Source organism: Clostridium formicaceticum, from assembly GCF_001854185.1.
In the GTDB taxonomy this organism is placed as follows: Bacteria; Bacillota; Clostridia; order Peptostreptococcales; family Natronincolaceae; genus Andreesenella; species Andreesenella formicacetica.
Window position 1 is genome coordinate 115,343 of the sequence record NZ_CP017603.1, and the last position, 922,746, is coordinate 1,038,088.

The window sequence follows — 922,746 nt, forward strand, 5'->3', positions numbered from 1 at the left end:
GTCCAAACCTATCGCTTTCCGGCAAACAACATACTTTTCTCCACTTTCTCGGCCTAGGCATAATTCCCTCACCTCATTGCTGCAAAAGTAACAAAACCTCCCTCTGCTATCCTTGCTGCCTTTTATAAGCCCTCTAACTGCTTATCAATAGCATTAAGCCTGCTTTTAAGTAGTTCTTTTTGTTCCAGTAATAAATTTTTTTGAGTTTTTAAATTATTCTCATCATTTAGAAAATGTCTTCCAAATCCTCGTCTGCAACCAAACCCAAATCTGTGATGAATTCTCAAGCCAACATCATACTTAAATGTACTTGCATTGATACAACCACCTAAACCAATTTCATTTATTGTTCCTACTCCCATTGGGCCAGTTCCATCTCTTCTCGGCATACAAACACCTCCTTTTAGTTTTTGACATATGTCATTTATATTTTTATTATATCCCATTTTTGACATATGTCAATAATTATTATTTAAATATTCTAATACATTTTGTCTGTTTGTGGTTAATAAAGTTTAGAATACATTAAAAGGACTGAATCCTACATAATGTAGAACTCAGTCCTAGAAAATTTCTTGTTTAAGCTTATATAACCTTTTAAAATCAGTTTAGCATTTAAGAACCCAATATAATAAACTTGATAAAAGTCAAAAAATCTTTTCTAATATTTTCATCCGGCGGTAAAAAATCAAATTCATCTTTTAAGCCCTCAATCAACTCTAAAAGTGTTTTTTCTTTCTCCATGTATTATTCCCCCTATTTATATACACCATGTTCATGTACAAACTGATTAACTGCTTTTAAATTTTCTACGTTTAAATCACCTCTGGATAAAAGTTCTCTACTTGTTGCAAATATATATCCTCCGCCAGGTGCACATTCATCAAGCAATTTCTTTGCATAATCTATACATTTATCCTTTGTACCCATTTTCAACAGTTCTAAAGGCATACCGCCGGCAATTGTGATGTTATCTCCAATTTTTTTCTTGGCTTCAAAAACATCGTCCCCTTCTATGATGCCTATAGCAAAGTTTTTTGGCATACTATTCAAAAGATAATACTTATCTTCCCATTTTCCTTCTAGGAAAATAATTAATTTACCTCCTAATTCATGAATTTTAAGGAACATTTTTTCATAGGTTGGCCAAAAGAATTTTTCAAACTGTTTTGCGTTAATAAATGTAGGAAGGTGCATCATTGTAGCATAAAATGGAAAACTAGCAACTTGTTTTGTACCAGGATGTATTCCCATAACATCATTTGAGAATTCTGCTAATGCATTAATCGCCTCAAGAAGTTCTTCAGGACGTCGCCTTATATCCAGTGAAATTCCTTTAAAACCTCTCAAGTAGTCAAAAATAATATCCATAGGCGGATATGCAAAGCCACCAGTTATAACAGGTATTCCGTACTTTTCCTTCAGTGTTGCCCTTAGTCTTTGCTGTACATCCCCTTTCACTTTCCAATGATTTAAAAGTTGTTTAAGGGTATCATAATTCTCTGAAGCTGATTCCCGCAAGTTAGCTGCTTTTCTTGGCACTAACTTGTTAAATATAAATTCCATAGGGTTTTTGATCAAATCAGGATAATCTTCCGATTCCATAGGTGTTATTTCTTGATGCTGTATTGTCTCCCCATCTCTAGAGATAAAATGACTTTTACTTCCAATAATTTCGGCACTTTTAGCATCGAAAGCTATGCCACATGTATACGTGGCATCACAATAAATATCTTCATGAGGCTTACAAAATACCTCTATTTCTTTTTCTGGGTTCTCTTCAATTTCTTTTATGGAACTATTTGCATAAGAAACTGCCCAAGTACCATAAGTTGATAGTATTGGCACTCTATCTGGTTCCTCATGATTAACTGTTGTTAAAATTCTCTTCACTCGATCATCATATACTTTTTTCATGTCGCCCATTTGTTACACTCACCCCTTCGTAAAATCTTCTATTTAATTATTATTTAGTTTTTTATCAACTTCTCTAGTGCCTTAAAATTCATTATATAATTCTACCCTTTCATGAAATGAAACTTAATTCCGAGGGAGTTTTTACTCCCCCGGAATTGTAGCAAAAGGCAAAATTATAGATCTTTCATATTATAGTTCAAGCTTAAAGGCGTATGCCTATCGTTAACTTTCATTCAGTTTTGATTTTATAAAGGATTGCTTTACATAGTTAAATACATAGAAAAGGCAAAAACTAATTCTTCATATGGCTGGGTATTTGGTGCAATGAATTCCGCTTCCTCTTGAGAAACATTATTTTCCTCTGCATACTCTGACCAAGAAGTGTAATATTCTGATTTAAATTCCATCCTAAATACCTCCTTTAATAAACTGCATATTCTCTTACAAATTCATTTACAGCAATAATATTTTCAGGTTTTGCATCTCTTATATTTAAAGCCACCTTGTCAAAAGAGAAAACATAATTACCACCTGGTGCAAGAATATCAATCAGTTCTTTGGCTTTGTCAATACATTCTTGTTTTGTGCCCTGAGCTAATAAGGTTAATGGGTAAAGCCCAGAAATGATATGCTTCTTACCTACTTTTTCTTTGATCGTCTTTGGATCACCATATTCAAACATCATATGTGTTCCCTTAGGTAGTTCATTTAAGTAATCTAAAAACCTCGTCCAATCATGTTCAACAAATAGTAATACCCCTGCTCCAGCAGCCCATAATCCTTCAACCAATTTTTTAAAGGTAGGCCAATAGAATTTTTCAAAATCCTTTTCTCTCATATAGGGTGCCATATGAAGAGGGATAAATGTTTTCTTGCTAACAGATGAATGCGGCTTAACCCCAGCTTTTAACATCATAGGCAGTACTGCTTCACATGCTGCAAGTACCTTTTCTGGATACCTTCTTATGTCTGCACTAATACCACTAAAACTTCTAAACTGATCAGCAACTTGGTCAAAGGGTGCAATCGATTGACAAGCTATTCGCCCATCAGCCAGACCATATTTTGCATTCATCTCAGCATCGGCCGCAGCTATTTGTCCCATGATATCGAAAAAAGCTTTTTGTGCTTTAGCAAATACCATAGATCGTTTCGCTGGCGTTGTGTCTAAATTTGCATATAACCGTGGGAAGATTTTGTCATGCATAAACTTATAAGGATCTTTAATCATTTCATCATATTCTTCAGGATCCATGCCAGTAATTTCTGGGTGTTGAATTTGACCTGAAGAACTCATTATAAAGTTTTTTGCTCCCAATATGTTATATACTGGATATAGCCTTGTAAACGTGGCAGGATTGATATCAGATGCAAATGATTTTGCCCCAACTTCAATCATATCTTTAAATCCACCAACATCCCATTGTGCCTTTTTTAAATCAACCCCGGCATATTGCATAATATATGTTATATCCATCCAAGTATATACGGGTACCCTTTTAGGTATTTTTCCTTCATCAATATCTTGGAAAAGCTGGTTTCTTTCTTTTGCTTGTGCTAGCATATCCTTCATCTAATTCACCCACCCTTGACAGATTTTTACACCTTCTGCCGCATTGGTGGTAAAAGCATCTGCCCCAACATGCTCACAAGCCTCTTTGGTTACAGGGTTGCCACCAATAATAATTTTTACATCTTCCCTTAACCCTTCCTTTTTCATTTTATCTATAATGTTTTTCATAGAGTCAATGGCTAAAGTAAGTACGCCGCTCATTCCTACAATCTGAGGTTTTACATCTTTGATTTTTTGAACAAAGGCATCTGCTGATTTATCAATTCCAATATCATATACTTCAAAACCCGCTGCTTCTGACATGCTTCTGAAGATGTTTTTACCAATATCATGTAAATCTCCCTCTACCGTCCCAAGAACAATGGTACCTATCTTTTCCGTGCTACCTAAACCTATCACTGGCTTTAATGTTTCAATAGCACTTGCTAATAACTCTCCAGCAAAGATTAAATCACCTACAAAGTATTCACCTTTGTCAAACCAATCTCCTACAATTGCCATTCCTTGCTGACACGCATTTACTACCTTTTGCGCTTCTTCTTCACTTGGATTTTTTCCTACAAACTCATTTAATATTTTTAATACTTGGTCTTCGTCAAGCTCTCCGACTGCTTGGGTTAATGCATTTAAATCCATTGCTAAATCTGCCATTTTAATTTCCCCCTTTAACTTATAAAATATATTTTTTTCTTAACCATACATGCAGTTAAGTGTCGAAACAAAATTATTGAATACGATTTCAATTACTAGTTTTTTATACAGTGGTTATTGCTGTTTCTTTAATGATTTTATTTCATTTTTTTATAAGCATTAGCATATTTCCTAATTTCTATCTCTACCAATCAGCATCTCTATTGTAATTCTTAAGAAACCCAGTGTACATCTAGGTTATACCTGTATATACAGCGTAGATTAAAAAATAAAATCTTACTTTTTCTTGCAAGCCTAAGCATCAAGATAAATCAGATTCTTTAAATTTCATAGCATTTTTTGTTTATGAAAAGGTTTATTATGCTATTTTGCATATGCAATTGTAACCCTATACAGCTATTTTTTGAATAGTGTTTATATTTTAATAATAACATAAGCTATTCCTCATGGTCAATATTTTTTTGGCGACAATTACCAAAGGTTTTATAAATTCTATAATTTTATTCTAAAATCCCAATGTGAACTGAATATAAACCAGCAGCGCCAGTTAAGCCATAAATCATCTTAGAAAAACCAAAATAGGAAGACCATATCTTCCTATTTTTAGTAAGCCTTACTTTTCTTTTGGAGCCACTGTATCAGCTCGTTGCAGATACATATGAAAGAAAAATTCTACCACGCCCACGATTATTGCTAATCCTATCAATGTACCAAATGTAGTATTGAAGTCTCTTGTAAACATTGCTATCACATAGGCAACAACTGCTGCCATTACACCATCCCCTATAGAAGCTACAACGTTTCCTAGGTTTGGTAGAACCACTAAATCTCCTAATATATAATTTAATCCAGTACCTACTATTGCTACAATAATTACCCAGACCAATGGATTTCCATCCATAAAGCCTAAAGTCAACCATGCAGCAATAAAAGTCATTACAAGTTTAACTAATAGGGCTGTTGTTGTATTGCTCATTCCTCCAACTCCTTTTTATTTTCCTGCTATTTCTGATAATTACTTGAATTATATAATATTTTTTCTTCTTTTTTTGTTAATAGATTTCTAAAATAGTATTACTCTGATAATTGCTTATTATGTAATCAGCAGTTAATAAAAAAACGTCGAGGCCTTGATAAGATTTTTAAAATAGAAATTTTTTCTATCTCTTTTACTTTTTCAATACTATACTAAATTTCATAAAATTTGCAGATTTAGGACATGCTACATATAATGAGAGGAGACTAGAACAATGAAACTTATTGAAGTGGGTAGTGATGCACCGAATTTCACTGTAAAGGATAACCATGAGCAAAACATAAGTTTGTCAGACTATCGAGGCAAAAAAGTATTACTCTCCTGGCACCCTCTTGCTTGGACACCAGTTTGTACTGATCAGATGAGGGCATTAGAAACGAATTGGCAAACATTTCAGAAACTCAATACTATTCCCCTTGGATTTAGCGTTGATCCACCACCTTGTAAAAAAGCATGGGCAACAGCAATCCTAATGAATAACGTAAGCCTTCCTTCAGACTTTTGGCCCCATGGAAAAGTAGCACAAGAATATGGATTGTTTAATGAAACGCAGGGTATATCAGAACGAGCAAATATTATCATAGACGAAAAGGGTAAGATCAGGTGGGTAAAAATGTATTATTCTCAAGAGTTACCTGATATAAACGAAGTTATACAGATTTTATCGAATATGTAGAGAAAAGCCAGTTGCTACTAGGATATTTAATATACTAGTAGCATTATTCTATTTATAGGAATATAACGATTATCTTATTTTCAATTGAGCCTGTCTTGATTATATCTGTTGGATATATGTATTTTTTATAGTGTTCTCTATGTAGTTTGGGTGAAACCAAAGAAATCTTAAACAGAATGACGAATGCTTTAAACGCTAAAAAACCTCTTAAGAAAACTAGTTTGTAAACAAACCTCATCAAATGGTATAATTACACTGTGAAAGCGTATTATTTCTTCTGTGAAAGGATCATCCATTATGCAAAAAGTAATATTTCTTGTTGATATGAATGCTTTTTTTATTTCTTGCGAAATGACTAGAAACCCTGAACTTATAGGCGCTCCTGCAGCAGTAGCAGGGGATCCTAGAAAGCGTACTGGAATCATTTTAGCGGCTAACTATGAGGCAAGAAGCTTTGGTGTAAAAACTGCGATGGTACTCCATGAAGCTTTAAAACTTTGCCCTAATATGAAACTAATTCCTCCAGATCATTCTTTCTATACACAAAGATCAAGAGAAGTTATGCACCTTTTATCTTCCTACACCCCTGTTATTGAACAAAACAGCATCGATGAAGCTTGGTTAGATATGACAGGCTGTGAACGACTTTTAGGAAAACCGTTGGAATCGGCACAAAAGATTATGAATAACATCCGAGGTGAACTAGGTTTATGGTGTTCTATAGGAATATCTGAAAATAAGTTTCTTTCTAAAATGGCTTCTGATATGAAGAAGCCTTTAGGTATTACAACGCTTTGGAAAAAAGATATTGAGCATAAGCTATGGCCCCTTCCTGCTAAATCTATGTATGGTATTGGAAAGCAAACTGCTGAAAAGCTTTCCAGTATAGGCATTGAGACCATAGGCGACTTAGCTCTTTTCAACCAAGAATTTCTTATAAAAAAATTCGGAAAATTAGGTCTTGAACTTCATAAAAAAGCCAACGGAATAGATCCTTCACCTGTAGCACCTCATTCTGAAGACGAGGTAAAGTCCATCGGTAGATCTACTACCCTTTCAGAAGATTTATCTGACTTAGAAACTGCAACGGTAGTATTAATGCAGCTTGCCGATGAAGTAGGAATGACTGCACGCCAACACAATAAAAAGGGATGCACTGTACAAATAATCATTAAATATTCAAATTTCCAAGCTATAACCCGACAAATGACTATACCCGCTACTTATATAACAAAAGAAATCGTATCTGCCGGTATTCAACTTCTTAAACAACACTGGAAACCTTTCCCTCCTGTCCGACTACTTGGTATTAGTCTTAGCGGCTTTGATAAGGGCTGTAAATCAGATCAAATCTCACTATTTGATTTGCCTGATGTAAATCATTCCTCCCACAAAGAGGAAAGGCTTGAAAAAACTATGGATACCTTACGAAGTAAATATGGTATGTCTAAGATTAATAGAGCAACTTTAATAAAAACTGCTAAACAGCAAGTAAATCCCTCCATAAAAAACTAACCCCTCCTAAATTCTGTAGAATCTAGAAGGGGATTGTGCTTTTTAAACACTTCTATATCAAGTACCGCAAAAGGTTCGATAAGGACAACTTGATGGCGCAGGCAATACGGCGTATTCATCCTGCTCAGGGGCGTGGTCGTAGGGTCTTGAAAGAACATCAAGAAGCCGATGCATCACGCTGTAATCTCCTTGTTTCACCGCGGCTTCTAATGCCTCTTCTACCCGGTGATTGCGAGGAATGATGGCAGGATTACTATTCCGCATCAACATCTGGCAGGCGTCTTTAGATTCCCGTTGTCTGCCTAGTCTCGCCTGCCATAGTTCATGCCACTGAGCAAATTCTGTGGTACCAAACAAGGCTATATCCTCCTTCTTATCAAAAGTTAATGCACGGAAGGTATTAGTATAATCCACACCATGTTTTTCCATCATACTTAGGAGATCTTCAATAAGTGCTTCATCCTGTGGCTCTTCATTAAATATTCCCAGTTTTGCCCTCATTCCCGCCAACCAATTACTATGATACAACTCAGGAAAATCTGAAATCGCATCCTGAGCCAACTTGACAGCCTTCTCTTGATTAGCATCCAGCAGCGGCAGTAGGGTTTCAGCAAATCGTGCGAGATTCCATGCGGCAATATTCGACTGATTGCCATAGGCATATCGACCTTGAACATCAATGGAACTAAATACCGTTTCTGGATCATAGGTATCCATAAAAGCACAAGGGCCATAATCAATAGTTTCTCCACTAATGGTCATGTTATCGGTATTCATGACTCCGTGGATAAAACCAACTAACTGCCATTTAGCAATCAATGCGGCTTGACGCTTAATTACTTCCTGCAGTAATAAAAGGTATCGACGCTCATCAGTTGTAATATCCGAAAAATGACGTTTTATTGTATAATCAGCTAGCATCCGAAGTTCTTCAACTGTACCCCATTCTGCAGCGTATTGAAAGGTACCGATGCGCAGATGACTGGCAGCCACACGGGTCAGAATTGCACCGGGCAGTTCTGTTTCGCGGATGACTGACTCACCGGTTGTTACCACTGCTAAACTACGAGTAGTAGCAATACCAAGGGCTTGCATTGCTTCACTAATGATATATTCTCGAAGCATCGGTCCCAATGTCGCTCGACCATCACCCCGACGGGAATATGGTGTTCTACCTGAACCCTTGAGCTGAATATCCAATCGTTCACCTGAAGGCGTGATTTGTTCACCAATCAGCAGCGCTCGACCATCTCCTAACATCGTAAAATGTCCGAATTGATGCCCCGCATAAGCTTGGGCAAGCGGCGAAGCACCTTCAGGAATCTGATTCCCCGCAAACACAGCCACCCCATCATCGCTTTGCATCGCCTGAATATTTAATCCTAAAGATGTTGCTAACGAATGATTAAAAATCACCAACTTTGGTGAGGATACAGGCGTTGGATTGAAGCTGCTAAAAAATATCTTCGGCAGTCCAGCATAACTGTTATCTAAGTTCCATCCTGTTCCTATTGTTGTTTTTTCCTTTGTCATCGTATCTCCTTTTCTCCTTTCCTTCTTTTGTCTTTCTATATCTGAGTTTTTCCTTTTACACAAAATAAAATGAGACTTCATTCAGGGAAGTTTTTACTCCCACTGAATTTATAGCCGAATTTATTTCGAGGATGTAGTACTTAATCTCCCACTTGCATAAGTAGATAACCCAAATCTTTGATTTGGTGTTAGTCACTTAGTTTGTTCACCTAGAAGCGGGGGTCTTAGCAATACACGAAGGATAAAGCCTATAAGCATTCTATGAAATTTTTAGCTATCTATTTTCTATATCAATACAACCCCTTTTAGTGTCTACTTCTGCTGGCTTATTATACTCTTTTCACACAAAGACAATATTCTTTTTATAAATATCAGGCTTGTCTCTATAAAATGGGACTTAACACAGGGGAGTTTTTATTTCTTTTTTGTAAATTTTCATACGCTAGTAGATTGAATTATCCCATTGTTTAATTGCTTCTTGTATATTATAATATTGATTGACTATCGAATGTACATCATTATTTTAAGTAAGAAGGAGAATTACAACTATGTCTAATGTAGAAAAAGAGCAGAACACAAAAACTACTGAGAAAAAAAAGATGAGTCTACAGGAAGCTATGCGGCAGATGCTAGCATCCAAAAACCAAGAAAAGTCAAAGAGTAAGTTTCAATCTAATTCCTTCAATGCCAACACAAGTAAACAAAGTCAGCTATCAAAAAAGACAAGTAATCAACGCAGAAAAATGGGCAGTTCCTAGTAACTCTCAAGAATGAATGCTAACAGAAATCCCAGTCCGTAGGCTTTTTATCTACCTATAGGCTGGGATTTAATAGTATATAGATTTTGTCACTTGATTTAATATGCAATTTCTAATAGAGTTACCTTTAAACCGCTGTTTCTATATTCTTGGCTCTTTCATTCCTTCAGCTGGCATTTCCATACCCTCTGGCCGTTCCATATTCTCTGGAGATCTTCTCATACCTTCATTAGGCATCTCCCCTTCTGGCCACTGTCCTCTTCGACCTCCCATACCACCCATGCCGCCACCAGCTGTAACGCCAGATTCATTCACTTCAACGCTGACTTGTCCATTGGTCATGGTACCAGTCAACACATAACCACCACCTTTTGTAATAACCACATCCTCAAAAGATGTCATATTTACAACCAAGTTTTATCTATTTATATAAGCTTTTCCCTATTGCTATTTTATGCTTAGCTGACAAAAAGAAACTGTTCTCGTCAACTATGTATTATAATTAAATCCTTCCTGCGATATACACCTAGAAGCAGTCCTATTAAAGCCATATTTACAACAAAATTGGTACCTCCATAGGAGATAAAAGGTAAAGAAAAGCCTAATATAGGCGCCATTCCAATATTCATTAAAATATTTCCTAATGCTTGCAATGCAAATACAGCTACTATTGAACAGGCTAAATATCTACCATAGGAATGGTGAATTCTCCTTGTTGCCAAAAACATGCGGACTATGGCTAATGCAATAACTATAATCGTTAGTGCTCCCATGATCCATCCAAAGGCAGCCACAATATAAGCAAAAATATAATCTGTATTTGCTTCTGGTAATGCTATTCTATGAACCCCTTCAATCGTTGAATAGAGACTATCACTTTTTCCAAACAGTTTGGCACTGGATAGCATCTCATTTAAAAGGAAATTAATATACCCGTATCCATAGGGATCTAAGCTGGGATTCAAGAATACACGTAACCTGGCTGCCTTATAACCACCCTGTCTTAATATGCGAATCAGTAGTAGTAGTATTCCAGAAGTTGCACCTCCATAGATGGAGATTAAGACGCGCTTTCTATTTCCAACAAATTCTTTGCTCATAATTGCTATTGTAATGATAATGATAAATCCGCCGCTAAGCAGCATAGTACTTGAAAAAGAAGGTTGAACCAATACTATAAATACAGCTGAAAATGCACATCCTAATAGTTTTAACATATTTTTTATCTTTCCGGTAGCCCATCTGTTTACAAGTCCTGAAAAAGATATAAGAAAAAGTGGAAATGCTAAAGATACAGGATTAAAACTGAGCACTCCAATGCTTATATAGGGTACTCCATTCATGTGACGACCCAGTTTTCCGCTGATAAGTAAAAAAATAATGGTGGTTATAAAGATAAACAACGAATATTTCTCAAGCTTAGTATAATCAAAGAAATAGAAAACTGTGCATGCCACGATACCAATTGTTATGTAAACCAAATAGGATTTGAAAATTCGATTAAAGTTTAATAATGAAGCCTGATCATTGGCAAGAAAAAACAAGGTAACTCCTCCAATTAAGACCATGGCACCTAACAAGAATAAGATGGACCATTCAGTTTTAGGTCTATGGGTTTTGTTAAGCGCTTTTCCTATGAGAATAGGATCTCCCATTTGCTCTATCGATTTTTGTGCTGCTTCATCCTCCTTCATTCCATCTTCAATATATCTATCCATTAACTCATAGATATGTCCTTGTAATTCTTCAACAATATCTCCACATATCTTTTTATATTTTATCTGTTCACATACCCCAGCTAAAAAGTCAGAGATATATTTATTCAAAGCAAACACCTCCTATTACCTTGTTTACAGTGTTGCTATAGATTTCCCATTCTTTCTTCTTTTCCTCTAATAGTTTTCTACCCTTGCCTGTAATATGATAATATTTCCTTTTGCGGGATGAAGTGCTTTCTTCCCAATAGGCTTCAACCATCCCTTCACTTTCTAAGGAATGTAGGATTGGGTACATGGTACCTTCTTTTAAGGTAAAGGTTTTATTCGAACGCTTTTCAATTTCCTTCACCATCTGATATCCATACATATCCTCGCCACTTAGCAAATTAAGTATTAACATTGTAGTACTGCCCTTCATAAGATCTTTATCAATTTTCACAATTATACCTCCTTTATCTATGCATATATTATCTATGTATATCATAGATCGATTTAGGTAATTTGTCAAGACCCCTTATCAAATCCTACGTGCTGTTTTTAACGTAGGTTCTATTCTTTTATATTGCCTAGTAGATCTTCTATTGTTCTAATCTTGGCTCCGGGAGGGAGCGCACCCATAACAACTTTTTCCCAAGGAGCCCCTATTACAGGCTCCATGATAGCTACTGCCCCCTGATCATCCTTTGTCCTAATTAATCTACCACATCCTTGTTTTAGTTTAAGACCCATTTCAGGGTAATCTACTGTCGTCATTGGATCTAGTCCTTCTTTACTTGCCTCTTTACGTTGCACTTCAATTAAAGGGTCTAAAGAAGGAAAAGGGAGCTGCCAAACAATAAGAAGGGATAATGCTTCTCCTGGTACATCAATTCCCTCCCAAAAACTAGCACCAATCAATACAGATGACACTTCCTCCCGAAATTTTCGGACAAGGTATCCTCGCTCTCCTTTATCTTCCCATAAAATTTCAAAGGGTAGCTGATAGTCCTCAAATCCTTCTCTAATTTTTCCAACTTCATCTAAGGAATTAGTAAGAACTAGAGCGCTTCCGCCATTTAATTTCAGTAAAGATACTAATTGTTTAATGCCAAGGGAAAACCTAACATCTTCACAACCACCTGACAAGCACTGAGGCAAATAGACAACAACTTGTTTTTCAATATCAAAGGAACTTCCAACAGTAGAACTGGATGGTTTCTTTAATCCAAGCATTCTAGTAAAATAACTAAAATCACCTTCATTACTTAGCGTTGCAGAGGTAAACACCACAGGTAGTCCCTTTTGAAACAAATGTATATCTAGCATTTTACTTAAGTTTCTTGGAACCACCCAAAAGCTGCCATCCAGTCGGTCTATCCAACTGATGACATCCCTACTTTTATTCCTACAAAATTTCCCCAATGCCATTATTGCCTTTTCTATTTGAATTTCAAATGTCTGTAACAAACTTCCGGGTAGAGATTCTAGGTATAGCTCTTGTTCTATCTGTATCTCAAGAAGCAGCCGATCTAAAGCCTTATGGAGGACATCCGCTAATTCAAATAGAACATTATCTACTTGAAGTGCTAAGCGGTTGGAATATTCATCTGTAATCACACAACGATTAAGCCTTATAAAGAAGTCAGAAGAAGCTTGTTCCAAGGCAACCACAATTGAAATGAGAGATTCTCTAGCTCCTTGGATTTGCTCTAGGGTGAGGATCATGTTGTCTATACTTTCTTTAACAACTTGTTGTCCTGCCTGCATGGCTGCTGGAAGTATCACCTTGTGTCCCTCATCGAAAATGACTGCCGAATAACTAGGAAGAATAGGTAACTTACCATCATCAATGCGTTCATCCCGTGTCCATAGATCATGAAAAAAGATTTCATGATCAGCAATAATTAAGTCCTTGGCAGGCCGATAATGTTCCCTTGCTTTAACTAGTTTACAAAACCCACGACTAGAACATATATCACAGGACATAGATTCATTCCATCCAATCTGCTTCCATACAGGATCCGGTATCAGCGGCATTTCTGAACGTTCCCCCCGATTCGTTTCCTTTAACCATTGATGAATCTCATCAGACATTGTATTTGATTGATCTGCAAAAATGCCTCTAGATTCATTCACCCGTACATCACAGATATACTGGCGTGGGTCCTTTGCCATCCGTGCGTCTATCTCTAGTCCAAGTATTTGAGAAAGCATCTGAATATCTCCTTTAGGCCCTGCAAGCTGTTCTTGAAGTGCTGCCGAGGCACATGCAATCACCACAGGTTTCCCACTGAAGCGAGCATAGGCAATTGCTGTCAATAAGTAAGCGAATGTCTTGCCTGTGCCAAGTCCAGCTTCAGCTAAATGAACTTTTTTATTGCAGACTGCATCTGCCAGTTGAAATGCAGTAAATATTTGTTCCTCCCGAACCTCATATCCGTGTTTTGGCAGGATATCATAAAAAACTTCGCCAATCCATTCCGTTAATTTTATTGAAAATTCTTCTTTTTTATTGTAATCAAAGAGTGCTTTTTGTCTTGTTGTCATGTTTGCTCCCTCCAGATTTGCTATACGAATTTTATCAAAGACCGTAAGACATCATTCCATCCCTTAGAAGGATAGAATCATTGTATCCATTCTTAATTAGATTTGACACTAAAAAAAGAACCTTTTATTTAAGGTTCTTTCAATATTGTGTCCCCAAAAGTGATGTCTTATTAAGGCTACTGGCCATAACCTTTTTTGATGCTGTCTAAAATACTATAAATCCAATCCCACATATATATTTTCCAATCCTAACGACCTTTTTTATAAAATATACATAAGTATTCCAACAGTACAGATACCGGTTATAACCGTCACCAGCATGTTTTTTGAAATATGTGCTGATAAAATTGTAATCACTGAAGCGATGATATACTTATTATTAAAGGAAATATCAATATTGCCTTCTTTGATAAAAATAGCTGGAACAATTAAAGAGGTCAATACTGCAGGGGCAATAAAGCTCATGAATTTCGTCAATTTCGGAGAGATTTCTCCTTTGCCGGAAATAATCATTAAGGGGAAACGTGTGCAATATGTGGCAAGCCCGGCACCCAGTATGATTAATATCATTTTAATGCTCACAATCAGCACCTCCCTTCATCAAATCCTCTTTTACATCTTTCATCGGTAACTCAGATGCTAGATATCCTGTCAAGCTTGCTAATATTCCCGCGATGATTATATACCACTTACCGGGGAGCAATTGGCTTCCGGTGATGGAAACAACGGCTGAAGCTACTACTGTAACAACAGTTGGAAAATCTTTTATCATAGGTACAATCATACCTATAAATGCAGCCACAAAAGCGAAATCAAAAATATAATTCAGCTGACTTGAAATGATGTTACCAAAAAAGTAGCCGGTAATCCCCGCCGATCCCCAGAATACATAAATGTTCAAACCGCTTCCAAGGAAATAATGACCACTAGCTCTGCCGGTCTGGAAATGGCTGTATGTTACAGCATAGCTTTCATCTGTCATAAAAAAAGAATTGATCATTTTCATCTTGTTGGATTCATGTTTTAGATAGGGTGATATGGAGGCTGCCAGCAAAAAATGTCTCAGGTTAATGATAAGGACAGTTATTATTACCGACAACGGGTTACTCCCAATTGCCACCATCTGTACAGCAGTCATCTGGGCAGCTCCTGCAAAAACAAATGCAGACATGGCTATCGTCTCAAATATTGAAAGTCCAGCTTTAGATGCCATCACCCCATAAACGACTCCATAAATAGAAGTACTTATCCCTAGAGGAATCGTATCCATAAAACCTTTCATCAATTCTTTAATTTTTTGTTCCGTTTTCATTGTTATCACATCCTTTATTTTATCTGAATATCAGCAACAGCATATAGCGTTGCTGATCCACTGATTTTTACGCTATCTCCACAATATTTACAGTATAATGTTCCTCCTCGTTTTGAGAGCTGTCTTGCTACCGTTTCATTATTAATCTCTCCTTTATTTACATACAATCTATGTTTAAAGCAAATTTTATCATTGTCTTTGTATGCTTTCAATGGTAAAATTGTATGCAATACAATTTTAGGAGGTTTTGTGATGCCAGTAAATTCTTTTGAAAATTACCCAATGACCTGGAAGCCTAATAAAGACCAGCTTACAACGCCACTATACCTTTCTATTGCAAATTTATTAGAATACGATATTATCAATGGTTATCTTGCCCCCAACACAAAACTACCACCTCAGCGAGAGCTGGCAGATTATCTGGACATCAACCTTAGCACTATAACAAGGGCATTTAAAATTTGCGAATTAAAGGGATTAATTTATGCTAAAACTGGGAAAGGAACTTTTGTTGCACCAAATGCAGGTACAACAATTACAATCGTTGATAGTGAAGTAGAAAAAAACTACATAGAAATGGGACTTATTAAACCTTTTGATCAGTTTAACCTTCTTGTCGTAGAAACAGCAAAAAGCATTTTGGCTAAAGGATATTTGGAAAAGTTGTTAGACTATAGCCACCCTTTAGGCACCCCCTACCATAAAATGTCTGCTGGAAAATGGTTGAAAAAATACAATATGGATGCAGATATTGAAAACATCGCCATCACCTCTGGTGCTCAGAACTCCGTCACTCTGACCTTAATTTCTCTTTTTCACTCCGGAGATAAGATTGCGGTTGACATGTATACCTATCCCAATTTTATCGCATTAGCCAATATGCTAAATATTCAATTGATTCCTATAAAGGGAGACCCCCTTGGAATGAAACCTGAGGAGCTAGATGCACAGTGTAAATTAAATAACATACAAGGTATCTACCTGACACCTTCTTGCAATAATCCAACGGCAATTTTAATGAATATGGAACGTAGACAGGAAATTGCAAGCGTTATAAAAAAGAATAACCTTATCTTAATAGAGGACGACATTTATGCTTTTCTTGCTCCACAAAATTATCTTCCTATCACTTGTTTTGCACCTGAACAATCTATTTATATCAGCAGTGTCTCAAAGTCTTTGTGTTCAGGAATGCGAGTAGCCTTTATGTTCTACCCTAAAAAATATTCGTCAAACATCATCCGTGGAATTTATAATATAAATGTAAAAACCTCTGCACTAAATATAGAGATTATTGCAGAAATAATTAATACTGGAATGGCGGACAAAATAGTTGAAGAGAAGATATCCATTGCAAAAGAAAGAAACGAAATTTATAAAAAATATTTTCAAATTGAAAACCCAAATGAAAATCCCATCAGTTTTTTTCGCTGGCTTCCGTTGCGTCAAAAATTTAATGCAAATCAATTTGAAAAAAACGCTTTAGCACAGGGCATTAAGATTTATCATTCAAATCGCTTTTTAGTTGGAAATTATGAGGAAAAACAATTTTTACGTGTATCTCTTTCCTCTATGGCTGATTCTAATGAATTAGAAAAGGGATTAGACATATTAAAAAATATCTTGCTTGAACCAAAGGATAAATCAAATATAAATTCATTGATCATATAGAAATTTAGACGGACGTCCTCCATCATTTATTGATATATGCATTATAATTACTCCACTTATAGGTTTCTATTCTTTCTGCTATTTCTAAAAAGATAACTCCAACTTATCATTGGAGTTATCTTTTTACATTCTTAGATATGAAGCATTTCTTTTATGGTGGCTTTCATATCCTGTTTTTCACATACAGTTCTATGTAAAATCTCTTTTTTATCCAGATCCTTTATTGGTGTTGGAATTTGTAGTCCTGTATGCTCCGATAAAACTTTAATCAACTCAAATTCATCTTTTCCCTCATTTGTTTCTGATAAAGCACCAATCACACTTTTTGTGAATTTATAGGGGCTTGCGGTAGATACAATCACTGTTTTGCTTGTATCCTTGGTCTCTTCCTTGTATTGTTCATACACCTTATAGGCAACCGCCGTATGGGTATCCATTACATATTTTGATTCATTGTATACCCTCTTAATGGTTTCTAGGGTTTGCTCATCTGTTGTATAGCCACCATAAAAACCCTTCAAGTTTTCCTTCATTTTAGGGGTTATCTCATATTTATTTTCTGTCTCTAACTGTCCCATGATTCTATTGATCAAGCCTTCGTCTCCCTCACTCAGTTCATATAATAATCTTTCTAGATTACTTGAAATCAAGATATCCATGGATGGGGAATTCGTAATAATAAACTTCCTATTAATATCATATATCCCACTGTTAATAAAGTCATACAAGACATTGTTTTCATTAGAAGCGCATATTAGTTTGTTGATGGGCAAGCCCATTTTTTTTGCATAATATCCCGCCAATATATTTCCAAAATTGCCAGTAGGCACTACAAAGTTGATTGTTTCCCCTTCCTTTATTTCCCCTCTTTTGAGTAATTGGCCATAGGTATAAACATAATAAACCACTTGAGGAACCAGTCTTCCTATATTAATAGAATTAGCCGAGGAAAAAATATGATTACTTTCATTCATTTCCCTATTGAAGGCACCATCATTGAATATTTCCTTTACCCCTCTTTGAGCGTCATCAAAGTTTCCTTTTATGGCTATCGTGTGGGTATTTTTCCCTTCTTGGGTGGTCATCTGCCTTTTTTGAATCTCACTAACTCCTTTTTCAGGATAAAATATAATGACTTCTGTATTCTCTACATCTGCAAATCCTTCTAGTGCAGCTTTTCCTGTATCTCCGGAGGTTGCCGCAAGAATTACAATTTTTTTATTTTCTCCCATTTTTTTTGCAGCGGTGGTTAATAGATGGGGAAGTATGGACAGGGCCATATCTTTAAAAGCTAGAGTCTTCCCATGATATAATTCTAAGAAATATACATCCTTTTCTTTTGCTAAAGGGGCTATTTCCGATGTCTCAAACTTTTCATCATAAGCTTTTTCAATAGCATCTTTTAACTCTTGCTCTGTATAGTCTTCTAAATATTTTTTTAGAATGTAAAAAGCAACTTCTTTGTAGTCCATTTCTGCAATTTCACTTAATTTGACGTCAAGCGTAGGAAAATCCACCGGTACATATAGACCTTTATCTCCAGCCAACCCTTGTAAAATAGCTTGTGCCGATCCTATACTTTCAGCATTTCCTCTCGTACTTTTATACTTAATTGTCATTTGTTTCTCACCCCATATTTTTTATTGATATTATTTTTACCTTATAGTATATCATCTAACGCCTTAATCTACTATATAAATTATTTTTTACTAAAGCTAAATTATTGTACAATATATAGATACTATAGATGCGCGCTTCTAAAGTTAAATTTTAATATACACGGTCTACAGTTTCACCTTACCTAAAAAATCTAATCAAGGACTGCAAATAAGCAGTAAATCGCCCACTGAAAAAAGTGTATATTTTTCAGTGGGCGCATCCTGCCTAAATTTTCTATTATAGACTAAAATCTATTATCGTTGTTAATTGACTCTTTTCAATTTTTTCCTTCTTTTCTTCTTCTATAACAAGTACATTAATTTTAGCCTGATATTTTCCTGATGTTAATTTTTCTCCTTCTTTATTGGTCATATCCCATTCATCTTGCCATTTTATAGCTTCACCTGGGTTAATGTTTTTAAATATAAGTGCTAGTGTAAAGAATTTGTCATCTGAGTATCTGTATACTTCTTCATCTTCCTCATTAACAATCACTATTTCGAACTGTTGTCCAGAACCAAATTGAAGCTCCTTTGGTTCAGTATAGTGGCTCATTAATTCGAAATCAAACACTACCTTGTCATCTTTGATTACATAGCTTCCTTTCGTCTCAAACTTTCCTTCTGCAATAGGTAGACCTTCTGAATCAATATCGCTTATATTACTACTTTCGATCATCATCACCCTTGAAGAATTATCCCAATCCACTTTAGCTCCTAATGTTTCAGTAACAAAACGACCTGGAATAAAAGTGCGTCCCCCCACAATTTTTGCTTTAACTCCTAGTTTTATCCTTTCCTCTTTTAATTCTCCATCAATATTTTTGGTTATTTTTGCAGTATCCTCACCAATTACTAATTCAATTCTTATATCTTCCGCATAAATTTTCACAGTACTTTCTTCTGGATACCATTCAACTTTAGCACCTAATTTTTCCATAACCCCCCGTAGAGGTATTAATGTACGATCATTTTCAATAAATGGCTCTACATCTAATTGTAAAAATTCACCATTTACTTGAATTTTTACGCCACTATCTTCTTTTATCCTTTGACTTTTAAGTTCAAGGGTTGATTCACTAACATGAATAACACCTATGTCTATAGCATCTATCTCTATTGGCAATATAGACGCTTGCTGGCCTTCAACAATCTTAACCTGATCTTTGCCAAATATGCCATATAAATATTGGGCACTTTCTTCATTATAAGGCGTTATGCCTATTTCAACATAATCATCAAATGCTCCTGTATATGTAACGGCAAAACCCTTCTTTTCGATTTCTTTAACATGATCTTTAAAAAGATATCTATCTATCTCTTTTTGCTTTTGGATCATTTCTCCACTGATTTCCCTTGGTTCCTGCCTTAAATCTGATACTGAAGTATCTAGTAAATCTACCGGCAATCTCTTCATATCTATTACCTGATTTAAATCAATTTCAATCATATCAGATGGCAATATTGACGGCTGTACTCCTCCATTGGCTAAAACCATGTTAGATGACAATGCCGTAAAACATATACCTAAAGTAAGCGTCTTTATAAGTTTTGATTTTATCATATACTATTCCTCCTTATTATCTTATCTCTTTTTTTGCTGTTCATTATGTTAGACGAATGAAATTAATTTTTGTTCCCAATATTGTTTAAAAGTTTTTAACAAATCCACTAGATATGCTAAGGAGAATCTACGCATGATTTCATAATCCTTCCTTTTTGGAGGTTCAACAATAACAGTTAGCATATTTAATAGATGTTGAAAGTATATGGCATAGAGGGTGTATTTTATACTGGAATAGATTCACCTCAAAACTTATATGTGTCTAAAAAAAGTATCAAGCAAAAATAATATAAGGCTGAAATGAAATTCTGCAGAAGAACTTTTCCTTGTATTGACAAATATACAATAAAATGCTATTGTATATTTAAAAATAAAGAAAGGTGGTGTCTGTTTGTCAGTTCTTCTATAAGGCTTTTTCTTAGGTTATATTTATGAGAAGGGTAATCGTCCTTCTGATTTGTTATGCCAAAGTGCCTTATAGAAAACTGGTGAATAGATACCTGTTTTATGAATGAAAGCAGGTGCGCTTATTAGTGTATCTGTTTTTTCCTGTAAGGCACTAACCCAACAGGAAAGGAATGTTGATAATGAGTAAATATTTAAATACTGAATTTTTAAAAGAAAACATGATGGGCCCTAATGCTGTAAAGTTGTTGGAAGAACTCCTCCAAGGTTTACAATTCAATCCCAACATGCGGGTATTGGATCTTGGTTGCGGTAAAGGGTTAACTTCAATTTATCTTGCAGAGAAATTCAATGTCAATGTCTTTGCGATGGATTTATGGATTTCAGCTTCTGAGAACTTTCAACGATTTCAAAAAATCGGTATGGATCATAAAATCATCCCTATTCATGCAGATGCATTGTGTCCTCCCTTCGCAGATGAATACTTTGACGCTGTGATTAGCGTAGATTCCTATCACTACTTTGGTCGTGATGCGCAATATCTTGATGCACATTTAGCCCCTCTTGTTAAAAAAGGGGGCATGATTGCCCTAGCCTTCCCAGGACTAAAAAAAGAACTGGATACATTGCCTGTCGAAATGGCGCTGTCCTGGACAGCCGAAGATATAGAGACAATGCATAGCTGTCCATGGTGGCAGAAACTTTTACAACAGTCTAAAATGCTTGAAATCATCTCTATCACAGAAATGAATTGCTTTGAAGAATGTTGGAATGACTGGTTGTCATGTGAAAACCAGTATGCTATTTTAGACCGCCCTGCTATGGATGCTGGAGCAGGCAAATATATGAACTTTATCTCAGTCATATGTAAACGCATATAATAAACTTAAACAACTGAAGGGCAGCGCTTGATCGCTGCCCTTCAGTTTAGGTCATACTGTTGTCTCTATTTTACAGTTTTCACCAACTTCTTTAATATTGAAAAATTTTATTCAAATTGTTAATCTGCTTATATATATATAATTAAGCTATAATTTTTTTTTGCCTTAATTACTTATTTGCTCTAATTTCATTTTATTATGAATCAACTTACAATGTTTAATCATATACTCCACAATTCTAGTTAAACCAATACCTGCACCGCACTTAAGGATATCCTTTTCCCCATAAAAAGTGCTTAAATTTCCGCCACCGGCAATTGCATACATATAGTCATCTATCCAAGCATCAAACAATAATGTTGTGTAGGCATCCCATGTTTTAGCAATATAAGGCACAATTTCTACTCTAAAGTTTTTATTTTGTTTTATAACATTTCTGTAAATATCTTTCAAATAGCTAATTCCAGTATTGGAAATATGATTTCCTGTAATCTCATGCAAAACCTCAAAGGACAACTCATTTGAGTTGCTTTTGGAAAATAATGTGTATATTTTTAAAGCAATTTCTTTATTTCCGCCCATTTTGATATATCTACTATAAAATTCCTCCCCATCTTCCTGACAAGTATCTATTAGAGAATAAATGCTACGGATTTCTTTTTGTGGTAAATCGGATACGATCCCTCCCAGTATTCTTTTATCTGCTATTCTAACTTTCATCCTGTCGATATCAAAAAGAGATAAGCAGTTAATTAGTGTTAAAAGAGCAGTTAAACTAAGCTCTTTTTCAGACAAACCAAAAATCTCATAGCCAATTTGCCAGAAGGATATTGTTTTTCCCTGCCTTACGCTGTCTTCTGTCTCATTTCTTAAAAATTCCTGAGAATAAAAAACCTTCCCTTCCCTCCTATCAAGCAATCCAGACCTATCCAAGTATTCATAAACTCTAAAAGTACCTTCAGGAGAAATAATGGTACTTTCTTTCCCGTTGCCTAATTCAAAGATAATGTCTCTAAAAGACTCTCCTAATATAGGTATGTTTTGTTCGTATATTGATTTTTTCGATAAGATACCACTATAAAAAAAATCATAGCCTAATTGTATTAGTTCCTGTTCAACCATATTCCGTGCCGCAAGAAAAGTAAAGGCATCTTGAGCAAACCACTCTTTTGTTCCATTTACAAGCATTTTATCGCTTCCTTTCTTTTGCTTCTTTCTCTAATTCTTGCAATCGTAATACAACCCCCAATAATTAAAATTGTACCAATTATAGAAAGTATATCTGGAATTTCCATCCAAAAAACAAATCCCCAAAATCCATTGAATGCAATACCTATATAGCGCACCACTTCTACTACTACAACATTTTCATGTGTAAAGGCTTTTGTTAAAAAAACTTGTGCCAATAGAGAAATTACACCGATACATATCAAATAAAACCATTCTTTAGAATTAGGGAGAACAAAATCTGCCCACATTAGAGGAATCGAAACCAATGTTGCGGTTATCATGAAATAGAATATGATTTCATATGTATGATATCTTTGACTCAGATACCTGATACATATACCTGCTGCACTAGAAAAAAATGCAGCTAAAACCCCCAGTATTGCAACACCAGAAAAGGTAGAGTATCCAAAAGGTTTTATTGTAAACATTGCTCCAATAATAACTATAATCATGATTAGATAAATTTTAAATGGAACTTTTTCCTTTAGAAAAAATCGTGATAATAATATAGAGAAAATTGGAGATATATTAATAAGAACGACGGCATCAATTAAAGGCATATTTGATATCGTATAAAAATAAAACAGCATGTAAAGAGCTCCGCATCCTCCCCGCAAAGCTAACATCGGAATTCCTGCTTTTGAAAATGATACTTTGTCTTTTTTCATAAAGAAAAAAATCATAATAGTTCCAATAATACTTCTAAAGAAGACAATCTCATTGGATGGAATGGAAACGGCAGTAGCTTTTACAAAAGCATTCATAACACTAAATATAAAACAAGAAGAAATCGCATAAAAAATACCTTTGATAGCTAAATTGTTATTTATCTTATTCATGTTCATTTTAATCACCTCATATTATTGATCTCATTACAAATCATTACAATTTCATCGTCTAAACATTTTAGAATAAAATCATCAGAAAATAGGCATCCTTTATGCTCTTGCAGAAATTGTTGCAGTTTCCATTCATAATTATGAATAAATTTATCAATTATAGGAGTTAATAGAGCAAGATGTTTCGCTATACCCTGTATTATCTTTAAGCGGTAATAATCTTCTTTTGGCATTCTAGGAACATTCCAATAACCTTCCTGATTCTGATATGCCTTTTGAATTGGCACAGCTGAAAAATCGAAATATTTCCCCTCCTTATCTGGCGTGGAAAAAGGATCAATTAATAAAGCTGTGTAGCGTATATATAGCAGATATTCTTGCTTTATAGTATTAAAAGTAGTAAAATTTTCAATATCTTCCCGTGATAAGCTTTGTGTCTTTACAGGATAGTTATCATCATTCATAAATTTAAGAAGATTAAAGCGTTCTATGTTAAAACAATTTAACACTTTTGTAATCTCTTCCCATTGCTTCAATAAATCACGCAATATATATTGCGTAATTGGTCCTTCTGGATAGAATTTGTAAGCATACTTTACTACTTTCTCATTTCCAAATATAACATCTAAGGAAAAGTTATTCATAAATATAGGAGGATGAACATAAATTGAAACGTTTCTGCTTTCTGCTTCATAGGGATTTTTCATTAGCTCAACAGTAATACTTAATTGATGGAGTAACTCAGATAGATGTCTGCATGCTTCAGAGGCTTTATTTGTAGAACCAATATATATTTTCTTTTTTACGCCCTTTGTTAACACCTCAACAGATGCGTGTTTCTCCTTAGTTCTCTTCGTTGCTGCATAATATGTAGATAGGCTTATTACTTCAACAGAACAATTCATTTTTCTTAAAAAATTGCTAACCAAGCTATTTGAACCAATAGTCGGAGAAACTAAAACAATACACGCTATACCTTTCATAAGTGCACTATCTAATTGCCTTATTACACTTATATAAGCATCATTCGTAACAGCTAAAATAATAGTATCCCACTCCCCTTGAACTGTTTCATATCCTTCAAACACATAATCAATGTGACATTCTCCAGACAAAAAAGCATGTTCCTCATTCTGTACATGAACACGTACTTTATTTTTGTTTTCATATAATTCCTGATAAAATTGCTTTGCATTGGCTGACTCCCTCCCCGCAATCCCTATGATGCAATCAAATTTATTTTTGAAATTTACTGCAATTTGTATTGTTGTTGGACCTGTTCCCAGTATCAGTACTCGTTGAAAAACTTTCATATCCAATCATCCTTTTCTACTTATATTTCTCCACTTTTTTTATATAAAGCTATATCAAAGACACTTTCAGATTGCGATACACTATCAACTAGATTCCATAGCGAATGATCTACTTTCTGCAATGGATAATTAAACAACGATTTTATTCCGTTTCCATATCTCATAGATACAACAACATCTTTTGGAGTTAATGCATGTAATTGCTTTAATATATCAAATTTTTCTCTTATGATAGAACATATAATAATATGACTTGCCTCCTTTGTAAAATCCAAATGATCTACAGAACAACCATTGAGTGTTATTCGAGCATTTTTGTTTAGTATGTTTACAACTATTTTACCTAAACTTATAGCTTCTGGATCAATATCTATTCCAACAACTTCTGCTCCTGTTTTCTTAGCAATCAATAGAGGCGTCATTGGGAAGGCTCCTGATCCAATCAGCAGTACTTTAGAATCAGAGGTAATTTCAAAACTACCAAATTCATTTTTTATACAGGATTCTATATTGTTAAAATAATCCGTTATATCCTGTTTATTTCTTTGTAATTCAATTGCTCTATACTTTTCCATTGCACATACACAAAGAGCAGACTGCTCCCTCAATTCTTCTACTCTCCAGGCTAAAACTTCATTATATCTTGGTTCCAGTTGTTGCCATACAGCTTCATTTTTTTTATTCAATACAAAAGATGTAAATTCGCCTATGATTTTTTCCATTTCCCTATAATTGTTCAATTTTTGTTTATGTAAATTATGTAGACTTTTGAATTTAATCAAAAATGAATCCAGTTGTGTAATAAACATAGCTTGTTCCGACATTATATTCCCTCCTTTTTAGATGCTATAAAACAAAAAATTTTATTTTCACAGCATTTTTGTAAGAAAATTAGCACTTTACTGTTCTTTTTTATTTTCCAATCTATATAAAAGCAGTTCCTACAGCAGCTATTTTTACATGCCCTTGAATTGTCAAATTCGTAATAATTCCTTTTTGGCATTCCGCCCATACCTCAATAATGCCCCCTGGTTGTTTAATTTCTAAGTATACTTCTCCTTCAGTTTCTTTCGCTACATACGCACCTAAAGAAGCTGAGCCCAGACCACAACCACGTTCCCAAATCATATCTTCTGTCTTAGGTATATAAACAAGTGGTTTCATCTCATTGCTTGACTTTCGATAAAGTAAAAGCCCTACTACACCCTCTCCCTCCCACAACTCGGGAGACTTGATAATAATCTGCGCTATTTCTTTTATGGAATTGTCAAATTGCTTCACTTCAACTATTGCATGAACAACACCTTGATATTTTAGAATAATAATCGGTATAATCAACCCATTGCAGCTTATCTTTTTTTTATTTATGGATCGTGGAAGAGGCATATCTATCTTACAAAGATAACTGTTTTGCTGTGCTTTTACTTGACAATTCATCAAATGCTTTGTCCCCGAAACTTCTAAAGGAACTTTCATCAAATTTTTAGGCTGTAAGTTTTTCTTCCATGCTAATACCGCAGCTAATGACATCGCTGCATTACTACAAAATTCCCCAGCCGTCATTTGAAGTCGTGCCGACGCCATCTCACTTTCTGGTGATTCAATAAATCCTACCTGTTCAGCAAAAACATTATCATAAGCCATAACACGTGAAGCTATTAAGTGATAATTTTTTCTTTTATGATGACTTTCTACAAGAATCGTCATATTTTCAGTGGGATTTACTTTAATAAACTGTACTTTCATTTTCTTCTCCTTTTTCTATTCATTAAACAAAATTCAACTTTGACACCACATCTTTTTATTAAATTAATATATTAAGCCTATATGTATCTTCAGCACGTATCATTTTCTATTTTGAGATATCAAATTTTAGCAATAATAATATTCATTATCATCTATTCTCTTTAATTCCAGCCTGATCTACGAACTTTTTAACAACATATTGTCCTCAAAGTCCAATTTGTTCTTTTATTTCCATCAAAATGCTATTACAGCAGAAAGTAGTCTTTTTGAGTAATCGTTTTGTACTTGTGATAAATTTTCTATATTTACCTGTTCCACCACCCTCCCTTCATTGAAAAATATCACTCGATCACATAGATAGGTTACAGATTGAATATCATGTGTAATGAACAAATAGCTTATGTTCATTTCATTTTTTAATTGTGACAGCAATTTCAATATTTGTGTTTGCACAGATACATCTAATGAACTTACTGCCTCATCCAGCAACAAAAAATCTGGATTTGTTGAAATCGCTCTAGCAATACATACACGTTGTGCTTCTCCACCAGAAAGTTCATGGGAATATTTCTTTAAGTAGCTTTCGTCAAGACCTACACGATAAAGAAGGTCTACAACCTTTACCTCCATATCTTCTCTTCTATTCTTAGCTTGAAGCATGATAGGCTCGCATATCACCTCATATACGGTAAAATGTGGGTTAAATGAGGAAGTGTAATCTTGAAACACTGCACTGATATGTCCCAATCGAACCTTTCTATCATTTACTTTTTTACCAAAATAAAGAACTTCTCCACCATCTGGTTTTTCGATGCCAAGAATGATTCTGCCTAAAGTGGATTTTCCACTTCCACTTTCGCCAACAATACCCAAACACTCGCCTTTACGCATTTCTATAGTAACATCACTCAAAATTTGTTGGCGTTTACGAGAAAAAAAGCCGCTCTTTCGGTAGGTCTTATAAACCTGCTTTACTTCTAACACCCGATACCGCCTCCTAGCATTTTTTTATATTTATTTCCCAGCTCTTCCCTCGTGCTAATCAAGTATCTTGTATAGTTGTTTTTTGGATTTTTAAATATTTCACTTAGAGTACCCGATTCTACGATACAACCATCCTGCATCACAATAACGTCATCAGCGATTTTTTTTACAACACCTAAGTCATGGGAAATAAAAATCATACTGCTCTTGGTTCTTTTACGCAAAGAAACAAACTGATGGATTACTTCAAATTGAGTAATTGTGTCCAACGCAGTAGTAGGCTCATCTGCAATAATTACATCCGGTTCTAATACAAGGGTCAGGGCAATCATAATTCTTTGCAGCATACCGCCAGAAAGCTGATGAGGATATTTTTTCAAAATTTCTTTAGGGTTTTTTAACATAATGCTTTCCATAGACTGTACCATAGCTTCATCGGCATGTTTTTTATCCCAGCCATAATGCTCCCAAAGGGTTTCTCTTAGATGTACACCAATAGTAGAAGAGGGATCAAAAGCACTCATACCATTTTGCATAATCATAGCAATATTTTTTCCACATAGCTTGCGCATTTTTGTATTTGGTAAATTAAAAATATCTTTCCCTTTGAAAAGGACATTCCCAGAAGCCTCAATCCATGGTTTATTCAATCTCATGATGGATTTACATGTCATAGACTTCCCGCTTCCGCTTTCACCTACAATGGCAAGGCATCGATTTTCTTTTACGGAAAAAGAATTGTTCTTTATGATGACTTCATTATTGCGAGTGTCCCATACTTTTAAGTTTTTTACTTCTAGCAAAACCATAGTGCCACTTCCTTTTAGGTTTTTTTAGCGCTATACTTTGATGTTGTGGATCAAATGCATCTCTTAAACTATCACCCATGAATGAAAATGCAACAGAGATCGTCACAATCCCTAATCCTGGAGCCAACATCTGTTCTGGATGGCTGAGCATAACATTTTGGGCTTCATTAAGCATCATACCCCATTCTGGTGATGGTGCCTGTACACCAAAACCCAAAAAAGACAAACCAGCAATCATTAAAATGGATGATGAAATGTTATTACTTGCTATAACTATAATTTCCGATAATGTAAGGGGTAGTATATGCCTGCGTAAAATATGGAATGTACTGGCCCCAGAGGTTTTAGCAAAGTAAACATAATTTTGCTCGGTAAATTGCAAAACTGCAGACCGAATAACTCTGGTATACCATGCCCATTTTGTTACGATAGAGGCTATCAGGATATTCCTAAGACCAACACCAAATACACCGAGAATAGCAAGGATGATTACTTCGCTGGGAAAGGACAACATGATGTCACAAATCCGCATAATCACCTCATCCACTTTTCCCCTGCAATATCCGGAAATTAATCCCAAAACAATGCCGATTCCTACCGTCGCCAACATTGCAGCTATCACCCAAATTACACTGGGGCGGATACCATAAATCAATCGGGAAAGAATACATCTCCCTAAATGATCTGTTCCAAAGGGAAATTGCCAGGAAGCACCTTGCAGCCTATAAGAAGAATTAATCTTGATTGGGTCATTTGGTGCTAAAAGTGGTGCTAAAATGCCCATGGTGATGATCATTAAAATTATCATCATACATACTGTAGCAAGCTTATCTTTTCTAAATTTATTCCAAAATAACATAATACTCCTTATCCTTTCTGTATTTTAGGATTTAACCAACTACTCAGCAGATCCGCCAGTAGATTAAAAAATACAAAAGCCAAAGCCACAACAATAATATATCCTTGAATTACTGGAAGATCTCTATTTAAAATGGAAGTTACACATAACCTCCCAATCCCCGGCCAAGCAAAGACATTTTCGATCACTACGGTGCCGGCAACCAGTCCTGGTATAGCCATGCCAAAAACAGCTACTGTCGTTTGCAGAGAGTTTTTTAAAATATGTTTGTTTACAACCTTATCTTTTAAGCCACAAGCTTTTGCATAAACCACATAATTTTCATTGGTATTTTGTATCATGGAATTTCGAATCAACCGGAAGTAAAAACCAATATAGTTTAAGGATAGCATTGTTACTGGAAGTACATAGTGTGCTGAAGATCCCATCCCACTGGTTGGGAATAAATCTAATTTCACTGCAAAAAACCAAATAGCTAAAGTTGCTATCCAGTAACTAGGCATAGCGGTCAGAAAAAACATTATGCCTCTTGTAACTCTGTCCGCTAATTTTCCTTCATTGATAGCACAAAAGATACCCAGTAATAAGGATAAAATAATGATGTAGATGGCTGTAACGACTGTGAGTTTTAGTGTATTCAAAAAAGCAGGGCCAATCAATGCGCTTACCGGTTGCTTACTAACATAAGAAGCACCTAAATCTAGCCGCAGCATATCTTTGAGCCAATGAACATATCTTATAACAAAAGGTTCATTCAGCCCCAGTTCTTCCCGAGTCTTCTCCAGTAATTCATCACTAATTTCTGGTACATTTAATGCCCTTAATGCTACCTCTGCAGGATCATAAGGGGATAAATTAATAAAGACAAAGGCTAAAAATGAGACAATCAACAAGAGTGGAACAATAGCTAAAATCCGTTTTAAAGCATAGTTAAGCATGATATTGATATATCTCCTTCCCCCATTTTTTGTGCTGCTGATTACTGGAAATACATCTTTTCCAATGGAATTTCATACTGGGTTTGCCTAAATGTGATGTTTTGTAGGTTTGCAGGGGCAACGATGGTAACGGTACTATATGTCAGAGGAATAAAGCAAGCTTCATCATGGAATTTGGTAAGAACTTCTGCATATAATTCTTGACGCTCTGTTTCATCTGTTGTAACAACAATTGCATCGATTTTTGCATATACTTCTTCAATTCCAGGGATGCCTTTGGCAGCGAGTAAATAGCCTTTAGACATCAGCGTACTTTGTGGATCATAAGGCTTACCAAAAGTGGAATCCATCAACAATTCATAATTTTCAGATAGCCTGCGTTCTCTTATAGAAAGTGCTTCTTCACCAACTAGATTTAATTTAATACCAGCCTCTGCTAAAGTGCTTTGCATCAATTCACACACAGCTTTTTGACTTGCTTTGCTGCTAGCATAATACACATTGATTTCTAATGGCTTTCCATTTTTTGTTCGATATGCTTGACCGTCTTCCAATTTCCAACCGGCTTGTTCCAACAATTCAATAGATTTTTCTATGCTATAGCCTCTTTTTTCTAAAGCAATATTAGCATAGGGTATATTTTTGCTAAACATTGTATAGGCAGGTGTTTCTAAATTGTTTGCAATTACACTGGCAATGGTTTCTCTATCAATACCGTACCAAACAGCTTGGCGTACTAATTTTTCAGAAATTGGACTATCTGTATTGCCTGTGCAGGCAAATAATTGTTTTGTATACATTGGATCACTTCGTACAATTTGGTATCTATCATCATTATTCAGGGCCATAAGTGCTTCTGCGTCTAATGCATCTCCCCCCAGTTCCGTAAACAAAAAATTTATATCTCCTTTTTGAAGCGCTAATATGGTAGTCTGTCCTATAGGAAGAACTTTTCTGGTTACTTTTTTAATTTTCGGTTCTCCTCCCCAGTAGTTTTCATATGCTTCAAATACTGCATACTGATCCGCTACATCTTCTACTAATACATAAGCTCCTGTTCCCGCATAGCCATTTACACCATTCATTGTTTCCCCATCTATAAAACATTTAGGGGAAATAAATCGAAATGGTCGTGTTAGACCCATTTCAGTTAAGAAGGGGTAATATGATTCCGCCAATGTTACTTGTAATGTATACTCATTAATTACATCACAGCCAGTAATGATTTCAAAAATTTTACTCCATGTGTGCATTTCTTTGTTTCTTAAAACTGCATCAATATTTAATTTTGCCACTTCTGCATTGAAAACTTCTCCGTCATGAAAGGTTACATTTTCTCTTAAATAAAATGTGTATGTTTTTCCATCTTCTGAAACATCCCATGATTCAGCTAGAAGGGGCTTGATACCGTCTTCTGTGTTTTCCACTAATGCCTCAAAAACCATGCCTTGAATAGACATCGTCCCAGCATACAAGTGGGGATTAATATCATAATTATCCTGAGGAGATGCCATAATCAATTCATTCAATTCATTTGAATTTGTTTCACTACTAGAAACCTCTCTATTACACCCCACCAAACTAATACATAATACAACTGCAATTAAAATCATTATATTTTTTTTCACTTCAAACCCTCACCCTTCTTTTTATTTTCTTATGCTTTTATGATTTTTCTAGACCAAGGACTTCATGTTAAAACTAAAAAAGTCCAACCTAGATGGGTTGGACTTTTTTTAAAACATAGCTATCGCTATTAAAATAGTTCCAATCCCTCCCCTCCGAAGGTTTTGTTTTGTCATAGTATAAGGCAGGTTTCCTGACTCATGGATCATCTTACTTTCCGACCTTCTTAGTTTCCTAATGGTTCCTCGGATTTCATTCCCAATTACAGTAGCGGGGGCTGTAGTGGTTTTGCACCACTTTCCCTTTTAACTCTATTTAAAGAGCACCCTATACATTTAATTAAATTTTGCTAAGCATATATACATGATTTTTTAGCATTTTTCACTATATTTTTATCATATTTTGTAAATTTTGTCAATATTTCATTTTATTGGATTATTTATCAAAAAAATAGCATGCTATTATTACAGCAAAATCCATATTAATTATATAGGCTTTTTCTGCCTTTTTTCAAATATGTCTAATGTTATCATTTTGCTATGATAATCTCTCCTTGCTGCTATTGTGTTGGTAATGAATTTATCATTTAAATGACATTGTGTATGATTTTTAAAAACATATACCAAAATATAATGATAATGACTTTTATTTTCGTTTACAATAGTATCACGATTGATTTTCAATGTCAATAACAAATTTGAAATAAATGTAATTTTAGTAATAAAAAGGTTGGTTTTACATTTTTAGTATGTATTTATGAATCTAATTCGTATTTATAAATTTCTACTCATTATTTGTAGACATGTTCTTAAACTTAAACAAAACAACTGAAGGATAGCGTTTAATCGCTACCCTTCAGTTTAAATGATTTTTGACTTTCTATTTTACAGTTTCCTTTTCTATCTTTCCTGCTGGAAGAATCCCTTCAACTTCAACGTGTGGACGTGGAATAACATGCACTGAAATTAATTCTCCAACTCTTTGTGCAGCTGCAGCTCCAGCGTCTGTTGCCGCCTTTACAGCACCAACATCACCTCTTACCATCACTGTTACTAAACCACCGCCAATATGTTCTTTACCAATTAGATAAACATTTGCTGCCTTCACCATTGCGTCCGCAGCTTCAACAGCGCCTACTAAACCCTTCGTTTCTATCATTCCTAATGCATCATATTTCATTTTTTATTCCTCCTAAATTTTTTATTTTATTATTCTAATTTTTGATAATGCGTTAATATGCATAGCATTTGCTTCTTCTGTGTCCACATGAAACTCTAAAGCAGAACCATCATTTGCTCTAATAGCAACATTACTATAAATACCACCTCTTGCTCCATCTACCTCAATTGAAACGATCTGTCCATCCTGCACCCCTAAACGCTTAGCATCTTCACTGTTCATATGAATGTGTCGTTGTGCTACAACCAGACCTTCCGCAATTTGAACGGAACCCTTTGGGCCGACGAGTGTTATTCCTGGTGTTCCATGTAAATCCCCTGATAACCTGATTTCTGAGACTACCCCCAGTTTAAAACAATCTCCTACTAAAACTTCCACCTGCGTGTGACCGCGCACTGGACCAAGAACTCTAACCTTTTCAATGGCACCCTTTGGTCCACAGATTGTTACGGTTTCCTTACAAGCATACTGACCAGGCTGTGACAAATCTTTCATTTTGGTCATCTGATAACCTTCTCCAAATAAGCAATTCATATCTACCTGTGACAGGTGAATATGGCGATTGGAAACCCCTACTGGAATTTCATAGGTTTCTTCTTTTTTTTCTGTTGAAGACGTATTAGCTTTAAGGGTCTCTAGTAAAAGCTTTAGGATAGCTTCCTGATTGTCCATTGTTATTTGGCTCCCTTCAAAGCTTGTAGGATTTCATTGACTAAACTTAAAAGCTTTTCATGATCAGTGCAATCTATTTTCAATCCATTGAAAGAAGGTGTATTTCCACAGCATCCTGTTTCAGCCTTCACTGCATGGCTGTTTAGTTCAGGATAGCTAAAAGACGTATCAGCAGAAGCCAAAGTGCTACAATCCTTTAAACCATATGCAATTCTTTTAATATTAATCAAATGCATTGGTGTAACATTCTCAGAAACTGAGCTTCCTCCCCATGTACCACAACCTAATGTAAAGGAAGGTATAAGACCAGTGCTTGCACCAGTTCCTCCTTGGGCACTGCCTGTATTCACTAAAATACGTGCTGCTGGCTTTTTAGCAAACTTCATTACCATATCTCTATCTTCCGTATGAAGGCTCATGGTGTGTCCTATTCCATTTTGAAGTAGTTGTATACTAAGTTCACATGCCTCATGCCAATCCTTCACTGTATAAAAGGCGATGACTGTTGTTAGTTTTTCATAGGATAATGGATACTCTTCACCAACCCCCTGCTGCTCTCCTATTAGAATCTTTGTTCCTTCTGGAATAGAAATTCCAGCTGCTTCTGCAATCACCTGCGGGGTCCTACCTACAAATTTGGCATTCATGGTGTGTCCTGTCTTAAATAACAGCTTGCAAACTTTTTTCGTTTCTTCTGCTGTCATAAAGTATCCACCCTGCTTCTTAAGCTCAGCTATCACCGCTTCACGGTTACATTCTTCCACAATGATGGACTGCTCAGATGCACAAATTGTACCATGATCAAAGGTCTTACTTGCAATAATATTGCTAACCGCTTTTTGAATATTTGCAGTTCTCTCAATATAAGCCGGTGAGTTACCAGCACCAACACCTAATGCAGGCTTACCTGCACTATAGGATGCCTTCACCATTCCTGGACCTCCAGTTGCAATAATCATAGCAATATCCTTATGCTTCATTAGCTCATTTGTAGCTTCCATCGTTGGTGTGGAAATACTGCTTATAATATTTGCAGGAGCCCCTGCTGCTACTGCCGCATCCTGCATTAGGCTTACAGCTTTAAGCGTACATTTTAGTGCTGCAGGATGTGGTGAAAAAACAATGCCATTACGTGATTTAATTGCTATAATTGCTTTAAAGATAGCAGTGGATGTTGGGTTGGTTGATGGCACAATACCCATTAATAGACCCATAGGCTCAGCAATATCAATTACCTGTTGGCTTACATCCTCTCTAATAACGCCAATCGTCTTCATGTCTTTAATTGCATCATAGAGCATCACAGAAGCCATATGATTTTTATAGGCCTTATCTTCAACTTTACCAAATCCAGTTTCTTCTACAGCCATTTTAGCCAGGAAAACTGCGTTTTCTTTCGCTACGCTAACCATGTTGTATAGAATCTTATCGATTTGCTCTTCAGTATAGTCAGCAAGCTGATTTGCAGCAATTTTTCCCAGTCGTGCAATATCTCTTGCTTCTTGTACTGAACGTAAATCACGATCAATGCTTTCCAATCATAACCTCTCCTTCTTTTTTCTAGTGTTTTAAATCATATTTTTAGGTTTTTCCTCTCATTAATGATTCTCGTAATATTTTCTAAACTCTGCCATCAGCAAATTCTTATCTGCCCTGGAGATTTTCCTTCCCACTATGCCAAAGTCTTTATATTCACGGGCTAGGTTTCGAAGTTTTATCACCTTAAACTTTCCAAGTGCTTCTATCGTTTCTTCTATACCAGATTCAAGTACCATCTTGTCTACAGCTTCCTTATGATGCAACTCACTGAAGTTCGACTGTGTCAAAGCACTTGTTTTTTCTTGATTTATTTCTTCTTGAGCTATATTCATCTTTGAATCTTCCTTTAATTCCTCTACCGCATTTTCAATGATTACTACTTCTGGCTCCGTCTTTATTGTTACAATTTCATCAATTGGTGGTTCTTCTTCTGGTTCAGTTTTTGTTGTTGCAATGATGCTGTTTAGTTCCTCATGTGGGCGGGGAATGATATGTTGTGAAATCAGTAATCCTTCATCAATCTTTTTGACTGCTGCTCCACCAGCCTCTACAGCTGCCTTCACCGCCCCAACATCACCCGTTATAGCTATGGAAACAAGACCGCCTCCAACATAGGTCTTTTCTAAGAGATTTACATCTGCTGCCTTTAGCATGGCATCTGCACTCTCTGTAGCTGCGATAAGTCCTTTTGTTTCAATTAACCCAAGTGCCTGCATTGCTTAGCCCTCCCTAACTCTAACTTATAAAAGATCATCTCAGTTGGCTGGATAGGTAACATAGAATACCTTAGCTTTACCAGAAGAAGCCCAAGTAACTTTTGAACCTGATGGAATATAGACAACGTCACCAGGATATGCCGTTAAAGTCTTACCATCGATCGTAACTGTTAAGGCACCTTCAATGACATAATTAATTTCTTGATAGGTTAGTTCCCTGTCAAATTTGGAATCATCAATCGCTAAGAATCCGGCACACATGGAAGACTCATCCTTACTAATTAATTCTTGATAGGACACCTTTGCATCAGGATCTCCAGTATCAAAAACATCGAACTTTACCGAATTACCCCGTATTACCTTTAAACCATTAAAAGCACTTTCAGCTACATACTTAGGGTTAACAATTGAGTCAAGTATTCCGTTTAAAAGTCCTTGATCCATCATAGCCTTCAATAACTTGTAAATCATTTCACTGTCTAATCCATCTTCGCAGGCCTTTACCGCTTCAGATACTTTGGCTTCAGTTGCTTTTTCTTCACAAGTAGGTGTTTCTGTAGAAAACGCTATACCGCAAGCTTGCGCTACATCTTTTGCTGAGGGTGTAATAATTGTATTGCTGTCAATATAAATGACTTTTTTTCCTTGACCTTCAGCAACTTCAACATCCTTTGCGCAAATCAACTTTTTCACACTTTCACATCCTTTCCTCCTGTCTTTAAGACACCTTTTTATATACAAAAATTCTTATATATTTTAAAGTAAAGATGCCACCAATACATCCGAGGGAGAAGGTATAACCTCTACATTTACTAAGAGACCATTATCCTTTACAGCAGCTTTCCCTGCTTCAACACCGGCTTGAACTGCAGCCACATCACCAGTAAAAATAAAGAATGATTTACCTCCCAATCCATTCCCCAAACGTAACTCTAATGGCTGTAATTCTGCTGCCTTAAGTACTGCATCAGCAGCAATAATCATCGTCGCTTGGGCGAAGGACTCGATAATGCCTAAAGCCTGAATACGATCTGGCATAGTTGTACCAGTAATTGCTGGAAATACCTGAGGATTTACATTGGGTATAACGATCGAATCAACCAAATATTCTTCTGCCGCCCTTTCCCCAGTACGCACTGAATCATAAACCGATGCTACATCACCGTGAACAATTGCAATATATTTGCCCGGACAGGTAGAACCAGCTGTAACGATTTCTACATCAGCAGCCTTCACCATTTGGTCTGCTGCATATATTCCCCGGGCAACACTAGTAAATTCAACCATTCCTATTGCTTTTGGCATATTCGTCCCTCCTTATTGCAATAAAATCTTTTTCAATTTCAACGATATTTCCTGAGATACTTGCATGTATCGTAGCACCTAAGCTTCCTTCAGGAATTTTACCTATTTTTTGACCTGCCTCAACATAGTCCCCAACGGAAACAATTGGAACCGCAGGTGCCCCTACATGCTGCCTTGTTGAGATATATACTACTTCCGGTTTTACTTCAGCTTCTGTCATAGGCGCTGGCTTATCAAAAGGAGATAAACCTAATCTAGCTATAAGTCGTTTACTTGGAAGCAATCTGTACTCCCGACTTTTGCGAGCTATAAAGTCTGACTTTTTTGGTGTATATCTTATATTTTCCTCTGCTAATTTACCTTTGAAGTGGATATTTGCAAATTTAGGATAGAGTCCTGCTGGGCATGAGAAGAGTTCACATAAATTGCATTGACAACAGAGCTGTGCAATCTTTTGCCCTTCAACATCCGTCAGTGCATAATTTAAAGCACGCATCATTTTGTGAGGCTGCATTTCATGTCCTAGAAGATAACGTGGACACATATCTGTGCACATACGACACTGCTCACAAGCTGACCTGTTCACTCTTTTCGCCAGTTCTATGCTAACAGATTTTTTTCTTACTAAGTAATGATCCTTTTTTAAAATTACAAATCCCTTACTTTTCTTAGTAACATAACCATCTAAGCTACTCATCATAGGACCCATCATAGGACCACCATCAATCACTGCACAGTTATCAAAGTCTTCAATGCCACTTAACTTTAAGATATCTATAATAGGTGTACCTACAGGAACCTTTATAGTGAAAGGCTTAGGAACATCCCCTGCAACTGTAATATATGTTTGTATAACTGGCTGTTGAATAGACGCATAGTATACATTTAATGCAGTTTCTGAGTTCATCACGACACATCCAACTTGAATTGGGATACCTGCTTCTGGAACAACCCTGCCTGTCAGTTCATAAACCAGTACCTGTTCATCACCTGCAGGATAGATATCCGGTAGTTCTCTCACTTCAACAAAATCTCCTACCTGAAGTGCCTCAACCCGCTCCCTCAGTATAGCAACTACTTTTTTATGCTTTCCTTTTATGCCTATAAGGGCTTTGCTTGCACCAACAAACTTTCCTGCTGCTTCAAACCCTTTTATAATTTCATCTGGAAACAACGCCATCAGCTGTTGGTCCACCCTCAATAACGGTTCACATTCAGCGCCATTAAGAAGGATATATTCAGCCTTTGCTTGAAGTTTTACATGGGTAGGAAACCCTGCTCCCCCTGCACCAACAATACCGGCTTCTTTTACCATATCAAGAAGATTCATTCTTGTACCTCCTGAATTTATCCAAAATTGCAATCTTCATCAATAATTCCCACAACAGCTGCATCAATGGGAATATTATCATTATCTAGTATTTTTCGGGCTGCTGAGCCGGTGGAAATAATCACTCGATCTCCAATGCCGGCACCAATGTTGTCTATAACAATGAGCCGCTGACCGTTATCACTGCCGCCAATGATTTCTGCCAGCATAAATTTTAATCCTTTCAGCGAATCTGCCTTCCTAGTTGCCCATATATTATCAATTAATCTTGCAGCTAACATATAGCTTTCTCCTTTTCTAGATGGCATTTCATCTCTAAAATCGCTGCCTCAACAGAAGCCGTATCACCAAAGATTGCTATCATAATCATATTTTGCGGACAACTCCCTTTAATATCTGACACTGTTACACCAACAGCCTTCTCAGCAATATCTGCTGCACAAATCATATCGATCATTCTACCCTGTACCAAACCAATTGCATCCACACAACTCCAATCATTACTAACACCTGTCCCCAGCCGCTTCATAAGAATATCAACGGTGCCTTTTGATGGAGATTTAATCACTCTAAATTCCATGACCAAACATCTCCTAATCTATACTTTCCTGTGTGCAGCTAAGTGCTATGCCTAAAGGAGTTACAAACATAGGATTTTGAGGCTTATGGGTAAAAATGCCTGTCTTTTTTGTTATGATATCTTCAATACCTGCCAGACAACAAGTTCCCCCAACCAACAATATTTCCTCCACGTCATGATCCTTAATATGTTGATTGATGATAGAGGCTATTTTTTCAACCACTGGCTTTAATACAGGTAACAGCTCTTTATGATTTCTAGCCTCTCTCTTGTACAGTTCTGCCTCTTGAAATGACATGCCATAGGCACCAGAAACAACCAGGGAGAAATGGGTACCGCCTGTTGGCTCATCAGCGATATAAACAACTTCACCATTTTTTAGTATTGAAATTCCTGTTGTTCCGCCACCTATATCCACCACCGCACCATTTTGAATCTTTAGAACCTTATTGGCTGCCGTAGGTTCATCAAGGACATTGGTGAGTTCAAAGCCGGCAGCCTGAACCACATTTTTCACTGCCCCTGAATCCAAAGTATCTGTCCCTGGCGGTATTGCAGCAGCGCCATAAATGAGTTCTATGCCTAATTTTGCTTCAATCTGCTGCTTTAACTCTTTAACAATTTTTATTGCACCAATATAATCTATCACCATACCATCCCGAACTACATCAGCATATCGGTAAGCACCTGCAACTGGTTTGTAGTTTTCATCCAAAACTGCTAAAACAACACATGCCGTACCTAAATCTACACCGGTGTAGTAAACCGAAGACTTACTTATAATGGGCTGTTCCACTACATCTTCAAAGTCTCGGACAAGCTGATCACAATATTCATAATTTAGCGCTCTCTCTGACATCTTTTACCTCCAAAAATAGAACAGATCATTTGGGATAAGGCATTAATACTCTGATGAACCTTCCCGATCATCTCTTTATAAAATTCATTTTCACTATCATTGTTCTCAAATGCCTCTAAAAGGAAGGCTTCTAGCTCTCTAAGGGCACACCGCAGCCTGTGTAAAAGAATGATAGCTCTACCTTTTTCTAGTTGTATGTGAAATTCTGTGATTTCAAAGCAGTCATCTAAGTCATCAAAAAAATTATCTGATTTTATCCCTATACATTCCTTACAACCAAATGTTTCAATGGCATTCGTTTGTAAACCATTTTTAATGTTTGAAAACTGTTTGCCTAAATGGATGACACTTTGGGCTAAAAGAATATCCCTACTTAAAAGTTCCTCTGCAGTCATAAGAAATAGTGCTTCCATTGATTTCATCTTCCAGTAAAACATCTTCTTTTTCCAATGGTCTTTTGTTTCTATTTCTTTAGATGGTTCCTTTATATCTTCTGTGCCTTTTTTCATACTAGGATCATCCTCAACCATATTGATCCCACGATCTAATAAAAACTGACGTCCTCCTGGTGTAAGCCTTTCTCCGGCTTTTATTGCATAAGTAGTAAAAGGTTCTTTTCTAAATAAGTCCCGCAAATCTTCTTCGGTGATAAACTTCATATTCATTCCCCTTTACTTTACTTTCCTTGTCCTAAAAACAAGTATTCTTTCAATGCTCCAATACCTATTCCCTTAGGAACACTTACCTTATAATAAGGCTCTCACAAAAATTACCTCTCGATTTATTTTCTATATGGCCACTGATTTATTAATGCCTTATCACTGAAACGGGAAAATCATATTCCCTCATCCAACCCTCAATGATTGCTAACGTATCATTGCTTAATTGAAATTCTCCTTCCATTTGATACTCCATACCCAACTGCTTGTACTTATTGACGCCCAGTTTATGATAAGGAAGTAGATCTATACCCTTAAAATTTTTATAATCGCGATAGAGCGTTAGAAAATCTATAACTTTTTTCATCTCATCTTGGCTATCATTTATACCTTTTAAAAGGGGCATTCTTATTTTCACGTTATAACCACGATGCAACAGTTCCTTTAGGTTTTCCAGGATTTTTTCATTGCGTACTCCTGTTAGCTGGTAATGTCTTTCGGAGTCAATGTGCTTTAGATCATAAAGGAATAAATCAGTGAACTCAGCAACCTGCAGCATGGACTCAAGCTTTGTATAACCACAGGTCTCAATGGCTGTATTTATTCCTTCCCGCTTGCAAGCCATCAGCAGACTTGCAGCAAATTCTGGCTGCATCATTACCTCGCCACCGCCTAAAGTGACACCACCACCTGAGATATCATAAAAGGCTTCATCTTCTTCTATAATCTCTAAAAGTTCGTCAACGGTTTTTGCTTCTCCCACAATCGATAATGCAGCTTGCGTGCAAGCCTTTTCGCATATATGACATCCTACACAATCAATACTTCGATTGATTACATGTTTTTCTTCCCTAGTCATGCTATGAATTCCAACAGGACAAACCGAGACACAAGCGCCACAATTAATACATGAACTGCCTTTAAACATCACTTGATATTTTCCTTCCACCCCTTCAGGGTTAGAACACCATTTACAGCGTAATGGGCATCCTTTAAAGAACACCATGGTTCTTATTCCTGGGCCATCATACATATTGTATTTTTGTATATTAAATATAAATCCTTTTCCTTCAGTTATAGCCGCCTTATTATTGCTCATATCCTATCATCTCCCGTTTGATTCCTTTAGCTATCTTATAGATAACATCAGGACTTAATTTTGATATACTAAGGGCTACATTTGCAACCCACGGTTTTAGGGCTGTATTTGTCAATCCAAAATTCCTCTATATACTAATTGAAATTTCCCCTAGGGGAGTAAAAAAATTATTGTTCCTCAAGCCATCGTTTGGTTTCTTTTAATCTGTAAGAATTACCATTCATATTTACTATATAAGATTTATGGGTTAATCTATCTATCATAGCTGCTGTCATAACTGGATCTTTAAATATTTCATCCCACCTTTCAAAGGAAAGATTGGTTGTGATAATGGTTGATTTTCTACCCGCTCTCAAAGATAAGTATGTGAAAAGTAGCTCGGAAGCCTCCTTATCAAAGGAGATATATCCTAATTCATCGGCTATGATTAAATCATACTTTTCAAACCTTTTTTCAAAGGCACGAAGGTTTTTTTCTGACCTACTTTCCTTTAATTCATTCACCAATAGGGGAATGGTAGTGAATAGGACTTTATAGCCTACATTACAGGCTTTTATGCCCAAACCAATAGCCATATGGGTCTTCCCCGTGCCTGGGTTACCTGCAAGGATAATATTTTGACCCGTTTCAATAAATTCAAGGGTTGAAAACACCTTCACTTTATTTCTTGCATCTTCTGGCAAATCTTCTATGATTAAATCTTCAAGGTATTTTTTATATGGAAATCTTGCACTTCTAATCCTGCTCTTCCTCCCATTGTCTTTTCTAAGGTCATATTCTTTTTCTAAAAGATCGTAAAGGAAAGTGTCATAGGTTTTAGAGTCTTTATTGGCTTCGGTAAGTTCTTCTTTAAAATGCCTTAGAATATATGGCAGCTTAAGTTCTTTAGAAAACAATGCTATTTTTTCATAGATGTCTTTATGGTTCATATGATTTTCGCCTCCTTCTTAAAGGCTACACAGGAACCTTTAAGAAGATTACCATAATGGCTTAATATTAATTTAGATTGTTCTTCTATTTGAGTAGTCCTTTCGCGATTAATGACTTTTCCTTCGTCTTCATTTCTGTTACAAAGCATTTTTATCTTCTCTGTATTAACTCCTATGGGACTGAGCTTTTCCAAATCTTTAATGATATTCTCAACTTTTTCTAATCCTTTTTGACCAATTAATTCAAGAAGGTCTATGAAATCCTTAGGATTTTCGGTATAATATTTATTGTATATGGTTTGAAGCGTGGGGTTCATTTGTCGCATGGCTGTGCTGGAATGAAGTGACCCAGGCTTCTTTTTTATGGTTTTTATGTAATGCTCTATCTTAATATTCCAAGTGTGAACACCATAGTTTCTGTTATGCTGAGCTATGAGCTTATTTTGATGGTAGACAAAGATTGTTTCTGGATATATTTTTACAAAGACGAACTTACCTACTAGATCATCGGGAACAGAGTATTTGTTTTCATCAATGCTTATGACAGAATATTTATTGACTCTAAGCTCTGCCGTTCTAGCGGTATCATAACTAGGCATTAATTCAAGAAGATATGGTTTCTCTTCCTCAAGGACATCTCTAGGACTTTTACCATCGTTGTACTCTGTTATGCGGTTATTCAGTTTAACTAATACTTCTTGAAGATATTCATTGGCTTCATCAAGGTTTTTAAAGGTATCTCTTTTGCCAAAAACCTTTCTCCTTATGTACTCGATACTTCTTTCCACATGACCTTTTTCATTGCCGCTACAGGTATTGCAAAATCTATATCTAAACCCGTAATACAAGGATAACTTCAAAAGATCTTCTGTAGGTTCCTTTTCTGTTTTACTGACAAACCTTTTTACAGCTACCTTCATATTGTCATAAACTACTGTTTGATAAACCCCTTCAATTTGGTTAAAAAACTTCACATGGACATCTAGAAAGTGCTCCATCCTTTGGTTATGATACAACCTAGCATAACGATAGTTGCCTTTAGCACTGGTGAAGGCTGCCATTTGCAGAGTCTTAGGCTTGCCATCTATGATAAGATTCACATAACCCCAATCAAATTCACATATTTCCCCTAGATGATACTCTTGTCTTATGTAGGCTTCTTTGGTTTGCTTACAATTCTCCCTGATGTAGGTACATACTGTTGGATAGCTTATATCATAACCTTCTTCAATTAGAGCTTCATAAATATCAATCTTTTTCTTCTGTTGTTTACTCCTTCCTGTAGCTTTCTTTATCTCATTTTCCTTGAGGAAAAAGTGAATCCTCTCTATTATCTCATCTGTTAGCTTTCTTCTAATCCTATTGCTGCTATCATACTTTGGTGCTGAGATAATATCTGTTATTAGTTCCTTATCTTCCTCCTGAGAGTTGAGTAAATCTCTTTTTTTCTTTTCATACTCCCTAATATATTTTCTTATGGTTTTTCTATCAATTCCAGTTCTCCTATGAATCTCCCACTGGGACTTTCCCTCCCTGAAATGTGATAGAATTATTTCTTGTTTTTCCACTAAACTGATCATCCCCTTAGCCCCCCTATGAAGTATCATAGGGTTATTTTATATTTCCTCTAGGGGAATTTTCAACTATTCTATTAGGGTATTTTTAGATTATCATAAACAAGGGCGAAACCGTAGACCGTGTATATCAAAATTAAAGTTTGAACTTGCTTATCTATAGATAACCAACTACAAAGCTTAACAAAATGCAGACTGGATGCATTTGCAGGAAATGACTACAATGTTCAATTCATGGAAGTGGAAAATCCGTAAAGAAATTTGCATGTTTGAGCGTTAGCGAGTTTGCAAATTTTAGGATTTTTCACTGGAATGAATTGTTAACATTGTTCATTTCTGAAACCGCAGGAGGTCGTATTTTGTTAAGGTATTAAATTGGTTATCTATAGAATAGATCATTTACCTGAGTTGGTCCTCCATATGCCTTATAGCATAGGAGCATCCAACAGCAGATAATATGAAATGTCATCGAATTTACTTCATTAGAAATGTGTTAACATCGTTCTACTTATGATCTCGTCTTGAACATCCTTGCAAAGTTCAACAAAGAATGCACTATAACCCGCCACACGGACGATTAAGTCACGATACTGCTCTGGATGCTTCTGTGCTTCTATTAAGGTATTGTTGTCTAAATAATTGAACTGCATTTCACCAAGACCCAACATACAAGCAGTACGTAGTAATGTCATAATCCCTTGCTCACCTTCTGGTGTATCCAATAGGCCTGCCATCAGCTTAAAATTATGCACCATACCTAAGTTCATGTTATCGCAAGCCATCTTAGAAACGGATTTAATGATGGCGGTAGGCCCTTTAAAATCTGCTCCTTGCGTAGGACTGATACCATCAGATAATGGTGTCCAAGCTTTACGTCCGTTTGCAGATGCACCAGTTAATTGACCAAAAGGCGTGTTGTTAGAGATCGATAAGGTACCATGGCACATAACAGAATATAAAGTTTTGTACTTACGGTGTTCCATTTCAGTAAAATTAATTAAATCAGCAGCAATTAAATCTACATAGTCATCGTCATTACCATACTTAGGTGCCTGTAGGCAATCATTTCTTAGTTGTTCATAGCCTGCAAAGTCAGCTTTCAATGCTTCGTTTATTTGGTGCAGGGTATATTTCTTTTCGTCATAGACTAATCTTTTAATAGCAGCCATAGAATCTACATAGGTTGCTAAACCACTCCACACAACCCCTGGACCAAAGTTGTACATAGCACCGCCGGCAGAAACGTCTTTACCCTTTTCCATACATCCTTCATACATAATGGACATCAGAGGTTTTGGTGCTAATTCTCTATGAACACGCTGTGATATAACGGTAGCTATACTGCTTAACTTAGTAATATATTTAATCTGTTCCTTAACAGCATTTTCAAAGTCTTCGTAAGTTTTGAAATGATTTAGATCACCCATATCAGGACAAACCTGCTTACCATACCATAATGGAATACCTTTGTTCAGTGCTAGTTCAATAGCAATAGGCCATTGTGTATAGGCTGTAGAGGTCCACTGATATAAACGACCAGACTTTTGTGGTTCAACACAACCCATTAAGCAATAGTCACGGGCATCCTCTATAGAGACTCCCTTTGCCAGCATCATCTTAATATGAACATCGTCAAAATGGCATGCTGGGAATCCCATACCAGAGCGGACAACCTCAACGATCTTCTTTAAATATTTCTTTGGTGACTTGCTATGAATACGTGTTGCCAAGGATGGCTGATAGATTCTAACATGACGAACTGCATCCATTAATAAGTAGGTCAAATCATTTGTGGCATCAAGACCTTCGCGGGTAACACCACCAACGCACATGTTTACAAATGGTTGATAACCTGCAAAGAATTTAGATCCACCTTCACTCGTAACCCACATCATCTCTGACATTTTGATTAGCATACAACCAGATAATTCAAATGCTTCATATTCCGTCATACGACCACTTTCTATATCTGCTTTGTAGAATGGATACATATATTGGTCAACACGACCAATTGACATCCCGGTTTGGTTTTCTTCAACGACTAATAAGGATTCCACAGTCCAAACAGCCTGAATGGCTTCCCAAAAGGTGCTAGGTTTATGGGCTGGAACTCTGCTATTTATTTCAGCAATTTTTTGTAGTTCTGCCTTACGCTTAGGATTCGTCTCCTTTGCTGCTAGTTCAGTAGCATACTCAGATAAACGTTTGGCATAGATCATAACCCCTTCCGTGGTTTCAATAACAGCTTTATAGTAATAAATCTTTTCAATATCCTCAGGGTTTTCGTAGCTTAGTTTGTCTAAGTGCTCTTGTGCTTCCCTTTGAATGTCCAACATACCTTTTTTCATTAAGATTACATCATAACCTGGGTTGGAATCTCCACCACCATTTAGTGCATGGTAGGAACAGTCAGAAACAAAGGATTCCCCTGAAATCTCCCAAACACCCGCCTCTCGGTATTGGTCTTCGCAATATTCATCAACAGATTTACCTTTCCAGAAAGGGAAAAGCTCTTCCCGCATATATTTCTTATCTTCTTCTGATATATAAAATGGATCTTGAGGACGAGTACCAATAGTATCAATTTCATTTTCCATCCATCTCCAAGCTATATCAGGAGAAAAAGCCCCAGCACGAGGTGCACCACAAGGCGCTCCCACAATCAATTCGTCTTCTTGAATGACTAAGGGTGCAGTTTCACAACAGTAGCGAAAACTTTTCGCTCTTAGTAAAGTCTTAGGCATACCAGGGTTTTCCTTAGCAATCTTGGTGATAGCCCGGGCACGGTATGTGGTGATACTAGGTTTCCACTTTAAATAGGTCTCCTTTAGTCTCTTAAGACGTTCCGTCATACCATCTGGGATTCCAGTCTCCTTCACATCTGACTGTATGTAACCTGTAGTATCCTCCTTTGCCATTTCCTTGGAAATGCCTTCAAAAACCTTCATCAAAGATGATCGTTCTTCTACAGACATATTTTTAGTAGCTTCTGCAAGCTTATTTGAAAATTCACGAATATCCAAAATCCTTCCCTCCAATTCTTTTTCAATGATTTCTTGTTTTAGCTATTTGCACCTGTGATCCATTAAGGATTCAAAGTTTCAAGGGAATAGCGCGAAATAATTTTTTCAATATCTTGATGCGGACTTGCAATAACGACTGAGCTATAAACTTCAGAACCCATATCTTCCACCGCTTTTACACCGGTTTCTACAGCTGCTTTACATGCACCTACATCTCCTCGAACCAGCACAGAAATATAACCAGAGGCTACGTTTTCAAAACCAATTAATTCAACATCCGCAGCTTTACACATTGCATCCGCAGCCTCCAAAACATAAACGATACCAAATGTCTCTATTAAACCTAAAGCATTGTATCTGCCCATATGCAATCATCCTCCTTATTTACACTTATTTATCAATGTCATAGATTGAAACAATGTCTCCAATAGCTTGAATAGGTCGCGGCATAACGTTTTGTGCTGTTAATTTGCCTATCGCTGCTGCTGCCGCGGCTCCTGCTTCCACAGCCGCCTTTACGGCAGCAATATCGCCCTTTACCATAATTGTAACAAGCGTGGAACCTATATTTTCATAAGATACCAGTTCAACATTAGAAGCCTTTAGCATTTTGTCTGCCGCCTCAAGTGCAGGAACCATCCCTACTGTTTCAACAAGACCTAATGCTTCTTCTCCGTAATATCTCATCGCATTTCCATCCTTTCAAATCTTTATTGTTTAGTATTACTTCCAACGATTTTGCCTCTGCTTGATAAATATCTATTATCTTCTTTGAATCCATGGCATCCAAGGAAGCATCAAATGATTAATCTTTAATGTATTTATTAATTGCATCTTTACCTTCTTGATGTGCTCGATAATAAATTTTCAAAGCACCTGCTTGATCTAATTCAACTTTTGCTTCTTCAAGAAGACCATTGGCTTCGGCTGTCATTAAAGCGTTGAGTACATCATCTTTATTAAGGGCTTTGAATTTGCCGTATTCTCCTTTTAAAGCCTCAATCACATCCTCAGTACAAGCTTCCTTTACTTTTGTAAAATGTTTTAAAATAGCATAATTAAGCGGCTTCATTCAATATCTCCTCCTTTTTATTGAATAAGTCCATTGGATTCATTGCAATTACCAAAATACCTGCCGCCATCATGATTGCAGCAGTCCATTCTATAACACTCAAACCCCAACCTTCCATACCGCCAATTACGCCAAGCAGTAACCAACAGCTTAGTGGTCCAAAGAAGGAGTAAGTTCCATTGGTAGCCATTCCTAGAGCTGCACCAGTCATACTGTTTGCCTTATACCACCACATGAAAGAAATAAATGCTACAAAACCAGATACAGCAAACCAAATCATAGCAGGGCCACTTGTAAAAGCTTGTCCAGCAAGCTTAAATGAAAGCATAGCATTCCCTTCTACCATGCCTAGGATAGGAAGCAAGATTAGTAAGTTGGCAAGGCCTGATGTTACCTGACGTATGGTAATACCAATCTCAGTATCAATCATAGCTGAACCATAGCCAGCTATAACACCTTCAAATCCCCAACCAAGGGCAGCCACAAAAGCAATAATCAATCCCAATACTACACTATCTGCTGCATCACCACCAATACCTACGCTTCCAATCATCACGCTGGCAGCAACACAGATAATAATACCTACTGTCATACGTTTATTTAACTCTTGCTTATATAAAACTCTACCTAAAATAGCACCAATTGCTGGACAAAGGGCGGTTATTGGAATCGCCATTGAACCCGCCAGCTGAATACCAACAACATAGGATACATTGGCAATAGGACCTCCTAAGAGAGCTGCCAGCATGATCATACGACCAGGGGTAGTGTTAATGGTTCTAAAGAAATCTCCAAGTTTCCCTTTCAAACCTACGTTCAACAATGCCCATACAGCACTGCAAATATCATTTACCGCACTCCCAAGGGCCCCTACAATAAATACGATAACAAAAGTTGATAAACCTCCTGTGTTATCCCCATACCAGTCAGCCCAAACCCCCTTAGACATACCTAGTGTCAAGAATGCTGAAAACATACCATAAGTAAGACCTGATAATAAACCAATAATGATTCCCTTTTTAAAGAACTGTGATGACAACTTCTTCTTAGCAGCAACTGCAGACGCATTAACCACCGATGTTGCTTCCTTCATGAACAAAACTCCTTTCTTTTTCTATGTTATATTTATCATAACTGAATAATGGCTTTTTTTATGGCATAAAGTCGATGACTTTACTGTAGAATATCCTTTGATTTTTTTGATGTTATTGTACTATCGTCACTTTTTTGTACAAATGGTATCGATTTTATTTTCAGTTAAGGCATTGTATACTCTCTTGTACTTTAAACCCATCAGCCTTTACAGTTGAAATGGAATTTTTATTGCATAATATCCATCAAAATTAAAAAGACACCTTGATTTCTCAAAGTGTCTTTTTGATTCATGTAAATATTATTATTTTATCGGGAATAAGCCGCCATGCTAGAACAGCTATCACAAGAAACATCAAATAATCATTGCTCAAAGAAAAAGCGACGGCTATAACTATCTAATTCTTTACCATATCGGCAATGGAATAATCTAATGAAATAGTGATTGCCTTGATATTCCTTCGAAAGCGTTCGTATCTCATATAGCAGTAGTCAAGAAAATCGTCGCCATTGTAGTGTCTAATCAATGCCCATACCGTCCAAAGCAAATCCTGTGCCAGCATATAACACTTAATTTTTAGCACTTCTTCCGGCGTCGGTAATTGTCCATAGTAATCTAAAACAAGGTATCCAATGGACTCTTCTGTTAGTCTAGACTCTAGAATATATGCAGCCACATCCCAGCTAGGATCGTTCATTCCAGAATATTCCCAGTCTATAAGATATGTTCTGCCGCTGTCATCTAGGATAAAATTTTCTGGCACTGTATCGTTATGACAAGGAACAGAAATGACATTCTTAATATTTTCTTCTAAAAAATCAAGTAGTTGATTTTTCAATGTAAAATAGTCAAAGAAAAAATCACCATTCATCTCTTTAACAATCTCTTCATACTTATTTAATTCCGTTTCAAAATCAAAGAAATTGGGAAAGTGCTTTGGGCTGGTGTGGGTTTTTTTCATTAAATTAGAAACAGCCCTCAAGTTGACAGGACAATGTGGATCAGCGAGAGCAATGTTTTTGCTGTTTTTAATGTATGCGCTGATCTTAACCCCACTGATCTCGTCAAAATAAATACACTGGGAATTCAGACCCAGCTCTGAGGCAATATTATTATTGACCTTCTCAATTTTCCGGTCAATCATCTGATTGGTCATGCCCCCTGGTTGACGAATAACATATTCCTTACCCTTGATGTTCATAATGTAGTTGTAATTAGTAAGGCCGCCTGCAAAACGAGATTTATCGAATATAATACTGTCATCATTGAAAACAAGACGCAGTTTTTTTTGTACGATTTCTTCCATTTTCATCAATAACTCCACCCTATATATTAAAATTTATTCTTTGTCCATAGGAGGATACAAGGAACATATAGACATGGATGCCAAATGCAACCCATTACCCAGAAAGCCAATTTGTAGCTCCCTGAGACTTAACTTATTATAGCAAGAATAGTCTATAGAATCAATAGACTGCTTTATGTGTACCAGTAGTTCCCACCAGCAATCCAATTTCAACAGTATTAGACTTCAAACCATTCCTCATTGTAAAGCGATAGCCTTCAGGTACATACTAGGTATACGATAAAACTTTACTCCATTTTATAGTGATTGTTCAAGAAAAAAGATTTTGTACAATGTCGGGTTTCAATAGGATACAATAGTGCTACAACGATATGGTGAATCTTCAATAAAACAATTGTTTTGTATGATATGATAAATAATCATTTGTTTAAATTATTATTCTACTTAATAAAATTATACATAAATGGGAGGTAATTATCATAGAAGATAAGTTTATATTAAAATCCAAAGTTTATTTTAACAATCAATCTCTGCAGTTTTTAAAACAGATTACCGGATCCCGAGCATTTATTGTTGCTGATTCTATCATGGAAACATTGGGATATCTTCAAAAAACAGTAGATTATCTAAGTGAGGCAGGAATAAGTTCCGAGGTTTTTTCAGGCGTGCGGCCTGATCCAGATGTTAAAGTAATTGCAGAGGGGCTGAAGCTTTATAAAAAAAGCAGTGCAGATGTTCTGGTTGCCATAGGCGGGGGTTCCGCCATCGACACTGCCAAAGGCATCCTTTATTTTGCCTGGAAGTTCGGAAACATAGAGGGGGTGGAAATTAAAAAGCCCCTTTTTATCGCCATTCCCTCTACCAGTGGAACTGGTTCAGAGGTGACTGACTTTTCCGTCATTACCTCTGAAGGCGAAAAGGTATGCATCGTAGATGAATTTATAGCCCCAGATATCGCTATATTGGATTCTACCTGTATTCAGCATGTTCCTCAACGAGTGGTGGTAGATACAGGAATAGATGTTTTGGTTCATGCCATCGAGGCCTATGTTTCCACAAAAGCAACTGACTTTACAGACGCTCTCGTAGAAAAAGCAATCAAACTTATATTCGAAAACCTTGAGACCCTCTATAAAGACATGAATAACTTCTATGCAATAGATCGTGTTCAAAATGCTTCCTGCATGGCAGGAATGGCATTTACAAATACCGGTCTTGGCATCAATCACAGCCTCGCCCATGCCTTTGGAGGAGCTTTTCACATTTCCCATGGGCGCTCTAATGCACTCCTACTCAATGCCGTGATGGAATTCAACGCCGACTTAGCGGGGAGTGCTAACGGTTATGCTGCCGAAAAATATGCAAAGCTAGCAACAATGCTACAGCTTCCAGCCAGAACAAGCCGTGAAGGAGCTGTTAATTTCATGTTGGCTGTAGACAAACTGAAAAAATCCCTAGGAATCGAAGATGGTATAAGAGGGCTTGGCATTGAACAGACGGAGTTTGAGGATGCACTGGAACAAATGGCTGAAAAGGCAGTGCTTGACCGATGCACCCCTACGAATCCCAAACAGCCTTCTAAGGAAGATCTGATTCAAATTTATCGAAAATGTTATTAACAAGTGTTGAGCATCATAAAAAATTAATTGAAAAATATTCTATTTTTGGATGTAACCTCCCCATTGCTAGCGATGGGGAGGTTACTTATTGCTTAGAATAGATAAATGCTAGCACACCAAAAAGGAATTGTAGACTTATTTGGTGTGTTATTTATTGTAAAGGTAAGACATGTTGTTTACTTTGCTGCTATTATATATTAAAATAACAACAGAACCTTTTTGATTTGAAGGGATCTTTTCAACGAGTATAAACGTAGCAATTTTTCTTTTTCTGATTGAAAATTGCATGCTGGGAAGGTGTACGATAAGAATGAATAAAGTCGATAATCCGCTAAAAAAATTAATAGCTTCTAATTTATATACCCGCTATAGTGGTATTCTATCCTTATCAGATATTTCCTTGTTTTTGGTAGATACAAATGGTGATATTTTACTTGAGCTTATCCCCTCCCCTGATTTTTGCAGCCATGTATGCATGGAAAGAGGTGATCAGGTATGCCCCGACTACAGAAATCGATTCAAATCTGATGAGGCGGGTAGCTTTGTCTGCCGATATGGCCTGGAAAACATCCTTTTACCTATTAAGGTGAAGGATGAAACTATGGGTTATATAGCTGGTATGCAGGTATATTCACAGGATACCGAATATAAAAAATACATGATTGATGTCCAGTCTTTAAAAAATGACAGAAAAGTAGAATTAGAATTTATCGCTAAATCCATTGCCTCGCTGAAAACCGTAGAATTAAACAAAATCAAAATACACGAACAGTTATGCCGTCACATTGCCAAGAATATTTCTCTTGACTTGTCGGAAAGTGTGAGTCAGGTCAATCCCCACGTGGCAAGATTATCCATAGAGAAGGAAATGCTTGAAAAGAAAATTATCGATCTAGAAGCGAAAAACATGTCTCTTGTAATCAATCCACATTTTTTGTTTAATACGCTGAATTGTATCGCCCGTATCGCATACTTTGAACATTCCCATACAACTGAGGAACTTATCTACTGCCTTTCCGATTTGTTGCGATATAATTTAAAACAGGATGATCAACTTCATACCATCGCTTCTGAAATAGACAATATCGAGAAATATTTATATATACAAAAGGCACGATTTAAAAATCGCCTAGAATATAGCATCGACGTCCCAGAGAAAATTAAATCTTATAGAATTCCCAACATGGTCATTCAACCTATTGTTGAAAACGCTCTTATTCACGGTATCACCCCAAAGCGTGATGGAGGTAAAATCAGTATTTATGCAGAAAAATCTAAAGGGGCAATCGTTATTTCCATTGCAGATAATGGAAACGGCTTCCCAAAGGATGTTTTAGATAAAATACAACAGTGTGAAAATAAATCTGGTCTAGGATTCCGGAGTACCGACAAACGTTTAAAACAGTATTATGGAGAAGGTTACGGATTGGAAATCGTAAAGTCTGACTATTCCGGAAGTACCATAACCATCACGATTCCTACTCAACCATTAGGAGGTGCTAGCGATGAACGTCATCTTGATTGTGGAAGATGAAATACTTGAACAAGAGTTCCTCAAAACAGTTATGCTTGACGAGCTTCTTCCGGAGGATACAATACTCACTTGTGGAAGTGGCGTCCAAGCTGTCCAATTGGCAAAACAGCATCGACCAAATATTATTATCATGGATATAATGATTTCTGAAATGGATGGTCTGACTGCCGCTCAGGAGATCAGAGGATTTCTACCTAACGCATGTATTACCATTCTATCTGCTTATTCAGATTTTTCCTATGCTCAAAAAGCTATTAATCTTAGGGTTTTTGAGTATCTCTTAAAGCCCGTCAAGCCTACTGCCTTTAAAGAGGTATTCCGAAAAATGCTGGAATCAGCATCAAAAAGTTCTGTGCTGGTGGAGGAAAAACCTGAAGAAAAGAGCGCGAAAACAAAAGATGATCGACAACACTTTGTTGAGGAATCCATAAAATATATCAAGGAGCATTTCAGAGAAAAATTGACTTTAGAAATGGTTGCATCCAAGGTGTTTATGAATCCCAAGTATTTCAGCCATGTTTTTAAAAGGGAGATGGGTATCTCATTTACCGAATATATCATTCAACTGAGAATCCAGTATGCCTGCAGATTATTGGAGACAACCAATTATCCTGCTTACCGAATTTCATCTGAATGCGGTTTCTCAGATCCGTCCTATTTTAACAGGGTATTCTGTGGACAGATGAACATGACGCCCCAAACCTATAGAAAAAATGTGTACCTTACAAATTCAAATGATTGAATTTGTAAGGTTAGTGTGACTGTTCATGTCAATGAAAATTCCTCACCTCAAAAGATTTTCTCCTTTATTAATATTAAAGCATTATTTCTAAGACATAGGCGTTAACTTAGCTCTACTATTTCTAAAATTCCCTCATGAACTGTCATTTTCTTAATTCTAAGATCCTTCGACTCCGCTTTGCTCCCCTCAGAATGACAAATTATGGCTTAAATTAACGCTAATGATTTCTAAGATGATTTTACTCTACTTGCTTTCATCTGCCGATTACTGTACTCTTTTCAAAACTTTTTAAGTTTACCATTGATTCCTAGTAGGTATTCATGTTAAAATGATGAATGTTCGCAAAACACAATTCTATAAATGTCGAATGAAGATAGTGGAATACATATTATTGTAGACCGTTATTGAACGAACCTCTGGAGAGACTCAAAGGAGCACCGAAGGGGAAAGCCTGATTTTCAGGTGAAACTCTCAGGTAAAAGGACAGAGGATTTCTCATGTAGTAAAATGCTATTGCTGTTGACGTTTTTTGTCGATACAATCATTTTTTCTATTTGAAAAATCTTAATTTCCAGAGACTAACTTTACTGCTTAGTCTCTTTTATTTTTTAAATGTTTCTAACGTATGTGTTATTTTTATTAGAGGAGAGGTGAAAAATGAAGGCGATGACTTAGTATGGTTATATGACAACAAAATTAGTATTCCTCACGGTGTGACTCTTCTATTAAAGAAGAATGAAGGAAATGTTTGGACATGAATCAGATTTTACTACAGAGCTATCTTACTATTCGGACAAAATAATTACTATGGAGGCTATGACATGAACTTAGTAACTATCATATCTAAAATCAACAGTGTTTTATGGGGTCCTATTATGTTGTTTTTCTTATTGGGCACAGGTATTTTATTTACCGTCAAGCTGAGATTTATACAAATTAGAAAATTTAAGTCTATTTGGAGGGAAACCTTCGGCGGCATGTTTACGAAGACGGATAAAGCAGATGAAGATGGAATGTCCTCATTCCAAGCACTAACTACAGCCATCGCTGCTCAGGTGGGTACAGGAAACCTGGCAGGAGTTGCTACTGCAATAGCCGCAGGAGGCCCCGGTGCTATTTTCTGGATGTGGGTAAGTGGCTTCTTAGGGATGGGAACTATTTTTGCAGAGGCAGTACTAGCCCAGCTGCATACGGAAAGGGTGGATGGAGAAATAACTGGTGGTCCAGCCTACTATATTAAGAAGGGTCTGGGAAGCAAATTTTTAGCAGGTTTTTTTGCTATTTCCATTGTATTAGCTCTAGGATTTATGGGAAATATGGTTCAATCTAATTCTATTTCCGAAGCAGCTTATGTTGCTTTTAACATCCCTAAAGTAGTTACCGGGGTTTTTGTAGCAGCTTTAGTAGGTCTGATCATTATCGGAGGAATTAGTAGAATCGCCTCCTTTACAGAAAAGATCGTACCTGTGATGGCAGGACTTTATATTTTAGGTGGGTTAATCATTGTTTTAATTCATTATACGCAAATTCTACCTGCTTTTAAAATGATTATTTATGGTGCCATTAATCCTATGGCTGCTACTGGAGGAATCATTGGTGCCTCTGTAAAGGAAGCCTTCCGTTATGGTGTAGCTAGGGGTCTTTTCTCTAACGAGGCAGGTATGGGTTCTACGCCCCATGCCCATGCTATAGCAAAGGTTAAGCACCCAGCTCAGCAGGGATTGGTTGCTATTATGGGTGTAATTATTGATACTGGAATTGTATGTACATTAACTGCTCTAGTTATTTTAACAACAGGTGCCTTTTCCTCAGGCCTTGTAGGAGCACAATTAACCCAAGAGGGATTTATTAGAGGCTTTGGTGGATTTGGAAGTACCTTTGTAGCCATATGTTTATTCTTCTTTGCATTGTCTACGATTATAGGCTGGTATTATTTTGGGGAATCAAACATTAGATTTCTTTTTGGTAAAAAAGGGATTAAATTCTATAGAATTTTAGTATTATTATTTATTATTACGGGTACTGGAATGCAGGTAGAAATTGTATGGGAACTAGCTGATACCTTTAATGGTCTAATGGTTATTCCTAACTTAATAGCTTTGTTAGGGTTAATGTCCTTTGTAGTCAATACTACTAAGGATTATGAAGTAAACTTGAACCAAAACAACACTTCTAAATATCACAATTAAATTTCTTTTGAAAAGAAGGTTAATATTTTAAAAAAATAAGTAATGGATATATTGCTGATACTGTAGCGCATATATTCATTACTTATTTAATAGATTTATGCTAGTTTAAGAGTAAGTAAGACTTCGTCGCTTCATTGTTCCTTAGCAATTGTATTATCTTGCTTCTCTAAAGGCAGCTCATAACCGTTTATAAATTCAAAATATGCTTTTACTGCATCTGAAAAGTTTCTTTTCCGCTTATCTATAACCTCATTACTAAGATTAATTTTTCTAAGCAGCTTTTGGGTTTCCTCGGGATTCTCTACAACTGCACCTAAATCCACCCCAAAAACTCTCTCTACCCCTTTAGCCCACTTGATGATATCATTAATCGCATTTAGGCCAAGTGCTTTTCCACTTATATAATATTTGCCCATACTTTTTCCCTGTTTTTTTAAAAATTCCCTAAAATCCTCCTTAATCATAATGATCATCCTCCATTCCATTTAATTCACTCAAATTTATTATATGATCTCACCCTATGCTATGTGCTAAGTCTGATTAGAACCCACATAATAAAAGGGTCTGACGCATCTCATGTGTTGTTCCTGAGTAACATTTTTTTATCAAGTACATAATCTTTCTATGAATTGAAGTACCTCTCCTGAAGATAGAGCATATACTATTATAAAAGCCTATGAAAGGAATGAGCAAGATGTATAATGTCTATCAACCATATCCATATCCTTACTACATTAATACACCAGTGTATCCCCCCACAATATGTACAATGATTATAAAACATACCCCTATCCCTATTGGGGTAATCCACCAATGCATTGCCCAGGCTCTCCCAAACAGTTGATTAAGTTAAAAGATTATGGACCAGAACCTTTTGTTGTTAATATTGAGGAGACTACTAAACAAAACAATAATTTTCGTATCGCTTTATGGACAGGAAAATATTTGCAACTTACCTTGATGAGCATCAATGTTGGTGATGACATAGGTTTAGAAATTCATCGCGACCATGATCAATTCATACGTATTGAAGAAGGTCAAGGAATTATTAAAATGGGAGACAGAAAAGATCGGTTGGATTTTCAAGCAAAAATCTATGATGACTATGCAATAATTATACCTGCCGGCAAATGGCACAATTTGATTAATACAGGTTGTACGCCCCTTAAATTATACTCTATTTATGCACCACCTGAGCATCCACATGGTACAATTCATGAGACTAAAAAAGATGCTGAAAAGCATCACGAGGGATAAATATCAAAGGTTTATTTCATAAAAAAATAACTCCTAGGAGGTTTTATTTGTGTATCAACAACAATATATTCGAATTCCACAAACCTGTCCTCCTGCATTTCTGGGACGATATACTGTTCAGCCAGGCGATACTTTCTTCAATATAGCCCAAATGTTTAGATTAAGATTGGAAGCACTTGTAGTAAATAATCCACATATCTCAAATCCTAATATCATATATCCTGGAGATGTCCTTTGTGTTCCTGGTCTTATACCTTATCCATGTGCTGTTATTTTAAGACCCTTAGTTCCCGTACCATTTGGTACAGGTGGGGTGGCTTATGTAAATTTTTCTCCTAGAGGAGGGCAAGCGGTAAGCTTTATGGCAACATTACCACAGCCTACAATGTTTGGTGATTTTGATATCTATCTAGGTGAGATATACATTTCTGATATCGGTGGTTTTGGTAACCAATTGTTCCCAACTCCTGAAGATCCCCCAACTTGGTCAACTAGAGTAGAACTTCCTACTGTTGTATCTATTGTGCCAAATTCACGAGTGGTCATACGCCCTTCTAATTCATTCACAGGGATATCTGGTGGATTTATTTTAGAAGGGGTTATCCATAGTGGAAGTTGCCATCTTTAAACCTACTCGCTGCTTACAGAAGTGAAAAAATCCCACTTCATTGATTTGTGCCTTCAGTATACAAGTAAGGACGGCAGACTGCGGTAAAACGGATAAAAATACCATTGACTTTTTCGAAAGTGAAGTCAAACTGTAGCAAATTCAACGAAATTTGAGGTAAAATCCCTAAACAAAGCTAAAATACGCCCCAAAGTGGGCACGAAAATCCCTCCAATAGCATTTTTACGCAGCCTACCGTCCCTCTCTGCTTTGTTATTTTTTTATGATCAAATAATCTCCATTACTGAGTTCTACAATATCCGCCAAAAAAGCTTCTGCAATTGTATCGGATATTTTAACTAATTCCTCCTTATCTTTAACTAATAATGCTAGGGGATCGCCACCTAAATATCGATTTTTATCAGTTGTAATATATGCCAAAATACCTTTGATTTGTCCTTCATCTTTTCCCACTAGCTTCCCCCTCCCTTTCTATGTTTAATAACTTAGGATTTTTTTTCACCGTTTCTAATATAGGTGTTAGTAAAATTGTTTCTTCTAATAGATCAAAATTTTTGATAACAGGAACTAGTGCAATAATGAGTTTACCGCTGTTTATGTCTTGAACGCTATATATCTTTCTCTGCCCCATTCTACGCGTTACTTCAAATAATACAGCCTGTCGTTGTCCTTTGTTTAGAAGCGGAATTTGGTAGTGGTCATGTTTCGGATGGATAATAGCAGCCAGGCCGTCCTCCAAAAACCACTTCTTTGCTTCCTCTCTACCCATTAAATGAGACACAAACATATCATCAACATATAAATCAGAACCCTTAATTTCGATTTTGCCTTTAGTTACAGTAGCAATATCTTTTATGGTTTGTCGACTTGTAAATAACTTAAGTATGTAGTATAAGATAAGTCCTACTATGGAACCACATATAACCTCAATCCACCAGGAAACATCCGTCAAGCTTTGAAGTAGTTGAATCGTTAGTCCTGTAGTAAAGGCAACCAGCAATGCTATGTAGTTACGTGCTTCAAATATTTTTGAAATCCCATCAATATAAGCTTCACCACGCTTTGTGTACTCTTCACCTTCAAGATCTAAAAGACTCTCTCTTTCTATTTTTCGAACATCTCGAAAATGTTGGATTCCCAAAGCTAAAAAGGTAACAGCTGTGAATTCCTTTGCGACTAATGCTGGTACGATAAATGCCCCTATTGCAGCCGCAAGTCCTCCTGTCACTATATGAATTAAATAGCCATTTGGATAGTTTGGGTACTGTCTGTGGTCTAATTTAATTGATGCAATCCGAGCTAACGCTCCAATAACCGTGGCTGTTATAATAAGGGTTAACATTTCAGCTGAAATAACATCATTGTTGTTTGGCATTTTAAAAACTCCTAACTAATTATTTTCATCATAGGGGCTATTCAAAAATTTAGAAAAAGATAGTGCATGAAACCATCATAATTCTAATCTTAGAAGGCACATTAATATAATGAGTTAAATAAAAAATTTTTATGCAAAGAGTCATGATTTAGATGATATGCTAATTTTAAAACTTTACAAAGAATAAATTAAGTTGTCAAAACTAATACTAGAGGGTGTGTATCAAGATATATATCAATATTTTACTAAAGGTGGCTGAGTTTCATGGGTTTAAGCATCGGAAAAAGTGTTTTCCGGAAAGAATCACTTGAAAAAGTAACGGGCACAGCTAAATATACAGATGATTATTCAATTAAAAATATGTTGCATATAAAGCTGGTGATAAGTCCCTATGCACATGCTAAAATCATAAACATCGATTCCACAAAGGCGTTGGAAATACCCGGAGTACGGGGAATTATTGTAGGTCAGCCCTTTCCACTTACAGGGGAAGAGATTAAAGATCGACCTCCAATTGCCTACGATAAAGTAAGGTATCATGGGGAGCCGGTAGCTGCTGTAGTAGCGGATACTGCCCTTCAGGCAAAACGAGCCGCTGAACTGATAGAAGTTGCATATGAACCATTGCCGGTTGTGAATTCTCCAAAGGATGCCCTCCTTCCAAATGCTACACTAGTTCATGAAAATTTGGCTGTATACGAAAAAATAGAACATGTTTATCCCGAGGCCAATACCAACATTGCAGATCGTACGAAAATTCGAAAGGGATCTATGGAAGAAGGCTGGAAAATTAGCGACGTAACTATAGAGGCTGATTTTTCCTTTTCTCAATCTGACCATATAGCTATGGAAACAAGATGTGTTATCGCAGAAATCCGTCCAGATGGTTATGTTGTCTTTACGTCTGCTACTCAGTCTCCATATATGATAAAAAAACTAATGAAGGATTATTTTCAACTTGAGGAAGGAAAGATCATAGTCAACACCCCCTTAGTTGGCGGAGCATACGGTGGAAAAGTTCCCCTTCAGTTGGAATTGATAGCATATATGGTATCAGCTGCTGTTGGAGGCAGGCCAGTAAAGCTGCTAAACACACGGGAAGAAGACATGATTACATCTCCAGTACATATTGGCCTAAATGCCCACATTAAACTGGGAGCAACAAAAGATGGACAATTAACTGCAGCAGAAATTCTATATGTCTTTGACACAGGTGCATATTCCGACAAAGGTGCAACAATAAGCAGAGCTGCGGCAGTCACTTCTACAGGCCCTTATCATATTGATCATTTAAAGTGCGATTCTCTATGTGTTTATACCAATCACCCATATGTAACTGCCTACAGAGGATTTGGACATTCAGAGCTCCTATTTGTTTTTGAAAGAGCAATGGACATGTTGGCTAAAAAACTTAAAATGGACCCCATGGAACTACGGATGAAAAATGCAATTTTACCAGGACATACTACCCCAACACAAATTCGGCTTAATGAAAGTACAGTTGGCAATTTACCTAATTGTATCGGGACTTTGAAGCACCTGATGCAGTGGAACGAAGGGCAAGTAATTCAACTAAATGATGGAAAAGTTCGTGCAAAAGGAATTAGTTGTATTTGGAAAACTTCAACAATTGATAGTGAAGCTGGTTCTGGAATTATTTTAGTTTTCAATGGAGATGGTAGCGTAAATATCGAATCTGGAGTTGTGGAGATAGGAATGGGCACAAAAACGGTACTTGCCCAGTTACTAGCAGAAAAGCTAAAAATAGATATCAATAAAATACATGTCAAAATGGAAGTAGATACACAAACAATACCCGAACATTGGAAAACTGTGGCTAGTAGAGGTACGCTGATGGCTGGTAGAGCACTCCTGAAGGCAGCTGATGACGTAATTGTACAATTAAAAGATATTGCTTCCCGAGTGCTAATGTGTTCACCAGATGACCTCGAAGTAGAAAATGAAATGGTTTATGTGAGAGATGAACCTGATATTTTTATAAAAATAAAAGATATTTGTCATGGATATAAGTATCCACATGGATATTCAATTGGCGCTCAGGTAATTGGACGAGGCCAATATACATTAAGACACTTAACACATCTTGATCACGAAACTGGTATAGGGCGCCCTGGTCCTGAGTACACAGTCGGTGCTCAAGGCGTTGAAATAGAGTTTGATACGAGGGATTATACTTATAAAATACTGAAAGCCTACTCTGTTATTGATGCGGGCAAGGTACTGAATATGAAATTAGCGGAAGGCCAAGTGATGGGCGCCATGGAGATGGGTTTAAATTTCGGAAGCAGTGAAACCTTCATATTTGATGAGGGTGGAAAAGTACTTAATCCCCGTCTTCGTACCTACACCCCTTTCAGGTATGGTGATCATCCAGAATATATTGTTAGCTTTGTTGAAACGCCTCATATTGATAGTGCCTATGGAGCCCGTGGGCTCGGAGAGCATGGATTAATCGGTATGCCGGCAGCATTAGCAAATGCCTTATCAGTAGCTTCAGAAGTAGAGTTAAATAAACTCCCTCTTACACCTGAATCGATTTGGATGCAAAAGAGAGGAATGAATGAAAATTGATTACATATGATTTCGAGTATTATAAACCATCGTCAATAGGCGAAGCAACATTATTGTTTCAATCTTTGGATCAACAAGGCAAGGAGCCAATCTATTTTTCTGGAGGTACAGAAATCATTACTTTAGGAAGAGTCAATAGAATTAATACAGGTGCTGTCATTGATATTAAAGGAATTCCTGAATGTCTTGCACTAAATAAAGAGGCAGGTAAAATTACTTTTGGAGCAGCACAAACACTAACTAAGATTCGGGAAATACAATATTTCCCCTTTTTAAGTAAAGCAATAGTAGAAATTGCTGACCATACGGCTAGAAATAAAATAACGTTAGGCGGAAATATGTGTGCAAACATTATATATAGAGAAACAGTTTTACCTCTTTTATTATCAGATAGTCAAATCGTAATCGCTAGTCCAACTGGTTTAAAACAAGTGTCAATAAACGAGATGTTTGATCAAACACTAAAATTGCAAAGAGGTGAACTACTGGTTCAAGTCATCACAGATGAGAAAGAGATGGGATTACCTTCTCTATGTATCAAAAAACGAAAACATTGGGATGTAGGTTATCCTCTAATAACAGTTGCGGCTTTGAAAAAAAATGAACATATCAAATTCGCCTTTAGCGGTTTATGTTCTTATCCCTTCCGTAATGAAAATATGGAAAAAAGCCTAAATAATCAAGAACTATCTAATGAAGCAAAAATCGAAAAAGCAATGCAACATATCCCAGCACCTGTTTTGAATGATGTTCAAGGTTCTGAAAATTATCGAAGGTTTGTGTTGAAAAACACACTACTAGATATGCTGGATACTATAGGAGGAGCAGAAAATGTATAAATCAGAAATTACTTTGAATGTAAATGGTGAAGAGCGTTCAGTATATGTACGTCACGCCGATACATTATTGCATGTTCTCCGTGAGGAGTTAGGTTTAACAGGAGCGAAACCTGGTTGTTTAAATGGTGATTGTGGTGCCTGCACTATTGATGTAGATGGTGAAGCGATGAAGTCCTGCTTGATGCTTGCTATAGAGGCTGTTGGAAAAAAAATCACTACAGTGGAAGGGCTTCAAAATGTACCTATTAAAACGGCGTTTATTAAAAAATTTGCCTTCCAATGTGGCTATTGCACCCCTGGGTTTATTATGAATTCTCACTCGCTAATTAAAAAATATCCTAACGCAGATGATGCACAAATTAAGGATTGCTTAGAGTCGAATATTTGTCGTTGTACTGGATATAAAGAAATTGAAGAAGCTGTAAAATCGGTATTATCTAATGACTCCATAGAGTAAAGACTTTATCATTTAATACTTCTTTGCAGAAGGAAACATTGGCAAGGCACCTATTAGAAATACCTTAGGTGCCTCTTGTATTATGACTGATTTTGTAATTGTAGCACCTGCTCTAGCTGTTGAAGGGCCTGCTGCAGTTGTTGGTGAACCAGTTGAAATTGTTGTTTTTGAGCGGGTTGAGCACTATTTTGAGCGTGTTCTAGTTGTTGAGTAGCTTGTTGTAGTTGTTGTTGTGCCACTTGAACTGCTTGAGGGTTAGTTACTTGTGTCGCTTGTTGAATTGAGTGTAATGCTTGCTGGATTGTCTGCTGTGCCAGTTCAGCTGCTTGTTGAGCTTGTTGATTTTGTTGCATTGCATACATACCTCCTTTAGCAATGACTATGGTAATGATTGATCCTGTATTTATATCATGCCATTATCGTTTTATAGTTATACGTCTTATCATCTTGTATAGAGGATAACCTTTATTCAAAAGATACTGAAGGATGAACTTTATTCTGTTGTCCGTCGGTTAAGTAAAAAATCATATTTTGTTCTGGATCAAAATTTCGACTCAAAATATAAAACTCCTTGTACTTTCCTAGGTCATGATTATTATGGTCAAGAGGCAGTTCAATGTAGATGTACTTTTCATTCGGTACCATTTCTTTATTTTCTACTTATATGATAGATTAAGATCTATTACAACTTTCAATTGATTATTTTCAATTTTTTCATCCTATTCTTCTTCTATAACGATTATACTAATTTTAGTCTAATATTTTCTTACTAGAAAACCAAACTACATATTTTTCAACTCGTTAACAGTAATAAATTTATAACCCCTTTCGGATAAGGATTTTAATATGCCTTCAATAGTTTTTAACCCATTTTCAGTATTATCATGCATTGGATGAAGCAGAATAATAGAACCTGGCTTAACATTATTATTTACATAATCTACTTTATCAAAAACAGCAGAATAATAGGTATCTGGTTCAAGGTCCCAAGTAATTGTTTCTATGCCTTGTTTTTTTAAATAGTAAGGCAAATTAACAAGTTTTTTCCCATTAGGGGGACGAAAATCTATCTCACCTTTGTAACCAACTTCTCGGATTAAATCATTCGTCATTTCAATTTCTCGTTTGATAAAAGAAAAACTCTTAAAAATCATTCGTTTATGAGCATAAGTATGATTTCCAATTTGATGCCCCGCTTTCACTATATCTTTACCTAACTGCATATGGTTTTCTAACTCACTTCCAATAAGGAAAAACGTAGCCTTAGCGTCGTATTGATTCAACAAAGATAATATTTTTTCTACATTTGCTGTTGGTCCATCATCAAACGTCAATGCAACTACTTTTTCCTGTGTATCTACACGATAAGTTAAATCACCGAATAATTGATATGTTCTAGAATTCATTAATTTATAGCCACCAATTAAAAGGGCTAAAATTACTAATATAACCAAAGCAATGATAACCATTTTCTTTTTTTTATTCATAAAATAACCTCACTTATAACTGCATCAATAGCTTTCTTTATATCTTTGTCCGTTCCAACATTAAGAACGCTTTCAAACTCGCCAGTAAAGGAGGCTTGGGCTGAATCTTCGCTTAATCCAAAGGATCTTACTGCAAACCCATCTGGAACTGGATATCCCCCTTGATATATTTTTACCAGCATGCCTCCTTTTCCCCCTGCATGTACCTGCAGCTCAGGAGTTAGCACTTTAAAGCTTTTGACCATATTACCCATAACAAGCCCTCCTCTACTTTTGAATTCCATACCGAATCATATCAAAAAAGCGATTTCTTTCTTCAATAAAGCTTTCAAAATAGGCTTCATTCAAATTTTCATCTTCCACCAGGTCTGCTAGATACTTGTTTTCAAAATAATCCAATGTAAGTTTGATTAATTTGAATGCCTGCTCTCTGTCTACACCTTCCCTTAAGGGAACCTTTTCAAATAACTGCTCCAATACGTTGTCCCTTTTGTCAATAAACTCACCATACCTTCTTTCAATCTCCTTCTTCAATCCTTCTGGTGTATTGTAAAAGGCCTCCATCACAACTTTATATAGTTCAGGATTCTCTTTGTAGTAGTTAAACTTGACAGTGCTAATCTTTTCCTTAACCTCAAAAAAATCTCCCTGCTCCAGCATATTATTAAAGTTCATTTCAATACTTCCCTTTTCAAAATACCTATCTAGCAAGGATAAATATAACTCTTTTTTACTCTTAAAATGGTGAAAGATTAGCGCTCTAGATATACCAGCTGCTTCTGCCAACATCACTGTGGAAGTTTTCTCATATCCATGTCGGGCAAATACAGCTAAACAGTCATTCAAAATTTGTTCTTTATCATAAAGCTTTGTAGGCATACTATTTTTCTCCTATTGTTTTCCTAACTAATATGTTAGTAAAACAATAGCATATACTAACACCCCTGTCAATATAGTTTGCCCTGAATTTATAAATTGCATTTACTACAAATAGTTTCGTAGGATAATAAGATATTTTTCTCAATTTCTTAAAATACTGCTAACCACTACCTATAAAAAAATCCGATTAAGAGAACATCCACCCCAACCGGAATATTAATACTACAATGAACCTTTTTACTTTTTTTATACATTTGATAAAAAATGCTACCCTAATTTGCTAAAAACTCTTTTATTACCATCTTATGTTTTAGTAATTCATCAACGGTCTCGTAGCCATATACAATATATCTCTTAGTATCTATATTAAACTTGAGAACCTGGCCAATCTGCATACTAGATTCTTAATTTGTTAACAAGCGGAGAAATCACGTTATTGTACTACAAAACATAAAATATACAAAAATCCTATAGTAAAGGAGTTGTAATTCATCGAGGACTATCCTTATTAATCTTAATAGGTAGTTGAATAACTTTAAGCTTTTTGATATCAAAAAGGAGGTGTTTAAATTGTACGATGATGTAAATTATAATCAACCCCCATATGGAAGGCCACCCTTTGGACCAACCCCAGGTTTCCCTCAGCCACCTGTTGGCCCACCACCACCATTTGATGATTTTCAACAACCCTATGCAGTAGACCCAGGGGCAATTAGATTCTGCTTATTTAGGTTTACAACTGTAGAGCTAATTGATAGAAGAAGATTTACATTCTTCCCCGTATTCGTTGGCCCTACCTCGGTTGCAGGTTGGCAACATACTCGACGAGGATGGAGCTTTATTGGTATAGATTTGAGGGAAATTAGATTCTTTAGCTGTTAAAAGTTCAGTGCAGATTTACAAAAACAAAAGGACAGGTAAATTGATTGAAAATTCAATTTGCCTGTCCCTCTGCTTTCTCTCTGAGATGGTCATCAATATTTTTATTATTTTCCAATAAAAGGCAATGCTTTAACTCAACTCTAAGCCTCTATATATAGTATATTTGCAAAAGAATTTATGGTAAAATGAATAGTATATCTTAAAAAGGGGTGGACTTATTCATGAATATTATCAACGTGTTTACTGTAGGAGCAATACTAGGTTTGCTAATTAGTGGAGGGGCTGCGTTTTACTATTATAGAAAACGCAATCTAGAGAAATTTTTTAATCAAATTTATGAAGAGGTTAAGAAAGTTCCCAAACAAAAGAAAAATAGTTTTCTACTACTGATGTTCAAGGAGTCTCTTTCTGCATCAATAAACAAATCTAATACAAATTCTTTTGCTAATAAACTTCAAAATCGTAAATATTTAGATTTTCAGTTAGCACAGATGTCAAATATTCTTAAAGATAGTTCAAAGGTACAGGATAAGTTGATTAAAAGGTCACTGAATCTACTTAAAGACTATCAAACATGGGAAAAGGCAAGGATATCTAAAGATACAAAAGTAGCTCAAGATAAGGCATCATAAAACTAGGTGTTTCTGGTGGTGGATATGATGAACGGGGATTACTAGGACTAGCGTTTCATCCTGGATTTTATTATAATGGTCTGTTTTATCTTCATTATTCAGTAGCTGGAACACAGGGTCCAGGTGCTCTTCCTGAATTTTTCAAACCTAACCCCTGCTGACGGATAACTCTGAGCATCTCTTGTCTATTAGATATGAGGGTAGATAGTTATCAAAAATTCCCCTAAACTTATATCGTCTAGGGGAATATGCATCACTCTTTAATTTTCATATAAAACCTTCTATGCCACTGATCTTTGGCAGCGGTTCTCTAATAATGGGAAAAGATGATATTTATGAATTACATAAGGCCCCACCTAATGCAAAAATAATAGCTAGTCATTGGAATTTCAGTAATGCTGTCATCAATAGAACGTAATCTATAGCCTTTGTATTTTTTATAATTATCATCTTATATATTGTTATCTTTTTTCTTAAAATACTCAGCAAAGTCTCTCTTTCTATCTCTACTTTATAATGCTATCTATAAATATGATCTAACATACTTTATATCATATCCATCATCTTCAATGCAGTGTTACAAACATGTTCAACGGTAATCCCGTATTCTTTAAATATTTTTTCCGCCGGAGCCGACATGCCGAAACGATCAATGGAAACGACTTGCCCCTTCATCCCCACATACTTATGCCAACCAAGAGATGATGCGGCTTCAACAGCAATTCTGTTTTGAATTGCTTTAGGAAGAATCATTTCTTTGTATTCCTCAGGTTGTTCATCAAATATTTCCATGGAAGGCATACTGAGGATTCTAGGAGAATATCCCTTTTCCTTTAATAAATCGTATGCTTTATAAATAATGGAAACCTCAGAACCTGAGGCCATCAATATGATGTCGGGATTTTCAGAGTCCTTTACAATATAACCGCCTTTTAGTGCACCTTTTCCAGTTTCATTCAAAAGTGGTAATGTTTGACGCGTTAATATTAAAGCCGTCGGAGTGTCTTTTCGATTAATTGCATAAATCCATGCCGCTGCTGTCTCTTTTGTGTCACAAGGCCGTATTACGGTAAAATTAGGAATACTCCTCAACATTGCCAATTGCTCAACTGGCTGATGAGTCGGTCCATCTTCACCGACGCCAATGCTGTCATGAGTCATAATGTAAATAACGGGCAGTTTCATAAGAGCTGATAATCGCATGGCCGGTTTCATATAATCACTAAATACAAAGAATCCTGCCGTATATATTGTTAAACCTCCGTAAGCTGCTATGCCGTTGGCAATCGCCGCCATGGCATGTTCTCTTACACCGAAATGAAGATTATCTCCTGCATAATTTTCTTTTGAAAAATCGCCAAATCTCTTCATAATTGTTTTTGTCGATGGGGCAAGGTCGGCGGAACCGCCAATTAAATTAGGAACATATGCTTTAATTTTGTTTAGAACAATTTCATTGGATTGTCTTGTTGCAAGGTTTTGATCATAATTCCAAAACCCATCGATATCAAGTGTTTTCTCTTTCAAACTAAATCCGTTATGCCAAGCATCCCATTCTTGAGCCAAATCTGGGAATGTTTTTGTATAAGTTGAGAATGTATCATTCCATTCTTTTTCATATTGTTCGCAATAGCTTATGATTTCTTTCATATTTTTCACAACTTCTTCTGGTACAAAGAAAGATTCTTCATAATCCCATCCCAAAGCTTTTTTTGTCAAAATAATTTCTTCTGCCCCAAGCGGTTCGCCGTGAGCAGATGCTTTGCCTTGTTTATTTGGAGAGCCATATCCGATTTTTGTTTTGATCTCAATGATTGTGGGTCTTGATAAATCTGCTTTTCCGCTTTTGATGGCTTCATTAAGTTCATCAATATTATTTCCATCAGAAACATAAATTGTTTGCCAGCCGTAAGCTTTGAAACGCTCCAAAACATTTTCATTGAAGGTTGTAGTTGTATCGCCTTCTATTGTAATATTATTGGAATCATACAATACAATTAACTTACCCAACCCAAGAGAACCGGCCAGTGAAGCCGCTTCCGACGCAACCCCCTCCATAAGACAGCCATCGCCGCACAATGTGTAGACAAAATTATCAACAATGTTAAATCCATCTCTATTAAACTTTGTGGCTTTAAAACTTTCTGCCATTGCCATCCCAACGGCATTGGCAATACCCTGACCCAATGGACCCGTTGTTATTTCAACCCCGGAGGTATGCCCATATTCTGGATGCCCCGGTGTTTTACTTTTAAACTGTCGAAAAGATTTTAAATCCTCTATCGCAAGCCCATATCCAAACAAATATAGTAAAGAGTACAATAACATAGAGCCATGTCCCGCTGATAATATAAAACGATCTCTGTTTTGCCATCTTGGATTTTTAGGATTATGTTTTAAATGATGCGCCCAAAGAGTATAGGCCGCCGGCGCCGCTCCAAGCGGCAAACCGGGATGCCCTGATTTTGCTTTTTCAATGCCATCTACCGCTAAAAAGCGGATGGTATTAATGGCAAGATTATCAATTGTTCCCATAGAATTATTCACCTCCAAGTTTGTTTCTATTATTACTTTTATTTCTTTCTTCTATTTCAGCAACAATTTTGTTAAATGTTTTTCTGTCTAATTTATAAAAGAAGAACAATATAGCAGCCAACAAGCAAAGTATAGCTGGAAGAATAAACATCATAAAATTGATTGCCGTAAGAACGTTTTCCGCTTGTTCTACGTTTGCAGTATAACCCGCTGCCCCAAGAACAAGACCTACGCCTGCTGTTCCGATTGCCATGCCAAATTTTTGTGCAAATGATGCCAGTGCATAGATGAATCCATCCATTCGAATGCCCGTTTTCCATTCACCGTATTCCGCCGTATCAGGAATAATGGAGAATGTAAGTACCATAACAAATCCGTTCACAAAACCTGAAATTGCCGTTATAACCCAAAACAAAACGGGATAGGACGTAACAGGAATAAAATACGTAATAAACAAGAGTGTTGCAAAGATTGCAAGAACGATTCTATATAACTTGGCTTTATCACCGACTTTGACCTGTATTTTATCCACAAAAAGTGTACTGATTCCTGTGATACCTGTGAACAGGAGGGCATAAATCCCTAATAAACCGTCGTTACCTGCATAATATCGGAAATAATATGCATATACAGCCGCCCGCCCATACATCATAAAGCCTGTAACAACAATGCCTGCCAGTACGATTAAAAGAGGCGGATTTTTGGTCGCAGCTTTAATTAACTCCTTCATTTTAACTTTCTTTTGTGTTTCCGGCGGTTTAACAACTTCTTTACATTTTATGCCGCAGATGAGATACAATGGAATGGACAATGCTCCCAGAATCATGGTTGTATAAAGCCAGCCGTTTACTTCGCTTCCTTTACCTAAAAACGATACCATAGGTATAACGGCAACAGTTACAATAGCATTTGTACCAAAAGAGAAGAACAGTCGTACTCCTGAAAGAGATGCTCTTTCGTCTGTATCCGGTGTCATAACTGCATTCAATGCGCCCCACGGGATGTTAACAACAGTGTAAGAAAAGACCAAAATACAGTACGTAACCGCCATATAAACGATTCGTCCATTTAACGACCATTGAGGATGTGCCCAAAACGTAAACACATACAAGATTGCCAAAGGTACCGTTCCAAAAATAATCCATGGCTTGTATTTTCCGATTCTTGTTTCAGTGTTATCGGATAAAAAACCGATTACAGGATCGTTAAAGGCATCCCAAATTCTCGAAACCAGCATTAATATTCCAACTGCCGCAGCTGGTACAAGCATGACATCGGTATAAAATAAGATTAAAAAGTTGACAATAACCGCCCAAATACAATTATTCGCCATATCTCCCAATCCATAGGCAATCTTATCCGCCATTGGAAGTTTACCACCTACATAATTCGCTTTGTTAATCCTATCAATCCATCCAACTTCCTTCTCTTTCCTCAATACGCCCTCACTATGAATAGCCATTGACTCTTCTTTTGACATATTCTTTCCACCTCTCTATTTGTTATTATCTATAACTCCAAAAATACGGGTATTCCATTTTCGTAATCTACCTGTACTTCACCTGCAATAAGGGGCTTTACATAGGCAATAAAATCATCTGTGATATTACATATGTCATAAATCCAAGTCGCTGGAAAAAATTTTTCTTTGTTACAAACATTCTCCACGTCTACCGAAACTGTTTTAATTTCATAATCCGACTCCTTCTCCCTTACAAATGCTACCATTTTGCCAGTTTCACCTTGAAGGGCATAAGTAACTGCATTTTTTCCTGCCATAACGGCTTCATCAATGTCCGTTTTAGAGGCACATGTAGAGGCACAACGCTGTAATACGTTTAATTCAATACTACGGACTTTTACAGTTAATTTGTTTTTCACTTCATTTTCCAATACTTTTCCACATCCACCCAGGCTCTTGTGTCCAAAATTGTCAAGAGATAATGCTTGACCTGTTTCACATACATAGGTTCCATCTGCAAATTTAATTCCTTCTGAAACGGCAACTATCACTGTTTTATTTAGCTTTAATCTATCTTTTAAGGATTCAATAAAACCTTCCATATCAAAGGGAGTTTCCGGTAAATAAACCATCAATTCACATCTATCTTTTGTATCAAGAGCCAAAGCGCTTGCCGCTGTAAGCCAACCCGTATGCCTACCCATAATTTCAACGATTGTAACTGACTCCATATCATAGACTTTAGAATCCAACATAATCTCCTTAACGGATGTGGCAATAAATTTAGCTGCCGATCCGTATCCTGGTGTATGATCCGTTAGATATAAGTCGTTGTCAATTGTTTTTGGAATACCTATGATTTTAATATTAAAGCCGATTTCTTTGGCATAAGCGCTTAGTTTACTGACGGTATCCATGGAGTCGTTGCCGCCAATATAAAAGAAATATCCGATTTCATATTCCTTGAAAATTTCGAATATATTCTGATATGTTTCATCCCAAATTTCTGGTAGTTTAAATCTACATGAGCCAAGAAAAGATGCTGGTGTATGTTTCAGCCTGTCAAAATTTTTGGTTTCATATACATCTTTTAAATCAAGAATATTACCCTTCAACAAGCCTTCGATACCGTTTTTCATGCCGTATACCCTATGGATCTGTTCCTGCTCCATCGCTTCTTTTATTACGCCGTAAAGACTAGCATTGATGACGGCAGTGGGACCACCCGACTGGCCGATAATTGCATTTTTAAACATTAAGATAACCTCCAAGCACCTGTTTTTGAATAAAAAAGACAATTTTGCATTTTGTCTAATTATATAAGATTGCCCCAGTCATTTTATGCCATATTTTCTTTCATGGAATCCGCCATGCTGCAAAGCATCAGGCAACATGATGTTGCACCTGCGTCCAGAACACCTCTGGAACGTTCCCCCAATCTTGCAGCTCTGCCGATTTTAGCAACCAAATCTTTGGTGCTGTCTCTACCTCTTTCCGCCGCCTGTTTCAAAATATCCAATGCTTCCTCAAAGCTTTCCCCTTCGTCAATGGCTTGTTTGAAAGCTTCCATTGCTGGAATCAACGTATCCAGCAACGTCTTGTCTCCTACTTTGGCGTTTCCAATGGACTGAATTGCCGTAATCGCCTGATTTAACATTTCATAGAAAATTTCTGCGTCAATCTCGTCTTTGCCTTTACTTGCTTCCGCCATTTCCATAAAGAATGTACCATAAAGAGGTCCCATGGAGCCTCCAATTTCAGAAAACAAGATTTCACCCAATGTGTTTAGGGCTTCAGATATATTCATTTCCATACCCTGCGTTCTTTCCCGACAAAGCATAAAACCTTTATTCATGTTAATACCGTGGTCGCCGTCACCGATTGCACCGTCGACTTCACTTAAATATTCTGTATTCTCATGTATTGTATCAATTAAGCTATTTAGAACAATCATTCCATTTTTAGAATCAAATCTCATGCCAATCACTCCTTGAATTGTTTTAAACCCATTGTATTGACTTCTTCATCAATCAGTTCTTTTAATTCATCGTCCAACTTCATCATCGTTAATGTTGCACCCATCATTTCAAGAGATGTAAAATAATTTCCAACATAAGAACGATACACCCTAATGTTGTTTTCCTTCAATATATTCTCTATGTCATCATATAGAATATAAAGCTCCATGACGGGAGTTGCACCCAGTCCGGACAGAACAACCACTACTTCATCCTCATAGCCAAAAGGTAAATCAGGGATAATGGTATCGCACATAATTTTGGCCATTTCCTTTGCCGTTTTTAACTCGCTTACAAATATGCCAGGCTCGCCGTGGTGTCCGATACCTACTTCCATTTTGCCTTTCTCAATTTCAAAATTAGGTTTGCCTACTGCAGGAATCGTGCATGGCGTTAAGCCAATACCTACACTTCTGGTGTTATCAATTGCTTTTTGTGCCGCCGCAATAACTTCATCAAGATCTCCGCCTTTGGCCGCCTTTGCACCGCCCACTTTCCACATCAATATTTCCCCAGCAACCCCTCTTCTTTTCTCGACTTCATCTTTTGGAGAAGAAGCCACGTCGTCATTTGCCACAACAGTTTTAACAGTGATACCGTCCTTTTGTGCCATTTTAATTGCTATTTTCACATTCATATTATCACCGGCGTAATTGCCGTATAAGCAAGCAACACCTTCCCCGCTATCTGCTTCTTTAAATGCGTCATAAAACGCTTTTGCCGTTGGTGAAGAAAATATTTCACCTACCGCTGCCGCATCTACCATGTTTTTGCCTACATAACCGATAAATGCGGGTTTATGTCCTGAACCTCCGCCTGTTACAACACCGACTTTGCCTTTCACCGGTGCATTTTTATATTTGATAACTCTGCTGTTTTCTGTCGTAGTTACCAAATCATTATGGGTTTTGACAAATCCTTTTAACATATCTTCTACAACCATATCAGGATCATTGATGATTCTTTGCATACTAAATCGCCTCCTTCTTCATCTCTTTTTGCTCGTAATAACCAATTTTTTCTACTTTTTCTGTTGATGCACCACCTGTAAATTCGCTGTCAAGCCAAATGTCAATTAATGTTTTCGCCAATTCGGAAGCAATTACTCTTGCCCCCATGCACATCACTTGCGCATTGTTGGATTTTCTTGCTCTTTCAGTTGAGAAGGGGTCATGACAAACAGCTGAACGTATACCAGGCACTTTATTTGCCGTAATGTTCATGCCGATTCCAGTACCACAAATGAGAACGCCTCTTTCGTTTTTACTTTCGACAATGCTTTTACTTACCGCGTAAGCGATATCTGGATAGAGAACGGGGTTTACGTCGTGAACCCCAAAATCCTCAACTTCATGTCCTTTTGAAACCAAATAATTCTTTATAACCTCTTTGAAACTGTAAGCCGCTTCATCACAGCCAATTGCTATCTTCATATGAAATCCCCCTTACATATTTGGTACAATAATTACTTTTTTAGCGTTATCTACACCGGTGTCCGCCAGCTTAAAGGCTTCCTCCCACTGTTCCAACGAGAATTTATGGGTTACAACACCTTCTGTCGGCAGGCTTCCGTCGGCAATCCATTCAATAACCTGCTCATAACAATAGGGACTTAAATGGGCTCCTAAAACATCAAGCTCTTTTCTATCGCTGATAATGCTCCAATCCACTGTTACCAAATCCTTGAATACACTGAATTCAACAAAACGTCCCATTTTACGAATCATTTCCAAGCCTTGTTGTACGCTGGAATGATGCCCCGTTGCTTCAATGTAAATGTCGCAACCGTAGCCATCAGTCATATCTAGAATCGTTTGCAATGCATCTTGTTTGCCTGGATTGATCACAACATCTGCACCGTATTTTTTTGCCAGTTTCAAACGTTCGTCCTTCATATCCAAAACCACCAGACATTTTGGATTTCTTAATTTCAATGCTCCAATCATACCTAAACCCAGTGTTCCACAACCTGACAAAACAACAACGTCTTCGCAGGTGGGATTAGCTCTGTCCACGCAATGTTTTGAACAAGCATAAGGTTCAATTAAAATTGCTTTTTCTATGGGAATGTCCTTAGGAACATGGTAGTTTAACGCTTCTTTAGGAAATTTCATGTATTCGGCCATGCCACCGTTTACATTGTATTGAAATCCATATACGTCATGTTTTTGACACATCCAATATCTTCCTGTTTTGCAAAATTTACATTCGCCACAAGGGACAATTTGTTCAGAAATAACCCTGTCGCCAATTTTGAAATCGCCTTTGACATTTTCACCCATTTCTACAATTTCACCTATGAATTCATGTCCTGGAATCATAGGTGCTTTTATATAAGGGGGATTGCCTTCCCCCCCCCAGAAACTGACTGCACCGTGGTAGGATTTCAGATCTCCTGCACAAATGCCACAAGCTTCGACCTTGATTACGATTTCTCCTTTCCCTGCCCGAGGAACATCCACTTCCGACAATTTAAAATTCCCTGGTTCATATGCCACCAGTGCTTTCATTTTTTTGGGTAGATTTGACATAAAAATGACCTCCTAAACTTTTATATTTTTCATTTAACTTTAACTTCGTTAAGAGCTTTATCCATTTCCTCTTTTAGAACATCCATGCCTTCTTGTGTGCTTTTATATTTAGAAGCAACCAAATCTTGTATTGTTCCTGCCCACAAATCCGTTGTCTCTGTAAAGTAGGGCTGGGGCATAAACTGTATAGATGCATGTTCAATGGTCTGATTGAAGGTCTCGATGTAATTGTCGGATTGTGCAATCATATCCGTATATTTAGGATTGTTAAAAACCGATTGCCTTGGCGTATTCACACCGTTTACTTCCAATGCTGACCAAAGTTGATGTTCTTTATTTGTAAAATATTGCATAAAGAGCCATGATGCGTTTTTTTCTTTTGACTGCTTATTCATTGCCAGATTCCAAATCCATAAATTTGATTTATTTTCTGCCCCTTCATAGGGAAGAGGTGCTGTTACCCATGCGATATTACCTGCTTCCTTGGAATAACCTTTTACATTTTGAAAATAGCCTACTGCATCGGCATCGTATAACATCGCCGCTCGCCCTGCACCAAAATCTGCGCTGGCCTGATACCATGTGTAACTTTGCCACGAAGGCGATGCCCCCTTTTTGATGATTTCCACCCATTTATCAGTTGCTTCGACAGCTTCGGGACTGTTAACAACGGATATAAGCTTATCGTCTGCCAATTCAAAATCCTTTGCACCGTATGCTACATAGGTTGACATATAACCGGGATGGACAGAAGTCCAGGAGCGTATGCCTCGCAGCGCCAAAGCGTACGTTCCTTTTCCGTCAAATTCGTGCAAATCTTTACTAAGCTGTAATAGATCATTGATTGTTTTTGGCGGTTTCAACCCTCTTTCAGCAAAGATCCTTTTATTGTAGGCCAATACATATTGCTCAAAACCCATGGGTACTGCCAAAATTGAACCTTTGCCCATACGATGACCCAGAGATGAGTTCCATTTCAACGAATCAAGGATATTTGGATAAAAATCATCTATATCATAAGATGAATCCGTTAAATTTAAATCGTTGATAAATTCGTCTAATTCCTGTACATAATTGTTAGGCACATATTCCCAAAGCTGATACACACCGGTCATATAAACATCTGGAGGATTCTGACTTTCAAAGGATAAAGACAATTTATTGAAGTAATTATCCTCTGGACTCAATATATAATCCACTGTGATACCAGTCTTTTCTTCAAAGTCTGGCAATTTTTTTATAATTGCGTCTGTGTAGGGATGTTGCGTTAAAAAGACGCTGATTGTTTTGCCCTCTTCACTCTTCCAGTTGAATTCTGCCTTGGTTCCATCTTGATCTGTTGGGGAACAACCTGTGACGTATAAGAGCAATGGTAAAACCATAACCGCAATGATTTTTCGTATTTTCAGCATTTTCTTCATTTTAATTCCTCCAATTACTGTGTTGTAACTATTTTCCACGAAAAAGAACTTGTAGAAAATATAGCATCATTTTGGGCAAAATTTTTATCTTGCTTGCTTTTTATTTGTGAACTTCTTATAATTATTATAGATTCTCTGCGTCCTTGATAAAATAAATAGAATTATAAAAAAATGTATTATCTTTTAATTTGCAAAAAATATACAAATGAATAATTGTAATATTTTTTTATTTTGTATATTATTTTTTTATAATAAAATTCTTCAATGAAGGATGTGAGCGCTATGATTAAAGTTTTAATTGCAGATGACGAAATTTTAGTTCGTATTGGATTAAAATCCACAATTGATTGGGAAACAGAAGGATATGAACTGGTGGGTGAAGCACAAAACGGTCAGGAGGCAGTTGCGTTGTTTGAGCAATATGACCCTGATATTTTAATGACAGACATCAAAATGCCTGTCATGGACGGCATTGAATTAATTAAGACCTTAAAGGAGCGGAAGCCTGATTTAAAATGTATCATCCTTTCCCATTATAATGATTTTGAATATGCACAAGAGGCTTTAAATTCTGGCGCAAACCGCTATATCTTAAAGTCTGATCTGAAGGCTGAAAACCTTTTGATTACCCTAAAAAAAGTATCAGCTGAGCTGGATCAAAAAGGAAGGGGCAATATCCGTCCCAAAAGTCAGATCGATACAACGGAATTTTTTGACGATCTTATGTATAACAATGATCTGAAACGATATGGTTCTCTTTTTTTAGGAAAATATTATGTAATGGCTATAGGCAGCATAAAAAAACAGCCTGTGGACTTAAATCGTGATATAGTTTCCGCTATCGAAAACGTTGCCTTTCAATTAAAAAGAAGTAATTCAATTAATTACATTAGCAAAATTATAAGCAATAAAATCTATTATTTATTTCACTATCAGAAAGAGAATTCAAATACGGATGATTTGCAATCAAAAAAAATTATTTCTTATTTAACTCTTTTAAGGAAGAATATACGGCAATATTTGGATTTGAATATTATGTTTGCCGTTAGCCGTGAAGGTAATTCATTTGACAACGTTAGCACATTATATTATGAAGCGATCCGGGCGTCACAGGACTGCTTTTTTGACGGCGAAACCATCGTTGTTTACCATACAGCAATGGATAGTCCCCCGCCGCTATGCCCAAAATTGGATTTTAAGATGCTCAAAAATTATATAACATTATCCGATAAGAAAAGCATGAATGCCTATATCAACAGCTTTTTTAACCAGCTTTTCCATATTCGGATCAAGGAATATGTTGAGGAGCGGTTTATCGATTTTTTAAGCTTTGCCAAGGTAATTATGAATCAGTTGGGCATACCTCAAATAGAAACGTTATTAGATGAGAAATTGAATTATACCAGTTTTAGTAGACTGTATACGTTTAACAATGTACGTAGTTATGTACTATCTCTTTACGAAACAATCATCGACCGTTACACCGGCGATTCTTCAGAAAAATACTCTTATGTGATGCGTAAAAGCATACAATACATCAAGGAAAACTATGCCCAAAACTTAACATTAAGCTCTATAGCCGCCCATGTAGAAATCAGCAACAGCTATTTAAGTCTTCTGTTTAAGCAAGAGACAGGCGTAAATTTAATTACATATATCACTAATTACCGTATTGAAAAAGCAAAGGAACTGCTTTTGACTTCCAATTGCAAAATATATGAAATTGCTCAAATGGTTGGCTTTGAAAATTCATATTATTTTAGCAAAGTTTTTAAAGAAATAACAGGTATGACCTGTAAACAATATAAAAACAGAATGGAGTAAGTTTTACGGAGGGCGATGAAATGAATCGGTTTACAATCAAAACTAAGCTTTTTCTTTCCAATTGCATATTAGCGATTCTTTCTGTACTTGTGATTTGGCTTGTAGTTAGCAATGTCTATATACAGCTTTTACAGGACAAGCAAATCAATTATGTAAAAAATCTTTCAGAATCCTCTAAACAGCAAATTGATTTTTTATTGCAATTAACTCGGAATACTGGTTCCTATTTGGGTTCTAACGCAGAGTTTCTTAATATACTGACAAGCAATGACGACATGGATAAAGAAACGGATTTAAACGAAATATTAAAGTCGGCTGTTATGCTTCAGGACTATATCAATTCTATTTTTGTATTCGACGCCAACGGTCATTTTTATACAAGCGATTTTTCCGTAAATGAAAACCATTTAAAAAAAATTGCCGAGCAATATTCCTTATCGAAGAACAATAATGCCCGCAACGACCGCTTTGAATTTATACGCAACGCCGCCTACCGCAAAAGCATTATACTAGATACGATTTTGTATCTCCAGCCTGTGTTTGATAGAAATACGGAAGATATGTTGGGGTTAATTATGATTGAGATTGACTCAAGCACAATTAATCAACTACTTACAGTTTTTTCTATACAAAATGATGAAAAATTACTTCTCGTTGATGCAGAACAAAATGTGATTGTCAATTTTCCGTACAACTCTAATTTAAGCGATATCCCAAAGAGTTATCCTCAATTGATGGAGGAGAGAAATGTTTCTATTGAAGGAAGTATCTTTGGCGAGCAAAATTTTATTGTTTCAACCTCCATCGGTTACACCGATTGGAAATTAATCCGCGCCATTCCCTTTGACCATATTTATGAAGAAATCGATGCTCTAAATCTTTATATCTGGATTGCCGCTATCATATTATTTTTTATCTGCATCATTATTTCATCGGTTTTATCCTCTACTTTTATCGCCCCCATCAAAAAATTGCGCGACAAAATCTTGATGGTAGAAAAGGGCGATTTAAAAGTACGTTCAGAAGTATCAACAAACGATGAACTGGGTCAATTAAGCAATTCATTCGATCGGATGGTTGTCCGTTTGGATAGGTTGATTACGGATCGGATTAATGATGAAAAGAAAAAGGCCGAAATGAACTTACAAATACTACAAGCTCAAATCAACCCTCATTTTTTATACAATACACTCGACACCATTAAGTGGATGGCCAATATACAAAATGTTCCCAGCGTGGCAAACTCCATCATTTATTTAATCAATCTGTTGAAATATAATATTAATGTCAAAGAGACAGACGTCTTGTTGGAAGAAGAAATTGACAATATTATTAATTATGTCAACCTACAAAAATTAAGCATGGGTGACACCTTTGAAGTTGAAATATCCGTTTCTGATGATTTACGACAATGCCGTATCCTCAAATTTATATTGCAGCCTATTGTTGAGAACGCTATTTTCCACGGTTTCGATGAAACAAAAGATGAATTCATCATACAAATTAAAGCTATCACGGAGAAGGATTGTTTGATCATTGATGTGATCGATAATGGTGTTGGTATGCAGGAAGACACTGTAAATAGTATCCTTGAAAAAGACTACAAAGCAAAATTCAGCGGAATCGGCATCAAAAACATTGACGAAAGAATCAAGCTATATTTCGGCGAACAGTATGGTCTGAAATTTCACAGCACGCTAGGGAAAAACACTACCGTAACGCTGACTATGCCACTGATTGAGAATTAATCGCAGCTTCTGGATATTTTATAAAGGTGAGCAAATGATTAAGTGCTATGGATATTATTCAAACAAAGCAAAAGACTTAAGGAAAAAGGAAGAAGAAATGCAAAAATACGATGATCGTAATGATACTAACGAAATGGATACAGAAATTATTAAACTTATGTTTTCAAATATGAAAAGAAAGAAAATGGGCAAGGCTAGCCCAAAGAGTATATAACGTGGACCCGCTCTCCTGCCCCAAATGTTCTGGTAATTAGTCAATTGGGATAATTAAAACAAATTTATCATCACTTCATCTAATATATTTTTACATATTTTGTTCATTTTTGTATTATAAAGGTTATTTGACTTACCCAAAATATAATATTATATTTTAGAAGATAAAAAGCAAATTCTTATTTAGTAAAAAAGGTCATTAAGTTTAAAAATTGAGGTTTAAATAATAGATTGATAATGAAAGTGCCTATAGCAATGCCCACTGCAGGTGGATCAATATGGGTAGTTCCATGATTGAAAAACATCCTAGCCCCCAACTCCTGTAGAAATGCTCCTAAAATCCCAGCTAAACCAGCCATAACAATAGAATCGGTGTATAAATAGCCAAGTGCCCCCAAGATGGCTACACAATGGAATACAGGTACTTTTTGGAGTGGCCCTGTTCCCAGCATAAGTGGTATTAAAGCAAAAATGGCAATAGCCCATGGTATAATCAATGGTACAGTAGCGGCAGCCCCAGCACTTATTATTCCACCTTCAGCCAATGGATTCACCTGCTGCTGTAATCCCCACGCAATACCACCTGACATTAAACCAATAGATAATCCCAGTAGTATACGAAAGGGTATTGGTGCCTGCCATCCAGCCCAGGAAATCCTATAGTTATTTGTTCCTAAATAGCCATGTTCGTCTATAGATTCCCTACGACCCCATGGCGCTTCTTTTTGGAAAAATAGACGTGCTAGTATATTGGTACCCACCACACTTACCGCCAACATATCCGACTGATTCAATACCGGGATGGCAGCAGCTACATTTAATAAAATGTGCCCCAATAGGGCAAAGATGCCTCCAACCAGCAATACATCCCAAGAGGTGTCCAATAGAGGGGACAATATATCCTTCGCTGATCCACTGGGGTGCTTTTTTATATAGGCAGCATAACAGGCGGCGGCAATAGGTGCAGCAAAACTACCGGTATGAGGTCCAAATATAGGACCCACTCCAACCTGTAGCAGTATAAAATCAGCCCCTCCCCCTAAGACGATTAAACTGCCAAAGATAATGATTAATGCACAAATAATAACCGCCCATAGGGTTCCCATCGCTGCCCCGAAAATACCACCTGCTAAAACCAATAACAGTGTATTGATACTCCATGGTTCCATGATTTTTTCGCCTCCTTTTTTTACATTGAATACATTAGTCCTGCTCTAACTCATTACAACACCACCATCGATCATGACAGATTGCCCAGTCATATAATCCGCATCACTGGATGCCACATAGGCTACAAAACAGGCTGCATCTTCAGGTGTCTGTACCCGACCCAATGTAATAAGCTTGGTGTATTCCTTCAATACTTCTCCTTTTGCCATCCCTAAATAGGGCCCCATCTTTGCATCAATTAAATCCCACATATCTGTTCCTACAATCCCTGGACAATAGGCATTTACTTGAATACCATGGGGTCCAAGTTCCTTCGCCAATGCCTGGGTAAATCCCCGCACAGCAAACTTAGAAGCACTGTAGGCAGCCAGCAAATTAAAACCAGAGTGGGCAGCAATACTGGCACAGTTAATGATCTTACCACTTTTTTGTTTCATCATCTGCTTCGCTGCAGCTGTATCACATAGAAAAACCCCTCTGCAGTTTACCGCAAAAATTTTATCCCATTCCTCTGGTGTCATTTCTACACTAAATTTGACACTGGCTATTCCTGCGTTTGCCACCATAATATCCAATTTCCCATACGCTTTTACTGTTTGATTCACTATACCATCCACATCTACTGGATTACTGACATCTCCCACAATTGCCGTGGTTTTTTGTCCTAACTGCTGAATCTCTTCCTTCACTTTATATAAATTTTCTTTGTTAATATCATTTATTACAACAGTAGCTCCCTCTTGCGCCAATCTTAAAGCAATCGCTCTACCGATTCCACGTCCTGCACCTGTTACAATCGCAATCTTTTCCTTCAATCTCATTAAAAATTACCTCCTTAAAATTATATTGATACTCACCATAACCTCATATTCCAATGGATCCTGGTACCTAAATCATTTATCACCCTCCCCTTAAATAGTAGTAAGCCATAAAATATTGTTTTATCTCTTTCTGTCTCCTTAAAAAATGTAAAAGCTTTTGGGATCCCTATTTAAATGTACAGCAATTAGTATGCCAAATCTTCAAAATTGTCCTAAAATTCATACATGAATGTTTTTTTTGAACAAAGCCTACATAAAAATATTATTTAATTAAGATTAAATTCTTTTTACGAAAAATTATTATTAGCTTGTCCATGTTCGTTATTCTAACAATCAGTTTTTAAAATCCATGTTAAACAGCGATTTCCTAATATACAGAGGAAAATCGTCCTATCTTCTAACATCGCTCGATATCAGGACACTCTAAAAAATTTCTTCTGCACATTATAAATGCGTAGAAGGTGATTTTGAGAGAATGGTTATTGAGTCAGCTTAAATTATATGGAATAGAAGATGTGAAGGATGTATTTTATGCTGGGGTAGATTCATCTCAGAACCTTTATGTATCTAGAAGAAATGTTAAGCAAGAAACAGATGGGAAGTATGGGATCGAGTAGAACAAGCATTTTTATAGTCTTAGCATAGAAAAGTCAATTTATAAAGATGCTATAGCAGGTGTGTTACAGCTGTTTAAATATGATAAAAAAATTATTTCGAGAAGTAAAGGTTGAAGGGCCTAACCTCCAATATGCTACATTACTACAGGAACAATTTGGGGGAGCTGACGGAGAACCTAAAGCCAGTCTACAATACTTATCCCAGAAATTTCGGAGTGACTCCTGATTCAAAGCTTTATTTTGATTTATCTTCACCAGGTAGACACTTTACATCTCCGAACCCTGTACCACCAAGCTTTAACGATCCTAACTACGCAACTGACTCTAATTAAATAAACTAGATGTTAATTCCAATAGAATCTGTCCACCTTATAACTTAAGCCTTGAACTTTTAGTTCCAAAGCTTTTTCTTGTTTATCATTTTTAATTACTATAAAAAAGTAATACCACTAATGAATGATATCCTTATGCTATTTAAACTATAGGCCATCCTAACACAATGATAAAGGAAGATTTGACATCTTCCTTTATCATTGCTTTTACCTTTCCTTTGGTGCCACTTTGTCATCACATTGTAGACACATATGAAAAAAGAATTTTACTACCACTACAATGATTGCAAATCCTATCAGTATACCCCAAATAGTATTAAAATTTACTGTAAATAATACTATTATATAGGCAACCAGCGCTGCCATCACACCATCGCCAATAGAAGCGATGACATTCCCTAGGTTTGGTAATACCACTAAGTCTCCTAGTATATAGTTTAATGCTGTACCTATTACTGCTACAGTTGCTACCCATATGAATGGGTTGCCATCCATAAAGCCTAGGGTTAACCATGCAGCAACAAAAGTCATAAGCAACTTAACCAATAGAGCTGTTGTTGTATTACTCATTTTTTTCAATTTCTTTATATGGCTCTCCTACTATCCGCGATTCCTTGGGTTGTGTAATGGTGGAGGAATTAACCATCCTTTTTCCTTTAATAGCTTTAGAAGCATACCTCCATATTGAGCTTTTTGGGCATGGAATTGAGCAAACATCATCCCAATATCTTCCCTAGTAATAGATCCCATCATTGTACTACAGGATATTAGACCAGCTGAAATAAGCTGAGCGGTAGCATTGGCAATTTCAGGATCCATCATTCTAGCTCCTGGAGGAATATCTTCAATATTTGCCACAGGACGTTCTGGAGGTGCTGGTGGTAATCCAACACCATTAGCCTTTAATAATTCTTCTAACTGTTGAATCTCTTGCTTCTTTACATTATTGATGTAATCTTGTAAAAATTTCTTTAAATCTTCATCACCTGCATGATTAGCCGCTACCTGACTTGCTGCCAGACCTGATTGTGCAGCCATTAAGTAGCTCCAAGCGCCAAATACTTCACCATAATGCATGGGCTCATGCTTTTGATTGCCATCTAAAATACCCATATTGCTTCCTCCCTTTGCTTTTATTTTACAAAGCTGTATTTTAATTATTTTCTCTCCTAGATAGTATTACTCTAACAATTATCTATTATGTAATAGACTGTTGACAAATAATTAGCTTAACTGTTGATTTATTTAGACCTTTTATCCTTTATTTCACCATTTATTGTTTATCAATGAAGCGTCCTTCCTCTGGCTTAGCAATTTCATTAAAGTGGTTAACCAGCATTTCTAAGTGTCGCGTTAATTCTTCACCCTTCAAATAGGAACCATAGGGACGTTTTGTTTAGGAACCATAGGGACGTTTTGTTTGCCACTAGTATTACTTAATTTTATCTAGTATACCTCTTCCTATTTTTAGTACCCTTGATAATTGTCTATTGCTTGCACCGGCTGACTCTTTTATGCTTTTAAGCATGTTACCTCTAACCTCTATATCTAAAGTATACAGTATGGATATATCTACTCATAAAGATATTGTTTTTTCTAATTCTTCATCAGTATATCTCTTTCTAGGATTGTGCTCTAGTCACTTATCCTCACTCTCTTCTGTCATATACTCTATAAAACCTTGTATATCCTTGAAATCTCTAATGTAATTGTAGAGTTAATCAATGCGTCTTTGAAAACTCTATTCTGATTCACTTTTTTGGATTCGTGTATAACAAACTCTGATTGTCCATATATCTCTTAAACTACCTAGACAAATTTGCTAAATCTAACAAGGATAATTTACTAATAATTTCATAACCGTTTCCCTGCCCTCTCGGTTTAACAATTACTGTTCCCATGTTTGGTATTGGACCCAAGCCAATCCCTTCTGGAAAACTGTGGGCAATAATAACCTTACTGCTTCCCTGTGGCGGTTTGATTTCTAACTTTGCCTTAAGGGTATCTAATATCCTTTTTTGTTCAGCATTAGATAAATTTCCACTCAACCTATAAGTTTCAAACCAAAACGGATCAACCTGCACGCTTGGCCACCCAAAAGCCAATTGTGCTGTTTCTATGGTTCTACAAAAGGGACTGGCTATGACGGGATAACTAATAGGAATTTGCAAACTGCGGAGAATTTCTCCATAGTAAACCGCCTGTCTTCTTCCCCTATCTGAAAGATTTCTTTGAGTAAAACAGTACCAAAAATTTAAATAAGGTTGATCTATTCCAACGGTTGCTTCTCCATGCCTAGCATACAGTACATGCCCGCCCTCCCTAAGTAAATCCAGTAACGATTCATTCAATCTAACCAATCCTTTCACATACATTTTACAAGATTACTAATACTGTATGATTTTAACCTTAAATTGTTAATCTCTATTTTCTTCAACTAATAATTAAAATAAAAAAACAAACGGAATACACTGATACTTTCTTCCGTTTGTTTAAACAAGTTGATTTTGCTTTTACCGAATATAGGCGTAAAACATAATCAAACAGTTGGTATGAAAATATTTTATGGATGAGGTAAATTCGTCATCCCTGGTAGCTGATTCAGCCAGCATCATATTACCTATTGCCAATGCAGAATCTGGCATGGCATTTCCATTATCTTTTAAGTGAGAAACGATTACAAACGTAGGTGCATTGTATAAAAAATTCGCATTTCTATCCTTTGCCTTTTCAATTAGAAATACCTCTTTTCCTTCAATAATTAGATACTTCTTTCTATTTCAACCAATATTCTTTACAATCATTCGTCCTTTCCATAAATCCATAGTCAACCAGGTACCGTCTAATCACTACATAATCGTCATAAATTTCCTTTAATATCTGATTTAACTCTTTTTCAGTATAACGTTTTCCATGCTCCAACTGTTCTGATATTTTTGTCAAAATTACAATTTTTTTCTTTTCTTTTTTAGGGAATGTTTTTAATCTTAAAGGAGATAAACTTTCAAATGCAGTTTTCAATATTTGCTCTTTTTCTTTTTCTGTAGTAACATAGCGATCATCAACCATGACTGCATTACTATGAATGGGTACAATCATCTCATCAGTCGATGACTTTTTTTCCATTACTTGCTCGTAGATAGCCAAATACATTTTCGCCTGTTTTGCTTTTTCACGAAACATAAATCTTTGATGTCTTACTGTTGAGGAAGAAATCCCAAGTATTTTTGCAATTTCTTTATCAGCTACATCCGAATACATCAAAAATAATAATTCCTTCTGATTATCTGTAAGTGTATTATACTTAGATTCTGTATAAAGCAAATGCTTTAAATTGTCCCTATGATCCATCTCAACATGTATTTTAACTGCACGAGATGCTTCAAAAAATCTACCATCAAAAGAATAAATTTCCCCCACTTCAAATACCTTTTTACAAGTATTGCAAATGTAGGAATTAGTATCTATATTAAATCTATATCCCTTCTTAAGCTCTTCTATAGAAAGTTTGTCAATTTCCACATCAATTACTCCTTTCGTCTATTGTTAATATAAACATATTATATATTAGTTTGTTATTATAGTCAACCACCTAAGCTTTTTAAGTAATATAATTATATAAATTCCTAATAAAGTAATGGTTAGAATAGTTTGCTTCATTTTTCATTAAGGTAATCTAAAATAAAAAATTCTCCCAAACCTTTCGTCTGGGAGAATATAAAACTCATTTCTTTTTAATAACTGGTATCCATATTTCACTTTTACAATTTGGTGAAGTTAGATCTTTCTCTTCGATCCACAGTATTTCTGGTCCCTCTGCCTGTTCATAGTTAGAGGATGGGAACCATTCGGAGTAGATTCGTCCCCATACATCCTGTAGGGATTCTGGGAAGGGCCCTTCTGCCGTAAACACAGCCCATGCTGAGGCAGGGACCTCAAGCTGTGTCAAGTTCCCTGGACACTCATTAGTTGTGGCAACGCCTATATAGTGATCTAAATCTCCCCTTTCCTCCATTCTACCCTCAGAGAAATTTGTGGATGCACTGATCAATCCCTGAGGTTCAACATTAGAAAGCTTTTTAAGTCTATCGATGATCTCCTCATTTAAACTCTCCCACATAGCTGCAATTTCTGGATTTACTCCATTAAAGATTAGGGGAACCCGCTTCATGATTCCAACAATCCTAAATCCTTCTTTTTCTTCAATACGATAATTCATTTCATTATCTCCTCTAATTGATAATTGGAAGGTCATTCTTGGATAGGCTTTCAAGGGTTTACCATTACTTCTAGCTTCCGATGGTGTTAAGCCATGTAAGCTTTGAAAAGCTCTAGTAAAGGAATCTGGTGAGCTATATCCGTATTTAATGGCTATATCAATTACCCTTATATCACTATTGATTAACTCAAAGGCTGCAAGGGTAAGGCGTCTACGTCGAATGTATTCTGATAGCGTAACCCCTGCAAGAAAAGAAAACATTCTTTGAAAATGATATTCAGAACATAAAGCTATCCTTGCAACTTCTTTTAAGTCAATATCATTCGTAAGATTTTCTTCAATACAACTAAGTGCTTCGTTCATTCTTTTAAGCGAATCCATTTTTATGACCTCCTCTTATCAATAGAATAGCAGAAACTAAAACTATCCATCCGACATTTCTTGCCCAGTTATGTAGGTTTATTCTTTTAAATATCCATCAGCATTTAAATATTATATTAAGCAATCCAACCCATCTCCTGATGTTAGCTTTTCAATATTATTAAATATCTTTTCTTCCTTCTAGTTCCACCAAGGAATTCATACGCTACAATCTTTTCACTAGGTGTAACTCTTCCAATTTAGTTACTTCCCCACTCTATAAACCAAAGTTCTCCGTCTATACCTGAAACAATTGCGTGGATATTCAACGCATAAAAGTAGGGAGTAGGCCCCCCTAATCCTCTCTTGAATTTAAGGGGAATTGTATACGGGGGGTCTCCCAAAGTTAACTTTTATAAAGATAAATTAAATCAATACATATCTATTTCCACCCTATATTTCATTCACCTCTAAGGTTTGTCTCGCCATCTCTTCATATTCCTCAAGGCCAGACCTGATAGCAAATTCAGCAATTGCAACTGCCTCCGCAGCAACTAATTCTATAATATGCTTTTTCATCTTTGGCCAAAAATATCCTCCAGCTTCTTTGTATGCATTTATAAGAGAATTCAATCCATCTTTTCCAAATAATTTATAATAAGCAGCAAAATCATTAGACATATCTGATACCTTTGCTTCAGTCCAATCAATTAACCCCGTTACATTTCCAGCTTTATCAACTAAGATATGTCCCGGATGCAGATCTCCGTGGATTAATCCCGTTTTCTTTGGCCACATCTCTTCATCATTCAACCATGCTTGCCATCGATTCCATAGAGCATCTCCTACTCCAAACCTTTCTCTCACGGCTTCCATGCGCTTTTTCATTGATTCTCTTGCTTCTTCTGGTGCATGCACAATTAATCCGGCTTCAATCGCCTTTTCTTTTGGAATACTATGCAATGATACCAGTGCTTTTCCTAGACTCCGATGAAAAACTTCTGGTATATTCTTTTCATCAAATACCCAAACATATCCTTGTATTTCAAGGTTTATTGCCCCCGCAGGTATACCATTTAATTTCTTGTAACCAATTAACTCATCTGAATAAACAACCCAATTTGGAGCTTGAAATGTCGTACTACATTGATTGACAAGGTCTAGTATATTCTTCTCATCTTTTGTTTTGGAAATAACATCTTCACGTCTCGGAAAACGTAACACCCAATCATTGCCCTCTTGATCAGCAGCAAAAACAACTTGAAAATCAAGTCCTGATTCTTCAAATACGAAAGTATCCTCCTTCATATGCAAACCATGCTTTTTAGTTATTTCAATGACTTCTTTTTTTGTTTTACTCATATATCTTCACGTCCTTATCATCTTATTTTTATATTGATACATCTTTTTAAATATTAATATGATCTTTGCATTTTGTAATCCTTTATTAACAAAGATATGAATACATTGCAAATCACGATCATCAATAGAACAGCCATCAATACTGTCCAATGCATTTCAACCCATTCAAGAACAATTCCATATACTAACGCACCAAGGGGCATGCCCCCTCTAGAAATCATACTGACTAAAGAAAATACCCGAGACATATATTCATCTGGTGTTTCGCTTTGTATATAGGTTTGCATAGGAACAGATATAAATATGTTGGCAAAACTAAAAAGGCTTAGCACTCCTGCCAATAAAACCAAGTATAGTATTGTATCATTTCCCAGCGCAGCTAAACTCTTTGGGAAAAGTAAAATAGAAAACATTAACATTGTTCCTAAAAGTATACCACTACCAATTGTAAAGGGTTTTGTTATTTGCCCCTCTTTTCCAAACCAAGCTCCTACTACCACACTTCCTAGTAACGCACCTAATATAATGATTGTTTGTAAATACCCATATTGAGTATCAGAATATTGTAAATTCGTCTTAAAAAACAATGGTAGAATAACACTAAAAATCGGTTGTAGGACAAAGTAGATCACTAAAAAGAAATAACACATATTACGAATAATCTTGTTTTTCATAATGAATTGAATACCTTCCAGTAGATCATTGACAATCCCCTTCATTCCCTCTGTTCTTTGACGTTTTACATGAACATACTGAATCATCATCTCACTGGCTCCCGACAAGAGAAATGAAATTCCATTAATCAAAAAAACTATCGTAATCCCGAAATTAGCGTACAAAACTGTGCCTATCACTGGTCCTAGCAGAATTGATATACTCCTCATAGATGCAACGGTAGAATTGCTTTGTGTCAGCTCCTCTTTATCAACAAGTTGAGGTAACATTCCCCTTGTAGCTGGTTCAAACAAACCGTTCAATAAGGAAATCACTGCCTGAACTATTAATAATAAAGAAATCCTCATGAACCCCCAATATGAGAAAAGTCCCAACGCTAATATGACACCTGCACTAATCAAGTCTGTTACTACCATAATCATTTTTCTATTCATCCTATCTCCAATAACTCCTGCAAAGGGATAGATGATCAATGCTGGTAGCAGTGACAAGAAGGAAAATAGTCCAATTGTAGCTGCTGAGCCTCCAGCGTCTATAATATATAGTGGCATAATCATCATTTGTACACTATTGCCTATATCAGATATCATTCTGCCAAGTAAGAACAATACGAAATTAGTATTTAAGATTTTCTTTTTCCCTTTTATTTTCATTACTTCGCTCCTGTCTTAAAAGCTGTACGGGTCTCCACTTGCTATTTTATTTGCACAATTTTTTGACCTTAATTTCATGAATTACATCAGCAACATTGTCAATTAGCCTTTTATCATGACTGATAAATATAATTGTACCGGCATACTCCTTCATCAGCATCTCTAAAGCCTCAAGCTGATTAGATCCAAATAGTTGCTTGGTTCGTCCAAAGGATTACATGAAAATATAATACATATTGTCCTCCTCTTTCTTACTTGTTTTTTTATCCAATTAAAAAAGCACAGGTTGGCTACCTGTGCATTGAGTAAACGGATAATATATAACAAAATAGGAACCACTTGCCTCGTTATAAAAACAAGTTGTTCTTATATATTAGATGTATGGTCATTTCAAGAAAATTTTTCAATAGAATTTTTAAATAAGCAAAAAACAAGTACTATTATTCTTTATACAGATACATACTTGCTAAACTTAATAAATCTGCAGTTAAACAAGCATGCAAAAATAGTCATAGTTTTAGGCTTATTGATATTATAATAGTGAAATTTCTTATTGATTCTAATTCTATTTTTAGGCATGCAAAAAGAGGGTAGATTTCTCCCTCCTTCTTAACGTTTTATATAAATTTATTCATCGTTAATAAGGTTTTCTTAAAAACAGGCAGACCAATCCCGATTACTCTACACATAGGTAGATCCTTTAAGCACTATTCAATTAGTTACATAAAGTATAAAATCGAGATCTAAATATTCCACACATTTTTAAGCAATCCTCCATTCTTTTCAAATCATTAATATAATAACATATATATTTGACTTTTGCAAACATAAATATTAAAATGTATGTGCCAAGTATAAGCTTTAATGCAATAATCTTTGCTAAATTTGCAGCTTCTTTTTCACTTCAGCTCTTTCTGCCTTTCATTCTACTGGAAAAAATGACTTAAATTGAAAATGCATTCTAAATCTTTAAGATAGGGCTTACCATATTGGTTATACTCAAAAATCGGCTTTTGCCTAATCTTTATATTCTCATTCTTTAATTCTAAATATTGTCTTTCAAAAGCTCCTCCATGTTTATTGCATTTTTTGCCTCATCTGGAATCTCAATTTTATCAATAGCTCCAAAATTCCTATAAGAAAGCTCTGATTCATGTACTCTTATATCAGTATACTCACCAATGTCTGTAGTAAGTTTATATTTGAAATAGGACTTTGTAGGAAGGTAAGTCTCTTTATCAATCCAAATTTTATAATTCGGTTCAGAAAGCTGGATATCATCAAGAGCTGCATCTATATCCTCATAGATAGCCGTATCATAACCCAATATATCCTCCATAATTCTTCTTATAAATTCATCTTCATCATTTTGCAGAGATAATATGTAATGTTGCTCATCTGTTTCTAAAACAGCTTCTCTAGCTAAATCATTCTCTAATAGGTTTAGGAAATACATAGGATTGCTTCGCTTATTTATACTCTCAAGGTTCTCCCAATCTATATCTATCTCTCTAAGATCCTGAACAGCCCAGGCACCCCAGGATGAGAAATATGAGTATTGTTTCCCTTCCAACATATATATTTTTAATTCTATACTGTTACTGTCTAAATCTGTGGCTGGTGACTCAAGTGCATCCTGCTGATCAAGTACATTCATTTTCATAATCATTTCTAAGGATAAAGGTTTTTGTATTAATTTACCTCTTATAAGAGTTTCTGTTTCTGACTTTTCAATGGAGTTTGATTCTTCATCTAAAATACCCCCTTCTGAAGGGTTTGGAGGTAGTACCATTTGTATAAACTCTTTAGATGCAATCTCATAATCATAAGAATTAGCAGCTTTCACAGCGTCTAAGGACTTATTATAAATATCCGTTGTTTCCAACGCTTCGTTAGTTACATCTGTAATTGTACACCCTACAAATAAAATTAATATAAAAAAACAAAATACAACAAAAAATATTTTTTTTATTAAACTCTTCATAGCAAATCTCCTCGCATATTTTTTATATTCAATTGGTAAATTCAAACAGTTTTTCAACGGATGTGTTAAATACACTGTCATTGGTATGACCAAAACGCCCTTTGGCTTTGTCTTGCTATAACTCTCTATCCCTAGCTTTCCTAAGCAAATATCTTTTTTTATACTTTATACCAGTATATTTCCCTGTTTTTTTATGATAGTATAATTAACTACTCCTCCAATAGCCCCAACAACTGGAATGCCTTGGACAAATTTTCCTACTAGCATTGCCTCCGCTAAAACCTCAGCCGTCTCTGCCATTTGTGCTTTTAAATCTATTTCAGTTTCCATCTGTTGATCCATTCGATTACCCAGGCGATTTATCTGTTCATTGAATTTTTTTTGTTTTTCTCCCTGAGACATCGCCCCACAAATCATAAGGAGAATGTATTCCTTTTCTTCATCACTTTTATAATCATACTATAACTAAGGGCTACTTCATAAATAGTCCTCATAATCACTGCTATAAAAAGAGGGATATCTGGTAAACCAATGCCAAGAAAGCCCAGTACCCCTCCTTCTAAAACTGTAAAGGAAGTGTTTAGCATTTTAGCATAGTTGGCTTGTTTATCTAGTCTTTTAATATACTTTTTACTTAAATCTTTATCAATTGCACAGTTATTTAAATCATATTCCAGCTTGATTCGATCTTTTTTATAGGTTTTTTCAATATATACTTCTCCTTTTTCAAAGACCAATTGAAAACCCTTTGAAAAAGCATTTTCTAAGGTTAATTTTAGCTTGTCTGGTATTTTCTCTTGAATCTGTTAACTTTTCAGAAATGTTATTGCATAGGTCAAATTTAGTCAGTACTATAACTGGACTTGCTCCACTATCCCAAGTAATACCAAGGTAACGCTCTATTCTACGAAGATTAAAATCATTATTAAGGGACATACAGATAAAAACAGTATCTATATTTGAAGCCACAATCTGTTTATCATTTGCAGTCCAGCAGCTTTTCTAATAAAAGCACTTTTTCTTGTTAGAATATGATGAATAATTGCATTCCCACTTTTATCAGTAACTCGATCCATCATAACAAAATCTCCCACAGCAGGATAATTAGATACAGTTTTTATATTGGAACGAAACTTTCCAGATACTTCTGCATTATACGCTTATTGTATTACAATTGAAACGCTTTGTAAATCTGAAGGCATCCGCTCATCAAGGAAGTCTAGCCAAAGTCGACTTTGAGTTTTCCATCTTATCCTATACTCTTTGTAAATTAGCCGTAGACCGATTGAATAACTCTAAGCATATTGTTGCTTGAATTTTTTAAAAATGTTATGTGAAACTTTGGAGGACTAATCTTTAGCTATTGACAACATTGCGAAATTGTCTCATGCAATTATTTTTTCCTTCTGAGAAAGCGGCCCTGATTGGGCCGCCTTCCTAGTTTTCATCTCTTATTTAGCTCCCCAGAAAGAAGACAACAGCTTCCCCATTATAGGATTTCTACATACCCTTCTGTTCCATGCACGCGAATCCACTCTCCATCTTTTATCAGTTTGGTAGCATTATCCACTCCGACAACTGCTGGTAATCCATATTCACGGGCGATAACTGCTCCATGGGTCATCAGGCCACCAACTTCGGTGACTAGGCCTTTTATGGATACAAACAATGGTGTCCAGCTAGGGTCAGTAAAGGAAGTGACTAATATATCTCCATCTTCTAGATCAGCGTCTTCCATGTTTAAGATGACACGTGCTCTTCCCTCTATAACTCCAGAAGAAACAGGTAGACCCACAATAGCTTCGGTTGGAAGATTTTCTCGGTTGTACTCACCTGCAATGATTTCACCATCAGATGTGATAACACGTGGGGGAGTTAGTTTTTCATATAATTTGTACTCATCTTTTCGTTTACTGATGATCTGATAATCCAGTTTATTTGTGCGTACGGCTTCGTGAAGTTCTTCAAAAGTGAGGTAGTGAATATCTTCTTTTTCATGAATAACGTTGGCTTGCACCAGGTGTTCGGCTTCTTTCAGTAAAGCCTGCTTATAAACGAAGTAGCGATTAACCATGCCATACTTTGGATATTCCCTAAACCCACTGAAATTCCGGATTAGGTCGATCATTCGCTTTGTCTGTTTGGCTTTTTGTTCCCCATCCGGTAATTGCTTCAGTCGATCTAATAATTCCTGTTCTTTTTTCAAAGCGACACGCCGTCCTTGCTCAAATTTCTGATTGCTGGCATTAGGCTCAAAGTTTTTGATATTACTAAGGAGCATAGGGGCAAGTGTAGCTGGTTTTTCGCTCCAACGAGTTTTTGTAATATCGATTTCTCCGACACATCGCATTCCGTATTTGTTGAGATAAGACAAGATCGCTTCTTGGGTTTCCTGTCCACCATCAAACTTAACCAGCTCATCTAAAAAGTTATCATCTTTTACATGTTGTAAATAATCAATTACTTCTGGATAAGGACGAATCACATCTGCGACATCCAATAGCTCCAGACCCATTTCCGAAGTAATATTGTTTGGTACAGATTGAGAAAGCGTGTCTGCTACGTTTTTTTCACCTAACCACTTCTTCATTTTTTCATTGATCCATGATGAAGCATCTGTAGCAGCCTTAATCACACCGGAACTTTGTGGATCGAATAAAATCTTCTTTAATTGCTGGACATCTTCTAGAATAAAATCAAATAAATCTGATCCTGATTTCGTTTGGATGTTTTGTTTTAACGCTTCTATCGATGTTTGACTACGCTTCATCAAATCAGAAACGATTGTCGGATCCTTTTCGATTTGTTCTTGAAAGCCCGCAGACGACATACCTTTATTGCTTTTACTGAGACTCTGCTCTTTCTTATCATTTGGTAAAGATTTTATGAAATCTCTTCGCTCCATTATGGTCATGAGCGCGTCTTTTATGAGGGGATCGTGTTGTCCCATGGTATCTAATAAAATTTCTCTGTTGTCAGGTGAAGCCAGCGTATGTGTAACATCAACAAACAACCTTCCACCAGCTTTAAACCTGGGTCCAAAAGATGTTAACTGGAATATCGACATTCCCAATGGTTTCATGGGGTCAGTCATCATTTGTTGGTGACCAACAGATACATAAACGTGATTTTCTTGATCATTCGCTTCAGGGATGGGGTATAAAGTTGTGATTGGTCGACTTTGAACAATGTAAAAGGTATCATCAACCAAACACCATTCGATGTCCTGGGGGCAACCGAAATGTTCTTCGATCTTTCTGCCTATGCGCCCAAGCTGCAAAATCTGCTCATCCGTCAGCACTTGCCTATTCTGCTGCTCAGGTTCAATCTCCTGTTCTTCCGTACCGCCATTTTTTAAGGCATAAATAGCCAGCTTCTTAGTGGATATCTTCTTATTGATAACCTTGCCGTTACGTACTTTATAGATATCAGCATTCACCAGGCCGGAGACCACGGCCTCACCAAGTCCGAAGCTGGCATCAATGGATAACACCTTCCTATTAGAAGTGACGGGATCGGCAGTAAACAAAATCCCTGCCGCCTGCGGGGAGACCATCTTCTGAACAATCACAGACAGGTGGACTTTACGGTGGTCGAAACTCTTTTGAAGGCGGTAAGTTACTGCCCTCTCGGTAAACAGCGATGCCCAGCACTTGCTGATATGCTTTAGGATTGCCTTCTTTCCAATAATGTTCAAATACGTATCCTGCTGGCCTGCAAAGGAGGCCGTCGGTAAATCCTCTGCAGTTGCGCTGGATCGTACTGCATAGGCATTTTTTTCTCCAAGCCTGGAGAGAAGGCGAGTGATGTCTTCATTAATATCTTCAGGGATGGCTATCCCTTCGATGATCCTGCGAATTTCACCGCTAAGTTCACCGATTTTACCCCGGTCTTCCACCTTTAGAAGCGCTAACTGATCAAGTAATTCGTTAATCGAAGACGTTTCCCCGATGATTCTTTTAAAAGCTTCAGTAGAAATACAAAAGCCATCTGGTACACGTATTTCTTCAATCTTGGAAAGTTCCCCCAAGTTCGCACCTTTACCTCCAACAACCATGAGTTTTGTTTTGTCAATATCCTGAAAACCAAGCATATAGGAACTCATATGTTTACCTCCTTTAGCAATTCCTTCTTTGATAATTTTGATGACATCCTTCAGGCTAAACAATTTACCGGAATATTGTACTAACCTATAATGTACCTTTTGCATATATTCCATATACCCCGACAATTTTCTTTGTAGAGTTGTTTTTAAGCAAATTCAAATACTCTTCAAATTCTTTGAATTTAAAATAGTAAATCTGACGAAGTTAATACCTTCAAATATAAAGGTAGAATAGGTCTCCTCTAAGGCTTTTTTACTGCATTTAGTTTATTTCTGTAATAATATTAATTCCTTTGGACTCCATAATAATGCATCTCCAATAAATAGCTTTAACGTGCTATTCCATTATAGCAATGGCAAGTGAAAACAAATAGTCTGGATTTACAATTTTTTACATGTTATAATTAAAGTGGAGAGAATTCAATTTTCAAAGAAGTAAACCTTAAAGACGATAACCCGATGCCAAGGTACATCCTTTTATAAGCAAATAAAAACAGTTATTTAACGAGCTGAAATAGTTCAAACAATGTGTATTACAACTATTAATCAGCTTATTTAACACACGTAGGCAAGTAAAAGCTATTGCCCGATACTTTCCCAGCCCAGTATCAGGCGAAACCTTTATAAAGGAGTGTATGAAAATGAACAGCATAAACTTAATGAAAACCAACATGATAAACATATTACTTGGGACAAAAAGCTACGATAGACCAAGGATGAATCGTTTTCCTCAGCCTGACTTTACTAAATTCGATTGTTGCACAAAAAGGCTCCAGCCATGAGTGAAGAAGAATACCGAAAAGCTATCATAGCAAATGCCACCAATAAGTTTACCGGTAAAGGCAGAGTGACTTTTGCAGAGTTCAAAGATGCAAGTAATAATGTTATAGGACACTATTCACAAAATAACGGTTGGACAATGGTTATGTCAAAAGCCGAAATGAAGCAGAGACTACCGGTCCATCCGGAAGCTCATTCAGCGTATCTGTTTGATCTGAACCAACGACGGGAGCGCGACGGCCGCAAACAGCTGTTACGCTCCATATATTAAGAAGGGAAGACACGACCTTTTTTTACATCTTTAACGTCCACCGAAGATTCCTCCGCGGCACGGGATTCATTACTTTGTACTATCATTGATATAATTTCCTAGTGCCTTTTCCCAATTCTCTACATAGTACCCAGTTGCCCATTCTGCCATAACAACAGTTTCTCCTTTTTTTAAGGGAATCTTCCCTAATGGTTCCTGTTGAAGTCTCTGCTCTTCAATACCAAATACAATAATCTCATTTTTTGTCACCACTAAGGCAATGTCTTTATTAGGTGAAGTATATAAATCAATAGCAGTAGGAATTTTATCCTTCACCGTTGTCCAAGGAATAGCTAATTCATCATAAAAAACCAATTCTGCTGGAGGAATAAGGTTAATATTATAGTCTTCTACAATTAACTTATTATCTTCAAAATACCCAACTCTTCCCTTTAAAAACCAATGCCCGAGTCTTCTTTCCAATCCATAGTTTTCATTTTCCTCTATCCTTTGCAATAAAGAATTATGTTTTTTTCCCCCTAGCACTTTCATTCTCCCATTTTCTATTGATTCTATACCTGCTGCTCCCAATAAATCTAATATATTTACTCTCTTTATATTAGGAAGACTATCAATAACCAAAATATGCAGCCCTTCTTTTTCTACTATCTTCTCTCCTTCATGAATTCTAAAGCTTTTTTCCCCTATAGACACATAGTCATTGCTAATATAGTTGATTGTTCTATATATGGCTTTTTCTTCTTGTCCTAGGTTGGATAATTGTTGATTTACTTCTTCTATCTGATTTTTTCCCTTAGTTAAAATATTGTAGGCAACTAAAGCGTCTTCATGCTTATTTCCCTCAAGTATTTCTTTTACCTCCATTTTCCAAAAACCATTTCTTCTCGGGAAAAAAATATCTTTCGTCTCTAAAACAGGATGTAATTTTTTATTTTCCGAAGCGATCCAAAGTGTCCTATAAGATTGAGCCTGTATATTGCTCTCATTTCCCTCTGTTGTCTGTCGAAGACCTACCAATACCCCTGTACGGAGTAATTCATCTTGAGGAAAACTTTTTACCCTTTCTCTCCAAAAATTTTCTTCCTTCAGCTGTTTCAACAATTCTTCATTCACTTCATTAGAAACTTTTTTCAATAGGAAACTGTCATTATAAATTTTGAGTATTAACTCTGCATTCTCTTCTTTTAAAACTTCACAGAAAAAAACACCTTGGTCAGTAGCCATAATTACTTCAATCTCCTCTCCTGAAAAAACGAATCCCTCAGGAAAAGCTTTATAATGATAAAGAAGGTATTCCTCCGCAATTACTCGCTTCACTTGATACCCTACATCCGTAATTAAATAATCTCCTATCATTGCATATTCATTGGAAAACATAATCGTTTTTCCTATCCACTCTTCTTCATTGGCAGAAGATTGATGTAATACAGCAGCAACCTCCCAAGTTCCTTGAATTAAAATGTCAATATTTTTTGGAGGTACAACTTGTAGACTAGGATCATTGGTTATACTAGTGCAAGCAATAGAGCTAAAAATTATGACCACCAAGATACATATAAGTTTGATGTATTTCAACTAAACCACCTCCTGTATTGGCAGTGTGATGGTAATATAGGTTCCCTCGTCTAACTGACTCTCAATGTCCAGCCTTCCACCCATCATTTTGATAATTTCATCAGAAATAGACAAACCGATACCATTTTGTGATTTGCTAGATTTTCCTTTATAAAATTTTTCTTTAATTTTAGGAAGTTCTTGAGGGGTATTCCTAAGCCTGTATCGCTGATAATAATGATAATATTATTTGCCTCTAGTTTAGTCAGTAAACTGATTTTCCCATTGGAGGGGGTAAATTTAAAGGCATTGTCTAATAAATTAATAAGCACTTGTTTTAATCGGTTTTCATCAAAGTAAATCAAGGGAAGTTCATCAGGATAAGTTACCTCAAAGCTTATCTGTTCTCTTACAGCCCTTGGCATCAACTGCTTCTTTATATGTTCTAATACCTCTGGAAGATGAACTGGCTTCACATTAAGGGTAATTTTTCCAGAAATAAATTTTGAAAAATCCAATAGTTCTTCTACCATAAGGGTCAATCTATCGCTTTCCTTTTCTATAATTTCAAGACCATCAGATAAGATCTGTTTATCCTCATAATCTTGTTTTAGAGTAATTGCCCATCCTTTAATGGAGGTAAGAGGTGTTCTAAGCTCATGGGATACTGAAGATATAAAGTCATTCTTTATCTGTTCCTTTTTTATAATTTCTTTCGCCATATAATTTAAGGTGTCGGAAAGCTTTCCAATTTCATCGTCGGTTTTTTTCTTGTTTTCTATATGATAGTCCCCCATAGCCATTTTTTCTGCCACAAACGTTACTTCCTCTAAGGGACCAGTGATGGTATTTGCTAAAAATATACTAACAAACCCTGTAATTAATATCACCAAACCTCCAAAGGCGATAAAAACATAGGCAATCTTTCTAATATCTTTATTTATTTCTCGAAGAGAAGCAATAAATCGTAACACCCCCACCAATTGTCCTCCAGAATGGAGGGGATAAGAAATTGCCATTACCTTTTCCGTGTCGTAATCTACACTGCCGATCCATTTCCCTACTTCCCCCTCCATCGCCCTCTTCACATCCTCCATTTCCTTAGTTGTCTTTGATATTATCCCAATGGAGTCCATTAAAACCTTTCCATCCATATCAATAATCTCTACTTGTGCAGAAGTCTGTTTCCAAAAAGTATCAACATTATTCAATACATTTTCTTGTAAACTAGCATCAGAAAAGTACTTTTCATAAAGATTTGCAGAAATTTGAATTTGATTAAGTAAGGTACTATCTAAATTTTTATAGTAATACTGTCTAATACTGCTAATCAAAAAAATCTCTAGAATCACTACCGTAATAATAATAATAAATACAAAATTAAAAACCAGCCTTTTTTTTATACTTTTCATTGTTTTTCGTTCCCCCGCAGCCGGTAACCCAATCCCCAAACTGTTTCGATCCATTGAGGTTCTGACGGATTATTTTCTATTTTTTCCCGAATTCGTCGAATATGAACATCCACTGTTTTCATATCGCCAAAATAGTTTTCACCCCAGACCTTATTCAATATTTCATCTCGGCTAAAAGCTTTATTTGGTTTGCCTATTAAAACTTTGATAATGGAAAATTCGGTGGGTGTTAATTCAATTTCTTGGTTCTGCTTATAAAACCGTTGTCCTTCTAAATCCAGTCTTAAATCCTGAAACTGTATGAATTTATTATTGCTTTTTCTCCCTATACCTGTTTTTCTCAAATTGGCATGAATACGAGCAACAAGTTCCAATGGATTAAAGGGTTTTACCATATAATCGTCTGCCCCCAGTTCTAAACCCATAATTTTATCCATATCCTGCCCCTTTGCAGTTAACATAATAATGATGATTTCCGGCATAAATTCTCTAAGTCGCTGACACAATTCAAAACCATCCATTCCCGGCAGCATTATATCTAGAACTGCCACTGCAGGATCATGCTCCTCTATTAAATCTAAGGCTTCTTCTGCACTTTCACATTCTAATACCTGAAATCCACTTCTATTAAGATTGATAGCTAGAAATTTTCTTATAGAAGCTTCATCTTCTACCACCAATACTTTTTTTTTATTTTTTTCCATTTTTATCACCCAATACTATTAGAATTTCATTTCAAACTTATTGTACTATAGTTTTTTCCTTGCTTCTAGTTTCAATTATATCTATCCAGAAATCTTAATATTTTCGTAACCTTTTTTAATCAATTTGTAAACTAATAAAAGACAAAAAGCGATAAAATTATACATAAAGAAATTAAAAATTATGGGGGGCGAATAACCATGCGACGTTATTTAAAATCAAGTATAACAATCACTTTGCTAACTATTGTATTTACTGGACTTCTAAGTTTCGAGGCGATCCTTCCCTACCAAACGGAAGCAATTGTCGACGCTGAAGATTTTTCAGAAAAACCAGGTTCGGATTTAGCAGAAAATGACTTAGTAGAAGATGGAATTTTAACGGAAGAGGAGCCGATTGTTGTTGATGAAGATGCTAAAATTGTCTATCTTACCTTTGATGACGGTCCTTCCCCTAATGTAACTTCCCGTATCTTGGATATTCTCAACGAATACGATATCCGAGCTACCTTCTTTGTTATCGGTAATCTTGCTGAAAGATATCCTGATATACTTTTACGGATATCACAGGAAGAACACTTAATAGGTAATCATACCTATACCCATAATTACCATCATATCTATTCAAATCCTCAAAATTTTATTGATGAATTAAAGCATACAGATAGTGTCCTTGCATCAATATTGGGTGAAGACTACACCCCAAAGTTTGTTCGATTTCCTGGAGGCTCCTTCGGAAAAAAGCTCCAGCCCTTTCGTCAAGCAATAGAAGAAGCTGGTTATATCAATATCGACTGGAACGTGTTAAGCGGAGATGCTGAAGCTAATAGGATTTCTCCTCAAAAACAACTAAGCAGGCTTCAAGAAACATTACAAAATAAAAAACAAGCTATTGTGCTTATGCATGACAGCAATACAAAAGATACTACTGTAGAGGCTCTACCTAGTATTATTGATTATCTAATATCTCAAAGTTATGTTTTTAAAACTCTTGAAGATTATGGATTGTAAGGAGGTATAGAGAATGAAAAAAGCTATGATTATTGTCCTTCTGCTCCTTACCTTCATGATAGGCAAAGTGTTACTCCATTTATAATCTTCTATTCTTTCAATCACGCCAGCTTTTATTGGGTTTTGATGAATATATCGTAATACTATGAGAAAATAATCATCTGTATTTACTCGTTCGCTTTTAAATCGATTTTGAAAAAGATGTCCTGACCTTCCATTTTTGATATTATGGTATTGTGCATAGCCCACAGTTATTCTTCTTACGACATTTCCGATCTCCTCTGATTCTGCTTTAAGCAATATATGTACATGATTCGTCATTAAACAATACCCATATACTGTGAATTCTGTCTTTTTTCTTGCTGTTCTGGCCATATTTATCACCCATTTTTATCCTATCATGCCTATCTGTGCATGGCAATCAAAACGTCCCCTTGGCTTATGTATCTGTGCATGACAATCAAAACGTCCCCTTGGCTTTATCAAAACGTCCCCTTGGCTTAGGCTTATGATTTTATCTATTGATACAGTTCATCAAAGGTTAAAGCTTTCCTCTATTATGAGGGATACCTATGTTGAAGTTGAAGATAGGGGGAAAATGAAAATTAATGAGGCTTACGCTTATAAAGGTAACCTACCTACAGGCGCCAATAATTTTTCAGCTAAACCATTGTTTATTACAAATACTGGTGGTAATAATAACAATAAAAGTTTTTTACATATATCTAACTAAAGGATGGGGAGAGTAAAATGGATACTTTGAACCAATATCGAATGGAAAATGATGCATTAGGTAACATAATGATTCCTTCATCAGCCTACTATGGACCTCAAACGCAACGGGCTGTTGAAAATTTTCCCATAAGCGGAATACGGCTTCCTAGGTCCTTTATAAGAACTCAAGGGATTATTAAAGCTTCAGCTGCATCTGCAAACATGCAGTTAGGGATGCTCTCTCCCGAAATTGGAAAAGCCATCATACAAGCATCTGAAGAAGTAATTGAAGGAAAATGGGATATGCACTTTGTTGTTGATGTATACCAAGCAGGAGCAGGTACATCCCAGAATATGAATGCCAATGAAGTGATCGCGAAACGTGCTTCGGAAATAATCGGTCATGCACAACAAGTCCATCCTAATGATGATGTAAATATGTCACAGTCTACAAACGACACATTTCCTTCTGCTCTGAATATTGCAACTGTAGAGGCTATTGTTCAAAACCTACTTCCTGCTTTATTAGGATTGTACCAAGAACTTCAAAAAAAAGCAGATCAGTTTATGCCTGTCTTAAAAGCAGGGCGTACACATTTGCACGATGGCGTTCCAATTCGTTTAGGTCAAGAATTTTCAGGATTTGCTGCAACCATCCATGCTGTTTATCTGCAGCTTGAAAAACAACTTGATGGATTATACGAAATTGGTTTGGGGGGAAATGCAATCGGAACTAGAATAAATTTACAACCCGAGTATATTCCAAAAGTCATTCAGGAAGTTTGTAATCGCACTAAACTGCCTTTTCGTAAGCCTGCAAACATTTTTGCATTTATGCAAAATATGAATGAGCCTATACGCTGTATGCTGACCTTAAAAGAACTTGCAATTCATCTAATTAAAATTACTAGTGACTTGCGTTTACTTAGCTCTGGACCTAGAACAGGATTAGCAGAAATTACCCTTCCCCCTGTTCAGCCGGGTTCCACCATTATGCCGGGAAAAGTAAATCCCGCTATTTTAGAAATGACGCATATGGTATGCTGCCAAATCATTGGCTATGAAACCGCAATTGCCACTGCTGGAATGGCAAGTCAATTGGAAATCAATGTGATGATGCCAGTAATTGCTCATACACTTCTTCATTCTATCGACTTATTGGCAAATACTATTCAGATACTTATAACAAAATGTATTAGCGGTATTCAAGCAGATGAAGAAGTATGTAAAAAATGGATGCAAGAAAGTCTTTCTTTGATTACTGGATTAAGCCCTAAACTAGGTTACGACATGGCTTCACAAATTGGATTGAAAGCAGATGAGGAAAATAAAACCATACAACAAGTACTTCAAGAAAAAGGATTGCTAACAGCAGAAATAAGTAATGCTATAGATCCGAATGGAATGGTGTAACAATTATTCAGTCATCTTTACCATTATTAGCTATGACTATCACGGCCATATCCTTCTCACGAGAAAGAAGTATCTGAATACTTTGACATACCAATGGATCACTATCTACACTCAAGATTTTCATATGCTCAGTCCTCTTTTCTTACAAAACAGAATTATAAAATTCAACACCATCCCTTCTTACTAGCATAGAATAATATAAGTTCAAAAATAGTCTGGAGGGAAAGACATGTTGTATAGCCCGTACTATAGCTTAGACCAAAGAACTCTTATGATCGTCTCCTCGGCTTGGGGTGATGTAAATGGTGATGGAATACCTGATCATGTCTATCTTGCAGGTGTGACAACCACAGATAGTCCATTTATACAAAAGATTACACTTGTTATTCAGGATGGCAGAACTGGTATGTTTCAATATATTCCCCTTACATCTAATGCTGGATACAACCCTACGCTGTTTTTAGGAGATTTTACTGGGGACGGCATTAAAGATATCATGATTAGCATTGCATCTGGGGGAAGCGGAGGAATGATGTACTACTACATTTATTCCTATGTTGGAAATATACCAAAACTATTATTTGACTATGATGTATTCAATGAGGCTTATCAATATCAAGTGGTTTATAAGGATGATTACAAGGTAGACGTGATAAATACTACAACAGGTATAAAATACGTAATTGATATTACCTATAAAGGCCAAGATTACCTAAATGAAATCTATGATGCAGATGGTAAGCTGAAAGCTCCCCTTGAAGGATTTGTAAACCCATTGAGTGGTCTCTATCCTATAGATTTTGACGCTAATGGTGTATATGAGCTACTGGCATATCAAAGAATTTCTGGCCGATTTGCAGCTGATGCTTTGGGATATCTTCAAACAACCTTAAAATGGAATAGCAGAAACTTTGTTTTAATGAATCAATACGTGGCTATTTTGGGATCAGAGACCTTATTATAAAAACTCTTTCAATTTGTCTCTTGTTACATCTAAACTAGATTGTAGCAAAGATATTTAAATGTATTCCTTTTGCGCATAAAACCCTTTGACTCCCCGTTGCTCCACTCAGGATGACAAATTGTAGCTTAAGTTAACGCTATTGAGTTTTAATTAACATTACAATGCCTACTCATAATTGCATTTTTATCTTAGCAAATCTATAATAAAAGCATACGCTTTTTATTTAATCATTTTATAAGTAATGAACAAAATATCAATAAGAAAACTTGGTGTAGGCAGTGAAGAATATTATTGAAACCATCGCAGAATCCAAAATCCGTTGGATGGGTGACATTGTCACCCATCCGTTTGTATAATCCTAAGCTATCTTCACTTTATTATTCTTCCTCCATGTACAACTTTTCCATCTTGGAGCTTTAATTTCCAAATGACTGGAAACCTTTCACTTATCTCTACTTTAATAATTCCATGAGCTGCAAAACATATTAGCTGAAAGTTCAATTTATCTGCTATTTCAAATATAGGGTCCAATACACGTAGTCTGAGGGAATATAAAGCACATTTCAGTTTTTATCTAAAATTATTAATGTAGATATACTCTTTTGCAACAATATGATATTAGTATACAATTTGCGATAGTATACTAATCCATATTAAGTTCTTTTACATTCCATTCTATAAACCTAACTACACCTATACTTAAAATAAAGGTTAATGCCATGATACTGTAGAGGTTTAAACGAATATCTATTAAATGTCCATATATTAATTGGCCAGGTGCAACACTTGCTGTAGCAACAGCAGTAGAAAAGGCACTAACCTTCCCAAGCATCTCTTCTTTAACCTCTTTCTGAATATAAGTTAAAGATATGACGTTTGACAAAGCCAAAGATAACATTATTGCAAGACCACCCATCGAATAAAGTGCTAAAATACCCAATTTGTTTTCCGTAGTTAAATAAGTTGCAATACCCATCATAATAGTAGCTATCACCATAGGATACATGGTTCTATATATTCTCTTCATTTTAAACAATTTAGGTCTAAATGTTACCAATAAACCTCCTATTATCATCCCTAGTACAAATATTGCTTCCACGAAACCATATGTGGCTGAAGACATATTTAGTTTTACTTTGATAAAATAGGGAGATACAATCGTTAGAATTGGCACTACAAATACGTTGGTTAATCCGTAAGAAGCAATAATCCCTAATACAATTTTCTTTTTTTCTTTCAAGTATATAAAACTCTTCTTCATTTCCTTCAGGGATTCTAAAATAGGATTTATCACCTTTTCCTTTAATTCTAAATCTGGTACTTTCAAAAACACTTCCAAAATCGCCGCTATTAAAAAACTAGCCGCATTTAATATTACGATTGTTTTAATATCAACAAAACTGTACAATATTCCAGCAATGATAGGTCCAACTAAATTAACTATAGCTGCAACCTGTTGAATGATGCCATTAGCTGAGGCCAATTTTTCTTTATCAACAATTTGAGGAATACATGCTGTAACGGCAGGACTATACAAAGTATAAATAATCGATAGTATAAACATGACACCCCCCACTATCATGGTACTATCTCTTCCACTTATTAATATCATTGAATATACACCCATTAATATCGAACTAAAAAAATCAAGATAAAGCATTATTTTTTTTCTATTAATCGTATCTGCTAATAAACCTGCAATAGGTGCAAATAATATATATGGAATAGTTGATATTGCTAATATTCTTGAAAAAACAGCGGCACTTCCTGTTAAGTCTAAAATATATAAGGACATACAAAACCTTAGAATTGCATTTCCTAATAACGATATAATCTGACCTATTACTACTATAATAAAGTTTTTATTTTTCATTTTGTCCCCTTATCAGTTCATAATCCACGCAGATGGGGTAATTTTTATTATCACTCAATTGTAGTTTAACATCAATTCCATAGATCTCTTTTAAATTTTCTTTTGTTATGGATTCCTTGGGAATTCCTTTACAAACAATTTTACCATTTTTCAACCCGATAATATTGCTTGCAAACCTGCAAGCATTATTTAGTTCATGCAACACCATAACAATCGTGATGTTTTTTTCTTTATTCAATTTCTCTAATACTTGTAATACTTCTAGCTGATAAGACATATCCAAATAAGTTGTTGGCTCATCCAGCATAATGATATCCGTTTCTTGTGCTAGAGTCATGGCAATCCATGCCCTTTGTCTTTGACCTCCAGATAAGTTTTCTATTTCTCTATCTGCAAAGTCCTTAAGTCCTGTTTCCGCAATTGCCCAATCAATAATATCTTTATCATAGGCTTTTAATCCGCCTATCATTTTCTGATGAGGAAACCTTCCATAAGCAACTAATTCTTTCACAATCATACCACTTGGACAAATAGGCCCTTGAGGTAGAAAGGCGATTTGGGTTGCTATATGCTTTTCTTTTTGATTCTTTATGTTTTGCCCATTGATAAATATTTCTCCACTTTGGGGCTTTATGATCCTTGCGATACTTTTTAGCAAAGTTGATTTGCCACATCCATTGGCTCCTATAATGATACTGATTTTACCCTTTGGAATTGAAAGATTCATTTGATCTATGATCAAATTATCTTCATAGGCTACTGATAGATTATTTAGTCTTATAGCTTCCATCTATTTCTCCTTCATCATTAGATAAATAAAATAAGGTACTCCAAATATTGAAATGACGATTCCTACTGGTATTTCAATTGGAGAAAATAAATTTCTTGAAACAGCATCCGCAATCAAAATGATTACAACACTTATCATTGCAGAAATTACTAAAAAGTTCTTATGATAGGGCCCAACTAGTTTTTTGGCTATGTTGGGAGATATTAGTCCAATAAACCCTACGTTGCCTGCAAAGGCGGTTGCTCCTCCAGCCAACATCACTGCATAGATTAAAAGCTTTCTTCTTTCGTGATTTAAGTTTAATCCAAGAGCAATGGCATGTTCATCAGATAAGTTTAGGACATCTAACTTTTTATAGTTCAATAACACTAAACTGAAAAGTATAGCAGTTAATGGAATGATGATTTGAGCGTAGTTCCATCCTGCTCCCCAAAGGCTTCCAGATGTCCAAATTAATACTCTGTTATAATCACCAACGCCTCCTCGGAAAGTAAAGAAGGTAATAAAAGCATTTAGTCCTGCATTCATACCGAGTCCGACCAATAGTAATCGCTTTGGTCTTACTCCATTTCTACTTGATAAAACGTAAATTATAAAGGCCGCAATTCCTGCGCCTAAAATAGCCATAAAAGGCAATACATAAACCGAAAGAGGCCCAAGCACATTATAATAATTTGCCGTTTTTAATGAAATAAATATAACTGCTGCTACTGCTGCCCCTGCGTTAATCCCAATGATTCCTGGATCCGCTAATTCATTCTTGGTTATAGTCTGTAATAGTGCTCCTGCTGTCGACAAGGCTATGCCAACACAAATGCCGACCAACATTCTAGGAAGCCTAAGATGAAGGATTGCCGCCCTTTGAAGTTTTGTTCCTCCACCCAATAGGGTCTTGATAATTTCTACAGCTGCTATTTTATAGTTTCCCCAGCTTAAATACACAAGGATAGCTATGGCTAATAGAATCAATAATACCAACACTGTGATTTGGAATCTGCTTTTTTTCATATTAACCCCTCTCCTTTCTTGCCACAACTATAAAGAAGGGAACGCCGATCAAAGCTGTAAATATTCCAATCGGTGTTTCATAAGGACTATAAATCATTCTTGCAGCAATATCAGAGTAAACTAAGAGCACTGCTCCTAATAGAAAGGAAAAAGGTATATTTTTTGTGTAATCTTCTCCAAAGGTTTTTCTTATTAATTGCGGCACTATTAGTCCTACAAATCCGACATTCTTACCAACGGCTACTGCTGCTGCACCCATGGGTATCATTACAAGAAAGGTTAGTAATCTAATTCTTTCAGGATTTTCTCCAAGACTGATTGCCACATCATCCCCTAAGCTTAGTAAATTTATTTTCTTTGATAGTAACATAGCTAAAATTAAACCTATTATTCCAGCTGCCGCAACCAGCCTAAAGTCTGACCAAGTTGCGTTTCTAAACCCTCCCGAAACCCAAAATGCAATAAATTGGGATTGATTTGATAAAAGTCCTATGATAGTTGTTAGGGAAATGAAGAAGGTACTCATCGCAGTGCCAGCTAGAAGTATCTTTGTGATGGAACTGCTTTTTGTTTTTCTCAATAGAAAGCCTACTACAATCACACCACTGAGCAGGGCTCCAATTAATGAAGCAATCATCACATTTGTAGTGTTAATTGTGATTCCAACTGCATAAAAAATTGCTATTACTAAAGTTGCCCCTTGGCTGATTCCAAGAAGAGAAGGTTCTGCTATTGGATTTCTTGTAACCCCTTGAATCATTGCTCCCGTTACACCCAAAATGCCCCCTGTAAATAGGACACTGAGGACTCTCGGAATGCGCACATCTCTAATTAACATCAACTCAAGGGTTTCACTATAATTGAAAATACTATTCCACATCTCTGTAATTCCAATATGGGTTGCTCCTAGACTAATAGCTAGGAATAGTCCAATGATTAGAATCACAATACTACCACCTATAAAAGCTATTGTATTAATTTGTTTCATTTAACATCTCCACAATTTCATCTAAAAGTACTTCCCTTCCGATGGAGCTGTATCCTTGAATAAAGTAAGGTGAAGCGCTTAATTGAAGCACCCTGCCTTCTTTTACTGCAGGTAGACTATTCCAAATGGTATTTTCTTTAAGTACCTTTAAATCTTCCTCCGTTGCAAGAACAAATATATAATCTGATCTTATTGAAGCCAATCCTTCATAAGTAACAACGGGTAAACTGATGTCGCTTTGTTCCGGCATCCCTTCTGGCTTATTTAATCCCATATCTTGGTATAAAACACTTCCAAATCCAGCCCCATCAAATACATAGAATTGACCACCGCTGGCTAAAAAGGATAAGTAGCTTGTATTTTCACCATAGATTTCTTTAAGCTTTTCTCCAGCTTCTTTAGCTTTTATGTTATAGTTTGCTAACCATGCATCAGCCACTTCTACTTTGTTAAATACTTGTCCTAAAGCCTTAACATCTTCCTGCCAATCTAGGGCTTCCAATTGAATCATCACTGTTGGCGCAATGTTACTTAATTGATCGTACATTTTTTCTTGTACAGTAGAAATGATAATTAAGTCAGGATTTAAACTCATTATCGCTTCAACATCCATTGTATCCTGCATGCTATATCCCAATATAGTAGCCCCTTGTAATATATCCTCTAAATAAGAAGGGAACCTTGTATAGTCATAAGCATCACTATTGGCAGTTCCTATTACTTTATATCCTAGAATGGACAAAATATCACTATTACCACTTAGGTCCACTATTCTTTCAGGATTTTCTGGAATTTCAACTTCTCCTCTGACATCAGTTATTGTGATTGTACTAGTACCTTTAGCTGTGTCTGTTGTAGTTGAAGGTCTTGAACAGCCAACTAACACCAACATTGCTATACAAGCAAATAAAATTCCTTTTAACATCGCGTTTCTTTTCATTTAATATCTTCCTTTCAAAATTAAGATCTGATCATTTTCGACAAAATCATTGTATATGATAATCATTTTCATTTCAATACTTGAACCTAATTTAATTATTTTTGCATCTAAAATAAGTATTTTTATTGAACAACTATGCACAATTAAATATAATATCCTTGGGAGCAAATACACCTAACATTATTAATTTATTTGAAAGTTAGCCTTTTAGCAATGGAAGAATCCGGTTTTGCTTTTATATAAACCCAATATTAATCTTAATATAAAGTAGAGAGTAATCTGTTTTACTAATAGGAGGATATCTATGACCGTCAAATCTAGTGAAGAGTTTAGAAATGCAGTTTTAAAAGCATTGTCCTTTGATAAAATTGAAAGTGAGCACTACACTTTTTTTACAAATAAAAAAAAGCCTGACCTTGGCTACTTAATGAACTATTCGAGGGAAGGCTACTATCATTTAGGCATCGCAGATTATACAATACCTAATGATTTTTCTATATCCTTCGATAACCCTGAGCTTTTAATACGTTTTGGTATCGTTTATGAAGGAGTGACAGAATTTAAAATTGAGAACAATCCCGTATCATCTTTTACCCCTTCTTCCTTTTTTGTTGTTGAGAAGGACCTTAAAGGTCATCAAAACTGGAAAAAAGGTCAACATTTTCATGGTACGGAAATAACGATATATGAAAGATATTTTAGTGAAATCATCGAACCTAATTTCCCAAGTGTAATGGACTTTAGTACTTTTATTAAAAACTACACATATACCTATCTTCCTTTAGAAATTGTAGAAATCATTCGCCAGTTGCAAAGTCTCAACCATCAAAACCTCTTAACAAGCATTTATCTGGAAAGCAAAATTTTAGAATGCATTGCGATTCTGATTAATGAAGTTACTAGGTCCTCCGAAAATGCTTTTACAAATCAAATCAACTATGGCAATATTAGCATCGGTAGTCATAGAGTAATAAAGCTTACTTCTTCTGATATCCATGCTATTCAGAAAGCCCATGATATTTTAGAGAAAAGCTACAGTAATCCTCCCAATATCGAAGCTTTAAGTAAGATGGTATTTTTAAACGAACAAAAGCTTAAGGCAGGATTTTCAAAACATTATCATATGTCTATTGGAGAGTATATTAATCGCCTCAAAATGACCGTTGCTGCAAATCTCCTTTCTACAACGGATTTAAGCATTGAGGTTATAGCTCATAAAGTAGGATATAACTACACCGCGAATTTTTGTAAAATGTTTAAAAAGACATATGGTAAGACTCCACTAAAATTTAGAAAAACAAAATAAAAATAAATCCCCTAGACTATGGTCTGATATGCTCCCCTTAAGGTAGACAGACTAAATAATAAAAACCTGTTACTGAAAGGGGAGCATATCAACTTATCGTCTAGGGGAACATAGATACATTATCAAATTTTATCAAAAACCTTCTAAACCACTGATTCCAACCTATTTCTTCTCTATCCTTACAATGCACTCCTCATGAGTAGTTTGGGATCAGCTACAATATCATAAATAATAAAATATTTTTATTTTTTGCTATGTTAAATAATACTGTTGATAATATAATGTGCAGTTTGTCTGCTATTTATGTCTATTAACAGCATTTTAAAAATACGTTATAGATTTATAGAGAGTTCAGTTTCAATATTCTTTTGAGAAAATTCATACCATACTGCATCTTTTTTTCCAGATTGTTCATTAATGAAAGAATCAAAGGATTCTTTTGTAACTGGTTTATTATTAATGAAATATGATATGATTAAGTTAGCATTGCCTTGACTTGACTTACTGTACCCTAATATGTCAGTTTTAAAAGCATCTGACTCTAATTTCAATTTTCCGAATCCATTATCTGCCGCACCGCTTGAATAGTGAAATGTTCCATCCGCTTTTAGCCCTTCTAACCCCCTGTACACAATAAGGTATCCATAAACTATATCATTCATATAATGCAAGACTTCATAAAACTCTGGTTCATTGCCTACTGATAATTCAAGAACAACTTCAGGCACTTTATCACCATCCATGTCAAGTACCGTAAAGTGCGTTACTTTGAAGATAGTGTCATAAATTTCTTTGTTAGTTAAAAAATCATTCAAATATAATTTTTTCTTGTTATCTGTGCTGAAGAATTCAGTCTTGTTCTGCAATACTGCTTTATATGCTTCCGATACCGAATTATTAGATAGCATCTGGGTCTTTGTGTTTTCACTATTGCTGTCTAAAGGGGTAGAAGAAGGACTTGTTGAAACAATTTTACCAAGTTCAAAATATACACCACCACCATATAGAATTAATGCATTATTGTCCTTTATAAAGAAAGTAGAACCATTTCCTGTTGTATCAACTACATCAATTTGTGTAATAGTATCGCCTTTGATACTTAATTTATCAAACGTAACAGGATAATTTGCTTCAAAATCATTTTTAGATATAACTGATTTTTTATAAGTAGGATTAGCTGCTGTTATATTTAAAGTATCAACAGTGTCCCCAAAGCAACTTGCACTTTCTTTTGAAAGAATTAACTTCTTACCTACTATAATTTTTATATCATCATTACTATAAGTCGATACAGGAGCAGAGGCTAAAACTTTTTTAATTTGCCATTGACCATAATAAGCTTCTTCAACTGCTTTTTTATCGATTGAATTACTCGTAATTGGCGTTTGTACTGTTTGCTGTGTTTGTCCTGCCCTGTTAGTTTCAAAACTGTTAGAAATGCTTGTGCTTGTATCATTTACTGCTTTCTTTGAATTTTGATTAGTACATCCAAGTAAACTAAAACTAATTATCGTTGTTGCAATTATTCCAAATATTACCTTTCTCTTAATCATAAGTACCCTCCATTTTTTCTTTAGGTCAGCCTAATTAATGAACAATATTCTACAATTGTTCATTTATTTAACATTTGATAATTCTAATACTTCTATATTCTTCAACCCTAAATTTCCCTTATATCCAATTTTGATTGTTTCATTTCTTATTGCCTGTGCTGATGCACGAATATTACCATCTGTTTCATTATGCCAAATAAAATAATTCATTGGGTCACTATATTTAGGAGTACCTTTTATAATAAGCCATTCATCTGGAACAAATTTTCCATAGGTTTTTATCAAGCCATCTGTACCTACATACTTTGTTCCTTCTTTCATAATGGTATTTCTCATTATCTCAAAAGCATCTTCTATGGTTTCGCAAAACCAACAATGACTGTCTTTAAGTTTTTTTATTTGACCGTCGTTAATAATCTGACTTGCATTTTCTCGTCCAGAAGTCACAGGGACGTTTCAGAAGTCACAGGAAGTCACAGGAAGTCACAGGGACGTTTTGTTTGGCATGTTATTATTGACTCGACATAGAAACACAATAGTATAAGCTGCCCATTGTGTTTTTATGATAGTTTGTTCTGTTCAAGGTGTGAACAAACACTTATCAAACATTAAACCTAATTCAGTTTTCTCCTGTTTGATTTATAAAGTATAAATCCATTATATCTTTTTTTATTATCCAATTGGAAAAATCCTGGTGTTAATACATACATGAGGATAAATTTGAAAAGTTTAGCCTATAACATGAAAAGTATGAGGATTTAAGTAAATTATAAAGAGATTAGAGAGTTATTTTATCCTTCTAGTCTTTGCAAGCAAAGTATTATAATATAATGAAAATTATTTCATACACTCTGGGATCTCACACACTGCAAGTGAGCATGTTTTCATTATAAAAACAGTCCTAGAGCATTATTGGTCCATTTTGCAACATCATACTGATTTAGACTATTTAAAGAATTATTCATATCATCAATGAAATTGCTATTCAGACTAACATCACTCATAGAATTTTTAAAATTGTTTATAATTGTTTGAATGTTTTGTGCATTTTCTTCAAAGTCTTTGACTATTTCTTCTCTCCATCTCTCGCCATTTTTCTGTACAGCTTTAATAAAATCTTTTAATTTAGAGCTGTCATTAAATATATCCTTGAAATCAGTATACCCACATTTCTTAGCATATGCAGTTGAACTAACATAATTATCAGGTGCAGTTGGTAATGTATAAGATTTAAAAGGCCTCATATCTGTATTATCAAAAGCAATATATCCCTTTTCACGCAAAATATCATTTTCTGCATATTTATTAATTTCTCTTAAAAAGTCATTGGCTTCATCAGCATCATCAAAATAGTTTTGTGCTATATATTCTGCAAGCTTTAAGGCCGTTTCTCTATTAATGGCACGTTCTTCGATAGTAGCGCTCTGATTACTAATAGTACCTCTAATTTGCGAAGTAATTTCACTTGCAAGCAATGTAGCATTTTGTACTTTACCTTCTAGTTTTTTGGAAAGAAATTGTTCAAGAGTTCCATCATTAAATATGTATTTTACACCAAGAATTTGAAACTCATTTTCCAAAGGGTTAATGTTTTTTCTTTCTGCTATACGCTTACCAAATTCTAGCTTCCTTTGTTCATAATAGTCTCTGCGAAAAAATTCTTCATTAAACTTAAGCGGACTACTACAGTCGTACTCTTTTAGAGCTTGAAACAGCTTTCTTGCTTCATCGCTTATATAAACTTCTGCTCCATTTTCATTGTCATAGCCTTTGTTGGAATTGTTTCCTCTAGCCATTTTTGTCTTATTACTCAGATAAGTTGTTGGAAAGTCAGATGTACTATAAGGCATAATTCTATTCACTTATATCTCCCCCTTAAAGAATACTTTTCCAGCTTTGTATATTTATCGACATATAACGATAAAAAGTTAACAGATACCATTATCCTCAAAAAAATTACAATAATCAATCGTTTTTTTATGTTTGTTTAAGAAGCCTCAGTTCGAGGGAATATGTCGACCAATAAAAATCATATTACTACTTTACACTCTCTATCCGATATTAATATCACATCTCCTAATAGTATATATGAAGCCATTAAATATCCTACCCCTCTATCCTGCCTATATAATTTAACAATAGTAATATCGAGAATCTTTGATGAAAGAATGAAGGCAACTCAACTATACATTAGAGTTATTCTCTTTACATTTCGAGGTAATCAATATTGGCTTTAGTTTGACTAAATGTGCCCATATCAAACGAAGCTCACAATACACTATACATCAAATAAAGCGATTTGTTGATTCTTCTCAGGGAAAAGGGTACAAAATCTAAAAACTTCTTTTTCTCCGTAAATTATATTGTTATCTTTACAGAACTTCTTAATTACCCTTGTGAGTTTTTGATTGTTTGGACTTTTAATTCCGTAAGATGAACCGTATTTTCTTATGTATTCCTTCTTTAAGTTGGGGAAATAATCATCTAGTTTTTGGTAATAGTATTCTCTATTTCCATAACGCAAAGTCATTCCTATACCAAAAGTCAGCAAGCCTGTTATTTTCGCTTGTTTGCAGTAGTCTAAAATTCCTGAAATATTTTCGTAATTATCATTTATAAAAGGTAGTATAGGTGTTAACCAAACTACAGTTGGTATGCCTGCTTTATGCATTTCAATTAGTACTTCAAAACGCCTTTTGGTTCCGCAAACATTAGGTTCTAATATTTTACAAAGTTCTTCATCATATGTTGTAAGCGTCATTTGTACCACACATTTTGATTTCTGATTTATTCTTTTCAAAATATCTATATCCCGCAAAACCAAATCAGATTTCGTAAGTAAGCATACACCAAATCCATATTTTTCCATAACTTCAAGACATTTTCTTGTGTTCTTTAATTCTTTTTCAAGAGGTATATATGGATCTGTCATAGCACCAGTAGTAATCATACACTTCTCACGCTTTTTAGATAACGCCTGATCAAGTAATTCCACGGCATTTGTTTTAACTTCTATATTTTCAAAGGTATATGTCATTCCATAGCACTCACTTCGAGCGTCGCAATAGATGCAACCATGCGTGCAACCACGATATATGTTCATATTATTTTTTTTCGACAGAATTGTTTTATATTCTGCATATTGTATCATGATCCTACCCCCAAAAACATCTTTTTTAAATACCCTTCGTTCAGCAAATGCACAGTCTTAAACCTACCTCCATAAAATACTGCCCAATTATTAAATACACACGGAACAGCTTTAGCTTTTTCATGGGTATCTACTTCAATCAGGTTCAAAGGAATATTATTATCTTTACAAAATTTTTCAACTTGCTCAATACAGTTTGGAATGTAGGGACATTGCTTTCCGTAAAAAATTGTAAGTTCCTTCATATCAATTTCTTGTATATGTGCGCTATTTGTAAAAGCAGGCTTACTGCCATCGAAGGATAGTGCCAATAGCTCATATTCGCTACCAATTCTGTCTACTACTTCAAATCCGTATTTCTGCATATATTTCTTATCTGTGAGAAAAGGTGTTTTTTTCTTGGAACTGATAACGCAAATCCCTGACTTATCCCGACTCTTTGCATCTTTAATGCAGTATTCTAATAGCTTTCGTCCATGGCCTTTACTCTTGAAGCTACCTGAAACCCAAAAGCAGTAGATATAAATATAATTCTCACCGTTAACAGGAACCCACGCAGTTTCCAGTGGAGTGTATTCGATAAAAACCTTTCCTTTATCATCAAGTTTTCTAAAAATATGTCCTTCCAGAAATCTTTCAGCAAGCCAAGATCGCTTCGCATCAACACCTAGCTGATGTTTCTTATCGGATATGGCACAGCATAAATGCTCTTTAGCGAGGTTATCCATAGTCAAGTTAATATAGTTATCACACATCAAAAGCAACTCCTTGTCAAAAACTGAAAAGGCATAGAAACACATCTATGCCCCCTAAGTAATTAGTTTTTTCTCCAGCGTTTGAGTGTGGGGAAGAACCCCTTCATCATCTTTCGGGCTTCATCCTCACTCATGCTAGAATTTGCAGAAACCATGTGAGGAACGCAAATTTAAATCATTTCTTCCATAGAAATGTCTGATGTAAATGCGCCGTCCATGTAATAATACTTACAATAGTCTTCATTCTTGGTTCCATCCGAATTTGTTCCGTTCATTTCATCCGTGTCACCCATGGGCATAGCGCAACTCTGACAATACTTTTCTTCCATTGTAAAACCCTCCTTATCCTTATCATTATCTATCTAAATTATAAACTATTTAATATGACATCATAGTGTCATATTAAATATATTTTTTCACAGTTTTTTTAATCTTTCTAGAATACGCTCACGGATATACACAGGTTCAAGCACCTCAATATACTCTCCAAATGACATTATATAGCCGTACACCCATCCATCCTCTAGAAAAACAGCAGTAGAAACGAAATTGCCGTCTGGTAGTTTTTGAATATTCTGAGGTTCAAACTCGTCATAAACTCGATAAGTCATTTCTAGCGCAATTTTTAATTTCAACTTTATACACCCATCATTCTTTTCATTCTGTGACGGTTCAGATAGGCTTATCGAAAAATCTCTTTTGTTGAAACACTGCTCTTTGACACTCCCACAGCTAAAGCAGTGGGATTCTTGAGTGATTAAACCGAAGTACATTTCTGCTATCGGAGTATGACCTCAAGCTTAGGGTATGCCATTACCCCTCCTAAGACAGTGCATATAGCATCTTAGGCTGATAGACTGTTACCATCTATCACAGGTGCATTCATTATATTCATAGCATCCAAACGGTCTCTGTGGGTTTTAAAACCGCATGAACATTTATATTTTCTATCTTTAGCTTTATTTAAAGTATTGCAATTCGGACATTTTTGACTAGTATGTTTTGGATTAACATATTCTATAGCAATCCCAGAAAGTTTAGCTTTATACTCTATATCCTGTGCTAGACGATAAAATGACCATGTATGCAGATTCTTCTCATTTTTACGGCTTGTTTTTGCCGTATTTCTAATATTTGTTAGCTGTTCCAATTGAATTACAGAAACATTATTTTTAATTGCAAATCTAACTATTTCTCTGCTTACTTTATGGTCTTGGTCTTTCATCCAGCGTTGTTCCTTATCATCTAATTTGCGAATATTATTGAGTTTTTTAGCTTTGCCTAATTCTTTACGTTTTGCTCTGAATTTACGTTTGATATATTTATTCATTCTTCCATTGCCAAAGAATTTGGTTTTTCCTGAATCAGTTACAGCAACAGCAGGAACTTTTAATCCTAAATCAACACCCATAACTGATTCACCTGTAGCTATAGGTTCTGGTATGCTAATACTTATTTGAGCAATCCATTTTCCTGACCTTCTAGTTATTCTTAAAGCGCCTAGCTTATATTCTAGATTATTAAGCTGATAGTCAGTGATCAAAGTCTTAACTTGTATTCTTTGAGATTTTCCATGAATCATAATTGGCAAGCTCAATATACCATCTTTAAGAGAATAGTTTTGATTATTCCAAATACAAACTGGTTTCTTTAATACAGGTACTTTTATTTCCTTGTCAGATTTCTTTTTTAAATTTCTTCTTATTTGTTTTTTGTATTTTGAAAATATACTCTTAGCATCACGAATAGCTTGATTTTTAACAGCACTTGGCATATTTGCAATAACATTTTTAGAAGTTAGTTTTAATTTATTCTCCGCTAAGACCATAGATGAAACAATATCATTAACTGCATTTATGTACTCTTTTGAAATATGTTCTAATTGATTCATTTGTTCTTTCCTTAGCAAAAGCTTAAACTTTACCGTTATCTCCACTATTTCACCCCCTTGTCTTTTGTTCTTCAACATATCGTTTTATGGTTTCGCTTGATACACTTCCTGCCGTAGATACAAAATAGCTTCTTGTCCATAGACTTGGCAAATGCCCTATGTGTTTAAATTCCTGCCTTAACCTTCGAGAAGTCACTCCTTTCACTTTTGCCATGATGTCTGCTGGGCTTAAATGAGGCAATGTACTAACGAAAAGATGACAATAGTCTTTATCACATTCAACCGCCAAAATTTTCACTTCGATTTCTGTACAAACCTCATTAAGAAGCTGTTTAAACCTTGTTTCTACTTCTCCTACAAGGACTTTACGTCTGTATCTTGGACAGAAAACAAAATGATAGTTTATTAAAGATACTGTTGTTTGCGTTCTTCTATAATCTTGTCCCATATATTCATTGTATCAGTATGTTTTTTGTAAGCGCCAAGGAATTAACGTATAGAAATCCAATTTAATAGCTGATAAAATAAATCCAGTAGAAGTTAGATATGTTGCTAACTCTACTGGATTCTATATTTTTACTTAGCTTGAACTTTTAAACTTTCAGGTAGTTCCTTTGAAAAGGGTAGTAGTTTTAATAAGCTTTCCTTGTCTTGAGGGTCTACATTTGAGAAGTGGTTCATTAAGTAAAGTAAATATTTTTCAACAACTAAATTATTATTCCTAGCCGTTTCAATGATGCTATAGATTAATGCACTGGACTCTGCACCTTTGGTAGAAGCCGAGAAAAGCCAATTGCTACGACCCACCACAAATGGTCTTATAGATCGCTCTGCAGCATTATTATCTATTTCTAAAGATCCGTCTTCTAGGAATACTTTGAAGCTTGGAAGTAGTGGTTTGGTATATGCCAAAGCTTTACCAAGGGCACTTTTGGGAACAGCATCTTTTATTTCTCTATCTACATAAGCTATAAACGCTTCTATTATTGGCTTAGATGCCTTAAGTCGTTTTTTATAACGTCTCTCATAGAAATCTTCTTTTCCACTATGCTGTTCTTTTAGGTCTTTTTCAATCTTATAAAGCTGAGCACAATAATTAAACCCTATTAATGCTCTTGAAGACTTTAGGGCTTCTTCATCTAGGTTTACTATTATTTCGTGGAACTTTCTTCTTATATGGGCTAGGCAATAAAGTCTTTTGACATTTTCAACTTTATTATACCCAGCATAACCATCGGTTTGCATATATCCGGAGAATCCACTTAAGAAATTCCTAGGACAAGAACCAGACCTTGTCTTTTGGTAATCGTAAATGACAATAGGCTGGTCTTTATCTGGGGATTTATAGAGCCACATATACTTTTGTTTATTGGACTCCTTGCCCCTATCATCTAAAACTTTAACAACTGTTTCATCAGCCTGGATATAGTTTCTCTTAAGGAGCTCTTCCTTCATAAGCTGATAAATTGGATCTAGTTCATGGGCTGCACCAATAACCCAGTTGGCAAGGGTTTGTCTAGAAAGATTTGCCCCCATCATCTTGAAGTAGGATTCTTGTCTATTTAAAGGCAGTGCATGCTGGTATTTTAAATTTATGACATGACTAAGAAGCTCGTTAGATGCCATACTTTTGTGTAGTAGGGTCTTTGGAGCCTTTGTTGTAATTATATTTGCTTTATCATTATTTTCTTCACATGATCTGCAGGCATAGCTGTAGGTTACATGTTCTTCTACATACAGCTTTGCAGGTATATACTTTAACACTTCCTTTGACTTCTTACCTATAACCACTAAATCACTGGAACAATCTCTGCAGGACTGTTGATCTTCATCAAGCTTATGCTCAATTACTATTTTTTCTAGGTTTGCTAAGTTATCTTTTTTTCCAGTATTGCTGGTTGGCTTCGTTCTCTTGTAAGTAATTTCCTCAATAGTAGGCTCAGCTGCTTTTAAGTTACTATCTTTTTCAGCTTCATCAAAAAAGGATACCTGTATAGTATTAGCCTGTTCACTGGAAGAGCCAAATATTTTTCTGTTTTTATTAAGTACTTGATTTTTAAGATAAGCTAACTCATTTTTCAAGTTTTCTATTTCCTTATCCTTTGCTTCAAGCTCTTCTTCCATTTTTAAAATTAGTTCTTTCGTCTTTTCGTCCAGTTGGTTTTGTAAATTTACCTTCGTCATTTTCATCCCCGTTTTCATTTTATTTACAAAACAATTATACCATAAAATCCTTGTAATTTGAATGCATACAAAGGTTTTATGGTATCTTTTTCTAAAAGTAATTTCTCTCTTTAACGGGCTTGAATTTTGATATGGTTCTTACTTCATACCCCTTAAGCATCCACCTTAGTTCTTCAATGGAAACCTTTAAAGCTTCTTCCTTTGACATAGGCCATCTGAATTTATTTCTTTCTAGCCGATGATAGTATAGCCAAAAGCCATCATCAAAATGAAGTATCTTTAGTTTATTCATCTGCCTATTGCAAAAGACAAATAGTGCCTTTTCAAAAGGGTCCAGCTTAAACTCGGTCTGTACAATCATACTTAGTCCATCTATATTTTTCCTAAGATCCGTTACCCCACAAGCCAAATATACTTTATCCACTTTATCTATATTTAGCATAATGCTATGATTTCCTTAAAAACATTAGATAGAGATACCTTATCATTGCTTGGTATATATATCTTAGCTTTGCCTATTTCAATTTTTATAGTTGATGCTGAGACAGGATTAGGTGGAATAATATTTTGATTTACAGCCTCATCAGCTTCCTTATCTTTAAAGCTAACAGCATGAAATACAGGAGTGTTATTGTTTTGTAATTTTTTTCTCCTGTAGTAAAGCTGATGGGCACTTATACTATTCTCTTCACAAAAGGCCTTGATGCTTCCTTCATGAGAAGAGAATTTATCTAAAATATCTTCCCAGTCAATGTTCAGTGCTTCATTTGTCATAACAGATACCTCCCTATTGCTTGTTATCTGTTATTCTAGCAAAGCTTCCTGGTACAATCTAGGTAGAAATTCTTTGGCGCTTACGACCTTTGAAAAGGTTTTAGAGGTATTCAAAGAGTATTTAGAAAAAGACACCATTTGCGAGGTGGTACACACCAAACAGGGCTATACCGTTATGTATTGGGACGGTAAAGGTGAGGAATGGTACAGTGTAGATTACTGCAAAACTCCCGAAGATATGATTGATGTATTGTTGGGCGGATATTCCGATTGCTTGGAGAAGAGCTACACACATAACCGCCGTAATTTAACCGATGATGAGCGTATGGACATTGATAATGCCTGTAATGTTCTAAAGCAAAAATGCAATAGCTAAACAAAGCCAAAGGCACGGAACAAGAGGAATTTAATCCTCCATATCCCGTGCCTTTAACACGCCTTGTATCGCCCCTTGTATCACCGTTAATTCTTTATCGCTAAGTGAGTTTAATTCAAAATCAATCTGACTGCGTAAATCACTTTTACTTTCTTCAGTATTCGGGTAAAAAAATTGGTCAACGGAAATATCAAGCAAAGTCATTAGCTGATAAAAAGTATTCAGTCTTGGGTGCTGTCCTCTGTTCTCTATGTACATTACATTTCTTGGAGAACGGTCAACAAGCTGTGCCAGTTGTTCCTGTGTCCACCCCTTAGCTTCTCTTGCAGATTTTATCGCTTTGCCGATGGGACGAAAATCAAGTTTTCTTTCGTCTTAGTACATTCTAATATCACCCCTTATCATTATACATTTCGGGTAGCGATATTTGAACGAAGTGAAATTTGATGAATAGTACAATTTAATTTCGTATTTGTATAAATAGTTTTGCTAGCATTCGTTATTCCGTATACAATAAATAAACAGAGCCAATGAACTTGTGAGACACATCACAGCTCATCGGCTTGTTGGGTGTATTTTAACTGAATGCCACTTAATAGGGAATCTAAAGCATTACATAAATCACTTCGTACTTTATCAGGATTTGAGAACGCATATCTTAATTGTAATGTTGTGTATCCATGGATAATCCCTGTAAGCATATTCAATATTTCATTGGTGTACGTTGAGCTAAAATCACAAGATTTAATGAGTGTAATCAAAAGTGATAAATAATCATCAAAGATTGATGCTGTTTCCTCTGTGCCGTGCCAAGTAGCCCATTGAATAATTTCGTACACCCCAGAATGCTCAATCATATAGTTAAGATATTCGACGGATACTGCTTTTATTGCAACAGTTCCACTCTTTCCAATAGCTGCCTGCTTCATTTGTTCGTTCATTTGACGCATACCGTTATGGGCGACAGCCCTTAAAAGGTCATCTAAGCAATCTATATGGTTGTATAAAGATGGAGTTCGGATATTGAGCTTTTCTGCAAGAACTTTTAGAGAAAGGTTATTAAGTCCTTTTTCATCAGCTATATCGGATGCAGCCTGTATTACTGCTTCTTTGGTAGTTTTCATATTTGTACCTCGCTTCAAATTTGTCATACGCTTATTTTAGCTAATACAATTAGTAAAGTCAATATTGGCATTAGATAAAATGCTAATTATATTGACAAATTGGTTTATTTAATATAGAATACTAATTATATTAGTTTTAAAACTATTTTAAATAGTGTGAGGTTGAGGCACAATGGAAAAGTATAATATCTCTATCAGTGGAGTTCCTGCAATTCTATGGGGAAAGTCGTCACAGCGACTATTTATATATATTCACGGACAAGGTGGAAATAAAGAAGAAGCTGCTGCTTTTTCAGAAATTGTTTGTAAAAGAGATTTGCAAGTTTTAAGTATTGATTTACCCGAACACGGTCAAAGGAAAGCAGAAATAAATACATTTGACCCGTGGCATATTGTTCCAGAGCTAAAAATGGTAATAAGCTATGCTAAAGAGCATTGGGAAAAAATTTCTTTATACGCAAGTAGTATAGGAGCTTGGTTTAGTATGCTGAGTTTTTATAATGAACCTTTAGAGAAATGCCTGTTTTTATCTCCTGTTGTTGATATGAAACAGCTTATTTCAAAAATGATGAATTGGGCAAATGTCTCCGAAGCTCAATTACAACAAGAGCGTACTATACTAACTGACTTTGGGCAGACGCTCTCTTGGAATTATTGGGAATATAGTCTTGAGCACCCCATTACAAAATGGAAGTTCCCTACTCAAATACTATATGGGGAAAATGATAACTTGATTGACCGTGACAGTATAGAGAATTTTTCTGATAAATTCAAATGTCACTTGACGGTTATGAAAAGTGGAGAACATTGGTTTCATACTCCTAAGCAGTTGGAAGTTTTGGATGATTGGGTAAAAAGAAATGTGCCAAGCAAAAAAGCACCTGCAAACGAGAGGTAGTTGAATGCAATTAACGGAATGGATATTTTGTCCTGTGTGTGGAAATAAAACCCGTGACAGACTTAGAGAAGATACCATATTGATAAACTATCCTCTCTACTGTCCAAAATGCAAACAGGAAACTTTAATCAGTGCAAAAGAATTGCATATAACCGTTATCACAGAGCCAGACGCAGAGCCGCAGAGCCGATAACCAACAAGGATGAAACTTGTGGTTGTCGGCTCTTTTTTATCAAATAGAATAACATAGCTGCTGTGCGGCAGCAAAGAAAAAAAGCCGCCGTTCAGCAGTCATTTGTTACGCCAAAGTCACGACGGTATCTATGGAGGTATCGCCGTGTTTCCTTTTGCCCAAAGTTGTATTTGTCAATCCAAAATTCCTCTATATACTAATTGAAATTTCCCCTAGGGGAGTAAAAAAATTATTGTTCCTCAAGCCATCGTTTGGTTTCTTTTAATCTGTAAGAATTACCATTCATATTTACTATATAAGATTTATGGGTTAATCTATCTATCATAGCTGCTGTCATAACTGGATCTTTAAATATTTCATCCCACCTTTCAAAGGAAAGATTGGTTGTGATAATGGTTGATTTTCTACCCGCTCTCAAAGATAAGTATGTGAAAAGTAGCTCGGAAGCCTCCTTATCAAAGGAGATATATCCTAATTCATCGGCTATGATTAAATCATACTTTTCAAACCTTTTTTCAAAGGCACGAAGGTTTTTTTCTGACCTACTTTCCTTTAATTCATTCACCAATAGGGGAATGGTAGTGAATAGGACTTTATAGCCTACATTACAGGCTTTTATGCCCAAACCAATAGCCATATGGGTCTTCCCCGTGCCTGGGTTACCTGCAAGGATAATATTTTGACCCGTTTCAATAAATTCAAGGGTTGAAAACACCTTCACTTTATTTCTTGCATCTTCTGGCAAATCTTCTATGATTAAATCTTCAAGGTATTTTTTATATGGAAATCTTGCACTTCTAATCCTGCTCTTCCTCCCATTGTCTTTTCTAAGGTCATATTCTTTTTCTAAAAGATCGTAAAGGAAAGTGTCATAGGTTTTAGAGTCTTTATTGGCTTCGGTAAGTTCTTCTTTAAAATGCCTTAGAATATATGGCAGCTTAAGTTCTTTAGAAAACAATGCTATTTTTTCATAGATGTCTTTATGGTTCATATGATTTTCGCCTCCTTCTTAAAGGCTACACAGGAACCTTTAAGAAGATTACCATAATGGCTTAATATTAATTTAGATTGTTCTTCTATTTGAGTAGTCCTTTCGCGATTAATGACTTTTCCTTCGTCTTCATTTCTGTTACAAAGCATTTTTATCTTCTCTGTATTAACTCCTATGGGACTGAGCTTTTCCAAATCTTTAATGATATTCTCAACTTTTTCTAATCCTTTTTGACCAATTAATTCAAGAAGGTCTATGAAATCCTTAGGATTTTCGGTATAATATTTATTGTATATGGTTTGAAGCGTGGGGTTCATTTGTCGCATGGCTGTGCTGGAATGAAGTGACCCAGGCTTCTTTTTTATGGTTTTTATGTAATGCTCTATCTTAATATTCCAAGTGTGAACACCATAGTTTCTGTTATGCTGAGCTATGAGCTTATTTTGATGGTAGACAAAGATTGTTTCTGGATATATTTTTACAAAGACGAACTTACCTACTAGATCATCGGGAACAGAGTATTTGTTTTCATCAATGCTTATGACAGAATATTTATTGACTCTAAGCTCTGCCGTTCTAGCGGTATCATAACTAGGCATTAATTCAAGAAGATATGGTTTCTCTTCCTCAAGGACATCTCTAGGACTTTTACCATCGTTGTACTCTGTTATGCGGTTATTCAGTTTAACTAATACTTCTTGAAGATATTCATTGGCTTCATCAAGGTTTTTAAAGGTATCTCTTTTGCCAAAAACCTTTCTCCTTATGTACTCGATACTTCTTTCCACATGACCTTTTTCATTGCCGCTACAGGTATTGCAAAATCTATATCTAAACCCGTAATACAAGGATAACTTCAAAAGATCTTCTGTAGGTTCCTTTTCTGTTTTACTGACAAACCTTTTTACAGCTACCTTCATATTGTCATAAACTACTGTTTGATAAACCCCTTCAATTTGGTTAAAAAACTTCACATGGACATCTAGAAAGTGCTCCATCCTTTGGTTATGATACAACCTAGCATAACGATAGTTGCCTTTAGCACTGGTGAAGGCTGCCATTTGCAGAGTCTTAGGCTTGCCATCTATGATAAGATTCACATAACCCCAATCAAATTCACATATTTCCCCTAGATGATACTCTTGTCTTATGTAGGCTTCTTTGGTTTGCTTACAATTCTCCCTGATGTAGGTACATACTGTTGGATAGCTTATATCATAACCTTCTTCAATTAGAGCTTCATAAATATCAATCTTTTTCTTCTGTTGTTTACTCCTTCCTGTAGCTTTCTTTATCTCATTTTCCTTGAGGAAAAAGTGAATCCTCTCTATTATCTCATCTGTTAGCTTTCTTCTAATCCTATTGCTGCTATCATACTTTGGTGCTGAGATAATATCTGTTATTAGTTCCTTATCTTCCTCCTGAGAGTTGAGTAAATCTCTTTTTTTCTTTTCATACTCCCTAATATATTTTCTTATGGTTTTTCTATCAATTCCAGTTCTCCTATGAATCTCCCACTGGGACTTTCCCTCCCTGAAATGTGATAGAATTATTTCTTGTTTTTCCACTAAACTGATCATCCCCTTAGCCCCCCTATGAAGTATCATAGGGTTATTTTATATTTCCTCTAGGGGAATTTTCAACTATTCTATTAGGGTATTTTTAGATTATCATAAACACCCAAAGTTTTGGTAGTTCATCAAAAAAAGCCATATTCCTTTGTGGAACAGCTACGGGCAACAACATGAAACTACAAGCTACATAACCCAAAAAGAACGCCGCCATGCCCGATGGAGCTTTGCTCTGTCGGGCATTTTTGCGTATATAGCTCCTTGCTGTCGTTCACCTCCCACCGTCCTTTCAAATTCAGCTCCTAACCCAAATTTGAAAGGACGGTAAAGCCATGAAAAAAATAAACTTGAAAGATTACTATTCCCACATAACCGTGGACACATATATTGATATTCCCGATGAGGTATTCAGCATCTTTGAGGAATACCTCAAGGTAGAGCAAGCCTACCAAAGCCGCATACGCTACCACAAAGCGTACTACTCACTTGACCGTGGTGACGGCATTGAACACAGTGCCTTGTTTGTTTCCCTCTCGCCCGATGAGATTTACGAACGCAAGCTGACAAACGAACAGCTCCACGCTGCTATTGCTACCTTGCCCGACAAGCAGGCAAAACGCATCTATGCTCATTACTTTTTGGGAATGAGCAAAACGGCTATTGCAAAGGCAGAGGGAGTGAGCGAAACAGCAATTAGGATTGGAATTGAAAAAGCTTTAATGAACTTAGAAAAGATATTCAAAAATTCATTTTAGGGGTTTCGATTTACAGCCGTTTTTCTAAAGGTATATGAGAGGAAGTTTTTTCTCTCATACCAAACGCACAAATTGTTCTTTGACAACTAAATACACGATATTTTGAGTACATTACTTATGTGAGCCGAAAGGCAAAGCGACTTAATAGGCATCGCCATGATAGCGGTATGGGGAGGTGATTATATACCGTCCGAGCGACAAAATGGACTGTTAGACCGAGTGTGGCACACTCGTCCGCAATGACACACATAAGGGATAATGATACTTCGTGACGTTCCGCCCCCAAGACGATAGAAACAGGGGGAGTTCCTGCGGTATGCGTGGCTTTTGAAAGGACAAGCCACGGTATTGTGGGGCTATGATGGCTGTGCCAACAGCAGCTCAAAATATCCCCTTTGTCGGGGAGCGTGGCAAATACGGCAAACAGGTGCATTTAATCGCACCGCATTTTTATTCAATGTAAATTTGCGGTGCGTTTATTATGCTGTTTTAATAAAGTGACAAACTTTTCATAAATAACAAAATTGCTTATACTTTATGTAAGCAATTCACTTGGAGGTGATTGCGAATGGAAAATATCAAAAATATACAGGGTGATGAAATTAAAGCTCCTGCACCTAATCATACATTTGAGAAAACAAAAGCTTATCAGGATTTTATAAATGTACTTTCTCAGATTATTGAAAAGCATGGTGCAGAAGTTTTAAATGAGATAAATCATGAGAAGTAAGGATATTTTCCAATAATATATTGGAGGTATGACTATGAATAGGAGTGGAAAAAAATGTGTACTTTACCCTCGTGTAAGTACCGAAATGCAGGTTGATGGCTTCAGCTTGGACGGACAAAAAAACAGCTTAAAGCGATTTGCAGATAGAGAAGAAATGGAAATCATAAATATATATGAAGATGCAGGCAAGTCCGGCAAGTCCATTGAGGGCAGACCCGCATTTAAACAGATGCTTGGTGATATTGAAAGTGGCTTAGGCATTGATTATGTTTTAGTTTACAAGCTCTCCCGCTTTGGGCGAAACGCCGCCGATATTCTTAATTCTTTGGAGCATATTCAATCCTTTGGTGTTAATTTGATTTGCATTGAAGAAGGAATTGACTCATCACAGACAAGCGGAAAACTCTTAATCTCTGTTCTGTCTGCTGTTGCTGAAATAGAGCGTGAAAACATCATTGAGCAAACTATGAACGGACGAAAAGAAAAAGCCCGTCAAGGCGGCTGGAATGGTGGTTTTGCTCCTTACGGTTACTATCTCAAGGACAAACAGCTTTTTATACAAGAAGATGAAGCTGAAGCGGTACGCATTATCTTTGATAAATATGTAAACGGTAATATGGGATTTTACAAAATCGCCAACTATCTTAACTTGCAGGGTATTCAAAAAATCAAACGAGATAACGGTACGCTAACGCAATGGAGTACCCATTTCATCAGAATGATAATCGACAATCCAGTATACTATGGAAAAATTGCTTTTGGCAGACGTACACGGGAAAAGGTCAAAGGCAGTAAGAATGAATACCGCCAAGTACACCAAGACGACTACATTCTCGCAGACGGTCAGCACGATGCTATCATCAGTGAGGAACTATGGACGCAGGCACATGAAAAACGAGAAATAACAGGTGTAAAATCTCCCTCTAAAATTGGTCGGGACAGAGCACATTTGTTAAGCGGCATCTTAAAATGCCCTAAATGTGGCGGACCGATGTACACCAATAAACACGCATGGACAAACAAGGACGGTACATATAAAGAGATTTACTATTATGTGTGCAGCAAGGCTCGTACCGCCAGAGGAAAAAGCTGTGACTACAAAGCAATGCTCAAAAAAACCGACATTGAGCCACTTGTCATTGAAGCAATCCGAGAGCTGATTAAGAATGAGGATTTTGCAACTGAAATAAAATCAAAAATAGGTAAACAGATTGACACCTCTACTCTTGACAGAGAACTGAAAAATTACGAAGGAAAGCTTAGAGAAGTAGATTTGAATAAAACTCGCCTTGAGAATGAAATTGACAGCCTGCCGGAGGATACCCGTTTCAGAGAACGCAAGCTCCACGATATGACACTCCGGCTTGATGGTCTATATGACATCATCGTAGAGCTTGAAGAAAAAATCGAGGACGTCAAACTACGCCGCAAAGCTGTGGAGCAGGATGCCATTACTTTAGAGAACATCTACACCCTGCTGGCAAACTTTGAAAAGGTGTATGACAAAATCAGCGATGAAGAGAAAAAATCCCTAATTTCTTCGTTAATCAAAGAAATAGAGATTTTTCCATGTGATGAATCAGAGCTACCTCTGAAGTCCATTTTATTCAATTTTCCGGTGTATAAGGACGGTGGAGATGTTTACGAATTTTTGTGGGACAAAAGTACGCACGTCTCAACATGAGCCGTTTATTTCATCAGTTTATTTTATCATCTATGTTTATAACATAATATATCTTACCATACTCTTGAAACATTGAAATATAGGGAACTAAAGATTGTATAGTAACTTTCTATATTTTTCTATAGTTCCCTATAACTTATGGGTGGGTGGCAAATGGGTGGCAATGCCACCATGTATGTGGCAGAATAATTTTAGGGTATAAGTAAAACAACTAGATGAAAAGTAATATATGAAGTTTCCAAGCTTTAAAAAGCACAAAAATGATGATATTATTTTAAAAACCTGAAGTGTAGAATATTACAGTTTTTTTATTAAATAGTCCTAGAAAACTTTTTTACCTTCAGATTCAAAGACGGTTTTAAAGTACTTTATAAACTTTTATCCATTCAATACTTTCAATATTTTTCACCTTCTTTTAATTTTCAATTTCGACACTATGTAGCTTACCTATAATTAACATCTACTTATTAGCTACTATAATTGTTTCCTTGGAAAAGTTTTAGAATGTAAATGATATCATAAAGTTAATTTAACATTCTATGAAAAATATACTAAAAAACTTCTATACTTTGCCTTTTTGTTTGTGTTTGTATCTGCTTTTCCTCATTATCAATGCCAGTAGTTTTATCCCTCGTTTCTTCTAAAATTTCTCTAAGCAACTGATAAATCTCTATGTTCTCCAAGTTATCTTTACTATGTGTCTTTTTAGCTTTTAAATTTAAATAAGCTATTATACACTCCCTACTTATAAACTCAGCATTTAGACATTGCAGGACAAAAACACTATCTATAGCATCTAAGTTGCTTTTCTTAATCATATCCTTTGCAAATGTCTTAAGTATAATAGGATGTAATGTACCTACTCTGCTATGATCTGCATATCTCACATGTTTTATATCAACTAAATTGGAAACAATATGAAAATCAGAAAATGTTTCATATCTACTCACTACTTCACTACCCTGTCCACTATATCCAAGTCTACATAGCTCAATTTCATTTTCTTTAAGCGGTTCTAATGTATCTAGTATCATCTGGAATTCTCTACATTTGTAGTCGCCCAGTTCATTAGATTCCAGCCTTTCATCTTCTACAACAATTTTCAACACATAATTTCCACTATCTATTGGAATTTTTACAGGATGCTCTTCCGTTAATACATAAATAGAGTCTTTATATTTAAAAATGCCTCTGCCCACTATTAAAGTTCCCCGTTGAAACTGTATTAAAAACCCTGCTAAAATCCCATCACCTCTATTAATAAACCCTAGCTCAATGAGATCAATAGGATAATCTCTCATAGCTGCTAGCATTTCCTTAGTCAAAATACTTCCTCTTATAAATAGTGGTGTCTTATTTACTAGCATAGTTTTGTCCCCTTCTATAGCCTTATTTAGTCCCATCAAAATAACTTAGTGTTGATAACTCATTTTCAAAAGAGAAGTATTCTTTCTTGCCAACAGTCACTTTGTGATTTTCTTTTTTTACAGGAAGCACAAAGAATCCCCAATTTGAAGTGGCACCTAGCACGAAAATTCGAACTGAATTGTCCATAATATTATTAACATCTTCTTCTTTTATTAGTGGGTATTCTTTTGTTATATCCCCTACTGATATCTCTTTATATGCTGAATCTTTATTGAAATACTTGTAGGAATCTCTCTCTTGCCCATCAGCATCCTTTAATAAAAACTTTACTTCATTAAATCCAATTGGCTTTCCTATACTTCCAATAGCTTCATCTGCTCTAGTTTTTGCTTTAATTAATTCTATTTCTTTGCCTTTAAAGTTTTGGGAACTAAGCGAATAAGGAATCACCGGTATTTCATTTACTATATTAGGTGTTATATCACCCTGCTTTTTAGAGTTTATGTATTTTATAACACCTTTTAAACAAGCTAATTTTAACTCCGTTGTATCTTCTTCAGAAGAAGGCTTATACTTTATAGCTTTTCCTGGAACAAATTCTTTTAATGCTTCTTTAAAAATTCCTATTTTACATGATTGTCCTGTTAATTTTATGGTGGTATACTCTGTCAAGATCTGCTTATTATACAGATCATCTAAAAAATTCCGGATTACTTCATAAATATCAGCTTTAATTAGCTTATTAATCTCTTTAATATTAAAAATGATTTTAGGAAATTCAGTCACTATATCGAGCTTTCCACTTCCATTCACATAAGCCAACTGCCATTTGTCCAGTACAGTAACATTTAAGTCTAAATCCTCCAAATTCTTTGAGTTACTGAAGGCATTTCTCAACATATTAGTTTTTTCAAAAAACTGCTTCTTCATATCTTCTGCAATTTCCCATAAAAAGTAAAAATTATTACGAACCTTATTGTATTCCTCTAATTCTTTATTTTCATATAGTTTATATTTAGTTGGAATTAGTTTCTCAGCCTCTTCATAATGCTTTTCAAAGGCTTCATAAATTTCACTAGCATTCTTTTTATTATCTACACTTCTAAAGATATCATCACTTTGAACCGGTATAAGTGTATCAATATCTAACTTTTTTCCATCTCTGCTTATATGATTATTGGCGAATAAAATTTTCATATACTGCATGATTCTATAGGTGATGTTATTACCACCAAAGTTTGTATCTCCGTTTTCAAAAGAAGTATACATATCTAACAAATAAGAATACTCTCCTTCTTTTATGCTAAATTTACAGGAGGCTAAATCAGTTGTCCCACCACCACAGTCAATCACTAAAGCCTTTTTAATCTCTCCATTTTCACCATAATTTCCACTTTCTATTTTTTCTGATATTGTATCATATAGGACAGCTACTCCTTCGTCTAGGGCATTGTTCTTTTCAATTTTATATTGGGGCAAAATATCTTCAAACAAAGCTAAAAATTGATCTTTTAGCTTAACAGGGCTTGTTAAGTGTAGATTTCTAAACTTGCATTTAAATTGTTGTTCTGCAGAATATATAATATATTCCATATATTTTTTAATAATATATTTCCTAGACACTTCTTGCTTGTTTCCATTATTGTCTCTAATTATTTCAATTTCATTGATATTATTAATCCATCTTTTAATTCCATAAAACACCGTTGCTTTAGGGCAATAATTGGCTTGCTTAATTGCCTTTTGAGCTTTATACCCAAATAAAAATTGTATATTACTTTCATCTTTACAGTTCAATACATAAACTACAGTTGGTACCATTTTCATTTTTTTATTTTTTTCATCATCTGTATAAAAATCAACAAAGTTAATATCATCCTTTACTATATTACCATTGAGCAAATCATTATTAGATATTTTTTTTACATAATGTTCATCAATATAACAACCTACAGTTGTATTGGTGGTACCAAAATCAATGCATAAGGTTGTTTGAGTTTCTTCAAGCTCTCTTACATCTACTTCTACTGCTACTCCGAAAAATTCAATCATATTACTTATGTTTATTAGGTCCTTATCTAGTTCTTCTGATAAGCTAGTTTCGTAGAGCAATTTCATAATATTAGTGCCGTTAGACTTGTTTTCATAGAACAAAATAAAGTAATCTTTATTTTTAGAGTCTTTAAAGACTAAACGATTTTTATCAGCAATTAAACAGTAACCATCTTCTTCATCAGTTTTTATTACATCTAAAATTCCACATAATTGCTTGTTTTCGTCTAACACGAACGCCCATGTCCCCTCTATATTATGTCTACTACTGAAAGCCCTATAATTATCCTTTAGTGTAATATCTAACTCTTTATACAATGTTATTTTAGCCGTAATACCAATATTTTTGTCTTCTATAATATCATTATTAGCTATATAAATATTTATAAGGTTTTGGGCACAATCAAATAAGTCTATCTCATTATTTATCTCTGTGTCTTGCATAACCTCTCCTCCTGACTGGAATATCTCTAATGATGTTTCATTAAATTCCTTTTGATAGTCGAGAATATCTTCAATCAAAGTTTTTTTCATTGTTATAGTATTATTGTTAATATTATAGAAAGCGTTTAAAAGTGGACTGCTAACATACTTAGGATTACTTCCTAATATAACTCCTAGGTCTATAGCAATCTCTCTAACTTCTTCATAACTTAGGCTATCAAGTTCCTCTCTTGTGTATAAATACAATTCCTTACCCCCTTTAGTAAATACCGATATTTCCAATCCTCATTATTTCATCATGTTCTATCACACCAAAGTGATTTTGCCAAAACACCTCTAGCTCATAACTGATGTCCCAAAAAAGAGCTTTTATTATATCTAGCTTTTGGTAGTCTATTTTTTTACTTAAAATACTTGAGGAAATATAGAGTATATATTTTTCTTCTCTCCCTTTTTTTCTATAAAGAAGGTGATCTTCGAAAATTTTGCGAATCACCTCTTGGAAAATCTTTATTTGCTCTTTTGTTCTATATAACTTATATAGATATTTTGCAAGAAGGAATTTTTCATCTTTACTGAAGCTTTGAAAGCCACTACTAATTTCCCTTCCAAAGATGCCTCCATCGATATCCTTAACTATATTTTCATAAATTAATACTTCCCTATGAATTCCTGCCTTTAGATCTAATTCCCCTAGTAAATGTAATAAAAGGTTTAAAATATTTCCATAGTTTTCTATCGTATTTTGAGTTTCTTCCTTTTGATTGATATATTGTTTTTCACAATTTATCATCATATCCTCAATGAGTCCTGCAAGAATACTTGAAAATCTATGGTATACATTAATATCAAAATAGTATTCTTCTTTTTCCTTTAAATCAATGTAATTCATCCATTCACTATTTACTTCTACATAGGGGGATACATTACTAGCTTTTTTAAACCTTATTTTATTTTTTTCTATGCCTTGTACTTTAGCATTTTGCAACACTTCCCATAAATAACTCATTTTAATTCTCCTCGCCATCTGTATTCTGGAAAGATCAGCTGAAGCTGTGAAAAGATAAAGTGCAACAAATCATAGGTAAATTCGTTTTTTTCTTTAACATCGAAAACTATTAAAATAATTTTTCTTAGATCATAGGGAATCAATCTGTTTTTTATAAAGACGTTATAATCCTCTCCATATATACCACCTTCATAATCATCTAACACCTGTAAGTCTAGGATATTCCACTCCTTTAGGTCGTCATGAGATACAACAATTCCTTTAATTTCTGCTGCTGTCTTTAAAAAGTATTTAAAAGTATTTTTATGAGAGCTGTATGGTCTTTGGTGATTGCTGAATATAGGGTGTTTGATATCTCTACTGATATCCCTTAAGCTATTGATAGGCTTAAAGCTATATAGTTTCCAATAGCTTCTATTTGCCTCTTCAAGAGTAAGTACTGTTAACTGATCACCCTCCCGAGTAATACCCTCTATCTCAATATCTTCAGAATCTAATAAGACAGTCTCTTCCCCATCATTCTCTATGCTTAAATCATATTTATAGTAGTTTTTTTCTTCTAGCGGAAGGACCTTTGGTCTTTTCTGCAGGCATAGTTCTTCTCGTATTTCTATATTCCAAACCGGTATATACTCTCTATAAATATATTTTTCTAGGTCTCCAAAGTTAAGTTCTATTCTGTGAATCTCCTCTATCGAAGATGTATCATCCATATGATCGCATATTATAATATCAAACATCTTCCTTATATAAGGAGAATTTATCGTTCTCCACTCTATATTGTTTTTATAAAAAACATGATATAATTCCTCTTCGATTTTTTCATAATCATAATTTTTATAGAGCTTAAAATTGAAGGCATATTCAGTTCCATTTTTATCAATAAGTTTTCCTTCAAACCTGCAATCCTTCTCTATCCATTCTTTCAACGCATCATAACCTAAATGCACATAACAAGTATCAAACTTAAAAGCAATTTGTTTTTTAATGTTTCTCAAAATCTCTGTATCCCTTAATCTAGAAGGGTCTACTATAGGAAAAAATATATTATTATACTTTTGTAGTTGAGTTTTTTCTATAAGGGTAGTAAATACATCTGTTGAACCAGTACTATCATAGGAAGATGCTATATTTAATCTTACTTCCTCTAAAAACTGTTCCTGATATTCTGCTATTTTTATCAGCACATCTTTTACAGTATCCATGAAAGGGTCAGGGCTATCCGTTGAAGCTAATTTAGTCTCTATAAGCTGTCGTAAATCTTTCAAGTTTCTCACCACATTTTAATTTAATTTTATTTTATTTCCCTTTATTTCAACATCATTTTGTATTTTTATACTGGCATTCTTTGTAGTCAATTCTATGCAGTCCTTTTCTAACTTTAGTAAAGAATGTTGGTTCTCCAGCTTCAAACAATCTGAACTTAGTTCAAGTAACACCTTTTCTTTTGCTCCTTCTATTCTGATTGTATCCTTAGCAAAAATAATCTCCTTATCTTTATCAACTTTAATTCTCTTAACGTCAGGGAACTCCAGCTCATCATAGCCATTTTTTCTAAGGCTACCAATAATTACTGCTTCTTCTTCTTTCTTTGTTGGAAAGTATACTAATACCTTATCACCTTTTTCTGGTATAAAGCTTATGCCTAACTGATCTCCTCCGTAAGGGGTTAGATAGGGAAACCAAAAACAGTTGCTAGATACCTTTTCACCATCAAACATCACTTGTAGCCTTCCTTTTTTTTCAGGATCTACATTATGTGCCACTTCTACTATCATTGACTTTCCTGCTATTTTGGGGTTTTCGAATGTTTCGCTTATGTATTGATCATACATCGTAAGTTGGCACTTAAAGTACAGTATCCCCTTGTTTAAAAAAACTTCTAAACCTACCACATACCATTCTTCTTCCTCAATCTTTATCCAGTCACCAATATCCACTTTTTCCTCTGTTGTAATGCTACATGTTCTGCTAATACTGCTATTCTCTATTCTAAAATCACATGATCCTATGGCTTTTTTCTTCCCTTTTTTCCTTCCCAACCAAATGTAAGGACGCTGGTTACTTACGTCTTCTACAATCAAGGGAAGATTCTCTCGGGATGCAACTCTCTTTAAAAATTGAAAGTTCGTTTCTTCATATTGACACATAGGTGTATTAATTTTTTGATTGCCTTTTTGTTTATCAATATAGGCGATTGTGGAATCCTTCATATCTAGAGCATCTACCATCTCTTGATAAGTCATTTCTATATTTTGAAACATATTAACTCTTTCTTCTCTATCCTCTTTATAAGAATAGGAATAAGCTTTCATTTCTATATAGCTGTTATCCCTTATCTTTTCAACAGTAATACTATCAATAATTCCATGAAAAATAATCTCTTCAGAATCATCCCTTTTATAATATACTATTATATCTTCATCTAATTTTTTGGCGTATTTAAAAGCATCTTCATCCTTCACATGTCCCCTTAGATAAAGCGCAGTGTGATCATTTATTTTTTTTTCAATTCTAAGATTAATCAATGTTAGAATTGAAAAATCTTTTATTATAACCATTTGTTCTCCACATCAAAGCCATAGTCACTATTGATTGATATATTATCTAACTTATCTCCTTTTTGCTTTATCTTTAAGACAAATTCTCCTTCACCGCTCTCTTGCTTAAAACTTTCAAAATAATCTACTACAAAGGCTTCAGGAAAAGAATAATATCTTAAAACTTTATCGTCCTGAGAGATCGCTTGTACGTTTACTTGTCTGTAGGTATCTCCTGAGTTTAATATAGCCCAGCTGAAAATGGCTTCAGAAACCTTGCATGAGTCACTTTCTATTTTTCCACTTATTTCTATCATAATGTCACTTTTCGTCGCTCTAGATTGAGTTTCATCTGGACTATCAAAAATAAATTTCACTTCTTCTATGTATTTTTTATCCAGCTCAATTTCACTATCTTTTCCTTTAATTCTTAAGTAACATGCCATCTTACTTTTCTCTCCTTTTTAACTAGTTAATTTCAACCTCAAGATTAATAGGTGGTCCATCAAATTTAAAGTCTAAAGAACATTTTTTAGAATCTTTATCTATAGTAGGATGTACTTCATCATTGCCTTTGAGGATTAAGTTATCATATCCTTTTTCTTTTTCAATCTCCCAAATCTTCATTTGACCCTTGGGGTGATTAAAGAAGTTTTCTAATTCCTTCAGCTGATAATCATTTGTAATAGCCTTTAAGATTCTGGTAAAATATGTAATTGTTGTAGTTTCACAAATTGGTTGATAATAATCACCATTTAATTTTAAGCTTCTTGCCTTATATACTACAATATTGTTCACCAGTTCTCCACTTAAGTAATAATTGTTAGATGAAAACACAAAGCCAAAGTTATCTTGATTAATATTATCTAATATTTTTCCTATTACACCATCAATCTCCTTTGCCATGTTGGTGGTAAATTTTAGATTATTGTTGTTTTCTTCTAAGTTAAATCGAACTCCTGGATTTGTAACAATAACTTTGCTTAACTTTTTCTTTAAGTAATAAGGACTTTGATATCCTGCAACGATCCCAGCAGCAACGTAGGAGGCATCTATGTATATTCCGTCTATTAAAATTTTAATAATTTCATCTTGAGCGCATACAGCATTATTTTCTATGCCTAGCTTATTCGACATATATACCAATGACTTATCCTTAGGTAAGATGGTAAAGTTAGGGAAACACACTATTGAAAACTCACTATATTTTTTGGAGATAAAATCTTTTGTTTTTTCCCTATATTTATCTATTCCGTTTTTTTCCATGTTCTGGAAGGTGGTCTTTTCATTGGCTTCAAAATTAAAAAAAGTTTGAATCCTAAACTTTGCCATCATATCTATTAATACAGCTAGGTTTTCCATTGAATTATTTTCTTGAATAGATATAGTGCTATTTTTTACCTGAAAAGGTCCTCGTGGCGCTTCAGTTATTGGTTTTTCTAATGCTACATTAGGTACAATTGCCAACCAAAGGGTCTCCTCATAATAAGTTATGTTGTTGGTACTCTCTAAATATTTTTCAATTCTATCTTTGTTTTTAATGCACATTTCTACTGAGGTGTTTGTTATTAATAACCTTGGTTTTACTTCATTGTTATCTACATGGGATTGTTCAAAAAACAGCTTTATACCAATAATTTTTTTCATAAGTTCTCTGGCTGCATTGATAAAATTTTCTTTATCTTTTTTATACAATGTCATATATTTGTCGTAATTCTCTACTTCTCTTTGGATATCCCTACAAACACTATTGGAGACATTAGGAACAAAAGTTCTTACCACCAAAGCCTTTGTAAAATCACTTCTTGATTCACCTGCATTTTCTTCATAATCCGCCTCTATATACCCTATTAATGCAGCAGCTTTATTTTCCTCACTCTGTAAGCTTTTAGCCTCTTGATGGTATTCTATTAACTCTAGATCCCCATCTTCTGTAAATTTTGTATACCCTATTCTAATCTGTCCCGTACTTGTACTTTGAGAGGATGTTTTTGCAGGTAATAATCTTTGTTTTATATCCTCAATAGCAAGAGGGAGAATGGTAAATGGTGTATTATACGTTTGTCGAATAGCTTCAAACTTAGCATTTAATGCCAGCGCCAAATCATCCTTCTTAGGATTTTCATCATCTGTTTCCTCATACTCTAAGTAAAGGTTTTCTAATTCCTTTCTGGTTAATTTTATGTCTTCCACGATACTTTTTGGGGTTAACATTGATGTAATCTTTTCAAAATCAAACTCGATGAGTTTTTTTCCTATCTTTTCCCTACCTTCTATAAGATTTAAAATCATTTTCAGTATAGAATCATCTTTATTTAGCTTTGTTTTAATAAGTCTTTCTTCTGCAATAGAACCCGTAGATGGTTTTTCTATAGAATAAATCATTTCTCCCTTTTCACAGTCAAAATAAGAATAAATGGTGGGTTCAAACTTATTTAAAAATTCTTCAAAACTCTCCACCACTAATTTTTCATTTATCTTCTTTTTAATTTCACTATTAACTGATTCTATTCCCTCTACATTACCAATAATAGATAACAGATCTTCTTTCTCTTCATTTATTTTTTCAAATAAAATTGTTCTATTGGTTTGCTTGATGGTATTCAGCGACAATGTAAGTCCTCCTTTTTTTTAGGTCTAAAATCCTTCATACGCTTCTACTTGGGTAAACTTTATGCCCTGCAGTTTGTGTTTTTCTATTTCTTCCTTTAGCTCCCTTGTTATAACAAACATTTGATTCTTTACATTCTTCAGTTTAAATATTTTATAATTTCCTACTTTGCTTTCTATAATAGAAAATTTTATTAGTTTAGGTAATGAAATTCCTTCTTCCAGCCGACTATTATCCCAGTCTACACAGTCAATTGCCATAGGTACTGCCAGCCAGTATAGGTCCTTTGTCTGTATTCTAGGATCCACTAAGTAAATAGGCTTATAAAAAATATTGTCTACGCCATTTAAATCCATCACTTTTTTTAGGTTTTGAGAAAATAGAGGAATTAAATAATCACATAGATCTGGCCTAACCTCACCACTATTTTTACTTAAAAATATTTCTAAGGATTTTTTATCAAGGTATTGATACTCTGACATCAGTATAGCTCTTTTAGAAAGTTCTGGTGGGATACTTTCTATTTCTATAGAATTATCTAAACCAGTGTCTTCCTCCATAATATAATAAATCATTAATTATCCTCCTTTGCAAAATCTGCAGCAAGCTTGGAGACATAAAAAGGTCTACTGATTTTGGGAGTTTTGAAGCTTAGCAGCTTTTTCTTAATTTTATCACTGATCTTATTCATTTCAGAAACAATAAGTTCTCGTTTATCTGTTTGTTGTAAACATAAGTTTGAATGATATAAATCAATTTCTAACTCATTGATAAGCTTTGTGACCTCTTTTGTATAGCTTTGATGTAAGTAATCTTCATTTAAGGTATAACTATGACCTCCTGAATGCCACTGAAGACCTAGTTCTCTCATATATTTAAAAGCTATTGTTTTGCGTTCTGATTTTTCTAGTTCCCCAAAGTTCAATGTTATCAATTCCCCATTTTCTTCATAAACTTTATAAGGATTGGCACCTATTGGGGTCGGTAATGGAAGACCATTTGCAGGGGAATTGATATCATACCCTGCCTTTACTGTAATTGCCACTAAGTCCGAAAATTTATTATACACCTCATTCACTGGTATGATATGATGACTTGCTGTTCTATAAGCACCCACTTTTTCTCCTGGTAGTTTCTCACACTTTAACATTTCTGGCTTATTCCAAACCTTAGGGTTTGTTTTTCCGTCATAATACATTGAATTATGCTTTTCATCAATGACGCTATTACAAATTGGACATAATTCTTGTTCCTTTTTTGCAGAGGTTTTATCTACTTCTTTTTTTATATTATTGGATATATGTACTTCTTTACTTATACTACTATTTACTCCTCCTGCTGGTTCAACTACTTCTCCAGCAGATACATCATGGCAGCTGTCTCCTTGCTTTCTATTGGTACCTTCTATTGTAGCTGAATTTGTACCTATCAACACTGTAGAAATTGTTTCAGTAAACGAAATATTACCCTCCCACATGCACTTTATTGTTGAAGACTCTGTTGCAGCTTTTTTTCCACTTAAATAGCAGTTAGCTGCCGTCTCCGTCCAGTTATCAAATAATGCAAGCTTCGGTTGACAAGACTGTGGTGTTCCATTAGCAGCGCTCACAGCTGGATTTTTAGATGAACTGCACAACCCGAAGAACATTCCATTAGTATCTTTAGCTGTTATCACTGACTTTCCATTTATTATTACATCATTACTTGCTTTTATATTTGAAGGCATTGTCCCCCAACTGCACTTTGTCTTGCAACCTGTTGTTACTACTTTTTTCATGACTTATGAAGCACTTCCTTTTATCCTATATTTGAAATAAGTGCATCAATTTCTCTTCTGTATTAGAATACTTCGTATAGATTTAATAATTTTTTAATGGTATTTTTCATATCTTCTCTAAGCTCTTTTGGTTCTAGAACCTCTATTGCTTCCCCTTGGCTCAACAGCCACATCTTAATTCCTTCACCAAACACCTTAGCCTCTACTAAGTATGCACCTTTCTTTTGTTCAATGATTTTAGCATTAGGTAATCGATCTAATACAGCTTCAATAGATTTCCCTTTAAAAATAAACTTAATGGTTTGTAATTTACCTGGCTGCATAAATTGAATGAGATTTCTATATTCACCTTCTTTAAATCTCTCTTTATAATTTCTTTCAAAACCCTCTTTTGAAATCTTATAATCCTTTATTCGATCTAACCTGTAGATAGCAGGATACTCAAATGACTTATCTTTTATGGAAGCAATGAGATAAAAATAGTACTCCGAAAATATTATCGCCTCAGGTTCAAGTTTTCTATTGACTACTTCTTGATCAAGCTCTCCATAATTTCCTATTTTAGTATAGGCAGTTTCAACGATTCGTTGACGGCAAATTGCTTCACTAATATCCCAAATCTTATCTATCAATATTTCTCTATGTTTAGGTTCCACGTAGTTTTCTATTTCATTTCCTATAAACCTTTTGACGTAAGCTATATCCCTATAAGGACAATGGTTTAATAGCTTTGTTATAGTTCTATCAAGTTCCTTTTTGTGTAGACCTCTACTTTCTAGTAAAATTTTTGAAATGATTAAAATATCCTTGGAATTTAAGTACTCATCCTTATCAAACTCTAGAATGTATCCATCCTCTTTACGACTATATTTTACATGTTGCAATTTCTCTGTATCGCTTAAGTAAGCATTTATATCTGCAATATATCTACTAACAGTTTTAGGACTTACTCCCAATCTATCCGCCATCTGTGACTTTTTCACTACTTGACCCTTTAATAACATCTCATAAATTTGTAATAAACCTTTAGATTTACTTGCCTTGTCAAGCATATTCACACCTCTTCATAGGCCTTTTGTCTTGCATTCACGGTTCTGTTTTCCTGTATTGTAAATTTCTACAAAAAACTTAAAACTCCTTCTGTTTTTGACATTTTTCTCTGTACATATCTAAGTCTGCCAATTGAATAAATTCTTTTAAAGTAAGTTTCTTATTGTAGCAATATTCATAAAAACCTGCACTTAAGCTAATAGAGTACATCAAATTTCTTTGTGTGTTAAATTTTTCTATCTTGTTACATATTCGCACCCATATTTTCTTGGCTTGAAACTGTTCTGTATTAGGAAATACGACTACAAATTCATCTCCACCAAATCTAAAGATAAAATCCTCTTTCCTAACATTTCTTTTTAAAATATTGCTAACATCCACCAATAATTGGTCTCCAGCACAATGGCCAAGTCTGTCGTTTACCTCCTTTAATCTATCGATATCAATAAAAGCAACCGTGATATTTTCCTTAGTTATTAGTGCTCTCTTCATTTCACACTGAAGCTTTTTAAACCCTTCTATTTTATTCATAGTGCCTGTCATTTGATCTAATGAAGCTTGTTTCCTCCAAACCACCAATTCTTTTTTTAACTGTAAAATTTCTTTATCTTTTTCTTTTAATAGCTTACAATACTTTTTCATATAACCTCTCTCCATACTTTACATCACCCCAAAGACTTGACATTTTTATATTATTAATTCTATTTTACATATTTTAAAGGACATATTCTGTCTACCTGTATTTCTATGTGAATTTTTTAATGTACAAATGCATTTTAATATAGCGGCAAAGTCTGTAAGGTTGTGACCTATAAAGCCATCCCTAAAATATTTTAAAGATTTTATTTCAATAAGGTCTAGAGTTTTCAACCTATGGATGCAGGTAATACGTTACATGTTCTCATACCTGCAAGGGAAGTGATTTTCTTCGCTTGCTTCTTTAAAATTCAAAGCAACTGAGGGTGCTGTAAGCAGTCTTCCCTACCCTAAAAACTTACCTATATCAGGGGAAGTCTGCGGAGAAAGTAGATTTTTTCAACTAAGCAAAACCCTAAAGCTGGACCCCGATAGGCTTGTGGTCAACTCCTCTAGAAACTTACTATAGCCAGTTGTCCATCAAGCCAAGACCACAAAGCCTCACCCTAACCAGTAGCAGCAGTAAACTTTGTGGTTATGTGGTCAGCTACCCCAGAAAATCACTCCTTAGGGCTGTCCATCATATCCACAATGTCAGCAGGGATGCAGTGCATCCCCACCTTTTGGACCTCAGAGATACACCCTAATAAAAGACCCTAAAGCTAGACCCCGATATCCCCCAACTATTTCCTAAATGTCCGTTTAAAGAAAGTGCAGCGGTAGTTGCGATTTTTGCAACTATTTTTTAAACATGACATTTAGGGAAAGTGGAATAAGGATAGGATCTTCCCCAAGGATAAACCCCACATGATCCTATCTTTATGGAACGTTAGTTGGGGGATCCGACCCCAGAGGTGGACCCAAGTCGGAACAGTCTGCCTCTTCTTTCATTGTTACTACTATGGAGGCAGGCTGTGGAGAAGGCCCCGAAAGATAGACCCAGCCACTAGAACAGTCTACAGCCCTACTCTAGATGCATACCATAGGTGCTGTAGTCTGTGGTAGTGGGGGTAGACCTTCCCTAGAGATAGACCTAACGAGTGGAGTAATCTGTTTTTTCCCATAAGCCCCTAAAGGTATTGTTTATTAAGAAAAACAGTTTGTGGAGGGAGTGGCAGCTAAAACTTCGAAGGGATGCAGGAAAAAGCGGAACAGTCTGCCTCTACTTGCATTGTTACTTTCACTAGAGGCAGGCTGTGAAGCAAGGCCCCAAAGATAGACCCAGCCACCAGAACAGTCTACAGCCCTACCCTAGACTCACACTCTAAATGCTGTAGTCTGTGGCGGTAGCGACAGATTTATCCTAAGGACTGGAAGGAGTGGCAACAGTAAGACTCCATAGGAGCAAATCTTCAAAGGATCCTCTGCTTTTTACTACTTCCTGACAGATTCTTTAAAGGTTTGCTGACCCATGAGGTCTTTTACTGACATAAGGCATATTTCCATATTCGTCAACGTAGACGTTTTTCTATTAAAAAGATAATGTACGATGCTATTGTAGTTATGTAAAAAAATAAACTTCCTCATTTACCAATTACATTCCCTCATACTAATTAAAGAAAGTGTAGATAGCCACAAAGATATTAAATGCAGCTACAAGAAACAGCATATAGGCAATGGATTTTCTTTTTCTCTGTAGTTCAGAAAGACCTAAAGCCAGTAGCATTGCTCCTAAGGAAAAAATCATATAAGGCATTACCCCAAAATTACCTGTTACTAATGAATATATAGCTAATATCGTTGTAATTACTGAAAATATTATTCTTATGACCTTTAACAAAGTATATCCCTCCCAATTTTTATATCCATTCCTTCATTAAATCTACATATTATAATCTTCTAGGCCCAACCTATAAAACCCCTTGATCTCTATTCTATCACACCTACAATGGAATCTAAGTAAACCACTCATTCATCATCTTCCCATCATCCCCTACACATCCACTGAATTTTTCAAATCCCTACTATATAATATATTAAAGTTCTCTACAGAAAGGAGGAGCTTATGAACAATATTCAAATAGCTAAGAACTTCAATCTCAAAGAGTTCCAGTGTAAGGATGGAAATCATCAAGTGAGAATCGATAGCCAGCTATTATTAAAGCTACAGCAACTAAGAGAACAACTAAATGCTCCTATCTTCATTACTTCAGGTTATCGAAATCAGGAGTATAACACAAAGGTCGGTGGTAGTCCCAGTAGTCAGCATCTTCTAGGAAGGGCAGCTGATATTCAAATAAAGGGCTATTCTCCTCAAGAAGTGGCAAAGGTAGCTGAAGCCATTGGTTTTAATGGTATTGGCATCTACAAAACCTTTCTTCATGTGGATGTTCGAAGAGGGACAAAGTCCCGATGGTATGGATAGGAGGTGAAGACCCATGCCCCATACAAGTATGATTGCTAAGGTTAAAAAGATTGATATTACCAATAAAGTCACATCAGAAAATTGGAGTCAGACGATTTCTATTACTCTAAGCGATATTGAGCTAAATGATGAGAATTTGATTGCCATCCGTAAATTTAGACCCAATGAAGAAGTAAAAGTCCAGCTACAAAGCCTACAGCTTACCATGGAGGAGGTAGAAGAGAGAGAAAAACTCAAAAAAGAATGTCCCATGGTAGGAGAAGTTCAGCCCTCCATAGAGGATAGTAAAAAAACAGAGGAACCAGAGATAGAGGATGTAACAGAAATTCCAGAGGAAGAGCCCCTTTTTCACATTGATTATGATGAATCACCGCCAGACCCCAGTAAAATACTGAAAACCTTTGATTTTTCTAAAACTTAGTTGTACAATATACTGCTTTACTGCAGTAAGTAAATTATAGAAGGGAGGGAAGAATTCATGGCAAGAAAACTTAATGAAACAAGAACAGCTTCTGCTAGATTCATTACCGCTACAGATCCCATCAGTGGCAGTCATAGCTACATGACCCGATCTATCGCCAACTTTAAGACAGACGCTCCAATAGAGACGGTCTATAATGTAGCTGGTACCATTGGTCTACTTTATGCCTATACACTACAAAAAATTTTCATGGCAGAGCGATGTGAACTGGTTGAAGACTAGGGGGCATAAAAAATATTAAATAGAAAGGGGGGAAAACTTTGGATAAATATCTAAGAATGGTTTTTAAGACAGATGAGGATAAACTGGTAAGCCTTCGGGTATCCGATCCTAAAGAGGATCTGACCGACAGTGAAGTAAAAGCCGCTATGGAGACAGTGATTGCCAGTGGGGCTATTATTTCAAGTTCTGGGGAACTGGTGGCCATTGACAGTGCTTATTTAGTAGAAACTTCTACTACGGAGCTGGAGGTAAATAACTAATTGACTTTATAGCTATCATTTAAAGGGGGGACTTTCCCCACTAAGCTGTATCTTAAGGCATGGGGGAACCCATGCCTTAATTAAAATTATTATCACTATAGGAGGTGGTATCCTTGAGGTCAATTAAAAGAAAGAAAAGCCCCATCAGTTGGTCTAAGATTTTGTCTTTATTCATCTTTTTCATTATCCTTGCGGTCACATTGTTTCTTTATAGAACCTATGGGGAAGTCCTTGCAGCAAGGGGGAATGCCTCTCAGGAGATCTTAAGGACAGAAGAATCTAGATTATTACTTTTTAGCTTCTTTCTGCTACATATTACTTTTTTCTCCCTAGCTAGTCTTCAAAAGCACTTATGTAAAAGAGATAGAACAAAACAACTAAAATCTACTTCCCCCATCATCTCATCCGAACTTCATCATCCTAAACTACTAATCCAATCCCCTGTCCATAAGCAAGAGGTATAAAGGTTGGAGGTTATATTGGGAGAGCTTCTCTTTTTAAGCTATATTTATCTCTTTTGTTTTCTAGGCGCCTTGTCTAAGGATCTATTGGAGACTTTTTTAGGGAATATAGAAGAAATACTGGTTATGAAAGTTATCGTTTCTTCCCTAGCAGTAGCTATAGTCCTCTATGGTGGTTCTGATAAAATTTTAGAAAAAATGGCCTGTAAGCCCTTTACAGCATTGTGCTATATTATGGGGTTGGTTAGTTTTGAGGTTTTGTAAGCGCCAAAGAATTTCTACCTAGATTGTACCAGGAAGCTTTGCTAGAATAACAGATAACAAGCAATAGGGAGGTATCTGTTATGACAAATGAAGCACTGAACATTGACTGGGAAGATATTTTAGATAAATTCTCTTCTCATGAAGGAAGCATCAAGGCCTTTTGTGAAGAGAATAGTATAAGTGCCCATCAGCTTTACTACAGGAGAAAAAAATTACAAAACAATAACACTCCTGTATTTCATGCTGTTAGCTTTAAAGATAAGGAAGCTGATGAGGCTGTAAATCAAAATATTATTCCACCTAATCCTGTCTCAGCATCAACTATAAAAATTGAAATAGGCAAAGCTAAGATATATATACCAAGCAATGATAAGGTATCTCTATCTAATGTTTTTAAGGAAATCATAGCATTATGCTAAATATAGATAAAGTGGATAAAGTATATTTGGCTTGTGGGGTAACGGATCTTAGGAAAAATATAGATGGACTAAGTATGATTGTACAGACCGAGTTTAAGCTGGACCCTTTTGAAAAGGCACTATTTGTCTTTTGCAATAGGCAGATGAATAAACTAAAGATACTTCACTTTGATGATGGCTTTTGGCTATACTATCATCGGCTAGAAAGAAATAAATTCAGATGGCCTATGTCAAAGGAAGAAGCTTTAAAGGTTTCCATTGAAGAACTAAGGTGGCTGCTTAAGGGGTATGAAGTAAGAACCATATCAAAATTCAAGCCCGTTAAAGAAAGAAATCACTTCTGAAAAAAATACCATAAAACCTTTGTATATATTAAAATTACAAGGGTTTTATGGTATAATTGTTTTGTAAATAAAATGAAAACGGGGATAAAAATGACGAAGATAAATTTACAAAACCAACTGGATGAAAAGACGAAAGAACTAATTTTAAAAATGGAAGAAGAGCTTGAAGCAAAGGATAAGGAAATAGAAAACTTGAAAAATGAGTTAGCTTATCTTAAAAATCAAGTACTTAATAAAAACAGAAAAATATTTGGCTCTTCCAGTGAACAGGCTAATACTATACAGGTATCCTTTTTTGATGAAGCTGAAAAAGATAGTAACTTAAAAGCAGCTGAGCCTACTATTGAGGAAATTACTTACAAGAGAACGAAGCCAACCAGCAATACTGGAAAAAAAGATAACTTAGCAAACCTAGAAAAAATAGTAATTGAGCATAAGCTTGATGAAGATCAACAGTCCTGCAGAGATTGTTCCAGTGATTTAGTGGTTATAGGTAAGAAGTCAAAGGAAGTGTTAAAGTATATACCTGCAAAGCTGTATGTAGAAGAACATCTAACCTACAGCTATGCCTGCAGATCATGTGAAGAAAATAATGATAAAGCAAATATAATTACAACAAAGGCTCCAAAGACCTTGCTACATAAGAGTATGGCATCTAACGAGCTTCTTAGTCATGTCATAAATTTAAAATACCAGCATGCACTGCCTTTAAATAGACAAGAATCCTACTTCAAGATGATGGGGGCAAATCTTTCTAGACAAACCCTTGCCAACTGGGTTATTGGTGCAGCCCATGAACTAGATCCAATTTATCAGCTTATGAAGGAAGAGCTCCTTAAGAGAAACTATATCCAGGCTGATGAAACAGTTGTTAAAGTTTTAGATGATAGGGGCAAGGAGTCCAATAAACAAAAGTATATGTGGCTCTATAAATCCCCAGATAAAGACCAGCCTATTGTCATTTACGATTACCAAAAGACAAGGTCTGGTTCTTGTCCTAGGAATTTCTTAAGTGGATTCTCCGGATATATGCAAACCGATGGTTATGCTGGGTATAATAAAGTTGAAAATGTCAAAAGACTTTATTGCCTAGCCCATATAAGAAGAAAGTTCCACGAAATAATAGTAAACCTAGATGAAGAAGCCCTAAAGTCTTCAAGAGCATTAATAGGGTTTAATTATTGTGCTCAGCTTTATAAGATTGAAAAAGACCTAAAAGAACAGCATAGTGGAAAAGAAGATTTCTATGAGAGACGTTATAAAAAACGACTTAAGGCATCTAAGCCAATAATAGAAGCGTTTATAGCTTATGTAGATAGAGAAATAAAAGATGCTGTTCCCAAAAGTGCCCTTGGTAAAGCTTTGGCATATACCAAACCACTACTTCCAAGCTTCAAAGTATTCCTAGAAGACGGATCTTTAGAAATAGATAATAATGCTGCAGAGCGATCTATAAGACCATTTGTGGTGGGTCGTAGCAATTGGCTTTTCTCGGCTTCTACCAAAGGTGCAGAGTCTAGTGCATTAATCTATAGCATCATTGAAACGGCTAGGAATAATAATTTAGTTGTTGAAAAATATTTACTTTACTTAATGAACCACTTCTCAAATGTAGACCCTCAAGACAAGGAAAGCTTATTAAAACTACTACCTTTTTCAAAGGATCTACCTGAAGATTTAAAAGTTCAAGCTAAGTAAAAATATAAAATCCAGTAGAGTTAGTAACATACCTAACTTCTACTGGATTTATTGTATCAGCTATTCAATTGGATTTCTATACGTCAATTTTTTGGCACTTACGAGGTTTTGGCGAGATATAGTAGTATAAATGAACTTTTTGAGCTGATGGAGGAATTTAGAAGTTGGAGAATAAATAAAAAATAAAGATAAAAGATAGTATCTTATTCGAGAGACATCCTTTATCTTTACCTAATTTATTACGCTATATTAATATTTTTTAATTTCCCACTCCACACCAAAGTATTTATTTAATAACTCACTAGTCTACTTTGTACAGCCTTTTACTTTTCACACCAAAGGAGCAGCATAATTCTACCTTCCTCCACCATAAACTTTGGTATACCCTTCAGTAGGTGCTACTCGAAAACCATTGAATACTTTATATCTAGATTTGCTAATAATATCCTCATATCCTATTTCTTCCAATACTTCAGATAAGCGCTTCTCTAGCCCTCTGTAATCAGTGTTATTAAATTGAGCAAGGGTTATTTTTTTCTTAAGATTATGTAGCTCTTTATGTAAGCTTCGAATTCTTATATACCTTTCATACTCATCAAGCACTTCTTGAGCTTTTATTTTTTCTATCTTTGATAGGTTTTTTATAATATCTTTTTCACTTATATAAAATAATCTATATATCATGGCTACAGATTCATTTTTCAATCCTTTAGGGTGCCCAATATAAACAACATTTTTTTCAGATTTATTGGATAAAGGTTTTAATTGAGAGACTACAATATTCTCATTTTCTCTAATGTCTACAATCAAAGCCGGAAACACCTTGTTGTTCTTTATCTTAACTAAACATATTTGACCTAACAAGCTATCCCTCCATCCTTTTTTTGAACAAACTCCCTATCAAAACATTATGTGAGTGTACCAATCTCTTTATAATCATTTTAATGTGCAAATAGAAATCCATTAATGCCAGTAAGTTAAATTATAATTTTGAAATCTGTATTGTTACCTATCCACTTATACCTTCACATCCACTATCCTATAGGTGTAACCCTCAAAATTAAAGCTTTCATTTAGCTTTTTATACAATAGCTCAGACTGGATTTTATCCATAAACTCTCTATTTTCATATTCTTCAATTTTTATCAAAAATTCTTCGTTTGTATGTATATCCTCTATCATAACATTTGAACCAAAAGCTACTGCAGTGATTTGATTATTTGGATTTTCCTTTTCATTATCGTTTAAAAGTTTTCTGCTATAAATATTCTTTGTGTAATAATCTAGGTATCTTTCTTCAATCCTGTGGCTTATTGTAACTTTTGTATTATTAAGTGGATTGCTTGGGTTGATATGCTTAACTACTCTAGCATTCAAATCAATTGTAATAGCCCCTCTATCAAACATTACATGACAATTAGGACATAAAACTATCATGTTTTCTATAATATCAGGACCTTTATGTTCCCCTAATGGTTGAATATGATGCACTTCAGAAACAAACTCATTATATCCTATTTCTAATTGATTATTACATATTTGACATTTGTTTTCATAAAGTTGCTTTAAATATTTTACAATAGTTATATTTCTTTTACTCCAATAAACTGTACGTTCTACTTTTTCAGGCTTTTTATTCCCTAATAGGTTTTTAAATATTTTATTTCCATCTGTTTTTTTATTTTCTTCACCATTTTTCATAAAATGTGGATTTTGTTGGACTTTTTCGTTATCAATTTTTCTATATTCAAGAGCACTATTACCAATTGGGATATTCTCTAATAGTTTAGTTTCAAGCTCTTTATTATATTTTTCATTGTTCTCTAATAAATTTATATTAGATTTTTCTACCTTATATTTGTTTGATTTATCTAATTTCAAATCATTAAAAGGCTTGGAGAAATCATTGGGTACTTCTTCCTTAGATTTTTTAGATTCTGTCTCGATAGGCCTATAGTATGGCCAGTTTTGATTTGCCGCTGCCAAGATATCCTTTGAAGGATTTTCTATATATTGAATAGCTGACTTAGTTTTTTTCACAGCTTCCAATTTAACTTTTTCTGTTGGGTTTTCTATAAACTGAATTGCATTCCCAGTTGTTCCTATCGCCTCTAACTGTACATTTTCTGTAGGGTTCTTTATATATTTAATAGCATTTCTTGAAGTTTTAACTGCTAATAACTGTATATCTTCAGAGGGATTTCTTAAGTGTTGTATAATTTTCCAATTTTCTTTTATTAATTTATACAACATATCGTAAGATGGGTTTTTTATATACTTAATGGCTTCAGGATTCCTTCTAACTGCCTCACATTCTATTTCTTCAAATAATTCTTCACTAATATCTTCCATCAGTATTTCAATATCAGTATTTGTGAATACTGTTTGTAAATAAACAAATAAAAACTTTGTTGTCATATACTTTAAAGCTGACTTTTTTCCTAGCTTTAGTGCTGCTAGCTGTAATTCAATAGAACTATTTTTTATATATTTGATAGCTTGCCAATTTTTCCTTACTGCCTTTAACTGAACCTCTTCAGAAGGTTTCCTTATATATTGAATAGCCTCCCAATTATTCTTTATCGCTTCTAATTGTATTTCTTCCGAAGGATTTTGAATAAATTTAATTGCCTGCCATGCTAATTCTATTAATTCTGACTTAGTAATTTTCACATTCTTTGTATTTCCATGATAAACATAGTAAAACTCCTCTAATAGATTCCAATATAACCTATTATTTTTATTTAATTCTATAGCTTTATTTATTGCTACTATAGCATCCTTATATTGGCCATCTTCATGGTACCTTCTTGCATTATTATAGAAATTTTTTTCCTTCATAATCGCACCTCACTATTAAACAACCCTATCCTTCTAGCATATATCCTAAGTTTCTTAAACTTCTCTGTAATTAAGCTTATCCCCCAATTAAGCATACTTTAAATACAACTATCATCTATTTTATTCTCAATATAATAATAAATATAGCTTTTGCAATTTGACAATGCTTTTTTTAGGAAATTTCTAATAACTCCACCTACTACTTTCATAGGTAACTTCATTCAACTCATTCTTAACACTACGCCAATTAGGTAGAAACTGGTCCATGTACTCTATAAACCTATCATTATGGTGTCTTTCTAGTAAATGGACCATTTCATGAACAATAATATACTCTAAACATCTAGGGTTCTTCTTTGCTAGTTCTAGATTAATCCATATCCTCCTGCCGGATGTATTACAGGTTCCCCATTTTGTCTTCATTAGTTTTACACCCCAGGAGTCAACCTTCACTCCCATGATACCTTCCCACTTTTTAACATAATTAGGGATGACATCCTTAAGATAATTTCGATACCACTCCGTCATAATTTTTTCTCGTTTTTCTACAGTACTCCCAGGCCTAACATATAAATCAAGATACTTTTTATTACGTATTTCAACCCTTTGCTTTCCAGTGGTTTCAATAACATTTAATAAATATCTATCTCCAATAAAGTAATGACTTTCTCCAGATACAAAGTCTCTTTTAGGCTGTCTATCTTGATGCTCAAATTTAGTTATTTGCTTTTTAATCCAAGAAAGCTTAGAGATTGCAAAAAGTCTAATAGCATCAGGATCCATTTTCTCAGGTGCTGCAATTCGCACCCTACCATTGGGTGGATGGACGGATAGATGGATATTTTTAATAGCTTTTGTAACTACTTCGATGTCAATATTTCCAATTGTCATTTTATCCATTCTAATATTCACCTTGCTCCTCTGCAATTTTAAATAATTCCTCAGCTTTATCTTCATCGTAAATAAATTTTTTTATTGCATTCTTAACAACCCTTCTCTTAATTCTTGTACTTCTCCAATCATCAGGTTTTGTTGACAGAATTTCACAATCTATAGATAGTGCAAGATCTTCATCTTGACCTAAATTATCGTATAGTGCTCTTTTTGCCCCAGAATTAATACTTCTTGGATAAGTATTAGCACTACTTGGGTTCTTTGCATTTTTAGTAAGTTCAACAATCTTCTTAAGATATTCTTCGTAGCTTAGAACTTGCTCTTTTCTTTGTTGAATAAGTTGATCTAACAACACTGACATATTCTCATAGTATTTTGGATTTGTAGGGGTTTCATCAGTAATGAGTCTTCTAACATTATTTTCAATAGTTTCAGCAGCAGCTTCTTTATTATTTTTAATGCCCTTCGGTAACTCATCCACTGCACCTTCACCCTTAGCTACAATTAATTCAATTAATGTTAGGTCATCAAATTCTGATATTTTCTTACTATCCTCTGCACTAATATAACTATCGATTAAATGCCTCATGGCCGGCTCATAGTATTTTAAATCAATATAATCTCCTGCAGCATGCATAACTTCAGATCTGATTGTATCGTAATATTTTACATCTTTTTTCATTGTTTCTATCTCACTGGCTGTATAACCTGCTTCTATCATCTCATTGGCAATATTGGCATAAGCCCTAATAAATGCCACAGTGTACTTGTAAAGGGCTGATCTTTTTTGCTCATTCTCTTTTAGAGCTTCCTTATTGCTAGTATCTTCAGCACAGAAATATCTTATATATGCTAAGGTATCCTTAGGCATTGGTACAGGTTCACACAGGGATTTTAAACTTTCTAATGCCGTATCTAACCTTTCCTTTGCAGTTTTTAGTCTATCCTTCAATAGTCCTTCTACATCTTTCTCTTCAAAGGCTTCAAAGGCTTCAGTTGTATAGTCTTCAATAGATTTTTCTAAGCTTTTAAATAAATCTTTATAATCAACTACATAACCATATTCCTTATCTTCACCGTCTAACCGATTCACACGACAAATAGCCTGGAACAATCCATGATCCTGCATCTTTTTATCTATATAAAGATAGGTTGCCGGTGGCGCATCAAAACCTGTTAATAGTTTATCTACAACGATAAGCAACTTCATCTGTGCAGGCTCATTGATAAATTGATTTTTCACTTCCTCTTCAAAATCCTCTGCCTTTTTACCATTTAACATTTTTTGATATATTTCGTATTTTTCTATACTTTCTGTTGCATCATCCTCGCCAGTATTTTCCCCTTTTATGTGATTAACATTTGGTGTATAAGAGGTTATAATAGCACATTTTTTTAATCCTTTTTGCTGAAATAGCTCATAGTATTTACAAGCTTCATAAATACTACCCGCTATTAAGATAGCATTTCCCCGCCCGTTTTGAAGCCTGTCCTTCGTTTCCATATCAAATATAATATCGTTGACAATTTTATCTAATCTAGATTTAGAGCTTAACACCCTTTGCATCGTTCCCCATTTTTGCTTTAGTTTTACTTTAGCATATTCAGTTAAACCTTTTGTTTTTGTTTCAAACCATTGATCAATTTTGTCCTGCGAAGTAATGTTCTGATCTACATCTCTAGCTTCATATTGTAAATCTAAAACAACCTTATCCGCCACAGCTTCATTAAATTTATAGGTATGAATATAAGTACCAAATATTTCTATACTTTTCTTTTTATCTTTTTTAAGTAAAGGTGTTCCTGCAAAACCTATAAAAAGTGCGTTGGGCAAAATAGCCTTCATTGCATCATGTAGTTTACCGGATTGAGTTCTATGACACTCATCTACAAAAACATAAATATCGCCTTTTGCCTTGAAATCCTTCGGTAAACTATTTTTTAGTTCTTGAATATATGCTTCATAATCAGCTTCTTTTTCTTCATTGTCTTTACCAGCAAATTTATGAATTAAAGAATTCAAAAGCAGCGGTGTCGTTGCATTAAGCTTTTCTATCAAGTCTTTACCGCTTTTCGTACGATAGATTTCTTCATCTACCCCTTTAAATACCTTCTCGATTTGCTTATCTAGCTCATCTCTATCGGTGATAATTAACACCCTAGAGCTTGGTATATGCTCTCTGATCCATTTTGTCAGCCACACCATCGTAAGGCTTTTACCACTTCCTTGGGTGTGCCATATAATCCCGCCTTCCCTAGCCTTTACCCTTCTTGTTGCAGCCCTTACACCAAAATACTGATTGGGTCTACAAAGCTTTTTCGTTCCCCTGTCAAATACGATAAAGTCGTGGATGATCTCTAAAAACCTTTCCTTATGGCAAAGCCCAATAATGTGTTTGTCTAATATATAATCTACTTGATTGTTTAATCTCTCGGCTTCATTGGCAAGATCATCGGTGGCTTTTTCATCTTCTTTCCAAGTCAAATAGTATTTTTCCTTTGTTTCAATAGTTCCATAGCGAAGCCCCTCTGTATCATTTCCTGCCATCACCAGCTGCATCGTATGAAAAAATGGTTTGATAAAGTGCGAACTTTGATTGTCTAAATTTTGCCTAATTCCTTCAGATACCGATACAATACTTCTCTTAAGCTCAATTACCCCTAATGCAATTCCATTTATATATAGTACAATATCTGGTCTTTTCGTATGTTCTCCTTTAACGGATACTTCCTCAGCAATATAAAAATCATTATCATAAGGATTTTCCCAGTTGATAAAGCTAACGGTTTTATTGTTTTCCCCTGCACCTTCCTTTACCTTAGCCCCATATCTAAGTAAGGAATATACTTCTTTATTCACATAATAAAGCTTATCCGTTTGATTGCTGGATAATTTTAAAAGCTCCTCAACAGCTCTATTGATCAAATCATTACCGTAGCCTTTTCTATTTAAGTATTTTCGTAAATATTCCTCTTCAATATTTTTATTATTTTCCCTTTCGTGCCAGTTACCAAGATAAGCATAACCAAGCTTTTTTGTAAAAAGCTTGACTACTCTATCTTGAGTTTCCCTTTCCCTTTGCCCCACTTTGCTCATACCAATCTAACCCTCCCAGTTAAGAGTTCCTGCATCATTCCTTGTTTTATAGTTTTGTATTTTTGAAGTTTTTGTTTTAAAGCTTTTATTTCTGAATCCATGTCCCTTAGGATTTGGGCGATGGCTTGTTGTTCTTCTTTATTTGTAGGTAGATGTATTTCGAATTCAAATAGTTCTTTAAGTGTTATGCTAGCTTGATTTGCATTTCCTCTAAAAATCTTCTCTATATGATTTAAATACGTTTTTGTTTTTAAATTATAATATAAAATTAATTGTGTATTTATATTCCCGTTCTTATCACAAAGCTTAATCGCATTTTGATTTAATAAACTTCCTTCATTTTCATAATCAACTTTAATTACTTTACCAACCATCGAGTCATACATTGGTGGCTTGGATCCTACAGTTGATAATATTAAATCATTTTGTGATAACACCCATTTTTTATACTTGTTCAAACTATTACTATCTATGTAAATCGCATCTTCACTTTTTATAGAATCATAGGTAGTATCACTTACCCTAATAATTCTAATGCCACTCTTTCGATATTCAGATGATTTAAAAGCAAAACCTTTAGTATAATTAATAATGTCTTTAATCTTAATCAATTCCCACTCCCCACTAAACCCGGGCAATCTTTTCTTTCCTGTAAGAAGTTGTTGCATAGTTCCTTGTTTTATTTTCTCTTTTTTGTCAATTAGTTTTTCAAGGGATGTGATTAGGTTGTCTACGTCTGTCAGGGCTGTTGCTATGGCTTTTTGTTCCGTTATAGGAGGTATAGGAATTGTCATGTTTTTGACATCAGAACCACTTATTGCAGGATAGTTAGATCCTGCAATTAACCTTTCAATCTGCCTATTAATGTACGTGAAAAATAAATTAAAATAAATGAAAGCTGGTATAATATTTTTTTTATTAGCTCTTATAACAGAAAATCCCGTAGAACAAATCCAATTTCCTTTCTTCTCTTTAAATAAATAGTGAGATTTTAAATTTGGTCTAACGGTTGATACCATAATATCTTCTTCTGTTATTCTTCTTCTTGCTCTTGAAGGAGCCGTTTCAAACGTACACTCCGAATAACCTAACATTTTTCCGTTATCAATATACTCCAAAGAAATATAATTAAATTCATACTTAAGGTCAGTCGATGAAGATAAATTATCCGAGTCTATATAACTTATATAATCATCACCTAGCTTTCTGATTTCCCAATCCTCCGGTATAACCCCAACTTCTGTCTTTTTATATCCTTCTGGAATTTTTGTTTCTTCTACCATTCAAATCCCATCCTTTTTAAATGGTCTTCTACCTTTTCCGTTAGCTTTTCAACTTCTTCTTCTAGCTGTGGTAGAGTTTCATCGTAGCGCTCTGCAAGTTCTTTTATTCTTGAAGTTAATCTATGGGATATTCTTTCCATTTCTCCATTTACTTCTGATGTAATTGATGTTATCCATTTATCATCTACTACTAATGTTTTTATTTCTTCTACTGTAAGCACCTTATATTTTTCATGTACTTTTTTGTTTAGTTCTTTGATGGACTCTTTGATTTCTTTGCTTAATTCACTTTCTTTGTCTAATGAAGCTAAATATTCTCTTACCACAATAATTTCACGTATAAATTCTTCTTCGGAGTCAAGTATCACCTTATTCTCCAATATTTCTGTAAACTCCTCTTTAAGTTCTTTTATTCCTTTCTTCAGTGCAGCAATTTTTTCTAAATTATTCATATAGTTTTGCAGTATAGTGTATTCTTGTGAGGTTGTACCAACTATTTCTTTAATTCTTCCCTTCACCGCTGTTTTAGTTACATTGCCATTGTTATTTCTTAATTTTATAATTTTTTCTTCTTTTTGTAGTTCTTCTTGATGAACTTTAATGTTTTCTAGTTGCTTTGTCATTTTCCTGTATTGATTATATGAATCAGAATAATATTCTTTCCATGCTAATTCCTCATATTCTAAAAGAGTTTTTTGTGCCTCCGTCTTATTACTTACAGAATTTAAGGCACCTTCTTCCCCACTATGTTCTTCTTCAAACTCCTCCTTTAATCTTGTAATCTCGTCTTTTTCCTGCTCTAGCTCTACAATGGCCTGTTTTTCTTCTATAAAATATTTGTTGATAATTAGCTCTTCTGGCACTAAATCCTTATCAGCTATCCAACCATTTTCTACCACCATATAAACATCGTCCTTCATAACCTCAAGCCAATAGGTCATTAAATACTGATAAATATCGTATTTATCTACAAGTGTTCTCCCTTCAAAGGATTTTAAAATATCTTCAGATATTTCAAATATAATTGCCTTAGGATCATATCCTTTATCAATATTTTTAAGAAGTGGAGTATGTCTTTCACACCAATGATTAATAATTTCACTTATCTCTTTAGTATAATTAACAAATTCTTCATGATTGAAAATTGTATCTTTTATTCCTTCTTTTCCAACATTTAATTTACTATATCCCTCTCTATTGCCTTCAGAAAACAAGGCTTTTCGAAGACTTGGATATACATCCCAATATTTCTGTAATGCATCTATATCACGGTTAGGAATACCCCCTAATAAATGGGCTTCAATGTCTTGTATATCCTCTTCCTCTTGGTTATCGATATATCTTGGTATATTTAAGTTGTATTCATTTTTCTCTATTTCCTCTATATTAACCATTTTAGAGTATTTAGGTAGTTCTAACTGTTTGTTAAAAACATCTACTATTTTGTGTACATCTTGTTCTCTTAATCTATTTTTATTTCCATCCTTTATAAATCCTTTACTAGCATCTATCATAAAAATACCTTTTCTAGCAGCTGCATTCTCTTTATCTAAAACAATAATAGCTGCCGGAATTCCTGTCCCATAAAAAAGGTTGGCTGGAAGACCTATAATTCCTTTTATATAGCCTCTTTTAATAATATTTTTTCTTATGTCAGCCTCAGCATTTCCTCTAAATAAAACACCATGTGGTAAAATAATTGCACCTTTTCCTTTTGTATTCTGTAAAGACTTTAATAAATGTAATAAGAAAGCATAGTCTCCATTTTTAGTAGGTGGTATTCCGTAATCTCTAAACCTTTGAAACTCATCATTTGTAGGAGTGATTCCATTACTCCAAGCTTTTGTTGAAAATGGAGGATTAGCCACTGCAAAATCAAAGGTTTTTAGTCTACCTTCTTTGTCTTTAAACTCTGGTGAAGATATAGTGTCCCCCTGTTTAATTTCAGCCACTTCATTCCCATGAAGAATCATGTTCATTTTTGCAAGACCTACTGTGGCAACATCTTTTTCTTGCCCATAGATGGTTACTCCCTGCGCTGCCTCATCTGCTGCCTTTAATAATAGGGAACCGCTGCCACATGTGGGATCGTATATCGTTTGATCTTGACTCTTTGCTTTATCAATTCCTATTACTTTAGCCATGATCCTAGATACTTCTGCGGGAGTATAAAACTGACCTTTACTTTTACCGGACTCTGTTGCAAAATGTCGCATTAAGTATTCGTATGCATCTCCAATAAGGTCATCTCCATCTGCATGATTTCCTCTAAAATCAAAGGCGTCGTCTTCAAAAATAGAGATTAAGTTGGTTAAGCGATCAACCATCTCCTTACCTTTTCCCAGCTTATCTGCATCATTAAAATCAGCTACTGTAATAGCACCAACCAAATCATTGGCATCTGCCATTTTTCTTATTACCTTATTGGTTTCATCACCAATATCTTTGTTACCCTTTAATTTAACAAGATCAAAGAAACTTCCACCCTCTGGAACTTCGATTAAGGCATCCGCCTTGCCATAGTATTTATCTGTTACATATCTCATGAACAAAAGGGTTAATATGTAGTCTTTATACTGTGAGGCATCCATACCTCCTCTTAACTGATCACAGCTTTTCCATAGATTGCTATACAATTCGCTCTTTTTAATTGCCATTTTGTCTTCCCCCAACTTTTTTATTAATTATAGGGAGGCAGTATCTATATATACTTTCAATTCCGCCTTTCCCCTTGCTTCTATGATTTTATTTCTTTGTTGATCTATCATATCTACAATAAATTTGAATTATGTGTTTTAGTGAACTTAGTTTTGCTCTTGCTAGGACAACCCTTATACTTTTTTAAATCATATCTTCTATTCTGTTATTCAATATCTCCACAAATTTTCTTTTCATAAACTCATTTTCAAATAAATTTCTACAAATATCTAGCCATTCCTCTCTCTTAACCCCTAAATGTTCTTCAATTCTCTCTAAATCCACCATTTCATCTTCTTCATAAGTCTTCATAATGTATTGACCTACCTCTATAGGACTATCAAATATATTAAAATAAAAGAAAATATCATTTCTGCTACTCCAGCAGTCATTCAATGCTTCTCCAAATTCTTTCAAGCTATCAATGCATTCCTTATCATCCAACTGCCAAAGAGTTTTTAAATCCATAAGCTGTTTTTCCATAATAGGAATATACTCTTTGTTGACAGTCTTAGTACCCTCTCTTGCCATCTCAAGAAGTCCTTCCACAGTACACATAGGAAATGCTAATTCTCCATGTCTTTCTCCTAAAAAAATGGTGTTGTAGGCTATAGGAAGATAGATGTATTGCAAAAACCCAAGTAATGCTTTGCTGTTTGGAAAATAAATCCACCCATCATAGCTTTCTCCATAGCAATTAACGATTACATGATGTAGAAAAACGGATTCCTTAGTCAGGGGCATATCTTTAAAAGCATTTTTCAAGGTATTTTCATCTTTTTTGATAAGGTTCTCCCAATAATAATAGGAATTGTAGGTTTTATTACTCATTTGTATCCCCCTTTTTTATATCATCAAAAGTTATTGTTTTTTATACAGTCTATCAAATCATCTTTTCTATTGTATCTTAAAAAACAAGTTTATTATAAGAAAAATATTCTCGACCTATGAGAACAACAACTGCATAATATAAGATCTCAGCTGAAGGAAGCATCCTTCAGCTAAATCTTATATCATCATAGCCTATATCTTATTAACTGATATCTTGAAATTCTGTTGCAAATACTGAGGTTTTAACATTTTCAGGCACTACTAAAACTGGCCACCAAAACTCAGCATTATTCCAGCCGTCTTCTTTTAGCCCTTTTTGTTTTAGGAGAATTAAAGAAGGTTCATCAATTGCCAATCTTTTTGCAGGAATTAGATCCATATCTCCATTATCTGGTCTATCTGAATAATATCTAGATTTTCTATGTTTACGTATACGTCTGTCTGCTCGGGAAACAACATTAACAGTTTGATTAGATAAATATTTTAATAATGAAGTAAAAGATTCTCGGGTTACTGTATGTTCGTTCTCAAGAATTAAACTATCATAGATACAATTAATAATCTTGATGGCATCATCTTTACTAATTTTGAATTCTCCTCTGAGCTGACCAGAATTATTTTCTAAAATAGTTTTATCAATCTCATGAATTATACGTTTTATCATTGTATTACTCTTTGTTGAAAAACCTACAGGCAAAATTCTTTCACCTGGTTTTATAACTTTTGTATTTGTAATAAGAATTTTACTTGGTGAACAAGGAATAATTTTTCCTTTTTCATCTCTACTAATAAAAATTATCCCATCCTCAAGTTTACCACTTTCAAAATCATCTCTTAGCCTCGTATCAAATTCATTAATTTTATACATTCTTGAATATAAATCATTCGTCGTATAAAATCTTGTTACCGCTAAATCATATAACGACCTATATCCAAACATACGAGAATGCTGAAGTACAGTATCTTGTTGCATACTTTTAGGTCTTCTACCATAATAGAATCCTATTAGATTTGAAATCGTAACCCCTCTATCTAAAATTTGTCCCCCAACAAATATTGTTAAAGGAGTTCTGAGTTTAAGTTGTCCATCTGAATCTAACAAAGTTTCAATATCATTTTCAGAGTTAACCACAATCCTTGAAATCCATTCTTCTTTTACAGCTTTATAAAAAGTCTCCTTTATTTCTGTTAGTGAAGGGATTTCAAACCCATAGGAAATTACTGATTCTTTAAGCTGGTTGTAAGATTCTTCAATTAAACTATTAATAAAATCTGTTTCTTGCCAAATTTCTTCCTCAATTTGCTTTATTAATTCATAAATTAAATCAGCCTGTCTCTTATGGGAGTTTGTCTGTATTTCTGTATGGATAATAAAGCTAAACTTATTTTTTCTTCCACCAGTTTGTCCACCATTCTGAATGATTCTTATACATCCACCAGTGATAAAATTAATTATCGCGCTTCTCAATCCGATAATTTTATTACTTTTCAAAGCCTCTTCTTCTTTGAGCCGTCTTCTGTCGCTGCTCTTTATTATTTCTAGCTCACTAGTATCAACTTCATAGAACAAATGATCCTTCAAAGGATTCTTATCATCATCGAAATAATACTCACCACCTATATAGGCATCTCCTGATGGTACCAAAACTGTATGTGATGGTCTTATGGGTTTTATAGTAATATTGTTATTAAGATGTATTTCTTCTGGCTGCAGATATAAAGAGTAAGGAGTAGCTGTTACTTGAATAAATTTGCATTCAAGTTTTAGTCGTAAATCGTTAATCTGGGATGCTATCTTTTTAAGATTAAATTGTTCTGTCTCTTTGTTTTTACTGAATCCAATACTTGTGAAATCTGCTTCATCATCGATAATAAGACACTTTTTATTCTCTTCTAAAGAATATTCTTCAATAAGTTTCATCAACTTAGGAAGATTCTTATGTTGTTTCTTAACAACCAAAATCATCTTTTGATTTAATTCGTATCTAGATAAGTTTTCTGGTATTCTCATAATATCGTAGATATTTAGAGAATCGTCTTCAACAAATGTTTTAAATTCATCATTCATTCTTGCGGTAGTTTGTTTTGATAATGCGTTAGAGTTTTTTGTTAGTACTACTGCCAGATCAAACCCATTATCAAACGCTAATGAGATAACTCCAATAAATGACTTTGTTTTCCCACTCTGAATTTTCCCAAGCATCATTAAAGGACTATGTCCTATCTTATCAAATTTTACCACTGCATTTTCAATGCATTCCATTTGTGCACTAGTATATTCATTCTTTTTAGCTGAGTAAAATACGCCGTTTAAATTCAATCTAAGCTCCCCCATTCTATGATAAATATAAAAATTACATACAGGGGTACATCAATATTAGCAGGATGTCTCCCGAATTCAATGTACCGCCTAATATAACTATGTTATTGTAGTTAATATCTACTATATAGTTCTTCAACAAAGTCCATAATTTCTTTTTTCTTCAAATCAATATATCTATTAATATCATTTCTTTTATGCGCTTCTTCAATTATTTGCCTTTGTATTTCTAAACTCGGCATAGGTATCCGTAGCTCATCAATATTTTTCCTTTTAATAATGCTCTGCACTGTTCCCCCCAAATTGATACTAATCTGATCTTGTACCCATTTTGTCTTTAAATACATAACTAAGTATTCTGGCAATAGCTGCTGACTAATTTTTACTACATATAAGTGCTGATTAACAATTGCCCCTTGTAGGGATTTTCCTGCTAGATTACTACGCCTAACACTTCCTCCATGCTTAGGTATGATAATATCATTTTCACGGATATATTGATTTCTTCCATGTTCTGATGTAGCTTCACAGGATAAATGATCTATTCCTTCTAAATTGATCTCTATAGCATCTTCAACTAAATTTTGAATCCTTATGGAGGGTATTTCTTGATGAAAGAATTCATTGCTATATGGAACTTCTGGTACATTCCGATATTCTATAAATTCTCCTAATTCTCTTATCTCACAATTCCAAGGTACTAAGGTTTTATGCCTGCCAAGATGATAACTTGCATCTAGCCTGTCTTTTAAATGTTCATACTCACAAATCATGTGTTTCTTCTCAAGTGTTTCCTGTCCTATATCATCTTGATTCAATAAAAAGCTTTGGAACACCTCTTCAATAATCTCTATAAATTCTTTACTTGTCTTATTTATATTTCTCCATTCACCATACATTCTCCTAGCAACTTCATCTTTCTGGGGAATTTTGCTAATAGGCAATTGATATACCTTTAATTGTCTTAAACTCAAGGTGGGAATAGCAGCACCTCTTGCAAGCCCCCCAAATTCGTCAAGAATTGTTTGATGATATAGCAGGAAATATAATAATTCAGGTGAAATATGTTTTGGTGTCAACACAGCGATAGCATTAGTAACGATATATTCTTTGAAATCATCTGGAACAATAGCTACAGCTCCTCGTTCAGGCCGTATGATGGATAGAACAATATCTCCAGGATAAGCTATGAGTTTTGCCCTTGAAGGTAGTTCTCCATATTGAATCGTTTCAAAGTTTGATATCATTTTCTTATCAACATCAATACTTTTTATTTCTAGGTATGGATATTGTTTATCGCTATCCAGCCTTACTTTTGTAATAGGGGTATTGTTTATATAGCATAATTCAGATAATGGGATACGACTACTTTGATTGATTTTCATAGCTACAATTAGACTGTTTACTGTCCAATCGCTACCATTTAGTGCTCCATAAGGCAATATATTTACATTTTCCAAGGCTATACCTCCTTAACGTTCCATTTTTTAAATGCTCCAGCAACTTCGTCTACATCCTCTAGACTATCAATTTTTCCTGCAAAGAACTCTACACCTTCTTCATTTTCATTGGCCTTCTTTTGTAATACAAGAATACTCAATTTAATGCCTGTATAAGGACTTTTAATATGCTCCGGTAAACTTATAACAGCTTTTACAATTGTCTTGTCTAAAATCAGCTTTCTTACCAATTCACTGGAACTTGAAAATAATATGCCTTCAGGTACAACAGCTACGATATATCCTTTACCCTCTGCCAACTCTATGGCCTTTTCTATAAATAGCTCAGAATAATCAATTCTTCTTCGTTTTCCTTCATTGGTTATCTTAAAATCTATATATTTATTACCTAATGCAACAGAACCTATAGGTGGTTCAAAACTTACTAGTGTATAGGTATTATCATTCTTTATTTGTAGCCCATCATCAACTATTATCTTTGAACCTACGTAACCACCTATTAACCTTAAGATATTAGTCAATTCACTAATTTCTTCATTGATTTCTATACCTATAAATTCATCGACTTTCACTTCTTTCATTGCGCTAAATAATTGAAAGCCAAATCCTGCCGCTAAATCTATTGCTTTTCCTGACCTTATATTTAACGTACTAATTAACTTAGTAACTATGTCATTCAACTTTCTAGTAGTAGCATAAGCTCCAACATCTCTAGAGCTTAGGCGTTCAACAAATCCCATAAATATATTTGGATATTCCTCCTTAACTGGTGGTAATTGTTCCATTTCTGCAATTAACTTATGTAGTGCTTTTTCAGATATATTTTCTATCTTATCGGTTTTACCTAGTGCATAATATGTTGATGCAGAGTATAGAACCTCCGTTAAACTCTCTTTACCCAAATTCCCCCAATGCTCTAGATTATCGATGTCTAGTAGATATTTTCTAACCAAGAGCATCGATAATACTAACTTAATCTGTTCAAATGGCCTTAATGAACCTCTTAAAATATCAAAACATTTAAATAAGTTGTTTTCTATATCTTCATTTCTCAATAAATATCTTGAATGACTCTTAAAAGTAGGCTCTTCCACTGGCAAAGAAGTTACCGCATCAAACCAATATTTCTTCTCCTCTTCTCCTAAAACTACTAGAAGCGCATATTTTGCTCCAAATTGTTTTGAGATGGTAAAAAGCTGTCTTTGCTTATTGGGATTGACTGTTGTAGTTATTTCCACTACCACTTCTGGAGTTAATTTCCCTTTTTCACTGATTGTAAATCCTACCATATCTGCAATGTAGTTTTTAGTTTTTACTTCTTCTTGAATAATGGAGCATCCTTTATTTTGCAAATATGTCCTCAAATCTTTTGCTACTTTTTCATGCTTTTCTTTGATCTCTATGCGCATGGTACACATCCTCCTATTAATTGATTTGTTGGATTATAAGTCATTAATTTCTGTAAGTATAAATTATCTTCCTCTAAAGATTTCCCCTTTAAATATGTAAGATTATCTATGGGTTCAATAAAAGCCATCCCCCTATTTTTAACGCCTGGCATAGAAGATACTAAGTGCATTACATCTATAATTGTTGCATTATCCTCCGTACAAATATATCGAGCCACACTTACCTCATTTTTACGCCCTACATGCCCATACCTACAAATGACTTTCCAGTATTTTTCTTTCATTCTATGCCGCGCCTCCTCTTGTTTTTTTATTTTTTTCATATATGTGTTTTATTTCTATAATAAATATATCTCATCTCAGAATTAATGTCAACGCTTATTTTTCATTTTTTTTTATTTTTTTCACTAATGCGTACTGTAGTATTGTGTTATTGTATTCTTATATTCCTTATTCTCCTTTTCTCTATGAACCCATTTAATAATGAAAAATCAATTCTTAGAGATCAATCCTCTTCTTTCCTTTACTACGAAGACATGGTTGAATTAGATAGCTGCTTCTAATTTATTTATCAAATGCTAACAGTTGATTCTTTTGAAGTGTTTCTACCACTCCCTCCAGAGAGAAGAAACCCACTTCCCTCTTCCGATAGTAGTGATAACATAAAAGTTGACCACTATTGGATCCCTCTGTCTATCTCTGGGGTAATTATCTCCACTCCCTCCACAGACTGCAGCTAGAGTTTCTTCAAATATTGTATTTAAGCATAAAAATAACAGTGACTTGTTATTACCATACGTCCATAAAAGCCACTGTTTCTTCTTACATTTATTTAGTTATCTCCCTGAGAGCTGCAGACTGTTCCGGTCGCTGGGCTGGTCTTTGGAGAATATAGCTAGGGTATGCAAACTTTTAAAGGATCTCCTTAGTTGGTTTATTGCAGCATGATCCTTTAAAAGATTGCCCTCTGAGGTCAAAATTTGCCGTTCCCTCCATAAACTTTTTCTGTGCAAGTAAGTCTTATAGGGATAAAAAAGATTATTCCAGTCACTAGGTCATGCTTTGGAGTCCTTACTGGTACAGACTGCCTCTCAAGCAGCACCAAAGAAAGTATCGGCAGACTGTACCAGCGAAAGTAATCCTCTAGGGTCCTATCCCCCAACTACCATTCCATAAAGATAGGATCCCCTATAGTCTATCCTTTGGGTCATCCTATCCCTATTCCATTTTCCCTAAATGCACATAATTTCAGAAATAGTTGCTCCTGTAAGGTTAGTCTTTGTAGGTCAGCAACTACCGCTCCGCTTTCCTGAAATCGACATTTAGCAAATAGTTGGGGGATATCGGGGTGGGACTTTGGGGTCTTTTGCTGGTGTATGTTTATGAGGTCTTGTATTAGTGATGCTTTTAGGTCTTTTGAAAGATGTTCTCTGGAGTCTAGTACCCATTGTTTTATCTTCTACCGCAGACTTCCCCTCTCTTAGGTCAACCTCTAAGGTGGGAAGACTGCTTCCAGATATATTGTTAGTTGATAGATTCTATAAGCAAGAGAAGAAAACCACTTCCCTTGCACCTCTAGGGTCCTGGAATGCTATTACCTAGGTCCATAGATTGCAAACCTTGCAGTCTTTTTAAAAGTGATACTTATAGATCTTATTCTTTTAGTAAAATTCTATGTTGCTCTTTTCACATGGTTTCTATCGTTTTTGCTTGCTAATATATAAAAACCTGTTCATTGTTGAATAGGTTTTTATATATTCTTCTATGGTATGATAGTTTTGTTGTATTATTTTTTATTCAAGTAGACGGTGTTGTTTCAAATAATTATAGGCTTCATATATTTCTTTTTCTTTAAACTTAGTTTTTTTAATATTTTTAACTTCTTGAATAACTGAATCAGGATTAACATTATTATATATTTCTTTCTGCACCATTGCTGCATAATGAGTTGTAGAGAGTAATTCTAATTGCAAAGGATTGTCTAAAGGAAGAATATCTAAAATATAATCTATTTTATCCTTATAAGGTGCAATAAGATCATTTTTAAGTAAAAAGTCTACTTTGTCACCTTTAGTTAAATTATACCTCTGGCCGACTTTATTAATTGAAATTGCTCCACTTTGCTCAACTAGTTCTGTTTTATAATCTAAATCTGATGAATAGGGTCCATAATGATACAGAGAATACGATAATCCCGTAGGAATGTCTTGTTCCGTTAAAAAATAAAATATTTTTTGAAAAGCTTTTTTCCCTTTAATAGTATCGCAATGATCCATCACATATGCTACTAAGGTCTCAAACATTTTGAATACGCCTCCTCTATAACCTTAATTATTTCATCTCTTTTTTCCTCATTCGCGTATATTCTGAAAACGTCTAAAGAATCGTTAATTTTAGATAATATCGAAGAATATTTGTCCACATGATGAATGTTTTTATTTTTATCTAAAATTCCAATGGAAGGGTTCCCCATTTCATCTTCGAATTTTATTGCATTTTGTGTATACCTATCTACTATTACCTCTGTATCTAAATATCTCCTATTATTAATTAGTTCTTCAATCTCTGAAATTATTAATTTTTCTTCCTCTTTAATATAGGGAAATCTCTCGAAAACTAGTTTTAGATGACCTCTATTTAAGAACATATCATTATAGGAGTTAGGATTATTTTTTATATATTCTAACACTCTATTATCATCCCATTGCAAAAATTCTTCTTCCCTAATAGGCAAGTGGTTAGATGGCAACATGCATTGCATGCTGCGTTCTAAAATTTTATCATATATTCTTCTTGTCTTATGCAAATATACTTGTGTAAACATAAAATGACGAGCTAAGATAAATTCTTCCAATGCATATATACCCTTCTCTTCAATCGATAAAATAGGTATATTATTATCAATGATTATATTTAGAGAGTTTATGAGATGATCTAAGTCGTATTTTCCATACTTAACACCCAACATCAGGGAATCTCTTAAGAGATAATCCATCCTGTCTGCATCAATAATGTCCCCTGAGAAGACCCTTTTTATTAGCAAATAATTTGATGGGATTCTACCCTTGATTAATCCTGCAATTTCTCTATAAGTAAAACCTCCATTTTTTCTACCAATCATGTCTATAATCTCCGAAAGATCGGTATTTATTATTAAATTAGCTGACATTTCTTCATGATTTTTTATTACAGGAGAAAACAAATTATCTCCTACATGAGAAAAAGGAGAATGTCCTATATCATGTAATAATGAAGCAATTCGTAGCATTTGTCTTTGCTTTTTTATCTCATTATAATCCCAAGTAATAATTGAGCTATTTTTTCCCATTATAATATCAAATATCTTGGTCGATAAGTATAATACACCTAATGAGTGTGTAAATCTTCCATGTGTTGCGCCAGGGTATACTAAGTATGTAGTACCAAGTTGCTTAATGTTTCTTAATCTCTGGAAAACTTTATGATTTATAATTAACATCTCATCATCTGTTAATTCAATGTATCCATGTAAAGGGTCCCTGACTTTATTTCTAGCATTAAATGTTGGAATACTACTCATCTTTATAAATTGAATTTTTTTATGATTCTTTATTATATCTAAAATAAAGGACAAATTACTAACTCTAGCTTTGGGGTTAACTTGTATCATTCCGCAAATAGCCTCATCTAACTCTTCATTTATATCATCTCTGAAGTCAGCCACTCTTGGTGTTGCTAAGCTATAGTCTTCTAATTTTCTATAAGGAAATTCTCCTGTTAACATAGTAAAAAATAGAACCCCTAATGCATAAATATCAAATTTTTCTTCAATATCAATATGTAAATTATCTAGTGGCTTAGGTAAGAATCCTGCTGGAAATCGCTCAGGTGCAAAATAAGGAGTATTTCCATACATATTTAATGTATAAGCACGTACATCAGCCTCTTTAATTTTAGATATCCCAAAATCAATTATTTTTATATGCTTAGATTCTTTATTGTATAAAATATTATCTAATTTAATATCTCTATGTATAATATTATTTTTATGTGCACAGATTATTCCATTTATTATCTGCTCAAATATATCTAGCACCTCATTTAAGTTGTTCGTATTACATTGTATCAATTCAGGATATTTATTTAATCCCAATCCGTCTATATATTCAAATACAAGATATACTAGTCCATCACTTTCATTTTTATAGTAATCATACACTTTAGCAATGTTTTGGTGCGTAATTTTAGCTTGATTTTTAGCCTCATCAATTAACTGATTATTTAGTTCTTCAAGTGAAAATTTCTGTTCATCTAATCTTTCTTTTTTAATAGTTTTTATAACAACATCTCTTTTTAAATGATCGTCAAATCCCTTCCAAGTTATTCCCATACCGCCTTCAGTTGATAATACTGTTTCGCTACTAAATTTATATCTCCCCATTATTTCACCACCATAAATAGTAATCTATTGACTATATTATTCTACGTGATTCTGTTAAGTCCTTCTCGTTTACCTACTTATCTTATTAAATTGATATAGCTCTTAACTAATTTTTATAAATACACTTGTGACAAATCTAATCTCCATACCTTATTAATTTTTTCAATATCTAATAAAACCTAACTAATTAATGGTGCAACGTAAAATTAATATCACAAAATAAGCCTTCTATCTAGAAGACTTATCTCTTTATTTTTTCATCCTATTCTCTTGTGCAAAACATAATAATAATCTTAAAGTCTCTCATCCCCCAAACCGCCTCACCCTCCGATAAACCCCACTATCCGTCAACCCAAACCTCTTTCCAATCTCCCTATAGGTCCATTTCTTCTGATGAAGCCTTTTCATCTCCATGGCCTCCAGCTCCCTCCGCTGTTTTCCTGTTAGCTCTAATAGTCCATACTTATGAAGAATCAAGTCCGGCAGCATTTCCTCTGGTGAAAGGATGGCCTCTAGGAGGGCTATGTAGTTGTAGATCAAATCCTCCATCCCATCACCCCTCTGTGGTGACTTCCTTCATCACCCTTTTTACGTCCTCTATGCCATAGACTATGGCCCCTGTGCCTCCTGCTTTAGCAATATCCCTTAGTACCTTCTCCTGTAGCTTGGTGGGTTTTCCTTTTGGTCTTTTGATTTCTAAGCCTATGAACTTTCCCTTATAGCAAAGAATAATATCAGGGATTCCTGCTGCTTGATAGATCCCTCCATGGGTTTTGAAAAACCATACCCCTGACAGTCCTCTTAAATATTCAATGATCTTGTGTTGAATTGCCTTTTCCTTCATCAATGACCCCCTTTTCTTCCTCTATGGCTTTTCTCATTTCTATCCTCTATGCCTCCCCCAGCCTCTTTTAGGGCTTTGTGATAGTTACGAATGATTCCCATGGCTCTTAGGGCCTTATCTGTGCTGTATCTTTTGGTGATGGATAAATATAGGGCTAAATAATTCTCTATTAATGGATACATGGTTTTCCCCCTTTGCTTTTCTCTACCCCCAAGGAGTAGGCTCCTTTACTTCTACAAAACCCATTTGCTTGTATTCCTCAACTTCCTTACCTTTGCAGTTCTTATAAACGGTCTCTAGGAGAACATCATTGAAGGCCTTTGCCTTGATTAGCTCCTCCTTATTCTTGGTATGGAAATAATCATAGATGGCGGTGATCATCCCCTCTATAAACTCCTCTATGATGCTACTGTTGTCATCAATAAATTTTTCATAGAGATACTGTATAGCTGTTTTGTCTAAGGCCAATAGGCTTAGGAGGATGGATTCTTCCTCTGTTATCCCTTGTATTCCTTGTGTTTTCTGCCCTTTTTCCAGCTCCTGCTTTAAGCGATGTATCTCCTTTTCTAGCTTAATAATTTCATCCTTCCACTTTAACTTTACTTGCGAGGGAAGGACATCAGCCCTTTCTTTTCGTTTCAATAGCTGCTGAAGTTTTTCTTTTTTATCCATTTTCTCCTCCAGTTCTACTGGGATACCCCCATAGCAGGGCAACCTTTTACCCTTAGACCCTTTGAAATTACTAGCTTCTTTTTCTGATTACCCGTTACCCTTGTTTTTGAAAATATATATCTATTATGATTGTTATGTTGGTTGTAAATGGACTTTACAGCTATATATATACTATATATTAGGGTAACTATGGTAATAGTGGTAATGGGATAGATTAGCCCTTGCAAATGCTATATTGTTTCGTTGCCCCTAAGGTTACTACTTTAACATTACAGGGTTACTGCCTTAAAAGGGGGCGTTTCCTCTAAATCCTCTATTCCAGATAAGTCAAAACTTACCATTCTACAGGCCTTCCCCTCTATTTTCTTTACCACGGTTTGACGTTTCTTGCCACTCTTTTCATAGGTTATATCAATATAGCCTCGATCTCCCAAGCCCTGGATGATCTTTTTATAGGAATAGCCCTGCTTATCTAGAGCTTCTTGAAGGATTTGTGGGAAGACGTAAAACCTATTATCCTCCATCACTCCGTAGCTTTCCCTTCTAGGATTGCCTCTAAATTGTTCTATATTTGAAATCAACCAGCCTTGGATAAATTCATAGGCCCTCTCCACTATATCCGTATGCATCATATCTTCAAGATTAGATAAAATTTCATTCCCCATTGCTATAGAGATGTTTTCTTTCTCAAGGAATAACCATTTATTCATCAATTCATCCGCTAAGATCACCACAGCTACAGAGGATACATGACTTCCTATCTTTTTATGGTTTTCATTGATGCCCATCAGTGTTTCCTGTATTTCCTTATGCCTATCCTGTAATTCATGGGGTTTCATATCCTCCATCAGTTTTTCTATAAAGAAGGGCCCTGTCACACCATAGTTCATGGTGATAAAGTTATGCATACTTCTAGCTTCTTCTTCCCTTTCAAAGGGACTGCCATGGATTTCTAAGGCTCTGGTATGCACACCTGTTTGGGAGCCCATGGTGGTTAGTGGTTCTTCTCCTGTTGTTAAAACGATACTTCGCCATGACTTTTGATTTTCAAGGCCTCCTGTTTTGGTACCCCTCACTTTGCTATAGCCCATGGAAAGCATATAGACTAAGGTTTCTATGTACTCCTGTTTTCCTCCAGCCACTTGTCTTTCATCAATGCCTAGGGGCAAATCATTGAAAAAGCTTGCTAGTCTCTCTAAGCCTACATTGGTGGCGTTAAAGCTGGTCATTAGTTCCTCAGGATTCCCCCATACACTTAAGGCAGCCTTGAGGGCTGCTGTTTTACCACCTCTTGAATCCCCCCAGTTATGGACAAAAAAGATTCTATGATTCAGTAATTTTAAAAGTGGTGCTGCAAAGCTACTGGCTAGGATAAATCGAAAGATGGTGTTTTGTCTTAAGGGTTTCATCATTTTTATCCAATCTTTTAATTCCCCCCTTTTGCTGTAGGCCTCCACCCATCTCCTTTCACCATGCTCCATATCCAGCACAAGTTCTCCTTCTCTTCCCGGCAAAAAATTCTCTCCATGCCAACCCAATTGATTCACCGACTGGAGGGTTTCGATGATGTCAAAATTTTCCGCCTCTAGGTTCTCAAGAAATCTTACTAGAAACTTGGCATTTTCCGAGGTGACGGTGACACCCACATCCGCCAGCTTGATGATGGTTCTGGCTTGAAAAATAGTGCTTCTCTGTTCCCTGACAAAGTGCCACTTTTTATCTCTAAAGAAGGCAATCTCCACCTTTTCCTCCTCCATCCCTAGGGCCTTAATTCTTCTAGAAATTAAGATGGGGGTTCTACAAACTAGATAGGGTAGGCGGGTTTTAGCGTTAATCATTTCAACTCCACCTTCTGTTATTCGCCATCCAGTAGGTTGTCTTAGTTTTACTGGAGCATTGGGAATCAGGTTCTCTTCTTCCTCCTGTAGGTTAATAAGAAAAATTTCCTCTGCCTCAGCCATCACCCTTTGCCAGTTTTCCTTAAATGTGTTGGGGTCTTTGATATGGAGGTCGGAGGGGTCCTTTACTCCTAAGGAACTACATTGGATTTTATAGATCCTTGCTTTAAAATTTCTTTCCTTTAGGGTTTTGGAAATCTTGTTGAAAAAGGTGTCTCCCCCCATATCCCCTTCATGATGAATATAAACATCTAGCCCTTCTAACATCTCCACCCAATCCCCATGAAAGGTGGTGGCTCCCGGTACTCCTAAGATCTCCTCTATCCCATGATGCCATAGGGTATGACAGTCGCTTTCTCCCTCTACTAGAATGACCCTGCCTATACTTTTGATCTTTTCTATCTGCCATAGACCATAGAGATTTATTTTACTACCCCTAGCCCAAGAAAATCGTGTAGGACTGTCTCTGTGGTATCTCTGACGATTGGATAGGATCTTGCCTGCCTCGTCTTTATAGGGGATGGTGATACCTGTTTTTCCATCTCTTATGCCTAAGGATCTTATGAAGTCCTCTGGGAGTCTTTTTTCCTTGCAATAGTCCTCAACTATATATTTTGGTACTTCCTTCTTGGTAGTAGCTTTTGTAGTCATGTACTCTGGTGTCTTGGTGTCCTGAATGTTGTTCTTTTGGTTGTTATGCTTTGAACCCTCACTGTCGCTAGGTTTTCTAGTGGAATGATTGCTCTCTTTGTTATCCGTTGTATTGATAAACCTATTTCTATGGTTATTCGCATCTTTTCTTCCCTGATGATTTTCCTCATAAAGACCTTCTTCCTGAAGTAACAACCGGTAGGCCTCTTTGTTATCTATCCTATAGAGCTTTGCTAAGAAGGTAATGGCATTCCCCTTTTCTCCACAGGCTAGGCAATTGTACACACCGGTTTTGATATTGGCGCCGAAGCTGGGCTTGGTATCCTCATGGAAGGGGCATAGCCCCACCAGATTTTCACCGCTGATTTTTCCCTTTTGGATATGCTTTTGATAAAATTTCAAATAATCTATTCTTCCCTCTAAATTCATCTCTTTACCTTGCCTCCCTATTACTTTTTCTGTAGGAGGATCCCCGCCTTTAAAAGGGAAGCTCCCCAGCTTCTTCTGTTTCTGGCATGTAGTCCTCCATCACCTCTACCTCCCTTGTAATCCTCTTGATTTCCTCTGCAAATTCTGCCAGTTGCTGGGCTATGTCCTTTTCTAGCACCTCCGCCACAGTAAACTGTGCCTGACTGTAGGGGATACCGCTACTGCTTTGGGTTCTTTTTAAGGTGATTTTGGTCACCACGCTATAGGATCTGTGGCCCTTGGTGATGATTCTCTTGGCCATGTAGTTACTAAAGTTCTTAAGGCTGGTGGGGGGTAGGGTTAGCAATAGGGGCAGCATTTCTCCACTTTTTAGGAGATAAATTCTGTGCATATTTTTACAGGCCTTACCCTTTCTATCCTCATCACTGCCGAACTCATTGAGGGGACAGGTTTTGCAATCCCCACCAGGACTGCCTTCTCCTTTTTTCCCATCCATACTGCTGCAATCCGGTGGATTGCTTCCTCCAGTGTATTTCTCCTGCCAGTAGCCATTCACCGGGTGGTGGTCTACCATTACCCCCACTAGCTCCTGCAATAACTGTGGTCTATCAGCTTCCTCCCCCGGCACCTCAAAGGCCAAGCCTCCACCGGAGGGAATCTTAGCCCTATCAAAGGAAAGCTCCAATCCCTCCATCTCCTGTAACATGGCTTCTTTGATTTCCTCCTGTGCTATAGGTAGCTGAAATCCTGTCTTTTCTATAGCTTTTTTATCCCCTTTGTTTTCTGACATCCTATTTCTCCTCCTCTTCTTGAAAATACATATAAAATCTGTCCTCTTCTTCCTGATATTCAAGGCTACTGAGATAAAACTCTGGATTCTCTGAATCATAGAGTTTATATTCTTTGTCATAGGCCTTTAAAATTTCTATTAACCTTCCTATCTTCATCTACAATTCCCCCTCTATTTTCCCTTCCTCATGCCTACCGAGATTTTTTCATAGGTATTCACCAAGCCCTCCAGCCATGAAGGCAGCTTTTCATCATTTTCCTCCACCTGTTCCTTGATAAATGCGGCTAGACTATTAGCATTCACCGTCTCATAAACCAAGTCTCCATAGCCCTCCTTCTTTAGAGCTGTAAAAAGGGCTTCTTTTCTTTGTGGTATAGCATTGGCATAGAGCTTGGTGTTTAAGTAATACATCATTCCTCCTCGATTGAAATTTTCCAGCTCCTCTTGAATCATGGCTTGGGACAGACTTTCCTCTAGGGCTTCAATTTTCCCATTGACCTCCTTTCTCTCCTGATCCAGTTGTTTTTTCCATTCCTTTAACTCCTTTAGACTGTCTGCTAAAGTAAAAATTTCCTTCATTAAATTCATCCCCTCTTTCTTTTATCATGGTTTTACTCCTTGGGTATAAGACCCCTGCCTCTAAGGATTAGTATAGGTGGGGTAGCCTCTGCCAATGCCTTCCGATATTTAGCTTTAACTGGAGAATGTTGGAGACTTTCCCCTTCCGTCTCCAGTAGCTTGGCTAAATCCTCTATATATGGCTTGATCTATAGGATAACTACCTCCCGATAGGCTACTTAGGGTAGCTGAAAATTTTACCCAGCTTCCTCCAGTACCCCTGGGCTTCTTTAATCCTTTTCCTCAAAATACTCCCTCCAATTGTCCACCACTTCCTTAGCGATATTCTCCTTTTTTTCTAGGGCTGCCATGATCTTTTCATCCACCGTCTTAGGTGCCATCAGATGGATATAGGTACAGGTATTTTTCTGACCGATTCGATGGATCCTTGCCTTGGCCTGGGCGTAATTGGCGTAGTTAAAGTCTAGGCTGTAGAAGACGGCGGTATCGGCGGCATGGAGGGTAATTCCTAGGCCGGCGGTTTGGATTTGGGCGATGAAGACTTTGCAGGTCTCCTCCTCTTGAAACCGTCTTACCTCCTCTCCTCGATTTTTTACTGCTCCAGTAATGCAGCTGTACTGAAGTTTCATCTTCTGTAGCATTTTTTCTATGGCTTTAATCTCTGCTAGAAATCAGGCAAAGATCACCAGCTTTTTTCCTTCATCCATCAAATCCTCCACAATTTCTTGTAAAACCTCCAGCTTAGCGGTGGATATCTCATTGGTTATCCCCTCATCTGTGTGGATATAGCCTCCCGTCAGCTGGCTGAGCCTTAAGAGTCTTGTTAAGACATTCTGGGCGGTGATCTCTCCCTTTTCCAACTGTACATAGCTATCCTTTACCAGCCTTTTATAGAGGTTAGCCGCCTTTGGCTCCAGCTGGCAATATCTGATTTCATCGATGGTTTCGGGAAGATCCAGTGCCTCCTCCTTTGTCACCCGAAGGGCTATGGTATGGGCTTTTCTTATGAGTTCCTCCATGTGGCGATAGCCCACCACCTGATATTTTCCATAGCCTCCCATAATGGCATGTCGTCCTTTGAAGGCATAGTAGCTGCTACCAAAGATGCTTTTATCCAAAAAGCGATACTGGCTCCAAAGGTCCAAGGGAGCATTTTGTACCGGCGTGCCGGAGAGAATCAGCTTATACCTCCCACCATCCCCCAGTTTATGAAGGGCCTTGGATTGCTTGGTGGTGGGGGTTTTGATTCTCTGGGAGTCATCGGCGATGATGATTTCCGGCTGCCACTGAAGGAGCTCCTCTAGGATTCGCCAGGTGCCCTCGTAGTTGATGATGGCTATTTGTAGACCCTCCTTCCCTTGAAGGCTTTGTAGCTGCTGGATACGGTTTTTGCTGCTACCCTCCAATACCTTTACTGCATAGGGAAAGGCGGCATATTCCTTCAGCTCCTTGGGCCATACGGAAACTACGGAGGTGGGGGCCACAATCAATGCCCTCTTTGCCTTCCCCACTAGATAAATCTGTCCCATGATGGCCATTGCCGTTAAGGTTTTACTCAACCGCAGCCCATTTCAAAGAGCAGTGCAAAACCTTCCTTTGGGGCTGTCATCCTTCCATCACCCCCATGGTCCTTAGGGCCATGTTGTAGCCCTGGACTTGGTGTTGGAAGGCCTTTACCTTAATGGGCATGGGGGCTATTGCCTCTTTAACACCTACTTCTTTACTATTGGGCCACAAAATAGCAGCCAATTTACTTTTCATAAAATCCTCCATTCCTTTATCCTTTATGGTTTAATGGTTTAATTCCTTAATTTCATTGAGATTAGATAAATCCTTTCCCGTATATTCCTTTAAGAATCTTAAAACCTCAAATCTAGTAATCTTCAACCGCCCCAGCTTTAAGGCCCTTAGGACTTTGGCATTGATCAAATCATAGACGGCATTTTTATTGACCTTTAAAATTTGTGCCACCTCCTCTACGGTGTATAGATAATCTCCATGGTGCATTCCATCCCCTCCCTTCTTGTGTTTCTTTACCTACTGCCCTATGTAATGCTGATAAAATTAAGCCCTTATTCCTGCTTAGAGAGTTTTTCTACCGGAAAAAGTTCGTCTAAAGGAACCTCTATGACCTCTGCTATTTTCCTAGCATTCATCAGGCTGGGTACCGTCTTTCCCTTCATCACATCGTAAAAATAAGACTTAGAAAAACCTGTTACTGAAAGAACATAGGATACCTTGATGCCTCTTTTTCTCAGCACTTCTTTTATTTTGTTTTTCATTCCCTCACCTCCTATATATAATTTACCAATTTATCGAACAAATTATAAACCATTAAATTCCTTATTAATCGAACATTATTTACGATTAAAACGAACTTTTCTCTAATTTTCTAAATTTTCCTTATTTTTTTGCATTTAATATTTCATTTTATCGAACTATTTGGTATAATAAAAGTAGGTTATATCGTACATAGGGAGGTGTTAATTTGACAATAGGAGAACGTATTCGAAAAATGAGAAAAGAGAAGAGATATTCCATCATGGATATTCGGGACCTTACGGGTTTGTCTAAATCCACCATCAGTGAAGTGGAAAATGATAAAAGCAACCCAACGACAGAAACCCTACAAAAGATTGCTAAGGCCCTTGGGGTTTCAGTAGATACTTTTTTCAAGGAAGAAACTGATCAGGATGAAGCCCCTGCTTTACCAATAGAATTTACCACCCCCCAAAAGGCGATGGAATTTATCTTAAAGCAGCCGGCTATTATGGGTTTTGGAGGATTTGATGTAAATAAGCTGGGGGATGAAGAGATTGTAGAGTTTGCCAATGAGTTATTAAGACAACTAGAGCTTTTATCCTACAAGTACAAGAAGTAGTTTTTAGGGGTGAGCGTATGATGTGGATAGATGAGGTTGTAACAGGATTACTAGATCTTTATGCTACCAAGGATGTCTATGAGCTTTATGAAGCTCTAGAGATTTCTATTGTCTACTTAGAAGAGGACAGCATTTTATTACAAGGTCACGATGCACTTTATAACAGAAATTATTTAGATAGGGAAGTGGTCTTTCTTCGAGGGGGATTATCTCTGGAATACGAGAGATTTATTTTAGCCCATGAGCTAGGTCATGCCCTCCTACATACCCATTTGGTCAGTAATACTTTTCATTCATTAACAAATTTGGACAAGCTGGAAAAACAGGCCAGCTATTTTGCCGTAAGACTTCTAGACGTCAAACTAGACAGTATTGCCCTAGAGGGCTTTACTATAGAGCAAATTGCCAGCACATTGGAGCTTCCAATGGAATGTCTTGAAATTATTAGGGAGATGGAGGAGGGTTATGGCCTGAATCCATAGAGGAGGTGGTGTACAAACTTTGGTAGGTATTAAAATGGTAAGGAAAAATATAAGGTAGGTGATTAGAATGCAAGGTGGTGTAAGAAAAAGAGGTGACAGCTGGTATTATTTCTTTGAAGCGGGAAAAGTAGGTGGCAAAAGAAAGAAGATTGAAAGAAAGGGTGGAAATACAAAGAAGGAGGCTCAGGAGGCCCTACGACAAGCCCTCAATGAATTTGAGAAGGCTGGTGCTGTCATTACTGAAAGTCAGCTTTCAGTGGCTGATTACTTTGATTATTGGTACAAGGAGTATGTATTGATTAACTGCAAATACAACACCCAACAGGGCTACAGAAACATCATTGAAAATCATATCAAGCCTACATTAGGGGTCTATAAGGTCAAGTCCTTATCTCCTGCTGTATTACAAGAATTTTTAAATAAAAAGTATCGAGACGGATTTACGAAGAATACCTTGGCAGGTTTTTATGGGGTTCTCTCAGGGGCTTTGAAAATGGCGGTATATCCCTATCAATTTATGAAGGAAAATCCTATGCAATACGTCTCTATGCCTAAGTATGATAATACAAAAAAAGACAAGGAGGATCTAAAGGTGATTGCCTTGGAGGATTTTAAAAGGATAATTGATCGTTTTCCAGAGGGCAGTAGTTTTTATATCCCCCTACAGATTGCCTTTCATACTGGCATGAGGGCCACTGAGGTTTGTGGTCTCACCTGGGATTGTGTGAATCTTGAGAAAAGGTCCATTAAGGTGGAGAAAATCGTCATAAAAAAAGACAGGGAATGGGTATTTGGCACCCCTAAAACCCTATCCTCTAATCGTGAAATTTTTATTGGGGATACCCTGGTCAACATTCTAAAAAAGCACCGCAAAGCCCAAATGGAAAATAAGTTGGAGTATGGTAAGCATTATATTAAAAGTCACTTTGTATGTACTAAGGAAAATGGAGAATTGGTTTCTCCCGACAGCTTGAAGTATTTAAGCCGGGTAGTGAACTATGAGCTGATGATTCCATTTAACTTCCATTCCCTTCGCCATACCCATGCCACTATGTTACTGGAGGCTGGAGCAAATATTAAGGAGATCCAGGAACGATTGGGCCATAGTAAACTTGCCACCACCATGGATACCTATTCCCATATTACCAACAAACTAAAACAGGATAGTGTAGATCGTTTTGAAAGCATCATTAAATGATTTGCCACCCATTTAGAAAAAGCGGTGGCAAATGGGTGGCAAGGTGGCATATTTTAAGTTATTTGTACTCTAAAACCCTTCTAAATCCTAGAAAGTTTAGCGACAGTTTCCACATGTGTCGTGTCCTTGATCGGAACATATAGTTTTTACGTCGTTCGCTTGATCGGAACATACAACATCAGACGATTTCTTCTTCCTTTTTTTACTTCCATCATATGGAGGGTTAATTTTATCTTTAAGTCCTGTTCGGTAGATAAAAGTAAGCTTATAAGGGTTAATTGAACCATTCTCGTCGATCTCCCCTACAACAACTTTTTCAATAAGATTTTCAAAAACTTGCCGATCAAATTCGGTAACAATTTCATCTGCTTCAAGCATATTTTTCAGTTTACGTATACGTTTTTTCATTTGAATTTCATCAACCATTCTGGAATTCAAATCCTCATATGTTTCGACTAATTCATCTAACTCCTTATTTAACTCTGTGTACTTCGTTTGGTATTCTTTTTTTTCTATTGCTTCTTCAAGGTACAGATCAGTTAGTTTTGATATCTTCTTTTTAAGTACATCTATCCTTTTCTCGATCTGTTTTACTTTCTTTTCAGAACTATTGTCATTGAAAGATTGCTCAACTCTTTCTAAAAATTCATCAAGTATTTTACTCTTATCACGCACTAGCAACGCAAAGGATTTCATGAACGCCCCCTCAACAACTGTTTCAGGTATTCCTTTAGAATGTTCACAATATTTTTTCCCCTTTTTGGTGCTAGTAACACATTGCCAGGTTGTTTTTTGATGTGGGGTGTTTGCGTTCCAGCTTCTTCGAGAAAAGTTTGTGCCGCAAAAAGCACATTCTAATTTGCTACTGAAAGCATACTGCCGACTTAGTTTTTGTCTAACAGTACCTTTTATAGTTTTTCTAGCTTCTCCCCGTACTTGCATGATTCTCTGAACTTCATCCCAATCCTCTCTACTGATAATTGCCTGATGATGATCTTCACAATAGAACTTATCTTCTTCACCAAAATTCTCTAATCTGCGTTTTGTAATAGGGTCAATCGTAAATGTTTTTCCTTGAAGAAGATCACCTTTATACTTCTCATTTTTTAAAATTTTTCTAACACTAGAATCATGCCATTTAGTAGAGCCATTTTTCGTTTTATACTTTAAGTCGTTCAATTCTCTTGCGATAGTAAAAGCTCCAGCTCCCTCCAAATATCTTCCATATATGTATCGAACAGCTATGGCTTCAGTCTCATTAATGGAAATTGTTTGTGCTTCTTTATCATAATCGTAACCAAGGCAGCTATTAAAGCCCACCAGTTCTCCACGCTTCATCTTCATTTTCAAACCCTTCTTCACATCGGCAGATGTATTTTCAACCGCCTGTTGAGCTACGGAAGCCAAAATAGTAAGGAGCAGTTCTCCATCCATGGTTAATGTATTGATATTTTCTTCTTCAAAGTAAACAGCTATTCCCATCTCCTTTAGCATACGTACGTATCGTAGAGTATCTACAGTATTTCTGGCAAAACGAGCAATTGACTTTGTAATAATCATATCAATAAGGCCCTTTTTGCAATCTTCTATCATTCTAAGGAAATCAGACCGTTTGTCATCACGTGTCCCAGTTATTGCTTCATCGGCATAAATATCTACTAAAACCCATTCTTTTTTTTCTTTCACCAAATCGCTATAATATTTAATCTGGCTTTTATAAGATTTGGCCTGATCCTCGGAATCAGTGGACACTCTGCAATACGGTGCAACCCTTATTTGCTCTAATGTCTGCCCTAATTTTCTGTTTACAAAAGTTTTATTAGCCTTAATTACTTGAACCGTTGCAGTCAATAACCACACCCCTCTCACAGTTTTATATATTCCTATCAAGCACTTATAATTAAATTATAGACGATTTTATAAAATATTTCAACATTTTTTTCCATTTTCAATATAGTCTTTTTTCAATTTTTTAGTAATCTTTTCATACTCCGATCTAGCCAGCTTACCTTGTTTCAAGAGTTGGTTGCTCCAGAGTATTTGAACTGAATAGCGAATTAACTTATCATCAGAATCCCTTAGATAAATCTCTCTTAACATCGGCATCTTTCCTTTTCTTTTCTCTGATAGGGTACAGGCTTAAACTTCATTACCCTTTTCATAAGTTTAGCCCTCATTCTCCCCAGCATTTCTTCATCCACTGCAAAATATATCTTTCCATTGTCTCCAACATATTCAACAGTAGCCAATGCTTGCATATATGGTGTGTAAAAACCTATAATTTGGTCAATTGAATGTGTATCACCCTGGGTGGCCTTAACTATAGTCTCATATGATATAGTTTTAGATACAGTATTAATACTCATTCCAATCCTCCAATCGTTTTTTTAATTCTTTTAAAGCTCTGTTCCTCTTATAGTTTATAGTCCTTCTGATTGCTTTTAATGTCCTTGCTATTTCTTCATCAGTCATTTCTAGAAAATATGATAAGAGAATAATATTTCTTTTGTCCTTTTCCAGCAGACGAACAGCCTCGTAAAGAAAATCATTTTTAAAAGTAAATACTTCATCCCCCCATTGAAACGTGTTTTCTATTTCGTATTCATCATATGTTGCTATTTCCTTGACTTCATTTATAGAAATTTCTTTTTGAGACCTTTTCGCCCTTTCTTTTTTGCAGCTTCTAGCTTCTCCTAACATAACTTTCTTACAAAGTCTATCAAACTGATGTTCTACCGTTACTCTGTCATCTTGTCCTAAGTACAAAAGCTCACCCCCCTACCCTTTCACTAAATATCCCTATAGCAAAGGAGAATTTTGGCAAACTTTTCTAATTTTGATATAAAATATTTAATTGAATTTGTAGTTGAAGAAATGATAATATTTGGTATAATGTTCTTGTAACTTGTTCTACCCTTAAAAAGCAAAGAAAAATCCCTCTCAAAAATGGCAAGCATCGGGATTGTGTACACACAATCCCCAAAATTAAAATTTAAGCTTTCGCCTAATTTTCAATTTTGACTTGTTAGGGAGTACCCCCAATACCCCTCTATACCTTGTCTAAATTTTCAATTTATCGAATGCTTAAACGCATAATTAAAAGAGGGTGAAAAAATGGCAAATAGAAAAAGAAATATTCAATTAACCTTCTGGGTCTCTGAAGAAGAAAACTACTTAATTAATCAGAGAATGAAGGAAACTGGATTCAAGGATAGGAGTAAATATTTAAGAAAAAGAGCAATCGATACCCACCTAATCAATGTTCATACGGAAGGATTGAACGCTTTAAAAAATGAAATTAGTAAGATTGGTGTCAATATTAATCAACTGGTTAGAAAGTATCATTATGAGGGAAACCTGGATAAAATTGATATCGAATTACTCCAAAATTATATGAAAAAAATCATACAAATTGCTAATAAGGAAGATGATAAAGTCCAGGGAATCTATAAGCTGGATAAAAGAAATGAGGGCTGATAGATGGCAATCACCAAAATACAAAAAATTAACTTTCTTCCAGCATGCGTCACCTATTGTACAAAGTACGATAAAACTGATTTTGGGAAATATATTACGACCCATGAATGTCATTCAGCTTTTGTTAACAGAGATTTTGAAATTGTCAATTCCCTAAGAAGGCAGAAAAAAAGCAGGGATTGGAAAGTGGAAAACTATATGATTTTTCAAAGTTTCAAGCCATGGGAAGTAACCCCTGATCAGGCCCATGAAATTGGCATTAAGTTAGCAGAAAGATACTTACAGAATGAACATCAATATATCGTTACTACCCATATAGATAAAGATCATATCCACAATCATATCGTGTTTAATGCAACCAACTTCACTACCCTTAAATCCTTTGATTCTAGGACAAAGCATATTGTAAAGGATTTGCGAAATGTCAGCGATAATTTATGTAGAGAATACGGCTTATCTGTCATTGAAAATCCCAGGCAAAAAGGCATTTCTCAAAGAGAATATTATGCCAGAAAACATGACCGTTCTTATAAAGCAAAACTTGAGAAAATCATTGACAATGCTATTCAAAACAGTGATACTTGGAAAGATTTTTTGGAGTTAATGGAGCGAAATTGCTCTGTAAAATATGGCAAGTATATTGCTTTTAAGCAGGAGGGGCAGGAAAAATATGCACGAGCCAAATCACTGGGAATTGATTACACCGAAGAAAGCATTAAATACCGGATTGAACACCCCGAATTTGAATTGGAAAGGCCCGTTCGATTTAACTTTTTAATTGATAAATCCCAAGCTAAATTCCAGGGAAAAGAAAATATAGGTTTAAGATATTGGGCTACGCAGCAAAACATAAATATACTAGCAGAAATAGCACAAAACTTACATAAAAAGCAGTTATCCAAAGATATCATAATTGCTAAATTTTCTGATTGCAAGGCTCGTATGAATCAGCTTGGTACGGATATAGAAAAAATTGATACCAGCATATCTAATCTCTCAAAATTATTAGAGGCACAGCAAATATATAGAGATTGTTTTGGTCTAATAAATGGTTTAAAACAGATTAAAAATAAGGCCGAATATAAGCGTAAGCATTATGCTGAATTTATGGAATATGATAGAGCAAAAAGGATTATTAATAAGCATAAAAAAGATGGGAAAGTTCCCCACCCCACTTCTATTAAGGCATCTATTGAAGAATTAAAAGTAGAACGATCTATACTATACTTAGAGTATCAAAATTTGAAAACCGAAGCTGCACAGCTCCAATATTCTAATTCAGTTCTGGAAAAACTGAAAAGGGAAAAACGTATCAGTCGATGATACGTTTTTTTATTTCTTTGATAACAAATAGTATCTTCTACTTGATTATATCAACGAGTTAGATTATAATATAGATACCAAATAGTATCTAAAGCAAAATATATGTATCGTAGCCATTATCCAATATAGTAATACTAATATGAAGCTGAAAGGTATGTAATACATCAGAAGAATGTATTAAAATTATGGAAAAATAAAATTGTATAAAAAAGGAACTCCTTTATATTTTTAAGGAATTCCCACGATTTTTTCTGAGTTTAAACATTATAATAAAAAATATCTCCAGGTAATTTGATGTTTGGAATCCACAACTGCTTTCCATCCCATCCTTTTTTACCGGTAACTTTATACATGGTAAGAACAACCTCATTATCATAAGTATCACCAAGACGTCTGTCATTGGGTGATAGTAAGGTTCCCGTTCCTTTTGCAATATCTCTTTCACGGCGAACAATCAATCTGCCTTGAGCTAGTGGGTTTTCTACAATAAACGTATTAATAAAACCAGTAAATGCAGTAGCACTCCAATCATCAGTTTCTGAATCAGTTAATTCTAGAATACGTGTGATTAATTTTAAGTTTACCAAATAAACATCATCAGTAAAAGGTTCAAGAATTTTATCAAGAGCAGTTATATCTTTATTTCTTGGATAGAATGGAAAATAATTAACTCCACCGGAAAAAATACCAATAGCTTTTTTATCAAGTACATTTCTCCTTGTAGGACGTAATCCCGTAGGATAAAATATTTTGATATCACTATTATGATCAAATTTTTTGATTTGAGCAATAATATTATTATTAGTCGTATTTATATCAGAAAACAGTTTATAGAGAATTGGTGGCATAAATACGCGCATAAAAGCTGCATCTCTATCATAACCAAACATCCGAGCATGTTGCCACATAGTATCTGCCTGAGGGCTTTTTGCGAGACGGCAATAGTATATTGTTTGTAACTGTGGAAAAGTAACTCCACGACCAAGGCTATTACCACCTATAATAATATTTATTCCATTTTCATATTGAACGTTATCATCATATGAATTAAGTGAATTTATAACTAAAATGTTTATCTGATCATTCTCGAGTTGATTGCATATGAACTCAAAGATTTCGCTAAAAGGCCGAATATTAGTTTTTGTTTCTTTAAGATTATTATATACAATTTCAAAAGATTCTGCTGTTTCTGGCTCTTCTGATGTAATTGATATTTCATTGAGATAATCACCGATTTTTTCTGCAAATTTTCCATGTTGGTCTGTTCGGACGCTTGGATGTACTAAAAAATTGCTAACAGTTCCACCATCTAAAAATACATGGGCTGAAGATACAAGGTGCATCATTAGTGCTGTCTTAAGCCCATTTTCTGGGAATTCATCGTCAACAAGTAACTCTTCTGCTTCATTATTATCAGTAAGTATTATATACGGTGATTGTTCAGCTCGGAAGAAAAAATTACCTCCCAGATATCCCTGCCCAGGCTTAAAATAATAGATAAAATACGGTTTCCATCCACTTTCTAACGTCTGTAATAGAATCGCTTGTGGTGTACCCGTTACTTGCATATAAATACTGCTAGACGTCGTCTGTTTAATTTCATTCAAACATTTGTTAATTGTACTCTGCTTTCTACGGTTAATTAAAGTATTCAAGCTAGCTGCATCAGCCTCATCATCAACTATAAATAGAGGATTACCTGCACAAAAGTTGGTAGACGAGAAGTTATTTTTCCATTGTTTTAGTATGCGTCCATTCTTTTTTAGCACGATTATAACCGGTTTACGCATATTATTGTTGACGAAACTTAAGTAATCATTTTCATCACATATGCAAAAATCACTAAGATCCTTTTGGGCACGTTTAAACGTCTGCTGCTGTAAAAGTATATTATCAGTTGTAAGCAGAACAAAAATGCCAAACCCTTCGTCAGCAGCGGCACTGATGAGACCAAACATGTGACTGGTTTTACCGCTTTGTACATCACCTACTAATAAACTGACGACATGTTCTTTAAACGTGAAATTAGATACATATTGTGGGATGATATCATCCGTTGTTTTTTTAATAGCAGCAGCAAGACTTGGATTACCACGCATTACTATTCTATCTAAATAATTACTTAGGTAGCTCATCTCATCACCCCAAAGTCTAAATACCAAAGATTTGGTATCTCAGTTTTAGTAAGTGTAAAAGTATCTCTGCCATAACGACGTAAGGTTTCTTGAGTTACGGGTTCCCCAACTGCTAAGGCTCCAGCATTTTCTAGTCTTCCTTTTAGCCATTTCCCAAGAATTTTAAGGTCATTTTCAGAACGGAAGTTCTTGCTATAATCACCACTTACTTTACATTTAAACTTCCATCCATCATCTGTAATCACATCAAAAACTGCGCTATCAGTTTGACTCTTTGGATAGTGTGGACTAGATGTAATATTTTTTGAAACGATTAGTTCAACCTCGTACCAATGACGAGGCTTTACTAGACCATTTTTACCAACACGACCACGACCAAAAAAAACGTTTAGATTACTTTGTGGAGAAACTTCTGCTCCTTTAATTGGTATTTCAAAAGATATTTCTGTACGGCTAGCAAGGCATTGTGCCAAAATAGTTGTATCTACATATTCAACATGTTCATGATTCTCAAGTAGCGGGTTAGCTTTTCTAAACTGATGAATATCTAAATTGGCAATGTTTTCCGTAGAAGTGCGTATTAGATCGTTAATAAAAAGATTCATCTGCTGCGCATAAAGTGAATTATTAATTAAGATGGCAGTTTCATATATTCTGTTATTACTTTGAACTATACTGCTGAGATTATTTGAACCAATAATACCAGCAATTGCACCTTGTTCATCACTATATGTATACATTTTACCGTGGAAACGGAAAGGAGTAACTAGTCTCACCTCTCCACAATTATTAGATGTAAGAAAAGTATTGAGGTCAATTGCAGTCTTATATTCAACCTCTGTGAATTTATCTAAATAATGCATGCCAATAGCAAGATTTAACCTTTCTATATTATTCAACTCTACAGCTTTTTGCAATTCTACTAATGAATCAGATGTGATATATCCTACTGCAATGTCTAACTGTCTTGTCTGAGGAAGTAATGAGTAGAATGTGTCGTAAAAAGTATGCATCTTTGTACGCATAGGAGGATAATTTGAAAATAAAAATTCCATGTAGACAACTCCCTTTTATTCCATTTCATTCGAAACCCGTTCTAAACGTTCTTTAACTGACAACTTAAGAAGTTCATCATATTCTTTTTGAAGATCAACCTTTTCATATTCACCTGTAAAAAGAGGTATTAGACGACGAGCTAAAAAGCGCACCCCTTCCGGAGGAACTGCATTACCTATTTGTCTTCGCACTTCAGCAACACTACCTATAAACTTAAAATCATCAGGAAAAGACTGTAATCGGGCTCTTTCTCTATTGGTTAGTGGACGAGGTTCTGGATAATGATATCCCCATGTACCACCACCACCAGCAGCAATTATTGTTTTAGCAGGTTCATCTAGTTTAATTCTTCGATACACATGACTAATCATACCCTTGACATAAAGAGGATGATCTTTAGGAATGTCAGTAAAGTTCCCCCCTCCGGAATCAGCTCAAGCATTCTTCTGGTCTTTTCTTTACAATTAATATGTTCGTTGTTAAAAGGCACCCTTTCGACACCCTGAAGCGCTTCACCAGCTGTAATATATGGTTTGGCAGAATTAGGCCCGTGTGTTGGCCTAGGATGAACAAAATGGAACCCTGTATCTACACGTATGCCTACAATAATTAAACGCTCTCTAAATTGAGGTACACCATAATCAGCAAAATTATAGAGATGCGGTTTTACAATATAACCAGGTGTTAAGCTTTCAAGGTCCTTAATAATAGTCTCTATAGCCTTACGCTTATTTGCTGTAAGTAGTCCCTTAACATTTTCTGCGACAAATGCTTTCGGCTTTTTTGCATCAACAAATTCTAGAAAATGGCGATATAAACCACCCCGTTTTCCATTAAGACCAGGTTGCTTCCAAATGACAGAAAAATCCTGACATGGAAACCCCCCAAGCACTAAATCACAATCGGGAATGCTTTTATCAGTATAAGGATTGATTTTTGTTATATCCTCATGGATAATTACATCACCAAGATTTTCTTTAAAAGATTGTACTGCCCATTCTGAGAAATCATTTGCCCAAAGAGTCTTGTATCCTTCCATGTGAAATCCTAAATCCAAACCACCACATCCAGAAAAAGTAGACACAATGCTTGGAGAGTATTGTAGTTTACTCGCTTTAATCATATTTTTAGCTCCTTCCTGATCATGAGATAAAAACGCACTCTTATTATCATAATACTAGTCAAAAATGGCTATTTTTAATGTTCTGCATCCTTTAAAATAATTAAGTGCGTCTGGTACCTTTACAGAGGATGCTTAATCTAATTACAACATATAAAAATAAGACAGTTTACCCAACTAGAAACTAGTTTTATAAAAATAGCCCTACTATAAAGTAGAGCTTCCCTTCAAAATAATTCCCATAATACTATTGAAAAGTAAAATAGGCTTTATAGCTTTATATTATTTACTTAAGGTTTTGGTATATTATTCATATCAAATATAATTATTATACAAATTTCAATAAAAGTCAACCCATTTTGTTTTTAATTCTGAGCCTTTTACTGTGATTTCAGACAGCTTTAAGCCTTCTCTTTTTCATATCTTAAGCATTCGTAGACAACAAGTAATATATTCTCATATCTGGCTTGCACCTTGGTTTTATAGAACTGTTTTTATATATCTATAAGGAGTATCGTCCACAACCTTCTGTGTTTTTTCATATATACTTTAGGCATTCATGTTTTAATAACTTCATTACATTTTTCTTCTTACAGACTTGTAATAAATTCATAATAGCTAATTTTTTCTCTTCTTTTTTTATCTTTTTCTAACGGTATTTTATATCAGAAGCTAATCCCATAATGAAATCTCCTATCTTATTAATGACCTCTCCCAAACCATAAAAACTTCTTTTCCCAAAATACCCAGTAGCAAATAATATAGAAATCGCAATGATTACACCCTTATCAACTTCACGTAAGCCAAAGATTAAAACTCCTATCAATATAAATCCTCCGATATAAAAAAAGTGAAATAACCATGCCAGATAGGGGGCTGCAAATAAAAACAACTTGCTGATCCATACGATGACTAGTCCAAGGAGTAAAAGCGAGGATTTAAGCATGAAGAGGAATATGTTGATCATCCACCTTACAAAGAAGGGCAACCTTGTCCTTTGAGCAACAACGTTCTCAAGAGATAAATTTTCTTCTTTAAATGACATAATAACAACCCCTTTACTCTATTTTCTGTCATTATATGATATCTATCTTTTGTTTTAATTATAACATATCACAATCCAGAATTTTACTATATTCTTTAAAATCCTTAATCTAACAACCCTTCACAGACAATAAAAAAGACTATCTCATTTTTTGAGGTAGCCCTTCTTAAAATAATACTGGTTTATCTTTCTAATTCTTTTTTAGAGGATTTTCCTGTAATCTCTCTTTCACTATACGTGCCTTTTGCTGCAATCTCAGACAGCTTTGATTGCTCATTCACTTTAGTCAAGCATTTGTAAGCAACTAGTAATATATTTTCATATCTGGCTTGCAGCATTATTTTGTAGAATCGTTTTTGCATATCGGATATATACGGTGTATCATCGACAACCTTTTGAACTTTTGCCATGTCTATTAAGGGAAATACACGTTTTAAAGCTTCGTTACAATCTTCTCTTTTTAGACTAGTAATAAACTCGTAATAGTTAATCTTCTTGCCCGTTTCTTCATCCAGGATTGCGGAATTGGGAAACTCTCGCCATCTTCTTTCGATTTCTTCCGGCATTTCTAATACTTTTCTCATCCCTTCCTCCGATATTTGAGGATAGAGACAGGAACCGCAATCGTAAATGGGTGCAAGCTTCAATTCACCAGTTTTACGATTATTTAAATAGCCCCAGTTTCCGCTATGTCTATCAAAATTTCCTAGAAAAGCGTCAAGGATAAAGATACTCCAAAACTGCTGAATGGCTTCTTCCCTATTCTTGATGGAAGGATGGTTTTCCAGCGTTTCGATCACATCTTCCAAGATGGGATGTCTGCCTGATTCACTACTATCGATATAGCTGTTTTGGAGCATGTCAAAGGAAATAAGCTTTTCATCATCAGTTGTGAAATCCTCGCAGGCAACAACAATTTTGCCTCGGCTCCGGCCGAGCAAAGTATTTTGTGCCCTGGCATATGGGATCTCCAGGCAGTTAATGATATGGCAGCCCAAATACTCTGATACAACACTGTTGGTATATGTTTGATTAAGCTCAGTTCTGCTTTTATTCCGCAAAGGGTACTTAATCATATATCTGAGATTTTCATACATAACAGATTCTTTTTTTGCTGCTCCCGTATAATATTCATTTCCAGATGGGAGATTGTCAAAAATTATCTCCTTCATTTCCCTTCACCAACCTCTTAACAGTACAGACTTCTCAGATAATCAGCCTGCTCCGCAGTAATCATCTTATCGCTGACCAATGCCATATTTATCGAACCGTAACACTCATCTATCAAGCAATCTAAATACAACACATCTTTTTCCTTCCCATCAATCAAAGCATTAATGTCATGGGCAAGATAGTCAGGTATTGAGATACCTTCATTTCTCAATTCCTGTACATTTTTCAATTTATATTTCATATCTCTCACCTACTCACTTATAAATTACAAGTTTTTGTTAGCTATTATTATATCATATATTGTTGAATTTGTCACATTAACGTACATGAATATTAGGACTTAGCCCTTCAAAAAATTGCTCATAGTTTACTCCAAGAATCTCTTTGATCAATATTAAATCACTTATAAAAATATTTCGTCTTCCTTGCTCAATATGGGCATAGGTAGCCCTTGCCATATTACGCCCCTTAAGTTGAAGTTCTCTCTCCATATCATATTGAGAAAGATTCCGTTGCTCCCTTAACCTTTTTAAATTATGGCCAATATGAACATTCGGCTCCTGTAAAAGCTTCTGCATGAATCATTCCCTCCACCCGATACCAAATAGTATCTTTTCCTTGATTATAGCAGAGAAAAATATTATAATAGATACCAGATAGTATCTATTTAAAAAAATTGTAAAGGGGTGAAAGTATGTACATTATATAATATATCTTTGAACCAGTATCCATTTAGAAAGGATGAAATTCATCATTGAAAACAAGAACATTAAAGGTTTACGAGGGAACAGGGGTAAACAACAGAGTACCTAGAGTAAATTTACAAGGAAAGTGGTTACAAAATTATGGTTTTGAGATTGGTGCATACATAGAAGTCAAATGTAATAAAAATATGCTAGTAATTACTATAAAAGAGACAATAGTCAAGAAATAAAATTAACCACTAGAAGTATTCTTCTTAACGGCTTTTCAATCAGGCTACTGGCTTAATACCACAGAAAATATCAAGGGGTTTCACATAAGGTAATACTTATATTCCCTTTAAACAGGCAACGATAATAAAGAAGGGAAGTGATACAAATGACCTTCAATAAATTACAATATTTGCAGGAGGAATATGATAAACTGCATATCGAAGGAAAAACAAACTTTATTGAAAATGCTCGGTTTTGTCTAATGGCCGATCAATATGATTACAAAAATTATCATTCTAATGGAAAACTAACGGAAAGCGAATTTTATTCCGTTGTTGATCTCCTATATGAGTTAGATAACCTGAACATGTTAATAAGCTTTGTAGTTAGAAATATAAAGGTTCTGCTACAGGAAGTGGATGGAATAGAGAGCTTAAAGCCTTTTTTAGAAAAAGCAGTTATAGATGAAGCAACCTTCTTGACAAGAATAAACACTTTTCTCCAAAAACAGAAAAATTGCTAAGTATGAAAGCCACTAAGGTCAATCGCTTAGTGGCTTTTTCCCATTGTCCTCATCAACACAGCTCATAATATTATTTATTCAGTTGATCACTAAATTCAAGACTTTTGACTGTTTTTTCAGTAGAAGTACCTTTATCCTTCATATCACTGATTACTGATCGGCCTTTCCAACTATCAAACTCCTGCTGTATCTCCTTCCCTGTTAGCCTTACTACTTTTTGGTTTGCAAAATCCAATAGCTTTCTGCCCTTGTCATCTACCTTTACCGTACCATCACTATTTAAAAGGTAAGGCGTTCGTGTCAATTTATACGTAGCATTTTCAAAAAGCTTCACCATAAGCATATTAGGACTTAACCCCTTATCAACACTGGTTTTGCTCTCCTGATCATATTGATAGACATGGGGTACAAATACTCTTTCTGTGGTGGTAAGGACAAATTGTCTATATTGGCTACTTGCAGGTAAAATAATTCTTGTTTCAGTGCCTTGGCGTGGATTCCCTTCCACATCAAGAACTGGTTCCATTGCTTGGCTTTCAGTATTATACTTTTTTATTTCTACTGTTCTGGTTGCAATTATTTGTTTTCGACTAAACTGCACACCAATTTTTTTTCTCGGATTAAAGTCTTTTGAAGCTTTTGTTTCTTTTTCCCGATCTTCACCTTTTTTATTTTGACCTTCAGATCGATCTTCTTCTATCCGTTGTGACTGATGTTCTATCATATGAAGATTTACCCCCAGGTGCTCTAATGACGAATAATGGTTAGGCCCTCCCGTCCAATCCTTTTCATGCTCCATAGTACGATATAGGACATTGCTATACCATTCAGAATTGTGTCTAACATCACTTATACTGATATAATAAAATTTTGATGTAGTTTCATGTTTTAACACAGCAGAAAAACAATAATGATTAGCATTCAGCTTATGAAGTTTCATCCCGACTTCCTTTGCAATCCCTCTTAAAACTCCCCTGTACTCCTTTTGGAATTGCTTGTAGTCAGGGGATACGACACTCCCATAATCTTCAATCTCATGGTGTTCCCATTTATCAATGAACTTCTTTATTGCATTTGACATTATGCTACCTCCTACCTTTCTACCACCCTGCTAAGGGACATTTTTCCTGCCTTTGCCCTCTGACCTTTGGCTTTAATGGCTTCTAGCATGGAAGGTTCTTCTTTCAATATGTGGCTCTCCAAATACCTTTTTAATTGACTGATCAAGTCCTTACTACTGCCATATGTCGCTAAATCCATATAGGCCCTCTCATTAATGTAATCTTTAATATCTTCATCACATAGCAATAGTTGAAATCCTTCACGAGCAAGAATATTTGAAATGTCCTGTTTCATTTCAATAAAGGTTTTCTCATTTCCCATCACCTTATCATGTTCTACTTCCAAGCTCTCATTTGTTGTATTCAGATATTCCTTTTCACTGATGATCTCAGCCTTAAAATCCATATAATTAGCCGTTTTTTCAGCTTCCCTTATTGCCTGAATCAGAATATTAGGCTTCTCCTTAATGGCCTGAATCCAACTCTGAACATAGGCTTTATGGTTATTTATATGGTTTTGATCATGCTCGACCTTCAAATTAACACTCATAAAACAAGAGCTGATCTCTGCAATCAGTTCCTCATATGCGTAGTCACTGGAACCAAACATATTCATTATGTTACGATTCAACCGATGTGCTGCACCCGTAGCATGGGCCAGCTCATGCAATGCTGTGGCGTTATACGCATATTCAGTTACAAAATACTCTGGTTTTGGCAAGTGAATCTGATCTGTCAGGGTACTGTAATAAGCCCTATCCTTCCCATCATTGAAAATTTGAACCTCCATATTTTTAGCTAATTTATCAATGATCTCATCGGGACGAATATGAGCATTTGTTTGAATCTCCGGCAACGGGGGAATGCCCTCAATAAACTTAGCATTAAAAACAGTGAAATATTTTGCGATAAAGGCTATATCCTTTAAAGCTTCTTTATCATGCTTAATTAAATTAAAGGCTTCCCAGGACATAGCTTTCCTTTTTTCAAAATCATAGGGAAGCCAATATTCAACCTGTACCCCTGTTCCCTTCGCTCCCTGTAGTTTCCAGCCTTGGTTTTGAACCTGTAAGAAGGTACACCACCGAGGGTCATCATATCCCTTTTCTAAAGCCACAAATCCTAGCCAAAACTGATTAATCCCTTTATATCTACGATGAGAAATTGCATTCATTGGCGACATGGCTGGCCCATTCCATTCCTTTTTCCACTTTAATTGCTTTTCATTTAAAGATTTAATGAAAATATCCGCTATCTTCTGGCGAAATTCTCTAGTTTTGCCGTTCATCTATACATCCGCCTTTCTATCCGCATAAAAGAAGAAGATATAAGGCTATGCACCCTATATCTCCTTCTGAACAGATGTGTCATTCTATTTTTCTAATTCACTGCTTTTTTGGGGTTCATCTCCCTGCCGCTCACTTACCGTACCTAATCCCCGCATTTGATTCAAAGCAGAATTTTCCTTGCGTTCCCCATACAAATTACTTCTAGCCATTTTCATAGCTGCATGATGTTGTTTTTTTGCATCTTGTAGCGCATTTTGAAGTTGATTAACTATAAACTCCGGTGTGGTCATCTGAATAGCAGCGACCTCTTTTGCATAGGTTATGGCATTATCTACCCCACAAATTGCCTTGTTCACCTTTTGTTTTGCCTGATTTTTTAAACCATTTACTTTTTCAGAAATAGTATGAGGTATTTCCAAAATAGCATTCTTTACTTCTGACAATGCACTCTTGATCATGTTGATGTTTTCTCTAAATTCATATATAAACTTTTTAGTGGAAAAATTGTGTTCGTTTTTCAATAAATTAAGGGTATCCTGAATTTTTACCTTTGCTACTTGCATAAATAAATTGATCTTATTTACCTGTAATGCAGTTTCCCTATTGTTGGCTAATTCTACAGTCAGCTTATCGACTGTCCCGTTTAACAACTCAATTTGCTTGGCAAGAGAGCTGATAATGGCAAGCATTTCATCTTGACTCATAGCTGGCTGCTGTTTTGAATTTGAATTTTTCTTTATTTGGCTTTTTCCCATCGGGATTCTCCTTTCATCTTTCTTTCATCTTTCAATGTCTTCTCTATGACCTCTCCCCTCTAATGTTTGATTTTGATTGCTCCGTATGCCCTTGGCTTTGATGGAGGCCAGGGTAGATATTTCTGTCTGTGGCAGCAGCTTTTCATCCTGATACAGTACCCGTTTACCATAGGTGATCTTGGCTATATCATCAAGCGTATAGGATTCATGCCTGCCGAATAGCTGTTCAAATTTTCTCCGGTCTTGGGCCTGTATATGATAAGTGCTGATGTACCTCCCAAAATATTTTAAGGGACTCGCTGTTGTCTTAAATGTAAACAGCGTATTATTCTTATTGATGGTGAGATTAACGGTTTGACAATCCTGATCTTTCATGATTTTGATAATTTTCTTCTGCTTGTGCATCGGATTAGTTGGGTCATTCTGAATTTCCTGTAACTTTGAGTTGACAGCTTCAAATTCCATAATGTAAAGACCTAATTTTTCCCCATATTTTTCATGATACTGTTTTTCAAATTCATCAATAACCTGGGAACGGCGTTCACCCCCCACGATATAATTCATAAAAGAAGATTCTTCAAGTTTTATGCTTACATCTGGTAAAAAGTAATCCATTGTTTCCGTAGACCATTCTTCTACAAAGGATTGACCAATGTGTTCTGTTCGCCAAATACTGTAATGGTTTTCCTTCATTTCATCCGTAACAGCTTGCTTTAAGGGTTCATAGTTTTCATTGACATAATTCTCTACTCTTTTAAAGACTTCTTTTTCGATAAGACTTTCAATTTCTTCCTTTGAAACAGTAGTAATTTCCCCGCCATTTTCAAGAAGACTCCTTAGAGAATATTGAGGTTCATAGATTGTTTTTGTTGCATGATTCCATACTCCTGCAAATTCCAAATTATGCTTCCCATCCAACGGATATGGACTTTCATTATATTGGTATTGATTATAAAGTAAATCTACTTCATCAGTGACAGGCATTTTAACATAGGTTGTGTTTCTTATCTTCGCTATGGTTTGATTGCTATTTAAAAAAGCTTCTAACAATTGATTTGCCGTGCTGCCATCTATTTTTACCATATTTTCAATCCTCACTTTCACCTTCTATCAATTCTTCTGCTGTAATTGTTCCGTTCTCAATGAAAATAATCATATATTCGCTCATTTTTTCCTCCCTGAGTGTCACTGACTGACACCGTTATTTTATAAAAGCCGACCTGGTTAATTGCTTAATCCCTGTATATAGGCCCTTACTACAACTCCTTATTTGGGGTTGTTTTTTCATGCCCATCCTTCTTGCTGCTAACCCCTTTTGATTTTATTTGATCTAAAATAGATTGCTGTGCCGGAAGCACACGATTCCCTTGTGGGTTAACCTTTTCTGCAAATTCCCAAATGTGATAGCACTTACCACCATCAAAATTAAAGTGGTATTCGTCCATATAATTTACTTTTCTGAGCTGACCGTCAATCAGCACCATATCACCATCATTCACCTCAAAAATGGTCTCATAATTAGATCTTATAAACCGTACTTTTTTAATGGCTCTATCAATTTCATCCTGATTCACATGAAGTGCCCACAAAATTTGATTTCTGTAATTCTGTATGTCCTTGTTCCTAGCTCCGGTCATGGTCATTGTAACTGTAGAAAAATCTGTTGTTATATTTTCCGCTTCTACATTCTGAAAATGAATGTTATCCATGAGCGCATGTTGAAACTCCGTTTGATAAAGTACCGACGTTTCAAACAGGACATATCGCATTCGTGCATCGGTTAAGTCTGTGAACCTAAAACTTGCGTCCTTGATATGCGTCCCGTAAATTTCGATTCCTGTCATATTGACATGATTGAAATTCGCATTTTCAATAAAACACCCTGTAAGCACCGCCTTTTGAAAATTCACATGCTGACCATCAAATCCCATGAACTTGCATTCATAAAAACGTGAACCTTCAAAGCTGCTGATTCTACCTTCACTGATAGAAATTTTTACTTTATAGAAATAGCAGTTTGAAAAATCGGCAGTGTCATCATTTTTCAAAATTTCGTATAATTCTTCTTCTGAAACATTTTTCAGAAAATGAGCATTATCCATAATCCTGCCCTCCTTTCTTTTTTGGATAAAAGCAAAGAGTGTCATTTGCATTTGACACCCTTTGCTTTTTACCTATTTAATTGTGTAAACATCCTTTGCTGTACTTATTTAGTTGTTTTCTTCTTCCTCCTAATGAAAATTAAGAGGAAGATAAGAAAGCCGCTACCAACCAAAGCTCCTATAGCATAAGGCACAAGGTTTATATGATTGGAAATTCGATCATTACTTTCCGGAATTTTATCCGTTGTTTCCACAGGGATTTTGTGGACAGTCCGCATTATTACAAGGGTATTCTCTCTGTAAAAATATTCCCAGCCATAAATATCCCCTTCTCTGCTGCTCTCCTTTGGCAAATAAATATCCCTTTTTTGCCTTGCGTTGTATTCTGCCAATTTTTGGCCATCCTGATCTATTACATAGATTGGCTCTCCGTAGTTGAATACTTGCTTTAGGATAATTCTGTCCTGGTCATCTATAAAGGTGATTTCCACCTGCTTTCCTTTTAAATTTGATACAGAAACAACAGTTTCTTGCGAATATTCACTTTCATCTTTTGAGAATTCCTTTTGCTGATCACTGTTTGTCAATCTTGGTGTACCTGGCTGTCTTACAACAGGCTGGCTTTTTTCCTCCGGTTGCTTCTCTACTGGCTTTGGTTGTGGTGCTGGCTGTGGTATGGAGTCTTTATTATCAATGCTCCATTTGGCATACAGTACCATATTTTCAGAAATAGGATTGTTGAAATTCATTTTTCGAGTCAAGGATTGATCTTGATACCACCCATCAAATATATATCCTGTTCTCAATGGGGATTCAGGCGCATTAATTTTGGAGCCTTTCACCACACTTACAGGATTTAGACTTGTGCCACCGTTGGCCTGAAAGCTGACTGTCACTTCTTTGATTTCAATGATCGTTTCTTTTTGATTGATCAAAACACTGGCAGCCTTTGAGACATTTCCCGCATAATCCCTGGCATAGATGACATAGGAGCCGTTTTCCAGGCCGTCAAAGATATTGGAGGCTTGCCATGAGATACGATTTCTGATAGAAACCGTTCCGCCGTTGGCAATTCCATAGTCTTTTACACCTGAACCTTGATCACTGGCAATGACCTCCAAATTCATCTTTTTATCTTTTTCAGTGCTGACGATCTTGTTGATTTCAGGGATGATATTATCCACCTGATATACACCAAATGTTTTTGAAATGCTATTGTTCATCTTGTCGTATGCAATCACATGCAAATAGTAGCTTCCTGTGTCTTCAAAAGCCAAGGTATTTCTTGCTCTTGTGATTTTCTCACTCCATCCACTGGCCGATAAGGAAGGGAAGCTCTTTGATTTTGTAATCTTATATCTGTAATAATCAATCCCTTTATAATCATCCTGAAAAGTAATAGTTACTTCCAGTTCATCAACCCATCTTTGGCTTGTGGGATTGACTGTAATTGTAGGCTTGTGAAATGCCTTAATGTCCACAGTTGATTTTTCATTAACCTTAGAAACATGGCCTACTCTGTCCATGGCATAGATTGAATATTTGCCTGTTTGGGTGATTCTGATCTTATTGGATTCCTGCCATGCTATATTTACAGGTTTATCCTCCAAACTATGGGGCCTGATTCCATACTGGACAACTCCACTTCCTTCATCACTGGCCGATACTGTCAGGTAGACACTGTCATTTTTATATCCCACCGCAACACCGGATACAATTGGTGCTGTCATATCTACCTGATAGGCTCCATAGGTTTTCGTTACAGTGTTGTTATTTTTGTCATACCCCACCAAATGCAGATAATATTCGCCTGTTTGATCTAAACTGATCGTCAGTACGGGTTGATCTATCTTTTCACTCCATCCCTCATAGTCCAATGCTGGCATATTGGGGTTTGTGCTGATCAGGTACTGATAATAGTCTACTTCGATCTCACTGGCAGGACTAAAAGTAATTTCGATTTCTTGTTTGGTTTGCCAACTGCTATTTTCAGGACTTACCATGATTTCAGGTTTAGCAAACTGATCTACGGCCACTTTAGACAATCCATCAATGGCCGATATGTTTCCTGCTCTGTCCATTACGTACAGGTAGTATTCTGCTATTTTTGTAATTTCCAGCACATTTGACTTCTGCCATACAATGCTCTCGTATTGGTCTTTTTGATTAGTCATACCGTAAAAAGCAATTCCTGAATGTTCGTCCTCTGCTTCTACAGAAACCTGAACCATATTATTGAGATAGGCAGTGCTATATCCCGTTATCCTTGGTTTAGTCATATCAATGTAGTAAGGCCCAAAGGTTTCCTTCGCCTGGTTCCCTGCCCGATCATGGCCGATAACGTGCAGATAATAAATGCCGGTTGTGTCCAGAGTCTCCACCTTTACTAACCCTGTACTTGTTTCCCATCCACTGGCAGCTTCGTCAGGAGCGGTTTCTTCTGTCGTAAATACATACTTAAAATCACTCAAAGTCTGATTGTCCGTTACGTTGATTGCAATGGTCTGTAATTGTGTCCAGTCAGTTCTCGGCGGTGTGGCTGTAATCGTTGGGGCTATTGTATCAATCTGATACTCGCCACTTGTCTTTCTCACATAATTTCCAGCCTTGTCATAGCCTACCAGATGAAGATAATAGACTCCATCTTTATTAAATGTGAATGTGGCTGTATCAGAAGTGATTGCTTCACTCCATCCTTCATCGTCCAATGCAGGCACTGTATAGCTGCTATTGATCAAATAGTGATAATGGGAAAACTGACTTTCTTCATCATTGAATGTGACATAGACCGTCAAGGATGTAGACCAGTCTGAACGCTCTGGGTCAACTGTTACTATAGGAGCTGTCTTATCAATCAGATAGGGAACACTTGTCTTTTTCACATAGTTCCCCACTTTATCATAGCCGACCAAATGCAAATAGTACGTACCTGCTTCATCCAATAAGAATGCTCCTGAAGGAGAAACCACCTTCCTGCTCCATGCTTCATCATCCAATGCTGGCATATTTGGATTGGTGCTTAGGATGTACTGATAATAATCAAACCCGCTTTCTTCATCAGTGAATTCCACATGGATTGTTTTTGTCTGTGACCATTCCGATTGTTCCAGATCAATGACAACTGTTGGTGCTGTGCTATCAATCTTATACGCTCCAAATGTCCGTACAGCTTGATTTCCTGCTATATCAGTGGCTATAACATGTAGGTAATAGCTGCCTGTCGTAGTCAAAGTAGTTGTGGCCGATGTGCCTGTACCTTCAATCCATCCATCCGCATTTTCATTAGGGACTGTGTCACTGGTATTGAACATATATTTGAATCTCATGTCTGTTAATACCGGATAATCACTAATGTTGATTATCACCCTTTGGGATTCCACGTATTCAGATTTTGGCTGTGTGGCCGTTATGGTCGGGCTGATCGTATCAACTTCATAGGGGCCAAAGGTTTTCCTCACCTCGTTTTCTGCCTGATCATAGCCAATTAAATGCAGGTAGTTTACACCTAAAAGATCAATGGTGAAGGTTCCCTCTGTTTCGTTAATCATATTGCTCCAAGCTCCATCACTGGATTCAGGGAATTGTGATTTTGAATTGATGATGTATTTATAACCATCAAAACCGCTACCACTATCACTGAATAGAACAGTAACGGTATGGCTCGTGGCCCATTCACCATGTCCAGGGTCTGCCGTTACCCCTGGGGCTGTTCTGTCAATTTTATATGGCCCAAAGGTTCTGATCGTGCTGTTACCTGCTTTGTCATAAGCTAATATATGCAGGTTGAAAACCCCATCTTGATAAATGTAGGCTGTGGTTTGTGTGCCAAACCCTATTGTCCATTCCTCTGAATTTTCATCAGGGATAGCTTCATCTGTGGTGAACAGATATTGATAGCGTTCAATCCCTGATGGGCTGTCACTGGCATAAATTTGCACTGCCTGTAATCGTACATATTCAGATTTTGGCGGTGTAGCTGCGATCACTGGTTTTTGAGTATCGATATGATATGGCCCACTGGTTTTGAAAATATAGTCACCCTTTGAATCAATTCTCATTAAGTGCAGGTAATAGATTCCTGTGGTGTCAAAGGAAAAAGCTGCTGTTGTGCTGCTGTTGGTTTCGCTCCATGCCGGACTGCCTGCCGATGGGGTTCTGCTGCTGTTATTGATCACATACTTGTATCCGTTATATTCGCTTCCATGCTCACTAAAGAGGGCATGGACGGTTTGCGATTGCTTCCAATCCGATTCCTCCACATCCACAATGATTTCCGGTTTTGCCATATAGATTTTATACTGTCCGCTCGTATGCTCAATATAATTTCCTGTCTTGTCATAGCCTATCAGATACAGATAATTTAAACCTGGGGAATCAATTGTAATCCTCCCTGTATGGCTGTTTACTGGATTACTCCACCCATCATCATCCAATTCAGGTTTTTCCGGATTCTTGCTAATCATATATCGGTAATAGTCAAACCCGCTATGTTCATCACTAAAGGTGACAAGGACATCCTGTGAATGCTTCCAATCGGAAAATTCAGGGTTTATTACATCTACCTTGGGTTTGGTTGTATCGATTTTATAATCTCCGAATGTTTCAGCCCTTCGATTACCCGCTACATCAGTTGCAATCACATGAATATAGTATCTCCCCGTACTGTCTAAGATAAGGGTGGTTGATGTACCTGTACCGACCGTCCATTCCCCTGAATTTTCATTGGGTGCTGTATCACTGGTAGTTATACTGTACTTATATTCCCCTAAAATGCTGTTATCTTCAACCTCTATTAAAACTTCCTGTGATTGCTTCCAGGCTTCGCTAGGGACTGTTGCGGTGATGGTAGGGGCCACTGTGTCAATCCGGTATGGCCCATAGGTTTTTGTAATATAATTACCTACATTGTCGTATCCTGCCAAATGCAGGTAATTCAACCCTGTAACATCAAAAGTAAATGAGCCTGTTGTATTCATTTTCTTTTCTTGCTGTCCAAGCTCATTCAATGATGGCGGTGTTTGGCTTTGGTTGATTATATATTGGAAATAGCTGAACTGGCTATGAACATCATGAAAAGAAACCGTTACCTCCTGGGACTGTTTCCAGTAGGATGACTCATGGTCTATGTCCACCGTTGGCTTGACTGTATCGATCTCATAAATGCCTGTAGTTTCAATGTGATAATTTCCGGCCTTGTCGTAGCCTAAGAGATGAAGGTATGTCAATCCTGTATCCTCTGTGATATTCAAGAGGACAGAGCTTACAGCGTTATGATCTGGCGCACTCCATCTATCATCATTTATTTCCGGTACTGCACTGTTTTCGCTGATAATGTATCTTGAATAGTTAAATCCGCTATCCTCATCGCTGAAAGCATAGTCTACCCGTTGTGATTGCCCCCAGGTTGAATGACGGGGGTTCACTATTACCATTGGCTTTATCGTATCAATTTTGTATTGGCCGAAAGTTCTGGCCGATCTATTTCCCACATGGTCATAGGCAATTACGTGGAGATAGTGAATTCCTGTCTCATTGAGGGTTAAAGCTGCTGACGTGCCTGTTCCCGCTATCCATTCCCCCGAATTTTCATTAGGGGCAGTGCTGCTTTCATTCACTGTATATTTAAAACTTGCTAAATTGATATTATCACTGACATTCACCGTTATGTTTTGAGATTGTACATAGGCAGTATCGGGACTTGTGGCAGTGACGGATGGGGCTGTACTATCAATTTTATATGGCCCGCTTGTTTTGGTGATGTAGTTTCCTGCTATGTCATACCCTACTAAATGCAGGTAATACGTGCCTGTTTGATTTAAGGTAAAAGTTGCTGTACTGTTAGTAATTTTTCCGCTCCATGCTCCATCGGTTAAACCTGGCATTTGATAACTGGTATTGATGATATATCGATAGCCATCAATACCACTGCCATGATCAGTAAATATGGCATTGATGGTTTGCGATCTCTGCCAATCGCAATTTTCCACATCGACAATGACCTCTGGCTTGGTCGTATCATCTTCAACGAAGAATGTACGGGTAAATTCATCGGATTGAATACCTGCACTATTGGTCACTTTTAGAGTATATGAGTAAGTGCCGATACCCAAATTTGCTGTATTAAAGTTGGTAATCGGTGTTGCTGTTGTGCTGACCACTGCACCATTTTTTCTAAGCGTCCAGGAGTATGTTGTCAATGCCTTCCCGCTTGGGTCGTAGGAGCCATCGACAATATTTAACGTATCATATTTCGTAATTTTGTTTGTACCATAATTAAAATCAGCTACAGGCTTTTCCGATGACGAGGACAAATACCTGGTGATTGGATAGCTCCACATCCCCTGTTCATCTTTAACACGTAGCTGAATTAAGTATATTTTCGACTGATTAAAGGAAGTCAGTTTTCCCGCCGTCCATGTAGAAGCTGTACTCTCTCTATATGACCATTCTTCTTCAACAATCCCTGGCCCGTATCCGATATCTGTACTGGTATCCACATCAATTGAATTAGTACGATAGGTAATATTCGTACCATTGATAACGGTACTAAAGCTTGCTACAGGTATGCGGTGAACATACACTTCCTTGACCAAGCTGTCTGCAAAATATATTCTGTATTTTCCAGCCTTATCAAAGGTATTGGGCAAATTACTTTGATACATATCTGAATTGATATATTTCCCCATGTTGTTTTCAAAATAGGCGTAATCGTGTACGATCTTCCAGCGTCCATTGGGATATTCCGGCGTAGCAGTATTTGTTCTTAGGTTACTTGGAGTCACCTCAAAAATAATCGGTTCCTCCACCACGACATATTGTTTTGACTGATAGCTGTCAATGACGCTTTCAATATAGGCTACTGTCTGATTAATGGCGTTGTTGTAATTAGTGTTGTTAATAAAAATCCCCTTGCCATTATTTTTTGAGATAAAATCTGTATTGGAAGCCTGGTTTCCGGCGTTTCCCCATGAAATATAATGGATATTTTCGTTGATGGTTCTCATGAGGGTTTGAGCTAAGTCATTCTCATTCTGAAAATCTGATTCTGCATAATCGTTAATATTCACGAGCATTTTAGTTGCATTATCCCGCCATTCCGGTGTTTTCAGCACTTCCGATACTGTCTTCACATTGGTTTGTGTCAGGGTAATCCCATTCAGTCGAAACGACCCTATGTCACTACAGCCATGAGAATAGTGATCAGAAAAGAATCCAAAACCTGCACCTGTTCCACTATCTATCGCTACAGTAACAGGAGTAGACATTCCACCCCCTGATATAGTAATAGCGTTTTTATCTGCTGTGACCGAAAGCGCCCCACTTCTATTAATGTCCAATGAACGAACTAATGTTAGCCCGCCACTTGTAAAGCTTGTTCTGTTGGTATTTTTAGAAAATGTAAACTTCCATATTGCACCCAATGAATTGTTCGCCATGGAATAGAATTGTTGGTTTTGATTGTTGAATGACAACATATACCCCGATATGTTACTAGACGTTTGTTTAACTCGTAATAACATTCCGGCTGCCTTAAAGCTATCTCCATAATCAATATTATAGGAATAATTAAATTGTTGCTGATAATCGACCTCTGGGATAGTGAAAATTGCGTTTTTACCTGCTAATGATTGATTGCCAACCATATCAATGACGCTCCCGTTATTAGTAATTGTTATATTACCAATTCCATCACCTGTAGAACCGCCGACCCTTGTATTGTAATCCATATAGGATGTATCCCAATTAAACGCATTTGAAATATTCACTTCCGCAGATTCAATTTCATTGATTTCTACAAAATCAGTGTTATAGCCATCCCTTTGAAGTCCGGCCAAAATATCAGCTTTGAAATTTGCCGTATTGGTCTGAGATATCCCTTTGGCTAAAAACACATCTATGATGGGACTATTTAAAACATTGACATTAACGGTCTCATTGGCATAAGCAGTAGGCAGTGGTATCATGGTCATGATCAAGATCACACTGATGAAAGCATTGAACCATTTATATTTTTTAGACATATTGCGCTCCTTTCTATTTTCCTTTTGAATTTTTAAATTGAAATCCTATTGTTTTTTCAGGCGTAAGGATTAAATAAGCTTCAAACTTTTTCCCACTCTTTGCAGTAAGGCCCTTGATCAAATCTGTTTTCCCTTTTTCCAGGAGCTTCTTTGCCTGGCTTATGGATATCGGTTTTTGCGCTGTAGGGTTAAATATTACAAATCCGCAGCCCTCTTTCCCACTCTCACAGGCATATGCCTTTGGGTAAGCAATGACCTTTTTGCCACAACGGGGACAAATACCAATTTCTGTTTTTCTGCTACCACCTGTCATTGGCTCCATCCCCACTTGCCTTTTCATAATAGCTGTAATTTCAGCATAGACAACGGATAAACTTTCCGGTATCGTCAGCTCTCCCTTATACACATCTTTTAAGATTTTTCCTAAGAAGACGGTTTTCTCCTTTGTCATGTCTATGCCTAACTGCTCAAGACACTCAACATAATATTTTCCCTTGGGCAGAATCAGGTAATTTGTCTTATCTAAGGCTATATATCCGCTCTGTATCGCACCTGCTATAATGGATGGCCGAGTTGCTTCCGTACCGATTTCCAGGCCATCAAACAAGGCTTGATAGTCTTGATCATCATTTTCTTCTGCCTGCCTAGATTCATCTTTAAAGGGGTTTTTAAGGAAGCTGTTGAGGGTTTCTACCGTATAGTGTTTTTTAGGCTGTGTGAACTTCTCAACAGGCTTAAAATCAACTTCTACTTTGTCATTGACATTGAATTTCGGCAGCATTTTTTCAGTTTCATTTATCGGTTCAACAAGCTTCCATCCTTTTGAAACAGATACATTTCCTTTTAGGCTGAATTGCTCCCGCTCTCCAACGCTGATTGTCATTATTGTTTGGTCAATGACACAATCCTCTTGATAGAAGACTGCACAGAAACGGTTAAAAATCGCTGCATAGCAATTTTTTTCATCCACTGATTTAAAGTCCTTGTCAGTGGGAAGCTTGATCGTGGGTATGATCGCACTATGACTTTCAATTTTCCGGTCATCAAAGATCGATTTCTGATCTTTAAACACCACCTGATGTCCTTTTTCCTGAATCAGCTTTAAAATAGCTTGCACCCTTCCCTTTTCAGCAGTGGCTAGATATTCAGTAGGGGTACGGGGATAGGAAACAAATCCCCGTTCATATAGCCCTTGTACCAGGGACAAGGTTTTATCAGGACTAAATTTAAACCGTTTGGAAAGCACGTTTTGTAATCCTGATTGGCTAAATAGCTTCGGACTTCCTACGATCTTTCTTTCCGTCTTGATATCTGTTACCACTGCTCCCAAGGTGTTATATACATCACATAGCTCCTTCGCTGCCTGTCGCTGCTGTGGTTTAAATTGATGTTTGGCGGTCAAATCAATGGTTTCACCATTGGTAGCTGCTTTGCTGTTTATCACCAAATATTTTTCCGGCACAAAGTTTTCAATTTCCCGCTCCCTATCATAGATCGTTTTGACGATGGCACTGATCACTCGGCCGACCTTTAATAAGCTATCGCATTTGACGCTGGCATAGCGGGTCAGATTAATACCATAGGCCCAATCAATATAGGTTCGAGCATAACCCTCTCTGGCGAGATTGTCATACTTGCTGTCCAATTCCAGTGAGGATAACCCGTTAATGATGGTGCTTTCCACCTGATCAGGAAGCCATAGACGATGCACCGGCTTTTTGTTCCCTGCCTGTTCAAGAATGATTCTGATAATGATCTCCCCTTCCCGATCACTATCACCGCAATGTACTACAGCTTCGGTTTTATTGTCCTGTATCAGCTTTTTGATCAAAAGAAACTGCTTCTTTACACCGCTATCAACCTTTTTAGTTTTGTGATCTTTTTTCAAGGAAAACTGATATTGATCAGGGAAAAACGGTAGCTGATCAAGTGACCATTTAGAGGGTCTGCCCTCACTGCTATATTCCTCAATGTCATAAAGCTGAAAAAGATGACCAAAGGCCGGAATCACATAGTAGCTGGTACTTTCGCTATAGCCATCTTTTCTGGTGACTTTTTCGCCCATCATTTGAAGTGCTTTGCATACATTGGCTGCCAAGGATGGCTTTTCACAGATTATACATTTCTTCATATCTCACCTCATGTGTCACTGACTGACACCTTATATATTTTTCGGATTTTAATAACCCTCCCATGGCTGTCTAATGACCAAGTAGAGGGTTACGGATTGATACATATTCTTTTACACATCTTTCTACCGTCCTGTAGCTTTATCCGGAAGCTGTTCAAGTTTATCCCTTTGTATGCCTTTGGCTTGTATCGATTCTAAAACAGATTCAGATTCTTGAAATTCATTGTTTATCAAACCGTCGATCATGTTATAGTTGCTTTCAGCACTCATTTCTGCATTTTTCAAGTAATGGTCATCCAGGCTGCATTGAATGGCCCTTGAAATCGCTGATACAAGGTTTTCAATGGTTGTATCTTCCCAACAGCACAGCCACAACAAGCTATTTTCTTCCTCCACTGATAACGTTACATTTCCAAAAACTTGATTTAATCGATCAATATTTCTCTGGACATATTCACTATATTCTGTTCTTTTTCTCAGCATGTTCTACTCCCCTTTCCCCTCTGTATCGGACTCTATGATATCTTCATCATCTTCGATATACTGCAATTCTTCATATTCCTCATCATATCCGTCCTCCTGGGATGGCGTATGAAGCTTTTTCTGCTTCGGCTTATAAATCTTGAAGTAATATCCTGCACCGATTAGAATGACGAACACGATGGCAATGAGTAATAGATTGTTATTCCCTTTCGGCCCAGACTCAGTATCGGAAGGGGTTTCTATTGGTGTAGGCACTTGTGGTATCTGTTCCAATTCAGTAACCGGAACGTTTTTATTGACGCTTAGATTGCCATCATTGATTTCTTTCAGGAAATACACATTATCTTGGCTTTTCTCATTGTCGATCACCAAATAATAAGTGTTTCCATCGGCTGTAACAATTGTATAAAACTCTTTCTCTCCACTGAAAGTATAATCAACCGCAGTTCCAGAGCCATCCCTTTTCTCCCCTGTCACACTTTCGGGCATGGTCTTTTCCAACAACGTGTCATCATTTACCGTATTTGCCAATACAGATGTTGTCATCATGCTAATGACAAACACCAATAGTAGAAAAGTTCTAAAGATTTTCATTGGCCTATTCCTCCTTCTTTCCCCGTAATAGCTTCCCTGCTTCTTCAACAGACATATTTTCCTGCTTCAAGATATTTCGGATAGTGGCTAATTCCTCTGCTTCGATCTGTGAAGTGATGGCCTTTAACTGTTCATTCAGCTTATCCCTTTTGATAAGCAGTTTTTCCTTTTTAGCTTGCAAAGCCTGTAAGCTCATAATCATGCCTCCCTGCCTGAAAATAAATATAGGGTGAAATATGCTCACCCTATATTTTTTAAAGCTATTCTATTTATTGTGATAAAGAAAGAAGATGAGCGATTTAACCACGCTCATCAATTTAAGATAATAATTTGATATTCATTTTGATCCGCTAAGTACCTTAGCCAACTACGGAAGCGGTTTAATATCCAGTTCCTTGCCATAGGTTTTTTCTTGCTCCTTTATCCACGATTCCAAAGAATTCTCATCAACCTGATCAGCATTTGCATGTGTAAGCTGTGGAAACTGCTCTAACAGGAATTTCTGACATTCCCTTATAAAATCAGGTATTTCATGAGTAAAAACACTTCTTCCGGTCATAAATTTCAAAATATCGTATATCCCGTCCATGTGTCTAGTTGAAACAAGCTTCCCTGTGGTGATACTCAATACATCTCCAATATGAAACTTTTGAGAAATTATCTTGCCCTTGTATTGCACTTGAATAACCTCCTATCCCGTATAGACTTCTGTCTATATTATACCATTTCATCGTCCCCCCAAAAACGAATATTTTGGATTTTTCAGGGATTCTTCGGAACTTTTTAAAACATCGATGAAAGCATTGGGATTAGCGTCAGCCCAACAATGGCAATGCCTGCACCTGCCATCAACTGCTTCACCCCCTGACTTTTGGCCCCTGGATTATCGTTTCCGTAACCCTCCATCAAATTGATGACCCCCCAGGCCGCAAGTGCCGCCCCGATCAGGACTACCAGTGTTGAAAGTGTTGAAATTGCTGATGTAAAAAATGACATAAAACTACCTCCTATAATTTTATAATTTTTTTGAAATATAAAAATCCCCAACTCTGGAATTGGGAATTTCAATCAGAAACAGGATATTCAATTAAAAACAAGGGATTGCACTGTTTTCCATTATGTTCAATCTCTAAGTGCAGATGTGGCCCTGTGCTTCTCCCCGTATTTCCCGAAAGTGCTATCTGTTGGCCCTTCAATATGACATCCCCTTCTCTTACACTGGAAGAATTTAGGTGCATGTACTTAACTGTATATTTCTCTCGTCCAACTTCGATTTTATAGTACACATAATTCCCTGTCGAACTGCCACTGCCTACGGCTATTACCGTTCCGTCTGCTATGGCATATAATGGCGTATTTTCAGGAATGGCTATATCCAATCCCCTGTGAAGCTCCTTGGAATTATCCATTATCCGGTATCCGTACAAGCTGGATACCAAACCCCTCCAATCAGAAGTTTCCTCTAAAGGATTTCTGCCTATCTGACCATATCCTAAGCCCTCCTGGTATTGCTCATATTGCAGTAAGGCCAGCTCACGATCTTCTTCGTTAAGCTGATTGAGTTGGCTGATGGCATACTCGTCTATATCCCCCTGCTCCAAAGATAAATACAGTACCCAGTATTCAACCCATACGTCTTCATATATGGCGTTGCCTTCATTGTCATATCCTACAAGCTCTGTTTCCCACCATCCCTCATCGGCATATTCCTGGTGTACCTGGTACAACTCATCAAAGGCGGCTTTCAGTGCAGTTTCCCCTGATCTTCTATCCAAGTCATCTTGCAGCAATGCGGTAATATATCCGATGACCTGTACCTGTCGCTGCTGTTCCTGTGCCATATTGATATCCACTGAACCGGATATTCGTACTTCATCCACAGGGTCATAATTTGATTTTGCATAGGACTCCGTTTGATCAGCTTCAATCAGTTCCATACGAATGTCCGTCAATTGCTCATTCCAGAATAGGGTCATATTTGCAATTTCTACATTCTCATTTTCACCAAAATCAAAAAAGATACTGAACACGCTGACAATTGCAACTACGGGAACAATTACGATCATAAATACCACTACAGTAGTAATGATCGTTTTGAGTAATAGTCCCATAGCCCCTATTGCAGTGCTGATAACGTGATAAGCCTGTTTGACATTATACAGTGGGTCAATAAATTTTACAGAACCTACAACAAAATCTTTCACCCTATGCAGTGGCGATCGATATAATCCTTTTTCCTCGTAAATTCTTTTCTTGATATTCCTCCTTTGCATACTCCTTGAAATAGGATTCGATTGCAACAGGGATTCAGACAATGCTTGATTGTACTCGGCCTTGGCACTGGCTACATTAGCCTTATGCTTCAATTTTTTCGCTTTGACATGGTGCTTATCAAATCCATAATTATCACGAATATAAGGCTTCATGATTTTATTTTTAAGTACAGTTTCAGCCTGATGTGCTACCTGAACCCCTTCGTTACCTTCCATCTGTTCACTTTTTTCTAAATCTCTTTTTATCAATTGCTTTGGTTGATGGATGGATTGATATTGCAATTTCTGTTCTACCGTCCGCTCACCTTGTTTCAGTTTGACTTCCTTCTGGTAGATTCCATGTTTCAGCTTTGATACTTTTTGCCCTTCCTCGCCCTCCTGAACTTCTTCATGCAAGCCTACACGAACAACTTTTTTTGCCTTAATTTTTTCCTCAACCGAACTAACTTCGAGATGTTTTTTTTCAGTTTTTTCCTTTAACTGCTTTGCCTTTTTTTCATATTTCAGGCCCTTCTCATGGGAGTACATCTGTCTGTACAAGGCACGATCTTCGTTCCGTATGGTTTCTCTAATATCGTCATATAAAGGACTGGTTTCACCCCGAATGCCCTGCCCAACGATATTTGTAATGTGTTGGGACTCCTTTGCTAAATACTCTGCTTCATTCTCTGCTATTTTTTTTCTTCGTTCGTCAAAATATTTTTGCCTATTCTTTTTACCCCTGATCTTCTTCGTCTTTGGCTTATGCCTTGGTTCAATCGGTTTTCTATTATAAGGTGCTTTGCTTCTAACTTCTTTCAGAAGATTTTTGTCAGAACGTACTTTTTCCACCACCCGATTTCCTAAATCATCCTCTTTCAGCTTTTTGTACTTTATATCCACATCATCATATTTGCTATCATTAGGTGCTTCGTTTGATGGGGATTCCCTTGCACTTTTTCCCATAATATGTTTCTTTTTATCTTCACTGAATTTTGCCATAGCTGATCACCCCGCTTGTTCTTCCAATCGAGTTGTCATGAGCTGATACAGTTTTGTATCTTCTGGAAAATGATCTTTAAATGGAATGATTACACCCCCATAAATTAAAAGCCCCTCACCTGGGGGACTATTTGATACGTATGATAACTGCATTTTAGAGATATTCAATTTTTTTGATAAAAACTCTTTGTCGGCTGGTGCTTGGGCCAACAGATAAATAAAATTAGAGTTTTCAAAAATATTCTCGATCTCTTTTGATTCAAGGAAGTCCTTAACATTTTGCGTAATTCCAGTTGGGATACCGCCCCATTTCCTGAATCGCTTCCAGATTTCTACAGAGTAAGCAGATGTTTGCTCTTCCTTGAGCAACAAATGGAATTCATCAATGTAATACCATGTGGATTTCCTTTTATCTCGATTTATGGTCACTCGATTCCACACTTGGTCTTGTACGATCAACATGCCCAATTTTTTTAGGTTCTTGCCTAGTTCTTTAATATTAAAGCAAACCAACCGATTTTTTAATTCTACATTCGTTCTATGATTAAACACTTGTAGGGAACCTTTCACATAGATTTCCAAAGCGTCTGCTAAATTGTCTGCTTCCTTACTTCCCTGTTCCTTCAAAGCGTTCCACAAATCTTCTAAAATCGGCATGTTTTCAGGTATAGGGTTTAATAGATATTTCTGATAAATAATGTGTACACACCTATCAATAATGGTCTTCTCGACTGGCAACAGCCCGTTTTTACCACCACAAACCAATTCCATCAAGGACATAATAAAGTCTGATTTCAACGCAAGGGGGGACTCATCATCACTGTAATCCATATTCAAATCCAATGGATTTACATAGTCCTTTGATGTCGGTGAGATATTTATAACCTGCCCCCCCAAAGCTTCCACCAGTGGCCTGTATTCTCCTTCGGGGTCACAGATAATAATGTCATCATCTGTAATCAGAAATACATTGGTTATCTCTCGTTTGGAACTGAAAGACTTACCGCTTCCTGGAACTCCCAACACCAAACCGTTAGGATTTTTAAGACGCTTTCTATCCACCATGATCATGTTGTTACTTAACGCATTCACACCATAATATAAAGATTGCCCGCCCATAAACAATTCCTGTGTAGTGAAAGGAACAAAGATTGCTAATGCGGATGTGGTCAGCCCTCGTTTCGGATATAGATTGTTCACGCCAATTGGCAGACTTGCCATTAAGCAATTTTCTTGTTCATAGTCATATGGCTTTAAGTTGCACTGATATTGCTGTCCTATGGTTTTTGCCTGGAATATGTTCGTTTCCAGTTCCGCTTTCGTCCTGGCAATGTTGGTGACTATGATCGTAACCATAAACCAACGTTCATTGCGTGACTGCAAATCCCGTAAAATCCGTTTTGCTTCATCGGCATAGGTATTGATATCCGTTGGAATGACATCCATGTCGTATCCTGCTCTGACAGCCTTTTTTTGTTCTTCAATTTTCATTTTGTCCAGATCAGAAATTTTGCCTTTAATAATTTTTATCGCTTTTTGCTGATCGATGGATTGAACGTGATAGCTGACAATCATTTCACTTTTCATATCTAAAAAATCTGCCAAGGTTCTATCACTAAGTTCTGGCGCAAGAATCATCATGTGCAGAGATTGCCCAACCTTCTTATCCATTCTAAAATATCTTTTGTTATTGAAATCAAATATTGAAGGAGCAATGTAATCTTTGGTAGACAGCCCTCTTTCTGTTTTCTCATTCCAGTCGAAAGTAAATACCTTATCAGTAGTTAAAATATTATGCAGGACTTCCAATCTTTCTTTTCCATTCAGGCAAAAGCTTGTTACTCCTAGCAATTTAAAATTATTTAGAATATTATTTTCTATTTTGGCAAGCTTGCCTTTGGCTTCATTTAGACCTTCGCATTCTATTGTAAAGGTAATGTATTTCCTCCTAGTTAAGCCATTGTTACCCTTTTCCAACTGTTCCATCAACATCTCTCTGTATTCCTCACGAATATCATCAAATTCATCATCCTGGCTTTTGATCTCAATGGACTTTTTTTCTTCATCAATGTTTGCCAACTCATTTATAAATGTCAGTTGAAAAGAAACTGAGTGATCGAAGTAATTCAGAAAATTGCACCATTCACTAAAAATTACTTCTTTATCTTCTGAGTGGGCGAGCTGATAATTGATGTCGTTATATGCAATGGTTTTGTTGAAATGGGTATCGTCTATCTGGCAAATTCCATCCTTAAACATCTGACGGTAGGGTATGGTGTCCTGTGTTGAAGTCACTTGATTCTGTTTCTGATTTCTAACAGAATCAATGACAACAGACAGCAATGTTTCTTTTTTTCGGCCCTGCTTAAAATGTTTTCTTTGCATATCAGGCTTTTTTACTGCTTGCATTGGCACGTTTCTTTACCCCCCTTTTTAAAAAAGTATTTTTTTCCGTCACTTTGTACGTCCTGATCGGCTGCTGCATATATTTAAATTTGAGGTAGCTTTTCAATAATTCTTCCGCAGGTATCCCGTCCCGCTCATATAGTCCGAGCAGTATTGAAGGTGCAGCAACGATAAACAAGGCTATCATTGCGATTTCATTAGGAGCTATCTGTCGCACCAAGAAATACACAGGAAAACCCATCATAGCAGCACTGCCAAAGCTGATCAGTTGCCTTTTGGTTAATCCAGCAGCAATTTTGGTTTTGACCCGATTTAAATCTTTCGGCACTTCTATATATGCCATCCTACACACCTCTTTCCTTGTTCTGTGTCAGTCACTGACACCTGTTATCAGTTCTCTATGAAACTCCAAATATTGATTTTGCTAGATTTAAGCAACTCATAAGTGATTTCACACATACGAACATTGACACCAGGATGAGAACAATGCCAACCATAGCACCGGATGATAAAATGATCGGTTCAATGCTGGACACCAATCCACCATATATCAGCATACAAATCATCATTAGGAATCCCTGTATTGCCAAAGCACATAAGTTTTTTAAATAGTTCTGTCCGATATGCCCTATCCAATCTCGATTCATCAAAGTAGCAAAAGGAATAGGAGCAACAGATATATATATCAGGATTGTGATCATTCGACCCCAAGCCACCAGGTAGATTAGGCCCACAGCTACCCAACCAACGATCATAATAATTGCAGAGAGTAACAGATAAATTAAACCCATTCCTATGTTCGCTTCTGCCTGTGTGATCATCTGCTCTGTAATATCCGCCATGGATACGGTTATGGTCGTTGATGTGACTCCCGCAACCAAGCTCTGCCCTACATCAAAGAATGCTAGAGTGATATCGAAGCAATTAGTGACAAGCAGGATAGCTAGGAAAATTTTAAAGATGGCTTTATACAGATTGAACATTTCAAATTCAGCCATATTGTTTTTTTCCAGCAGCATATTGATCAGCTCGTAACAGAATATATAGGTTAAGATCAGCCCCGCCACTGGCATAATGACGCTTGTGGATATGGCCCGCAGTGAACTGACTAATGTAGCACTAAATTCTATCGGTGTTTTTCCTACCTCTGTCTGCAATACGTTTAATGAAGCTATAAAAGCTTCCATGAAGGTTTCCAAACACCACGTAATAGCAGGCAAAAATATTTTTTCGTTGATATTTTCAAATAATGAATTCATCCTAAAATTTCACCTCCGTCAGCGTAATAGTCCGTAAAATCCACCCCTCCATTTTCCATTTCCAATTTATCCCCTTCAAATAGCTGGACAGGCTCTATATTTTCAGTTATCCTCATGGTTTTACCTTTCATCGATGTTTTCAAAGATTCGTAGGAAATAGGATGTTGATGTTGTTTCTTCACATATTTCTCCACATCAAACCACCTGGGGTCTTCCAGGCCATCGGCATGATATTTATACATTGGATGATCTGTAATTTCGTATTTATTGGAGAAAAATGGTCTGGTTCCTCGTATCTGAACAATACATTTTCTACCTCGCATAACCGCCATTTCATCCAATGTCATTAGCTCTCTGCCTAATTTTGAATAATTCAGTCCCTTAGATAAATTGGAACCCCTTGTATCGGAAGTGTTAAAATCGTCTATTGTCTCTTTTCCCAAGGTTTCCACGATATCTTTCATTGTGTCTTTTGATTTCCCGCCTAGGAATATGGTGGTATCACAACAATCCTCGATAATAGCTGCCTTATCCTCACCGTATACGGATTTTAATTGTCGCTTGGACTGCAATACGATACTTGCAGACATTTCCCTTGAACGGATTGTGGCAATGAGGATATCAAAATCAGGAATTTTTCCGATATTCGCAAATTCGTCCAACATAAAACGGACGTGAATGGGCAGCCTGCCACCGCAATCATCGTCCGCATGGGTACAAAGAGTATTAAACATCTGTGTATACATCATAGAAATAATAAAATTAAACGTTCGATTCGTATCTGGAATGATGGCAAAGAGAGCTGTTTTTTCATCACCGATTTTGTTCAGTTCCATTTCATCCTCTTTGACCAAATCCCTTATTCTTGGAATGTTGAAAGGTGCAAGCCTAGCAGCACAGCTAATCAAGATACTTTTTGCTGTCTTTCCGGCTGCAAGCTTATAATTCTTATATTGAATGACTGCAAAATGATCTGGATTCTTTTGCTCCAATTCCTCAAACCACAAATCTACAGAGTTTTTAAAAGTTTCATCATCTTCCCTTGTTTCACACATTTTTAGCATTTCTACAACAGAGATCAGATTTTTTTCAAAGTCTGGAAACTCATAGAAGATTGCGCCGATAAAGGCTTGATATAAAAGCTTTTCTGCTTTCACCCAAAAGTCCTCACCCGCTTTCTCTCCCTCTCCTTTGGTATTCTCTATGATCGTATCGACCAACTTTAATATGTCTTCTTCATTCTTGATATAAGCCATTGGATTGTACCGCATGGACTTAGATAAATTGACTAAATTCAGGATTTTCACTTTATAACCATGTTTCAGAAGCATTGTACTAACTTCATTGACAATGGTTCCTTTGGGGTCAGTAACCACATAGCTGCTGTGCATTTGCATAATATTGGGTTTGATAAAAAATCTTGTTTTCCCGCTACCACTTCCCCCGATCACAATAATGTTTTTATTACGTGCATATTCGATCAATTCTTTGCTTTTAGGTCTGCTGCTCATTGTAAGAAATTCTGTTTCACTCAAAATGATGTTATTCCTCATATCATCATCAACATACGGCTTGATATCCTCTGCTGTACCCCAACGGGCCGAACCATGTTCAACACCCTTACGAAATTTCTTTTGGTTGGCACGTTTCTCTAAAATGAGTAATAGCAGTATAAGAGTGACACTGGAAGCAACAATTAAATCAACAGGATTAAAGGAAAGAGGTAAAGCTTTAAGCACTACCGCCGGACTGTTTAAAATTTCACCAATAGCAAGGATTATATTGCCTTGATAATCTGTCCTGCTAATAAAAGAAACCCAATTCATAACAACTCCAATCAAAATTAATGGACTGTTAAAAACTAGGTTCTTTTTTAAGATTTTGGTATTCAACTTAATCACTATCGGCTTCTGTCCTTTACTTTTTTCCGTTCTCTTTCCTTGGTGCTCTCTTTAGCCTGGCTATGGACGGCTTCATTATATTCTTTAATTTTCCCTATTCCGCTTTTCTCCTTTTCCTTCTGAATCCTCGCTACTTCTTCAACAACCTTTTTCATAGCGTGTTCCACTGTTTCCATATTCCTTCCCGCAAAGGCTATCATATAGTTGCCCTTGGACTGTTTTTCCACCGCAAAATGGATACTGTACTTCTTAAATTCTTTTGAATATAGCTTCATTAGCTCCCTGTCTATCTCTATTGGAAGAAACTTTACAGTTTTTTCAGTGGCATTCAGGGTGTTCATATCCGTTTTTCCAACTGTAACCTTGAATTTATCCTTTTCTGTCTTATTAAAAAGATACCACTGAATGGCTTTTTCAATGGTATCCTTAGTTAGCATGGCCGCTTTAATTTTTATCTGAACTAACTCATGTATATGATCATCCGGTTTTGGCATGGTTCTCACCTATCCTTCTCTTTATCCTGAGACTTCGATATTGGATTTTTTTCATACCTGGTTCCTTTACCCTTAATTTCTGCAAGCTTTGAATCTGGTTCCACATACGTTAATCCTAGTCCCCTTACTTTTGCAACATCATTGATTATAAAATTATGATTACCATCATACAGAAAATCCCTTTCAATTTTAAAGCCTAAAGGCAGCTTGATATCCTCCAATTCTTTTATAGTTACAAAACCCCATTCTGCCATTTGATCATCACCAAGATGACCGTATCCAAACATCAATACATCATTTGTCTTAGGGTCGTAATTTCCTTCTGTAATATACCAATCCCCTGCACCAATAGGATTAAAAAAATGGGCTAAAATCTTCTTCTCATGAAATTCAATGCCCTCTGTTGAATACAAAGGATTTTGCACAAATTTTTCTTTTAATTCATCCGACAATAACTTCATATAGCTTCCTCCCTCACATTTGTTTTACATAACCCATCAAGGCCAATTGATACAAATTGGTTTCTATTTCCTCTACCGTATCCACTGGTGACATTCTTTTTAAATCATCCAAAGTGAAGCTCACTTCATTTTGATAAATGAACATTGAAAATAGACCGAGTTGAGATGTATTCATTTTTCCATGGATAACAATGTCAAAAATAATAGGCTGCACATTAAGTGTGTACCTGACTTCATTTGATCTTTTCTTTAACACTGGCTTTACCTTCCTTCCTATAAATTAAATGAAAGCTGCCTAGCCTCTAGAAAGCCAAGGCATATCATGTTTTACTGCTGCCGAGTAATAATTATCAATGGTAAAAAACGAATTATATAGTGTCGTTAATAAATAAGCTTTAATGTTTCGTATTTGAGTAGTGTTTTTTGCCAGGCTTTCCATGACATATTGAATATGACTGAAATTAAGTTTCATAAATATTGAGCATACATTCTCCCATTTCATTTGACCGCCATCAACATTCATTGTCTTTCTATGATTCTTCATAGTATCAATGAGTAAATTCGTAATCTCGTTGATCATCTCCTTATTTGATGGATACCTTTCTAGCAGAAGATCATATTCAATATTCCTTTTTATCTGCTCATCATAATTTTGGTAATGAACATCATCTATCCTTCCATCGTTCTTTAGCTGCCGATTACTCTGCCTCATTTGCTCCATTGGGGCAATATTTGATTGATGGATAGATTGATTATCATTAATATTTAATTGATTAGTATTTAATTGATTAGTCATTATATTATCCGGTTGGTTTCCCACTGTCGGTTTTACCGTTAGCGGATTTTCAACTAGCGGTTCCTCCATCAATGAATCAACCGCTAGTGGGTTTTCAACTATTGGTTCATTATTTTGTATTTCTCCACTTTCCATACTTTTTTCAGCTCTTTTGATTTCTCTTTCCAGCCTTAATTTTTCCCCTTCCTCTATGAAGATAGGTGTATCAGAAAAAGTATATTCAGTATCGATGAATTTTCCTTTATGACGAATAGGAGTTCTTTTTAAATACCCTAATTCCTCAAGCTTTCTTAAACTGCTCTTGATACTACTTTCACCGTTAGGTAATATAGCTGCTAAACCCCTGACGTTGAAATCCCAATTATCGTTCATGCCTAACATTGTAATGAGTAGTCCTCGTTCTGCTATACCCATTCGTTTATCGAAAAGAAAATCATTAGAAACCGTTGTAAACTTTGTTTTGAATTCTTTTTTTATTTTTGCCATGGGTCGTAGTCCTCCTTGATAAAAAAATACACCTGCTTCTCTTGGAAACAAGTGTATTGAAAATCATTATTCAGTTATAGTTATATGTCTACGCACTCTACCTCGATTACCACAGACACTTCAATTTTGTTATGAACACTCTTTTGCTTACCATTCTCACTTGTTTGTGTGAATGTTGCATACCTCTCAACGTATTGAAAACAAAGGATTTCTACGTATTTTCCCGACATATTCCTACCACGCACTCTACATGAGCCGTATGCGGAAACATATCCACCGGCTGTACCTCCACTGTCTTATATCCCTTCCCTTCTAAGTAAGCTAGATCCCTCGCCAAAGAAGCTGGATTGCAGGATACATATACGACTCTTTTGGGATTCATCTTTACTATGGTTTCCAGTACTTTTTCTTCACAGCCTTTTCTCGGTGGATCTACTACCACAACATCTGCCTTTAAGCCTTTTTCATAAAGTTCCGGTATCACTACCTCCGCTTCACCTACATAAAATTCTGTATTATTTATATCATTAATTCTAGCGTTTTCCTTTGCATCTTTGATAGCAGCCTCCACTACCTCCACCCCTATCACCTTCTTGGCTTTCTTTGCTAAGAATAGAGAGATCGTTCCTATACCACAGTAAATATCAAATACATTTTCTTCTCCTGTCAGACCTGCATAGTCTAGAGCTTTTTCATAAAGCACCTTTGTTTGCATAGGATTTACTTGGAAAAAAGATTGTGCTGAAATATGGAATTTTAAATCCCCTATGTAATCTACAATTTTATCTTCACCATAAATTGTAAGGGTCTCCTTGCCGAAAATAACATTGGTATTTTTATCATTGATATTTTGAACAACACTTTTTAATCCCTTTACCTTTTTTTGAAGCATTTCTACTAATCGGTTTTTAAGAGGTAACTCTTTACCATTGGTGATCATCACCACCATCACTTCTCCTGTTGCAAAGCCTACCTTCGTTACTACATGTCTTATAAGACCCTTTTTACTTTTTTCATCATAAACACTGATCTTATAGGTTTCAATATAGTTCTTTATCACTTCTATCACTTCTTTATTTATAGGAGCTTGAATATGACAATAATCCGTAGCTACAATATCATGACTGCTCTTTTTATAAAAACCCAGTATAGCTTTACCTTTGAGGATACCTACTGGAAACTGAGCCTTATTGCGATATTCATAAGGATTTTCCATCCCTATGGTAGGATGTATGGTTGTCTCGATTTTTCCTATCCTTTCTAAGATTTCCTTTACCCGCTTTCCCTTAATCGCTAGCTGCGCTCCATAGTCCATATGCATAATTTGGCATCCCCCACAGGTGTTAGCCAAACTACAAGGAGGAGAGATTCTGTCCTCAGAAGGCTTAAGCATTTGAATGATTCTTCCTATACCATAATTTTTCTTAAGCGTCTTTAGTTTTATTTTTAAATAGTCTCCTGGGATACCACCTTCAACAAAAACTGTAAACCCCTCTATTCTCCCCACGCCTTCGCCAGTATGCCCCATATCTTCTATTTCAATAGAATATATACTATTTTTTTGTAGCATGATGTATATACACTCCTTTTTCTACGTTTCTTTTGTCGAAACCCATAAGTTTTCTTTTGTTTAGCACTGTTTTTCCCTCTTTGTGACAACTTTTGTTTTATTGTTTTTGTTTACCATCTATACCCATTATATTATAATATATAGTAATTATAGACAAAGGACAAGCTTAGAAGGGAGTTTAAAAAATGTTTCGATCTATTAAAACAATTTTATTGTTCATTATAATTTTTATCACTGCTTCTGGTATGCCTCTATATGCTGATACATCGGCCTTAAGTTTCTCTTTACCTTTTACTGGGTCTAGCAAAGAAATTACTTCTTTTGATACTAGTATAACCATGCTTTCCTCATCTCACCCAAGGTTACAGGTATCATTAACAGCAAATGAAAAACTTCTTCCACTACAGTTTAATGAAGGTCATCCTGTAGAAGTTTTTCTATATTCAGAAGAAAAACTTATCAAAAACGTCGCTGTTGAGGAAGTAAGCATTCAGCATGGTAAAATAACCACACTAGAAATGGATTTTCCTCAAAGTTTTTTAGATCTTCCAAATGGTGATTATGCATTTCAAGTAACATTAAATGTAGAAAACCTACAAGCTCCCATTACCTCTACCATGCTTGCTGTCACTTATGATAGTGCTTTTACTTATGTCAAAGCACCAAGCGTAATAGATGGAAATCAAACCTCGCTAACTTTATATTTCCCAGACAATAATATGGATAATTTGATTCCTATCACTCGACTAATCCCCTATACTAGAACACCTTTAAGAGCTACTATAGATGAATTAATAAAAGGCCCAAATCCTGCTCTAGGACTGCCGGATGTATCCCCTATACCTCCCGTCCAAAGACTTAGCTTGAATCGAAAAATAGCAAATGTATATCTACCCAAGGATATAGGCGTTTATGATGAATATGCCTCCTCTGCAATCATTGCTGTAAATAGCTTCGTAAATTCCTTAACAGCTATTGATGGGGTTGATGGAGTGCAGTTCTATTTTAATAATAGGATTTTAGCAGATGGTTTTCATGGTATGGTTATGAATGAACCTATTTCTGCCCCTAAAGGCCTTCAGCTTTACGCTGGCTATAGAACCACCACAAATCGGATTTTGCTAACACCTTTAAATTCATCTATTGAAGATCATTCTATAGAAACAATATTTAATGCATTAAAATATAGTGACAACCCTCTGCTTTATAATTATACATTACAACCCCCAGTACCAGAAGACGTCATGTTGTTGGATTATTCTATCGACGGAAATACACTTCGTTTAAAATTCAATGATGCCTTCGCTATGGAAGATGCCCCTAGAAATTTAATGATAGATGCTATTGTATATACCTTTACTTCTTTAGAAGGTATAGATGCTATTGAATTTCAAGTAGAAAATCTATCTTCTACGCTATCTAATTCATCAGAAGCATTGATATTAAATAAGCCTTTTTTTCCTTCATCCTATATAAACCCAGAAATTTAAGCAAAAAGACGGCTATGCCGTCTTTTTGTGGTTAAAAAAAATGAGCACATAATATGTGCTCCAATAAGATTAGAATCAGTTTACCTCTTATTTTTAAAAATAGACCTGTTAAGCATTATTTACCAATGCTATAAATATTATACCTTATTTCCACTAATCTCCACAAACTTTATTTTCTATAATAAAACATAAAGCTTCCTTCCTCAATCATTTTCTTAATTTTACCTCTTACAGTGCTTTTGATAGCAGCTCTAGTGACAGGAATCACAAGAGAAAAACCTATAACATCTGTAAATATCCCAGGGGTTAATAGCAATGCTCCTCCTACCACCACACATAAACCATTAATCAATTCATCTCCCGGCATTCTTCCTTGTGCCATTTCTAGCTTAATCCTTCTAATAACACCTCTTCCTTCGCTTCTAGCTAAAGATGCGCCTAATATACCAGTAATTAAAACAATCAGCAAAGTATATCCTAACCCTATATAATTACTTAGCTTTAGTAAGATAGCCAATTCTACAATAGGAACAATTGTAAATAATAAAATAAGTTTTAATAGCATGAAAACACCTCATTAGGAATTTTTAATCAACGCTTCATAAATAGCAGGATGTGTTTTTTTAAAGTTTATTGGTTTTAAGTTTGTATCTACAAAAGCATGGGTAGTTTCACCTGTTGCCAATAATCTTTCATCCTTTTTTCTAATAATATTATATTCAAAAGTAATTCTAATCCCTTTCATTTCCCGCACTTTTGTTTCTATAACAATTTCATCATCATACTTAGCCGGTTCTTTATAGATGCATTTCACTTCGACTACTGGCAACATAATATTTTCCTGCTCTAATTGCTTGTAAGAATAACCCATGTCTCTTAACAAAGTTGTTCTTCCCACCTCAAACCATGTAAAATAATTGCCATGATAAACCACTGCCATTTGATCCGTCTCTTGATACCTTACTTGTATTTCACTATAACTTTCTCTCAATTTAATACCTCCTACATAACATTATTCTCTAATAGTTAATTCTATATGAATTATTTTTTTCCTTTCTGTACTAGAAATCTATAAAAAAGATAGAGAAATACTTCTCTGCCTTCCAGCAAAAAAATATTCCTTAATGCACTTTTCCTAAAAAGCTTCCCGCCAGCTGATTTTTTCTTTCTGCTAATCGGGAAATAATTGATAAGTTTTTTGTAGATCTATTTCAATATTTTTTTATCTCGTCGTAAGTAAACTCCCATCATTAAATATATTATTTTTCACAAAAAAAGAGTCTACAATCTAGGTAGACTCTATAAGTATTTTCCTTTATACAATTTATATGAATAAAGGGGGAGAATGTTTCATCCATGCTTCTATTATATGAAATAGGTAGAATTATTGTGTTAACATTAAGTAAAATTTACATTAAAAATTTTACAATACTCTTGTTTTTCCGCTATAAATTAATCCTGTTTTTGCATCTACTGTTACAATATCTCCATCCTTTAGTTTATTTGTAGCATGATTCGCTCCTACTACAGTAGGCTTTCCTAAGTTTAGACCTACAATAGCCCCATGGCTGGTTAATCCACCTTCCTCTGTTACAATTGCTCCGGCAATCTCCATGTAAGGAATTAAATCCTTGTCAGTAAATTGTGTAACCAGAATATCTCCTGCTTCTATGTTTACTTCACTTTCTTGTGTAGCATCTACAACTACCACCTTCCCTGTAGCTGCTCCCTTACCTATACCTGTACCATTCAAGAGAATATCTCCAACGATATGGGCTTTAATCAAATTGGTTGTTCCAGCAACACCTACCGGTACACCCGCAGTAATCACCACTAATTCTCCTCTTTGAATCATACCTTGTTGTAATGCCGATTGTATTGCAGCATGGAAAATATCATCTGTTGAACCCATTTCTTCGATTAAAATTGAATTTACGCCCCATACTAAGCTTAATCTTCTGCGTACCCTTTCTTTCGTAGTTGTAGCTATAATTGGCGCTTTTGGCCTAAACTTTGATACCATTCTTGCTGTATGCCCTGAAGAAGTAGCTGTAACAATTGCAGAGGCTTGGAGGTCCATAGCCGTTACACATGTAGCATTACTAATAGCATCTGTAATGGTAGTTTCTCTTTCAATGGCCTTATTTCTCAACAATGTTCTATAGTCTATAGAAGTTTCGATCCTTTTAGCAATACTTGTCATGGTTTTTACGGCTTCAATAGGATACTTACCAGCAGCAGTTTCTCCCGATAGCATGATAGCATCTGTACCATCTAAAATAGCATTTGCTACATCTGTCACCTCTGCTCTAGTAGGTCTAGGATTTCTTATCATTGAGTCCAGCATTTGTGTAGCAGTAATAACTGGCTTTGCTACCTTATTACATTTTTCAATCATATTTTTTTGTACCAAAGGTATTTCCTCTGTAGGGATCTCTACCCCTAAGTCTCCCCTAGCCACCATAATTCCGTCAGACACTTCAATAATTGCATCTAAGTTATCTACACCTTCTTGGTTTTCAATCTTAGAGATAATTTGGATATGCTCCGCGTTATTTTCCTCCAGTATTTTCCTGATAGCTAGCACATCCTCAGGTTTTCTGACAAAGGAAGCAGCAATAAAATCAATATCCATTTTAATACCAAATTCAATATCAGCTTTATCTTTATCTGTAATAGCAGGGAGATTAATTTTTACCCCTGGCACATTAACACCTTTATGATTCTTTACCACTCCTGCATTTTCAACAATACATTCTATATCAGTTTCATCAATGATTTTCTGCACCCTTAATCCGATTAAACCATCATCAATCAAAATGCTATCCCCTGCCTTCACATCCTTCGCTAAGCCACTATAACTTATACTACAGATGATGGCATTTCCTAGAACTTCCCTTGTAGTTAGCGTAAAGGTTTGTCCCTCTTGAAGATAAACCTCCGGATCTTCAAACTTTCCTGTTCTTATTTCTGGTCCCTTCGTATCAAGAAGAATCGCTACAGGTAAATTTAGCTCTTCTCTGACTTCCTTGACAGTTTCTATTCTCTTTCCATGTTCTTCATGGGTTCCATGGGAAAAATTTAATCTGGCTACATTTAATCCATTTTCCACTAGTTGTTTGAATACTTCTTTTTCCTCACTTGCTGGTCCTAAGGTGCATACAATTTTGGTTTTTTTCATTATTTTTCCTCCCTTTACATGGATAATATGTCAGCTAATTGATAAGTTTCTTTATCTAGTTGCTTCTCAATGCTCAGAGCTTTCTCAATATCTACACTAATAATTTCATTTCCTTTTACCCCGACAACAAGGCTTTGTTTTCCCTCCAGCAATAAATCTACTGCCTTTGCTCCCATTTTGCTGGCTAAAACTCGATCGAAGGCTGTGGGACTTCCACCTCTTTGGGTATGACCCAATATAGTAGCTCTTGTTTCAATACCTGTCTTTTCTTCAATCGTAGCTCCCAACTCAATAGCTCCTCCTACACCTTCTGCTAATAGGATAATACTATGTAGTTTTCCTCTATTTTTACCTTTTATGAGTTTTCTACAAACTTGATCAATATCTAATCCTACTTCTGGGATAATAATACTTTCAGCCCCACCAGCCAATCCAGCATGAAGCGCAATATCTCCGCAATGCCTTCCCATAACCTCTATAATATTAGCTCTACCGTGAGAAGTAGAGGTATCTCTAATCCTACTGATGGCTTCAACCACCGTATTAACAGCGGTATCAAAGCCTATGGTATAATCTGTATAAGCTAAATCATTATCAATCGTTCCTGGTACACCAATGGTTGGTACCCCTAATTTACTTAATTCTTGCCCTCCTCGAAAAGATCCATCACCTCCTATAACGACCATGCCTCCTATACCAAAAACCTTCACAACATTTAAAGCTTTTTTTCTTCCTTCTTCGGTTCTGAACTCTTCACTTCTAGCAGTTCTTAATATGGTACCTCCTCTATGAATAATATCTGCAACAGAAGATAGGTTCATTTCCTCCAATTGTCCATGGATTAAACCATCATATCCTCTTTTAACCCCTATCACCCTACACCCTTTAGCTATTGCATTTCGTACAACAGCTCTGATGGCAGCATTCATGCCAGGAGAATCACCACCACTAGTTAATACACCTATTGTTTTCATTTTATTCCCTCCATTCTATCCTACAGGGTCATTTTTTGTCCCTATGGGCAAAGCTTATCCCTATGGAATTTTAGGTGAAAAAATAAGGACTTATATTGCTATAAGCCTTGTTGCAATAATATTGTATGTACCTCTTCAACTTCAGACCTAGGAACCAAAATCTCACAAGTACCCTGATCATTGTTTTTACTGATAGGTTTTATTTTTACTAAGAAGCCTTCTTTTACCAATATTTTTTCAATATGTTGAGCATCTTCTTTGGTATTTGTCATATATACTACTGTCCACATTTTTAACTTGAGGCCTCCTTTATCCTTAGTATACTTTTATCATACCATTATTATGTAATTTCTTAATAACAATTATATATAATTTGTCCTCTGTTTTCAAATAAAATTCTTCTAAAGTATACTAGATTTTATAACTTCTCTTTAAGAGAAGTTATAAAATCTAAAAAAATCACTTAATTTTAACAGATTCTTTACCAAATATCTGTGATAATTCTTGTATTAAATCATGGTTGAGCTTTACCCATAAATCTCTATCTGCCCGTAAAACCTTATTATCCTTTTCTATATAGATATAAAGTGGCACGTTGCCATGATATTTTTTACATATATTTTTAGCTTTATGCAATAAAACCATATCACTTTTTTCTTTAATCTTAATATACAGTTTTTGGGTCTGCATTTTTGTTAGGGGTTTTATTGTATTGGTTAATATTTTAGGATTTTCTTCATCTTTTAAACTCAATGTCCCCTCTATGATTATCAAGTTTCCCTCTTGAATTAAATCCATATGCTGGCTAAAAATATTAGGAAATATAATACATTCCATTGTTCCCAATAAATCTTCTAATACAATAAAAGCCATCAATTTATTATTTCTTGTAGTTTTTGTTACCTTCTCTAATACCATACCTCCAACAATTATTTTTTCTCCGTCTTTGTGTTCTGTTTCCTGAGGATTTTCCATGATTTCGTTTATAGTACTGCTATTCATACTCGTAAAATATTTTAGTTCCTGCTGAAATTCTGCTAGTGGATGTCCACTGATATAGAGGCCCAATATTTCCTTTTCCATATTTAATTTAATTTTGTCATCAAATTCTTTTATGTTGGGTAAGGGATCTTTTTTAAAGGAAAAACTTGTATCTCCTGTCATGTCAAATAGACCAAGCTGTCCTTGAATTTTTCTTCTTTTGTCCTGATTAATACTATCTAACAGGCTTTCATACACTCCCATCAGCTGTGCACGATAGATTTTCAAACTGTCAAAGGCACCACATTTAATTAAACTTTCTACAGCTCTTTTATTTAAATCTTTTGCATCTACTTTTTGACAAAAGTCACTGAAGCTTATAAATTCTCCTTTTTCCTTTCTAGTTTGTACCATCGTCTCAATCATATTTACTCCTACGTTTTTTACGGCAGCTAAACCAAATCGAATTTTCCCCTCTTCTACCGTAAAGGTGCTATAACTTTTGTTAATATCAGGGGGAAGAACTTCTATGCCCATCCTTTTGCAGTCTTGAATATATTGTCCTACTTTTGGTGTATTTCCCATAACACTGGTAAGCAATGCCGCCATGAACTCTACAGGATAGTAGGTTTTTAAATAAGCGGTTTGATAGCCTAGAATTGCGTAGGCGGCGGATGTCGATAGGTAAGGCTTTGATGTTATCTCTACCTTTTCCCCCGACCCAAACCGTGCGTGCGACTTTCACCGCACACGGCTTTCCATCGAAACAAGTTAGAAGTTAAACTTCTGATTCCTTTATCGTATGATTACTCTATACTTAGGGATTTCATCTACTAAACAACATTTTTAAATATTTTACGAAGCTGAGTTATCTTTTTATTATCTGAGTCTAAGTCTGAATGTACTAAATTATGACAGCTTTTACACAATGATGTTAGGTTGGGTAGTTTGTTAATTTGATTTAGTGGAAGATTTGAATTCTTATGATGACAAGCTATATTGTCTTTGTTTAAGAAATCCTTACACGCTACACATTTACCTTTGTCTCTGTTAAAGGCGTATTCCCTATTCATAACATACTCGAAGTTATATATCTTCTTATGCTTTTCGTTATTTCCTACTATCCTAAAGATTTCGTAGGGGTTGTATAGGGTTGGTCTCCATCTTACTCTTTCTTGCTTACCTGCTATTTGTGCTTTGAGGTTTCGTCCTTCCGTGGTATAGGGGTTTAGATTTGTATTGAATTGTCTAGCGTAGACTATTGGGGTTATTGATGCTTTAGTGATTCCTATTTTTAGGCCGTTGTAGTCGAAGTAGAAAGTCATTTGCTTGTATCCCATATGCCTGTTTGTTCTATTATTGACCTTGTCTATTTCCATCAACCTGTTTTTACCCGTTCTGTATAATCTCCTCACAGATTTCAGTGCTGTGTAGTATATACGGTTGTCTAAGGTTGTTAGGACTCCTTTTGCTATCGAAATCTTATAGTAATTTGAGAGCCCTACAATCTTGCTGTTTACCTTTTCCACTTGGGTGACGATTTTTAATGGAATTTCCTGATATCTTATTGTCTCAACTGAGTCCAGTATATCCCTAGTTTTCTTTTTAAGTGATTCTCTATCTGGTGTTACCTTACATACTCTGAGAATCGTTTCTTTTCTTTATAAATTTCAAATCCGAGGAATTTAACTTTTTCTTTTGTTAAGTCTGTTATGACTGTTTTGTCTTCGGATAATTCTAGGGATAATCTGTGTTTGAAAAATTTATTAACGTGTTTTAGCATTCTATCTGCATTCTCTATTGTTTGTGTTAGTATTATCCAATCATCAGCATATCTTACTAAATACATGGATTTCTGAAACCGTAACTGTGTTGATAGAATTTTGCTTCTGCTATTGGTTCTATTACTATTCTAGTTATTTCTTGTATGATTCTATCAATGATAGTGGGTATTCCTAATGGTCTAAGTTTTCCGTTCTTCTTTGGGATGTAAACCTTCTTAACAAGTTGTGGGTTATAGTTGTCTATTGCTTTAATGATTAGTTTTAATAACTTATTGTTATTCATTTGCAGATAGTAATCTATTTCCCTTTTATCTATACCAGCTGTCTTGCTACCCTTATTTGCTTTAATATTGTGTAAGGCTGTAATTATTGTCTGTTCATTCTTCATAAGTTCTATTAAATCATATATTTCAGCATCGTTCTTGGTATTTTTGTATATTAAATCTAACGTATTTTGTAGCTGTTGTTCGTTCTCGACACCGTACCTTTTTAACCACATACGCAAGTGTTATCACCCCTGCAGGTTAAGACTGTTTAACTCTCATCTCCGTTAGGAGAGTTCGTATTAGTACGTTGTCAGTAGATTACTTCTTGCTCCGACTGGAGTCCTTCGCTCTGGGTAGTTTTCTCCTCCTTCAGACATTACTGTCCATAGTGACTATTGGCTACCCTTCATCACTACTATGACTCCTCTGACTCCTCAACACCTTCATTGAAGTGGCATTCTCCAATGTTGAGGTCTCTCCAGTTCCAATGAAACTATCCCTTCTTTTGTACTAGTTTAGGTTCCCTCTCTACACCGAGGACTGTTTAGAAACTAATTATCCTAATCATCTCTAAACCTTTGATATTTCTATCACCAGATACAAGTACCTCACGACTACTTGCATCAATCCCAAAATCCGACTTTCTGCTGTCGGGCAACAATTACGATGTTTTACACAAGGGTTCGTTATCTAACCATGCTAGAACTTTTAAGGACACCCGCTCTATTTAGCCTCTTTATGTCAAAGATGAGGCATCAAGCTCCACGACCTTACCGTGCTCTATACATTCGCCAGTACCACCTAACTCATGCATAACGGGGTATCAGTGTCACCACTATGGATAATTGTGGTGGGAGAGGATTTCACTCTCCTAATCGTTTCATTAGTTCAGATTCGTTGAATCTGCTCACTTTTAGCTCTTACGAGTTTTATATGTGAGAACTGGACGCACCATGAGATTTGTTAAAGGCATAATTAGCAAAGTCAATCATATCATCATAGATTTTATTAGCAATTTCTTCGGGAACACCGTTTCTAATACAACCTGGAATCTCGATATTTCCCTTTTCATCTACTTTTCCATAGATAAAATATTGTCTTTCCTCCTCCATGACATCTCTTTTCTTTTTACCCATAGCTCTTCTAACCAAATCACTTCTCCCATAACTATAGCCTGCCAAGTCCCTTACCACCCTCATCACCTGTTCTTGGTAAACTAAACATCCATAGGTGACCTCCATAATGGGCTTTAATTTTTCATGTAGGTACTCAATTTTCGAAGGATCATTTTTATAGGCAATATATTTAGGAATAGAGTCCATTGGTCCTGGTCTAAAAAGGGCAATTCCAGCAATAATATCTTCTATACAATCAGGTTTTAACTCCTTCATAAACTGGATCATCCCAGCACTTTCCAGCTGGAATAGTCCTAAGGTATCTCCTTTACTGATAATTTCGTATACTTTTTTATCCCCATAATCGCAGGAGGAAAAATCAATTTTTCTATCATGATTCTTTTCAATTAGATCAATAGCATCCCGAATTACTGTTAGTGTTCGTAATCCTAGAAAATCCATTTTAAGCAAACCCAGTTCTTCTAAATTCCCCATAGTAAACTGAGTCGTTACACTTTTATCATGCATATACAAAGGAACATATTCATCTAGTGCCTTTTTAGAAATTACCACACCAGCAGCATGGGTAGAAGCATGTCTAGGTAATCCTTCTAACTTTTTAGCTATTTCAATTAAATATCGAGCCTCCTGATCTTCATGATAAAGCTGTTTCAATTGAGGATTGACCTCTAAAGCTTTATCAATGGTCATCCCTATAGCAAAAGGAACTTCCTTTGCGATTTGATCCACCCTATTGTAAGGCATGTTGATCACTCTGCCTACATCTCTAATAGCCGCCCGTGCTGCCATGGTTCCAAAGGTGATAATCTGCGCCACCTTCTCACTACCATACTTTCTCTTCACATAATCAATGACTTCTTCTCGACGTTCATAGCAGAAATCTATGTCTATATCTGGCATACTTATTCTTTCTGGATTTAGGAAACGTTCAAAGATAAGATTATAACGAATAGGATCGATGTCGGTGATGCCTAAAGTATAGGCTACTATACTACCGGCAGCACTTCCACGACCAGGACCTACAGGGATATGATGATCTTTAGCATACTTTATAAAGTCCCAAACAATAAGGAAATATTCAGCATAGCCCATTTCCTCTATGACCCTAAGTTCATACTCCAACCGATCCTTTAGTGCCTGTGACGGCTGATGATAACGACGACTTAAGCCTTCGTAGCACAATTGTTTTAAATACTGCTGTACACTATAACCTTCAGGTGTATCATATTGCGGTAGATGTATCGTATTAAAATCAAAGGTTACATTACATCTTTCTGCAATCTTGACGGTGTTTTCTAATGCCTCCTGCGCATAAGAAAATAACGCGGACATCTCTTGAGGTGTTTTTAAATAAAAGGTATCGTTAGGAAATTTCATTCTTTCCTTATCTTCCTGAATCTTACCCGTCTGGATACACAATAAAATATCGTGGGCTTCTGCATCTTCCTTATAGATATAATGTACATCGTTGCTTGCTACTAAAGGAATATTTGTTTCTTTGCTAAGTTTTATTAATTGAGCATTTACTTCTTTTTGTTCTTGCAACCCATGATCCTGGAGTTCTAAATAAAAATTGTCTTTTCCATAAATGTTTTGTAATTTTATCGCTATTTCCTTAGCTTTAGCATATTGCTGATTTAACAAGCATTGTTGGATATCTCCTGCCAAACAAGCACTTAGAGCAATTAGACCTTCACTATATTTTTCTAATTCATCATAGTCTACCCTTGGTTTATAGTAAAAACCGTATAAATAGGAATGAGAGACTAACTTGATTAGATTCTGATATCCCTCCATATTTTTAGCCAACAAAACCAAGTGCCCTTGATACTTATCCTTATTAGGATCTTTGTCCTTCATTCCCCTTGCAGCAGTATAAACCTCACAACCTATAATAGGCTTAATGCCCTTCTTCATAGCTGCTTTATAAAATTCCACCACACCAAACATGGTGCCATGATCAGTAATAGCAATGGCTTCCATACCTATTTCTTTTGCCCTATCCATCACTTTATGAATTGTAGTAAAACCATCCAATAGACTATACTCAGTATGAAGGTGTAGATGAACAAAAGATGACGGTATAGGATGATTTTTTGTTAAACTCACAATGACCTCACTCCCCTCTTCCATTATTAATGGCTTGTATCGTTTTTTAGTGTAGATCCATAGTGTTTCCTTCTATAATTTTACCATATGTCCATAAGTTTTACTGATTTTTTATTTCAGGGGGGAGTTTTTAGTCCCTCTGAATTGTAGCCGAATTTACTTTGAGAATGCAGTGCTTGATCTCCCTCTTTAAGAAGTGGGAGATCAAGCACTATACCGTAGGATAAACATTCTAAATAGGAAGACAATTGGCAAAGTTTTGATTTTATGGTACACTACAAGTATGATGATTCACTATTCTATAGGTGTATATACAAGTTGCTTTATAAAGATATGCCTCTATAACGAAACAGCTTAAACTGTGCAATGATTTAATAGTAGTGAAAATTAAATCGCTAAAAAAATTCCACAAGTTCAATAGATGTCGGAATCAAGGGAATGTATTTCCGAAACCATATAAGCGTGTTTTTTTATAGTGGTAAAAAAGGGGGATAAAATCTTGAGTACTTTAATTGTTGCCTGTCAAACGATTGCAGATGAGTTAAATGTGGCTATCAAGGAAACGAATTGCAACTATCCTGTACTATGGATAGAGTCAGGATTACATATGGTTCCTGATTCACTAAAAAAACGATTACAAGATGAGTTAGATCATATCTCTAATGTAGATCGTGTCCTGATGGCCTTTGGGTTTTGTGGTAATTCTCTCCTTGGTGTTACAGCGCCTTCTTATCCCATCATCTTTCCCCGTATAGATGATTGTATAACATTACTTTTAGGCTCCTGTAAAAAGCGCAAAGAAATTTGCGACGAAATGGGAACTTATTTCCTTACAAAGGGATGGCTAACTTATGAGAAAAATATATGGGCAGAATATCAAGACACAGTGAAGCGTATGGGTAAAGCAAGGGCAGATAGAATTTTCAAAACCATGCTTCAACACTACAAACGATTAGGTGTCATAGAAACTGGTGCTTATGACTTAGAGGAATTTTTAAATACAACGAAACTTATAGCAGATGATTTAAACTTAACACACGAAACGATTCCCGGCACCCTGGAATATATGAAGAAGCTTTTAACGGGTCCATGGGATGATGAATTTGTTGTCATCAATCCAGGCGAAACCATTGCACTCTCTCATCTAAAAATTTAGAAATCCCAATCATTTATCAAAAATATCTTGTGCAAACTGGCTGTAAATAAAGAAATGGCACTAAAATTCAGTACCATTTCTTTATTTATAGTTCTCTATTCTCTTGCAGAAGTCCTATCTAAAGATCGATTTAATTACTTTCACTGCCAAAGGCCTTTTCTGGTCGTAAGACCAATAGGCATAACACTAAACCACCTGCCAAAATCCCAAATCCAGCAAAAACAAATGAAAATCTTCCTGTGTTAGCAGCAAATAACATCTCAACAAAGGATAGAACAAAGGGTGATATAAACTGTCCTAAGCTCATAGCGCTTGTCACAACAGCAATTGCTAATGTCGTTGCAGATTTCGGTGCAACCATCGAGGTCTTAATCATTACCGCAGGCATGGTGGTTCCAAAACCTATACCAATGATAATAGATGCTATCAACATCAAATTAAGTCCTTGAGGATAACTTAGCATAAAAAAACCAATTCCTGTTAATACAGCACTAAGCGGAATAACAAATTTCTTCAGACATTGAAGGATTTTCCCAAAAAATATGCCAGCAATCAACCCTCCCACTGTCATCAACGTAATTGCTATACCAGCCGAAGCGGCATTTCCCAAACCCTCTTCTGTAATCACCATAGCCGTATTCGTAAAAAAGGAAAAAAGTAATAAGGAATGTACAAATATAACAAAAGCGATGACATAGACAGGTCTGTTTAATGCTTCTTTTTCAGTATTTGTTTCTTGCGGTTGTTCTGGGTCCGGCAATTTGAAAAAAGTTACTACAAATACAAGCACACCTATTAAGTATACTAGAAAAACATAGTGCCAATCGATGGCACTTAAAAATCCAGCCACAAGACTGGTTATAATTGCCCCAGTATTTACAACAGCACTCTGTAGCCCCATCATAGCTGCTCTTTCTTCTCCATCAAAAAAGTCCGCAATTAATCCTGTAGCTAAGGGCATAATAAAGCCCATGCCGATACCTAAAATAGCCCTTAATATCAATATCCAGATTAGGTTATTTGAAAAACTAGGCCCCACTCCGCCGATTAAAAACAATGAAAGTCCAGTAAACAAAAGTTTTCTCTTACTTACAGCGTTGGACAACTTACCACATAGCAAAGTGAAAGGAATAATCAATAGTGCTGGTAAAGAAACAATTAACTTAATCGTATTAGGACCTGCATCTGGAAATGCCAAGCTTATATCCCCAAGCGCTACTGAGGCTGATGTTATCGTCAGCGATAACAAAGATATCGATAATACTGCTATTTTCAGTACTGCATTCCTCATAGTTTTGAACCCATCCTTTTCCATAAATTTTCATCAATTTTAAGCATTCAAAAGGATATAGTAAGAACTTTTTTAGCTGCAGTTTGTAGCTGTAGACAGTACTGGAAAAATATATTTTGGATATTCTAAGTGAATTTTTAAAAAGATGATTATCCTCCTCTGAATAAGTGTGGTCTTTTATCTTTTAATTTTTATGTTGAAATTCACGATGTCACCTTTGATTCAAAAGCATAGAGCAGTTTCACATGCATTTTTTAGTATCTTAAAACTTGTGGATTCCTATCTATAGATTAGTTTCTTAAAAATACATGGATTCAGCAAAAATGGAAGAAAAATTTGGATAAGAAGCTAGTTCAACATATTGGGTAAATTCAGCAATAGCAGCTCCGCGTTTGTATTCGCCAGAAGAAAGTAGAGCTAGCCTTGCACCAGTGCCAGCAGCATTCCCTACCATTTTTATTTTTCCTTCTAATGCCTTAGGAATGAGACCAATCACACAAGCACTGTGGGGATTCAAATAATTTCCGAAGGCGCCTGCCAGCAGTACTTCTTTAATATCCTCTACTGCAATACCATGCTTATCTACCAACACCTTAATACCCGCTGCCATTGCTCCCTTTGCCAACTGGAGCTCTCGAATATCTTTTTGGGTCACTAAGATAGGCCTTCCATGTAAAGTAGTATTTTCATCTGCTAGCAAAAAAGCTGCCATGCCTTCATACTGAACAATATTTTCTTTAAACCCTTCTGCCTTAGCACTGGTTATCTTCTCAATAGGCAAAAATCTTCCTCTTTTATCCACGATGCCATGCTCTATGAGTCCTGCTACCACATCTAAAAGTCCCGAACCGCAAATTCCCTGTGGCTTCCCTCCACCTATGACAGAATAGGCAAGTTTTTCTTCAAACACAACATGATCAATCGCTCCTGTTGCCCCTCTCATGCCACTACTTATTTGTGCACCTTCAAAGGCTGGACCTGCAGCAGAGGAACAAGCAAACAACTTGTGTTTAGAACCTAGAGCAATTTCTCCATTGGTTCCTATATCAATCATCAGTTTAATTTCTTCACTTTGATCCATTTGCGTGGCTAAGAGTACCGCCACTGTATCCGCACCTACAAAACCTGCAATATTAGGTAAAACCAAGATCTTTCCTGCAGGATTCATGGTAATAGGAAATTTCACTGCATTTAATATTAAAGGCTCACTGGTAGTAGCTGTGTAGGGTGATCGAGAGAGGTATTGGGGGTCTAAGCCTAAAAAAAGATGATGCATACAAGTGTTTCCTGCAACAGTTACCACGTAAATATCATCACTGCTTAAGCCTGCTTTTTCGACAGCCTCCCCAATCAATTTACTTATAGCCTGAGTTACTGCATCATGCAACCTTTCCAGCCCTTTTTCTTCTTGATTGGCATAATTCATGCGGGTGATAACATCTGCGCCAAACTTCGTCTGAGGATTTACAGTAGAGACAACACCTAATTCTCTTCCAGAATGAAGATCCATCAAATATCCCACAATACTGGTGGTACCAATATCAAAAGCCATACCCATCAGCTTTTGCGTAGTATCCTGCTCTTCAATTCCCAAAACCTCATGGCCATATGTAACCGCAGTCAAATGATATTGATTGGCCCGTAAAGCTTTTGATAGTTGGTGTAAAACAGCAATTTCTGTCTCCAGCATAGTGGTATATTGACTTTCCCCTTGAAAAAGACTAGATCTAAAACGCTTCCAATCCGACAGATGGTTATCAAGAGATGGCTTTCTCACTTCAATATATTTTTTGCAAATATGAGGTATAATCTCCATAGGCCTTTCCCCTGCTTCCAACAGAATCTGGTGTTGCGCAGCCTTTGCCTGGAGAAGCTCTACTACAATGTCGCTATAAATTTCCGTGAAACAGGCAAGGTGAATACCCTCACTGGTTTCTTTTTCCCCAAGAAAAGCTTTTTCTTCCACATGGGTTTTAATGCTTCCTTCCACAATTCGAACGCGACACTTTCCACACTTTCCACCACCACAGAGAAAGTCAAAGTCAACCCCTGCTTCTTTTATAGCCTTCATTACAGTACTTCCTTCAAAAACATCTATCACTTGGCCCTCAGGGCGAAAAACCACCTTATATTTCTTCAATCCATCCCCTCCTTACAACCTGCACCTGCTTCAAAACAGTTCCTTTAAAATAGGCATGGCTAAGTTATTGACTTACACCCTGTAGCTTAATATAATCTCCTCTAAAATAAGTAATGCCTATACCCATGGGCTTATTATTATTATCATATAGCTTCTGTTCTACCACTAATAAAGCAAGATCATCAGATATATTAAGCAGTTTCTTGGTTTTTTCCTGTGGAATCTTTGCATGAATCATGATTTCTTTTTTCATGGCAAAAAGAGATATGTTTTTAGAGATCATTTCTGGGAGTGTGGCATGTTTGATTTCTGCTTCCACAATCGGTATCCCTTTTTGATAAAGCAAGTACTTAATATCATAAGCCATAGGCTCTCCCTCGGTATAAAATAATCTACGTATCATAACAACTTTTTTGTTTTTATGAATTTGCAAACTATTTACTAACCTTTCACTTGGTTTTGTGATATCAACTGCCAATAATTTTGTGTTGTCTACATTATTAATTAAGTTATTCATCTCATCGTAGTAAATCGTATATTTGTTATATTGGGGTTTTTCAACAAAGTATCCTTTTCCCGGAACTGAATAAATATATCCTTCGTTGGACAAAATGGAAAGACCTTTTCGTACCGTCATTCTACTAGTATCATATTCTTTGCATAGGGCTGTTTCAGAAGGTAAATCATCTCCTGCCTTTAATTCTCCGCTATTTACTTTATTCCTGATATCCTCAACAATTTTAGCGTATACTGGATTTTTCATCGTCTACTACTCCCTGCTCATTCATCCACTCTAAACATATTTTTGTCCCAGCAGAAGCATCATTAGCAAAACCATCTGCCCCAATATATTTACATGTGTCCTTCGTTATATGATTCGCCCCTATAATTACTTTTACTTGATCCCTTATGCCAGCTTCAACCAAATTATCTACGATTTCCTTCATTGGCTCAATTGTGTAGGTTAATACACCGCTTAATGCTACAATGTCAGGAGTATTTTCTATAATCACCTTTGTAAATGATTCCTTAGAAACATCTACGCCAAGATCAATCACCTTGAAACCGTTTGTCTCCAGCATACCTTTAAATATATCTTTTCCGATATCATGTATATCTCCCTGTACAGTGCCTAAAACTACTTTACCTACTTTTTTACTATACTCATTTTGAAAATGCATCGTCATTTTATCTAGTGCTAAAACTTCTTTAAAAATAATCCCTGCCATAATCAAATCAGCAATATAGTAGTCTTTTTTCTCATAGAGAATACCTACTTTATTCATCCCCTCATTGATGATTTCCAGCAAGGATAATGGTTCTATACCTACCTCTAAGGCTTTCTTAGCCAGCTCAATAACAACTTCCTCATTGAGCTGCTCTACATTTTTAATAATTTGTTCTTTTAATTCCTCTAAATTGTTCATTTCATCCTCCGTTATTCCTTGATATATTTTATAGTAATCAGCTTACTATACATACCTTTACAGTTTATACACATTTTTTGTATTTTAAGGTAATACAGAATCTTTTATGCATGTCTTCTATCTACTATATTATGATGATGGCATCCCTTTGTCAACCTGATGTGCAATTTGAAAGCGCCACTGTAAATGATATATAAATCAAGGTTTATAACGATACTGGTGCATGTTTTTAGCTCACCCAATCCTGACAGATTTTTACACCTTCTGCTGCATTCGTAGTAAAAGCATCTGCTCCAACATGTTCACAAGCCTCTTTTGTTACAGGATTACCACCAATGATGATTTTTACATCATCTCTTAGTCCTTCCTTTTTTATTTCATCTATAATATTTTTCATTGAATCAATGGCTAAGGTAAGTACACCACTCATTCCTATAATCTGTGGTTTCACTTCTTTAACTTTTTCTAAAAAAGCGTCTGCTGATTGGTCAATACCAATATCATATACTTCAAAACCTGCTGCTTCCGACATACTTCTAAAAATATTCTTGCCGATATCGTGTAGGTCTCCCTCCACTGTCCCTAAAACAATCCTTCCCACTTTTTCTGTAGTTCCTGAGCCTATTACTGGCTTTAGAGTTTCAATAGCACTTGTTAATAATTCCCCTGCAAAGATTAAATCACCAACAAAGTACTCTCCTTTGTCAAATAAATCCCCTACAATTGCCATCCCCTGCTGACATGCATTTACAACCTTTTGCGCATCTTCCTCACTTGGGCTTGTTTCTACAAATTCATTTAGCATCTCTAATACTTCATCTTCATCAAGCTCTCCCACTGCATGTGTCAATGCATTTAAATCCATTGCTAAACTTGCCATTTTCAGCTCCCCCTTTTATTATTTTTATATTCCTCAAACCACTGGCGTGATTAGAAGTTCTTTTAAAACCAAGGAATTGAACAGATTTTCAGTTCCTCTTAACCAATTTATTACCTCCATTAGAAGATTAACTAAAGTTACTTATTGTAACCTGTATATACATGTAATATATGTGTATATACTCATAATTATATCAGACATTTCTTTACTGTCAATACACCTATGTATGTTTTTTGTAATTTTCAAAATACTTTTTAGCCAATTATTTAAAATAGCAGCTATAATTCTGCATAAATAAGAATTATAGCTGCTACTTGGTTTTTCTTCAGTATTTACATCAATAGTGCCATAACAAAGTTAAACATCATTTCTTCATAGCTTTGCATCTTGGGCGCCATTACCCCCTCAAGTCTCTCCTCCAATTCTGGATGTTCTGCCTTATATTCTTCCCAAGTCTTATAATACTTTGTATTCATATAGCATCCCTCCTTTTAATAATGAGCATTTTCAGCCACATATTGTAAAACTGCCTGTAGGTTTTCAGTATTCACACTATCTGCTGTGATAATTCCTTTATCAAAGCCAAACATATACTTGCCCCCTGGTGCAAGAAGATCAATTAGTTCTTTTGCCTTATCAATACATTGCTGTTTTGTTCCTGTCTTTAACAATGTGATTGGATAGAAGCCTGTAATAATATGTTTCCTACCTAGCTTTTCCTTTACAAGCTGAGGATCTCCATACTCGAACCGCATCCTTGTATTTTCAGGAAGGTCACATAAGTAATCAACATAACGCATCCAATCATGCTCAAGAAATAACATACATGGATAGCCCATAGCAGCTAATTCCTCCACCAGTTTTTTCAAGGTCGGCCAATAGAACTTCTCAAAGTCCTGTGGACGTATATAAGGTGCCATATGCAATGGAATAAAAGTATTTAAGTATTTGCTTGGAGATTTTGGAGGAATTCCTTGTCTAATCATCAAAGGCGTAACCGCCTCAACAGCTGCTAAAAGTTTATCAGGATACATTCTAAGATCACGAATAATCCCTTTAAAACCCCTTAACTGATCTGCTATAAAGTCGAAGGGAGCTTCTGTTAATACATCTATGCCTCCTAAGGAGGAATAGCCAAACTTTTTGTTGATTCTTTGCATTCTAGCCCTATCAACAGACAACTCGTCGTAGTAGGCTTTAAATGCCTTTGCAAATACTATAGATTTTTGTGCAGGACTTGTATTAAGTTCTGTATAAATCCTAGGCAATATTTTCTCTAGAATGCAATTATAAGGTGAAGCAATAAAGGCATCGTACTCTTCAGCCTCTAAACCATGTACCTCTGGATGCTGCATAAATCCATTAGAACTCATTACAAAGTTTCTTGCGCCTAATAATTTGTAATGAAGAGGGTTTCTTAATGAAATACCGCAGGGATTAATATCCGTGAAGAAATCTTGACCTACCTTTTCAAAAGCTTCTTCAAGCAAAGTAGTATTCCACTGAAGTTCTCCTAAGTCTTTACCCATATATTGTATAGCAAATTCAATGGAAAAATTTGCACTAATTGGTACACGTTTAGGTACTTTGTTATCATACAAGTCACGAAACAACTGTTCTTTTTCACTGGATAACGTTGCCATTGACCTCCCCACCTTTGATGTATTTTGGTGTTTTTCCTGCCTTTGTTGAAGGTAAACGCTTTAGTCTTTTATCTTTTAAAAACATCTCCGTATTCTGATTTATTATCGCTATAATGTAATTATATCAAATATCTTAGGCAGGTCAATGCGTTTCCATATTATTTGTACAATTTAAAACAATCCAGTGAAAATGTCTTTCGTCCTATTTTTCATATAGCAATTTATTCTTCTCTGATGGATAGGCGCCTTCAGTTTGCATCCTCATATACTTCTTCAAAAACAGAAAAAAACTTCTCTATATTTTCCTCTGATGCTGGCACTGTCAACAAGGATACACCTACCAATGTTATAATTGCTAAAATGAACCCTGGCGCTGAATAATGCATATTGAAACTAGTCCATTTTGGTAAAATATTAAAAGCTGATAGGGCTACAAAAACAACTGAAGTGACGGAGGAAGTAATGGCTCCCCATTTCGTGCAACGCTTCCAATAAAGAGCACCAAAATAAGCTGGAAACAAACATGCAAATCCCGCAAAGGAGAATGTTGCAATAGCTAAAATCGTTGTTGGTCTCAACAAAACTAAAAGGTAGGCAACTACTGATAAAAATAAAATAAAGAAACGACTAATTTTATTTTCCTTTTCTTCTGACAGCTGTATCCCTCTGGACTTTAATATTGGTTTCAACAAATCATCAGAAAAAATCGAAGAAGAAGCTAGTAACATCCCATCCCAAGAAGACATAATGGCAGAAAGAATTCCGGCTCCTAATAAACCAATCATCCAAGTGGGAGCAAACCTTTCCGCTAGCATAGGAATAATGTTTTCCGCCTCCATTGCTGATAATCCTGGTATAGCAACACTTCCCCAAACCCCTAAGCTTACAGTTATGAAGAAAAAACCCCCATATAATACTGGATAAATAAGGGTATTCAATTGGATTACCTTTGGGCTGCTGGCGGACATATTTCTTATTAACATGTGCATCACTACACCATTAGCAAGGCCTGTACATAAAAAACTATAGGGAATCCATTGTCCTAGGCTTTGAGGTCCTTTACCACCTAACGATATCATGCTAGGGTCTAACTGCGAAACAATCGCGGCACTTCCTCCTAGTGTTCTATAAAGCATCACCATCATAATCACAATCACTGCCAGCATAATAAACCCTTGATAAATATTGGTCCATGCTGTACCTCGCATTCCGCCAGCATAGGCTACATAAGTGGTGATGACAAGGATCAACAATGCTCCTAACCAATAGGGAATTGCACCTGCAGTAATCGTGGATAGTATCACGCCTGCCCCTATTCCACAAATCAATATATAAGGTATTTCCAGAAGAATCTGCAGCACTGCCACGATATATCTAGGCAAATTATCTCCCCAGCGATCTCCCAGAAAATCAACTGGTGTAACATAACCATACCTATCTGCCAACAACCAAGTTCTATAACCTATCAAATAGAATCCAGCAGAACTTGTAAAAGCCGCAAGCCCTATCATGTAACCCATTGTGGAGTAACCCATCTGATAGGCATTGCTTGGAACACTTAGCATACCAAATGCGGTGATTTGAGATCCAAAAATAGACATAACAAGTGCCAATAATCCCAATGACCGATTTGCAACAAAAAGATCTACTAATGACATTTCCATCTTTCTTGCTGCTAAGTGTCCTATACAAATTGTCCCTATTAAGTATATAGAAACCATAGAAATCGTTAACATTACGCTGCCACCCATATTCATTCACCTACCCTTTCTTCATTTCTGATTTACTCTGGGGAAGCGGCCAACTAAGTTTTTGAATGGAGTAATTAGCCAGTGGCGTTAGCACCACCAAATACACCAGTCGATATAAAAATTCTTGTGGCATCCATCCAAAGTAAATGTTGGGGCTGCCCCAATTCCAAAAATCACAGTGCAGAATCACAAAAACTATGGTGAGGCCTAAAAGATAAAGCAACGAACCCTTTGTACTTCTAAAAAGCTTTTTCCTTTCACCCTTACTCATACCTAACACCTCCGTTTAAAAAGTAAAACCAGGATCAAAGCAGAAAAGACACCAATAATGATTGCAGTGGAATTTACTTCCAATATGTAGTGCTTGATCTCCCACTTGCATAAGTAGATAACCCAAATCTTTGATTTGCTGTTAGCCACTTAGTTTGTTCACCTAGAAACGAGAATCTTATCAATGGACCAAAGGATAAAATTATAGATGATAACGTTTACACTATTTAAATACTGGTATTAAAGTTTCTAAACAACCTTCATTCCTGCTGAAATATTAGGGAATCAGGCAGAGTATCTCTGCCTGATAAAATACCTTTTTATTAAAGAATCCTGGCAAACCCATTTTAAGACGATTTCTGATCAGTGTTGTGATGATTTTTTCTACATCAACAAGCCCATAACAAAACTGAACATCATTTCTTCATAAGTCTGTATTTTAGAAACCATTACCGCTTCAAGTCCCTCTTCTAATAATTGGCATTCTCAGCTACATATTGTACTACTGCCTGTAGATTTTCAATATTAACGCTGTCTACAGTGATAATGCTCTTATCAAAACCGAAATAATATTTTCCACCCGGTGCAAGAATATCAATAAGTTCTTTTGCCTTATCAACACATTGCTCTTTTGTTCCTGTCTTTAATAAAGTTAAAGGATAGAAGCCTGTAAGAATGTGTTTTTTCCCTAGCTTTTCCTTTACAACCTTTGGATCTCCAAACTCAAACATCATTCTTGTATTTTCGGGAAGCTCATATAGATAGTCAATATAACGCATCCAGTCATGTTCAACAAACAATGTTGATGGCTGTCCAGCAGCTGCCATATCCTCAATTAATTTTTTGAAACTTGGCCAATAGAATTTCTCAAAGTCCTTTGGACGTATGTAAGGTGCCATATGCAATGGAATAAAAGTTGAAGCATACTTAGAAGGATTTTTAGGAACCCCTTTTTTCACCATCATTGGAGTAACCGCTTCACAAGCAGCCGCTAGCTTGTCTGGACACCTTCGAAGATCGCTAGTGACACCCTTAAATCCTCTTATCAAGTCAGCTACTAAATCAAAAGGTGCTTCAGTGGCACCTGTAAATAGTGGTGGTGCATACCCGTGTTTTTGAGATAATGCTGCAAATATTTTTCCCATGTTACCTGTTTCATCATAGTAAGCTTTAAAAGCTTTTGCTAGTACCAAAGATTTTTCTACTGGGTTTGTATCTAATGCTGTATACAATCTTGGCATTACCTTTTCCATAATGCAGTCATAAGGAGAAGCAATAAATTCATCGTATTCTTCTGGTTCTAACCCATGCACCTCTGGATGCTGTAAAAACCCACTTGAACCCATTACAAAGGTTTTTGCCCCTAGTATTTTGTAATAAGAAGGAAATCTTATAGAACTTAGTGGTAGTGTATCAGAAGCAAAATCTTGGCACACTTTATCAAGAATTTCTTCCAGCCTAGCTGTATCCCACTGCTCTTTTGCTAGATCCTTATCTGCATACTGTATAGCAAACTCAGATGAAAATCTTACGGCGCCGATAGGTACTCTCTTAGGAATCTTATTATCTACCAAATCACGAAATAACTGTGTTCTCTCTTGCGCTAATGTTATTGTATCTAAAGCCAGCATGTCACTCATATTAACTCACCCAGCCTTGACAAATTTTTACACCTTCCGCTGCATTCGTAGTAAAAGCATCTGCCCCAACATGCTCACAAGCCTCTTTTGTTACAGGGTTACCCCCGATGATGATCTTTACATCATCCCTGACTCCTTGACTTTTCATTTCATCTATAATATTTTTCATTGAATCAATGGCTAAAGTAAGTACACCGCTCATGCCTACGATCTGTGGCTTTACCTCTTTGATTTTCTCTAAAAACGCATCTGCTGACTGGTCAATGCCGATATCATATACTTCAAAACCTGCCGCCTCTGACATACTTCTAAAAATATTCTTACCGATATCATGTAGGTCACCCTCTACTGTTCCTAGAACGATTTTTCCTACTTTTTCTGTACTTCCTGAACCAATTACCGGCTTTAATGTTTCAATAGCACTTGTTAATAATTCTCCTGCAAAAATTAAATCCCCAACAAAGTACTCACCTTTATCAAACAAGTCTCCTACAATTGCCATCCCCCGCTGACATGCATTTACTACCTTTTGTGCATCTTCCTCACTTGGATTTGTTTCTACAAATTCATTTAACATTTCTAGTACTTGATCCTCGTCAAGATCTCCTACCGCCTGTGTTAATACACTTAAATCCATTGCTAAATCTGCCATTTAAAATTCCCCCTTTATCCTATTAAACAATATATATTCTCTAAATCACTGACGTGATTAGGAACTTCATACTACATCTTTTACCTATTTAACAAAGAACCTTTATTGAATACGTTTACATATAAATTTCTTTAAGAATTCTATAAAATTTTGTCCCAAAATTTCCTATGGAATTTTTACAAGAGTTAAAATTTCTACATGTATATACATGTATTATAGCTGTATATATTTTAATTATATCAGACATTTTTTTTCTGTCAATATATCTGACTATTATATCTGTATACCTTTTAAAAATTTTCAAAAAAATGTCGAATGCAAAAAAGTAGCTGCAATTTTCTTTTTTATAAAATTGCAGCTTTCTTTCCTACTTTTCTTCTGAATTTTACATTAATAAACCCATAACAAAACTAAACATCATTTCTTCATAGGTTTGTATTTTAGGCGCCATTACTCCTTCAAGTCTTTCTTCCATTTCTGGATGTTCTGCCCTGTACTCTTCCCATGTTTTATAATATTTTGTATCCATACAGCACCCTCCTTCTAGTAATTAGCATTTTCTCCTACGTATTGTAAAACTGCCTGAAGATTTTCTGCATTAACACTGTCGGCAGTGATGATACCTTTATCAAAACCAAAGTTATATTTGCCTCCTGGTGCAAGAATATCAACTAATTCCTTTGCCTTATCAATACACTGTTGTTTTGTTCCTGTTTTTAACAATGTGATTGGGTAGAAGCCTGATATAATATGTTTTTTGCCCAATTTGTCTTTTACAAGCTGAGGATCTCCGTATTCAAACCACATTCTTGTGTTTTCAGGAAGTTCGTATAGATAGTCAATGTAACGCATCCAATCATGCTCAACAAATAGCATACATGGATAACCCATAGCTGTTAATTCATCCACCAATTTCTTAAAGCTTGGCCAATAAAACTTTTCAAAATCCTTTGGACGTATATAAGGGGCCATATGTAGTGGAATAAAGGTATTTCCATACTTGCTTGGACCCTTTGGTGATACGCCTGCCTTGATCATCAAAGGTGTAACTGCTTCAACAGCTGCTAAAACTTTATCAGAACATCTTCTAAGGTCTCCCGTAATGCCCTTAAAACCTCTTAGTTGATCTGCCACAAAGTCAAAAGGAGCTTCTGTTAATACATCTATTCCTCCTATAGGAGAATAACCAAATTTGTCATTTACTCTTTGTGCCGTAGCTACACCACTCAATATTTCATCGTAGTAAGCTTTAAAAGCCTTTGCAAATACAATAGATCTTTGAGAAGGGTTGGTATCCAATTCCTTGTAGATTCTAGGTAAAACCTTTTCCATAATGCAATCATAAGGTGAGGCAATAAACTCATCATATTCTTCTGCCTCTAAACCATGAACCTCTGGATGCTGCATAAAACCACTGGAGCTCATTACAAAGTTTCTTGCCCCTAAAAGCTGATAATGGAGGGGATTTCTTAATGAAAGGCCACAGGGATTGTAATCAGTAAAGAAGTCCTGTCCTACCTTATCGAATGCCTCTTCAAGTAAAGGCGTATTCCACTGTAATTCTCCTAGATCTTTCTGTGCATACTGTATTGCAAACTCGATAGAAAAACTAGCATTGATGGGTACTCTTTTAGGGATTTTCCCATCATATAAGTCTGTAAATAACTGTATCCTCTCTTGCTGCAATGCTTTAACATCTGTCATACTAGTTCACCCAGCCTTGACAAATTTTTACACCTTCCGCTGCATTCGTAGTAAAAGCATCTGCCCCAACATGCTCACAAGCCTCTTTTGTTACAGGGTTACCCCCGATGATGATCTTTACATCATCCCTGACTCCTTGACTTTTCATTTCATCTATAATATTTTTCATTGAATCAATGGCTAAAGTAAGTACACCGCTCATGCCTACGATCTGTGGCTTTACCTCTTTGATTTTCTCTAAAAACGCATCTGCTGACTGGTCAATGCCGATATCATATACTTCAAAACCTGCCGCCTCTGACATACTTCTAAAAATATTCTTACCGATATCATGTAGGTCACCCTCTACTGTTCCTAGAACGATTTTTCCTACTTTTTCTGTGCTTCCTGAACCAATTACCGGCTTTAATGTTTCAATAGCACTTGTTAATAATTCTCCTGCAAAAATTAAATCCCCAACAAAGTACTCACCTTTATCAAACAAGTCTCCTACAATTGCCATCCCCTGCTGACATGCATTTACTACCTTTTGTGCATCTTCCTCACTTGGATTTGTTTCTACAAATTCATTTAACATTTCTAGTACTTGATCCTCGTCAAGATCTCCTACCGCCTGTGTTAATACACTTAAATCCATTGCTAAATCTGCCATTTAAAATTCCCCCTTAAATTTTCTATTTGGATTGTCTATTTCTCTTAAAGCATTTATTATCATCAAACATTCTCTAATATACAAGGTAGTTGAATACGTTTTCAGTTATTTATATTTTTCTCTGTTTTTCCAATTACTGCAACTATTCCTTAATAGGTCCAATTTTATTTTTTCTATAGGCATTGGAGTACTTTCTACAATGCTTGTCTTTACCCAACAGCGCCTCCGTTGCAAGTAATGAAGCCATCATGTCTCTGTTGCATGGATCCATAATAGCAGAGTCCATTCCTACATAAGATGCAATGGTTAAAAAGTTTTGGTTAACAACTTTCCTTAAGGGCATTCCGAAAGAAATATTACTTAATCCTGAAGTTACTTTAATTGTAGGATACATTGCCTTAATTGTTTTTGTTGTTTCTACAAAACTTAACAAAGATGCATTATCTGTTGAAAGAGCCATTACTAGAGGATCAATATGAATTCTATCTGGTGCAATGTCATATTTTTGTGCCTTTTCAACCAATATTTTTGTTATATCCACCCTTGTTTGAACGTCTGAAGGAATTCCCCTATTGTCGCAGGTCAATCCAATTACTTGCCACTCTGTTCCCTGAATCAATGGATAGATCACTTCACACTTTTCGCCTTCCTCAGATACGGAGTTAATAAGCCCCGGCTTTTTCGCATATTTTAGCACAGCCTCAATTGTTTTTGCATTTGGACTATCAATGCTTAATGGTTTACTAACAGCATCTTGAACGATATCCATTAACCATTTCAATGTCTCAACCTCAAACTCAGGAGCAGTACTTGCACACACGTCAATATAGTCAGCCCCCGCATCTACCTGCTTTACAGCAAGGTCACGAATAAACGCTTCATCCTTAGCTTCAATAGCTTTCTTCACACTTGGAATGGTTCCATTAATTTTTTCCCCAATAATAATCATTTAGATTCCCACCTTTATTTAAAATATCCATCAACCACTTGTATATACATGTAATATATTTGTATATACTTATAATTATAGCAGACATTTCTATCCTGTCAATATCTCTGCAAAGGGTTTTTTATAATTTTCAAAATATTTTTGTTAAGTGAACTCGTTCCAGCAAGCTAAAACATCAGGGAATCAGGTGGAGCGTCTACTCCACCTGATTTAAAAATCCCACCTGCGCTAACGCTTAGAGGTGGGGGCTTTAGCAATGCACCGAAGGATAAACATAAGATTACTTTTATCTTTTCTACTTAGCATCCTTTATAAAAACCTTCAGAATCTCTTTTTCGTAGCTAGTCTTTACTTCTCCCAATAAAGCTATTCCTCTTTTGCAATATTCCTCTATATTCAAGCTTAAATAATCATCAAATATCTCTTTCAACGTGCTGTTTTTTCCAAATTTTGCTTTTATTTCTGTCTTCACTCTGTATAGTATCCCCAGTTCATAGGGACTTTTCAGCTTTTCAGCATAAACCTCAGCTGTTTTTAGATAAGCCAACGCCTCTTTATATCTGCCTTCTGAAACCAATAATAATGCCATATATCCTTCAGCGATAGAACGTCCCCAAAACACCTCTATTTGCTGATATAAAGAAATAGCTCTTTGCAAATATTCCTTTGCCCTTTGATAATCTCCCATTTCTAAAGCAGCTTGTCCTGCATTGGTGTTGAATTGGGTTAATCCCTTGAGGACTTTGTTTTCTTCACAAATAGCTATCGCTTTATCATAGTAATTTAAAGCACTGGAAAATTTCATTGTATATCTTCTTATCTCCCCCATATAGTTGTAAGCCGCTGCAATATTGATGATATATTTATTATCAATTTTGGTAATTTCATCAAATATTTTTATAGAGGCCTTTAACACCTCTTCTGCTTCTACATACCTTCCCATCATGATTTTATTTAATCCCTTTAACCTTAAGGCAATCCCTATTTCCTTTTGCTCTCTGCAGGTCCTTGCCAATAGTAAAGCCTCTTCTACATAGAAGGTCATTTCTTCTACTTTATGAGCTTGTATGCAATAATAGATCATCTGCTTATAACCCTTTAAACAATACGCATGGGCTTTGATTGTTTTTGATGCTTCTATCATTTGCTGTATATAAACAATCGCCTCCTTGTAGGCACCTTCTCTTATGGCATATCTACCTCTTATGTACAAAAATTCTATCTGTAGCTTTACCATTTCCTCCCAAGAAAAATGATACTTCTTTATTTCTTCTAACTCCTCCTCCATCGCCTTAAGAGATTGAAGCAGCTCTTTTTCTGTGCCAAAAAATCCCTCTTTTTTTTGTTCATTTACCTCATTGGATGTAGGGAATACTTCATAACTAAAATCTAAGTGGGCATTAATATTTTTTATACTATACTTTAAGGTTTTGAACTGATTACCAGCATGGGAAAAGTGATAAATCAGTCTAGAATAATTTAGTACGTCTACTTTATTATGTCTTAACTGACTTTCCAGTATATTCCCTACTTTATTATGTAGCACCTTCCTCATAGCTGAAGATTGCTGGAAATAGATGAATTCCCTTAATTTAAGGTGGGTAAATTGAAAAGTGATTTCATGCCCTTTCTCTAATGCCTTTACAATGTTTTTGTTTTGCAGCTCTTCTATCATCTGCATCACTTGCAGTTCATCTTTATTCATTAACGTCGTTAGTAGTTCTAGTGAAACCTTATCAAAAAAAAGAGAAATAATATTTAATACCTTTTTCCCCTCCTCAGAAACCTCTAAAAATCTGCTTTTTAAAATATCTTGCATTTTAGGGGTAATTTTCTCAAAATCATTATTTTTTCTAAGAGATTGGAGATATTCTATGATAAAAAAAGTATTTCCCTCTGTTTCCTCATATATTTCTTCTACTAAATTACCCTTCATTGAAAGATCAGGTAATGTTTTATGTATAAAATCGCCTACTTCTTGGAAGGTAAATCTTCCTATCGGTATTTCTTCCATAGGGTGGTATTTTCTTATTTTTACCATAAATTTATCGATTCTTTTATCATATCCATCTCTACAAGTCCCTACAAACAACAGGTTTTTTCCTTGATCCTGTTGCAAAAGGCTACTCAAAAGGGATAAACTCATACTATCTATCCATTGCAGATCTTCAAAAACAACGATTATTTTTCTTCTACTACTAATTCTTTTAAAAAGCCCCAGTACAGCATCTTCCACAACTCTATAGTTAAAAAGACTTCCTTCCTCTAGGAAGTTTATAGTAGATGCAGTCCCTTCGGTTGCAAATCCAGGAAAGACAGAAATAAGAATATCCTTCCAAAGGGGAGGAAGTTCTATGTTATCTTTTAAAATTTTTTCTGACAGCAAAGAAAAGATAGCATTCCAAGGTTTCAAGAAATACTTTTCCTCTGCTTGATAGCAATTGGTTTCTAATAGATATAGTTCCTCTTTTGCCACGATTTTTAAGAGCTGATTTTTTAATGTGGTTTTTCCAATTCCTGCTTCCCCTACGATAAAACACGAACTGTAACAACCTTCCTTGATAAAACTTCTATAGTTATTTTCTAATCTTTTCACCTCTTTTTTTCTTCCATAAAAAAACTCTTGCGGTTTTTCTTTATTCTTTGTTTCCTTATCCCCTCTATTGGGAAAAATATCTTTCAGTAGTTCTTTTGTTCTTCTATCTGGTGTAATTCCCAGTTCCTGTTGTAATACTTGTTGTAGTCGACTATAAAGATCTATTGCTTTACTATAAGCACCTTGGTCACTATAAAGCCTCATCAATATGCGATAGGTTTTTTCATCAAAAGGATCCACCTGAATCAATAGCTTAGCATAATATTCCACCATTTTTTCATCTTTTTTATCTAAAAACCGATGTAGTTTTTCCTGAAGTCTTGCGATATACATCTCTCTATAATATTCCCTTGTTGTAGACATCCAGTTCTCAAAGGCTCCCCCATCCCTCACATGGAAGCCTTGGAGAAATTCACCAGTATAAACCCCTATCCCCTTATCTCTACCTGTAATAAATATTTCTAAATCGCTTTCTATTTTTATGTCAGGATTTATCATAACAATCGCCCTTTGGGGAGAAATAACAATATTTAAGTCAAAAGCCTTCCTAATCTTATACATTGCATTCCTTAAATTTTTCTTAGCCGTCTCCTCGTCTATTTCGCCCCACAAAAGATGCACCAGTTCCTCCCGTGTGGCCCGTTGATGTACAACTAAGTAGTAAAACAAAGCTTCTGCTTTTTTAAAGGGTAAGAAAATTCTTGTATTGTTCTTAAAAATAGCAGGGGTATTAAAAAGTTGCAAGTAAATACAATCCATCCTTCTTCCACCTTCATCTATAAGATTTTTAAAGTTCTATATTATAGATGCGCCCCCTTAAATTTTAATATATTAAGGGCTACATTTGCAGCCCAAGGTTTTGGGGCGAAACCGTAGACCGTGTATATCAAAATTTAACTTTAGAAGCGCGCATCTATAATAAATTTTAAAAACTAATATTACTTTTTTCTTTATCCAGGCTACTTTTATTATAATGGATAAAAAAAAATATGACAAAGATTTGCCTCTGTCATATTTTCCCTTAAATTGCTCTATAAATTTACATGTGCTAAAATATTTTTTTCTAATGCTTCTATCTTTGTTTCTATTTCCCTCACCTTTAAAGAAACTTCCTCTACAAATCCAGTATCTTGAATAGATCCTAGATTAATTTTTACATTATATAGAGCTGAAAGCACAGCAGTTCTTGTCATCATTGCTGCCACAGCCCCATCGGTAACAGCGTTTTGATTACCTTTTGTAACTACCTTTTCAACAGCCTCCATCATCACAAATGCTTTTTGTGCTACCGATAACGGTACTAAAGCTGCTTTTTTCGTTGCTTCTTCAATAGCAGCTTTTCTGCTGCGGACCTCTTCCTCCGTTTCTTTAGGGAGTTTAAAGGCAGCCATTACTTCATTATAAGCATCTGAATCCCTATCAATGTCCTGTATAAGTTCCTTTCTAACCTGAAGAACATTTTTTACCACTTCTTTCATTTCTTCTTCTACTTCTACATATTTTTTTCTTCCTATGGTTAAGTTTGCCACCATTTCTGTTAAAGCGGCAGCCGTAGCAGCACTCAAAGCCGCCACACTTCCTCCTCCTGGTACTGGATCATTGGAGGCGGTTTTTTGCAAAAAATCCTTTACGGTTAAATCCGTTAACATTTTTTTCTCCCCTTTCAAAAACTTTATATCTTATGAAAAACAACAATGCCATCTTTAATTACCTTTTCTACTGTACTTACACCAATATGATAAGGTATATATTTATAGGAGGGAAACTCTAGAAGAATCAAATCCCCCTGCTTTCCTACATCTATGCTACCAACTTTATCTGCTTTATCCACTGCAGCTGCACCATTGATGGTTAAGGCAGTGATTGCCTCTTCTGTTGTAATTCCCATATATAATGTAGCTAAGGCAAAAATCAGCGGAATAGACTCGGTGAAACAGCTACCTGGGTTTAAATCGGTTGCTAAAGCTACGGCGCAATTTTGATCAATCATATATCTACCCCTGGCAAATTTCTCTTTTAAACTAAAGGCAGTTCCAGGCAATAATGTAGCTATGACGCCAGTCTTTGCCATATCTTCTATTCCTTTATCAGAAGCCTGCAACAGATGATCTGCAGAAATAGCACCTAGCTCTGCCGCCAATTCTGCTCCTCCTAATGATACAATTTCATCCGCATGGAGCTTTATCTTAAAGCCCATTTCTTTTGCTTTTGTCAACAGTCTCCTAGATTGCTCTATAGAAAACACGTTTTTCTCACAAAAAATATCACAGAATTCTGCTAGTCTTCTTTCGGCTACCTCCGGCATCACTTTTTCAATAAAAAAATCTATGAGATCATCTTCTTTTCCTTTATATTCTTTAGGAACTGCATGGGCACCTAAAAAGGTACTCACCACATCAATAGGATGTGCAGCGTTTACTTCCTTCATAACCTCCAGCTGTTTTATTTCTGTAGCATAGTCTAGGCCGTAACCACTTTTACCCTCCACTGTAGTTACCCCAAAAGACAGCATACTGTCCAGCCGCTTCATAGCGCTTGTAAATAGTTCCTCCCTTGTAGCTGCCTTTGTAGCCTTTACGCTGCTGAGGATGCCTCCACCACGCTCCATAATCTCCATATAACTATCTCCACGAAGTCTCCAAGAAAATTCCTCTGCCCTATAGCCACCAAAGAGAAAGTGGGTATGGGAATCAACAAAACCCGGCAGTACTGCCTTACCGCTAGCATCGATGACTTCATAGTTTTCTTCAGGGTATTGCCCAAGGATTTCTTCTGTTTTTCCAACTGCTTTGATCATTCCCTCTTCGACAACAACAGCCCCATCAAAAATCATATGAAGATCAGACATTGCTTTTCCTTTTTTTGCTTCAAAACCACTGCAGGTCACAAGCTCCGCAGCATTTTTAATCAATAAATTTCCTTTTTTCATCATCATCACTCCATCAATCTAGCTTCCAACACCTGCTCCATAGAAAAATCTTCTAAACCCAAATAGTAAGCAGCTGTATCTATAAGTGCTTCCATGGGAACTGAACCAATAATTTCACTTCCCACTACATTGACACCATATCTCTTCGCTTCTATTCTAATCAATTCAAAGGCTCTATATAAGGCGGTTTTGGTGTAATCCGTCATATTCATAGAAACCTGGACAATTCCTCGATCCTTTAACTCTACACCGATTCCTTTACAGTACCTAAAACCACCACTCATATGCCTTACATTCTTTGCAATTTTATCAGCAATTTCTAATTTATTTGTATCTAAATTTACGTTATAGGCTACTAAAGGCATCCTTGCCCCTATAGCAGTAACACCAGCAGTAGGATGAATTTCCTTTGACCCAAAATCAGGATGCCAATCTGGCTGTTTTACCTTTTCTGCCATACCTTCAAACTGGCCTTTTCTAACTTGCGCTAGGTTTTCTCTTTCAGGTGTTGAAGCAGCTTTTTCATATAAATAGATGGGGAGGTCATACTTTTCAGAGACTTCCTTTGCCACTTCTTTTGCCAGTTCCACTGCCTCTGTCATGCTTATATTTTTAATAGGGATAAAGGGAACAACATCTACTGCACCCATTCTAGGATGCTGCCCTTGATGCTTGTTCATATCGATCACATCTATCGCCTTACCTATGGCTTCTACTACTGCCTTTTTTAATGCTTCAGGTTCTCCCACTACAGTTACTACTGCTCTATTATGATCTTCATCCCTGCTATAGTCCAGTAACTTTACTCCCTCTTTTCCTCTAAAGACATGAACAATTTTCTCTATTTTTTCTAAATCTCTACCTTCACTAAAATTCGGTACACATTGAACAATTTTTTTCTTTTGACTCATGATAGAATTTCCACCTCTCATTACATGGTTGTTTTATTTTTAAAAGCCTTTTCCACTAAACCCTTTACCAAATCTTCTTTAGGAATAAAGGGCAAAGTTATGTGATCCGTTGCAGCATTTTCTTGATTGTATTCTATACTGGTTGTAATAGAATTTTCATTTCTAGCCCATGCTCTTCTTGCAACCCCACCCATCACATCCCAAGGCATTGCAGATTTTAATATAGCATCTACCCTATCACTGCCATCTAGTACCATACCAAATCCGCCATTGATAGACTTTCCAATTCCTACACCGCCTCCATTATGAAGAGCAACCAAGCTCATGCCTCTAGCTGCATTTCCTGCAAAACATTGGGTAGCCATGTCTGCCATAACATTGCTGCCATCTTTGATGTTGGAGGTTTCTCTAAAGGGAGAATCCGTGCCACTTACATCATGGTGATCTCTTCCTAGCATGATGGGTCCTACCTCACCATTTCTTACCATATCATTAAATTTCAGAGCAATTCTTGTTCTGCCCATAGCATCCTGGTATAAGATTCTTGCCTGGGTTCCAACCACCATTTTGTTTTTTTCCGCATCCCGAATCCATACATAATTATCTCTATCTTGTCCCCTTCTATTAGGATCAATTAGGTCCATAGCAGCTTTATCCGTTTTCATCAAATCCTCATGTTTCCCGCTTAAGCAGACCCATCTAAAGGGTCCATAGCCATAATCAAACAGCTCAGGTCCCATGATATCCTCTACATAAGAAGGGAAGATAAAGCCTTCCTTTTCATCTCTGCCATTTTTAGAAATTTCCTTTACACCTGCATCATAGACAGACTTCATAAAAGCATTGCCATAATCAAAGAAATAGGTGCCTCTTTCCACCAATGTTTTAATTAAGTAAAAGTGTTCTTTTAAGGTTTTGTCTACCAATTGTTTGAATTTTTCCCTATCCCTCTTTAGCATAGCTGTTCTTTCATCAAAGCTTAAGCCTTTTGGACAATAGCCTCCTTCATAAACCGCATGACAGGAGGTTTGGTCAGAAAGTAAGTCAATTTTTATTTGGTTGTCTACAGCATATTGTAATAAGTCAACGATATTTCCATGGTAGGCGATAGAAATTGCCTCCCTTTTCTCTATATATTTCCTGGCAATATCAAATACCTCTTTTAAGTCTGCTGAAACCTCCCTTACCCAACCTTGTTCATATCTAGTCTGAATCCTAGAATAATCTACTTCAGCAATAATGCCTACACCATTAGCAATTTCTACAGCTTTAGGCTGTGCACCACTCATACCACCAAGACCAGATGTTACAAACAACACTCCTCTTAAATCCTCATCTTGCCTTAAACCTAATTTAAGCCTGCCAGCATTTAGTAAGGTGTTGAAAGTGCCATGAACAATTCCCTGAGGCCCTATATACATCCATCCTCCAGCTGTCATTTGACCATAGTTAGCAACACCCATTTGTTCTGCAATATCCCAGTCTTTTAAATTATCAAACATACCCACCATCAAAGCATTGGTAATAATGACTCTTGGCGCATCTACCTTTGATTTAAATAGTCCTAGTGGGTGCCCGGATTCAATCACTAATGTTTGTTCATTGGTCATCACCTGAAGATATTTTTTAATCAATTGATACTGCATCCAATTTTGACATACCTTCCCCGTCTCTCCATAGGTCACTAATTCATAGGGGTAAAGGGCAATATCAAAGTCTAGGTTATTATCCATCATTACTTGAAAAGCTTTTCCTTCGATACAATTCCCTTGGTATTTATCAATAGCCTTTGCTTTTATATTTCCCTGAGGCCTATAGCGATAACCATAGATCCTTCCTTGTGTCATCAATTCCTCTAAGAACTCTGGTGCCAGCACTTCGTGTAGCTCTTCAGGAACATAACGAAGGGCATTTTTTAAAGCTATTTCAGTCTGTGTTGCTGTAAGTTTAAAGCCTCTATCAGGCGCCCGACGAATACCCTCTACAAATTTAGGATATTCTGGCAAAGTATTATCTAGTTTGATGGTCATTGCATCAAATATATTCCTATTCGTAATCATATCAACACACTCCTTCTAGCTATTATTTTCTCCTTAATTAAAATTATATTGATCTTTCGTCGCTATAACGTCTAATTTTTGTAATTTTACATAAAAAAAAGCCTGACAATTGTCAGACATGATTCCTTATACTGCTTTTAGTATATCCACAATACCATTATTTAATTGTTTCGTTAAGTCAATATTTTTCGTAAGTTTTATTAAATTACCAGAAGCATCCTTCACTACTCTTATTACGGGTCTTGTAGGCCAATCTTCGTAGGTGTTTATTACAACGCCTTCTTCGCCAGATTGCAACTTTACGAAAGTTCCTACAGGATAAATAGAAATATACTTTAAAAATATTTTTACTAAATCATAGTCAAATTGATGATTTCCCATAGTGATTAAGTATTCAATAGCATCATGGGGAGGTATGCCCTTTCTGTAAACTCTATTAGAGGTTAATGCATCATACACATCACAGATGGCTACAATTCGCGGAAATTCGTGTATTTGTTTTCCAAAAAGTCCATTGGGATATCCTCTCCCATCATAGCGTTCATGATGATCCCGAATAACCCATGAGATTTCTTGTTTAACTTCCTTCATATGTTTTACTAACCCATAGCCAAAAGATGTGTGCTTTTTTATTTCTTCATATTCTACGGTTGTTAAAACATCAGGCTTTGTTAAAATCTCATTTTTTACTCCTATTTTTCCTATATCATGTAATAAAGCTCCCATGCCTAAAGTCTGTAGGTCTTCTTTTTTATAACTTAAAGCTATCCCCATCATTAAGGATAGCACACATACATTCACACAGTGACCAAAAGTATATTCATCAATACTTCTTATATCTGTTAAATTTAAAAGAATACTCCCTTGATTCATCAATTCTTCAATCATCTGAGTAACCACAGTTAGTAGTTTTTGCATATCTATTTCTTTTTTTATGTGGATATTCATCATTGTATCTTTTATTGCTGCTAAGACGGCTCCTTTTGTTTCTATCGTAATAATCTTTTGTATTTCTGGGGTAATCTCTTTGTTCCAGTTTATATAAAGATGATCTATATTATACTTTTTAAGTTTTTCTATATAAAACTCCTTTAATTCTATTCCTTTATCTATTAACAACCTTCCCTCTTTCGTATAGACTGATTTCGCTAAAGTCATGCCAGGTGCTGCTGCAGAAGTATCTAGTCTAATCACAGCCTTACCCCTTTCTTCGTAGTTAAATTTATCCAATTACTTTATTTAGATTACTTTCTACAAAAAAAAGAAAATTCCTACTAATTGTGTAATATTAGTAAGAATTTTTTTTGTGATTTAGTACTATTTTCCTATTTTGTTTTTATCAAATATTTTATTGGATTAAGGCACTACGCCACCTGACTCTCCGATCTTCTAGTTTGCTGGGAAAAGGTCACTGTTTTTTCATTTGTAATCTTTTGGCAATTTCTTCAATTTTTCTAAGTCGGTGGTTCACCCCAGACTTTCCAATAGCAGGGTTAACCATCTGTCCTAGTTCTTTTAGACTGGCCTCTTGGTAATTTAAACGCAATTCAGCAATTTCTCTTAAGCCTTCCGGTAATCCATGAATGCCTATCGTGTCTCTTATATATTCGATATTCTCAATTTGTCTCATAGAAGCATTGACAGTTTTACTTAGGTTAGCAGTTTCACAATTGACAATTCTATTGATATCATTCCTCATTTGTTTGTAAATCCTAATGTTCTCTAAATCCAAGAGGGCCTTATGCGCTCCTATTATATTTAAAACATCCACCACCTGATCACCTTCTTTAATATAAACTACATAGCTTCCTTTTCGTTCTACTGTTTTAGCATTTAAATTAAATTCATTAATTAAATCCTTAAGATTTTCGCTATGCTGCAGGCTATTGGTAACAAACTCTAAGTGATAGGTTTTTTCTGGTGCGCTGATAGAACCTCCTCCTAAAAAAGCCCCCCTTAAATAAGCCCTTTTGCAACAAGGTTTTGTTAAAAGCTCCATAGGTACTTCATAGGTGATATCAAAGGAACGATTGTCCTCCTTTAATATACCTACTTTTTTTAAAATAGCTACACTTCCCATAGCATGGCTAATCATCATCATATAGTAGTTATTTTTCTTAAGGCGTGAATTTCGCCTAATCATCACTTCTGTGTGTATTTCAAATAGTTTTTTTATATATTTAAATATCTTTCTAGCGGTTGATGGATTTTCTGTATTGATTCTTAGATTAATTTTTTTTAGACCTGTCAATTGTAAAGTTCCGCTCATCCTAATTAAAGCTGCTAACTCTGCTAATTTACAACAGTGTTCCTCAGGAAAAATTCTCGCTAGCTCTGATTTTGTATTTGCTGAAAATGACATCGTATCACAACCTTTTATCTTATTATTTAGTATTTCCAAAATTAAGTATTATAATTTTAAAATAACTGTACAAAATAGTAATGAGTAATTTATATTATTTCTGGAGGTGTATTGGCAAATGAAACAGCATCCCAAAATGGAAGTAATGTGCCATGTGCATAATTGTAGATTTAACGAAACAGATTATTGTTTTGCTCCCAAATTAGAGGTAAATGCAAAAGGTAATACAGATATGGCTAACTCTTCTAATGAAGCACTTTGCACAACTTTTCAATCAAAATAATTTACCTATGGATAAGACCTCACTTTCTTTGTGAGGTCTTCTTAATTTCACGGATAGCCTTTTGGATGATTTCTTTTTCATCATCATACTTTGCTAAATCTGGAGCCCGGTTAATATGAATAAATTTTGCATCAATAAACCCCTCTTCCTTAAGAGGAATACAGTGAATGTGCTTTGCCTGCATCAAAAACCAGTGAACTGTTTTATTGATAAGATCATTATCCTCCCAGCTATTTTTAAATGTATAATGAATTTCTCCTAAATACTTCAATACCTCTACTTTTACGGATGCTTCCTCGTGTACCTCCCGCACAGCTGCTTCTTGAATTGTCTCAAAACACTCCACCTTTCCCTTTGGCAACACCCAATCTCCGTTATATTTTTTTAATAACAATATAGCATTACCAAAGATCACCACACCACCAGCGCTGATTTCCTCTCTCACAACTTCAACTCCTTTAATCTTTATGACCATTGATCTATTATGAAGTCCTCTATTATGTCTATTATTTAATAATTTTTTGTGAAATATTATAATAATAAATTACCATATTCAATTATTTATTTCAATGAGAAACTCATGAAACAACAAAAGACAAACCTCCCTTCTTCTAGGATAATTTGTCTTTTAAAAACATTGAGGCAGATTATTCTTTCTATCTATAGTTTTTCCAAGTTCCCCAATTTCTTTTTTCTTTACCGCTGGCTAAATCAACAATAATTTTAGACAGTTGTGTAGCATTATGCCGTACATAATCCTTTTTAATCTCCACAAGATTTTCTTCAATAAATTTTATCCCTTTATTTTTTAAATTTTCTCTATCCTTTTCTGTTACTTTTACTATATTGGCCCCCTCCTGCTGATATTTATAGTAAGCACCTTCAAAAATTTCACCATTATTTGCTATTACATAATCTATTTTCAATTTAGGACAATGCTCTAAAATTGCATCTACATGGTTCCCAACAGAGTAGCCATCTGTCTCTCCCGGCTGTGTCATCATGTTAGAGATATATACCGTTCTATTCTTAGATTTCGATATAGCTTCAGTAATATTTTTCACTAATAAATTAGGTAAAATGCTGGTATAAAGGCTCCCAGGCCCTAATACGATAATATCTGCTATGGCAATAGCTTCTACCACTTCCTTTAGACCTTCTGCCTCTTTCGGCTTTATAAAAACCCTATCAACCCCACTGTTTTCTTCTATACTTTTTTCAGGGATATTAGATTCTCCTTTAATTACCTTTCCATTCTTTAGCACGCCGTATAAAATAATATTTTCTAAAGTAACAGGGTAGACCTTACCTGTCACCGCCAATACTTCACTAATCTTTTTAATGGCTTCTTCAAAATTACTGCTGATTCCATTCATAGAGGCAATTAATAAATTTCCAAAACTTTGTCCTTTTAAAGCGCCTTCTTGAAATCGATACTGAAGAAGTTGCTCCATCGTTGGTTCCATCTCTGCCAAAGCTAAAATGCAGTTTCGTATATCTCCTGGGGGGAGCATACCCAAATCCTCCCGCAGTTTTCCAGAGCCTCCTCCATCATCTGCCACTGTTACAACAGCTGTAATATTGGAAGTAAATAATTTTAGACCACGAAGCAGTATGGATAACCCTGTACCTCCTCCTATTACAACAATCCTGGGTCCCCTGGATAAAAGTTTTTTATCGTAAATTTTTTTATTCATTTTGACTTTGGATAAATTGCTATTGATGCTATGAATATCCTCAAACATTGATTTTAGACCACAATAAAATGCACGATAAACCAAAAAAAATCCTACCAGTCCTATAAAAAACCGCAAACCACTATGTACTTTAATAGCAATAGCAGCAAAAAAGTAAGAAAGAGAAAAAGCTACTAACAGCACACCTATCAAACCTAATACAATCCATCTTTTTATTTGTAGTCCTGGTTTTAACCAATAGATAGCCTTCATTTAATCTTATTTCCTTTCCCCCAATGTATCATCTCTATGGGTCAAAATCGCCCGATACCCTTTTTCCTTTAATTTATGATACAATACATAGGCTATTGTCACAGACCTATGCTTTCCACCAGTACACCCAATAGAAATCACCAACTGATTTTTTCCTTCTTTTATATAGTGAGGTATAAGAAAATCTGTTAACTCAAAAAGTTTATTGGAAAACGCTACACTTACAGAAGAATTCATTACATATTCCCTAACTTTTAGATCTTTCCCCGTAAAATCCCGCAATTCCTCTACATAGTAGGGATTCGGCAGAAAACGCACATCAAAAACCAGGTCAGAATCTAAAGGAATACCATGTTTAAAGCCAAAGGATGTTATATAAATAATCAGGTTATCTGTTTTATTTCCTTCAAGATAAATATTTCTTAATTCTTCCTTTAGCTGTCCGGGGGTCATTCTTGTTGTATCAATAATATTGGTAGCCATCATTTTTAGTTTCTTAAGTATTTCTCTTTCTTTGTTGATGCCTTCTACAATACTTTCATTAAAGGCAAGAGGATGGTTACGACGGGTTTCCTTAAATCTTTTAATTAAAATAGCATCATTAGCGTCTAAAAACAGAATCTCGTAGTGATACTGTAATTCTTTCAACTCATCAAGACTTGCAAATAAATCATCGAAAAACATTCCTCCACGAATGTCAATCACTAAAGCTACTTTTTGTATATCTCCATGGGACTGTAAGCATAGTTCCACAAACTTAGAAATTAAAGCAGGGGGCAAATTGTCAACACAATAAAACCCTAAGTCCTCCATACATTTCACCGCTTGACTCTTTCCTGCTCCCGACATACCAGTTATAATAACAAATTTCATTTTAATCGAACTCCTCTTTTGTATTTATAAGTTATTCTTCACCTACAATACGAACCTCCGGCTCCAACACAACATCAAACTTTTCAAGGACGTTTTTTTGTACAAGAGCAATTAAATTTAGTACATCCTCTGCTGTAGCATCACCTACATTTACTATAAAACCTGAGTGTAGTTCCGATACTTGTGCATCACCTACCCGTGCTCCCTTTAGTCCAGCATCCTGTATCAACTTTCCTGCAAAATACCCTTGAGGCCTTTTAAAAGTACTGCCAGCACTTGGAAAATGTAATGGCTGTTTTGTTGTTCGCTTTTCCGTTAAGTCATCTATAACAGCTTTAATCTCGTCATACTGTCCTTTTTCCAACTGTACTGTGACTTCCAAAACAATGTAATTCTTTTTCTGTATGATACTGGTTCTATAGCCTAGCTGTAGGACTTCGCAAGGTAAATCTAATATTTCTCCCTCTTCATTTAAAACTTTACAATGCTTTATAACATCTTTCATTTCACCACCATAGGCACCGGCATTCATAGTAACTGCTCCCCCTAAAGTACCAGGAATCCCACTGGCAAATTCAAAACCCTTTAAGTTTTTTTGAAGCACTCGTTTTGATAAGGTGGATAATAATATACCCGCTTGAGCTGTTACCTTCTCTTCTGCAATCACCACATGGTTAAATTTTTCAGCTATTTTTATTACCACTTTCCGTATACCCTTATCCCTTATCAAAAGATTTGATCCGTTGCCCATCACAAAATAAGCTACACCTTCAGCTTTACAAACTTCTATAGCTCTCTGGATTTCATCAATACTCTGAGGTGTCAGCAATATGTCTGCAGGCCCTCCAATTTTAAAGGAGGTATGTTTTTTCATAGGTTCATCTAGTAAAACATTTTCCTTTGTCATAAAAGTTAAAAATTGCTGGTATAATTTATTTTTATCCAAATTATTCACTCCTAAGCTCATAAAGTTTATTAAAGTATATCTTTTTTTTCATTTATGGTCAATTCGCATAACACTATCACTTTTTAGTGGCATTTAGCAAAGTGTTTACTTTTTCTTGTGCATCATTTATCACTTGCTGCGGAGACTTATTTTCCAATATCCCCATACGTATTTCATTTTGTAGTATCTTATCTATTTCCTTCCAGTAAGGATGTGGTGGGATTATTTTTATATTTTCAACATTTTCATAGATCTTTGTCATCATAGCATCATCTACATAAATATTATCCACTTTCTTCTTCACAGGAAATACACCAAGACGTCCCAATTCCTTTTGGTGTTCTTCAGCAGATAAATATTTTAAGAACTTCACACACATTTCAAGTTTTTTTGATTCTTCCTGTTTATAGATGCCATAGGCCCCCACACCACTGGCCATTGTGATGGGTTTTCCTAGTTTTCCTGTTGGATAATTAGCTACCTGATAATCAAAGCCTGTTCCTTCATTTTTCAAATTTTCCAAGACATTCAAGGCCCATGTTCCCACAGGGTACACAGCAACATTTTTATCTTTGTAAAAAGAAGTCCAGGCGGCATTTGAAGTATTTTCTCCAAAATCAGCGGGAGTTACATTATATTTTTGTTTTAGGTGGATCAGCTTTTCCACACCCATTACTGCTGCTTCATCATAAAAAGCATACTGAAAATCATTATTTATAACTTCTCCTCCATCACTTAATAAAATCCCCCATATATTATAATAACCTGATTGTACAAAACTATTAAACCCGAAATGATCTATTTTTCCATTTCCTTTACTATCATAGGTTAACTGCTGTAGTTTTTCTATAAACTCTTCATAAGTCCAGTTACCATCAACCGGTGGCTCTACCCCCTTCTCATGAAACAAATCCAAGTTTAAAACCAATGTATAAGTACTTAGCATCCAAGGTAATCCCCATATATGCCCATTATAGCTTACTGCCTTTATGGCATCCTCTTTAAAACTATTGATTTCCTCATTCGTCAAGTAAGGGTCTAATGGCTGCAGCACCTCTTTACTTAAAATACTATAGTCACTGCCAATAGGCAATATATCTGGAGGGTTTCCCATCTTTATTGCAGTATCTAACTTAATTCCTCCTTTTTCCCAATCCAGAGGTTTAAAATCTATATAAACACCAGGGTTTTCTTTTTCAAAGGCACGGATTTTTTCATAGATCCATCTAAAATTCGTGCCAGTCTTTTTATCTAGCCGTGGAAAATCCCAAAAACTTATGACACCTCTCCATTCCGTCTGTTTCTTTGTTGCATTATAGTCCACTGCTTTAGGATGAAATTTCATTAAATACAAGGGACCTCCAGCAATAAATAGAATCAATACTATATAAATGCAGGTAATCAGCCACTTTTTTCTTATTTTTTTCATACCATTCCCCCCTATTTATGTCTATTCCAACCTATTCTTCAATATTCATATGGACAAATGGGCAAAAAAAAGAATGCATTTTGCACTCTAGAATTTTATCGTATCGTGATGGTGGATGATTCCTGCCTTTAGTACCTTGCCAAAGAATATATGTCTACTTAAAGTGCATAAATCCCCTTCATCTAAGGCAGGACATCCTGTATGACATTTTTTTCCTATAGCTGTTATTTCAATCATAGCACTACCTATGGATATTTTCTTATCCAAAAGAAGTTCCGGCATATTTAATCCTTCTATGATAAAGTTTCCTTTAAACCGCTGATGACAGAAGCCTCTTATTTTATCACTTTGTAGTTTATCGTAGCCTATAGTAGTAATAAAACTAATGTTTTCTTTTGCTCTTTCTTCCCGGGGAATTTCTAACTGTATTTTTTCATACTGTTTCCAAACCCCTTCCCCATTCTTATAAAAAATAGCCTTTACTTTTGCCAAACTTAATTAACCTCCTATTTCTGACATGTTTCTTTTCCCTAATTGATAGTCTTCCGCCAGCAAATAATGCTGCTGTGGCTTAGAGAACATTGCTTCTGCTAAAACCTCCTTCAGTCTATCAGGATCATTTCTTACAATATTCATGATATCAATTTCTGCATCACTGTGAAGACAAGGCTTTAACTTTCCATCACTGGTCATTCTAATTCTATTGCATTCTCCGCAAAAGTGACTGCTAATAGGGTTGATAAAACCTACCTTACCTTTAGCACCCGGCAACTTATAATATTTCGCAGGGCTGGAGGTATGGTGGGCCAGAGGGATTAAGTTTCCTATGTTTTTCTTTATTTTTTCATTAGAAACAAAACGGTGTTTTGCCCAGTTTCCAGCCTCCCCTATAGGCATTAATTCAATAAATCTTACTTCTATATCATCATTTTGTGTAAGTTTAACAAAATCCTCTACTTCATCTTCATTATGTCCACCAATAACAACAACATTTAATTTTACAGGAGCCATACCTAATGCAATCACTTCCTGTATACCATCTAACACTTTGTTAACGTTACCACCTCGAGTGATCTCAGCATATTTTTCAGGTTTTAGAGAATCTATACTAATGTTGACTCTTTTTAATCCTGCTTTTTTTAAGTCTTTCCCATATTCCTTCAACAAAATACCATTGGTGGTTATAGCAATATCCTTTATACCATCAATTTTAGATAGTCCTCCTATAAAATCAACAATACCTTTTTTTACTAAAGGTTCTCCTCCAGTAACCCTTATTTTATCTACCCCTAATGTAGCTGCTACCTTAGCAATTTCGGTGATTTCTTCAAAGGAAAGCATGTCTACATGTCTCTTTTTAGCAACTCCTTTTTCAGGCATACAGTAAAGACATCTTAAATTACATAAATCTGTAATAGATATTCTCATATAATTAATTTTTCTGTTGTACTGATCCTTCATCCTATCACCCCTATAAAAAAAGCTAGTCCAGAAAGAACTAACCTTAGATTTTAGTAACAGTTCCTTTCCAATTTACGGGAGGCATAAAGATTTCTCTTCATACCCATAGGCTGCTTCCCCTAGACAAAGGTCCTTAGCGATAACAGCTCGGAAATATTTATTTATGCTACTTCATAACTATATTATAGCACTTCTATCAAGTAATTGGAATACTTTTTTCACCATTGTAAATATTCAGTCTTCTTCCTCTTGCAAATCCTATTAAAACAATATTCAAAGATTTGGCAATGTTTATAGAAAGATCTGTAGGTGCTGATCTAGATATAATCACAGGAATCTTTCTCTTACTGGTTTTAATAATCATCTCAGAAGAAATTCTCCCAGTTGTTATTAAGATTTTATCTTCTAAGTCCATGTTTTTTAAAAATGCTTCTCCAATGATTTTGTCCAAAGCATTATGCCTGCCTACATCTTCATGAAACAAAAGAATCTCATCTCTACTGCAAAGACCACAAGCATGTACCCCACCGGTTTCTTTAAATAAGTCAGAGGCTTCGTTAAACTGACGGGACAAGGAAAGAATTTCTTCTGTTGTTACCTCCAAGAGATGATTTATTGGTTGTGCTCCTATAGAGTCCAATACATTATAGAAAACTGTACCCTTGCCACATCCTGTGGTTACAGTTCTCTTACCATATAATTTATCTGCTAAAAGTCTCTTTCCCTTTAACGCTATATAGCCATGCCCCTTCTCTTCATCAATATAAATGCTTTCAATTTCTTCTTTTGTCTTAATAATACCTTCCGATACTAAAAAACCAACAGCTAAATAATCCAAATTTCTAGGAGAACATAATAATGTGATAAACTCCTCATCATTTAGAAATATAGTAAAGGGATATTCAACAATTACCAAATCTTCTAAAGTTTCTCGATTCTCTTCCTTTATCTTATCTATCGTTACTCGTCTTGTATAGATCATGCCACTCCCCCCAACATGTGATTGTTTTTCTCTATTTTAGTATAACATAAAAGCTTTTTCTTTTCTTCCTCTTGTTTTAATAAATAAGTTGTTGGGTATGATTTATAGTACCCAAATATCATGACAGCATTGTTGGAAACTGATGTAAGACATGATATTATAAATGCATGTTAAATTTTTATTAAACTTTTTAGGAGGATGATTATGAAGAGCACAGTAGGTATATTAAAGTACGCTATGGAAATGGAGAAACAGGGTTACGAGTTTTTTAAGAGTAATGCTGAAAAAATGCGTTTAGCCAGTGCAAAGCAAATGTTTGAAAAACTAGCAGAGGTAGAAATGGATCATTATCATTACATAAAAGAACAATTGGACTATATTGAAGCTCATAATGAAGTGAAAGATGTGGACTTTGATTTAAGCAGGGAAAAGGATTTATTTGAAGAAAGAGCTGAAAAAGAAATGCTGGACCAAACTGTAGGAGAATCCATGACACCAGATTTAACCGTTTTAAGAACCGCCTACTTGATAGAAAGAGATTATGCCGAATTCTATAAAAAGGCTGCCAATGAAGCTACTGATCCAAAAGCTAAAAAACTTTTTGAAGCCCTTGCTGCATGGGAGGCAGGACATGAGCAGCTATTCAAACAAGAGTATGATCGTCAAATGCAAGAATATATGAATCAACCTTGGGGAGGCTAATAAAAAAATCTTAGAAAAAGGTAAAAGCTAAAGGGTCACATAAGGATCCTTTAGCTTTTTAGGGAGTAAAAACTTTATACTAATTTTTAGAAACCTTCACACCAGTTACCTTTAATCCAGGTATTTTACAATACTTATCTAAATCTTCATCATTGGTTAACACGTTGGCACTCTTTGCCCAATGGAAAGGAATAAACAAAACATTTTCATCTACAATATCTGTTACCTTAGCAGTTACTGCAATTTCGCCACGGCGTGATGCAATTTTAATCGTTTCTCCATCTTTTATACCCTTTGCTTCAGCCAATTTTGGATTTACTTCAACATAGGCTTCTGGCGCAATGCTATGAATTCCTTCTGTTTTGTCTGTCATTGTCTTGGTATGGTACTGATATAGAATACGACCTGTAGTTAATACCAATGGATATTCTTCACTGGTTAGCTCACTAGATTCTACAAATTCAACAGGCTTTAATAAACCAGTCCCTCTTGCAGGTTTGCCCACATGTAAAAATTTTGTGCCTGGATGATCTTCTGTTGGGCAGGGCCATTGTATTCCGACTTCTTCGATTCTATCATAGCTAATACCAGCATATTGTGGGGTAACAGCTCTAATTTCTTCAAAAACCTCTTCTACATTACTATATTTTTTATCATAACCAAGCTTATTCATTAGCTCCATGAGAATCACCCAATCAGGCTTTGCTTCTCCAGAAGGTTCAACTGCCTTTCTTACCCTTTGTACCCTTCTTTCTGTGTTGACAAAGGTACCATCTTTTTCGGCAAAGGAAGCAGCCGGTAATACTACATCTGCTAATTCCGCAGTCTCTGTTAAGAAAAGATCCTGCACTACCACAAAAGCTTTGTTTAGCGCTTTTTCAACATGCTTTGTATTTGGATCAGAAATCATTGGATTTTCTCCAAAGATATAAATCATTTTCACATCTCCAGCTTCTGCGCCATGCATTACCTCTGGAATGGTTAATCCCACTTTATCAGAAAGTTTCACATCCCAAGCATTTTCAAACTTTTCTATCACTGCTGAGTTATTCACAGGCTGATATCCTGTCATTACATTTGGTAAAGCCCCCATATCACAAGCACCCTGAACATTATTTTGTCCCCTTAGTGGATTTACCCCAGTACTTTCTCTACCTAAATTTCCAGTAACTAGGGCTAGGTTAGATAAACTCATTACATTTTCTGTGCCATTGTGATGCTGTGTAACGCCCATGCAGTACAGTATAGTACCTTTATTAGCTTCGGCATAAAGCCTTGCTGCTCTACGAATATCTTCAGCATCTACACCACATATTTTTGCTACTTTTTCAGGTGTATACTTTGCAACAACTTCCTTCAATGCTTCAAAACCTTCTGTATTTTCTTCAATATATGCTTTATTCTCCAAATTTTCCTCTAGGATAACATTAATCATAGCATTGGATAAAGCAATCGTTGTACCTGGTTTGATTTTCAAAAACACATCCGCATCTTTAGCAAGATCAATTTCCCTCGGATCTGCTACAATCAATTTTGCACCATGACTTCTAATACCCTGCCTAACCTGTGCACCAATCACCGGATGACTCTCTGTTGTATTTGAACCAGTAATAAAGATGACATCCGCTTCCTTGATTTCAGCAATACTATTTGTCATAGCTCCACTGCCTAATGTAGTTGCAAGACCTGCAACTGTAGAGCTGTGTCAGAGGCGTGCACAGTGATCAATATTGTTTGTACCGATTACCCCTCTCATTAATTTCATCATGAGGTAATTTTCCTCCGTAAGGGCTCTAGCGGAAGAAAAACCTGCTATTGCATCTGGCCCATACTGTTCTTTTACTTCATTGATTTTATCTGCTATCACTTGATAAGCTTCTTCCCAAGTGGTTTCCTCTAATTTTCCATTCTTTTTCACCAATGGTTTCTTTAAACGATCTGGATGATTTACAAAGTTATAAGCAAATTTTCCCTTTACACAAAGTAATCCATTATTAGCGGGTCCATCTGCCGGTAAGACCTCTACTACTTTATTCTCTTTAACCAGCAAATCCATTTGGCATCCTACGCCACAATAAGAACAAGTGGTTCTAACAGATTTTGTCTCCCAATATCTAAATTTTTCTTTGCTTTTGGGCACCAATGCTCCCACTGGACAAACAGATACGCAGTTACCACAGGATACACAAGTAGAATGCTCTAACCCCTGACCAAAAGGCGTTGCTATATGGGTTGCAAATCCTCTTTCAGCAAAGCCTATAGCATCAGCATTTTGTAGCTGCCCACAAACATAAACACATTTTCCACAAAGAATGCACTTCTCTTGATCGCTATAATAAAAAGGATTACTGTTATCTATTTCAAAGGTTTTTCTTTCGCCCTTAAAAGAAGACTCTTTCAAATCATATTTATAACATAAATCCTGTAGGGTACACTTACCTGATTTTGAGCAGGTTAAACAATCCAGCGGATGATTTGCTAACAATAAATCTAGTATTTCCTTTCTAGCTACTACCACTGCTTCACTTTCAGTCTCTACCTCCATCCCCTCGGCTACCGGTGTACAACAGGCTGTAGGTAGATTTTTAGCTCCCTTTACCTCTACTACACAAATTCTACAGGAGCCATGAGGCTTTAATCTTTCGTCGTGACAAAAGGTCGGTATATCAATGCCGATTTTTTTGGCTGCTTGAAGTATCGTTGTGCCTTCTTCAACTTGCACTTCAAAGCCATTTATTTTTAAGGTGATCATCCTTTATCCTCCTTTAGCTTTTTTTGTGTCAAGCAAACTCCCTTAACCCTTAACAATCGCGTTAAATGGACATGCCGATAAACAAGCACCGCATTTAATACATTTTTCTGTATCTATTGCATAAACTTCTTTACCCTTTTCACCACTTATACAGCTTACTGGACATTTTGTAGCACAAATACCGCATTTTTTACAAAGCTCTGCTACAACCGTATACTGTAATAACGCCTGACATACTCCTGCTGGACAGCGTTTTTCATTTACATGAGCCTCATATTCGTCTCTGAAATACTTTAGTGTTGATAATACTGGGTTTGGCGCTGTTTGGCCTAAGCCGCAAAGCGATGCTGATTTAATGGTCTTCGCTAAGGTTTCAAGTTTGGTAATATCCTCCATCACACCTTTGCCTTCGGAGATTTTTTCTAATAACTCCAACATTCTTTTTGTACCTTCTCGACAAGGGGTACATTTTCCACAGGATTCTTCTACAGTAAAGTCTAAGAAAAATCTAGCAATATCCACCATACAGTTATCTTCATCCATAACAATCATTCCGCCAGAACCCATCATAGAACCTAGTGAGATGAGGTTATCATAGTCAATAGGTGTGTCAATATATTGGGCTGGTATACAACCTCCAGAAGGCCCTCCTGTTTGTACCGCTTTAAAAGCCTTACCATTAGGTATACCGCCGCCAATTTCATAGATAACTTCTTTTAATGTGGTTCCCATAGGGATTTCTAGTAAACCGGTATTATTAATCTTACCTCCTAGGGCAAATACTTTTGTTCCTTTAGACTTTTCGGTTCCTATGCTGGAAAACCACTCTGCGCCTTTTAAGATGATTTGTGGTACATTGGCATAGGTTTCCACATTGTTTAACAGAGTAGGTTTATCCCAAATTCCTTTATGAGCTGGGAATGGTGGTCTTGGTCTTGGCATACCCCTTTTTCCTTCAATGGAGTTAATCAGGGCTGTTTCTTCCCCACAGACAAAGGCTCCTGCACCCAGGCGAATTTCTAAATCAAAACCAAAGTCTGTACCAAAGATATTTTCTCCTAATAAGCCTTTTTCTTTTGCTTGATCTATCGCTATTTGAAGTCGTTTTACTGCTATGGGATATTCTGCACGAACATAAACATAACCTTTATTGGCGCCTACTGCGTAGCCAGCAATAGCCATTGCCTCTATAATTACATGGGGATCCCCCTCTAATACGGAACGATCCATAAAGGCTCCTGGGTCACCTTCGTCAGCATTACAGGCTACATATTTTTGATCGCCCTCTGCCTTCGCTGTAAATTCCCATTTTAATCCAGTAGGGAAACCTCCGCCCCCTCGACCTCTTAAACCGGATTTTTTTATTGTATCAATTACTTCCTCCGGTGTCATTTCTGTCAATACCTGCGCTAGTGCTTGATAACCGTCAAAAGCAATGTATTCTTCTATCACTTCAGGGTTAATTAAACCACAGTTTCTCAAGGCAACCCTCTGTTGTTTTTTGTAAAAGCCTACTTCATTGATGGCCTTGATTGTATCTTCTTCTACTGATTCTTTATATAATAAGTCCTTAACAATTCTTCCTTTTAATAAATGCTCCTCTGTAATTCTTTCAATGTCTTCTATCTTAACATGACTGTAAAAAGCTCCCTCTGGGTAGACAATAATAATCGGTCCAGCTTCGCAAAGACCAAAACATCCTGTCTTTACCACCTTCACTTCTTTTTCAAGGTTGTATTCTTTCAATTGGTTCTCTAGTTTTTCCATAATTTTTAGCGAATCAGAGGATGTACACCCTGTCCCTGCACATACCAGTACATGCGATCTAAATAAATCCATTGTTTGACCCCCTTTACCTATTGTTAAATTTTTTTCCAGCCTTTACTTTTCGTAAGCACCTATTGTATAGTCATAAACAACGTTACCGTTGACAATGTGATCTGCAATGATTTTTCTTGCCCTCTCTTCTGTCATGGCTACATAAGTTACCTTTTCTTCTCCTTCTTTGTAAACTTCTACAATGGGCTCCAGTCTACAGGCTCCTATACAACCTGTTTGTGTTACTACTACATCCTGAAGGTTTCTTTTATTAACTTCTTCAATCAACGCCATCATCACTGGTCTAGCTCCAGCTGCTATCCCACAGGTAGCCATACCCACCACAATTCTTGTACCTTTTCTATCCTGTCTAAGGTTTACTTTCTCCAAGGTCTCTTGTCGAATTTTTTGTAACTCAGCAATCGTTTTCATATTCCGCCCTCCCTCTTTGATTTTTGATCTTTAATATTTTTCTATAATCCCAGGTACATCTTCTACCTTCAATCTTCCATATACATCTTCATTTACTGTAAGTACTGGTGCTAGACCACAGGCGCCTATACATCTTGTAGCTACTAAGGTAAACTTTCCATCCGAAGAGTTTTGTCCTGGCTTTATATGGGTAATTTCACTGATTTTATCAATGATGGCCTGGGCTCCCTTAACATAACAGGCGGTTCCTAAGCAAACACCGATCACATAATCTCCCTTTGGCTCAAGAGAAAACTGGGAATAGAAGGTTACCACCCCGTAAACTTCACTCAAAGGAATGTCCATCTCCTCTGATATTTTTTTCTGTACTTCTAAGGGCAAGCATCCAAAGATTTTTTGTCCTTCCTGTAGTACCGGCATCAAAGCGCCACTTTTCCCCTTGTTTGCGTCAATAACTTTCTGTAATTTTTGAAAATTCTCCTCAGTTAAAATTTTCTTCGCCATAATGTCCCTCCTTTTATAATTCCCTTCTGTTTTGTCCTGCTCATCCTTTATTAACGTATACTAGAAAATATTGTGAATAATAATTCGTAATTAATAATAATTATTTATTGTAAAATGCTGCCAAAATAGCTTTTTTCTATTATAACACAGAACTGAGTAAAATGTTAAGCTTTTAACTATCTTTTTTTGTTTTTTTCTGAGCCCTTATAACCCAGTGTTTTAGCGGTTTTTTATATATTTTAAAATTTATTTACTTTTTTTCAATCTCTATTTATACCTTGTTCCATCATTTAAAAGTTAGATATATTAATTATTACAAAATATTTATTATTAATCAATAAATATTTTTATTTAAAACCAACCTTGCAAATTATTGGGCTATAGAAGAAAAATTTAATCAATTTAATTTATTTTTGTAACTTACTAATAATCTTATCTAAACCTAGTGCCTCTTCCCAAGTGCTTTCAACAAATCCATCATCCTTTTTGACAAAAGGTATTTCAGCTTCTTCATTATACATCAGATCCACCGCAATTCTTCCCTTTAAACATAAAGGTCTTCCTTCTCCAGGCTTTTTCGCTCTTACAGAAATCACTTTGTTATTCTTTTTCAGTAGTTCAAAATCACAACCATATTCACATACCGTACACTTAACTTCCTGTTTTTCAGCCTCCCAAGACCTTACTTTCCCTATAGCTCTTTTATCCATTAACGCTCCCACCGGACAAACAGTTACACATCGAGCACAAGAAACACAACTGGATTCCGCTAGCGCATTATCATAATCTGCAACAATATGGGTATTAAATCCTCTCTCCCCAAAAGATAAGACCCTTCTTTCCGCTACTTCTCCACAGGTTCTTACACATTTTCCGCACAAAATACATTTGCTATCATCCCGGTATATATAGGGATTAGAAGTATCAATTTTACCATTTCTTCGCGCACCATCATGTTCCATAAATTTTACATCATACTTATAAGCATATTCTTGAAGCTTGCACTCCCCTGCCTTCTCACAAGATAAACAGTCATTGGGATGATTATCTAATAATAATCTTAGAATTTCCCTCCTAGTTTCTACCAAATCTTCATCTTCTGTAGTCACCACCATCCCTTCTGCTACTGGTGTGGTACAAGAGGCCACTAAATTCCTTGCCCCCTCCACCTTAACTACACAAATCCTACAGGCCCCCACTTTATCTAGATCAGGATCATAGCACAATGCAGGTATATTGATGCCCATCTCTTTTGCAGCCTCTATAATTGTATAGTTTTCTGGAACCTGAATTTTTTCTCCATTTATTGTTAAGTTTACCTTTTTCAATTCAATACCCCCTTATTATTTTCTATTAATCGCGTTAAACGGACATGCCGATAAACAAGCACCGCATTTAATACATTTTTCTGTATCTATTGCATAAACTTCTTTACCCTTTTCACCACTTATACAGCTTACTGGACATTTTGTAGCACAAATACCGCATTTTTTACAAAGCTCTGCTACAACCGTATACTGTAATAACGCCTGACATACTCCTGCTGGACAGCGTTTTTCATTTACATGAGCCTCATATTCGTCTCTGAAATACTTTAGTGTTGATAATACTGGGTTTGGCGCTGTTTGGCCTAAGCCGCAAAGCGATGCTGATTTAATGGTCTTCGCTAAGGTTTCAAGTTTGGTAATATCCTCCATCACACCTTTGCCTTCGGAGATTTTTTCTAATAACTCCAACATTCTTTTTGTACCTTCTCGACAAGGGGTACATTTTCCACAGGATTCTTCTACAGTAAAGTCTAAGAAAAATCTAGCAATATCCACCATACAGTTATCTTCATCCATAACAATCATTCCGCCAGAACCCATCATAGAGCCTAGGGAGATGAGGTTATCATAGTCAATAGGTGTGTCAATATATTTTGCTGGTATACAACCTCCAGAAGGCCCTCCTGTTTGTACCGCTTTAAAAGCCTTACCATTAGGTATACCGCCGCCAATTTCATAGATAACTTCTTTTAATGTGGTTCCCATAGGGATTTCTAGTAAACCGGTATTATTAATCTTACCTCCTAGAGCAAATACTTTTGTTCCTTTAGACTTTTCGGTTCCTATGCTGGAAAACCACTCTGCGCCTTTTAAGATGATTTGTGGTACATTGGCATAGGTTTCCACATTGTTTAACAGAGTAGGTTTATCCCAAATTCCTTTATGGGCTGGGAATGGTGGTCTTGGTCTTGGCATACCCCTTTTCCCTTCAATGGAGTTAATCAGGGCTGTTTCTTCCCCACAGACAAAGGCTCCTGCACCCAGGCGAATTTCTAAATCAAAACCAAAGTCTGTACCAAAGATATTTTCTCCTAATAAGCCTTTTTCTTTTGCTTGATCTATCGCTATTTGAAGTCGTTTTACTGCTATGGGGTATTCTGCACGAACATAAACATAACCTTTATTGGCGCCTACTGCATAGCCAGCAATAGCCATTGCCTCTATAATTACATGGGGATCTCCCTCTAATACGGAACGATCCATAAAGGCTCCCGGGTCACCTTCGTCAGCATTACAGGCTACATATTTTTGATCGCCCTCTGCCTTCGCTGTGAATTCCCATTTTAATCCAGTAGGGAAACCACCGCCACCTCGACCTCTTAGACCAGATTTTTTTATCACATCAATGACTTCTTCCGGCGTCATCTCTGTTAATACCTGTGCTAGGGCTTGGTAACCATCAAAGGCAATATATTCTTCTATCACTTCAGGATTAATCAAACCACAATTTCTCAAGGCAACCCTTTGTTGTTTTTTGTAAAAACCTACTTCGTTAATGGCTTTGATGGTATCTTCCTCTACCGATTCCTTATATAATAAATCCTTAACAACTCTTCCTTTTAATAAATGCTCCTCTGTAATTCTTTCAACGTCTTCTAGTTTCACATGACTGTAAAAAGCTCCCTCTGGGTAGACAATAACAATTGGCCCGGCTTCACAAAGTCCAAAACACCCTGTTTTAACTACCTTGACTTCCTTTTCGAGATTATATTCTTTTAATTGACTTTCTAATTTTTCTATGATTTTTAGTGAATCGGAGGATGTACACCCCGTTCCTGCACATACCAGTACATGCGATCTAAATAAATCCATTGTTTAACCCCCTTTATTGTTAGACTTTTTTTCAGCCTTTACTTTTCATAAGCTCCTATTGTATAGTCATAAACAACGTTACCGTTGACAATGTGATCTGCAATGATTTTTCTTGCCCTCTCTTCTGTCATGGCTACATAAGTTACCTTTTCTTCTCCTTCTTTGTAAACTTCTACAATGGGCTCCAGTCTACAGGCTCCTATACAACCTGTTTGTGTTACTACTACATCCTGAAGGTTTCTTTTATTAACTTCTTCAATCAGCGCCATCATCACTGGTCTAGCTCCAGCTGCTATCCCACAGGTAGCCATACCCACCACAATTCTTGTACCTTTTCTATCCTGTCTAAGATTTACTTTCTCCAAGGTCTCTTGTCGAATTTTTTGTAACTCAGCAATCGTTTTCATATTCCGTCCTCCCTCTTTGATTTTTGATCTTTAATATTTTTCTATAATCCCAGGTACATCTTCTACCTTCAATCTTCCATATACATCTTCATTTACTGTAAGTACTGGTGCTAGACCACATGCACCTATACATCTTGTAGCTACTAAGGTAAACTTTCCATCCGAAGAGTTTTGTCCTGGCTTTATATGGGTAATTTCACTGATTTTATCAATGATGGCCTGGGCTCCCTTAACATAACAGGCGGTTCCTAAGCAAACACCGATCACATAATCTCCCTTTGGCTCAAGAGAAAACTGGGAATAGAAGGTTACCACCCCGTAAACTTCACTCAAAGGAATGTCCATCTCCTCTGATATTTTTTTCTGTACTTCTAAGGGCAAGCATCCAAAGATTTTTTGTCCTTCCTGTAGTACCGGCATCAAAGCGCCACTTTTCCCCTTGTTTGCGTCAATAACTTTCTGTAATTTTTGAAAATTCTCCTCAGTTAAAATTTTCTTCGCCATAATGTCCCTCCTTTTATAATTCCCTTCTGTTTTGTCCTGCTCATGTGCTATTGAAGCATGCTGGAAAAGATTTCGAATAATAATTCGTAATTAATAATAATTATTAATTGTGAATGCTGCCAAAATAGCTTTTTTCTATTATAACACAGAACTGAGTAAAATGTTAAGCTTTTAACTATCTTTTTTTGTTTTTTTCTGAGCCCTTATAACCCAGTGTTTTAGCGGTTTTAAAAACCTCCGAAAAGTTTTTATGCTCTTCGGAGGTTTTTTATGCGTTCTAAATCCTCTAAAAAACCAGAAATTTGTAATAATTATTATTTAATATAAATTTTTAATTAATAATAATTATTGTTTTTCAACAGTGAGATGTTCCAATAACTTATCACTAAAAGCTTTTGCTGCATTATAGCCCATAATTTTCAACCGGTGGTTTCTTGCTGCTACTTCTATGATCACCGCAATGTTTCTTGCAGGCTTTACTGGTATCACCATTTCTTCTACTTTTATTCCTAATATTTCTCTAAAACTTTCATCTAACCCTAATCGATCATAACTCTTATCAGTATCCCATTCTTCCAAACTTACCACCAGATTAATATCCGTTCTAATTTTAATAGCACCAACACCAAATAAGCTTTTCACATCCATAATCCCTATACCTCGTACCTCCATCATATGCCTAGTAATCTCAGGAGCGCAAGCCACTAAATAATCTTGTCCTATTCTTTTGACCTCTACAGCATCGTCTGCTACGAAAAGGTGGCCTCTTTTTATAAGTTCTATAGCAGTTTCACTCTTGCCTATACCACTTTTACCGGTGATCAATACGCCTACACCATATATATCCATTAATACCCCATGCAGGGTGATTGTATCAGCTAAATTATCTTCTAGGTAAGTGGCCAATTTGCTAAACAATTTTGTTGTATTCAAACTACTTCTTAATATTTTCCTTTGATATTTTTCCGCTGCCTCCATTAGCTCCTTTGGCGCTTCCAAATCTCTGCTGAGTATAAGACAAGGAATATCGTATGATAATATTTTATCAAACCTTGCTTTCCTTGTATCCGCATCTAATGTATTTAAAAATCTGTGCTCTACCTTACCTATAATTTGAATTCTTTCATGGGCAAAGTAATCAAAGTAACCAGCTAGTTGAATCCCAGGTCTATTTAAATCACTGCTAATTACTTGGGTATCTTCATCCATCAAACGATTCAATTCCTCCAATTTCAAATCTTCAATAAGTTTCCTTACTGTAATATATTTCATAGGCTACCTCCTATAGTACAAGTTTTTAGTTTGTTTTTCTAAAAAATGTATAAATGTTTTCTGCTACAGTTTTATTTAATCCTTCTACCTCCGTTAATTCTTCCAAAGTTGCTTCCTTGATTTTATTGATATCTTTAAAATGTTTCATAAGATTTTTTCTCCTGGTTTCCCCTATTCCAGGTATTTCCTGTAGGATAGAATACATACTGGTATCTTTTCTCAAACTTTTATGATAGGTGATAGCAAATCGATGGGCTTCCTCCTGTACTCTAGCAATAAAACGAAATAAACTTGAAGTTTTGTCAATCAATAATTCTCTCCCTTGATAGATGAGGCCTCTGGTTCTATGGCGATGATCTTTAATCATGCCACAAACAGGGATGATAAGTCCAAGTGCATTTAAAGACTTTTCAACACTATGAACTTGTCCTAAGCCACCATCTACCATAATCAAATCAGGAAATGTAGAAAATTTGCCTTCTTCTATTGTAGTTACACCCTCAATAATATTTTTTGTTTCCTTCAAGCCTCTTTTAAATCGTCTTAAAATGATTTCTTCTATACTAGCATAATCATTTGCACCCTCAACTGTTGCTATTTTAAATCTTCTGTATTCTTTATTTTGAGGTTTTCCATCTTCAAAAACCACCATAGATCCCACCGACTCTACCCCTTGAATATTAGATATATCAAAGGCTTCAATACGATAAGGCAATACTGTTAATTCCAGTATCTCCTGTAATTCCCCTAACAACCTTTCTTTTTCTTCTTTCTTTCTGGCCTTTATTTCCTTTGTTTGTTCCATCATTAAAAGAGCATTCTTTTTTACCATTTCCACTAATTTCCTTTTTTCCCCTTTTTTAGGTGACTTCATCGTTACTTTACTACCTCGTTTTGTACTAAGCCAATCCTCCATTAACTGTTGATCTTCTAATTCCTCTTCAACCAAAACCTCTTGTGGAATAAAAGTCATATTATTGTAGAACTGTTTCACAAAAGAAGATAAAATTTCTCCAATGCCTTCTTCTTCGTTGGTAGACAAGGTATAATGCTGTCTTTGTACAACTTTTCCTTTTCTAATAAAAAATACCTGTACGTAGCTTTCTTCATCACCCTTGGCCACCGCTATAATATCTTGGTCAACTTCGTTGGTGGAGACCATTTTTTGTTTTTCCACGATGCTGGACAAGGCTAAAACCTGATCCCTATATTTTGCTGCCCCTTCATAATTCATTTTTGCAGCAGCCTCTTGCATTTTCGCTTGAGTTTTTTTTATTAATTCATTCTCTTTACCACTTAGAAATAAAATGATTTCTTGAATCAGCTGCCCATACTGTTCTTGTTCTACCCTGCCAGTACATGGGCCTAAGCAGTTTTTTATATGGAAATTCAAACAGGGCCGTTCCCCTTTTTCCATAGATTTGGCTATGTTTTTTTTGCATTTCCTTATGGCAAATAGCTGGTGAATCACTTCTAGCGTCTCATTTAAAGCTGTTACATTTGTATAAGGCCCGAAGTATTTCGCTCCATCCTTTAAAAAGCGCCTGGTTTTCATCACTCTAGGGTAGGCTTCCTTCATGGTTATTTTAATATAAGGATAAGTTTTATCGTCCCTAAGCAATATATTGTATTTCGGTCTATTTTCTTTTATCAAATTACACTCTAGAATTAATGCTTCTAATTCTGTGTCCGTAATAATGTACTCAAAGGAGTAGATATTGGCCACCATCGCCTTCACCTTTGGTGGTTGATTTTTTAAGGACTGAAAATACTGTCGCACTCTATTTTTTAGCGATATAGCCTTACCTACATAAATAATTTCATCTTCTTTATTTTTCATCAGATATACGCCCGGCTTTTCCGGTAATATTTTTAACTGCTGTTTTATGTCAAACATTTTGTTCCTCCTAGATAGATGCATGCCTTTAAACTTTAATCTATTTCAGTATCATATTTATCCTTCGGTGTATTACTAAAGTTCCATTTTATCACTACATCAATACTGGCTATTAAAACATAAATACAAAGGTATATTTTTAGTATATATCTTATCTTAAATAAATTGCAACAAAAGATATTTTTAGACATCTGATTCTTTAATGTTTTTGATTATGAGTTAAATCTCATTTTATATAACTTAATCACAATAGGGAAGTATAATTTCCCACAGTTTGACAATACTTTTAACAAATTACTGTTTGGAGGTGTTTTTGTGAAAAAGAAAGGAATTATCATGATTCTATTAAGCTTGTTCTTCCTCACTACATCTTTTAGTCTAGCAGCCTCTAATATCCCTTGGGTAAAAGGATATATAAGAAATTTTACCATTGTACACAACCACCAAATATTACCATTAGACAAAAATCCTATTGTAGTTGAAAACCGCCTTTACCTCCCTGCAAAATTTATTGCTGAAGCATTTGATTACCATACAACATGGCATCCCAGCAATGAAACAATTACCTTCAGCCCCAAAACTTTAGAAGAAAAACTACCTGCCTGTAATCCCTTAGTAGGAGAGTACTTCATCTACGGTGAGATACAGGACATTGATTTTCAAGACCGTCAAATCAAAATCGAACAACATTTGGATCACCTTAGTAGAGAAGTATTTGACTTTCTTCAGATTCAAGAGAATGCTATGATTTTTCTTAAAAGAAACGCGCATTCTATGAAAGTGGATTTAAAGGACCTAAAGGTAGGAGATGTTATCAGTCTTATTGTGACAAAGGAAGACACAGTGAGAGGCATCATCATAGATGGTTAAAAATAAATTCAAAAAATTTCATTTTCTTCCTAGAAATGAAAGCCCAGTACAGTTACGTATGTTTTATACACTGTTGACTGGGCTTTCTTATACTACTAAGTTTTCTTATGCTTTAAGGGATTAACCTTTATGCAAAACTTTTTTCAAAAATATACCGGTATAAGAATTCTTTACTTCAATAATTTTTTCCGGTGTACCCTCCGCTACAATTGTTCCCCCACCACTTCCACCTTCGGGACCAAGGTCGATAATATAATCTGCTGTTTTTATAACATCTAGGTTATGCTCTATCACCAATACCGTGTTTCCAGAGGCTACAAGTCTTTGTAGAACACCAATAAGACGATGAATATCTGCTATATGCAGTCCGGTGGTTGGTTCATCTAAAATATATAGGGTTTTCCCCGTGCTTCTTTTACTTAGCTCGCTAGCCAATTTAATCCTTTGGGCTTCTCCCCCTGACAATTGGGTAGAAGGTTGTCCCAATTTTATATAACCTAATCCTACATCATATAAAGTCTGTAACTTATTATGAATTTTAGGTATACTTTCAAAAAATTCCAAGGCTTCCTCTACATTCATCTGTAAAATATCAGCAATGGTTTTTTCTTTGTACTTTACTTCTAGAGTTTCTCTATTATAGCGCTTCCCTTTGCAGACTTCACAGGGTACATAAACGTCCGGCAGGAAGTGCATTTCAATTTTAATAATACCATCCCCACTACATGCTTCACATCGCCCACCTTTTATATTAAAACTAAATCTGCCTTTTTGATATCCCCTCATTTTTGCATAGGGGGTTTGGGAAAAAACTTCACGAATATGATCGAAAACACCTGTATAGGTAGCAGGGTTAGATCTTGGCGTCCTGCCGATAGGAGATTGATCAATTTCGATGACTTTATCTATATGCTCTATCCCTTCGATTGCTTCATGAGCCCCTGGCCTGCTTTTGGCACCATTGAGTTCCTGCGCCACTTTTTTATATAGTATTTCATTTATCAGTGTGCTCTTTCCAGAACCCGACACCCCGGTAACACAGGTAAAGACCCCTAGAGGAATCTTCACATGAAGATCTTTTAAGTTGTTTTCTCTAGCTCCCTTAATGATAATCCACTTGCCATTAGGTTTTCTTCTTTCATCAGGAATTTCTATTTTCTTTTTTCCGCTTAAATACTGTCCTGTAATAGAGGCTTCAGATTTTTTAATCGTTTCTAGATCTCCTTGTGCTACTAAATAACCTCCATGAATCCCTGCTCCTGGTCCTATATCAATAATATGGTCAGCTTCTAGCATCGTATCTTCATCATGTTCTACGACAAGAACCGTGTTTCCTATATCCGTAAGGTTCCTCAAGGTTTTCAAAAGCTTATCATTATCCCTTTGGTGTAAACCTATACTAGGCTCGTCTAAGATATATAAAACCCCTACTAAACTAGAACCTATTTGTGTTGCTAATCGTATTCTTTGGGATTCTCCTCCCGATAAGGTACCAGCATTCCTGGATAAGGTCAAGTATTCTAATCCAACATCCTGCAAAAAATTTAATCTCTCTTGAATTTCTTTTAAAATTTGTTTCCCAATAAAGGCTTGCCTCTCCTCCAAAGTCAGATGATCAAAATAGTACTTCGCTTCCTTTACCGATAATTCCGTTACTTGATGGATATTTTTATCTCCGACAGTAACTGCCAAAGCAACATCCTTCAATCTTGCTCCCTTACAGTTATTACAAGGCATTTCAGCCATATATTCCTCAATTTTTTCCCGCATATAATCAGAATTGGTTTCCTTGTAGCGTCTTTCAAGATTTGGTATTACCCCTTCAAAGTAAGAGGAATAGGTTCGAATCCCCCCATACTTAGATTCATACTGGAAGGTAATTTGTTTGCCACTTTTTCCATAGAGGACATCTTCAATAAAATCCTTTGGTAGATCTTTTATAGGCGTATCTATACTAACATTGTACTGCTTCGCTAAACTTTCCAGCATTTTAAAATAATAGGTGTTTTCTCCATTGCCATTGGAACCACTCCAAGGATCAATAGCACCTTGACGAAGGGTTAAGCCTTTGTTTGGAATCACTAATTCAGGGTCCACCACCTTCATATGGCCAATACCATTACATTCAGGACAAGCGCCAAAAGGACTGTTGAAAGAGAACATCCTTGGAGCTAATTCCTCTATGCCAATCCCGTGATGAGGACAAGCAAATTTTGTAGAAAACAGATGTTCTTCCCCCCCTATCACATCTACAATTACCAGTCCTTCTGTCAACTTTAGTACAGTTTCTATGGAATCCGCAATTCTTTGATGAGAATCTTCTCTTACAACGATACGATCTACTACCACATCAATATTATGTTTCTTATTTTTTTCCAGCTTTATATCTTCTTCAATATCTCTTATTTCTCCATCAATTCTAACCCGTACAAATCCTTCTTTCTTTATTTCATCCAGCAGCTTTTTATGTTCACCTTTTTTTCCTTGAAGAATCGGTGCTAATATCTGAAGCTTTGTTCCTTCTCCTAAGGCTACAATCTTATCCACAATCTGCTCCACCGTCATTTGACTGATTTCAATACCACATACAGGACAATGGGGTGTTCCTATCCTAGCAAATAATAATCGTAAATAATCGTAAATTTCCGTTACTGTCCCCACCGTAGAACGTGGGTTTTTGCTGGTGGTTTTTTGATCAATAGAAATCGCAGGTGAGAGTCCTTCTATATACTCTACATCAGGTTTTTCCATTTGTCCTAGAAATTGTCTTGCATAGGCTGATAAGCTTTCAATATATCGCCTCTGTCCCTCAGCATAGATAGTATCAAAGGCTAGAGAGGATTTTCCTGATCCTGATAAACCTGTCATTACAACAAATTTATCTCTAGGAATTTCTACATCAATATTTTTTAAATTATGTTCCTTAGCTCCTCTTATAATAATTTTATCTTTTGCCACATTTACACCTCTTTTTTATCATTGTTGTTTCTTTAAAGTCTCTATTTCATCTCTTAATTTCGCTGCCTTCTCAAATTCTAAGGCTTCCGCAGCTTGGAGCATCTCACTTTGTAATTCCTTTATCATTTTTTCTAATTCACTCTTGGTATACTTTTTCTTATCTTGCTTTGTTACTGTATACTCTATCTCCCCTTCTGCCACCTTCGTAGCCTCAATCACATCATAGATCTTTTTCTCTATAGATTTAGGTGTGATCCTATGTGTCTTATTATATTCTGACTGGATTTTTCTTCTTCTTTCCGTCTCTTCAATAGCCTTTTTCATAGAATTGGTTATCTTATCACCATACATAATTACTTTTCCTTCAACATTTCTTGCAGCCCTACCAATGGTCTGTATCATAGAGGTTTCAGATCTTAAAAAACCTTCCTTATCTGCATCTAAAATGGCTACTAAACTGACCTCCGGTAAATCTAAACCTTCCCTTAATAGGTTAATACCTACCAACACGTCAAAAACTCCCAACCTTAAATCTCTTATAATTTCCATCCTTTCAATGGTTTTTATATCTGAGTGCAAATACCTAACTTTTATGTCTATTTCTTTTAGGTAGTTGGTTAAATCCTCTGCCATTTTTTTTGTTAAGGTAGTAATTAAGGTTCTTCTACCCTTTTCTATCTGCTGATTTATTTCCCCCACCAAATCATCAATTTGTCCTTTTACAGGTCTCACCTCTACTGCTGGATCTAAGAGGCCTGTAGGTCGAATAATTTGTTCTACCACCTGTTGACTTTTTTCTAGTTCATAAGGACCTGGCGTAGCACTTACATATAAAATCTGGTTCACCAACCCTTCAAACTCTGGAAAATTTAAAGGTCGATTATCATAGGCTGACGGTAAGCGAAAGCCAAAGTTCACCAAAGACTCTTTTCTAGATCGGTCTCCTCCATACATACCCCGAATTTGAGGAATCGTAACATGAGACTCGTCCGTAATAATTAAATAATCCTCTGGAAAAAAATCCAGCAGCGTATAGGGCCTACTGCCGGCTTCTCTACCAGTTAAGTGTCTAGAATAATTTTCTATCCCTTGACAAAAGCCTACTTCTCGTAACATTTCTATATCATACATGGTTCTCTGTTGAATTCTTTGCGCTTCTATCAATTTATCATTATCTTTAAAGTATTTTATTTGTTCCTCTAACTCTTTTTCTATCTTTTCAATAGCTCCTTCTACCTTCTCTATGCTGGTGGCATAGTGGGAAGCCGGAAAAATAGAAATGTGACTTCGTCTTCCTATGATTTCCCCTGTAAGGGCGTTCAACTCAGTAATGCGTTCAATCTCTTCTCCAAAAAATTCTATTCTTACAGCATTTTCTGAAGAAGACGCAGGGAAAATTTCTACAATGTCTCCTCGTACTCTAAAAGTCCCCCTTACAAAGTTGATATCATTTCTCTCATACTGTATATCTACCAATTGTCTTAAGACCTGATCTCTATCTTTGTTCATGCCAGTCCTTAAAGAAACTACCAAATTTTTATACTCCTCTGGATCTCCTAAACCATAAATACAGGAAACACTGGCTACAATAATAACATCCCTTCTTTCAAAAAGGGCTGCAGTAGCTGAGTGCCTTAGTTTATCTATTTCATCGTTAATAGAGGCATCTTTTTCTATATAAGTATCACTATGGGCTACATAAGCCTCTGGTTGATAGTAGTCATAATAACTCACAAAATATTCTACTGCATTGTTAGGGAAAAATTCTTTGAATTCACTACAAAGTTGCGCTGCTAAAGTTTTATTATGTGCGATTACTAAAGTAGGCTTCTGCACCTTTTCGATGATATTTGCCATCGTAAAGGTTTTTCCTGAGCCAGTAACCCCTAACAAAGTCTGATGTTTTAGTCCTTTTATAATGCCATTGCTTAAGTTTTCAATTGCCTTCGGTTGGTCTCCCGTAGGTTTATACCGGGAGTTAATTTCAAACTTCTCCATAGCTAGAACCTCTCACTTCTATATATTTAATCATTCCTATACCCTTATAGGAAAAAATTTAATCTCTGCCTCATACTAAAAACTATAGTTTTCATATCCTTTTATAAGGGTATCACAATAATATGCTTCTGTTAACTAGTAAAATTCACCTTTAAGAACAACCGTTCGATATTTTTATTATAGTCCTCTATGATTTTTCTGTCAACAAACTCCCATCATCTAAAACAAGAAAAATCCCCATAATAAAACTCCCTTCATCGTGAATCGTTATATTATTTTAACAATTCACGATGAAGGGAGCGTATCACATTAAGGACTTTGCTGATTTTTTTATTCCTGCATTTTCTCTTTGATAACTTCTATGGCTTTTTGTAATTGTGTGTCCTGATCTCTTTCTATGGTTACCTCATTTCTCAGCTCCTCTGGTAATTCTACCACAATGTCCGGTTCAATACCCTTGCCATGAATATTGGTTCCATTAGGGGTAAAATATTGAGAAACGGTATACTTAAATCCAGTACCATCATTCAGTGGTTTTACTTGCTGCACTAATCCTTTACCAAAGGTGGTAGTGCCAAGAATTACACCTCTATTTCCATCTTTGACAGCTCCAGCTAATATTTCTGACGCACTGGCACTTCCCTTATTTACTAATAGTATCAAAGGAACTTCTACCTGCTTTTTATCAGACTTTTCTATTTCTCTTGTTCCATGCCGGTCTTCTGTATAGACAATTACTTGTTCCCCCAACACCATATCGGCAATTTCTAAACACTGACTTAATAACCCTCCTGGATTATTTCTTAGATCAATGATTAGTCCTTCAATATTTTGTTTCTCTAATTCCCCAATATGCTCTTTAAAATCGTTAGCAGTTTGTTCATCAAACATGGATATTCTCACATAGCCTATATTGTTCTCCAGCATTTCTGATCTTACAGTCTTTAACCGAATTTCTTCTCTTTCTAGCGTTACTTCAAAGGGCTCATTTCTACCTTCCCTCCATAAGGTCAAAATAACATTTGTACCAGGCTCTCCCTTCATCATTTCCGCAGCCAGATCCAGCTGTTCTCCCGACACAGCTTTTCCATCTACATTGAGAATTCTATCTCCAGTGGCAATACCAGCTCTCTCCCCTGGTGTATCCTCTATAGGAGAAACCACTGTTACAAAACCATCTTCCCCTGGCGTTATAATCACCCCAATTCCTCCATAAGTACCTTGAGTTCTGGTCATTAAGTCGGTAAACTCTCTTTCTGTCATATATGTGGTATAGGGGTCCTCAACGCCTTGAAACATACCTTTAATCGCTGATTCTATTAACTTTTCTTCATCTACCTCTTTATAATAGTTTTTTGATAAAAATTCCTTTAATGTAAGTAGTTTACTATACTCATCCCCCAAATCTCTATAGTACTCATAAGTATCTCTTGGAATCAACACCTTTTGTCCTAGCGGCAGGGCAACTAAATTCCCCAGTGTTGCATTTAATACTGTGGTTAATACAACGAGAATAACCGCTCCTGCTAAAGCTTTTCTTTTACTTATCATAGCTATCTCCCCTCTTGACATTCTAGACCTATCATTTTACTATTTTATTATTTATATTGTTCCATTATACATCAAGTAAAAAAACTTTTAAAGTCGATAAAAGCCAAGGAATATACCCCTTGGCTTTTATGATTAAACTTATTTAATTTCCCCTTACCCATGGAATAGGATCTACAACCTTACCATCTTTTCTTACTTCAAAGTGTAGATGAGGTCCTGTAGATAATCCTGTACTTCCAACCTCAGCAATCTTTTGTCCTCTTTTCACCTGCGTTCCTACCGACACTACAAGTCTATTATTATGGGCATATAATGTTAATATACCCCCACCGTGGTCAATAATAATCGTTCTACCATAACCTCCTTGGTTTCCTGCAGAAACAACCTTACCATCTCCTGCCGCTACGACTGTTGTACCTGTCTTTGCTGGTATATCAATCCCTGAGTGGAATCTTTGGGTCCTTAAAATAGGGTGTACACGATTGCCATAAGGAGAAGATATTCTAGTATTTCCCGGCACAGGCCATTCCATTTTACCACCAACATATTGTCCGCTGGATTGCAGTTTTCTAAGTTGATCCTCTAAAGCCTTTGCTTCCTTTTCCAATTGATCTAGCTGTTTGGCTAATTCAACCCTATCCTTTTCTAACGCCTCTCTAAGTCGCTGTTGCTGCCCTCTAGAAACCACTAGCTGTTGTTTTTTATCCTCTACACTGTTTTTTAAACTAACCAGCTTTCTTTTTTGATTTTCTAGCTGTGCTTTTTTATCTTCGATTAAAGCTTTTTGCTCTTCCAAATACTTAAGTAGTTCCACATCATGATCAACAATTCGCTTTACCATATCCAGGTTGCTAAGTAATTCTGTAAAGTCCCGGGAGTTAAACAACACTTCTGCATAGCCAACTGTACCGTTTTTGTACATCACTCTAAGACGCTGCCCTAACAAATCCTGTTTGTCTTCAATATTTTCCTCTGCTTCTACAAGTTCCTTTGTTACCGTATTTATTTTGCCCTCGGTGTTCTTTATATCACCTTGTATTGTTTGGATTTCGTCTTCTGTTTTTGCAATTTCTACTTCCAATTGTTGTAGTTGTTCTGTAATACTTTTTTGTTGTTGATCATTTTGCTTTATTGCATTATTGATTTGTTTTTGCTGTGAATTAACATTGTTTAGCTGATTGTTTATTTTATTGGTTTCATTGGCAAAGGTAGATAAAGTAGATATCACTATAAAAATTGCAATTATAAGACCAATGCCATATTTCTTTTTCACCACCGCTTGTCCCCCCTCTTTTCATTAAACTTTCAAGTGCTTTCTTAAGGATATGATGCTACCCAAAGCACCTACACCCACACCTAATACGCTAAACACTGGTATGGTTTTATTCATCATGACATCTACTGAGACTACATAAGAACTCAACATCACATAAAATTTCGTCGTAATCAACTCAAAGGTATATTGATAGCCGTAATAAACTACCCCCAATGCTATAATAGCTCCAATTAACCCCAATACCATACCTTCAATTAAAAAAGGCCAACGTACAAACCAATTGGTAGCACCTACATATTTCATAATATTAATTTCTTGCTTTCTAGCATTTAAAGTTATTTTAATTGTATTAGAAATAATAAACATAGCAATAAGGATAAGAATTGCAATTAAGCCTAAACCAATATTTTTAACAAAGGTAGCAATATTCAACATGTTGTCCACAATATCTTTATGATATTTAATTTCTTCAATGAGTTCCAGTTCTTCTTCTTCTTGCATTGCTTGTATTGCTTCCAATTCCTTTACTACATCTTCAGCGACTTCTAAGCTGTCTAGATGAATGATATAGGAGTTTGGTAGGGTATTATCCTCCAAAACCTCTAGCAAATAACCCTGCTCACCCCATTGTTCTCTCATCTTATTTAATGCATCTTCTTTTGATTCATACTCTACAAATTGTATCCCCTGTATCGTGGTAATTTGTTTGCCTAAGTCCTGAATCTCTTCTTCAGCTGCCTCCTGCTCTAAATAAACCTGTATGGTATCGAACTGCATTTGCGCTATATAGGACAAATTGCTAATATTCAATACTACAGTAATAATAATGCCTAGTACCGCTAAGGAAGCTGCCACTGAACCAATAGAAGCTACACTCATGCCCTTATTTCGCCATATTCCTATAAATCCCTGTTTCAGCACATAACTCATTGTTCTAATCTTCATAACCATATGCCCCCCTATGCTCGTCCCTAACAATCCTACCTTTTTCCAATGCAACAACTCGTTGTTGCATTGTATCCACAATATCTTTAGCATGGGTAGCCATTAAAATCGTCGTACCTCTTCTATTAATTTGTTTTAACACCTTCATAATTTCCCAAGCAGTTTCTGGGTCTAGATTTCCAGTAGGTTCGTCAGCAATCAAAAGAGAGGGATTGTTCACGATGGCCCTTGCTATAGAAACCCGTTGTCTTTCTCCTCCAGACAATTGATTAGGATATTGTTTTGCTTTATCACTTAAATTTACCATGGCTAGTACCATAGGTACCTGACGTCGTATTTCCTTAGGAGATGCTTCTACCACCTGCATAGCAAAGGCTATGTTTTCAAACACAGTTTTATTGGGTAATAATCTAAAATCTTGAAAAACTACACTAATACTTCTTCTTAGATAAGGGATTTTTCTCCTTGACAACCTTGTAATATCCTGTCCATCAACGATGATGTTTCCGTCAGTAGGCTCTTCTTCCTTCAACAATAGTTTGATAAAAGTAGATTTTCCCGCACCACTGGGTCCTACTAAAAATACAAATTCTCCCTTTTCTATGGTTAGATTAATATTTGTTAATGCTTGAATACCTTTATTATATATTTTATTCACACTTTTTAATTGGATCAAAAATCATCAACTCCCGTTTAACAGTTTATACATTCGACATCAACTGGTGATTTCCTGCTAAAAGCAGCAAAAAACTCTAGTAAAATTTTCCTATTCTTTACAGCATTTTTATAGATTTTTCCCTATCGATTTTAAGTACTATTTCATTATAACAGTAAGTATAGGATAAATTCAATTGAATTGATTTCCAAACCTATGGTACAATTGTGTTAGTATTGGTAAAAAAAGGAGGGTATATTATGAAAAAAATTATGCGTAAGGAACTGTTGACAAAGAGAGATGGCTTAACAGAGGAGGAAGTCCTACATAAAAGTGCCTCTGCATTTCAGCAGCTAAAGGCTAGTTCTGTCTATAATAATGCCAACAATGTTATGGTTTATCTTGCCTTTCGAAACGAAGTTAGCACTGAAGAAATGATTAAAGATTTATTTAGCAGAGGCAAAAGAGTATTCATTCCATTAACCGTTCCTGAAACAAAACAACTCATCATTTCTGAACTATTGGACATGGAGAAGGATTTAGAAATAGGCAATTTCGGGGTTTTAGAACCAAAGGAAGAAGCCATAAGACCTGTAGATCCTAAAGTATTAGACCTAGTCATTGTTCCAGGAGTAGGCTTTGACAAGCAGGGGTATCGTGTAGGCTATGGTGGTGGATACTATGATCGTTTCCTGCCTAGGCTTTCTCCCGGTACACCTACTGTTGCTCTAGCTTTTGAGGTACAGCTTATAGAAAAGGCTCCTACCGATGAATATGATTTTCCAGTGGAATATGTTATTACAGAAAAACAATTTATTGATTGCAAAAAAATAGATCTTAAATAAACCTACCAAAAGCAAAAAGAAATAGAAGCCCCTCATAAGAGCATCCTATTTCTTTTTGATTCCATGCTTCTCCATACGATAAAGTAAAGTATGCCTTGTCATCTTTAATAATTGTGCAGCCTTTGTCTGATTATGCTCCGCCCGTTCTAAGGCCTGAATAATCAGGTCTTTTTCTAAGGCTTCCATACAAATTCCCTCTTTAGGCAATTGATAGGTTTCTGCACTTTTTTTCTCTTGAAGAATTTCGTAGGGAAGGTCTTCTACTGTGATAAGATTACCTTGTCCTAACAAAACCATCCGCTCTATTACATTTTCCAACTCACGAATATTTCCGCGCCAATGATAGTTTAACAGTTTTTGCTGAGCTTCTTCGCTGATGGCTATATTTTTTCTGCCGACTTCCTGACTGTATCTCTCTAGAAAATAGTTCGTTAGCAGAGGGATATCTTCTTTTCTTTCTCTTAAGGGAGGAATTTTAATGGGAATAACATTTAAACGATAATATAAGTCTTCTCTAAAACTTTCCTCCTCCACCATTTTATATAAATCTCTATTGGTAGCTGCTATCACTCTAACGTCTATTCTTATCCTTTCATTCCCTCCTATTCGCTCAAATTCTCTTTCCTGTAATACCCTCAGAAGTTTTACCTGCATAGATAAGTCTAGTTCCCCAATTTCGTCTAAGAAAACAGTACCCCCATCTGCCTTTTCAAATTTCCCTATTTTTCTTGCAACTGCTCCTGTAAAGGCTCCTTTTTCGTAACCAAACAGTTCACTTTCAATGAGATTTTCTGGAATGGCACCACAATTTACCTTTACATAGGGTTTTTTATTACGATTGCTACTATAATGAATAGCATTAGCAATGACTTCTTTTCCCGTGCCGCTTTCTCCCAGTATCAAGACAGTTGCATTGGTATTTGCTACCTTATCGACAATTTTTAATATTTCTTGTATTTCAGCACTGTTGCCGATAATGGTTTTTCCAGTGTTTTTTTCTAATTCTTCTCTTAGGTAGCTTACTTCCTCCTGTAATTCCCCTACCTTTAAAGCTTTAGCAATCGTTATCTTTAACTCCTCTATATCAAAAGGTTTAGAGATATAGTCCAACGCTCCTAGCTTCATGGCTTCAACAGCTGATTCCATTGTACCATGGGCAGTAATCATAATCACAGGGGTTGTTTCACGCATTTCTTTTATCTTAGTCAATGCTTCCATACCCTCCATCTTAGGCATCTTTAAATCCATTAAGATAAGATCCGGTATCTCTTCTTGAAACTTCTCTATAGCCTCTAAACCATTTGCTGCTTCACAAATTTTGTAAGCCTCTTTTTGAAGGGCCTTTTTTATGGCCCAACGCATATTTTTTTCATCGTCTACTACTAATATCTTTTTCATTCATTTTCCCTCCTACTGCAATAGAGGCAATAATACCTTTACCTCTGTACCTTCTTCTAATTTACTGCTGACCTCTATTTTGCCTTGATGTTCTTCGATAATTCTGTGGGTAATAGATAGTCCAAGGCCACTTCCACTTTCCTTCGTAGTAAAAAAAGGATTAAATATCTTATCCAGCACTTCTTTTTCTATGCCTTTGCCTTCATCTCTAAATGTAACAATTGCCCATTGATTATAGCTTCCTACAGCAATTTTTAAATCCCCTCCTTCTTCCATAGCTTGAATACCATTTAGAATGATATTTACAAAAGCCTGTTTTAATTTATCTGTATCTCCCTCTATTTCCACTGTTTCTTCTACAGTTAACTTTATGACTACCCCCTGCTGCTCCCCGAATTTCTTTGTGATTTTTAGAAGTTCCTCCAACAAGCTACCAAGTTTAAAATTTTTTACCTGTATTTTATTTGGTCTTGAGAAGTCTAACAACCCTTTAATTACAGTATTTGCTCTATCAATTTCATGTTCTATAATTTCTAAACCTTCTTTAAAATCTTTATCTATCACTTCCTGCTGAAGGGTTTGACTAATGGTTTTTATAATACCTAATGGATTCCTAATCTCATGGGCAATACCAGAAGCTAGTTGTCCCGTAGCCGCTAGTCGTTCTCCCCTACGGACTTGTATTTCCAACTTTTTCATTACTGTAGAATCCTCTATGACTGCTACAACTCCCTGAAGACTACTAGAAATATTTTTCAAGGGATGCAAAGTTATATCCAAATATATTTCCTCATCTTTATCCCTAAAATAGTTTACTTCCTTCCTAATGATTTTGTTTTCTTGCTCTAACACCTTTGTTATTTCCTTCAATAGTTGCTGCTGTTGAAAAAATTGTTTTATGTCTTTTTCTTTGCCTAATATAATATCTGCCTGTTTATTGGCGGATGTAATATTTCCCTCACAGTCAAAGGCAATCACACCATTGTCAATACTATTTAAAATGTTATGGGTATAATTTTCAAGATCCGTTAGCTTGATAATTTGGTGCTCTAATAGTTTTTTTCTTTTATAATCCTTTTCCACCAAATACCCAGTAATTAATCCTATAATCATAAACATAGCTATCTCTAAAAACTGGTTGATTATCTCTAAATTGATTTCACCAAAATATATTACTAAGTGGGGGGCATAGAGTAATACTACTACGGCAGATACGATCAATCCGCCTTTTAAGCGAAATTGAAAAGCCCCCCAAATAATTGGCAAATAATATAGTCTCCTAAAGAAATCATGTAATACCCAGCGATAAGAAGCAGTAAAATAATGAAATCCAGTAATCGTTAAAATTAAAAAAGCAATAAGAAACTTCCACTTTTTTTCTTGATTCATTGAGCATCACCTACTTTTCTTAATGTTTCCACAATAAGGGCAATACCTCCAATTGGTATCTATCTTGCTATTACATTTCCTACAGCTCTCCTTTAACTTTTCCTGACACTTAGGACAAAATTCATAGGAGCTGTCTATTTCATGCTTACACTTACTACACTTTATTTTCTCCACTTCCCTAGAGGCTATATTCTCTGACAGCAAAAAATATATCAACAACGCCATCCCCATACATGCTAATATAGGCATGTCTATCATCCTTTCTAGAAACTCTGTTTTTATTGTATCATATACTACAGTATTTGTAGTATTTCGTATATTTCATTTCATATATTTTATAAGCTTTCTAGCATATTTTTGTACCTATAGCTCTACTTCCCTCTTTTTAATAATTTTATGCAATTCCTATGCCAACCCCTTCAACACAGAGGAGAATCAAGCGCATAGATTTTTTCTATAAAGCTTATAATATAAATAGAATCTTTGTATATTAAAATTTATAGGCGTAAGACTGTATATAGGCTTAGGAGGTGAACTGATGGAAGCTGGTGTTAGAAATAACCTAGTTGGTGAAATTGAAAGCATTAAGCAGGATGGGATTATGGCACAAATTACCATGTGAGTGGGCGGCTGAGGGGAAAAAGCGCCCCGCATTACGTCCGTGTTGACGAAAGATAGTTTGCTTGATGCCGGTTTCAAAGAAGGCGATCAGGTAGATGCTTTAGTAAAAGCTATCAATGTTGTTATGGTAAAACATTAGAAGATCCCTGTACCAATAAACGGTACAGGGATCTTCTTTTGAAAAATAGACTAAGCTTTTTTATAGCTTGGCTCAATGTTCACTTTCTTTAGTCTTAAGGAATTATAAACTACGTTTAGTGAACTTATCGACATGGCAGCTGCACCAATCATTGGATGTAATAGACCAAACATCGCCACTGGAATGGCTAAAGCATTGTAAAACCATGCCCAAAAGTAGTTTTCTTTAATTTTTCTAAAGGTAGCCCTAGATAGTTTAATAGCAGATATAATACCGCTTAGTTCCCCTCTAACCAAGGTTACATCAGCAGCTTCAATAGCAATATCTGTCCCTGTACCGATGGCAATACCAACGTTGGCTTGTTTTAATGCAGGAGCGTCATTAATTCCATCCCCCACCATGGCTACTGTAGCATACTTTTCTTGAAGTCTCACTACTTCTTCTACCTTGCCATCCGGTAACACTTCAGCAATCACATGACTGATACCTACTTTTTTGCCTATGGCTGCAGCAGTCCTCTGGTTATCTCCTGTAATCATGGCTGTTATGATCCCCATGGCTTCTAATTCTCTTATGGCTTCAATCGAATCTTCTTTTAAGGGATCTGCCACTGCTACAATTCCTAACAATTTCTTATCTTGAGCAATCATCATGGCAGTTTTAGCTTCTTCCTCCAACCTAACTAGCTCTTCCTCATAGGCTTCATAGGCAATGTTATTTTCCTTCATTAACTTTCTATTGCCTACCAATATCCTTGTACCATCAATGCTTCCAACTACCCCCATACCTACAATAGCTTCGAAGTCCTTTACCTCTCCCAATGGGATTTGTTGATCCTTTGCCTTTTCTACAATAGCATGAGCTAAGGGATGTTCTGAAGCATTTTCAATACTTCCAGCAAAATAGAGGACTTCCTTTTCTTTTATGCCTTCTACTGTTACAAGGTCTGTTACCTCAGGTTTTCCTTTTGTGATGGTTCCCGTTTTATCAAAGGCAATAGCCTTTACATCTTTAAAGGTTTGTACCGCCTCGCCATTGCGAATCAAGATCCCTTTTTCTGCACCAATACCACTCCCTACCATTAAAGCAGTTGGTGTTCCTAAACCTAATGCACAAGGGCAAGCGATAACTAAAACAGCTGTCGATGTAACAAAAGCCAGTGTAAGCGGCGTTAAGTCTGGATTTACCCATGGTAAAAAGTTTGCTCCCCATTCAATAATACCTCTATGAAAATTAGGGAATAAATTGAAAGAAACAAAAGTTCCTATGGTGAGTAGAATAATGACAGGTACAAAATAACCTGTTACCCGATCAGCAAATTCCTGTATCGGTACCTTAGAACCCTGACACTCCTCCACCATTTTTATTACTTGTGATAGGAAAGTATCCTTACCTACCTTTGTCACTTCCACTTTTAAGCGTCCCTGTTTATTCAATGTAGCTCCTATAACCTCATGGCCTTTTTCTCTTTTTACCGGCATAGATTCACCAGTAGCCATGGATTCATCCACTAAACTATTCCCATCAATCACAATACCATCGGTGGGAATTTTTTCTCCTGGTCGAATCACCATAATATCTCCTACCTGTAACTCTTTTACTGATACCTCAATTTCTTCTCCATTCACAAGAATCTTTGCTGTTTTCGCCCCCATTTGGAGCAATTTTTTTATAGCCTGAGAAGCTCTTCCCTTAGCACGAATTTCCAAATACTTCCCAACTAGATGCAAACTCATAATGGTGGTAGCCATCTCTATAAAAGTCTGTATTGGAAAGATAAAACCTAACAAACCAATTAAGTAGGGAGGTAAGGAACCCAGCGTTACCAAAACATCCATGTTAGGACTTTTATTTTTCAAAGCTTTAAAGCTTGCTTTATGAACATGCAGTCCTGTACCAAATATGATAGGAAACCCTAACACTACCGTCATAAGAAAATAACCTGGAATAGGCCACATAAACATATGAACTATCATCAAACCCATAATAGCCCCTGTAAAAATCAGAGAGGTCATCATGGTTTTTTTTGCCTTCTTTACTTTTATTTCATCCTCATCTGCTTCTTCCTTCACTTCTTCCTCCAAAATTAGTTCATAGCCTAGAGCAGAAATTTTTCTTTTCATTTCCGTTAGACGAATCACTGTAGGATCATATGTCACCGTTACCTTCTCTACCGCAAAGTTCACACTGGCAGAAATAACCCCCTCCATTTTATTCATGGTTTTTTCTACACGGTTTGCGCATGCACTACAGGTCATGCCTTGAACTTTTAGTGTTTTTTTCTCCTGTTGACCCGATGCTTCTGCTGAAACTACATAGCCTAAGCTTGTAATAATATCCATAATAGCCTCTAAGGTGATTTTATCTTTATCAAATTCTACCTGTGCTTTCTCTACAGCAAAATTGATGTTTGCTCCTATAACCCCTTCTGTTTTATTTAACTTTCTCTCTATTCCTGCCGCACAACTGCTACAGGACATCCCCTGAACTTTAAAGGATACTTTTTCTATATTATTTGATTGTGCCATATTTTCCACTCCCCTCAATCATTTATTTCACGCTCTTTGCTACAACAACTAGACTTGTTATTCTTCATGGTTTCTCCTTTATCGCTATGTCCTCCGCAACATCCACCTCTCTTTACCATAAAGTATATCCCTATTGCCACCAAAACAACAATAATTAGATCATTCATTTATATACCTCCTTAATTTTTTTAATATATAAAGATAAATATATAACCATATATTAGGTGTAAGCTATTTTTTTACTTCAAACACCCTACCCCCCTTAGGTATATTATACCCCCTGTGGGTATAATATACAACTATTATTTTTATCACTTATCTAAAAAGAGAATCCTTTCTATTGGATTCTCTTCGTTATTTGGTCTCAGCTTTTACTACTACTGTATTTGTTTTTCAGCCTGCTCATCTTCACAACAGCCTTGCTTTCTTCCTTTAAACATAAATACCATCATTCCTATATGCATCAAAGGACAAATCAGTAACATGGCATAAGGAGCCAGCCTTCCCACTGGCCCTAGTTGAATTCCTAACCTTGGTAAAAATAAAATTGCTGCTAGCGGTACCAAACAACATAATAACATCATCATTCCATGGTTTTTACCCTTATGATTCATTTAGACGCCCCCATTCTTTAAGGTTTATTTTTTTATTTTTTTATTCAAATCACAACAATCCATTTTCTTGCTACCTAAGTTCTTTTGATTTGCTTTTTCAATGGACTTCAGTAACTTCTGAAACCATTTTTTCACCTGTATACCTCCTTTTGTGTTAGCTTCATTATACTTCAACCTACTGATGCCAGTTGAACTTGTAAATGTATATCTATCTTTTATATATGCAATATTTATGCCAATTCCTTTTTCTTGGTATAAACATATTTCTATCATCTATCTTTTGCGATTTCCCACAGTAACTGTAGCAAATAAAGCAATGGCATAAAAAAAGATCACTATACTCTAGTGATCCTTTTTTTATGCCATTGCTTTATTGTTTTAAACACACTACCATAATGTACAATAATTTTATCCTCCAGGAAAGGGGGTGACCCCAAGTTTCTACACTGTTTTTTCCTCATTATTTTTCTTCTCTGTTTTTTCTGTCAGCAGCCCAGATGCCACAGCAGTTAAAGGAATGCATAATATTAAACCAATGCTTCCGGCAAAAGCCCTTATAATTTCTGTGGCAATAATATCAAGATTAATAATCCTTACCAAAGGGTCTTGATAGGCAGTAAATAGTAGCAATAGAGGGATAGCGCTACCTGTATAGGCTAGAATAAGGGTATTGGTCATGGTTCCCATGATATCCTTTCCTATATTCATTCCTGATTGAATCAATGCTTTTGTAGAGATATTCGGGTTTAGACTTTTAATTTCCTCCATACTAGACGCAATGGATATACCTACATCCATTACTGCCCCCAATGCCCCCATAATAATCCCCGCAAACAATAAACCCCTGAAATCAAAATTTACTCCCTGGGGAATATACATTAACATCATAGCTTCATCATTAGATAGTCCCGTTAGACTCACCTTTGATCCTATAACATAAGCAATCAGCCCTGCTATAAATACCCCACCCAATACGCCAATAATAGCAGCATAGCTTTTTGTATTTATGCCGCCTACCACCAGCATCGTGATACAAGTAACTACAAAAGATACAGCAACAGTCAGCAGGATAGGACTATAGCCTGCCAATAACCCTGGTAGTAATACCTTCAATATCAATAGGATGGTTAAAGTCAGTGTCAAAATTGTCTTCAATCCCTTAAATCCCCCCACAAAGAGCAGCAGGATAGCAAATAATCCTAGTACAATATAGATATAGGTATCCCTTAAATACTCAGAGATATAGATATCTACCGCTCCATCCTCCATATCCTGTACTGTTACTAATACCTTATCTCCTGGTTGAACAATGATATCATAACCAAAACTTCCTGTAAGGCTGTGGATTACTTGAAATTGCTGTCCCTTATATTCTCCTGAAAGAACTTCCAAGGTCACCAGCATACTTTCTGTAAAAAAGTCGTTTTCTAAAGCATCTTCTTCTAACGCCTGCACATCTACTACCCTGGCTCTTTCAATCACTGGTTCTGCCTGCAAACTATCAGCAAAGGCCATATTACTACCTATGATGGTGATTAATAGCATAAAGGCTAATATAAAAGTGATTTTTTTCATAATATACTTCCTCCTTATCTAGTGTAGGCACTTCAGCCTTTATCTGCCCCTTTATGCAGTATGGCATTCTCTATCTTCAATTTTAACCATAACACATAACTAATTATGCAATATCTATACCAGTATTTTAAAGTCCATTGATTTTATTCGTAAGCTTAAACAGTTTCCTCTGCTACTTGATGCCAATTCTTTTCTAACGCTATATTTAAGTCCTCAATATATTTCAGTATTTCTTCCGCAGCCAGGATTCCTGTATCTGAAGTGATTTTTATTTTACTTTCTTTATCCTCATCCTGATACAGCCTCCCTAGTTCTCCCTGTAGCGGTGTTATACTGTAGTCAGCCTTCTGAAGCATAGGCAGGTCCATAAGAGAGTCCCCTGCCGCTGTAATAAAATCAGGACTTATATGATCACATAGATATTCAACTGCTTCACCTTTATTTATTACGCTGGGAATAAAATATAGTTTTCGTCGCTGTAAATAAGCATTCCAATGATTTTCCTTTAACCAATCCATGAAACTATCTAATTTCTCCTTTGGTAAACAATCCTGCCGGACAATAAAGTAATAAAATAAATCGTCTGCCCTTCTTTGAGAAACCACCCAGTCGGCAGAATAAATCTCTTTAAATTTCAAAAGTACCTCCTCATAGGACAAACAGTTCTTTCTAACTTTTTCCTTCACCAAAGCCTCCCAAGTCTCATCAACTTTTCCACCAATGAGAAGGGTTCCTCCATTGCTAACGATGGCATACCTTGGAAAAATCTCCTTTTGGAAAAGTGTGATTCTTTTATACTGTTCTATCGTTCGGGTGGTGACAGGAACAAAGAGTATTTTTTTAGAAAGAGCTTTTAACCTGCTTATAGCTTCCTCCGTCATATAGGAAATTTCTCTGCCATCCTTTGTTTCTATCAAACGTACTTTGGTCTTGGTTAGACAGTTTTCATCTTGTAAAAATCTAGCTCCATAAATTAACGTCTCATCTAGGTCACAGGTAAATAGCATTATTGATCACCTCTTAGGGACTGAATCAATCCGCAGCATTTATAGTGCATAGATGGAAACACCTCTATCGGTACATTTTTCTCCTTAGCTAGCAGGAGGATATGTTCTAAAGCTGGATCACTTTCCTTTTTTACCAATACTTTCCATGGCATTCTTCTGAGGAGAACCCGAGTTGTTTCTCCAATCCCTGGTTTAATATAATGAATGCTTTCTATACGAAACTGCTGCTGTACTTTTTCTATATCTTTCCACCCTAGCCAACTGACCTTATAGTCCAGCTGATGCTGTATTTGTTTTTCAATTTCCATCATTGCCCCAGAAAACTCATCGGAAATCCTATCCACAAACAGGTTCGATACATCTTCATCCCTTAATTCCTTATAATACTTAACGCCATGAAAATCTTCATCTCCAATTAAATCATACCGATGCACAGTACGGCTAATAAGCCCTGAGACCGTTGCATTTAAACAAGCACTGGGAATTAAAAAATCCTCTCTTGTTCCAAAAGTCTTCACACAATACCCAGGATCCGCAAGAACTGCTAGATCATTATCCAAAGCTATACCGTAATTTTTCTCGAAGGTATTGCAGGATTCTGTTAATACTTTGGTAATAGCTCCCTTTCCTGTCCATCCATCAACAAATTGAATTTTCTTTGATGGGTGATTTCTCAAAATATAGTGAAGGGCATTTTCATCCATCCCTTTTCCCCGAATAATGGAAATACTGTAGTGTGGTAAATCTACAGCATATTTTTGTAGAATATAGCGCTTGATTAATATACCTATGGGCGTGCCGGCTCTGGCTAAAGAAACCAATACAACATCTTTGCCTTTATTTTTTATAACTTTCTCAGAAACCACCCCCACTGCTGTCGCCAACTTTTTAGCCGACTTATTTAAAGACATATGAAATAGGTCCATATAAGCTTCAGAAGGTTTATACTCTATAGGTAGCATCTCAGAATAATGTTTTCCCTGCTGCATCTGTTGTTCTCTATATCTAGTGTCCTGCTCCAATACAGCATGACTGATATCCTTCAATAAAAAAATAACATCTTTAGAAGCATAACTCCCTATGGATGCTGGTTCATTCATAGCGCTTACCTCCCACACAAAATATAAAAAACACATGAGAAATCCCCAGCTTCTTTGCTACCTCCACCAGAGGTGCAAGTCTTTGAGAAGGAATTTCCCGTTCAAAAAAAATATATAGATCATCATAAGAAGCATAAGGAATATTATATAAGTAATTTATGATCTCAGGGTCATCAGGACTTTCAAAAGAGAAAGCATTTTGCACAGCATAGTTTTCTCTTTTCTCTGGGAAAATAGGACTTCTGGTGGTAGCATGATACCTCACCCCTTCACCCATATGGGCTGCGATTCTCATAGGCAAGTAAATAAACTCTCCTGTTCCAAGACATAAGGAATATTTTCCTTTCCTCATTTTTCTCAAAATGCTTCCAATGGCTTCTGTAGCTTCATCAACAATATTTTTATCCTTTGAACCTATCCCAAATCTCCCTGTCTCTAGTAGATAAGGGGTCTTATTTTTCTCTCCCAATGAGTTTACAGAGGAAAAGGGCAGTATATTAGGAAAAAATTCATCAAAACATAATGTTTTTATCTCCACTTGAGAGGTTAAACCTTCTCCCTCCGCCTTTTCTGTAGGAGGATTCACTTTTGTTACTTCTCGGTTCATCTTTTCTCTTATTTTAATTCTACCTGAAATTAAAGACACCGTTTGAATTCGAATACCTAGCTTAGATTCTAATAAGCGAAACCGCTGTTGATCCTCTTCAGAACGCCAATCCAGTAGAGATACTACAACGTAATCTTTTCGCGGGTATTTTTTCTGTATGGCGGTAATGAAGTTTAGGGCAGTTTTTCCTGTAGTTATTTCGTCATCAATTAACACAACAGGACTTGAGGACTTTAATAGATCTTTATCTACAGAATAGTACCGATGGGATGTGGCATGGGAGTGTTCCTCTTCAAAGTTAATCAACGACGCCATTTCAGGAATCTTTTCCCGTGTGGTATGAATATAAGTGCATCCATGGGAAAAGCAGTCAAAAACTGAATGACCTAGGGCTGTTGCTGTTTCAGCAAAACCTATGAAGATCACTGGTTCTGGCAATACAAAAGGATTCTTTTTTATCAGCTGATAGGTTTCTTCACATTTTTTTTCCTGCGCAATGGCTTCAATAATAGATTCAATGAGGGTTGTCTTTTTACCATAAATCGCTTCCATATAGGTTGCAGCTAAAGCTGCACCTCCTAATAAGGAAATATAAGGAGGCACAGGAATATGTTTTCCCAGTATTTTACTAACAAACAAAAAACGTCTATTTTTATTTTTGCGGGCCGCCACAGAAAACAGTCGATCAAGAGGAATTTCATAAGGATTATGAAAAATTTCAGCAGTTAACTCAAAATCATTTGCAATAGAAAAATTCCATTCTTCACGTGAGCAGGTTGGTAAAGTTTTTTCTTTCATGAAACACCCCATAAATTTTAGATTTTATCATAATTTTCTTAGCCCAATGAATATGCGGCTTAATTTCGTTCATTTTATTAGCATATTGGCTTTTAATTACGCCTAGCTGGCCATTGTTGTTGGATAGTATACTACGAGCATCTATATACTCCTCATGACTCACCACCTGAAGGGCTTGTACAGGGAGAATATGGCTTGGATGGATAATGGTTTTTCCTGTTAATCCATTTGCCTTATCCAATAAAACCTCGTGAATTAAACCATCTAAATATTTATCCAATATTTGCGCCCGTAACTTAATTCCCTTCTCACCATAAGCATTTTCGAAGGGACCTTGGCGAAGTTGGGGCTTTAAAATTCTATCAGCCTTTGAAAAATACTCCCATACCGGCCCTGAAACCACATGCCCTTCTTCTGCACGACAAAAAAAGTTTACAATATCCCCAATACAATCCCGAATCACTGCGATATCGTAAATCCTTAAGTCATAACTTCTACGAATACCAAATAAACCTGAAAAATCTGTAGCGCCAATCCGTATATTTAGCACTAAATCTCTGTACTTGTCTAATAGCTTCTTTATATTATTTAGGGCATCTATCCTGGATTCTTTGTAGATGATTTCCGGAGCCTCTAAAATCGGCATCCCATACAATTTGATCTTCAGATGATGGTTAAGCTTTTTTAATTGTTGAAAATAAGCTTCACCATTATATTGAGAAAATTTAGGAAAAACAAAGCCTGTTATAAGGCAGAGGGTTTCACCTGCTACCATCATCATTCTTTCCATTTGTTCAATATTCCGTACCCTTACGAAAATAAGCGGAAGCTTTGTACTATCCATCCCTCCTGTTTCTATTGCTAGATGTAATATTTTTAAATGTTCCCATAGTTTTTCCTCAGCCCTTTGAATTTCATGATCTCCAACAGCATCCTCTAGACAAAGCACCATAGACATTAGGCCCTTATGTTTACAGTGAATAATCTCTTCAGAAATTCCTTCTCTTGTTACTGGCATATAAAGAACCGCCCCTAGTGCATAGGCTAATAAGTCTTTCTCACTATCCCTTTGAAATTCCCCAGGTAAGGAATAAAAAATGTCTTGCTTTTTTTCATAGGTTAAATCATCAAAATATCTCATAAACTTTATTTGTTGGTAGGTATAAACTGTCGAATCCATGAACCAAATCCTTGAGGATTACGGGTTTGAATCAAAACAGTTCCAGGGCCCCTGAATCGACATACAAGACCTTCTCCCGATGTCCAGCTTGAAATCCATCCCTTCGAAGCTTTCTCAATGGTATACTTCATATAATCAGGCCATGCTACTAGATGACTATTATCAACAATTACCTCCTGTCCAGCTTCAAGGTTGATAGGATGGATGGCACCATAGGAATTAACAAAGACAGTCCCCCGTCCCCCTACACTAAGAATAAAAAAACCTTCCCCTGAAAATAATCCTCTTGCTAGATTTTGCATCTGTGTTGAAACTTCAATGCCCTCTGTAGCAGCTAAAAATCCATCTTTTTGAACACATAAGTTATAGGAGCCATCTAGCTCTATGTCAGTAATCCCTCCTGGAATAGAAGGGGCTAGTAAAACTTCTCCCGCTCCTCGGTTAGCCCTAAGGGTTTGAAAGAAAAACTTTTCTCCCGCCAACATTCTTCCTAATCCCTTAAAAAGTCCCCCCTCCATCTTTCCGTCCACATCAACCGTATCAGACATGGATACCATAGCATCAGACTCCGCCTTCACCATTTCTCCTTTTTGAAGCTTTACCTCAATAATCGGAAAAGCATCTTGATAAAGTATTTTATATTGCATGAATTCTTCCTCCTTTAGTTTATCTATACACTATTTTATCATAGGAAACCTTGTTAACAAATACAAGCCTAGGTTTTTTTATATGGAAAAAGACCCCTCTGGGTCTTTTTCAAAGATTTATTCTATTCACTTATTTTTTCTTCCTAATGACTAACTCGCAACAGGCATCCCCTTCACTCAATAGCTGATTGAAATCCAGTTCTAAGTTTTCAAAGGCTTCCACCATACCATAATCCCCATATCTTGCAAGCTTACATAGATGCGCTACTTCTTCATCAGAACAGCCAAGCTTTTTCCAAGCTTCTACTAAGGCACAATAGCTAAATTGTAATACACTCTCTTCTTCCTCTAATTTAACAGGGTTCATTGCAAAAGCTTCTCTTGCATGACCTGTTAATAAAGCTTTAGCAAAATCTTTTGCTGTATCCGCCTTTCCGATGGCTACCCCCTTCATATGACCAAACTCTCTAATGGCTTTTTCTGCAATCTTATCGACATCAGCATTTTCTTCTTTTGCATATTTTAGTAATAAATAAAACCACTTTGCTCGATCTTCTATGGCAGCTCTAAAAGCATCGGTTAATTCTGCTTGCGTATATTTACCTTCACACATATCATAACACTCCTTTAAAATTTTTATTTATTTACTCACCTAGGTAAGCTTTTCTTACTTCATCACTTACCAGCAGTTGATCTGCACTATCCTGTAAAACAATTTTACCAGTTTCAATAACATAACCTCTATCAGCTACCATCAAAGCCATTCTTGCATTTTGCTCTATTAATAAAATTGTTGTTCCCTGAAGATTGATTTCCTTTACCAATTCAAAAATCATTTCTACCAGCATAGGGGCTAAGCCTAGAGAGGGCTCATCTAAAAGCAATAGCTTAGGCTTACTCATTAAAGCCCTGCCTATGGCCACCATTTGTTGTTCCCCTCCACTAAGGGTTCCTGCCTCTTGATTCTTTCTTTCATATAGCCTAGGAAATAATTGATATACCCTTTCAAAGGATTCCCTTATTTCTTTGCTGTCCTTCCGAATAAAAGCTCCTATCTCCAGGTTTTCTACCACCGTCATTTTAGGAAAAACCTGCCTCCCCTCCGGCGAAAGACTAATCCCCAGCTTTACAATATCAGAGGCCTCCATTTTCGTAATTTCTTTATCCTCCAATAGGATAGTACCCGTCTTGGGTTTAATTAATCCCGTTATGGTTTTTAATAAAGTAGTTTTACCGGCACCATTGCTACCAATCAAGGCAACAACTTCACCCTGTTTTATTTCTAAGTCTATCCCCCTCAGGGCCTGTATATTTCCATAAAAGGTGGAGAGATCCGAAATCTTCAGCATGATTTAAGCCCCCTTCCCAAGATAGGCTTCGATAACCGCTTGATTGCTTTTTATAACAGAGGGCTCTCCCTCAGCAATCTTCGTACCATGATCTAAGACATAGATTCTATCAGAAATCTTCATGACTAATTTCATATCGTGTTCTATCAATAAAACAGTAATACCTAAATCCTTTAATCCACTGATGTATTTCATCAAATCCTCTGTTTCCTGAGGGTTCATGCCTGCAGCGGGCTCATCCAGTAACAGTAGCTTGGGTCGTGAAGCTAAGGCTCTGATAATTTCCAATTTCCGCTGCTGTCCATAGGAAAGATTTTTAGCATAATCGCTTGATTTTTTAAGCAGACCTACTGTCGCTAGTAACTCCTTTGCTTTCATCGTGTTTTCTTGTTCTTCCTGATAAAACTTTTTGGTCCTCAATAAGGCGTGTAACAAATTGTTGCTACTGCAGCTATGCATACCTAAAAGAACATTTTCCAAGACCGTCATATGAGAAAACAATCTAATATTTTGAAAGGTTCTTGCAATACCTTGTTCAATAATTTTTTGAGGTGGGATACCATCAATCCTTTTGTTCTGGAATTGAATTGTGCCGCTGGTGGGTTTATAAATCCCCGTTAACATGTTAAAAAAAGTTGTTTTCCCTGCACCATTCGGCCCTATTAAACTAACAATTTCTCCCTGATGAATGTTTAAATTTACATCATTTACTGCCTTTAGACCACCAAACATCATGGTGAGATTGTCAACTTCTAGCAGTTTCATGGTGATCTTCCTCCTCACGATCCAACTTAAACTGAATACCTCCCAAAATCCCCTGAGGCCTTGTCAGCATCATAATAATCAGTACTGCCCCATACATTACCATTCTATAATCCTCTAAAAACCGCAGCATTTCAGGTGCAATAACTAAAATAATAGTACCTACCATTGCTCCCCACATATTTCCCATACCGCCTAAAACCACCATACTTAAAATTTGTATAGATTCATTAAAGGTAAAACTCTGGGGGTCAATGTAGGTAATGTAATGGGCATAAAAGCTGCCTGCTAAGCCTGCAAAAAACGCAGCAATGGTGAAGGATAGAATTTTATACTTCAGTGTGTCTACCCCCATAGCCTGAGCAGCTAATTCATCTTCTCTGATGGCACTAAAAGCTCTTCCTAGCCTTGAGTGCATAATTCTATAGATGCTTAGATAGGTAATCACTACCAAAGCTAAGATCAAATAATAATAATCCTTGCTACTGCTAATTTGATAGCCAAAGATAAGCGGTCTAGCAATACCAGGAATACCCATCGGTCCCCTTGTAAGCTGAATCCAGTTTAAAGCAATGATTCTTACAATTTCTGAAAATCCAAGGGTAACAATTGCAAAATAAGCCCCCTGAAGTTTAAGTGTAGGTATACCTAATAAAAGTGCCACAAAAGCAGAAAGAATGGCTGCAATAGGGGCTGTAATCATAAAACTCATACCAAAACGCATACTTAGAATAGCAGAGGTATAAGCCCCTATCCCATAAAAAGCTGCATGCCCCAAGGACAGTTGTCCTGTATAACCAGTGATGAGATTTAAACTCATAGCCAACACCATATAAATCCCCACCATAATAATCATCCGCATTTGAAAGTTATTTATAGAAAACAAAGGTAATAACAGTAAAACAAGTACTAAACTGCCTAGCAATGCAGCTTTTGCCTTAGGTATTTTTTTCTTTTTATCCAGTTTTTTTATTATGGTTTCCATAAACTTCACCTACACTTTCTTTTGAACTTCTTTTCCTAAGAGGCCGGTAGGTTTAATAAGCAATACAGTGATTAAGATGGCAAAAGCAATAGCATCTCTATAGCCAGAGTGTATATATCCTGCTGCCAGCGTTTCTGTAACACCAATCAATAGTCCTCCTAATATAGCACCTGGGAGTATGCCAATCCCTCCAAGAACTGCCGCAGCGAAAGCTTTTAATCCCGCCATGAATCCCATCATAGGATCCACCGACTGATAGTACATACCCACCATAACACCTGCTACTGTCGCTAACCCAGCACCTAAGAAAAAAGTAAAGGAAACGATATGATCTACATTGATCCCCATTAACCTTGCCGCCTCCATATTTTGTGCCGTTGCCCGCATAGCTTTTCCTATTTTCGTTTTTTTCACCAGCAATGTCAATCCCATCATCAAAATCACTGAAGTTAGCAAAATAATAATCTGTAAATAAGATATTCTAAAGCTTTCAAACTGAATAAAGCCTAAATTAAATGCCAGCGGAAAATTTTTTGTTTCAGAACCCCACACCACCATCACGAGGTTTTGCAAAAATATTGATATACCTATTGTGCTGATTAAAGCAGTCACCTTTGGTGCATTTTTTTTCCTTAATGGTAGTAGGGCCACTTTATCAATCAAAATCCCAAATATACCTGTCAACAATACACTTATAACAAAGGCTGGTAAAAATCCTATTCCAAGCGCAGTCATTAACATTAGACAAATAAAGGCCCCAAACATATATACTGCACCATGAGAAAAATTAACCAACTCTAAAATACCAAATACCATTGTATAGCCTATAGCTGTCAGGGCATAGGTACTGCCTAGGGTTATTCCATTGATAATTTGCTGAAAAAACATCTTCATCTCTCCCAATTAGCGTCCTATAGTAAGTTTATTTATATAAGCCTTGCGGTACTTTGAAAACATGTAATCAAATCCTGCAAGGCTTATATAAGCATCATTCATTTATAAAGTAAACTTTATTATTATTTTACAAGCACAAACTCTCCATCTTGAATCTGAAGAACACTCATCGTCTTAACAACATCTCTATTTTCATTGAAGGTAATATTTCCTGTAACACCTTCATAATCTGCTGTTTTTGCTAACTCATCCCTTATCGCTGCACGATCAGTACCAGCCTTTTCGATGGCCTTGGCTAATACGCCTAATGTATCATAAGCAACGGCAGCGAATTGGTCTGGCTCTTGATTGTAAGCTGTTCTAAAACTTTCTATAAATGTGCTGATTGCAGCATTTTCATCATCTGGGAAAAAGTTTGTTGTTAAATAAAGACCATTTACACTATCTCCTGCTAATTTAATCAATTCTTCATTATATAACGAACTTAAACCAGCTAATGGAATATCATAACCTAATTGCTTCATCTGTTGTGCAATCATTCCAGTTTCTGTATAGAAGGCTGCTAAAAATATTACATCAGGATTTACATTGTTAATCTTTGTTAAGGTCGATGTGAAATCTTGAGTTTGACCTCCAATAAAGGTCTCTTCCGCCACAATTTCTGCACCTAAATTTTTTGCTTCTTCGACAAAATGATCTCTAGCAGTGATACCCCAGTCGTTATTGATATAAATAACAGCGATTTTCTTTTTGTCTAATTGGTTTACCACCATATCAGCAGCGATAGGTGCTTCAATCGCTTGGGTATTAATGTTTCTAAACATGTAGTTACCTTCACCTGTAAAATCAGGATGAGATGTGGTTGGTGAAAACTGTACTAAACCACCTGCCTCATAAACAGAAGCTGCAGCTAAGGAAGCTGTACTTGAAAAATGTCCTATTACTGCTGTAACTTTTTCATCATCTACTAATCTTTGTGCTACATTGGTTGCTTCTCGAGCATCATTTCTGTCATCTAAAAAAGTTAATTTAACTTGTTTACCATCAATGCCACCTGCTTCATTGATTTCTTTTGCCTTTAGCTCTGTTCCCATTCTAAAAGCACTGCCGTATTGAGCATAGTCACCTGATAATGGTGCTGCTACAGCTATGGTGATTTCTTCAAGCTCTCCACTGGCTTTTTCTGTAGTGCTGGTACATCCAGCAAGTAGTAAAAATATCATAGATAAAGTCAAAATAAGTACAATTGCTTTTTTCATCATCTTCTCCCCCTTGATTTAATCCATACTAATTTGATAAGAATAGTGTACTTTACTTGACCACTATTTTATCATAGTTTTTTTTGTAAAGTCAATGTATAATTGCAAAAAACAAGTAATACTTGATAAAATATTACTTGTTTTTTTCTGTCCATTTATAAAATTTTAACAAAATTTTCGATAAAATGCAACGTTTTCGTTATTTTTCTTCCTCCTCATTTATTAAGTTTTTCAACTTACTTGTAATCAGACCATTGATTGTTTCTTTTGGATATTCCCCCTTGTGGTTTTTTTCGCCGGCAGGAATTCCTGTTAGTATCTCAATACCTTCTTCTACATGACCTATAGCGTAAATATGAAACTTACTTTCTTTTACTGCTTTGATAACTTCTTCCTTCAACATTAAATTTTTTATATTTTGTTTTGGAATCATTACACCCTGTTCCCCAGTTAGCCCTTTGCGCTTACAAATATCAAAAAATCCTTCTATTTTTTCATTTACCCCTCCAATGGGCTGGATCTCTCCTTTTTGATTCACTGATCCTGTAACAGCAATATTCTGCTTGATGGGGACCTGCGCAATGCTGGAGAGTATCGCATACAGCTCTGTACTTGAAGCACTATCTCCGTCAATCATGGAATAATTTTGCTCAAAACTGACACTGACGGAAAGGGACATGGGTTTTTCCTGTGCATATTTGCAGCCTAGGTAACCGCTCAATATTAATACCCCTTTATCATGTAGACTTCCGCTTTTTTTGACTTCTCTTTCTATGTTAATGATGCCTGCCTTCCCTTGATAAGTAGATACTGTTATCCTGCTAGGTTTACCAAAGGAATGTTCTCCCGTCCCCATAACAGCAAGACCATTGATTTGTCCTATTTTTTCTCCCACTACATCAATCAATAGGGTACCCTCTTCAAACATCTCATTTAATTTTTCTTCATATTTGCTATTACGGTGGATTTTTTTCTGTATCGCTTTCTCCACATGCTGTTTGGTTACTTGATCTACACCCTCTAGCTGAGCCCATGTATCTGCCTCATATAAAACCTCAACAATTTGATTAAATCTAGAACTTAATTTATTTTGATGATCCGCTAGTCTTGAGCTATACTCTATGATCCTAGCAACAGCTGTTTTATCAAAGTCTTTTAATCCTACTTCCCTACAATGCGCTGCTATGAATTTTGCCATTTTCATTACATTTTCTTGATTTTTTTCCATTTCCACATCAAAATCCGCCATAATCTTAAATAATTTTTTAAAATCTTCATCCATACTAAAAAGTAGATGATAGATGGAAGCATCCCCTATAATGATGACCTTTACATCAATAGGAATAGGCTGAGGTTTTAGACTAGAGGTTACCACATAACCCATTTGTTTATTCAGACTTTCAATGTTGATTTCTCCCGTTTTTAAAGTTCTTTTTAGCGTTTCCCATGCATGGGGCTGAGATAATATTTCTTTTGCCTGTATAATAAGAAAACCTCCATTTGCCCTGTGTAATGAACCCGGTTTAATTTCCATAAAATCTGTTTTTAAAATCCCCATCTCATTTTTATATTCAATCGTACCCAGCAAGTTTGAGAAGGTTGGATTGGTTTCATTGATAATAGGAGCATGTCTTAAGGCTGCATTGTTAATCAATAAATTCACCTTATAGCGATTAAAGAAGTTTTCATTAAATTGTAGAGGCATCATCAAAAGCTCTTCTGGTTCTTTTTGTTCCTTTTCTTTTTTAAAGGCTTCAATATTTTCAAGGATATCTTCTTCCACCTCATTCATAAATTCTCGAAGTTCTCTTCTATGTCCGTAGCGTTGTGTTAGCTTATTGATATGATAATTGATAATATCATAGGCAATTTTTTTATCAAGTCTTTTCACTGCATCACGCAGTTGTTCCTCTAGACCTCTCAACTTGTTAAGGATTTCTAAAGTTTCTAAGCTCAGCTGATTGGAACGGTGCCTAATTTCTTCCATTTCCTCTACGCTAAGGTTATTGTATTCCTCTTGGGTCATGGGCCTATCGTCCTTTAAAGGCACGGTAATCAACCCTTGTTCTGATTCCTTAAATAAAAAACCAGAGTTTTGTGCTGTATTATTTAGTTCACCTACAATTTCTTGATTTTTCTGCTGAAATGTCCGAAGAATTTCATTCTTTTTCGTTTCATATTCCCTTCCATTAAAAGCTATAGGTATTTCTTTTTTTAAGATCTCTATCATACCTTCTATATCTTTTTTGAATTGTAACCCTAGTCCTGTTTCCATGCTTAAAGCCTTAGGTATATCAGGATTCTTAAAATTAAATACATATATCCAATCGTTAGGAATCTCCATATCTTTAGCAAACTTTTCTGTAATGGAATGGGCATAACTATTTCTTCCCGTACCACTTAAGCCAGCAATAAAGACATTATAGCCCTTTTTTTTAATTTTTAAAGCAAATTCCAAGGCTTCTACCGCACGATCTTGTCCAATTATTCCTTTTAATGCTTCTAATTCTGCTGTAGTTTCAAAACCCAAGTCCTCAATACGGCATGGACTTGTTAATGCTTCTGGTTTTAAACGAAATTGATCCATCATGAAATTCCTCCCCCATATAGTTTATTTACTTGAGTTATTTAGTTTATATATACCTATTTCAACAATTCTTAAAAGCAAAGTTGTGACATTTTTAAAATAAGTTTACTTTATCTTTTTTAATTTTCTATTAGCATTGAAATTTATAATTTCCCATCTATTAGAAAAAGATGCTAGAAGATCAAATCTTCTAGCATCTTTTATAAAAATACTTCATAGCTAGTGAACTCGTCCAGCTAAAGCTGAACATCGGGGAATCAGATGGCGACTCTACTCCACCTAATTCAAAGCCCACTTATAGAAGTGGGGGTCTTAACCCAGTAAAGTATTTGATAATAAGATAAATTCGACTACAATCCAGAGGGCGTAAAAACTCCCTCTGAATGAAGTCTCATTCTATCTTCCCGCTGCTATCAATACATTTTTCTGATGGGCATCATCCCTTTTTCCATCTACATGACGCGTACTGTTGGAGAAATATAGGTCACTATGACCTTGAAAATTGTTATTGTTTATGTATTGTACATCATGAGGCATTGCACTGGCAGATGCTGCTAATCTTCTGCCATCCACTTCAACAATCACTGGTCTTCTGTTCCAACTATAGTTTCCACCCCATACTTCCTTCATAATAGCAGCATCTCTAGCTGTTAGTGGTTCTACATCTGCATGGTTTGCTCCTATGGTACGCTTCATGGTCCATTTTCGCCCTGTATAAAAATCTTCTACGATAAAGACCTTTCCTATGGGAATGACATACTGTGCTTCTGTCCACCAATCTAATAATTCCCCATATTGAGGACCTGGCGTTGACTTAACAGGAATATGGTATACTGGAATTGTCAGTCGATCTCCTAATCTTAATACATGATTATCTCTTAATCCATTGACGTCTTGCAGCTCTTTAAAGGGAATACCATATTGGATAGAAAGATCCCATAGGTTATCTCCATTTTTAACAGTATGGGTAACATAGGACTTGCTAGGACTACTGGAAGAATTAGGAGGTGTTGTATTGGAAGCAGGAGGTGTTACTCCTGATGATGTTGGTATCGTCACGGTTTGTCCAGGATAAATATGCTGCCCTTCTCTTAAGCCATTGATTTGTAAAAAGTCATTAAGATTCACTTTGAACTTATTACTGATAATCCAAGGGGTATCATTGTTTTGAACAGTGTATGTCATTGCACTATTAGAAGCGGCAGGAATCAATACCTTTTGCCCAGGGTAAATATGTTGCCCCTCTTTTAAACCATTGGCTTTTAAAAAGTCCTTCAGACTTATTTTGAATTTATTGCTGATAATCCATGGCGTATCATTTTGTTGTACAGTATAGGTCGTCTGCTGCTGTTTTGCTGGCACATTGACAACATCCCCTACGTTAATTGCAGAATTATTCCTATATTGAGGGTTAAGCTGATAAATTTCCTCTAAAGATACTTGATATTTTTGAGAAATGATCCAGAGGGTGTCCCCTGTGCCTACTCTATGGGTGACGGTGTTAGCAAAGGTGGGCGTCATTGTTGAAGTGAATACAGCTGAGGCGATTGCAGTGCCTATCATTATTTTCTTTAATTTCCTATTCATCATTATTGTCCTCCTTTTTAGTCATAAAACACTGATCTTACATAATCTTACATTATTTATACATTCGGAAAAAGACACCAAAATCCTTTATGTAAAATTTTCTACCTCATCCACATGTTGTCATAAATGAAAAAAGAGGCACCCTTAATGGGTACCTTTGCTAATAGTGCCATGAATATTGTTTTGTTAAATCTATGCTAGTCCAGATAAAACAGACACCCGCACAATAATGCCTAACAGTTTTTCTGAATCATCCACAACAGCTATCGGATACTTTGTATCAATCGCCTTAGGAATCAGCTCTTGTACGTAAATTTCTTGATCCGTTGTATAATAATCTTTTCTTAAAATCTCCTTCAAAGTTTTATTTTCTTTAATTGCTTCTATCGTATCCTCTATGGTAATAATCCCTTGAAGTTTTCTATCTTTATCAACAACAAAGATACTAGAAAGACCGTGATCCTTCATTTCCTTCATTGCTACCTTAGGTCCATCCTTCATAGAAACCAAAGGATTTGGGTGGAACATAATGTGTTTTGCTTGTACCACCTTGGATTTATCAATGTCTTTGATAAAGTCTTCAATATAACCGTTCTGAGGATTAGACAAAATCTCCTCTGGCGTACCTATTTGTACAACTTCTCCGTCCTTCATAACAGCAACCCTATCCCCTATTTTAAAAGCTTCATTTACGTCATGGGTAATAAAAATAATTGTCTTTTGTAACTTCGCCTGAAGGTCTAAAAGTTCCAGCTGCATATCTCGACGAATTAATGGATCTAGCGCACTAAAGGGCTCGTCCATCAATAAAATATCAGGATCATTGGCTAGGGCTCTTGCCAATCCCACCCTTTGCTGCATTCCTCCACTTAATTGATGAGGCATTTTATCCCCCCAACCCCCTAATCCTACAGCCTCCAGCATTTCCTCGGCAATCTTATACCTCTCTTGTTTGCTTATATCTTTTACTTCTAAACCATAGGCTACGTTTTCTATAACACTTTTATGACTGAAAAGTCCGAAGTGCTGAAATACCATAGCAATTTTATTTTGTCTAAGCTTCCTGAGCTGTTGTTTATTGTATTGCACAATATCTTCTCCATCTATATAAATTTTTCCTTTTGTTGGTTTGTTTAGTAGATTTAAGCATCGAATCAAAGTTGATTTTCCACTACCAGAAAGCCCCATAATAACAAAAATTTCTCCTTTATTTACTTCAAAGGATACATTGTTCACTCCAACAGCTTGACCTGTTTGTTTTAGTATCTCTTCTTTAGATATTCCTTTTTCTAACTTTTTCAAAGCAATTTTAGGATTTTTACCAAAAACTTTTATTAGACTTTCAACTTTTAACTGTACCGACATCCTTCATCGCCTACCTTCTATTCTTTTATACTGGATTTCTTTACTTCTCTACCTTGAATTTATCTGCTACACCCTGTGTAAGCCTGTCGATAATAATAGCAAGAATAACAATGGCTAATCCCGCCTCTGTACCTTGAGCGATATCAATTCTATTGATGGCTACTAAGACCTCTCTACCTAATCCCGGTGCTCCAATCATGGATGCAATGACCACCATTGCCATTGCCATCATGGTTGTTTGATTCACTCCTGTCATAATAGTTGGTAACGCTTGTGGCAACTCTACTTTGTATAGTATTTGCCACGGAGAAGAACCAAAGGAATGGGCTGCCTCCACCATTTCTTTAGAGACACTTCGAATGCCTAAATTGGTTAATCGGATAACTGGTACGATAGCATAAATCGTAGTAGCAAATACCGCTGGAACACGACCCAAGCCAAATAACAACATAGCAGGAATTAAATAAACAAAGCTAGGCATAGTCTGCATACCGTCTAAGATGGGCCTCATGACAATTTCCAGATTGGACTTATAGGCCATAATAATCCCTATAGGTATGCCTATGGTAATAGAAATAACAACAGAAGTTAGGATTACTGCAAGGGTTGATATCATCAAATCCCAAAGGCCAAAGGAGCCTATGACCAATAGCATAAAAGCAAAACCAATACCAGAGGATAATTTCTTAATACGCCACCCCATAATCAATACCGCAAGAATAAAAATCCACCAAGGCAGCAATTGTAAAACAAAATCTACACTGGTTAAAAACCTTAAAATACTGTTTCCTAAAGCATCAAAAACCCCACCAAAGTTACTAACAAGCCATTTAACAAAATGGTCTACATAAATACCAAATTCAAATTTTAGAAATTCTGGAAATTCATACATATGTCTTTTGATCACCGTGTTATTTCAGTAATCAAATCTCACCTCTCTTTATAATAAAATGAGACTTAATTCAGGGGGAGTTCTTACCCCCACTGAATTATAGCCGAATTTACTTCGAGGATGTAGTGCTTGATCTCCCACTTCTTAAAGTGGGCGTTTTAGCAATACACCAAAGGATAATATAGCGACTTACGATTTGTTTTTTTACTAACAAATAGTGAACTTTGAAAAGTTCACTATTTGTCCATAAAAAGTATTTATTGAATTGCTTCTTTTACCGCCTCAGCCACCTCTCCAGGTACCCAAGCAGTCCATAAATCTTCATATTCTTTTAAAAACCATACAGCAGCCTCTTGGGTGGTGGCATCATTTGCTTGCATATAAGCCAATGCTTCACTGGTAATAGCACTGCTTGTCACATAATTTTCTAAAAATGCTACAACCTCTGGTGCCTTTTCTGACATATCCTTATGGATAGCAACAGTTACATCGACAGCAGGCATTTCTGTGGCATAACCATCATTCCATTTTTCTTCATCATAGGGAACATCCTCTAATAACGTCATATCGTACATCCCGATAATCCATGTAGGCTCCCAGTAATAACCTACCCATGCCTCGCCTCTTTCTATAGCACCTATGATAGAACTTCCAAGCGCTGTATCAGATCCTGGACTAAAGTAATTGTAAGTCTCATCTAATCCATGGGTCTTTATTTTTTCTTGAAGAATTTCATCTACTTCCCAGCCTGGTATAGCACCATAGATTCTTCCCTTGCTTGCATCCTCTGGATCTTTAAAGACCTCCCAATAATCAGGTAAATCTTGAACAGATTTTAATCCCGGTGCCATCGGTTCAATGCCTCTTTCAGCATCTCCCTCAATCACATAAGTGGGAACATAAAGACCCTGTGCATTATCATCGAAGTTCGTAGAAACCTCTATAATATCTCCCTCTTCTAGTGCCTCTGTATAAGCCTCAATAATATTATCTGTCCAAATCTCCATATATACGTCAATAGAGCCATTTCTAAGGGCTGTAAAAGTAATCGGTGTAGAACCCATTTCTATATAGGTAGGGTAGCCATAACCATTTTCAATAATAAAAGCAGCTACTTCATTATGAAAAGCAAGACTATCCCAACCTGCATCTGCTAAAACGATTCTTTCCTTTCCACCACCAGTTGTAGAATCTGTGGAACAGGCAGTCGCCACCATTAGTGACAGAACAAGCAACAACACTATTCCAAATTTTTTATAAACATTTTTCCTTAAGTACTTCATTTTTTTCCTCCTTTGTTTTCAAATTAGTTTTTATTCATAGAAATCATTTTTGATAATTTAATAATTATATTATTATTAAATTAATCGTTTTTAGGTAAATAAAAATAGCTAAAATGTAAATTACCCTTTCTTTTAAGTGCAAAGCTAAAAATATATACTTTTTGTAATGGGTTTTAAAACTGCATTGAAGTAAGAAGACAAAAGGTGTAAACCCATAGAGACAATGGCACCAGATAAGCCAAAATAGACTTGTATGATTATACATGAGATATTTTTTGAGTTTTTTTGTACACGGTATAAATGACAAGTGTTTTCCCTAAGGCATTGGAAAATCACTCTATAGATTCTAACTTTTGATGAGAAAATTTTTAAAGAAGATCTTATTTCATTAGTACTGTACTATTATACCATAGAGGTAAATATTTATAAACTTTGATATGTGGGAATAATCTTACCTCAGACAACTTCACAAAAAAATAGAACTGATATCCTCAGTTCTATTTATATATGCTCCCATATGCTTTTATTCAGACAAGTCCTTTATTTGGTAAGTTACCTGATCCTGTAGAATATTAAAGGCTACATACTTAGAAGCTTTTCCAGTTGTATTATTATAGGTGCCAGTAGAAATATAGCGTACACCTTCTATCAACTCGGCTTTAACTGCTTCAGTTCCACCATAAAGAACAAATACATTCCTACCCTTCTCTGCTGTCTCCGTTAGCGTTTCTTTTAATAAATTTGCCTCTAATTGATCTGTAAATCCGCTAATAGGTCTAGGTAATACAACAAAGATATTTTTCTTATTGGTAGTGTTTAATAGATTCATCAACCACGGCCATTGACTATAGTCTGTATTTCTCAATCCACCGGATCTATTATCTAAGTAAATAATTAGATTTTCTTCATATTCCTTCATCGCATAGCCTTGTGCAGCAACAACAGCTGTTTTGTTTAGTCCACTGGCAATATCACTGTTAAGACTGCTGGTAAAGATAGCCACATCATAGTTATTATTAATCGTGTTTTTTAATCTATTAGCAGTCCCAGCATTCAACTGACTTTGATCACTGCTGTAGGTCACACCGCTGTGAATAAAGAACTGTGTTCCCTTTGTCTGATATGGAATATTTAGATAATCTTCTATACCCTTTTGTTGAACAGCTGTAGCCGCTTGTGTTCTATAGGTAACATCAAGACCATCAAATAACAGCGTTCCCGATGTCTTATTATTACTGTTTGTTTCCACTACATAAAGTCTTTCTAACTCCATCGGTGATGAAATATTTTGAGGTAAATTTGCCTGTAGATATTTCCAACCTGTCCAATCGATTCCATTTTTAAAATCAATGGTATGTCTTGTTCCACCTGCATCTCTCACATGCCCTCTAATCCATCCAGGAGCATTTTCAAAGGCATAGACCCACAACCCTATCTGTGCGGTATTGTCCGGCAAAACAATATTGCCCTTTTCAAACTCAATATAAGCTGCTCTTGTCTCATCACTTTGCGTAAAATCATAGACCAGTTTTAAAGAATGTCCCCCAACCTTTGTATTTGTATCTTTTGAAACACTGCCTGATACCGTTGCTGGATAAGCAGTAAATTTATGATTATATTGATCTAATCCTCCTAACGAAGCTTTATTAGAGCCTATTGTAACAGCAACTGTGGCGGTTTGATTACCAAATGTGGCAGTTAGTATGGTTGTACCTTCCTTCTCTCCCGCTGTAAAAGTACCATTTTTAAAAGTACCCAGCCCTTTTTCTTCTTTCCAGCTTACATCTTTTGTAGGAATAACAGTACTATATCCTCTTTTATCTATTGCTACCGCCTTTGGCGTAACACTTCCTCCTGGACTCAAAGAAATGCTTTCTGGCGTTATTTGCAATCTTCCTATTTCTTCTAGTACCTGTAAAGTAACCTCTGTCTTTCTTCCTAAATAGTCTACTTCTATCACTGCTTCACCAGTCTGTGTAGGGGTAAAATAATTGCCTTCAAAGAAACCGTCTCCTTTTTTCACAGTAAAGTTTAACTCTTCTGGATTGACGAATACAGGATTATAGTTTGTGTCAAAACCTTTAACAGCGATCTCTCTAGATGCTCCGACAAATCCTCGCTCTTCATTGATTTCTGCCTTAATTCCTCCTAGTTCTGTCTGAAATCCTTGAGACACAACCGCCAAACCGTTAATAATTCTTCTTTCTCCTCCATCAGAAGGATAGTTTACTAGGCCCGCCTGAAAATCACCTAAGTCTCTCGCCATCATCGTGGTAGAACCTCCTCCATCCATCAGAATGGCTTCATGACTACCCAACTCTATCATTAAATCCACCAAGCGTTTTCCATCTACTCCTTGAAAAGAGGCATGTCTTCCGTCTATAGTTACCATAATTAATTGCTTTCTATCTTTACTTATACCTACTGCTGTTCTAGGATGATTTCCTGATATCGTTTGGGTGAAGGGGAAGGCTTGTCCATCTTTTACCAGCACGGTACCCCCTCCTATAGCAAGTTTTATATCCTCCAATGCATAGGGCTTGATCTGGGTGTTTACTTTTACTCGGTCTCCCACCTGTAAATTGTCATATAAAATTTTTGCATTATCTTGAGAAGCCAATAAAACATAGCCATTTTGAGGGATCACTGTCGAAGGTTGTTGTCGTCTCACTTCCACCACTGTATCTCCAATAACAACCACCTCCGCCATATCATAATGCTTCTCATTATACCCAGGGGTATTGGTGCCCCAATTTTTATCAATCAACATAATGGATTGATATTCATGGGTATATTTATTGATGGTGGTTACTGGTATACTTTTTCCCTTATCAGTTGTTACATAAATTTCATACTGCCAATAATCAGCAAAAGCCTGATTATTTTTATTTACAGCTAAGGTAGCAAAATTATCTACAAAAATAGGACTACTGATGACTTCTCCATCCTTAATCATAGCTCCTAGAGGAGAATCTGGATTTGTCATATAGAAGAAGTCTGTATTAATAGCAGCTATCACATTATTATTTCTATTTACCATAGTGGATAAGGTTTCTTTTGTAGCTACACCACCGGCACTTTGCAGTATGTCCAAATCAATTGCCGGATTATCTAAATCAATATATATAACATTTGCATTTAACCAACCATCCTTGCTAAATCGCAAAATGTGTTTATGGGTTACTCCAGTGGAAATTGTCTCCTTGCTTTGTTTTTCATAGGCAATACCATCTACTGCAAAAACAGTAGTAAATGTACTGGTAAAAATTATCGAAACTACACCTATAGTAGCTAGTGCTTTTTTCAATCCCTTCATAATAAAATCTCCTCCTAAACGATTCGTTACTTAAGTTACTAAATTTATCCTCTGTTGCTAATTTCATTATATAATACTCTCACAATAATACAATTACAGTTATATTACATTTTTCCACAGCATTTGTTTTTTATGATGAAAATACACACCATGAAAATTCTTCAAAAAAACAGTCTATACAGTGCATAGAAATATATGCTGTATAGACTGTTTTTAAAATCATTGTAATCATTTCCTATTGTTTATACGCTACCTTTAACTCTACCTTTTGGGGCAGTTCTTTTAAATCTGTCTTGACTACCACATAAGGATAAGTAATGACCTGTGGTACCAATTCATCGGTTCCTGGGTCGCTGAATACTGCGTGCACCACCATCTTTTCTTCATCGTTATCTTTTACTACCTGTATTTTTATAACCTCTACTTGGTAGCCACCAGTTAATTTTTCTCCCCTTGTAACAACGACATAAATTTGTTCGTCTATCTTTGCTGCTAAGGCTCTTTCCAACATTTTATACCTAGGTAATATGTCTTGAATCTTTTCTGGAACCTGGCTGTGCTCTAATATCTCATAACTCACCTCTTTATCACCCCCTGATATAAACTTAGGAATAACCTTTACGGCTAAGGCTGCAATTACAATAATAATTATGATGGTAATAAATAATTTCCAATTTATCTTAGGTAATTTGGGCAACTTCAATTTATTATTCATATTCCTCCCCCTTTTAAATTACTGCCATGAATATGACATACGCCTATGAATTTTCATCTATTAAGATTTAAATTAAAGGCGTATAACCTATAAAGACAGTCTATATCACTATATTTATTCACCTGTACTGTAATTTATTCAATCATAGAAGGAAAAAGTTGGTTAAATAAAAACCACAGCGAAAATCCTTCACTGTGGTTTTTATTTAACCTTTTGTCTTTACTATATTGGTTACTGATTCCATAATCTTTTCTTTCGTCAAGCCATATTTTTGCAATAAGGCATCGGGTTTTCCAGATTCTCCAAAAGTATCTAGTGTTCCTATTCTTTTCATCGGCACTGGATGATTTTCTACGATCACTTCGGCCACTGCTGACCCTAATCCTCCAATAATATTATGTTCTTCTACCGTCACAATAGCACCTGTTTCTTCAGCTGCTTTTATAATGATTTCCTTATCCAAAGGTTTAATCGTATGTATATTAATCACTCTTACAGATAAGCCCTTTTCTTCTAATGCTTTACTGGCCTCCAATGCTTCACTTACCATAATACCTGTAGCTACGATGGTAGCATCTTTACCATCTTTCAAAGTAACACCCTTGCCGATCTGGAATTGATAGGTAGTCTCATCGTTAATAACAGGGACACCCGATCTCCCTAAGCGAACATAGGCAGGCCCCTGCACTTCAGCTACAGCATGAATCGCTGCTTTTGCTTCCACTGCATCAGCAGGAACAATTACCGTCATGTTTGGAATCACTCTCATACAAGCTATATCTTCCAGCGCCTGATGAGAAGCACCATCTTCTCCTACCGTTAATCCTGCATGCGTTGCACATATTTTGACGTTTAATTTTGGATATCCGATAGAATTACGGATAATTTCAAAGGCCCTGCCTGTAGCAAACATAGCAAAAGTACTAGCAAATGGAATTTTTCCTACTGTAGCTAAACCAGCTGCTGTTCCCATCAAATTTTGCTCAGCAATACCCATATTAAAAAATCTCTCAGGAAACTTTTTTGCAAAATCATTGGTTTTAGTAGACTTAGATAAATCCGCATCTAGCACCACTACATCAGGATTGTTATTGCCCAGTTCTATTAATGCTTGACCATAAGCTTCTCTTGTAGCTATTTTTTTAGTCATTTATTTCACCTCCTAGCTCTTTTAATGCCTTATCTTTCTCTTCCGCCTTTGGGGCATTGCCATGCCATTCTACTGCGTTTTCCATAAAAGAAACACCTTTTCCTTTAATGGTATTAGCAACAATCACAGTCGGCTTATCCTTTGTATTTTTCGCTTCCTCTAATGCTTTAATAATTTCTTCAAAGGAATGACCATCAATCTCTACTAAATGCCATCCAAAAGCCTTAAACTTGTCAGTAATAGGATCTACATTCATCACTTCTTTATTGGGTCCATCAATTTGTAATTTGTTAAAATCTATAATTGCTGTTAAGTTATCTAGTTTATAATGAGCCGCTGCCATAGCAGCTTCCCAAACAATTCCCTCTTGCAGCTCTCCATCCCCTAAAAGCGTATATATTCTATAGTCTTTTTTATCCATTTTTCCACCTATAGCCATACCGCAGGAAGCTGAAAAACCTTGCCCTAGAGAACCAGTGGACATTTCAATGCCAGGTGTACCCTTCATGTCTGGATGACCCTGCAGCATAGCGTCAACTTTTCTTAGGCGATAAAGTTCTTCTTTGGGAAAATAGCCTTTTTCTGCTAAAGTAGCATATAGCACTGGAGCTGCATGCCCCTTTGATAAAACAAATCGATCTCTATCCTCCTTCTCAGGATTTTGAGGATCTACCTTCATCTCATGAAAATATAATGCTGTTAAAATATCCGCCGCTGATAATGAGCCTCCTGGATGTCCTGAAGCTGATTCATAAAGCATTTCAATAATATGTCTTCGTATTACATTTGACTTTTCCTTTAACAAATTGTAATCAATACTCAAAAGCTTTCCCTCCTATTTTTTTATTTCTTTAAACCCTTCACCTAATACCTCGTGAATGGTAGTTACCATAATAAAGGCTTTTTCATCCATTTCATAAACAACCTTCTTTAGTTTTGCCACTTGCGCACGATTTACTACACACAGCAACACTTCTCTTTTGTTACCAGTATAAAGCCCCCTGCCTTCTAAGGCAGTTACCCCTCTTCCAACTTCTTCCATAATCCTTTTTCCAATTTGTTCAGAGTCCTTAGAAATGATATAAAAAGCCTTGGCATAACTTAAGTCTTCTACAATAAAATCTGCTAATTTTACAGCAATATAAAGGGCTATCACAGAATATAAAGAAGTTTCAATATTTCGTTGTATTACACCAGCTGTTGCAACAACAATTAAGTCTAGCAGCATCATTAGCTTAGCTGTACTAATACTAGGGAAATATTTGTTTAATATGGCTCCTGCTAAGTCTGTTCCCCCTGTTGTCCCACCAAAGCGAAAAACGGCACCTAAACCAACACCCAAAAGAACCCCACCGTATATGGCTGCCAATAAAATATCCTGAGTAATAAGCGCTCCTTCTCCAAAGAGAATAAGAAACATCCTGATGAAAGCAGATAACATCAAGATGGCATAGGCCGTTTTTACACCAAAGACTTTTCCTAGTACGAGAAGCCCCACAATAAATAATGGAATATTAATAGCAAGATTTGTAATATCAATGGGTATACCTATTAATTCTTCAATAAGAATAGCCAAACCTGTCACACCGCCGGGAGCAATCGTATTAGGTTTCAAAAAAAGGTTAAGACTTATGGCCATCAAGGCACAGCCTATGGTAATACCTACATATTCTATCATAACATTATGCTTTTTATTACTCAAGATCATCCCTCCAGTGAGTAAACGCTTTATAGCATAAACCTATTCTTTTAAAGTTACACGAATCAAAAACTTTGGCAGAGCCATCATTCTCTTTATTCTCCAAGGTTCCTTTGCCAAACGATAAAACCATTCTAAACCCAGCTTTTGAAAAAGAATGGGGGCTCTTTTGGCAGTACCGGCATAAATATCTACACTACCCCCTACCCCCATGGCTAACTTACAGTTTAGCTGGTGCTGATATTTATAAATCCATTTTTCCTGCTTAGGGGCTCCCAAACAGACAAAAAGAATATCTGGATTCGCCTGATTGATTTCTTCTATAATCTCCGGTTCATCCTTCCCTTGAAAGTAACCATGATAAAAACCAGCAATTTTAATGCCTTTATATTGTTTCTTCATATTTTCACAAGCCAATGCTGCTGTTCCTGGTTTTCCCCCTAATAAAAAGATGGATTTTCCTTTTTCTCCACAATAGGTTAGTAGCTTATCCATGGTATCAATTCCTGTAACCCGCTCCTTTAATCCTAATCCTTTTATTTTAGAAGCAATGATTAAACCAATGCCATCTGGTAATACTAAATCTGCTTCTTCAAGGACCCTAAACAAAGCTTCGTCTTGCTGCGCCATCATGATAATTTCGGGATTAGGAGTATACACTTTTTTAACAGTGCTTCCCTCTAAAAAAGATGTCAATCGGTAAAATGCTTCTTCTTCTGTTATTTGATCAATCGGTACACCCAATATTTTAACCTGATTTCTCATGACTTATCTCCTTCTTGTATAAACTCTTTAAAGATCTCCACATTTAGTTGTACTTTCTTATCTAAATTCTTTTTAATTTCCTTGAGCTGCTGAATATATTCCCCTCTATTTTCAATAACGGAATCAATGGCTGTCCATAAGTTAATCATATCTAAACTTTCTACATTTCCTCCACTTTTTTGACCAGTTAATTTTAAAAAGCTAGTAATTTTCGTATCATATTCTAATCCCACCATAGGCACTTCAGCAATAGCTGAAAAAACCAAGGAGTGCAAACGCATTCCCAATAAAAGATCTAGCTTGCTTATCATCCCTATCATTTCTCTAGGATGATACTGTTTCGTAATAATCTTGGGCACTGTTTTCATTCTATCGGCAATTTCTTGGGAAGTATTTATATCACTAGGGAATTGCATTGGAATAAAAACTACTTTATAGTTTCTACTAATCAAATAGTCCGCAGTCTGTGCAATCACTTCTTTATAACTGGTTTGTCCCTTCCATTCTCTTATAGATATGCCTACCCATTTTTTTGTTAAATCCATTTCTTCTTGACGAAAAATTTTTTCAATTCTCCTATCGTCAACCATCTCTAAACCCAAAGCAATATCTGCCGTTACCATAATATCTTTTTTTATTCCTAATGCTTGCATTGCTTCCTTGGATTGATAATCTCTTACAGTAATTCTGTCTACTTGATTGATAATATGGCTTACAAGTTTTTTATTCAAATAACCCGTAATCGGCCCAAAACCATTCCCATAAAACATAACTCTTTTTCCTAATTTTTTTGCTACTAAGATAATCGCCAAATAATAAAGTAAAGATCTACTGCTGGTTACATCCTGCAGGATAGATCCACCACCACTAATCACAACATCAGATGCTTTAATAGCCTTAATAATCTCTTGAAAGCTATTTCGGCTAACAGCATGAATCTTATATTTCTTCATTGTATCTTTAGCATTATAGCTAAGGGCGGTTAACTTGGCTTGTGGTACTACCTCTTTTATTTCCTTTACAATCGCTTCTAAAATTGCTTCATCTCCTGTATTATGAAATCCATAGTAACCAAACAAGAATATATTTTTCATTTGTTTCTTCCTCTCTTGCCTTTTGAGATTGAAGGAAGGGCTAGTTCCTTATCATAAGATTTGCTTACTACTTTACTGAAATATTTTCCTTTCCTTAACATACTTCAAGAATTTTATACCAATCTCAAATAGTAGAATATAGATAGTACCTATTACAATCCCAATTACTAATGCGTAAAAGGTTCTTGCTACAGACAAGTATACAGGGGTTCTTAAATGGCTAAAGGTATTTACAATTGAAGTTTGCCCTATCACAGCAACTAGTCCTGATAAAAATGCTAAAAGTTTTATTTTATTCTTTGCAAAGTATATTCCCACCATCAAAGCAGGAAAACCTATAAGAAACTCTTTATTTCTAGGTCTAGCTAGTAGATTTTCTTCCAATATATTTCTAAAAATTAGTTCCATTGTAGAGGCTTGGACGCCGGTCTCATGACCTGTTCTAGCTAGGTAAATATAGCCTACACCTAAAAACAGGACTACAGAAACAACATAAATAATTTTTATATCCTCAAACAAAAAGTTTTTTATATCTTTATATCTCAAAAAAGGTTCTTGGTCTTTTTTATTCTTTCTTTTATAGCCAAAATAAGACGCATAAATTGCAACATAAGCAATGATTGGTACCACCTGTCCTATTTTTACTCCCCTAAAAATATCCATCTCTAGCAAATACTCGATATGGGATAAAATTGCAGCTACGAATAATCCTCCTAAAAACGATATAGCAGAAACGATGATTAAGTCTCTAACAGCATAAAGGATTTGTTGATGTAGTTTGTTAGTTTTTTCTTCTTTATATACATAATGAAAACATCTATTACAAAAGTACACCATCGCCAAAGAGGGGAATGCCATCGCCGCCCATAGAGCCATGACCTTATCTGCCAACATGGGTCTTACAACGAAGGCAGCAGGTACTAAAAGTAAACCTATCGCTAACAAACCATATTTCATTTTCTTATTTAATTTTAATAAATAGCCTAGTAACAAAATGCTGGCGGCAACAATGCCCCAACCCATTAGGGTTTGTTTTGCAATCCTCACCCGAATAGAATCCATTGTACTACTTCTTCCTAAAGTCATGCCATGTTGCCCAATTCTCGTTTCAAATCTTTCAAACATCTTCTCATATTCACTATAATCTGTGAGATAAATAAATTGATCATACCTTATATTATATTTATCATGTTTAATAGGTTTAAAATAAATCAGCCTAATATTTCTTTCTGTTACTGCTCTATATAAAGTATTTTCTATTTCCTCCGCACCTTCATAGTTATAATATTTGAATCTTTCTTGGATATAAGGCCAAACAGAAAAAATTCTTACAGCGTTGTAGTCTAAGCTTCTAACCATTAGGTCTATACCATCCTGATCTAAATGGCTTCTTTGTACAGATGTTTCAATTAACCCTGCTTTTATATCATTTGCTATCATATATCTAGTTACTAAGTCATCTGCCACTGGATAGCCTAATACTTCTCCACCACTAAAAATAAACACTGATGGCTTCATTGCATAAGTTTCAAATTCTTCAAAAACAGTTTCTAGATATGTTTCTGACATCCAAGCTTTATAGGTATATGGTCTTGGTAATACTTTCAATCCACTTTCTTTAATCGTGTTGATTTTTTCAACATCAAAACCTAACCCTACCTGCATTAGTTTTGAAGAATAGGGCTTATGCCTTTGAAGAGATGCTTTTCTATCTGCATCAATCAAGTAAAGATTTTGTTGATATAAAGCATCTTCTATCGTCCCCTTCATCACGATGGCAAAAGGGGCTTGATGCGAAAGAATTTCAAAATGTTCAGTATCGTATCGCTCTGTTAGTCCTTTGGCTATAAAATCAAAAACTTCTTGGGTCCTTGTTGTAACAAAAACATCAAACTCATTGATCTGGCCACCATCAACATACGTTGCTACTTCAGAAGAGTAGGTTTCTTTCCAATTTCCCTGCTGTAATAGCTCCCAGCCCATAAGTACTTCTAGCTGCTTATTTTGCATCAGTAAAGACTCTAAGTTTTCTTCTTGAAGGTCAACATACTCTATACCTAAGCCACTAAATTTCTTAAACCACCATGACAATGTTTCCTCTGATTGGTTGGCCATATCTTGAAATTCAGTATAGCTTAGTACTATCTCTACAACTTTATTATTAGACTCAACATTGATTCTCGTACTTAAGGTAGTAGCCAAGGCGAATATACTTACCAATAATATTAATAGAAATATAGCATTTTTCTTCATCAAAAGCACCCCATCAATCTTTAGTTTTTTCTTAAAATATAGCATTATTTTCTGCTTATAGATGTGCGCTTCTAAAGTTAAATTTTAATATACACGGTCTACGGTTTCGCCCCAAAACCTGGGCTGCAAATGTAACCCTTAGTATATTAAAATTTAAGGTCGCACATCTATAGAGTTAAAACGCAGGTTTTAAAGTATATATCAATTCTATAGATACGTTACTCTGTATATTATAATAGTACTTATACTCCCCGCTGTAAAGTAACTTTTTTTGCCTTTCTATCACGATTATATTGTTTAAATGATCTCTTTCCAGCGTTATATATTATTGCTAAAGGCACAACACTTCCGTATACGATCATTGTGGTTAATATAAATCTTCTAGTAATAGAAAGAAGACCTGCTTCTGTCATCATTTTTTCTGATAAAAAGATGACAAGTGGATGACTTAAGTAAATATAAAAAGAGGCTTTGCTAATTTTCTTTGCTGATTTATAAAGAAAGCCATCTTCTTTTTCCCCTACATAGTAGGCTATGACAAAGTAGAACATAATTGCAGTAAAGCAGAAAACAGACCAAGTTATCTCCATTACAAAGTTGTCTATTGATTTTTGCAAAACATGATATTCATAAAATTGATAAGCATAGTAACAGGTGCTAACAGCATGTGCTGCCCCAATAAAGTACCTGTGCCTTATAAGCTTCTCCCTGATAGCATCAATATCTATGGCAGCATAGCAGCCTAGTCCAAAGAAAAATACATATCTGGCAAAAAACCGATCCGCATAAGGAAACTTCACATATTTTACGGCTAACAAACTAATCATACATAAAATTATCAATACTAAACCCGGTTTAAAGTTTTTAAAGATATATAGAAACACCCAAAATAATAAATAAAATTGTAGTATTGTCAAAATAAAGTACAAGTGATAGGTCATATCCGCTAACAAAAGCTTTTCCCTAAGAAATTCCCAAGAAAAAACATAATATTTTTCATGAATGTAGTATCTATAATAAATCAACGTCCATATCATATAGGGGATCAACGTAGTGGAAAGTCTTTTCTTAAGAAAGCTACAGTAACTAAAGCGCTTATCTTTATAGCCATAAAATAATGTCAGGCCGCTTAAAAAGATAAAAGTGGGTGTAGTAAACTTTACACTTCGATTTAATAAAATAAATAGTTTCATGTGTATGCTATCCCTTAATAGCGTAGTCAACGGAATAGCACTTATATGCACCATTGCCACGGATAAACAAGCAATAGCCCTTAAAACATTTGCTTCTCTAATTTGCTTTTTCACCAACATCACCAACCTATGCATTTGTTTCTGGGTCAACGCATAAATGATTGTCTAGGTCGTAGACATCTCTTTATAGCAGTAGCGCCACACTTGATAAATTTTTTCATTCATTCTATGCTAGAAAAAAGACTTCCTTCATAGAGATGGGAAGTCTAAAAAAACAAATCTATCAATCTTTATCTATTATTTCTCAGTTCTATAGACACCTCTAACCATTAAAATCACATGATCATCCATCGCACGAACACCCCTGCCATCACTCTTTGGCACAATATGCAAATGATTAGGAAGAATAGATTGATTTTTCTGGATGTCTCTTCCTGCAGTTACATTTGCAAGTCCCCCACTGGGACTATCAATCGCTACAGCAGTTCCACCCCGCAGGATAATTTCAGCACCTTCTTCAGCAATCAATCTTTCACCAATTTTTAAAAAAACAATATCTATTTTTGATGTTGTTAAAGGTTCTTCACTTGGTTGAGGTTGAGGGCTTGGGGAAGATGAAGCTTTGTCATCTATGTAAACCTTTAGCTGTTGTATCCTCTGCTCTACATAAGATAGTGTAACAATCGGATCTTCACTAGAGCCTGGTTCTCTGCTATTGGCATAAACAAATTGTGCGATAATTGCTAAAGTGATGATGAGTACAATTACAAATATTGACGTTTTTTTCACTTTTTCATCCCCCTTGTTTATCTTATTATCAAATACTTTACTGGGTTAAGACCCCCACTTCTATAAGTGGGCTTTGAATCAGGTGGAGTAGAGTCTCCATCTGATTCCCCGATGTTCAGCTTTAGCTGGACGAGTTCACTCAAGTATACTACCTAGTATTTTTGACTGTTCTATTATTATACTATATATCCTTCTTCAATGGAAGTTTTATAGCATTCTCCTTCTTTTAAACATTTATGCAGGGCATGCAAAAAGACTTAAGTCTTCTTTATCTTAAGTCTTTAAAAATCTACTAACCCTAAGCTTATCAAAAGTGCCTCACTTACCTTTATCATCATTTCATCATCTAAATGACCTATCTTTTCTTCTAATCTTCTTTTATCAATTGTTCTAATTTGTTCTAGCAGTATAACCGAATCTTTTGTTAATCCATATTCTGAGGCTGCAATTTCTACATGGGTAGGAAGCTTGGCTTTATTGATTTGAGAAGTAATAGCTGCAATAATAACTGTAGGACTATATCGATTGCCTATATCATTTTGAACAACAAGAACGGGTCTGGTTCCCCCCTGCTCAGATCCTATAACAGGACTTAAGTCTGCATAATATATGTCGCCTCTTTTAACAACCAATTTACTCACACTCCGCTATTTCTGCCTCATAATCTTCTAGGGAGGACACATCTAGACTTAACCCTACCTCTGCCAATGTTAAGTTGATTGAAGCCATTTCTTGATAGCCCTTTTTCATTTTTTCTCTTAGTTTTACTTTGTTTTTTTCCCTTATATATAGTTTCATGGCTTCCCTGACAAATTCACTTCTATTGGTTTCCTCCATAGAAACTATATAATCTACTTCTTTAAGAAGACTTTCAGGAAGACTAATCATTATCCTTTTAGAATCAGCCATTTTGCACCTCCGGAACTTATCAAGAATTTAAGCGGTATATACATATATCATCTAGTTTATATATTCCATTATATAACCCATTATATATTATTTATTATAAGTGTGTCAATGTTACGACTAAATTATACAAGCACCAAAAAAAACATTCTATATTATAATAACAAATTATCTTTTATATATACAAAGTTATTATTTTCCACGTATACCCTTGGAACTCTTTTTCCTACCATGCATACAATCTCATAGTTAATGGTACCTAGCTTATAGGCTATATCATCAATCGTATTGCCACTATTGGGATCACTGCTAAATAAACTTACTTCTTCATCTCTACTTATATCTACACCTGTTGCATCTGCCATACATTGATCCATACAAATTTTACCTACAATAGGAATTTTTTTCCCTTTTACAATAACTTCTGCTTTGTTGGTTAGCATTCTTGTAAATCCATCGGCATAACCTATAGGCAAAGTAATGATTTTTCTTTCTCCCTTTGTTTTATAGATTAAGCCATAGCTTACCCCTCTATCAGCAGGCAATACCTTTACATGAGCTACTCTGGTCTTTAAAGTCATGACTTGTTTTAATTGAACAGCCCCTTTACTTACTTCTGTTGAAGGGTATAAACCATATAGCATAATTCCAGCCCTAACCATATCTAGATTCATTTCCGGCAAGTCAATAATGGCAGCGCTGTTTGATACATGTTTAATAGGAATAAAACAACCTTCTTTTTCCAATCTATCTACTAGGGACATAAATTTTTGAAATTGATGGTAAGTAAAAGCTTTGTCTGCTTCATCTGCAACAGCAAAGTGGGTAAAAATACCCTCCACTTTTATATGAGGTAATTGAAAAATTTTTTTAATTTCTTCTACAGTTTCCTCCTCTACCTGAAAACCAAGTCTTCCCATTCCCGTATCAATTTTTAGATGCAGTACCAATTCCTTGTCCTTCTTAACCGCAAGCTGTGAAAAAGCGTACGCCTGTTCATAGGAGTAAATGGTTTGTATAATATTATAATTTATTAGCTCCTCTCCCTGCGTTTCTCTTGTATATCCCAGCACCATCAGAGGCACTTCATATCCTGCTTTTCTTAACGCTATCGCCTCCGATAAGGTAGCTACTGCTAAACGATCAGCACCGTTCTCTAGGAGGGTTTTTGCAATCACTGTTGCCCCATGTCCATAGCCATCTGCCTTTATAACAGCGCATATTAAAGCTTCTTTTTTTACTACACGTCTTGCTTCCCGGATATTATGCTTTAAATGATCTAAGTTGATTTCTGCCCACACAGGTCTTAGCTTATCCTTTGTTAACATATATCCATCCTCCTAGTTAAAATTAGTTCCTTATAAACATCCCACAAGTCTAGTTCTTTATCAAATACTTTACTGGGTTAAGACCCCCACTTCTATAAGTGGGCTTTGAATCAGGTGGAGTAGAGTCTCCATCTGATTCCCCTATGTTCAGCTTTAGCTGGACGAGTTCACTGGTTACGGCAGAGATAAATGAAATAAATTTTCATCCAATACAGGGTTATAAATAAAATCTTCATAGTAGACTTTAAACCGTGTTTTTCCTTTGGCATCATAAATATAAAGTTTTTCGGGGATCATCTGTTGTTTTTCAATCCACAATTCTTGCTGTGAAAAATAATGATTTCCCCCTGGAATTTTTGTAGACAACACAAAGTAATCTTTCCCCTCCAATGTTTCCGTTTCATAAACTGATTCTTTTGATGTTATATAGTTCTTTAAAAAATATCCTATAAACATCATTTGCTCCTGAGATTGATTAAAATTATCTATTTTCCGCACTTGATTAATGGAGGGATGATATAGCCAAGCTGTCTTTCCATTATAAATTGTCAAGTTACCCTTTAGCGTAGATGGTGCCAGCACTTCTAACCTATATTGGTTTGGCGCTTTAAAAATTTGTTGAAAAACATATTCCACTTCTTCTTTTCCATTGTCTATGTAAATTTTAACAGTACACTGATAGCTCTCCATGGTACTGATTTTCTGTTGTATTTTATAGTACATTTCTTCATCGGTAGGTTGTCGACAAGCACTTAAACAATACATCATTCCAAAAATAATAAAGACAACCTTCCAATGCTTCACTAACGATTCCCCCTTCTCTCTATTTAGATAGCATTCATCCCAATTCAGACTAAATTTTTCTAAAAGTCCTCTTAAGTTGTCATTCTAAGCGTAGCAAAGAATCTTGTTACGTCTAAAGCAACTTATAAAATCATAATGCTATAGCTTGAGCCACAGCATATAGTTTACTATGGGATATTGATACCCATATTTCTTTTATATCTTTACTATATGCAATTTCAATAGCATTATTATGCAATTTTATGAGCGGTTTTCCTAAGGAATCTTTTTTTACTTCAATATCCCGCCATGCTAATCCCCGAATACCCGTGCCTAAAGCCTTTACTGCCGCTTCCTTAGCAGCAAAAAAACCTGCAATTGTAGAGGACGAATTATTTTTTTCTTCAAACAAGATTCTCTCTTCCTGTGTGAATACTTTTTCTAAAAACCTTGGATTTTTCTTCATCGCCCCTTCGATACGATGAATTTCTATAATGTCTATACCTAATCCTTTGATCATATTTTTACCTCACATTTTTTTAATCTTTTGGTGCAATTGAATAGTGCAAATCCAGTTTTTCCATCTCCTCATGCCCCATCATCATATGTAAGAAAGAGTATAGGGATTCAATCCTTTGTTCTACTTCTACTTTTTCATCCCTCAAATCCCCTAGTTTTTCTCTTAACTGCGCAATTTCCCTATCAATGGCTGATAGCTTACTATCATTGGTTTTTATATCCTTATAAGCAATTTTAATGGTTTCTTTTAATAAATGTAGATTGATTTCTTCTATGTCTATATGATGTGTATCTATACTTTCTTTTACTAAATCAATTTCAGCATTGATCCTATTAATATCCTCCCTGCAGGCTTCTAATTCCTCTAGAACATCTTCCTGTCCCTTTGTATTCAGTAAATCTGATAAGTGTAAAATTTTATTCATTAACTTTTCTTTGGTTTGCTTTAAACCATCTAGTTGCTGCACTAAGATTTTTTCTTCATTGACCAGGCCCTCTAAGCGTTTTGCTATTCCCTGCACGCCTCTAGTTTTATTGCCTTCCATAATATGATTCCATTGTTTATCCTTTATTAAAATAGGTATACGATTCTTTTTTATGATTTTTTCATCTATATTGATGTTGATAGCTCTTTTAAAAAACATGCTAATCCTCTTTTCTAATAAAATCAACGCTAACTTACTTGCTTCAGTTGTGCAATTATACGCTCATTTCAAGCATTTACAGCACTAAAGTTCCTTCCAAAAAAAGTCCTAAAATTTGCACAAATCCAGTTATATTATTTTATTCGTTATTTTCTTTTAGATTCCTTCTAGTTCTATAGTAGGATTTTAAAAGCTCTTTTTGTATTTATCTTTATTGTATCATTATTTTCTTGTTATGTTTTATAGGATTATGGAAAAAATATTGAAGAGGTGATACGATGACAAACAAAAAGACTATAAAAAACTTTCATCTTTTTGTAACAATATTATTGATGCTGATCCTATTTTTATCAGCCTGCAATCTCAATCCCCAAAGACCACAACAAAAGGAGGGAACAAATAAACCGCCAGAAGTCCCAACAGTATTAGACGAAATGTACACCGAAATCCTAACCCTTATGTATGATATTGACTCTATCGAAGGCATCCAAATAGGAATCTCTGAAAAAGAAAATCAGGAAGCCCCATCAAGTGAAGAAGCACAAATTCAAATAGAAACACAAGGAGAATTAGAGACAGAGGCAAAGATAGAACCCCCAAAAAATGATGAAGCGATAAGTGGTCAGGATATGACAAGATTTATTGAAAAAAATATAGTGGTTACTCCCTTATTAGAAGAAGAAGATATAGAGGGCGAGGCATCTGAAGTGGAAGCACCTCCCGAAGAAATAGAAGAGATTTGGTTTGAAATCAATAGTCAAATCCAGCAATTACATAGAAAATGGAATATTTTAGAAGCAGATTTGCGGGATGTTAATGCACCCCAAGACCAAATCAAAGCCTTTGAAGAGACTTTAACAACAGCTTCTTTAGAAGTCATGGAACAAAAAGTCATAGAAAGTTTACTCTCTCTCAATGAGCTTACACAGCATTTGGCTGATTTTAGAAATTCCTTTACCTCCAAAGTGCCGGGTCAAGTTTTCAAGATGAGGTATCATATCCGTCATAGCATCATTCACGCTTCCATCGAGGAGTATGATAAGGCACAGGAACAGATTGATAAAGTAAAAGAAATAAAGAATGGTTTGCAAGCAGAATTAGTTGAGATGGGGGCTACCCAAGTTCTTCAAAAATTTGACCTTTCTATTGAGGATTTAGAAAATCAGATGAAACTCAAAAACTTTAGCCTAGTGCAGACAGATGGAGCTATTGTTGTAAAAAATACTGTCCTTATGGAAGATGCTTATAGTAGTCATGTAGAAGAATAAGACCTTAACCTAGAAAAACACTTGATAAACCAATAGAGCTGCTTACAGTAGCTCTATTGGTTTGTGTCTTTTAGCTAAAGCAATTCACTTAAAATCCTGAAAACAGTAAAAACGCCAATATAACTGTTAAAAGAATCGCATAAATAAATACATCACCAAAAATAATTCTGTTTTCATATTCTTTCACGCAATAGTTAGGAAATTTTTCAACAAAAGTAGTCACAGGTGTATAAACATAGGTTTCTGTATTTGCCCAACGTGGTAAATGCAAATGGAATAAATGATATTTAGAGCCTATGATGAACATCCCGAAACCTAGTGTATACACACCTATCATTCCCACTAAATCTTTAGCATTCCAAAAGTTCATGTCTACAATATATTTTTCAATAAAGGTAGGACTGTAGGAGAATGCCGTCACTGTCGGTATAAATAGTTTATCTAACAACATATAAGGTCTCAGACCTATAATAACAATAAAAACGGCTAGTACCCCCATAGCCATATTCATTCTATGATGATCACCTTCTATATCCTGATATTTTTCCTTCATGTCCCCTAAAAAAATATAAGAGAAAAATTTAATAAAAGAGCAAACTGTTCCCGCACTAACAAGTTTAAAAAATAACTCTGCGTATTTAAAGGAAGGATGACCATATTCATAGGCCTCAATAATAGCATGATGAAGGATAGACTTACTAGCAAAGCCATTGAATCCTGGCATTCCTGTAATACCCAGCACTGCTATTAAACACAAAACTGCAGTGACTGGCATCTTTCTCCATAAGCCACCAAGTTCATACATATTTAATTCCTTCGTTCTCATATAGACAAGACCCGCCACCATGAAAAGCAATACTTTAAATAAAGAATGATTCAACATATGATAAATACTACCAATAAAACCCATGGGACCTTGATAGCCTAAATAGGCGGCTACACCAATCCCCATGATTACATAGCCCATCTGACTTACACTGTGATAAGCTAACATTTTTTTCATATTTCCTTGCTGCAACGCCATAAATACACCCACCAACATGGTTAAAATACCAAGCCATATAATAATGACACCAATGTGGTTAGACACCTGCCATATCAAACTACTTATAGTAGTTATATCACTTAAATCGACTGAAAAAATAACAGACACTACCTTCAACATACCATAAGCTCCTACCTTCATCAGAATACCTGAAGATAAGGCATTTACAGAAATTGGTGCTCCCCCATAAATTTTAGGCACCCAAAAGTGGAAAGGAAACATAGCACTTTTAATACCAAATCCAATAATTAGAAAGGCTGCAATAATATACTTAACAAAATTCATCTCAGTGAATTGAACAGCAAGATTCGTCCATTCAAAACTACCTGTATAAGCAGAAAGCATAAGAATACCACTTAAAATACTCAATCCCCCAATAATTCCCATATAAATATACACATTTCCTGCCTTCAACTGTTCTTCACCTCTATGATATACCATTAAAGCGTAAGAACTAAAGGTCATCATTTCAAAGAACAAGAAAAAACTTAATAAATCTCCAGCCATCAAAGTTCCTATCGTAGAAATATAGGTAATTGTATAAAAGAAGTAGTTGATTTCTTCTAAGCTATAAAAACCTATAATAAGCCATAAAACACCTGCCAGTAAGATAAAAAGATAATTTAATAGGTCAATTTTCAAGATGATACCCGTTTCAAAAATACTGCCAATCTCATAAATCACCGGACCCTTTAACACTTGTTTATAGGTCATAGCAACAAATATTGTCGTCAGTAATATAAAAGCCTTGACAACGTTTCTCCTGATTTTTGCACCTCTTTCACCCGTAAAGGGTATCACTAATACTTCTAAAACCGTAAACCCTACTACCAAAAAAGGCAAACCCATTCGTACAACCGCTGCACCTATATCCATCTTTATCCTCCTCTCTTGTATGAGTAAAACCAAGGGAACCCTAAAGGCCCCCTTATATTTCACTAACCAAATCTTACTAATAAAGCCAATGTTGTTACTAAGACAATGGCATAAATAATTACATCACTCTTAATAATAGCTGTTTCATATCGATCTGTAACAGTATGAGATATACCTAAAACCCCTTTGTACAATGGCTTATAGAGCATATTTTCTACACTTAACCATGTTGGTAAATGAAGATGAAATAAGTGGTACTTTTTACCTAGTACAAATATAGCTATACCTAGTAGATAGACCCATACCATACCCACCATGTCATGACCATTAAAGAAGTTCATATCTACAAGATATTTGTCTATAAAAGCAGGGTCATAGGTTAAACTCCTAGCTGCCGGTATAATAAACTGATTAAATATATACCCAGGAGATTGCCCGATGAAAATAATCAAAAGAGCTAATCCTGCCATAGCCATATCCATCATACCTTTTTCTCCCTCTATGTCCTTGTACTTATCAGGACATTTCCCTAGAAATACATAACTAAATAATTTTATAAAAGAACATACTGTTCCTGCACTTACAATTGTAAAAAGAATTTCTGCATATTTAAAGGAATGATGACCATACTCATAGGCCTCAATAATAGCATGATGAAGGATAGATTTGCTGGCAAAGCCATTGAACCCTGGCATTCCAGTTATTCCTAATGCCGCTATAATGGTAACAAAGGCTGTAAAGGGCAGTTTTTTCCATAACCCTCCCAGCTTATACATATCTAGCTCGTGGGTTCTCATATATACTAGCCCTACTGCCATAAATAGTAGTGCCTTAAACAAAGCATGGTTGATAATATGATAAATACTTCCGGAAAAACCCATTGCACCTTTATAACCTAAATAAGCAGCTACGCCTATACCCATAATGATATAACCCATCTGACTAATACTATGATAAGCTAACATTTTTTTCATATTGCTTTGCTGCAGTGCCATAAAAACCCCTACAAGCATGGTGATAATGCCTATCCAAATAATTAGTGCACCTAGTTTTTGAGATACCTCCCACAAAGGATCTTTATAACTACTGATCTCCTCTATACTGGGTACAAAGATACTGGTAGCTATCCTCAATATTCCATAAGCCCCTACTTTAATCAATATCCCTGATAATAGTGCACTGGCAGGGGTAGGCGCCACCGGATGAGCTTTAGGCAACCAAATATGCAAAGGAAGCATCCCCGCCTTTATGCCAAAACCAACAACAAAAAGAATCGTAATCAAATACTTTATCCATCCTAAGCCCTGTAATGCGGAAGCAAGAGGGACAAATTCTAAAGTATTGGTATGGGTAACCAACAAAATCATCCCTAATAGAATACATAGGCCACCACTTACCCCCATATAAATATAGCTATCTCCCGCCAATATCGATTCCTTGGACTGATTATGGGCTACCAACATATAAGAGCTAAAGGTCATCAGTTCAAAGAATAAAAACATCGTCAAAAGGTCTCCTGCCATAACTGTTCCCAAAATACCACCGAAGGTTACAGACATCCAAAGGTAGAAGCGATTGCGATGTCGCTCTATCCCCATATAATCATGGGCATAAATGCTCACCAAAAACCAAAGAATACCAGCAGTTGCTGCCATAAGAAAACTCAACATATCTACATGAAAAGTTAATCCGTATCCAAATAGACCACCTAGAGTATAGTGGATACTCCCTCGGGCCACCTGTGGATACATGGCTAAAATTAAGATAAAACTAATAAAGGTATTATCCACTACTGTTGAATCCCGTAGATTTTCAGATCTTCTTCCTAAAATGGCTTCTAATGGGCCTCCTATTAGAGGAAACATAATCACCACTAAAGGTAATGCTTTAAACCCTGTGATTGTTCCAACAAACTCCGGTCCTATTCTTATAACCCTTTGTAGAGCACTACCTTCCATCCGTGTTAAAATTACAAAAGCAAAAACACAAGCAATTGTAACGAAGAACACAAAAATACTGTTGATGCAGAAATAGTCTAAAGGATGCTTTTTAAAAGAATCTTTTAGGCCTTTCTGAAAGCCACCATTTTTTTTCATTGATTCTGAAGCTTTCATTAACAATACGCCTCCATCTAATTTAATCTCTTACTTAATTTTATTCTAATACATAATAATCGTACTATCAAAGGAAATTTATTAACATAAATTTCACAATAAAGTGCATTATTTCCTATATTAAGATAATACTTATCTACAGACATTAAAATTTAAGTTTAAGATGCATACCTACTATAGAAATGTCAATACAGCTCTTTCCACAAAATTCATTACAATTTGTGGGAAGAAGCCAATAATAATACAAAGTGCTGCTATAATTACCATAGGGATTGTCATACTTTTTGGCAATCCATCCCATACCATATCGTTTTTTCTCTCTTGACTTTCTCTTAAAAAGGCATTAATAATAATTGGTAAATAATAAACAGCATTTAAAAAACTACTGACTAAAATAAGGATTAAATAAATTGGCTTGCCTGCCTCTAAAACGGCAAAACTCAAATACCACTTACTCATAAATCCATTCAAACCTGGAATCCCGATCATAGCTAAAGCCGCAGTTGTAAATACCATCATCGTTATAGGCATCTCATAACCAATTCCTTCTAATTCTCGAATATCCCGCTTGCCTTTTTTATAAATAATAGCACCAGCACTTAAAAACAAAGCGGATTTCATTAATGCATGGGTCACTACATGAAATAGTGCGGCAGAAAAACCTCTTGTGGTTGCCAAACCCATTCCTAAAAAAATGTATCCAATTTGAGCTACACTGGAGTAAGCCAGCAGTCGTTTAATATCCTTTTGTCCGATAGCAAATACCGAACCCATAATCATACCTGTAACAGCAAAATAAGTAATAAACTGAGGTATGGCTATGGCCTGAATAATTTCCAAACCTACTACTCTAAATAACAGTTTCATTACAGCAAAGATATAGACTTTTACAACCAAACCTGATAACAAAGCACTTGAAGGCGTAGGAGCAGTAGAATGAGCATCGGGAAGCCAACTGTGGAGAGGAAAAACTGCTGCCTTAATACCAAAACCAGTCAAGATAAAACCTAATGCCACCAAAATATTTCGAGGATATAGCTGCCATGTTGCCATGATAATTTTGTGGTTTTCTGTCATGTTCAAATTACCAGTAACCATATATAGCAGCGCAAGTCCCATCAAAACAGATATCGATCCTATAGCTCCTAGCATCAGGTATTTCAAGGCCGCCAGTAGATTTTCTTTTTTCTTCTTTATAGAAATAATAGCACAGGATGTAATCGACAAAATTTCCATAAACACATATAAATTAAACAAATCGTTGGTCAAGGTAATACCAATCATTGAAAATAACATTAAAAATACTAAGGTATAATATCTTAAAATTTGTACTGCTAGTATCTCGTGTTCGATATCTTTTAAAGAATAAATTAAAATCAATATAGACATGGTTATAATTACAAAAGTCATAAAAGCAGAAAATTCGTCTATCATAAATTGTATACCTATAGAAGCCTGCCAATTACCAAAATTATAAACATATGCACCATGTTTTAACACATTGATAAGTGTTACTAGCGATAGTATCCAAGCAGCTACTAAAGAGGTTATGATAGAAAGCTTAAATTTTAAGTTGTATTCATTCTTTACTACTGGAATAATTACAGCAGTTATTAGCATTAAAAGCACGATATATACAGGAAAATGTATACTATTCATTCCTTCCCCCACTCCTTATTTTCATGATCTCATCAAGTTCAATTGTCCCATAGGCATCATAGATTTTAATGATGATACTTAATGTATAAGCAGTAATACTAACAGCCACTACAATTCCTGTTAAAATCATAGCAGAGGGCAAAGGATTGACATAAATCGTTTTAGAACCTCCTATTTCTAGAATAGGAGACTGTCCTCCAAATACGTAACCTATAGAAACAAAGAATAAAAACACGGAAGTTTCCATAATATTAACCCCAATGATTTTTTTGAGCAAATTAGAGTGCGTTAATACGGTATATAACCCAATGACAAATAAAAAAGCCGACCCAATATAATTGATGTTATCTATAATCACCTGTAACATATCCATTATAAGTCCTCCTCAATAAGGGTGTGAAAGAGAGTTATCATGGTACTTGCTACTTTGGCACCAATCCCTAGTGTTACTAAAGGTATCAGGCCCCCACTGACAATCCTTCCTGCATCGCCCATATAAAAACCCGCTTCTTTATTTGTCAAAAACTGATGCCCCATCCAAATTCCTATAAGACCTATGAAAATGTACCATAGAATTCCAACAGTTTCTACCTTAGAAGATATTTCATGAGGAACTTTTTTATGTCCTCTGTGTATCCCGAAGCACAAAGTGTATAAAATAAAACTGGCTCCTAGTATAGCACCACCAGCAAATCCTCCTCCAGGAGACAAATGACCATGTAGTACAATAAAAACACCATACACCTGAATAAAAGGAATGATGATTCTTGCTATCGTCTTTACAATTAAATCATCCATCTTAATGATCCCCCTTCTTTTTGGTCGCATCAACAGTTCCCTTTAAGACCGATATCACTGCCGCAATAGAAGTAAATAGTACCGTTGTTTCTCCCAATGTATCAAAAGCCCGATAATCGGTAATAATACTAGCTATAATATTTGGAGTATGGGTTTCATCTATTGATTCCTGAAGATAGTGCCGTGCTACTTCATTATAAGCAGGGTTTTCAATATCTCCTAAAGAAGGCATTCTAAAAATACTAGAAAGCATTACAATCAGAAGCCCCCCTAAAGCCAATAAAATAATTGCTTTTTTCACTTTTCCATCCTCCTTGTTTTACCAATTACTGCTACAAATAGAATCGTTGTCACACCTGCGCCTATTGCAGCTTCTGTCATAGCAATATCCGGTGCCTTTAATAACAACCAAAGTACCGCCATAACCAAACTGTAGGCAGCAAAAATAATGATAGCACTTAGTAAGTCCTTTGTACGTTCTACAGCAATAGCACATATGATTAAAAAGATGACTAAAATTACATTCAATGCTTGCATAGATTAGCTCCCCCTCCTTCATGGAAGATTTTCACTTTACTTATTTGTATTATCTTTTTTGTATGCTGCTTTTGAAATAATATGAGCTGCTGTAGGATTGGTGAGCCAAATAAATGCTAAAACAAAGATGATTTTTATACTGACCACGCTAAATCCCCTATAGAAAACAACTGCCAGCAGAGCTAGTCCAGCCCCTAAAGTATCACACTTTGTAGTAGCGTGCATACGACAGAAGGCGTCCGGCATACGAATTAATCCCAATGTCCCTACTAGGAAAAAGAAGGCACTTCCACAAAGTAAAAAGATAACAATTCCATTTATAATCAATCGAATTCACTCCTTATAAGAGATTCCCTTTTTCAATATATTTAGAGACACAAATAGTAGCGATAAAACCCATCATAGAATAGATTAAAGCTACGTCAATAAAAGCGTCCTGATTGGTTATAATCGCTAGAAATACAATCAGAACAGTAACTTTAGTAGATACAACATTGATGGCTACTACTCGATCTATAGCTGTAGGGCCAGCATAAGCCCGGTAAAGACAGGGAAAAGCCATTAAAGCTAGAAAAATTGAAATAGCAATATACCCGTGAATAACCATATCTCCTACTCCTCCCTTTTCATCCTATCATCATCTATCAAGCAACAGTAGTGCTCGATGATGGAATCTGTCATTCCTTCAGCTGCTTCTTTCGTTATAGCATGTATAACAAAAGCATCCTCCTCAACGTCAACTGTCAGAGTCCCTGGTGTCAAAGTTACCGCATTTCCATAAATCACCTTAACAACATCATTCTTTAACATCATAGGAACCTTTATAAAACAGGGTGTTATAGGTAATGATGGGTTCAATACGATCAATGCTACATCTATATTGGCCTTGACAATTTCTTTTAACAAGGTCAATATAAACCTTAGAAAAATCATTAGTTTATTGAAGTAATAGAGAGGCATTTCTTTTGCTGTAAAGGAGACATCGCTAGAGTAAATTACCACTATGAAACATACAACCACACCTATAATAATAGATTCAGCGGCAATTCTAGGCGATAATATCAGCCAAAAGAAAAATAGCGGTAAAAATAAATACATGTTTTTTTTGCTAAACCGAGATTCTCTGTCTTTCATTCTTTTTCACCTCTAATCTTGTTGAATTTTTAACTTTTTAGCACACTTCTCTTTATTTAAATAAATCAGCAAATGATTTATCCAAATTAATTATTAATTAATAATTATAACACAAAGCCACAATAAAATCTATAAAATAAGACTACAATTCAGGTGGAGTTTTTACGCCCACTGAATTGTAGCCGGATTTACTTCGAGAATATCGTGCTTGATCTTCCACTTGTAAAAGTAGAAGTCTTAGCAATACAACTTACTCTGCTGCTCTCTCTTTTTCTTGAGCCGATGTCATAGCATAAAGCTTTTTTATACCTAACCAAGTTAAACAAGAAATAGCGGCGATCGTTCCTAGCTTTCCTCCAACCCCTGCATAAGCTGTTGTGGTAGCTATAAAAACAATCCCTGCTATGAAACCTACCGCTACCATCTCAGAGATTTTAGGAAACTTTGTTACAGCAACCATCCCTGCATAGGAAGCACAAGTCGCCATAACAGCTAGTGTAGCGCCTTGTTCAGGAAAAAAATGAGGAAAAATAAAACCTGAAACCAAAGTAACAATAGCGGAGCCAAATACTGCTCCTTTATTCATATGAATACTTATATAATATGTTGCTAAGGCTGCACCTATAGAAACCAATATAATTGCTAATTTATCCATTGATCCTCACCCTCCTAAGCGAAAAAGTTCATAATTGCTCTTGTAACCTGTACCGACATGGCTGCAGTAGTTCCACCCTTGCCTCCAACACCTGCATAAATTTCTGTTGAGAAGACAAGTACAATACCATTAATAATGCCCCCTATCGCTGCAGCAATAGGCGAGGATAGTACAGCTAATCCAGACATTCCAACGAAGGAAGCAATATAAGTCGCAGCGGCAAGTGGTGCTGGTAATAATATGGCTGCCAATACCCCTATTAAACCATTAGCAACAATAGCTCCATAGCCCATTTTATGATTGATATACCATGTAATTGTTGCCCCTATGCAGGCACATATAATTGTATACATTTTATTCTTATCCATCTTCCATCCCCCCTATTTACTCAACTCTTTAAAATGTCCAAACAATGAAATTCCGTAAAAAATAGCTATGACCAGTAAAATAATTGCATTCAAGGTGTCTTGACTCCTAATGATTGCTGTCGCCATCAAACCTACCCCCGTTGCCGCATATGCTGCTAACCAAAACATTTTTCTAACCATAAAACCCTCCCCTTCATTTAAATAAATTTTTATACCTTTATATATTTTTTATTTAGGCCTAACTTTATAAAAACGTTTATCATGCATAGAAGAAATTTTAAGTTGGATTTTAAGTTACTATATTCATTGTTTGTTATTTATCTATCACTCTTTTGCAAAAAAGAACCCGTTTATTTATATATTTAGTATACTATACCGTTTTATAAAATCAAGTACAATATCCATTCGTGTAAGAATTACAAAAATAAAAACACAAGCGATTGTAATCGAGAACACAAAAATACTGTTGATGCAAAAATAGTCTAAAGGATGCTTTTTAAAAGAGTTTTTTAGCTTTTTTAAAACCCTCGCTTTTTTTCATTGATTCTGAAACTTTCATAGACAATTCGCCTCCATTCAATTTAATCTCTTACCTAATTATATTTTCAATATATAATTAAGATAAAAGCATACTCCATATACTTTGTATAAAATACATTCTTAATTTGGGCTGGACTTTTGTATATAGAAACGTTGTCATTTAGAGCATAAAAAAATCAATATCTATGTTTGTTATTTATTTGTCATTATTCCGTAAATAAAAAAAGATATTTGCTCTTTTGAAGAAAATTGTAGAAAATTCAGTTTTTTTGTTTGAAAATTTTTTCATTACTTCTATAAATTACCTTTTTTATGCTTATTTAATAATATATCATAATTTATTGGCAAAATCAAGAAATATTCCTTTGGCCATATAAATACTAAAATATGTACTCAATCAATTCATGTCTATTCCTTCTTAGCAGTTTAATCATTTATTCTAACCAATGTATTTCTATCAGCATAAAAAAAGAGTTTATGCAGGGCACTATTTACTGCCCCGCATAAGCTCTAATAATATCCCGTCTGCTAACGATGCCCACTAATTTATCTTCTTTTACAACAGGAACCCTATTAATGCTCTTTTCTACCATAATTGTAGCAATCTCCTCCATACTTTCTTCATGGTCCACTACCACTACCTTCTCTGTCATAACATCTCTTACCCGATAACCAGCCATTTTTTTTATTTGTTCCTCTAGATTTTTAGGATTTTCCAAAAAGATATAGCTGTCCAAAAGAGTAAAGTAAGCAGGAATATGCAAGTTTTTACTACGATAGATCAAATCTCCTTCTGTAATAATGCCTATCACCCGATTTTCCTCGTCCACTACCGGCACGCCGCTGATGTTGTGTTCTAATAAAAGCTTTATTACATCTTCTACAGTATCATCTTTCTTTACAGTAATTACTTCTTTCGTCATAATGTCCTTTGCCAGCATCCTATCACCGCCTTATCAACTTTCTTATCTATATCTATAAGATACCCATATTTCTCTTAATTAAAAGTATTTTTTATCTATAAAATTTAACTTAATTCTTTTCTAATCCTATATTGACCTCTATTTTTCCATCCTGCGTTTGAATGTCTACAGCTAATATCTCAAGGGGACTTATTCCTATAGATAACGCTTCACCAAAAATAATAGAAGGTGGCGTGATATCAAATACAATCTCTTTACTTGAAAGCATAGTAGCAGCACTTCCCGTAATCATATTTGTTAACTCTGCCACTGCACTTATAGCCATCTCATCCATTTCCTCTACTGGCATTCCCATCATCATTTTAGATACCAGTTTTTTTGCAGTATTATTAGAAAATGAATAACAAATATTTCCTCTTAACTCCCCTATTAATTCGATGACTGAGGTAATTTCTAAATCTACCTGCATGTCTTCTTTTTTTCTCAACTGTCCTTTTTGAATATTCTCTACCCCAAATTGCATTAAAACCAACTCCACAGATTCTAAAAATGGGTCAATATATTCTATTTTCGTCACTTCGCTCTACCTCCTTCAAATGTGGTTATTTATCTTTGGTTTCTCGGATTAACGATCTATATTATTTTTTCTTATCTATTTTTCTCTTATTATATTTTACACTATTCTACATTTTTTTCCAACGAAACAAAAAAATAAAGATCTTTTTATGAAGATTACCTGCAAGCGAGCCCTTCATAAAAAGATCTTTTAATTCAAATTTAAAGACATCTATGGGTATGATGCGTTTATTTATCGCTAAAAATTACCTTACCATCTATCATAGCATCAATCGTAGCAAGGGCATGTACCTCTACATTGGCTTCTCTCAATATTTTGCCACCTTCTTGAAAACCCTTTTCAATCACAACACCTGCTGCAACTAAATTAGCGCCAGAAGCATCCACAATTTCTTTTAAACCCAGTATAGCTTGTCCATTCGCTAAAAAGTCATCAAGAATTAATATATCATCTTCCTTAGCAATATATCGCTTTGAAACCCTAATTTTATAATGTTTTCCCTTTGTATAGGAGTAGACCTTACCTTCATAGGTTTCTTGATCCAAATTTTTTGATTCTGTCTTTCTAGCAAAAACCACCGGTACATCAAAATATTGTGCTGCTATTGCCGCTATCGCAATACCAGAAACCTCCGCCGTTAATATTTTGGTAATCTTTCTATCTTGAAAGACTCTTCTAAATTCTTTACCGATCTCATTTAATAACCCAATATCTAGTTGGTGATTTAGAAAGTTATCCACCTTTAAAATATTCCCCTCTAAGACCCTACCATCCTCCATAATTTTCTTTTTTAATAACTCCATTGTCCTCCTCCTTCATACAATTATCCTGTCATTACCATAAAAGAAAAGACCCGCAGAAATTTTCTACGGATCTTGGAATAGATTTATTTATAAGATGCTAAAAGCAACACGTATGATAAGTATTTGCTTTAACACCAAAACAAATCTCCCGTAGTCAGACCATTTACGGTAGTCTGGTAGAAACTGTTGGACCCTATCTCCAAAATTATACGAGAATTTATAAAATGAGACTTCATTCAAAGGGAGGTTTTACACCCACTGAATTACAGTCGAATTACTTTGAGAATGTAATGCTTCATCTCTTGCTTATTCATTTTTAAAAAATATAGTTTATTGTAGCTTATTTATTGAAAGAAATCAAGCATTTTTCCTAGAGTTTTACCCCTTGATCTATATCAAATAAATACAAATAACTCTCCTTAATACTTTTTCCTGTAATTTTTTCTAATGCCTCCCTATAAAGTTCTAGTTGTACCTCATACTTTTTCTTGATTTCCTCAGAAGTATTTACAACGCTATCGCTCTTATAATCTATCAGCACCAACCCATCTTCCTCTTGAAAATAACAGTCAATGATCCCTTGTACCAATAATGTTTCCTCACATCCCTGTAACCCCTCAATAACATCCTTTGCCTTTTTCTTTATATTGAAAGGAACTTCCCGATAAACTTTTGTGGCCTTCAACATTCTTTTCCCCAATTCACTTTTAAAGTAGCCTTCTATCTTGGGAACTTCAACTGTCATAGCTTCCTCTTCTGTCAGAAGCTCCTTGACGATCATCCATTGAATCTGTTCTTCGATATTGTTGTTTTTTTCTATTTCTTTTAAATCTATATGCTGCAATACAAAATGTAAAATGGTCCCTCGCTCTGCTGCTGTGAAGGTTTTTGTACTTTCTAAAAATTTAGGCCTTCTTACTAATGTAGGAATTTTATAGCCCATACTCTCCATCGTAGCCATCCTGGACTTTTTGATTTCTGAAACGGATAATTTAGAAGGTATTGTAGTGGCTGCTCTGTGGGGATAACTCCAATTGAGGACTTGATCTATCTTGCTTTTATAAGAGGTTAGTATCTCTTTAGGATCATGCTTTAACTTCTCTTTTATTTCCTCTTCTTTATCTGTTTTTTCCTGCTTCTCCAAACCTATATCTTTACGACTCAATAGATGAACCTTAAATTTGGTATTATCTTCAAACAGCTTTTCCGGTTCCAGCTTTATTTTTGCTATTTCCCTTAAAACTTTTCCCTTAGGATGCTTTGTCAATACCATACCTATCCAGTCCAAATAGTTTCTAGCAGATGTCAACATATAAGTGTTTGTGTTTTTGCTCCACTTTTCTACCTGTCTAGAAAGCTTTTTAGTAGATCCTATTAAAATCAGCTTATCTACCGCCCTTGTCAAAGCTACGTACAGAATTCTCATTTCCTCTGACAAACTTTCAATTTTGATTTTATTCTTCATGGCTAACTTTGCTATTGTATCTCTATAGGTTCTTAGTTTTATATCGGTAAATTTAGGCCCTAATCCTAAATCCTTATGCAGCAGTAAATCAGCATGAACATCCCTTAGATTAAAATTTTTTCCCATCCCTGCCAAAAACACCACTGGAAATTCTAACCCTTTGCTTTTGTGGACACTCATGATCCGCACTACATTATCCTTCTCCCCTAGTACCTTTGCAACCCCCATATCTCCTTTGCTACTTTCGAGTTTTTCTATAAATTTTATAAAATTAAAAAGTCCCTTTACAGAGGTTTTCTCAAATTGGCTTGCACGATTTAGTAACATCCTGAGATTCGCCTGTTTTTGTTTTCCTCCTGGCATAGCCCCTACATAATAAAAGTAACCTGTATCTATAAAGAGTTTCCATATCAGTTCATCTGTCTTCATGAACCGTGCTTCATCTGCCCATTCTGTTAAACGAGCTAAGAAGCTTTTTACTTTTATCGCTAAAGAATTTTGGTTATTTTCTATATAAGTCAGTACTGCATCAAAAAAACTAACTTCCTTTTGGCACACCCTTATCTCAATGAGCTCCTCTAAGGTAAATTTGCCTATTGGAGATCGCATAACACTTAATAAGGGGAGGTCTTGTCTTTTATTATCAATGATCTTCAACAAATTCATAAACATGCTAATTTCCACCGCCTCAAAATACCCAGCATTCACATCTGCGTAGACCGGAACATTTTCAGCAGTCAAGGTCTCTAAAAAGATTTGTGCCCAATTTTGTGTTGTTCTCATGAGTATTACAATATCTTTATAAAGGATATTTCTGTATCTTTTTTCTTCAGGATCATAAATTTTCTCCTTTAATAATTCTCTAATTCTTTTAGCCACCATAGCAGCTTCTACTTCTATATCCTCTAATTCCTCTATTTCTTCCTCTAATTCCTCTTCTACCTCCAGGTCCTTCTCTATGATATTTACTTCGATGGAGGCATCCTCCATAGGTTCAAAGCTTCCTCCTTGATAAAGATACGCTTCTTTATTATAATCGATTTCTCCTAAGGCTTTCGACATAATGTTGCGAAAGATGAAATTCACTCCGTCTAAAATTTCTCCTCTACTTCTAAAGTTTTTAGCTAAATGAATTTTTCTATAAAGGGCTTCTTCCTCCAGCTGGTAACCTTCATATTTATCGATAAACAAGGTTGGATCTGCCAATCTAAATCGATAAATACTTTGTTTTACATCTCCCACCATGAATAAATTATTTTCTCTTTTTATAAAACCAATCAAGGTTTCTTGTACAATATTACTATCTTGGTATTCGTCTATAAAGATATATTCAAATCTATCACGGTATTCTCCTGCCGCCTTCTCATTTTCTAAAATTTCTAAAGCATAATGTTCTAAATCATTAAAATCAACAATTCCCCGTTCTCTTTTTTTCTCCGCATAAATTCTTTCAAAATCTACCACCATGTCATACAAATAAATCATCAATGGGTGTAGTGCCTTTAAATCCTCCACATATTCTTCAGGGCTGAGGAGAAAAATATCTTTTTTAATGCTTTTTATAATATCCTTGCTCTTATCTCTTAAATCCTTTACAGCTTCTTTAAGGACCTCGTCTACCTCCTGCTTTCCTCTGCTGAAAGCTTTGTGTTTAAAGTTCTCGATATCCCTATAAAATGTTCTAATACCTTTCTCCAGACCCTGTCGTAGTCCCTCTATTTGCTTAAGGTCATCCTGAATCGCTTCCAAATATTTATAGGGTCCCTGTGGTTTATTGCAGATTTTTTCAGCCTCCTTCAGCAAATCTACTGCTGCCTTTAGACCGATAAGAATGCTTCGTTTCATGGTATTCACCCATGGGGTTTCTTCAAAATTTTCTAAATCTACATTAAAGTCTTCTACTTTCTCCCTAAGCCACTGATAAGGCTTAGGTTGACTTTGTATAAAATGGTATACCTTTAAAATCAAATTTTGTAGAGGTTCATCCTCTCTTGTGCCACCAAAGGTCTCCACCAGTTCAATAAAGGTGGTATGGTTTTTTTCATATTCTTCTTCCAACAACTCTTCTATCACTTCTAATTGTAATATATCTATTTCTGTTATATCCCCTATACGAAAAGTAGGATCGATATCGATAAAATGAAAGTGTTTTTTTACCACTTCTATACAAAAAGCATGTACCGTCATGATAGAAGCCTTATTTAACAAAGTCATCTGCCTTCTTAAATGTTCCTCGTTATCATTTTTCTTCTCCAGCTCCTTCACAATGGCATCAGCAATTCTCTCCCTCATTTCTCCTGCAGCAGCATTAGTAAAGGTTACAATCAATAGCTTGTCTATATCTATCTTGTCCTGCAGAATCATTTTAATAATCCTCTCCACCAGTACCGCTGTTTTTCCAGAACCAGCAGCTGCTGCAATTAAAAGGTTACTCCCTCTAGCTTCAATCGCTGCTTTTTGTTCCTTCGTCCATTGCTTCATTCTGTTTTTCCTCCTTTCCTTGTCGTATTTTTTCTAGTACTTCCTCTGAAGTTAGAGCTTTTATGTTTTTGTAGTTATTATCATGAAATGCAGTATCAAACTGGCAGATTCCTCCATAAGCACAATACTCACAGGATACCTGTTTTCCGTTTTTGCAGGGTTGAATTTCCACATTGCCCTTTAAAATTTCTTTACCAATTTCTTTCATGATATTTTTCACATGGATCATTAGATTTTTAAAATCTTCTTCCGTAGCCACTGAGGACTTTTTCCCCACCGTTTCATCTTGGTTTAAGGATACAGGAATAATATTAGAATACTTTTCTATTGCATTGTCCATTCCCTTGATTACTTTTAAGTCCTTTAAAACCAGACCTTTCATTTTAAGCGCTTTATTTATTTCCGTTTCTATTTTTTCAACTGCTTTATCTGTTGTTTTTATCAGTGGATCATCAATTTTAAAATAAAAAACACCTGCTGGATAATTTTTACCCTTTTTCCACTGGTTCTTTAAAGCCATCACCGCCTCCAAGTAGACCATAAGCTGTAGCTGAATACCATAATAAACATCTGATAAGCTAAAATCTTTGTTGCCGGATTTATAATCAATCACTTTGAAGTAATTGCCCTCTTCATCCTCTAGGATATCTACACGATCGATCCTTCCTTCAAGAATAATTTTTTCTCCATCATCTAACTCTATGACAATACCAGGAATGGTACAGCCTTCACCAAAAACAACCTCGTGGTCATAAGGGATAAAATCTCCTTTTTTAATATGTTGCACTAAAGTCCACAAAGCTTTTTTACTAATCCGGGTTAAACGATTGATTAGGTATTTATAGCGATGGGTACTTAACATCACCCCATGTTCAAAATCCTGTGCCAGTTGCTGCATGATTTCCTCCATCATTGCATCGCTTTCTGTTTGTTCCATGTCTATCCAGTTGATCTTCTTTTCCTTTGTAAGTTTTGCAAATTTCTCCATAGAATCATGAAATAGCTTCCCAACATCCGGTGCCTTTAAGGCATATTCCCTTCTCTCCTTGGGTTTTAGCCCATAGGCAATAAAGTGAGCAAAGGGACATTTCACAAAGGTTTCTAACCTTGATACACTGGTTTTAATGGGACTGCTGTCATATAACCCCCTTACTCTTCCTCTATCTATATATCTTACCTGGTTTTCATGGAAAAGTCCTTCAATCATCATGTTTTTTTTCTCTTGCCATTGGGGTTGATGGTAGTACCAGTGATAAACATCCCACCATAAATCCTCCATAGGTTTATCTTCTACGTGCAAACGCAGATTTTCCGTTAGGTATTTAAAAGTACTGGTGGGTGTAGCCACTAGATGCAACTGGTTTTCTATGGTATTTATAATATCTCCCCCTATCATAAGCTGTGGAAATATTTTTTTAAAGCGATCTATTAATATAGAAGGTCTCTTTGCCCTGCCTTCTTCATCCCCTACGGCGAAGCTTATCCATAAATATTCCTGAGGCTTTGTGAAGGCAGAATAGATAGAAAAGTTCTGTTGAAACAATTTTGTTTCTCCACTGACACTTAACTCCATTCCAGTAGCTTCTAAAACTTTTCTCTCATGGTCTAAAAGAATTCCCTCTTCCTCCTGTAAAGAGGGTAAAATACCGTCATTCACTGCCGCTACAAAGAGGGCTTTGATATCGTGACTTCTGGAACGATCTATGTTTCCTACCAACACTTGATCAATGGTGGAGGGAATTACACCGATTTCACAGGCAGAAAAACCAGATTCTAATATTCTATAGTACTTTTTTATAGAAATTTTACTCTCGTCTAATATTTCATAGATTTGATCAAAGATCTCCATAACTGTATTCCAGATTTGTGTGTTTTCATTGACATAATCAAATCTTCCTTCCTCCCTTAATATCTTAATCCATTCTTCTAATTTTTCCTCAATTCTCATTTCCTGTAGGAAGGTAAAAAGTGCTTTTGTTATTTCTTTAGAGGTTTTATCTTTTTTTATTTTCCTATGAAACTTGCTTAGAGGGCGTATAAGCTTTTCTCTCATTTCATTAAGCCGTAAAAGTTTTTCTTCATCTTCTCCCTTTTTAAAGGGTTGCAGCCACTGTTCCCCTCTAATTCCGTATCTTAATACATAATTTTCAAGAATTTCCTCTTCTTCCTTCGTTAAATCAGTAAAACCAGTTTTCATTAATCTGAACATTTCTTTGTACTGGTAATTTTTCAAAGCTGTTTCTAATGCTGCTAAAATAAATTCAATAATAGGATTGTTCATAATGCTTCTTTTCTCATCGATAAAATAAGGTATCCCATATTCCTCAAAGACTCTTTTTATTATACCGCTATAAGCTTCAAAAGCCCCTGAAACTACTGCAATATCTTTGAATCTATAACCTCTTTCTCTTACCAAGGCTATAATTTCTGCGGCAATATGCTCCACCTCTGTATAGGGATTCAATCCAGCAAAAACCTTTATATTTTCTACTTCCTTAGTAAATTGACGGTAAGGATAGGAAAAAAATTCTTCTTCTATGTGGGCGATTTCCTTCGATCTTTTCATCTCTTGTCTTTTGTCAAGGTCTAAGTTCACTACCTTCTCTTCAATCATTAATTGATGAGCTATTTTCTTTATTTTTAAATAAGTATTTTGAGGAACTTGAAACAAATCCTTTTCCCTTTCTTTTCCTCGCAACGCTAATGTAAAAGTAACATGTACTTCTCTTGCCTTTAGTAGTAATTTTTCAATGATTTTTAGGGTTGGGGGGGTAAAAACATGAAAGCCATCGATCCATATCTCCGCCTCCTCCAAAAAACTTGCCTTCTCAATATTCTCCATAAATAGGTTTAGATGATCTTCACTATCCACATAGCGGTTTTCTAAATATCTAGAAAACTCATGATAAATCAAAGCTATATCCGATAACTTCATTTTTAGAATACTGTCCTCTTGAATTTCATCTATAACGCTATTTAAATCTAAGGGACTAATATCATATTGTTTTAATTCACAGATCATATCATTTAATTTAGCTATAAACCCCTCCTGCTTTGAGGTGTTCTTATAGACCGTTAGAAGGCTGCCCTTTTCATCCAATATTTTTTTTATGATCATGCTCTTCCCCACTGTATTTACAGGTACCTTTGTCAATCCTCCTACTTCATTGAAAACCCTGTGGGCAAGCCTTGTAAAGCTTAGTACTTCCGCCTGCATGATGCCATTCAGTTGCTGCTTCTCTATTAAATCTCGTTCTGCTTGTAGAGTAAATTGCTCTGGTGTAATTAAAATCAAAGGATGTTTTACCTGCTGCTGCAGCCTCTCTTTGATTTGATTTAATACGTAAAAACTCTTTCCAGTTCCTGCTCTCCCGGTAATATAGGTTATCCCCATTTGTTTCACCTCTTTTATATAAATAAATCATATCATAACCAACATTATATCATAATACAATATCCTCTTCATTGATCTCTAATAACCTATACTAAACCATGATTATCATCTTACTGGATAAAGTTTTTTATGAAACAGAAGTAAGTTGCTATATTTTGAATTTTTTCCATTGATTAGATGAAATAATAATGAAAAGTTAATAGCATACTAATACTGCTATCCAAAATCTTAAGGAGGGATTTTTTATGAAAATGCAAGAAGGATTAATCCCAACTGTTTTAGGTACAGCGGTTACTGCAACAGGGACAATTATGTCAAAGAAAAAGGTACAGCCGATTGTAGCAGCCGGTATTATAGGCTTTGGATTAGCGCATGTGGTTTTAGGTGCTATCGATCTGATAGAGCACCGGGATCAGTAGACATGCTTTTGGAAATAGAGAAGAATAGATTTCTTCTCTATTTTTTATAGTATTCTGTCCCCATATTCCACAGCCTTCTTGTAAAGGTTTCCTCCTCTTCTGTATCCTCTTTTATAAAAGATAAAATACTTTCAACATCCCCTGACATTTTATCTGCTTGATGTAAGATTTGTGCTTCTACTGTCTTAGGCAAAACTGGTGAACCAAACTCTAAACTTCCATGATGTCCTAGTATACCATTTAGAATTACCAGCTTATCTTCTTCAGGAAAATCGTCTATCTCATTGATAGCATTCAATGTATAGTGAGCCCCTAGAAAAATATGTCCAATCATCATGCCTTCCTCCGTCAAGCCTAACGCTGGTAATGCTTTGTATTCCATCATTTTTCCCCAGTCATGCAACATTGTCATAACAAACAATCTATCCGTTTGATGTTGTGACAGCTTTTTTGTGCTAGCTACTGTATTCACGAGCTTTAATACCTCAAGGGTATGATGTAATAGACCATGATAAAAGTTATGATGTACTTTTCTAGCAGCTGGATAGGTACAAAATTTTTCATAGTTTTCTGTTGAAAAAATCATCTTGTCTATAAGCTCTTTTAAATGAGGTGTTTCTATTCTATTATGGAAATATTCTAAGCCTTTTTTCATACTTTCAAATTCCCAGGGACTCGTAGGAATAAGGTCCTTGATAGATACTTTATCACTGCTGACCCTTTCAATATTTCTAATGGTTAATTGCAATTGTCCTGCGTACTCCCCCACCTGTCCTTGTATCTGAACAATCTCGTAGGGCTGAAAACTTTTAAACTTTTCTTCGTGCTCTTCATAATCCCAATACTTGGCTTCCATTGCCTTAGATGCATCCTGAATGATGATATCCGCATACTTTTTGTCTGTCTTTGTAGTCTTCACTTTAATCTCTGATAATAATACTACTGCCTCTATAGTTTCATTCAATAATTTTGAAGATAGATCTTTTAATTGTTTAATATGCACAAACATCTCCCCCACTTTCTTTTTTTATCCTATATTTACATTCTATTTTTCCCTCTTCTTTCCTTTAAAATAATAAAATTTAAAAATTACACTATATTTTTTTATCTTCTTTGTTTAAAATATAGTTTGCAGGGTAAAAAGAGCTATGGGATTATTCTTAAGCCTTGCAAATACATAAAATAAATTTATAAGAATTTGAGGAGGAGATAGTAATGAATGAAATGACATCAACAAACTTAAAATCTGCTTTCGGTGGAGAAAGTATGGCGCATATGAGATATTTACAATGGAGTGCAGCAGCGAAAAAAGAAGGTTTCCCAAATGTTGCAAATCTTTTTACCGCTGTAGCTTATGCAGAGCAGGTACATGCAGCAAATCACTTTAGAGAATTGAAAAATGAAGTAGGAGACGCTGCCGTTACTGCTGGCGCAGGTTTTGGTATGACAAATACTTCTGAAAACCTTCAAGGGGCCATCGATGGTGAAAATCATGAAGTAGAACAAATGTATCCTGCTTTTATCGCTGTAGCTGAACTGCAAGCTGAAAAAGGTAGCATCCGATCCTTTCAATTTGCTCTAGAAGCAGAAAAAACCCATGCCGTTCTATTTGCAAATGCTAAAACAGCTGTAGACGCTGGTAAAGATTTTGCTGAAAATACTGTTCATGTATGTAATGTCTGTGGCTATACTTTAACAGGAGCGTTAGAAAGCGACTGCCCAGTGTGTAAAGTAAAGACTGACAAGTTCACAACTTTTAGTACAGAAGCCAGCTGTTGTTCTTGCTGCTAATCCTTGCAAATATTTATCATGCAGATATATATAAATGCGCCTATGAATTTTTATATGCTAAGGGCTACGTTTTTTAGTCAAGGCGAAACCGTAGATCGTGTATATTAAAATTCAAGTTTAAGGGCGTGCACCTATATAAGCAAATGACTAACAACTATCATTTTGCATCAGTAATAAAAAAAGGTTGAGGAAAATGAAATTTTCCCAACCTTTTTCATGTTTTTAATTTTACAATATAATATCCCATCTCTGAGTGTTGGTATAAACGGATGTTTCAGGTGGGTAAAACAAGTTCACTATTTTTTTATACCTATTTTTTCCCCTACATGTACTTTTGTTTCAATGCCTTGTTGTGTATTTTCAATAAGATCCCTATCGATTTTTATTCTATTAGGTTGTAAGAAGAGAATAACAGTAGAACCACCAAATTTAAAATATCCTTTTTCTTCTCCTTTTTTCACAGTCTGTCTTGGATGAAAGGTTTGAATAATGGAGCCTACAAAGGTAGCACCAACCTCCACCATCAAAACCCTTCCAAAATTATATGAATCAAAAACAGTAAACTCCCTTTTATTTTGACAGTATAAAGAAGTAATTTTCCTTAAAGCTATGGGATTCACTGAATAATATCCACCAGCAATTTTTGTAGCATGTTCAGGTACACCCTCGTCAGGGAAATGAAAGCGGTGATAATCAGCTGGGCTTAGCCTGACGGTGATACAGGCTCCGCCTTGATACTCCGCTGCTAATCCTTTATTTTGCAAAAGCTCCTCAAGACAATATTCCTGTCCTTTGATTTGTAATACTCTTTTCCTATGGATGTTTTCATAAGCCATTACCCTGCCATCGGCAGGAGAAACAAATACTTTTTCATCCATACATATGGGTCTTGCTTCTTTTTTTAATCTTCTTATAAAAAACTCATTGAAGTTTTTATAGGAGGATGGATCTTCATTTTCTGCTTCCTGCATATCAATATCCAATTCCTTTATAAAGGAAGCAATTTTCCTTCTGCTTATAGGTAAATCCTGCATTTTACCATAAATAACAGAAAGGAATTTTTTCTTTATCAGTATTTCCAACATACTACTGCCTAGTTTTGTTTCATGCATCCATCTTAAATAGCGTCCCCCTGCTACTACTTCTTCTTTCTTTGCCCCTGTTTTTCTATCTATATAATAAATCACGATTTTATCATCCTTCATAATAATTTTTCCTATTATTATATCAACAAATTTCTTTTCTTAATAGGGGTCTTTAAAATGATTTAATATTTAAAATATATGCTCCTCTACATCTCAATATAATATATATTATTATAATAAAGTTGAAGGATCTGGCAATTTGAGGCTAATAAGACTATTAGCTATCGCAAGATCCTTCTCTATCCTCAGAGCCACAACTTAGGAGGGCTTTTAAAAAAAGTCACCTTAAGCTAACACCCGTCGTAACGATATTTATAATTTTCTACTGCCTGGTTTTACTAAAGGAAGCTTTCCTTCTTTGCAAATAGCACATTCTTCAGCATCATAAGAAACTACTTCTGTAGATAAGGCTGCCCTTAGTTTTGTGCCAAAATCGATGCTTCCATTACTTCTATCTACTAAAACCGCCACACCTACTACTTCTCCTTCTTGTTCTTTTACGATGTCTATCACTTCTCTGACAGATCCCCCTGTAGTAATAACATCTTCTGCTACTAAAACCCTCGCTCCCTTTGGAATGCTAAATCCTCTACGCAAGGTCATTTTGCCGTTTTCCCTTTCTGCAAAAAGGTTTTTGGCTTTTAGCTGTCTCGCCAACTCATAAGAAAAGATAATTCCTCCCATTGCTGGTCCTATAACGATGTCTATTTGATCCCCTTGAAATTCTTTTGCTAAACCCTTTGCTATTTCCGCTGTATATTCTGGATACTGTAATATTTTTGCACATTGCATATATTGGTTACTATGTCGTCCTGAGGTTAATAAAAAGTGTCCTTGTAATAACACCTCTGATTTTTCTAAGATTTCTATAACTCTTTCCTTTGTTAACATTTTAAATCCTCCTATTCATATTTAGTTCTATATTAAGGCGACCACAGGTCGCCCCTAGATTCGTCTCAACAAATTTGTGTAGGTACCTCTGATATCTATAAGGAAGCCCTGTAGTCGCCTACGTTGATTTCAACGAGGTTATGTAGATATTTCTAGTATCTGTAGGGGCGACCTGTGGTCGCCCGTTGTTTGTTACCTATCACATTCTACGTCAATTTTGAAGCAATAACATTAAATTCTCTCATACAACTTTCCTCTTACTTCTTCAATACTTTGAAGTGCATACTGCTCTAAGTAATCTTCTATCCCTTCTAGTACATCCATAGTAGCCATTGGATTCGTAAAATTAGCCGTTCCTACCGCCACACCTGTGGCCCCTGCCAATAGAAACTCCACTGCGTCTTCCCCTGTCATAATGCCTCCCATGCCTATAATAGGAATATCTACAGCCTGTGCCACCTGATACACCATTCTTACCGCTACCGGCTTGATGGCCGGCCCTGAAAGACCTCCTACTACATTGGCTAAGATTGGCTTTCTTTTATGAATATCTATTGCCATTCCTGTTAAAGTATTGATTAGGGATAAGGCATCTGCCCCTCCGGCTACAGCAGCTCTAGCTATTTCTGTAACATCTGTTACGTTAGGTGTTAACTTTACAATAAGAGGTTGTTTGGTATATTTTTTCACTTCTTTTGTAACATACTCCGCCATTTGTGGATCTGTACCGAAGCATACACCGCCCTCCTTCACATTTGGACAAGAGATGTTGAGTTCCAGCATATCGACATCTTCTGAGGCTAGTCTTTCTGCTACTGCACAATATTCCTCCACTGTCTTACCAGCTATATTTACGATAATTTTTGTATCATATTTTCTTAAAAAAGGAATATCTTTTTCAATAAATTCCGCTACACCAGGATTCTGCAAACCGACACTATTTAACATTCCTCCATAGGTTTCCGCCACTCTAGGGGTAGGATTTCCCTTCCAGGCTGTACTAGAAACCCCTTTTACCACTACAGCCCCTAGTTTATTTAAATCTACAAATTCTCCATATTCTCTACCACTACCAAAGGTGCCAGAGGCTGTCATCACAGGGTTCTTAAGTTCTATACCTGCTATATTTATTTTTAAATTAGGTTTCATCATTCCCAAATCACCTCATCCCTTAAGAAAACTGGACCATCTTTGCATACCCTTGTGTTTTCCCAATCATTTGTTTCTTTCTTTACTGTCTTGCAGGTACATACCAAACAAGCCCCTATGCCACAAGCCATCCTCTCCTCTAGAGATAGTTCAGCAGGTATTTCCTTTTCTTTTGCCCACGCTGCCACTGCCTTTAACATAGATTTAGGACCACAGCTATAAATCATAGCTGCCCTTGGATCATCTTTTTCCAATAACTCCAGCACATTACCCTTATGGCCATAGGAACCATCTTCTGTAGCTACATAAACTTTAGCTCCAAGCTTCTCAAAGTCCTCTATTAAAATTGGATTGCATCGAAACCCTAAATAGACGCTTGTATTTCCCTTTAAATGTTTTACTAGTTCTAACAGTGGCGGGGCTCCAATGCCTCCACCGATGACAATATTTTCTCTTACCTTTCCGTCTATTGTAAATCCATTTCCCAAGGGACCTAAGACTTTCACTTCGTCATTCGCCTGCATTTTTGATAGTTTTTTCGTGCCTTCTCCTACAACAGCGTAAATCAATCTTGTCGTAGCTTCTTCTCGATTTATTTCACAAATACTAATAGGTCTTGGCAATAAATGTCGTCCATCTTCACAATATAGATTTACAAATTTCCCGGGAAAACCCTCTATCGTTAATTCTTTCGACAATAATATCATTTCATAAATTTCAGGAACAACTTCTCTATTGCTTAAAATTTTTACCTTTCCTATAGTTTTCATGCAATTCCTCCTAAATCTACAATATCAACTTCTTCTATGGTAATATTGCTTTCCATGATCTCTAACATGGCCTTTACTGTATCTAAAGATGTCAATACATTGACAGAAGTCTCTAAAGCAGTTCTTCGAATTCTAAAACCATCTCTTTTTACATCATGTCCTCTTGTAGGTGTATTGATCACCAATTCTACCATGCCACTTCGAATAGCATCTAATATATTTGGTACCCCTTCACTGATTTTTTTAACTTCAGTGGTAGGAATTTGATGTTTTTCTAAGAAGTTTTTCGTGCCTTCTGTTGCCATGAAAGCATAACCTTTTTCAGCAAAGCGTCTTCCTAATTCAACAAATTCTTCCTTATCATAATCCTTCAAGGTAACTAAAATTTTCCCTTCTTTTTTCGGCATTTTTATACCTGCTGCTATAAAACCTTTATATAGTGCCTCTGTCAATGTCTCTCCTATTCCTAAAACTTCTCCAGTTGATTTCATTTCTGGCCCTAGACTCATCTCCACTAGCGGTAGTTTTTCTGTAGAAAACACCGGTACCTTTACAGCTACCAATTCTGCCTCTGGATAAACCCCTGTGCCATAGCCAAGCTCTTGTAACTTTTCCCCCAGCATGGCCTTGGTAGCAAGAGCAATCATTGGCACCCCTGTTACTTTACTGATAAAAGGTACTGTTCTACTGGAACGTGGATTTACTTCGATGACATAGACTTCCTTCTGAAACTCTACGAATTGTATATTGATCATTCCCTTTACCTTTAGCGCTATGGCAATGGATTTTGTATAATCTAAAATTTTGTTTTTGATTTCTTCAGAGACGTTTTGGCTAGGATAGATGGATATACTGTCTCCTGAATGTACGCCAGCCCTCTCTAAATGCTCCATAATACCGGGAATCAGTATTTCTTCCCCATCACATATAGCATCTACCTCTATTTCTCTTCCTATTAAATAACGGTCGATGAGAACAGGGTTTTTGGTATCTCGGATAAAAGCGTCTTTTAAATAGCGCTTTAATTCTTCTTCTCCATAGGTAATTTCCATCCCCTGACCTCCTAATACATAGGAAGGTCGCACCAACACAGGGTAGCCTACCTTTTCGGCTTCTTTGATCCCTTCTTCTATGGAGGTTACTGCCTTACCCTGTGGTCTAGGTATATTTAATCTTTCCATTAAATCATCGAATTTTTCCCGATCTTCTGCTGTATCAATCTCTTCTGGTTTTGTACCTAAGATAGGTATGTTCATCTCCCTAAGAAATTTTGCTAATTTGATAGCGGTTTGTCCACCAAATTGTAGTATCACACCCTCTGGTTTTTCTTTTTCTACGATGTTTAGTACATCTTCCTCTGTCAAAGGCTCAAAGTATAGTTTGTCAGAAATGTTGAAGTCGGTACTTACGGTTTCAGGATTGTTGTTTACAATAATGGTTTCTATGCCAGCCTCCCTTAAGGCTAAAATACTGTGGACGGAACAGTAGTCAAATTCTATACCCTGTCCTATTCTTATGGGTCCAGAACCAATAACCATCACTTTTTTTCTATCACTTGTCTCGACTTCATCGATTTCATCATAGGTGGAATAATAGTAAGGGGATACTGCTTCAAACTCTCCTCCACAGGTATCTACCATCTTATAAACTGGCTTCATGTTCCACTTGCATCTTCTGCGATAGACCTCTTGAGGATTACAGCCTACTAAATCCGCAATTCCTTTGTCCGAGAATCCTTTTCGTTTTAATACCTTCATCCAAGCTTCTGTGATGTCTTCCAGACCTACTTCCTTTAGCCTCTTTTCTTCTACTACGATCCCCATTATTTTTTCCATAAAGAATCTGTCTATGCCGGTGATCTCACATACCTTTTCTGCTCTATAATTTCTTCTTAGCAGTTCTGCTATATCGAAGATTCTTTCATCATTAGGTGTTACGACGCTTTTCTTTAATTCTTCTGTGGTCTTTTCTTTAGAAGATTTCCTCTCCAGGGTATACTGCCCTATTTCCAGGGAACGTATCCCCTTTAACAGCGCCGCTTCAAAGGTGTTGCCAATAGCCATAATTTCCCCTGTTGCCATCATCTTTGTTCCTAAGGTTCTATTGGCACCGTGGAATTTATCAAAGGGCCATTTAGGAATTTTTACAACAACATAGTCTAAAGTTGGTTCAAAACAAGCGTAGGTTTTTTCTGTTACTGCATTTTTTATCTCATCCAAGCCATAGCCAAGAGCGATTTTAGCAGCTACTCTAGCTATAGGATAGCCAGTTACCTTAGAAGCTAAGGCAGAGGAACGACTCACCCTAGGATTGATTTCTATGACTGCATACTCAAAGCTCTTAGGGTTTAAAGCAAATTGTACATTGCATCCCCCTTCTATTTCAATCGCATTGATAATATCAATGGAGGCGGTTCTTAACATTTGGTATTCCTTGTCAGAAAGGGTTTGAGAGGGAGCCACTACGATACTATCACCGGTATGAATCCCTACTGGGTCGATGTTTTCCATATTACATACAGTAATACAGTTGCCGTTTTTATCCCGCATTACCTCGTATTCAATTTCCTTCCAACCCTTGATACTTTTTTCTAATAGTACTTGTCCCACTCTACTCATCTGTAAACCTGAAGTTAAAATTTCCTTCAGTTCTACCTCATTGTCGGCTATACCACCGCCGGTACCCCCAAGGGTATAGGCTGGTCTTACAATCACCGGATACCCAACTTTATTAGCAAATTGAAGACCGCCTTCTATGGTTGTGATGATTTCACTTTCTACTACCGGCTGTTGAATTTCCTCCATCAATGCTTTAAAGATTTCTCTATCTTCTCCCTTTTTGATGGACTCAATGGGGGTGCCTATGATATTTACATTGTATTTTTCTAATATACCTTGATCATAAAGTTCTACTGCAAGATTTAGTCCTGTTTGTCCTCCCATGCCTACCAACAGACTATCAGGTTTTTCCTTGGCAATTACTTTTTCTACAAAGTCAAGGGTCAGTGGTTCTATATAGATTTTATCTGCTACTTCTCTATCTGTCATGATGGTGGCAGGATTACTGTTGATCAATACAACTTCTACTCCTTCTTCTTTTAACGCCCCACAGGCCTGGGTGCCTGCATAGTCAAACTCTGCTGCTTGACCTATAATGATAGGACCTGATCCGATTACTAATACTTTCTTTATGCTATAGTCTCTTGGCATTTGTATTCCCCCTCTAAAACTTCCATAAATTTGTCAAATATATATGCTGTGTCCTGTGGTCCTGGAGATGCTTCAGGGTGAAACTGTACACTGAATATAGGTAAAACTTTGTGTTGCATTCCTTCTATAGTATTATCATTTAAATTGATATGGGTAATGAGGATATCTTTCGGTTGGTTTTCCTTTTTCACCACATAGCCATGATTCTGTGAGGTGATATAAACCTTATTGTTCATGATATCCTTCACAGGATGATTACAGCCACGGTGACCAAACTTGAGTTTTTCTGTATCTCCTCCCAAACTTAGTGCCAAAAGCTGATGCCCTAAACAAATTCCAACGATAGGTTTTTTCCCTATGAGTTTTTTTATAGTTTCAATGGTACCTGTTAGAGCCTTAGGGTCCCCAGGGCCATTGGATAAAAAGATGCCATCTGGATTGATCTTTAAAATTTCTTCTGCTGTTGCAGTAGCCGGAAAAATCGTCATTTTACAGTTTCTTTTTTTAAAGGATCTTATGATATTTTCCTTAATACCAAAATCCATCATAGCAATATGCTTGCCTGTACCTTCTATGGTATGAATCTGCTGTGTTGTCACCTGCTGTACTGCATCATCATTGTGAAATGCCTCTAATTTCTCATGGATGATTTCTTCCTTTAAATCTTCAGTGGTTATTATACCCTTCATGGTTCCATAATTTCTAAGAATTTTTGTTAAAGCTCTTGTGTCTATTCCTTCCAGACCCATGACCTTTGCTTCTTTTAAATAACCATCTAAATCCATTTCACAACGCCAGTTGCTAGGCACAGTGGCTCTTTCCCTCACAATAAATCCCTTTACTTTTGGAGAAGAGGATTCTACGTCCTCTAGGTTAATGCCGTAGTTTCCAATAAGCGGGTAGGTCATGACTACCATTTGCCCAAAGTAAGAAGGATCTGTAAGAATTTCCTGGTATCCTGTCATACCGGTGTTGAAAACCACTTCCCCTACAGCTTCTTTTATATATCCAAAGGCTTTCCCTTCAAAAACAGTGCCATTTTCCAAAATCAATTTTGCCTTCATATATTTCGCCCCTTTTTTAAAAATAAGTCTTGTATTTGTCCAACCAAAAAAACTTATCTAAAGATCTGCTGTAAATCTTTCTTCATATCTAACGCAGCTTCTCTTGCTGCTAGGTAAAATTCTTTTTCACTAAACTTTGACTGATAGGGTTGTTTTTGGTGGGCTGCGATGATTCCTCTAGAGGAATTGATGATTGCCCCTAATCCATCTTCATTAAAATATCCTTTTAAGTCTTTAGCAGTGGCTCCCTGTGCACCATATCCCGGTACCAAGAAGTAAGTCTTTGGCATGATACCTCGAAGTTTTTCTGCCTGCTGAGGATGGGTGGCTCCTACTACTGCTCCTATGGCGCTATAGCCTCTTTTTCCTATCAGAGATTGCCCCCATTGATCCACCATTTTCCCTACCCTTTCATAAAGTTTTTCTCCACCTACATCTAGGTCCTGTATCTCTCCACTATTGGGGTTGGAGGTCTTCACTAGAATAAACAGACCTTTATCATAATTTTTACAATGCCCTATATAGGGTTCGATGGAGTCAGAACCAAGATAAGGGTTTAAGGTGATGCAGTCCTGTTGATAAACAGTATAGCTTTCTTCCTCCACCTTCACTTTTCCTATATGTCCATCTGCATAGGCTTCAGCTGTTGAAGTAATATCACTTCTTTTAATATCTCCTATGACCATCAGGCCCTTTTCTTTTGCGTATTGAAGGGTATCTATATAAGCCTGCATACCTTCTGCTCCATATTGCTCATACATGGCAACCTGAGGCTTCACTGCTGGTACAATATCATAAATCCCATCAATAATCTTTTTATTGAATTCTAGAAAAGCTTTTGCTGCTGCCTTAGGGGTTTTTCCATAATTACTATAGGCTTCTTCCTTGATATATTGGGGTACAAAACTTAATCTAGGGTCTAATCCTACTACTGTAGGGTTTTGCGTTTCTTCAATTTTTGCTATTAATCGATCGATCATATTTTTTGGCCTCCTTCTATTAAACTACCATTTTCCACAATGATATTTCCTTCTACAATGGTATATTTTACTTTTCCTTTTACCTTTTTCCCATGAAAGGGTGTATTCTTTGCCTTTGAAACAAACTGGTTTTTATCTATAGGATAAGTCTCCTCAGGGTCTATGATGGTGATGTCTGCCATCTTTCCAATACCTAAAGTTCCTCTGTCTATTCCCAATAATTTTGCAGGATTACTGCTCATCAATTCAATCATCTGCATTGGTGTTAAAATTCCTTCCTCTACTAACTCTGTTATGGTTAAAGCTACAGCAGTTTCAAGTCCTACAATTCCAAAGGCTGCCTTCTCATAGGAAGTATTTTTATCTTTTTCGTGATGGGGTGCATGGTCCGTAGCAATCATGTCTATGATTCCATTTCTTAATGCTTCTCTGATGGCCTCTACATCCTCTTGGCTTCTTAATGGTGGGTTCATCTTGGTATTGGTATCCTCTGCTGTCACTACTTCTTCTGTCAGAGCAAAGTGGTGGGGACATACCTCTGCTGTCACAAATACCCCTTCGTCCTTTCCTTTTTTAAGGATTTCTACTGTTCCTTTTGTACTAATATGACAAAGGTGAAGTTTGGCACCCTTATCTTTTGCCAGTGCAATATCTCTAGCAGCAATTACTTCTTCAGAAGCACTAGGTATTCCTTGAATCCCCAATTCCCTAGAGCGCTTCCCTTCATTCATCACCCCTTTACCTGCAAGAGCATGATCCTCACAATGAGAAAACACTGGTATATTTAATTCTGCCGCCAATTTTAATGCTTCCTCCATAAGACGGGAGTTCATCACCGTTTTACCATCTTCACTGATACCACAGATGCCCCTTTTCACCATTTCTTTTATTTCTGCTAATTCCTCTCCAAGCTGTCCTTTTGTTATGGTTCCTATAGGAAGTACCTTCACCACAGCCTCCTTAGAAGCCTTATTAAGGATAAAATCTACAACCTTGGTGTTATCTATCACAGGATTTGTATTAGGCATACAACATATGCTGGTAAAACCTCCTATTGCTGCGCTTTTACTCCCTGTTTCTATAGTTTCTTTATACTCAAATCCAGGCTCCCTTAAATGTACATGTACATCAATGAGTCCTGGTACCACCCAACAACCTTTAGCATCAATCACCTTCTCCGCCGCTACCTCTATGTTTTTTGCAACAGCAGCAATTCTATGATCCTTTATAAGTACATCCTTCACTTCATCAATATTTGATATTGGATCTATCACCCTACCATTTTTTATCAGTAAACTCATTTCAAACACTCCTTTGGTTTTTCTTACTTTTATTTATCTTAACCAGAATTCTAAATAAAAAGGTCTACACACAACAAAAAGGACAATAAAGAGATTATTATCTTATCAATAATCCTTTTATTGTCCTTAATTTACTTAAGAATATATAAAAATAAGAAATAGCAACAGCAACACAAAATGGTTGGTTTTGTGCTTCATTCCTAGCCATATTATCTAGCTTTTTAGTTTCCTGTAACAATGCATCACAAAAAAGTCCAAATGTATAGATCATTTTTACTCATCCTTTCTGGCCTCACAGGACCAATTTAAAGGTTTCTATCACCCTGTATTTTAATGTATGTTATCATATCTTTATTTGACTTGTCAATGTAAAAATTTAGTATTCTTTTAATATTTCCTTTAGATTATTTCTAGAAATCAAGGCTTTCATCACTGGGCGGACTTCTAAAATAAAAGAGGTATCAATGTCTTTTAATAAATTAAAATAATAAGGAAAATGTATTTTACCTTCTCCGATTACCTGATGATCTTGTGTGCCATTATGATCATGAATATGACAATTTCCTATATAGTTTAAGTTTTTCAAGAAAAAGGCTTCATTCTCCTGTTGACCATAAGAATGACCTATATCCCATGTAAGATAGAGATTTCCTTGGGGCAACAGCTCCTCCAGTACCCCCCGTACCATATCATTAAATTTTCCAACATTCTCAACGCAAGGCATAATTTTGCCTATGGCATAATCTCTTAGTTCTATCAAGCTTTCCTTCAGCAGCCTTGCAAATTCATCTACATAGATATGCTGTAAATAAATTTTTTTATCCGTCTGGGTAAAACATACTGAATCTCCACAGTGGAAAGTAATCTTTCTTCCTCCAATTTCTCCAGCAAAGTCAATACATTCCTTTAATCTTTCTAATCCTGCCCTCCTAACTGGGGGATGAAGATGATAAAGAGGAATGTCTTCTGGAGCATGGAAGCTCAGGGCAATCCCTGCTTCCGTTATTTCTTCCTTTATCTCCTGTCTTTGCTGTTGATTATAGTTTTCGGGAAAAAAAGCAGGTACATTTAGATTGATTTCTATAGCAGAAAACCCGTTTTTTTTAGCAAATTCAATCGCTGTAAAAATACTGTCTTCGCCTAAAGTTGCTGCATAACCTATTCGATTTAATATATTTTCACTGTTCACCCATCCATCACTCCTAATAATAAGCTGTTTAAGCTAATAAGCCCTTTAATTTCTCACAAATAGCGTCTCCTACTTCGTGGGTTTTTGCGCTACCCTTTAGATCGGGGGTAAGACTTTTTCCTTCTAATAGGACCTGTGTAATCGCTTCAATAATTGCTGCTGTATCTTCATCCTCCAGTAGGAAATCCAACATCATTTTTACTGTCCAAACCATTGCAATAGGGTTCGCCATCCCCTTACCCTTTATATCAGGAGCAGATCCATGCACTGGCTCAAACATAGAAGGGAATTCCTTTTCTAAATTTAGGTTGCCACTGGCGGCGAAACCTAAGCCGCCTTGCAGTGCTGCCCCTAAGTCTGTAATAATATCGCCAAATAAATTAGAAGCTACTAATACATCAAAACTTTCTGGTCTTTGAAGAAAGTACATAGATACAGCATCTACATGATTGGTTTCTGTTGAGATCTCTGGATAGTTTGCAGCAATTTCCTTAAAAATTTTATCCCAAAAAACCATACTGTAATTGAGTGCATTGGACTTAGTAACATTGGTGACTTTATTAAATTTATTTCGTTTTTGAGCCACCTTGAAGGCATAGTCCATTACCTTTTCTGTATTTTTTCTAGTAAACACTGCTGTTTGTATCGCAATTTCTTCTGGTCTATTTTCAAAACGAATGCCGCCTACACCCGAATACTCACCTTCTACATTTTCTCGGATCACGACAAAATCAATATCCTCTGGCCCCTTGTCCTTCAACGGACAAGGAGCTCCTGGTAGAAGTTTTACCGGCCTTAGATTGATATATTGATTAAACTCCTGACGGATTTTCAACAACAATCCATGAAGAGAAACATGGTCTGCCACTGAAGGGTCTCCTACTGCTCCCAGCAGGATAGCGTCAAAACCTTTTAATACCTCTATGCCATTTACATCCATCATATTTCCTGTTTTTAGGTAATACTCGCAACCCCATGGAAAGTATGTGTATTCAAATTGGATATTCCCTTTAATCGCAGCAAAGGTGTCTAAAACCTTTACCCCCTCTGCTGTAACTTCATTACCGATTCCATCTCCTGGTATGACAGCTATTTTAAATGTTTTCATTTTATGTCCTCCCTACTCTCTCTACAATTTTAAGAAGTTAATCTTCAAAATACCTTCTACATTACTAATCAGATTTAAGGTCTCCCTTGTCACATCTGAATCCACTGTTAAAAACATCATTGCCTGCTGAACTTTAAAGTTTCTGCTAACCTGCATGGTGGCGATATTTACTTTACTTGCTCCTAATAGGGTTCCGATCTGCCCAATCATGCCAGGTTTATCCATATTATTTGCTACCAGCATATAAGGTGTAGGGGTTACATCAAATTCAAACCCGTCCACATCTACAATTCTTAAATCCTTCTTAGCAAATACTGTTCCTGCCGTAGTAAAGGTTTTATCCTTAGATATAATATTTAATCGGATTAAGTTCATATAAGAACCATTTACGGTTTTCTTGCTTTCTGTAACAGATATCCCTCTGTTTTGTGCAATCAATCTAGCATTTACATAGTTTACTCTTTCCTTTAGGATAGGTTCGAAGATTCCCTTCAATACCGCTAAAGTTACTGCTGAAGTCTCCATTTCAGCTACTGTACCACTATAGATAATCTCTATCTTTTCAATCGCTTCCTTCTCTAATTGATGATATAGCTTTCCTAAAACCTCTCCTAATTGCAAATAGGCTGTTAGCGCTTCTAATTCTTGATGCTGTAAAGTAGGAAGGTTTACAGCATTTGGCACCATTTCACCCTTCAAGGCACTGATTACTTCATGAGCAATGGTCACCCCTACATTGTTTTGTGCCTCCACTGTATCTGCTCCTAAGTGGGGGGTGATAATCACATTATCAAGATCTAATAAAGGTGATGTAGTATTTGGCTCATCTACCAATACATCCATACCTGCACTGGCTACAATACCTTCTTTTATTCCCCATACTAAACCATCTTCATCGATAATTCCACCTCGAGCACAGTTTACTACCCTTACGCCTCTTTTAGCAATTTTAAATTCTTTTTCGCCAATCATCCCTAAGGTTTCTTCAGTTTTTGGAGTATGAACTGTGATAAAGTCAGCTTCCTTTACTAAATCCTCTAAGCAGGCTTTTTTCTCTACACTAAACTTTTCAAATCGTTCATCAGTAATGTAGGGATCATAAGCGATAACCTTCATACCAAAAGATTGCATCCTTGTTGCTACTAAAGATCCTATTCTACCTAACCCTACAACACCTAAAGTTTTTCCTAACAACTCAACACCTTTAAAAGCGCTGCGATCCCAGTTTCTATTTTTAATAAAACTGTTGGCCTGGGGAATATTTCTACAAGATGCTATCAAAAGACCTATAGTATGTTCCGCTGCAGATACTGTATTGGCTTCAGGGGTATTTACTACAATGATACCTCTTTTCGTAGCTCCCTCCATGTCGATATTATCTACACCATTCCCCGCCCTACCTACTACCTTTAGGTTTTTAGCGTGTTGATAAAACTCTTCATTGATTTTAGTAACACTTCGAACAACAATAGCATCATAGTTTTCGATAATCCTTAGTAGCCTTTCTCTATCAATTCCTATCTCTACATCTACTTGCATCCCTGATGCTTGAAGAGCTTCGATCCCTTTGTCAGCAATTTTTTCTGTAACGATTATTTTATTCATAAGAAAATTCCTCCTTTAAGTATAAATAGTTCGCCATTCCAACACTTTTAAGACTGCTTATCATTTCCTACTTCTGCAAAATCAACAGAAGAGCTTTGCATTTTTCCTAATAATAATAAAAGCCCTCGTTCTTGGCGTAATAAGCCAAGGACGAGAGCTGTACTCACGTGGTGCCACCTTGTTTTGTCATATAGTATGACCTTCTATTAGATAACGGTATTAACCGGATCGGGTTCTTGCTCCCCGTCTGCTTGAGAGTGGATTCAACAGTTTCCAGTACCAATTTCCACCAACCATTGGCTCTCTATTACCTTACATCTGTTTACTATTCTCCTTCATTGCATTTATATTAAGTATGCAGTTCATATAATATTAATGTCTATCCTACTACGATTAGAGGCTTTTGTCAACAATTTTTTATTTTTACATTCTTAAAATTTTTTTGCTTATTTAAAATTTTACTGCATTTCTTTCAAACTAAATTGTATGTTATAATGATACGAAAGATCAACATAGGTATATATCTAAAAGTTTTAAGGAGATGACAGTAACGCATGAAAGAGTTTTGGGAACTCTACATGATTTTTTTTCGTATGGGGGCATTTACCTTCGGCGGAGGTTATGCTATGCTTCCCATCATACAAAAAGAAATTGTAGAGAAAAAAAATTGGGCTACAGATGAGGAAATTATTGATTGTTATGCCATTGGGCAGTGTACGCCTGGCATTATTGCTGTTAATACAGCAACCTTCATTGGCTACCGACAAAAAGGTCTTCTAGGAGGGATTATCGCTACCCTTGGGATGGTTTCCCCTTCTATAGTAATCATCACCATCATTGCTACGTTTTTTCAACAATTTCAGGATTATGCAATTGTTCAACATGCCTTGGGAGGGATTCGTGTTGTGGTTGTAGCTTTAATTATGCAGGCAGTAATCAAGATGTGGCAGCAGTCCGTAAAAAATTGGGTTGGTATAGGGTTGTTTACTATTTCTTTCATCCTTATTGTTTTGGTAAAGCTTTCTCCAATTTTCATCGTAATAATGGCAGCTGTAACAGGATATGTTACTAGAAATAAAAGAGAGGTGACCTCTCCATGATTTATATACATTTGTTCTTTGAGTTCTTTAAAATAGGCATGTTTTCTATAGGTGGAGGGCTGGCTACTTTACCCTTTCTTTATCAAATGGTAGATAAATATAGCTGGATTACCTCTGAAGATTTGCTGAATATGATTGCAGTAGCAGAGTCTACGCCAGGACCAATAGGTATTAATACCGCTACCTTTGTAGGCTATAAAGCTGGCAGCCTTCTGGGAGGGATCGTTGCAACTATGGGTATTATTACCCCTGCCATTGTTATTATCTCCCTTATTGTACATTACTTCATGAAATTCAATGAAAATCCTATTGTAAGAGCCGGCTTTAACGGCATTAGACCAGCAGTTGTGGGTCTCATTGGCGCTGCTGGATTTGAAGTGGCAAGGGTTACTTTATTTGATCCGCAGCACTATACAACTACCCATAACTTTTTATATCTATTGGATTATAAAGCCATCTTGTTATTTACAGTGATGTTATTTGCCATGAACAAATATAAAAAACATCCTATTCTCTATATCGTCGCTTCAGCCATCATTGGCATCGTATTTAAATACTAGGTAAATTGCCTTCTGCAATGATATGCCGTGATTTTTTTAAGGATTGACGGAGAAGTTTACTAGCTAGTAAACTTCTCCGCAATAGCCTCTGCCACCTTTATCCCATCAACCGCCGCTGAAATAATCCCTCCAGCGTATCCTGCCCCTTCTCCTGATGGATATAACCCTTGAATATTGCTCTGATAATCTTCATCCCGTTTGATACGAATAGGTGAAGAACTTCTGCTTTCTATAGCTGTCATAACAGCCTCCTCCATATTAAAGCCGTGAAGCTTTTTATCAAGGGCTGCGATAGCTTCCTTCATGGTATCCACTACAAAATCAGGTAAACATTGTCTTAAATCCGTCAGCACAACCCCTGGCATATAAGAAGGTTTTACCTTGCCTAACTGTTTTGAAGGTTGATCCTTTAAAAAGTCCTTTACCAACTGTGCTGGCGCATAGTAATTGCCTCCTCCTACTTCAAAGACTTTTTGTTCCCACTTTCTTTGAAAATACATGCCTGCTAAGGGATGTTCACTGTCAAAATCCTCTGGGCCCACCCCCACCAAGAGGGCGCTATTAGCATTTTCCTTATCTCTTGCGTATTCACTCATACCGTTGGTAACCACCCCACCCTCTTCAGAAGCAGCAGCCACCACCTGCCCTCCTGGACACATACAAAAAGTATAGGCAGACCGTTGATTATCACAATGATGGGCCATTTTGTAGTCCGCTGCTCCAAGTTTAGAATGACCTGCAAAAGACCCATATTGTGCAACATCAATGAGTTTTTGTGGATGTTCTACCCTCACTCCTATGGAAAAAGGTTTCTGATGGATTTCTACGTTGTTTTTATAGAGCATTTCAAAGGTATCTCTTGCACTATGTCCTATCGCCAGTACAACTATCTCTGCTTCAAGAGTGTCTTTATCGTTGACAACTACACCTTTGATCCTTCCATCTTCTATTAAAAAGTCTGTTACCTTCTTTTCAAACGCTACCTTGCCACCAAGGTTAATAATTTCTTTTCTTATGTTTTTTACAACAGTTCTTAAGATATCTGTTCCGATGTGGGGCTTGCTTATGTACATAATTTCCTCTGGTGCTCCTGCTTTTACTAATTCCTCCAATATCTTTCGACACCTTAAGTCTTTAATTTGAGTAGTTAGTTTGCCGTCTGAAAAGGTACCGGCTCCTCCTTCGCCAAATTGTACATTAGATGCTGTATCGAGTCTACCCTTTGTCCAAAAAGTATGAATATCTTCAGCCCTCTTGTCTACATCTTTTCCCTGTTCTAGTAAAATAGGAGCATACCCCATCTGCGCCAAAATTAATCCTGCAAACAATCCTGCCGGGCCCGTTCCAATAATCACAGGAGGGTGCTGTAGCTTTTCATTTCCTTTTTTAACATAGTTATAGTTCATGTTTGGTGCCACAGTAATTTTTTTATCCTTTATCCTCTTTAAAAGCTTGTTTTCATTCATTACCTCTACATCCACTGTATAGACAAAATCCACCCTGTCTTTTCTTCTGGCATCAATAGATCGTTTGTATATTTGATAGCTTATTAGCTCATCTTCCTTGATTTTTAATTTCCTTATAAGCGCAGTTTTTATACTACTTTCTTCTTCGTCGATAGACAGCTTTATGTCCGGTACTCTAATCATGTTGTTACTCCCTTCCTATTCCCTTGTATCTAAAGCCGCATGTTCTCCTGCTATATATCCTGAAGACCATGCCCATTGTAAATTAAAACCGCCACAGTCCCCATCAATATCCACAAGTTCTCCTGCGAAATAGAGTCCTGGCACCCTCTTAGATTGCATACTTTTTCCATCTATCTCTGTAACATCTATCCCACCAGCGGTTGTTTGCGCGTTTTTCCAGGATTGTGTATCTGTCACCCCTAGCTTCCATTGCTTAAACACCTTTACTATGCTTTTTATTTCATCTTGAGAAACTTTTCCACATTCTTTTTGCAGATCCTTCACTCCTGCCTCCCTTAGTACCACGGGAATGAGTCTTTTATTTAGTAGACCTATAAAACCAAAGTCTAATTTTTTTTCCGGTTGATAGGCTAAGCGAATTTGTAGTAATTCCATGGCCTCTTGCTTCTGAAGCTGCGGAAACATATCTAGTACTATATGAATTTTTTCTTTATTCTTTAAGGCCTCCGCCGCTGTACGACTTAGCTGCAAGATAGGAGGACCAGATATTCCGTAATCCGTAAATAAGATTTCTCCTGACTCTTTACGCAGCGTTTGCTCTCCCATGATGATAGATGCTTCCCCTATAAACTTCACACCCTTCACTGCCTTCAAAAAAGGTGCATTAAGCTTCAACTGGACAAGAGCTGGAAAAACATCTATCAAATGGTGTCCTAGTGCCTTTGCCAGCAGATATCCTTCTCCATCAGAGCCTAATTGAGGGCTGGCCTTTCCCCCTGTTGCAAGAATTACTCTGTCTCCATTTATTACACGGTTATCCTTCAATCCTACTTTAAATCCCTGATGTGTCCTTTGTACTGTCGTTACCTCTGCATTGCAGCATTCCTCTACCTTTAATTGTTGAAGCTCATACCTTAATACATCTAATACGCTGGAAGCCTGGTCTGACATAGGAAAAACCTTGCCTCCTTCCTCAACTTTCCAAGCGATTCCAAGGTATTCAAAAAAGTTCAACGTCTGTTCCACATCAAAGCTCTTTAAAATGCCTTGTGCAAACTTTACATTTTTTCCATGAAAAAAAGATAAGTCCATATTCATATTGGTAAGATTACACCTACCATTTCCTGTAGCTAAAATTTTCTTTCCTACACGATCTAGTCTTTCTAAGATGGTAACTTTAGCACCATTTCTAGCGGCAGCGATGGCAGCCGTCAAACCTGCTGCACCGCCGCCAATCACTAATACATGAACTTGTTTTATCATTTTATGTAACTCCCTCTATATTAAAGTGATGATGCCATCCTTATCCTATGTTCTTTCTTCACAAAAATATTTCATGCTGGTTTTTTTAAGCTCCTCACTACTGAAGAGTAGTCTATAATTTTCAACATTCACAGTCTTTGATAATTCCTCCGCCATCTCATAGCAGGCTTCTTTATTGGTACCATGGATCATTGTAAAGAGATTGTAAGGCCAGTTGCGATGGGTAGGTCTCTCATAACAATGGGTTACTTCTGAAAAAGTTGCCATCTTGGTTCCGACCTCTTTTGTTCTATGGGGCTCTACCTCCCATACTACCATAGCATTTGCAGTAAATCCAGCTTGTCTATGTCTTAATACTGCTCCTATTCTTCTTAAAATACCGCTATCCATATACTTCTGAATTCTCCTTAACAACTCAATTTCCTCTATTTCGAGAGCTTCAGCTATCGCCTTATAAGGTTCAGAAGAAAGGGGAATATCCTCCTGTAGCACGCTAATAATTTTCTTATCTAATTCTGTAAGCTCCATTACATCACCTCCTGTTTATAGGTTGAATTTTACATTTACCTTAAAAAAGTTCACAGCAGGAAGATTCATCATTCTTTCTGCTCCTACCTCCTGTTGAATTTCTTCTATTTTTTTCTCTACATGTTCTTTAGATGGTCCAATTAAGGTAAACCACATATTATAAGCATGATTTCGTATATAATTATGGGTCACCTCTGGAAGGGCATTGATGGTATCAGCAACTTTAGCTACCTGTTCCTCTGGAACCTGTAGGGCACATAACGTGCTATAATAGCCTAACTTTCTAGAATCAAAAACCCCTCCAATTCTTCTAATAAAACCTTCTTCCTTTAGTTGACTGATCCTTTTTATTACTTCTTCTTCTTTAATTCCCAGCTGCTCTCCTAAATCAGCATAAGGTCTATTGGTAATAGGAAAATCGCTTTGAAGCATCGTAAGTAACTTCTTATTCAACAGCTCCATAAACCTCCACTCCTTTCCTTCCATGATAGAGACACCATGGCTCCTCCGCCATATAATCTCCCCCATGATAAAAGGCAGCTCTAGCTCTACAGCCACCACAGCTTTTTTTATAGCGACAACTACCACAACCCCCGCTATAATCAAGGCTCCTCAGCTTATTAAAGACCTGGCTATTCTGCCATATTTCACTAAAGGGGGTTTCTCTTACATTTCCTATTTCCATGTCTAAATAAGCACAGGGCTGTACCCTTCCCTTTGGCCCTACAATACAGTAGGCTGTTCCAGCTAGGCATCCCCGTTGAAACCGAAGGTCCATCCCCATCTCCTTTGCAATTCGCATAAATTGTGGTGCACAGGTAGGCTTAAGCTCTATTGTAACCTTTTGTTGCTTTTTCATGATCCGCGTTAAAACAGCTTCATATTCCTCCGCCCTTAGGGACTCTTCTTCTATCGTTACAGCTCTGCCGGTAGGAACTAAAAAGAAAATATGATGGGCTATAGCCCCTAATTCTACTGCTAAATCTGTCAAATCCTCTAATTCTTCCTGATTCCAGTCCATTACTGTAGTATGCATCTGGAAGGGCAGATTTGCTGCCTTGCAATTTTTCATTGCCTCAACAGCTTCCTGCCATGCTCCCTTATAACACCGAAGTTCATCATGTTTTTTTGGATCAACACTATCAAGGCTAATTCCAACTCCCATGGTTCCTATTTTCTTAAGTTTTTTTGCTACGTCAGCTGTGATAAAACTACCATTTGTTCCAAAAACCGGCCTTAAACCTAAACTTTTAGCATAAGCTACCAACTCAAAAATATCCTCCCTCATAAAGGGCTCCCCACCGCTGAATATCATGATTTTAAATCCTGCCTTAGCAATCTCTTCTAAAAGAGCTTTTCCTTCCTCTGTATTTAGTTCCTCCTCTACCTTTGCTCCTGCATCTCTATAGCAATGTTTACAATACATATTACACTGATTGGTTGTATTCCAAGATATAATCATCCTTAATACCTCCTGTTATTTCTTCTTCCGTTAAATAGCAAGCAGGATCTGCCTCCCAAAAATCTCCAGTGACTGCCTCTGCCCTCGCCCTAAAATTACCATTGCACACATCTAACCACTTACACCTACTGCATCGTCCCTTTAACAACGGTTTTCTATCTTTAAGGCCTGCCAAAATTGGGTGGGCAGTATTACCCCATATTTCTCCAAAGGATTTCTCTCTTATATTTCCTAATGTATGCTTTTGGGTAAATTGATCAGGATGCACATTGCCTAAACTGTCTACATTTGCAAAGGCTATACCGGATCGATTACCTCCATTCATTTTCATAAGTCGATAAACTTCCTCAGCCCTTTCAGGGTTTTTCTCCCTGAGCTTCATGTATAAATAAATACCATCTGCATGATTATCTACTGTCAAAATTTCTTTATTTAGTCCCCTGCGGTGGAAATCCAAAGTTTTTTCCATAATTAAATCCAATGCCCTTCTAGATTCTTCATGAGAAAGATCTTCCTGCATCATTTGATTTCCTCGGCCACAATAAACCAAATGATAAAAACAGGCTCTATCAATTTTTAATTCTTCTATGAGTTTAAAAATATCCTGAAGTTCCCTATAATTATGACGGTTGATGGTAAAACGAAGTCCCACTCTTTGACCTACAGCAACACAGTTTTCTATCCCTCTAACAGCTGAATCAAAGGCACCTTTTTCTCCCCTGAAACGATCATTGGTTTCCCTTAAACCATCTAGGCTAATACCCACATATCCTACACCAATACTTTTTAACCTCTCAGCCACTTTTCTAGTAATCAAAGTACCGTTTGTTGAAATCGTTGATCGAATATTTCTCTTTACTGCATGTTCTGCTAATTCAAAAAAATCTTCTCTTATCAGGGGCTCTCCCCCTGAAAAAAGTAGTACAGGTACCTTGAACTTTCCTAAATCATCAATAAAATTCATTCCTTCCTCATGAGTCAACTCACCTTCATACTTTTTACAGTCTGAATCCATATAACAGTGTGCACATTTCAAATTACAACTCCTAGTCATGTTCCACGCAACAACTGGACCATGTCCTACATTTGTACCGTTAGTAGTAGCTCTTGCTCCATGCCTATACCTTAAAGAATCCCCAAAATTATCTGTTCCTATCAAGAACTTTGTAATACTAATCATGCTATTCATCCTTCCTATAAAACAGTTATGTATGTTTTATAATATACGTTTTATACTTATTATATTATCCCTATTTTGGTGGATCTACGCTATTATTTTATATTTTTCCAGTAAAATTTCATAAAAATGAAAAGATGCTACTATGTGTATATGCTAGTAACATCTTTTTCTTTATTATTTCTTCATTGGATTCGTATAAGAACAAGGGATTCCTACCATGCACTTCCCGCATACATCAGCAAGCCTTATATCCGTTAGTAGCTTATCGTTATATAGGCACATCTCATAACATCTATGCCTATCAAATCCATCTATTTTTAAGGCATCGTTAACACAATTTTTTACACATTTCCCACAAATCCCCTTTGCTTTATACAAACAAAATTCTTCTTCTTGTATTTCTGTAACCTCTATTTTTAAGTTGGTTACGACACTGCCAATTCTACCACAACAGCCTTTTTCAGTGATCAACATATGATTAATACCGAATTTTCCCAGACCTGCTATATAAGCAACATGCCTATGGGACCATTCACTAATTAACAGCTGCTGATCAAAATTATGGGTAGCAGGAAGAATCGTGGATTTGTAACCCAATGTTCCGATCATATCATAAAGATAGCTATTTAAATCGAAAATCAACTGATTCGTTTCTACATAGGCTCTTCCCCAAAGTTCTGAGCTTTCTCTTTCATTGCTATTGCTCTTAACAACTACTTCTTCGAAGGGGAGAAAATAGGCAATCACTGTCTCTGCATCCTGTAAAAAATCCGTAGGCAATGCGTGAGAAGGCGTTATAACCTCCTTAAGCTTATGAAACATAGGATTTTTTGCAGCCCCATAGGCTATTAGAGGTTCTTGCCATTTTATTGTTGTACCTTTTTTATCAGGGTATTCCTTAACAAAGTTTTTTATATACACTTCTATTTGATCTTTCATTGCTCTCCCTCCTAAAACCTTTTAGCCTTTTAAGCCCTTTCTTATGCTAATCTTTCCATGAGTTTAAAACAATAACCTATTGCTTCAATCTCTTGGCGGCTTAAGATGACGCCTTCCGCCGGTCTTACATTTAGTTTTAATACAATAGCTTTTTGCCCTACCTCTTGTTGAAATTGTATGCGGTTCATTTCAATTTTTGCCTCTAATATCTCCGACATCACTTCAGCTGTTGCTTCATGCCCTATTGCAGATATATGTCCATGCTCTCTAATTAATGCCTTTGCCTCATTCGTGGAAATATCGCTTATTTTATAAAGGCCGTTGGTGGTTGCCACTGTTCCATTAAATAGGGCGATGGGAAACTTTGTCGATTCTGCCATGTTGCTCTTTCTCATTTTTATCTTCCTTCCTTGATAACACTTTTAGCAAATTTTTTACCATAGGCCAATCATTCTCCTGAATCTCCATGTGCTGGTGTTTCGGAAAATACCATATCGATTTAATTGCAGCAAATCATCTCCCGGTTTTACTGAACCACGATTGATCGTAAAAGCCATTCCTATACCCAGCGTTTCTAAAATTTGAAGCGTATCACTGTTATAGTCTCCATAGGGATACGCAAAATAAGGGCTTCTCGTTAGCTGCAGATTGATCATCAAATCCTCCGTCACTTCCTCCATAGACTTGGTGATGAGATAACCCTTTTCTTCTTCTAATTGATGCAAATCATGTGTATGATTGTCATAGGTAAAAACATCAAGGGTATTGGTCATATCCCTCCAACTAATATATTGTAAAATTGTAGGATCAAACGCTTCTGATTCCTCTGTAATTTCATGGGTAATTGCAAAAATACTGGCTTTAAATCCATATTGCTTTAAGATAGGATAGGCGTATTCAATATTGCTTAAATAGCCATCGTCAAAGGTGATTGCTACTGTTTTTTTAGGTAAATCTAAATTCCCCAGCAAAAATGCTTCTAACTCCTCCAACGTGATGGTATGATACCCGTTTTTATAAAGGGTTTTCATTTGTTTTTCAAAATTTTCTACCGTTACTACCGTTTTATTGTCTTTAAAGGCTTCTTCGTTTTTAGGCAACAAATGGTGATACATTAGTACAGGAATCGACTTTGCCTTTTCTCCTTTATCTAAGTCAAAACTCCTTATTTCCTGCTTAAGACTTTTTTGCATATATAACTGTTGATAAAAGCCTGCCTCTCCAATCAAATCCTTTTTTTGCATTTGAGCAATGATGCTATCTAACCCTTCAACTTTTTTTATATCAGGAGCGTTTCTATCTATGATTGTGGTTTTATCGCCCTCCCTAAAAAACCGATGGTTCAAACGCTCCAACAATGTTAAAGGTTTAAAGATAAAACCCAATGTCAAACTAGCTAGAAGTACGATACTTAATAAAATAATAGCAATAGGTTTTCTCAAAAACTTTCCTCCCAATCCATTTGCTTCGAAAGCAACTAAATTTCTTTTTAATAATAATTAGACATATTTCTTATAAATCCTCCTGATCTTTACAAATTTATGCACCTGTAAATTCTGGTGAATTTTCATTAACATGCATATATCCTTATCATTGGATTTTAATATATGGCATATATTCTATATCTATAATCCTTAGTATAGGAGGTTCATAGCTATGGACTTCTATGGCTATAGGCTCAAATGTGTAACACCAAAAAGGACAAAAGCCAATTTTTCGCCTCTGTCCCTTTCTAATAACTACTTTTCTTTGCATTTAAAAATTTTACTGTTCTTCTGTTTACTATAAAAAAAGTCACTTCCTCCATTGGATAGTATTCCTTCACTTTTTCCTAGGATCAAAAATCCCTCTTTGTCTAAAGAGTAATATAAAACCTTTAAGATCTTTTTTTGTAGGTTATTCTGCAAATAGATTAGCACATTTCTACAAAGAATCAGCTGAAATTCATTCAATATGCCGCTTCCAACTAGACTATGCTGAAAAAACAAAATGCTTTTTTTCAATCGTTCATCTAGCTCCAAATAATCCTCCTTTCGTTTTATATAAGTAACAAAACTTTTCTTTGCCCCTGTTTTCCTATAATTTTCTATAGATCTTTCTAAGGTTTGTATGGGGTAAAGACCATTCTTAGCTTCTTCAATAACATAAGGATTGATATCTGTAGCATATATTTGCGTTTTATCCAATATTCCCAGCTCATCCAGCAAAATAGCAAGGGAATAGGGTTCCTGTCCGGTAGAGCAGCCTGCGCACCATATTTTGATATAACTCAATTCATTTAGTTGCGGCAATATTTCAGTCCTTATGGTTTCAAAAACCTCAGGATCTCTAAAAAACTCTGTCGTGTTAATAGAAAAAGCAATAAATAATTCTTCAAACAAATCTTCATTGTTTAACACAATTCCTTTAAACTGCTGGAAATTTCTTATATTCTCCTTTATCATGCATATTTTGATTCTTCTCATTATGCTCTCTATCTGGTATTGGGTAAAATCATAACCATAACACAAATGTATTTCCTTTAAAAAAATGTTTACTTCCTCCTCGACTAAAGATTCCATCTCTTCTAGCTTACCATCTATTGTCTTGTTACTATCTATAAACTTTCTGGCAATATAGTAACAACAAATTCCTAATTTATATAAGTAGGAATATAGATACGACTTCAAAACATAAATTTTGCAATAATGATTTCTTTGAAAATCATACAATTTTTTGACAATTTTTTTTGGAAGCATATTGGCGTCAAAAAAAGTGATATGTATTCTTTCCTGCCTTTCTTCAATATGTCCTAAAAATTTCATGATTTCTTCCTTTGTAGCTAACTCTCCTACAATCACCATTTGTTTGATTTCCTCTTCATCATAATAGATATTTATAGTCATGGAGGTTTCTCCTTTACTATTACTTATTAATCCAAGCCTTTACCAGTTGAATCAAGACCTCATAGTCAACAGGCTTAGAGATATAATCATTTGCCCCCGCCTCTATGCATTTTTCCTGATCTCCCTTTAAAGACTTTGCCGTAATAGCAATGATAGGAATATCGCTTAACGCTTCATTCTGACGAATTGCTTTGATAGCCTCAAAGCCATCCATTTTAGGCATCATAATATCCATTAAAATCAAGTCTACCTTTTCTTCTCTTAACTTTTTCAAGGCAGTTTCTCCATGATCTGCTTCTAATATTTCTCCGCCATAATCTTCAAGAGCAGCTGCTAAAACAAAGATGTTCTTAGGATCATCATCTACGATCATAATTTTTTTCCCCTGTAACCGCAGTGTGTGGTCCTTATTTGTCTTCGGCGTCAAATAATGGCTTTCCTTCTCTTTTTCTCCAAAGGCCGTAATTTTTGAAAGTATATCGATAATATTCTCTTCATTTAGCGGTTTTTCTTGATAACCAATTGCCCCCATCTTCTCTGGGGTATGATGTTTTTTCCAAGCAGAAATAATATGTACTGGAATATGCTTTAGTTCTGAGATACTCTTTAGCTCCCTTAAAACCTCCATACCACTTATATCTGGCAGCACTAGGTCTAAAATAATGCCATCAACCACATATTCTTTTGCATAGACAAGTCCCTCTTCACCGGTGCTGGCAACCAAAGTTTTGAAACCTCTTTTATCAATAATTGTTTTTATATAACCCGCAAAATTTTCGTCGTCTTCAATAATCAAAATAGTTTTGTAACAAACTTCATCAGAGCTTATTTCATCCACAGTGGCTCCACATTCCTCAGCAGTTTCTTTATTTTGCTGATATAGTGGTTTCTCTTTATCTGCAACCATAATATTCTTCAAGTATAAAGAAAAGGTACTTCCTTCTCCTACTTTACTGTTTACCTTTATTTCTCCTCCCATAAGTTCTGCTAACTTTTTAGAAATAGACAGCCCCAAACCAGTTCCCCCAAACTTTCTAGATATGGATCCATCTTCTTGCTGAAAAGCTTCAAAAATCTTCGAAAGATTATCAGAGGCTATACCTATCCCTGTATCTGTTACTGAAAAAACCATCCCATTTTCCTCATCCTCCATCATCTTTAAAGTAACCTCGCCTCGTTCAGTAAATTTCAGGGCATTTGATATAAAATTTCGCAGAATCTGTGATATTTTTTCACAATCGCCAATGAGCACATCATCTATTTTATCTTGTATGGTAAATTGAAGCTTTTTTTCTGCCAGCATTCCTTCGAACAATCTTCTAAGTTCTCTTACTAAATCCTTAGAATGAAACTTTTTTCTATGAATATTCATTTTGCCAGCTTCAATTTTCGATAAATCTAAAATATCATTAATCAGTCTTAGTAGTTCTTGTCCAGAATGATAAATCACTTCTACTCTTTCCAGCTGTTTCTCCTGCAAACCAATTCCCTCATCTTTCATAAGAAGTCTTGACAATAAAATGACGGAATTTAAAGGCGTGCGAAGCTCATGGGACATATTTGCTAAGAACTCTGTTTTGTACTTATTCGCCTCTTCTAAGGCTTTGGAGTGTTTCAATAACATTTCCTGTGATTTTTGCAGCTCTTGATTTCTTCTATTTAAAATCGTTGATTTTTGTTCCAATAGTTGTTGATGCTCCTCTAATTGTACATTCGTTTGTTGAAGCTCTTCACTCTGCTGTTGAAGCAATTGTTGTTGCTCCTCTAACTCTGCATTTGTCTGCTGCAATTGTGCCGTCTGCTGTTGTAATGTATACTGCTGCTCCTCTAGCACGGCATTGGCTTTTTGGAGTTCATAGGCTGTGTTCTTTGCTTCTTTTTGCGCCTCTTCTGAAAACTGCAGCAAATCCCTAATTCTTTGGTTTTGTACTACCGCATTGAGATGGATGGCAATCATTACCCCTGCTTTTTTTAAAAATTCCTCTTTTAAGGCGTCAAATGCTTTAAAAAATCCTAATTCTATTACTCCATAGAGCTCACCTTGATAAATTAAAGGAAAGGCATAGATACAGAGGGGCGCTTCCTCCATCATCCCTGTAACGATATAATCTTCTTCTCTATGAATATCCTTCAAAAGAATAGGCTTCCTATCAAGCGCAACTTGTCCAACAATACTTTCTCCTAATTGATATTTCCTGCAACGCTGTTGCTTCTCTGTGCAAGCAAAAAAAGTTTGTGCATAAAGGGTTTCTGTTGGATTATCATAGAGATATAAAACCCCTTTACCTGCTTCTAATCTTCGTGCTAGAAAGTTTAGGACCTTCTGCGCCAATGCATCCAAATCCATAATCCCCGACATTTCTCTATTTAATGCATTTTGACTGTCTTTTACCCAAAACTGGTCCTTTAATCTTTGGATAAGCATGTTATAAAAAGTTGCTATCTCCGTCATTTCATTTTTTCCCTGCAGCTGAACTTTTGTCAATCTTCCTGTAGCAATGCTGTGTTCCATTGAAGTTTTTAACATCACTATTGGACTAATAATGCTTCGAATAATTAATATAAAGAATATTAGTAAAAAACTTCCTAAAATAGTCATAAATAGAATAAGCAAAAACCTCAAATGCTTTTCAATTTCATTCCCTTCTTGAATGAAAGCATTGGCTAAATTTTGTGCATTACTATCAATAAACATTAAACTTTCCTCTATTTGAGATACATACTGATGATTATACTCTTTTACAATATCTAATGCTTCACCCGAGGCCTCTGCCAAAATCAAATCAACGATTTCCCTATAGTCGTTTTGCCACCTTAAAAAAGTTTTTCTGACCTCTTCTAAAAGGATACGGTTCTCTTCTGTTTTAGATTGCTGTGTAATTTTTTCCAAACTATCGATGATCTTTATTTCAAGTACTTTTATATTTTCTACGATCTCGTCAATTTCTTCTTTATTCTCTGATAACACCAAATCCCTCAATGCCTTTTGTACTTTAATGATATCTACTCTTGCTTCGATGGCTGCATTAGAGACTTTCAATGGATCTTCATAGATTTTTTGGGTTACATCGGTTAAACGATGGATTTGTAGGATGGTAAAGATACCAAAGCTGAGAAACACAATCATACAGGTGGCAAAAGCAAATGTTAGTCTGTTTCGTATATTAAAACTGTTTAAACCCTCCATTTTTTCTCCTTCCTCTCTAAAACATCTCTATGAAGTTACGTCTAAAGAATAAATATCAGAGAACTCTACATGTATTTTATCAATAACACCTTTGTAAGGCTCATAACCATATACTTTTTCTTCTATACTTTTTTCATCTTCTAGCTGCGTTGGTAGTTCTATGGTAAACCTGGTTCCCTTATTGTATTGACTTTCTACATGAATCCTACCTCCCTGCATTTCCACCAAAGATTTCACAAGACTCAAGCCTATACCGCTTCCCTCATGTCTCCTCGTCAATAACTCATCCGTTTGCTTAAATCTCTGAAAAATAAGATCAAGTTTATCTTCTGGAATCCCTATACCTGTGTCCTTTACCGAAATGGCTATTCCTTCCTTAAGACTTCTTATTGTAACACCAATCGTTCCACCTATAGGCGTAAACTTAATAGCATTGGATAAAAGATTTAATAAAATCCGTTCCATGGCATCTAAATCGCATTGAATAATTTTTTCTTCTACATCTGTATCAAAACTTAGAGAAATCCCTTTGTTTTCTATGTATTCTGCAACAGACAAGGTAATCACTTCTACAATTTCAACAATATTACATTTGTTTTTAAAAATCTTAAAATCTCCCGAATCAATTTTGGTAATGTCAATTAAGTTATTTACCAATCTTAATAAGCGGTAACAATTTTGCAGCTGCATATCAATTTTCTTTTTTATTTTTTTCCTATCTAATTCTTCGTCCTTTTCCAGGTACAGCTTAAGCATTTGAATTGTGCTCATGATAATGTTTAAAGGTGTTTTAAATTCATGGGATATGTTGGCTAAAAAAGCACTCTTTGTTTGGTTTGCTACTTCAGCTTCTTCTTTTGCTTCTCTTAATTCTTTTGTTTGTTCCCTTACCTTTTCTTCTAAAATAATATTCATATTTCTTTCTTTTTCTATGAGTTTAAGATATACATTAATTCTATTGATCAGTTGATATTCATCAATAGGTTTTGTTAAGTAGTCAACGCCACCAACCTTAAATCCCCTTTTTTTACATTCTTCTCCAATATAAGAGGCGGTTAAAAATACGATAGGAATATCCTTCGTTTTTTTTCTTTGTTTTATTAAGGAAGCTATTTCAAATCCGTCCATCTCCTCCATTTGAACATCTAAAATAATTAAATCTACATTGCTCCTCAATAATTCCTGAAGGGCTTTTGCACCACAAGTTGCTTCAATCACCGTAGCATCTATGTACTCTTCAATAAGACTTCTTAGTGTGAATAAATTATTTTCGTTATCATCAACAATAAGGATTGTATATGAAGTGCTTTTTTTCATTTTTTCACTTCCTTGCTTTCATAATGTTTTAAACTTTTATAATTCTATTATCATACTCTAAAAATTTCTTGTCAATTTATTCAACTAAACCCATTTAAAGTAAAAAAACTTAATATACATTATTTTCTACAATGTTTGTCCAAATCCTTCTCGGAAGGTAGCATGAAATTAAATTTATTTAAGTTTATCTAATCTTTTCTGTAATTCGTCAATTTCTTTTTGAATTTTACAGCGTTCTTTCTCTCTCTCTTCTATAAATTCCTGTGTATCCGCTAAAGCCTGCAATGTGTCTCCGAATACAGCTATCCACCCGCCTATAATAGATAACTTTTCAGGACTGGTGGTTTTAGAGGTGAAAATAGATAACAATGCAATAATTAAAGGCAAACATGTTGCATTTTTCGAATCTAGCCATCCCATAGGCATTCCTCCTTTTTCCTAATATATTATGTGCTGCAAACTTAAATGGTGCATAGCCATATAGCATATACTATAATAGAATTGAACAAGGTTCGATTTCATTGCAGTGAGTTTATCCTCGTTACTAATTTAGAGAGTATCTGTGGAACAAATATTATGATGAATATCCTCCCTGTTATTAATGAAGAGAATATCCTGGGGTCATTACTACATTTCGCGATAAAAGTGAAATAACAGCTTTAGCAGAAGAATTAACAGGGTTTAAAATGTTAGTAGATTCCTTAAGGGCTACTACTCATGAATTTATGAATAAGCTTCATTTTATTCTGGGATTCCTTCAATTAAAAGATTATATAGCCGCTGAAAAGTTTATTCTAAATATAACTGCCAATCAACCTTCCATTTTTAAAAAAGGCCTTACAACGAAAAGTGATGGAAGAGGTATTGGTTTATACCTAGTAAAACAAAGTGTAGATAATTTAAACGGAAGTATTAAGGTTAAATCGTCATTGTCTCAAGGTACACATTTTTTAGTAAAAATTCCTAAAATGTAGAGGTGAATCATGCTAAGCGTTTTAATTGTGGAAGATGATCCAATGGTTGCAGAAATTAACAAAAAGTTCGTTGATACAGTAAGTGGGTTTCAAGTGGTGGGCATCGCCTCCAACGGCGAGGTGGCTCTACAGCTTATAAAGTCTCTAAATCCTCATTTAGTTATTTTGGACATTTATATGCCTAAAATAGATGGCTTAAAACTACTGAGAAGAATTAGAAAAGACGAGCTAGATGTAGATATCATTTTAGTAACTGCTGCAAAAGATGTACCTAGTATAGAAGAAGCCTTCAAATGGGGGGTTATAGATTATTTGGTGAAGCCCTTTGAACTACATCGATTTAAAGCAGCGCTGGAGGATTATAAAGCGAGAAAATCTAGTTTTATTCAAAAAGAAGAGGTTAATCAAGAAGATATTGATAAATTAATTTTTGGCAAAAAAGATGTCCTAAATCCTACCTATGATAAGGGCATACAAGAAAAAACCATGGAAAAGATTAGAAATTATATGCTAAAGGAAACAATCCCTAAGTCTGCACAAGAAGTTGCTGAGGCTCTAGGCTTAACCCGTGTTACCGTCAGAAGATATTTAGAATACCTAACTGAACTAGGTGAAACGGAAGTAGAAGTCCTTTATGGCACCGTCGGCCGACCTCAACACCTGTATATTTATAAAAAGTAGTTAACGATAGGTAGATGCCTTTAAACGCGAATTTTAATATACAAAATCTACGATTCCCCTTAACTAAGGAAATGCATTTTAGTATCGTATTCATGAACAATATGAACAAAATTAACAAAATTAACTAAAAGTTAACATTCCTCCCTGATTATGATAGTATTAATTTCGTTAATTAATATACAAACAAGGAGGCTATTTATATGAAAAAATCGTTTAAAACTATTTCCCTGATTCTTGTACTTACACTTATTCTAACAGCTTTTATTGGATGTTCAAGCCAAGAATCAGGGGAAACTGCTTCTGATATTATTACCAACAGATCAACAGATGTGGTTATTATTGGTTCTGGTGGTGCTGGTTTATCTGCTGCTATTGAAGCAAAAGATGCTGGTAAAGAAGTTATTGTTGTTGAAAAAATGCCTATGGTAGGTGGTAATACCCTTAGAGCTACTGGTGGTTTAAATGCGGCCGGTACTTCTTCACAAGCTGCATTAGGTATCGAAGATAGCGCGGCATCTCATTATGAAGATACGATGAAGGGTGGTTATGAGAAGAACGATCCTGCATTAGTAGAGGTGCTGACAGAGCAAGCAGCTGACGCTGTTGAATGGTTAATCGAACTAGGCGCTGACCTAAGTGACGTTGGGAGGATGGCTGGAGCAAGCCAGGATAGATCCCATAGACCTACTGGTGGTGCCCCTGTAGGTGCTCATGTTGTTCAAGTATTAAGAGAAGCTGCTGAAGAAAAAGGTATAGAAATCTTAACTGAAACAACAGCTTTAGAAATCCTTGTTGAAGATGAAGAAATAAAAGGAATTATTGCTAAAGATAAAAATAACAATGAATTCACAATTGAAGCTTCAGCTGTTGTTGTAGCTACTGGCGGTTTTGGAGCAAATACAACAATGGTTACAGAATATGATGCAGCTTTAGATGGTTTTGGTACCACCAACCACTCAGGAGCAACTGGCGATGGTATTACCATGGCTGTAGCTGTTGGCGCTGGCCTTGTGGATATGGTTGAAATCCAAACACATCCTACTGTAGTCCCAAGCAATGGTTATATGATTACTGAAGCTGTAAGAGGTAATGGCGCTATTTTAATCAATCGAGATGGTGAACGTTTTGTAAACGAGTTAGAAACAAGAGATGTCGTTTCTGAAGCTACATTGGAGCAAGAAGAACAAACTGCCTTCTTATTCTTTGATGAAGGTATTAGAGAAAGTTTAAGTGCAATCGAAGGATATATTCGTCAAGGCTTTACTACTGAAGCTGACAGCATCGAAGAACTGGCAGAAGCTTTAGGAATGAATGCAGAAAACTTGGCAGCTACAGTGGAAACTTATAACAGTTATGTGGCTGCAGGCGATGACAAAGATTTCGGTAGAGCTGATATGCCAAGGGCTCTTGAAAACAGTAAATTTTATGCTATTGAAGTAGGTCCTGCCGTCCATCATACTATGGGTGGTTTAAGAATAGATACCTTAGGACAAGTATTAGATAGTGAAGGTAACTCAATCTCTGGTTTATATGCTGCAGGTGAAGTAACTGGTGGTGTTCACGGTGGCAATAGATTAGGTGGAAATGCTTTAACAGATTTAATTGTATTTGGTAGATTAGCTGGTAAATCTGCAGCTGCAGGCTTATAATAAAACCATTTTTAAAGGCCCATAGCGTCCCCCTCGCTACGGGTCTTTTTTATATCATTACCTTCAAGGCATTATTGGTAAAGAGATTACTTGACTTTTTCCTTATATTGGTATAGATTTTAAGTATATGTGTCTTTTAACATACATTTTTTACTATTTTCTAGAGGAGGTATTTTTTTGAAAAAAATCACTGTACTGGTTATGATGATTGTTATTACCTTTACCCAAGCACTTCCTGTCTTCGCAGAAGCTTCTCCTGCAACTGACCAACAAAGCGTTGAAGCATTGGTTAGAAATATTATTGAAGAAGTGATGGAACAAGAGAAGGAAGATACGCAAATTGCAAAACTAGTTGATGAAATCAATCAATCTGTCGTGGCTGTTATTGGAAAAAATAAAACCTACAGACAACAAGACTACATCTACTCAAAAATGCCCAACAACCTTCAACACGGTTCTGGCGTAATTGTTTCCTCTAATGGACAAATTATTACCAATAATCACGTGGTAACGGATATGGAGGAAATTTACGTTGTAATGTATGATGGTAAAGCCTATAAAGCTCAACTCCTATACAATGATGAGGAGATTGATTTAGCCCTAATTAAAATCAATAGAGATAACCTAAAGCCCATTGCATTGGAAAATGTTGAAAATGTCAAGGTTGGTAATACGGTTATTGCTATAGGCACACCCCTCTATTTTAGTTATCGAAACAGTGCCAGCAGAGGTATCATCAGCGGGTTAAACCGTCCTGTAGATCAAATGTATACCTATCTTCAAACAGATGCTTCTATTAATCCTGGTAATAGCGGTGGACCCCTTGTAAATATGGAGGGAAAACTTGTCGGCATCAACACCTTAGGTTATATGTTTTATTCTGGTATGAATTTTGCCATTCCTGTGGAAAATGTCTCTTACTTTTTAGATCACTATAAACAATTTGGTAGAATAAAAAGATGCTATACAGGAATACAGTTTGAAGAAAACTGGGCAGCAATGTTGGGGATTCCAACAACCCAAGGCCTTAGGGTTGTTACTTTAAGAAATGACGCTGTAGTGTCTTCTAGTGAGGTGCAGGAGGGAGATATGTTGGAGGCAATTGATGGCATAAGAACCTCTTCTATAGCCGCTTACAATGAAATATTAAAAAAACATCTGCCCGGTGATGAAGTAACATTGACTTTTTCTAGGCAAGGAGAATCTTTTGATATCAAAATCATCTTGAAGGAACGTCCTTAAGAGAATATTATGGGAATGGAGTTGAAATCATTGAAACATAAAAAATCTACTGTGATTCTAATGCTTTGTTTATCTATTTTTATATCTTCCATCTCTTCTTTCGCCTATGCCCTAGAAGATGATGGGGTCATTGATTTATATGAAGTCTTTTCCAACATGAAGGATCGAATGAAGACAGAAGTAGGCAGTCGCATTTTTAAATGGTCTATGCATTTACCAGATGATGCAATTGTCTACAAATCCGATAGAGTAAACTATTTTAATATGTATACTGATAGTTATAAATCCCAAGTATCCTTAGAAGTCACTAAAAATGAACAAAAATACAGCTTGGAAGATATTTTATATAGTAAACAAATGAATGCCAACGATTTTAACTATTATTGGTATTTCTCACAAAAAGAATTTACTTTTAATATCCAACAGGATGAGCATGGAGAGAAATATATTCGTATTGTAAAAATGGACCCCTTCTATGATTATTATTTGGTAGATGATGCGGCTGAAGAGTTTAGTTCTTATATCGAAAATCGCATTTATATTAAGAATGACTATATTTATAATCTAGAAATACATATGGAGGGAAAGTACTATAGAGAAAATCCTGAAATGTTTAGCAAGTTAGCTTCCTCCTTTATACTAAACTATGACGAAACTAACCCTTATATTAAGGAATTATCAGATTCCGTCAGTGAACCCAGATTGTACGAAAATACCAGCTATGGTTGGGAAATCACGGTAAATCCTTATTGGAAAGAAGAAGGAATCTCTAATGCAAGGGTACAGCAATTTACTGCTGTCTATAGCCATGAAGAGATTTATGGCAGTGAAGAAGCTCAAGAATACGAAACAACCCCCGAGTCCTATCAACCCTTTAGAGAAGGGATCTCTGTAAGTTTAGTAAGCTCTGCTCTTCCCCATGAGACCATTGAAGATTGGGGACAACAGGAAATAGATCAGCTACAACAAAACTATAATGAAAAGGTCTATGAAATCCTATTAACAGAAAAAGTTACTTTAGGCGATGTAGAAGGCTATCGTGTAAAAGTCAAATACAATACGGTTTCCAACAATCCTTATGTGGTAGATACCTTGTATGTTATAGGAAACGGTTATAAGTATCGTATTGTTGCTACCATCTCCGATAAAAAGTACAAGGAACCGAATACCAATGAAGCCTTTGAAACCATGTTAAAATCCTTTAGATTAACAAATCAGCGTAGCCAATACTTAGATAAAATCTTAGATCCTACTGATTTAATAGATTGGAATGCTGCAAAAGAGATAAAAACAAAAAAATATAATTTTAAAGCTACTTTAACTAGAAAATGGCATACCTACGATAATTTCTATAGTGGTGGTTATGGCTACTATAGTTACTATGATTACTATGATAAATACTATTATGCACCAATGGGTAATCAAGAAAGTGTTTCTGCCTATCAAACAGGCAATAATATGAACCTAATCATGATGGCAGGCTTTGATACTAGAAATCTTGAGGATAGCATCAAAGAATATGTGAAAAATCTACTGGAGAGAGATGAAGTAAGGATAGGACTTGCAACTGTTGATATAGCCTCTACCACAGTGGGAGGGATAGAAATCTATAGGATAATCACAGAATATGACCTTGCTGCTATCAACCAGTTTGCTAAAGACGATGAGACGAAATCCTATGATTACAGCCAATTAACCAATCAATATATCTATATGATGAAAATTGGTAATGATTTATATACCCAAACAGTCTCAATACCTTTAGCAAATACCACCGATTATACAAAAAGTGAGATGGAAAAGGTTTGGAAAAACACACAAATTGCTGGCATTAATTATAGCCAACAGATTAAAAACTGGAATCGCCATGATCATAGTGAGTTTCAAGACCAATCGAATCCTACCCAGGTAGATTATAATAAAATGGAGGCTTTATTGATGCAGGATTTATCCCTATAGAATAGATATAAGGTCTGTAGTTTCACCATAAAATACGGCTGCAATTAGGAGAAGTAAATATGCCTCCTAATTGCAGCCATATTTACTTCGAGGATCAATTTAAAACAGACTCCTTCTTTTGAATAAATCAATAAAGTTTAGACAATAATCATAACTATAAATCAACTTAAATTTTACAAGTCTAGTAGAAATCGATTGATAAGGAGGCTTTTTATTATGGCACTACAAAATGCAATGACAGCAGATTTTCTAAGATCCGCCTATGGTGGGGAAAGTATGGCGCATATGCGTTATCTTATTTGGGCTGATGTGGCAGACAAAGAAAAAATGCCTAACATAGGTAGACTTTTTAGAGCCATCGCCTATGCAGAATATGCACATGCCGACAATCATTTTAGAGAATTAAAGGAGCAAAAAGGTGATTTTACTGTACCTGCAGGTGCTATTTTTGGTATAGGGAATACTGTAGAAAATCTTCAAGGTGGTATTGATGGAGAACTTCATGAAATAGAACAAATGTATCCTGTTTATTTAGAAACTGCCCGTTTTCAAAATGAGAAAGGAGCAGAAAGAGCCTTTCATTATGCTTTAGAAGCAGAAAAGGTTCATGCTACCCTTTTCAAGGCTGCACAAGATGTAGCTCGTCAAGGTCAAGATATGAATATAGGTGATGTTCATGTCTGTAATATATGCGGTCATACAACTACAGATGGCCTACCTGATCAATGTCCTATCTGTGGCGCTAAAAAAGAAGCTTATAAAACATTTGAAGCTTAAAGACGATGCATTACATGTATCAATAGAAGGGTCAGCCCTCTTTCTTAGAAGAAGGCTGGCTTAGTTTTTATCACCAATAAATATTTTACCCTCCAAAGGCTTTAAAGTAATCTTCATGTTTCTGTTTTTTATATAAATTTTTTCATCATGATAAAGCACATCCTTCATATGATTACTCTCTATTTTGCTGCCTATATCTATGGACACTGCACTTTCCTCTTTTCTACTTCTATTAAACAAAATTACACTTTCCTGATCATGGTTTTTTCTTATAAAACCATAAATGTTTTCACAACTATAAAGAGGTAGCCATTCACCGCTTTTGAATACATCATTTCCATTACGAAGAGAAATGATTTTTTTATACCACTGCAATAAATCTTCATCTCCCCTACCCCATGGATAAGTTCCTCTATTTAATGGATCTTCTAACCCCTCCATCCCCACTTCATCACCATAATAAATGGAAGGAACACCAGGAAAGGTCATCTGAAATAAAACTAAAAGCTTTAATCTTCTTACTGCTAATCCCCTTTCTTTTGCATTAAGCTTTTGTTTTTCTCTTTCTCCTTGGGTTAATTGATGGTCTACAACTTGTTCACCCAATAAAGTTAAAATTCTAGGTACATCATGACTTCCTATTAAATTCATCATGCTGTAGAAATAGGCTTTGGGATAGTTTTCATAAAGGGACATTAACCTTCTATTGAAATATTCCACTGAAATTTTTTCTGTAAAAAAATTCACCAATGCTTCTCGAAAAGGATAGTTCATAACAGAATCCAGTTCTTCCCCTAGCAAATATTCTCTTTTTTCTCCATAACTTACTTTATTGGAGGCATCCTCCCACACTTCACCAATCAAAACCGCATCTTGATCTACTTCCCTCATTACCTTTTTAAACTTTTTAATAAAGGCATCCGGTAATTCATCTGCCACATCCAATCGCCATCCCTTTGCCCCTAGATTCATCCAGTATTTTAAAACACTATCTTCTTTGTCTATAATAAAATCTATATAAGATTTTTCCATTTCATTAACATTAGGCATATTGCTAATTCCCCACCAACAATCATAGCTATGTGGAAATTCATAAAACCGATACCATGAATAATAGGGTGATTCTTCACTTTGATAAGCCCCTAATGTAGGGTAGTTACCTTCTTTATTAAAATAAATACTGTCACTTCCTGTATGACTAAATACCCCATCTAATACAATAGCTATTCCCATTGCCTCTGCTGCTGTACATAGTTCTTTAAAGAGCCTATTGTTTCCTAACAAAGGATCAATGGTTTTATAATCAGAAATATCATAACGGTGATTGCTGGGAGATATAAAAATAGGATTTAAATAAATCACACTAATCCCTAGTTCTTTTAAATAAGGTAGCTTTTTTATAATGCCCAATAAGTTTCCGCCAAAAAAATCCCACCTTAGGATTTCATTACTGTCTTTTTCTCTAATGTACATGGGGGTATCCCCCCAACTACCATAAATAAAAGAATTTTTCTTTATTTCCAACAGTTCTTGTTGATAACCCTCTCTGTAAAACCTATCAGGAAAAATCTGATAAATAATCCCTTCTTTAAACCATGAGGGTACAAAAGCCTCTTCTTTATAGACGGTTATTTGATACGTAAAAGGTTCTTCCTCCTTTAGTAGGCCTTTTCCCCCTAGACTTTCTTCATTATTGCCATAATAATAGTTTTTTGCTACTGTTTCTATGACAAAAAAATAATGTAATAGACAGGGAAAAGAAGGTGCTACTATTTTTGCCTGATAAATTTTTATGCCTTCTATCTCTTGATGACAGGACATAGGATAAAGTTCTTCTTCACCTCTACTATTCAAGGATTTTATATAAACCTTTTTTAGCTCTTCAAGGCTGTCTATTTTTATTCTTATAACAATTTCCTGATTACAAACAACAGCCCCAAAGGGGCTGCGATAAAAATTTTCATGAGAATCATGGAAGGCTTCAAGGTGTTTCATAGGATCACCTGCTTTCTATTTTAAAAATCGTGTTTTTTCAGCTTCCATATCTTTTCATTGTACTCCTCTATGGTCCTATCACTAGAAAAATATCCTGCATTGGCGATATTAATAATAGATTTTTTCCACCAGTTTTTAGGATTTTTGTAGGTTTCCTCTGCCTGCTTATTAATATGACAATAGGAGGCAAAGTCCTTTAGAATAAAGTATGGATCTGCTACGCCTCCATGGCCATAGAGTAAATCATGATAGATTTCCCTAAAGATGTCAGGATGCTCTGGTTCTATGAATCCATTGATCAGTTGGTCTACTACCCGTTTTATATCATCATTTTTCTTATAGATTTCATGAGGATAATAGCTCTTTTCTTTTCTGCAATTTTCAATTTCTTCTGCCGTCGACCCAAAAATAAAGATATTCTCAGGCCCTACCTGCTCATTCATTTCAATATTCGCTCCATCTAAAGTTCCTACTGTTAATGTACCATTTAACATAAATTTCATATTCCCGGTTCCTGAAGCTTCTTTTCCTGCAGTAGAAATTTGTTTACTAATATCTGCGGCTGGAATAATCTTTTCCGCCAGAGACACTCTATAATTTTCTAAAAAAATAAGTTTTAATTTATTATAAATACTTCTATCATTGTTAATTTTATCCGCCACCGAATGAATCAGTTTAATAATGAGCTTTGCCTTATGGTATCCTGGTGCTGCTTTAGCAGCAAAAATAAAGGTTTTAGGGTGCATATCCTGATTAGGATGATCTAGCAGTTGGTTATAGAGATACATAATATGCAACACATTTAATAACTGTCTTTTATACTCATGTAAACGCTTCACCTGTACATCAAAAATTGAATGCAGATCTACTTTGATCTTTGTCGTATCTAAAATATACTTTGCTAGTTCTTCTTTGTTCTTCTGCCTTACCCTACAGATTTCCTCTTGAAATCCTGCATCCTCACATGAAGTTTCTAATCTCTTTAATTGAAAGGAGTCTGTAATCCAACCATCGCCAATCTTTGCAGTAATAGCATCTGCTAAGTCTGGATTCGCCCTTAACAAAAATCTTCTATGGGTAACGCCATTGGTGATATTTATAAATTTACTGGGATAAATTTCATAGAAATCTTTAAAGATATCCCTTTTTAATATCTCACTATGAAGCTTTGCTACACCATTGATGGAAAAGGAACCCACAATGCACAGTTTTGCCATATGAATTTCTCCATAGGATATAATCGCCATTTTGCTAATTTTTTCCCACTGACCAGGATATTTTTCCCACAAATCCCTACAAAACCGTTCATTGATTTCATGGATAATATCATAAATTCTAGGCAAAAGTTGTTTAATTAGCTCCTCAGGCCATTTTTCCAGTGCCTCTGGTAAAGTAGTATGATTGGTATAGGCAAAGGTTTGTGTAGTAATCCCCCAAGCCTTCTCCCAATCTAGACCTTCTTGATCTATTAAAATCCTCATAAGCTCAGGAATCGCTAAGGTAGGATGGGTATCATTAATATGAATCACTGTTTTTTTGTGTAGATCTTGTATCTTATTCCCTATCTTCTTAAATTTTCTTACAATGCTTTGTATGCTAGCGGAAATGAAAAAGTACTGTTGTTTTAATCTTAAATGTCGTCCTTCTTCATGATTATCCTCTGGATATAAAACCTTAGAAATCACCTCAGCTAATTCCTTCTCCGCCAATGCATCTACATACTGTCCTTTTCCAAACAGTCCCATATCCAAGGGTTTTAAAGCCCTTGCCCCCCAAAGTCTTAACGTATTTATCACATTAGACTTATAGCCTACAATAGGAACATCATAAGGGATTGCCTTAACACACTGACAATTTTTTTGTAGGATCGTCAATCTCCCGTTTTCCATATTTTTTTCAACAGTTCCTCCAAAGTACACCATTTCAGGCTCTTCTGGTTTTGCAACCTCCCATACATTGCCATCCTCCAACCAAGGATCTGGCATTTCTACTTGATAACCATCAATGATTTTTTGTTTAAACAAGCCGTATTCATAGCGTATACCATTTCCATGACCAGATAGCCCTAAAGTTGCTAAAGAATCTAAAAAGCAAGCAGCTAATCTGCCTAATCCTCCATTTCCTAGTCCTGCATCTGGCTCTATCTCTTTAATTTCCTTTAGGTCTATGCCTAGTTCATTACATGCAACCTCTGCCTTTTCCTCTAGCATAAGATTGGTTAAATTGTTATGGAAGAAACGCCCCATCAAAAACTCCATAGACAAATAATAAAGTTCTTTACCGTTTTCTTCTAAAACCTTTTCTTTAGAATAAGCCCAGCTCCTCATAATATCATCCCTTAAGGCGGTAGCCACTGCCTTATATAATTGAGACTTGGAGGCATTCTTTAAATTTCTGCCAAAGAGGGTTTCTAGCTTTAACTCTATTGCATTCTTAATCTCCTCTACTTCAATTTCTCTTTTTCTCATTTTTTACCCCCGACTTATTGATTTAACAACTGCCTATATAAGGCTTTATATTTATCTGCTGAAGTTTTCCAGCTAACATCAGTTTTCATGGCATTTTCTATTAACCTGCCCCATACTTCCCTATTATGATAAAACCCAACAGCTCTTTTTATGGTATATAACATATCATGAGCATTATAATTGGTAAAACTAAACCCATTTCCTTCCTTTGTCTCTTCATTATAAGACTGGACAGTATCCTTTAGCCCCCCCGTTTCCCTAACAATCGGAATGCTACCGTAATGTAATGCGATTAATTGTCCTAGACCACAGGGTTCAAACAAGGAAGGCATTAAAAACAAATCAGAAGCTCCATAAATTTGATGGGCCACTGTATTATCAAAAAATATATTAGCACTTACTTTATCAGGATGCTTTCTGGCCATATTGCTAAAGATCTGATGATACTTGTTATCTCCTGTTCCTAAGATCACTAACTGTAAATCAAGCTGTAATATTTCCTCTAAAACATACTCTACTAAGTCCAGCCCTTTTTGCTCCACCAACCTTGAAACAATCGCCATCATAGGAACTGCTTTATTTATAGGCAAATGTAGTTTTTTCTGTAGCTTTAATTTATTCATTACCTTATTTTCTATGGTTTCTATCGTATATCTTTCAAAAAGGTAGTCATCGGTTTCTGGATGGTACTCCTCAGTATCTATTCCATTAATAATTCCCATTAATTGATGCCTTTTAGCAAACAGCACCCCCTCCAAACCTTCCCCGTAATAAGGATGTTGAATTTCTTCAGCATAGGTAGGACTAACCGTTGTTATATAATCAGAAAAGTTTAAGCCTCCTTTCATATAACTAACATTATAGTAATACTCTACACCTTCTTGGGTAAAGTACTCTTTTCCTAGTCCCAACAGGTCTCCCAATACCCCGTGGGGAAATAATCCTTGATACTTTAAATTATGGATTGTAAATACCGTCTTTATATTTTCATAAAAGGAGTTTTGGCTATAGTGTGCTTTTAGAAGCGCACTCACCATTCCTGTTTGCCAATCATGACAATGAAGGATATCCGGCTTAAAATCAATATGAGGTAAGATCTCTAATATACTTCTACAGAAAAAAGCATACCGCTCTCCATCATCATAGTGTCCATAATATTCATAAGGCTGACCTTCCCGTTTAAAGTAATACTCATTATCTATAAAATAAAAGGTAATACCTCTATATTCCAAAGTCTCAATGCCACAAAATTGATTACGCCATCCTACGGGTACCCTGATGCTTTTTATCCATCTCATCTGTTTCCTATATTTCTCTGCTATAGTCTTATATTTCGGTATGACTACCCGCACATCTATGTCTTTCCCCTGTAGGGCTAATGGTAAAGAACCTACTACATCTCCCAATCCCCCTGTTTTTGCAAAGGGTACCGCCTCTGATGAGGCAAAGAGAATCTTCATTTTACTGTTTCCCCCTCCATTATATAACCTGTGTTTTTCCTATAAGAATAGGTCTTTTTTCTTCACCCTTTATTACCTTTCCTGCTGTAATTCTTACGCCTTTATCTAAAATAGCATTTTCCACGATAGCATTTTCCTCTATTTCATTTTTTTGCATGACAATACTATTTCTTATCACTGCATTTTTATGGACCTTTACACCTCTAAAAAGAATACTATTTATCACCTTTCCTTCAATAATACATCCTTCTGTCACCAAGGAATTTTTTACTTCACAGGTTTTTGTATACTTAGCAGGAGCTTCATCATTTATTCTAGTTCGTATAGGACCTTCTTTTAAAAACAACTCCTTCCAAACCTCTGAAGTGAGCAAATCCATACTATGTTGATAATAACTGCCCACACAATCTATGTTGGCTGCATAACCTTCATAGGGATAGCCATACATACTGTATTTATAAATATTTTTAATGATCCCATCCTTTACAAAATTGCTGTAGCCTTTTAAAATACAGTCTTCTATTATCTCTAAAAATAAAGACTTTTTCATAAAGGCAGTTTCCAGTGCAATGGCATCATTTATACTCTTTCTTTTATTTATCGTGATATCTGTGATTCTATTCTGTTGGTTTACCTTTAGCGCTAAAAACCTAGAAGACTTCAAATTTTCTCTGTAATTTTTGTAGAGAATGACTATATCTGCATTCTTTCTTTCATAATACTCCTTTATTTTTTTATAATTTAACTTATAAAGCATGTTGCTACTACTTATTAAGATATAATCCTGTTTACTCCTTCTCAGATAATCTACATGACTATAAAAATGATGAATGTCCCCCGTGTTTTTATGAGAATAACCTTCTTGAAATACAGGAGGTAAAATAAAAAGGCCATCTTTCTTGCTGCAAAGGCCCCAGTCTTTTCCTGTGTGAACATGCCCTATAAGAGATCTACTATTATGTTGGGTAAAAATGCCTATATTTTTTATTCCGCAGTTTGTCATGTTCGATAATACAAAATCAACCATTCTATACCTTCCCCCGAAGGGCACAGCTGCCGTTGACCTTTGCTTCACAATTTCTTTTAAGTCTCTTTTCACTTTAACATCATTAATAAGCCCCATAACATTTTCCATAGACTATGCCCCCTCTTTTGCCATCATATTTTTAGGTTTTAGCATGGAACAGTTGTCTTTACTAATATGTGCTCCAGCATCAATATGTGTACCTTTAGCGATATGAATTTTTTGTCCTATAACAGTAATCTTCTTTTCTTGACTGCTGCCTATACCAATGATTACATCATCCTCTATCATAGCATCTTCTCCAATGATTGCTTTTTCAATGCTAACCCCCGCCCCAATATAGGCATTGGCCATAATCACTGAATCTTTTATAACAGTCCCCTCTCCTATATAAGCTCCTGTAAAAACAACTGTATTATGAATTTCTCCAAATATTTGGCACCCATCTGTCACCAGAGCATTACGCAGACTTCCAGAAGCAGCAATATATTGAGGAGGCTGACTTACATTTACAGAATAAACCATCCAGTTTTTATCAAAAATGTTCAATGGGGATTTATGTAAAAGTAAATCCATGTTGGCCTGCCAAAAGCTTTCTATCGTTCCTACGTCCTTCCAGTAACCACCAAAGGGATAAGCATAAAGTTTTTCTCCTTCCCTTAGCATTTTAGGTATAATATTTTTGCCGAAATCATTTTGCGACTTCTTATCCCCTTCATCCTCTATTAAATGTTTCTTCAACTTTTTCCAGTTAAAAATGTATACCCCCATGGAGGCTAAGTTGCTAATAGCTTTCTTTGGCTTTTCTTGAAACTCTATAATTCTTCCTTTTTCATTGGTATTCATAATACCAAATCTATGAGTTTCTTCCCACGGTACTTCAATAACGGAAATCGTAGCATCAGCATTATTTCTTTTATGCTCCTTCAGCATAAAAGAATAATCCATTTTATAAATATGATCCCCTGATAGTATCATGACGTATTTAGGATTGTAGCTATCGATATATCCTATATTTTGATAAACCGCATTAGCTGTTCCTCTGTACCAGTCGCCTCCATCACTTCTAACATAAGGAGGTAATAGGGTTACGCCTCCCCCTTGTTTATCTAAATCCCAAGGGCTCCCCACACCTATATAAGCATTTAAAATCAACGGTTCATATTGCGTTAAAACCCCTAGGGTATCAATCCCTGAATTCGAACAATTGCTTAGTGTAAAATCAATAATTCTGTACTTTCCTCCAAAGGGTATGGCTGGCTTTGCTATGTTTTCTGTTAATATACCTAATCTGCTGCCTTGACCTCCTGCTAAAAGCATAGCAACACATTCTTGTTTCACGAAATCCCCCTCCTTAAACTGTCTAGCACGTTAGATACAGGTCTATGAATCTTAATATGCCAAGAGCTACATCTGCAAACCATAAAGCCTTGATATTAAGACGCAAATTTAAAAACATTTATCTATAGGTGCTTTCTCTTCCTATTTCAGAGTTCCTTTCCTTGATATCCTCCTTTAACAGTTTAATAAATACCGTAGCCAAAGGTGGTACTTCTACCTCCAAGGAATAGGCTTGGTTATGCCACTTTTTATTATCAGACCGCAGCACTTCTTTGTTTATCACCCCCGATCCACCATAAATTTCTAAATCACTATTGAAAACTTCTTTATATACTCCCCCTACAGGAACGCCAATTCTATAGTTGCACCTTGGTATCGGTGTGAAATTACAGAGAATAATTATAAAGCTTTCCTTCGTTTTTCTCATAAAAGTAATAACACTTTGACTATAATCGTGGGGATCAATCCATTGAAAGCCTTCGATCGTATGATCTTGTTGCCAGAGACTTTTTTCTTTTCTATAGAATTTCAAAAGATCTTTTACATAATATTTAAGTTTATTATGCATATCATAATTTAATAACACCCAATCTAAACTTTTCCTAAAATCCCACTCGATAAACTGACCAAACTCAGCCCCCATAAACATTAATTTCTTTCCAGGATGCCCCATCATATAGCCATAGTAGCATCTTAGGGCAGCAAACTTCTGCCAGTAATCTCCTGGTATTTTGTTGATTAATGACTTCTTACCATGTACTACCTCATCATGAGATAGAGGCAAAAGGAAATTTTCAGAAAATGCATATACTAATGAAAAAGTAAGGGCATGATGATGCCACTTTCTATGAATAGGATCCATTTCCATATAACGCAGTGTATCGTTCATCCATCCCATGTTCCATTTATAATTAAATCCCAATCCCCCTATGTAAGGGGGAGCAGTTACTAAAGGCCACTGTGTAGATTCTTCCGCCATCATAAGGGCATTGGGGAAATATGCAAATACTGTTTTGTTTAACTTTTTGATAAATTCTACTGCTTCTAGATTTTCTCTTCCACCATAGAAATTTGGACTCCACTCCCCTTGGTTTTTCCCATAGTCTAAGTACAACATATTGGCTACCGCATCTACCCTTAATCCATCAATATGATAGATATCCAGCCAGAACAAGGCATTGGATATTAAAAAGCTTTGAACTTCTGGCTTTCCTAAATCAAAGTTTAAAGTGCCCCAGTCTTTGTTGTTTGCTGTTTTAAAATCCTCATATTCATACAAACATTTACCATCAAACTGAATTAATCCATGTTGATCCTTACAAAAATGCCCTGGTACCCAATCTAAAATAACACCGATACCTTTTTGATGAAGTCTATCTACTAAATACATGAAATCATGGGGGGCACCATAACGGCTAGTAACCGCATAATAACCTACTGTTTGGTATCCCCAAGACCCATCAAAGGGATGTTCCATCACTGGCATAAACTCCACATGGGTATAACCCATATCACAAACATACTCAGCCAGTTCATCAGCTATTTCAGTATAAGAATAAAAATCACCATTTTCTTTTCGTTTCCAGGAACCTAGGTGCACTTCATAGATAATCATAGGATGTTTTAGGTGATTTTTCTTGGATTTATCCCTTTGCCATACCGCATCCCCCCAGTTGTATCCTTCTAATGGATATACCACGGAAGCTGTATTAGGCCTTAACTCTGCATAAAAACCATAGGGATCACTCTTTAAAATCATTTCACCCTCATCAGTATGCACTTCATATTTATATAAATCCCCCTTTTCTAGGCCTTCTATAAAAAGTGTCCAGAGGGAGGAATCTTCTATCCTTTTCATGGCATGCTTCTTGCCCTTCCACCTATTAAAATCCCCCACTACCTTTATCTCTTTAGCATTTGGTCCCCATACAGTAAACCTTACTCCCTTCTTCATTTCTTCCTCTACCAGGTGTGCTCCTAGCATTTGATAGCTTTGAAAATAGGTACCTTCATGAAATAAGTAGCTACCATAGCCTTCTTTAGAATATTTTTTCATTTTGTTGTCCCCCACATATTTTTTTTAAAAAAGAAAACTTTTATCACCTTTGAAAATTTACTTCCGTTGGTATCTTATTAAACTTCTTTCCAAAAGATTCATTATATCTTTGTTAATTTGAAAAAAATATTTTTTATTAAAGTATTAAGGATTATAATAATAAAGAAATTACGCAAAATAGGATGGGAGGAAAATTTTATGTTAAATAGTAACTGGGCGGAGTGGGTAGGCTATTTAGCCTCTATTTTAATTTTAATTTCTTTGCTGATGAGTTCTATTGCAAAATTAAGGTGGATTAATTTAGTGGGTTCTATTTTATTTTCTCTTTATGGTTTTCTTATAGGCGCTCTACCGGTGGGCTTTGTAAATTTATGTATTGCCATCATTAATGTTTATCATCTAGCGAAAATTTATAAAACAAAGGAGTATTTCAGAATACTTTCCATCAACCCAGATTCTGAATACCTTCAATATTTTTTGTGTTTTTATCAAGAAGACATTGAAAAGTATTTTTCACCCTCTACCCTTAAGATAGATAAAAACAGTGTAGGTTTTTATGTCCTTAGAAATTTGGTACCTGCAGGGATTTTTTTTGGTGAGAAATATGGTGAAGATGCTCTTATGGTACAGTTGGACTTTGTGATCCCTGAGTATAGAGATTTTAAAATTGGAAAGTATATCTATGAAGATCAAAAAGACTATTTTTTGAATCTAGGATATCGGCGATTCTATAGTCATCCACTGAATGAAAAGCATAAAAACTATTTGTTAAAAATGGGTTTTAAAGAAATTATAGAAAACAATCACAAGTTATTTGCAAAAACAATTTCTTCTGATAAAAATTGAAAAGTAGGTTATAAAATCAATCATTGGATGCAAAATAAAATGAGACTTAGTGGGAGGTGATTGGCTGTGTTTAGAAGCATGATTCGTCTATTAAAATACTTAAAATACTCTCCTGTAAACCGTCATCTTTCGCCTGAACATCCTCCAGCAACGAAGGAAAAGCTTCCTTCCACCATGGAAGGCATTGAAAATCGCCTTAAAGAATTTTTTTATAATAATGAGGGCCTGGTGATTAGACCCTTTAAGATCAAAACCTATAGAAATCACAAAGCCTTTATCGCGTATATTGATGGTTTAGTACATATGAATTCTATAGAAATCAATGTATTAAAGCCCTTAATGAAGGAAGATATTACACAGCAGCTACATTATATCACCTCTAAAACCATAGCTGATACGCTAATAGCCCAAGTGATTACCTCTGTTAATTCCTTTACAGTGAAGATGCTGGATGAAGCTGTTTTTCAACTATTGAAGGGATCAGCCATCGTATTTATCGAAGATTCTCCTACTGCCATTGTGGTTCCTTCACAGAATTGGGAAACAAGAAGTGTGGCAGAGCCTTCAGCGGAAGCTGTGGTAAGAGGCCCTAGGGAAGGCTTTAATGAAGATCTGTATACCAATATTACATTGATTCGTAGAAAAGTAAAAAACACAAAGTTAAAGTTTGAATTTATCACCCGTGGTATTTACTCCAATACAGAGTTGGCTATTTGTTATATAGAAGGCTTGGCAGACGAGAAGATTTTAAAAGAGTTGAAGGAACGCATAGAGAGAATGAATATAGATGCGGTTTTAGAATCTGGGTATATAGAAGAGTTTATAGAAGACCAACCGCTGTCACCCTTCCCCACCATAGGCAATACTGAAAAACCAGATGTCGTTGTGGGAAAAATTTTAGAAGGCAGAATTGCCATATTATGCGATGGTACCCCTTTTGCCCTAACTATTCCACATCTTTTTATTGAACATCTGCAGACAGGGGAAGACTATTATACACGCTGGACTTATGCCTCTATCCTTAGGATTTTACGTTTTTTTGCCTTATTTATCACAACAACGCTGCCAGCGGTCTATGTGGCAGTGCAAACATTTCATCAAGAAATCATACCCTTTAAACTTTTTTTATCTGTTGCTTCTGCAAGAGATGGTATTCCGTTTTCTTCTTTTACGGAGGCCGTCATGATGATCATCATCTTTGAGTTGATTAAAGAGGCAGGAATTCGTATGCCTAAACCAGTAGGTGAAGCCATCAGCATTGTAGGGGCCATTGTACTGGGGCAAGCCACCGTGGAGGCAGGAATAGCCAGTCCCTTAATGGTGATTGTGGTGGCTCTGACTGCTATTGCAGGATTCGTGGTTCCTGCTCTGGATGAAGCCATTCTATTATCAAGAGTTCTCTTGTTGGTATTCGCTAGTATTGTCGGCTTCTATGGTATTGTTTTTGGCATTACTATGATCTTTATTTATCTATGCAACTTAAGATCCTTTGGTATGGAGTATCTGTATGCTTTAACGCCTACTTATTATAAAAACTTTCAAGATGCTTATATTCGAGCTCCTCTTTGGAGTATTTTTATAAAAAAAAATGCAAAATGACATCATGTAAAGGGGTGTAGGCCTCAGTGAAAAAAATAAGTATGATCATTATTTTTGCAACAGGCCTCTTGTTTCTCACGGGCTGTTGGAATCAGCGGGAAATAAATGACCTAGGCATCGCTGTTGCCATGGGCATTGATATAACAGAAGAGGAAAAGATCGAAGTCACCGTACAGATGGTGATTCCTAGAATGCTAAGTGAAGATATTACTGAAAAAAATGCTGTTGTTACCTATACCGAAACCGGTCTGACACTCTTTGAGGCCCTAAGAAAAATCAACTTGGTCTCTAGTAACAAAACCTATGTTGGTCATATACAGTTGGTGGTCTTTGGAGAAAGCGTTGCTAAAAAAGGAATACAGCATGTTATTGATTTTTTAGAAAGAGATCATGAATTTAGAACGCAGGCTCTTGCTATTGTTACAAAGGACATGTCGGCAAAAGAGCTATTGGAAACCGGAAGTATTATGGAGCTTATACCAGCTGTCCATATTGTGGATATGATTCAAAATACCGAATATATAGGAACTTCTAGAAGATTGCTTTTATTTCAGGTTTTTGAGGAATTTAACAGTCCTGCAAATCATTTGGTTTTGCCTACAATATCGAAAAAAGCAGTCCAACAACCTAATTTCATCAAAGATCTTCGCCTTGACGGTGTAGCTGTTTTCCAACAGGATAGATTAGCAGGTTTTTTAAATTCCCAGGAAACCAGAGGGTATCTCTGGGTAATAGGGGAAGTAAGAGGAGGGATCTTAGTTGTGCCTCCCAAAGGAAAGCAAGATGAGCTGATTTCTATGGAAATTCTGCGTACCCATTCTAAAATGGATGTGAAACTTATAGAGGACAACTTCCACTTAATCATTGAGGTGGAGGAGGAAGGCAATATCGGTGGCCAACAAAATCCAAAAGATCATACAAATGCTGAGGGAATTGCTTTTTTAGAAAAACAAAAAGAAGCGCTTATTTATCAGGAAATTCATGATGCATTTTATATAGCTCAAAATGTGCTGGGTATAGATTTTTTTGGTTTTGGCGAGCTTGTTTACAAAAAATATCCACATATTTGGAAAGAAATAGAAGAAGATTGGGACACTATTTTTCAAACCTGCCCTGTTGAAATTAAAGTCCAGGCAAAAGTGAAGGGATCAGGTCAAATCCTTAATCCTTCTAAAAGTAATTAAGGAGTGTTTAAGCATGGTTTTTTTCGTCATTTTTATCCTTCTACTGTTGACGATATTTGATTTGCCTTTTTTATTGGAACATACTGAAAAAAAAGCTGTCATTGCCTACATTGTCTTAATTTTCATTGGTATTGCTATTAACTATATTGTTATTCAAGATATTCCAGTCACTTCTCCTGCTGTGCTAATAGCGAGAGTCGTAGGATTTATCCTTGGGGAGGATTTATTATGATAAAAGAAACACAAATATCAGCAGTTCAGTTCTCTATTCTCCTTATGGGTTTTATACTGGGGAGTACGGTTATTATGATTCCTGGCAGCAGCGCCCATCAAAATGCCTGGCTTGCCTACATCATAGGCTGGTTAGGGGGATTATGTCTTTTTAGCATGTATCTACTGCTTTATCAAAGACATCCCCATAAAACCATGATAGAAATCCATCAGATTCTTTTAGGCAAATGGATGGGAAATATTTTGTCTCTCCTGTACTTATGGTACTTTTTGCATTTGGGTACTTTAGTGCTAAGGAATTTTGCTGAATATGCTATCACAGTTAATATTCCCGAAACACCTTTATGGTTTATGATCCTACTTTATATTATTGCAGTAGGCTATTCTGTAAAAAGTGGACTGGAGGTTACTGGTCGTACTGCAGAATTAGTTGTTCCCTTTGTTTTCTTATTCCAATTAGCAATTACTTTATTCCTGTTACCTCATATGAAATTTGAAAACTTGCGCCCTTTTTTAGGCGGTGGTTTTGCACCGGTTTTAAGTGCTTCCTTTGCTGTGCTCGCCTTTCCCTTTGGAGAAACCGTTATTTTTTTGATGATTTTTCCCTATGTAAATCACCAAAATAAAATAAAAAAGTCCTTTCTTCTTTCTTTTTTATTAGCGGGAGGGTTGCTGCTGATGGCAATTTTTAGGGACATTTTGATTTTAGGGGAGGCAGGTATAGCCAGACAGGTATTCCCTCCCCATTTAACCGCAAAACGAATAGAATTTTTGAACTTAGATCCTTTAATTGGCGTTATGTTCTTCATGGGAGGTGGAGCAAAGGTTTGTGTTTGTTATCTAGCGGTTGTCATAGGTCTTGCACAACTAACCAAATCCAAAGACCATAGAGTCTTTGTTTATCCTATTGGCGTGATTCTGACAGGATTATCTCTGTGGATCTATAATAATGCCCCTGAGATGCTGCTGTGGGCAGTAGAGATATGGCCCTATTACTCTATCCCTTTTCAAATTGTTTTTCCAATTATGCTGCTGATGATAAGCCTTCTCAAAAAGTCCGGCAAGCAGCATATTAAAGGCTAATACTTACCTATAGTACAGCTTTGTTATAGCATAAATTTTTTTGCTTAATTCCTCAGTTAAGTATTCCTTTTTTACCCTCCATCGCCAATTACCTCCAACAGTGGAGGGGATATTCATTCGTCCTTCACTGCTTAAGCCTATGAAATCCTGTAATGGAGCTACAGCTAAATTTGCAACAGAGCTCCAAGCCCCCCGTATAAAACCCCAGTGGTATCCCTCTTCTTCATCAAGTTTTAGATATTGTCTAGCAAATTTTATATTTTTTTGATTTTCACTTTGCCTCCAACCCATAACTGTATCATTATCGTGGGTTCCTGTGTAGACAACACAATTCTTTACATAGTTATGGGGAAGGTAAATGCTTTCTTCTCCAGGATCAAAGGCAAATTGTAACACCTTCATACCAGGATAACCACTTTCCTCTCTTAAGGCGATCACCTCCGATGTTAGAAAGCCTAAATCCTCTACTATCACATCCACCTTACCTAGTTTTTCTTTAATAGCTTTGAGTAGTTTCATGCCAGGCCCCTTCATCCAAGTCCCTCCTTCAGCAGTTTTCTCTCCATAGGGAACTGCCCAAAAAGATTCTAAACCCCTAAAGTGATCTAATCTTATCACATCATATAACCTTCTACTACCTGCAATTCTCTCTATCCACCAGTCAAAACCTCTTTTTTCTAAAACCTCCCATCTGTACAATGGATTTCCCCATAATTGTCCTGATTTTGAAAAAGCATCTGGAGGACATCCTGCAACTTGAAGAGGTTTTTTCTTAGCATCCAGTAAAAAAATTTCACTACTTGCCCATGTATCTACGCTATCCTCTGCGACATAAATAGGAAGATCTCCTATCATCTTGATACCTTTGCTATTTGCATATTTTTTTAATGCTTCCCACTGATGATAAAATAAGTATTGTAGAAAAATCCAATAATCCATTTCTCCCTTTAACTTTTTTTTATAACCAGCTATAGCACTTTCTCTTCTTAGCTTAATTCCTTCTTCCCATTGATACCATGCCTTTAGATTGAAATGAAATTTCAGCGCCATATATAAACCATAATCTTCTAGCCATCCTTGATGTTTTTGTCTAAAATCTGCTATCTTATCTTTGTATTTTTCCTTTCCCCTAAAAAAAACCTTTCTTAAAAGTGGTAGCTTATTTTGAAAAATCTTATCATAATCTACTTTTTCTTTATTACTTCCAAAGTCTATTCCCTCAAAATCCTGCGTTCTTAACCACCCCTCCTCCCTTAATAGGTTTAAGTCGATAAGCAGGGGATTGCCTGCAAAAGTGGAGAGAGATTGATAGGGGGAATCCCCATAACCAATGGGGGTTATGGGCAATACTTGCCAAAACTTTTGTCCTGCTGCTTCTAAGAAGTCAATAAATTCATAGGCTTCCCTTCCAAGACTTCCTATACCATAGGGGCTTGGTAAGGAAGTGATATGCATTAAAATTCCACTGCTTCTATTCATCGCTTATCTTCTCTCCTTCACTAAAATTACTGGCAGGGTATTAATATTATCTTTCTTTTTACCCTAGTATCCTATTGCTATTCTATCTAGAATATAACTATTGGTGTTTTTTGCTACAAAAACTTTTTCCTTATTTTTTAAAGATTTTACAAAGCTTCTATGTTATTGTGAATATGGTCAAAAAAACAATTTTATACTTTTTGTAACATATTTTATTCCTTTCAGTCTATACTAAGGAATTGCTTTTGCTGGCCAGCGAAATAGAAGGGATCGATATGATTGGATAGGGACTTTACACTGCTGTATCAAAAATATAAACAGCCTATTTTTTCTTATATATACTACCTCTCAAAAAACAACACTGAGGCAGAAGAAATCTGTCAAGATGTGTTTTTAAAAGTATACTTAAATATTGATAAATTTGAAGGTCGCTCCAGCTTAAAAACTTGGATTTATCGTATCGCTAAAAATACCTTTTTAGAATACAAAAGAAAAGCCAAAAAAGAGGTATTGGTAGAGGAAATAGCTTTATTAGAAAATCCCTTGATTGATGAGACCTCTAACCCGGAAAACTGTCTCTTAAACAACGAGGCCCACCAACAAATAAAAGAAACTTTGATGAAAATCAGTGAAAAGCATAGAATGTTTATTGTTCTAAGGGATATTCAAAACTTATCTTACCAAGAAATTAGTGAAATTACAGACTTAAAGTTAAACACTGTCAAAGTAAATATTTATCGCGCAAGAAATGAGTTTGAAAAAATTTACAAGGGATTGGAGGGATCATAAATGCCTTGCCCATGTCAGCATCAATTGCAGGATTATTTAGAAGAAAAGCTTTCTCCTGAAGAAATGCTAAAAATGGAGGAACATATCGATTCATGTGATGATTGCCAACAAAAATTAGATACACTATTGGATACTTCTCTGCAACTCCAGCAAAAATCTATTGAAATTGATGATGAGATATTGATAGAAAGAATCAAAGCCCACCGCAAAGGCATTCGACGAATTTTTGCTTATGGTGCTTTAGGGTTTTTACTAGGTTTGTTTTCTCTTAACTATACCTCTGACAGCTTTATCGTAACCAAAGCAATGATGGCTTTACCCTACAAGCTAGCAGAATTTATGTTAGGTATCTTTTTCTCTGGAAATAAGTTGCCTCAAGAGGATTTTATGTACAGACACCTTCAAAGGGGGATGGGGTATTTTCCTTGTCATCCTGTATTAGGCCTTATTGTAGAGCTAATAACACCAGCATTGGTAGCTATGTTTCTTGCTATGGCGGTAGGTTACCTTACCAGCGATAAACGAGTTTTCCAACGAAAAAAAATCCTTCGATTTATTGCCTCTGGTATGGTAGTTTTTCTTCTTTGGTTTGGTTTCATTTATGGTATTTATCATAATACCTTAAATAAAATAGAGAATCTAGAGGGGATCCAAGCCGTCACGATTTATGAAAAACAAGAATATAGCACTAGCTGGCTTTTAAGAATTGATCAATACAACTTACAGAAAGAAGAATATCGAACTATTATTTCAGGTCTTTCTGAAGCTTCTTCTTTAGAAAAGTATCCTTCAATGAATTATCAAGAGGGTTTACAACTACTGCTTCAATTTAGAGGAGGCGGTGAAGCTACTGTTCATGTAGACATGGATACTGGCATCATGTTTATGCAAAATCGTCGCCACTATCAATTATCTAACGAAACACAGTTACAGCTTTTAGAAGTAGTTAGGAGGGAAAACAATGACGCTAAAAATTGATAAAATGATCGCTGTAGGTGGAAGTGCTTTATTAGGATATTACCTAGGGTTATCTATCCTTCGTAGTCTTCTGTGGAAAGTGCTACTGTGGACCTTGCCTCCTATCAATACCCGACATACACCTAGGTTTTATACTGGCCTAATAGCAGCTACCATCGCTGCTTCTATTGGCTACTTACTGTATATATGGCTTGTTGATAAATGGTCTATAGGAAGATACAAAAAACAGTATGCCTCAGGTCTTACGGCATTAATTTTGCTTCCGCTTATTACGATGGGTAGCTTCCGTATTCATACAGTAAGCATTGTAAAAAATGCAGAGGCCTCTACCCCCACAGGCCTTCACCTTCGTTTTGAAGAACCCACAGTTGTCTTTCAAATTACTGAAACATCTGGCACTGTATTTGGCAAAAGCATAAGACTGCAGGATCATCAAGCCTTATTAGAAACATTTGGAACAGCTCTACAGCAGCTAACACTAATAGAAGTATCCAATGATCCCCAAAATATTATCACAAAGCCTCAAGGCACCCTATGGATAGACTATAGACCTCAGGGAAAATGGTATTCTAAAATCATAACGTGGGGGCAAGATACTTTTGAAGAATTTTCTACTAACCAAAAACGTCTTCTCTATCAAGGAAATGAACTAGAAGCAGTGCTGGAGGAATTTAATAGACAGCTAGCTACCTTGACAAATTATGTCTCAGGGAAAGTGATTCATACCAGCTTCATTGATGGGGATTTTCTTGAAACAAAAGCTATGCCTCAGGAGGATTTTGAATTTCTTCTCGCTAACCTAAGTGAAGATCATAAAACTTCCCCAGAAGGCAGTGTCGCTTCTAGATTTGAAGAAGTCCTCAACAACCGAGAAGGTATTTCTAAACAAGATAACAATTTTTATGCTTTTTCCCTTAGCAATCAGCCTGCTGATGCTAGCTTAGAAAGAGATATTCTTCTTGAAAATGTGATATTATATGATGATGAAGAAAAGGTTGCATGGTTTGAAGAAGTATATTATGAAGTAGACTTGTCTTCTATCCTTGTAAAAAAAGAATAGCGTTTTTCATATGGCGAAGGGTCTCATCTATTACCCTTGTCTTAAAAATTCTGTCTAGTCCTTCTTAATAATCCCGCATAATAAACTAAAATCAGGATACGCTAATAATGCAAATAAAATATCTTTTTTGGAGGGATGACCATGGAGATTTGGAAGGCTAATTTGATTGAATCTATAAAGAAAATTGAAAACGCAAAGGATGATGCAAGATTAAGTGAAGATAAATATAATGAACTAACAGAAGTAATTGTAAGAATCCAAAACATTATAGAAGACTAATAGCGGAGAAAATTTTCTCCGCTATTTTTATGTACTTATTGAAACCTTACTGAGGCTGATACATACCGTGGCTTTGCATATAATTGAAAATGTCTTCTCCATGCTGTTGCTTTTCTTTTTGAATATGGTCCAAGATTTGGCGTACATTGGTGTTGGTAAATTCAAAAATAGCTGTATTATAAGTTGCTGAAACATATTTTTCTGTCATTAAACTACACCTCCTAAAGACTATTGTGTTTCACTATGATGATTTTATTCAGGTAGGTGTAGAGCTTTTTATTGAAACCTTATAAATTCCAATGCAAAGTTTACAAAATCTTCTTGTTTTGATAAGTAACCTGGCTTGGATTTGCCCCTATGACCTTCTGTTTCCCATTTTTCTAGAATGTCAAATTTTTTAATAATTTTCTCTAATTCTTCATAGTCTAAGATTAATTTATTTTCCTGTACTGTTTCTTCTAATTTAGGATATTTTTTGATAATCCTATAAATAAGACATACTCCATGATAAATAACCTCTGTGTCAACATTTCTCTTGATAGCATCAAGAATAACAGGGATATATTCTTCTACCCTATCTGCTTCATCTGGTAGAGCTGTTGTGGATTTAAAAATTGTTTGTACTTGAATGGGGTTTGTTATGTTTTTAACTATATCCATGATAAAGGGAAAAAACGCCTTCGATCTAATCTTTTCTATGATTTTTAAGTAAATCATTTGCTGAGAACTTCCCTTTTCTATGACTTGTTGGAGATTCTTTAAAAATTCCTCTACTGTTTTGGGCTTTCCGATCATTTGCATGTAGGTTTTTAATGTTTTTTGATCCATTGCATCTGCCTCAGTAATAACACTTTCCATTTCTTGCTCTAAAAATAAGCTTTTCATCTTCATTCCCCCTTCGCATGAAAACTCTTTTACACTATATTTTTTTATAGATAACTAATTTTATACCTTAACAAAATACCCTCTTCTGCGGTTTCAGAAATGAACAATGTTAGCAATTCATTCCAATGAAAAATTGTAAAATTTGCATCCTAGCTACCCCTCAACCATGCAAATTTCTTTACGGATTTTCCACTTACATGAATTGGACATTATAGTCATTTTCTGCAAATACATGGGATCTACGACAATATTATATCATAAAATTATAATATTGTTATAATTTTATCAATTTACTCAATTGAAACATATAATTTTTTTGAAGGCAGTTGGAAGAGGGAGTTGTTTTAATTCATCGATGGAGACCCACCTTATTTCAGGATAATCTACTGTTTTTTCCTCTACTAAATTCATTGCGTATAATTGCATTTTCCATTTGATATGGGTAAAAATATGATTCTTTTCTAAAAGATACTTAGCATCCTTTACCCTGATACCATAGGTTTCTTCTAATTCCAAAATAATGCTTTTTCCCCCTTGAAGATTTTTCTCCTTCTCCGCAGAAGGTAATCCCCATAAATCCCCTAGAAGTTTGCCCTTTGGTCGTTTTGTAATAAGGATCTTTTCATCTTTATATACCAGCGCCATCTCCATGATGACTTCCTTTGGTTTTAGCTTTTTTGTTTTGATAGGCAATGTCTCCTGTACCCCCAAGGCCTTTGCTTTGCATAAGGCATAAAGAGGGCAGATTAAACATTTGGGAGAAGTAGGAGTACATATGAGGGCACCTAATTCCATCAGCCCTTGATTAAAGAAAGAAGGGTTTTTATGAGACACTGCAGCTTCTGCAATTTGTTGCATCTTTTTTTGTGTAGCGTTTAGAGTAATATCTTCTTTTATATGAAATACTCTTGAAAAAACTCTCATAACATTTCCATCTACAGCCGGTATCGGCTGATGAAAAGCAATGCTAGCTATGGCTCCAGCAGTATAGGGACCTATTCCCGGCAGCTTAAGGATTTCCGTATAATCCTTTGGCATTTCCCCCTGATATTTTTCAACAATGATTTTAGCAGTTTGGTGAATATGCTTTGCTCTACTATAATAGCCTAAGCCTTCCCATGCCTTCAGCACCCGCTCCTCATCAGCGTCCGCCAATTTTTTTACCGTGGGAAATTCAGCTATGAATCTCTTATAATAATCAATAACAGTGTCTACTCTTGTTTGTTGCAGCATAATTTCAGAAATCCATATGTGATAAGGGTTTGTTGTTTCCCTCCAAGGAAGTTTCCGATGGTTTTTTTCATACCAGATAATAAGTTTACCTTGCACCTCTAAGTTTTTCTCTGTATCTAAAGCTTCGTTAATATTTTTTGGCTTCTTCATTGGCTTCTCCTTTTGTCCTTCGGTGTATTGCTAAGACGTCCAATTCTAGGTGAACAAACTAAGTTACTACCACCAAATCAAAAATTTGGCTTGCCTACTTATTCAAGTGGGAGATCGAGCACTACATCCTCCAAGTAAATTCCACTACAATTCGAGGGAAGTAAAAATTCCCCCTGAATTGTAGTCTCATCTTATGCCTAAGCTTTGTTTTGTATTATAAATTGGGAATTTGCCAGTTGATTTCCTCACTACCTGTTTTTCTTAAAAAATTGTTAGTTTTTGAAAAAGGCTTACTTCCAAAGAACCCCCTGTTGGCGGAAAAAGGACTAGGATGAGGTGCCTTGATGATATAGTGGTTTGAAGAGGTAATAAGCCCCTCCTTTTCCTGTGCATTTTTCCCCCATAAAATAAATATTATAGGTTTTTCTCTCTCATTCAACAAGCCAATCACCCTATCAGTAAAGATTTCCCAACCTAGTCCTTTATGAGAATTCGGTTCCCCTTTCCTCACTGTAAGAACAGCATTTAACATCAACACCCCTTGTTTTGCCCATTCTATCAGATAACCGTTGTTAGGTATAAAGCAGCCTAAGTCTTCCTGTAACTCTTTGAATATATTCTGCAAAGAGGGGGGCAACTTCACCCCCGGCTTTACAGAAAAACTCAGTCCATGGGCTTGTCCTGGGCCATGGTAAGGATCTTGTCCTAGGATGACCACCTTTACATCATTATAGGGGGTTAAATGCAAGGCGTTATAGATATCGTATTTATCAGGATAAATAACTTTTGTGCGGTATTCTTCTATTAATAACTCCCTTAATTTTAAGTAATAAGGCTTTTGAAATTCCTCCTCCAACAAAGGCCCCCAATCATTTTTTAATATGGTCATATGGAATCCCTCCTATTTATCTTGTTTCACTTTTAGCTTGTAGTAACTCCACCTCTAAATTTCAGGATAGATGGAACCTTCACTAGCACTTACTATTATTATAACAATAATTAGTATAATACAAAACTTCTCACCCTTATCTTTCATGCTTTAGTTAGTTTAGCACTTTATTCCCTGTATTATTATAATTTGATAAATGGAAGTAGGGAGAAGTTGAAAAAACAACTTCTCCCTACTTGATTTTATTATTGATAATATACCTTTTTAGCATCTTTTATTAAATACTGTTATTTTCTGACTTCATTGCTTTGTCTTCTAGGATACTTAGGTTTTATATAAATTCACTCTAAACATATCTATGTAAGTCAATTTCCCGTTTATATGTCTGCTCTCGAATAAAGTAACATCCTCAACAGTAAATTCTCCTATTTTCTTAGCATGAAAATCACCTAAATTAACAGCCTCCAGCTTAGGGCGAGAAGCCAAAGTAATATGGGGTTTGAAGGGTCTCTCTTCTAAACGATAGCCACTTTTTATTAACTCAGCATGCAGCTCATTCCTTAAATGATGTAATTGGGTTAAGTTCTCCCCTAGGGCTGACCACAAAATATTAGGTTTTTTAAATGAAGGAAAAGCGCCTAATCCCTTTACACTTAGCTTAAAAGGTTTGTGATTGCTTGCTACTTTGATCAGGCTATTGGTTAAGACAGGAATGGCATCAGTTTCTAGTTCTCCTAAAAATTCTAAGGTTATATGAAGATTTGCCACAGACTTCCACGATCCCTTAATACCATATCCTCTTAACTCAGATTGAAGTTGAAAGAGATTTTGCTTCATCTTATCAGGTAAATCGATACCTATGAATAACCGCATAAACCTTCTCCTTTAGTTTCATTACTTTTCTATTTTGTAGATAAACTTCGGCACTTTTTTGTTTTCAGCTACAATTGAATCTACATCTCCTATATATTTTGCCCCCATCTTGCTATAAAATTCTTTTGCTTGAGGACTAGTTACTAAAGCAATCTCCTTAATACCATGACATCTACAAATAGATACCATATGTGTCCATAGTAACTTCCCATAGCCTTTTCCAATAAATGTTGGTTCAATATATAGAAACTCTAAAGATGTTTCAGTTTCAGTAGACAAAATACCATAAAAACCTATTATTTCCTTCCCTTCCACTATTGCATAGGTAGGATTGTCAATAATAAATTTCTCTGTTACTCTATAAAGGCGTTTAAAGTTTTTCATGAAGGTTGAGTCATAGCCCCAATAAGCCTCTGATCTTGCTGCAATATTGGTTAGCGCCTCTGACTCGAAAGCTTCTGCTCTTCGTATTTTTACCATGATGCTTCAATTCCTTTATCTTAGTTTTTCTTTTAAAATATAGTGTTATTTCCTACTTCTTTAATGTTGCAACATACCGAAGCCAGCTTACTGATACTGTACCTTTACTTTTTTACTATTGATCCAATCTCGAAAACCTACTGCATATAAAGCCGTAATCACAATAAATATCCCCAGTACTTTGTTTCTAGTCATTGGTTCACGAAGAATAAAGTAGCTTGTTATACCAGTGATAGCCGGACTAAGGTTTAAGTATAAAGATGCTACCTCTACACCTACCCTTTCCATGCCATAGATATAAAATAGATAGCCCAAGCCTGCACACACTACCCCTACAAAGACAAGGTTGAGCAGCAAAGAAGGCAATATCTCTACCTGTTGAAAAATCGGTAAAACTTTCGGGATATCTATTAAGGCAATGACAAAAAGAAGTAGTGTTCCTGCCGTACATTGTTTGCTTAATAAGTAAGTACTATCATATTTTTTTTGAAGTTCGTAGGTTTTGATGGTATAAGCAATCCAGCTGAATACTGAACATAGCATCAAGATACAACCTATCAAATCTGATGTATTTAAAGATGTACTATCGATATCCAGCACAAGAAACACCCCAAATATACCTGCTAAGATGCTTCCAAGCAAGAAGGGTTCCATTCTTTTTTTATACAGAATGGTATTTGTCAGCAGGGTAAAAATCGGGATCATAGCAGCCAGTAAAGATGCTAAAGATGCACTTATATAGTTTAGAGCCATACCTTGAAAGAAATAATAGACAGCAATTCCTAGAAATCCTGTGATAATCACTAATTTTTTATCTTCTTTCCTTATCTCCTGGAACTGTTTGCCTTTTTTTGATTTTATCTTAACAAGAACTGTAAGAAAGATAGAAGCAATGGCGAATCTTAAAAAAATTAATGTAAGAGTTGGTAGATGCTCTAATAAAAGCTTCATACTAACGTAGTTGATACTAAAAATAAATACTGCTGCTGCAACCGCTAAACTTCCAATGTTTTTTTGATTCATTGATGTCCTTCCCCCGCTTTCTATAGATGTTAATAACTTACAGCATTATTATACACTATCTAAAGCCTATTTGGTTAGTCTGATTTTACTTTTAAGACATGACCTCTCTGACAAAAAAACTCTAGAAAATTAGTCTCTAGAGTTTTTACCCTTATTTTCTTTTGTTTTTTCAGGTTTTTTACCTTCTCCAGGATGTTCTTCAAATACTGGGTGTTCTTTTTTCTTAATCACAGTTCCCTTTTCTTCCTGATCATTCGTGGGGGGGGTTAATTTTTGCTTTTCTTTTTGTCCCGCTGGAGGGACTTTTTCTTCTTTTTTAGTGCCGGGATGTTGGTCAAAGATTGGATGTTCCTTTAGTTTTCCATCCTGTTTTTCATTTTGTTCTTCTTCCTGCTTTTTATTTTGTTTCTTATCTTGTTCTTCATCTTGATTTTGAAGCTGTATTAATTCTTTAACCTTCATCTCTTTAACTTTCTTTTCCTCAGTTGTATCTACATCAATTTTACTATTGCTATATTCTTTAAAATTTTGATAAACTTGTAATTTTCCTACAGAAGTTTTTTCTTCTCGTGCTGTCATTAATAGATCTTCAGTAGCTTCTATTGTAATGACTTCTATCTTTTCTCCTTGTTTTAATGCCTCCAATTCTACTTTTTCTTTTGTAGCCTCAATCATTTTTCGGAATTTTTCTGTCTGAATTTCCTCTTCCTGTAAAAAGACCGTTGCTATTAACACATAGTTCTCCTGTTCTTTAAAAACGTATCCTTTTTCTCTCGTCTCCAGTAATAACAGTTGAAATGCTTCTTGAAAAGGCTTTTTCTCTAGGGCATCCAAAGATAATGTCTCCGCCTCTTTATTCACAGCAACAGCCTTCAAAACCCGGTTTTTATTGTTTACTTCCAATTGTATACTGGGGTTTATATCAATAGTGACTACTGCCATTAATTGATTGGCTGTATTCCAAGACTTAAGTCCATGGATAGAAGCTATGATCAAAAGAAGAACAGCTGCTGCCACCAAAGAAAAAGTACGAAGGTATTGATTTTTATGAAGGACAATTTCCTTTTCATAAAATTCAACTTCCATGCCCTCTTGTATATCTTTTCTTTTTTGTATTTCGTAAAAATTACACTTTTCTGTCATAACAACCATTGTTTCTTCTCTAAGTTCCATAACGCAACCTTTATGTTGCATCCATTTCACTCCCTTCGTCTATAGAAAGATAATGTTTAAGGGTATCCAAATTGCTATCTAATATAAATATCACTGCAATAATAAATTTTCTATTTCTTTGGATTACTTTCTTTGATACTTCTAAGTTTTTTACTATTTGTGTTATAGGTAAATTTTGCGTCCTAAGAAATTTTTCTTTCAATAGTTGATGCTCGTAAACATATCTTCCTATCTTGATGGCAGTGTTTTTCGTATCTCTGTGTTTAGGAGCACTTTTAATCAAGTCTTCTAAAGAAACGCCGAAGTCTTTCATTCTCTCTACTAATGTCGCCATATCTATTTTCAACTCAACTTGACTTTCAAATCCTTCTATTACAGCTACATCCTCTTGAACTTCTTCCCTATTTTCACTAAAAAGCTGTATTGTCCTTATTCTTTGAGAAGCCTTGTGCTCTTTTCTCCATTGATCGATTACTCTGCTTTTCATAACAAGAGATGCAAAAGCTAAAAAACTCCCTTTTTTTTCATCATATTTATCTATAGCTTCATTAAAAGCCATTAATCCAATACTAAAAATGTCATCATTTTCTAGCTCTATATATTTATGTACTTGATTACTTAAGGCTTTGGTAATGAAGGGAATGTATTCTTGAATTAATTGTTCCTTCGAATCTATATCTCCCTGCTGAATACTCCTTACCCGTTCCTCAATCGTCTTTTTCTTTTTAAACAGATCGAGAAATTTAGTCACACCCTCACCTCCCCATTAAAATATACGAAAAAAAACTAAATTTTTCGTCACCAGATGATAAAATCCATACATAAGTATACCATAAGCAAATCAACTTCGATCATGCTATTTTTTTTTCTTATTATAAAAGCACAAAAATAGCTTTTACTATAGACATGCGTAAAAACTACTTTTGTGTTCCATGTGAAAAATTGAATATTGAATTTATTAAAAAGTATCTATATTTCTCCTGCATTTTTTAATGCCTGTTTAAGCAGCAAGGGACCGACTATCTCGAAAAATATCACACCCGTCAACAAGATTCCAGTAATAATTCCACCTGAAGCAGGTAATTTTTGTTCAGCAATAATACTTAAACCGATAGCAACTCCCGCTTGTGGGGTTAAAGCCATGCCGATATTTTTTCTTATACGCATATTTAAAGATGTAAAATTAGAGAAAATAAAGCTGCCGCCTACCTTACCCAACAATCTTCCCCCTATATACCCTAATCCTACAATGCCAACACTACCAACTATAGATAAATCTAGTTTTGCACCTGCTAGGGTTAAGAACAAAACAAATATAGGTAATTCGATTCTTTCTAACGTAGAGGATAAAATAAGCTTTTTATTTGTAAGATTTACAATGGTAGCTCCCTTTACCATATTGATTAGTAGAGCGGATAAATTAAAATGATTAGCAATGCCGATATTTAACAAAATAAGTCCCAGAAGAAAAACTAAAAATTTATTATTATTTGGTTTTTTATTCATCATATAAGAAACAGATACTCCCCCTAAAGCACCCAAAATAATTGCTAGAGCAATTTCTATGGTCAAGAGGATGAATAGGGTAGTTCCTCCTAAATGCATGCTTTCTATTCCTTGTAACACTGCTATGACAATACCAAATACAAAGATACAGATAAGATTGTCAATGGCAACTAGTGCCAGAAGATTTTTTGTAAACTCCCCTCTCGCTCCATACTCTTTCACAATAGAAAATACCCCTGAAGGAGAGACCGTCATAGCTAAAACCCCTAATACAATAGCCAGCTGAAGCTGTAGCCCTAATAAGTAAGTAAAGATCGTTACTAATGAAAAAGTAATCAGTTCATCGCCTAAAGATACTAAAAATAATGTTTTGCCGAACTTTTTAAAAACCAGTCGATGTAATTCTGCTCCAATAGACAATGCCAATATTCCTAGGGCTACTTCATTTACAAATTGCATAGACTTAATGGTTTCCTTTGTAATGATATTTGTAAAAGATGGCCCCAACAATAGACCGAATAAAATATATCCTGTGACAGAAGGTAAATTAATTTTTGATGCAACCTTGCCTCCTACCAAGCCTATTAGCAAAATAATGCCTACGTACAAAGATGTATTCATGATTTATCACCACATCCTCCAGACGTAATCCCCTTTACAAAACTCACGGGTACGCAAAAAATAAATGCAGTATCTGCTTTTTGTATATCCCCCAAAGTTTTCTCCACCACTTTAACCGCCTTATCTCTGTCCTGCTGACAATGGACAACTGTAAAAATCGTCTTACTATGATTCCTATTATCTTCTTCTAAATCTGCAAACTGTGCAAAAAAAGGAATGTGATCTGCTATAATATGCCCCATGCCAGCACTATCTATAACCGTCGCTCCTTTTAATCCTTCCTCCATAAATCCATCTAGAATCTCTGTTAAATATTCTGTTTTATTCAAAACAATTACAACTAATTCCAATGCTATCTCTCCTTCTTCTTAAAATTTATAAAACCTTTTCTGTTGTAAGTATGCGTCTTTCTAGAGAAAATAAAATGAGACTTATTCCTATGTTTTTTTGATACACTTCTTATTTATAGTATAATCTATTTGCTTATTATTTGGCAAATACGCCTTTTATATATAGAACAAAACAACAAAACTATCTATTGGTGGCGAATATCTTACCTAGATAGTTTTGCTGTTTTATGTAAATTCTGTAAAATTAAACTTTAAATTTCAGTACAAGATGATTTAGCTCTTCAGCTAGGTTTGCTAAATTTTTACTGGCGTTGGCTACCTCCTGTACAGAAGCCGCCTGTTCTTCAGTGGCAGCTGCTACTTCTTCTGTACTGGCGGCATTTTCTTCAGCAATTGCTGCCATACTTTGGATAAGATCTATCATTTGAGTTTTTGCTCCTTCCATAGCTTGTCCCGACTGGTTTAATACAGTGATGACATCCTTTGTTTTCTCAATGGCCATAGCGATACCTTCAAATTTTTTCTCTGTCGTCATAACCTCTTCAGTTTGTGCCTGTGTTAGCCTAGCTACCTCCTCCACTGTGTGCACAGCATTTTCTGTTTTGTTTGTTAAATCTGTGATAATCGTAGTTATTTCTATCGTGAATTCAGTGGACTGCTCTGCTAATTTTCTAATTTCTTCTGCTACCACTGCAAATCCACGTCCTGACTCTCCTGCCCTAGCAGCTTCAATAGCAGCGTTTAGCGCTAAAAGATTTGTTTGTTCTGCAATGTTTTGAATCATATGGCTAACCATATCTATTTTCTCTGCGCTTTTATTTGCTCCAAGAATCACTTGATAGATTTCTTCTGTTGCTCTATTATTCATCTCTGTTTTTTGTATAAGTTCTTTTAATGTCACAAATCCTTCTTCTTCTAATCTTATCACCTCATTGGTTGATACATTTAGTTCCTTCATACAGTTTTGATTTTTCTCTACTAAATCCCCAATTTCTTCTACCCTCACAGCAGCACTCTCTGTATCCTGCGCCTGTTGGCTGCTGCTTCTCGCAATTTCTTCTATAGTTTTAGCTACTTCTTCTGCGGTCAACCCTGACTGTTGACTGGCTTGGGTTAAGCTTTCGGAGGCAACTGATAGTGTTCCTCCTGTTTCTATAATTTTTTCAAGCGTTACTTTAAAGTTATCTATAATTTTTTGAAAAGCATTAGACAATTGGCCTATTTCATCTTTTCTAGCCAATAAATGTGCTGGCAAATTTTCACTTAAATTTCCCTCAGCTATTTTGACTGCATAGCCAGTTGTTAAAGCAATAGGTATTACGATAGACCGAGCCACAAAAACACTAAGTGTTAAAATAATAACAAATAGAATTAAACCAAACAGCAAAATATACGTCATCAAATCCCTAGACTGGCTGTTTAGATCATCATAGTCTGCAGTGGCGACAAGATACCAATCCCAAGGTTCGAAATATCTAAAAGTAGCGATTTTTTCTACGCCTTCATATTCGTACTCTATTAGACCATTTTTTTCATTTACTATTTGTTTAGCAAAGTCGTGCATTAAAAGGTTCTCTCCCCTATTTGTAGGATGAAACAATAATTCTCCAGAGGAGTCCATAATATATATATGCCCTGAACTTCCTATAGAAACATCACTTATAATATTTTCAAAGGTTATATCTAGTTCTGGTACCCCTACATACAGCATACCTACTATGTCATTTGTTTGACTATACAGGGGCTGATAACCTGTAACATACCATTCCCCTAATACGTTTGCCCTTCCATAGTATCTTTCACCCTTCATAATTCTTTGATAAACAGGAGAATCACTTTTAATAGCAGTGCCTACAGCCCTTTTTCCGTCATCATGCCTAACATTCGTACTAATTCTAACAAATTCATTGTCGTGAAGTATAAAAATGGTTGTTGTTCCTTTTACCATAGCATACATTTCATCAACAAATGTTTCGTCTAAAGTTAGTAATTTATCTCCTGCGTACATTTTAGGTAACCTGTATCCTTCTACTTCCACATATTCTTCCTCGTAGATCCTTATTTCTCCCAAGTTGCTCAGAAATTTTTCAGTAGTATTTAGTATGCTAATCATTTGTTTTGTTAATAGATCATTTCTTTCATAGGAAACATTGTATGTAGATTCAATGGCTATACTGATTTTTTCTTCTACTTCTTTGTACAATGCATTCTGAGATTTATTTACAGCTAAAGTCCCTAATATACCTATACATAATACTACAATTACTAAATAGCTGATGGTTAACTTCTTTTTTAATCCCATGCTTATCCCCCTAGTCAATATGTTTTATCCCTACCATTTTACTTCTTCTTTTTTAGCATACCCCACACCACCCTTCTGAATATTGTTAAAAATTTGATAATTAAATATATCATCATTCTACTACATGCATAATTAATGCTTCAACCTTTTTATATACTTCTAAAAGTTTACGATTTTATAGATAACCAATTTTATACCTTAACAAAATATGCCTTCCTGCGGTTTCAGAAATGAACAATGTTAGCAATTCACTCCAGTGAAAAATCCTAAAATTTGCAAACTCGCTACCGCTCAAACATGCAAATTTCTTTATGGATTTTTCACTTACATGAATTGAACATTGTAGTCATTTCCTGCAAATGCATACGGTCTGCATTTTGTTAAGCTTTGTAGTTGGTTATCTATATAGATGTGCGCCCTTAAATTTTAATATACTAAGGGCTACATTTGCAGCCCACAGTTTTGGGGCGAAACTGTAGACCGTGTATATTAAAACTTAGTTTTAAAAGCCTATGTCTGTACTTAGAAGGCTTCTTTACATAAATAAATCCATCTGCTGTAAATACAACAGATGGATTTATTTATATAATTTTATCAAGCATTTTACTGGACTAAACCACCCCACTTCTATAAGTGGCCTTTGAATCAGGTGAAGGCGTTCACTTCATTTGTTACTTCTTAGTAACACTCGTCACTAATTCTTTTTCAACGTAAATGATGACATCATCTCCAACTTTGATTGTGGACAAATCTAAACTCTTCTTTACGGAAAAAATTTTATTATCACCATCTATACGCAACACTAAAATAGGATCAGTATCAGTATATTTAGCAATAAGTCGTCCTTCATATTTTTTAACCTCATTTGTTACCTTTATTTCTAAAATCTCCATTCTCCTTACCCTGACATCTACCTTCATATCTACCTTTATATCCTTCAATAACTTTTTCACCCCATCGATTTCAATAATAGCCTCGTCCTTCACAGAATAGAGAACTTCCTTATTGTCATGGAGCAGCACCACTTCTCTATCGCTATTGTTTATGGATTTAACGATGGCTTCCTTTATGGTTACCACTCTATCTTCTAAGTTTTCTCCATGAATTTCTACTATCGTGTTATTTTTGTCTAGTTTCAAAACGACCTCATCATTTTTTTGGAATGCTTCAAGACTACTACTTTTGCCATCTACTTTTATTTTAGCAGAATCAGATACTAATAAGTAAATATACGCTGTTCCATCTTTTATAGCAATCCGTCTGGTTTCTATATCAATACTCTCAATCTTTGTACGATACTCATCCTTAAGAAGTGCATCTTTCTTTTCCTCTGTAGGTTGCTCATCTTCTAAAAATCGTTTTTGAATTCCCGGCGGTAGTCCTCCTTTTTTTTCTAATCCCGGTGGAACAAATGCTCCTGCTGTAGCTATAGAGAAACTAAACAACATCAGTAACACCAATACACTTGCTAACTTTTTCTTCATGATTATTACCTCCTCAATATTTTCTATTATAGAATACGAAAATAATAAAAATTTTCAGTAACCATTTGGATAAAATTTCATTTTTTTTATATTTTTTTATAGCCTTTGCAATCAGTCTTTATAGCATGTTTATAAAATTTTCTAGTAATTTCTGTTAAGAGGGCACCATTCCTTCATAAGAGAATATAAGGTTAATAATCAGGTTTGAACAATAGCTGCATTTTGTATACAATGAAAGGTAGAAAAAAATTCTAGGAGGTGTTTTTTAATGCATGCATTATTTATCGTACTAAATAAAACAGAATATTTAGATGACATATTAACAGCGTTTGTAAATATCGGTATCACCGGGGCTACCATTATCGATAGCCAAGGTATGGCAAGTGCTTTGGTAGAAAATCATCACAATGATATCCCTATCATAGGTAGTTTAAGGAGCCTGGTGGACCGCTCGCGCCCCTACAATAAGACCATTTTTACCATCCTACAGGATAACAAAATGGTAGATCGAGCCATGGAAGCTGTTAATACAATTGTAGGCGGTATGAATAGTAAAGGAACTGGGGTAATGTTTACTGTTCCTGTCGGCAAAATATTAGGTATTGAAAATGTAAACAAGTAAATAGTAGATTGTATCGAGGAGGCGTATTTTTTTGAATGTTTTAGTAAAAATGAGTATTGTATTATTGATGGGAATTCTAGGTGGAAGACTAGCTAAGGTTTTGCATCTACCCTATGTGACAGGTTATTTGTTAGGAGGATTATTGATCGGTCCTTCCTTTACCAATGTTATCACTGACACAAATATCAAAGTTTTTTCTATTGTCAATGAAATAGCCCTGGCAGCTATTGCCTTTAATATCGGCAGTGAGTTTCTTATTGAAGAACTCATGAAGGTTGGAAAAAAAGTATTTATTGTCACATTAGCAGAGACAGCTGGTGCTGTCACCATCGTATTTTTTACCAGTTACTTTTTATTACATCAACCTTTTGAATTGAGTATCATACTAGCCTCTATAGCAGCCGCTACTGCACCTGCTGCCACAATGATGATTATTAAACAGTATAATACAAACGGTCCTTTGACCAAAACAATTCTGCCGGTAGTCGCTATTGATGATGCATTATGTGTGATGAGTTTTGGTATCGCGATGGCGCTAACAAAAATTTCTTTTGGACAAGGAGAAATGTCTTTTTTAAGAATGATTACCTTACCCTTTGTAGAAATTATTGGTTCTCTACTCTTAGGCTTTGCCATAGGCTTTATGTTAACATTTCTTGCTAATAAAACAAAGACGGAAGATGAACTACTAACATTTGTATTAGCTTTTATTCTAGCTGGAGGCGGTCTTGCCAACGTATTGCATCTATCTCCTATTCTAACCTGTATGATGATTGGTGCCACACTTACTAACCTTATGCAAAGTCATCGAAAGGTTTTTCATATTATAGGGAAGTTTACACCACCCATCTATTTGTTTTTCTTTACACTGGCGGGAGCCAGTCTTCATCTTGATGTTTTAGGAAAACTAGGTTTATTAGGAACAGCATATATCGTAGCAAGAGCCATAGGAAAAGTTGTTGGAGCAGGTTTAGGGGCGAAAATGATGGGTTATTCTGATACCATTGTAAAAAATTTAGGGTTTAGTTTGTTACCTCAAGCTGGTGTAGCCATTGGTTTAGCAATGATTGCCAAACAACAAGTGCCTCAGATAGGCAGTACCGTAAGCACTGTTATTTTAGGAGGAGTTTTTGTATTCGAGTTGATCGGTCCCATTATGGCAAAGTTTGCTTTAAGCAGGGCTGGAGAAATTCCTCCAACAAATGAGGCTTCTCAAGAGGTTATAAATTAAAAACTATATTTTTCAACTTAAAAACACCTTTCTTATTCAGTTTATAAGAAAGGTGTTTTTATAAGCATGTCACTATAGGTTTAGCCATGATGATAGCCTATGGCTTTTGCTGGACATTTTTCAATGATGCTATTGATGTTCTCGAGAACTTCGTCAGGAAGAGATTGTTGGGTAAATTCTATCCTATTCCCTATAGTCGTGAAATATTGTGGCAACATTTTTTCACATAAACCACAGTGAATACAGTACTCCCCTTTGACATTTATTTTATTTTTTTCCTTCTGTTTCAAATTTCCAACCATAGGAATTTCCGTTTTTTTCACTATCACTGTTATTATATAGGCCATGATTAATATAGATATTATTGTTAACACCCATCTTATCAGCATAAACTTTGAACCTAAAAATTTTGCTTCATTGGCAAGCATAGGAACTTTTATCACTGCCCAAGCACTTAGGATAATTACAACATTGGCAATGCTGGCACCCTTTTTTAATAACATTTTGCAGATAGGAAATGCCGCATAGATCGGTCCTGCTGAAAAGCTTCCTAAGATCAAGGAAAAGACGGCTCCTTTTACCCCTGATTTTTCTCCAAAGCTGTTGATGATCATATCCTTAGGCATCCATGCTTCTATAAGCGCCGTCAATATAAAAACAATCGGCATAATTTGAAACATCTCCTTAATATAGTAAAGGCTATTTCTTGATGAATCAATAGCTTTTACTGGAAGAAACAAAAGCAATGACAAATAAATCAATACTACTATGGATAATAATTTATTATTTCTTACGACTTTTATCATCTTCTTCATAAGATCACCCCCATAATAAGGGAAATAAATATCGCAAATAGAAAGCTTAAAATATTTCTAGTCAATGCAAATTTTAATCCAAATTCCTGCTTTTCTAATGAGAAGGTAACCAATCCCACCATCGTTAGCGTCGTTAAAAAAGCCACTGCTGGAACAATGCTCATCCCTATATCTACAAAGGAGCTTACTAAAGGAAAAGCTACAAAGGCTGGTATCAAAGTAATACTGCCGACAAAAGCAGAAATCATCGTCGCAAACAGTATATTGGTTTTGCTTAAAATATCCGTTACCCCCTCTGGAGGTATAAATGTCAGTATTAATCCTATAAGAAACAAAATTCCTATGATTTGGCCTATCATACGCTTCATCATATTGGCTGCCATTTTCATGGAGGTTAAAGTTTTTTCTTTGTCCTTGAACATAGAAATAACAAGTCCCACACCTGTAATAATCCAAAGGAAAATCATGAAGATATCCATATTATTTTTCTCCATAATCCTTAGGGTTTGGTGATTTCACTACGAAAAACTCCAATACCTCATCATCATCATTATTTACCCTCATCTTGACATTATAAGGAATATTAATGATCTGCCTCTCCTGATATTTTTGCAACTCCTGTTCTCCCAGTTGTAAACTCATAATGCCTTTAGTAATAATCATATACACATTAGAATTTGAAAAATGTTCTGGCAGTCCTGTTCCTTTGACAAGAATCATGTGATTTAGTACAAGGTTCTCATCATCAACAACCTTCTCAATAAGTTTTTCATTTTTTCCGTCAAATCCATAAACTTTTTCTAACATAATCATTCTCCTTTCAAAATCCTTTTTTATATATTATAATGTTTTTAAAATAACAAGGCAGTAACCATGGTTACTAATTTAAAGGAGTTTTATTATGAAAATAAAAAAGTATCTTCAACTGCTTACTTGCATAGACCTTTTTAAGAGTTTTACAAAAGAAGCATTATTAAAATTATTTTGTGAGGAGAATCATCAGATAAAGAAATATGAAAAAAATAGCATGATCTATCTTCAAAATGAAGTCTGTAATACTGTAGACGTTATATTGCGGGGAGAAATTGTTATTCAAAAGATTGATACAAATGGCAACATCCTGACTTTAACTAGCTTTCAAACCGGCGATATCATAGGCGGCAACTTATTGTTTTGTCATAACAATGTCTACCCTATGACAATTACCTCTAAAACTGATTGCATCTTGCTTCATATGGAAAAAGACTTTATTTTAGAATTATGCCAAAAAAACAAAGCGTTTTTAATAGCATTTCTTCATTGCATATGTGACAAAACCTTCATTCTTACAAATAAACTAAAGGCCATCACCATGAAAACGATAAAACAGCGTATTATTGAATTTTTAACCTATGAGTATTATTATCAGCAAAGTACTAAAATCCTATTAAATATGTCAAAAAAGGAACTAGCTGAAAGACTAGGTGTTCAGCGGCCCTCCCTCTCAAGGGAATTAAACAAAATGAGGGAAGACGGCCTAATCACCTATGACGCAAAATCTATTACCATCAAAAACCTAAATATTCTTGAACTAGCTAATGAGTGAACTCCTACAGCTAAAGCTGAACATCGGGGAATCAGATGGAGACTCTACTCCACCTGATTCAAAGCCCACTTATAGAAATGGGGGTCTTAACCCAGTAAAGTATTTGATGATAAGATAAAATTTATCTTCTTAAGGAATTTCTACAAACTGTACTTTATTGCCACACCATCTAAGGAATTTTTCCAGATCCTTATAGCGCATTGTAATACTAACAGTATTTATATTGGGGTGTAAAGTAACTTTTTCTTGTAAAGATAAGTCTTGATCTATTAATACTTCTACCTCTTTATTTTTATCATTGATTAATCCCATAGGAGACACTGCTCCTGGCTCTAAGCCTAAATGGGCTTCAAGTCTTTCGTCAGAGGCAAAACTTAATCTTGTACTTCCTATCTGCTTAGCTAGTGCCTTAGTATTGGCTTTCTTCGAGCTATCTACCAGCACTAAATAGTGTTTGTCCCCTTTAGAGTTACGTAAAAATAGATTTTTGAAATGAAGCACTTCTAAGTTCATCTCTAACGCCTCTATCGCTGCAATGGTGGCTACCGGGGCATGGGTATATCTTTCATAGGGAATATTCAATGCTTCTAAAACCGCATATACTTTTGATTCTTTTGTCTCCATCGTTTACAACACTCCTTTATCCTGTATAAAACTTATGCTTCTTCCTTCTATAGAAATCTCTTTCTCCTAAAACATTATGCCTAAGTAAGACAGCATATTTTTACTGGCTTCAAACTTAAGATAAGGCATTGTTTTATCTCCTTTATTCTTTCTTTAGATAGGCCATTCCAATACCGAAAAATCCGTATTATTGTTAATTTCGACCTAAAACTACAAATTCCTTTATAGATTTATGGAAGTGGGGGTCTTAACCCAGTAAAGTATTTGATAATAAGATAAAATGAGACTACAGTTTTCCCTAAAACCGTGAGCTGTAAATATAGCCCTTAGTATATGAAAATTCATAGACTATTTTTATATTTGCTGCTTAGAAAAAAATATTATTCAACTTCGTCTATAGATAGAAATAAGTTGGGTATATAGATAAAATAAGTTGATAAATAAAAAACAAACATTCTAGGAGGGATTGTAATGATTAATACTGTAGAAGTAACAAAAAATATTCATTATGTAGGGGTAAATGACAGAGAAACCCATCTGTTTGAAAATTTATGGCCATTAGATAAAGGGGTTTCTTATAATGCTTATTTAATTAATGACGACAAGGTTGCTGTCATTGATACAGTAAAAAATACAAAAATGGATGCATTTATGGATAAGATAGAAGGTATCATTGGAGATAAATCAGTAGACTATCTCATTATCAATCATATGGAGCCGGATCATTCAGGGGCTATTAAAGCCGTAAGAGAGAGATATCCTAACGTTATGTTGGTAGGTAATAAGAAGACCTTTGAATTTTTAGAAAATTTTTATGGCAAAATGGATAATTATTATATTATTGATGATGGAGATACCTTAGATCTAGGAGAACATCAGCTTAAATTTTACTTAACGCCTATGGTTCACTGGCCAGAAACCATGATGACCTATGAAGTCACAAATAAGGTATTGTTCTCAGCAGATGCCTTTGGTGGTTTTGGCACATTAGATGGGGGGATCTTCGACGATGAAGTGAATTTAGAATTTTATACAGATGAAATCAGACGTTACTATTCCAATATCGTTGGTAAATACGGCGCTATGGTACAAAAAGCTTTAAAAAAGTTAACAGAGGCTGCTATCGATATTAATGTTATCGCCCCTACCCATGGGCCAGTATGGAGAACCAATCCATCTTGCATTATTGACTATTATGATCGTTGGTCTAAGGCTGAAACACAGGAAGGTGTTGTCATCGTATATGGTTCTATGTATGGTAATACACAGAAAATGGCAGACTTTATTGCCAGAAAACTTTCTGAAAAGGGAATAAAGAATATCAGGATTTATGATGCCTCAAAAACCCATGTCTCTTACATCATAAGTGACATTTGGCGATTCAAAGGTGTCGTTTTAGGTAGTTGTGCCTACAATACTGGTTTGTTTCCTTCCATGGAAACAGTGGTACATAAAATCGAAAACTCTCAACTAAAAAATCGTTATCTTGGCATCTTTGGAACTGCTTCTTGGAGTGGCGGTGGTGTTTCTACCTTAAACCAATTTGCCGAAAAAATTAAATGGGAAAAAATTGGAGAGCCTGTAGAAGCTAAATCTTCTCCTAAAGCAGCGGAGTTTGAAATGTGTGAAAAAATAGCTGATGAATTAGCAAAAAAACTTATTGCAGAAAGAGAAACCCTCTAGAAGTCACAAAATAATATTAAGGATTGGGAAAAATCATCCCAATCCTTATTTTCTGTCGTAGAAGTAGGAAGCCACCCAGTGCTACATGTAGTAGTAGTTCACATTAGTATATGACGACATCCTATGAAATGTGATCTAGCTGCATTACTTCGCCTTCGCTGCCTTCACAGTGACAAGCTACTTTATGACCTTTTCCCACTATGCTCAAGGGAGGAACATGCTCATTACAGGTAACTGTACTTTTCTTACAACGTTCATTATACTTACAGCCGCAAGATACTTTTTTACTACTGACAACTTCATCAAAGGAAAAGTCTAAAACTTTCCCTTCTTGTGGATAAGGACTTAATACAGAGCTTAACAGCTTTTTACTATAAGGATGTCTCAACGCCGTTAAATCAGCAACATCTTCTATCGATTCTACAATTCTTCCTAAATACATTACTGCTACAGTATCTGCTATATAATCCACAGCTTCAATATCATGAGATATAAACAAATAGGATAAGTTAAATTCCTTTTTCAAATCAAGCAGCAGATTTAAAATTTGCGCCTGCACAGATACATCTAAGCTGCTGATAGCTTCATCTAAAACGATGAGTTTCGGCTTTAAAGCTATCGCTTTGGCTATACACACCCGTTGCAGTTGTCCCCCACTAAACTGATGGGGATATTTATGGATATCTTTATGGCTTAGACCTACTATTTCTAATAGCTCTAACACCTTTTTTTCTTCTTCTAAGGGACTTAAGTTTAAGTAATTTTTTATAGGTTCACTAATAATTTTTCCTATATTCTGTTTAGGGTTCACAGAACTATGGTAATCTTGAAAAACCACCTGTAGATCCCGTGTTAAGGCTTTTTGCTGTCTACGATTGGATTTATAAAAATTTTTTCCCTGAAACAAGACTTCTCCACTATTTGGTTTTTCCAAGCCTAGAATAATTTTTCCTAAGGTGCTTTTGCCACATCCGCTTTCTCCTACTAATCCTACACAGCTTCCTTCTTTAATGCTCAAACTAACATCCTTTACAGCTTCTGTCACCTTCCCTTTTCCCCATAGGCTATTGCCAGACTTGTACACTTTTGTAACCTCTCTGATCTCAAGCAAGCTCATTTAAAATCATCTCTTTTCTAGGGGCATATTTGGCACATCTTACTAAATGATTTTTTATTCCACCTACTTCTTCCATGGTGTATTCCTTACAAGCCGCTTCTGCTTCACTACACCTTTCCAAAAAAGGACATTGCTTACCTAAATTCAAAAGAGAAGGAGGCTGACCTTCTATGGGTTTTAAGCGCTTTTTATTCAACTGAAATCTTGAAGATAACAAACCACGGGTATAGGGATGGGCAGGATGTTTAAACAAATCCTCTACAGGAGCTTTTTCTACAATATATCCACAGTACATCACCGCTACTTCATCTGCCATTTGTGCAATCACCCCAAGGTCATGGGACACCAATAATACCCCTGTCTTATTATTTTTTACCAAACTTTTTAGCTGTCCCAAAATTTGATATTGTACCGTTACATCTAAGGCGGTGGTAGGTTCATCTGCAATTAGTACCTCAGGACGCATTGCAATGGCAATAGCAATCATGACTCTTTGCAACATGCCTCCACTTAATTGAAAAGGATATTGCTTCATGATTTTTTCTGCTTCAGGTAAACTTACTTTTTTTAGATTTTCTATAGCAATCTTCTTTGCTTCCTTTGCCGTCACTTTTGTATGATTCTGAATGGTATCCACAAAATGACTTCCAACCGTCCTTAGGGGGTCAAAAACACTCATAGGATTTTGCATAATCATAGCAATTTCTTTACCCCTTTGTTTTCTCATTTCCTCCTCAGAAAGAGAAAAAATGTTCTTTTCCTTTAATCGAACTTCACCCTTTGTCTGCCATTCTTTATTTTTGAGTAACTTTAATAAAGATAAAGACATGATGGATTTACCACAACCACTTTCTCCTACCAGCCCTAGAATTTTTCCTTTTTTAATTTCTAAATCAACACCATTCACCGCTCGAAGCATACCTTCTTGACTGGGAAGATATACCTGTAAATCCTCTACTTTTAAAACAACTTCTTCTTTCACTTTATCCTCTCCCCTTAGTAATTTTTTTCTTCAAGGACATCTCTTAAAGCATCTCCAATGAGGTTAAAAGAAATTACGGTCATAAGAATCATCATTCCAGGATACATCATCAAGGAAGGATTGCTTCTGATAAACTGCCTTCCATCATTTAACATAGCTCCCCACTCAGGATCAGGGGGTTGTACGCCTAGTCCTAAAAAAGAAAACCCTGAAATATGCAAAATGACCTTTCCTAAATCTAACGTGGCCAATACGATAATTTGCGGTAAAACATTGGGCAAGATATGTTCAAAAATAATTTTGAAATCGGAGCTTCCCGATACCTTTGCTGAAAGAATAAAGTTTTTTTCTTTAAAGCTTAACACCATTCCTCGAATCATTCTAGCATACCATACCCACTGAACAGCAATCATAGCAATCATAAGATTTTTTAACCCAGGCCCCAGCATGCCAATAATCACTAAGGTTAAAACTAGACTTGGAAAAGCCAAAATCATATCACATAGCCGCATGATTATACTATCTATATATCCTCCCTTATAGCCTGAAAAAGTTCCAACCATTACACTAATGATGATAGTGATCACCATGGTTATTACAGCGGTCCCTAAGGATACTTTTGTACCGTAAAGCAATCTTGATAGAATACATCTTCCTAAATGATCCGTACCTAAAGGAAAACTTTTACTAGGCTCCAGCAATTTATTGGTTAAATCCACTTCATTGGGATCATTAGGGGAAAGTATAGGGGCTAAAAAACTGAAAATCACCATCATTCCTATAATGAAGATACTGATAATTACCATTTTATTTTTAAATCGTTTAGGCATCTTTTCTTGTGTTATCATCTTTAATCCTCTCCCATTCTAATACGGGGATCTAAAATACCATAGAGGATATCCACCAGTAGGTTTGAAAATACAAATATAATTGCCATCAGTAATACATAGCACTGTATCACAGGATAATCCCGATTAAATATGGCAGAAATAATATACCTGCCAACGCCCGGCCATGCGAAAACATTTTCTACAATGACACTTCCTGCCAGCATATGCCCCATACTCATGCCAAAGGCTGTCACTACCGGAAGCATAGCATTTTTTAACACATGTCTTAGGATAATAAATCGTTCCTTCAAGCCTCTGGTTTTAGCATAAAGAACAAAATTTTCCCTTAAATTTTCTAAAATCGTGGTTCTTAGCAATCTTGTATAGGTAGCTACTGAACCCAAAGCCAAAGTTAAAGAGGGTAGGATCAGGTGTTGTATAGAACCTCTTCCCATTACTGGTAATAAATCTAGTTTCAAAGAAAAAAAGTAAATAAATAAAAGTCCTATCCAAAAGCTAGGCATAGATGCCCCAACAAAGACAAAAAACCTACTAATATTGTCGAAGACCGTATCTTTATAAAGTGCTGAAAAAATAGCCATAGGAATGCTGATGACAATGACTAATATTAAAGAAGTTACGGTTAATTGAATGGTTGCAGGAAAATAATAGAGTAATTCCTCTAATACCGGATTTCTTGTGACAAAAGACCTTCCAAAGTCTAGCTTTATAGCATTTCGTATCCAATCGATATATTGGCGATATAAAGGTTGATCTAGTCCTAACTCAGCTCTAGTCACAGCCACCGCTTCATCTGTTGGAGGGATTTGTGACATTCTTAAATAGACCTCCGCTGGATCAACAGGGACAAGTTGTACTAAAACAAAGGTTATGATAGAAATTCCTAATAAAATTGGAATCAAGCTTATGAGTCGTCTTAAAATGAAGTTTCTCATTTTTCCTCCCTATCAATACATCAGTTATTTTTAACCCTCTCCCAATAATATATAGATATACGCTTTTAAACTTAAGCTTTAATATCTAGGGGCTACACTTGTAGCCTCTAGTATATTAAAGTTCATAGCGTATATCTATACTAGGAGAGTTAAAGCATTATTTTATATCCATATTTGCAAAAGGAATTTCATATTTTGTCTCAAGGAATTCAACACCTGAAACATAATCATGATAAACGGCTAGATTGGTTAAATAAGAAATCGGTAAATAAACAGCCTGTTCATGCAAAGTTCCTAAAATATATTCATAAAGCGCTTGACGTTCTTCTTCATCAGTACTGATCAGGACTTCAGTAATTTTAGCATCAATTTCTTCCTTCATTGGCAAACCAATCTGTGCCTGGTAGTCTGCATGGGCAGGGGTTCTCATAGAACCTACAAAAGCATGTGGATCATAAGGTGCTCCCCAGTTGTCACCAAAGATTAAGTTGAAATTACCATCTTTTTGTCTTTGTAGATAAGAGGCTGTTTCTTCACCCACTAAATTTAACTTAATGCCTACTTTTTTTAAGTCTGCCTGTAGAATTTCTGCAATAGATTTTTGTGCAGTATCATCACTGTCAAAGCTTAAGTCTAGCTCCAATGCTTCCCCATTTTTTTCTCTAAACTCCTTACCTTCAATAAGTTTCCAACCCGCTTCATCTAAAAGCGTCTTGGCTTTTTCCACTTCATATTCATAAGGTACTAAGCCTAAATCACAGTAAGGAAAGTTTGGTGCAAATAGCGTATCTGCTTTTACCTCTGTTCCATAAAATACAGCATCAATCAGTGTTTGTTTGTCAAAGGCGTGTTGTATGGCTTGGCGTACTGCTAATTCCTTTGTAGCACCTTTATTAGAGTTAATCGCCAATAATCGTGTAGATAAAGGTTGAGAAATATCTGTTGTATATTTACCAGAATCTCTTAATTGCTTAAAGGAGTCTAAGCTAATTAAACCACTACCATAGATTAAATCAATTTCCTTTTTCTCAAAGGCCATTACCCTTGTTTCTCCATCAGGAATAATTTTAACAATGACCTTATCTACCTTTGGTTGTGTTCCCCAATAATACTCATTTCTTGTGAAAACAGCATACTCACCCTTCACTGCTTCGCTATATACCCAAGGTCCTGTACCAACAGCTTTTTCAATGCCTTCTGCCGTATTTCCATTTGATGGAAAACCAGCTTCTCCTAAAAATCTTAAGGGTCGAATTAATGCTAATTCCTGAAGCGCCGGATAATAAGGATTTTTAAACAAAATCTTAAGCGTATACTCATCTACTACTTCTGTATCAGCTATTTGGGCAATTAGGTCTAACCAATTATGTCTCTCAATGTTAGCCAATACTGCATCAAAGTTCTTTTTTGCTATAGCAGCATTAAATTCACTTCCATCAGAAAATTTAACCCCTTCACGTAGTTGAAAAGTATATTCTTTTCCATCAGGAGAAATTTCCCAATCTACTGCTAGTTGCGGTTCGATTTTTCCATCTTCACCATAGGTTACTAAAGCTTCGTATACCATATCTTGCGCAAACATTTGATTTGGCGAATAAGCATGAGGATTTAACTCTCCTAGATCCTGTGACCAAGAAACTATTAATACCTTTTCTCCAGAAGCAGTGTTTCTTTCTTGTCCTTTTCCACCAGCTGTCTCATTCTTGCCTCCACAACCCACCAGCAGCATAGAAGCTGTTAAAACCAAGCATAATAATAAAATATACCATTTTTGTTTTCTCATAAGTTGATGTGCACCTCTTTCTTTTGTATTGTTAAAGTTTCTTAAACATCTATTGATTATAGATGCGCGCTTCTAAAGTTAAATTTTAATATACACGGTCTACGGTTTCGCCCTAAAACCGTGGGCTGCAAATGTAGCCCTTAGTATATTAAAATTTAAGGGCACACATCTATACAAGGAGTTTATTATTGACTTTCTATCAATCCCCCTTAACTTATGTAAAATTTTAATAAAACAATTTAAAATCTACGTCTACTCTTTCGGCTAAATACTTTACTCCTTTAGTTGTTAAGTTTTTATCAGATGCTTTTGATAGATTTTGTGACAAACAAAAAACCATGAGACTAAAATAGAACCCTGACATTCTATTTTAACCTTCATGGTTAATAGCAAAGTATATTCATTCTATTCTGCTAGCTTATATCAGCAAATTGGCTTCATGCCATCTAAATTATGCTGTAGGGTCTTTAGCAGAATGATTCATTATGTTATATTACAATCAGTATAATATAATTGCAGAAATTTGTCAAATAATTAACTTGATTTTTAGTTGCTAAATCTTTCGTTGAAACCAAAGCTTGCCTCATGCTGTCTTCCTAGGTTTTTAAGCTCCACAATGATCCATATACCTGTCAGAATGGAAGAAAGTAAATCAGCTAAGGGTCCTGCCATTAGTACACCATCTAAGCCAAAAATTTTAGGTAAAATTAATAGGGCTGGAATTAAAAAGATTACTTGTCTTGATAAAGTTAAAAAAGCCGCTTGTTTTGGCTTTCCTATAGCTTGGAAATAACTGGCAGATACAACTTGAAATCCGATAATGGGCAAAAACACCATAAATATTTTTATTGCCCGTGTACCAAAAGCGATTAACTCTGCATCTTCACGATTAAAAAAAGCCACCATTTGCTCCGGGAACAATCTTGTTCCAACAAAGCCTATCATAACAATGATCGTTGCGCCTAAGATTCCTAGCTTTAAAGCCTCCTTTACCCTGTCGAATTTACAAGCCCCATAGTTGTAACCAATAATGGGTTGCACCCCTTGATTAATACCAAAGATAGGCATTAAAATCAATGTAATAATACTGGTTATTACCCCCATACCTGAGATAGCAACATCTCCTCCATAGGTGGTTAAAGCCCTATTCATCAATACATTTAGAAAGCTAGCTGCTATCTGCATAGCAAAAGGAGCTGATCCTAACGCTGCAATTTTATTTACAGTAGGTATGTGTAGTTTTAAGTTTGCAGCACGAATTTTTAATGTGCTTCTACCTCCAAGAAAATGATAAAGCACCCATACTGATGATACAGCTTGAGAGATAATCGTAGCTAACGCTGCTCCTCTTATGCCCCAGTTAAAAACAAAAATAAACAATGGATCCAATGCTGTATTAAGTAATGCTCCTATTAGCATGGTATACATAGCAATTTTAGGATTTCCTTCGGCACGTATAAAGTTGTTCATCCCAAAGCCAATAGATTGAAATACTGCACCCCATAATATAATCTGTAGATATTCTCTTGCATAAGGCAATACTGCCTCACTGGCCCCAAAAATCTTCAGTAGAGGTTCAAGGAAAATAGAACCTACTATAGATATGGCTAAAGATATACCAATCAATAAAACCAAAGCATTACCCAAAATTCGTTCTGCTTCTTCTTTTTTTCCTTCTCCTAGCTTGATAGAAATTAAGGCGTTGGCCCCCAAGCCTATCAACATACCACAGGCCATGATAAAAAGCATGATTGGAAATCCAATCGTTATTCCTGCAATACCCAAGGAACCTACACCATTCCCAATAAATATTCTATCCACCACATTATACAAAGCATTTACCAACATCCCTATGATGGCTGGAATAGAAAACTTTAACAACAATTTCAATACTTTTTCTTCACCTAATTGTTTTGATTGATCCATTACTTTCTCCTTTCATTCTTTAATAAAATGAGACTTAATTCATAAGTAGATGACCAAAATCTATGATTTTGTGTCAGTCACTTATACAGAGTGCAAGTTTGCACTTTAACTTTTGTAACAGTCACTTAGTTTGTTCACCTAGAAATGGGAGAGCAAGCACTATACCGCAGAATAAAATTTATGTTAATTGAAGTTATCAATGATTCTTATCAAAAAAAATCTTAGTTGTTCTATTTCTTCCTCTTGAAAGCCTTGCAGAGTTTTTCCCATCACTTTCTCACTAATTGCCTTGAACCGAGGCATGAATTCCTTGGATTTTTCAGTTAACTTAATGATATGAGAACGCCTATCAGCAAGATTTTCCTCTCTTACTACCCAATCATCCTTTATTAAACCATCAATGGTTCGCGTAACAGCAGGTCTTTCTACATTTAATCTTTCAGCTATTTGAGCAGGAGTAGTATCACTGCTCTCAATTTCTTCCTGAAATCTAAGATCCATCAAAACCCGCCACTGTGCTGAAGTAAGTTGATGTTCCTTCAATTTATCATTCAGCTCCCACTTGATTAAACGGGAAGTTTTACCTAATAAGCATCCCAAATTTCTTTCTCGCTTCCCCATTTGTTCCCTCCCTCGTCCTATTTAATTAACATGTTAACTATTAATATGATAACTACTTTTATAGGCTGCTGTCAATAGTTTTTTATGGTTTTCTCTTTAAAATAGAGAGTTTTAACCTAAATTGCCAAGAAGTCTCTCACTTCTGTAAGTGGTGAGATGAATTGGCAAGGTTTTGATTTTGTGTTAGACTATTAGGTGGTGATAGTTCACATGTGATAAAATATAGAAGTAAATCAATAAAAACAGATACTTTTTCCCCAAGGATTTTCTTGTATCCCTTCAACTTGTGTGGGAGATAATGATAGTAGACCTTAATTATTAAAATTCAAGTTCAAAAACACAAACATGTATAAATCACAACATTGGAGGACATTATGAAAAATTTTAAGAAGTATTTAATCTTTGCTCTAGCGGTGGCAGCCTTCGGTGAAATTTATTTTTATCCCTTTAATAGTACACTGCGATTTTCAGCCGCCATCATCCTACTAAATTTAATCCTCTTGGTCAATGAAAAAATTTCTCCATTCTTCACTTGTATCTTCTCAGGGGTCGCTGTGTTTTTGCAAAGAAGTTTGCTGGGGATGTTATTCTATTCCTTAACACCACAAGATGTTTTTTTCCTGCATAGTCCTTCTATCGTTTACTATATTGTCTATGGCATACTTGTCTCGCTTTTAAAGGTACAAAAAAACAAACACTGTCTCATAAAGACGATTATCTTTTTGGCCTTTAGTGATATACTAAGTAATACCGCTGAAATTCTCATCCGGCAGGATAAACTTCTTGCTCCCTTTCTCCAAATAGTAATTTTAGCAGGAATCACGCGAAGTGTGAGTGCTTATTTAGTTTTTCTTTTTTACAAAAAACAAGAACTCTCCTTGGTTACCCGAGAACATCGAAAAAAGTATGCACAATTAAACCTGCTGGTTTCTAGTATCCAAGCAGAAATGTTTTATTTAAAAAAATCTACCCGTGATATTGAGAACGTTATGAAAAAAAGCTATGCTCTTTACGAAGAGGCCAAAGGAGATAATGCTTTAAAAGAAAAAACCCTAAACATTGCCTTAGAAATTCACGAGATAAAAAAAGATTATTATAGGGTACTAAAGGGTTTCGAAAGTTTTTTAGCTAATTTCGAAGAAAATGGAAGCATGATGCTGACGGATATGTTTGCCATTATCCGTGAAAACACTTTGCGCTATTTAAAGGAAAACAATCTTTATATTTCTATTGCATTTCATCATGAAGATAATTTTCAAATACAAAAATATTATCATTTATTTACGATTTTAAACAATTTAATTATTAATGCCATAGATGCCTGTGAAGGGAAGGGTAAGATCCAAGTATTGCAAAAAAACCATCAAAATGATATTCTATTTCAGGTTATTGATAATGGAGGAGGTATTGAAGAGGAGATTCTTCCTTATATTTTTAATCCAGGATTTACTACAAAGTATGATGAAAAAAGTGGGACCCCTTCTACAGGAATTGGTTTATCTCATGTAAAAAGCATGGTAGATGAATTAAAGGGACAAATAAACGTGATTTATGAAGTAGAAGAAGGAACGATTTTTGAAATTGTAATACCAAAACAAATACTGATTGGGTGATGCTGATGATGAATACTTTTTTGATTATTGATGATGACGTTAGTGTAAGAAAAATGCTAGGATACTTAATTGTGAAAAACAACTTAGGTAAAGTAGTAGAAGAGCTTGGTAGTGGAGAACATGCACCAGAGGAAATTATCTTTTATCAACCTGATATTGTCCTCATTGACTTTCTCCTGCCACAAAAAGATGGGGTTGAAATTATACAATCCTGTCGGTCCCTTGGATATAAAGGAAAATTTATTATGATCTCTCAGGTAGATAATGATAACATGATTGCAAAGGCTTATGAAAGTGGAGTCATTTTCTTTATACATAAGCCGATTAATAAAATTGAAGCCATAAATGTCATAAAGGGTGTCTGTCAAAACCTCCAATTAGAAAGGTCTGTGGCAATGATTAAAGATGCAGTCTTTCATATCGAACAGGAAAAACAGGTCAATGGTCAAGAAAATTGGAGACAACAAATCACACCTATTTTTACGGACATAGGAATTATTGCAGAATCAGGATATGAGGATTTAACAAAGCTCATTGGAGAAATTATTTCCTTGAAGAAGAAAAACAAATCCTCTAATTATCAACTACAGGATATCTATATACAAATAGCTGAGGAGGAAAGTCTTCTTCATAATACAACGATTCATGCAAGGACAATCGAGCAAAGGATTAGACGAACAATTTTAAAAGCCTTACAAAACATTGCTGCATTAGGCAATGATGATTATTACAATAATAAGTTTGTAGAATATAGTAGTGTTTTATTTGATTTCAAACAAGTAAAACAAGAAATTAAACATATCAATAATCCTAAAGAGGATAGAGGAAAAATCAACGTTAAAAAATTTGTAGAAGGGATTGTTTCTAAATTGAATTTTTAGAATAATGATGGATTTATTTCATGTTTTGCAAGTGTATTAAACATCTAAAATTTTTTTCTATCATTTTTGTCGAGTCTTGTTACAACTAGTCGTATATTGTAGCCTACTCCTTATAATAGAGATGTAAACGTTATCTTACTAAAATTTTAAGGGGGCATGCAAATGGTATTACAACTAGATGTTATTCAAACAGTAGCTTTAGCAGTAGTGGTTTTACTTTTAGGACAAACTATTCGAGGAAGGGTAAATTTATTGGAAAAGTTCTGTATTCCTGCACCTGTTATAGGTGGATTGATTTTTGCAATATTAGCTTTGTTTTTAAGACAGTCCAATATCTTACAATTCCAATTTGACACCACACTTCAAGGTATCTTAATGACAGCTTTTTTCACTACTGTGGGGTTTACAGCTAGCTTAAAGCTGTTGAAAAAAGGTGGATTTCAAGTTTTATTATTTTTAATCTTGGCAATTGTTTTAGTAGCCCTACAAAATGTTATTGGCGTTGCTCTAGCAAAGGTTTTTGACTTAAATGCTTTAATCGGTCTTTCTACAGGGTCTGTACCTATGACAGGAGGACATGGAACCTCAGGAGCCTTTGCTCCTTTATTTGAGCAACGAGGGGCTATAGGTGCATCAACAGTTGCTATGGCTTCTGCTACCTTTGGTTTAATCTGCGGAAGTATGCTAGGTGGTCCTATTGCAAAGAGGTTAATTGAAAAAAATAATTTAGTGAAAACTGAAACATTAGTAGCTGCTTCTAATGAAATCCAAGAGGAAACAACACCAGAAGTTTTAGTTCCTAAAAACTTCTCAACAGCAGCATTCCAAATTATTTTAGCAATGGGAATTGGTACAATTATTTCAATGCTTATTCAAAAGACAGGCGCTACATTCCCCTCTTACATAGGTGCTATGTTTGCGGCGGCAATTATAAGAAATATCTCTGATATGACCCATGCCTACAAAGTTACAAGCACTGAAATAGATATTTTAGGTAATATTGCTTTATCCATTTTCTTATCTATGGCTTTAATGGGATTAAGATTATGGGAGTTAGCTGATTTAGCTGTTCCAATGCTTGTTATGTTGTTTGTTCAAGCACTTCTTATGGGATTATTTGCTTACTATGTAACCTTCAACGTAATGGGAAGAAACTATGATGCAGCGGTTTTAGCAGGAGGTCACTGTGGATTTGGAATGGGTGCTACACCGAATGCTATCGCAAATATGGAAGCCATCTCAAGCAAGTACGGTCCAGCTCCAGCAGCATTTTTTATCATACCTTTAGTAGGAAGTTTATTTATTGACTTCGCTAATGCTGGAATTATCACGGCATTTGTAAACTTCTTTTAGTAAATAAAAATTAAATAATTGCATACAAAATGCGACTGGGAAATTTACTTTTGAATTTCCCAGTCGCATTTTTATAAGTTACATACTGACCAAGGTATTAAGCATTTTTTTAAAGAATACAACATCATTGTTACAGCTAGAAGATCCGCTGACCCCCCCGGAGAGATATTTTTACGAATGAATTCTCTATCGGTTTCAACAAGTCTTTGCCTGCCTTCTTCTGTAAACATGCCACCCATATTCAATAACTCTTTTGCTGAAGCTTTAACATACTCAAGTGCCTCCCAATCATGCCTTCCTAAAACGTTGCTGTCCTCTGTCACAGTCATTAAGTGCAATAGTACCTGTACTAAAGTATCATTCATGCTTTTGCCACTTTTTATCAGTTCCTGAAGTATAGGCAGACTATGTGTTCTTACTGTATGAAACCCTGATTCCACCTCTCCTCGTATTCCCTTAACGCCATATTTTTGGAAAAGCTTTTCTCCATAAGTGGAAGGACTTGCCTTACTGACATTTCCTAGTTCTCTATCGGAAATTCCCTTAGTCATCTCCTTAACTTTATCACAAATCTTTTCCACGTTCATTTTCAAACTTTGCGTTTCTCCGTATTGTACTGCTGCAACAGCTACAATAATCCCAAGGGAAAAAATCAAACCTTTATGGGTATTAATTCCTTGTGTAGCCTGAAACATTCTTTTTTCTCCTTGAATACCTATAGGCCGGATACTGTTCATTAACTCAGTTAATGCCTTTCCTTCAAATCCAGCCCCCGCTTTTGCACATTGATAAAAAGTATCACTCAAGGCAGCACTGCTTGCCATAAAGGTAAAAAAATCCATGTCCTTATGAGCACCAGCATTATTTCGGTCCACAAGTCCTGGCTTGGGGGTAGCTGATACTTCATACAACATGGATTTTATAGCTAACTCACTTAAATACTGACAAATATCAAAGTCTTTGAACACGTTAAATTCCTCCATCACTAGCGTTAACTTAAACCATAATTTGTTATCTTGAGGGGAGTAAAGCATAGCCCCGTGGTGTAGCGCAAGATCCTTGGCTATGCTCAGGATACAATTGGGAAAAAAAATTTCGAAATAATAGGGTTAAACTAACACCTATGATTCCTCCATAAAAATTTCACTTTAAAAACAGTACTTTCTTATTAGTCTGTTTGCACCATCTAGAACTTCCTCAAGACTATGATTTTTTACTCTCATACACACTCTAGCATCTTCACCGCATAGAAAACACCGTCTACTTTCTAGACCTACCTCCCCACGCCCTATGGAAGTACCATCTTCTTTATAGACATCTATATCAAAAACTCTTCCCAATGGATGATTGCTTTCTATATCTATTGCTATTTTTTTTGCTTCCAGTGATGTTAATTGCACCACCATTAAAAGGCTCTTACCGTCTGCTCCTGAAAGAACTTCTGTAAATACACTATCCTCAGTATATCTAAAGGAGAGCAACTTCCGCAAAACTTCGAAGGCCTTCAGCGCTTCTACAGTATTTTTATGATTACCTGGATAGTTGATTTTGCCACAAACCACCGGCAGTTGATATCTATTGATTAAGTTCAATATGGTATTGTATCGTTCTTCCCTATCTTGTAAAATATCCTTCATCAATGTGGGGAGTCACTCCTCTTTATTTTCTCTATGACGGGTTTTGCTGCTTCTGATCTTAAAAATTTATAAGTGACTGGGTGAACTAGTCCCTCTATACCACACCAATCTTCCCTTCTTATCAACCTTCTTACTTCTGAAGCGCTAACAGCCTTTTCTTGAAGATTTAGTCTATCCACTTCCACAACCTCTATTCCTTGCTGTGGCAATGTTGCTAGCAATGCTTCATTATACTGACTTGTCACTTTGCAGTAGGGCTCTGTTCCAATGTATCGTTTCTCTATATTAAAAACTGGAGCAATATACTTTGCAAATATACCTGCATCCAGCTTTGTATAGGCTTTTAGTCGATCTCCCTCTTGCCTCAAAAAGTAAGAAGGAAAAGTGGTAGAGGAAATAATATAACTTCCACCTGGTAGAACATAGACATTTTCTAAGTCCTCTGTTCCTCTTTTCACAAGGTCTAGCCTCACTTCAAAGGGAAAAAGAGAACGATTCTCTTCTACAATAAATACAACCACTTCCTTATTCTCCCTAGCTGTCTTCTCTATTAAATACCTATGACCTAAAGTAAAGGGGTTACAATTCATTACTAGTGCAGCCTTTTTTTCTTGGGAAAGTCCACTGTTTCTATACATTTTTTCTGTGTATCTTCTTACATTGGCCATTCCTCCCTCTAATAAAGAAACCTCCTCCACTGAGTGTACTTCATGATAATTAAGACCTTTAAAGATTGAAAGATTTTTAGGTTCAGTAAATAGAAAAGACTCATAGATGCCTCTGTCAAAGAGTTGATTAGTGATATGGGTAACAAGCTTTGAAGCGATGCCTTCCCCCTGTAGTCCATTTTTTACTGCAAAACATTTTAGCACTTTTCCTGCATAGGAACAGGTGCCTAAAATCTCACCTTTAGATTTTGCTACAACAGTGTATTCTATATCTTTATCAAAAAACAGGTTGAAAGTTGAAAGAAAACCTTCAACTTCTAACCTTTCATTGCTATTTAAATCTATTTTTTCAATGCAAAGTTCCTGCATAAAATCAATCCTTTATCTTTTTGACAACATCAATCACGGTACCGTCTCGATATTCAACAACCGCCACCACTTCATCGTCTCTTTCAATCTTTTCTGGTACACCTGTCATTCCTTCAGCCATTTCCTTCAAGGCTTCAATTGTCATTATCGGAAGATTAGCGGCTTCTAGCTTCTCTATTAAGTCTTGTCTTTTAGGATTTACAGCGATTCCTCTTTCTGTTACTAGTACATCAATAGTTTCTCCAGGAGTCGTCACTGTAGTAACCCCATCAACCACAATAGGAAGTCTTCCCTTTACCAGCTGGGTAACAACAATTGCCAGCTTTGCTCCTGCTGCTGTATCACTATGCCCTCCTGATCCTCCCATGATCATACCACTGGAGCCAGTTGTAACATTAACGTTAAAATCCGTGTCTATTTCCGTTGCGCCTAAAATCATTACATCAAGATTGTTGACAACAGCCCCTTTATTATGGGGATTGCCATACATAGATGCTGACATACCTTGGTGCTTTTTATTCTTTCTATAAGACTCTACGGCCTTTAAATCAAAGCACTGAACATCAAAGATAGATTCAAATAATCCTGCCTCAAACATCTCCACCAAGTAACCAGTGATTCCTCCAGCTGCAAAACTACCTTTGATCTCTTTCTTTTCCATCAGTTCCTTTACATAAGCAGCAACTGCTAGAGATGTTCCCCCGGCTCCTGTCTGGAAGGAAAAACCATCCTTTAAAAGTCCTGATGTTTCTATGACTTTAGAGGTCATCTTAGCAATTTTCAAACCTACAGGGTCTTTAGTAATTTGCGTTGTTCCCGATACAATCCCCTTTGGATCTCCAATACATTCTACTTGTACAATATAATCAATATGTTCTTGGGTAATCTCAATAGGACACGCAGGATAAGCTACTAGATTGTCGGTAATAGCTACTGTTTTCGTAGCATAGATAGCATCGGCAACAGCATAACCTAAAGCACCGCAGGCAGCCTCTCCATCCACACCATTGATATTACCATAGGTATCACAGGTAGGTGCAGCAATAAATGCTATATCAATAGAAAGGTCCCCAGAGGCAATGGCCCTCGTTCTTCCTCCATGGGTATGCATAACCGCTGGATTTTTAAGTTCTCCCTTTGAAATCGCCTCTGCCACAGATCCTGACATGTAGCTGGCATAGATTCCAGTTACTACGCCGGTTTTCATATGCTGTACTAAAGGAGCATGGACAGGGAATATAGAACTGGCAGCAACCTTTATATCCTTTACTCCGACTTTAGCAATTTCTTCTAAAACCATATTCAATACGTAATCACCATTTCTCAAATGATGATGAAAGGAAATCGTCATACCATCCTTTATGTTGCACTTGCTGATGGCTTCTTGAATAGATGCTAGTACTTTCTTTTCTCCTGGTACTGCTGGCTTTATCGCCACTGATTTCTTCTCTATCTCTCCTAAGCTTGCAAAAGCTCCTTTAAATGGTTTAACGGCTCCGTAGCCTTGGATGGATTCAGGAATTTCTCTTCCAAGTATATTTTTCATATCTACCACTCCTTTCCCCTTCGGTGTATTGCTAAGACTCCCGCTCTTATAACCGGCTGTCTAAGCAATACATCCTCGAAATAAATTCGGCTACAAATCAGAGGGAAAAACACCCTCTAGATAAACAAACTAAGTGACTGCCACAAAAGTTAAAGTGCAAACTTTTGGCCATCTACTTATGATTTAAGTCTCATTTTACCAAGCCTGCAAGCTTTGCTTTTTTCATCACATTTTCCGCTCTTGCAATAATGGGTGCATCTACCATTTTTCCATCTAAAGAGAATACACCTTTGCCCTCTTTTTGTGCTTCTTCCATAGCATGGATGACTCTTTGAGCATAGCTGATTTCTTCCTCTGAAGGTGCAAAAATTTCATGAATTGTATCCACTTGTCTTGGATTAATAGCAGCCTTTCCTGTCATGCCCAATGATTTAGATGTATGAATATCCTTTGCAAAACCTTGACAATCATTCATATCAGCAAAAGGTGTATCAATAGCATCTACCTTATGGGCTCTACATGCAGCAGCTACCTTACTTCTGGCGTAGAAGATTTCCTCACCTTCTCTTGTTCTCTTTATGCCAAGATCAGCAGTTAAATCTTCTGCACCTAGTAAAATGCCTATTACTCTATCGGAGGCTTCTATAATGCTGTGAATGTTTTCAAGTCCATAGGCGGTTTCAATTAAAGGAAAAATTTTTATACTACCGGTTTCAAAACCTTCTTCTGCCTCAATTTTCGCTAAAGTTTCACATACTGCTTTTACATCTTCTTCAGTTGCTTTTGTTACCATTAAGGCATCAGGTTTTACTCTCCCTATTTCTTCAGCATCTTTTAAACCAAAGCCAGATGAAAGGGGATTGATTCTTACAACAACTTCAGTACCGTGAAAATCTACATGCTTTATGGCATTTCTTACTAAGATTCTGGCTGCATCCTTTTCTGTAATACTTACTGCATCTTCAAGATCTAATATAATGCTGTCTGCCCCAAGAATGCCAGCACTTTGCAGCATACTAGGATTGTTTCCTGGCATAAATAGCATTGTTCTTCTAAGTCTCTCCATGAAATCACCCCTTACATTGCCCTTTTTACTGCAGTTTCTACTCTTGCTCTTATGGTATAGTCTAGAGCTCCTCGATCTTTAGCAACAACGTGAATATTTTTGATCTCCAGGCTTTCTAATGTTTCTAAAATCACCTGTCTGATTTGCTTTCCAAACTGTTTCATTACAATACTTTCAAGCTCGATGGTAATCCCATCTTCATCATGAGGTTGAACCATGATATATATGTCATTGGATTCCATCGTGCCTGCCTTTGCTGGAGTTTTAATCTCCATACCTAACACCTACCTTTGTGTTTCTAAGTATTCCTGCTGCCCTATTTCATAATAGTTGTTACCTTTTTTATCAATAACCACAACCAGTGGAAGATCTTCAACATAAAGCTTTCTTATAGCCTCTGCACCTAAATCTTCATAGGCAATAATTTCAGAGGATTTGACACACTTGGCCGTTAAAGCAGCTGCTCCGCCTATAGCGCCAAAATAAACAGCCCCAAACTCTTTCATAGCTCCTACAACTTCCCTACTCCGCATACCCTTGCCAATCATGCCTTTTAAGCCCTTGGCTAAAAGTTGAGGAGTATAAGCATCCATTCTATAACTGGTGGTAGGTCCAGCTGAACCTATAGGTTGTCCTTCCTTTGCTGGAGTAGGTCCTACATAATAAATCGCCTGATCTTCTATGTCAAAAGGGAGCTCCTTCCCCTCTTCTAACAGTTGTACCAGCCTTTTATGCGCGGCATCTCTAGCGGTATAGATGGTTCCTGTAAGTAAAACACTGTCTCCTGCCTTTAAATCATCTATTTTTTCCTTTGTTAGGGGCATCGTTATTTTTTTACTCATTTCATAAACCTCCTATATATGGGCTTCCCCATGTCTTGTTGCATGACAGTTTATATTCACAGCAACAGGCAATCCTGCAATATGGGTTCCATAGGTTTCTATATTTACTGCTAGGGCTGTTGTTCTGCCGCCAAAGCCCTGTGGTCCTATTCCTAAATCATTGATTGCCCCTAGTAATTCTTTTTCTAATTCAGCATAGAAGGGCTTTATATTTCTTTCACTTGTGGATCTTAAGAGGGCTTTTTTTGCAAGAAAAGCTGCCTTGTCAAAGGTTCCCCCTATACCTATGCCTACAACAATAGGAGGGCAGGGATTTGGCCCTGCCTCCTTTACTACTTTTAGAACAAAATCCTTAACCCCTTCAATGCCATCAGATGGTTTTAACATTTTGATTTGACTCATGTTTTCACTGCCAAATCCTTTTGGAGCGACGGTAATCTTAAAGGCATCTCCTGGAACAATATCATAGTAAATGATGGCAGGTGTGTTGTCTTTGGTGTTTATTCTCTCAATGGGATCATTTACCACGGATTTTCTCAAGTATCCTTCCGTATAACCTTGTCTTACCCCTTCGTTGATAGCATCCTCTAAACTGCCACCAACCACCTGCACCTCTTGTCCGATTTCTAAAAACACTACAGCCATCCCTGTATCTTGACACATAGGTCTTGCTTCATTTTGTGCAATATCTGCATTTTCTATTAATACATCTAAGATATTTTGTGCAATAGGAAAATCTTCATTAGTCCGTGCTTCATCAAATCTTGCTCTCATATCCTCTGTTAGATAGTAGTTTGCATCAATGCAAAGTTTTTTTATAGTTTCAGTAATTTTAGAGACGTGGATTTCTCTCATTTTACAGCGCTCCTATTTATTATGATTTTGCTTTTGGGGTAGAATGCTCCGTCTCTAAGCATTGGCCTAGAGGATTCTTAATCAGGTGAAGCAGACGCTCCACCTGATCCCCAATCTCCAGCTTTAGCTGAAGAAAATTACTTATTTTTATTTTAATGAGGTTTCTCTTCTTTTTGCTAATGCCAGTACTCTATTCATTTCGTTGTGAACGATCATAAATCCCTCATCAACTCCCATTCCTGGTTTTGCAAGACATTGATCTGCACCACAAGCAATAGCTATATTTGTACATACTTGTGCTGATCTATCGGTTTCATTACAGGTTCCACCACTATAGGCACCTACACCATTTGCTTTACAATATAAGATAGACTCTACAATGTTGTTAATACCACCAAGGTCTGGTGTCTTAATTTGAATCATATCTGCAGCGCCTTCGTCTACAAATAGCTTGATGTCTTCCCATGTATTACACCATTCATCTGCAACAAGTTCAACACCAATATTTTTTTCTTTTAAAGCTGTTCTTAGAGCTTTTAATGCCTTTACTTGACCTTCTCTATTTTCAACGTCCATAGGTCCTTCTATACGAAGTTTGAAGGGTGCTGCTGCTGTTTCAAGTTCTCCAAGATAGTTTGCCATTTTTTCAACATCATTATCAAAAGCCAAACCAATCGTACCATAAACGTCGATATGCATGATAAAATTATCTTCTTCTCTAGCTCTTAAGGCTTCTATTCTATTTTTTAACCAAGCAACATATTCCTTAAGGATTTCACCATTTTTGCCTAGCTTTGTATCAACATGGTTGATTAACGCATGCGGAAGAACATCTGCTCCCTTGATAATCATTTTATCCACATTGTTGTATCGATCATCTCCGGATTGTGTGAAGATTGGAATTCTTTTTAACTCTACATTGGTATTATACTCTTCTTTGATTACTTCTGCCATGGTTATTTTCTTTGCCTTAGCAGCCCCATCTAAAATTGCCTGTGTAATACCGTATCTGATGGCTGTATGAAGTCTCTTTCCTTCTACCATCATGCTGTCAACTTCTTCAGCAAGTTTTCTGAAGCTTGTTATCTCTCTTCCAATAAGCTTTGGTGCAATATGTTTTTCTATAATCGGAATAAACTCATCTGCTAGGAATAGAGGGTCTCTTCCGCCTGCTCCGGAATATTGAACAGCAGCACAGTCACCATAAGCTACTTGACCATCTTCTAAAATAAACATTACTGAAATAGACTCTCCAGCCTGTCTAACGCTTGTAAAACCTTCGGTAACAGCTTCTCCTATATAAGTAAATCCATCATGTTCTGCTCCTTGTTTAATCGCTCTTTGATCGTCAAAGTAAAATCCTGTTCTTCCTGATGAGCATACGATGTCTATAATTTTCATTTCAACAATTCCCCCAAGTTTTTATATTATTTGTTTTCCGGTCTACCTACAAGTGTTCCTTTACCTACAGCATAAATATCATCAACAACCATTTGGAAGCTAACATCTCTTCCCTCTGTTTTTGCTCTTTCTTCTAATAACTGTCTATTGAAATCCTTAATTTCCTTAGACATTGGAATATTACCAAACTCTAAATATCTAACAGCACCATTATTATCTCTCGCTGGAAGAATTTTTCCTGCATTGTACTTACTTGGCGCAAAAGGAATATCCATAACACCTGTTTCAAAAGCTTTTACAACCCCTACTGCAAGGTCTCCTTTGCCTAATTCAAACAATTTATCTATAATACACTTTGTCTCTGCTTTAATAAGATTGATTTCTTGCTCAAGCTCTTTTGACATAGGTAATCTTTGACCTTTTAATAGGTTCAATGTTTGCTTTGTTGCCTTGATTCCTTGAGCATTGGCTTCTTTTGTAGGAATTCCAATAGCCTCATGAGGTGTTTTAACAATTACCTTTGTTGCACCAGCTAATGCTGCTGTAGCAGATCCCCAAGAAATTACACCAAATGCCTTTGATTCATCAGCTGGGAAACCACCCATCCATTGATGGAATACAGTTGTAAGCTCTACATTGTAACCATAAGTTTTAAAGTATTCTGATGCTTGCTCTACTAAAGCTCTAATCGCTGCAACGTCTTGTACTAGGTTGCCACACTGTCCGTAACCTAATGTAAGGTTTTTTACCCCCTGTTCAGCAGCAAGAAGTCCTTCAACAATCGCTACCACATTGGACATACTTGGAGGTACAAGGGTTCCTGTTAGCGGTCCAAAAGGTTCTCTGTTGATTTCAATACCCATTTCTTCGTACATCCCTGTAAGTCTATCGCAATATTGCCAGTCTAAAATTGTTTTTTCTAAACTAACACTTTTTGCATAAGGGATATTGTAGGAGATGCCACCACCTTCATTAGAGGTCCACCCACCAGCATGGATAATTTCCGTCAATAGTCTTGCATCTGGTGTGCCGTGTCTTGCTTGAAGAGGAAGTTCTACTGCCTCTAATACCTTTCTACAATTTGCCACCCCATGGTTTACTACAGGGAATCCATTTAACATGGAACGGTTTTCTTTTATACTTTCTTGGATACCAACCTCACACTCGTTGTATCTATTTTGTCTTGTATAGCTATCAATGGTGTTTGGCAGAAGGTCTGCGCCACCTTCATCTTGAAGATATTGTAAAAGTTTGATATGTTCATCTACTAACGCAACCCCTGCTCTTGGCTGTACAAGTGTGATCCCTTCTTGATTTGCTTTTCTTAGCTTTGCTGCAAAGTTTTTATGTTCAGGAACTTTTTTCAAGTACTCTACTGCCTCTTGCAGATTTACATCTTTTCCAGTTGGCCAATGAGTTAGTACTTCCTCTCTTTGCTTTGAAAATTCTGCTTCTGTCAACCTTTTATTTTTAAGTTCCATTATTTTTCCTCCCATTATACATTTATAAGGTATTTTTTCAATATTCTGATTGCATGATTCGGATATTTTACTGCCATTAAACCCATTGCTGAAAGAATATAAGTTTTATCTACTAAAAATTTTGGTTTCATTGGCTTTAAGTATTTAGGATTTTCTTCGCTGTATAAACCAGCCTTCAATATTTTTCCCGGATTTTCACTGTGAATCAATACGCCCCCGGTACCTATTACATATTTTGCATTAGATAAGTCTTTTCCATTCAAGGAGTATACCTTCCCCATGGGTGTATACACATCCTCTAAAACACCTACATGTCTTTCCATAGCTACTTCCGTTGCCGCCATACTCATGGCCTCATCAAATTCTATCTCTTCAGAGGTTTGAGGAATTTCATTAACATGCTGGGCAAGGTAGTTACATCGTTCCTGAACATTATAGGTTAAATGAGGGGCAAATTTTTTGATTTTCTTTGTTGCTATTGCTTGACAGAGGGATTCTGCACTTACCCTCATCCCAAGGTCTCCTTCAACCGTTCTCTTTGCATAAGGTTCCTGCAAACCTGTTTTCATAACCCCCGGTCTTGTTGGTTCTCCTTCTGCTATAGAATGAATATCTGTTGTAGCTCCTCCAATATCCACTACAATCAAATCTCCTATGCCCTCTTCTTCATTGGTTCCATTCGCTAAAATCTTTGCTGCGTTTAAAACTGCTGCAGGCGTAGGCATCAAGATTCCCTTGATAAAAGACTCTATACCCTTCATTCCTTTTGCTTCTACAATTTTTTTCATAAAAATGTCTCGAATCGCTTCTCTTGCAGGTTCCACATTTAACACATTAAGTTTAGGCATGACATTGTCCGTCATTTCATAATCAATGCCCTGTTGCGTAAAGATTTCTTCGATCTCATCATTCGCTTTTCTATTTCCTGCCACCACTACTGGCACATCTTTTATATTCATTGCAATCATTTTTGCATTATGTATAATGCAATCTTTATTGCCTCCATCTGTTCCACCAGCCAACAAAATAATATCAGGCTTCTTTTGAATCATATCTCTAATTTCTCTCAGGGTCAGTTCATGACTATATACTTCTAATATTCTAGAACCTGCCCCTAAAGCAGCTCTTTTTGCTGCCTCAGCAGTAAGGTCTGGTACCAAGCCAACGGCAATCATTTTCAACCCTCCTGCTGCACTACTACATGCCAGCATTTCATCAAATTGGATGTTTTTACCTTTGCACTTTTCCTTCATAATGGCGTATGCATTTTGAAAACCAATCATAATGTCACTTTCTACAGTTGTCAGTGCCTTTGCATTGGCAATAATTTCTTCATTTTCCATGTCAACAGCAGTAAGTTTTGTGTAGGTACTGCCAAAGTCAATCAGTAATAGTGCATTCATGTTTATCACCCTCAGATTAAGCAGATTTTAAGTTTTCTTTTAAATCTAATTTTAAATCTTCTTTTAAATCTTTTATTCCTACTTCTGGTGAAGTTCCTGGCGCATAAACACGGTTAAAGCCCATATCTTCAAATCTTTTTTGTACTGGTGCCCACTCTTGCTTTCCAACCACAAGATTTCCTCCGGCATATAATAGTATGTCCTTTAATCCCGCTTCTTCACACTTTTCTCTTAATCCTCTGCAATCAATTTCTCCGTGACCATAAAGTGATGATACTAAAATAGCACATGCATTGGTTTCAATCGCTGCATTTATAAAATCCTCTTGAGAACTAAGTACACCTATATTAATTACTTCAAACCCTGCTTCTGTAAACGCATAATCAAGAACCTTATTTCCAACCGCATGACAATCTGCTCCTATAACACCTAGTACAATATTCTTTTTCATAATATTTTCTCCCCCTATTAGATGACTTTTTATAGATGACTCTTTATTTCCATAATTCTAGATAAGATTGCCTTAACTGAACCTTGATCAAGAACATAATCAAATTTTATAACGTCTTTTTGCTCACCAACTAATCTCTTTACCTCTTCTCCCCTTCCTGGGGAAACAATGATTACATCAGATTCCTCAATTACCTTAAGTACTTCTTTTTCGTCTTTACTGGTGGTAGCATTCATCACAAGGTTTTCTAACCCTGCTGATTCTAATGCATATTGCACCTTAAAGTAAAACTCTTCCGAAAGACTGATTTGTCCAAACTTTGTTTTTTTAGGATATTTGGCAATTTTTACGATGGTTTCTAGGTTAGGATTGCTGGCAATACCAAACACATCTTTTTTATAATCTACAATCAAATCCTTTACTTCATTTACATGGTTAAAAGCAGTAATAATAATCTGGGTTCTATTGATGGTTTCCTCGACAGCTTCACTTTTATTTTGAAGCTCTCCTACCGTCATAGGTACTACGTTTAGATCTGTAACCCGACTTAATTCTTTAGCAAAAGATTTTGCCTGCTCTATGTTACACTCCACAAATATAGCGTTAATATTTTTTATTAAAAGTTCCTTTTCTTTTACCCTATCTTGTACAAGGGCAATAAACTCTTTTATGTTTAAACCCATCTCTATAGCTTCTTCTATAGCTATATCAATAAGCCTAACCACCTTATTTTTTGTTGTATACTGTTTCCACGTCTTACCCTCTTCTGCTACAAAGGTGCCTCTCCCCTGGTAGGATATAAGTACGCCTTCTTGTTCCAATAGGTTATAAGCGGTTGAGATGGTATTTCTACTTACTTTTAGTTTTTGAGACAATTCTCTTTCTGTCGGTAGCTTTTCACCTATTTTTAATCTGCCATTTTTTATATCGTCTATAATATGGTTTTTTACTTGTATATAGATTGGTATACCACTTTTTCTTTCAATTTGCATTTTCTAATTACCACCCCTTTCCGACATTTTGATCTCAATTGGACTGATCCAATTTTTCTGTACTGATTTGTCTCTGCTTGCTTTTATGCTTTCATACTAACATGCTTTTCGAAATTTGTTTATCCTCGAATTTCGTCATATATTTCGATTTTAAATTTTGTAAACGGTTTCAGCATGATTTATATCATCGTATCTTAACTCAGCTATCCCTCAAGCGTTTTTTCTCTTGTTTTCAATAAATGAAACCTTGTAATTTCAATCTTTCATCCTGTGTTTTTTCTGTTATTTGCAAGTGTGTTCATAAAATAAACCAGAATCAATAAGTCCAATCATTCAAAATTGGACTTATTGATTCTGGTTGTGGTTTTTCAACAAAGAATTTTACCAAGTAAACCTTCCCTCTACGCATTGGTGTTACTGTTGTACTAGATTTATTCCTATAGCTTGCAATGGACTTATCATAAATTTTTCAAATATTTTCCCTCTGTTAGAATGAAGGTGCTTTTTATTATCCCCTCATTTTTTTGAATTTCAGACCTATTTTTTATGATAATAAACTCAATTCTATAGCTAAAAAATTTTTTTAAAAAATTTTTACTTTTTTTATTTACTGGCGTCATTGCGATAAAATAGCCATTTAGAGCCTATTCACTTTTTTGTCACCCTCTTATCCTCCCGTTGTTTCTTGCTTAAAAAACGTTTCCAGCTTGCAAGAGACTTCTTCTAAAGAAACGATATCTATATATAGTAGCCTCTTAGCCTTTGGCTACTAAAAACATCAAAAAAAGGGAGCTAGCGCTTAGCTAGCTCCGTCTAATGAACAACCCTGGATGTCAATGCTTAGGATATGAACTCCCTCACATTTTCCTATTTTGTCAGTTTTCATTCCAACTCTAAATAAATAAAAGGGGTTAGAGTCTTAAAAATATATATTATTAATAAAGAGGTCATTGAACTTTAAATCACTTGAAAGATTAATAGCTTTTGCCTTGTTTACGATTGCCGTTAAATATTGTTTGCAGCTTTTATCAAGGAGATATTTTACTACTCCTCCCAAACAACTATTGCCACTAATTTGTATTTTTTCTTTTAATTCTTCTGGGATCAAACCTATTCTTACTGCGCTTTCTATATTAATATTACTTCCAAATCCTCCTGCTAGATAAACACAATCTATTCCACCATAGTCCACACCATACTGCTCCATTAAGCATTTTATACCAGACCTTAATGCGGATTTTGCTAATTGAATTTCCCTTATATCTTTTTGGGTAAGTTTAATGACGCCATTCTTTTCATCTTGATACAGGATCACTTCCCCATTTAAAAATATTTCTGATAATCGTCCTGTTTTATCAATCCAACCATGTTTTAGTCCTTCTGCTACCATGTCAATAATACCAGAACCACAGAGTCCTATAGGTTTTTCATCGCCTATGGTTTTATATTGGAAGTTACCTCCATCATAGATTACTGAAGTGATTGCTCCAGTAATACATCCTGTTCCACAGGAGATATTCCCTCCCTCTAGGGCAGGGCCAGCTGCCGTGGCAGTGGCCAAGAAACCTGCCCTATTACCTATGACGATTTCTCCGTTGGTACCTATATCGATAAGCATCGTAACTTTTTCTGTTTGAAACATCTCATGGTGCAAAATTCCTGCCACAATATCTGCTCCTACGTAGGCATCTATGCCGGGAAGAAGATCAACACTGCAGTCTAATAGGTTGCTTTGCAATACTTTTTCAAAATTGTATTCCATTAGACTCAAAATGGTTGAAGTAAAAGGAAACTGTCCTAAAGACCTTGGAGAAAGTCCCAAGAGAAGGTGCAACATCGTAGTGTTTCCAGCGATAGTCGTAGAATAAATAAATCTTTTATTTATCCCGGTATTGCTTAAAAGCTTTTCTACCCCTGTTACAATATCTTTAATGATTGCAACCTTTAGTTTTTCCAAATTGCCTGTTGTAGCACTTTGAATTCTAGTGATCACATCTGCCCCATACATCCTTTGGGAATTTAATTGAGAGTAGGTTCCCTCAATTTCCCCTGTTTGCAAATCAAGGAGATGAAATCCCAGAGTAGTGGTGCCTATATCAATGGCTATGCCATAAGTTTGTATAGCTTCTTTGCTGAAAGCATCTAGGATAATGTTATCCTTTACCAGCAATTGTACAGACGATTTGTTGCTGGTTTGAACAGCATCATCCAATAAATTGGATAATGCTTTTAATCCCTTATAAGATAGCTGATAACTTTCTTGAAGTTTAGATTGAATCGCTAAGTGCATACTATTAATTTTATGCCAGTCGATATCTTCTAGAGAAATATCTACGATATGCAATCTACTATCGATTTTTCTAAACCTCCTACAAAATTCATTCACAATGATAAAGTCTTCCTCAGAAAAATCCATGGTTATTTCTAAGCCTTCTTCAGGGTAAGCTGAACAGGCAAGTCGATAGCCTTTTTCCAGTTCTTCTTTAGAAAAGTACTTTTCATCCTTTAGGGTAATCGGAAGACTTCCCTTTAAAACCTTTATCTTACATTTACCACAGGCACCCCTACCACCACAAATTGCCGATAAATAAATATCATTTTCTTGCAGCAATTGTAGTATCGTTTTCCCTTCAAGGATGCTTAACTTTTTCTGTCCCTTCGAAGTATTAACAATCATATCTATCTTCCTCTTTTCTTTAAAAAGAGCCTAGCATTTCTACAAAATGCATTCCATTTATTTGATGATTTCAGCTAATTTATCAGCAGCTTCTACTGCATCTTTGCTATAGAAATCTCCTCCAACTTCCTTTACATATTCTTCAGTTATAGGTGCACCACCTGCCATGATAATATATTTATCTCTTAAGCCTTTATTTTTAAACGCATCTACTACAGTCTTGATATAAGGCATTGTGGTTGTCAGTAAAGATGACATACAGACAACACTTGCCTGATTCTTCTCTGCTGCTTCAATAAATTGCTCCGCTGAAACGTCTACCCCTAAATCGATCACCTTATAGCCTGCACCCTTCATCATCATAGCTACTAGATTTTTTCCTATATCGTGCAAATCGCCTTTTACTGTTCCTATAACCACAGTACCCTTCGCCTTAACATTATCATTGATTAGTATCTGTTCTAAAATCTCCATACCACCGCCCATAGCTTGTGCTGCTATTAAAACCTCTGGTACGAAGATTTCTCCTTTCTTCCACTTTTCTCCTATCTCATTCATACCCTTTAATAATCCATTATTTAAAATCTCTTCCGCCTTTGCACCTTCATCTAATCCCTTCTTAATTAAGCTTTTAACCTCTTGCACTTCTCCTTTTTGTAATACATTAGAAATTTGATCATATAATGTCATATTATTCCCTCCTAATTTTTCATATTTTATTCATCAATGCTTCTTTTTCAATACTTTCCCCTATAAATATCATTTTGCCTTTTTCTATATCATTTTCAAATATTTCAATATCATAGGTGCCGTCAATATATTGAAAAACAATATTATCAGGCCTACCTAGCAGAACACCTTTGCTTCTAATGACTTTGCCATATCTCCCCTCTATGACTTCCTCCATTAGCTGCATTACTGATGCTCTATCAAAAACTCTATCCGTTTTTATGCTATAGTGATCATAATGGTGTTTTAGCTTAGAGGCTTCCTTCTTATTGAGCCGACCATAGTCACATTGAATATGACCTAATATTTCAAGAATATCCTCATTGCTATAGTGATGCCATGGCTCTTTGTAAACCTGAGCCTTTGGATTTATTTGTTTTAGCTGATGGATTACCTTTTTTTTCTCTTCTTCTTTGATATATTGTACTTTGCTCAATACAAGCTTCGATGCCGATAGAATTTGCTTTTCTAAAAAGAGGCTTATAGGATGATCATGCTTCGTGAAATAGATGCTATCTACGATCGTAATAAGATTATTTATTTTATACTTATCGGCAAGTCTTTCTTGCGCCAATAATTCTATTGCCTCTTGTATTACAAATATACCTGAAGGTTCTAGTACCACTCTGTCTGGCACTATATCTTCTGCTATTTTTAGGAGTGTCGATGCAAAGTCCTCCTTTAAGGAACAGCAAAGACATCCTTTTGTTATTTCATAAAGTTCATAGTCTTCTTGCTGTACTAAATCACCATCTATACCGACATCACCAAATTCATTAATGACAATCACTACTTTTTCTTCTTCTTTTTCAAAAGCCTGCAATAATCTTTTTATAAAAGTTGTTTTTCCGGCCCCTAAAAACCCCGAAATGATATCTAATTTGATCATCCTTTTTCACCTTATAGGTCGTATTTTTTAGGATCGAACTTAGTGATGATAGCACATTCTTGAATCATTTCCTTGATGAATGCATTCTCATCATCCCCAATTGCATTTAATTGTTGTTCTACCCTATCCAACCAAGGTACTTCTCTATTTTCTATAATAACTTTACCTGCCGCAAGACCTTCTTTTAATTCCTTGATAGTAGCTAATGCCGCCCTCTTTGTTCTCAAGAAGTGACCTTCTTCTTTAACGATTTCTTTAGAAATATTTAATACTATATCTGGGCGTAATACATATGCCTGTGGGTCATACTTACTATCAGAGTCAGCAAGTAGGTCTCGCATCAATTGACTATGTCCCCTTTCAGCTGCCAGATTCATTAGTCTACAATCATAAATTAATTGCTCCATTGAAACAGTAGGTGCCATACCACCAAGTAATTTAATATTTTGAACAGATTCATTACTCCATACATCTGCTAAAGCTGCTGCTATATTACCAACAGGACTTAAGTGAGCTACTGCACTGGTTTTACCCTCCATAGAAATAGGACATCCTGTTATTGCTTTGATATATACGCCTTCGTAACCACAATCTTTATCTGGACCTTGTGCTCCAGCTTCAAAGGCGATCAAACTTCTAACAGCTGACATGACACGAATAATAGCGGAAAAAACTTTTGGTACATAGCCTTTGTCTGCTAAAACCATGGCGGTATTTGCAAAACCACATGCTGTATCTCCAGCAGCTATGGTATTGGTTTTATCAGCTATCGATACAATTTTTGTCCAAAGCTTTGTCATATCCTTAGCACCTAGAACCCCTAGCCCAAATAGTGCCTTCTTTATATCACAGTACATAATAGCCTCGTCATGGATATCCTTACCACCTATAGACTCTATAGATAAGAAGTCTGACCCAGCCTTCGCACCTTCTTCAAATAACTCCATAATAGCATCCCAGTATTCGCCCCTCCACATATGAGGTGATTTTTGATCTTCACGAATATCTACTGGTGTAAGACGGATGCTTCCCTTTAAACCATAGTTACTTTCATATTTGTCGATGACTTCTCTTACTACCTTAACAATTTCCACACCCCATTTTGGATTGTAGGTGGCTGGTGGAAGCATTTCTATTTCTGCTATATAACCTAAAGCCTTTAATTCATGGGCTCTTTTGCAGGCATCTTCCATAATCTCTGTGTACTGGGTTAATACTTTTGGCATGGTTTCCTGGGAAACCTCCATGGTAGGTAGTGTAAAGTTTAGTTCAGGTAAAACAACACCACCGCCAATTTCTAATCCATTTTTAGTTTTTACAGGGTATAGGGATTTTCCATATACAAAACTATTTAAATCCTTATAGCAAACATCTTTAAAACTTTTTTTCAACATGCTTATTTCCCCCTTTTAACTTTTTTACTTTTACTATACTTCTAATAAGCCAGCCCTAAAAGCTTTTAAATAATTCATTGTAAATTGGTCTTTATTCAGTAATGCCTCTGCCGCTACAATCATTGCCATCATCTGTTTGTTTCCAGGATCTAGGATAGCACCGTCTAATCCTGCCATCATGCATAGAACTAAAAATGTATAATTCAATAAGCCTCTCTTAGGTAATCCGAAGGAAATATTACTTAGTCCACACATAAAATGAATCTCCGGATAAGCTTCCTTAATACCTTTGATACTATCTAATGCTACAATACCCATGTTACTGGAAGTGCTGATGGGTTGAATTAGTGGATCAATATAGATATCTTCTATAGGCACCCCATCTTTACTTAGCCTGTCTATTAGGTTTTTGCCGATGGCTACTCTTGTTTCTGTATCTTCAGGTATTCCACTTTCGTCATTCATTGTCAGTGCTACAACATTGCTTTTGTACGCCTTTACCAAAGGTACAATTTTGTCATATCTACTTTTTTCGGCTGTAATAGAATTTATCATAGCCTTGCCCTTGTGAACCTTAAGCGCCGCTTCGATAGCTGCAGGGTTAGGACTGTCAATACAACAAGGTTTATCTACCACCTGTTGAACTGTTTCTACTAACCATGGTAGCGCTTCAACTTCTTCATTAACCAAAGTACCACAATTTACATCAATATAATCTGCCCCATTTTTATCCTGCTCTACAGCCCGCTGCTGAATAAATGCTACATCTCTGCTTTTGACTGCTTCTTTTACACCCTTTAAACTGGTATTAATTTTTTCTCCTACAATAATCATCGTATTCTCCCCCTCCTTCAAATCAGCATATCCAGTCCTTTATCCCCCCTAAACAGCTTCTAAAGCTTTCGTTTGATGACAGAATTGTCTAACAACTCCTTGCTTTAATCATACTAAAAAAAACCTGTACTGTCTCTGGAGGATTAGTATAATTTTGGGTAATATCTTGCTCTTCCATTTTTATCCTAAATATGAAAAAAAATCCAAAGTTAATGGTATAAAACTTTGGATTTCTTGTATAGCTAATTCCTTTTTCCTACTGTTCCTAACTAACTGTAAAAAGTTCTACCTTCTCTCCTACTAAAGCATTAACAACTTCAATAGCACTAAATGAGTCTGCCGCATAAGCATCGGCCTCAACTGCCATAGCGAACTCAGGTGTTACCGGTGCTCCCCCAATAATGATTTTCACCTGCTGCCTTAATCCCTTTTCCTTTAAAGCCATCACTACCTTGCCTAGCTCTCCCATCGTCGTAGTTAAGAGTGCGGACATTGCCAAAACATCCGGCTTATGCTTGTGGACGGCAGTAATAAAATCAGTAGCCGGTACATCAATTCCTAAGTCAATTACCCTATATCCTGCTCCCTTTAGCATCATAGAAACCATATTCTTTCCGATATCATGTAAGTCTCCTGCAACAGTGCCGACAACAACAATCCCTTTGGAGGTTTCATTAGAAAGAGACAAAATAGGTTGTAGGACATATAAACTAGCATGCATCGCCCTTGAAGACATCAAGACATCTGGTATAAAGATTTCTCCCTTATAGAACTTCTGACTGATGGATTGCATCGTAGGCAGCAATCCTTGTTGAATAATTTTCTTAGGTTTTACACCATAGGCTAAAGCTAACTCTGTTTTTTCCTTAACCTGTTGAGCATCCCCATCCATTAAACCCTGTTTTATTTCAGTAATAATCTTATTCATCTTTCTACCACCTCCATTTTTCTATGCCTGACGCCTAAATTGTGTAGGGGACATCCCCTCATTACGGCGAAATACCTTTGAAAAATAACTGGCATCGCTATAGCCTAGCCTTTCTGCAATCTCATCTATTTGATATCTAGGATTCCTCAGTAGCTTTTTGGCTTCTTCTAATTTTACTTTTGTTACATAATCCATCACTGTCATATTTTGGTTTTCCTTAAAAATACGACTAACATAATAAGGGCTAAGATATACCGAAGCAGCTATTTCTTCCAGCGTTAAACTTTTATCGTGATTGTTTCTAATAAACCTCTTAATCCCCTGAATCACTAAATGATTCTTTGTCATTTGATTACTTTGAACCGCCTGAAGATAGCGTTCTAATGCCTTTACAGCCGCCAAATCTATTTCTTCAATAAGATTAAATCTATTCACATCCTGCAAAAACTCTGCACTTATTTCCAATGCCTGATTTAAGTCAGCACCGCCCTCTACAGATGCCCGGGATAGGATCACGCCCAACTCTAAAACCCGTGCCTTTATGGTAGGAAGCTTTGCTGCTCCTGCGATAAATATGTCTGCCAGCAATACTCTGAAAATCTTTTTTGCTTTATCCAAATCTCCTAGCTTTACTTTACTAATTAATTCTTTTTCCTTTTCTAGAGAATAGTTTAAGCTCAAGCTTTGAGCATTAAGTTTTTCTTCTAAGCATTTTCTATTCTGAATTTCCTCATTTAACAAGGATTGTTGCAGTGCAATTTCCTGCCGATGACGCAAATTTTCCCATCCAGCCTTCATAATATAATTTGCAGTTACAAAGAGTAAGTCTGCAGCACCCTGCACCTTTTTACCAGATATGACCTTCAGCTCTTTAGCAGCATCAAATAACAGGTCGAAATCATCTGTTAGTATCTTATTCATCTGCTTTAACTCTATCCAGAAAAACTCTTCAGGTTCCCACATCAATACCTGGCCACATATAATAGATCCTAGATGTTGTCCATCTATTATAATGGGGGCAGCCCATTCTATCAATCCCGAAGGACATCTGAAAATATAGGGTTCTCCGAATATAGCAGCCTGCCTTCCAGCTCTAGCATAGGCTCCTCTACACCGTTGCAGTCCCCTTTGCCGCTGCATCTTCCAAATCAAAAGACAAAACTTACAACTCTTCTGAGCATCTTCTTTTGAAAAAATAGATTTTCCCTCAGTATCCACTATATTTGCTGTTAAACCTGTAGCTTTTGTAAAAGCATCCAAAATTTTTTTGAGAACGTTTTTATCTACTAGCTGCAGTAAATTTTTCCTACTACAAGAATGATCATCTTGCCATTGTTGTTTCTTCTTTTGACCCATAAAATTCCCCCTGCCTTTATTAGGTGATATGGTTATGTGATAGATAAAGCATTCAAACAAAAACTCCACAAGATACTTCCCTTATTAACAACGCAGAGATCTCTTTACTTAGTTTTGAAAATATTTCAATGAATTTTTATTGATAAATCAAGGAATCCGGTAGGCTTATACACTTACTTGCTACATATAAGTCCAAATTTTAAAACCGTAATTCATATATAAAACATTCCTTATACTATTTATATGCCATTTATTGGTTTTTTTACAGGTACTATCTTGATATTTTTTGTACTATCCTGCCCTATTTGGAAAAACTATACTATTTTTTAATTATATAGTTAAAACTTCTTATAAATCAATAGCTTCATTTTTGAAAGCTCAATAGAATAGGCTATCAAAACAATGAAAATCTTGGTAAAATTTTCCTAAAACTATTCCTGATGTTTTGTTGCCTTAAGGGTTCCTATGACCTTGCTTTCAATGCAAAAGACCCTATCTCTGCTCTTTAGCATAGATAGGGTCTTTTTTATGAAATTAACTTCAGTTTTTTCATTACTTCTACCAATTTTTCAGTATCAATCGGTTTTGAAGCATAAGCTTCACATCCTATGTTGAAGGCATTTTGAACATACTCTGTCTCTGCCAGTGCAGTAGTCATAATAATCTTTGTACGTTTCTCAGCTGGGATTCTTTTTTGTACTTCATAATCTCTGATGGCCTTTAAAACTTTGACACCATCCACCTTTGGCATCATAATATCTAAACATATAAGGTCATAGGGCTCATCATCCTTAATCGCCAAGAGATAAGCATCTAACGCTTCAAGACCATCCACGACCTGATCTATCTCTCCATACTGGGACAAAAATTTAGCTAAAAATCGTCTACTGGCTAAATCGTCTTCCGTAATTAAAATTCTCATATACACCCCCCTTTCAATTTGATATTGTGGATTTTTTATAAGTTTCGAAGGCATGCTCTATTTGTAGTACATGCATAATAGCTTCCTGTAGATTGCCTCTTCGAATAGCAAGCTCTATCCTAAAGGCGGTGCTCTTGATTTCTTCAGCATCTACTGCATCCGACAATTTTTTTATTTTGTGGGCCTGTTTTTCAATGGCTTCTAGGTCACTACTGTCTAATGCTGTCTTAAGGTTTTGAATGTGTGTTGCAATCTTTTTTATGAAAATAATTCTATCTTCATAAACTTTTTCTTCTTTGATGCCTGCAAATACAATTTTATCGTTATCGTCGATTCGAACATCATTAAACCTTTGAAAATTAGCTTGATTTTCCTTATTTGTTGTGATCCTATCAATCATATGGAATAATTCTTGCGTTTCTATGGGCTTTGAAATATATTCATCCATCCCTAACAGCATAAATCTTTCTCTATCTCCCTTCAGAGCATAAGCAGTCAATGCAATAATTGGTGTGTATCTATCAAGCGCAGCTTCCTTTTCTCTTATACGTTTTGTAGCTTCAATGCCATCTATTTCAGGCATTTGTATATCCATAAGAATCAAATCATATCTCTTATCCCCATACATCATCAATACTTCTTTCCCATTGTTTGCAACATCAACAACATGTCCTCTTTTCTCCAATATCTTTTTGATAACAACTTGATTTACACCATCATCTTCAGCCAACAAAATTTGTTTGCAATCTGAAGAGGGAGGAATCATAGGTTCTTGTTTATATTCTTCTATTATCTTTTTTGCCTGCTTAAACTTAGCTGTAAAATAAAAAGTACTACCTTGATTCTCTTTACTCTCTACCCATATGCGCCCACCCATCATTTCAACCAGTTGCTTAGATATAACAAGTCCTAAGCCTGTGCCTCCATGCTTTCTGGTAACAGATCCATCAATCTGACTAAATGCTTTAAAAAGTCTCGGCTTATCTTTTTGTGCTATACCCCTTCCAGTATCAGCTACAGCAAATTTTAATGCTATATCATCCTCTGTAACCTCAAGTGTTTTTACCGACACCGTAAGCCCACCCTTTTCCGTAAACTTAATGGCATTGTGAATCAGATTATTGAGTATCTGTTGTAATCTGTTGGGATCACCTGTTATGGTAGCTGGTATATCAGCAGAAAAACTATAATTCATCTCTAAACCCTTATTTTTTGCCACATGTGTATGGGCTTTCGTTAGCCCTTCTATCAACTGTTTGATATCAAAGTTAATACTTTGAAAGCTTAGCTTGCCCGCCTCCATCTTGGAAAAATCTAAGATATCATTGATAATGTTTAAAAGAGAACTGGCACAGGATTTTGCTACAATCAAATTCTCCCGCTGTTCTTGACTTAAGTCCGTAAGAAGCGTAAGGTCAATCATTCCTATCATGCCATTAATAGGCGTACGAATTTCATGGCTCATATTGGTAAGAAATTCACTTTTTGACGCATTGGCAGCTTCTGCTTCCTCTTTAGCCCTTCTTAATTGATTTTCACTAGACTTTCTTTCTGTTATATCTCTAGCTAAAGAAAAAATATATTTTTTTTCATTCATTTCAATATAATGAGCACTCACCTCTACAGGTATTTCTCTGCCATTTTTTGCAGTATGCACTGTTTCAAAGATATGATGTTTTTTCAAAATAATCTGTTGCATTATATAAGTACAATACTTTTTGCTTTTACTCTGATTTAAATCTGTTATATCTAGCCCTAACATTTCTTCTTTTGTGTAGCCCAAACGTTTACACATGATTTCATTTACTTCAACAATCCTGCTGAGCTTTTCGCTACCTTCTCTGATTTCATGGAGATAACACCCGTCCGTTGCTGCATTAAAAAGCCCTCTATACTTTTCTTCACTTTCTCTTAAAGCTTCTTCTACTTGTTTCCTTTTAGTAATATCACGGAATACCACGACGACCCCGTGAATACTTTGATCTTCTAGTTTTATAGGAGAACAACTTGCAGATACATAGCTTTTTTTACCCTCCTTTGAAACAAGCGTAGAGTGATTCTTTAAACCTATGGCAGTTCCTGCCTGAAGCACTCTAGCAACTAAGTCCATGACCTCATTGGTATGTATATTGACTATGGGAAATACTTCGTCAATAGATTGCCCTAATGCTTCCTCCACCGCCCATCCAGTAAGACCTGCGGCTGATGCATTCATATAAAGGATTGTACCCTTCAGATCCGTTGCTATCACGCCATCGCCAATACAAGCTAAAGTTGTAAGCAGAAATTCATTCATTTCTCCTGTGGTTAACTCTTTATTCATTTATACATCACCTTCAGTTTCTTTTGTCATCATTGGTAGAGATCATATTATGAAATACCGCCTAATCGATGAGAGAATAAATGTATTGAGGCATTTTTAAAAGAGACATTTGTTTTTCCACAGCGCCTATGTCAAAAGCTACCTTCGGCATACCATAAACAACAGAGGAAGGTGCATCTTGTCCAATGGTCCTTGCTCCCTTTCGTCTCATAGCAAGCAGACCCTGGGCGCCATCATAGCCCATTCCGGTTAAAATTATTCCAATGCCTAAAGAACCGGCTTCCTTTGCAACAGATTTAAAGAGAATGTCTACAGAAGGGCAGTGGCCATTCACTTTTTCGTCTTTGAAACACTCTATTTTATATCTTCCTGCAACTTTCTTGATCCTCATATGCTGATCTCCCGGAGCAATAAAGACTTTTCCTTCTGTTATATAATCGCCACTCTGTGCTTCCTTAACAGAAAGGGCTATTGTGTTATTAAGTCTTTCTGCAAACATCCTAGAAAAAACTGGTGGAATATGTTGCACAATCACAATTCCTGGCATCTTCTCTGGAAAAGACTTTAATAGATGATAAATTGCCTCTGTACCCCCTGTAGAAGCGCCAATGGCAATAACTTTTTTCACATCTACTTCCTTCGTCTGTGATCCATGCCCTATAACAGCGTTTTCGGGTTGTAGAATTTTGGCATCTGCGGCAGTTATTATTTTTTCTATTAATTCATTGATAAATTTTTCTACATTTTTAGCAATACGCATATCAGGCTTACTTACAAAGTCAACCGCCCCCACCTTCATAGCATCAAATACCGCTTGGCTCACAGTACTAACAACAATAGTAGGCAGGGGATATTGAGGTAGCAGCCTTCTTATAAATTCAATGCCATTCATTTTTGGCATTTCTACATCACAGGTCATTACATCTGGTTTATATTTAAGAATTTTATCTCTTGCATCAAAGGGATCGGTAGCTGTAGCAACAACTTCTATAGATGGATCAGAAGAAATTCCTCTTGATAATATTTCCCTAGACATGATGCTATCATCAACGATCAATACCTTGATTCTTTTCTTATGCCTCATATGTCACCTCTTTAATTTATACCTTCCTATAAACAGCTGGCATAATATATTTGAATCTAGTCTCAGCCCTATGAATAGATTCTGCATGACCTATAAATAAATAGCCTCCAAATTCTATCTTATCGTAAAATTTGTTTACTAACTCCATTTTGGTTTTATGATCAAAATAAATCATTACATTTCTACAAAAAATCACATGAAACTTCTTCTTAAAAGGAAAGACCGCATCCATGAGATTAAACCTTCTATAAATCACTTCATTCCTTATCGTATCTTTAAGAACAGCTTTTTCCCCATCTTGTTTTTTAAAATAAGTATTCCTCCAAGAAGAGGGCAAAGAAGCAAGCTCCTCATTGCTATAAATACCACACTTCGCCCTATCTAAAACCTTATTAGAAATATCCGTAGCTAAAATTTTTGCATCCCAAAATTTTTTCTCCTTTCCGAAGAATTCATCGATTATCATTGCCAAGGTATAAGGTTCTTCCCCTGAGGAACACCCTGCACTCCATATCCTCAAATCCTTGTCCCTCACTGTACTTACAAGCGAAGGCAGCACCTTATCTCTAAAATAATAAAAGTGCTGAACTTCCCTCATAAAAAAGGTATGATTGGTGGTGATTTTATTGATTAATGTTGTTACTGCATGCCCTGATTGATCGGTGGTGATATACTCATAATACTGAGAAAAACTTTTAAAATTCTTCTGTGCCAGTACATTATATAACCTAGCTGTAACAAGAGACTGTTTTTCTTTTTTCAGCCAAATCCCATAGTTTGCATAAATGTATTCTGTCAACTGTTTAAACTCTTTTTCTGTAATAGGAATCATCACTCCCACCTACCTTTACTCCTTGCTGCGTATCTTTTAATATTTACCAAACTCTCCATCACTTAATGCTATCTTGGAGATGGTTTCTTGTCCGCTTCCCTTTTTTCTCTCCCTCATATCTTCCAATGCCTCTAGTATCTCTGGATTCATTTCTTCCATTCCTCTATAGGCAGTAGCCTTATTTCTTTTTAATTGAAACTTACTAATTTGTTGTTTCAGAAGTTCTGCTTGACTAGCCAACTCTTCACTGGCAGCAGCACTCTCTTCTGCGGTAGCAGAGTTCGTTTGAATTACTTCTGATATTTGGCTAATACCTTGGCTCACTTGGTTAATCCCTGCATCCTGTTCATTAGAGGCAAGGGCTATATCCTTTACCAAATGAGCTACTTCTGCTACATCCTTTACAATTTTATTTAAGGCAGCAGCAGTTTCATTTGCTATATTTGTACCACCCTCTACCTTTTTAATGGATCCTTCAATCATAGCCGTTGTCTCCTTAGCTGCATTGGCACTTCTAGCAGCAAGATTCCTCACCTCTTCCGCCACTACTGCAAATCCCTTACCATGCTGCCCTGCCCTGGCAGCTTCAACCGCTGCATTTAATGCAAGAATATTTGTCTGGAAGGCAATTTCGTCAATTACTTTAATGATTTTAGAAATATTACTGGAGGCATCATTAATTTCTTCCATGGCTTTGAGCATTTCCTGCATTTGATGATTCCCTTGCGTAGCATTTGATTCAGCAGTTTCTGCTAATTGATTTGCACTATCTGCATTCAGGGCATTTTGTCTGGTTTGAGCAGAAATTTCTTCTAGGGAAGCTGTTAATTCTTCAATGGAACTTGCCTGTTCCGTAGCCCCTTCGGATAAGGCCATGCTGGAGTCCGACATTTGTTTGGAACCAGATGCAACCTGCTCTGAAGCTGCACTGATATTTGTCATGACTTCATTGATATTTTCAGTCATGGTCCTAAAGGCCTCCGCTAATATGCCTACCTCATCTTTCGTATGTATATTGATCATGACATTAAGATCTCCTTCAGCAATTCGGTTGGCACCCTCTACGATTTCAGCAATCGGCTTGCTAATCTTATTAGCGATAAATAACCCTAGTCCTATGGCCAGCAGTATTCCTAGAACAATGACAGCCATCATTATCATGGATTGCTTTCTGTAGTCTGCTGTATTTTGTTGAACCGTCAGGGCAGCAGTATTGATATTTTCTTCTATTAATCTTTCTATGCCTTGCTCTACCCTTTCTCTAGCTGCAGCAAATTCACCAATTCTTGCTTCTGCTTCTTCGAACCTTTCAGTTTGTATCATCCCTATATGTTCGGTTCGAATGTTTCGATAACTGGTAAGGTCATTCTTTAAGTCATTAAACAAACTTCTGACTTCATTTGATTGAATGGTGGATTCAAATTCAGTAAGAATCCTATTACTTTCTTCTGTTAAACGGTTTATTGTGTCTACTCTCTGCTGAAATCTTGACTTATCCCCTTCATATAGCATTAAAAGATATTCCGACCGAACGCTAAGTACTGCTTTTTGAATTTGGGTTAATTGTTGTGCAGGTAGAAAATCGTTTTCATAGATCCCTCTTCCTCTGCTGTCAATAGTACGCATATTATTAATGCCTATGACGCCCACAACACCGATCAAAAGCGCTATGATAATAAAACTACTTACTAATTTTACCCTTATTTTTAAATTGCTTATCCATCTCATTCTTTACTCCCCCTTGAATTATTGAATACTTGCTAGGTTTTCTGTTTCTTCATTGCTTAAAAGTTCATCACAGTCCAAGATAAGCTTTACTTCGCTATCTACCTTCCCTATTGCTCTAATATATTTATTGCTCTCTCCATTTAACTGGGGCGGCTGAAGAATATTCTCTTCAGAAATAGAAAGCACTTCTGATACAGTATCAACAATCATTCCTACGGATATATCCTTAACGTCAATAACGATAATGCAAGTCCTATCATTGTATTCTCGGAAGGGTTTTTTAAATCGAAGTCTTACATCCATCACGGGAATGATCTTGCCCCTTAGATTAATAATTCCCTTGATATACTCAGGAAGCTGTGGAATCTCTGTTATCAGTTGTATTCCTATGATTTCAATAACATACTTTATATCGATTCCATAAAATTCATTTCCTAAAGAAAATGTTAGAAACTTATCCTTTTGGGTATCCTCCTCTGCGATTTCCTGCGCTAAATTTTCTGCCATCCCTACATCCCCTCTCATTTTATAAAATTATTCTCATCCTTCCCTTTGCGCTTGAAGTTAATAAGACCTGCTATATCAAGAATCAAACTAATGTTCCCATCCCCTAGCAATGTACATCCCGCCAATCCTCCAATCTTTTTAATGTTTTTTATGTAGGTAGGAAGTGGTTTGACAACCACCTGCTGCTGACCTAATAGTTCATCTGCAAAAATACATACGCTTTTATCATCCTGCTCCACCATAATCAAAATTCCTTCAGTGAGCTTCTCCGTTTCCGTTTTTAGACCATATATCTGATGAAGCCGAAGAATTGGATAACATTGGCTTCGAATCATAATCATTTCATTGCCATCAGGGTCTTTTATAATATCCTCCTCTTTTGGCCTAAAGGATTCCTTAATATTCATGATGGGTAAGGTGTACCTGGAAGTACCTACTCTAATGTTCATGCCATCTATGATTGCTAAAGTGATGGGAATTTTTAAGGTAATTATCGTGCCTTTGTCCTCTATACTGTCTACGGATATAGAACCACCAATCGTTTCAATGTTTTTCGTCACGACATCCATTCCCACACCCCTACCAGAAAATTCTGTTATACTATCTTTGGTAGAGAAACCAGGCAACAATATGAGATTATAGATTTCCCTATCCCTCATTTCGTCTTCTACCTTAGATAATAGTCCATTTTCTTTCGCTCTTTGAAGAATTTTATGTTTATTCAAGCCCTTTCCATCATCCTTTACGATAACCAGCACATCACTGCCAGCATTTTTCGCTTCCAGTGTGACAATAGCCCGTGGTGCTTTACCTTTTTTCTCCCTTTCTTCAGGGGTCTCAATACCATGATCAATAGCATTTCGTACAAGATGCATCAAAGGGTCAGAAATGTGCTCTATAATATTTTTATCTACTTCAGTCTCTTCACCAATAATCTCCAGAACGACTTCCTTATCAAGCTTTTTAGACATATCCCTCACAATACGGTGCATTTTGTGGAAAGTAGCCGAAAGAGACACCATGCGAATCGACATCACCACATCCTGCAACTCATTGGTGATTTTATGAAGCTGCGCTGCAGCTTTATGAAAATTATCAAGATTCAAATCTCGCAAATCAGGATTTTGTATAACCATTGCCTCTGCAATCACCATTTCTCCCATTAAGTCCATAAGTTTGTCTAACTTTGTCACACTTACACTAATCATGTTTTGCTGTGTAGCAGTGTTTTTTGTCTCTTTTTCCTGCAACTTTGGTACTTTAATGACCTGGTCCTCTAATAGAATATTTTTAGGTTCTACAGAGGAATAAAATTCTTCATCGTCCTGTAGCTCGGTAAGCTGTAATTCCTTAAGGAAGATGGTCTGCATAAGAAGTTCATACACTTCTTCATAAGTTTTATTTGTCTTTAACAAAAGTTTAAAACCCTTTTCTCTAATCACTTCACTACTATTATTATTGTCGATAATGTCCTGTGGAAAATGACAAAATTCTTGCGTGATCTCCTGAATATTGTGGATCACAGTATAGGCCCGTATGTTTTCCATTTCACAACCTTCCTCAAAGTGTATGATTGCTCGAAACACATTGGTATTAAAAGGAGCTGCTATCTTCTCCTGTCGAATATAGTATTGCTGCTTTCTATCAGCATTTTTCTGTACTTCTTCAACTTGCGAAAAGGAATTCTCTTGTTTTAGAAGCGCTAAAAAATCCTCTATATTACCAATAAGGATCGATGCGTCGCCATTCGCATCATCCCCATTTTTGATTTTTTCTATTTCTACCTTAATAAAATCAACACCCTCTAGGACTAAATCACAAAGCATAGAACAATCAAGCTGCTGAAGCTTTTCTTCCCGCAAAAAAAAGAATAGATCTTCAATAGAATGGGCAAGTGCAGAAATATTATTAAATAACATCATGGCAGAAGAACCTTTAATGGTGTGCATGATACGAAAAATTTCATTAATATCAGCTTCGTTATAACAGCTTGCCTTTTCACTACATAAAATGGACTGCTCAAGCTGTGTTATAAGCTGAACGGTTTCGAATATAAACATGTCCAACATAGGTTCATAATAAGACTGATCGGACAAAACAATCGCCCCCTAGCGTTATTTTTTATATCTATATCACAAGCATTAACTTAACCTTGTTATTTCCAAAATTCCCTCATGCACTGTCATTTTCTTAATTCTAAGATCCTTCGACTCCGCTTTGCTCCCCTCAGGATGACAAATTATGGCTTAAGTTAACACTAAAATTACGTTTCATTTTATTTACAAATTAATTTGCAGCGTACTTAATAAAAACATCTAAAATCATTTTTAATGTTGATAGAACTTGCTCCTTTAGAGAAAAACTATATCTCTCCATCCGCCACTTTAAGCAGATTGTTCTATAAGAACCAACCATTATTATTGCTAACTTTTCAGCATCGACATCAAAAGAGATAGCCCCTTCTTCTTGCGCTTCCCTGACGAACCTCTCCATTGCCTTAATACGAGTAATAAAAATTTTCTTTATTGTTCCAGCCAGCTCAGAATTATTGTTCAATATATCGTATACTTGTGTAATAGCTGTGATCGCAGGATAGTTTTCATAATAGGTAGTATAAGCCTGTATAAAGTAATTAATCGCTTCAACCCCTCTTATTTTTTTGAGCTCAATAGATTTAATAATATCTTCATCATATTGCGAGTAATGATCTAACACCGCAAGAATTAACTGATTTTTGCTTCCAAAATGTTTGAATATAGTACTTTCTGATATCCCTTGTCTTCTCGCTACCTCTCTGGTTGAAAACCCCTGTATGCCATACTCATCTATCACTTCAATGGTAGAGAGAATAATTCTTTCTTTTCTGTGTAACAATTCCAATATGTATCTCACCTCCGAAGTAAGTAACTACTCACTCTCTTTAAATTTATTGTACATGGGGAAACATTTTTTGTCAATTATTGTATTTTTTTCTTTTATTACGTAAAAATTTGTATATTATTAAAAAATAAAGGACTTGTGTTTCGAACACAAGTCCTTTATTTCTTAATAAGGCAGATAAAAAAAGTTTAATTCAGTTGTACAATGAATTAATGTAGTGGCAAAACTCAAATATACACCCTTGTTTTATTCCAAGGATTTACAATGCTAAAAGGCCTTCCAGCGAAAAAATTCTAAGCATTGCATAAATCCAGTAAAATATTTAATTTTTCAAGAAAAATTACTTCTACTAATCCCAATAGATAAACTTCCTGATCATTGCTTCGATATTTTCAGGCGTAGCATTCTCATTTGTTAATTCTTCTAATTTTACACCTCTGCCATAAACAGCAATTGTAGGTAGGCCCAGCACTTTCTCCTTAATAGCAAGTCTTCTAGCCTTTGTAGTTTCTAATTTACAGAATTTCATATTGTCTTTGTACTTCTCCGCCAGTTCTATGATAGAAGGCATTAAGGCTTTGCAGGGCTCACAGCTTTCACTCCAATAATCCACCAAAACAAAGCCATCAGCTTCTAGCACTTCTGCTTGAAAATTATCTTTATCTACTTCTAACAACATCTTTCTCAGCTCCTTTTCTTATAGTTTTTAGAAACTTTCTTCTTAATCCAGTTATAAAATTAAATTACACTATGTAATGCTTAGGTTATAGATATATAATTTTTTGTTTTTATAAGATTTCAAATATTTATATATCATATAATTTAAACCTTGTCAACTACAGTAATAAAATGAGATTAAATTTAGAGGAATCTTAGCAATAGACCGAAGAAAGAGAATAAGTTTCCTAGCTTTTTCTTTTAGGTATAATTATACTTTATCAGTGTTGACACTTATTGGATAATGAATTACAATTTAATCATGCCCCATGGGGGGATAGGGGATATAAAGGAGGTGAAACCTTGGCTGATTGTTATGATATAAAAAGTGTTTGTAATCGACTGTCAAAAATAGAAGGTCATGTGAAAGGTATTAAAAAGATGGTAGAAGAAAAAAGGCCTTGTGAAGATATCCTTACGCAAATAGCTGCTATTGAATCTGCCATACACAGAGTTGGTCAGATTGTCTTAGAAGATCACTTAAAAGGCTGTGTCATCAATGGGATTAAAGAAGGCAAAGAGGAGGAAACGATAAAAAAATTAAAATCTGCTCTCAGTAAGTTTATTTAAAACTACATTGTGAATGTGATAAGGGGGATATCCATATGAATGCTTTAAATGTAAATAAGTCAAACACTGTGTATTTTAGAAGGTATTTTTTTGATGAAGCGTATAGAACGATTACTCTAACCACGCTATCCGGTATATTCCTTATCATCAGCTGGTTTGGGTGGTTTGAAAATATACTACCCTTTGACGCAGCTTGGGTGAGTATTATTATTAGTGGTAGTCCCATACTTCGTTCAGCAGCCATTGGAATAATAAAAGAATTTGATATAAAAGCTGGGTTGCTTGTTAGCATTGCCCTTATAGCTTCTGTGTCAATAGGAGAGTATTTTGCAGCGGGGGAAATAGCCTTTATTATGATGCTGGGTGAAATACTAGAGGATAGAACTGTTAGAAAGGCCCAGGAGGGCATTAAAAAACTCATTCACTTAACGCCACAAACCGCCACCATTAGGACAGCATCAGGGGAAATGAAGATACCTGCCAGTGATGTGAAAGTAGGGGATTTGTTGTTAATAAAACCAGGCGAAGCAATTCCTGTGGACGGCATCATCACCCATGGAATGTCTACAATTAACCAATCTATTCTTACTGGAGAATCTATGCCGGTTGATAAAACAGTAGGTGATGAAGTTTACATAGGCACACTAAATCAACTAGGCGCTATCGAGGTGGAGGCTACCAAAGTTGGGGAAGATACTTCTTTATCCAAGTTAATACGTTTAGTAAAGGATGCGGAAAAGAAAAAGGCACCTGTTGTTAGGATTGCTGACAAAATGGCTAATGTTATTGTTCCTTTAGCTTTGTTGCTATCTCTACTGACCTATATTTTCACACAGGATATAACAAGAGCAGTTACCATTTTAGTTGTATTTTGTCCCTGTGCTTTAGTTCTAGCTACCCCTACTGCCATTGTGGCGGGTATTGGTAATGCTGCAAAACGAGGAATCCTTATTAAAAGTGGAGAGGCCTTAGAAAAAATGGGAAAAGTAGATACCATAGCCTTTGATAAAACTGGCACAATCACGGTGGGGAAACCAGAAGTTGTAGATATTATTAGCATTTCTGAAAATTATACAGAAGACTTTCTTCTTCGAACAGCATCAGTTGCTGAAAAGTTTTCTGAGCATCCTCTAGGCAAAGCTATTTATGCGAAAGCCCAAGAAAAACTTTTAGATATTCCTGATCCTGATAGCTTCAGAATTGAACTAGGTCAGGGTGTTCTTTCCACTATACAAGGAAAAAAGGTATTGGTGGGTAATCTAAAGCTACTTCAAGAAAATAATATTAAAATTTCGCAGGAATATGAAAAGAAAATAACTTTTTACGAAAGTCAAGGGAAAACCGTAATGAATATTGCTATCGAAGATATGGCTGTTGGACTCATCACCGTAGCTGATAGAATCAAAGATCATACATTAAATACCATGAAGCAGTTGAAAAAGATAGGTATCAAAGATCTTTTGTTATTAACAGGAGATAATAAAAATACAGCCCTTTTTATCGCTGAAAAGGTGGGAATTGATGAAGTTTATTCTCAACAGTTACCAGAAGATAAAGTAAAGGTTATTGAAAAGCAGCTGGAGAATCAAAAAAAGGTTTGTATGATTGGAGATGGCATCAACGATGCACCTGCATTGGCCATAGCTAATGTTGGGGTTGCTATGGGTGCATTAGGTACGGATGTAGCAATTGAAACCGCTGATATCGCTTTAATGTCAGATGATATCAGTAAGGTCCCAGAACTAATCACTCTATCAAAAAAAGTGTTTAGAAAAATTGTAGTCAATATCTTTTTAGCCATGTTCATTAATATCGCAGCGATTATCCTTGCTATGTTAGGGATGATTAATCCCGTAGTTGGTGCCCTAGTACATAATTTAGGTTCCATTGTAGTTGTCATGAACTCCACAACATTATTAAAACTAAAAGCTTAGTATTTATTTTTAAAAAACAATAGTTAAGAAGAAATCATTTTATCATCAGTTTCTTAACTATTGTTTTTAGCATTTTTTGCTTCTTACATCTTTATCTATTTAAATACCTTCACCCTTTCCTCCAGTGGTTGAATTTCCTTATCTCCTGCAGCAGCAGTTGGTTTCCCAAAAGGAAGCTGGGCAATGAGTTTCCAATGACTTGGAATATTCCAAGTTTTCCTCACCTCATCATCAATAAGAGGGTTGTAATGCTGCAAGGAAGCGCCAAAACCTTCAATTTCTAGAGATGTCCAAACAACATATTGCAACATGCCAGAAGCTTGCTGAGACCAAATAGGGAAATTTTCCTGATAGGCAGGAAATTTTTCTTGGAGACCTGCTACTATATTTTGGTCTTCAAAAAACAAAACTGATCCATAACCATTACGAAAACTATTGATTTTTTCTTCTGTTTGAGGGTAATTTTCTTCGGGAACAATTTCTTTCAGAATCTTTTTAGTTATATCCCATAATTGATCATGTGCTTTCCCTAATAACAGTACCACTCTCCCACTTTGAGAATTAAATGCTGAAGGAGTGTGCTCCACTGCGTGTTGAATTACTTCTAATATTCTTTCATCGGAAACAACTGTTTCTTTATCAATACCATAAATAGAACGTCTATCTTTTACTGATGTATAAAAATCTTTACTCATTTATGTTCCCTCCAAACTTTTTTATTTCTATAACTTTGTTTATTTTTTACCCATTATCAATTCTTTTATTCAAAAACAGACTGCTGTTTTAGCAGTCTGTATACATAAGTTATTTCATCTCCTAGTGTAGCTATTTACGCTTTTACATCTTAAATCTCTCAATCACTGCCTGTAGATTTTGTGCTAAATTTGATAGATTCTCACTGGCACTTGCAATCTCTTCTGTAGAAGCAGTCTGTTCCTCCATAGATGTTGCAGCTTGTTTAGCAGCTGCTGAATTTTCTTCTGCAATAGCAGAAAGATTTTGTAAGGTGTTCAGTATCTCATTTTTCATCTTTATCATCTCATCGGCTGAAAGGTTTAACTCCTCCATGGCTTTTTCTGCACCCTTCATTGCCTCATCTATTAACATATATTTGTCTTTACTGCTATTTACGCTATCTGTTTGCTCTTTAGATATACTGACTGCCCTTTCCATTGTCTTTACAGCATCTTCAGCATTACCTTGCAACTCGGCAACGATACCATCGATGGTTTTTGTAGAAGCGGCTGATTGTTCTGCTAATTTTCTAATCTCTTCAGCTACTACTGCAAATCCTCTCCCTGCATCTCCTGCCCTTGCTGCCTCTATAGCAGCATTTAAAGCTAATAAATTCGTTTGCTCTGCTATAGAAGCAATTACACTGCTGGCTTCTACAATTTTGTTAGAGCTATCGTTGGTTTTTAAGATAACGTCATAAATCTCTTTTGTTGCACTGTTACTTTCTTCTGTTATCTTTAATAAATTATTAATTTCTTTTAATCCCTTATCAACTGCTTCTGCTACCTTATTGGAAGAATCATTTAAATTTTTCATAGATATCTGATCTTTTTCTATAGTCTTCCCTAGTAAAATAGCTTTTGAGGAACCTTCTTCTGTACTTTCCGCTTGATTAGCAACGCTGGTGGCTATTTCTTCTATTGTTTTTGATACTTCTTCAGCGGCCGCTGCTGACTGTTGCGATGTAGCAGATAGTTCTTCTGAAGCAGCAGCTACCTGTTGGGAGGAATGATTCATTTCCCTAGTAATTTCTCTAAGACTATCCGTGATGCTTTGCAGTGCTTTTGATAATACCCCAATCTCATCTTTCTTTTGAAGAAGATCCCCCGTTATATCTCCTGTAATATCTAAACTTGCTATCTTTTCTGAAAGTTGTACCGTTTTAATGATCGGTTTTGTTATGGAATTACCAATGAAATACGCAATCGTTATGCTTACTAGCAAAACAATCACCGTAAACAATAGAATAGCTTTTTGTAATGAAGGAACTGCAGATAAAACCTCTTCCTCATTGGCAGTAATAACTACGATCCAATCAGTATCTTCGATAGGCGCATACCCAGCATATAGACTATTTCCTTCAAGCGTATAGCTGCTGATGCCAGTCTTTTCTTCTAAAATTTTCTCAAAGAGTGCTGCTACAGATTTTTCACTTTCATCATACTGTGCTTCTTGAATTGGATTATGCTGATCCGATACTCTATCACGCTCCGGATGAGCCACGATTGTCCCCTGGCGATTGATCATATACGCATAGCCACCATTACCATAACCAGTGTCTTCTATAATATTACTTAAAGCAATTCCCTCTCTATAACCTACTAAAACGCCTACTACTTGACCTTTCTCCTCAATAGGGGCAGCATACATTAAAATAGGTCTATTTTCAATAACCAACAAGTCCGATACATTTACCTCTCCCTTTAGAGCTCTTTTTATATAGTCTGTATTTCCTAACTGACTTGTTGTACCATCTAAATGATAAGTTGTGCCATCAGGGTGGACAACAGCAAGATCAAAAAAATTTGTTCTTTCCACTTGCCTTTTCAACACAGACTGTTGTTCCTCCCAGTTCATGCTTTGGATGTCTGTCCTTGCTGCTATCATTTCCAAGGTGCTTTTTTGAATTTCGACACGACTCTCCGCTAGTCTCGAAGCTTCAAATGCTAGGGAAGCCAAACTTTTTTCAGCTTCTTCAGCAAGAAATTTGCTGGCTCTTTGTATGGAAATCCCCCCCAAAGCAATAGATGATAATAAAATTAAGGTAGAAAAATAAAGAATCAGTTTTGTTTTAATACTTTTCATTTTAATGCCTCCATTTTAGTTATTTTGGTTGAATCTAACAAAAACCCTTCTATCTTTAACTTATCTAGATAAAAGGGTGTACAACAATAATTTTATGCAACCGGCTGCCATGTTACTTTCAGAACTTAGGCCCTTGGCTTTGCGTCCTTACCTTTCAATAAGTTTGCCCTTTTCATATATTAACTACTATAGCTGATAGCAGATTACTTTTTCCATTTTTTTGTCTAGTTGTTCTTTCCCTACCCCTTTAATTTTCATCACTTTACCTTGTTTTCACTTAAACTTGGTTACATTTGCATACGACCGTTTTTCTATTTAAGTTGTCTATAGTTTCATTATACTGTTTTTTTTGTACATTTCTTAAATGTTCGACAAACTGCTGAAATATTCGACGAAATCACTTAAAATATCTCATAAGCCTGTCGAAATTTGTTTGCAATTTATATTACTCAAATGTTTAAAAAAGTTCTCCTTTTTTAATTTTGTTTTTAATTCACTATGCTTTTATCCACTATATGGTATAATAAAATATAAACATCTAGTGCAACCCTAATTCTCAAAATCTAAATTAAGGAGAGGATATAAAATGGTTTCTTTAATTGCCAAAATTACTGCCTTACCAGGGAAAGAAGCTCAACTAGTTGAAGCAATCACGCATTTAACAAAAATCACGCGGGAGGAAGCAGGCTGTATCACCTATATTCCTCATGTTTCCGTAGAAAACGCCGCAGAAATTATTATTTTTGAACAATATGTAGATCAAGCTGCTCTAGATTATCACGCTGAAAGTCCTCATTTTAAAGCTGTCTTTGCAGAAAAATCTGATGAACTTCTAAGCAAACCTATTGAAGTTACAATGTTAAAGCAATTTTAATCACATCTTTATATAAATAATTAATTAATTTCTTAATTTAAAATTTATAAGTAATAAAGACACCAAACTTTGGGTGTCTTTATTTTTACTTTTTGACATCTAGCCATCTAAATTATGATAATTTCAACTATATTAAGATTTAAATTAGCTGGTTTTGAATACTATAATGTTATAATAAAATAAAAGACTCATTATTTTTGTATAGCCGAAATAAATGAGTCTTTTGCCATGCAACCAGGTAGTATTTTACTGTAAATTAGGTTCTTTAGCTTTGCGATCTTACCTTTCTTCTCTAAAATAATTTTCACCACAAGCAGCAGGCTGCGCATGTTTTTTGGATTTTTGCATAGAAGTAATAATCAATATAAGAACAGTAATCAAAAATGGAAGCATCACATAAAAAGCATTTGGCAGATGAATCATACTTTTTTTGATGTAAAATTGAAGAATGCTAAAGCCGCCAAATATCAGAGAACCTAAAATAGCCTTCACTGGACTCCAGCTTGCAAATATAACTAGTGCTACAGCAATCCAACCTTGTCCATTGACAGAATTATTATTCCAAACACCGCCACCGTTGATTAAAGACAGATAAGCACCGCCTAATCCACAGATACCACCGCCTATTAGAAGATGTACATATTTTACTAAGGTGACATTAATCCCTGCTGCGTCTGCGGTAGCCGGATTCTCGCCCACCGCCCGCATATTTAGGCCTGCCTTCGTATGCTTAATATAAATACCGGATACAATAGCGATAATCACAGAAAGGTATACTAGAGGATTGTGAGAAAACAATAGCTTTCCTATGACAGGAACCTCCCCTAAGACAGGTATGGTTTTTTCACTCAAGGCTGCTACAAACCTAGTAGATAGCTTTGGAGAACCATCCACAGACTTAGCAATCATAATTTCTCCAAAGAACCTGGCAAAGCCTGATCCAAAAATCGTTAAGGTAAGTCCTGTTACATTTTGATTTGCCATCATCGTCACTGTAAGGAAAGCATAGATTAACGCTCCGAACATTCCTGCTAATACAGCAGCTAGCAAAGCAAGTATTACATTATCGGTATGATATCCAACAAAAAAACCACTAAAGGCCCCCATAAACATCATACCTTCAACCCCCAGGTTGAGATGTCCCACTTTTTCGTTCATGATCTCCCCTGTTGTTCCAAAAAGAAGAGGCACTCCCGCTTTAACTGCAGCAAACAAAAAATTAACCAGCATCATGAAGTCTGTCCCCCTTTTAATCTTTTACGGAAAATAAATTGATATTTTCGGAAGAAATCAAACCCAAGAATAAAAAACAAAATAATCCCTTGCAGAATAGCAGATACTGCAGCTGATAAACCAAATGCGCTCTGCATAACACTACATCCTTTTTCTAAAATACTAAATAATATGGTTACAACTAAAATTAAGATTGGATTCAAATAGGACAACCAGGCTACAATAATAGCGGTAAAGCCCACACCCCCTGCTATTCCTTCGCTTAGTGTGTAAGCAGCACCTGTTGCCTGTGCCATGCCTGCTATCCCACAAATACCTCCACTTAAAAACATTGTGCGCATGATTACCTTCTTAACGTTGATTCCCGCATACTTTGCTGTATTCTGACTTTCTCCAACAACACTAATTTCATAGCCATGCTTTGAGAATTTTAGGTAAATAAAAATAAAAACAACAAATATTAATCCTATCACCCATCCCGCATGAACACCAAATACTCTATCGAGTCTTGCATTAGCATGAAAGGATGCAATTTTAGGAAAACCTCCAGCATTTGGATCAAGCCATGGTCCTTCTGTCAAATATTTAATCATATATAAAGCGATATAGTTAAGCATCAGCGTAAACAAAGTTTCGTTGGTTCCAAACTTTGTTTTAAAAAAGGCTGGAATCAATGCCCATAATCCGCCTCCTACCATGCCTGCAACCAGCATGACAGCAATTAATATACCATGAGGCCAGTCGCTGTGAAACAACGCAAAATAGGTGGCAAAGATTCCCCCCATAATGATTTGTCCCTCTGCACCAATATTCCAAAACTTCATTTTAAATGCCAGTGTAATCCCAAGTGAGCTAATCAAAAGAGGGATGGCAATTCTTACAGTCCCTTGAATTGCTATTTTACTTCGAAACGCTCCGTCTATAATCGTTATATAAGCTTTTATTGGGTTTAAGCCCAACAAAAACAAAAACAACCCTCCTGTAATAATTGCTGCAATAAATGCTAGTATGTACAACAGAGCAACCTGCTTTCCTTGTAATTCCTCTCTTTTTGCAATCCTAATCAACGGTTCACGGCGAGGTAGCTTATCCGCAGTATTGCTCATACTTTATTTCCTCCTTATCCAAAACTGCATCCGCCATCATTAAACCAATCTGTTCTTTTGTGGCTGATTTTGCATCTACGATTCCTGTTATCCTTCCATGGCACAAGACCATAATCCTATCGCACAGCTCCAACATTACATCCAAGTCTTCTCCGATAAATAATATACCAACACCTTTTTGCTTCTGTTCATTCAAAGCATCATATATGGCATAGGAAGAATTAATATCAAGGCCTCTGACAGCATAGGCAGTAATTAACACATTAGGGTCAGACTCAATCTCTCTACCAAGCAATACCTTTTGTACATTCCCCCCCGACAATCGTCTTACGGGAGTCTCTATACTGGGGGTTACAATTTGCATCTGTTCTACCAGCCTTTTTGCCAATTCTCTTGCGGACTTTTTGCTGATAAAAGGTCCCCTTCTACTATTTTGATAGTTTTTTAGAAGCATATTGTCTATCATACCCATAGAAGCTACAAGCCCCATACCAAGACGATCCTCAGGAATAAAACTCATGCTGATCCCCAGCTTTATAATATCGTGTGGACTCATGCCCACAATGTTTTCATTACGATAAAGAACTGCCCCTTTTTTTACAGGGATTAATCCTGCCAGTGCTTCACATAACTCCTTCTGACCACTTCCTGCAACCCCTGCTACACCAAGAATTTCTCCCTTATTTAGCTGAAAACTGATATCTTTAAGCGCCTCGATATTTTCCTGATTTTCCACCGTCAAGTGGTGAATCTCCAATAAATTTTCTTGAAAATTATTTTTAGGACGTTCAATGGATAACTCAACTGCACGTCCAACCATCAGTTCCGTCAATTCCTTCGCATTGGTCTCTTTTGTATTAACAGTAGCAACACTCTCTCCCTTTCTAAGAATAGTTACTCTATCACTGATTTCTAAAACCTCATTTAGTTTGTGGGTAATGATAATCACTGCACAACCATTATCCCGCATACGTCGTAAAATATCAAAAAGACCAGTGATTTCCTGTGGTGTTAAAACAGCAGTAGGTTCGTCTAAAATTAAAATATCTGCATTGCGATATAAGACCTTCAAAATTTCTACTGTTTGTTTTTCACTAACCGACATATTATAGATATGTTTTCGGGGATCTATTTCCAGTCCAAAGGCTTCACTGATTTCCCCAATCTTTTGAAATCGTGATTTTGATAACCACACCCTTTTTTCTTTTGATCCTAGGATAATATTATCCGCTGCTGTTAAGATATCGACCAATTTAAAGTGCTGATGAATCATTCCTATTCCTAGTTTTGCAGAATCTTCTGGTGAATTGATTATCACCTCTTGCCCCTTCACAAAAATAGAACCGCTGTCAGGACGATAAATACCTGACAGCATGTTCATAATCGTTGTTTTTCCAGAACCATTTTCGCCAAGCAGGGCAAGAATTTCACCCTGCTTGACAGATATATTTACTTTATTATTTGCTATTACCGTTCCAAAGGTTTTTGTGATTTCTTTTAGTTCAATCGCTGTCTTCTTGTTCACGCTGCCACCTGCCCAGTTATCTTATTCTACAATAACATTTCTATAGTACCAGTTCATAGCACCTGTAATCTCTCCATCAGTAAGAACCTGACCTTCCTCACAAACTTTATTTCCTTGATTATCATAAAGCTCACCTTCAAATACTTTAAATGAACCATCTACAATCTTAGCCTTTGCTTCATCAATTTTTTCTCCTGTACCTTCTGCACAATTCTCTGAAAGAGGAGAAATGTCCACCATACCTTCTGCCATACCACCAAAGTAATTTTCAGCTGTCCAAGTTCCTTCCATAACAGCTTTTGCTGCCTGTGTATAATATACCCCCCAATTCCAAATAGGTGCTGTTAGATGGGCCTTTGGAGCATCTTTTGTCATATCAGAGTTATAGCCAACACTCCACACACCTCTACTTTGGGCTGCAAGCTGAGGTGCAGTAGTATCTTGATGTTGGGTAATAACATCAGCACCAAGGTCTAACAAAGCTTCTGCTGCCTGTCCTTCTAAAGTAGGATCAAACCATGTGTTTGTAACCTTTACATAAATTTTTGCATCAGGATTCACAGATTCAACCCCCATTGCAAAAGCATTGATTCCTCCTGTAACCTCTGAGTTATCTTGCCCCATCGCTGCTACATAACCAATCTTATTTGTTTCTGTTTTCAAACCTGCTGCAACTCCTGATAAGTAACGAGCTTCATAGATACGGCCAAAATAGTTGTTGAAATTTTTACCGTTGCTCTTATATCCACTTGCATGTGAGAAAACAATATCTGGATATTCTTCCGCCATCTCTTCCATAGTATCCATATAACCCCAGCTTGTACCAAAAATAATTTTGCTACCTTCTTCAATGCATTCTTCAATGGCAGTTCTTGTAGCAACTGCATCACCATCAGCAATATTGTTTTTACGGATAATCTGCGCATCAGATAAACCTAATGCTTGCTGCATCTGTACAATTCCCTGATCATGAGCAAAAGTATAGCCTGCACCTTCAGCAGGATCTCCGATATGAATTACCCCTACTTTAAAATCCTCGGTACCTGTAGTAGTATCATCTCCACCTGCTGTTTCATTTGAACTGCATCCCACAACAGTAAAAATTAGTACTGCTGCTAAAAACAATGCCCATATTTTTTTACTCTTTTTCATTTGGTTCCCCCCCATATTATAAAAACATCCATATAATAAAGCCAGTTTCATCTTAGAATGATCACATACCTGTCAAAACACAGCTATATTTATTTTCCTTTTATATAGTCTGCAGTCTATATATGTATTCATTCTTTTATGAAACAGACCTATTAACACAACTTGTCCACTTACAGGTATACGCCCTTAAATAGGCGTATATTTATATGTTATCTTATTCACAAAGTTCATGTTATAATATTACCATTTTAAACCATAAAATGATTTTTTTCAACAAATTTCTCAGAAAATTAATAAAATTATTAGAACATGCCTGTGTTCATAAAAATATCTCCCTTCATATCTATCGCTAAAGCGTTAAGCATAAGGGAGATTGTCGTTAACCTTTTTCTATCTTCTATTTTCTCTTTCAAATTTTTTCATAAAATCAACTAAAGCTTCAACACCTTCTATTGGCATGGCATTATATATACTGGCCCTCATACCGCCAACAGTTCTATGACCTTTTAGATTTTCAAAGCCCAGTGCTTTGGCTTCTTTTACAAACTTAGCATCTAATTCCTCCGAACCAGTGACAAAAGGTATGTTCATTAAAGACCGATCTTTTTTTACAACGGTTCCTTTGAACATATTATTGGAATCAAGATAGTCATATAATATAGAGGCCTTTTCTTCATTAATTTTCTTCATAGCAGCTAGACCGCCTATATTTTGGATCCATTTAAATACTTTACCACATATATATATGCCATAGGCTGGCGGCGTGTTATATAATGAATCGTTATCTGCATGAATCTTATACCTTAACATCGTTGGAGTACCCGGTAATACATCCTCTGTAATCAAATCTTCACGAATGATGACCACCACAACGCCTGCAGGCCCAATATTCTTTTGGACACCTGCAAAAATCACCCCATATTTAGATACATCTACTGGCTCAGATAGTATGTCTGATGACATGTCAGCTACTAATAGTTTATCTCCAACTTCTGGAAGCGCATTGTATTTTGTTCCATAGATTGTGTTGTTATGACATATATAAATATAATCTGCATCATCAGAAATTTTCAAATTCTTTACCTCTGGGATATAGGAAAAAGTTTTATCTTCTGAGGAAGCAATAACATTTACTTTTCCATACATTTTTGCTTCAGCGATGGCTCTTTTCGTCCATTGCCCTGTATGAATGTAGTCTGCAACTCTATTTTTCATTAGATTCATTGGAATCATTGCAAATTGTTGAGATGCCCCCCCCTGCAGAAACAGTACCTTATAATGATCTGGAATATTCATTAGCTCTCTTAATGTTTTTTCAGCATCTGCAATAATTTCTTCAAAAGCCTTAGAGCGATGGCTCATCTCCATCACTGACATACCCGTACCCCGATAGTCTAACATCTCTTCTGCAGCTTCCCTCAACACCGCTTCTGGCAATACTGCTGGTCCTGCAGAAAAGTTATATATTCTTCCCATAAAACAAGCTTCCTCCTTTAATGATTACAGTGTACTTTCCCTACTTAAATTCCGCCGCCAATTTAGCAAAGGCATCGATGGAATTTTCAATCATATCAAATTTTACACAGTAGGAAATTCTAAAGTATCCAGGGCACCCAAAACCAGTTCCTGGTACCAGCAATAAATTGTATTTTAGTGCACGCTTCACAAACGCTATATCATCCTCCATAAAGGCTTTAGGAAAGAGATAAAATGCCCCCTGTGGTTTAACACATTCAAATCCAAGTCTTGTAAAATGATCATACAGAAAATCTCTTCTCTTTTTGTAGGCTTCAACATCTACCTTTGCTTCTAAAGCATCTCCTACAACTTTTTGAAACAATCCCGGAGCATTCACAAAACCAAGCGTACGGTTGCAGAAGGTTAATGCATCTACTAACATATCTACCTTTTCTATTTTGCTGCTTACAGCAATGTAGCCAATTCTTTCTCCAGCTAGCCCAAGAGACTTACTAAAGGAATTAATAATGATACCGTTCTTGAAAATCGAAAGTATACTTGGTACCTTGAAGTTATCATAAACAATCTCACCATAGGGTTCATCAGAGATTACAAATATCGTTGCATTATATTCTTTTTCTTTTCTTTCTATGACTTCAGCAATAGCCCTTAACTTTTCTTCTCGATAAATAACACCTGTAGGATTGTTGGGATTATTAATAATCACCGCCTTTGTTTTTGGTGTAATCGCATCTTCAAAGGCTCTCAAATCTGGCTCGAAGGTAGTTACATCCGGTGGAACAACAACGGTTTTTCCACCATGGTTGTCTGCATAAAAGCTATATTCCACAAAATATGGCGCAAAAACGATAACTTCTTCTTCAGGATTAAGAATGGATTTTAAAACAACATTTAATCCCCCTGCAGCACCAACTGTCATCACCACATTTTGCTGTGTCAATGTAACACCACTTTGGTTCTTTAGAGACTTGGCTATCTTTTCTCTTACCTCAGGAAATCCTGCATTGTTCATGTATCTATGTAGCCCTTTTTCTTCGCTTAATACATATTTTTTCAGAGCCTCCGTAACCTCTACAGGAGGTTCCGCATAAGGATTCCCTAAACTAAAATCATATACCTTATCAGCACCGTATTTTTGTGCAAGCTTTGCCCCTTCCTCAAACATCGCCCTGATCCACGAAGATCTACTTAAATTATTTACTATTTTTTCTGATATCATATCTTTCCTCCTGATTCTCATACAATTTTCTTTATTAGTCTTATTGTAATATAAATTCTCTTTTAATGCTATGATTTATGTGAATTATCTATAAAATGAGACTTCATTCAAGGGAGTTTTTACTCCCACTAAATTATAGGCAAATTTACTTCGAGGATGTAGTGTAAGTAGGTTGCTATTTAATATTCCTATTTTTCATTAGTATATTCGATGTTTTTTCACATGAAAAAATCCCCTTAAAGCAGATAGTTTTCAGTTTTTCCTATCTGCTTTAAAGGGGAGGATATCAGCTGTTTTTTATTTTAAGCATTCTTTTCTAACAGGTTTAAAAACTCTTTTTCTTCCTCTGCCTTCATATTATAAGTATGTTCTCCATCAATCGGGAAGTTTTTCTCTTTTACTTCTTTATAATATTCTTTAAAGGCATTTGTCATGATTTCATTCACATTGGCATATTGTTTTACAAACTTTGGCGTAAAATTATCATATAGTCCAATCATATCCGCATAGATTAGTAATTGTCCATGGGTATAAGATCCAGCACCAATACCTAAAATAGGGATACCGCTTCTTTCAGTAATCGCCTTACCTACAGGAGCTGGTACACCTTCTACCAGGATACTGAAGGCACCTGCTTCTTCAATTCTTTTGGCTTCATTGACAATGTTTACTGCAGCCTGAGCACTTTTACCCTGTGCTTTGTAGCCACCCTGTTGTCCCATAAACTGCGGTGTTAATCCAATGTGTCCCATCACAAGAATACCAGCATCATTGATGGCTTTTATTCTACCAGCTATTTCTGGACCGCCGCCTTCTAGTTTAACTGCATCACAGCCACCTTCTTTAATTAATCTTCCTGCATTCTCTACAGCCTGTTGATTAGAAATTTGATAAGACATATAGGTCATATCCCCAACAATAAATGTATCAGGAGCACCACGGCGAACAGCTTTGCAGTGATGAATCATATCTTCTAAGGTTACTGGTAGGGTTGTATCATAGCCCAAGGATACCATCCCTAATGAATCTCCAACTAAAAGCATCTCTACCCCTGCTTTTTCCATCATTTTTGCAGTTAGATAGTCATAAGCAGTAAGATAGGTTATTTTTTCTCCTTCTGCCACCATTTTGTGAAAGTCATGAATCGATTTTTTTGCCATTCTAAACACCATCCTTTTGATTTTAGTAACTTAAATTATGTAAAAAGTCTATCAACAAGCTTCTATCCAAATTAGTACAGCTTTTTCAACTCATCATCCTTCATTGTAAATCCATGTTTGGGTTCTGGATATACACCACTATCAATTTCGCTGCACCATGTATTGAATATATCTAGCATCTGGCTTCCTAGTTGTCCATATTGCTTTACAAACTTAGGAACAAATTTATCAAAGATGCCTACTAAATCATAAGCATTTAGATTTTGTGCTGTAGTATGTGGCCCTCCCCCAACACCGATTGTTGGAATGCTTATTTTCTCATCAATAATTTTTACTAATGGGGTAGGAATGCACTCCAATACAATTGCAAAAGCACCTGCCTTTTCTAATGCGATTGCTTCATCAATAAGTCTTTGTGCCCCCTCTTCACTTTTCCCTTGCACTTTAAATCCACCTACCATAGAAGCTGTTTGTGGTGTCAAACCGATGTGAGCTATTACGGGAATGCCTGCATCTACAACTGCTTTTACCTTGTCTACAATTGTAAGACCACCCTCCATTTTTACACAGTCAGCGCCACTTTTAAGCAATTGCCCAGCATTTCTAATCGCTTCTTTTTCACATGCTTGGTAAGCTAAAAAGGGCATATCTCCTACGATAAAGGTATTGGGTGCCCCTCTTCTCACCAGCTTTACATGATAAATCATATCTTCAATATTTACTGGCACTGTGCTATCATGACCTTGAATAACCATACCAAGCGAGTCCCCTACTAATATTAATTCTGCACTTGATTTATCAATAATAGAAGCCATTGGATAGTCATAGGCGGTAATCATTTTAAACTTTTCACCTTTTACTTTTTTCTCTTGTAATTCTGGAATTGTTATTTTTTGCTTACTCATTTTCTCACACATCCTTTTCTTAAATATTTTGATGATTAATTTATTCTTCTGATCCTTCTAGTGTCTTCGACAACTTAGGCTGACAACCTAATTTTTGAGATATATCTGAGGTAACCTCTATAAGGGTTTTAATAATTTCCTGCTGTATTTCCTGCGTCATTCTAAAGACAGGCCCTGCCACACTGATGGCAGCAAGGGGTTTACTATTACAATCAAATATTGGTGCCGCAATACAGTGTAACCCTAGCTCCAACTCTTCACTATCCTCTGCATACCCTTGCTCCTGTACTTTCTTTAAATGCTCTATCAATTGATTTTTCTTAACGATCGTGTGCTCTGTACACTTGGTAAGCTTCGTTCTATCAAGCACACTCTTTATTTCGTGCTCATCTAAATTAGCTAAAATTGCTTTACCTACCCCGGTGCAAAACAATGGTAACCGTTCCCCTACTCTTGAGCAAATTCTCATAGAGTGGGGACTTTCAATTTTGTCTAGGTAAAGGACATGGCAATCGTCACGAATAACTAAATGTACAGTTTCTTTATAATGATTAGCTAATTGTTCTAAATAAGGACTAGCTATTTCTTTCAAATCAATTTTTACCTTTGTTCCCAAACGAAACAGTTCAATGCCCAGCTTATACTTCTCATTGACTGCACTTCGCTCTAGCAGTTTATAGGCTTCTAATGTAGCTATTAATCCATATGTAGTACTTTTATGAAGATCCATCAACTTGCTGACTTCTGTCACACCTAGCTCTCCATGTTCAGCAAAACATTTTAAAACCTCTACGGCTCTTCCTACCGATTGAAGAATTCCCTTCGTTGTATTCATAACGATTCTCCCTCCATCCTTACGATATTCATGATTCTTCTATCTTTTAAAGATGGCTCCTGTCATGGCAGAATCCACTAATTTTGAATATCTATCTAAATAACTTCCTTTCTTTACAGGTGGCTTTTCCATTACCCAATTTTCTTTTCTCTTGGCTAGCTCTTCATCACTGACTTCTAGAGTGAGTATTCCCTTTGGTATATCTATACTGATGATGTCTCCATTTTCTATCAATGCTATTGGCCCACCGTCAGCTGCTTCTGGAGAAATATGTCCAATAGCTGCCCCTCTTGTAGCACCTGAAAATCTTCCGTCTGTTATAAGAGCTACTTTTTCACCTAAGCCCATACCAATGATAGCAGATGTAGGGGATAGCATTTCCCTCATACCTGGACCACCTTTTGGCCCTTCATAACGAATAACAACTACCTCACCTTCAACAACCTCACCACCGTAGATGGCTTTTACAGCATCTTCTTCTTTATTAAAGACTCTTGCTGGACCTTTGTGTACTAACATCTTAGGCAGTACTGCTGCCTTTTTACAAACAGATCCATCCGGTGCTAAATTACCATATAATAAAGAAATGCCTCCTGTCTCTGAATAAGGATTGTCCATTGAACGAATAACATCTGTATTTGTCACCTTTGCATTGGCTACATTCTCTGATATTTTTTTGCCAGTTGCTGTTAAGGCATCTTGCAACAATCCAGCCTCCATCAGTTGTCCCATCAATGCTGTAATTCCACCTGCTCTATGTAAATCTGCTGGGAAATGTGCTCCAGCTGGCTTTAGCTTTACTAAATGAGGTGTTTTGGCACATACTTCCTCCACCATCTTCATATCAAATTCCACTTCTGCTTCATTTGCCACTGCTGGTAAGTGAATCAATGTATTACTAGAACCACCGATGGCCATGTCTACTACTAATGCATTATAAAAGGCCTCTTTGGTTAAAATATCTTTAGGTGTTATGTTTTTCTCATAAAGTTCCATAATCTTCATGCCGGTTTCTTTTGCCAAAGCAATCCTTCTTCCTGATGTAGCAGGGATCGTGCTTCCCGGTAAGGTTAAACCTAGAGCTTCTGATAAGAAGTTCATAGAGTTGGCTGTTCCTAAAATGTTACATGCGCCACATCCTGGTAATGCATTTTGTTCAAACTCAGCCAGTTCTTCCTTCGTCATAAGCTCTCTTTGTACTAAACCTTGGGCCTCCATCAAATCTGTATAGCCCACCTCTTCTCCACAATGGAAGCCTGTCTGCATTGGGCCCCCACTAATCATAATAGCAGGAATATTTAACCTAGCTGCAGCCATAAGCATACCAGGTGTGATTTTATCACATTCTGTTATTAGTACCATGGCATCATAGGAATGACCATTCACCATACATTCAATAGAATCACATATCAACTCTCTACTGGCTAAAGGGTAATGCATGCCATAGTTACCTTGGGCAATACCATCACACAAGGCAATGGTTGGAAATTCAATAGGTGTTCCCCCTGCTGCTAGGATTCCCTCCTTTACTGCTTTTGCTATAGTATCTAGATGTACATGGCCAGGCATTGTCTCATTGTGACTATTTACAACAGCGACTAACGGCTTGTCTAATTGTTCTGGTAAATAACCCATAGCATAGTATAAGGCTCTATGGGTTGCTCTTTCTAAACCTTTTGTTGTGGTATGACTTCTCATGATAGTTCCTCCTTTAATGTTTTATATACTTATCCTTTAACTTAAATAAATCCAGTGTGCTAATTTACGATTCAACCCCATTAACTTAAAACACTTGGTAACCACATAATAATATCTGAAAAATAAGTTAGTAGTAACAAAACCAGTGTTTCTGCAAATAAAAACGGAAGAATTCTTTTACTAATCTGTTCCAGGGTTATTTTTGAGATTTCAGTGGCTACGAATAAGTTTACTGCCATAGGTGGTGTGATCATTCCTATAGAAGTATTAATAATCATAATGATTCCTAGTGCAACTGGATGAATGCCTAATTGTGCAGCTAATGGTAATAGCATAGGTGTCATTAATAAAATAATAGATTGTGTCTCTAAAAAGCATCCTAAAAGCAATAGAACGACATTAATCATAAACAGTATTAAGAACCTGTTTTGCAGTGTTCCTAACATGGTCTGCGCAATTTGTGTTGGTAAGCCTGCACTAGTCATCAACCAGGAGAAGGGGGCAGATAAAGCCACAATAAATAACACAACAGCTGTACTGGTGGCAGACTTAGAAAAAATCTTTGGTAAATCTTTATAGCTTATTTCTTTATAAATATATCGGCTAACAATCAACGCATAGATACAAGAAACTGACGAGGCTTCTGTTGGGGTGAAAATTCCGCCATAGATGCCACCTAATATGATTACAGGCATCAATAGTGCCCAAATAGCATCTTTGAAGGCCAAACCAAATGCCTTCAGGCTAAATATACTTTGATCTTTTTCTTCATACTGTCTACAGGTGATAATGCTGGTGATAATAATGCCACTTGCCAATAATAAACCTGGAATAATCCCTGCTATAAACATCGTACCAACAGATACTGAAGCTGTTACCCCATAGGTAACCATAGAAATACTTGGAGGAATAATTACCCCTAAAGTACCAGAAGATGCAGCAATAGCTGCCGCTTTATCCTTGGGATATCCTACCTTCACCATTTCTGGAACCATCAACCCCCCAATTGCAGCTACAGTAGCGGGATTCGAACCGGATATAGCCCCAAAAAAGGCTGAAGCTGCAGTGGTAATAATTGCTAAGCTGGCGGGTAGTTTTCCTAAAATCATTTTTGAGAAACTGATAAGTCTTTTGGAGATTCCTCCTTTTTCCATCAAATTCCCGGCTAATATAAAGAAAGGAACTGCCATAAAGGGAAAGTTATCTACCGCCGTAAACATTCTTTGAACAATCACCAGCAAAGGTGTAAAAGCGTCGCTTGTATATAGGGCTACTAGTACCGCTACCCCCATGGATATTGCGATAGGTACAGTCAGCAATAACATCAAAAATAATGTTCCAAATAATGCTACTGTCAATTAACTCACCCCTTCCTTAATTTCTTTATTCTTTGACATCCATTCATTCTTAAATTTATTTATAGAAAATTGCAGTGTTCTAACCACCATCAAGAAGCATCCTACCGGTATAGAAAAGTATGCCATCCATATAGGTATCCCTAGCGCTGGAGATGTCTGTCCCATCCTCATCTGAGCTTTTAATATGCCAAAAGCCAAGTAAACAATGATTAGACAGAAGGCAGTAACTACAAGTATTCTCACGATGTATAATACTTTTTTAAAAAAACTTGGTGAAATTTCATCTAAAATTTGTACAGAAAAGTGTGCATTTTTTTTAGCGGCTGTACCTATTCCTAAGAATATAATCCAAACCAAAATATATCTAGCTAATTCTTCCGCCCATGGCACCGCTACTAACTGTGTGTATCTAAAAAAGGTAGCCATAAAAACAAGAACGCACATTAGTGGAAGTAATATAGTGATGAGAATTTCTTCAAAATTATCTATAATACTAAGTATTTTTCGCATCTTCTTCCTCCTTTGAAGATATAACATGCAAATAACAATGATACGTTACTGAATAAACCAATTTTTCTAAACCTATTTTTTGGGTGAATAGAGCACAATATCTTGCATTGTGCTCTATTCCTTTGTACCTCTGGCCAACTATTCTGTTAATGCTTTGATGTAATCCGCATTGATTTGATCTGTAAATTTATCATATACAGGCATAACAGCTTGTTGCCATTCTGCACTATCAACTTCTGTAACAACCATGCCTCTTCCACGTAATGTTTCTATTAATGATTCATCTAAGCTTCTGCTGTAATCTCTTTGCCAATCTCTAGCCTCATTTTCTGCCTTTAGTATGGCTTCCTGTATTTCTGGTGAAAAGCTGTTGAACAGGTCTTGATTAATCATCACTACAGCTGGAGAATAAAAGTGCCCTGTTAAAGATACATTTTTTTGTACTTCATATACATTTGCTGTTTCCAAAATAACTAATGGATTTTCTTGTCCGTCAATTACTCCCTGTTGTAATGCCGTAAAAACTTCACTCCATGCCATAGGTGTAGCTGTTGCTCCTAAATGTCTAAAGGTTTCGATATGAATTGGATTTTCCATGGTTCGAACCTTCATTCCTCGCACGTCTTCAGGATGTACGATTGGCTCAGCACTATTTGTAATATGTCTGAATCCGTTTTCCCAAAAACCAAGTGCTTTTATTCCGGAAGGCTCTAATGTTGCTAATATCTCTTGTCCAATGGCGCCATCCATAACATCATAAGCTTTATCTCTATCTGTTATGATGAAAGGTAAATCAAATAGCATAAAGTCTGAAGAAAAGTTAGGTAGCGGACCTGATGAACTAATAGCCATTTCAATGGTTCCTAAAGCAACGCCTTCAACTAAGTCTCTCTCATTTCCTAATTGAGAACTGTGGAAAATTTGAACCTCTACTTGGTTATTAGAGTACTCTTCTACCTTTTCTTTAAATACTTCTAAACCTCTTACATAGTGTCCATCTGGAGCTGCTGTTGTACCTATCCTTAATACCCTTGCCTTTGAATCACCATTTGCTTGATTAGCATCTCCACCAGTAGATTGCTGTTTACCACATCCTATCAAAGAAATCAACATCATTAAAGCAATTACCAATGCAAAACCTTTTTTCATATTTTTCCCCCCTGTAATAAATTCAAATTTAAATGATACAAAACTAATTTCTCTCTTTTTTTCATTACTTAACTACTATTTTTTAATGTCACCACCTTTCTTATCTTATTTATTTATGCTTAATTACATCGTTGTCATTGATTAATAATTAACGATTTATTTGAATAATCTTCCTTAATTCTCCAATATATGAGATTTTTTTTACATATTTCACCTATTTTATTTTGCGCTACATTTTGTTGATAACGTTATCTTTTATGGGAATAAAATTTTTATGTTTTTTTCAAATTAATAAACATTACTAATTACAAGCTTTTATCTATTTAAGTTTATATTTTGCGAAATTTTTCCGAGTTGTTCTTAATTATAGAACATATATCGTAATTGTAGAACATCTTTGTTATGATAATAACAAAACTCGACATAAAAGGCAACCCATTTTTTTCTTTTTTTAGAATATTTTTTATTTCATGTATAATTTATGGTGCTTAGGTACTATGTTCTATATTTGCAATCATCTTTAGTGCACCTTGTATTTGCTTTGTTTTGCAATACCTTTTTATCTATTGGTACTAAAAATAAAAAACTACTTTTTCAATGATTGTTTCTATCACGGAAAAGTAGTTTTTAATAAAAAAAATTCCATATTCTATTGTAAAGATTTCAAGCAGATGGTTTTAGGGGCAGGAGCCCCGTAGCACGTATCACACTTTACATTGCTTCAGCATTTTCGTAGATTCTTTTTATTTCCTCTGTATCTACAAAGAAACATAAGATATAAGCCATTAAAATAATTCCTGGAATATCTACAAGCAATCTCGTGATGGCAAATTTTCCCCCTAATGCAGAAAGCTCAAATAAGAACATCGGTATTTTTGTAGTAGACCATGCCCCTATAAAAATTAATACGTTACTAAATTTCACGCCTTTTTTCATAAATACAGCTGCTATAGGAAATGCACCGTACAACGGTCCTGCTGCTGCTGAGCCCAGTATAATCGCTAAAACAATCCCTTTAACACCAGATTTCTCTCCCATATATTTCATCATTATTTCCTTTGGAACCCATACATCTAGCAGACCTAGAAGTACAAAAACTGGCGGTATCACTAAAATCATTTCTTTAAAACTATAACCCGTGATGTTCATAGCTTTTGCTGCCATTTCTTTATTTATAAGAAATATAAGGAGCATAATAAAGGTAGTAGTAAGAAAAAACCTATATTTCTTTAATAAAACCATATTCCACCAGCCACCTTTCCGATAATATATGCTACAACAAAGGAAAACAAAAATGCCAATACGTTTCTCATAATAGTGAGCCGTCTGCCAAAATACTTCATTTCAACAGGTGCGGTTACAACACCTACCATCATCAGTGCGGATACAAAGGCGCCTATTTGCATATAACCTGCCCCACTATTTAATAGCATAGCTGCTGTAGGAAATGCTACAAATCCAGGAATTAATGTAATAGCACCAACAACAGCGGAAAAAATCACACCTAACCATCCTGATTCACTGCCTATTATTTTCGATATCACTTCAGCATTAAAAGCAGCAAGCAGTATACCTACCAACATGATCACCCCTAAAAACTGAGGAAGAATATTTTCAAAGGATTTCCATGCCTTTTTTAGAGCTAATTTTGTCTTTTTCTTATCTTTAAAACTAGAAATGATTAAAAGCACTATTACTACTATATACATCACATAACTATTCATAGCCTCAGTCCTCTCAAAAGGTTTAAATTTATTTTTATTTATTATTCCTTTGACAGCATTTATTTTGATTTGATTTGCAGGATATACTGCATTCATTTGGTATATGCATACCTAACTGGCAGCTACTCACTATATAATCATTATTCATTTCCTCAATAAACTTTATTATTTCTGAAAGCTTTGACTTTTGCAAATCGTAATGAACATAATACCCTACCTTCTCACCAACAATAATGCCTGCCTCTTTAAGAACTCTTATATGTTGTGACACTGCTGCTTCAGACACACCTAAGTGTTTTGCTATTCCTTTACCGCATATTCTTTTTTTTGAAAGTATAATTAATATTTTTAGTCTCGTTTCATCGCTAAGTGCTTTAAATATTTGCAGGATTTGATCCATTCTCTACTCCTTTTGATTAAGAATTTTATTAATTGAATCATATTATACTTAATTGATACTGTCAAGATTAAAAACAAACTAAATAGCAATTTTTTAAGAAAATCCGGTCTAGCAAGTATATGGACAATTATTTGTTCCATCATTATTTAAAGAACTTTTTTGCTTGCAAAAAATTCATAGTAAGTTAAAATAAAATGAGACTAAATTCAGGGAGCGTTTTTACTGCTTCTGAATTGCAGCCGAATTTATTTAGAAGATGTAGTGCTTGATCTCCCACTGTTTAAAGTGGCGTCTTAGCAATACACCGAAGGATAAATAGTCGTCCAATAGAAAATTACTTATACTAAGGAGGCAAAAATAATTTGTTGCATAAAAAAAGTTCTTTTTCAAAACATTGGCTTTATATTTCTTCTATTTTTGTAATAATGTCCTTGTTAACGATGCTTTTGGTCTTAGTAGAATTATTACCGCAGCCTAATGAGTGGCATCTTTTATGGCGAAGCATTTATTTGATGCTTTCTCTTGGAAGTATTGCTACTATCATCTATTCATTTAAAATCTTTGATAAAGTCTATAGGTCTTTAGAAAATATCTATAGAGATAATCTCTATAAATTAGATAATAATACTTTCCCTGAAGAATCAATATCCGCTATGTATATAGTTAGTAAGTTACATAAATATATCGATATCGTCACGTTGGAGAGCCAAATCTTATATGACACCGCTTTAACGATACATACATCTTCATCCTTGCAAGAATTATTGGATACAGTGATGGCTAGAATTAATACCCACTTAAAGGGAGATTTTGCCTTAGTATTTCTTTTAGAAGACAATCATCTCCAATTGGTGGCCAGTGCAAATGTAGATGAAAAGTTTATCTATAAAACTAGTTTCCGAATGGGGGAAGGTTTAGTTGGTTATGCAATTCAAGAGGGGGAAGCCTTTCTTACTGAGGATGTACAAAAAGACAAACGATACATTAAATGTGTTGCTGGATGTAAGTCGCAGTTAACTATCCCATTAAAAGTCTATGGCGAGAAATTAGGTGTTCTTGTTTTAGGTAGTTATCAAAGCGTCCACTTTGAGGAAAAAGACTTATTATTGCTAAAAACCATGTCTAGCGAAATCGCATTAGCCATCAATAACACTAAGCTGACAGAGGAATTACGAAAAGAGAAAAAGCGGGTGGATACTTTGTATGAAACCAGTCAACAAATTGCCGCAAGTATCCAAATTGACCAGGTGATGGAGATTGGATTAAAAAATCTTTCCCATATTACTGATGCAACCTCCTGCTCACTAATGCTCTTTGATGAAGAGGATGAACTGTTAAAAATCAAGGCTTCTAGAGGCTTATCTCAAGAAACCGTCGCTAATATAAGTTTTAAAGTAGGAGAAGGCATAGCCGGCAGAGCTTTTCAAGAGAGAACACCTTTGCTGGTGGCAGATGTAAATGAGGACCGTCAGTTTAAAATCATACCCTGCCAAAAAGAAGGTTTTAAATCTCTATATGCCATACCATTAGGTTCAAAAAAGAAATGCATAGGAGTAATTAATATAGCTACAAATCAGCCTCTTACCCAAGAAAAATGTAACCTTGTAGAAACCCTTATATCTCAACTATCTATGTCAATAAAAAACGCTTTACTTCATCAGTCTATGCAAAACCTAGCCATTAGAGATGAACTAACAGGGCTTTACAATCACCGATACTTCCAACAGTCTCTAGAAAAGGAAATAATCAGAGCCAAAAGGTATCAACGTGATCTAAGTCTTATCTTAATAGATATTGATAATTTTAAAAAGCACAACGACAGCTATGGTCATATGGTGGGGGATCATATATTACAAACCGTCAGTACTATGTTGCAAGAAAATATTAGAGATAGCGACATCTTGGCTCGTTATGGCGGCGATGAATTGGTAATAATCCTTCCTGAGACAAATATTGAAATGGCAAGAAGTTTAATGGAAAGGCTCAAGGATAAAGTAGCTAAGCATTCTTTTAATATATCTAGCAGAGAAGTTGCCTCTACTAAAGAGACTAATCCTGATGAGCCAACTACCGCCTCATCCTTTAAAAATCAGCTTATAGATTGGCTAAATAAAAAAAGCATCTCCTTCAAAAACACATTTGATCAAATGCCTAACCAAGTCACTCTTAGTGTAGGAATTAGCAGTCTACGGGACTTAGATGAACCTGTTAATAAAGAGATGCTGATGAAAAGAGCCGATAAAGCATTATTGTATGCTAAGGAAAAAGGTAAAAACCAAGTAGCTTCGTGGTGTGACATGCAATCCAAATAAAAGTCAGCCGATCATTAGCGATTAACTAATAATTCATTTGAAGTTATATAAAAAAGCTTCTATACTAGATTCTAAATCTAGCATAGGAGCTTTTTTATCAACCAATTAATTTTTAAATTTCTTTAACATCCACATGTTATAGATGTGCGCCCTTAAATCTTAATATGCTAAGGGCTACATTTGCAACCCACGGTTTTGCTGTGAAACCGTAGACCGTGTATATTAAAATTTAACTTTAGAAGCGCGCATCTATAAGAGAAACACTATTGAGGAAAACAAATTAGTATGGTATAATCGTATCATATTTCGATATCGAAATTCGAAATATGAACTATATATTTTATATACTAGGGGGGAGTAAAAGTGCAGGATCAGATTTTAAGAAAGTTTTTTTTAGGTTTTATACAAATTCACATACTTCATCATGCAAAACAAGAACCTTTCTACGGTGCCTGGATGATGGACGAACTTAAAGAACATGGGTATGATATGAGTCCAGGAACGCTTTATCCCTTACTTCATAAAATGGAAGCTAAGGGGGTTTTAGAAAAAGAAGAAAAAAACATAGATGGTAAAATTCGAAAATACTATAAGATCACTACACTGGGTAGTGAAGTGCTAGAGGAAGCTCGAAGAAAAGCCTATGAATTATTTAAAGAGATTAAAGATAAATAAAAAAGGGGAATGACTATGTTTTTGCTCAAAGAAGTAAAATATAAAGATATCCTTGATATCAAAAAACTTACGATTAAAAAACATAAAGTGACTTGTATTGTAGGGGAAAGTGGCAGTGGAAAAACAACACTACTAAAGCTCTTAAACAAACTAATTAGTTGCGACTACGGAGAAATATTTTATGAAAATCAATCTTTAAAAGAGATAAATTCAGTAGACTTAAGAAGAAATGTAGTGATGTTGCCACAATATCCTGCTATTTTTGGCGGTAGCATAAAAGATAATCTATTGATAGGGCTAAAGTTTTCTGAAAAACAACCAATCTCAGATGACAAACTATTCCAGGTGTTAGAAGTGGTGAAGTTAAATAAGAAATTAGATGAAGATGCCGAAAAGCTATCAGGTGGGGAAAAACAAAGAATCGCCCTCGCTAGGGTCATTCTTATGGAACCAGAAGTTCTTTTGTTAGACGAACCATCTTCTGCACTAGATGAAGATACAGAACATATCATTATTGATGCATTAGTGAACTATACGAAGCAAAACAACAAGACCCTAATTATGGTCACACATTCCAAAAAAGTAGCAAATGATTTTTCAGATGAAATCATTGAAATTAAGAAGGGTATGGTAGTAAGTCAAAGGGGGAATAAGGAATGAATGGTGTGATAAATCTTCAGTTATGGCAAATGGCAGCATCTTATATCTTTATTGTTATTTTGCTATTTATCGTAAGGGCCAGAGGTATCTCAAGAGAAAAAGAAATTCTTATCTCTACTATAAGAATGACAATACAGCTTATATTAACAGGCTATATCCTTGTTTATCTATTTGATCATATCAATCCACTATATACAATTATCGTGGTAGCAGTCATGGAGATATTTGCTATTTATAATATATTTAAAAGAGTAAAGGTCAAACTTTCAAAACCTCTTAAAAAGATTATTACTATTTCTATGCTATTTGGCACTTTATCAAGTCTTATCTATTTCTTATTTGTTGTAGTAAATATTTCTCCCTGGTATGATCCTAGATATTTTATACCCATCGCAGGAATGCTTGTTGGGAATTCAATGACAGGCATCTCGCTTGGAGTTACAAGACTTGTAGATGGCATGCATGCTCAAAGACATCTTGTTGAATCGGCATTGATGCTTGGTGCAACCCCTAAAATAGCTGCAAAAGAAATTGTAGATAATGCTTTTGATGCTGCAATCCTTCCAACAATCAATTCTATGGTAGGCATGGGTATCGTATTTTTACCAGGGATGATGACAGGGCAGATTTTATCTGGCACCTCTCCTGTTACAGCTATCGAATACCAAATAGCAATTATGCTTGGTATTCTTGGAAGTGTTGCACTAAGCGTTATATTATTTGTACAATTAGGCTATAAGACTTTCTTTAATGATCAGAGTCAGTTAATCATTGGTGATTAAGCGTTAGTTTATTTAAATTTATATAATAAAGCCCTTATATTGGATACTAAGCCTAATATGGGCTTTATTGTCTTTTGTCCATTAGCATATTTATATTTAAAATTTAAAAAATACAAGACATATAAAATGATATAATATATACTATAGCAAAGTATGATAGCATACCGAAGATATATCAAAAAAATCAATTTCGTAAGTAGTAATAATGATAGCTAAATTAAGAAAAAAGGTATAAATTAAATGAATAAAAGATCCAGTGAAAAGTAACGTGAAGACACGATTTATTTAATAACAAAGATAGGGGTAATAACATGGAAATAACGACTTATGATATATTTAGAAGTCTTTTAAACAACCTTGGAATCATTGTTCTCATAGCTTTTTTATTAACTAAGGTTCGACACTTCAAAAGCCTAGTTGCAGACAATGAAAGAATTGGGCTTAGGGGACAGCTTATCCTAATTATTATATTCGGACTTTTTGGTATACTTGCCACATACAACGGATTTCCTGTTAAAGGAGCAATTGCCAATGCTAGAGTTGTTGGTGTGGTAACTGGAGGTATCATCGGTGGTCCTGTAGTTGGGCTAGGAGCAGGTCTAATAGCAGGTATACATCGTTACGCAATTGATATAGGCGGATTTACTGCTGTTGCCTGTGGAATAGCCACCATAATAGAAGGATATATGGGGGGATATATAGGAGATTATATTAAAAAGAGACACAAAGGAAAAAATATAAAACCTACAACAGCTTTTTATATAGGAGTTGTTGCTGAACTTACTCAAATGGTCATGATTCTACTTTTGGCAAAACCCTTCCATGAAGCCTTGGAATTAGTAAGGATGATAGCTATACCCATGACTGTACTAAATAGTTTAGGCATAGCTGTATTTATCATGGTAATTCAAAACATATATGGTGAAAAAGAACAAATTGCTGCCCAACAGGCTCAAAAAGCCCTGATCATTGCCAATAAAACACTTCCTTACTTTCGCCATGGCTTAGACTACGAATCAGCCCAATGGGCAGTGAAAGTAATTCACCAGTACAACGCGTCTGATGCTGTTGCAATAACTGACACAGAAAAGATACTAGGTTTTGTAGGCCTTGGAGAAGATCACCATAAAGCTGGTATGGAAATAAAGATGTTTCTTACAAAACAAGTTATTGCAACTGGAAACTATAGTATAGGACATACAAAATGTGAAATAGGTTGCAACCACGAGAGCTGCAAGCTAAGCTCTGCTGTCATGGTACCGTTGAAAAATAAAGATACCTCCATCGGATCTCTTGTATTTTTTAGCAAATCACCCCATGGTATTTCGTCAATAGATATGGAATTGGCCAGCGGTTTAGCCCAACTTTTTTCCACCCAGATAGAATTAAGTAATATAGAAAAACAAAAAAGCGACTTAAGTAAAGCTGAACTTAGAGCTCTTCAAGCTCAAATTAATCCTCATTTCTTATTTAACGCAATAAACACTATCGTTTCTTTTATTAGAACAAAACCGGATAGTGCTAGAGAACTGTTACTGCACTTAGGTGATTTCTTTAGGAAAAACCTTCAAAGAACAACTGACCTTGTATCACTTAACACAGAGATAGAACATGTAAAATCTTATCTTGCTATAGAAAAAGCAAGGTTTGGTGAAAAACTAAATGTAGAATTTGATATCGTTGAAGGAGAAAGTTGCTTTGTGCCACCGTTAATCCTTCAGCCCCTTGTAGAAAACGCTATCAAACACGGATTATTACCAAAAAAAAGTGGCGGAAACATAAAAATAAGTGCTGGAAAACAAGGAAAAGATATGCTCATAGCTATTGTAGATAACGGTGTTGGGATAAAATACGCTTTAGATAAAGGCACAAAAAAAGGCTGTGGGATAGGTCTATCAAATGTTAATGAAAGGCTGAAGAATCTGTATGGTGACAAGTACGCCATAGATATTAAAACAGAAGCTGGACAAGGAACAACAGTACTGCTTCGAATACCTTTAGCACAAGGAGGATTGAAAAATGGATAAACTAAAAGCACTCCTAGTGGATGATGAAATGCCTGCTCGCGAAGAACTAAAGTATCTATTATCAAGGAATGAAGATGTGGAAATTATCAAAGATGTAGATAACCTAGACGATGCCGTCATAGTGCTAAATACTCATCAGATAGATATTATTTTTTTAGATATTGAAATAAACGATGACAATGGGATCGCGTTTGCTCAAATTATAAAATCAAGAGAAATTGCTATTATCTTTGCCACTGCCTACGATCAATATGCTGTTGAAGCCTTTTCTCTGAATGCAGTTGACTACTTGCTTAAACCATTTTCACAAGAGCGCGTAGATCAAAGCGTAGACAAGGCGGTAAAAAAACTGAGAAAAGATAAAACAACAAAAAGACTTCTAAAAAAACTAACTTTTTGGAAAGGTGATAAGATGGTGGTGGTAGGGCCAGAGGATATCTTATACCTAACGGTTGATGATAGAAAGGTCATCATCGAAACTACAAAAGGTACACTAACAGATGCAGGACCACTACAGACAACCTATGAAAAACTAGACCCCTCTCTTTTTATTCGCACCCACAGGAGTTATATTGTAAACTTAGAAAAAATAGAAGAAATTATACCGTGGTTTAACAATACCTACATTTTAAAGATGGTAGGGCTTGAGGATACAGAAATTCCTGTTAGTAGAAGCTATCTGCAAGAATTCAAAAAAATAATAGGCGTTGTGTAATGCATTTCATGTGCTTTATTATGTAACTCATGATAAATCTCAACAATTAGAAAATAAGAATAAGTATAATTTACCTATATCACTTAAATTAAAATAAAAGGAGGATATAGCAATGTACTCATTTTTATTATCAATTGTTGCACTTGTCTTAGGTTACTTTATTTATGGTAAGTTTGTTGAAAAAGTATTTGGTGTAAATGAAGAAAAAACTACGCCAGCAAATGAGCAAGAAGATGGTGTAGACTATGTGCCAATGGATTGGAAAAAAATATTCCTAATCCAGTTTTTAAATATTGCAGGTCTTGGTCCTATATTTGGTGCTATTTCTGGAGCTCTTTGGGGACCTGCTGCATTTTTATGGATTGTATTTGGTTCAATATTTGCCGGTGGCGTGCACGATTTCTTTTCAGGTATGCTTTCAATTCGTCATAAGGGTGCTAGTATATCAGAAATTGTTGGTATTTATCTTGGTAACGCTGTCAAACAAGTTATGCGTGCTTTTTCTGTAATACTATTAATCCTAGTGGGAACAGTATTTATGACCGGCCCGGCAGGACTACTAGCTAACCTTACAGGTATTCATCTTTCTATTTGGGTAGCCATAATCATTGCTTACTATTTCCTAGCAACCATTTTACCTGTTGATAAAATCATCGGTAAAATTTATCCACTATTTGGAGCCGCTCTAATCATTATGGCTGCTGGTATCGTAGGGGGACTAGTCTTTAAAGGGTACCAAATTCCAGAGATAACCCTTCAAAACATGCATCCTAACAATCTTCCAATCTGGCCGCTATTATTCGTAACGATTGCCTGTGGTGCAATCAGTGGTTTCCATGCTACGCAATCACCGATGATGGCCCGTTGTGTAACAAATGAAAAATACGGTAGAAGAATATTCTACGGTACAATGCTGGCAGAAGGTATTGTCGCTTTAATCTGGGCAGCAGCAGCCATGACTTTCTTTGGTGGTACTGAAGGGTTGCTGGCAGCAGGAACACCTGCAGTTGTTGTAAACGCTATCTCTAGAGAATTAATGGGGCCCATTGGTGGTTTCCTTGCCATGCTAGGTGTTATTGCAGCACCTATCACATCTGGTGACACTGCCTTTAGAAGTGCTAGACTTACAATTGCCGATTCCATTAATGTTACGCAAAAACCAATTGCAAAAAGGCTTTTATTAGCTACACCACTTTTTGTAATAGCTTATGGCTTAACATTAATTGACTTTACTATCATTTGGAGATACTTTGCTTGGTCCAACCAAACGTTAGCTATGATGGTTCTTTGGACATCTGCAGCTTATCTAGCAGTTAATAACAAGCTTCACTGGATTGCCACTATACCTGCTACATTTATGACGGCAGTTTCAGTGACCTATATACTACAAGCTCCAGAAGGTCTTAGTTTAGCTACCAGCATCTCATATCCAATGGGTATATCAGTAGCCCTAGCACTATTAGTAGGTTTCTTGCTGCTTGGTAAAAAACTGCCAGACAAAACAAAAATATCAGCATAATAATAAAAACCCCTTGCTTGGTCTGATCTCAAAAAGTTAGACATATCGTTTTAAGCAGCTACTAAGGATTGAATCCTAAATCTAAAGGACTCAATCCTTTTAGTTTAATTTTTTCTTCATTCAATATGTATTGTGCCACAGAAACAAATGCTAAAGTTGAATCTATTCACTTTTAAAATTAAAATTATTAATTTATCAGCGGTGTCTATGCAAAGTCACCACCACTAGTTCTGGTCGATTGAATACCCTCAATGGAAAAACGCTATTCCCTAGGCCTCGACTCACAACCATTGATGATGCTCCCTTATTATACATTCCATTCGTATACTTTGGAAATAAGCCTTGGTGTGGTGCAATCAGCCCTCCAATAAAGGGGATTCTAATTTGTCCCCCATGAGCATGCCCGCTAAAGATCAAATCAACATTCATATCTCTATAAATATCAAAGTGTTCCGGCCTATGAGAAAGCAAAATATTGAAATTTGTATCTACATCTTTAAACAATTCTTTAAGACTATTTTTAATATAATTACTACTGTCAGCCCAAAGATAATTTCCTTCTCTCTGCAATATTGCAGGATCGGCTATCCCCATCAACCCTATTTTATCTCCATTTTCAATTAGCGCTACAAATGCGTTATCAACAATTTGTACATTTAATTTTTCTAGCTCTCGTTTTAATAGATCATATTTTCCTGACAATTCCTCATGATTGCCTGAAACATAGTATATAGGTGCTATCATGTTTATTTGTTTCACGAACTTCACTGCTATGTCAATGCTGGTATTTCGCCTATCAATCAAATCTCCAGTAATTACAATAATATTGGGATTAATTTCTTTTATTTTCTTCGAGAGTCTTCCATGATAATCCTTATTATGCAAGTCGGAAACTTGAACAATAACATAATCCTCAAAATTTCTAGGGAGCTTTGCATCTTCGTATCGATGCTTTGTGATGACAACAGCATTATTCTGCCATAGACAAAATACGATGAATCCTATCGTGATAAAAAATAGTATTAAAAAGAACTTTCTTCCTTTTGGCTCAATTTTCATGAAAAGACTTCACCCCAATACTGTCATACTAAAATTATTTTAGTATATATCTCTAAGTACATTATTTTTAAACTTGTTTAATTATTTTTGCAGGATTTCCACCTATCACAATATTATCTGGTACATCTTTTGTTACCACTGTGCCAGAAGCAATAACGACATTATTGCCTATTTTTACGCCAGGGTTTATAATAACCCTCCCACCAATCCAAACATTATCACCAATGCTTACTGGTATTCCGTATTCCGCCCCCGATACTCTTTCATTTGGATCTAATGGGTGGGTTGCCGTATATATATGTACACCTGGTGCAATAAAACAATTATCACCTATTCGAATTTCACAAACATCTAAAAATACACAATCAAAATTAGCAAAGAAATTCTCACCAACGTGTATATTGTAGCCATAATCACAACGAAATGTTGGTTCTATATATATATTTCTTCCAGTTGAACCCAACAGTTCTTGCAATAATGCCACTCTTTTGCTCTGATCCGTTTCTAATGTTTGATTGTATAGTCTCGTTAATCTTCGAGCATTTAGTCTTTCCTTTACTAGCTCCGGATCAGTTGCATTGTAAAGTTCACCATTTGCCATTTTTTCTTTTTCTGTTTTCATTTTTCAACAGCTCCTTATTAAATATAAGCATAAAAACTCTCTTTTTTACTTCATTAATATATCTAACATTTTTTTAGTGTTATTTAAAAAGTCCCTCATAATCTGATAATGCTCTGTTTCTTCGTATTTAACTTTTTTAAAACTTTCTTTTATTTCGTAAATAACAGCATCTGGATATGCCATGATGATTGGAGAATGGGTTGCGATTATAAACTGGCTTCCCTGCTGTACTAATTCATGTATTCTAGCAATCATAGCCATTTGTCTTGTAGGAGATAAGGCAGCCTCTGGCTCATCTAATATATATACGCCTTCTCCTCGAAATTTATTTATAAACAAAGAAAAAAACGCTTCTCCGTGGGATTGCTGGTGCAATGAACATCCACCATAGAAATCAATAATCCTCGGACCTCCTCCACCCCTATCTAATTCATCAATATTAGTTGCCACATTATAAAAACTTTCTGCCCGAAGAAAAAAACCGTCTTTGGGTTTATTCACGCCTTTAATTAGCTTAATATAATGATGTAAGTCTGAATGTGTATCCATAGATGCAAAATTAAAGTTTTTTGTTCCACCTTCTGGGTTAAAACCGTATGCTGTTGCAACCGCTTCTAAAATCGTTGACTTTCCAGTTCCATTTTCCCCCACAATAAATGTAACCTTAGGATGAAATTTTAAATGAAATAAATTATAAATGGCCGGAAGACAAAATGGATATTTAGTAAATTCAGCTATTTTACCTCGTTGCAATTCCACACTTCTAATATATTGATTGATGGTATCTAAATTCATAAACACTCTCCTAAAGCCATTCAACTTAAGAATCGATATCTATTTACGCTTCTTAGGTCTATTTTTTACTTTTTTAATTCTTCTAGACATAAAAATCATCCTTCAGGTAAATTTTACCACAAAGGATGATTTCGATTCAAATTTATTCAAGTTAATTTAACTTTTTTAAAAACAGTTCATCTTTTTTAAAACGGTTTAATTTTTTTTAAGCCAACAAATGTATAAACATATTAATCTCCGCTCCATCCATCCCCCTCAAACCATTGAAACTTCGTTGCCATTTTCTGTTAAAATATTAAAGTCAACTCCAGATTTCCATTCTTCTTTTCTATTTTTTAGCCCATAATCCTTAATTCTTGACCCTATTTATGATAATAAAGTCGGCTCCAAATAGGGGTAAGGTGCAAGGAAAAAGGAGTAAAGATTCAATTTCTAATGTCTTTAATCAATACTCCTTTCAATATTCTTTTCATCTATTTTCCAATCAACAGTTCTTTCAATGCCTTTAAAATCAATACTTTTATCTATTCTTTTGTAAGCGCCAAGGAATTAACGTATAGAAATCCAATTTAATAGCTGATAAAATAAATCCAGTAGAAGTTAGATATGTTGCTAACTCTACTGGATTCTATATTTTTACTTAGCTTGAACTTTTAAACTTTCAGGTAGTTCCTTTGAAAAGGGTAGTAGTTTTAACAAGCTTCCCTTGTCTTGAGGGTCTATATTTGAAAAGTTGTTCATTAAGTAAAGTAAATATTTTTCAACAACTAAATTATTGTTCTTAGCCGTTTCAGTGATGCTATAGATTAATGCACTAGACTCTGCACCTTTGGTTGAAGCTGAGAAAAGCCAGTTGCTACGACCCACTACAAATGGTCTTATGGATCGCTCTGCAGAGTTATTATCTATTTCTAAAGATCCATCTTCTAGAAATACTTTTAAAAAACTAGGAAGTAGTGGTTTGGTATATGCTAAGGCTTTACCAAGGGCACTTTTGGGAACAGCATCTTTTATTTCTTTATCTACATAATCTATAAATTCTTCTATTATTGACTTGGATGCGTCAAGTCGCTTTTTATAACGCCTCTCATAGAAATCTTCTTTTTCACCATGCTGTTCTTTTAGGTCTTTTTCGATTTCATAAAGCTGGGCACAATAATTAAACCCTATCAATGCTCTTGAAGACTTTAGGGCTTCTTCGTCTAGATTCACTATTATTTCATGGAATTTTCTTCTTATGTGGGCTAGGCAATAAAGTCTTTTCACATTTTCAACTTTATTATATCCAGCATAGCCATCTGTTTGAATATATTTTGAAAATCCACTTAAAAAACCCTTAGGACAAGAACCAGATCTTGTCTTTTGGTAGTCGTAGATGATAATAGGTTGATCTTTATCTGGGCATTTATAGAGCCACATATACTTTTGTTTATTGGACTCCTTGCCCCTATCATCTAAAACTTTAACAACTGTTTCATCAGCCTGGATATAGTTTCTCTTAAGGAGCTCTTCCTTCATAAGCTGATAAATTGGATCTAGTTCATGGGCTGCACCAATAACCCAGTTGGCAAGGGTTTGTCTAGAAAGATTTGCCCCCATCATCTTGAAGTAGGATTCTTGTCTATTTAAAGGCAGTGCATGCTGGTATTTTAAATTTATGACATGACTAAGAAGCTCGTTAGATGTCATACTTTTGTGTAGTAGGGTCTTTGGAGCCTTTGTTGTAATTATATTTGCTTTATCATTATTTTCTTCACATGATCTGCAGGCATAGCTGTAGGTTAGATGTTCTTCTACATACAGCTTTGCAGGTATATACTTTAACACTTCCTTTGACTTCTTACCTATAACCACTAAATCACTGGAACAATCTCTGCAGGACTGTTGATCTTCATCAAGCTTATGCTCAATTACTATTTTTTCTAGGTTTGCTAAGTTATCTTTTTTTCCAGTATTGCTGGTTGGCTTCGTTCTCTTGTAAGTAATTTCCTCAATAGTAGGCTCAGCTGCTTTTAAGTTACTATCTTTTTCAGCTTCATCAAAAAAGGATACCTGTATAGTATTAGCCTGTTCACTGGAAGAGCCAAATATTTTTCTGTTTTTATTAAGTACTTGATTTTTAAGATAAGCTAACTCATTTTTCAAGTTTTCTATTTCCTTATCCTTTGCTTCAAGCTCTTCTTCCATTTTTAAAATCAGTTCTTTCGTCTTTTCATCCAGTTGGTTTTGTACATTTATCTTCGTCATTTTTATCCCCGTTTTCATTTTATTTACAAAATAATTATACCACAAAACCCTTGTAATTTGAATACTTACAAAGGTTTTGCGGTATCTCTTTTTAAAAGTAGTTTCTCTCTTTAACGGGCTTAAATTTTGATGCAGTTCTTACTTCATATCCCTTAAGTAGCCATCGTAATTCTTCTATGGAAACCTTTAGAGCTTCTTCTTTTGACATAGGCCATTTAAATTTATTTCTCTCTAGTCGATGATAGTATAGCCAAAACCCATCATCAAAATGGAGTATTTTTAGTTTATTCATCTGCCTATTACAAAAGACAAATAGTGCCTTTTCAAAAGGATCCAGATTAAACTGCGTTTGTACAATCATACTTAATCCATCTATATTTTTTCTAAGATCCGTTACCCCGCAAGCTAAATATACCTTATCCACTTTATCTATATTTAGCATGATGCTATAATTTCCTTAAAAACATTAGATAGAGATACCTTGTCATTGCTTGGTATATATATCTTAGCTTTGCCTATTTCGATTTTTATAGTTGCCGTTGGGGAAGGATTAGATGGGGTATTTTCTTGATTTACAGCCTCATCAGCTTCCGTATCTTTAAAGCTAACAGCATGAAATACAGGAGTATTATTGTTTTCTAGCTTTTTTCTCCGATAATACAGCTGATGAATACCTATATTATTCTCTTCACAAAAGGCTTTGATGGTCCCTTCACGAGAAGAGAATTTATCTAAAATATCTTCCCAATCAATGTCTAGTGCTTCATTCGTCATAACAGATACCTCCTATTGCTTATTATCTGTTATTCTAGCAAAACTTCTTGGTACAATACTAGGCAGAAATTCCTTGGCGCTTACTTTAAAATCAATACTTTTATCTATTCTTTTTCTATTCACAAATCTATTTATCCTTTTCACTTATTCCTTAATCCGTCCCCCTAACAAAGCAATTCCCGCAGCAAACGAGGATTTCTCCTGCGTCTACTACGGGAATTTGGAATCGACTTTATTCTCTTGGAGTCGAGTTTAATATTTTGGAGTCGAAATTATTATCAATATACATGGTTAGGGTTATGTCTTTATTAACTCTTGGATTAAGGTTTATATTAATATTATGTTGGAAAAAAACTTCTATATATTCTGCTTTTATTTTCCTTTATCCAATAATAAAGAGATGTAAGAATGAGAAGAGCAATAATAAAAAATTGTCCAGTAAAAGAATATAATTTATATGTCATATATATTATCAACGACCATATGCTTAAATCTCCACCGTATCTACTACAAGACTTAATAAACATGTAATTTTCAAATAATGTATGTGCGACAACAACTACAAATATTGAAGAAATAAAAAGCAAAACAGTAAATATCTCCCAAATTCTCTCATTATCTTTTAAAAATTTTAGTATTAGTTCATTATACTCTAATATCCAATCTATGTTTGATAAATCAAATGATTCATTGTCAATCTTTGATAGAAAACTATATAATGAATTCATTACAAAAAAATACAAAGAAATAATCCATAAGAATTGCAATAAAGTAAATCTATTAAGCTTAGAAAAAATTCCCTTTACAGGCTCTGTAACTATATTAGCTATCCCCATCCCTATTGATACCTCCATTTAAAACTTTCCTACGAAAATAAGGCTTATTTTCATTCTACTTGGTGATTATGAATCATGAATGTTTCCTAACTATTGATTAGCTCCAGTATCATTCTCTAATCTATCTAACTTTTCAAATAAATTTTGATAGTTAGTTTCAATTAGCTTCATTTCATCCATCAATTTATCAATTTGTTCTTGTAATTTCTTTTCATTATTTAACGTGTTAATATTATGATTAATCTCATTTAAAACTTTATGAGCATTATCTAATTGTCTCTCAATATCTGTCAATTCTATTTGATTGTCAATCCTTACTATTTCAATGGATTCAGTCGTTCCAAAGTACTCACCCACACCTAAAAGAAATCCAGTTGTGCCAATAATTACAGCCAATACTAATGTATATCTTGCTGCCTTTAGAATATCCGCTGTATTATCCGCAATATTTTGATTATAAATAGCTGAATTAAGTAATGTCTTAGATATACTCTTTCTATCAAAATTTTCGGCTGGTACTTCTGAATTAAAGTCAAATATGTCTGGTAAAAAGAAGGTTTTTCTCCCTTTGACATTAACGCATCTAAAAGATATTAATATTGATAATATTAATAAACCCATTGAAAATATCAGCATTGTTTTCGTAACCCAATTTGAAGCGTTTATAAATATAAAAGAAATAAATGCAAATAAAGCTGAAACGTATGATAATAATGTAATTGCTTTATCTTCTAATTTATCAATTCTTGAGTTAGCATTATCAAAGAATTCCTTGCAAACATTATATATTATGTCTGTATCTTCGGAAATAAAGTCAGGTAGTTGTTCAGCTGGTTCTTTAGGCTGTTCATGGAAAGATAACGAATGCTTAAAAAGAAAAGTAAAATCTTTAATTATTTTTTTTATTTTGCTATAACTAACTTTTTCTCTTTCAATAAAAGGACTTAAATATTTATCTTGCCAATTCAAAATGCTCCACTCCCCTAATTCAATAGTTCATAAATAATTGCATCGCTTATTGGAAGATTAAGTTCTCTTTCTAACCAAACCCACTCCCCTGCAGGGTTAGTTTCAAGAAAATAATATTCTCCTGAAGGTGTTAATACAAAATCAAACGCTGAATATACCAAATTTAATTCTTCGTGAAGCCTAAACATTAAATTTGTTAAGGGTTCAGGTAACTTGTGTAGCTTATATTCTTTAATAATATTAGGTTTTCTCCAGTCTGTTTTCTCGGAATCATTAGTTTCTATTTCCACCGCAAATATTTCTTTGCCTACAACAGTTGCCCTTATATCACGATAATTTTTTATTTTATTTTGAACGAAAACTGGAGACTCGAAAATTATATCCTGCTTAAGCCAATTAATATCTTTTATTTCAGATGTATAAATTGAGTATGATCCTTGAGGTGTAACTTGTAATCCATGACAAATCGGTTTAATGATGCATGTACCGTTGTTTTCTATAAAATTGAGTAACTGCTTAGAGCTATTTGACACTATTGAATTGGGTGTCTTAAAACCTAATTCCTTTGCAAGAGACAATTGATAGATTTTTCTTTCTGCTTTGTAGGTTGCAAATATTGGGTTAACCCATTTACAATTTAATGATAGATATAATCCTTCAAAAAAATCCTTTCTTTCTCCATTTATAAATTTCATATCATTTAAATCATGTGTATTAGGAAATATTGAAGGAGCTCTCCTAAAATAAGCTGATTGCAACTTCTCAAAAGAATATTCATAATCTTGATATTTTAAATTAACACTCTTACCAAAACCATAAGTCATTCCTATTTGTGTTATATCTTCTGAATTCAACCTTAAATAGGGTATTTTCCTATCCATAAATTTATAGATTAAATAATCAATCGCCAAGTCATCTTTATTGGTAACAAACAATACTTTTGGATATACTGTCATTACGATTGTTCACTCCTATCAATCGATTCTCTTGTAAAAGTAGTTAAAGTTTGAAATAATGTATTTTGGCTATCGGTGGCTCGTTCGGACCTATCAATTCCTTCTCGTGTACATGTTTCTAAAGTTTGTCCTAATATTTTAGAATAATTTTGTTTAGGTTCTTCAGAATATTGGCAAGATATTTCGGCTCTATCTATCCCCTCTCGTGATTCTGTAATCAGAGTTTTATCGACAAAAAACTGATTAGATTCATTGTAACTGGAAGCTTCTGACCTATCTATTCCTTCTCGTGTTCTCGTTATCAAGGTTTCTTGGCACTCATTTGAATACTGCGTTGATGTAATGTATTTTTTAATTAGGGGTTGCCCTGATTCATCCATCCATAATCCTGTAGAAAAATCATACTTAATATTTTCGAATTCCACACCTTCATTAGTATTGCACTTCGTTCTATATTGAAGTAATGGACTCCTTTGATTCATATTCAACACTCCTCCCGAAAAAGTTATAAATATATATTTCGTCAACAGTATATATTTTCCTTTTTATTTCTTGTTTAAAATGCTATATTCTACAATATTAAATCATGCAAAAAAAGACTGAATAACAAATTCAGCCTTGTGGGCAATTATTTAAATAATAAAACTTTCCTTAATATTTATAATTCCTTTATTTGATTCTTTTAATTACCTCTATTACTATATCCCATATAAATCACCCAGCAACCATATCCAAAGGAAATAATCCAATTTATCACAGGTGTAAAAAGTATTAGAAACACTACGATTATAAATATTGCTCTATGTCGAATATCAGATAACTCAATTTCAATATTGATTTTCTTTTCTTCATCTCCCCCGAATACTTTTGGAAAATTATTTTCTGCTATTGTGGAAATTAAGATGATACTCAATTGAGTTGTCATTAATTATAACTGAATTCTCATACCCATTCCCCCTTATTGTTTGATTATTTAGCAGTTCAGTAATAGCATCTATTAAGTCCTCTTGATATTCCTGTCTTATTGCAGCTCTTCTAAAAATTCTCCATATCATCAATTCATGCCCTTCTTTTTCTATCTCTCTTATCGCCCACTTAATTTTTCTGATATGAAACTCTCTACTGGATTCTCTAACCGTTTCAATATATTCTTTTGTCCTTGGTAGCTTATCTAAGTGCTTCTCCATCAAAGCCTTTACTCCTAATTTCTTAGCAATGGAACCAATACATATTTTCTCTGGCTTATTATCAGTAGTGAGCATGTTTTCTACCAGCTCCTTAACCTTTATATTAATAGCATTGTCTCTGCTTACCCAATCAACTCTTACACTGGTATTAGCAGTGGATTGTTTTAAGGGAGAATTTTCATTAAGCCAATTTTTATCATATTTATATAACCACATATAAAGGGATTTATTAATATTTCTTAACTCTGTTTTACCTTTATCAGGATATAAATGCCGTAGTTTCAACCATTCTTCTCTATTCTTAATTCTATTTTCTTCAATTAAAGAATTTTCTTTACTCTCACTTGCTGTTTGAATTGTTTTATCACTTCTCCTTTCCCAACAGCTTTCTAATTGCATTTTGTCAACATACTTCTTCACAGTACCTGGGTCTACACCCAATTCATTTGCAGTCGCCCTTAGTGTTAATTTCGACTCTACCAAATCCTTCAATCTCTGCTCCCATATATGCCCAAATTCTTTGATTCTGGAGAACTGGTATTTATTATTATCATCCACATCTGGACCTCTGCGGGTATAGGTAAAACCACAATTACACCTAAAAACTCCAATTGGAATTTTAAATTCCGAATCATAGTTTATTTTTAAGTCGTTTACTACAGGATTTTTATAGTGTTCAGCAGCCTTATTTAAGCAAGGCCAAGGTCCAGTACCGAAGGGCTTATACTCTATTTTTTTATAGAATAAATCATCTAAACTAAGTCTAAGAAACCCTGCCAATAATAGGTGTCTCATCGGATGGCTTGTCTTATTTTTTCTTCTAATCATATCCAAAAGCCAGTTTATTTCACTTTTAGTATCCACAGGAGATTGAAGTAAATTTAATAAGTTACCCCCATAATAATCCATAAAGCTTTGTAAAAATTCTTTTCTATTGATGTTCCCATTAATATTTGCAAAGCCGTATTTCTTCAACTTGCTAATGTATTGTTCTCTAAACCATTCCAATGGCTTGTTGCCGTATTTTCTATTAAGTAGAGATTCTGCACCTTTAGCTAATACTATTAAATTAACCAACATATTTTTAGGGTACTGAACTCCTATATCATGACTTACACAGTTTATAATTGTAGGAATTACATACTCATGCTTATTACTTCCTCTAACCTCTACACTACTATCCAGTAAAGGAACTTCATGGGTTGGACAGACTAATACTCCTGGTATTTGGTGTACTCGATGCCAGTATAACTCTCCGTACCTTTCTAAATCCTCTTTGTTGCATTCAGGGCAAAATCTGAAGAATCGATTTAAAGTAATTGAGCTGGCCATTATTCCAATTCTCGTATAGATATCTCCTCCATTTTCTCCTTCCATAGACTGTATAATTTCTTCAGCTCTGTTTAGTGGAAGAAATGAACCATAGAATGGATATAAAGTATGCTTGAAGATTAATTCTGATGTTGTATATTGATGATTAATAGGCATATTTTCTATGAGCTTTTGAAAATGGGAGGGTATCTCCATTACTGCTGTTGTATGGTTTGAACTGAAAAGGTCCTCCATTGTAGACTTAATACTGATATTGCCACTTCTAATATGATACCTGGCAAAGGTACTATACATTATTTCATCTTCATAAGGTACTGGAAAAAAAGTTAACATATCTTCTTCCCCTCCATACAGCAATCTACATCCGAATGTTTTATATATCCCTTTTCTTTTAACATCGTGTAGGCTGAAACTTGCTTATGTTTATCTTCTTCCACTATTGCTCTAATATCATCTCTACCTCTTGCTTTAACATCTTTCTTCTTTCTTTGCTTTTTTTTCTGTCTCTTCTCGCTATCTGCAATTTTTTGAAGTGCTTTGATTACAAGTTCACCAGTCCCTATAGATTCTCCATCAATAGTAATTACCTCGGCAATTGCCGTTTCTGCGCTTTCTGTATCTATTTCCAACTCAATCAATTTCATTATTGCCTTTTCTCTTGATGTCTTATTTTCTTCTGCTTCTTTTTTCCGTTTCTTTAACAATTGTAATTCTTTCATGTTGATATCTAAATCATATCTTGGCCTCTGTAGACTAATAAACTCTTCAAAATTAATAGGGCATATATCCTCAAACTGTGCAATTCTTCTTATATCTCCAGACTTAAGAGCCTCAATCATTGGTTTTACCAATTTGAAATTTTCCTCTGCCACTTGTCTTATAAGGGCTTCATCCACTAATTCACTACCACTCAATATAGCTCTTATCTGTGCCATTGCATAGAGTTTAACTGCTATATCAATAATTCCTTGGGAATGTTCATACATCATATTGCTGATTCTCGATGTAAGAAAAACAGGAGTTTTTGTCCATTGGTAATCCCATAATGCACTAAGCAACAATTCCCAATTATCATCTTGCTTTAATCGCTCATAGGTTAAATCTCCTTGTCCAGAGCCTCTCCTTGCTTGTCTAAATTCACCTTGTAAGAGAGATAGTGCCTTCATTGTACCAATCAGAACTACAGGAACTCCGATTGTATTCACCAGGGTAACAAAGAAATTTAACATCCGCTCACTTCCACCACTTTTAGCTTGTTTTAAATGTTGTATTTCATCAATGATTAATAAGCCTAATCCAATGCTCCTTGCAATTTGAGACATGACTGAAAGCATTGTATCTACAGTATGCCGACCGTTAATATGTTTTTGATAATACTTGGTTCCCAATAGACTATCTACTTTATTAAAAAACTCCATACATAGACCCCTAATGCTGCCATCGTAGGGGCAGTCCAGTTTCAGCCAAACTAATTGATAAATACTAAAATTATTTTCTTTGTATTTAGAATGGACTATAATTTGAGGAATCATTGACAGAATACGATTTACTGCTGTTGTTTTTCCCATCCCACTTACCCCTACGATTGAAAATCCTGCTGCTGTTGTTCGAAATGAACTATTAACAGTCAAATCGAGACTTAGGTTTTGTATCATCCGATAGCCATCTTGAAGTCCAGATGCAAATTCAGGGCGAAACGGGTTTCTTGCAAGGTAACTCTGCCGTATAACCCTCGATAATCTACTTTCTATATCTAAATGGATTTCTAAAGGTTGAAAGCATTGAAATAATCTCTGAACAAGATGAACTCTATAATGACTCTCAAGTATTCGCTCTTTATCATCATACTTAGGATACACCGATAATTTATCAATAACTTCTATCTTCGAACTTATTTGGGGGAGAGCTTCTATCAAGGGATTCCCACTATATTCTTGTATCAACTGTTCTTTATATTCTGCTTTTATAGCCTCACCGCCATTTGGGATTATAATTTTTCTATTCATGAATTTTAGATAATGCCTCCTTTTGCTTTTTTCTAAGTAGCTCCAAATCATTTACTGCATTACTTTTCTTCTCTTTTATTTCTAAATCTATCACCTGTGAATTTATATTGACCTTTTCCTGCTTCAGCTCAAAGGTTTCACTTTCTCTGTTCAACATTCTTTCTATTTTTCTATTTTTTCTAATCCCTCCTAAACGCTTTCTATCGCTCTCCTCTGTTTTTTTATTCATTTTCAGTTGCTTATCAGATTCTTTAACGATATGTTCTATTTCTGTTATCAATTCTATTTTATTCTGCAAGTCTTTTTCGGAAGCAATTTTTGCATCTATTTTCTCCTTCTCAATTAGATACTCAATTTCTTCATAACTTTTATCTTGGTATCCACTTTGGTACTCCAACAAATAGCATTTATCAAAATCCATTTCATTAGGGTTTCTAATATAGATATAGTCCAAATTTCGCGGGTCATAGCAGACATTTACTCTCCAAGACCCTTTATTTCGTGCTTTCTCAAACCATCTCTCTTTTAACGTTATAGATGACCCATAATATAGATTTTTAAATTTAATACCTTTACCAGTCACTGTAGCAGTAGCAGTTGGCATTAAGTTTAGTTTTACAATTTCTTCTGATACCTGTCGCAACTTCCCTGAACGATTTTCTATCCCCCAGTTCCACAACTCCCTTGGTATGCATTTAACGTCATCATTTATCATCATTTCTTCTCGACAGTAATTCTTTAGATAATGGTGGTTGTTGTGGTAAAGGGCACATTTTATCATGATTTGAGTAAATTGAAATATATCCAATTTTGCATCTAATCTATAATCTTTGTCCCCTCTCTCCCTTACATTAGAGTCAATTGTACCTGGTAAAAAAGGTTTTACTCTTGTATTAGTAATTTTAAAATGCTGTTCAACTATACCTTTCCAATCTGCTCTGTAGGGTGGTGTATTCTGGATTTTTATATGTAGTCCATTGATTAGATTTTCAATATTTTTTCCTTCTAACTCTCCTCTGTCTGCAAGTATTGCTTCTGGAAGATGATGAACTGGCCACTGATTTTCTTCTATTTCTATATCAAACCTTTTGCAGAATTCTACTTTATTACTGGCTGTGTTTTCTAAAGCCATCATAGCTCCAATCCAACTGGGTCCTTCAAGTCCAATATACAGGCCAGCAATTGCCCTTGAAAACACATCTATAGCAACGTAAATTACTGGTCTACCAATTATCCAATTGCGATTAAATCTACTGACGAGATAAATATCTCCCACCGTCGCATCTATTTGATAAATACTTCCAGGGCCTAATGCTTCTACAGTAGAATTTCCAATGATTGCTCTATTCTGTTGCTCATATTTCTTTGCACTTTTCCTTAGTGTTATTTCTTTTTTTATATTTCTTTCCTTTTCAAACCAATACTTAAATTGTGCATAGGTTGGAACTTCATTATCTGGTTTAATAATTGGAATAAGAATTCCATTTTCTGTTTTATAGTCACTTACAAAGAATTCTTTTCTCATTAGTTCATATGCAAGCTTTAAGGAGTTTTGAGCCTTTGTGTTGTAGAATTTATTGATTGCAGCTCTAAATACTTGTTTAATTTCCTCATCAACATTTATCCCTTCCCCCAGTAATTCTTTATTCATCCTTTTTCGTCCCCGTTTCGCAGCGCCTGACGATTTTTCTTTACCAGGGCCTCCACAGCGATAGTAGTCTGGTAAAAGAGCATTAATCGTCTTACCTCTTATCCAATAATTTTTCAAATATTTATAGACAGTCTTTTCATGTACATTATGAAATTTAGCATATTTCATTATTAACTCTTTCCTCGCTTTTGGAACAAAAATCATAGGCTCCTGTGCAATCAATTCACAAATAATTTGCCATGCTTTGTCCCTTCGCTCTTTAGCCAGTTCCGATATATCTTCTTCATGAATGATTTTTGTAAAAGGGTCATCTTCATATAATAGAGCAGTATACTCTGATATGGCTCCTTCAATCTCCGAAACACATCTGCTAAAGGGACTGTTATTAAGAAAAATATCAATTACATAAGCTATATCCTGCTTTCTATCTATCCATAGAATTCTTTCAATTTTTTCTACTTCGTCGGTCTTTTTCCATCTAATTAATGTATTAACAGCAATCATATTACCCTCACTTCCTTAAATCCTATTTTATTGGTAATACTGATATCTTCAATTGACTCGCTAATATTTATCTTCTTAAGCATATCAATCTGAATTTTTTTTGATGCTATTAAATGTTTAAAAATGAACAGTCCTGTCCCTACATCGAGATTAAATTCTTTATCAAAATCTGCTGTAAAGACTCTAATGGACTTGGAATTTCCATGTATTCTTTCAATAAAACGAATACAATAATAGTTCATTTCATCTATAGTTAAGCCTCTTTCAGCGCTTGAAAGCAGTGAAGAGTGTATCCATGCAATATTCTTAGCTTTAATTACAGAAATATCTTTTTGTGTAACGATACCCCAGTCAATATTTTTACTCCTCCAATATCTTCTCTCTATTTCCAGTCTTTCTAAAACTAACTTTCTTTCTAATTCGTAGTCTGCTTTTATAGACCTGGCAGCATAAAAAGTATCTCCTTTTTCATCCTTCAAGGTTATAAGAAAAGAAGTTGATAGGACATAGAGGACTCCAGATTCTTTATCTTTAAATAAATCTATATATAAATCTTCCTTTTCTTTAACAATTTCCTGAAAGTCCAGTAAGGGATAATGTTCTCTAATATCAACTACGGAATCATTCCATTCTAATAGATAAAAATATCTGGTTTCAGTATCAGTAAGGAAATGATGTATCCTATCTGTTTTCCAGCCAACTAAACGGGAAGCCCTACCCTTCGAAGGGAAATCCTGAATGGTAAGCCACGGAATATAATTTTTTCCTGTTCCTTGTCCCCTTCCTTCTCTAATCATTCTATTTAATTTATCCATTGAAAAATTTGAATTTCTTTTTGCCATTCATCCACCTCCTATAAAAAAGTAAATTTATTTCTTGAAAAGAACCTATTAACTCGGTAAGTGCCAAAAAATTGACGTATAGAAATCCAATTGAATAGCTGATACAATAAATCCAGTAGAAGTTAGGTATGTTACTAACTCTACTGGATTTTATATTTTTACTTAGCTTGAACTTTTAAATCTTCAGGTAGATCCTTTGAAAAAGGTAGTAGTTTTAATAAGCTTTCCTTGTCTTGAGGGTCTACATTTGAGAAGTGGTTCATTAAGTAAAGTAAATATTTTTCAACAACTAAATTATTATTCCTAGCCGTTTCAATGATGCTATAGATTAATGCACTGGACTCTGCACCTTTGGTAGAAGCCGAGAAAAGCCAATTGCTACGACCCACCACAAATGGTCTTATAGATCGCTCTGCAGCATTATTATCTATTTCTAAAGATCCGTCTTCTAGGAATACTTTGAAGCTTGGAAGTAGTGGTTTGGTATATGCCAAAGCTTTACCAAGGGCACTTTTGGGAACAGCATCTTTTATTTCTCTATCTACATAAGCTATAAACGCTTCTATTATTGGCTTAGATGCCTTAAGTCGTTTTTTATAACGTCTCTCATAGAAATCTTCTTTTCCACTATGCTGTTCTTTTAGGTCTTTTTCAATCTTATAAAGCTGAGCACAATAATTAAACCCTATTAATGCTCTTGAAGACTTTAGGGCTTCTTCATCTAGGTTTACTATTATTTCGTGGAACTTTCTTCTTATATGGGCTAGGCAATAAAGTCTTTTGACATTTTCAACTTTATTATACCCAGCATAACCATCGGTTTGCATATATCCGGAGAATCCACTTAAGAAATTCCTAGGACAAGAACCAGACCTTGTCTTTTGGTAATCGTAAATGACAATAGGCTGGTCTTTATCTGGGGATTTATAGAGCCACATATACTTTTGTTTATTGGACTCCTTGCCCCTATCATCTAAAACTTTAACAACTGTTTCATCAGCCTGGATATAGTTTCTCTTAAGGAGCTCTTCCTTCATAAGCTGATAAATTGGATCTAGTTCATGGGCTGCACCAATAACCCAGTTGGCAAGGGTTTGTCTAGAAAGATTTGCCCCCATCATCTTGAAGTAGGATTCTTGTCTATTTAAAGGCAGTGCATGCTGGTATTTTAAATTTATGACATGACTAAGAAGCTCGTTAGATGCCATACTCTTATGTAGCAAGGTCTTTGGAGCCTTTGTTGTAATTATATTTGCTTTATCATTATTTTCTTCACATGATCTGCAGGCATAGCTGTAGGTTAGATGTTCTTCTACATACAGCTTTGCAGGTATATACTTTAACACTTCCTTTGACTTCTTACCTATAACCACTAAATCACTGGAACAATCTCTGCAGGACTGTTGATCTTCATCAAGCTTATGCTCAATTACTATTTTTTCTAGGTTTGCTAAGTTATCTTTTTTTCCAGTATTGCTGGTTGGCTTCGTTCTCTTGTAAGTAATTTCCTCAATAGTAGGCTCAGCTGCTTTTAAGTTACTATCTTTTTCAGCTTCATCAAAAAAGGATACCTGTATAGTATTAGCCTGTTCACTGGAAGAGCCAAATATTTTTCTGTTTTTATTAAGTACTTGATTTTTAAGATAAGCTAACTCATTTTTCAAGTTTTCTATTTCCTTATCCTTTGCTTCAAGCTCTTCTTCCATTTTTAAAATTAGTTCTTTCGTCTTTTCATCCAGTTGGTTTTGTAAATTTATCTTCGTCATTTTTATCCCCGTTTTCATTTTATTTACAAAACAATTATACCATAAAACCCTTGTAATTTTAATATATACAAAGGTTTTATGGTATTTTTTTCAGAAGTGATTTCTTTCTTTAACGGGCTTGAATTTTGATATGGTTCTTACTTCATACCCCTTAAGCAGCCACCTTAGTTCTTCAATGGAAACCTTTAAAGCTTCTTCCTTTGACATAGGCCATCTGAATTTATTTCTTTCTAGCCGATGATAGTATAGCCAAAAGCCATCATCAAAGTGAAGTATCTTTAGTTTATTCATCTGCCTATTGCAAAAGACAAATAGTGCCTTTTCAAAAGGGTCCAGCTTAAACTCGGTCTGTACAATCATACTTAGTCCATCTATATTTTTCCTAAGATCCGTTACCCCACAAGCCAAATATACTTTATCCACTTTATCTATATTTAGCATAATGCTATGATTTCCTTAAAAACATTAGATAGAGATACCTTATCATTGCTTGGTATATATATCTTAGCTTTGCCTATTTCAATTTTTATAGTTGATGCTGAGACAGGATTAGGTGGAATAATATTTTGATTTACAGCCTCATCAGCTTCCTTATCTTTAAAGCTAACAGCATGAAATACAGGAGTGTTATTGTTTTGTAATTTTTTTCTCCTGTAGTAAAGCTGATGGGCACTTATACTATTCTCTTCACAAAAGGCCTTGATGCTTCCTTCATGAGAAGAGAATTTATCTAAAATATCTTCCCAGTCAATGTTCAGTGCTTCATTTGTCATAACAGATACCTCCCTATTGCTTGTTATCTGTTATTCTAGCAAAGCTTCCTGGTACAATCTAGGTAGAAATTCTTTGGCGCTTACAAATCAACTATTTCTTCATACGTCTTATTTTCAAATACATCGTTTGTGTTCTTTACCTTACACGGGATAAATTTATTCTCTGAAACAATGTAGATGATTGATAAATCTCTCTTATCATACACTATAGTAATGTAGGAAACTCCATTTATCCTTGCGTTCGTATACCATCCTTCTCCTTCCGCTATAGATGTTGAATATAATACGTTCTTAAACTTTATTCCTCTTTCTGTAATTGTTGCTCTACCTGATTTCATTAATTTTAGTCTTAGTAAATCTAATGGTACACTTCTTAGAGAACCAGTTTTATTTTTAAGTCCCCATGACCACAATTCAACAGGTATAGCACTAATCCTATCATTTATCATCTCTTGTTCAAGTACATAATCCTTTATTAAGCATTTATTTCTATGCAAAATAGAATGTATTATAATTTTTGAAAATTGGTAAATATCTAACTTCGCATCTAATCTATAATCACGCTCGCCTCTTTCTCTAAACTCCTTTTTTACTGCTCCAGGAGACCAATCTCTGATATTGCTGTTCAATATTCTAAAGTTTTGTTCTACTATTCCTTTAGCATCACCGCGGTAACTTGGTGTATTTTCTAAGCTTATACCTAAATCAACAACCAACTTTTCACCTAATGGTCCCACCAGCTCCCCTCTATCTGCAATTATGACCTCGGGCAAACCTCTTGCAGGCCAATCATCATCCGTAATTTGTATACCATACTTATTACAAAAATCAACCTTATTTTCATAACAATTATAAATTAAACTTGAAGCCCCCTCCCAAGATGGACCTTCAAGAGCTATATGGACTCCAGTAATTAATCTACTAAATACGTCAACTGCTAAGTATACAACGGGGCGCCCTATTACAGAAGTTCTATCAATTCTGCTTACTAAGAATACATCCGCAATTGTGGAATCAACCTGATATCTAAATCCTGGGGAAAATGCTTCTATTTTTGTATTTGAGTTTAATCCTTTATAATCGGAAGCAAATTTCTTCTCTCCTTTTCTGCTTTTTATTGTCGTCTCACTACTATAATTTTTCTTAAACCAATACCAAAACTGCTTATAAGTGGGAATAACTTGGTAATGATTGACTACTTTGCTTCCACCTATATATTCAGTAAAAAAGTCTTTAATCATCAATTCATATGTTTTTCGCAAACTAATCTCTTTTGTATTATGATAGTACCTTGAAATTGAGATAGTAAATACTTTTTTTATTTCTTCGTCTATAATAACACCATTGTTCTGTCCAGTAATTTGGGCTTCGTAAGTTTTTCTACCTGTCTTGATTGAAAAAGTTTTTTCCTTATCTTTACCTCCACAGTTATCATAACGAGGAAGTAGTGCATCTTTAATTTGGCCTCCTTTCCAATAGTTTTTTAAATACTTATATAGAGTTGCATTAGATATATTTAATTTTCTCTGGGTCTCTTTTATGACCTTAAATCTCTTTTTTTCGTCAAAGATATCTGGTTCACCTATTACATTTATAATTTCTTTAACCGCATTAAAAGCTTTATCCCTAATTTGTTTATTTCTTTCGTTTATAATGTCCTCAGGTTTCAGTCGAGTTATGAAGTCATCTTCTATTATCTTTGCTAATCCATTTTTAATTAATTCCTCTAAATCAAACAATTGCCTTGTATTAATATTTAATGATTCTGATAGCATATCAATTGTAAAGCAAAAATTATTTTCAGGACTTATCCAAAGAATTCTCTCGCAACGCTTATTATTGTCTACATATAACTCGAATAAATCATTTACTAAAAACATCATCAATCATAGCTCCTTTATACATTAGTTTTAGTTTCTATAATATCATTATCGAATACTTTCATATTTGAATAATTAAACAATTTATTCATATCGACTTGGACTTTTTTGTGTAGAATTAGGTATTTAAGAAATGATAATCCTTCCCCATCTTTTAAGCTATTCATTCTCTCAAATTGAAGTGTACTTTCTATTACAATATTGTTATTATCATTTAAAATCATCTTAAAATCATTTATATATTTTAACAGTTGATAATCGCTTATCAAATTTCGTTGATTCCAATCATAATAATTGTATATGGAATATAAATTTTGGGCTTTTATTTTATCTATATGAATATCTAATACAATTCCCCAATCTATTTTCTTATGCTGAAAATATTGCTTTTCTATTAACAGTTTTTCTCGTGTTCTTTGCTTATCGAAATCTTTTTTCGCTTTTACAGTCCTTACAATATTTTTAAAATTATTATTATCCTGTATGGTAATGAGAAAATCTGTTGTCATTACATATTCTTTACCTATTTTATTTTTTTCTGCTGGATGTCTTATACCCATTTCATTTGCAAGTAGAATCGTTTGCTCTATAGGTAATAAAGGAAACTGTTCTCTAATATCAATTACTTTATCTTCCCACTGTATTATTAGAAAATAATACAGTTCTAAATCACTCATTAATTGATGTATCCTACCCGTTTTCCAACCTTTAATTCTATGTACCCTTGAATGAGCGCCAAATTCGTGTACCTTTAACCAAGGTTTATATTGGTTGTAAGCTCCAACGCCTCGTCCTTCTATTAATTTATATTTATCTGATTTTTGCCTTGCCATAAATCCTCCTGTGTTATTCTAATTTCTTGTGTAACACATAAAAAGACACTGTTGATTTTTCAACAGTGTCCTTGATTATACTCACTATTTTATTATTATTTAGAGAATTGTTAATAATTGGATGCCGCTTATTGTTACACCATTTCCTTCTCATTAAATCACATCCTTATAATTCTGTATCGTAGATTATTATAATATATTTATAGCCCTCTTGCAATCACGTCTCATATTTAATATTCCAAGAAATCATTATAGCTACCAAATAGCATTCTAATAAATAATAAATGTTTTATGGGATTTGTAACATTTCTGGACTTTATCATCATTCTGTGCAACCAATTATCTTTATTTTTTTCATCAATATAAGCATTCTGGATAACTAAAAATTCGCTCGAATAACAATCATACATCATTTCGGTAAGTTTAGTTTGCTTTAAATATCCTTTTGGAGTAATTAATTTCTTATCAAATAAAACATCTTTATATTTATCTTTTGTTAATTGCAGATTAATCTCAATGTCTTTTGTTTTGAATATATCAGCTATACTAATGGCTAAATCTAAATGTTCATAGAAAGTATCACCAATAAAAACTTGTCTGAAATAATCTTCAATCAAGTTTTTCCTTATAATTTCATTAATTTTAATAATAGTATCATTTTTATAATCCCTTATTTTATGTTCATACAATACTTCATTATGCTTCCAACAGACATTATTGCCTTTAATTTGATGTTCTATACGTAAATATGTTTCTCCAAATTTTTGATAATCCATTTTAATACATTCTAAGCAAATTTTTATACTATCTACTTTTATAAAAGAATCTTTCATTGTCAATCCTAATTTAGCATTTATAGCCTTTTCCTCATATTCTTCCAATAGTACTTGAATACTTTCAAAGGAGTCTTTACATATAAAGGGTTTAAACAACGGAAGGATTGTGTTATCCATCATATATTTATTAAAGTCTTGATTATTAAATAGTTCAGCTTTGCCCATAAATCGCTTGAGATATTTGGGAAACATCGTATATATGCAGGGTGTACTTGTTCCAAATAAAGTAATTAAAGCTTCTTTAACGCCTATTAAACCTGATAGTTCAAAATACCTTGTAAAAATGCTATAAATAATTTCATCATCATAAACTGGCGGATAGAAAACCATCAAATTATTTCCCCCCCCTACGCTGTGTTTTGATTTTTTTTAAATGATTATACCACACATTATTCAAGTATTTGAAATTATATTAAGTTTATTGAGTTAGTACTACATTTGAGTAAATCCTTAGACATAGTAATATATAAAGTTTTAGAATGTTTCGTAAAATTTCTAATAATTAAATGATATAATTATACTTAATTAGAATAAAAAGGGGTTAACAATGTGAGTATCATGCATTTATTAAAAGCAAAATTTACTAAGCAAATAGAAAATACTTACACTATAGGTACTAATATACTCAATTGTCCTTATTGTAGCTATAAGTTGATAAAAATACCAACGAAAAACGAAATATAACTATAATAATATAATGTATGTAAGAGCATCATTAAAAACGAAAGAAAAAGTGCTCGTTACAGAGACCGAGCTACGGAGATAGATAAAGCAAAAAATGAGCAGGCTTATCAAAACTGGATAAATAAAACGCTATCATATAATGGACTAACAGAAAAAGACTTTATAAAAGAAAAATCAGCTTTAAAATTAAGGCTGAATAAAATGCCATCCAACGTGGATGTTCTCTGTTCTCTTTTAAACAAACAGTCTATTAATTATGCTAAAGAAATGAACTTTGGGTCATATAGAAATGTAAAACTGTCGATGGCTGAAGTTCTGGATAAAGAAAATAGACAAAATGATAGGTTGTCTACATAATTAGCTATTGGCTTCATCGATTTAAATGGACCTAAAAATGTAGGTTCAATTACAGATGAAGTATTATTGATGAGATATCCTCCTTTTAATCAGGAAAGAGGGGATACGACCCCAGATATTGTTTCAATGATAATTGATATTATTTGAAAAGAAAATATAGCTTTGAATAAAGTAGAGGAATTATTCCTTCGAATAGGTCATTCTGAAAAACTATCTATTATGCCTCTCTCACCAGCAGAAGCATGGGCCATATTTAAAAAGCAACTTCAATCTAATATTACTTAATGTCTATTTTTATGTACCACTATCTAAAAAGGCTAATAAGTTTCTCTTATAGCCTTTTTAGATTACATAAATATTAGGTCCAAATATATGTTTTTTTTACTTCCTTTTTCTAACCAATTCTGCTATTTTACCTAAGTTATCTTTAGTAGCCATAATAAATAAACAATTTCCATCACTTCGTTCGGACCAAAATTTACCTAAAACATTCTTCTCATCCGAATCTAAAGTTTGGCTCCAGGGCTCTCCTTTATATTCAACAACTAAAATTCTCCCATCTTCTAAAAGTGCCACAAAATCAGGATAGAATTTATCTGTAGATGTTTGAAGCCAGAATGAGTATAATGGTTGCCTTTCAAGATTTCTAAACCAGTATTTTACTTCAGGTAAACTATCTAAATAGACAGCACAATCAAACTCCTCACCTGACTCCTTCAACTCTCCAACTTCAGAAAAATAATGTTTATTGAATTTATATCTTCCAGTGTATGCCCAATTGGCAGGATAAATTTCTGGATTGAAAGTAAAAGTCTTGCTTTCATCTACAGTTATACTTTCACTCAATAAGGCTGTTTGATAATTTTCCTTACGTGCTTTTTTTCTATAGTTGTTTATTAATACCTTGATTTTATCTCTTAAATTAAATTTATAGTATACAATTTTCTTTAATTCCATCTTCTGATTTTCAACTAAGTCTTTAATTATCTTATGAACAAAAACAACAAACTTTGCTTGAGATATGTCCTGATGCTCGACATTTCTATCTAACCAAAAGATTAATTCTTCCTCTGCCCACTCTTTATCTGTAACTAAATACGATAATTGCTCATGTAATTCTTCAATAAAACGGTACTCAATATTTCCCTTTGTATCCACTTCTATTTTTCCTAATCTGCTTTTATCTTCTATTTGTGTAAGTGAAGTACCATCCAGCTTTGCATCATATTTTAGTATATCCCATTGAGCATTTAAGAAATGAATATCTTCAAATATCTGTAGTTGCCCTTCTACCTTAAAGGATAGTGAAGGAACTAAAATATTTTCGGTTGGTTTCATCCATGCATTCTCTTGGTTTTTAGTAGTTATACCAATTTTCTTTTTTATATCAGCAAATATTGTTTCAACTACTGTTTTGTCCTTATCATTGATAAAACATTTTTGTATCTGCTCTTTTTCTTCTTCATTAATAAAACCTTTTACCTCTATTTCTTGTGTTTCAGGCTTATAAGCCACTTTTTCTACTAAATTCCCAAATAGTTTATTTAAATCTGGAACACTATTTACTTTTTTTGTATGTACCACCGCAAGGTTTAGTAAATTGGGTTCCTCTCCCATCGATTTAATGATTGATTTCGCCTCAAATTCAGTAAACCCATTTTCAATTAACCCACTTCCAAGCGTAGCAAGGGTTTGGTGAAATTGATTAGATACCACATAGGCATATGCATTATTTAATTCATCGTTTACTTTTTTGATAGCATTAGGAAGTCTTAGTATTCTCCCTATTAATTGTTCGGCAGCAGTAGCAGAACCTATATCAGGAATGGAGCATAGTACATATGCAAATGAGCAATCCCAACCTTCTCTAAGTGCTTGTACTGTTATAATGTATCTAACATCACAAGTATCGTTAAATAAGTCAATATCCTCAAGCTCCTTAATATCTCCTGTTTGGATTTTGACTTGGTCTTCAGGAATTTTAAAATCATTAATTAGAGACTGTCTAACTACCTCAACAGTTAAATTTTCTCGTTGTTGACTTCTTGGTTGTGCTTGTATTAGTAAGATAGGTCGAATATATTCCTTGGATTGCTTTTGTTCGTTTAATGCAATTTTCTCAAGGTCATTTCTTTTTGCAATTGCTTTATTTAAAATATCTTGCCAATTATTATTGGTTTCTAAATAAATAGGCATTTTAATCATCCACTCAGCTTTTAATTCTGCAGCAGAAACAGAATGCAAAACATTACTTGCATAAAGCCCTTTATCTGGCTCATGTATTTGTTGTGGTGTAGCAGTAAATTCTACAATTGCAGATGGACTAAATCTTGCAAGTGAATCAAAAGAGAGTTCTGTTCTGGCATTATGCGCTTCGTCCATTATAATAATAGGTCGCCTTAAACGAAGTACATTTGCTAAGGAGTAAAGGATTTCTCCATTTTCTCCTTTTTCAAGATTGTTTTTTTGCATCTCACTCATTCCAATGAAGTGGTTAAGTAAATGTCCATTTGATTCATATATCTTTCTACCATTTATATCTTCTATTCTTAGAGCTGCAAGTGTAGTAACTATAATACAAGTAGACTGTTCATAATCTGCCGCACCTGTAAAATTAGCCTCTTGTAAATCGAGCACATGTATGTCTCCATCATTCTTAGATTCAAGCGCTAATCTATATGGATGGTTTCTATCCTTTAAAGCTTTTAGTGTTTGTTCTTTTATTTGATTGGTTGGAACAATCCATAAAACAGTACAGTTATCTATACGAAGATATTCTTTTCTTACAATAGATACAGAGTGAGAAGCAATTAAAGTTTTTCCTCCGCCTGTAGGTACTCTCAAACAAACATAAGGTAGTCCCGGCAATTGCCTAATTCCAAGGTAGCTTCTTCCTGTATACTCTAAGAATGCAGTTTCTGCTGCTCCTTTTGTTATGCAAAGTTTGCAAAAATTTTCCAAATGCTCGAGTACTCTTTCTTGATATGTCTTTAATGGTAACATACTTATTTCACCTCCACTTGGTATGGAATTTGTTTAAACATAATGTCATGGGCTTTTAAATGCGTACTACTAATTACATTTCTGTCAGCATAAACAATTTTCGTTCCATTATATTTTTTTATTTCAGCCAGAATATCATTATCTAATACTGTTTCTTGGTCATTTTCAAATAGCAAGAAATAAAAAGTATTTCTAAACTCTGCAATCAATGGTTTTTCTAACAAATCATCTTCCGATACAGAATGTCCTGTTTCGGTAAAATAAATGTGCCTCGCTAAATGCTCATAAGATACACTTTTATTAATTTGACCATATCTATCAGTAAGTGGAACAGATAATTCATAGAAGCGGAATCCGCCACCACCATTCCAATTAAATTGAGAATCAGTTCCTTTGACAACTGATAATAACCTCTTTTGTACATGGGTATAGCAGTGGTCTCCCATCTCTATTGCAATCCACTTACGCTTCATTTTATGAGCTACAGCAGCTGTAGTACCGCTGCCTGAAAATGAATCAATCACAACATCATCTTCTCTTGTAAAATACTCCATCAGCGTTGCAAGTAACTTCTCTGGTTTCTTACCACTTTTAAACTCTACTCCACCTTCATGCCTACAATTACCAAAATCAGCAGCCATATCATAAAAATTAGGTATAGATTTTATACTCTCCGCATCATCACTCATTTTATCTAATGGTACACCTTGATAATATTTTCCCTTAGTAGCATTACTACGCTTTGGTCCTGTGAAATAACGATAATCGTACATGTCCTCACCAATACCATAGACTTTATATAAGACTCCAAGTCCATCTCCTTCTTTACGACCAGTTAGATAGTCTCTAAAAAATCTTCCAGAAGAATTCCCATCAAGAATTGTTCCACTTGCCCATATTTCTTTAAGTCCTTCCTTAAATCCTTCTTCCTTGTTTATTATTTCATATTCACCAGGATTAAAAATTACAACTCTCTTCCCACCAAGTTCTATTTCTCTACCTTCAGCTTTTTCTTTGATAGTATAAGTAAATTTATCATATGAGTATTCTTCAGATTTCATATAAGGTTTAGCTTTAGGAGTTCTTCTATAAACAAGTATCTGTTCAATTTGCTTATGGAAATTCATATCTTGCTTTAATGTTTTATCAGCATATCTAACTTGTACATAGATAGTTGCAAGATAATTGGAACTATGGAAAATTTCATCCATCATTACTCGTAAATGAGCACCTTCAGAGTCATCAATTTGAACACAAATAAATCCATCATCACGTAAAAACTTCTTTAGTAATTGAAGTCTGGGATACATCATACAAAGCCACTTATCATGCCTGGAAAGGTCATCCAATTCTTTGCCGACCACTTGTCCTAACCATTTTCTTATTTGAGGGTCATTGACATTGTCATTGTAAATCCATTCTTCATTACCAGTATTATAAGGTACATCTATGTAGCAAAACTTTGCACTCTTCGAATAGTATGGCAAAAGTGACTTCAGTGCCACTAAATTATCTCCATGCACAATAATATTTCCTTCTGCCTCTTCAATATTATATGATAGTTCTTTTTTGGTGTCTAATAAGTGGTAAGGCATTTCTTTATAGTGATTAATAACTGCTTGTCTCCCAATCCAATTAAGTGAGGGCATTCAATTTTCCCCTTTCCTTTTTATGTATGAAGCTCAAACTAAAATAAAGGCTTTTTATATTTGATTTAATCGTTCTCTATACTAAAATTTAGTATATCTTATATCATGCTAAAACTCAAACTCAATAATAAGCAACTTCAATTAATATTTATCGGTTTTTACTATATAACTATTTTTGATAACCTAATCTCCCATTTATTATGTAAGTAATATAATCCAGAGAAAATTTAAGTGGTAGGTTAACTAACCTACCACTTAAATTTAATTTGCTTCTATTGGAACAATGATGCTATCCTTAGCCACACACTCACCATCTTTAACTATATAGCAATATACTATATGATTTCCTGAAAATTTTGTGTTTTCTATACGGACATCATCGCCACTATTACCTTTAATAATTTGTCCTCTAATCTCATTTCTTCTTTCTGCATCTTTTCCTCTATTTAAAACTTTCCAAAATATTTTATATGGATAAGGTACTGTGTTTTCAATAATTTTGAAATGCAACTTTTTATGGGGATTTAAAAACTTATTGAATCTCAAGAAATTTTGCAGAGAATCAATTCTATATCCTTTTTGTTCCACTTTACATTCAATTTTGAGAGAATATTGAGTAGAAGATATAGGATATAAATCTTCTATAAACTCTTCTGTCTCATCAAAATCATATATATCATCTTCAATTCCTGCAAATTTAGAAAATGTTTCACTTAAAGATTTCTGTACGGAGTTCTCTGCTAATTCAGTCCAATAATTATGGTTAAAAAAATCTGCCCAAGCTGTGAATGCCTGTTCTTTTGTACAACTTTCGTCGAATAGTACTGACAGTTTCTTTATTCCTTTATCTAAATAATTCTTCATTTTAGTCATTTTATCCTTATGACTTTCAGTTGTTAATAAAGTTATCTTGTTTCCGTTATCGTCAGTGTCTACAGGATTATATGCTTCAGTGTCAATATCTAATCTATTAATAATTTCTATTATAGTATCATATAACATTTTATCTAATCTATCTGAAATTTGTATACATTCGTCTGCCAATACACTCTGAATAAGACCTCCAGGTACACTCCATGAACTATCTTGCTTTAAATATGCTTTTAGTAACCTAACAATCCTCTTTAGATTAAAACTATGGACTCTATCTCTTTCTTTAAACCACTTTGTTATCGACCTTGGATTCCTGTAGTTCCAGTCTGCGCCACAATGCTGATAAATATATTCGCCTTGCTCATTCTTTTCTCTTCTATATATAGCAAAGTCTATATGATAGCCGTTAGCATACTGAATCCGAATACAGTTTGTACGTTTTTCAGGTGGTGTTTTAAAAAAAGAAGATTTTTTTAAAAGAGCATCATGGACTATGTTTTTAACAGTTGTAGTATTATTCTCTGAAGATTTAGGTGCTGGAAGATTTGACTTATTGAATACTATTCCAACATCTATATCGTAATTATTTTCTTCTGCTTGTACCACAGTTTGCATAGCAACACTGCCTTGTACCATTGAATCTACAATTTTATAATTTGTATCATTTTCTTCATTGTATTCTTTTAAACCACCTTTTAACCTATCTAAATTTAGGTCCTTTTTTTCTATTAAAGATTTCTGTTCTGATTGAGCTAATACTACTTTTGTTCTATAAAACTTTCGCATTTCCTTGTCAATATTATACATACTCACAGTTCCCCCCCCTTATGTTATATCCATCTATGCAATTCGCCTTGCTTTTTATAGTGGTTTATATAAATCCCCCAAGGATACCTATTATCATCTTGTTGAGTATATTGATAACTTATAATTACAGGCATTTGGGTATCATCTATAAGTTGACCTAACCTAAACATTAAAGAGGGCTTTGATGAACATACTAAATGTATAGTTTTAAGTTTCGGCTTAATTTTTTTTATATTTAAAATTTCTCTTGATATAACTTCAGCATATTCGTTTATTTGTTTTACTGAAACAATGCTCTTATGATTTGGATTTTCTAAGAATATGTGCTTTACTTCAATTCCTTTATTAATGAATTGTAGTAAATCATTATTGTCTATTTGTTGAGTGGTTGACACAGCAACTACCACTTCGTCATCTTCGTTTGAAGTGGTTAAATTGTTTTCTACCTGTAATTGGGAATACTGTATTTTACCAGTAGTATCTAAAGGTATTAAATCATTTTCATTTTCTAATTTTTGTATTTCGAGGTACTCTGAAAATCCTAATTTAGGTATAAGCCTGCCAGTATAAATCAATAAAGGAATAGGTGCTATTCCAGTAAAGGCCCTTTTATATTTTGAAGTTCCTGCTTTAAAAAGAGTTACTTGCTTGTCAACCACTCCTACCATTTTATCAATGATTCTCTTAAATTCGGCGCTGGAAGTTTTTCTTGCCCTTAACTCTTCCCATAATCCTATTAAATCGATGTAAATACCCTCAACAATTTTTCCTTTGCATTTTTTTGTCGATAGATATTCTAACCTGTTATCATCATAAGCCTGAATATTTAACAATCGTATTGACCTATCAGTTGAAAGAGCTTTATGTACAAAACAACTAATAATACACATTAGAATTCCCAAACCAATTAAAGTAAATTCTGTCTGGGCCATTGTTATGTAATCAAGAATTGACAGTTGCTGATTTTCACCTGACATAGCATACATAGCTATAAGGGAACTATCAATAGAAAATACACCAGCAGTAATTAATGAAATTCCCGTTTCAAGTATAGCAAAAGGTGCAATTTGTTCAAAATACCCCTCTTTTAACCTAATGCCACCTTTATAAATATTAAAAATAGTAAGTCCAATAAATAAAACTGCAACGATAGTTTTATAAACAGTTATGGTCATATGATTCCCCCTTTTCTTCTTTTAGCACTCTATATATGAGAGTGCTAATAATTAGCATTATACATTATTTTCCTATATTAATCAAATTATTAATTTCCTCGCAACAAACAAGAATTTTTCCTACATTCATTACGAGAATTAGGAATCTACTTAATTCTAATGGAGTCGAGATTATGCAAATTATACACCAAGATTATGATAAGACCTTAGTTAGACAAAAAAACATAGGAGAGATGTATAATACAAAAAAACTCCACCTAAAACCTCCACCACCCTCAACCCCTTTTCCCATCAGGCTTTCAGCCCATTTTTTATCCATTTTTCATTTTCAAAATTACAATAAAGTTCACCGAAAAACAGGCTCTTTCATGAGCCTTTTTCCTTGAATCTTGGCTCTAAAAATTACAATAAAGTTGACCGAAGTTTAGAGATAAGGATTAAGAATTAAGGGTTAAGATTGGGGCTTTTTCTGCTTTAAATATCAATAAAATCAATCAATATAAAGAATCAATACATGGATCAATTCCTTTGTTTTCAATGGTTTTATCAATATTCTTTTCAATATTTCAATCTCAATAGTTCTTCTATTTTATCTGCTGCTATAAAAAAATCATGGAAGATTCAGTCTCAAAAACTGATATCTTTCCATGATTTTTAGGTCAACTTTTTTTGTTCTAGGTGGACTTTATTGTCATTAGGTGAACTTTATTTGGAGTGTACAGCATAGTATAGAACTTTGTTGAAAACATACAACACTATTTGTGCTTACATTCTCCTTATTCCACAGTAACCGACTTAGCTAAATTTTTCGGCTTATCCACATCACAACCTCTAGCCACAGCAATATAGTAAGCTAATATTTGTAGAGGAATCACTGATAAAACCGGCGTAAGCTCATCCAATGTGTTTGGTATATAGATAGCAATATCCGCTGATTTTTCTATCTCTGTATTACCCTCCTTCGCCACCGCTACTACATAAGCACCCCTTGCCTTCACCTCTTTGATGTTGGAAAGCATCTTATCATATAGATGATCCTGCGTAGCTAGAGCAACTACTAGTGTTCCTTCTTCAATTAAAGCAATGGTTCCATGCTTTAATTCTCCCGCAGCAATAGCTTCAGAATGAATATAGGAAATCTCTTTTAATTTTAATGACCCTTCCCTACCCACATGATCATCAATACCTCTACCAATATAAAATACATTTTGATTGTTAAACTGCTTATCCGCTAACTCTTGTAGGAGTTGTTTATCCTGTAAAAGCTTTTCTGCTTTTTCAGGGAAGGTTTTAAGTTCATTTAGCACTGCATCATATTTTCCCTTAGTAATTGTACCTTTCTTTAATCCCATATCTAATGCAATTAAATACATAGCCACCAATTGTGTAGTATATGCCTTTGTAGAAGCTACAGCGATTTCTGGTCCCGCCCATGTATAGAAGACATCATCTGCTTCTCTAGAAATTCTACTACCTACTACATTGGTTACTGCCAATACCCTAGCGCCCTTTTCCTTGGCCTCTCTAAGAGCAGCTAAAGTATCTGCTGTTTCACCAGACTGGCTTACAGCAATAAATAAAGTTCTGTCATCCACAAAGGGATCTCTATATCTAAACTCTGATGCTACGTCCGTCTCTACTGGAATTTTAGCAAATTTTTCTATAGCATATCTTCCCACTAAACCTGCATGATAGGCAGTACCGCAGGCTACGATTACGACCTTATTAATTTTTTCTAGATCTTCTTTTGTCAGCTTAATATCATCCAGTACAATTTCATTCTTATTGTTAACTCTTGGAGATATGGTTTCTTTTAAGGCCTTCGGCTGTTCATAAATTTCTTTAATCATGAAGTGCTGATAGCCTCCCTTTTCTGCCGCTTCCACATCCCATGTTACTTCAAATACTTCTTTTTCAACTTTTTCCCCGAACTCATTTAACATTGTAATATTATTTTCATCTAAAACAGCCATTTCGCCATCATTTAAAAAATAAACATTTCTTGTATACTTTAATAAAGCTGGAATATCAGAAGCTATAAAGTTTTCACCCTCACCTATTCCTACTACTAACGGGCTATCTTTTCTAACTGCCACGAGTTTTTCAGGATTTTTTCTACTGATGACACCAATAGCATAGGCACCTTCCATTCTGCTTATAGCTTTTTGTACTGCCTCTACTAAATCTTCCTTGTAATAGTAATCTACTAAGTGCGCAATAACCTCTGTATCCGTTTCAGAAACAAATATTTTTCCCTGTGCAGTTAACCATTCCTTTAGCTTCATATAGTTTTCTATAATACCATTATGCACTACAGCAATATCCCCTGCATAATTGGTATGAGGATGAGCATTCACATCATTTGGTTCTCCATGTGTTGCCCATCTAGTATGACCAATGCCTAAGGTACCTGGTATACTTTCATTATTTAAATGTTCTTCTAATACACTTAGTCTTCCTTTGTACTTTCTAACAACGATATCTTGATCAGTATAAACCGCTATCCCAGCTGAATCATATCCTCTATATTCTAATTTTTCTAACCCATCTACTAAGATAGGAGCAGCCTCTTTTTTACCTATATATCCAACAATTCCACACATAATTTATTCTCCTTTCAATTCTTTATAATAAAGAATCTCTAGCCTATTTATTTTTTTCAAAAGAAACAACATTTATCCAAATTAAATCATTTCATCGACTTTACAGTTCAACATAAAAAAGGCCATAAAAAACCAAGCCTCTAAAAACATAACAAAAAATTTTACAGACTTTTTCACTTAGATCTCTTTGTGTTATCAATCACTTGATAATTTTGTAGATCCGTTATCGATGGTGAATACACCGCAGGGCACCCGCCGATATCTCGATTAACCCTGTCCCTCGTCAACTGAAGTTTTTTCTTAAACTTCAGTCCAGGCGCTTTTGTTTTAATTTTTCAAGTCTTTTTCCATCCTCATTCCCCCTTCAGTGATAAATTTCTTGGGGCCAGCTACACCACTAACCCCAAGCTGTTTTAATTTAATCTTTCTTCAATCAACTTTGCCAGTGCTGTAGCTAACCGATTTAGTTCTTCTTGATTTTTACCCTCCAGCATTACTCTTACCAAGGGCTCTGTTCCAGAAGGACGAATCAATACTCTACCCTGACCGTTCATCACTTCTTCAATTTTTCTAATTTCCGTCATGATCACTTCGTCTTGCATGTAGGCTTCTTTGTTTTCATTTTTCACCTTAGCATTTATCAGTACTTGAGGATAGGAAGTCATCATAGCTGAGAGCTCTGATATCTTTTTTCCTTCTTCCTTCATGCTTGCTATTAACTGCAGGGCTGTTAAAAGCCCATCCCCTGTAGTATTATATTCTAAGAAGATGATATGTCCTGATTGCTCCCCGCCTAAAGAGTAGCCTTTGCCTATCATTTCTTCCAGAACATATCTATCCCCTACCTTTGTTTTTACAATCTGGCACCCCTGTTGTTGCAGAGCTATATCTAGTCCTATATTACTCATTACTGTAGCTACAATGGTATTTTTGCTTAATTTATCATGCTTCTTTAAATTGTATCCACATATATTCATTATATGATCACCATCTATAATTTGACACGCTTCATCTACTGCAATTAATCGATCAGCATCTCCATCGAAAGCCACCCCAATGTCTGCCTTTGTCTCTTTAACAAGCTGCTGTAGCACCTCTGGATGTGTAGAACCACAATTTAAGTTGATATTCATGCCGTCTGGCACGTCATTGATAACATATACCTCTGCTCCTAGCTCCTGAAGAATTTTAGGAGCCGCTTGATAAGCTGCTCCATTAGCAGCATCAATGGCAATCTTAAACCCTTTAAAATCCTGCTTAACAGTAGTTTTTAGGTAATCTGTATATAATCCTATGGGATTTTCTAAAGTGATATACTTTCCTATTGCACTGCCCTCTGGACGAAGGAGGATCTCCTTATGATTAAGTATATAGTCTTCTATTTCTTCCTCTACTTCATCGGGAAGTTTATATCCCTGATGATTAAAAAATTTTATGCCATTATACTCTGCAGGGTTATGAGATGCTGAAATTACTACACCACAATCAGCTTGTAGATGCCTTGTTAAGTAGGCTACAGCTGGCGTTGGTAAAACCCCCAGAGTAATGACATCTATACCCATGGATAAAAAACCTGCTGTCATAGCTGCTTCTAGCAAATCTCCTGATTTTCTCGTATCTTTTCCTATAACAACTTTTCCTTGTGTTTTTTCTCTTAAAAGAATATATGCGCCTACCCGACCTAACTGGTAAGCTAATTCTGGCGTCAGTTCTTTATTAGCAATTCCTCTTACGCCATCTGTTCCAAATAACTTCCCCATAGATTTTTGCTCCCTTCTATCTGGGTATCTTTTATATTTTAACATATCTATAATACAAACTCAATAAAGTTACTGTAATGTTATTCAACAGCTTCTTCGTTACAATTATTTATAGATTTCCCTTTTTCATGCATAAAAACCCACTAGTACAGCTACTAGTGGGTTGAATATGAATCATTCCTACTTTATTTTATACTTTTGTTATCTTTTTTGTATCAATTTCCTTCATAATATGGTAGCCTTGATAAGCCAATATAATTGCCAATATAAATAACAACACAGGGAAGACTACCAAGATTAAACTTCCCTCTGGTCCTAGATTCGTCTTAATCAACAATATTAATGCAAGCAAAGTTGCCGCAAACATAAAAACCATTGGAATAATAAACATTTTATAGTTTTTGCCGGTTTTCTTCAGCCATACAGCTACAGCCATCAATGCAAGAGCAGCCAACAGTTGGTTTGCAGAACCAAATACTGGCCAAATTTTTGCCCAACTGGTGATAGCTAATAAGCCGCCCACCACAACGGTTAATGCTGTGGCGGTATACATGTTGGTTAAAGGATGTTGTGATGCCGCCCCTTCTTCATAGAAAAATTCTTGCAGGATAAATCTACCTAATCTTGTTCCCGTATCCAGACTAGTTAGAGCAAAAGCAGATACTGCTAAAGCCACGAAGGACTTTCCCACAGTAAAGGATATGCCGAAGCTGGTCATAAAAGTACCAATACCATCAGAAAATACATTTACTGGTCCACCGTTGTTTAGTAGAGCCGCAAGCTTATCGTGACCAATATAAGCAGCTGTGATAATAGCAATCACCGCCAATACTCCTTCAATTAGCATGCCACCATAGCCAACAATCTTTGCATCACTTTCTTTATCTAGCTGCTTTGCAGAAGTTCCAGAACCAACTAATGAATGAAATCCTGAAATCGCGCCACAAGCTACTGTTACAAATAGCATGGGAAACATCCATTGTCCTCCAACATTAAAACCCGTCACTGGAGCCAGTTCAAGAGCAGGTCTTGTTATAATTAAGCCTATCACTGCCCCTGCCATCATGATATAAAGTAAATATGAGTTCAAATAATCTCTAGGTTGTAATAAAATCCAAACAGGCGTTACAGAAGCTATAAAGATATAACCTAGCAAAATAACAATCCAAGCATTTCTACTTAATTCTAATGGAAACATGTTCCCTAAGGCTATGCACACAAATAATAAAATCACGCCGATAACGCTCCCAATCCCCAGGGAAACCCCTTGCCTATAAACAGCAAAGCCAAATACAATTGCTAACAGGATAAATAATACAGATGCTGTTGCTGCTTCAGGAACGCTTACAAATGTGTTTGCAACAATATTAGCAAAGGCTGCAACCACCAATAATAACGTTAACCACGCAAATATAGCAAAAAGCTTTTTTCCCTTCTTTCCCATGTTGATCTCAATAACTTCTCCTATAGATTTGCCATTATGACGAATAGAAGCAAATAAGGAGCCAAAGTCTTGTACCCCGCCAAAGAAGATACTTCCTATGATAATCCATAGTAATACAGGCACCCAGCCAAATATGGCAGCGGTGATAGGCCCTACGATAGGTCCTGCCCCTGCAATAGATGCAAAGTGGTGACCTAACAATACTGGAGATTTCGCTGGAACATAATCTACCCCATCACCTTTTGTATGAGCAGGCGTTTTCCTTCCATCATCCACCCCCCACTGTTTTGCTAACCAAGCTCCATAACTAACATAAGCAATAAAAAATATTGCAATAGAAATAAGAACTAGTACCAATGCGTTCATGATCATCCTCCCTTTCCAGTTACCTTACTACATTTCAAGGAATCTGATAAAATTTTTTTACTTCCCTCCCTCTTTTATTGGTTATTACTTCCCCTTTGCTAAGATCAACTACAACTAGCCTAATATATGTCCAGCCTTTAAAACCAAAGGCGAAGCTGCACATAAACTTAAATTTTTTTATGGTTCTTCTTAATTCTTCACTTATTTCTTTTTCCACCACGATGATTCCTGTAATAATTGTGGACATATGCTCGGGATGAGGGTTTACTAGTTCTTCTGCAGCACTACTGAGTACACTTAAAAACCGTGAGATACTTTCTTCCTTTAACACTTGATAATGTTTAATAAAATGATATTCATGATTCTCAAAGCCGTAAATAGCTATTTTCTTACTAGCGATGTATCTTTCATTTCTAACGAGGGATTTAGCAAATAAATCAAATTCTATCTCTTTATAGCTGTATGCCTTTTCTACATCGAAATATTTCCAAAGCCTTTCTCCCATATTTTTTATATAGTTTTGTGCCTTCATTTTCTTCACCCTTTAACTCTCAATATAGCTCTTAGCGTTCTTTATCAATACATTTATCCTTCCTCTTATATATATATTGAGAAAAAAGCATGAAAATGCATCTTTTATTTAACTATGCAAAAGTTAACGTGAACTACCACCGAGACAGGCAACCCTTACTCTCAACGGGGAGGACACACTCCCTTTATCCCTCATAGCTTGCACTATTTCAGGAATACATTTTTCTTCTTTTCTTAATATATTTAACGAGCCATTCACATCACTATTGACTAATCCAAAGCTTGATTTGAATAACCCTCTAACTACTCTGCGCCTCTTATTATAGTGGTTTTTATCTATTGGCTCTAAATCCAAGGCACTACAACCACTTGTATAGCTTTCTTCTTTAAATTTAACTTCAATACCTTGTAGTTCAGCCTTGTATTTTATTAATTCAGTAAGTCTTTGTATAGGTATTTGAACAAAGGACTTATTGTAATTCATATCTTGCTTAATGCCTTTAATTTTACCTATAACTATTTTCTTTACTTTATGTTCTATTGCTTTATCAATAATATTTTTACTTGTTTTATGAAGATAATCATTAACATAGTTATTTCTATATCTTCTTAAAGAATGAATCATTTTGGTATTTTTAAATTTATCTGAGCCTATTTTCTTCATTTCAATACTTTGGTAATAAGCGATTTTCTTGTTTACAAAAGCATTGATTCCTTTGAGTTTTTTACCACAAAATAAGTATGTTTCGTTACCTTCTTTAAATGTTATAGTAGCAAGATTATCAAGCCCTAAATCTATTGCCATGATGTTAATATTATTTACTGGTTCTAATTCTTGCTTGTTGTAGATGATAATTAAGTACCATTGTTTTAAAGAATGATCCCATTTTATTCTAACTTGTTGCAACTCATTCCAATTTATAAGGCTTTGAAGTTTATTAGAAACTTCAAAATTTAAACTCTCTACCTCAAATGTCTTCTGAATTGCTTTAGAAAGAGATAACATGAATGTATTTTCCCTAAACCTTATAGCAAGATTAGTGAATACAATCTCATTCTTTTTATCTTCCATATTTTTAAATTTAGGTGGCTTAGGAAGTCCTTTGTATTTATGTGGATTTTCTTTATAGTCTTTGATACTTGCAAAATACGATTTCCAATTTTGCTCTACCATTTTAAAACAGTGTTGTCTTGTATGGCTATGTAGAAAATCTGAGTGCCAATTTGTCTTGTAGATATTTTCAATATCTACATAGGATTTAAAGCCTTTTTCTCTTAAATCATAATTCACTATATTATATAGTTTAGTTGTATGGAAAGATAATTCTTGTATAATACTTAATTGCTCTACTGTAAAACTTGGTTTAAATTTAAACGATAACTTCATTTTCTCACCTCCTTAACATTGTTATATATGTTTTTGTTTTAACATATTATCGCTACATAGTCAACTATGTGTTAAAAGTGGCAAGAAAAAATATTAATACCACAATAGACGAAGATTTATATACTGAAATTAAAATATTGGCTATCAAATTAAAAACAAATGCTAATGACTTATTCACCTTTTCGTCTCTGCACCTCCAACTATTGCACCAGTTGATATAGTTAGAAAACTTAAAAGGATTTCTGCTTATGAAATATTTAAAGGATTTCCCAAGCTAAAACAATCTAAATTTGGGGGTAGTGGATTATGGAGCAGGGGATATTATATCGGTACTGCTGGAACTGTAAGTGCTGAAATAATTCAAAAGTATATTCAGAATCAGAAGTTAGTGTAGTATAAAATCAAGGTGGCATCGAACCATCTTGATTCTATGCCCTTTCATCCTCCGAGATAAACAACGGAGGTTTTCGGGCATCTTTTATAAAATTTTTATGTTTTAGTGGCTAACATACGGTCTGTATGTCAATAATATTGAAGATTATCATAAACAACCTAAAATTCATGCTAAATTTTAAAAAGCAACCAACCGCAATATTTACCACCTTACTCATAATTATTATACTATAGATTTGTCAATACTTATTGTTTTTTGTCTAATTTTTGTCTATCTACAATAATTAGAAATCTATCCCTCCTATAGGAAAATTTAGAATACAAATAAATCTTCTTATTTTTTTAACAATAATGGGATTCTTCTTTAATATTCCTTATGTACTATATTGAAGTGGGTTTGTATGCTTAGCATCTATTCTAGCTTTTATTTTATTGGACTTAATTATTTTCATATAAAAAAAATATAGGGTAAGATAGTATAATACACTACTATCTACCCTATATTTTTTCATACGCTATTTAGGATATAAAACATACTTCCTCTCTCTATACATTTACCACTGATGCCCCACGTTCAAGGGCTTGTTTATTAAGGGTAATCAGATGCTCTTTGCTGGGACCATATACCTTTTTAAATGCTTCCACGATAGATTCTACAGATACCACATTCGTCAGCGCCAAGTAGGCTCCTAACATCACCATATTTGCCACCCTTAGGTTACCTATTTCATTAGCAATCTCATTAGCAGGTATATAATAGACCTCTACATCTTCTCTTTCTGCTTTTTTCTCTATCAAAGAACTATTAATAAGGAGTCTGCCTCCTGTTCTTAGGTTTTTTTCAAACTTCACTAAAGAGGGTAAATTCATTGCAATAACTGCGGTTGCATCCTCCGTAATAATAGGAGAACCAATCAAACTATCGGAAACAATGACAGAACAGTTAGCGGTGCCTCCCCGCATTTCTGGCCCATAAGAGGGCAACCAAGATACTTGCTTATCTTCAATCATCCCTGAATAGGTTAAGAGCTGCCCCATAGACATCACCCCTTGACCTCCGAATCCTGCCATAATAATCTTTTCTGTTGTCATATTATTTTCCCTCCTCTGGTGTACGGAAGTTTCCTAATGGATAGTAAGGAATCATATTTTCTTCCAACCACTTTAAAGATTCAACTGGCGTAATACCCCAGTTGGTGGGACAAGTAGATAATACTTCAACAATACCAAAACCTTTACCTTCCAGTTGAATTTCAAAGGCTTTTTTAATGGCTTTTTTTGCTTTCCTAATGTTGGCTACATTATGGACAGAAACTCTTTCAACAAATACGGCTCCTTCAATGGTTGCAAACATTTCTGACATTTTTAAGGGCATGCCAGTTAATTCTTGCTTCCTACCTTCTGGAGAAGTTGTGGTTCTTTGCCCGATTAGTGTAGTGGGAGCCATCTGGCCACCAGTCATACCATATATGGCATTATTTACAAATATCGTAGTGAACTTTTCGCTTCTATGGGCAGCATGGATAATTTCAGCTGTACCAATAGAAGCTAGATCTCCATCACCTTGGTAAGTGAATACCACATGATCTGGCAAGACTCTCTTTATTCCCGTAGCTACTGCAGGGGCCCTACCATGAGATGCCTCATGCATATCACAATTAAAGTAATCGTAAGCCAAAACAGAACATCCTACTGGTGCTACACCAATAGTTTTCCCTACTACATCTAGCTCTTCTAATACCTCCGCCACTAATCTATGAATAATACCGTGGGTACATCCTGGACAATAATGAAACTGCTTATCTGTTAAACCTTTGGTCTTTTCGAAGACAATAGACATTACTTTCCACCCCCTAAAATATCCTTTACCTTGGCTGCGATTGCCTCTGGCGTAGGAATCATTCCTCCTGATCTGCCATAGAATTCTACAGGAAGCCTACCTTCGTTAGCTATTTTAACATCATCGATCATTTGCCCCATACTCATCTCTACACTTAGTAATGCCTTTGTTGTAGCTGGTATGTCTTTAAAAGCTTTATAGGGGAAGGGCCATAGGGTGATGGGTCTAATTAATCCTACTTTTATCCCTTCTTCTTCAAGGGCATCAATGGCATTTTTAGCGATTCTTGCTGTTGTACCATAAGCTACCATGACTAATTCGGCTTCTTCCATCTTATACATTTCATATTTCACTTCTTTTTCTTCCATTTCTTTATACTTTTTATTTAATTTAATATTGTGCTTTTCTAAACTTTCTGGTTCCAGCGCTAGAGAATTGATAATATTAGGCTGTCTTTTTCCCTTTGTTCCAGTTGTAGCCCAATCCTTTGGCGGAAGTTCTCTTTTGTTGGTAGATTCTTTGAACTCTACCGGTTCCATCATCTGACCGATCATGCCATCTCCTATTACCATCACTGGATTTCTGTAGTAATCAGCCGCGTCAAAGGCCTCTATCACTAAATCTACCGCCTCCTGAAGACTGGCGGGAGCATAAACCAATAATCTATAATCACCATTTCCACCACCTCTTGTGGATTGAAAATAATCAGCTTGTGATGGTTGGATTCCTCCTAAACCAGGGCCTCCTCTGCTAATATTTACAATGACGCAGGGTAGTTCAGCACCAGCTATATAGGTAATACCTTCTTGCTTTAAAGCAATTCCCGGTGAAGAGGATGAAGTCATCACCCTAGCTCCTGTTCCTGCCGCACCATATACCATATTAATCGCAGCTACTTCTGATTCTGCCTGTACATATACACCATCTACCTTAGGTAGTTCCCTTGACATAAATTCTGGCAACTCATTTTGTGGTGTGATTGGATAACCAAAGAAATACCTACATCCTGCTTTAATAGCAGCTGCACCTATTGCTTCGTTTCCCTTCATTAATATTCTAGTCATTATATTCCCTCCTCACAATTCGTCCCTTTAGTCCTCTTTTTCCACCTGAATCACTAGGTCTGGACAGATACTAGCGCAGTTGGCACATCCGATACATTTATCCATCTCCTCTACGGTTGCTGGATGATATCCTTTTACGTTAATCCTTTTTTTATCCATTTTAATAATCTTAACAGGACATGCAGTTGTACATAACTCACAGCCCTTACAACGATCTTCGTTAAATTTCACTTTTCCCTTTGCTTTTGCCATAATTTGACCTCCTCGTCCATCAATAAATTTACATCCAGTCTTCTCGCATAATCATGTCAATTGGCATAATTTCTCCTTCTAGGGTTGGGGAGAGTTTTTCACCGACCTCTCGAAGTGCAGTAATATATTTAATAGGAATTCTAAGGACTTCTGACACTTTTCTACAAAGTTCCTGTCCCTTCAGAACTTCCTCTACAGTGGTATGTCTTAAAAGATGCGTATTGTTTACAAGCCCAGTTACTTTAGCGCCAGAGGTTTTTTCAATGGCATAAATATGTTCTAATACCCCCTCTAGTTCTGAGGTTTGGGGGCGATTGGCATTAACAACGCAGAACATATCATAGTCCTCTGTCTTCCAATATTCCTTATATCTGCCTAGAGCTCTAGCTCCTACCGCGTCTCCACCTACATCTAATACAACATCATAGCTTTTATCCTGCAGGGGACCTAATACATCTCCTGTAACAGCAGGTAAGTCTGAACCTGAACCTTTAATATAACTAGCGATTACTTTAATACCATATTCCTGTAGCATCCTTTCTTTCTCCCTGCTGCGAAAGTATGGATTAACAATATCTAAATCCGCCAATGCAACTTTTTTATTTGCTTTGGCTAAGTTCATAGCATAGTTTACAGCGAATTCTGTTTTTCCGCTGCCATAATGGCCTATGACAATTCTGATTCTATGATCATTTAACATAATACTTATCACCTAATTTCGTAAACCTTCTTTTTCTTTTTACTGGTATTGTTTTGCTTCTTCTTCTTCCCTTAATACCCTCAATGCACCTTCTGTTAAGGCAATCATTTCATCTTCACCAGGATATACTAAGACCTCCCCAATAAAAGAAACTTTTTCCCGAATCCAATCTGTAAAAATTCTATCATAGGCAACGCCTCCCGTTAAAATAATGGCATCTATTTTTCCCATTAATACAGCAGCGGCAGCTCCTATCTCTTTAGCTACTTGGTAAGCCATTGCTCTATAGATCAACTCTGCTTTTTTATCTCCTGCTTCTATCATTTTTACTACTTCTCTACCGTCATTTGTACCTAAATATCCAACTAAGCCACCCTGGCCTACATTTTTCTTTTTTACCTCTTCATAGGTATATTTACCAGAGAAGCATAGTTTTGCAAAGTCTCCTGTTGGAAGCCCACCTGTTCTTTCTGGAGAAAAAGGACCATCCCCATCTAGTCCGTTATTCACATCAATCACTTTTCCTTTTTCATGGGCACCTACAGAAATGCCTCCACCCAAATGAGCTACGATAAAATTAAAATCTTCATACTGCCCACCCTTATCTTTTGCAGCTCTTCTAGCTACTGCTTTTTGGTTTAAAGCGTGGAAAATACTTTTTCGTTCTATTTCTGGCATCCCAGAGATTCTTGCAATTTCCTGCATTTCATCCACCACCACAGGATCTACAATAAAAGGGGGAATGTTTAGCTGAGATGCAATTTCATAAGCCAATACGCCACCTAAATTAGAAGCGTGCTGTCCTAGTATTCCTTTCTTTAAGTCCTTCAGCATTGTTTCTTCTACCTTATAGGTACCACCAGCTATAGGTTTTAATAGTCCACCTCTTCCCACTACCGCTGAAAGCTTTGTAATGTTTATTCCCTTTTCACTTAGTGTTTCAAGAATAATATTTTTTCTAAATTCATATTGATCAAAGATTGTCTCATATTTACTTAACTCACTAGTGGAATGTCTTAACACCTCTTCAAACACTGGTTTTTCGTTATCAAATATAGCAATTTTTGTTGATGTAGAACCTGGGTTAATCGCTAATACTCTATAAACTTCACTCATGATTCTTTCACACCTTTCGCCTAAAATAATTTGGCTGTACACAATACTCCTAAAGCGATGGAGTATAGCTTTGCCTCATGACTGTCTGCCCTTGATGTTAATATAACAGGCGCTTTAGCTCCTACGATAACACCAGCATTTTTAGCCCCTGTAAGAAACACCAAAGACTTATATAGTACATTTCCTGCTTCGATGTCTGGCGTTAATAATATATCTGCGTATCCTGCTACAGGGTGATCAATTCCCTTAATTTTCGCTGCTTCTATTGATACTGCATTATCTAAACCAAAGGGACCTCCTACGATGCATCCTTTTATCTCACCTTTTTCGTTCATCTCCTTTAAGGCTACTGCATCCATCGTGTCTGGCATCTTAGGCGTTGGTTTTTCTTTTGCGCAGATCACAGCTACCTTTGGCTCATCAATATCTAAAGCATGGGCTACCTGAATTGCATTTTCTATGATCTGTTTTTTGGTATTTAAGTCAGGTGAAATATTCATAGCTGCATCTGTTACAAAAAACAACCGATCCTGATCTTTTATATCAAATATAGCTACGTGACTCAATACATTACCTGTTCTTAAACCAATCTCTGCATCTAAAACAGCGCTTAAAATAATAGATGTATCCACTAAACCCTTCATCACCATATCCGCCTTACCGGTTGAAACCAACTGAACAGCTTTTCTTGAAGCCTCTGTTATGTCTTCTATATCTATCATTTGAAATTGACTTAAATCAATATTTTCTTCTACAGCAATCTTTTTTATTGCTTCTCCATCTCCTACTAAAATGCCCTCAGCAATGCCCTCTTTTTTCGCTTCACTTACTGCTATCAGCACTTCAGGATCTTGTGCACAGGCTACTGCTATGGTTTTAGGACCACGTTCCTTCGCTATCTTCATCACATCATTAAAGTTTTTTATCATGGGTTAACACCTCTTCTTCATATATCTTGGAGTTTTCTTCCCGTCTTATTACCCTCAAAACCCCTTCATTTAATGCCTTCATTTCATCTTCTCCTGCGTAAATCATGACAGGGGCAATAAAGCTTACCCTCTCAGCTATATTACTGGTTACATAGCTAGAATGGGCTATACCTCCTGTTAAAACAATAGCATCTATTCTACCATTTAGAACTGTAGCCATTGCCCCAATTTCCTTAGCTATCTGATAGCACATGGCATCATATATTAATTTTGCCCTTTGGTCGCCCTCTTCTATTCTTTTTTCTACTTCAATAGCATTATTTGTTAAGAGATAAGCCGTTAAACCGCCTTTGCCCCTTAACTTTTCCTTGATTTCATTGTAAGTATATTCACCAGAAAAGCATAATTTAGCTAAGTCCCCTGTGGGTAGGTCTCCAGCTCTCTCTGGAGAAAAGGGTCCCGCTTCGTTGGCATTATTATAATCCACCAACCTTCCCAGTTTCACAGGAGCAACAGAAATGCCTCCACCTAAGTGGGCTACGATTAAATTTACTTCTTGAAAGTTTTTATTCAAATCAGCAGCTACGCTATGCCCTACTGCCTTTATATTTAAAGCATGGCCTAATGAGCGCCTTTGGATTTCTGGCATCCCAGAAACTCTAGCAACATCTTCAAATTCATCTACTGAAACAGGATCTACAATATAAGCATCGATTCCCTCTATATCAGCTATTGCTTTTGCAAGAATACCACCGAGATTTGAAGCATGCTCTCCTTGAACCCCAGCCTTTAGGTCTTTTATCATTTCCTCTGTAATTTTATAGGTTCCACCAGGTATTGGGCGTAAAAGTCCCCCTCTACCTACCACTGCCAATAAGTTTTCAGAATGAATAGCTATTTCTTGAAGCCACGCCAAAATTATATTTTTCCGTAGTAGGTATTGGTCTGTTATCTTTTTATATTGATTTAGTTCTTCTAAAGGATGATCCAACCTTGTCTCAAATAGATTTTCTTTTCCTTTAAATACTGCAACCTTTGTGGAGGTTGACCCAGGGTTAATCGCCAGCACATACTCTCTCAATACTTTTCACCCCTCATACTTTTTAAGCTGTAAAAACATATGTAGTTGTCTAGCTTTATTAAAAAAATCTTCTATCTCTATTCATTCGCAAATTCTATGCCAATTTATACTGGTTTTGAGACATTTTTTATCTATTGAGATTCCAATTTAATTACTTGTACTAAATTTTTTTAATTTTCTAATATATTTTAGAGTTTTCTAATACTGCAATTTTTTGCATGAAAAAAGTTGCACAATACTGTGCAACTTTTTTCATATTTAATCAATCTCATATTTTTCAATCTTATAATAAAGGTTACGAAGAGAAATTTGTAGTTCTTGAGCAGCTAATGTTCTATTCCCACGATATTTTTTGAGAACTTCCTTTATATAGGCTTTTTCTGCTTTTGCTACCATCTCTTTTAAGCTTTTATCTTCCCCTTTAGCTGTGTTATCTATATTTTCTTTTTCACTTATTAAAAAACTGACATCTTTATGAATAAATTTGGGCAGATGTTCTTCTTCAATAATTTTTTCTGAATATTTCATATTGATAAAGGTTCTACCTATATAGTTTTGAAGCTCTCTAATATTTCCTGGCCAGTCATAATTCTCTAAACTTCTTAAAGCTTCCTGAGATATACCTTCTACTTTTCTCCCATATTCCTGATTGTATTTATTAATTAGGTGTAGCACTAGTGAATATAAATCTCTTTTTCTCTTTCTAAGAGGAGGTATTTCTATAGGAATAACATTAAGTCTATAATATAAATCTTCCCGAAATTTACCCTCTTTGACAGCCTCCTCCAAAGCTATATTGGTAGCTGCTATTATCCTCACATCTATGCTGATAGGTTTTGTACTTCCCACTCTAAGAATTTCCTTCTCCTGTAATACTCTTAAAAGCTTTGCCTGTATACTGATGGGAATTTCCGTCACTTCATCTAAAAAGATGGTACCACCATGGGCTTCTTCAAAAAGTCCCCTTTTTCCCCCTTTTCTTGCCCCTGTAAAAGCTCCTTCAACATAACCAAAAACTTCACTTTCAAATAGATTTTCACTAATAGCAGGACAATTCACCCGAACAAATTGATTATACCTTCTTTGTGATAAGTTATGAATGGCATGGGCAAAAAGTTCTTTACCTGTACCACTTTCACCTCTTAGAAGTATTGTAGCTGGTGTTACAGCCGCCTGCTTTGCTTTTTGCAGCGCTGCCAACATACCTTCATCTTCAGCAATAATGTCTTCAAATAGATATTTTGCTTCTAACTTTCGAATAATCTGCTTCGCTGTAATCAATTCATCCGTGAGTTTCTTTATTTCTGATAAATCATGTAATACCCCTACGCTGCCTTTTAATTCTCCATCTACAATGATGGGAGCGGCATGTACTAACACATCTTTTTTTTGAGATCCTACTTTTAATCTAGCGTTTTTAACCGGCTGCTTTGTCCTCAGCACTTGTAAGTGCATGCTCTCTCCCTCCGCTATGTCAGCTGTAACAGGCTTTCCAATGATATCTTCTTCTGTAAAACCAGTCACTCTTGTATAAGCAGGGTTAATAAGAACACCTATGCCCTTCTCATTGCATACTGAAATAGCATCCTGTGTAGAATGAAAAATCCCCTCTAGGAGACTTTGCATTTCCTTTAATTTGTAGATTTGGTGGGTTAAATCCATGACTTCGCTTATATCTCTAAAAATTGCTACAGCTGCTATTACTCTACCTTCCTCGTCCTTTACCGGCATTCGGCTAGTAATAATAGTGGTATTTCCTAGTAATTGCCTTTGATTTAGTTCTGCTTCTCCTGAATTTAGAACATAAGGTAATCTCGTGCTAATAATCACTTCCTTTATGGGCTTTCCGATTACCTCTTTTTCTTGAAAGCCTGTGATCCTTTCTGCCGCTGTATTAAACAAAGTAATCTTTTCTATAGCATTGATTACAATTACTGCATCATTGGTGCTTTTTAGGATAATATCCAATTCCTCTTTTTTCATCACTATCACCTTTCTCATGAAAAGAAAAGTCCCTAGGGACTTTTCTAAATAAAAATACAAAGTAATCATTGATTCTCTTGTGAAATTACCTTTATATTAACTGTTTTAGGAACCAACTCTATTCTTCTAGCTCTTCTTTGTACTAGGAAGGGCAATTCTATTATAGGTTCTATGGTATATTCATTCTCATCTAAGCCCTCCATATCTATGACAATATTTATATCTTCTTTGCTAATGGATTCAGTTAAAGTTTCATTTCCTAAGATTTTTACCTGCAATACATCAGGAATACCACTTGTGTCTAATGTTAACCCATCGCTAAGATTTTTAAAATCAATTTGTTCCCTGGCTATTTGAAAAACCACTTCTTTTATTTCTTCCACATTTACCGTAATGCTTACCTCTGTAGTATCTACTGCTGTCACACCTTCTGGCAGATTTAAAGCTACTGTTCTCGTCATACTTTCTGTAATATTATTAATGGTTACTTTTTCAGTCTCTATAACATCAATAGTATTCATGATTTCCTGCTGCCCTCGTATTGTAATTCTATTAGGGCTAACAGATATATTACTGATTTCATAGTTTTCTGCTGGTGTAGCCTCAATGTTTGGATTAACTTCAATGGTTTTTAGCTGATCAATAGGTAATGTTACATTTGCATAAACAGGTGTAATACTAACGCCTTGCACTTCTTCTCCCCTACTGTTTAGAGGTCGTAAAGGAAATTGAGATTCTACATTTTGAAATTCCTCTGACAGCTTTATAGAAGCTTCCACCACCTCTACAGCATTTACTAAACTTTCAGGGCCCTCCACCCATACTACTGTAGGCTCATAGGCTATATTTCCTAGCACATGACCACCGCGAGGGGTACCTTCGACAGCCACATTAACAGGTTTTTGTTTGCTAACAATTTCCTCCAATTCTACCCTTATAAACTTAGGATTATAGTCTGTATCTACTTCTCCTGGTACTACAATCTCAACCGGTATGTTATTAATCCCTGCCCTATAACCTAACAAATCCGCGGTTGCCTTGATTTGGTTTCTGGCTATTCTATAAACCTCATCTCTTCTTCCAGTAATTCGAACCCTTATAGTATAATCTATATCGCCCTTTATAACCAAACCATTTTGTCGCATCTCTTCAACATTAACAAACTCCACTGGAATATTTTGTTCATCTCTAGTGATTCTAGGGTTAATTTCACTCATAACATACACCCATATAGTCAAGGCAAAAAGAATGGAGACTATTTTAGCCATTAGATTTTTACGTTTAAAAATATTCATCTCTTATGCCTCCATTTTAACTTTAAAAATTGCCATTGTTTGTTTTCAGTTGGCCTAAAGCTATTAATTAATATCTTTCTAAGAGTATTGGCATCTAAAAATCTTGTTAATTCACCATTTTCAGCTATAGAGATAGCACCTGTTTCTTCTGACACAATGACTACAATAGCATCCGAACGCTCTGTAATCCCCAAACCCGCTCTATGTCTAGTGCCTAAGTCTTTGCTAAGATAATTGCTTTCCGTTAAAGGTAAAAAACAGCCTGCTGCTAGGACTTGACTTTTTCGGATAACAACTGCACCATCGTGTAATGGGGTATTAGGCATAAATATGTTAATGAGTAATCCTCTAGAAATTTTACCATTAATTTGTGTTCCTGTTTCTACCACTTCGTTTAATCCTGTCTCTTTTTCTAAAACCAAGAGAGCACCAATTTTTTGTCTTGATAGAGATCCCGTGGCTTCTACGATTTCCTCTGCCATCATATCAATTTCTTCATGTTCGATATCTACAATTGATTTTGTGAGAAATTTTGTTCTACCTATGTATTCTAAAGCCCTACGCATCTCAGGTTGAAATACAATTAATAGCGCAATTAATCCTACTGTCATGGTATTTCTTAATATCCAGTTTATAGCATGAAGTTGTAGCCATTCACTTAATTGCGTTGCTAGAAGCAAAACTACAATACCTTTTATAAGTTGCTCGGCTCTGGTTTCTCTTATCAGCATGTATAATTTATAAAATGCAAAGGCTACAATAGCCATATCAGCTATATCCTTCATGCCAATGTTTCTAAATATCTCTATCAAATCCTGCATCCCAAACACCTCTTGATTCCTTCTTCTATATTTTGAAAACCTTTTTGATGACTTATAGCTATATCTCTATAAATCTTAATATGCGAAATATTATTTTTATATACTTACCTGCATCTTATAACAAAGAACGAAACCGTAGAGCCTTTCTGCTAAAATCCAAATGCAAAAGCCCATATCTATATATTTCCATGTGCTATAGAAAAAACCCTTCTTAATTATCTATAGGAAATTATATTTATTTCGCATTTATCTTATGTATGTTTCATAAATCACTTTTCTTCCTCTTCAATATAGATATACATCTATAAAATGAGATTTAATTCAGGGGAAGTTTTTACTCCCGCTGAATTGTAGCCAAATTTAAAGACTTATACCTATATTATAAAGTCTTTATATGCATTTTTGAATCACTTTTAGTAAAATCCTACTCTAGAAGCATTTAAAAATTACTTTTTTTCTATTAGCCACATCAATCCTATAGTAGAAAAATATAAGGACTATCTACATAAGGACAGCCCTTATTACTATTATAGTCAAAAAAGTAATTTTTTACATATCCTCTGTAGGTTTTTATTAAGTTTTAAAACATATTTTCAATGATTTGAGATAAACTAAACATAAACCATATTAAAGAGAGGGAGATCAATATGTCAAATTCAGGAAACAACAAACGTAAAAATGTAATTATTGATGATAAAGTCCCTACAAAAGATCAATTAATCGTAGATTATATAAAAGATCAATTAGAAGAAAAAATGGAAGAAAGTGCAATGGATATTAATGTATTTTGCAAAGATGGTTATGTGCACATGTCTGGTATGGTAGATGTCTTAGCAGAAAAGAAATTTGCTGAAGATACCGCTTCAAAAATACCAGGGGTAAGAAAAATAGAAAATAAAATCACAATAGCAATGGATAGTAATATCACGGATAAACATATTGAAAAAGAAGTAATAGACAAACTTAACCATGGTAGTGAAAACACCGTAGGCATAGGTGCAAAAGTAGAAAAAGGCGTGGTAAGTCTTATGGGTCATGTAGATACGCTAAAGGATTGTCATACTGCTATGCATTTAGTCAGAGAAGTTCGAGGTGTGAAAGATGTTGTAAATAATATTAATATTACTAGTCATAGAAAGTATAGTGATGATGCCATCAGTAATAAAATTCTTCAGGAGTATAGCAAATCTCCCTTAGACTATAGAGATATTACTAGAAGAGTATCCGATGGAGAAGTAACTTTATCTGGAACATTAGATAGCCATCAAGATATTGAGCTGGCAAAAGAGATAACCATGGGTATAGAAGGCGTCATCAAAGTAAGGAACAACATTCAACTAAGAAAGTGAATTTCATTGAAATCAGCTGAGAAACTTTTATGTTTCTCAGCTCTATTTTTTGTATATTTATAAAAAAAAAACTTGCATATTTATTCACTATTGCTTATAATTATATCTATAACAATTGATTTTTATGGAGGGGTTATTATATGAAAAAAGAAAAAGTTGTTTTAGCATATTCTGGGGGTTTAGATACATCTGTTATTTTAAAATGGTTAGAAAATACTTATCAATATGAAGTAATTGCTGTTTGCATTAATGTTGGCCAAGAAGAAGACTTTGATGCTATTAAGCAAAAAGCATTGAATACTGGGGCAATTAAGTCTTATGTGTTAGATGTAACAGAAGAATTTATTACTGACTATATTTACCCTACCCTTAAGGCAGGAGCTATTTATGAAGATGATTACTTATTAGGCACTTCTTTTGCAAGACCTCTAATTGCTAAAAAATTGGTAGAAATTGCTGAAAATGAAGGTGCAGTGGCTATTGCTCACGGTGCTACAGGGAAAGGTAATGATCAAGTACGCTTTGAAGCTTCTATTAAAGCATTAAATCCATATATTAAATTGATTGCACCTTGGCGTGTTTGGGACTTAAAATCTAGAGAAGATTGTATCGAATATGCTTTAAAAAATGATATTCCTATTCCTGTTACTAAAAAAGATATCTATAGCCGTGACAGCAACATATGGCACATTAGCCATGAAGGTGGTAATTTAGAAAATCCTTGGAATGAACATGATGACACGATTTATAAACTATCCGTTTCTCCTGAAAACGCGCCGGACACTCCTGCCTATGTAGAAATACAGTTTGATGCTGGTATTCCAGTTGCAGTAGACGGTGTAAAGTATAATCCTGTAGAGCTTCTTACTGTGCTTAATAAGGCTGCTGGGGCTCATGGCGTTGGTATTATTGATATTGTTGAAAACAGACTTGTAGGAATGAAATCCCGTGGTGTCTATGAAACACCAGGCGGTACCCTATTATTTGAAGCACATAAAGCATTAGAAAAGCTAACATTAGACAGGGCAACTATGAGCTTTAAAAAAGGTGTTTCTGAAAAGTATGCACAATTAGTTTATGATGGCCTTTGGTTTACACCTTTAAGAGAAGCTTTAGATCAATTTGTAAATAGTACACAGCAGTGTGTAACTGGTGTTGTTAAATTAAAGTTGTATAAAGGTAGTTGTTCAGCAGTAGCATCCACATCACCTTACTCTCTGTATAACGAAGAATTTGTTACCTTTGGGGAAGATGACGTTTATAATCAGCAAGATGCTGAAGGTTTCATTAATCTATTTGCTTTACCTTTAACAATACGTGCTCTAATGAATCATAACAAAGATGATAAGAACAAAACAGATAAAAAGGTTATATAAATATAGCGGAGGTTTTTCCTCCGCTATATTTTTAGTTTACTTCTTGAGCTTTTTCTATATTAATTAGAACCTCTTCAATATATCTTTGATCAACAACTCTTTCAAAACTCCTAAGTCCTGCTAGTTTGAAACCATGTTTATCAGCTAATCTAGTGATTTCATCTACTTTAGCTATATCCATATCTCTTCCTAAGCTAAAGTTCTCATAACGCTTTTCCAGCGTTAATATCATGGTTTCAGCCATACAAGCATAAGATAAGCCCGCCGGGAATCCAAAGTTGAAGTTAAAATCTACACCTTTAGGTACTTCTATAACTCCCCCTTCTATTACCAAGACATCTCTTCTCATTTCCTGCACTTTTTTAGAAACGTCTCTAGGTCTTGCTACATCACAAACCACTGCCCCAGATTTGATATCCCCTGGAGAAATTATTTCTTCTATACTACTGGTTACAGTAATAACAGCATCAGCATTAGCTATCCCTTTATTTATGCTTGTACTACAGTCAATGTCAATTTCCCCATATTTTTTAATAAAACCAGCCTTCAACTCTTCTAATCTCTTTAAATCTCTACCTATTAAAATAATCTTCTTACTATCTCTACAAGCCAGTTCGGCACATACTCTTCCTATCGAGCCATTGGCACCTACAATTGCAACTTCACTCTCTTGAATTTTTCTGCCTAATAATCTTGAAGCCTCCTTCGTAGCCTCAAAAGCAGCCGCTACTGTATAGGTATTGCCACTAGTAACAGCAATATTTAAGTTTTTTGCAACAGTTATTCCGCCATCTCCCACTACGGAGGTATAGGCGCCTAATCCTAAAATCTTGGCTCCTAATTTCTCTGCAATCTTTCCTGCATCAATTATTTTTTTTATTACTTTTTTTTCATCTAATTGTATCATCATTTTCGTTGTTAACGGAACGCCTATAAACCATCCCTCAGCTTCAGCATACGCACTTTTTAGATTAGTAATTTGTGAGATATTTAAGGGAGGTATTTTGCTTATCATTGTCTCTACAAACTTTTGTGGTAGATACTTTAACCCCTTATATTTTCGATAGATATCCTCTAGCTCAATAGGGTGTATTAAAAACACAAATTTTTCCATAATTTTTATCTCCTAAAAGTAGATTGAAAAATATTTTTTACATTATTTATTACTAATCCTGTCATCCCCTTATATTTTTCAAGAGTAGCTTCTAAAGCCCTTATAAATACATCAATTTCCTCATAGGATATGATCAACGGTGGCTCGATGCGGATAACATTTGGATTATTTAATGTATAGGCTGTGATAATTTTATGTTGGTTCAATAGCTCCGTAGCAACCAATCCTCCTGTATATTCTTCCAGCATCTCTGCGGTCTTTCCCTTTATAAATTTATTTAGTATGTAATGGTCTTTTATAGATTGAAATTCAAGACCAAGCATCAATCCTTTTCCTCTTACTTCCCTTAGTAACGGATATCTTTCTTTTAAGTCATATAGTTTTTCTAAAAAATATTCTCCTTTTTTCCCTGCTTCCGCAAGTAGATTAGCTTCACATATATATTCAATAGTTGCTATCCCAGCTGTACACGCCCATGTATTTCCTCCAAAAGTAGAGGTATGTAATAAGCACTTTTCTAAACTTCCATAGGCCTTGTTCCATATTTCTTCAGATGTAATATATGCACCAATGGGCATAATCCCTCCTCCCAAGGATTTTGCCATACATAATATATCTGGTTTCACATTCTCTTCATCGCAAGCAAACCAATATCCAGTTCTTCCAAAGCCTGTTTGAACCTCATCAGCTATTAACAATACATTATACTGCTTGCATAACGCCTCTACTTTCTTTAAATAACCCTTCGGAGGAAGGATTATGCCTCCTTCACCTTGTATTGGTTCTACTATAAAACCTGCGATATCCTTATGCTTTTTAAATACATCTTCCAAAGCAGTAATGTCTCCATAAGAGACCTCCTCAGCTAAGGGTACTAAGGGACCGAAAAATTTTTTATACTTATTTCGGCCTGTCACAGAAAGAGCTCCCATTGATTTACCATGAAAAGAACCTTCGCAGTAAATAATTCTTGATTTTCCAGTAGCAATTTTAGCAAGTTTCAATGCTCCCTCTACAGCCTCAGCCCCACTGTTACAAAAAAAAGTATGCTGCAAATTTCCTGGACTAATCATGGCTAGATTTCTTGCTAGTGCTGTAGTAATTGGATTGATAGCTGTCTGCAACAAGTTAGGGTTTTCTATCACTTTTTGTATTTTATTTATAACAAAATCATTATTATGTCCTATGTTTAAAGCCCCATAGGCACCCAAAAAATCTATATATTCTTCTCCTTGATCGTCCCATACTTTCATGCCCTTGGCTTTTTTAAAGTGTTTATTTAATCCTAATAAACTTAAAAGATTTGCTAGTTGCGGATTTGCATACTGTCTATACTGTACGTTAGTTTCTTCTCCTTCTAAAAAAAGTGCTTCTTCGAGTGAAGTTAGTTTTTTCTTTTCCATGCTAATAAAACCTTCTATATGAATCCCTCCCTACCATGAGTATTGAAACTAGGTGTATAAAGTTTCTTTAATTATAATTTTTTCCACATATTAACTAGCTTATACACACACCACCTTCAGAGCATAAAAAAAGACAATGATCAATGATCATTGTCTTTTCAAACGTATGGTGCGGGTGGAGGGACTTGAACCCCCACGGTCGCCCGCTAGATCCTAAGTCTAGTGCGTCTGCCAATTCCGCCACACCCGCATGTGTGTTATATATATTATGGTGGAGGGAGAAGGATTCGAACCTTCGAAGTCGTCGACAACAGATTTACAGTCTGCCCCCTTTGGCCACTCGGGAATCCCTCCAGTTGGAGCTGGTGATGGGACTCGAACCCGCAACCTGCTGATTACAAATCAGCTGCTCTGCCAATTGAGCTACACCAGCAAGTTTATTAATAATGTTCTTAGCTTTTTCGCAACACATTTTACTTAAGTTGAACCATTGAAATGTGTTTCGAAACGCTAAGTAAGTGATCAACACAAAATCAAAGATTTTGGTTGTCTACTTATGTGGCGACCTGGAAGGGACTCGAACCCTCGACCTCCAGCGTGACAGGCTGGCATTCTAACCAACTGAACTACCAGGCCGCGTATTTTCATGGTGGGCGCAACAGGACTTGAACCTGTGACCCCCTGCTTGTAAGGCAGGTGCTCTCCCAGCTGAGCTATGCGCCCATTTTTTTGGTGACCCCTAGGGGAATCGAACCCCTGTTACCGCCGTGAAAGGGCGGTGTCTTAACCGCTTGACCAAGGGGCCAAAATATGGTAGCGGCAACAGGAATCGAACCTGTGACCTTTCGGGTATGAACCGAACGCTCTAGCCAGCTGAGCTATGCCGCCAAACACAACTATATCGCAACGACCTACTCTCCCAGGCAGCTTCCCGCCAAGTACCATCAGCGCTGAAGGGCTTAACTACTGTGTTCGGTATGGGAACAGGTGTGACCCCTTCGCTATTGTCACGATATTAAGTAGATGACCAAAATCTTTAATTTTGTGTCAGTCACTTAGTTAGAAATCGATTGATTCCTTTCCTTCTTTTCATCAGAAGGAATCATGAGACTTTCTAACATCCTTTGTTGGTCACTTAGTTAGCTTATGACCTATGTCTTATTTAATTTGAGGTATTATTCCCTCAAAACTAAACAATGTATGAGTATATTGGTCAAGTCCTCGACCTATTAGTATCGGTCAGCTTAATACATTACTGCACTTACACCTCCGACCTATCTACCAGATAGTCTTTCTGGGGTCTTACTCCTTTCGGATGGGAAATCTTATCTTGAGGGGGGCTTCGTGCTTAGATGCCTTCAGCACTTATCCCTTCCGTACATAGCTACCCAGCGGTGCCTTTGGCAAGACAACTGGTACACCAGCGGTACGTCCATCCCGGTCCTCTCGTACTAAGGACAGCTCCTCTCAAATTTCCTACGCCTGCGACGGATAGGGACCGAACTGTCTCACGACGTTCTGAACCCAGCTCGCGTACCACTTTAATGGGCGAACAGCCCAACCCTTGGGACCTACTTCAGCCCCAGGATGTGATGAGCCGACATCGAGGTGCCAAACCTCCCCGTCGATGTGGACTCTTGGGGGAGATAAGCCTGTTATCCCCGGGGTAGCTTTTATCCGTTGAGCGATGGCCCTTCCACTCGGTACCACCGGATCACTAAGTCCGACTTTCGTCCTTGCTCGACTTGTTGGTCTCGCAATCAAGCTCCCTTATGCCTTTGCACTCTTTGCACGATTTCCGACCGTGCTGAGGGAACCTTTGAGCGCCTCCGTTACTTTTTAGGAGGCGACCGCCCCAGTCAAACTGCCCGCCTGACAGTGTCCCAAAACCGGCTTACGGTTCATGGTTAGAACTTCAGTACTACAAGAGTGGTATCCCAACGTCGACTCCCCCAAGACTGGCGTCCTAGGTTCTAAGTCTCCCACCTATCCTGTACATCTAGTACCAAAATCCAATGTCAAGCTGCAGTAAAGCTCCACGGGGTCTTTCCGTCCTGTCGCAGGTAACCAGCATCTTCACTGGTATTACAATTTCACCGGGTCCATTGTTGAGACAGCGCCCAAATCGTTACGCCTTTCGTGCGGGTCGGAACTTACCCGACAAGGAATTTCGCTACCTTAGGACCGTTATAGTTACGGCCGCCGTTTACTGGGGCTTAAGTTCTGTGCTTCGGTTGCCCTAACACTTCCCCTTAACCTTCCAGCACCGGGCAGGCGTCAGCCCCTATACGTCGTCTTTCGACTTTGCAGAGACCTATGTTTTTGCTAAACAGTCGCTTGGGCCTGTTCTCTGCGACCGAAGTGTGCTTACAGCGCAAAAGCCTTCACACCCTTCGGCACCCCTTCTCCCGAAGTTACGGGGTCATTTTGCCGAGTTCCTTAACAATGGTTCTCCCGCTCGTCTTAGGATTCTCTCCTCACCTACCTGTGTCGGTTTGCGGTACGGGCACCTAGTTTCTCAATAGAGGCTTTTCTCGACAGTGTGGAATCAGTTGCTTCGCTACTTGTTTTTCGCTCCCCATCACCTCTCAGGATGTTGCTAAAACGGATTTGCCTGTCTTAGCTCCCTACTGGCTTAGACCCACTCAACCAACGGTGGGCTCAACCTATCCTTCTGTGTCACCCCATCTCTCAAACGATTCTAGGTGGTACAGGAATCTCAACCTGTTGTCCATCGCCTACGCATTTCTGCCTCGGCTTAGGTCCCGACTAACCCTGAGCGGACGAACCTTCCTCAGGAAACCTTAGGTTTTCGACGGGTAGGATTCTCACCTACCTCTCGTTACTCATGCCAACATTCTCTCTTCTATGCAGTCCACTACTCCTTTCGGTATAGCTTCAACCCACATAGAATGCTCGCCTACCACGCTGACGTAATCATTGCTACCTTCATAGATACGTTTGAGCTTAAGGTATTTGGCCAAAACTTTATTCTAACCTATCGGTTAGTTTTGGCTTAATGTCCTTTAATTTCTCTTCTATAAAAGTACTAATGATTACGTCAGCATCCATAGCTTCGGTGATACGTTTGAGCCCCGGACATTTTCGGCGCAGAATCACTCGACCAGTGAGCTATTACGCACTCTTTAAATGAGTGGCTGCTTCTAAGCCAACATCCTGGTTGTCTGTGCAACTCCACATCCTTTCCCACTTAACGTATACTTTGGGACCTTAGCTGATGGTCTGGGCTCTTTCCCTCTTGACCACGGATCTTATCACTCGTAGTCTGACTCCTGAAAATAAGTTAACGGCATTCGGAGTTTGATAGGTTTTGGTAACCGGTGAAGGCCCCTAGACCATTCAGTGCTCTACCTCCGTCACTCTCATTTCAAGGCTAGCCCTAAAGCTATTTCGGCGAGAACCAGCTATCTCCGAGCTCGATTGGAATTTCTCCGCTACCCACAGGTCATCCAATGACTTTTCAACGTCAACTGGTTCGGACCTCCACGAAATTTTACTTCCGCTTCATCCTGCCCATGGGTAGATCGCACGGTTTCGGGTCTATAGCATGTAACTTGTCGCCCTATTAAGACTCGGTTTCCCTTCGGCTCCGTACCTTCAGTACTTAACCTTGCTACATACCATAACTCGTTGGCCCGTTCTACAAAAAGTACGCGGTCACACATATAAAGTGCTTCCACAGCTTGTAGGCAAAAGGTTTCAGGTTCTTTTTCACTCCCCTCCCGGGGTTCTTTTCACCTTTCCCTCACGGTACTATGCGCTATCGGTCACTAGGTAGTATTTAGCCTTGGGGGGTGGTCCCCCCTGCTTCCCACAGGGTTTCACGTGTCCCGTGGTACTCTGGATCATCCTCAAAGACCTTCAAAGTTTCGCTTACGGGACTTTTACCCTCTATGGTGGAGTTTTCCAACTCTCTTCAACTACTTTTATTCGTCCTCTATAAAGATGTCCGCAACCCCAAAAACTTAAGTCTTTGGTTTGGGCTCTTCCCCTTTCGCTCGCCGCTACTGAGGGAATCGATTTTTCTTTCTCTTCCTCGGGGTACTTAGATGTTTCAGTTCCCCCGGTCTACCTTCTATTACCTATGAATTCAGTAATAGATACTTGGACATTACCCCAAGTGGGTTTCCCCATTCGGACATCTACGGATCAATACTTGCTTGCAGCTCCCCGTAGCTTTTCGCAGCTTACCACGTCCTTCTTCGGCTCCTAGTGCCAAGGCATCCACCCTTTGCCCTTAATAACTTGACCTTTAGTGAATTACTTCAGCTTTTCTTTTCTCATATCATTGTTTAGTTTTCAAAGAACAATCTAAAAGACTATAGATGTTAAAAATTCTTCCATTCATTTTTTGTTGGTTTAAAACCATTGTTGTGAATTACAGAATTTTTAACTAAGCGACTAACACAAAATCTAAGATTTTGGTTGTCTGCTTATTGAGAAACAAAAGTCCCTCAAAATTAAACAGTATAGTAAAAGCCTTTCTCCTTAGAAAGGAGGTGATCCAGCCGCACCTTCCGATACGGCTACCTTGTTACGACTTCACCCCAGTCATCGGCTTCACCTTCGACAGCTCTCTCCTTTCGGTTAAAGTAGCTGGCTTCGGGCGCTTCCGACTCCCATGGTGTGACGGGCGGTGTGTACAAGACCCGGGAACGCATTCACCGCGACATTCTGATTCGCGATTACTAGCAACTCCAACTTCATGTGGGCGAGTTTCAGCCCACAATCCGAACTGAGACCGACTTTATGAGATTCGCTCCAGATTACTCCTTCGCTGCCCTTTGTATCGGCCATTGTAGCACGTGTGTAGCCCTGAACATAAGGGGCATGATGATTTGACGTCATCCCCACCTTCCTCCGAGTTGTCCCCGGCAGTCTCTCTAGAGTGCCCATCCGAAATGCTGGCAACTAAAGACAAGGGTTGCGCTCGTTGCGGGACTTAACCCAACATCTCACGACACGAGCTGACGACAACCATGCACCACCTGTCACTTCTGTCCCCGAAGGGAAAGCTTCTGTTAAAAAGCGGTCATAAGGATGTCAAGTCCAGGTAAGGTTCTTCGCGTTGCTTCGAATTAAACCACATGCTCCGCTGCTTGTGCGGGTCCCCGTCAATTCCTTTGAGTTTCACACTTGCGTGCGTACTCCCCAGGCGGAGTGCTTAATGCGTTAGCTGCGGCACTGAGGTTTGACCCCCAACACCTAGCACTCATCGTTTACGGCGTGGACTACCAGGGTATCTAATCCTGTTCGCTCCCCACGCTTTCGTGCCTCAGCGTCAGTTACAGTCCAGAGAGTCGCCTTCGCCACTGGTGTTCCTCCTAATATCTACGCATTTCACCGCTACACTAGGAATTCCACTCTCCTCTCCTGCACTCAAGCCAATAAGTTTCCAAGGCTTACTACGGTTGAGCCGTAGCCTTTCACCCTAGACTTTATTGGCCGCCTACGCACCCTTTACGCCCAGTGATTCCGGATAACGCTTGCCCCCTACGTATTACCGCGGCTGCTGGCACGTAGTTAGCCGGGGCTTCCTCCCGAGGTACCGTCATTTTTCTTCCCTCGAAACAGAGCTTTACGACCCGAAGGCCTTCTTCGCTCACGCGGCGTCGCTGCATCAGGGTTTCCCCCATTGTGCAATATCCCCCACTGCTGCCTCCCGTAGGAGTCTGGACCGTGTCTCAGTTCCAGTGTGGCCGGTCACCCTCTCAGGTCGGCTACTGATCGTCGCCTTGGTAGGCCTTTACCCCACCAACTAGCTAATCAGACGCGGGCCCATCTTGTACCAATAAATCTTTGGCTATTCTAAGATGCCTTAAAATAGCTTTATGCGGTATTAGCAATCGTTTCCGACTGTTATCCCCCTGTACAAGGTAGGTTACCCACGCGTTACTCACCCGTCCGCCGCTAACCTCATCATCTTCCACCCGAAGGCTTCCGATAAATCGGTTCGCTCGACTTGCATGTGTTAGGCACGCCGCCAGCGTTCATCCTGAGCCAGGATCAAACTCTTAATAAAAGTATTGTAACCAAAATCTTTGATTTTGTGTTAGCTACTTTGTTAGAAATTTTATGTTTCGTTTCCTTTGGTTTTTTATCACTAAAGGAAACATAAAATTTATAACTTTCTTAATTTCTTACCTTCTAAAAATTCATCAGAATCTTTCAGGTTGCTGGCTTAATATCTATACTGTTTAATTTTCAAAGACCTTTTTTTCTGCCGCCCTCGTTTGGCGACTTAACTACTATATCATACTTCGCTATCTTATGTCAACACTTTTTTAAAAAATTTCTTTTTCATCTGTGTCGAACTTTCTTCTTTCCTGTCACCCCTTGCTGGCGGCGACTTTTACTAATATATCAAACTTTTTTGCTCTTGTCAAGATGTATATGTCTGGCATTTTTTTCTAAATCTTCTAACAATAGCATTTATAAAAAAACAACGATCATTTATCATTGTTTTGTAATGGTGCCCAGAGGCGGAATCGAACCACCGACACGGGGATTTTCAGTCCCCTGCTCTACCGACTGAGCTATCTGGGCAAATTTATTGGTGGGCTCAAGTGGACTCGAACCACCGACCTCACGCTTATCAGGCGTGCGCTCTAACCTGCTGAGCTATGAGCCCTTATGGTGATCCATCCGCGACTCGAACGCGGGACACCCTGATTAAAAGTCAGGTGCTCTACCGACTGAGCTAATGGATCTCGTTTTGGCTGGGATAGCAGGACTCGAACCTGCGAATGACGGAGTCAAAGTCCGTTGCCTTACCGACTTGGCTATATCCCAACTTTGGCGTACCCACAGGGATTCGAACCCCGGACACACGGCTTAGAAGGCCGTTGCTCTATCCTGCTGAGCTATGGGTACATAATTATTGGAGCGGGTGAAGGGAATCGAACCCTCGCGGTCAGCTTGGAAGGCTGAAGTTCTACCACTGAACTACACCCGCATGTGTGTTATATATATTATGGTGGAGGGAGAAGGATTCGAACCTTCGAAGTCGTCGACAACAGATTTACAGTCTGCCCCCTTTGGCCACTCGGGAATCCCTCCAGTTGGAGCTGGTGATGGGACTCGAACCCGCAACCTGCTGATTACAAATCAGCTGCTCTGCCAATTGAGCTACACCAGCAAGTTTATTAATAATGTTCTTAGCTTTTTCGCAACACATTTTACTTAAGTTGAACCATTGAAATGTGTTTCGAAACGCTAAGTAAGTGATCAACACAAAATCAAAGATTTTGGTTGTCTACTTATGGCGACCTGGAAGGGACTCGAACCCTCGACCTCCAGCGTGACAGGCTGGCATTCTAACCAACTGAACTACCAGGCCGCGTATTTTCATGGTGGGCGCAACAGGACTTGAACCTGTGACCCCCTGCTTGTAAGGCAGGTGCTCTCCCAGCTGAGCTATGCGCCCATTTTTTGGTGACCCCTAGGGGAATCGAACCCCTGTTACCGCCGTGAAAGGGCGGTGTCTTAACCGCTTGACCAAGGGGCCAAAATGGTTGCGGGGACAGGACTTGAACCTGCGGCCTCCGGGTTATGAGCCCGACGAGCTACCAACTGCTCTACCCCGCGTTATTTGGTGCCGAAGACCGGAATCGAACCGGTACGATCTTGAAGGACCGCAGGATTTTAAGTCCTGTGCGTCTGCCAGTTCCGCCACTTCGGCTTTTTTTGGCTCCAGAGAGAGGACTCGAACCTCCAACCTACCGGTTAACAGCCGGGTGCTCCACCATTGAGCTACTCTGGAACTTCTATATCGCAACGACCTACTCTCCCAGGCAGCTTCCCGCCAAGTACCATCAGCGCTGAAGGGCTTAACTACTGTGTTCGGTATGGGAACAGGTGTGACCCCTTCGCTATTGTCACGATATTAAGTAGATGACCAAAATCTTTAATTTTGTGTCAGTCACTTAGTTAGAAATCGATTGATTCCTTTCCTTCTTTTCATCAGAAGGAATCATGAGACTTTCTAACATCCTTTGTTGGTCACTTAGTTAGCGTTTCACGACGGATTTCATTGGGTTTTTTCTAATGAAAATTCCGTTGGGAATAAGCTAACATCAGCTTATGACCTATGTCTTATTTAATTTGAGGTATTATTCCCTCAAAACTAAACAATGTATGAGTATTGGTCAAGTCCTCGACCTATTAGTATCGGTCAGCTTAATACATTACTGCATTTACACCTCCGACCTATCTACCAGATAGTCTTTCTGGGGTCTTACTCCTTTCGGATGGGAAATCTTATCTTGAGGGGGGCTTCGTGCTTAGATGCCTTCAGCACTTATCCCTTCCGTACATAGCTACCCAGCGGTGCCTTTGGCAAGACAACTGGTACACCAGCGGTACGTCCATCCCGGTCCTCTCGTACTAAGGACAGCTCCTCTCAAATTTCCTACGCCTGCGACGGATAGGGACCGAACTGTCTCACGACGTTCTGAACCCAGCTCGCGTACCACTTTAATGGGCGAACAGCCCAACCCTTGGGACCTACTTCAGCCCCAGGATGTGATGAGCCGACATCGAGGTGCCAAACCTCCCCGTCGATGTGGACTCTTGGGGGAGATAAGCCTGTTATCCCCGGGGTAGCTTTTATCCGTTGAGCGATGGCCCTTCCACTCGGTACCACCGGATCACTAAGTCCGACTTTCGTCCTTGCTCGACTTGTTGGTCTCGCAATCAAGCTCCCTTATGCCTTTGCACTCTTTGCACGATTTCCGACCGTGCTGAGGGAACCTTTGAGCGCCTCCGTTACTTTTTAGGAGGCGACCGCCCCAGTCAAACTGCCCGCCTGACAGTGTCCCAAAACCGGCTTACGGTTCATGGTTAGAACTTCAGTACTACAAGAGTGGTATCCCAACGTCGACTCCCCCAAGACTGGCGTCCTAGGTTCTAAGTCTCCCACCTATCCTGTACATCTAGTACCAAAATCCAATGTCAAGCTGCAGTAAAGCTCCACGGGGTCTTTCCGTCCTGTCGCAGGTAACCAGCATCTTCACTGGTATTACAATTTCACCGGGTCCATTGTTGAGACAGCGCCCAAATCGTTACGCCTTTCGTGCGGGTCGGAACTTACCCGACAAGGAATTTCGCTACCTTAGGACCGTTATAGTTACGGCCGCCGTTTACTGGGGCTTAAGTTCTGTGCTTCGGTTGCCCTAACACTTCCCCTTAACCTTCCAGCACCGGGCAGGCGTCAGCCCCTATACGTCGTCTTTCGACTTTGCAGAGACCTATGTTTTTGCTAAACAGTCGCTTGGGCCTGTTCTCTGCGACCGAAGTGTGCTTACAGCGTAAAAGCCTTCACACCCTTCGGCACCCCTTCTCCCGAAGTTACGGGGTCATTTTGCCGAGTTCCTTAACAATGGTTCTCCCGCTCGTCTTAGGATTCTCTCCTCACCTACCTGTGTCGGTTTGCGGTACGGGCACCTAGTTTCTCAATAGAGGCTTTTCTCGACAGTGTGGAATCAGTTGCTTCGCTACTTGTTTTTCGCTCCCCATCACCTCTCAGGATGTTGCTAAAACGGATTTGCCTGTCTTAGCTCCCTACTGGCTTAGACCCACTCAACCAACGGTGGGCTCAACCTATCCTTCTGTGTCACCCCATCTCTCAAACGATTCTAGGTGGTACAGGAATCTCAACCTGTTGTCCATCGCCTACGCATTTCTGCCTCGGCTTAGGTCCCGACTAACCCTGAGCGGACGAACCTTCCTCAGGAAACCTTAGGTTTTCGACGGGTAGGATTCTCACCTACCTCTCGTTACTCATGCCAACATTCTCTCTTCTATGCAGTCCACCACTCCTTTCGGTATAGCTTCAACCCACATAGAATGCTCGCCTACCACGCTGACGTAATCATTGCTACCTTCATAGATACGTTTGAGCTTAAGGTATTTGGCCAAAACTTTATTCTAACCTATCGGTTAGTTTTGGCTTAATGTCCTTTAATTTCTCTTCTATAAAAGTACTAATGATTACGTCAGCATCCATAGCTTCGGTGATACGTTTGAGCCCCGGACATTTTCGGCGCAGAATCACTCGACCAGTGAGCTATTACGCACTCTTTAAATGAGTGGCTGCTTCTAAGCCAACATCCTGGTTGTCTGTGCAACTCCACATCCTTTCCCACTTAACGTATACTTTGGGACCTTAGCTGATGGTCTGGGCTCTTTCCCTCTTGACCACGGATCTTATCACTCGTAGTCTGACTCCTGAAAATAAGTTAACGGCATTCGGAGTTTGATAGGTTTTGGTAACCGGTGAAGGCCCCTAGACCATTCAGTGCTCTACCTCCGTCACTCTCATTTCAAGGCTAGCCCTAAAGCTATTTCGGCGAGAACCAGCTATCTCCGAGCTCGATTGGAATTTCTCCGCTACCCACAGGTCATCCAATGACTTTTCAACGTCAACTGGTTCGGACCTCCACGAAATTTTACTTCCGCTTCATCCTGCCCATGGGTAGATCGCACGGTTTCGGGTCTATAGCATGTAACTTGTCGCCCTATTAAGACTCGGTTTCCCTTCGGCTCCGTACCTTCAGTACTTAACCTTGCTACATACCATAACTCGTTGGCCCGTTCTACAAAAAGTACGCGGTCACACATATAAAGTGCTTCCACAGCTTGTAGGCAAAAGGTTTCAGGTTCTTTTTCACTCCCCTCCCGGGGTTCTTTTCACCTTTCCCTCACGGTACTATGCGCTATCGGTCACTAGGTAGTATTTAGCCTTGGGGGTGGTCCCCCCTGCTTCCCACAGGGTTTCACGTGTCCCGTGGTACTCTGGATCATCCTCAAAGACCTTCAAAGTTTCGCTTACGGGACTTTTACCCTCTATGGTGGAGTTTTCCAACTCTCTTCAACTACTTTTATTCGTCCTCTATAAAGATGTCCGCAACCCCAAAAACTTAAGTCTTTGGTTTGGGCTCTTCCCCTTTCGCTCGCCGCTACTGAGGGAATCGATTTTTCTTTCTCTTCCTCGGGGTACTTAGATGTTTCAGTTCCCCCGGTCTACCTTCTATTACCTATGAATTCAGTAATAGATACTTGGACATTACCCCAAGTGGGTTTCCCCATTCGGACATCTACGGATCAATACTTGCTTGCAGTTCCCCGTAGCTTTTCGCAGCTTACCACGTCCTTCTTCGGCTCCTAGTGCCAAGGCATCCACCCTTTGCCCTTAATAACTTGACCTTTAGTGAATTACTTCAGCTTTTTTCTTTCTCATAACATTCTCATAACATTGTTTAGTTTTCAAAGAACAATTTAGAACAATTTAAGAATCGTCAAGAATATTATTCTATCAAATTCTTTTCCTTTTGTCAATCTTTTTAACATGGTACTTTCTACCATGTTCTTTGGTGGAGACGAGGAGAGTCGAACTCCTGACCCCCTGCTTGCAAGGCAGGTGCTCTCCCAACTGAGCTACGCCCCCACTTTGTTTGTAAAGGATGTTAAAAATTCTTCCATTCATTTTTTGTTGGTTTAAAACCATTGTTGTGAATTACAGAATTTTTAACTAAGCGACTAACACAAAATCTAAGATTTTGGTTGTCTGCTTATTGAGAAACAAAAGTCCCTCAAAATTAAACAGTATAGTAAAAGCCTTTCTCCTTAGAAAGGAGGTGATCCAGCCGCACCTTCCGATACGGCTACCTTGTTACGACTTCACCCCAGTCATCGGCTTCACCTTCGACAGCTCTCTCCTTTCGGTTAAAGTAGCTGGCTTCGGGCGCTTCCGACTCCCATGGTGTGACGGGCGGTGTGTACAAGACCCGGGAACGCATTCACCGCGACATTCTGATTCGCGATTACTAGCAACTCCAACTTCATGTGGGCGAGTTTCAGCCCACAATCCGAACTGAGACCGACTTTATGAGATTCGCTCCAGATTACTCCTTCGCTGCCCTTTGTATCGGCCATTGTAGCACGTGTGTAGCCCTGAACATAAGGGGCATGATGATTTGACGTCATCCCCACCTTCCTCCGAGTTGTCCCCGGCAGTCTCTCTAGAGTGCCCATCCGAAATGCTGGCAACTAAAGACAAGGGTTGCGCTCGTTGCGGGACTTAACCCAACATCTCACGACACGAGCTGACGACAACCATGCACCACCTGTCACTTCTGTCCCCGAAGGGAAAGCTTCTGTTAAAAAGCGGTCATAAGGATGTCAAGTCCAGGTAAGGTTCTTCGCGTTGCTTCGAATTAAACCACATGCTCCGCTGCTTGTGCGGGTCCCCGTCAATTCCTTTGAGTTTCACACTTGCGTGCGTACTCCCCAGGCGGAGTGCTTAATGCGTTAGCTGCGGCACTGAGGTTTGACCCCCAACACCTAGCACTCATCGTTTACGGCGTGGACTACCAGGGTATCTAATCCTGTTCGCTCCCCACGCTTTCGTGCCTCAGCGTCAGTTACAGTCCAGAGAGTCGCCTTCGCCACTGGTGTTCCTCCTAATATCTACGCATTTCACCGCTACACTAGGAATTCCACTCTCCTCTCCTGCACTCAAGCCAATAAGTTTCCAAGGCTTACTACGGTTGAGCCGTAGCCTTTCACCCTAGACTTTATTGGCCGCCTACGCACCCTTTACGCCCAGTGATTCCGGATAACGCTTGCCCCCTACGTATTACCGCGGCTGCTGGCACGTAGTTAGCCGGGGCTTCCTCCCGAGGTACCGTCATTTTTCTTCCCTCGAAACAGAGCTTTACGACCCGAAGGCCTTCTTCGCTCACGCGGCGTCGCTGCATCAGGGTTTCCCCCATTGTGCAATATCCCCCACTGCTGCCTCCCGTAGGAGTCTGGACCGTGTCTCAGTTCCAGTGTGGCCGGTCACCCTCTCAGGTCGGCTACTGATCGTCGCCTTGGTAGGCCTTTACCCCACCAACTAGCTAATCAGACGCGGGCCCATCTTGTACCAATAAATCTTTGGCTATTCTAAGATGCCTTAAAATAGCTTTATGCGGTATTAGCAATCGTTTCCGACTGTTATCCCCCTGTACAAGGTAGGTTACCCACGCGTTACTCACCCGTCCGCCGCTAACCTCATCATCTTCCACCCGAAGGCTTCTGATAAATCGGTTCGCTCGACTTGCATGTGTTAGGCACGCCGCCAGCGTTCATCCTGAGCCAGGATCAAACTCTTAATAAAAGTATTGTAACCAAAATCTTTGATTTTGTGTTAGCTACTTTGTTAGAAATTTTATGTTTCGTTTCCTTTGGTTTTTTATCACTAAAGGAAACATAAAATTTACAACTTCCTTAATTTCTTACCTTCTAAAAATTCATCAGAATCTTTCAGGTTGCTGGCTTAATATCTATACTGTTTAATTTTCAAAGACCTTTTTTTCTGCCGCCCTCGTTTGGCGACTTAACTACTATAGCACACTTTGCTATCTTATGTCAACACTTTTTTAAAAAAATTCTTTTTCATCTGTGTCGAACTTTCTTCTTTCCTGTCACCCCTTGCTGGCGGCGACTTTTACTACTATATCAAACTTTTCTGCTCTTGTCAAGTGGTTTTTAAAAAAATAATGAAAACATGCCCGAGAAAATTACTAGGATTAAGATAATATATAATTAAGATAATATATAATTAAGAACTTTTTACGGGGCTAAATCACTGACAATCTATGGTGATCTATCTCTTAGAAGAAAGAAGGAGAATTATAACTCCTTAAATAAAAAAAAGCCATTTTTGTAAATGGCGACCCGGAAGGGACTCGAACCCTCGACCTCCAGCGTGACAGGCTGGCATTCTAACCAACTGAACTACCGGGCCCTGGTAGCGGCAACAGGAATCGAACCTGTGACCTTTCGGGTATGAACCGAACGCTCTAGCCAGCTGAGCTATGCCGCCGTGTTTCATACGCATTTAAAATTAAAATGGTGCCCAGAGGCGGAATCGAACCACCGACACGGGGATTTTCAGTCCCCTGCTCTACCGACTGAGCTATCTGGGCAAATTTATTGGTGGGCTCAAGTGGACTCGAACCACCGACCTCACGCTTATCAGGCGTGCGCTCTAACCTGCTGAGCTATGAGCCCAATTATATTGAATGGTCCGGGTGGAGAGATTCGAACTCCCGACCCCATGGTCCCAAACCATGTGCGCTACCAAACTGCGCTACACCCGGAAAATGGCAGGGGCGACAGGATTTGAACCCACGACATGCGGTTTTGGAGACCGCCGTTCTACCAACTGAACTACACCCCTACTAATGCTGTTTTGTTACTATGGTGGGCCTTCAGGGACTCGAACCCCGGACCTGCCGGTTATGAGCCGGACGCTCTGACCAACTGAGCTAAAGGCCCTAATATTTAGGTTAATAAAACTTAAATGGTCCGGGTGGAGAGATTCGAACTCCCGACCCCATGGTCCCAAACCATGTGCGCTACCAAACTGCGCTACACCCGGAAAATGGCGGAGAAGGCGGGATTCGAACCCGCGCGCCGCTTACACGACCTAACGGTTTAGCAAACCGTCCTCTTCAGCCTACTTGAGTACTTCTCCTAGTAATTTACGATTGTTACATTGGCGGAGAGGGTGGGATTCGAACCCACGGCCCCTTTCGGAGTCACTGGTTTTCAAGACCAGCTCCTTAAACCACTCGGACACCTCTCCATTTGGTGATCCATCCGCGACTCGAACGCGGGACACCCTGATTAAAAGTCAGGTGCTCTACCGACTGAGCTAATGGATCTTTATGGCGTACCCACAGGGATTCGAACCCCGGACACACGGCTTAGAAGGCCGTTGCTCTATCCTGCTGAGCTATGGGTACATATTTAATTGGAGCGGGTGAAGGGAATCGAACCCTCGCGGTCAGCTTGGAAGGCTGAAGTTCTACCACTGAACTACACCCGCATCATATCGCAACGACCTACTCTCCCAGGCAGCTTCCCGCCAAGTACCATCAGCGCTGAAGGGCTTAACTACTGTGTTCGGTATGGGAACAGGTGTGACCCCTTCGCTATTGTCACGATATTAAGTAGATGACCAAAATCTTTAATTTTGTGTCAGTCACTTAGTTAGAAATCGATTGATTCCTTTCCTTCTTTTCATCAGAAGGAATCATGAGACTTTCTAACATCCTTTGTTGGTCACTTAGTTAGCGTTTCACGACGAATTTCATTGGGTTTTCTTAATGAAAATCCGTTGGGAATAAGCTAACATCAGCTTATGACCTATGTCTTATTTAATTTGAGGTATTATTCCCTCAAAACTAAACAATGTATGAGTTATTTTGGTCAAGTCCTCGACCTATTAGTATCGGTCAGCTTAATACATTACTGCACTTACACCTCCGACCTATCTACCAGATAGTCTTTCTGGGGTCTTACTCCTTTCGGATGGGAAATCTTATCTTGAGGGGGGCTTCGTGCTTAGATGCCTTCAGCACTTATCCCTTCCGTACATAGCTACCCAGCGGTGCCTTTGGCAAGACAACTGGTACACCAGCGGTACGTCCATCCCGGTCCTCTCGTACTAAGGACAGCTCCTCTCAAATTTCCTACGCCTGCGACGGATAGGGACCGAACTGTCTCACGACGTTCTGAACCCAGCTCGCGTACCACTTTAATGGGCGAACAGCCCAACCCTTGGGACCTACTTCAGCCCCAGGATGTGATGAGCCGACATCGAGGTGCCAAACCTCCCCGTCGATGTGGACTCTTGGGGGAGATAAGCCTGTTATCCCCGGGGTAGCTTTTATCCGTTGAGCGATGGCCCTTCCACTCGGTACCACCGGATCACTAAGTCCGACTTTCGTCCTTGCTCGACTTGTTGGTCTCGCAATCAAGCTCCCTTATGCCTTTGCACTCTTTGCACGATTTCCGACCGTGCTGAGGGAACCTTTGAGCGCCTCCGTTACTTTTTAGGAGGCGACCGCCCCAGTCAAACTGCCCGCCTGACAGTGTCCCAAAACCAGATCATGGTTCATGGTTAGAACTTCAGTACTACAAGAGTGGTATCCCAACGTCGACTCCCCCAAGACTGGCGTCCTAGGTTCTAAGTCTCCCACCTATCCTGTACATCTAGTACCAAAATCCAATGTCAAGCTGCAGTAAAGCTCCACGGGGTCTTTCCGTCCTGTCGCAGGTAACCAGCATCTTCACTGGTATTACAATTTCACCGGGTCCATTGTTGAGACAGCGCCCAAATCGTTACGCCTTTCGTGCGGGTCGGAACTTACCCGACAAGGAATTTCGCTACCTTAGGACCGTTATAGTTACGGCCGCCGTTTACTGGGGCTTAAGTTCTGTGCTTCGGTTACCCTAACACTTCCCCTTAACCTTCCAGCACCGGGCAGGCGTCAGCCCCTATACGTCGTCTTTCGACTTTGCAGAGACCTATGTTTTTGCTAAACAGTCGCTTGGGCCTGTTCTCTGCGACCGAAGTGTGCTTACAGCGCAAAAGCCTTCACACCCTTCGGCACCCCTTCTCCCGAAGTTACGGGGTCATTTTGCCGAGTTCCTTAACAATGGTTCTCCCGCTCGTCTTAGGATTCTCTCCTCACCTACCTGTGTCGGTTTGCGGTACGGGCACCTAGTTTCTCAATAGAGGCTTTTCTCGACAGTGTGGAATCAGTTGCTTCGCTACTTGTTTTTCGCTCCCCATCACCTCTCAGGATGTTGCTAAAACGGATTTGCCTGTCTTAGCTCCCTACTGGCTTAGACCCACTCAACCAACGGTGGGCTCAACCTATCCTTCTGTGTCACCCCATCTCTCAAACGATTCTAGGTGGTACAGGAATCTCAACCTGTTGTCCATCGCCTACGCATTTCTGCCTCGGCTTAGGTCCCGACTAACCCTGAGCGGACGAACCTTCCTCAGGAAACCTTAGGTTTTCGACGGGTAGGATTCTCACCTACCTCTCGTTACTCATGCCAACATTCTCTCTTCTATGCAGTCCACTACTCCTTTCGGTATAGCTTCAACCCACATAGAATGCTCGCCTACCACGCTGACGTAATCATTGCTACCTTCATAGATACGTTTGAGCTTAAGGTATTTGGCCAAAACTTTATTCTAACCTATCGGTTAGTTTTGGCTTAATGTCCTTTAATTTCTCTTCTATAAAAGTACTAATGATTACGTCAGCATCCATAGCTTCGGTGATACGTTTGAGCCCCGGACATTTTCGGCGCAGAATCACTCGACCAGTGAGCTATTACGCACTCTTTAAATGAGTGGCTGCTTCTAAGCCAACATCCTGGTTGTCTGTGCAACTCCACATCCTTTCCCACTTAACGTATACTTTGGGACCTTAGCTGATGGTCTGGGCTCTTTCCCTCTTGACCACGGATCTTATCACTCGTAGTCTGACTCCTGAAAATAAGTTAACGGCATTCGGAGTTTGATAGGTTTTGGTAACCGGTGAAGGCCCCTAGACCATTCAGTGCTCTACCTCCGTCACTCTCATTTCAAGGCTAGCCCTAAAGCTATTTCGGCGAGAACCAGCTATCTCCGAGCTCGATTGGAATTTCTCCGCTACCCACAGGTCATCCAATGACTTTTCAACGTCAACTGGTTCGGACCTCCACGAAATTTTACTTCCGCTTCATCCTGCCCATGGGTAGATCGCACGGTTTCGGGTCTATAGCATGTAACTTGTCGCCCTATTAAGACTCGGTTTCCCTTCGGCTCCGTACCTTCAGTACTTAACCTTGCTACATACCATAACTCGTTGGCCCGTTCTACAAAAAGTACGCGGTCACACATATAAAGTGCTTCCACAGCTTGTAGGCAAAAGGTTTCAGGTTCTTTTTCACTCCCCTCCCGGGGTTCTTTTCACCTTTCCCTCACGGTACTATGCGCTATCGGTCACTAGGTAGTATTTAGCCTTGGGGGTGGTCCCCCCTGCTTCCCACAGGGTTTCACGTGTCCCGTGGTACTCTGGATCATCCTCAAAGACCTTCAAAGTTTCGCTTACGGGACTTTTACCCTCTATGGTGGAGTTTTCCAACTCTCTTCAACTACTTTTATTCGTCCTCTATAAAGATGTCCGCAACCCCAAAAACTTAAGTCTTTGGTTTGGGCTCTTCCCCTTTCGCTCGCCGCTACTGAGGGAATCGATTTTTCTTTCTCTTCCTCGGGGTACTTAGATGTTTCAGTTCCCCCGGTCTACCTTCTATTACCTATGAATTCAGTAATAGATACTTGGACATTACCCCAAGTGGGTTTCCCCATTCGGACATCTACGGATCAATACTTGCTTGCAGTTCCCCGTAGCTTTTCGCAGCTTACCACGTCCTTCTTCGGCTCCTAGTGCCAAGGCATCCACCCTTTGCCCTTAATAACTTGACCTTTAGTGAATTACTTCAGCTTTTTTCTTTCTCATAACATTCTCATAACATTGTTTAGTTTTCAAAGAACAATTTAGAACAATTTAAGAATCGTCAAGAATATTATTCTATCAAATTCTTTTCCTTTTGTCAATCTTTTTAACATGGTACTTTCTACCATGTTCTTTGGTGGAGACGAGGAGAGTCGAACTCCTGACCCCCTGCTTGCAAGGCAGGTGCTCTCCCAACTGAGCTACGCCCCCACTTTGTTTGTAAAGGATGTTAAAAATTCTTCCATTCATTTTTTGTTGGTTTAAAACCATTGTCGTGAATTACAGAATTTTTAACTAAGCGACTAACACAAAATCTAAGATTTTGGTTGTCTGCTTATTGAGAAACAAAAGTCCCTCAAAATTAAACAGTATAGTAAAAGCCTTTCTCCTTAGAAAGGAGGTGATCCAGCCGCACCTTCCGATACGGCTACCTTGTTACGACTTCACCCCAGTCATCGGCTTCACCTTCGACAGCTCTCTCCTTTCGGTTAAAGTAGCTGGCTTCGGGCGCTTCCGACTCCCATGGTGTGACGGGCGGTGTGTACAAGACCCGGGAACGCATTCACCGCGACATTCTGATTCGCGATTACTAGCAACTCCAACTTCATGTGGGCGAGTTTCAGCCCACAATCCGAACTGAGACCGACTTTATGAGATTCGCTCCAGATTACTCCTTCGCTGCCCTTTGTATCGGCCATTGTAGCACGTGTGTAGCCCTGAACATAAGGGGCATGATGATTTGACGTCATCCCCACCTTCCTCCGAGTTGTCCCCGGCAGTCTCTCTAGAGTGCCCATCCGAAATGCTGGCAACTAAAGACAAGGGTTGCGCTCGTTGCGGGACTTAACCCAACATCTCACGACACGAGCTGACGACAACCATGCACCACCTGTCACTTCTGTCCCCGAAGGGAAAGCTTCTGTTAAAAAGCGGTCATAAGGATGTCAAGTCCAGGTAAGGTTCTTCGCGTTGCTTCGAATTAAACCACATGCTCCGCTGCTTGTGCGGGTCCCCGTCAATTCCTTTGAGTTTCACACTTGCGTGCGTACTCCCCAGGCGGAGTGCTTAATGCGTTAGCTGCGGCACTGAGGTTTGACCCCCAACACCTAGCACTCATCGTTTACGGCGTGGACTACCAGGGTATCTAATCCTGTTCGCTCCCCACGCTTTCGTGCCTCAGCGTCAGTTACAGTCCAGAGAGTCGCCTTCGCCACTGGTGTTCCTCCTAATATCTACGCATTTCACCGCTACACTAGGAATTCCACTCTCCTCTCCTGCACTCAAGCCAATAAGTTTCCAAGGCTTACTACGGTTGAGCCGTAGCCTTTCACCCTAGACTTTATTGGCCGCCTACGCACCCTTTACGCCCAGTGATTCCGGATAACGCTTGCCCCCTACGTATTACCGCGGCTGCTGGCACGTAGTTAGCCGGGGCTTCCTCCCGAGGTACCGTCATTTTTCTTCCCTCGAAACAGAGCTTTACGACCCGAAGGCCTTCTTCGCTCACGCGGCGTCGCTGCATCAGGGTTTCCCCCATTGTGCAATATCCCCCACTGCTGCCTCCCGTAGGAGTCTGGACCGTGTCTCAGTTCCAGTGTGGCCGGTCACCCTCTCAGGTCGGCTACTGATCGTCGCCTTGGTAGGCCTTTACCCCACCAACTAGCTAATCAGACGCGGGCCCATCTTGTACCAATAAATCTTTGGCTATTCTAAGATGCCTTAAAATAGCTTTATGCGGTATTAGCAATCGTTTCCGACTGTTATCCCCCTGTACAAGGTAGGTTACCCACGCGTTACTCACCCGTCCGCCGCTAACCTCATCATCTTCCACCCGAAGGCTTCCGATAAATCGGTTCGCTCGACTTGCATGTGTTAGGCACGCCGCCAGCGTTCATCCTGAGCCAGGATCAAACTCTTAATAAAAAATTTCTGGGTTCTATCAATATTGATAGATGTATTTTGCTGGCTTAATATCTATACTGTTTAATTTTCAAAGACCTTTTTTCGCCGCCCTCGTTTGGCGACTTAACTACTATATCATACTTCGCTATCTTATGTCAACACTTTTTTAAAAAATTTCTTTTTCATCTGTGTCGAACTTTCTTCTTTCCTGTCACCCCTTGCTGGCGGCGACTTTTACTACTATATCAAATTTATTGATGCTTGTCAATGCTTTTTTGAAAACACTTTTCTCACAAATAATTACCTTCGATTTACCTTTTCAATGGTGGGCCTTCAGGGACTCGAACCCCGGACCTGCCGGTTATGAGCCGGACGCTCTGACCAACTGAGCTAAAGGCCCTAATATTTAGGTTAATAAAACTTAAATGGTCCGGGTGGAGAGATTCGAACTCCCGACCCCATGGTCCCAAACCATGTGCGCTACCAAACTGCGCTACACCCGGAAAATGGCGGAGAGGGTGGGATTCGAACCCACGGCCCCTTTCGGAGTCACTGGTTTTCAAGACCAGCTCCTTAAACCACTCGGACACCTCTCCATTTGGTGATCCATCCGCGACTCGAACGCGGGACACCCTGATTAAAAGTCAGGTGCTCTACCGACTGAGCTAATGGATCTTGTTTTGGCTGGGATAGCAGGACTCGAACCTGCGAATGACGGAGTCAAAGTCCGTTGCCTTACCGACTTGGCTATATCCCAAATTGATATTAATTAACTTTCAATGGGGTGGATGATGGGATTCGAACCCACGCATGCAGGAGCCACAATCCTGTGTCTTAACCACTTGACTACATCCACCGTATTTATCATACATAAAATAAGTAAACGATTTTAAAACAACCACCTACTTATAACATAAAAATGGAGCGGAAGACGGGACTCGAACCCGCGACCCTCGCCTTGGCAAGGCGATGCTCTACCACTGAGCCACTTCCGCATATATTGCACATATAGTGTTATGATAACCAAAAGAATCCTCTTAAAATGGTGGGCGCAACAGGACTTGAACCTGTGACCCCCTGCTTGTAAGGCAGGTGCTCTCCCAGCTGAGCTATGCGCCCATTTTTTTGGTGACCCCTAGGGGAATCGAACCCCTGTTACCGCCGTGAAAGGGCGGTGTCTTAACCGCTTGACCAAGGGGCCAAATTTGGCTCCAGAGAGAGGACTCGAACCTCCAACCTACCGGTTAACAGCCGGGTGCTCCACCATTGAGCTACTCTGGAACTTCTATATCGCAACGACCTACTCTCCCAGGCAGCTTCCCGCCAAGTACCATCAGCGCTGAAGGGCTTAACTACTGTGTTCGGTATGGGAACAGGTGTGACCCCTTCGCTATTGTCACGATATTAAGTAGATGACCAAAATCTTTAATTTTGTGTCAGTCACTTAGTTAGAAATCGATTGATTCCTTTCCTTCTTTTCATCAGAAGGAATCATGAGACTTTCTAACATCCTTTGTTGGTCACTTAGTTAGCGTTTCACGACGGATTTCATTGGGTTTTTTCTAATGAAAATTCCGTTGGGAATAAGCTAACATCAGCTTATGACCTATGTCTTATTTAATTTGAGGTATTATTCCCTCAAAACTAAACAATGTATGAGTATTGGTCAAGTCCTCGACCTATTAGTATCGGTCAGCTTAATACATTACTGCATTTACACCTCCGACCTATCTACCAGATAGTCTTTCTGGGGTCTTACTCCTTTCGGATGGGAAATCTTATCTTGAGGGGGGCTTCGTGCTTAGATGCCTTCAGCACTTATCCCTTCCGTACATAGCTACCCAGCGGTGCCTTTGGCAAGACAACTGGTACACCAGCGGTACGTCCATCCCGGTCCTCTCGTACTAAGGACAGCTCCTCTCAAATTTCCTACGCCTGCGACGGATAGGGACCGAACTGTCTCACGACGTTCTGAACCCAGCTCGCGTACCACTTTAATGGGCGAACAGCCCAACCCTTGGGACCTACTTCAGCCCCAGGATGTGATGAGCCGACATCGAGGTGCCAAACCTCCCCGTCGATGTGGACTCTTGGGGGAGATAAGCCTGTTATCCCCGGGGTAGCTTTTATCCGTTGAGCGATGGCCCTTCCACTCGGTACCACCGGATCACTAAGTCCGACTTTCGTCCTTGCTCGACTTGTTGGTCTCGCAATCAAGCTCCCTTATGCCTTTGCACTCTTTGCACGATTTCCGACCGTGCTGAGGGAACCTTTGAGCGCCTCCGTTACTTTTTAGGAGGCGACCGCCCCAGTCAAACTGCCCGCCTGACAGTGTCCCAAAACCAGATCATGGTTCATGGTTAGAACTTCAGTACTACAAGAGTGGTATCCCAACGTCGACTCCCCCAAGACTGGCGTCCTAGGTTCTAAGTCTCCCACCTATCCTGTACATCTAGTACCAAAATCCAATGTCAAGCTGCAGTAAAGCTCCACGGGGTCTTTCCGTCCTGTCGCAGGTAACCAGCATCTTCACTGGTATTACAATTTCACCGGGTCCATTGTTGAGACAGCGCCCAAATCGTTACGCCTTTCGTGCGGGTCGGAACTTACCCGACAAGGAATTTCGCTACCTTAGGACCGTTATAGTTACGGCCGCCGTTTACTGGGGCTTAAGTTCTGTGCTTCGGTTACCCTAACACTTCCCCTTAACCTTCCAGCACCGGGCAGGCGTCAGCCCCTATACGTCGTCTTTCGACTTTGCAGAGACCTATGTTTTTGCTAAACAGTCGCTTGGGCCTGTTCTCTGCGACCGAAGTGTGCTTACAGCGTAAAAGCCTTCACACCCTTCGGCACCCCTTCTCCCGAAGTTACGGGGTCATTTTGCCGAGTTCCTTAACAATGGTTCTCCCGCTCGTCTTAGGATTCTCTCCTCACCTACCTGTGTCGGTTTGCGGTACGGGCACCTAGTTTCTCAATAGAGGCTTTTCTCGACAGTGTGGAATCAGTTGCTTCGCTACTTGTTTTTCGCTCCCCATCACCTCTCAGGATGTTGCTAAAACGGATTTGCCTGTCTTAGCTCCCTACTGGCTTAGACCCACTCAACCAACGGTGGGCTCAACCTATCCTTCTGTGTCACCCCATCTCTCAAACGATTCTAGGTGGTACAGGAATCTCAACCTGTTGTCCATCGCCTACGCATTTCTGCCTCGGCTTAGGTCCCGACTAACCCTGAGCGGACGAACCTTCCTCAGGAAACCTTAGGTTTTCGACGGGTAGGATTCTCACCTACCTCTCGTTACTCATGCCAACATTCTCTCTTCTATGCAGTCCACCACTCCTTTCGGTATAGCTTCAACCCACATAGAATGCTCGCCTACCACGCTGACGTAATCATTGCTACCTTCATAGATACGTTTGAGCTTAAGGTATTTGGCCAAAACTTTATTCTAACCTATCGGTTAGTTTTGGCTTAATGTCCTTTAATTTCTCTTCTATAAAAGTACTAATGATTACGTCAGCATCCATAGCTTCGGTGATACGTTTGAGCCCCGGACATTTTCGGCGCAGAATCACTCGACCAGTGAGCTATTACGCACTCTTTAAATGAGTGGCTGCTTCTAAGCCAACATCCTGGTTGTCTGTGCAACTCCACATCCTTTCCCACTTAACGTATACTTTGGGACCTTAGCTGATGGTCTGGGCTCTTTCCCTCTTGACCACGGATCTTATCACTCGTAGTCTGACTCCTGAAAATAAGTTAACGGCATTCGGAGTTTGATAGGTTTTGGTAACCGGTGAAGGCCCCTAGACCATTCAGTGCTCTACCTCCGTCACTCTCATTTCAAGGCTAGCCCTAAAGCTATTTCGGCGAGAACCAGCTATCTCCGAGCTCGATTGGAATTTCTCCGCTACCCACAGGTCATCCAATGACTTTTCAACGTCAACTGGTTCGGACCTCCACGAAATTTTACTTCCGCTTCATCCTGCCCATGGGTAGATCGCACGGTTTCGGGTCTATAGCATGTAACTTGTCGCCCTATTAAGACTCGGTTTCCCTTCGGCTCCGTACCTTCAGTACTTAACCTTGCTACATACCATAACTCGTTGGCCCGTTCTACAAAAAGTACGCGGTCACACATATAAAGTGCTTCCACAGCTTGTAGGCAAAAGGTTTCAGGTTCTTTTTCACTCCCCTCCCGGGGTTCTTTTCACCTTTCCCTCACGGTACTATGCGCTATCGGTCACTAGGTAGTATTTAGCCTTGGGGGCGGTCCCCCCTGCTTCCCACAGGGTTTCACGTGTCCCGTGGTACTCTGGATCATCCTCAAAGACCTTCAAAGTTTCGCTTACGGGACTTTTACCCTCTATGGTGGAGTTTTCCAACTCTCTTCAACTACTTTTATTCGTCCTCTATAAAGATGTCCGCAACCCCAAAAACTCAAGTCTTTGGTTTGGGCTCTTCCCCTTTCGCTCGCCGCTACTGAGGGAATCGATTTTTCTTTCTCTTCCTCGGGGTACTTAGATGTTTCAGTTCCCCCGGTCTACCTTCTATTACCTATGAATTCAGTAATAGATACTTGGACATTACCCCAAGTGGGTTTCCCCATTCGGACATCCACGGATCAATACTTGCTTGCAGCTCCCCGTGGCTTTTCGCAGCTTACCACGTCCTTCTTCGGCTCCTAGTGCCAAGGCATCCACCCTTTGCCCTTAATAACTTGACCTTTAGTGAATTACTTCAGCTTTTCTTTTCTCATATCATTGTTTAGTTTTCAAAGAACAATCTAAAAGACTATAGATGTTAAAAATTCTTCCATTCATTTTTTGTTGGTTTAAAACTATTGTCGTGAATTACAGAATTTTTAACTAAGCGACTAACACAAAATCTAAGATTTTGGTTGTCTGCTTATTGAGAAACAAAAGTCCCTCAAAATTAAACAGTATAGTAAAAGCCTTTCTCCTTAGAAAGGAGGTGATCCAGCCGCACCTTCCGATACGGCTACCTTGTTACGACTTCACCCCAGTCATCGGCTTCACCTTCGACAGCTCTCTCCTTTCGGTTAAAGTAGCTGGCTTCGGGCGCTTCCGACTCCCATGGTGTGACGGGCGGTGTGTACAAGACCCGGGAACGCATTCACCGCGACATTCTGATTCGCGATTACTAGCAACTCCAACTTCATGTGGGCGAGTTTCAGCCCACAATCCGAACTGAGACCGACTTTATGAGATTCGCTCCAGATTACTCCTTCGCTGCCCTTTGTATCGGCCATTGTAGCACGTGTGTAGCCCTGAACATAAGGGGCATGATGATTTGACGTCATCCCCACCTTCCTCCGAGTTGTCCCCGGCAGTCTCTCTAGAGTGCCCATCCGAAATGCTGGCAACTAAAGACAAGGGTTGCGCTCGTTGCGGGACTTAACCCAACATCTCACGACACGAGCTGACGACAACCATGCACCACCTGTCACTTCTGTCCCCGAAGGGAAAGCTTCTGTTAAAAAGCGGTCATAAGGATGTCAAGTCCAGGTAAGGTTCTTCGCGTTGCTTCGAATTAAACCACATGCTCCGCTGCTTGTGCGGGTCCCCGTCAATTCCTTTGAGTTTCACACTTGCGTGCGTACTCCCCAGGCGGAGTGCTTAATGCGTTAGCTGCGGCACTGAGGTTTGACCCCCAACACCTAGCACTCATCGTTTACGGCGTGGACTACCAGGGTATCTAATCCTGTTCGCTCCCCACGCTTTCGTGCCTCAGCGTCAGTTACAGTCCAGAGAGTCGCCTTCGCCACTGGTGTTCCTCCTAATATCTACGCATTTCACCGCTACACTAGGAATTCCACTCTCCTCTCCTGCACTCAAGCCAATAAGTTTCCAAGGCTTACTACGGTTGAGCCGTAGCCTTTCACCCTAGACTTTATTGGCCGCCTACGCACCCTTTACGCCCAGTGATTCCGGATAACGCTTGCCCCCTACGTATTACCGCGGCTGCTGGCACGTAGTTAGCCGGGGCTTCCTCCCGAGGTACCGTCATTTTTCTTCCCTCGAAACAGAGCTTTACGACCCGAAGGCCTTCTTCGCTCACGCGGCGTCGCTGCATCAGGGTTTCCCCCATTGTGCAATATCCCCCACTGCTGCCTCCCGTAGGAGTCTGGACCGTGTCTCAGTTCCAGTGTGGCCGGTCACCCTCTCAGGTCGGCTACTGATCGTCGCCTTGGTAGGCCTTTACCCCACCAACTAGCTAATCAGACGCGGGCCCATCTTGTACCAATAAATCTTTGGCTATTCTAAGATGCCTTAAAATAGCTTTATGCGGTATTAGCAATCGTTTCCGACTGTTATCCCCCTGTACAAGGTAGGTTACCCACGCGTTACTCACCCGTCCGCCGCTAACCTCATCATCTTCCACCCGAAGGCTTCCGATAAATCGGTTCGCTCGACTTGCATGTGTTAGGCACGCCGCCAGCGTTCATCCTGAGCCAGGATCAAACTCTTAATAAAAAATTTCTGGGTTCTATCAATATTGATAGATGTATTTTGCTGGCTTAATATCTATACTGTTTAATTTTCAAAGACCTTTTTTCGCCGCCCTCGTTTGGCGACTTAACTACTATATCATACTTCGCTATCTTATGTCAACACTTTTTTAAAAAATTTCTTTTTCATCTGTGTCGAACTTTCTTCTTTCCTGTCACCCCTTGCTGGCGGCGACTTTTACTACTATATCAAACTTCCTTGCCCTTGTCAATACTTTTTCTAAATTATTTTTAATGGAATAAAGTTAAAGACTTTTTTTACCCCTCGGTGTATTGTAGTCAAGTTAAAAACTTAAAAAGACAATAATCAATGATCATTGTCTTTTTAAACGTATGGTGCGGGTGGAGGGACTTGAACCCCCACGGTCGCCCGCTAGATCCTAAGTCTAGTGCGTCTGCCAATTCCGCCACACCCGCATGTGTGTTATATATATTATGGTGGAGGGAGAAGGATTCGAACCTTCGAAGTCGTCGACAACAGATTTACAGTCTGCCCCCTTTGGCCACTCGGGAATCCCTCCAGTTGGAGCTGGTGATGGGACTCGAACCCGCAACCTGCTGATTACAAATCAGCTGCTCTGCCAATTGAGCTACACCAGCAAGTTTATTAATAATGTTCTTAGCTTTTTCGCAACACATTTTACTTAAGTTGAACCATTGAAATGTGTTTCGAAACGCTAAGTAAGTGATCAACACAAAATCAAAGATTTTGGTTGTCTACTTATGGCGACCTGGAAGGGACTCGAACCCTCGACCTCCAGCGTGACAGGCTGGCATTCTAACCAACTGAACTACCAGGCCGCGTATTTTCATGGTGGGCGCAACAGGACTTGAACCTGTGACCCCCTGCTTGTAAGGCAGGTGCTCTCCCAGCTGAGCTATGCGCCCATTTTTTGGTGACCCCTAGGGGAATCGAACCCCTGTTACCGCCGTGAAAGGGCGGTGTCTTAACCGCTTGACCAAGGGGCCAAAATGGTTGCGGGGACAGGACTTGAACCTGCGGCCTCCGGGTTATGAGCCCGACGAGCTACCAACTGCTCTACCCCGCGTTATTTGGTGCCGAAGACCGGAATCGAACCGGTACGATCTTGAAGGACCGCAGGATTTTAAGTCCTGTGCGTCTGCCAGTTCCGCCACTTCGGCTTTTTTTGGCTCCAGAGAGAGGACTCGAACCTCCAACCTACCGGTTAACAGCCGGGTGCTCCACCATTGAGCTACTCTGGAACTTCTATATCGCAACGACCTACTCTCCCAGGCAGCTTCCCGCCAAGTACCATCAGCGCTGAAGGGCTTAACTACTGTGTTCGGTATGGGAACAGGTGTGACCCCTTCGCTATTGTCACGATATTAAGTAGATGACCAAAATCTTTAATTTTGTGTCAGTCACTTAGTTAGAAATCGATTGATTCCTTTCCTTCTTTTCATCAGAAGGAATCATGAGACTTTCTAACATTCTTTGTTGGTCACTTAGTTAGCGTTTCACGACGAATTTCATTGGGTTTTCTTAATGAAAATCCGTTGGGAATAAGCTAACACAAGCTTATGACCTATGTCTTATTTAATTTGAGGTATTATTCCCTCAAAACTAAACAATGTATGAGTATATTGGTCAAGTCCTCGACCTATTAGTATCGGTCAGCTTAATACATTACTGCACTTACACCTCCGACCTATCTACCAGATAGTCTTTCTGGGGTCTTACTCCTTTCGGATGGGAAATCTTATCTTGAGGGGGGCTTCGTGCTTAGATGCCTTCAGCACTTATCCCTTCCGTACATAGCTACCCAGCGGTGCCTTTGGCAAGACAACTGGTACACCAGCGGTACGTCCATCCCGGTCCTCTCGTACTAAGGACAGCTCCTCTCAAATTTCCTACGCCTGCGACGGATAGGGACCGAACTGTCTCACGACGTTCTGAACCCAGCTCGCGTACCACTTTAATGGGCGAACAGCCCAACCCTTGGGACCTACTTCAGCCCCAGGATGTGATGAGCCGACATCGAGGTGCCAAACCTCCCCGTCGATGTGGACTCTTGGGGGAGATAAGCCTGTTATCCCCGGGGTAGCTTTTATCCGTTGAGCGATGGCCCTTCCACTCGGTACCACCGGATCACTAAGTCCGACTTTCGTCCTTGCTCGACTTGTTGGTCTCGCAATCAAGCTCCCTTATGCCTTTGCACTCTTTGCACGATTTCCGACCGTGCTGAGGGAACCTTTGAGCGCCTCCGTTACTTTTTAGGAGGCGACCGCCCCAGTCAAACTGCCCGCCTGACAGTGTCCCAAAACCAGATCATGGTTCATGGTTAGAACTTCAGTACTACAAGAGTGGTATCCCAACGTCGACTCCCCCAAGACTGGCGTCCTAGGTTCTAAGTCTCCCACCTATCCTGTACATCTAGTACCAAAATCCAATGTCAAGCTGCAGTAAAGCTCCACGGGGTCTTTCCGTCCTGTCGCAGGTAACCAGCATCTTCACTGGTATTACAATTTCACCGGGTCCATTGTTGAGACAGCGCCCAAATCGTTACGCCTTTCGTGCGGGTCGGAACTTACCCGACAAGGAATTTCGCTACCTTAGGACCGTTATAGTTACGGCCGCCGTTTACTGGGGCTTAAGTTCTGTGCTTCGGTTGCCCTAACACTTCCCCTTAACCTTCCAGCACCGGGCAGGCGTCAGCCCCTATACGTCGTCTTTCGACTTTGCAGAGACCTATGTTTTTGCTAAACAGTCGCTTGGGCCTGTTCTCTGCGACCGAAGTGTGCTTACAGCGTAAAAGCCTTCACACCCTTCGGCACCCCTTCTCCCGAAGTTACGGGGTCATTTTGCCGAGTTCCTTAACAATGGTTCTCCCGCTCGTCTTAGGATTCTCTCCTCACCTACCTGTGTCGGTTTGCGGTACGGGCACCTAGTTTCTCAATAGAGGCTTTTCTCGACAGTGTGGAATCAGTTGCTTCGCTACTTGTTTTTCGCTCCCCATCACCTCTCAGGATGTTGCTAAAACGGATTTGCCTGTCTTAGCTCCCTACTGGCTTAGACCCACTCAACCAACGGTGGGCTCAACCTATCCTTCTGTGTCACCCCATCTCTCAAACGATTCTAGGTGGTACAGGAATCTCAACCTGTTGTCCATCGCCTACGCATTTCTGCCTCGGCTTAGGTCCCGACTAACCCTGAGCGGACGAACCTTCCTCAGGAAACCTTAGGTTTTCGACGGGTAGGATTCTCACCTACCTCTCGTTACTCATGCCAACATTCTCTCTTCTATGCAGTCCACCACTCCTTTCGGTATAGCTTCAACCCACATAGAATGCTCGCCTACCACGCTGACGTAATCATTGCTACCTTCATAGATACGTTTGAGCTTAAGGTATTTGGCCAAAACTTTATTCTAACCTATCGGTTAGTTTTGGCTTAATGTCCTTTAATTTCTCTTCTATAAAAGTACTAATGATTACGTCAGCATCCATAGCTTCGGTGATACGTTTGAGCCCCGGACATTTTCGGCGCAGAATCACTCGACCAGTGAGCTATTACGCACTCTTTAAATGAGTGGCTGCTTCTAAGCCAACATCCTGGTTGTCTGTGCAACTCCACATCCTTTCCCACTTAACGTATACTTTGGGACCTTAGCTGATGGTCTGGGCTCTTTCCCTCTTGACCACGGATCTTATCACTCGTAGTCTGACTCCTGAAAATAAGTTAACGGCATTCGGAGTTTGATAGGTTTTGGTAACCGGTGAAGGCCCCTAGACCATTCAGTGCTCTACCTCCGTCACTCTCATTTCAAGGCTAGCCCTAAAGCTATTTCGGCGAGAACCAGCTATCTCCGAGCTCGATTGGAATTTCTCCGCTACCCACAGGTCATCCAATGACTTTTCAACGTCAACTGGTTCGGACCTCCACGAAATTTTACTTCCGCTTCATCCTGCCCATGGGTAGATCGCACGGTTTCGGGTCTATAGCATGTAACTTGTCGCCCTATTAAGACTCGGTTTCCCTTCGGCTCCGTACCTTCAGTACTTAACCTTGCTACATACCATAACTCGTTGGCCCGTTCTACAAAAAGTACGCGGTCACACATATAAAGTGCTTCCACAGCTTGTAGGCAAAAGGTTTCAGGTTCTTTTTCACTCCCCTCCCGGGGTTCTTTTCACCTTTCCCTCACGGTACTATGCGCTATCGGTCACTAGGTAGTATTTAGCCTTGGGGGGTGGTCCCCCCTGCTTCCCACAGGGTTTCACGTGTCCCGTGGTACTCTGGATCATCCTCAAAGACCTTCAAAGTTTCGCTTACGGGACTTTTACCCTCTATGGTGGAGTTTTCCAACTCTCTTCAACTACTTTTATTCGTCCTCTATAAAGATGTCCGCAACCCCAAAAACTTAAGTCTTTGGTTTGGGCTCTTCCCCTTTCGCTCGCCGCTACTGAGGGAATCGATTTTTCTTTCTCTTCCTCGGGGTACTTAGATGTTTCAGTTCCCCCGGTCTACCTTCTATTACCTATGAATTCAGTAATAGATACTTGGACATTACCCCAAGTGGGTTTCCCCATTCGGACATCTACGGATCAATACTTGCTTGCAGTTCCCCGTAGCTTTTCGCAGCTTACCACGTCCTTCTTCGGCTCCTAGTGCCAAGGCATCCACCCTTTGCCCTTAATAACTTGACCTTTAGTGAATTACTTCAGCTTTTTTCTTTCTCATAACATTCTCATAACATTGTTTAGTTTTCAAAGAACAATTTAGAACAATTTAAGAATCGTCAAGAATATTATTCTATCAAATTCTTTTCCTTTTGTCAATCTTTTTAACATGGTACTTTCTACCATGTTCTTTGGTGGAGACGAGGAGAGTCGAACTCCTGACCCCCTGCTTGCAAGGCAGGTGCTCTCCCAACTGAGCTACGCCCCCACTTTGTTTGTAAAGGATGTTAAAAATTCTTCCATTCATTTTTTGTTGGTTTAAAACCATTGTCGTGAATTACAGAATTTTTAACTAAGCGACTAACACAAAATCTAAGATTTTGGTTGTCTGCTTATTGAGAAACAAAAGTCCCTCAAAATTAAACAGTATAGTAAAAGCCTTTCTCCTTAGAAAGGAGGTGATCCAGCCGCACCTTCCGATACGGCTACCTTGTTACGACTTCACCCCAGTCATCGGCTTCACCTTCGACAGCTCTCTCCTTTCGGTTAAAGTAGCTGGCTTCGGGCGCTTCCGACTCCCATGGTGTGACGGGCGGTGTGTACAAGACCCGGGAACGCATTCACCGCGACATTCTGATTCGCGATTACTAGCAACTCCAACTTCATGTGGGCGAGTTTCAGCCCACAATCCGAACTGAGACCGACTTTATGAGATTCGCTCCAGATTACTCCTTCGCTGCCCTTTGTATCGGCCATTGTAGCACGTGTGTAGCCCTGAACATAAGGGGCATGATGATTTGACGTCATCCCCACCTTCCTCCGAGTTGTCCCCGGCAGTCTCTCTAGAGTGCCCATCCGAAATGCTGGCAACTAAAGACAAGGGTTGCGCTCGTTGCGGGACTTAACCCAACATCTCACGACACGAGCTGACGACAACCATGCACCACCTGTCACTTCTGTCCCCGAAGGGAAAGCTTCTGTTAAAAAGCGGTCATAAGGATGTCAAGTCCAGGTAAGGTTCTTCGCGTTGCTTCGAATTAAACCACATGCTCCGCTGCTTGTGCGGGTCCCCGTCAATTCCTTTGAGTTTCACACTTGCGTGCGTACTCCCCAGGCGGAGTGCTTAATGCGTTAGCTGCGGCACTGAGGTTTGACCCCCAACACCTAGCACTCATCGTTTACGGCGTGGACTACCAGGGTATCTAATCCTGTTCGCTCCCCACGCTTTCGTGCCTCAGCGTCAGTTACAGTCCAGAGAGTCGCCTTCGCCACTGGTGTTCCTCCTAATATCTACGCATTTCACCGCTACACTAGGAATTCCACTCTCCTCTCCTGCACTCAAGCCAATAAGTTTCCAAGGCTTACTACGGTTGAGCCGTAGCCTTTCACCCTAGACTTTATTGGCCGCCTACGCACCCTTTACGCCCAGTGATTCCGGATAACGCTTGCCCCCTACGTATTACCGCGGCTGCTGGCACGTAGTTAGCCGGGGCTTCCTCCCGAGGTACCGTCATTTTTCTTCCCTCGAAACAGAGCTTTACGACCCGAAGGCCTTCTTCGCTCACGCGGCGTCGCTGCATCAGGGTTTCCCCCATTGTGCAATATCCCCCACTGCTGCCTCCCGTAGGAGTCTGGACCGTGTCTCAGTTCCAGTGTGGCCGGTCACCCTCTCAGGTCGGCTACTGATCGTCGCCTTGGTAGGCCTTTACCCCACCAACTAGCTAATCAGACGCGGGCCCATCTTGTACCAATAAATCTTTGGCTATTCTAAGATGCCTTAAAATAGCTTTATGCGGTATTAGCAATCGTTTCCGACTGTTATCCCCCTGTACAAGGTAGGTTACCCACGCGTTACTCACCCGTCCGCCGCTAACCTCATCATCTTCCACCCGAAGGCTTCCGATAAATCGGTTCGCTCGACTTGCATGTGTTAGGCACGCCGCCAGCGTTCATCCTGAGCCAGGATCAAACTCTTAATAAAAGTATTGTAACCAAAATCTTTGATTTTGTGTTAGCTACTTTGTTAGAAATTTTATGTTTCGTTTCCTTTGGTTTTTTATCACTAAAGGAAACATAAAATTTATAACTTTCTTAATTTCTTACCTTCTAAAAATTCATCAGAATCTTTCAGGTTGCTGGCTTAATATCTATACTGTTTAATTTTCAAAGACCTTTTTTTCTGCCGCCCTCGTTTGGCGACTTAACTACTATATCATACTTCGCTATCTTATGTCAACACTTTTTTAAAAAATTTCTTTTTCATCTGTGTCGAACTTTCTTCTTTCCTGTCACCCCTTGCTGGCGGCGACTTTTACTACTATATCATTTTTTTTTACTCTTGTCAAGTAGTTTTGTGAAAGTTTTTAAAGCATTAAGCTTTTTTAGAAACCACTTTTAACGGCGGAATAATAATTTAACATATTCTATGTTTTATGTCAACATCCTTCAAAAATTTTTTGATGAATTTTCAAAAGGCCTTTGGAGCGCTTATTCTCCAAAGGTCTTTTAAGTAGTTTATAGGTGCACGTTAGTTTTTTCTATAGACTGTTATCTTTAACTGGCTGTTATGATACTTGACATCGCCGCCGTCAACCAAAGCTCCTAACAGCAGCAATTCATCATAATTATCATTTTCCCCCACCAGCTCCCAGTAATACCCTTCTAAGGTATCTTGGCGAGGAGCATTTAAGATTTCTTCTAGCTCTTGCAATTTTTCTTTAGGCGGGTTAGAGCAATCCCCTTGCAGACTTATTTTTATTTCTTTTTCTTCTTCATATTGAAAATCTATTTTTAATTTTGTTATATCAATTTTAAAGAAAAAACTTATCAATTCATCTACAATTTTTATTGCTCTCATCTTATCAGTGGACAAAAACTATTCCTCCTTATTACTTTTAAAGGATTCAAGTACTGGAACAAGAGCCGCCGCTACGATTCCTCCAGAAAATCCATTGTTATATAGGTTCATACCACCGTGGAGGTACCCAACATTCATCACCATTGCCATGTGTAAAAAGCCTGCAATAATTCCACTTATCCAACCAAACTGCCCTGCTATAGGTGCTAACGTAGTTCCAAACAAAGCTGCCAATAAAGCCCCTGTAGCATTTGTATCCCATATATTAAGTAAGGAAAATAAATATACACCTATTAATATAGGAATTATGTTTTTAGCATGCTTACCAAAGGCTCCAAAGCCTGCTACGGTAAACACACCACCAATCGTAGGTCCGTTTAGCTCTCCTTTTACTAAAATCACATATACTGTTGCTATTATACCAACGATTCCCATGTTAATAAGACTTAAACCAAATCCATCTGAAGTAACAAAATCTGCTACCGCTCTTCCTGATTGCTTCATCATCTTTCCATAACCGCGAAAAGTTTTGTTGTTAAATAGTAGCCCTACCAATGTCATAGAACCAAATAATATAATTAAGTATATACCTAAAACAGTATTGTAGCCCTCCGCTACAATTAAAGTACTTTCATTTTGAAGGCCAAAAGCCCTGAATATAGCCATGCAGAAGGTTCCTATTATGCCTGCTGTAAATCCGATGTTATATAGATTGAATCCTTGATGAAATTTAACAAAATGCGTACCTAATGGTGGTAATACATATCCCGCTATAATTCCAATTAGGTTAGCAAGTACAACTGCTTTCATTGGAGAAAATCCAAAACCAAAGGTAACCTGACTAATCACTGGTCCTAATGCAGTACCAAAGAATGCCATTAAAATAAACTTGCTAAACTTTTCTTTTTTTGCAACAGCATATAAATAAACCCCCAAGAATATTGCCCATATATTATAGATATTTTTACCAAAAAGGGCGAATCCTCCTATGGTTAAAATTGCTGCAATAACAGGACCATTCATATTAGCCTTACTTACTTTGGCAATAGCAATCGCTATTACCATTAATAGACCAGCGTTAAATAGAGCAGCACCTACATTACCAACCGCCATATAATCTGTCACTAATATACTAGGCGCTACTACGATGTTCTTCATACCAGTAATAATTTCATAAGGGCTGTTAAAAGCAAAGGCCGATAGTAAAACTAGTACTGCATAAATAGTAATCACACCATATTTAACTTTTTCGTCAACCACTGCCTTCTGAGCTACCATTTCTTGACTATTTCCCTCATTTGCCTGAACCTTCAGTTCTACTGATTTGTCCATAATTTTTCCCCCTTCTCCCCCATTATAAACTCCCTTTTTTGTCTTTTTTTTAACAATCTCTTTCGAAACGTTTTCGCCAACACTTACTAGAATGTTCTACTGCCTTATTCAAGTGTCGTACTTGTTGTCAATGCAATATAGTCTATACTGCTTGCTAATACTGTTACAGATATAGATATCCTTCTTCAGTCTTGAATTTTAATATACAAAATCTATCTTATTGCCTTTAACAAATGCTACTGAAAATCTGCGAATTTAGTTCTTAAGTATACTAAAATTCATAGCCGTATAGCTATAAACGCAACAAAATTTCAGATTAGTTAGAATAATCGTGAAAATAGTTATATATTTGTCAGTATTATTATATGTTATTGTTGGAAAAAATTCAACTAGATATGATGAATTGTTGGAAAATGGTAAGCATTGGGTTTTCCATAAATAAAGAGGTGTCTAAAATAAACTTAGCACCTCTTTACGCATTAGTCTATGGATTTAAATAGGTTAATCATTTCGATAGCTGTTACCGCTGCCTCAAATCCTTTATTTCCAGCTTTTGTCCCTGCTCTTTCTATAGCCTGCTCTATCGTATCTGTTGTAAGTACTCCAAATATAATAGGGATTTCTAATTCCAAGCCCACATGAGCTACGCCTTTAGCCACTTCATTAGCCACAAAATCAAAGTGAGGTGTAGCTCCTCTGATAACAGCACCTAAGCAAATAACAGCATCGTATTTTTGTGATTTTGCCATTTTCTTTGCTGCTAGTGGAATTTCAAATGCCCCCGGCACCCAACAAATGCTTATATTTTCTTCTTCTCCCCCCTGCCTTTTTATAGCATCTAAAGCACCATCCAGCAACTTACTCCCTATAAATTCATTAAATCTACCAATAACAATACCAAATTTTAAACCCTGACTAGTAAGTTTTCCTTCAAATATCTTCATTATTTATTCTTCCTCCTTTGTTTTTAATAAATGCCCTAGTTTTTCTTGTTTTGTTTTAAGATAAAAAGCATTTCGTTCATTGTGATTCATCTGAATTGGCACTCTTTCTACAACCTCTAAATCATAACCAGATAATCCCACCAACTTTCTTGGATTATTGGTCATCAATTTAATTTTTTTAACACCTATGTCTTTTAATATTTGAGCCCCTATGCCATACTCTCTCATATCCTCTGGAAAACCAAGGGCAAGATTTGCTTCCACTGTATCATAGCCTTGATCTTGTAGGGCATAGGCCTTCAGCTTATTGATTAAACCAATACCTCTTCCCTCTTGACGCATATATAATAATACGCCTTTGTCAGCCGCTTCGATTTTTTTCATAGCCGCTGCAAATTGTTCTCCACAATCACAACGCAAAGAACCAAATGCATCGCCTGTTAAACACTCCGAGTGTACTCTTACTAATATCGGTTCATCCCCTGAGATATCTCCTTTTACTAATGCTACATGATGTTCGTTATTCATACTATTTTCATACCCTATTATTTTGAAGTCTCCATACTTTGTTGGCATATATGCTTCAGTTACTCGCTTTACTAACTCCTCATTTCTTCTTCTGTAGGCAACCAAATCAGCGATAGTAATAATTTTCATATTATGTTCTTCCACAAATGCCATAAGTTCTGGAACCCTCGCCATACTACCATCTTCATTCATTATTTCACAAATAACTCCTGAAGGGTTTAACCCAGCCAACCTAGCTAAATCAACTGCTGCTTCTGTATGCCCTGTCCTGCTTAATACACCGCCTTTTTTAGCTGCTAACGGAAAAATATGTCCTGGCCTTTTAAAATCATCCGCCTTAGCATCTGAGGCAACGGCTCTTTGGATCGTTGTAGCTCTCTCATAGGCAGAAATTCCTGTTGTCGTTTCTACAGCATCTATTGAAATTGTAAAGGCAGTTCCATGGGTATCTGTGTTATTCTGCACCATCTGAGGCAATTGTAAATCTATTAGTTTTTCTTCAAGCATAGGTAAACAAATTAGCCCCCTTCCATATCTTGCCATAAAATTGACGGTTTCAGTTGTGATTAGTTCGGCTGCTGCTACTAAATCCCCTTCATTTTCTCTATCTTCATCATCTACTACTACAATCATTTTTCCATTTCTTATGTCCTCTAGTGCTTCTTCTATCCTGTTAAACTGAAATTGCATTTTTTACATCCTCCTTTATCTAACAAAACCATGCTCCGCTAAAAAGTCTAATGAAATATCTTTTTTCTCTGGTTTCTTTTTTTCAAAAGTCATAAGTTTTTCTATATACTTTCCAATCATGTCACATTCTAGATTAACTGTTTCACCTATTCTTTTATCAATCAATATAGTTTCATCTCTAGTATGGGGTATCATAGAAACCTTAAAACATTTATCATCTACATAAGCCACTGTAAGACTTACACCATCTACAGTAATAGAACCTTTTAAGATAATATACTTTAACAGATTTGAAGGCGTATCAATGGTGATCCAAACAGCATTATCTTCTCTCTGATGATGTTTAACCTCTCCTACACCATCAATGTGACCACTAACAAGATGCCCTCCTAATCGATCACCTATAGCAAGAGCCCTTTCTAAATTCACTGGACTTCCTATCCTTAAATCCTTCAAATTGCTCCGCCTCATTGTTTCTGCCATAACATCTACCTGAAAACTATTACTGTCAAAATAATTCACTGTTAAGCATACACCGTTTGTAGCTATGCTATCTCCTAATTTCACATCCTGTAACACTCTTTTTGCTTCTATTATCATGCTGGCCCCATCGCCGCTTTTGTGTAACCCTTTTATTTTACCAATTTCTTCAACAATTCCTGTAAACACCTAACCTCACCCCTTTCTAACATACCCTTCAATTAAGATATCTCTGTAGAATTTATGTATAGAGATATCTTCTACTGTAAACGCATCTTTTATTAAATCCTTGCCTTCACCTTCAACTGAAGTAATAGCATTTCTTCCCCCTATAATCTTTGGTGCAATAAAATACATGATTTTGTCTACAATGCCACTTTGAAGAGCAGAATAATTTAAGGTTCCTCCCCCTTCCAATAAAATACTATCTATCCCTCGTTGTCCTAGCTTTAATGCTATATCCTTCGGGTTTACTTTCCCTTCTTCTTCCGCCGCTATCATCACTTCTATACCTAGGCGCTGCAGCTGATTTATCTTTTCTTTTGGTGCCTTTTCTGTGGTAGCTATAATCGTCGTTTGCTGGGTTGCAGTTTCTATAACTTTTGCATCTACCGGCACCCTTAATTTGCTGTCTATGATGATTCTTGCAGGATGATTGACTTCTTTATTAGCAATTCTCGTATTTAATCTAGGGTTGTCCTTTAAAACCGTAGAAATACCTACCATAATTCCAGCTACCCTGTTTCTTATATGATGGACATACTCTCTTGCATCTTCTGATGTAATCCATTTAGAATCTCCTTGGTAGGTAGCAATTTTACCATCTAGTGTCATAGCAGTTTTTAGAATACAAAAAGGTTGTTGTGTAAGAATATATTTAATAAATATTTCATTTAGCTTTCTGGCTTCTTCCTGCAAAACTCCTGTAACCACCTCAATACCATGGTTTTTTAATATTCTTATTCCATTACCCGCTACCTTAGGATTAGGATCTTCTAGTGCAACTACCACCTTTTTGATGTTACTCTTGATAATAGCTTCAACACAGGGAGGCGTCTTCCCATAATGGGAACAAGGTTCTAGATTAACATACATCGTAGCTTCTTCTACTGAAAAATTAACTTTCTTTAACGCATCTACTTCCGCATGATCTCCACCATAGTAGTGATGATATCCTTCTGCAATAACTTCACCGTTTTTTACAATCACTGCCCCTACTAAAGGGTTAGGTCTTGTTTTTCCCCAACCTAGCTTTGCTAAATCAAGTGCCTTTTGCATATAATGTTGATCCATAACAGCACCTCCATTTTTCTTATCATCTGTAAGAAATTGCAATCCTATACAAACCCAAACAGTTCTGCTTTTAGAGAAAAATAAAATGCCTTAAGATTATACTTAAGGCATTTTTCACTGCTAATTTATATTGTTGTATCAAAATATATCTTAATGAAAGCTATATATGTTGATACAACAATATAAAAAGCCTACTTTCTCTCATCCAGACTGTACTGTCGGCTCTGGAATTTCACCAGATCAACCAAAAAGGCTCGCGGGCTTCGTATAAAACGTTACCGCCGGTCGGGAATTGCACCCTGCCCTGAAAGTATAAAACTATATGTATTTTTAAATCATCATATCATAAACATAAATTCCTTGCAAGTTTTTAATTATTCTTTCTAATATAAATTTTGTCACCACTTCCATCTACCTACATAAAATAATTAGGAAGATATGGATTTAAGGAGGGATTTGATGATAGAAGGCCTTTTAATCGCAGTAGCCATTAGCATGGACAGTTTAAGCGTAGGTGTTGCTTATGGCATTAAAAATATTAAAGTCCCTTTACGTTCTTTAATTATATTGGATTTTATATCTGTGACGCTTTTAAGCTTTGGTTTTTTTGCTGGAAACCTTTTAACAAAACTAGTGCCTACAGTGGTTACTGAATTCATAGGAGCGAGTATTCTCGTTGCCATTGGACTTTGGTTTATTGCTCAAAGTTGGTTGAATTATAAATATCCTAAAGAAAAAGTTCCTCAATTAACTTCTATTGCCGTTATTAGTATTAATTCCTTAGGCATTGCTATTAACATATTACGTGATCCCTCAAAAGCTGATTTAGATATCTCTGGTATTATTGATACAAAAGAAGCCGTTTTATTAGGAATAGCTTTAGCTATTGATTCATTAGCTATAGGAATTGCTGTTTCTCTTTCTTCTGTTTTTATTATTTTATTTACGCTATTGTTGGTGGCTGTTATGAATCTAGTTTTCCTACTATCAGGGATGTTTATAGGTAGAAACTATATTGCCTCTCATTTGAAAGAAAAAACCGCCTTTATACCAGGACTTATATTATTACTCCTAGGTTTAACTCGATTAATATAATAAAAGTTATCAAAAACCCTATTATTTTATTAATGGGGTTTTTCTATTTCTAACTTAAATATGGGGCATACTATAAAGGTAAAACTTAAAGTTAAGGTAAACATTTACATAAAGATTTTTATAGGAGGCATACATTATTATGTTTGAACACTATATTCACGAACTTGTTACCTATGTTATATATACGCTGGAGTTGATTGGAATATTCATCATTGCTTATTCAGCTGTAAGGGGGTTTATAAAATACATAGGTGAAAAGTTAAAGTTTAACGATACTTGTATTAAGATTGAAATAGCAAAAGGGCTAGCACTCGGTCTTGAATTTAAATTAGGTGGAGAAATCTTAAGAACCATCTTAGTTCGTACCATGGATGAAATTAAAGTACTGGGCATGATTATCATTCTAAGAGTTGTTTTAACTTTCGTTATTCATTGGGAGATTACCTCTGAAATCCATCAAGAAGAAGAGATAAAGGATTATGTTCGTCAGCAAAGAAAAAGATAACCTTTGTGTTACATCCTGTATAGAGAGGGTATAAAAAAATGTAACTAAAAACAGGAGGTGGTTTCATTGCTTATGGTTATTTGGGAACTTATTCTAGATAGCGCCGAGGCTGCTTTTTTAGAAGTAGGGGTCTTTGTAGGATTTGTTCTTTTGTTATTCGGCTATATTAACTATAAAAAGGCTGGGGACTTTATTGGTACTATTGAGCGATCCAAAAAGTGGCAACCTGTATTAGGGGCTTTATTAGGTCTGACTCCCGGTTGTGGAGGCGCTATTTTTGTTATGCCTCTATTTTTTAAGGAAGCTGTAACCTTCGGAACAGTAGTAGCTACTTTAGTAGCTACCATGGGAGATTCTGCCTTTGTGCTGATTGCCAGTCACCCAGTAGCATATATTCTTATTAGCATTTTATCCTTTGGTGTTGCAATTATCACTGGCTACATCGTAGATACAACGGATTTAGGTCCTACTATCTTATCTAAATATAAAGCTAGAAAAAAGAGTAAGGAGGAGGTTGATAGATTTCATAAGGATGTAGATCATACCCTTCTTCAATATGAGTGTCAGCGTATGGGAAACTGTAAAATTGATTTTATCAAGCATGTAGGACATGCAGAAGGGGACGAAATCGATCTTTTATTACATCATGAATTAAAGGGGCATCAAAGTCATGATACCCTAGGCTATAAGTTTACCCATAGTAGTTTTTATCTCTATTGGATTTTAATGCTCGTTGCCCTACCCCTAAGTATCTCTTTATTATTACAAACTGATGTAAATCAACTATTTATTCCTAACCTAGGGTTAATAGTAGGAACCTTGGGAACCATTTTTTCTATTGTCATGATGCTTATGAGCAAAAAGTTTTTAGGTGATGATACCCATGAAGAAACTGAACTAAAAATTATGTCTTTGAAAGAAACCATCATCCATAATGCCCAAGATACAGCCTTTGTTGTCACCTGGGTGTTTGTTGGATTTTTAGCTTATGAGTTTTTGGTGTTGATTATTGGTAGCGGTAATTATGCCGCTGGCGAAGAACTGATTGAAGCAATTTTACTCACTACAGGTATTTTGTCTATTTTGATAGGAGCAACGATTGGTCTTATCCCAGGCTGTGGCCCTCAAATCATATTTGTTGCATTATTTACCAGAGGTTTAATTCCCTTTGCAGCTCTTTTTGCTAATGCCATATCTCAAGACGGTGATGCATTACTGCCTTTGATTGCTATTGATCGTTCCTCTGCCTTGTGGGCTACAATTATTACTACGATTCCTGCCATTATTTTTGGACTTATTCTCTATTGGTTTGAAATTAATACGACCCTTGGAGGCCTTTTTCATTAAATCCCTTTAACAAACCACAGACTATTCAAAACCTTCAAGTGGAAACATAAAAAAAACCAGCAGTCGCAATCTATAGAGAGGCACGTGAGAATGCTGGTTTTTTTATAACAAGGGGATGAGGGCTTCTGTAGCCTCGTTACACTTCTATGAAACTAATTATATATATACGGATCATCAGGCACTTCCGTTTCTATTAGCTCCTCTATAATAACAATAGGAAATGTTAGGTTCCTATCTACTGTTTCATCATAATAATTCGTGGATTGCAGCACGCCTTTTATCTTCACCCAAGTATCCTCTTTTAACGTTTCTTCTTTATCCCAATAACAAAGCAAGCCTAGTGTTTCTGCATCATCAATACAACAAGAAACCACTTTCCTAGCTACAATAAATTGATATTCTCCATAGGTTCCTTTGCTATGGACAAACCCTTCCAATTCAATCTCTCTCCCATGATATTGGTCTAAATAATAAAAAATTTCCGTTAACGTTTCTATATATTTTGATGGGTCTATAGAAATTTTTCCTTGCGGTAGTAGGTGATGCGTTATTGTTTCCTTTTCATTATCTTGTTCATAAACTTCTCTATAACCAATATCGATATCTTTTTTTTGCGAAAAATCACCATCTAAGTTTTGGTTCCCTATGGTGAAAATCAGCAGAACGGGAATAAGAATAATACTATAACCAAACCTCACTTTCTCTTCCTCGATAAATACTTTTTTTATCTGAGCTATTGTCACCATAGTCAGTATAAACAAGTAAAAGATACCATACTTTATCCATTTCGAAGGAACATAGCGGGCAATTTTTCCTGTATTGAATAGATAGTATACTGCACCGGTGAAACCTAATAGTATAAGAAATTCACAGAATCCTCTAAAGTTTATCTTAATGTTTTTCATTTTTCCACCTCTCTCTATTATGCATTTGTTTTATTTATCACGAATAACCTGCTCATACAGTAGTTGTTAGGGCATATATATACATATTATCATCAAAGAAAATATATACTGTATTCTTTCTTGATTTTACTGTATATTTCCTGCTAATATAAAAAAATTTCTATAGTTTAGTATTTTTTTCATGTTACAATAAGATTATAGAAAAATACAGTGGGTGCTTTAATCAACCTAAAAATTAGGAGGTATACTATGTTAAAAGTTTTAGCAATTGTAGGCAGCCCTCGAAAAGGAAAAAACAATGATACTTTAGTTGATTATATGTTAAAGGGGATTGCTTATGACAAAAAGAGACCTGTGTCTATAGAAAAATTCTATGCAGACAAAATGCATGTAGCTTCCTGCAAAGCCTGTGAAGGATGCGGAAGAAAAAAAGGGTGTGTATTAAAGGATGATATGAATAGTCTTTACCAAAAATTCGATGAAGCCGACATTGTCATTATCTCTTCTCCCCTATACTTCAATAGCGTTAGCTCTCAACTTAAAGCTATCATTGATCGAAATCAAGCTATATGGTCCAGTAAATACATATTAAATGACTCTTTGATCAATAAAGACAAAAGACGATTAGGCTATTTCATTTGTACTGCTGGCATGCCTGATGAACCCAACCTTTTTGATGCCACACTACCGATTATGGAGCTTTTCTTTAAATCGATTAATACCATTCATGAAGGAAATTTCTTCGTACCTAATGTAGATCAGCAGCCAATTATGGAAGATGAAGCAATGCTTCAAAAGGTGCATGCCTTAGGAGTAGAATTAGCAAAAAAAGCTGCTACGCTATAGACTGCCTATGTAATATAAAAAGCAAGAGGAAGGAATAACTAACCCTCTTGCTTTTTTCCTATACTTCTAAGTGTTCATCTCCTGGTTCCCAATCAATAGGACATAACCCTCCAGATTGAAGTGCTTGTAATACCCTCAAGGTCTCATCTACACTTCTCCCTACATTTAAATCATGTACTACTGAATATCTTAAAATCCCCTCGGGATCAATAATAAATAACCCTCTTAAAGCAATACCTTCTTCTTCAATCAAGACCCCATAATCCCTAGCTACTTTTTGTGTCATATCAGATGCTAGTGGAAAAGCTAGCTGCCCTAACCCACCTTCCTCTTGTGCCGTATTAATCCAAGCCTTATGGGAGTGTTCACTGTCTGTACTTACACCTAGAACTTCAGCATTTAATTTTTTGAATTCTTCAATCTTTCTATTAAATCCTGTAATCTCTGTAGGGCAAACAAAAGTAAAATCTAGTGGATAGAAAAACATTACTAACCACTTGCCTTTATAATTATCTAACGTTACCTTGCCAAACTCCTTCCCTTGTCCATCCACAGTTTTCATCTCAAAATATGGTGCTTGTACACCTACTAATCTTTCTGTCATCAAAACACCTCCTATATTTATAAAATGAGACTTAATTCAGGGGAAGTTTTTACTTCCACTGAATTGTAGCAGAATTTATTTTCAGGATGTAGTGCTTGACCTTCCACTTGCACAAGTAGATAACCCAAATCTTTGATTTGGTGTTAGTCATTTAGTTTGTTCACCTAGAAGTGGGGACCTTAATAATACACCGAAGGATAAATTCTTCACTTGAAGTTTTATTCTTTTACTTCTCCATCTATATATTTCCCAAAAAAGTATTTTAAAACACAAAAACCTTAAATTTGATAATATTTTTTATGTGAAATCAAATATCATTAAAACACAAAATTTTTCTTTTTGTAAACTTAGTGGAAATTATAGCCTCTTCATAGTATGAAACAGCTCACAACTTTGCTATCGTTGTATAAAAAAATGATGTATTCTCTTACTTCAAAGGAATACATCACTGATTTATGGTATTATACAAACTTGCTCTTTAATAATCTCATACCATTTAGTATGACAATGATAGAAGCCCCTGTATCGGCAAAGACCGCCATCCATAGATTGGACTTTCCCATAAAAGTTAAAATCAAAAAAAGTACTTTCACTATAATGGAAAAGCCAATATTTTGTGCAATGATCTTTAATGTTTTACGGCTCAATAATACTGCATATACCAGTTTATTAAGATCGTCCCCCATTAAGGCAATGTCTGCAGTTTCTAATGCAGCATCTGTTCCCGCTGCCCCCATAGCAATTCCTATCGAAGCACTTGCTAAAGCAGGCGTGTCGTTTATACCATCTCCTACCATAGCTACTTTATCATGTATCTTCACCAATTCTTTTATTGCCTCTAATTTATCTTGTGGCAACAGCTCACTTTTAAAATCTTGTAACCCTATCGTTTCTGCCACGGTTTTTGCCGTGGTGTGATGATCTCCTGTCAGCATAATGGTATTTTTAATTCCTGCAGTTTTTAAGCCTTCAATAGCCGCCTTACTCATACTTCTAATTTCATCTGCCACAGTAAAGATACAAATCACTTTGGTATCATCCCCCAGCAACACTACAGTTTTGCCTTCTTTTTGATAGTTTTCTACTTTTCTTTGGGCCACCTCTAAGTTTATCTTATTTTCCTGGAATAAACGAGGATTTCCTAGGTAGTAGGTTTTACCTTGAATCTTTCCCTTTACCCCCTGCCCTACGATCGCTTGAAAATCCTCCAAAGAAGTATCCAGCATAATTCCTTTATACCTTGCCTTCTGCACAATAGCTCTACCGATAGGATGTTCTGATGCTTTCTCTAGCGTAGCTGCAATCTTCAAGGGAACTTCTCCTTCTCTTTCCGCTAGAACTTCTATGTCTATTACCGAAGGTTTGCCGACTGTTAATGTCCCGGTTTTATCAAAGGCTATGGCCTTAATTCTTCCTGCCTCTTCTAGGTGTATACCTCCCTTAATAAGAATCCCTTGTTTTGAAGCATTTCCAATGGCTGATACAATAGAAACTGGTGTAGAGATAACAAGAGCACAGGGACAAGAAATTACCAATAAAATTAACGCCTTCTTAATCCATGGAGCAAAATCTCCTCCTCCTGCTACTGGAGGAATAAAAGCGATGATCATTGCCGAAATCACAACAATAGGTGTATAATACTTAGCAAATTTATCAACAAATTGCTGTGAAGGTGCCTTTTGTGCCTGCGCCTCCTCCACCATATTCATGATTTTAGATAGTGTTGTATCCTCTACTAGTTTTGTTACCCTAATTTCCAACAGCCCTTGATGATTGATGGTTCCAGCAAACACTTCACTTCCTAGCATTTTTTCCACAGGAATAGATTCCCCTGTAATAGGCGCTTGATTTACAAAAGAATGTCCTTGATGGACAATACCATCAATTGGTATTCTTTCACCGGGTTTTATGATAACAATGTCACCTATAGATAGTTCTTCTACAGATACAGTCACCTCTCCGCTTGAAGTTTTGAGCAGGGCTTCCTTCGGTGCTAATTCCATTAACTGGGAGATGGCTTTCCTTGTTTTATCCATCGTATAAACTTGTAAAGTATTTCCTATAGAAAATAAAAATACTACCGCTGCACCTTCACTCCATTCTCCTAAAAAAGCTGCTCCTATAGCTGCAATCAGCATAAGAAAGTTCATATCTAAATTCAAAGATTTTACTGCATATAGGCCATTTTTGGCTATATGGTATCCTCCCGTCACCATAGCTAGTGCAAAAAAAGGTGTTGAAGCTTCCTTATTGCCAACTATAAAAGATAGTATCAAACCTATCAATGTAAAAAAACCTGAAGTAAAGGTTAATACTGTCTTTTTATTTTGATACCATTGGATTTCTTGCTGTTTTTTTATATTTTTTCTTCCATTTTCCACCAATGTCCCTTCATGTCCCGTTTCTTTTATCATCTGCAGTATCTCTTTGTGTTGTGCCTGATGTTTCACATATAACTTAGAAGTAGAGAAATTCAAAATCGCTTCTTGAACCCCATCTATTTGCAAAACTCTTCTCTCAACCTTGAGAGCACAACTCGGTCAATCTACTCCTTTAACGATAAAGGTATCTTGTGTTACAGGTAATTCCATTTTAATTGCTTCCATGTTTTCCATTTCTTGTCCCCCTTAAACTTAACTTATTCTCTCAAACTGCTGCTTAACCATGTTGAATATGATGTAAACCTTCATTAAAGATTTTTTCGATATGTGCATCATCTAAAGAGTAATAGATTACTTTACCCTCTCGTCTAAATTTTACTAATCTTCTACTCTTCAATAATCTTAATTGGTGAGATATCGCCGATTGGGTCATATCCAATACCGCAGCAATATCACATACACACATTTCTTTCTGAAATAAAGCTGACAGAATTTTAATTCTCGTCACATCTCCAAATACTTTAAAGAATTCTGCTAAATCATATAAGGTAGTATCCCCCAACATCTTTTCCTTCACTTCTTTTACATCCTCTTCATGTATGCATTGAATTTCACATACTTCAATATCCTTTTTCATTTCGTCCCTCCTTATATATGAATACATGTTCATTTGTTCTTGCGTTTATATTTTATCAATTGTTTTACCTAAGGTCAATCAATATTTAAATAACTTTTTCCAAAAAAAAGTAGATAAACAAAGTTTATCTACCTCATTGCACCCTTCTCTACTAATTCATCTACAGGTACCTCTATTTTATCTGCAGCAATATCAATTCCTTCTTGGATTTCTGCTGTTTGGTTTTGTGCATCTAACCCTGTAATCCATACGGATCTACCCTGATGCTGTACCTCAATATGGTTAGGAGAATTAACGATCTCCTGCGCTCTTTTAAAGTTCAAAGCTTATCACTCCTTTTTTCCTTCATTGGTACTATTGTGCCTCATTATTCTTTGCTTTATGACATCTATTTTTTAATAGGGTTTTAAAAATTTCAAAAGTTTTTAAATATCCTTATAAGATTTAAGACAAACTAGTAGCATGACAAACTTGGAAATTATCATGAATCTTTTTTCAAAACCTATACTTTTAGTCAATATTTTAGGAGGTATATAGAATGAATGCTTTCGAAATTAAAAATAAAATTTATTGGACGGGCGTACTTGATCCGGATTTAGAAACCTTTGATATCATCATGAAAACACCTTATGGTTCTACATACAATTCTTACTTTATTGATGATGAAAAAAAGGTTTTGATCGATACTGTAAAGACAAATTTCAAAAATGAGTATTTAGAAAAACTCCAAACCTTAACAAATATCAAAGAAATTGATTATATTATTATTCAGCACACAGAACCCGATCATGCTGGCAGTTTAAAGTATATTTTAGAAATAAATCCTGATGTCGAGGTTTTTTGTACCAAAGCAGCTAGTATCTTTCTTCAAGAGCAAATTAACAAAGAATTTAAATATCACGTAATAAAAGATGGGGAAACGTTAGGCATAGGCAGTAGAAAATTAACTTTTATTACAGCTCCATTTTTGCATTGGTCTGATACAATGTTTACCTATAGTGCAGCAGACGCCATTTTATTTTCTTGTGATAGTTTTGGCTCTCATTACTGTGCAATGACTCCTGAAACTGTACATAAAGCAGAGTATGATGAAGCCTTACAGCATTATTACAAGTGTATTATGGAGCCATTTGCACAACATGTTTTAAATGCTTATGAGAAAATAAAAAATTTATCTATCTCTACTATACTTACTTCCCACGGACCTATTTTAAGCGCAAAATCACAGGAGACAATACAAAAATATGTACAGTGGTCTACTGAAGAACTAAGCACTAGGAATCAAAAACAAGTTGCTGTTTTTTATCTTTCTGCCTATAAGAATACTGAAATTATGGCAGAAAAAATTAAATACGGTTTAAAGGCAGCAGGCGTAGATGTAGCTTTTATTGATGCAGAGAAGGAGAGCTTAGAGAGAATTCATTACTTCGTCAACACATCCAAAGGAATTCTTTTAGGCTCCCCAACAATCAATAAGACTATGGTAAAGCCTATGTGGGAACTTTTATCTCTTATTGATCCTATGGCTAATATTGGAAAAGTGGCAGGCGTATTTGGATCCTATGGCTGGAGTGGTGAGGGCTTAGAAATGGCATATACATTACTAAAGCAAATGGCTTTTAAACTGCCTTTTGAACCTTTAAGTAAAAAATTTACACCTTCTGAAGACACCCTACAACAATGCTTTGAATTTGGTAAGGCCTTTGCAGAAAAAATCTAAATGTTAAGATGCATGACTAAATGAAAGAAAGCCCTATCTCTATATAGATGTGTGCCCTTAAATTTTAATATACTAAGGGCTACATTTGCAGCCCATGGTATTTTGGGGCGAAACCGTAGACCGTGTATATTAAAATTCAACTTTAGAAGCGCGCATCTATAGATAGTGGCTTTCTTAAAACTTTATTTATACGGAGAAAGATTCAGCAATTCATCTACCGTTACAAATTCGTAACCCTGGGCTTTTAGTGTATAAATTAATTCAGGCAATACCGCCACTGTTGCAGCTCGGGTTTCTCCCTCGCCGCCTGCGTCATGAAACAACAAAATTCCACCTTGTCTTACATCAGGAAGGGTGTTGATTAATATTTGATCTACATTTTGATCTCTCCAGTCTACTGAATCAACAGACCAATTAATTACTTTATAGTCCAAACCTTTCAGTCCCTCTATCACCTGCGGAAGAACTGCTCCATAAGGTGGTCGCATCAAGGCTGTTCTTAAGCCTGTAGCTTGATAAACTACATCTTCAGTTCGTTGCATTTCACTTATCAAACGACTTTCAGATACTTTTCGTAAGTCAGGGTGAATCCATGTATGATTCCCCACTACATGACCTTCTTTAACCATACGTCTTATAACTTCAGGATGTTGCTCAACCTTACTACCTAGTACAAAAAAAGTAGCAGGCACATTATACTGCTTTAATGCCTCTAGTATTTGGCTGGTGTACTTTTCATTTGGACCATCGTCAAAGGTCAGGGCTATCTTATTGGTATTCGCAGAGCCTCTTAAATAAAAAGTATCTGGATAAGTTCTAGCTAACTGAGCCGTTGAGTACTGAAAATCTGGCTCCGGTTGTGTCGCTGTCTTAGGTAGTTTCAAGGTTTGTCCCACATATAGCATATTCCAATTCTCTAAACCATTAGTTTCAGCTAATGAAGTCATAGAGATGCCTAGCGTTTGAGCTATTTTATATAGGCTATCTCCTTTTTTTACTGTATATACTTCTTGAGATAGGCTCATCAACCTATTGTTATCTTCTGAAGGAATCAATAGTTTTTGTCCTACATAAAGGCGATTCCAATCGTCGAGACTATTTTCTTGCGCTAACACCTCCATAGACACCCCTAGCTTCTGAGATATTTTATATAAAATATCTCCTTGCCGCACCACGTAGGAGGACTGTTCCTCTTTTTGAGGTACAATTAATACTTGTCCTACAGAAATACGATTGGGCGTTCTTAAATAACCATTTTGCTTGATTAACTCCTCCACAGTAATTTCATATTTTTGAGCAATAAGAAATAACGTTTCTCCGCTAGATACTCTGTGTACCTGAGCCGCTTCAGCAAAAGAAGGCATCCACACTAAAGCTGCCATCACCGCTGTCAATGTGAAGCCTATTATTTTCCTCATAAATAGTAAACTCCTTCCTAAGTTATAATATATAAAAGTTTACATAATCTATGATACGCTACTAACGCTCACTTATCCACAAGTAAATAGTGGCAGCTGCTATCCTCAAAACAAAACATATCCTATTTCTTATGGATATGTTTTATAAGATATTGGTTAATTTAAATTCTCCCTTACCTATAATATGTTCTATCAAAAGTTCCAGTTCTGCAATTCCCCCTAGGGATAACGTCCTCTCTTCAATGGACACATACTTCTCTACTTTTGCTAATACAATATCTATAGCATCAATTTCATAATGCTCTAAGAAGGTTTGCCACATATTTCTTGTCTTATGCCACTGCTTAACAATATCCTCCATATGGGCTTGTCCTTCCTTCCAATCTTCTTTCTCAATAGCAACTTCTAGCTTTTGAATCATATCTGTTATCTCTTTTGAAGTTCTTTCTATATACTGATTCAAAAGCAAAGAGGAAGTAAAAAATATAATCAGTATTAATACTGTTGCAACTACCACCTTCATAAGCAAGCCTCCCTACTAAGATGATCTTTCTTTTTGTTGTGCATAAAATAGTTTTTCTGATGATAAAAATCCAAAAAAAACATTTTCTATCTTGTCAATATTGCTGTTTTTCAGTTGGTTCATAAGCCATTGCTTATCAAAACCAGTTTTCTGTAGATTTTTCTCAATTAGTTGACCGTCTATAATAAGCGTAATTGGCAATTCCTCCGGCTGCACCGGTATACCCATGTCACTAGTAATAACATTTCTTTTTTCCGCCTTAGGTATAATTGTGATTTGTCCGTTAGTTTCTAGTATAGCAAACTCTACATCACTTAAATTTGGATAATTTTTAGATCTTAGCTGTTCTAAAAGATCGTTCATATTAATTCTTAATCTTCTCACCTCCGACTGCACAATATTACCTTTATCTATAAGAATACTTGGTTTTCCACATACGATTTCTCGAAAAGTTTCACTCTTTAGCGATAAGTAGGATACAATTACCTGTGCCGATAGCAAGGTCATTATTGGAATTACACCATTAAGCAAAGGTACTCCCGCATTTTCCATAGGGGTTGCCGCTAAGTCTGCAATCATTATGGTGATCACCAGCTCAAAAGGCTGCATCTCCGCAATTTGTCTTTTGCCCATCATCCTCATTACCACTACCACCAAAGCATAGAGTATTAAAGCCCTAGTAAATACGATCAGCATTTTATTTCACTCCTAGTCTAAGTTTTTCTCTTATGTATTGAAATAAAAGTCACTCTACTTGAGTTGCCCAATGATTCAACAATTGCGCAGCTCAAGTTACCTTATATATTATTGCCATCTCTTCCATCTTATATAAATGAACTTTTTAAGCATTTCTTTGAAGTCATGATGGTATTATAATAAAAATAAAGCCCATAATATATATTAAAAATATCTGAGAGCTATGTTATAATAAAAGGAATATTGTTATTTTACGGAGGATTAATATGGATTTTGAAGTGATTTTTAAAGCTTTAGGTGAAGGTACTAGAATCAAAATTATTAAAATACTATCTTTAAAACCTATGTATGTGTGTGAGCTAGAAGGCATTTTAAATATTAGCCAACCTCGTATATCTCAACATTTAAAAATATTAAAGCACGCTTCATTAGTTGAAGTCCAAAAAGAGGGCCAACGTGCTATTTACTCTCTTAACAAAAAGCTTATTGAGGCAGTTTCCAGTGAATTTATCAAATTCCTAGATACACCACTAGAAGAACTAAAAGAATTTAATAAAGAGTATCAACAAATGCAAGCGGTAGACAAAGATCCTAATATAGCTATTTGTAAAAGTTGTAGTCATAAAAATAAATAATTTGAATTGTGCAACAATTTGACTGTATTTAATTTACTCTCCAAATAGCTGAAAAAATTGCGCAAGCAGCATAAATAATATGCTTTCTAAATAAAATAAGGATGATAAATTTACCATCCTTATTTTATTTAATTCCCGTAGATTTATGCTAAAGTTACTTTAGGCTTTCACGTGAAACATTAATTATGATTTTTCCCTAAGATTGTTAATACATTCTTTACCTGTAGTGCTACCCCAATAGGAAGACAATTTTCATCTATATCAAATAAATTGCTATGACCAGGATGAACAATTCCTCTTTTCTTGTTTCCACATCCTAGCCTATAGAAAGCTCCTGGAGATTTTTCTAAAAAGTATGCAAAGTCCTCTACCCCTAAACTAGGGGATTTTATTATTTTTACGTTCTCTTCACCTAGCAGTTCCTTTCCATTTTTTTCAACAATCTTAACAGCATTATCGTCATTGATTAAAGCAACATACCCTTCTTCCCGAATCAATTCTCCTTTTGCTCCCATCCCTCCTGATACTTGTTCCACAATTTTTGCTATCTTATCAATAACTTTGTCTCTTGTTTTGGGGTTTAAGGTTCTTACTGTTCCTAGCATCTCTACCTTATTTGCTACAATATTTCCCTGTGTACCTCCTTGAATCTTACCAATAGTAACAACAGCAGAATCTCTAGGGTCTATGTTTCTGCTTACAATTGTCTGTAATGCAGTAATAACTTGTCCTGCTATTGCAATAGCATCTATTCCCTCATGTGGATAAGCACCATGGGTACTTGCACCATAAATAGTAATTTTTATCGTATCAGAAGAGGCGTTCATCTGCCCATATCTTACGCCAATTTGTCCTACTTGTATTTCTGGTGTTACATGCAATCCAAAAATAGCACTTACCTTAGGATTTTCCATTACTCCTGCTTCAATCATAGGTTTTGCACCACCTACAGTTTCTTCTGCTGGTTGAAAAAACAACTTTACAGTTCCTGTTATTTCCTCCTCCATCTCCTTTAGAATTTTAGCTGCTCCTAATAAAATGCTCATATGCGCATCGTGCCCACAGGCGTGCATTTTTCCTAACATTTTCGACTTGTAAGCGATCTCCTTCTTATCTTCTATAGGCAAAGCATCCATATCTGCCCTTAATGCCACAGTTTTTCCCGAAACCTTTCCTCCTATTATACCTACAATAGCAGTATTGGCCACTCCTGTCATAGTGTCGATCCCCATTTCTTTAAGATACTTTACAATTTTTTTGTGGGTTCTAAATTCTACGGTACTCAATTCAGGATTTTCGTGAAAATCTCTTCGGATTTTAATTAACCAGCTTTTTAAAGCCTCTGCTTTTGCAATTATTGAAGGCTGTATCATCATCGTACTGTAGCCACCTCCTCAATATATAGTTTTGTTTCAGTCGCCTTTAGTATAGTATTAACACCAAAAGGCAAAGTAAGCATTGGAGAACAGTGTCCTGCTTTTAGATTATAAACGGTTGGTTTGCCATAAGGAAGAATTATTTCCTTAAATACTTCCATCAAGTCCAAACTTTTTTCTTCCTGTGAGGCTTCACAGTCCTTAAAATCTCCCAGGATAATACCTACTGCATCATGAAATTTCCCTGCTAAAGCTAGTTGTGTCAACATACGGTCAATTCTATAGGGTGCTTCTCCTATGTCCTCTAAAAAAAGCAACTTGCCTTTTGTATCAATCTCATAGGGTGTTCCCATGGTAGCGGCAATTAAGGATAGATTCCCACCTATTATTTTTCCAGTAGCTTCTCCCTCTACTAAGCACTTTAATTTTTCTGATACAGGATTTTCGGTGTCTTCCATAGGATGAGATGTTGTAACAGCCTTTAAAAAAGATACTCTAGTAAAATCCTCCATATCGCCCGCAAAATCAGAAGCTGCCATCGGGCCATGGAAGGTTACTAGGTGACATTTCTGATTTATAGCTAAGTGCAGCGCAGTAATATCACTGTAACCTACAAAAACTTTAGGATTATTTTCTATTGCTTTGAAATCTAGTTTATCCAATATTTTTGTTGCACCATATCCCCCTCTTAAACAAATGATACCCTTTATCATTTCATCCTCAAACATATGATTAACATCTTCTGCCCTTAGGTCATCTTTCCCAGCTAAGTAGCCATGAGCTGCATAACAACTTTTACCAACCCGTACTTTATAACCTAGTGCGTTAAGCTTTTCTTTGGCCAAATCTATCTTTTTTTTCGTTGATGGACTTGCAGGAGCAATAATACCGATTGTATCTCCAAGCTCTAATGCTTTTGGTTTTATCATATTTTACTCTTACCCCCTCTTTTTATTCCTTAAAACCTTTTGTATAAATGTACATCTGTAGGTTTTATATACTACAGACTGCAAATGCAAACTGTGAATATCAAGGATCAAAACTAAATTGTATATCTATAAAATTTCTATAGATAGTGCCTATAACATAATAAGAGCTATTGTATAGCCCTTATTATGTTGCAGTATGCCTTGAATTAAGCGTTTCTTATTTTCTAATTTGAATTCCCAAAGTGCACTAAGGGAACATGATTCTTACCACAATAACAGCTGCTATAATCCCCACTACATCTGCAATCAAGCCAGCAGGCAAAGCATGTCTCGTCTTCTTAATAGCTACTGCCCCAAAATACACCGCTAAAACATAGAAGGTTGTTTCGGTAGAGCCATGTATAACCGAAACCATTCTGCCTATCAAAGAATCCGCCCCATGAGTAGTAATTAATTCACTCATAATTCCTTGGGCTCCCCCACCAGATAAGGGACGCATAATTGCCATTGTCAGTACCTCTCCTGGCATTCCTATTAAACTAGTGATGGGACTTACAGTATTCACCAATAAATCCATAGCTCCTGAAGCTCTAAATATACCTATTGCTACTAACATCGCTACTAAATAAGGAATAATCCTAACAGCTGTATAAAAACCTTCCTTCGCTCCATCTGTAAATGCTTCATATACTTTTACCTTTTTAAAAAAGCCATAGGCAGGTATTGTCAATAAAATAAAGGGTATTGCAAACTTTGATATACTATCTATAATGGTAATAAACATATTCATTCCTCCCTAATGATTACTGGCTTTCTCTATCTTAATTTGAAACACAGGTAGTTTTTGTAACAGCTTCACTGCTATAACTGCCGCTATTGTTGAAGCTGCTGTTGCTATGATCGTTGGTCCAATAATTTCTGTTGGATTCGTTGATTCAGCAGCTGCCCGAATAGCAATAACCGTTGCAGGAATTAGTGTTACAGATGAAGTGTTGATGGCTAAAAAAGTACACATTGCATTGCTAGCTGTATCCTTATGAGGATTTATTTCCTGTAATTCCTGCATTGCTTTTAATCCTAATGGTGTTGCCGCATTTCCTAATCCTAAGACATTGGCAGCTATGTTCATCACCATAGCTCCCATTGCTGGATGATCCTCCGGCACTTCTGGAAATAGAGGAACCATAATAAATCTTAAGGCTTTAGCAATTACTTTAATAAGCCCAGATACTTCCGCAATTTTCATTATTCCAAGCCACAAAGCCATCACCGCAATTAGCCCTAATGATATATCCACTGCCGTTCTAGCACTGTTGATAGCCGCATCCGTGACAGCTTCAATATTTCCGGTCAAGGCACCTACAACAATACCTATTGCTATAAACAAAAACCAAATAATATTTATCATGCTCTTTTCCTCCTTACTTTTTTCAAAATATTACGTGAATTTTTCGGTTTTTTCACCTCCTTATAAAAGGATAACTAGACATGGTAGCGCTTGAATTTTAATTTAAAGATTGTTTTATCTATTAAGATGCTAAAAATTTACTTGTTTTTATAATAAATATTTTATTCCAACAAAAAAAAGTACTTAAAAAAGTACTTTTGGGATTTTTTTAAAGCCTAATCCTGCATCATCTGTTAATTCAATTTTATCCTGTTTAAAAATACCCCCCCCCTCAAAAGGATCTAGACTGCACAGCCCAGGACCATCTAAATCAATTTTTGTAATAATACTTTTTGCCGCTGCTAAATGGGCTGCTGCTGTAACACTAATCTTGCTTTCTAACATGCAACCCATCATGCATTCCACTTCATAAGTTTCCGCAAGGGCTATAATTTTTAAAGCCTGATGAATACCTCCGGTTTTCATCAACTTAATGTTGATAAGATCTGCTGCCCTCAATTCCATAATTTTTACGGCATCGTGTGGAGAAAAAACACTTTCATCCGCCATCACTGGTATATAAGTATGATCTGTCACATATTTAAGCCCTTCCAAGTTATGCGCTTCAACTGGCTGCTCGACAAATTCAATGTCTATTCCAATGTTCTCAATATTTCTTAGAATAGAAACCGCCTCTTTAGGCTTCCACCCTTGGTTGGCATCTATTCTCAGTTTTATATGCTGACCTACAGCCTTTTTTACAGCCTTAAGACGTTCTATATCTGCCTGCGGCTCTTTACCTACTTTTATTTTCAGAATTTTATAACCTTTTTCCACTGCCTTTAAACTATCTTGTGCCATTTTTTCAGGTGTATTTACACTAATTGTAATATCAGTAGTTATTTCCTTTCTATATCCCCCCAATACTTTATAGAGGGGGGCTTGATATAATTGTCCGTACAAATCATATAGTGCAATATCTACCGCTGCTTTAGCACTGGTATTTTTAACCATAGATTTTTCTAACTTCTGCATAATACCTTCAAAGTTTTCAAGATCCAGCCCAATAAGCTGAGGTGCTATACATTCTTTAATAGCTCCTTTTATAGAAGGGAGGGTATCTCCAGTAATAACAGCCGTTGGCGCTGCCTCTCCATATCCTATATGCCCTGTATCAGTCACAACCTTTACAATAACATTTTCTATACTTTCTACAGTTCTTAGAGCTGTTTTAAATGGCGTCCTGAGGGGCACAGACAAATGACCTAACTGTAAATTTATAATTTTCATCGCTACCCTCCTAAAATCATTGATCTTGAAGCTATCTGTTTTTTTCTAAATAAGAAGGAATGATTTCCCTATCTAATAGATGATCATAACTTTCTCTTTCCACAATAAGTTCCGTATGCCCTTTATTGATTAATACTACTGCTGGCTTAGGCAGCTTGTTATAATTACTGGCCATAGAAAAATTATAGGCTCCAGTACTTAATACCGCTAAAATATCTCCAGAGGTTAATAAAGGCGTATCTAGATCCCAGATAAGAATGTCCCCTGATTCACAACATTTTCCGGCGATTGTAACAGTCGTACTAACTTCTTCATTGACTTTATTAGCTACGACGGCATCATACTTCGCTTTATAGAGGGCAGGTCTTGGATTATCAGGAAGCCCTCCATCTATACTGGCATAAGTACGGATTCCAGGAATCTCCTTTATGCTGCCTACTGTATATAAAGTTATTCCAGCTTCTCCCACAACCCATCTGCCAGGTTCAATAATGATGGTAGGCATCTCTAAGTTATATTGACAACATTGTTTTTCTACTGCCTCCATGATAGCATCTGTAAAATAGTGTAGGGGTTTTGGCTCATCTTGAGAAGTATAGCGTATACCAAAGCCTCCACCAGCATTTAATTCTCTTGTGATAAAACCCAACTCTTCTTTTAAATCCTTTACCAACTTTGTAATTACCTCTACACCAGCTTTATAAATATGATTTTCAAAAAGCTGAGAACCTAAGTGGAAATGAAATCCCATTAAGTCAATACTTTCAGAATCCATTGTTCTTCTAACCACTTCATAAATTTGCTCAAGGGGAATTCCAAATTTTGAATCTTTTTGCCCTGTAACAATATATTCATGGGTTTCTCCCTTAATTCCTGGCGTAACACGAAAAAGAATTTTCATTTTTCTATTTTGTTGTTTTGCAATCTCTTCTAATAGATCTAGTTCATAAAGATTGTCCACAATAATTCTTCCAACATTACTTTTCACAGCTAGCTCCAATTCTTCCCATGCCTTGTTATTACCATGAAACATGATATTTTCTGTGGGGAAGCCAGCCTTGATAGCGGTATACAGCTCCCCCCCTGACACTACATCTAAACCCAATCCTTCGTCTTCTATAATCCTGCACATTGCCATTGTAAGAAAAGCTTTACTAGCATAAGCAGCTTTAACATTTTTATATTTATTTAAAAAGCTTTCTTTTATTTCACTGCATCGTTCTCGAATCATTTCTTCAGAAACTACATATAAAGGGGTACCAAATTGCTTTGCTAATTCTACCGTATCACAGTCTGCAAAGATAAAATGATTTTCACAGTTCACATTTTCCATCGTTTTTGCCATCTCCTCTGATTTTATAAATTTTGTAAATCACGATAATTATATGCAATAATTATACCAGTTTAAAATACCTTTAGCACTTTCAATAATTGGAAAAGCTTGAATGCTTAAATCTTAGTGAAGACTTTAACTGAAGTTAATTATAGAAGAGCCAAAGATTGCTGATTCAACGCCCTCTAACTTTCAACTAAATAACAGCGCCTTCATCTGATATCAAAAGACTAATCGTTAGTAAAGGTTGGCATAATAAAATCTAATAAATCTAGAAATCTACTAAAAAGAGTCCGTATTTTCGGACTCTTACTATCACGTTTGTTATTAACATTTAATTTTACTGCTTTTTTAAAACCTTCAGATGTATTCCGTTTTTTTGAACCTTTTCCCTTTTTCCGAACTATTCTATCTGATATTTCTTTAATTTATCATAAAAGCTGGTTTTGCCAATTTCTAAAGCCTTCATTGCCTTTACCCTACTACCTTCATAATGCCTTAAGGCCTCTATAATTGCTTTTTTTTCTGCATCTTCTACGGCCTCCCTTAGAGGAAGGATACTTTTATCTAGTATAGATTGCTGTGTTTTTTGATTGCCTAGCATTAAATGCTTCGACAAAATGGTTTGACTCTCAGTTAAGTTTATTGCTCGTTCTAATATATTTTCTAACTCTCTTACGTTTCCAGGCCAATCATAATCCAACAGCTTGTGTAGCGCTTCTCCTGACATCCTCTTCTGTTGGCACCCCACTCTTGCACAGATTTTTGGAAGTGTAGTGTACACTAAAGGATAGATATCCTGTTTTCTCTCTCTTAAAGGAGGAATCCATATGGGAAATACATTAATCCTATAATATAAATCCTCTCTAAACCCTCCTCGCGCCACTTCCTCCTCTAAATTTTTATTGGTAGCAGCAATAATTCTTATATCCACAGATACTTTTTTGTTTCCCCCTACCCTATAGAAGCTTTTATTTTGTAGAACTTGTAATAATTTTACCTGAAGAGACAAAGGAATTTCCCCAATTTCGTCTAAAAATATAGTACCTCCATCCGCTAACTCGAACATCCCCAGCTTTCCTTCTTTTTTAGCGCCGGTAAAAGCCCCTCCTTCATAACCAAAAAGCTCACTCTCTAACAAATTTTCTGGTATACTTCCTCCATTTACATGAATAAAGGGTTTATTTTTATCGTTGCTGGCTTCATGAATAGCTTTAGCCAATATACTTTTTCCTGTTCCGCTTTCTCCTAAAATTAGAACGGTGGAAGTTGACTTTGATGCTTTGTAGGCCAACTGTTTTACTTGACTTATTTTTCTGCTTTCTCCAACGATTTCAGGAAAGAGTTTCAAAACATTTTCTTTTTCCTTCAGTTGCTCTTCCATCCTCTCCAAATGAAAAAGCGCTTCATCCCTTTCACGAATCACCTTTTTTATCTCCGAAATATCCTCCACCTTTAGTACAGCCCCTACTCTTTTTCCCTCTTGGTTCACTGGTTCCAATGTGCAAATTGTAGAACGGCCATTGATTTCTGTAAACTTTTCTTTATAACTAAGATCTTTCCCCCGCGCTACCTCATAAAAATCTGTAATCGTGCTATTATTGTAATGAATCTCAAAGATACTTCTCCCTATAACATCAAATGTGTCAACATTTTGTCCCTTTCCCCTGAAGGTTTTTCCCATCAGTAGATCATAAAGCCCTTCTCCCCTAGCTGTATAGCCTTTTGTCTGATAAAACTTTACATGTTTCGTTCTTCCATCGACTACTACCATATGACCTATAGCATGGATAAAAGGCAAGGAAAATCCTTGATGATCTACTTCTATCTTAATAAGCTTTTTCATATCATCTATTATTACATGAATATTTTGATCTAAGAAAGTATCCTTTAACTCCATTAATTTAATGTCTTTTATTGATTTGCAATATTTGTATATAGGCTGTATATGAGGATGAGCAATTACCCCTACAGCAATAATAGCACCTCCTTTAACAATATTTTCATCTTTAATGCCTAAAAGATTTAAGTCTTTAGGAGAAAGATTACCGTCATCCTTTCCTAAAGCATTGTCTCCTATAATAACGATATCTCCTTGTTGCACGCTACCAGCAGCGTGGCCTATCCCTTCATGTCCTATGATTCCAAAAATTTCCTTAGCCTTATTATTATAAATTTGTATTTTTCCAAAATGATCTATAAAAATAAATCCTTCTGACATCATGTCGGTAAACTGCTTTATAAATCCACTGTTTTCAAACATTCAAATCATTCCTTTAAAATTATAATGACGCAACTTTCTTTTGTTATTATTAGTCTACACAATAAATGCCTCTTGTCAATGTCAATTATGTATTTCTTACTATCTAAAAATCTTTATACTTTTATTTTATATTATTTATTCCAATATGTTATAATTGACTTTGTTAAATACAATTTTTAGGAGGGGGTTTGTTTGACAATCTTAAAAGCTATTATATTGGGGGTTATTCAGGGATTAACAGAGTTTTTACCTGTCAGCAGTTCTGGGCACTTAGCGGTAGCTCAAAGTTTATTAAAGGTTCCTGAAGATAAAATATTGTTTCTATCCGTCATGCTACATTTTGGTACCTTAATCTCTATTTTCTTTGTATATGCAGGAGATATTCTTGTGATTTGTAAAGAATTTATCTTAATGATTTTTGACTTATTTAGAGGAAAGGGTCTTCGTATTGACAATGAGTATAGAAAATTAGGTGTTTTTATTATCGTAGCTACAATTCCTACAGGTTTCATGGGAATACTTTTAGGAGACATTTTTGAGAGTTTCTTTACTTCTCAATTAATTATCGGTATCTCTCTTATCATCACCGGTACCCTTTTGTGGACAGCAGAAAAAATTCATGTCGGTAAAAGAACAATACGTCAAATGCATTGGTTCGATGCGCTGATAGTAGGAATTTTTCAAGGGCTCGCTATTACTCCAGGGATCTCCCGTTCAGGATCTACAATTGTAGGTTCTTTATTTAGAGGTTTTAATAAGGAGCTAGCCACCAAGTTCGCCTTCTTGATTTCTATTCCTCCTATATTAGGTGCTGCTCTTTTAGAGACAAAAGATGCCTTAACAGTGGGCACTGGCGATATTACTTTTCCCATTGTCTTAGCAGGCATCCTAGCAGCCTTTTTATCAGGAATTTTCGCTATAAGAACGCTTATTGACTTTATTAAGAAGGAAAAACTTTATTACTTTTCTTTCTATACTTGGACAATAGGCAGCATCTTAGTTATCCTTCATTTTATTTATTAAAAACAATACAAGGCCCGACATAAGAATATGTCGGGCCTTGCTCTTATTAAGTTTCTATAGTACATCTCAATGTATACCTATACGCTAATTTTCTATAACTTTTACATTATACTCCTTCATCCAAGCATTGACTTGTATTAAGTATGCCAAAACCTGAGGTCCTGTCATAAGTTGACCAAACCAGGGCTTACCGAAGGCAGCACCACCGGTTTCTACAATCTCCATTACTCTTTTTATATCAATGATATCAAGTAGGGGAGATGTCCTATCCTGTAAAATACTCTTCATCCGCTGCTGTACCATCTTTAAGTAAGCTGGATGATGGGTCTTAGGGTAAGGACTCTTCTTTCTTTCCAGCACTTCATCTGGCAAAATTCCCTTTAGTGCTTTTCTTAATAACCCCTTTTCTTGCCTATTATAATATTTCATTTCCCATGGAACATTCCAAACATACTCTACAAGTCTGTAATCTGCATAGGGAACTCTTACTTCTAAGCTATTTGCCATACTCATACGATCTTTTCTATTCAATAGGGTGATCATAAACCATTTTTGATTAAGATAGAAAAGTTCCCTCATCCTATGGGCTTTTGGGGACTCCCCATCAAGCCTAGGAACTTCTTTAATTGTTTCTTCATATTTCGCTGCCACATAGCTTTCTAAATCTATATGATTGAAGGCTTTGGAAATAATGGTTTTTCTTTCTTTAATAGACTTTGCCCATGGAAAAGTATTAGCAGATATGTCTTCAGCCCTCGTAAACCATGGATAACCTCCAAAGATTTCATCAGCGCACTCCCCTGATAAGGCTACTGTAGCCTTCTTTCTTACTTCACTGCAAAATAGGTAAAGAGAAGAATCAATATCCGCCATACCAGGTAAATCACTGGCCTTTACAGCCTCTTCTAAAGCTTTAAACAGTTGAGGCGTATCTATAACAATATTATGATGTTTCGATCCTATATGGTTTTTCATGATTTGTATATAAACACCATCAGAATTTGGTTGATACTCATTGGCTTTGAAGTATAATGCATTGTCTACATAGTCGATAGAATAAGTATTTAACTGTTCTTTACCATCTCTCCTAAATGCATTTGCTGCTACTGAAGATATGGCACTGGAGTCTACACCACCAGATAAAAAAGTACAAATCGGCACATCTGATACCAACTGTCTTTCTATAGCATCTACAATCAAACTCCTTACATGCTCTACTGTAGTATCGAAATCTTCTTCATGTTCTTTACTTTCTAACTGCCAATATTGTTTTATTTTATATCCTTCATCATTATACAGAAGCCAGTATGCCGGAGGTACTTCATAAATATTTTTATAAACCCCGTTTCCAGGAGATCTTGCAGGTCCTAAACCAAAAATTTCTGCCAGTCCTTCCTCTCCCACAACAGGTTCTACTAAAGGGTGTGCTAGAAGTGCTTTTATTTCTGAGGCAAACATAAAATGGTTACCTATCTTTGTATAAAATAAAGGTTTTACCCCAAGTGGATCTCTTGCCATGAATAAAGCCTTTTTGCTGCTGTCCCAAATGCCAAAAGCGTAAATCCCATTAAATTTTTTTACGCAGTCTACCCCCCACTCTATATAAGAAATTAATAATACCTCTGTATCAGAATAAGCGTGAAAGTGATGCCCCTTTTCCTTTAACTCTTTTCTTAATTCTTCTGTATTATATAGCTCTCCATTATAAATAATCGTATATATTTTATCCCCCAATTGTCTCGTCATAGGCTGGCGTCCACCTTCGGGGTCTACTACAACTAAACGGCGATGGCCTAAAAGAACATTTTTTTCTCTATATACGCCATTATCATCTGGGCCTCTTCTACTTAACTTACTTACCATGGCTTGAATAATGTTATTTTTTTCCATGATGTTTTCCTCTAAATTAATCCACCCAACAATACCACACATAGCCTTCAACTCCTTCAGTTTGTATAAGAATTAGTATTATATATCATCATATGAAAAAAAATAAAAATGATGTTTGTCCTTTTGAAAGTGTGTAGTTAGAGTATTTCAGCAGGCGCTCCAAGTCCCAGCTGAATATTAAAAAGTCTCTTCCTCTTTATATAAAAGAAGAAGAGACTTTTTTCTATATTGCATCTTCTAAGAAATAATCTACAATGCCCTCTAGTGTTATAATTCCTATGGCTTTATTGTCTTCGACAACAGGAATAGCAACAATATTTTTTTCTCTTAGCCTTTTTGCTACATTTAAAATATTTTCGCCTTTTTCAGCTGTAACAACATCTTTTGTCATCACCCAATCTACAGGACAGCTTTCGTAATGTCCTGGATCAATTAAAAAACGATAAATATCTGCCTTCACAATCATGCCTTTAATATTACCCTCATCATCCACCACAGGTGCACCATTGATATTATTATCTACCATAACCTTTAACGCCTTATCAATTCTATCCTGAGGATACACGGTAACCAAGTTTTTCTTCATTATTTTTTCTACAAGCATATTTCATCTCTCCTTTTAACGCTATACATTATATAAGGGACTAATATCTTCTTTCTCTAATTTTCAAATAACTTTAAAGGATATATTCTAGATAACTTTATAAATTCCTGCTTCTACTTTATCCGTTTATAGGTATAACTTGCAAATTAGTTAAACACAATATCTACTCCATTAAAATAATTCCTAATGCATTATACATCTCCCACCCTATGTGGGGATTTTTAGGTAGGTTATTGTCCCTTTGAAATCTATATACGGCCTCCTCCATCATAGGGCCGTACTTTCCGTCTAAGTAATCGGTTTTATAATAACCTAACGCTCGAAGTCTTCTTTGAACCTCCATAACATCAGCACCAAAATCTCCTGGCTTAATGGTTTGAAGTCCATAACCAAAGGGGCCATGCAGCCCATTTGCGATAGCTACTGGCGTACCATGCTTTACGTATTTATACAAATCCTCTACATCCCTATTGTTCATACGAATGCATCCAGCAGAAGCATTATAGCCTATACTATTCGGTTTATTTGTACCGTGTATTCCGAACTTACCCCAGGGTACATTCAGTCCCATCCACCTAGTACCAAATCCTCCTCCCCACCTTGCTTTGTTTATTATTTTCCATGAACCTAAAGGTGAAGGGTTGCCAGGCCTACCACTGGCAATAGGATACTTTTTTATTAGTTCATTCCCATTTAATAGATACAAGGTTTTCTCGGATATGTCCACTAATATTTTCAAATCATCATAGTCAGGGTTTTCTTGAATCATCCTAGCTTCCCACTGGATATATTCATTATAGTACTCCCCAGCATATTTGTCTGATAAAGCCTTAAAGCTCAGTAATCTATTCAACCCCTCTTCCCCATGAAATGCAATAAAACTTCCTACTTTTAACATTATTAGAAGCATAACCACGATTACCATGAATATTTTTTTCCGCACCTTTACTCCCCCCAAACACATAGTACTCTTCTTATAATTTATGAGGCGGAATAAAGAATTATCATTAGATTTGTTATGATAAGGATATCTTTCTATATCTTAAGGGTAGAAGTTCTGTATGACCACTGTTATTTTCGTTCCTGTTTTCACTTATGCTAAGTCTCCATCTAATTCATCCATTACGTCTAAAAAAAGATAATATGCCTTAACTGAAAAATAATCGTGGTGTTAGTAATTATCTAAATTCTTAATTTTGGTAGGTTTTTGTCATAGTCATCAGTCCAAAGTTCAAGAATAGTTAATTATCCCTTTTTTCCTCTCAAAGTCGTGTGCGTTCTTCAAAACTCACTTCTTTGTGTATTTGATGCAGCATCCATTGATAGTCGAAAGCGTCGCTAATATAGCATTTCTCATTATTACGACACATTGATATTACTATATATTTTCCCTGTAACAATATCTCACTTAATTCATTTTCATCATTTATTTGCCTATCTTGCCTTCTCATATGATACTTTTCCAATTGAATTTACCTCCAAACCTTTTCTGATTTATTTCGCAATATTATCCTAGTTCACTCGATGTCAGCTGAATAATCAATTCCTCAGTTGCTGATATGCTTGCCGCAAAACAAACTGTATACATCAAGACAGTTATATTCATATAGGGAATCAATAAAGGGGTTGCTCTAAAGGGCATTCTTCTTGGAAGTTACTCCATGCTTCATTTCTTTATCACAAGAAAGACATTTCATAAAGCTCCTCCCCAAAATATAAGCGATTTTACTTAATTGCATTATCTTTATTTTTGTTTGCATATAGTGCTCCTGTCACACCTTAGAATGACAATGTACAATATCTTCATAGATAGGTCTATAGTACGTTACAATATCAAGCAAGATTCGACCACCATCTTTTAGAATAGAAAAGAAGCATGAGTTGAGAAAATGCAAAAAGCATTGGTAATTCAATTAAAGATTCTACAGCTAAAACCAGAGGAATAAGGGGTCGTTCTGGAAAAGTAGCCACAGCAATCGTTAAAGCTAGTGGTGCATTTCGAGCTAAAATAGTAAAAATCAAACTGGCTCCCTCTTGATAAGAAAGTCTAAAAATTCGTCCTATCAGTTGACCTACAGAAAAGTTAATTATAAAAAATAAGATTACTGGTATAATAAGTCCAATTACCAGGCTTAGATTCTCAATTAAAATGACTCCTTGAGAAGCAAACATTGCCATAATCGCAAACATAAGAAATAAAGATTGAAATACACCTATTCTTCCAAGAGTATTTTGTTCAAACCAACTTTGACCCTTTATGTAGTAAATAATATTTCTCGTTATTACTGCAATAATAAAGGGAAGTAACAATACCCTTAAAAAACTTTCTAGGAAAATATATGGCTGTATCTCTACCACTGTACCAGCAAAAAGGAAAATAGCGACGGGTATTGAAATAAATTGCATAAATAAATTCCATGGCAAAAAGGAGGTAGACAACGCAATACTTCCCCCAGATATTCCTGTAAAAACCAAATACCAATCAGTACAAGGGGTTACCATATCCATAATTAAAGCGATAAAAACATCAGGGGTATTACGGAAAAAAAGAAAACTGAGCCCAAAAGCTAATAAGGGTGTCCATACAAAATTGATAAGAAGACTCAATCTCAATACTTTCGCATTTTTAAATCCTTCTTTTAAGCTTTCAACTGGTGTCTGTAGAAAAATACCAAAAAGCATCATCATAAGAAAAGGAGTAATAAAATATGCTGCTGCTACAGCTACATTACCTATCTGCCCTAATCCAAGACCTACAAACATAGCTATAATCATAAAAAGCCATTGAAATTTTTCAAAAAAGTCCATGTTTTTCACTCCTATCATAATATTAGTATACAACAATAGTACATTAAATTTCTAATAAAAACAATTTAAACATATAGCGTTTTTTGGCAGATGTATCACTAGTGAACTCCTCCAGCTAAAGCTGAACATTGGGGAATCACCAACTTGCCTTGTTTCTATTTTCTGACCTTTACTCCTGCAATCGTCTATGACAATTATGCACATAATTATTTTTAACTCTCTTTTAGTAACTACACGTCCTCTACCGTAATTGCTTCTAAAAAATAATCCTAAATAGAAAATCTAAATATACATCATACCTGATATTTAAAATTCCAAGAAGGTTTTTTAGCCAATTCGTAGAAATAATATAAAGAGATTTATCGTCTGTTTTTTAACAAATTTATTCTGTAGAATGTTTTTACTGACTATTAAAAATTTATTAAAATGTTTTATATTTAGTGAATATCATAATCCATAGAATAAAAGTACTTAGTTACTCTTAGAAATTAAACCTGCATAACCCTAAGCTAGGTAAATATATTTCAGAAGAGTTATATTTATGGGATAAAATATAAAAATGCAATCTAATCAATCATTTGCTGCTGGAGGTGCTTAAAATTGTTAAAGTTGAAGATGAGCTTAAAATTGAAGCTTATTCTTTTAGTTTTACTTGCGCTGATTCCTTTAATTACATTACAGCTAATAAGAATTAGAAATCAGTATAAAGAAAGTATAGAAGAAGAACTAAAAACTAGCATAAATTTTGCAGAAACCATAAACCTAACCTTTATGAACTATCTTGAAGAAAGCTGGGCACAGCAATATGCAATAGGTGTAGCTATACTGTCAAACCCTCAGTGGAGTAGTAGAGAAATTGAAAATTACATAAATAATGTATTCTCAGAAAAAAAAACTTTTAGAAGGTACTCATGGGTTGGTTCTGAAGGTATTGTTCTTGCAAGCTCTAGTGATGCCTTAAATGGCGTAAATGTGCAAGAAATGGAGTTTTATACAGATATTATCAGTGGAAAAGAGCGAGTAGTCTCAAACTTAGGGAAAAGCATTTTAGATGATGATCTGGTCATCCACATATCCAGAGGTATTTATGTTGAAGATGAGCTAAAGGGAATTTTAGTTGGTATCATGGATATAGATAAATTCAGTAGTATTTTTAACTTTCAATACGTTGGTGCGTCATCCGGGTTTGGACTAATTGATACTACAGGGAGGATCGTCTATAGTCACAAACATCCTAATATACCTTTTCATCAGAGAAAGATTAACAACGATTCCCCATCACTTAAAGCGCTTCAAGGAGAAATTGTAACCTATGATACTGCCCCTTCTCAGTTCGATGGAACAAATCGTTTAGGCGTAGCCTACCCTATGGAAAAAATTGGATGGGCAAGCTACTATAATGTGCCAACAAATGAAGTGATAGGCAAGTTGTTAAAAAGCGCTAAAAGAGATATCGTCATTCTCCTTCTGACATCTATCATATCACTTTTATTAGCTACTATGTTAGGTAATAGATATGCTGCCTCCATAATAAAATTAAAAGATGCCGCTGATGAGATTTCTAAGGGCAATCTTAAAATAAAGACAAAGCTTACTGGGAAAGATGAGATGGCTGCAACTAGTGAAGCATTTAACCGCATGACAGAAGAAATCAACCATCAAATCTCTCAAAGAGATGAGATTGCTAGGCTAAAAACTCAGTTCTTTTCAACAGTATCTCATGAACTAAAAACTCCAATTAATATTATTCTAGGAGCTATTCAGCTTATGGAAAGCATGGATGATTTTAATAAAGCATCTATATATAAATACATTAACATGCAGAAACAGAATAGCTACAGACTTCTAAGATTAATAAATAATCTTATAGATATAAGCAAAATTGAAGGGAATCAATTTGTAATTAATCCAGTAAATTGTGATATAGTGAGATTGACAGAGGATATAACACTATCTGTTGTAGAATACACAAAGCTTAAAAATATTGAACTGATATTTGATACTGATGTTGAAGAAAAAATAATGGCTGTTGACCCTGATAAAATCGAAAGGATAGTTTTAAACCTTGTCTCAAATGCCATTAAGTTTACCCAAGCTGGAGGAAAAATAGAGGTGAACCTACGTGACAAAGAGGCTCACATAGAAATCTCTGTTAAAGATACTGGGATAGGAATTCCCGAAGATATGCAGCAATTGATTTTCCAATATTTCACTCAGGTTGATAGTTCCCTGCGTAGAAAAACTGAAGGAAGTGGAATTGGTCTGTCTCTTGTAAAATCACTTATAGATATGCATGGAGGAAGTATTAAGGTAAATAGTATGTTAGGAGAAGGTAGTGAGTTTATTATAGATTTGCCTGTAGTTTTAATAGATTCCGTTACTCAAGGTTCAAATGAAACGACTTTTGCCAATGTAGAAAGAATCAACATTGAATTCTCAGATATTTATCTATAAATATCTTTACTTAAAATAATAGTATTGATGTTTATAATATAATACTTTTAGGGGAGCCATTTTAAGACTCCCTTATGTTTATTCGTATTTACTTTCCTGTATTTCTTTAGTTGTTTAATTCCTATCTTTCTTTAACAATGAAAAAATATACTCATCCCAAAATTTATTTTTATAATACCCCCGCTCCCTTAAAATCCCCTCTTTCTGAAAACCTAGCTTTTCAAGAAGGTTGGCTGACCCTCGATTTTCTAGCATGACATATGCTTCTATACGATTTAAGCTTAAAATATTAAAGCCATAATCAATTATACAGTTTAACGCTTCTGCCATAAATCCTTGTCCCCAGTACTGACTTCCTAGTTCATAGCCAATTTCTCCTATATATACTTCTTCTTTTAGTCCAGAATTATATCCACAGGTACCCATAAGACAGCTTAATTCTTTGTTATATATACCCCAGCGAAGGGCTTCTTTTTCTTTAAACAGGTTGTTCAGCAAGCATACCATATTCTTTACTTGTTGTCTATCAGTAAAAGCATCTATGTTCATATATCTCACCACTTCGCTGTCTGACCAATATTTAAATAAATGCTCTATATCCTCCTCCGTCAATTTTTGTAAAATTAATCTGTGTGTTTCCAATACAGGAAATTCACTATTTAACGTAATCATGCTGACCTCTCATCCCCTCCTCCATTTTAAAAAGCTAATTTTTCACTGCTTATGAACACTGCTTCTCAAAAACTCTATTTAGTAATAATCAATAACAACAGATCATAAACACCTATTTACTTCACGTCTTTCCCTTCCTCTATTCTACTGATGGTAGACAAATCTATGAAGTGATATAGTGAATTATTTCTTCTATATTTTTCTTTTTCGTAAAATCCATTGGCTTATCATATGCTGCCAGCATACCTATTTCATCAAATGTCAATTTATTTCCTTTTTTCTTTTTACTTTCTATCTTCCATTTTAATAATGTCATAAGCATTTTATCAAAAATTGATAATTTCCCGTAGTTAAAACCACCCCGTAGATAAAAAAACTTAATATATTTTTGTTGTTCTAAAGTAAAATTTTTATTTATAATTTCATTTATTGTATCCTCTTTTGACGGAGATGCCCCTGTTGCGAAAACAATTAATTTTTTATCTTTAAGCATATTAATATTTTGCGTAATTACCTTTACACCATTGATACCCACTGCATATAAACTACCTCCAAAAATTATAACATCATATATACTTAATCTATCCATAGTAACCTTTGAAACTTCAAAAATATCTGCTTTCAGGTCCTCTGCAATCCATTCTGCGTACTTTTTTGCAAACCCTGTTTTAGATTTGTATATTACTACGGCTTTCATTGCCTATCCCTCCTAATAATTTCATACATAATTATACCATTTTTCTATATGGAATTAAATTGAAAATCACCTAGCCCTATAGGAAATGTCATCGCATATTACCAAGTGAGCGTGCATCATAGCAATACATCGAAGAATAAAGAAAATCATATATACTCCGTTAATTTTGTATAAAAAGTTTCCTTAATATTAACAATATTGATAGTGATAACAAATCATGATTTAAATTAAAGCTAATACTACTAAAATTAATGTCCAAAAAAAAGATATACTTATAATAAAGTAAAATGAGACCTCATTCACAAGTAGATGACCAAAATCTATGATTTTGTGTCAATCACTTATACAGAGTGCAAGTTTGCACTTTAACTTTTTTGGCAGTCACTTAGTTTGTTCACCTAGAAGTGGGCGTCTTAACAATACATTAAAGAATAAATCATGCAATTAAAATACATTTAGATAATAGGAGAAAAACAATGCAAGTAGCCATTATGGGAGCTGGATTATCTGGATTATCATGTGCTATCACCTTAGAACGGCATGGAATAAAACCATACATCTTTGAAAACAGGAAGGAAGTGGATGATAGATTCGTCAATGGAGAGATATTTTTGAATGCATTAAATGCCCCTATCGAAGATACTTTTTCATACCTTGCTAACGAATTTCAGATCTATCTTCAACCAGTCGGACACATAAAAAAATTAATTATCTATTCAGAAAATGAACAGGCAACTGTAACTGGAAACTTAGGATTTAGTGTAATAAGGGGTAGACACGAAAATTCATTATGCAAACAGTTACTAAAACAGTTAGATACAGAGGTTATGTATCACTCACAATCTACCTATGAAGATTTGCTAAAAAACTATACACATGTTATCCTGGCTACAGGGGATGGCGCCTATAGTGAAAAAATGGGAAACTATGAAAAACATCTTACTGTGTCTTTAAAAGGAGCTATTGTTGAAGGGAAATTTGATAAATATACAACAATGGCTTGGTTGGATAATTCTTTTGCACCTAAAGGTTATAGTTATTTGATCCCATTATCTAGTACAAAAGCCAATATTGTTACCGCCTACCCCAACTATCCAGAAAATACACTATTAGATAGTCATTTATTATGGAACAAATTTTTTTCAAGAGTTCAAAAGGATTTAAAACAAGTACTCAACATTACTGATGCGTTCAAAGTCACAGAATATGTCATAGGAAAGTGTCATCATGGTAGAATTGGAAACACTTTTTTTGCTGGAAACTGTTATGGAGCAATCATGCCCTTTTTAGGATTTGGACAATTTCCTTCCATTATGACAGGTATTCATACCGCCTATGATTTGTGTGGTAAAGGAAAATATCATGATCTCAATAAGCCACTAGATAAAAGCTATACAAATGCACTAGTGTTAAGAAGGGCTATGGAGCGCTTAGATAATAAGAAGTTTGATCTACTCGTTAAAAGCTTGAATGGTTATATTGGAAAAACTTTTTTAGATCATAGTAGCATCAACTTTCTCAGTCTTATCAGCCATATATTAAAACCTGTAATAAATATAAAATGAATTTTAATTTTATCCTGTATTATTCTCCTTAAATCACTAAATAATCCACAGATTTTTTCCGTTGTTTATGCCTCTTTCCCATAGTTTGGGAACTTTGTGTTTTTAAAAATTATTATCCAAGAAAGCTACAAAACTGATAGAACCTATTCTCTTCACTAGAATATACTATAGTATACTAATCCATAGTATATTTACAATATTCTATAAAGGAGGAGAAAAAATATGTATCATATGTATTATAGTCAAGTGCCATGCCCCCCTGGAACGACACCTTATATCATTCGGGCAGGTGATACCTTTTATAGATTAGCAATTCGATTTAATACAACCATTCAAGCTATCATTGCAGCGAATCCTACTGTTAATCCAAATATGCTGATGATCGGGCAGCAAATTTGTATTCCTGCCGCTATACCTCCTACTACTTGTCCAGCAGGAACAACAGCCTACACTATTAGAGCTGGCGATACTTTTTATGCCATAGCTAGAGCTCATAATATCTCTCTAGATGCTTTGCTGGCTGCAAACCCCGGTGTTGATCCAGACAGACTATTTATTGGCCAAATCATTTGTATACCTAGGCCTACACCGCCCCCTGCTCCCGTATGCCCTACCTTGAGAGTAGGTAGCAGAGGTGGTGCTGTAAGACAACTTCAACAACTTTTAAAAGATGCTGGCTTTGATCCAGGACCTATTGATGGTATTTTCGGTTCTAGAACACAAGCAGCGGTTATAGCTTTCCAAGCTAGTAAAGGCCTTACTCAGGATGGGATTGTAGGAATACGGACATGGACTGCACTTGGAGTAGACTGCACTACGCCACCACCAACTACTTGTCCTTCTGGAACAACTGCTTACACGATACGATCAGGAGATACCTTCTATAATCTTGCTATTAGATACAATACAACTGTGGAAGCAATCAGAAGAGCTAATCCAAGCGTAAATCCGGATAATTTAATCGTAGGACAAATAATTTGTATACCTGTATCGTAAATGTGATGAACCCAACTTAGATAGTTAAGGTATTTGAAAGGAAAAAACTACTAGACTTAAACAATTAAGGACTCCCAAAAACTAGGAGTCCTTAACTGTTTAGGATTTCTTTTGATTTTTAACAGTATACTTTTTTCCTGCTATCAATTTTTTATTTTTAAGCATTTCTTCATTATTAATAGCCCCTATATCACCAGCTAATTCATAGTTCATTTCATTAAAGAAATTTTTATCAATAGCTCCTTTGTTTTTTTTTCTTTTCACACATTATCACCTCTATTTTATTTTTCGTCTGATCCATTATCTCATACAAGGTAATTTTAGGAAAAAAATTTAATATCCGTTTACTCACATTCATAAACAGAGTATATATCCGAAAACTCGATATTTATTCTTTCCCCTATGCTATTCATATTTATCGTATCGCTGCATAGTTCTATATCTTTCTCAGCTAGTATTTTTACAGGAAGCCCTACAATAAATTCCGTTCCTATCCCTAGTTTGCTTTTTACAGATATTGTTCCCTTCTGCATTTCTACTAATGCCTTTACAAGTGATAATCCTATTCCACTACCTTCATTACTTCTATTGAGAGAACTATCCACCTGCCTAAAACGTTCAAATATAATACCAAGTTTATCTTCAGGAATGCCTATACCAGTATCCTTCACAGATATAATAATATCATCCTGTCTATCATAAATATTTATGAAAATGCTACCTTTCTTCTCTGTAAACTTAATGGCATTAGAAAGAAGGTTTAGCACAATCCTTTCGATAAAATCAGGATCACATGCAATCACCTTTTCTTCTATTTCTGTATCAAACAATATGGTTATTTCTTTCGTCTCAGCATATTTAGTAACTGACATAGTAATTTCTTCTATAAGGGAGACTATGTTATGATTTTTAAGCGTTAATTTCAAATACCCTCCATCATAACGACTAATATCGATCAGATTATTCACTAACCTTGAGAGTCTATAACAGTTTTGTTTTATCATCTTTACAAATTTTTGAAACTCAATTTTACATAAATCATCCTGCATATCATCTTGTTTCAATATAAGAAGCTGTGTAGCTGAAAAAATTACATTAATAGGGGTTTTGAATTCATGAGATAGATTAGCAAAAAACTGGGTTTTTAATTTGTCGTATTGCTCAATTTCTTCTGCCATATAGTCAAATACTTGTGCAGTTATTGCTATTTCATCATTGCCAGGTACATTAACACGTACTGAGTAATCACCACTAGCTAAAGTATAGGCAGCGCTTTTTAATTTAGACATAGGGTACAGAATATGATTTCCTAACAAAACAGCTCCTCCTATAGAAATCAAAGAAACCAATATCAAAATAATCGTTGAATTTCGCACTTGCCTATAGTATTCCTTTAAAACAATATGTTGATTAGAGCTAACTATACACGTCCATCCAATTTCATTCATAGGATAGACTACACGCATTCTTAAAGTCCCGTCCATTTCTGATTTGTAGTTTGCTGTTTTAAGCAATTCTCCCTTTGAAGCTTTCCAAGCACTAAAATTAAATGGTATCGTTTGCCCTCGTGAATATTTTACGTTTGGATCACTGCAGTATACCACACTTCTATTCGTATCCACAAATGTAAATCTACTGCCTTCATGAAATAAAAAACTCGGGAATCGTGATGCTAGCTTCTCTACATCTATGACAGCTACAATAATTCCTATCAGTTCTCCCTCTTGCTTTATTTCTCTAGCAACCGGTAAAATGAATTCACCCTCAGAGTTCAGTATAAGATCAGAAACAACTTTTTCTTCCCCTTGCAATATTCGTTGAAAATACCTATGTTGGTCAAATACTTGGCCTATTGGCTTGTGACTTGAACTAGCTAGAATAGTGCCTTCTAAATTGAAAAAATGTATGCTAGAAATGATTTTTTGAGCAAACTGACTTTCCTCTAAGTAAGATTGTATTTCTCCTACGGGTATGTTTTTCTGAGCAGTAATGTAGTTTGCAATCATTTCTTCCTGTATCCACACTTCCTCGATATAATTTACAAAAACCTTTGAGATAGCCTCTGCATATTCAACATTTGATAAAAGTTCTCTTTCTGTTTGATGATTAAGCCCTCTAAAAATAGCTACACATTGAAATAATATTAATGGAATAAGTGCTAAAAGTATCAAAATCAGTAGCTTTATTCGAATACTCAAACGCTTCATTTTTCCCCCCCCTAATTTAAAGATATTTCTTTATTAGATTACATACATAAACCCCATTCCTGTTGTCATCATTAAGATTATACCACAATTTTCCTTTTTCACATATCAGCAATAAAAAAAAAGCTGCATCAATGCAGCTTCAAACAAATTAAAGAGGGTTTTATTTATATCAACGGACAAGTGCTCCATAAAAGCTATGACATGCCACTAAATCCTTATTGATATTAAAAATTAACAAACAAAATTAAAACTATCTAGTATTCTTTTTTTTACTCAGCAAATCCCCTAAATAATAAAGCATATGTATAATCTCTATAGGAAGTAAGATACAGCTACGAAAACTAACTGGAATTTTTTGTTTGTGTCTTACATACCTTAGTATGTTATAATATTAACATACTAAGGTATGTAAAGTCAATCCTTTATTTTTGAAAATATAATTGTTATAATAATCTTAAATTATAAAGGGAATGGTAAGTTTTATGGAGATCACACATAAAAAATTACGTAGAGAACAAGCTATCAATACAAAGAAAATTTTGCTAGATAAAGCTTTTTACCTATTTCAAAAAAAGGGATATGATAATATTACCGTAGAGCAAATTTGTAATGAACTAGGCCTAACAAAAGGTGCCTTCTACTACCACTTCAAGTCAAAAGCTGACATTGTTAGAAGGAAATTTAGATTGACTGAGGGAAATTTACTAGAAATATATAGCGGTACTTTAGATTCCCCTCCTGATGTGCAGCTTCGTAGCATATTCGATTATTATATAAACTATTTTCAAAAAGATGCACTAGATGAAATAAAAATTTTTTTAAAAATTCAAATAGAGAATCACTATAAAAACTTTTCAATCACTAGTGTTTTTCAAAAAAATGTTTTGACCAACATTATTCAAGAAGGACAAAGGATTGGCTATTTTAAGAAAAACTTAGATAGTCAAGAAACTGCAAAATTTATATTAACCTATTTGTATGGTCTTCTACTAGAATGGTGTGCCTATGATGGTGAGTTTCAATTGGAGGCCGCCCTCAACAACTTTTATGAAACTTATTTAAAGGAAGTGCTATTTATTAAAAAATAAAGTGGTTTAATAGGTATTAAAAATCCTGCCTACCCTAACATTTAGAGGTGGGATTTTTATGCCCCAAAAGTAAAATTAGCTTCAAGTGGTGAGACACAAATACCTTTCGTCTATTCTATAATTTTAAGAAATTATTTTATAATTTAATTTGCTATTTACTATATAATTTAGTAAAATGTGAAGAGAAACATTGAAGCCTGTTATAGAATATTTATTAATTAATTGCTCAATATACTATAAAGAACAAATTTATAATAATTTATATTATAGTGATAAAAATTCATGCCTTAACAATAGCGATATAAGTTTTATAATTTTCTAAGAAAAATATTAGAAAAGAGGAATGTCATTGCCAAAGATAAATGAAAATAAATTAAGATTATATGGATTTAATAATTTAACAAAATCCTTAAGTTTTAATATCTATGATATCTGTTATACAAAAACTGAAGAAGATCGAAAAAGGTATATTGAGTATATTGATGAGCAGTATAACTCCGAAAGACTAACAAAAATTTTAAAGAATGTTACAGAATCTATCGGAGCCAGTGTATTAAATATTGCTAAACAGGATTATGATCCTCAAGGCGCTAGTGTTACGCTACTAATTTCTGAAGAAGAGGTACCTTTATATGTACTAGATCCCTCCTGTAATAGAGGGGTACTAACACCAACCCGTGAAAATATAGTGGGTCATTTAGACAAAAGTCACGTAACTGTCCACACTTACCCTGAAAGTCATCCTGAAAATAATATCAGTACCTTTAGGGTAGATATTGATGTATCCACTTGTGGTACTATTTCCCCTTTAAAGGCTCTTAATTATTTGATAGGTAGCTTTGATTCTGATATTATCACCATCGATTATAGGGTTAGAGGATTTACTCGGGATATCGAAGGTAACAAACACTATATTGATCATAAGATTAGTTCTATTCAAGATTATATTGCCAGTACCACCATAGATAGATATAGTCTAATTGACATGAATATCTATCAGTCAAATATTTTTCATACTAAAATGAAAATAAAAGATATAGATCTTGATAATTATTTATTTGAAATCTCAGAGGAAGATCTTTGTGAAGAAGAAAAAAGAGAAATCTTTGAACAGCTGAATCAAGAGATGACAGAAATATTCTATGGCATTAACATCAATAACAGCAACTAAATGATTTTACAAGCAAAAAAACGCTTATAGTTCTAAAGACTATAGGCGTTTTTTTGTTACATATATATTTAAAGGGTTGAGGTAAGTGAATTTTATCTATAACATCTTAGGTAAATCTTCTTTTGCATCTCCGCTAATCAGTTGTAAATTAAAGGTATCTTGTAATACTTTTAGTACACCCGGTGTTACAAAGGCAGGAGCACTTGGCCCTATATAGATATTTTTTACACCTAAACTAAATAATCCTAATAAAATAGCCACAGCTTTTTGCTCAAACCATGATAGCACAATGGTCAATGGTAAATCATTTACGCTACAACTAAAAGCTTCTGCTAAGGCTATAGCGATTTTTGCTGCTGAACCTGAATTGTTGCACTGTCCCAAGTCAATATATCTTGGAATTTCAGTTCCCGGCACAGTTCCAAAATCTATATCATTAAATCTAAACTTACCACAAGAAGTTGTTAAAATCACACATTCCTTCGGTAGTGTGCTGGCTAGTTCTCTATAATAATCTCTTCCTTTTGTAGGTGCATCACAACCAGCGATTACAAAAAATCTCTTGATTTTACCACCTTTTACTGCATCAATGATTTCTGGAGCGATGGATAATACTGTATTGTGATGGAAACCTGTCGTTAAAACTTTATCAGACTTTATATTTGCCTTTGGTAAAGATAAAGCTCTCTTTATAATTGGTGTAAAGTCATCATTGATGATTTTTTCTGTTCCTTCTAAACCACAGGTACCATAAGACCAAAATCTATCAGAGTAGCTTCCTTTAATTGGCATCAAGCAGTTTGTTGTTCCTAAAATAGCGCCTGGAAATTCTTCAAACAGTTTTCTCTGATCGTACCAAGCTTTTCCTACGTTTCCTTTTAAATGAGGGTATTTTTTTAATTCAGGATAACCATGGGCTGGTAGCATTTCAGAGTGGGTATAAATATTAATACCTTTACCTTTTGTTTGTTTTAATAATTCTTCTAATGCATATAAGTTATGTCCTGTTACTAGTATTGCATGTCCTTCCACCTTATCCTGTGTCACAGTTACCGGCTGTGGAATCCCTAGTCTTGAAGTGTGAGCTTTATCTAATAAATCCATTACCTTTACTGTAGCTTCTCCCACCTTCATTGCCATACCGATGTGTTCCTGTAAGTTAAAGTTTGAATTTGTTAATGTAGTATATAATGCCTCATGCGCAATTGCGTCTACTTCAGGATCAACCATTCCTAGCTCTCTAGCATGTGTCGCATAGGCAGCAACGCCTTTTAACCCAAAGATAATAATATCTTGTAGACTTGCTATATCAGGATTTTTTCCACAAACACCAAACTTTGTACATCCTCCCTCTGGTGTTTGTTCACATTGATAGCAAAACATTGGATTGCTCTCCTTTACCTCATTGCCTTGGTTGTTGTTTTTATTCTTAAATATTCCGAACATGATTATTTCTCCCTTCAAATTTATATATTATTTATATGAATAATATATAACAAATCTTCTGACTTTACCGTGACATAAGTCACGTTGTTTTGTGATTATAATCATGCTGTACCAACTTTTTTCAATTAGTTCTTTTCTCCTCTTCATTTTGCCAAATATGTTATTAAGAACTTCATATTTGTACTAATTTCTCTAGTTTAATAAAATTACTTTATTAGATCAGATATAGGCACAATTTCAATACCTTTTTTTTCAAAAACAGGAATCATTTCTTGTATAGCCTTGGCTGTTATAACGCCTCCTTCAGGTCCTACATGACCTATTCCTATTGCATAACCCTTCTCTAACGCCAACTCCCCCAGTAGAACTAGCTGTCTTTTTATTGCTTCAACATTCTTTTCATTATCTAAAAATACTGCTCGTTCTAGAACTGGTACTTCGTATTCCTTTGCAATTTCTGCTATAACGGAGTTCATACTTGTTTTACTGTCCACTATGTACATATTGTTCTCCTTTAATACATCAATGATGGCTGCCATGATTCTTTTATCCTCTGTAGCCTTAGAACCCATGTGATTGTTAATACCTACTGCATAGGATACATTTTCAATAGCTTCTCTCATAATACTTTTAATTTGCTCTGTGGAGAGATTTATCGTAATCCCTTTTTCACCTAACCATTTAGGGCTCCCAATATGAGGTTCCATAGGAAGATGAATAATAATCTCATGTCCTTTACTATGGGCTAATTCTGCATCTTCAGTAGTATAGGGTAAAAATGGGATCACTGCACAAGTTAGCGTAGCCTGAATATCTACCATTTCCTTTGTACCATTGCCAGCATTTCCAAAATCATCTATGATGATAGCTATTTTAGCTTTAACCTCTCTATTTTCTCTATATCCTAATTTTTCTACAATGGTTTCATGATAGTTCCAAACCTTAGTATTTTTCTTAATCTGAATTCTTACCCCTATCATGATAAGAAAAAGAATGATAAATAATATTAAGCTACATAGTATTCTTTTTTTATTTATCACAATAAAAAAAATTTTATTTTTCATTTTATCACCTTTCCTATATTATTAGCTTTTATCATACCTTCCCTTATATAAATGAATAAAACAACTTCCTATTGTGCATGCTATTTATAAGTGACATTCTTTTAAAACAACACTGCCTTCTGAAATGTGAAGGTGAGTTTTGTTGCATAAAAAATATTTGTTGAAATGGAGGTATTACCGTGTCAGACGAAAGAAATTCAAACCGTACTCAGGACGCCCCAGGTTGGGGTAAATTAATTTTAAGATTTATCATATCTGCTATTGTTATCGCAGTAGCTGCCTTTATTACACCAGGCTTTAGAATTGAAGGTTTATGGGGTGTTATCGTGGCCGCTTTAGTGATTTCAATTGTTAATTACTTAGTAGAAAGGGTGTTCAAGGTTGATGCTTCTCCTTTTGGTAGAGGGATTATAGGCTTCATTGTTGCCGCTATTGTTATTTATATTAGTCAATTTATTGTTCCTGCTATGACAGTAACCTTTTTAGGTGCCATCATAGGGGCACTTGTCATAGGGATTATTGATATGATTATCCCTGGTAAAACAATTTAGGTTATAGAGAATATATCTAATTTCTATGGTTTCTCTAGAAAGTATCTCTGTATTCCCATATATATACCCCAAGCAATCTGTTTTTGGTAAGATGATTTTTGTAATAGCTGTTCCTCCTTAGGATTAGATAGAAAACCACACTCAACCAATGTGGTCGGTATATCTAATCCTTTAATGATATATACATCTTCTTTTGGTAATGCAACCCGCTTATTATTTTTATCTAATGTATTGATTAATTCTTCCTGTATTTTTTCTGCTAATACTTTACCCTTTGTATTATCTTTTGGATAAAAGGTCTGAGCTCCATGGTACTGGGTCTGTGGAAAACTATTAAGATGAATTGTAATAAATATATCTGGGCCGCTTTCTTTTACCATTTCCTTCCTTTTTCTGAGGTCTTCATTTTTTTTCTCCCTCAAACTTCCTCCCTCTGAATACAATCCTTCATCTTTAGTGCGGGTCATGACGACAACAGCTCCACTTTGCTCTAAATATTCCTTTAAATATAGTGCTATCGCTAGATTGATGTCTTTTTCTTTTACGCCTCCCTTACTAACAGCGCCCGGATCAACCCCGCCGTGTCCTGCGTCTAGAAGGACGACTTTAGTAAGCGTAGGCAATGTGTGAAAAACTGCTTTAATCTTGCAGTAGTTTATACATGCTATAGAAAGTGCTGAAATAAATAGTAATACAATACTAATATAAATCCACCTTTTTCTAATAATGATTACCTTCAAATGAAATTCCCCCTATAATTTAGGCCTTTATCACAGGGCCCTATTTATATTGACAAATATTTTTCCTGTGATATATATATATGAATCATGAGCCGCATATACAATTATAAGTTCACTATTTTTCTGTCCTTCTTTTGTATTATATTTTTTAAAAGGGAAAAAATATAGGAAGAAAAGTATCTTATATCGAGAAAGGAGAAGTATCATGCAAAATTCAAAAGACATAGACAACATCTCAAATCAACTGAGGGAATTAAAAAAAAATATAGATAGGTCTCAAGAGTATTTGTCTGCCCTTGAAATGTTAATGGTAGATGATAATAATGGTCGTTTAAAAGATGCAGATTTAGCCCATGAATTTAAAACGCTTACTAATAGCATAGCATCTGTATCAAAAAACATTGAAGTTTTAGAAAAAAAGCTATATAATTAAGCAAATTTATACAAATTATTTAATATCCACCTTTATTTCCCGGGAAAATGATATACTTCCCCATATTTCAGTGCATAAAACAAACCGTCAAGAATGATAATTCCTAAATTTAAAAGGTCTGTTAGAAGCAAGTGCCTATCTAACAGACCTTTTTCAAGATTAAGCTTGGCCTTCTGGTATGAATGTTGCACAATCTGTTTCCTGTGTACTGCTGGCATTTCTAGGCTGAACTTCGATCATCTCTGCTGAACAACGATCTCCATTCATATAATAGTGACAAGTATTTACTATACATTTAATTCCTTGGTTAGGTTGATTCATTTTGTTTACTCTCATTTATTACGCCTCCTTTATAAAATATTAACTTCCTACAATATTATCTGCAAAATTTAATATTTCATACAGGATATTATTTTCATAGCATGTCTGAAGTAAAAGCCTGTCATAGTTCTTAAACTCAAGCTGCTTTTGATTTGTATATATAAAAAGATTGTCCATTGGAGAATGGACAATCTTTTTATATATAGTATAATTATCTCTTTGAGAACTGAGGTGCACGTCTTGCAGCTTTTAAACCGTATTTCTTTCTTTCCTTTGCTCTAGCATCTCTTGTTAAGAAACCAGCCTTTTTTAAGATTCCTCTTAATTCTTCATCGGCTTTAATTAGAGCTCTTGAAATACCATGTCTTAAAGCACCAGCTTGGCCAGTGAAACCGCCACCTGCTACAGTTGCAATCACATCATACTTTGCTAATGTGTTTGTCATTTCAAGTGGACGCCTTACTTCTCTTTTCAAGGTTTCATAGTCTAAATAATCTTCAATATCACGTTTATTTATAGTGATGTTTCCTTCACCAGGAACTAATCTCACTCTAGCAATTGATTTTTTTCTTCTACCTGTTCCGTAGTATGCTACTTTTGCCATCTATTTTTCCTCCTTTCTAACCCGATCAAATTAAATATCTAGTACTTGTGGTTGTTGTGCTTCATGCTCATGACTTGCACCAGCATATACTTTTAACTTTTTAAGCATTTGTCTTCCAAGTCTTGTCTTTGGAAGCATGCCTTTTACTGAATTGTAAACTAATTTTTCAGGTTTTTCAGCAAGCATGTTTCTAAAACTAACTTGCTTTAATCCACCTGGATGTCCTGTATGGTAAGTATAGAATTCTTGGTCTAATTTCTTGCCAGTTAATTCAACCTTTCCAGCATTTAAGATAATTACAAAGTCGCCGGTATCCACATGAGGCGTATACTCTGGTTTATTTTTTCCTGTTAAAATTTTAGCAACTTCTGAACATAATCTACCTAAAGTTTTACCTTCAGCATCAACTACAAACCATTTTCTTTCTACTTCATTTGGTTTTGCCATATATGACTTCATCGTTTTCCCTCCTTCTAAATTTCCTTAAGGCTATCTGTTATACATTCACGTCGTTTTTATATGCACAAGATCCGGGGCTAGTGGATCATTTTTACATACACACACTCATATATTGTAATACAACCTCCCTAGTGTGTCAAGGGGTAAAATACTTTATCTAAAAATAATCCTTGAGGAGGGGCTTTATGCCCTGCTTTTTCCCTATCCCCTAGTTCTAATGCCTTTTTTATTGTTTCTATGGATCTTCTTCCGCTGCCTACTTCTAATAAAGTTCCAACAATAATTCTTACCATATTATATAAAAAACCATTTCCTTCAAAAGTCATCCATATACTATTTTCGCCTTTTTCTATTTTAATAGCATATATACTTCTAACTGTAGTTTTTACACTACTACCACTAGACATAAATCCCTTAAAATCATGGGTGCCCAGCAGCACCTCTGCTGCTTCTTTGATCCTATCTAATTCTAGCTGGTACGGAAAATGATAGCTATAATTTCTTAATAATGCACTTCTTTGCCTTTGATTATAGACCTGATAAGAATAAACTTTTCCCTGCGCCCAATATCGAGCGTGAAAGTCCATAGCTACTTCTTTTGCCTCTAGTATAGTAATATCTTCAGGCAAAAAATGGTTTATAGCTGATGGAATGCGTTCTATAGGGATTGTTGTTTGCGTATAAAAGTTAGCCACTTGCCCTCTAGCATGAACCTTAGCATCTGTTCTTCCCGAACCATTGATGGTAACATCCTCTCCAGTAAGTTTTTTAACAGCCTCCATAACTTTTTGTTGAATAGTGATACCATTGGGCTGTATCTGCCAACCATTGTAATTTGTTCCATCGTACTCAGTTTTAATCATAATGTTCCTCATGAAAGCCATCCCCTTAGAAATGCTATATACCTCTTGTATAGACTAGTGCCGCTAATAGCACAACTGTTATAATAAGACTTATAAAGTCTTTTTGCTCCATCTTAAGTTGTTTCATTTTACTACGATTTTCTCCCCCACGATAGCACCTAGCCTCCATAGCCATAGCAAGTTCATCAGCCCTCCTAAAGGCACTGATAAATAATGGCACTAATAAAGGTACCAAGCTCTTTGCACGATTTATAATATTACCGCTTTCAAAGTCTGCTCCTCTAGCGATTTGCGCCTTCATAATTTTATCAGTCTCTTCTAATAACGTTGGAATAAATCTTAAGGCTATTGTCATCATCATAGCTAACTCATGCGCTGGTATACCAATCTTCTTAAAAGGATTTAATAAATGTTCAATCCCGTCAGTTAGCATAATAGGCGATGTAGTAAGGGTTAGTAAAGAGGTCCCTATAACCAACAATATTAATCTTATAGCCATAAATACTGCTTGATATATCCCTTCTTTTGTGGCATTTAAAGGACCCAGGCTAAACACAATTTCACCTCTTGTCATAAACACATTAATAAGGAATGTAAAAAAAATAAGAATATACAGAGGTTTTAGTCCTTTAACCATGTATTTAAAAGGGATTTTGGATATCCCAATAGCAGCAATAATAAATGAAATAATATATATATATCCAATAAAGTTCTTTACAATAAACAAGCCTAAGATAATAGCAAAGGTAATAAGTATTTTTGTCCTAGGATCTAATTTATGTATGATAGAACCAGTTGGGTAATGTTGACCTATTGTAATATCTTTAAGCATTCTCTTTCCCTCTTATCCACTTTAGTATTTCTTCCTTCGCTTCTTCTACCGTCAGTATATCTTCTCTTAAGTAGACACCCAAGTCCTTCAACTTTTTCATTAAATAAGTAATCTGCGGAATCCCCAATCCTATAGATTCTAAAACCTCTGATTGGCGAAATACTTCCCTAGGTGCCCCCATCAGTGCTACTTTTCCACGGTGCATAACAATAATTCTATCTACTAACTTTGCTATATCCTCCATACTATGGGATACCAAAATAACGGTGCTCTTATAGGTTTCGTGAAGAAGTTTTATTTGATCTAATATCTCATCCCGCGCTCTAGGATCTAATCCAGCAGTAGGCTCATCTAATATTAATACCTCCGGCTTCATAGCTAAAACACCAGCTATAGCCACTCTTCTCCTTTGCCCTCCACTTAGTTCAAAAGGGGATCTATCTTTGAGATCATCATAGGATAGTTTGACCAAATTCATAGCTTCCTTTACTCTTTCCTTAACTTCCTCCTGCGATAAGCCTAAGTTTATAGGACCAAAAGCTATATCTTTATAAACGGTTTCTTCAAATAATTGATGCTCAGGGTACTGAAACACTAATCCAACCCTTTTTCTTACTTCCACCAGTTTTACCGAAGCACGCGTAATGTCCAAATCATTGATCATTATTTTACCGCTGGTAGGCTTAATCAAGCCGTTAAGATGCTGGGTTAAAGTTGATTTTCCTGACCCGGTATGTCCTATGAGTCCTATAAATTCTCCACTTTTAATTTCTAAATTAACATCATCCAACGCTTTTGTTTCAAAAGGGCTTTTAGGATTGTAAATATAAGTTAAATTTTCTATTTTAATCGACATAATTCCATCACCATCTCATCTACTGTAAGTATATCTTTCGATATGGAAATTCCTTCACCAATCAATTGATGCGCTAAATCTGTAACTTGAGGAACATCTAAACCCAGCTCCTTTAGCTGTTCTACTTGAGAGAATACTTCTTTTGGTGCACCTTGAAGAACAATGTTGCCATCCTCCATAACAATAACACGATCCGCATCTACAGCTTCTTCCATAAAGTGAGTGATATGAATAATTGTTATATTTTCTTCTTTATTTAACTTTTTAATTGTACGAACAACTTCTTTTCTACCAAAGGGGTCCAGCATAGCTGTTGGCTCATCAAAGATAATACAATCAGGTCGCATAGCTATAACACCAGCAATGGCTATACGCTGTTTTTGTCCTCCTGACAGCAGATGGGGTGCTTTCTCGCGATAATCTGACATACCCACAATACCAAGCGCTTCATCCACCCTTCTACGAATGGACGCTGGTTCCACGCCAAGATTTTCAGGGCCAAAAGCCACATCTTCTTCTACAATGGTAGCAACAATCTGATTATCTGGATTTTGAAAAACCATACCAGCAGCTTGCCTAATATCCCAAAGATATTCTTCTTCTTTGGTATTCATATCCTTTACCCTTACATCCCCCCGTGTTGGCAGCAGCAAAGCATTCATATGTTTTGCCAATGTAGACTTACCTGAACCATTATGACCTATAATGACTAAAAACTCTCCTTTTTTCACTTGTATGGTAATATCTTTCAAGGCTGTTACTACCTCTTCCTCATTATTTTTATAATCAAATGCAACGTGGTCTACCTCTATCATATGTTCCATAAAAATCTCCTTCTTAAAGCAATGCCATAGGCTAAGTTATATTATATTTAGTTTCTTACATACACGATATATTATAACTCATTTTATCTTGAAAAACTATTCTTTGAATAAAAAATAGGGACCAAGTTTTTGACTTAATCTCTTTTCCCTATGATTATACTAATTCAAGAATTACCATTTCAGCAGCGTCGCCTCTTCTAGGACCCACTCTGATGATTCTTGTATATCCACCATTTCTATCTTCATATTTTGTTGCTAAATCAGTAAATAGATCTTTAACAACCGTTTCATCTGTTATAAAGGCTAACGCTTGACGTCTAGCATGTAAATCTCCTCTTTTTGCTAAAGTAATCATTTTTTCAGCTAATCTTTTCGTTTCTTTAGCTCTTGTTTCGGTTGTTTGAATACGGCCGCTTTTTATTAAGCTTGTTACTAAATTTCTTAGCATTAAGTCTCTATGACCACTTACACGACCTAACTTTCTATATCCAGCCATAACTATCCCTCCTTACTACTAGTTACTCATCACTAGGTTTTAATCCTAAGCCTAATTCTTCTAACTTCTTCTGTACCTCTTCCAGAGACTTCTTACCTAGATTTCTAACCTTCATCATATCCTCTTCTGATTTCATTGTAAGCTCCTGAACAGTGTTAATTCCAGCTCTCTTTAGACAATTATAGGAACGAACAGATAAATCTAGTTCTTCGATTGTCATTTCTAACATCTTTTCCTTCTTATCTTCCTCTTTATGCACCATGATTTCAACATCATTCACATGTTCTGTTAGGGTAATAAACAAATTAAGATGTTCATTCATGATTTTAGCAGCTAATGAAACTGCTTCGTCTGGTTTAATACTGCCATCTGTAAATACTTCGATAATTAATTTATCATAGTCAGTCATTTGGCCGACTCTCGTATTTTCTACAGAATAGCTTACTTTTTTTACAGGAGTAAATATTGAATCAACTGGTAAAACACCTATTGGCATTCCTGGAGTTTTATTGTTTTCAGCAGAGATATATCCTCTTCCTTTAGATACATTGATTTCCATCATAAATTTAGCGTCAGTATCTAAAGTTGCGATATAAAGATCCGGGTTTAGTATTTCTACATCTGCATCTGCAATAATGTCACCAGCAGTAATCACGCCTTCACCCTCAGCTTCGATCCTGATGGTTTTAGGCTCATCGCCATGTAGCTTTAAAGATAAACTCTTCAAGTTTAAAATAATTTCTGTTACATCTTCCTTTACACCAGGCACCGTAGAAAATTCATGCAACACACCATCTATTTTAATAGAAGTTACTGCAGCTCCTGGTAAAGATGATAACATAATTCTTCTAAGGGAATTACCTAACGTTGTACCGTAACCTCTTTCAAGAGGTTCTACCACAAATTTACCATAAGAAAAGTCCTCGCTTAACTCAGTAACTTCTACTTTAGGTTTTTCCATTTCTATCATTTCATTAAACCCTCCTTTTAATATCTTCTCTACTATATTGAGGGTAACTGATTCTAATCATTTATTATCTAGAATATAACTCAATAATTAAGTTTTCTGCAATTGGTATATCTATGTCTTCTCTTGTAGGCAATGAAACAATTTTTCCCTCTAATTTATCAACATCAGCACTTAACCAATGAGGTACAGTCCCTTTAAAGGTCTCTTTAACTTCTTTGAAGTGAGGAGAATTTTTTGATACTTCACTTACTTCAATCACATCTCCAACCTTTACAATGTAAGAAGGAACATCCACCTTTTTACCATTGATCGTAAAGTGACCATGGGCTACTAATTGTCTTGCTTGTGGTCTTGATGAAGCAAAACCTAGTCTATAAACTACATTATCTAATCTAGTTTCTAATAGTCTTAAAAGATTTTCACCAGTAATACCTGATTGTTTTTCAGCGATTTCGAAATACTTTCTAAATTGTGCTTCAAGCACGCCATAGAATCTCTTTGCTTTTTGCTTCTCTCTTAACTGCATACCGTAGTTAGAAAGCTTTCTCTTATTTTGCCCATGTTGTCCTGGAGCAAAGTTTCTTCTTGTAATAGCACATTTATCTGTATAGCATCTCTCGCCCTTTAGATATAATTTCATACCTTCACGACGACATAATCTACATACCGCCTCTGTATATCTTGCCATTTTAGCACCTCCTAATCCTTTGAATCTTTATTATACTCTTCTACGTTTTGGTGGTCTGCATCCATTATGAGGCACTGGAGTTACGTCTTTAATCATAGTAACTTCAAGACCTGTTGCTTGCAATGAACGGATGGCAGCTTCTCTACCTGCTCCTGGTCCTTTAACAAATACTTCTACTGTTTTCAATCCATGTTCCATTGCAGATTTAGCTGCAGTTTCAGCAGCCATTTGCGCAGCAAATGGTGTAGATTTTCTTGAACCTTTGAAGCCTAATTGTCCGGCACTGGCCCACGCAATTGTATTACCTTGTGTATCAGTTAGCGTAACAATAGAGTTGTTAAAAGTTGATTGAATGTGCGCTTGACCACGTTCAATATTTTTACGTTCTCTTTTTTTACGAGTTGTTTTTCTTTTCGCTACTTTTGCCATTCTTTCGCCCCTCCTTACCTATTTCTTCTTCTTACGTCCAACGGTTTTCTTAGGACCTTTTCTAGTACGAGCGTTTGTCTTAGTTTTTTGTCCTCTTACAGGTAATCCTTTAATGTGACGGATCCCTCTATAGCATCTGATTTCTTTTAATCTTTTGATGTTTAAAGAGATTTCTCTTCTTAAATCCCCTTCAACCTGATGGTTTTCGTCAATCGCTTTTCTTAGCGCATTAACTTCTTCCTCAGTTAAGTTCTTTACCCTTGTATCAGGATTCACACCAGCAGCAGCTAATATATCATTAGAAGTTTTTCTGCCAATACCAAATATATAAGTTAAACCAATTTCTACTCTTTTATCTCTTGGTAAGTCAACACCAGCAATTCTGGCCATAGTAATTTACACCTCCTAATTCTCTTGGTACATAATCATTACACAATCGCAATTCACTTATTTTCTTATATGCGAGTTTCTTATATGCAAAGTATATTAAAATTTATTCTTTAGAGATCAGTAAAAACTGATGCAGCCGCTCTAAAAAATGAATTACCACAATGTTATATTATACTATAAAACTTATAAAAAAACTAGTATTTTGTTATCCTTGTTTTTGCTTATGCTTTGGATTTTCACAAATTACCATTACTTTTCCTTTTCTTTTAATAATCTTACATTTTTCACAAATTGGTTTAACTGATGGTCTAACCTTCATTGTTATTCCTCCTTCAAGTAGAACACCTAAAAATTAACACTCTATTTTAACCTACTTTTTTCGCCATGTTATTCTACCACGAGTTAGGTCATAAGGAGACAGTTCTACTGTAACTTTATCACCTGGTAAAATTTTGATAAAATGCATTCTTAACTTTCCAGATATATGAGCTAAAATCTCATGACCATTTTCAAGGTGCACAATAAACATAGCATTCGGTAAAGCCTCTTTCACTGTACCTTCTACTTCTATCACATCTTGTTTAGACATGCGGCAATCAAACCTCCATTCTCAACCTAGGCATTTACGCCTAATCTCTCAAGCTCTCTTCTTATAAAAGCATTCGTTATTTTCTTATTGCTCACTATCCGATCCTTCGTCTCTGCAGATATAATACTGAGCTTAACCAGATGTTTTAATTTTTTCTTCTTAGGTTTATCTGTTTTCCTAATATCGCCGTCTACAATTAAGACATATTCTTTATCGACTTTATCCAAAACAATAAAGAATTTTCCTTTATCTCTTCCTTGAGTGGACTTTACGACTTGACCTATATTTATATCACTTTGTTCCACGAAATGTCACCTCATTTGCCTAGACTACAGAACCGTCAAAATCTCAGGTTCTCCATTTGTAATAGCGATAGTATGTTCATAGTGAGCAGAATACTTCCCATCCAATGTTATGACAGTCCATCCATCAGATAACACCTTCACTTCGTAGGTTCCTGCGTTAATCATTGGCTCTATGGCTAAGACCATACCACTCTGGAGTCTTGGTCCTTTTCCCGGTGGTCCATAGTTTGGTACCTGAGGTTCTTCGTGCATTTTCGTGCCGATGCCATGACCAACATAATTTCTAACCACAGAAAATCCTTCTTTCTCTACGTAAGCCTGAATAGCATGAGAAATATCCGATAACCGATTCCCTTCAAAGGCATATTTCATCCCTTCGTAAAAGCTTTCTCTGGTTATCTTTATTAATTTTTCTGCTTCCTCACTAACATTTCCAACAGCATGGGTTTTGGCAGCATCTCCATAATATCCTTCATAAAGTGCACCAATATCTATACTAATAATATCGCCATCTTCTAACCTTTTTAATCCAGGAATTCCATGTACTACTTCGTGATTGATTGACGTACATATACTAGCTGGAAAACCTCCATATCCTTTGAAGGCAGGAGTAGCACCTCTTTTTCTTATATGGTCTTCTGCCATAACATCTAATTCCTTTGTAGTTACTCCTGGTTTAATTGCCTCTTTCAATAGCTCATGAGTTTCAGCTACAATTTTTCCAGCCCTACGCATTATTTCAATTTCTTGACGAGATTTCATGTAGATCATTAGGACCTTCTCCTCAAAGCATCAACAATCTCTTTAGAAACTATCTCTATATCCTGATCCCCATTGATTATCATCAATAGGTCTCTTTCCTGATAATATTGAATTAATGGTTGGGTTTCTTTAAGATACACTTCTATTCTTTTAGAAACTGTCTCTTCTGTATCATCTTCTCTTTGATATAACTTGCCTCCACATTGGTCACAAAGTTCCCCCTTTAAGGAAGGATTGAACTCCAAGTGATAAGTAGCACCACATTCTTTGCAAATTCTTCTGCCTACCGCTCTCTTAACAAGTTTATCCTTATCAACTTCTATATTGATAACACGATCTAAGGAAACACCCATGTTCACTAACGCATTGTCTAAAGCCTCTGCTTGAGGAACTGTTCTTGGAAAGCCGTCTAGCAAGAAACCATTTTTACAATCTTCTTGTTTTAGACGATCTTCTACGATTGCTACAACAAGTTCATCAGGTACTAAAAGACCTTGATCCATGTAACTTTTTGCCTTCTTTCCTAGTTCTGTTCCCTGCTTAATATTATATCTAAAAATATCCCCTGTTGATATGTGGGGTACATCAAATTCATTTACAATGACCGCCGCTTGGGTGCCTTTGCCAGCCCCTGGGGGTCCTAGTAAAATTGTTCTCATTTCACCATCTCCCGAAGTAGATTTTGATGGTATCATGGGGATCAGTTCCCCATGACAGATACCTCTTTACTAGTTACTTTAAAAATCCTTGATAATGTCTCATTAACATTTGCGCCTCTACCTGTTTCATCGTTTCCAAAGCCACCCCAACAACAATCAATATGGATGTTCCTCCAAAAGCGATTGGCATTCCTAATAAGTTTAGGAATAGTGTTGGTAGGATAGCGATAACTGCTAGGAAAACTGCCCCAGCTAACGTAATTCTATTTAATACCTTTGTTAAATAATCGGAAGTAGGTTTTCCAGGTCGAATCCCTGGGATAAACCCTCCATTTTTTTTCATATTTGTAGCTACTTCAACTGGGTTAAAGGTAACTGCTGTGTAAAAATAAGTAAAGAAAATGATCAGCAGCGCACTTAATATATTATAAATAAATATCCCTGGTCTTCCGCCTGGTGATAACCATCTAGCTACAAATAAAGCAAAACCACTGGTCTCTCCAACAAAGAAAGCAATCGTCTGTGGAAAAGCTAATAGTGACATTGCAAAAATTACTGGAATAACGCCTGACTGATTTACCTTTAAAGGAATATGTGAACTTTGTCCACCATACATTTTTCTACCTACAACTCTTTTTGCATACTGTACTGGAATTTTTCTAGTACCTTCCTGTATTGCAACTACACCAGCAACAATAGCTATTGCAATCACTACAAATAAGATAATGGTTATAATAGAAATTTCTCCTTGTCTGGTTAAAACAAATGTTCTATATACACCATCAGGCATTCTAGAGATAATCCCTGCAAAAATCAGTAGGGAAATACCGTTGCCTACACCCTTTTCAGTAATCTGCTCACCTAACCACATTAAAAAGGCTGTACCAGCTGTTAATGTCAGTACAACAACAATGATACTGAAGGGATCCCTTGAAATCAATGCTCCTCTAAAAAGACCTACACTGATTCCAGTAGCTTGGATTAATGCCAGTATAACTGTTCCATATCTTGTATATTGAGCAATTTTTTTTCTGCCTTCTTCGCCTTCTTTCGCCATCTCTTCTAAGCTAGGAATTGCTATCGTTAAAAGCTGCATAATAATAGAGGCAGTAATGTAAGGCGTGATACTTAGAGCAAAAATTGTCATATTACCGAAAGCACCACCTGAAAACATATCAAACATAGCAAGTAATCCAGCATTCTCAACAATATTACGAACGTAGTTGATATTTACACCTGGCACTGGTATAGCAGAACCTAATCTAAAAATAACTAGCATCATCAATGTGTATAGTATTCTGCTTCTTAAATCTGGAATCTTCCAAGCGTTTTTTAAGGTAGATAGCACCTTATATCACCTCTACTTTTCCACCGGCAGCTTCAATTTTTTCAATAGCTGATTGTGTAAACTTTGCAGCCTTCACTGTCAAACTTTTTTTGATGTTGCCATTACCTAAAATCTTTAAGCCGTCCTTTTCAACTTTTTTAATGACACCTGCTTCTTTAAGCACTGCAGCAGTAATTTCTGTTCCATTTTCAAATCTATTTAAATCTTCAATATTTACAATGCTGAATTGTTTTTTGAAAATATTTGTAAAACCGCGTTTTGGAAGGCGTCTAATAAGAGGCATTTGTCCCCCCTCGAAGCCGATTCTAACACCACCGCCGCTACGAGAATTTTGTCCGTTGCTACCTCTGCCTGCAGTTTTACCAAGACCACTACCTGTACCTCGGCCTTTTCTCTTTGTCTTCTTTACAGCACCTTCAGCAGGTCTAAGCTCATGTAACTTCATCTTTACACCTCCTTATTTATGCTTCTACAACTTCTACTAAGTGTTTTACTCTTTCAATCATACCTCTAATTTGTGCATTGTCAGGTTTTTCTACCACCTGACCAACCTTTGATAATCCTAATGCTTCTACTGTTTTTCTTTGCTTTGGTAATGAACCAATAACACTTTTAACTAATTTGATATTTACATTTGCCATAGTATTTTCCCTCCTAACCTAAGAGTTCTTCTATGGATTTGCCTCTTAGTCTAGCTACATCCTCTGCTCTTTTTAAATTTCTTAAGCCATCCATTGTAGCATTTACCATATTTCTTGAATTGTTTGAACCTAAAGACTTTGCTCTTACATCTTTGATTCCTGCTAATTCTAATACCGCACGAACTGGTCCACCTGCAATAATACCAGTACCCTCTGAAGCAGGCATAATTAGTACATTACCAGCACCGAAGTGGCCAATGATTTGATGAGGAACGGTAGTCTTAACAATTGGTACATGAATTAAGTTTTTCTTTGCATCCTGAATGCCTTTTCTGATAGCATCTGGTATCTCCATAGCTTTACCAGATCCTACTCCTACATGTCCGTTTTCATCTCCAACTACTACTAAAGCAGCAAATCTAAAATTTCTACCACCCTTTACAACCTTAGTAACACGTCTTATGTCAACAACTTGTTCTTTTATATCAAGTTGACTAGCATCTATACGCTTGCGTAGCATTTATTTCCCTCCTTCTTTATTAAAAGTTAAGTCCGGCTTCTCTTGCACCTTCTGCCATTGCTTTTACTCTTCCATGATAAATATATCCACCACGATCAAAAGTTACAGTTGTAATACCTTTTTCCAAAGCTCTTTTGGCTACTAACTGTCCCACTAGCTTAGCAGCATCTTGATTGCCTGTAGCTTCAGCTTGCTGCTTGATTTCTTTATCTAAAGTCGAAGCTGCTGCTAAGGTTTGACCGTTTTCATCATTAATGACTTGAGCATACATGTTATTTAAACTTCTATATACATTTAATCTTGGACGCTCAGCTGTACCAGAGACTTTGTTACGAACTCTCTGATGTCTTTTCTTTCTTGTAAGGTTTTTACTTACCTTCTTGATCACCTTATTTCACTCCTTTCTATTACTTACCAGTCTTACCTTCTTTACGTCTGATCACTTCATCCGAGTATTTGATTCCCTTTCCTTTGTAAGGTTCAGGTTTTCTTAGTTCACGAATTTTAGCTGCATAGTTTCCAACAGCTTGCTTGTTAATTCCCTTAACAAGAATTTCAGTTTGAGAAGGTACTTCTGTTGTAACACCCTCTGGATCCACCATTTCTACAGGATGAGAAAATCCTAAGTTAAGCACTAGTTTATTGCCTTGTTTATTTGCTCTATATCCGACACCAACTAGCTGTAGTTTTTTCTCATATCCCTTCACTACACCGTCAACCATATTAGAAATTAGTGTTCTTGATAAACCATGTAAAGATCTATGTTTTTTATTGTTGGTTGGTCTTTCAACAATAATTGTATTTTCTTCTCTTTTAATAGCAATATCTTTATGAATTTGTTCTGTCAGCATTCCCTTCGGACCCTTAACAGTAACAATATTGTTTTCATCAACTTTTACTTCAACTTCATTTGTTAGCTCTATTGGCTTAACACCTATCCTTGACATATTTGCACCTCCTTTAAAGTTATTACGATTACCAGATGTAAGCGACAACCTCTCCGCCTACGCCCTCTTTTCTAGCAATTTTATCCGTAATAATTCCTTTAGATGTAGAAATAATCGCTACTCCTAGTCCACCTAATACCCTTGGAATTTCGTCTTTCTTTGCGTAAACTCTTAAGCCTGGCTTTGAGATACGTTTTATACCTGTGATAACTTTTTCGTTGTTTTTTCCGTATTTTAATTGCATTCTGATAATGCCTTGTTTTCCGTCTTCAATTACATCGAATCCTTTTACAAAACCTTCTTCAAGAAGAATATTTGCAATTTCCTTTTTAACATTAGAAGCAGGAATATCTACAGTTTCATGTTTTACCGCACTGGCATTCCTAACCCGTGTAAGCATATCTGCAATTGGATCTGTCATTGTCATAACTTTTACCTCCTTCCCGATTTTACCAGCTAGCTTTTTTCACACCTGGTATTTGTCCCTTGTAGGCTAATTCTCTAAAGCATATACGACATATACCAAATTTTCTTAAATAAGCATGTGGTCTTCCACAGATTTTACATCTAGTATACTCTCTTGTTTGATATTTTTGTTTTCTTTGTTGCTTTACTTTAAGAGATTGTTTTGCCACTACATTGTACCTCCTTCTTATTTTACGAAAGGCATTCCCATTAACTTTAATAACTCACGACTCTCTTCATCCGTTTTAGCAGTGGTAACAAAGATGATATCCATTCCCCGAACCTTTTCCACTTGATCATATTCAATTTCTGGGAAAATTAATTGCTCCTTGATACCTAGTGCGTAGTTTCCTCTACCATCAAAAGCCTTTGCACTTACACCCCTGAAATCTCTTACCCTTGGCAGTGCAACATTTACTAATCTATCTACAAATTCGTACATTTTTTCGCCTCTTAAGGTAACCTTAGCACCTATTGACATGCCTTCACGCACTTTAAAGTTAGAAACTGATTTTTTAGCTTTTGTAATAACAGGCTTTTGTCCAGCTATTGTAGCTAACTCCTTTACTGCAACTTCTAGACTTTTGGCATTGTCCTTAGCATCACCAATTCCCATATTAATAACAACTTTTTCAAGCTTTGGAATTTCCATAACGTTACTGTAACCAAACTTTTCCATCATTGCTGCTGCAATTTCATTTTTATATTTTTCTCTTAATCTAGCCATTACTAGACTTACCTCCCTTCTTTACTTTAGTCTAATACTTCGCCAGTCTTTTTGCTTATTCTTACTTTTTCACCGTTTTGTAAAAGCTTATATCCAACTCTAACACCTTGGTTAGCTTTTTTCTCAAAGAACATTACATTAGATGCATGGATAGGAGCTTCATGGCGTATAATACCCCCCTGCTGTGTTCTCGGGTTTGGTTTCTGATGTTTTGTCACCATATTTACGCCTTCAACAATCACTCTATTTACTTTCGGTAATACTTGTAGTACTTTACCTACTTTAGATTTATCTTTTCCAGCTATAACTACTACTGTGTCACCTTTTTTTATACGCATTTGTAACACCTCCTCGTTTATAATACTTCTGGAGCTAGGGAAACAATCTTCATAAACTCTTTATCTCTTAACTCTCTTGCTACTGGTCCAAAGATACGTGTACCCACTGGCTGTTTATCTTCTTTAATAACCACAGCAGCATTCTCATCAAATCGTATATAAAAACCATCTTTACGTCTCACAGGAGCCTTTGTTCTAACTACAACCGCTCTTACAACTTGACCTTTCTTTACAACTCCTCCTGGTGTTGCACTCTTAACTGCACAGATGATAACATCACCTATTCTTGCATATCTTCTTTTTGTTCCGCCTAGCACGCGGATACAAAGCAATTCTTTTGCGCCTGAGTTGTCTGCAACAGTAAGCCGTGATTCCTGTTGGATCATAGCAATACCTCCTTTTCCTCTTCTCTCTTACTTAGCTTGCTCTATCACTTTAACAAGTCTCCATCTTTTGTCCTTTGACAATGGTCTTGTTTCCATAATTCTTACTTTATCACCAATTCCACATTCGTTCATTTCATCATGCGCTTTATACTTTGTAGTTCTTTTAACCGCTTTACCATATAAAGGATGACGAACAAAGTCCTCTACTAATACTACAATTGTTTTATCCATTTTGTCGCTTACTACACGACCTGTTCTGATCTTTCTTCTTCCTCTTTCCACGAGTTTGGCCTCCCTTCCACCTTGCATCATAATCCGATTAAGCATTTACATTGTTTATTTCGCGTTGTCTAATGATGGTTTTAATTCTAGCGATATCTTTGCGAACATTTCTGATTCTCAAAGGGTTCTCAAGCTGGCCGGTCGCTAATTGGAAACGCAAGTTAAATAATTCACTTTTTGAATCAGCTAATTTTTGTTGCAATTCAACATCTGTCATATCTCTTAATTGATTAGCTTTCATCAGCTTCACCACCCTTTACTTCTAATTCTTGACGTGTTACAAACTTACACTTAATTGGTAATTTATGCATAGCAAGTCTTAACGCTTCTCTTGCTTTTTCTTCTGGTACTCCAGCTAGTTCAAACATAACTCTACCTGGCTTAACAACTGCTACCCAAAACTCTGGTGAACCTTTACCAGCACCCATACGAGTTTCAGCAGGTTTTTTTGTTACGGGCTTGTGAGGGAAAATCTTAATCCAAACTTTACCCCCTCTTTTGATATATCTTGTCATAGCAATACGAGCAGCTTCTATTTGATTAGAGGTAATCCATGCTGGTTCTAAAGCCATAATTCCAAATTCTCCGTAGGAAACTTTGTTTCCTCTTGTGGCTTCACCTGTCATTTTACCCCTATGCACTCTACGGCGTTTTACTCTTTTAGGCATTAACATGCACTATTCCTCCTTCCTTCAAGGCATATCTGTTACTTGTTTTCTGTATTTTCGACACTTTCTTCTACTGCTACATTTCTTTTAGCAGGTAATATTTCACCCTTGTAAATCCATACTTTTACACCTAATTTTCCATAGGTTGTCATGGCTTCAGCAAAACCATAGTCGATATCCGCTCTTAATGTGTGTAATGGAACGTTTCCTTCGTTGTATCCTTCTGAACGAGCCATTTCTGCTCCTCCAAGTCTACCTGAAGTTAATACTTTAATTCCTTTAGCACCTGAACGCATGGCTCTTTGCATAGCTTGTTTCATCGCCCTTCTGAAGGATACCCTTCTTTCTAAAGAGAACGCAATGTTTTCAGCTACTAGTTGAGCATCTGTTTCTGGTCTTTTTATTTCTACTACATTTACTGCTACATTTTTATTTGTCATTTTTTCTAACTGCTTTTTCAGTTCTTCAACACCTTGCCCACCTTTACCAATAACCATTCCTGGCTTTGCTGTGTGAACATTTATTTTAACGCGATTATTAGCAGCTCTTTCAATTTCTACCTTAGAAATTCCGGAAACAAAAAGTTTTTCTTTTACGTATTTTCGGATTTTATGGTCTTCAATGAGTAGGTCAGAATAATCTTTTTTGTTGGCATACCATTTGGCATCCCAGTCCTTAATGATACCTACTCTCAATCCGTGTGGACTCACCTTTTGACCCATTATTTTCCCTCCTTAAATCCTATTTTTCTTTTAGCACAACACCGATATGACTTGTTCTCTTTCTAATCGTAGTGGCACGACCCATAGCTCTTGGTCTAAAACGTTTCATTGTAGGTCCTTGGTCTGCATAAATTTCTGCCACATATAGGCTATCTCTATCCATACTATAATTATTTTCCGCATTTGCCAAAGCCGACTTAACAACTTTTTCTACGATTGGCGCAGCGGCTTTAGGCGTATACTTTAATATTGCTAAAGCTTCATCAACTTTTTTTCCTCTAACTAAGTCAACAACTTGTTGAGCTTTTCTAGGAGCGATTCTGACAAATCTTGCAATTGCTTTTGCTTCCATGGAATGACCTCCCTTCATAATCTCGATCAAATTATCAAACATTCCATCAACTTAAATTTATTTTCTTTTTGTTGTTTTATCGTTATCGTCATGACCTCTATAGGTTCTGGTTAAAGCAAATTCTCCTAATTTATGTCCTACCATATCCTCAGTAATGTATACTGGAATGTGCTTTCTACCATCATGTACAGCAATAGTGTGTCCGATCATTTGTGGAAAAATAGTAGATGCTCTTGACCATGTTTTGATAACTTTCTTTTCATCTTTTGCATTCATTTCTTCTACCTTTTTTAACAAACCAGCATGAACAAAAGGTCCCTTTTTTAGTGATCTACCCATTACTTTTCCTCCCTTCACAAGTATGTGTCTATCTATATCTTTGCATTATTTTGCTGAATTATTTCTTTCTTCTAGATACAATAAACTTGTTTGAAGCCTTCTTCTTATCACGTGTTTTGTATCCAAGAGCAGGTTTACCCCATGGTGTCACTGGTGATGGTCTACCTATAGGAGATCTACCTTCCCCTCCACCGTGTGGATGGTCATTCGGGTTCATTGCAGAACCTCTTACAGTAGGTCTAATTCCCATATGTCTTTTTCTACCAGCTTTACCGATAGTGATGTTTTCATGTTCTAAATTTCCCACTTCACCAACAGTAGCCTTACAGTCAATAGCAATTTGTCTAATTTCTCCCGAAGGTAATCTTAATAGTGCGTATTTGCCTTCCTTCGCCATTAACTGTGCTGAATTTCCGGCAGCTCTTGCAATTTGACCACCTTTACCAGGCTTCATTTCAATGTTGTGTACCACTGTACCAACAGGAATATTTCTTAATGGCAGAGCATTACCTACTTTAATATCTACATCTGCTCCTGATGCTACAACATCTCCAACCTTTAGGTGATTTGGAGCAATGATGTACCTCTTTTCTCCATCAGCATAGTTCAATAATGCAATATTTGCAGTTCTATTTGGATCATACTCAATTGAAGCAACATTGGCTGGTATGCCATCTTTGTTTCTTTTAAAGTCGATAATTCTATACTTTCTTTTCATACCGCCACCTCTATGGCGTACGGTTATTTTACCTTGAGCGTTTCTACCACCAGTTTTAGAAAGAGTTTCTAATAAAGACTTTTCTGGCTCTACCTTTGTTACTTCTTCAAATGTAGAAACTGTCATTTGTCTTCTAGCTGGTGAAGTAGGATTAAACTTTTTAATACCCATTACTGTTTCCCTCCTTCGTATTACAAATCAGTCATTACATTCCTTCAAATAACTCGATTTCTTTGCTATCTTGTGTTAAAGTAACGATAGCCTTTTTCCAGTCCGCTCTTTTGCCAACATATCTGCCCATTCTTTTTACTTTACCCTTCATGTTAACAGTATTTACCTTTTCTACTTTAACACTAAAGATTTTTTCTATGGCTCTTCTTATTTCTGTTTTGTTGGCTTTTCTATCTACAACAAAAGCATATTTTTTGTCGGCGATGTTATTCATGCTTTCTTCAGTAACTAATGGCCTAATAACAATATCGTGTGGATTTGTCATTATGCGTACACCTCCTCCACTTTTTGAACCGCATCTTTGGTAATGATAAACTTATCGTATCTTAAGATATCATATACATTCAATGTACTGACAGAAGTTGTGTCAACTCCAGGAATGTTTCTAGCTGATTTAACCACAGCATCGTTTTTGTCACCTGTTACAATCAGTGCCTTCTTATCAACCTTTAAGTTGTTAAGAATATTTACCATCTCTTTTGTTTTTGGCAATTGTAAAGATAGTTCATCTAACACAATCAGTTCATTACTATTTACTTTTGATGTAAGAGCTGATTTCATAGCTAATCTTCTTACCTTTTTAGGTAATGTATAGCTATAATTTCTTGGCTTTGGTGCAAAAATGGTTCCACCACCAACCCATAGGGGTGAACGAATACTTCCGTGACGCGCACGACCTGTTCCTTTTTGTCTCCAAGGCTTTCTTCCGCCACCTCTTACTTCTGCTCTCGTTTTAGCAGACTGTGTTCCTTGTCTTTTATTGGCTAATTGATTTTTTACAACTTCATAAAGCACATGTTGGTTTACTTCTACGCCAAATACATTGTCGTTTAATTCTATTTCACTTACTTGTTCTCCAGACACATTGTATACAGCTACTTTAGGCATAGCAATTCCTCCTTTCTCAATCAGATTATTTTCCTTGTTTTATGGTTTCTTTGATGATTAATAATCCTTTTTTAGGTCCTGGCACAGCACCCTTCACTAAAAGTGCATTTCTTTCCACATCTACTTTTACTACTTCTAGATTTTGAACAGTCACTTGTACTGCTCCCATATGTCCAGGTAGTTTTTTGCCTTTAAATACTCTAGATGGGAATGAAGACGCCCCCATTGAACCGGGTCTTCTATGATATCTAGAACCGTGGGATTCTGGTCCTCTACTTTGACCATGTCTTTTAATAACCCCTTGGAAGCCCTTACCTTTAGAGATTCCTGTGATATCTACTTTTTGTCCTGCTTCAAAAGCATCTACTTTAATTTCTTGCCCTACTGTAAATTCACTTGGGTTTTCTAACCTGAATTCTTTTAACTTTCTTTTAACCGTTACGCCACCTTTTTCAAAGTGTCCTTTTAGTGGCTTGTTAACATTTTTTTCCTTGATTTCTCCGTAGCCTATTTGAACAGCATTATATCCATCAGTCTCTGTTGTTTTTACTTGAGCTACAACATTAGGTTCCACTTGGATTACTGTCACAGGTACTACTAAACCCTGTTGATCGAAAACTTGAGTCATCCCAACTTTTCTTCCGATAATACCTTTCATTACTACACCTCCTATTAATCTTACAGCGGATTACACTTCATGTATAATCATACTAAGACAGGATGAAGTCCATCGCTTTATCTTAGTCAAACTGACATTATAATTTAATTTCGATATCCACACCAGCTGGTAAATCTAATCTCATTAAAGCATCAACAGTCTTTGGGGTTGGGCTTAAGATGTCGATTAATCTCTTGTGTGTTCTCATTTCAAACTGTTCTCTAGAGTCTTTGTACTTATGAACAGCTCTTAATATTGTAATAATTTGTTTTTCTGTCGGCAATGGTACTGGACCAGAAACCTCAGCACCACTTCTTTTCGCGGTTTCAACGATTTTTTCAGCTGATTGATCTAACACCTTGTGATCATACGCCTTTAATCTGATTCTGATTTTTTGTTTAACTTTTGCTGTTGCCATTAAAATTCCCTCCCTTTCATCGCACGTGATTTCTTTTTACGTGCGACCTCGACTACCTATACACTGTTCCGGGTGTGTTGATATTTTTTTCAACTCCCTAAAGGGTAGTCTTGTCGCCCGATTCATAGATCTAGACATTTCTCCACGAAAATTTCCCTTTTGAGCAACCTTTCGCTTCATCGCCTTAATAACTTAAAAAAACATGTCAAACAGACACTAATATATTTTATATCATTAAGCTACAAATATCAAGCCTATTTTAAATATTTCTTGAAAGTTTTATAATCTTTTTTATATCAATATACGTCTGTAAATTTTAATATGCTAAGATCTATATTCACAGTCCTTGATTATGTCTCTACGCCAAGGGTAAAGCCATAGACCTGAATACTAAAATCCAAGTTTGAAGATGTCTCTAGACTGTACTATAATGCAAATTTAGAAGAAGAGAAAACCCTTCTTCTAAATTTAAAATTTCATTGCTAGTATCAATTATTCAATAATAGAAGCAACTACACCAGCACCTACAGTTCTTCCACCTTCACGGATAGCGAATCTTAAACCTTCTTCTGTAGCGATTGGGCTAATTAATTCGATTTCCATTGTAATGTTATCTCCTGGCATTACCATTTCTGTTCCCTCTGGTAATTTGATGCTTCCTGTTACGTCTGTTGTTCTAAAATAAAATTGTGGTCTGTATCCATCAAAGAATGGTGTATGTCTTCCACCTTCTTCTTTCTTTAATACGTATACTTCCGCCTTAAATTTTGTGTGAGGCTTGATTGTACCAGGCTTTGCTAATACTTGTCCTCTTTCGATTTCTGTTCTCTGGATACCTCTTAGTAATACCCCTACGTTGTCTCCTGCTTCTGCTTGATCTAGTAACTTTCTGAACATTTCTACCCCTGTTACTACTAACTTTCTTGATTCTTCTGCTAAACCTACTAATTCTACTTCGTCCTGTACTTTTACTACGCCTCTTTCTACTCTTCCTGTTGCAACTGTTCCTCTACCTGTAATTGAGAATACGTCCTCTACTGGCATTAAGAATGGCTTGTCAATATCTCTTTCTGGTTGTGGAATGTATTCATCGATGATTTCAAACATTTCTACAATCTTTGTTCCCCAATCACTATCTGGATCATTTAATGCTTGTAATGCTGATCCCTTGATTACTGGTGTGTCATCTCCTGGAAATTCATATTCGTTTAATAAGTCTCTGATTTCCATTTCTACTAATTCTAATAATTCTTCATCATCTACCATATCGCATTTGTTCATGAATACTACGATGTATGGTACACCTACCTGTCTTGATAGTAGGATATGCTCTCTTGTTTGTGGCATTGGACCGTCCGCTGCTGATACTACCAGGATCGCTCCGTCCATTTGTGCTGCTCCTGTAATCATGTTTTTTACATAGTCAGCATGGCCTGGGCAGTCTACGTGAGCATAGTGTCTGTTGTTTGTTTCGTACTCAACGTGTGCTGTTGAAATTGTGATTCCTCTTTCTCTTTCTTCTGGTGCTTTGTCGATTTGGTCAAAGGCTACTGCTGATCCTGTTCCTAATCTTTTGTTTAATGTCATTGTAATCGCTGCTGTTAATGTTGTTTTACCATGGTCAACGTGTCCTATTGTTCCTATGTTTACATGGGGCTTATTTCTTTCAAATTTTGCTTTTGCCATTTTTTACTCCTCCTCGTTTTTAACGTATTAAGTAAAAGTTTTTATACTACTTAACCTATCTATAGATTTATCTAAAGATAGGATAGCAGACAAAGCATCTTAAATCTGCTATCCGATTTTCACTACTGTCTTCCAGCAACCACTTTTTCAGCAATACTTGCTGGAACTTGTTCATAATGACTAAAGTGCATAGAGTATACAGCACGACCTTGTGTTTTTGAACGCAAGTCTGTAGCGTAACCAAACATTTCAGATAGTGGTACATAACATCTTATTACCTGTACACCACCTGTTCTTGGCTCCATACCTTCAATCTTACCACGTCTTGAGTTTAAGTCACCCATAACATCCCCCATATAATCTTCAGGTGTTGTCACTTCTACCTTCATATATGGTTCCAGTAAAGCTGGCTTCGCTTTCTTCATACCATCTTTGAAAGCCATAGAACCAGCGATTTTAAATGCCATTTCAGAAGAGTCAACCTCATGATAAGATCCGTCAAACAGTTCTACCTTCATGTCAACTACTTCGTAGCCAGCTAACACACCATTTTTCATGGCTTCTTGAATACCAGCATCAACAGCAGGAATATACTCTCTTGGGATAGCTCCACCAACGATTTGATTGTCGAAGCCGTAGCCTTGGCCTGGTTCCTGTGGAATAAGACGAATTTTAACATGTCCGTATTGTCCACGACCCCCAGATTGTCGAGCATATTTACCCTCTACTTCTACCGCTTGGGTAATAGTTTCTTTATAAGCAACTTGAGGTTTACCTACATTTGCCTCTACTTTAAACTCTCTCATCATTCTGTCTACGATGATTTCAAGATGAAGCTCTCCCATACCAGCAATGATGGTTTGACCTGTTTCTTCATCTGTGTAGGTTTTAAAAGTTGGGTCCTCTTCAGCAAGTTTTTGTAAAGCAACCCCCATTTTTTCTTGAGCAGCTTTAGTTTTTGGTTCAATAGCTACGTGAATAACTGGCTCTGGAAACTCCATAGATTCTAACACTACTACATTGTCAGGATCACATAGTGTATCCCCTGTAGTTGTATCTTTTAATCCTACAGCAGCCGCGATATCACCAGCATATACTTCTGTAATTTCTTCTCTTGTATTGGCATGCATTTGAAGGATACGTCCAATTCTCTCTTTCTTCCCTTTTGTAGAGTTTAAGATATAAGAACCAGACTCAAGCTTTCCCGAATAAACTCGGAAAAAAGCTAGTTTTCCTACATATGGATCTGCCATGATTTTGAAGGCTAAAGCTGAAAAAGGTTCATTGTCATCTGCATGTCTTTCGATTTCTTCTTCGGTATCCTCAGATACACCTTTAATCGCTGGTATATCTAGTGGTGAAGGCATATAAGTTACAACGGCATCTAATAAACGCTGCACACCTTTATTCTTATAAGAAGAGCCACATAATACCGGTGTCATTTGTGTAGCAATTGTACCTCTTCTGATACCCGCAATTACTTCCTCTTCTGTTAGTTCTTCTCCTTCTAAATAACGCATCATTAATTCTTCATCAGTTTCAGCTACTGCCTCTATTAGTATTTCTCTATACTCATTAGCAAGATCCTTCATATCTTCAGGAATGTCTACTGTCTCAGTCTCTTGACCTAAATCATCTTTGTAAATGGTTGCATTCATCTTTACTAGGTCAATGATGCCTTTGAAGGTATCTTCAGCACCGATAGGTAACTGGATAGGTATTGCATTAGCACCTAATCTTTCCTTCATCATTTTTACAGCTTGAAAGAAGTCAGCACCTAAAATGTCCATTTTGTTTACGAAGGCCATTCTTGGCACTCTGTATTTATCTGCCTGTCTCCAAACAGTTTCAGATTGAGGCTCAACCCCACCTTTGGCACAGAATACAGCTACAGATCCATCTAATACTCTTAGAGATCTTTCTACCTCTACAGTAAAGTCCACGTGACCTGGTGTATCTATGATATTGATTCTATGCTCTTGCCATTGACAGGTAGTAGCAGCTGAAGTGATGGTGATACCTCTTTCTTTCTCCTGCTCCATCCAGTCCATTTGAGATGCACCCTCATGAGTTTCACCTAATTTTCTAATTCTGCCGGCATAAAACAATATTCTCTCTGTGGTTGTTGTTTTACCAGCATCAATATGCGCCATAATACCTATATTTCTTATTTTTTCTAGTGGAAACTGCCTTGCCACTGTTGATCCTCCTTCCATAGGAAACGAAACATTTACAGTGATTTTTAGCAACTAATATACATTAGCATATCCAAAAACTACTATTTTAAACATTATCTTACCATCTGTAATGGGCAAATGCTTTGTTTGCTTCCGCCATTTTATGTGTGTCTTCTCTTTTCTTCACTGATGCTCCAGTATTATTCGCAGCATCCATGATTTCTTTGGCTAATTTTTCATCCATGCCTTTTTCGCCTCTTTTTTTGGTGTAGCCTACTAACCATCTAATTCCTAGAGTTTCTCTTCTCTCAGGTCTTACCTCCACCGGTACTTGGTAGTTGGCGCCACCAACACGTCTTGCTTTAACTTCTAATATTGGCATGATATTGTTCATAGCTTTTTCAAAAACTTCGACTGGTTCTTCCCCAGTTCTTTCTTTTATTAAATCGAAGGCATTATAAACAATTCTTTGAGCTGTTCCTTTTTTACCATCTAGCATAATGCCATTGATTAATTTTGTAACAACTTTGCTACCATACATAGGGTCTGGTAACACTTCTCTTTTTGGCACATTACCTTTTCTTGGCACTTTTCTTCCCTCCTCAATGAATGAAATTGTTCATCGGTACTCGACAACCAATTTTAAGATTGCCGCCGTGCGCAGTTCAATGCTTTATTATATATGCATCATCGCTCCGACGTCTATTATTTCTTCTTAGGTCTCTTTGCACCGTACTTTGATCTTGCTTGTAATCTGTTAGCTACACCTGCAGTATCTAATGTTCCTCTAACAATATGGTATCTAACCCCTGGTAAGTCTTTTACCCTTCCACCTCTGATTAGAACAACACTATGCTCTTGAAGGTTATGACCAATTCCTGGGATGTAAGCTGTTACTTCAATACCATTTGTCAATCTTACCCTAGCTACTTTTCTTAAAGCTGAGTTAGGCTTTTTAGGTGTAACAGTTTTAACAGAAGTACAAACTCCTCTTTTTTGTGGAGAACTTTTGTCGGTAGCTACTCTTCTCAAAGAGTTGAAACCTTTTTGTAATGCAGGAGCTGTTGATTTTTCTTGAATTTCTTTTCTACCTTTACGTACTAACTGGCTTATTGTTGGCATCCATTGCACCTCCTTCCAATAAAAAGCTTTAAACATAGAAAAACTTTTATCTTTATTCTATAATATAAGATAAAATGTCTTTGCCTAATCAAGTGTAAATCTCTGGTTACTTTAATATTGCCGCAGCTGCTGCACTAACATCAATACTGCAGGCTTTACCAAGTTTTTTCATAGAATCAACATAAATAATTTCTACACCTTTACTAGTGGCAGCGTTCTTAAGTTTTTCTAATAGATGTATTTCTGCATCTTCTGCCAAATAAAGCGTCTTTACTTTATCTTCAGCTAATGCTTTGTTGGTTTGCTTTATGCCAATGACCTTATTATTGGCCTTTTGCAAAGAGTCTAACATAAAAGTTTCCTCCTTTTTTAAAGATCTGGGAGACTTTTCGTCCCCCAGTTAAAAGTCCACTTTTATACTGAAAATTTTGTTTTTCTAAACAGCATTGTGTATAACACACTTAAATATTCTAACACTTGTTGATAAGTGTGTCAACTACTTATTTTGTTAAGTTAAAGCATTGGCTTTTCACCTTTTATACTACAAAATCATCTTTTATTCTTCTTCAATTTCTTCTATATCTTCTGGCGTTTCATCCTCTGTGCTTAAAGCAATATTTTTATACCGCTTCATTCCTGTACCAGCAGGGATCAGCTTTCCAATAATTACATTTTCCTTCAAACCTATCAAGTAATCTTCCTTACCTTTGATAGCAGCTTCCGTTAAAACTCTTGTTGTCTCTTGGAAAGATGCCGCTGATAAGAAGGATTCTGTTGCAAGGGAGGCTTTCGTAATACCTAGCAATGTTACTGTATAGGTAGCTTCTTTCTTACCTTCCTCTCTTGCCTTGACATTTACTTCTTTTAAATCAAAAACAGTTTCTAGTGCCCCAGGTAACAAATCAGTATCTCCAGCATCTTCAACTTTTGCTTTACTCAACATCTGTCTTACAATAACTTCAACATGCTTGTCATTGATATCAACCCCCTGTAGTCGGTATACTCTCTGCACTTCTTTGATAATGTAGTTTTCAACACCTTCTACACCTTTAATCTTAAGAATATCATGAGGGTTAACAGATCCTTGAGTAATTTCATCTCCAGCTTCAATGACTTGACCTTGTTTTACTTTGACCCTAGAGCTATAAGGAATTTCATACTTTTTCTCTTCAGCAGCATTTCTTACAACAACTTCACGTTTTTTTCTAGATTCCAGGATTTCAACAGTACCACCAATTTCGCTGATGATGGCTAATCCTTTTGGTTTCCTTGCTTCAAATAATTCCTCTACCCTCGGCAAACCTTGGGTAATGTCAGCACCAGCAACCCCACCAGTATGGAAGGTTCTCATAGTAAGCTGTGTTCCTGGTTCTCCGATGGACTGTGCAGCAATGATACCAACAGCCTCTCCCACTTGAACAGGCTCCCCAGTAGCTAAGTTTCTGCCATAGCAAGTTGCACATACACCATGCTTTGTTTTGCAGTTCAGTGTTGTTCTGATCTTTACCTTCTCTAAACCAGCAGCAATGATTTTTTCTGCATCTTCCTCTAAAATCATATTGTTTTTAGCAACCATTACTTCTCCAGTTTCTGGATGAAGAATATCCTCTAGTGCATGTCTACCTACTAATCTATCATACAGTTCCTCAATCACTTCATTTCCATCTTTAAAAGCAGAAGCTATAATGCCCTCTGTTGTACCACAATCAATTTCTCGAATAATGATATCTTGACTAACATCCACAAGACGTCTTGTTAAATATCCTGAGTCAGCTGTTCTAAGAGCAGTATCTGCTAGTCCTTTTCTGGCTCCATGGGTAGAAATAAAGTACTCTAATACAGACAAGCCTTCACGGAAGTTCGCCTTGATTGGCATTTCCACCGTATGTCCAGAGGCATTTGCCATCAATCCCCTCATACCGCCTAGCTGTCTAATCTGGTTTTTACTACCCCTCGCACCTGAGTGGGCCATAATAAATACATTGTTCAATCGATCTAAACCTGCCATTAAAGCATCTGTAACCTTTTCTGTTGTTTCTGTCCAGGTTTCAATAACTCTTTCGTATCTTTCCTCGTCAGAAATCAACCCTCTTCTGTAGGCTTTTTCATATTTATCTACTTTTTCTTCAGCTTCTGAAATCAATTCTGGCTTTTCTGCTGGCACTTCCATATCTGATACCGCAATGGTGATAGCACCTTTAGTAGAGTATTTAAAGCCAGTTTGTTTTATATAATCCAACATAATAGAAGTAGCTGTATTTCCAAGTTTTCTAAAAGACTTATCAATAACTTTCCCTAAAGCTTTTTTATCACATAAGAAGTCAACTTCTAGAGAATACAAGTCCTTTGTACGATCCACAAAACCTAGATTCTGAGGTATTTTTTCGTTGAAAATAAATCTACCAACAGTACTTTCTACCAGTTTCCCTTTATCATCCTTGTTAAGTTTTACACGAACCTTGACCCTAGCATGAAGATCTACTACACCAGTATCATAGGCCATCAGCATCTCTTCAAAATCTTTAAAGATCATGCCTTCTCCTTTGATACCTGGAACTTCAATCGTTAGATAGTAACTTCCAAGTACCATATCCTGTGTTGGTGTGGTAATTAGCTGCCCATCCTTCGGTGCTAGTATATTGTTAGGAGCTAGCATTAAAAATCTAGCTTCTGCTTGAGCTTCAACCGATAAGGGCACATGTACCGCCATTTGGTCCCCGTCGAAATCCGCATTATAAGCTGTACATACCAGCGGATGTAGCTTAATCGCCTTGCCTTCTACCAAAACCGGCTCAAAGGCCTGAATTCCTAATCTATGAAGGGTAGGAGCTCTATTAAGCAGCACTGGATGTTCCTTGATGACCTCTTCTAGTACATCCCAAACCTCTGGCTTTACCTTTTCCACCATACGCTTAGCACTCTTAATATTGTGGGCATAGTTATTTTCCACAAGCTTTTTCATAACAAAGGGCTTGAATAGCTCTAAAGCCATCTTTTTAGGTAAACCACATTGATAAAACTTTAGTTCAGGTCCAACAACAATAACAGAACGTCCTGAATAGTCTACACGCTTTCCTAAAAGGTTTTGTCTGAAACGTCCCTGTTTTCCCTTTAGCATATCTGAAAGGGATTTTAATGGTCGATTACCAGGTCCTGTTACAGGCTTACCTCTTCTACCATTATCAATTAAAGCATCTACCGCCTCCTGCAGCATCCTCTTTTCGTTTCTCACAATAATGTCTGGTGCACCTAAATCTAATAGTCGCTTTAAACGGTTATTACGATTAATTACTCTTCGGTATAAATCATTTAAATCAGAGGTAGCAAACCTACCACCATCTAGTTGCACCATAGGTCTTAAGTCCGGCGGAATCACCGGTACCGCATCCACAATCATCCACTCTGGTTTATTACCAGATTGTCTGAAAGCTTCCACCACCTCAAGTCTTCTGATGGTTCGAACTCTTTTTTGTCCAGTGCTTTCCTTTAACTTATGTTTTAATTCTTTTGCTAGCTCTTCAAGGTTGATTCTAGCAAGTATTTCTTTAACCGCCTCGGCTCCCATAGCAGCTTTAAAGTTAGAACCATACTTTTCTAACGCCTCACCATATTCTTTTTCAGTTAAAATTTGCTTTTCTGTTAATGGTGTTTCTCCTGGCTCTATAACAATATAGGCAGCAAAGTACAATACCTTTTCTAAAGATCTTGGTGACATATCTAAGAGAAGTCCCATTCTGCTGGGTATACCCTTAAAATACCAAATATGAGATACTGGAGCAGCTAATTCTATATGCCCCATTCTTTCTCTTCTTACTTTAGACTTTGTTACTTCAACGCCACAACGATCACATACAACCCCTTTGTATCTAACGCGCTTGTACTTACCACAGTGGCACTCCCAATCTTTTGTAGGACCAAAAATCTTTTCACAAAACAGTCCTTCTTTTTCCGGCTTTAAAGTTCTGTAGTTAATCGTTTCAGGTTTTTTTACCTCACCTTTAGACCACTGTCTAATTTTTTCTGGAGATGCCAATGAAATTTTAATAGATTCAAAATTATTCAATTCGTACAAGGAGTCTCTCTCCCTTCTCTATAGTTTAATAACTATAATCAGCCTATGATTTTTTTATTAAATTTTTAATCTTCATAATCATCGTATCCATCAAAATCATCTAAAAACTCATCTTTATATCCTGATTTTTGTAGTTCTTCTTCCTCTATAATGTAGTCTTCATCTATATCTATCTCTATATCTTCTTCACTGTCCTGTTCTTCTTCACTGTCCTGTTCTTCCTCATCATTCGCTTGATCTTGCTCTTCACCTTCTTCATCTTCAGGCGAATATGGAAAATCACCGTGTTCCATATTCAGGTCAGCTACATCGTCCTCTATGGACTCTTTAATTTCCACTTCTTGTTCACCTTCCAAGAGTACCTTCACATTCAAACACAAACTTTGTAGTTCTTTTATAAGTACTTTAAAGGATTCTGGCACCCCCGGCTCAGGGATATTCTCTCCTTTAACAATACATTCGTAGGTTTTAACACGTCCTACAACATCATCAGACTTCACTGTCAGGATTTCCTGTAATGTATAGGCAGCGCCATAAGCCTCCAATGCCCAAACCTCCATCTCTCCAAAACGCTGACCGCCAAACTGTGCTTTCCCTCCCAGCGGCTGCTGCGTAACAAGTGAGTAAGGACCAGTACTTCTAGCATGAATCTTATCGTCAACTAAATGATGCAGTTTTAACATATACATATAACCTACTGTAACAGGGTTATCAAAGGGTTCTCCAGTTCTTCCGTCATACAAGGTCAGTTTTCCGCTTCTAGGATAACCCGCCTCTTCCAGTGCGTTCATAATATCTTCTTCATTAGCACCATCGAACACTGGCGTAGCAACCTTCCAGCCTAATGCCTTAGCTGCCAACCCCAAATGAATTTCTAGTACCTGCCCGATATTCATACGAGAAGGTACCCCTAGAGGATTTAATACAATCTCCAAAGGTGTTCCATCCGCCAAGAAAGGCATATCTTCTTGAGGCAATACCCTTGAGATAACCCCTTTGTTTCCATGACGCCCAGCCATTTTGTCTCCAACGTTTATTTTTCTCTTTTTAGCGATGTATACTCTTACTAATTCATTAACCCCTGGAGGCAGTTCATCTCCGTTTTCTCGCGTAAATACTTTGATATCTACAATAATTCCTGATTCACCATGGGGTACCTTTAAAGAAGTGTCCCTTACTTCTCTAGCTTTTTCACCAAATATTGCTCTTAGCAGTCGTTCCTCAGCCGTTAACTCGGTTTCACCCTTCGGTGTTACTTTACCTACTAGAATATCTCCCGACTGCACTTCAGCGCCTATACGAATAATGCCTCTTTCATCTAAATCCTTCAAGGCATCTTCACCTACATTAGGAATATCTCGCGTAATTTCTTCAGGACCTAGCTTAGTATCTCTAGCATCCGCCTCATACTCTTCAATATGAATAGAAGTTAAAGCATCTTCTTCTACCAATTTTTCATTAATTAAAATAGCATCTTCGTAGTTATAACCCTCCCATGTCATAAAACCGATAAGACAATTTCTACCTAATGCTATTTCACCTTGGTCTGTTGACGGTCCATCAGCAATAACATCACCTGCTTTAATCACTTCTCCTTTACTAACGATAGGTCTTTGATTAATACAAGTTCCCTGATTTGATCTTTTAAATTTCAAAAGCTTATATCTGTCCTTTTTCCCATCCTCTGTTTTGATAATAATTTCATTAGCAGAAACCCTATCAACAACCCCACTATTTTTAGCTACTACAACAACACCAGAATCCTTGGCTGCCTTATATTCCATTCCAGTACCAATAATTGGTGCATTGGTGATTAATAGCGGAACAGCTTGCCGTTGCATGTTAGAGCCCATTAAGGCACGGTTGGCATCGTCATTTTCTAAGAAGGGAATCATGGCAGTAGCCACCGAAACCACCTGTTTTGGCGATACATCCATATAATCTACTTCATTATATGGCACAACATCTATTGCACCAAATCGTGTTCTTGTGGTTACTCTTTTATTTACAAAACGTCCTTCTTCATCCAGTGGTTCATTGGCCTGTGCAACAATAAATAGATCCTCTTCATCAGCCGTAAGATACTCTATATCATTGGTGACCACCATTCTCTTTAAGTCTACTTTTCTATAAGGAGCTTCAATAAATCCGTATTCATTTACTCTTGCGTATGTACTTAAAGAGTTAATTAGTCCGATATTGGGTCCTTCAGGCGTTTCAATAGGGCACATTCTACCATAATGAGAGTGATGCACGTCCCTTACCTCGAAACCTGCTCTTTCTCTAGAAAGCCCCCCTGGCCCAAGTGCTGAAAGTCTTCTCTTATGGGTTAATTCCGCCAATGGATTCGTTTGATCCATAAACTGCGATAACTGGGAACTCCCAAAAAACTCCTTTATAGAAGCTGCTACTGGACGGATGTTAATTAAGGCCTGGGGTGTAACAAGCTCTACATCCTGAATTGTCATCCTCTCTTTAACCACTCTTTCCATTCGAGATAAACCAATCCTAAATTGATTTTGCAACAATTCACCTACCGAACGTAGCCTTCTATTGCCCAAGTGGTCAATATCATCGATATTTCCTATATCATGGGCCAAGTTAAATATATAATTAATGGATGCAATAATATCTGAAACGATCACATGTTTCGGTATTAGCTCCCTTTTTTTATCTTTTATAGCTTCCTTAATTTCTTCTTCTGTTTTAAAGGTATCTAATATTTCTTTTAACAACGGATAATATACTTTTTCCTTAATTTTAAGATCATCTATATTAAAGGTAACATGCGTCCTTATGTCAACAAAGTGGTTACCCAACACTTTTACAGCCTTCTGTTCTTCAGAATACACAGTCACTACATTAATTCCAGCATTTTGTATGGCCACAGATGTATCTCGATCAATTTTTTGTCCCTCTTCTACTAAGATTTCACCAGTGATAGGGTTTACCACATTTTCTGCTGCCTTCTTATTCAGAATCCTATTCGCCAAGGATAGCTTTTTATTTAATTTATACCTACCTACCTTTGCTAGATCATACCGCTTTGGATCAAAGAATAAAGAATTTAATAAAGAGGTAGCACTTTCTACAGTAGGCGGCTCTCCCGGTCTCAACTTTTTATAGATTTCTAATAATCCCTCATCAGTATTCTTGGTATTATCTTTTTCTAAAGTAGCAAGAAGACGTTCATCTTCTCCCAACAAATCTTTAATTTGTTGATCGTTTCCGTAACCTAAAGCTCTCAAAAGTACAGTGACAGGTTGTTTACGTGTACGATCTATTCTGACTGAAACAACATCATTTGAGTCCGTCTCATATTCTAACCAAGCTCCCCTATTTGGGATAACAGTAGATGAAAAAAGTGGCTTTCCAGTTTTGTCAAATTCTCTACTGTAATATACGCCAGGAGATCGAACTAGTTGACTGACAATAACCCTTTCAGCCCCATTAATAATAAAGGTTCCCGTATCCGTCATGATAGGAAAATCCCCCATGAATACTTCCTGCTCTTTTACTTCCCCTGTTTCTTTATTGATCAATCTTACTTTTACTTTCAAAGGAGCAGCATAGGTAACATCTCGTTCCTTTGATTCCTCTACATCATACTTAATATTTTCATCTAAAGAATAATCTACAAACTCTAAAATTAGATTACCAGTATAATCTTCTATAGGGGAAATATCATTGAATACTTCTTTTAGTCCTTCATCTAAAAACCATTGGTAGGACTCTTTTTGAAGCTCGATGAGGTTGGGCATGTCGACAACTTCGTCAATTTGTGAATAGCTCATTCTAACTTTCTTACCAACTTCGACAGGATGTGGCATATTAATATTCACTCCTCGTAATAAAGTAAAAACAACACAGCAATAACTTTTTCAGATAAGGCATAGCTTTATTTTAAAAAGTCAAAAAATGCATATATTCCACTTTTGACTTTTTTTAACATTTCACTATATAATACTATTGACATTCGTTTATATTTTTATACAATATTTACAATTAAATACATTGCTGCAATATATAATTTTATCATAGCCTTTTAGGATTTGTCAATATTTATTATACTTTTTTAAAATTAAGGTTGAAGTTAAAATTAAGTTTGTAACTTAACCTTAATTCCAACCTTAAATTCCTTTTTGCGGAGCTGTCTCCTAAAAACTGAAAGATGCATTACCTAGATATCAAAAATATATAAAAAGGTCCTTCGATCGACGAAGTCCCTTTTTATATTTATAGTACTACCTAAGACTACTTAACTTCTACTACTGCACCTGCTTCTTCTAACTTAGCCTTCATAGCTTCAGCTTCTTCTTTAGCTATGCCTTCTTTAAGTGGCTTTGGAGCATTGTCTACTAATTCTTTAGCTTCTTTTAAACCTAAACCTGTAATTTCTCTTACTACTTTGATTACGCCGATTTTAGATGCACCTGCACTAGCTAAAATCACATCAAATTCTGTTTTTTCTTCTTCTGCCGCTGCACCTGCTACTGCGCCACCTACTACTACTGGAGCAGCTGCGGATACACCAAACTTTTCTTCTGCTGCTTTTACTAATTCATTTAACTCTAATACTTTCATATTCTCAATCGCTTCTAAGATCTGTTCGATTGTCATTATAAGCACCTCCGAATTTTTTAATTAATATTTTTGTGTTTTACTATAAATTTACGCTTGTCCTTCAGCTTCTTTTTTATCTGCAATCGCTTGAAGAAGGTAAGCAAGATTAGAAACTGGAGCCTTTAAGCTACCAAGAAGCTTAGCAATAAGCACTTCTCTTGCTGGTACATCAGCAAGCTCTTTCAGTTTGTCTTCATTATAAAAAGCCCCTTCAACAATACCTACTCTTAATTCTAAGTTTTTATGGGTTTTTGCAAACTCATTGGCTATTTTAGCTGGAGCTATAGGATCATCATAACTAAAAGCTACAGCATTTGGTCCTATTAGTTCCTTTACCAGCTCTTCCATGCCAGCATTTTCAGCAGCTCTTCTCATCATGGTATTTTTGTATACCTTGTACTCAACCCCTGCTTCTCTGAACTTTCTTCTTAGCTCTGTAACTTCTTCTACCTTTAAACCTCTATAATCAACTACAACTGCTGCAGTAGATTTTTGAAATTTTTCAGTAATTTCTGCTACAATTTCCTTTTTCGTTTCAACAGCTTTTGACATCCGAATGTCCACCTCCTTTACATTTATGAGCACTGTCTTATCCTGCTAAAAACAAAGACCTCTTGTCTATAGACAAAGAGGTCTTTGTTTTAAAGCTTTATATAACATACAATCATTCGTTGTTGTATATTGGCTTTATTTATACAAAACCTCGGTAGGATATTAAGCAATGCACCTACTGTCTACGGCAAAATATTCGTTTTTAACAGCGTATATAATATTATCAGTATACTAAATTTATGTCAAGTGTTTTATTGAAATTTATTCAACAACTTTGTTAGGACTTATTTTTATACTTGGTCCCATTGTGCTGGTTAGTGCAATACTTTTTAAATATTGTCCTTTTGCAGCCGCAGGCTTTGCCTTAACAATGGCTCCTAATATTGCTCTAAGGTTATCAGATAACTGATCATCTTGGAAAGACACTTTTCCAATTGGCACGTGAATAATGTTGGTTTTATCTAATCTATATTCAACTTTACCAGCTTTAATCTCTTTAACCGCTTTTTCTAAATCGAAAGTAACAGTTCCAGATTTAGGGTTTGGCATTAATCCTTTAGGTCCCAACACCCTACCTAATCTACCTACTACACCCATCATATCAGGAGTAGCAACAACCACATCAAAATCAAACCAGTTTTCACCTTGAATTTTTGCTACTAAGTCATCAGCACCAACATAGTCAGCTCCGGCTTTTTCAGCTTCTGTAGCTTTTTCACCCTTTGCGAACACAAGAACTTTTACTGTCTTACCTGTTCCATGTGGTAACACAACAGCTCCTCTTACTTGCTGATCTGCATGTCTTGAATCTACACCTAATTTTACATGAAGTTCTACAGTTTCATCAAACTTAGCTGTTGCTGTCTTTTTTACAGTCTCAACAGCTTCTTTTAAATCATATAATTTGGTTTTATCAACAAGCTTCATAGCCTCTTGATATTTTTTGCTTCTTTTTGGCATTTTGTAACCTCCTTGTGGTATTATCGGTTTATTCCTCCCACGTTACTGTCCACTAAAATTCAATACGTCTAAGCTTCTACTTCTATACCCATACTTCTAGCTGTTCCAGCAATCATATTCATTGCTGCTTCAACAGTGTTAGCATTTAAGTCAGGCATTTTCAATTCAGCGATTTCTCTTAATTTATCCTTAGAAATCTTCGCTACTTTCTTTTTATTAGGTTCACCTGATGCTGTCTCAATCCCTACTGCTTTTTTAATTAAAACCGCAGCTGGTGGTGTTTTCGTGATGAAAGTAAAAGATCTATCTTGATAAACAGAAATAACAACTGGAATAATTAAGCCAGCTTGTTCAGCTGTTTTAGCGTTGAATTCCTTACAGAATCCCATGATATTTACACCATGTTGTCCTAATGCAGGCCCAACTGGTGGTGCTGGTGTAGCTTTTCCTGCAGGAATTTGTAATTTGATTTGTCCTACAACCTTTTTTGCCATGTTTTCCACCTCCTCATCATTGTGGATCTAATGTTTAAATTGTATTGTTTTCGTACTTTTACAGTGATTCTACCTGTGAAAATTCTAATTCTACAGGCGTCTCTCTGCCAAACATGGATATGAGTACTTTAAATGTTTCTTTTTCCAAGTTAACATGCTCAATTGTACCTATAAAACTTTCAAAAGGACCTGAAATGACTCTTACCGTATCGCCAACCTTCATATCAATTTCTTGACGCACTTCCTCCACACCCATTGACCTTACTTCTGCATCTGTTAGTGGTATAGGTTTAGAACTAGGCCCAACAAACCCAGTAACACCACGGGTGTTTCTCACTATATACCAGGTTTCATCTGTCATAATCATTTTGATCAATACATAACCTGGAAACAGTTTCGTTTCTTTTGTTTTCTTCTTGCCATTTTTTATTTCTACTTTTTCTTCTGTAGGCACCTTGATTTCTAATATAAAGTCCTCCATACCTCTGTTGGCAACCATTTTCTCAATGTTTACTTTTACTTTGTTTTCATAACCTGAATAGGTATGAACGACATACCATCTTATCTCTTGGGACATATATAAGGAGTATCTATCTTTTCTTAGTTATATTCTATAGATAGATTACTCTCCCCTCCTTTTAACTTAATAAGTATTATTTAATAATTAAATTTAATCCAAAACCAAAAAATGTATCTAACGCCCATAGTAAAATTGTTGCCAATAAACATGAAGCTATAACAACACTGGTGTTGTTTTTTAACTCTTCTCCATTAGGCCAGTTTACTTTTTTTAGCTCAGACTTTACACCTCTTAAGTATTTCCCAAGGCTTCCGGCTTTTGTATTGGTGTTTGCTTGAGTAGTCATTTCGACTTCACTTCCTTTTGCCAAGTTTGTTATTTTGTTTCTTTGTGAGCTGTATGGCTTCTACAAAACTTGCAGTACTTTTTCATTTCCATACGATCGGGATTGTTTTTCTTGTTTTTTGTTGTATTGTAGTTTCTTTGCTTGCATTCTGTACATGCTAGTGTGATTTTTACACGCACCGGTTACACCTCCTATAAAGCACAACCCTCAAAGGATTCCATTAATTTATGAGTATATGGCATAGATGTCTTCCATTATCCAGTTGTCACCTAATAAAATCTATCATATTTTTATTTTTATGTCAACGAAAAAATAGGATTTTACCTGACAAATCTAGATGAAAGATTTTGTTTATTTTCATTATGCCCATTTCTACAACGATCTTACATTTTCTATGCAAAGATTCTATGAAAAACGAAGGACTAGACCACCCCTAGTCCTTCAATTTAACCTTGCTAAATATTATTCAATAATAGAAGCAACTACACCAGCACCTACAGTTCTTCCACCTTCACGGATAGCGAATCTTAAACCTTCTTCTGTAGCGATTGGGCTAATTAATTCGATTTCCATTGTAATGTTATCTCCTGGCATTACCATTTCTGTTCCCTCTGGTAATTTGATGCTTCCTGTTACGTCTGTTGTTCTAAAATAAAATTGTGGTCTGTATCCATCAAAGAATGGTGTATGTCTTCCACCTTCTTCTTTCTTTAATACGTATACTTCCGCCTTAAATTTTGTGTGAGGCTTGATTGTACCAGGCTTTGCTAATACTTGTCCTCTTTCGATTTCTGTTCTCTGGATACCTCTTAGTAATACCCCTACGTTGTCTCCTGCTTCTGCTTGATCTAGTAACTTTCTGAACATTTCTACCCCTGTTACTACTAACTTTCTTGATTCTTCTGCTAAACCTACTAATTCTACTTCGTCCTGTACTTTTACTACGCCTCTTTCTACTCTTCCTGTTGCAACTGTTCCTCTACCTGTAATTGAGAATACGTCCTCTACTGGCATTAAGAATGGCTTGTCAATATCTCTTTCTGGTTGTGGAATGTATTCATCGATGATTTCAAACATTTCTACAATCTTTGTTCCCCAATCACTATCTGGATCATTTAATGCTTGTAATGCTGATCCCTTGATTACTGGTGTGTCATCTCCTGGAAATTCATATTCGTTTAATAAGTCTCTGATTTCCATTTCTACTAATTCTAATAATTCTTCATCATCTACCATATCGCATTTGTTCATGAATACTACGATGTATGGTACACCTACCTGTCTTGATAGTAGGATATGCTCTCTTGTTTGTGGCATTGGACCGTCCGCTGCTGATACTACCAGGATCGCTCCGTCCATTTGTGCTGCTCCTGTAATCATGTTTTTTACATAGTCAGCATGGCCTGGGCAGTCTACGTGAGCATAGTGTCTGTTGTTTGTTTCGTACTCAACGTGTGCTGTTGAAATTGTGATTCCTCTTTCTCTTTCTTCTGGTGCTTTATCGATTTGGTCAAAGGCTACTGCTGATCCTGTTCCTAATCTTTTGTTTAATGTCATTGTAATCGCTGCTGTTAATGTTGTTTTACCATGGTCAACGTGTCCTATTGTTCCTATGTTTACATGGGGCTTATTTCTTTCAAATTTTGCTTTTGCCATTTTTTACTCCTCCTCGTTTTTAAATAATTACAGTAGTTGTATGTACACTATCCCTAGTGTTTCTACTGAACTTCGTAGGATAAATTACCTTCGATTTATATTATTTCACTTATTATTTTTACAAAAACTATCCGCTAATCATTTTACTATTTGACAGTGCTCTTGTCAATAAGATTCTATACGCTTGCTAAAATTCACTTTAAGTATATCTTATTTCTAAATATCTTTCTAGCTTTCTTTTTACTCTTTGCAATGCATTGTCGATAGACTTTACATGTCGTTTTAAGTCATAAGCGATTTCTTGGTAAGACCTGCCTTGAAGATACAACATCAACACCCTACACTCTAAGTCGCTTAATATCTCTCCTATTTTCCCTTCAATATGAACCAATTCTTCTTTACAAATCATTAGCTCTTCTGGATCTGTTATCTTATGTCCAGAAATAACATCCAGTAGGGTCCTATCAGATTCTTCATCATAAATAGGTTTGTTTAAGGAAACATAAGAATTTAACGGAATATGTTTTTGTCTAGTAGCAGTTTTAATTGCTGTAATAATCTGCCTTGTAATGCATAACTCTGCAAATGCCTTGAAGGATGAAAGCTTGTCCGGTTTATAGTCTCTAATCGCCTTATAAAGTCCTATCATACCCTCCTGTATAATGTCCTCACGGTCTGCTCCTATCAAAAAGTAAGACCTCGCCTTAGAGCGCACAAAATTTTTGTATTTTTTAATTAACAGCTCTACAGCCTGTCTCTCTCCATTTTTTGCAGCTTCTACGATCGTTTCGTCTAGCAAATCGTTCTCTTCTATAGATTCTTCTCTTTTTGCTACCACAACGCCCACACATATCGCCTCCACACCGTTTTGTAAAAACTCCAAAAACTTTGCTACTATTATAACCTACCATATTATGTTAAGTCAAGAAATTTCATGATCTTCGTCTGAATTTTTCAAGCTTTTCTAAAACTAACGGATCAATTCGATTAGATAGAGAATCTTTTTGTTGTTGCAAAATCTCTGTTTTTCTTTGAATATTATTTTTTATTGCGCTATAGTCAATAATTAGCTCCCTAACGGAAATTCTAGTAGCTCCTCCTCCTAACACCACTTGCTGTTCTGCCCAATCATTCGTTACTACTGCAGCACGATGTCTTTTAGATAGCTGCACAATAAATTTTTCAATATAACTATCAGCAGTTTCTCTTTCCTTTGTAAAAACTACTTTTATTCCTTTTACAGTTTCCGTCTTCTCCATCGTCCCCTTTACCATATGGGCGTCAAAAACAATAACAACATGAACTCCTTTGCAGCTTTGATATTCTGCCATTCTTTCAACCAGCTCTATTCTTGCTTCTTCTAAACTTTCTTCTGCTAGCCTTTTTAATTCAGACCATCCATTGATTACATTGTACCCATCTATGATTAAATACTCCTTCAAAGCTTTTCCTCCATCCTCATGGACCACCGCTATTTGCAGCCATAATTGTTTCTCTGCCTAAACACTTCATACATCAATGTGGCAGCTGCTACAGAGGCGTTTAATGAGGCTACCTTTCCTACCATTGGTATTGTCACTAAAAAGTCACATTTTTCTCTAATAAGCCTAGATATACCCTTTCCTTCACTACCAATAACCAAAGCGATTGCACTGGTAAAGTCTGCATCGAAATGCTGGCTTTCTCCTCCTAAATCTGCCCCCGCTATCCATAACCCTTCCTCCTTAAGCTTATCTATGGTTTGTGCGATATTAGAGACTTTTGCTACAGGTACATACTCAATCGCTCCAGCAGAGGTCTTTGCTACAGTAGCAGTAAGACCTACTGAACGTCTCTTTGGTATAATTATCCCATGCGCCCCTACAGCGTCAGCAGTCCTCATGATGGATCCCAGATTGTGAGGGTCTGTAATTTCATCCAATAGTAAAACAAAAGGTTTCTCGCCTCTAGCTTTTGCTGTTTCTAGTATATCTTCTAAATCACTATATTTATAAGCTGCTGCTATCGCTATGACACCTTGATGGTTATCAGATTCCGATACTTCATTAAGTTTTTGTCGCTCCACATACTGAACTAGAATCCCTCTATCTTTTGCCATTGCTATTATTTTTTGAATAGAGCCTTCTTTCGCACCTTTAGCAACCAGTATTTTATCAATCTCTCTATGAGATTTCAAAGCCTCTATAACAGGATTTCTTCCCTCTACCTGATTATTTGCCACTTCCTTCATCACCTCTTATGCTTATCCTAGTTTTTCCCTTGTTCCTTAGGAATCTTAGTCCCTCTACCACCAGGGCTAGAGGGACTTTTCTTCTCTTTACAAAACCAGCCTACTCACTGATCACATCTGACCAAATTGCTCTCTAACCTCTTTGATTCTCCCACAAGTCATATCCCCTTCTGGACAAACATCATGGAGACAAGCAGGTCCAGCATACTTAAAGATATTAGGCGCTACTGTCTTTACTAATTTCAACATTTCGGTAGCTAAGTCTCTTATTTCTTCCTGCGCCCGGCTACAGCAGCGTTTCTTGAAAAAGTGTAATAATATTCTGGCGTTCATAGTAACAATGATTTTCGTCTCACAAGCATTGGGTAAAACTGCTCGGGCATTCTCTATAGAAAGTTTTTCTAGTCTACTATAATCTCTTTTGAAGTGTTTTTTACAATGTTGAATCACTTCTTGATTCCCCATGATTTTTATCTCCTGTAATAAACCTGCCTTCTCCTCATCTATTGTTTGTTTTTTTCCTTTATAAAATGTCTTGATTTTTTCTGCCAATAGTTCTTCTGTAATTTTGTCATAGGCCTCTTGGGCATTTTCCATCGCCTTAACAAAGACCTTCTTTGCTTCTTCGTTGTCGCTTATATCTTTAGGCATCACATACTCAAAACTACCTTCCGAAACATATCTTTGAGACTTTTGACTATAACTGGCTAATCTATGTCGAACCAGTTGATGCGTCAAACTTCTTGAAACACCTTCTATGCCGAAGGTAAATACAGCATGCTCTAGGGGAGACTCATGTTCCATTTCCGCCAACATCGTTACAAATTTACTTATTTTTTCCTCCGTCAAACCTTCTTCTAATTCCTCAATACCTCCTGGATAATAGCAAAGCTTACCTCCTTTTGCTACAACTGCATCAGGATTTGGTGTATATGCCAATAACTTTAATCTTAGCGTTGTTTTCATTCTTGCAAACCCCCTTGTACATAAATATCCTTTATTGGTATCACGCGAAAAATATACGCCCTTACTTTAGCTCTATATTGTCCTTTTAACTCTTCAGTAAGCCACGCTTTATCTTCCTTATACATAATCTTAGTATTACCTTCTTCACTTTCTTTTAAGACATAGATGACGCTATAGGTAAGTAGGCCCCCCCGCTCCAGTAAACTTGTATTTTGTAACGGAGCCACCTGAAAAGCAAAAAGTTGATATTTTTCTCTATCTCCCTCCAATACCCCTACAGGATCAAACCACAGGGACTTGGCTATCAAAATAGCTAGCAAAAATAACGTTACCATGAACATTGCTTGTCCCCGTTTATTCACAATATCCTCCTCTTTCTAACCTTTATTTCTATTAATGATTTCTACAGATTTTTCCATAATCTCTATCAAACGATCGACGCTTCCCCTATAGAATAAATAGCCTAATAGTGTCTCAAAACCTGTAGCATACTTATAATCTATAAGGTCAGCATTTTTGGGGGTTGAAGCAGATTTTTGATTTCTTCCTTTTTTTACAATCCCCCATTCTTCCTGGGTTAGTTCCTTTTCTAGCTCATGGATGATTTCTGCTTGTGCCTTTGCCTTTACATACCGTATAGCATTTTTATGGAGTTCCTTTACCGCAACACTTCCTTTAAGAATAAGATAATTGCGGATAAAAGCTTCAAATACAGCATCCCCCATATAGGCCAAGGTTAATGGTGCCATCATTTTTACTTCCTTCTCTGTTTTTACTTCCCCACCATTAACCATTTTTTCTAATAAATTCTTCACCATAATGTCTCTCCTATTACTATCATAAAATAATCCATTGCATTTAGCAAACCTTTAGACCCTTTTCCATTTTATACCTTGAGGTGTATCCTCCAAAACAATTCCCATACACTTAAGTTGATCCCTTATTTCGTCTGCTAATTGATAATTTTTTTCCTTTCTTGCCTGTTGACGTTTTGAAATCAATTCCTCTATTTCTTGATCTATGTTTTCCTCTTTCTTTTGTAATAAACCCAGCACGCCTGTCAATTCCATTAGCAGTTCAAATGCAGCTTGAATTAATGTTTTAGAGGTGCTTCCGCTTAAATAACTATTCATGTCCCTTACCATGTCAAAAATAACCGCAATACCATCAGCAGTATTAAAATCATCATCCATTACTTCAACAAACTTTTCTCTATAGCTAAGAAGTTCTTTCTGCAATTGCTCTTCTTCCTGTGTCAAAGTTTTTTCCTCTGTATTCTCCAATAGATGCTGAAGGTTACTTTTAGCATTATATAATCTTTCAAGAGCCGTTTCTGCGGATGTTAATAAATCTCTGCTAAAGTTTAAAGGATTACGATAGTGAGCCGAAAGCATAAAAAATCTTAAACTTTCTAAGTCAAACTCTTCAGCGATCTCTCTAGGCGTAAAAAAGTTATTTAAGGACTTTGACATCTTTTTATTGTCTATATTTAAATAACCTACATGCAACCAGTAATTAGCAAAGGGTGCTCCTGTACAAGCTTCGCTTTGAGCAATTTCATTTTCATGGTGAGGAAAAATCAAGTCACCGCCACCGCCATGAATATCAATTGTTTTTCCTAAATACTTTTGCGCCATAGCAGAACATTCGATATGCCACCCAGGACGTCCTAGTCCCCAAGGACTTTCCCAACTAGGCTCATCTGGTTTTGTCGCCTTCCATAAAGCAAAGTCTAAGGCATTTTTCTTACTTTCATTGACTTCTATACGTGCCCCAGACTGCAGATCCTTCAAACTTTGTTTTGATAGTTTTCCATAATCTCTAAATTTTGATACATCATAATATACGTCCCCTTCAACTTCATAAGCGAATCCTTTTTCTATCAATGCTTGAATAAACGCTATAATTTCCTGTACATTTTCCGTAACCTTTGGATGTATATCTGCTTTTTCAACGCCTAAACTTTCAGCATCCTTAAAATATTCCTGAATGTACTTTTCACTTACTTGTTTAGCAGAAATATTTTCCTCCTGAGCTCTTTTTATGATTTTATCATCGATATCAGTAAAGTTCTGGACAAAGGTCACTTTATAGTCCCTATACTTAAAGTACCTTCTCAAGGCATCAAAGACCATAAAAGTTCTAGCATTCCCTATGTGAAAATAGTTATATACCGTAGGACCACAGGCATACATTTTTATTTCTCCAGGGGTTATTGGGATAAACACTTCCTTTTTTCTTGTTAATGTATTATATAACTTCACTTTTACTTCTCCCTTCCATTTCTCCTATCTTTTTTTCTAGTTCTATAATTCGTCTTTGTAGACAGCTTAATTCTTCTGCAACAGGATCCGGCAATTTACCATGTTCTAGATCTATTTCATTATGAACACTTCGAATTTTTTTATTTTCTTTAATAACAATTTGACCCGGTACACCAACTACTGTACAATCAGAGGGCACTTCTTTTAGTACCACTGAACCTGCGCCTATTTTAGAATTATCTCCTATTTTAAAAGGACCTAGCACCTTAGCACCACAGGAAATAACAACATTGTTACCAATAGTAGGGTGCCTTTTTCCTTTATCTTTTCCCGTTCCTCCCAAAGTAGCTCCCTGATAGATGGTTACATTGTCACCAATTTCTGTAGTTTCACCGATAACCACCCCTGTACCATGATCAATAAACACCTTTCTTCCTATTTTGGCTCCTGGATGGATTTCAATACCCGTAAGGAATCTCGCTATATTCGATATAAATCTAGGCAATATAACAAACCCTCTTTTGAATAATGCGTGGGAAACACGATGAATAATAATAGCATGTAAGCCAGGATAACACAACATTACTTCTAAAACATTTTGAGCCGCCGGATCCCTTTCAAAAATAGCATCAATATCCTCTCTTATTGTTTTAAAAAATCCCTTCATATTCATCTCCCTTTCTTAAATTAATAAAATAAAAAACTTCGTCTGCACAATGACAGAGACGAAGTTTTTCCGCGGTTCCACTCTGGTTGAATGAAAAAGTTCATTCCCCTTTTAGTCTGTAACGGGACCTCCCGATTTACCCTACTCTCCTTCAAGCAATGACTCCCAGGGGCACTTCAATTCACCTATACTTTAGAACCATTTCCAGCCTATGATGATTCCTCTCTAACTAAAGCAGTGTGAACTTACTTCTCCTGTTCAATGTCTTTTTCTATATAAAGTTTTGCTTTACATATTGTATGCGGGACAGGATGTCCTGTTTCCCTAGTACTTGAATCATTAGTGGAAGATCCGGTCCGTGTACCTTACCTGTAAGCGTTGCACGAATCGGCTTGAATAAATTAGGTCCTTTAATGCCTTTTTCTTTTTGAATCTGCTTAAATATTTTTTTGGCAATTTCTTGATTGATCACTTCTTCTTCTTCTATTTTTGCATAAAATATCTCTAATAATTCCTCTATATGCTCCAGCTTTAATATAGCTTCAGCTTCTTCATCTTCAGGTTTAAATTCAGCTTTAAAGAAGACTTCTACCTTTTCAACAATCTCCTTCATGTAATCCAATCCATCCTGAAAAACAGAAACCATATCCTTTAACCAATCATATTTTTCTTCAACTTCTTCTTTAACAATATACCCCGCCTCAATTAAATAAGGAATGGCTAAGTCTGTAATTCTTTCGATAGGACTCTCTTTGATGTAATGGTTATTCATCCAGTTTAGTTTATTTACATCAAACACCCCACCACTTTTAGATACTCGTTCTAGAGAAAAAGCTTCTTCTAGCTCCTTCATCGAAAAAACCTCTCGATTTTCTTCCGGGCTCCATCCTATTAATGCAATGTAATTCACCAAAGCCTCCGGTAGATATCCCTTTTTCATAAAATCTTCTACCGACACATCTCCTTGACGTTTACTTAGCTTTTTCTTTTCTGTATTTAAAATATTAGGCAAATGTACAAATTGTGGCGCCTCCCAACCTAATACTTCATATAGATAAACGTGCTTAGGCGTAGAGGGCAACCATTCCTCTCCTCGAATTACATGCGTAATCTTCATTAAATAATCATCCACTACTACAGCGAAGTGATAGGTGGGAAAACCGTCAGATTTAATCAAAACCTGATCATCCACTTCCTCTGTATTAACCACCACTTTACCTCTAATGACATCGTTAATTTCTATATCCTTATTTGATGGAAGCTTCAAACGAATTACATATTCTTCTCCTGCTTCTATTTTTCTTTGAACTTCTTCTTTTGTCAAGCTTTTACAATGTCCATCATACTTAGCAGTAAGACCTAATGCTTTTTGCTTTTCTCTTACCTCGTCTAATCTTTCTTTAGAGCAAAAACAATAATAGGCATCCCCACTATCTAAAAGAATTTGAATATATTTTTTGTAAATATCTAGGCGTTTTGATTGAACATAGGGCCCATATTCTCCCGTCTCTACTAGGTTCCCCTTCTCTAAGGTAATGCCTTCGTCATGTAAAACACCAGCCCAGTCCATTGACTGTAATAGGTTCTCAATAGCACCTTCCACATAACGACTTTGATCAGTATCTTCAATCCTTAAAATATATTGACCACCGTACTTTTTTGCCAGCAAATAGTTATATAACGCCGTTCTCAAACTACCTATATGAACAAATCCAGTAGGACTTGGAGCAAATCTCACCCTTACCGACATAATCTATTAACCTCCTATTTTCCCGTCTATACTCATTTATTATAAACTATTATCTACAACGTATCAAGCCAGTTTTCTTCAACTTGAAAATATGCCCAATATGGATTCTACTATACTCCTTAGCATTTCAATGATTCTTTGCAGAAAAGACTGCACTTGCTGATTCTCTCTAGAAATATCCCTTAACTGTCGACCTATGCCATGCAGTTGTTGACGAATTACTTCTGTATTAAGGTTTAGCCTTGTGATTCCTTCCATTAATTTGGTAATCTCTTCTATTTGCCCCTCTGTCAGACGGATATTTAGTTGTCCTGCAATTTCTATGACAACTCTTTTTATTTCCTCTGGCTCTCGAATTCTTTTTTCAACAATAACTTCTTTTATTTCTCTAATCAGTGTACTTGCCTCATCCTTACCTATTTTTTCTCCTAACTCAGCAGTTTTAATCATTTCTTCATTGGCAACTTGCTTTTGCTCTTCACTAATGGCTTCTCCCGTAATCTCTTCAAAACCTTTAAGTATCCCCGTTAAAGCTGCTGTACCCGATACTTCAAAAGGAGATGCTGCTACCACTTTTGCGTTTGTTACACCAGCAGTCACCAAAGCATTCATAATCATCTCTTCTGTAACCCATGTAATATTGTAGGTTTCTACCGAAATACCTTCTCCTTGTTGAAGATCCTCAATATAAGCTGAAGAAATAGCTCGGGTTCCGATTTGTCTTTCCGTAGCAAGACCCTCTAGATATGTCCTTTCTTCCTGATTTGTGACAACTAAAATTTTTATACTTCCTTCCTCTACCCCAAACAATTCTAGCATTTGTTTCCGCTGCTGCTGATTCAAGTCATTCCCTAACGTAACAACAACCTGCTGACTCCCATAGCTAATCAATGTAGTTAACAATAAACAAAACACAATCATACTAATGCGTTTTTTCTTCTTCATACTTTATCCCTCCAACAACCTCATGTTTCTATATTTTACCACGTCATAATATAAATATACGGAATTGCTTCATGTTCAAGTTCAGATTCATGTTAAACAATAAAGTCCCCTGATCCAGGGGACTTTATTCATTAGTAAGCTTTTGCAAAATAAGCCATTACTTTTGCTTCTTTACCACAGAAAGGACAGGTTTCTCCTAACTTTTCTTGTTCGAAAGGAATGCACCGAACAGTAGCACCCGTTTCTGTCTTAATCCTATCCTCACATTCTCTCTCTTCACACCACATAGCCTTTACAAAACCAGGCCCTTTTTGCATAATTTCCTTCATTTCATCAAAGTTTTTAATATAATAAGTTTTTTCATCTCTCATATTTTTTGCCTTAAGCAGTAAATTATTGTGGACATCCTTTAGTAAACACTGCACCTTCTCCTTCAAATCCCTCAATGCCACGACTTCTTTTTCTAGAGTATCTCTCCTAAATAAAACAACCTGCTGATTTTCAATATCCTTTGGTCCTATCTCAATGCGGATGGGTACCCCTTTCATTTCCCATTCGTTAAACTTCCAACCCGGGGAATAGTTTTCCCTATCATCCACCTCTACTCTAATATCATCCTTTAACTGTGCAAAGATTTCATCTACTTTTTCGATAACACCACCTTTATGGGCAGCAATAGGTACAATCACCACCTGGACAGGTGCAATTCCCGGCGGCAGCACTAAGCCACGATTATCTCCATGCACCATAATAATACCTCCAATGAGGCGGGTAGATACTCCCCAAGAAGTATGATATGGATGCTTTAACTCGCCATCTCTATCTAAATAATTAATATCAAAAGCAGTTGTGAAGTGTTGCGCTAGATTATGAGAAGTTCCAGCCTGCAGCGCTTTACCATCGTGCATTAAAGCCTCCATGGTATAAGTAGCATGCGCTCCTGCAAATTTTTCTTTTTCACTTTTTCTTCCCACTACTACCGGCATAGCCAAAAGTTCCTCTGCTGTCTCTTTATAAATGCTTAGCATTTGCAGTGTTTCTTCTTGTGCTTCTTCATAGGTTTCATGTAACGTGTGTCCTTCTTGCCACAAAAATTCAGAGGTTCTTAAAAAAGGTCGTGTGCTTTTTTCCCATCGGACTACACTACACCATTGGTTGTATAGAAAAGGTAGATCTCTATAGGATTTTAACCACTTCGAATACATTTCACAGATAATCGTCTCAGAAGTAGGACGAACACAAAGCCTCTCTCCTAATTCCTCTTGTCCTCCATGCGTCACCCAAGCTACCTCAGGTGCAAACCCTTCCACGTGTTCCGCTTCCTTTTTCAACAGGCTTTCTGGAATCAGTAGTGGAAAATAGCAGTTTTTGTGTCCAGTTTCTTTAAAACGGTGATCCATGTATTTTTGGATGTTTTCCCAAATCGCATAACCATAGGGCTTGATTACCATAAATCCTTTTACAGGTGAATAATCTACTAAATCTGTCTTTAAAATAACATCTGTATACCATTGCGCAAAGTCTACTTCCATCGGTGTAATCTCGGCAACAAATTGTTTGTCTTTTTTGCCCATCTTTCATTCTCCTTTCTCTTATTTGCTAAAAATACATCAAAAAAGCCTCTCATCTCTATATTTAGAGACGAGAGACTTACTTTTCCCGCGGTACCACTCTAGTTAACCTATAAGGTTCTCTTGATGACTTTAACGGTGTCCACCGGTATAACCTACTTATTCTTCAGCCAACAGCTCAAGGGCGGGTTCAAAAAACATTACTCTAAAACCTTACAGCCTAGGGTTTATTCTCTGGAAAAGTTTTGTTTTTTTACTATTCCCCATCATAGCATAGGAATATTCTTTTTTTATAGCATATAGCATTATATTGTTTATGTCAACGCCTTATGAAATATTTTGCAAAAAGGAAATCATTGAAATTCATCATAACATACTTATCTATCCTCTTCCTTATTATAAAAATTCACTTTATAACAATGCTAGCAATAGCTTGAGCAGCAATCCCCTCTCCTCTTCCTTCAAACCCTAATCCTTCTGTTGTAGTGGCTTTGATATTTACCTGATGTACAGAAATATCCAAAGCAGTAGCAATATTTTCCTTCATCGTTTCAATATAATGGGCCATTTTAGGTCTTTCCGCAATAATCGTAGCATCTATGTTATTTACAACATACCCTTTTAATAATAGCATTTTTCCCACTTCTCCCAATAGCCTTAGGCTATCGGCCCCCTTATACCTTTCATCCGTATCCGGAAAGTGTTTTCCAATATCCCCCAATCCTGCTGCTCCTAGCAAGGCATCCTTGACGGCATGTAGTAATACATCTGCATCAGAATGTCCCAACAAGCCTTTTTCATAAGGAATTGTCACTCCACCTAGTATGAGTTTTCTGTTTTCTACTAACCTATGTACATCATACCCCAAACCTATGCGCATATTATTTCTCCCTTCTTAGTATGCTCTCTGCTACAAGCAAATCTTCTGGTGTAGTAATTTTTATATTTTCATAACTTCCTTGAACAACCGCTACAGCATGACCATACCTTTCTAATGCCATAGCATCATCTGTCACAAAAACTCCTTCTGTCATGATATTATCATAAGCACTTTTAAGTAGGCGATATTGAAAAGCCTGTGGTGTCTGTACTCCCCACAACTGACTTCTATCAGGAGTATCTACCACTTCCATTTTATCATTGATGATTTTAATTGTATCCTTCACAGGCATGCCTGTAATAGCCGCCCCCATATTCTTAGCTACATCGATGGTCTTTTGAATCAGTTTTTTCTCCAAAAACGGTCTCGCACCGTCATGTATCAGTACAATTTCACACAGATCTTTTATAGCCAATAAACCCGCATAGACAGAATCCTGTCTTTCTTTACCTCCAGAGATGACCTGAATAACTTTCTTAAAGCCGTATTTTTTTATAATATTTTCTGTAGTAAAATTAATTTCATTCTCCCCTACCACCAAAAGAATTTCGTCTATATATTCGCTCTCTTCAAACACCGTTAATGTGTGAGCAATAATAGGTTTCTTTTTCAGTAAAATATACTGTTTATTAAACCCCTGCCCCATTCTTTTACCTTTTCCCGCCGCTACAATAATAGCGATGTTTTTTCCCTTTTGTCCCAATAAAACCACGTCCTCCTTATAATTTGAAAAGCCTCAAAGCAGTAAGATGGTCAAGGGATCCCTCCGTTGGAGGAATCCCTTGATAATAAAAGTAGGACTTAATTCAGGGGAGAGTTATTACTCCCCCCTGAATTATATCCGAGTTTACTTCGAAGATGTAGCGCTTACTCTCTCACTTGCGGAAGTGAGGGTTTAGCAATACATCGAAGGATAAAACTTTATTTTGCATTAAGCAGACTTATCTGCCATAGACTTTGGTTTTGCAAAAATCATCCTACCGGCAGCCGTCTGAAGCACACTGGTAACTAACACATCAATATTTTGACCAATATACTTTTTACCACTTTCCACTACAATCATGGTTCCATCATCTAAATAGGCTAGTCCTTGCCCGGACTCTTTTCCATCTTTAATTACCTGAACAAACATCTCTTCACCGGGTAAAACTACTGGCTTTACAGCATTAGCTAATTCATTAATATTCAATACTGGCACCCCTTGAAATTCCGCTACTTTATTTAAATTGTAATCATTCGTTACAACCTTACCATCTAAGAATTGTGCCAGCTTCAACAGTTTTGTATCTACTTCAGGGATATCGTCAAAAGTTTTATCATTGATCTTGACTTCTATATCTAGCTCTTTTTGGATTTTATTTAATATATCCAATCCCCTTCTGCCTCTATTTCTTTTAATCGTTACAGAAGAATCTGCAATATGGCGAAGTTCCTCCAGAATAAATTCTGGTATCACCAAAGGACCTTCAATAAATCCTGTTTTACATATATCTGCAATCCTGCCATCAATGATTACACTCGTATCTAGTATCTTAGGGCATCCTTTATGCTCTTTTTTATTACCTTTTTCCTTTGCAACATTTTTCTTAAACATCGCTTGCAAGTTTGGCAATTCTTCTATTTTCTTTGTAGCTATATTTACGCCTAGGTAAGCCATGAAAATATACACAATTGTGGAAACAATTGTTCCTACAAAAGGAATAGGAATGTTATACGTTAACTGACTTATTAAATACGCAATAATTAAACCTATAATAAGTCCCACAGACCCTAAAGCAATGTTTGTAATAGGTACGTTAGCCAATTCATTCTCAATCCAGCTAGCAATATCTCTTCCTTTGTTAATTAGCCACGGAGCTAAAAGAAACAGAAATCCTCCTCCGATAAGCGAAGATATAATGATTCCAATGCCATAAGTTAAAAAATTATCTCTTGTAACCGTTATGATGTTATTGGTAATAAAAATATAGATTAATAGTCCAGATAGTGCCCCTAAAGCGGACAAAATGCCTCTTACAATTCTATTAATCATTCGGTCACCTCCTTATTCCTTCATTATTCCCTTTTTTTATACTTTTAATATCTATCCATAGAAAAATACTTAAATTTTAGCAAAATATTTACTCTATTAATCGTCTTTTATCTATTTTATCAAAAGGTATAATAAAAGGAAAGAAAGAACAATGCAAAGTTTTCTTGACAAAAGCAAGAAAACTTATTTTACTACTTTATCAATTAGTTGAACCACTTCTGCCTCCTCCATATCGGCAGCAAGAATAAGCTCACTCAGTAATATTTGTCTTGCATTATTCAATATTTTTCTCTCGCCAGTGGACAGCGCTTTCTCTCTATCTCTCAACATCAAATTTCTTACTACCTCTGCTACTTCATAAATATCTCCACTTTTTATTCTATCCATATTCGCTCTATATCTTCTGTTCCAATTTTGAGGCATTTTTGTAACATCTGATGCCAACACAGCCATCACCTGCTCTACTTCTTTCAAGTTTATGACTGGTCGAATACCTATATCCTCTACATTGTCTAACGGAATCATCACCTTCATATTATTCAAAGGCATCCTCATTATATAATACTTCCTAGACTTCCCTAAAATTTCTCTTTCTTCAATAGCTTCAATAATTCCAGCACCGTGGATAGGATAAGCAATTTTATCACCAATATTGAACATATTCTTCCCCCCTACAGAACTGCTTGTTTTTTTGTTAATTACAGTATACATTATCAGGAGTCAATTGTCAAATAAAAATATTATTTTATCACAAGCATTAATAATTGTCAACAAAATTTTCCTTTACCTTTTCAAGATTTTTTTTGAAATTTCCTCCAATTGACAAATTATATTGAATAAAAGTATAATTAAATCATGTGGGGGCAAACGTTTTTTTAACTATGTGAGATTTTTGAAGGATATTCTAGCTGATGCACCTTCATTCAATAAAAAGATAAATTTTGTCAATCAATAAGGAGTGTTTTTATGGAAAAGTTTTCTTTAAAGGGTTTTCAGCACAAAGTTGATGATGTTTTAGTCAGGCATAGTAGTGTTTTAGATATATTGACAAAGCTTCAGGAAAGCAGTGCTCGTATTAACCGTGCTGTTGCAAAATCTGCCACTTATTGTGGATGTATACAATTAAATATCACAAAACAAGAAGCTCCGCAGGATATCTCTTATTCTGAATTAAAAAATTACATGTCTAGTCATGTAACCGGGGATTTATGTGATGTTTGTAGAGAGAAAATAGAACAAGAGTTGTCTATAAACTTTTTTTACATAACTGCTCTTGCTAATGCTTTTAATACAGATATAGAGAGTCTCCTAAACAGCTATTATGAAAATCAATTGAAAACCCTGGGAAAGTATGGTTTATTATAATCCTCTAGCATGAATTAAAGACAGTTCTTATGATCTTTATGCAACGAAGGAACTGTCCTTAACTCATTGTTTTTGATATGAAATGCGACTGAATTCGAGGAGAGTTTTTACTCCCACTGAATTGTAGCTGAATTTACTTCAGGGATGCAGTACTTAATCTCTCAGTTACATAAGTAGATAACCCAAACCTTTGATTTGATGTTAAATCACTTAGTTTGTTCACCTAGAAGCGGGGGTCTTAGCAATACATCGAAGGATACATTTTCCTACTTTATATATGACGCTCTAACAGCACCTGTTCCTGTAGTCTTCTTAGGCCTTCTTTAATAGCCCTAGCCCTAACTTCACCAATCCCTTCTACTTCATCTAACTGTCCAATAGAAGCCTTAAGGATTTTTTGAAAGCTATTATATTGCTTTGCTAGATTTTCTATTACACTAGAAGGTAATCGTGGTATTTTCGTCAAAATTCTATAACCTTTAGGAGATACCGCTAAATCCAATGCATTTATATTATTTCCATATCCTAATAATTTTGAAATATTACTTAGGTTCAAAAGTTCTTCTGACGATAAGGACTTAATGGCTTTTTGAATCGTTTCATAATCTTCTTCGGCAGTAGCCTTATAATCATAAATAACATGCTTTCCATCTTCTTTAACATTGGCTACTAACTCTTCTAGTTGCATACTTATTAATCTTCCTTCGTTGCCTAACTCATAAATAAACTTCTCAATCTCATAAGCAATTTTCATCACCATTTCTGTTCTTTGTAAAACCACTGCCACATCATACACTGTTACTAAATCTTCAAATTCTAAAGCACTAAGACTTGTCATCGCTTTATCAAAAGCTATTTTATATTTTTCTAAGGTTTGTATTGCCTGATTCGCCTTTGTCAGTATTTTGTCCGTATCTTGTATAACATATTTATAGTAACCTTTATATAATGTAATAATATTCCGTCTTTGAGAAATAGCCACAACAATTTCTCCCGTTTCTTTAGCAACCTGCTCTGCAATACGATGTCGAATGCCAGTTTCACTGGAAGGTATAGATGAATCTGGAATCAACTGCGCATTAGCATATAATATTTTTTTAGCATCGCAGCTTAGGATAATGGCTCCATCCATCTTTCCTAACTCATATATATAGGCAGGGGAGAAATCTACATTAATATGAAATCCACCGTCTACAATGTCCATAATATCTTGGCTATCGGCTATAACAATCAATGCTCCCGTTTTGGCTTTTAACATATTTTCTAACCCTTCTCTTAAAGGAGTGCCGGGTGCTAGTAATTTTAGGGTTTCTATTAATTCTTCTTCTTTGTTCCAGTCTTCTTTGACCATCATATAGCCCTCCTTCTATCTAGTTTTTCCTTTGGGCATTTAATAGGTATAGATTTCTATTGAAATCAGTTTACACTTTTTAAATATTTCAGTATATAATTTTATCATTATTCTTTCAATGAATCCACAAATTTATTAATATTTATAAAACTATATAAAAAGATTAAGGGCCTAAGACTTCCCTCCTGAAAAAACCTGCTGAATTACTTCTTGAAGGGTTTTTAGTTGAACAACGTCAATATTATTAAATTTAACAGTTTTAGAAAAAGCATTTTTTGCAATATATACTTTCTTAAAACCCATTCTATCAAGCTCTTTTATCCTTGCTTCAAGAGCAGGGACTTTTTTGAGTTCCCCCGTAAGTCCCACATCTGCAATAAAAACTACATCATTTGCTATACCTTTATTATATACAGAGGAAGCAATACTCATAATAACAGCCAAATTTACTGCTTGTTCTTTAAGCTTTATTCCCCCTGTGGTTTTAATAACTACATTTTTATTGAAAAGATTAATTCCTCCCCTTTGTTCAAGAATAGATATTAGTGTATTTAATTGTTCTCTCCTAAAAGCCTCTCCAATTCTAGAAGGATATGGAGTGAAGGCGTTAGATACTAAGCTTTCTATCTCTACAATAATGGGCCTAGAACCCTCTCGTAGAACAGTTAGGGCACTTCCTGAAACAACTTCCCCTTCTTCTCTTTTCGTCATGAAAAACTCTGAGGGATTATCTATAGACAAAAGTCCTCTTTCCGTCATTGAAAAAAAACCCATTTCTCCAGTGCTGCCAAATCTATTTTTTGTAGCTAAGATCCCTCTTAACTCCGCTTCATCTTCTCCCTCTATTACCAATACTGTATCAACCAAATGTTCCAGTGACCTTAATCCAGCTATTTCATCATTTTTGTTCATTTGACCTATCATAATAACAGCCCTTGGTTTATTACTATTTTTTGCGACCTTTAACAATTCATTAGAACACTCCATCGTTTGTGTTGGGTTTCCCGCCCTTGCAGGTAGATGCTGGCTCAAACTAAATGTCTGTATGCTATCCACAATCACCAAATCAGGATCTATTTCTTCGATAGTTTCTAAAACATGATCCATACTTGTATCGGCAATAATCCAAATATTCTCATTAATTTTATTCAATATCCTATCCGCCCTATTTTTAATTTGACTATCACTTTCTTCTCCAGAAGCATACAAAACTTTATAACCTTTTGCAGCTACATCATTTGCTACTGCTAAGGTTAAAGTAGATTTACCCCCTCCAGGAGGCGAGGTGATAATTGTCATGGAATCTCTAACAATGCCGCCCCCCATCACCCGATTAAATTCATTTATCTGCGTGACGATGCGATCACTTTTGCTCCCTTGAACATCTGTTAGTTTTAATGTAGGTGCTTTCTTTTTTATATTATTTTTACTTGTTGTAGACTTTTTAGTCATTTGGACAATGGTTTCTTCAACAGTATTCCAACTATCACAACCAGGGCACCTTCCCACCCACTTTAGTGACTGGTATCCACAGCTTGAACATTGATATATTATTTTTTCTTTCATTATTCCCTCCATATATAAAATAAGACTCAATTCAGAGAGAATTTTTGCCCCCCACTGAATTATAGCTAAATTTATTTCACAAAACATATCCCTCTAAGTATACTATTATCTGTATGACTTTTTCAATGAAAATAGGAAGGAATTCCTTCCTCCCTATTTTTTCGTTACTACCAAATCATCTTTCTCAAAATCAATTTCTACATGATTTCCAGCCATCACATTTCCCTTCAATAGTTCTTCTGATATCTTATCTTCTATCAATTTCTGTATTGCTCTCTTTAAAGGCCTTGCGCCAAATTGTGGATCATATCCTTGATCTGCAATATAAGCTTTCGCTTTATCTGTAATTTCTACTTGGATATCTAATTTATCCAGACGTTTTTTCAAGTCCCCTATCATTAAATCTACAATTTGTGTGATATATTCTCTATCTAAGCTATGGAATACAATAATATCATCAATTCTGTTTAAAAATTCAGGCCGAAAACTTCTTCTTAGTTCCCCCATAACATTGTCTTTCATTTTTTCATATTCATTTTTTGTAACGTCTTTTTCGTTCACAGCAAATCCGAGAGATTTTTGTTTCTTTATCGTATGAGCACCCACATTAGAAGTCATAATGATAATGGTATTTTTAAAATCTACTGTCTTACCTTTTGCATCTGTAAGGCGCCCATCATCTAATATTTGTAACAGCACATTAAAGACATCTGGATGGGCCTTTTCAATCTCATCAAATAGAATAACAGAGTAGGGCTTTCTTCTAACCTTTTCTGTTAATTGACCACCTTCATCAAACCCTACATAACCAGGGGGGGAGCCTATTAATCTTGACACTGTGTGCTTTTCCATATATTCCGACATATCTATACGAAGCATAGCATCCTCTTCACCAAACATGGCTTCTGCTAAAGCTCTCGATAATTCTGTTTTTCCTACACCTGTAGGCCCTAAGAAAATAAAAGAACCAATAGGTTTTTTAGGATCTTTTAGTCCTACTCTTGCTCTTCTAATAGCCTTCGATACAGACTTCACCGCTTCTTCTTGGCCAATTACTCTTTCATGTAGTATCTTCTCCATATTTAGCAGTCTTTCAGACTCTTCCTGTTGAAGCTTTTTCACCGGTATGCCCGTCCAATCAGCAACAACCTCGGCAATTTCCTCGGTATCTACTATAGCCTTATTGATATGACTCCTATCCTTCCAATCCACTTGCCTCTTTTCAAGTTCTTCCTTCGTAGATTTTTCTTTATCCCTTAACAGTGCTGCTCTCTCAAAATCCTGTAGGCTGATGGCTTCTTCCTTTTCTTTGCTCAATTTTGCTAGCGTCTCCTCTAAGTCTTTTAAATCCGACGGCGCTGTTACCACCGTTAACCGTACTTTAGAAGCTGCCTCATCAATTAAATCGATGGCTTTGTCTGGTAGATATCTATCCGTAATATAGCGATGGGATAATTCACCTGCTGCCGTTAGTGCTTCGTCTGTTATTTTTACCCTATGATGCGCCTCATATTTATCCCTTAATCCCTGTAGTATTTTAATGGTATCTTCTACAGAAGGCTCTTCTATCATGATAGGTTGAAATCTTCTTTCTAGTGCAGCATCCTTTTCTATATGTTTTCTATACTCATCAATGGTGGTAGCGCCGATGGTTTGCAATTCTCCCCGAGCTAAAGCTGGTTTCAAAATGTTAGCGGCATCAATAGCTCCTTCCGCTGCTCCTGCGCCAACCATCGTATGAATCTCATCAATAAATAAAATAACATTTCCTGCCTGCCTTATTTCCTCCATCACTTTTTTTAGGCGGTCTTCAAACTCTCCCCTATATTTAGCTCCTGCTAACATGGAAGAAATATCTAGCGTAATAACTCTTTTATCCTTTAAGATTTCAGGAATATTGCCTTCAACAATTTGCTGAGCTAAGCCTTCTGCTACAGCTGTTTTTCCCACACCAGGTTCTCCTACTAAACACGGGTTATTTTTTGTTCTTCTACTTAATATTTGTATAACCCTCTGCGTTTCCTTATTTCTACCAATAACAGGATCTATTTTCCCTTCTCTTACCATTTGGTTTAAATCTCTGCCATACTTATCAAGGGTTGGTGTACCACTGATCCCTTTTTGTGGATTGTTTAGATTAGGATGGTTATTCTGAGGACCTTTATTATTTAACAACTTTAACACCTCCTCTTTTGCTTTATCTAAATTTATTCCCATTTGAATTAATACCTTAGCGGCAATTCCCTCACCTTCTGCTATTAAACCCAATAGCAAATGTTCTGTGCCAATATAACTATGTCCTAAGCTTCTAGCTACCTCAAAACTAAGTTCAAATACTCTTTTTGTTCTTGGGGTAAAACCCACTAATTGTGGCTGCTGCAATCCCTTTCCCACTGTATCAATTACTTTTTCTTGCAATTGAGAAATTTCAATACCTAAATTTTTTAAAGCCTTAGCACCAATCCCTTCTCCTTCTTGCAATAAACCCAATAGCAAATGCTCTGTTCCTACATAATTATGTCCCAATTGTTGAGCATATCGCTGAGATAAAATAATAGATTGCTGTGCTCTTTCTGTAAATCTGCCATTTACCGCCATAAAATAACCTCCTATCCTACAATACTTCTCTTATTAATTCTGCTCTTTTTACATCTCTTTCATCAACGCCTAGTATCCTATTAAAATGTTTTTGCAAGTAACCTGGTTGAATCATAGTAATAAGACCATTTAATTTTTCTAGCTGAACTTCCTGTATTAATCTCAAATCTACACCTAACTTAACATCCGAAATCAATTGCATTGCTTCATGAGCAGTAATTTTTCTAGCATTTTTAAGGATACCAAATGAACGGAACACCTTATCTTCTAGCTCAATTTTTTTTGTTGTTAACAAGCTTTGGCGAGCTATTCTTTCCTTTTCAATGATTTGCAGCGTGACATCATGAAGATTACCTACAATTTCCTTCTCTGTTACGCCAAGGGTCACCTGATTAGATATCTGATATAAATTTCCTAAAAATTCTGTTCCTTCTCCATAAATCCCTCTCACATCTAAACCGATTTGACCTGCCGCCCTCAAAACTCCTTGAATATACCTCGTTAAACCTAAAGCGGGTAAATGCATCATAACAGAGGCTCTCATCCCTGTGCCTAGATTTGTAGGACAAGTTGTTAAATAACCTAATTCCTCATCAAAGGCATAATCTATCTTCTCCTCCAGCAAATCATCTATTTTGTCTGCCGTATTCCAAGCATTTTCTAATTGTAGTCCTGGAAGCAAACATTGAATTCTTATATGATCCTCCTCATGAATCATAATACTAATAGTTTCTTCACTATTTAAAAGCATATTCCCAATTGTAACATTTTTAGTAAGGTCTGGACTAATGAGATGCTTTTCCACATAATTTAAACGTTCTATTTCACTGATACCCTTCATAGAAATCAACTGAAACTTATCCCTCAAACTACTATTTCCCTCTATCATACCATGGTATACTTTATCTACGATTTCCTGTGCCTTATCATCAGTAATATTATGGGGAAAGGGGATGCCTTCAACATTTCTTGCTATCCTGACCCTGCTGCTAATAACAATGTCAGCCTCTGGACCTGCCTTTTTTAACCATTCCTCCATCCTTTTCCCTCCTATCTTCCTTCTATTGTATCTTCCAATTGCTTAATATGATCTCTCAGTTCCGCAGCCCTTTCAAAAGCTTGTTGGTCAATGGCTTCTTTTAATTGTAATTTTAATTCATTTACTTCCCTTTTTAGGCGAATAATTCCCCCGGCTCTTTTAGGAACTTTTCCTGTATGCTGAAGATTACCATGAACTTTTCTTATTAGAGGGGCTAAGTTCGTTTTGAACTCTTTATAACACTGATCACAATTTAATCTCCCTATCTGCTTAAATCTATCATAAGTCATGCCACATTGGCTACATTGTACCGAAGTGCTGTATTGAGCCTTTAGCTGGGGATCCTTCGTAACATCTAAAAGTCCAGCTAAAAAGTTGTGTATAGAAAAAGCATTGTCAAAGTTCAAAGTGTCTTTTACCTTTGCACACTGCTCACACAAGTGAACTTCTTCTTTTTTTCCTTGAATAATTTTTGTCATATGCACCGTTGCTTTTCTACTATTGCACTCTTGACAAACCATGGTCTCCCTCCTAGCCTAATAATGCCGTCAGCATATTTTTTAAAATATTCGCCCGAATTGCATCCCTTATATTTAATGGTGATATAATAGCAGCATCATCCGTTGCCGCCCTCATAAGTTTTGCCTCCCGTAAAGAAATAATACCTCTCTCTTCAAGAGATGCAATGAGACGATTTCCTTGGCTTTTTGTTATGCTGTCACCAATTTCTTTTATAATAAGATAATAAAGATTTTCATTTTCATTAAATAACAACTGTCTAATTTTAATGTATCCTCCGCCACCCCTTTGACTCTCTATATAATATCCTTGCGTGTAGTCAAATCGCGTCATCAGTACATAGTTTATTTGGGAGGGGGCACATTCAAAGTATTTAGCTAGTTCATTCCTTTGAATTTCTACTGTTTGATTTTTACTTTCTTTAATTAATTGCTTTAAAAAAGCTTCAATAGAATCGCTTATCCTTGCCACAACATCACCTCCTAAACTTATTTGACCTTCTTTGACTTTAATTTTATATAAAAATAAAAGAATTGTCAATAATTATTAATGATTATTTATTAAAATAATTCCACAAAAACAATGAAAATAATCACTTTTTTTCTTTTTACCTAATTTTTTCAAAAAAAAAAGCATATGCTATGCATATGCTTCAAAGAAAAAGTTTATACTTTTGCTGCTTTAGCAGCTTCCACTACTTTTTCACTAATCATTTGAGGTACTTCTTCATATCTGACGAACTCCATTGTAAAAATTCCTCTAGCTTGCGTCATAGAACGAAGATCAATGGCATACTTAAACATTTCTGATTGTGGTACTTCTGCCACGACTAATTGCATTCCTTTAGGCTGTGGTTCCATACCTACAATTCTACCCCGCCGCTTATTCAAGTCTCCCATAATATCTCCCATATATTCCTCTGGAATAATAACATTTACCTTTACAATCGGTTCCAATAGTACTGGTTTAGCAGTCTCCATTCCTTTTTTAAAGGCTAGGGATGCAGCTATCTTAAATGCCATCTCTGATGAATCTACATCATGATAAGATCCATCGTAAAGTATCGCCTTAATATTTACAACAGGATATCCTGCTAAAGTACCACATTCCAAGCATTCCCTTAAACCTTTTTCTACCGCTGGAATATAGGCTTTTGGCACAGAACCTCCAAAGATTTCTTCAGCAAATTCAAATCCCGTCATAGCAGGTTCAAACCTTATCTTAACATCTCCATACTGACCATGACCACCAGACTGTTTCTTGTGTTTTCCCTGCACATCAGACTTACCTTTAATGGTTTCTCTATAAGGTACAATAGGATCACTCAGTTCTACCTCAACGCCAAACTTGTTTTTTAATTTACTGGTAATTACCTTAATGTGAAGTTCACCATGTCCTCGAATTAAAGTTTGTTTTGTTTCTACATTCCTTTCAAAACTAAAGGATGGATCTTCTTCTGCTAAACGTTGTAGACCAGAACTTATCTTTTCTTCATCCCCTCTTGCTTTAGGCTCTACTGCTAAATATAACTGAGGTTGATCAAACGCTATACCACTAAAGAGAATAGGATGATTTATGCTGCACAAAGTATCCCCTGTATTTGTATGTTGTAGTTTAGCTACAGCACCTATATCTCCAGCCTTCACCTCAGGTATTTCTATTTGATTTTTTCCTCTCAATAAAAACAAATTTCCTATTTTTTCTTTTTCATCTTTATTTGCATTTAAAACTTCCATGTCTTGTTTTAAGCTACCAGATATCACTTTAAACAATGAAATTTTACCTATATATGGGTCAACAATTGTCTTGAATACTTGTGCAGAGAAGGGTTGACCTGACTCTAGTGATCGTTCTACTATTTCATCCTTGTGGGGATGTTTTCCCTGTTTAGGCGGCATATCCATAGGAGAAGGAGAGTAATCATTAATCATATTTAATAAACTATGGATACCTATATTTTTAGCAGTAGCACCGCACAATACAGGTACAATTTCACCACTAATAATTCCTTTTCGTAATCCGTTTTGAATTTCTTCTTGTGTAAAAGCTTCACCGTTAAAATATTTTTCTAATAGTACTTCATCGGTTTCAGCGACAGATTCCATAAGCATCTCTCTAATTTCTTCTACTTGTTGCATTTTATCTTCTGGAATAGGCTTTTCTGTACAGGTTTTTCCATCATATTCCTTAGCAATCATCTTCACAACATTTATATTTCCAATAAAATTTTCTTTTTCACCTAGAGGGATTTGAAAAGGTGCTACTTTTTTACCGAATTTTTCTCTTAATTGGTTTAATACCTTATCAAAATCAGCATTTTCTCTATCCATTTTATTGATGAAAATAAAGGTCGGCTTTTTCTTATCTTCGGCATAATCCCATGCCTTTTCAGTTCCTACTTCAATACCACTAGTAGCGTCCACCAATATAATCAGTCCACCGGCCACTTTAATAGCACTTTGCACTTCTCCAACAAAATCGAAGTAACCAGGTGTATCTATAAAATTGATCTTATGTCCTTCCCATTCCATAGGAATAACAGAAGTATTAATAGATATTTTTCTTGCTATCTCCTCTTTGTCAAAATCTGAAACCGTATTCCCATCTTCCACTTTACCTATTCGATTGATGAGCTTAGCTGTATATAATGCTGATTCTGTTAATGTAGTTTTACCACATCCTCCATGTCCTAATAATGCGATATTTCTTATTTTGCCAGCTTCGTATATTTTCATATATTCTCCCCCTCGCATGATATCGTTTAAATTATTAGATTAAATAAAATATTCGCTACTTTATTTAAAACTCCTTTTTTTATTTTTGTTTTTTTAAAAATATTTTGTATACAATAATTATTCCAAATATTCTAATATTTATTACCTTCTTTTTCTTTAAATTAGAAAATTTAGTAACTTTTTTCTTAGGTTTTCTATAACTTCTTCTATAGATGCGTACCCTTAAATTTTAATATATTTGCAGCCCACGGTTTTGGGGCGAAACCGTAGACCGTGTATATTAAAATTTAATTTTAGAAGCGCACATCTATATAAATAACCAATTTATACCTTAATAAAATACGCCCTCCTGCGGTTTCAGAAATGAACAATGTTAGCAATTCACTCCAGTGAAAAATCCTAAAATTTGCAAACTCGCTACCGCTCAAACATGCAAATTTCTTTATGGATTTTTCACTTACATGAATTGAACATTGTAGTCATTTCCTGCAAATGCATACGGTCTGTATTTTGTTAAGCTTTGTAGTTGGTTATCTATATAGATATGTCATCATCATGAAAATTATCAATAAAAAATTTATAGCATCTCTAAATAAAATTCGGCTACAATTCAGGGGAGTTTTTACTCTCTCTGAATTGTAGCCGAATTTACTTCGAGGATGTAGTGCTTGGTCTCTCATTTGCATAAGTAGATAACTTAAACCTTTAATTTGGTGTTAGTCACTTAGTTTGTTCACCTAGAAATGGGGGTCTTAGCAATATACCGAAGGATAAGAAAAGAGCAAAAAATTTTTTCTACTCTTTTTTTGCTTTTAACAGTTTTTACACTAGTTTCATAGTATGTATTGGATAGAAAAAATTAGTTTGTTTTTTTCTAAAAAATAATTTGTAAAGGAGTTCATTTATATGTATCAATCATATTCTTATCCTAATAATAATTGCTATGCTTATCCCCATGCCCAATCATTGGCGGTGGCCTATATAAAAGGAGGGCCACTTCAACCTGAAATTCAAGGTTCTGTTTGGTTTAAAGAAGTACCAGGGGGCACAGAAGTTTACGTAGAGGTGAAGGGTCTTCCCCCCTACCAGCCAGCTACCAATGATGATGCTCCTGTAGGACCACATGGCTTCCATCTCCATGAATTTGGAAGCTGCGAAGTCAGTGATCCTGAAGACCCTTTTCAGCAAGCTGGTGAACACTGGGCCCCCCATGGTCAACCTCATGGTAACCATGCTGGGGACTTTCCTGTGCTGTTTTCCAATAACGGTTATGCTAGAATGAGCTTTTTCACCAATAAGTTTAAACCTGCTGATGCTATCGGCAAGGCAGTTATTATTCATAAGAATCCAGACGACTACCGTTCTCAACCTGCAGGGGACGCTGGAAAACGTCTAGCTTGTGGCATTGTTCAATGGTATTGCTAACACAATTTTTTGGTCATACTCTAACGATTTCCGCATGGTCTAAGGCAGAATAATGAATATATCCGCCAATATGCAATATTGTATCTCCAATCTCTGGATCAATATGCATTTCTCCCATACAAGGAAAGCTGTGCCAATATTTTGCTACAATTTTTTTAGCTTCTTCTCCAAGTTTTTTACCTTCGAGATGCTTAGCTATATTATATCCGTTACCGCAGGGAGCGGATATAATTACTTCTGCCTTAACAATTACATCTTCTTTATTTACATATAGCTTAAACTTTGGTCTCCCTATTTTGAAAGTATCTATGAACCCATTTATGGTTTCAAACCCACTATAGTTTAATGCACAGAAAGGTTTAGGAAAGACTTACTCTTACACCAATAACATTTTTTCCCACATAGTGTACATACCATCTTTTGATTTTTAATATGCGGTATAAACTTATTTTGTTTAAAACTTCTCAATTATCAATACACCGAAGAATAAATTTACTTTAGTGCATCATTAGTAAGTCATCCTGCTGAAGAATTACTTCTTCATGTCTTAAAATTTGCTTTGTTCTATCACCGCTCTCTAAAGCATCTAAGTAAACTACTTCAGTTGGCACAATCTTGATGGCCTTTAGCTGATTACCTTTAAACGTTACAATTTCATTATCAGGATTATATTTCATCGCTTCTTCATAAACCCTTCTATCTTGAGCGCAAATCGTTGCCTGCCCAAATACTTGGATGCCTTTAATGCGCTTATAGTTAATGTACTCAGTATTTACTAATAAACATACATTAGGGTTTTGCTGGATAGCCTTAAATTTCTCCCCTCCTGCAGATAAAATATATAGATCCATTTCTTCTCCGAGAAAATATTGTACAGGACTACATCTAGCTATACCATCCTTACAGGTAGCTAAAGAAGCACTTTTATGTTCCCTTAAAAATTCTATAATATGTTGTCTTAACTCTAATGGCGCCATTTTTCTATCCATTTTCTATCATCTCCTTTAATTTAACTTTTATGAAGTTCTTGAATATGCTAAATAAAATAAAATTTAATTCAAAGGGAAATTTTTACTCCCCTTAAATTGTCGCCGAATTTACCTCGAGGATGTAGTACTTGATTTCTCACTTAAAAAAGTGAGTGCCTTAGCAATACACCGAAGGACAAATCCTTTCTTCAATTATTATTGAGCTTTTTTTTAAAACTATGTAAAAAAAAGTTTGTTATTGTCTATTTTTATACTTTGGTGCGCTTATTTCTAGTATAATAAGATAAAAGATATACAGACAATCACAGCAAAAAATTTGTGCAGCAATGTAGAATGGAGGATTGATTTGAATAAATATGCTTTGATTATTGATTATATAAGAAATTTATCACAGGAAAAGAAAATAAAAACAGGGCAAAAACTACCTTCTATAAGATCCCTTGCAGATAAATTTCAATGTAGTAAGCTAACTGTGGTTAGAGCCTATAAAGAATTAGAGCAAGAACATTTTATCTATTCTGCTCCTAAAAGTGGATATTATTTAGTATCGAAACACAAAAAAGAAGGCTTAAGTAAATCAAATATATATTTTTCTACAGTACTTCCTGACATAAATATACTTCCTTACGATGAATTTCATCATTGCCTGGACCAAGCTATGGAAAAATATAAAATGTATCTGTTTTCTTATGGAGAAACGCGGGGTTTGCCTTCATTAATCGAAACCCTTAGAAAACACCTCCAGAACTATCAAGTTTTTTGTAAACCTACCCAAATCGTCGTTACATCAGGATCACAGCAAGCAGCAAGCATACTAACTAACTTGCAATTTCCTAATGGCAAAAATACGATTTTAGTAGAAAATCCTACCTATGATAGAATGATTAAAAACTTACAGCTACATTCAGTTAGAACGATTGGAATAGATAGAAACTTTCATGGGATGGATCTAAATAGATTGGAGAGAATTTTTCAAGAAGAAGATATCAAGTTTTTCTATATCGTACCTAGATTTCATAATCCCATTGGAAGTAGTTATTCAATGGATGAGAAAAAAGAAATTTTAAGATTAGCTCAAAAATATGATGTGTATATTCTAGAAGATGATTATCTTTCAGATTTAGATACAGATTCCCGTAATGATCCTATATATTCATTAGATACCACCGATAGAGTTATTTATCTAAAAACATTCTCTAAAATCTTATTACCTGGTTTAAGAATTGCAGCAGTAGTTTTACCAGAAATATTAGTATCTCAATTTTTAAGATATAAACAGTGGACTGACATTCATACTTCTATGCTTCCGCAAGGCGCTTTAGATATTTATATCAATAATGGAATGTTCAAACGATCAGTAACACGATTAAAGCGCATATACAAAAAGCGTATGGATTACTTAAAAAATATTTGCAATAGTTTTGATCGTGAAGTTTTAGATGCCAATATTCCTCATACTGGATTTTTCCTTTCTATGAAATCAACTAAACCTATACAATATAATGTTATACTACCTGAACTTTCTAAAAAAGGCATTATTATTAAAGATATTCGAGAAAGTTATTTAGAAAAAAATCAAAAAATGAACTTAATAAAAATTAGTGTTTCTAAGACGGATAATCAACAAATTAAAGATGGGATGCTTAGTATCTATAATTATTTTCTAAATCAGTGAACTCCTCCAGCTAAAACTGAACATCGGGGAATCAGGTGGAGAGTCTACTCCACCTGATTGAAAATCCCACCTACGCTAACACTTAGAGGTGGGGGGGCTTATACTCTAAAAGTAAAATCATGATAAAAAAGCAAGTTCAGCATTACTTAATGCTAGCTTGCTTTTTCACCAAACACTTTACTGGATTAAGATCTCAAGTTCTATAAAGGAACTTTGAATCAGGTTGGATTAGGGGAGTAGCGTCTCCACCTGATTCCTTGATATTTGCTTTAGTTGGAGAAATTCACTGACTTATGCTTCTACTGCTTCAGTTGCTAACCCTAAAGCTTCTCGTTTTTCTTCAATTCTTTCAATCATCTGCTGCGCTGCTTTGTGAGGATCAGGCTCCACGTGAAACTTTGCTCCTACTATATCTTCTGCTTTGTTAGTTAATATATCAACAATGATATCACTACCTGTTACTGGAGGAACCACCCCAAGCCAAGTGTCAATACCTGAAGTAACCACATAGGTTCCTATGGCAATAGCTTTTTCCGACATCCATTCTGGGGCTGCACCAACTACTGGTAAATCACTTATATCTACTTTTAATAACTTAGCAAGTTCAGATACCAGCACAAGTATGCGGCTTATATCAACGCAGGAACCCATATGAAGCACTGGTGGTATATCTACCAGCTCACATACTTTTGCAAGGCCTTTTCCGGCAAGTTTTCTTGCTTCTTTGCTCATCAATCCAGCTTTCGCTGCTGCTTGTGCTGCACATCCGGTAGTTACAACAATCACATCGTTTTTGATTAATTCTTTCATAAGTTCCACATGGCCATAGTCATGTTTCACTTTTGGGTTATTACACCCAACAACTCCCGCTGCTCCTCTTATAACGCCAGAAGCTATACAGTCAGCAAGAGGTTTTAATGTTCCACCCTCATCTAGTTGAGAATTTACAACTCTATCTAGTTGGCTTTTTATAGCTTCAACACTATAGCCCACCACTGCATGAGATTTCGTTTTAGGTATAAATACTTTTTTTGTATCTCTATTTTTAAAATTCAAAACAGCTTCTCTAACAATCTCCTTGGCAGACTGCAGGGCTTTTTCTTCTTCAAATTCCATATGGGTTGCACCAGTAATCTTAGCCTTTGGAGAGGTAGTAATAAACTTCGTATGATAACATTTTGTAAGAGGAGCAAGGGCTGGAAATATACACTGAACATCTACGATAATAGCTTCTACTGCTCCTGTAAGCACAGCAAGCTCCTGCTGATTCAAGTTTCCTGCTATTTTTACACCATGTCTCATGGTAACTTCATTGGCTGTACAACACATACCAGATAAATTTATACCTTTTGCTCCAACTTCTTTTGCAAGCTGCAATAATTCTGGATCTTCTGCCGCCAAAACCATCATTTCAGATAAGGAAGGTTCATGCCCATGGACGATGATATTTACTTGATCTTCTTCTAATACCCCTAGGTTTGCCTCTGTTTCTCTTGGTACAGGCACCCCAAACAAGATATCACTAAATTCTGTGCCAATCATAGAACCTCCCCAGCCATCAGCAAGTGAAGCCCTCATTCCCTTATGTACTAAATCTTTTGCATCGGCACAGCATCCTATATGTGTAGAGTGCATAATCGTTGCGATTTCCTTGTCTATAGCACCAGTTCTTATATCATTCTTTTCCCATACGCTCTTTCTTTGCTCAGGAGCTCTTTCTAAAAATCGTAAAGTTCCAAAAGGTTTTCCAAATTCATTAAGGGCAATTTCTGCTACTTCGTGGGCGATATCATAGATATCTCTATTTTCTATCTCTACTTCCCATTCTTTGGCTAGGTTTAAAAGTTTTTTCTCATCAGTTATTTTATAGTTTCCATCTCTCTTTGCCATATGTAAAACATGCGCTATATCTCTTCCATGATCAGAGTGGGTAGCTGTTCCAGCAGCAATCATTCTAGCTAAATTTCTAGCAATAATAACATCTGCTGTTGCTCCACAAATACCCTTTTGTGCGCCTTTACCTTCTGTAGGACTTATTCTACAGGGCCCCATAGCACATATTCTGCAGCAAAGACCTTGTTCACCAAAACCACAAGGCGTTTTCATTACTTTTTTTCTATCCCATAAAGTTTCGATTCCTTCTTTTTCAGCTTTTCTGGCAAGTTCTTCTGTTACAGGATCAATCGAATAGATTTTTTCTTCCATACAAGTATCCCCCTCAGCATTTTTTAACTTCATAATTTCCTTATTAATTTTCTTTAATTTTATAAACTTTTTCCCTATACTTTTTACATAGATGTACGCTATGAATTTTAATATACTAAGGGTGAAACCATAGACTGTGTATATTAAAGTTCAGGTTTTAAGACCTACATCTATGCGTAGCAGGATTGTCACTTTTAGTATAATGATAAGTCCACCTTATAAGCAAGGCGCGGAAAACACGTGTGTACTAGTACAGATGAACTGTATTAATCAAGGTATACTTTAGTTGATATGCTATACTAAAGCAAATTTGGATTGTATTAAAAAACACAAATTTTTAAAAATAAAAATTTATATCATAACATCTGCTACGGCATATATTAAAGAATTATCAACATAGAATCTATCTTATCTCCAATAAGATAGACCATGATAACAGCAGAAAAAAAGATAGCCTAAGCTACCTTAAAGTTATTGATTACTCTATTGACTTCATCCTCTTTTAATGTTTCCCTTGCCATTAATTCACCTGCAATAGCATGCACTAAGTGGATGTTCTCTTCTATAAGCTCTTTTGTCTCTGCATACAGTCTCTTCATTTCTTTATTGCATATCTCAGCTAATCTTTCACCAGCCCCTCTGGATTCTCCCATCAGGATATCATAATTGATTATACCTACTTCTTCATTCATGCCAAGTTGCCTTATCATAATTACTAAGATCTCCGTAGCTTTTTGGATATCATTCCTTGCCCCTGTAGTTATATTTTCTTCTCCAAAAACTAGTTCTTCTACAACCCTACCAGCAAGAGCAATTTTAATACTATGAAACATATCTTTTTTCCTATGATACATGCTGTCATGAGGAATATTCATACTGAATCCTCCTGCCCCCTTGGTGGTCGGTATAATTGTTACCTTTGTTACTCTATTTTCAGAGGATAGCAGTTTTGCAGCAATGGTGTGGCCTGCTTCATGATAGGCTGTGATCCTTCGTTCCTCTTCTTTAATATTACTTCTATCTTTTTTTTCTTCTCCAGCAATCACCGTACATAAAGCCCTGTCAATATGTTTTTCTGAGATAAAACTTGCACTTTCTCTAGCTGCATAGATGGCTGCTTCATTCATTAGATTTTCCAGTTGTGCTCCACTAAAGTAAACAGTTTGTTGAGCAATTTTTTCAATGCTAATGGTATCTTCTATGGGTCTATTTTGTGTATATAACTTTAAAATATCCTGCCTCGCCTTTAAATCCGGTAGACCTATCTCTATTTGTCTGTCAAAACGACCGGGTCTTAGAAGTGCTTCATCTAAAATGTCTAGTCGATTAGTGGCAGCCATAACAATAATCCCTTCACTTCCTTTAAATCCTGACATTTCTGTCAACAACGCATTTAGAGTTCTATTAGATTCATCGCTGCCCCCTAAACCACCGGTATCTCGTTTTTTTCCTATAGCATCTATCTCATCAATAAAGATTACACACTTTCCTTTTTCTCTAGCACTCTTGAAAAGATTTCTAATCCTTCCAGCCCCAAGACCTGCGTAAACCTGTACAAAATCAGAACCTGAAACAGCTAAAAAGTCAACACCAGCTTCACTTGCTAAGGCTTTCGCCATTAAAGTCTTACCTGTACCGGGAGGACCATATAAAATTACTCCTTTTGGCATCCTAGCACCATAACGCTGATATTTTTCAGGATTTTTCAAAAAATCTGCCAACTCCATGATGCTTTCCTTTGCTTCTTCATTTCCTGCAATATCCGCAAAGGTAATGGTTGATTCTTTTTGCGTTGAAAATTCTACGGAAGACATTTTATCATATTCCCTTGAAGTTTGTTTTGAGCCCTGCTTAACCAGCACAAAAGCAATTATAGCCATAACTCCAATCAATATCATGAAAACTACAATTTCAGCAGCGGAATACTTCTCTTCCACCTCTACTATAATGATATCTGCTGTTAGGAGACTTTCTTTTAAATTATCTGTATTAAAATAATTCCTCAAGGCTTGACTCTCATTAAGTTCTCCCTTAACTTTAAGATTATTATCCACCCCCTCCCGTACCTGTTGACTTAAGGGTGCTTTCATAGATGCTGTTTCTGCTATTAAACTGCTCTCATTTTCTGCTATATTTAGTATTAGAAAAAAGATAGCAATTCCTATACCTATTAGTATTTTTATAGGGGTTTTCATAATTTCATCTCCAATATACTATTTTCTACTTCCTATAAGGATATCTTGTTAGGGGCTTTTATATAAATCAACACCTTATACCCCCCATGGGTATAATATACCCCCTATAGGTATTAATGTCAATATTTTTTTATAATTTTTTTCCTTCATACCCTCTTTCTATAATCTATAGTCATCTTATGGATTATTTTCATTAACTCTTTTCAGTATGGAATATAAAAAAGATCTTCATCTCTGCTAATAATTAGAGATGAAGATCTTTTAATTAGAAAGCTTTTAGACAATTATTGGTGCCTTATTTGCACCACCTAGCATAACCTAACTTCCTTAAAGGCACTTAATAGAAAAAGATAGGCTGTTGATTATTTATCGAATCGGACATACCCCTGTTGCACAATCATCGCTATTAAATTCCAATTCAATCTCTTGTTTCTCATACTTACTAATTAGAGAAGGAATAAAGTCCTTCATAAGCTCTGCTCTTTTGTTATACTCTTTTTCATCTATTGCCTCATAGGGTAATAACTTATAGAAATGTTCTTCTAATGATAGGAAGGATACAGCTACTATGTCCTCCCAATCATTCCATACCCAATTTCCCACCTGCTCCCATTCATGTTCCCTAACATGTATGGTTATAGAACAATTGTGATCCACATAATGATCCATAAACATTTTATAGTTTTTTAATTGTTCTATTGCAGATATATCATATTTGGTTTTGCCCTGAGGTGCTTTTACCGGAAACTCTACTACTTTCGTAGAACAAGTCTCCCATTCTTGACCTACTTCTGGGAAAACAGGATAGCCTAGTTCCTCACAAACTTTTACTAAGGGATCATCAGCACTTACACGTATTCTCCTTATATAATAGGGAGCATGAGAGTAATGAACACCGCTAGAGACAATCGGTAATTGGCTTAAAGTTCCTTCAGGTTTAATTGTTGTTACCAATAAAGGTGCATTTTCTCCAATAGCCTCGGCATACGACTTCGCCTCCCTATGGGCTGTTTCCCTTAAACATCTCAGTAACTCGATTTCTTTTTCTTTTGTAATACCCGTAGCATTCACCATATCCTGCCAACCTGTCAAAGAACATCCCAGCAATTTATCTCTCTTTTGTACAGCATCCCACATGGGCAACTCTAGCTCAACACAGGTCATTCTATAACTTGCCCTCACAGATAACCTTTGAGCCTCCATTAAACCTTCTTGATCCAAAGTACCATCCTCTTTGACAAAAGCATAAACATTCACGGTCGTTAAATTACACAGCCCTCTAGAATCTAAAAGAATCTCTCCGCAGGGGTTGACCCCCTTTACATTAGGTCTCCTTTTTAAAGCAGCTTCAGCATTTACCCACCCAGGTTCCCCTGAGTATCTCATTCTCTCCATTAGCCAATGTAGTTCTTCTCTAGTGGGTTTAGATTCGTAATAAATGGAGTTATTACTCATTTGTCTATGGATAATCTCGTTGTCTACCATCCATTGGCCTTCGATTTGTTTATAAAGGTTAGACTTAGCTTCAATACATTCTCTATCCTGCTGATCAATTAAAACCATTTCAGCAGTACGTCTTACTCCACCGACTACAACATTTTCTCCAATAATGTTAGCTATATCAAGACAGTCGATGGGCCTTAGTTTCACTTTGTTCGAGTCATTTGCTTTACTCTTACTTTTAATAACTTTATTTATTTTATAAAACATATTTTTTAAACTCTCATGACCGCTGGCTGTTCCCCCAAAGGTTTTTAACTTTTCTCCTCTAGGTCTTACATGATCATAATTAATAATAATTGTTTTTATGTTCCTATACTCATGGCTATATACTAACTTAAAAAAGAAGTCTAAAGCCTGCGTCCAACCTTCTTTACTGTCACCTACAGTGATTTTCACTGTGTTTTTATGTACAAACTCTAAACTAGTATTATCTTCTCTCAAGTTCCTAGGTACAGGGGTGTAATCTTTATGTATAATATCATAATCTATTCTAACCTTAGGTAATGCCTTAACATCTTTTTTTAAAACCCTTACTCCTACTCCCGAGCCTACCATCAACAGATAAAATAAATCTTTAAAAGAGTCAAAGCTATCTATCACCAAAAATGCACAGTTATAATTGGCCATAGGATAACTTCTAGCTACTGGCGTATTTCCTACCCAAAAAGTTCTGCCCGACAAAAATTGTTTTAAGTTATAAACATTATCGAATAGTTTCTCTGCTTCTTCCCTTGCAGTAGGGACAAGACTACAGTTATACTCTACAGCCCTTCTGACGGTTTCCCACCAATACTCCCGCCTACCTTCTTCTGGAAGCCATCTAGCATAAGTTCTGTAGTAAACAAAATTCCCCAACTGCTGCATCGGAGAAAGTTTATGCTTATATGTACTGATAAAACCATCTGTTAACAGTTTGCTTTCTTCCTTTTGTCTAGCCGTTCGACTTCTACTTCTTTGACTTCTATAAATAATGTATCTCTTTGCTGCATCTTTCCTGTCGCTGCACATCAGCATATCCTCCACCATATCCTGTATCTCCTCCACATGTAAAGGCAATGTGTGATTTTCCATTTTAAAAGTAATTTCTTCAGCTATTTTTTTGCTTAAGCCCTCATCTATTCCTTTTGTTGTCTCTATCATTGCTTTCTTTATTGCATTAACAATTTTAGAACCATCAAATTCTACCAACCTACCATCCCGTTTCATGACCTTCAACATAAGCAACTCCTCCTCACAACTTCTTGAAATCCATCTATTCCGTCTTTAGAACAAGATTTGGTGCAATTCATATTTTTGACCGCAATATATTGTATCATCTAGCCTTTTAAATGTCAAAATCCTCAAGAAAGTATAAATAAAGATTTATTGGGTATTTTGGATATTATAGGTTACTAAATACCCATATTTTTAAATTTTATAGAGAATATCTCAGCGTCTAAACAACACAAAAGAAAAGTAGGCAACAGCCTACTTTCTAAAAATAATAGCTAATATTTCTTCGATCGTATTGGTAATATATTCCCCTTTTTTGTACTTTCTTTTTGCAACAATTACTTCTACTTCGTTACCATTCGCTACAATATCTCTTACGATTTTAGGTGTTTCTATAAAAACACCTTTTTCTTTATAATTTTCCTCCAAAATCACAAAGGTAGGGAGTTTTGTTTTACCTCCTACTTTATAGTCCTCCATGTAGGCTTCATTACCTTCCCTAGGCAAAATACCAATTTTAATATTTTCATTGATATCTCTCATTTTTTGCAATGCTGGTACATTTATCATACAATCTGGGCACCATATTTCAGCAAAGGCCAACACATATATCGGTTTATCAATTTTTTTTATTTTTTCTATTAGTTGTTCTTCTAGAAAAATATTTTCATATATCTCCAATGTCTTTTCTCGATTAACATCTTCATCTTCCTTTAAAAAGGTTTCAAAAGATCCTGCTGACGCAAACAGTTCGCGAAAAATCATTTTTATCTCCCCCTTGTGGTTGGCTGTACTATTTATTTATTATATCATTATTTGTTATGGAATTTAAGTAAATTTGCTACAATTTAATATTTATTCTTATTAGCATTGATAATTTCAAAAATCTACACTTCTAAATATCTTCCCAGCAAATAACACTCGCATTAAGCAGGTGATGCAAAGGTCATGGTCTTCAACCTTTATGTTCATATTTTTGATTAACAGCAACATCAATGAAGTTTTTTAACCTCCTTGATTTAATTAAGCCCTTTCAGCGCAACACAAGAATAACGAAAACCAAAAAAACTTCTACGTTTTTTGTAGAAGTTTTTTCATATCGCAACGACCTACTCTCCCAGGCAGCTTCCCGCCAAGTACCATCAGCGCTGAAGGGCTTAACTACTGTGTTCGGTATGGGAACAGGTGTGACCCCTTCGCTATTGTCACGATATTAAGTAGATGACCAAAATCTTTAATTTTGTGTCAGTCACTTAGTTAGAAATCGATTGATTCCTTTCCTTCTTTTCATCAGAAGGAATCATGAGACTTTCTAACATCCTTTGTTGGTCACTTAGTTAGCTTATGACCTATGTCTTATTTAATTTGAGGTATTATTCCCTCAAAACTAAACAATGTATGAGTTATTGGTCAAGTCCTCGACCTATTAGTATCGGTCAGCTTAATACATTACTGCACTTACACCTCCGACCTATCTACCAGATAGTCTTTCTGGGGTCTTACTCCTTTCGGATGGGAAATCTTATCTTGAGGGGGGCTTCGTGCTTAGATGCCTTCAGCACTTATCCCTTCCGTACATAGCTACCCAGCGGTGCCTTTGGCAAGACAACTGGTACACCAGCGGTACGTCCATCCCGGTCCTCTCGTACTAAGGACAGCTCCTCTCAAATTTCCTACGCCTGCGACGGATAGGGACCGAACTGTCTCACGACGTTCTGAACCCAGCTCGCGTACCACTTTAATGGGCGAACAGCCCAACCCTTGGGACCTACTTCAGCCCCAGGATGTGATGAGCCGACATCGAGGTGCCAAACCTCCCCGTCGATGTGGACTCTTGGGGGAGATAAGCCTGTTATCCCCGGGGTAGCTTTTATCCGTTGAGCGATGGCCCTTCCACTCGGTACCACCGGATCACTAAGTCCGACTTTCGTCCTTGCTCGACTTGTTGGTCTCGCAATCAAGCTCCCTTATGCCTTTGCACTCTTTGCACGATTTCCGACCGTGCTGAGGGAACCTTTGAGCGCCTCCGTTACTTTTTAGGAGGCGACCGCCCCAGTCAAACTGCCCGCCTGACAGTGTCCCAAAACCAGATCATGGTTCATGGTTAGAACTTCAGTACTACAAGAGTGGTATCCCAACGTCGACTCCCCCAAGACTGGCGTCCTAGGTTCTAAGTCTCCCACCTATCCTGTACATCTAGTACCAAAATCCAATGTCAAGCTGCAGTAAAGCTCCACGGGGTCTTTCCGTCCTGTCGCAGGTAACCAGCATCTTCACTGGTATTACAATTTCACCGGGTCCATTGTTGAGACAGCGCCCAAATCGTTACGCCTTTCGTGCGGGTCGGAACTTACCCGACAAGGAATTTCGCTACCTTAGGACCGTTATAGTTACGGCCGCCGTTTACTGGGGCTTAAGTTCTGTGCTTCGGTTACCCTAACACTTCCCCTTAACCTTCCAGCACCGGGCAGGCGTCAGCCCCTATACGTCGTCTTTCGACTTTGCAGAGACCTATGTTTTTGCTAAACAGTCGCTTGGGCCTGTTCTCTGCGACCGAAGTGTGCTTACGGAGCAAGTCCTTCACACCCTTCGGCACCCCTTCTCCCGAAGTTACGGGGTCATTTTGCCGAGTTCCTTAACAATGGTTCTCCCGCTCGTCTTAGGATTCTCTCCTCACCTACCTGTGTCGGTTTGCGGTACGGGCACCTAGTTTCTCAATAGAGGCTTTTCTCGACAGTGTGGAATCAGTTGCTTCGCTACTTGTTTTTCGCTCCCCATCACCTCTTGGGATTATGCTAAAACGGATTTGCCTGTCTTAGCTCCCTACTGGCTTAGACCCACTCAACCAACGGTGGGCTCAACCTATCCTTCTGTGTCACCCCATCTCTCAAACGATTCTAGGTGGTACAGGAATCTCAACCTGTTGTCCATCGCCTACGCTTTTCAGCCTCGGCTTAGGTCCCGACTAACCCTGAGCGGACGAACCTTCCTCAGGAAACCTTAGGTTTTCGACGGGTAGGATTCTCACCTACCTCTCGTTACTCATGCCAACATTCTCTCTTCTATGCAGTCCACTACTCCTTTCGGTATAGCTTCAACCCACATAGAATGCTCGCCTACCACGCTGACGTAATCATTGCTACCTTCATAGATACGTTTGAGCTTAAGGTATTTGGCCAAAACTTTATTCTAACCTATCGGTTAGTTTTGGCTTAATGTCCTTTAATTTCTCTTCTATAAAAGTACTAATGATTACGTCAGCATCCATAGCTTCGGTGATACGTTTGAGCCCCGGACATTTTCGGCGCAGAATCACTCGACCAGTGAGCTATTACGCACTCTTTAAATGAGTGGCTGCTTCTAAGCCAACATCCTGGTTGTCTGTGCAACTCCACATCCTTTCCCACTTAACGTATACTTTGGGACCTTAGCTGATGGTCTGGGCTCTTTCCCTCTTGACCACGGATCTTATCACTCGTAGTCTGACTCCTGAAAATAAGTTAACGGCATTCGGAGTTTGATAGGTTTTGGTAACCGGTGAAGGCCCCTAGACCATTCAGTGCTCTACCTCCGTCACTCTCATTTCAAGGCTAGCCCTAAAGCTATTTCGGCGAGAACCAGCTATCTCCGAGCTCGATTGGAATTTCTCCGCTACCCACAGGTCATCCAATGACTTTTCAACGTCAACTGGTTCGGACCTCCACGAAATTTTACTTCCGCTTCATCCTGCCCATGGGTAGATCGCACGGTTTCGGGTCTATAGCATGTAACTTGTCGCCCTATTAAGACTCGGTTTCCCTTCGGCTCCGTACCTTCAGTACTTAACCTTGCTACATACCATAACTCGTTGGCCCGTTCTACAAAAAGTACGCGGTCACACATATAAAGTGCTTCCACAGCTTGTAGGCAAAAGGTTTCAGGTTCTTTTTCACTCCCCTCCCGGGGTTCTTTTCACCTTTCCCTCACGGTACTATGCGCTATCGGTCACTAGGTAGTATTTAGCCTTGGGGGGTGGTCCCCCCTGCTTCCCACAGGGTTTCACGTGTCCCGTGGTACTCTGGATCATCCTCAAAGACCTTCAAAGTTTCGCTTACGGGACTTTTACCCTCTATGGTGGAGTTTTCCAACTCTCTTTAACTACTTTTATTCGTCCTCTATAAAGATGTCCGCAACCCCAAAAACTTAAGTCTTTGGTTTGGGCTCTTCCCCTTTCGCTCGCCGCTACTGAGGGAATCGATTTTTCTTTCTCTTCCTCGGGGTACTTAGATGTTTCAGTTCCCCCGGTCTACCTTCTATTACCTATGAATTCAGTAATAGATACTTGGACATTACCCCAAGTGGGTTTCCCCATTCGGACATCCACGGATCAAAACCTGCTTGCGGTTCCCCGTGGCTTTTCGCAGCTTACCACGTCCTTCTTCGGCTCCTAGTGCCAAGGCATCCACCCTTTGCCCTTAATAACTTGACCTTTAGTGAATTACTTCAGCTTTTTTCTTTCTCATATCATTGTTTAGTTTTCAAAGAACAATCTAAAAGACTATAGATGTTAAAAATTCTTCCATTCATTTTTTGTTGGTTTAAAACCATTGTCGTGGATTACAGAATTTTTAACTAAGCGACTAACACAAAATCTAAGATTTTGGTTGTCTGCTTATTGAGAAACAAAAGTCCCTCAAAATTAAACAGTATAGTAAAAGCCTTTCTCCTTAGAAAGGAGGTGATCCAGCCGCACCTTCCGATACGGCTACCTTGTTACGACTTCACCCCAGTCATCGGCTTCACCTTCGACAGCTCTCTCCTTTCGGTTAAAGTAGCTGGCTTCGGGCGCTTCCGACTCCCATGGTGTGACGGGCGGTGTGTACAAGACCCGGGAACGCATTCACCGCGACATTCTGATTCGCGATTACTAGCAACTCCAACTTCATGTGGGCGAGTTTCAGCCCACAATCCGAACTGAGACCGACTTTATGAGATTCGCTCCAGATTACTCCTTCGCTGCCCTTTGTATCGGCCATTGTAGCACGTGTGTAGCCCTGAACATAAGGGGCATGATGATTTGACGTCATCCCCACCTTCCTCCGAGTTGTCCCCGGCAGTCTCTCTAGAGTGCCCATCCGAAATGCTGGCAACTAAAGACAAGGGTTGCGCTCGTTGCGGGACTTAACCCAACATCTCACGACACGAGCTGACGACAACCATGCACCACCTGTCACTTCTGTCCCCGAAGGGAAAGCTTCTGTTAAAAAGCGGTCATAAGGATGTCAAGTCCAGGTAAGGTTCTTCGCGTTGCTTCGAATTAAACCACATGCTCCGCTGCTTGTGCGGGTCCCCGTCAATTCCTTTGAGTTTCACACTTGCGTGCGTACTCCCCAGGCGGAGTGCTTAATGCGTTAGCTGCGGCACTGAGGTTTGACCCCCAACACCTAGCACTCATCGTTTACGGCGTGGACTACCAGGGTATCTAATCCTGTTCGCTCCCCACGCTTTCGTGCCTCAGCGTCAGTTACAGTCCAGAGAGTCGCCTTCGCCACTGGTGTTCCTCCTAATATCTACGCATTTCACCGCTACACTAGGAATTCCACTCTCCTCTCCTGCACTCAAGCCAATAAGTTTCCAAGGCTTACTACGGTTGAGCCGTAGCCTTTCACCCTAGACTTTATTGGCCGCCTACGCACCCTTTACGCCCAGTGATTCCGGATAACGCTTGCCCCCTACGTATTACCGCGGCTGCTGGCACGTAGTTAGCCGGGGCTTCCTCCCGAGGTACCGTCATTTTTCTTCCCTCGAAACAGAGCTTTACGACCCGAAGGCCTTCTTCGCTCACGCGGCGTCGCTGCATCAGGGTTTCCCCCATTGTGCAATATCCCCCACTGCTGCCTCCCGTAGGAGTCTGGACCGTGTCTCAGTTCCAGTGTGGCCGGTCACCCTCTCAGGTCGGCTACTGATCGTCGCCTTGGTAGGCCTTTACCCCACCAACTAGCTAATCAGACGCGGGCCCATCTTGTACCAATAAATCTTTGGCTATTCTAAGATGCCTTAAAATAGCTTTATGCGGTATTAGCAATCGTTTCCGACTGTTATCCCCCTGTACAAGGTAGGTTACCCACGCGTTACTCACCCGTCCGCCGCTAACCTCATCATCTTCCACCCGAAGGCTTCCGATAAATCGGTTCGCTCGACTTGCATGTGTTAGGCACGCCGCCAGCGTTCATCCTGAGCCAGGATCAAACTCTTAATAAAAGTATTGTAACCAAAATCTTTGATTTTGTGTTAGCTACTTTGTTAGAAATTTTATGTTTCGTTTCCTTTGGTTTTTTATCACTAAAGGAAACATAAAATTTATAACTTTCTTAATTTCTTACCTTCTAAAAATTCATCAGAATCTTTCAGGTTGCTGGCTTAATATCTATACTGTTTAATTTTCAAAGACCTTTTTTCTGCCACCCTCGTTTGGCGACTTAACTACTATATCATACTTTGCTATCTTATGTCAACACTTTTTTAAAAATTTCTTTTTCATCTGTGTCGAACTTTCTTCTTTCCTGTCACCCCTTGCTGGCGGCGACTTTTACTACTATACCAAACTTCCTTGCCCTTGTCAATACTTTTTCTAAGTTTTTTTGCAAAGATAGAGAAACCACTAAGCCCTGCATGCGAAGACCCAGCGATACCCTTTGTCTTCTATGTGTAAAAAGAGGACTAGGTTACCCTAATCCTCTTTTACTATTGGCTTCATTGTTGGAAATAAAATGATGTCTCTAATAGATGCTGAGTCAGTAAGAAGCATGATCAGCCTGTCCACACCAATTCCTAGTCCACCGGTAGGCGGTAATCCTACTTCTAATGCATTGATAAAGTCTTCATCCATTGGATGAGCTTCCTCATCTCCAGATTCTCTTTGTTTTAATTGTTCTTCAAACCTTTGTTTTTGATCAATAGGATCATTCAACTCTGAAAAAGCATTCGCAATTTCCCACGTATTTGCAAAAGCTTCGAATCTATTTGTAATCATTGGATTGTCTGGATTTCTCTTAGCAAGAGGTGAAACCTCTACAGGGTGATGCAATACAAAAGTTGGTTGAACTAAATCCTTTTCACAAAACTCTTCAAAAGCTAAATTCACAAGATGTCCTCTCGTCATACTATCTTTGACATCTAAATGCAATTGATTCTTAGCAATTTTTCTTGCCGCTTCATCGCTTTCAATAGCATAGAAGTCAACATTTGTTTTCTCTTTAACCAAATCATGCATAGAAGCTCTTTTCCAAGGGGGCTTGAAATCTATTTCTATTCCTTGATAGTTTACTACTGTAGTTCCATTTACCTTTTCTGCACAGTATGCTACTAAGTTCTCTGTTATTTCCATCATAGATTCGTAGTCCTCATAGGCTGCATAAAGCTCTATATTCGTAAATTCAGGGTTATGCTTTATAGATATCCCCTCATTTCTAAACATTTTCCCCATCTCATAGACCTTGTCAAATCCCCCTACTATCAGCCTCTTTAGGTAAAGTTCATTTGCTATTCTAAGCTGCATGTCCAAATCCAGCGTGTTATGATGAGTTAAAAAAGGTCTTGCTGCTGCACCACCAGCAACAGTTGTAAGAATAGGTGTTTCTACCTCTAAGTAACCCCTATCGTCTAGAAAACTTCTTATCGCTTTGATGATCTTATTTCTCTTCAAGAAAGTTTCCTTAACGTCGGGATTTACTATTAAATCAACATATCTTTGTCTATATCTCAAGTCTGGATCTTTTAAACCATGCCACTTGTCCGGTAAAATTTGTAAAGATTTTGATACTAGATAAACTTCAAATGCCTTTACAGATATTTCGCCCTTTTGTGTTTTGAATACATCACCTTTAATTTCGATAATATCTCCAATATCATATTCAACAAATAAGCTATATGCCTCTTCTCCAATAGCATCTTCTCTTACATAAGCTTGAATACGTCCTTCTTTATCTTGTATATTTATAAATCCAGCCTTACCATGACCTCTCTTGGCCATAATTCTTCCTGCAATCGTTACCCTCTGCCCCTCTAATTCATTAAACTTTTCTTTTATCTGTTGACTATGATGTGTCACATCAACTTTCTCAACTTTAAAGGGATCTTTTCCTATGCTTTTTAAGTGATTTAATTTTTCTCTTCTTATTTGCAAAAGTTCACTTAAACTTTTTTCTTCTTCATGCTTATTTGTCATTTGCGTATCCACCCTCCCAATAGTAAGTAATCTATGTGTATATCATCGCCTTAGTTTTTATCCGTCTATTTCGCCCTTTTCTATCTTCAATACTTCATATTTTGTTACACCATCAGGAATTTGCACCTCTACAATAGCCCCTATTTTCTTACCTAAAAGTGCTCTACCCACAGGAGATTCGTTAGATATTTTTAATTCATAAGGGTCTGCTTCAGCAGAGCCAACAATAGTATACTCTACAATTTCATCAAACTCTATGTCTTTCACCTGTACAGTAGTCCCTATACTCACTTGATCTAAGCTTATATCATCCTCATCAATCACTCTTGCCTTCTTTAACATGCTTTCTAACTTCATGATTCTTTCTTCAACTTGGGCTTGTTCATTTTTTGCTTCATCATACTCAGAGTTTTCACTTATATCCCCAAAAGCAATAGCTTGCTTAATTCGCTCAGCTACCTCTTTCCTTCTAACGGTTTTCAAGTGCTCTATTTCATCTTCTATTTTTTTAAGTCCCTTGAGGGTTAATACAACTTCTTTATCTACCATGGTTCTCTCTCCTTTTTATGTAAGATATTTATTTATCCTATTCATCATTGAAGTTTTTACTACTCTAAATCCTACAGACTTGCAACTTTATACTTGAATTCTAATATCCAGATTTTACGAGTTTCCCCTCAACTAAAAAACGTAGCTAAAACCCGCAAACGCAATACTGAATATATTAAAATTCACAGGCACACATCTATATTATAAAGGAATAGTAAATGTGTATGATATATTTTGATAATATATGTCCTTATTCCTAATTTATTCTTCATTACTGATGGTAAATTTACCCTTAAGACATCATAATAGCACTGCCTTTTTACAGTGCTTTCCAATTAATATATTGTAGTTATTATAAGCCAGTAGTTTTTAATTGTCAAGCCAAAAGCAGGGCTAAATTATCGGTTTTCTCCTTTTATCAGTTTTTCAAACATTAGACTGCGTTTGGAGGTACTCTATCCTAGGTTTTAAATTGATGGCTTCAATAACTTCTTCGTAGCTCTTATACTCCCCCTCCTGAATAATAGCTGTCATCATTGCCTCCATAACGTTGGTACCAAAAGACCTATCTCCTAACTGTGGCGTAGTGGTAACCAAAAGGTACACTTCTCTCGCCTTTAATTCTAAAGTATCATCCCTTGTTATAGTATTGGTGATAACTATTTTTCCCTTCATAGATTGGGGCATGTAACGTTTTATATAATGAAAGTCACCAGCAATGATATCTGCAGTATTATAATATTTATTTAGTTTGTTTTTTATGTTTTTGTTTTGCTTATTGCCAGTTGGATATAACATCTTAAAGGGTAGTCTGCAAACTATAGGAGCTATGCATTTAGCAATTTTTTGCATGCGATTTAAAGAAAAGATAGGTAGATTTACGCCTAAAGCAAAGAGAATATCCCCTAGAATTATTTTACCTTCATAAGCATCAATAGCTTCTGCCATACCATAACGGTCTAGAGCACAGGTAATTAAGGTTGTTTTTTCTCTAAAATGTATAATATCTTTTTCCTCTAAATATCGAATCACCTTAGGCTCTAAGGTATTCTTCAACCCAGAGCCGTCTACGATTGGTGTGATTCTTGCTGCCCTTTTTAAAGGCAAAGCTTCTCTAATGGTGTACCTATTTTTTCCTGCCCATAGATATAAATCAATACCTCCCATTCCTAATGCCGCTACTTTACCGTCTAATTCTTCAATTAACGTCAAAGCTTTTTTTATACTGCCATCAGTGCCAATTCTCTCTATAACAAATTTTTCTCCCAACAATTCCACTTGTACACAACTATCTCTTTTAGAACTCCCTATGCTAATACTAACAATTCGTTTCATAAATACCTTCCTTCCCAAAACGCTAGTAGCCTACCGCAGTGAATAAACGTATTTCTATTATTAACTTTTAGCCTAGGGTTATACGATTTTTTTAGATATTCTTATGAAGAAAATGTACCTAAGTATTGCAGAAGAATTTTATCCATCTCCTCTATAGATTGGACAACATTAATCTGTCGTCGCACTTCAGCAGCATTTTTAAACCCTTTTAAATACCATGCAATGTGTTTGCGCATTTCCCTTATTGCTACATACTCCCCCTTATACTTAATCACCAAAACCATATGTCTTCGTATAGTATCCATTACCTGCTTAATTGTTGGCTTTGGCAAGACCCTATTATTTTCTATATAATAACCAATTCTATGAAACAGAAATGGGTTTCCCTGAGCACCTCTAGCCACCATAATGCCATCACATTTGCTTTGTTGTAATAGATTCATGGCATCCTCAACGGTAAATACATCCCCATTTCCAATTACAGGGATACTTACCGCTTCTTTTACCTGTCGAATAATGTCCCAATCTGCTTTACCCGTATAAAACTGTTCACGGGTTCTGCCATGTACCGCAACCGCCTTTCCTCCACTATCTTCTATCCGTTTTGCCATTTCTACAGCATTAACGCTTTCATCATCCCAACCTTTTCTTATTTTTACTGTTACGGGTTTTACAGCCTCCTTTACAACCGCCTTTATTACTTCCCCCGCTAACTTAGGATTTCTCATTAAAGCACTACCATCACCATTTTTTACAATTTTAGGCGTAGGACAACCCATGTTAATATCTAAAATAATATTTTCTCTGTCATTAAGATAGTAAGCAGCTTTTGCCATAACCTCTGGCTCAGAACCAAAGATTTGTAACGCTACAGGCTTTTCATTCTCCTCAATCTTCAGCAACTCTTCTGTATTTTTATCCCCATAATAGAGACCTTTTGCACTTACCATCTCCGTATAAACCATGCCACAGCCCATTTCCCTGCAAATCAATCGAAAGGGCAAATCTGTTACTCCCGCCATAGGAGCAAGAAATACATTGTTTTCTAAAGTTATTTCTCCTATTTTCATAATCCCCACCACTTTCCTATTTTTCTATAGTACATAACAGTTATAGTTTTTCAAAATAAATCCTTTCATATAAGTAAAATAGAGCCTAAAGATAGGCTCTATTTTACTTTGGTTATTCTTTCTTCTTGATTTCTTTCATAAATAATCCTTAGTCCCTCTAAGGTTAAAAATTTATCTACGATATGAATATATTTTGTTTCACTAGCAATCAAGGTGGAAAGTCCACCAGTGGCTATTACCTTTGTACTATGTCCTTTAAGTTCTTTGTTCATCTTTTTGATGATGTATTCCACCAGACCCACGTAGCCATAAATAATACCTGACTGCATACTATTTACAGTATTTTTACAAATTACTTTTCCTGGCTTTATTAACTCTACTCTAGGAAGTTTGGCAGCTCTTTGAAACAGTGCGTCGCTAGAAATTTTGATTCCAGGAGCAATTGTTCCCCCCAAGTATTCTCCTTTTGCAGATATAGCACAGAAAGTGGTAGCAGTACCAAAATCTACGACAATCAAAGGACCTCCGTATTTTTCATAGGCGGCCACTGCATTTACAATTCGATCTGCCCCCACTTGTTTGGGATTGTCATATTTTATATCCATACCAGTTCTTACACCAGGTCCCACCACCAAGGGTTCAATACCGAATATCTTTCTGATGGAATTTTCTAAGGAATACATAATATTAGGAACTACAGAAGATACAATAACGTCCTTAACCTCTTTCGGACTTCTTCCACTATATTGAAATAATTGATGAATCAAAATACCATATTCATCGGAAGATTTATCTTTATCGGTGGCAATCCGCCAAGAATCTATTAGTAAGTCATCTTTATATAGTCCTAATACAATATTTGTATTACCTACATCAAAAACTAAGATCATTTGTTCACCTTCTTAAATTTATGGATTAACTTGTCTTAACAAAGTTTTTCATCGCCTTCACTACAGCATATACAATAAAAGACGAAACAACTACTTCTGCCGTTCCATTAATAGCCGCTATTCCTAGTACAGCTTCTAATGGTAAGTATCCCCTTAGGTAAATCATCGTCATCACGCCTACTGTATTGGTGGCTGTTCCCACCACCGCTGGTACAATAGCATTTTTAGATAGCTTATAAGTATAATAACTCATTATGCCAATCAGCAATCTTGGTAAAATTGCTACAAGTGGATCTGCAAAAAATGGTGTTGTCGCCCTTAATAAACTGCTCACACCAAAAATGATACCCACAAAAGTTCCTATCATAGGTCCCCCTAAAATAGCTCCAATAATGACTGGTATATGCATTGTTGTAGCATTGATCCCTAAAAAGGGAATAGGAATATACCCAATAGGTGTCATACTTAGGGCAACAGAAAATCCCCCTAGCATCCCTGCCACTGCCATTTTTTTTGTAGAAATTCTGTTTTTACTACCCTTTAACTCTTTACTACAAATTGACATAAAAACACCTCCGTTCCAGCTCTTTACGATGCCGGACATTTTAATTTTTGAAACGCAAATCATTGTACCACAGTCTAACTCCACATAGATATTAGCTGTTTTACTGTACTATTTTATCAATTTCTTTTTTATAATTCAAGTATAAAGCATTATATTTATATATACCCCTTTTCGGATCGGATAGATACCTCTCCTGATACTAACAATTCCTCTTTCCCATCTTCTAATTGTACTTTCAATAATCCTTCATCATTAATTTCCAATACCCTTCCCTTCAGTTCTTGTTCTCCCTTAATAATCCTGACGGTTTTTCCAAGAACAGCAGAATAAAGCCTTATGATTTCTAAAGTTTCATCTAAAGTTCTTCTGTCGATATAGTGTTGGTAAAGCGTTTCAAATTCCTTAAGTATACAAGCGATTAAAGTTTTTCGATCTATCTTCTTACCTTTTTCTATCGTCAGAGAAGTAGCAATATCCTTAAATTCTTCAGGAAAGCTTTGATTATTAACATTAATTCCTATACCGACGATTAAGTAATCAATTTTATTTAGTTCTCCAGCCATTTCGGTTAAAATGCCACAGACTTTTTTCCCTCCAACTACAATATCGTTTGGCCACTTAATATAACCTTCTACACCGGCTGCTTCTCTTATTGCCTTGCATACTGATGCAGCCGCTATTTGCGTCATTTTCATCCCTTCAGTGGGAGGAATAGATGGTTTTAGAATAATGGACATCCAAATACCTTCACCTTTAGGCGAACTCCAATTTCTACCCAGCCTTCCCCTCCCACCGGTTTGTTCTTCGCCGATGACAACGGTACCATGGATAGCATCCTTTGCAATTTTTTTGCTATAATTATTGGTAGAATCTACACTATCAAAGAGAAGGATCTCCTGCCCTATTTCTTTTGTTCTCAATTGTAGTTTTAGCGCATCTATTATTATCTTGTCAGAGGTTTCTATCAGTCTATATCCCTTCTTGTGTGTAGTTTCTATAGTATATCCCTCCTTTTTTAGCTTATTCATATGTTTCCAAATAGCAGTTCGGGACACCTGAAACTTTTCGCTAAGTTCTTCGCCAGAAATATATTCACCCTGTCGGACATAAAGTTCTTTTAATATTTTTTCCTTCAAGTTTTACACCTCATCTTCATCAAGACGTATCACTACATCTTTGTTTTTTATTTATTGTAACATAAAAGAGGATGTACTGAATACATCCTCCTTATGCAGAATCCTGTACTATTTTATTTTTAAAATAAAGATAATAAAACCCCTGCCGCTACAGCTGAACCGATCACTCCAGCAACATTAGGTCCCATTGCATGCATTAATAGAAAGTTGCTAGGATTTTCTTTTTGTCCGACAGTTTGAGAAACTCTAGCTGCCATAGGCACCGCTGATACACCTGCAGATCCAATTAATGGGTTAATAGCATCTCCACCCATAAGCTTGTTCATCAATTTTCCCAAAAGCACACCGCCTGCTGTCCCTACTGCAAAAGCAATTACTCCTAGTATGATAATTTGAATCGTTCCCCATTGCAGAAAATCCTCTGCCCTCGCTGTAGCACCTACGCTAATACCAAGTAAAATTGTTACGATGTTAATCAATTCATTCTGTGCTGTTTTAGAAAGTCGCTCTGTTACCCCCGATTCCCTGAGTAAATTTCCAAACATTAGCATACCCACCAACGGTGTAGCAGAGGGCAACAATAAAGACACAACAATCGTAACTAATATAGGGAAAAGGATTTTTTCTAACTTTGATACGTTTCTTAACTGTTTCATTTTAATCATGCGCTCTTTTTTCGTCGTAAGTGCCTTCATAATAGGGGGTTGGATAATAGGCACCAATGCCATGTAGGAGTAAGCAGCCACCGCAATAGGCCCTAATAAATGTGGCGCCAGCTGTGATGTTAAGAAAATGGCTGTAGGGCCATCTGCACCACCTATAATAGCAATAGAACTAGCCTCTTGACCTGTAAAGCCCATCATAATTGCACCAATAAAGGTGAAAAATATCCCAAACTGTGCTGCTGCCCCCAGGAATAAACTTTTTGGATTTGCTATAAGAGGGCCGAAATCTGTCATAGCTCCAACACCTAAAAAAATTAATGGTGGAAAAATACCTAGCTTAATACCTTGATAGAAGTAATAAATTAACCCACCAGGGGTTGTTGCATCCCCCGTCTCCATGACCCCGCTAAGTGGGAGATTTGTCATTAACATACCAAAGGCTATGGGTACCAAAAGTAAAGGTTCAAACTTTCTCCCGATAGCTAAGTACAGTAATATGCAGGCTACAATAAGCATTATCACTTGCTGCCAAGTGATACCAGGAAAGGCAGTAGTATTCCAAAATTTAAACAATACCTCATTCATGTGTGCATCTCCTTTCAATTAGTTTTCACGCTTCTATTTTAGAGATATTAATAGGTCACCACCATTTACAGATGCACCTTCCGACACATGAATCCCTGCTATCTTACCACTCACTGGAGCATAGATTTCATTCTCCATTTTCATAGCCTCTAATATTACTAACACTTCCCCTTCTTTTACCTCCTGACCTTCTCTCACTAATATCTTCCAAATATTTCCTGGCATCGGTGCTTCCACAGTAGTATCTCCTGACACTGGAGCTGCCACTGGTTTTGTCACTGGTTTCGCTGGAGTAGCAGCAGATTTTGCCTCTACGGCAGGCGTTGCTGGTCTTGAAGCAGCAGTGCCATCTTTTATTTCTTCAACTTCCACTTCATAACTAACACCGTTAACTGTTATATTAAACTTCTTCATTGTATACTTCCTCCTTATTCCATCCTTCTTTTTCTTTTTATTCACTAGATCATACTTTTATCTTGGACGACTCACTGTATTTTCATTAATTTGTTGTATACGTCCTAGCTTTCCCCAAACTGGCGTCGTATCTGGCACCCGGATAATATTTTTCACGATAATATTATGGGTAGAGGTATGAAGACTAGCAGCAATACCTGCGGTAATTACCGCCACTAATTCAGTATCATCTACCGCTATTTCTTCTAGTACTTCCTCCTCTTCCGCAACTGCCTCAGGTTTTACAACTCCTTCTTTGTGTTGCCCTCGATTCATCAGTATCTCCATTAGATTAATAGCTAAAAACAACAGGAAAAGAGCAATAAATACGATAGCTATACCTAATAAAGCTACTTGTATACTTCCGAAAACCTTTTCCCCCATCGACATATTCCTTAAATCTGAAGCTACTTTCATTTTTTCTATTAACTCCATTGATTGATCACCTCTTTTTAAATTACCCGTTACTTATACTGGTAGATTTCCATGCTTCTTGGGTGGTCTTGTTTCACGTTTACTAGCTAACATATTTAGAGCATCAATTAATCTAGGTCGCGTAGCAGATGGCTCAATTACATCATCTACATAACCTCTTTCTGCTGCTTTATAAGGCGTAGCAAACTCAGTCTTATAATTTTGTATGATCTCTGTTCTAGCAGTTTGAGGATCTTCTGCTTCAGCAATTTCTTTTTTAAAAATAATATTTGCTGCTCCTTCTGGTCCCATAACAGCAATTTCTGCCGTCGGCCACGCCAATACGATATCCGCTCCTAGCTCCTTATTGCACATTGCAATATAAGCGCCACCGTAGGCCTTTCTCAAGATAAGTGTAATCTTAGGAACAGTAGCTTCACTATAGGCATAAAGCATCTTTGCACCATGACGTATAATACCACCATATTCTTGGCTTATCCCAGGCAGGAATCCAGGCACATCTACAAGACTTATCACTGGTATATTAAAAGCATCGCAGGTTCTAATAAATCTTCCTGCCTTGTCTGAAGCATCGATATCCAGACAACCAGCCAACACCTTCGGTTGGTTAGCAATGATACCAACCGATTGCCCATTTAATCTAGCAAAACCAGTAATCATATTGGTAGCAAAATAAGGTTGTATTTCAAAGAAATCTCCCCCATCTATTAGCTGTTGAATAATCAATTTCATATCATAAGGCTTATTAGAATTCTCTGGAATAACTTCATCTAGTTCTGGAATAATTTTGTTGATATCATCTTCTGTTGTAAAAACTGGCGGTGTCTCCATGTTATTTGATGGCAAAAAGCTAAGTAATTTTCTGATTTCATCAATACAGTCTGCATCAGTAGAAGAAATAAAGTGGGCTACACCGCTGGTACGATTATGGGTCATAGCTCCACCTAATGCTTCTGTACTCACTTCTTCTCCGGTTACAGTTTTAATTACCTGCGGCCCTGTAATAAACATCTGACTCGTCTTGTCCACCATAAAAATAAAGTCAGTAAGTGCCGGAGAATATACTGCTCCACCAGCACAAGGCCCCATAATAGCAGTAATCTGTGGTATGACACCTGAGGAAATTGTATTACGATAAAAAATATGTCCATATCCTGAAAGGGCGTCTACCCCCTCCTGAATTCTAGCGCCACCTGAATCATTAATTCCTATAATAGGAGCACCCATTTTTAATGCCATGTCCTGTATCTTTACAATCTTTTGTGCATGCATCTGCCCTAGCGAACCTCCTATTACCGTAAAGTCCTGGGCATAAGCATAAACGAGTCTACCATCTATCATACCATATCCCGTTATCACTCCTTCACCCGGAGCGTCTACCTTATCCATCTCAAAATTCGTACATCTATGTTTAACGAAAGCATTTATTTCTACAAAGGTTCCTTTGTCAAACAATAGATGCATTCTTTCCCTTGCTGTCAATTTACCTTTTTCATGTTGACTATCAATCTTTTTTTTCCCTCCGCCTAACTGAATTTTCTCTTTCCGTTGGCGAAGATCTTCTAGTTTGTTCACTGCCATCACTTACCCTCCCAATAAAATTACTTGTTAAAAGTTACATGGTTTTTATTATATCACAATTTTTTTGATTTTTCCTATATTTCCCTTAATTCTATTAATATCTCGTTAGTAGTTGTAGGATGGCGAAAAACTATCTTTACACCTCCTGCACCATATCTGGGCCTATCATCGATCATTTTTATGCCTTTTGCCTTCATGATTTCAATGTATTTAACATGCAGGTTCCCTGGTGGAATATTTCTTACACGATAGATAAAAAGAAGCCTAAATCTCTAGAGATTTAGGCTTCTTTTTACTTATTATCTTCTTCATGATTATTTTCTTTATCTAAATTAATTTTATTCTTTTCTGATGCTTTTATTTCTTTTATTTTTCTCTCAATGTCCTCTACAGCATCTTCTTCTTCAATAATTAATTCTTCTGTAAAAACTTTTTTATACATATCAGCGTCTAAGGTCTCTATCTTCAATAAAGCCTTAGCTATGATGTGAAGCTTATGCATATTTTCTTTTAGTAGGGTTTCTGCCTTAGCATAACCTTCATCAACGATTCTTTTGATTTCATGATCTACCTCCGAAGCTACTTCTTCTGAATAATTACGCTTCGAAGTAAAGTCCTTGCCTAAGAAAACTTCATCGTCACCACTACCTAAAGCCATTGGACCGATTTTATCACTCATGCCATATTTTGTTACCATAGCCCTTGCGATATCCGACACCCTCTGCAAATCATTTTGAGCTCCTGTGCTAATATCATTTAATACAAGCTTTTCAGCTATTCTACCGCCCAATAAGTGAACAATATGCTCTTCCATTTCTGTTTTTGTTGCGTAATATTTATCTTCCTTAGGAAGAATCATCGTGAATCCACCAGCTCTTCCCCTCGGAATAATCGTTACTTGATGCACCGGATCAGTATTTGGCAACAGGGTAGCCACCACTGCATGCCCAGCCTCATGATATGCGGTTAACTTTCTTTCTTTTTCACTAATAACACGACTTTTCTTTTCTACACCGGCGATCACCTTGGTAATTGCCTCTTCAATTGTCGCCATCTTAATTTTCTTTTCATTTTTTCTAGCAGTTAATAATGCCGCTTCATTCATTAAGTTTTCAATATCAGCAGGCGTAAATCCTGGTGTCCTTCTAGCCAGCACCTTTAAGTCTACGTCCTTATCTAAAGGCTTGCTTCTTGAATGTACCTTTAAGATAGCTTCCCGCCCTTTTATATCTGGGGCACCTACCATTACCTGTCTATCAAATCTTCCTGGTCTAAGAAGAGCAGGATCCAGTATATCTGGTCTATTGGTGGCAGCAACAATAATAATTCCCTCATTGATGCCAAACCCATCCATTTCAACTAATAATTGGTTTAGGGTTTGCTCTCTTTCATCATGTCCGCCCCCTAATCCAGCTCCTCTTTTTCTACCTACTGCATCAATTTCATCAATAAATATAATACAAGGGGAATTTTTCTTTGCCTGTTCAAATAAATCTCTTACACGGGATGCACCAACACCTACAAACATTTCCACAAAATCAGAACCACTTATGCTAAAGAAGGGGACACCTGCTTCTCCTGCTACAGCCTTTGTCAAATAGGTTTTCCCTGTACCTGGAGGCCCTACCATTAGAATACCCTTTGGAATTCTAGCACCTAATTCTATATACTTTCTAGGATTTTTAAGAAAATCCACCAATTCCTGAAGTTCTTCTTTTTCTTCATCCAAGCCTGCTACATCCTCAAAGGTAGTTTTATGCTTATCATCATCTTTATGCAGCTTTGCTCTGCTTTTGCCAAAGGACATGACGCGATTGCCGCCCCCTTGAGACTGCTGCATGAATACAAACCAAAAGACCACAAAAATTAGTATCATGAAAATTGAAGGCAACAGCTCAATAAACCACGGTGTTCCCGGTGGATGTGCCCCTGTAACCTTTAAGTCTCCTTGCTCTACCATCCGTTCCTCAATAATTTCAGTAAATCTCTCTTCACTAAACACGGTGGGAATAAAGGATGTAAAGTAAGTAATCTGATTATTTTTTATCATAGTTCCTTCTATAGAACGATCTACTATATGAATTTCTCTGACATTACCATCTACAATTTCTTTATATAGTCTTGAAAAATCTATCTCTTCCGTTTGCTGAGGGGCTCGTGCAAATTGTTGTACTAGAATCAACAGGATAATAAAAATCAATATATAGAAGCTCGCTCCTCGGAAAAATTTCCTCAATCAAAGTCCTCCTCTCATGACTACCATTTTACGTTACATTTAAATATTTTACCACACTATCCATTTAAAAACAACATAAGGAAAAACAGTTCTTAATAATTAAGATTCTTTTAACATTTTTTTATATTCCACCGTTAATATCCTAGAAGTTTCTTCAGTAACCTTATATTTTTCACTAATCCTGTAACCCACTACCCACATAATTTCATTACCATCACAAACTAACGGTATTTCATTTCTCTTATCTCTCTCAATTTTATAATCAATATAAAAATCCTTTAGTTTTTTACTTCCCACTAAACCTAGCGGCCAAAAACGATCTCCTTCCCTCCGGTTCCTTACATTTAACCCCTCTTTTACTTTATCATAGTCAAAACACTTGACATATTTATCCCTGCTAATGCCTTTCATATCTTCCCGCATAACTACTTTTGTAAAAATTTCTCCCTTAATTTCATCAATACTTAAATGCCCATTTTCCCGTAACTCATAATAAAAGTTGGCTTCTTCCTCCTCATCCTTTATGGTAAAAATAATCTTATTATAACTGGTCTTTACGACGATTCCCATAGCCAATAAAATCTTTTTACCGGTTTCATTTTTTTGCAACAGTTCAATAATGCCTTGAATATGCTTATATTCTAAACCTTCTTTTTTACCTACTAGCTCTTCTGTAGCCAAGCGAAATATTCTTGATTGTAGGGCAGGATGTATTTTATTTATACCTTCTATTGATAACGCTAAACATCCCTGTGCCTTTTCTAACTTCACCTGATTATAGGCATCTCTAGCAACCTCTTCCATAAATTCATTATCTTTTTTTAAGATTTCAGCAGTTTTCGCTAAACTCTCGATAATACTAGGATTATAATGCTCCTGTATATAAGGAATCAACTCAAGACGTATTTTATTACGATGATAAATAGGTTCTAAATTTGTTTCATCTATCCTAGGAGATAGATTATATTGAGCACAATATTCCTCGATTTCCTTACGATTAACATCCAACAGCGGTCGAATGATTTTTCCCCTTTCATGATGTATTGCTGTTAAACCTTGAATGCCTGTTCCCCTTAGCAAGCGCATCAGTACGGTTTCAGCTTGGTCATTTTGATTATGGGCCACTGCAATTTTTGTAGCACCTACCCGTTCTACCACTTCTCCAAAAAATTCATAGCGTAGTATTCGACCCGCCTCCTCCGCCGACACCCCCTGCTCTTTTGCATACTTAGGTACATCCATACTTTTTATAAAGCTTAAAATTTTTAATTCCTCACAAAACTTTGCTACGTATTGAGCATCCATTTGAGCTTCTATACCACGAAAATTATGATTTAAGTGGGCGGCATAGAGCTGTAATTTAAATTCTTCTCTTAAACTATGCAAAATATGTAGCAAAGCTATAGAATCTGGTCCTCCAGAAACAGCTACAATAACTTTATCTCCTATATCCATAAGATTATGTTTTTTTATGGTCTTCTTTACTTTATCCAACATATACCTTCATCCCTCGTTTATTTCATTTATTCTCCCTAGGTATTTATCTTTTCTATACATTCCTTCTTATTATATGCAATACTGCATAAGTTTTAAGTCAAAAAAATAAAAATTATCGTTATCATAAAAAAAAACATGCTTAACCCCAACAACAAATTAATTTTTCTTTCTTTTAACAGTTTTTTTCTCTCTTTTAGCTTAACCTTCTCTACAGTATATAAATTTTGCAATTCTTGTATAAAGTAGATTAAAGGTTTTTGATTGTATATTAGTCCTTCTATAATATATTCATGAAGTGCTTTTCCTAAATCTAGCTTTTTTAAGCTCCTAATTACATCATCTATCGTATATTTTGCTGGATAAATACTTTCATTTAGGAGAAGCCTTGCAAATAATATCATCACAGTAAAAATATCATAGGATGCTTCTGCTCTTCTGACACCACATCTCCAGCTGGCACGATCATACAGAGGCGTAAATTCTTTAATATTTTCTCCTTTTTTTACTACGCCTCCTAAATCAATGAACTTCAGCTGTTTTTTCTTTTTATCTAACATAATATTTTCCAGCTTTAAATCTCCAACAATATATTCTTCGCTATGAAAGCTATAGATTCCTTTTAAAATAATAAGAATAATAGATATAATTGTACTTTTATCTAATTTATTTTTTTCGCAGTACTCCTTTAAGGTCCTCCCCTCAATATATTCCAATACAATATAATAGTAAATCTCTCCCTTTACTTCCCAATCATCAATTTCATAAGCATTAACAATCATATCAACTTTATCAAATTTTTTCAATAACGCATACTCTCTATTGATAGAAAAATTATCTTTGCTGATTTTCAATGCATATTCCTTGTTATTTTCCATATTCTCTACTAAGTATACGGTGGCAATGCCTCCCTCCCCTAATTTTTTCTTAATTTTATATTTCTTTTTTTTCCACCTTCCTTCTAAAATTAGGGAAGGTACCAATTGAGGTATCTGCATAGTATCACCTATTATTTTACAATAGCTATAAAGGGAGAAATTTTTTCCCCCTCTAACCCATCGTTTCTTCTAATTGTAGTACACCTTCTGTATGAAATTTACTATGATTATCCTCCATAAGCTCTATAGCATATCGTAGGGCTGGGGCTGTAGGCGTTACACCTTTTGGCTGAATCAGACAAAGTTTCTTTTCTAAGTCTTCCTCTGCATCATGAAAATCATGGACGACCCTATAATCCTTCCCTCCATCTCCAGGGTAGGTGACTAGTGCTATATTTCCTTTACCTTTTCTAGTTTTAAAGGAATCTATTAAGTCTAAAATACTGTGTCGTGCCATCATAATTTTATTCGCCATGCTGCCACTGGTATCCATAACAATACAACATTGCAATGTTACTTCATCAGCAAAAGAATCAATATAATGTAATATTTTACTGCGAGATTCTGGAGGCAAATCATTCAAATCTTGTCCAATCATTTCCTTCAGCTGTTTATTCACCGTCTCTTGTAGTGTTCTATTGACCGTTTTGTAGGTTACACTTTGCATCGTTTGGTAGAGTTCATCTATATAAGTATATTCATGCATTCCTCCTCCCGCTTCTGCTATATGTATAATTTCTTCTAACGGCTTCTCCTCTTTTTGATTCTGTGCTATAATCCCTATCGTATTGACAATAATATTTTTCTTAAAAGCCTCTTTAGCAACAAGAACAGGGTTTCCGCCTGCGTTTGACTGTCCATCTGTAACAACAATAATTTGTTTTATAATAGCTTCCTTATTCTCCATAATTTACCTCCTTCGTTTCTTGAAAGTATTACCATGAGGAGGTTTTCTATACAAAAAAGCGTAGGGAAGATCCCTACGCTTTTTTAACTCTTTCATGTCTTTCTAGACTCTCTGGCTCTAGCGCTATTTTGTTACCCTGTAGCAATCCTGCTACACCATGAAGTCCCTCTTGCTCATTGTTATTACACACATCACAGCTACAGCGGTCTTCATAAGGCGCCGGCTCTGTATAAGTAGTGATTACCCCTTCGTAATTTCTAAGAATTACTTTGTTAGAGGATTGAGATAACACATAATTAGGCATGACGGGAATTTTCCCACCACCACCGGGAGCGTCTACAACAAAGCTTGGAACAGCGTAGCCAGAGGTATGACCCCTCAAGCCCTCTATAACTTCTATACCTTTTCCCACGCTTGTTCTAAAGTGTTCGATCCCCATGGAAAGATCACATTGATAAATATAATAAGGCCGAACTCTATTACTTACCAAGTCCTGCACCAACTCCCTCATAACATAGACGCAGTCGTTCACACCCCTCAACAGTACCGACTGATTCCCCAATGGAATACCTGCATCTGCCAACAACCGGAGGGCTTGCCTTGCTTCCTCTGTTAACTCTTTTGGATGATTAAAATGAGTATTCAACCAAATAGGATGATACTTTTTCAGCATATTTACCAATTCCGGTGTAATCCTCTGGGGCATCACCACTGGCGTTCTCGTACCCAGTCGAATTACTTCCACATGAGAAATAGCTCTTAATTTACCAATAATATACTCTAACTTTTTGTCCGAAACCAGCAAGCAGTCTCCTCCAGATAGCAATACATCTCTAATCTCAGGAGTATTTTTAATATAGGCAATAGCCCTATCAATTTGTTCAAGTGGAACTTCTGTATCTCTTTGTCCTGCAAATCTTCTTCTCGTACAATGTCTACAATACATAGCACACCTGTCTGTAATAAGAAGAAGTACGCGGTCTGGGTATCTATGGGTCAACCCTGGTACAGGAGAATCTGCTTCCTCATGTAATGGATCCTCCATATCAGCACTGCCCTTCATCAATTCCATACATCTTGGCACTGCTTGTTTTCTTACAGGACAATCCACATCTTTTTCATCCATCAAAGCTGCATAGTATGGGGTAATTCCCATCCTCAAACTTCTAAGACATTTCAATATTCCTTCTTCTTCTTCTTCAGTTACATGAATCACTTGCTTTAAATCTTCTAACGTAGTTATCCTATTTTTCACCTGCCATTGCCAATCCCGCCACTCGTCCTCTGTAACACTTTTCCACAAATTTGTGTTCTTAAAATAACGCATCCACTTCCTCCTTTTTTTAGAACCTATTCTTCCATATACACTGAAATAAACAAATTACATCCTGCACCCATATAGGCACCGCCCTTTAACCCTGAATACTATCTTTTAACTGTCTTTGTCGTAATTTACTTATTACACAGTATATTGCAGAATAAAATAAAATAATTGCCTGTCTTTCGGCAATTATTTTATTTTATTCTTATGAATTTTATCTATTGTCATTATACCCTAAATATTGAAAAAACACAAATCCTCTATAGCTATGTCAGCTATGTCACGTCACTTTGCTCCCTCATTTTAAGGAAATACATGAAATTTTTTAACTAATCGTTACTTTTAGGCGGTCTTGGGCCGTAATACTGATAATAATTACACTGAATTCGCCCATTATAAAGTTTTCTTTTTTTATCTGCTTTTTTACCATAAAATTTTTCAAATTCAGGATGAGAAGTGATGATGTAATGCGACCATGTATCTAATCCTTGAAATACTTCTCCCATGGTTTTATATAGTTTTTCTACCTCTCTTCTCTCCCCTAACCTTTCCCCATAAGGAGGATTACAAATAATACATCCATACTGAAATCTTGATCTTAACTCCTTCACATCTAGCTTCTGAATATGAACATCTTCCTCTAAAAAAGCCTCCCCTATATGATATCTTGCTAAACTTAACACTTCTCCATCTATATCGGAACCATAGATCCTCACTGCTCTATCATAATTTGCTAAGTCATGGGTTTCTTTTCTAGCTTCCCGCCATGTATTTTTAGAGATTGCTTCCCACTCCTCTGCTGCAAAACTTCTGTTCATTCCCGGCGCTATATTTTTTCCTATTAATGCTGCCTCTATTGGTATGGTACCAGAACCGCAAAAAGGATCAATAAGTACCCTATCTGGATTCCAATAGCTCAACAAAATCAATGCCGCCGCTAAAGTTTCCTTGAGGGGCGCTTTATTCGAAAGCCTTCTATACCCTCTTTTATGTAAACCTGCTCCGCTGGTATCGATGGTTAAGGTTGCAATATCCTTTAAAAGAGCTATTTCTATGGTATATTGACCCTTCTCCTCTTTAAACCATGTGGTTTTATATTTTTTCTTTAAGCTTTCCACCACAGCTTTTTTAACAATGGCTTGACAATCAGGAACACTGGCTAGCTGAGAACTAATTGATTTCCCCTCTACAGGGAAAATACCTTCTTCTGGAATCCATTCTCCCCAAGGCAGAGCCTTTGTCCTTTCAAATAACTCTTCAAAGCTTACAGCTTTAAATTCCCCTACCTTTAACAGCACCCTATCAGCTGTCCTTAACCATAAATTACATCTAGCGATTGCCATCTCGTCCGCCATAAAAGAAACCCTTCCGTTTTCTACTTTAACATCCTCATAACCTAAAGCTTTTACTTCCCTAGCTACCACTGCCTCTAATCCAAAAGCAGCTGTAGCAATTAATTCTATTTTTTTCACGTTATCTCTCCATTCCATCGTATTTTATTGTTTCTTTCTGGTCTTGTTTTTTTCAATCTCTTTTGTTAACCACTTCCACATGATACTACCCCATATGAATCCCCCTACAGCAAATATACCTAATACAAAAAGAGCATTGCTACTAAGAACACCCCACAATACCTCTTTAAAGGAAAACCCATGTTGAAATAGGCCTGTTAGCAATATAAAAATAATGCCGGTAGAAACCCCCCAGCTCAAAACACCATGTCTTATTATATAATTAACTTTACCTCTATTATACAACTCCTCTAGGTTTTTATTTCTCTGTATAGCATATTTTTCTTTCGTTTTTTGTTTTTTGTTATCCTTCAATCGTATCACCCCACATTATTCTAACTTGATAACTTCCCTATTAGGAAAGTTCTTTTCAAATCTATCAACTATTTTTGTTGCAATTCATTGATCATAGGCATCTATTTATAGTATAGCAAACTTATCTATACAAAACAAAACAGCAGTAAGCCCTCACTGCTGTTTTGTATAGATATACTTCTTTATGAGCTTCCATTAGAATTTTACTACAAGATCGTCTATCCGTATGCCTAACGCCATAGCTATTGATACTACTTTATTAAAGGAAGGATTCTTTTTGTCACCCCTTTCTAATTCTTCAATATAACTCTTAGAGATATGTGTGATTCTCGATACGTCCATTGTGGTATAGCCTTTTTTCACTCTCATCTCTCTTATTTTGAATCCATTTAGCATACTAAATCCCCCTATGAATAAAAAGTATGAATAAAAGTATGATAATGCCTATTTCTCTATTTGCAGTTCAAATCTTTTCTTCATTATATGTTCATAAATCTTATGCTATTAACCCTGCGCAGTAATTTATTAAAATTTCTGAATTCTTTCCCCGTTCCTCTAGCTATTGAGGCTTATAATAGTACACCTATAGCATTTAACTTAACCCGATGATTTTCAAAGTTTTCTTCCACTACTATGGTTTCTATGAATGCTGATAATAACTATTTATAGATATTCTACAAAACACAATCCATTCCTCCTTGCAAAATACTGGAAAAATTTGTTTTATCTTTCTGTGGATAAGTTTATAGTTATTCTGTGGATATTGTGTATATTGCTGTTGATAATGAATTTTTAAAGGGGACAAGCATGTGGGCAAACCTGTTAATAAAAATCAAATTATCCACAACCCTTCAATAGATAACTTAGTTAAAAAAAAAACAAAAAGACCTTTCATCCTTGAGACGAATAGGTCTTCTTGATAGCTTGAAATTTTAAGATTTAATGAGTCATTACATAAAATTTAGTTGTAAAGAAGGAAGATAATTAGGGGTATTATCTTTAATATCATTGTATACTATTGTTAAAATTATGTCAATATGTTTTTTAAAAAAACTTCTTTCTATCGACGCTTACTCTGTACCCTCGGTTGTGTCAATGATATTACAACTTTATTCTTCATCTTCAACTAGACGCCCTTACTAAAAATATGATATGGTAGTACAGAAGGCAAAATAGATTATCTTCATACAAAAAAGAAAAAGGTGATTGAAATGAGAATCATTGACTTAGTTAAGGCTACAGAAGATCATGCCTTGGCTATTCCCCTTTTTAATGATCAAGGAAAAATATTATTATCTAAGGGTGTTAAATTAAAGCCTTTTCTAGTATCGAAATTATTAGAGATGGGCTATACTAGAGTCTATATAAGCGACGAATACAGTGAAGTGGAGATTGAAGATATTATCAAACCTCACGTACGCCAAAAAGCTATTGGCCATATCCGCAAGTTAGCCTCTATCGCAAAAGAGGATAACGGCTCTAAAGAAAAGCAAGAGGCTTTTAACACAGATTTAACAATGGCCAAAGCTACTATTTCCACCATCGTCGAGGAAATTTTTTCTAAAAAAGATATCGTGATTGATTTGTTGGATTTAAAAACCGTAGAAGGTTACGTTTATGAACACTCTATCAATGTAATGATTCACTCTCTCGTTTTAGGCAGCAGTCTTGGTTTAACTATGCTGGATTTAGAAAAGCTAGCTTTGGCCGCAGCCCTCCATGATATTGGCTTGATGTTTGTTCCAGACAGCATCTTAAAAAAACAAGGTCCCTTAACCCCTGATGAAATGCAACAAGTAAAAGCCCACACCACCAAAGGCTATGAATTTTTAAAAACAAAAACAGATTTAAGTCCTATCATCCGTATCGCTTCTCTTCAGCACCATAAACGCTATAATGATACTGGATATCCTGACTTAGTATCCTATGAAGAAACTCACTTGTTTTCAAAAATCATAGGGGTAGCAGATACCTTTGATGCCATGACCTCTGACCGTCCTTACCGAAAAGCCCTACCGGTGGCAGAGGTACTGGAGTATATTATGGGAAGTGGTGGTACATTGTTTCATCCTACCATCACCAAAGCCTTTATTTTGCATATCAACCCTTATCCTATCAATACCCTAGTAAAGTTAAATGATGGCAGCATTGGGGTAGTCATTAAAGTAAACGGCCGCTTTTATTCAAGGCCAGTGATACGATTGGTCATGGATCAACATCAAAAGAAGATTAGTAAAACCGTCGATCTATTAGAAAATCATACGCTAGTGATTCAAAATACCGTAAGTACTATTTAACTTACTAGCACACGCTTCTAGAAAAACTTCTACAAGTGTGTGCTTATCTCTTGAAATCAAGAATATTCGTACTGCCCTGCAGATGATGATTCACTTGAATTTCCAATTCTGCCACCTCTATCACGTTATCTATATCAATCCTAGGATATTTTCTTTTAAATATTTCCTGTACCTGAAATATGTCTATTCCTTTTTTCTTATACGCATTAAATAGCCTATGACACTTTTCCTGAATCACCACTTCCCCATTACCCTGTATTGCCTTCACCATAGCCTCGTCCAAGATCAAAGGTTCTTCTGAGCCTGCAATTACGGTTTTAACATTTATGGTTTGTCTTAGATAAACCTTACCCTCTTCATAAAGAATATCGGTGATGGTATTGCTTTTTACAATTTCAAGACTGATAAATTTCTCTGTAGATTCAGGATAAGGGACATCTATATAGCCCCTTCGCACTTTATCATTCATAAAAGCTATCGCTACCATATCCTCCACATCTAGTTTGCCTACCAACTTGTCATTGTGAAAAACAGCTGCCCCATCCTTCCTTACCTTATCCTCTAGATGGCCTTCGTCCATTTTTATGGCAGTAAGGAGGGCTGCATTTATTCCCATCCGTCGATTATTTAATAGCTCATATAGTTTACGATGCTCTATCGTCAATCTTGAAAGAGGACGGTCCAATAGATCAAACAAATAGAGTCCTAAGTATTCATTTTGCTTCAAAGGAACATTCAGGAGCTTTTCAGGTTCTCCATAATACACCATCACATAGGGCCTCAACAAAAATTCTTGATGCCTATGAAGGTAATCAATCACACCCTCTAGTCCCACCTCCGCTGCTTTTTCAGTGAAGATAATAACTTTATTCTGGGTATAGTTGAAGGGATGCGCACCAATTAGCTCAAAATCCGATATGGCATCCAAAAAAGTCCTCCCCTGCCGCTGGTACAAAATCCTTTGTCCCTGCTCTGTATTGTCCTGATTGCTGCGGTAGGCATGAAAAATCTCCAAACTTACTATATAATTTCCTTCATCATCCACATCAATCAGGAGGGCAGTGGGAAACAACATCCTGTTGATATCATTGTAATTATAGCAACCCTTTAACAGCAAACCAGCCGTCAGAAGCAAAATTACATAAACTTTTTTCATTCCTGCTCATCCCCTTTTACTATATTCTTGGAGATCTTCTTCAAATCATCACGAATAAAAGTATCCTTAAAGTTAAGATTCTTCAAGGTACCTAAGGGATAAAGATAGGGATAATCGCAGCTATCCAGGCTGGCTATATGGGTGCAGAAAACAATAAAGCCAATAAAAAATCCCGGCAAACCTAGTAAAGCAGAAAAGATCATAATAATGTTGGTCCATATGCTGACAGCCCCATAAAGCTTAGGGATTAAGAATAAGGAGATCGCCGACAAAGCCACCACCAATACAGTGATTTCTGATGCCATACCAGAGCGTATAGCAGCATCCCCCAAAATCAAAGCCCCAACGATACTGATGGCGGGTCCTATGGCCTGGGGTAATCGAATACCAGCCTCCCTCAGCAGTTGAAAGAAAAACATCATAATTACTACCTCTATAAAAGTAGGAAAAGGCACACCAGCCCTTAAGACCGCCAGGCGGAAAACAAAAATGGATGGTATCAAACTAAAGTGATAGGTGGTAAGTGCCAAGTATAATCCTGGCAATAATAAGGAAATTAATAAAGCCACCCATCTGATGATCCTAAAGTAATTTTGAGGATATTTATTTAAATAATAATCATCTGCCATGTGTATCTCTTCCAAAAAGAAGTGGGGTGCCGTCAAGGCAAAGGGACTACTATTTGCTAGAATAGCCACTCTTCCCTCCGATATCTTCGATGCCACAACATCTGGTTTTTCTGTATAGCCAATAGTATCAAAAGGTGTTTTTTTGCACTTTAATTCTTCTTCAATGAAATTAACTTCAAACAAAAACCGATTGTTTAGATTTTTTAACCGTCTTTTGATGTAGGCTACAAGATGCTGTGGTGCTTTACCCTCGATATAAACTAAGAGAACGGTTGTATTACTCTCTTCTCCTATAATGATTCTTTCAAATTTTAAATCCCTATTGCGAATTTTTTTTCTAATCAAAGACATATTTTCAGTAATATTTTCTGTAAGCCCTTCCCTTGGCCCTTTGATGACGACTTCACTGGGAGGTTCTTCAATAGCCCTTGAACTGTATTGCCTTGCTGAACAATAAATCACAGCTTCAATAAAACTAAAAAGCACGATGATATCCCCTGATAAGATATGCAATAAAATTGCATCCATATCCTTCACATCGCCTACATTGTTGGCTGTTAACACCTTGTTTTTTATTATTTCTATATCATGACTTATTTTTTCTTGTGCCACTATTGGTGAAATAATGTATTCACTAATATAGGTACTATCACTTATACTGTCTAAAAAGATGATTTGTATCGGCCCCTGATCCGTAAGAATCTCCCTAAAAATAGCATCATAGTTTTCTCCTAGTTTTTCTCGAATTTCTTGGAGCCTATCTTTATATTTTTTTTCATTGATCGATTTTTTGCTCATCAGCATCACCCAGTTTATTTTCTGTAGAAAGAAGTAGAAATATGTATCTTAAGGAATAATTCTTATCTTTGTGGCAAATAATACAAAAATATCCAATTATTTTTGAAGGGGGTTAGCAATTTGGATAAGTTCACCTCGAAGCACCTTGGCATCTTTATTGTAGCCACCACCGTGGTTTCCTTAAAGACCTATCCAACCGTCTATACCCGAAATGGTATGAGGGAAAGTTGGATTGCTATGATCCTTGCGTCTATTTTGATTTTGCTTTATTTAATCTATATCATCAAAATCTGCAAAAATCATAACAACTATAACCTATATCAAATCTATTGCACTGCTTTAGGCAAAGGCTTAGGTAAGTTCTTCATTGTTTTATTTTTATTTTCATTGTTTATCACCCTAATAGAAGCAGCTGCAGTGGAAGCCAACGCTATGCATACCAACATGCTGGTAGAAACTCCTGTTTGGTATTTTTTAATATTTTTCATTTTTCCAACCCTTTATACAGTAAAAAAAGGCCTTGTTCCCATCATCATCGTTACCTTAATCGGTATTGCCCTTGTAACGATATCAGGGATTAACCTGGCCATTTTGACAGCAAAAGAAAAACATATCGCTTACTTACTGCCGATATTTGAACAGGGCCTCACTAAAGGTTTTTTATTATGCATATTGCAAATTCTTGGTCTTTATGGATCTGTTACCATCGTTTTCCCCTATTTAACAGAAATTAAAGATAATAGGAAATTATTAAAATACAGCGCCCTAGGCCTTTTGTTTGTTATTCAGATGCAGCTTGTCTCTTTAACTGGTTTGATCCAAACCTTTGACATTGAGATTATCAACGAAATGGTTTATCCCAATCTATTACAAACCCAATTGGTAACTTATTTTCGTTACTTAGAGGCTGGAGAACTGTTTGTTATGTTGCAAGTGATCGGCGGATGGTATCTAAAATATGTTATCACCTTTTATGCCCTTTTAATTATATTAGAAGATATGGGAATCAGAAAAAAGTGGGTACCTTATTTCATTACAGTTGTCGTTGGCCTCTGCGCTTATCTGACTGCCAATAATTTGTTTGTGCTTTTCAGATTATTAGACTATTATACCTATTTTTCCTTAGTCAGTTTTGTTATCATCCCCGTCTTCATCTTCACAGTGTTTGATGCAAAAAAAAGAAGGCATAAATCATGCCTTCTCTTATAATTAAAAAACCTCGGGATAAAACCCGAGGTCTTTTAATATATATAATTTTAATTACATAGCGTTTTTAAAGATTTGGATAACGTCATCTAAAGTAGGTACTCTTGGGTTAGTGAAACCACAAGCATCCTTCATAGCGTTTTCTGCCATAACCTTTAGATCTTCTTCCTTAACACCTAGCTCAGTTAAGCCAGCTGGAATACCAACGTCTGCAGATAACTTCTTGATAGCTGCAATAGCTTTATCAGCAGCTTCTCTTACAGATAATCCTTCGATATTTTCGCCTAATGCAACAGCGATATCAGCAAAACGCTGTGGATTACTGATTAAGTTGAATTGCTCTACGTGTGGTAATAAGATCGCATTACAAACACCATGAGGAAGGTTGTAGAATCCACCTAATTGGTGAGCCATAGCATGAACATAACCTAAACTAGCGTTGTTAAATGCCATACCGCCTAGGAACTGAGCATAAGCCATGTTTTCTCTTGCCTTGAAGTTTTGACCATTAGCAACAGCGTTTCTTAAGTTTTCAGAGATTAACTTGATTGACATAAGAGCAGCTGAGTCAGTTACTGGTGTAGCAATTGTTGAAACATAAGCTTCTACAGAGTGAGTTAAAGCATCCATACCTGTTGCAGCTGTTAAGGCTGGTGGTTTCTTCATCATCATTAATGGGTCATTGATAGATACGCTTGGAGTTACTCTCCAGTCAACGATTGCCATTTTAATATGTCTGTCTGTATCAGTGATAATACAGAAACGTGTCATTTCACTAGCTGTACCAGCTGTAGTGTTGATAGCGATAAATGGAACAAAAGGATTTGTTGATTTGTTAACACCTTCATAATCTCTAATGTTTCCACCATTTGATGCTACAAGACCAACACCTTTAGCACAGTCATGAGGAGAACCTCCACCTAAAGAGATAATCATGTCACAACCATTTGCTTTATACATATCATATCCATCATGTACGTTTTTATCTGTTGGATTTGGCTCAGCGCCATCAAATACAACAACTTCCAATCCAGCTGCTTCTACGATAGCTTTTACTTCATCAGCCATACCCATTTTGTTAAGCATAACATCAGTAACGATTAATGGTTTTTTTGCTCCTAATGCTTTCGCTTGCTCTCCAACCTCTTGAACTGCACCTGGTCCCATTAGGTTAACGTTTGGCATAAAATAGCTGTACACTTGACTCATTAAATCTTCCCCCTTTTAAAATATTAATGGTTTTATAATATTGCCTATTAAAAAAATAGGCCAATAGACAAATGAAATCGTTTTACTTTTAGTGTCTACTGTCTACCTCCCCTAAAAAGTAGACAAGCCCTGTAATGAATATATACTGCTAAGCTTTCTTTATTTATGAATATATCTTCAAAATTTTACTAAAATACTTTTTTTACAAAAACTATAATTGTCTATATATTCAATAAATTTTTAGAAAGCTGTCAAGCTCATTCTTTGTCTTTTATTTTACTATATCCAAAACAAAATATATTCTAAATTGAATGAATTGTAAGAATTTACGTGTAAACTGTTTAAATAATTGATCGAATGGTAATAATTTTAGATTAAAGGATTTCCATATTTAAGAAAATCTCCAAAAAAAATAATTGATTTTCTTTTATGAAAAAACTATGTATGATAATATTAACGGATAAAAAAAGGAGGAATTTCTTTGAAAGAAGTCTTGTTTACCGACATAGAAGGAATTAAAGTGGGTCACGAACAAAATTTCCAAGCAGCTACAGGCTGTACTGTTATTCTCTGTGAAGAGGGAGCTGTTGGTGGGGTAGATGTGCGGGGTGGTGCTCCTGGCACCCGAGAAACGGAGCTTTTAAACCCCGTAAACCTAGTAGATAAGCTTCATGCCGTTCTATTAGCAGGGGGAAGCGCTTTTGGATTAGATGCAGCAGCAGGGGTGATGGCCTATTTAGAAGAAAAAAAAGTAGGCTTTGACGTAGGTGTCACCACTGTTCCTATTGTAGCTGCGGCAGTATTGTTTGATTTAATGATTGGAGATTATAGCATCCGCCCAGATAAAGAGATGGGTTATAAAGCTTGCAAAAATGCCAGCAATCAACCATCTCCTCAAGGAACCATTGGAGCAGGAACAGGAGCAACCGTTGGAAAGTTTTTAGGACCAAATCACGCCATGAAGGGAGGCATCGGCAGCTACTGCCTCAAAACAGGAGACTTAATGGTAGGGGCTTTGGTGGCGGTAAATTGTTTTGGGGATGTAATAAATCCTAGCACGGGAACAACGATTGCTGGTGCACTATCTCATGATCAACATACCTTTGCCGATACAGAGAAAATGATGCTTCAACAGTATAACAGTGATAAAAATTTATTTACAGGCAATACCACGATAGGTGTTATTGCAACGAATGGAAAGCTTACAAAAGCAGGCGCCAACAAAGTTGCTTCCATGGCCCACAATGGTTATGCTAGAAGCATCCGTCCTGCTCATACCATGGTAGACGGTGATACGATTTTTACAGTAGCCACTGGCAGTGTTGAAGCTGATATCAATGTTATTGGCTTGTTGGCGGCTAAAGTGATGGAAGAAGCAGTGGTCAGGGCAGTAAAACATGCTACTTCTCTAGGTGGCATCAGGTGCTACAATGATATCATCAAATAACCCTTTTTTCATATACTTCTAGAAAAAACTCATCCTATAGATAACCAATTTTATACCTTAACAAAATACGCCCTCCTGCGGTTTCAGAAATGAACATTGTAGTCATTTCCTGCAAATGCATACGGTCTGCATTTTGTTAAGCTTTGTAGTTGGTTATCTATATAGATGCGCGCTTCTAAAGTTAAATTTTAATATACACGGTCTACGGTTTCGCCCCAAAACCGTGGGCTGCAAATGTAAGCCTTAGTATATTAAAATTTAAGGAGGCGTTTTTACTCCACCTGCATAAGTAGATAACCCAAATCTTTGATTTGGTGTTAGTCACTTAATTTGTTCACCTAGAAATGGGAGCCTTAGCAATACACTGAAGGATAAAATAGATAAGTTTTTTTCATCCACTCAATTTATAAATCGTCTCTTCAATCACCAAAGCATATTCTTTCAAGAGATTGCATAACCACGGTGCTACTTTTTTTCCGCCCTCTGTGACGATCTTTACCACAGGTCTGAAATAAGCATGCTCATTTACCTCTTCTACAACCCCCTCATAACCATTGCTAAGTCTCACTAAAGTTCCTATAGGATAAGGATTTACTTTCAAAATAAAAGACTTTACCAATTTTTTGTCGAAAAATCTTCCGCTTGCCCCCATAATATACTCTATAGCTTCCTTTGCTGGAAGCGCGCGGCGGTAATGCCTATCAGAGGTTAAGGCATCATAAACATCCGCTATCGCTGTGATCTTCGAATAAAAGTGTATATCCTTGTCCTTTAAGTTTGCTGGGTAACCACTACCATCAATCCTCTCTTGATGTTGCAAACTAACAATACGAGCCGTGGCAGAAAAACTTGTATACTCCCTTAAGAAGTTGAAGCCCTTTGTCGTATGCTGTTGCATTATTTGAAATTCCTCACCCGTTAAGGCGCCAGGTTTTTTTAAAATACTTTCTGGTACAAAAACCTTGCCTATGTCGTGTACAGTAGCCCCAATAGACAGGTCATAAAGTTCATTACGATTTAAGGCAACGCTTATTCCTAAAAGCAGGGCATGAAGCATGACATTGACAGAGTGGGCGTAAGTGTAGTTATCAATGTTTCTTATATCCACAAGATTCATCACTAAGTCTTTTTGCGTAAATACCTCATCTACAATTACCTCCATCAATGCCGTCAGCTCCTTCATACTTTCACTTGTTGCCTTTATTTTATCAGAAGACATTTTTCCATCTGTAGGCATTGCATGAATGACTTTCCTCATGACAGCAGCAGCTTTTTGCCTAATTTCTGGTTTTATGACGTCTTGAACTTCTTGATCGCTGATATTGTCCAATATATAAAGGGAATAGTAGCCTTGTTTCTTTATCTTACCAATTAATCCTTCTGTTAGTTTCACACCTTTTGACAAAAGAATTAATCCTTGTTCGTTAAATAGAGGTTGGGCTAAAAAATCCCCTTCTCTAGCATATTCAATAGGTATGTATCTCATTTTCCTTCCTCCTACTGTTCAACTGCGCTATTGGTGTATCGTGCCACACACTTTCTTCATTTGCATCGCTAGACTTGTGGTGTTTTTAAATGATTGCAAAAGAAAATCAAATATATTCAGCACAATTATTTAAAAGGATTATAACAACGCTTATTCACTGGAAATCAAAATTTCATTAAGCAATTTCCAGATTTCAAGCAATGGGTTTTCCAGTTTTAGCGTTGTCAATCCTCCAAATTACATGCGCCTATACATTTGATTTTTACATCATTACGTCTATATTAAATCAACTGAATCTTTAGTTGATTTGTGGTGTCCGCCAACCCTCCAATCCATAAATCATAATGAATTTCAATATCTCCTTTTCTTCTATTATCCTGTAAATCAACATCTAATTTTTTCGTGAAGATTTCCATTTCAAAGTTGCCGTATTGGGTATTGTATTGAGAGATAAAACTTTTCCCCTTTTCAAAAACCAACTGTAAATCCGAGCTGCCAAAACGCTTCATGGATACCTTATTTTTTCCTTCAATCTTTAATGTGGTAGTAGCACCCTCCATTCCAGAAATCTCCGACTCTTCATAAACAATATATAAACTTTCTTTTTTATCATAGAAAGTTCCTTCTGTTACTAATTCTATTTTATTTTCCTCACCTTTTTTATCTTTTTGAATCCCCATTACTCGAATCATCCTTGTTTCTTTCATCTTATCCATCCTTTTCTACTAGTATCGTTGAGGTCTTCCTTTAAATCGTTCAACCGCCAGTGCTATTAATTTATCAATTAATGCTTCATAAGACAATCCCGTTGCTTCCCACATTTTAGGATACATACTGATTTTGGTAAAGCCCGGCATGGTGTTAATTTCATTGAAGTATACTTGATTTTTCTGCCTTTCTACAAAAAAGTCTACCCGTGCTAATCCACTGCAATCCATTAGCTTATACACCTTTAGTGCCAGCTGTTGCACCTCTTTCACTACCGTCTCCGGCAAATCTGCAGGAATCTGGAACCTGCTGGTACCATCGAAGTATTTATCCTTATAATCATAGAATTCATGGGAAGGTATGATTTCAGCAGGAAGAGAAGCAGTAGCTTCATCATTACCTAAAACAGAACACTCAATTTCTCTCCCATCAATAAACGCCTCAACAACAATTTTTCTATCATACTCAAAGGCTTTCTTCATGGCCTCCCTCAACTCTTGTGAGGTTTTAGCCTTAGAAATCCCTACACTAGAACCCAAGTTAGCAGGCTTGACAAAGACAGGATAGCCCAGCTTCTCTTCAATCTCCTGCACATACTCTGCTTGCTTTTTTATATAACTGCTGTGAAGTACAGTAATATATTGGGCTTGTGGTATATTTTCTGCAATACATAGTTTTTTTGTCATCGCTTTATCCATCGCTACAGCAGAAGCCAATACCCCAGCCCCTACATAGGGAATTCCTACCATTTCTAACAAGCCTTGAATGGTTCCATCCTCTCCAAAGGGTCCATGTAGAATCGGAAACACCAGATCTATAGAATGTACATTATTTTTACTCAAAGAAATAAATTCCTGATTTTTTCCTAAACTTTCCCATTCCCCCGTGGGTATTTTGTCTATGGGTCCATCGTAGTGCTTCCAGATACCATCTTTTGTAATACCTACAGGAATGATATTATACTTCTCCCTATTCATTACCTTCAATACAGAAGCAGCCGACATCAAGGATACCTCATGTTCTCCAGATTGCCCTCCGAAGACCACCATTACATTTAATTTCTTCATAATTTACACCTTCCTTTACTTCTTAATTAATATTCTACTCTTATCATAACTATTATTCAACTTTTATATCTTTGCCAAAAATTTAAAAAAGCAGAGAATAAATTCTCTACTTTATCAATACTTCTCTATTTAAAATATAGAAGCAAAACGATTTAACTGATTTTTAGATGATCGAAATACTTCTACCAGTTTGGAACGCAACTGTAATGGCACCTCTTCCTTATTCGCTGCTGAATAATACAATCTATACTCCTCTTCTGACAGTGTGTTTTTTAATTCTCTTTGTGTCCTTTCATCCGTCAAACCATTTTTTACATCTACAAAGCATAAGGGAGGAAACATGACACACCACCAATTTTCTCCCGCACCTTCTCCAATGACGATTTTAAGCGCTTCATATTTTCCAGCAGGAAACACCACCCCACCATAGCGCTTTGTAGGAAAGGTATCCTCCACCAGCATGGCTGTTACTTTGTAGTCTTTTCCCTCTTCAAAAATCTTCTTTTCTGCCACGACTTCCATCTTCTCTAAATTATTTAATATAATCTCTCTGCTCTCTGCTATGCCGCTGGAGCCCTCAAGCTCCTCTGCCATCGCTTCAATGACCTCATCCCTGACCCTCAGCTTTAAAAGTTGATCCTCAGGATCATCGCTATTGGCCAAAACATGAAACCTTATCAAGTTTTCTCCCTTCCTCTCCAGTCGAAAAGCCTCTTCCTCCTTGATGCTTTGAAATAGTCCCAACCCTATGACGCCTATCATCAGTATTCCTATGATATATTTTTTATACATACAAAATTCCCCCTCATCCTCCATTTGATTGTTCTATTATCAGTATGTACAAGCAGGGGAAAAAATATACAAACCTGCCTTTATCTTTTGCTACATATTTTCTTTATCATTCTTCTTTAGTAGTTTTCTAAGAAACATTCCTATTAAGATAGCAATAGGCATACCAAGAATTGTAATATAGGCTGTATAATCCGTAAAGACATCCAAATCCCTATAAACATCAGAAATACTAGGACTGTACATGGTAACAGCATAGACAAAGGGCAGCACTGGTAGCGCAAAATAGTTATGTTCTTTGGTAATCGCCATATCTGAGATAAGCATCGTCACCCCTAGGTGAAAAGGGGCTAAGGTCATAAAAATAGTGAAAACCCATACAGCCATCACGATAACTTCTACATTTTCTACAAAAGCTCCCGGCAATTGAATGGTTTTAAATACGCTGAGGGTAGGCCATATAAGGCGCTGTATCTGATTTTCACCAAAGTTGGATAAGGTGGCTAGGTTTAGCAGTAGGTAAAAAATCAACACAGCAAACACGGCAATCGGACCAATCCTCGTGGCTCTTTGGGGTTCCTTTAAAAATTCTCCAAAAATCAACAGCATCTCATAGCCTAAAAAACTAAAGAGAACAATATCTAGTGCTCCCAGCAACTCCCTAGGGGTATGCTGAAAAACCGGTCTCAGATTCGAAGGATCTGCTTCCCCTAATGTTAGAGAAAACAATATAATGACAAATACCACAGAAGTAGGAAATAAAATGTTGGTGAGTCTAGCCATAGGTTCGATCCCTTTTCTAACTAAATAAGCAATGGGTATCAAGATCGCAAGAATGATTGCCTCTAAAGGGGTACGGGGCAGCAGCATCATTTTAACTACCTCCACGAAAATTCTTAAAAGAAACCCAATGCTGCCAATAAGATAAACAATAAAAAAGGTTGTTAATACATAGGCAACCGGTGTTGTTAAAGTAAGAGCAATAATCTCAAAATAACTCTTCCCTGGAAAGGACTTTACAATATACCCATGCAGAAAGGCAATCCCCATGGTGATAATTCCCCCAATCAGCAATATAAGCCATCCATCTGTTCCTACCATCTCTACTAAATCTCGAGGTAAAGTCAGTATGCCTATGCCTATTAAAATTAAAATTAATATATTTGTCATCTGATGAATAGATATACGATCATTATTCAGGAACATTTTTTCTCCTCCTTCTACCGTCCTTCTTCTTTTCTATGCCGCCCCTTTACTACTGTAATCAACAAAATCACCATAGGAATAATGATCATTACCCCATAGCCTATATAGTTGGTAAGCATCTCTACATATTGGTAGGTATCTGAAACACTATCACTCCATTGGGAGACCAAGTAAATAACAGGCATAAGAGACAATGCTATATAATTGTGTTCCCGCCCCTGCAACAACTGCGCAATCAAAAGATTTCCTGCCAGATACATGGGGGAGATGGTGGTGAATACCGTAAACACCCACACTGACATCACAACGACCCCGACGTTTTCTATAAAAGCTCCTGGAAGGTCTACGTTTTCGAAATTCGTCAATAAAGGCCATATAAGACGCTGTACTTGATTGTCTCCAAAATTCCCCATAACCGATGTATTAATAAGTAAGTATAGTAGCAGCACGACAAAAACCGCTATTGGTGCTGCCTTCACCGACTTTTTCGGCTGATTTAAAAACATACCAAAAACCAAAATCACCTCAAAACCTAAGAAGCTAAAAAATACAAGAGGGATGCCCTGCAGCACCTCTTTAAAGGAGATTTGAAAGATAGGAAGAAGATTAGCTGCCTCAAACTTTCCCCAAGATACTGCAAACAAAAGAAAAATTGCTACTGCCAGGGGAATTATCAAAAGTTCCGCTAGTCTTCCTAACACTTCTATACCCTTCCTGTTTAGATAAACTGCTAAAAATAAAATTGATAAAAGGATTACTTCCTTTGGGGTACGCACCAGTACATAGGTTCTTATTACATCGACAAAAATTCGCGTAACAAAAGCCGTCATTCCTATAAAGTAAATAGTAAAGTATATGCCCACCAGATAGGCAATGGGTTTTGTCAGTGTCAAGGAAGCAATCTCAAAATAACTCTTTCCTGGAAAACTTTTTACAATATAACCATATAAAGCGGAAAAACCCATGGTGACCAGCCCCCCTATGATTAAAATTATCCATCCATCGGTTCCTGCACCTTCTGTTAAATCCCGAGGCAGGGTTAAAATCCCCACCCCCACCATGTTTAAAATCATAATATTGATCATATGAGGCGTTGATATCTTATCATTATTTAAAAACATAATCTCTTTCCTTCCTAGCATACACTATCTAGTCAAGCCTACCCTGCGTATTTTTGTATCTACGTCTACTGCGATCTCTATCGTAGGAAAAATTTCAGACCAATCCTCCTTCACTTCCTTCCAAACTCCTGGATGAAACCTACTGAGGTAGTAATCAATACCGATAACATCTACTTCAAACTCCTTTTGTAGCTTTTCAATGGTTGTCTCAAGCTCATCACATATTTTATCGCAAACCTTATCCTCAATTTTTCTTATCATCTCTGGGTCCAATAAATCATGTTCTGGATCAAGATAAAACTGCTCTATTTCCCCTTCTGTATTTACCTCTATCGTCACTTTGATTTTTTTATCGGATTCATCAAGATGAAATTTTCTCGAAAGGTAGATTAAGTCCACTGGAACAGTAATTTCTTCCTCTCCATATTGCACACTAAGACCTCCCGGTCGAGCAGTCCCTCTCATGATCTCCAAGGCTCTTGTCTCTATTTCTCCCAACCATCCCCGCATTTGATAATTCTTGATGACAGCGGACCCAGCGACTTTTATATCCGCTACCCCTGGAATCATCCTGGGGATCACTGTATTGCCCCATCGATGAAGGTCCTCCAGAACTTCCCCTATCATACCACCACCGGAACGGGGAGATCGGTCTTTGTTTCTGAATAAATCTGCCATAAATTGACCTGTCATTGGATTAATCAGGGGTTCTACCTCCAGCACATCTCTGGCATTATCCGGCGCAATCGCAATATTGATTCTCCTGCTGATAAAGGGCTCTCTTTCGATGACATCCAGGATTTCACGGAACAATTTAGGATCTCTTACAATATCCTCCCCAATCACCACCACCTTCATATGTCCAAAAAACAACTGTTTATTAATACGGGTGGTCAGTATACGACTGGCTGCGTAGAGGTTTTCTCCAACAGTATTATAAAGAATGTTGGCCTTATCGGATTCACCAATAAGAAACTCTACATTTGGGATAACATAAGTAAAGGAATAGCGATTTCGCTCATTATCCTCAGGGATATGTGCCATCGTTGTCACTGCAGCTTCTTCTGCAGCCTCTTCATTGTCTTTTCCTGGAGGGGGGATTTTGTATTTGTCTACCCCTAAGGCCATGACATAACCCCTTTCATCAATCTCAATGGCATCCCAACAGGCGGTCAATGTAAATAGTATGATAAATACCAATAGTAATAGGATTATTTTTTTCTTCACTTTTCCTCTCCCCTCTTCTTATATAATGACTTTCGTCTTTTTATTCCTTCTTTTCTATATCAAAGGTCTCCTCGCGTTTATCATCCATCCGATTCTTCTGACCCTTGACAGCATTGATATCCCGGTTATTCATGGCAAGCTGCGGTGCCCTTACCAAGGTGTCTTTTAAATCATCAGCATCCGCCAAAAAAGTAATAAAAGGTGATAAATAAGGGATGCCAAAGCTTTTTAAACCACAAAGATGAATAAGAATCAATAAAGATGCCAGCATAATACCGTAAAGACCAAAAGCTGCTGCCGCAAACAGGATAAGAAAGCGCAGCATTCTAATAGAGATGGCAGTATTATAACTGGGTATGGCAAAGCTAGCGATGGCGGTAATGGCCACCACAATAACCATGAGTGGTCCTACAATACCTGCCTCCACTGCCGCCTGTCCGATAACCAAACCGCCGACAATACCGATGGTAGAGCCAATGGCACCTGGTAAACGAATACTTGCCTCCCGAAGGATTTCAATGGTAATCTCCATGATCAAGGCCTCTATAATTGCTGGAAAGGGTACCCCACGCCGAGTTGCAGCTAAGGCCAAGGCCAAATCCGTAGGAATCATTTGAGGATGAAAGGAGGTAATCCCCACATAGAGGGCTGGCGCAAAAAGAGCGATTAAGAGACAAAAATACCTTAGCATCCTTATCACTGAAGCAATCTGCCATCTTTCATAGTAGTCCTCCGCCGATTGCAGCATAGCGCTGATGGTGGAGGGGACAATTAAAGCAAAAGGGCTATTATCCACTACAATTCCTATTCTTCCATGATAAAGGGCAGAAGCAACAACATCTGGCCTTTCAGTATTTTGTATCTGAGGAAAAACAGAAATCCATTTGTCCTCAATCAACTCCTCTATCTGAGCGCTATCTATAATAGCATCTATATCAATTTTGTTTAACCTTGTATCTAGTTCCTTCAACACCTTCTTGTCAACAATATCATCGATGTACATAACAGATACGTCGGTTTTGGATCTTACCCCTACTTGATAGTTCTTTACCTTCAATCGGTGGTCCCTTATCCTACGCCGGATTAAGGTGGTGTTCATTCTTAGGGTCTCCACAAGTCCATCTCTGGGTCCACGGATGACTGCCTCTGTTTCAGGTTCCGCCGGAGAGCGGGCAGGCCATCCTTTAGAGGCTATAATGATGATTTTATCGTAATTGTCTAAGAGCAAAACTGTTTCACCGCTTAAGATATTGGTGACAGCTTCATCGATAGTTTCTACTTCCTTCAATTCTGTGACAGCTATATTTTGTTTTTCTACTAGTTCATATAAGCCTTTTTTTAGTATATTTGGTTCTGGGTCTATACCTCGTGCCATTACCATCAAATTGTTTAAGGCAAATTCGTTGACCAATTTCTTATCCGCCATACCATCTACATGAATGGTAGCTGCCTTATACTGTCCTTCTTTACCCAGCTCTATTTCTCTATAGACAATGTCATCACAATCCTTTAAAAAGCCTTCTTTAATGATCTTTAGGTTTTTTTCTAAGCTTTTATTCGGCTTCATCTCTTCTGCCTTCTTTGTGTTGCTTTTCTTACCAAATAATTTCTGCCAAAATCCCATATAAATGCCTCCTACCCTCTATACATCTTTACTATGATAAATAATACAATACCAGCAATGATATAGGTATAGCCTAATACCTTTGCAATTTTCATATCCCGCCTCAACTTTTTTTTCCTTAGCAAAGGTACATCTCTTAATAACAAAAACAAACCTACAAAAACCACCAAAACCAGCATATAGCCATCATAAATCTCTTTAAACTTCTCCATAAACATCTGCAATTATTTTCACCCTTTTCCATTTCATAACTTCTTCCTATAATGTTTACAGTTTTAGATACTTCTATACAAGCAAATCACCAAAATCTGTAACTTTGTATCCGTTACATATATAAAATTCAGCTACAATCCAGTAGGAGTTTTTACTCCCATTGGATTGTAGCTGAATTTAGAGAATGATAATTTTATTTCCATTCTTTATACAGTATACATAAAAAGAGCAGAGAATCACTTCTCTACTCTTACAGATACTTTTCTAGCCGTTGTATATCCTTTATGTCATCAATATCACTGGCTATTTCAGGATCTTGACAAATCACTGCTTTAGCCTTTATAGCAAACCTTTCCTCTATATAGCCCTCTAAACTGCTAATGGTAAGTCGTTGAAACAATGCCCCCAGGATAAATTTCAAGCCCAAAGCTTGACTCATTTTTATAGGATTCTTCCTATGTTTTATCATCCATCTAGCAGGAGCTTCGATTTTATAAATCGCAGCAGGAGACAACAAAATCATATTCCCTCCAGTAAACTGTCCATCTTTTAAGTTCACATAGGTTCTTTTAATATCAGGATAATGTTTTGTACAGTTCTTTTTCTCCACAATAGGATAGCAAACATCCGCCTCCATCCTTAGTGCAGCTTCTATAAAATTTTTCACTACTTCCCTATGAATTAAAGGAATATCGCAGGTGGTAATAAGAACTGGTTCTTCTTCCTTCACATGATTTAAAGCCTCTAGCAAATTATCCATCATAGAGGACTGCTGTTGTATCAACAAGTCTACTTCATTGAAAATAATAGGCCTTAGCTCTTTTAAATTTCCCACTGCCATCAAAGTATCAACACATCCACTGTTTCTTAAAGCATTTATTACATACTGAATCATGGCTAATCCCTTCATAGGAAGAGCCGCCTTACTCTGTCGAAAACCTACTTGTTCTCCTCTATCTTCCCCCGCTAGTATAATCGCCTTCATGCTCACGCCTCCTAGCGTTGTAACCTTTAGTTTCTTTGCTTCCTTTTTCCAGCAGGCCACACCTGCTCCATCATATGATTTGCCAAACTAGCGATATGCTCCATGCCATAGATATAGGCTTTTTCTGGTTCCCTTTCCGCAATGGCTTGCAAAATCCTATCATGCTCCGTCACCAGTTGATCAGACTTACTATACTCAGAAATATACTTCACACGGAAACGATAGATTTGTTCCCTTAGGCTCTGAGACACTTGATAGAGTTTTTGATTCCTTGTAGCCAAAAAAATAATCTCATGGAATTCAATATCCTTTTCTATCATTCCCTGCGTATCTTGCTCCAGGTGGTATTCTTTAAACTGTTGCGCTGTCGCCCTTAACATCTCTATTTGCTCATCCGTCATACGCTCTGCTGCTAAAGAAGCTGCCAATCCCTCTAGCGCCCCTCTGATCTCCAATACCTCCATAACATCTCTTACAGATACATCCGCAACATAAGCACCTTTTCTGGGTACCATCATGACCAAACCTTCTAGTTCTAGTTTTCTAATAGCTTCTCTTACTGGTGTCCTGCTAACCCCTAGTTCCTCCGCCAACTGCATTTCCATCAATCGTCTCCCAGGTTCCAGCTTTCCCTCCAAGATAGCTTCTCTCAAATGCTGAAATACAAGTTCTCTTAAAGGCTTATAATTTTCAATTTTTAGTTTTCCTAAACTATTCATCTCCATACCCCTTACTATAACTTTGTACTAAATAAGTCTGCTTGTTAATAACTTTTAAATTTTCATAAGCTGCCTTTGCCTTTTCATATTTTTTAAAAATGCCAAATACTGTTGGCCCACTGCCAGACATCATACTTCCCAAAGCATGATATTCTACCATTTTTTTCTTGAGTTCTTTAATCATTGGATGTCTTTTTTCTGTTATCGTTTCCAAAACGTTAACCATATTTTTGCATAATGTATACAAATCTTCGTCTTTTAATGCCTGAAGGAGTGTTGAAAGTTTGGGCTTATTTGTTATTTTTGACAGATCTAGTCGACTATATACCTCTGCTGTTGAGACAGAAATCGAAGGTTTTGCAATCACCATCCATACATTTTTTAAACCCTTTATTGTTGTCAATTTTTCGCCAATACCCTCTGCCACAGCGGCTCCCCCTTGAATACAAAATGGTACATCTGCCCCTATCTTTACACCAAATTTCATCAGCTCTTCGGTAGAAAGATTTAACTCCCAAAGTTTATTTAATCCCATCAATACGGCTGCAGCGTTAGCACTTCCCCCTGCTAGTCCTGCGGCTACAGGTATACGTTTATCAATATGGATTTCTAATCCTCGAGAGATATGAAAATGGTCTCGTAATAACTCAGCTGCCTTGTAAGCTATATTTCCATTGCTTCTAGGAATGTACTCACAATCGGTGATAATTTCAATCGTCTCTGTATCTCTTTTGTCCATCAAGGTGACGATATCATAAAGGTCAATCTGCTGCATAATCATTTGTACTTCATGGTATCCATCTGGCCTTTTACCTAGTACATCTAAGGATAGATTAATCTTTGCTCTGGATTTTAATTGTATTTTATTCATAGGAATAAACTCCTTCATGTATACTAACTATGTATATATTATATATTATATACAGTATTTCCTGCAAATTTTTTAGAATAAATTCTTTTTTGCAAAAATAAAAACCGCAGAAGGAAAGCTGCGGCCTAATTTTAAAACTTAAAACTATATACTTTTTCTATGATAATTTCATCCCCTGCCTTGATATCTTCAGGATTTTCTATTTCGTTACTCTCCATAATATGCTGCACAGTAGTGTTATATTTCTTAGCTATTTTCCATAAAGAATCTCCTTCTTGAAAGAAATAAATGGTTAAACTTGGTTGCTTGGTAACATCTACCGTCTCCTCCAATTCTTCTACATCTGTTACTACATCAATACTTTTTATACAATAAGCTTGACAAGCACTACCAATGTTCATTTTTACTTCTATTTGCTCTTCATTTATAATGCTATAATCTAAGTCCTGTACTACTAATTCCACATCTGCATCCATGTTGCCCTTTAGTCCTTCAATTTCCACATGGTGTCTGAAGGGAATTTCCTGCATATAACTATAGATGGGTTGTAAACCCTCTTCTGAGGTATAAATTACTGTAGTTTCCAATACCCCTTCCAACATAATCTTATTCTCCATTACACTATAATCAGTTGTAATAGGCTTTGCATTGATAGAAAAAACCTGCGCCATAGGAGGATGATTGGAAGGAAGTTCCAACGTTTCTCTTAAAAGTACCTGGGAACGATGGATTCCTAAGTGCTCTTTTAGCTGTAACTTGCTTTTTTCCAAGTTTAGCGCTTTTGTGGGGGAATAGGCATCCACAACGACTTCTCTTTTTTGATTTTCCATTACCACTGCCTCTATATTGACAATGCCTTCTACTTCTAAAATTCGCCGCTCATCTTCTACATTTTCTTTAATATCAGTATATACCTCATCTACTTTCATTTTTAGCTTATATTCCATGTCACTATAGGCTTCAGGAACTTCAATAAAGTGGGTAAAAGGAATTTCTTTTTTAACAATGCTTAAGGAGTTTTCCTCTCCTTCTCCTATATACAATACTTCTAGTAAGACATTCCCCCCCACAATGACTTTGCCATCAGTAATTTTGGTTTCCTTTTCAATGGGGATTGCATGCCATTTTAATACTTCTTTTATTTCTGGTAAGTTTCTCTCAAGTTCAAAAGCATCCTTTACTAGTGTATCTGAACTATTGCTACCAATGATATCTGTATACTGTAGGGTTTCCTTCAATATTTCAATATCCTCCATACCCTCTAAATCCTTGGTTATTTCTATATGGCCCTCTTGTTTTCCTTTACCTTCTATATTGATGACTGCCTTTACACCAATCTTTCTTTCATTGTTTAACGTGAAGTCTATGTGTTCAATTTCTGCTGTTACTTCACTTTTCATCTGAGGGGTTAAACCCTCTAGTTCTATATTTTGCTTGAAATCTGTACTGCTATCAATACCATATAGTGGGGCCTCTCCCTTTTCAGAGGCATACAACACCTTGAATTGAACTCTTCCCTCTACAAGAATTTTATTTTCTTGTACTTCTTGCTTTGTCACTTGGATGTTGCCATCCACTGCAACTACCCTTGAAATATCTGGCTTTGTATCAGGAGCTAGTATATCCCCTTCTATAATGGCTTGAACAGTATTTTCGCCTACTAATTGGTCTATTTTTAGCAAATCCTTCATAAGCTCAATCGCCATCTTATTTTCCCCCCTCATATATCATTAAATTTAAATAGAACGCTTATTATATCTTATTTGCCTTTCGATAAAATATGTTAGAAAGTTTGTCAATTTTAGCTTCTGTCCATAAAATTTTTCTCTACTATATATACGTTTGGTTGATAAAAAAAAGAAGTGAAAAATAATATTTTTCACTTCTTTTCAGGCTAAATTTACCAATCTCTCCTGCCAAATAGCTTGAAGATGCGATAAATTCCCACTGCCGCTTGATCTAAAGTTACATTTTCGTGCGGCTGATAAGCGTCACCTTCTTTTCTTAAGATATCCATCCCGTAAGCTAATGCCACAGCACCTAGTTTTTCAGGATCTACTTCATCAGCATCCTTTACTGGAAGCTTATAAATCTCTTTTATTGCAGCTGCTTTTTCTAGCGGTGTTGTCTTTATCAACATTGCTGCAAATTCTTCTTTAGATACAGGCTCTTCCCCTCGAAAAGCTTCTTTCTTGTTATCTATGAATTTATATTGGACTGCTACCTGTAGATGTTGATAAGCTTCTTCATCGGTGGAAATATCGGTAAATTTCAATTCTTCTACTTCTTCTACAGGATAATACCAATATCCCATAGCTGCCACCATCATTTTCACAATATCATTTTTTGTCACTTGGTCCTGTAAATCAAATTTTTCTAAATCTATCACACCATTGGCCGCCATGATTTTCAGTTCTCGCTCTCCCCAGTGGTTTTGCAATTTTTCCGCTAAGGTAATTACTTTCCTCTCCTTTGCCTTAGCTTCTTGACCATTCCAGTCTAAAAACTTTCCTGTATGTGCATCTAGATAGCTATATAGCATGGAATTTTTAGGACTATTACTATAAACCAACTTTATTTGATCTTCTTTCTGATTTTTGGCTTCTCCTAATTGTACATAGGAGAGCTTAGCTTCTGACTGCTGCGCAAATAAATCCAGTGCTTCTTCCTTGTCTAGTAAATTTTTAGGTTGCGGCAAGGTGACATCATCCCATCTATACTGTATCCCTTGTAGATCTCCCGTAGTACTATCAATGGTCACTATTATGTAGTTGTTTAAATAGGGAATATTCTTTTCTTTTCGTGTGAAATTAAAATAATATTCTGGATCAATCACTTTGTGGTCATTATAATAATGAATAGATTCTTGATAAGTTTGTTCTAGTTCAAGGCTTTTTATCCTTTCAGGATACAAATTCTTTAGCACTTCTATCGCTTTATAATAGGCATCTTCCCATGCTACAGTAGGCTTAAAGCTTTCTTCTGCCATCATCATTTCCCGCATTCTCCAATTATAATAATTAAACTGGAGAATTTCTTCTGTTTTAGCATCTATCGTTAAATGACCATTGTTGTAGACATCTTCCTTCAACTGAAATTGCACATTCCATACTTTTCTTTTATTTCCATCTCCATAAATGACATTAGTGCTATAATTCATATTTTCAATTTTAAAATTTTCATTACCGTAAATCTTTTCTAAAACATTACTAGCTAAGCTAGAAACCTCTTCCTTACTCATTTCCTCGCTGCGAACTTTCTTCTTAGATGTCAAGTTTTCAAAAATCCCTTTGTCCTTTTCTGATACATTCATTTTTTTCGCTTCCATACTAGGATTTCCTGGATAATTTACCATTTCTCCAGTAACAGCATCCACCCATCTACCACCCTCATAGTGTGGAAAGTAAACAAACTTCACCTCTTTTACTACATCTGCATACTGTTTATTTGTATCCCTCACAGGTAAATAACTCAGGTAAACATCTAGATTTTCTTTAAATACTTCTCTAGCCTTCTCTTCTGTAATGATTGCTGTTTTCTTTGGTAGCGTCTCTTCATTCCAATTCAATCTATAGGAGGTCACTTCTCCGCTACCGCTATTAACCCCTATTTGTATGCCATCATTCATCACCGGTACGCCATCTTTTTGTCTAGGATAATAAATATTATATTCTGTAGGAGTTAGACCGCTACCGTTATCTGCAAAGACATACTGCATATTGTTGGTGTCGTCCTCTAAAATTAACTGATCAAGAAGATGCTTACTGGTATCTAATAAAAATCTATAGGCAATTTCTTCTGCTTCTTCTCTCGTGTATTGCGCAACATAATTTCCTTGTCCCCTATGATCTTGATGCTTTCTTAGCTCCACCAGTTCTTTATCTTCATCATTAATCGTAACTTGAAGATGAAGATATTGATTTCTTCCCTGCTGTATAAATCTAACTTCCCACACATACTTATCACTTCTACGCCAATCTTCACGATAGTTTACGTTTATCTGAAGGTTTTGTTCTTCTTCTACATCTACATGAAAAAACCGCTTTATATAACTTTTTGCTAGATGTAGTACTTCTTCCTCTGTCAAGTGAGCATCTTGAGAGGCAGATCCTTTCTCCGACATCTCATAAGAAACAGCTGCAGCAGAGGTTGTGGCTACTTCTGTTACCGTTACAGTTTGAGGCGCAGCAAAAGTAAATCCAGCCTGAGAAATCAGTAACCCCCCCACAATGAAACCACTCAAGGTTTTTTTCAATACCATGAAAACACATCCTTTCCATTTTATGCAATATTTTCCTTAATTATTAGACGCATCCATCATAAAAAAGTTTCAATTAGCCGAATTTATTTTGAGAATGTAGCACTTGATCTCCCGCTTGCATAAGTAGATAACCCAAATCTTTGATTTGGTGTTAGTCACTTAGCTTGTTCTCCTAAAAGCAGAGGCCTTAACAATACACCGAAGGATAAAGTTTGAAATTTTTAGCATAAAAAACAGGACAGTAAAGTTTGTCCTATTTTTGTGGTTGCTTATTATGATGATTATAAAGTTGCCACCATCACTGCTTTGATTGTATGCATTCTATTTTCTGCTTCATCAAAAACAACAGAGTGTTTACTTCTAAAAACTTCATCAGTAACTTCCATTTCCTTTAAACCAAACTTCTCATAGATTTCAACCCCAATTTTTGTTTCTAAGTCATGAAAGGAAGGTAAGCAATGCATAAAAATCACATCAGGATTTCCTGTTTTTCTTATCATGTCCATATTGACTTGATAAGCAGATAACTGCTTAATTCTGGCTTCAAATTGGTCTTCTTCCCCCATAGACACCCATACATCGGTATAGATAACATCCGCATCCTTGACGCCTTCCGCAACATCTTCTGTCAAAGTAATTTTCGCTCCTGTTTCCTTTGCTACTTCCTGCATTTCAGCAACTAACGCCTCCCCTGGGAACAGTTCTTTCGGGGCTACTGCCCTAAAGTCCATCCCCAGCTTCGCCGCACCAATCATTAAAGAGTTACCCATATTGTTTCTTGCATCACCAATATAGGCAAATTTCACCTTGTTTAAAGGTTTATGTACATGTTCTGTAATCGTTAATAAGTCTGCTAATATTTGTGTGGGATGATAAAGGTCGGTTAATCCATTCCATACTGGTACACCAGAATGTGTTGCTAATAACTCCACTGTTTCTTGTTTATAACCTCTAAATTCAATACCATCATAGTATCTCCCTAACACTTTTGCTGTATCTTCTATAGATTCTTTTTTGCTTATTTGAGAGTCATTGGCTCCTAAAAAGGTCACATGTGCTCCTTCGTCGAAGGCGGCTACCTCAAATGCACATCTGGTTCTTGTAGAGGTCTTTTCAAATAATAATACAATATTCTTTCCCACTAACAAATTTCCTTGAATGCCCATTCTTTTCTTAGCTTTTAGGTCCTTTGCTAAGTTAAGTAAGTAGTGAATCTCCTGTGGGGTAAAATCCTTTAGCGTTAGCAAGCTTCTTCCTTTTAAATTTACTGGCATCAATAATTCCTCCTCATTTTTATTTTGTTATCATTAAGCTAATGCCTATAATTTTGTTATAAGTATTCCCTTACTACTATAAAATCTTCAATTTTTGTTATTTCTATCTCTCATTTCTTGAAGGTACCCACCACGTTCAGACGTGGAAGATTCCTACTGCATCGATTTGAAGCTTCTAGAATAACAAGACCTTATATAAAATTTTATCAATCAGAAGCTTTATCTCTATCATAAGTTATAAAGACTTCATGAGCAACAAAAAAATAATAAACCACCTAATAGGTGGTCTATATTAACTAACTTTTATTTGATGATTGTCTTTACTTATGGTGACTTCAACTGCCTCAGTAAGAATATCTGAATAACTATAGGAGACTCTTCTAACAGAATCATAACCTCCATTAATCTTCACTATAAATATACTAGGATAGGTATTTTCTAAAACGCCTTCTCGAATCATTGTTCTTTTTCGCCCTTTATTGGCCTTCAGGGTTACTTTTTGTCCTACGTAGCCTTCGATATTCTTTCTAATTTCATTTAAGGTATTTTTATCTGCCAAACCATCACCTTCTTTCACATCTCTAACAACATATATCATACCATAATTACAGAAGGTTGTCAAACACTTTAATAAAATATTATACAATGTTTTGTCCTAAGTTGTCAATAAATCTTTTTTCTATATTTATAGCAAAAAGAAAACTTTTCTCTAGTAATGAAGAGAATACCTTTTATTTCTTCAATTTTATACTAAACGGATACGCTATTCTATGGCGTATCCATAATACTTAACAATTCCATTAGCTATAGCCAATGCAGCCTTCCTTTTAAAGGCTTCCTTCATCAATAACTTTTCTTCTTCAGGATTTGATAGATAGGCTACCTCTATATGAAGAGAACTTACCTTTACATCCCTCAGTAAAAAAAACTCAGCGGTTTTTACTCCTCTATTTACAGTCCCTAACTTTTCTGAAATTTCTTCTACAATCTCCTTTGCTAACCTTCTGGCCTCCTTATCACCTCTGTAATAATAAACCTCTGTACCAGAAATGGAGGGATATTTAAAATAGTTTTGATGAATGGTAATAAAAAAATGAGGTGAAATTTTGTTAACCATAGCAGCTCTTTGGGTAAGAGGAATATACTGATCTTTTTCCCTGGTGATATATACTTCTGCCCCTAGCTCTTGAAGACGCTCTCGTAAATGTTGACAAATCTCTAGGTTGACGTCTTTTTCTCTTAACCCTGAGGCACCTACGTTGTCTTCTCCCTTTTCTCCACCATGGGCAGCATCAATAACTATAGTTTTACCTTTAAGCGGCTTTTTTATGTCTCTTATTTCGATATTTTTCAACACAATGCCTGTATAATAATATTTTAAAATTTCTTCTGCCTTTTTCCCTTCCTTCGCCATTTGATTTGCTCCATATTGACAGAGTCCCACGCCATCTCCCTTACCCCTAGTAAAAAAACGAATTTTTTCTGGTCTCCAACTAACACGAGTAGAGTTCAAGTGTAACAATTCCATCAACTGTTTTCCTTCAAATTCTTTTCCAGCTATTTTTAGCTTTATCACTCTGCCCTGTTCATCCCGTACAATATCGTAAAACATATTTTCTATTTCCATATTTTTCACTACATTTTCTTTAGCAAACTGAACACCTAATCTTTCCTCTATATCCTTAATAGATAAATCTCTATAGTTTAACGAATAAGGTGTTTTTTCACAGTAACTACATAATACTTTTCGTAGATATTGAACAATATTTCCGTCCACATTCTCACTATTTTCTGTGGCACCACCACAAACCGTATGAAATCTTGCATCAATAGGCTTATCATTAAAAAAAATAATGATATCTTTTGTATCATCTATCACCTTTTTCAAAATGTTTATATTTCTTTCATATTCTTCTCCCCAAACTTGGCGATAGTCCTCTAATGCTATAATTCCTTCAAACGTATCGAGAGATAGGTCTGCTTCTGGTACATCCTTGACGCCACTGCCGCCAAAAACCTTAAGTCCTTTAGCGATTCTTGTTCGCATAATAATACTTTGACTTTTTAGGGCCTCTATATGAAAAGTTAGCGGCATACTCCAAGCCACCAACTCTTTAACCAGCTCCTCCAGCGACTTTGATATTATTTTTTTTTCATACGGATTGTATAAGTTAATATATATGATCTCACCTACCTGCTTCAACTCCTTTACCCCCTTATTCTTTTGAATCCTACAGATTTTCATTCCTTTATTAGGAATCTATTACTGTAGTATATAATATGAAAAAAAACAATTCCTTGTGCATAAATCCAACTTCTATTGCATATAGGAGTTATTATATTTTCCAGATAAAAAGTGGGTAGGTTTTTATCATTGTATCATCTAAATTTAATTACTTTTTTTCTTGAAAGGTATTGATTAAAACCTCTAAAGCTTTATAGATATCCTCCTTTTTGTTCTCCTCCAGCTCATTTAGCTTTTCATCAATAGCATCTAATAGTTTACTTTTTATTTGATTTACTTTTTTGTTTCCTAATTCTGTCAAACTCACATAAACATTTCTACGATCTTTAGAGGAACTACTTCTTTCTACATAGCCATCCTCCACTAATTTATTTAACATACAGGTCATAGTGCCCTTACTCACCTCAATGGCTTCGCTAAGGTTAGACATATTGCAAAGGCCAAAACCTTCAATAATAAATAATGCTTGAAATTGAGCTAAGGTTAAACCCTCTTGATTTCTAATATTTTTATACTGATACTTCATCCAACTGCCAAAAGAAATAAAAAAATTTTGAAGCATTTGAGGGGTTTGTTGCTTTTTCAACCTTCATCAACCTTTCTTTTTGTGTATGTTATTTATTATATAATTATTATCCCCATAGTTTCAAGTTGAAATAGTTTGTTTTTGAAAATATTTGCTTGTCAAAGTATTTCCAATCGGGTATAATATATAAGTGAAGGTATATGAATTTTGTCAAAACATTAGCTTTCTATATATTTTTATAAACTAAAAATTATACAATATACAGTATTCAATAAAATTTTAGGAGGGATATCATGCGATGCCCTATTTGTGGCAATGAAAACACAGGAAAACTCAGCAAATCTCGCTATTTTTGCAGTAACTGTTTTATAGAAATTTTTTATTCTAGAGCAAGCGAATTACAGATTCTAAAAATATTAGAGGATGGCTCTACCTTTACCCTTGCCCTTACGGAAAACAACTAACCCCTTTTTTTAAATATAAAAAAGGGGTTAGTTGTTTTTACACTACTGGATTAACAGCACCCACTGCTATATCTTTGTGTTATAACAAATTTTTTTGTAAACCAATTTTTTATATAGTCTAGTACTAAATCTTTTTGCATAAGCTGCTGCTCTAATTGCTGATCAACAATAAATTGTATTCCCTCCACATGCTTTATTATGTCTGCATCCTTTGCCTCCTCCAGAGACACGCCAAACTTAGGTCCGCCTCAGCCGATACCACTGATAAATATACGTATAGCTTTATTCGTTTCATTACGTCTCGCTATTTCCTCTTTTGCTGCCTGGGTTACTGTAATTCCCATCACTTTCACTCCTTTACAATTTGTACCCCTATAGAAGGGGGGTGTATATGTTATTATATGCAGAAATACCGAAAAAGTCAATATTTACATGAAATAAAGCGTTTGAATTATTATTCATTTTCCAGTATAATGGTTTTTGTGACATATTTAGCTTTATCTCTGAAGGAAGGGTGTTCTTTCTTCTATCACTTTTGTATGACTGTGCATTTTTTATCATCGTAATCTCATAAGAATAACTCATCAAAACTTTGATACGATTCTATATTGCCTTATAGGCAAAGAAACACTGCGAAGTATTCATTTGAATTTTCTGATACTTTATGATATGATGGTACAAAGCTATGTCGTTCTTAAGAAAGAGGTGATTAGGATAAAAAATAATGGTATGAAAGTGATAGAATACGCTATTTGTCTTAAAATTTTTTAATAAGGAGGAGAATTTATGAGTATGAAACCTAAAAAACAAGCGACGCTAAAGCATGCACTAATTCCTATTGCTTTTCTAATTGGTATATTATCTGTATCTATTATTAAATTTGAAGCTGATCCTCATATTCCACTTATTCTTGCTATCATTGTTGCAGCCCTTGTATCGGTTTACCAGTTGGGTTATACTTGGAATGAATTAGAAAAAGGTATGATTGATAGCATTAAAATGGGGATGCAGGCCAGTTTAATTTTGATGGTAATTGGTGCCTTAATTGGTACTTGGATTTTAAGCGGTACTGTACCTACAATGATTTACTATGGATTACAATTATTATCGCCAGGGATTTTCCTTGTGGCAACTACGCTCATTTGTTCTATTGTTTCCGTGGCTACAGGAAGTTCTTGGACAACTGCTGGTACAGTAGGTATTGCTCTTCTAGGTGTTGGTCATGGTTTAGACATTCCTGCCCCTATCGTAGCTGGTGCCATTATTTCTGGTGCTTACTTTGGGGACAAGATGTCACCGCTTTCTGATACAACAAATTTAGCTCCCGCTATGGCAGGTGCCGATTTATTTGACCACATCAAACATATGTTTTATACAACCATTCCTAGTTTAGTTATTGCTCTTATTCTTTATGGTATTATTGGCGCCCGATATGCTGGGCGTGAGTTAGATATGCACAACATTCAGTTAATGTTATCTACAATGAAGGATACCTTCATGATTTCACCAGTATTATTAATACCACCTGTTTTTGTTATTATTATCGTTATGCTGAAGGTTCCAGCACTACCGGGATTAATTAGTGGTACATTGGTAGGTGCTATCTTTGCTGCAATTTTTCAAGGCGCTGGATTAGGTGATCTCATCGATGCAGCCCATTATGGATTTGTTATGGAATCAGGGATTGAGATCGTAGACGATTTATTAAGTCGTGGTGGTTTAGATGACATGATGTGGACCGTTTCCTTGATTTTAATCGCCTTATCCTTTGGTGGTATATTAGAGAAAACGGGTATGCTAAATGCTATTGGTGAAGCCATTATGAAGTTAGCCAACAACACAGGTTCTTTGATTTTATCTACTGTATTGACTGGAATTGCTGTTAACCTATTGACTGGAGAGCAATATTTATCTTTAGTCATTCCTGGTAGAATGTATAAGGCAATCTATGCAAAAAGAGGTATTCATCCTAAGGTTCTATCTAGGACATTAGAGGACGCTGGTACGATCACTTCACCTTTGGTTCCTTGGAACACTTGTGGTGCTTATATGTGGAGAACTTTGGGGATTCATCCACTTGCTTATGCACCTTATGCCTTCTTAAATATTTTAAATCCTATCATAGCAATTATTTACGGCTATCTTGGATTTAGTATTACAAAACTCGATGAAACCGAAAAGAAATCATTAGTATCTGAATAAGACTTTTTTAGGGCGACCCTTCTGGGTTTCCCTTTTTTTAATAAAAAAATAAAACCTTAAACTTCCAAGGTTTTATTTTTAAATATGAATAAGTATTCTTTAAGTCAGCTGTGTCTCACATCTCACTTGCCCACTACTCTTCTATTCCTAATGCATTTCTAACAGCTTCTATGGTTCCCCTACTTGAAGACGTAGCACTGGAAACAACATCTACTTCTGTCGATTGTGCTTCAATAATACGCTCTACAATCGTATCTGCAGCATTGTCTCCTAACCCTGGGGTATCATTAATTTCTACAATATCTATAGACTGAATCTTTCCGCTAACTACATTTACTTGAACCTTAATATCGCCATTATAGCCTTGTCCTATACCTTCATGTGAACCATTAGGATAGGTTGCTGGAGCCTTCGCTAAAGCATCTTTTACAGCATTGATGGTTCCCTTACTAGACATAGTAGCACCAGACACAACCTCTACCTCTGCTGACTGAACCTCCACAATGCTATCTGCAATCTTTCTTGCTGCATTATCACCTAAACCTGGGGTATCGTTGATTTCAAGAATTTCAACTGCTAGTATTTCTCCCTCTGCTACCTCTACCCTTACTTTAATCTCCCCAGCATATCCTTCTGCTGTACCTTCTAAAAACTGACTTTCTGGACCGCCAAAAACAGTATTCACGCCAAATAATATAGCAATTGCTAGTAATGGAAGTATGACCATCGCGATTTTTTGTTGTTTTGACATCCAATACACCTCCTGTTTGTTATTATATCTACTATCATAACATATTTTTTTCTTTTTTAAAATGTTTTTTAATTAACAATTATTGTCGATAGCATAATGATCATTATGGCTATTCTATTATTTACCCTTTTTTACAAAAAATATAGATGTAGGAAGTAATTTTTTCCTACATCTACTATATTTTGTAAAATTTTTAGTTTATTTTTACTCGTTTACCGGTTGCCATATAGATAATTCTTTCACCAATATTGGTAGCATGATCTGCAATGCGCTCCAAGTATCTTCCTACAAACAGTAAGTGGGTTGCCTGCTGTATGGTTTCTGGCTTCTCTATCATCATATTGATCAGTTCCATATAGATGTTCTCATATAATTGATCCACTGCTTCATCATCATAGGCCACTTCCTCTGCCAGTTCAATATCCTCCTTCATAAAGGCATCTAAACTTTTCTTTACCATATCTTCCGTTAACATAGCCATCTTAGGAATATCGATCAAGGGCTTTATTAGCCTTTCATCTCCAATATCCAAAGTAACCTTAGCGATATTTACCGCATAGTCTCCCATCCGTTCTAAATCTGTAATAATCTTTAGTATCGTTCCTATTACTCTTAAGTCTCTGGCTATCGGCTGTTGTAAAGCAAATAGGCACATACATTCCTGTTCAATCTCTAATTCTAGTTCATCTATAGCATCGTCTAGTTCATAAACCTTCCTAGCCATTTCTAAATCTTGTTTTGCCAATCCTTGAACTGCTGTTTCAATAATATTCTGTACCATAGCCCCCATTTTTAGCAATTGTACATTTAGATCCTTTAACTGATTTACATAACGATTTCTCATAAAATTCCTCCTTGTTTTAACCAAACCGTCCTGTTATATAATCTTCTGTTCGTTTGTCTTTTGGGTTAGAGAAAATTTCTGTTGTCCTCCCAAACTCAATTACCTCTCCTGATAAGAAAAAGGCTGTTTTATCAGAAATACGTCCTGCTTGATGCATTGAGTGGGTAACAATAACGATTGTATAATTTTCCTTTAGCTCTTCTATCAATTCTTCTATTCTAGTAGTAGCAATAGGATCTAAAGCAGAGGTTGGTTCATCCATTAACAGCACGTCTGGTTGAATTGCAAGGCATCTAGCAATGCAAAGTCTTTGTTGTTGCCCACCTGATAGACCATAGGCATTGTCATGTAAGCGATCCTTCACCTCATCCCATAGAGCAGCACTTTTTAAGCTTATTTCTGCAATCTCCATAAGTTGCTTTTTATTATGAATGCCATGAATTTTAGGTCCATATACAACATTTTCATAGATTGATTTTGGAAAGGGATTAGGTTTCTGAAATACCATTCCCACCTTGGTCCTCAATTCTTCTACGCTAATTGACTTATCAAAAATATTTGTTCCACGATAAAGAATTTCGCCTGATGTTCTCACATTTGGGATCATTTCTATCATACGGTTTAGTGTTTTTATAAATGTAGATTTTCCGCAGCCCGACGGTCCAATAATCGCCGTAACTTCATTTTCGTTTATTGCTAAATCAAGATTTTTTAGGGCTTGATCATTACCATACCAAAGGTTTAGTTTTTTAATAGCATAGACAATATTTTTGGCTTTGTTATTTTTATCAATTGGAATTGTCAAAGTTAGTCCCCCTATTTTAATATCGTTTCTGAAACCTATTTCTTATGAAAATTGCCACTGAGTTCATTAAAAATAACATTACTAATAACACTACAATAGTCGCTGCAGCAAGGTTTGCATATTCAGGTGTGAGGACTGTATCAAGTGTCCAGTAATAAATTTGAATTGGTAATGCGGTAAAGTCATCCATCATATTGGTGGGTACTTTCAAGATCAATGTTGGAATACCAAGCACCACCAGGGGGGCAGTTTCCCCTATTGCCCTTGAAAGAGATAAAATAGATCCTGTCATGATTCCTGGTAATGCCACTGGCAAAACAACGGTTCTTATTGTGGTCCACTTTGAAGCACCCATGGCATAGGAGGCGTCCCTTAAGAAGTCAGGCACAGCTCTTATGGCCTCTTGACTTGCTACAACAACAATAGGAAGAACTAATAAGGACATCGTTAGACCCCCTGCAAGTATACTGGAACCTAAGTTTAAGAATCTTCCAAACACAGTTAAACCTAATAGCCCAAAGATTACTGATGGCACACCTGCTAAATTAGAAATGTTGGTTTTTATAAATGATTGTAACTTCCCTTTGTTTGCATATTCTTCTAAATAAATGGCTGTAGCAACCCCTATGGCTATTGTTACTGGCGTTACAACACCCATTAATCGTATTGAACCAATGATAACGCCATATATTCCTGCTTTCTCAGGAAAAATTGATAAATTACCCTTTAAAAATCCCACGTTTAACCAACCAATACTCTGCCGCCATATTCTAAAAATCAATATACCCAAAACTACTAAAGCAAATAAGGTTGACAACAAAAAAAACACGCTGGCTACCTTATCTAGTATAATACGTTTTTGAATTCTTCTTTGAGCTGCTCCTTCATTGGAAATGCTTTTTAAATTTTTTGTATACTTAGACTCATTTATTATTTTTTTCTCTAAAAATTCGGTTTTATAATTCATTATTAATATTCCTCCCTGTATCTACGAGAAACATATTGTGCTAATAAGTTCATTAAAAGAGTAAAAACAAAAAGCATCAATCCTACTGCATATAAACTGTAATATCCCAGTGTACCGCTGCCAGCATCACCACTGGTGAATTCTACAATATAGGCAGTCATTGTTTGTATTGATTGGGTAATATTAAAAGTAAAGTTTTTAGAACTACCGCTGGCAATTACTACAATCATGGTCTCACCAATAGCACGAGAAATTGCTAATACAAAAGACGCAATAATTCCTGAAATCGCTGCAGGCACAACAACTTTAAATGTAACTTCTAATTTTGTTGACCCCAGTGCTAAGGCGCCTTCTCTCATAGCATTAGGAACAGCATTCATAGCATCTTCAGAAAGTGAAGCAACAAGGGGAATGATCATAATTCCCATAACAATCCCTGGACTAAGGGCATTTTTAGCTCCTAAATTGGGGATCATCTTCATTAACAAAGGTGTTATAAAGGAATAGGCAAAGAATCCATAAACAATTGTTGGAATTCCAGCTAAAAGCTCCATTATTGGTTTTAGGGCTTTCCTTCCACTTTCTGATGCATACTCACTTAAATAGATTGCAGTAGTTAATCCTATTGGAATTGCTACACACATTGCAATGATTGAAGTAATAATTGTTCCATTAATTAGAGGCAACATCCCAAAAGAAGGATTAGAAGCTAAAGGTGCTAACTTTGTGCTAAATATTTCTCTCATTGGTACTCCCTTAAAAAACTTATAGGCATCAACTACTAAGGTTGCAACTATGCCAATCGTCGTCAGTATAGATATAGAAGCTGCTAAAAGCAAAATAGTAGGCATGATTTTTTCTACCTTTCTGCTTTTATTTTTTTCAACATTTTTCTTGATAATATCTTTGACATTAACAGTTTGACCCACAGCAACTGCCCCTTTCTAAAACCGTTTAATTTATGCATGCTCGATAGCGTATCCAGTAGATGGTTAAACATTTTAAACAACATTAAGATGAGAAGCATAGTATCTTCCCATCTTAATTATTTGAATTGTGCAGTTATGCAATTATTTAATTGCTTCTAGCTGCTGAAGATACTCAGCATACTGCGCTGCGGGCAATGGAGCAAAGCCATTATCTCCTGCTAACCTTTGCGCACCATTGGGAGATACAACGTATTTAGCAAAATCAAGTACTTGTGGCTTTTCTTTTGCATATACTGCATTTAAGTATGTGAATACCGGACGAGTAAATCCAGCATAGGGTAAGTTTTCACCAATTGTTGCTAAAGTAGGTTCAACTGAACCATTACCAAAGTCAATTTTTACTGCAGTAATTTTATCTTGATTATTTACATAGTAACCAAAACCAAAGAAGGCAATGGCATTTTTATCATTTGAAACTAAGTCCACTAAAGTAGAATATTCCTGTTGAAGGTTAGCGGTTTTAACCATATCCTGTTTTCCTAAGATCACTTCATAGAAAAATTCGTAAGTGCCATGATTTTCATTTGGCCCATAAAACTTAACTTCTTCTGCTGGCCAGTCGGACCTTATATCAGACCAAAGGACTTTATCGTCTTCTCTGTATGTTCCAGAAAGGTACATGTCAACAACTTCTTCCTTTGTCATTTCTCTTGCCCAGTCGTTATCTTTGTTAATAACCATGGTTAATCCATCAAGTGCTAGTTTAAATTCTAAAACCTCTTCACCAACTTTTAATCCTCTTTCTTCAAGTTCAGCTGCTTCCTCATCTTTAATAGCCCTTGATGCATCAGCAAAGTCCAATTCTCCTGGTATGAATTTTTTGAAACCAGCACTGGAACCAGCACGACCTACCTGTACGCTTACATTCCCTTGTTCTTTTGTCATGTATTCTTCTGCAATATGTGCCATTAAAGGATAAACTGTACCTGACCCATCAACGATTACTGCACCACTAAGTTCTGTAACATTTTCCTCTGATGTTACTGTATTATCTGCTGGATTTTCTTGGGTTTGTCCGCTGCATGCTACGGAAACAATAGCTAGTCCTGCAACTAATAATAACATGAAAAGTTTTTTTAACATAAATAAATCCCCCTATCGAGTTTTTATGTGTTCTACATTTACTAATATACCTAAAAACATTGCCCAATTTGTTATCCCAGTGTTAATGATTTGTTAAGAATATGTTATGTAAAAAAATTATTGCATAAAATTAATTGAAAGGACTTGTCTTTCACGATTCAATTCACCTATTTATTTAAGTATGTCAAATAGCCTTTAGACAATTACTCTATTGTAAACTTTCCTATGATTATTTGAAGGTGTTGTGCTAGTGCATCTAGACCTTCACTGGCATTACTTATTTCCTCTACAGAGACAGCTTGTTCCTCCATAGACTCAGCTACTTGTTTAATGTTAGAAGAGTTTTCCTCAGTTACTGCAGCTAATCTCTGAATCCTATCTTCAACTTCTACTCTCATTTTGTCCATCTTTAGGCTAGATTCATTTAAAACCATTACCTTATATTCTGTCATTTTAATAGCCTCAGCAATTTCTATATACTTATCTTTTGTCAGATTAACACTGCCCACCTGTTCTTTATAGATATTCATCAAATTCTCCATGGTTTCTACTACTTCTACATTATCTTTACGTAAGTTATTAACTATTTGGTCGATAATTTTTGTAGATTCCTTAGACTGTTCTGCTAGTTTTCTTATCTCATCTGCTACTACTGCAAAACCTCTCCCATGTTCTCCTGCTCTCGCTGCCTCTATAGCAGCATTTAACGCAAGTAAATTTGTTTTATCAGCTATAGTCAATATAACCTTACTCGCTTCTTCAATTTTTTTAGAACTTTCATTAGACTTTAATATATTAAAATGCACTTTTTTATTTGCATCGCTAGATTCTTTCGTTGTTTTAGACAAAATTTTGATAATTTCTAAACCCGATTCTACCAACTTCCCAACTTCATTAGTAGCCTCGGTCATTTGTTTTAAGTTTTCAACATCTTCTAGCATGATATTGTTTAATTCCTTTGATTTTTGAGAACTCTCTTCAGCATTTTTTGCTTGTTCTAATGAACATTGGGCTAGTTCACTTATTGTTTTTGCCACCTCATCTATGGATTTAGAGGACTGTTGTGAATTTATCTTTAATTCTTCTGAAGAAGATGCAACTTTGCCAGCAGATTTTTCTACTTCTCTAATAATATTTCTTAAATTATCTCTAATTTTTATTATTGCTCTTTCTAAGTCTCCTATTTCATCTTTTCTTTTCACTTCGTCTATACTCATGTGCCTTTTTAAGTTATAATCAGCTAATTCATTGGTTATACCTATTACTTCGCTAATAGGCTTGCTTATAGATTGTGCCATTTTGATGGTAAGTACAGTAAATATTCCTATCATAAACAGGATGATGACTAATAAACTTCTACGGAGTTCTGAAATGGAACCATAAGCTTCATCTTCTTCAACTTCTATAATAAGACCTACAAAACTGTCGCCAATTTTAGCTATAGATAAAGTTCCTATAACCTCTTTTCCTTCATATCCTTTATAGGTTTTTGTCTGATTGAAGGTTAAATCCCCACGCTTTATTGGTTCAGACAGGATACCTACGGCTTCGGTCTCAAGAATATCTTCTAAAGCAATTCGTTGCAGGTTTTGTTCTTTCATCGTATTTGTCAGTAGTAGACCTTCAAAATCTATCAGATAGGCATCCCCAGTTATACCTAGTTTATCAATTCCATTTTGGACGATGGCATTTATCTTACTTTGATTTAAGACTATATTTAGCGTGCCAATGGGATGATTAGCAATTGTTCTAGAATATACTGGGGTGGTTAATACCATTAAGTTATCTCCTATAAAGCTATTACGAAACACCCCTGACCAATTTTGTTTTCCTGTCATTGCTTTTTCACAAAAATCTCCAGAAAAAACTAGAGGGGCTATATCAATTTTTTCATACCTATTACTGAAAATAACCTCTCCATACTTATTCGTTAAAAAAATATCTGTGTATTCGTGTTTTTCTAAAACGACATCTAAATATTTTTGAAAGTCATCCATTATTTTTTGTTCTTCTAACCCACTACTATCAAAACGGTTCAGTTCTTCAATCCCCTCGCTAATGATTTTTGATTTGGCTAATGTTTGTCCATCCACTTCTCTGTTGTAGAAATACTCATTGATTCTTTCTTTTGTTAATGTAGTAAATAACTGGTTTGCCTTTAAAATTTCATCTTCTATTTTACTGCTGGCATTATTAACAATTAAAATGCTTAGTACAATGATAGGTATAAGTCCAGTTATAGAAACCATCGCCAATAATTTGTTATGTATCTTTAAATCATTTAGGTTAACAAAAACTCTACTGTTTTCCTTGATTTTATTGATAAATTTTGTATTTATTAAAAAGTGTTTTAATCTTACTATACTTTCTTTACTTTCTTTAAAAAACTTTTCTATATCTTTCTTTGTATCTTTTTTAAATTTACTGTTTCTGTTACCTATTTTTATCTTCATTTATAATTCCCCCGTTAGCGTTTTTAGAAGTCTTTATCATAGGATTTCTTATACATTTCTTGTCCTATCACTTACTCAGTAAAGTTACTCTTATAGACATACATCTATGCATTTTAATATACGAAGGGCTAGGTTTTTTAGCTAAGGTGAAACTAGAGACTCTGTATGTTAAAATTTAGGTTTAAAAGCATATACCTATATATTCCAACTCTAACTATAAAATAGGTATTTTAACATAGCGTTAATATTCTGTTAACTCTTTGTTAATTCTTATCATTAGCGTTAACTTAAGCCATAATTGGTCATCCTGAAAAGTTTTTAGTTGTTTCCTGCTCTCATTTTGATATAATACCTTTATATTTATGGAAGACTAAAGCATAAATATAAGGGGCCTATACCTTTTTTATAAAAAGGAATCATAGCATCAATGGTTAAGATGCTAGTTATGTCTTACAGGCAATTAATAAATATCTATTGTAAAAAATATTGTACTAGGAGGATGAATTATGTCTATTTTTGTCTTTGGTCATAAAAACCCCGATACCGATTCTGTTGCTTCAGCAATCGCCTTTTCTCATTTAAAAAACAAGCTAGGTTTTGATACACTTCCTTGCATTTTAGGGGAAATCAACAAGGAAACGAATTATGTATTAAATTATTTTAACCTTCCCACACCTAAGCTCATTGACAATGTAAAGGTACAGGTAAAGGATTTACAATATAGCTTTGATACGGGAGTTTCAGGAAGCAACTGCATCCTTTCCATTTATAAGCTAATGGAAAGGGAACAGCTTCAAACAGTAGCTATTGTAGATAAAGATAATAAATTATTAGGTATTGTCAGTATGAAGGATATTGCTATGGGATTAATTAAAGGAGACTTTTATCATTTAAAAAGCTCTCTGGAAAATCTTGTGGATGCCCTAAAAGGAGAGGTTTTAGCAGGGGATAGAGAATACTTTGATGGCAGAATTTCTATTGTTGCTTATTATTACAAGACAATAGCTGGTTCTTTAGGGGAAAAAGATATCATTATTGTAGGAGATACCTATGATGTAATTGGATCTGCTATTGCATCCAAGGTACAATTAATTCTCGTGACAGGGGGTAAAGTAATTCCTGAAAAATATATTGCTATGGCCCAGGAGAAAAATGTTACGATCATCTCTGTTCCAATGGATACCTACTATGTTTCAAAGATTATTAATCAATGCAATGATGTATCTACCATTATGAGAACAAAAAATATCATTAAGTTTTATGAAGAAGACTATTTAGAGGAAATAAAAGAAGAAATTATTAATACGCATTTTAGGAATTATCCTATTGTAGACCACCAAAATACCTTTTTAGGCTTTATCAATAAAAAACATATCCTTAATCCCCAAAGAAAGAAAACCATCTTAGTAGACCATAATGAATATCGACAAAGCGCAGAGGGCCTAGAGGAATCGGAAATACTAGAAATCGTTGATCATCACAAATTGGGGGATATATCTACCTCTATGCCTATTAATTTTCGAAACAATGCTGTAGGCAGTACTTGTACCATCATCTATTGGATGTTTCAAGATGCTGACATAACCATAGATAAGGATATCGCAGGTGTGTTGATGGCAGGTATTATTTCTGACACCTTACTCTTCAAATCTCCTACCACAACAGATATGGATCGAAGGGCGGTAGAGGCATTAAACAAAATTCTCCGCTTAGATATAGACACCTTCGCTATGGAGATGTTTAAGACAGGAACCTCTTTAGAAGGGCAAAGCATCGAACAGATATTTTATAAGGACTTCAAGGAGTTTAGCTTGGAAACCTATAAAACCGGTATTAGTCAAGTATTTACCTTGGACATTGAGGATGTTTTTAATAGAAAAGATTCCTTCATTGAATTTATGCATCGTACCCATAAAAACAATAATTATGATATTACTTTATTGTTGATTACGGATATTCTTAAGGAGGGATCTTACATTTTATTTCAGTGCAAAAACAATCATCTTATTTCCTCGGCTTTTCAGGTAGAGGGAACCCAAGGGGTTTTTGTTGAAAACATCGTTTCTCGGAAAAAGCAGGTCATCCCTCGCTTATTGGAGGCTATACATTTAATAAAATAACCTAAAAATTATTCAATAGACCCTTTTTTCGTTTTGATGGGGGTCTATTTTTTTAATCTCTTTACACTATTCTTCGTGCCCTTTCTAGCGAAACTTCGATAACATCGCCTTCATTACCTGGTCAAAGGGCATCGCCCCTAAATGACCTATAAGTTTTTCTAATTCATTTTCTTCTTGTTTTTGTAATGTACCGGATAAAACAATTTGAACACGTTGATCCCTATCAAAAACAACTGAAGTCACATCTAATGTACCGGCTAAGAGAGCTAAAATCGTCAGGATTTGAGAGGGAGTTAGGTCGATCCTCTCTTGACGACCTTCTTCTGAAAAGGGTTGAAGGCCTTTATTTTTTTCATCGGCTTTTAATTGTGCCTTTAGCTTTGTTACCATAGCATCAATTTGTTCAGAAGAAAACATAACATCCCTCCTATGCATCTATATTGGAATAACAACTGGCGGCGTTAATTCTGGTTGTGGTACTGCCCTCCCTGTAGCAAAAAGAAATGCTAAAGTAAACATAATTACCATAAGCAAGTTCCGTTGACAATCCTTCGTCAAGCTTATCACCTCTTTCAGTGTATATTAGTATTATATTAATTTTTTAAAGAATTGTGCCTTGTCAATCGGACTTTACCTGCTTTCTAAAGGTATCAAGAGGTCTACCTAATATTAAATATTTTTAAAAATTTCTACTACTTCGTGATGGTCATCACAGTAAAGCCTTCTTTTTCATGTTATTTTATTAACAAGCTTACAACATATTCTTTAGAACGAAGGAGGTTAAAACAATGGGCTATACCATGACAAAAGAAGCTTTTAATAAAGTATTAGCATCTTTGCGTGAATCCTACAAAATTTATGCCCCTGTACGACTAAAGGGGAGGGGAAGATTCTCTGATACGGATGCAATACGCTATGAAGAGATTACAAAAGTTGAAGAAATTGTCTTCGATGAAAAATCTCATTTTTCTCCAAAAGAAATCCTGCATCCTATTCACCAGACCTTGTTTTATTTTCTACAAGATGAAATCATAGAAGCAAAGACTGATGATGAAAAAATTCTTGTTTTTTTAAGACCTTGCGATATTCATGGGGTTTTGAAACTGGACCAAGTGTTTTTGTACAATGGTACTGTAAGAGATACTTACTATGAAAAATTGCGAAATAAAGTTAAATTTTTTATGATGGAGTGTATTACAGGCTTTGATAATTGTTTTTGTGTTTCTATGGAAGCTAACAAGACCGACTTATATGCAGCAGCGATCCGTTTCGGAGAAGAGATTCTCATAGACCTACAGGATAACGATTTACAAAGCTATTTTCAAGGTAAGACAGAAATAGACTTTAAACCTGAGTTCATAACAAAAAATCAAATTGAAATAAAGCTGCCACCCCTTGAAAAAATCACGCCTGAACTTTTTGAGGCTCCCCTATGGAAGGAATATAGTGAAAGATGTATTGGCTGTGGTCGTTGTAACTTTGCATGTATTTCCTGTAGTTGTTGGACAATGCAAGACATCTTGTATCAAGATAATCCTCATCAAGGGGAGAGGAGAAGGGTATGGTCAGGATGTCATGTAGACGGCTTTACAGATATGGCAGGAGGACATGGGTTTAGAAGAAACTATGGAGATCGCATGAGATTCAAAACGATGCATAAAATCTATGACTTTAATAAACGTAATGGTGTTTCTATGTGTGTTGGCTGTGGTCGTTGTGATGATGCTTGCCCTGAGTATATCTCCTTTTCAAAATGTATTCATAAGGTTACAGAAGTATTAGAGGAGGGAAACTAGATGAAAAATTGTTATCTACCCCGGCAATATAAAATTATAGACATTACACCTCAAACAGCCATAGATTACACTTATCGAGTGGCTTTTGATCAACCTGTCATAGGTGGGCAGTTTGTAGAGGTCTCTATTCCTGGCATAGGAGAAGCGCCTATTTCCATCAGCGATTTTGGCGAAGGTTATATTGATATGACGATTCGGAAGGTTGGTAAAGTAACACATTATCTTAATACACTAAAGGTAGGAGATCCTTTATACTTGCGAGGTCCCTATGGAAATGGTTTTGATTTGGAAAAATATAAGCAAAAGCATCTTGTCCTTGCAGCAGGAGGGACAGGGCTAGCCCCTATAAAAAGTATCATCAATTACTTTCACAATCATCCCAATATGATAGCGCACTTAGACCTTCTGATCGGCTTTAAAAGCAGTAAAGATATCTTATTTGCAGATGAAATAAAAAAATGGCAGCAAAACAAAAAGTTTCGCCTTTTACTAACGATTGATGGGGAAGAAGAAAACTGGCAGGGAAATGTCGGTCTTATTACAAAGTATGTGCCTGAAATCTCCATAGAAAAAAACACTGAAGTAATTATTGTAGGCCCTCCTCTTATGATGAAGTTTACAGCTATGGCCTTTTTAGAGAAGACTTCTGAAGAAAAGATATGGGTATCCTTCGAAAGAAAAATGAGCTGTGGTATTGGAAAATGTGGGCATTGCAAAATTGATGAAACCTATGTTTGCCTTGAAGGTCCTGTTTTTAATTATACAAAGGCAAAGCAGTTAATTGATTAGGAGGGATGTTATGTCTGTTCATACAAAAAAAATCAAGAAAAACGCCTATCGTGTAACAAAGGAAAGGGGAAAAACCGCCCTAAGAATTCGTGTACCAGGAGGCCACTTAGAAGTAAAACATTTTGATATTATCAAAGAAATTGCAGAGCAGTATGGCGATGGCACTGTTCATATTACGATTCGGCAAGGTTTTGAAGTGCCGGGTATTAGCTTCGATAAAATTTCTGAAATCAATGAAAAAATTGCCCCTATTATCAAAGGTTTAGAACTAGACTGCGGTGTTTCTATTGAACATCCTACAAAAGGCTATCCTGCTGCCGGCACTAGAAATGTATCCGCTTGTATTGGAAACAAAGTATGCCCCTTTGCTAACTATAATACAACAGCCCTTGCTATTAAGATAGAGAAGGCTATTTTTCCTAATCATCGTCATGTGAAAATTGCCTGCACTGGATGTCCTAATGACTGTATCAAGGCGCATATGCAGGATTTTGGTATCATTGGTCAAGTAGAACCAGTATATGATGCCCACCGATGTGTTAGCTGTGGCTCCTGCGTTAAAAATTGCAAAAAGCGCGTTACTGGGGCATTGGAAATGATTAACGAAAAAGTAAAAAGAGATGAAAATCGCTGTCTAGGCTGCGGTGAATGTATTCTCAAGTGTCCAACTTCTGCTTGGTCCAGAAATCCTGAAAAGTTTTTTAGAGTAGTGATTATGGGTAGAACTGGAAAAAGAAATCCCCGTTTAGCTGAAACCTTCCTACAGTGGGTGGATGAAGAAACAGTTATCAAGATTATTACCAATACTTATGCTTTTATTGAAGCTTATATTGATCAAGAAGCCCCTTTAGGCAAGGAGCATATTGGCTATATCGTAGATCGGGCAGGCTATAAGGTATTTGAAGAATATGCCCTTAAAGATACAATCTTAGGCCCTAAGGCTAAAGTTACAAAACATATAGAATTTAGCGGATACAAGTATGATAAAAATATAGATTTGGGTTAATTTTTTGAAAATGACGGTAGCTTTACCCCCTTAGCTACCGTCATCTTTTTATCCTAGCTTTTCAATTCCTCCATGATCAGACTTTGTTGAGAGCTTTTCCAAAACTTAATTGAAAACTCCCTTATTTTGAAAGATACCACCAAAAAGTATTTTTGTAGTCTTAAGCATTAGAAAAGAATCCTTTAAAACCTAAATTCTCCCCTATCTTCAGAACGGTAGGTTATGATGCTATCATAAAAATGATATCTTTGCAATAGTCGAGTTTTTAAAGGGTAGATTTGAAATTTTTAAATATGCTTAATTTTTCTATTTTTTGATATAATACTGATAAAGACTATTTTAAGGAGGATAATATCCTATGAAAATTCAATATCTAGGGCATTCTGCCTTTTATGTAGAGACCTCTACCATGAAGGCTCTGATTGACCCTTTTATTAGCAATGAAGTGCAATCTTTCGCTTTTGATGAAAAGGAGATTACACATATTTTTGTTACCCACGGTCATGGAGACCATCTTGGAAGCACCATTCAAATTGCTAAGAAATCTGGTGCTACTGTGATTTCTAATTATGAAATCTGTATGTATCTACAAAAACAGGGGATTTCTTTTCATGCAATGCATATAGGAGGACGGTTCACTTCAAATTTCGGTACGATAAAAATGACACCAGCGCTACATGGATCTGGCATCGAAACACCAGAGGGTATGCTTTATGGCGGCAATCCCTGTGGCTTCCTTATAGCGTGTGAAGGTAAAAAACTCTACCATGCTGGTGACACTGGATTGACAATGGATATGCAGCTTTTGGCTGTAGAAAAAATCGATGTGGCCTTAATCCCTATCGGAGGTAACTTTACTATGGATGTTATAGATGCAGTAACAGCAGTGGAATTCATTAAACCAAAGGTAGTTGTTCCAATGCATTATAACACCCATCCTATTATTTCCGCTTCACCAGAAGCCTTTCAAGCAAAGGTTTTAGGTGCTGATGTAAAAATATTAACTATAGGAGAAATTTATAGTTTCTAAAAAACAGGAGAGCACAACCGCAAGGCACTGACAAAAAATCTTTGCAACCTATATGCTTCACTGTGTTGAGAAGGGTAGAGCATGATGATGGTATAAAATGAGACTTCCTTCATAAGTAGACGGCCATAAGTAGATGACCAAAATCTATGATTTTGTGTCAGTCACTTATACAGAGTGCAAGTTTGCGCTTTAACTTTTGCGGCAGCTACTTAGTTTGTTTATCTAAAGGGAGTTTTTACGCCACTGGATTGTAGGCAAATTTACTTCAAGGAGGTAGCGTTTGATCCCCATTTTAAGAGGTGGGGATCTTAGCAATATGCCGAAGGATAAACTTTAAAAAGTCCTTAATAATATTTACAACATCAATAAAGTAACTTCACTATTTCCTATGTAAAGTACTGTATATGGCTATAGGGGAAGTGTTTTTTAATAAGTTCCTCGATATATTCCTTTGCCTCTATCACTTCTTCTTTTTTATAAACATATTTTACTCTCCCATATTTTCCCCACTTTTTTACTCTCTTATGAGGATTCATTTCTAAGTTTGTATTTGGAAAACGTTCTTCTATAATCTTTTTTGCATTCATCGTAAACCGATGTTGAATCAATTCAAAGGTAATCACACTTTTTTTCTTAAAGCTAAGATAATCATGTAACCTCTCCAACATCTCCCTATAACCCTTTTCCCAATTTTCATGTAATATAATCGGGGCAATGATAAAGCCCAAAGGATATCCTGCTTTGGCTATCTTTGCAGCCGCCTGTAGTCTTTCTTCTAAATCATCCACATTATGCTCAAAGTTTTTTATAACATGCTGAGAGTTAATGCTAAATCGAAAACGTGTATGGCCATTATGTTTTGCATCTAATAGCGAATCTACGTTACTAAATTTAGTAACCACTCTAAGTCTTCCTCTATTTAATGTGCCAAAATGTTCTATGGTATCCTTCAAGGTTCCTGTGATATGTTCCACTGCCAAAGGATCACCTGTGCTGGCTGCCTCAAACATAGTAGCATGGGGAAGCCTTTTTTCTATATATTTATCTATCGTATGAAACAAATCCTCCATATTAACGTATACTCTAACATAAGGCTTTTTCCCCTGTGTTGTAAAGAGATAACAATACTCACAATTACCAGGACAATTGGTCATAAGAGAAAACTGGTAGTGGGCAGAGGGCTTGCATACCTCCAGTTGCAGGCTCTTTTTAGTACCCACAATCAGCGTTTTTTTTGCAGCTGCGTATTTTGCCTTTTCATCCTTTCCTGGTAACCCTCTAACTTGATTATGTGAGGTGGTATGTAAAATAGGGATGTTTTTATCCTCACAAAATGCTAAGATTCTTTTCCCTACAATTGTTTCCTTTGCTGAAGGTTCAAAATAAACACGATCTGGTACCCAAAACTGCAAGGCTATCACTCCTTTTTAAAATTAGTTTTTCACATGGAACAAAAAGCATACAAAAAACCTTCTATAGAAAACTATAGAAGGTCAATTATTTATAAGTTATAAAGTATTATTTAGTTTCTTTTCTTTTTTTCTTTCTAGTTGCTGATCAATAAGTCGAAGTACCACCAATCTTATAATGGCAAAAATAGGCACACCTAAGAACATACCTAATACACCTGCTAACTTACCTCCTACTACAATAGCAAAAACAATCCAAAAAGGCCTTAGACCCACACTGTCTCCCAGAATTTTAGGACCTAAAAATAATCCATCAAATTGTTGAAGTGCTAAAACAAATAGCGTTACCCAAAAAGCTTTTATTGGACTATCAAAAAAGGTAATAATTACCGCTGGCACCCCACCAATAAAGGGTCCAAAATAAGGAATCATATTGGTAATACCTATAATGCTGCTTAATAAAAGACTATAACGAATACCCATAATATTTAAACCAATAAAACAAAGTACGCCTATGATAAAGGAATCTAGAGATTTTCCTATGATAAATTTACCAAAAAGTTCATCTGCTTCTCTTCCAAAATCTCTCGCTCTATCAACGGTTTCGTCCTTCATGACCGCCCTTAGAAATTTTTCACTACCCACCTTGAAGGCTTCTTTATCTGACAACATATAAAAAGAAATAATCATAGCCAAAAGAAAATTAAGGATTCCTGAGGTAACCGTCATGATACTGGAAACAATATTGTTTAAAAGATATTCTAACACTTGGCTGGCTATATCAAAAATATCCCTGCTATTTTTTTCAATGTATTCTGCAATGTTGTATAAATTATTTAATCCCATATCATTTTCCCAGTTTGCTATCCATTTTCTTGTACTTCTGTCATATTCAGGAAGTCTTTGTATTATTTCACGTATATTGTTGGCAATCTGTGGTACTACAAAGATCAGCAGCATGGTAATCAAACCTAGCAAAATAGCATATACTGTTATTATACTCAGAAACCTATGGAGCTTTTTTCTTTCATTAATATAGGTTACTTCCCTATATAGCTTTTTTTCAAACCATCTCACACCAGGATTTAAGATATATGCAATAAATCCACCCATAATGAAGGGACTTAATACCCTCCTTATCCAACTAAAACTCCCCGAAATATTGGCTAGTAAAGAACCTATATTATCTAATACTTGAAAAAATAAAATCGGTAGTATCACTGCAAAACTGGCATATAAGGAATATTTTAAATACTGCTTATCCCATCGAATTTTCATACCCTTCACCTCCATCCCATATTTATCACATTTTGCTTTTAGGATATCCCAATCCACTTTAAACCTTCGTGTAGGTAGACTTTATAAATCAGATAGTAACTCCTCCACCTGATGCTCTGGTACTTTAAATTTTATTATACATGATTTTATGGTAAACCGCTATCCTTATCTTCCCGCAACTTATTTCTCTTCCTTTAAGATAACGTTACTAATGCTCAATATTTATGGATGCTTCTACTTTATAAGGAGAAATCAGTAAACCCTCCTTATTGGAGTAAGTAGCAAGAAAAATATCCTTTACTTTCCTATACCCCTGCTTTTTTGCTAAAAAAACAACATTTTCTTCAGATATCTTCGCTTTTTCTAAAGATTTTTTATCTAATTTTCCTTCTAAAATTACAACTGCAGGTATTTCTTCTTCCTCTGTAGTAATGTCCATATCCTTTGGTTTCAAAGGCAGTAGATTGGATTTTTTGAGGACAGTTAGTTTACCGTTAGATTCCACAATAGCATAATGTACTTCATTGAAGTGAAAGATATCTTTTTCTCTAAGCATCATTAATACTTCATCAATAGAATACTTTATCTTTCTCATGTTTTTTACGATAAACCTTCCATTTTCTATAATTAAAGTAGGCTCAAAAGAAATAAGCCTAGAAAACTTTCTGTTTTTTAGTATTAGTCTACTAATGAGACTTTGTAGAAGAGCTAGTACAACCACAGCAAAAGCGGTGGGTAAGTGTTCTATGCTAGGATCTGCAATATCTGCCCCTACTACTGAGCCCATAGTTATAATTATCAGAAAATCTAAAACTGGCAGTTCTCCAATAGGACGTCTCCCCATAATAAATACCGTTGCAAATAATAGTAATGGCAAGATGGTCATAATTCTACCCAATATCAAAATGTAGTCCTTCATCACTCCATAACCTCCTTCACCATTATTATTGCCCTTAAAAAAAACTCTAACCCCTGAACCCTAGGTTAAAGTTTTTTTGATACTATAAAATTAGGGAGAGTGAAACATTCCGCAATACTGCCGATAATATTTTTTCTTCCCACTCTGGTGTAGATCCCTTGAAGTTTTTCATTATACATAAAAAGCCCAATGATATAATTATTTTCTATGAACCTTACATCATCATCAGTAAACATTGCCATTGGAAGCTTTGGTATTTGACAAAGTTGTTGCAGCAAATAATCTCTTTCAGCTTCTTTTTCCATCAATTCCTTCCACTGCTGTATTGTAAAGTCTTTACCAATATATACGCCGCTGGAGGCATATCTATCCATTGGCTTTAGCACCAACTGATCTTTATTTGTTATAGCAAAGGCCACCAGTTCTTTATTTTTACAATCAAATAAAGTGGTATAGGGAATATGCTGTTCTACAAATTTTCTCTCCTCTTCTGTCAAGAAGGGGGTTTTTACAGGATCGTGGAGGATACTAAAGATATTCTTATTATGAATAATTTGGGAACGAATAGGGCCTACTACACATACAGAACCCTCTAAATAAGCTTGTATAAAATCTCCAACCTCTTCAGCATGGTCAATAATTTCCCAAGTTACTGCTCTACGATAAATACAGTCAATTTCAGTATCCTGATAATATAATTTTTTATTCCTATAGGTCAAGTGTCTAATATCTGCAATCATTGTAGTACAGCCATTTCTTTCGAAGGCTTTTTGAAATTCTAAAAATTCACTAGGTATAGAGGAGGAAAACCAATCAACAATAGCAATTCTTGGTTTTTCTTCTTTTCCACTAAATTGTCGATAGTTCCTTAAGAGTGCCTCCACCCAACTATCAAACAACTCAAAACCAGTAAAACCATATTTTTCTTCTAGTTCTCTTATGGCTAGAGAGTTTCGAAAAATGTGTTGCAACTCTCTTTCTTCTACCATACCAGAGGAACCGTCAGCATTTAATTCACAAAATTGAAAATCATCATTGAAAGGATAAAAAATATCAAATCTCCCCATCGGCACATCGATATCATAACCTGGATCTTTTAGAATTAGTTTTTCTAATAGCGGAGTAAAGTTAAAATGCTTTCTAAAGTCTTCTTCTTTGAGATACTGTAGGACTACTTTTTTTAAGATATCCAACAACTGTGCCGTTAGTTGCTGAAACCTTTCAAAATCCTCTTGGCTAAAAAACATAGGCTGGTACAAAAACTCCACAGGCTTATTTTTATATTTAGCAGGAGAAGCTTGTACTTCTGCAAAAACCCTCCTATATTCTTTTAGATGGGCTTCTTTATTCTTTAAAACATTATTATGGTATTCGGTAAATAGTTTATTTATTGCAACCATCGTTTAACCTCCATATCGATTTAAGGCACACCATGTCAAAGCTTCTATTCCCTTACTCTTTATGAGTCGTTTTGATAATAGTGCTGGATTTTTTTCATGCCTTGTTAGGTTTTCTAAAGTTTTTAAATAACCTTTTTCCTCCTCTTTCAATCCTTTTTTGGCCAAATCAAAGAGAACAGGAACAAAATCATAGATCACTTTGCATTTATATCTTCCTTCAAAACCCTTCTCTATAATATCTTCCTTCGCTTGCCTTACTTTTTCTTCTTCTAAATTATTCGCCATTTCATAGAGATACTCTAGGGCAATTTCATTATAGAAAAGTCCTTTGATTAAAGCAATATAGCCTAGATTAAGGGGATAGGGCAACGTATCTCCCATTCGAATTTCAATATATTTTCTAACCCTCACATCAGGAAATACCATAGATAAAATATGGCTTATTTCTTCCTGCGTAACATGATAAGGATCCAGTAAATCTTTTACTTTCTTATCATAGGTAGGTATTAATGCGCCATCCTTTATGATGAAAATAGGCGGTGTATTTAATATATATTCAGCGTATTCTCTGTAGCCAAATTTGCCTTTGAAGGTTCCAGGAACAATACTACTACGATCCTTATCTGTATTTTCCCATATAATATTTCTAATGCTGTTTTTTTCAAAAACTTCTCCCTCAAAAATCGGAGCATTATCTGTCATCAAATGAAGTAATGGAGATAAAAAGTTAGCCACCTTAAATTTTTTTATGAAATCCTCTTCATTTGCGTAGTCAATGACTACTTGTAAAGATGCCGTCCCCTTCATCATATTATGCGCATATTTCCCCTTCTTTTTAAAGTAATCCGCCATATATTGGTAACGCGTCTTAGGGTTAAAGGGAATATCTTTAATAGAGGTTTTGGGATGGTACCCTATTGCCATTAATAGTTGATTTTGCTCCTCTAGGATGGGAATTACTTTTTTAAGGAAGTTTAAATAGTTTGCTTCTATTTCTTTGATATCCATAGTAGGAGACATGCTGACTTCCAATTGTCCTCCCGGCTCCAGTGTAATGATTTCTGTTTTGCCCTCTAATGCTAGAAGATAATTATCTTCATATTTCAGTGTATATCCTTGCGGGGCTAATTTGTTTAATATGACTTGAATCCCTTCTTCTTCGTAATAGGTAACAGAATCAAAGCTCTCTTTTTTTATAACTATATGTTCTATTTCTACACCTAAATTAAAATCTTTTTTTTCTTTTTCTCCACTTTTTATAAATGCTACAATCGTCTTTATTTGCTCTTCATATTGCATTCTATGTTCACCTCGATTATGTAAAAACTAATTACGTATTTACCCGTTTTTTGAAAAAATACGCAAATTTTTATCGTTTATGTTTTTGTCTATTCCTTCATTTCTTTTTTGTCTATGTAAAGATTATATACTAACCCCCCTAAAATAAAAAGAATTCCTGTTAGTCTTCTCACCTCGAAGGATCTTCCCATGATGCTATCCAAAACTAATCCTATCAATAGTTGTCCTGTAAACACCAGTAACGCTGTATAGATTACAGGAATTTTAGGTATAATTTTGTTACTACCTACCACAATAATTACCGTTAGAAATCCTCCCCCTAAGCTCCACAAAGGCACTTCCTTTATCCTGTGAACTTCTTCAGTAAAGTTTCCGTAAATTATAATAAGTAGAAAAAAAGCCGTTATCATAGCCAAAACATTGTTTAATAATGCAGAGCGATAGGCTCCTATTTTTGTTGCAACTTGTGCATTGAAAATAGAAGATATAATAATAAGACCACCTGCTATAAAAGCTGCCAACCCCCAAAATACAACCATTTTTTCCTCCTATGCAAGTATCATTATAATAACCCCTAAAAATACAAGAAAAATGCCTGGAATTCTTTTTTTGTTAAAGGGTATCTTTTTCATGCGAAACATCCCGAAATTATCAATGCAAATAGAAGTAACCATCTGGCCCAAAAACACTAATGCCACCGTAATAGAAACACCTAAACCTTTGAAACTAACATTATTTAAAACAATGATCAACGCACCTAAAACGCCACCTAAGTAATAATAAGAAGGGAAGTATAGCTCCTTGTTTTGTTCTTCCTCTATGATGAATAACAAAACAGCTACCCCTAATGCACCGATGAAATGAACTATCAGGGAACTAAAGTAGGTATTTGTGTAACTGGCTAAGGTACCATTCATATGAATCATCACTGCAATCAAACCTCCGATGATAATAGCCATCCAGTTTGTTTTCATGATTCCTTGCCTCCTTTGAAATAAAACAGATATAGCTCCATCTCTTTATTGGTAATAATAAAGGTTTTGGTTTTTTCATCAAAGTATATTTCATTCACCTCCCAAGGTAGTGATAAGATTTCTTCTTCTTTGCCGTCTGGCGATCGCCTTTTAAGTTCTTTTCCATCTAAGAAGAAAGCTTCTTTTTCATAAGATATAACAAACATATCTTGACTATTTAATAATACAGGATTTTCATATACTTTTCTATCTTCTCCATCAATTTCTATAAAGGCTAAAGCGTCCCTTTTCCCTAGAGAACTAGCATATAGGTAATTATTAAATAAGATTTCATAATAATTATAAGGCACGTTTTCCACTAAGACGCCTTTGCTACTATTAATATCATAAACAAATACTTTCTCGTATTTTACTGCCTCCAACTCTCCATGAGGCGTCTTTATAATTTCTCCAGCAGAAATACTTACCTTTGAGGCATCTTTGCTCCACTGTATATTGTCTATAGGATCAACCAATCCCTGTAGATTTTCATAAATTGTTTTATCCTCTTTTTCTTTCACCTGCAAAAGAGCTAACGCTGTACCTATATGCGTTCTCCAATCTCCTATAAGTACTTCTTCTGCTTCTGCTGGTTTTCTAATATACACAATATAGCTATCATCAGGCGCCCATTTACTGGTGGTGGCCTCTAAGCTTGCATAGTATTTTCCCTCATCATCATAAACTTCTGAATTATAGTATAAAAAGTAATTTGTTTTGTGACTCCATTGGGTAGTAAAGGAAAAAGTTTGAAAGGCATCCTCTGGTATATTCTCTTTAATCAATATTGGCTGATCTTGATCAAAATAGTATAAATACAAGCTAGCTTCTTTTTGAGGGCCTTTTGTATATAAAATAGCAGTTTGATTAGGAGAAATTAATAAATTAGGCCGATGAACGCCTGATATCTCCTCGTCTATTTTTTTTTCCTCCTCTTCTTTTCTATAAAAAAGCTGTCCTTCTAAATCAACATATACAGCACTTTCCTCTTCTATCGGAATATACAAGTCATATTCACCAGCCTCTGGATGCCTTCTTTCTAAAGCTTTTGTTTTCAGGTCAAGGGAATAAAAAAACCACTGATTTTTTTTGGTAGCACTGAAATAAAACTTTCCTTCTCCTACTTTATAGCCATTGATTGTGGAAAAATCTTTTATGTCTTCTACTTTCTGTAGCGGTGTTGGGTTTTCTTTATTCTCTGGGTTATTATTGCAACCTGTTAGTAGTATGAAGATGCATACTATCATCATAACATTGAAAAAACAATTGCTTTTTTTCAAAGTCATTCTCCTCTCTGCCGATGGTTTGTTGATAGTTTTTCCTATATCGCTTGAAATTAGTCCATGATATTCTCTTGCTAGATCTTTTTGTAAATTTATTTATCCTCCAGTATATTGTCATTTTGTTTTTAGGAATATAGTCCTATTTTTCGACATTTTTCTACTTTTACACAATTTTTAGAGGGAAACAAATTTTTGTGGAGAATTTTATTAGTGTTATTATAAAATATAAGGAGGCTACTCATGTCACTTCGCTGGAAAATTGTTATTATTTTTACGCTTTTAATCGTCCTACCCACCACATTCTTAGGCCATGCTAGTTATCGGAGCGCCAACAAAATCTTAATCAATGAATTACAGCTTACTACAAGACAGACTGTGGATCGTATAGCAGATACAGTTCATTTATTTCTCGGCACCATGGAGGAGACCCTCGATACTTTAAGTCTTGATCCTGGTATTCAACAGGTTTTCGATCACCCTGAAGATATCTCCCGCATGATGGAAACATTTAAATCCTTTGCTGATTCTCATGATGCCATTATGCATGTCTACCTCGGAAGGCCTAATGGAGAAATATTTATTTATCCTCAAACCACTTTGGAAGATGACTATGACCCCACAACACGTCCTTGGTACTCACAGGCTGTAGAAGAGAACCTTCTTATTTGGACAGACACCTATGTAGATGCTGGCACAAAGCAGTTAGTCATTTCTGCCGCTAAACCTATTTTTCACAAAGGTACCAATGATTTTATAGGGGTGCTTTCTATTGACATTTCTTTAGATATCTTGAAAAACCTGGTAGGAACCGTCGACCTAGGAATAAATGGCTATATGCTTATGACAGATGCCTCAGGAAAGGTTTTAGTACATCCTAACGCTACCCATATAGGCGAAAAAATACCCATTGACACTTTGCTTGAAGCAGTTACTGCAAACCATCAAGGTACTGTAGACTATACTTTTGAAGGCGACCCCCGCTTTGGTGTTTTTGACACCCTTCAAAAAACTGGATGGAAATTGGTGGGTATGATGCAATATGCTGAGATAAAAGATAACACTTCTATTCTTTTAAAGAATGCTTTAATAAATGGTGGAATCATCCTGGTTATTGCTATTTTGATGGGGCTCTTATTTTCCACTAGAATTACAAGATCTTTAATCCTTTTAGTAAAGGATATGGAAAAAGTGGGGAAAGGAGACCTTACTGTTCATAGTCAAATCCAAGCTAAGGATGAAGTAGGTCAGCTATCCAAAACTTTAAATACCACAGTAGATGCTTTAAAAAAGCTTGTACAAAATGTACGAGAGGTATCACAGGAAGTGAATGCTTCTGCCGATACCTTAGCAGTAACTTCAGAAGAAACCAGTGTTTCCGCCGAGGAAGTAACCAGAGCTATCGAAGAAATAGCCAAAGGAGCTTCCGAACAAGCATTAGAGGCAGAAAAAGGTTCTATGATGACAGTTCAGCTATCGCAAAGATTTGATGCACTAATTTCTAGTTCTCAGGAGATGCTGTTTGCATCGCAGGATGTCGTTTCTGCCAATGTGAAGGGCTTAGCAGTTGTAGAAGACCTTACACAAAAAAACGCACAAAATAATGCTTCTATACAGCAGATTGGGGAGGCAATTCATGAGCTAAATACTAGAACACAATCAATAGGAAGTATTTTGAAGACAATTAACGCTATAGCAGAGCAAACAAATCTTTTAGCATTAAATGCTGCAATTGAAGCAGCAAGAGCTGGGGAAGCCGGTAAAGGCTTTGCTGTAGTCGCAGAGGAAATTCGAAAGTTAGCCGAACAATCGAGGAACTCTACTGATGAAATTCAGGGAATTATTACTTCTATTCAACATGAAAGCAATCATACGGTAAGCATTATGGAAGATTTAACCACATCAAATATTGAAAGAGATTCCACTGTAAAAGAAGTGAGTACTTCTTTTCAAAGCATTTCTAAAGCTATCGATATTATCACTGATAAGATTAACCATATTGCAGATTACGTAACAACAATGTCTAACGATAAAGACAAAATTGTAAGTGTTATAGAAAGTATTTCTACGATATCGGAAGAAACAGCAGCTTCTTCCCAGCAAGTAACCGCGTCTATGCAGCAAACCACCAGCGCTGTAGAAGAAATCGCAAAATCAGCGGAAGCCCTAAATCATCTATCTCAAAAATTAGATCAAGAAGTTAAAAGGTTTATCCTCTAATAGTGAACGCCTCCAGCTAAAGTTGAATATCGGGGAATCAGACGGAGGGTCTACTCCGCCTGATTGAGAATCCACCTACGCTAACTCTTAGAGGTGGGGAGTCTTATACCCTAAAAGCAAAATCATGATTAAGGTATTTATAAAGGTAAAGGGATTAGTTGTTAACTAGTCCCTTTATTGTCTCCTTCTAAAATTTTAAAATTCCATTGTTCTGGCATAGTATTTACTAAGTTACAAAAAATCTTTTCCTTTTCTCCTCCCTGCTGCCAGGATAAGTATATAATTGAGGGACCCGCACCACTTAAAAATAACTGGTTTAGATCTAACTCCTTTGCTTTTGAGAAAATTGCTTCCAATGAATCTATTAGTTTTGTTCTGTAAGGCTGATGAAGGCAATCCTGCAGAGCATGAGGTATTTTTTCTAGCTCCCCTGACATCAAAGCGGCTACCAACAAAGAGGATTTTCCTACATTTCTTACAGCATCTTTAAAAGGAACACCTTCAGGCAAAACACCCCTAGAAGCCTTTGTGCTTAACTGCACTTCCGGAATCGCTACAATAAATCGAAGGGCTTCGTGGACAGGAAATCTTACATAACTGGTTTTTCCTTCATCCTGACAAGAAACTACTACGCCACCCAGCAGCGCTGGTGCCACATTATCAGGATGTCCTTCTATTTCTACAGCTAATTCCAAGACTTCTTCTTGGCTCAGCAAATTACCCATCAGCTTATTAGCGGCAACAATTCCTCCTACAATACAAGCAGCACTACTACCTAAGCCCCTGGCCAGCGGAATATTATTATATTGTTTTATTTTTATTCCCTTCGGATATTTGCCTATTTTGTCAAAGACCCTTAGCATACTCTGATAAATTAAATTGTTTTTGTTTTTTTCTATTTTTTCTTGATCCCTACCCTCTACTTCTATCAGTAGTCCTTTTTCTATTTCCTCTACCTCTATTTCGTTATAGAGAGAAAGGGCAATCCCTAAACAATCGAAACCTGGTCCTACATTAGCGGTTGTGGCGGGTACGGTTACTTTTATCATTTTGATCACTTCCTAGACAATTATCAATTATAGCCTTAATCTCTTCTATTTTTACACCAAAAAAGTCTTCATATTTTGCAATAATTCCCTGCCACATCATTGTGCCCCCGCTCTCTTTTTACCATTTTCTACACGTATTAGATTTGCCAGTTCTACTACCTCTTCCATTGTTATAATTTCCTCAATCGCCTCCTGCACATCAGCTTCTCTTGTACAGTGGGTGATGAATACCAAAGATACAGCAGGAACACCTTCACCTTTTTGGAGAACAGAAGATAAGCTCACATTATGTTTTCCGAACAAACTAGCAATTGTTCCCAGAACACCTGGCTTATCTTTTACAATTAGCCTTATATAATATTCTGATTCTGTCTCACCCATAGGCTTTATTATTTTTACTGTACTTGTATCTTCTTCTGCTTTAACTGGTGGCTTATCCTTACCTTTTATTACAGCAATAATATCTCCTACAACAGCACTACCGGTGGGTAAATCTCCAGCACCCCTTCCATACAGCATCAAGTCTCCCACAGCATTGCCTTTTATAAATATTGCGTTAAAGGAGTCATTGACAGAAGCTAAAGGATGCGACTGAGAAATAAAGGTAGGATGTACCCTCATTTCTATCGTACCTGCATCCTCCTTGCCTATAGCAAGAAGCTTTATCACATAACCTAGTTCTCTAGCATAATCAATGTCAATAGAGGTAATTTTAGAAATCCCTTCTCTATATACTTCATCAAACTTCACAGAAGTACCAAAGGCTAGAGAAGATAATACTGTAAGCTTATGGGCAGCATCGTATCCTTCCACATCTGCTGTAGGATCTGCCTCTGCATAACCCATTGCCTGCGCTTCTTTTAAGACAGCATCGAAATCTACCTTTTCCTTTGTCATCTTTGTTAAAATGTAGTTGGTGGTACCATTAAGGATACCCATCATCTTTTCAATTTTATTGCCGGCTAAACTCTCTTTAAGGGTTTGGATGATAGGAATTCCCCCTGCTACGCTAGCTTCATAATAGAGTTGTACCCCTTCGTCCTCAGCTAACTTGATAATCTCATTACCATGATTCGCTAAAAGTGCTTTGTTGGCGGTAACAACATGTTTTTTTTGCTTTAAGGCCTTTACTATGTAGTCCTTAGCTGGTTCAATACCCCCCATAACTTCCACCACAATTTCAATTTCATCATTATAAATAATATCTTCGAAATTTGAAGTAAGTAAATTCTCAGGAATACCATCTTTTCTTTTTTTAGTAGCATCCTTTACTAAAATTTTTTCTACTTCTATTTCATAACCACAATTTCTTGTGATATTTTCTTTATTGGTTTGAAGAATATCCCATACGCCCCCACCTACGGTTCCAGCGCCTAACAATGCTATTTTTATCTTTTTCATCCTCTTATTCCTCTCCCTCTACTATTTATTTTCATTTACTCCTTTGCCAATATCGTCACTTTATTTACACCCTCCATACTTTCAAGGTTTTGAATTAGCTGACTTACTTGAATCATCATATTTTTCAACTCCAGTGATATGGTGACATTGGCAACCCCGTGAACGGGAATATTTTGGTTAATGGTCAAAATACTAGCTTTCGCATTAGCAATTTCATTTAATACTTCCGAAAGCACCCCCGGTGAATGTTCTAATATCATAGCCATTGTAATCATTCGCGTTGTATTCATCTCATAAAGTGGAAAGATAGCATCTTTATATTTATAATAAGCGCTTCTGCTCATGCCTACCCTCTCCACCGCCTCAAAAATAGTGGTAACCTTCCCTTTTTTTAATAGATCCTTTACCTCCATCGTCTTTATAAATACTTCTGGCAATACTTCTGCTTTTACAATATAATAGGTATTCCCATCAGATTCCATGTCGCTATCACGTCCTTTTGTTTGCATATGGTAAACAAATGTTTTCATATAATGAACATCTTACCACAAAGTTCCGCTACTTTCAACTACTTTTCTTAGAAATTTTTCTACAAATATAGCCCTTCCTATGTTAAAATTCATAAAAGTACCTCCCTTGAAAAATCCTTCTGTAAAGTATTGTAAGTTTTTAGAAAAGTGTGATATCATAATAAGTATTAGAACTTTTTGCATACATTACTTTAAAAATTAAGGTGTACAGAGGAGGTATGGGATTCATGAGTCAAAAAAAAGAACAATGGGGCAGCAGGTGGGGATTTATCGCAGCATCTATTGGAATGGCAATAGGAACTGGTAATATATGGAGATTCCCTAGAGTTGCTGCTGCCAATGGGGGAGGTCCCTTTATCATCGCCTGGACCATTGCGCTGTTTGTCTGGGCTATTCCTTTATTAATGGGAGAAATGGTCATGGGACGGAAAACCGGATTAGGTACCATTGGTGCATTTCGAGATTTTGTAGGTCCTAAGTTTACCTGGATGGGTACTTGGATTGCTGTAGTATGTTTGGGTATTATGTTTTATTATTCTGTTGTAATGGGTTGGTGTGTCAAATACTTCACTTTAGCCTTATCTGGTGCCTTTAAACCAGGTATGACTACAGAAGCCACTGAAGCAGTTTGGCAGGTTTTCACTACCACGCCTTCACAAACAATACTTTTCCATTTTATTTCTATGGCATTAGCTGGTTTTATTATTTATAAAGGTGTTACAAACGGTATAGAAAAGGCCAGTAAAATTATGATTCCTACACTATTTATTTTATTAATTGTAGCTGTTATAAGATCTCTAACCTTACCTGGGGCTGCGCAAGGTCTGGAATACTTATTTAGTCCTAAGCTAGAGATGCTGGCCAACCCAGAAATTTGGTTGCAAGCCTTTACGCAAGCAGCTTGGTCAACAGGGGCAGGATGGGGATTTATTATCACTTATTCTGTTTATACCAGCGCTAAGGAAGATATCGCAGGTAATTGTCTTATCATGGGTTTTGGGGACAACCTCGGAGCCTTAATCGCAGGCATGACCGTCCTGCCTGCCATTTACGCTCTATCCCCTACGCAAGAATTTGCAAGCGATGCTCTGGCCTCTGGTAATACAGGTATTACCTTCATTTATCTAGCGCAACTGTTTACAGAAATGCCTGCTGGAAGATGGCTGGCAGCAATATTTTTTGCTTCTATGGCAATTGCAGCACTATCTTCTCTTCTTCCGATGATCGAAGTAGGGGTACGAAACTTAATGGACATGGGTCTTGAAAGAAAAAAATCAACTTTAATTATTGTCATCAGTGGCTTCCTTCTAGGCGTTCCCTCCGCTTATAGTTTAAATTTCCTAGATAATCAAGATTGGGTTTGGGGAATCGGATTATTAGTAAGTGGATTATTTGTCGCCTTTGCCCTCATGAAATATGGTTTAGAAAAAGCTAGAACTGAGATTATTAATACCAAATGGTCGGACTTTCAAGTTGGTAAGTGGTGGAGTAATTGTGTACTACTGTTCCCAGTATTTTTTGTCATTATTACAGGTTGGTGGTTATGGCAAGCTATTACCTGGTACCCAGATGACTGGTGGAATCCCTTTGAAGTCTTTAGCTTCGGCACTATTATATTTCAATTTATCATTCTCTTATTAATTTCTTGGTTAACCAACAACTGGCTTGCAGACAAAATAACAAAAGGGCAAGATATTACCAAGCAGGTATCCTAGTACTGCTATAAGGAGGAAAATATTATGTCTACTACATCTATTATTATGATGGTTCTTGTTTTAGGATTCTATGGTTTGGGGTTTGTTTTCCTATTAAGCAAAGTCTTTCAATCACAGGCTAATAAGTAAGTAAATAAAAAACACGTTGGTAATCCTCCAACGTGTTTTTTATTTATGTCCACATTTTTTCTCCTTAATTTCTACTTTTATCCCCAGTACCCACAATATATTGTGTATATATTTTAAAAATAGGCTAGTCTTCTATTTTGTTATAATCGATTTGGTATTTTTTCATTTTGCGATATAATGTATTTCTTCCAATACCTAAGGCTTCCGCCGCTAAACTAATATTTCCTCCTGTTTTTTCTAATACCTTTTTAATGTGTCTGTTTTCAACTTCTTCTAATTTATCTTCTTGAGATATACTAACGGCTCTCTCTACAACTTTTGAAGGTTCTCCAGTTTCCCACAGGTGGTTCCCCTCTGCATTAATAATTTGTTCTACCATATTTTCTAGTTCTCTAATATTACCTAACCAAGGAAGGTTCGTCAGATTCTCTATTGCTTCCTTCGAGAGAGCCACTGTTCTTTTTCCTAACTTTAGTGATTTTGTAGCCATAAAGTAGTCTATCAACAGCGGAATATCTTCTTTTCTTTCTCTCAAAGAAGGCAGCTTTAAGGGCAGCACGTTTAACCTATAATAGAGGTCTCTTCTAAAATTACCCTTTTCCACTTCCTGTCTTAAGTCCTTATTTGTAGCGGCTATAATACGAACATCCACTTCGATTTCTTTATTTCCTCCTACACGAAAAAGCTTACTCTCTTCTAGCACTCTTAAAAGATTGGTTTGCATATCCAATGGCATTTCCCCTATCTCGTCTAAAAACAAGGTTCCTCCATCTGCTAGTTCAAACTTTCCAGGATGCCCCCCCCTTTTAGCCCCTGTAAAGGCCCCTTCTTCATAACCAAAAAGTTCTGATTCTATAAGATTTCTAGGCAATGCTCCACAATTAATTGCCACAAAACTTTCTTCGCGACGACTGCTGTGATTATGAATAGATTGTGCAAAAACTTCTTTACCGGTACCACTTTCTCCAGTGATTAATACCGTGGAAGGACTGTCGGAGATTTTTTTAGCATACTCTATAATCTGCATAAATCTTTCGCTTCGCCCAATGATTTTATCAAAGGTATAATAAGCCTGCTGTCCTGTCATTTTATTTGCTAACTTTCTAGCTTTTTTTATTTCACGAATGACACAAACAATCCCCTGAGGCGTCTGATTAGGGTCCAGTATAGGATAGGCACTTAAAGTGCAGTGAATCCTTTCTTCCTTTCCCTTTAAAAAGGCTTCTTCTTCCAGGTAGGTAATATGTTTTGCTACACTATCTTGAATCCCCTTCCATCCCTCCACTAACGCTTCTACTTTTATGCCAATAATTTCTTGCTGGGTATATCCCAGCATCTCCATGGCAGTTTTATTCATGGTCTTCATATAACCCTTAGGGCCTATGGTGAAAATCCCTATGGTAATGGAGTCAATAATGGTTTCAATATACCTTTTTTTAACTTCAAGCTTTCTATTGGTTTCTCTAATGTTTAACATTTGTTCTATGGCATGAGCGGCTGCCACCACCATCCCCAATGTATGAGAATGAACAAGATGGCTATAACCAGTAAGGTTTAATGTGCCTATAATCTTCCCTTCTGCATTTCTAATAGGTGCAGCTGAACAGGTCCATCTGTGGTAAGCCTTTATAAAATGCTCCTTCCCTGAAATTTGTATAGGCATCCCCTCCACCAGTGCTGTCCCCATGGCATTGGTGCCTATATGTTCTTCATTCATAAAAGCTCCCGGTGTCATCTCTAAATCAAAGGCCACCTCTAATACATCTTCATCTCCTATAACATTTAAAATACAGCCTTCATCATCTGTTAAAATTACAAAGAAGTAAGAGCCCTTTACAAAGTTGTACAACTGATTCATAAAGGGTTCTGTGGTTACAATAAGATTACTATTAGCTTCTAGCCTCTTTTGAAGTTCATCTTCATGTAAAATCCTGCTACTGTAAACTCTATTATCATCTACACCAAACTTGATAGATCTTTGATGGGATCTAGCAATATAATCCTTTGCATCCATAGAAATCCCCCCAACTTTTAAACTACCTTTTTAAATTATTCAATTTTATTATGAAAACTCCTTCTTTTTTATTCTTATAAAAAATGCCTCTTTTATGCTAGTTTTTGTAGATTAGCTAAAACAAAATAACACAGAAAAAAATTCCAGAATCCAACACACTCTGGAATTTTTTTCTGTGTTATACTAAAACAATAGACTTCCCCGTATTTTCAAAGCTTACATTAGTATTTTTATTTCAATAGACTGCTAATATACTTTAACCTCCCCCTACCGGTGGGAAAAGAGATAGCGTATCATTATCTTCTAAAACTGTATTCAACTCTTGATGTCTACCGTTAATAAGGATGATTGCTACTTCTTCTTCAGGGATATTTAGAAGTTCTATAACATCCTTTGGAGTAGCACCTTGCGCCAAATCCATCATCATTTCTTTTTCACGGTTTTCTCTAAAAGTCGCAAATAATCTCACATTTACCTGCACCCTATTCACCTCCTATTTTCATTATACTATAATTCCATCCACCGAGGAAAGAGGATAAACCACACTTATTTATGGACAAGCGATAATGCGTCTAGCCCAAAGACATTCAGCGCAGGAAGGACTGTTTCCCCAACAATCCATCTCATTGCTATCGGTATAACTACAACCTTCCAAAGACCTGCAATCAGTACAGGAGGGAAAATGATTTTCATTGACAGTCCGCCTAAAATTTACATAGCCAGAATCCGTCCATATGTCTTGAAGCTTTTTCTCATTAACATTGCCTAAATAAAAAGCGTACATATCCTTTTTTCTTCCATAGATATAACAGTGATAGGTATGCATCAAAGCATAACAGGGACTTACATTTCCCTGGTAGTTAATACACAAGGATTTATCCTTTACAAATTTACAACTTCGTTCTGTTCTTAGCTTCATATTAGACATTTGTGCTTTAATGGTAGTTAGTTGGGCATCCTTTTCAAACATACGTCCAGTGTCATCTATATCATAAACAATTTCATCCTTCATGGATTCGTGATAAGGTATTAAATTGCTCACGATAATTTGACTGGCACCTAGATTATACGCCATGCGGATTAACTTAGGCAACTTATCGTAATTTTTTTTCATGGCTACAAACTCGATTCCCAACTCTGGTTTTCTGGTTTTTTGTTCTCGTTTCATGGCCTGCAGATTTGCAATGTTTTGAGAAACACTCTGAAAATCAGCGCCTTGTCGGATTTCATTATATTCTTCCTCTTCAGGGCTATCTAGAGAAGTAAAGAGAATATCTAGTTCCAGGTCAATTAACTGTTGAATATTTTCTTTTCCCAGATAGGAACCATTCGTGATCATTTCCGCACTTAGACCAATTCCCTTTACTGCCCTTAACATATCAAAAATCCTTGGATGCATCATAGGCTCACCAAAACCTCCGAAATGGACGGACTCTAGATTTGGCAGTTCCTTAAGGTTTTCTAATATATTTTCAAAGGTCTCCCATTCCATATGCAGCAAACAGTCCTGCCAAGAACTGCGAATACAGGTGATACAGTCAAAGTTACATTTGGTAGTCACCTCTATATATACTCTTTTTATATCCGGTAGGAGAGGGATTAGTCGATAACCCTCCTCTGTTTGAACAAACAGCACTTCTTGTTCTCCCTCTACAGGCAGCTTCACACATCCATCCTTAGTAACCTTAAGCTTTTTTCCTGCCGCAAAAAGTTCAGTCCCCAAAGATTTAAACGATTTTTTCATATTATCTCCCCCATGATGTCAAAAACGATTATTCTCTTCCTTTGATTTTAAAGTTCGCTGGATTCCCTTGGTTTTTTCCATAGAATCCCATTGCCAATCGATATGGCCCAGGACATCCCGGTGGCAGAAAAGCTACTCGATCCCCTGGATGTATAACATAGTCTAATGCTTGAACAAAACCATTTACAAAAATAACTTCAACCTCATCCCAAGAAACATTCATCTTCTCAGCCAGTTCCGTACCTTTAATCGGTTCCTCTAGCTCCATAATGACAGGTATAGACCCATATTTCTTTCTAAGATGTGCATCCAACTGTAGAAAACCTCTTACTTCAATGGTTTTTTTACCTTCTTCTGGCATATAAAGCTATCCCTCCTTAACTACTGTAGCCTTTCATGATAAAAGGCCTATCAACAATTCTCTCAAGTATACTTATGAGTCAAGTCCAGCAAAATTTTAAGCATCATCCTTTTCAACAGATTTTCTGCAGGTTTTAAAATTAACAAATTTACCAATATGCAAGGATTTTATTATTTAAGTATTCCAGTATTTCTTTACTCTTATTCTATCACAGATGGACGTCTTAGCAATACACCAAAAATAAACTTTATTTATAAAAGGCATCTGCTATCATTTTTCCAATTAAAATCGTGTCTTTTCTCAAAAGTATTTATTAAAAGTGTGGGATAAAAGATTAGAAAATTTGAAGCCGGACCTAAGTCCGGCTTTTTTAGTTAAATAACATCTTATTATAACTCCGCAAAGCCAACAGGCTATAAAAACAGAGATTTAATTAGCAGTTACAAGCTCCTTCATTTTCAAAAGCATAAACTTCGTCGATTTCTTCAGGAGTGAAGTCCCAAACTGCATTGTGTGGAGGACATGGCTCATACTCGAAGAATTCTGGTAATCTGTCATGAGCATTAGTGAAGCCAGCTGCTTTGTTGAAAGCACGTTCAACCTTAAGAACAGATTCACCAAGCTTGTTTACGTCTTCAGAAGTTAAAGATGTACCGTATTGAGCATTGATCATATCAATTAGTGATTGATGTCCAGCAGGATTGTCAGCTGTTCCGAAGGTTATGAACAAGCACATACCAGTACTATCAACAGCGGCTGTTGCAATTTGCATTGCACGCGAATATTCGATTTGACCATCTTTCTTAAGTGGATCGATATCAGCACCAACTTTTAAGATGTTACCAGAGATACAGTATCCAGCAGTATGGTCAGCACCCATTGTACTTGTAGCATAGGTTAAACCAATACCCTTAACTGGGCGTGGGTCGTAAGCAGGGATACCTTGGTCTTTTACTACAGGAGTTCTGTAAAGACCACAAACCTTACCTACAACAGCAGTACCACTACCTAAGATTCTTCCTAATGGAGTAGGCTTACGGATTTCTTTAATAGCTTCTAATGCAGCTTTTCCATCGCCATAAGGAATTAATCCACCCTCCATAGCAGTAGCTACAGCAACAGCTGTTTCGATACTATCAACACCGATGTCATCCATTTCACGGTCGCAGTAAGCGATAGCATCTAAATCTTTGATACCAGCATCTGCACCAAGACCCCAAATTGTTTCATATTCAAAACCACTTGTGATATATTTACCATCTTTGTCTGGGTACCACTGAGAACATCTGATGATACAACCAGCATGACAACCATGAGAAACTTTACCGTCACCACCACGCTCTGAAATTGTAGCGTTTAATGTTTCACCAGAGATATTGTCGTTATAGTCAATACGTCCAGCAGTAAAGTTCTTAGTTGGTAAACCACCAGCTTCATTTAAGATGTTAACCAATACGTTAGTACCGTATGCAGCTAGACCTTGGCCAGAAACTGGATGATCTAACATAGCTTTCGCAAATACTTTTGAAGCTGCTTTAAACTTCTCAGGATCTGCTATAGGAACTGCACCAGCACCAGCATCATCGATAACAAGAGCTTTTACTTTCTTAGAACCTAATACCGCACCTAAACCACCACGGCCAGCACTACGGATATTGCCTTCTGGATCTTTGAAAGAAATATTTGCAGAAGGCAGACGGTTTTCACCTGCTGGACCAGCTAAACCAATACCAACTTTTGCACCATATTTTTCACTTAATATTTTGATTGCTTCGTAGTTACCACAGCCTCCAAGAATTTCAGCTGGAGCTTCGTCTATAGTAACACCATTCACATCAATTTTAATTACATAGAACTTGTCATCTGCAGGCATTCCCTCGATAACTAAAGCTTTGATACCCATTTTAGCCATTTTTTGAGAGAAAGAACCACCAGTATTACTTTCCTTGATTGTACCTGTTAATGGACTCTTAGCACCAACAGAAAGACGTCCAGAGTTAGGAGCACTAGTACCGCTTAGTAAACCAGGAGCAAAGATTAACTTGTTGTTTTTACCTAGCGCATGGCAAGTAGGCTTTACTTCATCATTAACAAAGTTAGAAGTAAGGGCACGACCCCCTAAGCCTGCATATTTCGCGGGAACTTCTTCAGTAGTAACTTTCAATGTTGTCATGTCTACTCTGATAAACTTGTTCATAAAACTAACCCCCTTGATAATTTTACGTTATTTTTTTGAAATTTTATTCAATTACATATAATGCAATTAGTATGCCAATTAGTACATTTGCTTTTTCAAAAAAACAAAAGCGCTGAAATACAACGTTTTCTTCTCGTAAAATTCTGTATATTTGACAAGTGTTTTGTTAATTGTTCCATATTGGATCATATTCCACCATAGCGCTTGTACCATTTTGATACATTGTACCGTTTTGATGCAATTTTTAAGCGCTTGCTTAAAAATATATTGGTACTCCTTCTATAATGAGGAAGTTCCGTCATATTTTTAATACTGACACTCTCACGCCTAAAGGCATGGTATTCTTTCCTTTAACAATAGCATAAAGCTCGTATCAAAACCTATATGGGTTTTATATCCCCATACTAGATATTAATTTACTTTCACTATTTTTAATTCTTTTAATTTCTTTGTCCTGTAGTATAATGAAGTTTTTCGTATATTATCCTATCATACGAATATATCTATGATTATTCAACATTCCGAAAGAAATCCCTTTTTTTCTTCTAAAAACTACAACTTTTCTTCCCCTTTTTTTAAATATATAATAGATTTATATGTTTTAATTATTCTATAGGAGGAGAAGCAATGAAAACTTTTAAAACCGCTTGCCCGCTGGACTGCTTTGATGTTTGCTCCATCCAGATTGATATGAAAGAAGATCGAGTATCCTGTGTAAGGGGAGATGATCAAGATCCCATTACCAAGGGCTTTCTGTGTAAAAAAGGGAGAAATCTCTTAGAAAGGTTAAGTCACAAAAAGCGTGTTACTGCGCCTTTAAAAAAGGTAGAGGGGCAGTGGACTACCATCAGCTGGCAAAAAGCTATTGAAGAAATTGGAAATGCTCTTTTAGCGATAAAAGACCACCATGGGTCTAATGCTCTGATCCACTACAGTGAATCGGGGCATGGAGGGCTATTAAAAAGTATAGATACTGCTTTTTTTAATAGCTATGGAGGTGTTACAACACCTAAAGGCAGCCTCTGCTGGGGTGCTGGCATCGAGGCTCAAACACTAGACTTTGGTGATGTTCTTGGTCATGATCCCCATGATCATCTTCACGCCAAAACTATCCTTATATGGGGAAGAAACCCTTCCTTCACCAATGTTCATCTTATCCCCTTTTTAAAAGAAGCCCAAAGTAAGGGAACAAAACTTGTTGTCATCGACCCAGTAAAAACAGCCACCGCCTCTTTTGCTGACTACTATTATCAAGTAAAGCCCGAAGCCGATGGTCATCTAGCGATGGCGATGGCAAAAATTATCCTTCAACAAAAGAAATACGATGCTTCTTTTATAAAAAATTATTGTAAGGGTTTTGAGGATTTCAAGGAATTTATTGATAACTTGCAGCTACAGCAACTGATTGAAGCTACGGGACTTACCAAGAAAGAGGTATACGAACTTACTGCTTTATATAGTCAACATAAGCCCTCCTGCATCATTTTAGGTTACGGCTTGCAGCGTTATAAACGGGGTGGTAACAACATTCGCTTCATCGACGCCCTAGGAGCCCTGACAGGTAACATAGGATTAGCAGGAGGCGGGGTAAACTATGCTAATAAATCTATCACAAAGTATATCGACTGGCATTATATAAAAAACAATCCCCTGCCATCTCCCACCTTTAAACGTCCACTGTTTTCCAAATATGTTTTAGAGGAAAATAAAGGTAAGATTCAGGGAATTGTTGTAACGAAAAGTAATGTTGTTTTGCAACTGCCAGATACCCAGAAAGCTATAGAGGCCTTCTCTTCTATTCCCTTTAAAGTCGTTATCGATCACTTCATAACAGACACGGCTGAGTTGGCTGACTATATTTTACCCTGTACTGGTATTTATGAAGAAGAAGATTTTATTTTCTCTTCTATGTGGCATAGTTATTTTACTTATACAGAAAAAATAATGTCCCCACCTCCAAATGTAAAACATGAATTTGAGATTTTTCACCTTTTAGCCCAACATATGAAGATGAAGGATTTTCTCAGAGATTATAGCCATCCTAAACAATATTTAGAAACAGCCCTAGCACCCTTACTAAAGCATCTAGGATGTGAACTAGAAACCATCAAGGGGAAAAGAATAAAGTTAGAAACTCAGGACATACCCTGGCAAGATAAGCAATTTGCAACCACCTCTGGAAAGTTTGAATTTATTTCTACGCAGGAAGATCTTCTGCAAGAAAATAATATAGAGGATCCTCGCTATCCGCTGCAATTTTTAACACTACATCCTAAAGCCTCCCTGCACTCTCAACATTTTATAGATGTAGAAAGAAATAGGCTTCCAGAAGCCTTCGTTAATGAAAACACCTTAAGAAAATGGAACTTAGAGGAGGGGCAAGAGGCAATGCTGGTATCTCCTAACGGAAAATTAAAGATAAGACTTTTGCTTGATGAAGGAATAGGCGAAAATATCGTCGTCTCCTATGAGGGATGGTGGTTAAAGAATCAAGGGGTAAATCATCTTACACCTGAAGGTATTTCTGATATTGGCAATCAAGCCATCTATAATAACTGTCGATGCAAAATCATACCTATTTGACAAAACGCCTCCTCAAAAGAGGCTACTGAAAACTATTTTTGTCATCCTGAGCACAAGCGAAGGATCTTTAAAATCTAGATTCTTCACTGTGTTCAGAATGACAGGTAAGGTAAAGTTTTCTTCCTATTTTTTTAAGATGATTTAGTTACTGGCATATTTTTCCTGGATTTAATAGGTTTTTAGGATCAAAGACACTCTTTATCCCTCTCATTAAAGCCAAATGATTTCCTCCTAAGGATTCTTTCAGGAAACCCTTTTTAGCAAAACCAATGCCATGTTCTCCTGAAACTTGACCCCTTAGATCCCTTGCCTTGTTATACATACAGTCCATTACATCCTGTAGCGTTTTTTTCCAAGCTTCCTCTGATAATGCATCTCTTAAAATGTATACATGTAAATTACCATCTCCTGCATGCCCAAAACTTCTAATTCTAATGTTAAACTGATGCTGTAACTCATCTGTATATTTAATAAATTCTGCCACTTTATTCCTTGGTACCACTACATCACATTCATCCATTTCCGTGGTGGAAGATTTAATCGCCTCTAAGAAAGCTCCTCTAGCAGACCAAATAGCCTCTTGTCTTTCCTGGGTTTCTGAAATATACACATCTAGTGCCCCTTCTTCTAAACAAATGTGTGCCACTGTCTCATAGGCCTTTTCTACCTCCTCCTTGCTGTTGCCATCAAAGGTCAATAGTAGATAAGCATTAGAGGAATTATCAGGAAATTGCTTCCCTAGAAATTCTTCTGCTGCAATGATTGTGTCCCTAACCATAAATTCTATAGCAGTAGGAATAGCCTTTGATTTTATGATTTTAGGCACTGTTTCAATAGCAGTTTCTAAATTTTCAAAAGGAATCAATAGGCTAAGGGTTTTTTTAGGTAATGGTAGAAGTCTTAAAATAGCCTTCGTTACAATCCCCAATGTACCTTCCGAACCAACAATCAAATCTTTGAAGCTATACCCCGAGCTATTTTTTACCACCTTGCCCCCTATTTCCATGATTTCCCCATTGGGCAGAACCACTTCCAATCCTCTTACATAATCTCTAGTAACCCCGTATTTTACTGCCCTCATGCCTCCTGCATTGGTATTAATATTTCCTGCAATGGTGGCACTTTTTTCTCCTGGATCTGGAGGATAAAAAAGATCTCGTTCTTCTACAAACTTACTTATTTCCATTAACAGCACGCCAGGCTCTACAGTAAGCGTCAAGTTTTCCTCATCTAATTCTAAGATTTTGTTCATCTTACTCATATTCACCATGATTCCTCCATGGATGGCTACAGAGCTGCCTACCAATCCAGTACCCTGACCTCTAGGCGTAACAGGGATGTCGTTTTCATATGCATACTTCATCACTTCCGAAACCATTTGCGTAGAAAGAGGTTCTACCAATACCTCTGGCATACACTTTACTTCCGCAAGCTCATCTCGACCAAAATCTTCATTAATTTCCTCTCCAAAGAATACCCTATCTTCTCCACAGATCGCTTTTAAAACTTCTACATCTTTTGCATCTACTTTCTTATAAGCCATTTTTTACCCTCCTTATACAACCTTTGATTTCAGATCTTCTACTTTTATATTTCCTTTGTCTATTTCTTCTATTAACCTAGGAATCACTTCATAAATATCCCCTACAACCCCATAGTGGGCTACCTTAAATATTGGTGCGCTTTCATCTTGATTGATAGCAAAAATACATTCAGCATTGCTCATACCTGCTACAAACTGTACTGATCCAGATACGCCACAGGTAATCAACAGCTTAGGCCTTACTGTTCTTCCACTTAATCCAATTTGCTTTTTAGCATCTCCCCATCCAGCTTCAATTAACGGTCTTGTGGAAGCTACCTGCGCCCCTAGTTTCTCCGCTAGCTTATATATCATATCTAAATCTTTTTGGGATTTTACACCCCTACCAGCTACCACAATCATTTCTGCCTCTGAGATATCCTCTTCCTGCTCTTTTGGCTTCACATCGATTACCTTGATTTGAGATGTTAGCTTTTCTAAAGCAATTGGACACTTTGTTACTCTTCCTGTAGTTTGTTGACTAGGTTCTGCTGCTGTCATCACCTTATAACGTACTGTAGCAAACTGTGGTCGATGATTGGGGGTAATAATTTTTGCCATGATATTTCCCCCAAAAGCAGGTCTAATTTGAATCAAATCAGAATTTTCTTTTACATCTAATATAGTACAATCAGCGGTTAAACCAGTTTTAAATCGAGCAGATACCCTTGGTGCCAAAGACCTGCCTACAGTGGTTGCTCCCACTAATACAATAGAAGGTTTTTTGTTATGGATAAAATCTTCAAAAGCTGCAGTGTAGGGCTCTATTCTAAAATGCTTTAGAGGTTCTTCATCATATACAAACACTTCATCTACACCGTAATGTAATAGTTCCTGCGCCTTTTCATAAACATTATCTCCGATAAACACTGCATAAATGGGGTAACTTAACTTGACCGCCAATTCTTTGGCCTTTCCTATAAGCTCCATTGTTACAGGATGGATTTCTCCCTCTAGATGGTCCACATAGACTGCGATCCCCTTCCAAAGTTTCTTATCTATTTCCGTAATCTTTTCTTCTACCAACTGAAAAGCCCCTTCGTCTCCCTTATTAACACAAATCTTACACATTTTACAGGCAGCGTTTATTTCTATAACACCATCATTATTTTCTATGGCATTAAAGGGACAAAGTGCTAGCGTTTCTTCAACATTTTTAATTTTTTCTTGATTTACAATAATTTTAGCCATTTCCTCAACCTCCTCTATCTTTATTAAACAAACTTCAAGGCTTTAAGCTTCTCACAGATTTGAAGGGCTAAATCTTCTCCTGTTCCCTTCCATATTTCTTGATCTCTATTGGTATCTGGTGGAAAAATTTTTTCTACTTGCGTAGGTGAGCCATTTAAGCCATAACGCTTTTCATTTTGATCTCCAAAATCCTTTAACCCATATACGAAAACCTCTTTATTTTTTGTAGCTAGTTTCTTCTTAAAGGACGGCAATCTAGGTTGAAAAATTCCCTTTTCTACTGTGATTAAACAAGGTAGTTGTATCTCTGCAATTTCAACAGTAGTAGGCATATCCATTTCTACTATGATGTTACCTTTATTGATTTCTAGTATTTTTCTCACATTTGCCACATGAGCTATATCAAGGACCTCCGCCATTTCTGCCCCTACTTGGGCAGTATCTCCATCTGTTGTTTGCTTACCACAGATAATGAGGTCAAAATCACCTGCTTTCTTCACCCCTTGGGCAAGGGTATAAGACGTTGCTAGTACATCTGCACCAGCAAACTTTCTATCTGAAAGCAAGATACCATCATCTGCTCCCATCATGAAGCACTCTCTAATAATCGCTTCAGCCTGTGGTGGTCCCATTGTCATTACTTTGACTTCCCCTCCAACTTCTTCTTTGATTTTAAGGGCAGTTTCTACTGCATATAAATCATAGGGATTCATTTTAGCTTCAATGCCATCTCTCTTAAGCACGCCTGTTGCTTCATCTACTTCAACTTTTGTTGTGCCAGGAACTTGTTTGATACACACTAAGATATTCATATTTTTCCTCCTTTATTTTTCTATCAGATACTGATTTGTCAATAAAACATTGCTCAAACTGGTATTTCAGTCTTATGGTCTTACCACATTTATTCTAAAATTACAGAAACCCCATCAGGAATTACTGTCACCTTAGCATCTTTTCCTTTTATTGCATAGGCTCTTACTAAAGCCTCTTCAAAAGTATCTGCTTGCTCCATATGCATGTTTTTTATCATCTGAGGATCACACATATCTGTTACCATAATTACTTTATATTGATTTAAAATACGGGCTAGTATTTGGAACTCCCATTGATCTGGTGCAGTTTTCTCCATAGGTACCTTTAACACCTTTTCTAAAACCTCTTTAGGACTGACTGCTTCTTCCATATTTCGGTAAAAAGATTCTCCCCCATGGCCATCATTGCAAGCTGCAATCATGATGATTACTGCTCCCTCCTTGCAACAAGCTTCTGCCGCTGTCATACCTTTTACAGCTTGATAAATATTTTGATCCAATGGATAGCCTCCGTTAGAAGTAATAACAATATCCCCTTTAATTTTTGTTACCTTCGAAAGACTTCTAACAAATTCACATCCTTCTTGATGAGCCAGCTGACTATGTCCACTGAAGGCATTAATAATTTTCTTATCTCCATCAATAACAACATTTAATATAAAAGCTAATTTTGCTTTTTCAGCAGCATATAACATGTCTCTATGAATAGGATTTTCCTCAAGGACTCCTGTTCTTGCATGTTCACTAGCTATAAAGGCAGAACAGTGATTTGCTAATACTGTTTGTGCTCCTGCAATCCCCGGTAAAATACTTTTTCTTCCCCCAGAAAATCCAGCAAAAAAGTGGGGTTCTATAAATCCTTCAGCGATTAATAATTCTGTTTCCATAGCCAAACGATTCAACCAAAGTTCCCCTCCAGAAGGCAATATTCCAACCTTCATCAAACACGCTTGATCTTGAGACATATGATTGATAACGTTTTCATTCTTGACGATTTCCTCTCCAAACTTATCTATCATCTCTTCCCTTGTTGTAGGTCTATGAAACCCCGTAGCAATTAATATCTTAATATCAATGTTTGGGTTAGCTTCCCTTATGGTCTTCAGAAGTATCGGCAAGGTAATTTTACTGGGAACAGGTCTTGTGTGATCGCTGGTGATAATCACCATATTTTTCTTTCCCTTTACCAGGGTTTCGATGGAAGGACTACCTATAGGATTCTGCAAAGCCTTTTTAATAATTTCTTCTTGACTCATGGTTGTTTTAAAATGATGTGCCTTTGATTCAAGCACCCCCGATAAGTTATTGTCCTCTATCTCTATTTCCCAAAAATTTTTGTGATAAGGTATCTTTATTCTAGGCATAGTATCTCCCCCTTCTATTTCCTTCTTTTTACTATAACATGTTAAATAGATGTATGAGTAGAGGCGTAATAATCACAGTAATTAATCCTGCTACACCGATTGCTAAACTACTCATTGCTCCTTGGGTTTCTCCTAACTCCATAGCCTTTGTGGTTCCCACCGCATGAGAAGCTGTCCCTATAGCTATACCTACCGCTACCTCATCCTTTATCTTAAAAACATTACATACGATGGGTCCAATAACCGCACCTAAAATACCCGTTATGACAATTACTCCTACGGTAATAGAAGGTATTCCTCCAATCTGTTGAGATATTTCCATCCCTATAGGTGTTGTTACTGATTTAGGGATTAATGACACAGCAATTACTCCCTCTATGTTGAAGATATTTGTTAGAACAAGCACACTGACTACTGCGGCAACACATCCGGCTGTAATACCAATTAATATTGCGGCTAAATTGGCTTTTAAAAGTGCCCTCTGCCTGTAGAGAGGTACCGCTAGAATAACCGTAGCCGGGCCTAAGAAAAATTGTATTAAACTGCCTCCTTTGTTATAATAATCTGTACTGATGTTAAAAACAGTTAAAATAATCATAATGGAGATAATACTAATTAATAGTGGATTAAAGAAAGCTATTTTTGTTTTCTTGTAAATGACTAAACCCAGCTCAAAAAACAAAATGGATAAAATAATCCCAAAATAAGGCGTATCTAGAAAGGTCATCATGCGGTTTTCCTCTCCTTTACTATTTCTTTTTTCTTTATCAGCTGTATTGTCAAGCCTGTAACACCCATAACAATGATCGTGGATAAAAGAACAACACTCATGATGGGCAACCACTGTCCCTGAATCAAGTGTAAATTGTTCAGCAACCCAACACCCGCTGGTATAAAAAAGAAGGCCAGGTGCTCTAGCAGAAACTTCGCAATTTTGTCAATCATTTCTAGCTTTATAACTCCTAGCAAAAGCAATAGCAGTAGGAAAATCATCCCTAAAACATTTCCTGGTATAGGGATTCCCAATGATTTGTTCACCAATTCTCCGGCTAAACAAACTGCTATAATAATAAAAAATTGTCTAAATAGAACCAAATAACTTCCCTCCTTTACATAAAATTTTAGGTATAATGGTCTTACCAGTTGTCATTATATTATCATTTTTTTTCAAAAATTTCAACTATTATTTTAAAATTTATTTTGATATAGTAGTGTTTCAGTTTGCTGAAAGGGGACCTCTTCTTTTAATGAAAAGCACCTATAGATTTCTTCTACAGGTGCTTTTTCCTTCATTGAGTAATTAACTATTAACATAAAATGAGACTTACCAAAAACCCCCATGAAGGTGTTTTTATACTATACTAATCTCTTATAGCTTTCATATCTTTCTTGTGCTTCTTCTTCAGCCTTAGCAAATAAAGCTTCTGCTACCTCTGGGAAGGACTTTGTTAAGGAAGCATAGCGTACTTCGCTTAATAAGAAGTCTTTAAAGGAAGCTTTTGGTTCCTTAGAATCTAAGGTAAATGGATTTTTACCTTCTTTCTTTAATTCTGGGTTGAATCTATATAAATGCCAGTATCCTGCCTCTACTGCTTTTTTCGCTTGCTCTTGTGTTTTACCCATACCAGCACCAATTCCATGGGCAATACATGGTGAGTATGCGATGATGATAGATGGCCCTTTGTAAGCTTCTGCTTCTTTAACCGCCTTCATTAATTGGTTCTTATCAGCACCCATGGCTACCTGTGCAACATATACATAGCCATAGCTCATCGCCATCATACCTAAGTCTTTCTTCTTCGTTCTCTTACCTGCGGCTGCAAACTTTGCAATCGCTGCTGTTGGTGAAGCTTTTGATGATTGTCCGCCTGTGTTAGAATATACTTCTGTATCCATTACAAGAATGTTTACATCTTCACCAGATGCGATTACATGGTCTAATCCGCCGTAACCGATATCATATGCCCAACCATCTCCACCAAGAATCCATTGAGATTGCTTGATTAGGTAATCTTTCTTCGCAATGATTTCTTTAATAACTGCATTTGAAGCTTCTGCTTCAAGTAATGGAAGAATTTTATAGGTTGCAGCTTTTGATGCTTTACCATCTTCCTTACCATCAATCCACTCTTGGAAAGCTGCTTTTAAGTCAGCATTGATATCTAATGTCAGTGCTTCTTTCATTAAATCTTCAATTTTATTTCTAATTTGGCTTGTCCCCAACATCATACCATAACCAAACTCAGCATTGTCTTCAAATAAAGAGTTTGCCCAAGCTGGTCCTTTGCCTTGTTGGTTCTTGCAGAATGGTACAGATGGCGCACTACCACCATAGATGGATGAACATCCTGTAGCATTGGCTATCATCATTCTATCACCAAATAATTGTGTGATTAGCTTAACATATGGTGTCTCACCACAACCAGTACAAGCTCCTGAGAACTCAAATAATGGTTGTGCAAATTGGCTGCCTTTTACAGTTTCTATGTTGGTTAATGCTGATTTATCTGTAACAGTCAGAGCATATGCCCAGTTTTCGCTTTCTACTTCAACTTGTGGCTCAACAGGCTTCATTTCTAATGCTTTGTTCTTAGATGGACAGATATCCTCACAGTTGCCACAACCTGTACAGTCTAGTGGTGCTACCTGCATACGGTACTGTAATCCTTCAAACTCTTTACCAATTGTTTTTAATGTTGTAAATCCTTCTGGCGCATTTTTTGCTTCCTCTTCGTTTAATAGGAAAGGTCTAATTGCTGCATGAGGACATACAAAAGAACATTGGTTACATTGGATACAGTTTTCTGGAATCCATTCTGGCACAGTAATAGCAATGCCTCTTTTTTCATAAGCACTGGTGCCTAATGGGAAGGTGCCATCTTCTGCTCCTGCAAAAGCGCTTACTGGCAGATCATCCCCTGCTTGCGCATTCATAGGTCTTAAGATATTTTTAATGAAGTCTGGTTCTTCTACTGCAGCTGCTACTTCTTCTGCTGCACCACTCCAGCCTTCAGGTACATCTATTTTTACAAGGGCTTCTACACCACGGTCTACGGCTTTATGGTTCATATTAACGATCTTTTCACCTTTTTTACCATAAGCATGCACGATGGCTTCTTTTAAGTGCTTAATAGCATCCTCTACAGGGATAACTTCTGTTAGTTTGAAGAAGGCTGATTGCATAATCATGTTGATTCTTCCGCCTAAACCAACTTCTGCAGCGATTGCTGTTCCGTTAAGGGTATAGAAGTTAATATTATTTTCAGCAATATATTTCTTCATACTTGCTGGTAACTTTTCTTCTAGCTCCTCTGGTGACCACATACAGTTTAATAGGAAGGTACCGCCCTTTTTCAAACCTTTTAATAAATCATATTGATTTACATAGGCTTGGTTATGACAAGCAATAAAGTCTGCTTCATCAATTAAATAAGGTGACTTGATTGGCTTTTTACCAAAACGTAAGTGTGATATGGTAACCCCGCCTGATTTTTTAGAATCATAGGAGAAGTATGCTTGTGCGTACATGTCTGTATTATCTCCAATGATCTTAATCGCTTCTTTGTTTGCACCTACTGTACCGTCAGATCCTAATCCCCAGAATTTACATCTGATGGTGCCAGGTGTTGCTGTTGAAACCTTTTCTTTAATTTCTAAAGATGTGTTGGTTACATCATCTACAATACCTACTGTAAAGGCATTTTTAGGTGCTGTAGCCTTTAGGTTTTCGTATACTGCTAAAATTTGCGCTGGTACTGTGTCCTTTGAACCAAGACCATATCTACCACCAATAACCATTGGTGCATTTTCTTTACCAAAGAACATGGTTCTAACATCTTGATATAGTGGCTCTCCAAGAGAACCTGGTTCTTTTGTTCTATCTAATACAGCAATTTTCTTTACTGTCTTTGGCAGTACATCAAAGAAGTATTTTTCTGAGAAAGGTCTGTATAGGTGTACTTTTACTACCCCTACCTTCTCACCTTTTGCTATTAAGTAATCAACGGTTTCTTCAATCGTATCTGTTACAGAACCCATAGCAATAATGATGTTTTCTGCATCTTCTGCCCCATAGTAGTTAAATGGCTTGTATTCTCTGCCGGTAAGTGCTGAAATTTCCTTCATGTAATCAGCTACCATATCAGGAAGAGCATCATAGTATTTATTTGCTGCTTCCTTTGCTTGGAAGAAAACATCTGGGTTTTGTGCAGTTCCTCTTAACACTGGATGTTCTGGATTTAAAGCTCTATCTCTAAAGGCTTGAATAGCATCCCAATCTACTAATTTAGCAAACTCATCATACTCAATCACTTCAACTTTTTGCATCTCATGAGAAGTTCTGAATCCATCAAAGAAGTGTACAAAAGGCACTCTTCCTTTGATAGCTGCTAAGTGAGCAATACCCCCTAAATCCATAACTTCTTGAACACTACCAGATGCCAGCATAGCACATCCTGTTTGTCTTGTAGACATAACATCTGAGTGATCTCCAAAGATAGAAAGAGCATGCCCAGCTAAAGCTCTAGCACTTACATGGAATACTCCTGGAAGTAATTCTCCAGCGATTTTATACATATTAGGAATCATTAACAGTAGTCCCTGAGAAGCTGTAAAAGTCGTGGTTAAAGCTCCTGCTGCTAAGGAACCATGTACAGCCCCCGCTGCCCCTGCCTCCGATTGCATTTCTACAACCTTTACAGTTTGTCCAAATAAATTTTTCTGCCCTCTAGCACTCCACTCATCAACATTTTCTGCCATGTTGGATGAAGGAGTAATGGGATAAATAGCCGCTACATCAGTAAAGGCATAGGAAACATATGCCGCTGCAGCATTTCCATCCATTGTTTTCATCTTTCTTGCCATGTGTGATAACCTCCCTTTTTTTTATCATCATCAGCAGCGCCAACTTAATCTATCATTTATCCTCACCCTCCAAAAACTTTTCAGCGTTTTAGCTCATGAACACTAGCATCCTTAATCCGATACTTCAAGAGGATTTTTAAAAACAATTCGCTTAAGTTAACGCTCCTATAATTATAATGCAAACAAAACCGTCCTATCGATGCCAAGGTCTTATGGTCTTACCACTTACTAACATATTATCATTGTTTTTTTAAAATTTCAACCATTTATATTGAAAACACCTATAGCCTTTCTATAGGTGTTTTTTCTTTCATTAAAGTATCGTAAACAAATTGTAAGTGTTTTGACATAGCTAAGGAGGCTGCTTTAGGATTTTTATTTTTTATAGATAAATAGATTTCTTCATGCTGTTGCATCAATACCTCTGTATTATCTCCACAGTTTAGTATTTTCCCTCTTGCTTCTTTGATAAAGGTATCCATAAGGGAAGATATGACATTCAATATATTTACAATTAAAAAATTCTTAGAGGCTTGTGCAATTTTATAGTGAAACTTCTTATCCAAGAAAGCATTTATGCCTTCATCTTCTGTTTCTTTTAACTGCAGTAACAATTCCTCTAGTTCCTTTAGCTCCTCCTCTGTAATTCTTGCAGCTGCCAAAGCTACTGTTTCAATTTCTAAAATACTTCTTAACTCTAAGATATCTTCAGCTTTCCCTTTGTTCAACATAAAAACTACAGATAAAGGTTCAAATAAACAATTATCAAAGCTTGTTTTGATAAAATTCCCTTCTCCTTGCCTCACTTCTGTTATTCCTATTATTTCTAAAGCTCTTAAAGCTTCCCTCACAGAAGCTCTACTTACTTTTAAAGATTCAGCTAAATCCCTTTCAGAAGGCAGTTTGTCCCCTTGTTTTAAGGTTCCATCTGCAATCATATTCTGGATCTGCTCAATAATATGTTCGTATACTTTTGTATTTTTTACAGGCTTAAACATAATCTTCCTCTTTCATCTTTACTTTTTTTCTTTTATTGTAACAACATCGTTAGGAATAATCAACACTTCTTATCTTTTAATCAAAATCAACACCGTGAAAAATTTTAGCAACCCTCTGAAGCGGGCTTTAATAAAAGTTTCCTATAATTCCATAGGATATTGTTTTTAACAACAGTAAAAAATATTGTAGAAGGGAGTGATAAATATGCCATGGAAACAAGGTAAAATCAAACTGGCTGATGGTACAGTATATCCTGCGGAATTACTGGTAGAAAACGGCAAGGAAATTTGGAATGTAAAGATACACAAGGGGAATAACGTCGTAGAAGAAATTGATGCTGATAGTTTTGCCCATAAACTAAATAAAAACCCAGAGGATGTTTATCCTTTCTCTTATGAGTTAGATAACTAGTTAGATTCTTTTAAACAGAGGCTTCCTTTAAACGATCTAAAGGGAGTCTTTGTTAAAATCATTATTAGTAACCCTCTGCCTGACGTTGATGATTAATTTGATTTTTTGCTAAATAAGCTTCTTTTATTTCCTCAAACGTAAAATCTAGCTTTTTTCCCAGCGTTAGAAATTCTTCAAACAATCTGATATAATCTTCTTGTGATAAAGATTGATAGAAATCAGCGCTTCTTTTAAAGACCTCCTGAAATTGCTGTGAAAGGTCATAATCATTAGTACCTATTTGAAACTCCCTCACAGGAAAATTTTTATCTAATCCTATGCTTAGTAAAAAATGTAAACCATCAACAAATTCTTCTAAAACAACTGCCTTAGGTGAAGATACCTTTTTGCTCCAAAATTTAAAACACCTTGTCTCATTGGCCAATTCTCCGAGTTCTACCTCTAAAGCTAATATTTTAGCAGGTACCAGGTTTTTGTTATATAGCTGATGGTTTTTAAGTATTGTTTCGTCTAATTGTTTTTGAATCGCAAACAATTGCTGCATATCCATAGGGGTTTCCTCCTTTTTATTGCTCTTATAGTTTTTCAATATTGTAGCATATCTCCTATAAAAAAACTATGGAAACCTATAATATTTTCTTTCTATTCTTGACTTATATATTTATGTAATATATAGTATAAATATACATTCCTTAGGAGGGTGATTTTATGGATCATAAAAATAAAGCACTTTGGAGCGGGCGCTTTGCTGAATCTCCAGCAGAAATTATGCAAAAATATAGTCAATCATTAGATGTTGATTGGCAATTATATAAAGAAGACTTACAGGGCAGCAAAGCCCATGGAAAAATGTTACATCGTATTGGCATTTTATCGGAGGAGGAGCTTCAACAAATTCTAAAGGCTTTGGAAGAAATTGAAGAGGAAGTGAATCAAGGTATTCTCCAACCAAAAATTTCTTTAGAAGATGTCCATATGAATTTAGAAGCAAGATTAATTGAAAAGTTAGGTCCTTTAGGGGCAAAAATCCATACAGGTCGCTCACGTAATGATCAAGTGGCTACAGATTATAGACTCTATATGAAAAAAGCCATCAATGACATTAAAGAAAAAGTACTTTTGTTTTTAACAACTTTATTAGAAAGAGCAGAGAAAGATATCGATGTTGTTGTTCCTGGCTTTACGCATCTTCAGCATGCCCAACCTATTTCTTTAGGACACTACTGGATGGCTTATTTTTGGAAGTTTACCCGTGACTTAAAAAGATTTCAAGCAGCTTATGAGACAACCAATGTAAATCCTTTAGGAGCAGGAGCCTTAGCTGGGTCTACATTGCCTTTAGATAGAGAATTCACTAGAAAAGAATTAGATTTTGAAGTAAACAGCCAAAATAGCTTGGATACAGTATCAGATCGAGATTATCTTTTAGAATTCTTATTTGCTGCCTCCACCTTTGTATTACATACAAGTGGCCTGAGTGAAGATTTGATCCTATGGAGTACTTCAGAGTTTGACTTCATTGAACCGCCTGACGCTTTCTGTACAGGCTCTAGCATGATGCCTAATAAGAAAAATCCTGACGCTTTAGAGTTAACTAGAGGCAAAACCAGCGGTGTGTTAAGCAGTCTATATGATCTTATGATAAACATCAAAGGACTTCCCCTCACCTACAACAGAGACCTACAAGAGGATAAACGACCGGTGTTTCATACCATCTACACCGTTAATATGATACTAGATGTATTGACACCGCTGATAGCAGGTATTGCTCCTAAAGAGGAGAGTATTGCTCCGCATTTAAACAAAGGATTTTTATTGGCTACAGATGTGGCAGAATACTTAGTTGCAAAAAATGTCCCCTTTAGAGAAACCCACGAAATTGTAGGTAACTTAGTGCAATACTGTATTAAACACCACAAAACCTTCGAAGACTTATCTTTGGAAGAATGGCAAAACTATTGCCCTGCCTTTGAAAAGGACGTATATGATATTTTATCTCCTCAACTAGCAGTAGACCGAAGAAAAACCTTTGGTGGTACTGCCCGCAGTGAGGTAAAGCGTCAAATTCAAGAAGGAAAAACCATTATAGAAGTTTTTAACGCTTAAGCTTATAAAACCTGCTGATTCCCTATAGCAGGTTTTCTCCTTCTCAAAATTTTTTTCTATAAGTATAGGCCTATCACTTATTTATTAATTTTTTATAAATTTATGGTTATATTCCTAGTACTTTGGTTATAAATACTGTAGAAAAGAAATTATAGCCATAGTAAAAGGAGGAAATATTCATGAAGAGTTTTGGAGAATTTTTACAGTCTGGTGATTGGAAGGGCGAGAAACATGTGCCTGTTATCCATGCCCCTAAGAGTGTTAAAGCTGGTGAAGCTTTTGAGTTAAAAATATCTGTTGGGGATGAAATTCCTCATCCCAATTCATTGGAACATTATATTGCATGGGGAAAAATCTACTTCTTCCAAGATGGAGGAAAGTTCCCTGTAGAGCTTGCAACTTTTAAGTTTAATGCTCACGGAGAAGGCGGCAACTTTACAGAACCTGTAGGCTTAACTAAGGTAAAACTAGACAAGTCCGGTACCATCCATGCCATCATTTATTGTAATATTCATGGTGTATGGGAAAATAGCCAAGAAATAACCGTAGCGTAGTGTAAAAAGAATGACTTTTACAAAAGGTCATTCTTTTTTATCTTTGACTGGAGTAGCCCACTGAGGTTTAAGTTGCTTAATAACTTTATCATTATAACATTAACGTTAACTTAAAGTATAATTTTCATTAAAGAATCTCGCTAAAAGAATCTTATTACAGCGTGATTTGCGGGTAACAATATTCTTACTATAGCATAAAATGGAATTATGGAATTGAGGAGGCATTTTAATCTTTAAGTTCAACTTTAGCCTGCTCTATTAAAGTATTGGTGAAAACAATCGAGCAATGGATTCCTTAAATCTATGGTGAACAGGCCTTTTTTTATACTGCTGCAGCATCACTTGTCTACTTTCCTGAAGGTCTTGATAAAAACTTTTCTTTAGTTTTTTGTTTAGTTCTTCATCATATATAAAAGCATTTACTTCAAAGTTTAGCTGCAGACTACGGATGTCTAAATTTGCTGTTCCTACAGAGGAAAAGTTATCATCTACAATAAAAACCTTGCTATGAACAAAGCCTTTTTCATATTGATATATCTTTACCCCTGCCTCCAACAATTCTAGAAAGTGAGATTTGGAAGCCCAAAAAACCGTACGATGATCTGGTCTTCCTGGCAGCAAAATTCTCACGTCTACCCCTCTAATAGCGGCGGTTTTCAATGCCATTAAAATACTTTCATCTGGTATTAAGTAAGGTGTTGTAATAAATACCTTCTTATTTGCAGTGGCAATAGCAGAAAAATAAGCTTGATGTATAGATTCCCAATAGGAATCAGGACCACTAGAAGTTACCTGTATCATTTGCTGCCCACAGCTTCCTTGTGTAGGGAAATAGACAGCATCCTCTAACTCTTCCTTACTAACAAAAAACCAATCCCTTAAAAAGATAACCTGTAGCAAATAGACTGCTTCTCCCTTTATCTTTAGGTGGGTATCTCTCCAAAAACCCATTTTTTTATTTTTTCCTAAATATTCATCACCAATATTCACGCCTCCTACAAACCCAACTTTTCCATCTACAACCAAAATCTTTCTATGATTTCTATAGTTTAGTCTGCTACCTAAAAAAGGCAGTGTTACTGGCAAAAATGGCTTTAATTTTACGCCAGCATCCCGCAATGGACCTAAAAAACTCTCTTTCAAATGCCAACAGCCTACTGCATCATAAATTACCCTTACCTCTAAGCCCTCCTTCGCCTTCTTTATCAATGCTCTCTGAAACTTTCTACCTATATCACTATCCTTAATAATAAAATATTCCATATGGATATGATGCTTAGCGGTTCTGATAGCCTTCAGCATTTCACGGAAAGTTTCATAACCATTGACCAATACATTTGCCTCATTATTTACAGTAATAGGTGCTTCTGAATTATTTAATAACAGTGGTGCCACTTTACCCCGTGTATCGGTGAAGTTCTTTTTCAAAAATTCTCCGTAGCCAGTAAAGGCAATCTGGTGGTGTAGTAAACTATGTACTACCTTATAATCTTGTTTTCTTTTCTTAATAAACGTCCTCTTTTTCCTGTGGTTTTGACCAATGTATAAGTATAAGAACATGCCTACTACCGGCAAAAATATCAATGATAAAAGCCAGGCTACAGTTCTAGAGGGATTTCTATTATCTAATATAATTAATATGCTCACCAATATCGTTGTTATGGTAAATAAAGTAGCAAATATATTTAAAATATTCATGCTTTTCTCCCCCATAAATCTTATCATACTTATTACAGAAGTAAATTTTCATGATTTCTTAGTAAAATCTCTGCTGTTTCTTCTAGCAGTTTTTCTTTATTTATTTTAAGCAAAAAATCTGCATTCAATAGAATCCCTTTTTGTTTATGTTCCTTTCCTTTTTTGCTTTTACAATAAGTGCTAATACTTTTTCTCAGAAGTCCTTTTAGCGTATAGATATGAAAAGGATTTATCGCATTATACTCTGCCAAAGTTTCTACTAATCCAATAACAATTTCACCATAACTGCAATTTTCTTCTAAATCCATTAACAACACCCATTTAGGGATGATTTCCTCCAACAATAACCGATTAAGAGGCTTTGTAGGAGGAAGGTGGTATAGTCTTCCTAGTTCTTTGACAACCTTTTCTCCCCATCCCGCTAAAAGCTTTAATGCATCTTCCTCTGTAAGGTCATCTTTGAAATAATATTTTCTCCCTTTTAATCCTTTTAATACTTTTATTGTATCAAAATAACCTAATTTTATATTGTATTGGGCTCTTTTTTTAGTAAAATCCATAACACCCCCTAAATCTCGATAGGGTTGTATGTAGATAACTTCTAAGCCCTCTTCCTGTATCTTCTTGACTCTCCCTCTACTCAGCAATCGTACCGCTATAACCTTTTTATATCCTTTATTGTACAACATATCTATAGGAAGATTATTGTAAAAGCTCCCATCCAAAAATTTTTTGCCATCCAATTTTCTAGACTTAAAAATCGGCAGATAAGAAGAAGCCATAAGATAGTCTACGATTTTCCCCGCTGGTATTTCCTCCTTATAGATTTCTAAAGGCTTGAAATCCGTTAAAGATACGGTGACAAAGCCAAATTCTTTATTAGACTGCACAATTTTTTCTTCATTTACTGTTTCTTTAATAAGTTTTTCCAAAGGTCTTGCGTCAAAACCAAAACCCTTTATGAATTTGCGTATTTCTTCAAATAACAGATGTATGTTTATATTATTTAACTGGTTTCCCGAAAGCATTTCGTAAATTCTATCATCTACATCCATAACCATATGTGGAGTAATATCATGCCATATTCCATAAGCCGTGTCAAAATCCTCCTGAATCATTAAAGCACCGTTTAGTGCTCCTACAGAGGTTCCTGTGATCCCTTGAAACTCTAGGCCCAATTGTCTAAAAGCCTGCCATGCACCTATTTGATAAGCGCCCTTTGCACCGCCACCTTCTAAGGTTAGACCCAACATATGCTTCACTTCCTTTATTCTAAAAAATTTATTAGATATTTTGCTGGATTATAGGAATTCGCTGGTTATCTTTGTTGTATTATATCTATTATACGCCAAATTCTTATTTTTTGTGTTGCTATCTAAAAAACAATAAAAAAATAAGACGAAGTCCCTAAGCATAGGACTTCGCCTTTGATTGTTTTATGATGCTACTATACTAATCTCTTATAGCTTTCATATCTTTCTTGTGCTTCTTCTTCAGCCTTAGCAAATAAAGCTTCTGCTACCTCTGGGAAGGACTTTGTTAAGGAAGCATAGCGTACTTCGCTTAATAAGAAGTCTTTAAAGGAAGCTTTTGGTTCCTTAGAATCTAAGGTAAATGGATTTTTACCTTCTTTCTTTAATTCTGGGTTGAATCTATATAAATGCCAGTATCCTGCCTCTACTGCTTTTTTCGCTTGCTCTTGTGTTTTACCCATACCAGCACCAATTCCATGGGCAATACATGGTGAGTATGCGATGATGATAGATGGCCCTTTGTAAGCTTCTGCTTCTTTAACCGCCTTCATTAATTGGTTCTTATCAGCACCCATGGCTACCTGTGCAACATATACATAGCCATAGCTCATCGCCATCATACCTAAGTCTTTCTTCTTCGTTCTCTTACCTGCGGCTGCAAACTTTGCAATCGCTGCTGTTGGTGAAGCTTTTGATGATTGTCCGCCTGTGTTAGAATATACTTCTGTATCCATTACAAGAATGTTTACATCTTCACCAGATGCGATTACATGGTCTAATCCGCCGTAACCGATATCATATGCCCAACCATCTCCACCAAGAATCCATTGAGATTGCTTGATTAGGTAATCTTTCTTCGCAATGATTTCTTTAATAACTGCATTTGAAGCTTCTGCTTCAAGTAATGGAAGAATTTTATAGGTTGCAGCTTTTGATGCTTTACCATCTTCCTTACCATCAATCCACTCTTGGAAAGCTGCTTTTAAGTCAGCATTGATATCTAATGTCAGTGCTTCTTTCATTAAATCTTCAATTTTATTTCTAATTTGGCTTGTCCCCAACATCATACCATAACCAAACTCAGCATTGTCTTCAAATAAAGAGTTTGCCCAAGCTGGTCCTTTGCCTTGTTGGTTCTTGCAGAATGGTACAGATGGCGCACTACCACCATAGATGGATGAACATCCTGTAGCATTGGCTATCATCATTCTATCACCAAATAATTGTGTGATTAGCTTAACATATGGTGTCTCACCACAACCAGTACAAGCTCCTGAGAACTCAAATAATGGTTGTGCAAATTGGCTGCCTTTTACAGTTTCTATGTTGGTTAATGCTGATTTATCTGTAACAGTCAGAGCATATGCCCAGTTTTCGCTTTCTACTTCAACTTGTGGCTCAACAGGCTTCATTTCTAATGCTTTGTTCTTAGATGGACAGATATCCTCACAGTTGCCACAACCTGTACAGTCTAGTGGTGCTACCTGCATACGGTACTGTAATCCTTCAAACTCTTTACCAATTGTTTTTAATGTTGTAAATCCTTCTGGCGCATTTTTTGCTTCCTCTTCGTTTAATAGGAAAGGTCTAATTGCTGCATGAGGACATACAAAAGAACATTGGTTACATTGGATACAGTTTTCTGGAATCCATTCTGGCACAGTAATAGCAATGCCTCTTTTTTCATAAGCACTGGTGCCTAATGGGAAGGTGCCATCTTCTGCTCCTGCAAAAGCGCTTACTGGCAGATCATCCCCTGCTTGCGCATTCATAGGTCTTAAGATATTTTTAATGAAGTCTGGTTCTTCTACTGCAGCTGCTACTTCTTCTGCTGCACCACTCCAGCCTTCAGGTACATCTATTTTTACAAGGGCTTCTACACCACGGTCTACGGCTTTATGGTTCATATTAACGATCTTTTCACCTTTTTTACCATAAGCATGCACGATGGCTTCTTTTAAGTGCTTAATAGCATCCTCTACAGGGATAACTTCTGTTAGTTTGAAGAAGGCTGATTGCATAATCATGTTGATTCTTCCGCCTAAACCAACTTCTGCAGCGATTGCTGTTCCGTTAAGGGTATAGAAGTTAATATTATTTTCAGCAATATATTTCTTCATACTTGCTGGTAACTTTTCTTCTAGCTCCTCTGGTGACCACATACAGTTTAATAGGAAGGTACCGCCCTTTTTCAAACCTTTTAATAAATCATATTGATTTACATAGGCTTGGTTATGACAAGCAATAAAGTCTGCTTCATCAATTAAATAAGGTGACTTGATTGGCTTTTTACCAAAACGTAAGTGTGATATGGTAACCCCGCCTGATTTTTTAGAATCATAGGAGAAGTATGCTTGTGCGTACATGTCTGTATTATTTCCAATGATCTTAATCGCTTCTTTGTTTGCACCTACTGTACCGTCAGATCCTAATCCCCAGAATTTACATCTGATGGTGCCAGGTGTTGCTGTTGAAACCTTTTCTTTAATTTCTAAAGATGTGTTGGTTACATCATCTACAATACCTACTGTAAAGGCATTTTTAGGTGCTGTAGCCTTTAGGTTTTCGTATACTGCTAAAATTTGCGCTGGTACTGTGTCCTTTGAACCAAGACCATATCTACCACCAATAACCATTGGTGCATTTTCTTTACCAAAGAACATGGTTCTAACATCTTGATATAGTGGCTCTCCAAGAGAACCTGGTTCTTTTGTTCTATCTAATACAGCAATTTTCTTTACTGTCTTTGGCAGTACATCAAAGAAGTATTTTTCTGAGAAAGGTCTGTATAGGTGTACTTTTACTACCCCTACCTTCTCACCTTTTGCTATTAAGTAATCAACGGTTTCTTCAATCGTATCTGTTACAGAACCCATAGCAATAATGATGTTTTCTGCATCTTCTGCCCCATAGTAGTTAAATGGCTTGTATTCTCTGCCGGTAAGTGCTGAAATTTCCTTCATGTAATCAGCTACCATATCAGGAAGAGCATCATAGTATTTATTTGCTGCTTCCTTTGCTTGGAAGAAAACATCTGGGTTTTGTGCAGTTCCTCTTAACACTGGATGTTCTGGATTTAAAGCTCTATCTCTAAAGGCTTGAATAGCATCCCAATCTACTAATTTAGCAAACTCATCATACTCAATCACTTCAACTTTTTGCATCTCATGAGAAGTTCTGAATCCATCAAAGAAGTGTACAAAAGGCACTCTTCCTTTGATAGCTGCTAAGTGAGCAATACCCCCTAAATCCATAACTTCTTGAACACTACCAGATGCCAGCATAGCACATCCTGTTTGTCTTGTAGACATAACATCTGAGTGATCTCCAAAGATAGAAAGAGCATGCCCAGCTAAAGCTCTAGCACTTACATGGAATACTCCTGGAAGTAATTCTCCAGCGATTTTATACATATTAGGAATCATTAACAGTAGTCCCTGAGAAGCTGTAAAAGTCGTGGTTAAAGCTCCTGCTGCTAAGGAACCATGTACAGCCCCCGCTGCCCCTGCCTCCGATTGCATTTCTACAACCTTTACAGTTTGTCCAAATATGTTTTTTTGTCCTTCAGCACTCCACTCGTCAACATTTTCTGCCATGTTGGATGAAGGAGTAATAGGATAAATAGCCGCTACATCAGTAAAGGCATAGGAAACATATGCCGCTGCAGCATTTCCATCCATTGTTTTCATCTTTCTTGCCATGTGTGATAGCCTCCCTTTTTTAATTATCATGCAAAAGATATAGTCATAATTGTATATTTAGGATCATGTATCCTGTATACATAATTCTATTATATCTAAATGTTTTCATGATTTACAGTAAAACTTTTTAGATATCTTCAATTATTTTTGCATTTTAAAACCTTTTCCTGATATTTTAAAGGTTTCACCATAAAATTTTTGAAAGGTTCAAAATACTGGAAAATATGGTACAGTCACTAACAAAGTGATCTTCTATAGCTAAAGATTTAAAAATTAAACATAATTATAGATGCGCACTTCTAAAGTTAAATTTTAATATACACGGTCTATTGCAGCTTAATCCTATCTAAGCCTCTCCCCTATAGATAAATACTATGAATAGATGATAGTATGGTGTATAATAATATTTGAATATGTTTTATATAGGAGGTTTGTTTATGATTGTTGGTCATAAAAAAGATTTAGAAAGCGTCAAAGTTACACATCCCGAGGCAAAAAATGCCTTAATGAAGGTATTGGTATCCCCCAGTGAGGGTTGGGAAAGTCATGTAATGCGTATATTTGAACTAGCAGAGGGTGGTCACACACCTAAACATACCCACCCTTGGCCCCACATTAACTATGTTATTCGCGGGAAAGGAAGTATGCATCTTGATGGAAAAGATTATGTCATTGAAGCCGGGTCCTTTGCATATGTACCTTCAGAAGCAATTCATCAGTTTAGAAATGTTGGTACTGAGAAGTTAGAACTTATGTGTATTGTTCCAACAGAAGGACATCAATAGTTTTTTGCCTGTCCCTTTGATACATTATACATGAAATTTATTAAACCCTCAATAGAAAAAAACAAGAAAAAAACATTCTGACTACATTTTTTTGAAAAAGCCCTCTCACGGTGAAGTGAAAAGGGCTTTCAATCATATTAGTAATCATATTAGTACTAAATATTTAGCTTTTTACTTAGCTGATCTAACATATCTACTGTCATAGCAGCTAAATCGTATTTTGGGTTCCAGCCCCATTGCTTTCTTGCCTCACTATCATCTAAAGAATTCGGCCAGGAGTCAGCGATCTTTTGTATATCAGGATTTACATCATAATGCATCTCAAATTCAGGTATATGCTTCTTAATTTCTGCAGCTATTTCTTCAGGGTCAAAGCTCATAGCAGTAATGTTAAAGGCATTTCTATGGATTAATTTAGAAGGGTCCGCTTCCATAAGCTGCACAATCGCTTCTAAAGCGTCCGGCATATACATCATATCCATATAAGTACCTTTGTCTAAGAAACAAGAGTATTTTTTATTTTTAAGGGCTTCATAATAAATATGCACAGCATAGTCAGTGGTTCCTCCACCAGGTAGCGCCACACTAGAAATGATCCCTGGAAAACGCACACCTCGGGTATCAAGTTGATATTTTTGGTAGTAATAATCACACAGAAGCTCTCCTGCCACTTTTGTTACACCATAAATAGTGGTGGGACGCATCACAGTATCTTGTGGTGTTTGATCTTTAGGCGTAGAAGGACCAAATACAGCGATAGAACTTGGGGTGCATACGGCACATTGGTTTTCCCTGGCCACCTCCAGAACATTGTAAAGCCCATTCATATTTATATTCCATGCAACTGCTGGATTTTTTTCTCCAGTAGCTGATAAAACAGCTGCTAAATGGAGAATCGTATCTACCTTATGCTTTTTAACCGCATCAGCAATTTGTTGTGCATTGGTAACATCAACAATTTCAAAAGGTTCCGATGTGGCTTGGGAATCTTCTTTTTTACTTCTGCTGCTGGAAATTACATTATCATCACCATAAGTTTTTCTTAAATACATAACCAATTCGGATCCTATTTGTCCCAATGCTCCGGTTACTAATACTTTTTTCAATATTTCCACCTCGCTAATAAAATTTACTCACTCTACAAATACTATTGCATATGTTTATTATTATTTAAAAAAGCTTTTTTAAAACATATCTCTTATTAATTTTATTTGTTATTTTTTAAAGCCTTTTCTAAAAATCCCCTTCATTGGACATAAGATTATTTTTTTGATAAGATAACTTAGAATATAATAATAAAGGAGCGTTTCACTTATGGATAATAAAAAAGTTTTGGCCGTGGTAGGAAACCGTGAAATTACAGAAGGAGATTTGCAAACGATTATAAGAAGTTTAGATCCACAACGTGCTATGCAATTTCAAACTGAAGAAGGACAACAAAGATTGTTAGAGGAAATTATCGATCAGGAGTTAATGTACTTAGATGCAGTTGACAATAATATGCCTAATGATGAGGCTTATCAAAAAGAATTGAAAAAAATCTCAGAAAACTTTTTAAAGCAATATGCCATCAATCAACTGATAAAGGATGTTAAGGTTGATGATAAGGAAATAGAAGATTATTACGAAAATCACAAGGAATACTTCAGAAATCCAGCTGCTGCAAAAGCTAGCCATATTCTAGTAGATACCGAAGAAAAAGCGGAATCTATCTTAAAGGAAATTAATGAAGGTCTTTCTTTCGAAGAAGCAGCCTCTAAGTATTCAAGCTGTCCCTCTAAGGCACAAGGTGGAAATTTAGGAGAGTTTTCAAAAGGAAAAATGGTACCAGAGTTTGAAGAGGCTGTCTTCAATATGGAAAAAGGAGAGATCAGCAAGCCTGTAAAAACTCAGTTTGGTTATCACCTTATTAAGCTATTTGACCGTAAAAAAGAGGATACTAAGACCCTTAGCGAAGTCAAGGATAGATTAACACAACAGTTACTAGGCCAAAAACAACAACAATTATATCTTGAGAAAGTTGAAGGCTTAAGAAATAAGTATACGGTAACGATGAATATATAGTTTTTTAAAAAAAGCATATTTTAAAACAATTAAAATTTTTCTTGACATTCATTTTATTTAGTGATAAATTATATATCATAAATTTCATAATTTACTCTTATAAAGAGAGGTGGAGGGACTGGCCCTATGAAGCCCGGCAACCAGCATATAAAGTGCATGGTGCTAATTCCTGTAGGTAATGTTGTGCCTAAGAGATGAGAGGATAGGTAATAAAAAAACTTATGCGCTTCTCCATCTTCTTGGAGAAGCTTTTTTAATTAGATAAGATAAGAAAAGGAGAGATCATTCATGAGTAAAAAACAACTTCGCTTTGACACTTTGCAGGTTCACGCTGGACAAAGCCCAGATCCAACGACAGGTTCTCGCGCTGTTCCAATCTACCAAACTTCATCCTATGTTTTTAATGATGCGGATCATGCCGCTAATTTATTCGCACTAAAAGAACCGGGAAATATTTATACAAGAATCATGAATCCTACTACGGATGTATTTGAACAAAGAATTGCTGCCCTCGAGGGGGGCGTTGGCGCTTTAGCTGTAGCATCTGGTTCCGCAGCTATCACTTATGCCATCTTAAATATTGCAGAAGCTGGAGATGAGGTTGTTGCCGCTAGTACTTTATATGGTGGCACCTACAATTTATTTGCTGCTACACTGCCTAAACTAGGAATAAAAGTAAACTTTGTAGATCCCGATGATCCCGAAAACTTCGCTAAAGCCATCAATGAAAAGACAAAAGCTGTTTATATAGAAAGTATCGGTAATCCAGGTATCAACCTGATAGATATCGAAGCAGTGGCAAAAATCGCTCATGAAAATGGTCTTCCTCTTATTGTTGATAACACCTTTGGTACCCCTTATTTGATCCGTCCCATAGAATTCGGAGCAGATATTGTTGTGCATTCTGCTACAAAATTCATCGGAGGTCATGGAAGCTCCATAGGTGGTGTGATCGTTGACGGAGGAAATTTTGATTGGGAAAAAAGTGGCCGGTTTCCTGGTTTAACAGAAGCTGATCCCACCTATCATGGTGTAAAATATGTAGAAGCCTGCGGACCTTTAGCTTTTATTGTTAAGGCTAGAGTACAGCTTCTAAGAGATACCGGTGCTTCTTTAAGCCCATTTAATTCCTTCTTATTCCTACAGGGAATAGAAACGCTTTCTCTTCGCGTGGAACGTCACGTGGAGAACACAAAGAAGATTGTGGCATTTTTAAGTAAACATCCCCTTGTATCTTGGGTAAATTATCCTAGCTTAGCAGGAAATAAATATTATGAACTAGCACAAAAGTACCTACCTAAAGGTGCAGGTTCTATTTTTACCTTTGGTATCAAAGGTGATGTAGAAGCCGGTAAGAAGTTTATAAATAGTTTAGAGCTTTTTTCACTACTGGCTAATGTAGCAGATGCGAAGTCTCTTGTGATTCATCCTGCCAGCACTACCCATGCACAACTATCTGAAGAGGATCAAAAAGCTGCTGGTGTTACACCCGATATGATTCGATTATCTGTAGGAATCGAAGATGTTGAAGATTTAATTGAGGATTTAGATCAAGCTTTACAGAAGGCTGTAAATGAATAATTTGAAAGTTTTTATGATAAAGGAGGAAAAAATTTAAATGCCTGTTAAAATACCTGATCATCTGCCAGCTACGGAAGTTTTAAATAAGGAAAATATTTTTGTTATGACGGAAAGTCGTGCACTCACCCAGGATATTCGTGCCTTAAAAATTGGTATTTTAAACTTGATGCCCACCAAGATTACGACGGAAGTTCAAATTTTACGATTACTAGGTAATTCTCCCTTGCAGGTGGATATTGTACTTCTGCACCCCAAGAGTTATAAGTCTAAACATACGCCAGAGAAACATTTAACCTCTTTTTATAAGACCTTCGACGACATAAAGGAGGAAAAGTTTGATGGACTTATTATCACTGGTGCCCCAGTGGAACATTTAGCTTTTGAAGAGGTGGCTTACTGGGAGGAACTAAAAGAGATTATGGCGTGGCAGCTTCACAATGTAACCTCCACCCTTCATATATGCTGGGGGGCACAGGCTGGGCTTTATTACCATTTTGGTATTCCTAAATATACATTATCCTCAAAAATGTTTGGCATATTTACGCATACAGTAACAAAAAGAAATGTACCACTTCTTAGAGGTTTTGATGACATCTTTTTGGCACCTCATTCTAGACATACTGAAGTAAAGAGAGAAGATATTGAAAAGGTTCCAGAACTTGAAATTTTGTCAGAGTCAGAGGAAAGTGGAATTTACATCGTGGCTACAAAGGATGGACGACAGGTTTTTGTAACAGGACACTCCGAATATGAACCACTAACTTTAAAGGCCGAATATGATCGAGACGTAACCGCCGGCAAAGAAATAGAAAAACCCAAAAATTATTTTCCAAATGATGATCCCACCAAACCTCCTGTGGTTAACTGGAGAAGCCATGCTAACCTGTTGTTTTCCAATTGGTTGAATTATTACGTTTACCAACAGACCCCGTATAATATTAATGAGGTTTCCAAGGCAGAGGGTCAATGGGAGAGAAAACGCGAAGGTTCTCAAGTGTAAGTTTGTGAGAATATAATAAAAAAGAGAGAATAGATATATACATATACCCCATATATCTATCTCTCTTTTTTTATTTTAAGTGTGTTAAATAGCACACAAATAATTGATCGATAGACAACATCCAATATTTAGAATAGTTAAATTTTTTAGATAATTGTATTGACAGTATCCACAGATGCTGTTATAATACTTATTAACAATATTTTAATTATAAATTAAAAATTTTAAATACTCATTAAAACTAAAAAGAAAAGGATGATATCCATGCTTTGTAAAAAAATAGAAAACCAAAATAAAAAAAACCCGCTAACTACCTCTGTAGGATGTAAAGAAAAATTATCTCTTGTAGAAAAAAAAACCACTAAACCTTCTACTGCTAAGTATACCATCACAAATAGCAACTGTAATTTAAACTTTTGGGGTGCAGGTCCTATGGATCAAGACCTTAAATTTTATTAAGACATATTTCTACGAAGTTCAATATGGCAAGGGCTACATCTGCGGCCCTTGGTTGTTTTTTTGTTAATAAAGCAGCCTTAGACTATAGATCGCTAAAATTAGGTATAAAATGCAGCGGAATTTACTTGGAGGATGTAGTGCTTGATCTCCTACCTGCATAAGTAGATAACCCAAATCTTTGATTTGGTGTTAGTCACTTAGTTTGTTCACCTACAACTGAGGGTCTTAGCAATCCATCGAAGGATAGAAATGCGTATTTACAATTCCACGATATTATATTCCAATTCAAGGGTATTGATAAAGAGTATTTTTCTTCTAAGTATTTCGCCTCTGCCTATAAGTAATTTCAGTACTTCACTAACCTCTATAGAAGCCACTAATGCAGGGGTAAAAGAAGGGTTGCCTAATTCTTTTTCTACTCCCCTTATATCCTTTTTGGCATAGATTACATCTAATGTTCTATCCCCTGGAAGGATTGTTGTTACTTGCCCATACCAACCTGCAATGGCTCCATGAACCAAAGGTATATTAAACTTTTCTGCAGTCTCCTGTAAAATAAATCTAGTTTCTATGTTATCCAATGCATCTATGATTATGTCATGCCCCTGCAGGATTTCTTCGGCATTCTCTTTATTTAACTTGCCAACAATCGCATTTACATAGACATCAGAATTTACTAAAGCCATCCTTGCTTTGGCTGTTTCCGCTTTGCTCTTGCCTAAGGTAGCTTCATTGGATAAAATTTGACGGTTTAAATTTGACGCATCAAAGACATCTCCGTCTACCGCTGTTATGTATCCTATGCCTAACCTTCCTAGCATTTCAATAATATAACCACCGAGTCCCCCGCATCCAATAACACACACTTTATGGTTCCTTAACTGTTGATTTTCCTCTTCGGAAAGTGTTTTCATATTTCTTTCATACCTTTTCAACACCACCGCTCCCCCCTATGCACTTTGTTCATTTCTATTATACTATACTTCATTTATCATTTGACAAAATTTTTAGAATATTTTTATGAAAATTGTAATCAAATTTGCTTTGAGGATGTAGCCTGGCCTCCCGTTTCTGCAAGCGGGAGGCCGAAAGCACTACACTGAAGAATAACTATTATAGATGGGGTCTTTAGTTAACATGAATATTTTACTTAAAGGGCTTATACTGACTTACAGGAAGAACACGTGCAACATACACACGATCTATCATCACATTTCCATATTTCTTGCCATTGGGAGATATGACATTAAAGTACTCTTGGTTATACTGAATACCCCTAGTGGAATCTTGACTGGACCAATATTTGAAACCTATTATTTGATTTCCCTCTCTAATCCACTCTAGGAACACAGCCGTGTGACCCGTATTGTTTTCTCTGCTTATGTCAATAAAATCTCCTGCCGCAGCTTCTTCTAAGTTTCGGATCCGTTGGCCTACTCCATATTTTTCTACAGCAACAGCAATGTTGCTCTGTGATTTAGGACCCTTTGCTGCGTACCAGGTAAGAACAAAATCGTATAGCTCGTCCCATGTCATATTATTAAAATTATCAGGAGAAATGCCCAACTGTCTATTTCTAGCCTGCATTGCTTTAAAAAACACCTCGAAGGTAATACCTGAGCAGTGGCTTGCCCTATTGCCGCTGGGGTGTGCCTTTAGCAATTCTTGATTTTGATAATGAAGTGTTGTGGTTACCCCATTGTAGTTGGCGTAATCATTATTCAGTAGATAAGGATACCTCCCCCCAGCAATTTTATAACTTTTGATGACCTGTAAAACATAGGGATTTAAGTATTGGCTTAAGTTCTTGTTTGCCCCTGCTGTCGGCGGTATAACTGCTGCTGTTTCCTCTGCCCCACTATCTTGTTCCACCTTCTCTTCGACTTCTCCTGAATCTTCCTTGTTCCCCCCTTTTTGCATTTCTGCGTCTTCTACTTCTGTTCCTGCGTTAGATTCTTCTTTTAACTGTATTTCTTCCCCTATCCTACCCATTACTTCTTTGTTTTCAAGCAACAAAGGTTTCTTTACTTTATTTTTTGATGGTAAAGGATTATGCAGCTGCGTAAAAAAATCCTCTGTAGTATATGTAGCACTCTCTGTTGTTACGTTATTTTTTTCTTGCATAAAGGGTTTATACATGGTAAAAACTATAATCGTTATCACACATAAAATAAGGGTTGTTATAAGGGTAACTATTTTCTTACGGCGCATCTTCATCCTGCTCCTTTTTTCTGTCGATTTTATAGTAATCGCCTGTAAAACCCTAATCTTTCAGGCAAAATTCTTCTCACAACTTATTATACTAGACATATAAAGGACTAGATATAAGAAATATCTGTCAAAAACAAAGTTAAGGTTCCTGCCTATAGATTTACTCCTTATACTGAATTTTTACAGCCTTAGCTCTGTATAAACAACAAAAAACCTGCTATATTCTGAAAATCACTTTTTCAGTGTCCTCAGATCCTCAGCAGGTTTGTTGTTATTATTATTTTAAATCTTAAAAGAACTTTTTAATAATACAATTCTATTAAATACAATCTTATTTTCTTTTGTATCCTTAGGATCTACATTAAAGTAACCGTGTCGGAAGAATTGGAACTTATCTTGAAGCTCTGCCTTTTTCATGTTAGGCTCTACAAAACCCTCAATGACTTCAAGGGAATTTGGATTAATCTGATCTAAAAAGCTTTTTTCTTCTTCCTGTTCTTCCTCTAAGATCAAAGGTTCATATAGTCGAAAGGTTGCAGGCACTGCGTTTTTTGCATCTACCCAATGAATTGTTCCCTTTACCTTTCTTCCAGTAAAACCACTGCCACTTTTTGTTTCAGGGTCATAGGTACAGTGTAGTTCTATCACCTTACCTTTTTCATCCTTAATGACTTCATTGCATTTGATGAAATAAGCGTGTTTCAATCTTACCTCGTTTCCAGGGAATAACCTAAAGTACTTTTTCGGTGGATTTTCCATAAAATCTTCTTCTTCAATATAAATCTCTCTAGAAAAAGGAATTTGTCGGTTTCCCATGGCAGGATCATCTGGATTGTTTTCTGCCTCTAGCATTTCCACCTGATCCTCTGGATAATTAGTGATGACCACTTTTAAAGGCTTTAATATCGCCATGGTTCTAGGGGCTTTAGCATTTAAATCTTCCCGAATAAAATGTTCCAACATTTGAACATCTACAACGCTATGACTTTTTGCAACGCCAATTTCTCTACAGAATCGCCTTATAGCTTCTGGTGTATATCCCTTTCTTCTAAGACCAGCAATCGTAGGCATTCTTGGATCGTCCCATCCATCTACAACACCTTCATCCACCAGTTGTTTTAATTTTCTCTTACTCATAACAGTGTTGGTTAAGTTTAGCCGAGCAAATTCAATTTGCTGTGGTTGGCTTTCTGTCTCACACTCTTGGATCACCCAATCGTACAATGGCCGATGGTCTTCAAATTCCATGGTACAAATAGAATGCGTCACCCCTTCTATAGCATCCTCTAGGGGATGGGCATAGTCATACATTGGGTAAATACACCACTTGTCTCCTGTATTATGATGACTGGCATGAAGGATTCGATAAAGCACTGGATCTCTCATATTGAGATTTGGTGAAGCCATGTCAATTTTTGCTCTCAGCACCTTCTCTCCATCCTTAAACTCCCCTTTACGCATGCGGTCAAATAAATCTAAGTTTTCCTCTACAGAACGATTTCTATAGGGGCTTTCCTTTCCTGCCTCTGTTAGGGTTCCACGATATCCTCTTATTTCCTCTGCTGATAAATCACATACATAGGCTTTTCCTTTTTTGATCAGCAGCATCGCACGTTGGTACATTTCTTCAAAGTAATCAGAGGCAAAATAAAGGTTCTCCCATTGAAAACCTAGCCACTGAACATCTTCTTTAATAGATTCAACATACTCCGTGTCTTCCTTAGCTGGATTCGTATCATCAAAGCGCAAGTTTGTCTTGCCGTTAAACTCATCTGCTAACTCGAAGTTCAATACGATGGACTTCGCGTGTCCTATATGTAAATATCCATTAGGCTCTGGTGGAAAACGCGTTACAATCTCTTTATGTTTCCCTACTTGCAAATCCTGGTGAACAATATTTTTTATAAAGTTTGAACTGGTAGGTTTGTTTTCCATTTTGTTCCCCTTCCTTTTTTATTTTGTTATCTATTATCCTCTATATTGAAATAAATATATCATATATTTTGATTTTTTTCCATGTGTCCCACAGATATTTTAGCATAAAACCATACAGAATGTATTTTTTGAAGGAAAAGAAAACAAAATACATTTAGTAAAATAATAAGGATGCGTATTTCATGGCCAATGTCCAATTTCAGTTAAAGGAACCCTTCTTTACAAATTATAACCTTATTTAGGAGGAATAAAATTATGAAAGATCTTTTAAGCATCAATCCTCAATCCTATTGGCTCGCCTCTACGGAAAAAACAGACTATCCTACGCTGCAAGAGGACCTTGTAGTAGATGTTGTCATCATAGGAGGTGGCATGACTGGTATTACTGCTGCTACCTTATTAAAAAAAGAGGGCCTTAAGGTGGCTATTATTGAAGCCGATGGTATTTTACAAGGCACCACAGGCCATACCACCGCTAAAATTACCTCTCAGCACGGTCTCATCTATGATAAAATTAAAAACCAAATGGGAGAAGAAAAGGCACGGCAGTATGCTGATGCAAACCAGTCTGCCATCCACATGATTGCAGACTTGATCAAAGAAAAAAATATTGATTGTGATTTTTCATGGCAGTCTGCCTTTGTCTATACACAATCGGAAACTTACGTACAAAAAATTGCAAACGAAGCGAAAACTGCTGCCTTTTTAGACATTAAAGCCACTTATACAGAGGACTTACCTCTACCCTTTCCTATCAAAGCAGCGGTAGCCTTCGAAGGGCAAGCTCAATTTCATCCTAGAAAATACTTATTGGCTCTTGCCAAAGAAATACCTGGAGATGGCAGTTACATCTTCGAAAACACAAAAGCAGTTGATATTGAAGAAAAAAATCCTGCTATCGTTATTACAGAGAAAGGACCCAGAGTGTTTGCTTTCAATGTTATCATTGCATCCCATTACCCCTTCTACGATAAACCTGGATTTTATTTTTCAAGACTTTATCCAGAGCGTTCCTATGTATTAGGGTTAAACGCAAAGGAAAAGTTTCCTGGCGGCATGTTTATCAGCGCTGAAGAACCCACCCGTTCTTTGCGTTCTCAAGCTTTTAAAGATAAAGAACTTATCCTCCTTAGTGGTGAGCATCATAAAACAGGTCATGGAAAGAGCACCCTTTCCCATTACAAAAATTTAGAGAAGTTTGCTAATGAACATTTTGAAATAGAGGATATCCTGTTTAGGTGGTCCACGCAGGATTATTCTACACCGGATGGTCTTCCCTATGCAGGCCAGCTAACAGCAACAATTCCTAATATCTATGTGGCTACAGGCTTCCACAAATGGGGGATGACCAACAGCACTGTATCTGCTATGCTTTTGAGAGATCTTATCGTAAAGGGCGACAGTCCATGGGCCTCAGTATACGATCCCTCTCGTTTTACTCCTGCTGCTTCAGCCTCTAATTTCATCGTAGAAAATGTAGATGTAGCTGTCAACTTTGTTTCAGGCAAAATTTTACCTGCTGCGACAAATCAGGATCTCCAACCAAATGAGGGTAAGGTCCTACAAGTAGAAGGAAAAAAGGTAGGGGCTTATCGAGACGAGAAGGGAGAATTACATTTAGTAGATACCACATGCACGCATATGTACTGCGAAACAAAATGGAATGATGCCGAAAAAACTTGGGATTGTCCCTGTCATGGTTCTAGGTTTTCCTGCGATGGAGATATTGTTGAAGGTCCTGCACTAAAACCACTAACAAAATATAAGTAGTAATATCAAAAGTGCAGAGGTCTTTCTAACCCTATTTAGAAAGACCTCTGCATTCTTTTATTTATCTCAATTTACTTTTAAAGATTTGGGTTAAGGTATAAGGGTCTTTTGCTGTCATGATAGAAGACATTACCGCAATACCCTTCGCTCCTGTTTTAATAGTTTTCTGTGCATTTTCTGGTGTAATGCCCCCTAATGCAATAATAGGTATTGTAGTCTCTCGTCTCATCTCTTCTATAAACCTTAAACCTCTAGGTTTTACTCCTTTTTTACAGTCAGTTTCAAATACATGGCCTGCTAATAAATAGCCAGCCCCTTGCTTTTCTGCTAAGATTCCTTCCTCTACACTGTGGACAGATACCCCTAAAAATCCTTCAAAAGAAGGTTTTGTTTCCATAAATTCTTGAAAGCCCGTATGATATCCTTCTGCGTTTATCTCTTTCGCCACCGTTAGATTGCGATTAACGATGAGTGCAGTGTTGGTGTCCTGCGTGATCTTTTTGATCTCCGCGGCCAATGGCAGCAATTCTTTATAGGTTAGGTCCTTCTCTCTTAAAATAATGGCATCTACTCCGCCTCGGACAGCTTCTTTAATAACCCTAACTAGACCTCCTGATGAAACTAATTTCCTATTGGTGATGAAATAAAGCATTTATTCATCCTCTCTCAATATATTTAAGTTTTTTCCCTCCATAATTTTGTTCATATTTCTCATGGAACACATTTTACCACACATTGTACAGCTATCCTCATGCTCCGGCATAGATTCTTTTCTATATCTTCGTGGCTTCTCAGGATCAATTGCCAGCTCAAACATCCTTTCCCAGTTTAACTGTTGTCTTGCTGTACTCATTTGATGATCCCATTCTCTAGCACCCTTAATGTTTTTGGCTATATCCCCTGCATGAGCAGCAATTCTAGAAGCAATAATTCCCTCCTTCATGTCCTCTAAGTTAGGAAGTCTTAGATGTTCTGCTGGGGTAACATAGCAGAGGAAATCTGCACCATGGCTGGCTGCAATGGCTCCTCCAATAGCGCTTGTAATATGGTCATAGCCTGGCGCTACATCCGTAACAATAGGTCCCAGTACATAAAAAGGTGCTCCATGGCAAAGCTTTTTCTCAAGAGTCATGTTTGCAGCAATTTCATTGATGGCCATATGCCCTGGGCCCTCGATGATTACCTGTACATTTCTCTCCCAAGCCTTTAAAGTCAACTCTCCTAAAATCATCAACTCTTTAATTTGGCTGGCATCAGTAGCATCATGGATACTGCCAGGTCTGCAGGCATCCCCAAGACTTAAGGTTAAGTCATATTTTTCGCAGATATCTAATAATCTATCATAGTATTGGAAAAAAGGATTCTCCTGCTGATTTAGCTCCATCCAGGCATACATTAAGGAGCCTCCCCTTGAAACAATATTGGTAAGTCTCTTATTTCTCTTAAAAACCTCTGCCGTCTCTTTATTGATGCCTGCATGAATCGTCACAAAGTCTACCCCATCTTCAGCATGCTTTTCTACTACCTCTAAGAACTCCTCTGCAGTAATGTCACTTAGCTCCTTATTATAAAAACCTAAGGCATCATAGACAGGTACTGTTCCAATCATAGCAGGTGACATTTCTACAAGTCTTTTTCTAAATTCCTCTGTTTTTCCAAAGGAGCTTAAGTCCATGATGGCTTCTGCCTTCATATCCAATGCTGTTTGCACCTTTTCTAATTCCGCTTCAATATTAGGACAGTCCTTGGATACACCTAAATTTACATTGATCTTAGTTCTTAAACCTTCTCCCACACCTTCAGGATCTAAAGATGTATGATTTTTATTAGCAGGAATAACTACCTTTCCTTGAGCTACAAGCTCTCTTAAGGTTTCTATCGCCATCCCTTCCTTGCTGGCTACAATCTCCATCTGTTTCGTAATGATCCCTTTTTTCGCCGCATCCATTTGTGTTGTATAAGTCATTTTTATTCATCTCCCTTAAAAGTAATTTTTTTATCTTTTTATAAATGCATCCAATTTTTATAAATTGGCTGATATCCTTTTTCTAAAATAGCTCTTTTTACTTCCTCTACACTTCTTGTATCACTGATCTCAAACTGACTATCTCCCTTAGAAACATCACTATGCCCCCCCACCTCTGTAGAAACCCCAGCAGACATCTTGGTAACTCCTAGCGGAATCAGATGATCGCGAAACTCTCTACGCTCTCTCGTAGACATGGTAATACCCACATAAGGTAAAAAGATCTTTAATGCCAACATAATTTGCACCAGGTCTCTATCTCTTACTAAGGAAATATCTTCAAAAGACCCTTCATGGGGCCTGATGCGTGGCAAAGATACACTTACTTCTACATCGGTATATGTATTTTGAAGATAGCTGCTATGAATTCCTGTGAAAAAAGCTTCTTTTCTCCAATGGTTCAAACCCAACAAAGCACCAATATTCACACACCGCATTTTTGCTCTACAGGCCCGCTCAGGCGCCTCTAATCTAAAGGAGTAGTTTTTCTTAGGTCCTGATAAATGAACGCGGTCATAAACCTCTTTGTCATAGGTTTCTTGATAAATGGTTAAGCCGTCTACCCCTACCTCAATCACCTGACGATATTCTTCTTCCGTTAAAGGATAAATCTCTATGGAAATAGAATCAAAATATTTTTTTAGTACCTTAACAGCTTCCATAATATAAGCTACGGGTGTTTCTTTTTTGGATTCCCCTGTTAAAACTAAAATATGTTTTAATCCAGTGGCAGCGATGCTTTTAGCCTCTTCTTCGATTTGCTCTATTGTGAGTTTTCCTCTTCTGATATCATTATCTATATTGTAGCTGCAGTAGCTACACCGATTTACGCAATAGTTGCCTAGATACATAGGCGTATATAATAATACGGCTTTTCCAAAATGCTGCAGGGACAACTGATGGGCTTTTTGGGCCATTTCTTCTAAACAATCTGAAGCAGCAGGAGATAGTAGTGCTAAAAATTCATAGTCACTAATCCTATTCTTATGAATGACCTTATATACGTCTTCCTTTGTGATCTCTTGGAAAAAACCCTCAAAATCAAAATCCATATACTGACTGCAGTAGTTTTCAAAACTCATGATCGATCACCTTCATTTAAAAAGCCTGTAAGAGGTGAAGAAGCTTGCGCCCACCGTTTTTCCGGTGCCAGTTTAGAGAGATAAGCCAGTCTTCCAGCTTTTACTGCTAAGGAAAAAGCCTCCGCCATTTTTATAGGGTCTTCAGCGGTAGCAATAGCGGTGTTAACTAAGACGGCTTCCGCCCCCATCTCCATCGCCGCTGCTGCTTCGGAAGGTCTTCCAATCCCTGCGTCTACAATAATTGGCAAGTCAATTTCTTCTATCAGAATTTCTATTAATTCTTTTGTTCGAATCCCACGGTTCGTTCCAATTGGGGAACCTAATGGCATAACGGCTGCAGCACCAGCTTCCACCATTCTTTTTGCCGCCATCAAATCAGGGCTCATGTAGGGTAGGACGATAAATCCTTCCTTTGCCAAAATTTCTGTAGCTTTGATGGTTTCCTGATTATCCGGCAATAGATATTTATTGTCGGATATTACTTCAATTTTAATCCAATTACCGCAACCCATAGCTCTAGCTAGCTTAGCGATCCTAACAGCTTCCTCTGCATTTCTTGCTCCTGAAGTGTTGGGTAAAAGAATACAGTTCTTTGGAATGTATTCGAGAATATTTTCCTCTCCACCATCAAGGTCCACTCTTCTTAGGGCCATGGTCACTACCTGTGTCCCACAATTTTTTATCACCTCTGGCATTATCTTATTATTGGAAAACTTACCTGTACCAATAAAAAGCCTATTCTCCAAAGAAACCCCGCCAATTGTTAAAGCATCCATCTTATCATCTCCTCATTAAACTTCTCTTTCTTCTAAAATCAATCTTAAAACCATATTCGCCTGGTGATTGGCTGCTATCGCTACCCTGGGTGCCATCAAACCACAACCTGGTTTTGCTTCAGAAATCTCATCCCCCACTAAATAAAGGTTGCGCATCACTTTTTTTGTTTGAACTGTGTTGCTGGAAAAATACCCCGCCATGCCAGAAGCAGCTACAATAGGTTTTTGTGGAAGCTTTTCTAATGCCGTATTCACCAGCTCCGCTTTACAAAGAGGATTATCAAAGGCTTCTACAATAATGTCTACCTCTTTAAAACAATTTTCTATGTTTCCTGCATCAAGAAAAAGATTTTTTACCTCTACCTCTACAAAAGGATTGATCAGTGAGATAAGCTCTTTCATAGCCTCCGTCTTCAACATCCCTATATGTTTTACAAAGTACTGCTGTCTGTTTAAGTTACTGGGTTCCACTACATCAAAATCTATCAGCACCAGTTTTCCTATACCTATTCTCGCTAGCGATATGGCTATATTAGAACCCAACCCTCCCAATCCTGCAATACCTACGGCAGCCTTTTTTACCTTTTCATGTACACCTGGGGTATGTCTAGCCACCAAAAGAGTTTCCAACTCCTCATGACTGGGCATTTCCCCCTTTTTAATTAAAGTCACCCTATCCCCTGCTTGCAATACCCCATCTTCCTTGATAATAAAACCGTTTAGGATTACAACATCAGCATCTTTTTTCATTCGATCCCTTATTTCAAAAGCTGTTAAACCCTCTTCTACCGTAAGAGACCCTTCATTTAAAAATATCTTCATCTTCACCCGCCTCCAACAAAGCTTACAATCTCTACTTGATCCCCTCCATTCAAAATGGTTTCCGTATATTGTTCTTTTGCCACAATTTCATAATTCACTTCTACCACCACACGATCCTTATGTAGATGAAGCTTTTCTAATAGTTCTACAATAGTGATGCCTTCCGGTAAATCCATCTCCTTGCCGTTAATGATCATTATTTTCCCTCCTTAGCATTTAATAAAATAAAAAAGAAGCTTACCCAATAGGGAAGCTTCTTTAGAAAATTTAAGTTGCACAAATAATCTAAGTCTTATAAATTGCTTTCCTACGGTAGTACTAACTACATCAGGTTCAAGGGTTAGGATATTTCCTTCTCAGCCCGAGGGCACCCCTAGCGAAATTATTTAATTATTAGTTCCATTATAGAATAATATCGTTTTTTTGTAAAGATGGTAAAAAAATACTTTCTACAAAGTTTTTATTGCTTTTCACCAACAACTCATGTTAAAATGATGATTATTAATTTTATAAATATTGCTGAAATCGAATGAAGGTAGCGGAATATTTTCCTATAGACCGTTATTGGACGAGCCTCTGGAGAGACTCTAAGGAGCACCGAAGGGGAAAGCCTTTTTTTAGGTGAAACTCTCAGGTAAAAGGACAGGGGATTTTAATTGTTAGAAAAGAGATCATTGTCTTTGTTCTGTCTATACAATGGCATTTTCTTGCATTTAAAATCCTTGTTTCCAGAGACTAGATAATTATATTTGGTCTTTTGTCTTTTTTTGAAGCAAAAAATTTTACTATTTTAACAAAGGAGTGATAAATAAAATGAAGGCATTTATTAGTGTAATAGGTGAAGATAAAATTGGCATCATTCACGGGGTGACCTCCGTATTGAAGAAAAACAGTGTAAATGTTTTAGACATCAATCAAACGCTGCTTCAAAATAATTTTGCTATGGTGATGTTGGTGGATCTTGAGAAAATGACCATTGACTTTAAACAGCTTAAAGAAGATTTAGCTGTTGCTGGCGAAGAAATAGGCGTTGCTATTAAAATTCAGCATGAAGATATCTTCAATACCATGCATAATATCTAAAAAAGTTAGGGGTTGAATTGAATGATTAATTTTCACAACATCATGGAAACCATCAAAATGATTGAAAAGGAAAAATTGGATATCAGAACCATTACGATGGGGATTTCTCTTTTGGATTGCTGTGACACCTCCGGTGAACAAGCAAGAAGAAAAATTTACGATAAAATTACAAGATATGCGGAAAATCTGGTAAAAGTAGGAGAGGAAATCGAAACAGAATACGGTATTCCTATTATTAATAAGAGAATTTCTGTTACACCTATGGCTTTGGTGGCTCAAGCAAGCGAAGATACAAGCTATGTAGCCTTTGCAGAGGTATTGGATCGAGCAGCAGCCACTGTAGGTGTTAACTTTATTGGAGGATTTTCAGCTTTAGTTCAAAAAGGATACTCCAGAGGCGATAAAATCCTTATCGAATCTATTCCTGAAGCTTTAGCAGTAACAGAGAAAGTATGTTCTTCCGTCAATGTTGGCTGTACCAAGACCGGTATCAACATGGATGCTGTTAAGGATATGGGAAGAATCATAAAGCAAGCTGCTTACCTCACAAAAGAGAGAGATAGTATCGGCTGTGCTAAGCTAGTGGTCTTTGCTAATGCAGTAGAAGACAATCCCTTTATGGCGGGGGCCTTCCATGGTGTAGGCGAGGGCGAATGTGTTGTCAGTGTTGGAATAAGCGGCCCAGGCGTTGTGAAGTGTGCTTTAGAAGCTGTAAAGGGACAGAGCTTCGATGTTATGGCTGAAACCATCAAAAAAACTGCCTTCAAAATTACAAGGACTGGCCAATTGGTTGCTAATGAAGCTGCTTCTAGGCTTGGTGTTCCCTTTGGTATTGTAGATTTATCCCTTGCACCTACCCCTGCTATAGGAGATAGCGTGGCAAGAATCTTAGAGGAAATGGGCTTAGAAAGCTGTGGCTGTCATGGAACAACCGCTGCCTTAGCACTTTTAAATGACGCTGTGAAAAAGGGCGGCATCATGGCTTCTTCCCATGTAGGCGGTCTTAGCGGGGCATTTATTCCTGTTAGTGAAGACGAGGGCATGATTGCTGCTGTGAAGGCCGGCTCTCTTAACCTTGAAAAGCTAGAAGCTATGACATGTGTTTGTTCTGTAGGTTTAGATATGGTGGCAATTCCCGGCGATACTCCGGCGTCTACAATAGCTGCTATTATCGCTGATGAAGCTGCTATCGGCGTCATCAATAATAAAACCACAGGCGTGAGGATTATTCCTGTTCATGGCAAGACAGTTGGAGATGAGGCAGAGTTTGGTGGATTATTGGGTACAGCACCTATTATGGCTGTAAGCAAGTTTTCCAGCGATGCCTTCATTCAACGTGGAGGTAGGGTCCCTGCTCCTGTCCACAGTTTTAAGAACTAATAATTTTAACAAAAAAGACTATATAATCCCTTAGAAGGCTATATAGTCTTTTTTCATGGGAAGATTTCTATACCCCACTGTTATTTTTTTCTAGCTCAGTACAGAGCCGTCAGACTGCGTGAGGAATAAAGTTAGTTTTTATACAGTCTGCCGTCCTACTGTGCTGTCTCCAGCATAACTTTTCCTTCCTTCAAAGCAATCTTGATATGATCTCCCTCTACAAACTTGTTTTGTAAATAATCTTCAGCAATTTCATCTTCAATATACTTCTGAATTGTCCTTCGCAAAGGTCTCGCACCATATTTTTCATCATAACCCTTTTCTAAGATAAATGCCTTTACTTCCTCAGTAACCTCTAATGTCATATCTTTTTCCTTTACTTCTTCTAGTACTTCCTTCAGCATTAAATCTATGATCTTGTAAAGTTCCTCCTTATTAAGCTTAGTAAATACAATCGTCTCATCTATTCTATTTAGAAACTCTGGTCTAAAGGTCTCTCTTAGGGCTTCTTTTATGCGACCTTCTAAGACTTCATAATGATCTTTTCCAAAACCGATACCTGTGGATTTTAGTTGTGTTCCTACATTAGAAGTCATAATAATAACAGCATTTTCAAAATAAACAGTGCGTCCTTGGCTATCCGTTAGTCTACCATCTTCAAGAATTTGTAATAATAGATTGAACACATCAGGATGGGCTTTTTCCATTTCATCTAGAAGAATAACAGAATAAGGTTTTCTTCTTACTTTTTCTGTCAATTGTCCCCCTTGATCGTAGCCTACATAGCCTGGAGGTGCACCGATTAACTTAGAAACCGTGTGCTTTTCCATATACTCAGACATATCCATACGAATCATCGCTTCTTCACTGCCAAAAAGTTCTTCCGCCAAAGCCCTTACTACTTCTGTTTTTCCTACCCCTGTAGGTCCTACAAAAATGAAGGAAGAGGGCTTCTTCTTTTTCCTAAAGCCTGAACGATTACGGCGTATAGTCCTAGCAAGACTTTTGATGGCTTCCTTTTGTCCTATAATACGCTGATGTAAGTGGTCCTCTAGTTTTAGGAGTTTTTGAGCTTCTTTTTCTGTGATTTTCTGCACAGGTATTTTGGTCCAAGCTTCTATGACAAAGGCAACATCCTCCTCTGTAATCTGTATATCCTCGCAAGCTTCTTCAAGAAGCTTTATCTTGTCCAGCAATCTGCATTCCTCTACTTTATATTCTGCAGCCTTTTCATAATTACTTCCTTCTGCTGCTAGTTCTCTTTTATACTGCATATTTCTGTAGGCTTCTCTTAAAGCTTCTAATTCTACTAAACCTTGGTTCTTTAAATTGGCCCTAGAACCCGCTTCGTCAATAACATCAATGGCCTTATCCGGCAGATATCTATCTGTAATGTATCTTTCTGATAACTTTGCCGCCGCTTCTATCACCTTATCAGATATTTTTACTTTGTGATATTCTTCATAATAGCCTCTTATACCCTTTAAAATTTCAATTGTTTCTTCTATTGTAGGTTCTTCTACAATTACCGGTTGAAATCTCCTCTCTAAAGCAGTATCCTTTTCGATATGCTTTCTATACTCTTCAAGGGTAGTGGCACCAATAATTTGTATTTCTCCCTTTGCCAGAGCTGGTTTCAAAATGTTGGCAGCATTCATCACGCCTCCATGAACTTCGCCGGCCCCCATAATATTGTGGACTTCATCAATCACTAAGATAATATTTCCACAGTCCTGCGCTTCCTTGATAATGGCTTTCATACGACCTTCAAATTGGCCTCGAAACTGTGTTCCTGCTACGATAGCAGTCAAATCCAGAAGATACACTTCCACGTTAAACAATTTTGCTGGAACCTGTTTTTCTATAATACGAAGAGCCAATCCTTCTGCTATAGCGGTTTTTCCTACACCGGGTTCTCCTACCAGTATAGGATTATTCTTTGTTCTTCTATTTAGAATCTGAACCACCCGATCTATTTCTCTATGTCTTCCAACCACTCTATCAACTTCATTATTTTTAGCCTTCTCTGTTAAATTGGTTCCATACATCTCCAAATTCTTTTTTTTGCGTTTGCTTTTTTTCTTTTTAGTGTCCTCCTCCGCATAATCAGAAGCCCTAGAAGTGTAATGGGTGTCATCTTCACCTAAAGAAGAATCATTATTAAATAAGTTCATAAGAGAAGGATGATTTTCTAACCCTCCCATATCCATCTCTTCCTCTTCAAAGGTATCAGCAATATCTTCTGTAAGATTTTCAATCTCTTCCTCCGTCATACCAGTTTGCTGCATCAGCTGATCTACAACTGGTAGCCCCATTTTTTTAGCGCAGGGTATACAAATCCCCTTCATCTCCGATTTTCCATTTTCAAACTTTGTTGCAAAAACAACCGCTGTATTTTTATTACAAATAGAACATTTCTTCATAGATCTCATCTCCATATTTCTATATAATTATTATAGGGTTTAAGTACAATTCAACCTAAAACCAACATTCTTCCATTTTGTAGATACCCAACTCCAGCTCTGAATAAAAACAGGTGCTAATTTTTTGAAACTGTTTCATGTATTTGATTTTTTTCGAAACGCTTAGAAAAATTTCCTACCTATACATCATTTCACACTATTATATCATTTTTTTGCCTTTAAGAAAAAACAAGTCGTAGAAATCTAAAACAACTGTTATTATTTGATAATTCCTGTGAAATTATAGATTGTAAAGTTATTTATAATTTATACTTTTTTTTCTAAAATCCTGCAAAAATAATTAAATTTTATCTTCTACTAACTGATGGTATTATTATGCTATAATAACATACATACTATATAATATGTTATAATAACAATGAGACTTAACTCAGTGGGAGTTTTTACTCCCACTGAATTGTAGCCGAATTTACTTCTAGGATGTGATGCTTGATCTCTCACTTGCATAAGTAGATAACCCAAGCCTTTGATTTGGTGTTAGTCACTTAGTTTGTCCATCTAGAGGTGGGAGTCTTAGCAAATACACCACAGGATAAATTAAAAATTTGTATATGGGAGGGATCCTATGAATAAGAATGTAGATATCGATTGGAGTAAACTAGCTTTTAATTACATCAAAACAGACCTTCGCTATATCTCTAGATGGAAGGATGGTCAATGGGATGAAGGGAAATTAGTGGAAGATAATCAGCTTACGATAAGCGAAGCTTCTACTGCCCTTCACTATGGGCAACAGTGCTTTGAAGGATTAAAAGCCTATAGCACAAAGGATGGGGGTATTCAGCTTTTTAGACCTGACGAAAATGCTAAGCGCATGAACAGCAGCTGCAGACGTGTTTTAATGCCCGAAGTGCCAGTAGAAAAATTCATTGATGCATGTGTTCAAGTAGTTAAAGCAAATGCAGCTTACGTACCACCTTACGGCACTGGCGCAACCCTTTACTTAAGACCCTTTGTGATTGGTGTTGGGGATAATGTTGGTGTAAAACCTGCACCAGAATACATATTCTGTGTATTTTGTGTTCCTGTGGGCCCCTACTTTAAAGGCGGACTAGCCCCTGTAAACTTTATTGTTTCTGAATATGACAGAGCAGCACCTTATGGTACAGGCGGCGCAAAGGTTGGAGGCAACTATGCTGCTAGCCTTTATCCCCATGAAATAGCAGTAGAAAAGGGTTTTGCAGATTGTATCTACCTAGACCCAGCTACCCACACGAAAATCGAAGAGGTCGGTGCAGCAAATTTCTTTGGTATTACAAAAGATAATAAATTTATCACACCAAAATCCCCCTCTATTTTACCTAGCATCACAAAATACTCTCTGATGCACATAGCGAAGGAATATCTCGACATGGAGGTAGAGGAAAGAGATGTATTGGTGGATGCTCTGGATGAATTTAAGGAGGCTGGTGCCTGCGGAACTGCTGCTGTAATTACCCCTATCGGCGGTATTCAATATAAAGAAAAGCTTCATGTTTTTCACAGCGAAACTGAAGTTGGCCCTGTAACTAAGAAACTCTATGATACCCTTTATGGTATTCAATTTGGAGATGTACAATCACCTGAAGGATGGATTGTAAAGGTAAAATAAAGATTCCTATAAGGAAAGCAGATGCTCTATAGCCTTTAGAAGCATCTGCTTTCCTTTAAGTTTTTATTAAGCTTTATTATTTTCAACAAGTTTTCGAGCCATCAATACCCCCATAACCGATGCCATCATGAGCCCTCTTGTCCAGCCACTGGAATCTCCTAGACAGTATAAACCTTTAATGTTGGTTTGAAAATTTTCATCTATGTTAATCTTGTTGCTGTAAAACTTAATTTCGGGGCCATAGAGCAATGTTTCCCTGCTGGCAAATCCTGGAACAACAATATCCATTGCTTTGATGAAATTTAATATGTTTAATAATGGTCTGTAGGGAATGGCAGAAGCTAAATCTCCAGCAACAGCATCCGGTAGCGTAGGTCTTACATTCGATTGCTGTAATTCATGCTGCCAAGTCCTCTTACCATCTAAAATATCACCATATCTTTGTACCAAAATTTTACCATTCCCCAGCATATTTACCAGTTCTGCCACCTTCTTGCCATATTGTATCGGTTGATTGAAGGGATGAGAAAAATTATGGGAACTCAATATCGCTAAATTGGTATTCGTAGACTTTCTATCTTTGTAGGAATGTCCATTTACAATAGCTAAGTCATTATCATAATTTTCTTGGCTGACAAAACCTCCAGGATTTTGACAGAAAGTTCTAACCTTATTTTTAAAAGGAGCTGGATAGCCGATTAATTTTGATTCATAAAGCACATCATTGACTTTTTCCATGATTTCGTTTCTTACCTCTACTCGGACACCTATATCCACTGTACCAGCACTATGATTGATATCATGCTTTAAGCACATATCCTGAAGCCAATCCGCTCCTTTTCGTCCTGTCGCTACGATAATTGCATCCGCTAATAAAGTTTCTTCTTTTACCTTTGTCTTTGCATCCACTACAATAACTGCTTTTGTCCTTCCCTCTTCTATCACAAAATCCTTCACCATCGTGTGAAACCGAATCTCTACACCAGCCTCCAAAAGCGTATTCTGCAGCTTTAGATATATCTCTTGCGCTTTTTCTGTACCTAAATGTCTGATAGGACAATCTACTAATTTCAATCCTGCTTCTATTGCTTTCTTTCTAATCTCCTTTACTTCACCAGCGTTTTCTATTCCTTCCACTTTTGTATCCGCCCCATACGCAAGATAGATGCTATCAGTATAATTAATAAACTTCTGGGCTTCTTCAGCCCCTACCTTATCTGGCAAGTCTCCTCCCACTTCGTAGCTTAAAGATAGTTTGCCATCAGAAAAGGCTCCAGCTCCAGAAAAACCTGTTGTTATATCACAGTAAGGTTTACAATAGACACAGCTTTTAGTCTCTTCCTTCGGACAGTGTCGCTTATCTATAGGTCTGCCCTTTTCAAGCATCAAAATTTTCTTAGAGGATTTTTGTCTCACCAACTCTAAGGCAGTAAAAATTCCAGATGGACCCGCTCCCACAATAACTACATCATACTTCAATATCATCAGCTCCCTATAAAATAAAATGAAACTTAATTCATAAGTAGGTGGCCATAAGTAGATAACCCAAATCTTTGATTTGGTGTTAGTCACTTAGTTTTTTCATCTAGAAATGGGCACCTTAGCAATACACCACAGGATAACGTAAATCGAACTTTGGTTGTCCTTTTAGAAAAATCATTCGAATAATGTCGAATCATATTTTTATTTCCTATTACATTGTACAAGTATTTTTATGTTTTGGCTAGAATTTTTGTAACGGAAAAAGAAAAAGTTCTTAATGAAGAACTTTTTCTTTAAAAACGGATCGTCTTTTCCCATGATATAATTTGCCTCTTTTTCTTAGCTTTTATGTAATAGTATAGACTTCTAAAGAAAAGAAAAATAAAAAGCTGTGCATAAGTGAAATACATGATAAAACCTATCAATATATTCAAGGGAGAAAAAGTATTCTCCATCATTTGTGCACTAAATAATTGGGACGTATATAAAACATAAGAAACATACCACATCAGCATCATAGGTACTGATGCTTCTATCCTAACAAAACCTAATAGTCCTGCCATAAACCAAACATCTGAAATCACTAAAAAAACTAAAAAAATAACATAAACTAAAATGTGCTGCAGCGTATGTACTAATATTTTTCCCTTATAGTACGCAAAAGAGGTAGCCATCTTTTCCAATAAGTATAAATTTCCTTGAAGCCATCGGGTTCTTTGCTTAATCAACACCTTGATTTGTTGGGGTTCCTGTTCCCAGGTAACGGCTTCTGGTACAATAGGCAACAATCCACCCGCCCCAGTGATTCTTAAGGTTAGCTCCGCATCCTCAGCTAGAGCATATACATCATATTCTCCAATTTCCTCAAGAATAGAACGCCTTAAAAGCATATTCGTTCCTGTAAGAGAGCCTGTCTTGAATAAAGCCCACCTTCCCGATTGCATTAATAGCTGAAATATCTGAAACTCTAAAGAAATCATTCTTGTAAGCCAGTTTGCCTTTTCATTAATCGTTCTTACATAGCCTACAGCACCCACCGCATTAGATACCGTCTCCGCTGCTTCTACCAACCGTTTTACCGCTTGAGGTTCCGGTTGGTTATCAGCATCATAAACAGCAAAATACGTGGATTTAGAAATCTGTAAACCATAGTTTAAAACCCTAGATTTTCCCTTAGGTTCTCCTTTTGGCACACCTATGTGATATATATTTTTAAATTTTTTAGAAAAATCCTCTGCAATCCTCCCTGTTTCGTCCTGTGAATGATCGTTTAATAGATAAATATAAAGGTCTCCTGGATATTCTAATCTCACCATTGCTTCTAAGGTTTTTTGTATTACCTTCCCTTCATTGTGTGCAGGTATGAGGATATCCACGCTTGGATAGGCCTTCAAAGATGATCTTTCTTTGTTTTTACCTCGGTAATGTAGGCCAAAAACCGTCAATATACAATAATACAAAATCACAGTGCCAAATACAAAGGAAGTTATAGATAACATATACTTCAAGCTATATTCACTCCTTCCTTTTCAGGCGCTATTACTTCCATCTCTATCATTAGCTCCTCCTGGTTCATCTCAAGTTTTTCATCAACTTTAGAAAGATATCGGTTTAGAGCAATTTCCATCCCTTCCTTATCCGTATTTTGCAGCAATATAACAAAGGAGCTATCATCCCATTTTCCTACTAAATCATATTGATTTCTAAAGGTTTCCAATGCCAAATTCGTCAATGTATAAAATACAGCATATTGTGCATAAATACCTTGCTGCTTTAGATGAAAATAAATCTCATAGCCTTCTTCTCCTCTGCGCTCCATTGCCTTTTTAATCAAACTGCTTCTTTCTTTGAATTCTTGTTTGGTTAACAACTTTGAAGCATCCTCGTATTGGGTTAATGCCTTCACTTTTTTTCTTAAATGTATATTTTCTTCTTCTAACTCCTTAGATAAGTAGATAAAACCATAGGTAACGCCAGCATTAAACACTAAGATAAGATGATAGAAAATTACCTTGATTTGCATACTCGTTCCCCATTGTTTGGTAAAACCCATAACAAGATAAACAATAACAGTCATTAAATTATAGCTAATCAGTAAAAGAAAACCCTGTTTCTTTGACAAAAATTTAAATAGTAATATGAAAAATATGTATTGGCCTATGAAATAATAAATGTGTTCAGAGGAAAATAAGTAAAAAATCGTAATGTAAAAAAGCAAAAACTGACCTATATAGAGAAACGTTAAATTTCCAACATATTTCATTTAAACTTGCCTCCCTAAGATGATGAAATTTTTTATATGCTTCTTTCAATCATACGATAAATATAACTTATTTCCTATGGCTATCTTAAATTTTATGTAAACCAATTTTTTCTACTTTATGCACCAACAGTAAATTTATCCATACATATCAAAAACCTATCTTCTTAAAAGAGATAGGTTTTTACAGATAATTATTTTTTTAAATTATACATAATTACAAAGTCTATTTATAGCTATTTCATTAAAGCCTAATGTCTCTGCCTTAGTAAATTTACCATTTGCAACATCAATAACTTCTTTTAAAAGCTCTTCTCCCATTTCTATGATAGTTTTGTTGCCTTCCACCACAGGACTTACATTAAAGTCGATATTATCTTCCATCTTCTCATAGGTTTGTCTGTTTCCTGTGATTTTTATAACCGGTACAATAGCATTTCCTGTAGGGGTTCCTCTACCAGTAGTAAAAACAATTACCTGACATCCCCCTGCTGCCATTCCAGTCACTGAAGCTATATCATAGCCAGGGGTATCCATAACGATCAGCCCCTTCTTTTTTGGTATTTCTGCATAATCTACAACCTCCACTACAGGTCGATGTCCTCCTTTATGAATACAGCCAAGAGACTTTTCTTCAAGGGTTGTGATGCCTCCTGCCTTGTTTCCAGGAGAAGGATTTCCTTCTCTTAAACTCTCACCAGCTTTTTTGATATGTTCTTCATAGCGTTTCACAATATGAAGGATTTGCTCTTTGATTTCTGGTGTTGCTCCTCTTTCTGCCAATATATGCTCCGCTCCTATAAATTCAGTTGTTTCACTTAGTATAGAAGAAGAACCTAGATCAACGAGCCTATCGCTTAAATTTCCTACTACGGGGTTAGAAGCAATTCCCGAGGTTGGATCAGAACCACCACATTCTGTTCCTACGATAAGCTCTGAAATATCAAAAGATTCTTTTTGCAACATCGTTGCTTCTTGCACCATTTTTCTTGCATATTCTGTTGCTTTCTTTACTGTAGCAATGGTACCCCCTTCCTCCTGAATCACTAATGTTTTCAGAGGCTTATTGGTCATAGACTGAATAAGGGTTTCCATATCATCCGGCTGAGCATTTTCACACCCTAAACCAATTAATATTGTTCCATAAACATTAGGATTAGCAGCTAAACCTGCCAATACCTGCTTTGTGATTTCAAGATCACCCTTTACCTGAGCACATCCGTTTTGATTCACAATGCTAACAGCACCGGTTACTTGAGATGCTACAACCCTACAGGTCTCACTGGAGCAAGCACAGGTTGGAAGAATCAACACATGATTTCTAATCCCTACTTTTCCATCTGGTCTTTTATATCCTAAAAAATTCATTGTCGTTTCCCTCCTTATTCTTCGATACCTTCACGAATACTTACTACATTATGGGTATGAACATGCTGTCCCGCTAAAATATCTTCTAGGGCCTGTCCAATTACCTGCCCATACTTAAATACTAAATCTCCTGCTTTCATGTCCTTCGTAGCAAATTTATGGTAAATAGGAATATCTTGAAGGATAGAAATTTCTTTGATTTCTTCTTCTATTTTAAAAATAGCCTTGTCTCCTACCTTCATCTCATGAATCGCTACCGCGACGCTATCCGTCTCACTAATCACCAGCGCATTTACCGCTAAAGTTTCTGCTTTCATATCACATCTTCACTTCCTTTTTTATATTTATCATGATTTTGCTTTTAGGGTATAAGACCCCACCTCTAAGCGTTAGCGTAGGTGGGATTCTCAATCAGGTGGAGTAGACTCTCCACCTGATTCCCCGATGTTCAGCTTTAGCTGGACGAGTTCACTTCTTTGTTTATATATCAAGCAAGTTATATGCCAAAAAAATTATTTTATAGGAAAACATTTTCTATTCTTTTAAGAAGGATAGAACTTAAAGCTTTATAAAATTCTTTATAAAACAAAAAGAAAGTTGCATCCTCCTGAAACCTTCTTTTTTGTTAAAAAAATATATTGATTTTTTTCATTTATGAAATATCCATTTCATTTTTGTAACTTAACTTTCTCCATAGGGTTGTAGTGCTGATGTTAAGCGCCTTACATAGTCTTTCCTTATCCCCATTATATCTATCAAGCAACTGCTTCAACACCTCTCTCTCTACTACCTTCATATCCTCCGTAAAACCGATAGTAATAGTATCTTGTTCACCATCTTTCTCCAGCTTGGAACCTAGCATTTCCTTAACAAAGTTTTCTGTAAGTTCGTTGCTATAACAGCAGATCACCAATCGTTCTATAAAGTTTTTCAGCTCTCTAGCATTACCATACCAATCGTAAGCTAGAAGCGGAGCAAATATGTTATCATTTTTCCAATACATGTTTCTATTTTCTTTAACACACTGCTCCTTCAAAAATGCAATCGCCATAGGCACCACATCTTCCCTCCTTTCTCTGAGGGGAAGTAGATTTAGTTCTAATACACTTAATCGATAGTATAAATCTTCTCGAAACCCCTTATTCCTCACTTCTTCCTTTAAATTCCTATTGGTGGCACATATAATTCGTACATCTATAGGAATTACTTTATCGCCACCGATCTTTCTTATCTCTTTTTCTTGCAATACTCTTAAAAGCTTGGCTTGAAAGCTCAAGGAGGTTTCGCCTATTTCATCTAAAAATAAGGTTCCTCCGTGAGCCAATTCAAACAGCCCCTCTTTACCTCCCCTAAGAGCCCCTGTAAAGGCCCCTGCTTCATAACCAAACAGTTCACTTTCTAAAAGATTTTCGTTAATAGCCGCACAGTTAATCGATACAAAAGGGCCTTTTACCCTTTTACTATCATTATGAATGCTTTGAGCAAATATTTCTTTTCCTGTTCCCGTTTCTCCATAAATCAAAACTGTTCCTTCCGATTTAGCATATCTCTGAGCTTGATAAATTAATCCCTTAAGCCCATTGCTGCTGCCGATTATGTCTAAAAAACTATGTTTTGCTACAAATCCTTTTTCATTTAATTTTTTTCTTATATTTAGTTCTAGTTTTTGTATGCTTTTTATTTCTTCAAAAATTGCCACCGCTCCATGAAGATGTTGATCAATCGTAATAGGAATTCTATTGGATACAACTTTTTTATCATTTACCTCCATAATCATGTTGGCTTCCCCCGCACTGCTTCGCAGCACCTTGGTTAATGTACTATTGGGAAGACAATCTTTTATTTTCCGTCCAATTACCCGATCCTTTGCTTTACCAAAAATCTTCTCTGCCTTACTATTATAAACCGTCACCACTTCATCTTTATCAATCGTAAGTACTGCTTCATCAATCATGTTCAAGATCGTCTCCATTTCCTTTACTCTAGCCCTCTCCCTCATATTCATTTTCAGGACTCTTTCGGCTTCTTCTAGAGCATATTTAATGGATTCCTCCCCGGATTGTAACAACTCTCCATAAACACCATTTTTGATAGATTCATTGGTGGCTATAACATCTCCTATAATAGCATCTATTGCTTTTTTATCTACTAAAAACTTTACCCTCTCAGGTAAGTCCTTTACCTCCTCACAGGACTCAAACTGCAGTGTAATATCCATAATTCTATTAAAGTGCTCTGTTTTAAAAATAATATTTGAAGTGGTTAAAAAGGCTATTTTTTTATACCCCTTGCTGCTTACGTTGCCTATGGCCTTTAAAATATCGAAGGAGGTTACAGGAATTTCTATGACCGGCACAGATAAATTCTCCTTGAGATATTTTGCTGTGCCTCCCCTCGTCACAATAATCTTAGAACCCTTTTTTATACTTTCTTTTATTTCATCCAATCCTTCGTCTAAGTTGCCTATTACAGTAGAAAAAGGCAGGTTTGTCTTGTTTCTATACTCCTCTGCTAAAATCGCAAGTTCACGATAGGGAGCTACTAATAATATATCCTCCATCAAATTCCTCCTCGTATATTAAAATTTAACTTTAGAAGCGCGCATCTATAAAACTTATTCATAGTATAACATTTGTTTTTTTCCCTCAAACATACAACCGTCAATAGGGACTGTATATAAAAACTACATGCCCTATACAAGAAACACCGAAAATAACGTAATTACCTAACTAATGAAACTTTATCATAGTACTTTTGGATGTTCAATTCTTTCCTTTATTTGGAGAAATAATTACTTAATTCACTGTCATGGCTATCCTAAAGTTTCCTTGTATTATTTTAAAAATTTTCCTTTCAAACAGCCTTTATCTCATATATAATCTATTATGTATGTTTATATCTCTTTTAAAATGAATTTGTATTTTTGTAGTGCGTAAACAATGGATATTAATATGGAATATATTTAGCCATCAAAATAGGTGAAGCACACCATTAGGAAGGGAGATTCAAATGAGTATTTTAACAGTAAAAAACTTGAGTCATGGCTTCGGGGACCGAGCAATCTTTAATAATGTTTCCTTTCGACTTTTAAAGGGTGAACATATAGGTCTTATCGGAGCAAACGGCGAAGGTAAATCTAGCTTTATGAATATTATTACGGGAAAACTGGAGCCTGACGAAGGCCAAATAGAATGGGCAAAGCAGGTTAGAATTGGCTATCTAGATCAACATACCCTTCTTCAAAAAGGTATGACGATTCGTACTGTCCTAAAAGGGGCTTTTCAGTACCTTTTCGATTTAGAAACCCAGATGAATGAGATTTGCGACAAAATGGGAGAAGCTTCTCCGGAGGAACTAGAGCAGTTATTGGAAGATATGGGCACCATCCAAGATACCTTGACCAATAATGATTTTTACATTATCGATTCAAAGGTGGAGGAAATCGGTCGTGGTTTAGGACTGGAGGATATCGGTCTCGACAAGGATGTTCATGATTTAAGTGGGGGACAACGAACAAAGGTCCTACTGGCAAAGTTATTGCTAGAAAAACCAGACATCCTCCTTCTAGACGAGCCTACCAACTATCTTGACGAACAGCATATAGAATGGTTAAAACGTTACCTTCAGGAGTATGAAAATGCGTTTATCTTAATTTCCCACGATATTCCATTCCTCAATAGTGTCATCAACTTGATCTATCATATGGAAAACCAGGAGTTAAACCGTTATGTTGGTGATTACGACAATTTCCTTCAGGTTTATGACGTAAAAAAACAACAGCTAGAGTCTGCTTATAGAAAGCAACAGCAGGAAATTGAAGAACTTAAGGATTTTGTTGCTAGAAACAAAGCTAGAGTATCCACCAGGAACATGGCCATGTCCCGCCAAAAAAAATTGGATAAAATGGAGGTCATCGAACTAGCGCGTGAAAAACCCAAACCAGAATTTAACTTTAAAGAGTCCAGAACCTCTGGTAAACTGATTTTTGAAACCAAAGAGCTTGTCATTGGCTATGATGAGCCTCTTTCAAAACCACTCAACCTTCGAATGGAACGAGGACAAAAAATAGCACTTGTTGGAGCGAATGGACTAGGGAAAACTACGCTGCTAAAAAGTATTCTCAGTGAAATCAAGGCGATTTCTGGATCAGTAGAATTAGGGGACTACCTTCATCTAGGTTATTTCCAACAAGAAATCAAGGAAGCGAACTATAAAACCTGTATCGAGGAGGTATGGCAAGACTTCCCCTCCTATAGCCAGTATGAAGTTCGTGCTGCTCTAGCAAAATGTGGACTAACCACACAACATATAGAAAGCAAGGTAGTGGTACTAAGTGGTGGAGAGCAGGCAAAGGTTCGATTGTGCAAACTAATCAATAAAGAAACCAACCTCTTGATTCTAGATGAGCCTACCAACCATTTAGATGTAGAAGCAAAGGAGGAGCTGAAACGTGCCCTTCAAGCCTATAGAGGCAGTCTCCTTCTGATTTGCCATGAACCAGAATTTTATCGAGACGTTGTTACAGATGTTTGGAACTGCGAGACTTGGACAACGAAGATTGTTTAAAAAAGTATCTCCGTAATTTTCTAGAGGCTACGGAAAAAATATCATTTTCACGGTATTTTTTCCGTAGCCTTACTTCTTGCGGAGGTATTTTTATTTGTCCCCTCCATTGCAGCATTAGATACTTTCTCCATTATTTACGAACAAATTAACACATATTCAACTATATTGTTCTGATATATTTTGAATATATTCATTGTTTTTTAATGAAAAGTTCGTAAAACCTATTGACTTTTAGGCAGGAAATATATTATTATAGTAAAGTCCCACGGCAAGATTTTTGGGGCAAGATAAAGAATTCCTACCTATCCTGATGCTTAGAGGTAGGAGCTTATATGACAAAATTTGAAATAACAACTTCAAGTCTAATATAATTCGTGTAATAAGGTCACGAAGTTTCTACCGGCCAACCGTAAATTGCCTGACTATAGACTTTTGTTTTGAATGGATCGTCTCAAAAAACTTCCCAAATCATTTTGTGATAGGAAAGCGTTTTGTAAATTCAAAGAAAAGTCTACTTACTACAAGGAGGGCAAATTATGGAAATCTCAAAGTTACATCATTCTCTATTCCCTTTGGAAAGAATTTTTAAATTAAAAGAAAATCGCACCAATATAAAAACCGAGGTGATGGCAGGTATTACCACCTTTATGACGATGGCTTATATTCTCGTTGTCAACCCCAGTGTTTTATCAGCAACTGGCATGGACCTTGGTGCCTTATTTACTGCCACAGCATTATCTGCTATTGTTGCTACGCTAGTGATGGCGCTGTATGCTAACCTGCCTTATGCACTAGCTCCTGCTATGGGTCCTAACGCTTTTTTCGCTTTTACTGTGGTATTAGGTATGGGTTATTCTTGGGAAACGGCTTTAACGATTGTGTTTTTAGAGGGGATCCTCTTTCTACTTCTTACCTTTTTTAATATTCGTGAGGCAATTGTTCATGCTATACCCCTCGTAGTAAAAAAAGCTATGTCGGCAGGGATTGGACTGTTTATTGCTTTTCTAGGATTGTACAATTCTGGCATTGTTGTTACAGGCATGTTTCATGTAGGAGATGGCATATTGGATGGGGTGCCTATGGCTATTGGCAATATTACTTCTGGTTCCCCTCTATTGGCTTGTATAGGATTACTGCTTACAGGATTTCTTATGGCGAAGCAGATCAAAGGTGCTTTATTAATAGGAATTTTAGCTACTACGATTATAGGGATTCCTATGGGGGTTACACAATTACCTGAAGGATTGAGGTTATTTAGTGCACCGCCTTCCTTAAGTCCAATTCTGTTCCAATTTGATTTTTCTAACTTATTTTCACTAGACATTTTAATTTTATTATTTATCTTCTTATTTGTTGATATGTTTAATACCGTGGGTACCCTTGTAGGGGTAGGGGCTAAAGCAAATATGCTGGATGAAGAGGGCAATATTCCTAAAGCAAAGGAAGCTTTATTTGCCGATGCAGTAGGTACTACTGTGGGTGCAGTGTTTGGTACAAGTACCGTAACCACTTATGTAGAAAGTGCCGCTGGTGTTGCAGCTGGAGGAAGAACTGGTCTTACAGCCTTATCCACAGCCTCTATGTTTGCGATAGCACTGTTTTTATCGCCTCTATTTATTATGATTCCTGCGGCAGCTACAGCACCCGCATTGATTTTAGTAGGATTGTTTATGATCTCCCCTATAAAAGATATCGATTTCGACGATTTTACTGAAGCTATTCCTGCTTTCTTAACCATTCTTATGATGCCTCTCACCTATAGCATCTCTGAGGGAATCATTTTTGGTATGATGAGTTATTTGGTGCTAAAATTATTGGCTGGAAAAAGAAAAGAAATTTCTCCCTTAATGTACATCATCGTGGTTCTGTTTATGATAAAAATTGCAGTTGGATAGTGGAGAATAGCCAAAGAGGCCCTTCTTATAAATTAAGAAGGACCTCTTTTTCTAAAATATCTCTATTTATATTCAGTGCCTTTAAACCATTCTCAAAAGCAATTTTCTCTGCTTCCTTCTCCTCTATGCCTATTGCTTGAAAATGCTCTATTTCATCCAACAGCCCACTGCCATGATGGACACTGTAAGAACCTGCATCACTACCCAAAGCTACCTTTGTTCCGATTTCAATAGCCTTCTTTATATTTTCCAACTGTCCATCGTATACCTTTTGGATGACTTCTCTTTCCTGCTTAAATCGATCTTCGTTAGCCTTTAAAATATTTCCTAAAGGCGCTAAGGTTGGAATCCATACGATGTCCTTTTCAGCCATAGCGTAAACCTCCGCCTCTGACATTAAGTAGCCATGCTCTATTGTATGGGCTCCTGCTTTTATGGCTTTTCTTACCCCTCCTGGACCATTGGCATGTACCATCACAGGCAGGTTGTGGTCCTTTGCCGCTTCCACCATATACTTTAGCATTTCTAAGGTAAAGGCAGTTTCTCCAACATCCCCATATTTTTGGAAGTTTACCATGCCTGTTAAGATGATTTTTAAATGATCTGGCTGATGTTCTAAAAGAAGTTTAAAGGCTTTTTTAAAATCCTCTAACCCCTCAATAGACTTTCCTAAGAAAGAACCATAATGTCCTTTTTTGTATAGAGCATAGATAGGGGATTTATAAATCATGCCTTCTTCTTTAGCAACTTCTCTTGCTAATTTGGAAGCAAAGATTCTATCTCCACCGTCTCTCAAGATATAAATTTTCCGTCTTTTATACTGCTGTAAAATTTCCCTCAGCCAAACTACTTTCTTCTCCCTGTCAGCCGCCTCCCATGTTTGCCTATTGTACAAAGGATTTAAAGCTACATGTATATGCGCATCGATTAACATTGTTGTACCTACTTTCCTTGTTTTTATAGAAGCTTTCCAATGGCTCTATAGAAACAAATACGACAGTGAGAAGATAAATCCTTCTAAAATTTCTATGATTGCTCCCTACTTCTTTCCCACTTTATTGTAAGATTTTTAGCAGCCTTTGTTTCATCGATTCTTCTTACCGGTGTGTGATAAGGTGCATTTTTTAATAGTTCTGGGTTTTCCTCTGCTTCTTGGGCAATCTTAATCATGACCTCTATAAAATCATCCATGGTTTCTAAACTCTCCGTTTCCGTAGGCTCTACCATGATGGCTTCTTTTATAATCAAAGGGAAATAGATGGTTGGAGGATGATAACCATAGTCCAGCATCCGTTTTGCTATATCCATCGTTGAAATTTCACCCTTATTTTTTGCAATACCTCCTAAAACAAACTCATGTTTACATACTTGATCTATCGGCAAGTGATAATGTTGTTTTAATTTATGCATCATATAGTTTGCATTCAACACTGCTTTTTCGCTTACTTCCTTTAAACCTTCAGCCCCCATTGTCAGTATATAGGCGTAGGCCCTAAGCATAATGCCAAAATGACCATAGAAATTTTTCATCTTGCCAATACTATGAGGTCGATCATAATCCAATATATAATCATTTCCTCTTTTTTCTACAACCGGCACTGGAAGGTATTTTGCCAGCTTACTTTTTACGCCTACTGGCCCACTACCCGGGCCGCCACCGCCATGAGGGGTAGAAAAGGTTTTATGAAGGTTAAAGTGCATTACATCAAAACCCATATCTCCCGGTCTTGTCATCCCCATAATGGCGTTCATGTTAGCACCGTCATAATATAATAGCCCTCCAGCTGCATGAACCAAATCTGCAATTTCCCCAATTTTTTCTTCAAAAAGTCCAAGGGTACTAGGATTTGTTAACATAAGACCTGCTACTTCATCATCCAAAGCCTCTTTTAAGCTTTCTATATCCACTGCTCCATTTTTGTCGGATTTAATTTCTACAATTTTTAGACCTGCCACTGCTGCGGTAGCTGGGTTGGTACCATGGGCTGAATCAGGAACAATAATCTTTGTTCTCTTATCTTCTCCTCGATCCTTATGGTACGCTTTTATCATCATCAAGCCAGTAAGTTCTCCATGGGCTCCGGCCGCTGGCTGTAAGGTAACCTTATCCATCCCTGATATTTCTGATAACATTTCATCTAAGCCATACATCATTTCAAGGGCGCCTTGTGTTGTTTCTTGAGGCTGATAGGGATGAAGTCCAGTAAATCCATCTAAAGAGGCTATGTCTTCATTAATCTTAGGATTATACTTCATGGTGCAGGAACCTAAAGGATAAAAACCTGTATCTACACCATAATTCTTATTGGACAATTGTGTAAAATGTCTTACCACCTGCAACTCACTAACTTCTGGTAAATCAACTTCTTCACCCCTTAGGAATTTTCTAGGAATCATCTCTTCTAGAGCTTCCTCCTTCACATCACACTGTGGAAGACTGTAAGCAGTTCTATCCTTCTTTGAAATTTCGAAAATTAATTTGTTATAAGCTTGCATTATATCACCTCCAATATTTCAACCAATTTATCTATTTCTTCCTTTGTCCTCTTCTCTGTTACACAGAACAGCAATCCGTTTTCCAACTCAGGATACTCTTGATCCAAAGCATATCCTCCTAAAATCCCATGCTTCATAAGTTCTTGATTGACTTGTTTACTACTTATTTCACTACTTACTGCAAATTCTTTAAAGAAGGGTTGATGAAATAGGGGTTTAAATTTACCACTTTTGGTCATCTGCTTTAGTGCATAATGCGCCTTTTGAGTACTCTGCATTGCTACTTCCTTCAATCCCTTTTTCCCCATGGTTACTAAATAGATGGTAGCAATTAAGGCATTTAATCCTTGATTAGAGCAAATATTAGAGGTAGCTTTATACCTACGAATATGTTGTTCCCTTGCCTGTAATGTAAGAACAAAAGCTCTTTTTCCATCTACATCTTCAGATTGCCCCACTATTCTTCCTGGTATTTTTCTTACTAACTTAGATGTCGTGGCTAAAAAACCTAGGTAGGGCCCACCAAAGTTTAGAGGATTTCCTAAAGATTGCCCTTCTCCCACCACAATGTCTGCGCCTAACTCTCCTGGGCTTTTTAATATACCTAAAGAAATGGGGTCTGCATAATGAATCAACATTGCCTTGTTTTGATGAATGATCTTTTCAGCTTCTCCTAGGTCTTCTATCGCCCCAAAAAAGTTTGGACTCTGTAGAATGACCCCAGCTGTATCCGTATCCATCACTGATTTTAAATGATCTAAATCTGTGACACCCTCTGCCATGGATATCTCTATCATCTTTACATCTCTAAATTTCATGTAGGTATGCAGAACTTTTCTTACCTCTGGATGAACCGTCTTAGAAACAAGCAGTGTCTTTCTTTTTGTATTTTCAACAGCCATCATCGCTGCTTCAAGGGTTGCAGTTGCACCATCATACATAGAAGCATTGGTAATATCCATGCCAGTTAAATTGCAAATCATTGTCTGATATTCAAATATAGCCTGTAGAGTACCTTGACTAATCTCCGGTTGATAAGGGGTGTAGGCTGTAAAAAATTCTGAACGCATTGCTAAATGTTTTATAATAGAAGGAATATAATGATCATATGCCCCTGCCCCTAAAAAACAAGTCAACTCTCCTATGCTTTTATTTTTATCACTTAGATTCTTCATATGTTTGATAAGCTCTGTTTCAGCTAAAGGTGATGCTAAATTCAGCGCTCTTTCTAACCTTAGCTCTTTAGGTATATCCTGAAATAAATCCTCAATAGACTTCACACCAATACTTTCCAGCATGATGTTTGTATCATTTTTAGTATTCGGTATATATCTATGCATCTTCATCCTCCTTACGGTGAAATTATTTATTTTCTTTTATAAAATCTTTTGCTGAGTCATAAATAAATCCCTGCTTCCTTTATTTTTAGGAAGCAAATTTACTTTTATACAGCAATAAAAGAGGAGCATGATGGCATACCAATAAAATATGCTATCACGCTCCTCTGTCTTTTAGCCTGAGAGTTTTACATTTATCAATGTGTTTCTCCTACGGCGCCGATGCTTCGGACTCTCCAGAGTTCCATCAAATAACGATACTTTTGCCTGAAAGTTTCTATAGAAGGACGCCTCCTTTTATATTGCTTCTTCGGCTATCTATTGAAAGATATCTCTCGTTATTCTCATTTGGTCTATATTTCTTTAAATAGAAAATATTATATTCCTATTATATAGGCTTATAAGAAATTTTTCAACAGTTAAATAGTTTTAAATTTTCTATTTATTTCTTCTTTATTGTTAAAGTATAGTCACAGAAAGTTTTATTAGCTATTTTGCAGTCAAGTGGCGCAGCATCTCCGTTTAATACCTAGCATCCAGCTTTAGATAAAGGGATCCATTTGATTTTTTTCAACTAATGCAATAAATTCTTCTACTAAGTAAGGGTCAAATTGAGAAGCTTTCCCTCTTTTTAACTCATACAAAACTTGTTCCCGTGTTAACTTTTTTCTATAGGCTCGATTACTGGTCATGGCATCCCAAGCATCTACAATACTAACAATTCGTGCTGGTAGAGGAATTTTTTGCTTCTGTAATCCTTCTGGATAACCGCCACCATCATATCGCTCATGATGGTATTTAATGATGTTTAAGACATCTGGTTCAAGATCCATAGGTTCTAATATTTTAAAACCCTTAAGGGGATGGTCTTTTATCAGTGTAAATTCATCATCCGTTAGAAAAGATGGCTTGTTTAAAATGGCATCCGATATACCTATTTTTCCGATATCATGCAGCAATGCTCCGTAATGAATCTTTTCTATCATATCTTCTGCCAAACCAAGGACTTTAGAAAAGGCCACAGTAACTTTAGCTACCCGTGAGGAATGATTTTGCGTATAAATATCCTTTGCATCAATAGCTGCAACTAGGCTGGCAATGGTCTTTAAATAAAATTCCTTTTTTCCTTGCTCAATCTTTACTCGCGTGTTATCTAACAACAATGCTGCCTGATGAGAATAGATTTTAAGATTTGTTAAGTCTCGAGGAGAATAACAGTTAGGATGATTATTTTCCTCGTCATGGAGATGCATGACAACTGCATACCCTATCGTATTGTGACTAACAACAAGGGGAATAATAATAAATGCTACTAGTCTCTTGTCTAATCCAGCAAACCTTTTAAAGCGTTCATCCTTTTCATCAATCTCTATTATTTTATCTAATTGCCTTAAAGTTAAAAATTCATTTAACCTACTAAAAGCCTTTACTAGTTTTTCAGATATACAGCCATTGACTTCTACAGTTTTCAGTTTGCTCATGTTGAGGTCTGTTAAATATAAACATCCTGCTTCACTGTGGGTTATTTCCATAGCTAGCTGTAAAGTACTTTTGATGGTGGTCTCTAAATCATGCCCCTTAATTAGGATATTGGTCATATCTACCAAAAAAGATTGTTCTCTTAATTTGTTTTCTAATTGGTTCACCCGGTCACGTAGCATGTGAATCTCTTGTTGTTGTGTCATTTTACAAAAAATACTGCCCACCTCCAGCGATTTCAGTCTATCTTTCTTTAGTAATTCCTTCTATTACTGAGGATGATTCTATATCTTTAAAAAACATCCAAATGATACACATTATCATTTCCATATTATTCTATTTTGTTTCTATTGTCAACAAAATAACATCAAGTACTGTAAATAATAATTAACGTGAACTCCTCCAGCTAAAGCTGAACATCGGGGAATCCGGTGGAGAGTCTGTTAAGAACTTCCTAAGTTTGAAGACACAAAATAAGACCCTACTATATTAGGTAGGATCTTTTCTAGCAAATAAGATAAACCATTTTCACTTATTCTCTAACTCCAGCAAACAAATTCATCTTTTTTTAAGGTATATACTTCTATTTTCTTATCACGAATATAGTCTATTCCTTTATTGATTGCCCTTAGATTGCTCTTCAGTAACTCCGGCTTCTTCTTGGTTACTTGTTTCATGGAATTTTCTATTTTCTCTAAATCAATTAGCTTTAGATTTGGTAGCAAAGCCCCTAAACAGACCATATTAGCAATATTTGCATATCCTAACTGGTTTGCAATATCCGTGGCAGGGATCTGGATAATTTTTATATCCTTCCTCATATGGTCTAGTTTGACTAAAGAGGTATTCACAACCAATACACCTCCCAGTTTTATACGGGGTGCAAATTTGTCATAGGCTGGTTTGCTTAACACAATGGCAGCATCAGCCTCATCAATAACAGGCGAATTGATTTCTTCGTCGGATAGTATTACAGAGCAATTGGCTGTACCACCTCGCATTTCCGGTCCATAGGAGGGAATCCAACAAATTTCCAGATTCGCCCCCATGCCAGCGTAGGCCAAAACTTTACCTAAAAACATTACACCCTGGCCACCAAATCCCGCAAGTATGATTTTATCCATCATAACCTTTCTACCTCCTTCGTTACCTTTAATTCTCCCATTGCGTAAACCGACATCATATTTTCTCGCAACCATTTCAAGCTATCTAAGGGGCTCATACCCCAATTTGTGGGACAAGTTGACAAAACACTTACTAGTGCGAAACCTAACCCCTCTCGTTGTACTTCAAAAGCCCTTTTAATGGCTTTTTTCGCTTGGATAATATTTTTTGGTGTATCTACTGAAACAGAAGCTACATATACAGCGCCTTCAAGATTGGCAATAAGTCTTGGAAAGTCCATTGGTAATCCATCAGTAATAGCATTCCTGCCATGGGGGCTAGTAGATGTCTTCATTCCTTCTAGGGTAGTGGGAGCCATCTGTCCTCCAGTCATGCCATAGATAGCATTATTCACCATAATGGAGGTTATTTTTTCTCCTCTTGCTGCAGCATGGATAGCATGCTGCGTCCCTATGGCGGCAATATCACCATCTCCCTGATAGGTAAAAACTGTTTTATCCGGCAGCGCTCGTTTAACACCTATTCCTACTGCTTGGGCCCTACCATGAGGTGCTCCTACAAAATCACAGCTAAAGAAATCCTGACAAAATCCTGCACAACCTACAGGGGAAATTCCTACCGTTTCCTCAATAATGTTTAGCTCTTCAAGTACTTCTGCAATGATTCTCATAATAATACCATGGGTACACCCTGGACAGAAGGAAAAAGCCGTATCTGTTAAGCCTTTTGTTCTAGCAAATACCTTTTCCATAGCTACACCTCCCCTGATACATCAAATGTATCTTGAAAATAATCTAATATCTCATGCTCTGTTGGCAACATGCCCCCCTGTCTTCGATAGAGATGTACTGGCATTTTGCATGCTACTGCAAGTTTAACATCCTCTATCATCTGGCCAGTATTTAGTTCCACCGTAATGATCCCTTTTACCTTGTTTTTATGAGGAAGAAATGCATTATCAGGGAAGGGCCACAGGGTGATGGGACGAATCAAGCCTAGCTTTATACCTTTTTCACGGGCATTTAATACAGTGCTTTTGCATATCCTTCCGGTTGTTCCATAGCTCACCAGCAGATACTCCGCATCCTCTGTATAAAAGGATTCCCAACGTTGCTCCTTCTGCTGAATAATTTTGTACTTTGCCTCCCATCTTTGATTGTTGATCTCACCTATTTCATTGGTTAAAGAATAGCTTGCCACAATACGCTTTTCTCTGTCTTTACAGCCCCCCACCGTCCAACTTCTATCAACTTTTGGCACCTCGGGTCTCTCCTTTAAAATCACTGGCTCCATCGTTTGTCCTAAAAAACCATCAGATAAAATCAAAACTGGATTACGGTATTTATCTGCTAAATCAAAAGCCTCCATAGTGAAATCATAAAGCTCTTGGGCTTTAGAAGGCGCCAATACAATCAACCTGTAGTCTCCATGTCCACCACCTTTTGTTGATTGAAAGTAATCGGATTGAGCTGGTCCTAAGCCGCCTAGACCTGGACCGCATCGATTAACATTCACAATCACCATGGGAAGTTCTGCTGCTGCGCTATAGGAAATTCCTTCTTGCTTTAAACTAATTCCTGGACTAGATGATGCAGTCATTACTCTTGATCCTGTGGCAGCAGCACCATAACACATATTAATAGCTGCAATTTCATCCTCCGCCTGTAACACCGTGCCACCTTTTTGTGGTAAATGTTTAGATAAATACTCTACTACTTCTGTGGAGGGTGTAATGGGATATCCGAAGAACAACCTACATCCCGAACGAATAGCAGCCTCACCAATAACCTCATTGCCCTTCATGAGTACTCTTTCCATAAATCACTTCATCTCCTTCCCCAATACCTATTTATAGACCTCTATAGCTACATCGGGACACATCATGCCACATAGGGCACATCCTATACACTTTTCTTCATCCTTGCAAACTACTGTAAAGTACCCTTTTTGGTTACTTTTCTCTCCAATTTCTAAGATTTTTTTAGGACAAACATCAATACAGAGACCACAGCTTTTGCAGTACTTCTCTAATATATTTACCTTTACCATAATCGTCCCTCCTTTAACCATTTATTATCTAGCGCCACACAGAAGCTTTATTATCATAGCGTATATACTAACTATATTGAGCGGCTACTTCCTCTCCCCGCATTACTCTCAGGGCCCCTAATGCTAGAGATTCTAGTTCTTCTTCTCCAGCCACCACAACTACAGGGGCAATGAATTTAACACGCTTAGTAATATCAGCAACAATTCTTTTTGAATAAGCAATTCCCCCTGTCAGAATAATCCTGTCTACTTGCCCCATCAAAACCGTAGCCATGGCACCAATTTCCTTTGCCACCTGATAGGCTAAAGCCTCCAGCACAATATCTGCCTGAAGGTCTCCATTTGTTGCCATTGCTTCTACTTGACGTAGGTCTGTCGTGCCAAAGTAGGAGTAGAGACCACCTTTGTTCATTAGTTTTTCCCTCAATTCATCATAGGTGTATCTTCCTGAAAAACATAGCTTTACCAATTGATCTGCCGGTAGACCACCGCATCGATCTGGGGAAAAAGGTCCTTCTGCCTTAGCATTGTTGACATCAATCATTTTTCCCTTTTTATGAGGGGTAACAGAAACACCTGAACCTAGATGGACAACAATAAAGTTTACTTCCTCATAGTTTTTGCCTATTTCTTTTGCTATCTTCCGGGCTACAGCTTTCATATTTAAAGCATGGGATAAACTGATTCTTCTTAAATCAGCTAATCCAGAGATTCTGGCTACTGGCTCCATCTCATCAACGGAAACAGGATCTACAATAAAAGCTGGTATGTTTAATTGATTCCCCAAGTTTGCAGCGATTACAGCACCTAAGTTAGAAGCATGTTCTCCTTGATCTGCTACTTTTAAATCTTCTATCATTTTTTCATTCACCCGATAGGTTCCCCCGGCTAAGGGCTTTAGCAAGCCCCCACGACCTACTATAGCAGTTAAAGTTTTCAGCTGCGTATTTTCCTTCTCAAGAATCCGCAGTATCAAATCTAAGCGATATTGGTACTGATCAAATAATTTAGGAAACTGTTTTAAACTTTCTATGGAATGTTCTATCGTCTTCTTGAAAAGCAACTGATCTTCTTCATATACGGCTATTTTTGTTGAGGTTGCACCTGGATTAATTGCTAGTATCTTATTTTTAGAAAGTGTCATACCCACTGCCTCCTTTTTGTATACAAATCATTGCACCCTACTAAATTTTTTCTCCTTATTACTTTTTGAAGAAAAGCTTAAACAAAGGCAAACGTTATCATATTATGAAAAAAATAGAATGCAAAAAAATTTTAAACAATAAAATTTCTTCTTAATAATAGAATATAGAATATTCAACAGATTGTGAAATATTTGAATGCTATCTCAGTAATAAGTAAAAGTGATTAATATTGATTAAAATAAGGGTGAATGCTATTATTGATAAATAAAATGAGATTTAAATCAAAAGCATAAAATCTCTAGGCCAAAGAAGGGTACATTTTGTTAAATAAAACACCAATTATCTATCTATAATAAAAAATCTACCGTCAGATTGGGGGAGAAAACATGGAGTTACGACAGTTACATTATTTTATTGCGGTTGCAGAACATCTAAATTTTACGGAGGCAGCGAAGCATCTTTTTGTAGCACAATCTGCTGTAAGTCAACAGATTGCAGATTTAGAACAAAAGATAGGTGTACAACTATTTTTTCGAAATAAACGCTCAGTAAAATTAACCAATGCAGGGGCTGTTTTTTTACAAGAAGCCCTTAGTCTTGTAAGTAAGTCTGCTGAAGCCATAGAAAAAACCCGTCAAGCGGATATCGGTATTATTGGACACTTAAAAATAGGCTTTCTTGGCTATACAGAAAGAAACTTTTTACCTTCCTTGATTAGAGAATTTCGTCGTAGCCATCCCAAAGTAGACTTGTATTTAGATCAGTTCCATCATGGGATGTTGATAGAAGCATTGAAGACTGGTGAACTAGATGTAATCTTCACACTTGCATTTGGTCTTGATAACATTGGGGGCATTGAAAAGAAAAGTATATTTACAGAGAAGATTTCAGTAGTCATGCATTGTGATCATCCTCTTGCAAATAAAAATAGCCTGCATATCAGCGAATTAGCGCAAGAACGGTTTATAACAGTTAGCAGAAGGGAATCACCCCAGGGATTCAACAAAACCTTGTTGATGTGTGCTAATAGCGGTTTTTCCCCAAATATTGTTGCTGAACCTAGACTACTTGCTACTGTGTTATTATTGGTAGATGCAGGAATAGGCATAACGATTCTCCCTAAAAGCTTGAAACTTCATTCAAGCCCTAGTCTTCGTTTCCTTGATATTGAGGGAGAACAGGCGGAAGATGAGCTGGTGATTGCTTGGAAAAAAAAGAATGCCAATCCATCCATTCCTTTGTTTTTAGAAGCGTTAGCCTCTGTTGGCGAGGAATACTATAAACACACTTCTATGCTATCCTAATACAGGCCTTTATTATCTCTTAAAAAGGCCCTCTAATTCATAGAGGGTCTTGTCCTTTAGTTTATATATGCATCAATCACTTTTGCCACATAGTCATCAAGTCCTGACCTAGCCAAAACAACAATAGATGCCTCATTGTTATTTAAAAGCCTTGCGCTGTAGGCTTCGGCGCCATCTCTGTCAAGTTCTTCTTCCCTATGGATAGTAACTTCATTTTTATTAGCAATTTCATAATCCTCAAAAATCCCAGCAAGACGTTTTTCTAAATCCCCCGTTGGACACTCTAGTCCTCTTATCCTCTCTATTGCTTTTTCAAGACTTGTCATTATATCCTCTCCTTAGGTGTATAACATAGTTTTTCAATATTCTAGCTTACTAAACTTGATTCATTTTTATTATCTCTCTTTGTTCATCTTTCATTCTTTTAATAATGTTTATCCTAAAGAATTCGCCCAACGACCCTTCTACGCAAAAACCGACACTAAATATTCAGTGCCGGTTCAAGTAACCTGTCCTTCTATATGTTATTTAACTAAAAAGAATACTGGCATCCTGTAAACTGTCTGCTAAAAGCTTCCACATCCTTTGCGATTGTTTCAGGAGCTTCTTTGTCAATTAATGCCCTCTTAAAGAAATCAGCGATGATCTTCATTTCTTCTTCCTTCATACCTCTTCTTGTTGCTTCCGGTGTTCCTATTCTAATTTCTGGACTGTTTCCTGAGAAATCATCAGAGCATAGAATCTTTGCCTTTTCTAAATGCTTTGCAGGAGCCGCATCAACGTATTGTCCCACATCTACTAATAATAAGTGACTTTCTGTATAACCTCTCCCTGCTCCTAATACGCTAAATCCACAGTCTGCTAGCGCCTTTGCCAGTGCCTTTGAATTTTTCACTACTTGTTTTGCATAAGCTTCTCCATACTCTTTCATTTCTAATATAGATGCAGCTAAAGCTGGAAGACGGTTTAAGTGATGACTTGTTACTAAAGAAGGCGATAAAGTATTACCTACCTTTTCAATAAGTTCTATGTTATTTGACACTACAAATCCACCTTGTGGTCCTGGGAAGGATTTATGGGTACTGCCAAACATAATGTCTGCCCCCTCATTTAATGGATTAGGGAATACCCCTGTAGCGATTAACCCTGTAACATGAGAAGCATCATAAGCCAATAGGATTCCTTCTTGATCTGCTAGATCTCTTAATTCTCTAACCGGTTCTGGAAATAATGTACCAGATCCTCCAAAGATAATCATTTTAGGCTTCTTTTCTAAGGCTTGTTTCTTAAGTTTCTCAACATCTACAGCCCTATTCTCATCAAATGCCATATATTCTACCTTGATGGTTTCATCAAATTGTCTTACTTGGCACATTGGTCCAACTAGACCATGACCCCAGTCGCTTAAGCTAACTTCGATAACTAAATCTCCTGGCTCAAGCAAAGCCAGCACTACTGCCATTCCCGCCATATGACCCCCAATAGGTCTTAAATCTGCATATTTTGCTTGAAATACTTCCTTCACAAGCTCATGGGTAGCCATTTCAAATTCATGGATGTATTTATTTCCTGTATATTCTCTTTCTTCTGGCTTCATAGTAGCATAACAGCCATATCTATTACCAAAATCTCCACCCAGATAGCCACGTACTTTTTCACTTGCATAGTTTTCTGACGCAATTAAATTTAAACATCCTTCTCTATAACTCATATGCTTCTTTAAAAGATTATCGATATCCCTTGTTGTTTTGAACATTTTCATGTCCCCCTTCAATAAAATATTCCTTTTTAACCGCCGCCTAATGGCCGAATAATTTTTACTTGATCTTTTTCTTGCAATCTATAATGACTATATTCCCTCATCAATAGTTGTTTACCATTTACAAAGACAGCTACATAGTGGGTATAGTTCATGTGCTCTAAAAGCATATCTATCGTATAATCAGGGGGAATACAGATGACCTCTTTATTTACTTGTATTTCCATAATCTTCCCTCCGATTTCATTCACTGACTTCTTTTCTTATTTCTTTTCAAGCAGCCATCCTAAAGATAACTTTTTCAATACTGTATCTGTTGGATTTCCTGTTTCCTGATCCCAACCTGCTAGGGCATAGTATAGCTCCTTGGCTTCTTCAAAGGCCTTTTTATCAACACAAACCCCTTTAGAAGGACCATCCTTGAAAGGCTCAAAAATTCTTTCTGGTAACTTATCATCTGCTTTGCTGAAGCCTTCTCTTGCATTAAAGTATCTCATCATATTGATTCTTCTCTCACCTACAAGCATTAATTCATAGATGGAGGTATCCCATCCTAACCCATACTTACATAGGTTTACCATGTCATCTGGGCCATAGAGCTCCCACGCTGGACCCCAAACAAATTGACATAAACAAAGAGTATCCAACACAGAGAAATATTTTTGACTATCTAATGCAAATCTTACTTTCTCCTCATCGATCACAAAAGGATTATCGTAACCCTTCCACACACCTAGCTGAGCCAATCGCTGTCTCTCTCTACTGTCCTCTGGCATCACTAAAAATACGTCATGTTCACTGGATTGATGATCTGCTCCAAAAGGATTTACAGCATATATCAAGCCAACAGCAGGTTTGAATTGGGGCATATGGGCTGGCAATTCCTGTCCTTTTACAGACATACTGAGGGGAATAGCTTCTTTTCCAATTTTTTGTGCTGCTCTATAACTACCCTCTGCCAATAAATCCCCCAAACCTTCTCTCTTGGCAATCTTTTCGACAATAGTAGGAACCACTTCATTATTACCAAACTTCAGTACTAAGCCATCCGTATCCTTATCGGTAATTAGACCTTTCTCATAGCATTCCATTGCAAAAGATATGGTAGCTCCGCATGAAATTGTATCAAGGCCATACATGTTACAAAGCTGATTTGCTAGTGATACAGTCTCTAAGCTGGTAACACCACAGTAGGAACCAAGGGTGGCACAGGTTTCATATTCTGGTCCTCCATAAAGAGGATCTACCACACCTGGAATCTCTACTACCCTTTTACATCTTACTGCACATGCATAGCAAGTATCTCTTTCCTTTAAAATCGTTTCATACATTGTGGTGCCGGTAATGTTCTTTGCACCCTCTGGGAAATGTCCTGTTGTCCAATTGTTGGTAGGTAAGAAACCTTCTTCATGGAAGCCCTCTAAATCTCCATCAGTTCCATACTTACCTAAGCCAGCTACAGCTTCATTTTCTTCTAATCTTTCCTTAACACTTTTCGCCAATGCTTGGAATTTCTCGTTATCATAAGCCTTCATAGGCTTGCCTTTTTTCACAACCACAGCCTTCAAGTTTTTAGATCCCATTACTGCTCCCATGCCATTTCTTCCATTGGCTCTATTGCACATATTAATAATACAAGCATATTTTACTAAATTTTCCCCAGCAGGCCCGATTTGAGCAATCTCAATATCCTTGTCTCCTACTTCTTCTCGTATCACGTCTTCTGCTTCCCCAGTTATTTTGCCCCATGCCTTTGAAGCATCCTTTAACGTCACCTTATCTCCATCAATATATAAATACACCGGTTTATCTGACTTTCCACGGAACACCGCAGCATCCCATCCATTGGCCTTAAAATGTACTGGAAAAAATCCACCAGCTTGACTGTCTCCCATAGTTCCTGTTAAAGGACTTTTTGCCGTAACGGTTAACCTACTTATACCGCTAATTGGTAAAGCTGTTAAGGCTGATACAGAAAATACAAGCATATTTTCAGGTGATAATGGATCTATTCCGGGTTCCATCTCCTGTAGCGCTAAATAAAGTCCTAGTGCGGATCCACCTGGATAAAGTCTATAGATTTCTCCCGGCAGGGTTCTTGTTATGATTTCTCCACTCGATAAATTTACGTCTAATATTTTTGCATTAGGAAACAGATTCATGTGTCCCCCTCCTTTGGGTTTTTATGATGTCTAAACATGCTTTAAGGGAAATTTTTTCCCTTAAAGCATGTTTTCTAGCCTTATCTTGATTCTATTTCTTTTACTTCCTCTAGAAGTGTTTCTAAAATTTCCTTGCCGCCAGCCCCTACCATTTCAACATATTTATCATAGGCAGATTTACTTGCAGCTCTAAATACTTCTCTTTCTCCATCTGTTAATTCAACAATTTCTATATTGCTTTGTGCTTTAATTCTATCTAATGCTCCACCATTCAATTCTTCTTGTATTTCAAAGGAATAATCTCTTAGCTCTTCCACTGTCTCTAGAACCATATCTTGAATATCCGCCGGTAATCCATTAAAGAAATCAGGGTTGACAGCAGTTGTTGTTACATATAGATTTGAATTCGCTAATGTTAAATACTTTTGTACTTCATAAAACTTCATTTGATCAATTGCAAATAGTGGATTCTCTTGACCTTCTATCATGTTTAACTGTAATCCGCTGTAAACCTCCATATATGGAACCGGTGTTGGGTTAGCACCATAAGCTTGATAAGCAGCAACAATCATTGGTGAAGGCATGGTTCTCATTTTCATACCTCTCCATTGGTCTGGCGTGTTTACCGGCTTATTACTTGTCCATTGCATAGCTCCTTCTGTCCAGTAAGCTAAAACCTTTATGTTCTTTTCTAAATATTTATTAGATAACAATTCGTTAAGTGCTTTACTTGTTTTAAAGATTTCTGCGTTTTTGTCCATATCATCTGTGAAAAGGAAATGTAAAGAGAATAATTGATTCTCTGGAACTAAAGTTCCTGTATTACCAGGAGATACGATGGCAAATTCTATCCCCCCCTTTTGTAATAGCTCAGCTTGTTGCGTTGCATCTCCGATTTGTCCTACTGGATAAATATCGATGTTAATTCTTCCATCTGACTTTGCCTCGATTACTTCTTTAAACTTCTTCACATATAAATCCTGTACGTCTCCGTCGATCTCTTCATGAGCAAACCTCCAAGTGTAGGTTTCTTCCCCTGTAGCATTACCGCCTGCATTTTGATTACCTCCACATCCAACTAGTAATGCCATCGTTAATACTACAAGCATAATTAAAGAAACTATCTTTTTCATTTACTTATCCTCCTTTAATTTTATTATTAGTTTCCCTGCCGACTGTTGAATGTCGACAAGAAAGCTTATAAATTTAGATAATTGAAAACAGACCTTACATGGATTTCCACGCCATACTTCAAAGTTTCTTCATCAATATCAAACATCGGGTGATGATGAGGATAATGGGTATTTTTTGCTGCGTTTCCTGTACCTATAAAACAAAATGCACTAGGTACCCGGTGAGTAAATTCTGCGAAATCTTCCCCTGCTAAGCATCTATACTCTTCGATGTTCTCTTCTGTACCAAAGGTTTCCTTAGATGCTTCTCTTGCAAAGGCTACCATCTTACTATCATTCATAAGAGATGGATTGCTAGGTATATACTTCAATTCATATTTTACATCCATTGCATCACAAATCCCTTTGATTACCCTTTCAAATCTACCTAACAGAATCTGTTTTTCTCTTTCTTCATCGGGAAATAGAAATCTTATAGTTCCTCCTATATCCACCCTGTCTGCAATAATGTTACGTCCACTGCCACCATGAACCTTACCGATCATAATGGTGATTGGCAACAATGGATTGACTTCTCTTGTCTGGATGGATTGCAGGGCTTGTATCACATTAGCACTAGCTAAAATAGGGTCCAAAGCAGTATGGGGTGCTGATGTATGCCCAGCCTTACCGATAATACTTAGTTCGAATTCCTCTGTTGCAGCCATAACTGGTCCACTGGATAAGCCAATCCTGCCACTTTCAATAGGCGTCCACAGATGCGCACTAAAGGCTGCATCTACTTTGGGATTTTCTAAAACCCCCTCCTTAATCATATCTAATGCCCCTGCTTCTTCTTCATTTGGCTGAAAAACAAACTTCACATTCCCGTCTATGCTGTCTTTATGCTTTGCCAGTATTTTTGCTGCTATCAGCAGCATCGCTGTATGCCCATCGTGACCGCAGGCATGCATTACACCTGGGTTTGTAGATTGAAAAGATAAGCCTGTTTTTTCATTTTGAGGTAGAGCATCCATATCTGCTCTTAACATGACAGTTTTTCTTGGTTTTTTTCCTTTTAAAAGACCAACTACACCAGTTTTAGCGATTTTCTTTACCTCTAAACCAAGATCATGAAGATAGTCATAGACAATCTTTGAGGTTCGTACCTCTTCATAGCCTAGTTCAGGATGCATATGAAAATCTCTTCGTAGATCAATGAGTTCCTTTTCCAAAGCCTGGATTTCCTTTTTGAAATCAATCATAGTATACACACCTCGATTTTCATCTTTTTAATAAAATCGCCTAAGGTACAAGCAATAAAGATAACTGTGGAACAAAAATAATTATTACGGAAATAATAACTAACATTAATAGATAAGCTGGCAGTCTCTTAACTACCTTTAAAAAAGGTATATCAAATATCGCGCTGGCAGTAAATATATTACATCCAAAGGGTGGACTTACTGAAGCTAAGGCTGCTTGTAGTGTAACGATAATTCCTAAGTGGATTGGATGAATCCCTGCCTGCATAGCAAGTGGGAAAAATATTGGCGTCAAGATAACAATGGCTACGATAGAATCAACAAACATCCCTGCAATATAGAAGAATATTGTTACTGTAATCAAGATTTTTACTGCAGAAGGATTTGTTCCTAATACAGACTGTGTTATCATTTGCGGTATTCTGGCGTAGGATATAGCCCATGAAAACAAGCTTCCCGCTGCAACCAATATAAATACTGCTGTTGTTACCACAGCTGTGGATAATCCGATATTCTTAAAATCTTTAAGCTTAATGGATTTAAAAATAAATAATTCTAAAATCGATGCATATAAAACCCCCATAGCTGCTGCTTCAGTAGGACTAAACGCCCCGGAGTAGATTCCAGCAAATATAACAACTGGAAATCCTAAAGGACCAATGGCCTTTTTAAATGCTTCTACTCTTCCCTTGAAACCAACTCTCTCTGTTGTCGGGATCTTCTTTCTCCTTGCCATAAAATAGTTATATACGCAGAAGAACAATAGAATGAGAAGCCCTGGTAAAACACCGGCTATAAATAAATCCCCTACAGATGCTCCCGTTACAACTGCATACATGATCATTGAAATACTTGGAGGAATCAATAGTGCTATGATAGCAGAGCAAATAATCAGGGCTGTAGTATCTTCATCCTCATAACCTGAAGAAAGTAATCTGTTTCTCATAGGCTTACCTATAGCTACTACTGTTGCCTGCGTAGAACCTGAAATTGCTCCAAATATTGTACATGTTGCTGCTGTTGTGATCGCCATTCCTCCGTGGATATGCCCTACAAAGGTATCTACGAAATCTAACAATCTATTTGATGTTTGTCCAGCACACATGATATCCGCTGCAAAGATAAACATTGGTACTGCTAGAAGGACGATAGGTGATACCCCGGCTATCAACTGTTGGGTTGCAAGAAGTGGATTTAGATTTGGAAAATAGGTGACGATTACCGCTAACGGTGCTAAGATCATCGCTATAAACATTGGGAAATTCAATAAAAACAAAAGAAACATGATACCCATCAACATCCAAAGCATCTTTTATACCTCCTCCTTACTGGTATTTTCTGATACTGCATCGATAAAGCTATTTAGATCTGTCGTTATTTCTTGATCTATTGGTATTTTGATGATACTTGTTAAATATAAATCCTTCTCTTTAATGTTAAATAGGAATGTTCTAAGGTATTCAATCGCTGCTAAGAAAAATCCTAGAGGAACAACTGCATAGATGAGATACATTGGTATTTGTAGCGCTGGTGTAACTCTTCCTAAGTTTTTTACAGATAAAACATACCTATATGCTAAAGTTCCAAGGTATATCATAGCTGCTGATGAAACAAAAGAAATGATAATCATAGCTATTTTCTTATATTTATTGCTTACTAAATCAAATAAAATGGACATTGTGATGTGTCTTCCAGTTCTGGCACAATATCCAAGGCCAAAAAAAGATACCAAAACCAGTAATGCTTGCGCTACTTCTTCTGTAAATGTTATACTGCTATTCATTACGGTTCTCATAAACACATTGACTATAAGCAATATGGCCATAGCAATGATTGCAAAGCTTAAAACAAATTCCTCAAATTTTGATAAAGTTTGGTTAAAGAACTTATTCATTAATTTCCCTCCTCGCGCCATTAGGCCTATGAAGACTGAATTAGTTAGGGCATAGGCTAGCTACTGTGCAAAGGTTTTCAATCCCTCTAAAAGCCTATGCCCCTTCTTTCTTACAATCTCCCTGTGCAGGACTTTTTACTTGACCAATAACTTTCTTGGATAGTTTGTAAAGGTTTCACAACCATTTTCAGTCACTCTAAAGGATTCACTAATTTCTACACCAAAATCTGATAGCCAAATACCAGGAATCATATGGAAAGTCATGTTTGGTTGCAGAACTGTCTTATCTCCTGGTCTTAAGCTAGCTGTATGCTCGCCCCAATCTGGTGGATAATTAAGCCCCATAGCGTATCCTATACGAGAGTCTTTAATAAATCCACTCTTAGCGATGCTCTTTGCCCATACCCTTTCTATGTCTTCACAAGTCACTCCAGGCTTTACTGCTTCTAGGGCATTGCTAAGACCTTCTACCACTACAGCCTCTAGGTCTCTTACCTTTTGCGGTGCATCCCCAATAATCAAGGTTCTAGCCAGAGGACAGTGGTATCTTCTATAGCAACCTGATAATTCCAAGATAACGGTTTCCCCGTCCTGATAAGGTTCATCTGTCCAGCTCAAGTGAGGGGTGGATGTTCTAATACCACTTGGCATAAGGGGTACAATCGCTGAATAATCCCCACCATACTCCTTCGTACCGCTGATCTGTGCATGATACACATCCGCCGCAGCATCACATTGTCTAACACCCTTGTCCACACTCTTAAAGGCTGTCTCCATTGCCTTCTCAGCAATTCTAGCGGCTCTTCTTATATACTCAACTTCCATATCAGATTTAACAATTCTCACCCAGTTTACTAGGTTTGTTCCATCTTTAAACTTGGCGTTTGGTAACCCTAGAGCTAATCTCTCTTGACACTTTGCAGTATAGTAATAAGTATCCATCTCTGTAGCAATAATCTTATTCTCATACCCTTTTTCTTTGATGATATCAGAAACAAAATCCATTGGATGCTTAACTAAAGATTGTACATAATCATCGGTGTAGGGTCTTATATTTTCCTCTTTAAGCCATGAGGTTAGCCTAGCTGCATTAGAGTCTTGGCCTCTACCTACCCAGATTGGCTCTTCTTGGTCAGCCATCACAATAATACACTGATGTACATAAAAGGACCAGCCATCGAATCCAGTAAGGTAATTCATGTTTGCAGGATCTGTAGCAATAAGCACTTCAACACCATTTTCAATCATTCTTTGCTGTGTTTTTCTGAGCCTTTCCTTATACTCTTCTACTTGAAAATACAAGGTTTTTTCCATTGCTTAATATCTCCCCTCTGTATGAAAAGTTTTATTATTATTGGTGTAGATTGTCAATTGTCGACAATCCAATGGCAATAAAAATCTTATAGCTCTAAAATCTTCCATCCTTATAGGATATAATATGCTCCCGTAAAGCCTTTTTACATCTTTCTAAGTCTTTACTTCTTAAGTGTTTAATAATTTCATAATGATCAGTTGCTGTAACTAACAAGTTTCCCGTCTCATTTGTATCATACAGCATGGCCATTCTTAGTTGAAAAAAAATTCCCTCTAAAATCTCCACCCTTCTAGAACTTCCTGATTTTTTCCATATGAACCTGTGGAATTCCATATCTTTCATGTTGATAATTACGGCTTTTTTTTCTACATCCTCAGGCCCATTCACTACATGAATCATGCTATTTACAATGTTCTCCAGAGTAAGGAAATCTTCTTCTGTTAGTTTGTTTTGATTGATTAAGATTTCAAGGATGTTATTCTCCAATAGAAGTCTTATGTCAAAAACTTCTTTTATGTCTTCTAGTGTAAATTTTGTAATATAGGTACCTTTACGTGGAATAACTGTTACAATCCCCTCGTTTTGAAGTTCTTTTATTCCTTCTCTTACTGGTGCTCTACTTATACCAAGGGTTTTAGCAACTTCTGTTTCTAATATATGATCGCCTTCTTTATATATTCCACATAGAATTCTTTCCTTGATATAATCAACAACGATACTACATAGGTTCTCTTTTTGATATTCAGCTGTATCTATTAGCAATTTCCTTCACCCCCTTTGCAAAATAGCACCCTTATTTTTAATGTTCAAGGTTTCACAACTGGTAAGTATTGCGACAAAAGTTTTTGTTGATTGTCGACAATCAACATTTTTCTTATTAATGATAATTCGACATGAACTATCATTATCCTTCTTTATTTTTAAAAAATTTCAAAAAATTTATTTGTTTTTTATTTCTATAGTACTGCTATTGCTTTCCAAAGAACTTTTGTCGACAATTGACACTTGTTAGTTGTTTAAATTCTAATCTCGCTTAAATTATAACACGATATTAGAATAAAAACAATATACTATATTGTATGAATATTCTATATTATTCACCAAAATTTCCCATCTCCTCTGCTAAATCAAAGGTAGTTTTCGTAATCTCTTGATACTATGTTGATTTTATTTTTGCTTCATGCTATACTTCAAGCAAATTAAAACCTCTGTGTTTATCTTTGCTTCTGAATGAAAAAGTCCCTCAGCAGTAGCTGGGGGATCTTTTCATTTATATTTGCTCTTTTCTTGTCCATCTATTGGCATCCCGTGTATTAAACTTATACATCATCGCTTCAAATGCTTTTTCTAGATCAATCTCTAAGGAATTAGCAAAACAAAGCAGAATAAATAAACAATCCGCTAGTTCCATATCTATGGTATTTTCCTCCTCGTCGGATCGCTTAGGTTTTTCTCCATAATAATGATTCACTTCCCTCGCTAATTCCCCAACTTCTTCCGTTAGCCTAGCCATCAATGCCAAAGGACTGAAGTATCCCTCCTTAAACTGTGAAATATATGCATCTACTTCTTTTGCCATTTCCTTTAAGGTTATATCTTTTTCCATCCTATTTACTTCCTTTCTTTTTTACGTAGCCGTCTATGCATGCCAGCATACTGAGGTTCAGCATCTTAAATTAAAACCATTAGCCTTCAAAACTAAAGCTCTACACTTCTTTCCTTTCTTTATTTTAACACAGTACTATATAATTTCTATAGGTTTTACAATATCTTTCCACAACCTCTAAAATTCATAAGGGCTTCGCTGGATAAACCAGTGAACTATTTCCATAGATATACCCGTAAACTGAAGATTAAGTTATCATGATTTTGCTTTTAAGGTATAAGACCTCCACCTCTAAGCGTTAGCGTAGGTGGGATTCCCAATCAGGTGGAGTAGACTCTCCACTTGATTCCCCGATGTTCAGCTTTAACTGGAGGAGTTCACTTGTATTTTCTGGTATATCTCCAAAATTGGTTTACATAATATTTTCTTTCCTGTATAATAACTCTATTGTATCACCTTGCAACTGCTGAATCCTGTATTTCTACAGGTACGGAGGAACCAATTTCGGGGTTAATCCATGTATATGGTAGGGAGCCTTCTATCCCGCACCCGTCAGCTAACTTCGGAAGCACCATTAAGGAAGGAGTGTTTATCTATGCAGGGAAACAGTAAAAAGATTGTATCGGTATTTTTAATTCTAGCATTTTTATCGATACAAATTGTAGGGGTATTCGCTAATAACCCTTATGTAACACTAAGGTTTGGTAGTAGAGGAAACGAAGTTGTAAGACTTCAACAAGCACTACGAAATAAAGGTTATTACAACAGCGCTGTTGATGGTATCTACGGTAAAATCACTGAAAATGCTGTTATCAATTTTCAGCGAGACAATCGCTTAACCATTGACGGTATTGCCGGTAGACAAACGCAGTCCAAACTTTATGAAGCTGCGACGGTCTCTAGAGGAAGCAGCACCACTAGGAATTCAGCATCTGCAAATGTGTATTGGCTTTCTAGGATTATTCATGCTGAAGCTGGAGCCGAGCCCTATACAGGAAAAGTAGCGGTGGGAAATGTTGTCTTAAATAGGGTTCATTCAAGGGAGTTTCCTAATACAATTTATAATGTCATTTTTGAATATTATAAAAACATCCCTCAATTCAGCCCTGTGGCTGATGGTACCATCTATAATACCCCTTCTCAAGAAAGTATACAGGCAGCCCACGATGCATTAAGTGGATCAAGACCTGTTGGTAATTCAACATATTTCTTTAATCCCAATAAAGCAACGGGACAATGGATTGTAGCAAACAAGCGTTACGTAACGAGAATAGGGAACCATGTTTTTTATCAGTAGTTTTTACTTTTATTCAGCAAAAGACCACATAGCTTATATGTGGTCTTTTGCTGCACTATTTTGTAAAAGAATCTCTTTATATTCTGTCATTTTGTCTTTATACTTCCATCGCTGAGACTGAGGAACATCTATGGTCATTTGCTTTTTTAAGGTTAATGGAGGCCCTTGAAAAATATGTATATAATCTGCCATAGATAAAGCTTCTTCTATATCATGGGTAGCAAAAACAAAAATTCTGCTTTTTTGATGTTTGTAGTCTATCATATACTGTATTAATGTTGTTTTTAATGCTAGATGAATACCTTTAAAAGGTTCGTCCATTACAAAAATTTCTCCTCCATAAGCAAAGGCTCTTGCAATAGATACCCGCTGCTTCATACCTCCACTTAATTCTTCAGGGTAATAGTTTTTAAACTTTGATAGATTCACTAAAGATAGGTATTCATCGACAATCTGTTGCGCCTCAACTTTTTTATACTGCCCTTCCAAAACAAATAAAATATTTTCTTCAACGGTTGCCCAAGGAAGCAAGCGATCTTCTTGGAAGATATAAGAGCAGGTTTTCTTTTCCACCTCTTCAAGGTTACCTTGGTCAGCAGAAATAAGCTTAGTTATAATGTTTAGCAGCGTTGTCTTACCACAGCCAGAAGGTCCCAAAACGCAGTGGATTTTATCATAAAAAAAATCCATACTAAAATTACAAATAACCTGAAATCCTCCATAGGTTTTATAGAGATTCTTAATGCTTAATTTCAATCCTAACACATCCTTTATCCTCCGGTATGTGCTAAACCTTCCACTTTAAGAAGTGAAGATCAAGCACTACATCTTTGAAGTAAATTGGGTCACAATTCGGTGGGGGTAAAAATTCCTCCTGGATAAATAAACTAAGTGATTGGCACTAAAGCTAAAGTGCAAGCTTGCACTCTGTATAAGTGACTGATACAAAATCATAGATTTTGGTCATCTACTTATGAATTAAGTCTCCTTTTATTGCTAATGCCTTTTTTGTGGTAATTTTTTCTAAACAGCAGGTAAAAATTCTTTCAAATAAAAGGCTTAAAAGAATTATCACCAGTGTCCAAGCAAACAGTCCGCTGGCATCTAAATAAATTTTAGCACTATAAAGCTGACTGCCAATGGCATTTTTAGGATGGCTCAGTACTTCAGCAGCTACGCTCACCTTCCATCCTAAACCCAATGAGGTTATGCAGGCAGTAGAAAAATAAGGAATAATGGTAGGCAAATAAATTTTTTTTACGATCATTCTTTTTTTTATCCTATAGAGCTTCGCCATTTGTAAAAGCTTAGGATCTACATTAGCAAGACCCGTCATAATATTGGTCCAAATGATAGGAAAACACATGAGGAAACAGGTAAAAATAGGCACATGCGAAGAAGAAAACCACACCAAAGCGATAATGATAAAAGACAAAATTGGCGTAGATTTAATAGCAACCATCAAGGGATTCACTAAATTGTAAACAAACCTATAGGCACTGCAGACAATCCCCATGGTGATCCCTAATATGGTAGACAGAAATACCCCTAGGATTACACGATAAATAGAGTAGGCAATGGATTCCCAGAAAATTCTTAAAAACACCAGTTCTTTTAGCTGTGTAAAAACGCTTAAAGGAGATGGTAAATAAATGTCTCTTTGAAGTACAAAGTATGTAATTTGCCAAAGGGTTAGCCAAAATAGGAAGGCGAAAGCGTTATCTAAAGCTTTCTTCTTACTTTTTGTAATAAAATCCTTCATCCGGTAATTTCCCTCCAATGGATTTAGGATCAAAATCGAATAACACTTGATAAAAATCTTGTAAAAATCCCTTTGCCTCCTCAGCATCTATATAAACAATGTTTGAGTAAGGAATTCCTTCCTTTGCAATGACTGCATTCGGTAAGATATCATACTTTGCAATGCGTTCTGCCGCTTCTTCCACTTGGTGGTTAACAAAATCCACTGACATCTCATATTCCTCTAAAAATAGATTTAATGCTCGGGGATTATCTTCGGCAAATTTCCTTTGAACAATCATGCAGCCCATTGCTAACTTACCTTTTTGATGCATAACGTTATACCATTCCTCAGTAATATCTAAAGCAATCCTGAGATCTTTATTGTGAATTAATGCTGTGGTGACATGTGGCTGGGGCAGCAAAGCAATATCTAAATCCCCTTGCGCTAAAACAGCTGTCAATTCTGTGTGCTGCAATTTATAATCTAGCACAACATCTTCTGTCAAATGATTTTGTTCTAAAATATATTGAAATATATAATCTGAAGAAGTGCCTTTGCCACTGCTATTTACTGTTTTCCCTTTTAAGTCTTCTATGCTATGAATTTTATCTCCATTTTCTACTACATATAAAACTCCCAATGTGTTCACTGCCGCCAATTGAACCTCACCTGCCATCCTGTTATATAAAACAAGCGCTAAATTGGTAGGCACTGCTGCTATATCTACCTCTTTATTAATGATCCTGCCTACTAAATCATCTGGACTCCCCATAAGCGTAAAATCGTAGTTTAGGGCAGTCATTCCCTTTTCATTTTTTTCCATCAGTTCCGCCATCCCCATACCAGTAGGTCCCTTTAGCGCAGCAACACGGATTAAGGTCTTTTCCTGTGTTGCAGAAGAAGTCTCCCGATGAACTACTTCTTTATTACAACTGACCATTGTTATCATTAAACCCACCGTCAACAATAAAGCTAAGGTCTTTTTCAACACATATCCCACTGCTTTCTACCTCCTAATAAAAAGTTTTATTTTCCCTAGGTAAGCCATCATACCCTTTAAAATATATTTAAACTTGTGTAATTTAAAGAGGATCATTGCATAGCATAAACCTGCAAATTATAATTTTGTAACTATTCTTTATATATGCTAAAATAATAGATAGATTTACAGTTTTTTCCCATAGATAAACCTTTAAACTTTTTTATTATTAAATAGATAAGAAATTATCATCTATGACGAGAAAGAGGTGTGACAATGTTTCATCGTAGTAAAGACATACTAAATCAACCAGAATGGTCTAATGTAAGGGCTTTATACAAGTCCAACGGTTTTACTGACGAGGAGCTGGAAAAACCCATTATCGCTGTTGTTAATTCCTTCAACACTATCTGCCCAGGCCACTACAACCTCAATAACCTTACGCAATATGTAAGGGAAGGTATCCGAGCCGCTGGTGGCACGCCTGTAGAGTTTGGTACAATTGCTGCTTGCGATGGCATGGCTATGGGTCATAAGGGAATGCGCCATATCCTCCCCACACGAGAATTAATTGCAAACGACATAGAAATGATGATTGAAGCCCATAGGTTAGATGGTATGGTACTTCTAGGGTCTTGTGATAAAATTGTGCCTGGCATGCTTATGGCAGCAGCAAGATTAGATATTCCTGCTGTTTTTGTAAATGGTGGTCCAACCCTTCCGGGAAGAATGAAGGAAAACAATCCTTACGGTGGGGAGCATATTGACCATTCCATTATTCAGCAATCCCTAGGCTCTCTTAATACCGATACCATGAGTTGGGATCAATACATGTGGCTGGAGGACAATGCCTGTCCTACCATTGGTTCCTGCGCTATGCTAGGAACTGCTAATACAATGTGCTGTTTAGCAGAAGCTATGGGCATGTCTCTCCCTGGAAGTGCTGTTATTCCTGCAGTTTATAGTCATAGAATGGCTATTGCTTTTCAAAGCGGCAAAGCTGTTATGAAGTTAGTCCATAAGGGAATAACTGCTAGACAAATCATTACCCGCCAAGCCTTAACCAATGCCATAAAAGTAAACTCCGCCATAGGAGGCTCCACCAATGCTGTTCTTCATACACTTGCAATCGCCTATGAAGGAGAAATAGACTTAAGCCTAGAGGACTTTGGTAACATCAGTAGAGAAGTGCCTCATCTTTCTCCTATGATTCCAGGGGGGCCCTATGCCCTCCTAGACTTTTATGAAGCTGGTGGTATTCCAGCGATTATGAAGGAACTAGAGACAGTCCTTGACTTAGACACTATAACGGTGACAGGAAAGACCCTTGAAGAAAACATCAAAAATGCAAGAGTATTGAACAAAGATGTAATAAAAGATCTCAGCAATCCTGTAACTACTAATAGTGGTATTGCTATATTAAAAGGAAACTTAGCTCCTGAAGGAGCAGTAACCAAACCCTCTGCCATACCAAAGGATGCCTTAACCTTTACAGGACCAGCAGTGGTTTTTGAAAGCGAAAAAGATGCCCTAGAAGAAATTGCCACCAATAAGGTACAAGCTGGAAATGTTATCGTCATAAGAAATGAAGGCCCTAAGGGTGGACCTGGTATGCCTGAAATGTACAAAGCCATGAAAATGCTGGTAGGTATGAATCTAGGCAGTAGGGTTTGTGTAATAACCGACGGGCGTTTTTCTGGTTCTAATAATGGCTGCTTTGTAGGCCATATTTGTCCAGAGGCTGCCGTTGGAGGTCCTATTGCTTATGTTAAAAACGGAGATATCATATCCGTAGATGTAGAGGGAGGCTCTATACAGGTTTTATCAGAAGACTTCGAAGACCGTTTAAAAGAAAAAGTTCAGCTACCTAAAAATAAAGCCCAAGGATATCTCCATGTATATGCGAATATTGTCACCTCTGCTTCTAGAGGAGCGGTAATTCCTACCCGTGAGGAAGCTTAATACCTAGGCCAAAAAGCCAACAGAAGGATTTCTGTTGGCTTTTTTCTTTTTCTCCAGCATACCCTTAGATAATTCTAACTATAGAGCTATGTTTACTGTAAATTTTTCTTGCCTTCTCTACAGACAGATTATATAATAGTACTATTAATCTAGTACAGGTGGCGTAAGGAGCTTTAAAATCCAGTATTTAGCAGGCACACTTCCTATAAAATGAAACTTAATTCATAGGAGACTTTTACATCTCCTAAATTGTAGTCGAATTTACTTCGAGGATATAGTGCTTGATCCCCCACTTCTTAAAGAGGGGGTCTTAGCAATACACCGAAGGATAAAATATGTTGCTAAAATTGGTTAAAGGGGCATAGTCTTAAAATTCTAATGTACTTCTACTGTAATTACGTGATTAAGGGGGATTCTCAATGACAAAAAACACAACAAATCGTTGGTTGGTAGTGCTTGGCGCTATGCTTTTGCAAGTATGCATCGGTTCTATTTACTCTTGGAGTTTATTTAATGAGCCTCTTGTGCAGGCCTTTGGCTGGCAAAGCAACGAAGTCGTGCTTACCTTCTCCATAGCAGTTTTTGTATTTGCCTTTACCACCATCTTTTCCGGCAGGCTTCAAGATAAAATTGGTCCTAGAATCGTTGCTTCTATTGGTGGCTTGCTTTATGGTATTGGTTTGCTCTTGACTTCCACTGCTACCTCTATTACACAACTATACATCTATTATGGCCTTATTGCTGGTATTGGTGTTGGTTTTGCCTATGTCTGTCCGCTTTCCACCTGTGTAAAATGGTTTCCTGAGAGAAAAGGATTTATTACGGGTCTTGTGGTGGGCTCCTTTGGCCTTGGAAGCCTAGTGTTTAAGTCTATCATCGAGTTTTTACTTGTCTCAAAAGGACTTTCTGGAACCTTTTTCTATCTAGGAATCATTTACTTTGTTTGTGTAGTCGTTGGCGCTCAGTTTTTAAAAGTTCCTCCAGAAGGCTATGCTGAAACTATGAAAAAGAATAATGTTTCTTCTGACGAAACCAACTTTACAGTAAGAGAGATGTTGAAAACCAAGTCCTTTTACCTTATCTGGGTAATGTATCTATTTGCAACCATGAGTGGTTTACTGGTTATAGGCTTGGCAAAAGATATCGGTATTGAACTAGCTAATTTAGAACCCCATGTTGCTGCCAATGCAGTTTCCATGATTGCCTTTTTTAATGCAAGTGGAAGGCTTATATGGGGAAGCCTTTCAGATAAGTTAGGTAGAATCAGGGTCGTATCTATGATGTTAGCAATAACTGCTGTAGGCATGATTCTAATGAGCATAACTTCCCTAAGCTTTATTACCTTTTTTGTTTATGTCGCCGCCATTACCTTCTGTTTCGGTGGATTCTTATCAGTGCTTCCTACAGTCACAGGGGAGTTCTACGGTATGAAAAATCTAGGTGCCAACTATGGTATTGTTTATCAAGCCTATGGTCTATCTGCTTTGGTTGGACCGATGGTGGTAACCTATGTCGGAGGTCTTAAACCTACCTTTATTATTGCTGCAATATTGGCGATTATAGGTGGCGTAATGACCTTAATGATTAAGCCTCCCTTATCTAATGCTTTATTAACCTCATCTTCTGAGCAGACAACGTAGCGTATAGCTATTTACTGTCAAACAATGAAGGAGTAGATCTTAATATCTACTCCTTCATTTTATTCTATGCTATATATTCATTCCTAATGTATCACTTACACAGCTAAGTGCAAAATATTCAAAACATCTGTTTTGCCTAATTCAACAAAATTTCCAACTGTTTTGGTAGGAGTTTGCACACATTTTTCTGCCATTTCTTCAAAACGATCATTGGGAATATTTAGCTCTTGCAAAGTAATCGGCATGCCTATTGATTGAAAAAATTCTTCCATCTTTTTAATGCCTTCTAATGCGGCTTTTTCAAGGTTTTCTTCATCCTCTGCCACGCCCCAAACACGTACAGCAAATTGAGCAAATTGATTGATATCATGTTTGTATACATATTTCATCCAAGCCGGTAGTATTACTGCCAATCCTGCACCGTGGGCTACATCATAGATTCCACTTACTTCGTGTTCTATTTTATGGGATGCCCAATCTCCTACTCTTCCAGTGCCTAGCAGCTCATTGTGGGCGATGGTGCCGGTCCACATAATCTCTGCTCTTGCTGCATAATCCTCTGGATCCTTCAATACAATTGGAGCATTTTTTATAACAGTTTTTAGCGCAGCTTCACATAATCCATCTGTAAGATCTACGTTTTTTTCATTTGTAAAATATCTTTCCATCACATGCGACATAATATCTACAATGCCGCAGGCTGTTTGAAAAGGTGGTAATGTAAAAGTCAATTCTGGATTCATAATAGCCAGTTTAGGCCTAACAAGGTCTGTTCTGATCCCTCTTTTGTACCAGCCTTCTTCATTGGTGATAACACAACTATTGCTGGCTTCACTTCCTGTAGCAGGTATGGTTAAGATAACGCCTAAAGGTAAAATTTCTTGAGGTGTTGCTTTCCCTTCAAAGAAGTCCCACACTGATTGGCTATAGGGTACGCCTACAGCAATAGCCTTAGCAGAATCTATTACACTTCCCCCTCCCACAGCAAGGATATACCCTACATTTTCCTTTCTGCAGAGTTCGATGCCTTTTTCTACAAGACTAAGTCTAGGATTTGGCTGTACTCCCGAAAGTTCTACGTATTCTATTTCAGCAGCCTTTAATGAATCAATTACGCGATCATAAAGTCCTGATTTTTTTATGCTTCCACCACCGTAGTGGAGTAATACCTTCTTACCATATTTTTTTACTTCTTCTCCTATTACCGATTCCGTACCCTTCCCAAAGATAATTTTTGTTGGACTTTCAAAAACAAAGTTTTTCATGATGTTGCCTCCAATTCTTCTCTTTTATATATGTTATATAGATATCCCTCTGTAAATTTTAACATGTCAAAAGGGTATACCCATATCCTTGCATTAAATTAAAAACCTATTTCCAATGATACAGGACAATGATCACTGCCCATGATATTTGAATGAATTTCTGCCTTCCTTAACAAGCCCTTCAGCCTTTCAGATACAATAAAATAGTCAATTCTCCAACCTGCATTTCTTTCCCTTGCCTTGCCCATATAGGACCACCAAGTATACGCCCCTTCTTGATCTGGATAAAAATATCTAAAAGTATCTATAAAGCCTCCCTCAAGTAGTTCTGTCATTTTTCCTCTTTCTTCATCTGTAAAACCAGCATTTCTTTTATTGGTTTTAGGATTTTTTAAGTCAATTTCCTTGTGGGCTACATTGAGATCGCCGCACAAGATCACTGGCCTTACTGCATCTAATTTTTTTAGGTGCTTTCTAAAGGCATCCTCCCAAGTTTCTCTATAATCAAGTCTTGCTAATTCCCTCTGAGAGTTAGGGGTATATACATTTACTAGATAAAATTCTTCAAACCCTAAAGTAATCACCCTTCCCTCTTGGTCATGTTCTTCCATCCCCATGCCATATTCCACAGATACAGGTTTTTTCTTTGTGAATATAGCCGTACCAGAATAACCTTTTTTCACTGCGTAATTCCAATACTGTTGATATCCCTCTAAATCTAGATCAATTTGTCCTTCCTGCAACTTGGTTTCCTGAAGACAGAACATGTCTGCATCCACCTCTTTGAAATACTCTAAAAATCCTTTACCCACACAAGCCCTAAGGCCATTCACATTCCATGAAACAAACTTCATAACTACACCCTCCATGCCTTCCTTTTTCTACTGAATTCTGTTCATTTTATAGAAATACGCCTATCAATTTTAACATATTAAGGCTGCATTTGCAGTCCTTGGATACGCTTTTTTAGCCAAGGCAAAATCGTGGATCTTAGATACTAAATTTCAAGTTTAAAAGCGTACATCTATATCTTAATTTTGCTTTCACCCCTCCTATACGTGTTAAAGTAGGTGGGGATTTGTTACCTTGTTGGAACAAATTTATCCTTACTTTCTTTTGTCTTCTATATTAGCAGCATTTTTTTCTCTGCATTTTTGAACATTGGCACAATTTCTACAGGATGGACTACAGTATTTAGCTCTAGCATTACTGGAAATAAAGATACTATTGCAGTGGCTACATCGATTGATTAAGGTAGTTTCATCTGTAACTGCAAATGCATAGATTGTCTCTATTGCAGTTTTAAGAGAATCAAATTCCCACGCAATCATCGTCTTATCCAATTGGCTAATGGTAAAACCTATTTTTTCTGCACCAAATTTCTCAGCCATAATTGTTACCTTCTCTGTTAGATAGGAAGAGGAATTTCTATAAATCAGCAATTGATTAAAGTGTGAAGAAATCATCTTGGCAAAATTGACGATCCAGTTGATTTGTTCAGAGTAGAACTTAGAAAATATCAAATCCATTACGATAGGTCTTTTGCCATAGAACTTAGGAGAATCTTCTCTTTTCATTACATCTATAGAATCTCTATATTGTTTAAATACAACTTCCCCCTCTTTTGCAAAGGGTATAAACTTATCGATAAATTCATTTGCATCCATAATTTTTTCTTTTGTAATATAATTATTTTCAATCATTAGCACTTTATCTTCTCCAACAATGTTCCGATTATAGGCACTGGCACTAATGAATCCCAACAAACCATATTTTCTAGCAAATATCAAAAGGTCTTTATTTAATTCTTCTCTATCTATCTCTTCTTGAATTTTTAAAGCTTTATCCCCTATCTTCATCAAATCCATAAGTAAATCTTCTGCTACATCGAAGGGATTATACATGCAAAATGTCGCCTCTTCTGCTGGGATAATATACACCTCTCCATCATAGGCTGTCTTGAACTGATAATCGCTATATCGAATCCAATCTGTAGCAAAACTTCCTATTAACCCTATTTTCCCTTCCATAAATGTCTACCCCTCTTTGTTTATGATAAACTCTATAAAATATGTAATATGTTTTATATATTTATATATTACACTTATTAGTTTAATTTTATTTCTATTTCATTTTTTTGTCAATATCCTCTCTTTACTTTAGAGAAGCTTATGGTAAAAGTTTGGCAATACAAAATAGTAATCGCTACACTGTTATTATTGTTTTTTTCTATTGTAAGGATAACTTTTTAACAAAGATTGTATTATGTCTTATAATTATAAATAATATTGATTGAAAATCCAATCACCTACTCTTTTTGCTTCTTATGGAAAATTTTATGCCTGTCACCTACAACGCCATTACTATATGCTATAATAGAAATAATAAGTTACTGGAGGCATGTAATTTTTCAGATCGTAATTTAACAGAAAATTCTATCTTTTCCTATGGGTTAAATAAAATAATTTTTTAAAACAGAGGGGGAAAAACTATGGACTGTATGACAAAAGCCAGCACTGGGATGAAAAGCCTAGATCAAGTAGTCGATTACTTAAGATTGGGAGATAATGTAGTGTGGCAGGTAGATGCCATCGATGATTATAAGTATTTTGTCAACCTTTTTGTAGAAAACGCTCTTATCAGCAATAGGAGGGTTGTATATATGCGTTTTGCACAGCATCCTCCCCTTATTGAAGGAATAGAAGACATCACAGTATGTGCATTGAATGCATGCGGAGGCTTTGAATCTTTTTCAACGCAAGTATACGATATCATATCTCGTGAAGGAAAAGAAGTCTACTATGTGTTTGACTGTCTCTCAGATTTGCTTACTGCATGGGCTAATGATCTTATGATAGGAAATTTTTTTATGATTACCTGTCCTTATCTTTTTGAGCTAGACACCATTGCATACTTTACCATATTGAGAAATAAACACTCCTTTCAAACAGTAGCCCGTATACGGGAAACTACACAACTCTTAATCGACCTATATAACTGTGAAGATTGTTATTATATACATCCCTTAAAGGTGTGGGATAGGTATTCTCCCACCATGTTTTTGCCCCATGCTCTAGATAGGGAAAATCTAACCCCTATCACCAATAGTGTAGATGCAGCTAGGCTCTTTACCATTATGCCTACTATAGGTATTGAAAATGAAAGAAGACATCTAGATTACTGGGATAAGATGTTTCTTAACGCAGTCGCCCTATATAAAGAAGTGCTGGAAGGAAAAGAAACCGCTGCAATGGAGCAGAAAAAGGTAATAGAACAGCTATGTAAACTTGTTATAGGTCGAGATCATCGGATTTTATCTCTTGCTAAAAAATACCTCTCTCTTAAAGATTTATTAGACATCAAATCAAGACTCATAGGTTCTGGTTATATAGGAGGAAAAGCAGTAGGCATGCTTATGGCTAGATCTATTCTATTAAAAGATAAAGACTTTGAATGGCGGCGATATCTAGAACCTCATGACTCCTACTACATCGGTTCTGACGTTTTTTATTCCTATATCGTGCAAAACGGTTGGTGGAAATTGAGGATGAAGCAACGAAGCAACGAAGGCTACTTTCAAGTAGCTTCTGAGTTAAGGGAAAAAATGCTAAAGGGCTCTTTTCCCGCTGCTGTCAAAGAACAATTCCAGCAAATGTTGGAGTATTTTGGACAATCTCCAATCATCGTTCGTTCCAGTAGTCTACTGGAGGATGCCTTCGGCAATGCCTTTGCTGGAAAATATGAAAGTGTTTTCTGCGTAAATCAGGGAAGTCCTGCTGAAAGATACAAACAATTTGAGGATGCTATTAGGGTGGTTTACGCCAGTGCCATGAATGAAGATGCTCTTGCCTATCGACTACAAAGAGGTTTAGATAAAAGGGATGAACAAATGGCGATTCTTGTCCAAAGGGTTTCCGGTGCCCATCATGGGCAATACTTTTTTCCTGACCTTGCAGGGGTAGGGGTTTCATACAATACCTATGTATGGAAGGAGGGCCTTAATCCTGATGCTGGTATGCTTAGGCTAGTACATGGCCTAGGCACAAGGGCCGTAGATCGCGTAGAAGGAGATTATCCAAGAATTGTAGCTCTAGATAAGCCTTTATTACGTCCTCACGCAGGAGTAGACGACTCGAGGAAATATTCTCAACGTGAAGTTGATGTTTTAAATACAGTCTCTAATAAGCTGGAGGTTGTCTCTTTAAACAACATGGATTATGAAGGTCGAGAAGGTCTAATGAATCTCATTGGCGTAAAGGACTATGAAGCAAACAGGAGAATGAAGGAATTAGGGATGAAGGGTCCAGACATTTGGACATTAACCTTTGATCATCTTATGACAGCAACTTCATTTCCCCAGATTATGGGCAAAATGCTAAAAACCATTAAATCTGCTTACCAGTATCCTGTAGACATAGAATTTACTATCAATTTTTCAAGAGATCTACATCCTCATATTAATCTATTACAGTGTAGGCCTTTACAAACCAAAGGACTTAAAAGCAAAGTACATATCCCTAGTAATATTCGAGAAGAAAAAGTCCTCTTTAAGTCTAAAGGGCATTTCATGGGGGGTAATATCTCCCAATCGCTAAAAAGAATTATTTACATTGATCCAAAAAATTACAGCAAACTCGCTCTATCCCAAAAGTACGAAGTTGCCCGCACAGTAGGAAAACTAAACAAGCAAATACAAAATAGGGAAAATTTATCGGTGATGCTGGCAGGGCCAGGTAGATGGGGTACCAGCAACCCTTCTTTAGGGGTGCCTGTAGCTTTTTCGGAAATTAACCATGTGACGGTGATGATAGAAATCGCATTTTCAAGCGCAGGACTTATACCAGAATTGTCTTTTGGCACCCACTTTTTTCAAGACTTAGTGGAAACAGATATATTTTACGTTGCTCTTTTTCCAGAAAAAAACAATGTATTTTTTAACCACCTATTAATGAATGATCATCCAAATATTTTTAATCAACTGTGCCCCGATAAACTTCAATTTGAAGAGATTATCAAAGTATATGATTTCACCAATAAAGATTTAGTGATTATGTCTGATATCCTCTCTCAAAATGTAGTATGTTTTTTAGAAGAAAAGTAAGAAACGAGAAAAAATGCGCTGGCTTACAGAATATTTTTCTATAAACCAGCGCATTTTACTTCTATTTATAGCCTCTTTCAAGACTACTACTTTCATAAAGGGATCCTTTAAGATACCTTCTTTTATTATCCTTTAAATATATATCTATAAATCTTAGTATATTATAATATACCCTGAGCGTACATTGCATCAGCAACCTTTAGGAATCCAGCTATATTAGCACCTACCATAAGATTATTTTCATAGCCGTACTCTTTTGCAGCTTCACTTGCATTTGTATAAATATTTACCATGATTTCCTTAAGCTTAGCATCAACTTCTTCAAATGTCCAAGCATACCTCATACTATTTTGACACATTTCAAGTCCTGAAGTAGCAACGCCTCCAGCATTAGCAGCCTTTGCAGGGCCAAAGACAACGCCATTTTCAAGAAGTACTTCTATTGCTTCAGGAGTTGTTGGCATATTGGCACCTTCACCAACTGCAAAACAGCCATTGGCAACTAATGTCCTTGCCGCCTCTTCATCAAGCTCGTTCTGCGTAGCACAAGGAAGTGCTATATCACACTTTTCTGACCAAACACCAGCACAACCTTCAGTATACCTTGCGTTTGGATGGTATTTTACATATTCACTTATTCTTTTTCTCTCAACTTCCTTAATTCGTTTTAAAGTATCTACATTAATGCCATCAGGATCATATATATATCCGTTGGAATCACTCACAGTCACAGGCTTGCCACCTAGTTGATATACCTTTTCAGCTGCATAAATAGCAACATTACCAGAACCAGAAATAGCAACAGTAGTACCCTCAAAAGACTTACCTTTGATAGACTTCATTGCTTCCTCCATGAAGTAGCAAAGGCCATAACCAGTAGCCTCTGTTCTTACAAGGCTTCCACCCCAAGTTAATCCTTTTCCGGTTAATACGCCTGTAAAATCATTTCTGATTTTTCTATACATACCATATAAATAACCAATTTCACGCCCACCAACACCAATGTCTCCTGCTGGAACATCTGTGTTTTCTCCTATATGTCTATAAAGTTCTGACATAAAACTCTGACAGAATCTCATAATTTCTCCGTCTGATTTTCCTTTAGGATCAAAATCACTTCCACCTTTACCGCCACCCATTGGTAGTCCAGTTAATGAGTTTTTAAATATCTGTTCAAAGCCTAAAAATTTTATAATGCCAATATAAACGGATGAATGGAATCGTAAACCACCTTTATAAGGACCAATTGCACTGTTAAATTGAACTCTGAATCCTCTATTTACCTGAACTTTGCCATTGTCATCTACCCATGGTACACTAAAAATCACTTGTCTCTCAGGCTCAACAATTCTATCGAATATTCCTGCTTCAACCCACTGTGGATTTCTTTCTGCTACTGGTTCTAAAGATTCTAAAACTTCTTTTACTGCCTGATGAAACTCTGGCTCATTTGGATTTCTTTTAACAACCTTCTCCATAATATTTTCTAATAACTTCATTGCTATCAAACTCCTAAATTTAGATTAAGTAATAAAACTGCTTGCAAGCAAATTACTTTCGTATAATTTATACAAAATGTATAATAATGAATTATAACAAAATTAAAAACCATTTGCAAGATATAATATTCTAAATTTTCCAAACCATGATAATTTTTTTGTATACAATCTAACTGTCAGATTTTTCCTACTAAAATAATCACTCTTAGTTAAGAGATTTTATTAATTGTTTCAGTTCCTCTTTTGTTAAATTCCTCCACGCTCCTACTTTTAATTCCTCTAATTTAATATTCATAATCCGTATTCTTTTAAGCTTCTCTACCCTATAACCAAAGACCTGACACATTCTTCGGATTTGTCGATTAAGCCCCTGCGTAAGAATAATTTTAAATACCCGTTCATTGATATATTTTATCTTACAAGGCTTTGTTTTTTTACCAAGAATATTTACACCACTAGCCATTTCCTGTAGAAAAGTCTTCGTAATTGGCTTATTGACTGTCACAACATATTCCTTCTCATGGTTATTTTCTCCCCGCAAAATTTTATTTACGATATCACCATCGTTCGTAAGCAAGATTAAACCTTCAGAATCCTTGTCTAATCTGCCTATTGGAAAAATTCGTTCTGGATGATTAACAAAATCTACAATATTCCCTGCCACATGTTTTTCCGTGGTAGAGGTAATTCCCACCGGCTTATTTAATGCAATATAGATTGGACTTTTCTTAGCACCAATAGACTTACCATCAATATGTACAAGGTCTCCAATTCCTACGATACTACCCAGTTCAGCAATAGCCCCATTAATGGTTACCCTTTTTGCCTCAATCAGTTTATCCGCTTCTCTCCTTGAACAAATCCCTGTTTCACTAATAAATTTATTAATTCTCACTCAAAATTACCCTCTCTATTTGCTCACTCACAGCTGCCCGGAGCTTATTTTGCCTTAATTTTTCCTTTAGGAGATACTCTTTCTTCTCTAAGCGTTAACCTAGACAGAACTCTAAAATCAGGTAGAGTACTCCATCTGATTCTTAGATATTACGGCTTGTTGCTAGAAGTTCTCATCATTTTGCTTCAGAATCACTACATCCTTCGATGTTATTTTTCCCGAAGCATAGGATTACATACCATAGAAAAAACAACAATGTGACAGAGCGGTGGGCTCTGTCACATGATTAATAAAAAGCTGGCTTAAACGAAACTACCAAAAAGTGTTTTTATCATCTGTTTTTATAAAATTAACTGCTTCATGATCTCATGACTTCTTTTAATAAAGTTTGTCATAGCTTCTGGTGAAAGTGGCTTATGGCCCATCACTGCTAAATCATACACCTGTTGAACAATGCAATTTAACAATTCTGTTTCTTCCTCAGCATGTTCTAAAATATACTGAATAAGAGGATGCTTTTTATTCAAAACAAGTATTTCTTCTGTTGGCATTGCACCCATATTCAGTCCGCCCATACTATATCTCTTCATCATTTCTTGCATTCTTCTGCTTTCTTCAGAAAGAATAATCATCCCTGCAACATCTTGAGATTTTAAGCTTTCAAGTTGAACTTTACAGTCTTCCTTACCAAGGGTTTTGCTAAAAACCTTTGTCAAAGTTTCTGCTTCTTTGGTACTGCTTTCTCCATCCGTTGCTTGGTCTTTATCCTTCATTAATTCTGTAATATTTGAATCTACTCTTTTAAAACCAATATCCTTCTTTTTCATCTCCATATGAGATATAAAGGCGGAATCAATATTATGATCTAAGATTACAGCCTCTAGCTCATATTCCTGTAGCATTTTAATATATTGCGCCTGTTGTACATCATCAGAGACATAATAAACTTGCTTGTCTAGCTTTTCCCCATATTTTTCAAGATATTCTTCCAATGTAATATACTGCTGGTTGGTAGTTTTATAGAGTATAATTGACGCTACCTTTTCATAAAACTTGCTATCCTTCAACACGCCATATTTAATAAATGGGCTAATGTCCTCCCAAAATTTTTCAAAACCTTCTCGTTCTGATTTAAAAAGACTATTTAATTTATCTGCTACCTTTTTCGTAATATAATCAGATATTTTTCTTGTAAAGCCATCGTTCTGTAAAAAGCTTCTAGATACATTTAGTGGCAAATCAGGACAATCAATCACGCCCTTTAGAAGCAATAAAAACTCTGGAATAACTTCTTTAATATTATCTGCTACGAAAACCTGATTGTTGTATAGCTTAATACGGCCTTCCATGGTATCGAACTCTGTATTTAGTTTAGGGAAGTAGAGAATTCCTTTTAAATTAAATGGATAATCCATATTAAGATGGATCCAGAAAAGAGGTTCTTGAAAATCTCTAAAGGTTTTTCTGTAAAATTCCTTGTATTCCTCATCTGTACAACTGCTTGGCTGCTTGGAATACAATGGCGTTACATCGTTTAGTACTTCAGGTTCCTCAACAATAAGGTTCCCGTCTTTGTCTTTTTCTGGTTCTTTATCAGCCACTTCAAAATAAATAGGGTAAGGCATAAAGGAACAATATTTTTCAATAGTAGACTTTACCGTATACTCGTTTAAAAAATCTCCTCCTTCTTCCCCTAGATACAAGGTAATCTCTGTACCTCTTTCGTCTTTA

817 protein-coding genes, 56 tRNA genes, 18 rRNA genes, 7 pseudogenes, 13 riboswitches and 4 other annotated features (2 of these 915 only partly in view) are annotated in these 922,746 nt (G+C 36.4%); of the genes and pseudogenes, 145 read left to right on the top strand and 753 right to left on the bottom strand.

Annotation, left to right across the window (positions count from 1 at the left end; translation table 11 throughout):
- The 8 genes from BJL90_RS00490 to BJL90_RS00515 all read right to left on the bottom strand — a co-directional run.
- Window positions 1–61, bottom strand: the beginning of a protein-coding gene (locus BJL90_RS00490) for a DUF134 domain-containing protein (RefSeq protein ID WP_070963348.1). The gene continues 323 nt to the left of window position 1, outside the view; the window shows 61 of its 384 coding nt (coding positions 1–61); its start codon is at window positions 59–61; its stop codon lies beyond the left edge, outside the window.
- 61 nt (window positions 62–122) lie between these two features.
- Window positions 123–389, bottom strand: coding sequence for a DUF5320 domain-containing protein (locus BJL90_RS00495; RefSeq protein ID WP_070963350.1), 267 nt, complete (start codon window positions 387–389; stop codon window positions 123–125).
- 226 nt (window positions 390–615) lie between these two features.
- Window positions 616–744 carry a hypothetical protein gene (locus tag BJL90_RS23000; protein WP_257786395.1) on the bottom strand — a complete coding sequence of 43 codons (129 nt, stop codon included), beginning with the start codon at window positions 742–744 and terminating at the stop codon, window positions 616–618.
- Between the two features lie 12 nt (window positions 745–756).
- On the bottom strand, window positions 757–1,917 hold the full coding sequence (locus BJL90_RS00500) for a uroporphyrinogen decarboxylase family protein (RefSeq protein ID WP_169824172.1): 1,161 nt from the start codon (window positions 1,915–1,917) through the stop codon (window positions 757–759).
- Window positions 1,918–2,177: 260 nt separating this feature from the next.
- On the bottom strand, window positions 2,178–2,324 hold the full coding sequence (locus BJL90_RS21725) for a hypothetical protein (protein WP_156778675.1): 147 nt from the start codon (window positions 2,322–2,324) through the stop codon (window positions 2,178–2,180).
- A gap of 14 nt (window positions 2,325–2,338) precedes the next feature.
- Entirely contained in the window at window positions 2,339–3,490 is a 1,152-nt protein-coding gene (locus BJL90_RS00505; protein ID WP_070963353.1) for a uroporphyrinogen decarboxylase family protein, read from the bottom strand.
- Window positions 3,491–4,141, bottom strand: coding sequence for a cobalamin B12-binding domain-containing protein (locus BJL90_RS00510; RefSeq protein ID WP_070963355.1), 651 nt, complete (start codon window positions 4,139–4,141; stop codon window positions 3,491–3,493).
- A gap of 613 nt (window positions 4,142–4,754) precedes the next feature.
- Window positions 4,755–5,117 (bottom strand): DUF2512 family protein, encoded by a 363-nt coding sequence (locus BJL90_RS00515; protein ID WP_070963357.1) that lies wholly within the window; start codon window positions 5,115–5,117, stop codon window positions 4,755–4,757.
- 274 nt (window positions 5,118–5,391) lie between these two features.
- Between BJL90_RS00515 and BJL90_RS00520 the strand changes: the two genes are divergently transcribed.
- Both BJL90_RS00520 and BJL90_RS00525 read left to right on the top strand, forming a co-directional pair.
- Complete coding sequence (locus tag BJL90_RS00520; protein ID WP_070963359.1) at window positions 5,392–5,853, top strand: redoxin domain-containing protein; 462 nt, start codon at window positions 5,392–5,394, stop codon at window positions 5,851–5,853.
- Window positions 5,854–6,150: 297 nt separating this feature from the next.
- The gene (locus BJL90_RS00525; RefSeq protein ID WP_070963361.1) at window positions 6,151–7,368 is read left to right on the top strand and encodes a DNA polymerase IV; all 1,218 of its coding nucleotides are present in this window, start codon (window positions 6,151–6,153) and stop codon (window positions 7,366–7,368) included.
- A gap of 57 nt (window positions 7,369–7,425) precedes the next feature.
- On the opposite strand, the gene BJL90_RS00530 is transcribed toward BJL90_RS00525, so the two are convergent.
- The gene (locus BJL90_RS00530; RefSeq protein ID WP_070972858.1) at window positions 7,426–8,901 is read right to left on the bottom strand and encodes a protein adenylyltransferase SelO; all 1,476 of its coding nucleotides are present in this window, start codon (window positions 8,899–8,901) and stop codon (window positions 7,426–7,428) included.
- A gap of 548 nt (window positions 8,902–9,449) precedes the next feature.
- Here BJL90_RS00530 and BJL90_RS00535 point away from each other — a divergent pair.
- Window positions 9,450–9,659, top strand: coding sequence for a hypothetical protein (locus BJL90_RS00535; RefSeq protein WP_070963363.1), 210 nt, complete (start codon window positions 9,450–9,452; stop codon window positions 9,657–9,659).
- Window positions 9,660–9,800: 141 nt separating this feature from the next.
- Here the strand turns inward: BJL90_RS00535 and BJL90_RS00540 are convergent, their stop codons facing one another.
- The 7 genes from BJL90_RS00540 to BJL90_RS21730 all read right to left on the bottom strand — a co-directional run bounded on the left by BJL90_RS00540 (window position 9,801) and on the right by BJL90_RS21730 (window position 15,382).
- Complete coding sequence (locus BJL90_RS00540) at window positions 9,801–10,061, bottom strand: hypothetical protein (protein WP_070963365.1); 261 nt, start codon at window positions 10,059–10,061, stop codon at window positions 9,801–9,803.
- An 83-nt stretch (window positions 10,062–10,144) separates the two neighbouring features.
- Entirely contained in the window at window positions 10,145–11,494 is a 1,350-nt protein-coding gene (locus BJL90_RS00545; RefSeq protein WP_081562153.1) for an FtsW/RodA/SpoVE family cell cycle protein, read from the bottom strand.
- Window positions 11,478–11,816, bottom strand: coding sequence for a PadR family transcriptional regulator (locus BJL90_RS00550; RefSeq protein WP_070963369.1), 339 nt, complete (start codon window positions 11,814–11,816; stop codon window positions 11,478–11,480). Before BJL90_RS00550 ends, BJL90_RS00545 begins: the two co-directional genes overlap by 17 nt.
- Window positions 11,817–11,926: 110 nt before the next feature.
- A complete protein-coding gene (locus BJL90_RS00555) occupies window positions 11,927–13,903 on the bottom strand; it encodes an ATP-dependent DNA helicase (RefSeq protein WP_070963371.1) in 1,977 nt (658 codons plus the stop codon).
- A 261-nt stretch (window positions 13,904–14,164) separates the two neighbouring features.
- Window positions 14,165–14,485: an AzlD domain-containing protein gene (locus BJL90_RS00560; RefSeq protein WP_081562154.1), complete on the bottom strand. Its 321-nt coding sequence runs from the start codon at window positions 14,483–14,485 to the stop codon at window positions 14,165–14,167.
- Window positions 14,475–15,215 (bottom strand): AzlC family ABC transporter permease, encoded by a 741-nt coding sequence (locus BJL90_RS00565; RefSeq protein ID WP_070963373.1) that lies wholly within the window; start codon window positions 15,213–15,215, stop codon window positions 14,475–14,477. Before BJL90_RS00565 ends, BJL90_RS00560 begins: the two co-directional genes overlap by 11 nt.
- Window positions 15,216–15,229: 14 nt before the next feature.
- Window positions 15,230–15,382 (bottom strand): hypothetical protein, encoded by a 153-nt coding sequence (locus BJL90_RS21730; protein WP_236904996.1) that lies wholly within the window; start codon window positions 15,380–15,382, stop codon window positions 15,230–15,232.
- A gap of 85 nt (window positions 15,383–15,467) precedes the next feature.
- Here BJL90_RS21730 and BJL90_RS00570 point away from each other — a divergent pair, with 85 nt between their 5' ends.
- A complete protein-coding gene (locus tag BJL90_RS00570) occupies window positions 15,468–16,886 on the top strand; it encodes an aminotransferase-like domain-containing protein (protein ID WP_070963374.1) in 1,419 nt (472 codons plus the stop codon).
- 131 nt (window positions 16,887–17,017) lie between these two features.
- On the opposite strand, the gene thrC is transcribed toward BJL90_RS00570, so the two are convergent.
- The gene (gene thrC, locus BJL90_RS00575) at window positions 17,018–18,505 is read right to left on the bottom strand and encodes a threonine synthase (RefSeq protein ID WP_156778676.1); all 1,488 of its coding nucleotides are present in this window, start codon (window positions 18,503–18,505) and stop codon (window positions 17,018–17,020) included.
- A gap of 277 nt (window positions 18,506–18,782) precedes the next feature.
- Window positions 18,783–20,108: a stalk domain-containing protein gene (locus tag BJL90_RS22265; RefSeq protein WP_070963376.1), complete on the bottom strand. Its 1,326-nt coding sequence runs from the start codon at window positions 20,106–20,108 to the stop codon at window positions 18,783–18,785.
- A 587-nt stretch (window positions 20,109–20,695) separates the two neighbouring features.
- Between BJL90_RS22265 and BJL90_RS00585 the strand changes: the two genes are divergently transcribed.
- Entirely contained in the window at window positions 20,696–21,394 is a 699-nt protein-coding gene (locus tag BJL90_RS00585) for an SAM-dependent methyltransferase (protein ID WP_156778677.1), read from the top strand.
- Between the two features lie 165 nt (window positions 21,395–21,559).
- Here BJL90_RS00585 and BJL90_RS00590 read toward each other — a convergent pair whose 3' ends face one another.
- From BJL90_RS00590 to BJL90_RS00735, 31 genes and pseudogenes are all read right to left on the bottom strand, one after another.
- Window positions 21,560–22,582, bottom strand: a complete 1,023-nt coding sequence (locus BJL90_RS00590; RefSeq protein ID WP_070963380.1) for an ATP phosphoribosyltransferase regulatory subunit — start codon at window positions 22,580–22,582, stop codon at window positions 21,560–21,562.
- Window positions 22,573–23,469 (bottom strand): DMT family transporter, encoded by an 897-nt coding sequence (locus BJL90_RS00595; protein WP_236904997.1) that lies wholly within the window; start codon window positions 23,467–23,469, stop codon window positions 22,573–22,575. Before BJL90_RS00595 ends, BJL90_RS00590 begins: the two co-directional genes overlap by 10 nt.
- Before the next feature lie 5 nt (window positions 23,470–23,474).
- Complete coding sequence (locus tag BJL90_RS00600; RefSeq protein ID WP_070963382.1) at window positions 23,475–24,776, bottom strand: opine metallophore biosynthesis dehydrogenase; 1,302 nt, start codon at window positions 24,774–24,776, stop codon at window positions 23,475–23,477.
- A 20-nt stretch (window positions 24,777–24,796) separates the two neighbouring features.
- The gene (locus BJL90_RS00605) at window positions 24,797–25,600 is read right to left on the bottom strand and encodes a nicotianamine synthase family protein (protein WP_070963383.1); all 804 of its coding nucleotides are present in this window, start codon (window positions 25,598–25,600) and stop codon (window positions 24,797–24,799) included.
- Between the two features lie 100 nt (window positions 25,601–25,700).
- On the bottom strand, window positions 25,701–26,522 hold the full coding sequence (locus tag BJL90_RS00610) for a histidine racemase CntK family protein (RefSeq protein ID WP_070963385.1): 822 nt from the start codon (window positions 26,520–26,522) through the stop codon (window positions 25,701–25,703).
- Window positions 26,523–26,756: 234 nt separating this feature from the next.
- Window positions 26,757–27,506 carry an ABC transporter ATP-binding protein gene (locus BJL90_RS00615; protein ID WP_070963388.1) on the bottom strand — a complete coding sequence of 250 codons (750 nt, stop codon included), beginning with the start codon at window positions 27,504–27,506 and terminating at the stop codon, window positions 26,757–26,759.
- On the bottom strand, window positions 27,500–28,315 hold the full coding sequence (cntD, locus tag BJL90_RS00620) for a staphylopine uptake ABC transporter ATP-binding protein CntD (RefSeq protein ID WP_070963390.1): 816 nt from the start codon (window positions 28,313–28,315) through the stop codon (window positions 27,500–27,502). Before cntD ends, BJL90_RS00615 begins: the two co-directional genes overlap by 7 nt.
- Window positions 28,266–29,174, bottom strand: coding sequence for a nickel/cobalt ABC transporter permease (opp1C, locus tag BJL90_RS00625; protein ID WP_070963391.1), 909 nt, complete (start codon window positions 29,172–29,174; stop codon window positions 28,266–28,268). The genes cntD and opp1C overlap by 50 nt, the downstream gene beginning before the upstream one ends.
- Window positions 29,175–29,182: 8 nt before the next feature.
- Window positions 29,183–30,112 (bottom strand): nickel/cobalt ABC transporter permease, encoded by a 930-nt coding sequence (opp1B, locus tag BJL90_RS00630; RefSeq protein ID WP_070963393.1) that lies wholly within the window; start codon window positions 30,110–30,112, stop codon window positions 29,183–29,185.
- Window positions 30,113–30,153: 41 nt separating this feature from the next.
- Window positions 30,154–31,740, bottom strand: a complete 1,587-nt coding sequence (nikA, locus tag BJL90_RS00635) for a nickel ABC transporter substrate-binding protein (protein WP_205684267.1) — start codon at window positions 31,738–31,740, stop codon at window positions 30,154–30,156.
- A gap of 164 nt (window positions 31,741–31,904) precedes the next feature.
- A riboswitch (cobalamin riboswitch) is annotated at window positions 31,905–32,083 on the bottom strand.
- 534 nt (window positions 32,084–32,617) lie between these two features.
- Complete coding sequence (gene eutM / locus BJL90_RS00640; protein ID WP_070963395.1) at window positions 32,618–32,917, bottom strand: ethanolamine utilization microcompartment protein EutM; 300 nt, start codon at window positions 32,915–32,917, stop codon at window positions 32,618–32,620.
- A gap of 21 nt (window positions 32,918–32,938) precedes the next feature.
- Window positions 32,939–33,589: a phosphate propanoyltransferase gene (locus tag BJL90_RS00645; RefSeq protein ID WP_070963397.1), complete on the bottom strand. Its 651-nt coding sequence runs from the start codon at window positions 33,587–33,589 to the stop codon at window positions 32,939–32,941.
- 2 nt (window positions 33,590–33,591) lie between these two features.
- Window positions 33,592–35,127, bottom strand: a complete 1,536-nt coding sequence (locus BJL90_RS00650) for an acetaldehyde dehydrogenase (acetylating) (RefSeq protein WP_070963398.1) — start codon at window positions 35,125–35,127, stop codon at window positions 33,592–33,594.
- A 441-nt stretch (window positions 35,128–35,568) separates the two neighbouring features.
- A pseudogene (locus BJL90_RS23305) lies at window positions 35,569–35,844 on the bottom strand (BMC domain-containing protein); the annotation flags it as partial.
- A 39-nt stretch (window positions 35,845–35,883) separates the two neighbouring features.
- Window positions 35,884–36,537, bottom strand: coding sequence for a cupin domain-containing protein (locus BJL90_RS00660; RefSeq protein ID WP_070963402.1), 654 nt, complete (start codon window positions 36,535–36,537; stop codon window positions 35,884–35,886).
- 63 nt (window positions 36,538–36,600) lie between these two features.
- Window positions 36,601–37,149: a BMC domain-containing protein gene (locus BJL90_RS00665; protein ID WP_070963404.1), complete on the bottom strand. Its 549-nt coding sequence runs from the start codon at window positions 37,147–37,149 to the stop codon at window positions 36,601–36,603.
- Window positions 37,124–38,479 (bottom strand): 4Fe-4S dicluster domain-containing protein, encoded by a 1,356-nt coding sequence (locus BJL90_RS00670; RefSeq protein WP_070963406.1) that lies wholly within the window; start codon window positions 38,477–38,479, stop codon window positions 37,124–37,126. Before BJL90_RS00670 ends, BJL90_RS00665 begins: the two co-directional genes overlap by 26 nt.
- 17 nt (window positions 38,480–38,496) lie before the next feature.
- Window positions 38,497–38,760 carry a EutN/CcmL family microcompartment protein gene (locus BJL90_RS00675; protein WP_070963407.1) on the bottom strand — a complete coding sequence of 88 codons (264 nt, stop codon included), beginning with the start codon at window positions 38,758–38,760 and terminating at the stop codon, window positions 38,497–38,499.
- Window positions 38,754–39,059: a BMC domain-containing protein gene (locus BJL90_RS00680; protein WP_070963409.1), complete on the bottom strand. Its 306-nt coding sequence runs from the start codon at window positions 39,057–39,059 to the stop codon at window positions 38,754–38,756. The genes BJL90_RS00675 and BJL90_RS00680 overlap by 7 nt, the downstream gene beginning before the upstream one ends.
- A gap of 13 nt (window positions 39,060–39,072) precedes the next feature.
- Window positions 39,073–39,918 (bottom strand): ethanolamine utilization protein EutJ, encoded by an 846-nt coding sequence (gene eutJ / locus BJL90_RS00685; protein ID WP_070963411.1) that lies wholly within the window; start codon window positions 39,916–39,918, stop codon window positions 39,073–39,075.
- Window positions 39,900–40,577 (bottom strand): hypothetical protein, encoded by a 678-nt coding sequence (locus BJL90_RS00690; RefSeq protein ID WP_070963413.1) that lies wholly within the window; start codon window positions 40,575–40,577, stop codon window positions 39,900–39,902. Before BJL90_RS00690 ends, eutJ begins: the two co-directional genes overlap by 19 nt.
- Window positions 40,578–40,725: 148 nt before the next feature.
- Complete coding sequence (gene cutD / locus BJL90_RS00695; RefSeq protein WP_070963414.1) at window positions 40,726–41,676, bottom strand: choline TMA-lyase-activating enzyme; 951 nt, start codon at window positions 41,674–41,676, stop codon at window positions 40,726–40,728.
- A complete protein-coding gene (locus BJL90_RS23005) occupies window positions 41,666–41,791 on the bottom strand; it encodes a hypothetical protein (RefSeq protein ID WP_257786396.1) in 126 nt (41 codons plus the stop codon). Before BJL90_RS23005 ends, cutD begins: the two co-directional genes overlap by 11 nt.
- Before the next feature lie 52 nt (window positions 41,792–41,843).
- Window positions 41,844–42,605, bottom strand: coding sequence for an IS21-like element helper ATPase IstB (istB, locus tag BJL90_RS00700; protein ID WP_070963417.1), 762 nt, complete (start codon window positions 42,603–42,605; stop codon window positions 41,844–41,846).
- Window positions 42,602–44,185, bottom strand: coding sequence for an IS21 family transposase (gene istA, locus BJL90_RS00705; protein ID WP_070963420.1), 1,584 nt, complete (start codon window positions 44,183–44,185; stop codon window positions 42,602–42,604). Before istA (BJL90_RS00705) ends, istB (BJL90_RS00700) begins: the two co-directional genes overlap by 4 nt.
- Before the next feature lie 476 nt (window positions 44,186–44,661).
- Window positions 44,662–47,202 carry a choline trimethylamine-lyase gene (gene cutC, locus BJL90_RS00710; RefSeq protein WP_070963422.1) on the bottom strand — a complete coding sequence of 847 codons (2,541 nt, stop codon included), beginning with the start codon at window positions 47,200–47,202 and terminating at the stop codon, window positions 44,662–44,664.
- A 62-nt stretch (window positions 47,203–47,264) separates the two neighbouring features.
- Entirely contained in the window at window positions 47,265–47,567 is a 303-nt protein-coding gene (locus BJL90_RS00715; RefSeq protein WP_070963424.1) for a BMC domain-containing protein, read from the bottom strand.
- A 25-nt stretch (window positions 47,568–47,592) separates the two neighbouring features.
- Window positions 47,593–47,889 carry a BMC domain-containing protein gene (locus BJL90_RS00720; protein ID WP_070963426.1) on the bottom strand — a complete coding sequence of 99 codons (297 nt, stop codon included), beginning with the start codon at window positions 47,887–47,889 and terminating at the stop codon, window positions 47,593–47,595.
- Window positions 47,890–48,007: 118 nt separating this feature from the next.
- Window positions 48,008–48,274 carry a hypothetical protein gene (locus BJL90_RS00725; protein WP_070963428.1) on the bottom strand — a complete coding sequence of 89 codons (267 nt, stop codon included), beginning with the start codon at window positions 48,272–48,274 and terminating at the stop codon, window positions 48,008–48,010.
- The gene (locus BJL90_RS00730; protein WP_070963429.1) at window positions 48,261–49,367 is read right to left on the bottom strand and encodes a hypothetical protein; all 1,107 of its coding nucleotides are present in this window, start codon (window positions 49,365–49,367) and stop codon (window positions 48,261–48,263) included. Before BJL90_RS00730 ends, BJL90_RS00725 begins: the two co-directional genes overlap by 14 nt.
- A 397-nt stretch (window positions 49,368–49,764) precedes the next feature.
- Complete coding sequence (locus BJL90_RS00735; protein ID WP_070963431.1) at window positions 49,765–50,679, bottom strand: choline kinase family protein; 915 nt, start codon at window positions 50,677–50,679, stop codon at window positions 49,765–49,767.
- Window positions 50,680–51,167: 488 nt separating this feature from the next.
- Between BJL90_RS00735 and BJL90_RS00740 the strand changes: the two genes are divergently transcribed.
- From BJL90_RS00740 to BJL90_RS00755, 4 genes are all read left to right on the top strand, one after another.
- Window positions 51,168–52,292 (top strand): 1-propanol dehydrogenase PduQ, encoded by a 1,125-nt coding sequence (locus BJL90_RS00740; protein WP_335617838.1) that lies wholly within the window; start codon window positions 51,168–51,170, stop codon window positions 52,290–52,292.
- Window positions 52,293–52,602: 310 nt separating this feature from the next.
- The gene (locus tag BJL90_RS00745; protein WP_070963435.1) at window positions 52,603–53,826 is read left to right on the top strand and encodes a sensor histidine kinase; all 1,224 of its coding nucleotides are present in this window, start codon (window positions 52,603–52,605) and stop codon (window positions 53,824–53,826) included.
- Complete coding sequence (locus BJL90_RS00750) at window positions 53,798–54,568, top strand: response regulator transcription factor (protein ID WP_070963437.1); 771 nt, start codon at window positions 53,798–53,800, stop codon at window positions 54,566–54,568. The genes BJL90_RS00745 and BJL90_RS00750 overlap by 29 nt, the downstream gene beginning before the upstream one ends.
- Before the next feature lie 406 nt (window positions 54,569–54,974).
- A riboswitch (glycine riboswitch) is annotated at window positions 54,975–55,065 on the top strand.
- Window positions 55,066–55,389: 324 nt separating this feature from the next.
- Window positions 55,390–56,757 carry an alanine/glycine:cation symporter family protein gene (locus tag BJL90_RS00755; protein WP_070963439.1) on the top strand — a complete coding sequence of 456 codons (1,368 nt, stop codon included), beginning with the start codon at window positions 55,390–55,392 and terminating at the stop codon, window positions 56,755–56,757.
- A 131-nt stretch (window positions 56,758–56,888) separates the two neighbouring features.
- Here BJL90_RS00755 and BJL90_RS00760 read toward each other — a convergent pair whose 3' ends face one another.
- Window positions 56,889–57,221, bottom strand: a complete 333-nt coding sequence (locus BJL90_RS00760) for a hypothetical protein (RefSeq protein ID WP_070963441.1) — start codon at window positions 57,219–57,221, stop codon at window positions 56,889–56,891.
- Window positions 57,222–57,570: 349 nt separating this feature from the next.
- On the opposite strand from BJL90_RS00760, the gene BJL90_RS00765 reads away from it, so the two are divergent.
- Together BJL90_RS00765 and BJL90_RS00770 are read left to right on the top strand one after the other, a co-directional pair.
- Entirely contained in the window at window positions 57,571–58,014 is a 444-nt protein-coding gene (locus BJL90_RS00765) for a cupin domain-containing protein (RefSeq protein ID WP_472235017.1), read from the top strand.
- Between the two features lie 49 nt (window positions 58,015–58,063).
- On the top strand, window positions 58,064–58,642 hold the full coding sequence (locus BJL90_RS00770) for a LysM peptidoglycan-binding domain-containing protein (RefSeq protein WP_070963444.1): 579 nt from the start codon (window positions 58,064–58,066) through the stop codon (window positions 58,640–58,642).
- A gap of 252 nt (window positions 58,643–58,894) precedes the next feature.
- Here the strand turns inward: BJL90_RS00770 and BJL90_RS00775 are convergent, their stop codons facing one another.
- The gene (locus BJL90_RS00775; RefSeq protein ID WP_070963445.1) at window positions 58,895–59,095 is read right to left on the bottom strand and encodes a capping complex subunit for YIEGIA; all 201 of its coding nucleotides are present in this window, start codon (window positions 59,093–59,095) and stop codon (window positions 58,895–58,897) included.
- Entirely contained in the window at window positions 59,082–60,017 is a 936-nt protein-coding gene (locus tag BJL90_RS00780) for a YIEGIA family protein (RefSeq protein ID WP_070963447.1), read from the bottom strand. The genes BJL90_RS00775 and BJL90_RS00780 overlap by 14 nt, the downstream gene beginning before the upstream one ends.
- Before the next feature lie 264 nt (window positions 60,018–60,281).
- Between BJL90_RS00780 and BJL90_RS00785 the strand changes: the two genes are divergently transcribed.
- Genes BJL90_RS00785 through BJL90_RS00795 form a run of 3 tightly spaced genes read left to right on the top strand, consistent with a single transcriptional unit; the run spans window position 60,282 to window position 63,905 of the window.
- Complete coding sequence (locus BJL90_RS00785; protein WP_070963449.1) at window positions 60,282–62,609, top strand: xanthine dehydrogenase family protein molybdopterin-binding subunit; 2,328 nt, start codon at window positions 60,282–60,284, stop codon at window positions 62,607–62,609.
- Window positions 62,606–63,448, top strand: coding sequence for an FAD binding domain-containing protein (locus BJL90_RS00790; protein ID WP_070963451.1), 843 nt, complete (start codon window positions 62,606–62,608; stop codon window positions 63,446–63,448). Before BJL90_RS00785 ends, BJL90_RS00790 begins: the two co-directional genes overlap by 4 nt.
- Complete coding sequence (locus BJL90_RS00795; protein WP_070963453.1) at window positions 63,441–63,905, top strand: (2Fe-2S)-binding protein; 465 nt, start codon at window positions 63,441–63,443, stop codon at window positions 63,903–63,905. The genes BJL90_RS00790 and BJL90_RS00795 overlap by 8 nt, the downstream gene beginning before the upstream one ends.
- 80 nt (window positions 63,906–63,985) lie before the next feature.
- Here BJL90_RS00795 and BJL90_RS00800 read toward each other — a convergent pair whose 3' ends face one another.
- The 4 genes from BJL90_RS00800 to BJL90_RS00815 form a co-directional block, all read right to left on the bottom strand.
- Window positions 63,986–64,258: a hypothetical protein gene (locus BJL90_RS00800; RefSeq protein WP_070963454.1), complete on the bottom strand. Its 273-nt coding sequence runs from the start codon at window positions 64,256–64,258 to the stop codon at window positions 63,986–63,988.
- A gap of 429 nt (window positions 64,259–64,687) precedes the next feature.
- Complete coding sequence (locus tag BJL90_RS00805) at window positions 64,688–65,392, bottom strand: polysaccharide deacetylase family protein (RefSeq protein WP_070963456.1); 705 nt, start codon at window positions 65,390–65,392, stop codon at window positions 64,688–64,690.
- On the bottom strand, window positions 65,389–65,646 hold the full coding sequence (locus BJL90_RS00810) for a PEP/pyruvate-binding domain-containing protein (protein WP_070963458.1): 258 nt from the start codon (window positions 65,644–65,646) through the stop codon (window positions 65,389–65,391). Before BJL90_RS00810 ends, BJL90_RS00805 begins: the two co-directional genes overlap by 4 nt.
- Before the next feature lie 13 nt (window positions 65,647–65,659).
- Window positions 65,660–66,271, bottom strand: coding sequence for a TetR/AcrR family transcriptional regulator (locus tag BJL90_RS00815; protein ID WP_070963459.1), 612 nt, complete (start codon window positions 66,269–66,271; stop codon window positions 65,660–65,662).
- 570 nt (window positions 66,272–66,841) lie between these two features.
- Between BJL90_RS00815 and BJL90_RS00820 the strand changes: the two genes are divergently transcribed.
- The 3 genes from BJL90_RS00820 to BJL90_RS23010 all read left to right on the top strand — a co-directional run bounded on the left by BJL90_RS00820 (window position 66,842) and on the right by BJL90_RS23010 (window position 68,203).
- Complete coding sequence (locus BJL90_RS00820; RefSeq protein ID WP_156778679.1) at window positions 66,842–67,153, top strand: transporter; 312 nt, start codon at window positions 66,842–66,844, stop codon at window positions 67,151–67,153.
- 221 nt (window positions 67,154–67,374) lie between these two features.
- Window positions 67,375–67,785 carry a hypothetical protein gene (locus tag BJL90_RS00825; RefSeq protein ID WP_070963460.1) on the top strand — a complete coding sequence of 137 codons (411 nt, stop codon included), beginning with the start codon at window positions 67,375–67,377 and terminating at the stop codon, window positions 67,783–67,785.
- Window positions 67,786–68,068: 283 nt separating this feature from the next.
- A complete protein-coding gene (locus BJL90_RS23010; RefSeq protein ID WP_257786397.1) occupies window positions 68,069–68,203 on the top strand; it encodes a hypothetical protein in 135 nt (44 codons plus the stop codon).
- Between the two features lie 128 nt (window positions 68,204–68,331).
- Here the strand turns inward: BJL90_RS23010 and tkt are convergent, their stop codons facing one another.
- From tkt to BJL90_RS00865, 8 genes are all read right to left on the bottom strand, one after another.
- Window positions 68,332–70,320, bottom strand: a complete 1,989-nt coding sequence (tkt, locus tag BJL90_RS00830) for a transketolase (RefSeq protein ID WP_070963462.1) — start codon at window positions 70,318–70,320, stop codon at window positions 68,332–68,334.
- A 4-nt stretch (window positions 70,321–70,324) separates the two neighbouring features.
- Window positions 70,325–71,800: an MFS transporter gene (locus BJL90_RS00835; RefSeq protein ID WP_081562156.1), complete on the bottom strand. Its 1,476-nt coding sequence runs from the start codon at window positions 71,798–71,800 to the stop codon at window positions 70,325–70,327.
- Window positions 71,801–71,829: 29 nt separating this feature from the next.
- Entirely contained in the window at window positions 71,830–73,038 is a 1,209-nt protein-coding gene (locus BJL90_RS00840) for a 6-phosphofructokinase (protein ID WP_070963464.1), read from the bottom strand.
- An 83-nt stretch (window positions 73,039–73,121) separates the two neighbouring features.
- Complete coding sequence (gene dhaL / locus BJL90_RS00845; RefSeq protein ID WP_070963465.1) at window positions 73,122–73,760, bottom strand: dihydroxyacetone kinase subunit DhaL; 639 nt, start codon at window positions 73,758–73,760, stop codon at window positions 73,122–73,124.
- Between the two features lie 5 nt (window positions 73,761–73,765).
- Window positions 73,766–74,770 carry a dihydroxyacetone kinase subunit DhaK gene (locus BJL90_RS00850; RefSeq protein ID WP_070963467.1) on the bottom strand — a complete coding sequence of 335 codons (1,005 nt, stop codon included), beginning with the start codon at window positions 74,768–74,770 and terminating at the stop codon, window positions 73,766–73,768.
- A 1-nt stretch (window position 74,771) separates the two neighbouring features.
- The gene (gene rpiB / locus BJL90_RS00855) at window positions 74,772–75,233 is read right to left on the bottom strand and encodes a ribose 5-phosphate isomerase B (protein WP_070963469.1); all 462 of its coding nucleotides are present in this window, start codon (window positions 75,231–75,233) and stop codon (window positions 74,772–74,774) included.
- Between the two features lie 12 nt (window positions 75,234–75,245).
- Window positions 75,246–76,331, bottom strand: a complete 1,086-nt coding sequence (locus BJL90_RS00860) for an alcohol dehydrogenase catalytic domain-containing protein (RefSeq protein WP_070963471.1) — start codon at window positions 76,329–76,331, stop codon at window positions 75,246–75,248.
- A gap of 29 nt (window positions 76,332–76,360) precedes the next feature.
- Window positions 76,361–77,752 carry an ABC transporter substrate-binding protein gene (locus tag BJL90_RS00865; protein WP_081562157.1) on the bottom strand — a complete coding sequence of 464 codons (1,392 nt, stop codon included), beginning with the start codon at window positions 77,750–77,752 and terminating at the stop codon, window positions 76,361–76,363.
- A 282-nt stretch (window positions 77,753–78,034) separates the two neighbouring features.
- Here BJL90_RS00865 and BJL90_RS00870 point away from each other — a divergent pair, with 282 nt between their 5' ends.
- From BJL90_RS00870 to BJL90_RS00880, 3 genes are read left to right on the top strand one after another with little or no spacing between them, the layout of a single operon-like run.
- Window positions 78,035–79,576, top strand: coding sequence for a response regulator transcription factor (locus BJL90_RS00870; RefSeq protein ID WP_070963473.1), 1,542 nt, complete (start codon window positions 78,035–78,037; stop codon window positions 79,574–79,576).
- A 20-nt stretch (window positions 79,577–79,596) separates the two neighbouring features.
- Window positions 79,597–81,324: a sensor histidine kinase gene (locus BJL90_RS00875; RefSeq protein WP_070963474.1), complete on the top strand. Its 1,728-nt coding sequence runs from the start codon at window positions 79,597–79,599 to the stop codon at window positions 81,322–81,324.
- A gap of 34 nt (window positions 81,325–81,358) precedes the next feature.
- Window positions 81,359–81,538, top strand: a complete 180-nt coding sequence (locus BJL90_RS00880) for a hypothetical protein (protein WP_070963476.1) — start codon at window positions 81,359–81,361, stop codon at window positions 81,536–81,538.
- Window positions 81,539–81,716: 178 nt separating this feature from the next.
- Here BJL90_RS00880 and BJL90_RS00885 read toward each other — a convergent pair whose 3' ends face one another.
- Both BJL90_RS00885 and BJL90_RS00890 read right to left on the bottom strand, forming a co-directional pair.
- A complete protein-coding gene (locus tag BJL90_RS00885; RefSeq protein ID WP_070963477.1) occupies window positions 81,717–82,706 on the bottom strand; it encodes a DUF7973 family transport facilitator in 990 nt (329 codons plus the stop codon).
- Between the two features lie 45 nt (window positions 82,707–82,751).
- Complete coding sequence (locus BJL90_RS00890) at window positions 82,752–83,528, bottom strand: glucose 1-dehydrogenase (protein WP_070963479.1); 777 nt, start codon at window positions 83,526–83,528, stop codon at window positions 82,752–82,754.
- A gap of 467 nt (window positions 83,529–83,995) precedes the next feature.
- Here BJL90_RS00890 and BJL90_RS22490 point away from each other — a divergent pair, with 467 nt between their 5' ends.
- The gene (locus tag BJL90_RS22490) at window positions 83,996–84,145 is read left to right on the top strand and encodes a hypothetical protein (protein ID WP_156778680.1); all 150 of its coding nucleotides are present in this window, start codon (window positions 83,996–83,998) and stop codon (window positions 84,143–84,145) included.
- Between the two features lie 79 nt (window positions 84,146–84,224).
- Window positions 84,225–84,371 (top strand): manganese catalase family protein, encoded by a 147-nt coding sequence (locus BJL90_RS21295; protein WP_081562159.1) that lies wholly within the window; start codon window positions 84,225–84,227, stop codon window positions 84,369–84,371.
- 313 nt (window positions 84,372–84,684) lie between these two features.
- Here BJL90_RS21295 and BJL90_RS00895 read toward each other — a convergent pair whose 3' ends face one another.
- The 12 genes from BJL90_RS00895 to BJL90_RS23315 form a co-directional block, all read right to left on the bottom strand.
- Window positions 84,685–85,047, bottom strand: a complete 363-nt coding sequence (locus BJL90_RS00895) for a DUF2512 family protein (protein WP_070972873.1) — start codon at window positions 85,045–85,047, stop codon at window positions 84,685–84,687.
- A 30-nt stretch (window positions 85,048–85,077) separates the two neighbouring features.
- A complete protein-coding gene (locus BJL90_RS00900; protein ID WP_070963480.1) occupies window positions 85,078–85,590 on the bottom strand; it encodes a DUF3231 family protein in 513 nt (170 codons plus the stop codon).
- 692 nt (window positions 85,591–86,282) lie between these two features.
- Window positions 86,283–86,828, bottom strand: a complete 546-nt coding sequence (locus BJL90_RS00905) for a histidine phosphatase family protein (protein ID WP_070963481.1) — start codon at window positions 86,826–86,828, stop codon at window positions 86,283–86,285.
- 424 nt (window positions 86,829–87,252) lie between these two features.
- Entirely contained in the window at window positions 87,253–87,999 is a 747-nt protein-coding gene (locus BJL90_RS00910; protein ID WP_070963483.1) for a DUF2087 domain-containing protein, read from the bottom strand.
- Window positions 88,000–88,201: 202 nt separating this feature from the next.
- Entirely contained in the window at window positions 88,202–89,077 is an 876-nt protein-coding gene (locus BJL90_RS00915) for an AraC family transcriptional regulator (protein ID WP_070963485.1), read from the bottom strand.
- Window positions 89,078–89,509: 432 nt separating this feature from the next.
- Window positions 89,510–90,418, bottom strand: coding sequence for a macrolide 2'-phosphotransferase (locus tag BJL90_RS00920; protein WP_070963487.1), 909 nt, complete (start codon window positions 90,416–90,418; stop codon window positions 89,510–89,512).
- 53 nt (window positions 90,419–90,471) lie between these two features.
- Complete coding sequence (locus BJL90_RS00925) at window positions 90,472–91,746, bottom strand: MFS transporter (RefSeq protein ID WP_070963488.1); 1,275 nt, start codon at window positions 91,744–91,746, stop codon at window positions 90,472–90,474.
- 1,045 nt (window positions 91,747–92,791) lie between these two features.
- Entirely contained in the window at window positions 92,792–93,730 is a 939-nt protein-coding gene (locus tag BJL90_RS00930) for a DUF6612 family protein (RefSeq protein WP_070963489.1), read from the bottom strand.
- Between the two features lie 165 nt (window positions 93,731–93,895).
- Window positions 93,896–94,147, bottom strand: a complete 252-nt coding sequence (locus BJL90_RS22940) for an EcsC family protein (RefSeq protein ID WP_070963491.1) — start codon at window positions 94,145–94,147, stop codon at window positions 93,896–93,898.
- A complete protein-coding gene (locus tag BJL90_RS22945; protein WP_081562160.1) occupies window positions 94,144–94,533 on the bottom strand; it encodes an EcsC family protein in 390 nt (129 codons plus the stop codon). The genes BJL90_RS22940 and BJL90_RS22945 overlap by 4 nt, the downstream gene beginning before the upstream one ends.
- Window positions 94,457–94,699: a GTPase RsgA gene (gene rsgA, locus BJL90_RS23310; protein WP_472235027.1), complete on the bottom strand. Its 243-nt coding sequence runs from the start codon at window positions 94,697–94,699 to the stop codon at window positions 94,457–94,459. Before rsgA ends, BJL90_RS22945 begins: the two co-directional genes overlap by 77 nt.
- Window positions 94,684–94,809 carry a hypothetical protein gene (locus tag BJL90_RS23315; protein WP_472235029.1) on the bottom strand — a complete coding sequence of 42 codons (126 nt, stop codon included), beginning with the start codon at window positions 94,807–94,809 and terminating at the stop codon, window positions 94,684–94,686. Before BJL90_RS23315 ends, rsgA begins: the two co-directional genes overlap by 16 nt.
- A 95-nt stretch (window positions 94,810–94,904) precedes the next feature.
- On the opposite strand from BJL90_RS23315, the pseudogene BJL90_RS23240 reads away from it, so the two are divergent.
- A pseudogene (locus BJL90_RS23240) lies at window positions 94,905–95,045 on the top strand (IS5/IS1182 family transposase); the annotation flags it as partial.
- A gap of 174 nt (window positions 95,046–95,219) precedes the next feature.
- On the opposite strand, the gene ppsA reads toward BJL90_RS23240, so the two are convergent.
- Window positions 95,220–97,835, bottom strand: coding sequence for a phosphoenolpyruvate synthase (gene ppsA / locus BJL90_RS00945; RefSeq protein WP_070963495.1), 2,616 nt, complete (start codon window positions 97,833–97,835; stop codon window positions 95,220–95,222).
- Between the two features lie 778 nt (window positions 97,836–98,613).
- Between ppsA and BJL90_RS00950 the strand changes: the two genes are divergently transcribed.
- Window positions 98,614–98,886, top strand: coding sequence for a hypothetical protein (locus tag BJL90_RS00950; RefSeq protein ID WP_070963497.1), 273 nt, complete (start codon window positions 98,614–98,616; stop codon window positions 98,884–98,886).
- A gap of 69 nt (window positions 98,887–98,955) precedes the next feature.
- Here the strand turns inward: BJL90_RS00950 and BJL90_RS00955 are convergent, their stop codons facing one another.
- The 3 genes and pseudogenes from BJL90_RS00955 to BJL90_RS00965 form a co-directional block, all read right to left on the bottom strand.
- Complete coding sequence (locus BJL90_RS00955) at window positions 98,956–100,461, bottom strand: hypothetical protein (protein ID WP_070963498.1); 1,506 nt, start codon at window positions 100,459–100,461, stop codon at window positions 98,956–98,958.
- Window positions 100,462–101,906, bottom strand: a pseudogene (locus BJL90_RS00960) (sensor histidine kinase).
- A complete protein-coding gene (locus tag BJL90_RS00965; protein WP_070963500.1) occupies window positions 101,849–102,556 on the bottom strand; it encodes a response regulator transcription factor in 708 nt (235 codons plus the stop codon). The pseudogene BJL90_RS00960 and the gene BJL90_RS00965 overlap by 58 nt, the downstream one beginning before the upstream one ends.
- Before the next feature lie 198 nt (window positions 102,557–102,754).
- Between BJL90_RS00965 and BJL90_RS00970 the strand changes: the two genes are divergently transcribed.
- Window positions 102,755–103,564 (top strand): polysaccharide deacetylase family protein, encoded by an 810-nt coding sequence (locus BJL90_RS00970; protein ID WP_070963502.1) that lies wholly within the window; start codon window positions 102,755–102,757, stop codon window positions 103,562–103,564.
- On the opposite strand, the gene BJL90_RS00975 is transcribed toward BJL90_RS00970, so the two are convergent.
- Window positions 103,514–103,939, bottom strand: coding sequence for a transposase (locus tag BJL90_RS00975; protein ID WP_070963504.1), 426 nt, complete (start codon window positions 103,937–103,939; stop codon window positions 103,514–103,516). The two genes, BJL90_RS00970 and BJL90_RS00975, sit on opposite strands and share 51 nt — an antisense overlap.
- A gap of 133 nt (window positions 103,940–104,072) precedes the next feature.
- On the opposite strand from BJL90_RS00975, the gene BJL90_RS21315 reads away from it, so the two are divergent.
- The 3 genes from BJL90_RS21315 (at window position 104,073) to BJL90_RS00985 (ending at window position 106,655) form a co-directional block, all read left to right on the top strand.
- Window positions 104,073–104,297: an LCP family glycopolymer transferase gene (locus tag BJL90_RS21315; protein WP_081562163.1), complete on the top strand. Its 225-nt coding sequence runs from the start codon at window positions 104,073–104,075 to the stop codon at window positions 104,295–104,297.
- A 17-nt stretch (window positions 104,298–104,314) separates the two neighbouring features.
- Window positions 104,315–105,691 (top strand): class II fumarate hydratase, encoded by a 1,377-nt coding sequence (locus BJL90_RS00980; RefSeq protein ID WP_070963506.1) that lies wholly within the window; start codon window positions 104,315–104,317, stop codon window positions 105,689–105,691.
- Between the two features lie 229 nt (window positions 105,692–105,920).
- Window positions 105,921–106,655 (top strand): FG-GAP-like repeat-containing protein, encoded by a 735-nt coding sequence (locus BJL90_RS00985; RefSeq protein ID WP_070963508.1) that lies wholly within the window; start codon window positions 105,921–105,923, stop codon window positions 106,653–106,655.
- A gap of 643 nt (window positions 106,656–107,298) precedes the next feature.
- Here the strand turns inward: BJL90_RS00985 and BJL90_RS00990 are convergent.
- From BJL90_RS00990 to BJL90_RS01010, 5 genes are read right to left on the bottom strand one after another with little or no spacing between them, the layout of a single operon-like run.
- The gene (locus BJL90_RS00990) at window positions 107,299–108,528 is read right to left on the bottom strand and encodes an MFS transporter (protein ID WP_070963510.1); all 1,230 of its coding nucleotides are present in this window, start codon (window positions 108,526–108,528) and stop codon (window positions 107,299–107,301) included.
- Window positions 108,518–109,318: an ABC transporter ATP-binding protein gene (locus BJL90_RS00995; protein ID WP_070963513.1), complete on the bottom strand. Its 801-nt coding sequence runs from the start codon at window positions 109,316–109,318 to the stop codon at window positions 108,518–108,520. The genes BJL90_RS00990 and BJL90_RS00995 overlap by 11 nt, the downstream gene beginning before the upstream one ends.
- Entirely contained in the window at window positions 109,319–110,326 is a 1,008-nt protein-coding gene (locus BJL90_RS01000) for a FecCD family ABC transporter permease (protein ID WP_070963514.1), read from the bottom strand.
- A gap of 1 nt (window position 110,327) precedes the next feature.
- The gene (locus BJL90_RS01005; RefSeq protein WP_070963516.1) at window positions 110,328–111,314 is read right to left on the bottom strand and encodes a FecCD family ABC transporter permease; all 987 of its coding nucleotides are present in this window, start codon (window positions 111,312–111,314) and stop codon (window positions 110,328–110,330) included.
- On the bottom strand, window positions 111,301–112,254 hold the full coding sequence (locus tag BJL90_RS01010) for an iron-hydroxamate ABC transporter substrate-binding protein (RefSeq protein ID WP_070963518.1): 954 nt from the start codon (window positions 112,252–112,254) through the stop codon (window positions 111,301–111,303). The genes BJL90_RS01005 and BJL90_RS01010 overlap by 14 nt, the downstream gene beginning before the upstream one ends.
- A gap of 304 nt (window positions 112,255–112,558) precedes the next feature.
- Between BJL90_RS01010 and BJL90_RS01015 the strand changes: the two genes are divergently transcribed.
- Entirely contained in the window at window positions 112,559–113,560 is a 1,002-nt protein-coding gene (locus BJL90_RS01015; protein WP_070963519.1) for a helix-turn-helix transcriptional regulator, read from the top strand.
- A 332-nt stretch (window positions 113,561–113,892) separates the two neighbouring features.
- Here BJL90_RS01015 and BJL90_RS01020 read toward each other — a convergent pair whose 3' ends face one another.
- From BJL90_RS01020 to tnpA (BJL90_RS01075), 12 genes and pseudogenes are all read right to left on the bottom strand, one after another.
- On the bottom strand, window positions 113,893–115,113 hold the full coding sequence (locus BJL90_RS01020; RefSeq protein ID WP_070963521.1) for a hypothetical protein: 1,221 nt from the start codon (window positions 115,111–115,113) through the stop codon (window positions 113,893–113,895).
- Window positions 115,114–115,176: 63 nt separating this feature from the next.
- Entirely contained in the window at window positions 115,177–115,560 is a 384-nt protein-coding gene (locus tag BJL90_RS01025; RefSeq protein WP_169824173.1) for a hypothetical protein, read from the bottom strand.
- Between the two features lie 440 nt (window positions 115,561–116,000).
- Window positions 116,001–116,975, bottom strand: a complete 975-nt coding sequence (locus tag BJL90_RS01030) for a hypothetical protein (protein WP_070963525.1) — start codon at window positions 116,973–116,975, stop codon at window positions 116,001–116,003.
- Window positions 116,976–117,391: 416 nt separating this feature from the next.
- Window positions 117,392–118,264, bottom strand: a complete 873-nt coding sequence (locus BJL90_RS01035; protein ID WP_070963527.1) for an SPL family radical SAM protein — start codon at window positions 118,262–118,264, stop codon at window positions 117,392–117,394.
- The gene (locus tag BJL90_RS01040) at window positions 118,261–119,019 is read right to left on the bottom strand and encodes a GNAT family N-acetyltransferase (RefSeq protein ID WP_070972874.1); all 759 of its coding nucleotides are present in this window, start codon (window positions 119,017–119,019) and stop codon (window positions 118,261–118,263) included. Before BJL90_RS01040 ends, BJL90_RS01035 begins: the two co-directional genes overlap by 4 nt.
- Before the next feature lie 62 nt (window positions 119,020–119,081).
- Window positions 119,082–119,348, bottom strand: a pseudogene (locus tag BJL90_RS01045) (zinc ribbon domain-containing protein).
- An 87-nt stretch (window positions 119,349–119,435) separates the two neighbouring features.
- On the bottom strand, window positions 119,436–119,792 hold the full coding sequence (locus BJL90_RS21320) for a helix-turn-helix transcriptional regulator (RefSeq protein ID WP_081562164.1): 357 nt from the start codon (window positions 119,790–119,792) through the stop codon (window positions 119,436–119,438).
- 71 nt (window positions 119,793–119,863) lie between these two features.
- Window positions 119,864–120,955, bottom strand: coding sequence for a transposase (locus BJL90_RS01055; RefSeq protein WP_236904998.1), 1,092 nt, complete (start codon window positions 120,953–120,955; stop codon window positions 119,864–119,866).
- 4 nt (window positions 120,956–120,959) lie between these two features.
- Entirely contained in the window at window positions 120,960–121,358 is a 399-nt protein-coding gene (gene tnpA, locus BJL90_RS01060) for an IS200/IS605 family transposase (protein WP_070963533.1), read from the bottom strand.
- A 128-nt stretch (window positions 121,359–121,486) separates the two neighbouring features.
- Window positions 121,487–123,112: an IS66 family transposase gene (gene tnpC / locus BJL90_RS01065; protein ID WP_081562165.1), complete on the bottom strand. Its 1,626-nt coding sequence runs from the start codon at window positions 123,110–123,112 to the stop codon at window positions 121,487–121,489.
- A gap of 73 nt (window positions 123,113–123,185) precedes the next feature.
- On the bottom strand, window positions 123,186–123,536 hold the full coding sequence (tnpB, locus tag BJL90_RS01070) for an IS66 family insertion sequence element accessory protein TnpB (protein ID WP_070963534.1): 351 nt from the start codon (window positions 123,534–123,536) through the stop codon (window positions 123,186–123,188).
- Complete coding sequence (tnpA, locus tag BJL90_RS01075) at window positions 123,530–123,868, bottom strand: IS66 family insertion sequence element accessory protein TnpA (protein ID WP_081561990.1); 339 nt, start codon at window positions 123,866–123,868, stop codon at window positions 123,530–123,532. Before tnpA (BJL90_RS01075) ends, tnpB (BJL90_RS01070) begins: the two co-directional genes overlap by 7 nt.
- Window positions 123,869–123,941: 73 nt before the next feature.
- Between tnpA (BJL90_RS01075) and BJL90_RS01080 the strand changes: the two genes are divergently transcribed.
- Window positions 123,942–124,244, top strand: coding sequence for a hypothetical protein (locus BJL90_RS01080; protein WP_070963536.1), 303 nt, complete (start codon window positions 123,942–123,944; stop codon window positions 124,242–124,244).
- 30 nt (window positions 124,245–124,274) lie between these two features.
- Here the strand turns inward: BJL90_RS01080 and BJL90_RS01085 are convergent, their stop codons facing one another.
- Window positions 124,275–124,592 (bottom strand): helix-turn-helix transcriptional regulator, encoded by a 318-nt coding sequence (locus BJL90_RS01085; protein WP_236905065.1) that lies wholly within the window; start codon window positions 124,590–124,592, stop codon window positions 124,275–124,277.
- Window positions 124,593–124,792: 200 nt separating this feature from the next.
- A complete protein-coding gene (locus BJL90_RS01090) occupies window positions 124,793–125,368 on the bottom strand; it encodes a TetR/AcrR family transcriptional regulator (protein WP_070963538.1) in 576 nt (191 codons plus the stop codon).
- Window positions 125,369–125,540: 172 nt separating this feature from the next.
- Here BJL90_RS01090 and BJL90_RS01095 point away from each other — a divergent pair, with 172 nt between their 5' ends.
- Together BJL90_RS01095 and BJL90_RS01100 are read left to right on the top strand one after the other, a co-directional pair.
- Window positions 125,541–126,266, top strand: a complete 726-nt coding sequence (locus BJL90_RS01095; RefSeq protein WP_070963540.1) for an alpha/beta hydrolase — start codon at window positions 125,541–125,543, stop codon at window positions 126,264–126,266.
- Between the two features lie 4 nt (window positions 126,267–126,270).
- A complete protein-coding gene (locus BJL90_RS01100; RefSeq protein ID WP_070963542.1) occupies window positions 126,271–126,459 on the top strand; it encodes a cysteine-rich KTR domain-containing protein in 189 nt (62 codons plus the stop codon).
- 229 nt (window positions 126,460–126,688) lie between these two features.
- Here BJL90_RS01100 and istB (BJL90_RS01105) read toward each other — a convergent pair whose 3' ends face one another.
- Window positions 126,689–127,450 carry an IS21-like element helper ATPase IstB gene (gene istB, locus BJL90_RS01105; protein WP_070963417.1) on the bottom strand — a complete coding sequence of 254 codons (762 nt, stop codon included), beginning with the start codon at window positions 127,448–127,450 and terminating at the stop codon, window positions 126,689–126,691.
- A complete protein-coding gene (gene istA, locus BJL90_RS01110) occupies window positions 127,447–129,030 on the bottom strand; it encodes an IS21 family transposase (protein WP_070963420.1) in 1,584 nt (527 codons plus the stop codon). Before istA (BJL90_RS01110) ends, istB (BJL90_RS01105) begins: the two co-directional genes overlap by 4 nt.
- Window positions 129,031–129,353: 323 nt before the next feature.
- On the opposite strand from istA (BJL90_RS01110), the gene BJL90_RS01115 reads away from it, so the two are divergent.
- The 3 genes from BJL90_RS01115 to BJL90_RS01120 all read left to right on the top strand — a co-directional run bounded on the left by BJL90_RS01115 (window position 129,354) and on the right by BJL90_RS01120 (window position 132,190).
- Window positions 129,354–129,776 carry a sigma factor-like helix-turn-helix DNA-binding protein gene (locus BJL90_RS01115; RefSeq protein ID WP_070963544.1) on the top strand — a complete coding sequence of 141 codons (423 nt, stop codon included), beginning with the start codon at window positions 129,354–129,356 and terminating at the stop codon, window positions 129,774–129,776.
- A 568-nt stretch (window positions 129,777–130,344) separates the two neighbouring features.
- The gene (locus tag BJL90_RS22280) at window positions 130,345–130,506 is read left to right on the top strand and encodes a hypothetical protein (protein WP_169824174.1); all 162 of its coding nucleotides are present in this window, start codon (window positions 130,345–130,347) and stop codon (window positions 130,504–130,506) included.
- Window positions 130,507–130,540: 34 nt separating this feature from the next.
- Window positions 130,541–132,190 (top strand): recombinase family protein, encoded by a 1,650-nt coding sequence (locus BJL90_RS01120; protein WP_070963546.1) that lies wholly within the window; start codon window positions 130,541–130,543, stop codon window positions 132,188–132,190.
- Window positions 132,191–132,741: 551 nt separating this feature from the next.
- Here BJL90_RS01120 and BJL90_RS01125 read toward each other — a convergent pair.
- The 12 genes from BJL90_RS01125 to BJL90_RS01180 all read right to left on the bottom strand — a co-directional run bounded on the left by BJL90_RS01125 (window position 132,742) and on the right by BJL90_RS01180 (window position 147,457).
- Window positions 132,742–133,557 carry a hypothetical protein gene (locus BJL90_RS01125; RefSeq protein ID WP_070963547.1) on the bottom strand — a complete coding sequence of 272 codons (816 nt, stop codon included), beginning with the start codon at window positions 133,555–133,557 and terminating at the stop codon, window positions 132,742–132,744.
- 22 nt (window positions 133,558–133,579) lie between these two features.
- Window positions 133,580–136,300, bottom strand: a complete 2,721-nt coding sequence (locus tag BJL90_RS01130) for an acetate and sugar kinases/Hsc70/actin family protein (protein ID WP_070963549.1) — start codon at window positions 136,298–136,300, stop codon at window positions 133,580–133,582.
- 13 nt (window positions 136,301–136,313) lie between these two features.
- On the bottom strand, window positions 136,314–137,063 hold the full coding sequence (locus tag BJL90_RS01135; RefSeq protein WP_070963550.1) for a hypothetical protein: 750 nt from the start codon (window positions 137,061–137,063) through the stop codon (window positions 136,314–136,316).
- Window positions 137,060–138,343: a hypothetical protein gene (locus BJL90_RS01140; RefSeq protein WP_169824175.1), complete on the bottom strand. Its 1,284-nt coding sequence runs from the start codon at window positions 138,341–138,343 to the stop codon at window positions 137,060–137,062. Before BJL90_RS01140 ends, BJL90_RS01135 begins: the two co-directional genes overlap by 4 nt.
- Before the next feature lie 3 nt (window positions 138,344–138,346).
- Window positions 138,347–139,624 carry a phage baseplate assembly protein V gene (locus tag BJL90_RS01145; RefSeq protein ID WP_070963554.1) on the bottom strand — a complete coding sequence of 426 codons (1,278 nt, stop codon included), beginning with the start codon at window positions 139,622–139,624 and terminating at the stop codon, window positions 138,347–138,349.
- The gene (locus BJL90_RS01150) at window positions 139,615–140,049 is read right to left on the bottom strand and encodes a hypothetical protein (RefSeq protein ID WP_070963556.1); all 435 of its coding nucleotides are present in this window, start codon (window positions 140,047–140,049) and stop codon (window positions 139,615–139,617) included. The genes BJL90_RS01145 and BJL90_RS01150 overlap by 10 nt, the downstream gene beginning before the upstream one ends.
- Window positions 140,050–140,071: 22 nt before the next feature.
- A complete protein-coding gene (locus tag BJL90_RS01155) occupies window positions 140,072–142,216 on the bottom strand; it encodes a hypothetical protein (protein ID WP_081562166.1) in 2,145 nt (714 codons plus the stop codon).
- 24 nt (window positions 142,217–142,240) lie between these two features.
- Window positions 142,241–142,789: an imm11 family protein gene (locus tag BJL90_RS01160; protein WP_070963558.1), complete on the bottom strand. Its 549-nt coding sequence runs from the start codon at window positions 142,787–142,789 to the stop codon at window positions 142,241–142,243.
- On the bottom strand, window positions 142,789–143,991 hold the full coding sequence (locus BJL90_RS01165; RefSeq protein ID WP_070963559.1) for a PAAR-like protein: 1,203 nt from the start codon (window positions 143,989–143,991) through the stop codon (window positions 142,789–142,791). Before BJL90_RS01165 ends, BJL90_RS01160 begins: the two co-directional genes overlap by 1 nt.
- A 62-nt stretch (window positions 143,992–144,053) precedes the next feature.
- Window positions 144,054–145,043: a helix-turn-helix transcriptional regulator gene (locus BJL90_RS01170; protein ID WP_070963561.1), complete on the bottom strand. Its 990-nt coding sequence runs from the start codon at window positions 145,041–145,043 to the stop codon at window positions 144,054–144,056.
- 76 nt (window positions 145,044–145,119) lie between these two features.
- Window positions 145,120–145,683 (bottom strand): GGDEF domain-containing protein, encoded by a 564-nt coding sequence (locus BJL90_RS01175; protein ID WP_169824176.1) that lies wholly within the window; start codon window positions 145,681–145,683, stop codon window positions 145,120–145,122.
- 1,543 nt (window positions 145,684–147,226) lie between these two features.
- Window positions 147,227–147,457: a DUF3953 domain-containing protein gene (locus tag BJL90_RS01180; protein WP_070963565.1), complete on the bottom strand. Its 231-nt coding sequence runs from the start codon at window positions 147,455–147,457 to the stop codon at window positions 147,227–147,229.
- 225 nt (window positions 147,458–147,682) lie between these two features.
- Between BJL90_RS01180 and BJL90_RS01185 the strand changes: the two genes are divergently transcribed.
- The 8 genes from BJL90_RS01185 to tnpC (BJL90_RS01225) all read left to right on the top strand — a co-directional run bounded on the left by BJL90_RS01185 (window position 147,683) and on the right by tnpC (BJL90_RS01225) (window position 152,191).
- On the top strand, window positions 147,683–148,042 hold the full coding sequence (locus tag BJL90_RS01185) for a YcbK family protein (RefSeq protein ID WP_070963567.1): 360 nt from the start codon (window positions 147,683–147,685) through the stop codon (window positions 148,040–148,042).
- Between the two features lie 13 nt (window positions 148,043–148,055).
- A complete protein-coding gene (locus tag BJL90_RS01190; protein WP_070963569.1) occupies window positions 148,056–148,463 on the top strand; it encodes a hypothetical protein in 408 nt (135 codons plus the stop codon).
- A gap of 57 nt (window positions 148,464–148,520) precedes the next feature.
- Entirely contained in the window at window positions 148,521–148,745 is a 225-nt protein-coding gene (locus BJL90_RS01195) for a DUF1659 domain-containing protein (RefSeq protein WP_070963570.1), read from the top strand.
- A gap of 38 nt (window positions 148,746–148,783) precedes the next feature.
- Entirely contained in the window at window positions 148,784–149,005 is a 222-nt protein-coding gene (locus BJL90_RS01200; protein WP_070963572.1) for a DUF2922 domain-containing protein, read from the top strand.
- Between the two features lie 467 nt (window positions 149,006–149,472).
- The gene (locus BJL90_RS01210; RefSeq protein WP_070963576.1) at window positions 149,473–149,730 is read left to right on the top strand and encodes a hypothetical protein; all 258 of its coding nucleotides are present in this window, start codon (window positions 149,473–149,475) and stop codon (window positions 149,728–149,730) included.
- 80 nt (window positions 149,731–149,810) lie between these two features.
- Window positions 149,811–150,149 (top strand): IS66 family insertion sequence element accessory protein TnpA, encoded by a 339-nt coding sequence (tnpA, locus tag BJL90_RS01215; protein WP_081561990.1) that lies wholly within the window; start codon window positions 149,811–149,813, stop codon window positions 150,147–150,149.
- A complete protein-coding gene (gene tnpB / locus BJL90_RS01220) occupies window positions 150,143–150,493 on the top strand; it encodes an IS66 family insertion sequence element accessory protein TnpB (RefSeq protein WP_070963578.1) in 351 nt (116 codons plus the stop codon). Before tnpA (BJL90_RS01215) ends, tnpB (BJL90_RS01220) begins: the two co-directional genes overlap by 7 nt.
- Window positions 150,494–150,565: 72 nt before the next feature.
- On the top strand, window positions 150,566–152,191 hold the full coding sequence (tnpC, locus tag BJL90_RS01225) for an IS66 family transposase (RefSeq protein WP_081562101.1): 1,626 nt from the start codon (window positions 150,566–150,568) through the stop codon (window positions 152,189–152,191).
- Window positions 152,192–152,545: 354 nt separating this feature from the next.
- On the opposite strand, the gene BJL90_RS01230 is transcribed toward tnpC (BJL90_RS01225), so the two are convergent.
- The 26 genes from BJL90_RS01230 to BJL90_RS01340 form a co-directional block, all read right to left on the bottom strand.
- Complete coding sequence (locus BJL90_RS01230) at window positions 152,546–153,055, bottom strand: hypothetical protein (protein ID WP_070963580.1); 510 nt, start codon at window positions 153,053–153,055, stop codon at window positions 152,546–152,548.
- A 153-nt stretch (window positions 153,056–153,208) separates the two neighbouring features.
- The gene (locus tag BJL90_RS01235) at window positions 153,209–155,032 is read right to left on the bottom strand and encodes an HNH endonuclease (RefSeq protein ID WP_070963581.1); all 1,824 of its coding nucleotides are present in this window, start codon (window positions 155,030–155,032) and stop codon (window positions 153,209–153,211) included.
- 183 nt (window positions 155,033–155,215) lie between these two features.
- Entirely contained in the window at window positions 155,216–155,932 is a 717-nt protein-coding gene (locus BJL90_RS01240) for a M48 family metallopeptidase (RefSeq protein WP_070963583.1), read from the bottom strand.
- Between the two features lies 1 nt (window position 155,933).
- Complete coding sequence (locus BJL90_RS01245; protein WP_070963585.1) at window positions 155,934–159,023, bottom strand: type I restriction endonuclease subunit R; 3,090 nt, start codon at window positions 159,021–159,023, stop codon at window positions 155,934–155,936.
- Window positions 159,020–160,306, bottom strand: a complete 1,287-nt coding sequence (locus tag BJL90_RS01250) for a restriction endonuclease subunit S (protein WP_070963587.1) — start codon at window positions 160,304–160,306, stop codon at window positions 159,020–159,022. Before BJL90_RS01250 ends, BJL90_RS01245 begins: the two co-directional genes overlap by 4 nt.
- Window positions 160,300–162,963 carry a type I restriction-modification system subunit M gene (locus BJL90_RS01255; protein ID WP_070963588.1) on the bottom strand — a complete coding sequence of 888 codons (2,664 nt, stop codon included), beginning with the start codon at window positions 162,961–162,963 and terminating at the stop codon, window positions 160,300–160,302. The genes BJL90_RS01250 and BJL90_RS01255 overlap by 7 nt, the downstream gene beginning before the upstream one ends.
- Window positions 162,964–163,147: 184 nt before the next feature.
- Window positions 163,148–163,834: a hypothetical protein gene (locus BJL90_RS01260; protein WP_070963590.1), complete on the bottom strand. Its 687-nt coding sequence runs from the start codon at window positions 163,832–163,834 to the stop codon at window positions 163,148–163,150.
- 202 nt (window positions 163,835–164,036) lie between these two features.
- Complete coding sequence (locus tag BJL90_RS01265) at window positions 164,037–166,154, bottom strand: Z1 domain-containing protein (RefSeq protein ID WP_169824177.1); 2,118 nt, start codon at window positions 166,152–166,154, stop codon at window positions 164,037–164,039.
- Between the two features lie 113 nt (window positions 166,155–166,267).
- Window positions 166,268–167,614, bottom strand: a complete 1,347-nt coding sequence (locus BJL90_RS01270; protein WP_070963593.1) for a restriction endonuclease subunit S — start codon at window positions 167,612–167,614, stop codon at window positions 166,268–166,270.
- Between the two features lie 2 nt (window positions 167,615–167,616).
- Window positions 167,617–169,023, bottom strand: coding sequence for an N-6 DNA methylase (locus tag BJL90_RS01275; RefSeq protein WP_070963596.1), 1,407 nt, complete (start codon window positions 169,021–169,023; stop codon window positions 167,617–167,619).
- Window positions 169,014–169,307, bottom strand: a complete 294-nt coding sequence (locus BJL90_RS01280; RefSeq protein WP_070963597.1) for a hypothetical protein — start codon at window positions 169,305–169,307, stop codon at window positions 169,014–169,016. Before BJL90_RS01280 ends, BJL90_RS01275 begins: the two co-directional genes overlap by 10 nt.
- Window positions 169,308–170,816: 1,509 nt before the next feature.
- A complete protein-coding gene (locus BJL90_RS01285) occupies window positions 170,817–171,326 on the bottom strand; it encodes a hypothetical protein (RefSeq protein ID WP_070963599.1) in 510 nt (169 codons plus the stop codon).
- Window positions 171,311–173,443 (bottom strand): protein kinase domain-containing protein, encoded by a 2,133-nt coding sequence (locus BJL90_RS21325; RefSeq protein WP_081562169.1) that lies wholly within the window; start codon window positions 173,441–173,443, stop codon window positions 171,311–171,313. The genes BJL90_RS01285 and BJL90_RS21325 overlap by 16 nt, the downstream gene beginning before the upstream one ends.
- Window positions 173,444–173,746: 303 nt before the next feature.
- Window positions 173,747–173,992: a helix-turn-helix domain-containing protein gene (locus BJL90_RS01295; RefSeq protein ID WP_070963601.1), complete on the bottom strand. Its 246-nt coding sequence runs from the start codon at window positions 173,990–173,992 to the stop codon at window positions 173,747–173,749.
- Between the two features lie 4 nt (window positions 173,993–173,996).
- Complete coding sequence (locus BJL90_RS01300; RefSeq protein ID WP_070963603.1) at window positions 173,997–174,287, bottom strand: VRR-NUC domain-containing protein; 291 nt, start codon at window positions 174,285–174,287, stop codon at window positions 173,997–173,999.
- Window positions 174,287–174,469 (bottom strand): hypothetical protein, encoded by a 183-nt coding sequence (locus BJL90_RS01305; RefSeq protein WP_070963604.1) that lies wholly within the window; start codon window positions 174,467–174,469, stop codon window positions 174,287–174,289. Before BJL90_RS01305 ends, BJL90_RS01300 begins: the two co-directional genes overlap by 1 nt.
- Window positions 174,470–174,491: 22 nt before the next feature.
- Entirely contained in the window at window positions 174,492–174,959 is a 468-nt protein-coding gene (locus BJL90_RS01310; RefSeq protein ID WP_070963606.1) for a hypothetical protein, read from the bottom strand.
- 269 nt (window positions 174,960–175,228) lie between these two features.
- The gene (locus tag BJL90_RS01315) at window positions 175,229–177,937 is read right to left on the bottom strand and encodes a DUF927 domain-containing protein (RefSeq protein ID WP_070963608.1); all 2,709 of its coding nucleotides are present in this window, start codon (window positions 177,935–177,937) and stop codon (window positions 175,229–175,231) included.
- 49 nt (window positions 177,938–177,986) lie between these two features.
- Window positions 177,987–178,727, bottom strand: coding sequence for a hypothetical protein (locus BJL90_RS01320; RefSeq protein WP_070963610.1), 741 nt, complete (start codon window positions 178,725–178,727; stop codon window positions 177,987–177,989).
- A 1-nt stretch (window position 178,728) separates the two neighbouring features.
- Complete coding sequence (locus BJL90_RS21750; RefSeq protein ID WP_156778683.1) at window positions 178,729–178,884, bottom strand: hypothetical protein; 156 nt, start codon at window positions 178,882–178,884, stop codon at window positions 178,729–178,731.
- Window positions 178,885–178,898: 14 nt separating this feature from the next.
- Window positions 178,899–179,306 (bottom strand): gp33 family protein, encoded by a 408-nt coding sequence (locus BJL90_RS01325; protein WP_070963611.1) that lies wholly within the window; start codon window positions 179,304–179,306, stop codon window positions 178,899–178,901.
- A 269-nt stretch (window positions 179,307–179,575) separates the two neighbouring features.
- Entirely contained in the window at window positions 179,576–179,965 is a 390-nt protein-coding gene (locus BJL90_RS22670) for a helicase-related protein (protein ID WP_472235446.1), read from the bottom strand.
- Window positions 179,966–179,977: 12 nt separating this feature from the next.
- Window positions 179,978–180,865 carry a DEAD/DEAH box helicase gene (locus tag BJL90_RS01330; protein WP_236905000.1) on the bottom strand — a complete coding sequence of 296 codons (888 nt, stop codon included), beginning with the start codon at window positions 180,863–180,865 and terminating at the stop codon, window positions 179,978–179,980.
- Between the two features lie 46 nt (window positions 180,866–180,911).
- The gene (locus BJL90_RS21755) at window positions 180,912–181,067 is read right to left on the bottom strand and encodes a hypothetical protein (protein ID WP_156778684.1); all 156 of its coding nucleotides are present in this window, start codon (window positions 181,065–181,067) and stop codon (window positions 180,912–180,914) included.
- A 30-nt stretch (window positions 181,068–181,097) separates the two neighbouring features.
- A complete protein-coding gene (locus tag BJL90_RS01335; RefSeq protein WP_070963613.1) occupies window positions 181,098–181,313 on the bottom strand; it encodes a helix-turn-helix domain-containing protein in 216 nt (71 codons plus the stop codon).
- Between the two features lie 65 nt (window positions 181,314–181,378).
- Window positions 181,379–181,588, bottom strand: coding sequence for a helix-turn-helix transcriptional regulator (locus BJL90_RS01340; RefSeq protein ID WP_070963615.1), 210 nt, complete (start codon window positions 181,586–181,588; stop codon window positions 181,379–181,381).
- Window positions 181,589–181,794: 206 nt separating this feature from the next.
- On the opposite strand from BJL90_RS01340, the gene BJL90_RS01345 reads away from it, so the two are divergent.
- The 3 genes from BJL90_RS01345 (at window position 181,795) to BJL90_RS01355 (ending at window position 183,867) form a co-directional block, all read left to right on the top strand.
- Entirely contained in the window at window positions 181,795–182,187 is a 393-nt protein-coding gene (locus BJL90_RS01345; protein ID WP_081562170.1) for a helix-turn-helix domain-containing protein, read from the top strand.
- A 17-nt stretch (window positions 182,188–182,204) separates the two neighbouring features.
- Window positions 182,205–182,669: an ImmA/IrrE family metallo-endopeptidase gene (locus BJL90_RS01350; protein WP_070963617.1), complete on the top strand. Its 465-nt coding sequence runs from the start codon at window positions 182,205–182,207 to the stop codon at window positions 182,667–182,669.
- A gap of 67 nt (window positions 182,670–182,736) precedes the next feature.
- Window positions 182,737–183,867 carry a site-specific integrase gene (locus tag BJL90_RS01355; RefSeq protein ID WP_070963618.1) on the top strand — a complete coding sequence of 377 codons (1,131 nt, stop codon included), beginning with the start codon at window positions 182,737–182,739 and terminating at the stop codon, window positions 183,865–183,867.
- A 96-nt stretch (window positions 183,868–183,963) separates the two neighbouring features.
- Here BJL90_RS01355 and BJL90_RS01360 read toward each other — a convergent pair whose 3' ends face one another.
- From BJL90_RS01360 to BJL90_RS01370, 3 genes are all read right to left on the bottom strand, one after another.
- On the bottom strand, window positions 183,964–185,718 hold the full coding sequence (locus tag BJL90_RS01360) for a recombinase family protein (RefSeq protein WP_070963620.1): 1,755 nt from the start codon (window positions 185,716–185,718) through the stop codon (window positions 183,964–183,966).
- A gap of 242 nt (window positions 185,719–185,960) precedes the next feature.
- On the bottom strand, window positions 185,961–186,233 hold the full coding sequence (locus BJL90_RS01365) for a helix-turn-helix domain-containing protein (RefSeq protein ID WP_070963622.1): 273 nt from the start codon (window positions 186,231–186,233) through the stop codon (window positions 185,961–185,963).
- The gene (locus BJL90_RS01370; RefSeq protein WP_070963623.1) at window positions 186,223–186,633 is read right to left on the bottom strand and encodes an RNA polymerase sigma factor; all 411 of its coding nucleotides are present in this window, start codon (window positions 186,631–186,633) and stop codon (window positions 186,223–186,225) included. Before BJL90_RS01370 ends, BJL90_RS01365 begins: the two co-directional genes overlap by 11 nt.
- A gap of 348 nt (window positions 186,634–186,981) precedes the next feature.
- On the opposite strand from BJL90_RS01370, the gene BJL90_RS01375 reads away from it, so the two are divergent.
- On the top strand, window positions 186,982–187,344 hold the full coding sequence (locus BJL90_RS01375) for a plasmid mobilization protein (RefSeq protein ID WP_070963625.1): 363 nt from the start codon (window positions 186,982–186,984) through the stop codon (window positions 187,342–187,344).
- Window positions 187,345–187,347: 3 nt separating this feature from the next.
- The gene (locus BJL90_RS01380; RefSeq protein ID WP_070963627.1) at window positions 187,348–188,667 is read left to right on the top strand and encodes a relaxase/mobilization nuclease domain-containing protein; all 1,320 of its coding nucleotides are present in this window, start codon (window positions 187,348–187,350) and stop codon (window positions 188,665–188,667) included.
- A 257-nt stretch (window positions 188,668–188,924) separates the two neighbouring features.
- Here the strand turns inward: BJL90_RS01380 and BJL90_RS01385 are convergent, their stop codons facing one another.
- The 8 genes from BJL90_RS01385 to BJL90_RS01415 all read right to left on the bottom strand — a co-directional run bounded on the left by BJL90_RS01385 (window position 188,925) and on the right by BJL90_RS01415 (window position 195,774).
- Window positions 188,925–190,802 carry a Z1 domain-containing protein gene (locus BJL90_RS01385; RefSeq protein ID WP_070963629.1) on the bottom strand — a complete coding sequence of 626 codons (1,878 nt, stop codon included), beginning with the start codon at window positions 190,800–190,802 and terminating at the stop codon, window positions 188,925–188,927.
- On the bottom strand, window positions 190,799–191,857 hold the full coding sequence (locus BJL90_RS01390) for a restriction endonuclease PLD domain-containing protein (protein ID WP_070963631.1): 1,059 nt from the start codon (window positions 191,855–191,857) through the stop codon (window positions 190,799–190,801). Before BJL90_RS01390 ends, BJL90_RS01385 begins: the two co-directional genes overlap by 4 nt.
- 15 nt (window positions 191,858–191,872) lie before the next feature.
- Window positions 191,873–192,229 carry a DNA cytosine methyltransferase gene (locus BJL90_RS22495; RefSeq protein WP_205684268.1) on the bottom strand — a complete coding sequence of 119 codons (357 nt, stop codon included), beginning with the start codon at window positions 192,227–192,229 and terminating at the stop codon, window positions 191,873–191,875.
- Complete coding sequence (locus BJL90_RS01395; protein WP_205684269.1) at window positions 192,226–192,981, bottom strand: DNA cytosine methyltransferase; 756 nt, start codon at window positions 192,979–192,981, stop codon at window positions 192,226–192,228. The genes BJL90_RS22495 and BJL90_RS01395 overlap by 4 nt, the downstream gene beginning before the upstream one ends.
- 646 nt (window positions 192,982–193,627) lie before the next feature.
- Window positions 193,628–194,023 carry a hypothetical protein gene (locus BJL90_RS01400; protein ID WP_070963632.1) on the bottom strand — a complete coding sequence of 132 codons (396 nt, stop codon included), beginning with the start codon at window positions 194,021–194,023 and terminating at the stop codon, window positions 193,628–193,630.
- A 182-nt stretch (window positions 194,024–194,205) separates the two neighbouring features.
- Complete coding sequence (locus tag BJL90_RS01405) at window positions 194,206–195,195, bottom strand: HipA domain-containing protein (protein ID WP_070963634.1); 990 nt, start codon at window positions 195,193–195,195, stop codon at window positions 194,206–194,208.
- Between the two features lie 17 nt (window positions 195,196–195,212).
- Window positions 195,213–195,446, bottom strand: a complete 234-nt coding sequence (locus tag BJL90_RS01410; protein ID WP_418219417.1) for a hypothetical protein — start codon at window positions 195,444–195,446, stop codon at window positions 195,213–195,215.
- Between the two features lie 67 nt (window positions 195,447–195,513).
- Window positions 195,514–195,774 carry a helix-turn-helix domain-containing protein gene (locus BJL90_RS01415; protein WP_070963637.1) on the bottom strand — a complete coding sequence of 87 codons (261 nt, stop codon included), beginning with the start codon at window positions 195,772–195,774 and terminating at the stop codon, window positions 195,514–195,516.
- Window positions 195,775–195,950: 176 nt separating this feature from the next.
- Here BJL90_RS01415 and BJL90_RS01420 point away from each other — a divergent pair, with 176 nt between their 5' ends.
- Together BJL90_RS01420 and BJL90_RS01425 are read left to right on the top strand one after the other, a co-directional pair.
- Window positions 195,951–196,130 (top strand): SymE family type I addiction module toxin, encoded by a 180-nt coding sequence (locus BJL90_RS01420; RefSeq protein ID WP_070963639.1) that lies wholly within the window; start codon window positions 195,951–195,953, stop codon window positions 196,128–196,130.
- Window positions 196,131–196,276: 146 nt separating this feature from the next.
- On the top strand, window positions 196,277–196,633 hold the full coding sequence (locus BJL90_RS01425; RefSeq protein ID WP_070963641.1) for a hypothetical protein: 357 nt from the start codon (window positions 196,277–196,279) through the stop codon (window positions 196,631–196,633).
- Window positions 196,634–196,703: 70 nt separating this feature from the next.
- On the opposite strand, the gene BJL90_RS01430 is transcribed toward BJL90_RS01425, so the two are convergent.
- The 22 genes from BJL90_RS01430 to rlmD all read right to left on the bottom strand — a co-directional run bounded on the left by BJL90_RS01430 (window position 196,704) and on the right by rlmD (window position 225,696).
- The gene (locus tag BJL90_RS01430) at window positions 196,704–197,714 is read right to left on the bottom strand and encodes a hypothetical protein (RefSeq protein WP_070963643.1); all 1,011 of its coding nucleotides are present in this window, start codon (window positions 197,712–197,714) and stop codon (window positions 196,704–196,706) included.
- A gap of 11 nt (window positions 197,715–197,725) precedes the next feature.
- Window positions 197,726–198,982: an ArdC family protein gene (locus BJL90_RS01435; protein ID WP_070963644.1), complete on the bottom strand. Its 1,257-nt coding sequence runs from the start codon at window positions 198,980–198,982 to the stop codon at window positions 197,726–197,728.
- Window positions 198,983–199,066: 84 nt separating this feature from the next.
- A complete protein-coding gene (locus BJL90_RS01440) occupies window positions 199,067–199,738 on the bottom strand; it encodes a hypothetical protein (RefSeq protein WP_070963646.1) in 672 nt (223 codons plus the stop codon).
- A gap of 24 nt (window positions 199,739–199,762) precedes the next feature.
- On the bottom strand, window positions 199,763–200,821 hold the full coding sequence (locus BJL90_RS01445; RefSeq protein WP_156778685.1) for a hypothetical protein: 1,059 nt from the start codon (window positions 200,819–200,821) through the stop codon (window positions 199,763–199,765).
- A gap of 173 nt (window positions 200,822–200,994) precedes the next feature.
- Window positions 200,995–201,840, bottom strand: coding sequence for a pentapeptide repeat-containing protein (locus BJL90_RS01450; protein WP_070963650.1), 846 nt, complete (start codon window positions 201,838–201,840; stop codon window positions 200,995–200,997).
- 104 nt (window positions 201,841–201,944) lie between these two features.
- Window positions 201,945–209,276: an InlB B-repeat-containing protein gene (locus tag BJL90_RS01455; RefSeq protein WP_169824178.1), complete on the bottom strand. Its 7,332-nt coding sequence runs from the start codon at window positions 209,274–209,276 to the stop codon at window positions 201,945–201,947.
- Window positions 209,277–209,874: 598 nt separating this feature from the next.
- Entirely contained in the window at window positions 209,875–211,992 is a 2,118-nt protein-coding gene (locus tag BJL90_RS01460; RefSeq protein WP_070963654.1) for a type IA DNA topoisomerase, read from the bottom strand.
- 123 nt (window positions 211,993–212,115) lie between these two features.
- Window positions 212,116–212,475 carry a DUF4316 domain-containing protein gene (locus BJL90_RS01465; protein WP_070963655.1) on the bottom strand — a complete coding sequence of 120 codons (360 nt, stop codon included), beginning with the start codon at window positions 212,473–212,475 and terminating at the stop codon, window positions 212,116–212,118.
- A gap of 3 nt (window positions 212,476–212,478) precedes the next feature.
- Window positions 212,479–213,117, bottom strand: coding sequence for a CD1107 family mobile element protein (locus tag BJL90_RS01470; RefSeq protein ID WP_169824179.1), 639 nt, complete (start codon window positions 213,115–213,117; stop codon window positions 212,479–212,481).
- Window positions 213,074–213,265, bottom strand: a complete 192-nt coding sequence (locus BJL90_RS01475) for a hypothetical protein (protein ID WP_070963659.1) — start codon at window positions 213,263–213,265, stop codon at window positions 213,074–213,076. The genes BJL90_RS01470 and BJL90_RS01475 overlap by 44 nt, the downstream gene beginning before the upstream one ends.
- Window positions 213,266–213,436: 171 nt before the next feature.
- On the bottom strand, window positions 213,437–213,748 hold the full coding sequence (locus tag BJL90_RS01480; protein ID WP_070963660.1) for a DUF7736 domain-containing protein: 312 nt from the start codon (window positions 213,746–213,748) through the stop codon (window positions 213,437–213,439).
- A gap of 104 nt (window positions 213,749–213,852) precedes the next feature.
- Window positions 213,853–214,065: a Maff2 family mobile element protein gene (locus BJL90_RS01485; protein ID WP_070963662.1), complete on the bottom strand. Its 213-nt coding sequence runs from the start codon at window positions 214,063–214,065 to the stop codon at window positions 213,853–213,855.
- Between the two features lie 68 nt (window positions 214,066–214,133).
- Window positions 214,134–216,323 carry a M23 family metallopeptidase gene (locus BJL90_RS01490; RefSeq protein ID WP_070963664.1) on the bottom strand — a complete coding sequence of 730 codons (2,190 nt, stop codon included), beginning with the start codon at window positions 216,321–216,323 and terminating at the stop codon, window positions 214,134–214,136.
- A 6-nt stretch (window positions 216,324–216,329) separates the two neighbouring features.
- Window positions 216,330–218,732: a VirB4-like conjugal transfer ATPase, CD1110 family gene (locus BJL90_RS01495; protein WP_081562173.1), complete on the bottom strand. Its 2,403-nt coding sequence runs from the start codon at window positions 218,730–218,732 to the stop codon at window positions 216,330–216,332.
- Complete coding sequence (locus BJL90_RS01500) at window positions 218,710–219,072, bottom strand: PrgI family protein (RefSeq protein ID WP_070963665.1); 363 nt, start codon at window positions 219,070–219,072, stop codon at window positions 218,710–218,712. The genes BJL90_RS01495 and BJL90_RS01500 overlap by 23 nt, the downstream gene beginning before the upstream one ends.
- A 55-nt stretch (window positions 219,073–219,127) precedes the next feature.
- Window positions 219,128–219,988 (bottom strand): VirB6/TrbL-like conjugal transfer protein, CD1112 family, encoded by an 861-nt coding sequence (locus BJL90_RS01505; RefSeq protein WP_070963667.1) that lies wholly within the window; start codon window positions 219,986–219,988, stop codon window positions 219,128–219,130.
- On the bottom strand, window positions 219,985–221,889 hold the full coding sequence (locus BJL90_RS01510; protein WP_070963669.1) for a VirD4-like conjugal transfer protein, CD1115 family: 1,905 nt from the start codon (window positions 221,887–221,889) through the stop codon (window positions 219,985–219,987). The genes BJL90_RS01505 and BJL90_RS01510 overlap by 4 nt, the downstream gene beginning before the upstream one ends.
- Entirely contained in the window at window positions 221,889–222,383 is a 495-nt protein-coding gene (locus BJL90_RS01515) for a DUF3801 domain-containing protein (RefSeq protein ID WP_070963670.1), read from the bottom strand. The genes BJL90_RS01510 and BJL90_RS01515 overlap by 1 nt, the downstream gene beginning before the upstream one ends.
- 5 nt (window positions 222,384–222,388) lie before the next feature.
- A complete protein-coding gene (locus BJL90_RS01520) occupies window positions 222,389–222,844 on the bottom strand; it encodes a DUF2958 domain-containing protein (RefSeq protein ID WP_070963672.1) in 456 nt (151 codons plus the stop codon).
- 13 nt (window positions 222,845–222,857) lie between these two features.
- Window positions 222,858–223,100, bottom strand: a complete 243-nt coding sequence (locus BJL90_RS01525) for a hypothetical protein (protein ID WP_070963673.1) — start codon at window positions 223,098–223,100, stop codon at window positions 222,858–222,860.
- A gap of 39 nt (window positions 223,101–223,139) precedes the next feature.
- The gene (locus tag BJL90_RS01530; RefSeq protein ID WP_070963675.1) at window positions 223,140–224,126 is read right to left on the bottom strand and encodes a DUF6017 domain-containing protein; all 987 of its coding nucleotides are present in this window, start codon (window positions 224,124–224,126) and stop codon (window positions 223,140–223,142) included.
- A gap of 211 nt (window positions 224,127–224,337) precedes the next feature.
- Complete coding sequence (rlmD, locus tag BJL90_RS01535) at window positions 224,338–225,696, bottom strand: 23S rRNA (uracil(1939)-C(5))-methyltransferase RlmD (RefSeq protein ID WP_070963677.1); 1,359 nt, start codon at window positions 225,694–225,696, stop codon at window positions 224,338–224,340.
- A 185-nt stretch (window positions 225,697–225,881) separates the two neighbouring features.
- On the opposite strand from rlmD, the gene BJL90_RS01540 reads away from it, so the two are divergent.
- Window positions 225,882–227,186: a GerMN domain-containing protein gene (locus tag BJL90_RS01540; protein ID WP_070963678.1), complete on the top strand. Its 1,305-nt coding sequence runs from the start codon at window positions 225,882–225,884 to the stop codon at window positions 227,184–227,186.
- Window positions 227,187–227,355: 169 nt separating this feature from the next.
- Here the strand turns inward: BJL90_RS01540 and BJL90_RS01545 are convergent, their stop codons facing one another.
- The 10 genes and pseudogenes from BJL90_RS01545 to BJL90_RS01590 form a co-directional block, all read right to left on the bottom strand.
- Window positions 227,356–227,751: an FxsA family protein gene (locus BJL90_RS01545; RefSeq protein WP_070963680.1), complete on the bottom strand. Its 396-nt coding sequence runs from the start codon at window positions 227,749–227,751 to the stop codon at window positions 227,356–227,358.
- Between the two features lie 12 nt (window positions 227,752–227,763).
- Window positions 227,764–228,177, bottom strand: coding sequence for an acyl-CoA thioesterase (locus tag BJL90_RS01550; RefSeq protein WP_236905001.1), 414 nt, complete (start codon window positions 228,175–228,177; stop codon window positions 227,764–227,766).
- Window positions 228,178–228,609: 432 nt separating this feature from the next.
- Entirely contained in the window at window positions 228,610–230,367 is a 1,758-nt protein-coding gene (gene pyk, locus BJL90_RS01555) for a pyruvate kinase (protein ID WP_070963681.1), read from the bottom strand.
- A 14-nt stretch (window positions 230,368–230,381) separates the two neighbouring features.
- Window positions 230,382–231,341, bottom strand: a complete 960-nt coding sequence (gene pfkA / locus BJL90_RS01560) for a 6-phosphofructokinase (RefSeq protein WP_070963683.1) — start codon at window positions 231,339–231,341, stop codon at window positions 230,382–230,384.
- Between the two features lie 98 nt (window positions 231,342–231,439).
- Entirely contained in the window at window positions 231,440–231,631 is a 192-nt protein-coding gene (locus BJL90_RS01565; RefSeq protein ID WP_070963685.1) for a hypothetical protein, read from the bottom strand.
- Window positions 231,632–231,800: 169 nt separating this feature from the next.
- Window positions 231,801–232,907, bottom strand: a complete 1,107-nt coding sequence (locus BJL90_RS01570; RefSeq protein WP_169824180.1) for a helix-hairpin-helix domain-containing protein — start codon at window positions 232,905–232,907, stop codon at window positions 231,801–231,803.
- 248 nt (window positions 232,908–233,155) lie between these two features.
- Window positions 233,156–233,971, bottom strand: coding sequence for an HNH endonuclease (locus tag BJL90_RS01575; RefSeq protein ID WP_156778686.1), 816 nt, complete (start codon window positions 233,969–233,971; stop codon window positions 233,156–233,158).
- Complete coding sequence (locus BJL90_RS23245) at window positions 233,950–234,171, bottom strand: reverse transcriptase domain-containing protein (protein WP_070963690.1); 222 nt, start codon at window positions 234,169–234,171, stop codon at window positions 233,950–233,952. The genes BJL90_RS01575 and BJL90_RS23245 overlap by 22 nt, the downstream gene beginning before the upstream one ends.
- Window positions 234,162–234,611, bottom strand: coding sequence for a reverse transcriptase family protein (locus BJL90_RS01585; RefSeq protein WP_070963691.1), 450 nt, complete (start codon window positions 234,609–234,611; stop codon window positions 234,162–234,164). Before BJL90_RS01585 ends, BJL90_RS23245 begins: the two co-directional genes overlap by 10 nt.
- Before the next feature lie 705 nt (window positions 234,612–235,316).
- A pseudogene (locus BJL90_RS01590) lies at window positions 235,317–237,641 on the bottom strand (DNA polymerase III subunit alpha); the annotation flags it as partial.
- 475 nt (window positions 237,642–238,116) lie between these two features.
- Between BJL90_RS01590 and BJL90_RS01595 the strand changes: the two are divergent.
- Window positions 238,117–238,773 carry a DUF1638 domain-containing protein gene (locus BJL90_RS01595; RefSeq protein ID WP_070963693.1) on the top strand — a complete coding sequence of 219 codons (657 nt, stop codon included), beginning with the start codon at window positions 238,117–238,119 and terminating at the stop codon, window positions 238,771–238,773.
- A 130-nt stretch (window positions 238,774–238,903) separates the two neighbouring features.
- On the opposite strand, the gene BJL90_RS01600 is transcribed toward BJL90_RS01595, so the two are convergent.
- The 22 genes from BJL90_RS01600 to whiA all read right to left on the bottom strand — a co-directional run bounded on the left by BJL90_RS01600 (window position 238,904) and on the right by whiA (window position 264,630).
- Complete coding sequence (locus BJL90_RS01600; RefSeq protein ID WP_070963695.1) at window positions 238,904–240,064, bottom strand: MFS transporter; 1,161 nt, start codon at window positions 240,062–240,064, stop codon at window positions 238,904–238,906.
- Between the two features lie 298 nt (window positions 240,065–240,362).
- Window positions 240,363–242,204 (bottom strand): ASKHA domain-containing protein, encoded by a 1,842-nt coding sequence (locus tag BJL90_RS01605; protein WP_070963697.1) that lies wholly within the window; start codon window positions 242,202–242,204, stop codon window positions 240,363–240,365.
- 64 nt (window positions 242,205–242,268) lie between these two features.
- Complete coding sequence (locus BJL90_RS01610; protein WP_070963699.1) at window positions 242,269–242,967, bottom strand: GntR family transcriptional regulator; 699 nt, start codon at window positions 242,965–242,967, stop codon at window positions 242,269–242,271.
- Entirely contained in the window at window positions 242,945–243,631 is a 687-nt protein-coding gene (locus tag BJL90_RS01615) for a cobalamin B12-binding domain-containing protein (protein ID WP_070963701.1), read from the bottom strand. The genes BJL90_RS01610 and BJL90_RS01615 overlap by 23 nt, the downstream gene beginning before the upstream one ends.
- Before the next feature lie 229 nt (window positions 243,632–243,860).
- Window positions 243,861–244,511 carry a cobalamin B12-binding domain-containing protein gene (locus tag BJL90_RS01620; RefSeq protein ID WP_070963703.1) on the bottom strand — a complete coding sequence of 217 codons (651 nt, stop codon included), beginning with the start codon at window positions 244,509–244,511 and terminating at the stop codon, window positions 243,861–243,863.
- A gap of 332 nt (window positions 244,512–244,843) precedes the next feature.
- Complete coding sequence (locus BJL90_RS22285) at window positions 244,844–244,987, bottom strand: hypothetical protein (RefSeq protein ID WP_169824181.1); 144 nt, start codon at window positions 244,985–244,987, stop codon at window positions 244,844–244,846.
- 15 nt (window positions 244,988–245,002) lie between these two features.
- Window positions 245,003–246,154 carry a uroporphyrinogen decarboxylase family protein gene (locus BJL90_RS01625; protein WP_070963705.1) on the bottom strand — a complete coding sequence of 384 codons (1,152 nt, stop codon included), beginning with the start codon at window positions 246,152–246,154 and terminating at the stop codon, window positions 245,003–245,005.
- A 248-nt stretch (window positions 246,155–246,402) separates the two neighbouring features.
- A complete protein-coding gene (locus tag BJL90_RS01630; RefSeq protein ID WP_169824182.1) occupies window positions 246,403–247,890 on the bottom strand; it encodes a sodium:solute symporter family protein in 1,488 nt (495 codons plus the stop codon).
- Window positions 247,891–247,915: 25 nt separating this feature from the next.
- On the bottom strand, window positions 247,916–248,176 hold the full coding sequence (locus BJL90_RS01635) for a hypothetical protein (protein WP_070963708.1): 261 nt from the start codon (window positions 248,174–248,176) through the stop codon (window positions 247,916–247,918).
- A 469-nt stretch (window positions 248,177–248,645) separates the two neighbouring features.
- Window positions 248,646–249,815 carry a uroporphyrinogen decarboxylase family protein gene (locus BJL90_RS01640; RefSeq protein ID WP_070963709.1) on the bottom strand — a complete coding sequence of 390 codons (1,170 nt, stop codon included), beginning with the start codon at window positions 249,813–249,815 and terminating at the stop codon, window positions 248,646–248,648.
- Window position 249,816: 1 nt separating this feature from the next.
- Window positions 249,817–250,467 carry a cobalamin B12-binding domain-containing protein gene (locus BJL90_RS01645; protein ID WP_070963711.1) on the bottom strand — a complete coding sequence of 217 codons (651 nt, stop codon included), beginning with the start codon at window positions 250,465–250,467 and terminating at the stop codon, window positions 249,817–249,819.
- Between the two features lie 385 nt (window positions 250,468–250,852).
- Window positions 250,853–250,996 carry a hypothetical protein gene (locus BJL90_RS22290; RefSeq protein ID WP_169824183.1) on the bottom strand — a complete coding sequence of 48 codons (144 nt, stop codon included), beginning with the start codon at window positions 250,994–250,996 and terminating at the stop codon, window positions 250,853–250,855.
- Window positions 250,997–251,010: 14 nt separating this feature from the next.
- On the bottom strand, window positions 251,011–252,171 hold the full coding sequence (locus BJL90_RS01650; RefSeq protein WP_070963713.1) for a uroporphyrinogen decarboxylase/cobalamine-independent methonine synthase family protein: 1,161 nt from the start codon (window positions 252,169–252,171) through the stop codon (window positions 251,011–251,013).
- A 1-nt stretch (window position 252,172) separates the two neighbouring features.
- The gene (locus tag BJL90_RS01655) at window positions 252,173–252,823 is read right to left on the bottom strand and encodes a cobalamin B12-binding domain-containing protein (protein ID WP_070963715.1); all 651 of its coding nucleotides are present in this window, start codon (window positions 252,821–252,823) and stop codon (window positions 252,173–252,175) included.
- A gap of 142 nt (window positions 252,824–252,965) precedes the next feature.
- Complete coding sequence (locus BJL90_RS01660; protein WP_070963717.1) at window positions 252,966–253,772, bottom strand: methyltetrahydrofolate cobalamin methyltransferase; 807 nt, start codon at window positions 253,770–253,772, stop codon at window positions 252,966–252,968.
- Between the two features lie 295 nt (window positions 253,773–254,067).
- The gene (locus tag BJL90_RS01665; RefSeq protein WP_070963718.1) at window positions 254,068–257,127 is read right to left on the bottom strand and encodes an AAA family ATPase; all 3,060 of its coding nucleotides are present in this window, start codon (window positions 257,125–257,127) and stop codon (window positions 254,068–254,070) included.
- Window positions 257,128–257,399: 272 nt separating this feature from the next.
- Window positions 257,400–258,017, bottom strand: a complete 618-nt coding sequence (locus BJL90_RS01670) for a cyclodeaminase/cyclohydrolase family protein (protein ID WP_070963720.1) — start codon at window positions 258,015–258,017, stop codon at window positions 257,400–257,402.
- A gap of 23 nt (window positions 258,018–258,040) precedes the next feature.
- Window positions 258,041–259,303, bottom strand: coding sequence for an imidazolonepropionase (hutI, locus tag BJL90_RS01675; protein ID WP_335617816.1), 1,263 nt, complete (start codon window positions 259,301–259,303; stop codon window positions 258,041–258,043).
- Entirely contained in the window at window positions 259,303–260,208 is a 906-nt protein-coding gene (gene ftcD, locus BJL90_RS01680) for a glutamate formimidoyltransferase (RefSeq protein ID WP_070963724.1), read from the bottom strand. The genes hutI and ftcD overlap by 1 nt, the downstream gene beginning before the upstream one ends.
- Before the next feature lie 20 nt (window positions 260,209–260,228).
- Window positions 260,229–262,268, bottom strand: coding sequence for a urocanate hydratase (locus tag BJL90_RS01685; protein ID WP_070963726.1), 2,040 nt, complete (start codon window positions 262,266–262,268; stop codon window positions 260,229–260,231).
- A 126-nt stretch (window positions 262,269–262,394) separates the two neighbouring features.
- Window positions 262,395–263,462: an HD-GYP domain-containing protein gene (locus BJL90_RS01690; protein WP_081562177.1), complete on the bottom strand. Its 1,068-nt coding sequence runs from the start codon at window positions 263,460–263,462 to the stop codon at window positions 262,395–262,397.
- 214 nt (window positions 263,463–263,676) lie between these two features.
- Window positions 263,677–264,630 carry a DNA-binding protein WhiA gene (gene whiA / locus BJL90_RS01695; protein WP_070963728.1) on the bottom strand — a complete coding sequence of 318 codons (954 nt, stop codon included), beginning with the start codon at window positions 264,628–264,630 and terminating at the stop codon, window positions 263,677–263,679.
- 118 nt (window positions 264,631–264,748) lie between these two features.
- Here whiA and BJL90_RS01700 point away from each other — a divergent pair, with 118 nt between their 5' ends.
- On the top strand, window positions 264,749–264,913 hold the full coding sequence (locus BJL90_RS01700; RefSeq protein WP_070963730.1) for a DUF1540 domain-containing protein: 165 nt from the start codon (window positions 264,749–264,751) through the stop codon (window positions 264,911–264,913).
- 19 nt (window positions 264,914–264,932) lie between these two features.
- Here the strand turns inward: BJL90_RS01700 and BJL90_RS01705 are convergent, their stop codons facing one another.
- The 8 genes from BJL90_RS01705 to fdhD all read right to left on the bottom strand — a co-directional run bounded on the left by BJL90_RS01705 (window position 264,933) and on the right by fdhD (window position 272,553).
- Window positions 264,933–265,358, bottom strand: a complete 426-nt coding sequence (locus tag BJL90_RS01705; RefSeq protein ID WP_070963732.1) for an NUDIX hydrolase — start codon at window positions 265,356–265,358, stop codon at window positions 264,933–264,935.
- Between the two features lie 211 nt (window positions 265,359–265,569).
- Window positions 265,570–266,862, bottom strand: coding sequence for a gluconeogenesis factor YvcK family protein (locus BJL90_RS01710; protein WP_070963734.1), 1,293 nt, complete (start codon window positions 266,860–266,862; stop codon window positions 265,570–265,572).
- 6 nt (window positions 266,863–266,868) lie between these two features.
- Complete coding sequence (rapZ, locus tag BJL90_RS01715) at window positions 266,869–267,735, bottom strand: RNase adapter RapZ (RefSeq protein ID WP_070963735.1); 867 nt, start codon at window positions 267,733–267,735, stop codon at window positions 266,869–266,871.
- Window positions 267,736–267,766: 31 nt separating this feature from the next.
- On the bottom strand, window positions 267,767–268,681 hold the full coding sequence (gene murB, locus BJL90_RS01720; RefSeq protein ID WP_070963737.1) for a UDP-N-acetylmuramate dehydrogenase: 915 nt from the start codon (window positions 268,679–268,681) through the stop codon (window positions 267,767–267,769).
- A gap of 76 nt (window positions 268,682–268,757) precedes the next feature.
- Complete coding sequence (locus BJL90_RS01725) at window positions 268,758–270,110, bottom strand: ABC transporter substrate-binding protein (RefSeq protein WP_070963739.1); 1,353 nt, start codon at window positions 270,108–270,110, stop codon at window positions 268,758–268,760.
- A gap of 87 nt (window positions 270,111–270,197) precedes the next feature.
- Entirely contained in the window at window positions 270,198–270,602 is a 405-nt protein-coding gene (locus BJL90_RS01730; RefSeq protein ID WP_070963741.1) for a hypothetical protein, read from the bottom strand.
- Between the two features lie 6 nt (window positions 270,603–270,608).
- Window positions 270,609–271,571: a GTP 3',8-cyclase MoaA gene (gene moaA, locus BJL90_RS01735; RefSeq protein WP_070963743.1), complete on the bottom strand. Its 963-nt coding sequence runs from the start codon at window positions 271,569–271,571 to the stop codon at window positions 270,609–270,611.
- A gap of 44 nt (window positions 271,572–271,615) precedes the next feature.
- A riboswitch (molybdenum cofactor riboswitch) is annotated at window positions 271,616–271,736 on the bottom strand.
- A gap of 31 nt (window positions 271,737–271,767) precedes the next feature.
- Window positions 271,768–272,553, bottom strand: coding sequence for a formate dehydrogenase accessory sulfurtransferase FdhD (gene fdhD / locus BJL90_RS01740; protein WP_070963744.1), 786 nt, complete (start codon window positions 272,551–272,553; stop codon window positions 271,768–271,770).
- A 204-nt stretch (window positions 272,554–272,757) separates the two neighbouring features.
- On the opposite strand from fdhD, the gene BJL90_RS01745 reads away from it, so the two are divergent.
- A complete protein-coding gene (locus BJL90_RS01745) occupies window positions 272,758–273,255 on the top strand; it encodes a ferritin-like domain-containing protein (protein ID WP_070963746.1) in 498 nt (165 codons plus the stop codon).
- A 79-nt stretch (window positions 273,256–273,334) separates the two neighbouring features.
- On the opposite strand, the gene fdhF is transcribed toward BJL90_RS01745, so the two are convergent.
- From fdhF to uvrC, 10 genes are all read right to left on the bottom strand, one after another.
- Window positions 273,335–276,007, bottom strand: a complete 2,673-nt coding sequence (gene fdhF, locus BJL90_RS21330) for a formate dehydrogenase subunit alpha (protein ID WP_081562178.1) — start codon at window positions 276,005–276,007, stop codon at window positions 273,335–273,337.
- 42 nt (window positions 276,008–276,049) lie between these two features.
- Window positions 276,050–277,846, bottom strand: a complete 1,797-nt coding sequence (nuoF, locus tag BJL90_RS01760) for an NADH-quinone oxidoreductase subunit NuoF (protein WP_070963752.1) — start codon at window positions 277,844–277,846, stop codon at window positions 276,050–276,052.
- Between the two features lie 42 nt (window positions 277,847–277,888).
- On the bottom strand, window positions 277,889–278,257 hold the full coding sequence (locus tag BJL90_RS01765) for a (2Fe-2S) ferredoxin domain-containing protein (RefSeq protein WP_070963754.1): 369 nt from the start codon (window positions 278,255–278,257) through the stop codon (window positions 277,889–277,891).
- A gap of 30 nt (window positions 278,258–278,287) precedes the next feature.
- The gene (locus tag BJL90_RS01770) at window positions 278,288–278,761 is read right to left on the bottom strand and encodes an NADH-quinone oxidoreductase subunit NuoE family protein (protein ID WP_070963755.1); all 474 of its coding nucleotides are present in this window, start codon (window positions 278,759–278,761) and stop codon (window positions 278,288–278,290) included.
- A 407-nt stretch (window positions 278,762–279,168) separates the two neighbouring features.
- A complete protein-coding gene (locus BJL90_RS01775; RefSeq protein WP_070963757.1) occupies window positions 279,169–280,089 on the bottom strand; it encodes an NADH-quinone oxidoreductase subunit G in 921 nt (306 codons plus the stop codon).
- Between the two features lie 15 nt (window positions 280,090–280,104).
- A complete protein-coding gene (gene nuoF / locus BJL90_RS01780) occupies window positions 280,105–281,901 on the bottom strand; it encodes an NADH-quinone oxidoreductase subunit NuoF (RefSeq protein WP_070963759.1) in 1,797 nt (598 codons plus the stop codon).
- Window positions 281,902–281,939: 38 nt separating this feature from the next.
- Window positions 281,940–282,308 carry a (2Fe-2S) ferredoxin domain-containing protein gene (locus BJL90_RS01785; RefSeq protein ID WP_070963754.1) on the bottom strand — a complete coding sequence of 123 codons (369 nt, stop codon included), beginning with the start codon at window positions 282,306–282,308 and terminating at the stop codon, window positions 281,940–281,942.
- Between the two features lie 30 nt (window positions 282,309–282,338).
- On the bottom strand, window positions 282,339–282,812 hold the full coding sequence (locus BJL90_RS01790; protein ID WP_070963755.1) for an NADH-quinone oxidoreductase subunit NuoE family protein: 474 nt from the start codon (window positions 282,810–282,812) through the stop codon (window positions 282,339–282,341).
- 345 nt (window positions 282,813–283,157) lie between these two features.
- Window positions 283,158–284,084, bottom strand: coding sequence for an HPr(Ser) kinase/phosphatase (hprK, locus tag BJL90_RS01795; RefSeq protein ID WP_070963760.1), 927 nt, complete (start codon window positions 284,082–284,084; stop codon window positions 283,158–283,160).
- A gap of 25 nt (window positions 284,085–284,109) precedes the next feature.
- Window positions 284,110–285,981 (bottom strand): excinuclease ABC subunit UvrC, encoded by a 1,872-nt coding sequence (gene uvrC / locus BJL90_RS01800; RefSeq protein WP_070963762.1) that lies wholly within the window; start codon window positions 285,979–285,981, stop codon window positions 284,110–284,112.
- Between the two features lie 315 nt (window positions 285,982–286,296).
- Between uvrC and BJL90_RS01805 the strand changes: the two genes are divergently transcribed.
- Window positions 286,297–286,851, top strand: a complete 555-nt coding sequence (locus tag BJL90_RS01805; protein ID WP_070963764.1) for a stalk domain-containing protein — start codon at window positions 286,297–286,299, stop codon at window positions 286,849–286,851.
- A gap of 120 nt (window positions 286,852–286,971) precedes the next feature.
- On the opposite strand, the gene uvrA is transcribed toward BJL90_RS01805, so the two are convergent.
- From uvrA to ftsE, 6 genes are all read right to left on the bottom strand, one after another.
- The gene (gene uvrA, locus BJL90_RS01810; protein ID WP_070963766.1) at window positions 286,972–289,809 is read right to left on the bottom strand and encodes an excinuclease ABC subunit UvrA; all 2,838 of its coding nucleotides are present in this window, start codon (window positions 289,807–289,809) and stop codon (window positions 286,972–286,974) included.
- Window positions 289,810–289,827: 18 nt separating this feature from the next.
- Window positions 289,828–291,807 (bottom strand): excinuclease ABC subunit UvrB, encoded by a 1,980-nt coding sequence (uvrB, locus tag BJL90_RS01815; RefSeq protein WP_070963768.1) that lies wholly within the window; start codon window positions 291,805–291,807, stop codon window positions 289,828–289,830.
- A 330-nt stretch (window positions 291,808–292,137) separates the two neighbouring features.
- Complete coding sequence (locus BJL90_RS01820) at window positions 292,138–293,358, bottom strand: S41 family peptidase (RefSeq protein ID WP_070963769.1); 1,221 nt, start codon at window positions 293,356–293,358, stop codon at window positions 292,138–292,140.
- 142 nt (window positions 293,359–293,500) lie between these two features.
- A complete protein-coding gene (locus tag BJL90_RS01825) occupies window positions 293,501–294,634 on the bottom strand; it encodes a murein hydrolase activator EnvC family protein (protein WP_236905003.1) in 1,134 nt (377 codons plus the stop codon).
- Between the two features lie 21 nt (window positions 294,635–294,655).
- Window positions 294,656–295,579: a permease-like cell division protein FtsX gene (ftsX, locus tag BJL90_RS01830; protein ID WP_070963771.1), complete on the bottom strand. Its 924-nt coding sequence runs from the start codon at window positions 295,577–295,579 to the stop codon at window positions 294,656–294,658.
- Window positions 295,569–296,255, bottom strand: coding sequence for a cell division ATP-binding protein FtsE (gene ftsE, locus BJL90_RS01835; RefSeq protein ID WP_070963773.1), 687 nt, complete (start codon window positions 296,253–296,255; stop codon window positions 295,569–295,571). Before ftsE ends, ftsX begins: the two co-directional genes overlap by 11 nt.
- Before the next feature lie 239 nt (window positions 296,256–296,494).
- Here ftsE and BJL90_RS01840 point away from each other — a divergent pair, with 239 nt between their 5' ends.
- A complete protein-coding gene (locus BJL90_RS01840) occupies window positions 296,495–297,079 on the top strand; it encodes a 5-formyltetrahydrofolate cyclo-ligase (protein ID WP_081562180.1) in 585 nt (194 codons plus the stop codon).
- A 45-nt stretch (window positions 297,080–297,124) separates the two neighbouring features.
- On the opposite strand, the gene BJL90_RS01845 is transcribed toward BJL90_RS01840, so the two are convergent.
- From BJL90_RS01845 to BJL90_RS02035, 40 genes are all read right to left on the bottom strand, one after another.
- A complete protein-coding gene (locus BJL90_RS01845) occupies window positions 297,125–298,477 on the bottom strand; it encodes a sigma-54-dependent transcriptional regulator (protein ID WP_070963774.1) in 1,353 nt (450 codons plus the stop codon).
- A 12-nt stretch (window positions 298,478–298,489) separates the two neighbouring features.
- Complete coding sequence (locus BJL90_RS01850) at window positions 298,490–299,866, bottom strand: two-component system sensor histidine kinase NtrB (RefSeq protein WP_070963776.1); 1,377 nt, start codon at window positions 299,864–299,866, stop codon at window positions 298,490–298,492.
- 6 nt (window positions 299,867–299,872) lie between these two features.
- The gene (locus BJL90_RS23250; protein ID WP_081562181.1) at window positions 299,873–300,124 is read right to left on the bottom strand and encodes a zinc ribbon domain-containing protein; all 252 of its coding nucleotides are present in this window, start codon (window positions 300,122–300,124) and stop codon (window positions 299,873–299,875) included.
- A 552-nt stretch (window positions 300,125–300,676) separates the two neighbouring features.
- Entirely contained in the window at window positions 300,677–303,154 is a 2,478-nt protein-coding gene (locus BJL90_RS01860) for a heavy metal translocating P-type ATPase (protein ID WP_070963779.1), read from the bottom strand.
- Between the two features lie 14 nt (window positions 303,155–303,168).
- Window positions 303,169–303,321 (bottom strand): hypothetical protein, encoded by a 153-nt coding sequence (locus BJL90_RS22295; protein ID WP_169824184.1) that lies wholly within the window; start codon window positions 303,319–303,321, stop codon window positions 303,169–303,171.
- Between the two features lie 210 nt (window positions 303,322–303,531).
- A complete protein-coding gene (locus BJL90_RS01865; RefSeq protein WP_070963781.1) occupies window positions 303,532–303,768 on the bottom strand; it encodes a DUF2933 domain-containing protein in 237 nt (78 codons plus the stop codon).
- Between the two features lie 24 nt (window positions 303,769–303,792).
- Window positions 303,793–303,903 carry an LDCC motif putative metal-binding protein gene (locus tag BJL90_RS22950; protein WP_250637589.1) on the bottom strand — a complete coding sequence of 37 codons (111 nt, stop codon included), beginning with the start codon at window positions 303,901–303,903 and terminating at the stop codon, window positions 303,793–303,795.
- Window positions 303,904–304,209: 306 nt separating this feature from the next.
- The gene (locus BJL90_RS01875) at window positions 304,210–305,343 is read right to left on the bottom strand and encodes a YibE/F family protein (protein WP_070963784.1); all 1,134 of its coding nucleotides are present in this window, start codon (window positions 305,341–305,343) and stop codon (window positions 304,210–304,212) included.
- Between the two features lie 155 nt (window positions 305,344–305,498).
- A complete protein-coding gene (locus BJL90_RS01880) occupies window positions 305,499–306,350 on the bottom strand; it encodes an HAD family hydrolase (protein ID WP_070963786.1) in 852 nt (283 codons plus the stop codon).
- Complete coding sequence (locus BJL90_RS01885; RefSeq protein WP_070963787.1) at window positions 306,350–307,450, bottom strand: cysteine protease StiP family protein; 1,101 nt, start codon at window positions 307,448–307,450, stop codon at window positions 306,350–306,352. The genes BJL90_RS01880 and BJL90_RS01885 overlap by 1 nt, the downstream gene beginning before the upstream one ends.
- Window positions 307,443–308,855 carry a phosphoribosyltransferase family protein gene (locus BJL90_RS01890; protein WP_081562182.1) on the bottom strand — a complete coding sequence of 471 codons (1,413 nt, stop codon included), beginning with the start codon at window positions 308,853–308,855 and terminating at the stop codon, window positions 307,443–307,445. Before BJL90_RS01890 ends, BJL90_RS01885 begins: the two co-directional genes overlap by 8 nt.
- Complete coding sequence (locus BJL90_RS01895; RefSeq protein WP_070972898.1) at window positions 308,821–309,996, bottom strand: HpcH/HpaI aldolase/citrate lyase family protein; 1,176 nt, start codon at window positions 309,994–309,996, stop codon at window positions 308,821–308,823. Before BJL90_RS01895 ends, BJL90_RS01890 begins: the two co-directional genes overlap by 35 nt.
- A 5-nt stretch (window positions 309,997–310,001) precedes the next feature.
- Window positions 310,002–310,682, bottom strand: coding sequence for a TIGR00266 family protein (locus BJL90_RS01900; RefSeq protein ID WP_070963791.1), 681 nt, complete (start codon window positions 310,680–310,682; stop codon window positions 310,002–310,004).
- 130 nt (window positions 310,683–310,812) lie between these two features.
- Window positions 310,813–311,295, bottom strand: coding sequence for an L-2-amino-thiazoline-4-carboxylic acid hydrolase (locus BJL90_RS01905; protein WP_070963792.1), 483 nt, complete (start codon window positions 311,293–311,295; stop codon window positions 310,813–310,815).
- 31 nt (window positions 311,296–311,326) lie between these two features.
- On the bottom strand, window positions 311,327–312,031 hold the full coding sequence (locus tag BJL90_RS01910) for an ABC transporter ATP-binding protein (protein WP_070963794.1): 705 nt from the start codon (window positions 312,029–312,031) through the stop codon (window positions 311,327–311,329).
- A 3-nt stretch (window positions 312,032–312,034) separates the two neighbouring features.
- Complete coding sequence (locus tag BJL90_RS01915) at window positions 312,035–312,796, bottom strand: ABC transporter ATP-binding protein (RefSeq protein WP_070963796.1); 762 nt, start codon at window positions 312,794–312,796, stop codon at window positions 312,035–312,037.
- On the bottom strand, window positions 312,777–313,778 hold the full coding sequence (locus BJL90_RS01920; protein ID WP_081562183.1) for a branched-chain amino acid ABC transporter permease: 1,002 nt from the start codon (window positions 313,776–313,778) through the stop codon (window positions 312,777–312,779). The genes BJL90_RS01915 and BJL90_RS01920 overlap by 20 nt, the downstream gene beginning before the upstream one ends.
- A gap of 9 nt (window positions 313,779–313,787) precedes the next feature.
- Entirely contained in the window at window positions 313,788–314,666 is an 879-nt protein-coding gene (locus BJL90_RS01925; RefSeq protein WP_205684270.1) for a branched-chain amino acid ABC transporter permease, read from the bottom strand.
- Between the two features lie 128 nt (window positions 314,667–314,794).
- Window positions 314,795–315,931, bottom strand: a complete 1,137-nt coding sequence (locus tag BJL90_RS01930; protein WP_070963800.1) for an ABC transporter substrate-binding protein — start codon at window positions 315,929–315,931, stop codon at window positions 314,795–314,797.
- Window positions 315,932–316,130: 199 nt separating this feature from the next.
- Window positions 316,131–318,518 (bottom strand): Lon protease family protein, encoded by a 2,388-nt coding sequence (locus BJL90_RS01935; protein ID WP_236905004.1) that lies wholly within the window; start codon window positions 318,516–318,518, stop codon window positions 316,131–316,133.
- 396 nt (window positions 318,519–318,914) lie between these two features.
- Complete coding sequence (locus tag BJL90_RS01940; protein WP_070972902.1) at window positions 318,915–320,105, bottom strand: LysM peptidoglycan-binding domain-containing protein; 1,191 nt, start codon at window positions 320,103–320,105, stop codon at window positions 318,915–318,917.
- 192 nt (window positions 320,106–320,297) lie between these two features.
- Entirely contained in the window at window positions 320,298–321,470 is a 1,173-nt protein-coding gene (locus BJL90_RS01945) for a quaternary amine ABC transporter ATP-binding protein (RefSeq protein ID WP_070963804.1), read from the bottom strand.
- A gap of 40 nt (window positions 321,471–321,510) precedes the next feature.
- A complete protein-coding gene (locus BJL90_RS01950; protein ID WP_236905005.1) occupies window positions 321,511–322,377 on the bottom strand; it encodes an ABC transporter permease in 867 nt (288 codons plus the stop codon).
- A 242-nt stretch (window positions 322,378–322,619) separates the two neighbouring features.
- Window positions 322,620–323,645 carry an ABC transporter substrate-binding protein gene (locus BJL90_RS01955; protein WP_070963807.1) on the bottom strand — a complete coding sequence of 342 codons (1,026 nt, stop codon included), beginning with the start codon at window positions 323,643–323,645 and terminating at the stop codon, window positions 322,620–322,622.
- A gap of 523 nt (window positions 323,646–324,168) precedes the next feature.
- Complete coding sequence (locus tag BJL90_RS01960) at window positions 324,169–326,961, bottom strand: phosphodiester glycosidase family protein (RefSeq protein WP_070963809.1); 2,793 nt, start codon at window positions 326,959–326,961, stop codon at window positions 324,169–324,171.
- Between the two features lie 235 nt (window positions 326,962–327,196).
- Window positions 327,197–327,676, bottom strand: a complete 480-nt coding sequence (locus BJL90_RS01965) for a protease complex subunit PrcB family protein (protein WP_070963811.1) — start codon at window positions 327,674–327,676, stop codon at window positions 327,197–327,199.
- 205 nt (window positions 327,677–327,881) lie between these two features.
- On the bottom strand, window positions 327,882–328,826 hold the full coding sequence (locus tag BJL90_RS01970; RefSeq protein WP_070963812.1) for a transketolase family protein: 945 nt from the start codon (window positions 328,824–328,826) through the stop codon (window positions 327,882–327,884).
- Window positions 328,819–329,643, bottom strand: a complete 825-nt coding sequence (locus tag BJL90_RS01975) for a transketolase (protein ID WP_070972904.1) — start codon at window positions 329,641–329,643, stop codon at window positions 328,819–328,821. Before BJL90_RS01975 ends, BJL90_RS01970 begins: the two co-directional genes overlap by 8 nt.
- Window positions 329,644–329,661: 18 nt before the next feature.
- Entirely contained in the window at window positions 329,662–330,528 is an 867-nt protein-coding gene (locus BJL90_RS01980) for a YitT family protein (RefSeq protein ID WP_250637590.1), read from the bottom strand.
- A 39-nt stretch (window positions 330,529–330,567) separates the two neighbouring features.
- Window positions 330,568–331,290 carry a WecB/TagA/CpsF family glycosyltransferase gene (locus BJL90_RS01985; RefSeq protein ID WP_070963816.1) on the bottom strand — a complete coding sequence of 241 codons (723 nt, stop codon included), beginning with the start codon at window positions 331,288–331,290 and terminating at the stop codon, window positions 330,568–330,570.
- Entirely contained in the window at window positions 331,287–332,384 is a 1,098-nt protein-coding gene (csaB, locus tag BJL90_RS01990) for a polysaccharide pyruvyl transferase CsaB (protein ID WP_070963817.1), read from the bottom strand. Before csaB ends, BJL90_RS01985 begins: the two co-directional genes overlap by 4 nt.
- Before the next feature lie 72 nt (window positions 332,385–332,456).
- Window positions 332,457–334,637, bottom strand: a complete 2,181-nt coding sequence (locus BJL90_RS01995; RefSeq protein WP_070963819.1) for a DUF5693 family protein — start codon at window positions 334,635–334,637, stop codon at window positions 332,457–332,459.
- 242 nt (window positions 334,638–334,879) lie between these two features.
- The gene (locus tag BJL90_RS02000; RefSeq protein ID WP_169824185.1) at window positions 334,880–335,944 is read right to left on the bottom strand and encodes an acyltransferase; all 1,065 of its coding nucleotides are present in this window, start codon (window positions 335,942–335,944) and stop codon (window positions 334,880–334,882) included.
- Between the two features lie 183 nt (window positions 335,945–336,127).
- Window positions 336,128–336,619, bottom strand: a complete 492-nt coding sequence (locus tag BJL90_RS02005) for a hypothetical protein (RefSeq protein WP_070963822.1) — start codon at window positions 336,617–336,619, stop codon at window positions 336,128–336,130.
- Window positions 336,620–336,900: 281 nt separating this feature from the next.
- Window positions 336,901–337,251 carry a type II toxin-antitoxin system PemK/MazF family toxin gene (locus BJL90_RS02010; RefSeq protein WP_070963824.1) on the bottom strand — a complete coding sequence of 117 codons (351 nt, stop codon included), beginning with the start codon at window positions 337,249–337,251 and terminating at the stop codon, window positions 336,901–336,903.
- Between the two features lies 1 nt (window position 337,252).
- Window positions 337,253–337,528: a CopG family ribbon-helix-helix protein gene (locus tag BJL90_RS02015; protein ID WP_044824195.1), complete on the bottom strand. Its 276-nt coding sequence runs from the start codon at window positions 337,526–337,528 to the stop codon at window positions 337,253–337,255.
- A gap of 152 nt (window positions 337,529–337,680) precedes the next feature.
- Complete coding sequence (alr, locus tag BJL90_RS02020) at window positions 337,681–338,853, bottom strand: alanine racemase (protein ID WP_070963826.1); 1,173 nt, start codon at window positions 338,851–338,853, stop codon at window positions 337,681–337,683.
- A 174-nt stretch (window positions 338,854–339,027) separates the two neighbouring features.
- Window positions 339,028–339,657 carry a germination lipoprotein GerS-related protein gene (locus BJL90_RS02025; protein WP_070963827.1) on the bottom strand — a complete coding sequence of 210 codons (630 nt, stop codon included), beginning with the start codon at window positions 339,655–339,657 and terminating at the stop codon, window positions 339,028–339,030.
- Window positions 339,658–339,787: 130 nt separating this feature from the next.
- Entirely contained in the window at window positions 339,788–340,156 is a 369-nt protein-coding gene (gene acpS, locus BJL90_RS02030; protein WP_070963829.1) for a holo-ACP synthase, read from the bottom strand.
- 19 nt (window positions 340,157–340,175) lie between these two features.
- Complete coding sequence (locus BJL90_RS02035; RefSeq protein WP_070963831.1) at window positions 340,176–340,799, bottom strand: hypothetical protein; 624 nt, start codon at window positions 340,797–340,799, stop codon at window positions 340,176–340,178.
- A gap of 278 nt (window positions 340,800–341,077) precedes the next feature.
- Here BJL90_RS02035 and BJL90_RS02040 point away from each other — a divergent pair, with 278 nt between their 5' ends.
- The gene (locus tag BJL90_RS02040; RefSeq protein ID WP_070963833.1) at window positions 341,078–342,067 is read left to right on the top strand and encodes a hypothetical protein; all 990 of its coding nucleotides are present in this window, start codon (window positions 341,078–341,080) and stop codon (window positions 342,065–342,067) included.
- Window positions 342,068–342,155: 88 nt separating this feature from the next.
- Here BJL90_RS02040 and BJL90_RS02045 read toward each other — a convergent pair whose 3' ends face one another.
- The 18 genes from BJL90_RS02045 to addB all read right to left on the bottom strand — a co-directional run bounded on the left by BJL90_RS02045 (window position 342,156) and on the right by addB (window position 361,436).
- Window positions 342,156–343,988, bottom strand: coding sequence for a complex I subunit 5 family protein (locus tag BJL90_RS02045; protein WP_070963835.1), 1,833 nt, complete (start codon window positions 343,986–343,988; stop codon window positions 342,156–342,158).
- A 62-nt stretch (window positions 343,989–344,050) separates the two neighbouring features.
- Window positions 344,051–346,084, bottom strand: a complete 2,034-nt coding sequence (locus tag BJL90_RS02050) for a complex I subunit 5 family protein (protein WP_236905006.1) — start codon at window positions 346,082–346,084, stop codon at window positions 344,051–344,053.
- A 192-nt stretch (window positions 346,085–346,276) separates the two neighbouring features.
- Entirely contained in the window at window positions 346,277–347,761 is a 1,485-nt protein-coding gene (locus BJL90_RS02055) for a complex I subunit 5 family protein (RefSeq protein WP_070963838.1), read from the bottom strand.
- A complete protein-coding gene (locus tag BJL90_RS02060) occupies window positions 347,754–348,134 on the bottom strand; it encodes a cation:proton antiporter subunit C (protein WP_070963840.1) in 381 nt (126 codons plus the stop codon). Before BJL90_RS02060 ends, BJL90_RS02055 begins: the two co-directional genes overlap by 8 nt.
- Window positions 348,134–348,559 carry an MnhB domain-containing protein gene (locus BJL90_RS02065; RefSeq protein ID WP_070963842.1) on the bottom strand — a complete coding sequence of 142 codons (426 nt, stop codon included), beginning with the start codon at window positions 348,557–348,559 and terminating at the stop codon, window positions 348,134–348,136. Before BJL90_RS02065 ends, BJL90_RS02060 begins: the two co-directional genes overlap by 1 nt.
- A gap of 1 nt (window position 348,560) precedes the next feature.
- On the bottom strand, window positions 348,561–348,860 hold the full coding sequence (mbhE, locus tag BJL90_RS02070; protein ID WP_070963843.1) for a hydrogen gas-evolving membrane-bound hydrogenase subunit E: 300 nt from the start codon (window positions 348,858–348,860) through the stop codon (window positions 348,561–348,563).
- Complete coding sequence (locus BJL90_RS02075; RefSeq protein ID WP_070963845.1) at window positions 348,857–349,096, bottom strand: hydrogenase subunit MbhD domain-containing protein; 240 nt, start codon at window positions 349,094–349,096, stop codon at window positions 348,857–348,859. Before BJL90_RS02075 ends, mbhE begins: the two co-directional genes overlap by 4 nt.
- A 36-nt stretch (window positions 349,097–349,132) precedes the next feature.
- Entirely contained in the window at window positions 349,133–349,423 is a 291-nt protein-coding gene (mnhG, locus tag BJL90_RS02080; protein WP_070963847.1) for a monovalent cation/H(+) antiporter subunit G, read from the bottom strand.
- A 13-nt stretch (window positions 349,424–349,436) separates the two neighbouring features.
- Window positions 349,437–349,703: an MrpF/PhaF family protein gene (locus tag BJL90_RS02085; RefSeq protein WP_070963849.1), complete on the bottom strand. Its 267-nt coding sequence runs from the start codon at window positions 349,701–349,703 to the stop codon at window positions 349,437–349,439.
- Between the two features lie 5 nt (window positions 349,704–349,708).
- Window positions 349,709–350,230, bottom strand: coding sequence for a Na+/H+ antiporter subunit E (locus BJL90_RS02090; RefSeq protein ID WP_070963851.1), 522 nt, complete (start codon window positions 350,228–350,230; stop codon window positions 349,709–349,711).
- Window positions 350,231–350,480: 250 nt separating this feature from the next.
- Window positions 350,481–350,885 (bottom strand): hypothetical protein, encoded by a 405-nt coding sequence (locus BJL90_RS02095; protein ID WP_070963853.1) that lies wholly within the window; start codon window positions 350,883–350,885, stop codon window positions 350,481–350,483.
- A 14-nt stretch (window positions 350,886–350,899) separates the two neighbouring features.
- Window positions 350,900–351,253, bottom strand: a complete 354-nt coding sequence (locus tag BJL90_RS02100; protein WP_070963855.1) for a hypothetical protein — start codon at window positions 351,251–351,253, stop codon at window positions 350,900–350,902.
- 12 nt (window positions 351,254–351,265) lie between these two features.
- Window positions 351,266–351,433 (bottom strand): hypothetical protein, encoded by a 168-nt coding sequence (locus tag BJL90_RS21760; protein ID WP_156778688.1) that lies wholly within the window; start codon window positions 351,431–351,433, stop codon window positions 351,266–351,268.
- Between the two features lie 851 nt (window positions 351,434–352,284).
- Window positions 352,285–352,734: a CBS domain-containing protein gene (locus tag BJL90_RS02105; RefSeq protein ID WP_070963857.1), complete on the bottom strand. Its 450-nt coding sequence runs from the start codon at window positions 352,732–352,734 to the stop codon at window positions 352,285–352,287.
- Between the two features lie 91 nt (window positions 352,735–352,825).
- On the bottom strand, window positions 352,826–353,293 hold the full coding sequence (locus BJL90_RS02110; protein WP_081562188.1) for a chemotaxis protein CheX: 468 nt from the start codon (window positions 353,291–353,293) through the stop codon (window positions 352,826–352,828).
- Between the two features lie 227 nt (window positions 353,294–353,520).
- Window positions 353,521–354,096 carry a xanthine phosphoribosyltransferase gene (locus BJL90_RS02115; protein ID WP_070963859.1) on the bottom strand — a complete coding sequence of 192 codons (576 nt, stop codon included), beginning with the start codon at window positions 354,094–354,096 and terminating at the stop codon, window positions 353,521–353,523.
- 131 nt (window positions 354,097–354,227) lie between these two features.
- Window positions 354,228–354,329: riboswitch (purine riboswitch) on the bottom strand.
- 137 nt (window positions 354,330–354,466) lie between these two features.
- A complete protein-coding gene (addA, locus tag BJL90_RS02120) occupies window positions 354,467–358,042 on the bottom strand; it encodes a helicase-exonuclease AddAB subunit AddA (protein WP_070963860.1) in 3,576 nt (1,191 codons plus the stop codon).
- Window positions 358,005–361,436 (bottom strand): helicase-exonuclease AddAB subunit AddB, encoded by a 3,432-nt coding sequence (gene addB / locus BJL90_RS02125; RefSeq protein ID WP_070963862.1) that lies wholly within the window; start codon window positions 361,434–361,436, stop codon window positions 358,005–358,007. The genes addA and addB overlap by 38 nt, the downstream gene beginning before the upstream one ends.
- 245 nt (window positions 361,437–361,681) lie before the next feature.
- Here addB and BJL90_RS02130 point away from each other — a divergent pair, with 245 nt between their 5' ends.
- Window positions 361,682–361,855, top strand: coding sequence for an asparagine synthase (locus BJL90_RS02130; protein ID WP_070963863.1), 174 nt, complete (start codon window positions 361,682–361,684; stop codon window positions 361,853–361,855).
- A 37-nt stretch (window positions 361,856–361,892) separates the two neighbouring features.
- Here the strand turns inward: BJL90_RS02130 and BJL90_RS02135 are convergent, their stop codons facing one another.
- Window positions 361,893–362,864 carry a 3'-5' exoribonuclease YhaM family protein gene (locus BJL90_RS02135; protein ID WP_236905007.1) on the bottom strand — a complete coding sequence of 324 codons (972 nt, stop codon included), beginning with the start codon at window positions 362,862–362,864 and terminating at the stop codon, window positions 361,893–361,895.
- Window positions 362,865–363,070: 206 nt separating this feature from the next.
- On the opposite strand from BJL90_RS02135, the gene BJL90_RS02140 reads away from it, so the two are divergent.
- Window positions 363,071–363,646: a rubrerythrin family protein gene (locus BJL90_RS02140; protein ID WP_070963867.1), complete on the top strand. Its 576-nt coding sequence runs from the start codon at window positions 363,071–363,073 to the stop codon at window positions 363,644–363,646.
- Between the two features lie 296 nt (window positions 363,647–363,942).
- On the opposite strand, the gene BJL90_RS02145 is transcribed toward BJL90_RS02140, so the two are convergent.
- From BJL90_RS02145 to serA, 12 genes are all read right to left on the bottom strand, one after another.
- Window positions 363,943–364,851 carry a phosphatidylserine decarboxylase gene (locus tag BJL90_RS02145; RefSeq protein WP_169824186.1) on the bottom strand — a complete coding sequence of 303 codons (909 nt, stop codon included), beginning with the start codon at window positions 364,849–364,851 and terminating at the stop codon, window positions 363,943–363,945.
- Between the two features lie 252 nt (window positions 364,852–365,103).
- The gene (gene pyrE / locus BJL90_RS02150; protein ID WP_070963868.1) at window positions 365,104–365,682 is read right to left on the bottom strand and encodes an orotate phosphoribosyltransferase; all 579 of its coding nucleotides are present in this window, start codon (window positions 365,680–365,682) and stop codon (window positions 365,104–365,106) included.
- A gap of 231 nt (window positions 365,683–365,913) precedes the next feature.
- On the bottom strand, window positions 365,914–366,834 hold the full coding sequence (locus BJL90_RS02155; protein WP_070963870.1) for a dihydroorotate dehydrogenase: 921 nt from the start codon (window positions 366,832–366,834) through the stop codon (window positions 365,914–365,916).
- A complete protein-coding gene (locus tag BJL90_RS02160) occupies window positions 366,831–367,601 on the bottom strand; it encodes a dihydroorotate dehydrogenase electron transfer subunit (protein WP_070963872.1) in 771 nt (256 codons plus the stop codon). The genes BJL90_RS02155 and BJL90_RS02160 overlap by 4 nt, the downstream gene beginning before the upstream one ends.
- On the bottom strand, window positions 367,598–370,810 hold the full coding sequence (carB, locus tag BJL90_RS02165; RefSeq protein WP_070963874.1) for a carbamoyl-phosphate synthase large subunit: 3,213 nt from the start codon (window positions 370,808–370,810) through the stop codon (window positions 367,598–367,600). Before carB ends, BJL90_RS02160 begins: the two co-directional genes overlap by 4 nt.
- Window positions 370,789–371,874 (bottom strand): carbamoyl phosphate synthase small subunit, encoded by a 1,086-nt coding sequence (locus BJL90_RS02170; RefSeq protein ID WP_070963875.1) that lies wholly within the window; start codon window positions 371,872–371,874, stop codon window positions 370,789–370,791. The genes carB and BJL90_RS02170 overlap by 22 nt, the downstream gene beginning before the upstream one ends.
- 53 nt (window positions 371,875–371,927) lie before the next feature.
- The gene (gene pyrF / locus BJL90_RS02175; RefSeq protein WP_070963877.1) at window positions 371,928–372,854 is read right to left on the bottom strand and encodes an orotidine-5'-phosphate decarboxylase; all 927 of its coding nucleotides are present in this window, start codon (window positions 372,852–372,854) and stop codon (window positions 371,928–371,930) included.
- A complete protein-coding gene (locus tag BJL90_RS02180; protein ID WP_070963879.1) occupies window positions 372,851–374,155 on the bottom strand; it encodes a dihydroorotase in 1,305 nt (434 codons plus the stop codon). Before BJL90_RS02180 ends, pyrF begins: the two co-directional genes overlap by 4 nt.
- Window positions 374,156–374,252: 97 nt before the next feature.
- Entirely contained in the window at window positions 374,253–374,426 is a 174-nt protein-coding gene (locus BJL90_RS21765; protein ID WP_156778689.1) for a hypothetical protein, read from the bottom strand.
- 105 nt (window positions 374,427–374,531) lie between these two features.
- Complete coding sequence (locus BJL90_RS02185) at window positions 374,532–375,344, bottom strand: sugar phosphate isomerase/epimerase family protein (protein ID WP_236905008.1); 813 nt, start codon at window positions 375,342–375,344, stop codon at window positions 374,532–374,534.
- A 28-nt stretch (window positions 375,345–375,372) separates the two neighbouring features.
- Window positions 375,373–376,452, bottom strand: coding sequence for a tartrate dehydrogenase (locus BJL90_RS02190; RefSeq protein WP_070963881.1), 1,080 nt, complete (start codon window positions 376,450–376,452; stop codon window positions 375,373–375,375).
- A gap of 21 nt (window positions 376,453–376,473) precedes the next feature.
- A complete protein-coding gene (gene serA, locus BJL90_RS02195; protein ID WP_070963882.1) occupies window positions 376,474–378,057 on the bottom strand; it encodes a phosphoglycerate dehydrogenase in 1,584 nt (527 codons plus the stop codon).
- A 143-nt stretch (window positions 378,058–378,200) separates the two neighbouring features.
- Window positions 378,201–378,405: a binding site (T-box leader), on the bottom strand.
- 206 nt (window positions 378,406–378,611) lie between these two features.
- Between serA and BJL90_RS02200 the strand changes: the two genes are divergently transcribed.
- Entirely contained in the window at window positions 378,612–379,157 is a 546-nt protein-coding gene (locus BJL90_RS02200; protein WP_070963884.1) for a chromate transporter, read from the top strand.
- The gene (locus BJL90_RS02205; RefSeq protein ID WP_070963886.1) at window positions 379,154–379,717 is read left to right on the top strand and encodes a chromate transporter; all 564 of its coding nucleotides are present in this window, start codon (window positions 379,154–379,156) and stop codon (window positions 379,715–379,717) included. The genes BJL90_RS02200 and BJL90_RS02205 overlap by 4 nt, the downstream gene beginning before the upstream one ends.
- Before the next feature lie 59 nt (window positions 379,718–379,776).
- On the opposite strand, the gene BJL90_RS02210 is transcribed toward BJL90_RS02205, so the two are convergent.
- From BJL90_RS02210 to BJL90_RS02270, 13 genes are all read right to left on the bottom strand, one after another.
- On the bottom strand, window positions 379,777–381,366 hold the full coding sequence (locus tag BJL90_RS02210) for an NAD(P)/FAD-dependent oxidoreductase (RefSeq protein ID WP_070963887.1): 1,590 nt from the start codon (window positions 381,364–381,366) through the stop codon (window positions 379,777–379,779).
- Window positions 381,367–381,381: 15 nt separating this feature from the next.
- A complete protein-coding gene (locus BJL90_RS02215; RefSeq protein WP_070963889.1) occupies window positions 381,382–382,629 on the bottom strand; it encodes a BaiN/RdsA family NAD(P)/FAD-dependent oxidoreductase in 1,248 nt (415 codons plus the stop codon).
- Between the two features lie 45 nt (window positions 382,630–382,674).
- On the bottom strand, window positions 382,675–383,157 hold the full coding sequence (ahbB, locus tag BJL90_RS02220) for a siroheme decarboxylase subunit beta (protein ID WP_070963891.1): 483 nt from the start codon (window positions 383,155–383,157) through the stop codon (window positions 382,675–382,677).
- Between the two features lie 15 nt (window positions 383,158–383,172).
- Window positions 383,173–383,619: a siroheme decarboxylase subunit alpha gene (gene ahbA / locus BJL90_RS02225; protein WP_070963893.1), complete on the bottom strand. Its 447-nt coding sequence runs from the start codon at window positions 383,617–383,619 to the stop codon at window positions 383,173–383,175.
- Window positions 383,603–384,619: a putative heme d1 biosynthesis radical SAM protein NirJ2 gene (gene nirJ2, locus BJL90_RS02230; RefSeq protein WP_070963895.1), complete on the bottom strand. Its 1,017-nt coding sequence runs from the start codon at window positions 384,617–384,619 to the stop codon at window positions 383,603–383,605. The genes ahbA and nirJ2 overlap by 17 nt, the downstream gene beginning before the upstream one ends.
- Window positions 384,585–385,799, bottom strand: coding sequence for a putative heme d1 biosynthesis radical SAM protein NirJ1 (gene nirJ1, locus BJL90_RS02235; protein WP_070963896.1), 1,215 nt, complete (start codon window positions 385,797–385,799; stop codon window positions 384,585–384,587). Before nirJ1 ends, nirJ2 begins: the two co-directional genes overlap by 35 nt.
- Window positions 385,800–385,973: 174 nt before the next feature.
- Complete coding sequence (locus BJL90_RS02240) at window positions 385,974–386,738, bottom strand: (Fe-S)-binding protein (protein ID WP_070963898.1); 765 nt, start codon at window positions 386,736–386,738, stop codon at window positions 385,974–385,976.
- Between the two features lie 41 nt (window positions 386,739–386,779).
- Complete coding sequence (locus BJL90_RS02245) at window positions 386,780–387,133, bottom strand: YddF family protein (protein WP_236905009.1); 354 nt, start codon at window positions 387,131–387,133, stop codon at window positions 386,780–386,782.
- A 39-nt stretch (window positions 387,134–387,172) separates the two neighbouring features.
- On the bottom strand, window positions 387,173–388,180 hold the full coding sequence (locus BJL90_RS02250; protein WP_070963900.1) for a polysaccharide deacetylase family protein: 1,008 nt from the start codon (window positions 388,178–388,180) through the stop codon (window positions 387,173–387,175).
- Between the two features lie 297 nt (window positions 388,181–388,477).
- Window positions 388,478–389,623 (bottom strand): CheR family methyltransferase, encoded by a 1,146-nt coding sequence (locus tag BJL90_RS02255; protein WP_081562190.1) that lies wholly within the window; start codon window positions 389,621–389,623, stop codon window positions 388,478–388,480.
- A 19-nt stretch (window positions 389,624–389,642) separates the two neighbouring features.
- Window positions 389,643–392,810 carry a response regulator gene (locus tag BJL90_RS02260; RefSeq protein WP_070963901.1) on the bottom strand — a complete coding sequence of 1,056 codons (3,168 nt, stop codon included), beginning with the start codon at window positions 392,808–392,810 and terminating at the stop codon, window positions 389,643–389,645.
- Between the two features lie 27 nt (window positions 392,811–392,837).
- Window positions 392,838–394,127: a hybrid sensor histidine kinase/response regulator gene (locus BJL90_RS02265; protein WP_070963903.1), complete on the bottom strand. Its 1,290-nt coding sequence runs from the start codon at window positions 394,125–394,127 to the stop codon at window positions 392,838–392,840.
- A 174-nt stretch (window positions 394,128–394,301) separates the two neighbouring features.
- Complete coding sequence (locus BJL90_RS02270) at window positions 394,302–394,547, bottom strand: hypothetical protein (RefSeq protein ID WP_070963905.1); 246 nt, start codon at window positions 394,545–394,547, stop codon at window positions 394,302–394,304.
- Window positions 394,548–394,813: 266 nt separating this feature from the next.
- Between BJL90_RS02270 and BJL90_RS23120 the strand changes: the two genes are divergently transcribed.
- The 6 genes from BJL90_RS23120 (at window position 394,814) to BJL90_RS02300 (ending at window position 401,409) form a co-directional block, all read left to right on the top strand.
- Complete coding sequence (locus BJL90_RS23120; RefSeq protein WP_070963907.1) at window positions 394,814–395,101, top strand: ATP-binding protein; 288 nt, start codon at window positions 394,814–394,816, stop codon at window positions 395,099–395,101.
- A 9-nt stretch (window positions 395,102–395,110) separates the two neighbouring features.
- A complete protein-coding gene (locus BJL90_RS02280) occupies window positions 395,111–395,782 on the top strand; it encodes a response regulator (protein WP_070963909.1) in 672 nt (223 codons plus the stop codon).
- 200 nt (window positions 395,783–395,982) lie between these two features.
- Window positions 395,983–397,431, top strand: a complete 1,449-nt coding sequence (locus BJL90_RS02285; protein WP_070963911.1) for a flavocytochrome c — start codon at window positions 395,983–395,985, stop codon at window positions 397,429–397,431.
- 177 nt (window positions 397,432–397,608) lie between these two features.
- Window positions 397,609–398,673, top strand: a complete 1,065-nt coding sequence (locus tag BJL90_RS02290; RefSeq protein WP_070963913.1) for a S1C family serine protease — start codon at window positions 397,609–397,611, stop codon at window positions 398,671–398,673.
- Window positions 398,674–398,703: 30 nt separating this feature from the next.
- Window positions 398,704–400,632 (top strand): hypothetical protein, encoded by a 1,929-nt coding sequence (locus tag BJL90_RS02295; RefSeq protein ID WP_156778690.1) that lies wholly within the window; start codon window positions 398,704–398,706, stop codon window positions 400,630–400,632.
- Between the two features lie 216 nt (window positions 400,633–400,848).
- Complete coding sequence (locus BJL90_RS02300; protein WP_070963916.1) at window positions 400,849–401,409, top strand: rubrerythrin family protein; 561 nt, start codon at window positions 400,849–400,851, stop codon at window positions 401,407–401,409.
- A 60-nt stretch (window positions 401,410–401,469) separates the two neighbouring features.
- On the opposite strand, the gene BJL90_RS02305 is transcribed toward BJL90_RS02300, so the two are convergent.
- The 6 genes from BJL90_RS02305 to glgB all read right to left on the bottom strand — a co-directional run bounded on the left by BJL90_RS02305 (window position 401,470) and on the right by glgB (window position 411,753).
- Window positions 401,470–403,404 (bottom strand): glycoside hydrolase family 13 protein, encoded by a 1,935-nt coding sequence (locus BJL90_RS02305; RefSeq protein ID WP_070963918.1) that lies wholly within the window; start codon window positions 403,402–403,404, stop codon window positions 401,470–401,472.
- A 20-nt stretch (window positions 403,405–403,424) separates the two neighbouring features.
- A complete protein-coding gene (locus BJL90_RS02310) occupies window positions 403,425–405,872 on the bottom strand; it encodes a glycogen/starch/alpha-glucan phosphorylase (protein ID WP_070963920.1) in 2,448 nt (815 codons plus the stop codon).
- Window positions 405,873–405,886: 14 nt separating this feature from the next.
- A complete protein-coding gene (glgA, locus tag BJL90_RS02315) occupies window positions 405,887–407,332 on the bottom strand; it encodes a glycogen synthase GlgA (RefSeq protein ID WP_070963921.1) in 1,446 nt (481 codons plus the stop codon).
- Window positions 407,333–407,351: 19 nt separating this feature from the next.
- The gene (gene glgD, locus BJL90_RS02320) at window positions 407,352–408,467 is read right to left on the bottom strand and encodes a glucose-1-phosphate adenylyltransferase subunit GlgD (protein ID WP_070963923.1); all 1,116 of its coding nucleotides are present in this window, start codon (window positions 408,465–408,467) and stop codon (window positions 407,352–407,354) included.
- A 3-nt stretch (window positions 408,468–408,470) separates the two neighbouring features.
- Entirely contained in the window at window positions 408,471–409,697 is a 1,227-nt protein-coding gene (locus tag BJL90_RS02325; protein ID WP_070963925.1) for a glucose-1-phosphate adenylyltransferase, read from the bottom strand.
- Between the two features lie 118 nt (window positions 409,698–409,815).
- On the bottom strand, window positions 409,816–411,753 hold the full coding sequence (glgB, locus tag BJL90_RS02330; RefSeq protein WP_070963927.1) for a 1,4-alpha-glucan branching protein GlgB: 1,938 nt from the start codon (window positions 411,751–411,753) through the stop codon (window positions 409,816–409,818).
- 198 nt (window positions 411,754–411,951) lie between these two features.
- Here glgB and BJL90_RS02335 point away from each other — a divergent pair, with 198 nt between their 5' ends.
- From BJL90_RS02335 to BJL90_RS02355, 5 genes are all read left to right on the top strand, one after another.
- The gene (locus BJL90_RS02335; RefSeq protein ID WP_070963928.1) at window positions 411,952–412,599 is read left to right on the top strand and encodes a YgjV family protein; all 648 of its coding nucleotides are present in this window, start codon (window positions 411,952–411,954) and stop codon (window positions 412,597–412,599) included.
- Window positions 412,600–412,665: 66 nt separating this feature from the next.
- On the top strand, window positions 412,666–414,198 hold the full coding sequence (locus tag BJL90_RS02340; RefSeq protein ID WP_081562191.1) for a spore germination protein: 1,533 nt from the start codon (window positions 412,666–412,668) through the stop codon (window positions 414,196–414,198).
- 26 nt (window positions 414,199–414,224) lie between these two features.
- Window positions 414,225–415,382 (top strand): Ger(x)C family spore germination protein, encoded by a 1,158-nt coding sequence (locus BJL90_RS02345; RefSeq protein ID WP_070963930.1) that lies wholly within the window; start codon window positions 414,225–414,227, stop codon window positions 415,380–415,382.
- A gap of 13 nt (window positions 415,383–415,395) precedes the next feature.
- Window positions 415,396–415,614, top strand: coding sequence for a hypothetical protein (locus tag BJL90_RS02350; RefSeq protein WP_070963932.1), 219 nt, complete (start codon window positions 415,396–415,398; stop codon window positions 415,612–415,614).
- Window positions 415,611–416,696 (top strand): GerAB/ArcD/ProY family transporter, encoded by a 1,086-nt coding sequence (locus tag BJL90_RS02355; RefSeq protein ID WP_070963934.1) that lies wholly within the window; start codon window positions 415,611–415,613, stop codon window positions 416,694–416,696. The genes BJL90_RS02350 and BJL90_RS02355 overlap by 4 nt, the downstream gene beginning before the upstream one ends.
- Window positions 416,697–416,699: 3 nt before the next feature.
- Here BJL90_RS02355 and malQ read toward each other — a convergent pair whose 3' ends face one another.
- Window positions 416,700–418,175: a 4-alpha-glucanotransferase gene (gene malQ / locus BJL90_RS02360; RefSeq protein ID WP_070963936.1), complete on the bottom strand. Its 1,476-nt coding sequence runs from the start codon at window positions 418,173–418,175 to the stop codon at window positions 416,700–416,702.
- Between the two features lie 279 nt (window positions 418,176–418,454).
- Between malQ and BJL90_RS02365 the strand changes: the two genes are divergently transcribed.
- The 4 genes from BJL90_RS02365 to BJL90_RS21775 all read left to right on the top strand — a co-directional run bounded on the left by BJL90_RS02365 (window position 418,455) and on the right by BJL90_RS21775 (window position 421,281).
- Window positions 418,455–418,964: an RNA polymerase sigma factor gene (locus tag BJL90_RS02365; protein WP_070963938.1), complete on the top strand. Its 510-nt coding sequence runs from the start codon at window positions 418,455–418,457 to the stop codon at window positions 418,962–418,964.
- The gene (locus BJL90_RS02370) at window positions 418,965–419,942 is read left to right on the top strand and encodes an anti-sigma factor family protein (protein ID WP_070963940.1); all 978 of its coding nucleotides are present in this window, start codon (window positions 418,965–418,967) and stop codon (window positions 419,940–419,942) included.
- Window positions 419,926–421,002, top strand: coding sequence for a hypothetical protein (locus tag BJL90_RS02375; protein WP_070963942.1), 1,077 nt, complete (start codon window positions 419,926–419,928; stop codon window positions 421,000–421,002). Before BJL90_RS02370 ends, BJL90_RS02375 begins: the two co-directional genes overlap by 17 nt.
- A 141-nt stretch (window positions 421,003–421,143) precedes the next feature.
- Window positions 421,144–421,281 carry a hypothetical protein gene (locus BJL90_RS21775; RefSeq protein ID WP_156778691.1) on the top strand — a complete coding sequence of 46 codons (138 nt, stop codon included), beginning with the start codon at window positions 421,144–421,146 and terminating at the stop codon, window positions 421,279–421,281.
- A 46-nt stretch (window positions 421,282–421,327) separates the two neighbouring features.
- Here the strand turns inward: BJL90_RS21775 and BJL90_RS02380 are convergent, their stop codons facing one another.
- The 13 genes from BJL90_RS02380 to BJL90_RS02440 form a co-directional block, all read right to left on the bottom strand.
- A complete protein-coding gene (locus BJL90_RS02380) occupies window positions 421,328–421,489 on the bottom strand; it encodes a spore coat protein (protein ID WP_081562192.1) in 162 nt (53 codons plus the stop codon).
- Window positions 421,490–421,557: 68 nt separating this feature from the next.
- Window positions 421,558–422,166, bottom strand: coding sequence for a hypothetical protein (locus tag BJL90_RS02385; protein WP_070963944.1), 609 nt, complete (start codon window positions 422,164–422,166; stop codon window positions 421,558–421,560).
- A 294-nt stretch (window positions 422,167–422,460) separates the two neighbouring features.
- The gene (mutY, locus tag BJL90_RS02390) at window positions 422,461–423,549 is read right to left on the bottom strand and encodes an A/G-specific adenine glycosylase (protein WP_070963946.1); all 1,089 of its coding nucleotides are present in this window, start codon (window positions 423,547–423,549) and stop codon (window positions 422,461–422,463) included.
- A 214-nt stretch (window positions 423,550–423,763) separates the two neighbouring features.
- Window positions 423,764–424,438: a uracil-DNA glycosylase gene (locus tag BJL90_RS02395; RefSeq protein WP_070963948.1), complete on the bottom strand. Its 675-nt coding sequence runs from the start codon at window positions 424,436–424,438 to the stop codon at window positions 423,764–423,766.
- Window positions 424,439–424,762: 324 nt separating this feature from the next.
- Window positions 424,763–425,311: an RNA 2',3'-cyclic phosphodiesterase gene (gene thpR, locus BJL90_RS02400; protein WP_070963950.1), complete on the bottom strand. Its 549-nt coding sequence runs from the start codon at window positions 425,309–425,311 to the stop codon at window positions 424,763–424,765.
- A 21-nt stretch (window positions 425,312–425,332) separates the two neighbouring features.
- On the bottom strand, window positions 425,333–425,791 hold the full coding sequence (locus tag BJL90_RS02405; RefSeq protein ID WP_070963951.1) for a GNAT family N-acetyltransferase: 459 nt from the start codon (window positions 425,789–425,791) through the stop codon (window positions 425,333–425,335).
- An 87-nt stretch (window positions 425,792–425,878) separates the two neighbouring features.
- Entirely contained in the window at window positions 425,879–426,814 is a 936-nt protein-coding gene (locus BJL90_RS02410) for a DMT family transporter (RefSeq protein ID WP_070963953.1), read from the bottom strand.
- Between the two features lie 129 nt (window positions 426,815–426,943).
- Window positions 426,944–428,008, bottom strand: a complete 1,065-nt coding sequence (locus tag BJL90_RS02415) for an anti-sigma factor domain-containing protein (protein WP_070963955.1) — start codon at window positions 428,006–428,008, stop codon at window positions 426,944–426,946.
- Window positions 427,998–428,738 (bottom strand): RNA polymerase sigma-I factor, encoded by a 741-nt coding sequence (gene sigI, locus BJL90_RS02420; RefSeq protein WP_070963957.1) that lies wholly within the window; start codon window positions 428,736–428,738, stop codon window positions 427,998–428,000. The genes BJL90_RS02415 and sigI overlap by 11 nt, the downstream gene beginning before the upstream one ends.
- Before the next feature lie 218 nt (window positions 428,739–428,956).
- Window positions 428,957–430,114, bottom strand: a complete 1,158-nt coding sequence (locus BJL90_RS02425; RefSeq protein WP_070963958.1) for a cation:proton antiporter — start codon at window positions 430,112–430,114, stop codon at window positions 428,957–428,959.
- Entirely contained in the window at window positions 430,111–430,464 is a 354-nt protein-coding gene (locus BJL90_RS02430) for a hypothetical protein (RefSeq protein WP_070963960.1), read from the bottom strand. The genes BJL90_RS02425 and BJL90_RS02430 overlap by 4 nt, the downstream gene beginning before the upstream one ends.
- Before the next feature lie 244 nt (window positions 430,465–430,708).
- Window positions 430,709–432,766, bottom strand: coding sequence for a methyl-accepting chemotaxis protein (locus BJL90_RS02435; RefSeq protein WP_070963962.1), 2,058 nt, complete (start codon window positions 432,764–432,766; stop codon window positions 430,709–430,711).
- 671 nt (window positions 432,767–433,437) lie between these two features.
- Entirely contained in the window at window positions 433,438–434,250 is an 813-nt protein-coding gene (locus BJL90_RS02440) for a hypothetical protein (RefSeq protein ID WP_070963964.1), read from the bottom strand.
- A gap of 268 nt (window positions 434,251–434,518) precedes the next feature.
- Between BJL90_RS02440 and BJL90_RS02445 the strand changes: the two genes are divergently transcribed.
- Window positions 434,519–434,872, top strand: coding sequence for a hypothetical protein (locus BJL90_RS02445; RefSeq protein WP_070963966.1), 354 nt, complete (start codon window positions 434,519–434,521; stop codon window positions 434,870–434,872).
- A gap of 31 nt (window positions 434,873–434,903) precedes the next feature.
- Window positions 434,904–436,103, top strand: coding sequence for a cation:proton antiporter (locus BJL90_RS02450; protein WP_070963967.1), 1,200 nt, complete (start codon window positions 434,904–434,906; stop codon window positions 436,101–436,103).
- 80 nt (window positions 436,104–436,183) lie between these two features.
- Here BJL90_RS02450 and BJL90_RS02455 read toward each other — a convergent pair whose 3' ends face one another.
- Genes BJL90_RS02455 through BJL90_RS02465 form a run of 3 tightly spaced genes read right to left on the bottom strand, consistent with a single transcriptional unit; the run spans window position 436,184 to window position 437,725 of the window.
- Window positions 436,184–436,918 carry a permease gene (locus tag BJL90_RS02455; RefSeq protein WP_070963969.1) on the bottom strand — a complete coding sequence of 245 codons (735 nt, stop codon included), beginning with the start codon at window positions 436,916–436,918 and terminating at the stop codon, window positions 436,184–436,186.
- Window positions 436,915–437,412 (bottom strand): permease, encoded by a 498-nt coding sequence (locus tag BJL90_RS02460; protein WP_472235102.1) that lies wholly within the window; start codon window positions 437,410–437,412, stop codon window positions 436,915–436,917. The genes BJL90_RS02455 and BJL90_RS02460 overlap by 4 nt, the downstream gene beginning before the upstream one ends.
- On the bottom strand, window positions 437,399–437,725 hold the full coding sequence (locus BJL90_RS02465; RefSeq protein ID WP_070963973.1) for a cupin domain-containing protein: 327 nt from the start codon (window positions 437,723–437,725) through the stop codon (window positions 437,399–437,401). Before BJL90_RS02465 ends, BJL90_RS02460 begins: the two co-directional genes overlap by 14 nt.
- 94 nt (window positions 437,726–437,819) lie before the next feature.
- Here BJL90_RS02465 and BJL90_RS02470 point away from each other — a divergent pair, with 94 nt between their 5' ends.
- On the top strand, window positions 437,820–438,503 hold the full coding sequence (locus BJL90_RS02470) for a Crp/Fnr family transcriptional regulator (protein ID WP_070963975.1): 684 nt from the start codon (window positions 437,820–437,822) through the stop codon (window positions 438,501–438,503).
- Window positions 438,504–438,632: 129 nt separating this feature from the next.
- Here BJL90_RS02470 and BJL90_RS02475 read toward each other — a convergent pair whose 3' ends face one another.
- The gene (locus BJL90_RS02475) at window positions 438,633–439,127 is read right to left on the bottom strand and encodes a prolyl-tRNA synthetase associated domain-containing protein (protein ID WP_070963977.1); all 495 of its coding nucleotides are present in this window, start codon (window positions 439,125–439,127) and stop codon (window positions 438,633–438,635) included.
- A 471-nt stretch (window positions 439,128–439,598) separates the two neighbouring features.
- Between BJL90_RS02475 and BJL90_RS02480 the strand changes: the two genes are divergently transcribed.
- Entirely contained in the window at window positions 439,599–440,810 is a 1,212-nt protein-coding gene (locus BJL90_RS02480) for an FprA family A-type flavoprotein (RefSeq protein ID WP_070963979.1), read from the top strand.
- 121 nt (window positions 440,811–440,931) lie between these two features.
- Here BJL90_RS02480 and nikE read toward each other — a convergent pair whose 3' ends face one another.
- The 7 genes from nikE to BJL90_RS02515 form a co-directional block, all read right to left on the bottom strand.
- Window positions 440,932–441,927: a nickel import ATP-binding protein NikE gene (gene nikE, locus BJL90_RS02485; RefSeq protein ID WP_070963980.1), complete on the bottom strand. Its 996-nt coding sequence runs from the start codon at window positions 441,925–441,927 to the stop codon at window positions 440,932–440,934.
- A complete protein-coding gene (locus BJL90_RS02490) occupies window positions 441,914–442,909 on the bottom strand; it encodes an ABC transporter ATP-binding protein (protein WP_070963982.1) in 996 nt (331 codons plus the stop codon). The genes nikE and BJL90_RS02490 overlap by 14 nt, the downstream gene beginning before the upstream one ends.
- Before the next feature lie 14 nt (window positions 442,910–442,923).
- Window positions 442,924–443,757, bottom strand: coding sequence for a nickel ABC transporter permease subunit NikC (gene nikC, locus BJL90_RS02495; RefSeq protein WP_070963984.1), 834 nt, complete (start codon window positions 443,755–443,757; stop codon window positions 442,924–442,926).
- Between the two features lie 2 nt (window positions 443,758–443,759).
- The gene (gene opp1B / locus BJL90_RS02500; protein ID WP_070963985.1) at window positions 443,760–444,695 is read right to left on the bottom strand and encodes a nickel/cobalt ABC transporter permease; all 936 of its coding nucleotides are present in this window, start codon (window positions 444,693–444,695) and stop codon (window positions 443,760–443,762) included.
- Window positions 444,696–444,852: 157 nt separating this feature from the next.
- Entirely contained in the window at window positions 444,853–446,478 is a 1,626-nt protein-coding gene (gene nikA, locus BJL90_RS02505; protein ID WP_070963986.1) for a nickel ABC transporter substrate-binding protein, read from the bottom strand.
- Window positions 446,479–447,024: 546 nt separating this feature from the next.
- Complete coding sequence (locus tag BJL90_RS02510) at window positions 447,025–448,404, bottom strand: MATE family efflux transporter (protein WP_070963988.1); 1,380 nt, start codon at window positions 448,402–448,404, stop codon at window positions 447,025–447,027.
- 183 nt (window positions 448,405–448,587) lie between these two features.
- Complete coding sequence (locus BJL90_RS02515; RefSeq protein ID WP_070963989.1) at window positions 448,588–449,025, bottom strand: MarR family winged helix-turn-helix transcriptional regulator; 438 nt, start codon at window positions 449,023–449,025, stop codon at window positions 448,588–448,590.
- Between the two features lie 374 nt (window positions 449,026–449,399).
- Between BJL90_RS02515 and BJL90_RS02520 the strand changes: the two genes are divergently transcribed.
- From BJL90_RS02520 to gltS, 3 genes are all read left to right on the top strand, one after another.
- Window positions 449,400–450,638 (top strand): ATP-binding protein, encoded by a 1,239-nt coding sequence (locus BJL90_RS02520; protein WP_070963991.1) that lies wholly within the window; start codon window positions 449,400–449,402, stop codon window positions 450,636–450,638.
- 8 nt (window positions 450,639–450,646) lie between these two features.
- Entirely contained in the window at window positions 450,647–451,519 is an 873-nt protein-coding gene (locus tag BJL90_RS02525; RefSeq protein WP_236905010.1) for a response regulator, read from the top strand.
- Window positions 451,520–451,681: 162 nt separating this feature from the next.
- Window positions 451,682–452,872 (top strand): sodium/glutamate symporter, encoded by a 1,191-nt coding sequence (gene gltS, locus BJL90_RS02530; protein WP_070963994.1) that lies wholly within the window; start codon window positions 451,682–451,684, stop codon window positions 452,870–452,872.
- A 71-nt stretch (window positions 452,873–452,943) separates the two neighbouring features.
- Here gltS and citG read toward each other — a convergent pair whose 3' ends face one another.
- The 29 genes from citG to trxA all read right to left on the bottom strand — a co-directional run bounded on the left by citG (window position 452,944) and on the right by trxA (window position 485,342).
- A complete protein-coding gene (gene citG, locus BJL90_RS02535; RefSeq protein ID WP_236905011.1) occupies window positions 452,944–453,840 on the bottom strand; it encodes a triphosphoribosyl-dephospho-CoA synthase CitG in 897 nt (298 codons plus the stop codon).
- Window positions 453,841–454,020: 180 nt separating this feature from the next.
- Window positions 454,021–454,509 (bottom strand): citrate lyase holo-[acyl-carrier protein] synthase, encoded by a 489-nt coding sequence (gene citX / locus BJL90_RS02540; RefSeq protein ID WP_070963995.1) that lies wholly within the window; start codon window positions 454,507–454,509, stop codon window positions 454,021–454,023.
- Window positions 454,509–455,546 carry a [citrate (pro-3S)-lyase] ligase gene (gene citC / locus BJL90_RS02545; protein WP_070963996.1) on the bottom strand — a complete coding sequence of 346 codons (1,038 nt, stop codon included), beginning with the start codon at window positions 455,544–455,546 and terminating at the stop codon, window positions 454,509–454,511. Before citC ends, citX begins: the two co-directional genes overlap by 1 nt.
- Before the next feature lie 4 nt (window positions 455,547–455,550).
- The gene (citF, locus tag BJL90_RS02550; protein WP_070964000.1) at window positions 455,551–457,092 is read right to left on the bottom strand and encodes a citrate lyase subunit alpha; all 1,542 of its coding nucleotides are present in this window, start codon (window positions 457,090–457,092) and stop codon (window positions 455,551–455,553) included.
- Between the two features lie 190 nt (window positions 457,093–457,282).
- Window positions 457,283–458,158 carry an HpcH/HpaI aldolase/citrate lyase family protein gene (locus BJL90_RS02555; protein WP_070964001.1) on the bottom strand — a complete coding sequence of 292 codons (876 nt, stop codon included), beginning with the start codon at window positions 458,156–458,158 and terminating at the stop codon, window positions 457,283–457,285.
- Between the two features lie 11 nt (window positions 458,159–458,169).
- Window positions 458,170–458,433 carry a citrate lyase acyl carrier protein gene (gene citD / locus BJL90_RS02560; protein ID WP_070964003.1) on the bottom strand — a complete coding sequence of 88 codons (264 nt, stop codon included), beginning with the start codon at window positions 458,431–458,433 and terminating at the stop codon, window positions 458,170–458,172.
- A 9-nt stretch (window positions 458,434–458,442) separates the two neighbouring features.
- Window positions 458,443–459,000, bottom strand: coding sequence for a Fe-S-containing hydro-lyase (locus tag BJL90_RS02565; RefSeq protein WP_070964005.1), 558 nt, complete (start codon window positions 458,998–459,000; stop codon window positions 458,443–458,445).
- Window positions 459,001–459,012: 12 nt separating this feature from the next.
- A complete protein-coding gene (locus BJL90_RS02570) occupies window positions 459,013–459,855 on the bottom strand; it encodes a fumarate hydratase (protein WP_070964007.1) in 843 nt (280 codons plus the stop codon).
- Between the two features lie 147 nt (window positions 459,856–460,002).
- Complete coding sequence (locus BJL90_RS02575; RefSeq protein WP_070964008.1) at window positions 460,003–461,256, bottom strand: methylaspartate ammonia-lyase; 1,254 nt, start codon at window positions 461,254–461,256, stop codon at window positions 460,003–460,005.
- Between the two features lie 26 nt (window positions 461,257–461,282).
- Complete coding sequence (locus tag BJL90_RS02580) at window positions 461,283–462,737, bottom strand: methylaspartate mutase subunit E (RefSeq protein ID WP_070964010.1); 1,455 nt, start codon at window positions 462,735–462,737, stop codon at window positions 461,283–461,285.
- Between the two features lie 14 nt (window positions 462,738–462,751).
- On the bottom strand, window positions 462,752–464,140 hold the full coding sequence (glmL, locus tag BJL90_RS02585) for a methylaspartate mutase accessory protein GlmL (protein WP_070964015.1): 1,389 nt from the start codon (window positions 464,138–464,140) through the stop codon (window positions 462,752–462,754).
- A 16-nt stretch (window positions 464,141–464,156) separates the two neighbouring features.
- Window positions 464,157–464,591 (bottom strand): methylaspartate mutase subunit S, encoded by a 435-nt coding sequence (gene glmS, locus BJL90_RS02590; RefSeq protein WP_081562193.1) that lies wholly within the window; start codon window positions 464,589–464,591, stop codon window positions 464,157–464,159.
- Window positions 464,592–464,620: 29 nt separating this feature from the next.
- A complete protein-coding gene (locus BJL90_RS02595) occupies window positions 464,621–465,583 on the bottom strand; it encodes a GntR family transcriptional regulator (protein WP_070964019.1) in 963 nt (320 codons plus the stop codon).
- Between the two features lie 919 nt (window positions 465,584–466,502).
- Window positions 466,503–468,260, bottom strand: a complete 1,758-nt coding sequence (locus BJL90_RS02600; protein WP_070964020.1) for an ASKHA domain-containing protein — start codon at window positions 468,258–468,260, stop codon at window positions 466,503–466,505.
- A gap of 57 nt (window positions 468,261–468,317) precedes the next feature.
- Window positions 468,318–468,950, bottom strand: coding sequence for a cobalamin B12-binding domain-containing protein (locus tag BJL90_RS02605; RefSeq protein ID WP_070964022.1), 633 nt, complete (start codon window positions 468,948–468,950; stop codon window positions 468,318–468,320).
- A 19-nt stretch (window positions 468,951–468,969) separates the two neighbouring features.
- Window positions 468,970–469,878, bottom strand: coding sequence for a CobW family GTP-binding protein (locus tag BJL90_RS02610; protein ID WP_070964024.1), 909 nt, complete (start codon window positions 469,876–469,878; stop codon window positions 468,970–468,972).
- Window positions 469,879–469,889: 11 nt separating this feature from the next.
- On the bottom strand, window positions 469,890–471,272 hold the full coding sequence (locus BJL90_RS02615) for a methyltransferase MtaB domain-containing protein (protein WP_070964025.1): 1,383 nt from the start codon (window positions 471,270–471,272) through the stop codon (window positions 469,890–469,892).
- A gap of 33 nt (window positions 471,273–471,305) precedes the next feature.
- Window positions 471,306–472,106, bottom strand: coding sequence for a methyltetrahydrofolate cobalamin methyltransferase (locus BJL90_RS02620; protein ID WP_070964027.1), 801 nt, complete (start codon window positions 472,104–472,106; stop codon window positions 471,306–471,308).
- A 265-nt stretch (window positions 472,107–472,371) separates the two neighbouring features.
- On the bottom strand, window positions 472,372–473,034 hold the full coding sequence (locus BJL90_RS02625) for a cobalamin B12-binding domain-containing protein (protein ID WP_070964029.1): 663 nt from the start codon (window positions 473,032–473,034) through the stop codon (window positions 472,372–472,374).
- 21 nt (window positions 473,035–473,055) lie between these two features.
- On the bottom strand, window positions 473,056–474,390 hold the full coding sequence (locus BJL90_RS02630) for a PocR ligand-binding domain-containing protein (RefSeq protein WP_070964030.1): 1,335 nt from the start codon (window positions 474,388–474,390) through the stop codon (window positions 473,056–473,058).
- Window positions 474,391–474,916: 526 nt separating this feature from the next.
- On the bottom strand, window positions 474,917–475,312 hold the full coding sequence (locus BJL90_RS02635) for a response regulator (RefSeq protein WP_070964032.1): 396 nt from the start codon (window positions 475,310–475,312) through the stop codon (window positions 474,917–474,919).
- 13 nt (window positions 475,313–475,325) lie between these two features.
- Window positions 475,326–477,635, bottom strand: coding sequence for a hybrid sensor histidine kinase/response regulator (locus BJL90_RS02640; RefSeq protein ID WP_070964034.1), 2,310 nt, complete (start codon window positions 477,633–477,635; stop codon window positions 475,326–475,328).
- A gap of 61 nt (window positions 477,636–477,696) precedes the next feature.
- Window positions 477,697–478,719, bottom strand: a complete 1,023-nt coding sequence (locus BJL90_RS02645) for a protein-glutamate methylesterase/protein-glutamine glutaminase (RefSeq protein ID WP_070964036.1) — start codon at window positions 478,717–478,719, stop codon at window positions 477,697–477,699.
- 16 nt (window positions 478,720–478,735) lie between these two features.
- Window positions 478,736–479,551, bottom strand: coding sequence for a CheR family methyltransferase (locus BJL90_RS02650; protein ID WP_070972919.1), 816 nt, complete (start codon window positions 479,549–479,551; stop codon window positions 478,736–478,738).
- A 36-nt stretch (window positions 479,552–479,587) separates the two neighbouring features.
- On the bottom strand, window positions 479,588–481,279 hold the full coding sequence (locus tag BJL90_RS02655) for a methyl-accepting chemotaxis protein (protein WP_070964037.1): 1,692 nt from the start codon (window positions 481,277–481,279) through the stop codon (window positions 479,588–479,590).
- Between the two features lie 18 nt (window positions 481,280–481,297).
- Complete coding sequence (locus tag BJL90_RS02660) at window positions 481,298–481,786, bottom strand: chemotaxis protein CheW (protein WP_070972921.1); 489 nt, start codon at window positions 481,784–481,786, stop codon at window positions 481,298–481,300.
- Window positions 481,787–481,800: 14 nt separating this feature from the next.
- Window positions 481,801–483,882: a chemotaxis protein CheA gene (locus BJL90_RS02665; protein WP_070964039.1), complete on the bottom strand. Its 2,082-nt coding sequence runs from the start codon at window positions 483,880–483,882 to the stop codon at window positions 481,801–481,803.
- A gap of 190 nt (window positions 483,883–484,072) precedes the next feature.
- Window positions 484,073–484,666, bottom strand: a complete 594-nt coding sequence (locus tag BJL90_RS02670) for a TetR/AcrR family transcriptional regulator (RefSeq protein WP_236905012.1) — start codon at window positions 484,664–484,666, stop codon at window positions 484,073–484,075.
- A gap of 349 nt (window positions 484,667–485,015) precedes the next feature.
- Window positions 485,016–485,342, bottom strand: a complete 327-nt coding sequence (gene trxA / locus BJL90_RS02675) for a thioredoxin TrxA (protein ID WP_070972924.1) — start codon at window positions 485,340–485,342, stop codon at window positions 485,016–485,018.
- A gap of 344 nt (window positions 485,343–485,686) precedes the next feature.
- Here trxA and BJL90_RS02680 point away from each other — a divergent pair, with 344 nt between their 5' ends.
- On the top strand, window positions 485,687–485,953 hold the full coding sequence (locus BJL90_RS02680; protein ID WP_070964041.1) for a metal-sensitive transcriptional regulator: 267 nt from the start codon (window positions 485,687–485,689) through the stop codon (window positions 485,951–485,953).
- Window positions 485,954–485,988: 35 nt separating this feature from the next.
- Entirely contained in the window at window positions 485,989–487,887 is a 1,899-nt protein-coding gene (locus BJL90_RS02685; RefSeq protein ID WP_070964043.1) for a heavy metal translocating P-type ATPase, read from the top strand.
- 95 nt (window positions 487,888–487,982) lie between these two features.
- On the opposite strand, the gene BJL90_RS02690 is transcribed toward BJL90_RS02685, so the two are convergent.
- Together BJL90_RS02690 and BJL90_RS02695 are read right to left on the bottom strand one after the other, a co-directional pair.
- Window positions 487,983–488,582 carry a nitroreductase family protein gene (locus BJL90_RS02690; protein ID WP_070964045.1) on the bottom strand — a complete coding sequence of 200 codons (600 nt, stop codon included), beginning with the start codon at window positions 488,580–488,582 and terminating at the stop codon, window positions 487,983–487,985.
- Window positions 488,583–488,724: 142 nt separating this feature from the next.
- A complete protein-coding gene (locus BJL90_RS02695; protein ID WP_070964047.1) occupies window positions 488,725–490,707 on the bottom strand; it encodes a methyl-accepting chemotaxis protein in 1,983 nt (660 codons plus the stop codon).
- A 92-nt stretch (window positions 490,708–490,799) separates the two neighbouring features.
- Window positions 490,800–490,885, bottom strand: a riboswitch (cyclic di-GMP riboswitch).
- Window positions 490,886–491,293: 408 nt separating this feature from the next.
- On the opposite strand from BJL90_RS02695, the gene BJL90_RS02700 reads away from it, so the two are divergent.
- The gene (locus BJL90_RS02700) at window positions 491,294–491,581 is read left to right on the top strand and encodes a putative quinol monooxygenase (RefSeq protein ID WP_070964049.1); all 288 of its coding nucleotides are present in this window, start codon (window positions 491,294–491,296) and stop codon (window positions 491,579–491,581) included.
- A gap of 279 nt (window positions 491,582–491,860) precedes the next feature.
- Here BJL90_RS02700 and BJL90_RS02705 read toward each other — a convergent pair whose 3' ends face one another.
- From BJL90_RS02705 to BJL90_RS02780, 16 genes are all read right to left on the bottom strand, one after another.
- Window positions 491,861–492,814, bottom strand: coding sequence for an ABC transporter permease (locus BJL90_RS02705; RefSeq protein WP_070964051.1), 954 nt, complete (start codon window positions 492,812–492,814; stop codon window positions 491,861–491,863).
- Complete coding sequence (locus tag BJL90_RS02710) at window positions 492,811–493,920, bottom strand: ABC transporter permease (protein ID WP_070964053.1); 1,110 nt, start codon at window positions 493,918–493,920, stop codon at window positions 492,811–492,813. Before BJL90_RS02710 ends, BJL90_RS02705 begins: the two co-directional genes overlap by 4 nt.
- Entirely contained in the window at window positions 493,901–495,445 is a 1,545-nt protein-coding gene (locus tag BJL90_RS02715) for an ABC transporter ATP-binding protein (RefSeq protein ID WP_070964054.1), read from the bottom strand. The genes BJL90_RS02710 and BJL90_RS02715 overlap by 20 nt, the downstream gene beginning before the upstream one ends.
- Window positions 495,446–495,466: 21 nt before the next feature.
- Window positions 495,467–496,597, bottom strand: coding sequence for a BMP family ABC transporter substrate-binding protein (locus tag BJL90_RS02720; protein WP_070964056.1), 1,131 nt, complete (start codon window positions 496,595–496,597; stop codon window positions 495,467–495,469).
- 390 nt (window positions 496,598–496,987) lie between these two features.
- Window positions 496,988–498,073, bottom strand: coding sequence for a 3-phosphoserine/phosphohydroxythreonine transaminase (gene serC, locus BJL90_RS02725; RefSeq protein WP_070964057.1), 1,086 nt, complete (start codon window positions 498,071–498,073; stop codon window positions 496,988–496,990).
- 40 nt (window positions 498,074–498,113) lie between these two features.
- Window positions 498,114–499,295, bottom strand: a complete 1,182-nt coding sequence (locus BJL90_RS02730) for a pyridoxal phosphate-dependent aminotransferase (protein ID WP_070964059.1) — start codon at window positions 499,293–499,295, stop codon at window positions 498,114–498,116.
- A 302-nt stretch (window positions 499,296–499,597) separates the two neighbouring features.
- On the bottom strand, window positions 499,598–500,455 hold the full coding sequence (gene panB, locus BJL90_RS02735; RefSeq protein ID WP_070964061.1) for a 3-methyl-2-oxobutanoate hydroxymethyltransferase: 858 nt from the start codon (window positions 500,453–500,455) through the stop codon (window positions 499,598–499,600).
- A gap of 71 nt (window positions 500,456–500,526) precedes the next feature.
- Window positions 500,527–501,360: a 3-methyl-2-oxobutanoate hydroxymethyltransferase gene (panB, locus tag BJL90_RS02740; protein ID WP_070964063.1), complete on the bottom strand. Its 834-nt coding sequence runs from the start codon at window positions 501,358–501,360 to the stop codon at window positions 500,527–500,529.
- A gap of 40 nt (window positions 501,361–501,400) precedes the next feature.
- Complete coding sequence (locus BJL90_RS02745; RefSeq protein WP_070964065.1) at window positions 501,401–502,195, bottom strand: IclR family transcriptional regulator; 795 nt, start codon at window positions 502,193–502,195, stop codon at window positions 501,401–501,403.
- A 39-nt stretch (window positions 502,196–502,234) separates the two neighbouring features.
- Complete coding sequence (gene ilvD / locus BJL90_RS02750; RefSeq protein ID WP_070964067.1) at window positions 502,235–503,893, bottom strand: dihydroxy-acid dehydratase; 1,659 nt, start codon at window positions 503,891–503,893, stop codon at window positions 502,235–502,237.
- A gap of 80 nt (window positions 503,894–503,973) precedes the next feature.
- Window positions 503,974–505,251: a TRAP transporter large permease gene (locus BJL90_RS02755; protein ID WP_070964069.1), complete on the bottom strand. Its 1,278-nt coding sequence runs from the start codon at window positions 505,249–505,251 to the stop codon at window positions 503,974–503,976.
- Window positions 505,252–505,761, bottom strand: a complete 510-nt coding sequence (locus tag BJL90_RS02760) for a TRAP transporter small permease (protein WP_070964071.1) — start codon at window positions 505,759–505,761, stop codon at window positions 505,252–505,254. It lies immediately after the preceding gene.
- 138 nt (window positions 505,762–505,899) lie between these two features.
- Complete coding sequence (locus BJL90_RS02765) at window positions 505,900–506,910, bottom strand: TRAP transporter substrate-binding protein (RefSeq protein ID WP_070964073.1); 1,011 nt, start codon at window positions 506,908–506,910, stop codon at window positions 505,900–505,902.
- Window positions 506,911–507,621: 711 nt separating this feature from the next.
- Entirely contained in the window at window positions 507,622–508,152 is a 531-nt protein-coding gene (locus BJL90_RS02770; RefSeq protein WP_070964075.1) for a permease, read from the bottom strand.
- Window positions 508,140–508,634, bottom strand: a complete 495-nt coding sequence (locus BJL90_RS02775; RefSeq protein ID WP_070972926.1) for a permease — start codon at window positions 508,632–508,634, stop codon at window positions 508,140–508,142. The genes BJL90_RS02770 and BJL90_RS02775 overlap by 13 nt, the downstream gene beginning before the upstream one ends.
- 34 nt (window positions 508,635–508,668) lie before the next feature.
- On the bottom strand, window positions 508,669–509,034 hold the full coding sequence (locus BJL90_RS02780) for an ArsR/SmtB family transcription factor (RefSeq protein WP_070964077.1): 366 nt from the start codon (window positions 509,032–509,034) through the stop codon (window positions 508,669–508,671).
- A 362-nt stretch (window positions 509,035–509,396) separates the two neighbouring features.
- Here BJL90_RS02780 and BJL90_RS02785 point away from each other — a divergent pair, with 362 nt between their 5' ends.
- From BJL90_RS02785 to BJL90_RS02815, 7 genes are all read left to right on the top strand, one after another.
- On the top strand, window positions 509,397–511,346 hold the full coding sequence (locus tag BJL90_RS02785; protein WP_070964079.1) for a sensor domain-containing diguanylate cyclase: 1,950 nt from the start codon (window positions 509,397–509,399) through the stop codon (window positions 511,344–511,346).
- Between the two features lie 363 nt (window positions 511,347–511,709).
- Window positions 511,710–512,021, top strand: coding sequence for a PadR family transcriptional regulator (locus BJL90_RS02790; protein ID WP_070964080.1), 312 nt, complete (start codon window positions 511,710–511,712; stop codon window positions 512,019–512,021).
- 15 nt (window positions 512,022–512,036) lie between these two features.
- Window positions 512,037–512,681, top strand: coding sequence for an ABC transporter ATP-binding protein (locus tag BJL90_RS02795; protein ID WP_070964082.1), 645 nt, complete (start codon window positions 512,037–512,039; stop codon window positions 512,679–512,681).
- Window positions 512,678–513,463 (top strand): ABC transporter permease, encoded by a 786-nt coding sequence (locus BJL90_RS02800; RefSeq protein ID WP_070964084.1) that lies wholly within the window; start codon window positions 512,678–512,680, stop codon window positions 513,461–513,463. Before BJL90_RS02795 ends, BJL90_RS02800 begins: the two co-directional genes overlap by 4 nt.
- A gap of 311 nt (window positions 513,464–513,774) precedes the next feature.
- Window positions 513,775–515,490: a sensor histidine kinase gene (locus BJL90_RS02805; RefSeq protein WP_070964086.1), complete on the top strand. Its 1,716-nt coding sequence runs from the start codon at window positions 513,775–513,777 to the stop codon at window positions 515,488–515,490.
- Complete coding sequence (locus tag BJL90_RS02810) at window positions 515,483–516,205, top strand: LytR/AlgR family response regulator transcription factor (protein ID WP_070964088.1); 723 nt, start codon at window positions 515,483–515,485, stop codon at window positions 516,203–516,205. The genes BJL90_RS02805 and BJL90_RS02810 overlap by 8 nt, the downstream gene beginning before the upstream one ends.
- Window positions 516,206–516,317: 112 nt before the next feature.
- Window positions 516,318–517,724, top strand: coding sequence for a carbon starvation CstA family protein (locus tag BJL90_RS02815; protein ID WP_070964090.1), 1,407 nt, complete (start codon window positions 516,318–516,320; stop codon window positions 517,722–517,724).
- Window positions 517,725–517,919: 195 nt separating this feature from the next.
- Here the strand turns inward: BJL90_RS02815 and BJL90_RS02820 are convergent, their stop codons facing one another.
- The 30 genes from BJL90_RS02820 to BJL90_RS02970 form a co-directional block, all read right to left on the bottom strand.
- Window positions 517,920–518,783, bottom strand: a complete 864-nt coding sequence (locus BJL90_RS02820) for a metallophosphoesterase (protein WP_070964092.1) — start codon at window positions 518,781–518,783, stop codon at window positions 517,920–517,922.
- Between the two features lie 67 nt (window positions 518,784–518,850).
- Window positions 518,851–519,384, bottom strand: coding sequence for a sugar O-acetyltransferase (locus tag BJL90_RS02825; RefSeq protein ID WP_472235115.1), 534 nt, complete (start codon window positions 519,382–519,384; stop codon window positions 518,851–518,853).
- A gap of 66 nt (window positions 519,385–519,450) precedes the next feature.
- On the bottom strand, window positions 519,451–520,200 hold the full coding sequence (locus BJL90_RS02830; RefSeq protein ID WP_070964097.1) for an AAA family ATPase: 750 nt from the start codon (window positions 520,198–520,200) through the stop codon (window positions 519,451–519,453).
- Window positions 520,201–520,836: 636 nt separating this feature from the next.
- Window positions 520,837–522,465: an IS66 family transposase gene (gene tnpC, locus BJL90_RS02835; protein ID WP_081562197.1), complete on the bottom strand. Its 1,629-nt coding sequence runs from the start codon at window positions 522,463–522,465 to the stop codon at window positions 520,837–520,839.
- A gap of 73 nt (window positions 522,466–522,538) precedes the next feature.
- Complete coding sequence (tnpB, locus tag BJL90_RS02840; protein WP_070964101.1) at window positions 522,539–522,889, bottom strand: IS66 family insertion sequence element accessory protein TnpB; 351 nt, start codon at window positions 522,887–522,889, stop codon at window positions 522,539–522,541.
- On the bottom strand, window positions 522,883–523,221 hold the full coding sequence (tnpA, locus tag BJL90_RS02845; protein WP_070964102.1) for an IS66 family insertion sequence element accessory protein TnpA: 339 nt from the start codon (window positions 523,219–523,221) through the stop codon (window positions 522,883–522,885). The genes tnpB (BJL90_RS02840) and tnpA (BJL90_RS02845) overlap by 7 nt, the downstream gene beginning before the upstream one ends.
- 338 nt (window positions 523,222–523,559) lie before the next feature.
- Window positions 523,560–524,075: a hypothetical protein gene (locus tag BJL90_RS02850; protein WP_156778692.1), complete on the bottom strand. Its 516-nt coding sequence runs from the start codon at window positions 524,073–524,075 to the stop codon at window positions 523,560–523,562.
- A 72-nt stretch (window positions 524,076–524,147) separates the two neighbouring features.
- Entirely contained in the window at window positions 524,148–525,026 is an 879-nt protein-coding gene (locus BJL90_RS02855) for a hypothetical protein (protein WP_070964106.1), read from the bottom strand.
- 14 nt (window positions 525,027–525,040) lie between these two features.
- Window positions 525,041–525,982 carry an MvdC/MvdD family ATP grasp protein gene (locus BJL90_RS02860; protein ID WP_070964108.1) on the bottom strand — a complete coding sequence of 314 codons (942 nt, stop codon included), beginning with the start codon at window positions 525,980–525,982 and terminating at the stop codon, window positions 525,041–525,043.
- Window positions 525,982–526,464: a hypothetical protein gene (locus BJL90_RS02865; protein ID WP_070964110.1), complete on the bottom strand. Its 483-nt coding sequence runs from the start codon at window positions 526,462–526,464 to the stop codon at window positions 525,982–525,984. The genes BJL90_RS02860 and BJL90_RS02865 overlap by 1 nt, the downstream gene beginning before the upstream one ends.
- Before the next feature lie 200 nt (window positions 526,465–526,664).
- Window positions 526,665–526,895: a hypothetical protein gene (locus tag BJL90_RS02870; RefSeq protein ID WP_169824188.1), complete on the bottom strand. Its 231-nt coding sequence runs from the start codon at window positions 526,893–526,895 to the stop codon at window positions 526,665–526,667.
- Window positions 526,858–528,834 (bottom strand): TnsD family Tn7-like transposition protein, encoded by a 1,977-nt coding sequence (locus BJL90_RS02875; protein ID WP_070964114.1) that lies wholly within the window; start codon window positions 528,832–528,834, stop codon window positions 526,858–526,860. Before BJL90_RS02875 ends, BJL90_RS02870 begins: the two co-directional genes overlap by 38 nt.
- The gene (locus BJL90_RS02880; protein ID WP_070964116.1) at window positions 528,828–530,507 is read right to left on the bottom strand and encodes an ATP-binding protein; all 1,680 of its coding nucleotides are present in this window, start codon (window positions 530,505–530,507) and stop codon (window positions 528,828–528,830) included. Before BJL90_RS02880 ends, BJL90_RS02875 begins: the two co-directional genes overlap by 7 nt.
- Window positions 530,500–532,662, bottom strand: coding sequence for a Mu transposase C-terminal domain-containing protein (locus BJL90_RS02885; RefSeq protein ID WP_070964118.1), 2,163 nt, complete (start codon window positions 532,660–532,662; stop codon window positions 530,500–530,502). Before BJL90_RS02885 ends, BJL90_RS02880 begins: the two co-directional genes overlap by 8 nt.
- A complete protein-coding gene (locus tag BJL90_RS02890; protein WP_070964120.1) occupies window positions 532,659–533,504 on the bottom strand; it encodes a heteromeric transposase endonuclease subunit TnsA in 846 nt (281 codons plus the stop codon). The genes BJL90_RS02885 and BJL90_RS02890 overlap by 4 nt, the downstream gene beginning before the upstream one ends.
- A gap of 158 nt (window positions 533,505–533,662) precedes the next feature.
- On the bottom strand, window positions 533,663–535,288 hold the full coding sequence (gene tnpC / locus BJL90_RS02895) for an IS66 family transposase (RefSeq protein ID WP_081562101.1): 1,626 nt from the start codon (window positions 535,286–535,288) through the stop codon (window positions 533,663–533,665).
- Between the two features lie 72 nt (window positions 535,289–535,360).
- Window positions 535,361–535,711: an IS66 family insertion sequence element accessory protein TnpB gene (tnpB, locus tag BJL90_RS02900; RefSeq protein ID WP_070963578.1), complete on the bottom strand. Its 351-nt coding sequence runs from the start codon at window positions 535,709–535,711 to the stop codon at window positions 535,361–535,363.
- Window positions 535,705–536,043: an IS66 family insertion sequence element accessory protein TnpA gene (tnpA, locus tag BJL90_RS02905; protein ID WP_081561990.1), complete on the bottom strand. Its 339-nt coding sequence runs from the start codon at window positions 536,041–536,043 to the stop codon at window positions 535,705–535,707. The genes tnpB (BJL90_RS02900) and tnpA (BJL90_RS02905) overlap by 7 nt, the downstream gene beginning before the upstream one ends.
- Before the next feature lie 80 nt (window positions 536,044–536,123).
- On the bottom strand, window positions 536,124–537,926 hold the full coding sequence (locus tag BJL90_RS02910; RefSeq protein WP_070964122.1) for a Mu transposase C-terminal domain-containing protein: 1,803 nt from the start codon (window positions 537,924–537,926) through the stop codon (window positions 536,124–536,126).
- A 14-nt stretch (window positions 537,927–537,940) separates the two neighbouring features.
- Window positions 537,941–538,756 carry a heteromeric transposase endonuclease subunit TnsA gene (locus BJL90_RS02915; protein ID WP_070964123.1) on the bottom strand — a complete coding sequence of 272 codons (816 nt, stop codon included), beginning with the start codon at window positions 538,754–538,756 and terminating at the stop codon, window positions 537,941–537,943.
- A 230-nt stretch (window positions 538,757–538,986) separates the two neighbouring features.
- Window positions 538,987–539,922 carry a TnsD family Tn7-like transposition protein gene (locus BJL90_RS02920; RefSeq protein ID WP_070964125.1) on the bottom strand — a complete coding sequence of 312 codons (936 nt, stop codon included), beginning with the start codon at window positions 539,920–539,922 and terminating at the stop codon, window positions 538,987–538,989.
- A 1,092-nt stretch (window positions 539,923–541,014) separates the two neighbouring features.
- Window positions 541,015–543,636 carry a DEAD/DEAH box helicase gene (locus BJL90_RS02925; protein WP_070964127.1) on the bottom strand — a complete coding sequence of 874 codons (2,622 nt, stop codon included), beginning with the start codon at window positions 543,634–543,636 and terminating at the stop codon, window positions 541,015–541,017.
- A 2-nt stretch (window positions 543,637–543,638) separates the two neighbouring features.
- Window positions 543,639–545,285: a site-specific DNA-methyltransferase gene (locus BJL90_RS02930; RefSeq protein WP_070964129.1), complete on the bottom strand. Its 1,647-nt coding sequence runs from the start codon at window positions 545,283–545,285 to the stop codon at window positions 543,639–543,641.
- A 261-nt stretch (window positions 545,286–545,546) separates the two neighbouring features.
- Window positions 545,547–546,965, bottom strand: a complete 1,419-nt coding sequence (locus tag BJL90_RS02935; RefSeq protein WP_070972928.1) for a nucleotide-binding domain-containing protein — start codon at window positions 546,963–546,965, stop codon at window positions 545,547–545,549.
- A 23-nt stretch (window positions 546,966–546,988) separates the two neighbouring features.
- Window positions 546,989–548,140, bottom strand: a complete 1,152-nt coding sequence (locus BJL90_RS02940; RefSeq protein WP_070964130.1) for an SAVED domain-containing protein — start codon at window positions 548,138–548,140, stop codon at window positions 546,989–546,991.
- 776 nt (window positions 548,141–548,916) lie between these two features.
- Window positions 548,917–550,743: a glutamine--fructose-6-phosphate transaminase (isomerizing) gene (gene glmS / locus BJL90_RS02950; protein ID WP_070964134.1), complete on the bottom strand. Its 1,827-nt coding sequence runs from the start codon at window positions 550,741–550,743 to the stop codon at window positions 548,917–548,919.
- A gap of 413 nt (window positions 550,744–551,156) precedes the next feature.
- Complete coding sequence (gene glmM, locus BJL90_RS02955) at window positions 551,157–552,503, bottom strand: phosphoglucosamine mutase (RefSeq protein WP_070964136.1); 1,347 nt, start codon at window positions 552,501–552,503, stop codon at window positions 551,157–551,159.
- A 190-nt stretch (window positions 552,504–552,693) separates the two neighbouring features.
- The gene (locus tag BJL90_RS02960; protein ID WP_070964137.1) at window positions 552,694–554,313 is read right to left on the bottom strand and encodes a carbon starvation CstA family protein; all 1,620 of its coding nucleotides are present in this window, start codon (window positions 554,311–554,313) and stop codon (window positions 552,694–552,696) included.
- A 34-nt stretch (window positions 554,314–554,347) separates the two neighbouring features.
- Window positions 554,348–554,845 (bottom strand): DUF8052 family protein, encoded by a 498-nt coding sequence (locus BJL90_RS02965; RefSeq protein WP_070964139.1) that lies wholly within the window; start codon window positions 554,843–554,845, stop codon window positions 554,348–554,350.
- 123 nt (window positions 554,846–554,968) lie between these two features.
- A complete protein-coding gene (locus BJL90_RS02970; RefSeq protein ID WP_070964141.1) occupies window positions 554,969–556,231 on the bottom strand; it encodes an RNA-guided endonuclease InsQ/TnpB family protein in 1,263 nt (420 codons plus the stop codon).
- Between the two features lie 172 nt (window positions 556,232–556,403).
- Between BJL90_RS02970 and tnpA (BJL90_RS21340) the strand changes: the two genes are divergently transcribed.
- The gene (gene tnpA, locus BJL90_RS21340; protein ID WP_081562299.1) at window positions 556,404–556,625 is read left to right on the top strand and encodes an IS200/IS605 family transposase; all 222 of its coding nucleotides are present in this window, start codon (window positions 556,404–556,406) and stop codon (window positions 556,623–556,625) included.
- A gap of 545 nt (window positions 556,626–557,170) precedes the next feature.
- Here the strand turns inward: tnpA (BJL90_RS21340) and BJL90_RS02975 are convergent.
- The 11 genes from BJL90_RS02975 to cdaA form a co-directional block, all read right to left on the bottom strand.
- A complete protein-coding gene (locus BJL90_RS02975; RefSeq protein ID WP_070964143.1) occupies window positions 557,171–557,716 on the bottom strand; it encodes a 2-oxoacid:acceptor oxidoreductase family protein in 546 nt (181 codons plus the stop codon).
- 1 nt (window position 557,717) lies between these two features.
- Window positions 557,718–558,464: a thiamine pyrophosphate-dependent enzyme gene (locus tag BJL90_RS02980; RefSeq protein ID WP_070964145.1), complete on the bottom strand. Its 747-nt coding sequence runs from the start codon at window positions 558,462–558,464 to the stop codon at window positions 557,718–557,720.
- Window positions 558,464–559,528, bottom strand: a complete 1,065-nt coding sequence (locus BJL90_RS02985) for a 3-methyl-2-oxobutanoate dehydrogenase subunit VorB (RefSeq protein WP_070964147.1) — start codon at window positions 559,526–559,528, stop codon at window positions 558,464–558,466. Before BJL90_RS02985 ends, BJL90_RS02980 begins: the two co-directional genes overlap by 1 nt.
- Window positions 559,529–559,555: 27 nt before the next feature.
- On the bottom strand, window positions 559,556–559,780 hold the full coding sequence (locus tag BJL90_RS02990; RefSeq protein WP_070964149.1) for a 4Fe-4S dicluster domain-containing protein: 225 nt from the start codon (window positions 559,778–559,780) through the stop codon (window positions 559,556–559,558).
- Between the two features lie 28 nt (window positions 559,781–559,808).
- Window positions 559,809–560,480, bottom strand: coding sequence for a nucleotide-binding protein (locus BJL90_RS02995; protein ID WP_081562199.1), 672 nt, complete (start codon window positions 560,478–560,480; stop codon window positions 559,809–559,811).
- 39 nt (window positions 560,481–560,519) lie between these two features.
- Window positions 560,520–561,596 carry a butyrate kinase gene (gene buk, locus BJL90_RS03000; RefSeq protein WP_070972932.1) on the bottom strand — a complete coding sequence of 359 codons (1,077 nt, stop codon included), beginning with the start codon at window positions 561,594–561,596 and terminating at the stop codon, window positions 560,520–560,522.
- 20 nt (window positions 561,597–561,616) lie between these two features.
- Entirely contained in the window at window positions 561,617–562,525 is a 909-nt protein-coding gene (locus BJL90_RS03005) for a phosphate butyryltransferase (RefSeq protein WP_070964150.1), read from the bottom strand.
- The gene (gene buk / locus BJL90_RS03010) at window positions 562,509–563,606 is read right to left on the bottom strand and encodes a butyrate kinase (RefSeq protein WP_070964152.1); all 1,098 of its coding nucleotides are present in this window, start codon (window positions 563,604–563,606) and stop codon (window positions 562,509–562,511) included. Before buk (BJL90_RS03010) ends, BJL90_RS03005 begins: the two co-directional genes overlap by 17 nt.
- A gap of 258 nt (window positions 563,607–563,864) precedes the next feature.
- Complete coding sequence (locus BJL90_RS03015; protein WP_081562300.1) at window positions 563,865–565,607, bottom strand: sigma-54 interaction domain-containing protein; 1,743 nt, start codon at window positions 565,605–565,607, stop codon at window positions 563,865–563,867.
- A gap of 47 nt (window positions 565,608–565,654) precedes the next feature.
- Window positions 565,655–566,884 (bottom strand): CdaR family protein, encoded by a 1,230-nt coding sequence (locus BJL90_RS03020; RefSeq protein WP_070964156.1) that lies wholly within the window; start codon window positions 566,882–566,884, stop codon window positions 565,655–565,657.
- On the bottom strand, window positions 566,881–567,705 hold the full coding sequence (cdaA, locus tag BJL90_RS03025) for a diadenylate cyclase CdaA (protein ID WP_070964158.1): 825 nt from the start codon (window positions 567,703–567,705) through the stop codon (window positions 566,881–566,883). The genes BJL90_RS03020 and cdaA overlap by 4 nt, the downstream gene beginning before the upstream one ends.
- Before the next feature lie 647 nt (window positions 567,706–568,352).
- Between cdaA and BJL90_RS03030 the strand changes: the two genes are divergently transcribed.
- A complete protein-coding gene (locus BJL90_RS03030) occupies window positions 568,353–569,054 on the top strand; it encodes a BON domain-containing protein (RefSeq protein ID WP_070964159.1) in 702 nt (233 codons plus the stop codon).
- Window positions 569,055–569,194: 140 nt separating this feature from the next.
- A complete protein-coding gene (locus tag BJL90_RS03035; RefSeq protein WP_070964161.1) occupies window positions 569,195–570,430 on the top strand; it encodes an argininosuccinate synthase in 1,236 nt (411 codons plus the stop codon).
- A gap of 31 nt (window positions 570,431–570,461) precedes the next feature.
- Here the strand turns inward: BJL90_RS03035 and BJL90_RS03040 are convergent, their stop codons facing one another.
- From BJL90_RS03040 to ribD, 79 genes are all read right to left on the bottom strand, one after another.
- On the bottom strand, window positions 570,462–571,544 hold the full coding sequence (locus BJL90_RS03040) for a shikimate dehydrogenase (protein ID WP_070964163.1): 1,083 nt from the start codon (window positions 571,542–571,544) through the stop codon (window positions 570,462–570,464).
- Window positions 571,545–571,549: 5 nt separating this feature from the next.
- The gene (locus BJL90_RS03045) at window positions 571,550–572,947 is read right to left on the bottom strand and encodes an aspartate aminotransferase family protein (protein ID WP_156778695.1); all 1,398 of its coding nucleotides are present in this window, start codon (window positions 572,945–572,947) and stop codon (window positions 571,550–571,552) included.
- 167 nt (window positions 572,948–573,114) lie between these two features.
- Window positions 573,115–573,197: transfer RNA gene (locus BJL90_RS03050), tRNA-Leu, on the bottom strand.
- 19 nt (window positions 573,198–573,216) lie between these two features.
- Window positions 573,217–573,301: transfer RNA gene (locus tag BJL90_RS03055), tRNA-Tyr, on the bottom strand.
- Window positions 573,302–573,304: 3 nt separating this feature from the next.
- Window positions 573,305–573,380, bottom strand: a tRNA-Thr gene (locus BJL90_RS03060).
- 126 nt (window positions 573,381–573,506) lie between these two features.
- Window positions 573,507–573,583 (bottom strand) — tRNA-Asp (locus tag BJL90_RS03065).
- Window positions 573,584–573,594: 11 nt separating this feature from the next.
- Window positions 573,595–573,670 (bottom strand) — tRNA-Val (locus BJL90_RS03070).
- 7 nt (window positions 573,671–573,677) lie between these two features.
- A tRNA-Glu gene (locus tag BJL90_RS03075) sits at window positions 573,678–573,752 on the bottom strand.
- 6 nt (window positions 573,753–573,758) lie between these two features.
- Window positions 573,759–573,835 (bottom strand) — tRNA-Met (locus BJL90_RS03080).
- A 10-nt stretch (window positions 573,836–573,845) separates the two neighbouring features.
- Window positions 573,846–573,962: ribosomal RNA gene (gene rrf, locus BJL90_RS03085) — 5S ribosomal RNA — on the bottom strand.
- Between the two features lie 194 nt (window positions 573,963–574,156).
- Window positions 574,157–577,219 (bottom strand): 23S ribosomal RNA (locus BJL90_RS03090).
- Window positions 577,220–577,460: 241 nt separating this feature from the next.
- Window positions 577,461–578,990 (bottom strand): 16S ribosomal RNA (locus BJL90_RS03095).
- 448 nt (window positions 578,991–579,438) lie between these two features.
- Window positions 579,439–579,514: transfer RNA gene (locus tag BJL90_RS03100), tRNA-Phe, on the bottom strand.
- 8 nt (window positions 579,515–579,522) lie between these two features.
- Window positions 579,523–579,599: transfer RNA gene (locus BJL90_RS03105), tRNA-Ile, on the bottom strand.
- A gap of 3 nt (window positions 579,600–579,602) precedes the next feature.
- Window positions 579,603–579,678, bottom strand: a tRNA-Lys gene (locus BJL90_RS03110).
- Between the two features lie 6 nt (window positions 579,679–579,684).
- A tRNA-Gln gene (locus BJL90_RS03115) sits at window positions 579,685–579,760 on the bottom strand.
- A 4-nt stretch (window positions 579,761–579,764) separates the two neighbouring features.
- Window positions 579,765–579,841: transfer RNA gene (locus BJL90_RS03120), tRNA-Arg, on the bottom strand.
- Between the two features lie 8 nt (window positions 579,842–579,849).
- Window positions 579,850–579,923 (bottom strand) — tRNA-Gly (locus BJL90_RS03125).
- Between the two features lie 19 nt (window positions 579,924–579,942).
- Window positions 579,943–580,027, bottom strand: a tRNA-Tyr gene (locus BJL90_RS03130).
- Window positions 580,028–580,030: 3 nt separating this feature from the next.
- Window positions 580,031–580,106: transfer RNA gene (locus BJL90_RS03135), tRNA-Thr, on the bottom strand.
- A gap of 124 nt (window positions 580,107–580,230) precedes the next feature.
- Window positions 580,231–580,307, bottom strand: a tRNA-Asp gene (locus BJL90_RS03140).
- An 11-nt stretch (window positions 580,308–580,318) separates the two neighbouring features.
- Window positions 580,319–580,394, bottom strand: a tRNA-Val gene (locus tag BJL90_RS03145).
- 6 nt (window positions 580,395–580,400) lie between these two features.
- Window positions 580,401–580,475 (bottom strand) — tRNA-Glu (locus BJL90_RS03150).
- A 4-nt stretch (window positions 580,476–580,479) separates the two neighbouring features.
- Window positions 580,480–580,555, bottom strand: a tRNA-Met gene (locus BJL90_RS03155).
- Window positions 580,556–580,560: 5 nt separating this feature from the next.
- Window positions 580,561–580,649, bottom strand: a tRNA-Leu gene (locus tag BJL90_RS03160).
- A gap of 6 nt (window positions 580,650–580,655) precedes the next feature.
- A tRNA-Asn gene (locus BJL90_RS03165) sits at window positions 580,656–580,730 on the bottom strand.
- A 6-nt stretch (window positions 580,731–580,736) separates the two neighbouring features.
- Window positions 580,737–580,853, bottom strand: a 5S ribosomal RNA gene (gene rrf / locus BJL90_RS03170).
- Window positions 580,854–581,111: 258 nt separating this feature from the next.
- Window positions 581,112–584,173 (bottom strand): 23S ribosomal RNA (locus tag BJL90_RS03175).
- A 165-nt stretch (window positions 584,174–584,338) separates the two neighbouring features.
- Window positions 584,339–584,414: transfer RNA gene (locus tag BJL90_RS03180), tRNA-Ala, on the bottom strand.
- A gap of 183 nt (window positions 584,415–584,597) precedes the next feature.
- Window positions 584,598–586,127, bottom strand: a 16S ribosomal RNA gene (locus BJL90_RS03185).
- A gap of 553 nt (window positions 586,128–586,680) precedes the next feature.
- A tRNA-Asp gene (locus tag BJL90_RS03190) sits at window positions 586,681–586,757 on the bottom strand.
- Between the two features lies 1 nt (window position 586,758).
- Window positions 586,759–586,835, bottom strand: a tRNA-Met gene (locus BJL90_RS03195).
- Window positions 586,836–586,862: 27 nt separating this feature from the next.
- Window positions 586,863–586,938 (bottom strand) — tRNA-Phe (locus tag BJL90_RS03200).
- 8 nt (window positions 586,939–586,946) lie between these two features.
- Window positions 586,947–587,023: transfer RNA gene (locus BJL90_RS03205), tRNA-Ile, on the bottom strand.
- Window positions 587,024–587,035: 12 nt separating this feature from the next.
- Window positions 587,036–587,112, bottom strand: a tRNA-Pro gene (locus tag BJL90_RS03210).
- Between the two features lie 4 nt (window positions 587,113–587,116).
- Window positions 587,117–587,192, bottom strand: a tRNA-Trp gene (locus BJL90_RS03215).
- Window positions 587,193–587,213: 21 nt separating this feature from the next.
- A tRNA-Ile gene (locus BJL90_RS03220) sits at window positions 587,214–587,290 on the bottom strand.
- 26 nt (window positions 587,291–587,316) lie between these two features.
- Window positions 587,317–587,393, bottom strand: a tRNA-Pro gene (locus BJL90_RS03225).
- 4 nt (window positions 587,394–587,397) lie between these two features.
- A tRNA-Ser gene (locus tag BJL90_RS03230) sits at window positions 587,398–587,489 on the bottom strand.
- A gap of 22 nt (window positions 587,490–587,511) precedes the next feature.
- Window positions 587,512–587,600 (bottom strand) — tRNA-Ser (locus BJL90_RS03235).
- Between the two features lie 3 nt (window positions 587,601–587,603).
- Window positions 587,604–587,679 (bottom strand) — tRNA-Lys (locus BJL90_RS03240).
- A 4-nt stretch (window positions 587,680–587,683) separates the two neighbouring features.
- Window positions 587,684–587,760, bottom strand: a tRNA-Arg gene (locus tag BJL90_RS03245).
- A 9-nt stretch (window positions 587,761–587,769) separates the two neighbouring features.
- A tRNA-Gly gene (locus BJL90_RS03250) sits at window positions 587,770–587,843 on the bottom strand.
- A 3-nt stretch (window positions 587,844–587,846) separates the two neighbouring features.
- Window positions 587,847–587,963, bottom strand: a 5S ribosomal RNA gene (gene rrf, locus BJL90_RS03255).
- Between the two features lie 259 nt (window positions 587,964–588,222).
- Window positions 588,223–591,284, bottom strand: a 23S ribosomal RNA gene (locus BJL90_RS03260).
- A gap of 165 nt (window positions 591,285–591,449) precedes the next feature.
- Window positions 591,450–591,525 (bottom strand) — tRNA-Ala (locus BJL90_RS03265).
- A 183-nt stretch (window positions 591,526–591,708) separates the two neighbouring features.
- Window positions 591,709–593,238: ribosomal RNA gene (locus BJL90_RS03270) — 16S ribosomal RNA — on the bottom strand.
- A 302-nt stretch (window positions 593,239–593,540) separates the two neighbouring features.
- A tRNA-Ile gene (locus tag BJL90_RS03275) sits at window positions 593,541–593,617 on the bottom strand.
- 26 nt (window positions 593,618–593,643) lie between these two features.
- Window positions 593,644–593,720 (bottom strand) — tRNA-Pro (locus BJL90_RS03280).
- Between the two features lie 4 nt (window positions 593,721–593,724).
- A tRNA-Ser gene (locus BJL90_RS03285) sits at window positions 593,725–593,813 on the bottom strand.
- Between the two features lie 3 nt (window positions 593,814–593,816).
- Window positions 593,817–593,892 (bottom strand) — tRNA-Lys (locus BJL90_RS03290).
- A gap of 6 nt (window positions 593,893–593,898) precedes the next feature.
- Window positions 593,899–593,974 (bottom strand) — tRNA-Gln (locus BJL90_RS03295).
- 23 nt (window positions 593,975–593,997) lie between these two features.
- Window positions 593,998–594,073: transfer RNA gene (locus BJL90_RS03300), tRNA-His, on the bottom strand.
- 64 nt (window positions 594,074–594,137) lie between these two features.
- Window positions 594,138–594,212: transfer RNA gene (locus tag BJL90_RS03305), tRNA-Gly, on the bottom strand.
- Window positions 594,213–594,260: 48 nt separating this feature from the next.
- Window positions 594,261–594,336 (bottom strand) — tRNA-Val (locus BJL90_RS03310).
- A 7-nt stretch (window positions 594,337–594,343) separates the two neighbouring features.
- Window positions 594,344–594,418, bottom strand: a tRNA-Glu gene (locus BJL90_RS03315).
- 5 nt (window positions 594,419–594,423) lie between these two features.
- Window positions 594,424–594,498 (bottom strand) — tRNA-Asn (locus BJL90_RS03320).
- Window positions 594,499–594,504: 6 nt separating this feature from the next.
- Window positions 594,505–594,621 (bottom strand): 5S ribosomal RNA (gene rrf / locus BJL90_RS03325).
- A 258-nt stretch (window positions 594,622–594,879) separates the two neighbouring features.
- Window positions 594,880–597,941 (bottom strand): 23S ribosomal RNA (locus tag BJL90_RS03330).
- 241 nt (window positions 597,942–598,182) lie between these two features.
- A 16S ribosomal RNA gene (locus BJL90_RS03335) occupies window positions 598,183–599,712 on the bottom strand.
- A 369-nt stretch (window positions 599,713–600,081) separates the two neighbouring features.
- Window positions 600,082–600,164 (bottom strand) — tRNA-Leu (locus tag BJL90_RS03340).
- A 19-nt stretch (window positions 600,165–600,183) separates the two neighbouring features.
- Window positions 600,184–600,268 (bottom strand) — tRNA-Tyr (locus BJL90_RS03345).
- Between the two features lie 3 nt (window positions 600,269–600,271).
- Window positions 600,272–600,347, bottom strand: a tRNA-Thr gene (locus BJL90_RS03350).
- A gap of 124 nt (window positions 600,348–600,471) precedes the next feature.
- Window positions 600,472–600,548, bottom strand: a tRNA-Asp gene (locus BJL90_RS03355).
- Between the two features lie 11 nt (window positions 600,549–600,559).
- Window positions 600,560–600,635: transfer RNA gene (locus BJL90_RS03360), tRNA-Val, on the bottom strand.
- Between the two features lie 6 nt (window positions 600,636–600,641).
- Window positions 600,642–600,716 (bottom strand) — tRNA-Glu (locus tag BJL90_RS03365).
- Between the two features lie 4 nt (window positions 600,717–600,720).
- Window positions 600,721–600,796: transfer RNA gene (locus BJL90_RS03370), tRNA-Met, on the bottom strand.
- Window positions 600,797–600,801: 5 nt separating this feature from the next.
- A tRNA-Leu gene (locus tag BJL90_RS03375) sits at window positions 600,802–600,890 on the bottom strand.
- Between the two features lie 6 nt (window positions 600,891–600,896).
- Window positions 600,897–600,971: transfer RNA gene (locus tag BJL90_RS03380), tRNA-Asn, on the bottom strand.
- Window positions 600,972–600,977: 6 nt separating this feature from the next.
- Window positions 600,978–601,094, bottom strand: a 5S ribosomal RNA gene (rrf, locus tag BJL90_RS03385).
- A 258-nt stretch (window positions 601,095–601,352) separates the two neighbouring features.
- Window positions 601,353–604,415: ribosomal RNA gene (locus BJL90_RS03390) — 23S ribosomal RNA — on the bottom strand.
- A 165-nt stretch (window positions 604,416–604,580) separates the two neighbouring features.
- Window positions 604,581–604,656 (bottom strand) — tRNA-Ala (locus tag BJL90_RS03395).
- Between the two features lie 183 nt (window positions 604,657–604,839).
- Window positions 604,840–606,369 (bottom strand): 16S ribosomal RNA (locus tag BJL90_RS03400).
- The 16S, 23S and 5S rRNA genes sit together here with 56 tRNA genes alongside, the layout of an rRNA operon.
- A gap of 546 nt (window positions 606,370–606,915) precedes the next feature.
- Window positions 606,916–607,260, bottom strand: coding sequence for a hypothetical protein (locus tag BJL90_RS03405; protein ID WP_070964165.1), 345 nt, complete (start codon window positions 607,258–607,260; stop codon window positions 606,916–606,918).
- A gap of 3 nt (window positions 607,261–607,263) precedes the next feature.
- Window positions 607,264–608,577, bottom strand: coding sequence for a DUF1576 domain-containing protein (locus tag BJL90_RS03410; protein WP_081562200.1), 1,314 nt, complete (start codon window positions 608,575–608,577; stop codon window positions 607,264–607,266).
- A 479-nt stretch (window positions 608,578–609,056) separates the two neighbouring features.
- The gene (ribH, locus tag BJL90_RS03415; protein ID WP_070964167.1) at window positions 609,057–609,521 is read right to left on the bottom strand and encodes a 6,7-dimethyl-8-ribityllumazine synthase; all 465 of its coding nucleotides are present in this window, start codon (window positions 609,519–609,521) and stop codon (window positions 609,057–609,059) included.
- A 3-nt stretch (window positions 609,522–609,524) separates the two neighbouring features.
- Window positions 609,525–610,739 (bottom strand): bifunctional 3,4-dihydroxy-2-butanone-4-phosphate synthase/GTP cyclohydrolase II, encoded by a 1,215-nt coding sequence (locus tag BJL90_RS03420; protein ID WP_070964168.1) that lies wholly within the window; start codon window positions 610,737–610,739, stop codon window positions 609,525–609,527.
- Between the two features lie 15 nt (window positions 610,740–610,754).
- On the bottom strand, window positions 610,755–611,408 hold the full coding sequence (gene ribE / locus BJL90_RS03425) for a riboflavin synthase (RefSeq protein WP_070964170.1): 654 nt from the start codon (window positions 611,406–611,408) through the stop codon (window positions 610,755–610,757).
- Between the two features lie 6 nt (window positions 611,409–611,414).
- The gene (gene ribD / locus BJL90_RS03430; RefSeq protein WP_070964172.1) at window positions 611,415–612,512 is read right to left on the bottom strand and encodes a bifunctional diaminohydroxyphosphoribosylaminopyrimidine deaminase/5-amino-6-(5-phosphoribosylamino)uracil reductase RibD; all 1,098 of its coding nucleotides are present in this window, start codon (window positions 612,510–612,512) and stop codon (window positions 611,415–611,417) included.
- A 189-nt stretch (window positions 612,513–612,701) separates the two neighbouring features.
- A riboswitch (FMN riboswitch) is annotated at window positions 612,702–612,828 on the bottom strand.
- A 143-nt stretch (window positions 612,829–612,971) separates the two neighbouring features.
- Here ribD and ytaF point away from each other — a divergent pair.
- The 3 genes from ytaF (at window position 612,972) to BJL90_RS03445 (ending at window position 615,459) form a co-directional block, all read left to right on the top strand.
- Window positions 612,972–613,607, top strand: coding sequence for a sporulation membrane protein YtaF (gene ytaF, locus BJL90_RS03435; RefSeq protein ID WP_070964173.1), 636 nt, complete (start codon window positions 612,972–612,974; stop codon window positions 613,605–613,607).
- A gap of 139 nt (window positions 613,608–613,746) precedes the next feature.
- Complete coding sequence (locus tag BJL90_RS03440) at window positions 613,747–614,112, top strand: DUF1622 domain-containing protein (RefSeq protein WP_070964175.1); 366 nt, start codon at window positions 613,747–613,749, stop codon at window positions 614,110–614,112.
- A 72-nt stretch (window positions 614,113–614,184) separates the two neighbouring features.
- Window positions 614,185–615,459, top strand: a complete 1,275-nt coding sequence (locus BJL90_RS03445; RefSeq protein ID WP_236905070.1) for a putative manganese transporter — start codon at window positions 614,185–614,187, stop codon at window positions 615,457–615,459.
- 152 nt (window positions 615,460–615,611) lie between these two features.
- Here BJL90_RS03445 and BJL90_RS03450 read toward each other — a convergent pair whose 3' ends face one another.
- Window positions 615,612–616,364 (bottom strand): TIGR03943 family putative permease subunit, encoded by a 753-nt coding sequence (locus BJL90_RS03450; RefSeq protein ID WP_070964178.1) that lies wholly within the window; start codon window positions 616,362–616,364, stop codon window positions 615,612–615,614.
- Window positions 616,365–616,613: 249 nt separating this feature from the next.
- On the opposite strand from BJL90_RS03450, the gene BJL90_RS03455 reads away from it, so the two are divergent.
- A complete protein-coding gene (locus BJL90_RS03455) occupies window positions 616,614–617,210 on the top strand; it encodes a flavodoxin family protein (protein WP_070964180.1) in 597 nt (198 codons plus the stop codon).
- 58 nt (window positions 617,211–617,268) lie between these two features.
- On the opposite strand, the gene BJL90_RS03460 is transcribed toward BJL90_RS03455, so the two are convergent.
- The 5 genes and pseudogenes from BJL90_RS03460 to BJL90_RS03475 all read right to left on the bottom strand — a co-directional run bounded on the left by BJL90_RS03460 (window position 617,269) and on the right by BJL90_RS03475 (window position 621,155).
- Window positions 617,269–617,814 (bottom strand): peroxiredoxin, encoded by a 546-nt coding sequence (locus tag BJL90_RS03460; protein ID WP_070964182.1) that lies wholly within the window; start codon window positions 617,812–617,814, stop codon window positions 617,269–617,271.
- A gap of 461 nt (window positions 617,815–618,275) precedes the next feature.
- Complete coding sequence (locus BJL90_RS03465) at window positions 618,276–620,228, bottom strand: heavy metal translocating P-type ATPase (RefSeq protein WP_335617842.1); 1,953 nt, start codon at window positions 620,226–620,228, stop codon at window positions 618,276–618,278.
- Window positions 620,217–620,339 (bottom strand): annotated as a pseudogene (locus BJL90_RS23180) (heavy-metal-associated domain-containing protein); the annotation flags it as partial. The gene BJL90_RS03465 and the pseudogene BJL90_RS23180, both read right to left, overlap by 12 nt.
- Window positions 620,340–620,472: 133 nt before the next feature.
- Window positions 620,473–620,832 carry an ArsR/SmtB family transcription factor gene (locus BJL90_RS03470; RefSeq protein WP_070964185.1) on the bottom strand — a complete coding sequence of 120 codons (360 nt, stop codon included), beginning with the start codon at window positions 620,830–620,832 and terminating at the stop codon, window positions 620,473–620,475.
- A gap of 128 nt (window positions 620,833–620,960) precedes the next feature.
- Window positions 620,961–621,155, bottom strand: a complete 195-nt coding sequence (locus BJL90_RS03475) for an H-type small acid-soluble spore protein (protein WP_070964187.1) — start codon at window positions 621,153–621,155, stop codon at window positions 620,961–620,963.
- 215 nt (window positions 621,156–621,370) lie between these two features.
- Here BJL90_RS03475 and BJL90_RS03480 point away from each other — a divergent pair, with 215 nt between their 5' ends.
- A complete protein-coding gene (locus BJL90_RS03480) occupies window positions 621,371–622,552 on the top strand; it encodes an FprA family A-type flavoprotein (protein WP_070964188.1) in 1,182 nt (393 codons plus the stop codon).
- A gap of 182 nt (window positions 622,553–622,734) precedes the next feature.
- Here the strand turns inward: BJL90_RS03480 and BJL90_RS03485 are convergent, their stop codons facing one another.
- The 3 genes from BJL90_RS03485 to BJL90_RS03495 all read right to left on the bottom strand — a co-directional run bounded on the left by BJL90_RS03485 (window position 622,735) and on the right by BJL90_RS03495 (window position 625,189).
- Window positions 622,735–623,970, bottom strand: coding sequence for a LysM peptidoglycan-binding domain-containing protein (locus BJL90_RS03485; RefSeq protein WP_070964190.1), 1,236 nt, complete (start codon window positions 623,968–623,970; stop codon window positions 622,735–622,737).
- A gap of 142 nt (window positions 623,971–624,112) precedes the next feature.
- Window positions 624,113–624,493, bottom strand: coding sequence for a DUF4363 family protein (locus tag BJL90_RS03490; RefSeq protein WP_070964191.1), 381 nt, complete (start codon window positions 624,491–624,493; stop codon window positions 624,113–624,115).
- 15 nt (window positions 624,494–624,508) lie between these two features.
- Window positions 624,509–625,189, bottom strand: a complete 681-nt coding sequence (locus BJL90_RS03495; protein ID WP_070964193.1) for a YetF domain-containing protein — start codon at window positions 625,187–625,189, stop codon at window positions 624,509–624,511.
- A gap of 266 nt (window positions 625,190–625,455) precedes the next feature.
- Here BJL90_RS03495 and BJL90_RS03500 point away from each other — a divergent pair, with 266 nt between their 5' ends.
- Window positions 625,456–625,824 (top strand): ArsR/SmtB family transcription factor, encoded by a 369-nt coding sequence (locus tag BJL90_RS03500; RefSeq protein WP_070964195.1) that lies wholly within the window; start codon window positions 625,456–625,458, stop codon window positions 625,822–625,824.
- 179 nt (window positions 625,825–626,003) lie between these two features.
- On the opposite strand, the gene BJL90_RS03505 is transcribed toward BJL90_RS03500, so the two are convergent.
- The 7 genes from BJL90_RS03505 to BJL90_RS03535 form a co-directional block, all read right to left on the bottom strand.
- Window positions 626,004–627,200 (bottom strand): M20 metallopeptidase family protein, encoded by a 1,197-nt coding sequence (locus BJL90_RS03505; protein ID WP_236905013.1) that lies wholly within the window; start codon window positions 627,198–627,200, stop codon window positions 626,004–626,006.
- Window positions 627,197–628,129: a S66 peptidase family protein gene (locus BJL90_RS03510; RefSeq protein WP_070964197.1), complete on the bottom strand. Its 933-nt coding sequence runs from the start codon at window positions 628,127–628,129 to the stop codon at window positions 627,197–627,199. The genes BJL90_RS03505 and BJL90_RS03510 overlap by 4 nt, the downstream gene beginning before the upstream one ends.
- 247 nt (window positions 628,130–628,376) lie before the next feature.
- Entirely contained in the window at window positions 628,377–628,913 is a 537-nt protein-coding gene (locus BJL90_RS03515) for a spore maturation protein (protein WP_070964199.1), read from the bottom strand.
- Window positions 628,914–628,925: 12 nt separating this feature from the next.
- On the bottom strand, window positions 628,926–629,537 hold the full coding sequence (locus BJL90_RS03520) for a nucleoside recognition domain-containing protein (RefSeq protein ID WP_070964201.1): 612 nt from the start codon (window positions 629,535–629,537) through the stop codon (window positions 628,926–628,928).
- Window positions 629,538–629,720: 183 nt separating this feature from the next.
- Entirely contained in the window at window positions 629,721–630,806 is a 1,086-nt protein-coding gene (locus BJL90_RS03525) for a dipeptide epimerase (RefSeq protein ID WP_070964203.1), read from the bottom strand.
- 31 nt (window positions 630,807–630,837) lie between these two features.
- Window positions 630,838–632,139, bottom strand: a complete 1,302-nt coding sequence (lysA, locus tag BJL90_RS03530; RefSeq protein WP_081562204.1) for a diaminopimelate decarboxylase — start codon at window positions 632,137–632,139, stop codon at window positions 630,838–630,840.
- Between the two features lie 403 nt (window positions 632,140–632,542).
- Entirely contained in the window at window positions 632,543–634,402 is a 1,860-nt protein-coding gene (locus BJL90_RS03535) for a sigma-54 interaction domain-containing protein (RefSeq protein ID WP_070964206.1), read from the bottom strand.
- A 192-nt stretch (window positions 634,403–634,594) separates the two neighbouring features.
- On the opposite strand from BJL90_RS03535, the gene BJL90_RS03540 reads away from it, so the two are divergent.
- The gene (locus BJL90_RS03540; protein ID WP_070964208.1) at window positions 634,595–635,425 is read left to right on the top strand and encodes an undecaprenyl-diphosphate phosphatase; all 831 of its coding nucleotides are present in this window, start codon (window positions 634,595–634,597) and stop codon (window positions 635,423–635,425) included.
- An 84-nt stretch (window positions 635,426–635,509) separates the two neighbouring features.
- Here the strand turns inward: BJL90_RS03540 and asnB are convergent, their stop codons facing one another.
- From asnB to BJL90_RS03565, 4 genes are all read right to left on the bottom strand, one after another.
- Window positions 635,510–637,357 (bottom strand): asparagine synthase (glutamine-hydrolyzing), encoded by a 1,848-nt coding sequence (gene asnB, locus BJL90_RS03545; RefSeq protein WP_070964209.1) that lies wholly within the window; start codon window positions 637,355–637,357, stop codon window positions 635,510–635,512.
- Window positions 637,358–637,538: 181 nt separating this feature from the next.
- Window positions 637,539–637,919 carry a CBS domain-containing protein gene (locus BJL90_RS03550; RefSeq protein WP_070964211.1) on the bottom strand — a complete coding sequence of 127 codons (381 nt, stop codon included), beginning with the start codon at window positions 637,917–637,919 and terminating at the stop codon, window positions 637,539–637,541.
- A 163-nt stretch (window positions 637,920–638,082) separates the two neighbouring features.
- Window positions 638,083–638,862, bottom strand: coding sequence for a L,D-transpeptidase family protein (locus BJL90_RS03555; RefSeq protein ID WP_236905014.1), 780 nt, complete (start codon window positions 638,860–638,862; stop codon window positions 638,083–638,085).
- Window positions 638,863–639,752: 890 nt separating this feature from the next.
- Window positions 639,753–640,727 carry an arsenic resistance protein gene (locus BJL90_RS03565; RefSeq protein ID WP_070964215.1) on the bottom strand — a complete coding sequence of 325 codons (975 nt, stop codon included), beginning with the start codon at window positions 640,725–640,727 and terminating at the stop codon, window positions 639,753–639,755.
- 600 nt (window positions 640,728–641,327) lie between these two features.
- On the opposite strand from BJL90_RS03565, the gene BJL90_RS03570 reads away from it, so the two are divergent.
- Entirely contained in the window at window positions 641,328–643,181 is a 1,854-nt protein-coding gene (locus tag BJL90_RS03570) for a sensor histidine kinase (RefSeq protein WP_070964216.1), read from the top strand.
- A 114-nt stretch (window positions 643,182–643,295) separates the two neighbouring features.
- Here the strand turns inward: BJL90_RS03570 and BJL90_RS03575 are convergent, their stop codons facing one another.
- Window positions 643,296–643,853 carry a GNAT family N-acetyltransferase gene (locus BJL90_RS03575; protein ID WP_070964218.1) on the bottom strand — a complete coding sequence of 186 codons (558 nt, stop codon included), beginning with the start codon at window positions 643,851–643,853 and terminating at the stop codon, window positions 643,296–643,298.
- A gap of 163 nt (window positions 643,854–644,016) precedes the next feature.
- The gene (locus BJL90_RS03580; protein WP_070964220.1) at window positions 644,017–644,550 is read right to left on the bottom strand and encodes a flavodoxin domain-containing protein; all 534 of its coding nucleotides are present in this window, start codon (window positions 644,548–644,550) and stop codon (window positions 644,017–644,019) included.
- 476 nt (window positions 644,551–645,026) lie between these two features.
- Between BJL90_RS03580 and BJL90_RS03585 the strand changes: the two genes are divergently transcribed.
- Together BJL90_RS03585 and BJL90_RS03590 are read left to right on the top strand one after the other, a co-directional pair.
- Entirely contained in the window at window positions 645,027–646,115 is a 1,089-nt protein-coding gene (locus BJL90_RS03585) for an NAD(P)/FAD-dependent oxidoreductase (RefSeq protein ID WP_070964221.1), read from the top strand.
- Between the two features lie 222 nt (window positions 646,116–646,337).
- Window positions 646,338–647,111: a LysM peptidoglycan-binding domain-containing protein gene (locus tag BJL90_RS03590; protein WP_236905015.1), complete on the top strand. Its 774-nt coding sequence runs from the start codon at window positions 646,338–646,340 to the stop codon at window positions 647,109–647,111.
- A gap of 99 nt (window positions 647,112–647,210) precedes the next feature.
- Here BJL90_RS03590 and BJL90_RS21780 read toward each other — a convergent pair whose 3' ends face one another.
- Both BJL90_RS21780 and BJL90_RS03595 read right to left on the bottom strand, forming a co-directional pair.
- A complete protein-coding gene (locus tag BJL90_RS21780; RefSeq protein ID WP_156778696.1) occupies window positions 647,211–647,375 on the bottom strand; it encodes a hypothetical protein in 165 nt (54 codons plus the stop codon).
- Window positions 647,376–647,455: 80 nt separating this feature from the next.
- Window positions 647,456–649,318 (bottom strand): sensor histidine kinase, encoded by a 1,863-nt coding sequence (locus tag BJL90_RS03595; RefSeq protein ID WP_070964223.1) that lies wholly within the window; start codon window positions 649,316–649,318, stop codon window positions 647,456–647,458.
- 482 nt (window positions 649,319–649,800) lie between these two features.
- Here BJL90_RS03595 and BJL90_RS03600 point away from each other — a divergent pair, with 482 nt between their 5' ends.
- Together BJL90_RS03600 and speD are read left to right on the top strand one after the other, a co-directional pair.
- Entirely contained in the window at window positions 649,801–650,406 is a 606-nt protein-coding gene (locus BJL90_RS03600) for a TetR/AcrR family transcriptional regulator (RefSeq protein WP_070964225.1), read from the top strand.
- A 349-nt stretch (window positions 650,407–650,755) separates the two neighbouring features.
- Window positions 650,756–651,577, top strand: a complete 822-nt coding sequence (gene speD / locus BJL90_RS03605; protein WP_236905016.1) for an adenosylmethionine decarboxylase — start codon at window positions 650,756–650,758, stop codon at window positions 651,575–651,577.
- Between the two features lie 96 nt (window positions 651,578–651,673).
- Here speD and hcp read toward each other — a convergent pair whose 3' ends face one another.
- Window positions 651,674–653,023 carry a hydroxylamine reductase gene (gene hcp / locus BJL90_RS03610; RefSeq protein WP_070964228.1) on the bottom strand — a complete coding sequence of 450 codons (1,350 nt, stop codon included), beginning with the start codon at window positions 653,021–653,023 and terminating at the stop codon, window positions 651,674–651,676.
- Between the two features lie 206 nt (window positions 653,024–653,229).
- Complete coding sequence (locus BJL90_RS03615; RefSeq protein ID WP_070964230.1) at window positions 653,230–654,087, bottom strand: divergent polysaccharide deacetylase family protein; 858 nt, start codon at window positions 654,085–654,087, stop codon at window positions 653,230–653,232.
- 179 nt (window positions 654,088–654,266) lie between these two features.
- Between BJL90_RS03615 and BJL90_RS03620 the strand changes: the two genes are divergently transcribed.
- Window positions 654,267–654,638, top strand: coding sequence for a phage holin family protein (locus BJL90_RS03620; RefSeq protein ID WP_070964231.1), 372 nt, complete (start codon window positions 654,267–654,269; stop codon window positions 654,636–654,638).
- Window positions 654,639–654,661: 23 nt separating this feature from the next.
- Here the strand turns inward: BJL90_RS03620 and cwlD are convergent, their stop codons facing one another.
- Window positions 654,662–655,378 carry an N-acetylmuramoyl-L-alanine amidase CwlD gene (gene cwlD / locus BJL90_RS03625; RefSeq protein ID WP_070964233.1) on the bottom strand — a complete coding sequence of 239 codons (717 nt, stop codon included), beginning with the start codon at window positions 655,376–655,378 and terminating at the stop codon, window positions 654,662–654,664.
- 205 nt (window positions 655,379–655,583) lie between these two features.
- Here cwlD and BJL90_RS03630 point away from each other — a divergent pair, with 205 nt between their 5' ends.
- Window positions 655,584–655,811 carry a hypothetical protein gene (locus BJL90_RS03630; RefSeq protein ID WP_070964235.1) on the top strand — a complete coding sequence of 76 codons (228 nt, stop codon included), beginning with the start codon at window positions 655,584–655,586 and terminating at the stop codon, window positions 655,809–655,811.
- Window positions 655,812–655,970: 159 nt separating this feature from the next.
- On the opposite strand, the gene BJL90_RS03635 is transcribed toward BJL90_RS03630, so the two are convergent.
- The 69 genes from BJL90_RS03635 to BJL90_RS03975 form a co-directional block, all read right to left on the bottom strand.
- A complete protein-coding gene (locus BJL90_RS03635) occupies window positions 655,971–656,147 on the bottom strand; it encodes a DUF1540 domain-containing protein (RefSeq protein WP_070964236.1) in 177 nt (58 codons plus the stop codon).
- A gap of 196 nt (window positions 656,148–656,343) precedes the next feature.
- Window positions 656,344–656,736, bottom strand: a complete 393-nt coding sequence (gene rpsI, locus BJL90_RS03640) for a 30S ribosomal protein S9 (RefSeq protein ID WP_070964238.1) — start codon at window positions 656,734–656,736, stop codon at window positions 656,344–656,346.
- 30 nt (window positions 656,737–656,766) lie between these two features.
- Window positions 656,767–657,195: a 50S ribosomal protein L13 gene (rplM, locus tag BJL90_RS03645; RefSeq protein ID WP_070964240.1), complete on the bottom strand. Its 429-nt coding sequence runs from the start codon at window positions 657,193–657,195 to the stop codon at window positions 656,767–656,769.
- Between the two features lie 128 nt (window positions 657,196–657,323).
- Window positions 657,324–658,070, bottom strand: coding sequence for a tRNA pseudouridine(38-40) synthase TruA (truA, locus tag BJL90_RS03650; RefSeq protein ID WP_070964242.1), 747 nt, complete (start codon window positions 658,068–658,070; stop codon window positions 657,324–657,326).
- Window positions 658,071–658,092: 22 nt separating this feature from the next.
- Window positions 658,093–658,890, bottom strand: a complete 798-nt coding sequence (locus tag BJL90_RS03655; protein WP_070964243.1) for an energy-coupling factor transporter transmembrane component T family protein — start codon at window positions 658,888–658,890, stop codon at window positions 658,093–658,095.
- Window positions 658,883–659,746: an energy-coupling factor transporter ATPase gene (locus BJL90_RS03660; RefSeq protein WP_070964245.1), complete on the bottom strand. Its 864-nt coding sequence runs from the start codon at window positions 659,744–659,746 to the stop codon at window positions 658,883–658,885. The genes BJL90_RS03655 and BJL90_RS03660 overlap by 8 nt, the downstream gene beginning before the upstream one ends.
- The gene (locus BJL90_RS03665) at window positions 659,731–660,570 is read right to left on the bottom strand and encodes an energy-coupling factor transporter ATPase (protein ID WP_070964247.1); all 840 of its coding nucleotides are present in this window, start codon (window positions 660,568–660,570) and stop codon (window positions 659,731–659,733) included. Before BJL90_RS03665 ends, BJL90_RS03660 begins: the two co-directional genes overlap by 16 nt.
- A gap of 154 nt (window positions 660,571–660,724) precedes the next feature.
- Window positions 660,725–661,066, bottom strand: coding sequence for a 50S ribosomal protein L17 (rplQ, locus tag BJL90_RS03670; protein WP_070964248.1), 342 nt, complete (start codon window positions 661,064–661,066; stop codon window positions 660,725–660,727).
- A 22-nt stretch (window positions 661,067–661,088) separates the two neighbouring features.
- The gene (locus tag BJL90_RS03675; RefSeq protein WP_070964250.1) at window positions 661,089–662,036 is read right to left on the bottom strand and encodes a DNA-directed RNA polymerase subunit alpha; all 948 of its coding nucleotides are present in this window, start codon (window positions 662,034–662,036) and stop codon (window positions 661,089–661,091) included.
- A gap of 64 nt (window positions 662,037–662,100) precedes the next feature.
- Window positions 662,101–662,724, bottom strand: coding sequence for a 30S ribosomal protein S4 (gene rpsD / locus BJL90_RS03680; protein ID WP_070964252.1), 624 nt, complete (start codon window positions 662,722–662,724; stop codon window positions 662,101–662,103).
- A 30-nt stretch (window positions 662,725–662,754) separates the two neighbouring features.
- Window positions 662,755–663,153, bottom strand: coding sequence for a 30S ribosomal protein S11 (gene rpsK / locus BJL90_RS03685; protein WP_044826225.1), 399 nt, complete (start codon window positions 663,151–663,153; stop codon window positions 662,755–662,757).
- A gap of 18 nt (window positions 663,154–663,171) precedes the next feature.
- Window positions 663,172–663,543 (bottom strand): 30S ribosomal protein S13, encoded by a 372-nt coding sequence (gene rpsM / locus BJL90_RS03690; RefSeq protein ID WP_070964253.1) that lies wholly within the window; start codon window positions 663,541–663,543, stop codon window positions 663,172–663,174.
- A 205-nt stretch (window positions 663,544–663,748) separates the two neighbouring features.
- Complete coding sequence (gene rpmJ, locus BJL90_RS03695; RefSeq protein WP_008516283.1) at window positions 663,749–663,862, bottom strand: 50S ribosomal protein L36; 114 nt, start codon at window positions 663,860–663,862, stop codon at window positions 663,749–663,751.
- 51 nt (window positions 663,863–663,913) lie between these two features.
- A complete protein-coding gene (gene infA, locus BJL90_RS03700; RefSeq protein ID WP_070964255.1) occupies window positions 663,914–664,132 on the bottom strand; it encodes a translation initiation factor IF-1 in 219 nt (72 codons plus the stop codon).
- A gap of 26 nt (window positions 664,133–664,158) precedes the next feature.
- Window positions 664,159–664,437: a KOW domain-containing protein gene (locus BJL90_RS03705; RefSeq protein WP_070964257.1), complete on the bottom strand. Its 279-nt coding sequence runs from the start codon at window positions 664,435–664,437 to the stop codon at window positions 664,159–664,161.
- A 24-nt stretch (window positions 664,438–664,461) separates the two neighbouring features.
- Entirely contained in the window at window positions 664,462–665,208 is a 747-nt protein-coding gene (gene map / locus BJL90_RS03710; protein WP_070964258.1) for a type I methionyl aminopeptidase, read from the bottom strand.
- Complete coding sequence (locus BJL90_RS03715) at window positions 665,208–665,858, bottom strand: adenylate kinase (RefSeq protein ID WP_070964260.1); 651 nt, start codon at window positions 665,856–665,858, stop codon at window positions 665,208–665,210. Before BJL90_RS03715 ends, map begins: the two co-directional genes overlap by 1 nt.
- A 73-nt stretch (window positions 665,859–665,931) precedes the next feature.
- Complete coding sequence (gene secY, locus BJL90_RS03720) at window positions 665,932–667,206, bottom strand: preprotein translocase subunit SecY (protein WP_070964261.1); 1,275 nt, start codon at window positions 667,204–667,206, stop codon at window positions 665,932–665,934.
- Window position 667,207: 1 nt separating this feature from the next.
- Window positions 667,208–667,651, bottom strand: coding sequence for a 50S ribosomal protein L15 (gene rplO / locus BJL90_RS03725; protein ID WP_070964263.1), 444 nt, complete (start codon window positions 667,649–667,651; stop codon window positions 667,208–667,210).
- Between the two features lie 16 nt (window positions 667,652–667,667).
- Entirely contained in the window at window positions 667,668–667,847 is a 180-nt protein-coding gene (gene rpmD, locus BJL90_RS03730; protein WP_070964265.1) for a 50S ribosomal protein L30, read from the bottom strand.
- Window positions 667,848–667,860: 13 nt separating this feature from the next.
- Window positions 667,861–668,367 carry a 30S ribosomal protein S5 gene (gene rpsE, locus BJL90_RS03735; RefSeq protein ID WP_070964267.1) on the bottom strand — a complete coding sequence of 169 codons (507 nt, stop codon included), beginning with the start codon at window positions 668,365–668,367 and terminating at the stop codon, window positions 667,861–667,863.
- A gap of 19 nt (window positions 668,368–668,386) precedes the next feature.
- Window positions 668,387–668,755, bottom strand: coding sequence for a 50S ribosomal protein L18 (gene rplR, locus BJL90_RS03740; RefSeq protein WP_070964269.1), 369 nt, complete (start codon window positions 668,753–668,755; stop codon window positions 668,387–668,389).
- A 19-nt stretch (window positions 668,756–668,774) separates the two neighbouring features.
- Window positions 668,775–669,314: a 50S ribosomal protein L6 gene (gene rplF, locus BJL90_RS03745; RefSeq protein WP_070964271.1), complete on the bottom strand. Its 540-nt coding sequence runs from the start codon at window positions 669,312–669,314 to the stop codon at window positions 668,775–668,777.
- Window positions 669,315–669,342: 28 nt separating this feature from the next.
- Window positions 669,343–669,741: a 30S ribosomal protein S8 gene (gene rpsH / locus BJL90_RS03750; protein WP_070964272.1), complete on the bottom strand. Its 399-nt coding sequence runs from the start codon at window positions 669,739–669,741 to the stop codon at window positions 669,343–669,345.
- 22 nt (window positions 669,742–669,763) lie between these two features.
- Window positions 669,764–669,949, bottom strand: a complete 186-nt coding sequence (locus BJL90_RS03755) for a type Z 30S ribosomal protein S14 (protein WP_070964275.1) — start codon at window positions 669,947–669,949, stop codon at window positions 669,764–669,766.
- A gap of 17 nt (window positions 669,950–669,966) precedes the next feature.
- Window positions 669,967–670,506 (bottom strand): 50S ribosomal protein L5, encoded by a 540-nt coding sequence (gene rplE / locus BJL90_RS03760; protein ID WP_044826211.1) that lies wholly within the window; start codon window positions 670,504–670,506, stop codon window positions 669,967–669,969.
- Window positions 670,507–670,532: 26 nt separating this feature from the next.
- Window positions 670,533–670,844, bottom strand: a complete 312-nt coding sequence (gene rplX / locus BJL90_RS03765) for a 50S ribosomal protein L24 (RefSeq protein ID WP_070964278.1) — start codon at window positions 670,842–670,844, stop codon at window positions 670,533–670,535.
- 17 nt (window positions 670,845–670,861) lie between these two features.
- Entirely contained in the window at window positions 670,862–671,230 is a 369-nt protein-coding gene (gene rplN / locus BJL90_RS03770) for a 50S ribosomal protein L14 (protein ID WP_070964280.1), read from the bottom strand.
- Window positions 671,231–671,257: 27 nt separating this feature from the next.
- Window positions 671,258–671,512: a 30S ribosomal protein S17 gene (gene rpsQ, locus BJL90_RS03775; protein WP_156778697.1), complete on the bottom strand. Its 255-nt coding sequence runs from the start codon at window positions 671,510–671,512 to the stop codon at window positions 671,258–671,260.
- A gap of 37 nt (window positions 671,513–671,549) precedes the next feature.
- Complete coding sequence (gene rpmC, locus BJL90_RS03780; protein ID WP_070964282.1) at window positions 671,550–671,753, bottom strand: 50S ribosomal protein L29; 204 nt, start codon at window positions 671,751–671,753, stop codon at window positions 671,550–671,552.
- On the bottom strand, window positions 671,743–672,186 hold the full coding sequence (gene rplP / locus BJL90_RS03785) for a 50S ribosomal protein L16 (protein WP_070964284.1): 444 nt from the start codon (window positions 672,184–672,186) through the stop codon (window positions 671,743–671,745). The genes rpmC and rplP overlap by 11 nt, the downstream gene beginning before the upstream one ends.
- A 32-nt stretch (window positions 672,187–672,218) precedes the next feature.
- Window positions 672,219–672,902: a 30S ribosomal protein S3 gene (rpsC, locus tag BJL90_RS03790; RefSeq protein ID WP_070964287.1), complete on the bottom strand. Its 684-nt coding sequence runs from the start codon at window positions 672,900–672,902 to the stop codon at window positions 672,219–672,221.
- A 19-nt stretch (window positions 672,903–672,921) separates the two neighbouring features.
- Entirely contained in the window at window positions 672,922–673,254 is a 333-nt protein-coding gene (gene rplV, locus BJL90_RS03795) for a 50S ribosomal protein L22 (protein ID WP_070964290.1), read from the bottom strand.
- A 57-nt stretch (window positions 673,255–673,311) separates the two neighbouring features.
- Window positions 673,312–673,593, bottom strand: a complete 282-nt coding sequence (rpsS, locus tag BJL90_RS03800; protein WP_070964293.1) for a 30S ribosomal protein S19 — start codon at window positions 673,591–673,593, stop codon at window positions 673,312–673,314.
- A 58-nt stretch (window positions 673,594–673,651) separates the two neighbouring features.
- Window positions 673,652–674,482: a 50S ribosomal protein L2 gene (rplB, locus tag BJL90_RS03805; RefSeq protein ID WP_070964295.1), complete on the bottom strand. Its 831-nt coding sequence runs from the start codon at window positions 674,480–674,482 to the stop codon at window positions 673,652–673,654.
- A 34-nt stretch (window positions 674,483–674,516) separates the two neighbouring features.
- Complete coding sequence (gene rplW, locus BJL90_RS03810; protein ID WP_070964298.1) at window positions 674,517–674,807, bottom strand: 50S ribosomal protein L23; 291 nt, start codon at window positions 674,805–674,807, stop codon at window positions 674,517–674,519.
- Window positions 674,807–675,430 carry a 50S ribosomal protein L4 gene (gene rplD, locus BJL90_RS03815; RefSeq protein ID WP_070964300.1) on the bottom strand — a complete coding sequence of 208 codons (624 nt, stop codon included), beginning with the start codon at window positions 675,428–675,430 and terminating at the stop codon, window positions 674,807–674,809. Before rplD ends, rplW begins: the two co-directional genes overlap by 1 nt.
- Before the next feature lie 25 nt (window positions 675,431–675,455).
- The gene (gene rplC, locus BJL90_RS03820; protein WP_070964303.1) at window positions 675,456–676,088 is read right to left on the bottom strand and encodes a 50S ribosomal protein L3; all 633 of its coding nucleotides are present in this window, start codon (window positions 676,086–676,088) and stop codon (window positions 675,456–675,458) included.
- Between the two features lie 97 nt (window positions 676,089–676,185).
- Window positions 676,186–676,506 (bottom strand): 30S ribosomal protein S10, encoded by a 321-nt coding sequence (gene rpsJ / locus BJL90_RS03825; RefSeq protein ID WP_044826198.1) that lies wholly within the window; start codon window positions 676,504–676,506, stop codon window positions 676,186–676,188.
- Window positions 676,507–676,998: 492 nt separating this feature from the next.
- Entirely contained in the window at window positions 676,999–678,192 is a 1,194-nt protein-coding gene (gene tuf / locus BJL90_RS03830) for an elongation factor Tu (protein ID WP_070964306.1), read from the bottom strand.
- A gap of 122 nt (window positions 678,193–678,314) precedes the next feature.
- Window positions 678,315–680,390 (bottom strand): elongation factor G, encoded by a 2,076-nt coding sequence (gene fusA, locus BJL90_RS03835; protein ID WP_070964308.1) that lies wholly within the window; start codon window positions 680,388–680,390, stop codon window positions 678,315–678,317.
- A 97-nt stretch (window positions 680,391–680,487) separates the two neighbouring features.
- Window positions 680,488–680,958: a 30S ribosomal protein S7 gene (rpsG, locus tag BJL90_RS03840; RefSeq protein WP_070964311.1), complete on the bottom strand. Its 471-nt coding sequence runs from the start codon at window positions 680,956–680,958 to the stop codon at window positions 680,488–680,490.
- Between the two features lie 116 nt (window positions 680,959–681,074).
- Window positions 681,075–681,491: a 30S ribosomal protein S12 gene (gene rpsL, locus BJL90_RS03845; protein WP_070964314.1), complete on the bottom strand. Its 417-nt coding sequence runs from the start codon at window positions 681,489–681,491 to the stop codon at window positions 681,075–681,077.
- Between the two features lie 106 nt (window positions 681,492–681,597).
- Window positions 681,598–681,843, bottom strand: a complete 246-nt coding sequence (locus tag BJL90_RS03850) for a ribosomal L7Ae/L30e/S12e/Gadd45 family protein (RefSeq protein WP_070964316.1) — start codon at window positions 681,841–681,843, stop codon at window positions 681,598–681,600.
- 204 nt (window positions 681,844–682,047) lie between these two features.
- Window positions 682,048–685,563 (bottom strand): DNA-directed RNA polymerase subunit beta', encoded by a 3,516-nt coding sequence (gene rpoC, locus BJL90_RS03855; protein ID WP_070964319.1) that lies wholly within the window; start codon window positions 685,561–685,563, stop codon window positions 682,048–682,050.
- 65 nt (window positions 685,564–685,628) lie between these two features.
- On the bottom strand, window positions 685,629–689,393 hold the full coding sequence (gene rpoB, locus BJL90_RS03860; protein ID WP_070964321.1) for a DNA-directed RNA polymerase subunit beta: 3,765 nt from the start codon (window positions 689,391–689,393) through the stop codon (window positions 685,629–685,631).
- A 424-nt stretch (window positions 689,394–689,817) separates the two neighbouring features.
- The gene (gene rplL / locus BJL90_RS03865) at window positions 689,818–690,183 is read right to left on the bottom strand and encodes a 50S ribosomal protein L7/L12 (protein ID WP_070964324.1); all 366 of its coding nucleotides are present in this window, start codon (window positions 690,181–690,183) and stop codon (window positions 689,818–689,820) included.
- A 51-nt stretch (window positions 690,184–690,234) separates the two neighbouring features.
- Entirely contained in the window at window positions 690,235–690,738 is a 504-nt protein-coding gene (gene rplJ / locus BJL90_RS03870; protein ID WP_070964327.1) for a 50S ribosomal protein L10, read from the bottom strand.
- A gap of 41 nt (window positions 690,739–690,779) precedes the next feature.
- Window positions 690,780–690,944 (bottom strand) — a sequence feature (ribosomal protein L10 leader region).
- 55 nt (window positions 690,945–690,999) lie between these two features.
- Window positions 691,000–691,698 (bottom strand): 50S ribosomal protein L1, encoded by a 699-nt coding sequence (rplA, locus tag BJL90_RS03875; protein ID WP_070964329.1) that lies wholly within the window; start codon window positions 691,696–691,698, stop codon window positions 691,000–691,002.
- A gap of 68 nt (window positions 691,699–691,766) precedes the next feature.
- A complete protein-coding gene (gene rplK / locus BJL90_RS03880) occupies window positions 691,767–692,192 on the bottom strand; it encodes a 50S ribosomal protein L11 (protein ID WP_044826538.1) in 426 nt (141 codons plus the stop codon).
- Window positions 692,193–692,250: 58 nt separating this feature from the next.
- Complete coding sequence (gene nusG / locus BJL90_RS03885; protein ID WP_070964330.1) at window positions 692,251–692,769, bottom strand: transcription termination/antitermination protein NusG; 519 nt, start codon at window positions 692,767–692,769, stop codon at window positions 692,251–692,253.
- A 76-nt stretch (window positions 692,770–692,845) separates the two neighbouring features.
- Window positions 692,846–693,058 carry a preprotein translocase subunit SecE gene (gene secE / locus BJL90_RS03890; RefSeq protein WP_070964332.1) on the bottom strand — a complete coding sequence of 71 codons (213 nt, stop codon included), beginning with the start codon at window positions 693,056–693,058 and terminating at the stop codon, window positions 692,846–692,848.
- 29 nt (window positions 693,059–693,087) lie between these two features.
- Window positions 693,088–693,237 (bottom strand): 50S ribosomal protein L33, encoded by a 150-nt coding sequence (gene rpmG / locus BJL90_RS03895; RefSeq protein WP_070964336.1) that lies wholly within the window; start codon window positions 693,235–693,237, stop codon window positions 693,088–693,090.
- 283 nt (window positions 693,238–693,520) lie between these two features.
- Window positions 693,521–694,714 carry an elongation factor Tu gene (tuf, locus tag BJL90_RS03900; protein ID WP_070964306.1) on the bottom strand — a complete coding sequence of 398 codons (1,194 nt, stop codon included), beginning with the start codon at window positions 694,712–694,714 and terminating at the stop codon, window positions 693,521–693,523.
- Window positions 694,715–694,913: 199 nt separating this feature from the next.
- Window positions 694,914–695,552 (bottom strand): RNA polymerase sporulation sigma factor SigH, encoded by a 639-nt coding sequence (gene sigH, locus BJL90_RS03905; RefSeq protein WP_156778883.1) that lies wholly within the window; start codon window positions 695,550–695,552, stop codon window positions 694,914–694,916.
- A 94-nt stretch (window positions 695,553–695,646) separates the two neighbouring features.
- Window positions 695,647–696,156, bottom strand: a complete 510-nt coding sequence (locus BJL90_RS03910) for an NYN domain-containing protein (protein ID WP_070964341.1) — start codon at window positions 696,154–696,156, stop codon at window positions 695,647–695,649.
- A 29-nt stretch (window positions 696,157–696,185) separates the two neighbouring features.
- Window positions 696,186–696,944, bottom strand: coding sequence for a 23S rRNA (guanosine(2251)-2'-O)-methyltransferase RlmB (gene rlmB / locus BJL90_RS03915; protein ID WP_070964343.1), 759 nt, complete (start codon window positions 696,942–696,944; stop codon window positions 696,186–696,188).
- A 111-nt stretch (window positions 696,945–697,055) separates the two neighbouring features.
- Window positions 697,056–697,910: an FAD-dependent thymidylate synthase gene (thyX, locus tag BJL90_RS03920; RefSeq protein ID WP_070964345.1), complete on the bottom strand. Its 855-nt coding sequence runs from the start codon at window positions 697,908–697,910 to the stop codon at window positions 697,056–697,058.
- A complete protein-coding gene (locus tag BJL90_RS03925; RefSeq protein WP_070964348.1) occupies window positions 697,907–698,272 on the bottom strand; it encodes a hypothetical protein in 366 nt (121 codons plus the stop codon). The genes thyX and BJL90_RS03925 overlap by 4 nt, the downstream gene beginning before the upstream one ends.
- A 15-nt stretch (window positions 698,273–698,287) precedes the next feature.
- Window positions 698,288–698,728, bottom strand: coding sequence for a Mini-ribonuclease 3 (locus BJL90_RS03930; protein ID WP_070964350.1), 441 nt, complete (start codon window positions 698,726–698,728; stop codon window positions 698,288–698,290).
- A gap of 51 nt (window positions 698,729–698,779) precedes the next feature.
- Window positions 698,780–700,174, bottom strand: a complete 1,395-nt coding sequence (cysS, locus tag BJL90_RS03935) for a cysteine--tRNA ligase (RefSeq protein ID WP_070964354.1) — start codon at window positions 700,172–700,174, stop codon at window positions 698,780–698,782.
- Window positions 700,161–700,841, bottom strand: coding sequence for a serine O-acetyltransferase (gene cysE, locus BJL90_RS03940; protein ID WP_070964357.1), 681 nt, complete (start codon window positions 700,839–700,841; stop codon window positions 700,161–700,163). The genes cysS and cysE overlap by 14 nt, the downstream gene beginning before the upstream one ends.
- Window positions 700,842–700,892: 51 nt before the next feature.
- Window positions 700,893–701,112 (bottom strand) — a binding site (T-box leader).
- Entirely contained in the window at window positions 701,113–702,591 is a 1,479-nt protein-coding gene (gene gltX / locus BJL90_RS03945) for a glutamate--tRNA ligase (RefSeq protein ID WP_070964360.1), read from the bottom strand.
- 78 nt (window positions 702,592–702,669) lie between these two features.
- Window positions 702,670–703,536 (bottom strand): DUF1002 domain-containing protein, encoded by an 867-nt coding sequence (locus BJL90_RS03950; protein WP_070964363.1) that lies wholly within the window; start codon window positions 703,534–703,536, stop codon window positions 702,670–702,672.
- A 131-nt stretch (window positions 703,537–703,667) separates the two neighbouring features.
- Entirely contained in the window at window positions 703,668–705,110 is a 1,443-nt protein-coding gene (gene proS, locus BJL90_RS03955) for a proline--tRNA ligase (RefSeq protein ID WP_070964366.1), read from the bottom strand.
- Between the two features lie 60 nt (window positions 705,111–705,170).
- Window positions 705,171–705,386, bottom strand: a binding site (T-box leader).
- A 127-nt stretch (window positions 705,387–705,513) separates the two neighbouring features.
- Window positions 705,514–705,987, bottom strand: coding sequence for a 2-C-methyl-D-erythritol 2,4-cyclodiphosphate synthase (ispF, locus tag BJL90_RS03960; RefSeq protein ID WP_070964368.1), 474 nt, complete (start codon window positions 705,985–705,987; stop codon window positions 705,514–705,516).
- Between the two features lies 1 nt (window position 705,988).
- Window positions 705,989–706,699 (bottom strand): 2-C-methyl-D-erythritol 4-phosphate cytidylyltransferase, encoded by a 711-nt coding sequence (ispD, locus tag BJL90_RS03965; protein ID WP_472235142.1) that lies wholly within the window; start codon window positions 706,697–706,699, stop codon window positions 705,989–705,991.
- A gap of 219 nt (window positions 706,700–706,918) precedes the next feature.
- On the bottom strand, window positions 706,919–708,019 hold the full coding sequence (locus tag BJL90_RS03970; RefSeq protein WP_070964371.1) for a PIN/TRAM domain-containing protein: 1,101 nt from the start codon (window positions 708,017–708,019) through the stop codon (window positions 706,919–706,921).
- Between the two features lie 183 nt (window positions 708,020–708,202).
- Window positions 708,203–708,679 carry a CarD family transcriptional regulator gene (locus BJL90_RS03975; protein ID WP_070964374.1) on the bottom strand — a complete coding sequence of 159 codons (477 nt, stop codon included), beginning with the start codon at window positions 708,677–708,679 and terminating at the stop codon, window positions 708,203–708,205.
- Window positions 708,680–708,985: 306 nt separating this feature from the next.
- Between BJL90_RS03975 and BJL90_RS03980 the strand changes: the two genes are divergently transcribed.
- Window positions 708,986–709,384 (top strand): DUF1573 domain-containing protein, encoded by a 399-nt coding sequence (locus BJL90_RS03980; protein ID WP_070964376.1) that lies wholly within the window; start codon window positions 708,986–708,988, stop codon window positions 709,382–709,384.
- Window positions 709,385–709,655: 271 nt separating this feature from the next.
- Here BJL90_RS03980 and disA read toward each other — a convergent pair whose 3' ends face one another.
- The 7 genes from disA to fusA (BJL90_RS04015) all read right to left on the bottom strand — a co-directional run bounded on the left by disA (window position 709,656) and on the right by fusA (BJL90_RS04015) (window position 719,192).
- Complete coding sequence (gene disA / locus BJL90_RS03985) at window positions 709,656–710,738, bottom strand: DNA integrity scanning diadenylate cyclase DisA (RefSeq protein WP_070964379.1); 1,083 nt, start codon at window positions 710,736–710,738, stop codon at window positions 709,656–709,658.
- Window positions 710,739–710,906: 168 nt separating this feature from the next.
- Entirely contained in the window at window positions 710,907–712,301 is a 1,395-nt protein-coding gene (gene radA / locus BJL90_RS03990) for a DNA repair protein RadA (RefSeq protein ID WP_070964382.1), read from the bottom strand.
- A 153-nt stretch (window positions 712,302–712,454) separates the two neighbouring features.
- On the bottom strand, window positions 712,455–714,899 hold the full coding sequence (locus tag BJL90_RS03995) for an ATP-dependent Clp protease ATP-binding subunit (RefSeq protein WP_070964384.1): 2,445 nt from the start codon (window positions 714,897–714,899) through the stop codon (window positions 712,455–712,457).
- Window positions 714,900–714,915: 16 nt separating this feature from the next.
- Window positions 714,916–715,938, bottom strand: coding sequence for a protein arginine kinase (locus BJL90_RS04000; protein WP_070964387.1), 1,023 nt, complete (start codon window positions 715,936–715,938; stop codon window positions 714,916–714,918).
- Window positions 715,939–715,949: 11 nt separating this feature from the next.
- Complete coding sequence (locus tag BJL90_RS04005) at window positions 715,950–716,459, bottom strand: UvrB/UvrC motif-containing protein (protein ID WP_070964390.1); 510 nt, start codon at window positions 716,457–716,459, stop codon at window positions 715,950–715,952.
- 10 nt (window positions 716,460–716,469) lie between these two features.
- A complete protein-coding gene (locus BJL90_RS04010; RefSeq protein ID WP_070964393.1) occupies window positions 716,470–716,928 on the bottom strand; it encodes a CtsR family transcriptional regulator in 459 nt (152 codons plus the stop codon).
- Between the two features lie 194 nt (window positions 716,929–717,122).
- Complete coding sequence (gene fusA / locus BJL90_RS04015; protein ID WP_070964395.1) at window positions 717,123–719,192, bottom strand: elongation factor G; 2,070 nt, start codon at window positions 719,190–719,192, stop codon at window positions 717,123–717,125.
- 906 nt (window positions 719,193–720,098) lie between these two features.
- Here fusA (BJL90_RS04015) and BJL90_RS04020 point away from each other — a divergent pair.
- Complete coding sequence (locus tag BJL90_RS04020; RefSeq protein ID WP_070964398.1) at window positions 720,099–720,617, top strand: superoxide dismutase family protein; 519 nt, start codon at window positions 720,099–720,101, stop codon at window positions 720,615–720,617.
- Window positions 720,618–720,630: 13 nt separating this feature from the next.
- Here BJL90_RS04020 and BJL90_RS04025 read toward each other — a convergent pair.
- Window positions 720,631–720,975, bottom strand: a pseudogene (locus BJL90_RS04025) (DUF166 family protein); the annotation flags it as partial.
- A 139-nt stretch (window positions 720,976–721,114) separates the two neighbouring features.
- Window positions 721,115–721,606 carry a pyridoxamine 5'-phosphate oxidase family protein gene (locus tag BJL90_RS04030; protein ID WP_070964400.1) on the bottom strand — a complete coding sequence of 164 codons (492 nt, stop codon included), beginning with the start codon at window positions 721,604–721,606 and terminating at the stop codon, window positions 721,115–721,117.
- Between the two features lie 346 nt (window positions 721,607–721,952).
- Between BJL90_RS04030 and BJL90_RS04035 the strand changes: the two genes are divergently transcribed.
- Window positions 721,953–723,281 (top strand): aminotransferase-like domain-containing protein, encoded by a 1,329-nt coding sequence (locus BJL90_RS04035; protein ID WP_070964402.1) that lies wholly within the window; start codon window positions 721,953–721,955, stop codon window positions 723,279–723,281.
- A 291-nt stretch (window positions 723,282–723,572) separates the two neighbouring features.
- On the opposite strand, the gene cooS is transcribed toward BJL90_RS04035, so the two are convergent.
- The 27 genes from cooS to BJL90_RS04165 form a co-directional block, all read right to left on the bottom strand.
- A complete protein-coding gene (gene cooS / locus BJL90_RS04040) occupies window positions 723,573–725,486 on the bottom strand; it encodes an anaerobic carbon-monoxide dehydrogenase catalytic subunit (RefSeq protein ID WP_070964405.1) in 1,914 nt (637 codons plus the stop codon).
- Window positions 725,487–725,941: 455 nt separating this feature from the next.
- Window positions 725,942–727,681, bottom strand: a complete 1,740-nt coding sequence (locus BJL90_RS04045) for an ATP-dependent metallopeptidase FtsH/Yme1/Tma family protein (RefSeq protein WP_070964408.1) — start codon at window positions 727,679–727,681, stop codon at window positions 725,942–725,944.
- Window positions 727,682–728,047: 366 nt separating this feature from the next.
- On the bottom strand, window positions 728,048–730,402 hold the full coding sequence (nrdJ, locus tag BJL90_RS04050) for a ribonucleoside-triphosphate reductase, adenosylcobalamin-dependent (protein ID WP_070964411.1): 2,355 nt from the start codon (window positions 730,400–730,402) through the stop codon (window positions 728,048–728,050).
- A 249-nt stretch (window positions 730,403–730,651) separates the two neighbouring features.
- The gene (locus BJL90_RS04055) at window positions 730,652–731,161 is read right to left on the bottom strand and encodes a thioredoxin family protein (protein ID WP_070964414.1); all 510 of its coding nucleotides are present in this window, start codon (window positions 731,159–731,161) and stop codon (window positions 730,652–730,654) included.
- 331 nt (window positions 731,162–731,492) lie between these two features.
- Window positions 731,493–731,609 (bottom strand): 5S ribosomal RNA (gene rrf / locus BJL90_RS04060).
- A 193-nt stretch (window positions 731,610–731,802) separates the two neighbouring features.
- Window positions 731,803–734,864, bottom strand: a 23S ribosomal RNA gene (locus BJL90_RS04065).
- A gap of 242 nt (window positions 734,865–735,106) precedes the next feature.
- Window positions 735,107–736,636, bottom strand: a 16S ribosomal RNA gene (locus tag BJL90_RS04070).
- Between the two features lie 469 nt (window positions 736,637–737,105).
- Window positions 737,106–738,602, bottom strand: coding sequence for a lysine--tRNA ligase (gene lysS, locus BJL90_RS04075; protein ID WP_070964417.1), 1,497 nt, complete (start codon window positions 738,600–738,602; stop codon window positions 737,106–737,108).
- A 57-nt stretch (window positions 738,603–738,659) separates the two neighbouring features.
- Window positions 738,660–739,151, bottom strand: a complete 492-nt coding sequence (greA, locus tag BJL90_RS04080) for a transcription elongation factor GreA (RefSeq protein ID WP_070964420.1) — start codon at window positions 739,149–739,151, stop codon at window positions 738,660–738,662.
- 426 nt (window positions 739,152–739,577) lie between these two features.
- A complete protein-coding gene (locus BJL90_RS04085) occupies window positions 739,578–740,486 on the bottom strand; it encodes a quinate 5-dehydrogenase (RefSeq protein ID WP_070964422.1) in 909 nt (302 codons plus the stop codon).
- A 101-nt stretch (window positions 740,487–740,587) separates the two neighbouring features.
- Window positions 740,588–741,556 carry a tRNA dihydrouridine synthase DusB gene (gene dusB / locus BJL90_RS04090; RefSeq protein ID WP_070964425.1) on the bottom strand — a complete coding sequence of 323 codons (969 nt, stop codon included), beginning with the start codon at window positions 741,554–741,556 and terminating at the stop codon, window positions 740,588–740,590.
- Between the two features lie 98 nt (window positions 741,557–741,654).
- Window positions 741,655–742,446: a type III pantothenate kinase gene (locus BJL90_RS04095; RefSeq protein WP_070964428.1), complete on the bottom strand. Its 792-nt coding sequence runs from the start codon at window positions 742,444–742,446 to the stop codon at window positions 741,655–741,657.
- Between the two features lie 25 nt (window positions 742,447–742,471).
- A complete protein-coding gene (locus BJL90_RS04100) occupies window positions 742,472–743,011 on the bottom strand; it encodes an ECF transporter S component (RefSeq protein ID WP_070964430.1) in 540 nt (179 codons plus the stop codon).
- A gap of 155 nt (window positions 743,012–743,166) precedes the next feature.
- Window positions 743,167–744,147 (bottom strand): biotin--[acetyl-CoA-carboxylase] ligase, encoded by a 981-nt coding sequence (locus BJL90_RS04105; RefSeq protein ID WP_070964433.1) that lies wholly within the window; start codon window positions 744,145–744,147, stop codon window positions 743,167–743,169.
- Between the two features lie 119 nt (window positions 744,148–744,266).
- A complete protein-coding gene (locus tag BJL90_RS04110; protein WP_070964435.1) occupies window positions 744,267–745,397 on the bottom strand; it encodes a sodium ion-translocating decarboxylase subunit beta in 1,131 nt (376 codons plus the stop codon).
- Between the two features lie 33 nt (window positions 745,398–745,430).
- Entirely contained in the window at window positions 745,431–745,811 is a 381-nt protein-coding gene (locus BJL90_RS04115) for a biotin/lipoyl-containing protein (RefSeq protein WP_070964438.1), read from the bottom strand.
- A gap of 57 nt (window positions 745,812–745,868) precedes the next feature.
- Window positions 745,869–746,285, bottom strand: coding sequence for an OadG family protein (locus BJL90_RS21350; RefSeq protein ID WP_081562209.1), 417 nt, complete (start codon window positions 746,283–746,285; stop codon window positions 745,869–745,871).
- A gap of 33 nt (window positions 746,286–746,318) precedes the next feature.
- Window positions 746,319–747,866 (bottom strand): acyl-CoA carboxylase subunit beta, encoded by a 1,548-nt coding sequence (locus tag BJL90_RS04125; protein WP_070964440.1) that lies wholly within the window; start codon window positions 747,864–747,866, stop codon window positions 746,319–746,321.
- A 74-nt stretch (window positions 747,867–747,940) separates the two neighbouring features.
- Window positions 747,941–748,063: a VOC family protein gene (locus BJL90_RS23015; RefSeq protein ID WP_257786398.1), complete on the bottom strand. Its 123-nt coding sequence runs from the start codon at window positions 748,061–748,063 to the stop codon at window positions 747,941–747,943.
- A gap of 95 nt (window positions 748,064–748,158) precedes the next feature.
- The gene (gene ftsH / locus BJL90_RS04130; RefSeq protein WP_070964442.1) at window positions 748,159–750,102 is read right to left on the bottom strand and encodes an ATP-dependent zinc metalloprotease FtsH; all 1,944 of its coding nucleotides are present in this window, start codon (window positions 750,100–750,102) and stop codon (window positions 748,159–748,161) included.
- A 99-nt stretch (window positions 750,103–750,201) separates the two neighbouring features.
- Window positions 750,202–751,599, bottom strand: coding sequence for a tRNA lysidine(34) synthetase TilS (tilS, locus tag BJL90_RS04135; RefSeq protein ID WP_070964445.1), 1,398 nt, complete (start codon window positions 751,597–751,599; stop codon window positions 750,202–750,204).
- Between the two features lie 92 nt (window positions 751,600–751,691).
- Window positions 751,692–752,594: a protein kinase domain-containing protein gene (locus BJL90_RS04140; protein WP_070964448.1), complete on the bottom strand. Its 903-nt coding sequence runs from the start codon at window positions 752,592–752,594 to the stop codon at window positions 751,692–751,694.
- Between the two features lie 52 nt (window positions 752,595–752,646).
- Window positions 752,647–753,381: a vWA domain-containing protein gene (locus BJL90_RS04145; protein WP_070964449.1), complete on the bottom strand. Its 735-nt coding sequence runs from the start codon at window positions 753,379–753,381 to the stop codon at window positions 752,647–752,649.
- Between the two features lie 73 nt (window positions 753,382–753,454).
- Window positions 753,455–754,708 (bottom strand): lysine 2,3-aminomutase, encoded by a 1,254-nt coding sequence (kamA, locus tag BJL90_RS04150; protein ID WP_070964452.1) that lies wholly within the window; start codon window positions 754,706–754,708, stop codon window positions 753,455–753,457.
- A gap of 323 nt (window positions 754,709–755,031) precedes the next feature.
- Window positions 755,032–756,174, bottom strand: coding sequence for a THUMP domain-containing class I SAM-dependent RNA methyltransferase (locus BJL90_RS04155; protein ID WP_070964455.1), 1,143 nt, complete (start codon window positions 756,172–756,174; stop codon window positions 755,032–755,034).
- Between the two features lie 24 nt (window positions 756,175–756,198).
- A complete protein-coding gene (locus BJL90_RS04160; RefSeq protein WP_070964458.1) occupies window positions 756,199–756,528 on the bottom strand; it encodes a hypothetical protein in 330 nt (109 codons plus the stop codon).
- Window positions 756,529–756,723: 195 nt separating this feature from the next.
- Window positions 756,724–756,924, bottom strand: coding sequence for a helix-turn-helix domain-containing protein (locus BJL90_RS04165; RefSeq protein ID WP_070964461.1), 201 nt, complete (start codon window positions 756,922–756,924; stop codon window positions 756,724–756,726).
- Between the two features lie 815 nt (window positions 756,925–757,739).
- On the opposite strand from BJL90_RS04165, the gene BJL90_RS04170 reads away from it, so the two are divergent.
- Window positions 757,740–758,825 carry an HD-GYP domain-containing protein gene (locus BJL90_RS04170; RefSeq protein WP_070964463.1) on the top strand — a complete coding sequence of 362 codons (1,086 nt, stop codon included), beginning with the start codon at window positions 757,740–757,742 and terminating at the stop codon, window positions 758,823–758,825.
- Window positions 758,826–758,868: 43 nt separating this feature from the next.
- Here BJL90_RS04170 and BJL90_RS04175 read toward each other — a convergent pair whose 3' ends face one another.
- Together BJL90_RS04175 and BJL90_RS04180 are read right to left on the bottom strand one after the other, a co-directional pair.
- Window positions 758,869–759,981, bottom strand: coding sequence for a Ger(x)C family spore germination protein (locus BJL90_RS04175; protein WP_070964465.1), 1,113 nt, complete (start codon window positions 759,979–759,981; stop codon window positions 758,869–758,871).
- Entirely contained in the window at window positions 759,978–761,408 is a 1,431-nt protein-coding gene (locus BJL90_RS04180; RefSeq protein WP_070964468.1) for a spore germination protein, read from the bottom strand. The genes BJL90_RS04175 and BJL90_RS04180 overlap by 4 nt, the downstream gene beginning before the upstream one ends.
- 120 nt (window positions 761,409–761,528) lie before the next feature.
- Between BJL90_RS04180 and BJL90_RS04185 the strand changes: the two genes are divergently transcribed.
- Entirely contained in the window at window positions 761,529–762,617 is a 1,089-nt protein-coding gene (locus BJL90_RS04185; RefSeq protein ID WP_070964471.1) for a GerAB/ArcD/ProY family transporter, read from the top strand.
- Between the two features lie 51 nt (window positions 762,618–762,668).
- Here BJL90_RS04185 and BJL90_RS04190 read toward each other — a convergent pair whose 3' ends face one another.
- The gene (locus tag BJL90_RS04190) at window positions 762,669–763,823 is read right to left on the bottom strand and encodes an iron-containing alcohol dehydrogenase (RefSeq protein WP_070964475.1); all 1,155 of its coding nucleotides are present in this window, start codon (window positions 763,821–763,823) and stop codon (window positions 762,669–762,671) included.
- 481 nt (window positions 763,824–764,304) lie between these two features.
- Between BJL90_RS04190 and BJL90_RS04195 the strand changes: the two genes are divergently transcribed.
- Window positions 764,305–765,270 carry a P1 family peptidase gene (locus tag BJL90_RS04195; RefSeq protein WP_070964478.1) on the top strand — a complete coding sequence of 322 codons (966 nt, stop codon included), beginning with the start codon at window positions 764,305–764,307 and terminating at the stop codon, window positions 765,268–765,270.
- Window positions 765,271–765,661: 391 nt separating this feature from the next.
- Here BJL90_RS04195 and BJL90_RS04200 read toward each other — a convergent pair whose 3' ends face one another.
- The 18 genes from BJL90_RS04200 to BJL90_RS04285 form a co-directional block, all read right to left on the bottom strand.
- Window positions 765,662–766,756 carry an HD-GYP domain-containing protein gene (locus BJL90_RS04200; RefSeq protein WP_070964481.1) on the bottom strand — a complete coding sequence of 365 codons (1,095 nt, stop codon included), beginning with the start codon at window positions 766,754–766,756 and terminating at the stop codon, window positions 765,662–765,664.
- 281 nt (window positions 766,757–767,037) lie between these two features.
- The gene (locus BJL90_RS04205) at window positions 767,038–767,463 is read right to left on the bottom strand and encodes a YwiB family protein (RefSeq protein ID WP_070964483.1); all 426 of its coding nucleotides are present in this window, start codon (window positions 767,461–767,463) and stop codon (window positions 767,038–767,040) included.
- A gap of 18 nt (window positions 767,464–767,481) precedes the next feature.
- Window positions 767,482–768,531 carry a D-alanine--D-alanine ligase family protein gene (locus BJL90_RS04210; RefSeq protein WP_070964486.1) on the bottom strand — a complete coding sequence of 350 codons (1,050 nt, stop codon included), beginning with the start codon at window positions 768,529–768,531 and terminating at the stop codon, window positions 767,482–767,484.
- 129 nt (window positions 768,532–768,660) lie between these two features.
- Window positions 768,661–769,323 (bottom strand): stage II sporulation protein R, encoded by a 663-nt coding sequence (spoIIR, locus tag BJL90_RS04215; RefSeq protein ID WP_070964488.1) that lies wholly within the window; start codon window positions 769,321–769,323, stop codon window positions 768,661–768,663.
- 90 nt (window positions 769,324–769,413) lie between these two features.
- Complete coding sequence (locus BJL90_RS04220; RefSeq protein WP_070964491.1) at window positions 769,414–770,526, bottom strand: GerAB/ArcD/ProY family transporter; 1,113 nt, start codon at window positions 770,524–770,526, stop codon at window positions 769,414–769,416.
- A gap of 14 nt (window positions 770,527–770,540) precedes the next feature.
- A complete protein-coding gene (locus BJL90_RS04225) occupies window positions 770,541–771,668 on the bottom strand; it encodes a GerAB/ArcD/ProY family transporter (RefSeq protein ID WP_236905017.1) in 1,128 nt (375 codons plus the stop codon).
- A 3-nt stretch (window positions 771,669–771,671) separates the two neighbouring features.
- The gene (locus tag BJL90_RS04230) at window positions 771,672–772,874 is read right to left on the bottom strand and encodes a Ger(x)C family spore germination protein (protein WP_070964496.1); all 1,203 of its coding nucleotides are present in this window, start codon (window positions 772,872–772,874) and stop codon (window positions 771,672–771,674) included.
- Between the two features lie 40 nt (window positions 772,875–772,914).
- A complete protein-coding gene (locus BJL90_RS04235) occupies window positions 772,915–774,498 on the bottom strand; it encodes a spore germination protein (RefSeq protein WP_070964499.1) in 1,584 nt (527 codons plus the stop codon).
- Between the two features lie 11 nt (window positions 774,499–774,509).
- Window positions 774,510–774,716, bottom strand: coding sequence for a CLC_0170 family protein (locus BJL90_RS04240; RefSeq protein WP_335617844.1), 207 nt, complete (start codon window positions 774,714–774,716; stop codon window positions 774,510–774,512).
- Window positions 774,717–774,961: 245 nt separating this feature from the next.
- Window positions 774,962–775,696, bottom strand: a complete 735-nt coding sequence (locus BJL90_RS04245) for a nucleotidyltransferase family protein (protein ID WP_070964503.1) — start codon at window positions 775,694–775,696, stop codon at window positions 774,962–774,964.
- A 26-nt stretch (window positions 775,697–775,722) separates the two neighbouring features.
- Window positions 775,723–776,415 carry a GntR family transcriptional regulator gene (locus tag BJL90_RS04250; RefSeq protein WP_070964504.1) on the bottom strand — a complete coding sequence of 231 codons (693 nt, stop codon included), beginning with the start codon at window positions 776,413–776,415 and terminating at the stop codon, window positions 775,723–775,725.
- Window positions 776,408–777,286, bottom strand: a complete 879-nt coding sequence (ispE, locus tag BJL90_RS04255) for a 4-(cytidine 5'-diphospho)-2-C-methyl-D-erythritol kinase (protein WP_070964507.1) — start codon at window positions 777,284–777,286, stop codon at window positions 776,408–776,410. The genes BJL90_RS04250 and ispE overlap by 8 nt, the downstream gene beginning before the upstream one ends.
- Window positions 777,287–777,417: 131 nt before the next feature.
- Complete coding sequence (locus tag BJL90_RS04260; RefSeq protein WP_070964510.1) at window positions 777,418–778,992, bottom strand: DUF3794 and LysM peptidoglycan-binding domain-containing protein; 1,575 nt, start codon at window positions 778,990–778,992, stop codon at window positions 777,418–777,420.
- A 194-nt stretch (window positions 778,993–779,186) separates the two neighbouring features.
- Window positions 779,187–781,547: a YcdB/YcdC domain-containing protein gene (locus tag BJL90_RS04265; RefSeq protein WP_070964512.1), complete on the bottom strand. Its 2,361-nt coding sequence runs from the start codon at window positions 781,545–781,547 to the stop codon at window positions 779,187–779,189.
- Between the two features lie 281 nt (window positions 781,548–781,828).
- Window positions 781,829–782,821, bottom strand: a complete 993-nt coding sequence (argF, locus tag BJL90_RS04270) for an ornithine carbamoyltransferase (protein WP_070964515.1) — start codon at window positions 782,819–782,821, stop codon at window positions 781,829–781,831.
- A gap of 292 nt (window positions 782,822–783,113) precedes the next feature.
- Entirely contained in the window at window positions 783,114–783,419 is a 306-nt protein-coding gene (locus BJL90_RS04275; RefSeq protein ID WP_472235153.1) for a Veg family protein, read from the bottom strand.
- A 165-nt stretch (window positions 783,420–783,584) separates the two neighbouring features.
- Window positions 783,585–785,024, bottom strand: a complete 1,440-nt coding sequence (locus BJL90_RS04280) for an N-acetylmuramoyl-L-alanine amidase (RefSeq protein WP_070964518.1) — start codon at window positions 785,022–785,024, stop codon at window positions 783,585–783,587.
- 190 nt (window positions 785,025–785,214) lie between these two features.
- Complete coding sequence (locus BJL90_RS04285; RefSeq protein WP_070964521.1) at window positions 785,215–785,652, bottom strand: MarR family winged helix-turn-helix transcriptional regulator; 438 nt, start codon at window positions 785,650–785,652, stop codon at window positions 785,215–785,217.
- Between the two features lie 233 nt (window positions 785,653–785,885).
- On the opposite strand from BJL90_RS04285, the gene BJL90_RS22300 reads away from it, so the two are divergent.
- Window positions 785,886–786,056, top strand: a complete 171-nt coding sequence (locus BJL90_RS22300; RefSeq protein WP_169824189.1) for a hypothetical protein — start codon at window positions 785,886–785,888, stop codon at window positions 786,054–786,056.
- Between the two features lie 50 nt (window positions 786,057–786,106).
- On the opposite strand, the gene BJL90_RS23255 is transcribed toward BJL90_RS22300, so the two are convergent.
- Window positions 786,107–786,400 (bottom strand): iron-sulfur cluster biosynthesis family protein, encoded by a 294-nt coding sequence (locus tag BJL90_RS23255; protein WP_332925432.1) that lies wholly within the window; start codon window positions 786,398–786,400, stop codon window positions 786,107–786,109.
- Window positions 786,401–786,428: 28 nt separating this feature from the next.
- On the bottom strand, window positions 786,429–786,617 hold the full coding sequence (locus BJL90_RS22505; protein ID WP_156778701.1) for a hypothetical protein: 189 nt from the start codon (window positions 786,615–786,617) through the stop codon (window positions 786,429–786,431).
- 225 nt (window positions 786,618–786,842) lie between these two features.
- Between BJL90_RS22505 and nhaC the strand changes: the two genes are divergently transcribed.
- Entirely contained in the window at window positions 786,843–788,258 is a 1,416-nt protein-coding gene (nhaC, locus tag BJL90_RS04295; protein ID WP_335617817.1) for a Na+/H+ antiporter NhaC, read from the top strand.
- Between the two features lie 133 nt (window positions 788,259–788,391).
- On the opposite strand, the gene BJL90_RS04300 is transcribed toward nhaC, so the two are convergent.
- The 7 genes from BJL90_RS04300 to BJL90_RS04330 form a co-directional block, all read right to left on the bottom strand.
- Window positions 788,392–789,009, bottom strand: coding sequence for an FMN-binding protein (locus BJL90_RS04300; protein WP_070964525.1), 618 nt, complete (start codon window positions 789,007–789,009; stop codon window positions 788,392–788,394).
- A gap of 193 nt (window positions 789,010–789,202) precedes the next feature.
- Entirely contained in the window at window positions 789,203–789,853 is a 651-nt protein-coding gene (gene phoU / locus BJL90_RS04305) for a phosphate signaling complex protein PhoU (protein WP_070964528.1), read from the bottom strand.
- A gap of 16 nt (window positions 789,854–789,869) precedes the next feature.
- Entirely contained in the window at window positions 789,870–790,658 is a 789-nt protein-coding gene (gene pstB, locus BJL90_RS04310) for a phosphate ABC transporter ATP-binding protein PstB (RefSeq protein WP_070964531.1), read from the bottom strand.
- A 16-nt stretch (window positions 790,659–790,674) separates the two neighbouring features.
- Window positions 790,675–791,625 (bottom strand): phosphate ABC transporter permease PstA, encoded by a 951-nt coding sequence (gene pstA / locus BJL90_RS04315; RefSeq protein WP_081562211.1) that lies wholly within the window; start codon window positions 791,623–791,625, stop codon window positions 790,675–790,677.
- Between the two features lie 2 nt (window positions 791,626–791,627).
- Window positions 791,628–792,554, bottom strand: coding sequence for a phosphate ABC transporter permease subunit PstC (gene pstC, locus BJL90_RS04320; protein WP_070964533.1), 927 nt, complete (start codon window positions 792,552–792,554; stop codon window positions 791,628–791,630).
- 141 nt (window positions 792,555–792,695) lie between these two features.
- Entirely contained in the window at window positions 792,696–793,697 is a 1,002-nt protein-coding gene (locus BJL90_RS04325) for a PstS family phosphate ABC transporter substrate-binding protein (protein WP_070964536.1), read from the bottom strand.
- Window positions 793,698–793,900: 203 nt separating this feature from the next.
- The gene (locus tag BJL90_RS04330; RefSeq protein ID WP_236905018.1) at window positions 793,901–796,150 is read right to left on the bottom strand and encodes a methyl-accepting chemotaxis protein; all 2,250 of its coding nucleotides are present in this window, start codon (window positions 796,148–796,150) and stop codon (window positions 793,901–793,903) included.
- A 506-nt stretch (window positions 796,151–796,656) separates the two neighbouring features.
- Between BJL90_RS04330 and BJL90_RS04335 the strand changes: the two genes are divergently transcribed.
- The gene (locus BJL90_RS04335) at window positions 796,657–798,270 is read left to right on the top strand and encodes a putative manganese-dependent inorganic diphosphatase (RefSeq protein WP_070964539.1); all 1,614 of its coding nucleotides are present in this window, start codon (window positions 796,657–796,659) and stop codon (window positions 798,268–798,270) included.
- A gap of 84 nt (window positions 798,271–798,354) precedes the next feature.
- Here BJL90_RS04335 and BJL90_RS04340 read toward each other — a convergent pair whose 3' ends face one another.
- The gene (locus BJL90_RS04340) at window positions 798,355–798,687 is read right to left on the bottom strand and encodes a hypothetical protein (protein ID WP_081562212.1); all 333 of its coding nucleotides are present in this window, start codon (window positions 798,685–798,687) and stop codon (window positions 798,355–798,357) included.
- A gap of 18 nt (window positions 798,688–798,705) precedes the next feature.
- The gene (locus BJL90_RS23020) at window positions 798,706–798,828 is read right to left on the bottom strand and encodes a hypothetical protein (protein WP_257786399.1); all 123 of its coding nucleotides are present in this window, start codon (window positions 798,826–798,828) and stop codon (window positions 798,706–798,708) included.
- 230 nt (window positions 798,829–799,058) lie between these two features.
- Between BJL90_RS23020 and asrA the strand changes: the two genes are divergently transcribed.
- From asrA to BJL90_RS04360, 4 genes are all read left to right on the top strand, one after another.
- Window positions 799,059–800,066: an anaerobic sulfite reductase subunit AsrA gene (asrA, locus tag BJL90_RS04345; protein WP_070964542.1), complete on the top strand. Its 1,008-nt coding sequence runs from the start codon at window positions 799,059–799,061 to the stop codon at window positions 800,064–800,066.
- A complete protein-coding gene (gene asrB, locus BJL90_RS04350) occupies window positions 800,067–800,855 on the top strand; it encodes an anaerobic sulfite reductase subunit AsrB (RefSeq protein ID WP_070964544.1) in 789 nt (262 codons plus the stop codon). It begins immediately after the preceding gene.
- A 10-nt stretch (window positions 800,856–800,865) separates the two neighbouring features.
- A complete protein-coding gene (gene asrC / locus BJL90_RS04355; protein ID WP_070964547.1) occupies window positions 800,866–801,861 on the top strand; it encodes a sulfite reductase subunit C in 996 nt (331 codons plus the stop codon).
- A gap of 358 nt (window positions 801,862–802,219) precedes the next feature.
- The gene (locus BJL90_RS04360; protein ID WP_070964550.1) at window positions 802,220–802,891 is read left to right on the top strand and encodes a metal-dependent hydrolase; all 672 of its coding nucleotides are present in this window, start codon (window positions 802,220–802,222) and stop codon (window positions 802,889–802,891) included.
- A gap of 386 nt (window positions 802,892–803,277) precedes the next feature.
- Here the strand turns inward: BJL90_RS04360 and splB are convergent, their stop codons facing one another.
- From splB to BJL90_RS04400, 8 genes are all read right to left on the bottom strand, one after another.
- Complete coding sequence (splB, locus tag BJL90_RS04365) at window positions 803,278–804,303, bottom strand: spore photoproduct lyase (RefSeq protein ID WP_070964552.1); 1,026 nt, start codon at window positions 804,301–804,303, stop codon at window positions 803,278–803,280.
- A 96-nt stretch (window positions 804,304–804,399) separates the two neighbouring features.
- A complete protein-coding gene (locus BJL90_RS04370) occupies window positions 804,400–805,578 on the bottom strand; it encodes an AI-2E family transporter (RefSeq protein ID WP_070964555.1) in 1,179 nt (392 codons plus the stop codon).
- A gap of 208 nt (window positions 805,579–805,786) precedes the next feature.
- Complete coding sequence (locus tag BJL90_RS04375; RefSeq protein WP_070964557.1) at window positions 805,787–806,497, bottom strand: DUF421 domain-containing protein; 711 nt, start codon at window positions 806,495–806,497, stop codon at window positions 805,787–805,789.
- A gap of 65 nt (window positions 806,498–806,562) precedes the next feature.
- Window positions 806,563–807,897, bottom strand: coding sequence for a glutathionylspermidine synthase family protein (locus BJL90_RS04380; protein WP_070964560.1), 1,335 nt, complete (start codon window positions 807,895–807,897; stop codon window positions 806,563–806,565).
- Between the two features lie 3 nt (window positions 807,898–807,900).
- Window positions 807,901–809,196, bottom strand: a complete 1,296-nt coding sequence (locus BJL90_RS04385; protein WP_070964564.1) for a glutamate--cysteine ligase — start codon at window positions 809,194–809,196, stop codon at window positions 807,901–807,903.
- A gap of 89 nt (window positions 809,197–809,285) precedes the next feature.
- A complete protein-coding gene (locus BJL90_RS04390) occupies window positions 809,286–809,735 on the bottom strand; it encodes a DMT family transporter (protein WP_070964567.1) in 450 nt (149 codons plus the stop codon).
- A 9-nt stretch (window positions 809,736–809,744) separates the two neighbouring features.
- Entirely contained in the window at window positions 809,745–810,170 is a 426-nt protein-coding gene (locus BJL90_RS04395; protein ID WP_070964569.1) for a DMT family transporter, read from the bottom strand.
- Window positions 810,167–811,489 carry a hypothetical protein gene (locus BJL90_RS04400; protein WP_070964572.1) on the bottom strand — a complete coding sequence of 441 codons (1,323 nt, stop codon included), beginning with the start codon at window positions 811,487–811,489 and terminating at the stop codon, window positions 810,167–810,169. The genes BJL90_RS04395 and BJL90_RS04400 overlap by 4 nt, the downstream gene beginning before the upstream one ends.
- A gap of 243 nt (window positions 811,490–811,732) precedes the next feature.
- Here BJL90_RS04400 and BJL90_RS04405 point away from each other — a divergent pair, with 243 nt between their 5' ends.
- Entirely contained in the window at window positions 811,733–813,709 is a 1,977-nt protein-coding gene (locus tag BJL90_RS04405) for a methyl-accepting chemotaxis protein (RefSeq protein ID WP_070964574.1), read from the top strand.
- Window positions 813,710–813,870: 161 nt separating this feature from the next.
- On the opposite strand, the gene thrB is transcribed toward BJL90_RS04405, so the two are convergent.
- From thrB to BJL90_RS04420, 4 genes are read right to left on the bottom strand one after another with little or no spacing between them, the layout of a single operon-like run.
- On the bottom strand, window positions 813,871–814,758 hold the full coding sequence (thrB, locus tag BJL90_RS04410) for a homoserine kinase (protein WP_070964576.1): 888 nt from the start codon (window positions 814,756–814,758) through the stop codon (window positions 813,871–813,873).
- Window positions 814,724–814,858, bottom strand: a complete 135-nt coding sequence (locus tag BJL90_RS23025) for a hypothetical protein (RefSeq protein WP_257786400.1) — start codon at window positions 814,856–814,858, stop codon at window positions 814,724–814,726. The genes thrB and BJL90_RS23025 overlap by 35 nt, the downstream gene beginning before the upstream one ends.
- Window positions 814,855–816,159, bottom strand: coding sequence for a homoserine dehydrogenase (locus BJL90_RS04415; RefSeq protein ID WP_070964578.1), 1,305 nt, complete (start codon window positions 816,157–816,159; stop codon window positions 814,855–814,857). The genes BJL90_RS23025 and BJL90_RS04415 overlap by 4 nt, the downstream gene beginning before the upstream one ends.
- Before the next feature lie 35 nt (window positions 816,160–816,194).
- Complete coding sequence (locus BJL90_RS04420; RefSeq protein WP_236905020.1) at window positions 816,195–816,668, bottom strand: ACT domain-containing protein; 474 nt, start codon at window positions 816,666–816,668, stop codon at window positions 816,195–816,197.
- Window positions 816,669–816,916: 248 nt separating this feature from the next.
- Here BJL90_RS04420 and BJL90_RS04425 point away from each other — a divergent pair, with 248 nt between their 5' ends.
- On the top strand, window positions 816,917–818,404 hold the full coding sequence (locus tag BJL90_RS04425) for a sodium-dependent transporter (protein ID WP_070964581.1): 1,488 nt from the start codon (window positions 816,917–816,919) through the stop codon (window positions 818,402–818,404).
- Between the two features lie 253 nt (window positions 818,405–818,657).
- Here the strand turns inward: BJL90_RS04425 and BJL90_RS04430 are convergent, their stop codons facing one another.
- From BJL90_RS04430 to BJL90_RS04450, 5 genes are all read right to left on the bottom strand, one after another.
- The gene (locus BJL90_RS04430; protein WP_070964584.1) at window positions 818,658–820,547 is read right to left on the bottom strand and encodes a sigma-54-dependent Fis family transcriptional regulator; all 1,890 of its coding nucleotides are present in this window, start codon (window positions 820,545–820,547) and stop codon (window positions 818,658–818,660) included.
- A gap of 256 nt (window positions 820,548–820,803) precedes the next feature.
- Entirely contained in the window at window positions 820,804–821,028 is a 225-nt protein-coding gene (locus BJL90_RS04435; protein ID WP_070964587.1) for a MoaD/ThiS family protein, read from the bottom strand.
- A 69-nt stretch (window positions 821,029–821,097) separates the two neighbouring features.
- Window positions 821,098–822,291, bottom strand: a complete 1,194-nt coding sequence (locus BJL90_RS04440; RefSeq protein ID WP_070964590.1) for a tungsten cofactor oxidoreductase radical SAM maturase — start codon at window positions 822,289–822,291, stop codon at window positions 821,098–821,100.
- Window positions 822,292–822,319: 28 nt separating this feature from the next.
- The gene (locus BJL90_RS04445; RefSeq protein WP_070964592.1) at window positions 822,320–822,652 is read right to left on the bottom strand and encodes a MoaD/ThiS family protein; all 333 of its coding nucleotides are present in this window, start codon (window positions 822,650–822,652) and stop codon (window positions 822,320–822,322) included.
- 433 nt (window positions 822,653–823,085) lie between these two features.
- Entirely contained in the window at window positions 823,086–824,849 is a 1,764-nt protein-coding gene (locus BJL90_RS04450; protein ID WP_070964595.1) for an aldehyde ferredoxin oxidoreductase family protein, read from the bottom strand.
- Window positions 824,850–825,476: 627 nt separating this feature from the next.
- Between BJL90_RS04450 and BJL90_RS04455 the strand changes: the two genes are divergently transcribed.
- On the top strand, window positions 825,477–827,432 hold the full coding sequence (locus tag BJL90_RS04455) for a molybdopterin-dependent oxidoreductase (RefSeq protein ID WP_070964598.1): 1,956 nt from the start codon (window positions 825,477–825,479) through the stop codon (window positions 827,430–827,432).
- A 145-nt stretch (window positions 827,433–827,577) separates the two neighbouring features.
- Here the strand turns inward: BJL90_RS04455 and BJL90_RS04460 are convergent, their stop codons facing one another.
- The 9 genes from BJL90_RS04460 to BJL90_RS04495 form a co-directional block, all read right to left on the bottom strand.
- Window positions 827,578–828,975, bottom strand: coding sequence for an FAD-binding oxidoreductase (locus tag BJL90_RS04460; RefSeq protein WP_070964600.1), 1,398 nt, complete (start codon window positions 828,973–828,975; stop codon window positions 827,578–827,580).
- Window positions 828,976–828,987: 12 nt separating this feature from the next.
- Complete coding sequence (locus BJL90_RS04465; protein WP_070964603.1) at window positions 828,988–830,205, bottom strand: electron transfer flavoprotein subunit alpha/FixB family protein; 1,218 nt, start codon at window positions 830,203–830,205, stop codon at window positions 828,988–828,990.
- 23 nt (window positions 830,206–830,228) lie between these two features.
- Entirely contained in the window at window positions 830,229–831,017 is a 789-nt protein-coding gene (locus BJL90_RS04470; protein WP_070964606.1) for an electron transfer flavoprotein subunit beta/FixA family protein, read from the bottom strand.
- 89 nt (window positions 831,018–831,106) lie between these two features.
- Window positions 831,107–832,381 (bottom strand): nickel-dependent lactate racemase, encoded by a 1,275-nt coding sequence (larA, locus tag BJL90_RS04475; protein WP_070964608.1) that lies wholly within the window; start codon window positions 832,379–832,381, stop codon window positions 831,107–831,109.
- 31 nt (window positions 832,382–832,412) lie between these two features.
- Window positions 832,413–833,111, bottom strand: a complete 699-nt coding sequence (locus BJL90_RS04480; protein WP_070964610.1) for an LrgB family protein — start codon at window positions 833,109–833,111, stop codon at window positions 832,413–832,415.
- Complete coding sequence (locus tag BJL90_RS04485) at window positions 833,108–833,476, bottom strand: CidA/LrgA family protein (RefSeq protein WP_070964613.1); 369 nt, start codon at window positions 833,474–833,476, stop codon at window positions 833,108–833,110. The genes BJL90_RS04480 and BJL90_RS04485 overlap by 4 nt, the downstream gene beginning before the upstream one ends.
- A gap of 93 nt (window positions 833,477–833,569) precedes the next feature.
- Complete coding sequence (locus tag BJL90_RS23030; RefSeq protein ID WP_257786401.1) at window positions 833,570–833,695, bottom strand: hypothetical protein; 126 nt, start codon at window positions 833,693–833,695, stop codon at window positions 833,570–833,572.
- Window positions 833,696–833,737: 42 nt separating this feature from the next.
- A complete protein-coding gene (gene nifJ / locus BJL90_RS04490; RefSeq protein ID WP_070964616.1) occupies window positions 833,738–837,244 on the bottom strand; it encodes a pyruvate:ferredoxin (flavodoxin) oxidoreductase in 3,507 nt (1,168 codons plus the stop codon).
- A gap of 281 nt (window positions 837,245–837,525) precedes the next feature.
- Entirely contained in the window at window positions 837,526–838,242 is a 717-nt protein-coding gene (locus BJL90_RS04495) for a FadR/GntR family transcriptional regulator (protein WP_070964619.1), read from the bottom strand.
- Between the two features lie 205 nt (window positions 838,243–838,447).
- Here BJL90_RS04495 and BJL90_RS04500 point away from each other — a divergent pair, with 205 nt between their 5' ends.
- Window positions 838,448–838,654, top strand: a complete 207-nt coding sequence (locus BJL90_RS04500) for a hypothetical protein (protein ID WP_070964622.1) — start codon at window positions 838,448–838,450, stop codon at window positions 838,652–838,654.
- 64 nt (window positions 838,655–838,718) lie between these two features.
- On the opposite strand, the gene BJL90_RS04505 is transcribed toward BJL90_RS04500, so the two are convergent.
- Window positions 838,719–839,204, bottom strand: coding sequence for a dUTP diphosphatase (locus BJL90_RS04505; protein ID WP_070964624.1), 486 nt, complete (start codon window positions 839,202–839,204; stop codon window positions 838,719–838,721).
- 158 nt (window positions 839,205–839,362) lie between these two features.
- Here BJL90_RS04505 and argH point away from each other — a divergent pair, with 158 nt between their 5' ends.
- Both argH and BJL90_RS04515 read left to right on the top strand, forming a co-directional pair.
- Window positions 839,363–840,760: an argininosuccinate lyase gene (gene argH / locus BJL90_RS04510; protein ID WP_070964627.1), complete on the top strand. Its 1,398-nt coding sequence runs from the start codon at window positions 839,363–839,365 to the stop codon at window positions 840,758–840,760.
- Window positions 840,761–840,939: 179 nt separating this feature from the next.
- Window positions 840,940–841,314, top strand: a complete 375-nt coding sequence (locus BJL90_RS04515; RefSeq protein WP_070964630.1) for a class II SORL domain-containing protein — start codon at window positions 840,940–840,942, stop codon at window positions 841,312–841,314.
- A gap of 258 nt (window positions 841,315–841,572) precedes the next feature.
- Here the strand turns inward: BJL90_RS04515 and cls are convergent, their stop codons facing one another.
- The 3 genes from cls to nifJ (BJL90_RS04530) all read right to left on the bottom strand — a co-directional run bounded on the left by cls (window position 841,573) and on the right by nifJ (BJL90_RS04530) (window position 847,966).
- On the bottom strand, window positions 841,573–843,012 hold the full coding sequence (gene cls, locus BJL90_RS04520) for a cardiolipin synthase (protein WP_070964633.1): 1,440 nt from the start codon (window positions 843,010–843,012) through the stop codon (window positions 841,573–841,575).
- Between the two features lie 32 nt (window positions 843,013–843,044).
- Window positions 843,045–844,265, bottom strand: a complete 1,221-nt coding sequence (locus BJL90_RS04525; RefSeq protein WP_070964636.1) for a patatin-like phospholipase family protein — start codon at window positions 844,263–844,265, stop codon at window positions 843,045–843,047.
- 194 nt (window positions 844,266–844,459) lie between these two features.
- Window positions 844,460–847,966, bottom strand: coding sequence for a pyruvate:ferredoxin (flavodoxin) oxidoreductase (gene nifJ, locus BJL90_RS04530; RefSeq protein ID WP_070964639.1), 3,507 nt, complete (start codon window positions 847,964–847,966; stop codon window positions 844,460–844,462).
- Between the two features lie 437 nt (window positions 847,967–848,403).
- On the opposite strand from nifJ (BJL90_RS04530), the gene BJL90_RS04535 reads away from it, so the two are divergent.
- On the top strand, window positions 848,404–848,751 hold the full coding sequence (locus BJL90_RS04535; RefSeq protein WP_070964642.1) for a cupin domain-containing protein: 348 nt from the start codon (window positions 848,404–848,406) through the stop codon (window positions 848,749–848,751).
- Between the two features lie 155 nt (window positions 848,752–848,906).
- Here the strand turns inward: BJL90_RS04535 and BJL90_RS04540 are convergent, their stop codons facing one another.
- Complete coding sequence (locus BJL90_RS04540; protein WP_070964645.1) at window positions 848,907–849,857, bottom strand: L-threonine 3-dehydrogenase; 951 nt, start codon at window positions 849,855–849,857, stop codon at window positions 848,907–848,909.
- A 208-nt stretch (window positions 849,858–850,065) separates the two neighbouring features.
- Here BJL90_RS04540 and BJL90_RS04545 point away from each other — a divergent pair, with 208 nt between their 5' ends.
- The 4 genes from BJL90_RS04545 to BJL90_RS04560 all read left to right on the top strand — a co-directional run bounded on the left by BJL90_RS04545 (window position 850,066) and on the right by BJL90_RS04560 (window position 853,855).
- A complete protein-coding gene (locus BJL90_RS04545) occupies window positions 850,066–850,815 on the top strand; it encodes a peptidylprolyl isomerase (RefSeq protein WP_070964649.1) in 750 nt (249 codons plus the stop codon).
- Window positions 850,816–850,909: 94 nt separating this feature from the next.
- Window positions 850,910–851,016, top strand: a riboswitch (SAM riboswitch).
- Window positions 851,017–851,103: 87 nt separating this feature from the next.
- Window positions 851,104–852,396, top strand: a complete 1,293-nt coding sequence (locus BJL90_RS04550; RefSeq protein ID WP_070964651.1) for a homocysteine synthase — start codon at window positions 851,104–851,106, stop codon at window positions 852,394–852,396.
- 37 nt (window positions 852,397–852,433) lie between these two features.
- On the top strand, window positions 852,434–853,396 hold the full coding sequence (metA, locus tag BJL90_RS04555; RefSeq protein ID WP_070964652.1) for a homoserine O-acetyltransferase MetA: 963 nt from the start codon (window positions 852,434–852,436) through the stop codon (window positions 853,394–853,396).
- Window positions 853,397–853,660: 264 nt separating this feature from the next.
- Window positions 853,661–853,855 carry a hypothetical protein gene (locus BJL90_RS04560; RefSeq protein WP_070964655.1) on the top strand — a complete coding sequence of 65 codons (195 nt, stop codon included), beginning with the start codon at window positions 853,661–853,663 and terminating at the stop codon, window positions 853,853–853,855.
- A 257-nt stretch (window positions 853,856–854,112) separates the two neighbouring features.
- On the opposite strand, the gene BJL90_RS04565 is transcribed toward BJL90_RS04560, so the two are convergent.
- The 3 genes from BJL90_RS04565 to BJL90_RS04575 all read right to left on the bottom strand — a co-directional run bounded on the left by BJL90_RS04565 (window position 854,113) and on the right by BJL90_RS04575 (window position 858,001).
- Window positions 854,113–854,793, bottom strand: a complete 681-nt coding sequence (locus BJL90_RS04565) for a HesA/MoeB/ThiF family protein (protein ID WP_472235164.1) — start codon at window positions 854,791–854,793, stop codon at window positions 854,113–854,115.
- 208 nt (window positions 854,794–855,001) lie between these two features.
- Entirely contained in the window at window positions 855,002–856,072 is a 1,071-nt protein-coding gene (locus BJL90_RS04570) for a hypothetical protein (protein ID WP_156778702.1), read from the bottom strand.
- A 276-nt stretch (window positions 856,073–856,348) separates the two neighbouring features.
- A complete protein-coding gene (locus BJL90_RS04575; RefSeq protein ID WP_070964661.1) occupies window positions 856,349–858,001 on the bottom strand; it encodes a glutamine--tRNA ligase/YqeY domain fusion protein in 1,653 nt (550 codons plus the stop codon).
- Window positions 858,002–858,256: 255 nt separating this feature from the next.
- On the opposite strand from BJL90_RS04575, the gene BJL90_RS04580 reads away from it, so the two are divergent.
- Window positions 858,257–859,771 carry an FAD-dependent oxidoreductase gene (locus BJL90_RS04580; protein ID WP_070964663.1) on the top strand — a complete coding sequence of 505 codons (1,515 nt, stop codon included), beginning with the start codon at window positions 858,257–858,259 and terminating at the stop codon, window positions 859,769–859,771.
- A gap of 61 nt (window positions 859,772–859,832) precedes the next feature.
- Here the strand turns inward: BJL90_RS04580 and BJL90_RS04585 are convergent, their stop codons facing one another.
- The 6 genes from BJL90_RS04585 to thiS (BJL90_RS04610) are packed head-to-tail and all read right to left on the bottom strand — an operon-like array spanning window position 859,833 to window position 864,674.
- Entirely contained in the window at window positions 859,833–860,423 is a 591-nt protein-coding gene (locus BJL90_RS04585) for a thiamine phosphate synthase (RefSeq protein WP_070964666.1), read from the bottom strand.
- Window positions 860,424–861,737 (bottom strand): phosphomethylpyrimidine synthase ThiC, encoded by a 1,314-nt coding sequence (thiC, locus tag BJL90_RS04590; protein WP_070964669.1) that lies wholly within the window; start codon window positions 861,735–861,737, stop codon window positions 860,424–860,426.
- A 38-nt stretch (window positions 861,738–861,775) separates the two neighbouring features.
- Window positions 861,776–862,879: a 2-iminoacetate synthase ThiH gene (gene thiH / locus BJL90_RS04595; RefSeq protein ID WP_070964670.1), complete on the bottom strand. Its 1,104-nt coding sequence runs from the start codon at window positions 862,877–862,879 to the stop codon at window positions 861,776–861,778.
- Window positions 862,876–863,655, bottom strand: a complete 780-nt coding sequence (locus BJL90_RS04600; protein ID WP_070964672.1) for a thiazole synthase — start codon at window positions 863,653–863,655, stop codon at window positions 862,876–862,878. Before BJL90_RS04600 ends, thiH begins: the two co-directional genes overlap by 4 nt.
- Before the next feature lie 15 nt (window positions 863,656–863,670).
- Window positions 863,671–864,477, bottom strand: a complete 807-nt coding sequence (gene thiF, locus BJL90_RS04605) for a sulfur carrier protein ThiS adenylyltransferase ThiF (RefSeq protein ID WP_070964675.1) — start codon at window positions 864,475–864,477, stop codon at window positions 863,671–863,673.
- Window positions 864,478–864,479: 2 nt separating this feature from the next.
- Window positions 864,480–864,674: a sulfur carrier protein ThiS gene (thiS, locus tag BJL90_RS04610; protein ID WP_205684272.1), complete on the bottom strand. Its 195-nt coding sequence runs from the start codon at window positions 864,672–864,674 to the stop codon at window positions 864,480–864,482.
- Between the two features lie 90 nt (window positions 864,675–864,764).
- A riboswitch (TPP riboswitch) is annotated at window positions 864,765–864,862 on the bottom strand.
- A 181-nt stretch (window positions 864,863–865,043) separates the two neighbouring features.
- Window positions 865,044–865,133, top strand: a riboswitch (glycine riboswitch).
- 157 nt (window positions 865,134–865,290) lie between these two features.
- Between thiS (BJL90_RS04610) and BJL90_RS04615 the strand changes: the two genes are divergently transcribed.
- Window positions 865,291–865,560, top strand: coding sequence for an ACT domain-containing protein (locus tag BJL90_RS04615; protein WP_070964680.1), 270 nt, complete (start codon window positions 865,291–865,293; stop codon window positions 865,558–865,560).
- 21 nt (window positions 865,561–865,581) lie between these two features.
- The gene (locus BJL90_RS04620) at window positions 865,582–866,940 is read left to right on the top strand and encodes a PFL family protein (RefSeq protein WP_070964683.1); all 1,359 of its coding nucleotides are present in this window, start codon (window positions 865,582–865,584) and stop codon (window positions 866,938–866,940) included.
- Window positions 866,941–867,095: 155 nt separating this feature from the next.
- Here BJL90_RS04620 and BJL90_RS04625 read toward each other — a convergent pair whose 3' ends face one another.
- Window positions 867,096–869,363 (bottom strand): ATP-dependent Clp protease ATP-binding subunit, encoded by a 2,268-nt coding sequence (locus BJL90_RS04625; protein ID WP_070964686.1) that lies wholly within the window; start codon window positions 869,361–869,363, stop codon window positions 867,096–867,098.
- A gap of 625 nt (window positions 869,364–869,988) precedes the next feature.
- Here BJL90_RS04625 and BJL90_RS04630 point away from each other — a divergent pair.
- Complete coding sequence (locus tag BJL90_RS04630) at window positions 869,989–871,014, top strand: branched-chain amino acid aminotransferase (protein WP_070964688.1); 1,026 nt, start codon at window positions 869,989–869,991, stop codon at window positions 871,012–871,014.
- A gap of 66 nt (window positions 871,015–871,080) precedes the next feature.
- Here the strand turns inward: BJL90_RS04630 and BJL90_RS04635 are convergent, their stop codons facing one another.
- The 6 genes from BJL90_RS04635 to BJL90_RS04660 all read right to left on the bottom strand — a co-directional run bounded on the left by BJL90_RS04635 (window position 871,081) and on the right by BJL90_RS04660 (window position 878,684).
- A complete protein-coding gene (locus tag BJL90_RS04635) occupies window positions 871,081–872,499 on the bottom strand; it encodes an NAD(P)/FAD-dependent oxidoreductase (RefSeq protein WP_472235167.1) in 1,419 nt (472 codons plus the stop codon).
- A gap of 290 nt (window positions 872,500–872,789) precedes the next feature.
- On the bottom strand, window positions 872,790–873,995 hold the full coding sequence (locus BJL90_RS04640; RefSeq protein WP_070972958.1) for a glycosyltransferase family 2 protein: 1,206 nt from the start codon (window positions 873,993–873,995) through the stop codon (window positions 872,790–872,792).
- Window positions 873,996–874,000: 5 nt separating this feature from the next.
- Entirely contained in the window at window positions 874,001–874,519 is a 519-nt protein-coding gene (locus tag BJL90_RS04645; RefSeq protein WP_156778703.1) for a hypothetical protein, read from the bottom strand.
- Window positions 874,520–874,963: 444 nt separating this feature from the next.
- Entirely contained in the window at window positions 874,964–876,124 is a 1,161-nt protein-coding gene (locus tag BJL90_RS04650) for a UxaA family hydrolase (protein WP_070964696.1), read from the bottom strand.
- A 14-nt stretch (window positions 876,125–876,138) separates the two neighbouring features.
- On the bottom strand, window positions 876,139–876,441 hold the full coding sequence (locus BJL90_RS04655; RefSeq protein WP_070964699.1) for a UxaA family hydrolase: 303 nt from the start codon (window positions 876,439–876,441) through the stop codon (window positions 876,139–876,141).
- Window positions 876,442–876,776: 335 nt separating this feature from the next.
- Entirely contained in the window at window positions 876,777–878,684 is a 1,908-nt protein-coding gene (locus tag BJL90_RS04660; RefSeq protein WP_070964702.1) for a sigma 54-interacting transcriptional regulator, read from the bottom strand.
- Window positions 878,685–879,133: 449 nt separating this feature from the next.
- Here BJL90_RS04660 and BJL90_RS04665 point away from each other — a divergent pair, with 449 nt between their 5' ends.
- Together BJL90_RS04665 and BJL90_RS04670 are read left to right on the top strand one after the other, a co-directional pair.
- Window positions 879,134–880,690, top strand: a complete 1,557-nt coding sequence (locus BJL90_RS04665) for an ABC-F family ATP-binding cassette domain-containing protein (RefSeq protein WP_070964704.1) — start codon at window positions 879,134–879,136, stop codon at window positions 880,688–880,690.
- 342 nt (window positions 880,691–881,032) lie between these two features.
- Window positions 881,033–881,135: riboswitch (purine riboswitch) on the top strand.
- Between the two features lie 91 nt (window positions 881,136–881,226).
- Window positions 881,227–882,585, top strand: coding sequence for an NCS2 family permease (locus tag BJL90_RS04670; protein WP_156778705.1), 1,359 nt, complete (start codon window positions 881,227–881,229; stop codon window positions 882,583–882,585).
- A 25-nt stretch (window positions 882,586–882,610) separates the two neighbouring features.
- On the opposite strand, the gene BJL90_RS04675 is transcribed toward BJL90_RS04670, so the two are convergent.
- The 9 genes from BJL90_RS04675 to buk (BJL90_RS04715) form a co-directional block, all read right to left on the bottom strand.
- Window positions 882,611–883,519, bottom strand: coding sequence for an amidohydrolase family protein (locus BJL90_RS04675; RefSeq protein WP_070964706.1), 909 nt, complete (start codon window positions 883,517–883,519; stop codon window positions 882,611–882,613).
- 92 nt (window positions 883,520–883,611) lie between these two features.
- Window positions 883,612–885,081: an aminomethyl-transferring glycine dehydrogenase subunit GcvPB gene (gene gcvPB, locus BJL90_RS04680; protein ID WP_070964709.1), complete on the bottom strand. Its 1,470-nt coding sequence runs from the start codon at window positions 885,079–885,081 to the stop codon at window positions 883,612–883,614.
- On the bottom strand, window positions 885,081–886,421 hold the full coding sequence (gene gcvPA, locus BJL90_RS04685) for an aminomethyl-transferring glycine dehydrogenase subunit GcvPA (protein WP_070964712.1): 1,341 nt from the start codon (window positions 886,419–886,421) through the stop codon (window positions 885,081–885,083). The genes gcvPB and gcvPA overlap by 1 nt, the downstream gene beginning before the upstream one ends.
- Window positions 886,422–886,583: 162 nt before the next feature.
- A riboswitch (glycine riboswitch) is annotated at window positions 886,584–886,660 on the bottom strand.
- 3 nt (window positions 886,661–886,663) lie between these two features.
- Window positions 886,664–886,766: riboswitch (glycine riboswitch) on the bottom strand.
- 194 nt (window positions 886,767–886,960) lie between these two features.
- Window positions 886,961–888,103 carry an HD-GYP domain-containing protein gene (locus BJL90_RS04690; protein WP_070964715.1) on the bottom strand — a complete coding sequence of 381 codons (1,143 nt, stop codon included), beginning with the start codon at window positions 888,101–888,103 and terminating at the stop codon, window positions 886,961–886,963.
- A gap of 333 nt (window positions 888,104–888,436) precedes the next feature.
- A complete protein-coding gene (locus BJL90_RS04695; protein WP_070964718.1) occupies window positions 888,437–889,024 on the bottom strand; it encodes a 2-oxoacid:acceptor oxidoreductase family protein in 588 nt (195 codons plus the stop codon).
- Window positions 889,021–889,773: a thiamine pyrophosphate-dependent enzyme gene (locus BJL90_RS04700; RefSeq protein ID WP_070964721.1), complete on the bottom strand. Its 753-nt coding sequence runs from the start codon at window positions 889,771–889,773 to the stop codon at window positions 889,021–889,023. The genes BJL90_RS04695 and BJL90_RS04700 overlap by 4 nt, the downstream gene beginning before the upstream one ends.
- A gap of 2 nt (window positions 889,774–889,775) precedes the next feature.
- Entirely contained in the window at window positions 889,776–890,840 is a 1,065-nt protein-coding gene (gene vorB / locus BJL90_RS04705) for a 3-methyl-2-oxobutanoate dehydrogenase subunit VorB (RefSeq protein ID WP_070964724.1), read from the bottom strand.
- A gap of 27 nt (window positions 890,841–890,867) precedes the next feature.
- Window positions 890,868–891,071, bottom strand: coding sequence for a 4Fe-4S dicluster domain-containing protein (locus BJL90_RS04710; protein ID WP_070964727.1), 204 nt, complete (start codon window positions 891,069–891,071; stop codon window positions 890,868–890,870).
- 67 nt (window positions 891,072–891,138) lie between these two features.
- Window positions 891,139–892,215, bottom strand: coding sequence for a butyrate kinase (buk, locus tag BJL90_RS04715; RefSeq protein WP_070964730.1), 1,077 nt, complete (start codon window positions 892,213–892,215; stop codon window positions 891,139–891,141).
- A gap of 387 nt (window positions 892,216–892,602) precedes the next feature.
- Between buk (BJL90_RS04715) and BJL90_RS04720 the strand changes: the two genes are divergently transcribed.
- Window positions 892,603–893,520 (top strand): LysR family transcriptional regulator, encoded by a 918-nt coding sequence (locus BJL90_RS04720; RefSeq protein WP_070964733.1) that lies wholly within the window; start codon window positions 892,603–892,605, stop codon window positions 893,518–893,520.
- A gap of 56 nt (window positions 893,521–893,576) precedes the next feature.
- Here BJL90_RS04720 and BJL90_RS04725 read toward each other — a convergent pair whose 3' ends face one another.
- The 11 genes from BJL90_RS04725 to BJL90_RS04775 all read right to left on the bottom strand — a co-directional run bounded on the left by BJL90_RS04725 (window position 893,577) and on the right by BJL90_RS04775 (window position 904,633).
- Window positions 893,577–893,846: a hypothetical protein gene (locus BJL90_RS04725; protein WP_070964735.1), complete on the bottom strand. Its 270-nt coding sequence runs from the start codon at window positions 893,844–893,846 to the stop codon at window positions 893,577–893,579.
- 206 nt (window positions 893,847–894,052) lie between these two features.
- Window positions 894,053–895,276: a serine hydroxymethyltransferase gene (locus BJL90_RS04730; RefSeq protein WP_081562213.1), complete on the bottom strand. Its 1,224-nt coding sequence runs from the start codon at window positions 895,274–895,276 to the stop codon at window positions 894,053–894,055.
- A gap of 32 nt (window positions 895,277–895,308) precedes the next feature.
- Window positions 895,309–895,506 carry a sulfur carrier protein ThiS gene (gene thiS / locus BJL90_RS04735; protein ID WP_070964741.1) on the bottom strand — a complete coding sequence of 66 codons (198 nt, stop codon included), beginning with the start codon at window positions 895,504–895,506 and terminating at the stop codon, window positions 895,309–895,311.
- 36 nt (window positions 895,507–895,542) lie between these two features.
- The gene (locus tag BJL90_RS04740) at window positions 895,543–897,441 is read right to left on the bottom strand and encodes an aldehyde ferredoxin oxidoreductase family protein (protein WP_070964744.1); all 1,899 of its coding nucleotides are present in this window, start codon (window positions 897,439–897,441) and stop codon (window positions 895,543–895,545) included.
- Between the two features lie 80 nt (window positions 897,442–897,521).
- On the bottom strand, window positions 897,522–898,574 hold the full coding sequence (locus BJL90_RS04745; RefSeq protein ID WP_070964746.1) for a TRAP transporter substrate-binding protein: 1,053 nt from the start codon (window positions 898,572–898,574) through the stop codon (window positions 897,522–897,524).
- Between the two features lie 65 nt (window positions 898,575–898,639).
- Window positions 898,640–899,818, bottom strand: a complete 1,179-nt coding sequence (locus BJL90_RS04750) for a M20 metallopeptidase family protein (protein ID WP_070964750.1) — start codon at window positions 899,816–899,818, stop codon at window positions 898,640–898,642.
- Between the two features lie 40 nt (window positions 899,819–899,858).
- Complete coding sequence (locus BJL90_RS04755) at window positions 899,859–901,127, bottom strand: TRAP transporter large permease (RefSeq protein WP_070964753.1); 1,269 nt, start codon at window positions 901,125–901,127, stop codon at window positions 899,859–899,861.
- 3 nt (window positions 901,128–901,130) lie between these two features.
- Window positions 901,131–901,712, bottom strand: a complete 582-nt coding sequence (locus BJL90_RS04760) for a TRAP transporter small permease (protein WP_070964756.1) — start codon at window positions 901,710–901,712, stop codon at window positions 901,131–901,133.
- A 135-nt stretch (window positions 901,713–901,847) separates the two neighbouring features.
- On the bottom strand, window positions 901,848–903,026 hold the full coding sequence (locus BJL90_RS04765; RefSeq protein ID WP_070964758.1) for a M24 family metallopeptidase: 1,179 nt from the start codon (window positions 903,024–903,026) through the stop codon (window positions 901,848–901,850).
- A gap of 94 nt (window positions 903,027–903,120) precedes the next feature.
- Entirely contained in the window at window positions 903,121–903,789 is a 669-nt protein-coding gene (locus BJL90_RS04770) for a GntR family transcriptional regulator (protein ID WP_236905021.1), read from the bottom strand.
- Between the two features lie 508 nt (window positions 903,790–904,297).
- The gene (locus BJL90_RS04775) at window positions 904,298–904,633 is read right to left on the bottom strand and encodes a nucleotide pyrophosphohydrolase (protein WP_070964760.1); all 336 of its coding nucleotides are present in this window, start codon (window positions 904,631–904,633) and stop codon (window positions 904,298–904,300) included.
- A gap of 454 nt (window positions 904,634–905,087) precedes the next feature.
- Window positions 905,088–905,221, top strand: a riboswitch (cyclic di-AMP (ydaO/yuaA leader).
- A 7-nt stretch (window positions 905,222–905,228) separates the two neighbouring features.
- On the opposite strand from BJL90_RS04775, the gene BJL90_RS04780 reads away from it, so the two are divergent.
- The gene (locus BJL90_RS04780) at window positions 905,229–905,930 is read left to right on the top strand and encodes a cell wall hydrolase (protein ID WP_070964763.1); all 702 of its coding nucleotides are present in this window, start codon (window positions 905,229–905,231) and stop codon (window positions 905,928–905,930) included.
- A 33-nt stretch (window positions 905,931–905,963) separates the two neighbouring features.
- On the opposite strand, the gene BJL90_RS04785 is transcribed toward BJL90_RS04780, so the two are convergent.
- The 3 genes from BJL90_RS04785 to BJL90_RS04795 all read right to left on the bottom strand — a co-directional run bounded on the left by BJL90_RS04785 (window position 905,964) and on the right by BJL90_RS04795 (window position 908,674).
- Window positions 905,964–906,686 (bottom strand): ABC transporter ATP-binding protein, encoded by a 723-nt coding sequence (locus tag BJL90_RS04785; RefSeq protein WP_070972964.1) that lies wholly within the window; start codon window positions 906,684–906,686, stop codon window positions 905,964–905,966.
- Window positions 906,687–906,897: 211 nt separating this feature from the next.
- Window positions 906,898–907,692 (bottom strand): ABC transporter permease, encoded by a 795-nt coding sequence (locus tag BJL90_RS04790; protein ID WP_070964766.1) that lies wholly within the window; start codon window positions 907,690–907,692, stop codon window positions 906,898–906,900.
- A complete protein-coding gene (locus BJL90_RS04795; RefSeq protein WP_156778706.1) occupies window positions 907,667–908,674 on the bottom strand; it encodes an ABC transporter substrate-binding protein in 1,008 nt (335 codons plus the stop codon). The genes BJL90_RS04790 and BJL90_RS04795 overlap by 26 nt, the downstream gene beginning before the upstream one ends.
- 255 nt (window positions 908,675–908,929) lie before the next feature.
- Here BJL90_RS04795 and ilvD (BJL90_RS04800) point away from each other — a divergent pair, with 255 nt between their 5' ends.
- Entirely contained in the window at window positions 908,930–910,615 is a 1,686-nt protein-coding gene (gene ilvD / locus BJL90_RS04800) for a dihydroxy-acid dehydratase (protein ID WP_070964768.1), read from the top strand.
- 419 nt (window positions 910,616–911,034) lie between these two features.
- A complete protein-coding gene (locus tag BJL90_RS04805) occupies window positions 911,035–912,255 on the top strand; it encodes an L-lactate MFS transporter (protein WP_070964771.1) in 1,221 nt (406 codons plus the stop codon).
- A gap of 95 nt (window positions 912,256–912,350) precedes the next feature.
- On the opposite strand, the gene BJL90_RS04810 is transcribed toward BJL90_RS04805, so the two are convergent.
- The 3 genes from BJL90_RS04810 to BJL90_RS04820 form a co-directional block, all read right to left on the bottom strand.
- Complete coding sequence (locus BJL90_RS04810) at window positions 912,351–913,520, bottom strand: iron-containing alcohol dehydrogenase (protein WP_070964773.1); 1,170 nt, start codon at window positions 913,518–913,520, stop codon at window positions 912,351–912,353.
- 98 nt (window positions 913,521–913,618) lie between these two features.
- Window positions 913,619–914,374, bottom strand: coding sequence for an exodeoxyribonuclease III (locus BJL90_RS04815; RefSeq protein ID WP_070964776.1), 756 nt, complete (start codon window positions 914,372–914,374; stop codon window positions 913,619–913,621).
- A 252-nt stretch (window positions 914,375–914,626) separates the two neighbouring features.
- The gene (locus tag BJL90_RS04820) at window positions 914,627–915,550 is read right to left on the bottom strand and encodes a hypothetical protein (RefSeq protein WP_070964778.1); all 924 of its coding nucleotides are present in this window, start codon (window positions 915,548–915,550) and stop codon (window positions 914,627–914,629) included.
- A gap of 461 nt (window positions 915,551–916,011) precedes the next feature.
- Between BJL90_RS04820 and BJL90_RS04825 the strand changes: the two genes are divergently transcribed.
- Entirely contained in the window at window positions 916,012–918,621 is a 2,610-nt protein-coding gene (locus BJL90_RS04825; protein ID WP_070964781.1) for a PEP/pyruvate-binding domain-containing protein, read from the top strand.
- A gap of 161 nt (window positions 918,622–918,782) precedes the next feature.
- On the opposite strand, the gene gdhA is transcribed toward BJL90_RS04825, so the two are convergent.
- The 3 genes from gdhA to htpG form a co-directional block, all read right to left on the bottom strand.
- Window positions 918,783–920,120: an NADP-specific glutamate dehydrogenase gene (gene gdhA / locus BJL90_RS04830; RefSeq protein ID WP_070964783.1), complete on the bottom strand. Its 1,338-nt coding sequence runs from the start codon at window positions 920,118–920,120 to the stop codon at window positions 918,783–918,785.
- Window positions 920,121–920,325: 205 nt separating this feature from the next.
- Window positions 920,326–921,015, bottom strand: coding sequence for a 23S rRNA pseudouridine(2604) synthase RluF (rluF, locus tag BJL90_RS04835; RefSeq protein WP_070964785.1), 690 nt, complete (start codon window positions 921,013–921,015; stop codon window positions 920,326–920,328).
- 341 nt (window positions 921,016–921,356) lie between these two features.
- Window positions 921,357–922,746: the 3' portion of a molecular chaperone HtpG gene (gene htpG / locus BJL90_RS04840; RefSeq protein WP_070964789.1), read on the bottom strand. Its footprint extends 494 nt past the window's final position; only the last 1,390 of its 1,884 coding nucleotides appear in the window; its start codon lies beyond the right edge, outside the window; its stop codon occupies window positions 921,357–921,359.

Bases quoted from the DNA above. Each gene is read 5' to 3' on its own strand.
- BJL90_RS00495 (WP_070963350.1), bottom strand. From the start codon at position 389: ATGCCGAGAAGAGATGGAACTGGCCCAATGGGAGTAGGAACAATAAAT.
- BJL90_RS23000 (WP_257786395.1), bottom strand. From the start codon at position 744: ATGGAGAAAGAAAAAACACTTTTAGAGTTGATTGAGGGCTTAAAAGAT.
- BJL90_RS00500 (WP_169824172.1), bottom strand. From the start codon at position 1,917: ATGAAAAAAGTATATGATGATCGAGTGAAGAGAATTTTAACAACAGTT.
- BJL90_RS21725 (WP_156778675.1), bottom strand. From the start codon at position 2,324: ATGGAATTTAAATCAGAATATTACACTTCTTGGTCAGAGTATGCAGAG.
- BJL90_RS00505 (WP_070963353.1), bottom strand. From the start codon at position 3,490: ATGAAGGATATGCTAGCACAAGCAAAAGAAAGAAACCAGCTTTTCCAA.
- BJL90_RS00510 (WP_070963355.1), bottom strand. From the start codon at position 4,141: ATGGCAGATTTAGCAATGGATTTAAATGCATTAACCCAAGCAGTCGGA.
- BJL90_RS00515 (WP_070963357.1), bottom strand. From the start codon at position 5,117: ATGAGCAATACAACAACAGCCCTATTAGTTAAACTTGTAATGACTTTT.
- BJL90_RS00520 (WP_070963359.1), top strand. From the start codon at position 5,392: ATGAAACTTATTGAAGTGGGTAGTGATGCACCGAATTTCACTGTAAAG.
- BJL90_RS00525 (WP_070963361.1), top strand. From the start codon at position 6,151: ATGCAAAAAGTAATATTTCTTGTTGATATGAATGCTTTTTTTATTTCT.
- BJL90_RS00530 (WP_070972858.1), bottom strand. From the start codon at position 8,901: ATGACAAAGGAAAAAACAACAATAGGAACAGGATGGAACTTAGATAAC.
- BJL90_RS00535 (WP_070963363.1), top strand. From the start codon at position 9,450: ATGTCTAATGTAGAAAAAGAGCAGAACACAAAAACTACTGAGAAAAAA.
- BJL90_RS00540 (WP_070963365.1), bottom strand. From the start codon at position 10,061: ATGACATCTTTTGAGGATGTGGTTATTACAAAAGGTGGTGGTTATGTG.
- BJL90_RS00555 (WP_070963371.1), bottom strand. From the start codon at position 13,903: ATGACAACAAGACAAAAAGCACTCTTTGATTACAATAAAAAAGAAGAA.
- BJL90_RS00565 (WP_070963373.1), bottom strand. From the start codon at position 15,215: ATGAAAACGGAACAAAAAATTAAAGAATTGATGAAAGGTTTTATGGAT.
- BJL90_RS00570 (WP_070963374.1), top strand. From the start codon at position 15,468: ATGCCAGTAAATTCTTTTGAAAATTACCCAATGACCTGGAAGCCTAAT.
- thrC (WP_156778676.1), bottom strand. From the start codon at position 18,505: ATGACAATTAAGTATAAAAGTACGAGAGGAAATGCTGAAAGTATAGGA.
- BJL90_RS22265 (WP_070963376.1), bottom strand. From the start codon at position 20,108: ATGATAAAATCAAAACTTATAAAGACGCTTACTTTAGGTATATGTTTT.
- BJL90_RS00585 (WP_156778677.1), top strand. From the start codon at position 20,696: ATGAGTAAATATTTAAATACTGAATTTTTAAAAGAAAACATGATGGGC.
- BJL90_RS00590 (WP_070963380.1), bottom strand. From the start codon at position 22,582: ATGCTTGTAAATGGAACAAAAGAGTGGTTTGCTCAAGATGCCTTTACT.
- BJL90_RS00595 (WP_236904997.1), bottom strand. From the start codon at position 23,469: ATGAACATGAATAAGATAAATAACAATTTAGCTATCAAAGGTATTTTT.
- BJL90_RS00600 (WP_070963382.1), bottom strand. From the start codon at position 24,776: ATGAAAGTTTTTCAACGAGTACTGATACTGGGAACAGGTCCAACAACA.
- BJL90_RS00605 (WP_070963383.1), bottom strand. From the start codon at position 25,600: ATGTCGGAACAAGCTATGTTTATTACACAACTGGATTCATTTTTGATT.
- BJL90_RS00610 (WP_070963385.1), bottom strand. From the start codon at position 26,522: ATGAAAGTACAGTTTATTAAAGTAAATCCCACTGAAAATATGACGATT.
- cntD (WP_070963390.1), bottom strand. From the start codon at position 28,315: ATGGTTTTGCTAGAAGTAAAAAACTTAAAAGTATGGGACACTCGCAAT.
- opp1C (WP_070963391.1), bottom strand. From the start codon at position 29,174: ATGTTATTTTGGAATAAATTTAGAAAAGATAAGCTTGCTACAGTATGT.
- opp1B (WP_070963393.1), bottom strand. From the start codon at position 30,112: ATGCTTAACTATGCTTTAAAACGGATTTTAGCTATTGTTCCACTCTTG.
- eutM (WP_070963395.1), bottom strand. From the start codon at position 32,917: ATGAAATATGATGCATTAGGAATGATAGAAACGAAGGGTTTAGTAGGC.
- BJL90_RS00645 (WP_070963397.1), bottom strand. From the start codon at position 33,589: ATGGACAATCAGGAAGCTATCCTAAAGCTTTTACTAGAGACCCTTAAA.
- BJL90_RS00665 (WP_070963404.1), bottom strand. From the start codon at position 37,149: ATGCCAAAAGCAATAGGAATGGTTGAATTTACTAGTGTTGCCCGGGGA.
- BJL90_RS00670 (WP_070963406.1), bottom strand. From the start codon at position 38,479: ATGAATCTTCTTGATATGGTAAAAGAAGCCGGTATTGTTGGTGCAGGG.
- BJL90_RS00675 (WP_070963407.1), bottom strand. From the start codon at position 38,760: ATGTTAGCTGCAAGATTAATTGATAATATATGGGCAACTAGGAAGGCA.
- BJL90_RS00680 (WP_070963409.1), bottom strand. From the start codon at position 39,059: ATGGAATTTAGAGTGATTAAATCTCCATCAAAAGGCACCGTTGATATT.
- eutJ (WP_070963411.1), bottom strand. From the start codon at position 39,918: ATGTCAGAGAGAGCGCTAAATTATGAATATTGTGATCAGCTTGTCCGA.
- BJL90_RS00690 (WP_070963413.1), bottom strand. From the start codon at position 40,577: ATGAAGTTTATCACCGAAGAAGATTTGCGGGACTTATTTAGAAAAGAA.
- cutD (WP_070963414.1), bottom strand. From the start codon at position 41,676: ATGAGCAATAATAAGGCGGCTATAACTGAAGGAAAAGGATTTATATTT.
- istB (WP_070963417.1), bottom strand. From the start codon at position 42,605: ATGAACCATAAAGACATCTATGAAAAAATAGCATTGTTTTCTAAAGAA.
- istA (WP_070963420.1), bottom strand. From the start codon at position 44,185: ATGATCAGTTTAGTGGAAAAACAAGAAATAATTCTATCACATTTCAGG.
- BJL90_RS00715 (WP_070963424.1), bottom strand. From the start codon at position 47,567: ATGGGCAGATACAATGCTTTAGGTTTAATAGAGACATTTGGTATCGTT.
- BJL90_RS00720 (WP_070963426.1), bottom strand. From the start codon at position 47,889: ATGAGATATTACGGAGAAGAAGCATTAGGTCTTGTTGAAACAGTAGGG.
- BJL90_RS00725 (WP_070963428.1), bottom strand. From the start codon at position 48,274: ATGAAGCCGCTTAATTATGCTATTTTAAAACATTTTACAAAAGTAAAG.
- BJL90_RS00730 (WP_070963429.1), bottom strand. From the start codon at position 49,367: ATGAAGGAAGCAACATCGGTGGTTAATGCGTCTGCAGTTGCTGCTAAG.
- BJL90_RS00735 (WP_070963431.1), bottom strand. From the start codon at position 50,679: ATGAAAATGGAAGAAATCGTACAAAAAAAACTGCGTCTTGTTTTCAAT.
- BJL90_RS00745 (WP_070963435.1), top strand. From the start codon at position 52,603: ATGAATAAAGTCGATAATCCGCTAAAAAAATTAATAGCTTCTAATTTA.
- BJL90_RS00750 (WP_070963437.1), top strand. From the start codon at position 53,798: ATGAACGTCATCTTGATTGTGGAAGATGAAATACTTGAACAAGAGTTC.
- BJL90_RS00755 (WP_070963439.1), top strand. From the start codon at position 55,390: ATGAACTTAGTAACTATCATATCTAAAATCAACAGTGTTTTATGGGGT.
- BJL90_RS00760 (WP_070963441.1), bottom strand. From the start codon at position 57,221: ATGATTAAGGAGGATTTTAGGGAATTTTTAAAAAAACAGGGAAAAAGT.
- BJL90_RS00765 (WP_472235017.1), top strand. From the start codon at position 57,571: ATGCATTGCCCAGGCTCTCCCAAACAGTTGATTAAGTTAAAAGATTAT.
- BJL90_RS00780 (WP_070963447.1), bottom strand. From the start codon at position 60,017: ATGCCAAACAACAATGATGTTATTTCAGCTGAAATGTTAACCCTTATT.
- BJL90_RS00785 (WP_070963449.1), top strand. From the start codon at position 60,282: ATGGGTTTAAGCATCGGAAAAAGTGTTTTCCGGAAAGAATCACTTGAA.
- BJL90_RS00795 (WP_070963453.1), top strand. From the start codon at position 63,441: ATGTATAAATCAGAAATTACTTTGAATGTAAATGGTGAAGAGCGTTCA.
- BJL90_RS00800 (WP_070963454.1), bottom strand. From the start codon at position 64,258: ATGCAACAAAATCAACAAGCTCAACAAGCAGCTGAACTGGCACAGCAG.
- BJL90_RS00805 (WP_070963456.1), bottom strand. From the start codon at position 65,392: ATGAATAAAAAAAAGAAAATGGTTATCATTGCTTTGGTTATATTAGTA.
- BJL90_RS00810 (WP_070963458.1), bottom strand. From the start codon at position 65,646: ATGGGTAATATGGTCAAAAGCTTTAAAGTGCTAACTCCTGAGCTGCAG.
- BJL90_RS00815 (WP_070963459.1), bottom strand. From the start codon at position 66,271: ATGCCTACAAAGCTTTATGATAAAGAACAAATTTTGAATGACTGTTTA.
- BJL90_RS00825 (WP_070963460.1), top strand. From the start codon at position 67,375: ATGAATATTATCAACGTGTTTACTGTAGGAGCAATACTAGGTTTGCTA.
- BJL90_RS23010 (WP_257786397.1), top strand. From the start codon at position 68,069: ATGCCACTGATCTTTGGCAGCGGTTCTCTAATAATGGGAAAAGATGAT.
- tkt (WP_070963462.1), bottom strand. From the start codon at position 70,320: ATGGGAACAATTGATAATCTTGCCATTAATACCATCCGCTTTTTAGCG.
- BJL90_RS00835 (WP_081562156.1), bottom strand. From the start codon at position 71,800: ATGTCAAAAGAAGAGTCAATGGCTATTCATAGTGAGGGCGTATTGAGG.
- BJL90_RS00840 (WP_070963464.1), bottom strand. From the start codon at position 73,038: ATGTTTAAAAATGCAATTATCGGCCAGTCGGGTGGTCCCACTGCCGTC.
- dhaL (WP_070963465.1), bottom strand. From the start codon at position 73,760: ATGAGATTTGATTCTAAAAATGGAATGATTGTTCTAAATAGCTTAATT.
- BJL90_RS00850 (WP_070963467.1), bottom strand. From the start codon at position 74,770: ATGCAAAGAATCATCAATGATCCTGATATGGTTGTAGAAGATATGTTA.
- rpiB (WP_070963469.1), bottom strand. From the start codon at position 75,233: ATGAAGATAGCAATTGGCTGTGATGAAGCGGCTTACAGTTTCAAAGAG.
- BJL90_RS00860 (WP_070963471.1), bottom strand. From the start codon at position 76,331: ATGTCAAATCTACCCAAAAAAATGAAAGCACTGGTGGCATATGAACCA.
- BJL90_RS00865 (WP_081562157.1), bottom strand. From the start codon at position 77,752: ATGAAGAAAATGCTGAAAATACGAAAAATCATTGCGGTTATGGTTTTA.
- BJL90_RS00870 (WP_070963473.1), top strand. From the start codon at position 78,035: ATGATTAAAGTTTTAATTGCAGATGACGAAATTTTAGTTCGTATTGGA.
- BJL90_RS00875 (WP_070963474.1), top strand. From the start codon at position 79,597: ATGAATCGGTTTACAATCAAAACTAAGCTTTTTCTTTCCAATTGCATA.
- BJL90_RS00880 (WP_070963476.1), top strand. From the start codon at position 81,359: ATGATTAAGTGCTATGGATATTATTCAAACAAAGCAAAAGACTTAAGG.
- BJL90_RS00885 (WP_070963477.1), bottom strand. From the start codon at position 82,706: ATGGAACCATGGAGTATCAATACACTGTTATTGGTTTTAGCAGGTGGT.
- BJL90_RS00890 (WP_070963479.1), bottom strand. From the start codon at position 83,528: ATGAGATTGAAGGAAAAGATTGCGATTGTAACAGGTGCAGGACGTGGA.
- BJL90_RS21295 (WP_081562159.1), top strand. From the start codon at position 84,225: ATGATAAAAAAATTATTTCGAGAAGTAAAGGTTGAAGGGCCTAACCTC.
- BJL90_RS00895 (WP_070972873.1), bottom strand. From the start codon at position 85,047: ATGAGTAATACAACAACAGCTCTATTGGTTAAGTTGCTTATGACTTTT.
- BJL90_RS00900 (WP_070963480.1), bottom strand. From the start codon at position 85,590: ATGGGTATTTTAGATGGCAATCAAAAGCATGAGCCCATGCATTATGGT.
- BJL90_RS00915 (WP_070963485.1), bottom strand. From the start codon at position 89,077: ATGGATTCGCTTAAAAGAATGAACGAAGCACTTAGTTGTATTGAAGAA.
- BJL90_RS00920 (WP_070963487.1), bottom strand. From the start codon at position 90,418: ATGAGTAAAACAAAAAAAGAAGTCATTGAAATAACTAAAAAGCATGGT.
- BJL90_RS00925 (WP_070963488.1), bottom strand. From the start codon at position 91,746: ATGAAAATAAAAGGGAAAAAGAAAATCTTAAATACTAATTTCGTATTG.
- BJL90_RS00930 (WP_070963489.1), bottom strand. From the start codon at position 93,730: ATGAAGAGTTTAATAAAAAAAATATTTTTTGTTGTATTTTGTTTTTTT.
- BJL90_RS22940 (WP_070963491.1), bottom strand. From the start codon at position 94,147: ATGATTTGTGGGGCGATGTCTCAGGGAGAAAAACAAAAAAAATTCAAT.
- BJL90_RS23315 (WP_472235029.1), bottom strand. From the start codon at position 94,809: ATGATGGATCGAGTTACTGATAAAAGTGGGAATGCAATTATTCATCAT.
- ppsA (WP_070963495.1), bottom strand. From the start codon at position 97,835: ATGAGTTCCTATATGCTTGGTTTTCAGGATATTGACAAAACAAAACTC.
- BJL90_RS00950 (WP_070963497.1), top strand. From the start codon at position 98,614: ATGAGTGAAGAAGAATACCGAAAAGCTATCATAGCAAATGCCACCAAT.
- BJL90_RS00965 (WP_070963500.1), bottom strand. From the start codon at position 102,556: ATGGAAAAAAATAAAAAAAAAGTATTGGTGGTAGAAGATGAAGCTTCT.
- BJL90_RS00970 (WP_070963502.1), top strand. From the start codon at position 102,755: ATGCGACGTTATTTAAAATCAAGTATAACAATCACTTTGCTAACTATT.
- BJL90_RS00975 (WP_070963504.1), bottom strand. From the start codon at position 103,939: ATGGCCAGAACAGCAAGAAAAAAGACAGAATTCACAGTATATGGGTAT.
- BJL90_RS21315 (WP_081562163.1), top strand. From the start codon at position 104,073: ATGATTTTATCTATTGATACAGTTCATCAAAGGTTAAAGCTTTCCTCT.
- BJL90_RS00980 (WP_070963506.1), top strand. From the start codon at position 104,315: ATGGATACTTTGAACCAATATCGAATGGAAAATGATGCATTAGGTAAC.
- BJL90_RS00985 (WP_070963508.1), top strand. From the start codon at position 105,921: ATGTTGTATAGCCCGTACTATAGCTTAGACCAAAGAACTCTTATGATC.
- BJL90_RS00990 (WP_070963510.1), bottom strand. From the start codon at position 108,528: ATGAAAAATAAAAACTTTATTATAGTAGTAATAGGTCAGATTATATCG.
- BJL90_RS00995 (WP_070963513.1), bottom strand. From the start codon at position 109,318: ATGGAAGCTATAAGACTAAATAATCTATCAGTAGCCTATGAAGATAAT.
- BJL90_RS01000 (WP_070963514.1), bottom strand. From the start codon at position 110,326: ATGAAAAAAAGCAGATTCCAAATCACAGTGTTGGTATTATTGATTCTA.
- BJL90_RS01005 (WP_070963516.1), bottom strand. From the start codon at position 111,314: ATGAAACAAATTAATACAATAGCTTTTATAGGTGGTAGTATTGTGATT.
- BJL90_RS01010 (WP_070963518.1), bottom strand. From the start codon at position 112,254: ATGAAAAGAAACGCGATGTTAAAAGGAATTTTATTTGCTTGTATAGCA.
- BJL90_RS01015 (WP_070963519.1), top strand. From the start codon at position 112,559: ATGACCGTCAAATCTAGTGAAGAGTTTAGAAATGCAGTTTTAAAAGCA.
- BJL90_RS01020 (WP_070963521.1), bottom strand. From the start codon at position 115,113: ATGATTAAGAGAAAGGTAATATTTGGAATAATTGCAACAACGATAATT.
- BJL90_RS01035 (WP_070963527.1), bottom strand. From the start codon at position 118,264: ATGATACAATATGCAGAATATAAAACAATTCTGTCGAAAAAAAATAAT.
- BJL90_RS01040 (WP_070972874.1), bottom strand. From the start codon at position 119,019: ATGTGTGATAACTATATTAACTTGACTATGGATAACCTCGCTAAAGAG.
- BJL90_RS21320 (WP_081562164.1), bottom strand. From the start codon at position 119,792: ATGTACTTCGGTTTAATCACTCAAGAATCCCACTGCTTTAGCTGTGGG.
- tnpA (WP_070963533.1), bottom strand. From the start codon at position 121,358: ATGGGACAAGATTATAGAAGAACGCAAACAACAGTATCTTTAATAAAC.
- tnpC (WP_081562165.1), bottom strand. From the start codon at position 123,112: ATGAAAACGGGGATGAAAATGACGAAGGTAAATTTACAAAACCAACTG.
- tnpB (WP_070963534.1), bottom strand. From the start codon at position 123,536: ATGCTAAATATAGATAAAGTGGATAAAGTATATTTGGCTTGTGGGGTA.
- tnpA (WP_081561990.1), bottom strand. From the start codon at position 123,868: ATGACAAATGAAGCACTGAACATTGACTGGGAAGATATTTTAGATAAA.
- BJL90_RS01090 (WP_070963538.1), bottom strand. From the start codon at position 125,368: ATGAAAACTACCAAAGAAGCAGTAATACAGGCTGCATCCGATATAGCT.
- BJL90_RS01095 (WP_070963540.1), top strand. From the start codon at position 125,541: ATGGAAAAGTATAATATCTCTATCAGTGGAGTTCCTGCAATTCTATGG.
- BJL90_RS01100 (WP_070963542.1), top strand. From the start codon at position 126,271: ATGCAATTAACGGAATGGATATTTTGTCCTGTGTGTGGAAATAAAACC.
- istB (WP_070963417.1), bottom strand. From the start codon at position 127,450: ATGAACCATAAAGACATCTATGAAAAAATAGCATTGTTTTCTAAAGAA.
- istA (WP_070963420.1), bottom strand. From the start codon at position 129,030: ATGATCAGTTTAGTGGAAAAACAAGAAATAATTCTATCACATTTCAGG.
- BJL90_RS01115 (WP_070963544.1), top strand. From the start codon at position 129,354: ATGAAAAAAATAAACTTGAAAGATTACTATTCCCACATAACCGTGGAC.
- BJL90_RS22280 (WP_169824174.1), top strand. From the start codon at position 130,345: ATGGAAAATATCAAAAATATACAGGGTGATGAAATTAAAGCTCCTGCA.
- BJL90_RS01120 (WP_070963546.1), top strand. From the start codon at position 130,541: ATGAATAGGAGTGGAAAAAAATGTGTACTTTACCCTCGTGTAAGTACC.
- BJL90_RS01125 (WP_070963547.1), bottom strand. From the start codon at position 133,557: ATGCTAGTAAATAAGACACCACTATTTATAAGAGGAAGTATTTTGACT.
- BJL90_RS01135 (WP_070963550.1), bottom strand. From the start codon at position 137,063: ATGAGTTATTTATGGGAAGTGTTGCAAAATGCTAAAGTACAAGGCATA.
- BJL90_RS01145 (WP_070963554.1), bottom strand. From the start codon at position 139,624: ATGGTTATAATAAAAGATTTTTCAATTCTAACATTGATTAATCTTAGA.
- BJL90_RS01150 (WP_070963556.1), bottom strand. From the start codon at position 140,049: ATGGCATGTTACTTAAGAATTAAAGGAAAAGATAGTGAAATTGAGCTG.
- BJL90_RS01160 (WP_070963558.1), bottom strand. From the start codon at position 142,789: ATGATTTATTATATTATGGAGGAAGACACTGGTTTAGATAATTCTATA.
- BJL90_RS01165 (WP_070963559.1), bottom strand. From the start codon at position 143,991: ATGAAAAAAGTAGTAACAACAGGTTGCAAGACAAAGTGCAGTTGGGGG.
- BJL90_RS01170 (WP_070963561.1), bottom strand. From the start codon at position 145,043: ATGCTTGACAAGGCAAGTAAATCTAAAGGTTTATTACAAATTTATGAG.
- BJL90_RS01175 (WP_169824176.1), bottom strand. From the start codon at position 145,683: ATGAAAAAGTATTGTAAGCTATTAAAAGAAAAAGATAAAGAAATTTTA.
- BJL90_RS01185 (WP_070963567.1), top strand. From the start codon at position 147,683: ATGAACAATATTCAAATAGCTAAGAACTTCAATCTCAAAGAGTTCCAG.
- BJL90_RS01190 (WP_070963569.1), top strand. From the start codon at position 148,056: ATGCCCCATACAAGTATGATTGCTAAGGTTAAAAAGATTGATATTACC.
- BJL90_RS01195 (WP_070963570.1), top strand. From the start codon at position 148,521: ATGGCAAGAAAACTTAATGAAACAAGAACAGCTTCTGCTAGATTCATT.
- tnpA (WP_081561990.1), top strand. From the start codon at position 149,811: ATGACAAATGAAGCACTGAACATTGACTGGGAAGATATTTTAGATAAA.
- tnpB (WP_070963578.1), top strand. From the start codon at position 150,143: ATGCTAAATATAGATAAAGTGGATAAAGTATATTTGGCTTGTGGGGTA.
- tnpC (WP_081562101.1), top strand. From the start codon at position 150,566: ATGAAAACGGGGATAAAAATGACGAAGATAAATTTACAAAACCAACTG.
- BJL90_RS01235 (WP_070963581.1), bottom strand. From the start codon at position 155,032: ATGAAGGAAAAAAATTTCTATAATAATGCAAGAAGGTACCATGAAGAT.
- BJL90_RS01240 (WP_070963583.1), bottom strand. From the start codon at position 155,932: ATGGATAAAATGACAATTGGAAATATTGACATCGAAGTAGTTACAAAA.
- BJL90_RS01245 (WP_070963585.1), bottom strand. From the start codon at position 159,023: ATGAGCAAAGTGGGGCAAAGGGAAAGGGAAACTCAAGATAGAGTAGTC.
- BJL90_RS01250 (WP_070963587.1), bottom strand. From the start codon at position 160,306: ATGGTAGAAGAAACAAAAATTCCAGAAGGATATAAAAAGACAGAAGTT.
- BJL90_RS01255 (WP_070963588.1), bottom strand. From the start codon at position 162,963: ATGGCAATTAAAAAGAGCGAATTGTATAGCAATCTATGGAAAAGCTGT.
- BJL90_RS01260 (WP_070963590.1), bottom strand. From the start codon at position 163,834: ATGAGTAATAAAACCTACAATTCCTATTATTATTGGGAGAACCTTATC.
- BJL90_RS01275 (WP_070963596.1), bottom strand. From the start codon at position 169,023: ATGCGCATAGAGATCAAAGAAAAGCATGAAAAAGTAGCAAAAGATTTG.
- BJL90_RS01280 (WP_070963597.1), bottom strand. From the start codon at position 169,307: ATGAAAGAAAAATACTGGAAAGTCATTTGTAGGTATGGGCATGTAGGG.
- BJL90_RS01285 (WP_070963599.1), bottom strand. From the start codon at position 171,326: ATGTTTGAGACCTTAGTAGCATATGTGATGGATCATTGCGATACTATT.
- BJL90_RS21325 (WP_081562169.1), bottom strand. From the start codon at position 173,443: ATGGGGAGATATAAATTTAGTAGCGAAACAGTATTATCAACTGAAGGC.
- BJL90_RS01295 (WP_070963601.1), bottom strand. From the start codon at position 173,992: ATGGAGGATTTGATCTACAACTACATAGCCCTCCTAGAGGCCATCCTT.
- BJL90_RS01300 (WP_070963603.1), bottom strand. From the start codon at position 174,287: ATGAAGGAAAAGGCAATTCAACACAAGATCATTGAATATTTAAGAGGA.
- BJL90_RS01305 (WP_070963604.1), bottom strand. From the start codon at position 174,469: ATGTATCCATTAATAGAGAATTATTTAGCCCTATATTTATCCATCACC.
- BJL90_RS01310 (WP_070963606.1), bottom strand. From the start codon at position 174,959: ATGGATAAAAAAGAAAAACTTCAGCAGCTATTGAAACGAAAAGAAAGG.
- BJL90_RS01315 (WP_070963608.1), bottom strand. From the start codon at position 177,937: ATGAATTTAGAGGGAAGAATAGATTATTTGAAATTTTATCAAAAGCAT.
- BJL90_RS01320 (WP_070963610.1), bottom strand. From the start codon at position 178,727: ATGTCAGAAAACAAAGGGGATAAAAAAGCTATAGAAAAGACAGGATTT.
- BJL90_RS21750 (WP_156778683.1), bottom strand. From the start codon at position 178,884: ATGAAGATAGGAAGGTTAATAGAAATTTTAAAGGCCTATGACAAAGAA.
- BJL90_RS01325 (WP_070963611.1), bottom strand. From the start codon at position 179,306: ATGAAGGAAATTTTTACTTTAGCAGACAGTCTAAAGGAGTTAAAGGAA.
- BJL90_RS21755 (WP_156778684.1), bottom strand. From the start codon at position 181,067: ATGAAAAGTAAATTGGCTGCTATTTTGTGGCCCAATAGTAAAGAAGTA.
- BJL90_RS01335 (WP_070963613.1), bottom strand. From the start codon at position 181,313: ATGCACCATGGAGATTATCTATACACCGTAGAGGAGGTGGCACAAATT.
- BJL90_RS01340 (WP_070963615.1), bottom strand. From the start codon at position 181,588: ATGAAAAACAAAATAAAAGAAGTGCTGAGAAAAAGAGGCATCAAGGTA.
- BJL90_RS01350 (WP_070963617.1), top strand. From the start codon at position 182,205: ATGATGTGGATAGATGAGGTTGTAACAGGATTACTAGATCTTTATGCT.
- BJL90_RS01355 (WP_070963618.1), top strand. From the start codon at position 182,737: ATGCAAGGTGGTGTAAGAAAAAGAGGTGACAGCTGGTATTATTTCTTT.
- BJL90_RS01365 (WP_070963622.1), bottom strand. From the start codon at position 186,233: ATGAGTATTAATACTGTATCTAAAACTATATCATATGAGACTATAGTT.
- BJL90_RS01375 (WP_070963625.1), top strand. From the start codon at position 186,982: ATGGCAAATAGAAAAAGAAATATTCAATTAACCTTCTGGGTCTCTGAA.
- BJL90_RS01380 (WP_070963627.1), top strand. From the start codon at position 187,348: ATGGCAATCACCAAAATACAAAAAATTAACTTTCTTCCAGCATGCGTC.
- BJL90_RS01385 (WP_070963629.1), bottom strand. From the start codon at position 190,802: ATGAGCTACCTAAGTAATTATTTAGATAGAATAGTAATGCGTGGTAAT.
- BJL90_RS01390 (WP_070963631.1), bottom strand. From the start codon at position 191,857: ATGGAATTTTTATTTTCAAATTATCCTCCTATGCGTACAAAGATGCAT.
- BJL90_RS22495 (WP_205684268.1), bottom strand. From the start codon at position 192,229: ATGATTAGTCATGTGTATCGAAGAATTAAACTAGATGAACCTGCTAAA.
- BJL90_RS01395 (WP_205684269.1), bottom strand. From the start codon at position 192,981: ATGATTAAAGCGAGTAAACTACAATACTCTCCAAGCATTGTGTCTACT.
- BJL90_RS01400 (WP_070963632.1), bottom strand. From the start codon at position 194,023: ATGTCATTTAAAGAAGAAAATTTATCTCTTGAGAACGTTGTTGCTCAA.
- BJL90_RS01405 (WP_070963634.1), bottom strand. From the start codon at position 195,195: ATGAAGGAGATAATTTTTGACAATCTCCCATCTGGAAATGAATATTAT.
- BJL90_RS01415 (WP_070963637.1), bottom strand. From the start codon at position 195,774: ATGCAGAAGCTTTTACAGGAGCCGAATGTTCATATTGGCCATAATTTA.
- BJL90_RS01425 (WP_070963641.1), top strand. From the start codon at position 196,277: ATGACCTTCAATAAATTACAATATTTGCAGGAGGAATATGATAAACTG.
- BJL90_RS01430 (WP_070963643.1), bottom strand. From the start codon at position 197,714: ATGTCAAATGCAATAAAGAAGTTCATTGATAAATGGGAACACCATGAG.
- BJL90_RS01435 (WP_070963644.1), bottom strand. From the start codon at position 198,982: ATGAACGGCAAAACTAGAGAATTTCGCCAGAAGATAGCGGATATTTTC.
- BJL90_RS01440 (WP_070963646.1), bottom strand. From the start codon at position 199,738: ATGGGAAAAAGCCAAATAAAGAAAAATTCAAATTCAAAACAGCAGCCA.
- BJL90_RS01445 (WP_156778685.1), bottom strand. From the start codon at position 200,821: ATGGTAAAAATAGATGGCAGCACGGCAAATCAATTGTTAGAAGCTTTT.
- BJL90_RS01450 (WP_070963650.1), bottom strand. From the start codon at position 201,840: ATGGATAATGCTCATTTTCTGAAAAATGTTTCAGAAGAAGAATTATAC.
- BJL90_RS01455 (WP_169824178.1), bottom strand. From the start codon at position 209,276: ATGGCGAACAATTCATTGGGTGCAATATGGAAGTTTACATTTTCTAAA.
- BJL90_RS01460 (WP_070963654.1), bottom strand. From the start codon at position 211,992: ATGAAGAAATGTATAATCTGTGAAAAGCCATCCTTGGCAGCCAATGTA.
- BJL90_RS01465 (WP_070963655.1), bottom strand. From the start codon at position 212,475: ATGCTGAGAAAAAGAACAGAATATAGTGAATATGTCCAGAGAAATATT.
- BJL90_RS01475 (WP_070963659.1), bottom strand. From the start codon at position 213,265: ATGAGCTTACAGGCTTTGCAAGCTAAAAAGGAAAAACTGCTTATCAAA.
- BJL90_RS01485 (WP_070963662.1), bottom strand. From the start codon at position 214,065: ATGTCATTTTTTACATCAGCAATTTCAACACTTTCAACACTGGTAGTC.
- BJL90_RS01490 (WP_070963664.1), bottom strand. From the start codon at position 216,323: ATGGCAAAATTCAGTGAAGATAAAAAGAAACATATTATGGGAAAAAGT.
- BJL90_RS01495 (WP_081562173.1), bottom strand. From the start codon at position 218,732: ATGCAAGCAGTAAAAAAGCCTGATATGCAAAGAAAACATTTTAAGCAG.
- BJL90_RS01500 (WP_070963665.1), bottom strand. From the start codon at position 219,072: ATGGCATATATAGAAGTGCCGAAAGATTTAAATCGGGTCAAAACCAAA.
- BJL90_RS01505 (WP_070963667.1), bottom strand. From the start codon at position 219,988: ATGAATTCATTATTTGAAAATATCAACGAAAAAATATTTTTGCCTGCT.
- BJL90_RS01515 (WP_070963670.1), bottom strand. From the start codon at position 222,383: ATGCCAAAACCGGATGATCATATACATGAGTTAGTTCAGATAAAAATT.
- BJL90_RS01520 (WP_070963672.1), bottom strand. From the start codon at position 222,844: ATGAAGTTATTGTCGGATGAATTAAAAGAAAAATTTGTGCAAAATCCT.
- BJL90_RS01530 (WP_070963675.1), bottom strand. From the start codon at position 224,126: ATGGCAAAAATAAAAAAAGAATTCAAAACAAAGTTTACAACGGTTTCT.
- rlmD (WP_070963677.1), bottom strand. From the start codon at position 225,696: ATGCTACAAAAAAATAGTATATATTCTATTGAAATAGAAGATATGGGG.
- BJL90_RS01540 (WP_070963678.1), top strand. From the start codon at position 225,882: ATGTTTCGATCTATTAAAACAATTTTATTGTTCATTATAATTTTTATC.
- BJL90_RS01545 (WP_070963680.1), bottom strand. From the start codon at position 227,751: ATGCTATTAAAACTTATTTTATTATTTACAATTGTTCCTATTGTAGAA.
- pyk (WP_070963681.1), bottom strand. From the start codon at position 230,367: ATGAAAAAAACCAAAATTGTATGCACCTTAGGACCAGCAAGTGAGGAA.
- pfkA (WP_070963683.1), bottom strand. From the start codon at position 231,341: ATGAAAACAATAGGTGTATTAACTAGTGGTGGTGATTCTCCTGGCATG.
- BJL90_RS01565 (WP_070963685.1), bottom strand. From the start codon at position 231,631: ATGTGGACAGTAGTATATATGACAAATACCAAAGAAGATGCTCAACAT.
- BJL90_RS01570 (WP_169824180.1), bottom strand. From the start codon at position 232,907: ATGGGAAATACACCAAAAGTAGGACAATATATTCAAGACTGCAAAAGG.
- BJL90_RS23245 (WP_070963690.1), bottom strand. From the start codon at position 234,171: ATGTATTTAGTAAGATATGCTGATGATTGGATAATACTAACACAAACA.
- BJL90_RS01600 (WP_070963695.1), bottom strand. From the start codon at position 240,064: ATGAGGAATGCAGTACTGAAAATAGCAGTATTATCGATATCTTTGTTA.
- BJL90_RS01610 (WP_070963699.1), bottom strand. From the start codon at position 242,967: ATGAAAAATCCAGTATACGCTAAAATTGTTGAGGATATCAGGAATAAA.
- BJL90_RS01615 (WP_070963701.1), bottom strand. From the start codon at position 243,631: ATGAACAATTTAGAGGAATTAAAAGAACAAATTATTAAAAATGTAGAG.
- BJL90_RS01620 (WP_070963703.1), bottom strand. From the start codon at position 244,511: ATGGCAAGTTTAGCAATGGATTTAAATGCATTGACACATGCAGTGGGA.
- BJL90_RS22285 (WP_169824181.1), bottom strand. From the start codon at position 244,987: ATGAATACAAAGTATTATAAGACTTGGGAAGAATATAAGGCAGAACAT.
- BJL90_RS01625 (WP_070963705.1), bottom strand. From the start codon at position 246,154: ATGGCAACGTTATCCAGTGAAAAAGAACAGTTGTTTCGTGACTTGTAT.
- BJL90_RS01630 (WP_169824182.1), bottom strand. From the start codon at position 247,890: ATGTTAACGATTTCTATGGTTTCTATATACTTAATAGGGACAATTTGT.
- BJL90_RS01635 (WP_070963708.1), bottom strand. From the start codon at position 248,176: ATGAGTAAGGGTGAAAGGAAAAAGCTTTTTAGAAGTACAAAGGGTTCG.
- BJL90_RS01640 (WP_070963709.1), bottom strand. From the start codon at position 249,815: ATGAGTGACATGCTGGCTTTAGATACAATAACATTAGCGCAAGAGAGA.
- BJL90_RS01645 (WP_070963711.1), bottom strand. From the start codon at position 250,467: ATGGCAGATTTAGCAATGGATTTAAGTGTATTAACACAGGCGGTAGGA.
- BJL90_RS22290 (WP_169824183.1), bottom strand. From the start codon at position 250,996: ATGGATACAAAATATTATAAAACATGGGAAGAGTACAGGGCAGAACAT.
- BJL90_RS01650 (WP_070963713.1), bottom strand. From the start codon at position 252,171: ATGACAGATGTTAAAGCATTGCAGCAAGAGAGGATACAGTTATTTACA.
- BJL90_RS01655 (WP_070963715.1), bottom strand. From the start codon at position 252,823: ATGGCAGATTTAGCAATGGATTTAAGTGTATTAACACAGGCGGTAGGA.
- BJL90_RS01660 (WP_070963717.1), bottom strand. From the start codon at position 253,772: ATGATTATTATTGGGGAAAAAATTAATGGAACCATTCCAAGTGTGAAG.
- BJL90_RS01665 (WP_070963718.1), bottom strand. From the start codon at position 257,127: ATGGATTGTATTTACTTGCAACTTTTTAATACCCCTGCTATTTTTAAG.
- BJL90_RS01670 (WP_070963720.1), bottom strand. From the start codon at position 258,017: ATGTTAACGGATTTAACCGTAAAGGATTTTTTGCAAAAAACCGCCTCC.
- hutI (WP_335617816.1), bottom strand. From the start codon at position 259,303: ATGATGATGAAAAAAGGAAATTTATTGATTAAAAATGCTGCGGAGCTT.
- ftcD (WP_070963724.1), bottom strand. From the start codon at position 260,208: ATGAGTCAAAAGAAAAAAATTGTTCAATGTGTACCGAATTTTAGTGAA.
- BJL90_RS01685 (WP_070963726.1), bottom strand. From the start codon at position 262,268: ATGATTACGAATAGGAATATATTTGATGCAATGACCATCAAACTAGAT.
- whiA (WP_070963728.1), bottom strand. From the start codon at position 264,630: ATGTCATTTTCAGCAAATACAAAATCAGAGCTAGCGAGAATTTTTCCT.
- BJL90_RS01700 (WP_070963730.1), top strand. From the start codon at position 264,749: ATGAAACAGCATCCCAAAATGGAAGTAATGTGCCATGTGCATAATTGT.
- BJL90_RS01710 (WP_070963734.1), bottom strand. From the start codon at position 266,862: ATGAAGGCTATCTATTGGTTAAAACCAGGACTACAAATAAAAAGATGG.
- rapZ (WP_070963735.1), bottom strand. From the start codon at position 267,735: ATGAAATTTGTTATTATAACTGGTATGTCGGGAGCAGGAAAGAGTCAA.
- BJL90_RS01725 (WP_070963739.1), bottom strand. From the start codon at position 270,110: ATGAAAAAAATAAGAAAAAAGTGGCTGATTACCTGCATTTATATAGTA.
- moaA (WP_070963743.1), bottom strand. From the start codon at position 271,571: ATGAAGGATCAGTACAACAGAAAAATTAATTATATGAGAATATCTATT.
- fdhD (WP_070963744.1), bottom strand. From the start codon at position 272,553: ATGATCTATACAAGACGAGTAACGATAGATAAGATAAAGGAAGAGAAT.
- BJL90_RS01745 (WP_070963746.1), top strand. From the start codon at position 272,758: ATGAAGAGCACAGTAGGTATATTAAAGTACGCTATGGAAATGGAGAAA.
- nuoF (WP_070963752.1), bottom strand. From the start codon at position 277,846: ATGGATTTATTTAGATCGCATGTACTGGTATGTGCAGGGACAGGGTGT.
- BJL90_RS01765 (WP_070963754.1), bottom strand. From the start codon at position 278,257: ATGAAAACGATTGCTGAGTTACAAAAAATTCGACAAGAGACCTTGGAG.
- BJL90_RS01770 (WP_070963755.1), bottom strand. From the start codon at position 278,761: ATGGCGAAGAAAATTTTAACTGAGGAGAATTTTCAAAAATTACAGAAA.
- nuoF (WP_070963759.1), bottom strand. From the start codon at position 281,901: ATGGATTTATTTAGATCGCATGTACTGGTATGTGCAGGAACGGGGTGT.
- BJL90_RS01785 (WP_070963754.1), bottom strand. From the start codon at position 282,308: ATGAAAACGATTGCTGAGTTACAAAAAATTCGACAAGAGACCTTGGAG.
- BJL90_RS01790 (WP_070963755.1), bottom strand. From the start codon at position 282,812: ATGGCGAAGAAAATTTTAACTGAGGAGAATTTTCAAAAATTACAGAAA.
- hprK (WP_070963760.1), bottom strand. From the start codon at position 284,084: ATGAAATATATTACAGTAAGGAAACTTATTGAAGATTTGAAATTGGAG.
- uvrC (WP_070963762.1), bottom strand. From the start codon at position 285,981: ATGTTTGACATAAAACAGCAGTTAAAAATATTACCGGAAAAGCCGGGC.
- uvrB (WP_070963768.1), bottom strand. From the start codon at position 291,807: ATGGAGAAGTTTGAAATTAACTCCCGGTATAAACCTACGGGAGACCAA.
- BJL90_RS01820 (WP_070963769.1), bottom strand. From the start codon at position 293,358: ATGATAAGTAAAAGAAAAGCTTTAGCAGGAGCGGTTATTCTCGTTGTA.
- ftsX (WP_070963771.1), bottom strand. From the start codon at position 295,579: ATGAAGATTAGAACAATGAGTTATGTGCTGAAACAGGGATTTATAGGA.
- BJL90_RS01840 (WP_081562180.1), top strand. From the start codon at position 296,495: ATGAAAAAAATTATGCGTAAGGAACTGTTGACAAAGAGAGATGGCTTA.
- BJL90_RS01845 (WP_070963774.1), bottom strand. From the start codon at position 298,477: ATGAAAAAGATATTAGTAGTAGACGATGAAAAAAATATGCGTTGGGCC.
- BJL90_RS01850 (WP_070963776.1), bottom strand. From the start codon at position 299,866: ATGAATCAAGAAAAAAAGTGGAAGTTTCTTATTGCTTTTTTAATTTTA.
- BJL90_RS23250 (WP_081562181.1), bottom strand. From the start codon at position 300,124: ATGATAGACATGCCTATATTAGCATGTATGGGGATGGCGTTGTTGATA.
- BJL90_RS01860 (WP_070963779.1), bottom strand. From the start codon at position 303,154: ATGGCACAATCAAATAATATAGAAAAAGTATCCTTTAAAGTTCAGGGG.
- BJL90_RS22295 (WP_169824184.1), bottom strand. From the start codon at position 303,321: ATGAATGATCTAATTATTGTTGTTTTGGTGGCAATAGGGATATACTTT.
- BJL90_RS01865 (WP_070963781.1), bottom strand. From the start codon at position 303,768: ATGAATCATAAGGGTAAAAACCATGGAATGATGATGTTATTATGTTGT.
- BJL90_RS01875 (WP_070963784.1), bottom strand. From the start codon at position 305,343: ATGAAAAAAATCACTTTTATATTAGCCTTTATGCTATTAATCACCATC.
- BJL90_RS01880 (WP_070963786.1), bottom strand. From the start codon at position 306,350: ATGCTATTTACCTGTGACCTAGATGAGACGTTAATTTATGGAGCTAGA.
- BJL90_RS01885 (WP_070963787.1), bottom strand. From the start codon at position 307,450: ATGAATGAACCAGCATCCATAGGGAGTTATGCTTCTAAAGATGTTATT.
- BJL90_RS01890 (WP_081562182.1), bottom strand. From the start codon at position 308,855: ATGAAAGAAAAAACTTTACCAACCTGCTCACGTGAAGAATGGAATTTT.
- BJL90_RS01895 (WP_070972898.1), bottom strand. From the start codon at position 309,996: ATGAGATATTTTGATGATTTAACCTATGAAAAAAAGCAAGACATTTTT.
- BJL90_RS01900 (WP_070963791.1), bottom strand. From the start codon at position 310,682: ATGCAATATAAAATACTTTATCAAGATGCTTTTCCGATTATTGAGGTA.
- BJL90_RS01905 (WP_070963792.1), bottom strand. From the start codon at position 311,295: ATGTGTGAAGGTAAATATACGCAAGCAGAATTAACCGATGCTTTTAGA.
- BJL90_RS01910 (WP_070963794.1), bottom strand. From the start codon at position 312,031: ATGCTGAAGATTTCGGATCTCTCCACCTTTTATGGAAATATACAGGCC.
- BJL90_RS01915 (WP_070963796.1), bottom strand. From the start codon at position 312,796: ATGAAACTGCTAGAAGTTGACAATCTCACCATGATGTTTGGTGGTCTA.
- BJL90_RS01920 (WP_081562183.1), bottom strand. From the start codon at position 313,778: ATGGAAACCATAATAAAAAAACTGGATAAAAAGAAAAAAATACCTAAG.
- BJL90_RS01925 (WP_205684270.1), bottom strand. From the start codon at position 314,666: ATGTTTTTTCAGCAAATTATCAATGGAATAACCCTAGGCAGTACCTAT.
- BJL90_RS01930 (WP_070963800.1), bottom strand. From the start codon at position 315,931: ATGAAAAAAGCAATTGTACTTATTTTGACTTTATCTATGATATTTTTA.
- BJL90_RS01935 (WP_236905004.1), bottom strand. From the start codon at position 318,518: ATGGATCAATTTCGTTTAAAACCAGAAGCATTAACAAGTCCATGCCGT.
- BJL90_RS01940 (WP_070972902.1), bottom strand. From the start codon at position 320,105: ATGAATAGGAAATTAAAGAAAATAATGATAGGCACTGCAATCGCCTCA.
- BJL90_RS01945 (WP_070963804.1), bottom strand. From the start codon at position 321,470: ATGTCGGTACAGTTAAAAGTTGAAAGTCTAATAAAAGTTTTTGGTAAA.
- BJL90_RS01955 (WP_070963807.1), bottom strand. From the start codon at position 323,645: ATGAAGTACTTAAGGAAAAATGTTTATAAAAAATTTGGAATAGTGTTG.
- BJL90_RS01960 (WP_070963809.1), bottom strand. From the start codon at position 326,961: ATGAAGGGATTGAAAAAAGCACTAGCTACTATAGGTGTAGTTTCGATA.
- BJL90_RS01965 (WP_070963811.1), bottom strand. From the start codon at position 327,676: ATGAATAATAAATTGAAGTTGCCCAAATTACCTAAGATAAATTGGAAA.
- BJL90_RS01970 (WP_070963812.1), bottom strand. From the start codon at position 328,826: ATGACTAAAAAAATAGCTACAAGAGAAGCTTATGGTCAAGCATTAATA.
- BJL90_RS01985 (WP_070963816.1), bottom strand. From the start codon at position 331,290: ATGAGAAATCAGGTTAAAATATTGGGTGTACCGATTGATCAAATAACA.
- csaB (WP_070963817.1), bottom strand. From the start codon at position 332,384: ATGAAAAATATATTCTTGTTTGGTTACTATGGATTTCATAATACAGGA.
- BJL90_RS01995 (WP_070963819.1), bottom strand. From the start codon at position 334,637: ATGAAGAAAAATGCTATATTTCTATTAATATTATTGGTAAGTATATTC.
- BJL90_RS02015 (WP_044824195.1), bottom strand. From the start codon at position 337,528: ATGGCTGATTCTAAAAGGATAATGATTAGTCTTCCTGAAAGTCTTCTT.
- alr (WP_070963826.1), bottom strand. From the start codon at position 338,853: ATGTTAACAAAGGATAAGCTAAGACCTGTGTGGGCAGAAATCAACTTA.
- acpS (WP_070963829.1), bottom strand. From the start codon at position 340,156: ATGATCAAAGGATTAGGTATAGACATTATAGAAATTCATCGTATCGAA.
- BJL90_RS02035 (WP_070963831.1), bottom strand. From the start codon at position 340,799: ATGTTTTTTAAAAGAGCTATCAACATCAATATAGATGAAAAAATCATA.
- BJL90_RS02040 (WP_070963833.1), top strand. From the start codon at position 341,078: ATGACAAACAAAAAGACTATAAAAAACTTTCATCTTTTTGTAACAATA.
- BJL90_RS02045 (WP_070963835.1), bottom strand. From the start codon at position 343,988: ATGGATATAGGTGCAGCGGTTGTACGAATGGGTTTGCCTTTTTTGGTA.
- BJL90_RS02050 (WP_236905006.1), bottom strand. From the start codon at position 346,084: ATGAAAAAAAATGGTGGCTTTCAGAAAGGCCTAAAAGATTCTTTTAAA.
- BJL90_RS02055 (WP_070963838.1), bottom strand. From the start codon at position 347,761: ATGAATAGTATACATTTTCCTGTATATATCGTGCTTTTAATGCTAATA.
- BJL90_RS02060 (WP_070963840.1), bottom strand. From the start codon at position 348,134: ATGGATATGTTACAGGTGATTATAGATAACATCAATTATATTGGGTCG.
- BJL90_RS02065 (WP_070963842.1), bottom strand. From the start codon at position 348,559: ATGGATGATTTAATTGTAAAGACGATAGCAAGAATCATCATTCCTTTT.
- BJL90_RS02075 (WP_070963845.1), bottom strand. From the start codon at position 349,096: ATGCAAGCATTGAATGTAATTTTAGTCATCTTTTTAATCATATGTGCT.
- BJL90_RS02085 (WP_070963849.1), bottom strand. From the start codon at position 349,703: ATGGTTATTCACGGGTATATTGCTATTTCAATTTTTCTAGCTTTAATG.
- BJL90_RS02090 (WP_070963851.1), bottom strand. From the start codon at position 350,230: ATGAAAGACAGAGAATCTCGGTTTAGCAAAAAAAACATGTATTTATTT.
- BJL90_RS02095 (WP_070963853.1), bottom strand. From the start codon at position 350,885: ATGGATAAATTAGCAATTATATTGGTTTCTATAGGTGCAGCCTTAGCA.
- BJL90_RS02100 (WP_070963855.1), bottom strand. From the start codon at position 351,253: ATGGATAAGAATAAAATGTATACAATTATATGTGCCTGCATAGGGGCA.
- BJL90_RS21760 (WP_156778688.1), bottom strand. From the start codon at position 351,433: ATGGTTAGAAAAATGTTTTGGTTAGCAGCATATGCGGCAACGGGGGTA.
- BJL90_RS02105 (WP_070963857.1), bottom strand. From the start codon at position 352,734: ATGCTGGCAAAGGACATTATGACGAAAGAAGTAATTACTGTAAAGAAA.
- BJL90_RS02115 (WP_070963859.1), bottom strand. From the start codon at position 354,096: ATGGAGTTATTAAAAAAGAAAATTATGGAGGATGGTAGGGTCTTAGAG.
- addA (WP_070963860.1), bottom strand. From the start codon at position 358,042: ATGAAGCAATGGACGAAGGAACAAAAAGCAGCGATTGAAGCTAGAGGG.
- addB (WP_070963862.1), bottom strand. From the start codon at position 361,436: ATGGGGATAACCTATATTACCGGGAGAGCAGGAACTGGAAAGAGTTTT.
- BJL90_RS02130 (WP_070963863.1), top strand. From the start codon at position 361,682: ATGAAAATGCAAGAAGGATTAATCCCAACTGTTTTAGGTACAGCGGTT.
- BJL90_RS02135 (WP_236905007.1), bottom strand. From the start codon at position 362,864: ATGTTTGTGCATATTAAACAATTAAAAGATCTATCTTCAAAATTATTG.
- BJL90_RS02140 (WP_070963867.1), top strand. From the start codon at position 363,071: ATGAATGAAATGACATCAACAAACTTAAAATCTGCTTTCGGTGGAGAA.
- BJL90_RS02145 (WP_169824186.1), bottom strand. From the start codon at position 364,851: ATGAAGGATGATAAAATCGTGATTTATTATATAGATAGAAAAACAGGG.
- pyrE (WP_070963868.1), bottom strand. From the start codon at position 365,682: ATGTTAACAAAGGAAAGAGTTATAGAAATCTTAGAAAAATCAGAGGTG.
- BJL90_RS02155 (WP_070963870.1), bottom strand. From the start codon at position 366,834: ATGATGAAACCTAATTTAAAAATAAATATAGCAGGTATAGAACTTAAG.
- BJL90_RS02160 (WP_070963872.1), bottom strand. From the start codon at position 367,601: ATGAAAACTATAGGAAAGGTAAAAATTTTAAGCAATAGAGAAGTTGTT.
- carB (WP_070963874.1), bottom strand. From the start codon at position 370,810: ATGCCAAGAGACTATAGCATAAAGAAAGTATTAGTAATCGGATCAGGT.
- BJL90_RS02170 (WP_070963875.1), bottom strand. From the start codon at position 371,874: ATGAAGGCAAAATTGATTTTGGAAAATGGCACTGTTTTTGAAGGGAAA.
- pyrF (WP_070963877.1), bottom strand. From the start codon at position 372,854: ATGATCGATCGATTAATAGCAAAAATTGAAGAAACGCAAAACCCTACA.
- BJL90_RS02180 (WP_070963879.1), bottom strand. From the start codon at position 374,155: ATGAGTTTACTGATAAAAAATGGTAGGGTGATAGATCCAATATCAAAT.
- BJL90_RS21765 (WP_156778689.1), bottom strand. From the start codon at position 374,426: ATGATCTATACATTTGGACTTTTTTGTGATGCATTGTTACAGGAAACT.
- BJL90_RS02190 (WP_070963881.1), bottom strand. From the start codon at position 376,452: ATGAAAACATTTAAAATAGCTGTCATACCAGGAGATGGAATCGGTAAT.
- serA (WP_070963882.1), bottom strand. From the start codon at position 378,057: ATGAATAAAATAATCGTTACAGAAAAAATTGCTGACAAAGGGATCGAA.
- BJL90_RS02200 (WP_070963884.1), top strand. From the start codon at position 378,612: ATGAAAGAGTTTTGGGAACTCTACATGATTTTTTTTCGTATGGGGGCA.
- BJL90_RS02205 (WP_070963886.1), top strand. From the start codon at position 379,154: ATGATTTATATACATTTGTTCTTTGAGTTCTTTAAAATAGGCATGTTT.
- BJL90_RS02210 (WP_070963887.1), bottom strand. From the start codon at position 381,366: ATGATTAGAGTACCGGACATAAAGCTGTCTATCGACGAAGAAGAAAGT.
- BJL90_RS02215 (WP_070963889.1), bottom strand. From the start codon at position 382,629: ATGATAAAACAAGTTCATGTATTAGTGATTGGCGGCGGTGCAGCAGGT.
- ahbB (WP_070963891.1), bottom strand. From the start codon at position 383,157: ATGGAGCTTACAGAATTAGATAAGAAAATTATTAGCGTGCTACAGGAG.
- ahbA (WP_070963893.1), bottom strand. From the start codon at position 383,619: ATGGAGCTGTTGAATAAGAAGTTACTTACGATGCTTCAAAGCGATTTT.
- nirJ2 (WP_070963895.1), bottom strand. From the start codon at position 384,619: ATGATTATATCTTGGAATACAACCAATCAGTGTAATATGTATTGTAAA.
- nirJ1 (WP_070963896.1), bottom strand. From the start codon at position 385,799: ATGATTAGTATTACAAAGTTCTTGATAGGAACAGATAATTTTGGGGAT.
- BJL90_RS02240 (WP_070963898.1), bottom strand. From the start codon at position 386,738: ATGAAAGATCAAATAGAAGTGTATATAAAAAACTTTGTTAAGGAATAC.
- BJL90_RS02245 (WP_236905009.1), bottom strand. From the start codon at position 387,133: ATGAGAAAGAGCAACATGGCAGAATCGACAAAGTTTCCCATCGCCCTA.
- BJL90_RS02255 (WP_081562190.1), bottom strand. From the start codon at position 389,623: ATGACTATAAATATCTATTATGATGAAGAGGAAATCAAACAAATGGTG.
- BJL90_RS02260 (WP_070963901.1), bottom strand. From the start codon at position 392,810: ATGGAGGGTTTAAACAGTTTTAATATACGAAACAGACTAACATTTGCT.
- BJL90_RS02265 (WP_070963903.1), bottom strand. From the start codon at position 394,127: ATGAAAAAAAGCACTTCATATACAATCCTTATTGTTGATGATAACGAA.
- BJL90_RS02270 (WP_070963905.1), bottom strand. From the start codon at position 394,547: ATGGGATGGCTAGATTCGAAAAATGCAACATGTTTGCCTTTAATTATT.
- BJL90_RS23120 (WP_070963907.1), top strand. From the start codon at position 394,814: ATGTTAGTAGATTCCTTAAGGGCTACTACTCATGAATTTATGAATAAG.
- BJL90_RS02280 (WP_070963909.1), top strand. From the start codon at position 395,111: ATGCTAAGCGTTTTAATTGTGGAAGATGATCCAATGGTTGCAGAAATT.
- BJL90_RS02285 (WP_070963911.1), top strand. From the start codon at position 395,983: ATGAAAAAATCGTTTAAAACTATTTCCCTGATTCTTGTACTTACACTT.
- BJL90_RS02300 (WP_070963916.1), top strand. From the start codon at position 400,849: ATGGCACTACAAAATGCAATGACAGCAGATTTTCTAAGATCCGCCTAT.
- BJL90_RS02305 (WP_070963918.1), bottom strand. From the start codon at position 403,404: ATGAAACACCTTGAAGCCTTCCATGATTCTCATGAAAATTTTTATCGC.
- BJL90_RS02310 (WP_070963920.1), bottom strand. From the start codon at position 405,872: ATGAGAAAAAGAGAAATTGAAGTAGAGGAGATTAAGAATGCAATAGAG.
- glgA (WP_070963921.1), bottom strand. From the start codon at position 407,332: ATGAAGATTCTCTTTGCCTCATCAGAGGCGGTACCCTTTGCAAAAACA.
- glgD (WP_070963923.1), bottom strand. From the start codon at position 408,467: ATGGAAAATGTTATGGGGCTTATTAATGATGTTAAAGTGAAAAGAGAC.
- glgB (WP_070963927.1), bottom strand. From the start codon at position 411,753: ATGAAAAAATATTCTAAAGAAGGCTATGGTAGCTACTTATTTCATGAA.
- BJL90_RS02335 (WP_070963928.1), top strand. From the start codon at position 411,952: ATGTTAAATAGTAACTGGGCGGAGTGGGTAGGCTATTTAGCCTCTATT.
- BJL90_RS02350 (WP_070963932.1), top strand. From the start codon at position 415,396: ATGGTTTTTTTCGTCATTTTTATCCTTCTACTGTTGACGATATTTGAT.
- BJL90_RS02355 (WP_070963934.1), top strand. From the start codon at position 415,611: ATGATAAAAGAAACACAAATATCAGCAGTTCAGTTCTCTATTCTCCTT.
- malQ (WP_070963936.1), bottom strand. From the start codon at position 418,175: ATGAATAGAAGCAGTGGAATTTTAATGCATATCACTTCCTTACCAAGC.
- BJL90_RS02370 (WP_070963940.1), top strand. From the start codon at position 418,965: ATGCCTTGCCCATGTCAGCATCAATTGCAGGATTATTTAGAAGAAAAG.
- BJL90_RS02375 (WP_070963942.1), top strand. From the start codon at position 419,926: ATGACGCTAAAAATTGATAAAATGATCGCTGTAGGTGGAAGTGCTTTA.
- BJL90_RS21775 (WP_156778691.1), top strand. From the start codon at position 421,144: ATGGAGATTTGGAAGGCTAATTTGATTGAATCTATAAAGAAAATTGAA.
- BJL90_RS02380 (WP_081562192.1), bottom strand. From the start codon at position 421,489: ATGACAGAAAAATATGTTTCAGCAACTTATAATACAGCTATTTTTGAA.
- BJL90_RS02385 (WP_070963944.1), bottom strand. From the start codon at position 422,166: ATGAAAAGCTTATTTTTAGAGCAAGAAATGGAAAGTGTTATTACTGAG.
- mutY (WP_070963946.1), bottom strand. From the start codon at position 423,549: ATGAAGAAGCCAAAAAATATTAACGAAGCTTTAGATACAGAGAAAAAC.
- BJL90_RS02395 (WP_070963948.1), bottom strand. From the start codon at position 424,438: ATGACCATATTAAAAAATGATTGGGGGCCTTTGTTGGAGGAGGAATTT.
- thpR (WP_070963950.1), bottom strand. From the start codon at position 425,311: ATGCGGTTATTCATAGGTATCGATTTACCTGATAAGATGAAGCAAAAT.
- BJL90_RS02405 (WP_070963951.1), bottom strand. From the start codon at position 425,791: ATGGTAAAAATACGAAGAGCAGAAGCTTTCGAGTCAGAGGCGCTAACC.
- BJL90_RS02410 (WP_070963953.1), bottom strand. From the start codon at position 426,814: ATGAATCAAAAAAACATTGGAAGTTTAGCGGTTGCAGCAGCAGTATTT.
- BJL90_RS02415 (WP_070963955.1), bottom strand. From the start codon at position 428,008: ATGCAACATAAAGGTTGCGTTATGGAACTTAGAGAAGAAACAATGGTT.
- BJL90_RS02425 (WP_070963958.1), bottom strand. From the start codon at position 430,114: ATGAATACATCTTTGTACGTAGGCATTATTTTGCTAATAGGCTTGGTA.
- BJL90_RS02435 (WP_070963962.1), bottom strand. From the start codon at position 432,766: ATGGGATTAAAAAAGAAGTTAACCATCAGCTATTTAGTAATTGTAGTA.
- BJL90_RS02440 (WP_070963964.1), bottom strand. From the start codon at position 434,250: ATGAAGAAAAAGTTAGCAAGTGTATTGGTGTTACTGATGTTGTTTAGT.
- BJL90_RS02445 (WP_070963966.1), top strand. From the start codon at position 434,519: ATGCATGCATTATTTATCGTACTAAATAAAACAGAATATTTAGATGAC.
- BJL90_RS02455 (WP_070963969.1), bottom strand. From the start codon at position 436,918: ATGAAGAAGATGATAAAAGTCGTAAGAAATAATAAATTATTATCCATA.
- BJL90_RS02460 (WP_472235102.1), bottom strand. From the start codon at position 437,412: ATGGAGAAAAATAATATGGATATCTTCATGATTTTCCTTTGGATTATT.
- BJL90_RS02465 (WP_070963973.1), bottom strand. From the start codon at position 437,725: ATGTTAGAAAAAGTTTATGGATTTGACGGAAAAAATGAAAAACTTATT.
- BJL90_RS02470 (WP_070963975.1), top strand. From the start codon at position 437,820: ATGAAAATAAAAAAGTATCTTCAACTGCTTACTTGCATAGACCTTTTT.
- BJL90_RS02475 (WP_070963977.1), bottom strand. From the start codon at position 439,127: ATGGAGACAAAAGAATCAAAAGTATATGCGGTTTTAGAAGCATTGAAT.
- BJL90_RS02480 (WP_070963979.1), top strand. From the start codon at position 439,599: ATGATTAATACTGTAGAAGTAACAAAAAATATTCATTATGTAGGGGTA.
- nikE (WP_070963980.1), bottom strand. From the start codon at position 441,927: ATGAGCTTGCTTGAGATCAGAGAGGTTACAAAAGTGTACAAGTCTGGC.
- nikC (WP_070963984.1), bottom strand. From the start codon at position 443,757: ATGATAACACAAGAAAAGATGCCTAAACGATTTAAAAATAAAATGGTA.
- opp1B (WP_070963985.1), bottom strand. From the start codon at position 444,695: ATGAGAAACTTCATTTTAAGACGACTCATAAGCTTGATTCCAATTTTA.
- nikA (WP_070963986.1), bottom strand. From the start codon at position 446,478: ATGAGAAAACAAAAATGGTATATTTTATTATTATGCTTGGTTTTAACA.
- BJL90_RS02510 (WP_070963988.1), bottom strand. From the start codon at position 448,404: ATGGATCAATCAAAACAATTAGGTGAAGAAAAAGTATTGAAATTGTTG.
- BJL90_RS02515 (WP_070963989.1), bottom strand. From the start codon at position 449,025: ATGGGGAAGCGAGAAAGAAATTTGGGATGCTTATTAGGTAAAACTTCC.
- BJL90_RS02520 (WP_070963991.1), top strand. From the start codon at position 449,400: ATGAAAAATTTTAAGAAGTATTTAATCTTTGCTCTAGCGGTGGCAGCC.
- BJL90_RS02525 (WP_236905010.1), top strand. From the start codon at position 450,647: ATGAATACTTTTTTGATTATTGATGATGACGTTAGTGTAAGAAAAATG.
- gltS (WP_070963994.1), top strand. From the start codon at position 451,682: ATGGTATTACAACTAGATGTTATTCAAACAGTAGCTTTAGCAGTAGTG.
- citX (WP_070963995.1), bottom strand. From the start codon at position 454,509: ATGAAGGATATTTTACAAGATAGGGAAGAACGATACAATACCATATTG.
- citC (WP_070963996.1), bottom strand. From the start codon at position 455,546: ATGCAGGAACTTTGCATTGAAAAAATAGATTTAAATAGCAATGAAAGG.
- citF (WP_070964000.1), bottom strand. From the start codon at position 457,092: ATGAAAAATATACTTGGAAGAGAAATTCCTGAATCCATCCAAGGCTAC.
- BJL90_RS02555 (WP_070964001.1), bottom strand. From the start codon at position 458,158: ATGGAGAGACTTAGAAGAACAATGCTATTTATGCCAGGAAACAATCCT.
- citD (WP_070964003.1), bottom strand. From the start codon at position 458,433: ATGGAGATTAAAACTCCAGCAAAGGCAGGCACGATGGAATCCAATGAC.
- BJL90_RS02565 (WP_070964005.1), bottom strand. From the start codon at position 459,000: ATGAGTAAAAAAATAACGATGCCCCTAACAAAGGAAAAAATAGATGAT.
- BJL90_RS02570 (WP_070964007.1), bottom strand. From the start codon at position 459,855: ATGAGAGAAATCCACGTCTCTAAAATTACTGAAACTATAAAAAAACTT.
- BJL90_RS02575 (WP_070964008.1), bottom strand. From the start codon at position 461,256: ATGAAAATTATAGACATCGTATGCTCATCAGGAAGAACAGGATTTTAC.
- BJL90_RS02580 (WP_070964010.1), bottom strand. From the start codon at position 462,737: ATGGAACTTAAAAATAAAAGGTTGACAGAAGCAGAATTTTCAAAGCAA.
- glmL (WP_070964015.1), bottom strand. From the start codon at position 464,140: ATGAATGCACTATTACTGATTGACTTTGGCAGTACCTACACAAAACTT.
- glmS (WP_081562193.1), bottom strand. From the start codon at position 464,591: ATGAAAAAGAATATTGTACTAGGTGTTATAGGAGCAGATTGTCATGCG.
- BJL90_RS02595 (WP_070964019.1), bottom strand. From the start codon at position 465,583: ATGCAAATTGAAAGAAAAAGTGGTATACCAATCTATATACAAGTAAAA.
- BJL90_RS02600 (WP_070964020.1), bottom strand. From the start codon at position 468,260: ATGATTGTTAATACTTCGAAGGGACAGAAAAAGTTAAGCATCCTTGAA.
- BJL90_RS02605 (WP_070964022.1), bottom strand. From the start codon at position 468,950: ATGACATTATATGATCAAATTTCTAATGTATTACAAAAAGGAGAAGTG.
- BJL90_RS02610 (WP_070964024.1), bottom strand. From the start codon at position 469,878: ATGATCAAATTAGATATCATTTCGGGGTTTTTAGGGGCCGGAAAAACA.
- BJL90_RS02615 (WP_070964025.1), bottom strand. From the start codon at position 471,272: ATGTTGAAAAAAAGTTTTAAAGATGTTTGCTATAAGGATTTAAATAGT.
- BJL90_RS02620 (WP_070964027.1), bottom strand. From the start codon at position 472,106: ATGATTATTGTAGGAGAAAAAATTAATACCAGTTTAAAGGGTGTAAAA.
- BJL90_RS02625 (WP_070964029.1), bottom strand. From the start codon at position 473,034: ATGAATAAGATTATTACTGAAATAAAACAGGGTTTAATGGATGGGGAT.
- BJL90_RS02630 (WP_070964030.1), bottom strand. From the start codon at position 474,390: ATGGGTCAAAAGAAGAAACAACAATGGCAAGATGATCATTCTTGTAGT.
- BJL90_RS02635 (WP_070964032.1), bottom strand. From the start codon at position 475,312: ATGAGAATTTTAATTACGGAAGACGATTTAGCCAGTAGACGATTTTTA.
- BJL90_RS02640 (WP_070964034.1), bottom strand. From the start codon at position 477,635: ATGAATAAAGAGTTAACCACAGGAGAAATGAATGAATTTCTGCTTACA.
- BJL90_RS02645 (WP_070964036.1), bottom strand. From the start codon at position 478,719: ATGAGGCATAAGAAAAGAATCAAGGTATTGATCGTTGATGATAGCATC.
- BJL90_RS02650 (WP_070972919.1), bottom strand. From the start codon at position 479,551: ATGATTCCTATTACAGAAAAAGAGTTTAAACAGTTGACAGAATACATT.
- BJL90_RS02655 (WP_070964037.1), bottom strand. From the start codon at position 481,279: ATGAGATGGATAAGCAATTTAAAAATAAGGGTAAAATTAGTAAGTAGT.
- BJL90_RS02660 (WP_070972921.1), bottom strand. From the start codon at position 481,786: ATGGCAGAAAATTTAGCGCAGGAAATCGCAGAGGAGGATACCCAAAAG.
- BJL90_RS02685 (WP_070964043.1), top strand. From the start codon at position 485,989: ATGAATGCTTTAAATGTAAATAAGTCAAACACTGTGTATTTTAGAAGG.
- BJL90_RS02690 (WP_070964045.1), bottom strand. From the start codon at position 488,582: ATGAGTAAAGATTTTTATACATCAGTAAAAGATAGACGTTCTATTTAT.
- BJL90_RS02695 (WP_070964047.1), bottom strand. From the start codon at position 490,707: ATGAAAAGTATTAAAACAAAACTGATTCTTTATTTTTCTACCTTAATT.
- BJL90_RS02700 (WP_070964049.1), top strand. From the start codon at position 491,294: ATGGTTTCTTTAATTGCCAAAATTACTGCCTTACCAGGGAAAGAAGCT.
- BJL90_RS02705 (WP_070964051.1), bottom strand. From the start codon at position 492,814: ATGATGCTGGTTAATTTTTTGTTTGCTGCAGTTAAAGCGGGAGTGCCT.
- BJL90_RS02710 (WP_070964053.1), bottom strand. From the start codon at position 493,920: ATGAGCAATACTGCGGATAAGCTACCTCGCCGTGAACCGTTGATTAGG.
- BJL90_RS02720 (WP_070964056.1), bottom strand. From the start codon at position 496,597: ATGAAAAAGAGTAAAAAAATATGGGCATTGTTTTTAGCAGCAGTACTA.
- serC (WP_070964057.1), bottom strand. From the start codon at position 498,073: ATGGGAAGAATATATAACTTTTCTGCAGGACCAGCAGTATTGCCAGAA.
- BJL90_RS02730 (WP_070964059.1), bottom strand. From the start codon at position 499,295: ATGATATCAGAAAAAATAGTAAATAATTTAAGTAGATCTTCGTGGATC.
- panB (WP_070964061.1), bottom strand. From the start codon at position 500,455: ATGGCAAAAAAATCGATTCATGACTTTCACAAAATGGTGGCAGAAGGA.
- panB (WP_070964063.1), bottom strand. From the start codon at position 501,360: ATGAGTAAGCAAAAAATAACAATTCCAGAATTACAAGAGAAAAAAGTA.
- BJL90_RS02745 (WP_070964065.1), bottom strand. From the start codon at position 502,195: ATGAATACAACGAAGGGAATTCTTCAATCGGTAGGAAGAGCCGTAGAG.
- ilvD (WP_070964067.1), bottom strand. From the start codon at position 503,893: ATGAGAAGTCATACCACAACAAAAGGTTTAGAAAGAGCAACCCATAGA.
- BJL90_RS02760 (WP_070964071.1), bottom strand. From the start codon at position 505,761: ATGCGAAAAATACTTAGTATTATAGATAATTTTGAAGAAATTCTCATC.
- BJL90_RS02765 (WP_070964073.1), bottom strand. From the start codon at position 506,910: ATGAAAAAAGGTTTTGCATTGGTAATTGCTTTAATGATGTTGATTTCT.
- BJL90_RS02770 (WP_070964075.1), bottom strand. From the start codon at position 508,152: ATGGTTTTATTAAAGAAATATAGGTTTTTTCTTACTACTACCTTTATT.
- BJL90_RS02775 (WP_070972926.1), bottom strand. From the start codon at position 508,634: ATGAATAGTTATGTGATGTATATAGTAGTAATAGTGCTTTTAATCATT.
- BJL90_RS02780 (WP_070964077.1), bottom strand. From the start codon at position 509,034: ATGGATCAAATCCTGCAAATATTTAAAGCACTTAGCGATGAAACGAGA.
- BJL90_RS02795 (WP_070964082.1), top strand. From the start codon at position 512,037: ATGTTTTTGCTCAAAGAAGTAAAATATAAAGATATCCTTGATATCAAA.
- BJL90_RS02800 (WP_070964084.1), top strand. From the start codon at position 512,678: ATGAATGGTGTGATAAATCTTCAGTTATGGCAAATGGCAGCATCTTAT.
- BJL90_RS02805 (WP_070964086.1), top strand. From the start codon at position 513,775: ATGGAAATAACGACTTATGATATATTTAGAAGTCTTTTAAACAACCTT.
- BJL90_RS02810 (WP_070964088.1), top strand. From the start codon at position 515,483: ATGGATAAACTAAAAGCACTCCTAGTGGATGATGAAATGCCTGCTCGC.
- BJL90_RS02815 (WP_070964090.1), top strand. From the start codon at position 516,318: ATGTACTCATTTTTATTATCAATTGTTGCACTTGTCTTAGGTTACTTT.
- BJL90_RS02820 (WP_070964092.1), bottom strand. From the start codon at position 518,783: ATGAAAATTGAGCCAAAAGGAAGAAAGTTCTTTTTAATACTATTTTTT.
- BJL90_RS02825 (WP_472235115.1), bottom strand. From the start codon at position 519,384: ATGGCAAATGGTGAACTTTACAATGCAACTGATCCGGAGCTAGTAAAG.
- BJL90_RS02830 (WP_070964097.1), bottom strand. From the start codon at position 520,200: ATGAATTTAGATACCATCAATCAATATATTAGAAGTGTGGAATTGCAA.
- tnpC (WP_081562197.1), bottom strand. From the start codon at position 522,465: ATGAAAACGGGGATAAAAATGACGAAGATAAATGTACAAAACCAACTG.
- tnpB (WP_070964101.1), bottom strand. From the start codon at position 522,889: ATGCTAAATATAGATAAAGTGGATAAGGTATATTTAGCTTGCGGGGTA.
- tnpA (WP_070964102.1), bottom strand. From the start codon at position 523,221: ATGACGAATGAAGCACTAGACATTGATTGGGAAGATATTTTAGATAAA.
- BJL90_RS02850 (WP_156778692.1), bottom strand. From the start codon at position 524,075: ATGGAGGTATCAATAGGGATGGGGATAGCTAATATAGTTACAGAGCCT.
- BJL90_RS02860 (WP_070964108.1), bottom strand. From the start codon at position 525,982: ATGACAGTATATCCAAAAGTATTGTTTGTTACCAATAAAGATGACTTG.
- BJL90_RS02865 (WP_070964110.1), bottom strand. From the start codon at position 526,464: ATGAATCAAAGGAGTCCATTACTTCAATATAGAACGAAGTGCAATACT.
- BJL90_RS02875 (WP_070964114.1), bottom strand. From the start codon at position 528,834: ATGTTAACTTTTTTTCCAGTACCTTATGAAGATGAAATAATGTATAGT.
- BJL90_RS02880 (WP_070964116.1), bottom strand. From the start codon at position 530,507: ATGAATAGAAAAATTATAATCCCAAATGGCGGTGAGGCTATAAAAGCA.
- BJL90_RS02885 (WP_070964118.1), bottom strand. From the start codon at position 532,662: ATGATTGCTGTTAATACATTAATTAGATGGAAAAAGACCGACGAAGTA.
- BJL90_RS02890 (WP_070964120.1), bottom strand. From the start codon at position 533,504: ATGGCAAAAAGAAATTCAAATTTTTCAATGGATAAATTAAATAGAATG.
- tnpC (WP_081562101.1), bottom strand. From the start codon at position 535,288: ATGAAAACGGGGATAAAAATGACGAAGATAAATTTACAAAACCAACTG.
- tnpB (WP_070963578.1), bottom strand. From the start codon at position 535,711: ATGCTAAATATAGATAAAGTGGATAAAGTATATTTGGCTTGTGGGGTA.
- tnpA (WP_081561990.1), bottom strand. From the start codon at position 536,043: ATGACAAATGAAGCACTGAACATTGACTGGGAAGATATTTTAGATAAA.
- BJL90_RS02910 (WP_070964122.1), bottom strand. From the start codon at position 537,926: ATGATGTTTTTAGTAAATGATTTATTCGAGTTATATGTAGACAATAAT.
- BJL90_RS02915 (WP_070964123.1), bottom strand. From the start codon at position 538,756: ATGGCAAGGCAAAAATCAGATAAATATAAATTAATAGAAGGACGAGGC.
- BJL90_RS02920 (WP_070964125.1), bottom strand. From the start codon at position 539,922: ATGGTTTTCTATCCGCCAGTTTATGATGATGAAATTATTTATAGCATT.
- BJL90_RS02925 (WP_070964127.1), bottom strand. From the start codon at position 543,636: ATGTTACCATTAAAGACATATCAAGAAAGAGTACTCGAGCATTTGGAA.
- BJL90_RS02930 (WP_070964129.1), bottom strand. From the start codon at position 545,285: ATGCCCTCACTTAATTGGATTGGGAGACAAGCAGTTATTAATCACTAT.
- BJL90_RS02935 (WP_070972928.1), bottom strand. From the start codon at position 546,965: ATGTATAATATTGACAAGGAAATGCGAAAGTTTTATAGAACAAAAGTA.
- BJL90_RS02940 (WP_070964130.1), bottom strand. From the start codon at position 548,140: ATGACCATAACTGTTTATAAAACTATCGTTGCAGTTTTATTTATTGGA.
- glmS (WP_070964134.1), bottom strand. From the start codon at position 550,743: ATGTGTGGAATTGTTGGATATATAGGTAAAAAAGAGGCTGCTCCTATC.
- glmM (WP_070964136.1), bottom strand. From the start codon at position 552,503: ATGGGGAAGTTATTTGGAACAGATGGCGTAAGAGGAATTGCTAATAAA.
- BJL90_RS02960 (WP_070964137.1), bottom strand. From the start codon at position 554,313: ATGAACGCATTGGTACTAGTTCTTATTTCTATTGCAATATTTTTTATT.
- BJL90_RS02965 (WP_070964139.1), bottom strand. From the start codon at position 554,845: ATGAAGGCACAAAACTATATAAAAAATATGGGAGAAAGGCTTTGGAAA.
- BJL90_RS02970 (WP_070964141.1), bottom strand. From the start codon at position 556,231: ATGAAGTTATCGTTTAAATTTAAACCAAGTTTTACAGTAGAGCAATTA.
- BJL90_RS02975 (WP_070964143.1), bottom strand. From the start codon at position 557,716: ATGACAACAGAAAAGATTATTATGGCAGGATTCGGAGGTCAAGGGGTG.
- BJL90_RS02980 (WP_070964145.1), bottom strand. From the start codon at position 558,464: ATGTCTATTGTCTTCGAAAAGACCAAAGGTTTAACAGATAAGCAGTTT.
- BJL90_RS02985 (WP_070964147.1), bottom strand. From the start codon at position 559,528: ATGACTAGAATATTAATGAAGGGAAACGAAGCAATAGGTGCAGCTGCT.
- BJL90_RS02990 (WP_070964149.1), bottom strand. From the start codon at position 559,780: ATGGCAAAAGCAAAGGGAAAAGTGAAATTTAACGAAGATCGTTGTAAG.
- BJL90_RS02995 (WP_081562199.1), bottom strand. From the start codon at position 560,480: ATGTTAAATGATCATAGAATCAGAATTGTCATAGGCCATTATGGCAGC.
- buk (WP_070972932.1), bottom strand. From the start codon at position 561,596: ATGAGTGAAGTTTATAGAGTATTAGCGATTAACCCAGGTTCTACATCA.
- BJL90_RS03005 (WP_070964150.1), bottom strand. From the start codon at position 562,525: ATGATAAAAAACTTTAATGATGTGATGAAGATAGCGAAGGAACGTGGT.
- BJL90_RS03015 (WP_081562300.1), bottom strand. From the start codon at position 565,607: ATGAGAAAGGTGATAGTGATGAAAAAAGAGGAATTGGATATTATCCTA.
- BJL90_RS03020 (WP_070964156.1), bottom strand. From the start codon at position 566,884: ATGAATATTTTTAAACGTAAAAATCTAATGGCTAAAATAGTCTCCATT.
- cdaA (WP_070964158.1), bottom strand. From the start codon at position 567,705: ATGCAGGATTTGATAGAGATATTTAGAAACATTGGCATGAAGGATATA.
- BJL90_RS03030 (WP_070964159.1), top strand. From the start codon at position 568,353: ATGTCAAATTCAGGAAACAACAAACGTAAAAATGTAATTATTGATGAT.
- BJL90_RS03035 (WP_070964161.1), top strand. From the start codon at position 569,195: ATGAAAAAAGAAAAAGTTGTTTTAGCATATTCTGGGGGTTTAGATACA.
- BJL90_RS03040 (WP_070964163.1), bottom strand. From the start codon at position 571,544: ATGGAAAAATTTGTGTTTTTAATACACCCTATTGAGCTAGAGGATATC.
- BJL90_RS03045 (WP_156778695.1), bottom strand. From the start codon at position 572,947: ATGGAAAAGAAAAAACTAACTTCACTCGAAGAAGCACTTTTTTTAGAA.
- BJL90_RS03410 (WP_081562200.1), bottom strand. From the start codon at position 608,577: ATGGACAAATCAGTAGAACTGAAGGTTCAGGCAAATGAGGGAAATAGT.
- ribH (WP_070964167.1), bottom strand. From the start codon at position 609,521: ATGAAGATATTTGAAGGAAAACTTACTAGTCAGGGTTTAAAATTTGGT.
- BJL90_RS03420 (WP_070964168.1), bottom strand. From the start codon at position 610,739: ATGCAATTTCAGTTTAACAGGATAGAAGAAGCACTAGAGGACATAAGA.
- ribD (WP_070964172.1), bottom strand. From the start codon at position 612,512: ATGGATCAACATTATATGCAAAAGGCACTTGATTTAGCAAAGCTAGGT.
- ytaF (WP_070964173.1), top strand. From the start codon at position 612,972: ATGATAGAAGGCCTTTTAATCGCAGTAGCCATTAGCATGGACAGTTTA.
- BJL90_RS03440 (WP_070964175.1), top strand. From the start codon at position 613,747: ATGTTTGAACACTATATTCACGAACTTGTTACCTATGTTATATATACG.
- BJL90_RS03445 (WP_236905070.1), top strand. From the start codon at position 614,185: ATGGTTATTTGGGAACTTATTCTAGATAGCGCCGAGGCTGCTTTTTTA.
- BJL90_RS03450 (WP_070964178.1), bottom strand. From the start codon at position 616,364: ATGAAAAACATTAAGATAAACTTTAGAGGATTCTGTGAATTTCTTATA.
- BJL90_RS03455 (WP_070964180.1), top strand. From the start codon at position 616,614: ATGTTAAAAGTTTTAGCAATTGTAGGCAGCCCTCGAAAAGGAAAAAAC.
- BJL90_RS03460 (WP_070964182.1), bottom strand. From the start codon at position 617,814: ATGACAGAAAGATTAGTAGGTGTACAAGCACCATATTTTGAGATGAAA.
- BJL90_RS03465 (WP_335617842.1), bottom strand. From the start codon at position 620,228: ATGATAAAAGAAACGGGACATGAAGGGACATTGGTGGAAAATGGAAGA.
- BJL90_RS03470 (WP_070964185.1), bottom strand. From the start codon at position 620,832: ATGAAAAAGGATATTGAAGTATGTGAAATTCAATGCATACATGAAGAG.
- BJL90_RS03480 (WP_070964188.1), top strand. From the start codon at position 621,371: ATGAATGCTTTCGAAATTAAAAATAAAATTTATTGGACGGGCGTACTT.
- BJL90_RS03485 (WP_070964190.1), bottom strand. From the start codon at position 623,970: ATGAGGAAAATAATAGGCTTCACATTGACAGCGGTGATGGCAGCTTTA.
- BJL90_RS03490 (WP_070964191.1), bottom strand. From the start codon at position 624,493: ATGAAGGTGGTAGTTGCAACAGTATTAATACTGATTATATTTTTTACT.
- BJL90_RS03495 (WP_070964193.1), bottom strand. From the start codon at position 625,189: ATGCTGATCGTATTTACTAGGGCTTTAATACTCTATGCTTTGGTGGTA.
- BJL90_RS03500 (WP_070964195.1), top strand. From the start codon at position 625,456: ATGGATTTTGAAGTGATTTTTAAAGCTTTAGGTGAAGGTACTAGAATC.
- BJL90_RS03505 (WP_236905013.1), bottom strand. From the start codon at position 627,200: ATGATGATACAGCCTTCAATAATTGCAAAAGCAGAGGCTTTAAAAAGC.
- BJL90_RS03510 (WP_070964197.1), bottom strand. From the start codon at position 628,129: ATGATAAAACCAAAAGCATTAGAGCTTGGAGATACAATCGGTATTATT.
- BJL90_RS03515 (WP_070964199.1), bottom strand. From the start codon at position 628,913: ATGTTTATTACCATTATAGATAGTATATCAAAGTTTGCAATACCCTTT.
- BJL90_RS03520 (WP_070964201.1), bottom strand. From the start codon at position 629,537: ATGATAAATATTATTTGGTTTTTGTTTATAGCAATAGGTATTGTTGTA.
- BJL90_RS03525 (WP_070964203.1), bottom strand. From the start codon at position 630,806: ATGAAAATTATAAATTTACAGTTAGGTCATTTGTCTGTGCCCCTCAGG.
- lysA (WP_081562204.1), bottom strand. From the start codon at position 632,139: ATGGAAAATGTGAACTGTGAAAATCATTTTATCTTTGCAGACTGTGAT.
- BJL90_RS03535 (WP_070964206.1), bottom strand. From the start codon at position 634,402: ATGTTTGAAAACAGTGGATTTATAAAGCAGTTTACCGACATGATGTCA.
- asnB (WP_070964209.1), bottom strand. From the start codon at position 637,357: ATGTGTGGTATTGTTGGGTGGATTAATTTAGAGGAAAACATCATGGAA.
- BJL90_RS03550 (WP_070964211.1), bottom strand. From the start codon at position 637,919: ATGCTTGTAGAAAAAATAATGAAGAAAAACTTGGTTACCGTGTATCCT.
- BJL90_RS03565 (WP_070964215.1), bottom strand. From the start codon at position 640,727: ATGGACTTTTTTGAAAAATTTCAATGGCTTTTTATGATTATAGCTATG.
- BJL90_RS03575 (WP_070964218.1), bottom strand. From the start codon at position 643,853: ATGATTACGTTAAATAGTGAATTTCCTGTATTGGAAACACACAGATTA.
- BJL90_RS03580 (WP_070964220.1), bottom strand. From the start codon at position 644,550: ATGAAAGCCGTAGTAATATACAAATCTAAAACAGGGTTTGCAAAAAAG.
- BJL90_RS03585 (WP_070964221.1), top strand. From the start codon at position 645,027: ATGCAAGTAGCCATTATGGGAGCTGGATTATCTGGATTATCATGTGCT.
- BJL90_RS03590 (WP_236905015.1), top strand. From the start codon at position 646,338: ATGTATCATATGTATTATAGTCAAGTGCCATGCCCCCCTGGAACGACA.
- BJL90_RS03595 (WP_070964223.1), bottom strand. From the start codon at position 649,318: ATGAAGCGTTTGAGTATTCGAATAAAGCTACTGATTTTGATACTTTTA.
- BJL90_RS03600 (WP_070964225.1), top strand. From the start codon at position 649,801: ATGGAGATCACACATAAAAAATTACGTAGAGAACAAGCTATCAATACA.
- hcp (WP_070964228.1), bottom strand. From the start codon at position 653,023: ATGTTCGGAATATTTAAGAATAAAAACAACAACCAAGGCAATGAGGTA.
- BJL90_RS03615 (WP_070964230.1), bottom strand. From the start codon at position 654,087: ATGAAAAATAAAATTTTTTTTATTGTGATAAATAAAAAAAGAATACTA.
- BJL90_RS03630 (WP_070964235.1), top strand. From the start codon at position 655,584: ATGCAAAATTCAAAAGACATAGACAACATCTCAAATCAACTGAGGGAA.
- BJL90_RS03635 (WP_070964236.1), bottom strand. From the start codon at position 656,147: ATGAGAGTAAACAAAATGAATCAACCTAACCAAGGAATTAAATGTATA.
- rpsI (WP_070964238.1), bottom strand. From the start codon at position 656,736: ATGGCAAAAGTAGCATACTACGGAACAGGTAGAAGAAAAAAATCAATT.
- rplM (WP_070964240.1), bottom strand. From the start codon at position 657,195: ATGAAGTCATATATGGCAAAACCAAATGAAGTAGAAAGAAAATGGTTT.
- truA (WP_070964242.1), bottom strand. From the start codon at position 658,070: ATGAGGAACATTATGATTAAAACTGAGTACGATGGAACAAATTACAAT.
- BJL90_RS03655 (WP_070964243.1), bottom strand. From the start codon at position 658,890: ATGCTTAAAGATATTACAATAGGTCAACATTACCCAACTGGTTCTATC.
- BJL90_RS03660 (WP_070964245.1), bottom strand. From the start codon at position 659,746: ATGTCGATTAAAATAGAAAATTTAACTTATATTTACAATCCTAAAAGC.
- BJL90_RS03665 (WP_070964247.1), bottom strand. From the start codon at position 660,570: ATGGAACATATGATAGAGGTAGACCACGTTGCATTTGATTATAAAAAT.
- rplQ (WP_070964248.1), bottom strand. From the start codon at position 661,066: ATGGCTGGATATAGAAAGTTAGGTCGTGTAAGTGGTCATAGAGACTTA.
- BJL90_RS03675 (WP_070964250.1), bottom strand. From the start codon at position 662,036: ATGATAGAAATGGAAAAACCTAAAGTAGAAGTTACTGAGTTAAGCGAG.
- rpsD (WP_070964252.1), bottom strand. From the start codon at position 662,724: ATGGCAAGATATACAGAGGCGGTATGTAGATTATGTCGTCGTGAAGGT.
- rpsK (WP_044826225.1), bottom strand. From the start codon at position 663,153: ATGGCAAAAGTAGCGAAAAGAAAAACAACTCGTAAAAAAAGAGAACGT.
- rpsM (WP_070964253.1), bottom strand. From the start codon at position 663,543: ATGGCCAGAATTGCTGGTGTTGACTTACCAAGAGATAAAAGAGTAGAA.
- rpmJ (WP_008516283.1), bottom strand. From the start codon at position 663,862: ATGAAGGTTAGACCATCAGTTAAACCAATTTGTGAAAAATGTAAGATT.
- infA (WP_070964255.1), bottom strand. From the start codon at position 664,132: ATGTCTAAACAAGATGTGATAGAAGTAGAAGGTACAGTGAAAGAGGCT.
- map (WP_070964258.1), bottom strand. From the start codon at position 665,208: ATGATCTACATGAAATCTCGTCAAGAAATTGAAATAATGCGTAGGGCT.
- BJL90_RS03715 (WP_070964260.1), bottom strand. From the start codon at position 665,858: ATGAGAACAATTTTACTAGGACCCCCAGGGGCTGGCAAAGGCACCCAA.
- rplO (WP_070964263.1), bottom strand. From the start codon at position 667,651: ATGAAGTTACATGAGCTTAGACCTGCTGAAGGTGCTGTAAAGAAGACA.
- rpmD (WP_070964265.1), bottom strand. From the start codon at position 667,847: ATGGCAAATGTAAATATCAAATTAGTTAAAAGTGTTATTGGTTCATTA.
- rpsE (WP_070964267.1), bottom strand. From the start codon at position 668,367: ATGCTACGCAAGCGTATAGATGCTAGTCAACTTGATATAAAAGAACAA.
- rplF (WP_070964271.1), bottom strand. From the start codon at position 669,314: ATGTCAAGGATAGGTGTTAAGCCAATAGAGCTAACAAATGAAGTTGAA.
- rpsH (WP_070964272.1), bottom strand. From the start codon at position 669,741: ATGACAATGACAGATCCAATTGCAGATATGCTTACACGGGTTAGGAAT.
- rplE (WP_044826211.1), bottom strand. From the start codon at position 670,506: ATGGCTAGATTAAGAGAAAAATATAAAAATGAAATTGCAGCAGCAATG.
- rplX (WP_070964278.1), bottom strand. From the start codon at position 670,844: ATGCGTATAAAAAAAGGTGACACAGTAGTAGTTATAGCTGGAAAAGAT.
- rplN (WP_070964280.1), bottom strand. From the start codon at position 671,230: ATGATCCAACAGGAATCACGGCTTACTGTTGCAGACAACTCAGGCGCA.
- rpmC (WP_070964282.1), bottom strand. From the start codon at position 671,753: ATGAAAGCTAATCAATTAAGAGATATGACAGATGTTGAATTGCAACAA.
- rplP (WP_070964284.1), bottom strand. From the start codon at position 672,186: ATGTTAATGCCTAAAAGAGTAAAACGCCGTAGAGTGCATAGGGGTAAA.
- rpsC (WP_070964287.1), bottom strand. From the start codon at position 672,902: ATGGGTCAAAAGGTGAGTCCACACGGATTGAGAGTAGGTATCATTAAG.
- rplV (WP_070964290.1), bottom strand. From the start codon at position 673,254: ATGGAAGCAAAAGCAATTGCAAGATTTGTCAGAATCGCTCCTAGAAAA.
- rpsS (WP_070964293.1), bottom strand. From the start codon at position 673,593: ATGGGTAGATCACTAAAAAAGGGACCTTTTGTTCATGCTGGTTTGTTA.
- rplB (WP_070964295.1), bottom strand. From the start codon at position 674,482: ATGGGTATTAAAAAGTTTAATCCTACTTCACCAGCTAGAAGACAAATG.
- rplW (WP_070964298.1), bottom strand. From the start codon at position 674,807: ATGACAAATCCACACGATATTGTTATTAGGCCATTAGTTACTGAAGAA.
- rplD (WP_070964300.1), bottom strand. From the start codon at position 675,430: ATGCCTAAAGTAGCTGTATACAATGTGTCTGGAGAACAAGTAAGTGAA.
- rplC (WP_070964303.1), bottom strand. From the start codon at position 676,088: ATGAAAGGTATTATCGGAAGAAAAGTTGGGATGACTCAAGTTTTCGAT.
- rpsJ (WP_044826198.1), bottom strand. From the start codon at position 676,506: ATGGCAACAGCAAAAGTTAAACAAAAAATCAGAATCAGATTAAAGGCG.
- tuf (WP_070964306.1), bottom strand. From the start codon at position 678,192: ATGGCAAAAGCAAAATTTGAAAGAAATAAGCCCCATGTAAACATAGGA.
- rpsL (WP_070964314.1), bottom strand. From the start codon at position 681,491: ATGCCAACAATAAGCCAGTTAGTACGTAAAGGTAGAAAAGAAATTCAA.
- BJL90_RS03850 (WP_070964316.1), bottom strand. From the start codon at position 681,843: ATGTTAGACTCTTTGCAAAAGGCCAATAATAAGGTCATTGGCATAAAG.
- rpoB (WP_070964321.1), bottom strand. From the start codon at position 689,393: ATGCCACATCCTGTCGAAGTTGGTAAGAAAGTTAGAATGAGCTATTCA.
- rplL (WP_070964324.1), bottom strand. From the start codon at position 690,183: ATGACAATCGAACAGATCTTAGAAGCGATTGAGAATATGAAAGTATTA.
- rplJ (WP_070964327.1), bottom strand. From the start codon at position 690,738: ATGTCAAAAGCTGTTGAAACGAAAAAGGAAATTGTAGCAGAAATTACT.
- rplA (WP_070964329.1), bottom strand. From the start codon at position 691,698: ATGCCAAAAAGAAGCAAAAAATATCAAGAGGCTATGAAGCTTGTTGAT.
- rplK (WP_044826538.1), bottom strand. From the start codon at position 692,192: ATGGCAAAAAAGGTTGTAGGACAAATCAAATTACAAATTCCTGCAGGA.
- nusG (WP_070964330.1), bottom strand. From the start codon at position 692,769: ATGTCCCAAGAGATAAGATGGTATGTCGTTCATACCTATTCAGGTTAT.
- secE (WP_070964332.1), bottom strand. From the start codon at position 693,058: ATGACTACTCAAGCAAACACCAATACAAAAGCCGGAAGCCTTGGGAAA.
- tuf (WP_070964306.1), bottom strand. From the start codon at position 694,714: ATGGCAAAAGCAAAATTTGAAAGAAATAAGCCCCATGTAAACATAGGA.
- rlmB (WP_070964343.1), bottom strand. From the start codon at position 696,944: ATGAAGGAAGTGGCAAATAATCAGGTAGAGGGAAGAAATCCTGTTATA.
- thyX (WP_070964345.1), bottom strand. From the start codon at position 697,910: ATGAAAACAACGCTAAGATTAAAGTTATTGGCATATACACCAAATCCT.
- BJL90_RS03930 (WP_070964350.1), bottom strand. From the start codon at position 698,728: ATGGTGAAGAATTTATTAGAAAAAATGGTTAATGGTGGGGAAGTAAAA.
- cysE (WP_070964357.1), bottom strand. From the start codon at position 700,841: ATGAAGGGATTTTTTAAAACAATAAGAGAGGATATTGATGCTATTTTT.
- gltX (WP_070964360.1), bottom strand. From the start codon at position 702,591: ATGTCGGTAAGGGTGAGATTTGCTCCAAGTCCTACTGGATTTGTTCAT.
- BJL90_RS03950 (WP_070964363.1), bottom strand. From the start codon at position 703,536: ATGAAGAAGAAAAAACGCATTAGTATGATTGTGTTTTGTTTATTGTTA.
- proS (WP_070964366.1), bottom strand. From the start codon at position 705,110: ATGGGCAAAAAAGACAAACAATTTGTTGCCGAGATTACACCGATGGAA.
- ispF (WP_070964368.1), bottom strand. From the start codon at position 705,987: ATGCGCATAGGTTTGGGGTATGATGTACATAGGTTAGTAGAAAACAGA.
- BJL90_RS03970 (WP_070964371.1), bottom strand. From the start codon at position 708,019: ATGATTAATAGAATTGTAAGAGGCATTTTGTCCGCTTTAGGGGCACTA.
- BJL90_RS03975 (WP_070964374.1), bottom strand. From the start codon at position 708,679: ATGTTCAATATTGGTGATAAAATTGCTTATCCTATCCACGGTGCTGGA.
- BJL90_RS03980 (WP_070964376.1), top strand. From the start codon at position 708,986: ATGGAAAAGTTTTCTTTAAAGGGTTTTCAGCACAAAGTTGATGATGTT.
- disA (WP_070964379.1), bottom strand. From the start codon at position 710,738: ATGATGGTCAAAGAAGACTGGAACAAAGAAGAAGAATTAATAGAAACC.
- radA (WP_070964382.1), bottom strand. From the start codon at position 712,301: ATGAAAGAAAAAATAATATATCAATGTTCAAGCTGTGGATACCAGTCA.
- BJL90_RS03995 (WP_070964384.1), bottom strand. From the start codon at position 714,899: ATGGCGGTAAATGGCAGATTTACAGAAAGAGCACAGCAATCTATTATT.
- BJL90_RS04000 (WP_070964387.1), bottom strand. From the start codon at position 715,938: ATGGAGGAATGGTTAAAAAAGGCAGGTCCAGAGGCTGACATTGTTATT.
- BJL90_RS04005 (WP_070964390.1), bottom strand. From the start codon at position 716,459: ATGGTTTGTCAAGAGTGCAATAGTAGAAAAGCAACGGTGCATATGACA.
- fusA (WP_070964395.1), bottom strand. From the start codon at position 719,192: ATGAAAATATACGAAGCTGGCAAAATAAGAAATATCGCATTATTAGGA.
- BJL90_RS04020 (WP_070964398.1), top strand. From the start codon at position 720,099: ATGTATCAATCATATTCTTATCCTAATAATAATTGCTATGCTTATCCC.
- BJL90_RS04030 (WP_070964400.1), bottom strand. From the start codon at position 721,606: ATGGATAGAAAAATGGCGCCATTAGAGTTAAGACAACATATTATAGAA.
- cooS (WP_070964405.1), bottom strand. From the start codon at position 725,486: ATGGAAGAAAAAATCTATTCGATTGATCCTGTAACAGAAGAACTTGCC.
- BJL90_RS04045 (WP_070964408.1), bottom strand. From the start codon at position 727,681: ATGAAAACCCCTATAAAAATACTAATAGGTATAGGAATTGCTATCTTT.
- nrdJ (WP_070964411.1), bottom strand. From the start codon at position 730,402: ATGTTGAAGGTCATGAAACGGGATGGTAGGTTGGTAGAATTTGATGGT.
- BJL90_RS04055 (WP_070964414.1), bottom strand. From the start codon at position 731,161: ATGATTTTTCGCGAACTGTTTGCGTCAGCAGGATCTTTTGAAACCTTT.
- lysS (WP_070964417.1), bottom strand. From the start codon at position 738,602: ATGACAAATAAGCATGAAGAAGAAAAAAGTTTAAGTGAACTTTTGCAA.
- greA (WP_070964420.1), bottom strand. From the start codon at position 739,151: ATGGTAGATAAAGAAGTTGTATTAACCCTCAAGGGACTTAAAAAAATA.
- BJL90_RS04085 (WP_070964422.1), bottom strand. From the start codon at position 740,486: ATGAAACGAATTGTTAGTATTAGCATAGGGAGTTCTAAAAGAGATAGT.
- dusB (WP_070964425.1), bottom strand. From the start codon at position 741,556: ATGAAAATAGGAGAAATAACTTTAGAAAACAATGTATTTCTTGCTCCT.
- BJL90_RS04095 (WP_070964428.1), bottom strand. From the start codon at position 742,446: ATGATCTTAGTTTTTGATGTAGGTAATACAAATATTGTATTAGGACTA.
- BJL90_RS04100 (WP_070964430.1), bottom strand. From the start codon at position 743,011: ATGTCAATTTGTAGTAAAGAGTTAAAGGGTAGTAAAAACAGAATTTCT.
- BJL90_RS04110 (WP_070964435.1), bottom strand. From the start codon at position 745,397: ATGAATGAGGTATTGTTTAAATTTTGGAATACTACTGCCTTTCCTGGT.
- BJL90_RS04115 (WP_070964438.1), bottom strand. From the start codon at position 745,811: ATGAAGAAGTTTAATATAACAGTTAACGGTGTTAGTTATGAAGTGGAA.
- BJL90_RS21350 (WP_081562209.1), bottom strand. From the start codon at position 746,285: ATGGAGTTAATAGAAAAAATGAAAGTAGCTTCAGATTTAAGGAATATG.
- BJL90_RS04125 (WP_070964440.1), bottom strand. From the start codon at position 747,866: ATGGCAGTGAACAAACTAGAAGATCTTCGCCAACGGAAAGAGAAAATT.
- BJL90_RS23015 (WP_257786398.1), bottom strand. From the start codon at position 748,063: ATGAAGGCAAAAGGCATAAAAATGATCGATGATAGGCCCAGATATGGT.
- tilS (WP_070964445.1), bottom strand. From the start codon at position 751,599: ATGTTGGATAAAGTAAAGAAGACCATAAAAAAACATAATCTTATGGAT.
- BJL90_RS04140 (WP_070964448.1), bottom strand. From the start codon at position 752,594: ATGCAGATACCTCAATTGGTACCTTCCCTAATTTTAGAAGGAAGGTGG.
- BJL90_RS04145 (WP_070964449.1), bottom strand. From the start codon at position 753,381: ATGGAGAATAAGGAAGCTATTATAAAACAAATTATTGTTGTTACAGAT.
- kamA (WP_070964452.1), bottom strand. From the start codon at position 754,708: ATGCGTTATTTTAAGAACACAAATTTGTGGAAAAGTGTTACAGAGGAC.
- BJL90_RS04165 (WP_070964461.1), bottom strand. From the start codon at position 756,924: ATGCTAAATGGATTCAAAATAAGAGAGATGAGAGTGAAAAAAGGCTAT.
- BJL90_RS04170 (WP_070964463.1), top strand. From the start codon at position 757,740: ATGAGAATCATTGACTTAGTTAAGGCTACAGAAGATCATGCCTTGGCT.
- BJL90_RS04175 (WP_070964465.1), bottom strand. From the start codon at position 759,981: ATGAAAAAAGTTTATGTAATTTTGCTTCTGACGGCTGGTTTGCTGTTA.
- BJL90_RS04180 (WP_070964468.1), bottom strand. From the start codon at position 761,408: ATGAGCAAAAAATCGATCAATGAAAAAAAATATAAAGATAGGCTCCAA.
- BJL90_RS04190 (WP_070964475.1), bottom strand. From the start codon at position 763,823: ATGAGTCAAGTGTACAGCTATTTTATGCCAAACGTTAACCTAATGGGA.
- BJL90_RS04200 (WP_070964481.1), bottom strand. From the start codon at position 766,756: ATGAGATACATACCTATTGAATATGCTAGAGAAGGGGATTTTTTAGCC.
- BJL90_RS04205 (WP_070964483.1), bottom strand. From the start codon at position 767,463: ATGAAAGAAACAAGGATGATTCGAGTAATGGGGATTCAAAAAGATAAA.
- BJL90_RS04210 (WP_070964486.1), bottom strand. From the start codon at position 768,531: ATGAAGAAATTAAATGTAATGGTGGTCTTCGGAGGGCAATCTGGAGAA.
- spoIIR (WP_070964488.1), bottom strand. From the start codon at position 769,323: ATGTATAAAAAATATATCATAGGAATACTGATGATAGGCGTCATAGGG.
- BJL90_RS04220 (WP_070964491.1), bottom strand. From the start codon at position 770,526: ATGTTCCTGAATAATGATCGTATATCTATTCATCAGATGACAAATATA.
- BJL90_RS04225 (WP_236905017.1), bottom strand. From the start codon at position 771,668: ATGCTAGGAAGGAAAGAGATTATGTTTTTAAATAATGATAAGATATCA.
- BJL90_RS04235 (WP_070964499.1), bottom strand. From the start codon at position 774,498: ATGGGATTTTGGCAGAAATTATTTGGTAAGAAAAGCAACACAAAGAAG.
- BJL90_RS04240 (WP_335617844.1), bottom strand. From the start codon at position 774,716: ATGTTTATGGAGAAGTTTAAAGAGATTTATGATGGCTATATGCTGGTT.
- BJL90_RS04245 (WP_070964503.1), bottom strand. From the start codon at position 775,696: ATGAAGGCGATTATACTAGCGGGGGAAGATAGAGGAGAACAAGTAGGT.
- BJL90_RS04250 (WP_070964504.1), bottom strand. From the start codon at position 776,415: ATGAATAGTTTAGGAAAACTAAAAATTGAAAATTATAAGCCTTTAAGA.
- ispE (WP_070964507.1), bottom strand. From the start codon at position 777,286: ATGAATAAAATACAATTAAAATCCAGAGCAAAGATTAATCTATCCTTA.
- BJL90_RS04260 (WP_070964510.1), bottom strand. From the start codon at position 778,992: ATGGCGATTGAGCTTATGAAGGATTTGCTAAAAATAGACCAATTAGTA.
- BJL90_RS04265 (WP_070964512.1), bottom strand. From the start codon at position 781,547: ATGGTATTGAAAAAAACCTTGAGTGGTTTCATTGTGGGGGGGTTACTG.
- argF (WP_070964515.1), bottom strand. From the start codon at position 782,821: ATGCCAGTAAATTTAAAAGGAAGAAGCTTGCTAACGCTAAAGGATTTT.
- BJL90_RS04275 (WP_472235153.1), bottom strand. From the start codon at position 783,419: ATGATATATGTTGTTAGAGATGTGAAAGAAGGTGATGGTTTGGCAGAT.
- BJL90_RS22300 (WP_169824189.1), top strand. From the start codon at position 785,886: ATGCGATGCCCTATTTGTGGCAATGAAAACACAGGAAAACTCAGCAAA.
- BJL90_RS22505 (WP_156778701.1), bottom strand. From the start codon at position 786,617: ATGATAAAAAATGCACAGTCATACAAAAGTGATAGAAGAAAGAACACC.
- nhaC (WP_335617817.1), top strand. From the start codon at position 786,843: ATGAGTATGAAACCTAAAAAACAAGCGACGCTAAAGCATGCACTAATT.
- BJL90_RS04300 (WP_070964525.1), bottom strand. From the start codon at position 789,009: ATGTCAAAACAACAAAAAATCGCGATGGTCATACTTCCATTACTAGCA.
- phoU (WP_070964528.1), bottom strand. From the start codon at position 789,853: ATGAGAAATCGTTATGTAAATCAGTTAAAGGATCTAAATGTACAATTG.
- pstA (WP_081562211.1), bottom strand. From the start codon at position 791,625: ATGAATTATAAAACCGAATTTTTAGAGAAAAAAATAATAAATGAGTCT.
- BJL90_RS04325 (WP_070964536.1), bottom strand. From the start codon at position 793,697: ATGTTAAAAAAACTTTTCATGTTATTATTAGTTGCAGGACTAGCTATT.
- BJL90_RS04330 (WP_236905018.1), bottom strand. From the start codon at position 796,150: ATGAAGATAAAAATAGGTAACAGAAACAGTAAATTTAAAAAAGATACA.
- BJL90_RS04335 (WP_070964539.1), top strand. From the start codon at position 796,657: ATGTCTATTTTTGTCTTTGGTCATAAAAACCCCGATACCGATTCTGTT.
- BJL90_RS04340 (WP_081562212.1), bottom strand. From the start codon at position 798,687: ATGTTTTCTTCTGAACAAATTGATGCTATGGTAACAAAGCTAAAGGCA.
- asrA (WP_070964542.1), top strand. From the start codon at position 799,059: ATGGGCTATACCATGACAAAAGAAGCTTTTAATAAAGTATTAGCATCT.
- asrB (WP_070964544.1), top strand. From the start codon at position 800,067: ATGAAAAATTGTTATCTACCCCGGCAATATAAAATTATAGACATTACA.
- asrC (WP_070964547.1), top strand. From the start codon at position 800,866: ATGTCTGTTCATACAAAAAAAATCAAGAAAAACGCCTATCGTGTAACA.
- BJL90_RS04360 (WP_070964550.1), top strand. From the start codon at position 802,220: ATGAAAATTCAATATCTAGGGCATTCTGCCTTTTATGTAGAGACCTCT.
- BJL90_RS04370 (WP_070964555.1), bottom strand. From the start codon at position 805,578: ATGAAAATTCGATGGGATAAGCAGTATTTAAAATATTCCTTATATGCC.
- BJL90_RS04375 (WP_070964557.1), bottom strand. From the start codon at position 806,497: ATGAAGGACTACATTTTGATATTGGGTAGAATTATGACCATCTTGCCA.
- BJL90_RS04380 (WP_070964560.1), bottom strand. From the start codon at position 807,897: ATGGTTGCAATAAATAAACTATTTACCGAATACCATAATAATGTTTTA.
- BJL90_RS04385 (WP_070964564.1), bottom strand. From the start codon at position 809,196: ATGCAATATGAAGAGCAAATAAAGACGATTGTAGCATTTATAAAAAGT.
- BJL90_RS04390 (WP_070964567.1), bottom strand. From the start codon at position 809,735: ATGGTTGTATTTTGGGGGTTGGCAGCTTTTATAGCAGGTGGTCTTATT.
- BJL90_RS04395 (WP_070964569.1), bottom strand. From the start codon at position 810,170: ATGAAAACAAACTGGATGGCTATTATCATCGGAGGTTTGATTGCAGTG.
- BJL90_RS04405 (WP_070964574.1), top strand. From the start codon at position 811,733: ATGTCACTTCGCTGGAAAATTGTTATTATTTTTACGCTTTTAATCGTC.
- thrB (WP_070964576.1), bottom strand. From the start codon at position 814,758: ATGATAAAAGTAACCGTACCCGCCACAACCGCTAATGTAGGACCAGGT.
- BJL90_RS23025 (WP_257786400.1), bottom strand. From the start codon at position 814,858: ATGATGTGGCAGGGAATTATTGCAAAATATGAAGACTTTTTTGGTGTA.
- BJL90_RS04415 (WP_070964578.1), bottom strand. From the start codon at position 816,159: ATGAAAAAGATAAAAATAGCATTGTTAGGCGCTGGAACCGTAGGTGGG.
- BJL90_RS04420 (WP_236905020.1), bottom strand. From the start codon at position 816,668: ATGCAAACAAAAGGACGTGATAGCGACATGGAATCTGATGGGAATACC.
- BJL90_RS04425 (WP_070964581.1), top strand. From the start codon at position 816,917: ATGAGTCAAAAAAAAGAACAATGGGGCAGCAGGTGGGGATTTATCGCA.
- BJL90_RS04430 (WP_070964584.1), bottom strand. From the start codon at position 820,547: ATGGATGCAAAGGATTATATTGCTAGATCCCATCAAAGATCTATCAAG.
- BJL90_RS04440 (WP_070964590.1), bottom strand. From the start codon at position 822,291: ATGAAAAAATCGTTTAAATCTTTGGGGACTGAACTTTTTGCGGCAGGA.
- BJL90_RS04445 (WP_070964592.1), bottom strand. From the start codon at position 822,652: ATGCCAGAAGAAGGTAAAAAAACCATTGAAGTAAGAGGTTTTCTACAG.
- BJL90_RS04450 (WP_070964595.1), bottom strand. From the start codon at position 824,849: ATGAACAAGTTTATCAGAGTAGACATGACAACATTGAAAGTTACTACT.
- BJL90_RS04455 (WP_070964598.1), top strand. From the start codon at position 825,477: ATGAAAACTTTTAAAACCGCTTGCCCGCTGGACTGCTTTGATGTTTGC.
- BJL90_RS04460 (WP_070964600.1), bottom strand. From the start codon at position 828,975: ATGGCTTATAAGAAAGTAGATGCAAAAGATGTAGAAGTTTTAAAAGCG.
- BJL90_RS04465 (WP_070964603.1), bottom strand. From the start codon at position 830,205: ATGGCTAAAATTATTGTAAATCAAGAAAAAATTAAAAATGTTGAAGAA.
- BJL90_RS04470 (WP_070964606.1), bottom strand. From the start codon at position 831,017: ATGAATATCTTAGTGTGTATCAAACAAGTTCCTGGCACAACAAAAGTT.
- larA (WP_070964608.1), bottom strand. From the start codon at position 832,381: ATGCCTAGAATAAAGATACCTTATCACAAAAATTTTTGGGAAATAGAG.
- BJL90_RS04480 (WP_070964610.1), bottom strand. From the start codon at position 833,111: ATGATGACCTTTCTAGATACGCCTTATTTTGGGATTATTTTATCCATT.
- BJL90_RS23030 (WP_257786401.1), bottom strand. From the start codon at position 833,695: ATGTTAATAGTTAATTACTCAATGAAGGAAAAAGCACCTGTAGAAGAA.
- nifJ (WP_070964616.1), bottom strand. From the start codon at position 837,244: ATGGCAAGAAAGATGAAAACAATGGATGGAAATGCTGCAGCGGCATAT.
- BJL90_RS04495 (WP_070964619.1), bottom strand. From the start codon at position 838,242: ATGTTTAAGCCTGTAAAAAATACAAAAGTATACGAACATATTATTGAG.
- BJL90_RS04500 (WP_070964622.1), top strand. From the start codon at position 838,448: ATGCCATGGAAACAAGGTAAAATCAAACTGGCTGATGGTACAGTATAT.
- BJL90_RS04505 (WP_070964624.1), bottom strand. From the start codon at position 839,204: ATGGATATGCAGCAATTGTTTGCGATTCAAAAACAATTAGACGAAACA.
- argH (WP_070964627.1), top strand. From the start codon at position 839,363: ATGGATCATAAAAATAAAGCACTTTGGAGCGGGCGCTTTGCTGAATCT.
- BJL90_RS04515 (WP_070964630.1), top strand. From the start codon at position 840,940: ATGAAGAGTTTTGGAGAATTTTTACAGTCTGGTGATTGGAAGGGCGAG.
- cls (WP_070964633.1), bottom strand. From the start codon at position 843,012: ATGAATATTTTAAATATATTTGCTACTTTATTTACCATAACAACGATA.
- BJL90_RS04525 (WP_070964636.1), bottom strand. From the start codon at position 844,265: ATGTTGGGTCTAACCTTAGAAGGTGGCGGTGCAAAGGGCGCTTATCAA.
- nifJ (WP_070964639.1), bottom strand. From the start codon at position 847,966: ATGGCAAGAAAGATGAAAACAATGGATGGAAATGCTGCAGCGGCATAT.
- BJL90_RS04535 (WP_070964642.1), top strand. From the start codon at position 848,404: ATGATTGTTGGTCATAAAAAAGATTTAGAAAGCGTCAAAGTTACACAT.
- BJL90_RS04545 (WP_070964649.1), top strand. From the start codon at position 850,066: ATGGATAATAAAAAAGTTTTGGCCGTGGTAGGAAACCGTGAAATTACA.
- BJL90_RS04550 (WP_070964651.1), top strand. From the start codon at position 851,104: ATGAGTAAAAAACAACTTCGCTTTGACACTTTGCAGGTTCACGCTGGA.
- metA (WP_070964652.1), top strand. From the start codon at position 852,434: ATGCCTGTTAAAATACCTGATCATCTGCCAGCTACGGAAGTTTTAAAT.
- BJL90_RS04560 (WP_070964655.1), top strand. From the start codon at position 853,661: ATGCTTTGTAAAAAAATAGAAAACCAAAATAAAAAAAACCCGCTAACT.
- BJL90_RS04570 (WP_156778702.1), bottom strand. From the start codon at position 856,072: ATGAAGATGCGCCGTAAGAAAATAGTTACCCTTATAACAACCCTTATT.
- BJL90_RS04575 (WP_070964661.1), bottom strand. From the start codon at position 858,001: ATGGAAAACAAACCTACCAGTTCAAACTTTATAAAAAATATTGTTCAC.
- BJL90_RS04580 (WP_070964663.1), top strand. From the start codon at position 858,257: ATGAAAGATCTTTTAAGCATCAATCCTCAATCCTATTGGCTCGCCTCT.
- BJL90_RS04585 (WP_070964666.1), bottom strand. From the start codon at position 860,423: ATGCTTTATTTCATCACCAATAGGAAATTAGTTTCATCAGGAGGTCTA.
- thiC (WP_070964669.1), bottom strand. From the start codon at position 861,737: ATGACTTATACAACACAAATGGATGCGGCGAAAAAAGGGATCATTACG.
- thiH (WP_070964670.1), bottom strand. From the start codon at position 862,879: ATGAGTTTTGAAAACTACTGCAGTCAGTATATGGATTTTGATTTTGAG.
- BJL90_RS04600 (WP_070964672.1), bottom strand. From the start codon at position 863,655: ATGGATGCTTTAACAATTGGCGGGGTTTCTTTGGAGAATAGGCTTTTT.
- thiF (WP_070964675.1), bottom strand. From the start codon at position 864,477: ATGAAGATATTTTTAAATGAAGGGTCTCTTACGGTAGAAGAGGGTTTA.
- thiS (WP_205684272.1), bottom strand. From the start codon at position 864,674: ATGATCATTAACGGCAAGGAGATGGATTTACCGGAAGGCATCACTATT.
- BJL90_RS04615 (WP_070964680.1), top strand. From the start codon at position 865,291: ATGAAGGCATTTATTAGTGTAATAGGTGAAGATAAAATTGGCATCATT.
- BJL90_RS04620 (WP_070964683.1), top strand. From the start codon at position 865,582: ATGATTAATTTTCACAACATCATGGAAACCATCAAAATGATTGAAAAG.
- BJL90_RS04625 (WP_070964686.1), bottom strand. From the start codon at position 869,363: ATGAAGAAATGTTCTATTTGTAATAAAAATACAGCGGTTGTTTTTGCA.
- BJL90_RS04630 (WP_070964688.1), top strand. From the start codon at position 869,989: ATGAATAAGAATGTAGATATCGATTGGAGTAAACTAGCTTTTAATTAC.
- BJL90_RS04635 (WP_472235167.1), bottom strand. From the start codon at position 872,499: ATGATATTGAAGTATGATGTAGTTATTGTGGGAGCGGGTCCATCTGGA.
- BJL90_RS04640 (WP_070972958.1), bottom strand. From the start codon at position 873,995: ATGTTATCTATAACTTCCTTTGTATTTGGCACTGTGATTTTGTATTAT.
- BJL90_RS04645 (WP_156778703.1), bottom strand. From the start codon at position 874,519: ATGCAAATCAAGGTAATTTTCTATCATCTTATCTTAGTGTTTAATGCT.
- BJL90_RS04650 (WP_070964696.1), bottom strand. From the start codon at position 876,124: ATGAATTTTTTAGGATATAAAAGACCAGATGGAAAAGTAGGGATTAGA.
- BJL90_RS04655 (WP_070964699.1), bottom strand. From the start codon at position 876,441: ATGAAAGCAGAAACTTTAGCGGTAAATGCGCTGGTGATTAGTGAGACG.
- BJL90_RS04660 (WP_070964702.1), bottom strand. From the start codon at position 878,684: ATGGAGGATATATTATTAGTAGCTCCCTATCGTGAACTTGCGATTTTA.
- BJL90_RS04665 (WP_070964704.1), top strand. From the start codon at position 879,134: ATGAGTATTTTAACAGTAAAAAACTTGAGTCATGGCTTCGGGGACCGA.
- BJL90_RS04670 (WP_156778705.1), top strand. From the start codon at position 881,227: ATGGAAATCTCAAAGTTACATCATTCTCTATTCCCTTTGGAAAGAATT.
- BJL90_RS04675 (WP_070964706.1), bottom strand. From the start codon at position 883,519: ATGTTAATCGATGCGCATATACATGTAGCTTTAAATCCTTTGTACAAT.
- gcvPB (WP_070964709.1), bottom strand. From the start codon at position 885,081: ATGCAAGCTTATAACAAATTAATTTTCGAAATTTCAAAGAAGGATAGA.
- gcvPA (WP_070964712.1), bottom strand. From the start codon at position 886,421: ATGCATAGATATATACCGAATACTAAAAATGATACAAACATCATGCTG.
- BJL90_RS04690 (WP_070964715.1), bottom strand. From the start codon at position 888,103: ATGACACAACAACAAGAGATTCACATGCTACGTGACCGGGTGAACCAA.
- BJL90_RS04695 (WP_070964718.1), bottom strand. From the start codon at position 889,024: ATGATGGATAAAATCATACTTGCGGGATTTGGTGGCCAGGGTGTAATG.
- BJL90_RS04700 (WP_070964721.1), bottom strand. From the start codon at position 889,773: ATGGAAAAGGTATTTGCTAGAACAAAAGGCTTAACAGATACGGCTTTT.
- vorB (WP_070964724.1), bottom strand. From the start codon at position 890,840: ATGGAAAGAGTACTCATGAAGGGCAATGAGGTTATTGGTGAGGCTGCT.
- BJL90_RS04710 (WP_070964727.1), bottom strand. From the start codon at position 891,071: ATGGTAAAGGTAAATATATTAGAGAAGTACTGCAAAAGCTGTGGTCTC.
- buk (WP_070964730.1), bottom strand. From the start codon at position 892,215: ATGACACTTTCTAAAAATAAGATACTAGCAATTAATCCAGGTGCAACC.
- BJL90_RS04720 (WP_070964733.1), top strand. From the start codon at position 892,603: ATGGAGTTACGACAGTTACATTATTTTATTGCGGTTGCAGAACATCTA.
- BJL90_RS04725 (WP_070964735.1), bottom strand. From the start codon at position 893,846: ATGACAAGTCTTGAAAAAGCAATAGAGAGGATAAGAGGACTAGAGTGT.
- BJL90_RS04730 (WP_081562213.1), bottom strand. From the start codon at position 895,276: ATGTTCAAAACAACAAGGGATATCGATAATCTTTTAAAGAAGCATATG.
- thiS (WP_070964741.1), bottom strand. From the start codon at position 895,506: ATGGAAATACAAGTAAATAAAGAGGTCATCTGTATTCCCCCTGATTAT.
- BJL90_RS04740 (WP_070964744.1), bottom strand. From the start codon at position 897,441: ATGAATCTGTTTCCTAATGCAAAAATATTAGACGTAAATTTATCGAGT.
- BJL90_RS04745 (WP_070964746.1), bottom strand. From the start codon at position 898,574: ATGAAAAAGATAGTTTCTTTAATTATGCTTGTAGTATTAACGATGGCA.
- BJL90_RS04750 (WP_070964750.1), bottom strand. From the start codon at position 899,818: ATGATTGATTTCAAAAAGGAAATCCAGGCTTTGGAAAAGGAACTCATT.
- BJL90_RS04755 (WP_070964753.1), bottom strand. From the start codon at position 901,127: ATGCTTTGGATGTTGATGGGTATCATGTTTCTTTTGTTTTTATTGAAT.
- BJL90_RS04760 (WP_070964756.1), bottom strand. From the start codon at position 901,712: ATGAATAAGTTCTTTAACCAAACTTTATCAAAATTTGAGGAATTTGTT.
- BJL90_RS04765 (WP_070964758.1), bottom strand. From the start codon at position 903,026: ATGGAAAAAACCTTGTATTTTCAAGTAGAAGAGTATAAGGAAAGGCTC.
- BJL90_RS04775 (WP_070964760.1), bottom strand. From the start codon at position 904,633: ATGGAAAAAGATATAACCTTAAAGGAAATGGCAAAAGAAGTAGATGCA.
- BJL90_RS04780 (WP_070964763.1), top strand. From the start codon at position 905,229: ATGCAGGGAAACAGTAAAAAGATTGTATCGGTATTTTTAATTCTAGCA.
- BJL90_RS04790 (WP_070964766.1), bottom strand. From the start codon at position 907,692: ATGAAGGATTTTATTACAAAAAGTAAGAAGAAAGCTTTAGATAACGCT.
- ilvD (WP_070964768.1), top strand. From the start codon at position 908,930: ATGTTTCATCGTAGTAAAGACATACTAAATCAACCAGAATGGTCTAAT.
- BJL90_RS04805 (WP_070964771.1), top strand. From the start codon at position 911,035: ATGACAAAAAACACAACAAATCGTTGGTTGGTAGTGCTTGGCGCTATG.
- BJL90_RS04810 (WP_070964773.1), bottom strand. From the start codon at position 913,520: ATGAAAAACTTTGTTTTTGAAAGTCCAACAAAAATTATCTTTGGGAAG.
- BJL90_RS04815 (WP_070964776.1), bottom strand. From the start codon at position 914,374: ATGAAGTTTGTTTCATGGAATGTGAATGGCCTTAGGGCTTGTGTGGGT.
- BJL90_RS04820 (WP_070964778.1), bottom strand. From the start codon at position 915,550: ATGGAAGGGAAAATAGGGTTAATAGGAAGTTTTGCTACAGATTGGATT.
- BJL90_RS04825 (WP_070964781.1), top strand. From the start codon at position 916,012: ATGGACTGTATGACAAAAGCCAGCACTGGGATGAAAAGCCTAGATCAA.
- gdhA (WP_070964783.1), bottom strand. From the start codon at position 920,120: ATGAAGTTATTAGAAAATATTATGGAGAAGGTTGTTAAAAGAAATCCA.